Origin of the sequence: [Mycobacterium] stephanolepidis, assembly GCF_002356335.1 — a bacterium.
GTDB classification, from domain to species: Bacteria; Actinomycetota; Actinomycetes; order Mycobacteriales; family Mycobacteriaceae; genus Mycobacterium; species Mycobacterium stephanolepidis.
The window spans coordinates 1,365,618-2,288,363 of the sequence record NZ_AP018165.1 but is presented as its reverse complement, the minus strand read 5'-3'; the positions used below and the strand labels follow the sequence as shown (position 1 = coordinate 2,288,363).

851 protein-coding genes, 12 tRNA genes, 3 rRNA genes, 1 other RNA gene and 22 pseudogenes (2 of these 889 running past the window's edge) are annotated in these 922,746 nt (G+C 64.1%); 342 read left to right on the top strand and 547 right to left on the bottom strand.

Translation table 11 applies throughout. The features are described 5' to 3' along the window. Positions 1-1,009, top strand: a pseudogene (locus tag MSTE_RS11275) (ATP-binding cassette domain-containing protein) (it extends 562 nt beyond the left edge of the window). A gap of 6 nt (positions 1,010-1,015) precedes the next feature. On the opposite strand, the gene tyrS reads toward MSTE_RS11275, so the two are convergent. Genes tyrS through MSTE_RS11260 form a run of 3 tightly spaced genes read right to left on the bottom strand, consistent with a single transcriptional unit; the run spans position 1,016 to position 3,977 of the window. Further along, positions 1,016-2,317 carry a tyrosine--tRNA ligase gene (gene tyrS / locus MSTE_RS11270; protein ID WP_096501253.1) on the bottom strand — a complete coding sequence of 434 codons (1,302 nt, stop codon included), beginning with the start codon at positions 2,315-2,317 and terminating at the stop codon, positions 1,016-1,018. Between the two features lie 12 nt (positions 2,318-2,329). Further along, positions 2,330-3,367 (bottom strand): ADP-ribosylglycohydrolase family protein, encoded by a 1,038-nt coding sequence (locus MSTE_RS11265; RefSeq protein WP_096501251.1) that lies wholly within the window; start codon positions 3,365-3,367, stop codon positions 2,330-2,332. Then, positions 3,348-3,977 carry a DNA-3-methyladenine glycosylase gene (locus tag MSTE_RS11260; protein ID WP_096505747.1) on the bottom strand — a complete coding sequence of 210 codons (630 nt, stop codon included), beginning with the start codon at positions 3,975-3,977 and terminating at the stop codon, positions 3,348-3,350. Before MSTE_RS11260 ends, MSTE_RS11265 begins: the two co-directional genes overlap by 20 nt. 49 nt (positions 3,978-4,026) lie before the next feature. Here MSTE_RS11260 and MSTE_RS11255 point away from each other — a divergent pair, with 49 nt between their 5' ends. The 3 genes from MSTE_RS11255 to MSTE_RS11245 are packed head-to-tail and all read left to right on the top strand — an operon-like array spanning position 4,027 to position 6,166. Next, on the top strand, positions 4,027-4,788 hold the full coding sequence (locus MSTE_RS11255) for an ABC transporter ATP-binding protein (RefSeq protein WP_096501249.1): 762 nt from the start codon (positions 4,027-4,029) through the stop codon (positions 4,786-4,788). 20 nt (positions 4,789-4,808) lie between these two features. Next, entirely contained in the window at positions 4,809-5,564 is a 756-nt protein-coding gene (locus MSTE_RS11250; protein WP_096501247.1) for an ABC transporter permease, read from the top strand. Continuing rightward, complete coding sequence (locus MSTE_RS11245) at positions 5,561-6,166, top strand: TetR/AcrR family transcriptional regulator (protein WP_096501245.1); 606 nt, start codon at positions 5,561-5,563, stop codon at positions 6,164-6,166. Before MSTE_RS11250 ends, MSTE_RS11245 begins: the two co-directional genes overlap by 4 nt. Here MSTE_RS11245 and MSTE_RS11240 read toward each other — a convergent pair. The 3 genes from MSTE_RS11240 to MSTE_RS11230 form a co-directional block, all read right to left on the bottom strand. Then, positions 6,156-6,359, bottom strand: a complete 204-nt coding sequence (locus MSTE_RS11240) for a Trm112 family protein (protein ID WP_096501243.1) — start codon at positions 6,357-6,359, stop codon at positions 6,156-6,158. The two genes, MSTE_RS11245 and MSTE_RS11240, sit on opposite strands and share 11 nt — an antisense overlap. Before the next feature lie 10 nt (positions 6,360-6,369). After that, complete coding sequence (locus MSTE_RS11235) at positions 6,370-6,849, bottom strand: hypothetical protein (RefSeq protein ID WP_046253618.1); 480 nt, start codon at positions 6,847-6,849, stop codon at positions 6,370-6,372. Between the two features lie 98 nt (positions 6,850-6,947). Then, entirely contained in the window at positions 6,948-9,920 is a 2,973-nt protein-coding gene (locus MSTE_RS11230; protein ID WP_096501241.1) for an acyl-CoA synthetase, read from the bottom strand. Positions 9,921-10,101: 181 nt separating this feature from the next. Here MSTE_RS11230 and MSTE_RS11225 point away from each other — a divergent pair, with 181 nt between their 5' ends. Next, positions 10,102-11,424 carry a hypothetical protein gene (locus tag MSTE_RS11225; protein WP_096505746.1) on the top strand — a complete coding sequence of 441 codons (1,323 nt, stop codon included), beginning with the start codon at positions 10,102-10,104 and terminating at the stop codon, positions 11,422-11,424. Between the two features lie 2 nt (positions 11,425-11,426). On the opposite strand, the gene MSTE_RS25520 is transcribed toward MSTE_RS11225, so the two are convergent. The 13 genes from MSTE_RS25520 to pheS all read right to left on the bottom strand — a co-directional run bounded on the left by MSTE_RS25520 (position 11,427) and on the right by pheS (position 25,573). After that, entirely contained in the window at positions 11,427-12,011 is a 585-nt protein-coding gene (locus MSTE_RS25520) for a hypothetical protein (RefSeq protein WP_231897051.1), read from the bottom strand. Next, positions 12,008-12,634 (bottom strand): hypothetical protein, encoded by a 627-nt coding sequence (locus MSTE_RS11215; RefSeq protein WP_408645888.1) that lies wholly within the window; start codon positions 12,632-12,634, stop codon positions 12,008-12,010. Before MSTE_RS11215 ends, MSTE_RS25520 begins: the two co-directional genes overlap by 4 nt. Further along, positions 12,631-13,404, bottom strand: coding sequence for a hypothetical protein (locus MSTE_RS11210; RefSeq protein ID WP_096501237.1), 774 nt, complete (start codon positions 13,402-13,404; stop codon positions 12,631-12,633). The genes MSTE_RS11215 and MSTE_RS11210 overlap by 4 nt, the downstream gene beginning before the upstream one ends. Before the next feature lie 9 nt (positions 13,405-13,413). Further along, positions 13,414-14,823 carry an argininosuccinate lyase gene (gene argH / locus MSTE_RS11205; protein WP_096501235.1) on the bottom strand — a complete coding sequence of 470 codons (1,410 nt, stop codon included), beginning with the start codon at positions 14,821-14,823 and terminating at the stop codon, positions 13,414-13,416. Next, positions 14,820-16,040 carry an argininosuccinate synthase gene (locus MSTE_RS11200; protein WP_096501233.1) on the bottom strand — a complete coding sequence of 407 codons (1,221 nt, stop codon included), beginning with the start codon at positions 16,038-16,040 and terminating at the stop codon, positions 14,820-14,822. Before MSTE_RS11200 ends, argH begins: the two co-directional genes overlap by 4 nt. 14 nt (positions 16,041-16,054) lie before the next feature. Then, a complete protein-coding gene (locus MSTE_RS11195) occupies positions 16,055-16,543 on the bottom strand; it encodes an arginine repressor (protein ID WP_030098041.1) in 489 nt (162 codons plus the stop codon). Next, positions 16,540-17,481 (bottom strand): ornithine carbamoyltransferase, encoded by a 942-nt coding sequence (argF, locus tag MSTE_RS11190; protein ID WP_096501231.1) that lies wholly within the window; start codon positions 17,479-17,481, stop codon positions 16,540-16,542. The genes MSTE_RS11195 and argF overlap by 4 nt, the downstream gene beginning before the upstream one ends. After that, the gene (locus MSTE_RS11185; protein WP_096501229.1) at positions 17,478-18,668 is read right to left on the bottom strand and encodes an acetylornithine transaminase; all 1,191 of its coding nucleotides are present in this window, start codon (positions 18,666-18,668) and stop codon (positions 17,478-17,480) included. Before MSTE_RS11185 ends, argF begins: the two co-directional genes overlap by 4 nt. Continuing rightward, positions 18,665-19,534: an acetylglutamate kinase gene (argB, locus tag MSTE_RS11180; protein WP_096501227.1), complete on the bottom strand. Its 870-nt coding sequence runs from the start codon at positions 19,532-19,534 to the stop codon at positions 18,665-18,667. Before argB ends, MSTE_RS11185 begins: the two co-directional genes overlap by 4 nt. Next, positions 19,531-20,739, bottom strand: a complete 1,209-nt coding sequence (gene argJ, locus MSTE_RS11175) for a bifunctional glutamate N-acetyltransferase/amino-acid acetyltransferase ArgJ (RefSeq protein WP_096501225.1) — start codon at positions 20,737-20,739, stop codon at positions 19,531-19,533. Before argJ ends, argB begins: the two co-directional genes overlap by 4 nt. Further along, entirely contained in the window at positions 20,736-21,779 is a 1,044-nt protein-coding gene (argC, locus tag MSTE_RS11170; RefSeq protein ID WP_096501223.1) for an N-acetyl-gamma-glutamyl-phosphate reductase, read from the bottom strand. The genes argJ and argC overlap by 4 nt, the downstream gene beginning before the upstream one ends. Before the next feature lie 264 nt (positions 21,780-22,043). Continuing rightward, the gene (gene pheT, locus MSTE_RS11165) at positions 22,044-24,518 is read right to left on the bottom strand and encodes a phenylalanine--tRNA ligase subunit beta (protein ID WP_096501221.1); all 2,475 of its coding nucleotides are present in this window, start codon (positions 24,516-24,518) and stop codon (positions 22,044-22,046) included. Next, positions 24,518-25,573, bottom strand: a complete 1,056-nt coding sequence (gene pheS, locus MSTE_RS11160) for a phenylalanine--tRNA ligase subunit alpha (RefSeq protein WP_096501219.1) — start codon at positions 25,571-25,573, stop codon at positions 24,518-24,520. The genes pheT and pheS overlap by 1 nt, the downstream gene beginning before the upstream one ends. Positions 25,574-25,885: 312 nt before the next feature. Between pheS and MSTE_RS25515 the strand changes: the two genes are divergently transcribed. Genes MSTE_RS25515 through MSTE_RS11145 form a run of 3 tightly spaced genes read left to right on the top strand, consistent with a single transcriptional unit; the run spans position 25,886 to position 28,114 of the window. Then, entirely contained in the window at positions 25,886-26,083 is a 198-nt protein-coding gene (locus MSTE_RS25515) for a hypothetical protein (RefSeq protein ID WP_231897050.1), read from the top strand. Positions 26,084-26,132: 49 nt separating this feature from the next. Beyond that, positions 26,133-27,614 (top strand): Ada metal-binding domain-containing protein, encoded by a 1,482-nt coding sequence (locus tag MSTE_RS11150; protein ID WP_096501217.1) that lies wholly within the window; start codon positions 26,133-26,135, stop codon positions 27,612-27,614. Continuing rightward, positions 27,611-28,114, top strand: coding sequence for a methylated-DNA--[protein]-cysteine S-methyltransferase (locus MSTE_RS11145; protein ID WP_096501215.1), 504 nt, complete (start codon positions 27,611-27,613; stop codon positions 28,112-28,114). The genes MSTE_RS11150 and MSTE_RS11145 overlap by 4 nt, the downstream gene beginning before the upstream one ends. Here the strand turns inward: MSTE_RS11145 and MSTE_RS11140 are convergent. Together MSTE_RS11140 and MSTE_RS11135 are read right to left on the bottom strand one after the other, a co-directional pair. Continuing rightward, positions 28,071-28,841, bottom strand: coding sequence for a rhomboid-like protein (locus tag MSTE_RS11140; RefSeq protein ID WP_096501213.1), 771 nt, complete (start codon positions 28,839-28,841; stop codon positions 28,071-28,073). The two genes, MSTE_RS11145 and MSTE_RS11140, sit on opposite strands and share 44 nt — an antisense overlap. 18 nt (positions 28,842-28,859) lie before the next feature. Further along, positions 28,860-29,858 (bottom strand): adenylate/guanylate cyclase domain-containing protein, encoded by a 999-nt coding sequence (locus MSTE_RS11135; protein ID WP_096501211.1) that lies wholly within the window; start codon positions 29,856-29,858, stop codon positions 28,860-28,862. Positions 29,859-30,098: 240 nt separating this feature from the next. Between MSTE_RS11135 and MSTE_RS11130 the strand changes: the two genes are divergently transcribed. The 3 genes from MSTE_RS11130 (at position 30,099) to MSTE_RS11120 (ending at position 32,861) form a co-directional block, all read left to right on the top strand. Further along, positions 30,099-31,214, top strand: coding sequence for an oxygenase MpaB family protein (locus MSTE_RS11130; protein WP_096501209.1), 1,116 nt, complete (start codon positions 30,099-30,101; stop codon positions 31,212-31,214). Between the two features lie 482 nt (positions 31,215-31,696). After that, the gene (locus MSTE_RS11125) at positions 31,697-32,299 is read left to right on the top strand and encodes an MspA family porin (protein ID WP_231897095.1); all 603 of its coding nucleotides are present in this window, start codon (positions 31,697-31,699) and stop codon (positions 32,297-32,299) included. Positions 32,300-32,309: 10 nt separating this feature from the next. Beyond that, the gene (locus MSTE_RS11120; protein WP_096501205.1) at positions 32,310-32,861 is read left to right on the top strand and encodes a hypothetical protein; all 552 of its coding nucleotides are present in this window, start codon (positions 32,310-32,312) and stop codon (positions 32,859-32,861) included. A gap of 71 nt (positions 32,862-32,932) precedes the next feature. Here the strand turns inward: MSTE_RS11120 and MSTE_RS11115 are convergent. From MSTE_RS11115 to infC, 6 genes are all read right to left on the bottom strand, one after another. Continuing rightward, positions 32,933-33,006 (bottom strand) — tRNA-Cys (locus MSTE_RS11115). Between the two features lie 70 nt (positions 33,007-33,076). Then, positions 33,077-34,033, bottom strand: coding sequence for an oxidoreductase (locus MSTE_RS11110; protein ID WP_096501203.1), 957 nt, complete (start codon positions 34,031-34,033; stop codon positions 33,077-33,079). A 66-nt stretch (positions 34,034-34,099) separates the two neighbouring features. Further along, positions 34,100-34,852, bottom strand: coding sequence for a TrmH family RNA methyltransferase (locus MSTE_RS11105; protein WP_096501201.1), 753 nt, complete (start codon positions 34,850-34,852; stop codon positions 34,100-34,102). A 32-nt stretch (positions 34,853-34,884) separates the two neighbouring features. Next, positions 34,885-35,274 (bottom strand): 50S ribosomal protein L20, encoded by a 390-nt coding sequence (rplT, locus tag MSTE_RS11100; protein ID WP_005058700.1) that lies wholly within the window; start codon positions 35,272-35,274, stop codon positions 34,885-34,887. 51 nt (positions 35,275-35,325) lie between these two features. Then, the gene (gene rpmI, locus MSTE_RS11095) at positions 35,326-35,520 is read right to left on the bottom strand and encodes a 50S ribosomal protein L35 (protein ID WP_064408708.1); all 195 of its coding nucleotides are present in this window, start codon (positions 35,518-35,520) and stop codon (positions 35,326-35,328) included. A 30-nt stretch (positions 35,521-35,550) separates the two neighbouring features. Continuing rightward, positions 35,551-36,165, bottom strand: coding sequence for a translation initiation factor IF-3 (infC, locus tag MSTE_RS11090; RefSeq protein WP_075874240.1), 615 nt, complete (start codon positions 36,163-36,165; stop codon positions 35,551-35,553). A 285-nt stretch (positions 36,166-36,450) separates the two neighbouring features. Between infC and MSTE_RS11085 the strand changes: the two genes are divergently transcribed. The 4 genes from MSTE_RS11085 to MSTE_RS11070 all read left to right on the top strand — a co-directional run bounded on the left by MSTE_RS11085 (position 36,451) and on the right by MSTE_RS11070 (position 41,949). Beyond that, the gene (locus MSTE_RS11085; RefSeq protein ID WP_096505744.1) at positions 36,451-36,810 is read left to right on the top strand and encodes a DUF1844 domain-containing protein; all 360 of its coding nucleotides are present in this window, start codon (positions 36,451-36,453) and stop codon (positions 36,808-36,810) included. A gap of 118 nt (positions 36,811-36,928) precedes the next feature. Continuing rightward, on the top strand, positions 36,929-40,201 hold the full coding sequence (gene lysX / locus MSTE_RS11080) for a bifunctional lysylphosphatidylglycerol synthetase/lysine--tRNA ligase LysX (protein WP_096505743.1): 3,273 nt from the start codon (positions 36,929-36,931) through the stop codon (positions 40,199-40,201). A gap of 134 nt (positions 40,202-40,335) precedes the next feature. After that, positions 40,336-41,655, top strand: a complete 1,320-nt coding sequence (locus MSTE_RS11075; protein WP_096501199.1) for an alpha/beta hydrolase — start codon at positions 40,336-40,338, stop codon at positions 41,653-41,655. 33 nt (positions 41,656-41,688) lie between these two features. Continuing rightward, complete coding sequence (locus MSTE_RS11070) at positions 41,689-41,949, top strand: hypothetical protein (protein ID WP_096501197.1); 261 nt, start codon at positions 41,689-41,691, stop codon at positions 41,947-41,949. Here MSTE_RS11070 and MSTE_RS11065 read toward each other — a convergent pair. Next, positions 41,906-43,387, bottom strand: a complete 1,482-nt coding sequence (locus MSTE_RS11065; protein WP_162291407.1) for an AMP-binding protein — start codon at positions 43,385-43,387, stop codon at positions 41,906-41,908. The two genes, MSTE_RS11070 and MSTE_RS11065, sit on opposite strands and share 44 nt — an antisense overlap. A 10-nt stretch (positions 43,388-43,397) precedes the next feature. Continuing rightward, positions 43,398-46,352, bottom strand: a complete 2,955-nt coding sequence (gene uvrA / locus MSTE_RS11060) for an excinuclease ABC subunit UvrA (RefSeq protein ID WP_096501193.1) — start codon at positions 46,350-46,352, stop codon at positions 43,398-43,400. A 153-nt stretch (positions 46,353-46,505) separates the two neighbouring features. Between uvrA and MSTE_RS11055 the strand changes: the two genes are divergently transcribed. Continuing rightward, positions 46,506-47,183 (top strand): MBL fold metallo-hydrolase, encoded by a 678-nt coding sequence (locus MSTE_RS11055; protein ID WP_096505742.1) that lies wholly within the window; start codon positions 46,506-46,508, stop codon positions 47,181-47,183. A gap of 25 nt (positions 47,184-47,208) precedes the next feature. Here the strand turns inward: MSTE_RS11055 and MSTE_RS11050 are convergent, their stop codons facing one another. The 3 genes from MSTE_RS11050 to MSTE_RS11040 form a co-directional block, all read right to left on the bottom strand. Then, positions 47,209-47,649, bottom strand: a complete 441-nt coding sequence (locus MSTE_RS11050) for a universal stress protein (protein ID WP_046253596.1) — start codon at positions 47,647-47,649, stop codon at positions 47,209-47,211. Positions 47,650-47,855: 206 nt separating this feature from the next. Then, positions 47,856-49,301, bottom strand: coding sequence for a M20/M25/M40 family metallo-hydrolase (locus tag MSTE_RS11045; protein WP_096501191.1), 1,446 nt, complete (start codon positions 49,299-49,301; stop codon positions 47,856-47,858). Between the two features lie 13 nt (positions 49,302-49,314). After that, positions 49,315-50,763 carry an MFS transporter gene (locus tag MSTE_RS11040; protein ID WP_096501189.1) on the bottom strand — a complete coding sequence of 483 codons (1,449 nt, stop codon included), beginning with the start codon at positions 50,761-50,763 and terminating at the stop codon, positions 49,315-49,317. A gap of 46 nt (positions 50,764-50,809) precedes the next feature. On the opposite strand from MSTE_RS11040, the gene soxR reads away from it, so the two are divergent. Next, the gene (gene soxR / locus MSTE_RS11035) at positions 50,810-51,262 is read left to right on the top strand and encodes a redox-sensitive transcriptional activator SoxR (protein ID WP_096501187.1); all 453 of its coding nucleotides are present in this window, start codon (positions 50,810-50,812) and stop codon (positions 51,260-51,262) included. Here soxR and uvrB read toward each other — a convergent pair whose 3' ends face one another. After that, positions 51,263-53,422: an excinuclease ABC subunit UvrB gene (uvrB, locus tag MSTE_RS11030; RefSeq protein ID WP_096501185.1), complete on the bottom strand. Its 2,160-nt coding sequence runs from the start codon at positions 53,420-53,422 to the stop codon at positions 51,263-51,265. It abuts the gene before it with no gap. Positions 53,423-53,487: 65 nt separating this feature from the next. Between uvrB and MSTE_RS11025 the strand changes: the two genes are divergently transcribed. The 4 genes from MSTE_RS11025 (at position 53,488) to MSTE_RS11010 (ending at position 55,995) form a co-directional block, all read left to right on the top strand. Continuing rightward, positions 53,488-54,012 carry a DUF402 domain-containing protein gene (locus MSTE_RS11025; RefSeq protein WP_096501183.1) on the top strand — a complete coding sequence of 175 codons (525 nt, stop codon included), beginning with the start codon at positions 53,488-53,490 and terminating at the stop codon, positions 54,010-54,012. Continuing rightward, positions 54,005-55,003 carry a Gfo/Idh/MocA family protein gene (locus MSTE_RS11020; RefSeq protein ID WP_096501181.1) on the top strand — a complete coding sequence of 333 codons (999 nt, stop codon included), beginning with the start codon at positions 54,005-54,007 and terminating at the stop codon, positions 55,001-55,003. The genes MSTE_RS11025 and MSTE_RS11020 overlap by 8 nt, the downstream gene beginning before the upstream one ends. A 42-nt stretch (positions 55,004-55,045) precedes the next feature. After that, positions 55,046-55,456 (top strand): hypothetical protein, encoded by a 411-nt coding sequence (locus tag MSTE_RS11015; protein ID WP_096501179.1) that lies wholly within the window; start codon positions 55,046-55,048, stop codon positions 55,454-55,456. Positions 55,457-55,518: 62 nt separating this feature from the next. Further along, positions 55,519-55,995 carry a DUF5078 domain-containing protein gene (locus tag MSTE_RS11010; protein ID WP_096501177.1) on the top strand — a complete coding sequence of 159 codons (477 nt, stop codon included), beginning with the start codon at positions 55,519-55,521 and terminating at the stop codon, positions 55,993-55,995. 133 nt (positions 55,996-56,128) lie between these two features. Here the strand turns inward: MSTE_RS11010 and MSTE_RS11005 are convergent, their stop codons facing one another. The 4 genes from MSTE_RS11005 to MSTE_RS10990 all read right to left on the bottom strand — a co-directional run bounded on the left by MSTE_RS11005 (position 56,129) and on the right by MSTE_RS10990 (position 63,684). Continuing rightward, complete coding sequence (locus MSTE_RS11005; protein WP_096501175.1) at positions 56,129-59,113, bottom strand: MMPL/RND family transporter; 2,985 nt, start codon at positions 59,111-59,113, stop codon at positions 56,129-56,131. Beyond that, positions 59,110-59,526, bottom strand: a complete 417-nt coding sequence (locus tag MSTE_RS11000) for an MmpS family transport accessory protein (RefSeq protein ID WP_096501173.1) — start codon at positions 59,524-59,526, stop codon at positions 59,110-59,112. Before MSTE_RS11000 ends, MSTE_RS11005 begins: the two co-directional genes overlap by 4 nt. An 841-nt stretch (positions 59,527-60,367) precedes the next feature. Next, complete coding sequence (locus MSTE_RS10995) at positions 60,368-63,292, bottom strand: MMPL/RND family transporter (protein WP_096501171.1); 2,925 nt, start codon at positions 63,290-63,292, stop codon at positions 60,368-60,370. Beyond that, a complete protein-coding gene (locus MSTE_RS10990) occupies positions 63,289-63,684 on the bottom strand; it encodes an MmpS family transport accessory protein (protein WP_231897094.1) in 396 nt (131 codons plus the stop codon). The genes MSTE_RS10995 and MSTE_RS10990 overlap by 4 nt, the downstream gene beginning before the upstream one ends. Before the next feature lie 358 nt (positions 63,685-64,042). On the opposite strand from MSTE_RS10990, the gene MSTE_RS10985 reads away from it, so the two are divergent. Continuing rightward, a complete protein-coding gene (locus tag MSTE_RS10985) occupies positions 64,043-64,708 on the top strand; it encodes a TetR family transcriptional regulator (RefSeq protein ID WP_096501167.1) in 666 nt (221 codons plus the stop codon). Between the two features lies 1 nt (position 64,709). Here the strand turns inward: MSTE_RS10985 and coaE are convergent, their stop codons facing one another. Then, positions 64,710-65,906, bottom strand: a complete 1,197-nt coding sequence (coaE, locus tag MSTE_RS10980; protein WP_096501165.1) for a dephospho-CoA kinase — start codon at positions 65,904-65,906, stop codon at positions 64,710-64,712. Between the two features lie 146 nt (positions 65,907-66,052). Further along, positions 66,053-67,504: a 30S ribosomal protein S1 gene (gene rpsA, locus MSTE_RS10975; RefSeq protein WP_096505741.1), complete on the bottom strand. Its 1,452-nt coding sequence runs from the start codon at positions 67,502-67,504 to the stop codon at positions 66,053-66,055. 208 nt (positions 67,505-67,712) lie between these two features. Here rpsA and MSTE_RS10970 point away from each other — a divergent pair, with 208 nt between their 5' ends. Both MSTE_RS10970 and MSTE_RS10965 read left to right on the top strand, forming a co-directional pair. Beyond that, on the top strand, positions 67,713-68,876 hold the full coding sequence (locus tag MSTE_RS10970) for a PrsW family intramembrane metalloprotease (RefSeq protein WP_096501163.1): 1,164 nt from the start codon (positions 67,713-67,715) through the stop codon (positions 68,874-68,876). A 43-nt stretch (positions 68,877-68,919) separates the two neighbouring features. Beyond that, positions 68,920-70,401, top strand: a complete 1,482-nt coding sequence (locus MSTE_RS10965) for a flavin-containing monooxygenase (protein ID WP_096501161.1) — start codon at positions 68,920-68,922, stop codon at positions 70,399-70,401. Here MSTE_RS10965 and MSTE_RS10960 read toward each other — a convergent pair. Then, a complete protein-coding gene (locus MSTE_RS10960; protein ID WP_096501159.1) occupies positions 70,398-70,853 on the bottom strand; it encodes a MarR family winged helix-turn-helix transcriptional regulator in 456 nt (151 codons plus the stop codon). The two genes, MSTE_RS10965 and MSTE_RS10960, sit on opposite strands and share 4 nt — an antisense overlap. Before the next feature lie 124 nt (positions 70,854-70,977). On the opposite strand from MSTE_RS10960, the gene MSTE_RS10955 reads away from it, so the two are divergent. Beyond that, positions 70,978-72,180 carry an FAD-dependent oxidoreductase gene (locus MSTE_RS10955; RefSeq protein ID WP_096501157.1) on the top strand — a complete coding sequence of 401 codons (1,203 nt, stop codon included), beginning with the start codon at positions 70,978-70,980 and terminating at the stop codon, positions 72,178-72,180. Positions 72,181-72,189: 9 nt separating this feature from the next. On the opposite strand, the gene MSTE_RS10950 is transcribed toward MSTE_RS10955, so the two are convergent. Next, complete coding sequence (locus MSTE_RS10950) at positions 72,190-72,963, bottom strand: DUF2127 domain-containing protein (protein WP_096501155.1); 774 nt, start codon at positions 72,961-72,963, stop codon at positions 72,190-72,192. A gap of 70 nt (positions 72,964-73,033) precedes the next feature. Between MSTE_RS10950 and MSTE_RS10945 the strand changes: the two genes are divergently transcribed. After that, on the top strand, positions 73,034-73,798 hold the full coding sequence (locus MSTE_RS10945; protein WP_096501153.1) for a polysaccharide deacetylase family protein: 765 nt from the start codon (positions 73,034-73,036) through the stop codon (positions 73,796-73,798). Here the strand turns inward: MSTE_RS10945 and MSTE_RS10940 are convergent. Beyond that, positions 73,795-74,649, bottom strand: coding sequence for a phytanoyl-CoA dioxygenase family protein (locus MSTE_RS10940; RefSeq protein ID WP_096501151.1), 855 nt, complete (start codon positions 74,647-74,649; stop codon positions 73,795-73,797). The genes MSTE_RS10945 and MSTE_RS10940 overlap by 4 nt on opposite strands. 45 nt (positions 74,650-74,694) lie before the next feature. On the opposite strand from MSTE_RS10940, the gene MSTE_RS10935 reads away from it, so the two are divergent. Then, positions 74,695-75,273, top strand: coding sequence for a TetR/AcrR family transcriptional regulator (locus MSTE_RS10935; protein ID WP_096501149.1), 579 nt, complete (start codon positions 74,695-74,697; stop codon positions 75,271-75,273). 56 nt (positions 75,274-75,329) lie between these two features. Then, the gene (locus tag MSTE_RS10930; protein WP_096501147.1) at positions 75,330-75,764 is read left to right on the top strand and encodes a hypothetical protein; all 435 of its coding nucleotides are present in this window, start codon (positions 75,330-75,332) and stop codon (positions 75,762-75,764) included. A 16-nt stretch (positions 75,765-75,780) separates the two neighbouring features. Here the strand turns inward: MSTE_RS10930 and MSTE_RS10925 are convergent, their stop codons facing one another. Then, positions 75,781-76,566, bottom strand: a complete 786-nt coding sequence (locus MSTE_RS10925; protein WP_096501145.1) for an MBL fold metallo-hydrolase — start codon at positions 76,564-76,566, stop codon at positions 75,781-75,783. 109 nt (positions 76,567-76,675) lie between these two features. Here MSTE_RS10925 and MSTE_RS10920 point away from each other — a divergent pair, with 109 nt between their 5' ends. Continuing rightward, positions 76,676-77,110 carry a PPOX class F420-dependent oxidoreductase gene (locus MSTE_RS10920; RefSeq protein WP_096501143.1) on the top strand — a complete coding sequence of 145 codons (435 nt, stop codon included), beginning with the start codon at positions 76,676-76,678 and terminating at the stop codon, positions 77,108-77,110. 3 nt (positions 77,111-77,113) lie between these two features. On the opposite strand, the gene MSTE_RS10915 is transcribed toward MSTE_RS10920, so the two are convergent. Further along, positions 77,114-77,557, bottom strand: coding sequence for a nuclear transport factor 2 family protein (locus tag MSTE_RS10915; protein WP_096501141.1), 444 nt, complete (start codon positions 77,555-77,557; stop codon positions 77,114-77,116). Between the two features lie 94 nt (positions 77,558-77,651). Between MSTE_RS10915 and MSTE_RS10910 the strand changes: the two genes are divergently transcribed. After that, positions 77,652-77,987: a YnfA family protein gene (locus tag MSTE_RS10910; RefSeq protein ID WP_096501139.1), complete on the top strand. Its 336-nt coding sequence runs from the start codon at positions 77,652-77,654 to the stop codon at positions 77,985-77,987. Then, entirely contained in the window at positions 77,984-79,243 is a 1,260-nt protein-coding gene (locus MSTE_RS10905) for an APC family permease (RefSeq protein ID WP_096501137.1), read from the top strand. Before MSTE_RS10910 ends, MSTE_RS10905 begins: the two co-directional genes overlap by 4 nt. Here MSTE_RS10905 and MSTE_RS10900 read toward each other — a convergent pair. The 7 genes from MSTE_RS10900 to MSTE_RS10870 are packed head-to-tail and all read right to left on the bottom strand — an operon-like array spanning position 79,218 to position 84,764. Continuing rightward, entirely contained in the window at positions 79,218-80,216 is a 999-nt protein-coding gene (locus MSTE_RS10900; protein ID WP_096501135.1) for a cation diffusion facilitator family transporter, read from the bottom strand. The genes MSTE_RS10905 and MSTE_RS10900 overlap by 26 nt on opposite strands. Beyond that, positions 80,213-80,596 (bottom strand): ArsR/SmtB family transcription factor, encoded by a 384-nt coding sequence (locus MSTE_RS10895; RefSeq protein WP_096501133.1) that lies wholly within the window; start codon positions 80,594-80,596, stop codon positions 80,213-80,215. Before MSTE_RS10895 ends, MSTE_RS10900 begins: the two co-directional genes overlap by 4 nt. Before the next feature lie 5 nt (positions 80,597-80,601). Then, positions 80,602-81,213 (bottom strand): class I SAM-dependent methyltransferase, encoded by a 612-nt coding sequence (locus tag MSTE_RS10890; RefSeq protein ID WP_096501131.1) that lies wholly within the window; start codon positions 81,211-81,213, stop codon positions 80,602-80,604. Positions 81,214-81,273: 60 nt separating this feature from the next. Beyond that, the gene (locus MSTE_RS10885; protein ID WP_096501129.1) at positions 81,274-81,942 is read right to left on the bottom strand and encodes a cation transporter; all 669 of its coding nucleotides are present in this window, start codon (positions 81,940-81,942) and stop codon (positions 81,274-81,276) included. Beyond that, positions 81,942-82,265, bottom strand: a complete 324-nt coding sequence (locus tag MSTE_RS10880; RefSeq protein ID WP_096501127.1) for an ArsR/SmtB family transcription factor — start codon at positions 82,263-82,265, stop codon at positions 81,942-81,944. The genes MSTE_RS10885 and MSTE_RS10880 overlap by 1 nt, the downstream gene beginning before the upstream one ends. A gap of 43 nt (positions 82,266-82,308) precedes the next feature. After that, entirely contained in the window at positions 82,309-84,111 is a 1,803-nt protein-coding gene (locus MSTE_RS10875; RefSeq protein WP_096501125.1) for an N-acyl-D-amino-acid deacylase family protein, read from the bottom strand. A 23-nt stretch (positions 84,112-84,134) separates the two neighbouring features. Further along, entirely contained in the window at positions 84,135-84,764 is a 630-nt protein-coding gene (locus MSTE_RS10870) for a TetR/AcrR family transcriptional regulator (protein WP_096501123.1), read from the bottom strand. A 118-nt stretch (positions 84,765-84,882) separates the two neighbouring features. Here MSTE_RS10870 and MSTE_RS10865 point away from each other — a divergent pair, with 118 nt between their 5' ends. The 7 genes from MSTE_RS10865 to MSTE_RS10835 all read left to right on the top strand — a co-directional run bounded on the left by MSTE_RS10865 (position 84,883) and on the right by MSTE_RS10835 (position 94,398). Then, complete coding sequence (locus MSTE_RS10865) at positions 84,883-86,205, top strand: flavin-containing monooxygenase (RefSeq protein ID WP_096501121.1); 1,323 nt, start codon at positions 84,883-84,885, stop codon at positions 86,203-86,205. Further along, on the top strand, positions 86,202-87,116 hold the full coding sequence (locus tag MSTE_RS10860) for an alpha/beta hydrolase (RefSeq protein WP_096501119.1): 915 nt from the start codon (positions 86,202-86,204) through the stop codon (positions 87,114-87,116). Before MSTE_RS10865 ends, MSTE_RS10860 begins: the two co-directional genes overlap by 4 nt. Continuing rightward, positions 87,109-88,707 (top strand): fatty-acid--CoA ligase FadD1, encoded by a 1,599-nt coding sequence (gene fadD1 / locus MSTE_RS10855; RefSeq protein ID WP_096501117.1) that lies wholly within the window; start codon positions 87,109-87,111, stop codon positions 88,705-88,707. The genes MSTE_RS10860 and fadD1 overlap by 8 nt, the downstream gene beginning before the upstream one ends. Positions 88,708-88,765: 58 nt before the next feature. Then, positions 88,766-90,112 (top strand): HNH endonuclease signature motif containing protein, encoded by a 1,347-nt coding sequence (locus tag MSTE_RS10850; RefSeq protein ID WP_096501115.1) that lies wholly within the window; start codon positions 88,766-88,768, stop codon positions 90,110-90,112. Between the two features lie 76 nt (positions 90,113-90,188). Beyond that, on the top strand, positions 90,189-90,632 hold the full coding sequence (locus MSTE_RS10845) for an SRPBCC family protein (protein ID WP_096501113.1): 444 nt from the start codon (positions 90,189-90,191) through the stop codon (positions 90,630-90,632). Between the two features lie 104 nt (positions 90,633-90,736). Beyond that, positions 90,737-92,221, top strand: coding sequence for an amino acid permease (locus tag MSTE_RS10840; protein ID WP_096501110.1), 1,485 nt, complete (start codon positions 90,737-90,739; stop codon positions 92,219-92,221). A 68-nt stretch (positions 92,222-92,289) separates the two neighbouring features. Further along, positions 92,290-94,398 carry a RecQ family ATP-dependent DNA helicase gene (locus tag MSTE_RS10835; RefSeq protein WP_096501108.1) on the top strand — a complete coding sequence of 703 codons (2,109 nt, stop codon included), beginning with the start codon at positions 92,290-92,292 and terminating at the stop codon, positions 94,396-94,398. Between the two features lie 11 nt (positions 94,399-94,409). Here the strand turns inward: MSTE_RS10835 and MSTE_RS10830 are convergent, their stop codons facing one another. Beyond that, positions 94,410-95,627 (bottom strand): MFS transporter, encoded by a 1,218-nt coding sequence (locus tag MSTE_RS10830; RefSeq protein ID WP_096505740.1) that lies wholly within the window; start codon positions 95,625-95,627, stop codon positions 94,410-94,412. A 135-nt stretch (positions 95,628-95,762) separates the two neighbouring features. Here MSTE_RS10830 and MSTE_RS10825 point away from each other — a divergent pair, with 135 nt between their 5' ends. The 5 genes from MSTE_RS10825 to MSTE_RS10805 all read left to right on the top strand — a co-directional run bounded on the left by MSTE_RS10825 (position 95,763) and on the right by MSTE_RS10805 (position 100,491). Further along, a complete protein-coding gene (locus MSTE_RS10825; protein ID WP_096501106.1) occupies positions 95,763-96,467 on the top strand; it encodes a FadR/GntR family transcriptional regulator in 705 nt (234 codons plus the stop codon). Positions 96,468-96,473: 6 nt separating this feature from the next. Continuing rightward, complete coding sequence (locus MSTE_RS10820; RefSeq protein WP_096501104.1) at positions 96,474-96,947, top strand: copper chaperone PCu(A)C; 474 nt, start codon at positions 96,474-96,476, stop codon at positions 96,945-96,947. Further along, the gene (locus tag MSTE_RS10815; protein ID WP_096501102.1) at positions 96,944-98,158 is read left to right on the top strand and encodes a Dyp-type peroxidase; all 1,215 of its coding nucleotides are present in this window, start codon (positions 96,944-96,946) and stop codon (positions 98,156-98,158) included. The genes MSTE_RS10820 and MSTE_RS10815 overlap by 4 nt, the downstream gene beginning before the upstream one ends. A gap of 62 nt (positions 98,159-98,220) precedes the next feature. Beyond that, positions 98,221-98,844 carry a MerR family transcriptional regulator gene (locus MSTE_RS10810; RefSeq protein ID WP_096501100.1) on the top strand — a complete coding sequence of 208 codons (624 nt, stop codon included), beginning with the start codon at positions 98,221-98,223 and terminating at the stop codon, positions 98,842-98,844. Positions 98,845-98,847: 3 nt separating this feature from the next. Continuing rightward, positions 98,848-100,491, top strand: coding sequence for an FUSC family protein (locus MSTE_RS10805; protein WP_096501098.1), 1,644 nt, complete (start codon positions 98,848-98,850; stop codon positions 100,489-100,491). A gap of 78 nt (positions 100,492-100,569) precedes the next feature. Here the strand turns inward: MSTE_RS10805 and MSTE_RS25190 are convergent, their stop codons facing one another. Then, a complete protein-coding gene (locus MSTE_RS25190; protein WP_167455685.1) occupies positions 100,570-100,707 on the bottom strand; it encodes a hypothetical protein in 138 nt (45 codons plus the stop codon). Between the two features lie 106 nt (positions 100,708-100,813). Between MSTE_RS25190 and ectA the strand changes: the two genes are divergently transcribed. The 7 genes from ectA (at position 100,814) to MSTE_RS10770 (ending at position 109,707) form a co-directional block, all read left to right on the top strand. Continuing rightward, positions 100,814-101,275, top strand: a complete 462-nt coding sequence (gene ectA, locus MSTE_RS10800) for a diaminobutyrate acetyltransferase (protein ID WP_231897049.1) — start codon at positions 100,814-100,816, stop codon at positions 101,273-101,275. Between the two features lie 28 nt (positions 101,276-101,303). Beyond that, positions 101,304-102,581, top strand: a complete 1,278-nt coding sequence (ectB, locus tag MSTE_RS10795; RefSeq protein WP_096501094.1) for a diaminobutyrate--2-oxoglutarate transaminase — start codon at positions 101,304-101,306, stop codon at positions 102,579-102,581. Between the two features lie 39 nt (positions 102,582-102,620). Then, positions 102,621-103,013: an ectoine synthase gene (locus MSTE_RS10790; protein ID WP_096501092.1), complete on the top strand. Its 393-nt coding sequence runs from the start codon at positions 102,621-102,623 to the stop codon at positions 103,011-103,013. Further along, positions 103,010-103,918, top strand: a complete 909-nt coding sequence (gene thpD / locus MSTE_RS10785; protein ID WP_096501090.1) for an ectoine hydroxylase — start codon at positions 103,010-103,012, stop codon at positions 103,916-103,918. The genes MSTE_RS10790 and thpD overlap by 4 nt, the downstream gene beginning before the upstream one ends. 74 nt (positions 103,919-103,992) lie before the next feature. Continuing rightward, positions 103,993-105,288: an MFS transporter gene (locus MSTE_RS10780; RefSeq protein ID WP_162291625.1), complete on the top strand. Its 1,296-nt coding sequence runs from the start codon at positions 103,993-103,995 to the stop codon at positions 105,286-105,288. 94 nt (positions 105,289-105,382) lie between these two features. Further along, positions 105,383-107,953, top strand: coding sequence for an ABC transporter ATP-binding protein/permease (locus tag MSTE_RS10775; protein WP_096501086.1), 2,571 nt, complete (start codon positions 105,383-105,385; stop codon positions 107,951-107,953). Further along, positions 107,953-109,707 carry an ABC transporter ATP-binding protein gene (locus tag MSTE_RS10770; RefSeq protein WP_096501084.1) on the top strand — a complete coding sequence of 585 codons (1,755 nt, stop codon included), beginning with the start codon at positions 107,953-107,955 and terminating at the stop codon, positions 109,705-109,707. The genes MSTE_RS10775 and MSTE_RS10770 overlap by 1 nt, the downstream gene beginning before the upstream one ends. Here the strand turns inward: MSTE_RS10770 and MSTE_RS10765 are convergent. From MSTE_RS10765 to MSTE_RS10755, 3 genes are read right to left on the bottom strand one after another with little or no spacing between them, the layout of a single operon-like run. Beyond that, positions 109,704-109,919, bottom strand: coding sequence for an MbtH family protein (locus MSTE_RS10765; protein WP_030095693.1), 216 nt, complete (start codon positions 109,917-109,919; stop codon positions 109,704-109,706). The genes MSTE_RS10770 and MSTE_RS10765 overlap by 4 nt on opposite strands. Beyond that, positions 109,900-111,189 carry an NADPH-dependent L-lysine N(6)-monooxygenase MbtG gene (gene mbtG / locus MSTE_RS10760; RefSeq protein WP_044104714.1) on the bottom strand — a complete coding sequence of 430 codons (1,290 nt, stop codon included), beginning with the start codon at positions 111,187-111,189 and terminating at the stop codon, positions 109,900-109,902. The genes MSTE_RS10765 and mbtG overlap by 20 nt, the downstream gene beginning before the upstream one ends. Next, a complete protein-coding gene (locus tag MSTE_RS10755) occupies positions 111,186-115,562 on the bottom strand; it encodes a non-ribosomal peptide synthetase (protein WP_096501082.1) in 4,377 nt (1,458 codons plus the stop codon). Before MSTE_RS10755 ends, mbtG begins: the two co-directional genes overlap by 4 nt. 99 nt (positions 115,563-115,661) lie before the next feature. On the opposite strand from MSTE_RS10755, the gene MSTE_RS10750 reads away from it, so the two are divergent. Next, entirely contained in the window at positions 115,662-117,326 is a 1,665-nt protein-coding gene (locus tag MSTE_RS10750; RefSeq protein WP_096501080.1) for a (2,3-dihydroxybenzoyl)adenylate synthase, read from the top strand. Positions 117,327-117,329: 3 nt separating this feature from the next. Here MSTE_RS10750 and MSTE_RS10745 read toward each other — a convergent pair. The 8 genes and pseudogenes from MSTE_RS10745 to MSTE_RS10710 all read right to left on the bottom strand — a co-directional run. Next, positions 117,330-117,902, bottom strand: a pseudogene (locus tag MSTE_RS10745) (peroxiredoxin); the annotation flags it as partial. Positions 117,903-117,983: 81 nt separating this feature from the next. Continuing rightward, a complete protein-coding gene (locus MSTE_RS10740) occupies positions 117,984-119,345 on the bottom strand; it encodes a salicylate synthase (RefSeq protein ID WP_096501076.1) in 1,362 nt (453 codons plus the stop codon). A 99-nt stretch (positions 119,346-119,444) separates the two neighbouring features. Beyond that, on the bottom strand, positions 119,445-122,126 hold the full coding sequence (locus MSTE_RS10735) for a fumarate reductase/succinate dehydrogenase flavoprotein subunit (RefSeq protein WP_096501074.1): 2,682 nt from the start codon (positions 122,124-122,126) through the stop codon (positions 119,445-119,447). Next, positions 122,126-122,869, bottom strand: coding sequence for an ABC transporter ATP-binding protein (locus tag MSTE_RS10730; protein WP_096501072.1), 744 nt, complete (start codon positions 122,867-122,869; stop codon positions 122,126-122,128). The genes MSTE_RS10735 and MSTE_RS10730 overlap by 1 nt, the downstream gene beginning before the upstream one ends. After that, positions 122,866-123,678 (bottom strand): ABC transporter permease, encoded by an 813-nt coding sequence (locus tag MSTE_RS10725; RefSeq protein ID WP_408645916.1) that lies wholly within the window; start codon positions 123,676-123,678, stop codon positions 122,866-122,868. The genes MSTE_RS10730 and MSTE_RS10725 overlap by 4 nt, the downstream gene beginning before the upstream one ends. 62 nt (positions 123,679-123,740) lie before the next feature. Continuing rightward, entirely contained in the window at positions 123,741-125,138 is a 1,398-nt protein-coding gene (locus tag MSTE_RS10720; protein ID WP_096501068.1) for an ABC transporter substrate-binding protein, read from the bottom strand. 13 nt (positions 125,139-125,151) lie between these two features. Then, complete coding sequence (locus MSTE_RS10715; protein WP_030095683.1) at positions 125,152-125,379, bottom strand: 4Fe-4S dicluster domain-containing protein; 228 nt, start codon at positions 125,377-125,379, stop codon at positions 125,152-125,154. Between the two features lie 8 nt (positions 125,380-125,387). Next, positions 125,388-126,154, bottom strand: a pseudogene (locus MSTE_RS10710) (GntR family transcriptional regulator). A 316-nt stretch (positions 126,155-126,470) separates the two neighbouring features. Here MSTE_RS10710 and MSTE_RS10705 point away from each other — a divergent pair. Beyond that, a complete protein-coding gene (locus tag MSTE_RS10705; RefSeq protein WP_096501066.1) occupies positions 126,471-126,785 on the top strand; it encodes an SDR family NAD(P)-dependent oxidoreductase in 315 nt (104 codons plus the stop codon). A 32-nt stretch (positions 126,786-126,817) separates the two neighbouring features. On the opposite strand, the gene MSTE_RS10700 is transcribed toward MSTE_RS10705, so the two are convergent. Beyond that, positions 126,818-127,531, bottom strand: a complete 714-nt coding sequence (locus tag MSTE_RS10700; protein ID WP_096501065.1) for a siderophore-interacting protein — start codon at positions 127,529-127,531, stop codon at positions 126,818-126,820. 397 nt (positions 127,532-127,928) lie between these two features. Between MSTE_RS10700 and eccA the strand changes: the two genes are divergently transcribed. The 12 genes from eccA to MSTE_RS10640 all read left to right on the top strand — a co-directional run bounded on the left by eccA (position 127,929) and on the right by MSTE_RS10640 (position 144,545). Further along, the gene (gene eccA / locus MSTE_RS10695; RefSeq protein ID WP_096501064.1) at positions 127,929-129,791 is read left to right on the top strand and encodes a type VII secretion AAA-ATPase EccA; all 1,863 of its coding nucleotides are present in this window, start codon (positions 127,929-127,931) and stop codon (positions 129,789-129,791) included. Continuing rightward, a complete protein-coding gene (gene eccB, locus MSTE_RS10690; protein WP_096501063.1) occupies positions 129,788-131,338 on the top strand; it encodes a type VII secretion protein EccB in 1,551 nt (516 codons plus the stop codon). The genes eccA and eccB overlap by 4 nt, the downstream gene beginning before the upstream one ends. Beyond that, positions 131,335-135,366 (top strand): type VII secretion protein EccCa, encoded by a 4,032-nt coding sequence (eccCa, locus tag MSTE_RS10685; protein ID WP_096501061.1) that lies wholly within the window; start codon positions 131,335-131,337, stop codon positions 135,364-135,366. The genes eccB and eccCa overlap by 4 nt, the downstream gene beginning before the upstream one ends. Further along, positions 135,363-135,671: a PE family protein gene (locus MSTE_RS10680; RefSeq protein ID WP_096501059.1), complete on the top strand. Its 309-nt coding sequence runs from the start codon at positions 135,363-135,365 to the stop codon at positions 135,669-135,671. The genes eccCa and MSTE_RS10680 overlap by 4 nt, the downstream gene beginning before the upstream one ends. Before the next feature lie 5 nt (positions 135,672-135,676). Further along, positions 135,677-137,203 carry a PPE domain-containing protein gene (locus tag MSTE_RS10675; RefSeq protein ID WP_096501057.1) on the top strand — a complete coding sequence of 509 codons (1,527 nt, stop codon included), beginning with the start codon at positions 135,677-135,679 and terminating at the stop codon, positions 137,201-137,203. 64 nt (positions 137,204-137,267) lie between these two features. Next, a complete protein-coding gene (locus MSTE_RS10670; protein ID WP_096505738.1) occupies positions 137,268-137,561 on the top strand; it encodes a type VII secretion protein EsxS in 294 nt (97 codons plus the stop codon). 32 nt (positions 137,562-137,593) lie between these two features. Next, a complete protein-coding gene (locus tag MSTE_RS10665) occupies positions 137,594-137,884 on the top strand; it encodes a WXG100 family type VII secretion target (protein WP_005062633.1) in 291 nt (96 codons plus the stop codon). Between the two features lie 32 nt (positions 137,885-137,916). Next, complete coding sequence (locus MSTE_RS10660; RefSeq protein WP_096501055.1) at positions 137,917-138,780, top strand: ESX secretion-associated protein EspG; 864 nt, start codon at positions 137,917-137,919, stop codon at positions 138,778-138,780. Between the two features lie 65 nt (positions 138,781-138,845). After that, positions 138,846-140,231, top strand: coding sequence for a type VII secretion integral membrane protein EccD (gene eccD, locus MSTE_RS10655; protein WP_096501053.1), 1,386 nt, complete (start codon positions 138,846-138,848; stop codon positions 140,229-140,231). Between the two features lie 8 nt (positions 140,232-140,239). Next, the gene (mycP, locus tag MSTE_RS10650) at positions 140,240-141,586 is read left to right on the top strand and encodes a type VII secretion-associated serine protease mycosin (RefSeq protein ID WP_408645886.1); all 1,347 of its coding nucleotides are present in this window, start codon (positions 140,240-140,242) and stop codon (positions 141,584-141,586) included. Positions 141,587-141,611: 25 nt separating this feature from the next. After that, positions 141,612-142,565: a type VII secretion protein EccE gene (gene eccE / locus MSTE_RS10645; RefSeq protein WP_096501049.1), complete on the top strand. Its 954-nt coding sequence runs from the start codon at positions 141,612-141,614 to the stop codon at positions 142,563-142,565. A 123-nt stretch (positions 142,566-142,688) separates the two neighbouring features. Continuing rightward, positions 142,689-144,545, top strand: coding sequence for a CocE/NonD family hydrolase (locus MSTE_RS10640; RefSeq protein WP_096505736.1), 1,857 nt, complete (start codon positions 142,689-142,691; stop codon positions 144,543-144,545). A 13-nt stretch (positions 144,546-144,558) separates the two neighbouring features. Here MSTE_RS10640 and MSTE_RS24955 read toward each other — a convergent pair whose 3' ends face one another. After that, positions 144,559-144,993 carry a pyridoxamine 5'-phosphate oxidase family protein gene (locus MSTE_RS24955; protein WP_157997677.1) on the bottom strand — a complete coding sequence of 145 codons (435 nt, stop codon included), beginning with the start codon at positions 144,991-144,993 and terminating at the stop codon, positions 144,559-144,561. A gap of 111 nt (positions 144,994-145,104) precedes the next feature. Here MSTE_RS24955 and MSTE_RS10635 point away from each other — a divergent pair, with 111 nt between their 5' ends. Next, on the top strand, positions 145,105-146,196 hold the full coding sequence (locus tag MSTE_RS10635; RefSeq protein ID WP_157997676.1) for a GGDEF domain-containing protein: 1,092 nt from the start codon (positions 145,105-145,107) through the stop codon (positions 146,194-146,196). 30 nt (positions 146,197-146,226) lie between these two features. After that, positions 146,227-147,114, top strand: coding sequence for an SCO6745 family protein (locus MSTE_RS10630; protein WP_096501045.1), 888 nt, complete (start codon positions 146,227-146,229; stop codon positions 147,112-147,114). Here MSTE_RS10630 and MSTE_RS10625 read toward each other — a convergent pair. The 5 genes from MSTE_RS10625 to MSTE_RS10605 all read right to left on the bottom strand — a co-directional run bounded on the left by MSTE_RS10625 (position 147,111) and on the right by MSTE_RS10605 (position 151,295). Further along, a complete protein-coding gene (locus MSTE_RS10625; RefSeq protein ID WP_096501043.1) occupies positions 147,111-148,208 on the bottom strand; it encodes an LLM class flavin-dependent oxidoreductase in 1,098 nt (365 codons plus the stop codon). The two genes, MSTE_RS10630 and MSTE_RS10625, sit on opposite strands and share 4 nt — an antisense overlap. A 21-nt stretch (positions 148,209-148,229) precedes the next feature. Then, on the bottom strand, positions 148,230-149,255 hold the full coding sequence (locus tag MSTE_RS10620; RefSeq protein WP_096501041.1) for an ABC transporter substrate-binding protein: 1,026 nt from the start codon (positions 149,253-149,255) through the stop codon (positions 148,230-148,232). After that, positions 149,236-149,985 carry an ABC transporter ATP-binding protein gene (locus MSTE_RS10615; RefSeq protein WP_096501039.1) on the bottom strand — a complete coding sequence of 250 codons (750 nt, stop codon included), beginning with the start codon at positions 149,983-149,985 and terminating at the stop codon, positions 149,236-149,238. Before MSTE_RS10615 ends, MSTE_RS10620 begins: the two co-directional genes overlap by 20 nt. A gap of 10 nt (positions 149,986-149,995) precedes the next feature. Further along, positions 149,996-150,829, bottom strand: coding sequence for an ABC transporter permease (locus MSTE_RS10610; RefSeq protein ID WP_096505734.1), 834 nt, complete (start codon positions 150,827-150,829; stop codon positions 149,996-149,998). Positions 150,830-150,965: 136 nt separating this feature from the next. Next, the gene (locus MSTE_RS10605; RefSeq protein WP_096505732.1) at positions 150,966-151,295 is read right to left on the bottom strand and encodes a hypothetical protein; all 330 of its coding nucleotides are present in this window, start codon (positions 151,293-151,295) and stop codon (positions 150,966-150,968) included. 257 nt (positions 151,296-151,552) lie between these two features. Between MSTE_RS10605 and MSTE_RS10600 the strand changes: the two genes are divergently transcribed. Continuing rightward, entirely contained in the window at positions 151,553-151,918 is a 366-nt protein-coding gene (locus MSTE_RS10600; protein ID WP_096501037.1) for a hypothetical protein, read from the top strand. 22 nt (positions 151,919-151,940) lie between these two features. Here the strand turns inward: MSTE_RS10600 and MSTE_RS10595 are convergent, their stop codons facing one another. Continuing rightward, a complete protein-coding gene (locus MSTE_RS10595; protein WP_096501035.1) occupies positions 151,941-152,660 on the bottom strand; it encodes a thioesterase II family protein in 720 nt (239 codons plus the stop codon). A gap of 75 nt (positions 152,661-152,735) precedes the next feature. Next, the gene (locus MSTE_RS10590; protein WP_096501033.1) at positions 152,736-159,125 is read right to left on the bottom strand and encodes a type I polyketide synthase; all 6,390 of its coding nucleotides are present in this window, start codon (positions 159,123-159,125) and stop codon (positions 152,736-152,738) included. A gap of 224 nt (positions 159,126-159,349) precedes the next feature. Between MSTE_RS10590 and MSTE_RS10585 the strand changes: the two genes are divergently transcribed. The 5 genes from MSTE_RS10585 (at position 159,350) to MSTE_RS10565 (ending at position 165,040) form a co-directional block, all read left to right on the top strand. Next, entirely contained in the window at positions 159,350-159,748 is a 399-nt protein-coding gene (locus MSTE_RS10585) for an MmpS family transport accessory protein (RefSeq protein WP_052399513.1), read from the top strand. Beyond that, positions 159,745-162,768, top strand: a complete 3,024-nt coding sequence (locus MSTE_RS10580) for an MMPL/RND family transporter (RefSeq protein WP_096501031.1) — start codon at positions 159,745-159,747, stop codon at positions 162,766-162,768. Before MSTE_RS10585 ends, MSTE_RS10580 begins: the two co-directional genes overlap by 4 nt. 73 nt (positions 162,769-162,841) lie before the next feature. Next, positions 162,842-163,738, top strand: a complete 897-nt coding sequence (locus MSTE_RS10575; RefSeq protein ID WP_231897093.1) for a class I SAM-dependent methyltransferase — start codon at positions 162,842-162,844, stop codon at positions 163,736-163,738. 190 nt (positions 163,739-163,928) lie between these two features. Further along, a complete protein-coding gene (locus MSTE_RS10570; protein ID WP_005061379.1) occupies positions 163,929-164,264 on the top strand; it encodes an RNA polymerase-binding protein RbpA in 336 nt (111 codons plus the stop codon). Positions 164,265-164,278: 14 nt separating this feature from the next. Next, a complete protein-coding gene (locus MSTE_RS10565) occupies positions 164,279-165,040 on the top strand; it encodes an SDR family NAD(P)-dependent oxidoreductase (RefSeq protein WP_096501027.1) in 762 nt (253 codons plus the stop codon). 12 nt (positions 165,041-165,052) lie between these two features. Here the strand turns inward: MSTE_RS10565 and MSTE_RS10560 are convergent, their stop codons facing one another. The 7 genes and pseudogenes from MSTE_RS10560 to cobN all read right to left on the bottom strand — a co-directional run bounded on the left by MSTE_RS10560 (position 165,053) and on the right by cobN (position 174,281). Then, a complete protein-coding gene (locus tag MSTE_RS10560) occupies positions 165,053-165,814 on the bottom strand; it encodes a polyprenol monophosphomannose synthase (protein ID WP_096501025.1) in 762 nt (253 codons plus the stop codon). Positions 165,815-165,819: 5 nt separating this feature from the next. Next, positions 165,820-167,653: pseudogene (lnt, locus tag MSTE_RS10555) on the bottom strand (apolipoprotein N-acyltransferase). Continuing rightward, entirely contained in the window at positions 167,646-169,181 is a 1,536-nt protein-coding gene (locus MSTE_RS10550; protein ID WP_096505730.1) for an amidohydrolase, read from the bottom strand. The pseudogene lnt and the gene MSTE_RS10550 overlap by 8 nt, the downstream one beginning before the upstream one ends. A gap of 92 nt (positions 169,182-169,273) precedes the next feature. After that, positions 169,274-169,786 carry an FxsA family protein gene (locus MSTE_RS10545; protein ID WP_096501023.1) on the bottom strand — a complete coding sequence of 171 codons (513 nt, stop codon included), beginning with the start codon at positions 169,784-169,786 and terminating at the stop codon, positions 169,274-169,276. Positions 169,787-169,837: 51 nt separating this feature from the next. Then, positions 169,838-170,239, bottom strand: a complete 402-nt coding sequence (locus MSTE_RS10540) for a PPOX class F420-dependent oxidoreductase (RefSeq protein WP_162291623.1) — start codon at positions 170,237-170,239, stop codon at positions 169,838-169,840. 1 nt (position 170,240) lies between these two features. Continuing rightward, positions 170,241-170,654 carry a PPOX class F420-dependent oxidoreductase gene (locus MSTE_RS10535; RefSeq protein ID WP_096501019.1) on the bottom strand — a complete coding sequence of 138 codons (414 nt, stop codon included), beginning with the start codon at positions 170,652-170,654 and terminating at the stop codon, positions 170,241-170,243. A 9-nt stretch (positions 170,655-170,663) separates the two neighbouring features. After that, positions 170,664-174,281 carry a cobaltochelatase subunit CobN gene (gene cobN, locus MSTE_RS10530; RefSeq protein ID WP_096501017.1) on the bottom strand — a complete coding sequence of 1,206 codons (3,618 nt, stop codon included), beginning with the start codon at positions 174,279-174,281 and terminating at the stop codon, positions 170,664-170,666. A gap of 33 nt (positions 174,282-174,314) precedes the next feature. On the opposite strand from cobN, the gene cobG reads away from it, so the two are divergent. From cobG to MSTE_RS10515, 3 genes are read left to right on the top strand one after another with little or no spacing between them, the layout of a single operon-like run. Further along, a complete protein-coding gene (gene cobG / locus MSTE_RS10525; protein ID WP_096501015.1) occupies positions 174,315-175,463 on the top strand; it encodes a precorrin-3B synthase in 1,149 nt (382 codons plus the stop codon). A gap of 9 nt (positions 175,464-175,472) precedes the next feature. After that, positions 175,473-176,099: a precorrin-8X methylmutase gene (locus MSTE_RS10520; RefSeq protein WP_096501013.1), complete on the top strand. Its 627-nt coding sequence runs from the start codon at positions 175,473-175,475 to the stop codon at positions 176,097-176,099. Next, complete coding sequence (locus MSTE_RS10515; protein ID WP_096501011.1) at positions 176,096-177,574, top strand: precorrin-2 C(20)-methyltransferase; 1,479 nt, start codon at positions 176,096-176,098, stop codon at positions 177,572-177,574. Before MSTE_RS10520 ends, MSTE_RS10515 begins: the two co-directional genes overlap by 4 nt. On the opposite strand, the gene MSTE_RS10510 is transcribed toward MSTE_RS10515, so the two are convergent. The 4 genes from MSTE_RS10510 to MSTE_RS10495 are packed head-to-tail and all read right to left on the bottom strand — an operon-like array spanning position 177,546 to position 180,942. Beyond that, a complete protein-coding gene (locus tag MSTE_RS10510; protein WP_096505728.1) occupies positions 177,546-178,274 on the bottom strand; it encodes a cobalt-precorrin-6A reductase in 729 nt (242 codons plus the stop codon). The genes MSTE_RS10515 and MSTE_RS10510 overlap by 29 nt on opposite strands. A 9-nt stretch (positions 178,275-178,283) precedes the next feature. Further along, positions 178,284-179,039, bottom strand: a complete 756-nt coding sequence (gene cobM, locus MSTE_RS10505) for a precorrin-4 C(11)-methyltransferase (RefSeq protein WP_096501009.1) — start codon at positions 179,037-179,039, stop codon at positions 178,284-178,286. Continuing rightward, complete coding sequence (gene cbiE, locus MSTE_RS10500; protein WP_096501007.1) at positions 179,036-180,256, bottom strand: precorrin-6y C5,15-methyltransferase (decarboxylating) subunit CbiE; 1,221 nt, start codon at positions 180,254-180,256, stop codon at positions 179,036-179,038. Before cbiE ends, cobM begins: the two co-directional genes overlap by 4 nt. Further along, positions 180,217-180,942 carry an SDR family NAD(P)-dependent oxidoreductase gene (locus tag MSTE_RS10495; protein WP_162291622.1) on the bottom strand — a complete coding sequence of 242 codons (726 nt, stop codon included), beginning with the start codon at positions 180,940-180,942 and terminating at the stop codon, positions 180,217-180,219. Before MSTE_RS10495 ends, cbiE begins: the two co-directional genes overlap by 40 nt. Before the next feature lie 101 nt (positions 180,943-181,043). Here MSTE_RS10495 and MSTE_RS10490 point away from each other — a divergent pair, with 101 nt between their 5' ends. Beyond that, entirely contained in the window at positions 181,044-181,469 is a 426-nt protein-coding gene (locus tag MSTE_RS10490) for a F420-dependent biliverdin reductase (RefSeq protein ID WP_030095633.1), read from the top strand. Here the strand turns inward: MSTE_RS10490 and MSTE_RS10485 are convergent. Beyond that, positions 181,459-182,598, bottom strand: coding sequence for a M24 family metallopeptidase (locus MSTE_RS10485; protein WP_096501003.1), 1,140 nt, complete (start codon positions 182,596-182,598; stop codon positions 181,459-181,461). The genes MSTE_RS10490 and MSTE_RS10485 overlap by 11 nt on opposite strands. Positions 182,599-182,658: 60 nt before the next feature. Here MSTE_RS10485 and MSTE_RS10480 point away from each other — a divergent pair, with 60 nt between their 5' ends. Further along, a complete protein-coding gene (locus MSTE_RS10480) occupies positions 182,659-183,603 on the top strand; it encodes a 5'-3' exonuclease (RefSeq protein WP_096505726.1) in 945 nt (314 codons plus the stop codon). Between the two features lie 63 nt (positions 183,604-183,666). Here the strand turns inward: MSTE_RS10480 and MSTE_RS10475 are convergent, their stop codons facing one another. The 7 genes from MSTE_RS10475 to pafA all read right to left on the bottom strand — a co-directional run bounded on the left by MSTE_RS10475 (position 183,667) and on the right by pafA (position 191,936). Beyond that, positions 183,667-184,377, bottom strand: coding sequence for a DUF4333 domain-containing protein (locus MSTE_RS10475; RefSeq protein WP_096501001.1), 711 nt, complete (start codon positions 184,375-184,377; stop codon positions 183,667-183,669). Positions 184,378-184,456: 79 nt separating this feature from the next. After that, positions 184,457-187,198 carry a DEAD/DEAH box helicase gene (locus MSTE_RS10470; RefSeq protein WP_096500999.1) on the bottom strand — a complete coding sequence of 914 codons (2,742 nt, stop codon included), beginning with the start codon at positions 187,196-187,198 and terminating at the stop codon, positions 184,457-184,459. Beyond that, on the bottom strand, positions 187,195-188,067 hold the full coding sequence (tatC, locus tag MSTE_RS10465; RefSeq protein WP_162291621.1) for a twin-arginine translocase subunit TatC: 873 nt from the start codon (positions 188,065-188,067) through the stop codon (positions 187,195-187,197). The genes MSTE_RS10470 and tatC overlap by 4 nt, the downstream gene beginning before the upstream one ends. Before the next feature lie 109 nt (positions 188,068-188,176). Beyond that, on the bottom strand, positions 188,177-188,443 hold the full coding sequence (gene tatA / locus MSTE_RS10460) for a Sec-independent protein translocase subunit TatA (protein ID WP_044104701.1): 267 nt from the start codon (positions 188,441-188,443) through the stop codon (positions 188,177-188,179). A 58-nt stretch (positions 188,444-188,501) separates the two neighbouring features. Next, positions 188,502-189,482 carry a helix-turn-helix transcriptional regulator gene (locus tag MSTE_RS10455; protein WP_096500995.1) on the bottom strand — a complete coding sequence of 327 codons (981 nt, stop codon included), beginning with the start codon at positions 189,480-189,482 and terminating at the stop codon, positions 188,502-188,504. After that, a complete protein-coding gene (locus MSTE_RS10450) occupies positions 189,479-190,480 on the bottom strand; it encodes a helix-turn-helix transcriptional regulator (protein ID WP_096500993.1) in 1,002 nt (333 codons plus the stop codon). Before MSTE_RS10450 ends, MSTE_RS10455 begins: the two co-directional genes overlap by 4 nt. A gap of 97 nt (positions 190,481-190,577) precedes the next feature. Next, positions 190,578-191,936: a Pup--protein ligase gene (gene pafA / locus MSTE_RS10445; protein ID WP_096500991.1), complete on the bottom strand. Its 1,359-nt coding sequence runs from the start codon at positions 191,934-191,936 to the stop codon at positions 190,578-190,580. A 166-nt stretch (positions 191,937-192,102) separates the two neighbouring features. On the opposite strand from pafA, the gene MSTE_RS10440 reads away from it, so the two are divergent. From MSTE_RS10440 to MSTE_RS25730, 3 genes and pseudogenes are all read left to right on the top strand, one after another. Then, positions 192,103-193,347 (top strand): glycosyltransferase, encoded by a 1,245-nt coding sequence (locus MSTE_RS10440; protein ID WP_030095623.1) that lies wholly within the window; start codon positions 192,103-192,105, stop codon positions 193,345-193,347. Positions 193,348-193,374: 27 nt separating this feature from the next. Then, a complete protein-coding gene (locus tag MSTE_RS10435; RefSeq protein WP_096500989.1) occupies positions 193,375-194,850 on the top strand; it encodes an amidase in 1,476 nt (491 codons plus the stop codon). 142 nt (positions 194,851-194,992) lie between these two features. Then, positions 194,993-196,203: pseudogene (locus tag MSTE_RS25730) on the top strand (ankyrin repeat domain-containing protein). Between the two features lie 11 nt (positions 196,204-196,214). Here the strand turns inward: MSTE_RS25730 and MSTE_RS10425 are convergent. The 10 genes from MSTE_RS10425 to dop form a co-directional block, all read right to left on the bottom strand. Beyond that, entirely contained in the window at positions 196,215-196,400 is a 186-nt protein-coding gene (locus tag MSTE_RS10425; protein WP_057968018.1) for a hypothetical protein, read from the bottom strand. Positions 196,401-196,655: 255 nt separating this feature from the next. Beyond that, positions 196,656-197,492 (bottom strand): ABC transporter ATP-binding protein, encoded by an 837-nt coding sequence (locus tag MSTE_RS10420; RefSeq protein ID WP_408645884.1) that lies wholly within the window; start codon positions 197,490-197,492, stop codon positions 196,656-196,658. After that, on the bottom strand, positions 197,449-198,477 hold the full coding sequence (locus tag MSTE_RS10415) for a taurine ABC transporter substrate-binding protein (protein ID WP_096505724.1): 1,029 nt from the start codon (positions 198,475-198,477) through the stop codon (positions 197,449-197,451). The genes MSTE_RS10420 and MSTE_RS10415 overlap by 44 nt, the downstream gene beginning before the upstream one ends. After that, on the bottom strand, positions 198,474-199,340 hold the full coding sequence (locus tag MSTE_RS10410; RefSeq protein ID WP_096500985.1) for an ABC transporter permease: 867 nt from the start codon (positions 199,338-199,340) through the stop codon (positions 198,474-198,476). Before MSTE_RS10410 ends, MSTE_RS10415 begins: the two co-directional genes overlap by 4 nt. Positions 199,341-199,465: 125 nt before the next feature. Continuing rightward, complete coding sequence (locus tag MSTE_RS10405; RefSeq protein WP_096505722.1) at positions 199,466-200,659, bottom strand: WXG100 family type VII secretion target; 1,194 nt, start codon at positions 200,657-200,659, stop codon at positions 199,466-199,468. Position 200,660: 1 nt separating this feature from the next. Continuing rightward, on the bottom strand, positions 200,661-201,023 hold the full coding sequence (locus MSTE_RS10400; RefSeq protein ID WP_096500983.1) for a hypothetical protein: 363 nt from the start codon (positions 201,021-201,023) through the stop codon (positions 200,661-200,663). Positions 201,024-201,159: 136 nt separating this feature from the next. Then, positions 201,160-201,960, bottom strand: coding sequence for a proteasome subunit alpha (gene prcA, locus MSTE_RS10395; protein ID WP_096500981.1), 801 nt, complete (start codon positions 201,958-201,960; stop codon positions 201,160-201,162). Beyond that, complete coding sequence (prcB, locus tag MSTE_RS10390; RefSeq protein WP_096500980.1) at positions 201,957-202,805, bottom strand: proteasome subunit beta; 849 nt, start codon at positions 202,803-202,805, stop codon at positions 201,957-201,959. The genes prcA and prcB overlap by 4 nt, the downstream gene beginning before the upstream one ends. Beyond that, positions 202,802-202,996: a ubiquitin-like protein Pup gene (locus MSTE_RS10385; protein ID WP_030095612.1), complete on the bottom strand. Its 195-nt coding sequence runs from the start codon at positions 202,994-202,996 to the stop codon at positions 202,802-202,804. Before MSTE_RS10385 ends, prcB begins: the two co-directional genes overlap by 4 nt. 90 nt (positions 202,997-203,086) lie before the next feature. After that, positions 203,087-204,583: a depupylase/deamidase Dop gene (gene dop / locus MSTE_RS10380; RefSeq protein ID WP_096500978.1), complete on the bottom strand. Its 1,497-nt coding sequence runs from the start codon at positions 204,581-204,583 to the stop codon at positions 203,087-203,089. Between the two features lie 92 nt (positions 204,584-204,675). Between dop and MSTE_RS10375 the strand changes: the two genes are divergently transcribed. Next, a complete protein-coding gene (locus MSTE_RS10375) occupies positions 204,676-205,500 on the top strand; it encodes a class I SAM-dependent methyltransferase (protein ID WP_096500976.1) in 825 nt (274 codons plus the stop codon). Between the two features lie 77 nt (positions 205,501-205,577). On the opposite strand, the gene MSTE_RS10370 is transcribed toward MSTE_RS10375, so the two are convergent. The 6 genes from MSTE_RS10370 to MSTE_RS10345 all read right to left on the bottom strand — a co-directional run bounded on the left by MSTE_RS10370 (position 205,578) and on the right by MSTE_RS10345 (position 211,420). After that, positions 205,578-206,636 carry an aminotransferase class I/II-fold pyridoxal phosphate-dependent enzyme gene (locus tag MSTE_RS10370; protein WP_096500974.1) on the bottom strand — a complete coding sequence of 353 codons (1,059 nt, stop codon included), beginning with the start codon at positions 206,634-206,636 and terminating at the stop codon, positions 205,578-205,580. After that, complete coding sequence (locus tag MSTE_RS10365; protein WP_096500972.1) at positions 206,615-207,628, bottom strand: 3-oxoacyl-ACP synthase III family protein; 1,014 nt, start codon at positions 207,626-207,628, stop codon at positions 206,615-206,617. The genes MSTE_RS10370 and MSTE_RS10365 overlap by 22 nt, the downstream gene beginning before the upstream one ends. After that, positions 207,625-208,284 (bottom strand): SRPBCC family protein, encoded by a 660-nt coding sequence (locus MSTE_RS10360; protein WP_162291619.1) that lies wholly within the window; start codon positions 208,282-208,284, stop codon positions 207,625-207,627. The genes MSTE_RS10365 and MSTE_RS10360 overlap by 4 nt, the downstream gene beginning before the upstream one ends. Then, entirely contained in the window at positions 208,271-209,971 is a 1,701-nt protein-coding gene (locus MSTE_RS10355; protein ID WP_162291618.1) for a thiamine pyrophosphate-binding protein, read from the bottom strand. Before MSTE_RS10355 ends, MSTE_RS10360 begins: the two co-directional genes overlap by 14 nt. 223 nt (positions 209,972-210,194) lie before the next feature. Then, the gene (locus MSTE_RS10350) at positions 210,195-210,941 is read right to left on the bottom strand and encodes an anti-sigma factor family protein (protein WP_096500968.1); all 747 of its coding nucleotides are present in this window, start codon (positions 210,939-210,941) and stop codon (positions 210,195-210,197) included. Further along, on the bottom strand, positions 210,938-211,420 hold the full coding sequence (locus MSTE_RS10345) for a sigma-70 family RNA polymerase sigma factor (RefSeq protein ID WP_005061267.1): 483 nt from the start codon (positions 211,418-211,420) through the stop codon (positions 210,938-210,940). The genes MSTE_RS10350 and MSTE_RS10345 overlap by 4 nt, the downstream gene beginning before the upstream one ends. A gap of 149 nt (positions 211,421-211,569) precedes the next feature. Here MSTE_RS10345 and MSTE_RS10340 point away from each other — a divergent pair, with 149 nt between their 5' ends. Next, positions 211,570-212,730, top strand: coding sequence for a hypothetical protein (locus tag MSTE_RS10340; RefSeq protein WP_096500966.1), 1,161 nt, complete (start codon positions 211,570-211,572; stop codon positions 212,728-212,730). 2 nt (positions 212,731-212,732) lie between these two features. Here MSTE_RS10340 and MSTE_RS10335 read toward each other — a convergent pair whose 3' ends face one another. After that, positions 212,733-213,338 (bottom strand): maleylpyruvate isomerase family mycothiol-dependent enzyme, encoded by a 606-nt coding sequence (locus MSTE_RS10335; RefSeq protein WP_231897092.1) that lies wholly within the window; start codon positions 213,336-213,338, stop codon positions 212,733-212,735. A 138-nt stretch (positions 213,339-213,476) separates the two neighbouring features. Between MSTE_RS10335 and MSTE_RS10330 the strand changes: the two genes are divergently transcribed. Beyond that, a complete protein-coding gene (locus tag MSTE_RS10330; protein ID WP_096500962.1) occupies positions 213,477-214,352 on the top strand; it encodes a class I SAM-dependent methyltransferase in 876 nt (291 codons plus the stop codon). A gap of 9 nt (positions 214,353-214,361) precedes the next feature. On the opposite strand, the gene arc is transcribed toward MSTE_RS10330, so the two are convergent. Next, entirely contained in the window at positions 214,362-216,170 is a 1,809-nt protein-coding gene (arc, locus tag MSTE_RS10325; RefSeq protein ID WP_096505718.1) for a proteasome ATPase, read from the bottom strand. Between the two features lie 163 nt (positions 216,171-216,333). Between arc and MSTE_RS10320 the strand changes: the two genes are divergently transcribed. Further along, entirely contained in the window at positions 216,334-216,861 is a 528-nt protein-coding gene (locus MSTE_RS10320; RefSeq protein ID WP_096500960.1) for a hypothetical protein, read from the top strand. Positions 216,862-216,943: 82 nt separating this feature from the next. Then, positions 216,944-217,543 carry a hypothetical protein gene (locus tag MSTE_RS10315; RefSeq protein ID WP_096500958.1) on the top strand — a complete coding sequence of 200 codons (600 nt, stop codon included), beginning with the start codon at positions 216,944-216,946 and terminating at the stop codon, positions 217,541-217,543. An 18-nt stretch (positions 217,544-217,561) separates the two neighbouring features. Here MSTE_RS10315 and MSTE_RS10310 read toward each other — a convergent pair whose 3' ends face one another. Then, on the bottom strand, positions 217,562-218,398 hold the full coding sequence (locus MSTE_RS10310) for a tRNA (adenine-N1)-methyltransferase (RefSeq protein WP_096500956.1): 837 nt from the start codon (positions 218,396-218,398) through the stop codon (positions 217,562-217,564). Positions 218,399-218,694: 296 nt separating this feature from the next. On the opposite strand from MSTE_RS10310, the gene MSTE_RS10305 reads away from it, so the two are divergent. Further along, a complete protein-coding gene (locus MSTE_RS10305) occupies positions 218,695-220,044 on the top strand; it encodes a DEAD/DEAH box helicase (RefSeq protein WP_408645915.1) in 1,350 nt (449 codons plus the stop codon). 21 nt (positions 220,045-220,065) lie between these two features. Here MSTE_RS10305 and MSTE_RS10300 read toward each other — a convergent pair whose 3' ends face one another. After that, positions 220,066-220,986: an acyl-ACP desaturase gene (locus MSTE_RS10300; protein ID WP_096505714.1), complete on the bottom strand. Its 921-nt coding sequence runs from the start codon at positions 220,984-220,986 to the stop codon at positions 220,066-220,068. Positions 220,987-221,081: 95 nt separating this feature from the next. Further along, the gene (locus MSTE_RS10295; protein WP_162291406.1) at positions 221,082-223,049 is read right to left on the bottom strand and encodes a CocE/NonD family hydrolase; all 1,968 of its coding nucleotides are present in this window, start codon (positions 223,047-223,049) and stop codon (positions 221,082-221,084) included. Between the two features lie 172 nt (positions 223,050-223,221). Between MSTE_RS10295 and MSTE_RS10290 the strand changes: the two genes are divergently transcribed. Continuing rightward, the gene (locus MSTE_RS10290; RefSeq protein WP_096500951.1) at positions 223,222-224,112 is read left to right on the top strand and encodes a RecB family exonuclease; all 891 of its coding nucleotides are present in this window, start codon (positions 223,222-223,224) and stop codon (positions 224,110-224,112) included. Next, positions 224,109-224,918 carry a thioesterase family protein gene (locus tag MSTE_RS10285; RefSeq protein ID WP_096500949.1) on the top strand — a complete coding sequence of 270 codons (810 nt, stop codon included), beginning with the start codon at positions 224,109-224,111 and terminating at the stop codon, positions 224,916-224,918. The genes MSTE_RS10290 and MSTE_RS10285 overlap by 4 nt, the downstream gene beginning before the upstream one ends. A gap of 1 nt (position 224,919) precedes the next feature. On the opposite strand, the gene MSTE_RS10280 is transcribed toward MSTE_RS10285, so the two are convergent. Then, complete coding sequence (locus tag MSTE_RS10280) at positions 224,920-225,582, bottom strand: MOSC domain-containing protein (RefSeq protein WP_096505712.1); 663 nt, start codon at positions 225,580-225,582, stop codon at positions 224,920-224,922. A 22-nt stretch (positions 225,583-225,604) separates the two neighbouring features. After that, positions 225,605-226,270: a TetR/AcrR family transcriptional regulator gene (locus MSTE_RS10275; RefSeq protein ID WP_096500947.1), complete on the bottom strand. Its 666-nt coding sequence runs from the start codon at positions 226,268-226,270 to the stop codon at positions 225,605-225,607. A gap of 129 nt (positions 226,271-226,399) precedes the next feature. Between MSTE_RS10275 and MSTE_RS10270 the strand changes: the two genes are divergently transcribed. Together MSTE_RS10270 and MSTE_RS10265 are read left to right on the top strand one after the other, a co-directional pair. Beyond that, positions 226,400-227,800: a cytochrome P450 gene (locus tag MSTE_RS10270; protein WP_096500945.1), complete on the top strand. Its 1,401-nt coding sequence runs from the start codon at positions 226,400-226,402 to the stop codon at positions 227,798-227,800. 33 nt (positions 227,801-227,833) lie between these two features. Further along, positions 227,834-228,511, top strand: coding sequence for a nuclear transport factor 2 family protein (locus tag MSTE_RS10265; RefSeq protein ID WP_162291405.1), 678 nt, complete (start codon positions 227,834-227,836; stop codon positions 228,509-228,511). Between the two features lie 14 nt (positions 228,512-228,525). On the opposite strand, the gene MSTE_RS10260 is transcribed toward MSTE_RS10265, so the two are convergent. The 21 genes from MSTE_RS10260 to metH all read right to left on the bottom strand — a co-directional run bounded on the left by MSTE_RS10260 (position 228,526) and on the right by metH (position 252,372). Beyond that, positions 228,526-229,191, bottom strand: a complete 666-nt coding sequence (locus MSTE_RS10260; RefSeq protein ID WP_096500943.1) for an ABC transporter permease — start codon at positions 229,189-229,191, stop codon at positions 228,526-228,528. Between the two features lie 100 nt (positions 229,192-229,291). Further along, positions 229,292-230,533: a fatty acid desaturase family protein gene (locus tag MSTE_RS10255; RefSeq protein WP_096500941.1), complete on the bottom strand. Its 1,242-nt coding sequence runs from the start codon at positions 230,531-230,533 to the stop codon at positions 229,292-229,294. Positions 230,534-230,721: 188 nt separating this feature from the next. After that, a complete protein-coding gene (nuoN, locus tag MSTE_RS10250; RefSeq protein WP_096500939.1) occupies positions 230,722-232,320 on the bottom strand; it encodes an NADH-quinone oxidoreductase subunit NuoN in 1,599 nt (532 codons plus the stop codon). Continuing rightward, the gene (locus MSTE_RS10245) at positions 232,317-233,912 is read right to left on the bottom strand and encodes an NADH-quinone oxidoreductase subunit M (RefSeq protein WP_096505708.1); all 1,596 of its coding nucleotides are present in this window, start codon (positions 233,910-233,912) and stop codon (positions 232,317-232,319) included. Before MSTE_RS10245 ends, nuoN begins: the two co-directional genes overlap by 4 nt. After that, a complete protein-coding gene (gene nuoL, locus MSTE_RS10240) occupies positions 233,909-235,774 on the bottom strand; it encodes an NADH-quinone oxidoreductase subunit L (RefSeq protein WP_096500937.1) in 1,866 nt (621 codons plus the stop codon). Before nuoL ends, MSTE_RS10245 begins: the two co-directional genes overlap by 4 nt. Before the next feature lie 13 nt (positions 235,775-235,787). After that, the gene (nuoK, locus tag MSTE_RS10235) at positions 235,788-236,087 is read right to left on the bottom strand and encodes an NADH-quinone oxidoreductase subunit NuoK (RefSeq protein WP_096500935.1); all 300 of its coding nucleotides are present in this window, start codon (positions 236,085-236,087) and stop codon (positions 235,788-235,790) included. Then, positions 236,084-236,812 carry an NADH-quinone oxidoreductase subunit J gene (locus tag MSTE_RS10230; RefSeq protein WP_096505706.1) on the bottom strand — a complete coding sequence of 243 codons (729 nt, stop codon included), beginning with the start codon at positions 236,810-236,812 and terminating at the stop codon, positions 236,084-236,086. The genes nuoK and MSTE_RS10230 overlap by 4 nt, the downstream gene beginning before the upstream one ends. 29 nt (positions 236,813-236,841) lie before the next feature. Next, the gene (gene nuoI, locus MSTE_RS10225) at positions 236,842-237,378 is read right to left on the bottom strand and encodes an NADH-quinone oxidoreductase subunit NuoI (RefSeq protein WP_096500933.1); all 537 of its coding nucleotides are present in this window, start codon (positions 237,376-237,378) and stop codon (positions 236,842-236,844) included. Further along, a complete protein-coding gene (nuoH, locus tag MSTE_RS10220) occupies positions 237,371-238,648 on the bottom strand; it encodes an NADH-quinone oxidoreductase subunit NuoH (protein WP_096500931.1) in 1,278 nt (425 codons plus the stop codon). Before nuoH ends, nuoI begins: the two co-directional genes overlap by 8 nt. Next, a complete protein-coding gene (locus MSTE_RS10215) occupies positions 238,645-241,029 on the bottom strand; it encodes an NADH-quinone oxidoreductase subunit G (RefSeq protein WP_096500929.1) in 2,385 nt (794 codons plus the stop codon). Before MSTE_RS10215 ends, nuoH begins: the two co-directional genes overlap by 4 nt. Then, a complete protein-coding gene (gene nuoF, locus MSTE_RS10210) occupies positions 241,026-242,330 on the bottom strand; it encodes an NADH-quinone oxidoreductase subunit NuoF (RefSeq protein ID WP_096500927.1) in 1,305 nt (434 codons plus the stop codon). Before nuoF ends, MSTE_RS10215 begins: the two co-directional genes overlap by 4 nt. Further along, positions 242,330-243,058: an NADH-quinone oxidoreductase subunit NuoE gene (gene nuoE, locus MSTE_RS10205; RefSeq protein WP_096500925.1), complete on the bottom strand. Its 729-nt coding sequence runs from the start codon at positions 243,056-243,058 to the stop codon at positions 242,330-242,332. The genes nuoF and nuoE overlap by 1 nt, the downstream gene beginning before the upstream one ends. After that, positions 243,055-244,353, bottom strand: a complete 1,299-nt coding sequence (nuoD, locus tag MSTE_RS10200; protein WP_096500923.1) for an NADH dehydrogenase (quinone) subunit D — start codon at positions 244,351-244,353, stop codon at positions 243,055-243,057. Before nuoD ends, nuoE begins: the two co-directional genes overlap by 4 nt. After that, positions 244,353-245,039, bottom strand: coding sequence for an NADH-quinone oxidoreductase subunit C (locus tag MSTE_RS10195; RefSeq protein ID WP_096500921.1), 687 nt, complete (start codon positions 245,037-245,039; stop codon positions 244,353-244,355). The genes nuoD and MSTE_RS10195 overlap by 1 nt, the downstream gene beginning before the upstream one ends. Next, positions 245,036-245,590, bottom strand: a complete 555-nt coding sequence (locus MSTE_RS10190) for a NuoB/complex I 20 kDa subunit family protein (RefSeq protein ID WP_030095574.1) — start codon at positions 245,588-245,590, stop codon at positions 245,036-245,038. The genes MSTE_RS10195 and MSTE_RS10190 overlap by 4 nt, the downstream gene beginning before the upstream one ends. A 72-nt stretch (positions 245,591-245,662) precedes the next feature. Then, positions 245,663-246,049, bottom strand: a complete 387-nt coding sequence (locus MSTE_RS10185; RefSeq protein WP_030095573.1) for an NADH-quinone oxidoreductase subunit A — start codon at positions 246,047-246,049, stop codon at positions 245,663-245,665. Between the two features lie 206 nt (positions 246,050-246,255). Further along, entirely contained in the window at positions 246,256-246,651 is a 396-nt protein-coding gene (locus MSTE_RS10180) for a hypothetical protein (protein ID WP_096500919.1), read from the bottom strand. Between the two features lie 60 nt (positions 246,652-246,711). Then, positions 246,712-247,590, bottom strand: a complete 879-nt coding sequence (gene hisG / locus MSTE_RS10175; protein ID WP_046253466.1) for an ATP phosphoribosyltransferase — start codon at positions 247,588-247,590, stop codon at positions 246,712-246,714. Position 247,591: 1 nt separating this feature from the next. After that, the gene (locus MSTE_RS10170) at positions 247,592-247,873 is read right to left on the bottom strand and encodes a phosphoribosyl-ATP diphosphatase (protein WP_005061184.1); all 282 of its coding nucleotides are present in this window, start codon (positions 247,871-247,873) and stop codon (positions 247,592-247,594) included. 16 nt (positions 247,874-247,889) lie between these two features. After that, positions 247,890-248,573 carry an HAD family hydrolase gene (locus MSTE_RS10165; RefSeq protein ID WP_096500917.1) on the bottom strand — a complete coding sequence of 228 codons (684 nt, stop codon included), beginning with the start codon at positions 248,571-248,573 and terminating at the stop codon, positions 247,890-247,892. A gap of 46 nt (positions 248,574-248,619) precedes the next feature. After that, complete coding sequence (gene metH, locus MSTE_RS10160; protein WP_096505704.1) at positions 248,620-252,372, bottom strand: methionine synthase; 3,753 nt, start codon at positions 252,370-252,372, stop codon at positions 248,620-248,622. A gap of 177 nt (positions 252,373-252,549) precedes the next feature. Here metH and MSTE_RS10155 point away from each other — a divergent pair, with 177 nt between their 5' ends. The 3 genes from MSTE_RS10155 to MSTE_RS10145 all read left to right on the top strand — a co-directional run bounded on the left by MSTE_RS10155 (position 252,550) and on the right by MSTE_RS10145 (position 256,046). Beyond that, entirely contained in the window at positions 252,550-253,503 is a 954-nt protein-coding gene (locus MSTE_RS10155; RefSeq protein WP_408645883.1) for a PAC2 family protein, read from the top strand. 138 nt (positions 253,504-253,641) lie between these two features. Then, positions 253,642-254,289, top strand: coding sequence for a trimeric intracellular cation channel family protein (locus MSTE_RS10150; protein ID WP_096505702.1), 648 nt, complete (start codon positions 253,642-253,644; stop codon positions 254,287-254,289). A gap of 47 nt (positions 254,290-254,336) precedes the next feature. Beyond that, complete coding sequence (locus tag MSTE_RS10145) at positions 254,337-256,046, top strand: amidohydrolase (protein ID WP_096500913.1); 1,710 nt, start codon at positions 254,337-254,339, stop codon at positions 256,044-256,046. Here the strand turns inward: MSTE_RS10145 and MSTE_RS10140 are convergent. Next, on the bottom strand, positions 256,043-257,197 hold the full coding sequence (locus MSTE_RS10140; RefSeq protein ID WP_096500911.1) for an alpha-hydroxy-acid oxidizing protein: 1,155 nt from the start codon (positions 257,195-257,197) through the stop codon (positions 256,043-256,045). The genes MSTE_RS10145 and MSTE_RS10140 overlap by 4 nt on opposite strands. 275 nt (positions 257,198-257,472) lie before the next feature. On the opposite strand from MSTE_RS10140, the gene MSTE_RS10135 reads away from it, so the two are divergent. Next, positions 257,473-258,852 (top strand): SagB family peptide dehydrogenase, encoded by a 1,380-nt coding sequence (locus MSTE_RS10135; RefSeq protein ID WP_096500909.1) that lies wholly within the window; start codon positions 257,473-257,475, stop codon positions 258,850-258,852. Between the two features lie 4 nt (positions 258,853-258,856). On the opposite strand, the gene MSTE_RS10130 is transcribed toward MSTE_RS10135, so the two are convergent. From MSTE_RS10130 to MSTE_RS10120, 3 genes are read right to left on the bottom strand one after another with little or no spacing between them, the layout of a single operon-like run. Then, the gene (locus MSTE_RS10130) at positions 258,857-262,327 is read right to left on the bottom strand and encodes a non-ribosomal peptide synthetase (RefSeq protein WP_096500907.1); all 3,471 of its coding nucleotides are present in this window, start codon (positions 262,325-262,327) and stop codon (positions 258,857-258,859) included. A 19-nt stretch (positions 262,328-262,346) separates the two neighbouring features. Then, positions 262,347-266,909 (bottom strand): non-ribosomal peptide synthetase, encoded by a 4,563-nt coding sequence (locus MSTE_RS10125; protein WP_096500905.1) that lies wholly within the window; start codon positions 266,907-266,909, stop codon positions 262,347-262,349. Beyond that, a complete protein-coding gene (locus MSTE_RS10120) occupies positions 266,906-271,936 on the bottom strand; it encodes a non-ribosomal peptide synthetase (RefSeq protein ID WP_096500903.1) in 5,031 nt (1,676 codons plus the stop codon). Before MSTE_RS10120 ends, MSTE_RS10125 begins: the two co-directional genes overlap by 4 nt. Before the next feature lie 248 nt (positions 271,937-272,184). On the opposite strand from MSTE_RS10120, the gene MSTE_RS10115 reads away from it, so the two are divergent. From MSTE_RS10115 to nbtC, 3 genes are read left to right on the top strand one after another with little or no spacing between them, the layout of a single operon-like run. Then, positions 272,185-272,949, top strand: a complete 765-nt coding sequence (locus MSTE_RS10115; RefSeq protein ID WP_096500901.1) for a thioesterase II family protein — start codon at positions 272,185-272,187, stop codon at positions 272,947-272,949. Between the two features lie 5 nt (positions 272,950-272,954). Beyond that, positions 272,955-274,289, top strand: coding sequence for a beta-ketoacyl [acyl carrier protein] synthase domain-containing protein (locus MSTE_RS10110; protein ID WP_096505699.1), 1,335 nt, complete (start codon positions 272,955-272,957; stop codon positions 274,287-274,289). A gap of 55 nt (positions 274,290-274,344) precedes the next feature. Further along, positions 274,345-278,517, top strand: coding sequence for a nocobactin polyketide synthase NbtC (gene nbtC, locus MSTE_RS10105; protein WP_231897091.1), 4,173 nt, complete (start codon positions 274,345-274,347; stop codon positions 278,515-278,517). On the opposite strand, the gene MSTE_RS10100 is transcribed toward nbtC, so the two are convergent. The 7 genes from MSTE_RS10100 to mshC form a co-directional block, all read right to left on the bottom strand. Then, entirely contained in the window at positions 278,514-280,454 is a 1,941-nt protein-coding gene (locus MSTE_RS10100; RefSeq protein WP_096505697.1) for a heavy metal translocating P-type ATPase, read from the bottom strand. The two genes, nbtC and MSTE_RS10100, sit on opposite strands and share 4 nt — an antisense overlap. A 219-nt stretch (positions 280,455-280,673) precedes the next feature. Then, entirely contained in the window at positions 280,674-281,006 is a 333-nt protein-coding gene (locus MSTE_RS10095) for a hypothetical protein (protein ID WP_231897042.1), read from the bottom strand. 2 nt (positions 281,007-281,008) lie between these two features. Next, complete coding sequence (locus MSTE_RS10090; RefSeq protein WP_231897041.1) at positions 281,009-281,344, bottom strand: hypothetical protein; 336 nt, start codon at positions 281,342-281,344, stop codon at positions 281,009-281,011. Positions 281,345-281,352: 8 nt separating this feature from the next. Beyond that, complete coding sequence (locus tag MSTE_RS10085) at positions 281,353-281,697, bottom strand: hypothetical protein (RefSeq protein WP_408645880.1); 345 nt, start codon at positions 281,695-281,697, stop codon at positions 281,353-281,355. A 132-nt stretch (positions 281,698-281,829) separates the two neighbouring features. After that, complete coding sequence (locus tag MSTE_RS10080; RefSeq protein ID WP_096500893.1) at positions 281,830-282,231, bottom strand: hypothetical protein; 402 nt, start codon at positions 282,229-282,231, stop codon at positions 281,830-281,832. Between the two features lie 67 nt (positions 282,232-282,298). Continuing rightward, a complete protein-coding gene (locus tag MSTE_RS10075) occupies positions 282,299-283,180 on the bottom strand; it encodes an SDR family oxidoreductase (RefSeq protein ID WP_096500891.1) in 882 nt (293 codons plus the stop codon). A 9-nt stretch (positions 283,181-283,189) separates the two neighbouring features. Beyond that, positions 283,190-284,440, bottom strand: coding sequence for a cysteine--1-D-myo-inosityl 2-amino-2-deoxy-alpha-D-glucopyranoside ligase (mshC, locus tag MSTE_RS10070; RefSeq protein ID WP_096500889.1), 1,251 nt, complete (start codon positions 284,438-284,440; stop codon positions 283,190-283,192). 151 nt (positions 284,441-284,591) lie between these two features. Here mshC and MSTE_RS10065 point away from each other — a divergent pair, with 151 nt between their 5' ends. Together MSTE_RS10065 and MSTE_RS10060 are read left to right on the top strand one after the other, a co-directional pair. Further along, positions 284,592-286,310, top strand: coding sequence for a phytoene desaturase family protein (locus MSTE_RS10065; RefSeq protein ID WP_157997675.1), 1,719 nt, complete (start codon positions 284,592-284,594; stop codon positions 286,308-286,310). A 4-nt stretch (positions 286,311-286,314) separates the two neighbouring features. Continuing rightward, positions 286,315-286,713: a DUF2834 domain-containing protein gene (locus MSTE_RS10060; RefSeq protein ID WP_096500885.1), complete on the top strand. Its 399-nt coding sequence runs from the start codon at positions 286,315-286,317 to the stop codon at positions 286,711-286,713. Here MSTE_RS10060 and MSTE_RS10055 read toward each other — a convergent pair. Continuing rightward, positions 286,710-287,474, bottom strand: a complete 765-nt coding sequence (locus MSTE_RS10055; protein ID WP_096500883.1) for a 3'(2'),5'-bisphosphate nucleotidase CysQ — start codon at positions 287,472-287,474, stop codon at positions 286,710-286,712. The genes MSTE_RS10060 and MSTE_RS10055 overlap by 4 nt on opposite strands. A gap of 67 nt (positions 287,475-287,541) precedes the next feature. Here MSTE_RS10055 and MSTE_RS10050 point away from each other — a divergent pair, with 67 nt between their 5' ends. Further along, entirely contained in the window at positions 287,542-288,378 is an 837-nt protein-coding gene (locus MSTE_RS10050) for an LLM class flavin-dependent oxidoreductase (protein WP_096505693.1), read from the top strand. A 36-nt stretch (positions 288,379-288,414) separates the two neighbouring features. Here the strand turns inward: MSTE_RS10050 and MSTE_RS10045 are convergent, their stop codons facing one another. The 7 genes from MSTE_RS10045 to MSTE_RS10015 form a co-directional block, all read right to left on the bottom strand. Next, entirely contained in the window at positions 288,415-288,705 is a 291-nt protein-coding gene (locus MSTE_RS10045) for a hypothetical protein (RefSeq protein ID WP_231897040.1), read from the bottom strand. A 92-nt stretch (positions 288,706-288,797) separates the two neighbouring features. Beyond that, a complete protein-coding gene (locus tag MSTE_RS10040) occupies positions 288,798-289,700 on the bottom strand; it encodes an LppU/SCO3897 family protein (protein ID WP_096500881.1) in 903 nt (300 codons plus the stop codon). Positions 289,701-289,769: 69 nt separating this feature from the next. Beyond that, positions 289,770-290,600 carry an SCO1664 family protein gene (locus MSTE_RS10035; protein WP_096500879.1) on the bottom strand — a complete coding sequence of 277 codons (831 nt, stop codon included), beginning with the start codon at positions 290,598-290,600 and terminating at the stop codon, positions 289,770-289,772. Continuing rightward, the gene (locus tag MSTE_RS10030; protein ID WP_096500877.1) at positions 290,584-291,171 is read right to left on the bottom strand and encodes a DUF3090 domain-containing protein; all 588 of its coding nucleotides are present in this window, start codon (positions 291,169-291,171) and stop codon (positions 290,584-290,586) included. The genes MSTE_RS10035 and MSTE_RS10030 overlap by 17 nt, the downstream gene beginning before the upstream one ends. A gap of 46 nt (positions 291,172-291,217) precedes the next feature. Then, on the bottom strand, positions 291,218-291,910 hold the full coding sequence (locus MSTE_RS10025; RefSeq protein WP_096500875.1) for a histidine phosphatase family protein: 693 nt from the start codon (positions 291,908-291,910) through the stop codon (positions 291,218-291,220). Continuing rightward, on the bottom strand, positions 291,907-292,737 hold the full coding sequence (locus MSTE_RS10020; RefSeq protein ID WP_162291615.1) for an undecaprenyl-diphosphate phosphatase: 831 nt from the start codon (positions 292,735-292,737) through the stop codon (positions 291,907-291,909). Before MSTE_RS10020 ends, MSTE_RS10025 begins: the two co-directional genes overlap by 4 nt. A 56-nt stretch (positions 292,738-292,793) precedes the next feature. Beyond that, positions 292,794-293,108 carry a hypothetical protein gene (locus tag MSTE_RS10015; RefSeq protein WP_057968063.1) on the bottom strand — a complete coding sequence of 105 codons (315 nt, stop codon included), beginning with the start codon at positions 293,106-293,108 and terminating at the stop codon, positions 292,794-292,796. Between the two features lie 89 nt (positions 293,109-293,197). On the opposite strand from MSTE_RS10015, the gene MSTE_RS10010 reads away from it, so the two are divergent. From MSTE_RS10010 to MSTE_RS10000, 3 genes are read left to right on the top strand one after another with little or no spacing between them, the layout of a single operon-like run. Then, a complete protein-coding gene (locus MSTE_RS10010; protein ID WP_096500872.1) occupies positions 293,198-294,265 on the top strand; it encodes a hypothetical protein in 1,068 nt (355 codons plus the stop codon). Beyond that, positions 294,262-294,522, top strand: a complete 261-nt coding sequence (locus MSTE_RS10005; protein ID WP_046253436.1) for a DUF5703 family protein — start codon at positions 294,262-294,264, stop codon at positions 294,520-294,522. Before MSTE_RS10010 ends, MSTE_RS10005 begins: the two co-directional genes overlap by 4 nt. Continuing rightward, positions 294,522-295,583: a quinone-dependent dihydroorotate dehydrogenase gene (locus tag MSTE_RS10000; RefSeq protein WP_096500870.1), complete on the top strand. Its 1,062-nt coding sequence runs from the start codon at positions 294,522-294,524 to the stop codon at positions 295,581-295,583. The genes MSTE_RS10005 and MSTE_RS10000 overlap by 1 nt, the downstream gene beginning before the upstream one ends. Before the next feature lie 17 nt (positions 295,584-295,600). Here the strand turns inward: MSTE_RS10000 and MSTE_RS09995 are convergent, their stop codons facing one another. Beyond that, a complete protein-coding gene (locus tag MSTE_RS09995; RefSeq protein WP_070942495.1) occupies positions 295,601-296,122 on the bottom strand; it encodes a YbhB/YbcL family Raf kinase inhibitor-like protein in 522 nt (173 codons plus the stop codon). A 26-nt stretch (positions 296,123-296,148) separates the two neighbouring features. Then, entirely contained in the window at positions 296,149-297,477 is a 1,329-nt protein-coding gene (locus tag MSTE_RS09990) for a M20/M25/M40 family metallo-hydrolase (protein ID WP_193442086.1), read from the bottom strand. A gap of 178 nt (positions 297,478-297,655) precedes the next feature. On the opposite strand from MSTE_RS09990, the gene MSTE_RS09985 reads away from it, so the two are divergent. Continuing rightward, a tRNA-Leu gene (locus MSTE_RS09985) sits at positions 297,656-297,741 on the top strand. On the opposite strand, the gene MSTE_RS09980 is transcribed toward MSTE_RS09985, so the two are convergent. The 4 genes from MSTE_RS09980 to MSTE_RS09965 form a co-directional block, all read right to left on the bottom strand. After that, positions 297,723-299,369 carry a recombinase family protein gene (locus tag MSTE_RS09980; protein ID WP_096500866.1) on the bottom strand — a complete coding sequence of 549 codons (1,647 nt, stop codon included), beginning with the start codon at positions 299,367-299,369 and terminating at the stop codon, positions 297,723-297,725. The genes MSTE_RS09985 and MSTE_RS09980 overlap by 19 nt on opposite strands. A gap of 227 nt (positions 299,370-299,596) precedes the next feature. Beyond that, a complete protein-coding gene (locus MSTE_RS09975) occupies positions 299,597-301,183 on the bottom strand; it encodes a replication initiator (RefSeq protein WP_096500864.1) in 1,587 nt (528 codons plus the stop codon). Continuing rightward, the gene (locus MSTE_RS09970) at positions 301,180-302,613 is read right to left on the bottom strand and encodes an FtsK/SpoIIIE domain-containing protein (RefSeq protein WP_408645879.1); all 1,434 of its coding nucleotides are present in this window, start codon (positions 302,611-302,613) and stop codon (positions 301,180-301,182) included. The genes MSTE_RS09975 and MSTE_RS09970 overlap by 4 nt, the downstream gene beginning before the upstream one ends. Positions 302,614-302,703: 90 nt before the next feature. Continuing rightward, the gene (locus MSTE_RS09965) at positions 302,704-303,039 is read right to left on the bottom strand and encodes an SCO3933 family regulatory protein (RefSeq protein WP_096500862.1); all 336 of its coding nucleotides are present in this window, start codon (positions 303,037-303,039) and stop codon (positions 302,704-302,706) included. Between the two features lie 256 nt (positions 303,040-303,295). On the opposite strand from MSTE_RS09965, the gene MSTE_RS09960 reads away from it, so the two are divergent. Together MSTE_RS09960 and MSTE_RS09955 are read left to right on the top strand one after the other, a co-directional pair. After that, positions 303,296-304,111 carry a helix-turn-helix domain-containing protein gene (locus MSTE_RS09960; RefSeq protein WP_096500860.1) on the top strand — a complete coding sequence of 272 codons (816 nt, stop codon included), beginning with the start codon at positions 303,296-303,298 and terminating at the stop codon, positions 304,109-304,111. A gap of 15 nt (positions 304,112-304,126) precedes the next feature. After that, positions 304,127-304,597 (top strand): NUDIX hydrolase, encoded by a 471-nt coding sequence (locus tag MSTE_RS09955; protein ID WP_096500858.1) that lies wholly within the window; start codon positions 304,127-304,129, stop codon positions 304,595-304,597. Between the two features lie 9 nt (positions 304,598-304,606). Here the strand turns inward: MSTE_RS09955 and MSTE_RS09950 are convergent, their stop codons facing one another. From MSTE_RS09950 to MSTE_RS09925, 6 genes are all read right to left on the bottom strand, one after another. Beyond that, a complete protein-coding gene (locus MSTE_RS09950) occupies positions 304,607-305,140 on the bottom strand; it encodes an HD domain-containing protein (protein ID WP_096500856.1) in 534 nt (177 codons plus the stop codon). A 257-nt stretch (positions 305,141-305,397) separates the two neighbouring features. Continuing rightward, a complete protein-coding gene (locus MSTE_RS25500; RefSeq protein ID WP_231897039.1) occupies positions 305,398-306,015 on the bottom strand; it encodes a hypothetical protein in 618 nt (205 codons plus the stop codon). 106 nt (positions 306,016-306,121) lie between these two features. Beyond that, complete coding sequence (locus MSTE_RS09940) at positions 306,122-306,538, bottom strand: hypothetical protein (protein WP_096500854.1); 417 nt, start codon at positions 306,536-306,538, stop codon at positions 306,122-306,124. A 32-nt stretch (positions 306,539-306,570) separates the two neighbouring features. Further along, positions 306,571-307,782: a WXG100 family type VII secretion target gene (locus MSTE_RS09935; protein ID WP_096500852.1), complete on the bottom strand. Its 1,212-nt coding sequence runs from the start codon at positions 307,780-307,782 to the stop codon at positions 306,571-306,573. A gap of 38 nt (positions 307,783-307,820) precedes the next feature. After that, entirely contained in the window at positions 307,821-308,417 is a 597-nt protein-coding gene (locus MSTE_RS09930) for a DUF3558 domain-containing protein (RefSeq protein ID WP_096500850.1), read from the bottom strand. Between the two features lie 13 nt (positions 308,418-308,430). After that, positions 308,431-308,802 carry a hypothetical protein gene (locus MSTE_RS09925; RefSeq protein ID WP_096500848.1) on the bottom strand — a complete coding sequence of 124 codons (372 nt, stop codon included), beginning with the start codon at positions 308,800-308,802 and terminating at the stop codon, positions 308,431-308,433. A gap of 195 nt (positions 308,803-308,997) precedes the next feature. Here MSTE_RS09925 and MSTE_RS09920 point away from each other — a divergent pair, with 195 nt between their 5' ends. From MSTE_RS09920 to MSTE_RS09905, 4 genes are all read left to right on the top strand, one after another. Further along, entirely contained in the window at positions 308,998-309,306 is a 309-nt protein-coding gene (locus MSTE_RS09920; protein ID WP_096500846.1) for a hypothetical protein, read from the top strand. A gap of 6 nt (positions 309,307-309,312) precedes the next feature. Continuing rightward, positions 309,313-311,172 carry an alpha/beta hydrolase gene (locus tag MSTE_RS09915; protein WP_096500844.1) on the top strand — a complete coding sequence of 620 codons (1,860 nt, stop codon included), beginning with the start codon at positions 309,313-309,315 and terminating at the stop codon, positions 311,170-311,172. 89 nt (positions 311,173-311,261) lie between these two features. Continuing rightward, positions 311,262-311,738 (top strand): LppA family lipoprotein, encoded by a 477-nt coding sequence (locus tag MSTE_RS09910; protein WP_096500842.1) that lies wholly within the window; start codon positions 311,262-311,264, stop codon positions 311,736-311,738. A 7-nt stretch (positions 311,739-311,745) separates the two neighbouring features. Then, on the top strand, positions 311,746-312,198 hold the full coding sequence (locus MSTE_RS09905) for a YbaB/EbfC family nucleoid-associated protein (protein ID WP_096500840.1): 453 nt from the start codon (positions 311,746-311,748) through the stop codon (positions 312,196-312,198). A gap of 507 nt (positions 312,199-312,705) precedes the next feature. Here MSTE_RS09905 and MSTE_RS25495 read toward each other — a convergent pair. The 4 genes from MSTE_RS25495 to MSTE_RS09885 form a co-directional block, all read right to left on the bottom strand. After that, positions 312,706-313,344, bottom strand: a complete 639-nt coding sequence (locus tag MSTE_RS25495) for a hypothetical protein (protein WP_231897038.1) — start codon at positions 313,342-313,344, stop codon at positions 312,706-312,708. Beyond that, positions 313,341-313,616, bottom strand: a complete 276-nt coding sequence (locus MSTE_RS09895; protein WP_096505687.1) for a hypothetical protein — start codon at positions 313,614-313,616, stop codon at positions 313,341-313,343. Before MSTE_RS09895 ends, MSTE_RS25495 begins: the two co-directional genes overlap by 4 nt. 8 nt (positions 313,617-313,624) lie before the next feature. Further along, positions 313,625-313,999, bottom strand: coding sequence for a hypothetical protein (locus MSTE_RS09890; protein ID WP_096500838.1), 375 nt, complete (start codon positions 313,997-313,999; stop codon positions 313,625-313,627). 69 nt (positions 314,000-314,068) lie between these two features. Then, positions 314,069-315,313, bottom strand: coding sequence for an IS256 family transposase (locus tag MSTE_RS09885; RefSeq protein ID WP_408645835.1), 1,245 nt, complete (start codon positions 315,311-315,313; stop codon positions 314,069-314,071). A gap of 774 nt (positions 315,314-316,087) precedes the next feature. Between MSTE_RS09885 and MSTE_RS09875 the strand changes: the two genes are divergently transcribed. Then, entirely contained in the window at positions 316,088-317,137 is a 1,050-nt protein-coding gene (locus MSTE_RS09875) for a CPBP family intramembrane glutamic endopeptidase (RefSeq protein ID WP_096500834.1), read from the top strand. A gap of 433 nt (positions 317,138-317,570) precedes the next feature. Here the strand turns inward: MSTE_RS09875 and MSTE_RS09865 are convergent, their stop codons facing one another. Genes MSTE_RS09865 through MSTE_RS09855 form a run of 3 tightly spaced genes read right to left on the bottom strand, consistent with a single transcriptional unit; the run spans position 317,571 to position 319,753 of the window. Then, on the bottom strand, positions 317,571-318,212 hold the full coding sequence (locus MSTE_RS09865) for a hypothetical protein (protein ID WP_096500830.1): 642 nt from the start codon (positions 318,210-318,212) through the stop codon (positions 317,571-317,573). A gap of 36 nt (positions 318,213-318,248) precedes the next feature. Then, positions 318,249-319,163 carry a hypothetical protein gene (locus MSTE_RS09860; RefSeq protein WP_231897037.1) on the bottom strand — a complete coding sequence of 305 codons (915 nt, stop codon included), beginning with the start codon at positions 319,161-319,163 and terminating at the stop codon, positions 318,249-318,251. A 38-nt stretch (positions 319,164-319,201) separates the two neighbouring features. Next, the gene (locus tag MSTE_RS09855; RefSeq protein ID WP_096500828.1) at positions 319,202-319,753 is read right to left on the bottom strand and encodes a hypothetical protein; all 552 of its coding nucleotides are present in this window, start codon (positions 319,751-319,753) and stop codon (positions 319,202-319,204) included. A 341-nt stretch (positions 319,754-320,094) separates the two neighbouring features. On the opposite strand from MSTE_RS09855, the gene MSTE_RS09850 reads away from it, so the two are divergent. Then, entirely contained in the window at positions 320,095-320,541 is a 447-nt protein-coding gene (locus MSTE_RS09850; protein WP_096500826.1) for a hypothetical protein, read from the top strand. A gap of 15 nt (positions 320,542-320,556) precedes the next feature. On the opposite strand, the gene MSTE_RS09845 is transcribed toward MSTE_RS09850, so the two are convergent. From MSTE_RS09845 to MSTE_RS24950, 3 genes are all read right to left on the bottom strand, one after another. Then, positions 320,557-320,889 carry a hypothetical protein gene (locus MSTE_RS09845; protein ID WP_157997674.1) on the bottom strand — a complete coding sequence of 111 codons (333 nt, stop codon included), beginning with the start codon at positions 320,887-320,889 and terminating at the stop codon, positions 320,557-320,559. Between the two features lie 40 nt (positions 320,890-320,929). Beyond that, positions 320,930-321,616 (bottom strand): GNAT family N-acetyltransferase, encoded by a 687-nt coding sequence (locus MSTE_RS09840; RefSeq protein WP_096505681.1) that lies wholly within the window; start codon positions 321,614-321,616, stop codon positions 320,930-320,932. Between the two features lie 375 nt (positions 321,617-321,991). Continuing rightward, positions 321,992-322,279 (bottom strand): hypothetical protein, encoded by a 288-nt coding sequence (locus MSTE_RS24950; protein WP_157997673.1) that lies wholly within the window; start codon positions 322,277-322,279, stop codon positions 321,992-321,994. A gap of 199 nt (positions 322,280-322,478) precedes the next feature. Between MSTE_RS24950 and MSTE_RS09830 the strand changes: the two genes are divergently transcribed. Beyond that, positions 322,479-323,284 (top strand): IS5 family transposase gene (locus MSTE_RS09830; protein ID WP_231896907.1). Its coding sequence is split into 2 segments (ribosomal slippage): positions 322,479-322,823 and positions 322,826-323,284, totalling 804 coding nucleotides; the frame shifts between segments, so codons are not numbered across the junction. Between the two features lie 169 nt (positions 323,285-323,453). Beyond that, positions 323,454-324,608, top strand: coding sequence for an IS256 family transposase (locus MSTE_RS09825; RefSeq protein WP_408645878.1), 1,155 nt, complete (start codon positions 323,454-323,456; stop codon positions 324,606-324,608). A 454-nt stretch (positions 324,609-325,062) separates the two neighbouring features. On the opposite strand, the pseudogene MSTE_RS09820 reads toward MSTE_RS09825, so the two are convergent. The 3 genes and pseudogenes from MSTE_RS09820 to MSTE_RS25310 all read right to left on the bottom strand — a co-directional run. Next, positions 325,063-325,842: pseudogene (locus MSTE_RS09820) on the bottom strand (YIP1 family protein); the annotation flags it as partial. A gap of 30 nt (positions 325,843-325,872) precedes the next feature. Next, positions 325,873-327,050, bottom strand: a protein-coding gene (locus tag MSTE_RS09815; RefSeq protein WP_408645809.1) for an IS3 family transposase whose coding sequence is annotated in 2 segments (ribosomal slippage) — positions 325,873-326,781 and positions 326,784-327,050 — 1,176 coding nt in all. Because the reading frame shifts where the segments join, the coding sequence is not laid out codon by codon here. Between the two features lie 69 nt (positions 327,051-327,119). Beyond that, positions 327,120-328,574, bottom strand: a pseudogene (locus MSTE_RS25310) (YIP1 family protein); the annotation flags it as partial. Positions 328,575-328,807: 233 nt separating this feature from the next. Between MSTE_RS25310 and MSTE_RS09805 the strand changes: the two are divergent. From MSTE_RS09805 to MSTE_RS09795, 3 genes are all read left to right on the top strand, one after another. Beyond that, positions 328,808-329,122: a WXG100 family type VII secretion target gene (locus MSTE_RS09805; RefSeq protein ID WP_096500820.1), complete on the top strand. Its 315-nt coding sequence runs from the start codon at positions 328,808-328,810 to the stop codon at positions 329,120-329,122. A 3-nt stretch (positions 329,123-329,125) separates the two neighbouring features. Continuing rightward, positions 329,126-331,255 (top strand): ATP nucleotide 3'-pyrophosphokinase, encoded by a 2,130-nt coding sequence (locus MSTE_RS09800; protein WP_096500818.1) that lies wholly within the window; start codon positions 329,126-329,128, stop codon positions 331,253-331,255. A 261-nt stretch (positions 331,256-331,516) separates the two neighbouring features. Continuing rightward, entirely contained in the window at positions 331,517-332,005 is a 489-nt protein-coding gene (locus MSTE_RS09795; protein ID WP_096505677.1) for an HD domain-containing protein, read from the top strand. A 62-nt stretch (positions 332,006-332,067) separates the two neighbouring features. Here the strand turns inward: MSTE_RS09795 and MSTE_RS09790 are convergent, their stop codons facing one another. The 4 genes from MSTE_RS09790 to MSTE_RS09775 form a co-directional block, all read right to left on the bottom strand. Then, a complete protein-coding gene (locus MSTE_RS09790) occupies positions 332,068-332,415 on the bottom strand; it encodes a hypothetical protein (protein ID WP_096500816.1) in 348 nt (115 codons plus the stop codon). Positions 332,416-332,503: 88 nt separating this feature from the next. Continuing rightward, positions 332,504-333,058, bottom strand: coding sequence for a recombinase family protein (locus MSTE_RS09785; RefSeq protein WP_096500814.1), 555 nt, complete (start codon positions 333,056-333,058; stop codon positions 332,504-332,506). A gap of 207 nt (positions 333,059-333,265) precedes the next feature. Further along, positions 333,266-333,583, bottom strand: a complete 318-nt coding sequence (locus MSTE_RS09780; RefSeq protein ID WP_231897035.1) for a hypothetical protein — start codon at positions 333,581-333,583, stop codon at positions 333,266-333,268. Positions 333,584-333,678: 95 nt separating this feature from the next. Next, positions 333,679-334,377: a hypothetical protein gene (locus tag MSTE_RS09775; RefSeq protein WP_157997672.1), complete on the bottom strand. Its 699-nt coding sequence runs from the start codon at positions 334,375-334,377 to the stop codon at positions 333,679-333,681. A gap of 214 nt (positions 334,378-334,591) precedes the next feature. Between MSTE_RS09775 and MSTE_RS09770 the strand changes: the two genes are divergently transcribed. Together MSTE_RS09770 and MSTE_RS09765 are read left to right on the top strand one after the other, a co-directional pair. After that, positions 334,592-334,888, top strand: coding sequence for a helix-turn-helix domain-containing protein (locus MSTE_RS09770; protein ID WP_096500810.1), 297 nt, complete (start codon positions 334,592-334,594; stop codon positions 334,886-334,888). Positions 334,889-334,906: 18 nt separating this feature from the next. Beyond that, positions 334,907-336,052, top strand: a complete 1,146-nt coding sequence (locus tag MSTE_RS09765) for a tyrosine-type recombinase/integrase (RefSeq protein WP_096500808.1) — start codon at positions 334,907-334,909, stop codon at positions 336,050-336,052. Positions 336,053-336,498: 446 nt separating this feature from the next. On the opposite strand, the pseudogene MSTE_RS09760 reads toward MSTE_RS09765, so the two are convergent. Beyond that, positions 336,499-337,496: pseudogene (locus tag MSTE_RS09760) on the bottom strand (IS481 family transposase). A 426-nt stretch (positions 337,497-337,922) separates the two neighbouring features. Between MSTE_RS09760 and MSTE_RS09755 the strand changes: the two are divergent. Then, a complete protein-coding gene (locus MSTE_RS09755; RefSeq protein ID WP_096500806.1) occupies positions 337,923-338,780 on the top strand; it encodes an SGNH/GDSL hydrolase family protein in 858 nt (285 codons plus the stop codon). Positions 338,781-339,148: 368 nt separating this feature from the next. Next, on the top strand, positions 339,149-340,198 hold the full coding sequence (locus MSTE_RS09745) for an AraC family transcriptional regulator (protein ID WP_096500803.1): 1,050 nt from the start codon (positions 339,149-339,151) through the stop codon (positions 340,196-340,198). On the opposite strand, the gene MSTE_RS25670 is transcribed toward MSTE_RS09745, so the two are convergent. Genes MSTE_RS25670 through MSTE_RS25480 form a run of 4 tightly spaced genes read right to left on the bottom strand, consistent with a single transcriptional unit; the run spans position 340,164 to position 343,462 of the window. Further along, the gene (locus tag MSTE_RS25670; RefSeq protein WP_157997671.1) at positions 340,164-340,508 is read right to left on the bottom strand and encodes an integrase core domain-containing protein; all 345 of its coding nucleotides are present in this window, start codon (positions 340,506-340,508) and stop codon (positions 340,164-340,166) included. The two genes, MSTE_RS09745 and MSTE_RS25670, sit on opposite strands and share 35 nt — an antisense overlap. Continuing rightward, positions 340,492-342,003, bottom strand: coding sequence for a flavin-containing monooxygenase (locus MSTE_RS09735; protein ID WP_096500799.1), 1,512 nt, complete (start codon positions 342,001-342,003; stop codon positions 340,492-340,494). The genes MSTE_RS25670 and MSTE_RS09735 overlap by 17 nt, the downstream gene beginning before the upstream one ends. After that, entirely contained in the window at positions 342,000-342,845 is an 846-nt protein-coding gene (locus MSTE_RS09730) for an SDR family NAD(P)-dependent oxidoreductase (RefSeq protein WP_231897034.1), read from the bottom strand. The genes MSTE_RS09735 and MSTE_RS09730 overlap by 4 nt, the downstream gene beginning before the upstream one ends. Next, positions 342,842-343,462, bottom strand: a complete 621-nt coding sequence (locus MSTE_RS25480) for a cytochrome P450 (RefSeq protein WP_231897033.1) — start codon at positions 343,460-343,462, stop codon at positions 342,842-342,844. The genes MSTE_RS09730 and MSTE_RS25480 overlap by 4 nt, the downstream gene beginning before the upstream one ends. A 1,218-nt stretch (positions 343,463-344,680) precedes the next feature. Here MSTE_RS25480 and MSTE_RS09720 point away from each other — a divergent pair. Beyond that, positions 344,681-345,837, top strand: a protein-coding gene (locus tag MSTE_RS09720; protein WP_096505671.1) for an IS3 family transposase whose coding sequence is annotated in 2 segments (ribosomal slippage) — positions 344,681-344,954 and positions 344,954-345,837 — 1,158 coding nt in all. Because the reading frame shifts where the segments join, the coding sequence is not laid out codon by codon here. A gap of 213 nt (positions 345,838-346,050) precedes the next feature. Here MSTE_RS09720 and MSTE_RS09715 read toward each other — a convergent pair. The 4 genes from MSTE_RS09715 to MSTE_RS25865 form a co-directional block, all read right to left on the bottom strand. Next, positions 346,051-347,544, bottom strand: a complete 1,494-nt coding sequence (locus MSTE_RS09715; RefSeq protein WP_096500795.1) for an aldehyde dehydrogenase family protein — start codon at positions 347,542-347,544, stop codon at positions 346,051-346,053. Beyond that, complete coding sequence (locus tag MSTE_RS09710) at positions 347,541-348,401, bottom strand: SDR family oxidoreductase (protein WP_096500793.1); 861 nt, start codon at positions 348,399-348,401, stop codon at positions 347,541-347,543. The genes MSTE_RS09715 and MSTE_RS09710 overlap by 4 nt, the downstream gene beginning before the upstream one ends. Before the next feature lie 561 nt (positions 348,402-348,962). Then, on the bottom strand, positions 348,963-350,318 hold the full coding sequence (locus MSTE_RS09705) for an FAD-dependent oxidoreductase (RefSeq protein WP_096500791.1): 1,356 nt from the start codon (positions 350,316-350,318) through the stop codon (positions 348,963-348,965). Between the two features lie 190 nt (positions 350,319-350,508). Continuing rightward, positions 350,509-350,721 (bottom strand): ferredoxin, encoded by a 213-nt coding sequence (locus MSTE_RS25865; RefSeq protein WP_157997670.1) that lies wholly within the window; start codon positions 350,719-350,721, stop codon positions 350,509-350,511. 720 nt (positions 350,722-351,441) lie between these two features. On the opposite strand from MSTE_RS25865, the gene MSTE_RS09695 reads away from it, so the two are divergent. The 9 genes and pseudogenes from MSTE_RS09695 to MSTE_RS09655 all read left to right on the top strand — a co-directional run. Then, a complete protein-coding gene (locus tag MSTE_RS09695) occupies positions 351,442-352,629 on the top strand; it encodes a lipid-transfer protein (RefSeq protein WP_096505669.1) in 1,188 nt (395 codons plus the stop codon). A gap of 1 nt (position 352,630) precedes the next feature. After that, on the top strand, positions 352,631-353,089 hold the full coding sequence (locus MSTE_RS09690) for a MaoC family dehydratase N-terminal domain-containing protein (protein ID WP_096500787.1): 459 nt from the start codon (positions 352,631-352,633) through the stop codon (positions 353,087-353,089). Beyond that, complete coding sequence (locus MSTE_RS09685; protein WP_096500785.1) at positions 353,086-353,499, top strand: MaoC/PaaZ C-terminal domain-containing protein; 414 nt, start codon at positions 353,086-353,088, stop codon at positions 353,497-353,499. Before MSTE_RS09690 ends, MSTE_RS09685 begins: the two co-directional genes overlap by 4 nt. 19 nt (positions 353,500-353,518) lie before the next feature. Next, positions 353,519-354,349, top strand: a complete 831-nt coding sequence (locus MSTE_RS09680) for an SDR family NAD(P)-dependent oxidoreductase (RefSeq protein WP_096500783.1) — start codon at positions 353,519-353,521, stop codon at positions 354,347-354,349. 7 nt (positions 354,350-354,356) lie between these two features. Then, the gene (locus MSTE_RS09675; RefSeq protein ID WP_096500781.1) at positions 354,357-355,505 is read left to right on the top strand and encodes an acyl-CoA dehydrogenase family protein; all 1,149 of its coding nucleotides are present in this window, start codon (positions 354,357-354,359) and stop codon (positions 355,503-355,505) included. 16 nt (positions 355,506-355,521) lie between these two features. Further along, positions 355,522-357,042: a long-chain-fatty-acid--CoA ligase gene (locus MSTE_RS09670; RefSeq protein ID WP_096500779.1), complete on the top strand. Its 1,521-nt coding sequence runs from the start codon at positions 355,522-355,524 to the stop codon at positions 357,040-357,042. Positions 357,043-357,089: 47 nt separating this feature from the next. After that, positions 357,090-358,259: a TetR/AcrR family transcriptional regulator gene (locus MSTE_RS09665; protein ID WP_269458236.1), complete on the top strand. Its 1,170-nt coding sequence runs from the start codon at positions 357,090-357,092 to the stop codon at positions 358,257-358,259. Positions 358,260-358,278: 19 nt separating this feature from the next. Then, positions 358,279-358,519 (top strand): annotated as a pseudogene (locus MSTE_RS09660) (IS3 family transposase); the annotation flags it as partial. 63 nt (positions 358,520-358,582) lie between these two features. Then, positions 358,583-359,152: pseudogene (locus tag MSTE_RS09655) on the top strand (MBL fold metallo-hydrolase); the annotation flags it as partial. 12 nt (positions 359,153-359,164) lie between these two features. On the opposite strand, the gene MSTE_RS09650 reads toward MSTE_RS09655, so the two are convergent. The 4 genes from MSTE_RS09650 to MSTE_RS09635 all read right to left on the bottom strand — a co-directional run bounded on the left by MSTE_RS09650 (position 359,165) and on the right by MSTE_RS09635 (position 361,648). Further along, positions 359,165-359,767: a M15 family metallopeptidase gene (locus MSTE_RS09650; protein ID WP_096505665.1), complete on the bottom strand. Its 603-nt coding sequence runs from the start codon at positions 359,765-359,767 to the stop codon at positions 359,165-359,167. 14 nt (positions 359,768-359,781) lie between these two features. Continuing rightward, a complete protein-coding gene (locus MSTE_RS09645) occupies positions 359,782-360,252 on the bottom strand; it encodes a hypothetical protein (RefSeq protein ID WP_096500775.1) in 471 nt (156 codons plus the stop codon). A 45-nt stretch (positions 360,253-360,297) separates the two neighbouring features. Next, positions 360,298-361,125 (bottom strand): DivIVA-like cell division protein Wag31, encoded by an 828-nt coding sequence (gene wag31, locus MSTE_RS09640; RefSeq protein WP_030095511.1) that lies wholly within the window; start codon positions 361,123-361,125, stop codon positions 360,298-360,300. 229 nt (positions 361,126-361,354) lie between these two features. Next, complete coding sequence (locus MSTE_RS09635; RefSeq protein WP_096500773.1) at positions 361,355-361,648, bottom strand: YggT family protein; 294 nt, start codon at positions 361,646-361,648, stop codon at positions 361,355-361,357. Positions 361,649-361,813: 165 nt separating this feature from the next. Between MSTE_RS09635 and MSTE_RS09630 the strand changes: the two genes are divergently transcribed. The 3 genes and pseudogenes from MSTE_RS09630 to MSTE_RS09620 all read left to right on the top strand — a co-directional run bounded on the left by MSTE_RS09630 (position 361,814) and on the right by MSTE_RS09620 (position 363,336). Next, positions 361,814-362,278 carry an SRPBCC family protein gene (locus MSTE_RS09630; protein WP_096500771.1) on the top strand — a complete coding sequence of 155 codons (465 nt, stop codon included), beginning with the start codon at positions 361,814-361,816 and terminating at the stop codon, positions 362,276-362,278. Beyond that, positions 362,275-362,644 (top strand): annotated as a pseudogene (locus MSTE_RS09625) (ArsR/SmtB family transcription factor). Before MSTE_RS09630 ends, MSTE_RS09625 begins: the two are co-directional and overlap by 4 nt. Further along, positions 362,645-363,336, top strand: a pseudogene (locus tag MSTE_RS09620) (DUF899 domain-containing protein). A 57-nt stretch (positions 363,337-363,393) separates the two neighbouring features. On the opposite strand, the gene MSTE_RS09615 reads toward MSTE_RS09620, so the two are convergent. The 17 genes from MSTE_RS09615 to MSTE_RS09535 form a co-directional block, all read right to left on the bottom strand. Continuing rightward, positions 363,394-364,035 carry a cell division protein SepF gene (locus tag MSTE_RS09615; protein WP_096500769.1) on the bottom strand — a complete coding sequence of 214 codons (642 nt, stop codon included), beginning with the start codon at positions 364,033-364,035 and terminating at the stop codon, positions 363,394-363,396. Positions 364,036-364,123: 88 nt separating this feature from the next. Further along, entirely contained in the window at positions 364,124-364,834 is a 711-nt protein-coding gene (locus MSTE_RS09610) for a YggS family pyridoxal phosphate-dependent enzyme (RefSeq protein WP_096500767.1), read from the bottom strand. Then, a complete protein-coding gene (gene pgeF / locus MSTE_RS09605) occupies positions 364,834-365,541 on the bottom strand; it encodes a peptidoglycan editing factor PgeF (RefSeq protein ID WP_096500765.1) in 708 nt (235 codons plus the stop codon). Before pgeF ends, MSTE_RS09610 begins: the two co-directional genes overlap by 1 nt. 37 nt (positions 365,542-365,578) lie before the next feature. Further along, the gene (gene ftsZ, locus MSTE_RS09600; protein WP_070935032.1) at positions 365,579-366,736 is read right to left on the bottom strand and encodes a cell division protein FtsZ; all 1,158 of its coding nucleotides are present in this window, start codon (positions 366,734-366,736) and stop codon (positions 365,579-365,581) included. A 209-nt stretch (positions 366,737-366,945) separates the two neighbouring features. Then, positions 366,946-367,890 (bottom strand): cell division protein FtsQ/DivIB, encoded by a 945-nt coding sequence (locus tag MSTE_RS09595; RefSeq protein WP_096500763.1) that lies wholly within the window; start codon positions 367,888-367,890, stop codon positions 366,946-366,948. After that, positions 367,887-369,359 (bottom strand): UDP-N-acetylmuramate--L-alanine ligase, encoded by a 1,473-nt coding sequence (murC, locus tag MSTE_RS09590; protein ID WP_096500761.1) that lies wholly within the window; start codon positions 369,357-369,359, stop codon positions 367,887-367,889. The genes MSTE_RS09595 and murC overlap by 4 nt, the downstream gene beginning before the upstream one ends. Continuing rightward, the gene (gene murG, locus MSTE_RS09585) at positions 369,356-370,516 is read right to left on the bottom strand and encodes an undecaprenyldiphospho-muramoylpentapeptide beta-N-acetylglucosaminyltransferase (protein WP_096500759.1); all 1,161 of its coding nucleotides are present in this window, start codon (positions 370,514-370,516) and stop codon (positions 369,356-369,358) included. The genes murC and murG overlap by 4 nt, the downstream gene beginning before the upstream one ends. A 45-nt stretch (positions 370,517-370,561) precedes the next feature. After that, the gene (gene ftsW, locus MSTE_RS09580) at positions 370,562-372,118 is read right to left on the bottom strand and encodes a putative lipid II flippase FtsW (RefSeq protein WP_096500757.1); all 1,557 of its coding nucleotides are present in this window, start codon (positions 372,116-372,118) and stop codon (positions 370,562-370,564) included. A gap of 11 nt (positions 372,119-372,129) precedes the next feature. Further along, positions 372,130-373,596, bottom strand: coding sequence for a UDP-N-acetylmuramoyl-L-alanine--D-glutamate ligase (gene murD / locus MSTE_RS09575; RefSeq protein ID WP_096500755.1), 1,467 nt, complete (start codon positions 373,594-373,596; stop codon positions 372,130-372,132). A 6-nt stretch (positions 373,597-373,602) separates the two neighbouring features. Then, positions 373,603-374,682 (bottom strand): phospho-N-acetylmuramoyl-pentapeptide-transferase, encoded by a 1,080-nt coding sequence (mraY, locus tag MSTE_RS09570; protein ID WP_046253416.1) that lies wholly within the window; start codon positions 374,680-374,682, stop codon positions 373,603-373,605. After that, positions 374,679-376,163 (bottom strand): UDP-N-acetylmuramoyl-tripeptide--D-alanyl-D-alanine ligase, encoded by a 1,485-nt coding sequence (locus tag MSTE_RS09565; protein WP_162291400.1) that lies wholly within the window; start codon positions 376,161-376,163, stop codon positions 374,679-374,681. The genes mraY and MSTE_RS09565 overlap by 4 nt, the downstream gene beginning before the upstream one ends. Beyond that, positions 376,156-377,730 carry a UDP-N-acetylmuramoyl-L-alanyl-D-glutamate--2,6-diaminopimelate ligase gene (locus MSTE_RS09560; RefSeq protein ID WP_096500751.1) on the bottom strand — a complete coding sequence of 525 codons (1,575 nt, stop codon included), beginning with the start codon at positions 377,728-377,730 and terminating at the stop codon, positions 376,156-376,158. Before MSTE_RS09560 ends, MSTE_RS09565 begins: the two co-directional genes overlap by 8 nt. Positions 377,731-377,829: 99 nt before the next feature. Continuing rightward, on the bottom strand, positions 377,830-379,758 hold the full coding sequence (locus MSTE_RS09555) for a peptidoglycan D,D-transpeptidase FtsI family protein (protein ID WP_096500749.1): 1,929 nt from the start codon (positions 379,756-379,758) through the stop codon (positions 377,830-377,832). Next, positions 379,755-380,738 (bottom strand): hypothetical protein, encoded by a 984-nt coding sequence (locus MSTE_RS09550; protein WP_096500747.1) that lies wholly within the window; start codon positions 380,736-380,738, stop codon positions 379,755-379,757. The genes MSTE_RS09555 and MSTE_RS09550 overlap by 4 nt, the downstream gene beginning before the upstream one ends. Next, positions 380,735-381,691 (bottom strand): 16S rRNA (cytosine(1402)-N(4))-methyltransferase RsmH, encoded by a 957-nt coding sequence (gene rsmH, locus MSTE_RS09545; protein WP_231897085.1) that lies wholly within the window; start codon positions 381,689-381,691, stop codon positions 380,735-380,737. Before rsmH ends, MSTE_RS09550 begins: the two co-directional genes overlap by 4 nt. Positions 381,692-381,902: 211 nt before the next feature. After that, positions 381,903-382,334 (bottom strand): division/cell wall cluster transcriptional repressor MraZ, encoded by a 432-nt coding sequence (gene mraZ / locus MSTE_RS09540; RefSeq protein WP_030095491.1) that lies wholly within the window; start codon positions 382,332-382,334, stop codon positions 381,903-381,905. Positions 382,335-382,695: 361 nt separating this feature from the next. Beyond that, entirely contained in the window at positions 382,696-383,103 is a 408-nt protein-coding gene (locus MSTE_RS09535) for a DUF3040 domain-containing protein (protein WP_096505663.1), read from the bottom strand. A gap of 277 nt (positions 383,104-383,380) precedes the next feature. Here MSTE_RS09535 and MSTE_RS09530 point away from each other — a divergent pair, with 277 nt between their 5' ends. Continuing rightward, on the top strand, positions 383,381-384,043 hold the full coding sequence (locus MSTE_RS09530; RefSeq protein WP_096500743.1) for a GNAT family N-acetyltransferase: 663 nt from the start codon (positions 383,381-383,383) through the stop codon (positions 384,041-384,043). Continuing rightward, complete coding sequence (locus MSTE_RS09525) at positions 384,040-384,720, top strand: LppM family (lipo)protein (protein ID WP_096500741.1); 681 nt, start codon at positions 384,040-384,042, stop codon at positions 384,718-384,720. The genes MSTE_RS09530 and MSTE_RS09525 overlap by 4 nt, the downstream gene beginning before the upstream one ends. On the opposite strand, the gene metF is transcribed toward MSTE_RS09525, so the two are convergent. Further along, entirely contained in the window at positions 384,695-385,675 is a 981-nt protein-coding gene (gene metF, locus MSTE_RS09520) for a methylenetetrahydrofolate reductase [NAD(P)H] (RefSeq protein WP_096500739.1), read from the bottom strand. The genes MSTE_RS09525 and metF overlap by 26 nt on opposite strands. Positions 385,676-385,801: 126 nt before the next feature. On the opposite strand from metF, the gene MSTE_RS09515 reads away from it, so the two are divergent. Both MSTE_RS09515 and MSTE_RS09510 read left to right on the top strand, forming a co-directional pair. Further along, complete coding sequence (locus MSTE_RS09515; protein WP_167455708.1) at positions 385,802-386,857, top strand: polyprenyl synthetase family protein; 1,056 nt, start codon at positions 385,802-385,804, stop codon at positions 386,855-386,857. 37 nt (positions 386,858-386,894) lie between these two features. Beyond that, positions 386,895-388,418, top strand: a complete 1,524-nt coding sequence (locus MSTE_RS09510) for an alpha-(1->6)-mannopyranosyltransferase A (protein WP_408645914.1) — start codon at positions 386,895-386,897, stop codon at positions 388,416-388,418. Here MSTE_RS09510 and MSTE_RS09505 read toward each other — a convergent pair. Then, positions 388,415-388,819 (bottom strand): Rv2175c family DNA-binding protein, encoded by a 405-nt coding sequence (locus MSTE_RS09505; protein ID WP_096500733.1) that lies wholly within the window; start codon positions 388,817-388,819, stop codon positions 388,415-388,417. The genes MSTE_RS09510 and MSTE_RS09505 overlap by 4 nt on opposite strands. Positions 388,820-388,901: 82 nt before the next feature. Here MSTE_RS09505 and MSTE_RS09500 point away from each other — a divergent pair, with 82 nt between their 5' ends. Together MSTE_RS09500 and MSTE_RS09495 are read left to right on the top strand one after the other, a co-directional pair. Continuing rightward, positions 388,902-389,342, top strand: a complete 441-nt coding sequence (locus MSTE_RS09500) for an SRPBCC family protein (RefSeq protein ID WP_096500731.1) — start codon at positions 388,902-388,904, stop codon at positions 389,340-389,342. Between the two features lie 78 nt (positions 389,343-389,420). Further along, a complete protein-coding gene (locus tag MSTE_RS09495) occupies positions 389,421-390,686 on the top strand; it encodes a protein kinase domain-containing protein (RefSeq protein ID WP_162291613.1) in 1,266 nt (421 codons plus the stop codon). Here MSTE_RS09495 and MSTE_RS09490 read toward each other — a convergent pair. The 7 genes from MSTE_RS09490 to MSTE_RS09460 all read right to left on the bottom strand — a co-directional run bounded on the left by MSTE_RS09490 (position 390,683) and on the right by MSTE_RS09460 (position 397,022). After that, on the bottom strand, positions 390,683-392,071 hold the full coding sequence (locus MSTE_RS09490) for a class II 3-deoxy-7-phosphoheptulonate synthase (protein WP_070942517.1): 1,389 nt from the start codon (positions 392,069-392,071) through the stop codon (positions 390,683-390,685). The genes MSTE_RS09495 and MSTE_RS09490 overlap by 4 nt on opposite strands. A 54-nt stretch (positions 392,072-392,125) precedes the next feature. Further along, positions 392,126-392,617: a polyadenylate-specific 3'-exoribonuclease AS gene (locus MSTE_RS09485; protein ID WP_070942518.1), complete on the bottom strand. Its 492-nt coding sequence runs from the start codon at positions 392,615-392,617 to the stop codon at positions 392,126-392,128. Between the two features lie 9 nt (positions 392,618-392,626). Continuing rightward, on the bottom strand, positions 392,627-393,925 hold the full coding sequence (locus MSTE_RS09480) for a glycosyltransferase 87 family protein (protein ID WP_096500728.1): 1,299 nt from the start codon (positions 393,923-393,925) through the stop codon (positions 392,627-392,629). Between the two features lie 124 nt (positions 393,926-394,049). After that, the gene (locus MSTE_RS09475; protein WP_096505661.1) at positions 394,050-394,772 is read right to left on the bottom strand and encodes a lysophospholipid acyltransferase family protein; all 723 of its coding nucleotides are present in this window, start codon (positions 394,770-394,772) and stop codon (positions 394,050-394,052) included. Positions 394,773-394,910: 138 nt separating this feature from the next. Further along, positions 394,911-395,294, bottom strand: a complete 384-nt coding sequence (locus MSTE_RS09470) for a hypothetical protein (protein ID WP_096505659.1) — start codon at positions 395,292-395,294, stop codon at positions 394,911-394,913. Then, entirely contained in the window at positions 395,291-396,562 is a 1,272-nt protein-coding gene (locus MSTE_RS09465) for an ArsA family ATPase (RefSeq protein ID WP_096500727.1), read from the bottom strand. The genes MSTE_RS09470 and MSTE_RS09465 overlap by 4 nt, the downstream gene beginning before the upstream one ends. Before the next feature lie 19 nt (positions 396,563-396,581). After that, positions 396,582-397,022 carry an SRPBCC family protein gene (locus MSTE_RS09460; protein WP_005060860.1) on the bottom strand — a complete coding sequence of 147 codons (441 nt, stop codon included), beginning with the start codon at positions 397,020-397,022 and terminating at the stop codon, positions 396,582-396,584. Positions 397,023-397,104: 82 nt separating this feature from the next. Between MSTE_RS09460 and MSTE_RS09455 the strand changes: the two genes are divergently transcribed. Next, positions 397,105-397,533, top strand: a complete 429-nt coding sequence (locus MSTE_RS09455) for a nitroreductase family deazaflavin-dependent oxidoreductase (RefSeq protein ID WP_096500726.1) — start codon at positions 397,105-397,107, stop codon at positions 397,531-397,533. Here the strand turns inward: MSTE_RS09455 and MSTE_RS09450 are convergent, their stop codons facing one another. Continuing rightward, the gene (locus MSTE_RS09450) at positions 397,534-397,929 is read right to left on the bottom strand and encodes a polyketide cyclase / dehydrase and lipid transport (protein WP_096500724.1); all 396 of its coding nucleotides are present in this window, start codon (positions 397,927-397,929) and stop codon (positions 397,534-397,536) included. A gap of 81 nt (positions 397,930-398,010) precedes the next feature. On the opposite strand from MSTE_RS09450, the gene MSTE_RS09445 reads away from it, so the two are divergent. Continuing rightward, a complete protein-coding gene (locus MSTE_RS09445) occupies positions 398,011-399,822 on the top strand; it encodes an AMP-dependent synthetase/ligase (RefSeq protein ID WP_096500722.1) in 1,812 nt (603 codons plus the stop codon). 19 nt (positions 399,823-399,841) lie between these two features. On the opposite strand, the gene MSTE_RS09440 is transcribed toward MSTE_RS09445, so the two are convergent. The 4 genes from MSTE_RS09440 to MSTE_RS09425 form a co-directional block, all read right to left on the bottom strand. After that, entirely contained in the window at positions 399,842-400,999 is a 1,158-nt protein-coding gene (locus MSTE_RS09440; RefSeq protein ID WP_096505657.1) for a glycosyltransferase family 4 protein, read from the bottom strand. A gap of 5 nt (positions 401,000-401,004) precedes the next feature. Then, positions 401,005-402,159, bottom strand: coding sequence for a hypothetical protein (locus MSTE_RS09435; RefSeq protein WP_162291611.1), 1,155 nt, complete (start codon positions 402,157-402,159; stop codon positions 401,005-401,007). Positions 402,160-402,224: 65 nt separating this feature from the next. Then, positions 402,225-403,304 (bottom strand): peptidoglycan hydrolase RipC, encoded by a 1,080-nt coding sequence (gene ripC / locus MSTE_RS09430; protein ID WP_162291398.1) that lies wholly within the window; start codon positions 403,302-403,304, stop codon positions 402,225-402,227. A gap of 246 nt (positions 403,305-403,550) precedes the next feature. Beyond that, the gene (locus MSTE_RS09425; RefSeq protein ID WP_096500716.1) at positions 403,551-403,772 is read right to left on the bottom strand and encodes a hypothetical protein; all 222 of its coding nucleotides are present in this window, start codon (positions 403,770-403,772) and stop codon (positions 403,551-403,553) included. 93 nt (positions 403,773-403,865) lie between these two features. On the opposite strand from MSTE_RS09425, the gene MSTE_RS09420 reads away from it, so the two are divergent. Both MSTE_RS09420 and MSTE_RS09415 read left to right on the top strand, forming a co-directional pair. Beyond that, entirely contained in the window at positions 403,866-404,618 is a 753-nt protein-coding gene (locus MSTE_RS09420) for a class I SAM-dependent methyltransferase (protein ID WP_096500714.1), read from the top strand. A gap of 36 nt (positions 404,619-404,654) precedes the next feature. Beyond that, positions 404,655-406,463 (top strand): DEDD exonuclease domain-containing protein, encoded by a 1,809-nt coding sequence (locus MSTE_RS09415; RefSeq protein ID WP_096500712.1) that lies wholly within the window; start codon positions 404,655-404,657, stop codon positions 406,461-406,463. 9 nt (positions 406,464-406,472) lie between these two features. Here MSTE_RS09415 and merB read toward each other — a convergent pair whose 3' ends face one another. From merB to trpD, 3 genes are read right to left on the bottom strand one after another with little or no spacing between them, the layout of a single operon-like run. Further along, positions 406,473-407,420, bottom strand: coding sequence for an alkylmercury lyase family protein (gene merB / locus MSTE_RS09410; protein WP_096500710.1), 948 nt, complete (start codon positions 407,418-407,420; stop codon positions 406,473-406,475). Beyond that, positions 407,417-407,818, bottom strand: a complete 402-nt coding sequence (locus MSTE_RS09405) for a MerR family transcriptional regulator (RefSeq protein WP_096500708.1) — start codon at positions 407,816-407,818, stop codon at positions 407,417-407,419. The genes merB and MSTE_RS09405 overlap by 4 nt, the downstream gene beginning before the upstream one ends. 57 nt (positions 407,819-407,875) lie before the next feature. Next, positions 407,876-408,946 carry an anthranilate phosphoribosyltransferase gene (gene trpD / locus MSTE_RS09400; RefSeq protein WP_096500706.1) on the bottom strand — a complete coding sequence of 357 codons (1,071 nt, stop codon included), beginning with the start codon at positions 408,944-408,946 and terminating at the stop codon, positions 407,876-407,878. A gap of 268 nt (positions 408,947-409,214) precedes the next feature. On the opposite strand from trpD, the gene ctaE reads away from it, so the two are divergent. From ctaE to MSTE_RS09375, 5 genes are all read left to right on the top strand, one after another. Beyond that, the gene (ctaE, locus tag MSTE_RS09395) at positions 409,215-409,757 is read left to right on the top strand and encodes an aa3-type cytochrome oxidase subunit III (RefSeq protein WP_030095464.1); all 543 of its coding nucleotides are present in this window, start codon (positions 409,215-409,217) and stop codon (positions 409,755-409,757) included. A gap of 7 nt (positions 409,758-409,764) precedes the next feature. Further along, positions 409,765-410,637 carry a cytochrome bc1 complex diheme cytochrome c subunit gene (qcrC, locus tag MSTE_RS09390; RefSeq protein ID WP_096500704.1) on the top strand — a complete coding sequence of 291 codons (873 nt, stop codon included), beginning with the start codon at positions 409,765-409,767 and terminating at the stop codon, positions 410,635-410,637. Next, entirely contained in the window at positions 410,616-411,803 is a 1,188-nt protein-coding gene (gene qcrA / locus MSTE_RS09385; RefSeq protein WP_167455684.1) for a cytochrome bc1 complex Rieske iron-sulfur subunit, read from the top strand. Before qcrC ends, qcrA begins: the two co-directional genes overlap by 22 nt. Further along, on the top strand, positions 411,800-413,452 hold the full coding sequence (qcrB, locus tag MSTE_RS09380) for a cytochrome bc1 complex cytochrome b subunit (protein ID WP_096500702.1): 1,653 nt from the start codon (positions 411,800-411,802) through the stop codon (positions 413,450-413,452). Before qcrA ends, qcrB begins: the two co-directional genes overlap by 4 nt. A 67-nt stretch (positions 413,453-413,519) precedes the next feature. Then, positions 413,520-413,957: a PPOX class F420-dependent oxidoreductase gene (locus tag MSTE_RS09375; protein ID WP_096500700.1), complete on the top strand. Its 438-nt coding sequence runs from the start codon at positions 413,520-413,522 to the stop codon at positions 413,955-413,957. Here MSTE_RS09375 and MSTE_RS09370 read toward each other — a convergent pair. The 4 genes from MSTE_RS09370 to ctaC all read right to left on the bottom strand — a co-directional run bounded on the left by MSTE_RS09370 (position 413,954) and on the right by ctaC (position 417,280). Then, positions 413,954-414,679: a DUF2561 family protein gene (locus MSTE_RS09370; protein WP_096500698.1), complete on the bottom strand. Its 726-nt coding sequence runs from the start codon at positions 414,677-414,679 to the stop codon at positions 413,954-413,956. The genes MSTE_RS09375 and MSTE_RS09370 overlap by 4 nt on opposite strands. After that, a complete protein-coding gene (locus MSTE_RS09365) occupies positions 414,679-415,548 on the bottom strand; it encodes a hypothetical protein (RefSeq protein WP_096500696.1) in 870 nt (289 codons plus the stop codon). The genes MSTE_RS09370 and MSTE_RS09365 overlap by 1 nt, the downstream gene beginning before the upstream one ends. 237 nt (positions 415,549-415,785) lie before the next feature. After that, positions 415,786-416,205 carry a cytochrome c oxidase subunit 4 gene (locus MSTE_RS09360; protein ID WP_030095457.1) on the bottom strand — a complete coding sequence of 140 codons (420 nt, stop codon included), beginning with the start codon at positions 416,203-416,205 and terminating at the stop codon, positions 415,786-415,788. Positions 416,206-416,230: 25 nt separating this feature from the next. After that, a complete protein-coding gene (gene ctaC, locus MSTE_RS09355) occupies positions 416,231-417,280 on the bottom strand; it encodes an aa3-type cytochrome oxidase subunit II (RefSeq protein ID WP_096500694.1) in 1,050 nt (349 codons plus the stop codon). A 159-nt stretch (positions 417,281-417,439) separates the two neighbouring features. Here ctaC and asnB point away from each other — a divergent pair, with 159 nt between their 5' ends. After that, the gene (gene asnB / locus MSTE_RS09350) at positions 417,440-419,368 is read left to right on the top strand and encodes an asparagine synthase (glutamine-hydrolyzing) (RefSeq protein ID WP_096500692.1); all 1,929 of its coding nucleotides are present in this window, start codon (positions 417,440-417,442) and stop codon (positions 419,366-419,368) included. Here asnB and MSTE_RS09345 read toward each other — a convergent pair. Next, a complete protein-coding gene (locus tag MSTE_RS09345) occupies positions 419,365-420,336 on the bottom strand; it encodes a carbohydrate kinase family protein (protein ID WP_096500690.1) in 972 nt (323 codons plus the stop codon). The two genes, asnB and MSTE_RS09345, sit on opposite strands and share 4 nt — an antisense overlap. Positions 420,337-420,488: 152 nt before the next feature. On the opposite strand from MSTE_RS09345, the gene MSTE_RS09340 reads away from it, so the two are divergent. Next, the gene (locus MSTE_RS09340) at positions 420,489-421,031 is read left to right on the top strand and encodes an Rv0361 family membrane protein (RefSeq protein ID WP_096500688.1); all 543 of its coding nucleotides are present in this window, start codon (positions 420,489-420,491) and stop codon (positions 421,029-421,031) included. Here MSTE_RS09340 and MSTE_RS09335 read toward each other — a convergent pair whose 3' ends face one another. Continuing rightward, positions 421,032-421,400 carry a HesB/IscA family protein gene (locus MSTE_RS09335; RefSeq protein ID WP_096500686.1) on the bottom strand — a complete coding sequence of 123 codons (369 nt, stop codon included), beginning with the start codon at positions 421,398-421,400 and terminating at the stop codon, positions 421,032-421,034. A gap of 103 nt (positions 421,401-421,503) precedes the next feature. Further along, positions 421,504-422,565 carry a glycerate kinase family protein gene (locus MSTE_RS09330; RefSeq protein WP_162291397.1) on the bottom strand — a complete coding sequence of 354 codons (1,062 nt, stop codon included), beginning with the start codon at positions 422,563-422,565 and terminating at the stop codon, positions 421,504-421,506. Positions 422,566-422,587: 22 nt separating this feature from the next. Between MSTE_RS09330 and MSTE_RS09325 the strand changes: the two genes are divergently transcribed. The 5 genes from MSTE_RS09325 to MSTE_RS09305 all read left to right on the top strand — a co-directional run bounded on the left by MSTE_RS09325 (position 422,588) and on the right by MSTE_RS09305 (position 427,368). Continuing rightward, complete coding sequence (locus MSTE_RS09325) at positions 422,588-423,253, top strand: DUF3043 domain-containing protein (RefSeq protein ID WP_096500684.1); 666 nt, start codon at positions 422,588-422,590, stop codon at positions 423,251-423,253. A 6-nt stretch (positions 423,254-423,259) separates the two neighbouring features. Next, complete coding sequence (locus MSTE_RS09320; RefSeq protein ID WP_096500682.1) at positions 423,260-423,793, top strand: bifunctional adenosylcobinamide kinase/adenosylcobinamide-phosphate guanylyltransferase; 534 nt, start codon at positions 423,260-423,262, stop codon at positions 423,791-423,793. Further along, a complete protein-coding gene (gene cobT / locus MSTE_RS09315; RefSeq protein ID WP_096500680.1) occupies positions 423,790-424,812 on the top strand; it encodes a nicotinate-nucleotide--dimethylbenzimidazole phosphoribosyltransferase in 1,023 nt (340 codons plus the stop codon). The genes MSTE_RS09320 and cobT overlap by 4 nt, the downstream gene beginning before the upstream one ends. Continuing rightward, the gene (locus tag MSTE_RS09310) at positions 424,809-425,567 is read left to right on the top strand and encodes an adenosylcobinamide-GDP ribazoletransferase (protein WP_096500678.1); all 759 of its coding nucleotides are present in this window, start codon (positions 424,809-424,811) and stop codon (positions 425,565-425,567) included. The genes cobT and MSTE_RS09310 overlap by 4 nt, the downstream gene beginning before the upstream one ends. 88 nt (positions 425,568-425,655) lie before the next feature. Continuing rightward, positions 425,656-427,368 (top strand): metallophosphoesterase, encoded by a 1,713-nt coding sequence (locus MSTE_RS09305; RefSeq protein ID WP_096500676.1) that lies wholly within the window; start codon positions 425,656-425,658, stop codon positions 427,366-427,368. On the opposite strand, the gene MSTE_RS09300 is transcribed toward MSTE_RS09305, so the two are convergent. Beyond that, a complete protein-coding gene (locus MSTE_RS09300; protein WP_096500674.1) occupies positions 427,365-428,468 on the bottom strand; it encodes a branched-chain amino acid aminotransferase in 1,104 nt (367 codons plus the stop codon). The genes MSTE_RS09305 and MSTE_RS09300 overlap by 4 nt on opposite strands. 42 nt (positions 428,469-428,510) lie before the next feature. Beyond that, positions 428,511-429,605 (bottom strand): glycine cleavage system aminomethyltransferase GcvT, encoded by a 1,095-nt coding sequence (gene gcvT / locus MSTE_RS09295; RefSeq protein ID WP_096500672.1) that lies wholly within the window; start codon positions 429,603-429,605, stop codon positions 428,511-428,513. A gap of 50 nt (positions 429,606-429,655) precedes the next feature. On the opposite strand from gcvT, the gene MSTE_RS09290 reads away from it, so the two are divergent. Further along, positions 429,656-431,167 (top strand): leucyl aminopeptidase, encoded by a 1,512-nt coding sequence (locus MSTE_RS09290; protein ID WP_096500670.1) that lies wholly within the window; start codon positions 429,656-429,658, stop codon positions 431,165-431,167. A 6-nt stretch (positions 431,168-431,173) separates the two neighbouring features. Here MSTE_RS09290 and MSTE_RS09285 read toward each other — a convergent pair whose 3' ends face one another. After that, positions 431,174-431,515, bottom strand: coding sequence for an oxidoreductase (locus MSTE_RS09285; protein ID WP_096500668.1), 342 nt, complete (start codon positions 431,513-431,515; stop codon positions 431,174-431,176). A 48-nt stretch (positions 431,516-431,563) separates the two neighbouring features. Then, the gene (locus MSTE_RS09280) at positions 431,564-431,794 is read right to left on the bottom strand and encodes a DUF167 domain-containing protein (protein ID WP_096500666.1); all 231 of its coding nucleotides are present in this window, start codon (positions 431,792-431,794) and stop codon (positions 431,564-431,566) included. Positions 431,795-431,929: 135 nt separating this feature from the next. Here MSTE_RS09280 and sucB point away from each other — a divergent pair, with 135 nt between their 5' ends. The 5 genes from sucB to MSTE_RS09255 are packed head-to-tail and all read left to right on the top strand — an operon-like array spanning position 431,930 to position 437,084. After that, positions 431,930-433,684 carry a 2-oxoglutarate dehydrogenase, E2 component, dihydrolipoamide succinyltransferase gene (gene sucB, locus MSTE_RS09275; RefSeq protein WP_096505651.1) on the top strand — a complete coding sequence of 585 codons (1,755 nt, stop codon included), beginning with the start codon at positions 431,930-431,932 and terminating at the stop codon, positions 433,682-433,684. Between the two features lie 3 nt (positions 433,685-433,687). After that, positions 433,688-434,590 carry a TIGR01777 family oxidoreductase gene (locus MSTE_RS09270; protein WP_070949797.1) on the top strand — a complete coding sequence of 301 codons (903 nt, stop codon included), beginning with the start codon at positions 433,688-433,690 and terminating at the stop codon, positions 434,588-434,590. 4 nt (positions 434,591-434,594) lie between these two features. Continuing rightward, on the top strand, positions 434,595-435,314 hold the full coding sequence (gene lipB, locus MSTE_RS09265) for a lipoyl(octanoyl) transferase LipB (protein WP_096500664.1): 720 nt from the start codon (positions 434,595-434,597) through the stop codon (positions 435,312-435,314). Next, complete coding sequence (gene lipA / locus MSTE_RS09260; RefSeq protein WP_030095437.1) at positions 435,311-436,300, top strand: lipoyl synthase; 990 nt, start codon at positions 435,311-435,313, stop codon at positions 436,298-436,300. Before lipB ends, lipA begins: the two co-directional genes overlap by 4 nt. 34 nt (positions 436,301-436,334) lie before the next feature. Beyond that, positions 436,335-437,084 carry a DUF4191 domain-containing protein gene (locus tag MSTE_RS09255; RefSeq protein WP_096500662.1) on the top strand — a complete coding sequence of 250 codons (750 nt, stop codon included), beginning with the start codon at positions 436,335-436,337 and terminating at the stop codon, positions 437,082-437,084. On the opposite strand, the gene MSTE_RS09250 is transcribed toward MSTE_RS09255, so the two are convergent. Beyond that, on the bottom strand, positions 437,081-438,295 hold the full coding sequence (locus MSTE_RS09250) for a cytochrome P450 (RefSeq protein WP_096500660.1): 1,215 nt from the start codon (positions 438,293-438,295) through the stop codon (positions 437,081-437,083). The genes MSTE_RS09255 and MSTE_RS09250 overlap by 4 nt on opposite strands. 168 nt (positions 438,296-438,463) lie before the next feature. Here MSTE_RS09250 and MSTE_RS09245 point away from each other — a divergent pair, with 168 nt between their 5' ends. Further along, on the top strand, positions 438,464-439,108 hold the full coding sequence (locus tag MSTE_RS09245) for a TetR/AcrR family transcriptional regulator (RefSeq protein WP_096500658.1): 645 nt from the start codon (positions 438,464-438,466) through the stop codon (positions 439,106-439,108). On the opposite strand, the gene MSTE_RS09240 is transcribed toward MSTE_RS09245, so the two are convergent. From MSTE_RS09240 to MSTE_RS09225, 4 genes are all read right to left on the bottom strand, one after another. After that, the gene (locus tag MSTE_RS09240) at positions 438,991-440,253 is read right to left on the bottom strand and encodes a lysine N(6)-hydroxylase/L-ornithine N(5)-oxygenase family protein (RefSeq protein ID WP_162291396.1); all 1,263 of its coding nucleotides are present in this window, start codon (positions 440,251-440,253) and stop codon (positions 438,991-438,993) included. The genes MSTE_RS09245 and MSTE_RS09240 overlap by 118 nt on opposite strands. A gap of 16 nt (positions 440,254-440,269) precedes the next feature. Further along, on the bottom strand, positions 440,270-441,106 hold the full coding sequence (locus MSTE_RS09235) for a GNAT family N-acetyltransferase (RefSeq protein WP_096500654.1): 837 nt from the start codon (positions 441,104-441,106) through the stop codon (positions 440,270-440,272). Between the two features lie 90 nt (positions 441,107-441,196). Beyond that, on the bottom strand, positions 441,197-442,591 hold the full coding sequence (locus tag MSTE_RS09230; RefSeq protein WP_096500652.1) for an MFS transporter: 1,395 nt from the start codon (positions 442,589-442,591) through the stop codon (positions 441,197-441,199). Continuing rightward, entirely contained in the window at positions 442,592-443,056 is a 465-nt protein-coding gene (locus MSTE_RS09225) for an RDD family protein (protein ID WP_096500650.1), read from the bottom strand. A 144-nt stretch (positions 443,057-443,200) separates the two neighbouring features. Between MSTE_RS09225 and glnA (MSTE_RS09220) the strand changes: the two genes are divergently transcribed. From glnA (MSTE_RS09220) to MSTE_RS09205, 4 genes are all read left to right on the top strand, one after another. Further along, positions 443,201-444,637, top strand: coding sequence for a type I glutamate--ammonia ligase (gene glnA, locus MSTE_RS09220; RefSeq protein WP_096500648.1), 1,437 nt, complete (start codon positions 443,201-443,203; stop codon positions 444,635-444,637). Between the two features lie 136 nt (positions 444,638-444,773). Further along, on the top strand, positions 444,774-445,652 hold the full coding sequence (hchA, locus tag MSTE_RS09215; protein WP_096505649.1) for a glyoxalase III HchA: 879 nt from the start codon (positions 444,774-444,776) through the stop codon (positions 445,650-445,652). A 38-nt stretch (positions 445,653-445,690) separates the two neighbouring features. After that, complete coding sequence (locus MSTE_RS09210) at positions 445,691-446,101, top strand: DoxX family protein (protein ID WP_030095427.1); 411 nt, start codon at positions 445,691-445,693, stop codon at positions 446,099-446,101. Between the two features lie 34 nt (positions 446,102-446,135). Next, on the top strand, positions 446,136-446,555 hold the full coding sequence (locus tag MSTE_RS09205; RefSeq protein ID WP_046253365.1) for a DoxX family protein: 420 nt from the start codon (positions 446,136-446,138) through the stop codon (positions 446,553-446,555). On the opposite strand, the gene MSTE_RS09200 is transcribed toward MSTE_RS09205, so the two are convergent. Then, a complete protein-coding gene (locus MSTE_RS09200; RefSeq protein WP_162291609.1) occupies positions 446,542-447,480 on the bottom strand; it encodes an endonuclease/exonuclease/phosphatase family protein in 939 nt (312 codons plus the stop codon). The two genes, MSTE_RS09205 and MSTE_RS09200, sit on opposite strands and share 14 nt — an antisense overlap. A 52-nt stretch (positions 447,481-447,532) precedes the next feature. Here MSTE_RS09200 and MSTE_RS09195 point away from each other — a divergent pair, with 52 nt between their 5' ends. Further along, on the top strand, positions 447,533-448,036 hold the full coding sequence (locus MSTE_RS09195) for a nuclear transport factor 2 family protein (protein WP_096500644.1): 504 nt from the start codon (positions 447,533-447,535) through the stop codon (positions 448,034-448,036). Positions 448,037-448,045: 9 nt separating this feature from the next. Here the strand turns inward: MSTE_RS09195 and MSTE_RS09190 are convergent, their stop codons facing one another. From MSTE_RS09190 to MSTE_RS09150, 9 genes are all read right to left on the bottom strand, one after another. Beyond that, entirely contained in the window at positions 448,046-449,335 is a 1,290-nt protein-coding gene (locus MSTE_RS09190; RefSeq protein WP_096500642.1) for a sensor histidine kinase, read from the bottom strand. Beyond that, a complete protein-coding gene (locus MSTE_RS09185) occupies positions 449,332-450,012 on the bottom strand; it encodes a response regulator transcription factor (protein WP_162291608.1) in 681 nt (226 codons plus the stop codon). Before MSTE_RS09185 ends, MSTE_RS09190 begins: the two co-directional genes overlap by 4 nt. 80 nt (positions 450,013-450,092) lie before the next feature. Next, the gene (locus MSTE_RS09180) at positions 450,093-450,650 is read right to left on the bottom strand and encodes a hemophore-related protein (protein ID WP_046253361.1); all 558 of its coding nucleotides are present in this window, start codon (positions 450,648-450,650) and stop codon (positions 450,093-450,095) included. Positions 450,651-450,796: 146 nt separating this feature from the next. Further along, a complete protein-coding gene (locus MSTE_RS09175; RefSeq protein ID WP_096500638.1) occupies positions 450,797-451,129 on the bottom strand; it encodes a hemophore-related protein in 333 nt (110 codons plus the stop codon). Positions 451,130-451,183: 54 nt separating this feature from the next. Beyond that, positions 451,184-454,165 carry a bifunctional [glutamine synthetase] adenylyltransferase/[glutamine synthetase]-adenylyl-L-tyrosine phosphorylase gene (locus MSTE_RS09170; protein ID WP_096500636.1) on the bottom strand — a complete coding sequence of 994 codons (2,982 nt, stop codon included), beginning with the start codon at positions 454,163-454,165 and terminating at the stop codon, positions 451,184-451,186. A 1-nt stretch (position 454,166) separates the two neighbouring features. Further along, entirely contained in the window at positions 454,167-455,507 is a 1,341-nt protein-coding gene (glnA, locus tag MSTE_RS09165; RefSeq protein ID WP_030095418.1) for a type I glutamate--ammonia ligase, read from the bottom strand. Positions 455,508-455,548: 41 nt separating this feature from the next. Further along, positions 455,549-457,087, bottom strand: coding sequence for an alpha/beta hydrolase (locus MSTE_RS09160; RefSeq protein ID WP_096500634.1), 1,539 nt, complete (start codon positions 457,085-457,087; stop codon positions 455,549-455,551). Positions 457,088-457,122: 35 nt separating this feature from the next. Then, positions 457,123-458,640, bottom strand: coding sequence for an alpha/beta hydrolase (locus MSTE_RS09155; protein WP_193442084.1), 1,518 nt, complete (start codon positions 458,638-458,640; stop codon positions 457,123-457,125). A 25-nt stretch (positions 458,641-458,665) separates the two neighbouring features. Next, positions 458,666-460,039 (bottom strand): WS/DGAT/MGAT family O-acyltransferase, encoded by a 1,374-nt coding sequence (locus MSTE_RS09150; protein ID WP_096500630.1) that lies wholly within the window; start codon positions 460,037-460,039, stop codon positions 458,666-458,668. Between the two features lie 184 nt (positions 460,040-460,223). Between MSTE_RS09150 and panB the strand changes: the two genes are divergently transcribed. Further along, a complete protein-coding gene (panB, locus tag MSTE_RS09145; RefSeq protein WP_096505647.1) occupies positions 460,224-461,069 on the top strand; it encodes a 3-methyl-2-oxobutanoate hydroxymethyltransferase in 846 nt (281 codons plus the stop codon). A gap of 14 nt (positions 461,070-461,083) precedes the next feature. Here panB and MSTE_RS09140 read toward each other — a convergent pair whose 3' ends face one another. Then, a complete protein-coding gene (locus MSTE_RS09140; protein WP_096500628.1) occupies positions 461,084-462,916 on the bottom strand; it encodes a fatty acyl-AMP ligase in 1,833 nt (610 codons plus the stop codon). A gap of 272 nt (positions 462,917-463,188) precedes the next feature. On the opposite strand from MSTE_RS09140, the gene MSTE_RS09135 reads away from it, so the two are divergent. Next, positions 463,189-464,652 (top strand): CYTH and CHAD domain-containing protein, encoded by a 1,464-nt coding sequence (locus tag MSTE_RS09135; protein ID WP_096500626.1) that lies wholly within the window; start codon positions 463,189-463,191, stop codon positions 464,650-464,652. On the opposite strand, the gene MSTE_RS09130 is transcribed toward MSTE_RS09135, so the two are convergent. Next, the gene (locus MSTE_RS09130) at positions 464,653-466,077 is read right to left on the bottom strand and encodes an RNB domain-containing ribonuclease (protein ID WP_096505645.1); all 1,425 of its coding nucleotides are present in this window, start codon (positions 466,075-466,077) and stop codon (positions 464,653-464,655) included. Positions 466,078-466,104: 27 nt separating this feature from the next. Beyond that, positions 466,105-466,509, bottom strand: an RNA gene (gene rnpB / locus MSTE_RS09125) — RNase P RNA component class A. A gap of 37 nt (positions 466,510-466,546) precedes the next feature. Here rnpB and MSTE_RS09120 point away from each other — a divergent pair. The 6 genes from MSTE_RS09120 to MSTE_RS09095 are packed head-to-tail and all read left to right on the top strand — an operon-like array spanning position 466,547 to position 470,869. Beyond that, positions 466,547-466,930: a VOC family protein gene (locus MSTE_RS09120; protein WP_046253355.1), complete on the top strand. Its 384-nt coding sequence runs from the start codon at positions 466,547-466,549 to the stop codon at positions 466,928-466,930. 43 nt (positions 466,931-466,973) lie between these two features. Beyond that, positions 466,974-467,900 carry a DUF4129 domain-containing protein gene (locus MSTE_RS09115; protein WP_096500624.1) on the top strand — a complete coding sequence of 309 codons (927 nt, stop codon included), beginning with the start codon at positions 466,974-466,976 and terminating at the stop codon, positions 467,898-467,900. Continuing rightward, positions 467,897-468,382: a hypothetical protein gene (locus tag MSTE_RS09110; protein ID WP_096500622.1), complete on the top strand. Its 486-nt coding sequence runs from the start codon at positions 467,897-467,899 to the stop codon at positions 468,380-468,382. The genes MSTE_RS09115 and MSTE_RS09110 overlap by 4 nt, the downstream gene beginning before the upstream one ends. Continuing rightward, a complete protein-coding gene (locus tag MSTE_RS09105; protein WP_096500620.1) occupies positions 468,379-469,341 on the top strand; it encodes an AAA family ATPase in 963 nt (320 codons plus the stop codon). Before MSTE_RS09110 ends, MSTE_RS09105 begins: the two co-directional genes overlap by 4 nt. Further along, positions 469,338-470,567, top strand: coding sequence for a DUF58 domain-containing protein (locus tag MSTE_RS09100; RefSeq protein WP_096500618.1), 1,230 nt, complete (start codon positions 469,338-469,340; stop codon positions 470,565-470,567). Before MSTE_RS09105 ends, MSTE_RS09100 begins: the two co-directional genes overlap by 4 nt. Then, positions 470,564-470,869 carry a hypothetical protein gene (locus MSTE_RS09095; RefSeq protein ID WP_096500615.1) on the top strand — a complete coding sequence of 102 codons (306 nt, stop codon included), beginning with the start codon at positions 470,564-470,566 and terminating at the stop codon, positions 470,867-470,869. The genes MSTE_RS09100 and MSTE_RS09095 overlap by 4 nt, the downstream gene beginning before the upstream one ends. Here MSTE_RS09095 and MSTE_RS09090 read toward each other — a convergent pair. The 6 genes from MSTE_RS09090 to cobC all read right to left on the bottom strand — a co-directional run bounded on the left by MSTE_RS09090 (position 470,842) and on the right by cobC (position 476,917). Next, the gene (locus MSTE_RS09090; protein ID WP_096500613.1) at positions 470,842-472,011 is read right to left on the bottom strand and encodes an HNH endonuclease; all 1,170 of its coding nucleotides are present in this window, start codon (positions 472,009-472,011) and stop codon (positions 470,842-470,844) included. The genes MSTE_RS09095 and MSTE_RS09090 overlap by 28 nt on opposite strands. Before the next feature lie 124 nt (positions 472,012-472,135). Further along, entirely contained in the window at positions 472,136-472,939 is an 804-nt protein-coding gene (locus tag MSTE_RS09085; RefSeq protein WP_096500611.1) for a HugZ family pyridoxamine 5'-phosphate oxidase, read from the bottom strand. Positions 472,940-472,948: 9 nt separating this feature from the next. After that, positions 472,949-474,061 carry a bifunctional RNase H/acid phosphatase gene (locus MSTE_RS09080; RefSeq protein WP_096505643.1) on the bottom strand — a complete coding sequence of 371 codons (1,113 nt, stop codon included), beginning with the start codon at positions 474,059-474,061 and terminating at the stop codon, positions 472,949-472,951. Beyond that, on the bottom strand, positions 474,058-474,780 hold the full coding sequence (locus MSTE_RS09075) for a zinc ribbon domain-containing protein (RefSeq protein WP_096500609.1): 723 nt from the start codon (positions 474,778-474,780) through the stop codon (positions 474,058-474,060). The genes MSTE_RS09080 and MSTE_RS09075 overlap by 4 nt, the downstream gene beginning before the upstream one ends. Beyond that, complete coding sequence (locus MSTE_RS09070) at positions 474,777-475,901, bottom strand: Nif3-like dinuclear metal center hexameric protein (protein WP_096500607.1); 1,125 nt, start codon at positions 475,899-475,901, stop codon at positions 474,777-474,779. Before MSTE_RS09070 ends, MSTE_RS09075 begins: the two co-directional genes overlap by 4 nt. Further along, positions 475,901-476,917, bottom strand: a complete 1,017-nt coding sequence (cobC, locus tag MSTE_RS09065) for an Rv2231c family pyridoxal phosphate-dependent protein CobC (protein WP_096500605.1) — start codon at positions 476,915-476,917, stop codon at positions 475,901-475,903. The genes MSTE_RS09070 and cobC overlap by 1 nt, the downstream gene beginning before the upstream one ends. A 35-nt stretch (positions 476,918-476,952) precedes the next feature. Here cobC and MSTE_RS09060 point away from each other — a divergent pair, with 35 nt between their 5' ends. The 3 genes from MSTE_RS09060 to MSTE_RS09050 are packed head-to-tail and all read left to right on the top strand — an operon-like array spanning position 476,953 to position 478,899. Next, a complete protein-coding gene (locus MSTE_RS09060; RefSeq protein WP_096500603.1) occupies positions 476,953-477,603 on the top strand; it encodes an HAD-IA family hydrolase in 651 nt (216 codons plus the stop codon). Then, on the top strand, positions 477,596-478,084 hold the full coding sequence (locus tag MSTE_RS09055; RefSeq protein WP_096500601.1) for a low molecular weight protein-tyrosine-phosphatase: 489 nt from the start codon (positions 477,596-477,598) through the stop codon (positions 478,082-478,084). Before MSTE_RS09060 ends, MSTE_RS09055 begins: the two co-directional genes overlap by 8 nt. Then, positions 478,084-478,899: an SURF1 family cytochrome oxidase biogenesis protein gene (locus tag MSTE_RS09050; protein ID WP_096500599.1), complete on the top strand. Its 816-nt coding sequence runs from the start codon at positions 478,084-478,086 to the stop codon at positions 478,897-478,899. Before MSTE_RS09055 ends, MSTE_RS09050 begins: the two co-directional genes overlap by 1 nt. Here the strand turns inward: MSTE_RS09050 and MSTE_RS09045 are convergent. After that, on the bottom strand, positions 478,884-479,828 hold the full coding sequence (locus MSTE_RS09045) for a cobalamin biosynthesis protein (RefSeq protein ID WP_096500597.1): 945 nt from the start codon (positions 479,826-479,828) through the stop codon (positions 478,884-478,886). The genes MSTE_RS09050 and MSTE_RS09045 overlap by 16 nt on opposite strands. A gap of 28 nt (positions 479,829-479,856) precedes the next feature. Here MSTE_RS09045 and MSTE_RS09040 point away from each other — a divergent pair, with 28 nt between their 5' ends. From MSTE_RS09040 to MSTE_RS09015, 6 genes are all read left to right on the top strand, one after another. Continuing rightward, on the top strand, positions 479,857-480,669 hold the full coding sequence (locus MSTE_RS09040; RefSeq protein ID WP_096500595.1) for an oxygenase MpaB family protein: 813 nt from the start codon (positions 479,857-479,859) through the stop codon (positions 480,667-480,669). Between the two features lie 37 nt (positions 480,670-480,706). Beyond that, the gene (gene nicT, locus MSTE_RS09035; protein WP_197704800.1) at positions 480,707-481,750 is read left to right on the top strand and encodes a Nickel transporter NicT; all 1,044 of its coding nucleotides are present in this window, start codon (positions 480,707-480,709) and stop codon (positions 481,748-481,750) included. 113 nt (positions 481,751-481,863) lie between these two features. Then, positions 481,864-482,232 (top strand): hypothetical protein, encoded by a 369-nt coding sequence (locus tag MSTE_RS09030; protein WP_096500593.1) that lies wholly within the window; start codon positions 481,864-481,866, stop codon positions 482,230-482,232. Between the two features lie 10 nt (positions 482,233-482,242). Further along, the gene (locus MSTE_RS09025) at positions 482,243-482,803 is read left to right on the top strand and encodes a DUF3558 domain-containing protein (protein WP_096505639.1); all 561 of its coding nucleotides are present in this window, start codon (positions 482,243-482,245) and stop codon (positions 482,801-482,803) included. An 87-nt stretch (positions 482,804-482,890) separates the two neighbouring features. Beyond that, positions 482,891-484,264 (top strand): hypothetical protein, encoded by a 1,374-nt coding sequence (locus MSTE_RS09020; RefSeq protein ID WP_096500591.1) that lies wholly within the window; start codon positions 482,891-482,893, stop codon positions 484,262-484,264. A 12-nt stretch (positions 484,265-484,276) separates the two neighbouring features. Beyond that, positions 484,277-485,338: a DUF2235 domain-containing protein gene (locus MSTE_RS09015; protein ID WP_096500589.1), complete on the top strand. Its 1,062-nt coding sequence runs from the start codon at positions 484,277-484,279 to the stop codon at positions 485,336-485,338. On the opposite strand, the gene MSTE_RS09010 is transcribed toward MSTE_RS09015, so the two are convergent. From MSTE_RS09010 to MSTE_RS09005, 3 genes are all read right to left on the bottom strand, one after another. Next, on the bottom strand, positions 485,328-485,924 hold the full coding sequence (locus MSTE_RS09010) for an LpqN/LpqT family lipoprotein (RefSeq protein ID WP_162291607.1): 597 nt from the start codon (positions 485,922-485,924) through the stop codon (positions 485,328-485,330). The genes MSTE_RS09015 and MSTE_RS09010 overlap by 11 nt on opposite strands. Positions 485,925-487,075: 1,151 nt before the next feature. Then, a complete protein-coding gene (locus tag MSTE_RS25945; RefSeq protein ID WP_456300720.1) occupies positions 487,076-487,666 on the bottom strand; it encodes an LppU/SCO3897 family protein in 591 nt (196 codons plus the stop codon). Between the two features lie 275 nt (positions 487,667-487,941). Then, positions 487,942-488,652: a hypothetical protein gene (locus tag MSTE_RS09005; protein ID WP_157997669.1), complete on the bottom strand. Its 711-nt coding sequence runs from the start codon at positions 488,650-488,652 to the stop codon at positions 487,942-487,944. 189 nt (positions 488,653-488,841) lie between these two features. Here MSTE_RS09005 and MSTE_RS25860 point away from each other — a divergent pair, with 189 nt between their 5' ends. After that, on the top strand, positions 488,842-489,255 hold the full coding sequence (locus MSTE_RS25860; RefSeq protein WP_157997668.1) for a hypothetical protein: 414 nt from the start codon (positions 488,842-488,844) through the stop codon (positions 489,253-489,255). Positions 489,256-489,261: 6 nt separating this feature from the next. On the opposite strand, the gene MSTE_RS08995 is transcribed toward MSTE_RS25860, so the two are convergent. From MSTE_RS08995 to MSTE_RS08980, 4 genes and pseudogenes are all read right to left on the bottom strand, one after another. Then, a protein-coding gene (locus MSTE_RS08995) for an IS3 family transposase (protein ID WP_408645809.1) occupies positions 489,262-490,439 on the bottom strand; the annotation gives its coding sequence in 2 pieces (ribosomal slippage) (positions 489,262-490,170 and positions 490,173-490,439; 1,176 coding nt in all). A gap of 72 nt (positions 490,440-490,511) precedes the next feature. Then, positions 490,512-490,646, bottom strand: a pseudogene (locus MSTE_RS25940) (polymorphic toxin type 33 domain-containing protein); the annotation flags it as partial. A 169-nt stretch (positions 490,647-490,815) separates the two neighbouring features. Continuing rightward, complete coding sequence (locus MSTE_RS08985; RefSeq protein WP_096500579.1) at positions 490,816-492,093, bottom strand: protein kinase family protein; 1,278 nt, start codon at positions 492,091-492,093, stop codon at positions 490,816-490,818. Beyond that, positions 492,093-492,821, bottom strand: a complete 729-nt coding sequence (locus MSTE_RS08980; protein WP_096500577.1) for an MspA family porin — start codon at positions 492,819-492,821, stop codon at positions 492,093-492,095. Before MSTE_RS08980 ends, MSTE_RS08985 begins: the two co-directional genes overlap by 1 nt. A 588-nt stretch (positions 492,822-493,409) precedes the next feature. Here MSTE_RS08980 and MSTE_RS08975 point away from each other — a divergent pair. The 3 genes from MSTE_RS08975 (at position 493,410) to MSTE_RS08965 (ending at position 494,943) form a co-directional block, all read left to right on the top strand. Then, positions 493,410-493,829 carry a DUF6319 family protein gene (locus tag MSTE_RS08975; protein ID WP_408645876.1) on the top strand — a complete coding sequence of 140 codons (420 nt, stop codon included), beginning with the start codon at positions 493,410-493,412 and terminating at the stop codon, positions 493,827-493,829. Between the two features lie 28 nt (positions 493,830-493,857). Beyond that, the gene (locus MSTE_RS08970) at positions 493,858-494,352 is read left to right on the top strand and encodes a nuclear transport factor 2 family protein (RefSeq protein WP_096500575.1); all 495 of its coding nucleotides are present in this window, start codon (positions 493,858-493,860) and stop codon (positions 494,350-494,352) included. Positions 494,353-494,472: 120 nt separating this feature from the next. Further along, on the top strand, positions 494,473-494,943 hold the full coding sequence (locus MSTE_RS08965; RefSeq protein WP_096500573.1) for a hypothetical protein: 471 nt from the start codon (positions 494,473-494,475) through the stop codon (positions 494,941-494,943). 231 nt (positions 494,944-495,174) lie between these two features. Here MSTE_RS08965 and MSTE_RS08960 read toward each other — a convergent pair whose 3' ends face one another. The 9 genes from MSTE_RS08960 to MSTE_RS08920 all read right to left on the bottom strand — a co-directional run bounded on the left by MSTE_RS08960 (position 495,175) and on the right by MSTE_RS08920 (position 501,258). Further along, positions 495,175-495,876, bottom strand: coding sequence for a hypothetical protein (locus tag MSTE_RS08960; protein WP_096500571.1), 702 nt, complete (start codon positions 495,874-495,876; stop codon positions 495,175-495,177). Positions 495,877-495,918: 42 nt separating this feature from the next. Beyond that, positions 495,919-496,515 (bottom strand): hypothetical protein, encoded by a 597-nt coding sequence (locus MSTE_RS08955; RefSeq protein ID WP_096500569.1) that lies wholly within the window; start codon positions 496,513-496,515, stop codon positions 495,919-495,921. A gap of 291 nt (positions 496,516-496,806) precedes the next feature. Further along, entirely contained in the window at positions 496,807-497,478 is a 672-nt protein-coding gene (locus MSTE_RS08950; RefSeq protein ID WP_157997666.1) for a hypothetical protein, read from the bottom strand. Further along, positions 497,475-497,705, bottom strand: coding sequence for a hypothetical protein (locus tag MSTE_RS08945; RefSeq protein ID WP_157997665.1), 231 nt, complete (start codon positions 497,703-497,705; stop codon positions 497,475-497,477). The genes MSTE_RS08950 and MSTE_RS08945 overlap by 4 nt, the downstream gene beginning before the upstream one ends. Before the next feature lie 99 nt (positions 497,706-497,804). Further along, complete coding sequence (locus MSTE_RS08940; RefSeq protein WP_096500564.1) at positions 497,805-498,131, bottom strand: hypothetical protein; 327 nt, start codon at positions 498,129-498,131, stop codon at positions 497,805-497,807. Further along, a complete protein-coding gene (locus tag MSTE_RS08935; RefSeq protein ID WP_096500563.1) occupies positions 498,128-498,847 on the bottom strand; it encodes a hypothetical protein in 720 nt (239 codons plus the stop codon). Before MSTE_RS08935 ends, MSTE_RS08940 begins: the two co-directional genes overlap by 4 nt. Before the next feature lie 54 nt (positions 498,848-498,901). Beyond that, the gene (locus MSTE_RS08930; protein WP_096500562.1) at positions 498,902-499,195 is read right to left on the bottom strand and encodes a hypothetical protein; all 294 of its coding nucleotides are present in this window, start codon (positions 499,193-499,195) and stop codon (positions 498,902-498,904) included. A 266-nt stretch (positions 499,196-499,461) separates the two neighbouring features. Continuing rightward, on the bottom strand, positions 499,462-500,901 hold the full coding sequence (locus MSTE_RS08925) for an AAA family ATPase (RefSeq protein ID WP_157997664.1): 1,440 nt from the start codon (positions 500,899-500,901) through the stop codon (positions 499,462-499,464). Between the two features lie 147 nt (positions 500,902-501,048). After that, complete coding sequence (locus MSTE_RS08920) at positions 501,049-501,258, bottom strand: helix-turn-helix domain-containing protein (protein WP_096500558.1); 210 nt, start codon at positions 501,256-501,258, stop codon at positions 501,049-501,051. A gap of 58 nt (positions 501,259-501,316) precedes the next feature. Between MSTE_RS08920 and MSTE_RS08915 the strand changes: the two genes are divergently transcribed. Continuing rightward, positions 501,317-501,904, top strand: coding sequence for a hypothetical protein (locus MSTE_RS08915; RefSeq protein WP_157997663.1), 588 nt, complete (start codon positions 501,317-501,319; stop codon positions 501,902-501,904). Between the two features lie 2 nt (positions 501,905-501,906). Then, complete coding sequence (locus MSTE_RS08910; protein ID WP_096500554.1) at positions 501,907-503,307, top strand: site-specific integrase; 1,401 nt, start codon at positions 501,907-501,909, stop codon at positions 503,305-503,307. A gap of 5 nt (positions 503,308-503,312) precedes the next feature. Here the strand turns inward: MSTE_RS08910 and MSTE_RS08905 are convergent, their stop codons facing one another. The 5 genes from MSTE_RS08905 to MSTE_RS08885 form a co-directional block, all read right to left on the bottom strand. Beyond that, positions 503,313-504,224, bottom strand: a complete 912-nt coding sequence (locus MSTE_RS08905; RefSeq protein WP_331712915.1) for a DUF6602 domain-containing protein — start codon at positions 504,222-504,224, stop codon at positions 503,313-503,315. Between the two features lie 159 nt (positions 504,225-504,383). Then, positions 504,384-504,458: transfer RNA gene (locus tag MSTE_RS08900), tRNA-Val, on the bottom strand. 31 nt (positions 504,459-504,489) lie between these two features. Next, on the bottom strand, positions 504,490-504,951 hold the full coding sequence (locus tag MSTE_RS08895; protein WP_096500550.1) for a peroxiredoxin: 462 nt from the start codon (positions 504,949-504,951) through the stop codon (positions 504,490-504,492). Then, positions 504,951-505,376, bottom strand: coding sequence for a DUF3052 domain-containing protein (locus MSTE_RS08890; RefSeq protein WP_030095376.1), 426 nt, complete (start codon positions 505,374-505,376; stop codon positions 504,951-504,953). Before MSTE_RS08890 ends, MSTE_RS08895 begins: the two co-directional genes overlap by 1 nt. Positions 505,377-505,467: 91 nt before the next feature. Beyond that, positions 505,468-506,025, bottom strand: a complete 558-nt coding sequence (locus MSTE_RS08885) for a hypothetical protein (RefSeq protein WP_096500548.1) — start codon at positions 506,023-506,025, stop codon at positions 505,468-505,470. Between the two features lie 140 nt (positions 506,026-506,165). Here MSTE_RS08885 and aceE point away from each other — a divergent pair, with 140 nt between their 5' ends. The 8 genes and pseudogenes from aceE to MSTE_RS08845 all read left to right on the top strand — a co-directional run bounded on the left by aceE (position 506,166) and on the right by MSTE_RS08845 (position 515,776). Next, the gene (aceE, locus tag MSTE_RS08880) at positions 506,166-508,955 is read left to right on the top strand and encodes a pyruvate dehydrogenase (acetyl-transferring), homodimeric type (protein WP_096500546.1); all 2,790 of its coding nucleotides are present in this window, start codon (positions 506,166-506,168) and stop codon (positions 508,953-508,955) included. 50 nt (positions 508,956-509,005) lie between these two features. Beyond that, on the top strand, positions 509,006-510,286 hold the full coding sequence (locus tag MSTE_RS08875; RefSeq protein WP_096500544.1) for a PucR family transcriptional regulator: 1,281 nt from the start codon (positions 509,006-509,008) through the stop codon (positions 510,284-510,286). A 159-nt stretch (positions 510,287-510,445) separates the two neighbouring features. Further along, entirely contained in the window at positions 510,446-511,354 is a 909-nt protein-coding gene (locus tag MSTE_RS08870) for an ACP S-malonyltransferase (protein WP_096500542.1), read from the top strand. A gap of 127 nt (positions 511,355-511,481) precedes the next feature. Then, positions 511,482-511,781: a meromycolate extension acyl carrier protein AcpM gene (acpM, locus tag MSTE_RS08865; protein WP_030095371.1), complete on the top strand. Its 300-nt coding sequence runs from the start codon at positions 511,482-511,484 to the stop codon at positions 511,779-511,781. Between the two features lie 5 nt (positions 511,782-511,786). Beyond that, a complete protein-coding gene (kasA, locus tag MSTE_RS08860) occupies positions 511,787-513,040 on the top strand; it encodes a 3-oxoacyl-ACP synthase KasA (RefSeq protein WP_096500540.1) in 1,254 nt (417 codons plus the stop codon). Positions 513,041-513,058: 18 nt separating this feature from the next. Further along, complete coding sequence (locus MSTE_RS08855) at positions 513,059-514,480, top strand: acyl-CoA carboxylase subunit beta (RefSeq protein ID WP_030095369.1); 1,422 nt, start codon at positions 513,059-513,061, stop codon at positions 514,478-514,480. Next, a pseudogene (locus MSTE_RS08850) lies at positions 514,477-515,309 on the top strand (alpha/beta fold hydrolase). Before MSTE_RS08855 ends, MSTE_RS08850 begins: the two are co-directional and overlap by 4 nt. A gap of 59 nt (positions 515,310-515,368) precedes the next feature. Further along, a complete protein-coding gene (locus MSTE_RS08845) occupies positions 515,369-515,776 on the top strand; it encodes a DoxX family protein (protein WP_096500538.1) in 408 nt (135 codons plus the stop codon). A 4-nt stretch (positions 515,777-515,780) separates the two neighbouring features. On the opposite strand, the gene MSTE_RS08840 is transcribed toward MSTE_RS08845, so the two are convergent. Together MSTE_RS08840 and MSTE_RS08835 are read right to left on the bottom strand one after the other, a co-directional pair. Further along, the gene (locus MSTE_RS08840) at positions 515,781-516,323 is read right to left on the bottom strand and encodes a DUF3145 domain-containing protein (RefSeq protein ID WP_057964054.1); all 543 of its coding nucleotides are present in this window, start codon (positions 516,321-516,323) and stop codon (positions 515,781-515,783) included. A 178-nt stretch (positions 516,324-516,501) separates the two neighbouring features. Next, positions 516,502-517,320, bottom strand: a complete 819-nt coding sequence (locus MSTE_RS08835) for a serine hydrolase domain-containing protein (protein WP_096500536.1) — start codon at positions 517,318-517,320, stop codon at positions 516,502-516,504. 24 nt (positions 517,321-517,344) lie between these two features. Between MSTE_RS08835 and MSTE_RS08830 the strand changes: the two genes are divergently transcribed. Then, complete coding sequence (locus tag MSTE_RS08830; RefSeq protein WP_096500534.1) at positions 517,345-518,433, top strand: S-(hydroxymethyl)mycothiol dehydrogenase; 1,089 nt, start codon at positions 517,345-517,347, stop codon at positions 518,431-518,433. Between the two features lie 7 nt (positions 518,434-518,440). Here MSTE_RS08830 and MSTE_RS08825 read toward each other — a convergent pair whose 3' ends face one another. Next, positions 518,441-519,505 carry a GGDEF domain-containing protein gene (locus tag MSTE_RS08825; RefSeq protein ID WP_096500532.1) on the bottom strand — a complete coding sequence of 355 codons (1,065 nt, stop codon included), beginning with the start codon at positions 519,503-519,505 and terminating at the stop codon, positions 518,441-518,443. A gap of 74 nt (positions 519,506-519,579) precedes the next feature. On the opposite strand from MSTE_RS08825, the gene MSTE_RS08820 reads away from it, so the two are divergent. Beyond that, complete coding sequence (locus MSTE_RS08820) at positions 519,580-520,953, top strand: styrene monooxygenase/indole monooxygenase family protein (protein WP_096500530.1); 1,374 nt, start codon at positions 519,580-519,582, stop codon at positions 520,951-520,953. On the opposite strand, the gene MSTE_RS08815 is transcribed toward MSTE_RS08820, so the two are convergent. Further along, the gene (locus MSTE_RS08815; protein ID WP_096500528.1) at positions 520,950-522,158 is read right to left on the bottom strand and encodes a lipid-transfer protein; all 1,209 of its coding nucleotides are present in this window, start codon (positions 522,156-522,158) and stop codon (positions 520,950-520,952) included. The two genes, MSTE_RS08820 and MSTE_RS08815, sit on opposite strands and share 4 nt — an antisense overlap. Before the next feature lie 22 nt (positions 522,159-522,180). Next, the gene (locus MSTE_RS08810) at positions 522,181-523,341 is read right to left on the bottom strand and encodes an acyl-CoA dehydrogenase family protein (protein WP_096500526.1); all 1,161 of its coding nucleotides are present in this window, start codon (positions 523,339-523,341) and stop codon (positions 522,181-522,183) included. 81 nt (positions 523,342-523,422) lie between these two features. On the opposite strand from MSTE_RS08810, the gene MSTE_RS08805 reads away from it, so the two are divergent. The 3 genes from MSTE_RS08805 to MSTE_RS08795 all read left to right on the top strand — a co-directional run bounded on the left by MSTE_RS08805 (position 523,423) and on the right by MSTE_RS08795 (position 526,244). Further along, positions 523,423-524,007, top strand: a complete 585-nt coding sequence (locus MSTE_RS08805) for a TetR/AcrR family transcriptional regulator (protein ID WP_096500524.1) — start codon at positions 523,423-523,425, stop codon at positions 524,005-524,007. 29 nt (positions 524,008-524,036) lie between these two features. Beyond that, positions 524,037-524,657 (top strand): TetR/AcrR family transcriptional regulator, encoded by a 621-nt coding sequence (locus tag MSTE_RS08800; RefSeq protein WP_070949248.1) that lies wholly within the window; start codon positions 524,037-524,039, stop codon positions 524,655-524,657. A gap of 72 nt (positions 524,658-524,729) precedes the next feature. After that, positions 524,730-526,244 carry a carotenoid oxygenase family protein gene (locus tag MSTE_RS08795; RefSeq protein ID WP_096500521.1) on the top strand — a complete coding sequence of 505 codons (1,515 nt, stop codon included), beginning with the start codon at positions 524,730-524,732 and terminating at the stop codon, positions 526,242-526,244. On the opposite strand, the gene MSTE_RS08790 is transcribed toward MSTE_RS08795, so the two are convergent. Further along, positions 526,241-526,753 (bottom strand): MarR family winged helix-turn-helix transcriptional regulator, encoded by a 513-nt coding sequence (locus MSTE_RS08790; protein WP_096505635.1) that lies wholly within the window; start codon positions 526,751-526,753, stop codon positions 526,241-526,243. The two genes, MSTE_RS08795 and MSTE_RS08790, sit on opposite strands and share 4 nt — an antisense overlap. 92 nt (positions 526,754-526,845) lie before the next feature. Here MSTE_RS08790 and MSTE_RS08785 point away from each other — a divergent pair, with 92 nt between their 5' ends. Genes MSTE_RS08785 through MSTE_RS08775 form a run of 3 tightly spaced genes read left to right on the top strand, consistent with a single transcriptional unit; the run spans position 526,846 to position 531,032 of the window. Beyond that, positions 526,846-527,823, top strand: a complete 978-nt coding sequence (locus MSTE_RS08785) for a quinone oxidoreductase family protein (protein WP_096500519.1) — start codon at positions 526,846-526,848, stop codon at positions 527,821-527,823. A gap of 57 nt (positions 527,824-527,880) precedes the next feature. Continuing rightward, on the top strand, positions 527,881-530,364 hold the full coding sequence (locus tag MSTE_RS08780) for a glycogen/starch/alpha-glucan phosphorylase (protein WP_096500517.1): 2,484 nt from the start codon (positions 527,881-527,883) through the stop codon (positions 530,362-530,364). Positions 530,365-530,396: 32 nt separating this feature from the next. Beyond that, a complete protein-coding gene (locus MSTE_RS08775) occupies positions 530,397-531,032 on the top strand; it encodes a cysteine hydrolase family protein (RefSeq protein ID WP_096500515.1) in 636 nt (211 codons plus the stop codon). A 136-nt stretch (positions 531,033-531,168) separates the two neighbouring features. On the opposite strand, the gene MSTE_RS08770 is transcribed toward MSTE_RS08775, so the two are convergent. Beyond that, complete coding sequence (locus MSTE_RS08770; protein ID WP_096500513.1) at positions 531,169-532,308, bottom strand: acyl-CoA dehydrogenase family protein; 1,140 nt, start codon at positions 532,306-532,308, stop codon at positions 531,169-531,171. A gap of 75 nt (positions 532,309-532,383) precedes the next feature. On the opposite strand from MSTE_RS08770, the gene MSTE_RS08765 reads away from it, so the two are divergent. Then, the gene (locus tag MSTE_RS08765) at positions 532,384-532,683 is read left to right on the top strand and encodes a hypothetical protein (RefSeq protein WP_096500511.1); all 300 of its coding nucleotides are present in this window, start codon (positions 532,384-532,386) and stop codon (positions 532,681-532,683) included. Here MSTE_RS08765 and MSTE_RS08760 read toward each other — a convergent pair. From MSTE_RS08760 to MSTE_RS08745, 4 genes are all read right to left on the bottom strand, one after another. Continuing rightward, positions 532,680-533,711: a M4 family metallopeptidase gene (locus MSTE_RS08760; protein WP_096500509.1), complete on the bottom strand. Its 1,032-nt coding sequence runs from the start codon at positions 533,709-533,711 to the stop codon at positions 532,680-532,682. The two genes, MSTE_RS08765 and MSTE_RS08760, sit on opposite strands and share 4 nt — an antisense overlap. 81 nt (positions 533,712-533,792) lie before the next feature. Then, positions 533,793-534,056, bottom strand: a complete 264-nt coding sequence (locus tag MSTE_RS08755) for a protealysin inhibitor emfourin (protein WP_030095271.1) — start codon at positions 534,054-534,056, stop codon at positions 533,793-533,795. 10 nt (positions 534,057-534,066) lie between these two features. Next, complete coding sequence (locus MSTE_RS08750) at positions 534,067-535,101, bottom strand: M4 family metallopeptidase (protein ID WP_096500507.1); 1,035 nt, start codon at positions 535,099-535,101, stop codon at positions 534,067-534,069. Between the two features lie 94 nt (positions 535,102-535,195). After that, positions 535,196-536,782, bottom strand: coding sequence for an ABC-F family ATP-binding cassette domain-containing protein (locus MSTE_RS08745; protein ID WP_096500505.1), 1,587 nt, complete (start codon positions 536,780-536,782; stop codon positions 535,196-535,198). A 188-nt stretch (positions 536,783-536,970) separates the two neighbouring features. Between MSTE_RS08745 and MSTE_RS08740 the strand changes: the two genes are divergently transcribed. After that, positions 536,971-537,918 (top strand): hypothetical protein, encoded by a 948-nt coding sequence (locus MSTE_RS08740; RefSeq protein ID WP_231897030.1) that lies wholly within the window; start codon positions 536,971-536,973, stop codon positions 537,916-537,918. Positions 537,919-537,920: 2 nt separating this feature from the next. Here MSTE_RS08740 and MSTE_RS08735 read toward each other — a convergent pair whose 3' ends face one another. After that, positions 537,921-538,619, bottom strand: coding sequence for a hypothetical protein (locus tag MSTE_RS08735; protein WP_096500503.1), 699 nt, complete (start codon positions 538,617-538,619; stop codon positions 537,921-537,923). 113 nt (positions 538,620-538,732) lie between these two features. Next, a complete protein-coding gene (locus tag MSTE_RS08730; protein ID WP_096500501.1) occupies positions 538,733-539,401 on the bottom strand; it encodes a M15 family metallopeptidase in 669 nt (222 codons plus the stop codon). Positions 539,402-539,451: 50 nt separating this feature from the next. Between MSTE_RS08730 and MSTE_RS08725 the strand changes: the two genes are divergently transcribed. From MSTE_RS08725 to MSTE_RS08715, 3 genes are all read left to right on the top strand, one after another. Further along, on the top strand, positions 539,452-540,483 hold the full coding sequence (locus tag MSTE_RS08725; RefSeq protein ID WP_096500499.1) for a catalase family peroxidase: 1,032 nt from the start codon (positions 539,452-539,454) through the stop codon (positions 540,481-540,483). Further along, positions 540,483-541,013: a cytochrome b gene (locus MSTE_RS08720; RefSeq protein WP_096500497.1), complete on the top strand. Its 531-nt coding sequence runs from the start codon at positions 540,483-540,485 to the stop codon at positions 541,011-541,013. Before MSTE_RS08725 ends, MSTE_RS08720 begins: the two co-directional genes overlap by 1 nt. Before the next feature lie 66 nt (positions 541,014-541,079). After that, a complete protein-coding gene (locus tag MSTE_RS08715; protein WP_162291605.1) occupies positions 541,080-541,904 on the top strand; it encodes a glycoside hydrolase family 16 protein in 825 nt (274 codons plus the stop codon). A 7-nt stretch (positions 541,905-541,911) separates the two neighbouring features. Here the strand turns inward: MSTE_RS08715 and MSTE_RS08710 are convergent. Beyond that, positions 541,912-542,682: pseudogene (locus MSTE_RS08710) on the bottom strand (S1/P1 nuclease). Positions 542,683-542,806: 124 nt separating this feature from the next. Here MSTE_RS08710 and MSTE_RS08705 point away from each other — a divergent pair. Then, positions 542,807-543,076, top strand: coding sequence for a hypothetical protein (locus tag MSTE_RS08705; RefSeq protein ID WP_096500495.1), 270 nt, complete (start codon positions 542,807-542,809; stop codon positions 543,074-543,076). Between the two features lie 17 nt (positions 543,077-543,093). Here the strand turns inward: MSTE_RS08705 and MSTE_RS08700 are convergent, their stop codons facing one another. Next, positions 543,094-545,454, bottom strand: coding sequence for an arylsulfatase (locus MSTE_RS08700; protein WP_096500493.1), 2,361 nt, complete (start codon positions 545,452-545,454; stop codon positions 543,094-543,096). 174 nt (positions 545,455-545,628) lie between these two features. Between MSTE_RS08700 and MSTE_RS08695 the strand changes: the two genes are divergently transcribed. Beyond that, the gene (locus tag MSTE_RS08695; RefSeq protein WP_096500491.1) at positions 545,629-546,444 is read left to right on the top strand and encodes an RsiV family protein; all 816 of its coding nucleotides are present in this window, start codon (positions 545,629-545,631) and stop codon (positions 546,442-546,444) included. A gap of 154 nt (positions 546,445-546,598) precedes the next feature. Here the strand turns inward: MSTE_RS08695 and MSTE_RS08690 are convergent, their stop codons facing one another. Genes MSTE_RS08690 through MSTE_RS08660 form a run of 7 tightly spaced genes read right to left on the bottom strand, consistent with a single transcriptional unit; the run spans position 546,599 to position 551,655 of the window. Next, on the bottom strand, positions 546,599-547,075 hold the full coding sequence (locus MSTE_RS08690) for a hypothetical protein (RefSeq protein WP_096500489.1): 477 nt from the start codon (positions 547,073-547,075) through the stop codon (positions 546,599-546,601). Positions 547,076-547,094: 19 nt separating this feature from the next. Next, a complete protein-coding gene (locus MSTE_RS08685; protein WP_162291603.1) occupies positions 547,095-547,727 on the bottom strand; it encodes a sensor domain-containing protein in 633 nt (210 codons plus the stop codon). Further along, entirely contained in the window at positions 547,727-549,088 is a 1,362-nt protein-coding gene (locus MSTE_RS08680) for a C40 family peptidase (RefSeq protein WP_096500487.1), read from the bottom strand. The genes MSTE_RS08685 and MSTE_RS08680 overlap by 1 nt, the downstream gene beginning before the upstream one ends. Before the next feature lie 3 nt (positions 549,089-549,091). Continuing rightward, complete coding sequence (locus tag MSTE_RS08675; protein ID WP_096500485.1) at positions 549,092-549,409, bottom strand: WXG100 family type VII secretion target; 318 nt, start codon at positions 549,407-549,409, stop codon at positions 549,092-549,094. Between the two features lie 31 nt (positions 549,410-549,440). Continuing rightward, on the bottom strand, positions 549,441-550,652 hold the full coding sequence (locus MSTE_RS08670; RefSeq protein ID WP_096505627.1) for a hypothetical protein: 1,212 nt from the start codon (positions 550,650-550,652) through the stop codon (positions 549,441-549,443). Positions 550,653-550,666: 14 nt separating this feature from the next. After that, the gene (locus MSTE_RS08665; RefSeq protein WP_096500483.1) at positions 550,667-551,260 is read right to left on the bottom strand and encodes a DUF3558 family protein; all 594 of its coding nucleotides are present in this window, start codon (positions 551,258-551,260) and stop codon (positions 550,667-550,669) included. Beyond that, positions 551,260-551,655, bottom strand: a complete 396-nt coding sequence (locus MSTE_RS08660; protein WP_096500481.1) for a hypothetical protein — start codon at positions 551,653-551,655, stop codon at positions 551,260-551,262. The genes MSTE_RS08665 and MSTE_RS08660 overlap by 1 nt, the downstream gene beginning before the upstream one ends. A gap of 236 nt (positions 551,656-551,891) precedes the next feature. Here MSTE_RS08660 and MSTE_RS08655 point away from each other — a divergent pair, with 236 nt between their 5' ends. The 3 genes from MSTE_RS08655 to MSTE_RS08645 all read left to right on the top strand — a co-directional run bounded on the left by MSTE_RS08655 (position 551,892) and on the right by MSTE_RS08645 (position 554,380). Continuing rightward, positions 551,892-552,716 carry a DUF732 domain-containing protein gene (locus MSTE_RS08655; RefSeq protein WP_096505625.1) on the top strand — a complete coding sequence of 275 codons (825 nt, stop codon included), beginning with the start codon at positions 551,892-551,894 and terminating at the stop codon, positions 552,714-552,716. Between the two features lie 156 nt (positions 552,717-552,872). Beyond that, the gene (locus MSTE_RS08650; RefSeq protein WP_096500479.1) at positions 552,873-553,358 is read left to right on the top strand and encodes a TIR domain-containing protein; all 486 of its coding nucleotides are present in this window, start codon (positions 552,873-552,875) and stop codon (positions 553,356-553,358) included. Continuing rightward, entirely contained in the window at positions 553,358-554,380 is a 1,023-nt protein-coding gene (locus MSTE_RS08645; RefSeq protein WP_096500477.1) for an HIT family protein, read from the top strand. Before MSTE_RS08650 ends, MSTE_RS08645 begins: the two co-directional genes overlap by 1 nt. Positions 554,381-554,425: 45 nt before the next feature. On the opposite strand, the gene MSTE_RS08640 is transcribed toward MSTE_RS08645, so the two are convergent. Then, on the bottom strand, positions 554,426-554,728 hold the full coding sequence (locus MSTE_RS08640) for a hypothetical protein (protein ID WP_096500475.1): 303 nt from the start codon (positions 554,726-554,728) through the stop codon (positions 554,426-554,428). A gap of 253 nt (positions 554,729-554,981) precedes the next feature. On the opposite strand from MSTE_RS08640, the gene MSTE_RS08635 reads away from it, so the two are divergent. Next, complete coding sequence (locus MSTE_RS08635) at positions 554,982-555,368, top strand: hypothetical protein (protein WP_096500473.1); 387 nt, start codon at positions 554,982-554,984, stop codon at positions 555,366-555,368. Here MSTE_RS08635 and MSTE_RS08630 read toward each other — a convergent pair. Next, positions 555,365-556,542, bottom strand: a protein-coding gene (locus MSTE_RS08630) for an IS3 family transposase (RefSeq protein WP_408645809.1) whose coding sequence is annotated in 2 segments (ribosomal slippage) — positions 555,365-556,273 and positions 556,276-556,542 — 1,176 coding nt in all. Because the reading frame shifts where the segments join, the coding sequence is not laid out codon by codon here. The genes MSTE_RS08635 and MSTE_RS08630 overlap by 4 nt on opposite strands. A 416-nt stretch (positions 556,543-556,958) precedes the next feature. Beyond that, positions 556,959-557,876 (bottom strand): hypothetical protein, encoded by a 918-nt coding sequence (locus MSTE_RS08625; RefSeq protein ID WP_157997660.1) that lies wholly within the window; start codon positions 557,874-557,876, stop codon positions 556,959-556,961. A 72-nt stretch (positions 557,877-557,948) separates the two neighbouring features. On the opposite strand from MSTE_RS08625, the gene MSTE_RS08620 reads away from it, so the two are divergent. The 3 genes from MSTE_RS08620 to MSTE_RS08610 all read left to right on the top strand — a co-directional run bounded on the left by MSTE_RS08620 (position 557,949) and on the right by MSTE_RS08610 (position 558,752). After that, positions 557,949-558,215 carry a hypothetical protein gene (locus MSTE_RS08620; RefSeq protein ID WP_231897028.1) on the top strand — a complete coding sequence of 89 codons (267 nt, stop codon included), beginning with the start codon at positions 557,949-557,951 and terminating at the stop codon, positions 558,213-558,215. 80 nt (positions 558,216-558,295) lie between these two features. Then, a complete protein-coding gene (locus tag MSTE_RS08615; RefSeq protein ID WP_231897027.1) occupies positions 558,296-558,481 on the top strand; it encodes a DUF3263 domain-containing protein in 186 nt (61 codons plus the stop codon). Between the two features lie 64 nt (positions 558,482-558,545). Beyond that, positions 558,546-558,752, top strand: a complete 207-nt coding sequence (locus MSTE_RS08610; RefSeq protein ID WP_096500467.1) for a hypothetical protein — start codon at positions 558,546-558,548, stop codon at positions 558,750-558,752. A 400-nt stretch (positions 558,753-559,152) separates the two neighbouring features. Here the strand turns inward: MSTE_RS08610 and MSTE_RS08605 are convergent. The 4 genes from MSTE_RS08605 to MSTE_RS08590 form a co-directional block, all read right to left on the bottom strand. Then, positions 559,153-559,226, bottom strand: a tRNA-Ile gene (locus tag MSTE_RS08605). 50 nt (positions 559,227-559,276) lie between these two features. Next, positions 559,277-560,839: a DUF4153 domain-containing protein gene (locus tag MSTE_RS08600; protein WP_096500465.1), complete on the bottom strand. Its 1,563-nt coding sequence runs from the start codon at positions 560,837-560,839 to the stop codon at positions 559,277-559,279. Further along, positions 560,836-561,852 carry a HAMP domain-containing sensor histidine kinase gene (locus MSTE_RS08595; RefSeq protein ID WP_096500463.1) on the bottom strand — a complete coding sequence of 339 codons (1,017 nt, stop codon included), beginning with the start codon at positions 561,850-561,852 and terminating at the stop codon, positions 560,836-560,838. Before MSTE_RS08595 ends, MSTE_RS08600 begins: the two co-directional genes overlap by 4 nt. Then, a complete protein-coding gene (locus tag MSTE_RS08590; RefSeq protein ID WP_162291602.1) occupies positions 561,849-562,511 on the bottom strand; it encodes a response regulator transcription factor in 663 nt (220 codons plus the stop codon). The genes MSTE_RS08595 and MSTE_RS08590 overlap by 4 nt, the downstream gene beginning before the upstream one ends. 296 nt (positions 562,512-562,807) lie before the next feature. On the opposite strand from MSTE_RS08590, the gene MSTE_RS08585 reads away from it, so the two are divergent. The 4 genes from MSTE_RS08585 to MSTE_RS08570 all read left to right on the top strand — a co-directional run bounded on the left by MSTE_RS08585 (position 562,808) and on the right by MSTE_RS08570 (position 568,370). Further along, positions 562,808-563,743 carry a metal-dependent hydrolase gene (locus MSTE_RS08585; protein ID WP_096500459.1) on the top strand — a complete coding sequence of 312 codons (936 nt, stop codon included), beginning with the start codon at positions 562,808-562,810 and terminating at the stop codon, positions 563,741-563,743. Positions 563,744-563,793: 50 nt separating this feature from the next. Beyond that, positions 563,794-564,867, top strand: a complete 1,074-nt coding sequence (locus tag MSTE_RS08580; protein WP_096500457.1) for a PDR/VanB family oxidoreductase — start codon at positions 563,794-563,796, stop codon at positions 564,865-564,867. Positions 564,868-564,948: 81 nt separating this feature from the next. After that, positions 564,949-566,790 (top strand): SDR family oxidoreductase, encoded by a 1,842-nt coding sequence (locus tag MSTE_RS08575; RefSeq protein ID WP_096500455.1) that lies wholly within the window; start codon positions 564,949-564,951, stop codon positions 566,788-566,790. Next, the gene (locus MSTE_RS08570) at positions 566,787-568,370 is read left to right on the top strand and encodes a flavin-containing monooxygenase (protein ID WP_096500453.1); all 1,584 of its coding nucleotides are present in this window, start codon (positions 566,787-566,789) and stop codon (positions 568,368-568,370) included. The genes MSTE_RS08575 and MSTE_RS08570 overlap by 4 nt, the downstream gene beginning before the upstream one ends. Positions 568,371-568,421: 51 nt before the next feature. Here the strand turns inward: MSTE_RS08570 and MSTE_RS08565 are convergent, their stop codons facing one another. Both MSTE_RS08565 and MSTE_RS08560 read right to left on the bottom strand, forming a co-directional pair. Further along, complete coding sequence (locus MSTE_RS08565) at positions 568,422-569,798, bottom strand: metallopeptidase TldD-related protein (RefSeq protein WP_096500451.1); 1,377 nt, start codon at positions 569,796-569,798, stop codon at positions 568,422-568,424. Then, positions 569,795-571,309, bottom strand: a complete 1,515-nt coding sequence (locus MSTE_RS08560) for a TldD/PmbA family protein (protein WP_070916292.1) — start codon at positions 571,307-571,309, stop codon at positions 569,795-569,797. The genes MSTE_RS08565 and MSTE_RS08560 overlap by 4 nt, the downstream gene beginning before the upstream one ends. Positions 571,310-571,362: 53 nt before the next feature. Here MSTE_RS08560 and MSTE_RS08555 point away from each other — a divergent pair, with 53 nt between their 5' ends. From MSTE_RS08555 to MSTE_RS08545, 3 genes are read left to right on the top strand one after another with little or no spacing between them, the layout of a single operon-like run. Continuing rightward, entirely contained in the window at positions 571,363-572,229 is an 867-nt protein-coding gene (locus tag MSTE_RS08555) for a carbohydrate ABC transporter permease (RefSeq protein ID WP_096500449.1), read from the top strand. Continuing rightward, on the top strand, positions 572,216-573,031 hold the full coding sequence (locus MSTE_RS08550; protein WP_096500447.1) for a carbohydrate ABC transporter permease: 816 nt from the start codon (positions 572,216-572,218) through the stop codon (positions 573,029-573,031). The genes MSTE_RS08555 and MSTE_RS08550 overlap by 14 nt, the downstream gene beginning before the upstream one ends. Then, positions 573,031-574,293, top strand: coding sequence for an ABC transporter substrate-binding protein (locus MSTE_RS08545; protein WP_096500445.1), 1,263 nt, complete (start codon positions 573,031-573,033; stop codon positions 574,291-574,293). Before MSTE_RS08550 ends, MSTE_RS08545 begins: the two co-directional genes overlap by 1 nt. 80 nt (positions 574,294-574,373) lie before the next feature. On the opposite strand, the gene MSTE_RS08540 is transcribed toward MSTE_RS08545, so the two are convergent. The 3 genes from MSTE_RS08540 to MSTE_RS08530 all read right to left on the bottom strand — a co-directional run bounded on the left by MSTE_RS08540 (position 574,374) and on the right by MSTE_RS08530 (position 577,993). Then, on the bottom strand, positions 574,374-575,180 hold the full coding sequence (locus tag MSTE_RS08540) for an energy-coupling factor transporter transmembrane component T family protein (protein WP_096500443.1): 807 nt from the start codon (positions 575,178-575,180) through the stop codon (positions 574,374-574,376). Further along, the gene (locus MSTE_RS08535) at positions 575,177-577,177 is read right to left on the bottom strand and encodes an ABC transporter ATP-binding protein (protein WP_162291600.1); all 2,001 of its coding nucleotides are present in this window, start codon (positions 577,175-577,177) and stop codon (positions 575,177-575,179) included. The genes MSTE_RS08540 and MSTE_RS08535 overlap by 4 nt, the downstream gene beginning before the upstream one ends. Positions 577,178-577,261: 84 nt before the next feature. Continuing rightward, a complete protein-coding gene (locus tag MSTE_RS08530) occupies positions 577,262-577,993 on the bottom strand; it encodes a VIT1/CCC1 transporter family protein (RefSeq protein WP_070942584.1) in 732 nt (243 codons plus the stop codon). Positions 577,994-578,052: 59 nt separating this feature from the next. On the opposite strand from MSTE_RS08530, the gene MSTE_RS08525 reads away from it, so the two are divergent. Then, positions 578,053-578,769, top strand: coding sequence for a DUF5642 family protein (locus MSTE_RS08525; RefSeq protein ID WP_030095242.1), 717 nt, complete (start codon positions 578,053-578,055; stop codon positions 578,767-578,769). On the opposite strand, the gene MSTE_RS24935 is transcribed toward MSTE_RS08525, so the two are convergent. Both MSTE_RS24935 and MSTE_RS08520 read right to left on the bottom strand, forming a co-directional pair. Next, positions 578,759-579,028 carry a hypothetical protein gene (locus MSTE_RS24935; protein ID WP_123771724.1) on the bottom strand — a complete coding sequence of 90 codons (270 nt, stop codon included), beginning with the start codon at positions 579,026-579,028 and terminating at the stop codon, positions 578,759-578,761. The two genes, MSTE_RS08525 and MSTE_RS24935, sit on opposite strands and share 11 nt — an antisense overlap. Positions 579,029-579,151: 123 nt before the next feature. Continuing rightward, the gene (locus MSTE_RS08520; protein ID WP_096500439.1) at positions 579,152-580,105 is read right to left on the bottom strand and encodes a LysR family transcriptional regulator; all 954 of its coding nucleotides are present in this window, start codon (positions 580,103-580,105) and stop codon (positions 579,152-579,154) included. A 352-nt stretch (positions 580,106-580,457) separates the two neighbouring features. Here MSTE_RS08520 and MSTE_RS08515 point away from each other — a divergent pair, with 352 nt between their 5' ends. After that, entirely contained in the window at positions 580,458-580,907 is a 450-nt protein-coding gene (locus MSTE_RS08515; RefSeq protein WP_096500437.1) for a hypothetical protein, read from the top strand. Positions 580,908-581,427: 520 nt separating this feature from the next. On the opposite strand, the gene MSTE_RS25105 is transcribed toward MSTE_RS08515, so the two are convergent. After that, a complete protein-coding gene (locus MSTE_RS25105; RefSeq protein ID WP_162291327.1) occupies positions 581,428-581,745 on the bottom strand; it encodes a hypothetical protein in 318 nt (105 codons plus the stop codon). A 70-nt stretch (positions 581,746-581,815) separates the two neighbouring features. On the opposite strand from MSTE_RS25105, the gene MSTE_RS08505 reads away from it, so the two are divergent. Then, positions 581,816-582,346, top strand: a complete 531-nt coding sequence (locus tag MSTE_RS08505; protein WP_096500435.1) for a hemophore-related protein — start codon at positions 581,816-581,818, stop codon at positions 582,344-582,346. Positions 582,347-582,409: 63 nt separating this feature from the next. Here MSTE_RS08505 and MSTE_RS08500 read toward each other — a convergent pair. The 8 genes and pseudogenes from MSTE_RS08500 to MSTE_RS08465 all read right to left on the bottom strand — a co-directional run. Next, positions 582,410-583,380: pseudogene (locus MSTE_RS08500) on the bottom strand (IS3 family transposase); the annotation flags it as partial. A gap of 29 nt (positions 583,381-583,409) precedes the next feature. Then, positions 583,410-584,587 (bottom strand): IS3 family transposase gene (locus MSTE_RS08495; RefSeq protein WP_408645809.1). Its coding sequence is split into 2 segments (ribosomal slippage): positions 583,410-584,318 and positions 584,321-584,587, totalling 1,176 coding nucleotides; the frame shifts between segments, so codons are not numbered across the junction. A gap of 473 nt (positions 584,588-585,060) precedes the next feature. Further along, entirely contained in the window at positions 585,061-585,816 is a 756-nt protein-coding gene (locus tag MSTE_RS08490) for a hypothetical protein (protein ID WP_096500433.1), read from the bottom strand. A gap of 2 nt (positions 585,817-585,818) precedes the next feature. Beyond that, on the bottom strand, positions 585,819-588,071 hold the full coding sequence (locus MSTE_RS08485) for a TPR repeat region-containing protein (protein WP_231897026.1): 2,253 nt from the start codon (positions 588,069-588,071) through the stop codon (positions 585,819-585,821). 27 nt (positions 588,072-588,098) lie between these two features. Beyond that, a complete protein-coding gene (locus tag MSTE_RS08480; protein WP_096500429.1) occupies positions 588,099-588,422 on the bottom strand; it encodes a type VII secretion target in 324 nt (107 codons plus the stop codon). 19 nt (positions 588,423-588,441) lie between these two features. After that, positions 588,442-589,671, bottom strand: a complete 1,230-nt coding sequence (locus tag MSTE_RS08475; protein ID WP_096500427.1) for a hypothetical protein — start codon at positions 589,669-589,671, stop codon at positions 588,442-588,444. A gap of 16 nt (positions 589,672-589,687) precedes the next feature. Next, positions 589,688-590,302, bottom strand: coding sequence for a DUF3558 domain-containing protein (locus MSTE_RS08470; protein ID WP_096500425.1), 615 nt, complete (start codon positions 590,300-590,302; stop codon positions 589,688-589,690). Next, entirely contained in the window at positions 590,302-590,697 is a 396-nt protein-coding gene (locus tag MSTE_RS08465) for a hypothetical protein (RefSeq protein WP_078342767.1), read from the bottom strand. The genes MSTE_RS08470 and MSTE_RS08465 overlap by 1 nt, the downstream gene beginning before the upstream one ends. Before the next feature lie 149 nt (positions 590,698-590,846). On the opposite strand from MSTE_RS08465, the gene MSTE_RS08460 reads away from it, so the two are divergent. Beyond that, positions 590,847-591,371, top strand: coding sequence for a hypothetical protein (locus MSTE_RS08460; RefSeq protein ID WP_096500423.1), 525 nt, complete (start codon positions 590,847-590,849; stop codon positions 591,369-591,371). Positions 591,372-591,415: 44 nt separating this feature from the next. On the opposite strand, the gene MSTE_RS08455 is transcribed toward MSTE_RS08460, so the two are convergent. Beyond that, positions 591,416-591,946, bottom strand: a complete 531-nt coding sequence (locus MSTE_RS08455; RefSeq protein ID WP_096500422.1) for an AAA family ATPase — start codon at positions 591,944-591,946, stop codon at positions 591,416-591,418. 215 nt (positions 591,947-592,161) lie between these two features. Between MSTE_RS08455 and MSTE_RS08450 the strand changes: the two genes are divergently transcribed. Beyond that, positions 592,162-592,341 (top strand): excalibur calcium-binding domain-containing protein, encoded by a 180-nt coding sequence (locus MSTE_RS08450; RefSeq protein ID WP_096505623.1) that lies wholly within the window; start codon positions 592,162-592,164, stop codon positions 592,339-592,341. 248 nt (positions 592,342-592,589) lie between these two features. On the opposite strand, the gene MSTE_RS08445 is transcribed toward MSTE_RS08450, so the two are convergent. Continuing rightward, a tRNA-Asn gene (locus MSTE_RS08445) sits at positions 592,590-592,662 on the bottom strand. A gap of 225 nt (positions 592,663-592,887) precedes the next feature. On the opposite strand from MSTE_RS08445, the gene MSTE_RS08440 reads away from it, so the two are divergent. Next, positions 592,888-593,136, top strand: a complete 249-nt coding sequence (locus MSTE_RS08440; RefSeq protein ID WP_030095233.1) for a hypothetical protein — start codon at positions 592,888-592,890, stop codon at positions 593,134-593,136. Positions 593,137-593,147: 11 nt separating this feature from the next. Here MSTE_RS08440 and dnaG read toward each other — a convergent pair whose 3' ends face one another. Both dnaG and MSTE_RS08430 read right to left on the bottom strand, forming a co-directional pair. Beyond that, positions 593,148-595,052, bottom strand: a complete 1,905-nt coding sequence (gene dnaG, locus MSTE_RS08435) for a DNA primase (RefSeq protein WP_096500420.1) — start codon at positions 595,050-595,052, stop codon at positions 593,148-593,150. A gap of 25 nt (positions 595,053-595,077) precedes the next feature. Further along, positions 595,078-596,367, bottom strand: a complete 1,290-nt coding sequence (locus MSTE_RS08430) for a deoxyguanosinetriphosphate triphosphohydrolase (protein ID WP_096500418.1) — start codon at positions 596,365-596,367, stop codon at positions 595,078-595,080. 60 nt (positions 596,368-596,427) lie between these two features. Between MSTE_RS08430 and MSTE_RS08425 the strand changes: the two genes are divergently transcribed. From MSTE_RS08425 to MSTE_RS08415, 3 genes are all read left to right on the top strand, one after another. Further along, positions 596,428-598,461 (top strand): TPM domain-containing protein, encoded by a 2,034-nt coding sequence (locus tag MSTE_RS08425; protein ID WP_096500416.1) that lies wholly within the window; start codon positions 596,428-596,430, stop codon positions 598,459-598,461. A gap of 69 nt (positions 598,462-598,530) precedes the next feature. After that, a complete protein-coding gene (locus tag MSTE_RS08420; RefSeq protein ID WP_096500414.1) occupies positions 598,531-599,211 on the top strand; it encodes a GntR family transcriptional regulator in 681 nt (226 codons plus the stop codon). 50 nt (positions 599,212-599,261) lie between these two features. Then, positions 599,262-600,284 carry a 1-aminocyclopropane-1-carboxylate deaminase gene (locus tag MSTE_RS08415; RefSeq protein ID WP_096500412.1) on the top strand — a complete coding sequence of 341 codons (1,023 nt, stop codon included), beginning with the start codon at positions 599,262-599,264 and terminating at the stop codon, positions 600,282-600,284. Here the strand turns inward: MSTE_RS08415 and MSTE_RS08410 are convergent. The 24 genes from MSTE_RS08410 to MSTE_RS08295 all read right to left on the bottom strand — a co-directional run bounded on the left by MSTE_RS08410 (position 600,281) and on the right by MSTE_RS08295 (position 625,585). Beyond that, positions 600,281-601,675 carry an aspartate aminotransferase family protein gene (locus MSTE_RS08410; protein WP_030095227.1) on the bottom strand — a complete coding sequence of 465 codons (1,395 nt, stop codon included), beginning with the start codon at positions 601,673-601,675 and terminating at the stop codon, positions 600,281-600,283. The two genes, MSTE_RS08415 and MSTE_RS08410, sit on opposite strands and share 4 nt — an antisense overlap. A gap of 13 nt (positions 601,676-601,688) precedes the next feature. Next, the gene (locus tag MSTE_RS08405) at positions 601,689-603,095 is read right to left on the bottom strand and encodes a glycine--tRNA ligase (protein WP_046253258.1); all 1,407 of its coding nucleotides are present in this window, start codon (positions 603,093-603,095) and stop codon (positions 601,689-601,691) included. Positions 603,096-603,188: 93 nt separating this feature from the next. Continuing rightward, positions 603,189-604,085, bottom strand: coding sequence for a metal-dependent hydrolase (locus MSTE_RS08400; protein WP_096505621.1), 897 nt, complete (start codon positions 604,083-604,085; stop codon positions 603,189-603,191). A 3-nt stretch (positions 604,086-604,088) separates the two neighbouring features. After that, on the bottom strand, positions 604,089-605,288 hold the full coding sequence (locus tag MSTE_RS08395) for an MlaD family protein (protein WP_096500410.1): 1,200 nt from the start codon (positions 605,286-605,288) through the stop codon (positions 604,089-604,091). Beyond that, positions 605,285-606,430 (bottom strand): MlaD family protein, encoded by a 1,146-nt coding sequence (locus MSTE_RS08390; protein ID WP_096500408.1) that lies wholly within the window; start codon positions 606,428-606,430, stop codon positions 605,285-605,287. Before MSTE_RS08390 ends, MSTE_RS08395 begins: the two co-directional genes overlap by 4 nt. Beyond that, complete coding sequence (locus MSTE_RS08385) at positions 606,430-607,521, bottom strand: MCE family protein (RefSeq protein ID WP_162291599.1); 1,092 nt, start codon at positions 607,519-607,521, stop codon at positions 606,430-606,432. The genes MSTE_RS08390 and MSTE_RS08385 overlap by 1 nt, the downstream gene beginning before the upstream one ends. 14 nt (positions 607,522-607,535) lie before the next feature. Then, on the bottom strand, positions 607,536-608,552 hold the full coding sequence (locus tag MSTE_RS08380) for an MCE family protein (RefSeq protein WP_096500404.1): 1,017 nt from the start codon (positions 608,550-608,552) through the stop codon (positions 607,536-607,538). After that, on the bottom strand, positions 608,553-609,620 hold the full coding sequence (locus MSTE_RS08375) for an MCE family protein (protein WP_096500402.1): 1,068 nt from the start codon (positions 609,618-609,620) through the stop codon (positions 608,553-608,555). Next, the gene (locus MSTE_RS08370) at positions 609,617-611,146 is read right to left on the bottom strand and encodes an MlaD family protein (protein WP_162291394.1); all 1,530 of its coding nucleotides are present in this window, start codon (positions 611,144-611,146) and stop codon (positions 609,617-609,619) included. The genes MSTE_RS08375 and MSTE_RS08370 overlap by 4 nt, the downstream gene beginning before the upstream one ends. Then, the gene (locus MSTE_RS08365; protein ID WP_096505617.1) at positions 611,127-611,921 is read right to left on the bottom strand and encodes an MlaE family ABC transporter permease; all 795 of its coding nucleotides are present in this window, start codon (positions 611,919-611,921) and stop codon (positions 611,127-611,129) included. Before MSTE_RS08365 ends, MSTE_RS08370 begins: the two co-directional genes overlap by 20 nt. A gap of 62 nt (positions 611,922-611,983) precedes the next feature. Further along, a complete protein-coding gene (locus MSTE_RS08360; RefSeq protein WP_193442083.1) occupies positions 611,984-612,712 on the bottom strand; it encodes an MlaE family ABC transporter permease in 729 nt (242 codons plus the stop codon). A 137-nt stretch (positions 612,713-612,849) separates the two neighbouring features. After that, positions 612,850-614,511 (bottom strand): fatty acyl-AMP ligase, encoded by a 1,662-nt coding sequence (locus tag MSTE_RS08355; protein ID WP_096500398.1) that lies wholly within the window; start codon positions 614,509-614,511, stop codon positions 612,850-612,852. Continuing rightward, the gene (locus MSTE_RS08350; protein WP_030095215.1) at positions 614,508-614,750 is read right to left on the bottom strand and encodes an acyl carrier protein; all 243 of its coding nucleotides are present in this window, start codon (positions 614,748-614,750) and stop codon (positions 614,508-614,510) included. The genes MSTE_RS08355 and MSTE_RS08350 overlap by 4 nt, the downstream gene beginning before the upstream one ends. Positions 614,751-614,763: 13 nt before the next feature. Next, positions 614,764-615,534: an ABC transporter permease gene (locus tag MSTE_RS08345; protein WP_057964109.1), complete on the bottom strand. Its 771-nt coding sequence runs from the start codon at positions 615,532-615,534 to the stop codon at positions 614,764-614,766. Continuing rightward, complete coding sequence (locus MSTE_RS08340) at positions 615,531-616,469, bottom strand: ABC transporter ATP-binding protein (RefSeq protein WP_096500396.1); 939 nt, start codon at positions 616,467-616,469, stop codon at positions 615,531-615,533. Before MSTE_RS08340 ends, MSTE_RS08345 begins: the two co-directional genes overlap by 4 nt. 2 nt (positions 616,470-616,471) lie before the next feature. Next, positions 616,472-617,224: a hypothetical protein gene (locus MSTE_RS08335; protein WP_096500394.1), complete on the bottom strand. Its 753-nt coding sequence runs from the start codon at positions 617,222-617,224 to the stop codon at positions 616,472-616,474. After that, a complete protein-coding gene (locus tag MSTE_RS08330) occupies positions 617,221-617,739 on the bottom strand; it encodes an SRPBCC family protein (RefSeq protein ID WP_096500392.1) in 519 nt (172 codons plus the stop codon). The genes MSTE_RS08335 and MSTE_RS08330 overlap by 4 nt, the downstream gene beginning before the upstream one ends. Continuing rightward, positions 617,736-618,446 carry a hypothetical protein gene (locus tag MSTE_RS08325; RefSeq protein ID WP_096500390.1) on the bottom strand — a complete coding sequence of 237 codons (711 nt, stop codon included), beginning with the start codon at positions 618,444-618,446 and terminating at the stop codon, positions 617,736-617,738. Before MSTE_RS08325 ends, MSTE_RS08330 begins: the two co-directional genes overlap by 4 nt. After that, positions 618,443-619,951, bottom strand: coding sequence for a pyridoxal phosphate-dependent decarboxylase family protein (locus MSTE_RS08320; protein WP_096500388.1), 1,509 nt, complete (start codon positions 619,949-619,951; stop codon positions 618,443-618,445). Before MSTE_RS08320 ends, MSTE_RS08325 begins: the two co-directional genes overlap by 4 nt. After that, the gene (locus MSTE_RS08315) at positions 619,948-621,303 is read right to left on the bottom strand and encodes an aminotransferase class III-fold pyridoxal phosphate-dependent enzyme (RefSeq protein WP_096500386.1); all 1,356 of its coding nucleotides are present in this window, start codon (positions 621,301-621,303) and stop codon (positions 619,948-619,950) included. The genes MSTE_RS08320 and MSTE_RS08315 overlap by 4 nt, the downstream gene beginning before the upstream one ends. Further along, positions 621,300-622,358, bottom strand: a complete 1,059-nt coding sequence (locus MSTE_RS08310) for a fatty acid desaturase family protein (RefSeq protein ID WP_096500384.1) — start codon at positions 622,356-622,358, stop codon at positions 621,300-621,302. The genes MSTE_RS08315 and MSTE_RS08310 overlap by 4 nt, the downstream gene beginning before the upstream one ends. Continuing rightward, positions 622,355-623,335 (bottom strand): NAD-dependent epimerase/dehydratase family protein, encoded by a 981-nt coding sequence (locus tag MSTE_RS08305; protein ID WP_096500382.1) that lies wholly within the window; start codon positions 623,333-623,335, stop codon positions 622,355-622,357. The genes MSTE_RS08310 and MSTE_RS08305 overlap by 4 nt, the downstream gene beginning before the upstream one ends. Beyond that, on the bottom strand, positions 623,335-624,450 hold the full coding sequence (locus MSTE_RS08300) for an N-acetyltransferase (protein WP_162291598.1): 1,116 nt from the start codon (positions 624,448-624,450) through the stop codon (positions 623,335-623,337). Before MSTE_RS08300 ends, MSTE_RS08305 begins: the two co-directional genes overlap by 1 nt. Positions 624,451-624,502: 52 nt before the next feature. Next, the gene (locus MSTE_RS08295; protein WP_096505615.1) at positions 624,503-625,585 is read right to left on the bottom strand and encodes a hypothetical protein; all 1,083 of its coding nucleotides are present in this window, start codon (positions 625,583-625,585) and stop codon (positions 624,503-624,505) included. 489 nt (positions 625,586-626,074) lie between these two features. On the opposite strand from MSTE_RS08295, the gene MSTE_RS08290 reads away from it, so the two are divergent. Both MSTE_RS08290 and MSTE_RS08285 read left to right on the top strand, forming a co-directional pair. Further along, a complete protein-coding gene (locus tag MSTE_RS08290) occupies positions 626,075-626,434 on the top strand; it encodes an ArsR/SmtB family transcription factor (protein WP_005060366.1) in 360 nt (119 codons plus the stop codon). Between the two features lie 35 nt (positions 626,435-626,469). Next, positions 626,470-626,862 carry a Fur family transcriptional regulator gene (locus tag MSTE_RS08285; protein ID WP_269458245.1) on the top strand — a complete coding sequence of 131 codons (393 nt, stop codon included), beginning with the start codon at positions 626,470-626,472 and terminating at the stop codon, positions 626,860-626,862. On the opposite strand, the gene MSTE_RS08280 is transcribed toward MSTE_RS08285, so the two are convergent. From MSTE_RS08280 to recO, 3 genes are read right to left on the bottom strand one after another with little or no spacing between them, the layout of a single operon-like run. Further along, positions 626,859-627,299, bottom strand: coding sequence for a hypothetical protein (locus MSTE_RS08280; RefSeq protein ID WP_096500376.1), 441 nt, complete (start codon positions 627,297-627,299; stop codon positions 626,859-626,861). The two genes, MSTE_RS08285 and MSTE_RS08280, sit on opposite strands and share 4 nt — an antisense overlap. Further along, on the bottom strand, positions 627,299-628,207 hold the full coding sequence (locus MSTE_RS08275; protein WP_096500374.1) for an isoprenyl transferase: 909 nt from the start codon (positions 628,205-628,207) through the stop codon (positions 627,299-627,301). The genes MSTE_RS08280 and MSTE_RS08275 overlap by 1 nt, the downstream gene beginning before the upstream one ends. Next, positions 628,170-628,955 (bottom strand): DNA repair protein RecO, encoded by a 786-nt coding sequence (gene recO / locus MSTE_RS08270; RefSeq protein ID WP_096500372.1) that lies wholly within the window; start codon positions 628,953-628,955, stop codon positions 628,170-628,172. Before recO ends, MSTE_RS08275 begins: the two co-directional genes overlap by 38 nt. Positions 628,956-629,028: 73 nt before the next feature. On the opposite strand from recO, the gene MSTE_RS08265 reads away from it, so the two are divergent. Further along, complete coding sequence (locus MSTE_RS08265) at positions 629,029-630,429, top strand: amidase (protein WP_096500370.1); 1,401 nt, start codon at positions 629,029-629,031, stop codon at positions 630,427-630,429. A 123-nt stretch (positions 630,430-630,552) separates the two neighbouring features. Here MSTE_RS08265 and MSTE_RS08260 read toward each other — a convergent pair whose 3' ends face one another. The 9 genes from MSTE_RS08260 to hrcA form a co-directional block, all read right to left on the bottom strand. Then, the gene (locus MSTE_RS08260) at positions 630,553-631,401 is read right to left on the bottom strand and encodes a DUF559 domain-containing protein (protein ID WP_096500368.1); all 849 of its coding nucleotides are present in this window, start codon (positions 631,399-631,401) and stop codon (positions 630,553-630,555) included. Between the two features lie 116 nt (positions 631,402-631,517). Further along, positions 631,518-632,432 carry a GTPase Era gene (gene era, locus MSTE_RS08255; protein ID WP_096500366.1) on the bottom strand — a complete coding sequence of 305 codons (915 nt, stop codon included), beginning with the start codon at positions 632,430-632,432 and terminating at the stop codon, positions 631,518-631,520. Beyond that, a complete protein-coding gene (locus MSTE_RS08250; protein WP_096500364.1) occupies positions 632,429-632,755 on the bottom strand; it encodes a cytidine deaminase in 327 nt (108 codons plus the stop codon). Before MSTE_RS08250 ends, era begins: the two co-directional genes overlap by 4 nt. Beyond that, positions 632,748-634,064: a hemolysin family protein gene (locus MSTE_RS08245; RefSeq protein WP_096500362.1), complete on the bottom strand. Its 1,317-nt coding sequence runs from the start codon at positions 634,062-634,064 to the stop codon at positions 632,748-632,750. Before MSTE_RS08245 ends, MSTE_RS08250 begins: the two co-directional genes overlap by 8 nt. Beyond that, entirely contained in the window at positions 634,064-634,576 is a 513-nt protein-coding gene (gene ybeY, locus MSTE_RS08240) for an rRNA maturation RNase YbeY (RefSeq protein ID WP_078298601.1), read from the bottom strand. Before ybeY ends, MSTE_RS08245 begins: the two co-directional genes overlap by 1 nt. Next, positions 634,573-635,625: a PhoH family protein gene (locus MSTE_RS08235; protein ID WP_078298598.1), complete on the bottom strand. Its 1,053-nt coding sequence runs from the start codon at positions 635,623-635,625 to the stop codon at positions 634,573-634,575. The genes ybeY and MSTE_RS08235 overlap by 4 nt, the downstream gene beginning before the upstream one ends. A gap of 106 nt (positions 635,626-635,731) precedes the next feature. Further along, positions 635,732-636,520: a 16S rRNA (uracil(1498)-N(3))-methyltransferase gene (locus MSTE_RS08230; protein ID WP_096500360.1), complete on the bottom strand. Its 789-nt coding sequence runs from the start codon at positions 636,518-636,520 to the stop codon at positions 635,732-635,734. Positions 636,521-636,526: 6 nt separating this feature from the next. Beyond that, a complete protein-coding gene (gene dnaJ / locus MSTE_RS08225) occupies positions 636,527-637,678 on the bottom strand; it encodes a molecular chaperone DnaJ (protein WP_096500358.1) in 1,152 nt (383 codons plus the stop codon). A gap of 45 nt (positions 637,679-637,723) precedes the next feature. Then, positions 637,724-638,749 (bottom strand): heat-inducible transcriptional repressor HrcA, encoded by a 1,026-nt coding sequence (gene hrcA / locus MSTE_RS08220; protein WP_078298648.1) that lies wholly within the window; start codon positions 638,747-638,749, stop codon positions 637,724-637,726. 121 nt (positions 638,750-638,870) lie between these two features. Here hrcA and MSTE_RS08215 point away from each other — a divergent pair, with 121 nt between their 5' ends. After that, entirely contained in the window at positions 638,871-639,179 is a 309-nt protein-coding gene (locus MSTE_RS08215) for a type II toxin-antitoxin system VapB family antitoxin (protein WP_078298591.1), read from the top strand. 6 nt (positions 639,180-639,185) lie between these two features. Here MSTE_RS08215 and hemW read toward each other — a convergent pair whose 3' ends face one another. Beyond that, complete coding sequence (gene hemW / locus MSTE_RS08210) at positions 639,186-640,361, bottom strand: radical SAM family heme chaperone HemW (protein ID WP_162291392.1); 1,176 nt, start codon at positions 640,359-640,361, stop codon at positions 639,186-639,188. Positions 640,362-640,432: 71 nt separating this feature from the next. On the opposite strand from hemW, the gene MSTE_RS25855 reads away from it, so the two are divergent. From MSTE_RS25855 to MSTE_RS08180, 7 genes are all read left to right on the top strand, one after another. Beyond that, positions 640,433-640,591, top strand: a complete 159-nt coding sequence (locus MSTE_RS25855) for an Ms4527A family Cys-rich leader peptide (protein ID WP_372990855.1) — start codon at positions 640,433-640,435, stop codon at positions 640,589-640,591. 106 nt (positions 640,592-640,697) lie between these two features. Continuing rightward, the gene (locus MSTE_RS08205; RefSeq protein WP_096500356.1) at positions 640,698-642,380 is read left to right on the top strand and encodes a nitrite/sulfite reductase; all 1,683 of its coding nucleotides are present in this window, start codon (positions 640,698-640,700) and stop codon (positions 642,378-642,380) included. Continuing rightward, positions 642,377-643,090: a phosphoadenylyl-sulfate reductase gene (locus MSTE_RS08200; RefSeq protein ID WP_096500354.1), complete on the top strand. Its 714-nt coding sequence runs from the start codon at positions 642,377-642,379 to the stop codon at positions 643,088-643,090. The genes MSTE_RS08205 and MSTE_RS08200 overlap by 4 nt, the downstream gene beginning before the upstream one ends. Beyond that, positions 643,087-644,016 (top strand): sulfate adenylyltransferase subunit CysD, encoded by a 930-nt coding sequence (gene cysD / locus MSTE_RS08195; protein WP_408645873.1) that lies wholly within the window; start codon positions 643,087-643,089, stop codon positions 644,014-644,016. Before MSTE_RS08200 ends, cysD (MSTE_RS08195) begins: the two co-directional genes overlap by 4 nt. Before the next feature lie 37 nt (positions 644,017-644,053). Then, the gene (locus MSTE_RS08190; protein ID WP_096500350.1) at positions 644,054-645,334 is read left to right on the top strand and encodes a sulfate adenylyltransferase subunit 1; all 1,281 of its coding nucleotides are present in this window, start codon (positions 644,054-644,056) and stop codon (positions 645,332-645,334) included. After that, positions 645,327-646,022, top strand: a complete 696-nt coding sequence (locus tag MSTE_RS08185; RefSeq protein WP_096500348.1) for a sirohydrochlorin chelatase — start codon at positions 645,327-645,329, stop codon at positions 646,020-646,022. The genes MSTE_RS08190 and MSTE_RS08185 overlap by 8 nt, the downstream gene beginning before the upstream one ends. A 77-nt stretch (positions 646,023-646,099) precedes the next feature. Continuing rightward, the gene (locus MSTE_RS08180) at positions 646,100-646,252 is read left to right on the top strand and encodes a hypothetical protein (protein ID WP_057968846.1); all 153 of its coding nucleotides are present in this window, start codon (positions 646,100-646,102) and stop codon (positions 646,250-646,252) included. A gap of 73 nt (positions 646,253-646,325) precedes the next feature. Here MSTE_RS08180 and MSTE_RS25850 read toward each other — a convergent pair whose 3' ends face one another. The 7 genes and pseudogenes from MSTE_RS25850 to MSTE_RS08155 all read right to left on the bottom strand — a co-directional run bounded on the left by MSTE_RS25850 (position 646,326) and on the right by MSTE_RS08155 (position 650,764). Next, the gene (locus MSTE_RS25850; RefSeq protein ID WP_406801206.1) at positions 646,326-646,652 is read right to left on the bottom strand and encodes a TOBE-like domain-containing protein; all 327 of its coding nucleotides are present in this window, start codon (positions 646,650-646,652) and stop codon (positions 646,326-646,328) included. A 30-nt stretch (positions 646,653-646,682) separates the two neighbouring features. Beyond that, positions 646,683-647,345 (bottom strand): annotated as a pseudogene (locus MSTE_RS08175) (sulfate/molybdate ABC transporter ATP-binding protein); the annotation flags it as partial. 14 nt (positions 647,346-647,359) lie between these two features. Continuing rightward, a complete protein-coding gene (cysW, locus tag MSTE_RS08170; RefSeq protein ID WP_096500346.1) occupies positions 647,360-648,175 on the bottom strand; it encodes a sulfate ABC transporter permease subunit CysW in 816 nt (271 codons plus the stop codon). After that, positions 648,172-649,068: a sulfate ABC transporter permease subunit CysT gene (gene cysT, locus MSTE_RS08165; RefSeq protein WP_096500344.1), complete on the bottom strand. Its 897-nt coding sequence runs from the start codon at positions 649,066-649,068 to the stop codon at positions 648,172-648,174. Before cysT ends, cysW begins: the two co-directional genes overlap by 4 nt. Beyond that, on the bottom strand, positions 649,065-650,108 hold the full coding sequence (locus MSTE_RS08160; protein WP_096500342.1) for a sulfate ABC transporter substrate-binding protein: 1,044 nt from the start codon (positions 650,106-650,108) through the stop codon (positions 649,065-649,067). The genes cysT and MSTE_RS08160 overlap by 4 nt, the downstream gene beginning before the upstream one ends. A gap of 132 nt (positions 650,109-650,240) precedes the next feature. Next, a complete protein-coding gene (locus tag MSTE_RS25845; protein WP_367398660.1) occupies positions 650,241-650,336 on the bottom strand; it encodes an Ms4533A family Cys-rich leader peptide in 96 nt (31 codons plus the stop codon). A gap of 167 nt (positions 650,337-650,503) precedes the next feature. Beyond that, positions 650,504-650,764 carry a hypothetical protein gene (locus MSTE_RS08155; protein WP_096500340.1) on the bottom strand — a complete coding sequence of 87 codons (261 nt, stop codon included), beginning with the start codon at positions 650,762-650,764 and terminating at the stop codon, positions 650,504-650,506. A gap of 60 nt (positions 650,765-650,824) precedes the next feature. Between MSTE_RS08155 and MSTE_RS08150 the strand changes: the two genes are divergently transcribed. The 4 genes and pseudogenes from MSTE_RS08150 to MSTE_RS08135 all read left to right on the top strand — a co-directional run bounded on the left by MSTE_RS08150 (position 650,825) and on the right by MSTE_RS08135 (position 654,461). Beyond that, entirely contained in the window at positions 650,825-652,375 is a 1,551-nt protein-coding gene (locus tag MSTE_RS08150; protein ID WP_096500338.1) for a hypothetical protein, read from the top strand. Next, positions 652,372-652,784, top strand: a pseudogene (locus MSTE_RS08145) (hypothetical protein). The gene MSTE_RS08150 and the pseudogene MSTE_RS08145 overlap by 4 nt, the downstream one beginning before the upstream one ends. Position 652,785: 1 nt before the next feature. Further along, the gene (locus tag MSTE_RS08140) at positions 652,786-653,943 is read left to right on the top strand and encodes a hypothetical protein (protein ID WP_096500336.1); all 1,158 of its coding nucleotides are present in this window, start codon (positions 652,786-652,788) and stop codon (positions 653,941-653,943) included. Further along, complete coding sequence (locus MSTE_RS08135; protein ID WP_096500334.1) at positions 653,940-654,461, top strand: hypothetical protein; 522 nt, start codon at positions 653,940-653,942, stop codon at positions 654,459-654,461. Before MSTE_RS08140 ends, MSTE_RS08135 begins: the two co-directional genes overlap by 4 nt. An 11-nt stretch (positions 654,462-654,472) precedes the next feature. Here the strand turns inward: MSTE_RS08135 and MSTE_RS08130 are convergent, their stop codons facing one another. Genes MSTE_RS08130 through MSTE_RS08110 form a run of 5 tightly spaced genes read right to left on the bottom strand, consistent with a single transcriptional unit; the run spans position 654,473 to position 659,235 of the window. Then, a complete protein-coding gene (locus MSTE_RS08130; RefSeq protein WP_096500331.1) occupies positions 654,473-655,258 on the bottom strand; it encodes a hypothetical protein in 786 nt (261 codons plus the stop codon). Between the two features lie 14 nt (positions 655,259-655,272). Beyond that, on the bottom strand, positions 655,273-656,037 hold the full coding sequence (locus MSTE_RS08125; protein ID WP_096500329.1) for a hypothetical protein: 765 nt from the start codon (positions 656,035-656,037) through the stop codon (positions 655,273-655,275). Continuing rightward, a complete protein-coding gene (locus MSTE_RS08120; protein ID WP_030095163.1) occupies positions 656,034-658,004 on the bottom strand; it encodes a glycoside hydrolase family 15 protein in 1,971 nt (656 codons plus the stop codon). Before MSTE_RS08120 ends, MSTE_RS08125 begins: the two co-directional genes overlap by 4 nt. 41 nt (positions 658,005-658,045) lie before the next feature. Then, positions 658,046-658,228 carry a hypothetical protein gene (locus tag MSTE_RS08115; protein ID WP_096500327.1) on the bottom strand — a complete coding sequence of 61 codons (183 nt, stop codon included), beginning with the start codon at positions 658,226-658,228 and terminating at the stop codon, positions 658,046-658,048. After that, positions 658,225-659,235, bottom strand: a complete 1,011-nt coding sequence (locus tag MSTE_RS08110; protein WP_096500325.1) for an NAD(P)H-dependent flavin oxidoreductase — start codon at positions 659,233-659,235, stop codon at positions 658,225-658,227. The genes MSTE_RS08115 and MSTE_RS08110 overlap by 4 nt, the downstream gene beginning before the upstream one ends. Positions 659,236-659,290: 55 nt before the next feature. Between MSTE_RS08110 and MSTE_RS08105 the strand changes: the two genes are divergently transcribed. Beyond that, positions 659,291-660,055, top strand: a complete 765-nt coding sequence (locus tag MSTE_RS08105) for a DUF899 domain-containing protein (RefSeq protein WP_096500323.1) — start codon at positions 659,291-659,293, stop codon at positions 660,053-660,055. Positions 660,056-660,154: 99 nt separating this feature from the next. On the opposite strand, the gene lepA is transcribed toward MSTE_RS08105, so the two are convergent. Beyond that, the gene (gene lepA, locus MSTE_RS08100) at positions 660,155-662,008 is read right to left on the bottom strand and encodes a translation elongation factor 4 (protein ID WP_096500321.1); all 1,854 of its coding nucleotides are present in this window, start codon (positions 662,006-662,008) and stop codon (positions 660,155-660,157) included. A 77-nt stretch (positions 662,009-662,085) separates the two neighbouring features. Here lepA and MSTE_RS08095 point away from each other — a divergent pair, with 77 nt between their 5' ends. Continuing rightward, entirely contained in the window at positions 662,086-662,685 is a 600-nt protein-coding gene (locus MSTE_RS08095; RefSeq protein WP_096500319.1) for a type II toxin-antitoxin system PemK/MazF family toxin, read from the top strand. Between the two features lie 19 nt (positions 662,686-662,704). Here the strand turns inward: MSTE_RS08095 and MSTE_RS08090 are convergent, their stop codons facing one another. From MSTE_RS08090 to MSTE_RS08075, 4 genes are all read right to left on the bottom strand, one after another. Beyond that, positions 662,705-663,352, bottom strand: coding sequence for a TetR/AcrR family transcriptional regulator (locus tag MSTE_RS08090; protein ID WP_057964958.1), 648 nt, complete (start codon positions 663,350-663,352; stop codon positions 662,705-662,707). Positions 663,353-663,414: 62 nt separating this feature from the next. After that, positions 663,415-664,254: a transglutaminase family protein gene (locus MSTE_RS08085; RefSeq protein WP_096500317.1), complete on the bottom strand. Its 840-nt coding sequence runs from the start codon at positions 664,252-664,254 to the stop codon at positions 663,415-663,417. Positions 664,255-664,286: 32 nt separating this feature from the next. Further along, positions 664,287-665,264 (bottom strand): alpha-E domain-containing protein, encoded by a 978-nt coding sequence (locus MSTE_RS08080; protein WP_096500315.1) that lies wholly within the window; start codon positions 665,262-665,264, stop codon positions 664,287-664,289. Further along, positions 665,264-666,919 carry a circularly permuted type 2 ATP-grasp protein gene (locus tag MSTE_RS08075; RefSeq protein ID WP_162291596.1) on the bottom strand — a complete coding sequence of 552 codons (1,656 nt, stop codon included), beginning with the start codon at positions 666,917-666,919 and terminating at the stop codon, positions 665,264-665,266. The genes MSTE_RS08080 and MSTE_RS08075 overlap by 1 nt, the downstream gene beginning before the upstream one ends. Before the next feature lie 244 nt (positions 666,920-667,163). Between MSTE_RS08075 and rpsT the strand changes: the two genes are divergently transcribed. Further along, a complete protein-coding gene (rpsT, locus tag MSTE_RS08070) occupies positions 667,164-667,424 on the top strand; it encodes a 30S ribosomal protein S20 (RefSeq protein WP_030095153.1) in 261 nt (86 codons plus the stop codon). A gap of 75 nt (positions 667,425-667,499) precedes the next feature. Here rpsT and holA read toward each other — a convergent pair whose 3' ends face one another. Then, a complete protein-coding gene (holA, locus tag MSTE_RS08065) occupies positions 667,500-668,450 on the bottom strand; it encodes a DNA polymerase III subunit delta (protein WP_096500311.1) in 951 nt (316 codons plus the stop codon). 132 nt (positions 668,451-668,582) lie between these two features. Between holA and MSTE_RS08060 the strand changes: the two are divergent. From MSTE_RS08060 to MSTE_RS08040, 5 genes and pseudogenes are all read left to right on the top strand, one after another. Then, positions 668,583-670,437, top strand: a pseudogene (locus tag MSTE_RS08060) (hypothetical protein). Beyond that, entirely contained in the window at positions 670,434-670,592 is a 159-nt protein-coding gene (locus MSTE_RS25185; RefSeq protein ID WP_096500309.1) for a hypothetical protein, read from the top strand. The pseudogene MSTE_RS08060 and the gene MSTE_RS25185 overlap by 4 nt, the downstream one beginning before the upstream one ends. A gap of 12 nt (positions 670,593-670,604) precedes the next feature. Beyond that, entirely contained in the window at positions 670,605-670,976 is a 372-nt protein-coding gene (locus MSTE_RS08050) for a hypothetical protein (RefSeq protein WP_096500307.1), read from the top strand. After that, positions 670,973-672,298 carry a hypothetical protein gene (locus MSTE_RS08045; protein WP_096500305.1) on the top strand — a complete coding sequence of 442 codons (1,326 nt, stop codon included), beginning with the start codon at positions 670,973-670,975 and terminating at the stop codon, positions 672,296-672,298. The genes MSTE_RS08050 and MSTE_RS08045 overlap by 4 nt, the downstream gene beginning before the upstream one ends. Positions 672,299-672,382: 84 nt before the next feature. Next, complete coding sequence (locus MSTE_RS08040) at positions 672,383-673,798, top strand: NAD(P)/FAD-dependent oxidoreductase (RefSeq protein ID WP_096500303.1); 1,416 nt, start codon at positions 672,383-672,385, stop codon at positions 673,796-673,798. A gap of 6 nt (positions 673,799-673,804) precedes the next feature. On the opposite strand, the gene MSTE_RS08035 is transcribed toward MSTE_RS08040, so the two are convergent. The 10 genes from MSTE_RS08035 to MSTE_RS07990 form a co-directional block, all read right to left on the bottom strand. After that, positions 673,805-675,232: a ComEC/Rec2 family competence protein gene (locus MSTE_RS08035; RefSeq protein WP_096505611.1), complete on the bottom strand. Its 1,428-nt coding sequence runs from the start codon at positions 675,230-675,232 to the stop codon at positions 673,805-673,807. Between the two features lie 104 nt (positions 675,233-675,336). Then, positions 675,337-676,131 (bottom strand): ComEA family DNA-binding protein, encoded by a 795-nt coding sequence (locus MSTE_RS08030; RefSeq protein WP_096500301.1) that lies wholly within the window; start codon positions 676,129-676,131, stop codon positions 675,337-675,339. Positions 676,132-676,220: 89 nt separating this feature from the next. Continuing rightward, positions 676,221-677,057, bottom strand: a complete 837-nt coding sequence (locus tag MSTE_RS08025) for a DegV family protein (protein WP_096500299.1) — start codon at positions 677,055-677,057, stop codon at positions 676,221-676,223. A gap of 3 nt (positions 677,058-677,060) precedes the next feature. After that, positions 677,061-677,804, bottom strand: coding sequence for a diglucosylglycerate octanoyltransferase (gene octT, locus MSTE_RS08020; protein ID WP_096500297.1), 744 nt, complete (start codon positions 677,802-677,804; stop codon positions 677,061-677,063). Beyond that, entirely contained in the window at positions 677,791-678,456 is a 666-nt protein-coding gene (gpgP, locus tag MSTE_RS08015) for a glucosyl-3-phosphoglycerate phosphatase (RefSeq protein WP_030095142.1), read from the bottom strand. Before gpgP ends, octT begins: the two co-directional genes overlap by 14 nt. After that, complete coding sequence (rsfS, locus tag MSTE_RS08010) at positions 678,453-678,866, bottom strand: ribosome silencing factor (protein ID WP_096500295.1); 414 nt, start codon at positions 678,864-678,866, stop codon at positions 678,453-678,455. Before rsfS ends, gpgP begins: the two co-directional genes overlap by 4 nt. Beyond that, entirely contained in the window at positions 678,863-679,492 is a 630-nt protein-coding gene (gene nadD / locus MSTE_RS08005) for a nicotinate-nucleotide adenylyltransferase (RefSeq protein WP_267888644.1), read from the bottom strand. The genes rsfS and nadD overlap by 4 nt, the downstream gene beginning before the upstream one ends. 71 nt (positions 679,493-679,563) lie before the next feature. Then, positions 679,564-680,976: a vWA domain-containing protein gene (locus tag MSTE_RS08000; RefSeq protein WP_096500291.1), complete on the bottom strand. Its 1,413-nt coding sequence runs from the start codon at positions 680,974-680,976 to the stop codon at positions 679,564-679,566. A gap of 31 nt (positions 680,977-681,007) precedes the next feature. Next, on the bottom strand, positions 681,008-681,856 hold the full coding sequence (locus MSTE_RS07995) for an AAA family ATPase (RefSeq protein WP_096505609.1): 849 nt from the start codon (positions 681,854-681,856) through the stop codon (positions 681,008-681,010). A gap of 38 nt (positions 681,857-681,894) precedes the next feature. Then, positions 681,895-683,199 carry a glutamate-5-semialdehyde dehydrogenase gene (locus MSTE_RS07990; RefSeq protein ID WP_096500289.1) on the bottom strand — a complete coding sequence of 435 codons (1,305 nt, stop codon included), beginning with the start codon at positions 683,197-683,199 and terminating at the stop codon, positions 681,895-681,897. A gap of 56 nt (positions 683,200-683,255) precedes the next feature. On the opposite strand from MSTE_RS07990, the gene MSTE_RS07985 reads away from it, so the two are divergent. Then, positions 683,256-684,122: a ribokinase gene (locus MSTE_RS07985; protein ID WP_096500287.1), complete on the top strand. Its 867-nt coding sequence runs from the start codon at positions 683,256-683,258 to the stop codon at positions 684,120-684,122. A 1-nt stretch (position 684,123) separates the two neighbouring features. Here MSTE_RS07985 and MSTE_RS07980 read toward each other — a convergent pair whose 3' ends face one another. The 8 genes from MSTE_RS07980 to rplU form a co-directional block, all read right to left on the bottom strand. After that, entirely contained in the window at positions 684,124-684,666 is a 543-nt protein-coding gene (locus MSTE_RS07980) for a hypothetical protein (RefSeq protein WP_096500285.1), read from the bottom strand. A gap of 70 nt (positions 684,667-684,736) precedes the next feature. Further along, the gene (locus MSTE_RS07975) at positions 684,737-685,330 is read right to left on the bottom strand and encodes a hypothetical protein (protein ID WP_096500283.1); all 594 of its coding nucleotides are present in this window, start codon (positions 685,328-685,330) and stop codon (positions 684,737-684,739) included. A gap of 171 nt (positions 685,331-685,501) precedes the next feature. After that, the gene (locus tag MSTE_RS07970) at positions 685,502-686,125 is read right to left on the bottom strand and encodes a hypothetical protein (RefSeq protein WP_096500281.1); all 624 of its coding nucleotides are present in this window, start codon (positions 686,123-686,125) and stop codon (positions 685,502-685,504) included. Between the two features lie 27 nt (positions 686,126-686,152). Next, the gene (locus tag MSTE_RS07965; RefSeq protein WP_096500279.1) at positions 686,153-686,791 is read right to left on the bottom strand and encodes a hypothetical protein; all 639 of its coding nucleotides are present in this window, start codon (positions 686,789-686,791) and stop codon (positions 686,153-686,155) included. A gap of 89 nt (positions 686,792-686,880) precedes the next feature. After that, entirely contained in the window at positions 686,881-687,987 is a 1,107-nt protein-coding gene (proB, locus tag MSTE_RS07960; RefSeq protein ID WP_096500277.1) for a glutamate 5-kinase, read from the bottom strand. Further along, positions 687,984-689,432: a GTPase ObgE gene (obgE, locus tag MSTE_RS07955; RefSeq protein ID WP_096500275.1), complete on the bottom strand. Its 1,449-nt coding sequence runs from the start codon at positions 689,430-689,432 to the stop codon at positions 687,984-687,986. Before obgE ends, proB begins: the two co-directional genes overlap by 4 nt. 55 nt (positions 689,433-689,487) lie before the next feature. Next, a complete protein-coding gene (gene rpmA, locus MSTE_RS07950; protein ID WP_030095129.1) occupies positions 689,488-689,745 on the bottom strand; it encodes a 50S ribosomal protein L27 in 258 nt (85 codons plus the stop codon). 12 nt (positions 689,746-689,757) lie between these two features. After that, a complete protein-coding gene (rplU, locus tag MSTE_RS07945) occupies positions 689,758-690,069 on the bottom strand; it encodes a 50S ribosomal protein L21 (RefSeq protein WP_078291167.1) in 312 nt (103 codons plus the stop codon). Between the two features lie 314 nt (positions 690,070-690,383). Between rplU and MSTE_RS07940 the strand changes: the two genes are divergently transcribed. Together MSTE_RS07940 and MSTE_RS07935 are read left to right on the top strand one after the other, a co-directional pair. Continuing rightward, the gene (locus tag MSTE_RS07940; RefSeq protein ID WP_096500273.1) at positions 690,384-690,719 is read left to right on the top strand and encodes a hypothetical protein; all 336 of its coding nucleotides are present in this window, start codon (positions 690,384-690,386) and stop codon (positions 690,717-690,719) included. Positions 690,720-690,765: 46 nt separating this feature from the next. Further along, the gene (locus MSTE_RS07935; protein ID WP_096500271.1) at positions 690,766-691,098 is read left to right on the top strand and encodes a heme-binding protein; all 333 of its coding nucleotides are present in this window, start codon (positions 690,766-690,768) and stop codon (positions 691,096-691,098) included. A 14-nt stretch (positions 691,099-691,112) separates the two neighbouring features. On the opposite strand, the gene MSTE_RS07930 is transcribed toward MSTE_RS07935, so the two are convergent. From MSTE_RS07930 to MSTE_RS07905, 6 genes are all read right to left on the bottom strand, one after another. Further along, complete coding sequence (locus MSTE_RS07930; protein ID WP_096500269.1) at positions 691,113-693,965, bottom strand: translation initiation factor IF-2 N-terminal domain-containing protein; 2,853 nt, start codon at positions 693,963-693,965, stop codon at positions 691,113-691,115. A 409-nt stretch (positions 693,966-694,374) separates the two neighbouring features. Then, a complete protein-coding gene (gene ndk / locus MSTE_RS07925) occupies positions 694,375-694,785 on the bottom strand; it encodes a nucleoside-diphosphate kinase (protein ID WP_078298456.1) in 411 nt (136 codons plus the stop codon). Positions 694,786-694,795: 10 nt separating this feature from the next. Then, positions 694,796-695,140: a DUF4233 domain-containing protein gene (locus MSTE_RS07920; RefSeq protein ID WP_096505607.1), complete on the bottom strand. Its 345-nt coding sequence runs from the start codon at positions 695,138-695,140 to the stop codon at positions 694,796-694,798. 74 nt (positions 695,141-695,214) lie between these two features. After that, a complete protein-coding gene (gene folC, locus MSTE_RS07915) occupies positions 695,215-696,651 on the bottom strand; it encodes a bifunctional tetrahydrofolate synthase/dihydrofolate synthase (RefSeq protein ID WP_096500267.1) in 1,437 nt (478 codons plus the stop codon). Further along, positions 696,648-699,287, bottom strand: a complete 2,640-nt coding sequence (locus MSTE_RS07910) for a valine--tRNA ligase (protein ID WP_096500265.1) — start codon at positions 699,285-699,287, stop codon at positions 696,648-696,650. Before MSTE_RS07910 ends, folC begins: the two co-directional genes overlap by 4 nt. A gap of 125 nt (positions 699,288-699,412) precedes the next feature. Next, on the bottom strand, positions 699,413-700,027 hold the full coding sequence (locus tag MSTE_RS07905; protein WP_096500263.1) for a DUF937 domain-containing protein: 615 nt from the start codon (positions 700,025-700,027) through the stop codon (positions 699,413-699,415). A gap of 127 nt (positions 700,028-700,154) precedes the next feature. Between MSTE_RS07905 and MSTE_RS07900 the strand changes: the two genes are divergently transcribed. Beyond that, complete coding sequence (locus MSTE_RS07900) at positions 700,155-701,309, top strand: FAD-dependent monooxygenase (RefSeq protein WP_096500261.1); 1,155 nt, start codon at positions 700,155-700,157, stop codon at positions 701,307-701,309. 9 nt (positions 701,310-701,318) lie between these two features. Then, positions 701,319-702,005, top strand: a complete 687-nt coding sequence (locus MSTE_RS07895; protein WP_096500259.1) for a VOC family protein — start codon at positions 701,319-701,321, stop codon at positions 702,003-702,005. Positions 702,006-702,025: 20 nt separating this feature from the next. Here MSTE_RS07895 and MSTE_RS07890 read toward each other — a convergent pair whose 3' ends face one another. From MSTE_RS07890 to MSTE_RS07865, 6 genes are all read right to left on the bottom strand, one after another. After that, the gene (locus tag MSTE_RS07890) at positions 702,026-703,276 is read right to left on the bottom strand and encodes a YibE/F family protein (protein ID WP_193442062.1); all 1,251 of its coding nucleotides are present in this window, start codon (positions 703,274-703,276) and stop codon (positions 702,026-702,028) included. Between the two features lie 5 nt (positions 703,277-703,281). Beyond that, a complete protein-coding gene (gene mobA / locus MSTE_RS07885; protein WP_096500257.1) occupies positions 703,282-703,848 on the bottom strand; it encodes a molybdenum cofactor guanylyltransferase in 567 nt (188 codons plus the stop codon). 100 nt (positions 703,849-703,948) lie between these two features. Next, on the bottom strand, positions 703,949-704,269 hold the full coding sequence (locus MSTE_RS07880) for a transglycosylase family protein (protein WP_096500255.1): 321 nt from the start codon (positions 704,267-704,269) through the stop codon (positions 703,949-703,951). A gap of 765 nt (positions 704,270-705,034) precedes the next feature. After that, the gene (locus MSTE_RS07875) at positions 705,035-705,343 is read right to left on the bottom strand and encodes a hypothetical protein (protein ID WP_096505603.1); all 309 of its coding nucleotides are present in this window, start codon (positions 705,341-705,343) and stop codon (positions 705,035-705,037) included. Between the two features lie 192 nt (positions 705,344-705,535). Next, entirely contained in the window at positions 705,536-706,633 is a 1,098-nt protein-coding gene (locus MSTE_RS07870) for a 2-oxoacid:ferredoxin oxidoreductase subunit beta (protein ID WP_096500253.1), read from the bottom strand. Then, positions 706,630-708,591, bottom strand: coding sequence for a 2-oxoacid:acceptor oxidoreductase subunit alpha (locus tag MSTE_RS07865; protein WP_193442061.1), 1,962 nt, complete (start codon positions 708,589-708,591; stop codon positions 706,630-706,632). The genes MSTE_RS07870 and MSTE_RS07865 overlap by 4 nt, the downstream gene beginning before the upstream one ends. 274 nt (positions 708,592-708,865) lie before the next feature. On the opposite strand from MSTE_RS07865, the gene MSTE_RS07860 reads away from it, so the two are divergent. Continuing rightward, complete coding sequence (locus MSTE_RS07860; protein ID WP_096500249.1) at positions 708,866-711,202, top strand: FdhF/YdeP family oxidoreductase; 2,337 nt, start codon at positions 708,866-708,868, stop codon at positions 711,200-711,202. After that, positions 711,195-712,016, top strand: a complete 822-nt coding sequence (gene fdhD / locus MSTE_RS07855; protein ID WP_096500247.1) for a formate dehydrogenase accessory sulfurtransferase FdhD — start codon at positions 711,195-711,197, stop codon at positions 712,014-712,016. The genes MSTE_RS07860 and fdhD overlap by 8 nt, the downstream gene beginning before the upstream one ends. On the opposite strand, the gene MSTE_RS07850 is transcribed toward fdhD, so the two are convergent. Next, a complete protein-coding gene (locus MSTE_RS07850; protein WP_193442082.1) occupies positions 712,013-712,699 on the bottom strand; it encodes a guanylate cyclase in 687 nt (228 codons plus the stop codon). The genes fdhD and MSTE_RS07850 overlap by 4 nt on opposite strands. A 40-nt stretch (positions 712,700-712,739) precedes the next feature. Between MSTE_RS07850 and MSTE_RS25180 the strand changes: the two genes are divergently transcribed. Continuing rightward, on the top strand, positions 712,740-712,916 hold the full coding sequence (locus MSTE_RS25180; RefSeq protein WP_096500243.1) for a hypothetical protein: 177 nt from the start codon (positions 712,740-712,742) through the stop codon (positions 712,914-712,916). Here the strand turns inward: MSTE_RS25180 and MSTE_RS07840 are convergent. Beyond that, entirely contained in the window at positions 712,913-713,569 is a 657-nt protein-coding gene (locus tag MSTE_RS07840; protein WP_162291593.1) for a TetR family transcriptional regulator, read from the bottom strand. The two genes, MSTE_RS25180 and MSTE_RS07840, sit on opposite strands and share 4 nt — an antisense overlap. 104 nt (positions 713,570-713,673) lie before the next feature. Between MSTE_RS07840 and MSTE_RS07835 the strand changes: the two genes are divergently transcribed. From MSTE_RS07835 to MSTE_RS07825, 3 genes are read left to right on the top strand one after another with little or no spacing between them, the layout of a single operon-like run. After that, entirely contained in the window at positions 713,674-714,765 is a 1,092-nt protein-coding gene (locus tag MSTE_RS07835) for a ferredoxin reductase (RefSeq protein WP_096500241.1), read from the top strand. A 22-nt stretch (positions 714,766-714,787) separates the two neighbouring features. Beyond that, a complete protein-coding gene (locus MSTE_RS07830; RefSeq protein ID WP_096500239.1) occupies positions 714,788-715,963 on the top strand; it encodes a fatty acid desaturase family protein in 1,176 nt (391 codons plus the stop codon). 10 nt (positions 715,964-715,973) lie between these two features. Further along, entirely contained in the window at positions 715,974-716,204 is a 231-nt protein-coding gene (locus MSTE_RS07825; protein WP_064408324.1) for a hypothetical protein, read from the top strand. Between the two features lie 48 nt (positions 716,205-716,252). Here the strand turns inward: MSTE_RS07825 and MSTE_RS07820 are convergent, their stop codons facing one another. The 7 genes from MSTE_RS07820 to MSTE_RS07790 form a co-directional block, all read right to left on the bottom strand. Beyond that, positions 716,253-716,792, bottom strand: a complete 540-nt coding sequence (locus MSTE_RS07820; protein ID WP_096500237.1) for a GNAT family N-acetyltransferase — start codon at positions 716,790-716,792, stop codon at positions 716,253-716,255. Positions 716,793-716,812: 20 nt separating this feature from the next. Continuing rightward, positions 716,813-717,424, bottom strand: a complete 612-nt coding sequence (locus tag MSTE_RS07815) for a maleylpyruvate isomerase family mycothiol-dependent enzyme (protein WP_162291592.1) — start codon at positions 717,422-717,424, stop codon at positions 716,813-716,815. Positions 717,425-717,442: 18 nt separating this feature from the next. After that, positions 717,443-718,723: an ATP-dependent Clp protease ATP-binding subunit ClpX gene (gene clpX, locus MSTE_RS07810; RefSeq protein WP_096500233.1), complete on the bottom strand. Its 1,281-nt coding sequence runs from the start codon at positions 718,721-718,723 to the stop codon at positions 717,443-717,445. Between the two features lie 242 nt (positions 718,724-718,965). Next, a complete protein-coding gene (locus MSTE_RS07805; protein ID WP_046253161.1) occupies positions 718,966-719,619 on the bottom strand; it encodes an ATP-dependent Clp protease proteolytic subunit in 654 nt (217 codons plus the stop codon). Then, complete coding sequence (locus tag MSTE_RS07800) at positions 719,616-720,209, bottom strand: ATP-dependent Clp protease proteolytic subunit (protein ID WP_096500231.1); 594 nt, start codon at positions 720,207-720,209, stop codon at positions 719,616-719,618. Before MSTE_RS07800 ends, MSTE_RS07805 begins: the two co-directional genes overlap by 4 nt. A 131-nt stretch (positions 720,210-720,340) precedes the next feature. After that, positions 720,341-721,798: a trigger factor gene (gene tig, locus MSTE_RS07795; protein WP_096500229.1), complete on the bottom strand. Its 1,458-nt coding sequence runs from the start codon at positions 721,796-721,798 to the stop codon at positions 720,341-720,343. Positions 721,799-721,864: 66 nt separating this feature from the next. Then, positions 721,865-721,938 (bottom strand) — tRNA-Pro (locus MSTE_RS07790). A 130-nt stretch (positions 721,939-722,068) separates the two neighbouring features. Between MSTE_RS07790 and MSTE_RS07785 the strand changes: the two genes are divergently transcribed. Further along, positions 722,069-722,142: transfer RNA gene (locus tag MSTE_RS07785), tRNA-Gly, on the top strand. Positions 722,143-722,163: 21 nt separating this feature from the next. Then, positions 722,164-723,024 (top strand): hypothetical protein, encoded by an 861-nt coding sequence (locus MSTE_RS07780; protein WP_096500227.1) that lies wholly within the window; start codon positions 722,164-722,166, stop codon positions 723,022-723,024. A 6-nt stretch (positions 723,025-723,030) separates the two neighbouring features. Here MSTE_RS07780 and MSTE_RS07775 read toward each other — a convergent pair whose 3' ends face one another. From MSTE_RS07775 to MSTE_RS07765, 3 genes are all read right to left on the bottom strand, one after another. Beyond that, positions 723,031-723,693 carry a TetR/AcrR family transcriptional regulator gene (locus tag MSTE_RS07775; protein ID WP_030095098.1) on the bottom strand — a complete coding sequence of 221 codons (663 nt, stop codon included), beginning with the start codon at positions 723,691-723,693 and terminating at the stop codon, positions 723,031-723,033. 78 nt (positions 723,694-723,771) lie between these two features. Next, complete coding sequence (locus MSTE_RS07770) at positions 723,772-724,569, bottom strand: Fpg/Nei family DNA glycosylase (RefSeq protein ID WP_096500225.1); 798 nt, start codon at positions 724,567-724,569, stop codon at positions 723,772-723,774. A 6-nt stretch (positions 724,570-724,575) separates the two neighbouring features. Next, entirely contained in the window at positions 724,576-725,055 is a 480-nt protein-coding gene (locus MSTE_RS07765; protein WP_096500223.1) for a ribose-5-phosphate isomerase, read from the bottom strand. Between the two features lie 47 nt (positions 725,056-725,102). On the opposite strand from MSTE_RS07765, the gene MSTE_RS07760 reads away from it, so the two are divergent. Then, the gene (locus tag MSTE_RS07760; protein WP_030095095.1) at positions 725,103-726,059 is read left to right on the top strand and encodes a M48 family metallopeptidase; all 957 of its coding nucleotides are present in this window, start codon (positions 725,103-725,105) and stop codon (positions 726,057-726,059) included. Here the strand turns inward: MSTE_RS07760 and MSTE_RS07755 are convergent. Continuing rightward, positions 726,056-726,673, bottom strand: coding sequence for a mycothiol-dependent nitroreductase Rv2466c family protein (locus tag MSTE_RS07755; protein ID WP_096500221.1), 618 nt, complete (start codon positions 726,671-726,673; stop codon positions 726,056-726,058). The two genes, MSTE_RS07760 and MSTE_RS07755, sit on opposite strands and share 4 nt — an antisense overlap. 103 nt (positions 726,674-726,776) lie before the next feature. On the opposite strand from MSTE_RS07755, the gene pepN reads away from it, so the two are divergent. Beyond that, a complete protein-coding gene (gene pepN, locus MSTE_RS07750; protein WP_096500219.1) occupies positions 726,777-729,338 on the top strand; it encodes an aminopeptidase N in 2,562 nt (853 codons plus the stop codon). Positions 729,339-729,384: 46 nt separating this feature from the next. Here pepN and MSTE_RS07745 read toward each other — a convergent pair whose 3' ends face one another. The 4 genes from MSTE_RS07745 to MSTE_RS07730 form a co-directional block, all read right to left on the bottom strand. Beyond that, positions 729,385-730,254, bottom strand: a complete 870-nt coding sequence (locus tag MSTE_RS07745; protein WP_096500217.1) for an endonuclease domain-containing protein — start codon at positions 730,252-730,254, stop codon at positions 729,385-729,387. A 117-nt stretch (positions 730,255-730,371) separates the two neighbouring features. Then, positions 730,372-730,839 carry a DUF5130 domain-containing protein gene (locus tag MSTE_RS07740; RefSeq protein ID WP_078322324.1) on the bottom strand — a complete coding sequence of 156 codons (468 nt, stop codon included), beginning with the start codon at positions 730,837-730,839 and terminating at the stop codon, positions 730,372-730,374. After that, a complete protein-coding gene (gene ctaJ, locus MSTE_RS07735; RefSeq protein ID WP_096500213.1) occupies positions 730,826-731,092 on the bottom strand; it encodes an aa3-type cytochrome oxidase subunit CtaJ in 267 nt (88 codons plus the stop codon). The genes MSTE_RS07740 and ctaJ overlap by 14 nt, the downstream gene beginning before the upstream one ends. 31 nt (positions 731,093-731,123) lie before the next feature. Continuing rightward, positions 731,124-731,675, bottom strand: a complete 552-nt coding sequence (locus MSTE_RS07730) for an HNH endonuclease (protein WP_096505599.1) — start codon at positions 731,673-731,675, stop codon at positions 731,124-731,126. 237 nt (positions 731,676-731,912) lie between these two features. On the opposite strand from MSTE_RS07730, the gene MSTE_RS07725 reads away from it, so the two are divergent. Continuing rightward, positions 731,913-732,320: a globin gene (locus MSTE_RS07725; RefSeq protein WP_057968502.1), complete on the top strand. Its 408-nt coding sequence runs from the start codon at positions 731,913-731,915 to the stop codon at positions 732,318-732,320. Positions 732,321-732,372: 52 nt separating this feature from the next. Further along, positions 732,373-733,962, top strand: coding sequence for a glycoside hydrolase family 13 protein (locus MSTE_RS07720; protein WP_096500211.1), 1,590 nt, complete (start codon positions 732,373-732,375; stop codon positions 733,960-733,962). On the opposite strand, the gene MSTE_RS07715 is transcribed toward MSTE_RS07720, so the two are convergent. The 5 genes from MSTE_RS07715 to ssb form a co-directional block, all read right to left on the bottom strand. After that, complete coding sequence (locus MSTE_RS07715; protein WP_096500209.1) at positions 733,959-734,606, bottom strand: hypothetical protein; 648 nt, start codon at positions 734,604-734,606, stop codon at positions 733,959-733,961. The two genes, MSTE_RS07720 and MSTE_RS07715, sit on opposite strands and share 4 nt — an antisense overlap. Further along, positions 734,603-735,031: an acyl-CoA thioesterase gene (locus tag MSTE_RS07710; RefSeq protein WP_162291591.1), complete on the bottom strand. Its 429-nt coding sequence runs from the start codon at positions 735,029-735,031 to the stop codon at positions 734,603-734,605. The genes MSTE_RS07715 and MSTE_RS07710 overlap by 4 nt, the downstream gene beginning before the upstream one ends. Positions 735,032-735,068: 37 nt before the next feature. Continuing rightward, positions 735,069-739,739 (bottom strand): NAD-glutamate dehydrogenase, encoded by a 4,671-nt coding sequence (locus MSTE_RS07705; RefSeq protein WP_162291590.1) that lies wholly within the window; start codon positions 739,737-739,739, stop codon positions 735,069-735,071. 227 nt (positions 739,740-739,966) lie between these two features. Beyond that, positions 739,967-741,640, bottom strand: a complete 1,674-nt coding sequence (gene ettA / locus MSTE_RS07700; protein WP_096500203.1) for an energy-dependent translational throttle protein EttA — start codon at positions 741,638-741,640, stop codon at positions 739,967-739,969. Positions 741,641-741,758: 118 nt separating this feature from the next. Beyond that, complete coding sequence (ssb, locus tag MSTE_RS07695; protein ID WP_096500202.1) at positions 741,759-742,241, bottom strand: single-stranded DNA-binding protein; 483 nt, start codon at positions 742,239-742,241, stop codon at positions 741,759-741,761. A 190-nt stretch (positions 742,242-742,431) separates the two neighbouring features. Here ssb and atzF point away from each other — a divergent pair, with 190 nt between their 5' ends. Then, positions 742,432-744,045 carry an allophanate hydrolase gene (gene atzF / locus MSTE_RS07690; protein WP_162291389.1) on the top strand — a complete coding sequence of 538 codons (1,614 nt, stop codon included), beginning with the start codon at positions 742,432-742,434 and terminating at the stop codon, positions 744,043-744,045. Here the strand turns inward: atzF and MSTE_RS07685 are convergent. Continuing rightward, positions 744,042-746,048: a cytochrome c oxidase assembly protein gene (locus tag MSTE_RS07685; protein WP_096500200.1), complete on the bottom strand. Its 2,007-nt coding sequence runs from the start codon at positions 746,046-746,048 to the stop codon at positions 744,042-744,044. The genes atzF and MSTE_RS07685 overlap by 4 nt on opposite strands. A 73-nt stretch (positions 746,049-746,121) precedes the next feature. Here MSTE_RS07685 and MSTE_RS07680 point away from each other — a divergent pair. Next, a tRNA-Arg gene (locus MSTE_RS07680) sits at positions 746,122-746,195 on the top strand. A 90-nt stretch (positions 746,196-746,285) separates the two neighbouring features. On the opposite strand, the gene MSTE_RS24925 is transcribed toward MSTE_RS07680, so the two are convergent. The 11 genes and pseudogenes from MSTE_RS24925 to MSTE_RS07635 all read right to left on the bottom strand — a co-directional run bounded on the left by MSTE_RS24925 (position 746,286) and on the right by MSTE_RS07635 (position 755,621). Further along, the gene (locus tag MSTE_RS24925; RefSeq protein WP_157997656.1) at positions 746,286-746,891 is read right to left on the bottom strand and encodes a hypothetical protein; all 606 of its coding nucleotides are present in this window, start codon (positions 746,889-746,891) and stop codon (positions 746,286-746,288) included. Beyond that, a complete protein-coding gene (locus tag MSTE_RS25470; RefSeq protein ID WP_231897024.1) occupies positions 746,855-747,175 on the bottom strand; it encodes a hypothetical protein in 321 nt (106 codons plus the stop codon). The genes MSTE_RS24925 and MSTE_RS25470 overlap by 37 nt, the downstream gene beginning before the upstream one ends. Positions 747,176-747,870: 695 nt before the next feature. Next, positions 747,871-750,199: pseudogene (locus MSTE_RS25465) on the bottom strand (hypothetical protein); the annotation flags it as partial. Between the two features lie 291 nt (positions 750,200-750,490). After that, the gene (locus tag MSTE_RS07665; RefSeq protein WP_096500196.1) at positions 750,491-751,471 is read right to left on the bottom strand and encodes a GNAT family N-acetyltransferase; all 981 of its coding nucleotides are present in this window, start codon (positions 751,469-751,471) and stop codon (positions 750,491-750,493) included. A gap of 151 nt (positions 751,472-751,622) precedes the next feature. Further along, positions 751,623-752,336, bottom strand: a complete 714-nt coding sequence (locus tag MSTE_RS07660; protein WP_408645870.1) for a TIGR03619 family F420-dependent LLM class oxidoreductase — start codon at positions 752,334-752,336, stop codon at positions 751,623-751,625. Continuing rightward, positions 752,333-752,458, bottom strand: a complete 126-nt coding sequence (locus MSTE_RS25840) for a hypothetical protein (RefSeq protein ID WP_408645869.1) — start codon at positions 752,456-752,458, stop codon at positions 752,333-752,335. The genes MSTE_RS07660 and MSTE_RS25840 overlap by 4 nt, the downstream gene beginning before the upstream one ends. A gap of 4 nt (positions 752,459-752,462) precedes the next feature. Further along, complete coding sequence (locus MSTE_RS07655; RefSeq protein ID WP_269458233.1) at positions 752,463-753,353, bottom strand: aldo/keto reductase; 891 nt, start codon at positions 753,351-753,353, stop codon at positions 752,463-752,465. Between the two features lie 46 nt (positions 753,354-753,399). Continuing rightward, positions 753,400-753,933 carry a hypothetical protein gene (locus tag MSTE_RS07650; RefSeq protein ID WP_157997655.1) on the bottom strand — a complete coding sequence of 178 codons (534 nt, stop codon included), beginning with the start codon at positions 753,931-753,933 and terminating at the stop codon, positions 753,400-753,402. 87 nt (positions 753,934-754,020) lie between these two features. After that, positions 754,021-754,251 (bottom strand): annotated as a pseudogene (locus tag MSTE_RS07645) (hypothetical protein); the annotation flags it as partial. Positions 754,252-754,494: 243 nt separating this feature from the next. Beyond that, positions 754,495-754,839, bottom strand: coding sequence for a DUF732 domain-containing protein (locus tag MSTE_RS07640; protein ID WP_096500188.1), 345 nt, complete (start codon positions 754,837-754,839; stop codon positions 754,495-754,497). A 77-nt stretch (positions 754,840-754,916) separates the two neighbouring features. Then, entirely contained in the window at positions 754,917-755,621 is a 705-nt protein-coding gene (locus tag MSTE_RS07635) for an SDR family NAD(P)-dependent oxidoreductase (RefSeq protein ID WP_231897022.1), read from the bottom strand. On the opposite strand from MSTE_RS07635, the gene MSTE_RS07630 reads away from it, so the two are divergent. Then, positions 755,620-756,030, top strand: a complete 411-nt coding sequence (locus MSTE_RS07630; protein WP_162291388.1) for a hypothetical protein — start codon at positions 755,620-755,622, stop codon at positions 756,028-756,030. The genes MSTE_RS07635 and MSTE_RS07630 overlap by 2 nt on opposite strands. Before the next feature lie 7 nt (positions 756,031-756,037). Here MSTE_RS07630 and MSTE_RS07625 read toward each other — a convergent pair whose 3' ends face one another. Beyond that, the gene (locus MSTE_RS07625; protein ID WP_096500184.1) at positions 756,038-756,733 is read right to left on the bottom strand and encodes a hypothetical protein; all 696 of its coding nucleotides are present in this window, start codon (positions 756,731-756,733) and stop codon (positions 756,038-756,040) included. A 45-nt stretch (positions 756,734-756,778) separates the two neighbouring features. Between MSTE_RS07625 and MSTE_RS07620 the strand changes: the two genes are divergently transcribed. Further along, entirely contained in the window at positions 756,779-759,127 is a 2,349-nt protein-coding gene (locus MSTE_RS07620) for a Tex family protein (RefSeq protein WP_096500182.1), read from the top strand. 7 nt (positions 759,128-759,134) lie between these two features. On the opposite strand, the gene MSTE_RS07615 is transcribed toward MSTE_RS07620, so the two are convergent. After that, positions 759,135-759,857, bottom strand: coding sequence for a hypothetical protein (locus tag MSTE_RS07615; protein ID WP_096505595.1), 723 nt, complete (start codon positions 759,855-759,857; stop codon positions 759,135-759,137). Positions 759,858-759,913: 56 nt separating this feature from the next. Between MSTE_RS07615 and MSTE_RS07610 the strand changes: the two genes are divergently transcribed. After that, positions 759,914-761,113: an AAA family ATPase gene (locus MSTE_RS07610; RefSeq protein WP_096500180.1), complete on the top strand. Its 1,200-nt coding sequence runs from the start codon at positions 759,914-759,916 to the stop codon at positions 761,111-761,113. An 11-nt stretch (positions 761,114-761,124) separates the two neighbouring features. Here MSTE_RS07610 and MSTE_RS07605 read toward each other — a convergent pair whose 3' ends face one another. Next, entirely contained in the window at positions 761,125-761,391 is a 267-nt protein-coding gene (locus tag MSTE_RS07605) for a hypothetical protein (RefSeq protein WP_096500178.1), read from the bottom strand. 83 nt (positions 761,392-761,474) lie between these two features. Here MSTE_RS07605 and MSTE_RS07600 point away from each other — a divergent pair, with 83 nt between their 5' ends. From MSTE_RS07600 to cysC, 5 genes are all read left to right on the top strand, one after another. Beyond that, positions 761,475-762,416 carry a LysR family transcriptional regulator gene (locus MSTE_RS07600; protein WP_096505593.1) on the top strand — a complete coding sequence of 314 codons (942 nt, stop codon included), beginning with the start codon at positions 761,475-761,477 and terminating at the stop codon, positions 762,414-762,416. A gap of 88 nt (positions 762,417-762,504) precedes the next feature. Next, positions 762,505-763,866, top strand: a complete 1,362-nt coding sequence (locus MSTE_RS07595; protein WP_096500176.1) for a sulfatase family protein — start codon at positions 762,505-762,507, stop codon at positions 763,864-763,866. A 76-nt stretch (positions 763,867-763,942) separates the two neighbouring features. Then, positions 763,943-764,746, top strand: coding sequence for a trehalose 2-sulfotransferase (stf0, locus tag MSTE_RS07590; RefSeq protein ID WP_096500174.1), 804 nt, complete (start codon positions 763,943-763,945; stop codon positions 764,744-764,746). Continuing rightward, positions 764,743-765,669 carry a sulfate adenylyltransferase subunit CysD gene (gene cysD, locus MSTE_RS07585; protein WP_046253131.1) on the top strand — a complete coding sequence of 309 codons (927 nt, stop codon included), beginning with the start codon at positions 764,743-764,745 and terminating at the stop codon, positions 765,667-765,669. Before stf0 ends, cysD (MSTE_RS07585) begins: the two co-directional genes overlap by 4 nt. Then, complete coding sequence (cysC, locus tag MSTE_RS07580; protein WP_096500172.1) at positions 765,669-767,546, top strand: adenylyl-sulfate kinase; 1,878 nt, start codon at positions 765,669-765,671, stop codon at positions 767,544-767,546. Before cysD (MSTE_RS07585) ends, cysC begins: the two co-directional genes overlap by 1 nt. 22 nt (positions 767,547-767,568) lie before the next feature. Here cysC and MSTE_RS07575 read toward each other — a convergent pair whose 3' ends face one another. Further along, the gene (locus MSTE_RS07575) at positions 767,569-767,910 is read right to left on the bottom strand and encodes a DUF732 domain-containing protein (protein WP_096505591.1); all 342 of its coding nucleotides are present in this window, start codon (positions 767,908-767,910) and stop codon (positions 767,569-767,571) included. A gap of 133 nt (positions 767,911-768,043) precedes the next feature. Between MSTE_RS07575 and MSTE_RS07570 the strand changes: the two genes are divergently transcribed. Further along, positions 768,044-769,879 carry an APC family permease gene (locus tag MSTE_RS07570; protein WP_096500170.1) on the top strand — a complete coding sequence of 612 codons (1,836 nt, stop codon included), beginning with the start codon at positions 768,044-768,046 and terminating at the stop codon, positions 769,877-769,879. A gap of 15 nt (positions 769,880-769,894) precedes the next feature. Here MSTE_RS07570 and MSTE_RS07565 read toward each other — a convergent pair whose 3' ends face one another. After that, entirely contained in the window at positions 769,895-771,274 is a 1,380-nt protein-coding gene (locus MSTE_RS07565; protein ID WP_057965000.1) for a cation:dicarboxylate symporter family transporter, read from the bottom strand. A gap of 136 nt (positions 771,275-771,410) precedes the next feature. On the opposite strand from MSTE_RS07565, the gene MSTE_RS07560 reads away from it, so the two are divergent. After that, on the top strand, positions 771,411-772,142 hold the full coding sequence (locus tag MSTE_RS07560) for an MmpS family transport accessory protein (protein WP_046253128.1): 732 nt from the start codon (positions 771,411-771,413) through the stop codon (positions 772,140-772,142). Here the strand turns inward: MSTE_RS07560 and MSTE_RS07555 are convergent. After that, positions 772,139-773,512: an MFS transporter gene (locus MSTE_RS07555; protein ID WP_162291589.1), complete on the bottom strand. Its 1,374-nt coding sequence runs from the start codon at positions 773,510-773,512 to the stop codon at positions 772,139-772,141. The genes MSTE_RS07560 and MSTE_RS07555 overlap by 4 nt on opposite strands. A gap of 88 nt (positions 773,513-773,600) precedes the next feature. Between MSTE_RS07555 and cmrA the strand changes: the two genes are divergently transcribed. Continuing rightward, on the top strand, positions 773,601-774,404 hold the full coding sequence (gene cmrA / locus MSTE_RS07550) for a mycolate reductase (protein WP_096505589.1): 804 nt from the start codon (positions 773,601-773,603) through the stop codon (positions 774,402-774,404). Here the strand turns inward: cmrA and MSTE_RS07545 are convergent. Beyond that, positions 774,383-775,108: a TetR/AcrR family transcriptional regulator gene (locus tag MSTE_RS07545; protein ID WP_096500166.1), complete on the bottom strand. Its 726-nt coding sequence runs from the start codon at positions 775,106-775,108 to the stop codon at positions 774,383-774,385. The two genes, cmrA and MSTE_RS07545, sit on opposite strands and share 22 nt — an antisense overlap. Before the next feature lie 79 nt (positions 775,109-775,187). Here MSTE_RS07545 and MSTE_RS07540 point away from each other — a divergent pair, with 79 nt between their 5' ends. Then, positions 775,188-776,138 carry an AurF N-oxygenase family protein gene (locus tag MSTE_RS07540; RefSeq protein WP_096500164.1) on the top strand — a complete coding sequence of 317 codons (951 nt, stop codon included), beginning with the start codon at positions 775,188-775,190 and terminating at the stop codon, positions 776,136-776,138. Positions 776,139-776,162: 24 nt separating this feature from the next. Here the strand turns inward: MSTE_RS07540 and MSTE_RS07535 are convergent, their stop codons facing one another. Then, entirely contained in the window at positions 776,163-777,689 is a 1,527-nt protein-coding gene (locus MSTE_RS07535; protein WP_096500162.1) for a helicase HerA-like domain-containing protein, read from the bottom strand. Between the two features lie 127 nt (positions 777,690-777,816). Here MSTE_RS07535 and orn point away from each other — a divergent pair, with 127 nt between their 5' ends. Both orn and MSTE_RS07525 read left to right on the top strand, forming a co-directional pair. After that, positions 777,817-778,443, top strand: coding sequence for an oligoribonuclease (gene orn / locus MSTE_RS07530; protein ID WP_096500160.1), 627 nt, complete (start codon positions 777,817-777,819; stop codon positions 778,441-778,443). A gap of 47 nt (positions 778,444-778,490) precedes the next feature. Next, positions 778,491-778,563: transfer RNA gene (locus MSTE_RS07525), tRNA-His, on the top strand. 172 nt (positions 778,564-778,735) lie between these two features. Here MSTE_RS07525 and MSTE_RS07520 read toward each other — a convergent pair. After that, a complete protein-coding gene (locus tag MSTE_RS07520) occupies positions 778,736-779,959 on the bottom strand; it encodes a PucR family transcriptional regulator (protein ID WP_096500159.1) in 1,224 nt (407 codons plus the stop codon). Between the two features lie 141 nt (positions 779,960-780,100). Between MSTE_RS07520 and MSTE_RS07515 the strand changes: the two genes are divergently transcribed. The 6 genes from MSTE_RS07515 (at position 780,101) to MSTE_RS07490 (ending at position 786,794) form a co-directional block, all read left to right on the top strand. Continuing rightward, the gene (locus tag MSTE_RS07515) at positions 780,101-781,456 is read left to right on the top strand and encodes a cytochrome P450 (RefSeq protein WP_157997653.1); all 1,356 of its coding nucleotides are present in this window, start codon (positions 780,101-780,103) and stop codon (positions 781,454-781,456) included. Between the two features lie 124 nt (positions 781,457-781,580). Further along, positions 781,581-783,149, top strand: a complete 1,569-nt coding sequence (locus tag MSTE_RS07510) for a flavin-containing monooxygenase (RefSeq protein ID WP_096500155.1) — start codon at positions 781,581-781,583, stop codon at positions 783,147-783,149. Between the two features lie 203 nt (positions 783,150-783,352). Continuing rightward, positions 783,353-784,057, top strand: a complete 705-nt coding sequence (locus MSTE_RS07505) for an alpha/beta hydrolase (RefSeq protein WP_157997652.1) — start codon at positions 783,353-783,355, stop codon at positions 784,055-784,057. Positions 784,058-784,073: 16 nt separating this feature from the next. After that, entirely contained in the window at positions 784,074-784,907 is an 834-nt protein-coding gene (locus tag MSTE_RS07500) for an SDR family NAD(P)-dependent oxidoreductase (protein ID WP_096500151.1), read from the top strand. A 43-nt stretch (positions 784,908-784,950) separates the two neighbouring features. Next, a complete protein-coding gene (locus MSTE_RS07495; protein WP_096500149.1) occupies positions 784,951-785,271 on the top strand; it encodes a hypothetical protein in 321 nt (106 codons plus the stop codon). A gap of 635 nt (positions 785,272-785,906) precedes the next feature. Continuing rightward, on the top strand, positions 785,907-786,794 hold the full coding sequence (locus MSTE_RS07490; protein WP_096500147.1) for a DivIVA domain-containing protein: 888 nt from the start codon (positions 785,907-785,909) through the stop codon (positions 786,792-786,794). Positions 786,795-786,858: 64 nt separating this feature from the next. Here the strand turns inward: MSTE_RS07490 and MSTE_RS07485 are convergent, their stop codons facing one another. Next, positions 786,859-788,076 (bottom strand): L,D-transpeptidase, encoded by a 1,218-nt coding sequence (locus MSTE_RS07485; RefSeq protein WP_096500145.1) that lies wholly within the window; start codon positions 788,074-788,076, stop codon positions 786,859-786,861. A gap of 157 nt (positions 788,077-788,233) precedes the next feature. Between MSTE_RS07485 and MSTE_RS07480 the strand changes: the two genes are divergently transcribed. Further along, positions 788,234-788,309, top strand: a tRNA-Lys gene (locus MSTE_RS07480). 121 nt (positions 788,310-788,430) lie between these two features. Next, positions 788,431-789,246, top strand: coding sequence for an aldo/keto reductase (locus tag MSTE_RS07475; RefSeq protein WP_096500143.1), 816 nt, complete (start codon positions 788,431-788,433; stop codon positions 789,244-789,246). 6 nt (positions 789,247-789,252) lie between these two features. On the opposite strand, the gene MSTE_RS07470 is transcribed toward MSTE_RS07475, so the two are convergent. After that, entirely contained in the window at positions 789,253-790,701 is a 1,449-nt protein-coding gene (locus MSTE_RS07470) for a flavin-containing monooxygenase (RefSeq protein ID WP_096500141.1), read from the bottom strand. Further along, the gene (locus MSTE_RS07465; RefSeq protein WP_096500139.1) at positions 790,698-791,555 is read right to left on the bottom strand and encodes an SDR family oxidoreductase; all 858 of its coding nucleotides are present in this window, start codon (positions 791,553-791,555) and stop codon (positions 790,698-790,700) included. The genes MSTE_RS07470 and MSTE_RS07465 overlap by 4 nt, the downstream gene beginning before the upstream one ends. 83 nt (positions 791,556-791,638) lie before the next feature. On the opposite strand from MSTE_RS07465, the gene MSTE_RS07460 reads away from it, so the two are divergent. The 3 genes from MSTE_RS07460 to MSTE_RS07450 are packed head-to-tail and all read left to right on the top strand — an operon-like array spanning position 791,639 to position 794,099. Next, entirely contained in the window at positions 791,639-792,265 is a 627-nt protein-coding gene (locus MSTE_RS07460; protein ID WP_096500137.1) for a TetR/AcrR family transcriptional regulator, read from the top strand. Positions 792,266-792,324: 59 nt separating this feature from the next. Further along, on the top strand, positions 792,325-793,614 hold the full coding sequence (locus tag MSTE_RS07455; protein ID WP_096500135.1) for a magnesium transporter MgtE N-terminal domain-containing protein: 1,290 nt from the start codon (positions 792,325-792,327) through the stop codon (positions 793,612-793,614). Then, positions 793,611-794,099, top strand: coding sequence for a DUF1003 domain-containing protein (locus MSTE_RS07450; protein WP_096500133.1), 489 nt, complete (start codon positions 793,611-793,613; stop codon positions 794,097-794,099). Before MSTE_RS07455 ends, MSTE_RS07450 begins: the two co-directional genes overlap by 4 nt. A gap of 2 nt (positions 794,100-794,101) precedes the next feature. Here the strand turns inward: MSTE_RS07450 and MSTE_RS07445 are convergent, their stop codons facing one another. Both MSTE_RS07445 and MSTE_RS07440 read right to left on the bottom strand, forming a co-directional pair. After that, positions 794,102-794,758, bottom strand: coding sequence for a response regulator (locus MSTE_RS07445; protein ID WP_096500131.1), 657 nt, complete (start codon positions 794,756-794,758; stop codon positions 794,102-794,104). Continuing rightward, positions 794,751-795,965, bottom strand: coding sequence for a sensor histidine kinase (locus tag MSTE_RS07440; RefSeq protein WP_096500129.1), 1,215 nt, complete (start codon positions 795,963-795,965; stop codon positions 794,751-794,753). Before MSTE_RS07440 ends, MSTE_RS07445 begins: the two co-directional genes overlap by 8 nt. 134 nt (positions 795,966-796,099) lie before the next feature. Between MSTE_RS07440 and MSTE_RS07435 the strand changes: the two genes are divergently transcribed. Next, entirely contained in the window at positions 796,100-799,003 is a 2,904-nt protein-coding gene (locus tag MSTE_RS07435; RefSeq protein WP_096500127.1) for an MMPL/RND family transporter, read from the top strand. Here the strand turns inward: MSTE_RS07435 and MSTE_RS07430 are convergent. After that, positions 799,000-799,377 (bottom strand): hypothetical protein, encoded by a 378-nt coding sequence (locus MSTE_RS07430; protein ID WP_096500125.1) that lies wholly within the window; start codon positions 799,375-799,377, stop codon positions 799,000-799,002. The two genes, MSTE_RS07435 and MSTE_RS07430, sit on opposite strands and share 4 nt — an antisense overlap. 99 nt (positions 799,378-799,476) lie before the next feature. Beyond that, on the bottom strand, positions 799,477-800,103 hold the full coding sequence (locus MSTE_RS07425; RefSeq protein ID WP_096500123.1) for a TetR/AcrR family transcriptional regulator: 627 nt from the start codon (positions 800,101-800,103) through the stop codon (positions 799,477-799,479). A gap of 53 nt (positions 800,104-800,156) precedes the next feature. Between MSTE_RS07425 and MSTE_RS07420 the strand changes: the two genes are divergently transcribed. Next, positions 800,157-800,987 (top strand): class I SAM-dependent methyltransferase, encoded by an 831-nt coding sequence (locus MSTE_RS07420; RefSeq protein ID WP_096500121.1) that lies wholly within the window; start codon positions 800,157-800,159, stop codon positions 800,985-800,987. Positions 800,988-801,072: 85 nt separating this feature from the next. Then, the gene (locus MSTE_RS07415; RefSeq protein WP_096500119.1) at positions 801,073-802,128 is read left to right on the top strand and encodes an NAD(P)-dependent alcohol dehydrogenase; all 1,056 of its coding nucleotides are present in this window, start codon (positions 801,073-801,075) and stop codon (positions 802,126-802,128) included. A 13-nt stretch (positions 802,129-802,141) separates the two neighbouring features. Here MSTE_RS07415 and MSTE_RS07410 read toward each other — a convergent pair whose 3' ends face one another. After that, positions 802,142-802,378: a DUF3618 domain-containing protein gene (locus MSTE_RS07410; protein WP_030094977.1), complete on the bottom strand. Its 237-nt coding sequence runs from the start codon at positions 802,376-802,378 to the stop codon at positions 802,142-802,144. An 83-nt stretch (positions 802,379-802,461) separates the two neighbouring features. On the opposite strand from MSTE_RS07410, the gene bcp reads away from it, so the two are divergent. The 3 genes from bcp to MSTE_RS07395 are packed head-to-tail and all read left to right on the top strand — an operon-like array spanning position 802,462 to position 804,919. Beyond that, entirely contained in the window at positions 802,462-802,935 is a 474-nt protein-coding gene (gene bcp, locus MSTE_RS07405; RefSeq protein WP_046253022.1) for a thioredoxin-dependent thiol peroxidase, read from the top strand. Positions 802,936-802,940: 5 nt separating this feature from the next. Then, a complete protein-coding gene (locus MSTE_RS07400; RefSeq protein WP_096500117.1) occupies positions 802,941-803,312 on the top strand; it encodes a hypothetical protein in 372 nt (123 codons plus the stop codon). Further along, positions 803,309-804,919, top strand: a complete 1,611-nt coding sequence (locus tag MSTE_RS07395) for a DHA2 family efflux MFS transporter permease subunit (RefSeq protein ID WP_231897021.1) — start codon at positions 803,309-803,311, stop codon at positions 804,917-804,919. Before MSTE_RS07400 ends, MSTE_RS07395 begins: the two co-directional genes overlap by 4 nt. On the opposite strand, the gene MSTE_RS07390 is transcribed toward MSTE_RS07395, so the two are convergent. The 7 genes from MSTE_RS07390 to MSTE_RS07365 form a co-directional block, all read right to left on the bottom strand. Then, complete coding sequence (locus MSTE_RS07390; RefSeq protein ID WP_096500115.1) at positions 804,916-805,401, bottom strand: NUDIX hydrolase; 486 nt, start codon at positions 805,399-805,401, stop codon at positions 804,916-804,918. The genes MSTE_RS07395 and MSTE_RS07390 overlap by 4 nt on opposite strands. Positions 805,402-805,499: 98 nt before the next feature. Further along, positions 805,500-805,904 (bottom strand): holo-ACP synthase AcpS, encoded by a 405-nt coding sequence (gene acpS, locus MSTE_RS07385; RefSeq protein WP_030094972.1) that lies wholly within the window; start codon positions 805,902-805,904, stop codon positions 805,500-805,502. Next, positions 805,901-815,146, bottom strand: coding sequence for a type I polyketide synthase (locus MSTE_RS07380; protein WP_096505585.1), 9,246 nt, complete (start codon positions 815,144-815,146; stop codon positions 805,901-805,903). Before MSTE_RS07380 ends, acpS begins: the two co-directional genes overlap by 4 nt. Before the next feature lie 476 nt (positions 815,147-815,622). Next, positions 815,623-815,745, bottom strand: coding sequence for a hypothetical protein (locus MSTE_RS25665; protein WP_269458230.1), 123 nt, complete (start codon positions 815,743-815,745; stop codon positions 815,623-815,625). Between the two features lie 306 nt (positions 815,746-816,051). Then, positions 816,052-816,774, bottom strand: a complete 723-nt coding sequence (locus tag MSTE_RS07375; protein WP_096500113.1) for a DUF1906 domain-containing protein — start codon at positions 816,772-816,774, stop codon at positions 816,052-816,054. A gap of 110 nt (positions 816,775-816,884) precedes the next feature. Continuing rightward, positions 816,885-817,706 carry an alpha/beta fold hydrolase gene (locus MSTE_RS07370; protein WP_096505583.1) on the bottom strand — a complete coding sequence of 274 codons (822 nt, stop codon included), beginning with the start codon at positions 817,704-817,706 and terminating at the stop codon, positions 816,885-816,887. 71 nt (positions 817,707-817,777) lie between these two features. Then, on the bottom strand, positions 817,778-819,487 hold the full coding sequence (locus MSTE_RS07365; protein ID WP_408645868.1) for an alpha/beta hydrolase: 1,710 nt from the start codon (positions 819,485-819,487) through the stop codon (positions 817,778-817,780). A gap of 303 nt (positions 819,488-819,790) precedes the next feature. On the opposite strand from MSTE_RS07365, the gene MSTE_RS07355 reads away from it, so the two are divergent. Next, positions 819,791-820,531 carry a TetR family transcriptional regulator gene (locus tag MSTE_RS07355; RefSeq protein ID WP_096500107.1) on the top strand — a complete coding sequence of 247 codons (741 nt, stop codon included), beginning with the start codon at positions 819,791-819,793 and terminating at the stop codon, positions 820,529-820,531. Positions 820,532-820,538: 7 nt separating this feature from the next. Here the strand turns inward: MSTE_RS07355 and MSTE_RS07350 are convergent, their stop codons facing one another. Continuing rightward, positions 820,539-821,234: a sensor domain-containing protein gene (locus tag MSTE_RS07350; RefSeq protein ID WP_162291588.1), complete on the bottom strand. Its 696-nt coding sequence runs from the start codon at positions 821,232-821,234 to the stop codon at positions 820,539-820,541. Positions 821,235-821,368: 134 nt separating this feature from the next. On the opposite strand from MSTE_RS07350, the gene MSTE_RS07345 reads away from it, so the two are divergent. After that, positions 821,369-821,824, top strand: a complete 456-nt coding sequence (locus MSTE_RS07345; RefSeq protein ID WP_030094965.1) for a MaoC family dehydratase — start codon at positions 821,369-821,371, stop codon at positions 821,822-821,824. Here MSTE_RS07345 and MSTE_RS07340 read toward each other — a convergent pair whose 3' ends face one another. The 7 genes from MSTE_RS07340 to MSTE_RS07310 all read right to left on the bottom strand — a co-directional run bounded on the left by MSTE_RS07340 (position 821,825) and on the right by MSTE_RS07310 (position 828,845). Beyond that, the gene (locus MSTE_RS07340; RefSeq protein ID WP_162291387.1) at positions 821,825-822,949 is read right to left on the bottom strand and encodes an AI-2E family transporter; all 1,125 of its coding nucleotides are present in this window, start codon (positions 822,947-822,949) and stop codon (positions 821,825-821,827) included. Between the two features lie 102 nt (positions 822,950-823,051). Beyond that, on the bottom strand, positions 823,052-823,849 hold the full coding sequence (locus tag MSTE_RS07335; protein WP_096500105.1) for an ABC transporter permease: 798 nt from the start codon (positions 823,847-823,849) through the stop codon (positions 823,052-823,054). A gap of 1 nt (position 823,850) precedes the next feature. Continuing rightward, positions 823,851-824,744 (bottom strand): 2-aminoethylphosphonate ABC transporter permease subunit, encoded by an 894-nt coding sequence (locus MSTE_RS07330; protein ID WP_096500103.1) that lies wholly within the window; start codon positions 824,742-824,744, stop codon positions 823,851-823,853. Then, complete coding sequence (locus MSTE_RS07325) at positions 824,741-825,952, bottom strand: ABC transporter ATP-binding protein (RefSeq protein WP_096500101.1); 1,212 nt, start codon at positions 825,950-825,952, stop codon at positions 824,741-824,743. The genes MSTE_RS07330 and MSTE_RS07325 overlap by 4 nt, the downstream gene beginning before the upstream one ends. A 1-nt stretch (position 825,953) precedes the next feature. Beyond that, positions 825,954-826,973 (bottom strand): 2-aminoethylphosphonate ABC transporter substrate-binding protein, encoded by a 1,020-nt coding sequence (locus MSTE_RS07320; protein ID WP_096505577.1) that lies wholly within the window; start codon positions 826,971-826,973, stop codon positions 825,954-825,956. A gap of 29 nt (positions 826,974-827,002) precedes the next feature. After that, a complete protein-coding gene (locus tag MSTE_RS07315; RefSeq protein WP_096500099.1) occupies positions 827,003-827,689 on the bottom strand; it encodes a phosphonatase-like hydrolase in 687 nt (228 codons plus the stop codon). A 28-nt stretch (positions 827,690-827,717) separates the two neighbouring features. After that, positions 827,718-828,845, bottom strand: a complete 1,128-nt coding sequence (locus tag MSTE_RS07310) for a TIGR03364 family FAD-dependent oxidoreductase (protein WP_096500097.1) — start codon at positions 828,843-828,845, stop codon at positions 827,718-827,720. Positions 828,846-828,975: 130 nt separating this feature from the next. Between MSTE_RS07310 and MSTE_RS07305 the strand changes: the two genes are divergently transcribed. Both MSTE_RS07305 and MSTE_RS07300 read left to right on the top strand, forming a co-directional pair. Then, complete coding sequence (locus MSTE_RS07305; protein WP_096505574.1) at positions 828,976-829,467, top strand: HD domain-containing protein; 492 nt, start codon at positions 828,976-828,978, stop codon at positions 829,465-829,467. Continuing rightward, complete coding sequence (locus MSTE_RS07300; protein ID WP_096500095.1) at positions 829,457-830,164, top strand: GntR family transcriptional regulator; 708 nt, start codon at positions 829,457-829,459, stop codon at positions 830,162-830,164. The genes MSTE_RS07305 and MSTE_RS07300 overlap by 11 nt, the downstream gene beginning before the upstream one ends. Positions 830,165-830,188: 24 nt before the next feature. On the opposite strand, the gene MSTE_RS07295 is transcribed toward MSTE_RS07300, so the two are convergent. Together MSTE_RS07295 and MSTE_RS07290 are read right to left on the bottom strand one after the other, a co-directional pair. Continuing rightward, positions 830,189-832,423 (bottom strand): molybdopterin-dependent oxidoreductase, encoded by a 2,235-nt coding sequence (locus tag MSTE_RS07295; RefSeq protein ID WP_096500093.1) that lies wholly within the window; start codon positions 832,421-832,423, stop codon positions 830,189-830,191. Continuing rightward, positions 832,420-832,992, bottom strand: a complete 573-nt coding sequence (locus tag MSTE_RS07290; RefSeq protein WP_096500091.1) for a TetR/AcrR family transcriptional regulator — start codon at positions 832,990-832,992, stop codon at positions 832,420-832,422. Before MSTE_RS07290 ends, MSTE_RS07295 begins: the two co-directional genes overlap by 4 nt. Before the next feature lie 73 nt (positions 832,993-833,065). Here MSTE_RS07290 and MSTE_RS07285 point away from each other — a divergent pair, with 73 nt between their 5' ends. Continuing rightward, positions 833,066-833,851, top strand: coding sequence for a crotonase/enoyl-CoA hydratase family protein (locus tag MSTE_RS07285; protein ID WP_096500089.1), 786 nt, complete (start codon positions 833,066-833,068; stop codon positions 833,849-833,851). Between the two features lie 11 nt (positions 833,852-833,862). On the opposite strand, the gene MSTE_RS07280 is transcribed toward MSTE_RS07285, so the two are convergent. The 4 genes from MSTE_RS07280 to MSTE_RS07265 all read right to left on the bottom strand — a co-directional run bounded on the left by MSTE_RS07280 (position 833,863) and on the right by MSTE_RS07265 (position 841,371). After that, on the bottom strand, positions 833,863-837,228 hold the full coding sequence (locus MSTE_RS07280; RefSeq protein ID WP_096500087.1) for an ATP-binding protein: 3,366 nt from the start codon (positions 837,226-837,228) through the stop codon (positions 833,863-833,865). Continuing rightward, positions 837,221-837,946: a DUF4194 domain-containing protein gene (locus tag MSTE_RS07275; protein WP_046253006.1), complete on the bottom strand. Its 726-nt coding sequence runs from the start codon at positions 837,944-837,946 to the stop codon at positions 837,221-837,223. Before MSTE_RS07275 ends, MSTE_RS07280 begins: the two co-directional genes overlap by 8 nt. Next, entirely contained in the window at positions 837,943-839,403 is a 1,461-nt protein-coding gene (locus tag MSTE_RS07270; protein WP_096500085.1) for a DUF3375 domain-containing protein, read from the bottom strand. Before MSTE_RS07270 ends, MSTE_RS07275 begins: the two co-directional genes overlap by 4 nt. A 135-nt stretch (positions 839,404-839,538) precedes the next feature. Continuing rightward, positions 839,539-841,371 carry a fatty acyl-AMP ligase gene (locus tag MSTE_RS07265; RefSeq protein WP_167455681.1) on the bottom strand — a complete coding sequence of 611 codons (1,833 nt, stop codon included), beginning with the start codon at positions 841,369-841,371 and terminating at the stop codon, positions 839,539-839,541. 104 nt (positions 841,372-841,475) lie between these two features. Between MSTE_RS07265 and MSTE_RS07260 the strand changes: the two genes are divergently transcribed. The 6 genes from MSTE_RS07260 (at position 841,476) to MSTE_RS07235 (ending at position 850,324) form a co-directional block, all read left to right on the top strand. Further along, positions 841,476-842,480: a restriction endonuclease gene (locus MSTE_RS07260; RefSeq protein ID WP_096500081.1), complete on the top strand. Its 1,005-nt coding sequence runs from the start codon at positions 841,476-841,478 to the stop codon at positions 842,478-842,480. Positions 842,481-842,572: 92 nt separating this feature from the next. Next, positions 842,573-844,030, top strand: a complete 1,458-nt coding sequence (locus tag MSTE_RS07255; RefSeq protein ID WP_096500079.1) for a type I restriction-modification system subunit M — start codon at positions 842,573-842,575, stop codon at positions 844,028-844,030. Further along, positions 844,027-845,205, top strand: coding sequence for a restriction endonuclease subunit S (locus MSTE_RS07250; RefSeq protein WP_157997651.1), 1,179 nt, complete (start codon positions 844,027-844,029; stop codon positions 845,203-845,205). The genes MSTE_RS07255 and MSTE_RS07250 overlap by 4 nt, the downstream gene beginning before the upstream one ends. Continuing rightward, a complete protein-coding gene (locus MSTE_RS07245; protein ID WP_096500075.1) occupies positions 845,202-845,630 on the top strand; it encodes a 3'-5' exonuclease in 429 nt (142 codons plus the stop codon). The genes MSTE_RS07250 and MSTE_RS07245 overlap by 4 nt, the downstream gene beginning before the upstream one ends. 102 nt (positions 845,631-845,732) lie before the next feature. After that, the gene (locus MSTE_RS07240) at positions 845,733-846,938 is read left to right on the top strand and encodes a Fic family protein (protein WP_193442059.1); all 1,206 of its coding nucleotides are present in this window, start codon (positions 845,733-845,735) and stop codon (positions 846,936-846,938) included. Then, positions 846,899-850,324, top strand: a complete 3,426-nt coding sequence (locus MSTE_RS07235; RefSeq protein ID WP_231897020.1) for a DEAD/DEAH box helicase family protein — start codon at positions 846,899-846,901, stop codon at positions 850,322-850,324. Before MSTE_RS07240 ends, MSTE_RS07235 begins: the two co-directional genes overlap by 40 nt. 11 nt (positions 850,325-850,335) lie before the next feature. Here MSTE_RS07235 and MSTE_RS07230 read toward each other — a convergent pair. Then, positions 850,336-850,419: transfer RNA gene (locus MSTE_RS07230), tRNA-Leu, on the bottom strand. A 123-nt stretch (positions 850,420-850,542) separates the two neighbouring features. On the opposite strand from MSTE_RS07230, the gene MSTE_RS07225 reads away from it, so the two are divergent. Genes MSTE_RS07225 through MSTE_RS07215 form a run of 3 tightly spaced genes read left to right on the top strand, consistent with a single transcriptional unit; the run spans position 850,543 to position 852,261 of the window. Beyond that, positions 850,543-850,911, top strand: a complete 369-nt coding sequence (locus tag MSTE_RS07225; RefSeq protein WP_167455680.1) for a hypothetical protein — start codon at positions 850,543-850,545, stop codon at positions 850,909-850,911. Next, positions 850,908-851,267: a DUF3817 domain-containing protein gene (locus MSTE_RS07220; RefSeq protein ID WP_096500069.1), complete on the top strand. Its 360-nt coding sequence runs from the start codon at positions 850,908-850,910 to the stop codon at positions 851,265-851,267. Before MSTE_RS07225 ends, MSTE_RS07220 begins: the two co-directional genes overlap by 4 nt. Before the next feature lie 58 nt (positions 851,268-851,325). Continuing rightward, on the top strand, positions 851,326-852,261 hold the full coding sequence (locus MSTE_RS07215; RefSeq protein ID WP_096500067.1) for an NADP-dependent oxidoreductase: 936 nt from the start codon (positions 851,326-851,328) through the stop codon (positions 852,259-852,261). Positions 852,262-852,308: 47 nt separating this feature from the next. Here the strand turns inward: MSTE_RS07215 and rdgB are convergent, their stop codons facing one another. The 11 genes from rdgB to clpS are packed head-to-tail and all read right to left on the bottom strand — an operon-like array spanning position 852,309 to position 859,737. After that, positions 852,309-852,929, bottom strand: a complete 621-nt coding sequence (rdgB, locus tag MSTE_RS07210) for an RdgB/HAM1 family non-canonical purine NTP pyrophosphatase (RefSeq protein WP_096500065.1) — start codon at positions 852,927-852,929, stop codon at positions 852,309-852,311. 9 nt (positions 852,930-852,938) lie between these two features. After that, positions 852,939-853,718, bottom strand: a complete 780-nt coding sequence (gene rph, locus MSTE_RS07205; protein ID WP_030094934.1) for a ribonuclease PH — start codon at positions 853,716-853,718, stop codon at positions 852,939-852,941. A 49-nt stretch (positions 853,719-853,767) separates the two neighbouring features. Then, entirely contained in the window at positions 853,768-854,529 is a 762-nt protein-coding gene (locus tag MSTE_RS07200; RefSeq protein ID WP_096500063.1) for a cyclic nucleotide-degrading phosphodiesterase, read from the bottom strand. 42 nt (positions 854,530-854,571) lie between these two features. Beyond that, on the bottom strand, positions 854,572-855,438 hold the full coding sequence (murI, locus tag MSTE_RS07195) for a glutamate racemase (RefSeq protein WP_096505570.1): 867 nt from the start codon (positions 855,436-855,438) through the stop codon (positions 854,572-854,574). 17 nt (positions 855,439-855,455) lie between these two features. Then, complete coding sequence (locus MSTE_RS07190; protein ID WP_096500061.1) at positions 855,456-856,127, bottom strand: rhomboid family intramembrane serine protease; 672 nt, start codon at positions 856,125-856,127, stop codon at positions 855,456-855,458. Continuing rightward, complete coding sequence (locus MSTE_RS07185; protein ID WP_096500059.1) at positions 856,124-857,086, bottom strand: cysteine synthase; 963 nt, start codon at positions 857,084-857,086, stop codon at positions 856,124-856,126. Before MSTE_RS07185 ends, MSTE_RS07190 begins: the two co-directional genes overlap by 4 nt. 6 nt (positions 857,087-857,092) lie before the next feature. Then, the gene (locus MSTE_RS07180) at positions 857,093-857,365 is read right to left on the bottom strand and encodes a MoaD/ThiS family protein (RefSeq protein WP_096500057.1); all 273 of its coding nucleotides are present in this window, start codon (positions 857,363-857,365) and stop codon (positions 857,093-857,095) included. A gap of 18 nt (positions 857,366-857,383) precedes the next feature. Continuing rightward, entirely contained in the window at positions 857,384-857,809 is a 426-nt protein-coding gene (locus MSTE_RS07175) for a M67 family metallopeptidase (RefSeq protein WP_030094928.1), read from the bottom strand. A 37-nt stretch (positions 857,810-857,846) separates the two neighbouring features. Then, positions 857,847-858,839 carry a P1 family peptidase gene (locus tag MSTE_RS07170; RefSeq protein WP_096500055.1) on the bottom strand — a complete coding sequence of 331 codons (993 nt, stop codon included), beginning with the start codon at positions 858,837-858,839 and terminating at the stop codon, positions 857,847-857,849. Next, a complete protein-coding gene (gene aosR / locus MSTE_RS07165; protein ID WP_046252993.1) occupies positions 858,836-859,423 on the bottom strand; it encodes an oxidative stress transcriptional regulator AosR in 588 nt (195 codons plus the stop codon). Before aosR ends, MSTE_RS07170 begins: the two co-directional genes overlap by 4 nt. Before the next feature lie 11 nt (positions 859,424-859,434). Further along, a complete protein-coding gene (gene clpS, locus MSTE_RS07160; RefSeq protein WP_030094925.1) occupies positions 859,435-859,737 on the bottom strand; it encodes an ATP-dependent Clp protease adapter ClpS in 303 nt (100 codons plus the stop codon). A 123-nt stretch (positions 859,738-859,860) separates the two neighbouring features. Between clpS and MSTE_RS07155 the strand changes: the two genes are divergently transcribed. From MSTE_RS07155 to MSTE_RS07135, 5 genes and pseudogenes are all read left to right on the top strand, one after another. Beyond that, positions 859,861-861,165, top strand: coding sequence for a nicotinate phosphoribosyltransferase (locus tag MSTE_RS07155; RefSeq protein WP_096505568.1), 1,305 nt, complete (start codon positions 859,861-859,863; stop codon positions 861,163-861,165). 18 nt (positions 861,166-861,183) lie between these two features. Then, positions 861,184-861,777, top strand: coding sequence for a TetR/AcrR family transcriptional regulator (locus tag MSTE_RS07150; RefSeq protein WP_096500053.1), 594 nt, complete (start codon positions 861,184-861,186; stop codon positions 861,775-861,777). A 25-nt stretch (positions 861,778-861,802) separates the two neighbouring features. After that, positions 861,803-862,357 carry an isochorismatase family protein gene (locus tag MSTE_RS07145; protein WP_096500051.1) on the top strand — a complete coding sequence of 185 codons (555 nt, stop codon included), beginning with the start codon at positions 861,803-861,805 and terminating at the stop codon, positions 862,355-862,357. Then, a complete protein-coding gene (locus tag MSTE_RS07140) occupies positions 862,354-864,405 on the top strand; it encodes an ATP-dependent DNA helicase (protein WP_408645912.1) in 2,052 nt (683 codons plus the stop codon). The genes MSTE_RS07145 and MSTE_RS07140 overlap by 4 nt, the downstream gene beginning before the upstream one ends. Before the next feature lie 19 nt (positions 864,406-864,424). Next, a pseudogene (locus MSTE_RS07135) lies at positions 864,425-865,869 on the top strand (peptidase). A 9-nt stretch (positions 865,870-865,878) separates the two neighbouring features. Here the strand turns inward: MSTE_RS07135 and glgP are convergent. Beyond that, entirely contained in the window at positions 865,879-868,497 is a 2,619-nt protein-coding gene (gene glgP, locus MSTE_RS07130) for an alpha-glucan family phosphorylase (protein ID WP_096500049.1), read from the bottom strand. Between the two features lie 177 nt (positions 868,498-868,674). Here glgP and MSTE_RS07125 point away from each other — a divergent pair, with 177 nt between their 5' ends. The 3 genes from MSTE_RS07125 to MSTE_RS07115 are packed head-to-tail and all read left to right on the top strand — an operon-like array spanning position 868,675 to position 874,465. Further along, entirely contained in the window at positions 868,675-870,756 is a 2,082-nt protein-coding gene (locus tag MSTE_RS07125; protein ID WP_096505564.1) for an alpha-1,4-glucan--maltose-1-phosphate maltosyltransferase, read from the top strand. 17 nt (positions 870,757-870,773) lie between these two features. Further along, positions 870,774-872,960 (top strand): 1,4-alpha-glucan branching protein GlgB, encoded by a 2,187-nt coding sequence (gene glgB, locus MSTE_RS07120; protein WP_096505562.1) that lies wholly within the window; start codon positions 870,774-870,776, stop codon positions 872,958-872,960. Positions 872,961-873,010: 50 nt separating this feature from the next. Next, on the top strand, positions 873,011-874,465 hold the full coding sequence (locus tag MSTE_RS07115) for a neutral zinc metallopeptidase (protein ID WP_096500047.1): 1,455 nt from the start codon (positions 873,011-873,013) through the stop codon (positions 874,463-874,465). Between the two features lie 24 nt (positions 874,466-874,489). On the opposite strand, the gene MSTE_RS07110 is transcribed toward MSTE_RS07115, so the two are convergent. The 3 genes from MSTE_RS07110 to MSTE_RS07100 all read right to left on the bottom strand — a co-directional run bounded on the left by MSTE_RS07110 (position 874,490) and on the right by MSTE_RS07100 (position 877,056). Then, on the bottom strand, positions 874,490-875,428 hold the full coding sequence (locus MSTE_RS07110; RefSeq protein ID WP_096505560.1) for a co-chaperone YbbN: 939 nt from the start codon (positions 875,426-875,428) through the stop codon (positions 874,490-874,492). A gap of 34 nt (positions 875,429-875,462) precedes the next feature. Then, a complete protein-coding gene (locus MSTE_RS07105) occupies positions 875,463-875,816 on the bottom strand; it encodes a DUF3817 domain-containing protein (RefSeq protein ID WP_096500045.1) in 354 nt (117 codons plus the stop codon). A gap of 61 nt (positions 875,817-875,877) precedes the next feature. Continuing rightward, the gene (locus tag MSTE_RS07100) at positions 875,878-877,056 is read right to left on the bottom strand and encodes an acetyl-CoA C-acetyltransferase (RefSeq protein WP_064408206.1); all 1,179 of its coding nucleotides are present in this window, start codon (positions 877,054-877,056) and stop codon (positions 875,878-875,880) included. A 60-nt stretch (positions 877,057-877,116) separates the two neighbouring features. On the opposite strand from MSTE_RS07100, the gene mce reads away from it, so the two are divergent. Next, complete coding sequence (gene mce, locus MSTE_RS07095) at positions 877,117-877,590, top strand: methylmalonyl-CoA epimerase (RefSeq protein WP_096500043.1); 474 nt, start codon at positions 877,117-877,119, stop codon at positions 877,588-877,590. On the opposite strand, the gene MSTE_RS07090 is transcribed toward mce, so the two are convergent. Beyond that, positions 877,587-877,892 (bottom strand): hypothetical protein, encoded by a 306-nt coding sequence (locus MSTE_RS07090; RefSeq protein ID WP_096500041.1) that lies wholly within the window; start codon positions 877,890-877,892, stop codon positions 877,587-877,589. The genes mce and MSTE_RS07090 overlap by 4 nt on opposite strands. Positions 877,893-877,921: 29 nt before the next feature. Beyond that, entirely contained in the window at positions 877,922-878,611 is a 690-nt protein-coding gene (nucS, locus tag MSTE_RS07085) for an endonuclease NucS (RefSeq protein WP_096500039.1), read from the bottom strand. A 36-nt stretch (positions 878,612-878,647) separates the two neighbouring features. On the opposite strand from nucS, the gene MSTE_RS07080 reads away from it, so the two are divergent. Then, positions 878,648-880,258, top strand: a complete 1,611-nt coding sequence (locus tag MSTE_RS07080) for an adenylate/guanylate cyclase domain-containing protein (protein ID WP_096500037.1) — start codon at positions 878,648-878,650, stop codon at positions 880,256-880,258. A gap of 20 nt (positions 880,259-880,278) precedes the next feature. Here the strand turns inward: MSTE_RS07080 and MSTE_RS07075 are convergent, their stop codons facing one another. The 5 genes from MSTE_RS07075 to murA all read right to left on the bottom strand — a co-directional run bounded on the left by MSTE_RS07075 (position 880,279) and on the right by murA (position 888,227). Beyond that, on the bottom strand, positions 880,279-881,148 hold the full coding sequence (locus tag MSTE_RS07075) for a DUF4436 domain-containing protein (RefSeq protein WP_096500035.1): 870 nt from the start codon (positions 881,146-881,148) through the stop codon (positions 880,279-880,281). Positions 881,149-881,239: 91 nt separating this feature from the next. After that, positions 881,240-881,356, bottom strand: a 5S ribosomal RNA gene (rrf, locus tag MSTE_RS07070). Positions 881,357-881,436: 80 nt separating this feature from the next. Further along, a 23S ribosomal RNA gene (locus MSTE_RS07065) occupies positions 881,437-884,551 on the bottom strand. Positions 884,552-884,848: 297 nt separating this feature from the next. Continuing rightward, positions 884,849-886,364, bottom strand: a 16S ribosomal RNA gene (locus MSTE_RS07060). Together the 16S, 23S and 5S rRNA genes form the textbook arrangement of a ribosomal RNA operon. 609 nt (positions 886,365-886,973) lie before the next feature. Beyond that, a complete protein-coding gene (gene murA, locus MSTE_RS07055; RefSeq protein WP_030094907.1) occupies positions 886,974-888,227 on the bottom strand; it encodes a UDP-N-acetylglucosamine 1-carboxyvinyltransferase in 1,254 nt (417 codons plus the stop codon). A gap of 33 nt (positions 888,228-888,260) precedes the next feature. On the opposite strand from murA, the gene MSTE_RS07050 reads away from it, so the two are divergent. Further along, positions 888,261-888,887 carry a cob(I)yrinic acid a,c-diamide adenosyltransferase gene (locus tag MSTE_RS07050; protein WP_096500033.1) on the top strand — a complete coding sequence of 209 codons (627 nt, stop codon included), beginning with the start codon at positions 888,261-888,263 and terminating at the stop codon, positions 888,885-888,887. On the opposite strand, the gene MSTE_RS07045 is transcribed toward MSTE_RS07050, so the two are convergent. The 15 genes from MSTE_RS07045 to rpmE all read right to left on the bottom strand — a co-directional run bounded on the left by MSTE_RS07045 (position 888,884) and on the right by rpmE (position 901,653). Continuing rightward, complete coding sequence (locus MSTE_RS07045) at positions 888,884-889,306, bottom strand: DUF2550 domain-containing protein (protein WP_096500031.1); 423 nt, start codon at positions 889,304-889,306, stop codon at positions 888,884-888,886. The genes MSTE_RS07050 and MSTE_RS07045 overlap by 4 nt on opposite strands. 52 nt (positions 889,307-889,358) lie before the next feature. Next, positions 889,359-889,724 carry a F0F1 ATP synthase subunit epsilon gene (locus MSTE_RS07040; protein ID WP_096500029.1) on the bottom strand — a complete coding sequence of 122 codons (366 nt, stop codon included), beginning with the start codon at positions 889,722-889,724 and terminating at the stop codon, positions 889,359-889,361. A 33-nt stretch (positions 889,725-889,757) separates the two neighbouring features. Beyond that, entirely contained in the window at positions 889,758-891,188 is a 1,431-nt protein-coding gene (gene atpD, locus MSTE_RS07035; protein WP_096500027.1) for a F0F1 ATP synthase subunit beta, read from the bottom strand. A gap of 14 nt (positions 891,189-891,202) precedes the next feature. After that, positions 891,203-892,135, bottom strand: coding sequence for a F0F1 ATP synthase subunit gamma (locus MSTE_RS07030; RefSeq protein ID WP_057965125.1), 933 nt, complete (start codon positions 892,133-892,135; stop codon positions 891,203-891,205). 6 nt (positions 892,136-892,141) lie between these two features. Further along, positions 892,142-893,788: a F0F1 ATP synthase subunit alpha gene (gene atpA, locus MSTE_RS07025; protein WP_096500025.1), complete on the bottom strand. Its 1,647-nt coding sequence runs from the start codon at positions 893,786-893,788 to the stop codon at positions 892,142-892,144. Between the two features lie 46 nt (positions 893,789-893,834). Next, positions 893,835-895,181 carry a F0F1 ATP synthase subunit B/delta gene (locus MSTE_RS07020; protein ID WP_096500023.1) on the bottom strand — a complete coding sequence of 449 codons (1,347 nt, stop codon included), beginning with the start codon at positions 895,179-895,181 and terminating at the stop codon, positions 893,835-893,837. Between the two features lie 6 nt (positions 895,182-895,187). After that, positions 895,188-895,721 (bottom strand): F0F1 ATP synthase subunit B, encoded by a 534-nt coding sequence (locus tag MSTE_RS07015; RefSeq protein WP_030094899.1) that lies wholly within the window; start codon positions 895,719-895,721, stop codon positions 895,188-895,190. 5 nt (positions 895,722-895,726) lie between these two features. Then, positions 895,727-895,978: a F0F1 ATP synthase subunit C gene (locus MSTE_RS07010; RefSeq protein ID WP_030094898.1), complete on the bottom strand. Its 252-nt coding sequence runs from the start codon at positions 895,976-895,978 to the stop codon at positions 895,727-895,729. 62 nt (positions 895,979-896,040) lie between these two features. Next, positions 896,041-896,799 (bottom strand): F0F1 ATP synthase subunit A, encoded by a 759-nt coding sequence (atpB, locus tag MSTE_RS07005; protein WP_030094897.1) that lies wholly within the window; start codon positions 896,797-896,799, stop codon positions 896,041-896,043. A gap of 7 nt (positions 896,800-896,806) precedes the next feature. Continuing rightward, the gene (locus MSTE_RS07000; RefSeq protein WP_030094896.1) at positions 896,807-897,232 is read right to left on the bottom strand and encodes an ATP synthase subunit I; all 426 of its coding nucleotides are present in this window, start codon (positions 897,230-897,232) and stop codon (positions 896,807-896,809) included. A 261-nt stretch (positions 897,233-897,493) separates the two neighbouring features. Further along, the gene (locus tag MSTE_RS06995) at positions 897,494-898,720 is read right to left on the bottom strand and encodes a glycosyltransferase family 4 protein (protein ID WP_231897019.1); all 1,227 of its coding nucleotides are present in this window, start codon (positions 898,718-898,720) and stop codon (positions 897,494-897,496) included. Positions 898,721-898,735: 15 nt separating this feature from the next. Further along, positions 898,736-899,407 carry an L-threonylcarbamoyladenylate synthase gene (locus tag MSTE_RS06990; protein ID WP_096500019.1) on the bottom strand — a complete coding sequence of 224 codons (672 nt, stop codon included), beginning with the start codon at positions 899,405-899,407 and terminating at the stop codon, positions 898,736-898,738. Positions 899,408-899,416: 9 nt separating this feature from the next. Further along, on the bottom strand, positions 899,417-900,259 hold the full coding sequence (prmC, locus tag MSTE_RS06985; protein WP_096505558.1) for a peptide chain release factor N(5)-glutamine methyltransferase: 843 nt from the start codon (positions 900,257-900,259) through the stop codon (positions 899,417-899,419). A 5-nt stretch (positions 900,260-900,264) separates the two neighbouring features. Then, positions 900,265-901,335 (bottom strand): peptide chain release factor 1, encoded by a 1,071-nt coding sequence (prfA, locus tag MSTE_RS06980; RefSeq protein WP_046252972.1) that lies wholly within the window; start codon positions 901,333-901,335, stop codon positions 900,265-900,267. Positions 901,336-901,428: 93 nt separating this feature from the next. After that, positions 901,429-901,653, bottom strand: coding sequence for a 50S ribosomal protein L31 (rpmE, locus tag MSTE_RS06975; RefSeq protein ID WP_030094891.1), 225 nt, complete (start codon positions 901,651-901,653; stop codon positions 901,429-901,431). 187 nt (positions 901,654-901,840) lie between these two features. On the opposite strand from rpmE, the gene MSTE_RS06970 reads away from it, so the two are divergent. Both MSTE_RS06970 and MSTE_RS06960 read left to right on the top strand, forming a co-directional pair. Continuing rightward, positions 901,841-902,056 carry a hypothetical protein gene (locus MSTE_RS06970; protein WP_030094890.1) on the top strand — a complete coding sequence of 72 codons (216 nt, stop codon included), beginning with the start codon at positions 901,841-901,843 and terminating at the stop codon, positions 902,054-902,056. Between the two features lie 152 nt (positions 902,057-902,208). Beyond that, on the top strand, positions 902,209-902,697 hold the full coding sequence (locus MSTE_RS06960) for a hypothetical protein (protein WP_096500015.1): 489 nt from the start codon (positions 902,209-902,211) through the stop codon (positions 902,695-902,697). On the opposite strand, the gene MSTE_RS06955 is transcribed toward MSTE_RS06960, so the two are convergent. The 7 genes from MSTE_RS06955 to argS all read right to left on the bottom strand — a co-directional run bounded on the left by MSTE_RS06955 (position 902,698) and on the right by argS (position 911,979). Beyond that, positions 902,698-903,309: a maleylpyruvate isomerase family mycothiol-dependent enzyme gene (locus MSTE_RS06955; protein ID WP_096500013.1), complete on the bottom strand. Its 612-nt coding sequence runs from the start codon at positions 903,307-903,309 to the stop codon at positions 902,698-902,700. Positions 903,310-903,389: 80 nt separating this feature from the next. After that, complete coding sequence (gene rho / locus MSTE_RS06950; protein ID WP_096500012.1) at positions 903,390-905,300, bottom strand: transcription termination factor Rho; 1,911 nt, start codon at positions 905,298-905,300, stop codon at positions 903,390-903,392. A 326-nt stretch (positions 905,301-905,626) separates the two neighbouring features. Continuing rightward, the gene (thrB, locus tag MSTE_RS06945) at positions 905,627-906,547 is read right to left on the bottom strand and encodes a homoserine kinase (RefSeq protein ID WP_096500011.1); all 921 of its coding nucleotides are present in this window, start codon (positions 906,545-906,547) and stop codon (positions 905,627-905,629) included. Further along, complete coding sequence (gene thrC / locus MSTE_RS06940) at positions 906,544-907,611, bottom strand: threonine synthase (RefSeq protein WP_096500010.1); 1,068 nt, start codon at positions 907,609-907,611, stop codon at positions 906,544-906,546. The genes thrB and thrC overlap by 4 nt, the downstream gene beginning before the upstream one ends. Then, positions 907,608-908,921 (bottom strand): homoserine dehydrogenase, encoded by a 1,314-nt coding sequence (locus MSTE_RS06935; RefSeq protein ID WP_096500008.1) that lies wholly within the window; start codon positions 908,919-908,921, stop codon positions 907,608-907,610. Before MSTE_RS06935 ends, thrC begins: the two co-directional genes overlap by 4 nt. Beyond that, a complete protein-coding gene (gene lysA, locus MSTE_RS06930) occupies positions 908,918-910,330 on the bottom strand; it encodes a diaminopimelate decarboxylase (RefSeq protein ID WP_096500006.1) in 1,413 nt (470 codons plus the stop codon). The genes MSTE_RS06935 and lysA overlap by 4 nt, the downstream gene beginning before the upstream one ends. Beyond that, entirely contained in the window at positions 910,327-911,979 is a 1,653-nt protein-coding gene (gene argS, locus MSTE_RS06925) for an arginine--tRNA ligase (protein ID WP_096505556.1), read from the bottom strand. The genes lysA and argS overlap by 4 nt, the downstream gene beginning before the upstream one ends. A 121-nt stretch (positions 911,980-912,100) precedes the next feature. Between argS and MSTE_RS06920 the strand changes: the two genes are divergently transcribed. Beyond that, positions 912,101-912,173, top strand: a tRNA-Arg gene (locus MSTE_RS06920). 6 nt (positions 912,174-912,179) lie between these two features. Here the strand turns inward: MSTE_RS06920 and MSTE_RS06915 are convergent. Further along, complete coding sequence (locus MSTE_RS06915; RefSeq protein WP_096500004.1) at positions 912,180-912,755, bottom strand: permease; 576 nt, start codon at positions 912,753-912,755, stop codon at positions 912,180-912,182. A gap of 31 nt (positions 912,756-912,786) precedes the next feature. Here MSTE_RS06915 and MSTE_RS24920 point away from each other — a divergent pair, with 31 nt between their 5' ends. Then, a complete protein-coding gene (locus MSTE_RS24920) occupies positions 912,787-913,023 on the top strand; it encodes a hypothetical protein (protein WP_157997650.1) in 237 nt (78 codons plus the stop codon). Positions 913,024-913,028: 5 nt separating this feature from the next. Here the strand turns inward: MSTE_RS24920 and MSTE_RS06905 are convergent, their stop codons facing one another. Continuing rightward, positions 913,029-914,252: an MFS transporter gene (locus MSTE_RS06905; protein WP_096500000.1), complete on the bottom strand. Its 1,224-nt coding sequence runs from the start codon at positions 914,250-914,252 to the stop codon at positions 913,029-913,031. A gap of 129 nt (positions 914,253-914,381) precedes the next feature. Next, positions 914,382-914,948 (bottom strand): YdcF family protein, encoded by a 567-nt coding sequence (locus MSTE_RS06900; RefSeq protein WP_096499997.1) that lies wholly within the window; start codon positions 914,946-914,948, stop codon positions 914,382-914,384. Between the two features lie 156 nt (positions 914,949-915,104). Between MSTE_RS06900 and MSTE_RS06895 the strand changes: the two genes are divergently transcribed. After that, positions 915,105-916,445, top strand: a complete 1,341-nt coding sequence (locus MSTE_RS06895; RefSeq protein WP_096499995.1) for a cytochrome P450 — start codon at positions 915,105-915,107, stop codon at positions 916,443-916,445. 5 nt (positions 916,446-916,450) lie between these two features. On the opposite strand, the gene MSTE_RS06890 is transcribed toward MSTE_RS06895, so the two are convergent. The 3 genes from MSTE_RS06890 to MSTE_RS06880 are packed head-to-tail and all read right to left on the bottom strand — an operon-like array spanning position 916,451 to position 918,984. Continuing rightward, positions 916,451-917,017 carry an HD domain-containing protein gene (locus MSTE_RS06890; RefSeq protein ID WP_231897018.1) on the bottom strand — a complete coding sequence of 189 codons (567 nt, stop codon included), beginning with the start codon at positions 917,015-917,017 and terminating at the stop codon, positions 916,451-916,453. A gap of 6 nt (positions 917,018-917,023) precedes the next feature. Continuing rightward, on the bottom strand, positions 917,024-918,583 hold the full coding sequence (locus MSTE_RS06885) for a cytochrome P450 (protein WP_096499991.1): 1,560 nt from the start codon (positions 918,581-918,583) through the stop codon (positions 917,024-917,026). A gap of 2 nt (positions 918,584-918,585) precedes the next feature. Further along, positions 918,586-918,984 (bottom strand): hypothetical protein, encoded by a 399-nt coding sequence (locus MSTE_RS06880; RefSeq protein WP_096499989.1) that lies wholly within the window; start codon positions 918,982-918,984, stop codon positions 918,586-918,588. A gap of 155 nt (positions 918,985-919,139) precedes the next feature. Here MSTE_RS06880 and MSTE_RS06875 point away from each other — a divergent pair, with 155 nt between their 5' ends. Beyond that, positions 919,140-919,823, top strand: coding sequence for a TetR family transcriptional regulator (locus tag MSTE_RS06875; RefSeq protein ID WP_096499987.1), 684 nt, complete (start codon positions 919,140-919,142; stop codon positions 919,821-919,823). Here MSTE_RS06875 and MSTE_RS06870 read toward each other — a convergent pair. Further along, positions 919,759-920,136: a VanZ family protein gene (locus MSTE_RS06870; RefSeq protein ID WP_096499985.1), complete on the bottom strand. Its 378-nt coding sequence runs from the start codon at positions 920,134-920,136 to the stop codon at positions 919,759-919,761. The two genes, MSTE_RS06875 and MSTE_RS06870, sit on opposite strands and share 65 nt — an antisense overlap. Positions 920,137-920,147: 11 nt before the next feature. Between MSTE_RS06870 and MSTE_RS06865 the strand changes: the two genes are divergently transcribed. Further along, positions 920,148-921,431, top strand: a complete 1,284-nt coding sequence (locus tag MSTE_RS06865; RefSeq protein ID WP_193442058.1) for an acyl-CoA dehydrogenase family protein — start codon at positions 920,148-920,150, stop codon at positions 921,429-921,431. A 38-nt stretch (positions 921,432-921,469) separates the two neighbouring features. Here MSTE_RS06865 and MSTE_RS06860 read toward each other — a convergent pair whose 3' ends face one another. Continuing rightward, on the bottom strand, positions 921,470-922,746 hold the 3' end of the coding sequence (locus MSTE_RS06860; protein WP_096499983.1) for an AAA family ATPase. 1,348 nt of this gene lie beyond the right edge of the window; only the last 1,277 of its 2,625 coding nucleotides appear in the window; its start codon lies beyond the right edge, outside the window; its stop codon occupies positions 921,470-921,472.

Sequence of the window (922,746 nt, the reverse complement as noted above, 5' to 3'; positions counted from 1 at the left end):
AACCCGACAACTATCTCGATGTCCCGGCCAAGCGCTGGCTTGAGGACAGACTCACGGAGTCGCCCAAGACCGTGCTGTTTGTCAGTCACGATCGCGAGCTGATCAATCGCGCGGCGAGTCAGGTCGCCACCTTGGAACCCACCCGGGCCGGGTCCACGCTGTGGGTGCACCCGGGGTCGTTCGCTACCTACCATCAGGCGCGGGCGGACCGTAACGCCAAACTCGCCGAATTGCGTCGCCGCTGGGACGAACAGCGGGCGGCGCTCCGCGATCTGGTGCTGATGTACCGACAGAAGGCGGCGTACAACTCCGATATGGCCAGCCGTCTGCAAGCGGCCGAGACCCGGCTGCGCCGATTCGACGAGGCAGGGCCACCCGAGGCAGTTCCACTGCGCCAGAACGTCCGCATGCGCCTTACCGGCGGCCGCACCGCCAAGCGTGCCGTGATCGCGGAAGGTCTCGAATTAACCGGTCTCACAAGCCCATTCGATGCCGAGCTGTGGTACGGAGATCGGGTCGCAGTGCTCGGCGGTAACGGCACCGGTAAGTCGCACTTCTTGCGGCTGCTGGCCTGCGGCGGTACCGATCCGGAGCCCGATCAGCTGCCGGTGGGCGAGATGATCCCCGAAGCGGTAGGCCACGACGGACGATTGCGGCTGGGCGCACGAGTCCGTCCCGGCTGGTTCGCGCAGACGCATCATCACGAGGGACTGATGGATCGGACGCTGCTCGACATCCTGCATCACGGGGATGAACGCCGTGCCGGTCACGGACGCGAGCAGGCCTCACGGATTCTGGACCGTTACGGGCTGGCGCCGTCTGCTGAGACGAACCCACCGACAACCTCGACCTGCATTCGGCGGAGGCCTTGGAGGATGCGTTGGCGGCCTTCGACGGCACGGTCATAGCGGTCACCCACGATCGGTGGTTCGCCCGGACCTTCACACGCTTCCTTGTCTTCGGCGAGGACGGCAAGGTGAAGGAATGCGTTGAACCCCAATGGGTGTAGCGAAATCTACGACCCTCGTACTCGCTGCACCCCGGCGATGTTGCGCTTGCCGCGGCGCAGCACCAGCCAACCGCCGGTGAGGTAGTCACCGTCGCTTGGCGTCCAGTCCTCGGTGTTAACTCTGGTGTTGTTGACGTAGACACCGCCCTCCTTGAGGGTGCGGCGTGCGGCACCCTTGCTCTCCGAGAGTCCGCTGCTCACCAGGAGGTCCACGATGGTGTCGGGTTCCCCGTCCGCGAGCCGCGCGGGCTCACCGTTGCCGGCTTCGGTGAGCGCCGCGGTGAGTGTGCCCTCGTCGAGCCGGTCCAACTCGCCCCGGCCGAACAATGCTCCACTGGCAAGTTCGACTGCCTGCGTGGCGCTTTCACCATGCACCAAGGTGGTGACCTCGGCGGCCAGACGCCGCTGAGCGGCGCGCTCATGCGCCCGCTCGGTCGTTGCGGTCTCCAGCTCACCGACCTCGTCGGCCGACAAGAAGGTGAACCAGCGCAGGTACCGCACCACGTCGGTATCGGCGGTGTTGATGAAGTACTGGTACCAGGCGTACGGACTCGTCATCTCGGGATCGAGCCAAAGGTTGCCGCCCCCGGTGGACTTACCGAACTTGGTGCCGTCGGCCGCCGTCACCAACGGCACGGTCAGCGCGTGCACCGAGGCGCCGTCGAGCTGGCGAGCGAGCCGAACGCCGGCGACGATGTTGCCCCATTGGTCCGAGCCGCCTATCTGCAACGAGCAGCCGTACTTTCGGTACAGCTGCACGTAGTCATTCGCCTGCAACAGCATGTACGAGAACTCGGTGTAGGAGATACCGTCACCCTCCAGGCGCCGCCGGATGGTGTCCCGGTCGAGCATGACGTTCACCGAGAAGTGCTTACCCAGGTCGCGCAGGAACTCCAGGGCGGAAAGCTGACCGGTCCAGTCCAGGTTGTTCGCGACGACGGCCCCGGTTGGGCTGTCATCGAATTCGACGAAACGCTCCAATTGACCGCGAATTCGGTCTGCCCACTCGGCCACCGTGTCCGCTCCGTGCAGGCTGCGTTCGGAGGTGTCGCGCGGGTCTCCGATGAGGCCGGTCGCTCCACCGGCCAGCACGATGGGCCGATGCCCGGCCCGTTGGAATCGGCTCAGGGTCAGCAGCGGCACCAGATGCCCGGCGTGCAGACTTGCGGCGGTGGGATCGAATCCCCCATAGACGCTGATCGGCCCCTTCGCGATATCGGCCGCGAGGGTGTCGCGATCGGTCGTCTGCGCGATGAGACCGCGCCAGGTCAGCTCGTCGAGAATGTTGGAAACCACGGCAACGATCATCCCTTATCGGGTTCAGCGTGCCGGATACCGCTCGTCCGAACGCGGCCCCGCAGGCTCGCGAAGGTCGCCGGCGACGGTCGTGATGACCTCGCGCAGTTCGAGCCGGTCCAGCCAATCCGGTGGCAGTGCCGGTGTGCCCCACATCGCACCGAGGATGTTTCCGGTGATGGACCCGGTGGAATCGGAGTCGCCGGAATGGTTCACCGACAACCGGATTCCATCCTTGAAATCATGCGCACGGGCGGCCGCCCAGACACCGATGGCAAGCGCCTCCTCTCCGACCCACCCGCCGCCGAGCGCAGAGGCGATCCGTTCCGGAGTGGGCCGCTCGTGCGCGGCCAGTTCGAGACTTCGGCGTAGGGCATCGGATGTCTCTTCGTGTCCGGAATGTGTGTCAAGCAGATCGAGCGCCGTGCGCACCGCCTCCGCCAGAGACGCTGCGGCCGTCAATCGGTTGACGATCACCGCGAGAGCCCCGGCACTGAGATATCCGCTGGGGTGTGAGTGGGTGAGCGCGCCCAAATCCGCAGCCAACTCGAACGCCCTGGCCGGATCAGCCTCGGCAAGCCCCACCGGTGCCGCGCGCATCACCGCCCCGCACCCCTTGGAGTTGTTCGGCAGGTGTGTGCGCGAACCCCGCTCGTGGACAGGGGAACTGGTGGATTCCAGCGCCGACAGACACGTCTTTCCGGGTGCGCGCAGCGAGTGCAACCCGGAGACGGTGACCAACCAACCGTCGAGGACTTCTGAGGGCACCTGGCCACCCTGGGTGTGCAGCCATCGCAGATAGGCGCGGTGGGCGATCTCGGCGGGCTCCGAATCGGGTGCACGGCGCGCCCGGATGAGCGCTTCGGCCGTGAACAGCGTCATCTGCGTGTCATCGGTGATGAGCAGCGGCTGCTCCATTGGAGGTTCGGCAATGCCCCCGGGTCCGAACTGCAGCCGGATCTGGTCGATGTTGTCGAACTCGACGAGCCCCCCGAGGGCGTCGCCGAGTGCACCGCCGAGCAGCGTGGCGCCGACCGGTTCCTCAGACGTCAATCGAGGCATATGGACCAGTATCCGGTTGCGGAGCGCGAGGACTGCGCCGGTACACGGAGACCTCCGGATATCCGGGCAACCAGAATCGCCACGGACGATCCGCTGCCATACTGACGCCCACGCGCGGCCCGGACTGCGCCTTCTGCTTGCGCCTCAACACGACCCGCACCGGGCTGGAAGCGGAGAAGACATCGACGCCGTTGTCTTCGGGGGTGATCCCCAGAGCGGCGCCCAGATTTCCGGGGCCGCGAGCCAGGCCCGCGTCATTGCGTGCGGTGGGGCGTCGCTGCCAGCCCAGGGGCGCTCCGTCCACGATCGCCGCCGCCCGCATCAACACTCCACCGGCGACACCGTCTGGGCCACATACCACGTTGGCACACAGATGAATTCCATGACTTCGGTACACGTAGAGGTGACCGGCGGGCCCGAACATCACCCGGTTGCGAGGCGTCGGGCCGCGGAACGAGTGTGAGGCGGGATCGGGCCACGGTCCATCGGGCACACCCCCATACGCCTCGACCTCGACGATCACCGCGAGGACACCACGCGATTCGATGGTGGCACCGAGGAGGCGCACCGCAGCCTTGGCGGGATGTGTCTTCAGAATCTCGGCGCTCACTCCCCGATTGTCCTTGACAGTCGTTCGCAGGCAGGCTCATATTCATCATATGGTGAGTTCATCTATCGGTGAATTAGCTACCGGACGACACGAGGCTGCCATCGAGGTGGAAGGACTACGCGTGGTCCGTGGCGGATTCACGGCCCTGGACGAGGTATCCCTACGGATCGGCCGCGGCACCGTCACGGGACTCCTCGGCCCCTCCGGATGCGGCAAGACAACCCTGATGCGCTGCATTGTCGGCACCCAGATCATCGCATCCGGAACGGTCCGGGTACTCGGACTGGAGGCGGGCTCGCCCGCACTGCGCCGGAGCATCGGCTACGTCACCCAGAGCCCGACGGTTTACAACGACCTGCGCGCGATAGACAACGTACGGTACTTTGCCGCACTCTACGGCCGCTCCAAGACCGACGCGGAGTCCGCACTCGACGCCGTCGGTTTGCAATCGCATCGGCTGGCCTATTGCGGCGCCCTATCGGGCGGACAACGCGGACGCGCGTCGCTCGCCTGCGCGCTGGTCACCCGCCCGGAGCTACTCGTGCTCGACGAGCCGACGGTGGGCCTGGATCCGGTGATGCGCGCGGAGCTCTGGGAGCAGTTCGGACAACTCGCGGCGGGCGGCACCACGTTGCTCGTCTCCAGTCATGTGATGGACGAGGCTGATCATTGCGGCAACCTGGTGCTCATCCGTGAGGGTCACGTACTCGCCCACACCACGCCGAATCAGCTGCGCCACGACACCGAATGCGACAGTTTGGAAGAAGCGTTCCTCGCGGTGATCCGGCGCAGTGAGATCACGGCCGCCTAGCCCGAATGGAGTGAAACCTCATGTACGCCAGCGCTTATGTAGCCACCACTGGACGAGTTCTGCGCCAGCTGCGTGCGGATCATCGCAGCATGGCGATGATCCTGTTGATCCCCAGCCTGCTCATCACCTTGCTGTACTTCCTCTACCAGGACGTGCCGATCGCGCCGAATCGCCCCTCCCCGTTCAATGCCGCATGCCTGTTTGTGCTCGGGCTCATTCCGTTTGTGGTGATGTTCCTCATCACGTCGATATCGATGCAGCGCGAAAGGGTTTCGGGAACGCTCGAGCGAATCTTGACCACCCCCCTGGGTCGCTTTGACCTGCTGGCCAGTTACGGCACCGCGTTCTCACTGGCGGCGGCCGCTCAGGCCACCATCGCCTGCCTGGTGTCCTACGGCCTGTTGGGGCTCATCACGGCAGCCGGGGCGCAATGGGTCTTTCTCATCGCGATCGGAAACGCCATCCTCGGTGTCGGGCTCGGCCTGCTGTGTAGCGCGTTCGCGCGCACAGAATTTCAGGCCGTGCAGTTCATGCCGGTGGTCGTGATTCCCCAGCTGCTGCTCTGTGGGATTCTCGTCCCCCGCGCGGCAATGCCCGAATGGCTGCAATGGTTCAGTAACGTGATGCCGGTGAGTTATGCGGTAGAGGCGTTGCAGCAGCTCGGTAGTCACCCGGAGCTGACAGGTGTGACCGCCCGGGATATCGCGGTCATCTTCGGATGCGCCACGGTGGCGTTGGGTTTGGCCGCCGCCACGCTGCGCCGCCGGACACCGTGACTTCCAAACGGCCGGGCCGTCGGCCAGGAGCGAGCAGCGCCCGCGACGATATTCTCGCCAGCGCGCGAAAACTGTTCTCAATCACTGGAATCGACAAGACATCCATGCGATCCATCGCCTCCGATGCCGGTGTCGATCCCGCTCTCATCCACCATTACTTCGGTACGAAGCTGGATCTTTTCCGCGAGGTGGTCCAGTTGCCGGTCGATCCGCAGGTGGTGCTGCAACCGCTGCGGGACATCCCCGTCGAGGAACTCGGGATCGCGATTCCGCGGCTCATCATCCCATTCTGGGATTCGGAATTGGGCGCAAACGTGCTGGCCCTGTTCCGGTCGGCACTCAGCGGCGCCGACGACGGGCTGGTTCGGGTCTTCTTCCGCGAGGTCCTGGTCAACATCATCGCCGAACGTGTGGACAGCCCGGCCGGTAGCGGAGCGCTGCGTGCCGAGTTCGCGATCACGCAGATGGCCGGGATCCTGGTGGCGCGATACATCATGGAGGTCGAGCCGTTGGCCTCGCTCACGGCAGAGGAGATCGCACTCACCGTGGGACCGAACATTCAGCGGTATCTGACGGGCGAGCTACCGGTCTTCACTCGGTGAAGCGCTGGTGCTCCTCGTCGGTCACCTCGCGGGCCTCGTCGGGCAGCAGCACCGGGATGGAGTTCTCGATCCGGTAGGCCTTACGCAGACGGGGGTTGTAGAGAATGCCATCGGCCTCACCACCGATGAGCAGGAGTGCCCCGCGATCGATGGGGCAGACCAGGATGTCTAGAAGTACGGCGTCAAGAGGCATGTCGGTGATGTCAGCCCAGCGGGATGTTCTCGTTGAAGATCTGCTGGCCGCCGCCACCGCTGACGCCGATACCCGGTCCGGGACTGACGTTGGGCGGTCCACCGTTCGGATTGTTCGATCCGTTGGTGCCACTGATACCGATGTGAACGGGCTGCTGCGGCTTCTGCGCGGCCTTGAGGAACTGGGACTGCGTTGCGATGACCGACTTCAGGGTGTTGATCAGCGGCATCTGGCTAGGGCGTTTGTCCAGTGCAGACTTGAGGGCGTCGTTCTGCGCCGAGCTGACCTGGGCACCCCTGGCACGCAGCTGCAGTGACGTGCGGACCAGGTTGGATACCTGCCCACCACTGGTTCCGGTGGAGTACTCGTGCGCGATGTCGTCCAGCACGTCGGCGCTGGCGGTACCGACACCGGGCCCGAACACCAGAGCTGCGGAGAGGCCGGCGGAGGCCAGAGCGGTGCCGGCGAGGGCACGTAGGCGTGTCGGCATGAAGAGTTCCTTCCGGTATCGCGGACGTCAGCCTAACAACAACCCGTCATATGAGCAGCGGAAGGCGATGGGACCGGCGCTGGCGCGCCCCCTGCGGGCTACTGGGCGGCGCCCTGAAGCGCGTCGTACGTCGCGGCGGTCAACCGGTGGTACGCGCCGGATTCGGGGTCCAAATACCAGGTCTGGCGCCCCGGTTTCGGCAACCCGGACTCGCGAAGGTGTGTCGTGGAAGGGCGATAGGTCGCGCTGAAGGGCAGATTGGCTACCACCTTGACGATGTCCGGGCGTTCCGAGATCGGCACAGATGCGAATGCCTCTGCCAGATCAGCGGGTGATATCGCCTCACCGGGGCGAAGCACCACCGCGGTCACCGCGACGTTGGCCTCACCGGACTCCACGGGGTACGTCGCCACCAGGTCGATAGCACTCACCGAACCCAGTGCGTGACTGGTGGCTTCGGCGTACACCACGCCGTGCGCGGTACGGATTGCGGTGTTTCGGCCGTCGAGCATCCAGAAATCGCCGTCCTCATCGCGGCGGAAGAGAGATTCCGAGGACACCCAGGTGTCGCCGGGGGCGAACACACCGCGCCGAACCGCAGCAGCGGGATCCACATCACCGGGCGGCTTCGCCAGGAGCAGCCCAACCTCGCCGGGCTTGGCGATCTGCACGAACCCGTCCTCCCCCTCGATGATGACGTCGTCGACCGGGTCATAGGCGGCGAGCCGAACCTTGCCACCCCCGGGCAGTGGCCGCCCCTTGCTACCGATTTTGGTACCGGACACATTGGCCAACACCGCTTCGCCGTCTGTCGTCGCGAAGAACTCAACGACATGGGCGGGTGCGAATCTCTCGGTGACGCGCCGCCAGAGACCCGACGGCATACCCGAACCGATGAACAACCGCACCGGGTGGTGCGCGCCCAACGCCAGCGAAGGATCGTCGATGACCTCATGCATCATCGCCCAGGTGTAGGACACGACGGTCACGCCGTACTGGTGGACCTCCTGGACGAAACGATCGGGATTGAGCCCACGCGACAGGGCAATTCGCGCGCCACCGGCCACCGCTCCACCCAGGCTCACCAACAGGCCGGACTGATGATGCAGTGGAGTGAGGCAGTACACGGTGTCATTGGAGGTCAGCGCGGCAGCCGACGCGGTACCGAATGCCGACAACGCCCAACGGTGGTTGGTGATCTGCTTGGGCACCAGCCGGGATCCGTATCCGCTGAACATCACGAACGCCAGGTCGCGGGCCTGTCCGGGGTCGGGCCGATACCAGCCGGGCAGCTCGACGGCATCGGGGTCGATCTGCTCCATATCGATGATCGAGCCGTCGTCAGGAATGGACAGATCACGTGACTCGCCACCGCCAAGCACCAAGATGTGCACGGGAAGACCTTGTGCGACAGGAAGGTTCGGCGGATCGGTGAGCAGTTCGGAAATCTCCCCCAGCTTCACCGCTACTTCGAGGTCCGCATCGGGCGGCAGCAGCACCGCCACCGCCCCCAGGCGGGACAGCGCGGCGATCGCCACCAGGGCGCTGGGTCGGGTCTCCATGAGGACACCCACCCGGACGCCTTGCCGTACACCCACCTCGATGAGGCCCCTGACCACGTTGTTGATGCGGCGGTCCACCGCCTCGTAGGTGTGCACCCGCCCATCGAACAAGAAGCTCTCACCATGAGGGGTACGGCGCGCCTGTTCGGTCATCAACCGGCCCAGCGAGATTCGGGTGTGATCGTGGATCTGGCCCAGGCGAGTCAGCCTTGGCAGCGTGCGAACCGCCTCGACGGCAATGGATTTCACCGACTTGTTGGCAGCCGCGGCGGCCGCACCGGCGGTGCGGGCAGCGGCGATGGCAACCTCGGTGGTGGTACTCAAACCGTGGGCGACCCGGGAGGTGAGTGGCACACCGCCGCCGTCCAGCTGACCACTCTCGTGCTCGTACATGAGGTCGACCGCCGGGGGTTTGGATGCCTCGCCCTCACGCCATTGCACCCATTGGCTCACCGTCGGCCAGGTCTGCGCCACCGCGGTCGAGCCGACCACCAGACCGAAGTGGCCGGCGCGGATGAGGTATTCGTACACGTCGGCCTTCGGTGCGGCACGCAGGATGCCGCGCACCGAGGCCGGCTGGCCGATATCGTCGACTTCGCCGACCACTGCCAGTACCGGGCAGGTGATATCGCTGAGCGTGACCACGCGATCGTTGACGGTGAAGCCGCCGGTGGTCATCCTGTTGTGCACCACGAACTGACGCAGCAGCTCGGCGATCGCGGGACCGGACCAGGCGATCCAGCCCTCATTGGCCAGGAACTTACGCTGCTGCTCGCGCGGGAGCAGCGCATCGCGGTCGTGCAGCTGTCGCAAGAAGTCGAGACGGCCCTTCACCGTCTTCACCGGGTCCAGCATCTGGAACCCGATGCGAGCCGACCACGCCGGAATGGAAAACCGACTGAATATGTGGTCGGCCATGAACTCGGCGATATCGGCCGAAAGCCCCGCGGGCATGCCCATGGGCATGGCGGCGTTCGCGTCGACCGGCGAACCGAAGGTGATGATGCTCGCGATGGTGCGCGACTTGCGCAGTGCCGCAGTCTGATAGCAGAACATGCCGCCCTGTGAGTATCCGGCGAGATGCACCTGGCGGCCGGTGATTCGATGCACGGTTTCGATGGCGTCACTGACGGCCACCACGTGATCGGACAGGGTGCGCTCCATACCCCCGGCCATCCGGTCGGGGCTGCCGAAGTCGATGACCCACGGATCGATGCCCTCTCGGTGCAGGATGCCGACGGCGCCGCCGTCCTGGGTGACGTCCCACATGTCCGCGGCCATCATCATCGGGTGCACCATCAGGACGACCGGCCCGGCATCTTCCGCGCCGGAGGACCCCGGTGCGAAGTAGCGGCGCAGCCGGTACATGGGCACGCTCTCGACGATCTGGTGCGATGACGCGGTGCTGCCGGTCTCGAGTCCACCGAGGCGCAGGACCTCCAGCCCGTTCTGCGCAGTGGCGGCCAGGCGGGCGACGGGCTTGGTCAAGGAGGAGAGATTGAAGGACACAGCTGCTCCTTAGATACCGATCATCCGCAATATTGCCCAGGTGAGGGCCTGCATATCCTGTCACAGCGGGTGCGTCGGGCTGACCGAATCCCAGCCACCGGATCGGAAGCGACGCCGTGATACGAGGCTCTACGATGGCGCGGTGGGGAATCTGTTGCTGCGACCGCTGCGCCTCTGGGTGATGTACCTGCCTCAACTGGCCGCTTGCTATCTGCTGGGTCTGTTGGGGCGCAACATCGTCATCGAGCTGGCGGCCAAATATGCGTGGAACAACTATCTCGTGGTGGACCTACTGATGCCCTTCGCCGGTCTAGCTCGGCTGGGCTCGATCATTGCGATGTTCCTGGTCCTGCGCTCGGCGATTCCTGTGTTGGCGGCCATGCCCAGGATCTCCCTACGCAATGTCGACATATTCGCCAATGTTGTATTGCCGTTTTTTGTTATCTACCTGGCGTGGAAGATGTTCCAGGACGACTGGCTGACCTACGAGCAGAAGGCGATGTGGCACCGCGTGGGCGCCCACATGACGACCGGCACCAAGGTGGTCAACTTGGGGGATGTTCCCGTGACTAATTACGTCTGGGTACTGATTGCGGGCGCTTTTGTTCTCCGGATGGTCTTAAACCTCAAGCCCATAAAAGACAGGCTGCCCGGATGGTTTGTTTTCATCAGGGTGTACTTGGATGCCTTGTGGGTCTTCCTGGTGTTGTCCTTCTCCGCCAGCAAGGGCGTGAACTTCTTCCTGAGCCCATCGGCCTGGTTCAAGGAACGCCGCATCGTTGTCTGGTTTGACGAAATGCGCAGCGAACTGTTCTCGCATTTTCGCCCTTTGGAGGTTCTCTGGGGCTTTGTTAGTGACGCGTGGCATATCGTCTGGGGAGCTGCGGCCGTACCGCTGATCTGGCTGGCTATCGCCGGCATCATTTATGGCTCGTCAAGTAACGCCAGCTGGCGGGGAGTGCTTCGGCGGCTGGCGGGTATTGACAGCCAGGTGGTGGCCGACAGACTCGCACCCACCCGAGATCAGGTCCACCGTCGGGTGGCTAGCAGGGTATCCGAGCAGACCAGGGGTAAGGCCAAGGATTGGCTGCTCTCGCAGTTCGGAAGCGCCAAACCTATTGTCGATTCGGCGCGCCTGGTGTTGCACGGAGGACTAGTCCTGCTGTCTGGCTATGTACTGGTGTATCTCTGCTTGGCGTGGCTGGACATGTCCGGCAGTTTCCTCACCACGCAAATGCAGGTCGGCGGATACCTGACCCGTGGTTTTGCCTGGATATTGGGCCCACATCCGCTGTCGTTCTGGAATGGTGTCGCGCCTGTATTGACGGCGATTTCAGGTGTTCTTGTTTCCTCCCTGAGGGTATGCGTCATCGCATCTGTCTTCGCTCACTGTGTCGAAAAGGCAGAGGCGGAAGCGGCGGCGCTACATGACAACGAGGTTGTCGACTACCCAGCCGACTCGGAAGACGCTCTCGCGGCAAATCCCGTTGTCGCCGATCGGTAGAACTAAGACAGCTCAAATCTGACCAAGATTTGGGCACTGCCGCCTACGGGGTTCACCAGGTCGACAGCGGTCATGGTCACATCATCGGGCACCAGGAAGCTGAACTGAAGGTTTCCCGGTTTGTCGCAGTGATCGACGACGCCGTCTGGGGGCGTCACCGTATACAACAGGAACGGAGCCTCCGGCCACTGATGCTCACCGTCGGTGATTCTTCCGTCACAGAAGAAGTTCTGAGGAACGGGGCCGGAGCGTTCTATCGTGACCACCGCCAGTTCCGCCCCTTTCGGAATGACCCCATTGGCTCCGCGCGGGGCCTTGCCGAGACGTCTGACACCAGCAAGGCGCCATGTCTGTCCGTAGGCATCCCCGGACTGCCCGGTCGCAATCACATGGAGTGGGACCACACTCGCTCGATAGTCCCGCCACGAATCACGGAACGATACAGCCCACACCCCGGAGAACACCGCGATGACAATCACTCCCGCGACAACATTGCGAAACCACAGGCGCGAACGTAATGGCAGTTGGTCCGGGGCGTGCTCGCGTCGGTGGCGCGGGGCATCGGTGCTGGTTTGCATTTCGCTCATTGCTTGCCCACCACCGTTTTGGGAAGCGCGATAACTGACGCACGGGGTGCATGCTCGTTGTCGAGCGGAATATCGATCACGAGCCGTGAATCCCATTTGTACTGTCCGGCGGCGTAGAAAATGTACAACTTCGCGGAGCGGGCATCTTCAAGCGCACTTGAGCTGACCTCGAAAACAAAAACGCCGGTTTCGGGGATCAGCGGAGTCAGACGTGCGCCCAGAAGCGTGGATCCCTCAAGTCGGCTGTCAGGTGTGTAGCCCTTATCGCCGAGCGCCAGTATCGCGTCAGCCTGTGAGGCCTCCGTCATTGATGTGATGGTGAGTTTGACGACGACCCATTGACCGGCGGACTTGATGTTTCGCTGACGCGGAGAAAAGCCCGTGTGTTTGACGACTGGCCCGATCCCGACCTTGGTCACCGTGGCCGAGAACAACCGGCCGGTTACCGAACTTCCCATCGTGCCGTGAACATCAAAGGCATTTTGAGTTTCGGCGGCTGAAGGAAGGCGATTCCAGACGTAGACGGAGGCAGAAAGTAAAACCGCCACCACCGCAGCCGTCACGGATATGCGCATAAGCGGCGAGGAGGCCCGGAAAGGCAAGATTTTCTTCGGGAAGTTCACGAAGACACCTCCACAGGCACACTGGTTGTTGCGCTCTTGCCGTCATCAACCCAGCCCTCGCCATAGAGCACCAGGCCACGGCTAAATTTCCGGTATGGCACCTGAACCGACACCGTGGATCCGGGTAGTACAGCGGCAGAAGGGACGCTCCACACCACTGCCACCTTCTCGGTGATATCGGGTTGCAGCGCGACCAAAAAGCTGCTGTCTTCGATCCGGAGAGTCACGGCGCGCTGGCCCTGGAACTGAGAAATGTCTTGTACATCGGGCACATTCGGCAGGAAAAACTGGCCGCTGACCACGTCGACGCGATCGGAGTTGTTGGTGACCTCCGCCAGGACCGCAAGATACATGCGTCCCGGCTTCTCTTTTGCGATCACCGCTCCACCGCCGACGATTTCCGATCGCAGAACGGCCTTTTGCACAGTAATAGTGAATTCACCATTGTCGAAAGGCTTGCCAAGATCGAATGTCTGCGGAGTCTTGTCCACGGCGTCCAAGCCACCGAATCCGGCGGTCGCCACAATCGCGAGCACCGCGACCACGTGCCACATCTGGACGAACTCCAGGTCGTTCCACCAGTTCCGGCCCCATGCGATGGCCCGGCCCAGCACACCGCGAGGGGCAGGTGGCAGTGCGCTCTCCATGGTCACGGAGGCGGCGTGCATTGGATGAGTCGCCACCGGGCGGCGCCACGCCGCGTTCGGGTCGTCCGGTATATCTCCCCCCGGACCGGGGCCCGACGATGTCGGGTCCGGCTCGCCGTCCATGGCTGGATATTAGCGGCTCTGACCGCGCAGCACGTTCAGACGGGCCAGCACCAGTTCACGCTGCTCAGCAACGCGTTCCGGTGCGGTGCCGCCACGGGCGCTGCGGGAGGCGACCGATCCGGAGGTGGTGAGCACGGCGCGCACCTGTCCCGTCAGGTCCGGATGGATGGCCGCGAGTTCGTCATCGGTGAGATCCTCCAGGCCGGCGCCGCGGGCCTCGGCGACACGAACCGCCTCCCCTGCCGCCTCATGTGCGACGCGGAACGGTACGCCCTGGCGCACCATCCACTCGGCCAGGTCGGTGGCCAGGGTGAATCCCGCCGGGGCGAGGGCCGCCATGCGCTCGGTGCGGAACCGCAGGGTCGCGACCAAGCCGGCCATCGCGGGCAGCAGGAGTTCCAGCTGCGCCACCGAATCGAAGAGCGGTTCCTTGTCCTCCTGCAGATCACGGTTGTAGGCCAGCGGCTGCGCCTTCAGGGTGGCGAGGAGGCCGGTGAGATTTCCGATCAGGCGCCCCGATTTACCGCGGGCCAGCTCGGCGATATCGGGATTCTTCTTCTGAGGCATGATCGAGCTACCGGTAGACCAGGAATCGTCGAGTTCGGCATAGCCGAATTCTGTTGTGCTCCAGAGAATGATGTCCTCGGAGAGGCGCGACAGATCGACGGCGATCATGGCGAAGACGAAGGCGGCCTCGGCCGCGAAATCGCGGGCCGACGTCGCATCGATCGAATTATCCATGGCCGCAGTGAATCCCAGATCCAACGCGATGGTGTCCGGGTCCAGGCCAAGCGAGGATCCCGCCAGTGCGCCGGCCCCGTAAGGCGAGACGGCCGTACGCCGGTCCCAGTCGACGAGTCGGTCCACATCACGCAGCAGTGGCTGTGCGTGCGCGAGCAGATGGTGTGCCAGCAGCACTGGTTGCGCGGCCTGCAGATGAGTCTTGCCCGGCATGATCGCCTCGGGATGTGCACCGGCCTGATCGGCCAGGGCCTGCACCACGTCGAGCACACCGTCGGACACCCGCCCGGCCGCATCGCGCAGCCATATCCGGAACAGCGTGGCCACCTGATCATTTCGGGAGCGACCGGCACGCAGACGACCGCCCACATCGGCTCCGACACGTTCGATGAGTCCGCGTTCGAGAGCGCCGTGCACATCCTCGTCGGTGTCGGCCGGCACGAACTGTCCCGAAGCGACGTCCCGTTCCAGCTGTTGCAGCCCGTCCACCAAGGCCGACAGTTGCTCATCGGTCAGCAGGTCGGCCTTGCGCAACACCCGAGCGTGCGCGATCGACGCCCGAATGTCGTACGGCGCCAGCACCCAATCGAAATGAGTGGACTTGCTCAGTGCCGCCAGCGCCGGCGCGGGCCCGCCGGCGAACCGCCCACCCCACAGCGATCCCTCGTTGGTGCTCACTTGCCCGACAGGTCCCGCTGTGCGGAGATCTTCGACGACAGGCCGTGGATGTGCACGAATCCCTTGGCGCTCGACTGATCGAAGCTGTCGCCCTCGTCGTAGGTGGCCAGGTTGAAGTCGTACAGAGACTCGGCGCTGCGGCGACCGTTCACCGCGATGTTTCCACCATGGAGCACCAGTCGAATGTCACCGGCGACATGCTGCTGGGTGTCCGCGACAAACGCCTCCAGTGAGCGCTTCAGCGGCGAGTACCACAGACCGTCATAGACCAGCTCGGCCCATTTCTGGTCGGTGTGCCGCTTGTACCGGCCAAGCTCACGCTCCAAGGTGACGTGCTCCAGCTCCTCATGCGCGGTGATGAGGACCATCGCGCCTGGGGCCTCGTAGATTTCACGGCTCTTGATGCCGACCAATCGATCCTCGACGACATCGAGACGGCCCACGCCTTGCGCCCCTGCACGCCGGTTCAGCTCCACGATGGCTTCCAGCACGGTGACCGGGTTGCCGTCGATCGCGGTGGGCACCCCCTTGTCGAAGGTGATGATCAGCTCGTCGGGTGCGCCCCAGTTGAGGGTCGGGTCCTCGGTGTAGTCGTACACGTCCTTGGTCGGAGCATTCCAAAGGTCTTCCAGGAAACCGGTTTCCACCGCGCGACCCCACACGTTCTGGTCGATGGAGAACGGCGACTTCTTCGTCACGTTGATCGGGATCTCGTTCTCGGCGGCGAACGCGATGGCCTTCTCGCGGGTCCATGCGTAGTCGCGGACCGGAGCGAGCACCTCCAGATCCGGTGCCAGCGAGGCAAATCCGACCTCAAACCGCACCTGATCGTTGCCCTTGCCGGTGCAGCCGTGCGCGACGATCCCGCCGCCATGCTCGCGTGCGGCGGCCACCAGATGCTTGACGATCAGCGGACGGCTGATGGCCGACACCAGCGGATAACGATCCATGTACAGCGCATTGGACTGCACGGTCGGCAGGCAGTACTCGTCGGCGAACTCATCGCGGGCATCGACGACGACCGCCTCCACGGCGCCACAGTCGAGGGCACGCTGGCGCACCACCTCCATGTCCTCGCCGCCCTGGCCGAGGTCGATCGCGACAGCAACAACCTCGCGGCCGGTCTCCTTGCCAATCCAGCTGATCGCCACAGACGTATCGAGCCCACCCGAGTAGGCCAGGATGACGCGGTCAGACGATGTCGATTGAGTGGTCATGTCATCTCTCTCTTTTAGGCAAGCTGTTCGAACTGTGCGGCGAGCTGGGCTCCGGTCAAGGGTTCACGGGCGATCACCGCAATGGTGTCATCCCCCGCGATGGTCCCGACAACGTCGGGCAATGCGGCGCGATCAATCGCGCTGGCGAGATAGTGCGCGGCACCCGGCGGCGTGCGCAGTACCGCGAGATTACCGCTGGCGTCGGTGGATACCAGCAGCTCCCCCAGCAACCGGGAGAGCCGGTCGGTGCCGCCGGACACTCCACGCACCGGACTGCCGTCCTCGGGCACTACGTACACGCCTACTCCGCCGTCGGCAGCGCGAAGTTTTACGGCACCGAGCTCGTCGAGATCCCGGGACAAGGTGGCTTGCGTGGTTTCGATGCCCTCGGCCGCCAGCAGCGCCGCCAGTTCTCCCTGGCTGCGCACCGACTGCGTCGACAGCAGCGCCACGATGCGCGCCTGCCGCCCTGCCCGGGTGTCGGCGGCATGTGAGGCTGTCATCGCCGTTGTTCCAGCAGCCACACCAGCAGCGCCTTCTGGGCGTGCAGACGGTTCTCGGCTTCATCCCACACGGCACTGCGCGGGCCGTCGATCACCTCATCGGTGATCTCCTCGCCGCGATGGGCGGGAAGGCAGTGCAGGACAATGGCTTCTGAATCCGCCAGCCCGAGTAGGTCCTCATTCACCTGGAACGAGCGGAACGGCCGCACCCTGTCGAGGCCGTCATTCTCCTGCCCCATCGAGGTCCACGCGTCGGTGACAAGCACGTCGGCACCGGTGGAAGCGGTTCGCGGGTCGGCGGTGACGGTGAGGGACGCACCGGTGTGCGCGGCGATCCGCTCGGCTTCGGCGACGTACTTGCCATGCGGCGCAAACCCATTGGGCGCAGCGATAGTCACATGGATGCCTGCCGTGACGCCACCGACCATCAGCGAGTGCGCCATATTGTTGGCTCCGTCACCCAGATACGTCAGTCGCAATCCGGCCAGCGAGCCCTTGCGTTCCGCCAGTGTCTGCAGGTCCGCGAGGACCTGGCATGGATGAAAGTCGTCGGACAGGGCATTGACGATGGGAACGGTGGCACCGCTTGCCATGGCGGTCAGGCGTTCCTGCGCGTAGGTGCGCCACACGATGGCTTCCACATACCGGGATAACACCTGCCCGGTATCTTCGAGGGTCTCCTCGCGCCCCAACTGAGTGGTGCGGCTGTCGACCACCACGGCATGCCCACCCAGCTGCGCTATGCCCATCTCGAAGGAGAAGCGCGTCCGAGTCGAGTTCTTCTCGAAGATGACGGCGACCCCGCGTGGGCCCTCGAGCGGCCGACGCGAAAACGGCGCCTTCTTGAGTTCGGCAGCCAGCGTGAGGACTTCGGCCTGCTCAGCAGGTGAGAGATCGTCGTCCCTCAGAAAATGTCGGACGTTTCCCGCCGGGTTCATGCCAGCTCCTGTTCTGCTGCGGTGTCGAGGATGCCGGGCAGCGCGGCGACAAACTCCTCAATCTGTTCATCGCTGAGGATCAGGGGCGGGGCCAGCCGCAGCACATCGGGCGCCGCGGCGTTGAGCAGGAAGCCGGCCTCGCGTGCCGCAGTTTCGGCGGCCTTGGCGCGTTGCTCGTTCAGAACGATTCCCAGGAGCAGACCCGCGCCACGCACCCGGGCGACCAGCGGATGGTTCAACCCTTCGATCGCATGGCTCAACGACTTTCCAGCCGCGGCAGCGTGATCGACGAGGTTCTGCTCATCGAGTACCAGCAGGACCGCCAGGGCCGCCGCGGCGCAGACGGGATTGCCTCCGAACGTGCTGCCGTGCAGCCCCGGAGTGAGCAGCTCCGCGGCAGCTCCGGTCGCGATGCAGGCACCGATCGGCAGACCGCCGCCGAGGCCCTTGGCCAGGGTGACCACATCGGGGGTTATACCCACCTGCTGATGTGCGAAAAATGTTCCGGTGCGCCCGATTCCGGTCTGCACCTCATCGAGTACCAGCAGCGCGCCGTGGCGCGCGGTGATCTCACGTACCCCTGCGAGGTAGCCCTCTGGTGGAACCACCACCCCGCCTTCGCCCATGATCGGCTCCAGGAAGACCGCCGCGGTGTCACCGTCGACAACCGACTCGATGGCTGCGAGATCGCCGTACGGTACGTGCACCACTCCTGCCGGCAACGGCTCAAATGGCGCCTGCTTGGTTGGCTGGCCGGTGAGCGCCAGCGATCCCATGGTGCGGCCGTGGAAGGCGCCTTCGGCCGCTACTACCTTGGTGCGCCCGGTAAGCCGGGTCAGCTTGAACGCGGCCTCGTTGGCTTCGGTGCCGGAATTGCAGAGGAACACCCTGCCCGGAACTCCCAGCCGTGCGATGAGCGCCTCGGAGAGTTCGAGGCCGGGGCCCGTCGCATACAGATTCGAGGTGTGGCCGAGCGTCGAGAGCTGGTGCGTGACGGCATCGATGACGGCCTGGTTGCGGTGACCCAACACGTTGACGGCGATGCCGCCCAACAGATCCAGGTACCGCTTGCCGTCCACATCGGTGACGACGGCGCCGTCGCCCTCGGCGAGGACGACCGGCGGTGTGCCGTAGTTGTTCATCATGACGTGTTCCCAGCGCTGCTGGGTCTCACTGGTGTTGCTCATGATTGGCTCCTGACAATTGTCCCGACGCCCTCGTCGGTGAATAGCTCGACCAATACGCAATGCTCGACGCGCCCGTCGATGATGTGGGCGCTGGGTACCCCGCCGTCCACCGCACGCAGACATGCCTCGACCTTGGGAATCATGCCCGACTCCAGTGTGGGCAGGAGCTCGCGCAGATCCTCTGCCGCGATAGCGGTCACCAGCGACCCCCGATCCGGCCAGTCGGTGTAGAGGCCCTCGATATCGGTGAGCATCAGGAGACGCTCGGCGCCAAGGGCTTCGGCGAGTGCACCGGCGGCAGTGTCGGCGTTGAGGTTGTGCACCACGCCATCCGCATCGGGAGCAAGGGTGGATACCACCGGGATACGTCCGGCATCGATCAGGTCAAGGATCGCTTCCGGATTCACCTGTGCCACATCGCCCACCAACCCGATATCGGTCTCGACGCCGTCTACGGTCGCGGTGCGGCGCACGGCCGTGAACAGTTGTGCATCCTCGCCCGTGATCCCCACTGCGTACGGCCCGTGGCTGTTGATCAGCCCGACAAGCTCACGGCCGACCTGGCCGAAGAGCACCATCCGCGCGATGTCCAGCACTTCCGGTGTGGTGACCCGGAAGCCACCCTTGAACTCTCCGGACACGCCAAGCTTTTTCAGCATCGAGGTGATCTGCGGGCCGCCGCCGTGCACGACGACGGGGTGGATGCCGCAGTTGCGCAGGAACACCATGTCTTCGGCGAAGGCGTTCTTGAGCGCATCGTCGGTCATGGCATTGCCGCCGTACTTGATCACGACGATGGCGCCGTGCAGCTTCTTGAGCCATGGCAGCGCCTCGGCGAGCACGCGCGCCTTCTTGGGAGCCTTCATGAGCTGTACGCCGAATTCTCTTCGACGTAGGCATGCGAAAGATCGGTGGTCCGGATGGTTGCCCGCTGATCCCCGGCGCCGAGGTCGATGAGTACCTCGACGTCCGGACCGGCCAGATCGATCTCACGAGCGCCAGGAGCGCCGGTGCAGTTGGCGCATACCAGGTTTCCGTTGAATGACACCGTGACGCGATCCGGGTCGAGGTCTATCGGTGCCATGCCCACCGCGGCGAGCACCCTGCCCCAGTTGGGGTCGGAGCCGAACAGCGCGGTCTTGACAAGGCTGTCGCGTGCCACCGTCCGGGCTGCGGCCACCGCGTCGTCCTCGGTGACCGCCCCGGTGACGGTGATCAGGATCCGTTTGGTGACACCCTCGGCATCGGACTGCAGCTGCGCGGCCAGGTCATCGCAGACCCGGGCTACCGCCGCAGCGAATTCCTCTGCGTCAGGTGTGATCTCGCTTGCCCCGGAGGCCAGCAGCAGCACGGTGTCGTTGGTGGAACAGCTGCCGTCGACGTCGAGCCGGTCGAAGGTGCGCGCGGTGGCCGCCCTCAACGCGGAATCCAACTGCGCGGCGGGCACTGCGGCGTCGGTCGTGATGACCACGAGCATGGTCGCCAGGGAGGGAGCCAACATGCCCGCGCCCTTGGCCATCCCGCCCACCGTCCAGCCACCCTTATGATGCAGCGCAACCTCTTTCGGCACGGTGTCGGTGGTCATGATGGCGTGCGCGGCGTCGGTGCCACCGCCCAGGCCGCCTGCCAGCTCGTGCACGATTTCCTGCACCCCGGCCAGCACCTTGTCCATCGGCAACCGGTCACCGATGAGTCCTGTGGAGCACACGGCCACCTCGATGGCCCCGGTCTCGGTGCCCCAGTCGCTGAGCGTCTTCGCGACCTCTTCCGCGGTGGCGTGGCTGTCCTGGAATCCGACCGGTCCGGTACACGCATTCGCCCCACCGGAGTTGAGAATGACGGCGCGCAGCCGGCCCGTGGTGAGGACCTGCTGCGACCAGAGCACGGGGGCGGCCTTGACCTTGTTGCGGGTGAATACCCCCGCCGCGGCGTAGTCGGGCCCCTCGTTGAAGACCAGGGCAAGATCCGGCTTACCGGAGACCTTGATTCCGGCGGCGATTCCGGCCGCCTTGAACCCGGCGGGTGCGGTCACGCCCTGCGTCCGCACCAGTGGCGAATTGTCCTTGGTCATGGTGCTACCCCCACAATGGATAGGCCGTCACCCTCGGGCCAACCGAGTGCGAGGTTCATGGATTGAATCGCGGCTCCTGCGGTGCCCTTCACCAGATTGTCGATGGCTGCGATCGCCACCAGCACGCCCGCATCGGGGTCGACGGCCAGACCGATGTGCGCGGCGTTGCTCCCGGATACCGCCTTGGTGGTGGGCAACTGCCCCTCCGGAAGCACGTGAATGAACGGCTCATCGCGGTATGCCTCCTGATATGCGTCCCGGATCTCGGCCAGGGTTGCGCTGGTCGGCGCCGTACACGTAGCGAGAATGCCGCGGGGCATGGGGATGAGCACAGGCGTGAAAGAGACGGTGACCGGCTTGCCCGACGGATGATTCAGCCCCTGAGCGATCTCCGGGGTGTGCCGATGCGCACCGGCGACGTTGTAGGCGCGGGCCGAACCCATGACCTCGGAGGCCAGCAGGTCGGCCTTGGGGGCGCGTCCGGCGCCCGTGGTACCACTGACCGCTACGACGGTGACCGTCGGCTCCACGAGGCCTGCAGCGACCGCGGGAGATAACGCCAACAGTGCTGCCGTCGGATAGCAGCCCGGAACCGCCACGCGCTTGGTGCCGTGCAGGGCCGCGCGTGCACCGAAAAGCTCCGGCAAGCCATACGGCCAGCTCCCGGCATGTTTCGAGCCGTAGTAACGCTGCCATGCGGCGGCATCGGTCAGCCGAAAATCGGCGCCACAGTCGATGATGAGGGTCTGCTGCCCCAGTTCGTCGGCGATCTTGGCCGAAGAGCCGTGCGGTAGCGCCAGGAACACCACGTCGTGCCCCCGCAACAGCTTGGGATCGGTGGGCTGTAGTTTGTGGTCAGCTAACGGTGTCAGATTCGGGTGATGCTCGATGAGGCTGGTACCTGCATTGGAACCGGCCGTCAATACCCCGATGCGCAGGCGGCCCGCGGCGTATGCCGGATGTGCGAGCAGCAGGCGCAGAATCTCACCGCCGGCATATCCGCTGGCACCGGCGACCGCGACCGAGAACCCAGTAGTCATAGCGGCAATTCTGTATCATTATGCAGTCAAGCGCAAATATATTCGATCAATCGTTGTAGACACGCGATCAACCTCAACTTGAGCTAAACGGTGTGATGCCCGGTTCTCACGGTTACGGTGAGGTAGCTGGCGAATAGCGCCGGCAGTTGTTAACGAGCGAGAACGAGTACGAGAAGGGAGCCTTCCATGTCGGATCGTGCCGATCGTCAGCGCCAGGAGCAGCACCGCGAGCAGGCTGACCAGCGCCGAGGACAGTAAGACCTGCTAGGTGCGTTGGGTTGCCCCAACGCGCTCGGCCGCAGAGGCCACCGCCGTTATCCGTGCGGCGGTGGCCTCGTCTTCTGTCAGGGTGCGGTCGGTCGCCCGGAAACGCAGCCGGAAGTTCAACGATTTGTTGCCTTCGCCCACCTGCGGCCCGGTGTAAACCTCCACCAGGCGCACCTCTTCGATCAACTCACCCGCCCCGGCGCGTAGCGCCTCGGTGACCGCATCGGCGGGCACCGGCTCGGCGACCACCAACGAAACGTCCTGAAGCACTGCCGGGAACGGCGAGATCCTCGGCGCGGGAAGCGGATTGGTGACAGGAAGCGCGTCCAGGCTCAACTCCAGGGCACATGTGCGTTTGGGCAGCCCGAGCCGTTCGATGACCGCCGGGTGCAGTTCGCCGGCATGCCCGACAACCTGGCCATCGGCCACAATCTCCGCGCACCGCCCCGGATGCCACGGCAATTCACTGCCGGCCCGCAGCGACAGGTCCACATAGGCCGCCCGCCCGATGATCCGGGCGGCTTCCAGGATGTCGGTGACATCGGCGGCTCGCCCACGCCCCCACGGCCCATTCGGCTCACGCGCCCCCGTCAGCACAAGTGCCACATGGACGGGCTGCGCGGGCAGCGACTCGAGCAATGCATTGAGCTCGGTTTCGGAGGGGCGATCCGTCACGTCGAGCAGCGGGATCGCTCGGGTCGTCTCGGTTGGCCGGACAACCTGACCGATTGTGAACAATGCGACGTCGACGGTTCCACGAGAAATATTGCGCGACAACGCCTCAAACACCCCGGGCAGGAGCGTGCTGGCAAGTTCGGGGCGGTCGGATTCCAGCGGGTTGAGGACCTTTGTGGTGCGTCGGCGCGGATCGTCCTGATCCAGGCCCCACGCGTCGAACACCCCGGCAGGCAGGAACGGCATCGGCAGGATCTCGGTGTATCCGCTGAGCGCCAGGGACTTCCCCACCGCACGGCGACGACGTTGCGGTGCGGTGAGGCCACCGCCTTGCGGCGCCGCGGGCAGAATCGACGGGATGTCTTCCAGTCCTTCGAGTCGCAGCACCTCCTCCACCAGGTCCGCACCCTCGGCGATATCGGGACGCCAGCTCGGCGGTGTGACCCGCAGGGCCTTGCCCTCCACCGCTACCTCGGCACCGATCTGCCGGAGGCGGTGTTCCACCACCCCGTCGGCGTAGTCGACCCCGGCGATGCGCGCGGGAAGGTCGGTGGCCATGACGATCTCGGGTCGGGCCTGGCCGTCGGCCGACCAATCGGTGAGTTCGGCAGGTGTGCTGCCGCCGGCGATGTCGCGCAGTAGAGACGCACAACGATCCAGGGCGGCAACGGATATCGCGGGATCCACGGAACGTTCGTACCGGCGTCCCGCCTCGCTGTGCAGGTGTAGCCGACGTTGGGTGCGCAGCACCGCGGCCGGATCCCATACCGCCGCTTCGAGGAGCACGTCGGTGGAGTCTTCGCGCATCTCGGTGCTTCCGGCGCCCATGACACCGCCGATCGCGGTGACACCGGCGTCGTCCGCGATCAGAACGTCGCCGGGTTCAAGCTTGCGTTGCACGTCGTCGAGAGTGATAACCGTCTCGCCGGCTGTCGCGAATCGCACCCGAAAATCCCCGCTGATCCGTGCATTGTCGTGGGCGTGCATGGGGTGCCCGATCTCGAGCATCACGTAGTTGGTGGCGTCCACCGCCGGCGATATGGCCCGGATTCCACAGAGCATCAGCCGTCGCTGAAGCCACCACGGCGACACCGCCGTCGGATCGATGCCGATAACCGGACGCAACCCGAAGCGTTTGACCCCGGTACCGGCGTCGATATGTACCGGCAGTGAGGGCTTATCGGCCGGGAGCGACTGTACTGCAGCTGGATCGACGAAATCCAGGTCGTACGCACAGGCCAGGTCACGAGCCAGCCCGCGAACGGACAGGCAGTATCCGCGATCCGGAGTGATCGACAGATCGAAGACGACATCGTCCAGCCCGACCACCTCGCCGGCATCGGCACCGGGTTCGGCGGTTCCCGGCGGGAGCACCAGAATGCCCGAGGAGTCCGAGCCGAGACCCAGCTCGGTCGTCGAGCAGATCATCCCGTCGGAGTTGTGCCCGTAGGTCTTTCGTGTCGCGATGGTGAAGTCGCCGGGCAGCGTGACACCCGGAAGTGCCACCACTACCAGGTCGTCGACGGCGAAATTCGATGCACCACAGACAATCTCGCGAGGCTCCGCCTCACCTACGTCCACCAGGCAAAACCGGATCGGCTTTTTGAAGTCGGTGAGTTCGGTGATCTGGGCGACGCGTCCGATCACCAGCGGTCCGGTAACCGGACCGGGGACGATCACCTCTTCCACCTCGTGACCGATGCGGATCAGCGTTTCCTCGATACTCGCCGGGGTGGCGGAGAATTCCGGGGCACCGACACGCAGGACCTCGATAAGCCAGCTGTAGGGAATACGCATCAGGCACTCACCCCGAACGGGAGGCTGAAGCGCACGTCGCCCTCGATCATGTCGCGCATATCGGACAACCCGTTGCGGAACTGCAAGGTTCGTTCCAGCCCCATGCCAAACGCAAAGCCGCTGCATTCTTCCGGATTAATACCACTGGCTCGCAACACATTCGGGTTCACCATGCCGCAGCCGCCCCATTCAACCCAGCCGGCCCCGCCTTTTTTGTTCTCGAACCAGACATCCACCTCGGCAGAGGGTTCGGTGAACGGGAAGAAGTGCGGCCGCATCCGGGTGTGTGCCTGCGCCCCGAACATGGCCCGCGCGAAGGCGTCGAGCGTGCCCTTGAGGTTGGCCAGGGTGAGCCCGCGATCCACGGCGAGCCCCTCGACCTGATGGAAGGCGGGCAGGTGCGTCGCATCGATTTCATCGGTGCGGAAGGCGCGCCCCAGCGAGATCACGTAGACGGGCAGCTCGCGCGCCAACAAGGTACGGACCTGGACCGGTGAGGTGTGCGTGCGCAGCACCTGTCGCGAGTCCTCGGGGGCGATGTAGAAGGTGTCCTGGGTGCTGCGTGCCGGGTGGTCGGGCAAGAAGTTGAGGGCATCGAAGTTGAAGTGTTCGGTCTCCACCTCGGGGCCGTCCGCCACCTCCCACCCCATCGCTACGAAGGTGTCCGCGATGTGTTCGGACAGGATGGTGATCGGGTGGCGCGCTCCGATCGTCTGACGCGTCGACGGCAGGGTCACATCGACACGCTCTGCGACCAGTACGGCGGCATCACGTTCGGCGCGCAGTGCCTCCAACCGGATGTCGTACGCCTGTTGCGCCTGGTTACGTACGGCGTTGACAAGCTTTCCGGCCTCAGCCCGTTGATCCTTGGGTAGCGCGCCCAGAGCCTGCCGCGCGAGCGCCAGTGGCGACTTCTCCCCCAGATGGTCGACCTTTGCCTGCGCGAGGGCATCCAGGTCACCGGCGGCGTCAAAGGCCGCGCGAGCAGCATCAACGGCGCTCGTCAGAGCCGTCTCCGATGGTTCCACTGATGGGTCCTGCGAGTGATCGGCCACGGATGCCGATCATAGGGTAAGGCGGGTTAACCACCGTGCGGTCATGCCCGGCGGGCACCACCGCACCGCCTAGTGTTGATCGAGTGAATGGCGAAGCAGTGCGCCGCTGGATCTTCGAAAGACATTGCCATCCGGTCAGTGCGTGGTCTCGTTGGGCGACGACACCGCTGTTGCTCGTTCCCGCGTGGACCCGGCGATGGCGTTGGGCGATCCCGATCGCCGTGTGGCTCGCGATCAACCCGGTGGTGACCCCGCCCGCCCCGGGACAACAATTCCTTTGCCACTCGCGCCATACGCGGCGAGGAGATCTGGATGACCAGACCTACGTCGGATACCGCCCTCACCGTGTTGGGCAGCGTCGGCGGCGCCGCGCTGATCTCGGCACTGGTGGCCGCCTGGCGGCATTCTCGGGTCGGGGCGACGGTGGGTACCGCACTGTCGATGACGATCACGCTGCTGGCCTGGCGGCGCTACGCCCAGATCTGGGAGTCAAACCAGCCCGGACGGTAATGTCCGATTTCCGCTAGCACTACGGCGGGAGCGCGGGCATGCTCGAGACATGGAACTTGACGCGGAGGCCTGTTACCGGGCCGTGCAGTCCCGCGACACGCGATTCGACGGCCAGTTCTACACGGCCGTTCGCACCACCGGTATCTACTGCCGGCCGTCGTGTCCGGCCATCACCCCGAAGCGTCAGAACGTCTCGTTCCATCCCACCACCGCCTCTGCGCAGGCCGCCGGCTATCGAGCCTGCCGCCGGTGCCTACCGGACGCGGCACCTGGATCGCCATTGTGGAACATCAATTCCGACTTAGCTGTTCGAGCGATGCGCCTCATCGGCGACGGCGTGGTCGAACGCGATGGCGTGGATGGCTTGGCTCGCGCCCTCGGCTACTCAAGTCGTCAACTCAACAGGGTTCTGCTCGCCGAGCTCGGCGCAAGCCCACTGGCGCTGGCACGCGCCAATCGCGCCACCACCGCACGTCTGCTGATTCAGCGGACCGAACTGGCCATGTCCGACATTGCCTTTGCCGCCGGTTTTTCCAGTATTCGGCAGTTCAACGACACGATCGCGGCGGTGTTCGCGACGACACCGTCGAAACTGCGCGCCGAGCTCCCCCGCGGAGCGAGTCTCACATCGGCACCGATGCCCGGCGGCGTCAGCCTGAAACTTCCTCTGCGGCAGCCCCATAACGTCGCTTGGTCGATCTGGCTGTTAGAGCATCATTGCGCGCGTGGGGTCGAGGATTTTTCCGAGGGACGGTACACCCGAGCACTGAGAATGCCGCATGGTCCCGTCGTCGTGACACTGACGGTAGACGTCGATCAGGTGCGCGCGGACCTACAGCTCTCCGATATGCGTGACCTCGCGCCCACGGTGGCCCGCCTGCGTCATCTTCTTGATCTGGACGCCGACCCCGCGGCGGTGGATGACGCGTTGCTGTCTCACCCAGCGCTGGCCCCCCTCGTCGCCGAGGCTCGCGGCATCCGGGTGCCCGGGACAGTCGACGGGTCAGAGCTCCTGTTGCGCACCATGATCGGACAGCAGATCTCGGTATCCGCGGCCAATACCGCAACGGCACACCTCGTTGCCGAACTCGGCGAGGAGGTGGCCGACACGACGGGGCGAGTGACCCGTCTGTTTCCCACCCCCGAGGCCGTCGCCGCAGCGGGTGCAGAGGTAATGGCCGGGCCCGCGGCGCGGATCGCCGCGATCGTCGGGGCGGCCGACAGGCTCGCAACCGGCAAGCTGGAATTGCATCACGGGATGAACGCCGCCGACATGCGCCGGCAGCTGTTGGAGATCAAGGGAATCGGACCGTGGACCGCTGACTACGTGGTGATGCGCCAACTCGCCGATCCAGACGTTCTACTCGAGCACGATCTGGTGCTGCGCCGCGGTGCGGCGGCCGAGGGTATAGACCTCGCAGCTGCCCGCGCCTGCTCACCGTGGCGGTCCTATGTATCTATGCACCTGTGGCGCAAGGGAATCACTGCGCTACCACGTCCGCGCATTCGCGCACAGAAAGGAATCTCGTGAGCGACTACTCGACTCTCACCACCCCGGTGGGACCATTCACCGCCATCGTCGACGGATCGGGGACGGTCCTGGCATCGGGATGGACGGACTCCCCCGAGCTGCTGCATGCGTTGATACATCCGACGTTGCGCCCGCGGGAACTGAACCGTAAACGCGATCTCGGCAAGGTGTCCAAGGCCGTCACCGACTACCACGCGGGCGATCTGACCGCCATCGACTCGATCCCAGTCACCCAGCGTTCCGGGGATTTCCTCATGCACGCCTGGGATGTGCTGCGACAGGTCGATCCGGAGGCGCCGATCACCTACAGCGAGTTCGCCGTGCGTGCCGGACGGCCCGCTGCCATCCGTGCGGCCGCCAGTGCCTGCGCCCGGAATGCGGCGGCGCTGTTCGTCCCGTGCCACCGCGTATACCGCATCGGCGGCACACTGGGAGGCTTCCGCTATGGGCTTCCGATCAAGCGATGGCTACTTGATCACGAGGCTCCCGCCGGGACCTGACCCATTGACTTATGAGCACCGCGGCTATCCCGGTGGGTACCGCCGCCGCGAGAGTCTGAGCGTCCTCGGAGAACATCATCAGGGCGAACAGCCCACCAAACCCTAAGAGCAGCAATCGAAGTACAGACCAATGCGGCGCGTGCACGGAAAACGTGTGCGCCGCGAGCATCCCGAGGAGAAGTGCCGTGAGGTGCCCCACCTCCGTGAACGTCTGATTGCACGCGATAGATACTGCGCCGACGGCGATCCAGCCGGACATCCATGAGCCGCGCCAGCGTGGCGGAATCGATGCGGTGAGTGCGCCGACAACCGCCGCTGTCCCGTAACTCATCCCCACATCGCTTGCCCGCGCGATGGTTACCGGGGCCCAGTGCATCCAGATGGCCAGTGCGGTTCCGACTCCCACGATGAGGGTCGCACCGATATGGCCGAGCACGAAGGTCAACGCCAAACGCCCACTGTGCCATTGCAGTTCAGCCAGGGCAAGGATGTAGATCAAGCCGGGAAGCCACAGGTAGATCGGTCCGGCGTCGGTCACAAAGGCACTGCTGATGAGGGTACCCAGACGCCCCTGGTGCAGATTGTGCAGATTGGTGCTCGCATGCGCGATCACCCGGTCTTGCATCCGCGGCCCCTCGACCACCAGCACGGTGGCGACCGCTACCAGCGCAACCGCATAACCGATGGTGACCCGCAGCCTGACAAGCGCGGCCCAGACTCTCCGCATGATCCATGATCGCACCGTCTAGATGCGACCGTCGTCCCCAGCGGCTGGCAGTTCCCTGCGAGTTTCGAGTAGGTACATCTTCATGTTCTCGGGCACACCGGCCGGTCTGCTGGAGAAGAGCGGCCGCCGCACGGGCGTGGGCGTGAGTCCCAGGTGATCAAGAAGCACCAGCGGCACCTTGGCCAGAGCCGGTTGCGAGATCGCCAGACCACCCTTCGCGGCGCTCTCCATGACGCGGGCGGCGATGTTCACATCGACTCCGAGCCAGTCCGACCCGATACGCTGGGGCGTGCCGGTGTGGATCCCGATCCGCATATGCGGCGTATACCCCTGTATTTCAACGTTTTTCAATGCGTCACGGGCAGGAATGACGGCTTGTAGGGCCGTGATCGGATCATCGAAAACGGCCATGATGCCGTCGCCCATACGCTTGACCACCTGACCCCCGGCATTGAGCATGGGCGGTTCGGCGACCGATGCGACGCGACGCAGCAGTTTCAGCGTCGCCTCGTCACCGGCTTCCAGTGCCCAGGCCGAGAATCCGACGAGATCGGTGAAGACCAGGGTGACCTCGCGATTCGCCGGCTGCTTGCTGACCTTCTCGGTGAAGGCCTGCCAGATCTGCAATGCGCCGAAGCCGAACTCACGGAACGCGGTGTCTCTATCGGTCACCAACCGGTCGGCCGCGCGCGCCACCGCACTCGCCCCACCGAAACCGCTGGTGGACAGCGGGTCGCCGAAGTACGGATCGCCGGGCAGCGAACGCCGGGCACGGCGTACCGCCGCGACGACCGTGGGATCCCGATCCATCTTGCGGAACCAGCTCCCGGCTCGGGCGATATGGCGAGACGCAGGCTCGGCGGGATCGGAATTTTGCGCTGGCGCGGCCGCATCAGGCGACTCCGCGGCGAGGTCATGCCGCACAGGCCCACTGGTGCGGCCTCGCCTGCGCTTACGGATTCCCGAGTTGTGCTCACGGTCCGGTTCGGCATCGAGGCCCGACGGCTCGACATCCACCGCATCAGCCTATGTGCTGGGGTGTGCGGCGGCAATCTCGTCGTTGCCAGTGTCGCGGCATTCGGGCCGGTTCGGGTCCTTCTCCTCAACCGCCTGGTCGATGCCGGTCGGCGCTGGTAGCGGCTGCGTGGAGCTTCGGACACGGTTGGCAAACGGTTCTCAACACCACTGAGATGGTCGTGGACAACGGCGGTTGTCACCCATATCGTGCGTGATAGGCGCCACATAGGAGGGTCAACGATGACATCCGCCACTGCTGATCGCCGCGCTCGGCGATCCACTCGCGAAGGCCCGTCGCCCGTGAGGCCCGCGGTCGAACCACCGCATGAAATCGATCTAGACGGCCCACCGCAACCGTTGGGACCAGATTCGCTGACATGGAAGTACTTTGCGGATCTGCGCACCGGACTCCTTGGCGTGTGGATCGGATCAATCCAGAACATGTATCCCGAGTTGGGTGCCGGAGTCGAGGATCATTCAATCCTGTTGCGCGAGCCCCTGCAGCGCGTGACGCGCTCGGTCTTTCCCATCATGGGTGTGGTCTACGACGGTGATCGCGCCGCGGACACCGGTCGTCAGATTCGGGGCTATCACGACACCATCAAGGGTGTCGACAGCAAGGGACGTCGCTACCACGCGCTGAATCCCGAGACCTTCTACTGGGCACACGCCACCTTCTTCATGCTCATCATCAATACCGCCGAATACTTCTGCGGCGGCCTCACCGAGGCCGAGAAACGGCAGCTCTTTGCCGAGCATGTCCAGTGGTACCGGATGTACGGCATGAACATGCGCCCCGTGCCCAACTCCTGGGAGGAGTTCCAGCAGTACTGGGCGCGGGTCTGCGACGAGGAGCTAGAGATCAATCGCGCGACGATGGACATCTTCCACATTCAGATCCCCAAACCGAAGTACGTACTACTACCGGACTTCATCTGGCAGCAGATGTGGGCCCCGGCCCGTGCATTTCAGAACTGGGTGGCCGCCGGGGTGTTCAGTTCCTCGGTGCGCGAGAAGGCCGGCATGCGCTGGACTCCTGGCGATGAGGTGCTCCTGCGAGTGTTCGGAAAAGCGGTGCAGTTGGCGTTCAGTCCATTGCCCGACGACATCCGCCTGCACCCACGCGCCGTGTCGGCGTACAAGCGCGCACAGGGCCGGCTGCCCACGGACGCGCCGTTGGTGGAAGCACCCAAGATCACCGCTCCACCCAGGGATAGACGCGGGTTGCCCATGCATTACGTACCGCCATCGGCCCAACCAAAGTCTCTGACCTCCCGTGCCGGCAAGCTACTGCACTCCGCCTTCTCGTTGGCGTCTCCGCCGTGGGCGCTCCGGGGCCGTCGCGAGGTCGCGTAACAGCTGTTTACGCAGCTTTTACAGGGCGGCACTATGGCGTAGGCCACATTTTTCGGGTCGCGATTTCTGTCGCCTGATAGACGAAACAGGGTCGTCCGGACAACGGGTTTACCCTGCCGTGGACGTACCGACACACGGTGTTCATCAGGCGATTAGCCCAGCACACCAACCTATTCGGACAACGTGTCTTTTGTAGGTTGCCAGCATCCAGCAAAACTCCATCAACTCACGGTGAGCCGAAGCCGTCAGTGAGCCACCTTGTCCCACAAGGCGATTCCTGTGAGCCACCTGTGAGTTTTGATCAGCGGCAGGGTTTGCGCAGGCGTATCTTTCCGTCAGCTCAGATAACGGATTCATCACTCCGACCGGTAATCGACGGCGCCGCAGTAGCTCCCAAACTCAGGTACAGGTTCACCACCATTTACATCCGCAAGGGGAAACGAGGCATTCAGATGGCAGTACGTAAGCGAGTGGGCGCCGTCATGGCGTTGGTCACCGCGATCTGTACCTTGGCAACGGCTCCGGCCCACGCCGATCCCGTCACCATGGCGCCACAGACCTATACCAAGGTGAGTCGCGACGGGTGGACCTTGATGATCCGGATCGACCACGAGACCATCAACTCCGTACCCAACCTGGCCGAGGCCTCCAACTCGCGGGAAGCGTTCGTGACCTTCGATGCGACCGCGATCGCCACCGGCGGATCAGCGCCCATCACCGACAGCTTGTTCATCGCCGGATACCAGTTAGGTTGCCAGACAGACGTTTCCAGCGGTCTTCAGATCGGTGGCACCGGCGGCCTCGCGGGGTCTGTGGGCTACAGCGGCGGGCCGTCCGTCGGCGGTTCCGGCGGCCTCGCCGGGTTTGTGCAGACCATCTTGCAGCCGGGTGTCATCACCGATCTCCCCCTGGCCAACATGGCCTTGAGTGATGGCGGCAAGGCCATGCTCGACGTCGACAACCTCCACATCAAGGCCGATGCGTGCGGCGGCGATGTCACCATTCGCTCCTATGTCTATCTGCGGATCTCGACCGCTTCGGCGCATACTGAGTTCGCCATCTACGGCGACCCGATGAAGATCTAGGGAGGTTCTCGTGCCGAAACGAAAGATCGTTGTCACGGTGGCCGGAGTGGCGGGGGCCCTGGCCCTGGGTGGGCTCGCCGCCCCTACCGCCGCCGCCGACCCGCCCGGTATCCCCTTCGTGCCCGGCGTCCCCGCGCCATTGCCCGCAACCCCGGGAAGCTATACGTACATCTACAACAACTTCCCGGCGGTCGCGCCCGCCACGGTCGACGCGCGCGGTGTCAAGATCGCCGCCAATGCCGATCCCGCGGCGGGTGCTGCCGGTCTGCCCGGCAGCAAGCTGGGCAACGCCGCGCACCCGGCCAACGTCTTGACCTCGTCCAGCACCCGGTATGGCATCCAGGGAGGCACGACACCGGCCGCCGCGGCCAGCACCACCGGTGTGCAGTTCGGTGCCGGGAACGAGAACCCCGCACTGGAAGATCCACACGGGGCACCGCCGCAGAGTGCGGCCGCGGTCGAGGCGGCCGCCCCGACCGTGATGCCGGGAGCCCCGACACCTCCGGTTCTGGAGTCCCCCGATGGTCAACCCCCGAAGCCCGCGGAAGAACCCGCCGGCTGATCAGTCCTGCCGCAACACCGAAAATGGGCCCCCTGTCGAACAGGGGGCCCATTTCGCGTCGTATGACGACATGGAGCGAGTGACGGGACTCGAACCCGTGTGAACGGCTTTGCAGGCCGGTGCCTAGCCTCTCAGCCACACCCGCGTCGAGCACCGATGATGCCGAACCACGGTGCGCGACACGAGTGTTGGACTCAGGCTGATCCCAGTGCGGGCTAACCGGCGAGGCCGGAGTAGTCCGCGCCGGTGAGCTCGACCGACTTCTCCCACAACCGAGCGGCCAGCTGCGGGTCGCGGGCCTCTTTGTTGCGCGGAGCACGCTTCACCGGACCACGCATACCTTGCAGCTGCGTGGGCCCGAGGTAATCGTCGGGCTGCACATCGGGCATGGTCGCTGCGTACAGCTCGCCCTCGGCGCCCTGACGCTCGTCCTGGAGCACCACACCCATGCCGAAGTAGAAGGCCTTCTGCAGGCCGGGCAGATTCGGGATCATCGAATCGAAGAGGTTCGTGGCGGCCACGCCCGGGTGCACATTGACCGACAACAGCGGAGATCCGGCCGCTGCCGCCTTACGGGCCAGCTCCGAGCCGAAGAGCATGCACGCCAGTTTCGAGGCCCGGTAGGCGGTCAGCCGGTTGTACGGACGCCGAGTGAAATTCAGATCGTCGACGTCCAGGTTGTTGCGTCCCTGCGCATGCGCGATGCTGCCCAGCGAGATGACTCGCGGTGCGTCGGCGGCGAGCAAGGAGGGCAAGAGCGCGTCGGTCAACACGAAGTGGCCGAGATGGTTGACGCCAATCTGCGTCTCGAACCCTTCTGCGGTGCGTCGCAGTGGGATTGCCATCAGACCCGCATTGTTGAGCAACACGTCGACCTTGGGGGCCTGGGTGCGGATCGCATCCGCGGCAGACCGCACGGAGGCCAGGCTGGTGAGGTCGAGCTCCACGAGTGCATGGTCGGCCTTCGGTCCGAGCGCGCGCACCTTGTCCAGCGCCGCCCGTCCGGTCTCCTGGTTGCGGCAGGCCAGCACGACGCGGGCGCCGGCGCGAGCCAGCGCCTCGGCGGCGACGAGACCCAGGCCATTGTTCGCACCGGTGATGACATGTGTCTTACCGGTCTGGTCGGGAACATCCGACTCACGAAAGTGCCTGATCTGCAGGGGTGCGGGCATTAGGTTCCTCGATCCATGGAAGTTACTAGTACTCGTCGTTACGGCTTTGTCGGATAGTACTGGAGGCTATTGACGGCGATGCATCCGCGCCGTGGCGTAGAGGCAAATCGACGCGGCGCTGGCCAGGTTGAGGCTCTCGGCTCCCCCACGCATCGGGATGTTGATCCGATGTGTGGCCAGGGCTGCCGTCACACCGTCGAGTCCGTGCGCCTCGTTTCCGAAGATCCACGCGCAGGGCCCGGCAAGCACCGGATCGGCGTCATCGAGCGACAACTCGCCGTCGAGGGTGGTGGCCAGCACTGCGCCACCGCGCGCGGTGAAGTTCTCGGCGACCACCGCAGCGTCTCCGGCCGGGATGACTGGGACGTTGAAAATGCTGCCCGCCGAGGCCCGCAGGCTCTTGCCGTTGAATGGGTCAACACTGTTGCCTGCCAGGACCACAGCGTCGGCGCCCATCGCATCGGCGACCCTGATCAGAGTGCCCGCGTTGCCTGGTTCCGAAATATCAACGGCGACAACGATAAATTGTGGCGAACGGGCAGCGACGTGACTCCACTCGGCCGAGATGGAACGACACTCCGCCACCAGCCCAACGGGAGTTACGGTGTCGGACAGCGCTTTGGCGGCCCGTTCGGTCACCAAACGGACGGGAGCATCGACCAGCAGGTCGGCGAATCGCTCGGTCGCGGCCTCGGTCGCGAAGACGCGTTCTACCGCGCCGGACCGCAGCGCGGCCTCGACCAGGTTGGGGCCTTCCGCCAGAAAAAGACCGGCCCGCCGACGGGCGGCGGGCCGGTGCAGTTTGACCGCGTCGATCACTGTCTGTGACCGCTCAGTCAGAGCCGAGTCGCTCAGGCGGCTTCCCCGGCCGGAGCGTTGACATCCTCGGGCAGCGCAGCCTTGGCGACCTCGACCAGCGCGGTGAACGCGGCAGCATCGCTGACGGCCAGCTCGGCGAGGTTCTTGCGGTCAACCTCGACGCCCGCGATCTTCAGACCCTGGATGAAGCGGTTGTACGTGATGTCGTTGGCGCGAGCTGCGGCGTTGATACGCGCGATCCACAGCTTGCGGAACTCACCCTTGCGGGCGCGACGGTCCCGGTATGCGTAGGTCAGCGAGTGCAGCTGCTGCTCCTTGGCCTTCCGGTACAGACGCGACCGCTGACCGCGGTAGCCCTTGGAGGCCTTCAGGATTGTCCGGCGCTTCTTCTGGGCGTTGACGGCCCTTTTCACGCGTGCCATTTATGTGTCCTTCGTGTGGTGCTGTGTAGTGGGTGGTCGTGGTGTCGGCTGCTAGCCGGTCAGCATCTTCTTGACGCGCTTGGCGTCGTTCTCCGCCACCACGGTGCGGCCGTCGAGACGGCGGGTGCGGCTGGTGGGCTTGTGCTCCATGAGGTGGCGACGGTTCGCCTTCTGGCGCACGATCTTTCCGCTGCCGGTGGTGCGGAAGCGCTTCGACGCACCGCTGTGGGTCTTGGCCTTAGGCATCTTGGTGTCCCTGTTCCTTCGTTATCCGTACTAGGTCTGTTCGGTGGGCGCTTGCTCGGCCGGCGGGGCCGCCTGGGCTGGGGCCGGCCCTGCAGGAGCCTCTGCCTGCTGAGCCGCCTTGGCCCGGGTCTTCGCACCCCGGTGCGGCGCCAGCACCATCGTCATATTGCGGCCGTCCTGCTTCGCAGAGGTCTCCACGAAGCCGTACTCGGCGACGTCTGCGCCGAGCCGCTGCAACAGTCGATAGCCCAGTTCGGGCCGGGACTGCTCGCGTCCGCGGAACATGATCGTCACCTTGACCTTTGATCCGGCTTCCAAGAAGCGCACAACGTGGCCCTTCTTGGTTTCGTAGTCGTGATCATCGATCTTCGGCCGAAGCTTTTGTTCTTTGACGACGGTCTGCTGCTGGTTCTTGCGAGACTCGCGCTCCTTCAGAGCCGTCTCGTACTTGAACTTGCCGTAGTCCATGATCTTGCAGACCGGCGGCCTGGCATCTGGGGCTACCTCGACAAGGTCGAGATCGGCGTCTGCGGCGACGCGCAGCGCATCTTCGATCCGCACGATGCCGACCTGTTCGCCTTTCGGGCCGATCAAGCGGACTTCGGGTACGCGGATGCGTTCGTTGATGCGGGTCTCAGTGCTGATGTGGCCTCCCTGGCTCGTCCTCTATCTGTCGTGACCGCAGCGCGGTTCGACGGGGACAAAAGCGGGTCCATCAGCACTCTGCTCATTACGAACAGAAAAGCCCTGCACATGGCAGGGCCCGAAGCCGACCGGTCACGACGGCATACGCCGTCCTGCATAACGCAGAACAACCACCTAGGGTGGCTGGACCGGACCGCTGTACCTTGTTGGCCAGCGGTGGGAGCGGGACTCCACTTGATGTCCCCGACGGAGCCGGGAACGGTCGCACGTGACAGTCTAGCAGCCGTGACCGATGACCTTGACCACGATGATCACCACCAGTCCACGACCGCGGATGTCCGCGAGCTTGCCGACATTCCGGCGATCGAGGTGATCACCAAGGCCATTGTGATGCTGATGAGCTCCAGCGCCGAGAAGCTGGGACTGTCCTCCCCCGATCCGGACGAAAGCCCGCATCGCGATCTGGATGAGGCGCGCCGACTCATCACGTCCCTTGCCGGTCTGGTCGCCGCTTCCGTGGAGTACTTGGGTCCGCACGCTGCGCCGATTCGCGACGGACTGCAGAGTCTGCAGAAGGCTTTCCGGGAAGCCAGCGCCATTCCGGACGAACCGGGTCAGGGTCCTGGCGAGAAGTACTTGCGCTGAGCATCAGTAAACTGCCAGCTACACAGCCTATCCTCGCTAGGTGACGTTGTCTGATTCTCTTCGCGCAGGCCGCTCATCGTCCGAGGTTCGCGCTTCATCGCCACTAGCCGCCCCGGGAATCGGCAAGACTCCCAAGCCAATTCCCTCATCTACCTCGAAACTGCACTGGGTGCCGACCTTCTTCGGATGGCTGGTCGGGGTTTTCGCGGCGATGATCTTCCTGTCGAGCATCTCGCCGATCATCCGGCACCTGACACAGGTTCCTCGTGCCTTTATCGACGAGTATCTGTTCGACTGGCCCGATACCAGCCTCGCGTGGGCCTTCGTGCTGTCGCTGTTGGCGGCGGCTTTGGCGGTGCGCAAGAGCATCGCGTGGTGGATTCTGCTGATCAACCTGACGGTGCTGTCGGCCCTCAATATCGGCGGTTTCATCCAGCACCGCGACGCCGTCGAGATCCTCGGGCTGGTGCTCCATGGCGGCACGATCATCCTGCTGATCCTGGCGCGTCACGAGTTCTATGCGAAGGTCCGTCGCGGTGCGACGCTCAAGGCCGTCGCCGTGCTCATCGGCGGTCTGGTGCTGGGAACGCTCGTCGCCTGGGCCCTGACGGAGATGTTCCCGGGATCGTTGGCCCGCTCCGACCGTTTCTGGTGGGCGCTCAACCGCGTGGCCGGCTTCTCGCTTGCCGGTCACGAGTACTTCGACGGCCACCCTCATCTCTTCCTGAATTGGCTCTTCGGCCTGTTCGGAGCGCTGGCGCTGATGTCCGCGGCCGTCGTGTTGTTCCGCTCTCAGCGTGCGGTCAATGCGTTGACCGGCGACGACGAATCGCTGATCCGCGGGCTGCTCGAGCGGTATGGGCAGGACGACTCTCTCGGATATTTTGCGACCCGCCGCGACAAGGCCGTCATCTTCGCGCCCAACGGCCGGGCGGCCGTGACCTATCGCGTGGAGGTTGGCGTCTGCCTGGTCAGCGCGGACCCCATCGGAGACAAGACGGCGTGGAGCCAGGCCATTGCCGCATGGCTGCAGGTGTGCCAGGCATACGGCTGGGCGCCTGCGGTGATGGGTGCGAGCGCCGAGGGCGCGCTCGCTTACCGAGAACACGGCCTGAACGCATTGGAACTCGGCGACGAGGCGATCCTGTACCCGCGGTCGTTCTCGATATCGGGTCCGCACATGGCCGCAGTCCGCCAGGCCGTGAACCGCGCCCGACGCTCGGGATTGTCGGTGCGTATCCGCCGCCACCGCGAATTGACGCCGGACGAGGCGAAACAGATCATCACCAACGCCGACCTGTGGCGTGACGGCAACACCGAACGCGGATTCTCCATGGCGCTCGGGCGGTTGGGGGATTCCACCGATGGCGACTGCCTGCTGGTGGAGGCGGTCGATTCCGACGACAACGCCGTCGCCATGCTGTCGCTGGTGCCCTGGGGCGCCAGCGGGGTATCTCTCGAATTGATGCGCCGTTCACGTCAATCACCCAACGGCACAATAGAATTCATGGTTACCGAGCTGCTCACCCGGGCAGAGGCCATGGGAATCACTCGAGTCTCTCTCAACTTCGTGATGTTCCGCTCGGTGTACGCGGACGGCTCCCGTATCGGTGCGGGCCCGGTCCTGCGGCTGTGGCGCTCGGTGTTGATGTTCGCCTCACGGTTCTGGCAGTTCGAGCAGTTGTACCGCTCGAACGTGAAGTATCAGCCGGAATGGGTGCCCCGGTTCGCCTGCTACGAGGATGCCCGGCTCATCCCCCGGATCGGCATCGCCTCGGTGATCGCCGAGGGGTTCCTGGTCTTGCCGTTCGGCAATCGGGATAAGCCACGGCATACCGGTCAGTACAGTGCGGTGCCACAGTCCATCGTGGCCACCGGACTACTGCACCACGATGGCACCGCCCCCGACCTGCCGCCGCAGTCCACCGCACTGCAGCGAGTGCCCGAGCAGGTCAAGGTGCGACTCGGCAAGCTCGCCGCCCTGCAGGAGCGGGGAATCGACGCATACCCGGCCGGCTCACCGCCCAGCCATACCGTTGCGGAGGCATTGGCCGCCGCCGATGGCACCGAGGTCGTCATCAGTGGTCGCCTGCTGCGCATCCGTGACTATGGCGGTGTGCTTTTCGCGCAGCTGCGCGACTGGTCGGCCGAGGTGCAACTGCTCATCGACGACCCACTGCTGCATGAAGAGTTCACCGCCGCCATCGACCTCGGCGACCTGGTCGAAGCCAGCGGGGTCATGGGTCAGTCGCAGAACGGCACCCGGTCTGTGCTGGTGCGATCGTGGCGGATCATCGGAAAATGCCTGCATCCGCTGCCCGACAAGCGCAAAGGCCTTACCGACCCCGAGGCCAGGGTGCGCGCTCGATACCTTGATCTGGCGATCAATCCAGAGGCCCGAGACCAGATCGCGGCGCGCAGCGCGATCATCACCTCACTGCGTAACACGTTGCTATCACAAGGATTTTTAGAGGTCGAGACGCCGATCTTGCAACAGGTCCACGGCGGAGCCAACGCGCGCCCCTTCCTGACGCACATCAACGCGTACAACTTGGATCTCTACCTGCGTATCGCGCCCGAGCTCTATCTCAAACGACTCTGCGTGGGTGGCGTGGAGCGGGTCTTCGAGCTAGGCCGGGCCTTCCGCAATGAGGGGGTGGACTTCAGCCACAACCCCGAATTCACGCTGCTGGAGGCGTATCAGGCGCATGCCGATTATCTGACCTGGGCCAAGACAACCCAACGGCTGATCCAGAACGCCGCCAAGGCAGCGCACGGCAGCGAAGTGGTGATGCGGCCCCGCGAGGACGGCGCCGACGGAAAGCTGGCCCCCGTTGACATCAGTGGCGAGTGGCCGATCATCCCGCTGCACGAGGCAGTGTCTCGCGCCCTCGGCGAACAGATCGATGCGACAACGGAAGTGCCTACACTGCAACGGCTCTGCCGATCGGCCGAGGTGCAGTTCAATCCGCGATGGGACGCCGGGCACCTGGCGCTGGAGCTCTACGAGCAGCTCGTGGAGAAACACACCACCACACCCACCTTCTACAGTGACTTTCCGGTCTCGGTGTCCCCGCTGACCCGTCCACACCGGAGCACCGGCGGGCTCGCCGAGCGGTGGGATCTGGTGGCCTGGGGTGTCGAACTCGGCACCGCCTATACCGAATTGACCGACCCGGTGGAGCAGCGTCGACGCCTGTACGAGCAGTCACTTCTGGCGGCGGGCGGCGACGCCGAGGCCATGGAACTCGACGAGGACTTCCTGCGAGCGATGGAATACGCCATGGCACCCACCGGCGGTATGGGCATGGGAGTCGACCGTGTGGTCATGCTCATCACGGGGCGCAGCATCCGCGAGACGCTGCCGTTCCCGCTGGCCAAACCCCGGTAAGGCACGGTGAATCTGTTCGGATTCTGTATCCGGACTCGTCGAAAACCTGACAGACAATTCACAGGTATCTAGGCCATCATAGGTGCGTGTCCGGTCATGACATCTCGTTGTTACATGGGAGCTTCCCCGTCTCCATGCAGGTCATTGCCGGTTTCGCGCTCGTCCTCGCGATAGGGCTGCGCACCGGTGGGTGGTTTCGGCGCTGGTTACCCGTTGCCGTGGCCGTCGGTGGCGTCCTCGCCGCGTGGGCCTACTGGTACATCCAGTCCGAGGGCTGGGCCGACAGGGGCAATCCCGCTCCGCTGATGCTGTGGGTATGGATCGCGCTCACCGGTGTGGCCGCCACCGTCCTGGTGGTGGGCTGGCGCACGTCGCACTGGTGGCGTCGCGCGATCGCGGTCACCGCGGTGCCGTTGGCGGTCCTCTCCGGGTCACTGATGCTAAATCAATGGACTGGATACGTGCGCAGCGTCCAGTCCGGGTGGGCGCAGCTGACCGCGGGCCCGCTGCCCAACCAAGCCGATATGGCCACGGTGACCGCTGCCCGTGCGGAGCGCCGCGGGCCGACGATGACCAAGGGCAAGCTCGTGCCGGTGGATATCCCGGCCGACGCCAGTGGATTTCGCCATCGCCAGGAGATCGTCTACCTACCTCCGGCATGGTTTGATTCGACCCGCACCCAGTTGCCGACGATCATGATGATCGGCGGCGAGTTCAACACCCCGAGCGACTGGATCCGCAGCGGCAACGCCGTCGAGGTGGCAGACGCCTTCGCCGGCCAGCACGGCGGAAATGCTCCCGTCATGGTGTTCGTGGACGCGGGTGGCTCGTTCAACAACGACACCGAATGCGTGAACGGCCCGCGCGGTAACTCCGCCGACCATCTCACGAAGGACGTTGTCCCGTTTATGGTGTCGCGCTTTGGCGTGAGCCCGCGGCCGCAGAACTGGGGTGTGGTCGGCTGGTCGATGGGTGGCACCTGCGCGGTGACGCTTGCGGTCAAACACCCCGAACTGTTCAGCGCCTTCGAGGACATCGCCGGCGATATGTCGCCGAACACCGGGAACAAGGCGCAGACCATTGCTCGTCTTTTCGGCGGTGACGCCGCGGCATGGGAGCAGTTCGACCCGGCGACGGTGATGTCGCGTAATGGGCCGTACACGAACACCTCCGGTTGGTTCGACGTCAATGGGATGCACCGCGCCGGATCCGGGGCGATCACCAGTACGGGCGCGGTGCCGGGAGCGGCGGCGGCGGTGCCGCTCAGCGATCAGGACCGCGCCGCGCATCGACTGTGCGAGCTCGGTGCGGCACAGGGAATCTCATGCACGGTGCAGCACAAACCCGGTGAACACAAGTGGCCGTTCGCACAGACGGCGTTCACATCGGCATTCCCCTGGATGGCGAGCCGCATCGGCACGCCCATGGTGCCCGATGTGCCATTGCCGCGCTAGCTGCCGTGCGCGGGCGGAGTAGCGTCGGGCGCTATGTCCGATACGCCTGATCCGGGATACACCGACAGCGGTGTACCGACGTTCGAGTCGGTGCGCGAGAAGATCGAAACCCGATCCGGCACCGCCGCCGGGTCCGCCGAGCTGGACGCCGAAAGCGAAGAGGGTCGTGCGCTGGAGGAGCAGTTCGAGGCCCGAAACCGGGCCGCGGCCGAGCGGGTCGAGGAGATCCGCAGATCGATGCGTGAGGAATCTAGCCAGTCGCGGCCCGACGAGCAATGGCCTGCTCGCGGATGAGGCTGCGCCGGACCTTGCCTGAATCCTCACGCAAGGGTTCGGCGACGAACTCGATGGTGCGCGGAACCTTGTAGAGGACGATCTGGTCGAACAGATAGTCGCGCAACTGGTCTTCGGTCACATTGTGCTCGGCATGCACAACCGCGTGCACGGTCTGCCCGAGGTCGTCATCGGGCAGACCCACGACGACGCTGTCGATCACTCCGGGGTAACCGTTCATGACGGACTCGACTTCGGCGGGGAACACATTGGCCCCACCGGTCACGATGAGGTCGGTACGCCGGTCACTCATGTAGAGGTAGCCGTCGTCATCGACCCAGCCGAGATCGCCGATGGATTCCCATGTTCCGAACCGCTTGATCTCGGCGCCAAGGTACTTGTAGGGCTTGGGCATGCCTTCCCACGGGCGCATGAAGATCTCCCCTACCTCCCCGGAGGGCAGCGGGTTCCCTTCCTCATCGAGAATCGCCAGCTCACCCAGCGCGGGCTTGCCGACGGAACCGCGATGCGCCAACCACTCCGGTCCGGTGATGATGGTGCCGCCGATGGCCTCGGTGCCCGCGTACAGCTCCCAGATCACCTCCGGGCCCAGCAGGTCGATCCATGCTTGTTTCAGCCACACCGGACACGGGGCGGCCATGTGCCACAGCACCCGGATGCTGGACAGGTCGAATCGACCGGGATGCTGGCGGACCTCACGCAATATTCGCGACATCATGGTGGGAACCACCTGCAACCAGGTGACCTTGTGCTTGTCGATCAGTTCGAGAGCCTGTAGGGCGTCGAATTTGGGCTGCACGATCAGATGATGCCCGAGTAGCAGCCCGTACGATGAAAACATCAGCGGCGCATTGTGATACAGCGGTCCGGCGACGAGCTGAGCATCTCCCGACTGCATGCCCATGATCTCTCCCGCAGCAGGGCCGGTAATGGCCGCGGGGCTGGGGGCCAGGATGATCTTGGGACGCCCGGTGCTGCCTCCCGACGTGGGCGCCTTCCAGGCCGGCGACACCACCTCAGGTAGGGGTCCCGCGGCGTGGTCTTCGGCCGTGGGCTCGAATCCTGCTGGGACACAGACTCGATCCGGATGATCGGCCGGATCGACTCCGACCACGAGCGCCGAGTCGGCGAGTTCGACGATTGCCCGACGTTCGGCCAGCGGCAGCCGCCAGGACACCGGTTGGGGGGTGGCGCCGAGCTTCCACACTGCGATCTGGGCCGCGAAGAATTCCACCGAGTTGGGCAACCCGATGGTGACGAGGTCACCCTGCTGAACACCCAGCCGCTGGTAGGCGTGCGCCAAGGCGGTGGCACGCCGCTCCAGTTCGGCCCTGGTGACCACCTCGGTACCGCAGGTGACCGCCGGAGCATCGGGTGCCGATTCCGCGAGGTTGGTGAGGATACGAACGAACGGTTCACCAACTACCTCGTCAGTCATGAATGCCACCCTAGACCGGCGTGACAACCTTCCTGGTCCGCGCTTTGGCGGGCGGCTCTCCGGCGCTCTTCACGGGCGCCTTCGCGGGGGTCTTGCCGTTGCGTTGGGGCTTGGGCAACATGTCCGCCAGGAATTCACCGGTGTGACTACCCGCGGTCTGCGCCACCACGTCGGGTGCGCCCTGCGCCACCACGGAACCGCCGCCCGATCCGCCCTCCGGGCCCATGTCGATGATCCAGTCCGAGGTCTTGATGACATCGAGGTTGTGCTCGATCACGATCACGGTGTTGCCCTTGTCCACCAAGCCGTTGATCACGGTGAGCAGCTTGCGAATGTCCTCGAAATGCAGCCCCGTGGTGGGCTCGTCGAGGATGTAGACGGTCTTGCCCGTTGAGCGCTTCTGCAGCTCAGCAGCCAGCTTGACGCGCTGCGCCTCACCGCCGGACAGCGTCGGAGCAGGCTGCCCCAGTCGCACATAGCCCAGGCCGACCTCCACGAGCGTGTTCAGATACCGGTGGATGGAGGTGATGGGCTCGAAGAACTCTGCGGCCTCCTCGATGGGCATGTCCAGTACCTGCGCGATGGTCTTGCCCTTGTAGTGGACCTCGAGTGTCTCCCGGTTGTAGCGCGCGCCGTGACACACCTCGCACGGCACGTACACATCGGGAAGGAAGTTCATCTCGATCTTGATAGTGCCGTCGCCCGTGCATGCCTCGCAGCGCCCGCCCTTGACGTTGAACGAGAACCGGCCGGGTTGATAACCACGCACCTTGGCCTCGGTGGTGGCCGCGAACAACGTGCGGATCTTGTCGAACACCCCGGTGTACGTGGCCGGATTGGAGCGCGGTGTGCGCCCGATCGGCGACTGGTCGACCCGCACGAGCTTGTCCACCTGATCCAGGCCGGTCACGCGGGTATGCCGGCCGGGGACCTGCCGTGCACCGTTGAGCTTGTTGGCCAACACCGTGGCGAGGATGTCGTTGACCAGTGTCGACTTTCCCGAACCCGACACTCCGGTGACCGAGGTCAACACCCCGAGCGGGAAGGAGACGTCGATGCCCTTGAGGTTGTGCTCACGCGCACCGACCACGGTGACCTGGCGCTTGGCGTCGATCGACCGGCGCGTCGGCGGCAGCGGAATGCTCGCTGCCCCAGAAAGATACGCGCCCGTGACGGAGTGCTTGTTTTTCAGCAGCTCGGCGTAGGTGCCGCTGTGCACCACCTGGCCGCCGTGCTCCCCCGCCGCAGGCCCGATGTCGACAACCCAGTCCGCGTGTTTGATGGTGTCCTCGTCGTGCTCGACGACGATCAACGTATTACCGAGATCCCTTAGCCGCGTGAGCGTCTCGATGAGTCGACGGTTATCGCGCTGGTGCAGACCGATGGACGGCTCGTCCAGCACATAGAGCACACCCACCAGCCCCGAGCCGATCTGGGTGGCCAGTCGGATGCGCTGCGCCTCACCACCGGAGAGCGTGCCCGCCGCCCGCGACAATGACAGGTACTGCAGTCCTACGTCCAAGAGGAACCCGAGCCGGAACTGGACTTCCTTGAGCACCTGCCCCGCGATGGCTTGCTCGCGGTGCCCGAGTGTCAATGCGTTGAGGAACTGCGCACACTCGGCGATCGAGAGGTCACAGACCTGCGCGATCGATTTGGTGCCGTGCTCCCCCGCGGTCAGGGTCACGGAGAGGATCTCCGGCTTGAGCCGGGTTCCGTTGCACACGGGACACGGGATGTCCCGCATGAAGCCCTCGTAGCGTTCCTTGGCCCATTCGGACTCGGTCTGCTCCATGCGGCGTTGCAGAAAGGCCAGTACGCCTTCGAACTCGGCGTAGTACGACCGGGTGCGACCGTATCGGTTCTTGTACCGGACATGAACCTGCTCGGACGACCCGTCCAGGAGCGCCTTCTTGGCGGCAGCGGGAAGCTTCTTCCAGGGGGTGTCCACATCGAACCCGAGGGCATCGCCCAATCCCGCCATGAGCCGGACGAAGTAGTCGGCGTTCTGGCCCATCGACCAGGGCGCGATGGCACCCTCGGCGAGGGTCATATCCGGGTCGGGGACCACCAGATCGGGGTCGACTTCCTTCTTGATTCCCAGACCGGTGCACTCGGGGCAGGCGCCGTAGGGCGAGTTGAACGAAAACGACCGCGGTTCAAGATCGTCCACGGCCAGCGGGTGACCGTTCGGGCACGCGAGCTTCTCGGAGAACCTGCGTTCGCGATGCGGGGAATCTTCCTCGGCATCGACGAATTCGAGCACCACGATGCCGTCGGCGAGGCGCAGCGCAGTCTCCACCGAGTCCGTCAGTCGCTGCTTGGAGCTGGCCTTGACCGCGAGGCGGTCGATGACCACCTCGATGTCGTGCTTCTCCTGCTTCTTGAGCTTGGGCGGATCGGTGAGCGAATGCACCACGCCGTCAACCCGAATGCGGCTGTACCCCTGCGAGTTCAGCTGCTCGAACAGGTCGACGAACTCACCCTTGCGCGTGCGGACCACGGGAGCGAGCACCTGGAACCGCAGGCCCTCCTCCATATCCAGCACCTGATCCACGATCTGCTGCGGGGTCTGCTTGGCGATCTTCTCCCCACACACCGGGCAATGTGGGGTCCCGGCCCGCGCATACAACAGACGCAGGTAGTCGTAGACCTCGGTGATGGTGCCCACCGTGGACCGGGGGTTGCGGTTGGTGGATTTCTGGTCGATCGATACCGCAGGCGACAACCCCTCGATGAAATCAACGTCGGGTTTGTCCATCTGCCCGAGGAACTGGCGTGCATACGCGGACAGTGATTCGACGTACCTGCGCTGTCCCTCGGCAAAGATGGTGTCGAAGGCCAGACTCGACTTCCCAGATCCGGAGAGGCCCGTGAAGACGATGAGGCTGTCTCGGGGTAGGTCAAGGTCGATACCGCGCAGGTTGTGCTCACGCGCGCCCCGCACGATCAGACGGTCGGCCACCTGTCTCCTTCCACACTGCCCCATGTGCAGGTGTTTTCGCATAGCTCAGCGGCCGTATCCCCATCTGGAACCGGAGCCGACTGAGTCGTCGACTCCATGCTAGGACGAGGCACCGACAACCTCCCCGCCACTGGGGGCCACTACGGTGAAACCATGACCTCCATCACCATCGACGACGACTATTCCGGCCATATCGAGCCGGGCGCCGGGGTGGCTCGTCGCACCGTGGGCGGCGCGACCATCATCAAGGCCTCGGTGGGGCCGATGGATAACAACGCATACATCGTGACATGCACCAACACCGGCAAGTCGTTGCTGATCGACGCGGCCAACGATGCCGAGCGGTTGGCCACCCTGCTGGACGAGAACGCCCCGAACATCGAGCTGATTGTCACCACACATCAGCATTTCGATCACTGGCAGGCACTCGAGGCGATCGTCAAGAAGACAGAATCTCGCAGCGCCGCACATGATCTAGATGCCGGTCCGCTTCCGGTGCCGCCCACCACGCTGCTGGCCGGGGGAGACAGCTTCGACATCGGTGATCTGCATTTCGACGTGATCCATCTGCGCGGACATACTCCGGGCTCGGTGGCCCTGGCGTTCACCGCCGACGGTGTGACTCACCTCTTCACCGGGGATTCACTCTTCCCCGGTGGTGTCGGAAAGACCTTCAGCCGCGAGGACTTCGACCAACTGCTCGACGATGTCAGCGAACGGCTCTTCGGCACATACGCCGACTCCACGGTCGTATACCCCGGACATGGTGACGACACCACGTTGGGCGCCGAGCGCGAATCGCTCGGCGAATGGCGCGAACGAGGCTGGTAAGCCGGCCCCGTTCGCGCTCGCCGGTCTAGGTGGTGTGAACGATCAGCACGTCGCACTTGGAGCGGCGTGCGACATCCGAAGGAACCGAGCCCAGCAGGCGTCCGGCAATGGTGTTCAGACCGACATTGCCGACGACCAGCAGGTCAGCCTTGGAATCCACAACCAGATCCAGCAGCGCATCCACCGGCGCTCCCTCGATCGAGCGCTCTTCGACGCTCGTCGCGCCCGCTGCTGCGGCGCGCTCGCGGGCGGTGCGCAGGATGTCGTAGACGGGTGCCTTGCCGGTCACCTTGTATGCGTCGTCCTTGAGGACATCGGCCGAGTGGGGGTTGTTCTCCGGGAAGTACGCGGTCGCGACGATGAGCTTGGCACCGGCAGCGCCCGCGATGGCTCCAGCGCGGTCGACCGCCCGGTACGACGAATCCGATCCGTCGGTACCGACAACGACAGTGCTGTATGCACTCATGAAAGGTCCTCCAGTTCCGTTTGACCAGGCCAGATGAGATTAGCCGGGAAGGGCCCCGGCCATGCGTCATTTGGCTGATTGTGTCGGGCTATGCCGGTGATTTTCCCTCGCCGGGTGCGCACGCAGGTATGGCCTGCGCCTCAATCCCGCTATGAGGACCATCACGCGCCAATACGCCACGCGGTCACCCGCCGTTGGAGTAAAATTCACGCACCGTTGGAGTAGAGCTTGATGACTTGATAGAGAAATGCCCGGCCGTCGTACAAGGATTTCACTTGGATTCGTTCATCCAAGCCGTGTGCGTGGGTCTCCCCCGGCTGGGCGAATATGCCGCTGAGTCCATACACCGGGGTCTTCCCGAAGTAGATGGCATCGGTTGCTCCGGTCGACATCGTCGGGACCAGTGGCACTCCGGGCCACATGGATCCGGCCACGGCCTTGATGGGGTCGATGATCTGCGGAGTCAACGGTGGGACGGTGGCGACGTCGGTGCGGAACTCCTTGGCGGGTTTCACGGTGACCTTGGGATCGTCGACTGCCTTGACAATGCTCTCTTGCACCGCGGCGGCGCTCCCGTCGGGCAGTATGCGGCAGTTCACATTCGCGGTGGCGCGTTGCGGCAGCGCGTTGTTGGCATGTCCGCCTTGAATTTTCGTGGGGACACAGGTGGTGCGCAGCATCGCGTTGTACAGCGGATTCCGGGACAGCACCGATGTCGCCGCCTGATCGTGCGGATTGGCGACGATTGCCGACATCGCCCGACCCACTTCACCTGGCTGCAGCGGGGCCTGCGCTGTGAAATACGCCCGGGTCACATCGTTGAGCTGAACCGGGAACGGCACGGCCGCCAGCCGGTTCAGACCCGCTCCGAGAGCCTGTATCGCGTTGAACGGTCGGGGCTGGCTGCTGTGTCCGCCCTCGTCGGTGACTTCAAGGGTGAAGTCCTGGTAGATCTTCTGACCCGCCTGGATTTCCAGCAGGATGGGCTTGTTCTGTTCGTCGAGGTCGCCACCGGCGCCCTCGTTGACGACGAATTCGGCGTCGACAAGCTCGGGGCGGTTTTGATGTAGCCACTCGGCACCGTTGACCTGCCCGCCACCTTCTTCTCCGCAGGTCAATGCGATCCGGATGGGGCGTTTCGGCACGAAGCTCTCGGCGCGGTACCGAATGAGACTGTCCACGAAGATTGCGGCCATGGCCTTGTCGTCCTCGGCACCGCGGGCGTAGAAGTATCCGTTCTCCTCGGCGAGGGTGAACGGATCACGCTTCCAGTCCTCGCGTTTGGCCTCGACAACGTCGATATGAGCCAGCAGCAGAATGGGCTTGGCACCCGCCTCGGCTCCGGCGAGTGTCGCGACCAGTCCGCCGTCCTTGGGATGACCCGGCGGACTGAACAGCACCAAGTCCTTGTCGCTGTATCCGGCGGACTTGAGACGATCGGCCATCTTCTGCGCGGCCTCGGTGCAACTCCCCTGCGACGCGGTCGTATTGGTCTCGATCAACTCCCGGTACAAGTCTCGAAACGCGCCGCGATCATCGGTGGTGGACGGAGCGCTACTTGCCGGCGAGCCCTGGTTCTGTGTCGTCCCGCAGGAAGTGAGTGCGAGCACGGCGGCCGCGAGGGCGAAAATCCGATGCATGGTTCCGTTCATACACCCGGGACGCCTATATGGGGGCCCTTACCGCGCTCTCCCGCGCAGTATTCGTCATGTCGGTTCCCCGCCCGGGGCCGGCATCGGAGCGAAACACTCTGGAGGACAACACAACACCCGATAGCACGATCGCGGCGAACCCCAGGAACAGTAGGTGGGCCCCGCGCGCTTCCGACCCGCCGAGATTCACGAGTACCCCCGCCAACCCGGCACCGAAGGCTCCGGCGATCAGCTGAACGGTGCTGATGGCCGCTGCGGCCGCCGCACTTTCGTCCGAATCGGACGACACCGACATCGCGGCAGACGCCAAATGCGGCCAGGCCATACCGATACCGGCTCCCGTCACCGCGAAACCGAGCGCCCAGAAGGCGATCTCCAGGGTGCCGGCACCAGCACGCTGCAACAGACCAGTCAGGACGAGTCCTGCCGCAACCACGACGGGAGCGATCGTCACCACACGTGCGACGGTCCGCGCCCTGGCCGAAGCGCTGATCATTTCGCCAACGGTCCATCCGAATGCCAAAGTGGCCCCTAGGAATCCCGCAGCGACCGGGATCAGGTGCCCGAGGCGCTGGCCGAAGAACGGAATGAATGTCTCCACCATGGAGGCCGCCGCCAGCACCGCGATCGTCAGATAGATCCACTTGAGCGGATTGTCGGCGAAGACCGATGTGGGCAATACCGATGCGGTGGCACGGCGGTCGAGTACGACGAACAGGATCACCAGAGCAGCTGCCGCTGCGATCAACCCCACCATGGTGGGCATCGAGGACTGGAGCCCGGCCACGGCCACCAGGGCGGCCGCCGCCGTGAGGATGAACAGCGACCGCACCGGAGCGCCGCGCCCGGCAGCCGCGACATTCGCGCCATCCGGCCGAGGCAATACCGTGGGCACCATCGCGGCGATGCCAAGGGTGACCAGCGTCAACGACGCGAATGCCCACCGCCACAGTCCGAACTGTGCGAACAGCCCGCCGGCTGCGGGACCCACAAAGGTCCCAACACCCCACATCGCCGATGTGAGCGCCGAGGCTCGTGTCCATAACCGTTGTGGCAGTGAAAGATTGATGACCGCATAGGCCAACCCTGCCAGCAGTCCGCCTGCCGCACCCTGGATCGCGCACCCGGCGAGCATGACCTGCATTGCCGGCGCCACCGCACACACGAGGGTGCCGACCGCGAACGCACCAAACGCCAGAAGGTATGCGCCCCGCGGACCGGCCCAGCCAAGAAGCGGACTCACCACCGTCGCGGCACTGACCGAAGCGATCAAGTACAGCGTTGTCACCCATGCGTAGAAACGTTCCCCACCGATGTCAGCGACGGCACTCGGCAACAGACTGGTAGTGAGATACACGTTGGTGGCGTAGAGCGCCACGCCACCGGCGAGCACCGTGACAATGCCGAGTTGCCGCCCGCACAACAGATCCCGCCAACCGCCGGTCCCCTGATCGTGAGTCATGTCGACACGCTATGGGCTAAAGTGCACTTGAGATCAAGGAGAGGTGATGAAGGACAAGGCCGAGCTGTTGCCGATAGGCGAAGTGGCCAGGCGCTCCGGAATCGCGGTATCCGCAGTGCGGTACTACGCCGATATCGGCCTGATTCCCGCCGAACGCACATCCGGCAACGCACGGGTGTTCCGGCGCCACGCGTTGCGCCGGATCTCGCTGATCCGGGTCGCGACCGGATTCGGCATCCCCTTGTCGGAAGTCGCCGAGGTGTTGTCGAGCCTGCCTGACGATCGGGCGCCGAGCACTCGCGACTGGCAACGAATCTCGCGTCAGTGGCATTCGCATCTGGAAGAGCGCAAGAACGCCATCGCGGACATGCAGGAGAAGCTCACCGGATGCATCGGCTGCGGATGCCTGTCCATGACCAAATGCACGCTGTTCAATCCCGCCGACGTCCTCGCCGAGGACGGGTCGACCGGTGCACTCCTGCTCGCCGATCCGAGCTGATCACTTCAGGCCCGCGGCGTCCATACCGCGCAATTCCTTCTTCAGATCGGCGATCTCGTCACGGAATCGTGCCGCCAACTCGAACTGCAGATCACGCGCCGCCGTCATCATCTGCTCGGTCATGTCCTTGATCAGATCGGCCAGTTCGGCCCGCGGCATGCTCTTGGTATCGCGGCCCTCAAACACTCCGGCGCTGACCGCGCGCCCCGGCTCACCCTGTGCCCGCCTACCGCGACTCGCGTTGCGGCCCGATCCGCCTACCGCCACTTCCTCGGTGTCTTCGGCTTCGCGATAGACCTGATCCAGGATGTCAGCGATCTTCTTGCGCAATGGTTGTGGGTCTATCCCGTTCGCCTCGTTGTACGCGACCTGCTTGGCGCGTCGCCGATCGGTCTCGTCGATGGCCTCTTTCATCGAGTCCGTCATGGTGTCCGCGTACATGTGCACCTCGCCGGATACGTTGCGCGCAGCACGGCCGATGGTCTGAATCAGACTCCTGCTGGATCGCAGGAATCCTTCCTTGTCGGCGTCGAGAATGGCGACCAGCGAGACCTCGGGTAGGTCCAGACCTTCCCGCAGAAGGTTGATACCGACGAGGACGTCATACTCGCCGAGCCGGAGCTGACGCAGCAGCTCGACCCGCCGCAGGGTGTCCACCTCCGAATGCAGGTAACGCACCCGAATACCCATCTCCAACAGATAGTCGGTGAGATCCTCGGCCATTTTCTTCGTCAACGTCGTCACCAGCACCCGCTCATCAGCCTCGGTGCGTTGACGGATTGAGGCGATCAGATCGTCGATCTGCCCCTTGGTGGGTTTGACGACCACCTTCGGATCCACCAGGCCGGTAGGCCGGATCACCTGCTCCACGAACTCGCCGCCTGCGACATTGCGCTCGTAATTCCCGGGCGTCGCAGACAGATACACGGTCTGCCCGATTCGCTCGGCGAACTCTTCCCAGGTGAGCGGTCTGTTATCGGTAGCCGACGGCAGCCGGAAGCCGAAATCCACCAGATTCCTCTTACGCGACATGTCCCCCTCGTACATGGCGCCGATCTGCGGCACCGTCACATGGGACTCGTCGATGACCAGCAGAAAGTCGTCCGGGAAGTAGTCGAGCAGCGTCGATGGTGGGGTGCCGGCCCCGCGCCCGTCGATATGCCGCGAATAGTTCTCGATCCCCGAGCAGAAGCCCACATTGCGCATCATCTCGATGTCGTAATTGGTCCGCATCCTCAGGCGCTGGGCTTCCAACAGCTTGCCCTGGCCCTCCAACTCGGCAAGTCGTTCCTCGAGCTCCCGCTCGACACCCTCCAGCGCCTTCGTCATCCGATCCGGCCCCGCCACGTAATGCGTCGCCGGAAAGATTCTTAATGAATTAGCTTGCCGTACAACATCTCCGGTGAGCGGATGCAGATAGTAGAGCGCCTCGACCTCGTCACCGAAGAATTCGATGCGCACCGCCAGCTCCTCGTACGAGGGAATGATCTCGACGGTGTCGCCGCGGACCCGGAAAGTGCCACGGGTGAATGCCATGTCGTTGCGGTTGTACTGCATGTCGACCAGCAGTCGCAGCAGCGCGTCCCGGGGCACTTCGAGCCCGACATCCAGTTGCACAGAACGGTCCAGATACGACTGCGGGGTGCCCAGACCGTAGATGCACGACACCGAGGCCACTACCACGACGTCGCGCCGGGACAGCAGGTTGGAGGTCGCGGAGTGCCGCAGGCGCTCCACGTCGTCATTGATAGAGCTGTCCTTCTCGATGTACGTATCGGTCTGCGCGATATACGCTTCCGGCTGGTAGTAGTCGTAGTACGAGACGAAGTATTCGACAGCGTTGTGCGGCAACATTTCCCGAAGCTCATTGGCCAGCTGCGCGGCGAGCGTCTTGTTGGGTGCCATCACCAGCGTCGGCCGTTGCAGCCGTTCGATGAGCCAGGCGGTGGTCGCCGACTTGCCGGTACCCGTGGCACCCAGCAGCACCACGTCCTTCTCCCCCGCCCGAACTCTGCGCTCGAGCTCTGCGATGGCACCCGGCTGATCGCCCGCGGGCTCATACTGACTGACGACCTCGAATCGCCCATCGGTACGCAAGACGTCCGTGACCGGGCGGTACTCGGAATGCGCAACGATGGGGTGTTCTGTTGCGAAAGCCATGAGCCCAGAGTAAGCCGACGGTCCGACATTCACCCGAGACGACAGGAAGGCAGCAGGAAACCAGCGTGCACCCGCCCAAACGCGAGATCTTCGACCTCGATGCCATGACGAACACCGATCCCAAGGGAATCGTGCGATCGGTGGATGAGTACCGGGTGGAGCCCTGGGGACTTTTCATGGCACGTCCGACGCCCGGTCGGGCACAATTTCACTACTTAGAGTCCTGGCTGCTCCCGACGTTGGGACTGCGCGCGAACATCTTCCATTTCAATCCTGGATATGAGCGCGACCAGGATTTCTACCTCGACGTGGGCGACTTCATCCCCGGGCCGTCACAGTGGGTGGCCGTCGACCACTATCTTGACCTCGTGGTGCGCTGCGGACGCGAAACCGAACTGACCGATGTGGATGAGTTGCTTGACGCGCACAGCGCAGGGTTGCTGTCTACTGCCACATCCGAGCTCGCGATCCGCCGGGCAGCCACCGCCATCGATAACCTCGCCGGGCACGGTCACGATCTGAACGCGTGGTTAACCGCCGCCGGAATGCCGTTGACCTGGCGCGACCCGAACGGAGACGCTCATGCCTGACACCATTCGCTGGGGAATCATCGGACCGGGCCGCATCGCGGGAAACGTGGCCCGCGACTTCCCGCTCACACCGGGAGCGGAGCTGGTAGCCGTTGCCTCCCGGTCGACCGAGCGTGCCCGTGACTTTGCGGCGACGCATCGCATTCCGCGAGCCTTCGACTCGTACCGGGAGTTGCTCTCCGATCCCGATGTGGACGCCGTGTACATAGCCACCCCACATCCCCAGCATCGACGGGCCGCCATCGCCGCGCTCACCGCGGGCAAGGCGATCCTGGTCGAGAAGACTTTCACCGCAACGGTATCCGGAGCACAGGAGATCATCGATATCGCAAGGGCGCGTGGTGTTTTTGCCATGGAGGCGATGTGGACCCGGTTTCAGCCTGCGATCGTCGCGGCCAAGAAGCTTGTCGACGACGGGGCCATCGGCGAGGTCCGCCAGGTCCAGGCAGATCTGGGAGTGGACCGCCCGTTCGATCCCGACGACCGATTGTTCAGTCCGACGCTGGGCGGCGGCGCGTTGTTGGACCTCGGCGTCTACGTGGTCTCGCTGGCCCAGTACTTCCTCGGCGATCCGGCCGCGGTGGTGGCACACGGCTCGTTGTTCCCCACCGGGGTTGACGCCGAGGCCGGACTGCTCTTGCGCTATGACGACGGACGCACCGCGACGCTGCTGTGTTCACTGCTACATCACACGCCCGGCCAGGCGCGCATATTCGGCACCGAGGGCTGGATCGATATCCTCCCCCGATTCCATCACCCTCGCGAAATAGTGTTGCACCGCAAGGGATCTGCCCCTGAGCCGATAGTGAAGCCGCCCGTCGGCGGCGGATACAGTCACGAGCTGGCCGAGGTAACCGAATGCCTGCTCGATGGCAGGGCGCAGAGCACCGTGATGCCCCTCGCCGACACGTTGGCCGTACAGCGGGTGCTCAACACGGCGTGCGAACAGCTCGGGGTGCATCACCGCGAAGACCCTGCTGACCTGGACTGATCACGTTGCCGACGCTTCTTGGACGCCGGTAAGATGCCCGCTATGCGCCCCCTCCTCCGTGGGCTGTGCGTTGCCGGGGCAGCGGCGATGATCTTCGCCCTGCCGGCAGCACCAGCCTCCGCCGCCGAGTTGCACAACATCAGTTACATCGCTCGTGTCGATGGGATAGGTCGTGGCATCTCCGTGACGTTCAAGACCGATCCGGTGGACCGGCGTACCGAACAACCGCGTCTGGGGCCGGGCGAGAGCTGGGAAGTGAACCTGGTGATGGAAGATCCCCAACAAGCCGGCATGGCCGTACGGGTGCTGCCCCCCTACGGGATCGGATTGCACTGTGAAGTGCAGGTCGACGATGTCGTGGTCGATTCCCAGGACCTGACCGTGCCGCCCGCCCTCGGGATCTTCAACGGACCCGTCAACGACACGGTCACCTGCGGACACTTCAACCCGTAACCATCAGTCAAATTAGTCACTTTCGTACCCCGGACCTGCGTAAAAACCGCTACAATGGCGCCATGCGCCTGAACTCTATTCGTAGCAATATTCGCGGTTCTTTCCGCGCTGCCGGAATTGCGATAGTCACCGCGGGAATTGCCGCGAGCACAGTGCCCGCGATTGCCTCCGCAGACTCCACCGATGACTACCCAATTCCCCGCCGGATGTTGAAAACCACGTGTACAGCCGAACAATATCTGGCTGCTGTTCGCGATTATGACCCGATTTACTACACGCGGTACATGATCGACAAGAACAACAAGCCCGACTACGTGCAGCAGGCGACGATCGATCGGATTCACGAGTTCTTCGCCAAGGACTACGCGGGCCGTCGTGCGGAGTCCGAGGTCTTCGCGGTGAACTACCCGCCCGAGGCGTTGACATCGCAGTGGCCCAACTGGGGCAAGATCTTCTTCAACAACAAGGGTGTCGTCGCCAAGGGCACCGAGAATTGCAGCAAGTACCCATCCGATATGTCGGTGTGGGACGGCCCCTAACCACGCGCACGGAAAATGCCCCGCGGTGATCACACCGGCGGGGCATTTTTCTGTCTGTACGGCCAGACTGCACAAACACCTACAAAGAGTTCGGCCCCCATGCCGTGAGCATGGGGGCCGAACTCTGTGACCGTTAGATAGCTGGTCGTGGGAACTCCGTGGTGACTGCTTCATCATGTACGGGACCCGAACCGACCGGAACAGGAGCCGGCGGCGGTGGATCCTGTCGCTCGACCGGCACCGGAGGCGGTGGCGGATCGGTGGCGTACTTGCTCACCTTCATGGGCCACCAGAACCATCGACCCATGAGGGCGGCGATTGCCGGAGTCATGAATGCCCGGATGATGAAGGTGTCGAAGAGCAGACCCAGGCAGATGGCCGATCCGGCTTGGCCGATCGCGATCAGATCGCTGGTGATCATCGAACCCATGGTGAACGCGAACACCAGACCGGCCTGGGTGGCCACACTTCCCGATCCGCCCACACCCCGAAGGATCGCGGTGTTGAGCCCACCGTGCAGCTCTTCCTTGAATCTGGACACCAACAGCAGGTTGTAGTCCGATCCGACCGCCAACAAGATGATGACGGTGAACGGCAGCACGAACCAGTGCAGCTGCAGGCCAAGAATGTGCTGCCACAGCAACACCGACAGGCCGAAGGATGCGCCCAGCGATATCGCGATGGTCCCGACGATCGTGAACGCCGCCACGATACTTCGCGTGATGACCAGCATGATGACGAAGATCAGGCACAGCGACGCGATCACCGCGATCATCAGGTCGTACTTCACCATCTCGCCGATGTCGTGATAGGTCGGTGCCGTGCCGCCGAGATAGAGCTTGGCCTCGTCCAGCGGGGTGCCCTTGATGGCATTCTTGGCGGCCTTGAGTTCGACCTCGGTGTTGGCGAGCGACTCCTTGCTGGCGTAGTCACCCTCGTGCGTGATGATGAACTGCGCAGCCTTGCCGTCCGGGGACATCATGAGCTTGACGCCCTTCTTGAAGTCCTCGTTATCGAAGGCTTCCGGCGGCAAGTAGAAGAAGTCGTCATTCTTCGCCTCGTCGAACGCCTGACCCATCACCGTTGCGGTATCGGTCATGCGGTCCATCTGGCCGATCATGCCGTTCATCGTGCTGTACATGGTCAGCATGGTGTTCCGCATGTTCTTGGTGATGGCAATCATCGGTGGAAGCTGCTCCACCATTTGTGGCATGAGCTTGTCCATCCTGTTGATGTCCTTGACCATGCCGTCCATGTTCTCGGCCATTTTGTCGATGCCGTCGAGAGTGTCGAATATGGATCGCATCGACCAGCACATCGGAATATCAAAGCAGTGCTTATCCCAATAGAAGTAGTTGCGCAACGGCCGGAATTGATCATCGAAATTGGAGATGTTGTCTCGCATTTCGTGAACAGTGCCTTGCAATTCCGTGCTGACGCCCGCGAGATCGTGCGTCACGTCGACTAGCTCTTTCATAATGCTGTACATGCGTTCGATGATCGCGATCATCGAGCCCAGGTCGTCGGCCATCTTCAACATATCGGCCATGCTGTTCTTCAAGTAATTCATGTTCTCGGTCATCGATACCGATTGCATACTCACTTGGAAGGGCACTGAGCTGTGGTCGATAGGTGCGCCCATCGGGCGGGTCATGCTCTGCACCTTGTTGATGCCCTCGGTGCGGAAGACGTTCTTGGCGATCCGGTCCAGCACCAACATGTTGGCCGGGGTGCGCAGATCCTTGTCCGCCTCGACGATCAGGATGTCGGGGTTCATTCTCGCCTTCGAGAAGTGCCGGTCGGACGCCTGGAAGCCCTGAATCGACGGTAGGCCGGTCGGGATGTAGTACCGGTCGTTGTAGTTGACCGAGTACGTGGGCAGGATGCCCAATCCGACGATCGCGACGATCATCGTGACGGCCAGAATCGGTCCAGGCCAGCGCACGATGGCGGTGCCGATCTTGCGCCATCCGCGGCTCTTGATGGTGCGCTTGGACTCCAACAGCCCGAACTTAGTCGCTATCAGAATCACCGCTGGCCCGATGGTGAGCGAGGCCGCCACCACCACCAGCATGCCGATCGCACACGGCACACCCAGCGACTCGAAGTACGGAAGGCGCGTGAATTTCAGACAGAACGTGGCGCCCGCGATGGTGAGGCCCGAGCCCAGAATCACCGGCGAGACACTGTGATACATGATGTAGAAGGATTCGAGCCGGTCCCTGCCTTCGGCCCTTAGCTCGTGACAACGGCCGATCTGGAAGATCGCATAGTCGGTCCCGGCCGCGATGGCCAAGGACGTCAGCAGATTCACCGCGAACGTCGATAGGCCGATGATTTCGGCATTGCCGAGGATTGCGACCACGCCGCGAGCGGCACCCAACTCGACGAACACCATGAACAGGATGAGCAGCACCGTCGTGATGGACCGGTAAATAAGGAGCAGCATCACGGCGATGACGATGAAGGTGATACCCGTCATCTTGAGCATGCTCTTGTCGCCGGCGTCGTTCATGTCCATCGTCAGCGCGGCCTGGCCGGTGACGAAGACCTTGAGCCCGTCGGGATACGTACCGTTCTTCTTGCTCTCGTCAATGAGCTTGGCGACGATGTCCTGGACCGCCGTGACGGATTCTTTGCCTTCTGTCGTGCCTTGGTCCCCACGGAGATTCAGCTGAACGTAAGCAGATTTTTCGTCGACACTCTGCGCTCCACCGGCGGTGATGCGGTCGCCCCAGAAGTCCTGGGCGTATTCCACGTGCTTGGTGTCGGCACGCAGTCGTTTGACCAACTCGCGGTAGAACGTGTGCGCCTTGTCGTTCATATCGGTGGAGAACTTGGTGTCGCTCTCCAGCAAGACCATCACCATGCTGTCGTCTTTGAACTGCTGGAACAGCTCACCTTGACGCTTGATGGCCTGATATGACGGTGCGTCCTTGGACGCCAACGACACGGAGTGCTCCTTGCCGACCTCTTCGAGCTGTGGCACGACGACGTTGACGATGACCGTCAACACCAGCCAGGCAAGAATGATCGGTACGGAGAAGGTGTGAATGAAACGCGCTATGCGCGAAGGCTTTTGAGTTGCGCCATTCGTGGGAGCGCTATGTGTGCTCATGCGGATTTCACCATGCAGAAGACTTGGGCGTTGTGGTTGGACACAGTCTGTTCGTCCTTTACTTCGCCGTTGGACAAGATGCGGCAGCCGATTTCATCGCTATCCCCCATCGCGACGACATTGGCGAAGACAGAAGTCATCGTCGTCGTGATGGTTAACGTCCACGGCAGTGTGGTGAATTGGGCGCGCTGCGGTTGCGCCCGATCATCGAGATAGTTGACCTCGCCCTTTGTCCCTGCGGGACCGAAGATTTCATAGACGATGTCTTTGGGGATGATGTTCTTGGAGTCATCCTTGATGCCGACCGCCGAATTGATACTGGTCGAGCCGAACACACCGTGAAGCCGATAGACACCGAACGCGGCGACCGAGATCACCACCAGAACAACGAGCGGGACCCATACCCGCGCCAATACCTTGAAAATGGTCCAATCCCCTTCACCCGTGTGGCCCGGGGGCCAACAACTCGACTCTGCCTATCGCGTCCGGCTGTGCGTATCCGCCATTCGCGCGCAAATAGTTACCAGCCAGTACGACACCGTGTTGTTTTTGCGGAGCCAGCGAGCATGCGGGCTGTCCGGTCACATCGTCCGTTCATCCCACCTGGCTCCGCTCATGCCCGTTTTCTCAGTAATTCGTAAGGGATACTACATACGTTTGTCAGGGAACTGTACATGTGTCGTCAGTCACAACTGACACATTTACGCCCCGAGACGCTCGCAATAGCCTAGTTAGCTACAAGCGGAGGTCAACAACCGGTGACACTGTTCTATTCCCGGCTTCTTTTCGTCGATGTTACGAAAGGGCCTGCTCGCACATCCAAGTTAGTGACTAGCCTCCGGATCGCACCAGCTAATGGACCTGGCCGGTGTTTGCCAATGCTACCTTTCGGCACAGTGTCCACATCAGGCATGCGTCCACCTGACAGACATCGGTCCCGCGGGCGTCGCGGCGAGTAAAAGTGACCAACTCCGAGACTCTCGAACGGGCGCGTCGTTCGCCACATTACGAGACATTTGTCCATTAGCAACGCGAAGCCGAACATCCCAAGCAGTCGGCCACCGCGATTTCAGCAAACAAATCTGACGCATCATTCGACACGCGCCATGCGAAAAATACGACGCCTCGCGAGAAGATACGGCCATTCGCAAAAGCGAATTACCCAAGCGGCGGCACCAGCTCTGGTAACGCCTGTCTACACGCGGCGCGCGTGTAGACAGGCGTCAGCCGAACTGCTAGCGAACGGCCAAACGATCAGACAGATGGCCTCGGGAACTCGGTAGTCACCGGATCATCACCATGTCCTGTACTGACAGACGCCGGTTGAGGAGGTGTCTTCGGCGGCGGCAGTGGCCGGGTGCGCACGTTCAGCGGCCACCAGAACCAGCGGCCGAGGATCGTCGCGATGGCCGGGGTCATGAAGGAGCGCACGATGAGCGTGTCGAACAACAGGCCCAGTGCGATGGTCGTCCCGACCTGCCCGATGATTCGCAGGTCGCTGACCACCATGACGGCCATGGTGAAGGCGAACACCAGACCCGCGGATGTCACCACACTTCCGGTACCACCCATTGAGCGGATGATGCCGGTTTTCAGGCCGCCGTGTAGCTCCTCTTTGAGTCGGGAGACCAAGAGCAGGTTGTAGTCGGAGCCCACCGCAAGGAGCACGATGATGGCCATTTGCATGACAAGCCAATGCAATTCGATGCCAAAGATGTACTGCCAGATGATGACCGACAAACCGAATGAGGCACCGAGGGACAGTGCGACCGTGCCCACGATGACCAGCGCTGCCACGAAGCTCCGCGTGATGAGCAGCATGATCAGGAAGATGAGGCACAGCGCGGAGATGCCGGCGATCATCAGGTCGTAGCGCGCACCATCGGACATGTCCTTGAACACGGCCGCGGTGCCGCCCAGTTCGATCTTGGCATCCTCGAGGGGTGTGCCCTTGACGGCCTCGATCGCGGCCTGCTTGATCGGCTCGACGTGCGCAAGGCCTTCGGGCGTAGCGGGATCTCCTCGGTGCGAGATGATCATCCGGACCGCCTTGCCGTCCGGCGATAGGAACGATTTCAGACCGCGTTTGAAGTCGGCGTTGTCGAAGATCTCCGGCGGCAGATAGAACGAGTCGTCATTCTTGGCAGCATCGAACGCCTTACCCATGGCGGTCGAGTTCTGACTCATCTCGTCCATTTGGTTATAGAAACCAGACATGGTGCTGTGCTGCGTCAGCATCATCTTCTGCATGTCTTCCATGATGGGGACCATTGCCGACATGTCCGACACCATCTTGGGCATCAGCTGATCCATCCGCTCCATGTTGACGACCATGCCGTCCATGGTTTCGGTCATTTCGTCGATCTTGTCGAGGGTGTCGAAGATCGACCGCATGGCCCAGCACATGGGTATGTCGAAGCAGTGCTTCTCCCAGTACAGGTAGTTGCGGATCGGGCGGAACCAGTCATCGAAGTTCGAGATGCTGTCCCGCATCTCGTGAATAGTGCCCTGCAAGGTGTGCATGTCGCCGACGAGCGAGTGGGTGATGCCCGCCATCGTCGTCATGTTGGCGAGCGTCCGCTTCATGATGACGACGTTCTCGCCCATCTTGTCGGCCTGGACCTTCATATCGGCCATGCGGTCCTTCATCAGCTTCATGTTCTGCAGCTGACCCACGCTCTGCATGCTGATGAGGAACGGAATGGAGGTGTGCTCGATCGGCGTGCCCTGTGGGCGCGTAATCGCTTGCACACGAGCGATTCCCGGTACACGGAAGACAGCCTTTGCGACCTTGTCGATAACCAGGAAGTCCGCCGAGTTACGCATGTCGTGATCGGACTCGATGAGGAGCATTTCCGGACTCATCCGGGCCTGCGAGAAATGCCGCCCCGCTGCTTCGAATCCGGCATTGGCGGGGATGTCCTTGGGGATGTACTTCTTGTCGTCGTAGCTGGTCCGATATCCGGGCAGCGCCGCCAGGCCAATGATGGCAATCGCCAACGCGGCCGCGAGCACCGGTCCGGGCCAGCGCACGATCGTGGTCCCGATCTTGCGCCAGGTGCGAATACGCATGGCGCGCTTGGGCTCGAACAGTCCAAAGCGGCTTCCGATGGTGATCAGCGCCGGCCCCATTGTCAACGACACCAGGACACCGGTGAGCAGACCGACCGAGCACGGCACGCCGAGGCTTTGGAAGTAGGGCATACGCGTGAAACTCAGGCAGTACATGGCGCCGGCGATCGTGAGGCCTGAGCCCAGAATGACGTGAGCCGTGCCATGGAACATCTCGTAATAGGCCGCCTCTTTGTCCGACCCCATGGCCCGGGCTTCCTGGTATCGGCCGATCAAGAAGATGGCGTAGTCGGTACCGGCCGCGATCGAGAGCATCACCAGCAGGTTTACCGCGAAGGTCGACAACCCGATGATCTGATGGTCACCCAGGAACGCGATGACACCTCGCGCCACGCTCAGCTGAACGCCCACGAAGAGGAACACCATGATCACGGTGAAGATCGATCGATAGAAGAACAGCAGCATCACCACGATGACCAGGAACGTGAGCGCGGTGATCAGCTTGAGACTGCCGTCACCCGCGTGGTTCATATCGGTCTGCAACGCGCCGGGGCCGGTGACGTACACCGTGAGCCCGTCGGGCAGCTTGGCGCCGTCCTTGGTCCAGTTCGCCTCGACCTTTTTGACGATGTCGCGAACCGCTTCGGTGGACTCGTTGGACAGCGTCTCGCCCATGTTTCCGGCGAGGTTCACCTGCACGTAGGTGGCCTTGCCGTCAGTACTCTGGGCACCCGCCTCGGTCAGCGGATCACCCCAGAAATCCTGGACGTGCTGGACGTGTTTGGCGTCAGCGCGCAGCTGCGTCACCATTTCGTCGTAGAACTTGTGCGCTCCCGGGCCCAGGCGTTCCTGCCCCTCGAGCACGATCATCGCCACGCTGTCGGAGTCAGACTCCTTGAACATCTGGCCCATGTGCTTCATCGCCTGCATGGACGGCGCACTTTGTGGGCTCAGCGAAACTGTCTGTTCTTTACCGACCGTGTCGAGCGATTTCTGCGTCCCGAAGAGCACGACCAACAGCACCCAGAAGATAAGGATGGGAATCGACAGGCGCCGAATCCATTTGGCCAGGAAGGTAGGCTCCCCGCCGCCGTGTGCCCCGCTCATGCAGACTTCACAAAGCAGTAGACGTAGGCGCTCACCTCGTTGGTATACCTTTCATCTTTTTTCTCGTCATTGGCCGTGATACGGCAGCCCAGCCCATCGGCATTGCGTGTCTGCGCCAAGATGTTTCCCGTCATCGACGGTGCCGTCGTGATGATCTCGATCGACCACGGCAAGACCGCGCCATTGATCTGATGCGGTTCGCCCTCTTTGTCGATGTAGTTGATGTCGGCGACGGTTCCGGGCGGCCCGAAGATCTCGTAGACCACATGCTTGGGCTTGGAGTTGTTTTTGTCGTCGGTCATGCTGCCGGCGTAGGTGGGCAGCTGCTGCGAGCCGAAGATGCTGCGAATGCGCCACACCGCAAAACCCGCGATGGCCAGGACCAACACCATCACCAGCGGGATCCACGCCCGCTTCAATGCGCTGAGAATCGTAAAACCCCTTCACCCGTTGGCGTTGTGCAAGCCGACGCCACTCGCCCGAACCTGGCTCAACTACTGATCGGATATCCGCACTCGACCGCCCCATCGAAAGGCGGCGCAGCTATCGCCACGTGATGGTTGCTTCGAGCCTGCGGTACCCGGGCGAATCCGCCCGGACGTTTCTCGAAGTAAACCATGCCTAAGTGCGGAACAGTTGGCTCCCTTCCAGCGCGTTCATCAGGATCTTTAACGCATATCACGTGCGTAACGCACGCTACCGGGTGGTTCGCTACGTCGCAAATCACACGCCGTGCGTTATCCTCGGCACGTGGCGCAACTGACTTTCCAACGCGCCCGCACGGACGAAAAGAAGCGTCAGCGGGCCGCAGCGATCGTGGAAGCCGCACGATCGCTGGCCGTGGAATCCGGTGTCACCTCGGTAACGCTGACCGCCGTCGCCAACCGCGCCGGAGTGCACTACTCCGCGGTTCGGCGCTACTTCAGCTCCCATAAGGAAGTACTGCTGCACCTGGCTGCCGAAGGCTGGACTCGCTGGTCGGACACGGTGTGTTCGGCGTTGGCCGAACCCGGCACCGGCTCCCCCGCCCGCGTGGCCGAGGCCCTCGTACACGGGCTCGCGGCGGACCCTCTGTTCTGCGACCTACTCGCGAACCAGCACCTGCATCTCGAGCACGAGGTCGATGTGGAGCGCGTCGCGGAAGTCAAGCAGATCAGCAATGTGGCGGTGATGGCGATCGCCGAATCAATCGAGCGCGCTCTCCCCGAGATCGGTCGCAAGAGTTCATTGGACATCCTGGTCGCAGCCTTCTCACTGGCCGCGATGCTGTGGCAGGTCGCCCATCCCCCGGAGGGCCTCGACCACGACTACAAGAACGAGCCAGGCGTCCCACCGGACTGGAATCTGGACTTCGAGCCGGCGCTGACGAGGCTGTTGACGGCGACCTGCGTCGGCATCGTCGCGCAGGCGCACTGAGTCAGCTCGTCGGTGGTGCCCACCCGGTCTCGTCGGCCCATGCAAGTGCCCGCGGATACGCCTGCGCGAACCAGGGTTCCTTGGCCTCCACGTAGGCGGCAGGATCACCGCCTGACGTAGCGGCCTCCCGCTCGGCCTCGCGTTTTATGGCGAGGTACTCCGCTCGCGCCGGCTGATCGGAGCGCAGCCAATCCCTGAAGACCAGAGCGAACCGCTGACCCGGCCACCCGTCGACCCGTACATGCACAAGAACCGCGCGCCCTGGATCACCGGAGGCGTGAATTCGCTTGCCCCATTTGGCTTTGTCGCCGTCATGCGGGTCATCTGAGGTGATGCCCGCGATCGGGGGCAGCCCGATCCCGGCCAGCGGATCGGCCAGGGCATCTGCCACCTCGAGCGACTCGACGGTTACCTGAATATCGATCACGTCCTTGGCATCAAGCCCTGGTACAGCGGTGGAACCGATGTGGTCGATCCGCAGTGCCTTCGACCCGCATGCCACCGCGATCCGGTTTACCACGCGCTGCGCTTGAGCCGGCCAGGTGGGGTCGGCGCGCACCAGCACGGGTGCCCACTGTGCCCGTTGCCGTGTGCGCAGGTTATGTGCATACGGCAGCAACCGGACAGCCCAGAGATCTCGGACTGTTTGAGCAAGCACTTCGGTATCGCCCGAATTATCAAGCCACACATCTGCAATGGCACGACGTTGATCGTCGCTGGCCTGCGCGGCCACCCGGGAACGCGCGTCCTGTTCATCCATGCCGCGATGCGTGATGAGCCGTTTCACGCGCGTCTCGATCTCCGCGTGCACCACCAGTACCAAGTGATAGAAGGGCGCCAAAGAGTTCTCGGTGAGCAATGGAATGTCCTCCACCACAATGGCATCCTCACCGGCGGCGGCCATCAGTTCGGCTCGGCGGGCTCCGACCAGCGGGTGCACGATCCCGTTGAGCGTGGCGCGGTGCGTGTCGTCCTGGAAGGCGATTGCGGCCAATGCCGGTCGATCCAACGCACCATCGGGCCGCAGGATCGATTCACCGAAGGCATCCACGAGCGCCGCCAGCCCGGGAGTTCCCGGTTCGACCACTTCACGCGCGATGACATCGCTGTCCACGATGAACGCGCCACATTCCGCGAGTGTCCGGGACACCGTGGACTTCCCCGCGCCGATTCCTCCGGTCAGGCCGATGCGCAACATGCCCGCAGTCTGTCACTCCCGGCGCGTTCACTATGCGTTGGGGGCGTTGCCCTCTCGGATTCTCCAGATATCGCCGCCCCGAGCTCACGGTCAAACAAAAGAGGGCCCCGGTCGTGATGACCGGGGCCCTCCTTCAGAACACGTGCTTAGGCGTTGCCAGCCAGCTTTTCGCGCAGTGCGGCGAGCTGCTCGTCATTGGCGAGCGAGCCACCCTGCGAAGCCGAATCATCGGACCGCGACGAGCTGGAAGAACCGTTCGCCACGGCAGCGGCCTCCGCCTCGGCGGCGGCTGCGGACTTCTCCATCTGAATGGTGTGCATCTTGTGACGACGCTCGGCCTCGGCGTACCGGGCCTCCCACTCTTCACGCTGCTTGTCGAAGCCTTCGAGCCACTCGTTCGTCTCGGAGTCGAAACCCTCCGGGAAGATGTAGTTGCCGGCCTCGTCGTAGCTGTCGGCCATGCCGTACTTCGAGGGGTCGAACTCCTCGGTGTAGTCCTCGTTGGCCTGCTTGAGGCTCAGCGAGATGCGACGACGCTCCAGGTCGATGTCGATGACCTTGACCATCGCGTCGTCACCGACACCCACGACCTGATCCGGCACCTCGACGTGGCGCTCGGACAGCTCGGAGATGTGCACCAGACCCTCGATGCCCTCTTCCACTCGGACGAACGCACCGAACGGCACCAGCTTGGTGACCTTGCCGGGAACGATCTGGCCGATGGCGTGGGTGCGAGCGAAGTGACGCCACGGATCTTCCTGGGTCGCCTTGAGCGACAACGAAACCCGCTCGCGGTCCATGTCGACGTCGAGAACCTCGACGGTGACCTCGTCGCCCACCTGAACCACCTCGGACGGGTGGTCGATGTGCTTCCAGGACAGCTCGGACACGTGAACCAGGCCGTCAACCCCTCCGAGATCGACGAACGCGCCGAAGTTGACGATCGAGGACACGACACCCTTGCGTATGGCACCCTTGGTGAGCTGGTTGAGGAACTCGCTGCGCACCTCGGACTGGGTCTGCTCCAGCCAGGCACGACGGCTCAGCACCACGTTGTTGCGGTTGCGATCGAGCTCGATGATCTTGGCCTCGATCTCCTTGCCGATGTACGGCTGCAGATCGCGGACGCGACGCATCTCGACCAGCGATGCGGGCAGGAAGCCGCGCAGGCCGATGTCGAGGATCAGGCCGCCCTTGACGACCTCGATGACGGTGCCCTTGACGGCCTCGTCCTTCTCCTTGAGCTCTTCGATCGTACCCCAGGCCCGCTCGTACTGAGCGCGCTTCTTGGACAGGATCAGACGGCCTTCCTTGTCCTCCTTGGTGAGGACCAGGGCCTCGACCTCGTCGCCCACGGAAACGACCTCGTTGGGGTCGACATCGTGCTTAATCGACAGTTCGCGGGACGGGATGACACCTTCGGTCTTGTAACCGATGTCAAGAAGAACTTCGTCGCGGTCAACCTTGACGATGGTCCCTTCGACGATGTCGCCATCGTTGAAGTACTTGATCGTCTTGTCGATAGCGGCGAGAAAATCCTCGGCCGAGCCGATGTCGTTGACGGCTACTTGCGGCGAGGTCACGGTGGGACTTGGCATGTGTTGGGTTGCTCCGGACAGGTTGTGTAGTAGGGACAGTTCTGCCACAGCTAGCTTCAGCTGCGGGCGTGCTTCGACCTCCGCACGTGCGGCAGAGATGGACTTCACCTTACTCGACTGCCCTCCACCAGGACAAACCCGGTCTCATTGGCGACTGGGGGCGCCGGGCGGATACCGCACCCGCGAGTGAGCGCGCAGCTACTCTTCGGTGGTGTCCTACGCGCCCGCACCCGCCCCTATGCCACCCATCCGGGGGTTTCCCCAGCGGATCAAAAAAGTCGGCGCGCCGATCGGCGTCATCATCGCCCTGGCGCTGGTGACAGGGCTGATCCTGGCCGGATTGCTTGTCTCCAACCCGGCCGGCGCGATGATCGGGCTGGTCTTGTCGAGCATCGCGATCGGGGTTGTCGTGCTGTGCTATCTGTGGCTCGACAGATGGGAGCCGGAACCCTCAAGGCTCCTTGTACTGGCCTTCACCTGGGGCGCGTCTCTATCCGTCGTCGTCTCGATCATCCTCGAACTGGCCTTCGGGTCAGTTTTCGATCCAGCGGGCAGCACGACTTTCGCGGCGATAGCGATCCGTGCGCCCTTCATCGAAGAGGCCGCCAAGGGCGCCTTTTTGCTACTGATGTTGACCGGCCGGCGCCGCCACGAACTCAACTCGCTCACCGATTGCCTCGTGTACGCGGGCATCACCGCTGCCGGATTCGCATGGCTCGAAGACATCGCCTACATCGGTAGTGGCAACACTGTCGGCGAGTCAGTAATTACCGCGATCCTGCGGCTGGGACTGGGCCCCTTCGCCCACTCCCTGTTCACCACCATGACGGGTATCGGCATCTACTACTCCCTGCGGCAACGTAGCGCCATCGCCAAATTCCTGTGCATCGGTGCTGGATACCTCGCGGCGGTCCTCATGCACGGCCTATGGAATGGCTCGTCATTCCTCGGATTCCAGGGCTACCTCGCGGTGTACGTGCTGTGGATGGTCCCCATTTTCGTGCTGATGATCGTGGTGGGGGTACGCAGCCGACGTAAGGAACAGCATGTCGTCGCCGAGAAATTGCCGGGGATGGTGGCCGCCGGGTTGATCACCCCCAACGAGGCCACCTGGCTGGGTTCGATCAAGGATCGCAAGCACGCCGTCGCCGAAGCCAGACGAATCGGCGGTGCCCCCAGCGGCGCCGCGGTGAAGAATTTTGCGGCACAGGTCGTCGAGCTGGCATTCGTACGCGACCGCATAGAACGAGGCTCCCGCGACCCGCGCGATGTCGCCCTGCAGACCGAGGAGGCGTACGCGGTCATGGCCGCTCGGGCCGCCGCTCCGGTCTTGCAAGCACTCTCGGGGTATCGCGCACCTGCGACGGGGTAGCGTGAACACGGGTGTTGTCTAGTCAAAGGCGATCAGGAGCATCATGGCCGAGATCTCGGAGCACGACCTGCTTGACGTTCTCATTGTGGGAGCCGGAATATCCGGCATCAATGCCGCTGTCCGATTGAGCGCGGCGGGCCGCAGCTTTCATGTCGTCGAGCGCCGCGAACGCATCGGCGGGACCTGGGACCTGTTCCGGTACCCGGGAATCCGATCCGACAGCGACATCTACACACTGAGCTTCGGATACCACCCGTGGCACGAACGCAACACCATCGCCGACGGCGCCGACATCCGTGACTACCTGGAGAACGCCGCCCGCGACTACGGCATCGACAGCCAGATCACGTTCTCCGCCAAGGTCACTGGAGCCGACTTCCGTACCGATACCGACACCTGGACGGTGCGGGTGGACACGCCGGAGGGACCGACGACCTACCGGGCCCGATTCCTCTACCTGTGCACCGGTTACTACAACTACGACGACGGCTACACCCCCCAATTCCCGGGCATCACCGATTTCGCCGGAAAGCTGATCCATCCCCAGCACTGGCCCGAAGACCTGGATTGCTCGGGCAAGGAGGTAACGGTCATCGGCAGCGGCGCCACCGCGGTCACGCTGGTGCCGTCGTTGGCACGCGCCGGAGCAAAGGTGAACATGTTGCAGCGCTCCCCAAGCTACGTCTACCCCATCGACCGGGCCGACCGCATTGTCGGCCTGGTTCGAAAAGTGCTTCCGCCCAATCTTGTTCAGCATTTCGCCCGGATCTGGCTGGGCGGGTTCAGCTGGATCATGTACCACGTCTGCCGTAGGGCACCGGGATTCGCCAAATGGTTCATCAGGCGCCGAATCTCCAAGCGGCTACCCGCCGACTATCCGGTCGACGTTCACTTCAAGCCGCGGTACAACCCGTGGGATCAGCGCGTGTGCGCCGACACCGATGGAGATCTCTTCGAAGCCATCAGCGCTGGAGGTGTCCGCATGGTCACCGACACCATCGAGTCCTTCACTCCATCGGGCATCCGGCTGGGATCGGGCGAGGAGCTACGTGCCGACGTCATCATCACGGCAACAGGCCTGAACCTTCAGATATTCGGAGGCATCGCGCTGAGCGTCGACGGCTCCCCCATCGACTCCCCAAATCGGTTCATCTACAAGGGATACCTGATCGAAGGGGTACCGAACGCCGCATGGAGCGTTGGTTACACCAATGCGTCATGGACGCTGCGTGCCGATCTGAGCGCGCGGGCGGTGGTGCGACTTCTCGACTACATGGACCGCCGTGGTTACACCCATGCGTACCCGGACCGGCACGGCGAGGAGATCGAAGCCCGACCGTTCTTCAACCTGTCATCGGGCTACGTGAGCCGCGGCGGTGACCACATGCCACGTTCCGGAGTAAAGGGCCCCTGGGCCATCCGGCACAACTATGTGCTGGATCTTCTTGCGTTCCATCGTGATCGAATGGACGAGAACATGCGCTTCGGTACCGCGAAGTCAAAGGCCGTGTCCTCGGCCGCCTAGCGCCTGGGGTCGATCTCCGAATCATCAAGTGCCGCCAGGTGTGATAGCACTCGAAGGAACACGTCGCGATCTGCTGGGGAGACGCCGGCCAGAATCCGCTTCTCGTTCTCCTGAATCGCTTTCTGCACTGCGGTAACGGTTTTGCGGCCACCTGCCGTCAATGACAGCAGATTACTGCGCCGGTCGCTGGGATCGGGCTGACGGTTGATCAGCTTCCGATCCTGCAGATCATCGAGCACGGCGATGATCCGGGTGCGGTCCGCGCCTATCGCATCGGCCAAGCTGGCCTGACTACTCGCCTCGTTGTCTCTGAGCGCCGTCAGCACGGCGTACGCCCACATCGATACACCGTGCGCCTCCAGCAGCGGCAACTCTGCGCGCATCAATGATCGGCCGAGCGGAACCATCAGCGCCGCAAGGTCAGGCCGGGCATCTGGATTCTGTTGCGCCACGGATATCAGGATAGACGACGTCGCGATATCGTATACTTTGCAAAATCATACGCATGCGCATATCAGCTACCGCATTGCACGAGTGACCCCCGCCGCAACCGATTCGGGCGTAGCGTCCCCGGGTATGACGCAAGTTCTGCAGACTCAGGTGTGTGTTGCCGGCGGCGGCCCCGCAGGGCTGGTGCATGCACTCCTGCTGGCTCGGGCGGGGATCAACGTCGTCGTCCTGGAAAAGCACGCCGACTTTCTGCGTGACTTCCGCGGGGACACCGTGCACCCCACCACCATGCGCATCATCGACGATCTCGGGTTCATCGATGATTTTCTGCGGCTGCCACACCAGAAGGTCGATCACATCGCCTTCGATAGCGACGGGAGACTGCGCACCTTCGGTGACTTCCGCGCACTCAAGTGGTTGGGATACAAACAGCCCTACATCGCATTCATGCCCCAGTGGGATTTCCTCGACTTCCTTGCTGAGAAAGCCGAGCAGTACCCGGAATTCACGCTCATCCGTAACGCGGAGGTCACCGACCTGATCATCGAGGGTGATCGGGTGGCCGGGGTGCGTACGCCGGACCTGGAGGTGCACGCACAACTCGTCATTGCCGCCGATGGACGCACCTCAGCCGTACGCGCCGCTTCGGGGCTGGAAACCGCCAACGAGAGTTCGCCGATGGACGTGTTGTGGTTCCGGCTGAACCGGCGACCGGGCGATCCCGATGAGACCTTCGCGGTACTGCGTCGCGGCCTGTTGTTGGTCATGATCCATCGCGGTGACTACTGGCAGATCGCCCACCTCATGCCCAAGGGCGCGGGACCGCAAAACGGCTCTCTCGACGCATTCAAGGAGCGCCTGATCACTGCCCGTCCGCAGCTGCGTGAGCATGTGAACGATCTTCACTCCTGGGACGACACCAGTCATCTCGATGTCCGGGTTGATCGACTCAAGACCTGGTGGCGTCCGGGTCTGCTGTGCATAGGCGATGCCGCGCATGCCATGTCGCCTGCCGGTGGTGTCGGCATCAACCTGGCCGTCGCCGACGCCGTGGCTGCCGCGAACATCCTTGTGGGGCCGCTACGTCGAGGGCACGTCAGCGACGAGGACCTCGCCAAGGTGCAGCGCCGACGCGAGCTTCCGACCAAAGCGGTGCAAGCGTTCCAGGTGTTCGTCCAGGACAACGTCATCAAACCGGTTCTCACCGGCGACCTGTCTCCTATCAAACTGCCGTTCTTCATCGGACGAGGCCCGCTCAAGTTCATACCCCCGATCGCAGTCGGCAGGGGGTTGCGTCCGGAACGCGTGCACACCCCGGATGTGCACTAGGGGCACAGCTCAGTGCTCGTGCGAATTCTCCGCTAGCGCGGCCCGTTCGACGCTCAGCAGACTCTCGGCGCGATGTTCTTCCTCGTACGCCTTACCGCCACCGTTGAGCCCGAATAGCCGCTTGCTCCACAGCAACCACACCACGGCCACGATGTTGACCAGTAGCGCCAAAACCCTGAGAACGGTTTGCTTTTCAATAAGCTCGTAGATCTCCAGCGGCAAGAAGATGCTTGTCGCGATGACGGCGAAGTACTCACCCCAGCGCTTCATCAGCCATAGGCCGAATGCCTCGATGAACTCGATCGCGGCGTAGGCGGCCAAGCCCACAGCCACCCACATCAACGTCGACGACGACAGCGCGAAGGCCTCGCCGATATGACGAATGATCTTGGAGTTGTCCGGGTTCCAACCGATCTGGTTGGCCAGCGGCCGGATCAGCGGAAGGTCTCGCTCGAAAACCTGTTGGAGATGTTCGCGTGATCCGCGGACCTTCACCACACCCACGGCGAGCAAGACGAACACCAGCCCGCGGAACACACGCTCGACCGCGAGTACACGCATCAAGGTCCGATCGCGCAGGAGCCGTCCGCGCGGAATCTCCGGTGCGGTATCGGCAGGTCCGCGATAGCGCGGCGCACCAACCACAAAGGTCTCACAGCGCAGACACCGCCACGCCTCCCCGACCGGTGTCTCGACCTGTAGCCGTTCCCGCAGCGGCTGCTCGTCGGGAGCGAATGTCGCGTGTCCTCGCAGACCGCACGAGCGCAGAGCAAAGTTGATCACGGGAGAAACGGTAGCCCGACACCACCCGCGACGCCGCACGATGTACAGGTTCCGGCGCTAGCCTGTCGTCGTGCTCGACCGTCGTAGGTTTCTCACACTGTTGGCCGGTGCTGCCGCAGTGGGTGCCACTGTCATCGAATCCGTTTCTGCTGCTGCCGACCCCGGCACCTCGGCGGGAGCCGCAGGCGGAGGGCTGACCCGGGTGCCGTTACCCGGCGGCGGCGCCTTGACCGCGCTGCCCGCGCGCGCCGACGGTCAGCGATTGCTCGCGTTGACCCTTGACGACGGCACCGATGCGAATGTCATCGCCGCCTATACCCAGCTGGCGCGTGACACCGGAATCCGCTTGACCTACTTCGTCAATGGGGTGAACGCGGGATGGACACAGAATGCGCAGCTACTGCGTCCACTTGTCGACAGCGGGCAGATCCAGCTGGGCAATCACACCTGGTCACACCCCGACCTCACGACACTGACCGCCGCACAGATCGATGACCAGTTGACGCGCAATACCAAGTTCCTGACCAACACCTACGGGGTCAACCCGGCGCCGTTCTTCCGGCCGCCATACGGAAAGCACAACACCGCAACCGATTCGGTCGCTCAGGGGCTTGGCTACGGACCGCCGGTGCTGTGGTACGGCTCATTGTCGGACTCCGGCGTCGTCACGCCGCAGTACATCGTGGACATGGCCCGCAAGTACTTCAACCCGCAGGCCATCGTCATCGGCCACCTCAACCACCCCCCGGTGACCACCGTTTACCACCAGTTGCTCGACGTCATCGGGGAACGGCAGCTGCGCACCGTGACACTCAACGACGTCTATCAGCACTAGAGCGATGGGCCGTCTGGCTCAAGCAACCGCTTGGGATGCATGCCGTCGACCTGACCGATAAACGGCGGGTGAATGCTATATCCGAGCATCCGTCGAATGTCCTCCGATACGGCGCGAACGGTGTCGCGGGTCATCGACAGGGTGAACGCCTCCTGTGGGCGCAGCCACGGCTCGCAATATTGAGCGGTCAGGGCCAGCCGTGCGGCACCGGATCGGTTCGCGCCGCCGCCATGCCAGAGCGTGCCCGGGAAGAACACGCAGGAACCCGCCTTCATCACCACGGGTTCACGCTCGGCCTCCTGTGGCCGGCGATCACCCCAAAGATGGCTGCCCGCAATGATATCGGTGGCGCCGTTGTCGGCGGTGAAGTCATCGATCGCCCAGATCGTCGCGGCACCCAAACCGGCACGGGGGCGCGGAATGGGATAGAAGCCGTCGTCGGTGTGCAGCATCTGAGCCTGCTCACCGGGCAGGATGTTGATGACCTGCAACATCGACAGTAGATAGTTCGGCAGGAAAAGCCGATCCAGCAGCGCCAGGACCCGCGGGTGATCCGCGATCCGGTCACACGCACGTGTCTTGTTCAGCACGCTGTACACCCGCTGAGTGGTATGTCCTTCGAACCCGTTCCGGCCATGCAGGTTCAGCAGGGGCGCAACGGCATCCCGAATCTGGACCAGTTCGTCAGCGGTAAGCAGGTCCGGCAAGATCACGTAGCCGTCACGGCGCATCGCCGCCAGATCCGCCTCGGCGACAGCGGGATCGATGCCCTGACCGCTACTCGCGGTCCGTCGATGAGTCCCGGCCAGGTCGCCGTTCAAATCCACCAACGATGACACTTCCGTGCTCATCGCAACTCCTAAACATAAGATAATTATGTTTTGTACGATCATATAGTGGCACGCCCCTCAATCGGACGTCAACAGCTCATCGACGCCGCCCGTGACGAACTTGTCCGCGGCAACGGAGTGATGGATCTCAGTGGGTTGACCCGTCGAGCCGGGCTCACCACCGGCGCTCTCTACCATCACTTCGGATCGAAAAGCGGCTTGCTCGCCGTCATTTATGACGAGTTCTACGAGGGACTCGTCCACGCGATCGCCGACGCGCATCTGGCCTTGGACACCGACTGGCATGTTCATGAGCTGGAGCGCACCCGTCGCTTTGTCGACTATCACGTCGCCGATCCACTCGCCCCGATACTGCTCAACCGCGCCGCGCTGGATCCCCAATTGGCCGAACTGGAGGCGACGTACCTGCAGCGCATTAGCCACAACGCCGCCAAGAACATCCGCCGCGGTCAGAAATTGGGTCAGTTGCCCGCGGACATCGAACCCGACAGCGCGGGCGCCTTCATCATCGGCGGAATTCGATACGGGATCGCACAACAGCTCCGCCTGAGCCCACTGCCCGCACCCGGGCAGATCACCGAACGTCTGTGGCGCCTCATCTCCGCAGCCCTGGGAGTCAGCTGAGTCGCCGCCTTGGGAAACTTCGGCCAGATCGATGACACATGGGCGATACTCCCTGCATGCGTTCGATACCTGTGGGCCGTACGGCCGCTCTCACCCTCGTCGTTCTTGGCGCGGGACTCGTGTCCTGCCCGGTGACAATGGCGGCGCCCTCCGGCGAGGTCGCCCTCTGTTTCGACGGTGACGTCCGTGTCAGCGCCTGGCAGGCGAGCCAAGCCGATGCACGTCGCGACCTTATCCCCGGCACGCTCAACATGAACGCCACGGACGGTCTGGCCGGACCCAAACAGGCGTACTTCCAGTGGCGCAACCTGACCACCGGCGCTGTCGGCGAAGCGCACGGCGACGGGTCGGGCACTGCGGGAGCATCGATCTACAACGTCGTCACCGGCCCCGGCCAGGTAGAGATCACCACCGATTACGGCGGCCGTTCCGGCTTCTTCTGGAATAACGAAAACATCGCCCACTGCACCGGGACCGTCACCGTCGTCTAGAAACTCCTATTGGCACTCAAACAACCTGTCGCGCAAGCCGCGCGAACGCCGCGGTGTCATGGCTGCAGAACACCGTGACGTCCTCGGCCTGTTCGGCGACCAACTCGGTGAGGCGCCGCATGTTCTGCCATTGAGCACGCGGGCGACTCGGGTGTGCGGTGATCATGTGCATGGCTCTGCTCGCGGTGGTCAACGGGCCGGTACCGATCGCATGCGGCTCGGTATAGGCATCACCGGCATGCAGTAGCCATCCGTTTCCCGTGTCGACGGCGACGCCGACATGGCCCCTCGTGTGTCCGTACAGGGGCACAACCAGAATCTCCGGCGGCAGCCCGTCAAGGTCCCGAACGGCGTCAAAACCGAACCACGGTTCGCCATCGTGACGCTCGTTGATCTGCCAATTGACTCCATGCCCACACAATTGGGCAGTGCGGTAACGGATTCGATCGACGACGGTTGGCCGCTTGCTGGCTCGAAGCTCGGGCCCGTGCACGTGCACTGTCGCCGACGGGAAATCCGCGAGGCCACCGGTGTGGTCGTAATCCAGATGAGTCAGCAGTACGTGTCGTACGTCAGCCGGGTCGTAACCGAGCGCCGCGATCTGCCGCACCGCAGTCTCGCTCTCCCGCAGAACAGGTCCGATGGCGTGCCGTGTCCACCCGAGTAGTCGCGGATTCCGAATGCACTCGAGACCGAATCCCGTATCGACGAGCACCAGTCCGGAGTTCGGCGTCTCCACCAGCAAGCAGTGGTCTACAAATCCGAATGCCATTGTGCCGCAATTGAGATGGTGGATCTTCATATCTCACCTCACCGTTGCCCAAGCCAGTCTTCGTTCACAGTATCTCCGGTCCCATTCTTTCGGGTCGTCTGCGCGGAATACCGGCCCGATACGCCTGGTTCGTGCAGATATGAATGCAGCCCCGCAGTTCGATCCGCATGCGCTCATCGCCGACAGCCGCATCGGCGTCCTGGCGACCATCAAATCCACTGGAGTCCCGCAGCTCTCCCCCGTCACCCCGTACTACGACCGCGACAAGGGCGTCATCTACGTCTCCATGACGGATGGCCGTGCCAAGACCGTGAATCTTCGCCGCGATCCCCGCGCCGCGCTGGAGGTCACCAGCTCGGACGGATGGGCCTGGGCAACGGCAGAGGGAGACGTGACCCTGACCGGGCCCGGTGCGGACCCTCACGGGCCCGAAGTCGAAGCGCTCGTCGACTATTACCGCGGCGCGGCAGGTGAACATCCTGATTGGGAGGAGTACCGCTCGGTCATGGTGTCCGACCGACGCGTCCTGATGGCATTGAAGGTGGAGCGCGTCTACGGCGAGAAACTGCGCTGAGCCTCAAACCTTTCCCGTCGCGTCATAAATCCAGCTCATGTCCGCGCTCGCCAGGTCTTCCAACCATGATGGCGGCGCGACGTTTGTCAGTGCCCCCATGTCCCAGTAGTCCTTCCAGAGGGTGATCTTCCCGTCAATCACCTTGAGCACAGAGGCAAAACGCAGCAGCGCGGTTTCCCCGGTCGTCCAGATCCATGTCTCGGAGTGCTCGTACATCACGTCTTCACCATTGGCGACGATCAGCCCGTCATGGTGCACGTAGTCCTTCAACGGCTCCAGGCCGATCTTCAGACGCTTGACGATGTTCTCTGGCCCGCATGCCGCAGCGGTGGGTCCCACCGGCATGTCCAAGTAAATGCAATCGTCGTCGAGAAACGTCGTGACGGCGTCCCAGTTTCTCTCCGAAAGCGCTACCCACAGACCGATAACCACCGACGCTGCTGACATCCCGATAACTTTCCTTCCCCCGAAGTACAACGAGTCGAGATCCTACGATCTGCGCACCCGCAGCGGGTCCGATCTGGGCGATTAGGCTCACCCCATGCTCGTCGCAAAGTCGATCCTCCTATTCGTCGCAGCCGCGGCCCTCGAGATCGGCGGCGCCTGGCTGGTATGGCAGGGGGTGCGCGAGCATCGCGGCTGGATATGGGTGGGATTCGGAGTCATCGCATTGGGTGCCTACGGATTCGTGGCAACCCTGCAACCGGACGCCCACTTCGGTCGGATCTTGGCGGCTTACGGCGGAGTGTTCGTCGCCGGATCACTGTTGTGGGGAATGGTGATGGACGGCTTCCGCCCCGACCGCTGGGACATCGCCGGCGCGCTCGTCTGCCTTGCCGGGGTCGCCCTGATCATGTACATGCCCCGGAGCGCATGAACCGCGCCACGTCCGGCCCGTTGAGGCGAGAGCTCGGCACGTTCGATGCCGTCATGATCGGGTTGGGCTCCATGCTCGGCGCCGGAATCTTCGCAGCCCTGGGGCCCGCAGCCCAATCGGCCGGGGCGGGCCTACTACTCGGTTTGGCCGTCGCGGCACTGATCGCCTTCTGTAACGCAACGTCCTCCGCCCGACTCGCCGCGATGTACCCCGCCTCCGGCGGAACGTATGTCTACGGCCGGATGCGTCTCGGAGAATTCTGGGGATATCTGGCCGGTTGGGGCTTCGTGGTCGGCAAAACCGCGTCATGCGCCGCCATGGCCCTGACGGTGGGCTTCTACGCGTGGCCTGCCCACGCACACGCCGTCGCCGTGGCGGCGGTGGTGGCCCTGACCGCGATCAACTATGCGGGAGTTCAAAAGTCGGCATGGGTGACACGCGTGATCGTGGCGATCGTGCTGTCGGTGTTGGCGGCGATCGTGGTCACGGCGTTCGGATCCCACGGCATCGACGTCGCGGCCCTCGACATCACCGATGTGTCGATCATCGGAGTGCTGCAGGCCGCGGGCATGTTGTTTTTCGCGTTCGCCGGATATGCCCGTATCGCGACTCTGGGTGAGGAGGTACGCGATCCGGCACGCACCATCCCCCGCGCGATCCCCATCGCGTTGACGATCACTCTGGTGGTGTATGCCGTTGTCGCCGTAGCGACGTTGAAGACGCTGGGTCCGCAGCGGATGGCGGCATCTGCGGCTCCCCTTCTCGACACCGTCACCGCGGCGGGTGTGCGGTGGATGGAACCGGTGGTGCGAATCGGCGCCATCGTGGCGGCGACGGGCTCTTTACTGGCGCTCATCCTCGGAGTCTCACGCACCACCTTCGCTATGGCACGTGATCGACATCTACCTCACGTCCTGGCGGTGGTACACCCCAAGTACGGAGTACCGTATCGCGCTGAACTTCTTGTCGGTCTTGTGGTTTCGATCCTGGCAGCCACCGCCGACCTGCGCGGCGCGATCGGGTTCTCGTCTTTCGCGGTGCTGGTGTACTACGCGGTGGCCAATGCCTCGGCGTGGACGCTCGCCCCCGCCGAGGGGCGACCGCCGCGAATAGTTCCGGCGCTCGGTCTAGCAGGCTGCGTGGTCATTGCCCTCGCACTGCCACGGCCTTCCGTCGTCGCCGGCGCCGCCGTGCTGGCAGTCGGCATCGTCATCTATACCGTCCGTCGCCTCAATGACCCGGATACGCGTGAATAAGAGCGCTGTCTAGCTTCGACACCGCATGAGTCAGTTCATGTTCGGCGACATGAGCGATCCGGTGCGCTTCGGCCAGGCTGATATCCGGGTCGACATCGAGTTCGGCATCCGCATGGAGGCGATGCCCGATCCATCGCAGCCGCACGCTGCGCACTGTTCGCACACCCGGCTGAGCCACCAACGCCGTTTCCGCGGCATCCACCAACGCCGGATCCACCCCGTCCATCAACCGCCGGAACACGTCTCGGACCGCGGTGCGCAGCACCACGAGAATCGCCACGGTGATCACTAATCCAATGATCGGGTCCGCCAAGGGATATCCCAATGCGACACCTCCGGCCCCCAGTACCACAGCCAGTGAGGTGAACCCGTCGGTGCGCGCATGCAGGCCATCGGCGACCAGCGCCGCAGAACCGATTCGGCGGCCTACCCTGATCCGGTAGAGGGCAACGAGTTCATTTCCGATGAAGCCTACGATTCCGGCGACCGCCACCCACCCCAGTTGACCGATCTGCACGGGGTGGATCAAACGCATCACCGCCTCATAGCCCGCCACCGCGGCCGACAGCGCGATCATCGACACGACGAACAGGCCGGCCAGATCCTCGGCGCGTCCAAATCCGTAGGTGTATCGCCTTGTCGCGAACCGCGTTCCGAGTGCGAAGGCTATCCACAGCGGCACCGCCGTGAGGGCATCGGAGAAGTTGTGAATGGTGTCGGCAGCGAGCGCCACAGAACCGGAAACCACCACGATCACCACTTGAAACGCAGCCGTCACCAGCAGCGCGGCAAGGCTGATCTTCACTGCCCGAGTTCCGGCCGCACTGGAGCTGAGGGCATCGTCGATACTGTCGGCGGCATCGTGACTGTGTGGAGACACAATCTCGGCAAGCAGTCCCCTCAACCCTCCGGCATGTTGATGCCCATGATCATGGTGATCGTGATGGACGGCCTGGTTTCGGGTGTGACTCATTTCTTACCAACCTTTTTCACGGATTCGACGGTATGCAGCACGCCCTCGGCACGGTGATGAGGCGGGATTCCCGGACCTGCATGCTCCGCGTTGTGGACGGCATCGGTCACCAACTGCTCGACGTGTTCGTTTTCCAGGCTGTAGTAGACGGTGGTGCCGTCGCGACGAGTCCGGACCAACCGGGCCATACGCAACTTGGCCAGATGCTGCGATACCGAGGGCGCCGGCTTGCCGACGTGATCGGCCAGCTCATTGACCGATAACTCGCCGCCAGTCAGTGCCCACAACACCCGAACCCGGGTGGCATCGGCCAGCATTCGAAATACTTCGACCACCAGCCCGACCTGCTCGTCGCCCAATGGCGAACTGTCAGTACTCACTTCGTTTAGTCCTCACGTATCAGACGGAACCAATGGGGTGCTGTCCGGCGGATCGGCCCCGCGAGCCCGCGACTATCCGCAAGCTCATCCCCGATCACGTGCCACCCCGTGAAGGTCTGCTCGATGTCGACTCGACTTGCCCCTGCAGGCAATGGACCCCGACGCCCCGTACTGAAGGCGAACATCAGCAGGATCGCGCCGGGATCAACCGCTGCGGTCACCTGCTGCGCATACGCAGCACGATCTTGAGTAGGCAGGCCGTGATAGCAGCCAACATCGAGAACAAGGCGGTATCCGTTCCCAACCGCGGCTGGCAGATTCGTGACGTCGGCCTGCAGAAATTCCGCGTCGACCTGCACACTACGCGCTTTGGAGCGCGCCGTCTCCACCGCGCGGGCCACCGAGTCCAGTCCCTTCACCCGCCATCCGCGTTGGGCCAACTCGATGCTGTGGTCTCCAGTGCCGCATCCCATATCAAGCGCCGTCGCCGGCACCGACGGCCCAACAGATTCTCGGTCCAGTAGAGAGCGCAGCTGCACTAAGAATCCAGAATCAGGACGTGCCTGTTCCCATGGCGTTATTCCGAATCGGTATGCCATCTCATACAAACGCCCCATCGCAGACGCTCCTCTACTGCATATCTGCATTGATACGCAGATAGTAGACCATGAGGCGCGTCAGTGCTCGCAGCACCCGCATTCATCGACGTTGACACTCCCCGGCACCGAGGTGGGCATTGGCATACAGCAGGATTCACCCTTCCAGGCGTTCATGCCCTCACGCACCGCGATCGCAGCGATCACAAGCGCCGCGATCGGATCCGCCCATGACCACCCGAAAAGGGAGTTGACGAGCAGTCCCACCAGCAAGACCGCCGACAGATATGTGCACAGCAGCGTCTGCTTGGAATCGGCCACCGCCGATGCAGAACCCAGCTCACGACCCGCCCGACGCTGCGCCCAGGACAGCACCGGCATGACCGCCAGGCTCACCGCCGCCAGCACGATACCGATCGTCGAATGCCGGGCCTCGTCGATCCCCGCCAGTGACCGGATCGACTCCACCGTCACATAGGCGGCCAGCGCAAAGAATGAGAACGCGATGGCCCGCAGCGCGGCCTTCTCCCTGGTCTGCGGATCCTCGGCACTGAATTGCCACGCCACCGCGGCGGCCGAAGACACCTCGATGACCGAATCCAAGCCGAAGCCGATCAGCGCGGTCGAGGACACCCGCGCACCTTCCGATAGGGCGACGACAGCCTCGATGACGTTGTAGGTGATGGTGGCGGCGACGAAAACACGCACCCTGCGATTGAGCACGTCTCGGCGTTGCGACGTAAGCACCATCAGCAGCAACCCTCGTCAGCCGCGCAGCAGGACGGATCGACCGTCAGCACCAAGTCCACCAAGTCATCTAGGGCGTGGGCGATCCGCGCATCCGCCAGCTCGTAACGGGTGCGCCGACCCTCTGGAACAGCGACAACAAGTCCGCAACCGCGAAGACACGCAAGGTGATTCGAGGTGATCTGGCGCGACACCCCGACCTCCTCGGCGAGCTCCGAAGGATAACCGGGCCGCGATCGCAGGCTCAGCAGGATCGCCGAGCGCGTCGGGTCCGACAGAGCCGATCCAAATCTCGTCAGGGCATCGCGATGGATAAGGGTCTCCATAAGCCCGATAGTACATCTTGATCTGTATTCAGATCTAGATGTACTAACTGACGGCCGGCACGTGCCCCGCAGAAGCCGAATGCGCCTTCTGCCCGGCACGCAGAAAGACTCCCGTCCGCTCCTTCCCGAGAACCTCGGTCGGCTTTCCGTCGACCACGACGCTGTGCCCGCCGACCAGCACCCAGCAGACCGTCGCATCGTTGCGATTGACCATCCGCGACAAGCCCCCGTAGGCGGCAACGGATTGCTCGGCATACTCCGTGAGCGATCCATCGAGCTTCTCGGGGTCGACCACGAAAAGGTCTGCGCGGTCGCCGATTCGCAGATGACCGGCATCGATCTGGTACCAATCCGCGAGTTCACCGGTCAGTCGGTGTACGGCCTGTTCGATCGTCATGAACGGCTGTCCTGCGATGTGAGCCTCACGTACGTGTCGCAGCAGCCGCAGGCCGAAGTTGTAGAACGCCATATTCCGCAGATGGGCGCCGGCATCGGAAAAGCCAATCTGGATACCGGGATCCTGCGCCAGCTGTCTGAGCACCTCGGAGCGATGGTTCGAAATGGTGGTCCGCCAGCGGATGGCGGTGCCGTGTTCGAGTACCAGATCAAGAAACGCGTCGACAGGGTGCAGACCCCCGCGGTCCACGCCGACCTGGCCGAAAGACTTGCCGACGACCGAGGCATCCGGACAGGCAACGATCTCGGCATCGAAAAAGTCTCTGTGCCAGACCCTTACACCGAACTTGCTCTCATACTCTTTGCGGAATCGACGACGGTACTTCTCGTCGCGCAGCAGATCGTTGCGCTCCACCTCATTACGCAAGTGCAGCGCTGCGGCCCCCGCACCGAATTCTTCGAAGATCACCAGATCGATACCATCCGCATAGACCTCAAACGGCACAGGCAGATGCTGCCAACGGAAGTTGCCGCCCAGCTTGTTGACGATGCGGGCAACCGGCCCCATCGCCCTGATCGCATACGGGTTGGCCTTGATGTCGGCCGCCGAGAGCAGCGACGTCGATAGCCGCTTGCGCAGGATGCCCAGAGACTGAACAGCCTGTGACAACACGTTCAACGGATTCTCGATGTCCGGGCCGGATTGCAGCGCTCGATTCCTCTGGCGAAGCTGCGATTTAAGCTTTCGCAGCTCGCGCGGCTTCGCATAGGTGGACGGCAGCGTCCGAGACCGGCACACGTCGCCGTCCAGCTTGTCAAAGAGCAGCTGCTGAGAGGACATGCCGACAAACCCCGCATCCAGGGCCTCGGTCAACCACCTGTCCATCTGCGACTGCTCATCGGGCGTGGGGCGTTCGTTCTTGCGGGTAGCACGATCCAAACCCATCACCGCCGCGCGCATATCCGAATGCCCCAGGAACGTTGCGATATTCGGCCCCAAGGGAAGCGACTCCAGCGCAGCGATGTACTCGCGCGCATTCGTCCATGTCTTGTGTTGATCCACCGCCCCGATGACGTGGTCGCGCGGTATCGCCTCCACCCTACCGAAGATGTCCCCGGCATCAATGCCATTGACATGCACCACGGACAGCGAGCAAGAACCCAGCAACACCGTCGTCACACCGTGACGCACCGACTCCGACAGCGCGGGTGCGGCGAGAACTTCGACGTCGTAATGCGTGTGGACGTCTACCAGGCCCGGGAGCACCCATTTTCCGGTGGCATCAATGATGCGCGGACAGTTCGTGACATCGAGGCCTTCGCCCGATATCGCGACGATATGGCCGTCCTTGATGCCGATGTCTCGGATCGCCGATGCCGCGCCGGTTCCATCGAACCATCGCCCGTTCTTGATCACCGTGTCGAACTGCACATCGTTGTGCGAACCCATGGTCGATTCTCCTTGCGCTACTACTATTTCACGGGCGCTATGCGAAGCGCCGGCAGGACATATCGCCGGAAGTGGCGACGCAGTGAGGCAGGATCATCCGGGTCCATGTGGTTCCCGGGTACGCTGCCCAAACTGATCATTACACGGGCGATCCACTCGCTCGCTTCCTCAATGTCGGTGCGCGCGTGAATCTCTCCGGCATCGCGGGCCGCCTCGAGATACGGACGCCAGAACCCGGCAAGATCGGGTACCAGCCCCAGCACCCCCGCGCCGGCGCAGGCCATGAACTCCTCGGGCTCGCGTACTCGCATTCGCATGAGCAGGGTGCCGGGATCATCGTATGCGCGGCGGCCGATTTTCACGCCTGCCACCAACTGATCCTCGAACCCTTCGATATCCGCAAGCTCCGCGGCAGACTGGGCCCAGCTGATCTCGATCAATCGGATGATCGCGGCACCCACCAAAGTCTGTTTGTCCGGGAAGTGGCGATACAGCCAAGAACGCGATACGCCGGCTCCCTCTGCCACGTCGGTCATCGTGGTCGCACGAATACCCTTGTCAGCCAATATTTTCTCGGCGGCATCGAGTAGCCGGGCGGCCACCGAATCGCCATCGGGATCGGGTATCGAGCCTTCATCGAACACCGCAGTCATGCCCTCAATGTAAACAAGCTGTGGACACATTTCAAGATCTGTGTACACTTCGAATGCACAGATTTCTGAAACTGTTCACAGGCGACCGCAATGCGGCGGTCGTACCCCAAGGAGTCCCATGACCCGACCCAATACTGCGATCATCGGTGCCGGAATCAGCGGACTGACGTCCGCGAAGATGTTGTCCGACTACGGAATTCCCTATAGCTGTTTCGAAACGTCGGATCGCATCGGCGGAAACTGGGCATTCGGCAATCCCAATGGCCACAGCAGCGCATACCGCTCCCTGCATATCGATACCTCACGGCATCAGCTCTCGTTCCGCGACTTCCCCATGCCCGACAGCTACCCGCACTTTCCTCACCACACCCTCATCAAGCAGTACCTCGAGGACTACGCGACAGCCTTCGACCTCAAGCCTCATATTGAATTTCAGAACGGCATCGTCCAGGCCGAGCGCTTGACAACCGGTGGTTGGGAGCTGCTCACACAGAAGGGTGAACGCCGATTGTTCGACCTTCTCGTCGTCGCCAATGGACATCACTGGGACCCCAGATATCCCGATTTCCCCGGCACCTTCACCGGCACCACGTTGCACTCACACCACTACATCGACCCCCGCACTCCCCTAGATCTCATGGACAAACGGATCCTGGTGGTGGGCCTGGGCAACAGCGCTGCAGACATCGCAGTGGAGCTATCGTCCCGGGCTACCGGAAATACCGTCGCCCTCTCCACCCGGTCCGGCGCCTGGATCGTCCCCAAGTACGTGGCCGGCCAGCCCGCCGACAAGTACTTCCGCACCAGCCCTCACATACCGATGTCATGGCAGCGCAAACTCTTTCAGATGATGCAGCCCCTCACGTCGGGTCGCCCCGATCAATTGGGGCTACCGATGCCGAACCACAAATTCGGCGAAGCGCACTTCACCCAATCCGTCGAGCTCCCGCTGCGACTTGGATCGGGAGACATCACCCCCAAGCCGAACATCGACCGACTGGACGGTGACACCGTGCATTTCGAGGACGGCACGTCCGCGGACTTCGACGTGATCATCTTCGCCACGGGTTACAACATCACCTTTCCGTTCTTCGACCCGGCATTTCTCAGTGCGCCGGACAATCGCATCGACCTGTACAAACGGATGTTCAATCCCGGTCTGGACGACCTGATCTTCGTAGGCCTGGCACAGGCGGTTCCATCCTTGTTCCCGTTCGTCGAATGTCAGGCACGACTGGTGGGTGCCTATGCGGCAGGCAAGTACCGGCTGCCCTCGGTCGACGAGATGCACCAGGTGATCGAGGCGGAACATCGCAGGTACACCGGGCACATGCTTGATCGTCCGCGTCATACCCAGCAGTTGGACTACTTCCTCTACGAGCACGATATGAGAACCAAGGAGATCCCCCGCGGACTCGCGCGGGCGAGGGGTGCCGCATGAACCGACGGAACATCCGATTCAACAGCCACGGCATCGACTGTGACGCCTGGCTGTACCGTTCGGAGACTGCGACGGAGCAGGCCCCCGTCGTGGTGATGGCACACGGGCTGGGCGGCACCAAAGACTCGGGACTCGAAGCGTTCGCAGTGCGGCTCGCCGACGCGGGCATGCACGCCTTCGCATTCGACTATCGCGGCTTCGGCTCCTCTGACGGGTTTCCCCGGCAACAGGTTTCGTTCAGCCATCAGATCGGCGATTATCACGCTGCCGTGAACGCCGCCGCCCGCCTCCCCGGTGTTGATCCCAGGCGGGTGGTCTTGTGGGGCGTATCCCTCGCCGGCGGGCACGTACTGGCGGTTGCGGGTTCGCGAAACGATATCGCGGCCGTCGTGTCGGTGACGCCGTTGGTGGACGGCATTGCGGCGGCGCGCTCGGCGATGGGTGAACACAGCGCCCGCACGTTGGCTCGCTCGGCGCTCACCGGTATCCGCAGCAGGGTGGGACGTCACCAGCAGACCATTCCGATCGTCGGGCATCCGGGAGAGCTCGCGGCGTTGACATCAGACGGGTACTACGAGGCGCACCTGGCGATCGCGGGACCTTCTTGGCGCAATGAGATCGACGCGACGGTGGGCACTCAACTTGCCGCCTACCGCCCCACCCGTTATGCCGCGCGGATCGATTGCCCCACGCTGGTGCAGATCGCCGACTTCGATCGGGCCGCGCCACCGCATGCCGCGGCCAAGGCTGCCTTCAAGGCACGCGCCGAGGTGCGCCACTACCCCTGTGATCACTTCGGTGTCTATCAGGGCCAGGAGTGTTTCGACTCCGTCGCGTCGCACCAAATAGGCTTTCTGACAAGATATCTGGGAGTCAGCTCGGCGTCGTTGACCGAGGCGGTTCATGGCTGAGACCATTCAGCAGCTGGTGCGCGCCCGGGCCGCCGATGACAACGTTGCACTCGTTTACCGGGGCGCGAAGTGGACCTGGCGTGAGTACGTGGCCGAGGCGGCCCGTCAGGCGGGGGTACTGATTCGGAGCGCCGATCCGCACCGACCTCTTCATGTCGGCACCCTGCTGGGCAATACGCCCGCGATGGCCATTGCGATGGCCGCGGCCGCTCAGGGCGGATACATCCTGTGCGCGATCAACAACACGCGTCGTGGCGCGGGGTTGGTGCGCGATATCCGCAAGGCAGATGTGCAGATACTGCTTGTGGACAGCGAGCATCACACCCTGCTCGAATCGTTGGATCTATCCGACATCGTCGTGATCGACGTCGACGGCACGAGCTGGCGTCGCGATGTCGAGACGGCCGGCGAGCTGGAGCCGTATCGAACTGCCGCCGCCCTTGACCCCTTCATGATGATCTTCACCTCAGGGACCAGCGGTGACCCGAAGGCAGTTCTCGTGACACACATGATGGTCCTCGTCGCGGCTCAGTCGCTGGTGGCTCGATTCTCGCTGTCTCCCAACGATGTCTGCTACGTCTCGATGCCGTTGTTCCATTCGAATGCCGTGCTGGCCGGGTGGGGTGTCGCGATTGCGTCGGGAGCCGCGCTAGCTCCGGCGAAGTTCTCCGCGTCGGGCTTTCTTCAGGACATCCGGAAAGTCGGCGCCACCTACATGAACTACGTGGGCAAGCCACTGGCATATCTCCTGGCCACGGAAGAGCGGCCCGACGATACGGTCAACCCGCTGCGGGTGGCGTTCGGAAACGAGGCCTGCGATAACGACATCGACCGGTTCGCACGACGATTCGATGTCGCGGTGTACGACGGATTCGGTTCGACGGAGAATGCCGTCATCGTCACCCGGGAGGAGGGAACGCCGACAGGATCCATCGGCAAGGGCTTCCCCGGCGTTGCGATTTACGACTCCGCCACGTCGATCGAATGCGCCGTGGCCCGGTTCGATCCCCACGGCATCCTGGCCAATCCGGATGAGGCAGTCGGCGAGTTGGTGAATACCCAAGGGGCAGGCTTCTTCTCGGGGTACTACAACGACGACGACGCTACCGGTGAACGAATGCGCCACGGCATGTACTGGTCGGGCGACCTTGCCTATCGCGACGCCAACGGCTGGATCTATCTGGCAGGGCGGACGGCCGACTGGATGCGGATCAACGGCGAGAACCTGGCGGCGGCTCCCATTGAACGAATCGTGCAGCGACACCCCGCAGTGAGCCAGGTGGCCGTGTACGCCGTCCGCGACGCTTCCGGCTGCGATGAGGTGATGGCCGCGCTGGTGCTGCGGGAACCGTTGGCGCAGTCAGATTTCACTGCGTTCCTAGCCGCCCAGGAGGATCTGCCGCGCACCGGTTGGCCACGATACGTGCGCTTGACGCCAGGGCTCCCGTCCACCGCGACCAACAAGGTCCTCAAGCGCGTGCTGATTTCGGAGGGCCTTGATATCGGCGATGACGAACTGTGGCACCGAGACGGGCGCGGGGCCGAATACCTGCCCCGGCGACTTCCCCAGCGGTCGATGTTTCCAGAGTGACTGGAGTTGTTCACCAAAACCATTGCACGGCGCAGTTTCCCACATTAATATCGAACGTATGTTCGATTCATTGGCCGACGGTGAGCTGATCGATGTGATCAGCTCCTCACAGCGCGCGGAAGCGCAGGCAGCCGCGCGGCGCCTCGCTGCCATCGGCGCACTGGTGGATCGCCATGCGGACCCCGAGCAACAGGATCCTCGAGACAGGTTTGCGGTGGACCGCTGGGACGAGGTTGCCGCGCAGGTGGCCGCCGCACAGGGCATCACCCATGCGTTGGCCTCACATCAGATGCGTTATTCCTACGTGCTACGACATCGGCTGCGTGCCGTGGCGCAGCGATTCGCCGCCGGCGACATTGACTTTCGTACCGTTGCGCTGATCATCGGGCGCACCGAACTACTGGAAGACGATGTCCTTGTCGCCACCGTCGATGCGGCGATCTGCGAAGCACTGCCCCGCTGGGAACGCTGGTCCGTCAAGCGCATCACGGCCGCGCTAGACGCGCTGATCTACCGCCACGACCGTGACGCCGTGCGCCGCACCAAGACCGCCACCGATGATCGCCACCTCGAGATCCGGCCCCTCGATACCGGCGACCCCCTGGCCGAGATCTGGGGTGTACTGCAGACCCCACACGCTGCGGCCCTCGATAAACGTCTCGAACAGTTGGTCGCCACCGTCTGCCCTGCCGACCCGCGCACCAAAGCCCAACGGCGTGCCGATGCCATCGGCGCGCTCACCCAGGGCCTGGACCGGATGCGCTGTACCTGCGATGACGCCGACTGCGCGGGAGGCACCATCGCCGACACCCCCGTCATCGTGCACCTAGTCGCCAACCAGGACACCTTGGAGGACCCCGAAAACTCTGCGCCCGCACAGGTATCCGGATTCGGAGTCATCACCGGCACTCAGGCTCGTCACATCGCCGCCCAACCCGGCGCCCGCATCCGCACTCTGCACGCCAAGGACACCGACCGCTATCGGCCCACCCGCACCCTCGACACCTATATCCGGTGCCGCGATCAGATGTGCCGCTTCCCTGGCTGCTCACACCCCGCCGATACCGCAGACCTGGACCACAGCGTCGCATACGCCGACGGCGGCCGTACCTCAGTAGAGAACCTGAAGGCATTGTGCCGCAAGCATCATCTACTGAAGACCTTCTGCGGATGGCGTGAAATCCAGGAGCCGGACGGCACCGTCATCTGGAAAGCGCCCACCGGACACACCTACCCCACCACCCCTGCCAGCGGGCTACTGTTCGCCAATCTCAGCAGGTCCCGCACCCGCGCCCAGGACCGTCAACAACGCCGCACCGCCGAACGACACCTCAACCAACGGCAGCGACTAGAACGCGAGCACGCACAAGCCGCACGTGCCAAGGCGAATCCACCGCCGTTCTAACCCGTGAGATAACGCCAGGGCATTGCCTCTGGTGACAGAGCGGGTACCGTCACCGTCGTCCCTTTGAAAGGAACCTATGGCTATCGACGGCACCATTCCGCCAGCCCCCGTGCGTGTGCAGGTCGTGCACACCTTCACGTCCGCCCCCGAGGTGGTGTTTGACAAGCTCGTCCAGCATGAAAGTTACGAGTTGTTCGGACTGAAGGTAACCGAGGTGCGCGACGGCGAGACCGGGCGCTATGGCGTCGGGTCGGCCCGCGGGCTCAAGGTCGGCCTGTTACCAGAGTTCTGGGAGGCGACCATAACCGCCGACCGACCCACCTTGATCGAATACAAGATCATCAAAGGCTCGCCACTCATGCAGCATTGGGGTCGTCAGGAACTAACCCACCTCCCCAATGGCGGAACGCAACTGAACTACACAATCCGCTTCGATATGGCCATACCGGGTGCGGCCGCGATTACGGCCAAAGCGCTGACCAGAGCGATCATCAAGGGCCTGCCGCAGCTTTGCCCCTGAGGCGCAACCCGGTCCGCCGCACCAACGCGTCACCTCTCCGTGTCGCAGCATGTTCGTAACATGGTTGTTCCAGTCAGCAACTTTCCGGTCGCTACGGTCGCACGATGACGTCCCCGGCAACATATGACACATCAGCACCCGCGCCTGAGGAACAGGGATATCACAAGGGGCTGAAGAACCGGCAAGTCCAAATGATCGGCATCGGGGGTGCCATCGGCACGGGGCTGTTCATGGGAGCCGGTGGCCGGTTACACAGCGCGGGACCGGGCTTGTTCTTGGTTTATGCGGTCTGCGGCGTGTTCGTGTTCTTCATCCTGCGTGCGTTGGGCGAGCTGATCTTGCACCGGCCGTCCTCGGGATCCTTCGTGTCGTACGCCCGCGAATTTCTCGGTGAGAAGGCGGCATACGTCGCGGGCTGGATGTACTTCTTCAACTGGGCCGCCACCGCCATCGTCGACGTCACCGCCATCGCGCTGTACATGCACTACTGGAGCGCCTTCAAGGCCATCCCGCAGTGGTCCATCGCACTCATTGCCTTGATCATCGTGCTGACCATGAACACCATCAGCGTCAAACTGTTCGGGGAGATGGAATTCTGGGCGGCGCTGATCAAAGTCGTTGCCATCATGGGGTTCCTGGTGATCGGGACGGTCTTCCTGGCGGGCCGCTTCACGGTCGAGGGCGCCAGCACAGGGCCTTCGGTGATCGCGGACAACGGCGGCCTGCTGCCCACCGGCCTGATGGCCCTGGTGATCGTCACCTCGGGAGTCGTCTTCGCGTACTCCGCAGTCGAACTGGTCGGCATCGCCGCCGGCGAGACCGAGAATCCGGAAAAGGTGATGCCCCGGGCCATCAACTCCGTCGTGTTCCGGGTCGCGGTCTTCTACGTGGGTTCGCTCATCTTGCTGGCACCGCTACTGCCCTATGGGACCTACAAAGCCGGCGAGAGCCCCTTCGTCACTTTCTTCTCCCGGATAGGCGTGCCGTACGCCGGCGATGCCATGAACTTTGTGGTGCTGACAGCCGCACTGTCCAGCCTGAACGCGGGCCTGTACAGCACAGGGCGCATTCTGCGGTCCCTCGCGATGAATGGCAGTGCACCAAAAGTGTTGTCACGTATGACCTCTGGCGGAGTGCCGTTCATGGGCATCGCGGTCACCGGCGCCCTCACACTTGTCGGGATATTCATGAACCTGGTCATTCCCGCCGAAGCCTTCGAAACCGCTTTGGATCTGGCGGCGCTCGGGATCATCTCGTCGTGGGCCACCATCGTGATCTGCCAGATCCAGCTGTACCGATGGTCTCAGCGAGGCATCTTGCGGCGGGGCAGTTTCCGGATGCCCGGGGCGCCATACACCGGGTACCTGACGCTGGCGTTCCTGGCAGCCGTGGTGGTGTTGATGTGTTACGAGAACGCGTGGAACCTGATCGCGATCGTGGTACTCATCCCCGTGCTGACCGCGGGCTGGTATCTGTGCCGCGGCCGTGTACTGCAGCTCGCGCAGGACCGCATCGGATACACCGGCGCATACCCGGTGATAGCGCACACTCCCATGCTCGACGACCCACCGGGCGGCCGGGACGGGTAGCGGCAACGGTTGGAGCGGCCTTGTAGGTTGCGATCAACCGGTAGTCGTACACGAGGGGGACCTGAGGCATGGGCCAACTGAATGGGGCCAGGGCAGATCAGGCCCGAGAGGTGATCGAGGCGCTGGCCGGTCCCGGTGCAGTCCTGCGGGAAGATCAAGAAACCGCAGTGACAGCACTACTGGAGCCCGCGGCTCGGGTGTTGGTGGTCCAAGCCACGGGATGGGGTAAATCCGCGGTGTATTGGGTCGCGACAGCCATCCGACGCGCCGAGGGCGCCGGTCCGGCACTGATCGTCTCGCCGCTGCTGTCCCTGATGCGCGACCAGGTCGCTGCCGCCGCTCGGGCAGGGTTGCGAGCCGCGACGCTCAACTCGTCGAACTTCGACGAGTGGAATGCGATCGAAGCACGGCTCGTCGCCGGTGATGTCGATGTGCTTCTGGTGTCACCTGAGCGGCTGGCCAACCCCTCTTTTGGCCGCAGGGTGCTGTCGGCACTCGAAGGCTCCATGGGTCTGCTGGTCATCGACGAGGCGCACGCGGTATCGGACTGGGGACACGATTTTCGTCCCGACTACCGCCGAGTCTCCGACGTGCTCACCCGGATGAATCCGAGTACGCCGGTACTGGCCACCACCGCCACCGCGAACGCGCGGGTCACCGAGGACGTGGCTACCCAGCTGGGCGATGCCACCCTTGTTCTCCGGGGACCGTTGGCCCGGCGTTCATTGCAGCTCAACGTGTTACCACCGATGTCGCCGCTGGCACGCTATGCGTGGGTCGCTCAGCATCTCGACGAGCTACCAGGGTCGGGCATTGTCTACGTACTGACCGTCGCCGACGCTCAACGGCTGGTCAACGCCATCCACGCGGTACACCCAGAGGCGAAAGTCGCTGCCTACACGGGCCAACTCGATGCGGACGCGCGAGCACGGCTAGAGGACGCGCTACGTGAGAACCGGATCAAGGCGCTGATCGCCACGTCTGCCCTGGGGATGGGCTTCGACAAGCCCGACCTCGGATTCGTAGTCCACATCGGCTCACCGCCATCGCCGGTCGGCTACTACCAGCAGGTGGGGCGCGCGGGGCGCGCCATCGACCATGCTGCAGTCGTGCTGCTTCCGTCGGAATCAGACGCCGGCATATGGGACTACTTCACCACCGCTTCGATTCCAGATTCCAAGCAGATGGACACAGTGCTCACCGCTCTCGCCGGTGAGACGCGCGATGGCGAGGGATCGGTATCGGTAAACGCACTCGAGGCCAAGACAGGTATTCGGCGCACACGAATCGAGCTCATGGTCAAGCAGCTCGCCGTCGACGGTGCGGTGGAGCGGGTCGACGGCGGCTGGCGATCCACCGGTAGCCCTTGGCATTTCGACGCAGAGCATTACGACGGCATCATTGCCACTCGCCGCCGCGAGGCCGACATCATGAGGGCCTATACACGTGGAGAACGCTGCCTCATGCAGCTGCTCACAGAATCGCTCGACGATCCCCAGGCCGCATCGTGTGGACAGTGCTCGGTGTGCCTCGGGCAGACACCCGATGGGCTTGGGCTGCCCGCCTCCGCCGAGCTGATGCAGATGGTCGCCGCCACCCTGCGCACCGACTCCACGGTGCTTGAACCCCGAAAGATGTGGCCTGGCGGAGAGTTCGGCACCCGCGGCAAGATTCCGGCGGACCTGCTCGCCGAGCCGGGCCGCGTGCTGGTCCATGCCGACGCTCCAGAGTGGAGCGGGGTAATCGCCGCTGCGGTAGCGGGCGAGCCCGAGGCGATCGAGGTTCTGGCCCAGGCCGCGGTTTCCGCTCTCGCTCGATGGCGCGACGAATGGGTCGCCCGCCCCGAAATCGCGGTGTCGCTGCAGCTGACCGGCACGCCCAATCCGGTGCAGCCCGTGACTGACCGAATTGCCACGATCGGTCGCCTACAGCGCGCGGTGATGCCGGCGGTTGCGGGTACGGCGCCCGGCCGTGATTCGTCCGGCGGCGAGGAAGCCGCCTATTGGCGTGACGCGATCGGCACGGACGAGTCGCTCCGGGAGGCGATCAATGGCCGGTGCGTGCTGCTGGTGACGGACTCGACGTCCACCCGGTGGCCCGTCACCGTGGCCGCCGCTCATCTGCGGAAAGCCGGGGCGCGAGCGGTACTGCCGCTGCTCATCCACCACCCAGCCTGATCCGGCTCGGCTCAGCGACCCCAGGTGTCTTCCAGCATGCGCGGCTTGCAGGCCTGGAAGGCGCCGACACCCAGCACGGTGATCGCGACGAGCAGAAGGCCGAACGGCGCGTACCAACCACCGGTCACATCGTGCAGCACACCAAACAGCAAGGGGCCCAAGCACGCGACGGCATAGCCGACACCCTGGGTAAACCCGGACAGCGCCGCGGAACCGGCGGGAGTGCGGGTGCGCAGATTCACCAGCGTCAACCCCAACGGGAAGGTGGACGGACCGAATCCAAGCGCGATCACCCACACGGCCGTCGCGGTCATCGGCATCCACAACAGCCCGGCGAACCCGACGAGGAAGCAGACCAGGCAGGCCACCACCAGCGGGAACGGGTTGCGCATGCGGGCAGCCAACGGCGGGATTGTCAGCGTGCCAACGAATCCCACTGCCGAGAAGATGGCCACCATGACGCCGCCCAGTCCGGCGCTGCCGCCGGCCGAGGTGAGAATCGCCGGAATCCAGGTGAACATCGAATACGTCACCAAAGACGTCATGCCGAACATGCCGGCCATGCCCCACGCCAGCGGTGATCGCCAAACCTGGCCCACCGCAGACGGATCCGCATGAGGCTCAGCAGAATGGTCCTCGACATCATGGCCGCGGCGCGCGATGACGACACCGATCCACGGCAGTAGAGCGGCGATCGGAACAAGCACCCAGGCTGCCAGCGAGAATCGCCAGCCATAGGTATCGGCGAGGGGCACCGCGGTCAACGCCGGAACCGTGGTACCGATCTGCAACACCGTGAGATAGGAGGCGCTGATCAGCGCGACGCGATGCGAGAAGTACCGCTTGACCAATGGTGGGATTACGACGTTGCCGATGCCCATGCCGAGCAGGGCCAGGCAGGACAGCACCAACAAGCCGCCGGTTGAGTTCATCGCGGGCCGCGCCGCCATACCGATGACGGTGGCGACCACCGCGGCGAGCGTCGTGCGCTCCAGACCGAAGCGCTCGGTGAGCGCGGGTGTCACCAGCCCCGCGACGGCGAACATGGCGGTCGGCAGCATCCCGAACACACCGATCACCGCGGAACCGAACCCGATCTCGTGTGAGATCTGGGTCAGCAGCGGCGTCAGCGAGGTAACCGCGGAACGAAGGCACAGCGCGAACAACAGGATCGCGACCAGCACCATGAGGCGACCACGGCGCAGCGCGGTCGCCGATACGGCCCGCATCGAATCGTGCGTGGCGGTTCCGGTGTCCTGCGCAGCCGTAGTCAACGTTCATCCTCCTGTGTGCCCCGGCAAATCATAGGATGAATGGATGAATGAGTTCAAGGTGATTTCCACCGCACGCTACGATGAGCCCTCATGCAGCCGGTCCGTCGCCAAACACTGATTGGCCAGGTCACCGAGCAACTCCGCGAGGAGATTCTGTCGGGACGCTGGACCATCGGCGCGCGTATCCCAACGGAACCTGAATTGTGCGAGCTCACCGGGACCTCCCGCAACACAATTAGAGAGGCGGTCCAGGCCCTGGTACATGCCGGGATGTTGGAACGGCGCCAGGGCTCTGGCACCTACGTGCTCTCGATGGGCGGCAGCGGCTCGGCCATCGCCGACTACTTCGCGGCCGCCAATGACCGCGATCTGATCGAACTGCGGCAGACACTTGAAGTGACCGCCGCCGGGCTCGCCGCCCAGCGACGTGATGAGGATGACATCGAGCACCTCCGCGCCCTGCTGCAACGCCGCAACGAGCTGTGGGCGCCCCACCACGTCGCACCCGAAGATGTCGAGGACGCCATCTCCACCGATATCGCGGTGCACCGGGCCGTGGTGGCAGCGAGCCACAATGCCCTCTACCTGGAACTTTACGATTCGCTACTGGGCCTGATGGACCACTACATGCGGGGAAACCCGATCGGCGCGGAGTGCTCGTTCGAGCACGAACACACGATGCTCGTCGAGGCTGTCATCGCCGGCGATATCGACGCCGCCACAACCGCCACCGAGCGGCTCTTCACCGATCTGAGCCTGCGCCGCCGGAACTTTCCGTCACCGGCGCACGACTAGCTGAACGTGAAGATCGTCATCCCGGCAGCAGTCGCGCTGTCCTTGCTCGCCGGTTGTTCGGCGCATGAGTCCACATCCGCCACCCAGGCCACGCAAGCTTCGGTAGTCACCATCACCGACCAATGGGCCAAGTCCGCACCCGACGGCTCCATGACCTCGGTGTTCGGCACCGTGCACAACAACGGTTCCAGCGAGGCGCGCATCGTGTCCGCCACCTCACCGGCCGCCCGGTCTGTCGAGCTCCACGAGGTGACTCCCGGCGGGTTGATGCGCCCCAAGGAGGGTGGGGTCGCCATTCCCGCCAACGGCGAGCACAAGCTCTCCCCCGGCGGCGATCACGTCATGCTCATGGGACTGACCACTCCCCTGCGCCCGGGCCAAGACGTCGTCATCACACTGGCCTTCCAAGATGGCTCGACCAAGCCCCTGACCGCTCAGATCCGCGACTTCGCAGGCGGCAACGAGAACTACCAGCCTTGAGCACGACGCGTCGTTCTCTGTCCCGGCGGGGACTCATTGTCGGCGGCGGCGCCGCGGCCGCCCTCACCGCGGGCGCCGGACTCTCGGCGTGGTCGGCCCAGTCCCAAGCAGCACGACCACAAGGCGCACCTGCCGTCGAACCGTTTCACGGAGAGCATCAGGCGGGAATCACCACCGCCCCGCAGGCGCACGCGTTGTTCCTCGCCCTGGATCTACTGCCCGGCAGCAGCACAGACGAACGGTCGACTAGGGAGAACCTGCGGTCGATCTTGCGTCTGTGGACCACCGACGCGGCCAGATTGACCCAGGGCCTGCCCGCGCTCGCCGACACCGAGCCGGAATTGGCAACGACCACAGCACGATTGACCATCACGACAGGCTTGGGCCCGGCGGTGTTCAGCAAGGCGGGCCTGGCCGACAGATGTCCGGCCTCGGCGCGCGACTTCCCGGCGTTCGCCACCGACAAACTCGACAAACGTTGGTGCGGAGGGGACCTCCTGCTGCAAATCTGCGCCGACGACATGCTCGTGGTGGCGCATGCGGCGCGGGTTCTCTTGAAGAACGTGCGCTCGCTGGCCTCCGAGCGCTGGCGCCAGACCGGATTCCGGACACCGCGCGCGGAAGACTCCTCGGGGGGCACCATGCGCAACCTCATGGGACAAGTCGACGGCACGGTGAACCCCACCGTGCCCGAGCTCGATACCCTGCTGTGGCACCAGGGCGAAGACCACCAGTGGCTCAGGGGCGGAACACTTCTGGTCCTTCGCAGGATCACCATGGACCTGGACGGATGGGACCAGCTGGACGTCAAGCTCCGCGACCTGGTGATGGGCCGGAAAGCGGCCAACGGCGCGCCGCTGACGGGCGAGAAAGAATCCGACGAACCCGACCTGGAGATGACCCGTGGCGGCATCCCCGTGATACCGGCGACCTCACATGTCGCCCTGGCCCGCCACCGCAATCCGCACGAGAAGTTCCTGCGCCGTCCGTACAACTTCGACGACGCACCGCTGCCCGGCTCATCGTCGAACTCGGGCCTGATTTTCGCTGCGTATCAACGTGATATCGCTACGCAGTTCGTCCCGGTTCAGCGACGGTTGGCCGAACGCGATGAGTTCAATCAATGGAACACCGCGGTCGGATCTGCCGTCTTCGTCATGCCGCCGGGCACCACTGAGGACGGATATCTCGGCCGGACGCTGCTGGACTAGCGCCTCGCTCACACCCCCTTGCAAGTTAGGCTTACCTAAGTTTCAATGGTGAAGTGAGCTTGATGTCGAGACCAGTGCCCACCGAACCCACCGTGAACATCGGTGAGGCCGCGGCCCTCTACGGCCTCAGCCCGTCGACCCTGCGACGGTGGGAGAAGCAGGGCGTCCTGAATTCGCCGGTCCAACACAGCGGCCGCCGCACCTACACCGAGCGAGACCTGCGGCGCATCGGCATCGCATACCTGTGCTGCATCACCGGGATGATGCCGCTGCGCCAGGCAGCCGTCGTGACATCGCATTCGGCACAACCCGATACCTGGCGCAACGCGGTCACCGAACAGGTCGCCGAGATCTCCACGCGTATCGAACAGCTCGATCGTGCGCGCGAATACCTGAACCACCTGCTGTCCTGCCAGAACGAGGACATCGTCGATTGCCCGTATCTCGACGGTGAGCTCCGCATCCGGCCCCCCCGTGGCCGCGCTGCCGGCAATAACCTGGTGTCCGCGGCACGCGGCACCTGTTACGAATCCCCTGCAGTTCGTGACGAAACACCAGCCGAGATGCATGGACGCTGCGATTTCTGCGGCTCCGAACTGATCATCCACGGGAAGGGACGGCCTCAGCGCTACTGCTCCCCCGCCTGCAAACAGCGCGCCTACCGGCAGCGGCACGGTATGAAATGACGTGTGACCCCGTCCGCGCCTGAATCGCCGGATCCGCTACCGCAGATCGCCCGGGCCCGCTCCATCCTGTTCTCCGCTCCGCCGGCGGGCAGGCGGTGGAGCATCGGCTTGCGCGCAGGCGCCGCCGTCGCCATTCCCGGGACACTCGTCGTGGCCGCCGGGTATCCGAATGCGGCACTCTATGTCACCTACGGGGCCTTCGCCGTTCTCTACGGCGAGGGGCGCCCGTATCGGGTGCGTGCCGCCGTCGTCGCGACCGCGGGAACGGCACTGCTTCTCATCGCGATGCTCGGCGCCGTCGTCGGCACCCATGCACCTGGCGGTGTCGCCAACAAGGTGGCCATCATCCTCACCCTGACGGCCGTCGCGGTCCCGGTCGTGTACACAGTGGACGCGCTTCGGCTCGGGCCGCCGGGTGCACTGTTCTTCGTGCTGGTGTGCGGCGGCGCACTGGGCGCGACCGAATGGGGCGTGGATCCGATCAAGATTCTCGTCTGCGCAAGCCTGGGGGCCGTTGCGGCGGTGGCCGTTTCGATGGTCGGCGCCGCGGTTGACCTTCACAAACCGGAACGTGCCGCCGTACAGCGGGCAGTCGATGCGGTAGACGGCTACGCCCAGCCAGGCAAGGCGACGGTCGACGCGCGCCACGCCGCGGGACTGGCGATCTCCTCCGCATGGACCGCCCTGCACGACGCGGGAATCTCCACCACGTCGGACTCACCCCTGGTGGCCACGATGCTCGATACCCATCGTCGGTTCACCGAAACCGCCGTCGGCACCAAGATGGTGCTCGATCACGTCATCCCGGGCGACCACGTCCTGGTGGTCCGACCCAGCATTTGGTACCGGCTGCACCGCTCGGCGCGGTTCCGCTCACACGCCACCATCACCGCCGGACGCGTCGGCATCGCCTGCCTCGGCGCCGGAGTCATCAGCTCCGCGGTCGGGCTGACACGCCCGCAATGGGCGATCCTGAGCGCCCTCGTGATCGTCCATCTGGGTCCCGATCGGCTACACGGAACGGTGCGCGGACTACATCGCTTCGCAGGAACGGTCATCGGACTCGGCCTCTTCGCGGTGCTGTACCAGCTTTCTCTCACCGGGTACGCACTCATCGCCGCCATCGCGACGTTGCAGTTCTGCACCGAGCTTTTCCTGCCACGCAATTACGCCGTCGCCGTCATGTTCGTGACGCCCATCGCACTGCTGTCGGCCGGCGTGGTCACGTTGCACGGGGCCGTCACATCCATCGTGCGCGACCGCCTCGCCGAGACGCTGATCGGTGTCGCCGTCGCCATGGCGTCCATGTATCTGATCGCGCCGCGTGCCCATCGCCAGACCTTCTCATTCACCGAGGCCCGCATCCAACGGGCGGCATTGGCCCTGGTTGCGAGCGCCAGAGTGCAGCCCGCGCACGACGCGGCGTATGCAGAAGCACGAGACCTATCCTTCGAACTCGAGGGAGCCATCCGGGCCGGCGTGCACAGCGCACACAACGAGCCCGACTGGCTGCAGGCGCACTGGCCCACACACGCCGCACTCATTCATCACGGATATGACCTGGTGGCGGCCTGCTGGGCCACTCCTCCCGGCGAGATGCTCGCCAACCCCGACCGCTGGGAGCGCTGCTTCGCCAGCAGGGCCTGAATTTTTGCCGGGCAATCTCAACGCACCTTCGTCAAGATCCTGTCAAGTTCTCATGGTCCCACAATAATATGACGAGGGTCACATCAGGTGGATACCCTCGGCAAACGCGATGAGTTGACCCGCATCGCCGGTACCGGTCCTGGCCATTCGGGTGTCAATGTGGTTACGGTCGAGCAGTACGAAACCCGATACGAAACCCCAGTTGATACGAAACATGTTGTGGTGATGGTGATTTTTAGTGGTCGATACTGAATTACAGAATGAAAAACGTTGCACCCCTGTGTGGTCGATAGGCCACCCAACGCAGTCGGATGCTCGCCATATGTGGCGCATCGCACGCGACTCCGGCGTACTGGACGTCAATTCTTCGTACGCATACCTGTTGTGGTGCACCGACTTTCCCTCTACGGCCGCCGTCGCACGTGTCGATGACAGGACAATCGGATTCGTCACCGGATACCTCAGGCCATCTGGATCACTGATGATCTGGCAGGTGGGGGTCGATGAGGCGCACCGTGGAAAAGGACTCGCCGCCAGCATGCTGGGCTGGCTCGCAGACTCTCTCGCGACCTTGCAGGGTGAACCGCTGGTTATGGAAACTACTGTTACACAGTCCAATACCGCCTCGCGTGCGTTATTCGCCGGATTTGCCCGCCGGCGGGATATGGAGCTCACCGAGTCCGCAGGATTCGATGAGGACCTCTTTCCCGACGCGCATGAGGCAGAGCCGCTATTAAGGCTCACTCCGCTAGACCCACATAAAACACCCAGCCACAGTGCCTAAACGCATTGGGCCGAAAGGGGATACAGAAATGACCGCCACCTTGCCCGCTCAGGAAGCTGGGCTGCCGAAGGTCATCAACGAACGTGAATCCGAGGTACGGAGCTATTGCCGCACCTGGCCCACCACCTTCGCCTCTGCCTCCGGATCCTGGCTCACCGACACCACCGGCGAGCGTTACCTGGACTTCTTCTCCGGTGCGGGCGCGCTCAACTACGGGCATAACAATCCGGTGCTCAAGACTGCCCTCATCGACTACTTGACCACCGATGGTGTTGTGCACGGTCTGGACATGGCCACCGTGGCAAAGCAGCACTTCCTCGAGGAGTTCGAGCGCACCATCCTGGAACCGCGCGGTATGGACTACAAGGTTCAGTTCCCCGGCCCGACCGGTACCAACGCCGTGGAGGCCGCACTCAAGCTGGCGCGGAACATCACCGGGCGCGAATCGGTCATCAGCTTCACCAATGCCTTCCATGGAATGACACTGGGATCGCTGGCCGTGACTGGAAATTCCATGAAGCGGGCGGGGGCGGGCGTGCCGCTGGTGCACTCCACCCCGATGCCATACGACAACTACTTCGGTGGTGTCACCGAAGATTTCCAATGGTTTGAGAAGGTCCTCGACGATGAAGGAGGCGGACTCAACAAGCCCGCCGCGGTGATCGTCGAAACTGTGCAGGGCGAGGGCGGGGTCAACGTCGCTCGCGCCGAATGGCTGCGCGCGCTGTCAGATCTGTGCCGCGCGCGTGAGATCTTCCTGATCGTCGACGACGTCCAGATGGGTTGCGGCCGAACGGGCGCCTTCTTCTCCTTCGAAGACGCGGGAATCCGCCCGGATATCGTGACGCTGTCCAAGTCGATCAGTGGATACGGATTGCCGATGGCACTGACCCTGATACGGCCCGATCTCGACCAGTGGGCCCCGGGTGAGCACAACGGCACCTTCCGCGGGAACAACCCAGCCTTCGTGACCGCCACCGCAACGCTGCAGAAGTATTGGCGGGATAGCACATTCAGCGAAGACGTGCGCCGCAAGGGGGACCGCCTCCACAGCGAGCTGTCCGCGCTGGTGGCTGACGACGACTCGGTAACCGTGCGCGGCCGCGGCATGGTGCAGGGTATTGCGTTTGCCGACACCGAGCGGGGCTCCCGGGTAAGCAAGGCCGCGTTTGAGCGGAACCTGCTGGTGGAGACCTCCGGCCCCAAGGACGAGGTAGTCAAGCTGCTGCCCGCGCTGACCACCACCGACGAGCAGCTCGACATCGGAATCGCCACCTTGCGTGACGCCATCGCGGAATCCGCCTGATTCCGTACGGAATCCAATCGATCGAGAAAGGAAACTATCGTGATCGTCCGTACTACCCAGCAGATCACGGGTACCGAACGCGATGTCAGCGGCGAAGGCTGGCATAGCAAGCGGATCGTGCTGGCAGATGACGGAGTCGGGTTCTCTTTCCACGAGACCACCATTGACGCGGGAACTGTCCACGTCTTCCACTACCAGCACCACATCGAGGCGGTGTGGCTTACCGCAGGCACCGGCACATTGACCAACCTGGAGAACGGTGAGCTGATCACACTCGGGCCGGGCAGCATGTATCTGCTCAACGGCAATGAGCGACACCAGCTTTCCGCCGATACCCAGATGCGCATGATGTGTGTGTTCAATCCTCCTGTCACCGGGCGGGAGGTCCACGACGAGTCCGGCGCATACCCTACCGCGCCTGCGCTCTCATGAGTGCCCCCGCGATCGTCGATCGCTACCCCAGCCGTCTGGAAACCGAACAGCCTCCGATCGTCAGGACAGAGCCTGTGGTCCGGGGCGCCATGGGCGAGGGGCCCCTGGCCCCGCCGGCGCTCACCCAGATGTCCGATCAGGGATTCCTCATCAGACCGAGCACCGTCGACGATATGACGGTCTCCACCTTGCGCAACGAGATCGACAGAGTGCCTTTGCAATTGGGCGATGACCCGCGGATCATCCGTGAGGCCGGATCGCATGAGGTGCGGTCCATCTTCGAGGCACACACCCTGAGCTCAGTCGTCATGGACGTCGCGTGCTCGCCGGGTGTGCTTGACGTCGCCGAGCAGCTACTGGGCGGGCCGGTCTACCTACATCAATCGCGAATCAATGCGATGCCCGCATTCAGGGGACGCGGCTTCTACTGGCATTCGGATTTCGAGACCTGGCACACCGAAGACGGACTCCCCCAGATGCGCACCGTGTCCTGCTCGATCGCGTTGACCGTCAACGTCGCCTATAACGGGACGTTGCAGGTCATGCCGGGCACGCATCGCACCTTCTACCCATGCGTCGGTGCCACCCCGCACGAAAACCATCGGAAATCTCTGGTGGAGCAAGAGGTTGGCGTTCCATCCACTCATACCCTCGCCGAGGCCGCCCTCACCAGCGGCATCGAATTGTTCCTTGGGCAACCGGGCGATGCGTTGTGGTTCGACTGCAACCTCATGCACGGGTCTGGATCGAACATCAGCCCCTATCCGCGCTCGAATGTCTTCCTGGTGTTCAACTCGGTGGAGAACGCACCAGAGCGACCCTTCGCCGGATCGGAGCCGCGTCCGGAGTACATCGCGGCGCGGACATTCACGCCACTCACCAGTCGGCCGCCGGGTATTAGCTGATGACGACGGCCGGCCCGGACTTCCAATCACCCACGGGTCGGCGGCAGCTGCACCGGGCCATCGCGGCATCGGCAATGGGAAACGCCACGGAGTGGTACGACTACGGCGTCTATGCGGCCGCAACCACCTTCCTGACGCAGGCGTTCTTCCCCACCCTGGGCACCGCGTTCACGATGCTCGGATACGCGATCTCGTTCCTGCTGCGGCCCCTCGGCGGGATGATCTGGGGGCCGCTGGGTGACAGGTTGGGCCGCAAGAGCGTCATGGCCATCACCATCGTGCTGATGGCGTTGTCCACCACGCTCATCGGTGTGTTGCCCAGCTGGGCGACGATCGGTGCTGCGGCGCCTGCCCTGATGATCCTGTTGCGCGTCATACAAGGTTTCTCCACCGGCGGCGAATACGGTGGCGCGGCAACGTTCATGGCCGAGTTCGCGCCCGATAAGAAGCGCGGCAAGTACGGTTCATTTCTGGAGTTCGGCACCTTGGGCGGCTTTGCAACAGGCGCCGCCTTCGTTCTGATCCTCGATGCCACTCTCAGCACGCAGGACATGCACTCCTGGGGCTGGCGCATTCCGTTCCTCATCGCGCTCCCGATGGGCCTCATCGGCTGGTATCTACGAAGTCGCCTCGATGACCCGCCCTTGTTCAAGGAGATGCAGGAGCAGGAGCCCCAGGGCCAGGAGACTGCGTTTCAGCGGCTCAAGGATCTGGTGCATGACTACAAGCGCCCCATGATCGTGATGATGCTGCTGGTCATCGCACTGAACATCACCAATTACACCCTGCTGAGCTATCAGCCGACCTACCTGAAGACCCGGCTCGGGATGAGCGAGACCCAAGGACAGATGGTTGTCCTCATCGGCGAGGTCGCCATGATGGCATTCCTACCCTTCTGCGGCGCACTCTCTGATCGCGTCGGACGCAAACCCATGTGGCTGTTCTCCCTGATCGGGCTTCTCATCCTCGCGTTGCCCATGTTCTGGCTCATGGGACAGGGATTCGCCTGGGCAATAGTCGGTTTCGCGGTGCTCGGGTTGCTGTACATACCGCAGCTGTCCACCATCACCGCCACCTTCCCGTGCATGTTTCCCACCCAGGTGCGATACGCGGGATTCGCGATTTCCTACAACCTCTCGACCGCCGCGTTCGGTGGCACTGCGCCGCTGGTGAACGACCTCATGGTCGATGCGACCGGATGGGACCTGTTCCCCGCCGCCTACCTGATGCTGGCCTGCGCCATCGGGCTATGCGCCCTACCTTTCCTCATCGAGACGGCCGGAGCCTCGATCGCCGGAACAGATATCCCCTGTGCAGATCCCGACGAGGCGGAAACGGCCCCACCGGATGATGTCGCCGTTCGCACCTGACCCCGTCGACACCTCTTAGGTTAGGATGGGCTAAGTATATGGCCCGGATGTGTCGGCCGGAGCCACACAGAGCACTAACAAAGGTCACATCAGCATGGGTAGAGGTTTCCAGGGTGCGGTGCTGCGCGGGCTTGGGGCGCGTGATCATGTAGCCACTGTGGTCGGTACCAGTCAGGTCGCACCGAATTGTGTGCGGCTGACGATGTCGGCGCCCACACTTTTCGAGGACCTGCTCCACACGCCGGCCGAATGGCTGCGGTTCTGGTTCCCCGACCCTGAGGGCGGTGCCACCGAACATCAGCGGGCGTACACGATCGTCTCGACAGATGTCGAGGCCGGCGAGTTCGCGATCGATGTGGTGATCCACGAGCCCGCCGGGCCCGCCTGCCGGTGGGCGGGGGCGGCCCAGCCCGGAATGACCATTCCGGTAGTGGCTTTCGGCTCGGCGCGTTTTGAGGTTCCCGAGGATCTTCCCGCCGGATTCCTGCTCATCGGCGACTCCGCATCCATCCCGGCGATCAACTCCATCCTGGCCGCGCTGCCCGCCGATGTGGATGTCGAGGTGTATCTGGAACGCCACAGCCCCGACGATGAGCTCATCCCGCTGACCGAGCATCCCCGACGGGTTCTGCACTGGGTGGACCGCGCCGATGAAACCTCACTGGCCTCCGCAATCGAGGCCCGCGACTGGTCCAACTGGTACGCCTGGGCAGGACCTGAAGCGGGCTCGCTCAAACATCTGCGCAAGCGCCTCAAGGAACAATTCGGATTCCCCAAGGCCGACGTGCACGCCGCGGCCTACTGGACCTTCGGCCGCGCCATGGGCAGCCGCCGCGGAGACACCGATACTCAACAGGTACCCGCCGCCCCCAAGCCCGTCGCCGAGAATCCTGCCGCTCCCCCGGAACCTGCAGTGCCCCAAGGCCGCTGGCGTTCGCAGGCTGCCGGGGAATTGTTGGCGCCGGTCAAGAAGCAGATGATCGCCGGTGGTGTGCTGCAGGCGATCATCACCATGGTCGAGCTGGCGCCGTTCGTGGTGCTCGTGGAGCTCACCCGCCAGCTGTTGGCCGGGGCCGACGAATCCCGCCTATGGCACACCGGATTCATCTTCCTGACGCTGCTCGTGCTCGGCGCCGCTCTCGGTGCGGCCCTTACCGTCTGGATGCACGTCGTCGAAATACGGTTCAGCGCCGATGTTCGGCAAAGGCTCCTCTCGAAGCTGTCCCGGGTTCCGTTGGGGTGGTTCACGCAACGCGGTTCGGGATCGGTCAAGAAGCTGATTCAGGACGACACCTTGTCGCTGCACTATCTGATCACCCACGCGATCCCCGATGCGGTGGCCGCCGTTGTCGGACCCGTGGCGGTGCTGATTTACCTCTTCGTCGTCGACTGGCGCCTGACCCTGTTGCTACTGGTGCCCATTCTGATCTACCTCGTGACGACGGCGACCATGATGTTCCAGAGCGGCCCGAAGATCATCGAAGCCTCGCGCTGGAGCGAGCGGATGAGCGGAGAATCGGCCGCCTATCTTGAAGGCCAGCCGGTGATCCGCATCTTTGGCGGCTCGGCAGCGTCCTCGTTCAAACGCAGGCTGGACGGATACCTGTCCTTCCTCAATGAATGGCAACGGCCGTTCATCGGGAAGAAGACCTTTATGGATCTGGTCACCCGGCCGACAACGTTCCTGTGGTTGATCGCCGGGGCCGGCACGCTGTTGGTCGTCGCCGGAGCCATGGAGCCCACGACCCTGCTGCCATTCCTGGTGCTCGGCACCACCTTCGGCACCCGCCTGCTGGGAATCGCATACGGCCTTGGCGGTATTCGTGGTGGCGTGGAGGCCGCCCGGCATATCGCGGTTGCCCTCGGCGAGACCGAATTGACCGAGCAGGCTTCCGAGGGGCGTGCCGGAGAGACCTCCGTCTCCTTCGACACCGTGACGTTCGGGTATCGGCCGGGGGTGCCGGTTATTCATGGTGTGAATTTGACGCTGCGGCCGGGGACCGTGACGGCGCTGGTGGGCCCGTCGGGTTCGGGTAAGTCGACGTTGGCTTCGCTGCTGGCACGATTCCATGACGTCGATAGCGGCGCTATTCGCATCGACGGCACCGATATTCGGGCCCTGAGCGCCGATGAGCTCTACACCAAAGTCGGATTCGTGTTCCAGGACGTGCAACTGGTCGCCGGAACCGTCCGGGAAAACATCGCACTGGCCCGACCCGAAGCCACCGACACCGACATCCACGCCGCGGCTCGGGATGCGCAGATTCATGAGCGAATCCTGCGGCTGCCCAACGGTTATGACACCGTCCTGGACACCAACACCCAACTCTCCGGCGGCGAAAAACAACGCCTCACCATCGCCCGCGCACTGCTGGCCGACACCCCGATCCTGATCCTGGACGAAGCCACCGCCTTCGCCGACCCCGAATCAGAATATTTGGTGCAACAAGCCCTGGGCCGGCTCGTTCACAACCGCACCGTGCTCGTCATCGCCCACCGACTGCACACCATCGCCGACGCCGACCAGATCGTGGTCCTCGACCAGGGCCACCTGGTAGAAACCGGCACCCACACCGAACTTGTGAACAACAACGGACGCTACCGACGCTTATGGGACGCACGCCTACAAGAACCCTCGAGCGTCCTTGCCGGAGAGAACATCTGATGCTGACCCACCTCATTCGCCTCATCCCCCCCACACACCGCAACTCCCTCTACACCTACAGCGCGCTCTCGGTGCTGTCCGTGGTTTTACGCGCCGCGGGCTGCCTGCTTCTCGTTCCGCTGCTCGGCGCCCTGTTCGGCACCACCCCCACCGACGCACTGCCCTGGCTCGGAGTACTCACCGCGGTCACCGTCGGCGGCTGGATCGTCGACACCGCGCTGGCCCGCCTCGGCTACCGCATCGGATTCGCCCTACTCAACGACTCACAACACCAAGTCGCCGACCGGCTCACCCACATCCCACTGAGCTGGTTCACCGCCGAACACACCGCCATGGCCCGCCAGGCGATCTCCTCCGGCGGCCCCGACCTCGTCGGATTCATCGCCAACCTACTGACCCCGATGATCGGGGCGGTGTTGTTACCGGCAGCCATCACCATCGGATTGTTCTTCATCTCGTGGAAGCTCGGTGTTGCGGCGCTCATCACCCTGCCGCTGCTCCTGGGCACGTTGCTGGCCAGCATCCGCATCGTGCGCACCGCCGACGAAGCAGACACCAAAGCCCACAGCGCACTGACCGAACGCATCCTGGAATTCGCACGCACCCAAGCCGCCCTACGAGCCAGCCGACGCGTCAGCCCCGCCCGCAGCCAGGCCGGCCAAGCCGTCGCGACAGCACGTGGTGCGACCATGCGGCTCTTACTCTTTCAGATCCCCGGTCAGCTGCTGTTCAGCATCGTCAGCCAAATCACCCTCATCCTGCTCGCCGGCACCGCGACAGCCCTGGCGGTGCGCGGCGAGATCGGGGCACCCGAAGCCGTCGCACTCATGGTCATCGTGGTCCGATTCCTAGAACCATTCACCGTGCTGGCGGGCCTGGGCGGGGCCGTCGAGAACTCACGTGGCGTGTTCGAGCGCCTCAACACCATCATCACCACCGAGGCGGCCGATCAGCCCGGAGATGCCGTCGCATCCGCCGACACCCCCGCCCCACGCATCGAATTCCGCAACGTCACCTTCCGGTATGACAGCACCGGCGAACACGTCCTCAAAGACATCAACTTCATCCTCGAACCCGCTGCCACCACCGCCGTCATCGGGCCATCTGGATCCGGGAAGAGCACCATCCTCGCCCTCATCGCCGGGCTACAACAACCAGAAAGCGGCCAAATCCTCATCGACGGAACCGATGTCGCAACATTGGACACCGCCAGCCGCCGCTCCCTGGTCAGCATGGTGTTCCAACACCCCTACCTCTTCGATGGGCCGATTCGCGACAACGTTCTCGTCGGGCACCCCACGGCCGCTGACGAGGAGGCGCGCGGAGCGATGGCGCTGGCTCGCGTCGACGAGATCATCGAACGCCTGCCCGATGCCGAACAATCCCGCGTCGGCGAAGCCGGCACCGCCCTATCCGGCGGTGAACGCCAACGCGTCAGCATCGCCCGCGCACTCATCAAACCCGCCCCCGTCCTGCTCATCGACGAAGCCACCAGCGCCCTGGACACCGAAAACGAAACCGCAATCACCGACGCCATCAACAACGACCCACGCCCCCGCACCAAAATCATGATCGCCCACCGGCTCAACGCGATCCGCAACGCCGATCACGTGCTCTTCATCAACAACGGCCACATCATCGAACAAGGCTCGATCACCGAACTCAGCTCCCTCGGAGGCCGTTTCGCAGAATTCTGGCGCCAGCAAGAATCCACCACCGGATGGCGCATCACCACAGCCACACCAGCTAGCTAGCTGCCCGCCATGGCGTCGCGCAGGCTCTTGGGCCGCATGTCGGTCCAGTGGGCCTCGATGTACTCCACGCAATCGGCACGCGAGGCCTCGCCAAAGGCCACCCGCCACTGCGCCGGCACCTCTATGGCCGTCGGCCATAGACTGTGCTGCTCCTCGTCGTTGACCAGTACGTAAAAGACGCCGCTCTCGTCATCAAATGGGTTGGTACTCACTTGTTTTCCTTTCGCGACGAGCCGATTCGGTGCTGCTGTGTCCACCGAGCACTCGATCGGACAACAATCCGAGACAGCTGAGATTGGGAAACCCCGGGCCCTGGGTCAGACCCGAGAGCGTCGGCAGGATGAGCTTAGGAGTCAGACCATTGACGGACAGGTCGTGGCCAAGGGATTCCTGCAAGACGTTACCGTCCACGGGGGCACCCAGTTTGAGCTCCATGAGGTCGAGAGCGCTCTGATCGAACAGGGGTAAGAACCACAATGCGTCCGCACCCGCGCCGTCGATCACCAGATCGAAGCCATGAACGGTTTCGGAGGGCTCGCCGGCACGGTCGCTGCGCAGCGTCAATCGGATCCGGTCCTCCAGGGCGACGGCGTGGGCCACGCGGCCGCGCAGATGGCGGATACGGTCGTCGGCCAACAGTGATTCCTGGACACGGGCCGAGAACACCCCGCGATCGGTACGGTTCAACGCGTCGCGACGCTCCTCCATGGTGTGGTGCAACCACCCAGTCGGATCGCTGAACAGCGCGTTCTCGAAGTACCCTTCACCGCGGGTAAACAGCGTGACGCCGGGAGAGATCACGGTGATCGTCGAGACCCGGTGTCCGAAAAGCTCATTGAGCACTGAGGCGGCTGTCTCGCCTCCGCCGATCACGGCGACACGTTCTGCGGTCAAGCGTGTTGATCCGGCGCAGCGGCGCCAGAATTCGGCGATTGACAAGACATTCGGGTGCTCCGGCAGCACGGACCGTTCCGGCTGCCCGGGCCCCGTCACCATGACCGCGTCGGCGGCAATGGAACAGTCGTTGGTACCCACAACCCATCTGTCGTCATCGATGGACAGACTGGTTACCTCGCCCTGAACCACCTTCATATCGACCGTGTTGGCCACCCACGTCAGGTAATCAGCCCAGCGCTTGTGCGTCGGTGCGGGCTTGTCGCGGTCAACCCACTCGGCGAACTGGCCGGTGGCGATGAGGTAAGACTGCCAGCTCAGACGCATCATCCGGGCGTCGATCTCGGCGTTACGCCCCGGAACCACGGCGGATCGATACGGGAAACCCACATCTTTCTCGGGGCTCGTGCCCAGCCGGTGCTGTCCATCCGTCCAGCCGCCACACGCCTGCCAGTTGGCACCGACCTGCTGACGTTCGATCGCCACCACATCGGGTACGTCGACCCCGCATTCACGCAGCACGGCCGCCTTCGCGGCAACCGCCACCGCCTTGGCTCCCGCGCCTATCACTGCCAGTGTGGACGTCACCATAGCTCCTTCGCCAGAATCCCCAGCTGTTCGTGCCAAATCGATTGCAGCTCGGTAATATCCGAGCGCTCGAGCACCTCCGGGATCGCCTGCCACAGCGTTCCGATGGACGGCCCCTCGGTGGTCCCCATGATCAGCACCGCAATGCTGAGCTCGTGACGCACCGCCGATTCCGGCTCGGGCACAGGCGAACCCGACACCGAAAGCAAACCGTCGCGGCGTAGGAGGTCTCCCTCGAATCCGCGATCGTGTCCGAGGTAGTTCAACAGGATCTGCGGATCGCGATACTGCCGCAGCACCGCGCCGGTGTCGGCACGCAGATATCGCAGTAGCCCGTAGTCAATGGTCCGCCCCGGCATCGCGCTGTGTTGCCGGGCGACTCGCTCCACCAAACCGCGCGGTCCGATCCCCAGCGGATCGGTGCCACCCACGCGTAGCGGATACGCCGTACCGAGCAGACCCACGGTTTTAGCAGTAGCGTCCCCGCGTCCGGAGACCTGCACCGCCAGCAGCGTCTCGACCGCGGCCTGTCCGCGGCGCCGACGCCACTGGGCCACGGTGCGTGCCGCTGCCGCCACCAGCAGTTGCTCCATCGGGATCCCCGAGTTCAGCAGTACCGCACTGACATCGGCCGGTGCGGACTCGACGGTGACGGCCACATCGGCTTCCCTATCGAGTTCGGGCTCTATTCGACGCGAACCGATGGGGGGATCCTCACCGTCCAGCTGGGCGATCCAGAACGGCAGGCTGCCCACATCCCGAGCCTCGGCGACCAACGCATTGGCCCAACGGCGGTAGCCACCGTCGGTGTGACTGTTGGTCGGCGCAGCGCCTGATATCAGTGACTGCCATCGAGATTCCAGCTCCTGCATGATGACTCGCCAGGAGGTGGGGTCGGCGGCGAGCTGATGCACCACGAGGATGAGAACTCCGGGCTCGCCTTCGGGGTGCAGCCATACCGCCGAGAGCATCCAGCCCTGTTCAGGATCAAGTCGGTCCACCGCACGGCCGATCTCGGCACCGGCCGCATCGGACGGATCCTCCGTGAGAATCTCGACCAATCGGAGAGACTGCCGCGTGCGTGGAACCAGCTCCAGGCGCTCGCAGTCGAGCCGGCTGCGCAGCACCTCGTGCTCTCCGACCACCGCGTTGAGAAGTTCCTCCAGCGTGGATCGGGTGATGCCCTCGGGCAGCCAGAAGACGTGGGTTTCGGCCAGCCTTCGCGGGTTTCCATGCTCATAGAGGCGACGACCACTGGGAAGCAACGGGATTGGCTCGCCCTCGCGATCCTCGCCATCCGCGACGAGACCACTACGACGCTGGTCGACCAACTTGGCCAAGCCTGCGACAGTGCCCCGCTCCAAGATCTCGCGGATGTCCACCCCGACTCCACACTCGGTCAGAATCGCCGCCGACAGCTTGCTCGCCAGCAGCGAATGGCCCCCGAGATCGACGAACGAGTCGTCCGCACCCACTGTCGCAACCCCGAGCAGGCGCGCATAAAGAGCCGCCACCTGCCGCTGAGTCGCGGTTTCCGGCTCTCGACGTCTGGTCACGGACCCGACCTCCGGTGCCGGCAGAGCGTCCCGATTGATCTTGCCGTGCCGGGTGATGGGCATCTCGTCGAGCACGACATACGCCGCGGGAATCATGAAGTCGGGCAGGGCAGCCGAAATCCTGGCGCGGATACGGTCTAGATCGACCACGTGTCCGCCGACCGGCGTCAGGTACGCAACAAGTCGCTTGCCGACATGCGGCAGCTCATCGACCACCACGAGCGCCTGGCCGACGCTCGGGTCCACCTCGATGGCCGAGGCGATCTCACCGAGTTCGATACGGAACCCTCGGATCTTCACCTGCTCGTCGGCGCGACCGACAAACTCGATGTCACCGTTCGCACTACGCCGCGCAAGATCGCCGGACCGGTACATCCGCTGCCCGGGAACAAAGGGATCGGCGATGAAGCGCTGCGCGGTGAGACCGGCGGCCCGCTGATATCCGCGCGCCACATGTGTTCCGCCAATGTAGATCTCGCCGATGACCCCCACCGGCACCGGTCGCAGCGTCTGGTCCAGGATGTGTATCTGTGTGTTGATCTTGGGCGTGCCGATCGGAACGGTCCGCGTCCCCTGAATTCCGCGCACCTTGTACCGCGAGGCGTTGATGACGGTCTCGGTGGGACCATAGAAATTATGAAGTGACGCATCGAAAGTGGCGTGGAACTTATCGGCGACCGGACCGGGCAACGCCTCGCCACCCACCGGTACCCGGCGTAGCGACTTCCATTGCGTGACTCCGGGTAACGACAGCACCAACCCCAGCAGCGAGGGAACCATGTGCATCGAGGTAACGCCCTCGCTGTTCAACAGTTCCGTCAGGTACGCGACGTCACCGAGTGCGCCCGGACGCGGGATGACCAGCCGACCACCGCAGCTGAGGATGCCGAAAATCTCACCCACCGACACATCGAAGCTCGGCGAGGCCACCTGCAGCACCCGATCGGATCCGCTGACCCGATACTCAGCGCGGAACCAGTTGAAGTACTCGGTCAACGGACGATGTGTGACCGTCACGCCCTTGGGCAGGCCCGTCGAACCCGATGTGTAGATGAGATAGGCGGCATTGTCGGCGGTCAGCGGCCGCACCCGGTCGGCATCGACCGGTTCACGGGGGTCGAACTGCCCGACACCCGTTACCGGTTCTCTGATGACCAACTTCGGCCGCGCATCGCTCAGGATGTGCGCGATGCGATCAGCGGGGTAATTTGGATCAACGGGGACATAGACCGCACCCGCCTTGGCGATGGCGAGCGCGGTAATGATCAAATCCGGCGACTTGTCCAGGAGCACCGCGACATGATCTTCGGTACCGATACCTTGCCCAATGATCCAGTGCGCCAGCCGGTTCGCCAGTTCGTTGGTTTCCCGGTACGAGTAGTGCCTGCCCTCGTAGACGAGCGCGGTGGCATCCGGTTGCGCGGCTGCACGGGCGGCCACCAGCTCACCGAGCGTAGTCGGCTGCGCCTCAAAAAGTTCTCCGGACGACACCTCCCGCAGCCACTGGGCTTCACGCGCGTCCATGAGATCCAGACCGGCGAGCGGTCGGTTCGGATCGGCGAGCGCAGAGTCGAGCAGATGGGCGAAGTGGCGGAGCATCTGTGTGGTCAAACGCTCGTCCAACACGTCAACCAGGTATTCGGCAACCACGTCGGCACCATCGGGACCGGTTTCGATCCGCAGGCCAAGCGGCACGTATGCCACCTGCCCCTCCAATGATGTTCTTTCACAGTGAATTCCGGGTGGGCAGAACCGGGCGGCAGAATCTGCGCCCATCGCGAAGCCGACGCGCGCGACCACACGGTCCAGACTGACCCGCTGGTGTGCAAACCCGTTCAGAGTGGTCCGATGCGCATCCGTCAGCAGATCCCGGAAGCTTTGGCCGCTGTGTGGCCGCATGCGGAGGGCGACAGTATGACCGAAGTGCCCGATACTGCCCTGCGCGTGGGCTTCCCGCGTGGGGACGGGCGCTGCCACCAAGAAGTCTTCGGCATGTGTATACCGGTGCAGCAGAGCGGAATACGCGGCCAACAAAACCACATATGGTGTGGTGCCCGACTCTTGGGCAAGTTGCTCGACGCGGTCCATGACCGAGGCGGAGAGACGCGCCGTGCAGCGTCCGGCCTTCCAGTCGCTCGCGGCCACCGAGCCATTAGCGCCCGGAAGCTCCAGCGGCTCAGGAGGGTTCGCCATCTCATCACGCCAGTACTCGAGATCCGCCTGATCGGCCCCATCGTGCGAAGGCCGCATCGGTAGTGGTTCCGCGATCTCGCCATGTACGTATGCGGTAGTCAGATCGGCAAGGAACACCGACCACGAGTCGTCGTCCCACGCGATGAGGTGAGCGACAACGAGCATGACATGTTCTGCAGCGCTGGTGCGGATGACCGTGACACGCAACGGCGACTCCACCGTGAGATCGATCGGAGTCGCGAATTCACGCTGCGCCAGCACACCGAGCCGGAGCTGTTGCGATGCGCCCGCACGATCCGACACGTCGTGCTCGATCCATCGAACCGGTAGGTCGTCGTGCAGGACAGCCACCGGGTCGCCGTCGGCGCCGATGCGAAACGTCGTGCGCAAGGTTTCGTGGCGGGCCACCACCGCGGTGACAGCGGCCCGCAATCTCTCGATATCCACCTCACCGCTGAGCCGGTACGAACGACACAGATTCATCAGCGCCGGCGTCACCCCGTGGGCGAACCATATACGGTGCTGCCCCGCGGACAGCCGTGGCGCGGCATCGTGATCGAGGCCGGCCGACGCCCTTCGGCTGGTGACGTCCACCTCGACGCCACCCTCGCTCACGGTGCGCAACTCGATCTCACCTCGCGTTTTCGCTTTTAGTACAGGCTGCCCTAACTATGAGGAGGCTACCCTATCTAAACTGCGAGGGGTCACCCACAAGGAGCTGCGATGACTCAGGCCACATCGACCCCCATCCCTTCGGCTGAAACAGTCCCGGCGGAAGGCTTTGTACCCTTTCCCACGGCACGTGCCGACACGTATCGCGCGGCCGGGTACTGGGCCGGAAGGACCGTAGAGTCGCTGCTGCGCACGACCGCCGCCAGACGTGCCGATCATCCTGCGGTTATCGATGAGCACTGCGCGATGACCTACCGCGAGCTCGATGCGAACGCCGACCGCGCGGCCCATGCCTTCATCCGACTGGGGATAGCTCCCGGCGATCGTGTGCTGCTGCAGCTTCCCAACCGGGCATCATTTGCGGTCGCATTCTTCGGTTTGATGCGTGCGGGCGCGATACCGATCATGTGCCTGCCGGGACACCGGGCTGCCGAGCTGTCACATTTCATCGAGGTGGCCGATGCCGTCGCGTTGGTGGTCGCAGATTCCGCCGGTGGGTTCGACTACAGCGCGCTGGCCGCCGAGCTATCCACAAAGCATGCCTGCCTACGCCACATCGTGATCGACGGTGACGTACCCGCCGGCACCCCCGAACGCTTCATCGCCTGGTCGGGGTTGCTGGAAAGCGTTGAAGTTCAAGGCGACCTACCGATAGCGCAGACGGACCGCCCGGCGCTTTTGCTGGTCTCGGGTGGCACCACCGCGGCACCCAAACTGATCCCCCGCACCCATGAGGACTACGTCTACAACGCCTCGCGGGCCGCACAGGTTTGCGGCCTCACCGAGGACGACGTCTACCTCGTGGTGCTGCCCGCCGGGCACAATTTCCCACTGGCCTGCCCTGGTCTCATCGGCGCGATAAGCACAGGTGCCACTACGGTTTTCCTTTCGGACCCAAGCCCGGAGTCCGCGTTTGAAACCATCGCGCGGCACCGGGTATCCGTGACGGCGCTGGTGCCATCGCTCGCCCAGCTCTGGGCACAGGCCACCGCATGGGAGCCGGTGCTGCCGGAAACGCTGCGGCTGCTCCAGGTGGGCGGTGCGAAACTCGGTGCCGAGGATGCACGGACGGTTCGAGAATCGCTCACCCCGGGACTGCAGCAGGTTTTCGGTATGGCGGAGGGCCTGCTGTGCCTGACCCATCCCGGCGATCCATCGGACATCCTCGACAACACCCAGGGCCGACCCATGTGCGAGGCCGATGAGGTTCGCATCGTCGACGAGGACGGCACCGCGGTAGCCCCAGGTGAGGCAGGTGAGCTGTTGGTGCGCGGTCCGTACACGCTCAACGGTTACTACCGCGCCGAGGCCGACAACATGCGCTCCTTCACCGCCGACGGCTTCTACCGCAGCGGCGACCGGGTGCGGGCGTTACCGGGTGGCTATCTGGAAGTCACCGGTCGCATCAAGGACGTCATCCTTCGCGGCGGGGAGTCCATCGCCGCATTGGACCTCGAATCGCACCTACAGACTCATCCTGCGGTCTACGCGGCTGCCGCAGTCGGATTACCGGATCAATATCTCGGTGAGATTGTTTGTGCAGCAATCGTGTTCAAGGGAAAGCCGGTTGCGGCCGCCGAGCTGAATCGGCACCTGCAGGACCGTGGTGCCGCCACACACTCGCGAGTCGACAAACTGGTGACGGTCCCCTCGCTGCCCCTCACCGCGGTGGGCAAGATCGACAAACGGGCCCTGCTCGCCTCGTTGACGGGCTAGGTCTCAGTCGATCGGGTGCGATCTGAGCCACTCAAGCACGCGTTGTGCGTGCGTGTTCGGCGGAAAGATCGGGTAGAATGCGTGCTCGACGGTTCCGTCCCGTACCACCAGAGTGATCCGCGTGTAGAGACGTGGGTGCCCGGCCGCGGCGAATGTGGGCAACTTCAGGGCATCGCCCAAGGCGAAATCCCGATCCGAGAGCATCTGAAACGGCAGACGGAGTCGCTGGACAACCTCGGCCTGATAGCCCACGTCTCGACTGGACAGTCCCCAGACCTGTTCCACGCCCGAAGCCCGTAGCTCGTCGAAATGGTCTCGGAAATCGCAGGCCTCGGTGCTGCAACCCCGCGCACCCGGGATGGCATCCCAACCTTCCGGGATGTCTGCACCGGGGCGCCCCGTGAGTGGATACAGGTACAGGACGGTGCGCCCGGCGGGCAATTCGCTTAGCCGCACCAAACTTTCGTCACTGGCCGTGAACGTCAGGTCCGGGATCGGTACACCTGGCAGATGATCGGCGGCCCCGTCATCTATGGGAACGGGTAGACCGGCGGGCAAAGCGGTGTAGTCATCCATCTGCATACCTCATCCTCGCGGGAACTTCTCGAGCCTGCCCCTAGGGGCAGGGCGAAGTCCAGCGCGACCGGCGGCAGACGATTACCCCTCGCGCTGAACCACGTAAGGCGCAATACTTCCAAGCTTTTCGCAGGTCTCTTCGAACTCACGGTCGGGCGTCGAGGCCTCAATGATGCCCGCGCCCGCACGCAGCCAGGCCCGCCCGTCCTGCTCGTAGGCCGCGCGTAGCGTCAGCGCCGCATCCAGTCCGCCATCGGGAGACATCATCAGCACCGCACCGGAGTAGAGGCTACGCGGATGATCGTCGAGTCGAAGGATGGCGTCGACGCCCTCCGCTTTGGGAATACCCGACGCGGTGACGGCGGGGAAGAGTGCCTCAAGCGCATCCATCCGGGTCATCCCGGCGCTCAGCTCTCCGCTGACGGTCGATCCCAGATGCTGCACGCTGCCGCGCTCGCGCACGGTCATGAAGTCTGTCACCTTTGTGCTGCCCGTCTCGGCCACCTCACCGAGTTCAGCGAGTGAGCTGCGCACGGAAATCGCGTGCTCCACAATCTCTTTGGCATTCGATTCGAGGTCGTCGCGTGCTACCCGATCGGCGTCCTCGCCCCGGCCGAACGCACGAGTTCCGGCAAGCGGTTGGGTGATCACGGTGCCATCTGCTTCCACGGCGGCCACGAGTTCGGGGCTGTAGCCGAGGGCACGAATGCCGCCGAGCCGCAGCAGGAACGAACGCACCGGCGTGTTGTTGTGACGGCCGAGTCGATAGGTCGACGGGAAGTCCATCGCGAACGGCACTTCCACACGCCGGGACAGAATCACCTTGTGGTACAAGCCCGATCGGATCTCTGCGGTAGCGATGCCTACGCGGCCACGGTAGTCGGATGGGTCCGGAATCAGGTCGATCGATACCGGCACCGGCGCAGGCGGTGCCCCCTGATCGAGCACCCGACGAATCTCGTCGACGTAGCTTTCTTCACAGACAGACACTCCGTCACCGGTAATCACGACCTCCGCACGCGGGGCGAAGACCCGCGCCATCGGCGTGCCGGGAGTCAACCGGTGCTGCAGGCCGAAGCGATAGGTGCCGAACTCGAACGCAACCCACCCGAAGACGCGGTGCACGCCGTCGGAGATCTCATCCACGGCTTGTTCCAGGGCGGCGCCGGGATGTCCCGACCAACCGCGCTGCTCCACGGACCCGTCACGGATGATGCGCAGTCCGTCGCTGTCGAGTTCGACGGAGGCGCGGGCGCCGATGGCGAGCACCCACTCGCCATCACGTTCGTAGATCAGATATTCGTCGCCGTTGCGCTCGGGGATTTCCTGCGCGAGAACGCTGGCGAGGTCGGCCGGCGCGAAACCGTCCGGCAGTCCCTCCTGTACAGAAACCCAGGTCTGGGCGCCGATACCGGAATCTACGACCGTACTCATCTTCGACATCTGAGTAAGCCTAGCCTATGCTAAGTGGCCCTGGTACCCGCCCGTAACATGACCTCCGCCACGTTGCCAAGCCCAATCCAGTGTGCTTCGACGCTCCCGTCAGCCGGCTGCAAGTGCTTGTCGCGCATAGGCTCTCACGTCAGCGTCGCCATCTTGCAACGCACCGGTCAGCGCGTCACGGACGGTGGGCTCCGTCGAGGCCCACTGGCTCAGGCTCAGCACGGCCGACTTACGTACATCCAGATGCGGATCGTCCAGCGCGCGCGCCAGCGCCGGCACGGCCTGCCCCGGATCCGCTCCGGCCAAGGCGCGCACCGCACCCTGACGGATCTGCCAGGCCGGAGCCTTCAGTGCTTCCTGGACGGCATCGAAGATCTGATCGTCGACTCCCAGCGCACCGACAGCCGTCAACGCCGCGGCCCGCACCAAGGGGTCGCGGTCGCGCACCAGCACCCGCACCGTCGCGCTACCGGCGGCCAACTTCGCAAGCCCGTTGGCCACGGCAATCCGCACCTCGCGGTTCTCATCCTCGGCAGCGGTGGCGATGGACACCGCGTCGTCCACGGACACCAGGGCGCGTACGGCTTCGATTCGGACCCGATGATCTGAGTCGCGTACCGACGCGACGTAGGCGGCCGGATCGCCGACCTTCCGGGCACTCGCCACGTACAGCGCGGAGCTGCGCACCAAGGGGTCGGACGCGCCGACGTGATGGCCAATCGCGGCGGGGTCCTCGAGAACCTCGACGAGCTCACGCACTCCGTCGGCAGCGGTGCGACGCACGGACGCATCGCTGTCCCCCAACGCATTCAACAAGGCCGCCTCGTAACCCGCGGGGATGTGCTCGGTGAGCGAGGCGATCGCGGTGCGGCGCACGCCCGGATCGTCGTCGGCGAGGTACTGCAGCAGCTCCTCGACCGTGGGCGCCTCCAAGGACAACACCGCCGCGATTCGCGGCGACGGCGGCTGCTCGGCCTCCGCGGCGATCACATTCGAGATCCGGGCCGCGGGCGCTTTTCCGCCCAGCAGTTCGGGTTGATGCACCGGAATCGGATCGGTCTCCCCCGACGGCAGGTCGTCGAGACCCGGAACCGGGACGAAATATGTTGCGACGGGCCGTTTCACGAAGTCCATGGCGCCGTCGGCGGTCTTACGCAGGTTGAGGTGATAACGCCAATTCTCGTCGTCACGATCCGGCAGATCTGCCCTGTCGTGGTACAGGCCCCACCGTGATTCGGTACGAGTCAATGACGAGCGTGCCGCCATCTCGGCGCAGTCCCTGATGAACGACACCTCGGCCGCCCGCATCAGCTCATGCGGGGTGCGCGCACCGATCTGACCCACCTCGTCGGCCATCCGCTCAAATGTCTGTACCGCCAATGACAGCTTGGCCGCCGTCTTCGGCGGGGCCACATAGTCGTTGACGAAGCGGCGAAGCTTGTACTCGACCTGAGGCTGCGGAGGGCCGTCCGGATGGCGCAACGGACGGTAGATCAGCTCATGCGCCTCCTTGACCTGATCAACGGGGAATTCCAGCGGTGCAGGCGTTTTCGAAAGCGTCGAGGCCGCATGCTCACCGGCGAGATCCCCGTACACGAAGGCGCCGATCATGTAGTTGTGCGGCACGCAGGCCAGATCTCCCGCCGCGTACAGGCCGGGCACCGTGGTGCGCGCATGCTCATCCACCCATACGCCCGATGCCGAATGACCACTACACAAACCGATCTCGGAGATATGCATCTCGATGTCATGGGTGCGGTAGTCATGTCCGCGGTTGGCGTGGAAGGTGCCGCGGGTGGGTCGCTCGGTGGTGTGCAGGATGCTCTCCAGCGCCGACAACGTCTCATCCGGCAGGTGAGTCACCTTGAGATAGATGGGACCGCGTGCGGACTCGATTTCATTCTTGACCTCGGACATCATCTGGCCGGACCAATAATCGGAGTCGACGAAGCGCTCTCCCTGGGCGTTCACCTGATAGCCGCCGAATGGGTTGGCCACATAGGCACAGGCCGGGCCGTTGTAATCCTTGATGAGCGGATTGATCTGGAAGCACTCGATGCCCGACAGCTCGGCCCCGGCGTGGTACGCCATCGCGTACCCGTCCCCCGCATTGGTCGGATTCTCATACGTGCCGTACAGGTAACCGGAGGCGGGCAGACCCAGGCGGCCACACGGACCCGTCGCCAGGATCACCGCTTTCGCGCCGACCGTGACGAACTCACCGGTGCGGGTATTGCAACCCGCAGCGCCGACTGCTCTCCCCTCATCGGTGAGTATCCGCACCGGCATGACGCGATTTTCGATGCGAATCTTCTCTCGCATCGACTTCTGCCGCAGCACGCGGTACAGCGCCTTCTTGACGTCCTTACCCTCGGGCATCGGCAATACATAGGAGCCCGATCGATGCACGCGCCGTACGGCGTATTCGCCGTGCTCGTCCTTCTCGAACTTGACCCCGTAGCGCTCGAGCCGCTGCACCATCGCGAAACCGCGTGTCGCCGTTTGGTACACGGTGCGCTGGTTCACGATGCCGTCGTTGGCGCGGGTGATCTCCGCGACGTAGTCCTCCGGTTCGGCCTTGCCGGGAATGACGGCGTTGTTCACACCATCCATACCCATCGCCAGTGCACCGGAGTGCCGCACGTGTGCCTTCTCCAGAAGAATCACCTGGGCGCCGTTCTCGGCCGCGGTCAGCGCCGCCATGGTCCCGGCGGTTCCACCGCCGATGACCAGGACGTCACAGTCCAGCCGGATGGCACTGTCAAGTTCAGGGATCTGCATCAGGCGACAAGCTCCGTATGGTTCAGTGCGGCCAGGATTTCGGCGCGCAGCGCGCTCCGATCGCCATCGGCCTCACGGGGATCGGGAACATCCAGCAGCGCACGCAGCGGCTGACCCGCGCGCCCCAGAACGGCGATTCGATCGCCGAGTAACAGCGCCTCGTCCACGTCGTGTGTCACGAACACCACCGTGGTGGGATGGCTGCGCCAGGTATCGATCAGCAGACGTTGCATGCTGGCGCGAGTCTGGGCGTCGAGTGCTCCGAACGGCTCGTCCATCATGACCGCACGTGGAGCGCCCGCCAGGCCGCGGGCCAACTGAACACGTTGGCGCTTGCCACCCGAGAGGCTCTTGGGCAGGTAGTCCTCGAAGCCCGTCAAACCGACGTCATCGATCCAGGTCTGTGCCGCCTGGCGCCGCCCCGCGCGAGGTACACCACCCAGCTTGAGGGCCAGCTCCACGTTCGATTGCACCGTGCGCCAGGGCAACAACGCATTGTCCTGGAACACCATGGCGCGGTGCCGGGAGGTGGTGACAACCTTCTCGCCATCGGCGTGAATGGTGCCCGAGTCGGGTGCGAGCAGCCCGGCCAGAGCGCGGAGCACGGTGGACTTGCCGCAACCCGAAGGTCCGGTCAGGACCAGAATCTCCGCAGGGCGCACAGTCAGACTCAGACGGTTCACCACGGTGCGGCCGCCGTATCCGAGGGTCACCCCGTCGAGAACGAGGGTGGAGGCACTCATGAGCGTGCCTCCTCGGCGCGGGGTAGCCACCGCGTCACCCGGCGACCGACCAACTCGACGGCCGCCGAGGTCAGGAATCCGAGAACGCCGATGGTGATGATCCCGACAAACACATCCGGGTAGGCCAACACCGTGTACGACTGCCACGTCCGGTACCCGACTCCCAAACGCCCTGAGATCATTTCGGCGGAGATCACGCATATCCATGCGACGCCGATGCCTACCGAGAGACCGCCGAAGACCCCGGGAAGGCTGCCGGGCAGCACCACCCGAAGCAACACATCCCAACGGCTGCCGCCCAGGGTGCGGACCGACTCCTCCCACAGCGTGGGCAGGGCACGCACCGCGTGCCGCGTGCTCACCATGATGGGAAAGTAGGCCGCGAGAAAGGTGATGAACACGATCCCCGCCTCGTCACTGGGAAACAACAGGATGGCCACCGGCACGATCGCGATCGCCGGAATCGGGCGAGCCAACTCGGTGAGCGGGCCGACGATGTTCGCGAACAGCGGGGAACGCCCCAGCCAGATTCCGGTGATGACGCCAAGCATCGCCGCCAGGCCGAACCCGGTGAGAATCCGGATGGTGGACTGACCGAGGTCCAGCCAATACTGCTCGGTTCCAATACGTTTAGCGAGGGCGGAGACGATCTCGGTGACCGTGGGAAGTGTGTCGAATCGCAGCCCGAAACGCACCTTGTTTGCCGTCAAGAGCTGCCAGAGCAGTACCGCCACAGCAACGGACGAGGCCCGGATCCCCCAGGCGAGGTATCGCGAACCCTGCCGACGGGTATGAGCGGCCTCGCCGATCCGGTCACCTGCGGGGGCCGTCGCGACCACTCGCGGTCGCGCCTGAACGATGGGCAGGCTACTCACGATGCCGCCGCCAGCGCCTGTGCGTAATCCAAGGGCGTCGCGCCGGCGTGGGTGGAGGTGTATCGGGTGGCGCCCGCATTGGTGGTGAACGGATGCAGACCGGCCGAATCCCGGACCCACCAGGCATGATCGGCGAACCACCGCGTACCCAACTCCGCATCTGAGACATAGGCGGCGCGAATCTTCTGGCCAGACACGTTCGCTGCGTTGACTGCCTTCAACAGCTCCTGCGCCGTCGCATACACCTGTGTGGAATCCTTACCCTCGAACCAGATTTCGGCGGCTTGACCCGGATCTGCCCCGGCGGCCGGCTGTAGCACCAGCGGATTCACCTTGGCGGCCAGTTCGGTTTCGTAGTTCTTGGCGCGCGTCGTGTAGGCCTGGCGCAGCGGTCCGTCCTGCACGAATTGGTCGATGTTGAGATCGGCGAAGTCACCGATCGATTTCAGGTAGGGCACATCGCTTTTGAAGGCCTCGATGAGCGAGGGTTTGAGGGTGGTATCGAACGATGTGCCACCGGGCCCGTTGTAGAGATACACCACCTCCTGAGGTAGGCCGCTACCCTCGGCGACGAGGCGCGCGGCCTCGAGGGACTTCTCGTGGATGAAGTCGGTTGCGTCGAGCTGAGCCTGCAGGAAGGCGTCCAGCACCTCGGGATGCTGCTTGACGTAGTCGCGGCGCACCACCACACCATGGAAGGTGGGAACGTTCAGCTCGGCACCGTCATAGAGCAGCGTGGCCTTCTTCTGGAAGACCAGCAGACCCGGCCATGCCACGAACTGTGACAATGCCTGCACCTGACCGGATTCCAGTGCCGAGGCCCCGACCTGTGGCTGCTGGTTCAACACCTCGACATCCTTGGTCGGGTCGAGCCCCTCGTTGCGCAGCGCGCGCACCAACGTGCCGTGCCCCGCCGAGCCCACACTCGCGGACACCTTCTTTCCCTTCAGTTCGGGCAAAGTGGTGATCGGTGAATTCGGTGGCACTACAACCATGTTGAGTGCGCCCTTGGCGTTGTAGCCGGTGATCGACACGAGTTCGGTACGTGCCTTCTCATTGGCCTGAGTCTTGGATCCGTTGATCAGCAGCGGATAGTCGCCCATCGAGCCGATGTCGATCTTCTCGGCGAGCATCTGCGCGGTGATCGGTGCTCCGGTGTCGTAGTCCTGCCACTGCACCGTGTACTTGGTCCCGGTGCGCGACCCGGCCTCGGCGAGCCTCTTCTCGAGGTAGCCCTGGGCACGCAGCAGCGTTCCCGCGGTCACGGTGTTGATGGTCTTGGACTGATATCCGACGACGACTGTCACGTCATTGTCAGAGCCGGACCCGGAATCCAGGGAGCAGCCGGCGACGAGGGTGAGAAGGAGGGCGGAGAGAAGGGCTGTTCTGTTCATGAGCTGTCCTGACTTAACGGATGAGATAGGGCATGTTGACGGTGACCGCACCGGTGGGACAGCGGGCCGCGCAGGGTCCGCAGTACCAGCACTCATCGACATGCATGAATGCCTTGCCGTTTTCGGGATTGATGGCCAGCGAGTCCAGTGGGCAGATGTCAACACACAACGTGCAGCCTTCGATGCAGAGCGACTCGTCGATGGTGACGGGAACGTCGATACGGTTGTTGACCAGTGTCATGAGAAGCCTCAGATATCCCTTAATAGATTGCTGCGCAAAGTGATTCGATCACCGCACATTCTGATGTACTCGAGGTCGACGGGGGTCCCGTCGTCGAGGTGGGTCAGTCGTTCCAGGAGCAGCAGTGGCGCGCTATCGGGTACCTGCAACGTCGCAGCCGAATGCGAATCCGCCGAGACTGCCTCCAGCGCCAGGTTGGCCGATCCCAACCTGCGCCCTGTGACGCGCTCGATGAGGGCGAAGACGTCATTGCTCTCGAGCTGATGCTCGATGACCGCCTCCCCCACGTCAGAGGTCAGACCTCCCCCACGTCAGAGGTCAGATAGGTCTTGTCCAGACTCAGCGGTAGATCTCCGAGGTATCGCAGCCTCTCGATGAAGATGACGCGCGCGCCGGGATCGAGGCGCAATCTATGCGCGACCGCAGGAGGCGCGTTCACCTCCTGAATGACGCGAACCTCGTTCCAGACCTCGCAGTATCCCTTGAATGTCTCTTTCAGCCCCAGTAGCGCGTCCAGTCCGTGCTCGTATTTACGTAGCGCCACGTGGGTGCCGGTACGCGGCCCCCGCTCGATGAGGCCTTCTTCTTTCAGCGTCGTCAGCGCCTCGCGGACCGTGTTGCGCGAAACGAAGAACTCCGCGGCCAGGTCCTGCTCGCTCGGTAGGCCGCCGTCGGCGTATGCACCGGCGTGGATCTGATGACGCAACACATCGGCCACCAGTCGCGCCTGATCGGCACGCGGGCGGCGCAATGGCGTGGGCTCGGCAGCGGCCACCAGTCCTCCTGACGTGAGACAACCTCGCCAACACGCTAAAGGCCAGCTCAATGGCCATCTGGCGGATGAATTCGATATCTGTCAGGTCGGCTTCAATGCGCCGGTCCCCACCCGCCCCTACCTGCAACGGACGGTCGCATGTGCACCATTGCGCCACCGTCGTGCGACCAGCGAGATTGCATTCAGGGTGATCGCAAAGAGCGCACGAGGACGCGGCCCGCGGACTCTGCGTGAATAGAATCAACGGCGGAGGTCATCCAACCAATCCACATGGCGCTCACACCCGAAACCCAGGAATCGCTGGCTCAATAAGGACATGCAGATCGACACGACCCCCGGCCCCGATGTTGTCGTCGTCCTCAACGCCGACGACCCGAGCGGGCGTGAAATTGTGCGGATACTGGTGCGCAACGGGCACCGGGTGGTCATCTGCGGCAGACACACCACCGATCTGACGAGGATGCTGCACGGCTATGGCGCAGATGAGGTCATGGCCATCGCCGCCGATGCCACCGACCCCCGCCAGCTACGCGAGCTGTGCCGGCGTGCGACCGACCGCTTCGGTACCGTCACCACGATTCTGGATGCTGCCGCGGGTCGGCAGATGCCGCGACTGCGGCTCGCTTCCTAGAGCCGATCGAGCCGTTACCGCGACATTTTCCCTCAGGCCATCCAGTAGGCCTGGGCTTTCATCGCCCTGCGCGGAATGCCGTAGTGATCCTTGAGGACTTGCGCAACCTCGCGAGTGGTCCGGGTGTCGCATGCCACCCACCCGAAGAAATCGGGGGCATCGAAGGCCGCCTCACACACCACCTGAACCAGCGATGGGTCGCCATGGCGATCCACCCAGACGGCATTCCCATTCACCGGCAGCGTCTTGTCGCTCTCGTGCGCGGCCTCCAGGAAAACCGTGGCCGGGCTGTCGCCGATTGCTTCCAGCAGGGAGTTGATCGCGGGCAGAGACGCGCTGTCGCCGACGATGACGTATCCCCGCGGAGCCGGAACGGGCAGTTCGAAGTGGCTGCCCAACACGGTGGCCTCGATGGTGTCGCCCACCAGGGCCGCCTGTGCCCAGCGTGCCGCCAGCCCGTCGTGCAGCGCGAATTCGATATCGACGGTATCGGCCCGCGGATCCGGGTTGACCAGCGTGTATCCGCGCTGGTGCAGCTTCTCCCCATCCGAGAACCACAACCGGATCCACATGGTCGGATGAATGTCTCGGTCCTGCAGCAGGCCGCCGGCGGAGAAGCTGAGCCTCACATAGTTGTCGGTCAGCTCGCGCCGACCGGTCACTGTTAGCTGGAAATCGCCGGCTCGGAACAATTTGAGAACCGCGCCCTGCCATCCGCGTGTCGGTTGCATCACTGTGCTCGGCATTACACCCTCCTGGATTCGCTGAGTGCGCTTTTAGTTTAGGCTAGCCTAACCATCTTGACCTGCGCAGGGCTAGGGTTAGCCATCGACACTTAGGTAAGGGAATGCTAATCTCTTGCCGAGCAGGCAACGGTGCCATGAACAAAGGCGGTGGATGAGCACTCGCGAACGAGTTAATCAACTCGAACGCCCGGTTGTGGCGACAGTCACACCAGTGCTCATTGCTGATGGGTCAGAACACCGAAGTGATCACCGCTACCAAAAATGGGGCGGCGGTGCCGAGGGTGGGCGATGTGCTTCAAGTTTGCCAGCTGCTCCAGACATACAGGCGAGGAACTATTCACGTTCGCGGCCCGACTACTCCAGTCAGCGAGCGTGTCGATCGGGTGAAGGGCTGTAAGTGGATATTCGTGAACGAGTTGGCCAGCTGGACCGTGCGGCGCCGGCGGTGAATCCGTCAGCCCGCATAGATCCCGAACTAGAGAGCCGCTTCGCAACCTGTTGCCGGGCTCTTGGTCTCTCCGTCAATGACAGGCGACGTCCCGCAGATTTGCCAGCGGCGCGTTACGGCTTCACTTCGCTGTGCCGAACCGCTCAAGACCACTGTGATGTCTGGGTCGGTCTGGCAGCCTCCGGGGGCGCCACCATCGACGTCCTGGAAGCGATTTCCGAGACTGCGGCGACCGCTGGGCATCTTCAGCATGCGGTGAACCTGCACCCGGGCGACCTCACCTTCCTCTACGACTCCGGGCTCTACCTAGAGTTCCGTGCCAGCGGACCCAACGACTATCACCTCGCCTACGCGGCGGCCCTCGTGGACAAGGGTGATTACGTCAAGGCCGCCGAGCTGATAGCCGCTGTCACCGAGCGACGCCCCGGGTGGTTCAACGCCCGCTGGGCAGCTGTCGCCATGCAGAACCGGGCCGAACGTTGGTCCGATGTCGTCACGCTGCTGACCCCGGTTGTCACCGACGCGTCGTTGGACCCCACCACGTCCCACGCCGTACGGATCACCCTGGGTATTGCGCTCGCCAAGCTCGGCATGGTCAATCCCGCCCTCTCCTACCTCGAAGACCCCAGCGGTCCCATCGAAGTGGCAGCCACCGACGGCGCACTGGCCAAGGCGCTCAACCTGCGCCACCACGGCGACGAAGAGACCGCGACCGAGGTGCTCCAGGATCTGTACGCGGCCAATCCGGAGAACACCGAGATTGAGCATGCGCTCACCGATCCGAGCGTGGGTCTGCACACCACGACAGCCGCGCGTATCGCTGCCCGTACCGATCCGTGGGATCCTGAAACCGAGCCCACCGAAGAGGATTTCATCGATCCTGAGGCTCACGAGCGCAAGGCGATCCTGCTGGCAGAGGCCGAGCAACAGCTCAGCGAATTCATCGGCCTGGAGCAGGTGAAGGACCAGGTCTCGCGACTCAAGAGTTCTGTGGCGATGGCACTACGGCGCCAGGACCGCGGACTTGCCGTCGGCCACCGCACCCACCACCTGGTGTTCGCGGGCCCCCCCGGCACCGGTAAGACCACCATCGCCCGTGTGGTCGCCAAGATCTATTGCGGCTTGGGGCTTCTCAAGCGCGAGAACGTTCGCGAGGTACACCGTGCCGACCTCATCGGTCAGCACATCGGTGAGACCGAAGCCAAGACCAACGCCGTCATCGACAGCGCGCTCGACGGCGTGCTGTTCCTCGATGAGGCATACGCGTTGGTGTCCACCGGCGCCAAGAATGACTTCGGTCTCGTTGCCATCGACACCCTGCTGGCCCGGATGGAAAACGACCGCGACCGTCTGGTCGTGATCGTCGCCGGATACCGCGCCGAGCTGGACCAGTTCCTCGACACCAACGAGGGTCTGCGCTCCCGTTTCACGCGGTCCATCGAATTCCCCTCGTACGCACCGCCGGAGCTCGTCGAAATCGCATCGGCGATGGCATCTGTGCGCGACAGCAAGTTCGACGAGGGCGCCGCTGCCGAGCTGCTCACCGCCTTCTCCGCGATGTGTGCGGCAGAGGCTCCAGATACCCGCGGCATCGCACGCCGCAGCATCGACGTCGCCGGTAACGGTCGATTCGTCCGTAACGTCGTGGAACGCTCCGAGGAGGAACGTGAACACCGCCTTGACAACTCAGGCGCCGAAGAATTCAGCGACGACGACCTCATGACCGTCACCGTCGAGGACGTTCAGGCATCGGTGGAGGCCATCGTCGCCGGCCTCGGACTGTCGGCTCCCGGGACGTCGGTCCAGAAATGAGCGATAACCGAGACAACAACGCGAACTCCGAGCGCCGGGCCTTCGCATCACGCACTCCGGCCAGTGAGAACCCCGAACCACTGAAGTACCGTCGCGGGTTCGTCACCGGGCATCAAGTCACCGGATGGCGATTTGTCATGCGGCGCATAGCCTCTGGTGTCGCGTTGCACGACGCTCGGATGCTCGTTGATCCGCTGCGTACCCAATCCCGCGCATTCAGCATGGGCGCCGTCATCGTCGTCACCGGAATTGTCGGGTGCTTCGTCTTCAGCCTGCTGCGCCCCTCCGGTATCGCCGGCACCGATCCGGTGCTGGCCGACCGGTCGACCGCGGCGCTCTATGTCCGGGTGGGTGACAACCTGCACCCGGTGCTCAACCTCACCTCGGCCCGTCTCATCGCAGGCAAGGCCGTCGACCCGACGATGGTCAAAAGCACTCAGCTCGACCAGTTTCCGCGCGGAAACCTGATCGGCATTCCGGGCGCACCGGAGCGCATGGTGCAGGCCAAGAGCACCGATGCCGCATGGGCGGTGTGCGAGTCCAGCGAAAACCGCGCGGTAACCGTGATCGCCGGAGCCTTGGACACCAGTGGGGACAAGGCCTTCGACCTCCCCCGCGACCGTGCTGCGGTGGTGTCCTCCGACGCGGGCACCTGGCTGCTGTGGGACGGGAAGCGCAGCGCGCTCAACCTCGGTGACGTCGCCGTCACGAGCGCACTGGGCCTCACCGCACCGCCTGCCGTGCGCCCCGTGACTACTCGTCTACTCAACGCGATTCCCGAGGCTCCGGCGCTCGTAGTTCCGCCTATCCAAGGAGCCGGGACGCCTACCGCCTACGCGTTGCCGGTCGCGGCGCCCATCGGCTCGGTGCTGGTGAGCTCCTCCACCGATAACACTCCGGTGTACTACGCAGTGCTAGCCGATGGTGTGCAACAGGTTTCACCGGTGATCGCATCGGTACTGCGCAACGCGAACTCATACGGTCTGGAACAGCCACCGCGGCTGACCGCCGATCAGACGGCACACCTGCCGACGTCTTCGGCGATCGACACCAGGGTGTTCCCCAGCGCCGCCGTCAAGCCGCTGGCTGCCACCGAGGATCCCGTGCTGTGCTCACGCTTCACCAGGACGGCCGACGCCTCCTCGGATTCGTGGTCACTGCTTGCCGGTTCGGTTCTGCCCCTTTCCGACTCGGCGCACACCGTGCAGCTGATCTCCTCCGCGGCAACCCCGACACGGGTCGCCATCGCTCCCGGCATCGGATACCTGGTGCAGCCGGGCGGCGCCGGCGGGTACCAGTGGATATCCGATACCGGTGTGCGGTACTGCATCGATACCGAAGCCGAGGGTGACAAGACCCTCGAGGCACTCGGCCTGCACAAGCCCGCACTCACCATCCCCTCGTCGATTCTGGATCTGTTCGCCTCCGGGCCATCGCTCTCACGTGCCGATGCCCTGCTCGCGCACGACAGCCTGGCCCCGAGCGATCGGCCGGCCACGCGCATCCAGACCGACAACCCATCTGCTCAGGCACAGGAGTCCCGTTGAGCCGTCTCATTTTCGAAGCCCATCGGCGTGTAGCGCCCCCCGCGATACCCGATGCCACGGTGACCGTGGAGGCACCACCGCAACTGCCTCGGGTGATTCCACCATCGTTCCTGCGACGCGCCATGCCGGTTGTGATCGTGATCCTGATCGTCGGCATGGTGGTCGCGCTGGTCGCCTCGGGGATCCGACTCATCTCCCCGCAGACGCTGTTCTTCCCGTTCGTGCTCCTGCTGGCCGCCACCGCGCTGTACCGCGGAGGCGGTGACAAGGTACGCACCGAGGAGGTCGACGCCGAGCGTGCCGACTACCTGCGCTACCTGTCGGTGATTCGCGATAATCTGCGCACCCACGCCACGCAGCAGCGCAAGGCGCTGGAATGGTCGCACCCGGATCCCGAAGAGCTCACCACTGTTCCCGGCACCCGCCGCCAGTGGGAGCGCGACCCCGGCGATGACGACTACCTGGTGGTACGCGCCGGACGTCACGACCTCCCCCTGGCCAGTCCGGTGCGCGTCAAGGACATCGCCGACGAGATCGATCTGGAGCCGGTGAGCCACAGTGCGTTACGCGGACTGCTGGACACCCAACGCACGGTGCGCAGCGCACCGCTGGGCATCGACCTGAACAAGGTTTCGCGCATCACGGTGCTCGGAGATGACGACATCGTCCGCGCCTCGATCCGATCCTGGGTGACCCAGGCAGCCACGTTCCACGATCCGACGCTGCTGACCGTGGCGATGGCCGGTCCCGGTGTTGAGGACAGCGACTGGTCGTGGCTCAAATGGCTTCCCCACGTGGACATCAGCGGTGAGGTCGACGGCGTCGGTCCGGCACGCTACCTGCGTCGCACAAGTGCTGAGCTGTTCGAGGCGCTGAAGCCGGTGCTGTCCGAGCGTGCCCTGTTCGGGGCCGAATCCGGCGCCCACAAGCATCTGCTGATCGTCCTCGACGACCCGACCTACGATCTGAATGGCGTGAATTCGCCGATCCCGGCGGCGGGACTGGACGGCGTCACCGTCATTCAACGGGTGGACGGAAGCGACGACGCCATCAAGCTTCCGGAGTACCTCAACCCGGAAAGGCCTGTGCTGCAGGTCAACCGGAACGGGGTGAGCGCACGAATCACCCGGTGGAATGGCAATGATTGGCAGCCGTACATCGATGAGGCCGATCAGCTGACGATCGGAACCGCATCGCATGTGTCCCGACGGCTCTCCCGTTGGGATTCCAATCCAACGCATCCAGGCCTGCGATCGGCCGCCACCGGTGGTGCGACCTTTACATCGCTGCTCGGTATCGAAGACGCGTCCCAGCTGGATGTGCCTGCCCTATGGTCGCCGCGTACGCGTGACGAGGAGCTTCGCGTGCCCATCGGCGTGACCGCCTCCGGTGAGCCGCTGATGTTCGACCTCAAGGACGAGGCCGAGGGCGGCATGGGGCCGCACGGACTGATGATCGGCATGACCGGCTCCGGTAAGTCCCAGAGCCTGATGTCGATTCTGTTGTCACTCCTGACAACACATTCGGCCGACCGACTCATCGTGATCTACGCGGACTTCAAAGGTGAAGCGGGAGCCGACATCTTCCGCGACTTCCCCCAGGTTGTCGCCGTGATCTCGAACATGGCCGAGAAGCGCTCTCTGGCAGATCGTTTCGCCGACACGTTGCGGGGCGAGGTTGCCCGGCGCGAGAACCTGCTCAAGCAGGCCGGTCGCGACGTGCAGGGCAGTGCCTTCAACTCGGTCCGCGAGTACGAGGAAGCGATCGCGGCCGGTCACGACCTGCCGCCCATCCCCACGCTGTTCGTGGTGGCCGACGAATTCACCCTGATGCTCCAGGATCATCCGGAGTACGCCGAACTGTTCGACTACGTCGCGCGTAAGGGACGCTCGTTCCGGATCCACATCCTGTTCGCGTCACAGACCCTCGACGTCGGCAAGATCAAGGACATCGACAAGAACACCTCGTACCGCATTGGTCTGAAGGTGGCCAGCCCCAGCGCGTCTCGGCAGATCATCGGAACCGAGGACGCGTACCACATCGAATCGGGCAAGGACCACAAGGGCGTTGGTTTCCTGGTGCCCGCCCCCGGCGCGGTGCCCATCAAGTTCCGCAGCACCTATGTGGACGGTGTCTACGAGCCGCCGTCCAGGACCACGACCATCGAGATCCACGCGACCCCGCAGCCCAAGCCGTTCACGGCGCTGCCGGTGGCCACCGATCCGACCACGGTGATCGTCAAGGGTGGATCCGACCAGCCGCAACAACCGGCGCGCAAGCTGATCTCCACCGTCGGCGGCCAGCTCGCCAAGGTGGGTCCGCGTGCACCGGAGCTGTGGCTGCCACCGCTGGATACCGCGATCCCGTTGGCAAGCGTGTTGAGCCAGACCGGCATACCGGCACGCCAGCTGCGCTGGCCGCTCGGCGAGATCGACAAGCCGTTCCAGATGCGTCGCGATCTGCTGATCTTCGACGCGACATCAGCGGCCGGAAACGTGATCATTCACGGCGGCCCGAAGTCCGGGAAATCGACTGCCCTGCAGACGTTCATGCTGTCGGCAGCCGCGTCGCACTCCCCCCGCGATGTCACGTACTACTGCATCGACTACGGCGGCGGACAATTGCACGCCCTCGAAGGTCTGGCGCATGTCGGTAGCGTCGCCAGCGCCCTGGAACCCGAACGCATCCGGCGCACCTTCGGTGAGCTGGAGCAGCTTCTGGCCTATCGCCAGCGTCTGTTCCGCGACCGCGGCATCGCCTCGGTGAGTCAGCTGCGCACGCTGCGCGACAGCGATCCCACACTGGACGACGGATACGGCGAAACGTTCCTGATCGTGGACAACCTCTATGCGTTCAGCCGCGACAACACCGATCAGTTCAACACCCGGAATCCCTTGCTGGCCCGCCTTACCGAGCTGGCCAACGCGGGGCTGTCATACGGCATCCACGTCGTGATCACGACGCCGAACTGGATCGAGGTGCCGCTCGCGATGCGCGATGCTCTCGGGCTACGTCTGGAACTCAAGCTGCATGATTCGGCAGACAGCAACGTGCGGGTACCCGGTGCGCTGCGCCGCCCCGCCGAGAGCGTCCCGCACGATCAGCCGGGGCGCGGCCTGACCATGCAGGCAGAGCACTTCCTGTTCGCGGCGTCCGACGCCAAGGACGTGGAATCGGTCAACGCCAACTACCCCGGCGCCAAGGCTCCTGCCGTCCGCCTACTGCCGGCAGACCTGGCACCGGACGCGATCGGTCCGCTGTACCCGGGACGCGAGCAGGTGGTCATCGGACAGCGCGAGCAGGATCTGGCACCGGTGGCTCTCGACCTCGCCCACAATCCGCTTCTGATGGTGTTGGGCGATACCGGGTCGGGCAAGACGACCCTGTTGCGGCACATCATCCGTACGGTCCGGGAGCATTCGGCACCGAACGAGGTGGCATTCACTGTCCTGGACCGGCGTCTACATCTTGTCGATGAGCCGCTGTTCCCCGACAACGAGTACACCCCCAACATCGACCGGATCACCCCGGCGATGATGGGCCTCGGTGCACTTCTGGAGAAGCGTCGGCCACCCGCCGGACTGTCCCCCGAGGAACTGCACAACTGGGTGTCACGCGGCGTGACCGCTCAGCGGCACTACCTCATCATCGACGATGTCGACCAGATCCCCGATGCGCCCGCCGTCAGCGGTCCCTACATCGGGCAGCGTCCCTGGAACCCGATCACGGGCCTGCTCGCCGAGGCTCGCGAGCTCGGTCTGCGGGTGATCATCACCGCGCGCGCCACCGGTTCCGGTCACATACTGATGACCAACCCCATGCTGCGCCGCTTCCACGAACTGCAGGCCAACACCCTGATGTTCAGCGGTAGTCCGCAAGACGGCGGCCGTATCCGTGGACATCGCTTCGAGCGTCTGCCTGCGGGCCGCGGCGTCCTGTTGTCAGATAACGATGTTCCGACATATGTACAGACCGTCAATCCATTCGTCAGTGAGCATGCTGCTCAAGGAAGGGAGTACCCACGATGAATCTGAATGTCATTCCGGAAGGTCTGCTTGCCACCAGTGCCGCGGTGGAGGCGCTGACCGCGCGTCTGGCTGCCGCACATGCTGCTGCCGCACCGGTGATCGGTGCGGTGGTGCCGCCGGCGGCCGATCCGGTCTCGTTGGAGACCGCGGCGGGTTTTAGTGCTCGCGGTGTGGAACACACCGGTGTGGCCACGTTGGCTGTCGAGGAGTTGGGCCGGGCCGGGCTGGGTGTTTCGGAGACCGCGGCCAGCTACACCACCGGTGATATGCAGGCCGCGGCGACGTACATGATCGCGCGGGGCTAGATTCCGTGTCCGCCCCCATCTGGATGGCTTTCCCGCCCGAGGTCCACTCGGCGCTACTGAGCGCTGGACCCGGGACGGGAGCACTGTTGGCGGCAGCCGCGCAATGGCAAGCACTCTCGGTGCAATACACCACTGCCGCAACGGAGTTGACGCAGCTGCTCGCTGCTGCCAACGCCGGGCCTTGGCAGGGGCCCAGCGCCACCCAGTATGTTGCCGGCCACGCGCCGTATCTGGCCTGGCTGACTCAGCAGAGCGCGCTCAGCGCCACCAATGCGGTGTTGCAGGAGACGGCCGCCGCCGGTTACACGACGGCGCTGGCGGCGATGCCGACGCTGGCCGAGCTGGCGGCCAATCACATGATCCACGGCGTGCTGCTGGCCACCAATTTCCTTGGTATCAACACCATTCCGATCGCGCTCAACGAGGCCGACTACATCCGGATGTGGGTCCAGGCCGCCACCACCATGGGCGTCTACCAAGGTGTCTCGTCCACCGCGCTGGCTGCTACGGCACCGGCAGAGCCCTCGCCGATGATCATGGCTCCGGGTGGGGAAATGTCGCGGATGTCCGCCGACATGACCTCGATGGCTGCGCAACCGCAGGCCCTCGAATCCGGCACCGCCCTCGACGACAGCGAGAGCTTCTTCGAGAAGCTGATGCGGCAGATTCAGGAGTTCTTCACCGACCCGCTCGGCACCTTGCAGAGGATCTTGCAAGACTTCCTACGCAACCCGCTCGAAGCCCTCGTGGCGTGGGGTCCGCTGTTGTTCTTCATCGCGTACGAAGCGTTCTTCATCCCCTTCGGATTCACGTTCTGGGGCGTCATGCTGTCGGCTCCGCTGTGGCTCCCCCTGCTCCTGGTCGGACTGGCGCAGTTGATCAACCCGGTTCCGGTCGACGCCGACGCACCCGCAGAGGAGCCCGCACCGCAACCAGCTCAGGTCGTACGCAACTCACCTCAGCAGCAGCCGTTTGCGATGGGTGGAATGCCCGGGAGCGGCGGCACGGCAATTACCAGCGGTTCAGGTGCACCGTCCGCCCCTGCGGCACCGGCGTCGCCTGCCGTCGCGGCGGTGACTCCCGCATACATGGTGTACGCGGTGCAGGAAGATCCGCCGGCTGCGCGGTTTGGGCCGACATTGAATGAGGGTGCAGGTGCCAAGGCGCCGGCGGCAGGGATTTCCGCTGCAGCCGCCGCGGCCGCGTCGGCGCGTTCACGCGCGCGCCGCAAGCGTGGCGCGCGGATCAAGGATCCGGCCCCGCAGTTCATGGACATGAATTCCACAGTGGACCCGGACTTTTCGGAACAGGCAGCACGTCAGCCCGCAGGCGTGGGGGCATCTTCTCGCGGCACTGGTCGGCTCGGCTTTTCCGGGACGGTGTCCAGGAGTACCTCGAGCGCCGGCGCGGCCGGTCTGATCGAGCGCGAGAGCGCCTCAGAGAGCATGGACGGCACGCGCACCATGCCCATGCTCCCCAACACCTGGGGAGCCGAATCTGACGGACCCGCCGAAGGGGGGTCCAGCAGCTGACCGGCCGCCCCACTTCGCCGACCATTTGAATCACATGCAACACAACACGATTGAGGAGATGAATATGAGTTTGCTTGATGCGCACATTCCGGCCCTGGTGGCTGCGGAGGGCACGTTTGGTGCCAAGACCGCTTTGATGCGTTCGACGATTTCACAGGCCGAGCAGGCCGCGTTGTCGGCGCAGGCGTTCCATGTCGGGGAGTCCTCGGTGGCCTTCCAGGCCGCGCACGCCCGGTTCGTGGAGGTCGCCGCGAAGGTCAACGCCCTGCTCGATATCGCGCAGATCAACCTCGGTGATGCCGCCGCCACCTATGTGGCCGAGGATGCCGCCGCCGCCAGCCGCTACATCGGCGTCTAACCCACACACGTACAAGGAAGGGAACACAGCAGATGTCGCAGATTACTTTCAACTACCCCGCGATGCTGGCCCACGCCGGTGAGATGAACACCTACTCCGGTGTGCTGACCGCCCTGGGAGCCGACCTGGCCGCCCAACAGGCCTCTCTGCAGGCGGCCTGGCACGGTGATACCTCGATGAGCCAAGCCGCCTGGCAGGCCCAGTGGAACACCGCCATGGAAGAACTCATCCGCGCCTACCGCGCCATGGGCTCTACCCACGAGACCAACACCCTGTCCATGAACGCCCGCGACATGGCAGAAGGAGCCAAATGGGGCGCATAAACGCCCTTGGTGCTCCAGCACCTGATCGTGCGATGAACCAGGCCACCCGGTCGCCGGACGCCGTCGAGCTGACGGTCGACCAGGCCTGGTTCCTCGCAGACACCTTGAGCGCCGGCACCTTTCCCTGGGTGCTGGCGATCACGGTCCCCTTCCGGGATGAGGCACAGCGCGCCGGCTTCAATGCTCAGCGCGTCCAGGAGCTCACCCGCGCCGGTGTGCTCAGCGCCGACGGTGCGGTGGATTCTGCCGTGGCGGGATGGATCCGCACTGTGTGCCGTCCCGACCGTTGGTTAGAACTGCGTTATGTCGCGGCAGGCTCGGAGAATCCGGACGTGATGCGCGGCATCATCGCGCACAAACAATCGCAGGGTCGCGCGCAGACCGTGGTGTCACTGCGCAATGCGCACCTGATCACCTTCACGGCGGTCGACGCCGACGACCCGTCGGCGCTTGTCCCCAGTGTGGTCGCCGGACTGCGCTGGCGCGCACCCGCACGGTTCCCCGAATTCACGCTGCCCACCCAGGTGGGCGCAAAGGCCGACGAGCAGCTGCGTTCCGGCGCCTCGCTGGCCGATGTCATGGGATACCTGGGCGTCCCACCCACCGCACAGGCCGTGGTGGAATCAGCATTCATCGGAAACCGCAACTATGTTGAAGTGGTTGCCGGACAACGTGATAACGCAGCTCAGCAGACTTCCGAGGTGGGTATCAGCGTGGTCGACACCAGCGCTGGACGCATCCTCGTCAGCCCACACCGCGCGGGCGACGGCACCTGGCTGTCGACCTTCGCACCCGGAACGCCATTCGCGATCGCGGTGGCCGTCGAGCAATTGATGGCCACGCTCCCGGATGGGCACTGGTTCCCGGATGCGCGATTGACCCGAGACTTCGACTGATGCTTTCCCTCTATTAGTTCCCTAGTGTGCTCCACCCCCCTATCGAGAGAGTCAAACGAAACACCATGTCTGACAACGCCGTGATGCCCATCGTCCGGGTAGCCGTGCTCGGTGAAGAAAAGCTGACCGAGGTCGCCTTGCCGACCCAGCTGCCGATGCGCGACATCATTCCCGCAGTTCATCGGTTGGTCGCCCCTGACGCCACCGAGGCCACCCCTCAGCAGCTGAGCCTGGCCCCGGTGAACGGCGCGCCGTTCAGCGCCGACGCGACCCTGGACACCGTGGGAGTTGTCGACGGTGACCTGCTGACGCTGCGGCCGACTCCCGTGGGCCCCGCCGCACCTGGCATCGTCGAAGACATCGCGGATGCGGCCGTCATCTTCTCCGAATCGCGCAAGCGCCCGTGGGGTGCCGAGCACATTGCTCGTGTCACCCGCGTGGGTGTCCTCGGATTGATTGTGGCGGCAACGGTTCTGGCGATCGTTCACAACGTTCGCACCGGGTCCACGTTGAGCCTCGCCGGCCTGGCAGTGGTGGCGGTCGCCACCGCGATCGGGTCGTTGGTGGCACATATCCGGTCGCCTCGCCTGGGCGCGGAGCTGGCGATCACCGCCCTGGCTCCCATTGCGGGCGCACTCGCCCTTGCCATCCCCGGTGATGCCCTGGCGCCGCGCGCACTCCTGGGGGCCGCCGGGGTCGCCGCATGGTCGCTGATCTACCTGATCGTGGCGCGCCAACAGATCGCCTTCTTCACCGCCACCACGGTGCTGTCCATCGGTATCGCCGGTGCCGCTGGCGCCCAAATCCTTTGGCACCCGTCGCTACTCGCGGTGGGCTGCGGTCTGATCGTGGTGGGCCTGCTGGTCACCGTGCGTGCCGCGCAGCTGTCGGCCTTCGCCGCCCGTTTCCCCCTACCCACCATTCCCGCACCCGGTGACCCGACGCCCTCCGCTCCGGCGATGTCGGTACTCAAGGACCTTCCGCGACGCGTTCAGCTGAGTGACTCACATCAGAGCGGATTCATCGCGGGCGCTTCACTTCTGGCCATCCTGGGGTCGCTGGCCCTGGTAGGCGGTTCGGCGCAGACAAGCCCGTGGACCTGGTACCTGGTGGTCGCGGTGAGCGCCGGAGCGGCACTGCGCGCACGCGTCTGGGATTCGGCGGTATGCAAGGCGTGGCTGCTGGCGGTGCCTTTCGTGGTGACCTCCGCACTACTGGTGATCTTCGCCTTTGCGGGCCGTTACACCGGCGCACTGGCTGCGCTCGGGGTGCTGGCGTTCTTGGTCGCCGCGCTCACTGTTGTGGTGTTCAACCCGAAAATCGGTGAGGCAGAAAGCTACTCGCTGCCCAGCCGGCGTCTCCTGGGATTCCTCGCCTCGGGCATCGATGCCTCGCTGCTGCCGGTCATCGCATACCTCACCGGACTGTTCAGCTGGATTCTCAACCGATGATCCGTTTCATGTCTGTGGGCGCCGTCGCCGCGATGCTGCTGGTGCTGTCTCCCATGACAGCACCGGCCGCATACGCGGTGACACCCCCGGAGGCGGATCCCGCCGCGCTGCCTCGAGATTCGTCCCCCAGCGCAACCGCCGGCATGCAGTCCGCCGCGTGCACCACCACCGTGCTGATGCCGGGCACGGGCACAAGCGGAAAACCGTCCCCGGAGTTCGAGGAGGCGTGGCGCTTCTCTCGCGGTGAGGGCCAGAGCATCGCCATCATCGACACCGGCGTGCAGCCAAGCGCGCGACTGCATGTCGAAGGCGGTGGCGACTACGTTCAGTCGACCAACGGGCTCACCGACTGCGACGGGCACGGAACCATGGTCGCGGGAATCATCGGCGGCCAGCCCGGCCCGGATGGATTCTCGGGCATCGCACCCGCATCCAAGCTGATCTCGATTCGCCAGGAGTCCTCCAAGTTCTCTCCGCGAATCACCGGGGGTGATCCCACCACGAACGGCGCCACCCACTTTGTCAGCACACTGGCTCGGTCGATCGTGCATGCCGCGAACCTCGGGGCGCGCGTCATCAACATTTCCTCGGTTGTCTGCGTTCCGGCCGCCAAGCCCATCGACCAGGCCGCACTCGGCGCGGCATTGCGTTACGCCGTCGAGGAGAAAGACGCCGTCGTCATCGCAGCAGCCGGTAACACCAGCGGTGGTGGCGCCAACTGCCAACCGAATCCACTCAGTGGTTCGGGTGCCGATCCGAGGAATTGGACTGGGGTGGAATCTGTTTCCGTTCCCTCGTGGTGGCAGCCGTATGTGCTGTCCGTCGGGTCGGTGTCCGCCGACGGCACACCATCGAAGTTCACGATGCCCGGCCCCTGGGTGGGCATCGCGGCAAATGGCGAGAACGTGACGTCGTTGTCCAACGATGCGGACGGCGGATTGGCCAACGGAATGGTCGGCCAGGACGGCAAGGCGCACCCCCTCTTCGGGACCAGTTATGCGACGGCCTACGTCTCGGGTGTCGCGGCGCTGGTGCGCAGCCGATTCCCGGAACTCACCGCAAGCCAGGTCGTCTCGCGGCTGCAACGAACCGCGCGTGACGCGGGCCGGTCGCCCTCCAACCTTGTGGGAGCCGGAACCGTCGATCCGGTGGCCGCGCTCACCTGGGACGTCCCCGCGGACGGAACTGCACCCGCAGGCCCCAGCGCCCGTGCCGTCGTTCCCCCACCCCCACCCACCCCGGAAAATCCCCTTCCCCGGCAGCTCGCCTTCCTGGGCGCCGGTGTATGTCTGATCGCGGTGATGGTCGTCGCCGGGCTCAGTGCACGTCGCAGACAGGAGAGCACGAGTGAGTAAGAACGTGAAGCTATATCGACCCCCGGTGCCGTGCACGCTGCGGCTGACCCTGGTGGCGACGCTGGTCGCGGCAGGTGCGTTCGCGCTCTACCGTCGGGACCCCGCCGACCGCTGGATCGCCATCACCGCCGGGGTGCTGGCATTGGTGCTGCTGGTGTGGTGGCGTGGCACCTTCCTCACCGACATTCTCGGACGATTCACGAAGCTGCTGACCCGCAGAATCTCCGGCCGGTCCTCCGCGAACACCGCTCAGATTGTCGCGGCGGGTGTCGACGCACGCACCACAGTCGCACTCGAGCTCACGGCGCCCACATCGGATGACGAGATACCGGTCGGGCTCCTATCCGGGTACCTGGATCGCTACGGCGTACGTTGCTCATCAATCAGGGTCACCACCGCCGACATTGCAGGCACCGAGAACAAGACCTGGGTGAGCCTGACCCTGAGCGCAGCCGACAACCTCGCGGCGCTGCAGGCACGCTCTTCTCGAATCCCTTTGCGCGAGACCGCCGATATCGTGGGCCGCCGACTCTCCGATCACCTGCGCGAACTGGGGTGGCAGGTCAATGCCACAGAGAACCCCGCCACACCACTGCCGGAGGAAGTCAAGGAGGGCTCCCGCGCCGTCGCCGACGATCACGGATACCTGGCCGCCTACCGCGCCACAGTGAACGACGATCTGCCGAACACTCTCGGAAGCATCTCGAGTGCCCCACTGCCGGAGCGCTGGACGGTCCTTGAGCTCACCGGCACCACCGATGCTCCGCTGCTGACCGTGGTGTGCGCCTTGCGCACAGAAGAGAAGCCGGAGTCACGCGCGCCATGGGCAGGGCTGACGCTGTGCTGGGGTGATCACCTGCCGGTTCTGCAGGCGATGGACCCGCTGTCGCCCAACTCCTTCGGCGGAGCCGGAACCCCGGTCACCGAAGAGTTCCTCGACAGCCTCACGCAGCAGAACGAAACGCCGGCACTGGTCTGAGCACGAGGGCTAGCGCACTCCCAGGGTGCGCTAGCCCGCTTTCGTCGTTGGCGGATGCCAGAGAGATCGAGCCGACCTCGGTACCCTTTCGGGGTGATCGCAGGTTCGGCCAGACGTCTGGGAATGCTCGCCGCCACGCTGAGTCTCGTCCTCACAGGCTGCGGCCACCAGAGCCCCGGCTCTGCCTCCTGGCCACCTGCCGGTGGACGAGGCCCCTGCGCGGTGGCCAAGAAAGTCGATGTACCGGCCACCATGCGCGACGGCACCGTACTGCGTGCCGATATCTACCGTCCCAAGCTCAAGGACCCCGTTCCGGTCATCCTGATGCGCACCCAGTACGGCAAAGGCAGCGCACAGATCAAGCCGTCGCGGTTCCAGACTCCCGACTGGTTCGCCTCCCACTGCTACCTCGTGGTGGTGCAAGACGTTCGGGGGCAGGGCGCATCGGATGGGATATTCACCGAATTCGGCAATGACGGTAACGACGGATACGACACCGTCGAATGGGCGGCCGGATTACCCGGCTCCAGCGGCAAGGTCGGAATGTACGGGTCGTCCTACGTCGGTGCGACGCAATGGCTCGCCGCCACCACAACTCCCCCGCACCTGACCACCATCGTTCCGTCCAACACCGCATCCGACTACTACGACGGCTGGACCTACGAAGGTGGCGCGTTCCGGCTCGGCTTCGTGTTGCCGTGGGCGATCGAGACAATCGCCACCACCGCGGCGAAAAATCGCGGCGACGACGCGGCCGCGCGAGAGCTCGAAGCCGCCGCCAAGGAGCCGGAACGCTGGCTCAATTTTCTTCCGTACCAGGATCTTCCACCGATGCAGCCCGGCAATCCACACGTCGCCCCCTGGTACTTCGAGTGGATCCGCCATTCGACCCGCGACGACTACTGGAAGCGGTGGAGCATTCGGGATCGGTATGAGAACGTGAAGGTGCCCGTCCTGCATTTCGAAGGCTGGTACGACGCGTTCCTGCGCGGAGGCCTGGAGAACTTCGCCGGCATGTCCTCTCGCGGAGGGTCGGCGGAGGCACGCCGGCATCAGCGCATCGTCATCGGCCCGTGGGATCACCTCGCCTGGGGCCGCGAAACATCGAGTCCGTCGCCACTGCTGAAAGGCCTGGGGGCCGGCGCCAGTAGCCCCGTGAACGAGCTGCAATTGGCGTGGTTCGACCACTTCCTCAAGGGAGCCGACAACGGCGTCTCCGCCGACTCGCCCCGCGTCGACTACTACCTGATGGGCGCCAATCGATGGAAGAGCTCCCCCGCCTGGCCGCTGCCACAAACCGAATGGACCGTATATCACCTCGGCGGTCCCGGTGCGAAACACAATGGAACACTGAGTAACTCGGCCACACCTGGAGATCCACCCGACACCTACCGCTACGACCCGGCCAACCCGGTGCCCAGCGCGGGCGGGCACTCGTGCTGTGCCGCGGATTCTGCCCCGGAAGGCCAATACGACCAGACCACCGTCGAAGAGCGCCCCGACGTGCTGACGTACACCAGCGAGCCGTTCACCGCCGACACCGAAGTCACCGGGCCGATCGCAGTCGATTTGTGGGCTTCCTCCTCGGCACCGGATACCGACTTCACCGCGAAACTCGTTGTCGTGCAATCCGATGGCGCCGCCGTTAACCTCAACAACGGAATTGTCCGCGCCTCGCTGGCGCAATCGATATCCGAGCATCGACCCATCCCTGCCGACCAACCGCACAGGTACCGCATCGACATATGGCCGGTGAGCTACCAGTTCCGTGCCGGCGAGCGCATCCGGCTGGAAATTTCCAGCAGCGACTTCCCGCAGTACGCGCCCAACCCGAATACGGGTGCGGTGTTCGGGCGGAACCGCGAGCTGCGCACCGCCACACAGACAATCCTGCACGATGCGGCGCACCCGTCCGCGCTGACACTTCCCGTCATACCTGCAGGCGACCCGGGAACCGAACAGTTCCCGCTGCCTCGGTAGTCACCGGGGAACGCTAACCCCAGTTCTCCGGGCCGCCGAGGTCCGCGGAGAGCCAATGCTCCGGAGAGACGTAGACCGCAATCTGCTCGCCGTACCCCTCCGAGTACGTGAGGTACCCATCGAGCAATTCCTCCGGGATGTACCGCGCAGCCACCTGTCGATGCTGGTCGTGCTCGAGCGGCACGATCTTGGTCACCGGCCCCTCCACGCTCACATACCGCACCGTCGGCTGTTCGCGGTCGACCATGAGCGTGAGCCGACCTGCCAGCTCGATCAGCTGATGCTTACGCGAACCCTTGCCCGTCGGAACCCAGAGATCGCCACCTGCGGTGTAGAAGTACCAGATCGGCACGGTAAGCGGGGCGCGGTCCGCGCCGGCACTCACCGAGATTGCCGCCACATGGGGCTCGGCCAGAAATGCCTGTCGTTCTTCCAAACTCAATCCCATGGCACCACCCTACGAGCCCGCACCGACAAGCGCACCGGACTCAGACCATGGTTCACTGAACCCAACGCTGCGGAAACGAAAGGGCGTGGTGCCATAAGCAAAACGCGTGTCATGCATCATCGCCCCGCGCCGCTCACGGACAAACAGACATTTGAGACAAATGTCGAGGTGCTCGAGCAATTCGGTCTGCGCCGCGCGCTTTCCATCCTGACAGCGATTTGTACCGCCGCCATCGGCGCCGCCGCGATGACCTTGGCGTTCGAAGGCTTCTCGACCATTCCTGCGTTGTGCGTCGTCATCGCATTACCCACCCTGGGATGGGGCATTCGGTATGCGCGGCGCAAACCTATTACCTATGCCGAGTCGTTGGCTTGGCTCATCTATTGCGATATCGCGATCACGGTGGGCGTATGTGTGGCGACGAGCTCCGGAATTGCCTTCGTCAAGTTGGCGTGGCTCGTCGCCGTCAACGCCTATGCATGTGTCATCCACGGCCGTTCGGTACTGCTCATCCAGACCGCGGTAACCGCCTGCGGGACCCTGCTCGCCGTCATCGGCTCCGTTCTCCTCGCTGACCTGGCAATACCCATCGTGACCATCCTCCTGGTCACCATCACGCTGGCGCATGTGATCGCGGCGTGGGTGGTCCATGTGACCCGAGAGCAGATCACCCGCTACCTCGCCAGCTGGGAACACGTGGTCCACCACGACCATCTGACCGGCCTGCTCAATCGGCACGGCCTGGAAATGGCGTGCAACAGCTGGCCCAACGTCACCGGGGACAGGGTGATCGTGGTCGCCACGATCGATATCAACAACTTCAAGTCTGTCAACGACACCCACGGTCATCACGTAGGCGATGAGGTGCTCAAACGCACCGCACGGCGACTGCAGCAGATCGCCGGCCTCGATACGCTGCTGGCCCGACTGGGCGGAGATGAATTCGCGTTGGTCTCCATCCTGCATCCGCCACTACACCTCGGATATCCGCGCCTCATCGAACAGGCACTCGCCCCGTTGCCGAATGATTTTCCAGAGGTAACGGCCAGCGTGGGAGGCGTCCACGCGGATCTGGCGGATCTGGTCACCCATTCCGGCGAATCGCTGTCCAAGACCGTCACCAGGTTGCTGGTGCAGGCGGACGCCGAAATGTATATGGCGAGAAGGAAAGCCGCAAGGAAGGCCACACACGTTTCCCATTGATGTCGCGGTACCGCGTGATTCACTGGTGCCATGGCACGGCCCATCGATCTCGCCCGTCGCTTCTACGACCGGTTTGAACCCATCCACGGCATCACCTACTTCGCGCCCGAGGCGCGCGCAGCGGCCGACGAGCTGGGATACCGCGGATTCTGGCGCGGATACTTCGCCACCCGTTCGGCGCCCCTGGGCATCGTGGGCCCCCGACTCGTCGAGGCCATGTTCTACAACTTCGCCTCCTTCCGAGTCGCCAAGTCACTCGAAGGCGCCTGGGAAAACGTCAGTCCACAGCAGGCACTGTCCGCCCGTCAGGCCGGTGCTGTCGCGGCGTTACGGCGCTATGGCCTCACCGATGGCGAAAGTCTGTGCACCGCAGCGGAACTGCTGGGCAGGGCGGCCCGCACCGCCTCACCCGCGGGGCGCCCCCTCTACGCCGCGCTCACCGCCGTGCCCTGGCCCGACGAGCCCCTGGCGACGCTGTGGCATGCCGCCACCCTGCTACGCGAACAGCGTGGCGATGCCCACGTAGCGGCCCTGGTCGCGGCGGGCATCGATGGCCGTGAATCGAACGTGTTTCATGTCGCGGCGGGCCGTGCCACCAAAGCCGACATCATGCGCAGCCGCGACTACGACGAGTCAGAATGGACCACACTCGAAGAGGGCTTGACTCGGCGCGGTCTACTCGACAACGACGGCCGGCTGACGTCAGAGGGACACGCGCTCAAGACCGATATCGAGAACCGGACCGACCGGGTATCGCTGCCGGTATTCGACATTCTCAGCGATACCGAGGTGGAGGCCCTCTTTCACACACTCACCCCCATCACCCGGCAGGTCATCGCGGGCGGCGACCTACCGGCGTCGACACCAATGGGGTTGCGGCGCAACGATCTCGATAACGAAAGTGCGAATCTGACCTAGGCCGCCAGCGCTCCCCGCTTCTTGAGCAGAGGGAGCACACCCTCGGCGAACCAGTAAGCCTCCTCAAGGTGCGGGTGTCCGGACAAGATGAACTCGTCGAACCCGAGCGCGTGGTACTCGGAGATCAGATTCGCGACCTCTTCATGACTGCCCACCAGCGCCGTACCCGCACCGCCGCGCACCAACCCGACACCGGCCCACAGGTTCGGGTAGATCTCCAACTTGTCGAGCCGACCGCCGTGCAGCGCCGTCATGCGCCGCTGTCCCTCGGATTCGGACTTCGAATGCAACGCGGTGGCCGTCGCCACCTGCTCCGGGGTCAACTCCGCCACGAGCGAATCGGCGACCGCCCACGCCGCCTCGGAGGTATCCCGCGTGATCGTGTGCAACCGGATGCCGAATCGGAGGGTACGCCCGCGTTCCTTCGCCAAGGCACGCACCGTCTCGATCTTCGCCGCGGCTGCGGCGGGCGGCTCGCCCCACGTCAGATACACGTCCACATGATCGGCCGCGATGGGCAACGCCGCCGGAGACGAGCCTCCGAAATATAACTGCGGCAAGGGTGTTGGCGGCTCGGATACCCGCGCATCGGTCACGGTGTAATGCTTGCCCGAATAGTCGACGGGATCACCCTTCCAGATGTCCCGGACGATCTGCAAGAACTCTCCGGTCCGTTCATAACGCTCGTCATGAGTGAGCCAATCGCCGAAACGGCGCTGCTCGGTGTCGTCGCCGCCGCTGACGACGTTCAACAGCAGGCGTCCCTCGGAGAACCGCTGGAAGGTGGCGGCCTGCTGTGCGGCAAGTGTCGGCGGCACCAGCCCGGGCCGGAAGGCGACCAGGAACTTCAGACGTTCGGTCTGCTCCAGAAGTGCCGAAGCCGTCAGCCACGCATCCTCGCACCAGGTGCCGGTGGGCGTCAGCACACCCTCGAAGCCCAAACGGTCTGCAGCGCGCGCTATCTCGCCGAGATAGCGCAGGCTCGGTTCGCGGTAACCCACCGGGATGGTGTGATGCGATGACGCGTGCGAGGCGCCCACAATGGAACGACTGTCGCCATTGGTGGGCAGGAACCAGAAGAACTTGGCGGCCACGGGAATTGCTCTCCTTGTGGGTTATTGGGACGTGGTGAAGTACTGCTTGAGTGCATCGTTGTACCGGTTATCGACGAAATCAGAGAACGTGGGCTTGCCCTGAATCTGGCCCGACTGCGCGAACAGGTCGGCCAGCGTCTGCTCCGAGGCCGTCACCTCACCGGTGAGTGGTATCGGTTGCCGCAGGCTGCGTGACTGCGCCAGCTCTGCTGCCGCAGGGTCGATTCCGATTGCGGCGGCATACTTTCCATACCACTCCTGCGGATGGGCTTGGGCCCATGCGCTGGCACGCGCGATGCGCTGCACCAGGTCAGACAGTGCGGTATTGCGTTGAGCATCCCGCAGCGCCACCTGCGAGGCGACACCGAACCCGTATCCGTTCGCGACGCCGGTAGCGGTCGCCAGGGTACGAACCTTCAGCTGCTTGTCGGCCAGCGCCGTGTAAGGGTCCCAGATCGCCCAGGCGTCGGCCTGGCCCTGACTCAGTGCGGTGAACGCATCGGCGGGCTGCAGAAACACCGGCTGGATGTCCTTGATGGTGAGATTGGCCTTCTGCAGCTGAAGTAACAGATGGCCATTCGCCGAACTCCCCTTCCCGACAGCCACCTTCTTACCCCGCAGATCCGCCACGGATTTGATTGGGGATGTGTCTGCGACCAGGATCTGGTCGCCGGAGGCGTCATTCGTATATCCGGACACCACTTTGATTCTCGCCTTGGACGCAGCCCCGAAGATCGGGGGTGTGTTGCCGGTGACGGCGAAGTCGATCTTGCCCGCGGTCAGCGCCTCGATCTGCGGTGGGCCAAAAGTGAAGGTGGAGAATTCGACCTTGTACGGTGCGTTGTCCAGTTCCTCCGCCGCCCGCAACAGCGACTCGGTGCCGCCCTTCTGATCGCCTACGCGCAGTGTCAGATTCGACAGCTCTGAGAGTGGCACGAGCTGGGGCACCGCGGAATCCCCCTTATCGTCGCGGCCGGAGGTGCAGGCCGTCAATGACAGCAGGATCGCGGTCGCGCTGACGATTGACTTAAACACCAAGCTGCGCAAGGAGCTCTCCTCGATAGTTCTCGGTTTCGGTGTCGTGCTTGCCCTGCGGCTTACGCGGGTTGCGAATACGCAATGTGTGCACCAACCGACCCTCATCCAGCACCAGGATGGTGTCGGCCAGCGATATCGCCTCGTCCACATCGTGGGTTACCAACAGCACACCGAACTCATGCTCTCGCCACAGGTTCAACAACAGTCGGTGCATCGAGAGGCGCGTCAACGCGTCGAGTGCCCCGAAGGGCTCGTCGAGTAACAGCAGCTGCGGTTCCGCGACAAGCGCACGCGCCAGGGACACGCGTTGCGCCTGCCCGCCCGAGAGCGTCAGCGGCCAGGCGTGCGCCTTGTCGGCAAGCCCCACCTCATCAAGAGCCCGGTCCACCCGGGACAGTGCTTCCGTCTTGCACAACTTGGTGCGGGTGAGTCCGTACAACACGTTGTCGCGCACCGAGCGCCACGGGAACAGTCGCGGCTCCTGGAAGGCCACCGCGGGAGCGCCCAGCACCTCACGCTCGCCGTCGTGGTCGCCGGCCAGCCCGGACAACACCCTGAGCACCGTCGACTTACCCGAACCGCTGCGACCCACCAGGGCGACGATCTCGCCACGGTCGACCCGCAGCGAGACGTCGTCGAGAACGCGATGACGCCCATACCGCTTGGTGACCGACGTCAACTCTGCTGCCGGTGTGGTGGACTGCCGCGACAAGTCTGCGACCTCGAAAACCGCTGTCATGATCTGCCTTTCATGATCGGTACCGCAGTGCTCGCCGTTCCAGCACGCGCACAATGGCATCCGTGACTATGCCCAGCAGCGCGTAGACCACCAGCCCGAAGATGATGACGTCGATGCGCAGGAAATCGCGCGCATTGTTGATGAGAAAGCCCACCCCGGCGTCGGCGTTGATCTGTTCGGCGACGATGAGCGTCAGCCAGGACAGTGCCAGGGACTGCCGTAGCCCGACAAGCACCTGCGGAGTCGCGCTCGGGACGACTATGACACGTAAGCGCTGCCAGAACGAAAACCCAAGTACTTGTGCGGTTTCGAAGAGTTTGGGGTCTACCTGCCGGATAGCGGAGGTGGTGTTGAGGTACAGCGGGAAGGCCGCTCCAAGAGCCACCATCAGCACCTTGGGCAACTCGCCGATGCCGAACCACAGGATGAACAGCGGGATGAGTCCGAGGTGAGGCAGGGCCCGGATCATCTGCATGGTCGGGTCCACCACGGCATCGACAAGCCGCGACAGGCCCACCGCCGCCCCCAGCACCACTCCGACCAGGCCGCCCAATAGCAGCCCTTCGGCGGCGCGGATTCCCGAGACCCGTAGCGCCTCGGCAAGCTGGCCGTTGCCGATCAACTCGATTCCCGCGTGGGCGATCGTCGATGGGGCGGGCAGGATGTCCGGGTCGATCAGACTCCAGGCACTCCCCGCTTGCCAGATGAGCAGCACCACGAACGGCGAGACAGACCGAATGATCTCCCAGCGCCGGTTGAGAATCCACTCCCGCCAAGACGGGGTGGATACGGGGGTGTTGGCATCAGTCGCCGCAGCGGCCACCAACGTATTACGGGTGGTCATGAAAAGCTCAGGAATCCTCACGGGTCGGCGGCTGCGTATCGACAGTGTTGACACACTATGGGCGCGTATGGATTCCGAGAAGAATTAATATCGCGCTGATTCGACGGGTATCCCTATCCCGGGAGAACGGAAGAAATCAGCGCCAGCCGCCGGCAGCCTTGGCGGCGCGCAGCAGTTCCTCGCACAGCTCACGCAGCTCGCCCTGGGTCGCACCTTCTTCGACCGCGGTGGCGACATCCTCGGCCGCGCACCGCGCCTGATACACCCGGTCAGCCAGGTCCGTCGCCTCATCGGCCGTAAGCACCACGGCGTCGGCGGGCACCGAGGTGCCCTTGACGGCCGCCCGCTGCTCGTAGGCGCGCTGGCGGCAGGATTGGCGGCAGTATTGGCGTCGACGCCCCAGTTCCGCGTCGTCCACTTCACGCCCGCACCACTTGCAGGGTTGTGCGTGTTTGCGACGTGCCACGTCTTGGAAGCGTAGCGGTGGCTCGCGGCGCCGGGCGCGCAAGGTCGGCCCGACACCAGCGAACCGCCCGACCTTCGGCGGATGTGAGAAATCGGCATCGCCAAAACCGGCGAGATGACTGGTGAGAGCTGGTGCGATACCTCTGGCGCCGCGCCACACAAAGCGATCGAGCGCAATTAGCACAATTGCAAGGAAAACGGATAATTGTGCGCTAGTCTTGCCCAATCACAGCGGCATCCAACGTCGGAGGTTGTGCGATGAACAAGATCATCAAGCTTGGGCAGGCCGTGCTAGCAGCGGGTGTTATCGCCGCTCCGGTCGCTGTCATCAACGCGGGCCTGGCGTCGGCGCAGCCGAGCCCCGCCCCCGCGGATGTGTGCTTCAACGGACCGTATCCCTCGCCCCCGCCCCCCTGGGGACCGGGAACCATGGAGGGCTGTGTCAACCCAGATAACTGGTTCAGCCAGTGGGGCTGGCGGTACGCAGGACCCAACTGGCGCGGCGAAGGCGGACAACTGCCGCCTCCGGCCCCGAACTGGAAGTACGTAGGCCCTGGCTGCGAGTACTCGAGCAACCCGAACTGGCAGTACACCGGCCCGGACTGCCAACGCGAAACCCCGTAGTACGACGTGCCGGCCTCGGCGGCTAGTAGGAGTACGAGCCGCCGAGGGCCAGCTCGGCCTCGTGCGTCAAGATGGTAGCCAAGGCTTGCGGGTTCGACCAATAGAAGTAGTGCCCGCCGGTCACGAGGATGCTCGTGAACTCCCCCTTCGTGTAAGGGGCCCATCTGCGCGGTGGTGCAAACTTCGGGATCACCTCGTCATCCTTCGCGCTCACCTCGGTGATCGCTGTCTTGATCCGTCGGCGCGAAATCGATTGCAGGCCAAGACTGAAATCGATCACCGCATGCAGCCGCGCCTGCTCCAGCAATGACTCGTCCGCTATCTTCTTCGGCGGCCACGCCCCGCGCTGCTCGTCATTGGTCAGTCTCCAGAGCGCGTGTTGTTTCGGGTTATGGCCCCGGGTCTTGGCGTAGAGGGCATCCATTCGCCACAGAGACGGGTGGCCACTCACCACCGGGACGAACCGGCCCACGGCGAAGTCCCGCGACTCCAATGCCTGACACACCGTGTAACCGAACAGGCCGCCGAAACTCTTTCCCGCGAGAACCGGCCGACGGCAACCGAGTCCGGCGATCGCCGCCGCACAGTCCTCCGACAGCGCGCGCAGGTTTTCCGGGGATGGCTCGGTTGACCGGGTACTGCGCCCCGGCATCCGCCACACCCCGAAGTTCACCCCTGCCAGATGCGGGACCAGGTGCTGCTCGCCCGCGTGATTGGCCCCGGCGCCCGGGAAAAACAGCACGGTGGGCAGGGATGGCTGATATGCCCTTGGCCACCACCAACATTCGAGCGGAGTCGCAACAGTCACGCCGATCCTCTATATCGCGTCATGCTCGGGATCGCCGACCCCTTGCGCAATGAGTAGTGCGACGCGCGCACCGACGGCCTCAAGGGTGAGATCCGGGGTGAACTGGAACGCACTGATCTGAATGTTCAACTGTTTACCGGCTCGTGCGGCGAACTCCACCGCCATCAGGGAATCGATACCCAGGTCGGCGATCGGCCCGGTGGGGTCGATGCTGTCCACGTCAACCTTGAGAACATTGGCGAGTTCCTTGGCCAGTTCCTTGGTGACCATCGGGCCGCGTTCCTCCTCGGGCAGGGCCAGCACCGCCGCACGGAAGGCGGCCTGTTCGTTCGACACTGCGGCAGCTTCTGCGGAGAGATGAGCGAAACGTGTGCTCTTGGCTGTCGAGGGCAGCGGAGTGCGCAAGACTCCCCAGTCGACACCCGCGATGGCGACATGTGGAAGCTGGAAACGGGAGCACTCGTGCATGAGCATTGCCCCGAGATCCATGTTGAGTCGGCGCAGCCCGACCGAGTCGAGGAACTTCACGATGGCCTCCACCTCAGCCATCCCACCGCCGCTCATCGCACCCCAGCTCACCGATAGCGCGGGCAGCCCGGCCGCGTGCCGCGCCTGAGCGAGCCCGTCCAGCACGCTGTTCGCCGCCGCATATGTCACCTGCGGAACAATGCCGATGAGGCCACTGATCGAGGAGTACAGCACGAAGTGATCGAGCGGTACGCCGTGCTCACGCGTGGCCTTATCCAGATTCAGCGCACCATCAACCTTCGGCGCGAAGACCTTGTACAACGACTCCGCGCTGATATCCGCGAGCACCTCGTCATGGGCCACCGCGGCGGCGTGGAAGACTCCGCGCAGCGGATGCCCCGACGCTTCCACCTTCGCGATCAGATCCGAGACCTGGCCGTAGTTGCTGATATCGATCCGCTCTTCCCACACGTCGACATCGGCGGCGCGCAGCGCCTCGATCTGCGCCCGGGCGACCTCGGTGGTGGCGCCGCTGCGGCCCGCGAGGATCAGATGGGTGGCCCCGGCCCTGACCAACGAACGCGCGGTGGCCAACCCGAACCCGCCGAACCCACCGCTGATGAGGTAGGAGTGGCCGGGGCGCACCGGCGCGGTATCCGGCTTGCGCGGCAATAGCTTTGGAGCTTGATCCCGCAGATCCAGCACGATCCGGCCCATGTGCGCCGCCCGGAACACCGCTTCGAACGCTCCCACGACATCGTCGATCGGGAACCTCGTGAACGGCAGCGGGGTGAGCTTTCCCGAGGTGAGCATCTCGGTGCATTCGCGCCGGAGCTCGCGGAAGGTCTCGGGCCGCAACCGCAGCATGCGGTCCATATCGATCGCGTGGAACGACAAGTTGCCGCTGAAGGCCTTGAGATCCATCGCGCCGCCGAAGTAGATGTCCGCCTTACCGATTTCGATGATCCTGCAGAACTCTCCGGCGACTGCGAAGTTCTGGGCGATCATCTCGCCGGGCAGCGAGTTGTAGATGACGTCGACACCGCGTCCTTCGGTGATCCGCAGTATGTCGTCGACGAACCCGACCGACCGCGAGTCGAAGGCCGCGGTTGCGCCGAGCTCGAGCGCCGCACGCCGGCGCTCCTCGCTACCGGCGGTCGCATAGACAACCGCGCCCATGTTGACGGCGATCTGCACCGCACCCATGCCCATGCCGCCCGCCGCGCCGTGGATGAGGACGGTCTCCCCGAGCTGCAGATCGGCGAGCTTGTAGAAGGCGTAGCCCGCCGTGAAGAACGGGACACCCGAGCCCACCGCGAGCGGATCGAAATCCTCACGCTGCAGATGTTCTTCGTCGATCCGTTCCCATGCCGCGCCGCCATCGAGGTCGAATGTCAGGTAGCGGCGCAGCAGCCCCCGTTCTGCGACCGCGATGCTTTCGCCGACTCGGAGCTCGCTGACCGCGGAGCCGACACGTGTGACGACGCCGAATCCTTCCATCCCGGGCTCCAGCTTGAAATATGTCTCGCCAAGCTCTCGCTCCGTCAGGATTCCCAGAACCTTCAGCGGGTCTTTGTAGTTGAGTCCCAAGGTTTCGACGCGGACCTCGATTTGCCGGGGTCCCGGTTCGATGCGGTCGCATGCGCGTAGCGCGATGTCCTTGAGCGTGCGCGTGTCCGGGATCTGTACCTCGTAGGCCACCTCCGGGTCGGTGGGCTCGAATGGCTCTTCCCATGGCGCAACGAGTTCGGACAGAGACCTGCGCATCCGCTGGGTCCACCGCTCACCCGCACGCACCGCGACCTCTTCGGCTCGATTCATCGCACCGATCTCTGCGGCCACCTCGTCCGGCGTGGCCGAGTCGGACAGGTCCACGAGAGACCATTTGGCGGGGTGCTGCTCGTTGGCCAACACCCGACGCGCTCCCACGAGCGCGGTCTGATCGAGGTCCAGGCCACTGTCGCCCGGGGCGCGGAAGGCGCGCGTACTCACCACCACCACCTGCACATCCGGACTCACGACACCGCGTTCGGTCTCGGATTCCAGAACCACCCGCAACGCCTGCGCGATCGTGACGAGTTGATGCAGGTTCTCCACCAACGTTTTTCCGGCGCCGACAGTCGCCAGGACACGTAAGTAAGTGTCCGCGTACAACGCCGCCGCAAAAGCGTCGGCGAGATCTGCTCCCGGCTCGGCTTTCAGGATCACGGCACCGGCGCTGGCCGCGCGGCGGGCACCCTCCGCGAAAGCAGGGGCCACATCGCCGATCTCAACGATCACGTTCGCCGCCCGGGCGGCGGGCGCGACGGCGCTTCTGGAGGCGGCAGGTGTGCCGGCGGGCTGTCCCTCGGCTTCCTCTTCCAAAGGTTCCCAACGAGGCTCGTAGAAGTATTGATCGAGCTCGGACAGCGGGTCCAAGGCAGATCCCACGGGCCGCAGCGTCACTCCGGTCAATGCCAGCGCGACTTCGCCGTCCTGCGAAGCGAGATAGGCGTTCGCGCGCAGCGGCTGCGTGCTGGTGATCTCGACGAACGCAATCGGGTCCTGGGGCACCTCGTGGTACAGGCGGACTCGGTCCACCGAGGCCGGGATATGCGCCGTCGGCGGCACATCCAGCTCTGGACGCGCCGCCAAGAGAACCGCGATGCACTGCAGGGCGGCATCGGCGAGGGCGGGATGAACGGCGTGCCGCAATGCCGACCCCGATGCGTCCACCGATTCCGGGCTCGTCAGCTGCGCAACACAGCCGGCAGACCCGATGCGCACGCTCTGGATTCGCTGAAAGGCGGGACCGTAGGAGAGCCCGACCGCGGCCAACCCCTTGTAGACGTCTTCGCCGTCGAAGATCCTGTCGAACTCGGACTGTGCCGGAACCTCGATCCGCAAGGTCCCCAGATTCGCCTCGACCAACCTGCCGTTGGCATGTGCCGTCCACAGTTGGGTATGTGCGGAGCGGCCGTTGACGGTGAACCGCTTAGTGGGCTCGTCCACGGTGAGACGGGTGATCGGCGCGTCATGTTCGGCGACCACCAAAGGCACCGCGAACACTACCGAGTCCAAACCTGCCTGGCCCCGGCCGGAGCGTTGACGCACGGCCGATAGCGCGGCATCGAGGTAGGCGGTTCCGGGCAGCACAATGGAACCGAGAACCGTATGGTCGGGCAGCCAGGGCAGGTTCGCGGCTGCCAGGGTGACCTCCCATTGCGGCGTCAACGCCTCCGCCCGGTCGCCCAGGAGCGCGAACCGATCGGCGTCGCCGTAGCGCGCACGCAGCGTCAGGGCATCCTCTTCCCACAGCTCCTCTTGCGACCATGGGTATTTCGGCAGGTCCATGTGCGGGACCGAACCGTTCTGGTAGAGCCCGGCCTCGCCGGGGGCGTCGATGGCGCCCACCGCGTACAAGTCCGTGACGGCTTGCAGCACCGACTGCTCATCATTCTGATCACGGTGCAAGGTCTGAACTGCGGCACCGGAGACACTGTGGCGCACAAAGCTTTCTCGAATGTTCCCGAGCAGTACCGGGTGCGGTCCCAGCTCCAGGAATACCCGGTACCGATCTTCGATGAGGGTGTCGATGGCCTTCGCGAACAGGACGCTTTCGCGTACGTTCTTGAGCCAGTAATCCGGGTCTGCGAATGCCGCGCTGTCGACCTTCTCACCGGTGACGGTCGAATAGACCGGCACGTCCGCCTGCCGAGGGGCAAGCCCGGCCAGCGCAGTGGCGAGCTCCCCGAGAATCGGGTCCATGAGCTGGCTGTGATACGGAACCTCGACGTGCAGCATTCGGGCGAAGACCCCATCTTCTGCGAGCTCGTCGTGCAATGTCTGCAGGGCCTTGGAGTCGCCGGACAGTGTGGTCGCCGAGGCGCTGTTGATCGCCGCGACGCACACCGCCGTTCCAAAGCGCGCTGCTCGGCGCTGCGCTTCCTCCGCATCCAGACCGACCGCGAGCATGCCGCCAGAGCCCGCAGTCTTGGCCTGTAGTCGGGAGCGATGGAAGGAGACCATGGCGGCGTCCCGCAAGGACAACGCGCCACTCACATACGCCGCGGCGACCTCACCGACACTGTGCCCCACCACCGCGGTGGGCCGGATCCCGAACTGCTGCAAGTGCTTTGCCAATGCCGACTGGACCAGGAAATTCGCCGGCTGGGCGATCTCGGTGCGGCTGACGCGAGAGTCGCCCTCGGATCGCAGGAGCTCGGCGATCACCGACCAGCCCGAGATCTCCCGGAACACCCCGTCGATCTCGGCAGCGGTGTCACGGAAGACACCGGGGGTCCGCAACAGTCCGCGCGCCATCCCCCACCACTGCGGACCCATTCCGCTGAAGACGAACACGGGATCGGAGATGCCCTCGACCAGGGCACGCGCCGGCGCCGCTTCCTCGCTTTCTGCGTAGGAATTCAGCTGCGTGAGAAGGTCATCGGCATCCCGATAGATGAATCCTTTACGGAGATAGTGCTGCGCCCGACGGCCGGTGGCCGCGGTCTTCAGTCGCTGCGCACCCTCCTCGGAGAGGTCTGAGCCCAACAGTGTGGCGTACCGTCCGGCGACCTCGTGCAACGCGGCGCCGCTGCGCGCGGAAACCGGGAAGATCCGAATGCTGTCACGTGCGGGAGCCGGCGGCTCGGCGGCCGCGGGCGGCGCCTGCACGATGACGTGCGCGTTGGTCCCGCCGTAGCCGAAGCTGTTCACCGCCGCGTATGCGGGAGCACCCAGATCGGGGTACAGCTCGACCTCGGTTGGGATACGGATCTGCAACTCGTCAAACGGGATTTCCGGGTTGAGCTTGTCGAGGACGACCTGCGGGGCGATGGTCCGCCGCTGCACGGTGAGCGCGGCCTTGATCAAACCCGCGACACCCGCCGCGGCCTCGGTATGGCCGAAGTTGTTCTTCACCGAGCCGATCACCAGCGGCTGCGTGCGGCCGGGCACCTTGCCGTACGAGTACCCCAGTGCCTGCGCCTCCAGCGGATCGCCCACGCTGGTACCGGTGCCATGCGCCTCGATGTATCCCACCAAGGCCGGGTCGATGCCTGCCTCCTTGATCACCCGATCCGCAAGCCGCTGCTGCGACACCGGATTTGGCACAGGCAGCGCTATCGTCCTGCCGTCCTGGTTGACCCCGCTGCCACGAATCACCGCATATATGTGGTCACCGTCGCGCTGCGCCTGCTCGAGGTTCTTGAGCACCACGATTCCGACGCCCTCACCCCGGCCGTAGCCGTCTGCTGCCGCGTCGAACGACTTGCTGCGACCGTCGGCCGCGAGGAATCTGCCCTTGCACATGGTGATGAACGTTTCGGGCTGGAACATGACGTTCACTCCGCCGGCAAGCGCCACATCGCACTCGCCGCCCGCGACCGCCCGTACTGCCAGGTGCGTCGTGACCAGAGAGGACGAACATGCCGTGTCCACGGTCATGCTCGGCCCCCAGAAGTCCAGCGCGTGCGCGATCCGGTTGGACAACAACGTCTGCGACGCGCTGAAGGCGGCGAAGTTGTTGATCTTCTCGAGGTTTCGGGCCAGGCCCCGGCTGATCATGTTGTCGTTCATGAAGCCGCCGATGAACGTTCCCACGTTCCCGCCCAGCGCCTGTCCGGCGATGCCCGCGTCGTCGAGAGCTTCCCAGGTGGTTTCGAGAAGAAGCCGCTGCTGCGGGTCGAGGACGGCGGCCTCACGGTGCGAGATCCCGAAGAAATCCGCGTCGAACCGGCGGAAACTCTGGGTCAGGAAGCTGCCTCGCCGCGTGTACATCCGGCCCGGCGTATCGGGGTCGGGGTCGTAGTACTTGTCCGCGTCCCAGCGATCCTTCGGAATATCAACGACGGCGTCGCCTTTACGTAACACAAAGTTCCAGAAACTCTCCGGATCACCAATTCCTCCGGGGAATTTGCATCCGATGCCAATGATAGCCACTGCAACCAATGCTCGGCCCTCTCCTAGTTGTTGAACTATCGGGAGACGATGGAACTTTTTCCGAAATAGCGAGACAGTTCGAGCTCATCTGGAATCATCTTGATCACTAACGATGCTTTGCCTGCCGTGTCATTCCGTGGAGTTCGGACTGTACCCGTCTGATTGGCAACACGAAGGGTGTTTCAGATGACTTTGTTGATCCCCCCGAAAGTAGCTCCATGAGAAACGCCTGGGTGTATCTCGTTGTGCTGGCTGTGCTTACCGTCGCGGCCTTGTTCATCCTGAAGCTGCGCTCGAGTGAGATCCCTGATGAGGCGGCGGGGACGGTGAGCCGTCTCCCCACCTTGGGCACGCTGTCCGAACGGACTATCCAGTACGAGGCCGTCGGGCCCGACGGGACCCCGGCTACGGTGTCCTATCTCGACGACGAAGGCCACAACCAGAACGTCAACACCGTCCTGCCCTGGCAAGAAGCACTGCGCACCGTGGAACCTTCGCTGGTGACGAGCATGGTCGTGCAGTCCAACAGCTCTGGCGTTGGATGCAGGATCACCGTCAACGGCAAGGTCCGCGATGAACAAGTCGCAACCGCCAGCGGTGGGATCGCAAGCTGCAAGGTGCAAGTCGCATGAAAAAGGACGAGAGCGAAGCGGTTACGGGGCCCATACCTGCGACCGGCGACGGTAACGGGTTCTCCGATCGATCACGGGCATTCGGTAAGCGACTACGCAACGAATTCTCCGTGCCGTTCCGCCGAGAGACCTACGCCAGCACCGACACCGGACAGCACAGACCGCTGTACGCCCGGCTGCTGTACGGACTGTCCATCCCCATCGTCGTGCTGTGGGTGCTGCTCGCGTGCGGCCTCAATGCCGCTGGGCCCCAACTCGAGAAGGTGATTGAGGGACACGCGTTGTCCTTCCTGCCCGACGAAGCCTCCTCGGTGCAGGCGCTCTCCAATATGGGCAAGTACTTCGGAAACGGCGGTACCAACAACTTCGTCGCGGTGCTGGCCGAGGGAGACAAGCCGTTCGGCGCGGAGATGCACGGCTACTACGCCGATCTGATGGAGAAGTTCAAGGCCGACAAAAAGCACGTCGTCACGACGATCGATCTGTGGTCAGACCCGTCATTCGCCCCGGCATTCGAAAGCCAGGACCGGAAGGCCTCTTTCAGCTACCTGAACCTCGCCGGAAACATGGGCACGGCGCTGGCCATGGAATCCACCCAAGCGGTGCGCGACATCGTCAAGGCCTACCCGCCCCCCGCTGGGGTCAAGATCTACGTGACCGGACCTTCCGCGGTCGTGAACGACGAACTACTCGCGATCAACCGCTCGATCCTGCCGATCATCATCGCGTGCGCCATCTGCATCACCATCATCATGTCGTTGACCTACCGTTCGCTGTTCACGGCAGCGATGCCCCTGCTGGTCGTAGCGGTCGCGCTGGTGACGGCCCGTCCGATCGTGGCCCTGCTCGGTGAACGCGGGATCATCGGCATCTCCATATTTGCGTCAAGTCTGTTGGCCGGCATCGTCCTTGGCGCGGGAACGGACTATGGCATCTTCCTGCTCGGCAGGTATCAAGAGGCACGACGAGCGGGCCAGGACCCGACCACCGCCTACTTCACCGCCCTGTCGAGTGTGCAACGCATCATCTTTGCCTCCGGGCTGACAGTGGCGGGCGCGACCGCCTGTATGACACTCACCCGACTCGCGGCGTTCTCCACGTCCGGCCTGCCCTGCACCATCGGCATCCTCACCGCACTTGCCGCGGCATTGACCCTCGGACCCGCGCTGCTGGCGATCGGGTGCAGGCTCGGACTGTATGAGCCGCGCGGAGATCGGGCCATCCGCCGCTGGAGACGCATCGCCACGCACGTGGTCCGTTGGCCCGGCCCCGTACTCGCCGGCAGCCTCGCCGTGCTCGCGCTCGCGATTCTCGTCTTGCCGACGTATGTGATCAGCTACAACGAACGTGCGGCACAACCGGCCAATACCGAGGCGAACCTGGGCCTGGACGCCGCGGATCGGCACCTGCCGCCGAACATGCTGAATCCGAACCTGCTGTTCGTCGAGTCCGATCACGACATGCGCAACTCCGCCGACCTGATCGCACTCGCCAAGCTGACCAACGCCGTCTACAGCGTGGACGGCGTGCAAGCGGTGCAGGGCATCACCCGCCCACTCATATCGCCACTGCCCCAGGGAACCCTGACCTATCAAGGTGGGTACATCGGCGAGCGCATGTCCCAGATCGCCGAGATGGTCAGCACACAGCTCAACGGCATCGCCAGAATCACCGGCCAGATCGATCAGCTCTCCGTCGGCGTCAAGGTGGTCCTCAAGGACCTCCGAGTCACCCAGCGCGCCGTCGACCTGCCCGGCGGCGCAGGCCAGGCCACGCGGGCGCGCCTGATCGACCTGTTGAAGATGGCGAAGGGCATCCACAACGAGATGCAGCCCATGCTCGCTGCCGGCATCGACACCGCGGGCCAGCTGGTCGATATGGTCCCGGACTGTAAGCAGCTGCTGCCCTGCAATACCGCGCTCACCGGTCTGGCCGTTCTCGACGGACTCAATCAGGCCGGGGGGCGAAAGTTCGAGGATCTCGTGAACGCCTCCCGTGTGGCCTCGGAGTCGTTGCCGAACCTGGTGGCACAGGTCCAGCTGCTGGACCGTTTCCTCAGCGACGCGCAACGAACACTGACCCCCATCCGCGGCATGGCGGACTCGCTGCTCGTACAGATGAACGAGGTCACCCAGTTCCTGCGCGAGATCGCCGACACCTATATGAAGGGAGACCCGAGCGGGTACTTCTTCCTTCCGAGTCAGGCCTTCGAATCCCCCTTGTTCCAGTCCGCGCTCTCCGTCTTCTTCTCACCGGACGGCAAGATCACCCGAATGCTCGTCATGGGCGATGTGAACTCGTTCAGCAGAGAGAGCATGGACTACAGCTCGAAGATCATCCCCGCGGCGAAATCGGCGCTCAAGGGCACCTCGCTCGGCGGGAGTGAGGTGAGCATCGGAGGCGCCGGAGGCACCCTGCTCAACATCGCCGCCTTCGCCAGAGAGGACTTCATCACCAGCGCCGTGGCGGCGTTCGCATTCGTGTTCTGCGTCGTCCTGTTGCTGCTACGCAGCTTCGTCGCCGCGGTCGCCGTCGTCGGCACCGTGGGGTTGTCGTTCCTGTCCGCGTGGGGTCTGAGCGTCGCCATCTGGCAACACGGTGTTGGTCTGCCCTTGCACTGGGCGGTGGCGCCATGCTCCTTCATATTTCTTGTCGCGGTCGGCGCCGATTACAACCTGCTGCTCGTCGCCCGATTCAAGGAGGAGCTCCGTGCCGGAATCAAGACCGGAATCATCCGCTCCATGGTGGGAACCGGCAGCGTGGTCACCACAGCGGGCCTGATCTTCGGTTTCACGATGTTCGCTCTGATCGCCGGCTACTCCAGCACCCTCGCACAGATCGGCACCACCGTCGGCGTCGGACTCCTGCTCGACACGCTCATCGTCCGTTCGCTCGTCATCCCCTCCATTGCGACCATTCTGGGGCGGTGGTTCTGGTGGCCCATGCGAGTGCCGTGCCGCGCATTGCGGGAAACGGATCCGGCATTGGTTGGCCCACGGCACAGTGCGAGCCAGGCATAAAAAGGAAATCTGTGTACAAAAATTGCAGAATTGGTAATTGTCGTCCACCAGATTCGGAAGACCGGGTATGAGTGTGAATAATCGCCGTCTTGATCGTCGGGCGAGTTTTACGGCGCAATCCTGCGCCGCGCAACGCGCGGCCGAGACGATGCAATCACCCCGGCGGCGCCTCCTCAACGATCCCTACTCGCGCCATTTCATCCGCAGCCCGCTATTGCGTGCCTGTTTGATTCATCCGCTGGTGGCCAGGGGCTTTATTGGGGTACTGAAATCTGTATTCGGCGCCGCAGGTCACTTCTTTTTGGTATTACGGGTGCGCTACACCGATGACGTCCTCGAGGCGGCCATCAATGACGGCGTTGATCAACTCGTGCTCCTGGGCGCAGGGTTCGACACCACGACGTTGCGCCGCGTCGCACACGGACCGATCAAGATATTCGAGGTCGACGCACCGACTACGCAGGCGGACAAACGGGCCGTCATGGAACGACTCCAATCAACCGACCGCAACGATGAGATTGTCTGGGTTCCTTGCGATTTCGAGCACTACGTGCTCCGCGAAAGGCTCCTTGCCAGTGGATTCGATCCCACCCGGCCAAGCCTGTTCGTCTGGCTCGGCGTGACCGCCTACCTCACCCAGGACGCGCTCGACGCGACACTTGCCGACCTCGCGACGGTCTGCGCGCCCGGAAGCCTGCTGGTTTTCGACTATCTCGACACCAGTGTCGTGACTGGCGGAGACAACAAGTCGGTGCGCGCCCGGCTATGGACCGAAGCGGCAGCACGGTTCGGCGAGCCGTACCTCACTGGTCTCACCGCGGCCGACGCCGACGCACTGCTGGCCTCGCACGGATTCCAGTGCCGTCAGCACCTGACGACGCTGGAATTGCTGCGGCATTACGCACCGGCATATGCCAGTCGATCTCCTGCCGACGGCCGGGCGGCGATCACCACAGCGCAGCGCACCTGACCCTGCGCTCGCCACGCATCCGCGATGCGAAGCGGTGACGGCCACAACGGCGTTCACCAGCTATAATGAGGGCCACAACCTGCATGAACAGGGAACTAATGCCCCGGGTACGGCGTTGATCTAGACAGCCACCAGCAATTTGAGCGCGGGATCCGATTGCAGAGACCCGCAGTGAAGAGGAGAAGTACACATGGCAGATCGTGTTCTACGAGGCAGCCGACTCGGTGCCGTCAGCTACGAAACCGATCGTGACCACGACCTGGCACCTCGCCGCATGGCTCGCTACCGCACCGAGAACGGTGAGGAGTTCGACGTTCCCTTCGCGCACGACGCCGAGATCCCGGCGAACTGGGCATGCCGCAATGGCCTGGAGGGCACCCTGCTCGACGGCGACGTTCCCGAGCCCAAGAAGGTCAAGCCCCCGCGCACGCACTGGGACATGCTCCTGGAGCGCCGCAGCGTTGAAGAGCTCGACGAGCTGCTCAAAGAGCGTCTGGAACTGATCAAGGGCCGTCGCCGGGGCTAGCACCACCCGCCCTGATGAGTGCCTCCGGCAGGTCCGTCTCGGGTTCAGCCGTACTGATCACCGGTGCCGCCAGTGGCATGGGAAAGGCCACCGCCCGGGTATTCGCCGACGACGGCGCGTTTGTCGCGGTCACCGATCTTCGGCTGGAGGATGCGCAGGCGGTCGCCGCCGAGATCGGTGAGTCCGCAGTGCCATGGGCGCTGGATGTCACCGATGAGGCACAGATCATCGAGGTCGTCGCGGCGGTCGCCGAGCGGTTCGGCCGGCTGGACATTGTGGTGAACAACGCGGGATTTGCGGCGTTCAGATCACTCGACGACCCCGACTACGGCAGCACCTGGGATCGCTCACTTGCCGTACATCTGACCGCACCCCAACGGATTGTCCGTGCGGCGCTTCCGTATCTGCGCGACTCCCCTGCGCCGCGCGTGGTGAACATCGCCTCGACGGAGGCTCTCGGCGCCACCCCGTATGACAGCCCCTATGTCGCGGCCAAATCGGGTCTGGCCGGCCTGACCAGGAGTTTGGCGGTCGACCTGGGGCGAGAAGGTATCACCGTGAACTGCATCTGCCCGGGCCCCATCGATACCGCGATGACGGCAGCGATTTCGGCTGAGGACAAAGACACCTATGCCCGCAGGCGCACCGCACTGCGTCGTTACGGCCGCGCCGAGGAAGTCGCACACATGACGTTGAGCGTGTGCCTACCGGCCGCCTCGTACCTCACCGGCACGGTCATCCCCGTCGACGGCGGCCTGATGGCGCGCAATGCGTGAGGACTGACTCCCTCAGCGATTGATGCCGCGGGCCCGGTCCAGACGACTTTGGACGCCCCACTTGGTCACCTTGACCAGGGCTTCGTTGATGATTGACCCGCTCATCTTGGATTCGCCGATCGCGCGTTCGGTGAAGGTGATCGGCACCTCGGCGACCTCGAAGCCGTGCGCGATGGTGCGCAGGGTGAGGTCGATCTGGAAGCAGTACCCGTGTGATTCCACCGCCCCCAGATCCAGCTTCTCGAGCACCTCACGTCGGTACGCGCGATAGCCCGCGGTGATGTCGTGCGGCTTCACACCCAGCACCAGCCGGGCGTACACGTTCGCACTCCGGGACAGCACGAGGCGCCGCCACGGCCAGTTGACGACGGTGCCGCCGGACACGTAGCGAGATCCGATCGCCAGGTCGGCTCCGGCATCGACGGCGTCAAGCAGCCGGGACAGTTGTTCGGGTGCGTGGCTACCGTCGGCGTCCATCTCCACCAGTACCGAGTACTGGCGTGCCAGGCCCCAGCCGAAGCCCGCAATGTAGGCGGCACCGAGGCCGCCCTTCTCCTTGCGGTGCATGACATGTACGCGGTCCGGGTCGGCGAGCGCCGCCTCGTCGGCCAGTTCGCCAGTGCCGTCGGGGCTGCCGTCGTCAACGATCAGCACATGCACATCGGGTTGCGCCTTGTGCAACCGACCAAGGATCAGCGGGAGATTCTCCCGCTCGTTGTACGTCGGAATGATCACCAGGGTCCGGGCGCTCGGACGTTCGGTCACGGGATCCACTCCGGTCAGGTCTCCTTAATCGGTGAGGCCGGTTCTACCTCATGTTCGGGCCTCTTCAGCATGTTCGGGCCTCTTCAGCCCTCCATTGTGCAGTATCGCCAGGCCAGCCGAGGCCAGGACGGCAAGTCCGGCGATCAGAGCCAGCGCCCACTCCACCCACGGACCCCATTGCGTAGCCGGTGTCACGTCGTTGTGCAGTCGCACCTGCATATCGATGTAGGCCGGTTCGAAGAACTTGGTGCGCCCCGCGTCGACGCCGTCGGGAGAGATAAACGCGCTGATCCCGGTGGTGCCGACGACGATGACCTCCCGATCGTGCTCGACGGCCCGCACCTTGGAGATGGCCAGTTGCTGTTCACTCATCGCCGTACCGAACAGAGCGTTGTTACTCGGCACGGTGAGTATCTCGGCACCGTTCAGGGTGGACTGCCGTAGCGCCCGATCGAACAGAACCTCCCAACAGGTGGCAACGCCGATCTTCACGCCGCCCGCTGTGACGACGCCGTTGCCATCCCCGGGGACGAAGTATCCGGCCCGGTCCGCGTACGTGGAGAAGTGCGCGAAGAAGCTCCGCCACGGTAAGTACTCACCGAACGGCTGCACGATCTGTTTGTCGTGGCGCTCGCCGGGGCCGCTCTCGGGATCCCACACGATCACCGAATTGATCGATTTGGGCTGTTCGGGGGTGGAATCTGGATGCCGCAGCACGCCGCCGACCAGGATGGGAACACCGATGGCCTGCGCCGCTTCGGTGATTGCCTCGGCCGCGTCGGCGTTGCGGATCGGATCGATATCCGAGGAGTTCTCCGGCCACACCACGAACTGCGGCGCCGGAGCCTTGCCCGCCTTCACGTCCGCAGCCAGCAAGAGGGTTTCCTTGACGTGATAGTCGAGTACAGCGCGCCGTTGCGCGTTGAAATCGAGCCCCAGGCGGGGCACATTTCCCTGCACCGCGGCGACGGTGACGCTGCGCCCATCTGTGGCGCCGTGGCTGGCGTGCCGAACCTGCGGCCAGCTCACTGCCATGGCGAACAGGACCAGGCATACGCATGCTCCGGGCAGCAGCACCGAGGGCACCGGACGTGCACCACCTGGTCCCACCGCGGGGCTGCGCCACCAGCGATACATCTCAATGCCGAGTGCGGTCACCGCGAACGCGCCCAGGGCCACCGTGAAGGACACCAATGGCGCTCCCCCGTACCGGGCCAGGCTCAGCATCGGACCATCGCCCTGACCGAAAGCGACTCGACCCCATGGGAATCCGCCAAACGGAACGCTCGCCTTACCCCATTCGGTGGCGGACCACGCGGCGGCGAACCACAGCGGCCAGCCCGGCAGTCGGCGCACGGCGACGGCCAATACACCGAACAGGGCGACCCACGTAGCGCACAGCAACGACAGTGCCAGCCACGGGACGGCACCCACCAGCTGGCCCGTCCACGGCAGCAGCGGAACGTAGAACGCGAGACCGAACAGCAGTCCGTAGCCAAGCCCACCGCGCAGCCCGGTGCGCGACGACCACAACACCAATCCCAGGATCGACAGTGCCGGGAACGCCGCCCACCAGAAACCCCAGGGCGGGAAGCTCGCGCACAGCATGAGGCCGCCGATCACCGCCGCACCCTGACGGTCCGCCGCACGCAGCCAGGCCCGGCCGAACGCGATACCGCGGGCACGCACCGCCGCCACGAATGCCGCCCCCCGTGCGGGGCCGGTTTCCCCCGTAGCCTCCGACTCCTCGTCGACCGGAACGTCGGCCGCCTCGGCCAGATCGGTCAGATCGGTCACGTCCTCATCGACAATCTCCGCAACGGACTCGTCGACAGTTTCGTCAGCCATGGATCACCGTGCCACGGTGCACGGTCCGCAGACACTTGGGAAGCGCCGCGGCGGCATCCGATAGGTCCGGGAGGGCGGGGACACGCGAACGCGGGTCGGTGGACCACCGCTGCACACCCGGTTGGCTGGTGTTGATGGTCAAGTCCCCCGTCTCCCAAATCGCATAGCTGGCAAGCGCTCCCGGGGTCAGCGTGCCCGTGGCACCGTCATGAACTCCCTGGGCGCGCCAGCCGCCTCGGGTCGCGGCACCAAACGCCGCGCGCACCGAAACGGAACTACTCGGGGTGCGGTGATGGGCTGCCGCCCGCACCGTCACCCATGGATCCAGGGGCGCGACAGGGGCATCAGAACCGAACGCGAGGGGCACGCCTTGGGATGCTAACAGCGCCAGCGGGTTTAGCTGAGTACCTCGGTCTGCACCGAGTCGTTCCGCATACATACCGTCGGGGCCACCCCAGAGGGCGTCAAAGGCCGGTTGCACACTGGCGATGACCCCAAGGCGACCAAGCTGCGCCGCCTGCGCAGCCGAGATCATTTCCAGGTGCTCGAGACGATGTCCACACCGAGCCACGGCCGGTACGCCGTGCCGGGTGGCGACGCGGTCCAGAGCGTCGATCACCTGAGTGACAGCTGCGTCACCGATCACGTGGAAGCCTGCGGTGATACCGGCCTGCGTACATGAGTCCAGATGCGTCTCAACCGTTTCGGCATCCAGATGCATGGTGCCGCAGGTGTGTGGTGCATCGTGATAGGGCTCCTGCAGCCAGGCGGTGTGCGATCCCAACGCTCCGTCGACAAAAAGGTCTCCGGCCAGACCGGCGGCCCCCGTCAACGCGATGAGCTCGCGCGCGTGCTCGGCGTCGCGCGCTGGCTCGCCCCAGTATCCGGTGACCTGCACGCCATGCTCGGTGGCCAACAGTTCACGGAAATCGTCCAGACCACTGATCTCTGGCCCGCCGCACTCGTGCACCGACACCAGGCCCAACGATGCCGCATTGTCCAGCGCCGCGCGGCGCGCCGTCGCCCGCCCATCGACGGAGAGCGCACCGCGCGCATGTGCCCGCAACAGATGATGAGCCGCACCGGCCACCGGATGTTCGGGATGAAATCCCGTTGCCCCGGAAAGTCCTGGTACCTGCTGCCGCAGCGCGGTCGACGCCGCGGCCGAATGCACATCGATCCGGCTGAGATAGACGGCCCGGCCGGGCGCGGCCCCGTCAAGATCTGCAGTAGTCAGTGGCTGCCGCTCGGGCCATCGCGATTCGTCCCAGCCATGCCCCCAGATCACCTCGTCGGAGTGCTCGCCGGCGTACGCGGTCAGTCGGGCCAGGCACTGCTCCCGCGAAGCCACCCCGGACAAGTCGAGCCCGATGAGGGACAGTCCGATGGCGGTCAGATGAACATGGGCGTCGACGAATGCGGGCGCGACGAAGGCACCCCCCAGATCGACGATGTCGGCGTCCGGGAACTCTGCACGAGCGAGGTCATCCTCGCCGATCCAGCTGATGACATCGCCGGTCACGGCCATCGCGGTCGCCGCCGGATGCGACGGGCTATGCACGCGCGCATTGACGAGCAGTTGAGTCTGCACTCGCTGATTCTGCCGGGTTCGGGCGACGTCTATGCAGGCAGGTCGTGGCCGGGACGGTATCGCCGAGACGGTCCGGCTTGCTCGTCACTCACGTCGATGACCTCGCCGTCGATGTAATCGACGGTGCTCGCCCGGGTGTGATCTCCGCGGAAAGCGCCGTATCCGGCGGGTATGACGGTGATGAGGGGTGCCCGCCTACTCAGCTGGCGGGCTGCCACCAGAGTCAGGACCGGCCGTAGGACAGCACGGGTCGGCGGCAGCAGCATCAGCAGTCCGATGGCCGAGGAGACCAGTCCGGGAATCACCACCGCAATGGTTCCGAGCGCGATGAGCGCACCGTCCGCGATGGCCCCTCCCGGGGATCTGACTCCACGTCGCAGCTGATCAACGGCGCGTCGAGCCTGAGAGCCGGCAAGTATGAGACCGACCACGAAGGCGGCAAGGACGGCGATGATGGTCCAGCCGATACCCACCGCCGAGGTCAACGCCACCAGGGCGGACACCTCCACGATCACGTACAGCAGAAACAGACCAGGCCACATATCGGGTCAACGAGCCGACCCGTCCCCGGGTTCCCGATTCACCGCTGCGGGTCAGGCGGTGACGGCCAAGCCAATGGTGCCGCTGCTGCCGCGACGCACGACGCTCGCCTTGACCAGCACCCAGCCCAACAGGCCGTACTTGCGGGTGATGGCCGCGCGCGCTCGCTGAGTGCCCTCGGTGTCCAGGACGCGCGCGGTGCCCTCGATCTCACCGCTGCGGACCTTGCCGCGCACATCGCAGATGGCCAGCGACACCCGCGGGGTGTTACGGATTCGACGCACCTTCCAGGACGTCGTCTCGGTCCACACCAGAAGTTCACCGTCCTCGGGCGCCGCCCAGACCGCGGCAGGTTTGGCCCGGCCGTCCTTGGTGTAGGTGGTCAGCAGGACATACTTGGCAGCACAGACTTCGTCGAATGTCGGCACCGGGAGGTTCGCACCCATGCCGACCAGTCTAGAAACCTCCCGGCGTTTCCGGCGCACCGAGCGTCACCGAAATCCCAACCCTGGCGCCGTTACGCCGATCCAGCCATGCAGTCGCGATCCGGCCGGCCAGTCCGTATCGGCTGACCACGGCCGAACGGATACGCGCCACAGACGCCGGATCCTCGACGATCACCGCGGTGGCGTCGGCCGACGGACTGATCACCCTGCCGCGCTGGGTACAGACAGCCACCCGCACCTTCCGGTTGCGCCGAATCCTTCCGACCTTCCAGGTGTTGGCACTCGTGGTCAGCAGAAGCTCGTCACCCTCTGCCACGAAGCCCATCGGAGTCGGCTTGGGCACACCGTCTTTGGTGAATGTGGTCAACAGGATGTAGCGGCCCGCCGCCACCGTGCCGATGTTCAAGCCGATATCCCGGGCCATGTCCCGATGCTACGACTCCAACTCGCCCTCGGTTTCGAGGAACACCGAACGCAAATCATCCAAAACTTGCCGATCGGGTTCTTCCCAGAGACCCCGGCTCGCCGCCTCCAGCAATCTCTCGGCAATGCCGTGAAGAGCCCACGGATTCGACTGCTGCATGAACTTGCGATTCTGCTCGTCGAGCACATAGCTGTTGGTGAGCTGCTCGTACATCCAGTCGGCCATCACATTCGCGGTGGCGTCGTATCCGAACAGGTAGTCGACGGTGGCGGCCATCTCGAATGCACCCTTGTAGCCGTGTCGACGCATGGCCTCCAACCAGCGCGGATTCACCACGCGCGCACGGAAAACCCTTGTGGTTTCTTCGGATAACGTGCGGGTATGCACCGCGTCGGGCCGGGTGTTGTCGCCGATGTACGCCGCTGGCGCCTTGCCGGTGAGCGCTCGCACCGCGGCGACCATTCCACCGTGGTACTGGAAGTAGTCGTCCGAGTCGGCAATATCGTGTTCACGGGTGTCGGTGTTCTTGGCCGCCACCGCGATCCGGCGATATTGATGACGCATATCCTCACTGGCGGCGGCACCGTCCAGCCCGCGGCCGTAGGCGAATCCGCCCCAGGCTGTGTAGACCTGCTCCAAATCCGAGTCGTTGCGCCAGTTTTGGCTATCGATCAGTTGAAGCAGACCCGCCCCATAAGTGCCGGGCTTGGAGCCGAAGATGCGCATGGTGGCGCGGCGCCAGTCTCCGTGCTCGGCACGATCAGCCTCGGCATGTGCCCGCAGATAGTTCTCCTCGGCGGATTCGTCGAGACCCGCAGCAAGGGCGACGGCGTCGTCGAGCATGGTCACCACGTGCGGGAAGGCGTCGCGGAAGAATCCGGAGATGCGCACCGTGACGTCGATGCGGGGGCGCCCGAGCTCCGACAACGAGATCGCCTCGAGGCTCACCACGCGCCGGGAAGCGTCATCCCATACCGGCCGAACTCCCAGGAGGGCAAGGACTTCGGCAATATCGTCGCCGGAGGTCCGCATCGCCGAGGTACCCCAGATCGAAAGCCCGACGGACCGCGGCCAATCTCCATAGTCGGTGCGGTACCGCTGCAGTAGCGAGTCGGCCATGGCCTGCCCGGTCTCCCATGCCAACTTCGACGGAACCGCCTTGGGATCTACCGAGTAAAAGTTGCGCCCGGTGGGCAACACGTTGACGAGTCCACGCAGCGGCGAGCCCGAGGGCCCGGCCTCGATAAATCTGCCATCAAGAGCGCGGAGCACCGCGTCGATCTCACCGTTGGTGCCGTCCAGCCGGGGCACCACCTCCGTCGCCGCGAACCGCAGGATCAACGCCACCTGAGGGTCGTCGGTGAGTTGACCGACCGCATCGGGATTCCAGCCCGTGCCCTGCAACTCGGCCAGCAGCGCGTGTGCTTTCTGATCGATCTCATCCACCCGCGCACGGTCATCGGTGCCGTCCTCGGCCAGGCCGAGCGCCTGACGCAACCCCGGTACCGACTGTTCGCCGGCCCACATCTGCCGGGCGCGCAGGATCGAGAGCACCAGATCGACCTGAGCCGCACCCGTGGGCGCGCTACCCAGAATGTGCAGGCCATCGCGGATCTGCACATCCTTGATCTCGCAGAGCCATCCATCGACGTGCAGCAGCATGTCGTCGAAGACGTCTTCGTCGGGGCGCTCCTCCAGTCCCAGGTCGTGGTCCATCTTGGCCGCACGCATCAGCGTCCAGATCTGCTGGCGGATGGCCGGCAGTTTGGCCGGATCCAGCGCCGAGATGTTCGCGTGCTCATCGAGAAGCTGTTCCAAACGCGCGATATCCCCGTAGGTCTCGGCGCGCGCCATGGGAGGGATCAGGTGATCGACCAGGGTCGCGTGTGCGCGCCGCTTGGCCTGGGTGCCCTCGCCCGGATCGTTCACCAGGAACGGGTAGACAAGTGGCAGGTCACCGATCGCGGCGTCGGTGGCGCAATCTGCGGACAGGCCAACGGTTTTCCCGGGCAACCACTCCAGATTTCCATGCTTGCCCAGGTGCACCAGTGCATCGGCGCCGAACCCGCCCTCCTCGCGCGGGGCCGACAGCCAGCGATACGCGGCCAGATAATGGTGGCTCGGTGGCAGATCGGGATCGTGGTAGATGGCCACCGGGTTCTCGCCGAACCCGCGAGGCGGCTGCACCAGCAGCAGGATATTGCCCGCCTGCAAGGCGGCAATCACGATATCGCCGTCGGGGTTGGCACTGGTGTCCACAAACAGGTTCCCCGGTGGCGGCCCCCAGTGTTCGACGACCTGCTCGGCAAGACCGGGCGCCAGCCGGGAGAACCACTCCCGATACTGGCGTGCCGGAACACGAATCGGGTTGCCCGCCAGCTGATCTGCGGTAAGCCAGTCCGGATCTTGACCACCCCGCTCGATGAGCGCGTGCACCAGGGTGTCGCCGTCACCGTCCGTGGCGGGTCGACCGGCGGCGGGTAGTCCGGGGATATCTCCGTCGGCGCCCACGTCATAGCCGGCCTCACGCATGGCGGTCAGCAGCGCCACCGCACTCGCCGGAGTGTCCAGGCCCACCGCGTTCCCGATCCTGGCGTGCTTGGTGGGGTATGCGGAGAACACCAGTGCAATCCGACGCTCACCGGCGGGGATGGATCGAAGTTTGGCATGCCGCAAGGCGATACCTGCCACGCGTGCGCAGCGCTCCGGATCGGGAACATAGGTGATGAGGCCGTCGCTGTCGATCTCCTTGAACGAGAAGGGCACGGTGATGATGCGGCCGTCGAATTCGGGAACCGCAACTTGAGTGGCGACGTCCAACGGACTCATTCCGTCATCGTTGGCCTCCCAATCACCTCTGGGGCTGGTCAGGCACAGCCCCTGCAGAATCGGAATATCAAGGGCGGCAAGATGGCCGACATTCCACTCATCGTCGGCTCCCCCGGCTCCCACAGCCGCCGGGGTCGCGCCGCCCGCCGCCAGCACGGTGACCACCATCGCGTCAGCGGCGGCCAGCGTCTCCAGCAGTTCCGCCGGCGCGGTGCGCAGCGAGGCGCAGTACACCGGAAGTGCCCGCCCTCCGAGGTTTTCAATGGCGGTGCAGAGAGCGTCTATGTATCCGGTGTTCCCAGCCAGCTGTTGGGCGCGGTAGTACAGCACCGCGACGGTGGGACCATCAACACTCCCGGTCGCACGCTCCAGCACTCCCCAAGCCGGGTTTGTCGTCGGTGGTTCGAAGCCGATACCCGTCATCAGGACGGTGTCGGACAAGAACGCATGTAGCTGCTGCAGATTGGCCGTCCCGCCCTCGGCCAGGTACCGGTGCACCTGCAGGGCGACGCCGCCCGGAACTGTCGAGCATTCCATGAGTTCGGCATCGGGGGCCTGTTCACCGGAGACCACCACGGCCGGCACTCCGGAGGCGATGACGGCATCGATGCCCTCTTCCCAGCCGCGACGTCCGCCCAGAAGCCGGACAACCACCAACCCCATACCCTCCAGCAGGCCTGGGACGTCGTCGACGTGGATACGAGAAGGGTTGGCCCATCGATAGTTCGCACCACTGGCGCGCGCGCTCAGCAGATCGGTATCCGATGTCGACAGAATCAGGATCGGGGCATTGCTCACAGGACATTCGTACCGTAGTCCTACGGTGAGTAGGTGACCCGCTCCTCAGCCGACGACGCGTGCCCCGGTGCGCTGCGGTTACATGAGGCGGCCGACGGAGCCCTGGCACGCATCCGGCTGCCCGGCGGAATGCTCTCGTCGACGCAGTTGGCCGCGTTGGCCGCGGCGGCGGGCAGCCACGGCGCGCCCGTCGTCGAGCTGACCTCCCGCGGCAACGTTCAGCTTCGATCTATCCGGGATGCGGACGCAGTGGGCACCTTGTTATCGGACGCCGGGCTGCTGCCGTCACCGAGCCACGAACGAGTGCGCAACATCGTGGCCTCGCCGCTCTCGGGACGGGTCGGCGACTTCCCCGACGTGCGGCCGCTGGTCCTCGCGCTCGACCGTGGGCTGATCTCTTCTCCCGTGCTCGCCGACCTGCCGGGGCGCTTTTTGTTCAGTCTCGACGACGGACGCGGCGATATGGCCACCATGGGTACGGACATCGGACTACGGCATGACCGAGTTGGTTGGCGACTCATTCTCGGCGGTCGCGCCACCTCGGTGTGTGTCGCCGACCCCGACAGCGCTGTGGAACGCCTGCTCGCGGCCGCGCAGATCTTCGTGCAGATTCGGGGAAACGCATGGCGCGTCCGGGAGCTGCCTGACGGCGCCAAGACCCTGGCCGCAGCGATCGACGCAACGCTGATCGCGGACCCGGACGAGGCAGGGCCCGCGCCGCACGCGCCCGTCGGATGGATCGAGCAGTATCCCGACCACGAGTTGGTGACCCTGGGTGCCGCTGTTCCGTTGGGCCAGCTGCCGGCGCGGGTGGCGGCGCTGCTGGCCGCTGCCGAGAAACCCGTCGTCATCACCCCGTGGCGCTCCCTGCTGCTGTGCGATCTGCCCCACGAAGACGCCGATGTGGTGCTCCGGGTGCTGGCACCTCTGGGCCTGGTCTTCGACGAGCGCTCCCCGTGGCTCAATGCCAGCTCGTGCACCGGGCTGCCGGGATGCGGACGCTCACGAACCGACGTCCACGCCGACGTGCGGCTCGAAGTCGCCGAAGAGATCGCCAGCGGTATCCATTCGCCGGTGCATCGGCATTGGGTTGGGTGTCCACGGGCCTGCGGCTCCCCCAGCACAGGCCAGGTGCTGGTGGCGACGGAGCTGGGTTATCGACCGCTAGAGCGACACCCGTAGGGTTAGCGCGTGCTGGACTACGTGCGAGACGGAGCCGAGATCTATCGGCAATCGTTCGCGACCATCAGGGCCGAGGCAGATTTGTCGGCCTTCCCCGACGACGTCGCGCGCGTGGTGGTCCGGCTCATTCACACCTGCGGGCAGGTGGATCTGCCCGGCGAAATCGCCTTCACCCCCGATGTGGTGACACGCACCCGCGCGGCATTGGACGCTGGTGCCCCCATCCTGTGCGATTCGTCGATGGTCGCCGCCGGGATCACCCGCCTGCGCCTGCCCGCGGACAACGAGGTGGTGTCCCTGGTGGCCGATCCGCGCGCCGCCGATCTGGCCCAGCGCACCGGGACCACAAGATCTGCTGCCGCGGTGGATCTTTGGGCCGATCGACTACCTGGATCGGTGGCCGCGATCGGGAATGCCCCCACGGCACTGTTCCGCATACTCGAACTCATCGACGAAGGCGTGGCTCCCCCGGTGGCCTTCTTGGGCGGCCCGGTCGGTTTCGTCGGTTCGGCACAGTCCAAGCAGGAGCTGATCGACCGTCCACGCGGCATGGACTACCTGTTGGTGCGAGGACGACGCGGCGGCAGCGCCATGGCCGCCGCTGCCGTGAATGCGATTGCGAGCGAGAAGGAATGAGCAGAGGAACGCTCTGGGGTGTGGGCCTGGGCCCCGGTGATCCCGAATTGGTGACCGTGAAGGCGGCACGCGTGATCGGCGAGGCCGACGTGGTGGCATTCCACAGCGCACGCCATGGCCGCAGCATCGCCCGCTCGATTGCGCAGCCGTATCTGCGGCCCGGCCAGATCGAGGAGCATCTGGTCTACCCGGTGACCACCGAGACCACCGATCACCCGGGCGGATACCGCGGTGCGATCGATGACTTCTACGAGGAGTCCGCGAATCGGATTGCCGCCCATTTGGATTCGGGCCGAAATGTGGCGCTGCTCGCCGAAGGCGATCCGCTGTTCTACAGCTCGTACATGCATATGCACCGCCGCCTGACCGACAGGTTCGATGCGGTCATCATCCCCGGTGTGACGTCGGTCAGCGCCGCATCGGCCGCAACGGGTACGCCCCTGGTCGAGGGCGACGAGATTCTCACCGTCATCCCCGGCACCTTGCCCGCCGACGAGATCGCCCGCAGGCTCAGCGATTCGGATGCCGCAGTCATCATGAAACTGGGACGCTCCTACGGGGCCGTCCGACAGGCGTTGGACACCGCCGGCGTGCTGGACCGTGCCTACTACGTGGAACGGGCCAGCACCACGCAGCAGCGGGTACTGCCCGCCGCCGATGTCGACCCGTCTTCGGTGCCCTATTTCTCACTGGTCCTGGTTCCCGGAGCGCAACCCCTCACCGACACCGCCCAGGACGGGATGGTGACGGTGGTCGGTTTGGGCCCCGGTCATCATGATTGGACGACCACCGAGGTGCGCCACGAACTGGCGCTCGCCACCGATCTCATCGGATACGGCCCGTATCTGGATCGTATTCCCGCTCGGGACGGGCAAATCCGTCATGCCAGCGACAACCGTGACGAGCCCGCACGCGCCGAACTGTCTTTCAAGCTCGCCGCGGGTGGTCGCCGGGTCGCCGTGGTGTCCTCCGGAGACCCTGGCGTCTTCGCGATGGCTGCGGCCGTGATGGAAGAGGCCCGGGCATGGCCCGATGTCGCGGTGCGGGTGCTTCCGGCGATGACGGCGGCGCAGGCTGTCGCCAGCCGGGTCGGGGCACCCCTCGGGCATGACTATGCGGTGATCTCGCTGTCCGACCGTCTCAAGCCATGGCAGGTCATCGAGTCCCGGCTACGTGCCGCGGCCGCGGCCGATCTGGTGCTGGCCGTGTACAACCCGGCCTCGAAGTCGCGCACCTGGCAAGTGGCATCCATGCGCGATGTGCTGCTGGAACACCGCGACCCCGCCACCCCGGTCGTGCTGGGACGCGATGTCGGCGGCGCGGGAGAGTCCGTGCGGGTGACCACGCTGGGTGACCTCGACCCGTCAGCCGTGGACATGCGCACCCTGCTGATCGTCGGGTCCTCACAGACCCAGTGGCAGGACACCGATTCCGGACCTCAGGTGTTCACGCCTCGGCGATATCCCGCTCAGTAACCCATTGCTGCGCCTCGTCCACAGTGGGCACGGTGCACACGTTCTCCGGCAGGGGCGGCCTGTCGATCATCACCACGGGAATGCCCAGTACCGCAGCGGCTTCCAACTTCGCCGAGGTCATCGTTCCGCCGCTGTTCTTGGTGACCAGCACCTCGATCTCATACTGGCGCATGAGGTCGGTCTCCTCCTCGAGCGAGTACGGCCCGCGTGACAACAGCAGATGGTGCCGCTCGGGAAGTTCGTCGGCGGGCACCGGCTCCACCACACGGATCAGGAACCAGGCGTCCGAGAACAGAAACGCCCCGATGCTGGAGCGCCCCGAGGTCAGAAACACCCGCGAAAAGCCCTGCGCCACCACCGCGTCCTTGGCCTCGGCCGCCGAGGACACCACGGTCGCATCTCCCGCAGGCCAGGGTGGACGGCGCAGGATGAGGTGCGGGATACCCAGCCGAGCGCATGCCGCAGCGGCGTTCTCGGTAATCGTCGCCGCGAACGGATGCGTAGCATCGACTACGGCGTCAATATTGTTATCCAATAGCCATTTACGTAGTCCGACCTCTCCACCGAAGCCCCCGATGCGCAACTCGCCGGCCGGAACAGCCGGGTTACGCACCCGCCCCGCGAGCGACGTCGTGACATCGAACCGGGGCACGAGCCGCTCCGCAAGCTCGCGCGCCTCCGCCGAACCGCCGAGAATCAAGATTTTCATCTAATGTGTTGCCCCTCTGCGACGTCCGGCCGAGTACAGGTAGCTATCGGTGAATCCCTCTGCCGCAAGAACCTTTCCCACGAAGATGACCGCCGTCTTGGTCACGCCCGCTTGTTTCATCTGCCCGGCAATGTCCGCGAGAGTGCCACGAAGGATGATCTCGGATGGCCAGCTGGCATATGCCACGACAGCGGCCGGCGTGCCCGGCGGATACCCGCCGGCGACGAGATCGGCTACCACATTGTCGATTTGAGCCGCCGCCAGGTGCAACGCCAGCGTCGCCCCCGGCACCGACAGTGAGCGCAAATCCTCACCGGCGGGCATCGCGGTGGACAGCGTCGAGACCCGGGTGATCGTCACGGTCTGCGCGACACCGGGAACGGTCAGCTCGGTGCCCAATGCCGCCGCGGCCGCGGCGAAGGCCGGGACACCCGGGACGATCTCGTGGCCAATGCCAAGGGCATCGAGTCGGCGGCACTGCTCGGCCACCGCGCTGTACAGCGAAGGGTCGCCCGAGTGCAGCCTGGCGACATCCAATCCCTGTGCGTCAGCACTGGATATCTCCTCGATAATGGCATCCAAGGTCAGTGGGCCGGTGTCGATGATTCGGGCGTCGGGTGGGCATACCTCCAGAAGGTCGGGCGGCATGATCGATCCGGCGTACAGGCACACCATGCACCGCTGCAGAATCCGCTGCCCGCGCACCGTGATGAGGTCGGCGGCGCCCGGTCCCGCACCGATGAAGTAGACGGTCATGGCTTTTCCCCGGTCCATTGAGCCACGGGCAGCCGGGATCTCCAGCTGGTAAAGGCTCCGAGCGGAGCCGCGTCCTCCACGCGGTACCGGTGCAGCTCTCCCCCATGGCGGGAATACCAGTGCAATAGCAGCGCTTCGGACTCCGCGGTGACCGCGTTGACGACAATCCGGCCCCCGCTCGGCAGCCGCTCCCAGCACGCCTCCAGCAGCCCGGCATTGGTCACACCACCGCCGACGAAGATCACGTCCGGAGGGCAGGCCCTGTCGAAATCGCCGGGCGCGGCGGCGAAACACTCGACGTCTACGCCGAATTTCGTCGCGTTGGCCACGATCGCGGCCCGTCGCGATGGCTTGATCTCGAAGGCCGAGGCGCTACAGCCGGCGCCACTGCGGGACCATTCGATCGCGATACTGCCCGACCCGGCGCCCACGTCCCAAAGCCGCTGACCCGGCCGCGGCGCGAGTGATGCCAGCGTGACCGCCCGGATCTCGCGCTTGGTGATCTGCCCGTCATGTTCGAAAACGTCCTCGGACAGCCCCGCAACCAGTGGCAGCACCGCTACTCCTACCCCCGGAACATATTCCACAGCAATGACATTCAATGCATGACCGGGTGAATGGCCCCACTCGCGAGCAACCCCTTCCACATGGATCTCTGCCGCGCCACCCAACTGTTCCCACACCGTCAACAGTGAGTCACCCAGCTCGGAATCGGCCAGGGTCCGCGCCAGCTCAGCCGGAGTATCCGCGTTGCGGCTGAGCACGATCGCCCGACCGCCGTATCGCAGTGCGGCGGCTGCCTGCGTATTGACCAGGCTGATGATCTCCACATCGTTCACCGCCCAACCCATTCGGGCGCAGGCCAACGACACACTGGACACATGCGGTAACACGCGCACCCGATCCGGGCCGAAGAGCCGGATCAGCGTGGTGCCGATGCCATGCAGCATCGGGTCGCCGCTGGCAAGCACGTGGACGTTGCCGAGACCATCGAACATGGTGGGCAACGCGGGCAACAGTGGCGAAGGCCATACCCGACACTCGGCCGCCAGAGATTCCTCGGCCAGCAGTTCCAGCTGGCGTAATGAACCGAATATTATTGAGGCGCGCTGCAATTCACGGCGGGAATGCATGGATAGTCCGTCGACACCGTCCGCACCTATCCCGATCACGGTAATCACCGCGGCATCCTGCGCCATATAGCTGACGGTACCCATCGCATGATGAATGCGAGCGTTCCCAGCGCACGCGGAATCCACACCGTGCGCTTCCCGCTGCGCAGCGCGCGCACGGTCGCCTCCGCCACCTGGGGCGGTGTGCTCGCCAATGGTGCCGGTGACATGCCCGCCGCCATCCGCCCGATCACGAAGCCGGGGCGCGCGATCAACAAGTGCACGCCGGAACCGTGCAGGGCGTCGGCGAGCCCACTGGCGAAACCGTCGAGCCCCGCCTTGGCCGATCCATACACGTAATTGGCACGCCGTACTCGCCATCCGGCGATCGAGGAGAACACCACCAGCGCGCCGCGTCCGGCGCCACGCATGCGCACGGCCAGCTGAGTCAACAACGCCACCTGTGCCACGTAGTCGATGTGGACGATCGCCGCCGCGTGGCCGGCATCGGTTTCCGCCCGCTCCTGATCGCCCAGCAGTCCAAACGCGAGTACCGCCACGTCGATGGCTCCATGCCGCTCGGCGAGTGCGGCCAGCACCGATTCGTGGGTATCGAGCCGGTCGGCGTCGAACTCGACGCAGTCGACGGCAACGGCCCCGGCGTCGCGGATACGTCGTTCCTCGTCGTGCAGATCACCGGCCCGGCGCGCCGCGAGTACCACGGTGTTTCCGGCGGCGAGACGAGTAGCCACCTCAAGTCCGATTTCGCTGCGTCCACCGAAGATCACCACCGTCGACGATCTTCCCGCAAGCGGATCATCCCCAAGCTGGCCGGAGTGTCGCACCGTGTCGGTCACGTCAGCGATTATGTCCTGCGCTAGCGTGAGAGTTGATGCCGAACACCCCTACAACTCGACTTACCGATGATGCGCTGGCGTTTCTGTCCGAGCGCCATCTTGCGATGCTGACCACCTTGCGCCAGGACAACAGTCCGCACGTGGTGGCTGTCGGCTTCACTTTTGACCCAGTCACCCACATCGCGCGGGTCATCACCACCGGCGGGTCACAGAAAGCGGTCAACGCCGAGCGCGGAGGCCTCGCGGTACTGAGTCAGGTGGACGGCGCCCGCTGGCTCTCCCTGGAGGGCTCGGCCACTGTCGTCACCGACAAAGAGGCGGTGCGCGACGCCGAGCTGCGTTACGCGCAGCGCTATCGCACCCCGCGGGTGAACCCGCAGCGGGTGGTCATCGAGGTCAAGATCGAGCGGGTGCTGGGCTCCTCTGATCTGCTGAACCGCGGCGACGCCCCTACCGAGTAGGCACCACCGTCAGGCCGTGCGGCCGGGAATTCACCGACTCGCAACCATTTTCGGTCACGACGACGATGTCCTCGATTCGTGCGCCCCATAGGCCCGGGAAGTACACACCCGGCTCGATGCTGAAGGCCATGCCCGGTTCCAGGATCAGATCGTTGCCCGCCACGATGTACGGCTCCTCGTGTACCGACAATCCGATGCCGTGTCCGGTGCGATGTACGAACGCCTCACCCATCCCCGCCTCGACGAGAACGCGGCGCGCGGCGGCATCCACCGATTGGGCGCTCACGCCGGGCCGAGCCGCCCGAACGGCCGCCTGCTGCGCCTGCTCCAGAATTGAAATCCGGTGAGCCACATCGGGGTCGGGCTCACCAATGCTGTAGGTACGCGTGCTGTCTGAGTTGTAACCGGGCTCGTAGCTGCCGCCGATGTCCACCACCACGATGTCCCCGGTCTGCAGCTCCCGTTCGGAGCATTCGTGGTGCGGGTCGGCCCCGTGCGGACCGGATCCGACAATGATGAAGGCGACCTCCGAATGCCCCTCGGCCACAATCGCTTCAGCGATATCAGCGGCCACCTGCGCCTCCGTGCGCCCCGGCACCAGCAGTTCGGGCACCAGCGCGTGTACGCGATCGATGGCAGCCCCGGCCTTGCGCAGGGCATCGATCTCCGAGGCGTCCTTGACCATGCGCAGTCGGCGCAGCACACCGGTGGCCAGTATCGGCACGGTCCCGATCAATTCTGTCAGCGGGAGTAGATGCAGTGCGGGCATGGACTCGGTGACGGCGATGGCGCCCGGCAGCGCACCATCGCGGGAACCCAACGCCGCACGTACCAGCTCATAGGGGTTCTCCCCGTCCACCCAGTCGCTGATCGGGATGCCGAGGTCGCCGATCGCCGAATCCTGCAGCGCCGCAAGCTCCATCCGCGGTGCGATCACGGTGGGCGTTCCCGAGGCAGGCACCACCAACGCGGTGAGCCGCTCGAATGTCTGCGCGCGTGAGCCGGTCAGATATCTCAGGTCGTATCCGGGTGTGACCACCAAGCCCGCCACCCCGGCCGTCGCGGCCTCCTGAGCGGCACGTTGCAGGCGGTTGGTGTACACATCGGATTCAAAACGCTGGGGTGCCATACGGTCCAGGCTATCTGGCATAGGTTGAGTGCCGTGTCAGAAGACCTCCACCGACCCGTCCTGCTCCTCGATGGAGCCAGCCTGTGGTTCCGTTCATATTTTGGCGTCCCGGATTCCATCAAGTCTCCCGATGGCCGACCCGTCAACGCGGTCCGCGGCTTCCTCGACACCATCTCCCAGCTCATCACGCTGCATCGGCCGCATCGGCTTGTGGTGTGTCTGGATCTGGACTGGCGACCGGCCTGGCGGGTTGCCGCGATTCCGTCGTACAAGGCGCATCGTGTGGTCGCGGAGGAGCCCGACGGAGCCGTCGATGTCGAAGAGGTGCCCGACGACCTGACACCCCAGGTCGACATGATCGCCGAAATGCTGGATGCGTTCGGCATCGCGTCCGCCGGCGCCCCGGGATTCGAGGCCGACGACGTCTTGGGCACCCTCGCGGCGGCCGAGCGGCGCGACCCGGTGATCGTTGTCAGCGGGGACCGTGACCTACTGCAGGTGGTTACCGATGCCCCGGTGCCTGTTCGCGTCTTCTATATGGGGCGCGGGTTCGCCAAGGCCACATTGTTCGGACCGGTGGAGGTGTCCGAGCAGTACGGCGTGCCCGTCGAGCGTGCCGGCTCGGCGTACGCCGAGCTGGCCCTGCTGCGCGGTGACCCATCCGACGGTCTGCCCGGTGTTGCCGGGGTGGGCGAGAAGACCGCCGCCAAGCTTCTGGCCGAGCACCACTCGCTGACCGGCATCCTCGCCGCGGCCGATGATCCAAAATCAGGGCTGGCCAAGGCGGTTCGCGCCAAGCTGCAGGCCTCGGTCGACTACATCGCGGCCGCCGAGCCGGTGGTCCGGGTGGCCGTGGATGCGCCGGTCACCATCGATCGGGACAGCGATGCGCTGCCGCTGGCCGCCCGCGATCCGCAGCGGGTCGCCGAACTGGGTGCCGAGCTGGGGATCGGGTCGGCGATCACGCGCCTGCAGAAGGCATTGGACGCGCTGCCCCAGCCTTAGGTCGAGAACGCAAAAACGCCGAGTGTGCGGATGGCAACACTCGGCGTTTTCGCGAGAAACGATCTACTTGGGGCGGCCGACTTCGTAGGTGCCCTTGTCGTTCTGGAAGGTCACGGTGACCTGTCGCTTGGTGCCGTCGATGCTGACATCGCAGCTGAAGGTGGCGCCCTTCTTCACCTCGGGGTTCTGGCCGTCATTGCACTTGACGTCCTTGACGTTCTTGGCGCCGTAGCCATTGGTTTCGTCGGTGAGAACCTTGGTCACACCCTCCTGCGCCTTGTTGACGTCCAGGGTTGTGGTCATGGCCCAGCCGGGGGCCAGGAAGGCGGTAACCAGCACCACGATCAGGATCACCGCGGCCGCGACGATACCGCCGATGATCGCGATGGTCTTGGTGGAACGCTGCGGCTTTCCGGCGCCGAACTGCGGGAACGGCTGTCCCTGCTGCTGTCCGTACTGGCCCGGGTATCCACCCTGCTGGCCGTACTGTCCCGGCTGGCCGTAGGCGCCGGGCTGGCCGAACTGGCTCGGCTCACCAAACCCCTGCTGACCGGGCTGCTGGCCGAACTGGCTCGGATCCCCGAATCCACCGCCCGGGAAACCCGGCTGCTGGTACTGCGGATACTGCTGGCCCTGACCATAGGCGGGCTGCTGCCAACTCGGTTCACCCTGCTGTGCCGGATCTGAGGATTGCGGTGTCTGCCACGGCTCTTGGCCTTGCCCAGGTTGGGGCGCCCACTGTCCGCCAGGTTCGGTTCCCTGTGGACCGCTCATCGTTCCTCCCGTGTCGCGACTTTATTACTTACCGGTGTGTAAGAGGGTGCTGACGCTCCACCTTAGCGTTTGCTCGTCGTTATGTGCCATCAACGGCAACGACGCCACGCCGCACGTCGGCGACCGCGGCCCTCGCCACCGAGCGCAGCTCGGCATCCGGCGCTGCCTTGTTGATCTGGTCGAGCAGATCAACCACTTGCCGGCACCACCGCACGAAATCGCCTGCCGGTAGCGCGGTGCCCGTATCACCGGCCGCCTCCAACGATGCCGCCAGATCACCGGTGGTCGCCCATCGGTGTACCGCCGCGACGAAGCCCTCATCGACCTCGCGGGTGGGCGCGAGCTGATGCCGCTGTTCGTCGTGACGCAACCGGGCCAGCGCTCGGTGGGTTTCGGCGAGCGCCGCGCGCAGTGCCGCGGTGGGGGCCTCCCCCGTCACCGATACCGCGTCACCACGCGACTCGTACAGCACGGCCGATGCCACGGCCGCCAGTTCCGCGGGTTTGAGCCCCGCCCACAGTCCGCGCCGCAGACATTCGGCCACCAGCAGATCGCTCTCGCTGTAGATGCGGGCCAGCAGCAAGCCGTCCTTGGTCACCTTCTTGCCGAGTTCGGAGCTGTCCTGGACGTATCCACGTTCGGTCAGCAGCGTCAGAATGCGGTCAAAAGTGCGCGCGAGTGAGTTGGTCGCGGCCGACACCTTCTTCTGCAGTTGTGCGTTATCGCGTTCGATGCGCAGATAGCGCTCGGCCGTCCGCGCCAGTTCCTCGCGGTTGGGAGCGTGGTGCACCGGATGCTCCCGGATTTCTCGACGCAGCCGTTCGACCTCGACGCCAAGATCTGAACCATCAGCACCCGGGTCGTTCTTGCGTCCCTTTACGGGTTGCGGCCTGCGCACCCGGCCCTCGTCCAGCGCCGATCGCAGGGCCGACGCCACGTCACGGCGCACCTTGGGCTGGCGGTGCTCGACACGCTTGGGCAGGCTGATGGATCCGAGCGGTTCCGCGGTTCCCGAGTAGTCCGCCGATGAAATCCTTCCGGCCCAACGATGTTCGGTCAACACCAACGGACGCGGGTCATCGTCGTCGTGGGCCGGCTCCAGCACCACGGCCACTCCGTTGCGACGGCCGTGGGGTATCGCGATGACATCGCCGCGCTTGAGGGCGGCCAAGGCATCGTTGGCCGCACCACGACGCGCCAGCCGTGAGCTGCGCGCAGCGGCCCGCTCACGCTCGGACAGCCTGCCACGTAACCGGACATATTCCAGGGCGGCACCGTCGTGCCCGTCAATCTCCTTGGCGATCTCGTCCAGCATCTTCTTGCCGCGTTCGATACCGCGGACCAATCCCACCACCGAGCGGTCGGCCTGGAACTGTGCGAAGGATCGCTCCAGCAGTTCGCGCGCCGGATCCGGACCCATCCGGTGCACCAGATTGATCGTCATGTTGTACGACGGCGCAAATGAGCTGCGTAGCGGGAAGGTACGCGTGGAGGCCAGACCCGCGATCTCGCCGGGTTCCACCTCGGGCGTCCACAGCACGACTGCGTGTCCCTCGACGTCGATCCCGCGTCGGCCCGCCCGCCCGGTCAACTGGGTGTACTCCCCTGGGGTCAACGCCGCGTGCTGCTCCCCGTTGAACTTCACCAACCGTTCCAGCACCACCGTGCGCGCGGGCATGTTGATACCCAATGCCAGTGTCTCGGTAGCAAATACCGCCTTCACGAGCCCCTTGGTGAACAGTTCCTCGACGGTGTGCCGGAACACCGGCAGCATGCCCGCATGGTGGGCGGCGATACCGCGCAGCAGCCCCTCACGCCACTGCCAGTAGCCGAGCACATCCAGATCCGCCTCGGGCAGCCCCTCGGTGCGGCGGTCGATGATGGCGACGATCTCCCGCCGGTCCTCCTCGGTGGTGAGGCGCAACCGGGATCGAAGGCATTGCGCCACAGCGCCATCGCAACCAGCACGAGAAAAGATGAACGTAATCGCCGGAAGCAGGCCGTCCTCGTCGAGCCGGGTGATGACCTCGGGTCGCGACGGCGGGCGATAGAGCGTGGGAGGGCGCCCGCCACGATCTTGGGGACCGCGGCGGCGTGGGCGGTCGAAGTCTGCGAAGCGATCGGCCTGGCGCCGCTGGGCTATGTAGCGGGTGAGCTCCGGGTCGACATCGGTCTTCTTGCCGTCGTAATCAAAGAGATCGAAGAGCCGCCGCCCGACCATGACGTGCTGCCACAACGGGACCGGCCTGGTCTCGTCGACCACGACGGCGGTGTCTCCGCGGACCGTCTTGATCCACCCGCCGAATTCTTCGGCGTTGCTCACTGTGGCCGACAGACTGGCCAGGGCCACCTCTTCGGGCAGGTGCAGAATGACTTCTTCCCAGACCGCACCGCGGAATCGGTCGGCCAGGAAGTGCACCTCGTCCATGACCACATACGAAAGACCATGCAGTGCTGGTGAATCCGCATACAGCATGTTCCGCAGTACCTCGGTGGTCATCACCACCACCGGAGCATCGGAGTTGATCGAGGAGTCTCCGGTGAGCAGGCCGACCTTCTCCGGTCCGTACACCGACACCAGGTCGTTGTACTTCTGGTTACTCAGCGCCTTGATCGGGGTGGTGTAGAAGCACTTGCGTCCGGCCGCCAGAGCCAGGTGCACCGCGAATTCTCCGACGATGGTCTTACCCGCGCCGGTGGGTGCACAGACCAGCACACCATGGCCGTTTTCCAGCGCCGTGCAGGCGCGGACCTGAAAGGGATCGAGAGCAAAACTCAGCCCTTGGGAGAACGCACTGAGTTGGGTTCCGATGCTGGTCACTTGCCCATGTTGTCAAACCGCTCGGGAGGACCGATCGGTTCGGGCGCGGCAATGGCCTCGGGAGCATCCAAAGCAGAGGCCTCGTCATCGCTGAGCTCCTGCGCGGCCTCCCGTTTGGCTTTGCGCCTGTCGTGTATCCGGGCCACCTGAATGGAGAATTCCAGCAGCACCGTCAGCGCGAGGCCCAGCGCGGTCATCGTGAACGGATCCGATCCCGGGGTCGCGAAGGCCGCGAACACAAAGAGGCCGAAGATGATGCCCCGGCGCCAATTCTTGAGCTTGGCGTAGGACAGGATCCCAACGAAATTCAGCATGACGAGCAACAGCGGGAACTCGAAGCTGACACCGAAGACCAGCAACACGTTGATGAGGAAACTGAAGTACTCGTCACCCTTGAGCCCGGTGACCTGGACGTCACTGCCCACCGTCAAGAGGAAGTGCAGGGCCTTGGCCAGCACCATGTAGGCCAACAGCGCGCCGGCGACGAACAGCACCGTCGCGGCGGTGACGAAGATGACCGCGAATTTGCGTTCGTTGCGATACAGGCCCGGCGTGATGAACCGCCAGATCTGGTACAGCCACACCGGACAGGCCAGCACCACGCCAGCGGTCAGGCCTACCTTGAGGCGCAGCATGAACTGCTCGAAAGGTGCGGTTGCCAGCAGTCGGCAGGCCCCATCCGCGCTCAAATTGGCGCGGGCGCTGGCCGGCAGCGAACAGTACGGTCCGCGCAACCACTCACCGAGGCTTTCCACGCCGAACATCGCGTGCTCGTACCAGAAGAACCCGACGATGGTGGTCAGCAGGACGGCCGCCACCGAGATCAGCAGGCGGGTGCGCAGCTCCTGCAGATGCTCGATGAGCGACATCGTGCCGTCGGAATTCTTGGGTTGTCTGGACTTTCGCAGCCCAAGAGCACCCAGGACCTTGTTCATGAACGCATGACCTATCCGGCCGGCCTATCGCGGCGGAACGCGGCTAGGCAGTGGGCTTGTGACCGGGAGTCGATTCGATCGGCGGTGCCTCCACCGCGGTAGCGGGTGGCACTTGCTGCTGCTCCACCGCTGGTGGGGCGTCGGCCGCCTTCGCGGAATTTCCCTCGTTTTGCAGTTCCTTGACTTCCGATTTGAAGATCCGCAGCGACTTACCCAGCGAACGCGCGAGGTCGGGCAGCTTCTTGGCTCCGAAGAGCAGCGCGAATACGACAATTACGATCACCCAGTGCATGGGTTGTAGACCGCCCAATGTGGTCACCTCCTCTGGCGTCGTGTCTGCCTTGATGCTACCCCAGGGCCGATCTCGGTCAGCTGGCCTGATACGCCGCCAGCGCCGCCGCCGCGTCGGTACGCACTCGTCGCGCCAAGGATTCCGGCGCCAGCACCCGGATCGCCGAACCGAAACCGAGGATCAGCCGCGCCATCCAGTCCTCGGAGGCATAGGTCATGGCGGCCTCCACCGATCCGTCGGCATGCTGGACACCGGTGGGCCGCATCGGGAAATAGTCGAAGACCCAGGATGCACTCGGCCCGACCAACACCGTCGCGGCCGGCAGCGAGGGGTCCGCCTCGAACAGGCCGGTGTCGGTGGCCGTCTGGACCGCAGGCGCAGGAGGTGTCGAACGCTGGTCGAGAACCTCGGCCTGTTCGATCCTGTCGAACCGGAACAACCGCACCCCCTCGGAGGTGCGACACCAGGCCTCCAGATAGCTGTGATCCCCCACGACCGCGATCCGAATGGGGTCGACTATCCGCTCCGACAAGGCATCTCGTGATGCCGAGTAGTACTCGATGCGCAGTGCCTTGCGGTTGCGCACGGCACTGCGCACGGCGGAGACCGCCTCGGACTCCACGGGAGCCGCCGGTGAAGCGTTCGATTCGGTGCTCAATTCTCTTCGCCCGGGCGACTCATCGCCGGCCCCCGCCGCGTCCTCGATCTTGGCGATAGCGCTGCGCGCGGCCTCCGGGTCGACGGTGCCGGGCATGTCCAGCAGAGCGCGTAAGGCGACCAGCAGCGCCGTCGCCTCGGGCGAGGTGAGGCGCAGCGGACGGTCGATGCCGGCTGAGAACGTGACCTCGATGCTCTCCTCGGAGAAGGAGAGATCGATCAGATCGCCGGGACCGTAACCGGGCAGGCCGCACATCCACAGCTGGTTCAGATCGGCCATCAGCTGCTTGGTGGTGACGCCCAGGTCCGCGGCCGCATCGGCGGCGCTGATACCCGGATTGGCCTGGAAATACGGAACCATGTTGAGAAGCCGGGTCAGACGATTCGACAGCTCTGTCATGCCGTGACTCCTGCGTGCTCCTGAAGGCGAGCGATGACCTCATCGCGCACCTGTGCCGGTTCCAACGCGACCGCATCGGCACCGTGGGAGGCGACAGAGCGAACCAGGCGGTCGGGTGAGGCCACCTCGATCTCCACCACATCGCCGTCGCGTTCCCCCAGCCGTCGTGGTTCGACCACGGCACCCATCCGGCGCAGTTCCTGGGCGCGCCCCTCGGCGATCCACACCCGCGCGGTGATGCGCACCGGCCCATCGCCGACGGCCCTGGCCACGATGGCGCGCAGATCCACCCCCTCGGGGCGGCGCACCGTGCCAGGCTTTTCCAGCATCGTGACGTCCTCCCCGATGCGGGAGAGCCGGAACGTGCGGGTGGCGTTGCGGTCTCGATCATGTCCGACGAGGTACCAGCGGCCACGATCGGTGATCACACCCCACGGCTCCACGGTGCGCGTGACATACGGCTCGGCGCGTGAGGGCCGGTGACCGAACTGCACTGCCTGACCGGAGTCGATGGCGGACAGCAGGATTCGCAGCACCGATTCCGAACCACGACCACCGGGCATTGCTAGGTTTGACGTGGACCCCGCCACCGAAACGTTCTCGGCGGTGGGGTCGACGTCCACGCCCGCCGCGCGCAGTTTCATCAGCGCGCCCTGTGCGGCGGTGACCAGCTCGGGCGACTGCCACAGCTGCGTAGCGACCGCAACGGCCGCGGATTCATCGGCGGTGAGAGTGATATCGGGTAGCTCGTAGGCGTCGCGACGGATGCGGTAGCCCTCGGTGGCGTCGAAGGACGACACTTTGCCCGTTTCCAGTGGGATGCCCAGGTCGCGCAGTTCGTTCTTGTCGCGCTCGAACATCCGGCTGAAGGCCTCATCGCTCGGCGAGTCCGAGTAGCCGGCCACAGAGGTGCGGATTCGTTCTGCGGTGACATAGGTGCGGGTGGACAGCAGGCAGATCACCAGGTTCATCAACCGCTCGACTTTGGAGATCGCCACGGCGGAAAGCTTAGAGGAAATCGGCACGTCAGCCCGGAGCGCATGCGGGAGTGTCCGAATGTTTGTTCGGACCCGACCCAAACGCCGAGAGCGAGCGCTACATGCTGGCGATGAGCCGTTCCACCCGCTCGTCAACCGACCGGAACGGGTCCTTGCACAGCACCGTGCGCTGCGCCTGGTCGTTGAGCTTGAGGTGCACCCAGTCGACGGTGAAATCGCGGCCGGCTTCCTGGGCTGCGGTGATGAAGTCACCGCGCAGCTTGGCGCGGGTGGTCTGCGGCGGCTGATCGACGGCGGCCTTGATCTCCTCATCGGTGGTGATGCGAGCGGCCAACCCCTTGCGCTGCAGCAGGTCGAACACGCCCCGGCCACGCTTGATGTCGTGATAGGCCAGGTCCAGCTGAGCGATCTTCGGGTCAGACAGCTCCATGTTGTAGCGGTCCTGGTAGCGCTGGAACAGCTTGCGCTTGATCACCCAGTCGATCTCGGTGTCGACCTTCGAGAAGTCCTGGCTCTCAACAGCATCCAGTGTGCGGCCCCAAAGTTCGACGACCTGCTCCACCTGCTCATTGGGCTCTCTGGTGTTGAGGTGTTCCACAGCCCTCGCGTGGTATTCGCGTTGAATGTCCAGCGCGCTGGCCTGACGCCCCCCGGCGAGCCGGACGGGGCGGCGGCCGGTGAGGTCGTGGCTGACCTCGCGGATGGCTCGGATCGGGTTGTCCAGCGAAAAGTCCCGGAATGCCACACCCGACTCGATCATCTCCAGTACCAGCGCCGCGGTGCCCACCTTGAGCATGGTGGTGGCCTCGGACATGTTGGAGTCGCCGACGATGACATGCAGGCGCCGGTACTTCTCGGCGTCGGCATGTGGCTCGTCGCGCGTGTTGATGATGGGGCGGCTACGCGTGGTCGCCGAGGACACACCTTCCCAAATATGCTCGGCGCGTTGCGATAAGCAATAGGTCGCCGCCTTGGGTGTGAGCAACACCTTGCCCGCCCCGCAGATCAACTGGCGGGTGACCAGGAACGGCAGCAGCACATCCGAGATCCGGGAGAACTCCCCGGCCCGCACGATGAGGTAGTTCTCGTGGCAGCCGTACGAGTTGCCCGCGGAATCGGTGTTGTTCTTGAACAGGTAGATGTCGCCGCCGATGCCCTCGTCGGAGAGGCGCTGTTCGGCGTCGATGAGCAGATCTTCCAGGACACGTTCTCCGGCGCGGTCATGGGTGACCAGCTGCACCAGGCTGTCGCACTCGGCGGTGGCGTACTCGGGGTGGCTGCCCACGTCGAGATAGAGCCGTGCGCCATTACGCAGGAAGACGTTGGAGCTGCGCCCCCAGGACACCACCCGGCGGAACAGGTAACGGGCGACCTCGTCCGGGCTCAATCGCCGGTGGCCGTGAAATGTGCACGTGACGCCGAACTCGGTCTCGATCCCCATAATTCGACGTTGCACACCATCGAGCCTACTGGGTGAGGCCGTCGACAGCGGGGAGGCTGGCCTTTCTCGAGGCCATCTGTCTGGGTATCTCAGCAGCACGACCGGCGATCCGATACCGTTCGGTTCGGGTTGGGCCCGGTTTCGTCCGCGCCGTATTGGCATACAACGACAGGTTTCGACAATGCATATTGCGCTGTTCACCGATCTTCACCCTGAGAGCCTGGGCGGGGCGCAGATCTCGGTGGCACGCCAGCGTCACGGGCTGGAACGGCTGGGACACAAGGTGACGGTGTTCACCGCACCGCTGGCCCACACCGTTGACCCCGACCCGAACGTCGTCGAGGTCAAGCCGGTGCCGTTCGTGGCAGAGGCGATGCGCAAGCTCGGCAAGCACGACGATTTCACCTTCGTATGGCCCGGAGCGGCGAACAAAGAACTGATCGATCGGGAGCTTCGCGCCCGCGGACCCATCGACATCATCCATAGCCAGGGTGACCTGGGCGTCTGCATCGCCGGCGTGGAAGCGGCCCGCCGCAATGGCATCCCGGTGGTGCAGACCAAGCACACCCGATACGACGTGTACTTCGAGAAGGCCAGCCCCAATCCCCTGCTGTTGGCGTGGATCTTCAGCCAGATGCAGGAGCGCCATCTGCCCAAGGATTTCCACCTGACGACGGTGCAGGAGTCGGCCGCATCGCGGCGGGCGTGGCAGCTGATGATGGCGCAGGCGCAGGCGGTGGATCACGAGATCACCCCGACGACACACTTTGCCCAGGCCCTCACCGATCGCGGGCTGCGTCGGCCGATTTCGGTGGTGTCCAACGGCGTGGACGACGAGCTGGTCGACATCGCCCGTGAAGCAGCGGACGACAAGCCGACCGACGACGAGCCGCTGCGGCTGATCTGGTGCGGACGGCTGTCCCCGGAGAAGCGGGTACTGGAGGCCGTAAAGGCCGCCACCCAGGTTCAGAACTGTGTCATGGATATCTACGGCGACGGCCACCTTGAGCACGCCATCAAGAAGTACGTCGATTCACACGGAGCGTCGCACCGCATCCGGTTGCGCGGCCGGGTCAGCCAGGACAGCTGCCTGGCGGCGATGGGAGCCAGCAGCGCCCTGCTGTTCACCTCCTACGGTTTCGACACCCAGGGACTGGTTCTGCTGGAGGCGATTTCGATGTCGACTCCGGTGATCTTCTGCGACGAGATCCTGGGCGAGTCGGTACCCGACGGCGGTGGCCTGGTGACGGAGAACGAATCCGTCGAGGCCATTGCCAAGGCGATCCGGGCGTTGGCCGATGACCGCGCCAAGCTGCGGCAGATGACCGAGGTGGTCGCCGCGCACCAGGACGAGCCGCGGCAGTCGCTGCAGACCGAGAAGATTGTCGCCATCTACAACGATGTGTTGAAGAAGGCCAACGCCTGACCCCGTGAGGCCGCATAGGCTGGCCGAGTGGACTTCTCCGAATACTCCCGATACGACGCCACCGGCCTGGCCGAGCTGGTGGCCACCAAGCAGGTCACCCCGGCCGAGCTGCTCGCCGCGGCCCGCGCACGTGCGGTGGCGGTCAATAACAAGATCACGGCCATTGTCCGGACCATTCCGGAGGCGGATAAACAGGTCGAGGGCGAGCTGACCGGTCCGTTCGCGGGGGTTCCTTTTCTCATCAAGGACCTCGGCCAGGACTACAAGGGCCACCCGACGTCGGGAGGGTGCCGGGCGTTGTCCACCCTTCCCGCGCCGGAGCATTCCACCATCGTGCAGCGGTGGCTCGACGCCGGTCTGGTCATCTTCGGCAAGACCAACACTCCCGAGTTCGGCTCGAAGGGCATCACCGAGCCGGAACTTTTTGGTGCTAGCCGCAATCCGTGGGATTTGGGCCGCACACCCGGCGGATCATCGGGTGGTTCCGCGGCCGCCGTCGCGGCGGGAATCGTGCCGGTGGCCGGCGCCAGCGACGGAGGCGGGTCCATCCGTATCCCCGCGGGATGTTGTGGTCTGGTGGGCCTCAAGCCGGGACGCGGCATCACTCCGATGGGTCCGGCGGCCGGCGAACCCATGCACGGTGCGGCCGTGAGCGGCACGGTCTCGCGCACCGTCCGCGATACCGCCGCCATGCTCGACGTTATTGCCGGACCGGATGCGACATCGCCGTATCTGCCTGCCATACCCGCGGATTCGTACGCCTCGCAGGTGGGCAGGGATCCGGGAAAGCTGCGGATCGGGGTGCGCATCCCGACCGTCATCACCCCCAACCCCGATCCGGCGGCCGCGGCCGCGGTCGAGGCCGCGGTACGGGTTCTGACGCACCTGGGCCACGAGGTGGAAGAGGTGAGCGCCCCCTACGACGATGGGCAGCTGGCGCGCGACTTCCTGCTGACCTGGTTTGTGCACGCCGCCTACGAGGTGGACGACACCAAGCGGCTGACCGGGGCCGGTGACGAAGGGTTCGAACGCGACACCCTGCTCATCGCTGCACTGGGCCGTGCCACCAGCGGACCCGATTATGTTGCGGCCGTGGAGCGCCGACACAACTATGTGCGGGAGCTGGCCACCTTCTTCGGCGACTATGACCTGCTGCTCACGCCCACACTCGCCAAGGTTCCACCGAAGATCGGCGAGTTCAACCTTCCGGCACCGCTGGCGGCGGTGTCCGATCTGTTGTTGCGCACGAGGACGGCCCGTATGCTCAAGTACGCCAACATCGTCGACAGCATGATCAACGATAATCTCGGCTGGGTTCCCTACACCCAATTGGCGAATCTGACTGGGTGCCCCGCGATTTCCCTGCCGCTGTATCAAACCCCGAAGGGGCTCCCACTCGGTGTGCAGTTCGTTGCCCCACTGGGCGGCGAATCACTGCTCATCCGGCTGGCCGCCCAGTTGGAGGCGACCGCACCGTGGGCAGACCGCCGCCCCACGCTCTAGCGCGGTAATGTGGACGCCGGGCGTGCAGGAGCGCCCGGTGTCCGCCCGAAGAGGCTCAGCCTCCCTGCTTTTCTTGCACTGGTTTACCGACCTCTTCTCGCACCTGGTCTCGCGGACATCGGGCACACGAGAGGAGGCCGTTATGGCCAGCACCCTTCCCACCAATCCGTCACTTGATCGCCTCCGTGATGAGGCGCGCGGGCTGCAGCGCGCGGTGCGAACCGCCGACCCTGAGGCGGCCGGCGTGGTGCGTCAACACCATCCACGTCCCGATATCGCATTGGCAGGCCAACAATTCGCACTGCACGATGCTCAGCTGACAGTGGCCCGCCGCTACGGATTCACCGGCTGGCCCGCGCTCGTGCACTACGTGGAGCTTGCCGCCGGACTCAGCACCGATCCCAGCGCGGTGTCCGAGGCGGCGCTCGACACGGCCGACCGATTCTGCGCCCTGGCGTCGCTGCGATACGACGAGGACGATGAGCCGCCCCGTTGGCAGGCGGCCGCGGATCTGGTGGCCGCCGATCCCGCCCTGGTGGATCGGCATGTATGGGCTGCCGCCTCGGCCGCCGACCCGACCGCGCTCGCACAGCATCTGGCGGCGCACCCAACACTGGCGAGCACGAATGGTGGTCCATACCAATGGTTTCCGCTGATGTACCTGTGCTACGGGCGCGCACGGAGCAGCAGACGGTGGCTGCCGCGCGCCTGCTTCTGGACGCCGGCGCCGATCCGAACGCCGGATACCTCTGGCGCGGTCTGTCCACTCCGTTCACCGCGCTGACGGGGGTGTTCGGCGAGGGTGAGCAAGGGCCGGGACGTCAGCCCCGGCACCCCTTCGCCGAAGCGCTGGCCACCGTTCTGCTGCAGCGCGGCGCACACCCGGTGGATCAGCAGACCCTCTACAACAGGATGTTTCGCCCCGACGATTCGCATCTGGAGCTGCTGTTCGCCCACGGGCTGGCCGATGCCGGGGCGAGCCCGTGGGAACTCCGCCTCGGCGAGGCCATGGAGACCCGTCAACAGATGTGGCGGCGGCAGGTCGACTGGGCCGCCGAGCACGGGTTCTCCGACAGGCTGGAACTGCTCGCACGGCATGGAATCGACACCGCGGGTGCCACCCTCGTGGCACCCGCCTTCCCCACCGACGTCAACGCCCGCGACGACGAAGGCGCGACGCCGCTGCATCACGCCGCCTGGGCGGGCGACCTCGGGTTGATCCGGAGGCTTCTGGACGCAGGAGCCGATCGCACACTCGCCGACAACCGTTTCAGCACAACGCCGCTGCAATGGGCAGAGCACGCGTACCAAATGGAGGCGGCAAAACTACTGCGGGACAACGGTCGCGGATAAGCGCACCGACACTAGGCGGAGTCCCTGAGTCGCTGCACGTCGTGCTCGACGCAGCCCACCTCGTCGGCCGCCTGCGTAACCGATAGAGCGGGATTCAGCAGAATCCGCAGTTCACTGGGGGTAAAGGTCGGCTCGATTTCCCAGGGCGCATGATCCCACCCGGTTTCGCTCATGCCGACGAAGAGTTCTTCGCTCATTTTCGATCCTCAGAACAAGGAGAAGTAAGAACGGGACACCACGATGAGGGCCCAGCTGAGGTGAGCTTCTTCGCCCACCCGTGACGTATGCCAGTAATGCTAGCCTCGCGCGTCAACCAGATACAGCACCGTCCCGATAACACTGCGTAACGAGTCCGCTCGCCCTGTGGCACAACCATGTTAACGGGTGCGCAACCGTGCACACTCGAGGCCGGACACTCGTCGGTTCGACCTGCCGCAAACTGTTCGCGCGCGTCAGGCGGCAGCGGCCTTGACGGCCTTGCCCACCTCGGCACGCAGTTCGGCGTACTCGGGAGAACGGCGTAGATCGTCGGGGTCGATGCCGGTTCTGGGCAGGTTCACCGGAATGTCCAGTGCCACTTGCCCCGGGCGGCGGGTCAGCACGACAATGCGCGACCCGAGGAAGGCAGCCTCGTCGGCGCTGTGTGTGACGAACACCGTGGTGCGGCCCGACTCGGCACTGACCTGCCGGACATCTTCCTGGAGACGCTCGCGGGTGAGTGCGTCGAGCGCCGCGAACGGCTCGTCCAAGAGGAAAAGCGGGGTCTCTGCGGCGAGGGCCCGGGCGATAGCCACCCGCTGCTGCTGGCCGCCGCTGATCTCCCAGATGCGCCGACTCGCGGTGCCCTCCAGCCCGACGCGGGTGAGCAGTTCGTCCCGGCGCTGTACCCATCGATCCCGAGGCACCTTTGCATACTTCAGGGCGAGTTCGACGTTGCCTCCCACGGTGCGCCAGGGGAACAGCCGCGGCTGCTGAAAGACGACTCCGGAGGTGATGCCGGGGGTGGGCGCATCGCCGGCCACCTGTACGGCACCCTCGCTCGGTGATTCGAATCCGGCCAGCAGCCGCAACAGGGTGCTCTTTCCGCAGCCCGAGGCCCCGACCAAGACCAGAAAGGTCCCCGGATCGACGGTCAGATCCACCGGGCCCAGCGCCGTGGTCCTGTCCGCGCCGCTGCCGTAGCGGTGCGTGACGCCGCTGATCTTTATTGATCCGGTTTTGCTTTCCTGGACAGTGCTTTCCACATCATTTGCCAATGACACCGGGTAGGCCTTTCGTGTAGACGGCATTCTCGAATGTCGACAGTGGCGCCGCAGCGGGGATCTGTTTCTGTTCGGCCAGGAACTGTGACGCACTCTGCAGGTCCACGGCGATATGGCCCGGCTTTCCCTGTTCACCAAGCCATTTCGGAGACGCGACCTCACCGGGAGTTAAGTAGATCCCCTGCTTGAGCTGGCCCGCCACCTCTTGTGGAGTGAGCCCGGTCTCGGCGGCGATGGCCTTGGCCGCCGCACTCGGATCGTCATGAATGAGTCTCAGCGCCCGTGCCTGCTGCTGGCGCCACACGTCGACGATCTCCGGGTGCGCGTCGGAGAAGACGTTGGCCACGGCCGCGAGGTCAAGGGTGGGTTTACTCCCCTGGGCCAGCTGTCGGCTGGTGATGAGATCCCTACCGTTCTTGCGCACCTGGTCCACCGTGGGCAACCAGGTGTAGACGGCGTCGACGTCACCGCGGTCGAAGGCCGCCAGCGCGGCTTGTGGCTGCAGATCCACGAGCTGAACATCCTTGGCGGACAGTCCGTTCTGAGCCAATGCCGCCAACAGGCTGTAGTGGGCGGTGGAGGCAAAGGGGGTACCCACGCGCTTGCCCCGCAGGCCCGCGATCGTCGTGACACCGCTGCGATTGCTGGCCACCAGGGCCTCGTTGTCACCCGCGACATCGAGAACGAAGGCCACCCGGTACGGGATGTTCAAGGGAGCCGACAATCCCCGCGCGAAGGGACTTGAGCCCAGCGATCCGAAGTCCAGCTCCCCGGCGATGAATGCGGTGTTGACATCGGCACCGGAGTCGAACCGCGTCCACTTGATGTTGTAATCGGGTAAAGCCGTTTCCAGCCAACGGTTTTGCTTGACCACAAGGTCGCCGCTCGGGAAGTTCTGATACCCGATGCGGATGGTCGGTTTACCATCCTGCAGGCCCGAGTGGTCGATGGCGCATCCGGACAGGAGCCCGATCGCCACCATCAGCGCCGCCGCGATTCGGCCCGCTCTCATACCTTTCCCCTCCACGGCACCGCACGGCGCTCCACAGCCCGCAGCGCCGCGTCGATGATCAATCCCGAGATCCCGATCGAAAAGATTCCGACGAGTACCACCGGCGTGTTGTTGTAGTTGCTCGCGTCTTTCACCAGACCGCCGATTCCGGGTATGCCGTTGAACAATTCGGCGGCGACCACCGAGGAGTACGCCATACCCACCGCGAGCCGAACTCCGGTGAATGTCTCCGGCAGCGCCGCGGGAATGACAACGTCACGAGTCACCTGCCAGCGGGTGGCGCCCAGCGCGCGGGCGGCCTCCACGAGCCCGACCGGTGCGGCCACCACGGCGGCGGTGGTGGCGACCGCGACCGGTGGCAGCGCCGCCAACGCCAGCAGCGTGATCTTGGGGGCCTCGTCGATGCCCAGCCAAATGACCAACAGGAAGAAGTACGCCAACGGCGGCAGCGTGCGCAGGAACGTCAGCCACGGCTCGAGCACGCTGCGCACCCAGCCGACCGATCCCATGACCAGGCCCAGCAGCACGCCACCGGTGACGCCTATGACGACACCGAAAAGCAAGCGGCGCAGCGTCATATACAGATGTTCGGCCAGCAGGTAGCCACCGTATCCATGCACGCCGTCATGGTTGGTGGAGACCTCGATGAACGCGTGCCACACGCTGCTCGGATACGGCACGAAGGTCTGGTTCCACATGCCGCTCACCGCGGCCAGCTGCCAGATACCGACGAACACGACCACCGAAAGCAGCGGCAGAGCGGCGCTGGTCAACCGGCGGCACCACTGCGACGGGCGCCGGGCTGCTTCCTTCGATTCGGCGGGCGACTCTTCGGGGGGAACGATGTCGACGAATACAGACACTATGCGAATGGCTTTCTGTGGCTAGGCGCGATGGGACGGCGTCAGACAACAGCAGCTATCAGCAGAGGGTGTCGAAGGCACCCGGTATTGATACCGGCGCAAACCCGGACACTCAAGGGTCCGGCTCAGCGCGAACGAAACCCGCGGCGGGGCGGTGGCCCGAGATCGTCATCGGGCTCGTGCTCCCACAACCCGATGACCGGGGCCGAACCCTTGGGTAACTCCCCAAGCAGCTCGCGGGTGTTATCGCTATTCACGAGATATCCCGGGCTGTAGTGCTCGTTTTCGTCCCCGCGCCGCTGGTTCGTGTGCGACGGATACGCACCCATCATCGGCATCATCGCACCCCACGGCCGTATCGCCGCCCCTGCACCGATACCGCCGGCACTCATCGGCGTTGATCCCGAGCCGAGTGGCGGCATTCGATCAGGGGCAAGCGGCTGACGGCTCGTGGGGGTCGCCGATTCGAACCCGGCACTGCGGGTTGGGTTCTCACTCCAGAGCGGATCACGCATCCAGTTCCGGTGGGAGTAGACATCATCTTCACCGAGCTCGTCCACCCCCGATCCGGATTTCTGCCTGGAGCCGAAATCATTGCCCGGGAAGGGATTACCCGGATTGCCCGCCGCTATGAGAGGTACCTGCAGCGGCATACCGGCACCGCCCTGGGACATCGTCTCTTGCGGATTCATCTCCGGCTCGCCCAACGCCCACCGCGCCAGGAACTCCCCGGCCCTCTCGGCCTGTTCGTCCCGCGACGAGTCGACCACCGCTGCCACACCAGGGCCAGATCCGAAACGAAGTCGTTCCCGGGGGCCAACCAGTTGGGCAACCGCATTTCCGGCCTGCACGGCCGGCCCGCTGTACACGACGCGCACCTGCTCCAACGCTCGTTCCCATAGGTCGAGGTCATCGGCGACCGAGGCTCCCCGACCGACCGGCACGCCCAGCCGACCCACTGGCGCGCCGGTGCTCGGGGACACGACCTGCTGCTGTAACTGACCCGCCGCGCGAGCCAGCACGTCCAGACCAGCGGACAGGGTGGTGGCCTCTCCGAGTGCCACCCGCGAGTTCTCCACGTACGCCTGCATGGTGCTCAGCGCTGCCCGCGCCCCAGCGCCGCTCCAGCGCTCGCCGATCATCGCCGTCACGTCCTCGAGAAATGTGGTGAGCAGCGAATCAAGCTCACTCAGAGCACTCTTCCAGTCGTTGGCGACGCGCTTGATACCGTCGGGCTCCATCCGCGCCTGCAGGTCCATGATCGCCTCGTGGCTCCACTTGTCGCCGTGCCATTCATCGGGTCGCACTGTGCCGGCCATCTCACCGCCCTGCCTTCCGGGCGCCATCGGCCGAGTTGGTGTCGATATCGAGGTAGGCGTCCCCGATGCGCCGGAACGTTTCGGCGAACTCGGTAAGAACGGACCGATGCTGTTCGAGAACGGCGGTCAGCGATCCCATGGGCGCCCGGACGGCGTCGTGAACGACCTGGTGCCATCCCCGTCCCTCCGCGCAGTCGCCGAAGATGGCATGGCCGACGGGTGAGATGGTGTCCAGACGCGAAATGACGCCCGCAAAAGCGCTCCGTAGCAGCTCGCAGCGCGCGGCCAGCTCCTCACAGGCGCCGTCTGCCAGTCGCAGCGTCGCGAGATCGATGTATGCGTCCTTGTCGGTGGTGACGGACATGACTGCTCCTACCTGAAACGAAACGGGTTCGATACAGGTACGACCACCGACGTCCGCTCACGGTTCCGTCGATTTCAAGCTGTGGATAACTTCCGGGACGCGGTGTTATCGGCCCGCGACGCCACACGCGGGCTAGCTAACTATCCTTGGAATCCTTGGAGTCTTTGGAATCCTTCGGATCGCCAGCCTCGGGGCCCGGATCGCCACCGCCCTCGATCTCCCCCGGGGAGAAGTCCTCGGGCAAAAGCGCTTCCAGCGCGGCGCCCTTGATCCGACGGAAGGCTCTGCGGGGACGGCTCTGTTCCAGCACCGCGACCTCGAGTCCGCCCAGCGCCCGGCCCTCAGAACCGTTGGCGCCTGCCGTCCCTGCCTGCAGTGCCTTCACCGCGAAACCCACCGCGTCCCTGAGCGCGGCTCCCTCGGCGTAGCTCTCCTTGAGCGAGTTGATCACCGGCTCGGTGTTCCCGCCCATGACCACCCAATACGGCTCATCGGCGATCGACCCGTCATAGGTGATCCGGTACAGCACCGGATCGGTGTCCCGGCCGTGATGGGCCACCTCACCGACACACAGCTCCACCTCATACGGTTTGGCCTGCTCGTTGAAGATGGTGCCGAGTGCCTCGGCATAGATATTGGCCAGCTGCCGTCCACTCACGTCGCGACGGTCGTAGGCATAGCCGCGCATATCGGCCCACTGAATACCACCGCGGCGCAGTCGGTCGAACTCGTTGAACTTTCCGACAGCGGCGAAACCGACCCGGTCATACACCTCGCTGACCTTCTGCAACGAGTTGGACGGGTTCTCGGCGACAAACAACACGCCATCGGCATAGGTGAGCGCCACGACCGAACGACCGCGGCTGATTCCCTTGCGCGCCAACTCGGAACGGTCGCGCATGAGCTGCTCGACCGAGGCATAGTACGGAAAAGTCATGAGGGATCACCACTTTCGGCCGCTTCGGTCCGCTTCTGAATGACCTCGCGCGCGATGCGTTCGATATCGGCCTCGGGCACCCGAATCGCTCCGCCGGAATCGATACGAATGGCCGTCGGGAACACCCGGCGCACCAGATCTGGTCCGCCCGTTGCCGAATCGTCCTCGGCGGCGTCGTACAGCGCCTCCACCGCCACCGCCAGCGCACCCAGTGCGTCGCCGCCAGACTTGTAGAGCTTCTTGATCGATGATTTCGCGAACACCGAGCCCGAGCCCACCGCCTGGTACCCGTCGCTCTCCACGTGCCAACCGCCCGCAACATCGAAAGACACTATGCGCCCTGCGGTTTCACCGTTGGGGTCGTCGATGTCGTAGCCCACCAGCAGCGGCACCGCCACCAGCCCCTGCATGGCCGCGGCGAGATTGCCACGCACCAAAGCCGAGAGCCGATTGGCCTTGCCGTTGAAGGTCAGCGGCACACCTTCGAGCTTCTCGTAATGCTCCAGCTCGACGGCGTACAACCGCGCGAACTCCACGGCGATGGCAGCGGTTCCCGCAATGCCGGTCGCCGAGTAGTTGTCGGTGATCTGCACCTTGTCGATATCGCGGTTCGCGATGTAGTTGCCCTGGGTGGCGCGCCGGTCACCGGCGATCAGGACTCCACCTCGGTACGTGAGCGCCACGATGGTGGTGCCGTGCGGCAGGTTCATGATCACATCACTCGATGCCTTTCCGAGTGCCGGAAGCAACTCCGGCGCCTGAATCCTCAGGTACTCGGAGAACGAGGAAAGGTGCGAGTGTCGGGTGAACTGCTGGGGCGCGATCGAATCATCGCGCCAGATCACTGGCCACCCTTTTGGACGTACGCCCGCACGAAGTCCTCGGCGTTCTCTTCCAGCACGTCATCGATCTCGTCGAGCAGATCGTCGGTGTCCTCCGCCAGCTTTTCGCGGCGCTCCTGCCCGGCCGGTCCTCCCAGGTCGGTGACATCGTCCTCGTCACCGCCACCACCGCGCTTGGTCTGCTCCTGCGCCATCGCTGCCTCCTGACTGCTAGGTCGGTTCTGTTCAGCCTACCGGGCAGCGCCCACGACGTGACGTTTCGCAGGCGTGCGTCGCCGAACCCATTATGTGGTGAGCTGATCGACCAGTTCAGCAGCCGAATCGACCGAATCCAGCAGCGAGCCCACATGGCTCTTGCTGCCGCGCAGCGGCTCCAGCGTTGGAATCCTGACAAGCGAATCCCCGCCCAGGTCGAAGATCACCGAGTCCCAGCTAGCGGCGGCAATGTCGGCACCGAAGCGGCGCAGGCACTCGCCACGGAAGTAGGCGCGGGTGTCCGACGGGGGCCGCGTCACCGCGTCCAACACCTGCTGCTCGGTGACCATCCGCTGCATGGACCCGCGGGCCACCAGCCGGTTGTACAGACCCTTGTCCAGGCGTACATCGGAGTACTGCAGGTCGACCAGATGCAGGCGCGGCGCCGACCAGCTCAGATTCTCGCGTTGCCGGAATCCTTCCAACAGTCGCAGCTTGGCGGGCCAGTCCAGCAAGTCGGCGCATTCCATCGGATCGCGCTCCAGCAGATCGAGAACCTTGGCCCACACCTGCAGCACGTGGTCGGCCTGCGGATCCGGATCCCGGGATGCGACCAACTCGGCCACCCGCTCCAAGTAAATACGTTGCAGCGCAAGGCCCGTCAGCTCTCGTCCATCCGCGAGCGCCACGGTGGCCCGTAGCGATGGATCACGACTGATCACGTGCACCGCGTACACGGGCCGCGCCAGGGCCAGGTCCGAGAGATCGGCCCCGGATTCGATCAGGTCGAGCACCAGCGAGGTGGTACCCACCTTGAGGAACGTCGAAGTCTCTGCGAGGTTGGCGTCTCCGATGATGACGTGCAGGCGTCGGTACTTGTCGGCGTCGGCATGCGGTTCGTCGCGGGTGTTGATGATGCCCCGCTTGAGAGTGGTTTCCAGACCGACCTCGACCTCGATGTAGTCGGCACGCTGCGACAACTGAAAGCCCGAGTCGTCGCCGGAGGGCCCGATTCCCACTCGGCCGGACCCCGTGATTACCTGGCGCGACACGAAGAAGGGCGTCAGGCCCGCGATGATCGCCGAGAACGGCGTCTGACGGTCCATCAGGTAGTTCTCGTGGGTGCCGTAGGAGGCGCCCTTGCCGTCGATGTTGTTCTTGTACAGCTGCAGCCGCGCGGCGCCGGGCACGCTGGCGACGTGGCGGGCGGCGGCCTCCATCACGCGTTCACCGGCCTTGTCCCAGATCACCGCGTCGAGCGGATTGGTGCATTCGGGCGCCGAATACTCCGGATGGGCGTGATCGACGTACAGGCGGGCACCGTTGGTAAGGATCATGTTGGCCGCCCCGACCTCGTCGGCATCGACGATGGGGGCCGGACCGGTCGTGCGCCCCAGGTCGAACCCGCGGGCATCACGCAGCGGTGACTCCACCTCGTAATCCCATCGGGTGCGCTTGGCGCGCTGGATCCCCGACGCCGCGGCGTACGCCAGCACGGCCTGTGTGGAGGTGAGGATCGGGTTGGCGGCAGGGTCCGTGGGGGACGAAATGCCGTATTCAACCTCGGTACCGATGATCCGTTGCATGACGCTCAGCCTAGAGAGGTGGAGCTGAACACCACGCCGGGGACTGTTCAGACTGCTCTGCGCGCCGCCGAATCCGCATTAGCGTCGGGTTCATGAGCCACCCCGAGAAGATCCATGTCGATCTCAGCGGAGCACCGCAGACCATGTTGGCGACGTTCTACGCCAAGGCGTTGGACGCCGATCTGCCGAAGCCGATCCTCGGCGACCGGCTGGCCCGTGACATCGCCGACCGCATCGACTACGACTGGTCCAAGACGACCATCACCGCGGGTAGGTCGCCGGCCGTCACCACCCGTTCCGCACACTTCGACGGCTGGGCCCGCGCCTTTCTGTCCAGGCACGCCGAGGCCGTGGTGCTGCATCTGGGCTGCGGTCTCGACGGCCGGTTCTTCCGGCTGAACCCCGGTGCGGGAATCCAGTGGTACGACGTCGATTACCCCGACGTGGCCGCGCTGCGCAGCCGGCTATATCCGATACGCGACAACTATCACGTCGTGTCCGCATCGGTGACCGATCCGGCATGGCTGGCGAACATTCGGGGCGACCGGCCGGTGCTCGCGATCGGAGAGGGGCTCACCATGTATCTCACGGAGGCCGACGGCATCGCCCTGTTTCGCCGGATTGTTGATCACTTCCCCTACGGGGAACTGCAGTTCGATGCGTTCAACAGATTCGGCATCAAGACGCAATGGTCGAATGCGGTGGTGCGACGCTCGGGAGCGACCCTGCATTGGGGTATCGACCGTCCCGAAGACATCGTTTGCAAGATCCCCAAGCTGCAGCTCCTCGAGTGGGAGTCACCCTTCGACTCGGAGACCTTCCAGCAGACCAGGACCGCGTATCGACTTCTCGCCAAAGCGATGTCGCTGTCGCCGACGCTGCGGTACATGGCGCAGTATCACCGCTACGCATTCTGAGAAGTGGGGTTGGCCGCGGCGGTCCTTGCCGTTTCGGGGCCGGCAATCGGGGGGACGGATCGCCGCGGCCAACCAGTCTATGACGCCGGTCTACTCAGCTGCGGCGCCGCGCTTTCGCCGATCTCGTCGACCTCCAGCAGCCGCCGCGCGACGATCGCCATCTCTCGTGGGTCGCCGACCGTGAGCCGCACACCGCCATCGGGGTATTCCTTCGCGACAACGTCATCGGTTCCCAGGATGGACATCCAGCGCTCGCCATCGCCGCGGGCCGGCAGATACACGAAGTTGGCATGGGAATCCGGGATGTGCGCACCCATCTGAGCGAGCCGTTCCCTGAGCCGATCACGTTCGTAGACAATAGAATCGACCCGCAGTCTCAGCTCGTCTTCGGCCGCATACGATGCTGCCACCGCCACAGCCGCCGCACGGTTCATACCGAACGGGAGTTGGTATCTACGAATGACACCACAGACCGCGGGAGCGGCCAACCCATAACCGATGCGCAGCCCCGCCAACCCGTATGCCTTCGAGAAGGTACGCAGCACCACCAGGTTCGGGTGTATCGCAATAAGACGCGGAATATCCAGATGTGCATCGGGATCCACGAATTCGATATAGGCCTCGTCGAGGATCACGACACTGGTCGGCGGCGCCTCGCGGACAAACTCATAGACCTGCTCCGCCGGTATCAATGTTCCGGTCGGGTTATGGGGCCGGCATAGCACCACGGCGGCGGCATCGGCGTCGTACGCCGCACCCAGTAGCTCATCCAGATCTGTAATCCCATTATCTGCCAGTGGAATCGGAACTTGGATCAGCCCGGCGATATCGGCCAGTATCGGATAGCCGTCAAATGTCGGGTGCGCAAAGACCAGCGAATCACCCGGCTGGCACAGCGCCTGCAGCACCTGTAGCGCGACGCCGGTGGCGCCGACGCCCACCACCACTTCCTCCGGTGTCAAGCCCACCCGTTCGGCGATCAGTCGCGGAAGCACCACGGGCAAGAACTCGGGGTACCGATTCACCTCCGCAATGTCATGCCTGAGCGCATCGCGCACCGATGGCAGTGGACGATAGGGATTCTCGTTCAATGCCAATCGGAGTGGACTGACCGTCACAGGCCCCTCCCTCCCCACCGAACTGCCGCCGCTGCCGCGTAGTCACCGGCGTGGGCGAAACCTGCCAGCATCACCGTGGCGCCGGACTTGACCTGGCCATCGGAGATCGCCTGATCGAGAGTGTGCGGAATGCCCACCCCGAAGAGGTTGCCGCACTCGTCGAAGGTGTCCGGGTGCTTCTCCCGGGGCAGCTGCAGGGCATCGCGCCAGTTCCGCAGAAATATCCGGTTCGGCTGGTTGGTCACCAATGCGTCCAGATCCGTTGACGGAACCCCGATTCGATCGCAGACGGCCAGGGCCACCTCGGGCACCATCCGGTTGCCTCGGGCCAACACCTTGCTGATCTTGTGCTCGGTGAATGCCACCCTCCCCTGCCCTGCCCCGGCCTCCCAGTACTTGCGATGAGGCGTCACCGCGTACGTCATATCGCCCGCGAACTCGCCGAAGTTCCGCGTCTCGATGCCCAGCACCGGGGAACTTCCGTCGCGGGTGATCAGCGCCGCGGTGGCGCCGTCTCCCGGTATCGAGGCCTGCGCGGTGGAGCGCACCTGCTCTTGCACGAAGATCTGGCCGGCCGCATTCTGCATGTTCACGATGAGGGCCGAACGGGCGCTCGACAAGGCCATCATCTGCTGCACGAGCTTGAGCATCAGAACGAACGAGACGCAGCCACCGTTGTGCACGTCCAGAATCCACTCCGGGCGGATCTGCAGCCTGTTCGCCACCTCCCCACCACAACCCACGAAGGGCAAGTCGGGCAGCTGGGTATGCGTCAGCAGAATGTCCACCTCGTCCAGCACACTGTCGCCGTGCCGATCCTTGAGTCCGGCAACCGCACGCTCGGCCATGTCCACCGCGGACTCGTCGGCGGCGACGTGATGCCGGTAAGCCGGGCTACGGAACATGACGTTCTCCGCCAGATCGTCATCCTTGGCGTACTGCGCGAAATAATCGGCGCTGACCCGGTTCTCGGGAAGATAGCTGGAGATATCGAAGATGCTGATGGTCATTTCATCCACTCCGGAACGATCGGAAGCCCATGGCTGTGGCGATACTCGGCGATGGCCTTGAGATTCAGCAGTTCCAACAGGTGACCCGCACCGAACATGTCCCAGAAGTCGCCCACCCACGGCTTGCGTTGGGGCGGAGCGGTTTCCGGATAGGGATTCTCGTCATAGAACGGGTGGTGACAGTTGGTCCACAGCACCACGGAGCCCGGCTTGTTAAGCACGATCTGCGCGTCGACCACCCGCATGAGATAGATCATCCAGAGGTGATCGCCCTGATCCCAGGCACAGTGATAATCAACGGTTCCGGATTCGACGTTCGATTCCGTGCGGGTGTAGATCAGCGTGTCCGACCCCAAACGGTCATGCGCGACCCACAACCCGGGCTCATCGGTCTCCTCGAAGCCGCGCAGGCTATAGGTCCACTCCTCCAGGCAACGGGTGTCGGACAGGTAACGATGCAACTCGTCGGGTGGGCAGTCCACATACTCCTGGACGGTGCAGAACGGGCCGAACACCTGGTCGTGCGGATACACCGACCGCATCATGTCCATGATGATCGGCGTCGCCTTCTCGCGCGGCGAGGTCTCGATCCGATGCACCCCGGGCAACGCGTCCTCGGTACCCGCGTCGGCAGCGATATCACTAAGCGCGGGCAAGGCTTTCAGGCCAGGCTTGGATGCTTCGGTAATCGTGTCGGTCATGCGTTTTCTCCTTAGCGATATCGGATGACAGGAACGGGGCAAACGGGGGTATCTCATCGGTGGAACAGATGACCTCCACCAGAGAGGGACCGTTATGGGCGATCGCCGCATGCATGGCGGCCTCGAAATCGGCCACGGTATCGGCCGAACGGCACATCAGACTCGGGAACATCGCGGCCATCCCGGCCCCGATATGCGAGGGCGTGAATCGGTTGAAGCTGTACTCCCCTCCGTAATACAGCTGCTCACGGGTGACGCACATGGCATGTGCGTTGTTGTTGACAATGACGAATGTCACCGGCAGCCGATGTTCGATTGCCGTGTGAATCTCCATGCCGTGCATGAAGAATGCCCCGTCGCCCGCGACCACCACGGTGCGGCCACCCCGCGCGAACGCACAGCCGATGCCCGCACCGAAGGCATACCCCATGCCGCCCATGCCGAGTGCGACCACGTAACGGCCTCGGTGCCGGGCGCCCAGGTAGTGCACCGCGGCGGCGCCGGTGTTACCCGCGTCGACGAAGATATCCGCTTCCGCAGGAATCACCCGGTCGAGCACATGCATGCCGTCGTGGTACCTGACACCGTCGCCATCATGCGAAGGCGGTTCCAGATGAGCTGGCGCGTAGAGCGTTTCACTGTCCGATGAGTCCGCGCGCGCCGGGACGGCCGCGGCGAGCCGAGCCAAGGTCGATGACAGGTCCTCGGTCTGCAGGTGACGGGACGGGATATGTGGTGTCGCGGAGCCGATCGAGAGCACCGGGGTCGTGGCGAAGTCGACGCCGCCTCGGGTCATCACGGGCATTGTGGTCCCGATGCAGACACATGTCACACCATGGCGCAGCACCCCCTCGACGGCCGGGTGTCCCATCACTCCGATGACGCCCAGCAGCCGTGGATCATCGCCGTCTACAGCATCTTTGGCGTCGGGCGACACCGCGACGAAGGCATCCAGACGATCGAGGAGATCCGACAGCTCGTCGCGAGCATCGTGCCGCGCCACCTCGGGCCCGGCCACCACCAGAATCCGGCCCGGTGTATCGGCCAGATGCTTGGCGAAGTCGGCAAGCTGGGCGGGCACCGCCCCGGGCCGAACGTGCGGCTCCGGCATCTGCGGCGGGGCGTGCAGGCGTGCCTGCTGGACGTCTTTAGGTATCAAGAGAACCGCCGGCAGACCGTCCCGAATCGCGGCCAGGGCATGGCCGAGCGCCTCGGCGATTTCTTCGGGATGTTCCACCCGGGTGCAGTAACCGGAGATGGGCCGGAAAACCGCCTGCAGATCCATGCTCCCGGCGCGCCCACTGCCATCCTGAAACGCCCCGTTACCTTCCAGAGGGCGCGGCGGCTGGCCTACGATCGCCAGCACCGGCACCCCGCTCGCATACGATTCAGCAAGCGCAGGAACGAGATTGACAGCGCCACCACCTGAGGTCGCAGCTACCACACTCATCCGCGAGGTGGCACGCGCATAGCCGTCGGCCATGGTGCCCGCCGAGAACTCGTGCTTGGCGACGACAGCCTGTATTCCCGGCGTGTAGTGCACGGCATCGTAGAGATCCTCGATGTTCGCACCGTCGACTCCGAAGACGACATCGACATGATGACGACGCAACTCCAGGACGAGCCAGTCAACCAGTCGCATGGTCCCATTCCCGTTCCCGAGCGCGATGTCGCCGGCCATGAGGCTCCGGGCACGTATCGGGATGGTCATGACTAGTACACGACTGTCACACGTGACCGGTTCAACAATCCGGAAGAAAAAGTGATCAAGTTATCTCAATCATGTGATGGCACAATATGAATCGCATTTCAGGTAACGCCGATATGGGCACGTCAAAGCGCCACGAACCTGATACGGGAAGACCTCAGCGACGCAATTCGAGGAACACCAGCGGCACCGCATCGCCGTGATTGTCGATCACCTGGACACTCTCGATCTGATCCTGCGCCACCGGGACGGTCATCGACGTCATCATCGCGGAGCCCGGCTTGGCCGTCCACGAACTGGCGATGATGTTCCCACCGGAGCGGGTGCCGACGCGCAACGCGTAGGGTGCCGCCGAGTCATCCGAGTCGTCTCCGTATGCCGGATAGCTGCACCACATCTCGATACGGGTACCGGCACCGTCCCGGACAATGGCCACTTGGGCGCTCAGCGGTGAGGGCGTCACCTGGCGCATCGGCTGCCAATGCTCACCCGATGGCAACGAACCCGCGGCGACATTCATCGGTGCGGGCCGGTGATACCACGGCGGCGGCACCAGCGAGACCGTCAGCGCGACGGCTGCGGCCACCGCGACCGCACCCACATAAGCGAGTCGGCGCACGGCACTCTGCCGCCGCCACCGGGCCTGCAACTTGGGCCACAGCGCCTGCACCGGGCAGCTGGTGGCCGGCTTGGCGAGCACAGGCGGGTCTTCGAGTTCCATCTTCTCGGCATATCCGCGATCGACCTTGGACAGCAGACCGGGCATCGCCGTCACTTCGGACAGCGCGCGCTGGCAGCTGACACAGTCGACCAGGTGCTGTTCGTATTCACGCCGCTCGGCGGACGAGAGCGCGCCCAGCATGTAAGCGGCGTCCCAATCGGCGTAAACATGCTCCACAGTCATCGTGTGACCCCCATTTCCTGCAGCGACAACCGAAGCGCGCGCACGCCATAGTGCAGGCGTGATTTGACGGTGCCCTCAGGCACCCCCAGCTCGGCGGATATGTCGGCGACTGAGCTCCCGCGGTAATACGCACGCAGGATGACGGCGCGGTGATCGGTGGACAACGTACGCAGCGCTTCGGCCACCAGCCACGCGTCCAGCGTCGCATCCACCTGATCGGGAGAGGCGAACTCGGGTGTCTCGGCAGTGGCTATCTCGCTGCGAAAGCGCGAGCTACGCGCGTTATCGCGCACCAGGTTGTGGGCGACCGTAAACAGCCACGCCCTCGCCGACCCTTCGGTCTGGTTGACCAACGTCGGATGCCGCCAGGCTCGCAACAGCACCTCCTGCACGATGTCTTCTGCCAGCGCCGAGTCGTGGGTCAGGTGCATGACATACCGATGCAGCGGGCCTGCGTACTCGTCGTAAAAGGCCCGCATAAGACTCGATGAGCCATTGACGCCGACGCCTTTCGGCCCAGCCTGCCCATCCGCCATGAAACACCTCCGACGGTTACACGATCCGACCGCCCGATTGGTTCAACGTACGCCCGTTTTGCCTCGTCGAACAGCCTTGTCATCATGATCAGGTGCGCAATCTCGACGACATTCACGAATGGTTCCTGTCCCGTGGGCTACCCGTCGTGCTGGACCGTCGCGTGCGCTCGCGTGAACTCATCGACCGGGCCGCACCCATGATCGGAGTCGCCGGCGCGGGGGTGGCGTTCTACGAGCTCATCTCCACCGACAACGACACCCGCTCAATTGTGCTGATGATCCTGCTCGGAGTGGTGGCACTGTTGATGGCGGCGCAACCGCTGGTGCTCACCGCGCTGCAACGAGTCGGAACCATCCGCGCCGACGTGGTGCGCCGCGCCCTGTCATGGCTCGTCATAGCGATCTTTGTGATAGCACTCCCGGCCACCGACACCGGTTCCTGGCAGGAGGCGGCCGCGAAGATGCCCGCCTTCCTGCTGGCCGCGTTGGTGCTCATCTGGTTGACCTACCTGGGTGCCGGATCAATCGGACTATGGGCCCTGCGGTACGCATCCACACAGTTCGGTGCACTGGGCACGCTCATGTCCCGCGCACTGCCACTGCTGATGCTGACCGTGGTGGTGTTCTTCACCGGAGAACTCTGGCAGTTGTCGGCCCGGATCACCCGCGAAAGACTTTGGCAGACAATCGGCTTCCTGGCCCTCACCGCCACCGTGTTCATGGTCGCCACCGTGCGCGACGAGTTGAACAACCTGCGTGAGAACCGGGCCGAACGTCCCGCGTCCGCCGCACTGCTGGCCGGAACCCCACTGGCCGGCCTGACCGGAACCGCCGGTCCCGAGCCGCCGCGGCCCGCGCTGCGTTGGCCCGAGCGGCTGAATGTGCTGTTGGTGATGGTGGTTTCGCAGGCGATCCAGGTGGTGTTCTTCACCACCGGGGTGTTCGTGTTCTTCATGCTGCTGGGCATCGTGGCGGTGCCGCACGACGTGATGGCATTGTGGTCCAACGAGGCCGCATGCCCGTCGGGAGCGGCACCGCCGTGTTCGGGCACGTGGTACGGGATTCGGATCGGTGTGCCACAGACTCTGATTCACATGTCGCTGTTGGTCGCGGTGCTGTCGGGGCTGTACTTCACCGTCAACAGCAGCATCGATCCGCAGTATCGGGCACGCTTTTTCGAACCGTTGATCGCCGATGTGGCGGTGAGCCTCGCCGGCCGCGACGTGTATCTATCGGCCTCGCAGCGGATCTGATGTCAGCACATCCGCGCGGCCAGGGTCGGCACACCGTCGCCTTCCAGCTCACCGAGCACCGCCGGACGGCCCGCCATCGCCAGCACCAGCGCCTCCCCGGTGCCACACACCCGCGGGCCACTACCCTTCGCCCAATCCACATCGTTGGCCACGAACCGCAGGCCCTTGGTGTAGCGCTTCGGATGGGCGCCAAAGTCGGGGTGATCCAACGCGAAGACCAGCCGGTCCTCGGGGATGGCCCGCGGCCTGCCCAGCGGCCGCCGAATGTCCTGGTGATGCACCATGGCGTCGGTATGAAGTGCCGCGGGCGCCATCTTGCCGAACGCTCCGGGTCGCACCGCCGACTCGAAATGGCGCAACAGCTCGTGATTCGACAGGTGACCGGTGCGTTCTACCAATGCATCGTTGAGCTTGTCGATCGATGGGTTCCGTAGTGCGGTCCCCAGATAAACACCAAGCGATACCGCGTCGACGGCGGCGTGTGCCACGACATCGCGGACCCGCCAGCCCGCGCACAGTGACGGGGCCAGCCAGTCGTCTTCGGTCAACGTGTGCAGGAACTCGGCCAGGCTGGTGCGCTCGGCGGAAAGCATTTCTCGGGGTTTCATGGTTTTCACGGATACCTCCTCGGCTGTACTCGCCATGCTAGGAAGACCTCGTTGACCAGCACCGCCGCCGCCTGCCACGCACTGCCAGATGATGCCAATGCCCCCTCATGGGCCCGCCGGACTTTCTATCCTCGCGATATGCCCGGACGTCGGCTCGACCAAACCGCAAGCCTGACCGCACAGTTCAACGCGTGGCAGCGCGCTGCTGAGTCGACACAGCGCGATGGCCTGCTGAACGATCCACAGTCCGGATGGTTCGTGACCCATCCGCTGCTGCGTGCGGCGCTGGCATCTCCCACCGTGGCGAGGTGGAGCCTGCGTCTGGTGGATCGATGGTGCGCGGGCCTGCATGCCCTCATCGTGCTGCGCCGCCGGGTGTCCGACGACGAAGTGCGGGCCGCCGCACAGTCCGGCATCAGCCAGGTGGTGATGCTGGGGGCGGGCTTCGACACCTCAAGCCAGCAGCTCGGTTCCCTGCCCGTCACCGTGTTCGAGGTCGACGCACCCACCACGCAGCGCGCGAAACAACATCTCATCGCCGAACACCGCGGCGATACGTCGCGGCTGGTCTGGGTCCCGTGCGATTTCGAGCGCGATGACCTGACGTCACGTCTGCTTGACGCCGGATTTGATACGGCCGCAACCTCACTCGTGGTGTGGCTCGGCGTGACCTACTACCTCACCGAGGCCGCGCTCGAGTCGACGCTGACGCAACTGGCGAAGCTCTGCGCACCCGGAAGCAGGCTCGTCTTGGACTACGGTGATCCCGATATCGTCGGATCCGACAGCCGTCGTCCCGAAGTCCGGCGCGGATCGCGGTCCGTCTCCCGGCGCGGCGAGCCGTACCGAACGGGCATGACGGCAACACAGGCCGATGAACTGCTTGCGCGCCAAGGCTTTCAGACCACCGAGCAGCTGCGGATACCCGAGCTGCTACGTCGCTACGATCCCGCCGACGCCCGCGGACTCACACCCGGCGACTGGACCACAGTGGTCACAGCCCGCCGCGGGTGAGCACGGTGCCTAGAGGTACTGGCCCAGGCTCGATTCGGTGTCGATGGCGCGGCTGGCGCTGGAGCTCTTGCCGGTGACCAGCGTGCGGATGTACACGATGCGCTCGCCCTTCTTACCCGAGATCCGCGCCCAGTCATCCGGATTGGTGGTGTTGGGCAGGTCCTCGTTTTCGGCGAACTCATCGACGATCGAGTCGAGCAGATGCTGAATACGCAGACCCTTCTGGCCGGTCTCCAGCACCGCCTTGATGGCGTTCTTCTTCGCGCGGTCCACGACGTTCTGGATCATGGCGCCGGAGTTGAAGTCCTTGAAGTACATGACTTCCTTGTCACCGTTGGCATAGGTGACCTCCAGGAACCGGTTGTCGTCGATCTCGGCGTACATCCGGTCCACGACCTTCTCGATCATGGCCTTGATGGTCAGCCCGCGATCGCCACCGAACTCCGCCAGATCGTCGGTGTTCACCGGCAGTTTGTCGGTCAGGTACTTGGAGAAGATGTCTTGCGCCGACTCGGCATCCGGCCGTTCGATCTTGATCTTCACGTCGAGGCGGCCGGGCCGCAGGATCGCCGGGTCGATCATGTCTTCGCGGTTGGAGGCGCCGATGACGATGACGTTCTCCAAGCCCTCGACGCCGTCGATCTCGGACAGCAGCTGCGGCACGACCGTCGTCTCCACATCGGAGCTGACGCCGGTACCGCGGGTGCGGAAGATCGAGTCCATCTCATCGAAGAAAACGATGACCGGCGTACCGTCCGAAGCCTTTTCGCGGGCTCGCTGGAAGATCAGGCGGATATGCCGCTCGGTCTCACCGACGAACTTGTTGAGCAGCTCCGGACCCTTGATGTTCAAGAAATAGGACTTGGCCTCACGCGAGTCATCGCCGCGCAGCTCTGCCATCTTCTTAGCCAGCGAGTTGGCAACGGCCTTGGCGATGAGTGTCTTTCCGCATCCGGGGGGCCCGTACAGCAGCACACCCTTGGGCGGGCGCAGGGCGTACTCCCGATAGAGGTCCTTGTGCAGGAACGGCAATTCCACCGCGTCGCGAATCTGTTCGATCTGCCGCGTCAGGCCACCGATGTCGCTGTAGCTGACGTCGGGCACCTCTTCGAGCACCAGATCCTCGACCTCGGCCTTGGGAATCCGCTCGAAGGCGTATCCGGCCTTGGTATCGACCAGCAACGAATCGCCGGGCCGTAGTTTCCGGGGCTTCAGATCCGCTCCGTCGGCATCCTCGGATACGTCCGAGAGATCGGGCGCGATCAGCGGATCGGCCAGCCAGACGATGCGCTCCTCGTCCGCATGCCCCACCACAAGCGCGCGGTGACCGTCATCCAACAGCTCTCGTAGCGTGCTGATCTCACCGACCGATTCGAAGTTGCCGGCCTCTACCACCGTGAGCGCCTCGTTGAGGCGTACGGTCTGCCCCCTCCGCAGCTCGGCGGTCTCGATGTTGGGAGAGCAGGTCACCCGCATCTTGCGACCGGAGGTGAATACGTCCACCGTGTCATCGGACTGCACGGCCAGCAATACGCCGTAACCGCTCGGCGGCTGGCCCAGCCGGTCAACCTCCTCGCGCAGCGCCAAGAGCTGCTGACGGGCCTCTTTGAGGGTGTCCATCAGCTTGGCGTTACGCGCATTCAGGGAGTCGATACGAGCCTCAAGCTGGTTCAGGTCGCGCAGACGACCCGTGTCACCAGTTCCGTGGGCCGCGCTGCCTTCCAGCTCTTGGCGAAGGGCCGCAACCTCTCGACGTAGCCGTTCCAGTTCGGCGGCATCCGGTGTGCCGAACGCCTCTGAACGCTCCGACTCACTCATGATGTCCTCCTTTCCCACACCGAGAATTGGTGCGGTGGATGCTTCAACGCTACCGGCGATTGGCCGCCCGTGCGGGGTCTACCCGTTGCCTGGGACGTCTACGCTGTTAGCGTTCGTCACATTCAGGTCGATCGAAAGGACAACCGTGAGCTCACGAACCGGTATGTCAGGGGTCGCCACGCTGGGTTTACTCGCGGCGGCAGCGGTTGGCTTGGCAGTGCCGATGGGCGAGCCGACAGCCAGCTCCGCTGGCTCGACAGCAACGACCACCATGCCCACGGAGATTACCCCGGTGTCCTGGGACACTCCCATGGACGTGCCCTCCGAGCCTGCCGATGCGGCGCCCACATCCGATGAGCTGAGCGGTTTGCTGTATTCGCTCGCAGATCCGGGCGTGTCGGCCCTCGCCAAGGGTGGCTTGGTAGAAGGCGGCATCGGTGCGGGTGAGGCGATTTACGCCGATCGCGCCTTCAAGAGCGCCAACCGCGACGGTTTCCTGCCACTGGCTTTCACTGTGTCCGACATCAAATCCACCGCACCGGGTGTGGCCGCTGCGGCGGTCACCATCACCGGCCCCAAGACGCAGGCATACACGACGAAGATCAACTTCGTGAACCAGGATGGCTGGAAGATCAGCAAGGCCTCGGCGGTTTCGCTGATCCAGGCGGCATCGGGTAAGTCTGGAAGGTAGACGTGTACGAGGAGGGCTGGATGATCACCACGACCTCGCACGCCGATATCGTCACCGCACTTGGCTGAACGACTTAGCCGATATGCCGAATGGAGTCACCAGGATCATGGCCCGTCACCTTCAACTCGCCGTCGCCGCCGGTGCAGCGGTTCTCGCCCTGACCGCCTGCAGCAGCTCAAACGATAAGGCCGGCCCCAGCAGCGCTTCGGCGACACAGCCCGCATCCTCGGCAGTGGCCGCCGCCGTCCCGAACCATCCGCTGCCGGATCCAGCGGTGTTGACCGATGTCCTCAACCGCCTCGCCGACCCGAACCTGCCGGGCGCCGAGAAGGTGACCGCCGTTCAGGGCGCCACTCCCGAGCAGCTGGACAAGTTCACCAAGGCGATCGGCGACGCCGGGTTCTCACCGTTGTCGTTCACCGTGAAAGACCCCAAGTGGTCGACGGAAACCCAGGGCGACGTCGAAGCCGTAGTCACCATCAACAGTCCGAGCCCGAAGATGGGCGGGTTCGCGGTCCCGATGTCGTTCTCGCCCGAGGGTGAGGGCTGGAAGCTGTCCAAGCGAACCTCCGACCTCTTACTCAAGACCGGGACATCGCTTGCGGGCACCGCCGCACCGCACGAGGCACCTCCCGCCGGTGCACCCGCTCCCGAGACACCGGCCCCTGCACCTACCCCGTAGCCGCCCCTAGCGACAGCCTCAGCTAGGTAGGCGCTTACGCCGCAGCGGCGTCGGAGTGATGGTGCCCGGCGCCAGACGACGCGCACTGACCAAGAACGCGGTGTGCCCGCGCATGCTGTGCTCCGGACGCACCGCAAGCCCGACGACGTTCCAGCCGCGCTGCATCGACTCCCAGGACCGCGGTTCGGTCCAGCATTGCTGTTCCCGTAGCGCCTCGACCACGCGCGACAGTTGCGTGACGGTCGCGACGTAAACGATGAGCACGCCGCCCGGCACCAGCGATTCAGCCACCGCGGGCAAAGTCTCCCAGGGTGCCAGCATGTCCAGGACCACCCGGTCGACCCCACCGGCATCGGCAGCCCGTTCGGCGAGATCACCGATCACCAGCTCCCAGTTGTCCGGTTGCTCCCCGAAGAACGCTGTGACGTTTCGCACAGCGTGTTCGGCGTGATCCTCACGAATCTCGTAAGAGATCACCGTTCCCTCGGGTCCCACCGCGCGCAGCAGCGAGCAGGTGAGCGCACCCGAGCCCACACCGGCCTCCAGTACCCGCGCGCCCGGGAAGATATCGCCGTCATGAACGATCTGCGCGGCGTCCTTCGGGTAGATCACCTGCGCACCACGCGGCATCGACAACACGTAGTCGATCAGCAAAGGACGCAGCACCAGAAACTGGTCGCCGTTGGTCGACTTCACCACGCTGCCTTCGGGAAGGTCGATCACCGTGTCGTGTGCGATGGCGCCTCGATGGGTGTGAAACTCCTTACCCGGCTCGAGCACCATCGTGTAGTGCCGCCCCTTGGGGTCGGTCAGTTGCACGCGATCGCCCACGACAAAGGGCCCGGTCCGAGTCATGCGCTCACCTTGCCAGGTGTGTGTCGCGCACCGCGAACTGGGCAGGCCTTGCAGGTAAAACGGGTCACCCGCCAATGTGTTTCGGCACACACGATTTAGCTCTAGAGGCCAAAGGCACGTACTGTCTTGGGTAAGCGCCACTGTGCGCCTGCGTCGTAGATCATTCTTTCGTCAGCCAGTCCGCTGATTTCAGGCTTTTCTCACGGCGATCGATATTGCCCATCGGCAATCTCGCCATCTCGAAGCCTCGAAAGGCGTCATTTCTCATGTCTTCAACCACATTCGCGTCACTCGGCGTGCCCGCAGTACTGGTCCGCGCCCTGCAGCAGGGCGGCATCGACGCCCCGTTCCCGATCCAGGCCGCCACTCTGCCGGACACACTCGCCGGCCGTGATGTGCTGGCCCGCGGTAAGACTGGCAGCGGCAAGACCCTCGCGTTCTCCATCCCCGTCGTCGCACGCATCGCCGAAGGCACCCGAGTGCCGGGCCGTCCGCGGGCGCTCGTGCTCGCGCCGACCCGCGAGCTGGCGACCCAGATCAGCGCGGTCATCGAGCCTCTGGCGGCTGCCTACCGCATGAAGGTCACCACCATCTTCGGCGGCGTCTCGCAGCACCGGCAGGTTCAGGCGCTCAAGGCCGGCGTCGACATCGTGGTCGCCTGCCCCGGTCGGCTCGATGACCTCCTCAAGCAGCGCCACCTGACCCTGGACGGTGTCGAGATCAGCGTTCTGGACGAGGCCGACCACATGGCAGATCTCGGATTCCTGCCCGTTGTGACGCGGCTGCTCGCCGCGACCCCGAGTTCCGGTCAGCGCCTGCTGTTCTCGGCCACTTTGGACAACGACGTCGACAAGTTGGTCAAGCGATTCCTGCACTCCCCCTCCGAGCATTCGGTTGATCCCGTCGATTCCCCGGTGGCCGCGATGACACACCATGTGTTCACGGTCAGCGGCCCCGACGCCAAGCGTGAACTTGTGAACACGCTGGCCTCCGGCACCGGACGGCGCATCCTGTTCATGCGCACCAAGCACCACGCCAAGCGCCTCGCGCATCAGCTCAACCAGTCGGGCATCCCATCAGTTGACTTGCACGGCAACCTCTCTCAGGGCGCGCGTGATCGCAACTTGGCCGCGTTCGCCAACGGCGAAGCACGGGTGCTGGTGGCGACGGATGTCGCTGCCCGCGGCGTGCACGTCGACGATGTCGCGCTCGTCGTACACGTCGACCCCCCTGCTGAGCACAAGGCCTACCTGCACCGATCAGGCCGCACTGCACGCGCCGGCGGCACCGGCGATGTGGTCACGGTGGTGCTTCCCGAGCAGCGCCGCGATGTCACGCAGCTGCTACGCAAGGCCGCCATCACCGCCACGCCCCAGCAGGTGACGGCCCATTCCGATGAGGTCAAGACCTTGGTGGGCGAGGTAGCTCCGTATGTGAAACCTGCTCCCGCACAAAAGGCCAACGGCTCCGCCACCGCGAACGGCCAGCGGTCGCACCGACCTCGCGGCGGTGCCGAAGGACGTCCGGCACGTGCGCCACGGCGCGGCGGGCAGGGCCAAGGCCGCCAGGGTCAGGGTCAAGGTCAGGGGCGTCAAGGCCAGGGACAGCGATCCGCCCGCAGGGCGGGCAACAGCGCCTCCCGGTAACCGGGAGGCGCTGGCGATTACCTACACCCGCGCCGCGGCCCGGATCGCCGCCTTCTCCTCGTAGTACTTCGCTCGCTCATCCACGGCGGCAAGGAATTTCACGAGCGTATCGCGGGCCTGCTCGCCCTCGGGTCCGATATCGGAACGTTCGAAGACCCGCCAGAACCTCAGGATGGGTTGCAGAACCTCGTCGTGATGGATGCGCAGGTCGTAGATGCCGGCTTTCGCGATGGCTATCGCGTTCTGCGCAAATCCCGCCATCCCCATACCCGGCATCGCGAAACCGACGATCTCCTTGCAGATCGCCTGCATCGCGGCATCGGGCTCGATATCGAGTGCCGCCGACATGAGATTGCGATAGAAGACCATGTGCAGGTTCTCGTCCAGCGCGACTCGCGCCAACAGCTGATCGGCGATGGGGCAGCCTGAGGCCTTCCCCGTGTTGCGGTGAGATATCCGCGTGGCCAGCTCCTGGAACGACACGTAAGCCAGCGCCTCCAAGGGCGTCTTGTCCCCCGAGTCGTAACCGGCGATGGTGTGCGCCATGCGCATCGCTTCGAGGTTGCTCGGGTCGACACCACGGGTGACCACCAGATAGTCGCGAAGCGCGATGCTGTGCCGCCCCTCCTCCGCCGTCCACTGGCCCACCCAGGTTCCCCACGCACCGTCTCGCCCGAACCTCGTGGCGATCTCACGGTGATATGACGGCAGGTTGTCCTCGGTCAGCAGATTGACGATCAACGCTGACTGGGCGATCGGATCGAGCGGGCTATCCTCCGGTTTCCAGTCCTCGCCGCCCAGAAACGCGAAGTCCCGTCCCCTGCTCCAGGGCACGTAATCATGTGGGGCCCATGGGCGTGCGGCGCTCAGGTGCCGCTCGAGATTCGCCTCGACAACAGGCTCCAGCTCTGTCAGTAGTCGTGTTTGCAGTCCGGTCACCATCTCGTCCACCTCTCTGTTCGGCCTACCGCCATCTGTAACCTACGGTACCGTAAGTTACAGAAAAAGTAGATGAGAAATCAGTGAACTGACGAGGACTAAGCGGCCCCGGCGCCGGCACCGAGAATCACGGGTGCCACCAGGTAACTCGGCTGGCCGGGATCCAGGACCAGGGCCTGCCCGTGGCGGCTCGCCCACAGCTCCGGAATGGACGGTATGTACCTCGGCAGACTGGCCGCCGCGATGACGACCCGCAGCCGATGCCCCGCCGCGATCACCGCATCCACCTCGGTGAGATCGATGTCGAGTGTTGTCGGCACGCCGGGTTTCACCGGAAGGGTCGATCCCTTACCGGTGGGATGCCAGGGCGATAGGTAGTCACCGTCCGCGGTACGCAGACTCTTGTCCTCATCCACGCCGCGGCGCGATGCCAGCAGGGCACCCTCGGCCAGCATCCGAGAAAAGCCGTCGGGTGCCACATCTGTCACCGACACGACCCAGAATGCCTCTGTACCTATCGCTTTGGTGCACAGATGAAGGTTCAGCGCCCCGGAGATCACCCATGGCTCGGCGGCGGGGCTGCTGGTGAAGGTCAGTGCACCGCGCTCGAAGTACCGAGAGTCCTTGAGCCCGGACGTTCCCAGCACCGCAGTGATGCCGGCTGCAAGTCGGGAGGTCGTGGGCGATTTCAGCAATCCCATCCGTCGGCGAAGGAGGTGCTCGGTCTTGTTGAGCGGCGCAGCACCCGTCAACGACCCGTCGAACGTCGAACCAGCTCCCACCCCCGAGGGTTCGGCATCCAGATAGAACCGTTGCGGCGCCGCTTCGGGTCGCGGATAGACGTCCAGGGTGTGCCAACCACCATTTTGTTGTTGCAAGGTGAGCGGGCCGTAGCCCTCCATTCCGTTGTCAATACCTTTGAGCCACTTGTCAAACCACGCACGCTGCAAGACATCCAGCCGGGGAGGCCCGTCTTCCCGGCCAAGCTGTGAACCCGGGGAACCGTGGTAGCCCTCGTTGATGACAACCTGAAACCGCCCGCCCGGCACTGCGGCTCGTCGATGGATACGCAGGGCCGCCGGACCAAAGATGTCATCCCACGCCCCATAGACAAACGTCGGGATCTCGATGTCCTCGAAGCGGGGACTGATCTGCTGGAAATACTCGTCGTCATCGATCAGCGCCCCCGTGCCACGCAAGCCCTCGAAGATGTACCGCACCACACGATTCAGTGGTGCGCGCAACCGCCCCGCGAGCCAGCCCAGGCCGACGCCGCCACGTGCCACGTCCGACGGCGAGGGCAACCACTTTCCCAACGCAACGGCAAGCATCCAGACGGGCAGGAAGAATGTCTGCGCCCCACCGGTTTTCATGAGGTCGCGGGAGATGTCACTGACAGGCTCGACTGCGAACACCGCACCGAGGCCCGGCACCCGATTGCCGGCGGCCTGCAGCGCGTTGATCGAACAGTACGAGATGCCATACATGCCGACCGATCCGTCGCACCACGGCTGGGCCTGCGCCCAGGCCACCACCTCGGCGGTGTCCCGCTGTTCAAGATCGTTGAGCATCCCCCAGTCGCCGGAGGAGGCGCCGGTGCCGCGAACATCGACGACAACCTGGGCGTAACCACTACGGATCAGCGAGTCATTCACTCCGAAGGTCGTCAGGCCACCACCCGGAATCGCCCGCGCCAGCTCGGCGAGCTCCGCAAGGCGCGGATTACTGGGCGGCGCGGACGGCACGGTAATGCCGAACCGGTTCAGGCCTCGCAGCAGCCATGCCGCCAGGTGAGTAACGGATTTGTTGTAGGGGGTGAGGTTGAAGAGCACCGGCACCGGGTCGCCGACCGGAGTCCCGTCGGCATCGGCCGGCCGGAACACCTGAGCCTTGAGCACGGTCCCGTCGGACAGCGGGATCGAGACGTTCGGGGTGAAGGACACCCGGGAGTACCGACTGGGGCCATCGGCCACCGCAGTCCACCGCTCGCCGAGTTCGGATCCGGCGAGCGCGGTGTCGTTCACCTGCAGACTGTCCAGAGGGCTTCGATGCTTTGCCGTCGTCACTGCGCATTCCTCTCGCGCGGGGCTTCGCCGCCCCATGGCCAATGAGAGGTTCACGTTACTTCGAGTACGGATATTTTGGGGACGACTTGTGACATGTGTTGAACAGAGCCCAGCGGCTTTGTGCCCGGCGTGGCGTCAGCACCTGTCGGACACGATGCCTAGGCTGCCAACCATGGAGGAGACCACGCAGAACCGGCCCACACGCCGGCCCGCGCTGTCCCCTTCCCGTGCCAGCGACTTCAAACAATGCCCGCTGCTGTACCGGTTCCGCGCGATCGACCGCCTCCCCGAGCCGCCCTCAACAGCGCAGGTGCGGGGCAGCCTCGTGCATGCCGCGCTGGAAGATCTCTACGCCCGGCCCGCGGCCGATCGCGAGTACGCCACCGCCGCCGGATTGGTGGAGCCCGCGTGGGAACGCCTCGTGGAATCGAACCCTGAACTCGCGGCGGTGGTCGAGGCCGATCGCCTTCCGGGGTTCCTCGACGAGGCGCGAGATCTACTGTCGGGCTACTACCGGCTTGAAGATCCCACCCGATTCGATCCCGACAGTTGCGAGGAGCGCGTCGAGGTGGAGTTGTCCGACGGCACAATGCTGCGCGGATTCATCGATCGCATCGACATCGCACCCGGAGGCGCGATGCGTCTGGTCGACTACAAGACCGGACGTGCGCCGCGCGCCTTGTTCGAAGCCAAGGCGTTGTTTCAGATGAAGTTCTATGCCGTCGCGCTGTATCGCACCCGCGGGGTGGTGCCGCGACGGCTGCGGCTGCTGTATCTGTCCGATGGCGAGGTTCTCGACTACACACCGGATGAGGCAGAGCTGCTCAAGTTCGAGAAGACGCTGATGGCGATCTGGCGAACGATTCAGAATCTGGGCACCACGGGCGACTTCCGGCCCAGTCCGTCACGGTTATGCGACTGGTGTGCCCATCAGTCGCTGTGCCCCGCGTTCGGTGGCACGCCGCCGCCCTACCCGGGCTGGCCCTCCGATTACGGTGTCTCCGATACTGATATCGAAGATGCCGAAGCCTCCGCGACCGCGATCCCGGGAGATGCCGCATGACGTTGGAGCTAACGGGCTGTTACTACCGGCGATTGGATGCCGACAGCCAGTTCCAGGTGTTCGAGTCCACCGAGTTGACCGCCAGCGGGTGGGGGCCGAACCTGCAGCACGGCTCTCCCCCGATGGCGTTGCTACTCAAGGCTATCGAGGAGCTGCCGGAGCCGCGCGAGAGCCTGAGGATCGGCCGGGTGGCGCTCGACATCCTCGGCCCGGTTCCGCTGGAGCCGGTGCGCGTACGAGCGTGGATCGAACGGCCAGGTCGCCGCATCGCGCTTGCCGTGGCCGAGATGGAGGCGCGTGCCAATGGCGGTTACCGGGCGGTCGCACGAGCCAGCGCGTGGCTGTTGGCGACTTCGGTGACCGCCGACAAGGCCAGCGACCGGTACCCACCCCTGCCCGAGTACCCGCCCGGCCCCACACCGCCGGCATTCGGCTTCGAGGGCTCGAATTACTCGAAATCGGTTGATTTTCAGTGGTTTTCGGTACCAAACGGGGAACCACAAGTGGCCTGGATGCGACCACATGTGCACATCGTCGACACCGAGCCCACCACCGGATGGCAGCGACTGGCATCGGTCATCGACTCCGCGAACGGCATCGGCGCGGTACTCAATCCCCTGCGGTTCGTCTACATGAACACCGACACCGTGATGCACGTCCACCGAATTCCTCAAGGCGACGAGTTCGGTGTACGCGCCCGGATGTCGGTCGGACCCGACGGTGTCGGCGTGACCACCGCGGAAATATTCGACCGCCGCGGCTACATCGGCTCCAGCGCACAGACGGTCCTGGTGCAGCGGCGGTAAATTACGCCGATCCGCTCCTACGCCTGACAGTCTCCTTAACGTGCTCCGGCAACGCGGGAGCATCGAGAAGCCGCGGAAGCAACTCGGATTCGAGGGTCAGCGCCCGGAACGCAAGTCCGACGGTCACATCGTGCCCCGGACGGTTCTTGACGGCGATGCCGTCACCTTTTCGCACCACCCCGGGTGAGATCACCCGGAAGTACGCGCCGGGGATTGCTTGTGTTGTAAAGGTTTTGACCCATCCGCGCAGATCGAGCCAGGCCGCAAAGGTCCGACACGGTATTCGCGGCGCGGACACTTCCAGCACCAGCCCGCCGTCACCGATATGCCACTGCTCACCGATGAGCGCGCCAGTCACATCGATCTCGCGGGTGGTCAGGTTCTCCCCGAACTGGCCGTTCGCCAGCTCTCGTCCGAGTGCATGCTGCCACCAGTCCAGATCCTCGCGGGCATATGCGTACACGGCTTGGTCATCGCCACCGTGCACGCTCGTATCCCCGATCGCGTCACCTTCCAGACCGCTGCCGACACCCTCAACCCCGCCACCCGGCGCGCGGACGGCTATCACCGATTCGGTGGGATGTTTGTCGATACCGGTGCGCGTAGGCCCACCTGCCGGATTCGACCGCAGCTGGCCCACGTTCACCGTCAAAACTGTAGCCACCACACCAGGATACGGAGCGCACCTAACGGGCGGCACGCATAAGGGGTAGCAGATATCGGCCCGCGAACTCGCGGGTGTTTTCGTCGGTGTCGGTCGGCACCAGCACGGAAGGGTTCACCAGAAACGTCGACGTCAGCCGCAGCGCCAGGTCGAGTGCGCGCTTCACCGCAGGAATGGGATAGTCCTCGTCGGCCAGTAGTTCCGCGATCACCGCAAGCAGGCCCTGGTAGCCGGACGCATTCACATCAAAGATATTCCGCGAGAACGATTCGGCGTCGAATTCCTTGAGAGCCATCACCAATGGATGATCACGTGCCTCACGCATGCCCATGACGAATGCCTCGACCATCCTGTCCTCGGCATTGGACAAGGGCGCGAGCGCAGCCTGTGCCCGCATGAAGAATTCGGCTGTCTCCCGGACCAACACAGCGGCGACTATGTCTTCCTTGTCTCCACACTTCCGGTACAGCGTCGGGCGGGACACACCGGCGCGGCGTGCGATATCCCCGACAGCGGTGCGGGCGATCCCGTGGGCGACGAATTCCTCGCGCGCGGCATCCAACAAATGAGAGGTCGCCACATTCGTGTCGGACAGGGTTCCGGTGACCAGCTGCCGCAGCAACGAGTCGATCTCTACCACGGACCCGATAGTAACGGCGGGGGCCTGCGAAACCTCGGTGCGACTCACAGCCCCTCCTCCCGGCACATCTACCTGGCATTTGAATCAATGAATTACTTTTGATTCAGTATTGCATGCTGATCGAATCCGCCATACACTTCGCCACCAGAATCTCCGTTCCGCAGAGAAGAGGCAGCCATGCACGCCATCGGCACGAACTCCCCCGCACAGGAAGCGCCGCAGACCCCGGGACCTCGGCTTGCCCCGCGACTGCCCTTGCATCGGGCCGCACTGCTGGGACTGAGCTGCCTGGGTGACCCGTTTCGCCTGCCGTACCTGCTACTGCCCAAGATCGCGAACCGATACGGCGACATCGTCCGCCTCTTCACGGGCCCAAGCCCCGCACTCACAGTCACCCTGATCAACCATCCCGAGTACATCGACCATGTGTTCACCCGCCACCACGACCGATACGCGAAGCACGAGGCCACCATCGAGTTGGTCTCCGGGGAACCGGCCGCCCTCCCCTTGCTCGAGGGCCGGGAGTGGAAACGAGTCCGCACCGCTTTCAATCCCTACTTCGGCGAACGCGCATTGGCGGCAGCGACACCGCTCATGATGGAAGGAATAACCGATCGAGTCGATGCCTGGTCACGCCATGTGGGCAGCGGGCAACCTGTGGACCTCGAACATGAACTCGGTGCGGTCGTGATGGACGGGCTGATGCGCTCGATGTTCAACGTTCAGCTCGGCTCCGACGAGATTGATCACGCCGTCGACGGTGCGCGACGGTACGGCCGCTACGTGATCAGCCGGGTCGCCATGCACTATCTGCCCAGCTGGATGCCAAATCCCCTGCGTCGCAGTGGCGAACAGGCGAAAGCGGAACTGTTCGGCATCCTCGACCGCTTTGTCGACGAACGGAAAGGGTGCCCGGCGTCCGACTCGCCCGATCTGGTGGATGCGTTGGTCGGTCTGGAATTCGAGGGCTGCCCGCAGATACAGCACCGGCGACGGCGCTCGGAGGCCGCCGGATTGGTGTTCGCGGGATTCGAGACCACCGCCGCCTCACTGGCCTGGACCATCGCGCTGCTCTGCCGCAACCCGATCGCGCTCGGTAAGGCGTACAACGAAATCGACGCGCTGGGCGGAAAGACATTGGAGTACGACGACCTGGAAAACCTGAAGTATCTGAAGGCATGTTTCGATGAGGCGCAGCGCTTTCAGGCCGCACCCGCCAACATCCGAACGGCCGTACAGGACGACGAGATCGGTGGCTATCTCATTCCGCAGGGCTCACAGGTCGTCATCACGCAATACGCACTGCAGCGCGACCCCCGGTTCTGGAAGGACCCGGAGACGTTCAATCCCGAACGATTCCTGACCGACAAGATCAATCGGAATGCTTTCCTGCCGTTCAGTATCGGACCACGCAAGTGCATGGGCACGCGGATGGCCTACATCGAGGGAACCTTGGTCCTCGGAACCATCCTGCAGCGCTATGCATTCCAGATCCGCGATGGCTGGACACCCCGACACCGAGTACGAGTCTCCACCGGCTTGGCCGGCGGCCTCCCGACACGGCTCCTCACCCGCTGAGCCATCACACAGTCCCACAACGAAAGGAAAGAGATGAGCAGATTGGACAAGTTGGGCCCCTCGCCGGAACACGCGCAGTATCAGGCGCTCATGCCGGAATTCTGGAAGAAGGTGCGGCAGCAGGAAAAGAACGACATCGAGCGCGGACTTCCGGCCCAGGGCCGAACAGAGTTCGCCTACACATGGTTTGACGCCTGGGCCGAGCAGGACATCAAGAAGATCGATTACTGCATTGCCGAGGAGTGCAGCTACATCGACAGCACGACGTTCCAGGAGAACAGACTCGGACGTCAGTTCACGATCGACAACTGCCAGGCCGCCTTCGACGTCTTCCCCGACTTTGCGTTCTACCCGCAAGACGGAACCAACCGGTCACTGCCCTACTGGGACTACTTCGACGGTCAGTGGCGGGTCACCATTCCGTGGCGAGGTATCGGCCGCATGATCGGTGAGACCATCGAGCCCAACACCGGCGCCAAGCTCAAGGGAACCGGCCGATGCCTGAATTTCATTGGTATCGACCGCTATACATTGACCGAAGACTTCAAGATCACCCACATCGATACCGACTGGGACATGCTTTACGGTGCCGCACAGCTCGCGGGATTGGGCCCCCTCATGCGCAGCCAACGTCTTCAAAGGATCGGGCTACGTGCCGCCAGCCTGGTCGCACCGGTCTTTCGCCTGACGACCCTGCTCACCACACGGTGACCGCGTCGCTTTGGTCATGACCGGTCAGCGGGCGCGGTAAGTCCTTTGTAGCAGGCAATAAGGCCTCCGATGAACCCGAGAGCCGCCGCCTCGATGGCCACGATCAGCACATTGGTCGGGCTCATCAGCTGCGCCAAGTTCCCGATGAACAGACTCAGCGGAGTGTGCTTTCCGAAAGCCGAGAAGAAGTAGACGCCAGCTGCCCCAACAGCTATCAACGCCAGTGGCACCGCTGTGACTGCCGTGGCAAGGACACGGGGAACAACGAACCCGTGCGTAATGTCCATGCCCCTGCCCCGCATCGCGTCGATCTCCTGCTGAATCCGAGACGAATCCGCCTCGGCGAAGACCACAGTGGCACCCGTGGCCGCCGCGACCAACACCACGTGCGTCGGAAAGCCGGTCGGGCCGAACACCAGGGCCTCGAGGACGAGCACGATCACTACGGCGAGCGGTATCGCCACCATGCACATCGGCAGAACTGACACTCTGGCTATCGACCACACCTGCCGGAAGAACTCGCCCACGGCCGGCGGACGACGCAGCATGGCACCAAAAGTATCCAGTGTCATGGCCAGGAAGCCGGTCAGTGTGCGTGCCGGCTTCTCGACAGAACCCGAGGTCAGGGCATCCCCTCGGCCCACTTCGGTTACCGCCGGGGCCTCTGCGTACGTAGTCACACATCACTGCATATCGCGTTCCGCCCACATCCGCGGCAGAATCATCAACATCACCAGGGCGGGTTCGCGTCGCCGATGACGTGATCGGCCACCCAGAAAACTAGACGGACACCTTGGTGCGGCGCCGCTCACGCACCATGGCGATGGCGGTCTTGAGCCCGCGACGCGGAACCGAGTTCGCCTCGGCCACTGGTGGTTCTAAGACCACGAACATGCGCTCACTACGAGTCTCCGGTGCATTGTCCGCGGTCGCACGTAGGAACCGATCCGGCAACGAGAGTTTGGCAATGGTGCGCCAGGTCTTCGCATACTGGAACAGCATCGATCCGGTGGTGTACGGCAGGTCATAGCGATCGCAGATCTCCCGTACCCGTAGTGAGATCTCGTGCAGCCGGTTACTCGGCAAATCCGGGTAGAGATGATGTTCGATCTGATGACACAGGTTGCCGCTCATCAGTCGCATCGTTGGACCCGCATCGAAGTTCGCGCTGCCCAGCAGCTGGCGCAGATACCACTGACCCCGCGTCTCGTTCTCCATGTCGGTCACGGAGAACTTCTCCGCACCGTCCGGAAAATGCCCGCAGAAGATGACGGCATTGGACCAGAAATTGCGGATCAGGTTGGCCGTCGCGGTGGAGGTCAGCGTCGAACGATAGGACGCCCCCGGAGAGAGCGCCGTGATCGCCGGGAACGCGACGTAGTCCTTGAAGACCTGCGCGCCTGCTGAGACCACCAGTTCGCGCACCCTCTGCTTGGTCGCCTCACGGGTTTCCTTTGTCCAGATCTTCCGGAATTCCAGGTGCTGCAGGGCGATTCCCCACTCAAAACCAGCCGCGAGGATGAAGTTGAGTGGCAGGTTCAGGAGGTTGCGCACCTTCCACGACTCGTCGCGCGTGACCCTGAGGATCCCGTAGCCCACATCGTCGTCCAGATCGAGGATGTTCGTGTACTTGTGGTGCTCGACGTTATGCGTGAATCGCCAGTGCTTGGAGGCACCTGCCATATCCCATTCCCACGTCGAGGAGTGGATCTCGGGATCGTTCATCCAATCCCACTGCCCGTGCATGACGTTGTGGCCGATCTCCATGTTCTCGATGATCTTGGCAACGGCCAACGTCAGCGTGCCGGCCCACCATGCGGAGCGCTTCTTGCTCGCCGCCAGCAGCGCACGGCCGGTCAACTCGAGCGCGCGTTGCGCGGCGATGGTGCGCCGGATATAGCGGGCGTCGCGCGTACCGCGCGACTCCTCGATCTCGCGCCGGAGCCCATCGAGCTCAACGGCCAGGTTCTCGACGTCCTCGCTGGTGAGATGCGCGAATGCCGAGATGTCCGTGATTGCCATCGGCCTCCTTCCGCGCCCACGATACATTTACCCTACGGTCCCGTAGGTTACTCGTCGGTAAATGGACACGCCACAGGCCTGGTGACAACCAGGCCACGGTATGCGTCGACACGCCGCATTCTGCGCGGATCAGAGGCGTGTCGGCACGGAACACGGCGTGTCGAAACACCGGTGGCCGGTGATCGGACTCACGGAACGAAGTGGGCGAGATTCCCGACTAGATCGAGCAGGGGCTGCGGTACTACACCGAGCAGAACGGTGACGAGCGCACTCACTCCGATCGATATCGCCACCGCCGGGCCGGGGATCCGAAGCACCCCGGAGTTCGCGACCGGGTCGGCGAAGAACATCAACACGATCACCCGCACGTAGAAGTAGGCGGCGATGGCGCTGCACACCACACCCACCACCACCAGCGGCACGGCACCACCGGACGCGGCGGCCTCGAAGACCGCGAACTTGCCGACGAATCCACTGGTCAGCGGAATGCCCGCGAAGGCCAGCAGGAACAAAGCGAAGACGATGCCGAGCACGGGCGATCGGCGACCGATTCCTGCCCATCGACTCAGATCGGTGATCTCTTCATCCTCACTCGGGCCACCGTCACCATTGCCGGACCGGACCAGCCCGGCAATGGCGAATGCTCCCACGGTGCTGAAACCGTATGCGGCCAAATAGAACAATGTCGACGACACACCACGTTCGTTGGCGGCCGTAACCCCGGTCAACAGAAATCCGGTGTGCGCCAACGCGGAATAGGCCAACATGCGTTTGACATCGGTCTGCGTGACGGCACCGATCGATCCGATCAGCATGGTCGCGATTGCCACCGCCCACAGCACCGGACGCCAGTCGGCCGTGATCCCCGGCAGCGCCACATACAGAACCCGAAGCAGCGCACCGAAAGCCGCAATCTTTGTGGTGGCCGCCATAAATGCGGTGACCGGGGTCGGCGCCCCTTGGTACACGTCGGGAACCCAGAAGTGGAAGGGCACCGCCCCCACCTTGAACAACAGACCCACCGACAGCATGGCCACGCCGAGTAGCAGGAAGGACCGCTCCCCCGCATCGGCACTGACGGCCCGCGCGACGGCGTCGAGTTCGACGGTTCCGGCGTATCCGTAGACGAAAGCCGACCCGAACAGAAAGAACGCCGAGGAGAAGGCGCCGAGCAGAAAGTACTTGAGCGCCGATTCCTGCGACAGCAGCCGGCGTCGTCGGGCCAGCGCGCACATCACATACAATGGGAGTGAAAACACCTCCAGGGCAACGAACATCGTCAACAGGTCGTTGCAGGCGGGGAACAGCATCATGCCCGCAATCGCGAACAGTGTCAGCGGAAAGATCTCCGTTTGCGTAATACCGGTGCGATTCAGCACCCCCTCCGGCTCGCTGCCCGGAACGCTGGACGCCTGCGCGGCGAAGGCGTCCAGCCCGCCGCCGACGGCAACCGTACTGGGAAGGGCCACAGCTATTCTACGCTGCGCCATCACCGTCAGCGCCAGGCCGGAGGCCACCAGGACGAGCCCCTGCAGATAGAGCGTGGGGCCGTCTATCGCCACGGCCCCGTTCATGACGACCTCACGCGTACCGCCGAGCGCCACCACGGCCGCAAAGGCGGCGAGGATCCCTCCGGTGGTCAGCGCCAGCTGGGTCGTGAGCCGGTACCGTCGCGGAGCGAACGCCTCGACGAGCACGGATACGACCGCGACACCGAACATGATCAGCATGGGAGACAGCGCGCCGTAGGCGATCGGCGGCGTGGGAAGAATCCCGATATCGGTCATCGTCGCTCACCTTCGCCGTGCCGAAGGGCCACATCGGCCACTGCCGGCGGCGGATCCTTCTCGTTGATGGTGCGCAGCGTCTGTTCCACCGCCGGATTCACGATGTCCAACAGTGGCTTGGGGTAGATGCCCAGCACGAGAAGCATTGCGATCAACGGCGCGACCACGGTGAGTTCACGGCGCTTCAGATCACCGATGCTCTCATTTCCCGGCGCCAACGGCCCCGTCATCATCCGCTGATACATCCACAGCACGTAGATGGCGGCCAGCACCAATGCGATGACCGCGCACGCCGCGGCCGCCGGGTATCGCGTGAATGTTCCCACCAGAACCAGAAATTCACTGATGAACGGTGCCAGCCCGGGCAGCGACAGGGTGGCCAGACCTGCCACCAAGAAGGATCCGGCGAGAACAGGTGCCACCTTCTGGACTCCCCCATATGCCGCGATGAGTCGAGAGCCTTTGCGAGATACCAGGAATCCCGCCACCAACATCAATGCCGCCGTAGAGATGCCGTGGTTGACCATGTACAACGTCGAACCCGATTGTCCCTGGCTCGTCATCGCGAAGATGCCCAGGATGATGAACCCGAAATGCGATATCGAGGTGTAGGCGATCAGCCGCATCACATCGGTCTGACCGATCGCCACGATGGCGCCGTAGACGATGCCGATGACCGCCAGGGTGATGATCACCGGGGTGAAGTATCTGCTGGCCTCGGGGAACAGCTGAATGCAGTACCGCAGCATCGCGAAGGTGCCCACCTTGTCCACGATCGCCATCATGAGCACCGCACTGGCCGGGGTGGCGTGCACTGCCGCGTCGGGCAGCCACGTGTGAAATGGCCAGAGCGGGGCCTTGACCGCAAACGCGAACATGAACCCGAGGAAGAGTGCCTTCGCGACACCCGGGTCGATCCCGAGTGCGCCGGTGGCGACCATCTCGGTGATATCCCGCAGATCGAACGTACCGGTCTGACCTCTGGCGGTGACCACGTAGAGACCGATGACGGCGGCCAGCATGATCAGGCCGCCGAACAGGTTGTACATCAAGAACTTCACGGCCGCGCGTGAGCGCTGCTTGGCGTCTGAATGGGTACTCCCGAATCCTCCGATCAGGAAGTACATCGGGATCAGCATGGCCTCGAAGAAGATGTAGAAGAGCAGCACGTCCAGGGCCGAGAAAGACAGCAGCACCATCGATTCCACGACCAGGATCAGGGCGACATAGCGTTGTGCCACAGGCCGATTCTCGTATCCGGGCGCCTCTGCCCCATCGTTCCATCCGGCCAGCAACAGCACGGGCAGGAGCCCCGCGGTCAGCAGGACCAGCGCGAGCCCGATTCCGTCGAGCCCCACCGCGTACTTCATCCCGAATGCGGGTATCCAGGACATCGATTCGACGAACTGGTATTGGGGTCCCGCGGGGTCGAACGCAACGGCTAGTCCGATCGCGACGACCAGTACCAGCACCGAGGCACTCAACGCCACATACTTGGCCAGGGTCCGTTGGTGGCCCGGCATGATCAGCACCGCGGCGGCGCCGATCAGGGGAATGAACCACAGAGCTGTCACGGCACCCACGGCGCTCACCACCTCACTGCCATCAACACGGCGACCACCACAGCCGCTCCGGCACACATGGACAACGCGTACGAGCGGACATGGCCGGTCTGTAAGCGCCGCACCCAGTTCGACACCGCGCCCAGGGTCGAGGACACAGCGTTGACAAGACCATCGACCCAGCGGTCGTCGGCGAGCACCAGCCCCCGTGCGAGACGCTGCCCGGGGCGCATGAACACCGCCTCGTTGACGGCATCGCCATACAGATCCCGGCGAGCGGCAACGGTGAGCACCGAACCCCGAGGAGCCGACTCGGGTACGTCTGCGCGGTACATCCGATAGGCCACCACAACGCCACAGAGCACCACCGCGACGGTGACGACGCTGATGGCCCAGGCCGGAACGGGTAACTCGCCATGATGCGCACCCACGACCGGTTCTAGCCAGTTCTGCAATGCTCCGCCGAAGCTCAGCAGGAATCCGGCACTCACCGACCCGATGGCGAGCACCATCATCGGCCACGTCATCACCGACGGTGATTCGTGTGGGTGCGCGTCCGGTCTCCAACGGCGGGTGCCGAAGAAGGTCATCAGCATCACCCGGGTCATGTAGAACGCCGTAATCCCGGCACCCAGTAGCGCCGCCGACCCGAGAAGGAATCCCCCGGCACCGCCGTGCCCGAAGGCGACCTCGATGATCTTGTCCTTCGAGTAGAACCCCGCAAACGGTGGAACTCCAATGATGGCAAGATATCCCAGCCCGAAGGTGACAAAGGTGATCGGCATGACGGCGCGCAGCCCGCCGTAGCGGCGCATGTCGGTTTCCTCGTTCATACCGTGCATGACCGAGCCCGCACCGAGGAATAGCCCGGCCTTGAAGAACCCGTGTGTGAGCAGGTGCATGATCGCCACGGCGTACCCGGCGGGGCCGAGCCCGGCCGCCAACACCATGTAGCCGATCTGCGACATGGTGCTCGCGGCCAGGGCCTTCTTGATGTCGTCCTTGGCGCAGCCGATGATCGCTCCGAAGAGCACGGTAACTGCACCCACGATCACCACCGCGACCTGCGCGTAGGGTGCGTGTTCGAAGATCGGCCCGGACCGGGTGATCAGGTAGACACCTGCGGTGACCATGGTGGCGGCGTGGATGAGCGCGGACACCGGGGTGGGGCCTTCCATCGCGTCGCCAAGCCAGGACTGCAGCGGCACCTGAGCCGACTTTCCGCACGCCGCCAGCAGCAGTGCCAGTCCGATTGCGGTGTTACGGCTTTCGCCCGCCGCGCCGGCCGACCCGAGTACCTGGGCAAAGCCGACCGAGCCGAACGTCGCGAACATCAGCATCATGGCCAGGGCCAGCCCCATATCACCGACGCGGTTGACGATGAAGGCCTTCTTGGCCGCGGCTGCGGCCGATGGTTTCTGATACCAGAAGCCGATCAACAGGTACGACGCCAGACCGACACCCTCCCAGCCGACGTACAAACCCAGGAAGTTGTCGGCGAGCACCAGTAGCAGCATGGCGGCCAGGAAGAGATTCAGATAGCCGAAAAACCGTCGCCTGTCGGGATCATGCTCCATGTAGCCGATCGAGTAGATGTGGATGAGTGAACCCACTCCGGTGATCAACAGTGCGAAGCACACGGACAGCTGATCGAGGGTGAGCCCGAAATCGATGTGCAACCCTCCCACCGGAACCCAGGTGAAAAGAGTCTCCTGCACCGCTCGCTCCGCACCCGTTCGGCCCAGCATGCCGACGAACGAAACGACCGCGACAAGAAACGACGCGAGTGCCGTCGCGCAGCCCAACAGATGCCCCCAGGCGTCACCCCGACGGCCGACGAGCAGGAGTACGGCCGCACCCGCCAGCGGCAGCGCCGGCATGAGCCATGTCACGGGGACTTCCCTCCTAGAGTTTCAACAAATCGGCGTCGTCGACCGAGGCCGACCTGCGGGTACGGAAGATGGTCATGATGATCCCCAGTCCCACAACCACTTCCGTGGCCGCGACCACCATGGTGAAGAACGCGATGACCTGACCGTCGAGGTTCCCGTGCATCCGGGCGAAGGTGACGAATGCCAGATTGGCCGCGTTGAGCATCAGCTCGATGCTCATGAAGACCACGATCGCGTTGCGGCGCAACATCACGCCGGCAGCCCCGATGGTGAAGATGAGTGCGGCCAGGTAGAGGTAGTTGCCGGGATTCACCGTGCCTCCATGTCCCGCGGGGTGAGCACGCCGCTGACCGACAACTCGGACAAGGATCCGTCGGGAAGCAGCGCGGGTACGTCCACGGCGTTATGCCGTGCGTACACACCGGGATTGGGTAACGGTGTGGCACGGTCTCCATGCTGAAACCGCCGAATTGCCAACTCACGCTGACCGCCGGTCTGCCCCAGCTTCTCGCGATGCGCCAGCACCATCGCGCCAATCGTCGCGGTGATCAGCAGAGCGCCGGTGAGTTCGAACGCCCAGAGGTAGTCGATGAAGATGCGCTCGGCCAAATCCTCCACGTTGCCACGGCTGTTGGCCTGATCGAGCCCGACGAACACTGTCGTGGAGGCGTTTCCAATACCCGCGATAGCCAGGATTCCGAATCCCAAACCGGCGGCGATCGCACCCACCCGCTGCCCCGGCAGGGTCTCCACCAGAGAATCCGAGGAATCCACCCCGACGAACATGAGGACGAAGAGAAACAACATCATGACCGCGCCGGTGTACACCACCACCTGGGCGACGCCGAGGAACAACGCTCCCTGGGCTACGAAGAAGACCGCGAGAACGACCATCGTCATGGCAAGAAAGATCGCCGAGTACACCGCCTTCGGCGCCGCGATCACACCGAGTGCACCCAGCACCGCGATGGCGCCAAGTACCCAGAACGTCACCGCCTCCCATGTCGGTGTGCGGGATAACCCCTCAGCGGCAAGCACTGCCACGTGGCCGGTCACGAAATCCGGGCTCACCTGACTTCCTTCCCGGCCTGCGGCAGGTTGCCGAGGTAGTAGTCCGTGTCGGTGGTGCCCGGGTACATCGCGTGCGGGGGTGACTCCATGCCAGGCTGCAGCGGTGCCAGCAGCTTGTCCTTGCCGTAGATGAGGTCGGCCCGGTTGTCGTCGGCCATCTCATAGTCGTTGGTCATGGTCAGCGCGCGAGTGGGGCACGCCTCGATGCACAGCCCGCACCCGATGCATCGCAGGTAGTTGATCTGGTACACCCGGCCATACCGCTCCCCCGGCGAGAAGCGTTCCCGCTCGGAATTGTCAGCGCCCTCAACGAAAATGGCATCGGCCGGGCACGCCCAGGCGCACAGTTCGCAACCGATGCATTTCTCCAGCCCATCGGTATACCTGTTGAGTTGATGCCGCCCGTGATAGCGCGGCGCGGTGGGCTCTTTCTTCTCGGGGTACTGCTCGGTGAGCCGTTTCTTGAACATGGACGAGAAGGTCACCCAGAATCCCGCCATCGCGTCGACCGAACGCCGCAGAACATCAGGCATGTGCATCCTCCTTGGTGGTCGAGAACGGGTCCGCGTCGAAGCGCTGCCCGGGCAGCGGTGGTACCGGGAATCCGCCGGCCATCGGATCGAAACTCTTAGCCGGCACCGATTTTGGCGGCTCAGTGCGTCGGGAGAGCACACCTACCACGGCGATACTGCCGACAGAAACCACGAGACCGGTGATCCCGAGAATGATCGAGGGGTTTCCGTATCCGTACAGGGCCAGCGCCTGCACCACCCCGACAACGACGATCCATACCAGCGCCACCGGAATCAGGACCTCCCAGCCCAGCCGCATGAACTGGTCATAGCGCAGCCGTGGCAACGTGGCGCGCAACCACATGAACAGGAACATGAAGCCCCAGACCTTGGCCACGAACCACAGCACCGGCCACCAGGAGCTGTTCGCTCCGTCGATCAGGCTCAACGGCCACGGCGCATGCCAGCCCCCGAGAAACATCGTTGCCGCCAAACCGGAAACCGTTGCCATGTTGATGTATTCGGCGAGCATGAACATGGCGAAGCGCAGCGAGGAGTACTCGGTATGGAAGCCACCGACCAGCTCGCCCTCCGCTTCGGGGAGATCGAATGGCGCCCTGTTGGTCTCGCCGACCATGGCGGTCACGTACACCAGGAATGACGGCAGCAGCAGGAAGACGTACCAACGACCGGCCTGCGCGGCGACGATTCCCGAGGTCGACATCGTGCCGGCCAGCAGGAACACCGCCGCGAATGTCAGACCCATCGCGATCTCATAGGAAATCACCTGCGCGGAGGAGCGCAATCCACCCAGCAGCGGGTAGGTGGAGCCGGATGCCCAGCCCCCCAAGACAATCCCGTACACGCCTACGGACGTGACCGCCAGCACGAACAGAATGGCCACCGGAAGATCGGTCAGCTGAAGTGGGGTGCGATGCCCGAAGACCGAGACGACGGGGCCGAACGGGATGACGGCGTATGCCACGATCGCCGGCACCACCGAAATGATGGGCGCGAGGAGATAGATCGGCTTGTCGACCCCGGCCGGGGTCAGGCCCTCCTTGAGCGCCAGTTTCACGCCGTCGGCCAGGCTCTGCAACAAGCCGAAGGGACCCACCCGATTGGGACCGATTCGGCGCTGCATCCAAGCGAGCACCTTGCGCTCCACAAGAATGGCGACGAGAACGGTCAGAACCAGAAACGCGAATACCGCTACGCATTTCACGAGGACCAACCAGAGCGGGTCAATCCCGAACTGGGAGAGCACAGGAGAACCGTCCGTCTGCCTCATGGTGCGACCTCGATTCGCACCACTTGTCCTAGTGCCGGACCGAGCTGCTGATGAACCTCCGACCCGACCGAACGCATGGGCACCCACACCACCCGGTCGGGCATCTCGGTTATCCGCAGCGGCAGGGTTATCGAACCCGGGATCGACTCCGAGAGACTGCGTATCGTCACCGATTCGCCGTCCACGGCACCGATCTCACTTGCGGTTGCCTCCGACAACCGCACCTGTGCGGTGTGTGCGGTCCCGGCAAGGAACGCCTCGCCGTCTTGCAGCCGACCGGCATCCAGCAGCAGCCTCCATGAGGCCAGCACCGCCTCTCCCGCCACCGGCTGGGGTCTGGCGGTCGCGCGTACCGGTCCCGGGGTTTCCCGCACCCCCTCCCAGGGGCCGATATCCGCAAGCTCGCCGAGTGCCTGATTTTCGTCGTTCAGCCCGATCGGCCGATCCATACGCGCTGACAGCGCGGCGAGCACCCTGAGGTCATCGAGAGCATCGCTGGTGTCGAGAGTCGCCCGGAAGGGTCTCAGCCTGCCTTCCCAGTTGACGAAACTGCCGGATTTCTCAGAGACGGCCGCTACCGGAAGAACCACATCGGCGAGTTCGGTGACTGCGCTGTGGCGCATCTCCAGGCTGACGACGAACGCGCTTCTGAGCGCACCGATGGCGGCGGCGGGATAGGGCAGATCGGCCAGCTCCACGCCACCGATGAGGAAGGCGTCGAGTCCGCTGCCCGGATCCAGCATGCCGGCCGCATCGAGTCCGGTCATATCGGGCAGCGCGATCACACCCCACTTGTCGGCGATGTAGCGCCGTGCCGCACTGTCGGATACCGGATGCCCGCCCGGCAGCAGTCTCGGCAATGCTCCCGCCTCCAACGCGCCACGCTCCCCTGCCCGGCGCGGAACCCACACCAGCGTTGCGCCCGTGGTGGTGGCCAACCGGGCTGCCGCGGACAGCGCTCCGGGCGTTGACGCCAGTCGCTCTCCCACCATGATCACGGCGCCGGGCCGACGCAGTAACTCAGAATCGGCCAGGCTTGCCATCGTTTCCGGCTCGCCCCCGGGAACTGTGGCAATCACATCGGCCGAAAGCTTGGTGGATCCTCGGCTGACGAAGGGCGCGATGGTCAGCACCTTGAGGCCCCGTTTACGCACCCCCTTGCGCAGCCGCAGGAAAACAATCGGAGATTCCTCTTCAGGCTCGAATCCCGCCAGCAGGACCACCGGCGCGGACTCCAGGGCCGCATAGGTGCGCGTCAGCCCGTGCCCGGCGACACCCGAACCCAGGAACGCGGCCTCTTCGGCGCTATGTGCACGGGCTCGGAAGTCGATGTTGTTGGTGCCCAGCACCATGCGGGCGAATTTGACGTAGGCGTAGGAATCTTCGACGGTGAGCCGCCCACCGGTCAGGACCCCCGCGTTGGCACCGGCGCCCGCCAAACCCTTTGCGGCGGCCTCCAATGCCTGTGGCCACGATGCCGCGACCAGATCCCCGGACTCGTCACGTATCAGCGGATTGGTCATGCGATCCCGTGCGGTGGCGTAGGCGAACGCCCAACGCCCCTTATCGCAATTCCATTCCTCGTTCACTTCGGGATCGTCACCGGCCAGGCGCCGCAGCACCTTTCCGCGCCGATGGTCGGTGCGTTGCGCGCATCCGCTCGCACAGTGCTCGCACACACTGGGGGTGGACACCAGGTCGAATGGGCGCGCACGGAACCGGTAGGCAGCGCCGGTGAGCGCGCCGACCGGACATATCTGCACGGTGTTGCCGGAGAAGTATGACTCGAAGGGCCCGCCGTCCGCGATACCAACCTGTTGTAACGCACCACGTTCGAGTAGCTCGATGAAGGGGTCGCCGGCCACCTGTTGTGAAAAGCGGGTGCACCGGGCGCACAGGACACAGCGTTCCCTGTCGAGCAGCACCTCGGTGGATAGTGGAATCGGCTTCGGAAACGTGCGTTTGGCCTCGGTGAATCGGGTCTCGGAACGGCCGGTCGACATCGCCTGGTTCTGCAGAGGGCACTCGCCGCCCTTGTCGCAGACCGGACAGTCGAGCGGATGATTGATCAGCAGCAGCTCCATCACACCGCTCTGCGCCTTCTGCGCCGCCGCGGAGGTGACCTGCGTGTGGACCACCATGTCCTCGGCAACGGTGGTGGTACAGGCGGCCAACGGTTTACGCTGCCCTTCCACCTCGACCAGGCACTGGCGACAGGCACCCACCGGATCGAGCAGCGGGTGATCGCAAAACCTGGGAATCTGCACGCCTATCAATTCGGCAGCGCGAATCACCAATGTGCCCTTAGGCACCGAGATGCTGTGTCCGTCGATGTTCACGGTAACGAAGTCGGTGTTGATGGCTGGTTCTGTGGCCGTCATCGATCTACCTCCCCGAACACGGTGCTGGCTCCCGAATCGAAGGGACACCCATTCTCCAGGTGCGCCTCATACTCTCCGCGGAAGTACTTGAGCGAGGACATGATCGGGCTCGCCGCACCGTCCCCGAGAGCGCAAAAGGATTTACCCAGCACGATGTCCGAGATATCCAGAAGCTTGTCGAGGTCTTCGGCGGTACCCTCGCCGGATTCCAATCGCCGCAGGATGCGCACCAGCCAGTAGGTGCCCTCGCGACAGGGCGTGCACTTACCACAGGACTCGTGCGCGTAGAACTCGGTCCATCTCAGCACCGCGCGCACCACGCACGTGGTGTTATCGAATATCTGTAATGCCTTGGTGCCCAACATTGATCCGGCGGCGCTCACCCCCTCGTAGTCGAGCGGGACGTCCAGGTGCTCGACGGTGAACAGCGGTGTCGACGAACCACCGGGGGTCCAGAACTTGAGCCCGTGCCCGTCCCGTACTCCCCCGGCCAGCTCCAGGAGCTGTCGCAGCGTCACGCCGAGCGGGGCCTCGTACTGGCCGGGAGTACGCACATGCCCAGACAACGAATACAACGTGAATCCAGGGGATTTCTCCGAACCCATGGTCCGGAACCACTCGGGACCGCGCCGCAGGATGACGGGCACGCTCGCGATGGACTCGACGTTGTTGACAACCGTCGGGCCGGCATACAGACCGGCAACGGCGGGAAACGGGGGACGCAGCCGCGGCTGGCCGCGGCGGCCCTCCAGCGAGTCCAAGAGCGCGGTTTCTTCCCCACAGATGTAGGCACCCGCGCCGGCGTGCACCACCAACTCGAGATCGAAACCACTGTCAAGGATGTTGCGCCCCAGATATCCGGCCTCATAGGCCTGGGCCACCGCGGTCTGCAATCGCCTGATCACCGAGATCACCTCACCGCGTACATAGATGAAGGCATGTGCGGCGCGGATCGCGTAGGCGGCGATGACGATTCCCTCGATGAGGGTGTGCGGTGTCGCCAGCATCAGCGGAATGTCTTTACAGGTACCGGGTTCGGATTCATCGGCGTTGACCACCAAATAGTGCGGCTTGCCATCGCCCTGCGGGATGAACGACCATTTGGTGCCTGTCGGGAATCCGGCACCTCCTCGTCCACGCAGCCCGGCTTCCTTGACCACGCCGATGACCGCATCCGGTTCCATGCTCAGCGCGGTGCGCAGGCCCTGATATCCGTCATGACGCAGATACCCGTCGAGAGTCCACGAGTCGGCCTCGTCCCAGTACTCGGACAGGACCGGGGAGAGAATAGAGGAAGTCATCACACCTCCTTCTGTGCGTTCCGCTGCACATCCCGGGCCAGTCGCAGCCCGGCCAGCGTCGGGTTCCCGGGCCGCGCGGCGGCCACCGCGTCCGGCCGATCATCGGCGAACCCGGCCAAGATCCGGGCGGTCTGTCTGAACGTGCACGGCGGAGCACCGCGCCGGGGCTCGGGGATTCGTCCACCCCGGAGCCCTTCCACCAGATCTACTGCCCCGTCAGGGGTCTGGTTATCGAAGAACTCCCAGTTGATCATCAACACCGGCGCGTAGTCGCAGGCGGCGTTGCATTCGACATGCTCGAGTGTCACCTTGCCGTCCTCGGTGGTGCCTCCCGGTGCCACGCCCAGCTCGTCGACCAATCGCGTCAAGATCGCGTCACCACCGAGCACCGCGCACAACGTGTTGGTGCACACCCCGACGAGATAATCGCCGGTCGGTTCGCGCCGGTACATCGAGTAGAAACTCGCCACCGCGGTGACCTCCGCTGCCGTCAATTCCACTTGCCCGGCGCAGAATTCGATTCCCGCCATGGTTACGTATCCGTCCTCGGACTGCACCAGATGCAGCAGCGGCAACAACGCCGACCTACGACTCGGGTACCGGTCGAGAACCTCCTTGGCATCGATGGTAAGCCGGGAAACCACTTCCGGCGGATAGCTTTTGCGGCCGCTGAAACTTCCCTCGTCCTCCGGCGGGCGGCTCCCGAGTTCGACGAATACCTCACTCATCTGTCCACCCCACCCATCACCGGGTCGATGCTCGCCACCGCGGCTATCAAATCGGCCACCATTCCGCCCTCACACATCGCCGACACAGACTGCAGATTGGTAAAGGATGGATCGCGGAAATGCACCCGATAGGGCCGGGTTCCGCCATCGCTGACCATATGGACCCCGAGCTCGCCGCGCGGCGACTCGACGGCGACATACACCTGCCCGGCGGGCACGCGGATCCCCTCGGTCACCAGCTTGAAGTGATGAATGAGTCCTTCCATCGACGTGCCCATGATCTTGGCGATGTGCTGGGGCGAGTTACCCAGTCCATCCGGGCCAGAGGCCAGGTCAGCAGGCCACGCAATCTTCTTGTCGTCCACCATGACCGGTCCCGGCCGCAACCGGTCCAGACACTGCTGAGCGATCTTGATGGACTCGTGCATCTCCTTGACCCGAATCAGATATCGACCGTAAGAGTCGCAGTCCTCATGGGTGATGACCTCGAAGTCATAGTTCTCATAACCGCAGTACGGCTGTGCGCGCCGCAGATCGTGGGCAAGCCCGGTCGCGCGCAACACCGGACCGGTGATGCCCAGAGCCATACACCCGGTCAGATCCAGGTATCCGACGCCCTGGGTCCGCGCCTTCCAGATGTAGTTCTCGTTCAACAGGTTTTCCATATCGCGCAACCTGCCGGGCAGAATCTTGAGCAGATCGCGCACGTCTTGTTCGGCGCCATCGGGCAGATCCTGCGCCAGCCCGCCCGGCCTGACGTAAGCATGATTCATGCGCAGGCCGGTGACCGCCTCGAAGACCTTCAAGATCATCTCGCGTTCCCGGAACCCGAGGAACATCGCGGTCATCGCCCCGAGCTCCATACCGCCCGTGGCGAGTGCGACCAGATGGGAGGAGATGCGGTTGAGTTCCATCATCAACACCCGAATCACGGTGGCCCGCTCCGGGATTTCGTCGGTGATGTCCAGCAGCTTCTCAACGCCCAGGCAATAGGCGGTCTCGTTGAAGAAAGGTGACAGGTAGTCCATTCGGGTCACGAAGGTGACACCCTGCGTCCAGGTCCGGTACTCCAGATTCTTTTCGATACCGGTGTGCAGATACCCGATTCCGCAGCGGACGTCGGTAACGGTCTCCCCTTCGATCTCCAGGATCAGGCGAAGCACGCCGTGGGTCGACGGATGTTGCGGTCCCATGTTGACGACGATTCTCTCGTCGCTGGCTTGGGCAGCGGCAGTGACGATCTCGTCCCAGTCCTGCCCACCGGCCATGAGATGAATCTCGGGCTGTGCTGTCATTAGTTGTAGGACCTCCGCTGATCGGGCGGCGCAATGGTGGCCCCGTGGTACTCGACCGGTACGCCACCGAGTGGATAGTCCTTGCGCTGAGGATGCCCCTCCCAGTCATCGGGCATTTCGATTCGGGTCAGCGCGGGGTGATCGTCGAAGACGATGCCGAAGAAGTCGTAGGTTTCGCGTTCATGCCAGTCGGTGGTCGGGTATACGGCATTAAGTGACGGGATATGCGGATTACCTTCAGGTACAGCCACTTCGAGCATGATTCGGCGGTTCCACGTGATCGACATGAGTGGGTATACGGCATGCAGTTCCCGCGCGGTGTCCTCGGGGTAATGCACACCACTGACGCCCAGGCAGAGCTCGAAGCGCAGCTGGGGATCATCCCGCAGAGACTGGGCGACCTGCACCAGATGCTCGGCCTTCACGTGGATCGTAAGCTGATCGCGGTAGACGACAACACTCTCGACAGCGTCCTCATAGGTAACGTGTTCCTGCTCCGCCAGAACCGATTCCAGCCGTTCGACGACCTGGTCGAAGTACCCGCCGTACGGGCGATCAGAACTCGCCGGCAAGGAGATCGACTGAATCAGCCCACCGTAGCCCGAGGTGTCGCCACTGCCCCGGACCCCGAACAGCCCGTGCCGTACCCCGATGACCTCACCAGAGCTCTGATCGTCGCTCGTCACCGCAGCAGGCCCTTCATCTCGATGGTCGGCGTCGCGGCGAGCGCGGCGGCCTCGGTCTCGCGGATGACTTCCTCACGGTTGGCTCCGAGCGGCATCTGCCCGATCTTCTCGTGCAACTTCAAGATCGCATGCAGCAGCATCTCCGGGCGTGGCGGGCATCCCGGTAGGTAGATATCCACGGGGACAACATGATCGACACCTTGGACGATGGCGTAGTTGTTGAACATGCCGCCGGATGATGCGCAGACCCCCATGGCAAGCACCCATTTGGGTTCGGCCATCTGGTCGTAGATCTGTCGCAACACCGGAGCCATCTTCTGACTCACCCGGCCCGCCACGATCATGAGGTCGGCCTGTCGTGGTGTCGCCGAGAAACGCTCCATGCCAAAGCGGGCGATATCGAATCGCGGGCCCGCCGTGGACATCATCTCGATGGCACAGCAGGCCAGTCCGAAGGTGGCCGGCCACAACGAACCTTTGCGCACGTACCCCGCCAGCGTCTCGACGGTGCTCAGCAGAAATCCGCTAGGCAGTTTTTCCTCAAGACCCATGGCTCTCCCGACAGGTGTGCTTATTCGTGATGTTGCAAGGACTTCCGCGCCGCCCCACCAATCGCACAGGGGCTAATCCCAGCTCAGGCCACCGCGCCTCCATTCGTAGGCGTACGCCACCGACACGTTGACGATGAACAGGGCCATTGCGAGCAGTCCGAACAGTCCGAGGGCGCCGAAGTGAACGGCCCACGGGTACAAGAAGACGATCTCGATATCGAAGATGATGAACAACATGGCGGTGAGGTAGTACTTGACGGGCACCCTATGTCCGCCGGATGCGGCGCCATGATGATCACGGCCCATGGAATGCTGTGTGGCCTCGATGCCACACTCGTAGGCCTCGAGCTTGGCCCGGTTGTATCGACGTGGACCGACGAACGATGAAATCCCAATGGAGAAAACGGCAAAGGCCACCGCAATAGCGCCGAGTACCAAGATCGGCACATACGCATCCATGGCAGACCAGCCTCCCGAATCGATCGATCGGGTCCCTGTGCTGGATCGGCAACGTTGCCGTGTCAGTGCTGTCTGTGGTCGAGGGCTGCCGACCAGTACAGATGTGACCTAAGAAACACACTATCGGTTGGCGCAGGATCCATGCCACCGTTTGACGGTGTTTTGCGCAATTAAGTATCGAGTCGAAGAGCCCTGGACGGCTGACGTCAGCGGTGCGTAGCGGCAGCCGAACCCAGCAGGTCGATCACCGTCGCGGTCAGTCGCATCGGATCGATCGGCCGCGGCACCACACCCTCGGCACGGGACCAGCTCGCCAGCCAGCTGTCTTGCGGACGACCGGTCAGAACGATGATCGGAGGCGGAGCGTCGACCTCGTCTTTGACCTGCTTGGCCACGCCCATCCCACCGAAGGGCGTCGCCTCACCATCCAGGATGGCCAAGTCGATTCCGCCCGCACCGAGGCGTTCGATGACCATGGGTCCGGTGGCTACCTCGACGAACTCCAGCGCCGGCAGGGCTGAATCGGGCCGCGTGCCGATTCCCTGAATTACCTTGCGCCGGACCGTGATGTCATCGCTATAGACGAGGACGTGCAGCGCCATAGGTTCATGCTAGGCCGAGCCGACGTCGCTCGCGATGGAATCCGGGAAAGCCCGGGAAAACTAGGCCCGGAAGAACCTGACCTCGGAGGCCAAGATGGCCTTCGCACCGATCGCGGCGAGCGCATCCATAGTGGTGTTGACCCCCTTGCGTGGGGCCAGGGCACGCACCGCCACCCACTTCTCGTCGGCCAGCGGGGCCAGAGTCGGTGATTCCAGACCGGGCGTTACCTTGAGCGCCTCGTCCAGAACCTCGCGCGGGCAGTCGTAGTCGAGCATCAAGTACTGCTGCCCGAACACCACTCCCTGGATACGAGTGCTCAGCTGCGTGCGAGCGGTTTGCGTTGCCGGATCGGCATTCTCCCGCTCGATCAGCACCGCCTCCGAATCACACAACGATTCCCCGAAGGGCGCCAGACCGTGCTGACGCAGGGTGCGGCCGGTGCCGACGATGTCGGCGATCACATCGGCCACACCCAGCTGAATGGATATCTCGACGGCACCGTCCAGGCGAATGACTTCGGCCTCGATCCCCTTGGCGGCCAGATCCTTTCGGACCAGGTTGGGATAGGCAGTGGCGATCCGCTTACCGGCGATGTCGTAAATCGTCCAGTCTCGATCGGCGGGCGCGGCATAGCGGAAGGTCGAACCACCGAATCCCAGCGCCAGCCGCTCGATTACCGGCGCATCGGAGTCCATCATCAGATCACGACCTGTGATACCGAGATCGAGCTCGCCCGAGCCGACATAGATCGCTATGTCCTTGGGCCTCAAGAAGAAGAACTCGACGTCGTTCTGCGGGTCGAGCACGGTCAGATCCTTGGCGTCGCCACGCCGCCGATAGCCCGCCTCCGACAGGATCTCCGATGCGGCCTCGCTGAGTGCCCCCTTGTTGGGGACTGCGACGCGCAGGGCTTTGGGGACGCCGTTCGTACTGGTCATGTCAGAGCTTCCGGTAGACGTCGTCGAGAGTCAGACCGCGGGCGATCAGCAGCACCTGTGCCCAATAGAGCAGCTGACTTACCTCTTCGGCAAGCGATTCGTCGCTCTCGTGTTCGGCGGCCAGCCACACCTCACCCGCCTCTTCGAGCAGCTTCTTGCCCAGGGTATGCACCCCCGCGTCGAGGGCGGCGACGGTGCCGCTCCCCTCAGGCCGGGTCTTGGCGCGATCACTGAGCTCAGCGAACAGCTCGTCGAAGGTCTTCACGGGTGGCGATTCTGTCACGCCCCCACCTGATGAGTCATATGGGTTTGCACGTGGTGGCCGTCCGCACATCCGCGTGGGCGCGCCGCAGGTCGTCCGCGGATAGGCCCGACAAGGTGGTGGCATGCCTGCGCCGGTCGCCGGCGGGCACCTCGACATGGTTGGGCACCACCAGCACCGCACAACCCGCCGCCTCGGCCGCGGCCGCACCGGTCGCCGAATCCTCGATGGCCAGGCAATCGGCCGGATCTATGCCCAGCAGCGCCGCAGCCCGCAAGTACGGGTCGGGGGCCGGTTTGGTGCGCACCACCTCGTCGCCGCATACGGTTCCGGAAAACCACTGTGTGCCAATGGTCTTGAGCGCCTGGTTGGTGAGTGATCTGATGGTGTTGGTCACCAGTGCCATGGATACCTGCTCGGCGGCTAGCTGCGCGAGCATGTCTTGGGCACCGTCGCACCAGGTGAGATTGGTTTCGAAGAGCTCGCCGGTGTACTCGTGCAGCCAATCGTTCTCGCGGGCCATCAGCTCGGGGTCCGGCTCCAGCCCGAACGCCGCGAACATCATCTTCATGGTGGCCTCGGCGGATCCGCCGAGCAGCGCGGTACGCAGTTCGGGGGTCATCTCGCCGCCCAGCCTGCGGCACGTTTCGGCCATCGAGATATCCCAGAGCTTCTCCGAGTCGATGAGCGTGCCGTCCATGTCCCACAGCACCGCTCGCATGCGACCAATTCTGTCAGAGGTCGCCTGCTGCCCATGACGCCGGTGCTCAGTCCTCAGGGTTATAGCCGAGGTTCGGGCCGAGCCAGCGCTCCGCTTCCTGCAGCGTCCAGCCCTTGCGCTTGGCATAGTCGGCGACCTGGTCCTGGGCCAACCGGCCGACCACGAAGTACTGCGACTGCGGATGCGAGAAGTACCAGCCGCTGACCGCGGCGCCGGGCCACATCGCCATCGATTCGGTCAGCTCGATGCCGGTCCGCTTCGTGACGTCCATCAGGTCGAACAGCGTGGTCTTCTCGGTGTGCTCCGGGCAGGCCGGGTAACCGGGCGCCGGGCGGATTCCCCGGTACTTCTCGCCGATGAGCGCCTCGTTGTCCAGCTGCTCATCGGGCTGGAAGCCCCAGAACTCCTTGCGGACCCGCTGGTGCATCCGTTCGGCGAAAGCCTCGGCCAGCCGGTCGGCGACCGACTCCAGCAGGATCGCGCTGTAGTCGTCCAGATCCGCCTTGAACTCCATGATCTTGTCCTGGCTACCGAGCCCCGAGGTGACCGCGAAGGCACCGACATAGTCGGCCAGGCCAGTGTCCTTGGGCGCGATGTAGTCACCGAGGCTCCGGTTCGGGATGCCGTCGCGGTGCTCGCCCTGCTGGCGCAGGTTGTGCAGCGTGGTCAGCACCTCGGTGCGGGTGTCGTCGGTGTAGACCTCGATGTCTTCCATGTTCGAGCCGACCGCGTTCGCCGGGAAGAAGCCGATCACCCCGTTGGCGGTCAGCCACTTCTCCTTGATCAGGGTGTCGAGCATCTGCTGGGCGTCGTCATACAGCTTGCGTGCGGCCTCGCCGGTGGCCGGGTTGTTGAGGATGTCGGGGAACCGGCCCTTCATCTCCCAGGCGTTGAAGAACGGCTGCCAGTCGATGTACTCACGCAGCTCGGCGATGTCGTAGTCCAGAAACTCCCGCACGCCAATGCCCTGGACGGGCACCGGTGGGGTGTATCCGTCCCACTCGATCGGCGTCCGGTTGGCCCGGGCCTTCTCCAGCGTCAGCGTCGGCCGCTCGTTCTTCTGCGCATGCCGTTCGCGAAGCGACGCGTAGTCCTTCTCGGTGGCCTCCAGTAGTCCTGGCCGCTGCTTGTCGTCGAGGAGTGCGGCGGCGACGGGCACGGAACGCGAGGCATCTTTGACCCAGACCACCGGGCCCTTGCGACGCGGCGAGATCTTTACCGCGGTGTGTGCGCGCGAGGTGGTCGCGCCACCGATCAGCAGCGGGATCTGGAGCCCTTCGCGTTCCATCTCGACGGCGAAGTTGGCCATTTCATCCAGCGACGGGGTGATCAGGCCGGACAACCCGATGATGTCGGCGTCGTGCTCCTTCGCCGCCTCCAGGATCTTCTGGGCAGGCACCATCACACCGAGGTCGATCACCTCGAAGTTGTTGCACTGCAAGACGACCCCGACGATGTTCTTGCCGATGTCGTGGACGTCGCCCTTCACGGTCGCCATGATGATGGTGCCGTTGGTGTCCTTGGACGCGGTGAGGCCGGACTCTTCCTTTTCCTTCTCGATGAACGGCAGCAGGTACGCGACGGCCTTCTTCATCACCCGGGCCGACTTCACCACCTGGGGTAGGAACATCTTTCCAGCACCGAAGAGGTCACCGACGACGTTCATGCCGTCCATGAGTGGCCCCTCGATCACCTCGATCGGGCGGCCGCCCGCATCGGCGATCTCGGCGCGCAATTCCTCGGTGTCGTCGTCGACATGAGCATCGATGCCCTTGACCAGGGCGTGCGTAATCCGTTCGCGTACAGGAAGATTACGCCACTCTTGAACAGCTCGATCGTCTCCTCCGCCCGAGTTCTCCGTGCTGTTGAACCGTTCGGCGATCTCCAGGAGCCGTTCGGCCGCGTCCGCGCGACGGTTCAGGACGACGTCCTCGATGCGCTCCCGCAGCTCGGAGTCGATCGAGTCGTACGGCACCAGTGCGCCGGCGTTGACGATGCCCATGTCCAGACCGGCCTTGATGGCGTGGAACAGGAACACTGCGTGAATAGCCTCGCGGACGGGGTTGTTGCCGCGGAACGAGAACGACACGTTCGAGATACCGCCGGAGATGTGCACCCCGGGCAGGTTCTCCTTGATCCAGGCGCAGGCCTCGATGAAGTCGATCCCATACGTCGCGTGCTCCTCGATACCCGTCGCCAGCGCGAAGCAGTTCGGATCGAAGATGATGTCCTCGGCCGGAAAGCCGACCTCTTCGGTCAGGATCCGGTAGGCGCGCCCGCAGATCTCCTTCCGACGCTCCAGATTGTCGGCCTGACCTGTTTCGTCAAAGGCCATCACCACGACGGCGGCACCGTATTTGCGGCACAGCTGCGCTTCGCGGATGAACTTCTCCTCGCCCTCCTTCATGGAGATCGAGTTGACGATCGGCTTGCCCTGCACGTTCTTCAGGCCGGCCTCGATGACCTCCCACTTGGAGGAGTCGATCATCACCGGGACGCGGCTGATGTCGGGTTCGGCCGCGATCAGCTTGGTGAACCGGTCCATCGCGGCAACGCCGTCGATCATGCCCTCGTCCATGTTGATGTCGATGACCTGCGCACCGACCTCGACCTGCTGCAGGGCGACCGACAGCGCGGTGTCGTAGTCCTCTGCCTTGATCAGGTTGCGGAACCGGGCGGAGCCGGTGATGTTGGTGCGCTCACCGATGTTCACGAACAGCGAGTCGTCGGTGATGTTGAGCGGCTCCAGGCCCGATAGTCGGGTGGCCACCGGCAGCTGTGGCAGCTGTCTAGGGGCCATGCCCTCGACAACCTTGGCGATCTCCGCGATATGCGCAGGCGCTGTCCCGCAGCACCCACCGACCAGGTTGACCAGGCCGTCCTCGGCGAACTCGGCAAGGTACCCGGCCTGGCGCTCGGGCGACTCGTCGTACTCACCGAAGGCATTGGGCAGACCCGCGTTCGGATAGCAGGAGACGAAGGTGTCGGCAATGCGCGACATCTCGGCGATATAGGGCCGCATTTCCGGAGCGCCCAGGGCACAGTTGAGGCCCACCGCGATGGGCTTGGCGTGCCGGATCGCGTTCCAGAATGCCTCGGTGACCTGGCCGGACAACGTGCGCCCTGACGCGTCGGTGATGGTGCCCGAGATGATGATCGGCCAGCGCCGACCGCGCTGCTCGAACAGCGTCTCCACGGCGAACACCGCTGCCTTGGCGTTCAGCGAGTCGAAGATGGTCTCCACGAGGATGATGTCCGCACCGCCGTCGACCAGGCCGTTGGCTGCTTCGAGGTAGGCGGCGACCAGCTGGTCGTAGGAGACATTGCGGGCTCCGGGATCGTTGACGTCCGGTGAAATCGAGGCGGTCCGGGTGGTCGGCCCCAGCGCCCCGGCCACGTATCGGGGCTTCGCCGGGGTGCTGTAGTCGTCGGCGGCGGCTCGCGCCAGCGCGGCACCGGCGTAGTTCAGCTCGTAGCTCAGCTCTTCCATGCCGTAGTCGGAGAGCGACACCGCGTTCGCATTGAAGGTGTTGGTCTCGAGGATGTCCGCACCTGCCTCGAGGTACTCACGGTGGATGCCCTCGATGATGTGGGGCTGCGTCAGAGTGAGCAGATCGTTATTGCCGATGAGGTCACTCGGCCAGTCGGCGAACCGTACGCCGCGATATCCGGCCTCGTCGGGCCTATCGCGCTGGATCGCCGTACCCATCGCGCCGTCGATCACCAGGATCCGCTGTTCGAGAGCAGTTGCCAGCGCGTCCGTGCAGTCGGGTCGGACATTCGGCTGCAGATTGGTCACGTGCATTCCTTCCAGAGCGGAAGGCGTCCTTAACTCTGCCGAGCGTGGCGGTCACGGGCTGTGATCCGGAACCGTTGCAACGCCTCTCGACCAGATGAAGTCTACGTCGTCACTCGACAGTCGTGCGAACGCCCAATATGTCGTGCGGGTTTCTCTTCGGGCGGTCATATCAACAATGTGATCTGGCTATCCAATCCATTCTCCGCCAGCCGCAGCTCGTCCCCGTCACGCAGGGCTTACGCTGGCACCGTGACCCAGTCGGATACCGCCCAGAACGGCCTACCCGTGCTGCGCGACCCGGTGGTGGTTGCCGCATTCGAGGGCTGGAACGACGCCGGGGATGCCGCCAGCGCTGCGTTGGAGCACCTGGACACCACCTGGCAGGCCACTCCGCTGATGACCATCGACGATGAGGATTACTACGACTACCAGGTCAATCGTCCCGTCGTACGGCTGGTCAAGGGTGTCACCCGCGAGTTGGAATGGCCGGGCATGCATATCTCCTATTGTTCGCCGCCCGGCTCGCAGCGCGACGTGGTTCTGATGCACGGTGCCGAACCGAACATGCGGTGGCGCACCTTCTGTAACCGCCTACTGGCCATCGCAGACCGTCTTAACGTCTCGACCGTGGTGATCCTGGGGGCACTGTTGGCCGACACTCCACACACCCGGCCGGTGCCCGTGAGCGGTACCGCCTACTCCCCCGACGCCGCGAAATTCTTCGGCCTGGAGGAGACCCGATATGAGGGCCCCACCGGTATCGCCGGGGTGTTCCAGGACGCCTGTGTGAACGCCGGCATACCGGCCGTGGCCTTCTGGGCCGCGGTACCGCACTACGTATCGCAACCCCCCAATCCAAAGGCGACGGTCGCGCTGCTGCAGCGCGTCGAAGACGTACTGGATGTCGAGGTGCCGCTCGGAGACCTGCCCGAACAGGCCGAGGAGTGGGAGCAGGCCGTCTCCGAGATGACCACCGAGGACGAAGAGATTGCCGAGTACGTCCAGTCGCTCGAGGAACGTGGTGACGCCGAGGTGGATACCACCGAGATTCTGAGCAAGATCGATGGCGACGCCCTGGCAGCCGAATTCGAGCGATACCTGCGACGGCGCGGACCACGGTTCGGGGGCTAATCCCCGGCCGAGTTGAGTTGATAGTCATGGCATCTTGACCCGTTCTTCCGCACACGCACCGGAACGCCTCCGTACCGAATAGGATCTTGATCCGACTTCGTCCGGCGGAAGGAATCCGAGTTGACGTCCGTGGCACTGATGACGAACTCGGTCGAGCTGCATTCGTTGGTGTCGATCAGCCACGTGGTTCTTGATTACCTGGGCACCTTGGCCTTTGCGATGTCGGCGGCGCTGGTCGCCGTCGAGAAGAAATTCGACATCGTCGGGCTCGCGGTGCTTGCCATGGTGACGGCGATCGGCGGCGGCGTAATCCGTGACCTCATCATCGGACAACATCCGCCGGCGGCATTCACCAGTTTTTCCCATATCGGGATAGCGCTTGCCGCAGCGGGATTGGTTTTCCTCTGGCAGCCTCCGGCCAGGCTCACCGGCTGGCCCCTGCAGATCACCGATGCCTTGGGACTAGCGGTCTTCTGCGTGACGGGCACCGCCATCGCGGCCCATAGCGGACTTTCCGCGCCTTCGGCCGCGCTCCTGGGTGCGCTGACTGCCATCGGAGGTGGAGTCATCCGCGACCTGCTCTCCGGCGAGACACCGATCCTGCTGCGGCCGGACAGCGAGCTTTATGCCATACCGGCCATGCTCGGCTCCAGCATCACAGCATTCCTGATCCATTTCGGCATCTACTCCGATCTGACCGGAATGGCTGCAGCGCTAGGCGCATTCGGGCTGCGCATGCTTGCGATCCGATTCCATTGGCACGCACCACAGGCCCGGAGGAGATAAGCCGTGCCGCACAGGGAAGACCACAAGACAAGGAACGAGGGAACAACATGTCTGACATCATTCTGACGGCAGCCACCGTGATCACGATGGACGATGAGCGGCCCCGCGCCGAGGCCATCGCGGTATCGGGAAACCGCATCGTCGCAGTGGGGTCGCTGGCGGAATGCACCTCGACGCTCCCCGACGCCGAGGTGATCGACACCGGGGCAGGCGCCCTCCTACCTGGTTTCGTTGAGCCACACGGGCATCCGTTCATGAGCGGTGTCATCACCGAGGCTCCCGTGCGCTCGATCGCCCCCTGGAGGGCACAGAGCTGGGACGACGTGATCGCCGCGTTTCACACGGCGCTCGCCGAGGCCGACCCATCAGAACCATTGATTTTCAGCGGATTCGATGCACTCCTACACGAACACCCCGCACCGGACGCCCGCGAACTGGACCAGATCTTCGGTGATCGCGTCGCCGCCATCACCGATAACTCCGGACATGGAATCTACTTCGGCACAGCACTGATGAAGCTGCACGGCTGGGACGGAGCCCCACCGGCAGACCCGGTGGGCGGGCATTACCAGCGCAACACCGACGGCAGTCTCAACGGACGTGGATTCGAGGTTCCCGTACTCACCGAGGTACTGGCGCCGCTGATCGCCGGAATGGGCAATCCCCTACATTCGGCCGCGCTGTTCTTCTCGGCGATGGCCCGCGCGGGATACACATCAACCTCGGACATGTCCTACGACCGGCAGCTCAAGCCCGCCTACGAGGCACTCGCCGCGGCTCCTTCATGTCCACTTCGGGTCAGTCTGTGGGAGATGTCTACAACCGAAACCTATACCGAATCAGAGGAATTCACAGTAGACGAGGACATGTTACGCAAGACCGGCGTCAAGCTGTGGACCGACGGCGCGGTGTGGGTCGGGACGGGCGCGACGTCATTCCCCTACCTCGACTCGGAGGCGACCCGAAGGGCAGCGATCGACCCGACCACTGCGGGTGGAACGCGTTCGTTGAACTACTCCCGCGAGCAGCTCGATGCCATCCTCGACAAGGCCGCACCTCTGGGCTGGCAGATGGCCTTCCATTCCAACGGTGACCTTGCCGTGGAGCTGGCACTCGACGCCTACGAGGCCGCACTGCAGCGACACGGCTTGCTCGGCACCGACCACCGGTGGCGACTCGAACACGTCGGAGGCGCCATCCGCGCCCAGCTGGACCGTGCCGCCCGGTTGGGCGTACACGTCTCCATGTCGCCCTTCCAGTACTACTTCTGGGGCGATCTGTTGGACGGCCACATCTTCGACCACGAGCACGGCAGCCAGTGGCAGCCCTTCTCCGATGCGGTCGCCTCAGGGGCGTGCGTGTCGCTGCACAACGACGGATCCGTCTCACCGCCCTCTCCGTTGACAAACATCCAGACGGTGACGTCCCGGCGCACACGTGCCGGCAATGTCCACGGCGCCCAACAGGCCATCACCCTCGATGAGGCGCTGCGCGCGCAGACCATCAACGCGGCTCGCACACTGCAACGAGACCGCCTCATCGGTTCCATCACCGTCGGCAAGCTCGCCGATTTCGTCGAACTGTCGCACGATCCGTACGGGATTGATCCCGCGCGGCTCACCGAGGAAATCAGCATCAAGGGCACCTGGATCGGTGGCCGACACGTTGACCTCGCTGCGTTCCTCGGTGCATTCCGCGATGCCACCGACACTGACCACAGCACCACCCCGGTGGCCCCGATCAAGCACTGCTGCTAGGGAAGCCGCTGCACCGCCAACTCATCGAGCGACAGATAACAGTTCACTGCCATGGTGAGGTCGGCCTCTGCCAGTAGCGACTGGATCACGTGTTTGACGCCGTTGGTTCCGTCCAGTGCCAGCCCGTACACATACGGCCGGGCCACACCCACCAGGCTGGCGCCGAGGGCGACGGCGCGCAAGACATCGATACCGTCACGGACGCCGGAGTCGAAAGTCACCGGAACCGAGCCGGCCGCCTCGACGGCCGCGGCCAGACCATCGATGGCCGGTACTCCCCCATTCGCCTGCCTACCACCGTGATTGGAGTAGGCAATGGCATCGACTCCGCGGTCTACCGCCTGCCGAACGTCGTCGACGTCACAGATGCCCTTCAGGATGATCGGCAGTTTGGTCAGTTCTCGATAGTGATCGATATCCGCCCACGTGAGGCCCGGATGGCTGAACAGCGACGCCCACACCAGACCCGCGTGCATCGGCGTCAGTTCCCCTGCGGAACGCACGCCCGCGATCTCGAGGAATCGCGGATCGGAGGTGTAGTTCGCCAGGCAATGTCCGTGCAGCATCGGCAGATAACCGTGTTTGAGATCGCGGGGACGCCATCCCAGCGTGCCGGTATCCAGGGTCACCGCAAGAGCGTCGTACCCCGCCGCCTCGGCACGCCGGATGAAGCTGTCCGTCAGCTCGGCATCTGATGACGGGTACAACTGGAAGATCCCATATGAATCGCCGCGCTCGGCGGCGACCTCTTCCAAGGTCGCCGACGAAAGCGTCGAGTACATGGCGGGCACATCGAGGTCCCGGGCGGCAGCGGCCGTGAGCAGATCTCCACGATCGCGGACCGCACCCAGCACACCGACCGGGCAGATGAACAGTGGGCTGGTGAGTTCGCGGCCCAGAAATGAGGTCGACATGTCTCTGGCCGTGCGATCTCGCAGCATCCGGGGCACCAGCCCGTACCGGCGCAGCGCGGTGGCGTTGGCGTCCTGGGTGTGCTCATCACCGGCGCCACCACGCACGTAGCCGAAGATTCCCTCGCCCAGCGTTTGCTCCGCGCGGCTCTCCAGTTCGGCAAAGGTGAAGGGAAGAGTTGACACCTTTCCGAGCGCACCCGCCGCATAGAACTGGAGCTGGAAATCGCCGAAATTCATCGAGCACTCCTCATCGTTCGGACATTCGCTGGATGCTCAGCGTACTGGGCACTTTCGGCTTCATCCAGCACCATCGGCCGGATGGCCGAGCATGCTTGTCTGTCAGGTCGCACATTAAGTCCGCGGTGCAAGTAACTCACGCATCCAAACCCCCGACAGCTATCCGCCCGTCCAGCAAAGGGAGCCCGAGTTAGGGATACCTTACCGGGGTTCCTTATGATCGTCGTGAAACGCATACGCATTCGGCGTCGGCATACGTTCCCGGAAGGCTTCCGTTGTCCGCTCTCACCTACCCCGCTGGGACCCGGTTCGCCCTACGCGACGGCGCAACGTGCCTCGTCACAGCCGCGGGCGGGATACTCCTGAACCCACCGCGCAACGAAAAACTCACCGGGCTCTCGCAGCAGCAGCGGCGCGTACTGAAAACTCTCAACAGCGGGCAGGCGACGCTATCGGAACTGGTAACCGATTCCGATAGCGACGCCATCGAGGCACTCATCGGGCGGCTATTCGAAGGTGGTTGGCTTTCGCTGACGGTCCGCGACGACACGCACGACCTCTATGCCATCCAATGCTTCGGGGTCCCGGGCCCGCAACCCGAAGATGCCACACCATCGGGCGTTCATCTGTCGAAATTCTCCGTGCTGCATCGTGATTCACGCGGATACGTACTGGAAAACCCGCGCGGTTGGTGCGATATCCGCATCCATGATCTGCGTCTGCTTCCCTTGCTCGACGGCCCCGCGGGTGCTCCCGCCGGCCTGGGCGAGGATCTCATCGCGCGGTTCCTGGCAGATTTGCGCTGGGGCGGATTCCTCGTCTCCAACAGCGACGAGGAGAACCACGAGTTCACCTCGATCAGTTGGAGCGCATCGGACCTGTGGTTTCACCGACGCAGCACTCTGGGCGAGCGCACCATCACCTGGGATCACTTCGGTCCTACGAAATGGGCGAAGGGCAAGTTCCCGCAGCCCGCGGCGCGCAAACCCGACTATCCGGGAAACCCGGTGGCACTGCCCGCCCCTGATCTGGCAACCCTACGCGCGCAAGACCCCACCCTCACCACCGTGATCGAGGACCGGATCTCGGTGCGCGCCTTCGACGATGCCAACCCCATTACCCTCGAACAGCTTTCCGAGCTCCTGTATCGCACGGCCCGTACCCGCAGCACCCGCTCAGAAAGCGAAGGCGAAGAACTGCTGTCGCGCCCGTATCCCTCGGGTGGCAGCGTGTACGAGCTGGAGCTGTATCCGGTGGTGCGCAACGTCGCCGGACTGGCACCCGGCATGTACCACTACGACTCCTTCGAGCACGTTCTGCGGCCGGTGGCCGACGCCGGCTCCACCGCAGTCAAGCAGCTGCTCAAATCGACCTCCGCAACCCTTGAGGGGGGCGCCGAACCACAGGTGCTGCTGGTGATGGGCGCGCGCGCCGGCCGGGTGATGTGGACCTACGAACAGGTCGCCTACTCGGCCATCCTCAAGCACGTCGGTGTTCTCATGCAGACCATCTACCTGGCCGCCACGGCCATGGGCCTGGGTGCATGCGCCCAGGGCTTCGGCGACACCGCGGCATTCACCGCGGCCGCAGCCGTTCCGGAGCTGCAGGAGTGCAGCGTGGGCAGCATGGTGCTAGGCACACCTGCGGCGTCCTGACCGATCAGGTGGTGCCGGCCAAGATCTCCTCATCGGTCATCGCCGCGATCTCCAGGTAGTGCCCGGCCACTACGGCCAGGCGGTCCGGGGTACCGAGTTCGATCTCGCGCTGCTTGAGTCTGTCGGCAAGCCCGGCGACGGTACGGGTGGCAAAGAGGTCTCCGACTAGCGCGTGCTCGACCGACAGCCAGTCACGCACCCGCGCAATGACTGTCGTGGCGAGCACCGAGTCACCACCCTGAGCGAAGAAGTCGTCGTACACCCCAATGGATTCCAGGCCCAGTACACCTGCCATCAGGTCGGCGAGGGCGGCGTCCAGATCATCCCGGGGAGCCGAGTCGGTGGCGGTGGTGGCCGCGTCGTCGAGCAGAGCGGTCACCGCTCCCCGATCGATCTTCCCGTTCGGCGTCAACGGCATCTGATCGAGGAGCTCGACACGCGCCGGAACCATGTATCCGGGGACCAAGTCGCCGAGTAACGTCGCGTAATCCGCCGACCGGTCCGGGGTGCCCGACACTGCGGCAACAAGGATCGGCGCATCACCGCCGACGATGGCGGCAACGGCATGACGTACGCCGGGGACCATGCGCAATGCACTTTCCACCTCGCCCAGTTCCACGCGGTATCCACGGATCTGCACCTGATGGTCCGCGCGGCCCAGGAACTCGATGGTTCCGTCCGGCCAGTACCTGGCCATGTCTCCCGTCCGATACCAGCGCAGTCCGTCGTACTCGACGAATCGTTCCGCAGTGCGTTCGGGGTCCTTGCGGTATCCGGCCGCGACATTGGCGCCGCCCACCCAGAACTCACCGGGCACCCAGTCCGGGCAGTCACGACCCGCGGGTGAGACCACCCGGCACCGGACGTTACGCAGCGGCACACCGAAAGGCACTGTCGCCCAAAGCGCGGGCGGATCTCCCACCACTTCGCAGATGGTGTTGTGAATAGACGTCTCGGTGGCTCCGCCGAGGCCGGAGAACCTGCACCCCGGCACCTGTTCAGCCAGACGCGTCGCCAGGTCGGCGCCCACCCAGTCGCCACCCAGTGTGACAGCCCGCAACGAGTCGCCCAGGCCGTTACCGCCGATCTCCAGGATCATGTCCAGCATGCTCGGTACACAGTTGAGGATCGAAACCTTGTGGCGCCGCAGCAGATCCACCCACGTGGTGGCCTCGGCGCGCTGTGCGACGTCGACCGCCACCAGTGATCCGCCGACCGAAAACATGCCGAAGATGTCGTACACGGATGCGTCGAACTCCAGTGCCGAGAGCGCCAGCACCCTGTCGGTGGGGCCCACATCGAACCACCCGTTGACGGCATCGATGGTGTTCATCGCCCCGCGGTGCAGTACGTCCACACCCTTGGGAGTGCCGGTCGAGCCAGAGGTGAAGATGACATATGCAATCGCATCAGTCGCGGGAATGACCGGTGCGGCTAGCGGCTCAGCGTGATTTCGGGCCTCATCGATGGATAGCGACGACACCGGGATATCAGCGCCCGGAACGGTTATCGCCATCGCGACACCACCGGTTTCGAGGATGCTGGCACGGCGGCGGGCGGGCTGGTCGAACCCGATCGGGATGTACGTCGCCCCGGCGGCAAGCACGCCGAGCACGGCGAGAATCTGATCGCGCCCCTTGGGCAGCTGCACCGCCACCGCGTCGCCGGGCCGAACGCCACGAGCCTGCAGCGCACCGGCCACCGCCAGGGCCTGCGCGGCCAGGTCACCGTAGGTCCACAGCCCGTCCTCGTCGCCGAACCCCCACACCACCGCGGCTGCACCGGGATGGGTCTTCGCGAAATCGAAGAAGCCTTCGTGCAGGCATCGGCCGCTCACCGGGCCGTCGGTCGCATTGACGGCCCGTCTGACCTCGGCCTGCGAAGCCGGAAGCCGCACAGCCGCATCGGCATTCCAGCCGTCGTCACCAGCGCAGAGCGCGGCCACCGCATTGGTGTAACGCGCGAACATGGTGTCGACCATGCCCGTCGGGAAGGCCGATTCACGCACATCCCAGTTGAGTAGCAGTCCGCCACGTACCTCGGTGACCTGCGCATCCAACAGCACCTGTGGCCCCTGGGAAATGATCCAGACCGGTTCACCAAAGGTGTCCATAACCGACTTGGCGAACAGCTCTCCCAGATTCAGCGCACTGGTGTACACCACCGGCGCCAATACCGGCTCACCGCGGTGTCGTCCCAGGTCCCGGAGCACATTGAGCCCCGGGTACGCCGAATGCGCTCCGCTCTCGTACATGTTGCGCTGCAACGCGCGAGCGCGGTCGGCCACCGACATCTGGTCGGTGAGATCGACGTCGAGCATGATCGAGGAGGTGAAATCGCCGATCACCCTGTCGATATCGGGGTGTACCGATTCGCGATGGAAGAGCGGGACATTCAGCAGGAACCGGCTTTGCGCGGACCACCCTCCGATGGTTTCGGCGAAGACCGCCGCCATCGCCATCGCGGGGGTGATACCGCGCTGATGCGCGGCCGCCAGCAGCTGCTGCTTGGCGTGCGGTTCAAGCCAATAGTCGTAGCGCACGGTGCGGTGCGGTTCGGCCCGCTCACTCACCGGCACGGTGGGCAGCTCCGGCGCACCCGGCAGGTCGTCCAGTCGCTCGCTCCACCATTGTCGATCACGCTCGCGCGCCGACTCGTCGCCGCGTTGCTCGGTGCGATACCGCCGATAGGTGTATCCCAACTCCGGTTGTGCGGCACCGTGATACAGCGCGGCTAGATCGGATACCAGCACCCGGTAACTCATCGCATCACCGGCCAGCATGTCCACATCCAGATGTAGTCGGCTGTTCTCCTCGTCGCGCAGGGTCAGGGTGACATCGAGCACCTGGCCGTCCTCGATTGCCAAACGCTGGTGCGTCTTGCGTTCACGGAGCTCGGTCAGTGCCGCATCGATTTCCTCATCCCTACGTCCACGCAGGTCCACCACGCTGAAGACATCACGCTCGGGGGCGGTCAGGGTCTGCTGAGTGCCGTCGGGCAGAAACCTGGTGCGCAACATCGGATGTGCCGCGACGAGCTGCTCGACTGCTAGTCGAAGCCGCTCGGGATCGATTGCTCCACCGTCGAATTCGACGTATAGGTGGGCCGCGACGCCACCGAGCTCCTGATCCTCCGAACGGCCGATCCAGTAGGCGTGCTGCATGGTGGCCAACGGGAAGGGCTCATCCTCCGCGTCGTCCGAGGCGTCGGCAGACGTGATGTCGGGGCGGACCTCTGCGACCGGTGCCACACCCTCTCCCAACAGCGCATGCCAGGACTGGACCGATGGCTCGGCAGCGAGCTGCGCAAAGGTGATGCGGCTGCCGCGCTTACGCCATCCACCGGCCAGAGTCATCATGCGAATCGAGTCCAGCCCGAGCGTGATGAGGTCATCAACGTCCGAGATCTCTTGGGGGGCAATCCCGATGAGGTCCGCGACGGTCGCCTTGATCTCGTCCCTGCTGATTGATTCCATCCGTGCTGTCTTCCTGTCGCTATCCGTCGAGTGCCTGAGCCAGCGCGGCAACGCTTCGTTGCCACAGCCGCGCCAGCTGGTCGGCATCTTCCGAGGTGAAAAGGTTAGAGCTCCACTGCCAGTTGGTCAGCAGCTGGGCACCTTCCGCTGTGGTCGATATCGCGGAGCCGACGTTGATCCCAAAACGCAAAGGCAACTCGGGTTCCGAATCGGGTGGGACGGCAAGGCCTCGCGCGTCCGTGACCAGCGACCACGGCTGGTCGGTAATCCCGCTCATATCCAGGCGTCCCAGATAGTTGAACTGAATCTGCGGATCGGCAGCGGCGGCCAGCTCCTCATTACGGCTCACATAACGGAGTAGGCCGTAATCCATTCCTTGATGAGGAATTTCAGCGAGATGTTGAGCGACTGCATTCAAAAGTCTGCGGGCAGACACCGCATCCCGTTCCACCGTGGCTACATCAAATGCCAACTCACCCTGACCGATTCGAGCCGGGTACATCGTGGTGAACCACCCGATGGTACTTGTGGTGTCAGTATCGAACGCGGTATCGACCCGCCCGTGGCCCTCCATCGATACCAGCGTCCCCGGTGACGCATCCTGGCCGCGTTCTACACGCCAACTGGCCACTGTCACAGCCAATGCGGCCAACAAGAATCCGTACACCCCGTCGTTCTTGTTCAGCGAACTCAGTAAACGAGCGGTTATGTCAACCGGAGTCACTACCGGCGTGGTGCGCAGGGTGCCCCACGTGTCGCGCGAGGGGTCTGGACGCCGCGCACCCACTGCCGGATCGGGACCGGCGACCTGTTGTAGCCAATACTGCTGCTGGGCCTGAACCTCGTCACTGTTTGCCCGCTGCCACATCAGTTCGGACCAGCGCCGGTATGACGTGAATTCCACGGGTGCCTTGGGAACTTCGCCGGCTCCCAAACTGCGCCACGCCTCCGCCATATCGGCCAACGCAATATGCCAGGAGACCACATCCATGGCCAAGTGGTGAACGGAGAGCAAAAGCACATCGTCGTGGCCGCCGCCGGCTAGCCAGACCGCGCGCACCATTGCACCCGATCTTGGATCCAACTTGTCGAACGCAGCGCGCGCAGCGTCCGCGATCGCTCCGTGCACTTCGCCGGTTACCGGCAGGTCAACGTGGGTAAGCACACTTCCGGCGCGCACTACCCCGGGCTCGCGCGTGAGCACACGCGGCCCATCAATGGTGTCGACGAGCACCGACCGCAGCATGTCGTGGCCGTCAAGCAGCGTCTGTAGAACCAGCTCTATGGATTCGTGGTCGATCCCGGCGGGCACTCGAACGAGTGCCGAGAGCGCGAACCTGCGGTAATTTCCGCTCTCGTGCATCCATGTCACGATGGGCAGCGGCAGTACCTCGCCGTAGTCCGCCTCTCCGGTAAGGGAATCGAGGTTCTCGGATCGATTAGCCCGGTCGGCCCGTTCGTCGATGAGGGCCGCGAGCTGCCGAATGGTTGGCGCAGCCAGGACCATGCGCGGGGTGATCACCAGGTCACGCTTGCGCGCCTTGTTCACCAACGAAATCGCGACAATACTGTCCACCCCAAGGGAAAAGAAGTCGTCATCGATGCCCGGAGCGGTTCCGTCGAATAGGTCGGCACAGCATTCACACAATGCACATTCGGTGGTAGTGGCGGGTAGCGCCCGCTCCCCCTCGGCGGCGCCGCCCGACAGGGCCTCCAGGGCAAGCCGCTCAAGCGCATCGCCATCCAGCTTGCCATTCACCGTGACGGGCAACCGCTCAAGCACGAGCAAACGCGACGGCATCATGTATGACGGCAGCCGATCGGCGAGCCTCATCGCAATCCGTGTGCTATCGAATTGGGCCAGTCCCTGTTGGGGCACAACAAAACCCACCAGGCTCGCGCCGCCGGCGCGGCGGACCACGGACACTGCGGCGGTCTGCACATCAGGTTGAAGGCGTAGTACTGATTCAATCTCGCCGACCTCGACGCGATAACCGCGGATCTTCACCTGGGAGTCGGCCCGGCCCAGATATGCGAAACCGCCGTGCGGTAGGCGGCGCACCAAATCACCCGTCCGGTACATGCGCTGCCCCGGTCGCTGCGGATCTGCGACAAAGGCACTAGCCGTCACCGCTGGTCTTCTCGCATAGCCGCGCGCCAGCTGGGACCCGGCAAGGTACAGCTCGCCGACCGCTCCATCCGGCACCGGCCGTAGCCGCGAATCCAGGACATACCCGGCCGTCCCCTGATTCGGCGTACCGATGGTGGGCGTCGAATAGTCCTTCACCGCTGCGACAACCGCCTCGACCGTGGTTTCCGTGGGGCCATAGCAGTTGTAGACGGCAGTCTCGGTCAATGCGCTCAGACGGTTCCACAAGGCAGCCTCGATGGCCTCACCACCCAGCGCCAATACCGCAAGCTCCCGATCGAGCAGCCCGGCGGCGGACAACTGCGCCAGCATCGACGGCGTGGTGTCGATCATGTCGATATCGTGCTCGGCCATGCCCTGCACCAGCCGGTGTGCGTCCCGCATGGCCTCGGCATCGAACAGGTGCACGGTGTGCCCGTCCAACAGACCGATCATCGGCTGCCAGGAGGCATCGAAGCTCAACGACCAGGCGTGCGCGATCCGAAGCTTGCGTCCCAATCGGGCGGTGGCCGGCTGATAGACCCGATCACGATGGTCGGCAGCGTAATTCATCAGCGAACCGTGCGTGCCGATGACACCTTTGGGCTCACCCGTCGATCCGGAGGTAAAGATGAGATATGCACTCTGGTCAGGATGCCTAGCCACAGCAGGGGCCTCTGCGGGCAGATGTAAGACCCGCTCCGCGGTCGCAGGATCGTCAAGCACTACGGCCCGGTACTGCGTCCCGGCGACACCGCCGTGCTCGGTAATGGTGATGATCAGCTTTGGATCGGATTGGCTCAGAATCGATTCGATACGTGCCGCGGGTAGTCCGATATCGACTGGAACGTAAGCCGCACCTGCGGCCAGCACCCCAAGGATGGCAATAATCGACTCGACGGAGCGCGGAAGTACAAGCGCCACCGTCGTTTCTGGCTCCACGCCATGATCTGCCAGTTCATTCGCCAGTCTGCACGCGGCGGCATGCAACTGTGCGTAGGTGTAACGCCCTTCAGCCCCCGCCGTCAGGGCGACGGCATCGGGCTGACTGATCGCCTGTCGCTCAAAGAGCTCCCACACCGATCTCGCTGACGCGTCGGCCGCAGATGCCGTGACAGCGATCTCGGCCCGCTCATCCGGCGTCAAGACATCGAGAGCATCCGGGGTGCCCTCGCCTATATTTGGGAGCTGGCGCAACACAGAGACCAGCCGCTCACCCACACTTCCCGCCGAAAAGTACTGCAATGCTTCGGGAATGGCTTCGATCATCACCAGCAGCGCTTCGCCGTGCATATGCGAAACCACCGTCAATGGATAGTGTGCCAAGCTCTCCATCTCGACAGGCCGGAAACGCGCTCCGTTCGACGTCGCTATCTCGCGAACGGCGTCACCGATGGGGGCATTCTCGAAAACGAACATGGTGTCGAACAAGGCTGCCGCACCTTCGGCGCGTTGCAGCGCAGAAAGACTCAAGTACCCGATATCGCGCATGGCGGCAGCTTCACGCTGCAGTTGCGCACACTGGGTAACCACCGGGGCTGCGTAGTCGATATGAGCCACCATCGGCACCGAGTTGATGAACAAACCGACCATCCGCTCGACATCAGTAAGTTCCCGGGGGCGACCCGACACAATGGTGCCGAACACGACGTCTGTGCGATCGGTCAACCTGCCGAGTACCACCGCCCAAGCGAACGCGGTTACCGTGTTGAGAGTGAGCCCATTCGCCGCGGCCCACCCCCGCAGCCGCACGGTTTCCTCTGGGGTCAAAAGGAATTGCGTCTTCTCGGGCACGTTGTCATGCGCTGCGACGCCACCGTCAGCAAGCATCAAGGGTCCAGAAGATGTACCCAGGTAACGTGACCATTTATCGGCCGCAGCTGCGGTGTCCTGCGCGTTGAGCCAGGCGATGTAGTCACGGTACGGACGCACGGCCGGCAGGCTATCCATCGAACCGTTGGCTTCATAGACGGCCAGCATCTCGGTGAAGAACGTCGCCAGCGCCCAACCGTCCATCAGGATGTGGTGAGCGGTGACAATCATTCGGTAGGAGGCTTCGGCTGGCACCGAAAGCAGCACGATCCGTAGTGCGGGGCCCTTACTCAGGTCGAATGAGCGCTGCCGCTCTTCCCGGGCGATTCGATCGAAATCAGCGCGCAGTGATACTCGCTCCTCCCAGGGGAGCTGCGCCCGGACGGGGACTATCTGTACCGGACGGGGCACTCCACGGTCCCAGAACGCCGCGCGCAGGTTCGGGTGGCGCTGCAACATCGCCTGAGCACTGCGGTGCAGCAGGTCTACATCGAGCACGCCGTCGACATCGACCACAAACTGCATGCTGTACAGATCGACACTCTCATCGGCGAGCTGAGCCAGCGCGTAGAAGCCTTCTTGCAGCGGACTCAGCGCCAGGACATCCTCGATCTGGGGCTGCTGCTGGCCGACACCTGTCACGATTGCTCCTGCCACGATGCGGTCAGTGCCGCCAGTGCGTCTGCGGAAAGTCCCGAGGCGCTCATCGGGGCGCTAGCCTCAGATTCCGGCGTCGGCTCGGCATCGCCGGGTTGCGCAATGGCATTGTCGACTGCCCCTGCCAACTCGGAGATGGACGGGCATTCAAAAATCATCTGGGGTGTCATCGCGTACCCCTGTTCGGCCGCCCTGGTTGACCATTGGATGGAAATGATGCTGTCACCGCCGAGGGCAAAGAAGTTGTCCTCGGGTTGCACGTCGTCGATTTCGAGTAGCTCTTCCAGGATCACGATCAACGCGCTCACGGTTTCTTGTGTCCCAGCACTTCTCGGTTCGGCGGGCTGTTCGACCGCCGGTGCGGGCGGTGTCAGCAACCGTTCCATATCGTCTTGCGAGAGCAACGCTATCTCGGACACCGAGGAATCCTGTTGGGACACAAAAAGGTCAAGGGCGTTCACGAAGGCTGATGCGATCAACGGTGCCGTGTCCGGCTCGTACAAGTCGGAGTTCACCACCATCCACAGATCCAGGCCGCCCTCAGCCGTGACATTCAGGCCCAGGTTCAGATCCAGGAACGAGACGTCCAACTCCGTCGGGAGCGGCACCACCGAAGTCTCTCCCGATCCGGTCAGGTCACGTCCCGAAAGCGCCCAGTCCGCTGCACGGAAGTTGATCATCGTCTGGAACAACGGATTCCAGGACCGCGACCTCGGTGGGTTTATCGCCTCAACAAGCCGCTCAAATGGTAGCTCCTGATGCGCCTGGGCGTTGAGGACGGCGTCCCGGCTCCGTGACAGCACGGTGCGCAATGTCGGGTTGTCCGAGAATTCGTTCCGCAGCGCCACCATATTCGCGAAAAGCCCAATGAGATTCGCGGTGGCTGGGTGCACGCGAGATGCCACAGGGCTGCCAATAACGATGTCTGACCCACCGCCGAGCAGATGCAGCATTGTCGCTGTTGCAGCCTGATAGACGATGAACTCGGTAGCCCCCGATTGCTCGGCAAGGCGCGTAATCGCAGCGCGACGCTCCTGAGACAACGTGAATGTGTGTACTGTGCTGGATTTTCCGAGCACCCTTGGCCGTTCCCGGTCGTGCGCTACCGCAATCTGGCCCGGCACACCGGCCAGCTGCTCACGCCAGTACTTTGTCTCGGCTTCCGCGAAATCACTTCCCTCAGCGAATGCCTCGTACTGCCACAGCACGTAATCGGCGTACTGGATGGGCAGCACGTCCCACTGGGGCGCCTCCCCTGCCAGTCTCGCCCGATAGGCAACGATCAGATCGTCGACGAACACCGCAAACGACGAGTGGTCGGAAACCAAGTGATGCACGATGATGGAAAGCACGTGATCGTGCTCGTCCACGCGCACAAGAGTCGGGCGGATCAACGGCTCGCTCTCGAGGTCGAAAACGTAGTGTCGCAGGCCGTTCAGCGCGCCGGTCAGCTCATCGGGCCGTGCATCCATCAACGGAAGCGATACCTGCACAGACTCGTGTACAACCTGGTGTGGCGCACCCTCATGCACTCGGAAATTGGTGCGCAGCGCCTCGTGGCGCGCTACGACATCATTGATGGCTCTTTCCAACAATCCATCATCGAGGGGGCCGCCAAACCGAAGTACCAGCGGCATATTGCCGAAATCGGTCATGCCCTCCATCTGACATTCGAACCAGACGGACAGCTGCGACGACGACAACGGGAGTAATTCGGGGCGAACGGCTTGGACGAGATCGGGGCGCCCGTCGCGGGGAGCGATATCAGACATCTCTTCGTCGTCGAGATCTAGTTCATCGAGCTCGATCTCGAACTCCTCACGGAAATGCTCGACGAGCTCCGCGGCAAGACCTTCCGGAGTAGGAGTGTCAAAGACTGCGCGCACGGTGAGCTCGATTCCGAACTGCGCCCTGATCTGGGCGACCAGCCGGGCAGCGAGCAATGAGTGCCCACCCAGTTCGAAAAACGAGTCATCGGCGCTGATCGCGTCGCGACCGAAAAGGTGCGCGAAGATCGCACACATCCTGCGTTCCGTGGGTGTCTGCGGAGCGCGAAACCCCCTTCCGGACATGGGATCAGGAACGGGAAGCGCACGTTTATCCAGTTTCCCACTGGTGGTAAGCGGGATACTGGGGATGACGACAAATGCGGTCGGCACCATGTACGCGGGAAGCTTCTCCTGCGCACGGCTACGCAGCAGGTCCACGTCGACATTTGCCGTGGCGCCGTCAACGTCGGGGGGAACGACGTATGCGACGAGCATCGGTCCAATCTGCGGGTCCTCCATGACCGCGACCACACAGTGTCCAACACGATCGTCGGCGGCGATTACGGCCTCGACCTCACCGAGCTCAATGCGGTACCCGCGCACCTTGACCTGCTCGTCGACCCTCCCAATGAACTCGAGTTCGCCAGAAACATTGCGACGCACCAAGTCCCCGGTGCGGTACAAGCGGCCACCGCTACCGAATGGGTCTGCGACAAATCTCGCGGCACTGAGCGATGCGCGGCCAAGATAACCGCGGGCGAGCTGGGTACCACCCAGGTACAACTCACCGGCGACACCGGCGGGCACGAGTGAAAGCTGCTCGTCGAGCACGTAGGCGTACACGTTGCGGTTGGGGCGGCCGATGGGCACCACCGACGTACCCTGCGGCCCATCGACCGGCATGTACGTGGAGCACACCACAGCCTCGGTGGGTCCGTAGTGATTTCGCAGCTCGGCATTGAACACCGTCGCGAACTTGTCCGCGACCTCGCCGGGAAGCGCCTCTCCACCCACCGGTACGTGCCGCAGACCACGGAGCTGACTCGCCTCCGGTAACAGCATCACCGACCTCAGCAAGGAGGGAACCATGTGCAGCACAGTGACCCCCTGTCGCTGCACCAGGTCTGCCACATAGCCGATGTCCGAGAAAGGATTTGCCCTTGGTATCACGATCCGCGCGCCGAGGGATAGCGGGCACAGGATGTCGGCGAGCGAAGCATCGAAGCTGACCGATGTCGACTGCAGCATCCGGTCCTGGGCTGTCATGCTCCATTCGGCGGTAAAAGACACGATGTGCTCGGCGATGGCCCTATGAGAGACGGCCACACCCTTGGGCTGCCCGGTAGAACCCGAGGTGTAGATGATGTAGGCGAGGTTGTCCGGCCGTAGCGGCCGCACACGTTCGGAGTCGGTTATGACCGTGTCCGCCAGACCCTCTGCCTCGCGTTCCGCCGCAACGATCTCCGGCATCCCAAATGCCACGTGCGGATTGGCATCGGATATCAGGTACTCAATGCGGTCCTCAGGCAGTCCCGGATCGATCGGCATGTACGCCGCACCCGCCTTGAGAACTGCGAACATTGCGACGATGAACTCCACGGATGTGGTCATCCGTAGCGCAACAACGTCCTCCGTGCCGACACCTTGCCCGATGAGCCACCGCGCCAGACGATTCGCGCGACCGTGCAACTCCCGGTATGTCATCTCGATGGCATCGGAGGCCAACGCGATGGTGTCCGGGGAGGCGACACAAGCAGTCTCCAGAACCTCAACGATTGTGGTCGCCTCGACAGGGACAACCGAGCCACGTGAGTGCGCGAGAAGTACGGCCTGCTCATCCTCTCCGAAGAGATCGAGCTGCGAGAGTGTCGTGTGCGGGTTGGCGGTCCCGCCATCGAGTAGCCGTTCGAAGTGAGTGAGCAACTGAGCAATGAGCCAATCCGGTACCGCATCGGCTTGGTATTCGAGCTCAACCATCGTGCCGGACGGTTCGGCGATGATCGCCATCGAAAGTGGCAGCTGCGCACTGTCGGCGCCGAGCTCGAGAGCGGTCGCCCGGACTCCCTCTAGTTGGTATCCACTGGAATCGCTACGCATGCTGAACCCGAGACTCACCAATGCCTCCAAGCCATCACGTCCCGCGGCGCGACTCGGGTTGATCTCGCGCACCACTCGGTCGATGCCGACCTCCTGGTGCCTAAAGGCACCTAGGCAGACGTCGCGCACCGACGCGACATAGGACGCGAAGGTGTCTTCCGCTTCCACAGTGGTGCGCAGCAGAAGCGTATTGCCGAAGTAGCCGATGACGTTCTCGGCATTAGCCTTTCGCTCCGTCACGGGGATTGCCACGAGGAAATCTTGAGCCGCCGTATACCGGTGCACCAACGCACCGAATCCCGCCAGGAAAACCATGAAGGGCGAGGCGGCGTGTTCCCTCGCGAAGCCCTCGACTTGAGAGACAACGCTCTCGGGCAGTGTGACTTTGTGCCGAAGCGCGGCCCGTGAGGCCTCCACCGTCGCCTGCCCGGGAAGCTCCAGTGGTTCAGGCAGTGGGGTAAGCGTGTTACGCCAGTACTCGAAGTCGGCGTCCGACGGCAGTTCGCTTGACATCCCGACAACAGCGAACTGCGGTGCCTGCCCTTGCAGTTGGTGGCCGTCGTAGTGGCTGTTCAGCTCGCCGAAGAAGACTTCCCAGGAGCTATCGTCCCAGCACACATGGTGTACAACCAGTACCAGGAGGAACTCACGGTCATTGAACCTGACAAGCGTAATGCGCAGTGGCAGTTCAGATGTCAAGTCGAACGGGCGTCCACACTCCCCGTTGACGAGAGCCTGCACCTCGGCGTCACGCTGATCCGCCGGAATTCCCGACAGATCGACGGTTCTCCATGGCAGCTCAACGCCGTCGGCAAACACCTGGTAAGGCTCGCCCGCACTATCCCTGCCGTAGGTGGTGCGCAGGATGTCGTGACGATCGATCACCGCGGCGAACGCGTCGCGGAGCCTCGACTCGATGAGCGCACCCTCCAACCGGTGGGCCACACAGACATTGAGCGTGGTGTCAGCGGAATCCTTCGTCTGCACAAACCACATCCGTCGCTGGCCCGGCGCAAGCGGGCGACGCTCTCCAGCCTGCACTCTTGGATGCGCGTCAGCGGCCTGGGTGCTCACCCCGCTGTCGGCGAGGCGTTTGCGCAAGAGTTCCCGGCGACGGTCCATCGCATTCATTTCGCCGCCGGTCACTGTGCCCAGCCCCGGCTGACGGGAACCTGGAATCCGAACGACTCCGCACGCATGAAACGAACCACCTCATCTGAGAACTATGCCTAGCCTTACCTTAATGTCTGCCCACATTGCCGGGCGACCTCCCCCAAGCTCTCCGTGCCATGCGACAGCACCCTGTGCGCGGGGGCACTCCGATGGGCCTCACACGCGCTCCAGGGGTTACGTTAGGCTAATCTAACTAGCTGCAGGACGGAAAGGCGCAGGTCGTGTATCGCAAACTCGGATGGATTAGGAAATTCCATAAGCCGGAGGTGCCAGATTCGCCGTTGTTGCTGATATTTCCACATGCGGGCTCGGGGGCCTCGGCTTATCGCGCGCTGTCCAAGACTCTCTCCGCTAATTTCAGCGTCCTCGTTTTCCAGTATCCTGGACGCCAAGATCGAGGCGGCGAGCCTGCTCTAGGCACCCTCGAAGACATCGCGGCCGGTGCACTGGCCGACTTCAAAGGGTCCGACCACAACCGAGGCTTGCCACTGTTCACCTTCGGCCACAGCATGGGAGCGCTAGTCTCCTTCGAATTTGTCAGGCTCGCGGAGAAGGCGGGCATTCCGGTCGGCCAGGTGACTGTGTCGGCGGCAGTCGCTCCGAGCGCCGCAGCAGGCAAGCCACGCCATCCCACCGAGGACGACCTGATCCTGCAGCATCTGGGAAACCTAGAGGGCACCGATTCCTCGGTGATGGCGAACCCGGACGTCATGAGACTTGCGCTACCCGTGATCAAGGCGGACTACAAGGCCTTCGACACGTACTCATGCCCCGAAGACGTCAAGGTCTCAGCGCATGTCCATGCCCTCGGTGGTGATCAAGACCCCGTGGTGACCATGCGGGACCTCTATGACTGGGGCAAGCACACCGACAATCTCGAGGTCACCATGTTCGACGGTGGGCACTTCTACCTGAACACCCACAGCGACGCAGTCGCCGAGCTGATGGTTTCAGCTGCCAAGCGCACCAGCTCTACATCAGCATGAGTCAGATGTCATCGACCGCCGCAATGGAATCCGACCCAATTGTTATCTCGGGCATGTCGATCGAGGCGCCAGGCGGCATCGAAACGCCCGGGGCATTCTGGGCGGCTCTGGCAGATGGTCGGGAACTCATCGGTCCGTTCCCCCGTGATCGTGGCTGGCCTGTCGACGACCTGCTTTCGGTATCCAAGCTGGAGGGTTGGGGAAACGTCTGTGACGCCGGCGGGTTCATCACCAACGCGGCATCGTTCGACCCCGCGTTCTACGGCATCACGCAGCGGGAGGCTTTGGCCTCCGACCCACAGCAGCGCGTAGGTGTACGCGTCGCATGGAAGGCGTTGGAAAACGCCGGAATCAATCCCGGTTCACTCGACGGTGCCGAGGTCGGCTGCTTCTTTGGCACTTCCCCCGGCGAGTACGGTCCGCGAGCCGGCGAGGCCAATGAGCACACCGGCTACCGCATTGTCGGTGGTGGACAACTTGGCGTTGCGGCCCGTGTCTCCCACGGCCTCGGACTGACCGGCCCGTCGATGTGCGTGGACTCGGCATGTGCCTCGTCGCTGTCCGCCTTACAGTTGGCCGCCTCATCGGTGCGCGCCGGGGAATGCGAGTGGGCGCTCGCCGGTGCGGTCTGTGTCATGGGCAGTCCCGGGGCGTTCTACGAGTTCGCAAAGCTCCACGCCCTGGCCTCCGACGGGCACTGCCGTTCCTATGCCGATGACGCCAGCGGCACCCTATGGGGTGAAGGTGCCGGCGTAGTTGTGGTGGAACGTGAGTCTCGGGCGCGGAGCCTCGGTCATCGGATATATGGGCGCATCATGGCCATCCGTACCAATCACAACGGCAAGGGCAAGCCCATTCTGGTACCCCGTAGCGGCGCCCAAGCCAAACTCGTCGCTGCCACCATCGCCGCATCCGGGATCGATCCCGCCGACATCGGCATGATCGAAGGCCACGGCACAGCCACCCGGGCTGGTGACCCACTGGAACTGATAGCACTGCAACGCACCTACGGTGCCGGCGGATCTCAGGCCTTGCTCGGGTCGGCGAAGTCGAATGCCGGGCACGCTCAAGCAGCGGCGGGCATGATCGGCCTCATCAAGTTGCTTCTCTCAGGTCTGAACGGACACGTTCCACCAACTCTGTTCTCGGACAACCCGACAACCACGGTCGACTGGAACATGACCGGCCTGCGGTTGGCGACGAAACTGCATCCCTGGGAGCCAAAGAACGGGAATCGCTATGGTGCTGTGTCCTCGTTCGGGGCCGGCGGATCCAATGCACACGCCATCATCGCGATGCCGGCATGTTCTGAAGAGGGAGAGGACGGCGGAGATTTCTAGTCATCGATTGCCGAATGGCACCATTCCGGTGCTTCTTTCGGCCGACGTAGTCGAGTTGGTGGCCAAAGAGGCTTCCGCAATCCTCACGTATGCACTCGAGCATCCGAATGTGTCCCCCGACAGGATCGCGGACATGATCTTCCGAACGAGGATTGCTCGCCGCTACCGCACGTTGCTCATGGTGCGTGATCGCGACGAACTGCTCAGTGCGTTGCAGGCGGTAGTCGACGGTACGGACCACTCGTGCGTGGTGCGGGGCACCGAATCCGCCAACACGCATCGCATCGGCTACGTCTTTCCCGGCCAGGGCGGACAGCGTCCCGGCATGGGGCGGGCGTTCTATGACGCGTTCGCGGAGTACCGGGCCGAGGCCGATCGGTGTTCCGCGCTTTTCGAGGCGAAGTTTGGCCAATCACCGCTGAATTACCTACTGGACGCAGACACTCCAGCCGACGACAGTGCACGTGTCGTACAGCCGGCGCTGTTCACCCAGATGGTTGGCCTGGCCGCGATCTGGCGCTCGGTGGGCGTGATCCCCGATGTCACCGTCGGACACAGCCAGGGCGAGATCGCCGCCGCATATGTGTCCGGAATGATGTCGCTTGCCGACGCAGTCACGGTCGTGGGCGTACGCGCCGGAATCGTCGACGCATTCGGAGCCGATACCTACGCCATGGCTGTCGCCGCCGCCGACCGAGACACCTGCGAGGAACTCCTTGCACGGCGCTCCGGTTGGGCCGAGGTTTCGGTGATCAACTCCCCTTCTCTGGCCGGCATCTCCGGAGACCGCGAGACCATCGGGGATATCGTGGAGTCACTCACCGCGCGCGGAGTGTTCGCGAGAGTCATCCCCGTCCAGTACCCAGCACACACCAGCGGTATCAACGCGATCGGCACCGAGGTGAGCCAAGCACTACGCGACAGGCTCAGCACTCTGCAGTTCGACAACTCCGAGATCGATTGCCTGGGAGCCACACTCGGGGCCCCGATCACCGCCGATCTGCCCATGGACCAATACTGGTTCTGGAATCTGCGCAATCCGGTGAGGTTTGACCGTGCGATTACGGCTGCGGCCCAAAGTGGCGCCGACACCTTCGTGGAGCTGGCGGAGCACCCGGCACTTCAGCTCGCCATCCAGGAGAATCTCCGGGTTGCAGAACTACCAGGCCGTGTCGTCGGGACGTCGACCAGAGAGGGCAACCGACTCGACGAGTTCACCCTGAATCTCGCACAGTTGATGGTGCACGATCTGGGGTACAAATGGGAATCGTTGCACCAAAACGCAACTGGGCACCCTCGCTTGCCGTTGCTCGACTTCCCGAATGTCCAGACCAACGACATCACGCTGTGGCTGCCGTACACCACTCCATCCGCTCTGACGGCTCCGACCGCCGTTTTCAACCAAGTGTCGCCCTCAACCACTGCACCAGAGACCGACAAGACAGCGGTCCCCGCACGGCTGCTCAGAGAGGACTGGGTTCGGCTGGCGAAACGTTCTCTCACGCCTCCACGCGCATTCGGTATCGTCGACCACACCGGTGAATGCGCCGAGCTAGCCGCAGCGTTGTGTTCCGCAGCCGATGACACTGGCTCCACAGCCCGAATCATCGATCCGGACAACAGCATTTCCGAATTCGATGCCGTTGTTGTCCTGCTGCCCGAGAGTCCGTTACCCACGGATCACGAGTCCGTCTCCGAAGTCACCTCGTTCTTCGGGGAGCACACGTGGTGGCCCGGTCGCGACAGTGCGGTCACCGACTACTGGTTGGTGACGGTAGGCGGCGAAGCTGTCATCGTCGGCGACCCTCCACCCCATCCTGTCCACGCGGCCGCCAGTGCCGGATTCCGTAGCATCGGAGCCGAGCACCCGGGAACCGGATTCCGTCACCTCGATCTGACATCTGAATCAGCACAATCGGATTCCGCAAAAACTGTCGTGATGGCGCTGCACACCGCCGGGGAGCCAGAACTCGCACTCAGAGACGGCACCCTGTACGCCAAGCGTGCTGTCGAATGCGACACACCGGCACCCGACTCCGTCAGCCGGGAGCATGTACTCATAGTCGGCGGTACCGGAAAACTGGGACTTGAGTTCTGCGAACACTTTGCGCAGCATGGAGCCCGGCGCGTCACCCTGGTAAGCCGATCGGGCGAAACTGCAGCAGTCGCACAGCGTCTCAACGACATACGCAGGAAAACCTCGGCAGACGTCAACGTCGTTTCCTGCGATATCAGTGACGAAGCCGCGGTAGCCAGACTCGCGGGGCAATCCGGTGATACGCCGGCGGATTTGATCATCCACTCGGCCGTGGACTATTCCGATATCGACTTCGCCGACGTGACCAACGAGAAGGTCGACGCGGTACTGCAAGCCAAAATCCTCGGGATCTCGCATGTGCTCCGGACGTTTCCCCGCACCGACTCCTGCCGTATCGTGCTGTGTTCCTCGATGGCGGCGACTATCGCTGGGCGCGGTCAAACCGTGTACGCGGCTGCCAACAGGATGCTGGACGCCATGGCGCATCGGTTGCGCAGCGAAGGCCTTGATTGTGTGTCAGTGCAATGGGGACAGTGGGCAGTACATTTCGAGCTCGGAGAGTCCGGCGCTGCGCGGCTCGCCGCCACGGGCGTCCACCCCATGCGCCCAGCTGAAGCACTCGCGCTGGGTATGAGCAGGTTGCAAAGTAACGCCATTGTCGTGGCATTCGATGTGGCCCAAGCACGTTCGGTTTTCGGGCTCTACGGCTACGGTCCATTGCTCTCGGGCCTGCAGGCGGATAACGGATTAGACCGCCCAGAAACCCAGGAGAGGCGAACGAGTACGCCCAGCGGCGACGTGCGCGCCCGGATGATCAGGCTGCTGTCCGACGTGATCGGCAACGACCGCGTGGACACAATAGACACCACCGCGCCCATGGTGGCCCTTGGCGTGGATTCGTTGCAGGCATTGGAATTTCGCCGACGTGTCATCGAAGAGTTCCATTACGAAGTAGAGGTGGCCGACCTTCTCGGCGGTGCGTCAGTCGATGACGTCATAGCGTCAATCGATAAAGCGACACCGCCGGCGGCACCGCCGGCCACTGGCAGCTCGCCCACCGCCGAGCAGGCCAAACCCCTCACGCTTGCAGAGATCGCACCACAGGCGGCCGAGCGATCGATGCCACAAAATCTCGACATCGACCGGATGAGGTCTGCCCGCAGAGACCTAGATCTTTTTGGGATGCGTGCAACGTTCGAGCTCATCGAACCTGTGCTACGGGAGGGCGCAGGACTTTCAGCCGACCACATCGCACAGCAACTTGAGTTCGCCCCTCGGCACCAGTGGCTCCTAAGACAATGGCTAGAAGTTCTTACCGAACACGGTCATCTCGCCTACGACGCTGAGCGGTACCGGACCAACACGCCCGTACCGTCTCCATCATGCGCGGACATCTACACGGTATGCGCGGATCTTGGCTACCCACGAGAGCTGGCGGAGTTCATGGGTAACTGCAACGAACGCCTTGCCGATCTGGGGCGAGACCGCGTGAGCATTCAGGAACTGCTGTTCCGCAACGGCGACATGGTTGTAGTTGAGGCCGCCCATCGCGACAACCTGGCCAGCAAATATCTCAATCTCGCTGCGCGCGAGGCAGTTATCGATATTGCCTCGCGGCTGCGCGGCGAGAGCTCGCCTGTGCGAATCCTTGAACTGGGCGCAGGAACAGGCAGCACCACGGGCGAAGTGGTCGCGGGACTACACGAACTATCGGCGCAGTGGGACTATCACTTCACAGACGTATCGAGGTTCTTCCTCACCGCCGCACAAGGAAAGTTTGGCAAGTATCCGCAGATCCGTTACGGGCTCATGGACATGAACACCGACCTGGCCGGTCAGTCCTATGACATCGTCATCGCAGAGAACAGCCTTCACAACGCGCTCGATATCGGACACACCCTGCTCCAGCTCCACAACATGGTCAATCCAGGTGGCGCGATCGTCCTGATTGAATCGTGCAAGGCCAACTACCAGGTGCTGAACTCGGTCCAATTCCTGATGTCGGCGCCCTCCGGCCAGCGGCGCCCCGGCGAATCCGACATCAGGCGCGGCACCCGTGTCTTCCTCTCAGAAAACGAGTGGAATGATCAGCTCTCCCAGGCCGGTTTCCGCCCGCTGCTGACGCTCCCGGAGGCGAGTCACCCGACGCACATGCTGGACCAGCGGATCATCGTCGCGGAGCGCGACTAACCCGTAAGGATTCTTCGCACAGATTGTTCGGGGCGGAGATCCAAGCGGCGCAGTAGCTGTGCGTTGAGCGCGACCACCACGGTGGATGCCGACATCAGAATGGCCCCCACACTCATCGGGAGCACGAATCCGATCGGGGCGAGCACCCCGGCCGCCAACGGAACCGAGATCAGGTTGTATCCGGCTGCCCACCAAAGGTTTTGCTTCATCTTGCGGTAGCTGGCACGCAACAACTCGATCACCGACAGCACCGACCGCGGATCCGAGCTGCCCAGAATGACACCCGCAGAGGCGATCGCGACATCGGTCCCCGCTCCGATCGCGATACCCACATCGGCTTGCGCGAGCGCGGGGGCGTCGTTGACACCGTCACCGACCATCGCCACGGTGTGCCCCTCGGATTGCAACTGCGCCACCGCTGCCGCCTTGTCCTCCGGCCGCACCTCGGCGAACACCCGATCCACGCCGAGCTCAGCGGCCACCGTGTTGGCCACGGCATGTGCGTCACCGGTGATCATGACCACCGATACACCCAGCCGGTGTAGCGCCTCGACGGTGTCCCGGGACTCCGGCCGGATGTCATCGGCCAAGCGCAGCGCGCCGGCGACCCGCCCATCGGTCAGCACGTGCAGAATGATCGCGCCTTCGGTACGCCATCTGTCGGCGATCGGTAGCTCCTGCGCACCATGCCTTTTCAGTAGAGCAGGGCCACCGACGGCGACCTGCACGCCTGCGACGTCCGCAGTAACCCCCAGGGCAGGCTCGGAGGAAAAGCCGCTCGCGGCAGGAACAAGTAGCCCCCGGCCGCGAGCGGCTTCCACGATCGCGCGAGCCAGGGGATGCTCGCTGTCGGTCTCGGCCGCGGCCGCGAGCGCCAGCACGGTGTCGGCATCGCGTCCGTCGACGGGTTCGACACCTGTGACGGTGGGAGCACCCTTGGTCAGCGTTCCGGTCTTGTCGAACAGCACGACGTCCACGGTGCGAATCTGCTCCAGGGCCAGGCGGTCTTTCACCAATACGCCGCCCCGGGCCGCACGCTCGGTGGCAATGGAGACGACCAGAGGAATGGCCAGACCCAACGCATGCGGGCAGGCGATCACCAGCACCGTGATGACGCGGACCACCGCGGTGTCGGGCTCCCCCAGGATCGTCCAGGCCACGGCAGTCAGCGCGGCGGCACCCAGAGCGAACCAGAACAGCCATCCCGCAGCGGTGTCGGCGATCCGTTGCGCGCGCGAGCTGGAGGCCTGCGCGTCGGCGACCAGCCGCCGAATCCCGGCCAGCGTGGTGTCATCACCGACCGCGGTGACTTCCACACGCAGGCCCGAATCGGTGGCCACGGTTCCGGCAACCACCTGATCGCCGATCTGCCGGCGCACCGGATGGGACTCCCCCGTCACCATCGATTCGTCCAGATGGGCACTGCCCTCGGTGATTCGGCCGTCGGCGGGCACCGAGCCACCCGGACGCACGACAACGATGTCACCGACCCGAAGATCCGCCGGCGCGACGGACACCACCGCGTCTCCCTCGACGCGTTCGGCGCTATCGGGCAGCAGCGCCGCCAGTGAGTCGAGCGCCGATGTGGTCTGCGCCAGCGACCGCATCTCGATCCAGTGCCCCAGCAGCATGATCACTACCAGAAGCGCCAGCTCCCACCAGAAATTGAGCTGGTGATCGATCAGGCCGAGACTGGCGCCCCACGATGCGGCAAAGGCCACCGTGATCGCCAGGCCGATCAACAGCATCATTCCCGGCCTGCGACCGCGCACCTCGGCGATCGCGCCGGTCAGGAACGGCTTGCCGCCGCAGAAGTAGATGACGGTGCCGAGAATCGGTGATATCCACGGGATCCAGCCGGTGGTGGGCAGTTGGTAGCCGATGACCATCGCGAACATGTCGTTGAACGCGACCACCGGCACAGAAAGCCCCAGCATGATCCAGAACAACCTGCGGAACTGCCCGACATGATCACCATGACCCGCGTGGCCGTGATGCGGATGTTCGGGATGATCCGAATCTGCCATGCCGCCATGCGCGCCATGGTGATCCGAGTCGCACGTTGCGGCAGACGCGTGAGACGACGGATGGTCAGAGTGGTCCCGGTGCGTACTCATACCCCGATTAGATACCCCCAGGGGGTATACGTCAAGGCTTCAACACTGGATATCGACGTGATACACGCTGTACAGCCACACTCGCCTGGTCGGGCCGGACGAGATGTTCGGGTAGATGCGCGGGTTGCCGAAGATGTCGAGATCTTTGCGGACCCGCGTGGCCACACAGTGCGACAGTGGCTTGTTGCCGGTCTTGGTGACGATGACCTTGTCGCCCTGAGCCTTGAGGCCATCGATGACCTGTTGGGCGTCGCCAAGCGCACCCGGTCCGGCCTGGGCGACCGGGGCCGCGAGCAACGCCGCGACAAGTGCGGCCCCGACGAGCGTCGATCCGGGCGACGGACACCGACGAAAGCGGGCCGCCCGGCGCACGGTCAGCATTGAACGTCGACGTACGCGGTGCGGTACATCAGCTGCGTCCCCATTCCGTTGGCACGTTTCGCGCGGTTGGGATCGGCAATACGGGGCCGAGTCCACCAGTATTGGGACGCTCCTTCGCGCACCGATGTCACGGCGCACATCTGCAGCGGTTTGTCGCCCGTGCGCTGGACAACGACCGTGTCACCTTGGCGCTGCAACTGTGTGATCACCTGCAGCGCATCGGGTGACGCTGGACCGGCCGAGGCGGCCGGAGACGTGGCGACGCCCAGCCCCGTCACGAGGATTGTTGCCGCCACGATGGACCGATAAGGAAAAATGTTGCGGTACATGACGTTCCCTAGCACTGCACGGTGACGTACATGACGTGGGAGGCCAGCTGGCGCTTTGTCGGGCCCTTGCGCTGCGGCACCTGGTCGTAAATGTGCCGACCGACCCGCACCGAGGTTGCGGTGCACTGCGACAGCGGCTTGAGCGGCCCACTGCGGTTGATGATGACCTGATCACCGCGGAGCTTCAATGCGGCAATCAGGGCCTGAGCGTTACCCGGCGCCTGCGGCCCGGGTTGCGTCGGACCCGCGGAAGCAGGCACCGCCAACGCGATGGCGGCGAACCCTGCCGCCAATGCCGATCCGCCAAGGCGACCGGCGACTGCGCGCGGCGCAGCCAAAGATGATGTAGCCACGATAATCGTGTCCTTGTCTGAAAAGTGTTGGAGTCATGCATGATTGGTGACACGCCAGCGCATCGCAACTCACCGCGAGGCAATGGGGCGTGCTGTCGGGAGCTAGCAGTGCGGCGGATATGCAGAAAGCGCTCAGCGCCGCATCACGCAAAAATGCACGAGACGATCAGTGCCGTCGCTCAACAACCAGTGGGGCTGCCCCCGCGGCGGACCGTGCGCGGTTGGGCGCCACATCGTGTACACCGCGAGTGCCACGAACGCCACGACCGTGAGCGCGATGGCCCACCCCGAGAACACGCCGGACGCCGCCGCGATGACCGCGGGCAGCGGGTAACAGTCGTGATGATCTTCGGCACCGGGCAGAGAAGCGAGCACATACGGCACCTCAGCGAGGTGAACAGATGCAGCCGACGTGCCCGTGGTTCCAGCGGCCGCGTCCCGCGCCGCGGGACACTTCAGCACCGGCACCAGTACGACCGCGATGATCAGCAGGGCCCGCAGCATCACCGATGCGATGCCGAAGCCCGCGTTCACCGCCGGGTGCCATCACTTCACGGTACACCTACACCCCATACCCGTAGTGGGTATCAATCGGTGAGTGTCAGGCGCCGCCAACGTCACCACGGGCGGCGCGCTGTAGAGCGGCCACCTCGGCGTCCATGCGGGGCAGGATCTCGGGAATCATGCCCCGCATGGGCAGTTCGCCGAGCGATGTCGACAACACCGGTTTGAGCCAGCGGGTCACCCCCACCCAGCCGGGGCAGTTGATGCGCCGACGCCGCTTTTCGATGCCCTTCACGAAAGCCTTACCGCAGGCTTCGACAGACGTCACGGTTCTCAATGGCGGTGGCAGCCGGGTCAGCATCTCCGAGAACGCCGACAGGTCGGCCTTCTGATCGTTCACCATCGAGGTGTCGATCCACGACATGTGCGCCGAACCCACGTCAACACCTCGATGCGCCACCTCCAGACGCAACGCGTTCGCGAAGTGTTCGACGGCGGCCTTGGAGGCGTTGTACGCCGTGACCCCCGGTGCCGCCGCGTAGGCGGCCAGGGAAGACACGATGAGCACATAGCCCTTGCGCTCGATCACCGAGGGCAATGCTGCGCGCACCGTGTGAAACACCCCGAGGACGTTGACATCGATCAGCTTCTTGAAGGTCGCCGGGTCCACCTGCAGCACCGAGCCGAACGTCAGCAGGCCCGCGTTCGCCAGCACCACGTCGATGCCGCCGAATCGCTCGACCGCCTGGGCGACGGCCCCTTCCAGCGCTGCCAGATCGCACACGTCGGCGACCGCCACCAATACTCGATCCCGGCCCAGATCGTCGGCAACCGCCGCAAGCTTTGTCTCGTCCAGATCGGTCAGCACAAGGTTGGCACCCTTGGCGTGCAATCTGTGTGCGACTTCCACACCGATGCCGCCGGCGCCGCCGGTGATCATGACTGTCTTGCCGGCAATGTTGTTCAGCGTTGAACCCATGGCCCGACGCTACAGCTGCACTCCCAGTAGGGCATCCACCGCATGACGTACGTGTGCGCCCGCCGCAGCATCGTGTCCGCCGTATGCCAGCGCATCGGTCACCCAGTTATCCAGCGCGGCAAGCGCTTTTGGCGTATCGAGATCATCGGCGAGATAGCGCCGCACCCGAGACACCACGTCGCGGGCGCTCGGCGCGGCGGGCAGTGCCACCGCGTGGCGCCAACGGGCCAGCCGGGCCTGTGCATCGGAGAGCACGGCATCACTCCAGGACCGGTCGGCGCGATAGTGGCCGGCCAACAGCCCGAGCCTGATCGCCGCCGGATCCACGCCGTCGGCCGTCAACACCGAAACCTTCACCAGGTTCCCCCGGCTCTTGGACATCTTGTGCCCGTCCCAGCCGATCATCCCGGCGTGCACATAGTGTCGCGCGAAACGGCGTTGCGCCGTAACGGCTTCAGCGTGCGCGGCACTGTATTCGTGGTGCGGGAAAATCAGGTCGCTGCCGCCGCCCTGGATGTCGATACCGGCACCGAGCTCGCGCAACACGATCGCCGAGCACTCGACATGCCAGCCCGGGCGGCCCGATCCGAACGAAGCCTCCCAGCTCGGCTCTCCCGGCCGCGCTGCGCGCCAGAGCAGAGCATCCAGTTCATTGGCCTTGCCGGGCCGGTCCGGATCGCCGCCGCGTTCGGCGAACAGCCGTGACATGGTCTCGATGTCGTATCCCGACTCGTAGCCGAACTGCTCGGTGGCGTCGACCCGGAAGTAGACGTCCGGATACTCGGGATCGTCCACGACGTACGCGGCGCCCGAAGCCAGCATCTTCTCGACCAGTTCGACGATGCAGGCAATCGACTCGGTGGCGCGCACATACTCCCGTGGCGGCAACACCCGCAGCGCGGTCATGTCACCCCGGAACAAGTCGGTTTCCCGGTCCCCCAGCTCGCGCCAATCGATGCCATCGCGATCGGCACGTTCGAAGAGCGGGTCGTCGATGTCGGTGACGTTTTGTACGTAATGCACGTCTAGGCCCGCGTCGAGCCATTGCCGATAGATCAGGTCGAACGTGAGATACGTTGCGGCGTGGCCCAGATGGGTGGCGTCATAGGGGGTGATGCCACACACGTACATGGTCGCGCTGGATCCCGGACCGGACGACGGCGTCACCGGCCGCACCTGACGATCGGCGGTGTCGTACAGCCGCAGCTGCGGACCACGACCGTCGAGCTCAGGAACTGGCGGCGACGCCCACGACTGCATGCGCACAGCTTATTGGGCCGCCGGGTTGCCTCGGTGCGTGAGGTACTTGACCCCAGGTATATCGACTGGTCTACTTCCGGTAGACCGATCGGTTTTCCCGGTGCGGATCGCCAGACGCGTCGCACCACCACGAGCGCCGGAGGAGCCCTCAATGCAGCAGGCAGCAGAAAAATGGGACGCGATCGTCATCGGGTCCGGTCTCGGTGGCATCTCGGCGGCTGCGCACCTCGCCGCAATCGGTCAGAAGGTGCTGGTCCTCGAGCAGTACGACGTTATCGGTGGCTCATCTCATGTGTTCCGGCGTAAACGTGAGTGGGAGTGGGATGTCGGCGTGCACCACATGGGCGACTGCGGCCCGGACGGCATTCTTCCTGCGTTGTTCACGAGTCTGGGCGGTGAAGGCCGCGTGGAATTTATCGAACTCGACCGCAAGGGAGTCGAGACGTACACGCTGCCGGGGCACACATTCACCACGCCGCGAGGATGGGACAACTACCTCGCCCGGCTCATCGATGCGTTTCCCGACGAGGAACGAAAGATCCGGCGGTTCGTCACGTTCGTTCGTCGTGCCGGCCGTGGACTAGACCGGGACCGCGGCCTGTCCAGTCTGGGGCGTACCGCAGCGGGGGTTTTGCGCTCGGGTATCGCTGCCCCGCTGCTGGGCCTGCCCATGTCGCGCGTGTTCCGGCTCTTCGGATTCTCCCCGGCCCTGCAGATCGTCCTGTCCCCGCCGTTCGGCAGCGTCGACGCACCACCCAGCAGACTCCCCTTCGCCGTTTACGCGGTGTTCCAATCCATGTTCATCGAGGGCGGAACCTGGTATCCGAAGGGTGGGGGCCAAGTGCTCTCCGCACATCTGGCCGATGTCGTGCGGTCGGCGGGCGGCAAGGTGCTCACCAACGCATCGGTCTCCCGAATCATCATCGAGTCGGGCGCGGTCACCGGCGTACGCCTCGAGGACGGTCAACAATTCTCCGCGGCCGTCGTCGTCTCCAATGCCGACATCAAGAAGACGTACCGTGATCTTGTCGGGCACGAACACGTGAAGAGTCGCACGGTGCGGCGCGTCGAGAAATACCGCATGGCCCTGCCGTTCTTCAACGTGTACATCGGTTCCAGCCTCAATCTCACCGAGACGACGCCACCCCGGGACGCATTCGTTTTCCCGACACTGGTCGACTTCGACGAGTTGGAGCGGCGCATCAGTGCCCCGGACCTGACGCCGCAGGAATGGCTGGACCTGATTCGCGACCTCGCCCCGGCATACATTCATTGCTCGAACCTGAAAGATCCTCACGGCACCCGCTATGCGCCGCCCGGGCACTCCTCGATCGAGATCATGCTGCCCTTGCCGTACAACCCACGGCTGTGGCATATCGAACCAGGATCGGAGTCCTCGTATCGCCGCGTGCCCGAATACCAGCAGATGAAGGAAGACCTCACCGATATCCTCATCAAACGTGCCGCCACGGTGTTCCCCGGTCTCGAAGACTCGATCGTCTACCGCGAGGCCAGCACACCGCTGACCCAGGAGCGCTACACCCGATCCTCGGAGGGCTCCGCGTACGGAATCGAATTCAACACACGGCAGTTCGGTCCGCTACGGCCAGGCGTTCGCACCGAGATCGAGGGACTGTTCCTCGTTGGCTCAAGTACCTCATGGGGCCCCGGCACAGAGGCGGCGCTGCTGAGCGGGCGATGGGCGGCCAGTGCGATCACGGGGCGTGACCTACAGCGCGAAGTACGCGGCGGAGCGCGATTTGTGAATCCCGGCGATCTCACGCCAGTCGAAACTGGTTGGGATGCACTCGAATTCAGTAAAGCAATCGCAACGCGCAATCGCCCACTGAGCGCCGGCGTGGCGGAGTGATTCGATGACCCACTCCACAGCCAACACCACCGGGGCTAAAACCCCTCAGCGCCAACGCACTCGCACACTTGAGCGGGTGATGCTCGCGCTGGCCATTATCAGCTTCGTGGGGCTCAACGGCTCTGCCATCGGATTCTGTATCCAGCATGGTCCCGATGCGAAGCTCTTCTTCACATCCTGGTTTGCCAACTGGCCTTCCTCGCAGCTTTTCGGCGATATCGGCGTGGTGCTGGTGGCGTTCTGGGCCTGGGCGATTGGCGACCACCGGCGCACCCGAACCCCCTACTGGTGGCTGCTGTTCCCGGTGTCAATCCTCGTAGGGATCGGCTGCGGGATACCTCTTTACCTATGGTTACGCGAGCGCCAGCTCCGCCTCGACGACGACGCGGCACCGAGCGGTTAGGCGCGTCCGGCGACCGCGTCCAGCAGCAACGGCGCCAAATCGGCCCGGCACATGATGAGATCCGGCAGATACGGATGTGACTCGTTGTACCGCAGCGGGGACCCGTCGAGCCGGGAGGCGTGCAGTCCGGATGCCAGCACCACCCCGGCCGGGGCCGCGGAGTCCCATTCCCATTGGCCGCCGCCATGGAGATAGGCGTCGGCTTCACCGCGCACGACCGCCATGGCCTTGGCCCCGGCCGACCCCATCGGAATGAGCTCCATGTTGAGCCGCTCGGCCATATCGGTGAGGAACTTCGGTGCCCGGCTGGCACTGACGACCACCCGGATCGGATCCGTGTCAGCGCGCGCCGAAAGGGTCACCCGGGTCTCGTCGGTGCGGAACACGGTATCCAGTCCGGGCAGCGCCACCGCGGCGTCGGTGATCGACCCTTCATGATCGTCGGCCTGCCACAGCGCGACATGCACCGCCCAGTCGTCGCGCCCCTCGATTCCGAACTCGCGCGTCCCGTCGAGCGGGTCGATGATCCAGACCCGCTGTGCGCCGAGGCGGGTCTTGTCGTCGACGGCCTCCTCGGAGAGCACCGAGTCCGCGGGCCGTTCGGTCGCCAGCCGCTCCAGCAGCAGCGCGTTGGCACGCTTGTCACCGGCCGCCCCCAGACCCTTCGGGTCGTCGAACCCAAGCTCGGCACGCACCTGCAACAGCAGCTGTCCGGCTTCGTGGGCGAGTTCTGCGGCGAGCGCGGCATCGGAAAGAGTCACCCGGTCAGTATTACCCGATCCGGATTTGTCTGACCTCCTCGGCATACTCACGCGCATGCGTGCCGGTATGCAATATGGAATCGTTCTGACGACGGGAGACGCCGGCGATGTCGCAGAGCTGGCCGCGCTGGCCGAGGAAGCGGGCTGGGACGCGATCTTCGGCTGGGAGCCGGTGTGGGGTGTCGACGCGTGGGTGGCATTGACCGCGGCGGCGATGCGCACCACCCGCATCAAGCTCGGCACCATGCTCACTCCGCTGTCGCGCCGCAAGCCGTGGGATCTGGCGTCCACTACGGCGACGCTGGACCGGTTGTCCGGAGGCCGTGTCATCCTGTCGGTGGGAATGGGTGCGCTGCATGACAATTGGCTGGCGTTTGAGCGCGATCAGGGCCGCAAGACCCGCGCCGAACTGCTGGACGAGGGCCTCGACGTGCTGTTCGGTCTATGGGCCGGCCAACCGTTCGGTTACGAGGGCAGGCACTACCGGGTGACGCCGACGACGCTTATGGTGCCCGACCGCCCGGTACAAACACCCCGCATCACCACCTGGTGCGTGGGTTTGAGCGGGGCACGCAAGTCCATGTCCCGCGCAGCCCGCTGTGATGGGCTGTTGCCGAACATCACCACCGCCGACGGACAGTTCGACGCCAATCCGCCGTTGGGTCGCTGGCTGGATGCGGCGCGCGAGATTCACTCGCTACGAGGCGAATTGGGGTGCACGGACGCGTATGACGTGGTGTATGAGACCACCACCGATTGGAAAGATCTCGACGCCACCCGAGAGAAGATCGCGACCCTGCACGACGGCGGCTACACCTGGTATCTGGACTCGGACTGGCACACCGAGCACAACGATCCACTGGCCGCGCTGCGTACACGCGTGGAGAGCGGGCCCCCGCGTTAGCGCTTGACGTCAGGGCATAACGCTTGCTGTGCGGCATCAACTATCGCCACCCGTGACCATCGCGGGTACAACGGTGTGAGCCCAGCAGCCGCAATGGCGTCCTCGCGTCCCGCCGTTGCGAAGCGTTTCGCAGGCCATGTTCCCGAGATGCACATTCAACCCCGCGTCGATCGGATCGAGCGACGTAAAACCTGGGCCGCTATCACGCAGGATCTGCAGGAACTCACCTTCGCCATCGGCATATGCGGGCGCGGCGAGGCCGACAGCCCCAACAACCGAAGCGGCAAGAATTCCGGCAGCCCAAAACCGGCTGAAGTTTGTGATCATGATGTCCCCTCTGATGAGGACACGATCTTATTGCCCGATAGAGACTGGTCGGAAGCATTTTTCCTTAAGTCGATCGATCCCAGATTCCAAGATCAGGGAGCGAATTCACCCGTACAGATCGCCATCGGTGGATCGGGGAACGCGAAGGAATGCACGACGCCGGGCTTGCCCTTGCATTGCGATGACTCCTTCGTTCCCGGAATCACGAACAACACCATGAATGCCTTCGGCGCCTGACAGGAATCCGCAGCGACAAACACGGTGCTTCCCATCACGACGGCAGTCTGATAGCAGGATCCGATACGCAGTTGCGGCGCAATGCAATACGAGAAATCACCAGCCGTGAATCCGGTATATGTCTGCCGGCACTTGCCGCCGGGAACGACCTCAATGACTCGCCAGGCGGCCTTGGGATCGGTACAGGCAACCGCCTTGTAATCCGAGGGCGCGGCCAACGCGATGCAGTCGCCGACCACCGCAACCTGCCCCGGAGCCTTGGGTGGGCCCGTCGGCGCAGGGGGCGGCACGGGCATCTGGGGCGGCGCCATCGGCGTACGAGGCGGTTGCAAGGTCGGAGTCTGATAGGTGGGTTCGCCACCTGCCGTGGGCAATTCGGGGCTCGCATAGGACACCGTGGTGGTCGGCGCGCTGATCGACTGGCGTGGAGCGCTGTCCCGGTTGAGAATCACGACCAACACCACCGCGAGCACCACGACGACCGCGCCCGCGATCGAGGCGATCAGAATCCACGGTCTGGACCGTTTCTGCGATCCGAAGGGGTCTTGCCCCGGGAGTCCGGGATACATCGGGGGAACCGCGTAGTCCTGTGGAACACCGTCATACAGGCGGCCGATCGAATCTTCCGGATAATCGGCCGGCGCATAACCGTACGGAGCCGTCGGCGGCGGTGTCTGCCAGTGCCCCTGAGTCGCCCCCTCAGGAGCGCCCCACTGCCCGGCCGGTCCCTGCTGATACGGGTCGTACGGTCCCGTCACGTCAGCACCCCCTCTTGCCCGTCCCTTCCCGGAACATCATGCTTGCCGACCAGGCTAGACGATCGACAATCAAAAGGCGGGCCACGGTATGGGTCTACTGCGATCGGGCATCGGCATCACCGGATCATTCAGCGTCATCACCGCGCGTTCGCGCACAGCGGCCACCTCTGCCGTCGTGATGTGGCCCGCGAGCGCGGCGCCCAGATCTCCGCGCAAGGACTCCTCCAGGCGAGTCACATCGTCAAGCAACTCCGGCTCCACGGGCTTGCCCGCCCAACCCCACAGGACGGTCCGCAGCTTGTCCTCGCTGTGCAGACAGATCCCGTGATCCACCCCGTAGACACCACCATCGGCACCTCGCAGGATGTGGCCGCCCTTGCGATCGGCGTTGTTCACCAAGGTGTCGAACACCGCCATCCGGCGCAGCAAGGCGTCATCGGCGTGCACCAGCACGATTTCGGCGCCATCCGCGTCCAGTGCACGCAGGATCGGCAGGTAATCCTGCGGTACCGCCTGCGGCAGACAGATATCGACCAGATCGAGCGCACCTTCGACCAGCTCCGGCTCGTGGATCCACCGTTGCACCATGCCAACGCCCGCCGGGCCATCTCGAAACACCGTATACGGCACCACATTCCAGCCCAACTCGGCCGATATCAGGTACGTCGCCACCTCGCGACCGGCCAAGGTGCCATCCGGGAAATCCCAGAGCGGCCGCTCGCCCCGTACCGGTTTGTACACACAATGCACGCTGTCCCCCGACGTGCCCGGCACCTCGCACAGAAAGGTGGCATTGCTCGCCGAGCGAATGCGGCCGATGACGGTGAGTTCACCATCGCGGATCGCGGTGTGATCCGCGGGACTGTCGCGGGGCCCCAAACCGTCAGGACTCGGTGTCATCTGCCGCCCCGGGCACCGTCCCCCGGCGATAGCCGTTGGTGCGGACACAGATATGCCCGGCCGGGTCGAGCGGTTCCTCACACAACGGACACGGTGGCCGGCCTGCGGAAACGACTCTGGTGGAGCGTGTCGCGAATTGGCGCGCCGCTTCCAGCGAGAGGAACACCCGAACGGCATCCGGGCCGTCCTCGGAGTCATCGAGTACCACGGAGGCGTCGAATTCCTGCTCACTCACCGCCAGCAGTTCGACAACCACGGAGTTGGCCTCGGCATCCCAGCCCAACCCCATGGTGCCGACCCGGAACTCGGCGTCCACGGGCATCACCAACGGGTTGAGATCCTCGACCACATCGGGCTCGGGCGGGATCTCCGTCCCGAACCGTCGATGAACCTCCGACAGCAGCGTTCCGATGCGCTCGGCCAGCACCGACACCTGCTGCTTCTCCAGCATCACGCTGACGATCCGGCTCTCGTGGACGGCTTGTAGGTAGAACGTGCGATTCCCCGGTTCCCCGACCGTTCCGGCAACGAAACGGTCCGGGCTGCGGAATACATGAATCGATCGGGGCATGGTGTCTCCAAAACTACCGGTCGATGAACCCCTCGCGCGAAGGGTTCTAATCGGTTGTGCCGCCCACCGGAGCATCGGACGCCGCTCCGGCAGGCCTCGCGGGCGGCCCGGCGCTCAGGGCGCTGGACAGGTCAGGGCCGGTGTGGTTCATGTGTACAACAAAAGGTCGCAGCTCGGTGTAACGCACCACGCTCATCGACGCCGGATCGGCCACGATGCGCTGGAACGCGTCCAGGTGGGTGCCGAGCGCATCGGCCAGTACCGACTTGATGACATCTCCGTGAGTACATGCCACCCAGACGCAGTCACCGCCATGCTCCTCGGATAGCCGCCGGTCGTGCTCACGGACAGCCGCCACCGCCCGTGCCTGAACCTGGGCCAGCCCTTCGCCACCCGGGAACCGCGCGGCGCTGGGCTGCTGCTGGACGACCTTCCACAAGGGTTCGGACAACAGCTCCTTGATCTCGCAGCCGGTCCAGTCGCCGTAATCCACCTCCAACAGCCGATCCTCGACCACTGGCGTCAGATTCAGCGCCGCCGCCAGCGGCGCCACGGTCTGCTCGCACCGCAGCAGCGGCGAGGTGACGATCGCCTGGACCGTCACCGCGCCCAGTCGGTCGACCACACCGCGCGCCTGGACCTGGCCCTTCTCGTCGAGCTCGACACCCGGGCTGCGACCCGCAAGGGTGTGTGCGACATTCGAGGTAGAACGCCCATGGCGCAAGAGAATGACCGTCACGATGCGCTCACCACCCCGGCGGCCAGCAGACCCATCACCGTCAGGCCCACCACCACGCGATATCCGACGAACCAGTACATGCTGTGGTTACTGATGAAGCGCAGCAACCAGGCAACTGCCGCGTACCCGATGACAAACGCGATCAGGGTGGCGACCAGCAGCTGCAGGCCCGTCGCACTCATGCCCTCGGTCACCGGATGGAAGGCGTCCGGCAGCGAGAACAGCCCGGAGGCCAGCACCGCCGGTATCGCCAGCAAGAATCCGAATCGGGCGGACGCGGCGCGGTCCAGTCCCAGGAACAGTCCCGCACTGATCGTGGCGCCCGATCGGGAGACGCCGGGTATGAGCGCCAATGCCTGTGCGCTGCCGACGATCACAGCGTCCTTCATGGTCAATTGCTCGGTGGGGCGCACCTGACGCCCATAGTATTCGGCGGCGGCGATGACCAGCGCGAAGACGATGAGCGACGCCGAGATGAGCCACAGATTCCTTGCACCGGAACGAATTTGATCCTTGAACGCCAGGCCCAGCACTCCGATGGGCATGGTGCCTACGATGACGTACCAGCCCATCCAGTAGTCAAAGGTTCTGTGCGCCTTGACGAACAGCCCGTCAAACCAGGCACGAAGGATGCGCCATATATCTTTGGCAAAGTAGAGCAAAACCGCCGCCTCGGTGCCCAACTGGGTCACCGCGGTGAAGGACGCGCCCGCATCGTCACTGAAGAACACTCGCGACACGATGGCCAGATGGCCAGATGATGAGATCGGCAGGAATTCGGTGAGTCCCTGAACCACCGCCAGCACGATCACTTGCAACCAGGACATTGCCGCCACTGCCGAATCCACGACAGCGACCGTACTGGACGCGCCGGCGAATCGCCCTAGCCGGCCAACAGCCGGGCGAGGCGGCTGATGCTCACCGGCTGTGCGTCGGCGACCAGATCACGCACCGCCGCAACGATGCTGCGTTCATCGGTGACATCGATATCGGTGATCGGACGGGTTCCCACCGCCACCACATCGCTGTCGTCGGGAACCAGCTCGGTCAGGAAGGCTCGGTAGATTTCGACACGCAGCAACGAATCCTCGATGCGGAAAGCGAAGCTACGACCATCGCCTACCTCACCAAATCCATTCGCGTGCACGCCCGTCACGAGGACCTCGACGGTGAAGACCGGACTGTCGGCAAGCGTCATAGTCCTCACGATAGCCCCCAGCTACCGTCTGCTAGCACCGAACGCGCCGAGAAAGTCATCTCCTGCCCGGCAACCCCAGGTCGATTGCGATGATGGACGCAATGAATCGTTTACCGGGCCGCGCCATGCGCGGTATAAGGGGCACTGCCGCCGCGCTAACAGCCGTCATCACGGTGGTCACGGGTGCCGTATCGGGCTGCTCATCTGGCAGTGACGCGGGCAATCCCGCCGACCCAGCCGTCATCACTCCGGCCTCCGCGGCACAGTCACCCCCCGTTGCGACGGCACCGGCCGGAACGGTGCACCGATTCACCGGTCGGTCCCGCGCCGTGTTGTTCGACACGTCGACCAAGGTGGTGTCAGTTCTGACCGAAGACGGCCGGACAGTGACGTTGTTCACTCGGGACAACCTCGACGCACCCCGTCACACCGTCACGCTCCCCTCGCCGGCAACCGCAGCCGTTGGCGATGACCACGGCACGGTGTACCTGGCCACCGCGGGCGGCTACTTCACCGTCAACATCGCCTCGGGGCGCGTGGACAAGATCGACGTACCGGGCGACGGCGTGCCCGAGTTCTCGGCAATCACCCGCCGTCCCGACGGCCGGATCGTGTTGGGCAGCACCGACGGCACGGTCTACACCCTCGACTCCCAGAATCGGGTGGCCGCTCGCGCAAAGGGCTTCGCCCATATCGATTCCCTTGCCTACCAAGGCAACACCGTCGCCGTGCTGGATCGCGCACAGAGTTCGGTGACCACCCTGACCGACGCCGGCGACGGTACCGCCCATGCCCTCCGGGCCGGCGCGGGGGCAACGACAATGCTCGCCGACGACAAGGGGCGTCTGCTGGTGGCCGATACCCGCGGCGGCGCCCTGCTGGTATTCGGGCTTGCCGATTCGCTCATCCTGCGCCAGCGCTATCCGGTGCCCAGCGCCCCCTACGCTCTGGCGTACTCCCCCACGCTCACCTGGGTGTCGCAGACGGCGGCCAACACGGTTATTGGCTACGATTTGTCTACCGGCATCCCCGAGGAAAGGGCCCGATTCGCGACTGTGCGGCAACCTAATTCACTGGTCAGCGACGGATTCACGCTGTTTGTGGCATCCGGCGCGGGAGACGGGTTACAGGCGATCGATATCAGGAGCGCGGCATGAGTCGCGCCGCACGCAGCAGCTTTCCCTCGGGCTGGGAAAGCGAGCCCGATGACGAGTACGACTACTACCCGCTGCGGCTGCCCCCGGAAATCACCAGGATCACCGCGTCGCTCCGGCTCTCGATTCAGGCCGAGTTCGGCGGCTGGGAGCTGACCCGGGTGCGGCTCTATACCGATGGAAGTCGTCGAGTACTGTTGCGCCGCAAGAAGATACGCGGCAATGTGGTCGGCGGCCCGTTCACGGCCCCGGTGATGTGATGCTGTACGCCATCCTGTTGCGGCTGTTTTTCGTGGTGCCGCCCGAACGTGTACATACCCTGGTGTTCGCATCGTTGCGTGCCGCTGCCGCCTTCCCTCCGACGCGCCGGCTGATGAATCGCCTGTGCGCCCCGTCCGATCCCATCCTGGCCAGCGAGGTGTTCGGGGTGCACTTCCCCGCACCGTTGGGTTTGGCCGCGGGATTCGACAAGGACGGCGAGGGCCTGAAGGTGTGGGGTCCGCTCGGCTTCGGCTACGCCGAGGTGGGCACGGTGACCGCGATCGCCCAACCGGGCAATCCGAAGCCCCGGCTGTTCCGGCTCGCCGCCGACCGTGGCCTGCTCAACCGGATGGGCTTCAACAACCACGGTGCGGCAGCACTCGCGCCCCGGTTGGCGATGCGAAAGGCCTCGGTGCCCATCGGCGCCAACATCGGCAAATCGAAGATCGTGGAGGCCGCCTTCGCATCCTCGGACTACCGGGTCAGCGCGCGATTGGTGGGGCCCGCCGCCGACTTCCTGGTGGTCAACGTGAGCTCCCCCAACACCCCTGGGCTACGCGACCTTCAAGCCATCGGCGAGCTGCGCAAGATCCTTTCCGCGGTCCTGGAGGAGACCACCGCCCCGGTGCTCGTGAAGATCGCCCCCGATCTATCCGATCCCGACATCGACGAGATCGCAGATTTGGCAGCGGAACTGGGCCTGGCCGGGATCGTCGCCACCAACACCACCATCAGCCGCGCAGGCTTGAAGACGCCGGATGTCGAAGGCCTGGGCGCCGGCGGTGTTTCCGGACCACCGGTGGCCACCCGATCCCTCGAAGTGCTGCGACGGCTGCACCGACGAGTCGGAGATCGTCTGGTGCTGATCAGCGTCGGCGGCATCGAGGATGCCGACGACGCCTGGGCCCGAATCACCGCCGGGGCCTCACTGCTGCAGGGTTACACCGGTTTCATCTACCGGGGTGGCTTCTACGCCAAGCGGATTCACGACGGGATCGCCCAACACCTGCGCGACGGCGGGTTCGGCAGCCTGCACGAGGCGGTTGGCTCCGCCTCGTAGCTGCTCCCGCGGGGCAGCTAGTGCTGCTCGTAGGTGCCGTGAATGACGGCGCGGGCGATCGCATGCCCAAACAGGTTGAAGCCCAGATACGCCGGGGTGGCGCTCTCCGGCAGCTCCAGCTTCGGCACGCCCACAGCGTGCACGGCGATGTAATACCGATGCGGTCCATGGCCGGCGGGCGGTGCCGCCCCGATGTACCGCTTGAGGCTCGCGTCATTGGCCAACGTGATCGCATCCCCCGGCAAGTCGCTTCCGTTGCCCACTCCTGCGGGCAGCTGCGTGGTCGTGGCAGGCAGGTTCGCCACCGCCCAGTGCCAAAAGCCCGACCCGGTCGGCGCGTCGGGGTCATACACCGTGACGGCGAAGCTCTGCGTTTCCTCGGGGAATCCGGACCAGCTCAGCTCGGGCGAGACGTCCTGTCCCCCAGCACCCATGATTCCGCTCACCTGCTCGATGCCGAGCGGCTGTCCGTCGGTGACGCTGGCAGATGTCAGGGTGAAGGTCGGCAGCTGCGGCAAGGAGTCGTAGGGAGAGGCCATGTGGGCGTCCTTTCAGTCGGTAGTGATCAGTGGTTGAGCAGGAAGTGCTGAAGAACCTTGGTACCGAAAGTCAATGCGTCGACCGGCACGCGCTCGTCGACGCCATGGAACAACGACGCGAAATCCAGTTCGGGCGGCAGCTTCAGCGGCGCGAATCCGAAGCATCGAATACCTAACCGGGCGAACGCCTTTGCATCAGTTCCACCGGAAAGCATGTACGGCACGGTGCGAGCCTCGGGATCGAATGCGAGCACCGCGGCATTCATCGCATCGACAAGGTCGCCGTCGAACGTTGTCTCGTAGGCGGGGAGTAACTGCACCCATTCGCGTTCGACGTCGGGCCCGATGATCTCGTCGACCTCGCGCTCGAAGGCCTCCAACCGTCCGGGCAGCACCCGGCAATCGATGACGGCCTCGGCGGTTGCCGGAATGACATTGGCCTTGTATCCGGCCTTGAGCATGGTCGGGTTGGCGGTATCACGCAGGGTCGCACCGACAATCTTGCCGATCGAGCCCAACTTGGCGACGGTGCCCTCCAGATCCGGTGAGTCCGGGTCGAAGTCGTAACCGGTCTCCTCGGCGACCGCGGCAAGGAACTGAGTGACCGCTTCGGTCAACACCAGCGGGAACCGATGCCGACCAAGCTTGGCGACGGCTTCGGCGACCGCCGTAACGGCGTTGTCCTCATGCACCATGGAGCCGTGGCCGGCCCGCGCCTTGGCGGTCAACCTCATCCACGCGATGCCCTTCTCCGCCGTCTCCAGCAGGTACAGGCGCCGCTCACCACCTTCCTTGCGTGGCACGGTGAGCGAGAAGCCGCCCACCTCTCCAATGGCCTCGGTGACACCCTCGAACAGGTCGGGGCGGTTGTCGACGAGCCACTGAGAGCCCCACTTGCCACCGTTCTCCTCATCCGAGACGAAGGCCCACACCAGGTCGCGCGGCGGAACCGTCCCGGATCGTTTGAAGTCGCGGGCGATGGCCACCATCATGCCGACCATGTCCTTCATGTCGACGGCGCCGCGTCCCCACACGTAGCCGTCGGTCACCGCGCCGGAGAACGGGTGCACGCTCCAATCGGCAGCCTCGGCCGGAACCACGTCCAAATGACCGTGGATGAGCAGAGCGCCGCGCCCCCTGTCGGCCCCGGCCAGCCGCGCGAAGAGGTTTCCACGGCCGGGCGCACCCGCCTCGACGTACTCACAGGTGTATCCGACCTCTTCCAGCTGCTGCTGGATCCACCGCGCGCATTCGGCCTCGCCCTTGGTGGTTTCCAGCTCTCCGGTGTTTGAGGTGTCGAAACGGATCAGCGTGCTGACCAGTTCGACGACCTCATCCTCGGGCGCCGGTTTCACAGAAGTCACAACTACCTTTCCTACCATCGTCGGACGCCGCACACCGGGCGCAGGCAACCGGTTTGGGCCTTGTGCAGGGTTTCCGCTAGCCTATGACGGCAACCACGGGCCATAGTGCCCGCACTTGGTTTGAGCACAGCGCGGAAATTCCGCCTACGTGCCCAAACTGGAGCAAGAGGTCCGAGTGGCGGAATGGCAGACGCGCTAGCTTGAGGTGCTAGTGCCCTATTAACGGGCGTGGGGGTTCAAGTCCCCCCTCGGACACGTCCGGCGACACGACTCAGGTCGGCAGTCGCCGTGACCCGCTGACCATGCGGGTCGTAATCGAGACGCAGGCCCAGGCTTGCGTATACCTCGGCGCGTTCTGCCCCAGTTGCCTCGCCAAGTACTGCTGCCAACCCACCCAGCTCCGCGACCAGCTCGCCGATCTGTGCGGCTGACATGACGCTTGGTCGCTCGGCTTGCTCAATACGGGCCTTCAGTTCGTCACGCTCGGCGGTACGGCGACGCAAAGCGGCAGTCAGGTCTTCAACGGCGACACCGGATTCCACTGCGGTGACGAGAGCAGCAATCTTGCTGTTCACCTCGCTGAGCTGGCGCTGCAACGTCGCGTAGCCGGCATTTGTTTTCGGGTCGACTTGCTGCCCACGTGCCAAGTCTTCCGGGTCCGCAAGGGTGGCGATCCATTGGTCCAGCCGAGATGTCACCGCGTCTTCCCGGAGATAGACCGTACGCGGGTGATCAGCGAGTTCCGCGGGCGCGGAACGCGACTTACCCAGCTCACAGCGGTAGAGGATTCGGGTTGTTTGCTTTCCAGCACGGGCGGCACCCTGCATCCGCCGCCCACATGCAGCACAGAACAGCAGCCCGCGAAGCGCGTACGGCGCGGTCGATTCTCGCCTGCACACAAGGCTAGGACCACGGCGCGCCTGTGTACGAAGACGAACAGCCTGAGCCAAATCGTCCGAGATCAGCGCTTCATGAGTTCGGCGATCTGGTGCAATCCACTCAGCCTGATCGCGCCACCGCATCCTGGTCTCGTACCCGGCACCGACATCGTCGGGGCTGACCAAGACCTCGTACTTTTCTTGCTTGCCCCAAACTCGGACACCCGTGTATGCGGGGTTGTCGAGCATTGCGCGGATTGCTGAATGCGCCCACCCACGCGGGTCACGATGACTATTCCGTGCCGGGTCGTATTGGCTCGGTGAGGGCACAGCATCATCCGTAAGCTGCTGCGCGATGTATCGGAGGCCAGCACCGTCCGCGTACATGCGGTAGATCCGCTCGACTGTCGGTGCCGTCACGGGGTCTGGTTCAAGTCGGCGAAGTCGCTGACCGAGATTTGCCTTGGCCGGATTCGGGTGCGGTCCAGCGTCTACGAGCTTGTAACCGTAGGGCGGGCGACCACCGAGATACCTGGTGGTGTCCTGAGCAAGTGCGGACATGGCTGTGCGGACACGCATCTGAATTCGAGCGCGCTCGCTCTTACTCATGCCGCCGAACAACGTCATCACAAGGTCATGCGCCTCGGAGCCGGGATCGACAGCACCGCCTACCTCGGGAACCCACAGGCCGACACCGTAGTGGGTGAGCACAGGGAAAGTAAGCGCGAACTGCGGTCCGTAGAACGCACGAGCGGGCTCCCCGATCACTACAGCATCAAAGCTACGGTCAACAGACGCGACATCAGCAAGGAGACGTGATGCCTCTGGCCTCCGCTTCCATGGCAAGGAACGGCTCTGCCCCACATCGAAATATTCAACGGCGATAACGCCGCCATGTGGGGTGATCAGATCCAAGGCACGACGCCGCTGCCAACCGCGGCTCGCTTCCGGGTCCTGAGCGTCCTCCGTGCTCACCCGGCCATAAAAGGCGAATCTCAGGCTCACGCTGCTCCCCTCTCTGATCCCCGCTTCCGTCCCCTCACAGCCAGTATGACGCGCATCAGCGCACGGGTGGCCTCGGAAGGAAGTTGATAGTCGTCGGGCATATCAATTTCAACACCTCCCTCTGACATCGTCCGTTCGCCGTCGTGAGCTCCGCTCTCCGAGGGACGATCCGTTACCTCGGAGCGAAACGAATGCGGACGCGGCGGTGGCCTCCCAGGTTCCACGATTCAGCCACCCTCCCGTATAGCGGCACGGTATTCGGTGAGCCCTATACGTCGAGTTTCGATGTGGCGGTATGCGGCGCTGATAACGAGAACCCGGTCACCGAGGCTGGTGTGTCCAGCGCGGTCGAACTGCCAACACACGTCCCAATCAGTCTCAGATTCAACGTCTTCACGCGCTAGCAATGGCTTGCCATTGACCTGCTGGCGCCCCTCGGAGACTGGCACGTTTTGTTGGCGGGTCCATGCGGCGCGGCGGGCACGGAGCGTGCCGAGGGTAGTTGAGTAGCGGCGAGATTTTGTGGTGATGTGTCCTCGGTAGCCAAGGGTATGCAGCCAACGTCCGATTCCGATTAGTCCCTCGACCCCTAGGTGGTGGGCTTGGCCCGCGAGGTGATCGACGGCGGTCAGGACAGCCCGTACGTGTTCGGTCACGTCAAGGTCGGCGATGGCTTCGCCCGAGAGTCTGCGGGCGCTGATGCCGAGTTCTTGTAAGGATTTGGTGACGTACTTTGCGAGGTATCCCGCAACCCGACGAGGCGACAACCGCCCGGCGGCGATACTGTTTTCCGGTGAATCATGTTGATCCACAGCGCTTTCAGAGGTGATTGGTTGCGTGTCGATCTGAGTACCGAATCGTACGTTTACCGTTGGGGCCTCTGTATCGTTGTCGGCGCGCGGGTCGGGAATGTCCAGGGTGACGGTGCGTGCTGATTGTTGGATGAGTGCTGCCAGTTCAGCGGCAGTGATCGGCGACTCCCAGAGATGGCCGGTGTCGTGACGGCGCTCCCCACCACCACGAGTGGCGGCGGGGCCGTGGGCTTTGCGGTCACCCGCCGTCGCGGTCTCGGCGTCTGTGGGGTCGAGGCGGATGAGGGCGTGGACGTGCGGGATGGCGCGGGCCTGCATCTCCACGACTTTCACGAAGCTGACCCTCACCGAACTAGGCGAAATGCCTTGATTTTTCAGGTGCTTGGCAAGGTTGCGTCGGAGGGTGATGGTGAAGCGTCGCCATAGTTCGGGCAGGTGCCAGGTGAACAGCACGTGCCCGAGGTAGTCGTAGCAGTCGGCACATAGTGGCTGACCGACTGCCTTGTCGCCGTGGTCGTGGTTCTTGCTGCACCACAGGGGTTTTCCGTGTGGGCAGCGCCGGAACTCCCCGACCCGACGATGGTCCCGACACAGACTGGCCGTGCTGGCGTGCACGGGGCCGAAGCTGGGCGCGGTGAGTGTCGCGAACACCTGCGGGTGACTGCTCACGGTGGCCGGGATGTCGTGGTGGCCTCCTGCGCATCCGGCGTGCACGAGGTGCCAGGTGTCGCGGGCATACAAATCCGAACAGGACGGACACACCGACGCTCGGCGGTTATTGCACCGCGCCCACACGATCTTTTCCCGCCCGTATTGGTCGGTGCCGACAAGCTGGATGGGGTGTGCACAGTATCCGACTGATTGGGCGCGCTGCCACCACGCCTCGAATCCCATGGAGCTAGCGCGGCGCAACATTTGAGCGATGACGGGCCGTGGGTCGATGGTGGCGGGGATACCCGGCAAGACCACTGCCGGGTTCCCTGCACCGCTGCGGGTTGTCACTGCTGCTCCTCTGCCGCGTTGTTGATGTCCTCGCTGCCGGTGCCCTTGCGTGGGTGAGGCGTGGCGAAGATCCGCACCATGTAGGCGATATCGGCGTCGGTGACATGAAATGCCCGTACCCGTGTGGGTTGGGCGGTGCCGTCGATCATCACGTACCCCACCCCCGGCGTGCTGTCGGGGATCAGGTCGCATTCGGCCCCGCCGTCGCGTGCGCCTTGGCCTAGGACCATGGCCGTTTGGGATGCTTCGGTCAGGCGTAACCCGATGCGTACGGTAAACAGTTGCCGCAGCGGCAGGCTGTCTTTCGACGGGTCTTGAATCGCCCCCACTACCGAGATGCCGACCGCGCGGCCCTGCGAGAGCAACAGACCCAAGAGTTGTTCAATCTCAGCGCGCACCTTGCGGTCGGTCACATACGCCGTCAGAGCGGCGATCTCGTCCACCACGATCACAAACAGCGGATCGGCCTTAGTAGGTGTGTGCAGGCGGGCTTGCCCGCGCAACCGGTTGGCTCGCTCATGCATCAGATCGACCAACGCGCGCAACAGTTCCAAGGTTTGGCCGGTGGCATCGTGGGCGAAGAAGCTAAACATCGGCTCCCCCGCCCCCAGTTCCATGCCGCCCTTCGGGTCGATCACGCACAACCGGACCCGCCCGGTTTTCACATCCGGTGCCAATCCGGCGATCAGCGCCCACAACACCGAGCCCTTGCCCGCTCCGGTCGCACCGGCGACCAGGATGTGGTGGCCCAGGATCGGCAGCCGCCACAGCCCGCGTGTTTCCGTGACCCCCACAGATATGGCCGACAGATTCACGCTCGCCCCCACAACGGGCCTCGGCAACCGCACGGGTTCGGCGAGCACGTCACCGCGCATGACCGTCACTCGAATTTCGCCGGGTGTCGTCGCCGTGACGGTGATGCGGTCGGCCTTGAATGCCGCCCCGAGCGCATCAATCTGCTTCTGCCAGTTCGTGACCGACTGCCCGGTCACCACCGACACTTCTAGCACATCGGTGTGCTCACCAATCGAGACAGTGCGCAGAGCTGGCACCAGTTCCCGTTCACCGCGTTTGGCCGTCAAGCCGTGCAGGGCGCACACATGCGTCCAACGGCGGGTGTAGCGCCACCAGATCAGGAAACGTTTCCGTACTGGCTGAAATACCCAGGCGTCGAACGAATCCTCATCAATGAATGCCCATATGCCATACGCGACGGTGAAGCCGGTGGCGGCAAGGAATCCCGCGTTCATGCCGTACTTGACGGCCACGACGAGCGCGGCCACGGTGGGGATGCTGATGGCGGGGAACAAGATGGCCCACCACAACAGGTATCCCGCCGCTTTAACTAGCCCAATCAGTAGCTCGCCGATCCATTCATCGTTTGATGACTGGTTTGTGTTGCTGTTCTTGCTATTTGACGTATTCGACACGATCAATCACTCCTTCCAAGAAAATCTGAGGAAGGGATCGCCCCGGCGAACGCAAATCTGGCGCGCGTGTGGCCGGGGCGTACCCCTCGATTAGGTGCGGGGCTGCCCGCCAGACTTGGCCGCGCCATCTGAGACGGTGATGGCGTCGGCGCGGAAGGCGACCCCCGAGCGGCCTTCTTGAGACCACGGGGTGGCCACCAGGTTCGTCACCGTGACCGGCTGGCCTACTGTGACTTTCGGCTCCCCTGCCACGGTCACCGACAGCACATCGCCGCCATCGGCATCCAGGGCCATCATCTGCACCTGATGCAGCACTGCGCCCGTGGCCTTGTCGATCTTTGGCTGCCCGGAACCGAAATCGGTTCGCGGCTCAGGAGCCTTTGTGCACATGAACGACACCGCAGCGGTGTCAACCTTGAGTTTCATTGCCTTACTGCCCTTTTCGCTTGTTGTGTTCACGCCCGGTCAGGCGCTGGCTCCACTAAAGCTGGACATTTGGGACATATGGGTGGACATTGGCGGGCATTTGGGACATGACCGGGGACATTTGAGACATTCGGGTGGACATCTGCCGGGCACGATGGGCGGACATCGGCCTGCTTGGCGGCTATCGGTGCTGGCCATGGCACACTGGAGAGCCAGTAACGGTGACGGTGCGGCAAGAGGAGCAAAGAGTCCTGCGATGAGCACAGCCGGCGATACACAGGCCGATGCGGCCGCTATGGTCCCGAACGAGCGGCTGAAAGCAAAGTTGCGTGAGCGCGGACTTTCCCAGGCCCAGTTCGCTCGCCGGGTAGGTGTCGAGTTAAAAACGGTGCGGCGCTGGCTGGCCAATGCCGACGCCAGCGTGCGCGAGGACAACGCACGCGAGGCCGCCAAGGTACTTCACTGCACCCCGCACGATTTGTGGCCCACCAAATTCGCACCAGAGGCGACCCCTGTGCGGCACGACGCCCCGGTGCCCTTTAGCCCTACGGTGTATGCCAGCCGCACTCAGGTACCGCTGGCGGTGTGGCACGACCATTTCGCCGCCGCCCAGAACGGGATAGACATCCTGGTCTTCGCGGCGACGTTCTTGTTCGACACGCTCGATGGCTTCACCACCACCCTCACCGACGCCGCTGGGCGCGGCGCACAGGTGCGTTTCCTGGTAGGTGACCCTCACGGGGACAACATGGCCCTTCGCGGCGAAGAGGAAGGCATCGGCGAATCGGTGAAAGCCCGTTCGCATAACTCCGTTGAGCTGCTACGGCCTTACACGGCAACGTCAGGGTTTAACGTACGCACCCATCAAACCACCCTCTACAACTCGATCTTCCGCGTTGATGACGACATGATTATCAACTTCCACGTCTACGGCTCACCCGGACGCGACAACCCCGTGATGATCTTCTCCCGCAGTCAAGAACCCCGCCTATGGGCTACCTTTGAGCGCGCATTCGCCCAGGTCTGGGACGACGCTCAGCCCCTGGCAAGTCCCACGAATCCGTCACTGTAGGAAGGGCTTTACCGCATGGCGCGCACTGACTACTACAACGACCCGAACGCCCCCGAACCCAACAGCGTCGTGCCCTCAGCCTCGGCCATCGTCACCGATGAACACGGCCGTATCCTGCTGATCAAACGCCGCGACAACACCCTATGGGCACTGCCCGGAGGTGGCCATGACATCGGGGAGAGCATCGAACAGACCGCTATCCGCGAGGTTAAAGAAGAAACCGGCCTCAATGTCGAGATCACCGGCCTGGTCGGCATCTACACCAACCCTGCCCACATCGTCGCGTTCACCGATGGTGAAGTGCGCCAGCAATTCTCACTCTGCTTCACCACCAAACTGCGCGGCGGGAAACTGGCCATCGATCACGAAAGCACCGACATCGCCTGGACCGAACCGGCCCACATCGAACAACTCGACATGCATCCGTCGATGCGGCTGCGCATCACCCACTACCTGGAACAGCGGCCGACCCCGTACCTCGGATAGCGCGCCCGCTCACTGCCAGGACTGCACGCGCTTCACTGCGGCCAACAGATCATCACGCGATAGGTCAATGGCTTGGTGCACAGGATCATCCGGACCATACCGTTGCAACACCTCACCCAGGCGGACAGCAGCGGACACCAACGTGCCATCTGGGCCAGTTGTCAAATCGCAGAATGTCAACGCATCCAGCAGCTTACGGTCAGGCTCGGAGAACTCCGACAAACCCTGAACACCGCGTAACTGGGCCTCGATGGTGGCCCCGCTGTGAAATGCAACCAAGGACACGACCAACTCTGGGAAACCCTGACTGCGCACAAACCGTGCACCGTCGAGCGGATGAAAACCCGTCGCACGCACCGACGGTCCATAACCAATGTCGTGAGTCCACGCCGCTGCCACCAGACAATCCCCAGCAGTCACGTCGAAGTGCCCCCGAATCCGCACAGCAGCCGCCGCCACACCCTGCACATGCGCCCACCGACGCGGCAACTCAGCAAGCCGCGACCCAGCCACCCGTCGCGCACGCTCGACCAGCTCGCCCATGACAACCAGCCTACGAGCCCCACGCCGCATAGCCAACGGCGACATTCACGCGCTCACCCAGCACGGCAATACAAGCTGAACATGTCAGCGGGGGCGGCTTACCGTCCGCTTCGCTCCCGTCCACCGCCCCCGAAAACGACCAGCCAACCGCCTGTCTCCAACGCCAAAAACAGCCCTTAACTGCGGTGAGTATTTCGTTTACTGGTATCAAGAACAGCGGGCAGCGCGCTCTTACGCGGGTGTGCGCACGTCCAGCTTCACGCGGTCTCGATGTCGGCTGGGTCTGACATCGCGGAAGTATCTGCCGGATGATCGGCAGATAGGCTATCCGATCCGGCCCGGGCGGTACCGATCCAAGTGTCAACGTCGGCGAGAAAACCGCGATAGAGCAATAGCGCCGCCTCGTGCGTTTGCTCAACGTCGAGTCTTTCTCCAAGCCAACCCCATATCAGCCCGCCGCCCTCGGCAGTGTCGAGATACCAGGTCTGAACTTGTATGCGGCTCACTTGACTGTCGCGGCCCTCGTCAAGGTTGTACTCATCGATGTGCTCACTGACGTTTCGCAGTCGACGCAATGAAGGAATGGCGTCGTCAAAAACACCCACTCTTGCGGTAAGTGGAACTGACAGTCCTCGAACGCGGTTTGACACCCGCTCAACGCAGCGGCGAAGACGGAATACAGCTATGAGGAAGAAATGCAGATCAATCTCAAGAGCCTGAAAATCTACGTGACTGGAATGCCGATTCCTGAAGGCTTGAGCGATACGGCTTGATTGAAGTGAAACGCCATTGATCCAATTGGTGGCCTCCGTGCGTAGCCGTTCCGCGATCACTGGTTCGGAAGGCGGGTGACCTGGACCGTTTGGTCCGCGCATTCTTGCCTCCTGTCACTTCGATCTAAGAAAGCGCATCTCAATGAAGTCGGGAACATCAAAGGTCAGCTAGCAGTGATGCTGTCTGCTTTGAGTAAGTTGGAACAGCTCAGTATTCGACCGTCGAGACGCCATCCGGGTACATTTCTTCGGCTATGTCGGGGTCGATGAAGGTTGTGAGAAGGATGTCAGTAGCAAGCAGACGGTCGATCTCTGCGCGGAGCTCATTGACGCTTGTGGTCAGGGAGATCCCTGAGAGAGTCACGTAGTCCTGGAACGGTGGGAAGTCCTCGATTCCTGGTTCCGCGCGTTCGCGGCTCATGGTCATATCCAGGCTCCACAGGGCAGCATCGGTGGCGTCGCGCGCCTTGAGAAGGGTTGCCGCCAGCCGATGTCCAGGCTGCGGCTTCACAGGCACGGCGTTCCCGCCGCCGTCTCTCTGGATAGCTTGATGGATCTTCTCACTGATCTCAGACAGCATCAACGGATCAGCTGCGGCCAGGTCGAAATGGTAGACACCGTTCACTGCCCAAGTTCCTTAATCTGCCTGCGATTTCGTTATTGCCGGAAGTCGGGGTCTTCGCGTTCGTGGGCGTCCCAGTCCCCGATCACCGCAGGCGAAGCGGGCTTGATGGGGCCGACAAGGCGTTCGGTGTTCTCCATATTGACCAAGAATTTCGGGATCTTGTGTTCGCCCTCGTCGTCTTTGCCGCCCTTGCCGTGACCGGCGCCACCAGCACCCATCATGCCCATCGGCCCCGCACCACGCACACCCGAGTTGCTTATCCCGGTCGGATTCACCCCGCCACTGCCCTGCCCGGCACCAGGATTAGCGCCCGCAGGCAGACCTCCGCGCAGCGATCCACCAGTGGCCGAACTAGAACCGCCACCAGCGTTGCCGCCCTTACCTAACGGGTCCTGCATCCACGACGAAGGCCGGGTCAGGTACCCATCATTGAGAGCCGACGCACCGCGTCCACCAAGACCGCTGCCTAAACCGCTTGCCCCCGAACCACTCCCAGAACCACCGGACCCGCTGCCACCTCCAGAACCACCACCCGGGGCACCTGCGCCTTGCCCCTGACCGGCTCCCTGTCCGTCGCCCATACCCCGGTCGAATGCGGGGCTTGTCTTACCCGCGCCGTCCAGGTTCGTGAGCTGATCACCAACTTGCCCAGAAGTTTTAGACGCCACACCGCCACCGGAACCGCCACCGGCATTGCTCGCCGTCGCCGGGGATGGTCCTGCGGTTCCTTGGGTGGGGTCTGCCACGTCCTCGACATGACCGCTAGCGTCTACAGCGGGTTGACTGAACGAGCTGGTCATCTGATAGCGGGCATGCTCCTGGTCTTCGGCAGCCTTCTTCTGCATATCGCTATCCGACAGGCCCATCGTCTTGCCCATCCGATATGTTTCGGCCGACATCGGCGGCTGGATAGACGATTTCGCGGCGTCCATCGCCGAACCCACCGGAGGCAAAGCCTTACCGATGTCGCGAACCTTCTCGATCACCCCTTGATCCGTCTTCTGGAAAAAGTCGGTGCACTTTTCCTGCCCAGTCTGAGCAGCCAAACCACGCCAATCATTGCCCAAGATTTTTTGCACGTTCTGCCCGAGGGCGTTCATGATTTCGTGGAGCTTGTCCGCTGTGCCATTCACATTCTGTGCCAACGAGCCGACCTTGCCACTCTGAAACCCTTGCGAGATATCGTAGATCGACTGATGGTTACGCGAATACCAATCCTCAGGCTGCGCTGAATGCTTACCCATCAACTACCCCTCTCGAAAATCTATTTACTCGCTTAGCTTTACGGGATTCTTGGCTCGACGGTGGTGGCGATCTGTACCGCCAGCGGGCACTGGTCATAGCGCGCCTTGGTTAGTTCGCTGTTCAAATCGACCTGTACCGTGGCGATCCCGTTCTGCGACGGCAACGCCACCGAACAAATCGCCTGATTCACGTTGTGTAAAAGCCAACCCGTACGGGAACCAATTGTGATCTTCTCCTGGCGGTCATACCGGGCAATCGGCTTGTCCCACTGCGACAGCGACCCATCAATGGCATACACCTTCAGGTCCCCTTGCGAACCGATCCAACGACAACCACGACCATTCTCCGAGAAAAGTTTACCTGCCAGATCGACCTTGCTGGCCGGGTCGAGTTGCCATGATTGGGCTTCGGTGTCGGTGACCGAGGCACAGCCATCAAACGTTGTCCCGGTGACGTTGGGGTTGGGTGCGGCCGTGGTGGGTGGCGACACACCGGGCAACGGTGCCGGGGCACCGATCGATGACGAGGTGCCCGAGGACGATCCGGCTACCGGCGTACCCGTCACGCCACCCGAGCATGCAGCCGCCGCTAGACACAACCCGGTAGCAACGACCACAGTCAAGAACGCTCGCATACGGCTCGTGGCCCTATGCCGGGATAGCAGGGTATGCCCCGCGCGGATCGAGTTTGGGGTATGCCTCGGCGTTGCGGTGCTCGGTTTCGTCGTACTCCTTCTGTGCGCTCTCGGCCCACTCCGCCATCTTCGTCACCCGCTCGATCAAAGCGTCGATAGCAGCCACCACCGATCCGTCCGACCCCTGTATCACCTGTGTCATGATCGCGTTCCAGGTGTCACCCTCCCGGCAAGCGCCCATACCCATATCCGTGTCAAGACCCATCACCCATAATCGCAGGTCCTTAAGCTGTGGGAGGGCTTTGCGGAACTCGTCGGCGACGCGGCCCGCCGCCCGGTCTGCTAGGTGCAGCTCGCCCATGTTCAGCCCAGACTCGCCGGTCATCGACTCCTACCCTTCTGTCACAGATTCATTAGCGTAGAACTTGCCCTATAACTGAGTCCGACGCAGGAACCGCCTATTCGGTTCCACGTTTTCAGAAGTTTTTCCTGTGAATTTCTTCGGTGAACAGATGCTTGCCAGAGCTTGGCTGGCGTCGTACCGTGACCTGCAAAGTCTGCCGTTCAGGAGGGGATTGTTGTGGGGAAACCGGCACTACGCGCCGATACCGACAAGTTGCGTTCGTTAGCCAGCGAGTTGTCCTATCGCGCCAACAACATCAACAACATCGACGCTGCGGCCTCGGTGCGCGACGCCGGGTCGGCGATGCCGGGATCGAAGTTCGCCGCCGCAGTCGCGCGATTGGGTGACCCGAATGGGCGGGCATTCAAGTCGATGGGCGGGCAGATCACCCGTATGCAGCACGCAGCGTGGGATACCTCGCTGGATTACGACGCCCAGGAACAAACAAACGCTGCCCAGCTGCGCGATTACGGGAACGGGCGGTAACCGGTGATGGTGCTGATTTCTCAGCTGCGTGCGATGAAACCCGAGCTGGTCACCGAGACGGCCTACCAGCTCGCTAACGTCAAGGAATCGTTCAAGGCGCAGCTGGACACCATGAAGTACAACGTCCAGACGGCCACCGCCGACTGGAAAGGCGAAGCCGCAGCCGCCGCGTCGGTCAAGACGCTGGCCGAACATCTGGCCGGGACGCATATCGTTGATGCCATCGGCTCACAGGAGCAGGCCATTAAAGACGGTGTGAACGCGCTGTCGAGTGCCCGATCCAGTGCTCTCGGTGTCGCCGATGACGCGATTGGGACCGGCTGCACCGTCTCCGATGAAGGCCATGTGAAAGCCCCCGACCTGAAATATGTGGTTACCGACCCCACCGCGTACTTGTTGTTGCAAAACCAAGCCAACGAGAAGGCCAAAGCCTTTGAAGCACGGTTGATTCCGGCATTGCATCTGTTCGATGAACTCGACACCGCCGCCGAAGCGGCCATCAACGGCGAAATCGCTGAAATGGAATCGTTGATCCGCGACCCCGACAGCACCCCAGCATCCACGTTGGCCGACGACATCTTGAATGGCAAGGCCAAGCCGCCCGAGGATCCCAAAGCGTTTAAAGACTGGTGGAATTCGCTGTCTGAGGGCGAAAAGAACGAGATGTACCTGCACGACCAGTACATCGGTAACAACGACAACATGCCCACTGGCGACAAGGATCATCACGGCCGGGACTACTTCAACCGCCTCAAACTCGATGACGAACTCGGCCGCGCGACCACCGCCGCCGCACAGGTCGATCAATTGAAGGCACAACACCCGGATTGGTTGGCGGGCAAGAACATTCCCGACACCATGGTCGGTGGCATCACCAAAGACCGCATGGACTACGACACCTGGCAACGACAACTCGACGACGCCACCAAACGCGCTAAATACCTACCCGACCTCCAAGCGACCGACAAGTCCGTGCGCGACAACCCGGATCGCAAACTCATGGTGCTCGACACCCAAACCGGCCGCCAAGCCCACACGGCCGTCGCCATCGGCGACCCCGACACCGCCGACCACATCTCGGTAACCACCCCCGGCATCAACACCACCGTGGGCGAATCCATCGGCAACATGACCAACGAAGCGGCCAAGCTCCGTCAAGAAGCCTTGACGCAGTTATCCCATGTGCCTGGACACAAGGACGACACTGTCGCGACGATTGCGTGGATTGGGTATGACCCGCCACAAATCAACGACAAACAGGGGGTTGGTGACAATCTCACTGGTGTCTCGGACGTGGTCCACGATGATCAGGCCAAGGACGGGGCACGCAGCCTGGCCCGCTTCTACGACGGCCTCCAAGTCACCCACCAAGGCGGCCCAGCGGACGTGACCGCGATCGGGCACTCTTACGGCTCCCTCACCACCGGCCTCGCGTTGCAGGAACCGGGCAATCACGGCATCACCAACGCCATCTTCTACGGCTCCCCCGGGATCGAAGCAGAGACCCCACAACAGCTCGGTGTGCAGCCGGGACATGTGTTCACGATGGAAACCCCGGACGACCCCATCCAGTGGGTGTACGACGGACCCGACATCGCCCGCCACACCCCGCTACTGCCTGCCATCTTGTGGGGCCACGATGTCATGGGACTCGGCGACTTCGGTCCCAACCCGGCTACGAACCCCAACTTCACTCACCTGGAAACAGGCACAGTCACCACACCCGACGGGCGCAGCCTGGAAGCCGCACACAAGCACAGCGACTATGGCCGCACTGCCAGCAACGGACAGCTATACACACCCGGCTACAACATAGCCGCCGTCGTCGCTGGACTTGCCGACCAAAATGCCATCCACCAAAGGTAATCCGCACGCACATGACTAGAACCTCGCCAAGACGCCACACAATCGGATGCATCGCCGCAACAATTCTCGTGATGATGACAGGATGCAACATGGACAACCGCTACGCCCCCACACCACCGACAGAGGCCGCCAAAGCCCTCGAAGAACTCAAAAACCTTCCCTCCCTTGAAGACACCAAGGCGCAACTGCGAGAAGCAATTGAGACAATCACTACCGCAGTCAGCAAGATAATCTCAACCGGCAGCACATGGAGCGATCAAGGCAACGAAGACGTGGCCGGATGCGACAAACCGTATGACCAAAGCGATGGCCAATCCTGGTATGCACCGAACGCCATCGCGAACGATGTTGCTGTCTCAGAAGATGAATGGCCCAAGATTCTTGAGGTAACGAAAACTGCCGCTGCCAAGCTCGGCGCCACTGAACCCCATGTTTTTCAGGATAAGCGCGGCAACCACGATGTCAGGTTCTACGGTCCAGCAGGACTCTCTGTCAATGTCGGCTACGCAGGCAACCTGAGCGTCGGCGGCTACACAGGTTGCCGCCTACCCGCCGCGAAGAAATAGGCCGCCGATGAATCCTGACACAGGGCTTGAGGACTTGATGCGGGCAGCGACCCGAGTCAACGAGGCCGTCGTACAGGTACGCGGCTACGGGCAGGCGGCAGGCGCATGGGTCAAAGTCGAAGTCACGGGCGAGGGCACGATCACTAACCTGTCACTGGCTGAGCAGACCAGGGGCATGCCTGCGCACGAACTAGCCCGAGCGATCCGGGAGGCGCAACGCGCCGCCATCACCGACGCAATGCAGAAAGTCCAACAAATTCAGTCCCAAATCACCGAAAACAGTTACGTCACGGCGTTACTGAATCGGATTGGATCGGCCCAACCGCGCAACCCCCAGGCGACCATCACCCAGGGCAGTGAACTCCAGCAACGCGCTTCCAGAGGCATGACCGAGCAAGAGCTGGATGCATCACAGGAAGAATTCAGCTTTGACCCGCTCGGGCGACGCCAGCGGCGATAGAACCTTGAGCTTCGCAATACCGCCGCTAGATTACGAGCGTCACGATTCACTCGACGGCTGACGCACCGCGCGTCCACGCCGGACGGTTCAGCGCCTCCATCCCAGCTCAAAGCCACGATCAAAGACTCAGTTCAAAGATCTGAACTCGTGTCGTAGGTGGCCAAGTCCCCCCTCGGACACAACAACCAATCTCGATATTCATGCAGGTAGAAGCCGCTTTTGCGAAAAATGGAAACTGCTGAAATCACCTAGTGGGCACATTTTGGGCACAGAACGATGCGTCTACGAGTACCCACCCGCAGAAAGAAGCCTCGGAGAATGCTCAGCCTCCGACGGCTTCTTGGGTTACTGGAGTGTCAGATTTCGGTGCGCTCATAGTCCAGACCAAGCTCGTCCAACGCTGCCCAGACCGGCGACTCTACGCAGCCATTAGCGCACTGCTCGCTCGTGTTCTCCGACATCACAGTTACCTCCTTCCTAATCAGATCGCCCGTACTTCGGCGGGCATCACCCTCGGGGACGTGCCTCCACGGAGTCGAATCCCCGGACGGCACGCCGCTCGGCTTCCTCGTGCTTGTCCACCAGCTCACGTAGCAGCCGGGCATCGTTGCGCAGGGTCGCGGTCAGCCCACTGACGTTCGCTTCCACTTTGTCCAGGGCGACAGCCAGCGCCTTCCCGAGCGGCTGGAACACCGGGGCTGTCCGCGCATCCTTGGTGTACATCCGTGCTTCCCGCTGGAATGCGGCTTCGACCTTGGCCCGCCTGGTGGCCACGCCCTCCTCGATCTCGTTGGCCTTGTCCTCCAGCTTGCGCGCGAAATCCAGCAGGCCATCCGGGTCAATCGAAATAGTGTCCCCGGTGTTGAAGCCGTGTGCGTTGGTCAGGGCCGGATTGGGAGTGAGAGAAGGTTCAGTCGGCGGCTTCTCCTTGCTGGACTGGTCGATGAGATGAACAAGGCTCCTGACCGGATTGCCTGTGACCGGATCAGCGGCCAGAGTGTCTTTCAGCCAGCGTGTGGCCAGGTCAGCACGCTGCTGGGTCGGCAGGCCGTCCACCCGGTTCTGCATTGCATCGAGGACCACCTTCGGCCTGAGCACGTTCTTCTTGGCCAATTCCTCAATGGACTCAGAATTGTTGTCGCTCATCGCTTCACGTCCTTCACGCCGTCGTATCGTCCGGCGTTATCACTGTCCTGTTCGCTCAGGGCCTCAGCACCACCAGCACCGATGTCAGCCACGCGCGCCAACTCCGTCAGCGTCTGCCGGGTCTCACCCAACTCCGCCTCCAGGATCGCCGCGTGTCCGGGTCTCATACCTGCCGACGACACCGTGGGCAGTCCCGCCGTTGCTCCCCGCGCACCACCGGCCACTCCCCGGTGCATCTGAATCACCGGGTCTCCCGATGTCGCAATACTCATCATTCCTCCTATGCCACTTGCTTCTCCGCGTCCCTGATGGACTGGAATTTCTCGATGGCGCAAACCGCGTCGCCCCAACGGCCACAGCTCATCGACGCGGTGGCATCGGAGAGATGCCAGCGGCTCAAGACACCGAGGTATCCCGATGGCTGGACACCCACCCACCGTGCCGCCTTGAGCCGCGCGGACTCAGTGTCGAGGTCGGAGATGCCGGGAGCGGCCTGGCCCAATACCGCCATGGCGAACGCCTGCACGGCCTCATCCTCGGACACATCATCACGACTGCGAGACACTTTGCAAGGCAACAACTCCCCGGCCTCCACCAACTGCTGGTATTGCTCAACACTCTGGCTGTTCTCTCCACCGGGAACGGTGGTCAGCACCGCCTCGACGGTCCACCCGCTGGGGATCGCGGGGGTCTGTCAGATTAACGGTGGATCTGCTTGGCATGGTTAGTTATTCGCTGCCGGGGTAATCCGGCCTTCGAACGCGATAGCGAATGCGTTCAAAGCTGGTTTCCGCCGCATGGCCCATCGTGCTCTACCTTTGCCGGTGGGGTCTAGTGATCGGGTGACCAGATACAGGCACTTGAGAGCTGCTTGCTCGGTGGGGAAATGACCGCGGGCGCGGATTGCCCGGCGGTAGCGGGCGTTGACCGATTCGATAGCGTTCGTGGAGCAGATGACTCGCCGGATCTCGGTGTCGTAGTCCAGGAACGGCACGAACTCGCTCCAGGCGTTCTCCCAGAGTCGCATGATCGCCGGATAGCGTTGGCCCCATTTGCCGCTGAACTCGACGAAGCGTTCTTTGGCCGCGGCCTCGGTCGCTGCGGTGTAGACCGGCCGCAGATCGCGGGCCATCTCGTCCCAGTATTTGCGGGATGCGTAGCGAAAGGTATTGCGGATCAAATGGATAACGCAGGTCTGGATCACAGCAGCGGGCCAGACAGTGTTGATCGACTCGGGTAAGCCTTTGAGTCCGTCACAGACCACGATGCACACATCGGCGGTGCCACGGTTCTTGATCTCGGTCAAGACAGCAAGCCAGTATTTGGCGCCTTCACCGCCGTCCCCGGCCCACAAGCCCAGGATGTCCCGTTCATCTGCGGTGGTGACGCCGATGGCGACATAGACCGGCCGGTTGGCGACCTGGCCGTCGCGGATCTTGACGTGGATAGCGTCGATGAACATCACCGGATACACCGAATCTAGTGGCCGCCCTGCCCATTCGGCCATTTCTCCGACCACCTTATCGGTGATCTTCGAGATCGTGTCCTTCGAGACGTCAGCACCATAGACCTCACCGAAATGAGCGGCGACTTCGCCGGTGGTCAGCCCTTTGGCGGTCAGGGACAAGATGATCTGATCGATCCCGGTCAGCCGGCGCTGGCGTTTCCGGACGATCTTCGGATCAAAGCTGGCGTCGGTATCGCGGGGCACCTCGATTTGCACCGGCCCGATCTCGGTCAGCACCGTTTTCTCGCGGACCCCGTTGCGGGAGTTCCCGCCATTACGGCCCGCCACCTGGTGTTTTTCATAGCCCAGGTGTTCATCCATCTCCGCTTGCAGCGCGGACTCCAACACCTGTTTGGTGAGCGCATTGAGCAACCCGTCCGGGCCGACCAGCTCCACACCCTGCTCGCTGGCTTGGGCCAGCAACTGCGCGGCCACCGCCGCGGTATCAATCTGATTCGCCATGTCATCCATGGTTTCGGTCATCATCAGTCCTTCCCGCCAAGCAACGCCCGGCGTGTTGAACCAAGTCAGATCCACCGTTTTTCAGACAGTCCCCAGCAGGGGGTACCAACGAGGAATGTGTCGATACTGGGCGGCGGTCTTCCCGAACTCTCGATGTTGGGGTGGCGGCTGAAAGTACCCGTCCGCGTCATACTGCGGAGACCCGTCGTCCCATGTGTGGTACTTGAGTATCCTGCTGCGTCGTTCTTCACGCGCCAGTACAATGTCTGTCTCTTCGACAGCGAGGACTTCAAGCTCGGGAGTGGAGAAGGAAATCCCCGGGTAATCCATGTCCGGTGTGCAGGAATCCGGAAACACGGGACGAACCCGATACAGCGATCCGCCGCCGCCAATACCTCTCGAAGCCCATGCGCGAGCGAACTCGCGGTCGGTGGTGTAGTACACACGGTCTGTGTCTCGTACTTCGTTGTAGCCCACCGCTTGTTCTACGTGTCGCCGGAACTTATCGGAGCTGCTTTTCCCACCCCGACGCGGACCAATGCGATCCCCTACAGACAAACCTGAAACGCCTCCATACCAGCAACCGTCGCCAGACATCCCCGCCCCTCTCGACTTCGAGAACGCTGTCACGTCCCCGCTGATACGGGACGCTACCGACCAAGCCAGCGCTGGTGTGCGTCATCGCTCCCGGCGCGTCGTCGTCGGGCTCGAAGTGTCAGAGCTGTTCGACATACTGCGTCCATCACGCCCGTCTGGGCAGAAAGGTGGTGGACGATGAGGCTCCCGCTCCAGCTCGGTGTCTATTCAGTGCTCGCTCTCGTAGTCCCTATCGTCACTATCGACGGCATCCACAATTGGCGCGGCGGGACACTACTGGCGGTCGAGATCGCGAGCCTTTGCGGCTTCGTGGTATGTCTGTTGCGCCCAGTACCTCGCACGATGAGCCGGCGATTCCTGGTCTACACCTGCGCCGTGCTCTCCACTCAAGCGGTGGGAATGCTCAGTGCCATTTTCGCCCTGGCGTTCCCCCGTGGTCCTGGTGCACCAGAAGCCCCTGCGGCCCTGTCCGTCCTGTGCTCGTTCGCCACAGGCGCGCTGTCACTGTGGGCATTCATGATGGTCCGCACCTGGCTATCGCGAGGTATCCGAGAACACCTACCACCTCGGACCGATTCGAAGTCTGCACTGCGCAAGTACGCGATGACATCTGCGGCCGTACTCACCGTGGCGTACGCCTCCTACTTCGCGCTGATCCCCCGTCAGATCGTTCTCGCACTCACGGGTGCGTCCCTAAACTCCGACATGCACCCGGACACAGGCGATACGGGCGGCTGGATCGCACAAACACTCGACCTGGCCGTCGCGGGACTTGAAGAAGAACCCGTCTACATCGGTGTGGCCTTCCTGCTGTTCCCCAGAGCGGGCCGCTCATGGAAGTCGTTCGCCACCGTCGCTGCCGTCACCTCGATTGCACGCACCCTCTTGCACGTGTACTACGGCTCCGGTCAAGGCAACCCTCTCGGAACCATTTCTGCTGAATTCGCTTGGTGCGCAGTGTGGTCCACCATCAGCCTGGCCGTCTTGTACTGGACTAAGAGCCTGCTACCCATCATCATCGGACATGGGATGCACAACCTCATGGACAACGACCCGTCCACATGGAACCTCGAAGGATTCTGGCCGGTGCCGATCCTGCTTGCCGAGGTAGCAGCACTAGGTGCCGCCGTCATCGGATTCGTCATCTTCATCGTGCTCTGTGTCCGAGACGAGATTCTCAATGCCCGTCAAACCAAGAGTGCACCACCACAACCCGCAGTGCCTTAGCCCAACACCCATGGCCTGTCGATTCGCCACCCGACCTGCGGATGTCGAGGCCCCTACACCCCGCAGGGTCAGGCGATCACGACCACGAACCCGTGTACGTCCGCAGCTTCTCCCCTCCTGACTTGTACGCTTCAATACCCCCGCTCCCGTTGATCACCAGCGGCACGGCCTCTGTGAACGACGCGCCCTCGCTGGGGTCGTACACAATTGCCACGACCGGGTTCTCGTCAATGAAAATGCCTGGCGCAACTGGAATCACTTGCCTTGCGGACATACTCGATTTCCTCTCTCCGAGGGACGCCTATCGTCCCCACTCCGAGAAGCGTAAAAGTGCGGCGTAATCCTGTGTGCGACACGCCGTAGCGCATCTGCCGTGCGTGAAAATGCCGAGCCCTTGTTCACCGGCCTGTCCCCGAAGGACCGTCCAATGGGGCTACGGAGGGCCTTGCGTGACCGGCCCGTCGTCCTCTTCCTCGGGTGGATTCGTCGGCACCTCGGACGCCTCTGACTCTTTCCCACCGACATCACCCGTAGGAGCTTCCGGAAACACATCGGGAAGTTTTATCGAGCTGTCGTGCAGCTTCCCGAGCTGATCGAACAAGTCTTTTTGAATCTGCGTTCCCTGTGGAAAGAACAGCTCCGAGACGCCAGGAAGACGGGGGCGGTTCCTGATCCCGCTGACGAGAAAGTAGACACCCATGCCACTGGAGAACACCGCAGCCAGGAACGGGCCGGACGCGAGCCATTTGCCTGCCGAGTCTTGCGCCTTCCCCAGCGCCGTGAATGCAGCCAGAAAGCAGTAGCCACCGAACAGCGTGATGACCGCTCCCGCCGAGACCACGAGAAAGTCACTACGGGAACGACTCTCGGACAGTGCCCGCCCTTTCAGCCTGACGGCCACCGACTCGCGAACCCATTGCGCATGCTCGGGGTAGTGCTTGTCCAGTTTGTCGGCCAGATCGAGGTCCGTACCCAGCGCATCCCAATTACGGTGCCTGCGGTTGGTCCAACTCGCCAACGCCCATCCAGAGATCAAAGTGGCGATGGGCAGCACCACGTTCACGACGACATCCATCTTCTAACCCCTCCTGTCTACCTCGCGCGACGCGAGTCAGTTCCCAGTAACCCAGAGCCATTCCCAACGGCGGGGATTGCGCCGCCGCAGCACGTCCACGAACGGCTCAAGTGTCTGGTCGCAATTGAACTGGCAGATGTCCACCAGTTCCTTGCCGGTCTGGTGCAAACATGCTTCAAGCTGCTCTTGCAGAGACATCAGTCCCGCTTCACCAAATTCAGTGCCGCAGAAGGTACAACGCAACGGAGCACGCCGAGTGTCATCGACAGCGGCCAGGACATGCGGTCCACGGTCGATAGGGACATGACTCAAAATTTCCAGAACCTGCTCGGCACTGGCGGGAGTGCCCTCAACGCCCGGAAGCTCAGGCACCGTGGGGTCGCGCAGCGTCCCGTACGGCCCGTACTCCGACACATCCATCCACTTGGGCAACAAAGCCAGGTAGCTGTCTGTGACCCCGTTGTCCCGCATCTGTGCGGACGCCCGCACCGTCCCGTCCTCGGCGTGCACGGGTTCCCAGTTCTCGTAATACCGGTAGGGCCAGCACGCCTGGTTCTGTTCACGGCGCGTCAACGACACACCCCGCTCGACAACCCTCACGACAACAGCGGGCTCCGCTGATGCCGCATACACCCCGACCGCACGGAAATCCGGGTCGTTCTCGACAGGGCCGGTGACCTGAACCTCGTACACGTCACCGGGCTCGGCACGGAAGTTGGGATGGGTGAACCGCGCCGCATATCCGCGCGCCGAACCGTAATGCTTGCTCACATACAGCCGATGCACGTTGTACTTCGGGGGCTGCGGGAACTGCATGCCAGGAGTGAACGTGTACGCATCCGCATAGTGCAGGTACCCGAGGTCAGCTGCGGACCGAATCTGATCGCCCGGACTCAAACCGGGCACGCCGCCATGAAAATAGTGATTGTCCGCCAACACATTCGTCGTCATAGCCGTCCCTGTTCTCTGACCAACCGTGGTGTGCATGCTCATGGAACCCGATGCCACCCTGTGCAGTGATTCACCTCGAAGAACGTGCCTTCTTCCAGGACCACGGTGATCTCGCCGCTGCGCTGCCCACCATCGACTGCTTCACGCGCGGGCGACATCTGATCGTGGGTGCGGTACTTGCGCCAGTAGCAGTCACTGTTGTCCGTGGACCGGAACGTGCCCGGCAGAACATCCTTGCCGTCGCCAACGGCGAACGTCTGGTCAAACGGACTCGGCGGGATGGCATCAGCCCACACCTTCTTCGGCGGGGCAGGCTCAGCCGCAATCACCGAGGACGGCGAGCCAGGTGTCACCGACTCCGCTGCCTCCCGCTCATCAGCCCTGGCCCGCTCGATGAACGCGCTACGGATACCGGCGAGAGTGCCGATCAACGCCAACGTGAAGATCACGGCGATCAGTGCGATGTTCAGCGACCGAATCCGACCGTTAGCCGCGTCCAGTTCCGTGCGCAATTCCGCGACTTCACCGCGCAACGTGTCCACACGAACAGCAAGCTCACCCAACTCCGATGACGTGTCCAAGACCTCCATGAAATGAGCGTATCGCCGCCGTCCGACAACGCAGGCTCAGAACCGAGGCAATGGGCCTCACCGATGCAGATCAGCGATCTCCTTCGATGCGCCGCCGCTCTGCTTGATACATCTGCCGTTCGGAGTGGACCTCCAGCTAGCGCTAATCGCCAATCCACACCTTGAAGCCGTCGCCCCAGACTCCACCCTGTTCTTCGATGAGTCGTATGACCGACCCGATCGGTTGGGCCTGGCTTCCCCACCTCGCCCCATCCCCTCGCTCCAAAACTCCTGAGTAATCTCCGCGACGACGCGGATGCCGCTGTTACGCTCGCCGAAACACCAGAACCACGGGGGCGTCGATGATCAAGCACATGAGAACGGCCCTCGTTGCCACGGCTGCCGTGAGCATCGCCTTGGCTCCTATTGCGGTCGCTGACACTCAGATGTCTGGGCACTACACCGAGACGACTACCAATCGCGAAAGCGGCCAAACCATCACGAACCACTGGTTCTTCACGCCCTGCGGCGACGGCTGCGCCACCGTGCAGCTCTGCGACAACGCCAAGCAGGAAGATTGCGAGACCGCAAAAGCGCAGCTATCAGACGGTCGCTGGAAAATGGACGTGTCCGACATCGACGTGGGCTGCCCGGACGGCTCCACCATCCCGAAAGCCGCGCGCTTCCACTACGAATGGAACCCGAGCAGCCTGGCAGGCACAGGAGAAGGAACCCGCAACGGCCCTGGATGCCCTGGACTCATCACCCCCGTCGCCACCACCACAGACATCCAGCTCAAATTGGCCTGACACCTCTAACCTGTGTCAGGGAATCTGACTCCACTTCTCGTAGGCATCACCGAGTGGGTCACCCTTCGATGCAAGCGGGTGGTCGGCGGCGTGGACTCCCTTGAAATTGTGGCGGTCAGGTTGTCTGGGCTCGACCGCACGGATATCGCCATGGACATCGACGACACCCAGCACGACACGACTCTCCTCCCCGCGCACCTGGAGCATGGTGACCACCGCGCGACGGCTGGGGAATCCCTCAATGTCCACGGGTTGCCCATACGGCGTCAGCTTTGACCACACCCGTACATATAGCTCCGCTGACAGCGGGGCTATCTGAATCGTCTTCCACTCACCCTCATCTGACATTTCGAACCCTCTCTTCGGCGGACACCTCGTAAAATCTCGCTCACCTGCGCTGCCAGTACTTCACGAAGTACGCATCACCAGGCGGTGGAACTGAATAGTCTTTGGGATCCCCGGTAGCCATCAACATGTGCAACGGCTGACCCTCGTCCAGCACCTTGAACCCATGCCCGCCATAGAACTTCCCCAAACCCTCACGGGCAGAATCGAATTGTCCATATAGCATCACGGTGTTACCACGCTCGGCAATCTTCAGCGCACGCTTGACCAGGCGAGAGCCTAAACCCTGACGATGATGGTCAGGAGATATCGCGACCACATGCAGCTTGGCGGTGCACATCACAGAGGTGTAAAACGCTTTCGCCCAATCAGGCCACAGCTCAGGAGCAGTGCCACTTTCCCAGTCCGCATCTTTCCTGTCAGTCAACTGGTCCCACAGCCAGGCGTGCGCTCCCATGACCAGCATCCCCGCAGTCTGTCCGTTAATACGCAGACTCTTGATCGCGGTGCGGGCGTAATACCAATTCTCCCTCGGCATGAACAACATCCGTTCCATGTTCTCCGACAGAGCGCCACCGATAGCACACCCCAACACCCCAGCATCCTTGGCTTTCAACAAATCTTCGATATCTTTGGCGTCCCCCATGCGCCCGCCAGACAGTGCGTACCAATAGTCAAGATTCGATATCTCCTCTGCCGACGCATCAACGATGGATATCTCGCGCTTCATCTCTGTGCTCCCCTCCCAGTCGTCCTCACGATTTTGAGCGCAGCTTAACCACGACTTCTGACATCTGTGTTCAATTGGTGTCCCCTGCTGGTCACGCACCATCCGACAACGCCGGCTCAAATTGGTGTCCCCACCCAACGTCCCCATAACCACCGTGGCCACCGGCCTCAGCGATGCAGGTCAGCGATTTCCTTCGGTGCGCCGCCGCTCTGCTTGATCCAAGTGCCGTTCGGAGCGAACCTCCAGCTAGCGCTAATCGCCGATCCACACCTTGAAGCCGTCGCCCCAGACCCCAGCCTGTTCTTTGATGAGTCGTATAACCGACCCGATGGGCTGGGCCTGGCTTCCCGCACCGCCACCCAACTGTTCCTGGTTCTAGAACCCATCGCTCTTTCCGGACAATCGGAGCCATCGGCTCTTGATGTCATCTGCAAGTTTTTCGACTCTCAGAGCGTAATCCGTTGGATCCCAATTTTCGTCCAGGTTTGACACGAACTCTTCTGCTATCAGCACTTCAGTAAGTGCTTCGACATCATCCCCACTCAGATGCCCTGGAGCGCCGACCTGCTCAAGCAAACCCGGATTACGTTTCGAGAGAACTTGAACAAGAAGCTCGTACTCTGCATCAGAAAGAAATGGCAATTTACTGCTGGTTGCCGCCATAGTGTTCCTTAATCTTTCTTGCCTACTAGTCATCAGAAGACGGTGACAACCTCACCTTTTGGATTCACAACCACATTTATGCCGTTCTCACCACGGTACAACCAACTGGTTCTGCCCTGGTCATCTACCTGGAATTTCGGCGGACCCTTAGAGCGTGTCTTGTGTGGTTTGTGGGGTGGTTGGGGCATGATGTGCTGGTGTGAAAGAGCTTTCGTTGAGGTTGGTTCCGGACGAGTTGTGGGCGTTGGTGGAGCCGTTGTTGCCGGTGCAGCGGGTGCGTCCCCAGGGCGGCGGGACGGCGTATGCCGATGAGCGTGCGGTATTCACCGCGGTGGTGTTTGTGCTGGTCAGTGGGTGTGCCTGGCGGCATTTGCCACCATGTTTCGCAGTGACGGTCCCTACCGCGCATCGCCGGTTCGCCGAGTGGACCGCCGTCGGGGTATGGCGGCGTCTACAAGAAGCGGTACTCGATCGGCTCGGTGCCGATGGGGCATTGGATTGGTCACGGGCCGTGGTGGATTCGGCGTACGTGCGGGCTAAAAAAGGGGCGCCATGACCGGGCCGAGCCCGGTAGACCGGGGCAAAGCGGGTACCAAGATTCACGTGCTCACCGACGCGACCGGTCTGCCGTTGCAGACCGCGGTCACCGCCGCCAACACCTGGGACGGGCATGCGGTCCCGCCGCTGGTACGGGCACTGCCCGCCATCAAATCCCCGCGCGGGCCACGCAGGCGGCGACCGGCAAAACTGCACGCAGACAAGGCATACGACGCGAACCAGCTGCGGCAATGGCTCACCAATCGACACATCACACCCCGGATCGCCCGCCGCGGAACCGAATCCGGCGACCGGCTCGGCACCAAACGCTGGAAAGTCGAACGCACCATGTCCTGGCTCTTCACCTACCGCCGCCTGGGCACCCGCTGGGAACGCCACGACCATCTCTACGCCGCATTCCTCACACTCGCCGCCACCCTGGTCTGCTTCAGAAAACTATCCACATGAGACACGCTCTTAGGACTATCCACCGCATCTTCAACTTGACCTCTGGTCCAGCCGCGTTCCTGCATTCGGTCCAAGGGGGACTGTCTGAAAAACGGTGGATCTGACTTGGTTCAACACGCCGGGCGTTGCTTGGCGGGAAGGACTGATGATGACCGAAACCATGGATGACATGGCGAATCAGATTGATACCGCGGCGGTGGCCGCGCAGTTGCTGGCCCAAGCCGGCGAGCAGGGTGTGGAGCTGGTCGGCCCGGACGGGTTGCTCAATGCGCTCACCAAACAGGTGTTGGAGTCCGCGCTGCAAGCGGAGATGGATGAACACCTGGGCTATGAAAAACACCAGGTGGCGGGCCGTAATGGCGGGAACTCCCGCAACGGGGTCCGCGAGAAAACGGTGCTGACCGGGATCGATCAGATCATCTTGTCCCTGACCGCCAAAGGGCTGACCACCGGCGAAGTCGCCGCTCATTTCGGTGAGGTCTATGGTGCTGACGTCTCGAAGGACACGATCTCGAAGATCACCGATAAGGTGGTCGGAGAAATGGCCGAATGGGCAGGGCGGCCACTAGATTCGGTGTATCCGGTGATGTTCATCGACGCTATCCACGTCAAGATCCGCGACGGCCAGGTCGCCAACCGGCCGGTCTATGTCGCCATCGGCGTCACCACCGCAGATGAACGGGACATCCTGGGCTTGTGGGCCGGGGACGGCGGTGAAGGCGCCAAATACTGGCTTGCTGTCTTGACCGAGATCAAGAACCGTGGCACCGCCGATGTGTGCATCGTGGTCTGTGACGGACTCAAAGGCTTACCCGAGTCGATCAACACTGTCTGGCCCGCTGCTGTGATCCAGACCTGCGTTATCCATTTGATCCGCAATACCTTTCGCTACGCATCCCGCAAATACTGGGACGAGATGGCCCGCGATCTGCGGCCGGTCTACACCGCAGCGACCGAGGCCGCGGCCAAAGAACGCTTCGTCGAGTTCAGCGGCAAATGGGGCCAACGCTATCCGGCGATCATGCGACTCTGGGAGAACGCCTGGAGCGAGTTCGTGCCGTTCCTGGACTACGACACCGAGATCCGGCGAGTCATCTGCTCCACGAACGCTATCGAATCGGTCAACGCCCGCTACCGCCGGGCAATCCGCGCCCGCGGTCATTTCCCCACCGAGCAAGCAGCTCTCAAGTGCCTGTATCTGGTCACCCGATCACTAGACCCCACCGGCAAAGGTAGAGCACGATGGGCCATGCGGCGGAAACCAGCTTTGAACGCATTCGCTATCGCGTTCGAAGGCCGGATTACCCCGGCAGCGAATAACTAACCATGCCAAGCAGATCCACCGTTAATCTGACAGACCCGTCCAAGGCATGGCCTCTGTAATCAGACACCGCTGTGGGCGGCTCCGTCACCGCTGGTGTTGGTTCCTGAGGTACCGCAGGTGCGGTTGGTTCGGATGTTCCCAGTTCGTTCCAGGGTCGTGTGGGGTCGCCGGGTTTGGCTGGGTAGTCGCGGAATCTGAGGATGGAACCTGTTTGCTGGTTGTATTGAACTTCACCGCCGAGAGGCCCGAAGGTGATACCGCGCGAGGCCAGTTGTGCATCGTATGCCGTTTTCGCTGCTTGAAGCGGGGCTCGCCCCTCCAGATAGGCGGGATACTGCGGCTGCGGGATAACTTTGGGGAACTGCGCGTCGTAGGCGGTAAGCGCGGCCTGAGCTTCCTTACTCAGCCCCAAGATTTCTATGTCGGTCATGGACTTCATTTGTTGGGCAGAGGGCAGCTGAGACACACGCTGCGGAACCGGAGGCTCAGGCACATCCGGCCCCACAGGATCTGCCGGTGCCTGTTTGAAGTCCACAGCGGTCGCTACGCCCTCTGGCACCTGCCCGCTCTGCAAATCCACAGACTGCACATTGGCGGGAACATCAGTTGGTACCCCCGATGCGCCAAAGCTGCTGGCGGTGTTGACCATCCCGGAAACCTGCGACACTCCTGATGCGGCCTGCCCAGTCAGGTCCGCGACCTGACCGCCCGCTTCGGTCATCTGCTGAACTTGCTGGGCCTGCGCCTGTAGTTGCGGATTCACATCGGCGGCGAGCTGCGCTGCCTCACCACCGTTTTCAAGCCACGTGGAAGCTATCTGCGCACCTGAGTTCACCGCCTCAGCAGTGTCACTGATACCACCGGAGACGCCCTGAACAACCGCGACAGCATCCATCGGGTTGACCGCACCACTTTGCGCTGACGAGGCAATCGCGGCACCCGCCTGCGCAGCCGACCCAAAGTTCTGTGCAGCACTGCCTGCTGACTGCCCCAGGTTCGCACTATCAGAGACTGTGTTGGCGATATCGCCCGGCAATCCTGAAGCGAGCTGACCGCTATCTTTTGTCAACGCCTGCGTATCCGGTCCCTGCGGCTGATCGGGCTTTCGCCGCCGTGTCGAGGCCGACCCCAGCAGCAGGGCGGCAAGGTCGTTGTCACCTGATTGGTTGTCGCGGTCTTGGTCTTGCTGGTCTTTCTTTTTGTCCTTGCCCTGTTCAGGTAGGCGCGGCAACTTCGGGTCTGCTGCACGGATAGGTGACAGTCTTTAGGCGGCCTGATTGGCCGGTGTGGTCATGATGGTCTCGTATTCGATGGGGGTCAACTTGCCGAGGGCGGGTTGGCGTCGGCGGCGGTGGTAGGTGCGTTCGATCCAGGTCACGATCGCTGTCCGTAGTTCGTCGCGGGTGTTCCATCGGCGCCGATTCAGGACGTTCTTTTGCAGCAGGGAAAAGAAGGACTCCATCGCGGCGTTATCACCGGCGGCGCCAATCCGGCCCATGGAGCCAATCATGTTGTGCCGGTTGAGGGTATGCACGAATTTTCGGGACCGAAATTGGCTGCCCCGGTCGCTGTGGACGATGCACCCACTCACATCGCCACGGCGGGCCACCGCATTGTTGAGCGCGGTCACCGCTAGGGCAGCTTTCATGCGGTTACTGATGGAATAGCCGACGATGCGGTTGGAGAACACGTCCTTGATCGCGCACAGATAGAGCTTGCCTTCGCTGGTCCGGTGTTCGGTGATATCGGTCAACCACAACATGTTTGGGGTGGTTGCGGTGAAATTGCGGCATACCAGATCGTTGTGAACAGGTGGGCCTGGTTTCTTGCCGACACGGCTGCGTTTCTTGCCGAATGCCGACCACCAGCGGTTCTCGCGGCAGCGTTTCCACACCGTCCGGTCAGACACAGCGATTCCCGCGGCCCGGACTTCATCAGCGAGGAATCGGTAGCCGAACTCGGGGTCATCACGGTGGGCGTCATAGACCGCGTTCGTCACTGACGCTTGCACCCACTCAGTTCCAGTGACCGGGCCAGCACACCAGCGATAAAATGGCTGACGAGCGATTTTGAGGACCCGGCACGTCACCGTGACGGGAACACCGTCGGCGGCCAGCTCACGAACGAGCGGGTACATCATTTTGGGGACTGACCCAGCTTGAGGTTGGCCTGCGACAAATAGGCCGCCGCCCGCCGCAACACCTCATTTTCCTGCTCCAGCAACCGGACTCGCTTCTTGAGTTCGCGGTTCTCGGCGGACTCAGTGGCGGTCACACCAGGGCGAACCCCCTCATCGACATCGGATTGGCGTATCCATTTCGACAGCGTCATCGGGTGAATACCGAAATCAGCAGCGACCTGCTCCAACGTCACACCAGCATCGCGATCACGGGCAATTCGCACCACATCGGCACGGAACTCTGCAGGAAACGGCTTCGGCACAGCGACATCCTTCCAGGCCCACCCCACAGGGCAAGCCATCTCAGTTGTCACCTATCCGTGCACCAGACCCTTCTGATTATTGTTCTGCTGCTGTTTCTGCTGCTGCAGCTGCTTGGTCAACTCGTCAATGCGCTGCTGATTGCCTTGATTCTGCTGTTGCTGGTCCTGTAGCTGCCGCGTCAAATCCTCGACACGCTGCGAATCAGACTGACTCGGCTGCTGTACACCCTGGTTAGGTTGTGCGCCTTGGTTTCCCGTGTTGGGTTGTCCACCTTGTTGCGCGGGCTGATTTCCCGCCCAATCGGGGTTGGGTTTGCCTGGTCCTTGGGTGTATCCGGGCGCGCTCTGATAGTTCGGCATTTGTGTCCCGTGGGCGGGCTGATCCCAACCCTGCTGCGGTCCTTGCGAGGACTGATAGCCGCTGCTGCCGTTCTGCGAAATCGACGGGGCCTGCGTGTTGTAGATGCTCACCGAACCGTTTTGGTCCAGCGGCGGCTGATTGATACCGCCCTGATAGTCCGGCATCTGGGGACCACCCTGGCTAGGTGGTTGGAACATCTGGCCACCACCAGGGGGCCCGTCCAGACCGCCCCCACCGCCACAATCGGGCGGGCATGCCGCCCGCGCCAACGGCACCGTCTCGGGAGTGAACCAGCCCAAGCCCAATCCACCCGCCGAGAACGCCAGGATCGCCGCCACACCCGCGACCGCAGTGGCTTTGTTGGTCGCCACTGTGGCCCACCGGTACAACCCTGTAAGTCCGTGCCACCACCCCAAATTCGCCCCAACAGCCCAGGTAAGCATCACTGCGATAGCGCTAACGGCGGGCAGCACCGAGGAACCCGCGATCGTGGACAACAAGGCGGGCACCAGCCAGGCCGTCATCACGACCAGCGCCACACCACCACCTAGCAACGCCGCCAACAGAGCAGGATGCGACTGCCCCGAACTCGTAGACGTTTTCGCAGCGGACGGAAAGCGGTGCACGCCCTCATCGCTACCGATACCGGTGAGGACTTCACGCGCCAGCCCCGCCAGGTAGTTACCGCCGGTGAATAGCGCGGCCCCCGATAAGACTGCGACAAGCATCTGCCCAACGCCCAGCACCAGTGTCCAGCCGGATTCCCCCGACATCTGCTGCCACCACAGGCTGTATCCGCCGCGCAGCACCCACCACAAACCTGCACTGCCCGCAAGCACTGCCAGCGCGGCAATCACCGCTTGCGCAGGCTTAGACACCTTCGCCGTGACGGTATCGTAAAGCGCTGTCGTGACGGGTTTTAAACCCCAAGCAGCGAGTTTGACACCGCCCCCGAGAGCGGTGAACCAGCCCAGCAGCAGCCCACCCCACACCAGCAGCTCACCCACGCCGTCACCCGCGCGCGCCAGGTGGTGCAAGCCCGCCACCCCGGCCACCAGTAAAACCACGCCAGCGGCAACCGCAGTCAACCGGCGAGCAGGATCTTGATTCTGTGCTCTACCGGCATCAGGGAACTGCCTGGTCCGCTCATCAAGCCTGCTCATCTGGCCCCTCCCGACGCGATGCTATGCCTGAGTTAACACCCCAAAGATACCTGAGCCCCAAACCGGCACTCACCCACAGAGCAAACACCGAGCAGACACCTCAATCACGACAGACCTAACCGATACCTCCCACAACCACTCCCGCTAAAGCGTTCCGCCCCACGCAGTGGTGTCCCCCACCGTCACGTTGTAGGGTTTGCCTTGAGCTGATAACTGCTGGTTGGGGGTGTCGAGTGACTGAGCCATTGAGCGTTGTTCCTGAACAACTGCATCTGTCAGCGAACGCCGTGGACAAGCACCTGAACAACCACCTAGACGCCCATAAGGCTGCGGACGCAAAAATTTCTGGTGCCAGCTCCGGCTTGGTGGGTGCGGCCGCATCTGCCCTGGCATCAAAATCCACTGACCTGCAAGCCAAGTCGCTGCACATCACCAACGAACTCACCCATTTCCGGAACGCGCTCGATCAGTGCGGGTACGCGTTCTCCACCACTGACGAAGAGTCGAAGATCAGGATTTTCAACACCCGCGCCCACGGGGGCTCCTAATCGATGTCGTTGTCTATCGCCGAACTCAAAAAGACCAGCGTCCAGTCGATTCGTGACCTTGCGACAGGGTTGCGCGCTAAAGCGGCGTCCATGCGCGCCACCAAAGCCGGGGTAACGGATCTACCGCACAAGGGCACCTGGACCGGTGTAGCCGCAGATAACGCCGACCACGAAATCGGCACTTTCGCCACCGCCACGGGCAACGCCGCCGACACCTACGAGAACGCCGCGAAAAAGGTGGATCTGGCTGGTGATGAGTTCGAGGGACTCAAACAGCTGCTCGACAAGCTGGAAAACGAAGCGGCAGGCAAGTTCTCGATCAACGAGGCCACCGGTGAAGTGACCCCGTTGACCAAGGACTTCAACAAAGCCGACCGCGACTACATCGCCAACACCCTCAAACAACTCTGCGCTGCCGGTGGACAAGCCAACGATGATCTCGCCGCCGCCATCCACGCCACGGACGGAGCCACCACACCCGCGTCCACCAGCCCCGCAGGTGCCACCGGGGCAATGCCGGTGACGCCGAATTCCACCACTAAACCTGACGGCTACCTCGGGGCGCTACGGGGTCAGGCTGCCGAAACAGCCGATGGAGCCACCAAACCCGCCGCCGCACCGATCGGGGACACGATCGACTACAAGAAGGTCTATCCCAAAGACATACCCGTGGGCGACAAGAACGTTGACCCGAGCAAGTTGGGCGGCGTAGGGGCCATACCCGGTGTGCGGGATACCGCCAGCGGACGTGAGCCGCCCGCCAAACTCGCACCCGCCCTCAAGCCCCAGGATGTGCCCGCGTTCAAACAGATGACCCGCGAGACGCTGACCAAGCTAGGGGTGCCCGCCGACCAGATAGAGGCCCAAGTCAACAAGGCGGTCGAAAGCGCACAGAACCCGCACCTGGTACGCACCGCCGACGTTCCGTCCGCGTCACCCTCTGAGCATGTCAGCAGGGATTTCGGGGAGCAGTGGAACAAGTTTTTCGCCAACGCCAGCGACGGCGGGTCCAAAGCCGGGGACGCCTTGCTGCAACAAGGCAAAGAACTCACCGGACAAGCAGGTCCAGGCGCGCCAGGGGTCGCAGAAGCCTGGAAGAACCTCGCGACCGACACCGCCAAGGGACTCTACGACTACACCACCGCCACGCCCCAGGAACGCCTGGAAATGCTGGGCAACGAAGCGCACCGCATCGCTGACAACCCCGGAGGCTACCTCGGAGAAAAACTCGTCCAAGGAGCAGCAGGAGCAGCCACAGGAGCGGTCGGAGGTGAAGCCGCCGCTGGACTACGCGGCCTCGTCGGAGACCTCACTCACACGCCCCACCCCGAAATACCAGGCGGCGCAGGACATGCGGGCGGGGACGCGCCAGGTCACCACACACCACCCCCCGTTGACCACCCACATGCGAGTTCAGGTGCAGACCAGGTAAGTGGGGGCAACGACTCTCACGGAGGAGCGGCCGGAGACCATCACGGCCCGCTAGACGATGGTGGCGGATGGCAATCCCCAAATGGGGGTGCTTCGCTCAGTCCTGAGCACAACGCTGCTGCTAATCAGTTCCTTGAGCAGGCACGAGAGGCTGAACCTCACATCACCCAATCCCTACGGGATATCGTCGGCAACACTCCTGGCAGCGAACTGACAGGCTTAGAGCACCGACTCAAAGGCGAGGATTCGTTCAAACAGAAATTCTTCGGCTCGTTGCTAGAAGACCCTCAAATGAGCCTCGACAAGCACCTGGAGGGAATGAAGGACTCCGTGCGCTACACGATGCAGTCGCCCGAGCAGCTCTACACCGCGAACACCCAACGCGCCATTGATAGCCTGATTGCGGACGGCTACGAGCCCGTCAAATTCAAGAACACCTGGGATACGCCGGGCTATCAGGGAATCAACAGCTTCTGGCGAGACCCGAGCACAGGGCAGACTTTTGAGGTGCAGTTCCACACACCCTCAAGTTTCGACGCCAAGATGCAAACACACCCCCTGTACGAACAGGAGCGCCTTCCTGATACCGCCCCCCAGAGGATCAGCGAGCTCCAACGGGAGCAGAAGCAGATATTTGATTCGGTCCCACGACCAGGCGGCAGCTCGCAAATATCACTGCCACCGAATGGAGGACACAGATGAGTGGCACACCAGTTACTTACTACGCACGCCTAGCTGGCGGGCACACCCCGGATGCCCCCTCTGGGATCGTGAGGCGCACACATACTGACCCTCCGACCGACGAGGCATTCGGACGAGACATGAAATGGCACCCTTCGGAATACCTGCGTCGCTACTACCTCGGACACAACGATGTGGATCACATCGAAATCAGCGAGGACGCAGCCAAATCGATACTTGATCGGTGGTGCGCCGAGTGGACTGAACAGGACCGTGCCAGTGCTGGCAGCTAGGCCGGACCTAGTACACAAAGCCGAGCAGCTGGCGGAGGAAGCACACGCCGGACAGACCGACAAGGCCGGGCAGCCCTACATAGGTCATGTTCGGCGCGTTGCCGCCGCCGTAGATCCTCAGGAAGCCACATATATCGCTGCCGCGTTCCTTCACGATGTAGTTGAAGACTCCACGATCACGCTCGATGAGCTAGCAGCGCAAGGCTTTCCGCAGGAGATCGTCACCGCAGTCGGGCTACTCACCCGTCAAAAGCACATTCCCGCCGAGGACTACTATCGGCGAATCCGCTCCGACCCAATTGCGCTTGCAGTAAAACTGTCCGACATCGCGGACAACGCCAGCACGGACAGACTGGCAAGGCTCGACCCAGCTACAAGAGAACGCCTCACCGAGAAGTACCGCAGCGCACTGCTATCCCTGGAAAAACCAGCGTTCGCGGCTCAACTGGGCAAAAAACCCCAGACAAACCAGCTCTGACCGCCGATCAGTGGCTCCTTTGAATCACTGTTACCTCCACCCGGCTGACGGAAAGCCTTGCATCACTGGAGATTTTCACACTCACACGTCACCGACCGGTCCCCAACGACCCCACACTGGAAACACACCACATACCACTGCATCTCGGCTCGCTCGGCTTCCGCCAAGGTGGCAAGCCAGGCCGTCCACTCGGGCACCTGCTCAGCAGGAATCACATGAATCTGCGGATCGGGGTTCCAATCCCAACCGCCATCCAATTCAGCGTCAGGCTGATCCTCCTCGACTCCGTACGTCCCGGCGTCGCCCGGGTGCCAGCGCATAGCGTCTGACCACGAGTACTGCCAGTCATCCAGGCTCTCGTCGTCACTCTCATCGAGCACCGCGTCGATCCGGGAAATCAGCTCATCCACGGCTCACCCCCGCACCACTCGGACGACCCCAAGCCTTCGGCTCGGAGCCGCCCTCGCGCGGAACACCCTGGCACCCGCATCATCGGGCTCAGTTCGTCTCTCCCAGCACCCTGTACAAGGTGCTTCTCCCAACGCCCAATGTCCGAGCGACATCAGGCACCCGATGTCCAGCACCGACAAGTGTTCGGGCCTGCTCGACCTGTCCCGACGACATGGCTGTCGGGCGACCAATCTTGGCTCCCCGAGACCGAGCCGCCGCCAGCCCAGCTTGAGTGCGCTCAATGATGAGTGACCGCTCGAACTCGGCCAGGGCACCGAAGACGCTCAGCACCAGGCGTCCCGACGCCGAGGAGGTGTCGATGGATTCGGTCAATGATCGGAGATGAATCCCTCTGGCGGACAGGGACTCCACGAGTTCCAAGAGGTTCTTGAGCGATCTGGCTAGGCGGTCGAGCCGCCAGACCACCAAAGTGTCACCGGCCCGCAGGTGTACCAGGCAGCGGTCGAGTTCAGGACGCGAGGACACCGAACCACTGACTCCCTCGTCGGTGAACACCTGCTCGACGTGGGCCGCGTTGAGGGCGTCGAGTTGCAGCGCCACGTTCTGCTCGACGGTGCTCACCCGCGCGTAGCCGATCAGCATGCTTCGTCCGTCCTGAAACCCTCCACGGGCCGAATTACGGGAATCCCCTTGTGGGACAAGGTTCTGGGACTGGAAATGTTGAGGTCGGCGTAACACGGACTTTCAGAGTCGAGCTGTCCCGAAGACGAACGATTCTGGGACACGGCGAGACTCGCGTACAGGGAGGCGATGACCAACCGTTCGACGGGACTCAACGGGGCTTCCGAATCAAGCATCGGACTCGACCGCCTCAATGAACTTGTTCACCAACGGTGCCCACACCCAGCGCAGCTCTCCGACAGCGGCTTCCCGCGCGGCATCGCAGCACATGACCAGCACGTCATCCTGCGAGTCCTCCGCATGACGGGCCTGGATAGTCCTGGCCGCGCCGACGACACAAGACCACCCCGTAGTCAGCTCGGCCCACTCGACGGGCCGATCAGCAGCCGAACACATCTCGGCATCGGGGCCGACGAGGGCGCGTGGTTCATCGAGCAGGTCGGCCAGCAACATGAGGTGTGTTCGGACGGTCGGCATTTCGGACATGCCCCGACGCTAGAACGGTTGGCCGACAAGGGAAAGTGAGGAAGGTGCACGTCCCCTGAGCCGGTGAGGACGGGGAGGTCACTCAAGCTGATGCGTCAACCCGTAGTCCGCTTCAAAATGTCGTTCACAATCTCACTCAGGGGCGCGTTCACGTTCTCGGGTGGTGTCAGGTCGAGCTTGTAATGGTTGTATCCACCTTGTTCGACCAAAGCCAGAAAATCGCTGCGACGCCCCCACCAGTCGTTAACGACAAGTGCTCCGCCCGCCCATGGGATAGATGCATCCCAAGCGTGTTGTCCAGAGTTTTCCGGTGCTAGAACTGCGATGGCGACCAGTCCGAGGATCGCTGATTCTGGCAGGCTCACCGCATCAGGGATAAATCGCATCGAATGATTGCCCGCCCCACCATCGCAAGGCTGTAGCTCGAACCCGTGCTCCACCTCGTCACCGTGTCCGTGGGCGCAGCGATGCATGTAATAGAGGACATCTGCGATGTCGGGCCGACCATCAGAGCTTTGCGCCTTCACGTTCTTGTAGGGAAAACGAGTTGCACGCAGATCGATGCCAGGAATCCCGATGTGCTCGAAGATTTCCAGCTCGTCACGAATCATCTGAGTGAATCGTTTGGCGTTGTCACGGTTGCCCGAACCCAACCTCTCGCGTCCCGTCCCATCAACGGCGTTGCAGGCGTGAAGCATAGCCGCCTCTCCGTAGACCTTGCGGCGTTCACCCTCATGTCGCACGGCAACAGCCAACGTCTCTACCGCAAGCTGAACGGAATGACCAATCATCACGATGCACAGGGTAAACCTCTGCCCGAAAACTCAGGAGGGAACGCGCGAGGATATGCAGCCATTACATGTTCGACGGTGCGTCGGAGTTAGCATTAGTCGAACACTCCCCCTGTTCGACTCTCACACAACAGGATTCAGAAACTTTCACCGGTAAATTTCTCTAGAACGCGTCATCTGGAGGGGTGAAAATCGGAAAGTATGGTGCGCTAGATGAATGACCAGGAACGCACCAGCGCCGCACCTCGCGGTAGTCGACGCTGCCCTGGTCCAAGCGATAGCCGCCCAAGTGGCCGATGAGCTGCGTCCCGCCCTCGCCCAAGCTCCTCGCCAGTGGCTCACTCCCGAAGAGGCAGCCGACTATCTCAAGGTCACCGCGCAGAAACTCGCAGACCTGGGCTACCTGAAAGAGGGACCGCGATTCCGCAAGGTCGGACGGCTCATCCGCTATTCGCACACAGACCTGAACTCCTGGCTCGATCAGGGCACCGTCGAGACTCGCGACTCCGCGTAGCCGAGGTACTGTCCGCACATGGCAACCATCGAGAGCTACGCCGTCAGTGACGGCAAGCGGTACATGGTGCGCTATCGAGCCCCCAACGGCAAGCAGACCAAGAAGCGAGGGTTCAGCACCAAGCGCTCCGCCGAGGCATTCGCGGCTACGGTCGAGGTGGACAAGATGACGGGTGCGTACGTGGCACCGTCTCTGGGACTGATCACGGTTGGTGAACTCGGTCCCGACTGGCTCACCCGCAAGGGTGCCGACATCTCTCCGTCCTGGGCGCGAACCCTGGACATTGCCTGGCGGACGCATGTCGAACCACGCTGGGGCTCAGTAAAAATCGCTCAGGTAGACCCTCTCGATGTCGAGAACTGGGTTGCCGAATTAACGAAGAAGAAGTCCCCCACCGTCGTCATTCGCGCGCACAGCATCCTCGCCGGGATACTCGATGATGCGGTGAAGTCACGCCGCCTGGTGTCCAACCCAGCCCGCGCCGCCGACAACCTGCCGTCCAAGCGCGGCAAGAAGCACGTCTACCTGACCGCCGAGGATGTAGATGCACTTGCCGATGCGTGCAACACCACCGACAACCAGGTCATCGTCTACATATTGGCTTTCTGCGGCCTGCGATGGGGCGAGCTTATCGCTTTGCGGGTCAAGGACATCGAGTTCCTACGCCGACGCATATCGGTTCATCGGAATGCTGTGTGGGTGGGGTCCGAGGTAAAAATCGGAGAGACCAAGGGCAAGGAAGCACGGTCCGTTCCAGTCCCCGAGTTCGTACTGAACAAGCTCTCCGCTCAATGCGAAGGCAAGCAGTCCGAGGATCTCGTGTTCCCGAACGCCGAAGGCACGTTCCGGGGCATCAACTCCCCCAAGCGTGGGTGGTTCGCACGTGCCGTCACTCGCGCGGGAATCGACTCAACGACCACTGCACATAGCCTTCGACACACCTGCGCCAGCTTGACTGTCTCGGCGGGCGGCAACGTGCTGGCGCTGGCGCGGATGCTCGGCCACAAGGACGCATCAGTCACCCTGCGCGTCTACTCGGACCTATTCGACAGCGACCTGGACGCACTCGCGGATCAACTCCACACCAAGTACGGCCCTAAGCCCAAGCCCGCGCCGAAGCGGTCATCCCGTGGGCACATTTTGGGCACAAACGTGCCCGATTGAAGCCGAACCGGCCCGATGCCTTGAGGCATCTGAGCAGCTCAAATACTGTTTCCAAGCCCGCCATCTGCACCCCGAAGGGGTTCAAGTCCCCCCTCGGACACAGTTTAGTTACCTAGTAATCTGCAAAATCTGCTTCGAAATAGATTTATTCGGATTTTTGTGTTTGCTGATATCGGCCATATTCCGACATGGACCCCCACAACCAACGGTCGCTGCACACGCCGTGGCTCTGTTGACTGGAGCGATAGCGGCCGGTGTCGCAGCGTTCGGCCAACGTTTACTCCTCAATCGGCGTCTGCCACTTCGGGTCGAGCGCCTTGAATGATCCCACTGTCTAACGACACAAGTCAGGCCGGCCGGTGCCTCGGCTCGCCACACCGCGGCAGTCAGCCCGAAGCGGCCGACGCCGTCGACGGTGGCGTGCGTCGCGTCGATATTCCGGACGCTTAGGTGTGATGTCCGGGGAGGTTGGTTAGCCGGGTGATCGGTGGTTGGCCCCCGATGGCGAAGTGGGCTCTGTGGTGATTGTAGAAGTGCAGCCAGTGTGGTAGCGCGATGTTGCGTTGTTCGGTGGATTGGTAGAGGCGGGCGTATGCCCAGCCATCGGCCGGGTTCGGTGGAATCGTTCTATTTTGCCGTTGGTTTGCGGCCGGTACGGGCGTGTGCGCTTGGCAACGATGTGCAGCTCAGTGCACGCGTCGCGCCAGGCGTACGACCTGTAGGCCGGCCCGTTGTCGGACAGGACTCGCTGCACGGTGAGGCCATGCTCGGAAAACCATGCCACCGCGCGTTGCAGCACGCCGATCGCGGTCGCGGCCTTTTCGTCGGTGCAGATCTCGGCGTAGGCAACGCGAGTGTGGTCGTCAATGACAGTGCGCACGAACGCTGTTCCGATCCTGGGGTGATAGCTCTTGCAGCGTTCACCGGTGCGCCGAGCGGTCACGCGAGAGTTGATCTTGCCGTGTCGTTGACCGAGGAACTTGTGCCCGCCGCCGTCGGGGATATTGGCGAATTTGGTGACATCGACATGGATCAGCGACCCGGGATGATCATGTTAGTAGCGGCGCAACGGTTCACCGGTGATGCGGTCAATGCGCGAAAGCCGGTTTATTCGGCATCTGGTCAACACAGCGTGCACGGTTGACGCCGGTATCCCGAGCCGGCCGCCGATCTGCACCGGCCCCAACCGCTGCCGCCACCACAGGTTCACGATTCGGCGCGTCATCGCCGGTGCGGTCTTGTTGGGGCTCACGTGCGGCCGTGAGCTGCGATCGGCCATCCCGTCTGCGCCTTCGACGCGGAACCGATCTGCCCACTTCTTAGCGGTGCGGGGCGCGACCATGAACATCTTGGCCGCAGCAGCATAGGTCCAGCCGGACTCGACAACGAGCCGCGCAAGCCTCAACCGAGCACGCGGAGTCAGAGCAGCATCAGCGTGGGACACGAAAGCCTCCTGGTTGACGAAGCGGTTCCTAGATAGCTCAACTCCACAACCGGAGGCCTTCCCCGTCACACAGGCTCACCGCTCACTGGAAGGACAACCTCCCCGGACATCACACCTAGCCGTGGCTCCACCTGACCCATGATGGACGCCAATGTGCCGGAGCTTGGACCAGTAAGGCGAATCGCGCTCTTCGTCATTGGCTGTGCCCTGCACGGGCTCGAGGCTCCCAGACGGCCAAGACGCTTACCAACGAATATGCGTGGCGAACACGATCGCTCACGTGCCTTGTGCCCCTCGATGGGAGGTCGCTGACCTTACCTGACAATTCCGTTGCCGTACGAGCCCATTGCAGATCAGCGCCGGCGAGTCCGCATCCTGCGCTGATGCCGATGCGATCGCATCGGCGGGGAGGAGAAGGAAGGAAGCATGCCTGTAGCCAGGACGCTCTCAACAGTGCTCGGTGTGGCCGCTGGGACCGGCCTGGTGAGCAGCCCGTCGATCGCCTCGGCCGAGCCCGCCGCAGGTGCCCAACTGGTCGCAATCGGCGATTCATTCATGGCCGCGGGTTCCAACGCCGCCGGAATCACCGGGCCACTCGGCACCGCGTGCCACCAGGCAACCGACAACGTGGCGTATCTGGCGGCCTCCTCGTTCCCGCACATGACCTTTGCCGACTACTCCTGCGTGGGGGCACTCTCCACCGACGTCTACACACCGTCGGCTCGGGGACCGCAGAACACGGGTCTGTCCCCCGCCACCAAGCTCGCGATCGTGTCCACTGGCGGCAACGACGCCGGCTTCGAGCAGATCCCCACCGACTGCCTGTTCGCATTGAGCTGCCCGCCGGAGAAGAAGGCACAGTTCGCTGCCAACGTGTCCTCGGTGGGCTCCGAACTGAACGGCGCGTATGCGGCAATACGCCAGGCGGCGCCGAACGCGCGCGTATTCACCGTCGGCTACCTGCCGATCCTGCCTCCGGACGCCAAGGGTTGCCTGGTCGGACTCATCAACACCCAAGAGACCATCACCTTCCTCAATGGCCTACAGCGCCAGCTGAACGTCACGATCGAGGCCGAATCCGCCAAGGCAAGTTTCACCTCGGTCATCCCGGCAACCAGCAGCGACCACAGTGTGTGTGCGGCCGACTTCCAACGCTATGTCTCGATGACGGGTACCAGCGCCGGCGATGAAGGAATTCCCATGCACCCCAACGCACCCGGACGCCAGTACGTCGCTGAACGCATCACAATGGCCACACGTTCAGCAGGAATCTCAGGCCCTTAGGTGCCCATGACGGCAGCGCACCTGAAGACCAGCGCCGGGATAGCGGCCCGTCCGGAACCACATCCCGGAGTGATCCAAGTAGCGGCCCAAGGACATTGACTCCGAGCGGGCCCCACGTCTTGACCCATGCTTTCCCCGGTGGCCAAACGAACTAGCGGCAATGTTCTCGCCGCGGATGCTGGTCATGCCGGTCTGAGCACGGCGGTTCCCTGAGTCCTTCTGCTCACCCACGATCTCGGACCCGATCTGGTCGACGGTCTCCGGCGGGGCCCGAAGATACAGGCGGGAGAACTGCCCGGCCTCCATTCAAGGCGAACTGTGCCCACTTGGCGGCGAGACGAAGGTGGTGATCCGATATCTTCGAGCACGTGACGGGCGAACACGTTGACTACGCTGCTGACTGGGACATTCCACGGCCCGTCATTACCTGTCGCCAACTGGTGGAAGCCGCACAGCTACAAGGGATTTCCGCCAGACATTGCTTAGCCGGCACCGGGCTGACCTCGACCGCTATCGACGACTCAACACTGGAGATCGAGGGTGGTCAAGAACTTGCGGTCCTTCGTAACATTCTTCAATACATTCGCGACCCACACCTGTTCGCTCGTGACGTTGGGTCGCGATACAACTTCGCAAGCACCGGCATCCTGGGTTACGCACTACTGGCGAGCTCCACCCTCGGAGATGCCCTCAATATCGGATGTCGATATGCAACCTTATCGTCGACTTTCCTGACGCTGACCCGATACGACACGGCCGATGGTGCGGTAATTGAAATTGATGACCGAGTAATCCCTGGCGATCTCCGAGTGTTTTTGTTAGAGCGCGGGTTGTACGCGCTAATGAACATGATGCCGGTCTTGTTCGGCCAACTCGAAGCTGGCGCCTTGGCCACCGTCACACTGCCGAACGACATCGACATTCCGCTAGCACACTTCGAAGCACACCAGCTTTCAACGGCATGTAGTCCGTCCGGAGAGCGCGCAGCCTTCCTTATTCCGGAGGACGTACTGGCACTCCCCATGCCCGCTGCCGATGCCGCCACCGCACAGTTGTGTGTCCAACAATGTGAAGATCTGCTGCAGGCACGGCGTCGGCGTCGCGGAATCTCGGCACGGGTCCGTACCCGTTTAGTCCGCGATCCGGGCGAGATACCTTCAATGGCTCTGGTTGCCCAAGAACTTGGCATCGCCGAACGCACACTCCATCGTCGCCTTGCTGGTGAGCACACCAGCTACCGCGCGCTGGTGGACGAGGTTCGCGGGACGCTTGCCAGCGCGCTGCTCGACTCTGGGCTCACGGTAGAGGAAACAGCACGTCAGCTCGGGTACTCCGAAACTTCCGGGTTCACCCGCGCCTTCATCAGGTGGACAGGGGCACCTCCTAGTAGATACCGAAGAAGACCGCTGCGGCGATAGCCAACATCATGCTGACCGGCTTGTTCGCCACAAGACCGATCCGGTCCACGACTGACAGAAGCCGTTCCATCGACGGATACTGACGACGAATAGCAGTGTTGAGGCATACGTCGGGGATTCGGGAGTTGGACGATGCACGGTAACCGTTGCGCCACGGCTCCCCCGGCGCGATGAAGTGCATCCCCGCCGATGAGGTGCTCCACGAAAGGGCCTGCGCCGGCAGGAACAACGACCTTCGATGTGGACGAGTCAGATCGTTCGCACCCGAACACACCACATATGTGCGTCCATGCTCATCCTTTCGGGCCACAGAGCCCCGGAGCTTCCGCCACGAGATGTTGGTGTGGCACTGTGTACCGGCCGAAATCATAGTGATCGGCGGCCCATGGACCGGACAGCCGACGTCTATAGGTATCTGGACCCCAGGGCCACAGCTCGGGCAGCCCACTGGCGCCGAGATACCAACTGGTACAACCGGTTGCCCACACGGTGCCCGGCATAGCCTTATGCATGCTCTCATTGAATTCGTCGGTGGCGCGACGCGTGGGTGCGACGGTATCGAATTCTCCGTCGCACCAACGCCGAATCCAGCCCACAATGTGGGCGGCCTGCACTTCGGCAATCGCAGTCAGGGAGTAGTTGCCGACTGGACTGTGTGGACCCATCAGCATGAAGAAGTTGGGAAATCCTGTCAGAGCCACACCCAAATGGGCTTGAGGTCCATGTCGCCATAGCTGTTCTACGGTAAGACCGTCGCAACCCTCCAGTGCCATGGGCCGCATGAAGGCATGTGCGTCGAATCCGGTTGCCAAGACGATCACATCGAGTCGGTGCAACACGCCGTCGCTAGTAACAATGCCATTTGGTTCTATACGGTCAATTCTCGTGTCAACCAGGTGCACATTGGACTTCTGCATAGCGCTGTAGAAGCCGGCCGAGAATACTAGCCGTCGACATCCTGGTTGGTAGTCCGGAGTGAGGCGGCGACGCAATTCAGGATCTCGCACGGTGTGCAGGGCTCTTCGGCACATGTGAGCGATCAGCTTGCGCCGCAGGCCAGGACGTACCAAAGCGCCGGCTCCAAAACGGAACACCCGCTCATAGCCGTGGTAGGCGAGAGCATCTAACGCCGGGAACCTGCGGTGCAACGGTCCGGTCCACCGGCGATAACTCGCATTAGGCACTGGCAGGACCCACTGAGGACTGCGTTGAAACAGTTTTAGTGAACTAACCGAATCGGCCAGGCCGCAGACGATCTGCACACCGGTGGATCCGGTGCCGATGACGGCGACCCGTTTGCCGCTCATATCGACCGAGTGTTCCCAACGCGCCGAATGCATGACCGGGCCCTGAAAATCTGATAGACCGTCGATATCAGGCATCCGCGGCTCACGTAGCACACCCGCAGCCGATACGAGGAAGTCATGGCTGAGGATCTGTCCCGAATCCGTGGTGAGCTGCCAGAATCTTCCATCGAACCGTGCTTTGGTGATCTCGACGCCGAACCGGATCGTTTCCCGTAGACCGTATTTGTCCGTCATCTTGCGGAAGTAGTCGAATATTTCACCGCCAGGCGAGAAGAACTTACTCCAGTCCGGGTTAGTGGCAAACGTGAATTGATAAAATCTCGACGGCACATCGCAAGACAGGCCCGGATAGGTGTTGTCGCGCCATGTACCACCGACGTCATGGGATTTTTCGTATATCGTGATGTCGCTGATTCCGGCTTCGCGCAACATGATCGCCTGGCATATTCCTGACATGCCAGCCCCGACGATCCCCACGGAGGGCTGACGCCGCGTCATGACAGAGCCCTCACGTCGGCGTTTGATACGGCGCGCCGCAGGCTGGGCAGTCGAGAAAGAACTCGGTCGCCCAACGCAAACGGAACTCGTAAATCCAACAGCAACGGGACCCACTGTGGCGCGTAGACGCGCCACGCACGCCGGGCGATCCCCGAGGCGATCGCCGCAGCTGCGCGGTCGACCGGGATCGGTTCACCCACAAATGCGGGCATTTGAGCCATCACTACACCGAGCCCCGAGTCACTCACCATCGTTGCCGCCAGCCCCGTGTCGATGAGAGCAAAGTAGGCGGTTCCGACCTTGACTCCGTTTCCGCCGAACTCCACACGTAGCGACCGCACCAGCGATTCCACCGCCGCTTTAGATGCCATGTAGCTACTCACGGTAGGTCCAGGCATCGCGGCAGCAATCGAGGACACGGCCATGATGTAGCCGCGGCGGGGCCGGACGTATGGAATCGTGGTATGGAGGGTGTTGAATACACCCACCACATTGACGTCAATCACCTTGCGCCACTCCGCCGGAGCGACCGCCGCAATGGTAGCGCCCGGCCCGGCGATTCCGGCGTTGGCCACCACCACATCCAGAGCGCCGAAATGCACGACGGCCGCCGCGCACGCTGTCGTCATCGAATCCACCGAGGTCACGTCGGCTTCGAACGCCGCTGCGGCACTACCCAGTTCGCTAGCCAACTGTTGCGCCGTGACGATGTCACGGTCCAAAATCGCTACACGGCAACCGTAGTCCACTAATTGGCGGGCCAGGCATCCTCCGATTCCTTGTGCCCCACCGGTAATCAGGACTACCTTGCCGCGCAGGCGGCGGGCTTGCGATGCTCTCATGCCGTTCTCCGGATTCGTACCGGCAGCGACGCCGGACCTTGTAGTGACGGAGTTGTCCCCCAACGCACGGGGCCCGCCAATTCCAATCCATCGACCCGGTCAAGCACGTGGTTAACCGCGGTGACCGTCTCGATCCGCGCAAGATGCGCTCCGAGACAGTGGTGGATTCCGTGGCCGAACCCCAGCTGTCCTGTGGTTGAGCGGTGGATATCGAATCGGTCCGGCTGGTCGAATTTGCGCGGGTCGCGATTGGCCGACGCCCAGAACATCACCACGCGACCCCCTTGAGGAATCACCGTGCCCCCCACAGGGTATGGAGCGGTGGCAACTCGAGTCACCCATTGCACGGGCGAACCCCAGCGAGCGGTCTCGTCAACCGCGGCCACCACCAAGCTGCGATCGGCACGTAACTCATCGAACAGCTCCGGATCTTTGGCCAGCTGCATCAACAACATACCCAGCAAATTTGAGGTGGTCTCGTTACCGGCCACCAATAGCAGGACCGAATAGAAGAACGCCTCCGCCTCCGTGATCTCGCCGGCACAGACCGCTGCCGAGAGCTCATCAAGCGCCTCGCCGCCCGGACATCCAGCTCTACGTCTCAGTTCCGCCGTCACAAAGCTTCGATATCGAACGAACGCCGCGGTCGCGGACCCGAACATCTTGGCAACCTCAACTACTGTGCGGGGACTGAACACTTCAGCGAATCGATCCGATATTGCGCGAAAGGCGCGCCATTGTTCTCGTGGCACACCGAGAATGTGCGCGATAACGCTGATTGGCAACGGAATTGTCAATGCCGGTACTAGATCGACAATTTCATTGCGCTTCAGCTGGTCCACTCCGGCTTCTGCGAGTGTCCGGATCTGATCGGTGAGAGATCCAACTGCTTTCTTACTGAACGCGGACTGCGTTATGCGACGTAGGCGCTCATGGTCAGGCGAATCTGTGGTAATCATCGTAGATATCGGCGTCGCTCGCAAAAAGATGCCGTGTGCCGAGGACAAGATCTTGTCTTGCCGAGCCGCCGCGTGCACATCCTGATAGCGGCCCAGCATCCAAGTATTGAGGCGTTCGTTAACCACCACGGAGCTCTCCCGGATTCGCTGAAAATCCGGATAAGGATTAGCGATACTCCCCGGCAACGTGGGATCGAAGTTGGTTCGAGCAACCGAGGCAGGTGCCAGCCGTGCCCTGGGGCGGCGCAAATCACGATATGCGCCAACGACTAAGGGGCGAACGAGCTCCGGAATCAGGGCACGTGTCGAATCGGCCAATACGAAAGGCGAGGGATGCGCGATATCCGCAACCCCTACTCCCGCATCAAGAAGGTCAGTTGTCATGGGAATCACGCTAGGGTCAGATGTCTACACGAGGAATGCCCAGAGCAGACATGTAATTGACATATTCGGACAACGACTTTCCGCTGAAGTCACCTGTCACGTAGCAGTCAGCCACCCGGAACGACTCTTTGGTGGTACAGCCCTCAGTTCAAGGAGCCACGCCGCCGCCACCGGCGCAGGCGAGTGCCGGGAAGACCGCACCGCCTGCTATCGGGCGTTCGGTTCGCATTCCCGCACAGCCGGTTTCGATTGAGGCACTGCCGAAAGGTCACGTGGCAGTTTCGATTCAGGCCACGAGGGAAACAACGCATTTCGAGAGGCCTTCCCCTGACCCCGCCGCTGGCTGCCTGCAAAGCCGCCGAGAGGCGACGCCGACAACGGAACTGCAGACCATGGCCATGCCGAACTCCACGCGATAATGCTCGGGTCTGCCCAGGGTTTGGTTGACTCCTGACCCGCAAGCTTGGTGCTTGCGTTGGAAGGATGTATGTCATGCCGAAGGCTTATCCGCCCGAGTTCCGTAGCAATGTGATCGCGGTGGCCCGTCAGGGTGCTGCGACGGTGTCGCAGGTCGCTGCCGATTTCGGGACCTCGGAGTCGTGTTTGCAGCGCTGGCTCTCGATTGATGATCGCCGGGTCGCCGGCGGTGAGAGCGCCACCGATGCTGATGTGCGGGCGTTGCGGGAGGCCCGCAAGAGGATCGCGTTGCTGGAACAGGAAAAATATGTGCTGCGGCAAGCCGCCGCCTACCTGTCTCGGGGCGCGGTCCCAAAATAATCTACCCGCTCGTTCGTGAGCTAGCCGCGGCCGGTAACCCCACCAGGGTGCCGGCCGCGGTGACGTGTCGGGTATTGAAGTTAACTACGCAGGGTTACTATAAATGGCTTAAACATCCTGTATCACAGCGTGATTGGGATGACGCGCATCTGATCGACGCCGCGATCGATATTCACCGTGATGACCCCGAGTTCGGTTACCGGTTCATCGCCGACCAGCTCGGCGAGGCCGGATATCGGGTCTCAGAGAACCGGGTGGCCCGGCTGTGTGCGCTGCAGAAGATTTATTCGGTGCACGCCAAAACGCGTGGGCGTCACCGGCGGCCCGGCCCGCCGGTGCGCGATGATCTGGTGGAGCGCAAATTCCGCAGCAGCACACCGGATACGGTGTGGCTCACGGATATCACCGAACATTCCACACGAACCGGGAAACTGTACCTGAGTGCAGTCAAGGACACTTTCTCCAACCGCATTGTCGGCTACTCGATGACCACCCGCATGACCTCACAGCTGGCCGTCAAAGCACTCAATCATGCTGTAGCTCAGAGGAACCCGACCGGAACCGTGGTTCATTCGGATCGAGGCGGCCAGTTTCGGTCGGTAGCCTACGCCAACGCTCTTGCCATTCATGGACTACGCGGATCCATGGGCAGGGTTGCCACCTGCGCCGACAATGCCGCCATGGAATCGTTCTTCTCACTGCTGCAAAAGAACGTCCTGAACCGCAGGCGCTGGGACAACCGCGAGCAATTGAGCTTAGCCATCGCGCACTGGATAGAACGGACCTACCACCGGCCGCGCCGTCAACGCGCCCTCAGCAAACTCACCCCCATCGAATTTGAGACAATCAACCAGACCGCAACCGCGGCCTAAAAAGTTGACCGAACCGAGTCAACCAAACTAGGGGCAGACCCACTTGTCCTTCACCCGGAATTTTAATCTTCTAGCACAAAAACGTTGGATGGCAGAAGCGCTCAGGCACCAGCGAATCTTCCGCCGACGCCGTTGTACAGGCCGGAGATCAAAACCTCATTGTGCGCGTCACTGCCGTCATCCCGCAGTTGCTTGAAACCGTAGGAGCGAGAATCACCCTATGATGCGCTTGAGATTCCGAGCGTTGATCAGGCGGGCTGCCCTATGCATAATCGCACCTCGCATCTGGGTGTACGGGTACCACGCCGGCTCGCGTCGGGGACGCAGCCGGGCAGTGACTATTGCTTGCGGGCGGCAGAATTTTGTAATCGCATTCTCGCCGTTTCTGGTCCCTAGTCCGGACTCGTTCCATCCACCCTGAGGCAACGCCAAGGTGAACAAGTTGGCAAAAACATCGTTGATGGTGACCGCTCCAGCGTTGATCTTGCGGGCAACGCGTTGCGCTCGAACACTGTCGCGGCTGAACACTGTCGCGGACAGTCCGTAAGGTGAATCATTGGCCAGCCGAATCGCTTCCGCCTCGTCGCCAACCTTAACTACCGGAAGCAGCGGACCAAATGTCTCCTGCTGCATGCACAGCATGCCATGGTCTACGTCAACAAGAACCGTTGGTTCGACAAAGTGCGAGCCATCTCTGACGCCACCGCCGATGACGATGCGGGCTCCCTTTGCCACAGCATCGGCAAGGTGCTCCCTAACAATATCGACCTGCTGGCCGGTGATTAACGGGCCCACGTCGCTGCGATAGCTCTGATCGTCCGCACCAATGCGCAATTTCCGAATTTCTTCGATGATTGCTGCCACGAAAGCCTCATATACCGGCTCTTCGACGTAAACCCGCTCTACCGATGTGCACATCTGTCCCGCGTTGGCAATTGCGCCCCATACCGCCGCGTTTGCCGCGCGGCTCATGTCGGCATCATCGAGCACGATCATCGCGTCCTTGCCACCGAGTTCCAGCCCGCACGGGATCAACCGTTGCGCAGCTGCCTGGGCGATCGCTTTGCCAGTACGCGTCGAGCCGGTGAACTGGACGAAGTCCACCCTGTCCACAATCGCCGCGCCCGTCTGACCAGCACCAGTCACAGCTGCGAGTACCGATGGCGCACCGATCTGACGCCATCCGTCAATCGCTTCGACCACCGTCAGCGGAGTGACCTCAGACGGTTTGACGAGGACGGCGGCGCCCGCCAGTAACGCCGGCACGGTATCAAGTAGCGAAAGGCCCAGTGGGAAGTTCCAGGGTGTGATTACGCCGACCACAGGGTAGGGGCGGCTAACCAACAGTTGACGCTTGGTAAGGGCAAACAGGCCATGTCGGCGCGGTCGACGATCAGCGAGTGCATGTGCTGCAATCCGTGTGTAGTAATTGATCGCGTCAACAATGTAGGGAATCTCCAGATTCGATTCCGCCCACGGCTTACCCGTCTCAGACTGCAGCAGTTTCGCGAGATCGAACTCGTGGTCCAATAGCCAATCGCGGTACTTTGACAACCATCCGACGCGCTCGGAAACCGATAAGCCACCCCACCCGGTCTGGGTTGCACGAAGCCCGCCGACCACGGCATCGACCTCGTCGGCACTGTAGTTCGGCACGGCTCCGACAACCCGGCCATCGACCGGCGAACGGACTTCAATATCGCTCATGATCCCAGCCCGCCGATCCGGCGGTGATAGATCTCACGCGCGTTCACGTCCACGTTGGTAAACACCGTGTCAAAGTGCGCGACATGTTCAATCCGGTGCCGGGCCCGCATCGGGATCAGCGACATCGTCTTGAGTATCCCGCCTAATACCTTGGGCACCGTAATCTTGATCTGTGGCCTCTTGGCGGCAGACACAATAGCGGCGGCAACCTCCTTAGGCTCGACCTCACCAATCGGCCGCAACCACCGCGGCGTGCTGTTACCTGCGGATAGCTCGGTACGCACCAGGCCAGGCAGCACTGCGGTTACAGCAATCCCGCTGCGGGCGACTTCCAGATGCAAAGTCTCCGAGAAGCCGACAACAGCGTGCTTCGTGGCGCAGTAGGTAGCCAGCCCCGGATATGCGCCCACTCCCGCTAGCGAAGCGACGTTGATGATGTGTCCGCCTCTTCTCCCAAAGCGCTGCAGCGCAAGCTTCGATCCGTTCAAGACACCACCGAGGTTGATTTCCACCATCCGATCTGTGACCGCATCGTCCTCGTCGACGAACAGTCCGGTCGGCATGATCCCCGCGTTGTTGACCAGCACATCTAGTTGACCTAACTGCTTCTCTGCGCCATCGAAAAAGGCTGCGAATGACTTTCGGTCCCTCACATCAAGATGTAGCCCGCACACCCGCCCGCCCGTCAACGCGGCGAGGCCGGCGGCGGTCTTCTCGACAAGTTCAGTATCGATATCGCCGAGAGCAACCTGTGCTCCCGCCCGTAGGAATGCTTCAGCGGTAGCACGACCGATCCCGCGGGCACCTCCGGTAACCGCGACAACCTTTCCGTTAAGAGAGCGCGTACTTCTCGACATTGTCAGACCTTTCATCTTCGTGGCTTGCCACTCCTCGCGAGCGGCAAGGCTTTCCGGAATAGGGCACGCGTGTCCTCGCCTGCCCTATCATGCGTCACCTCGAATATGCGCACCCGTGGCCGATCCGTGATACCCGCTCAGCCGATGTACACCAGCAGCGCGCCGATGCAACCGACACCTGACCATCGCGCAACCCCTCCCTCGTCACGATGACGATGGGGTTCACAAACCACCAAGTGGCACAACCTATATCGCCACACGAGTGGCGCACTCCATGGGTCTGCACAAGAACCCCGACGCCACAACAGGAAAAAGCGCTCGGAGCCAACATATTTGCCATGAACTAATAACTATTCACTTAATGCTAGCCCCTCGGGCTCGTCCCCGCAACACCAGACAAGCAAGAAGTGCGCACCGATCGGGCCAATCACTCTCCAAACAACGATGAATGCCTCGTCCTCTGGACTGTGCCGCTCCGGGCGGTGAACGCGCCGCAGCTCGGACTCTGGCGACATCAATACCCGGTGACGGACAGGCCAACACAAAACCGCCGAGGAAACGTCACCCGAGGCTTGCGCGCAGCATGTCTTCCCGATCGACTACCTTGATTCGGTCACGTCCTTCGGATGCGCCGAGCGAGCGTTCATGGGCATCGAGTCGATGCCACCCTTCCCATGAAGTAGACCGAATCCCCCTGCTATCAAGGAACTCAGTCACTGAATCCTCGCCGGGCTCGTCAGCGCCAACAAAATCTTCACTGTCGGCAATCAGGCATGCGATCGTCTCGCTGGCGTCTCCTTTGGTATGGCCAATGAGACCGACCGGCCCACGTTTTGCCCAGCCGGCCACATAGGTTGCGGGAATAGTCGTGCCGGACGCCTCCCGCACGCGTCCGGCAATGTTCGGCACAATACCCGAGCACTGGTCACATGGCATTTCCGAAACGATCCGGGGCCGATAACCTACGGCGCGATACACCGCGTCAACTTCCCACTGCGTAAAAGAACCTGTGCCATAGGCATTTCCAGTGCCATCGAGCTCAGTGCGCTCGGTTCGCAATCCAACCACCTTGCCGCCGGCCCCGACTATCTCGACAGGCGACTCCAGAAAATGAAGAAACAACCTATGTGGACGTGTTCCTCTGTCACGGCACGCCCACCTATCGATTGTACTGGCGATCATATCAACAACTTTGGACGCATTCCGGGCTGAGCAAGAGGCTTCGTCATAGACTGTGTCCAACGGGTCGACGATGACCTCAATGCTTGGTGATGCGTCGAGCTCGCTTAGTTCCAACGGTGTGAACCTGGCCTGCGCCGGTCCGCGACGACCGAACACGTGAATTTCCTTAGCCTTATTGGCTTTGAGGCCTGAGTAGACACTGGCCGGAATTTCTGTGTGTAACAGTTCATCTGCTGATTTGGCAAGAATCCGAGCAACGTCAAGCGCGACATTTCCGACCCCGAGCACGGCGACCTTCTCGGCATCCAGTGGCCAGTGGCGAGGTGCATCGGGATGGCCGTTGTACCACGATACAAAGTCCGCTGCTCCGTAGCTACCTTTCAGTTCGCAGCCTGGGATCGCCAAGGTGCGGTCGGCGTTCGCTCCGGTCGAGAAAACCACCGCATCGAAAAAACGGCGCAGGTCATCAAGTCGGATGTCGGTGCCGTACTCGACGTTGCCGAACAATCGAATATGCTCGCTGTCCATAACTCTGTGCAGAGCGGTGACAATGCCTTTGATACGCGGGTGGTCAGGAGCTACTCCGTAGCGAATTAGACCGAATGGCGCAGGTATCCGTTCAAATAGGTCGACAGAAACCTTGATACCGGACTTTGTCAAAGCGTCAGCAGCATAAATCCCAGCGGGACCAGCACCGATAATCGCCACTCGAAGTGCCCGATCGACTGAGTTCATTACGTTCCTTCTCTGGTCCGTATCCCCATTTCCTGGACACTGCGGGTCGTTCGCTCCGGAATCCCGTTGTCTGCTCACGCGGTTCGAAGCAACTAGCTCAGACCGATCATCAAAGTGGCTAAAACGAACGCGACCCCGGAAAGAGGGACTATTCGCACTAAGTGACCCAGGCCGGTCCGCGCCTGTGACCCTACTGAGCATCACTGCGGCGCAGCGCGGCCCGTGGACACTGATCGAAAATCTCGTCGAGACGTCCCCCACCGGGGAAGTCTGCGTCGTCACGTACAACCGCGCGACCGTCCGGGCCTTCAGCGAAGAATTCTGGAGCTAAGCTATAGCAAACTCCAAATCCCTCGCACAGCTCGCCATCGACGATCAAATTGTGGCCAACAGGCTGCTTCACTATTTGTTACTCCAAGGGTAGAGCGCCCGCCATGCGGGCGCGTACAACACTAACCGACAACGAGTGACAGACATCATCGCAGAGACGGCGCACGAGGACGAGACTCTCGCTCCGATATCTCAATCATGCGTACCCACTGGCAAATATTGACACTCGACTTGCCTGCCGGCCCGGGCGACTCCACCAAACGAGCGGATGTCTTCCCCGAATAGGCGACGCAGACGCTGACTATAGCGGATTCACTTACTGTCCGGCAAGCTCTACCCTCAAGGGATATAACCTATCTCGTCCGGACGAGACTCTGCGCTTCACATTTCACCAACGACGGAAGGGCTAGTCGGACCTAGCCCGGTACCGCGGAAATCGCCAAACGATGCCCAGCGACCACGCCACGAACCTGCTCGACGGCACTCAGCATGAGGTTGACTCCCCGAGCGGAGGCCGCTGGCGTTGATGGCCCGGAGTGGAAATCCCTACCGCAGAGTCGATCCAAAGCACCCACGCCAAACCCGAAGACCCAGGCCGCGCAGCACTCTCGCAGCCTCCAAGCGTCGCTCCCTGAACTCCCGACAAGGCCTATCCAACAAGACAATTGCGCGCAGGCCCACGCCTCCACCGGCCAGAGCACGGAGTGCCGTTTTGCATCATCCGCATCTACAGGCTAGGTTAAGTGAATGATCGATAGTTACTCAAGAGGCGGCTGCCGGCATGGAGTCACCGTTGACTAGAAACGTACTTGTGGCCGGGGTTGGGATGATTCCGTTCAAAACACCGAGTCGTACCGGGCCATATACCCAGATGGGCGAGGCCGCCGCGCGAGCTGCTCTCGCCGACGCGGGAGTCGACTACCAGATGATCCAGCAGGCCTACGCGGGCTATGTGTATGGAGACTCAACCTCAGGGCAGGCCGCTGTCTATGGCCTCGGCCAGACCGGTATCCCGATTGTGAATGTCAACAACAACTGTTCGACGGGGTCGACAGCCCTGTGGTTGGCTCGCCAAGCCATCGAGTCTGGAGCTGCCGACTGCGTCCTCGCGGTGGGCTTCGAACAAATGCAACGCGGCGCGCTGGAGACAAAGTGGACAGATCGTCCCAGCCCATTCGAGCGATTCGACGCCGTAGCCACGCGGGCGCAGGGCTGGGACGAAGCCGCGCCGATGGCCGCCCAGTACTTCGGTGGCGCGGGCCGGCAGTATGCTGAAAAATACGGCACCACGCCCGAAACCTTCGCCAGTATCGCGGTCAAAGCCCGACAGCACGCCAAGAACAATCCCTATGCCGTGTTCCGTGATCCAGTCACTCTCGACGAGGTCATGAACTCCCCACACGTCTTCGGGCCGCTGACCCGCTTACAGTGCTGCCCACCGACCTGTGGTGCCGCTGCCGCGGTCCTGGTGAGCGACGAGTTCGCCCGCAAGCAGGGGCTGAAGCCGACAGTAGCGATCAAGGCTCAGGCGATGGCGACCGATCTCAAGTCGACATTCATCGCCGACGATATGCTCAAGGTCGTCGGTTACGACATGGCCAAGGCAGCAGCTGATCAGGTGTACGAATCATCAGGTGTTGCACCAGAAGACATCCGTGTTGTCGAACTGCACGACTGCTTCACAGCCAACGAACTGATCACCTACGAGGTTCTTGGGCTGACCCCAGAAGGCACCGCAGAGAAGTTCATCGCCGACGGCGACAACACTTATGGCGGACGAGTCGTCACCAACCCCTCGGGCGGACTGTTATCCAAAGGACACCCTCTTGGCGCGACCGGATTGGCGCAATGCACAGAACTGGTATGGCAGCTGCGCGGCCAGGCCGACGCTCGTCAGGTCGAAAATGCGACCGTGGCAATGCAACACAACATCGGCCTCGGCGGTGCGGCCGTGGTCACCCTCTACGAGAAGGTGAGCTGACATGGCAATCGACACCAGTGCCATCGGCACTACGCTAGCTCCACAGTCATTGACGATCGACCGTGGCCGGCTGCGCTTCTTCGCCAAGGCGATCGGCGAGACCGACCCGGTATACATCGACGTTGACGCCGCCACATCAGCAGGGCACCGGGATCTTCCAGCGCCACCGACCTTCCTGTTCTCGGTAGAGCTGGAGAACCCGAATCCCTTCATCTTCCTCACCTCTCTCGGGGTCGACCTACGCTTTGTACTCCATGGTGAGCAATCGTTCACCTATCACCAGATCGCTTATCCGGGCGACGAACTCGTCGCACAGCCTCGGATCGTAGACATCTACAGCAAGCGAAACGGGGCGCTGGAGTTCGTCGTCAAAGAAACTGCCATCACCCGAGTCGATGGCACGCCGATCGCGGATCTGCGATCGGTGATCGTCGTCCAGAATCCGGGAGTCACCGCATGACCACCACCGAAACCATCACCATAGGCACTGAGCTACCACCCCTTCAGGTCGAAGCCATCTCGCGCCTAACCTTGGCCCTATTCGCCGGGGCCTCCGGCGACCACAACCCGATGCATGTCGACATCGACGCTGCCAAATCTGTTGGTCTACCTGATGTTTTCTCGCACGGAATGCTGTCGATGGCCTACTTGGGTCGGCTACTGACCGGCTGGGTGCCGCAAGAGCGCATTCGGTCCTACCGGGTCAGGTTCGCCGCCATCACACCCGTGTACGGCGCGCCTACCTGCAGAGGCCGCATCACCTCCATTGGTGATGCGGCCGACGGCGAGCAGCGCGCCACCATCGAGCTGGCCGTGATCCTCGCCGATGGCACCACCACCCTCATCGGCGACGCAGTTGTCGCCCTCTGATCGAAAGGAGTTCGGAAATATGGGAAGTATGGAGAACAAAGTCGCCATTGTCTCGGGCTCGGGCCGAGGCATCGGTCGCGAGATTGCGCTCAAACTCGCGGCCGAGGGTGCTCGAGTCGTGGTCAACGACATAGACGCCGAACCCGCTGCCGCGACCATCGCCGCCATCAAAGCAGTGGGCGCCGAAGCGGTGCCGTGCATCGGCAGTGTCACCGAGGACAGCTTCGGCGAACGATTCGTGGCGACAGCCGTCGATGCCTTCGGCGGGCTAGACATCATCGTCAACAACGCCGGCTATACCTGGGATTCGGTCATCCAAAAGATGACCGACGAACAATGGGACGCGATTCTCGACGTCCACCTCAAGGCGCCGTTCCGCATCCTTCGTGCTGCACAACCCGTCATCAGCGGTTTGGTCAAGCAAGCCCAGGCAACAGGCGAGCCGGTACCGTGCCGCAAGGTGGTCAATATCTCCTCTCTGGCGGGTGTCGGCGGTAATGTCGGCCAGTCCAACTACGCCGCGGCCAAGGCTGGCATCATAGGTCTGACCAAGACACTGGCCAAGGAATGGGGCCGCTACAACGTTACCGTCAACGCGGTCGCTTTCGGCTTAATCAAGACCCGCCTCACCGAAGCGCCGGCCAGCGGTGACAGCACGATCACGGTGGCCGACAAGCAGATCCAGGTTGGGGTAAACCCAGGACTGCTCGCCGCGATGGAGCAGATGATCCCACTGGGTCGCGGTGGCACCCCCTCCGAAGCTGCTGGCGCGGTGTACCTTTTGTGCACGCCCGAGTCCGACTATGTCAGCGCGCAGACCCTGGTCTGCGGCGGCGGCTTCAACTTCTAGCCCCGCCATGGCTACTGAATACCGGTCACCATGGGCCGATACCGAGATAATCGACCTCAAGGCGATGGCGACGAAGTTCTTCGAGACCGAAGCACTGCCCCACCGGGAGCGCTGGGAGCAGCAGAAATGCGTCGACCGCGAGTTCTGGTTGGCAGCAGGTCAACTTGGGCTGCTATGCGCGGGCATACCAGAGGAGTATGGAGGTGGCGGTGGCACAATTGCACATGATTTCGCCATCATGGAGGCGCAAGCCTATTGCGGGGAAAGCGGATTCGGCAACCAGGTACACAGTGGCCTGGTTGCGCACTACCTGCTGGCCTACGGTTCGCACGAACAGAAGCTCCGCTGGCTTCCCAAGATGGCAACCGGCGAGTTTGTCAGCGCAATCGCGATGTCCGAATCGGGTGGAGGATCGGACCTCAAAGCTATACGCACCACGGCAATTCGCGATGGCGATCACTATCTGCTCAATGGTTCCAAGACATTCATCTCTAACGGGTCTAGCGCCGACATCATCGTGCTGGTGGTGAAAACTGACCCGAGCGCCGGCACTAAAGGCATATCGCTACTTGTACTCGAAACCGCCAACGCTGAAGGGTTCCGCGTCGGCCGGGTACTCGACAAGCTCGGCATGAAGGCACAGGATACTGCCGAGTTGTTTTTCGATAACGTCCGCGTACCTGCCGAGAATCTCCTGGGCGAGGAGGGCTGTGGCTACGGCTATGCGATCAAGCAACTCGCCCACGAGCGATTGATTGTCGCCGTTTGCGGGCTCGCGACCCTGGAACGTGCAGTCGACGAGACAGTCGCGTATACCAAGGCGCGGGAAGCGTTCGGTGTACCACTGATTACGCTTCAGAACACTCGTTTCGAGCTAGCAGATTGTGCGACGATTGCCAGAGTTGCAAGAACTTTCGTCGACGACTGCATTGTCAAGCATCTGCGCGGCAACCTGGACGCCACAACCGCGTCAATGGCCAAGAGCTGGGTGACCGACATGCAATGCCAGGTGGTCGACCGTTGCCTACAGATGTTCGGTGGATACGGCTACATGCTGGAGTACCCGATCACCCGTATGTTCGCCGACTCACGCGCGCAGCGAATATACGCCGGCGCCAATGAAGTGATGAAGGAATTGATCGCACGATCATTGTGACTATTGGGAGCAAGACATGTATTTGACGCAGTCCCTACAGCGGGCATTACAGCAGCGTCCCCACGCGCCGTTGACGGTGTGTGGCAACCGGCAACGCAGCGTTGCCGAATCGGTCGGTCGCATAGCACGCCTGGCTGGCGCGTTGACCGCTCTTGGGGTGAGACCCGATGATCGGGTTGCCATGCTTGGCCTCAATTCCGACCGCTATCACGAATACCTGTTCGCGGTACCGTGGGCGCAGGCGGCCGTCAATCCGGTCAACATTCGGTGGAGCCCGGTCGAAATCGCTTATTCACTTCAGGATTCGCAATCCAAGGTGTTATTGGTCGACGACGCATTCACCGCCGCGGTGCCAGCTATCCGCGCCGCCGGTGCGGAGCTGTCGACCGTCATCTTCTGCGGTGACGGCCCGTGCCCAGCCGGCATGCTTGACTACGAACAGCTCATCGCGAGTGCGGAGCCTATCCCCGACCCACGCAGAGGTGGGGATGCGATGTTCGGCATCTTCTATACCGGCGGCACCACCGGACACCCCAAGGGCGTTGCGCTTAGCCACAACAACGTATTAACCTCGGGGTTGGGCAGCGTGGCCAGCGGTCATTTCCTCAGTGACAGCGGCCGGATCCTGCACGCCGCGCCGATGTTTCATCTCGCCGCCATCGGCATGTGGATCGCTGGCGGGTTGGCCGGAAGCACCCATGTGACGATACCCTTCTTCACGCCGAACGGAGTCGTAGAAGCTGTCCGACAGCACCAGGTCACCGACTTACTTTTAGTACCCACCATGATTCAGATGTTGGTCGACGATCCATTGACTGCGTCAACTGATCTTAGTTCGCTGCGCCACATCCTGTACGGCGCCTCTCCCATATCTGACGCGCTGGTGGAACGTGCCGGAAAAGCACTGCCGAAAGCGGTTTTCAGCCAGGCCTATGGCATGACTGAGTTGGCCCCCGCGGCAACCCTCCTGGCACCTGCAGATCACGCCGATCCTACGCTGCGCCGGTCGGCAGGGCGAGCACTAGCGCACGTCGAAGTGCGAGTGGTTGATGCCGACGACAACGAACTGCCGCACGGCGAGGTCGGGGAAGTGGTGGCGCGTGGTGACAACGTCATGCTCGGCTACTGGAACCGCCCCGAAGAAACAGCCGAAGTACTTCGCGGTGGCTGGATGCACACCGGTGATATGGGACGTATGGACGACGCTGGATATCTGTTCATTATCGACCGCCTCAAGGACATGGTCATCACCGGCGGCGAGAATGTGTACTCCGCCGAGGTGGAAAACGCTCTGGCCAGTCACGCCTCGGTCGCCATGGCCGCGGTGATTGGTGTTCCGGACGCACAGTGGGGGGAACGAGTACACGCAATCGTTGTGCTGCATCCAGGCCACAAAGCCGACCAGAATGAGCTGCGCGAGCACTGCCGGATATCTATCGCCGGATACAAGGTGCCACGCACTATAGAGTTTGTCGCCGAACTTCCGATGTCGGGCGCGGGTAAAGTACTCAAACGTGAACTGCGGGAACAACAGTAGGAAGCCACCAACGGCAGCACCACTTGACTACCGGCGGGGAGGCCCTCGTGGACGATAGGCGGTCCGCGGCCGGCACTCCCGCGCGGGGAACACGCCCACGAAACCGTCGACAGTTAATCCTCGACGCAGCGACGAGCTTGTTTGCCGAGCGCGGCTATAACGACGTTGCAATGGGTGACGTAGCAGAAGCTGTGGCCATCGGACCATCAGCGCTATACCGACACTTCCGCGGCAAACAAGACCTGCTGACCGCAGTCATCACCCAAGCAATCGGACAGGTCGAAGCAACTGTGGCAAAAACGGACTCGTCGCTGCCCGCAGCGCTGGCGACCGTAGCGGTCACGCAACGCGACGTCGGTGTGTTATGGCGCCGCGAGTCACGCCACCTCACAGCGCACGACTACGACGCGGTTCGCAAACTGACCCGCCGATTCGGCGACCGAGTGGCCAAGAGGATTCGCGACTTTCGGCCAGAACTCAGCCCCGCCGAAAGCCAGATACTGGCATCGTGTGCGATCAGTGTGTCCAACAGTATTGCCTTCCACACCCTGACGCTCCCGGAACCAGCCTTCACCAAACTGATAACCGAGCTCGTCAAGGTGCCTCTACAGGCAAGGGTGGATTTTTCCGACGTCCGGAGCCCGTCATCTCCGGGAGCCACTCATTCGCGGCGCGAGGGAATCCTGGCCGCCGCTGCCGCTCTCTTCGCGGACCGCGGGTACGCCGGAGTGAGTGTCGACGACATCGGCGCGGCAGTGGGAATCGCAGGGCCCAGCGTCTACAACCACTTCGCTGCAAAGGCAGATATCTTGTCGGCCATCATATTCCGCGGGAACGAATGGCTATGGATGAACTTCAACCAAGCTGCAGCCACCGCATCTGAGCCCGCCGACGTACTGCGCGCGGTGATCTGCAGCTATCGGGATTTCGCCTTCGACAACCCGCATATCGTCCGAATTCTCCTGTCGGAGATGGCGCAACTACCCACAGACGACCGCAAACGCAGCAGCCACGCGCAACACGCCTACATCGACGAATGGGTGCATATAGTACGGCAACTACGCCCAGACTGGCCCATAGCCGAGGCCCGAATCAGGGTGCAGGCCTGCCAAATAATGATCAACGACTTCGTGGTGACACAGCGACTGCGCAACCAACCAGGAGTCTCGATGGTGCTGAGCGATATCGGCTTCGCACTGCTTGGCCTGCACGATTGAATCACTCCAGGTTTAATGGAGAGCACTTGGGTCTGCTGGGTCTGTTGCACGAGTTGGTGACAGCTTCTGGTCGTCCATGCAGATCGAACTCTTAGACCGCCAAAAAAAAATGGAAACCCCGCGTCGAGCTGGCCAACGCGATCTTCGACTACATCGAGATCTTCCACAACCGCCAACGCCGCCACTCAGCGCTGAACTACCGCACCCCAATCGAACACGAACTATCCTTCACCCACGACACCCTCACCGCCGTCAGTTAGCCACCACGACTGGAACCCAACAGGTAGGGCAGGTCAAGATGTCACCTATCCATGCATCAGACCCCTTTCCATTTCGATGAGGTACGCGTCCGGCCCGCGGACACCACGTTCCCGGGCCAGAGGGCGCTTCGGGTGGGCAAGCTCGACGTCGAGTTGCATGAGCTCGGTCCGGCCCACACCGTCGGAGATGCGATCGCCTTCCTCCCCGAACACAAGGTGCTTTTCTCCGGCGACTTGCTGACTCACGCCATCGTGAAAGTCGTCTGGTCGGGTTCGATCCCCAACTGGATCGCCGCGTTGGAGCGTATCCGCACCTTTGGCGCCAAAACCGTTGTGCCCGGCCATGGTCCAGTGCTGGCCGGCGCCGAGATCGACGCGGCCATCGATCGCGGCATCGCGTTCTGGTCGGATTTACACGAGCAAGCGAACCGTCTCTACGACCTGGGCACCCCCGTCGAGGACGCCGCAGCCCGCATGGACGTCACGAAATATCCTGAAGCGGCGGTCACCTTGCCGATCATCATCGCCGCGATCTACCACGAATGCGACCCCGAAATCCCTTTCCAAAGCCTCACCCAGGCACTGGAATCCATCTCAGGTCAGCTCGCCGAGGCCGCAGCCGGTCCGAGGTAGAAGCAAGTCCAGTCAGCCCGCCGCGTTGGTACGCAGCGGCGGGCATTGCCCTTCGGTATCCGCGGTGAGCTCGTAGTGCCACTTCTCGTTGGCGAAGACCTGACACAGGCCAAATTGCGTGCTGTGGGCCAGCATCCACCCGTAGGCCGACGCGGGGCCGATGTCGACGGCCTTGCCCTGCACATGATGCGATTCATCGGGAGTCGCCACCCACTGCCGAGCCACCGCCAGGCTTCCATATGTCTGTACCGCGTCATCGAGTAACTGCTGCTGGAAAGCCCGCGACCGCCAGCCCGACGTGATCACAAGTGTCACACCGTCGACCTCCGCACTATTGGCGGCATCCTGGACAGCGCGCAGCAGCGGAGGGTCCAGCCTGATGATCGCTAACGACGTGGTATCGAATGGGCTTACCGGACCAGACAATGCTCCCCCGTCCGGCTCCTCGCCGAGCGTGCCGGACGAAGGAGGCTGCGGGACAGTCGTCTGGGCCGTCACCAGGACAATGCCGGCCACCGCATCCGAGTGGCCGCCCACGGCCGGCTCGGCGGCGTGGAATGCCGACAGGGCGAGCGTCGCGGCGATGGCCACGCTCACGACAGCGCTACGCGACATCTGGCAAGGTCCGGTCACGAGCGGTGTGGCTCGTCCTCATCATCGTCGTCGACGTCGAATTGCTCGTAGGTCTCTTCGGCCGAGGGATGGTGGTGCGCCGCGGTGGCGACCTCCTTGAGGCTCACCGCGGCAGCGGCAGAGGAAGAGGTCTCCGACACCCGTGGGATCACAGATGTCTCACTTGGATCAGCTTCCGCCACATCGGCTTTCGCGTGACTCTCGGCGGAACCAGCAGAACGATCCTCGGAATCCTCGGAATCCGTACCTTCGGGCTCGCCCTCGCCTGCCTCGGCGTCCCGGTCGGACTCCTCGTCGGATTCCAGTGCACCGGCATGCCGGTCCCGGATCGCGTCGATGATCATGAGCACCACGCCGACGGCGGCCGCGGCGATACAGACAAAGGCAAGAACCTCATTACTGGTGACTACCGCTGTCACCAAGGCCGCCAGACCGACTGCGGCCAATACCAGTGCGACGATCAGCATCGCGAATCACTCCTCATACGTGCCGCGAGCATAGACCGATCTAGATCAGTAGTTGTTCCCACGGTTGAACTGACCGAAACCGGCTTCCTTGGATGCGTTTTCATTCGAGGCGCCCGCATCGACGGGTGCCGCCGAACCGCGCTGGCCAAGCTCCTCGAGCTGAGACTCCAGGTAGGTCTTGAGCCGGGTGCGGTACTCGCGCTCGAATGTACGCAACTGCTCCAGACGACCTTCCAGCACCGTACGCTGCTGATTGATGGTGCCCATGATCTCCGAGTGCTTGCGCTCGGCATCGGATTGCAGGGCATCGGCCTTCTCCTGCGCCTGGCGCAGCTGGGTCTCGGAACGGGTCTGGGCATCCGAGAGTAGCGCCTCGGCCTTGGACCGTGCCTCGGTGACCGTCTTATCGGCGGTGGCGCGGGCCTCGCTGACAATCTGGTCCGCATTTGCGCGAGCATCGGCGAGCAGCTTTTCCGACTCGGACTTGGCGTTCCCGGTCAGACGGTCCGCGGTGTCCTGCGCCAGACCCAAGATCTTGGCCGCGCGGACGTGGTGTTCCTCGGTCGACGCCGCGACGGGAGCGGCGGCCACCACCGGTGCCGGCGTGGGCTCGGGCTTAGCGGGCTCCGGCTTCTTCTCCGGCTTGGGCGCCTCGTAGACGGGGGCGGCGCCGCCACCCTTGCGTGCCTCGACCAGCTCCTGGTCCAGCTCCTGAACTCGCTGACGCAGATCCGAGTTCTCCTCGATCAGGCGGGCCAGCTCGTTCTCCACCAGGTCGAGGAAGGCGTCAACCTCATCCTCGTTGTATCCGCGCTTACCGATGGGTGGCTTACTGAACGCGACGTTATGTACATCAGCTGGTGTAAGCGGCATTGCCTGCCCCTATCAAGTCTCGACGTCTGGAATCGTATTGCAGTGTAAAGCGAACGTGGCGTCTCACTGTAACTGGCGTCCATCCTGTCACATCCGACCCGCCGGTCGCAGCAGAGCTTGTTAAGTATCCCTCTGACGTGCATAAAAATACTCTGAGGCTTTGGATATGACGCGCATTCGTATCCAGATCGATGTGAGTTGAATACCGAAATTCAGCGTCGCTGGAGGCTTAGCCAGCGGCCATCAGGAACGCCACCCGCATGCCAAAGAATCCGACCAAAAGCAACAAAGTAATGGACAAATCGAATCGCACCGCGCCAAGGGAGAGGGGTGGAATGAGGCGGCGCAATAACCGCACCGGAGGGTCGGTGACCGTGAAGATGAGCTCCAGAATCACCACGGTGGCGCCTCGCGGGCGCCAGTCACGGCTAATGGACTGAATGGTTTCGATCACTATGCGAGCAAACAGCAGCAAACAGAAAAGCAGAAGCACATAGCCAATGATCTCAAAAAACAGTGCCAAGGGATCCCTCATCAACCAAGCGTGAAAACCACGCGCGGGCTTTCTCGTAACAACAGTCGCAGCCTACCGGCAGGCCCCACCGGACCGCCTGTCACACAACGAAACCCCTGGGCGGTGCCACAGGTGCCACAACTAGCAACCGATAGTTGCGATGTAGGGAGAGGCATGTCATACGAAAGCATCGAGCGCGAGCTGTACATCGACGCGCCACCGCAGGTCGTCTTCTCCGTCATCAGCCGCCCGGAACATATGAAGCAATGGTGGCCGGACGACGCCGAGTGCGCCCCGGCTCCGGGCGCCCGGGGCCAGATGTCCTTTCATGGCGAGGAACCGGGTGAGGTCCATGCCTACGGCCTGACGCTCGTCGACGTGGAGCCGCCACGGCTGTTCTCATTCCGTTGGTGTTATCCAGAAGGGCACGTGGCGAACGACGGGAATTCGCTACTGGTGACATTTGAGCTCGCGCCCTCGGGCGCGGGCACGCGGGTGCGCATGACCGAAGTCGGCTTCCGGGACCAGGGACGCACTGAGGCCGAGGTCATCGAACAGTACGAGTCGCATGAGGAAGGCTGGGCGCAGCACCTGCCCCGGCTGGCCCCCTGTGTGGGCAAGCTGGCAGCGCGGTCATGACAGCGGCAATCGACGACGACCTGTGGGCGGCGGGCGGTGATCCGACCCGGCGACGGGTCTTCGACCTCATCCTCAACGACGGCGTGGCGACAGCCACGACATTGAGCGACCGTCTGCCGGTCACCCGGCAGGCCGTGACCAAACACCTTGCGGTACTCGACAAGGCGGGCCTGGTCCACGCCACCTCCCAGGGGCGGGAGAAACAGTATCGTGCCAACGGCGAGCAAGTCGCCCGCATCGCCGAGCAGCTCAGCGCCGTGGGATCGCCGCCTGGAGCGAATAAAGCACCTCGCCGAGACCATAGGCAACATCATGAAAACACCCCCGATCGTGTCGGCGCCGGAATGGGACATCGCATACCAGTAGATGCTCGTCGAAGAGAAGGCGTTCACCCGGGCGCGTGACGCGTTGGCCGCCAAACGACGGCGCATGCCCTGGACAGAGGTAGATGCCTCTTATCGGTTCGAGGGCCCCAGGGGTCGGTGAACCTCCTCGAGTTGTTCCAGGGTCGCCGTCAGCTCATCGTGTACCGCGCCTTCATCGATCCCGGCACCGGAGACTGGCCCGCACACGGATGTACCGGCTGCTCGTTGATGGCCGACCACATAGGCAACCTGGCGCACCTGAACGCGCGCGACACCACACTGGTCTACGTCTCGCGCGGGTCCCAGACCGACCTAAAGCGGATCAAGAACCGGATGGGATGGCAAATCCCTTGGTAAACAATAGTTCCCGAAAGCACCTTCGATCGGGACCTGGGTGTGCACGACTGGCATGGACACAATGCGTTCATCCACGACGGTGACCGTGTGTACCGCACCTATTTCATCAACAACCGAGGCGACGAGGCGTTCAACAACACCTGGACCTTCCTCGACATGACGGCGCTGGGCCGCCAGGAGACATGGGAGGACTCCCCGCCGGACTACCCCCAGTCCCCCGCCTACGAGTGGTGGGACTGGCATGACGAGTACGGATCGCATGAGCCGTCACGATGGTTCGGCGACCCGGATCCGGACGATCCGAATGATCCGCGGCCTGTGAAGGCCTGTCACTAAAGCGAATTCGGGCGAGAAGATGCATTCCGCATCTTCTCGCCCGAATTCATCAGAGGTCTACTGGTAGGAGTAGAAACCGCTCTCGGCGATCCGACGGCGCTCCTCGGCGCTGACATCGATATCGGCCGGAGACAGCAGGAAGACCTTCGTCGCCACCTTGTCGAACGAACCGCGCAACGCGAACGCTAGTCCGGCCGCGAAATCCACCACGCGCTTGGCATCGGCGTTGTCCATCGACACCAGGTCCATGATGACCGGGGTGCCGTCGCGGAAACGCTCACCGATGGTGCGGGCCTCGCTGTAGTCCTTGGGACGCAGCGTGGTGATCTTCGACAACGGGCTTCCTTCTTCGAAGATGGCGGCGCGGCGCGGATCCATGGCCAGCGCGCCACGGGTGGGGGCGCTACCCCTCAATGAGCCCAAACGCGGTGCCGGACGGTCGAACTCGCGCGGCGCCGGGTGGCGAGTGGCAAACCGGTCTTCCTCGGCGTAACCACCGGGGCCACCCGAACGGTAGCCGGGCTCGTCGTAGCCGTACTCGGCATCGTCGGCAAACCGCTCGCCACGACGCGGGTACCGGCGATCCTCGGCGGACGCGCGCCGGGGCGCATGAGCGTCGACGTCGTCGTAGTACTCGTCGTCATAGTCGTCCATGGGAGCCATGCCGAAGTAGGCCTTGACCTTGTGCAGCGTGCTCATCGCGTGACCTTCCGTGCGTGGGCTATATGGAGTTCAGTTGTTCGCTCGGTCTCTATTGCTGTGTTGCAAATGTGACTGGAGTGACGATCTACCGTGACGTTAGCGGTCGCTGCCCCATCAGCGCCGTTCCGACACGCACACAAGTGGACCCATATTTAATGGCGGTCTCCAGGTCGTTGGACATTCCTGCCGATAAGCGATTCGCCTGCGGATAGCGCCGCCGAACACGTTCGTGTTCTTGCTGGAGCCGACGAAAGGCCTGGTCGGTATCCGCCTCACGAGGAGGCAGAGCCATCAATCCGGCAAGCTCGAGATGCTCGCTGGCGACTACCTGCGCGCACAGTTCGTCGACTCCGGCCAGGTCAGCGATATCCACTCCGCCACGAGCGGTATCGCCATCGAGGCTGATCTGGAGGTACACGTGCAGTGGCTCGCTCTTCTCCCCCGCCGCGCGCGCCGTGTCCAGCGCGGCCACCAGCCGTGGATTGTCCACCGAATGCACCGAATAGGCCCAGTGGGCAACCGATTTCGCCTTGTTGCGCTGCAGATTGCCCACCATGTGCCATTGGATGTCCGCGTGGCCCACCTCCGCCACTTTGGCGGCGGCCTCCTGATCCCTCGATTCCCCGAACGCGCGACAGCCCAACGAGTACAGCTCCTGGACGTCGGCCGCCGGGAAAAACTTGGTGACGGGCAGCAGTTCAATCTCTTGCGGGTCGCGATCAACAGCCTCGGCGGCAACGCGGACTCGCTCTCGCACCGCGGCCAGTGCGGTGCTCAGCTCATCGGTGCGCGTCATCAACTGAGCCAGATCACCGAGGCCAGCCGTCCGGTGCGAGGCTCCCGGCGATAACTGAACAAATCCGGGTCCTCGACCGTGCAGCGCGGGTCGATGTCGATGGCCCTCACACCCAATCCGGAAAGCTGCCGGGCGATTCCGGCCCGCAGATCCAGGCCCGGCGTGCCTGCGGCGGTGGTAGTGCGACTCCCCGGCAGCGCCGTCTCCACATCCGCGGCCATATCGGCCGGCACCTCGTAATACCGGCCGCTTACCGCCGGCCCGAGAAAGGCCGAGATACGTTCCACCCGAGCGCCGGCCTCCACCATGGCTTCGATGGTGCGCGGCACGATGCCGAGTTTCGCGCCGACCCGTCCGGCATGGGCGCCCGCGACGACTCCCGCGCTCGCATCGGCGAACAGCACCGGGACGCAGTCCGCGGTCAGGACCGCGAGCGCGATGCCGGGTTCGGTGGTCAACAACGCGTCGGTCTCCGGGATAACCGATGTTCCGGGCCCCTCGACGCGGTGCACATTGTCACCGTGAACCTGCTGCATCCAGATCAGACGATCGTCCGGCAAGCCCAGCGCACTCGCCAGGCGTGACCGGTTGGCAGCCACCGCATCGGGGTCGTCACCAACGTGATCACCGAGGTTGAAACTGTCGAAAGGTGCGCGCGACACACCACCGCGCCTGGTGGTGGTGACACGTCGAACTCGAAAACCCATACGTCAGAGGGTAGTTCGTCGGTTGAGTAGCAAGCCGTCAGCGTCGCATGAAGGGGGGCACATCGACGTCGTCCTCATCGCCGCCACCGAGCGTCACCGTAGACCCGTTGGTGTCCCTGGGCAGGCTCTGCGCATCGATGGTGTCGAAGATGCTGGTCCCGTTGGCGCGCGAGCCGTTGACCTCGCCGGCCTTGCCCGGGGCAACGGTGCCAGGGGCCGCGGTGCCGCTGATCGGCTTGCGACTGGGGCCGCCGGCGTCGAAACCGGCGGCGATGACGGTGACTCGCACCTCGTCGCCGAGTGAATCATCGATGACGGTTCCGAAGATGATGTTGGCTTCGGGGTGCGCCGACTCCTGCACCAGCGAGGCCGCTTCGTTGATCTCGAACAGACCCAGGTCGCTGCCACCGGCGATCGACATCAGCACGCCCTGAGCACCCTCCATCGAGGCCTCGAGAAGTGGTGAATTGATAGCGGTCTCGGCGGCTTTGAGTGCCCTGCCGTCGCCACGTGAGGACCCGATACCCATCAACGCGCTACCGGCGCCGGACATGACGCTCTTCACGTCGGCGAAGTCGACGTTGATCAGACCCGGTGTGGTGATGAGGTCGGTGATGCCCTGAACACCATTGAGCAGCACCTCGTCGGCGCTGCGGAATGCGTCCATGAGCGATACCGCGGCATCGCCCATCTGCAGCAGGCGATCGTTGGGGATGACGATCAGGGTGTCGCAGCTCTCGCGCAGCGAGCCAATTCCGTTCTCGGCCTGACCGCTGCGACGCTTGCCCTCGAAGGAAAACGGCCGGGTGACCACGCCGATGGTCAGCGCACCGAGCTTGCGCGCGATGCTGGCCACCACGGGTGCGCCACCGGTACCGGTGCCACCACCCTCACCGGCGGTGACGAAGACCATGTCGGCGCCCTTGAGGAGCTCCTCGATCTCATCCTTGGCATCCTCGGCGGCCTTGCGGCCCACGTCGGGGTCCGCGCCCGCTCCCAGGCCGCGCGTGGAATCGCGGCCGACGTCGAGCTTGACGTCGGCGTCGCTCATCAGCAGCGCCTGCGCATCGGTGTTGATCGCGATGAACTCGACCCCCTTGAGGCCGTGTTCGATCATGCGGTTAACGGCGTTGACGCCGCCGCCCCCGATGCCGACGACCTTGATCACCGCGAGGTAGTTGTGTGGAGGCGTCATGGTCGCCTTCCTCCCTGGTTGCTGCCGTGGTCTGAGTAGCTGGAGCCTCTCTGCAAACTCTCAACCTCTACCTCAGGCTTAGAGTTATGTCAGGTTGTCCCGCTGAAACAGAACGGTAGGGGGCGCGGTTAGCCGCACCCGGGAGGCGCGCCGATGGATCGCTGGATTTTCCCGTGGCTATTTCTGAAAACCGCGAGCAGTCCGGTCGTCTACTTGACCGTGGGCAGATCGGGGCTGGACACGTCGTACATGCGACCGGGCTGCGTAAGCAGGGCCCCCAGCTTTTCCGCCTTCTCTGCGGTGCGGTCGGTAGTCCCCCACACGATGGTGCGACCGTCGTCGAGGGTAAGCGTGATAGACGAGACCGAGGGCGCAGCGATCTTGGCGACCTGTCGCGCCAGGTCCGGTGCCAGCGAGGTGAGGACCTGCAGTGCCACCTTGGTCGTCGGGTCCTGCGGACCCGGAGCCACCACATCCAGCACCGGGATGCCCGGCGGTGGCGGTTCGTTGGCGAAATCCACCCCGTCGCGATCGATGAGGTGCGTCCCGTCGCCGCCCGCCCACGCCGCGACCGGCACCCTTTCGACGATCGTGACGCGCAAGGTGGACGGGTACTCGCATTGCACGCGCGCGCTGGCCACCCGGCGAATGCTGGCCACCCGGTCCGCGGCCGCGGCGGTATCGATCTGCAGCAGCCGCGTTCCCTTGGTGATGTTCAGTTCACGAAGGACGTCCTCTTGGGTGACCACCCCGGTGCCCGTCACCACGGTCTGGCGCACGGACATCAGTGGCGTGAAGTACAGAATCGCGCCCAGCCCCACCGCGATGACGGTGAGCAGCACCGCGAGCAGCAGTGTGTGCAGACCCTGAACCTTCCCACGCCCCGCGCTCTTGCCCTGGTCTACGTGCTTGCCCTTGGCGGCCGCCTTCGCCTCACGCCGCGCCTGCTCCAGGGCGATCGCGCGCCGCTGTGCGTCCCGGCGCTCCATCCGCTCGCGCCTGGCCCGCATCCGCGGCCCCTCGGCGGACTCGTCGTCATCCGCCTGCTCGGCGCCGGCGTCCTCCTCGATCGCCTCGGCGGCGGAATCCTCGATCTCGTCAGACACCGGAGCTGACTCCGCTGCCTCCTCGGAAGTCTTGTCCGGCTCGCTCATTGACCGTTCCTGGGGGGCGGCCAGTCATTGGCACGCGCGCGCAACGCGCGCACGATCTCCTTGCCCTGCAGCGTGACATCGCCCGCACCCATCGTGACCACCAGATCCCCCGGCGCCGTGGCCGCGGCGACATGCGCGGCAACGGTCGACAGGTCTGGCAGGTAATGCACCGGCACCCCGGAGATCTGCTCGACGATCAGCGCACCGCTGACACCCGGCAGCGGCGCTTCGCGCGCCCCGTAGACATCCAGCACGAACACCAGATCGGCAACACTGAGCGCCTCGGCGAACTCCGTCGCGAAAGCTGCCGTGCGGGAGTACAAGTGCGGCTGAAAGACCACGACGGAGCGGCCAAATCCCTGTTGCGCGACGATTCCGGAAACAGCCTGTAGCACCGTACGAACCTCGGTGGGATGGTGCGCGTAGTCATCGAAGACCCGGACACTCTCGACCTGACCGACCAATTCGAATCGGCGGCGCACACCTTCAAATCCGGCCAGCCCATCGAGCACATCCTCGACGGAGGCCCCGATCTCGGCGGCCGCCACCACGGCGGCCAGTGCGTTCAGGGCCATGTGCCGACCCGGCACCGACAATCGCATGGTGCGAGAGGTCTTCTCGCCCGCCAGCTGGATCTGTGCGAACGCTCCGGTGTCCTTGAACTGCCAATCACGCAGCCATCCGGCCACCGGGACGCCCGCGGCATCGGCCTGTTCGACGCTGCCATAGCCACGTACTCGTAGTCCGCGTTCGTGAGCCCGGCGCGCCAACGCCGCGGACCCCGGATCATCCAGACACACCACCAGGACCCCTTCGGGGCCCAACGTTTCGGTGAATTCGTCGAACACCGCGGTATAGGCCTCGACACTGCCGAAGTGATCGAGATGGTCCGCCTCGATGTTGGTCACGACGATGAGATCGGGCCGGTACTGCAGCAGTGAACCGTCACTTTCGTCGGCCTCGGCCACGAACACGTCCCCACTGCCATGGTGGGCGTTGGTGCCGGCCTCGTTGAGCTCACCGCCGACCGCGAACGATGGGTCGTATCCGCAATGCTGCAGCGCCACAATGAGCATGGAGGTGGTGCTGGTCTTGCCGTGCGTTCCGGTCACCATGAGGGTGCGGTATCCGGCCATCAGGTCCGCGAGCACAACCGGGCGCAGCAGGACCGGTATTCCACGCCGATGAGCTTCCACCAGTTCAGGATTCGTCTTGGGAATGGCAGCGTGGGTGGTAACCACCACGGTGGGACCGCCCGGCAGCAGGTCCAGTGCGTCGCCGTCGTGGCCGATATTGACGAGGGCACCGCGGGTACGCAGTGCGAGCACGCCACGAGATTCCTTGGCATCGGAGCCCGACACCTGCGCTCCCCTGTCCAGCAGGATTCTGGCGATACCTGACATCCCGGCACCGCCGATGCCGACCATGTGCACACGGCGCAGATGCTCCGGAAGTGGACCGATGTTCATCGCGATGCACTCCGTCCCTGAGATCGCTGCTGTCGTGCGACATCCAGCGCCACCTGAGCCACCTGCCGTGCAGCGTCCGGATGCCCCGACAGTGCGGCGGCCGACGTCATCTCGGCAAGCTTGCCGGAATCGGAGGCGATCTCGATCACCATGTGTGCCAATGTCTCCGGAGTGAGGTCGCGGTCCGCGACGATGACACCGCCCCCCGCGTCGACGACCGGCAGCGCATTGAGCCGCTGTTCGCCGTTGCCGATCGGCAGAGGCACGTAGATGGCGGGCAACCCCACCGCCGAGACTTCGGCGACGGTCATCGCGCCGGATCGGCACACGGCGATATCGGCCGCGGCGTAGGCCAGATCCATGCGGTCCAGGTATGGCAGGGCCACATATTTGGGGCCGCCCGGAGCATCCCGCGGACCGCCCTGCGGCAGCTCGATCGTATTCTTCGGCCCGTGTGCGTGCAGCACCGAAACCCCCGCAGCGGCAAGCTCATTGGCTGCCGCCGAGACGGCATTGTTCAGGGAGACCGCACCCTGGGACCCGCCGAATACCAAGAGCACCAGAGCATCGTCGTCGAATCCGTAGTGAGCGCGTGCCTCCTGCCGCAACGCGGTGCGATCCAGCGCCGTGATCGATCCACGAACCGGTACCCCGACCACCTCTGCACGGCGCAGTCCCGAGTCCGAGACGGCCGACAACACGCGCTGCGCGCGGCGCGCACCGACCCGATTGGCAAGGCCGGCACGTGCGTTCGCCTCGTGAATGACCACCGGAACACGAGGGCGGCGCAACGGTCCGCGACGCGCCGCCAGATAGGCGGGCAGCGCCACGTAACCGCCGAAACCGATGACAACGTCGGCTCCGACGTTGTCGAACACGGCCCGGGTCTGCCGCACCGCCCGGCGCACCCGCAACGGCAGCCGCACCAGGTCGCCGGTGAGGCGGCGCGGTAGCGGCACCGGCACGATCAGCTCCAGGTCGTACCCGCGGTCGGGCACCAGCCGCGTCTCCAGGCCACGCTCGGTACCCAATGCGGTGATCCGTACGGACGGGTCGATCTCACGCAATGCATCGGCGACCGCCATGGCGGGTTCGACGTGCCCCGCGGTACCGCCCCCGGCCAGTACCACCGAAAGCGGCCGAAGTTCGTCACTCACTCCGGGAGCATCCTTTCGGTCTGGCGGTAATCACATGTTCAGCAGCTATCGATGGCTTCGGGCCCGTGAACTTCCGGCCCGGGATTGATCACGGGACCGGCCGCTCGCGCGCGTGCCCGAGGCCCTGCGCACCTGCTGTACCTGCCTATGATGCCCTGCGTCGCTGTCGGTACGTGCACGTGGCTTGCGCTTGGCCCCCTGCGCGGAGTCCTGCTGCCATGTGCGCTCGGGCGGCCGATCGGCCGACTTGGCGCGCAGTCGATCGCGTGCCGTGTCTATACGCGGCGCCACATACGGCTCCGGCGAGGGAAGCCGCAGCAGTCTGTTCATCCGGTCGCCCGAACCCGCACGCAGCGCGGCGACGGCCTCGGGTTCGTGGCGCGCCGCGTTGGCGATCAGGCCGATCATGAAAAGGGCTGTGGCCGTGGCAGTACCACCCGAAGAAATCAGCGGCAGCTGGATGCCGGTCACCGGCAGCAGGCCGATCACGTATCCGATGTTGATGAAGGACTGACCGATGACCCACATACCGGCGGTGGCGGTCAGCATCCGCAGGAAAGGATCGGCACTGCGCTTGGCGATGCGCATGGCGGTGTAGGCAAAGACGCCGAATAGCGCCAGCACCCCGATGCAGCCGACGAATCCGAGCTCCTCGCCGATGATCGCGAAAATGAAGTCGTTGTGGGCGTTGGGCAGATAGTGCCATTTTGCCGATCCCTGCCCCAGACCCTGGCCGAAGAAACCACCCTGGGCCAGTGCGAATCGAGCTTGACGCGACTGATAACCCGTGGCCTGCGGGTCCGCCGACGGATCCAGCCACGCCTTGACCCGATCGGAGCGGTATCCGGCCGTAACGGCGAGGATGGCCGCGGCCAGTACGGCGGCGACCACCGAACTGAGGAACACCTTCAGCGGCAGCCCGGCGTACCAGAGCAGCGACAGCAAGATGATGGACATGCACACCGTCTGCCCCAGGTCAGGCTGAAGGACAATCAGGATCAGTGCGATCATCGCAGCCGGCACCAACGGGACCAGCATCTCGCGCAGCGAGGCCTTCTCCATGCGGCGCGAGGCCAACAGGTGCGCACCCCAGATCGCGAAGGCGATCTTGGTGAGCTCCGAAGGCTGCATCGACATCCCGCCGTAGACGAACCAACCGCGAGAACCGTTGGAGTATGTGCCGATTCCGGGCACCAGCACCAAGATAATCAAGACGATGGTGAAGACGAATGCCGGGAACGAGTACTTACGCATCACCCGGATCGGAGTACGCAGCGCGATGTAGAAACCGACCAGACCCACACAGACCCAGAGCACCTGCTTGCCGAACACCGCCCACGCAGATCCGTCCACGTCATACGACTCAACGCCCGATGCGGACAACACCATGATGAGGCCGAGTGTGGTCAACAGCGCGGCCGTCGCGATGATCAGGTGAAACGACGTCATCGGCCGGTTCAGCCAGGCACCCAGACGAGTCCGTGCCACCAACCCGGCGGTCTTCGCGTCGGAGGTTTTCTTGGCGGGCTTGGCTACGGTCTTCGCCGCGGAGCGGTTCTCGGAGCGGAAAAACCTGGTGAACGGAGCGGTCAGGGTCGACACGGCGCTGTTACCTAACCGGTAAGTGCGCGCACCGCCGCGGCGAATCGATCGCCACGCTCGGAGTACCCGCTGAATTGGTCGAAGGACGCGCCGGCCGGAGCCAGCAGCACAGTGTCGCCAGGCAGAGCCACAGTGCTGGCATGCCGGACGGCCGCGGCCATGACCCGGGTACCCAGATCAGCGCCACCCCCATCCGCCTCATCAGTCACATAGACCACATTTGCCTCTTGCACCCCAGCATCCTCGCGCGTCACAACCGCAACAACGGGTACATCCGGCGCGTGTCGCGCCAAAGCCTCAGCAATCACACCCCGATCGGTGCCGATCAGCACAACCGCGCCGAGCCGGTCGGCACATTCGCGCACCAGATCGTCGACTGCCGCCCCCTTGAGCAACCCCCCGGCAATCCAGATGACGCGCCGATACGCCGCGATGGACGCCGCGGCCGCGTGCGGATTGGTGGCCTTCGAGTCGTCCACGTAAGAAACACCGTGACGTCGCGCTACCAGCTCGGCACGGTGCCGTCCCACCTGAAAGGCCTCCAGCGCCCGCGCAACGGCCTCCGCGGGCGTACCCACCGCACGCGCCAGCGCGGCAGCCGCCAGCGCGTTGAGCACACCGATCGGACCCGCTACCGGAAGCTTGGACACCTCGATCAGGGGCACATCCGACCCGAACGCCCGGTCCACCAGCAGGCCGTCACGCACTCCGAGCTCACCGGCCACGGGTTCACCGGTACGGAACCCCGCCTTGATCGGCGCCGCCGCACCGGAGAGCAGTCCGGCCGCCACTCCGTCATCGAGACCGACGACCGCGACCTCACCCTCGAGCACTCGCGCCTTGTCCCGGGTGTAGGCGTCCATGCCCCCGTGCCAGTCCAGGTGATCCTCGGCCACGTTGAGCACCACGCCGGCCGCCGGCCGCACCGAGGGCGCCCAGTGCAGTTGGAAGCTCGACAACTCGACGGCCAGGTAATCGACATCGCGATCCAGCACGTTCAGCACCGGGTCGCCGATATTCCCGCACAGCGCACTGGTGCGGCCCGCGGCCGTCAGCATGTCGTGGACCATGGCCGTGGTCGTGGTCTTTCCGTTGGTTCCGGTCACCACCAGCCATCGCTTGGGCGGCCCAAATCGGCCGGAAGCATCCAGACGCCATGCCAATTCGACATCACCCCAGATGGGCAGCCCGGCGTGCACAGCGGCCAGCACGATCGGCGAGGAAGGACCGAAGCCGGGACTGACGATCACCAGATCCTGATCAGCCATGTGGTGCTGCGCCTCGGCGGTGGTGAGCGCCCCGCGCCCCGCGTCGCGATGACGTCGCAGAGCGTCCTCGTTGTCGTCGCAGACCGTAATGCGCAGGTCGAGATCGGCCAGCCGACTCAACGCCGCGACCACGGCATCGCCTGTGACACGCGCGCCACAAACCAGAACACTTGCTCCGCCGACCAGTTCGGCCATATCAGAAACGGTCATGGCCGGTTAGTCACCGATCGTGGCGAGCCACTCGCCGTAGAACAACGCCAAACCCAGGCCGCAGGCGATCGCGGTCAACAGCCAGAACCGGATGATGACCGTTGTCTCCGCCCAACCCAACAGCTCGAAATGATGATGGAACGGCGCCATCCGGAACACCCTGCGGCCAGTGGTGCGGAACGCGGCGATCTGCAGGACCACCGACACGATCTCGGCGACGAACAATGCCCCCAGCACCACCGCGAGCAGCTCGGTCCGGGTGGTCACCGACAGGCCGGCGATGATGCCGCCAAGAGCCAGCGATCCGGTGTCTCCCATGAAGATCTTGGCGGGTGCGGCGTTCCACCACAGGAACCCGATACATGCGCCGGCCGTCGCCGCGGCGATCACCGCGAGGTCCAGCGGGTCGCGCACGTTGTAGCACGCCACACCGGGATGCGTGGAGCAGGCGTTGCGGTACTGCCAGAAGGTCACGATGACGTACGCGCCGGTCACCATGGCCATGCATCCGCCGGCCAGCCCATCCAATCCGTCGGTGAAATTGACCGCGTTGGACCACGACATCACCAGGATCACGCAGAAGAGCACGAAAATCACGGCGGGCATCGCCACGGTGGCGATCTCACGCACGTAGGACAGCTGCGGACTACCTGGCGTCAACCCGTCCGTGTTGCGGAACTGCAGCACCAGCACGCCGAACACCAAGGCCGACAGGATCTGACCGACCGTCTTGGAGGTCTTGTTCAGGCCGAGGTTGCGCGCCTTACGAATCTTGATGAAGTCGTCGATGAAACCGACACCACCGAGCATGGTGGCCAACGCCAGCACCAACAACCCAGAGGCCGAGGGGCCATCGGATCCGAACGCGATGCCGATCAGGTGAGACCCGAAGTACCCGGCCCACATGCCTGCCAGGATCGCGACGCCACCCATCGAGGGAGTGCCGCGCTTCTTCTGATGATGCTGCGGTCCGTCGTCACGGATCTCCTGACCGAAGCCCTGCCGCGAGAACACCCGGATGAGTACCGGGGTGAGCATGATGGAAACCAGGATCGCGATTCCGGCCGCGATGATGATCTGCCTCATGCGTCACCCACCTTCAGCAGCTCATCGGCCACGACCCATAGCCCGGCCGACCGCGATGCCTTGACCAGCACCACGTCACCGGCCGCCAGCTCGTCGGCCAGCAGTGTGGCGGCTGCCGCAGGATCGTCCACCAGCACCGCCTCGGACCCCCACGACCCCTCCATCACTGCACCCGCATGCATTGCCCGCTGCGACCTCCCGGTTCCGACGACTACCAATCGACTGACATCTAAGCGCACGGCGGCCCGTCCGATGCGGTCATGCTCGGATATCGCATCGGGCCCCAGCTCGGCCATCTCACCCAGCACCGCCCAGCTGCGACGGGGCTGCGCACCGTGACGAGCCATCGACACCAGGGCCTTGAGCCCAGCCATCATCGAATCCGGGTTGGCGTTGTACGCATCGTTGATGACCGTAACCCCGTCATCTCGGGTGCTGACCTCCATACGGCGCCGCGATACCGGACCCGCCTGGGCGAGCGCGTCGGCGACCTGCGCCAGCGTGGCACCGCATTCCCGCGCGACCGCGGCGGCCGCCAGTGCGTTGCCCACCTGGTGCTCGCCGTGCACAGCCAACTGAACCGGTACGGCCTCGTCCCCGGCATGCAGGGTGAAGCGAGCACGCGCCAGGTCGTCGACGCTCACGTCTGTCGCCCAGATATCGGCGCTGCTGTGCACGCTGGTGCGGACCACCCGGGCACGGGTCTTGGCGGCCATGGCGGCCACCGCCGAGTCATCGGCATTCAGCACCGCCACACCATCACTGGAAAGTGATTGCGGCAGTTCACCCTTGGTGTCGGCAATGGCCTGTCGCGAACCGAACTCGCCCAGGTGCGCCGTACCGACGTTGAGCACTACACCGATGGCCGGCGGCGCGATGGCGGCCAGGTCCGCGATGTTTCCGGGGCGCCGAGCCGACAGCTCCAACACCAGAAACCTGGTCGATTCCGTGGCCCGCAGAACCGTCCAGGGATGACCGAGCTCGTTGTTGAAGGATCCGGGTGGCGCCACCACCTCGCCGAGCGGCTCTAGCACTGCGGCGATGAGGTCCTTTGTCGACGTCTTGCCCGATGAGCCGGTGACACCCACGATGCGCAGCCCCCGCCCCGAGAGCCGACGGGCCACCTCGGCCGCCAGCGCTGCGGTGGCGGCCAGCACTGCGGCGCCCGACCCGTCCGAATCATGTTCCAGCGCAGATACTTCAGTACGCGCGATGCCGGTTGGCGACACCACGATGGCGGGTACACCCACCGGCCTGGCGGCCAACACGACGACGGCACCCGCCGCGATCGCACCCTCGGCATGATCGTGACCGTCGACCCGGGCACCCGGCAGTGCCAAGAACAGTCCACCGGACCTCACCTGGCGCGAATCGAATTCGACGGTGCCGGTGACGGTCGTACGCCGGGCTTCCTCGGCACTGATTCCGTCGAGACGTCCACCGACGATCTCCGCGATCTCGGCGACAGTCATCTCAATCATTCAGACTCCCGAGTCCTTTCGAGCTTTCCAGGCCTTCCAGCGCGACACGCAGCTCCACCCGGTCATCGAACGGGACCGAAACCGCACCGACGCGCTGCCCGCTCTCGTGCCCCTTGCCCGCGATCAAGACGGTATCCCCCGGTTGTGCCCACCGGGCGGCGAAGCCGATAGCAGCGCGCCGGTCGCCGATCTCCATCAGCTCGACATCTGAACCAGTTGTCCCGGAGATGATTTCCGCGCGAATCGCGGATGGGTCCTCATCGCGCGGGTTGTCATCGGTGACCACCACGAGATCGGCCAGCTCGGCTGCCACCTGCCCCATATCGGCGCGCTTGCCACGGTCGCGGTTACCGCCCGCACCGAACACGACCCCGAGCCGGCCATTGCGATGGCTGCGCAGACTCTCCAGGACGGCACGCAGGGCGCCGGGCTTGTGGGCATAGTCGACAACGGCCAGGAACGGCTGGCCGGCGACCACCGACTCCATACGTCCGGGCACACCGGCGATCGCGATCCGCGGCGCCGCGGTGACCGCCGACACCCCAAGAAGTTCCAAGATCGCAATGGCCACAAGACAATTGGCCACATTGTAGTGACCCGGCAATGCGATACCGAGTTCAACGCTGCCCGCCGGACCATTCGCGACAAACCGCTGACCGCCGTCAGGGCCGACCGCCACGTCCGAGCAGGTCCAGTCCGCGCCGGCACCGGCGCCCGAACTCACCGTGACGGTGCCGGGGCCCGCCGCGCGGGCCAGCTCGGCCATGGCACGCCCGGCGTCATCGTCGACACAGATGACCGAGTGCTGCGCCCGCTGCGGCGAATCACGCTGGAACAGTCGGGCCTTCGTCGCGAAGTAATCCTCCATGTTGGGATGGAAGTCCAGGTGATCTCGCGAAAGATTCGTGAACGCTCCCAACGCGAAACGGGTGCCGTCCACACGGTTGAGCGCCAGCGCATGGCTGGAAACCTCCATGACCACGGTGTCCACGCCACGCTGCACCATCTCGGCCAACAACTCCTGCAGAGCGGGCGCCTCGGGCGTGGTCAGGGCACTGGGGACATCCTCGCCGTCGATGCGTACCCCGACGGTGCCGATGAGACCGACCCGCCTGCCCGCCGCCCGTAGCCCTGCCTCGACCAGATAGGTGGTCGTGGTCTTCCCAGAGGTTCCGGTGACACCGACCACTTCCAGCTGCCGGGAAGGCTCCCCATAGACCTTTGCCGCAAGCGCACCGAGCACCGCGCGCGGAATGGGATGGACCAGGACCGCGATATCCGCGAAATCCGAGCCCTGCTCGGCCAGCAGCCGTGCCCCGGCGTTGTCCGTGAGCACGGCAGTAGCCCCCGCAGCGACCGCCTCGAAGGCGAACTGTGCGCCATGTGCGCTACTACCGGGCAGCGCTGCAAAGAGGTCGCCCGTCCGCGCGTCCTGCGCTCGCAGCGTTACGCCGGTGACGGTGGCGGCGCTCGGCCCACGCAGTTCCGCCGAGATCAATGCGGCGAGGTCGGAGACCGGGTGCGGGTGCGTTTGGGGAAGGAACCGATGGGTTCCGGATGCCGCCACCTGCGTTCACCTCCTGCCGTTTTTCTGCCGCCCATGGCCTCCGGGCGTCAAACGACAGTACCGGGCGAGCAGCCGTCCCCTGATCGGATGAGGGCCGGCTCAGGTCGCCTGCAAGATCAATGGTGGTCCGGGATCGGGTGACAATGGCACGTTTTGGCGCCGCATCAACCACGACGCGATGTTGTGGAACAGCGGCGCCGCGGTGTTTCCAGGTCGGCCATCCGCAGCCCGGTGTGGCGCATTCATCTCGATGCCGATGACGTAACGGGGGTCATCGGTGGTGGCGATGCCGGCGAAGGTGATCCAGTAGACGTCGTCGAAGTAGCACCCGCAGGCCGGGTTGATCTGCTGGGCGGTACCGGTCTTGCCGCTCAGTTGGTAGCCCTCGACAGCGCCCGCCGCGCCGGTGCCGTTCTGGATCTGACGCGCGTCCGGCTGCAGCACCGCGCGCAGCATGTTCCGCACGGTGCGCGCGGTTCCGGCGTTGACCACCTGCACCGGCTCGGGGCGTGGTTCTTCCTTGCGGGTGCCCTCGGGTGTGGTGATGCTCTTGACGATGCGCGGCGGAATCCGCAGCCCGTCGTTGGCGATGGCCTGGTACATGCCCGTCATCTGCAGCAGCGTCATCGACAAGCCCTGGCCGATCGGCAGGTTCGAGAAGGTGCTCCCCGACCACTGCTCGATCGGCGGCACGATGCCGGCACTCTCGCCGGGAAGACCAACACCGGTGCGCTGCCCCAGACCGAACTTGTCCACCAGATCCATGAACCGCTCCGGTCCCACCCGCTGCGCGAGCATCAGCGTGCCCACATTTGAAGACTTTCCGAACACACCGGTGGTGGTGTACGGCACGGTTCCGTGCACCCAGGCATCGCGAACCGTGACCCCGCCCATGTTGATCGATCCCGGAACCTGCAGCACCTCATCGGGATTGGATAGATCGTTCTCGATCACCGCCGAGGCGGTGATGATCTTGTTGACCGATCCCGGCTCGAACGGCGAGGACACCGAGAGATTGCCCATCTCACGGTTGCCCTGCTTACCAAGGTTCTGCGAGGGATCAAAGGTGTTGTCATTGGCCATCGCCAGGACCTCACCGGTCTTGGAATCCAGCACAACCGCAGACACGCTGCGCGCTTCGGACAAGTCCTTGGCCTGCTGGACCTGCTGCTGCACGTAGAACTGAATGTCGTTGTCCAGCGTGAGTTCGACGGTGGATCCGTTGACGGCATTGTGTTGGTCGCGGTAGCTGCCGGGAATCACCGCGCCATCGGAGCCACGGTCGTAGGTCTGGGATCCGTCCTTACCGGCCAATGCACTGTCCAGGGAATCCTCAAGCCCCAGAAGGCCGTAACCCTCCCAGTCGATGCTGCCCACGATATTGGCGGCCAACGAGCCGCCGGGATACTGGCGGATGTCCTGTCGCTCCGCCCCCACTTCGGGGAACTCCTTAACGATCTCGGCGGCGATGGCCGGGTCTACCGAACGCGCCAGGTAGGCGAAGGTGTCGTCGCTGCGGATCTTCTTCAACAGGCTCTTGGCATCGGGCTTGTTACCGAGCTTCGCCGACACTCCGGCGGCGATATCCTGCAGCCGCCGTTCCGGCTCGACGGACCGTGTTTTCGCCGCGGCGGCCTTGACGGCGTCGCTCTTCCCCGGGTCCTGGAGGATCTTGAGGCTTTGCTCCCATGACTTGTTGAGCTGCTCACGAATCTTCTTCGGCTGGAAGGTGAGAGCACGAGCCTCGATGGTGAAAGCCAGTTTGTTGCCCACGCGGTCAACGATGGTGCCACGCAACGCCTTCTCGATCTCGGTGACTTTCAGCTGACCGGAGGCTTCGGCACGCAGACCCGCGGCGCGCGGCCCCTGCAGAGTGAACAGCTGAATGGCGGCGATGGCCAACGTCAGAAAGATGATGATGTTGCCCGTGCGATGACGGAAAGCGAATCCAGCTGTCCGCGACACGGCGGACGCCGGCCGCCGGATGCGGCGAGCGCCGACCGGCCGGGACCGATCCTGCCGGTTCACGCCGTCGGGTGGGGACTCGTTGTTGCCACGGGATTGAATTGTTCCCCGGTAACTGGAGAATTCGCGATATTTGATGCTTGCGGCGCGTCGGCCACAGGGGGCGGTATCACGGCCGCGGGATCCGGTGCGACCACCACCGGAGCGGGCATGACCGGAGCGGGCGGCGCTAAGACAGGTTCCTGCCCCACAGGAGCTTCCACCACAGGCGCCGGCACCGTGGCCGGCGGGGCCATATGCGGCACCACGGCCACCGGAGGCGGTACGGGCGGCAACTGCACGGGGACCTCGACCGAATTACCGGCCTTCGGAACGGCGTCGGCGTCATCGGGGATCACGGAGTTCAACGGCGCCGGCGCAACACCCTCAGCCGGCTTCGGAGCACCCACCAGCAGCCAATTGCCCTGCGGGTCCCGTACCAGATGCGCGATATCACGCGATGGGATCATGCCGAGGTCGCGCGCCGAATCCGCGAGCGCCGGCGCCGATTCCGCACGCAGCACATCACGCTCAAGGGCTTCCTTGCGTTGCAGCAGCTGCTCGTTGGTACGCCGCTGGGTGCCTAGCTGATACGAGCGTTCCGCGGCGTCTGTCGACAGCCACAGCGTGATGGCCAGACCGACGCCCAGGGCGCCGATGACCAGCACAACGAACGGCACCTTGGCGATCCACACATGCGGCCGCAGGTCCACCTCGGACAGACGCGTAAGAATCCGTTCGCGTAGCGGTATCCGAATGACTTTGGGCGCCTTGGCCTTGCGGGCCTTCGCGCGTGCCTTCGCCTGTTGAGTGCTGGTCGCCGTGCGGATCTTCTCGGGAGCCTTGCGCTGCACCGGGATCGGCATGGTCTGCGGGGCAGAACGGCGCGGACGCGCCGACGGACCAGCGCCGACCGCCTTAGGAGCGGCACCACGACGTTTAGCGGGTTTGGCAGGATTGCTCTTCTTGGGGGACTCGCCAGCTTTCTTGCGCACCCCAATCATGCGATCCTCCTGTCCCCGACTCGTTCGATTGCCCGCAACCGCACTGGCGCGCTCCGTGGATTGACTTCTATTTCCGCGTCGTCCGCCCGCTCGGCACCGCGGGTGATCGCCGCGAACTCCGGTGCGTCACCGGGCAGCTCGACCGGAAGGTCAATCGGTGACCGGGACGCGATGGCGGCCGCAAATTCCGCCTTGACGATCTTGTCCTCCAGCGACTGATACGCCATGACCGCGATACGACCGCCCGGACGCAGTGCCGCCATGGCGGTAGGTATCGCGGCGGCAAGGGATTCCAGCTCGGCGTTGACGGCGATCCGCAGGGCCTGGAAGGTCCTTTTCGCCGGATGCCCCCCGGTACGACGGGTAGCCGCAGGGATGGCGTCGTACAGCAGCTCAACCAACTGCGCACTGCGCGTGAAGGGTTCGACGGCCCGGCGTCGGACGACCTCATCTGCTATTCGGCGCGCGAAGCGCTCCTCGCCGAATCTACTGAGCACTCTGGATAGTTCGGGTGCCGTATAGGTGTTCAGGATGTCGGCGGCGGTCAGCTCGTCGTGTGAATTCATCCGCATGTCCAGCGGGGCGTCGACCGAGTAGGCGAAACCACGATCGGCCTGATCGAGCTGCATGGACGACACACCCAGATCGAAGAGCACGGCGTCAACCGACGATGTTCCGCGGTAACCCAACCCGTCAAGCGCGTCCACCAGACCGTCGTAGCGGGTATGCACTCCGGTGAATCGCTGCCCGAGGGGCTCCAACCGCTTCCGCGCGATCTCGAGGGCATTGGTATCACGATCGAGACCGATCACGGTGAGGCCCGGCAGCACGGAGAGGAAATGCTCGGTGTGCCCACCGGCGCCCAGAGTGGCATCGACCAGCACCGCACCCGCCCCATCCGCGGACCGGGCGGTCAGTGCCGGAGCAAGCAGCTCATAGCAGCGGCCGAGCATAACCGGCACATGGCCGAAACCAGCCCCGGAGCTAGCCGGAAAATCATTGTCAGACACGGCGATACCCCTCCGGGAGCGGGAGATGCCCCAATGGGAGCACTGGTAAGTGCGAGGAGCCCGCGCAGCCCGGTCCCTGCCCGATGGTGCGAACCTGGCGTCGGGGAAGTACGCCAGGGCCGTATCGGACAGAGGCCGCGCTGCGCGGGCTCGCTCAGAAGATGCCATTGAGGGATTCATCGCTGGCCGCCGAGAAATTCTCTTCGTGTTCCTCCAGGTACTGCTGCCACTTCGCAGCATCCCAAATCTCTAGGTAGTCAACGGATCCGATGACAACGCAGTCCTTGGACAAATCCGCGTATCGCCGGTGATCGGCGGACAAGGTGATGCGCCCCTGCGCATCCGGATGCTGTTCGTCGGTGGCCGCCGCCAGGTTACGCAGAAAGGCACGGGCCTCGGGGTTGCTCCGAGAAGCCGTGGCGGCCTTACGTGCCAGCTGCTCGAACTCGGCCCGCGGGTAGACGGCGAGGCTGTGGTCCTGGCTCTTGGTAACCATCAACCCTCCAGCTAACGCGTCCCGAAACTTGGCGGGCAATGTGAGTCGCCCCTTGTCGTCGAGCTTGGGCGTGTAGGTACCGAGAAACACCTCGACACCTCCCTGCCCGGAACCCTTCGGAGCTACCCTTCCCTCCGATAGGCGCCACTTTACCCCACAATCCCCCACTTTGAATCTGATTTGCCGCGTGTCTCCCCACCATGTGCCCACCATAAGGTCGACGAATGGCTTCGACATGCTGTTTCCCCAGGTCAACCTAGTGGGGGCGAGTGGGGCACCGGTATCCGGACGAGTTGATAACGATTTGGCCTGCACGGGCGAACAGGCTTGCGAGCGATCACCCCATGGCGAGTAGTCGCGCAGTGGAAGCGCTCAGGCAGCAACGCATACAGCAACAGACCCGCGCCGACTGCGCGGGTCTGAGAGTCCGGACTGCGTTAGATGGGGTTTGTCAGTTGTCGAAACGGCGGCGGAATCGCTCTTCCATGCGCTGCGCGAACGATCCGGCGGCGCGTGGGCGACGAGCGCGGCCACTGGATGCGCCCGGTCCCCCTTGCCCGGTAGCGCCCGCCTCGGAGCGCCGGCTTCCGATGATCGCGAAAACCGCGGCCCCGAACATGACGACGAACCCGATCACGCTCAGGACCGGGAAGTTTCCGATCTGAGTAGCGGGTACGGCGACACCGATCACCAACATCGCCAAGCCGATGCAGAAGAGCGCCGCACCCTGCAGACGGCGGCGACCGGAGGTCGCGCCCAGGCGTCCTCCGCGCACGCTCGACGCAAACTTGGGGTCCTCCGCGTACAGCGCGCTCTCGATCTGGTCGAGCATGCGCTGCTCGTGCTCGGAGAGTGGCATCGGTCCCTCCCTCTGGCGCATCGCAACCGGTTGAGTATGTCGTGTCGTTTTATCAACGGTGCCGTGGTTACAACACCCTCACGTTCATAATACGAGGTGAATACCCGCTATACCACCCGGTTCACCCACCAATCTCCCAGCCACACCGACCGGGCAACCGACACGGCGCGGCGCGCCGACGGACCCGGCGAAAACAGAGACAGCGCCCAGGAATGGGCAGAGCGTGATAAACCCGGCGGTACACCCGAAGCCCACACAGAAACCAAAAGGACGCACGTTGACGACATTCCTGGCCGACTTGTCGCAACGCGATATGCAGCGCAGGCTCAGCGAAGCGCTTCGCGTCTACGTCATCGCCATGGGCTATCCGCACGGCACCGAGGATCAGCGTGCTCCGATGTGGCTCGAACACAGCCGCAGACGAGGGTGGCAGGCGGCCGCGATCTTTGACTCTCCCGCCGATCCGGCCTCTGACAGCGCCGGATCCGCCCAGGACCGCATGGACCAGGCACGCATCGTCGGGATCGCCTACGGCTACCGCGGTGCCGCCGACCAGTGGTGGCACCAGCAGGTCAGCCAGGGACTACGCAAGTCCGGGGTGCCCCGCGACCACATCAGCGCCCTGCTCGACCAGTACTTCGAGCTGACAGAGTTGCATGTCGACCCCGGGCTCCAGGGCCACGGTTTCGGTGAGGCGTTGGCGCGGCGGCTGCTGGCCGGTCGTTCCGAATCGCATGTGCTGCTGTCCACCCCCGAGATCACCGGCGAGTCCAACCGGGCGTGGCGGTTGTACCGCCGACTCGGGTTCACCGATGTCATCCGGCAGCACCAGTTCGCGGGAGATCCCCGGCAATTCGCAGTGCTTGGTCGGGCTTTGCCGCTGGAACCCGGATATCGACAGGCCGACGTGACCGCCGTCTGGCACGATGAGCCGCGATGAATAGCCCTGGGCGTGCGGCGCGTATTGCCGCAGTGCTGTTGTTGACGACGCTGCCGCTGCTGTCCGGATGCGTGCGCGTCAAGGCCTCGATGACCGTCACCACCGACGATCACGTCTCGGGGCAGCTGATCGCCGTCGCCAAACCGCAAGGCAAAGACGACAAAGGCCCCCAGCTCGAACGGAACATGTCCTTCGCCCAGAAGGTTCAGGTCGGTGAGTACGAAGAGAACGGCATGGTGGGGTCGCGCGCCATCTTCAACGATCTGACGTTCGCCGAAGTCCCCCAGCTGGCCGGAATGAACAAGAACGCCGCCGGCTTCGATCTCACCCTGCGCCGTAACGGCGATGTGGTGGTGTTGGAAGGCCGCGCCGATCTGACCGCACTGGAAGACACCTCAGATGCCGATGTGTCGCTGGCCATTTCATTTCCCGGCGATATCGAATCCACCAACGGGGAGATGCTCGGCTCCGACGCCGTGCAGTGGAAACTCACTCCCGGCGTAGTCAGCACGTTCACCGCGACCTCCCGCTACACCGACCCCAGCACCCGCTCCTTCAACGGAGCCGCGATCTTCATAACGATCTCCGCCCTGCTGGTCGGCGCCCTGGTTGCATCCCTGGCCTGGCTGGACCGCGACCAATCCCCTCGGCTTACGCCCGACCAGTTCCCGGAGTGACCCGCACTCCGAGGTTCTCCAGCACCTCGGAAGTGGCCCGCGCGAAGTTGAGGGTCATGAAGTGCAGGCACGGAACACCCTCGGCGAGCAGCCGGGCGGCCATCGACGTGGTGACCTCGACGCCGACCTTGCGGACCTCGTCGCGGTTCTCCTCGGGACCATCCCCGGCAGCACGTAGAAGTCGTTCCTCCAGAGCAATGGGCAACGTGGACGAAGAGAGCTCCACCTGCCTGCGCAACGACCTCAGCGACGTAATGGGCATCAGCCCGGGAACGATCGGCTTGGCGCCCTGTTCGGGGTCGGCGGCCACCACCCGATCACGCAGGCGCAGGTAGTCGTCGACATCGAAAAACATCTGCGTGATGGAGTACTCCGCTCCGGCTCGCAGCTTGTTCACCAAATTGGCCGTGTCGCGTTCCAGATCGATCGCCTGCGGATGGCCCTCCGGGAAAGAAGCAACACCCACGTGGAAATCACCCAGGTCACGAACCAGCCGCACCAATTCCTCGGCATAGGTCAACCCACCGGGGTGCGGAATCCATTCAGCATTCACATCCCCAGCCGGATCGCCACGCAGGGCAAGGATATTGGTGATGCCACGGTCCACATATGCGCCCACCATGGCACGCAACTCATCGACGGTGTGCCCGACGGCTGTCAGGTGCGCAACGGGGAGCAAGGTGGTGTTCTCGGCCAGCTCACCGGTCACCCGCACCGTGCGATCACGGGTGGAACCGCCCGCTCCATAGGTCACCGAGACGAACACCGGCTGATACCGCTCGAAAACTCTTGCCGCCCGCCACAACCGCGCCTCGGCGGCCTCATCGCGAGGCGGCATGAACTCCACCGAGAACGCGACATCGCCAGGCTGAACCCCGGCCAGTCGATCGGCGATCGACCCCGGATCCTGCAGCTCGGCGACCGATGCGTCATGGTCGAGCGGGTTGGTTGTCACCCGTCCAGGATAGGTGGGATTACTCTAGGTTCACCCTCGGAGACCTGTAAGCATCCGGGATCAACCACCGCACCCTGAGAGGACGCACCGCTGAGTGTCAACGTAGCCGCTGCCAACGCCCGGCACCTGACCGACGCGGTAAGCGACCAACTGAGCCAGTTCCTGGCCGAATGCCGTGAGCACACCGCGCATATCGGGCAGAACTATGAGCATGCGATCACGGCCCTCGACCGGTTTGTGCTGCGCGGCGGCAAGCGGCTACGCCCCGCCTTTGCCTACTGGGGCTGGCGAGCGGTCACCGACGACCCCGATCCGTGGAATCCCGAAGTGCTGCGGGTATGCGCCGCGCTCGAACTGCTGCACACCTGTGCGCTCATTCACGACGACGTCATCGACAGCTCCGCCACCCGACGCGGCGAGCCCACCATCCATATCGAATTCGCCGCCCTGCACCGTGAGAACGGCTGGTCCGGCTCCCCCGAACAGTTCGGCATATCCGCTGCGATCCTGCTCGGCGATCTGGCACTTACCTGGGCTGATGACATGGTGGTCGGCGCACAGCTGTCCCCCCAGGCCCATGCGCGGGCTCGTGGCGTGTGGTCGATCCTGCGCAGCGAGGTGCTCGGCGGCCAATATCTGGACATTCTGTCCGAATCCTCTGGCGACGAGTCCGTCGAGACCGCCATGCGCGTGATCCGCTTCAAGACCGCCGGATACACGGTGCAGCGGCCCCTGCAGCTGGGCGTCGCGATCGCGGCCGAGAACCCCGAGATCTCACGACTTCTCGGTGATGTCGGGCTGGATATCGGTGTTGCGTTCCAGCTGCGCGACGACGTGCTCGGGGTGTTCGGGGATCCCAAGGTGACCGGGAAACCCGCCGGAGACGACCTGCGTTCCGGAAAGCGCACCGTGCTGCTGGCCGAAGCCCTGCGACTGGCACGCATCAACGACAACGCCGCCGAGGACATGCTTCACTCCTGGATCGGCACCCCACTCACCGATCATCAGGTCGCCGAAATGTGTTCACTCATCGTCGACTTGGGTGCACTCGCAGCGGTGGAGTCTCGCATCGAGGAGCACACGCACCGCGCACTGGAGCAGCTGTCCGGCGCAGATATCGCCGATGACGCCCGTGTCGCGCTGTCTGACCTCGTCCGATTGGTGTCCAACCGGAGCGCATGATCACGTGAGCACATCATCAAAGGCGGTGCAGCCTCCCCTGGAGCCAAACCCGGCACCCGAACCTGCGGTAGTCGATCCGGACGCCGGGTGGACAGCCGCCTTCCTGAGGTCCCCCGCCGGGCGCGCGGCAGTCACCGGATTCGGTGGCGCCATCCTCATCGCCATCGGCGGACTGGGTGCGGGCAGTACCCGACAGCACGATCCGCTGCTGGAATCCGTTGGGCTGTCCTGGTTGCGTTTCGGCCACGGGTTGGTGGTGTCCTCGATCTGCATGTGGCTCGGAGTGGTCCTCATGCTGCTGGCGTGGCTCGGGCTGGGTCGCCACGTGATCGCGGGCAAGGTGACCAAGGAGTCCCTCCTGGTCGTCATTCCGTGCTGGCTGCTGCCGCTGCTCGCCTCGGTCCCGGTGTTCAGTCGGGATGCGTACTCCTATCTCGCACAGGGCGCGTTGCTGCGCGACGGATTCGACCCCTATCTGGTGGGCCCCGTCGAAAACCCGAACGCGTTGCTAGAGAACGTCAGTCCGATCTGGTCCACCACCACCGCGCCGTATGGACCGCTGTTCATCCTCATCGCACGATTTGTCACTCAGATCGTCGGTGACGACGTGGTGGCCGGAACCATGCTGCTACGCCTGTGCATGCTGCCCGGATTGGCGCTGCTGGTGTGGGCCACCCCCCGAGTCGCCCGCTGTCTTTCGGCCAACGCCGGCAAGGCGTTGTGGATCTGCGTGCTCAACCCGCTGGTGATCATCCATCTCATGGGCGGTGTGCACAACGAGATGCTGATGGTCGGCCTGATGATGGCAGGCATTGCACTCGTCCTTGAGCGCCAGCATGTTTGGGGCATATCAGTGGTCGCGTTGGCGGTGGCCGTCAAGGCGACAGCCGGTCTGGCCTTGCCCTTCCTGGTGTGGATCTGGATGCGTCGCCTGGCCGAGAACGCCGATGAGGACTCCCCACAGCGTCACCCGGTGACCGCGTTCGCGATGGCGTCGGCAGCCTCGGTGTCCGTCGTCGTCGCGGTGTTCGCGGTGTTGTCCTGGATCGCCGGCGTCGGCCTGGGATGGCTGACCGCCCTGGCCGGTTCGGTGAAGATCATCAACTGGCTGACAGTGCCCACCGCCGTCGCGAACATCATCAACGTCGTCGCCGGTCTTTTCGTGACCGTCAACTTCGATGCGCTTCTGGAGATCACCCGCATCATCGGGGTCATGGTCATCGCGGTCAGCCTGCCCGTGGTGTGGTGGCGGCACCGGCACAACGATCGCGACGCAATGTTCGGGATCCTGTGGGCGATGGTGATCGTGGTGCTCATGGCGCCGGCGGCGCTGCCCTGGTACTACACCTGGCCACTGGCCATCGCGGCGCCGCTGCTGCAATCGCGCATCGCGATCGCAGCCATCGCCGGGTTCTCCACCTGGATCATGGTGATCTTCAAACCCGATGGCTCCCACGGCATGTACGTGTGGGTGCATGTACTGATCGCGGCAACCTGCGCTGCCATCGCGTGGCGGATGATCAACACCGCGCCGGAAGCGCGCGATCCCAGCGACTACTAATAGCCCATCGCCTGTGCCCGCCGCAGCACCTCGCGGGCCTGGTGACCATGTAGCGCATCGACCGGGCGGGCCGCTTCGATTCGTTCGGTGGTGCCGTCCCGGGTCACCGTCAGCGACTCATCACCGGTGAACAGCCAACGCATGATTTCGGGCTCGTGATATCCCCCGTCCCGCAGCACCGAGAGCAGCCCGAACAGATGCTTCACCACCGGGCCTTCGGGGCTGAAAAAGATGACGGGAACCTTGATTTCGCCATCGCGGCGCACTGCGATGAGTTCACCGTCGCGCAAATACTGCTGAACCTTGGAAACCGGTACCCGCAGGCGCGTGGCCGCTTCTCTGAGGGAGAACAACGGCTCGTCGGCGTCAAGCGTGTCGGCAACGTATGGAATGGCGCTCATAACGAATGACGCTAGTCGCCTCGCACGCCACCGTCGCCCAAAAGCGTCCTCCGGGTGTGGTGACGCGCGTAACCTTCGGACCGTGACGAGTTCCGGCGATCCGACATCGGTCACCCACAGTGAGTACTACCCCTACCCCGTCGAGAAGGTCTGGGATGTTCTCGTTTCCCTTGAGCTCACCGCCTCACAGGTGAAAGAGGTCAACGACGCACCCGTCGAAGTCGGCGAGGCACGCGTCCTGATCACCCATCCGCAGCCCGCCGTCGGCTTCGATGGCGTGCTCCGGACCACCTACACCAGCGTGGTGCCACACGAGCACATCGAGCAGGTATTGACCGCCCCTGGAATCGAAGTGACCTCCCGCTGGAATCTGCTGCCGGAGCCCGGCGGCACCCGGCTGCGTGTCACGTACAGCCGGTTCGACCCGGCCATTGCCCTGCACCGTCAATGGCGGACCATGCTGTTCTCGGGCGCCGGGCCAATGCTCAACTCCGTCCGCGAAATGCTCGATAAGCGACGTTGACGCCGGGGCGCTCCCGCATCACTGGATACCATCGATGCGATGACGTCGCCCAAGAACCCGACCCACCGCCTCGATCCGATGATCGGGACGGTGCTCGATAGTCGGTATCGCATTGAGGCACCGATTGCGACAGGTGGCATGTCGACCGTGTACCGGGGGCTGGACACCCGGCTGGACCGCCCGGTTGCCGTGAAGGTGATGGACAGCCGCTACGCCTCCGACACGGGGTTTCTGGCACGGTTCCGGCTCGAGGCCCGAGCCGTCGCACGATTGCGCCACCCGGGGCTGGTGGCCGTGTTCGATCAGGGCATGGACGGTAAGCACCCCTTCCTGGTGATGGAGCTGATCGACGGGGGCACCCTGCGCGAGTTGTTGCGCGAGCGTGGACCCATGCCGCCCCATGCCGTGGCCGCGGTGTTCAATCCGCTGCTCGGTGGCTTGGCGGTCGCACACCGATCGGGACTGGTGCATCGCGACGTCAAACCCGAGAACGTGCTGATTTCCGACGACGGCGAGGTCAAGCTCGCCGATTTCGGGCTTGTGCGTGCCGTCGCCGAGGCCGGAATCACGTCCACCAGCGTGATCTTGGGCACTGCGGCGTACCTGTCCCCCGAGCAGGTGCGCACCGGCTCGGCCGGCCCACGCAGCGATGTCTATTCGGCGGGCATCCTGATGTACGAATTGCTCACCGGTTCAACACCGTTCACCGGGGATACGCCGTTGGCACTGGCCTATCAACGCATCGATCGCGATGTACAGGCACCCAGCGAGGTCATCGACGGCATTCCGGAAGAGTTCGACGAACTTGTGTTGCGTGCCACCTCCCGCGACCCGGACGCACGCTACGCCGACGCTGCACAGATGGGCGCCGAACTGGACGCCATCGCCGCGGATCTGCAACTGCCGACCTTCCGCGTACCTGCACCCCGGGATTCCAAACAGCATGTTGCCGAACAGCTTTACCGCAGCCGACTGATCGAGACCGGCGGACGCACCACGGGCAATCTCAGCGCCCCCGGTAAAGCGGATGCCGCAGACACCGCCTCGGCCGCTGCGGCCCTGGGTGTCTCACCGCGACCCAGCGTCTCGGCACGTCCCAAGGTGCCCAATCCCACGCGGATGATGGACCCGGTGCCCGCCTATGATCCCCAGTACGATCCCGAATTCGACAGCGACCCTGACGAATCGGCGTTCTTCGCCGATATCGACGACTCGGAGTACCGGTACGAACGTCAGCAGAGCCGCCGCGCGATCTTCATGTGGCTGGTGATCGTTCTCATCATCACCACCTCGGTGGCGGCGGGATGCTGGTCGCTGGGCGCCAACATCACCAACCTGCTTTAGTCCCTGAGCATCTCCGCTACGAGGAACGCCAACTCCAGTGACTGCTGGGTGTTCAGACGCGGATCGCATGCCGTTTCGTAGCGACCGGCCAGATCGTCATCCGAAATATCCTGTGCCCCACCGAGACATTCGGTGACGTTCTCACCGGTGATCTCGACGTGAATACCACCGGGGTGCGTGCCGAGCGCGTTGTGCACCTCGAAGTATCCCTGCACCTCATCGACGATCCGATCGAAGTGCCGCGTCTTGTAACCGCTGGGCGACTCGTGGGTGTTGCCATGCATCGGGTCACACTGCCAAACCACCTGATGGCCGGTGGCCTGTACCTTCTCGATGATCGGCGGAAGCAGATCGCGCACCTTCGAGTTGCCCATCCGCGACACGAACGTCAGGCGGCCCGGCTTGTTGTGCGGGTCAAGACGTTCCACGTATTCGACGGCCTGATCGGGCGTGGTGGTGGGGCCGATCTTCATCCCGATCGGGTTGGCGATGATCTCGGCGAAGGCCACATGCGCGTGATCGAGCTGCCGCGTGCGATCGCCGATCCACAGGTAGTGCGCCGACAGGTCGTACAGTGCCGGCTCGCCGTTCTCGTCCTCTGACAAACGCAGCATGGCGCGCTCGTAGTCGAGCACCAGCGCCTCATGGCTGGCGTAGATCTCAGCGGTGTCCAGGTTCGAATCCGCCACACCGCAGGCGCTCATGAACTTCAGGCCGCGGTCGATCTCGGAGGCCAGCGCCTCGTAGCGGGCACCGGCAGGTGAGGTACGGACGAATTCCCGGTTCCAGTCGTGCACCAGTGCCAGCGAGGCCATCCCCGAGCCGGTTACCGCGCGCACCAGATTCATCGCGGCACTGGCGTTGGCGTAGGCGCGCACCAGACGCGAAGGGTCGTGCTCACGCAGCGCCGCGTCGGGGGCGAATCCGTTCACCATGTCGCCGCGGTAGGACCGCAGCCCCAGTGCGTCGGTATCGGAGCTGCGTGGTTTGGCGTACTGGCCGGCGATACGGGCCAGCTTCACCACCGGCATGCTGGATCCGTACGTCAGCACCACCGCCATCTGCAGCAGCGCACGGATGTTGGCCCGGATATGCGGCTCGGTGTTATCGGCGAAGGTCTCGGCGCAGTCTCCGCCTTGCAGCAGGAATGCCTCACCACGTGCTACCTGAGCCAGTTGGCTCTGCAAACGCTGGATCTCCGCGGGGACGGTGATCGGGGGCACGCTTTCGAGCACGGTCCGCATGGCCGCGGCCTGATTCGCGGGCCAGCTCGGCTGCTGAGCAGCAGGTTTGGCGAGCGCGGCATCCAGGCGCTGACGCAGATCGGCCGGGAGCGGCGGCAGCTCCGGCAATTGGTCGATGGGGACGTCGACTGTCCAGTTCACGTACTCATCTTAACCGGCCCTTACCAGCGGATTTTCACCCGGGATTCGCGGTGATCAGCCCGGCGGAACCATCGCGCGGTAGCGGGCCAGGTTGTAGCGGGCATCAACCAGGGCATCGTGTGAGTCGGCGGGCCGTTTCGGCACCGCCGGGCGGCCCAGGTCGTACCACAGCTGCTTGAGTTCGAGGGTGAACCGGGGAACCGGCTGCGGCAGCTCCGTCATGGCCCCCCACAGCTGACACAGCGCCACGTGGTCGTAGGCACCCACCCAGGCCCACAACTCGATCGGGTCGGACGACCCGCCACCGTTCAGTCCGAGGAACTCGGCCAGGTCGTCGCGAATCTGCCCGCGTGAGCGCCACAGCGGCGACGACAGCGCCGGCAGTTTGGGCAGGACGTTCTGGCGCACCCACGGACCGGCCTGCTGCGGATCGAAGGCGGTGGAGACGGCGTAGTACTCACGGCCGTCTTCGCAGACCATCCCGATGGAGATGAGTTCGATGGTGCGGCCATCGTCGATGAACTCGGTGTCGTAGAAGTAACGCACGCGGGCCGCCTAGTTGTGCGCCGGAGAAGCCGGAGCCAGCTCATCGGCCTGTGTCGGCTCATCTTCGCGCACAACATCGTTCACGTCCGTCGGGTCACGCCGCAGCCATATCCAACTGGCCACGAGCACCCCGAGATGAACGAATACATACAGGCTGGGGATCAGATCGTTCAGGACACCGCCGGGGCGTAACGTCAAGGCGCCGGAGTCCGGTGTCTTGCCGCTGAGGCTGGTGAACCACGCCGCGAACACCGCACAGAATGCCCACATCGTGATCGCGGACGCCCGCTTGCCCAGCACGTAACCGCGGTAGCTCAGATGGACGACCAACGGCACGAACCACACCCAGTGATGACTCCAGCTGAACGGCGAGGCCGCCGCCGATGCCATGCCCACGATCGAGATGGCCAGCAGCAGCTGTCCGCGCCGATACGCCAGAACCGCGACCACCAGGCTCGCCACGATCACCAACACCGACAGTGCGGTGGCCGTCCCGGCCGACAGATTCAATCTGAGAAAAAGCCCACTGATGCTGGTGCTCGCGGTGGGGTCGCGGGTGATGCGGCTGATCTTCTCGAAGGCACGGTCCACCCAGTAGTAGTGCGAGGCGGAGGGCAGGAAGATGAAGCCCAGACCGATGGTGGCGATCAGCGTGATGGCTGCCATGACGGCCGCACGAATCCGCCCCACCAGGAACAAGAAGACGATGAAGATCATCGGGGTCAGCTTGATGCCGGCCACGATGCCGATGCCGATCCCGGCCAGCTTCCACCGTTTGGGCGCCAGGAGGTCCGTCACCACCACCGCCAGGATCAGCAGATTGATCTGGCCGAGCTGAATGGAGAGCCGGACCGGTTCCAGCCACGAAACCAGACCGACCAGCAGGGCCAACAGTCCCCATAGTCCGGCCTTGGCCGAGACGTTCAGCCAGGCCAGCATGCGCCAGACCGAGTAGACGAGCAGCGCCGGGAACACCACGAGCGACAGGATCTGTGCGGTGAAGTCGGTGATGAAGGCCAGCGGGGTGAATACCAACGCCGCGAACGGGGTGTAGGTGAACAGCAGATCGTCTATCTCGCCGTTGCGCCCGATCGAGTAGAGATCCAGTCCGTCCAGTACGCGTGTGCCACCGAATCGATACACCAACACGTCGATCTGCAGTGCATATGTCGGCCAGTGAATGAAGACGACCGCGTGCAGCAGCAGGGCGACGGCGAGGACGAGCGGGCCACCCCACGCGATCCATCTGGCAACTCGACGAACGGAGCCGCCGTCCGCGATGGCGGTTTCGTTTATTGAATTCGGCACGGCCCTTGCATCTCTCAGTTCTCCTGCGGGTGGCCTCAAGAGTAACGGTACCGGCGCGGATAGCTGACCCACGCCCCACTGCGAGGTGCCACCTCAGATGCAGGGAAGATGCACGGACCCCCGATTAACCGGCGGCGCTCTCCGGGATGCGATCGGGCTGCTGCGGAGGCTCTGCGGGCTTGTCCTTGAGCGACGCCGCGTAGATGTCGACGTACTCCTGACCGGACAGCTGCATCAGCTCGTACATCACCTCGTCGATGACCGCACGCTCGATGAAGCGGTTTCCGGCCATCCCATCGAAGCGAGAGAAGTCCAACGGCTTGCCGATTTTCACGGTGACCTTGGAAAAGTGCCAGCGCGCCGTGCCCGGTGGGTTCATCACATTGGTGCCGACCATCGCGATCGGGATGACGGGTACCCCGGTGGCCAGGGCCATGCGCGCCAAGCCCGTCTTACCCTTGTAGAGACGGCCGTCCGGGGAGCGAGTGCCTTCGGGGTAAATACCCAGCAGCTTGCCCTCGCCGAGTAGCCGCTTGGCGGTGCTCAGCGCATTCTCGGCGGCGTCGGCGCCGGTGCGGTCGATCGGGACCTGCCCGGCCCCGCTGAAGAACACTTTCTTCAGCCAGCCCTTGAACCCGGGCTCGGTGAAGTACTCGCTCTTGGCCAGAAAGGTCACCCGGCGGGTAGAGACCAGCGGCAGAAAGAAGCTGTCGACCACGGCGAGATGGTTTCCGGCCAAGATCGCCGGCCCGGACGATGGAATGTTCTCCAGACCTTCTACCTTGGGGCGGCCCATCAGCTGCAAGATCGGCCCCATGAAGATGTACTTCAGCAGCCAATAGAACATCGCGCGCATCCTCTCCCGATCCCCATGAGCAGCACGGGGCTGGCGCCGAGCTTACCCTCGGCGACGGCGAATCTTCGTGGAGTGTCTAAGGTCCCGGAAATATGGGACGCGAAGTCCCAGAACGGACACGGATGCTCGTCACTCGTCGATGTCGACCGGGATCGGTTGGTACCCAGTCGATTGCGAACTCGGCGGCGGGGTTGGGAACGGACTGCGATAACCACCCTCGGGGCCGTCATCGGGATCGTCCGGACCACCGGGCCCCTCGGCCTCCAACATCGCCCGCACCACCATCACCAGCGCGAGGCTGTGTTCGGCGATCGTCGCCAACAGCGGATGATGCTCACCTTCGACGAGGGCCGCCAACGCACAGACCGGGCAGAACAGCTGGTTGCATTTTCCGGGAGCGGCGCCGTCCGCGGGAGCGCGAGCGGCCTGCCGCAGCGCCGGGTCGAGCTTGTCGAGGATCGAGGCGGCCAACGCACGCAGTTCGGGGGCGAGTTCCGGATGGGTACCCGTCACGTAGGCCACACCTCCGGATCCGCTCTAAACCGTATGGTCAGCTCACCACCGACAAGCCGGGCATCGACAACCACACAGCGCCGCAGCACGGAGGCCAGCCGGACCCGCCGGCGCATCCCATTTGCGCCGATGACCAGGTCATCTCCCACCCGGCCGAGGCTCAATGTGGCCGGATCGATCTGCGGTAACTCTAGCCGTAACAGATATACGGTGTCCGCTCCGGACCCGGATTCACGCTCGACAATGGTGGCCAGCGGTGCCGGGGGCTTAGCCCCATCGCGCCGCCGAACCGCCTCGGCCAGTTCGCCGAGCGCCTCCGGCCCGATGGGCTCACGCGGCAGATGCGGCACCAACAGCATCTCCACGTCCCCGATCGCCTCCCCCATCTCATCGAGAACCGCGGCTTGATCGGCGATGCGCTGCATGTACCAGTCGAATGCCGGATGCGCGGGCAGATTGTGGTACTCGTACGAATCATCTTGAATGAGAACCTGATTGACAATCACTTGATCGATGCGCACACCCATGAGCGCCAACGCTCCCACGGTACGGATGGCCTCGGCCACCACTACCCGTTCGGGAGTCAACACCAGATGGGCTCCCACCCGTTCGGCATCCGAAAGCAAGCCCGCAAGCCGATCCGCCGACGCCGCAACGCGTTCCAGTAGTTCGGCCAGTATCAGGGCGCGAGGTGTGCCGATACCGCCGAGTCGGCGATGCCGCGGCCAAGCCCGTTCCAGATACATCGCGAAGGTTCCGGGCAGAGTCAGCATGCGCAACGCGTCTGCCGTTGAGGCACAGTCGACCACGACGACATCCCATTCGCCGGTGTCGGCGAGTTGTTGAACCTCATGCAGCCCGAGCATCTCCTGCACACCCGGCAGTGCGGAAAGCTCTTCGGGGGCAAGCGATCCAATGTCGGATTCGGGATACTGCTCGGCGATCGTCGCGGCGATGTCACCCCAACGCTGTTCCAGCAGTCCCAGGGTGTCCAGGGCCATCACATCCAGTTGTCCCCCGTACGGGTCCTCGACCACCCGCACGCAATGAGCCCCCGGGGTGGGGTCCACACGAACGCCGAAGACGTCGCCGAGGGAATGCGCCTGGTCGGTCGACACCGCGAGCACCCGCTGCCCGGCGCGCGCGTACCGCACCGCAGTGGCACCGGCCAGCGTCGACTTACCCACACCCCCCTTGCCGACGAAAAGGCCGATGGTGGCTGTCAACGGCACGTGGGCATCGGGGGCGACGTCTGCGGGGTGGGACACGAGATCCTCCCCGACGTCGCTAGCGGTCAGATTCGACTCGCTTCTTCAAATCCTTGAGTGCGGAGTCGGTGATCTTGCGTTCGGCCTTGCGCTTGAGCATTCCGATCATCGGAATTTGAAGGTCAACCGCGAGCTCATACGTCACCTCGGTGCCAGACCCCTTGGGCGCCAAAAGGTATGTCCCTTCCAGCGAACGTAGGAGGGAACTCTCCGCCAAGGTCCAGGTGACCTTTCGGCCATCCGGAGACCACACGTACTCCAGGACCTGGGTGTCCTTGAGGACACCGGCGTCCAGCACCAACCGGGCACGTTTGACCCTGCCCTCGGAGTCGGTGTCGAGCACCTCGGTTTCCTTGTACTCCGACACCCATTCCGGGTAGGCGCCGATATCGGCGATCACCGCCATCACTTTGCCGGGTTCGGCATCGATGGCAATCGTTTGGGTAGTCTTCTCAGCCACCTGACAGACGGTACCCTTCTCCCTGGCGCTCGGATACTCCCATCCTGGCAATTCGCCGCAGCTATGCGAAGGAGAGACGCCCATGAGCCGTCTCGTGGCGAAGGTACTCGGTGTACACCAGAGCATCTACATCGCATCGAAAGGCTATCTGGGTCATCACGTTCCGGGAATGGCCCCCAGCCTGCTGCTGACTTCCATCGGCGCCAAGACCGGGGCACAGCGCATCAACTCGCTGACCTATGCCAAGGACGGCGACAATCTCGTCATCGTGGCCTCTAATGGCGGCGCGCGGCGCAATCCTGCCTGGTACCACAACCTGAAGGCGCACCCGCAGGTACAGGTGCAATTGGGCCGGGACCGGCGCCGCGTCCGCGCGACGGCACTTCTACCCGGCGACACGGATTACGAGCGGTTGTGGAAGTTAGCCGACACCAACAACTCTGGCCATTACAGCGCCTACCAGCGGGCGACGTCTCGCCCCATCCCGCTGGTCGTGCTCGCTGCCGCCTGATCAGGCCTGCGGCACCCACGACTCGCCAATTGTCCGGTCTGCCTCGAGCCGCTGCTTGACCCCGAAAGCGAACCGCTTGCCGGTGACCCGACGCGCGTGATTGAGCTGAGCCAGATTCAGCTTGGCCACCTGTGCGGCGCTGACTCCGGTCGGCTCGGCGTGCAGGAAGTAGTGCAGGATCGCCCCGTCCAACGCGGGCTCCAACCACACCTCCATCGTTCCGGTCAGAGGCCCGGCGACCGTCCAGCGGATGCCTTTCTCGCCGCGCTCCTCGACAACATTGAGCTGCAGGTCAGGCCACCAACGGCGCCAATCGGCGGGGTTGGAGATGGCGCGGCCGATGTCCGCGGGATCTGCGGCGATAAAGGTCTGGTCGGCGACCTGAATGCTGTTCATCGCGCACTAGCTTAAGCCTCGCCGCCGAAGGAAATGCGGCAACGTCTTCGACGATCCTGAGGCCACGACTAGTCTGAGCGGGTGCGAGAGTTCAGCGTTCCTGCCCCATTCACTGTCGAGGACAACGCATCGGTTGTTCATGCCGTCTACGACTACGAACGTGAAGACCCCAATCAGGCGGCATTCTCCCGTCTCGTCGACGGCACCTGGACGCCCGTCACCTACGCGGAGGCCGCAGCGCAGATCCGTGCGGTGGCCAACGGCCTGATCGCCAAGGGTGTGGCGCCCGGTGATCGCGTGGCACTGATCTCGGCGACACGGTACGAGTGGACGATCATCGACTACGCAGTGCTGTCGATCGGCGCCATCACCGTTCCCATCTACGAGACATCTTCGGCCGATCAGGTCCGGTGGGTATTGCAGGATTCCGCGGCGGTGGCACTGTTCTTGGAGTCCGATGCGCATGCCAAGATCGCCGAAGAGCTGGCACCCGAACTCCCCAACCTGCGCACCGTGTTTCACATCGCCAGTTCGACTGCACCCGCGGCTCTCGACGAGCTCGCCGAGGCTGGGAGCGGTGTGGACGCCGCCGAGCTCAGCGGCCGACTCGACGCCATCAGGGCCAGCGATCCCGCGACGCTCATCTACACCTCGGGAACCACCGGGCGTCCCAAGGGTTGCCAGCTCACCCACTCCAACCTGGTGTACGAAACCCGGGGTGCGCGTGCTGTTTTCCCCGATTACCTACAGAAGGGCAGCCGGACGCTGATCTTCCTGCCGCTGGCACACGTGCTGGCGCGCGGTATCGCGATGGCGTGCTTCCAGTCCAAGGTGAGCGTCGGATTCACCAGTGACATCAAGACACTGGTGCCGACGTTCGGGATCTTCAAGCCCACCTTCATCGTCTCTGTCCCCCGCATCTTCGAGAAGGTGTACAACACCGCTCGCCAGAACGCCCAGAATGACGGCAAGGGAAAGATTTTCGACGCTGCCGCCGACACCGCCGTCGAGTACAGCCAGGCGCTGGACAACGGCGGACCGGGCATCGTGTTGCGCGCCAAACGCGCCGCCTTCGACAAGCTGGTGTACGGCAAGCTGCGCGCGGCGCTCGGCGGTGAGTGCGTGGCATCGATCTCCGGTGGAGCGCCACTGGGTGCCCGACTCGGTCACTTCTACCGCGGCGTCGGCCTGACCATCTACGAGGGCTACGGACTTACCGAAACGACGGCAGCCTGCGCGGTGAACGTGATCGGTGGGCTCAAGATCGGCAGTGTCGGTAGGCCGTTGCCCGGTAACGCCGTGAGGCTCGGCGATGACGGCGAGCTACTGGTGTCCGGCGGCGTCGTGTTCAGCGGGTACTGGAACAACCCGACCGCGACCGGCGAGTCGATCGTGGACGGCTGGTTCCACACCGGCGATCTGGGCGCGATCGATGAGGACGGCTTCGTCACGATCACCGGTCGCAAGAAGGAAATCATCGTCACCGCAGGCGGTAAGAATGTGGCACCGGCGGTACTGGAGGATCAGCTGCGCGCTCATCCGTTGATCAGTCAGGCGATGGCCGTCGGCGACAAGCAGCCGTTCATCGGAGCCCTCATTACCATCGACCCCGAAGCCATCGACGGCTGGAAGCAGCGCAATGGCAAGCCCGCCGAGGCCACCGTCGCCGACCTGGTCGAGGATCCCGATCTGCTCGCAGAGGTCGAAACCGCCGTCAAGGCAGCCAATCAGGTTGTCTCCCATGCCGAAGCCATCAAGAAGTTCCGCATCTTGCCGGTTGACTTCACCGAGGCCACCGGCGAGATGACGCCGACGCTCAAGGTGAAGCGCAATGTGGTGGCCGAGAAGTTCGCGGCAGACATCGATGCGATCTACTCGGGGTCACCCGAGTAGATCTCCCACCCCGCGGAGCCTATGCAGAGCCGCCGACCAACTCGGCGAAGCGGGCGGCATGGTGATCCCAGCGCCAGTGCTCGGTCACCCAGGTGCGCCCCGTCTCCCCCATCACGGCGGCCTGCGCCGGATCGGACAGGATCTGGACGATCGCGTCCGTGATCGCGGGTACCGATCTGCCATCGACGACAAGCCCCGTCTCACCGTCGCGCACGGTTTCCGGTGCGCCCCCTGAGTTTCCGGCGACCACCGGGACGCCGCAGGCCGACGCCTCCAGAAACACTATCCCCAGGCCCTCCACGTCGAGCCCCGCTCCGCGGGTACGGCAGGGCATCGCGAAGACATCGCCCATCGCGTGATGAGCGGGTAGCTCCTCCCACGGCACACCGCCGGTGAACACCACATGCTCATCGACGCCGACGCGACTGGCCAACGCCCGCAACGGTTCCGCGTATGGACCACCACCCACGATCACCAGCGCCGCACCGTCGACACGTTCCCGGATCGCCGGCAGCGCCTCGATGAGCTTGTCTTGGCCCTTACGCGGGACGAGCCGGGAGACGCACACGATGGTCGGCCGCTCGCCGAGCCCGTAGCGGCGCCGCAGCTCCTCGCGTGCCACTGGGTCAGGACGGAATCTATTGGTGTCGACACCGGCGGGCAGATGTTCCAACGCGGCACGCGGACCGAAGGCCGCGGCGAAGCGTCCGCGCGTGTAGCGGCTGACATAGGTGATCACGTCGGTGCTATCGCCGATCTGTCGCAGTGCGTACCGTGCCACCGGCAGCATCGACCAGCCGACTTCGTGCCCGTGCGTGCTGGCCGCCGTTACGGCGGCTCCCGCCGCCTTGGCGGCCGACGACAAGAGCGCCAGTGGCGCGGCCGCACCGAACCACACCACGTCGGAGTGCTGCGACTTGATGAGGTCCACCATGCGCTGGCGGACGCCAGGGCTCGGAAGCATCAACGAGGTCGGGTGCCGCACCACCTGATAGTCAGCCGCGGCGTCGTATCGCTCGCATCCTTTCCACCTCGGCGCGTACACGGTCACCTCGTGCGATCCGGCCAGGTGAGTCACCAGCTCTTGCAGGTAGGACTGAATGCCCCCGGGCCTGGGCGGAAAATCGTTGGTGACCAACAGGATCCGTTGCCGCCGGCCGCCAGGCTGAAATGTCACGACGCCTACCGTAGTGGACGAGAGCAGAGCCAGCTCTGCCACTGCCGAACCAGTGTCGGCTCATCGATGCCCAATGCCTGCTGGATGGCCACACCCTGCGCACTCGGCGCAACGGCGGCCCCATACCGGTACAGCTGTACCAGTTTTGGTTCACCAAAGGTTTCGGCCACATACTGGGCCACCGACCAAGCCTCCTCGTACGCCTGTGTACGTTTCGTTCCCGGACTCTCGATGTCGTCGTCAGTGGGCAAATGGTCCGGAATCCGTCCCGCGGCAAGGGCACTGGCCAATGTGGGCGCAGCGTTCCGGAAGGGTGTGCCGCTGCCGCGGCGCCCGTTGTAATCGGCCACCCCCTCCACCAACCAGAGGGGTGCGTGATCGCCGGTGACCGTACGGGCCGCGGCGTGGAAGAGTTCATGGCGTAGCACCACACGGAACTGATCGGGTGGAAGTGCTGCCGAGCCCGGCGCGAAAATCACCCGCTGCCCCACAGCGACTCCACGCTCGACACGGTCGGCGACCGCGGCGGCGGCTATTCCATCGGTATCTGCGCCCCCGACAAGCGCAGCGAACTCTGCGTCCGTTTCTGCCGCGACCAGTAGCACTCCCGCCTGCCACTGCGGCCCCCAGAACTCCGACAACGCCGTCAATGCACCGGCGATCTCGTCGGCAAGCCGTGGCGCCACCGCCGAACCGGGATGCCCCAGCACCACCACGTCCCGGTCTCCCACCTTGCTACGCGTCTCCACCGCGGGCGCGAACTGCCACGGCACGGCGACCGCGCTGGCATCGACCAACCGCCAGGTGTCGTTATCGTGCAGCACGACGACCGTGGCGGGGCGCCTGACGGCAACCTTGTCCACTCCGCTGACCGCATAGAACAGCGCCACGTCCAATGTCCATTGTTGATGCGGCGCAACAGGATCGGCGGGAACCTCGGCGGCCAACCGATACTCGAATGTGTCTGTCTTCAGCCCCGACAGGTTCTTCTGCAACCGCCACTGAGCCTCCCGGGGTCTGCCGGGAGCGAGGACGGCGTCCAGTGCCGCGGTATCACCGCTGCGCAAAGCCTCGGAGTAGCGCGTCAACAATGCCTGAATCGCTGCACGCACATCGTTGGGCGGCACGGCGGACTGTGTACGACAACCGCAGAGAATCAACAGAACCACCGCGAGCAGCGATGTCCAGCGTGCTACCCCTGACACCCGGGCACGACGGCTGCGACTCAGTAGCGGCGCGCGTTGTAGATCGGGCCGGAGGAGGTGATGGGCGCGACCGCGACGGGAACACCGTAGGTGGAGGCGTGCACCATCATGCCGTTGCCGACATAGATACCGGTGTGCGAGGCATCCCCGTAGAAGTTGATGACGTCACCCGGCTGCAGATCACTCAGCGCCACGGGCGTGCCACCACGGGCGAGCGCCTGGCTGGAGTGCGGCAGCGAGACACCCTGCTGGCCGTAGGCCCACATCACCAGGCCCGAGCAATCGAAGGCGTTGGGGCCCGAACCGCCCCACGAGTAGGGCGCACCGATCCGGGTCAATGCCGCGGCGACGGCGTTCGCACCGATGGCCGAACCTCCACCACCGACGGCGACTTCCGGCGCGGGGGCGGCGGCCGCAGCCTGCATCAGCGGCTCGGGAGCATCCGGGGCCTGGCCCGGCTCCACCGGAGGCGGCGGGGGCACGGGCGCCAGTGCCGCCAGCTGAGCGCGCTGGCCGGGGTTCAGAGTGTTGTACTGCGACTTGACGACCGCGATCTGCACCTGCAGCTGGCTCTGCTTGGCCTGCAGCGAGGCGCGAACGTTCTTGGCCTGCTCGGCGGCCACCCGGGCCTGCTCGACGGCATCACGGGACCGCTGCTCGGCCTCATCGGCCGAGGACTGCGCGGCGCGATAGCTGTCCATCCGGCCACGCATCTCGGTTCCCACCGTGCGCTGCACCGACAACTGGTCGATGAGGTTCTGCGGAGAGTTGGAGGTCAGCACGGCACCGTAGCCGCTGGTGTTACCACCCATGTACGCGGCGACCATTGCCTTGTTGACGTCGACTTGGTACGTGGAGACCGCCATGCGCGCAGCCTTCGCGACGGCCTCATCGGCGAGAACCGCCTTCTCGGCATCACGCTGAGCCGCCAGCTTGGCGTCGAGATCCATCTTCGCCGAGTTAGCCGCTTCGGAGGTTGCCTCAGCCTGACGAGACAGCTCGTTGAGCTTCTTCACGGCGTCGTTGTTGGGGTCGGCAGTCGCGACCTGACCACCCGCAAATATCCCGCCGACCAGGGCGGCAGCGGTCATCGCAAGCATCGTGCGCCGGAGAGGTGAGGGCGTCGATCGATCCGAATGATTTCGAAGAAGACGCCCGACACTCAAGACAACATCCCTTTACTGCAATGTGATCGCCGCGAACTACGGCGCCAATAGGTCTCAGATAGGTTACGAAATGGCATCGACGTTGTCCACCGCAGTGGGAAACGACGTCAGTGTCGCGTAAGTGTCGGTTCTCCTCCCCGTTCCCGGGGTGGGCCATCAAGCACCTATTTCGAGTGTGCCCTATGCGACTCCGGCATCGGGCGTCTTCGCCGAATCAGGCGTGTCGTATGTGCGCTGAATCGGCACCAGTCGCAGCTTGGGCGCCATCCCGGCCTCGGCCAAGACGGCCAGCGCCGCACGTTCGTCGTCGGCAAGCGTCTGGGGCACCCCCAACAGCACGCTGACCACGCAGTCACCGCATCCCGGGCCGCGCATCGCGCAATCGTCGCAATCGATAAGCATGGCTCCTCCTTTCCCATCGGTCGTTCTTTCGGGTTCAGGGCGGACGGTAACTGCGCCCACCGACAAGTAAGCACCGCCTGGCACCCTTGCGGTATGACGGAACAGTCGCAACCAGCGCATACCGACCGCCTCCGGGCCGAATCGTTTGGTGGCTCCGCCGACGCCTACGACCGTCACCGCCCCCGCTATCCGCAACCTCTGATCGACGAGCTTGTGTCCGGCGGCCATACGCGCGCCCTGGATGTGGGAGCGGGTACCGGGATCGCGTCGGCACAACTGGCCGCGGCCGGCGCCGAGGTGCTGGCCGTCGAACCGGACGCACGCATGGCGCAGATGGCAGCCGCGAAGGGCATCGACGTCGAGGTGGCCACATTCGAGGAGTGGCAGCCGACCGGCCGGACCTTCGATCTCGTGCTCTTCGCGCAGTCCTTCCACTGGGTAGAGCCCACTACGGCGCTACGGAAGGTTTTGACCGTGCTTCGCCCGGGAGGCCGCCTCGCACTGGTGTGGAACCGCATCGTGCCCACCTCGCCGACTCAGCAGGACCTGGACACCGTCTACGCCGATTTCATGGACACCACCAAGCGCCCGTCCATCAACACCGAGGACACCGTCTCGGCGGCCATCGAGAAATCCGGCTATCACGTGCGGCACTCCCATTTCCTGGACCGCCCACACTTCTCCACACAGGCATACCTGGACATGGTCTTCACCTACTCCAATCACCTCACACTCGATGCCGCCGCGCGCAGCGTGTTGCGGTCGCGGCTCGAAGAGACGATCGGCGACCGCGGCGTCGACACCACCAACGATGCGCTCGCATTGATCTGTACCCCCGTGGCGTGACCCCGATATGTCGGTCCCGGGTCATACGCTCAGGTCATGACGCAGCTGACCTTCGACGAGGTGCACGCTTCGTCGGGGTCGTCGGCACACGCCCCGTCGGTACAAGCACTGCGTGACACCACCTTTGTGGTGGTGGACCTGGAGACGACCGGCGGAAGCGCGGAGAACGACGCAATCACCGAGATCGGCGCGGTAAAGGTGCGTGGCGGTGAGGTGCTCGGGGAACTGGCCACGCTGGTCGACCCGAAGCGATCGCTGCCGCCACAGATCGTCCGCCTGACCGGCATCACCTCGGCCATGCTGGTGGACGCTCCGCCCATCGAACAGGTGCTGCCGACGTTTCTCGAATTCGCCCGCGGGGCAGTACTTGTCGCACATAACGCCGGCTTCGATATCGGTTTTCTCCAGGCGGCGGCGCGACAGTGCGGGATCGACTGGCCACAGCCCACGGTGCTGTGCACGGTCCGGCTTGCCCGCCGGGTGATGACCCGCGACGAGGCACCACGGGTCAGCCTGGGCGCACTGGCTCAGCTGCTCGGCGCATCGACAACCCCCAATCACCGGGCGCTGGATGATGCCCGGGCCACCGTCGATGTGCTGCATGCCCTGATCGGCCGGGTGGGCAACCAGGGTGTCGACACCATGGCAGAGCTGCACCGGTACCGCACCCAGGTGCCCAACGCCCTGCGGGACAAACGCTCCCTGGCCGATGGAATGCCTTACGCCCCGGGCGTTTACCTGTTCCGTGGGCCGTCCGGCGAGGTGCTGTACGTGGGCACCGCCGTTAACCTGCGCCGACGGGTGCAGCAGTACTTCACCGGCGCGGACCCGCGTGGCCGGATGCGCGAGATGGTCACCATTGCCACCGCGGTGGACCACGTGACCTGTGCACACCCGTTGGAGGCCGCGGTTCGCGAGCTGCGACTGCTGGGTGCACACGCACCGCCGTACAACAGGAAATCGCGATTCCCGCATCGCTGGTGGTGGGTGGTGCTCACCGAGGAGCCATTCCCCCGTTTCGCCGTGGTCCGGACCACGAACGGGCGTCGGATGCTCGGCCCGTTTCGTGCCCGGACTGACGCCACGGCCGCCGCCCTGGCACTCGCTCGGTTCACCGGCGTTCGCACGTGCGCCGCGCGTATCGGGGCCACTGGGCGACACGGCCCCGCCTGCAACGGCCAGTCCTACCCGCACGACACCGCCTCCCCGTGCCCGGCCCCCGTCGGCGTGGACGCCGCCGAATACGGGGATGCCCTCATGACGGCGCATGCGGTCCTCACCGGCATCGAGGGGCAACCGCTGCACGCGATGTGCGACCGAGTCGCCGAACTCGGTGGGCTGCGACGCTACGAAAGCGCCGCGCGGCAACGCGATGCGACGGCCGCCCTCATCGAGGCGCTGGCCCGCCAGCACCGCCTGCAGGCCCTCGCACGCATCGAGGAGCTGATCGCCGCCCGCCCCGATGGTGACGGCGGATGGCAGATCGCCGTGATGCGGCATGGTCAACTGGCCGGTGCCGCGGTCGCGCGCCGCAGTATCCCCCCGATGCCGGTGGTGGCTGCCGCATCGGCATCGGCCCAGGTGGTGCTGCCGTCTGCCGAACCGTTCGGCGGGGCGGCACCCGAGGAGACCGGAGTGATCACCCGCTGGTTGGCCGAGCCCGGGGTACGCATCGTGTCCTCGACCGACGGTTATGCCGAGTCGACGGGATGTTCAGGGCCCCTGCGAGATTGGGCGTTGACGGCACGCAGTGCGCGCATGGCCGGCGCCATCCGTCACGACGACTGGGGCATGGCCGAGCTGATCAGGCCCGGGCGTACCGCTGTGCCCCGAGCCGTTGGCTGACGGTGGCATCTAGTCGGCCAACAGAGGACCGAATATCGCTGCGCCGCAATGAGTTGCGGTAGCCAGGTCGATCACCATCCCGGTGACATGCGGATTCTGATCTACCCACGTGCCTGCCGACTCGCTGTCGGTGAAAAAGTTGAGCAGGGTGCAGCAGGTCTCTGCCGAGGGGCCTTCGCCGGTATGGATTCCCACGAAGACGGCCACGGAATCGGGAACCGCGGTTGCTTCGGGGCCATCGACCGCAACGGTGATCGTCTCCGCCGTCCGGGGATCGACCGAGACGATCCCGATGTGCGGTCCGCCGAGCATTGCGGAGATACCGAGCGCGTCGACGGCACACATCGCATACACCTCGACGCCACCATCGATCGTCACTCGGTGTGCGGTGGGGGTGCCTGAAAACGGGTAGGCCGAGCTGATTCGTCCCGTGTCGTCGAGCTGGATCACATCGGACTCCCGAAGGCTGTCCAAGACAGCCTCGATGGACACACCAGCCGCGAGATCGGCCAATTGGTCTGCCCGCGGTGGCCTCCCCGTCTCGGCGAACCGCCGCAAAATGGCGCGATGCACCGCATGCTCGATCGGTCCGGCCGGCTGCGCGCCACCGCGCCACGCAATCAGACCGGCCAGCACGGCCTCACCGGTCATGCGCCGTCGCAGCGCCGCGCGTAGCGCCGATACCGACGGCGCACCCTCGAGTCCGCTACCGCTTTCTCCCGCGTAGAGGCGGCAGGCGAGCCCCGCCGTCAGCCCCCGTTCCGCGAACGGGTCCTCGCCGTCGACCAGCAATGTCGGGGAGCCCGTCATCCGGTGCGCGTCGGCCTCTTCCGGAGTGGTCACGACATGGTGGGTGATGGCCGCGGTGATCTGCTCACCGGCCAGTGCGGCAGCAATCCGATCTTGCAGGAGTGGAACATTCGGGCAATCGGACACCTGCAGGATCTCGAGATTCATCGGATCGCACCGGTGTGCAACGTACCGATCAGCGGACAGCAGCGATCGGCGCGCGGCCGGTCGCAGGTGCTCACGAGCTCGGCCAGCGACTGTTCCATCCGCTGCAGTTCGGTGATCATCCCGGTCAGCCGCTCTCGCTTGGCCTGCGCCAGATCACGAGCGGCCTGGCAATCGTCGGGGCCGCCGTTGGCCAGCTGCATCAGCTCCTCGACCTCGTCGAGGGTGAATCCGAACTCCTGAGCACGCTTTACAAAACGTACGACCTCGACGGCGTCCACCGGGTAGGACCGGTAACCCGCAGCCGAGCGTGGCGGCTGCTCCAGCAGCCCCCGGCGCTCGTAGTAATGCACCGTCTGAACGCTGACACCGGCCCCGGAGGCCACCTCACCGCTGCGCATGACCCAATTGTTGACCCTCTACCTCGCTATAGGGTCAAGCCGAATCTGCGACAGGTTCTACTGCGCCCCGAGCTGTTGACTGACGACGATCCACTTGTCCAGCAGCGTCGCCGCTGCGCCGGAATCGATCGCGCCGGACACCCGGGTGAGCGCGTCCTCCCAGGCAGGCACCCATTGGGCGTCGCTGGCCAGCCCGGCGTGCGCAACCATGGCGCCCGCGGCGTTGAGCACCACTGCGTCGCGGACGGCGCCCATGCGACCACCAAGCACGGCCCGTACCTCGGCGGCATTGAACTCCGGATCGCCGCCGACGAGCTCCTCGAGCCGAGCACGCGCGAAACCGAACGCCGCCGGATCGAACCGCAGCGTGTCGACGGTGCCCGCCTGAACCCGCCAGATGGTGCTGGTCGTGGTCGTGGTCAGCTCGTCGAGCCCGTCGTCACCGTGCACCACCAGCACGCTGGATCCGCGTCCGGCGAAGACACCCGCCGTCACCTCTGCCAGATCGGCGAACGCACAGCCGATCAGGCCCGCCCGCGGACGGGCCGGGTTGGTCAGCGGGCCAAGCAAGTTGAACACCGTGGGCACACCGATCTCGCGACGCACCGCGGAGGCGTACCTGTATGACGGATGAAAATGCGGCGCGAAACAGAAACCGATACCCACCTCGGCGACGCTGCGCATCACCGCCTCGGGCCCCAGATCGATACGCACACCCAGCGTCTCCAGCGTGTCGGCGCCGCCGGCCAGTGAGGACGCGGCCCGGTTGCCGTGCTTGACCACCGGCACACCACACGCCGCCACCACGATGGACGCCATGGTGGAGAGGTTCACCGTGTTCGCGCCGTCGCCCCCGGTGCCGACGATATCCACCGCGTTCGCGCCGATCTGGCCGTCCTGCCCGCCCGAGGGAAATCCGATCGCGTGCGACAGCATGGTGTCGGCCAGCTCGCCGACCTCATCGGAGGTCGGACGCTTCATCCGCATCGACACCCCGAAGGCCGCGATCTGAGCGGGGGTGGCCGCGCCGGTCATGATCTGGTCCATGGCCCAGGCCGCCTGACCCGCGGACAGGTCGCGACGGTTGGTCAGCTCGCCCAATACCTGGGGCCAGGAATGTTCCAGCACGCCGCAAATGGTCCCATGGAGACAACCAGGACAACAAAGGACTAAATGCCTCCCAGGCCGCCCGCGACACGCCGGACGCAGGTCACCGGCACCACTCTCATCAGAGGCCACACACGTTGTCGGGAGTCGGTCACAAATCAATGTCGGACCCGAGTGGCTCTCGACAACTACAAAGCGTCATACTTACGACGTGACGACCGCAGCAGCCCCAGGATCGCCGGCGGGAACCGCCATTACCCAGCGGGTTCATTCACTGAACCGGCCCAACATGGTGAGTGTTGGCACCATTGTGTGGCTTTCCAGTGAGTTGATGTTCTTTGCTGGACTCTTTGCGTTCTACTTCACCGCGCGGGCGCAGTCCGGTGGCAATTGGCCGCCGGAGCCCACCGAGCTGAACCTGGGTCTTGCCATCCCCGTGACCGCCGTGCTGGTCGCCTCGTCCTTCACCTGTCAGATGGGTGTGTTCGCTGCAGAGCGCGGCGATGTTTTCGGGCTGCGCCGCTGGTACGTCATCACCCTCATCATGGGCACCTTCTTCGTCCTCGGACAGGGCTACGAGTACATGAACCTCGTGCACGAGGGCACCACCATCGCGAGTAGCGCCTATGGCTCAACCTTTTACCTGGCCACCGGCTTCCACGGTCTGCACGTCATCGGCGGTCTAGTCGCGTTCGTCTACCTACTGATTCGCACCCGGATGAGCAAGTTCACTCCGGCCCAGGCCACCTCCGCGATCGTCGTGTCCTACTACTGGCACTTCGTCGACATCGTGTGGGTCGCATTGTTCGCCACCATCTACTTTGTCCGCTGACAGCCCCATGACGAAGCCCAACCCGGTGAAGGGAGCCCCACAGTTGAGCGTGGAGCCCGTAAACAACACAGCCGCCAAGAATCGGGCGCGCCGCAAGTTCCGCCGTCGCATCTCAGCAGGTTTGCTGCTGTTGATCGCGCTGGTGGTTGCCGGCGGCCTGGCCTCTACCTTCACGCCCACCCCGCAGGTCGCGGTGGCCGACGAAGACAAGTCGGCGCTGCTGCGCACCGGTAAGCAGCTGTACGAGACCTCGTGCATCACCTGTCACGGTGCCAACCTGCAGGGCGTGCCCGACCGCGGCCCCAGCCTCATCGGCGTGGGTGACGCGGCCGTCTACTTCCAGGTGTCCACCGGCCGTATGCCGGCGATGCGCAACGAGGCCCAGGCCCAGCGCAAGGACCCGATCTTCGACGAAGAGCAGACCGACGCTCTCGGTGCCTACATCCAGGCCAATGGCGGCGGACCCCAGGTCATCCGGGACGGCGATGGCGCCATTGCTCAGGAGTCGCTGCGCGGCAACAACATCGCCCGCGGTGGCGATCTGTTCCGGTTGAACTGCGCGTCCTGCCACAACTTCACCGGCCGCGGCGGGGCCCTCTCGTCGGGCAAGTTCGCCCCCGAGCTCGATCCGGCCAATGAGCAGCAGATCTACACCGCCATGCTGACCGGCCCACAGAACATGCCCAAGTTCTCCGACCGTCAGCTGACCCCCGACGAGAAGAGGGACATCGTCGCCTACGTCAAGGCGTCGAGCGAGACCCCCGACCCGGGCGGTTACGGCCTGGGCGGCTTCGGCCCGGCTTCTGAGGGCATGGCCATTTGGATCATCGGCATCGTCGCCGCTATTGCCGCGGCATTGTGGATTGGAGCGCGCGCGTGAGTGGCGATCCCAAAGTAGAGATTCCCTCCGACGAGCAGCTCGCGGCCATGAGCCGCGATGAGCTGGTCAAGCTGGGCACCAACCTCGACGGTGTCGAGATCGTGTACCGCGAACCACGTTGGCCCGTCGAGGGCACCAAGGCCGAGAAGCGCGCCGAGCGTCTTGTCGCCCTGTGGTTCGCGCTCGGTGGCGTGTTCGGTCTGGCCCTGCTCGGGGTGTTCCTGTTCTGGCCCTGGGAGTACAAGCCGTTCGGGGATCCGGGCAACGCCGCGTACAACCTGGCGACGCCGCTGTACGGCCTGACCCTGGGCCTGTCGGTGCTCTCGCTGGGTATCGGCGCGGTGCTCTACACCAAGAAGTTTGTCCCCCAGGAGATCTCGATCCAGGACCGCCACGACGGCCCGGGCTCATCCGAGGTGGACCGCAAGACCATCGTCGCGCAGCTGCAGGACACCCTGGAGACCTCGACACTCCCCCGCCGCAAGATGGTGATCCGGGCCCTCGGGTTCGGCGTCGGCGCTATGGGGGCCGGCACCGCGGTCGCCTTCATCGGTGGCTTGATCAAGAACCCCTGGGCCCCCGTGGTCCCCACCGCCAACGGCAAGCAGCCGGTGCTGCTCACCAGCGGCTGGACCCCGCGGTACAAGGGTGAAACCATCTACCTGGGCCGAGCCGTGGGCAGCAGCTCCCAAATCCTGCTGAAGATCCGTCCGGAGGACATCGACGCCGGCGGCATGGAGACCGTGTTCCCGTGGCGCGAGTCCGATGGCGACGGCACTACCGTCGAATCGCACGAGAAGCTGTCGCATATCGCCATGGGCGTGCGTAACCCGGTGATGATCATCCGGGTGCGGCCCAGCGACATGGGCAAGGTGATCAAGCGCAAGGGGCAGGAGAGCTTCAACTACGGCGACCTGTTCGCCTACACCAAGATCTGCTCGCACCTGGGTTGCCCCACATCGCTTTTCGAGCAGCAGACCTACCGCATCCTGTGCCCGTGCCACCAGTCGCAGTTCGACGCACTGCACTTCGCCAAGCCCATCTTCGGGCCGGCCGCCCGTGCGCTGGCACAGCTGCCGATCACCGTCGACAAGGACGGATACCTCGTCGCCAATGGCGACTTCGTTGAACCCGTCGGACCCGCATTCTGGGAGCGCAAATCATGAGTGACACAGCCCAAAAGCCGTCACGTCTAGGCAAGATCGCCGCCGCCCAGGGCGAGGCGATGGACTCTCGGTACCACCTCGCCGCCGGAATGAAGCGGCAGATCAACAAGGTCTTCCCCACGCACTGGTCGTTCATGCTCGGTGAGATCGCGCTGTACAGCTTCATCATCCTGCTGCTCTCGGGTGTGTACCTGACCCTGTTCTTCGACCCGTCGATGGCCGAGGTCACCTACAACGGCGTCTACCAGCCGCTGCGCGGTGTACAGATGTCCAAGGCATACGAGACCGCGCTGAACATCAGCTTCGAGGTGCGCGGCGGCCTCTTCGTGCGACAGATCCACCACTGGGCGGCGCTGATGTTCGCGGCCTCGATCATGGTGCACCTGGCCCGCATCTTCTTCACCGGTGCATTCCGCCGCCCCCGCGAGGCCAACTGGGTCATCGGCTCGCTGCTGCTGATTCTGGCGATGTTCGAGGGCTACTTCGGCTACTCGCTGCCCGACGACCTGCTGTCCGGTATCGGTCTGCGCGCCGCGATGTCCTCGATCACCCTGGGCATCCCGGTCGTCGGTACCTGGATGCACTGGGCGTTGTTCGGCGGCGACTTCCCCGGCAACATCTGGATCCCGCGCATGTACGCGCTGCACATCCTGTTGATCCCCGCGATCATCCTGGCGCTCATCGCCGTTCACCTGGCGCTGGTGTGGTACCAGAAGCACACACAGTTCCCCGGGCCGGGCGCCAAGGAAACAAACGTCGTCGGCGTGCGCATCCTGCCGGTGTTCGCGCTCAAGGGTGGAGCGTTCTTCGCCTTCACCACCGCCATCCTGGCGCTGATGAGCGGCCTGCTGCAGATCAACCCCATCTGGTTGCTGGGCCCCTACAAGCCCTCGCAGGTCTCGGCGGGTAGCCAGCCCGACTTCTACATGCAATGGACAGAAGGCCTGGCCCGTCTGTGGCCCGCATGGGAGCTGTACATCTTCGGGCACACCGTGCCCGCGGTGTTCGCGGTGGCGATCATCATGGGTGTGGTGTTCGGTCTGCTGACCATGTACCCATTCATCGAGAAGAAGCTGACCGGCGACGATGCGCATCACAACCTGCTGCAGCGTCCGCGTGATGCACCGGTCCGCACCGCCATCGGCGCGGCGGCGATCTCGTTCTACATGATCCTGACGCTGGCCGCGATGAATGACGTCATCGCGTTGAAGTTCCATATCTCGCTGAACGCGACGACGTGGATCGGCCGTATCGGCATGGTCATCTTGCCGATCGTCGTGTACTACCTGGCCTACCGCTGGGCGATCGGCCTGCAACGCAGCGACCGCGCCGTACTCGAACACGGCATCGAGACCGGCATCATCAAGCGACTGCCGCACGGTGAATACATCGAGCTGCACCAGCCACTGGCCGGTGTCGACGAGCACGGCCACGCCATCCCGCTGGAATACCAGGGCGCGGCGGTGCCACAGCGCATGAACAAGCTCGGATCGGCCGGAGCACCCGGCACCGGCTCGTTCCTGTTCGCCGACCCCGCCGACGAACAAGCCGCACTGGTGGAAGCCGAACACGAGGCGCACCACAAGTCGCTGCTCGCCTTGAAGGAGTACCAGGACGGCGAGCCGGCAACAAACGGTCACGGCCACTAGAAGTCAGTTCGACAGTTGGGCCCCGCATACGAAAGTGTGCGGGGCCCAACTGCTTTACCCTGACCGTATGCACGAGATGACTCGCGAGCAATGGTGGGCCTTCGCCACCGAGGGCACCCGCACGGGGATGCTTGGGCTGGTGCGGGCCAACGGTGCACCCATCGTGACACCGGTCTGGTTTCTGCTTCACGAAGGATCCGGCGGCGATGAGCTGATCTTCACGACGGGAACGGAAACCTTGAAGGGCAAGGCCATTCGACGTGATCCGCGCATCTCACTGGCTGTCGATGACCAGCGCCCGCCCTACTCCTACGTCCAGTTTTCGGCAGAGGCACGGCTGACCAGCGATCTCGATGAGATGCGCGAATGGGCGACCAGGATCGGTGGACGCTACATGGGAGCAGAGCTGGCCGAGGATTTCGGCCGTCGCAACGCGGTTCCGGAGGAATCGCTGGTGCGCGCCACCATCACGAAAGTCATTGCCCGCGCAGGGATCGCCGACTAAGACCCTGCCGCGCCGAGCTCACGCAGCTTCTTGAGCGTCACCCACGGAATCGCGCCCATCGCGCAGGTGATCACCCCGCCGAACACGAACGCGACGATGGCGGCGGTATCGCTGTCCACTGCCAACAGATAGGCGCCTGTGACCACCGCCAGCAGCGCCAGACCGATCGCACCGGCGATCCCTACGGTGGCACGCAGCCACAGCCGGTCGACCACCACCGATTTCGATGCCGCCTCGGCGGCGGCCCGATAGGCCGGTGACCCTGGCCCGCTGTAGTCCTTCGGAGCATGGCTCGTGTGGTCCGCGAGTCCGCCGAATGTCTTGAGCTTCTCGGTCGAAGCCTCCGCGGGAGGCGGACCCGACGGCACACTGCCTGCGCCGGAAGCGTTGGCACCCTTGGATTTAGGTGCGGCCTTCGACGGAACACGCGTCGTGCGCTGAGCGGCGGTCTTACGGGCGCGCAGTAGCAGCGGCACGGCACCGACAATGACGGCCAACGACACCCCGATGACGATGTAGATCCCCAGCGACGGCCCGGCCGATCCCGGCGAGCCCTCCCCCAGCCCGGTCATCACGACGATGGCACCGACCAACATCCCGACGAACGCCAGCCAGATGACGGCGCACAGCCCGATCAACATCCGGTCGACAGCCTCCGGAGAGGATCGACGCACCGGACCGGCAAGTGCCTCCAGTGGCTTGGCCAATCGACCCGCTGGCATCAGCAGGTTGCCTGCGCCGAGTTGTTGTTGTTGGCGGACAGAACCTGGCCATCACTGGTGGTGATCGTGCAATTGAGCTGGCTCAGGCGCAGGAAGCTGCTCGCCGATACCGAGCCGATCTCCGAGTTCGAGATCGGGGTGACGGTGATCGACCACGGGATGTACACGTTCGGGTTTACCCGCGTGCGCCCGGAGCCGTCGGTCCAGGTGATCGAGATGCGATCAAGTGGAGCCTTCGAACCCGTCACCGAGTACGTGATCTGCCGGGGCCCGGCAGGGGTCGTGGTCGTCGGCGGTGGAGGTGGCGCCGTGGTGGTGGTCACCGGCGGCGGGGCCTCATGCGTCGTCACCGGCGGCGGAGGCGGGGGCACCGGAACCGGAGGTTCCACCGTCACCGTCTCGGTCACCACCGGCGGAGGCGGAGGTGGCGGCGGCTCAGTGGTTGGCGGAGGTGGCGGAGGAGGCGGCGGTTCCGTCGTGGTGGTGATGATCTCGTTCCACGGCGTCGTGCTCGGAGTCGGCGTGACCGAGGTGCTCTTGGCGGCACCGGTGGTTTCGTCCGAGCGTCCGGCTACCAGCAGCGCGACGGATGCCACCAAGGTGATGGCAGCGATGATCGCCGCCACCCCGACGACCCAGGGCCATCGCGGCGGAGGCGGCTCCTCGCCGTCGACCAGCTCGGTGTCGTACTCGTCGTACGGCACGTACGGACTGGTGAATTGCTCGGATTCGGGCGCCGAATACGCCTGTGAATGAAACGCGGAGGAATCCGGCCCGGAAGAGTCAGCAGCTGCGCCATCCGCATTCGGACCGTCCAGATCCGGAACTTCCCCGGGAGTCCCCGACCCTGGGTTGTCCGTGCCACTCATCTACACAAGTTCCTTTTCGTCACTTCCCGCTCCCCGGCGGGCCACCTGCCTGAGGGGCCATGGCAACGATAGCCAAAGCAATCCGAGGCGACGAAACCCGACGGCCGTAAAAACCAAACTGACCACCGGATTGTTATCGAAAACGTGACAGTGCACACGGAGATGTCACACCAGCCACGGGAGTCCCGCCGCAAAGTACGAGCGCGGCGGTGAGAAGGGAGCGAAACGCGCGATGAGCTAGTGCTTCTCCGGGCCCACGTGGTACTCGAAGACCAGACCGGCGACTGCGCTGAGAACGAACACCGCACCGGCGGCAAGCAGCCACGGCAGCCATAGCGCCACACCCACGGCGGTGGTGGCGGCGGCCAGCGCGATCATGATGGGCCACCAGCTGTGCGGGCTGTAGAAGCCCAGCTCGCCGGCGCCGTCGGCGACCTCGGCGTCTTCGTAGTCCTCGGGCCGGGTGTCCAGGCGCCGGGCCACGAAGCGGAAGAAGGTCGAGATGATCAGTGACAGACCCGTGGTCATCACCATGGCGGTGGTCCCCGCCCATTCCACACCACCATTGGCGTACAGGGCGGTGAGCACCGCGTAGACCACTGTGGCCAGCGCGAAGAATCCGGTGAGGATCTCGAAAAGTCGGGCTTCGATATGCATGCTGCGCTCCTACCTTTCCCGCTGCCTAGTTCTTCGCCGCGTTGTTGTCCGCCGGCGCGAGCTCCCCGCGGCGGCCGTCGAACGGCCGGGTGGTAACCGAGACCGGCGACTGCCCGATCGATGCCAGCGCCTCGGCGTTGGTCTTACCCGCCTTGCGCGCTTCCAGGTAGAACTTGAAGTCGTTGGGGCTCACCACACGCAGCTCGAAGGCCATCATCGAGTGGTAGGTGCCGCACATCTCGACGCAGCGACCCACGAACGCGCCTTCCTTCAGGATCTTGCTGACCTGGAAGACGTTGTCGGAGTTGTTGGCCTTGGGCTCGGGCATCACGTCGCGAGTGAACAGGAACGGGACCACCCGGAACGAGTGGATGACATCGGCCGAAGCCAGCTGGAACTCGACGCTCTTGCCGCTGGGCAGTACCAGCACCGGGATCTCCGAGGAGGTTCCGACGGTCTCGATCTTGTCGAAGTTCAGGTAGGTGCGGTCCTCACGATTCAGGCCGCGCACCGGGCCGACGAGCTCGTTGCCGTGCGCGTCCTTACCCTCGGGCTTGGAGGTCATGGCCTTCTTGCGTTCCGGATCGGCGCCCTCGTAGTTGAGGCTGCCATCCTTGAACGCGACCTTCTGGTAGCCGAACTTCCAGTTCCACTGGAAGGCGGTCACGTCCACGACGACCTCGGGGTTCGGGTCCTTGTGCATGACCTTGTTCTGCACCACGACGGTGAAGTAGAAGAGCACCGCGATGATCAGGAAGGGCACCACCGTCAGGATCAGCTCCAGCGGCAGGTTGTAGCCGAACTGACGCGGGAACTCGGTGTCGCCCGGCTTGTGCCGGTGGAACGCGACGGTCCAGAAGGTCAGTGCCCACACAATGACGCCGACGACCAGCGAGGCCACGACTGCCCAGGTCCACAGGGGAGCCATGTAGTCGTGGGCTTCGGGGGTGATTCCCTCGGGCCACCCGAACCGCAGCACTTCTTGGACGCTACAACCGCTGAGCAGGAAGCTCGCCGCGCCCAACAGCACCACAGTGGCCAGCAGGGACGGCCGTGAGCCGGACCGTGACGTCACGTTTTAAGCCTCCTGTTTCGGTACAGAATCCATCGCTGACCAGTGGCAGCAATCGAATACTACGCAGCGTAGACCACGCGGTCGCATCAGGGCAGCGACGGGGCCGGTGTGGGGACCTAGGTCCTGGGATAGGTCGCGCGATGTTGCATACTTGGCCGCGTGTGTGGACTGGTGGCGTGGCTGGGCCCGCCCGGGTCTTCGCTCGAATCTCATAGCCCTGCGGTGGATGCGGCGATGGTGCATATGCGTCATCGCGGACCGGATGAGCCGGGAATCTGGCACGAGGAAAACGTGCTCTTCGGCTTCAACCGGCTCTCGATCATCGACATCGCGCATTCGCATCAACCGTTGCGCTGGGGACCGGCGGACACCCCGGACCGATACGTGCTGGTCTTCAACGGCGAGATTTACAACTACCTGGAACTCAGAGAGACGCTCCGGGCCGAGCACGGCGCCGCATTCGCCACCGAGGGCGACGGCGAGGCAATTCTGGCGGCTTACCACTTCTGGGGCCCGGATGCGCTACATCGTCTGCGCGGCATGTTCGCCTTCGCGATCTGGGACACGATCGAACGTGAGTTGTTCTGCGCGCGAGATCCTTTCGGCATAAAGCCGCTGTTCATGGCGACTGGCCCGGGCGGCACCGCGCTGGGTAGTGAGAAGAAATGCCTGCTGGATCTGGTGGAGCAGTTAGGCATCGGAACCGAGTTGGACCTGCGGGCGCTGCAGCACTACACGACGCTGCAGTACGTTCCGGAGCCCGAGAGCCTGCACACCGAGATCCGCCGCCTGGAATCCGGCTCGTACGCGCGCATCACCCCCGGTCAGGAGCCGCGTGTCACGCGTTACTTCCCGGCCCGGTTTGCCGTCACGCCGTTCACCCGCGCGACCCGTCAGTCTCGGTACGACGAGATCACCGAGGTGCTCTCCGATTCGGTGGCCAAGCACATGCGGGCCGATGTCACGGTGGGCTCGTTCCTGTCCGGCGGTATCGACTCCACGGCCATCGCCGCGCTGGCGATCCGGCACAACCCGAAGCTGATTACGTTCACGACCGGCTTTGAGCGGCAAGGCTATTCCGAAGTCGATGTGGCGGTCGAGTCCGCCGAGGCGATCGGTGCCCGGCATGTCGTGAAGGTGGTCAGCGAGGAGGAGTTTGTTTCCGCGTTACCCGAGATCGTCTGGTATCTGGACGATCCCGTTGCGGATCCATCCCTGGTGCCGTTGTACTTCGTGGCCAAAGAGGCCCGTAAACACGTCAAGGTGGTGCTCTCCGGCGAGGGTGCCGACGAACTCTTCGGCGGATACACGATCTATCGGGAACCCTTGTCGCTCAAGCCTTTCGAATATCTACCCGGCGCGTTGCGGCGCGTTGCGGCACGGCTCTCGGCCGCCATCCCGGACGGGGTACGCGGCAAGAGCCTGCTGAACCGCGGTTCGATGACACTGGAGCAGCGCTACTACGGGAACGCCCGCAGCTTCGATGACGAACAGCTGCGCGCGGTGCTCCCCCACTATCGCCCGGAATGGGGACACCAGGACGTCACCGCGGCTCTCTACGAGCGGTGCGCGGGCGCCGATCCGGTGGCGCGCATGCAGTATGTGGACCTGTTCACCTGGCTGCGCGGAGACATTCTGGTCAAGGCCGACAAGATGACGATGGCGAACTCGCTTGAGCTGCGGGTGCCGTTCCTTGATCCCGAGGTGTTCAAGGTGGCCTCGCGGCTGCCCTACCGGGAGAAGATCACCCGCGAAACCACCAAGTACGCACTCCGCAGGGCACTGGAACCCATTGTGCCGGCGCATGTTCTGCACCGGACCAAGCTCGGTTTCCCGGTACCCATCCGGCACTGGTTCGTCGACGGACTGCTACACGACTGGGCCCGCGAGATGCTGGCGACCACACAGGCGGGGCACTTGATCGATGTGCCCGCTGTCGGCCGGATGCTCACCGAGCATGCCGCCGGTGCCGCCGATCACAGCCGCAGGCTGTGGACGGTGCTGATCTTCATGCTGTGGCACGCGATCTTCGTCGAACAATCGGTGCGGCCGAACATCCAGGAGCCGCACTACCCGGTGCAGCTCTAAAGAGCCGCACCGATCTCGTCCGCAGCGTCCGGGCTGTACGCGTCGGCGAGGCGGGCCAGCGCCTCGTCGCGCTCCCAGACCCATTCCTGGGTTCCGACGGTCTCCAGCACCAGCGTGGCCACCAGCGCTCCCAGCTGCGCCGAACGCTCCAGGCTCAGGCCGGCACTACGAGCGGTGAGGAATCCGGCACGCCAGGCGTCGCCGACACCGGTCGGGTCGACCTGCCCCTTCTCCGGGACCACGCCCACCTTGAGGGAGGTGCCATCCTTCTCCACGATCTCGACGCCGTTGGCACCCAGGGTGGTGATCCGCAGCTCGACACGCTCACGCACGTCTGCCTCGGTCCACCCCGTCTTGGAGAGCAACAGATCCCACTCGTAGTCGTTGGTGAACAGGTAGGTGGCGCCACCGACGAGTTCGCGGGCCTGCTCACCGGAAAGCCGGGCCAGCTGCTGCGACGGATCGGCCGCGAACGGCAATCCCAGGCTGCGGCATTCCTCGGTGTGCCGGAGCATCGCGTCGGGGTCGTTGGCTCCGACGATCACCAATTCCGGTGTCCCGGTGGTCGATACGACATCGGCCAGCGAGATGTCACGGGCTTCGGACATCGCACCCGGATAGAAGGACGCGATCTGCGCCATGTCCTGATCTGTCGTGCACACAAAACGCGCGGTGTGCGCGGTCCGGGAGATCAGCACGCCGTCGCAGTTGACGCCGTGGCCCTCGAGCCAGGACCGGTACTCGTTGAAGTCCGCACCCACGGCGCCGACCAGAGCGGGCTTGCCGCCGAGCACGCCGATGGCGAACGCGATGTTCCCCGCGACGCCTCCACGACGGATTTCCAGATCGTCCACCAGGAAGCTGAGGGACACCTTCTGCAGGTGCTCGACCAACAGCTGCTCGGAGAACTTGCCGGGGAAGTTCATGAGGTGGTCGGTCGCAATAGATCCGGTCACGATGATGGACACGCGTGAGACCCTTCGTAGGATTCGGGCGGGCTTGGTAAGTCGACGGACAACCACAGAAGCTTACCTAACGTAACTGTTCCGGGGTTGTGGCCGATTGCTAGCCTGGTTTGTTGGGGAGCGCGATCTGGGGAAACGAAATTTCAGGAGAGTCAATGGCGGAACCAGGTTATTCGACGGTGCCCTACCCTGGTCTACCGCCCATGCCTCCCCCGGTCGACTACCCGGATCGCAAGCGCAAGGTGCCCGGCTGGCTCGCCCCGGCCGCGGTCGTGGCCGCGTTGGTGGTGCTGGCGCTGCTGCTCGGTTTTCTGACCAAGAATTCTGGTGTGTCCCACCGGCCCAGCGAGGCCAAGATCGAGCAGACCATCCAGGGATACCTGGATGCGATGGCCAAGCTCGACATCGTGACGCTGGCCCGCAACGCCGGCTGCGGCCTATACGACGCGGTGCGCGACAAGGACACCGACGACACGATTGTGCGGGCCAACGCCCAGCAGTTTGTGAATACCTTCGGCTCGGCCACGGTGAAGTCGATCGACAAGATCGTCTACTTCTCCGAGTACCAGCTCAAGGTGCTGTTCACCGCGACCAGCCAGAAGCGCAAGGACGCTCCTCAGGGGCAGGCCGAGCTACTGATCAACGAGGGCAAGATCTACGTCTGCTCCGCGTACATGCGCGGTTCGAACGCGTTCTGATCAGTTGAAGGAGTCGCCGCAGGCGCAGGAGCCGGTGGCGTTCGGGTTGTCGATCGTGAAGCCCTGCTTCTCGATGGTGTCGACGAAGTCGATCGAGGCGCCCTGGATGTACGGGGCGCTCATCCGGTCGACGGTGAGCTTCACACCGTCGAACTCGGTGACCAGGTCACCGTCCAGGGTGCGGTCATCGAAGAACAGCTGGTATCGCAGGCCCGCGCAACCGCCGGGCTGGACCGCGATGCGCAGCGACAGATCGTCGCGGCCTTCCTGATCCAGCAGCGCCTTGGCCTTGGTGGCGGCGGCGTCGGTCAAGACGGCACCATGAGTTTCCTCGGTGGAGGTGGCAGTCGATTCGTCTTGGACAGTCATCGTGGGATCTCCCCTGCGTCGAAGCTCTCGGGCGGACGTCCAGGTAATGAACGTCTTGTGATCTCAACGGTACCTCGTCTAAGGGTATTCCTACATCTATGCCCTAGCCGGGTGACCAGTGGCGTGCGACCTGCGCCGTGAGGCCCGCCAGCTGGCCTGCCGCATCCTCCATGGCCAGCCGCACGGACCCCGCGAACTGGGCGATCGATTCGGCACGCGCGATACCGGCCCGCCCGTATTCATCGGCTGTCAGCGCCACCTGCCCGGCCAGTACCAACACCGGGGTGCCGGAGGTCGCGGCGCGGCTCGCGACTGCCCCGGCGACCTTGCCGTGCAAGGTTTGGTCATCGAACTTGCCTTCGCCGGTGATCACCAGGGCTGCCTGCGCGATCGCAGCGTCCAGGCCGGTGTGTTCGGCCACGATTCGCGCTCCCGATTCGCGACGCGCTCCGAGCGCCAGCAGCGCCGCTCCTATCCCGCCTGCGGCCCCGGCTCCGGCGAGGTCTCGCACGATCCGACCGGTGTGGTCCTCCATTTCTGCGACCCACCCGGCCAGCCGTGCGTCCAAGCGTCTGACGGTATCCGGGTCGGCACCCTTCTGAGGACCGAACACCGCGGCAGCACCACGGGCGCCGAGCAGCGGATGCTCGACATCGCTGGCGACCACTAGTTCCGTTGCGGCCAGGCGCTGCTGGGCCGCAACGAGCCCACCGAGGCCCGCGATGAGCGCCGCACCTCCATCGGTGCTGCTGCTGCCGCCAAGGCCGACCACGATGCGGGTGGCTCCACCATCGAGTGCCGCCGCGATCAGCTGCCCGACCCCGGTGCTGTGCGCACGCCAAGCGGTATCGGCAGACGGCGCACGTTTGAGCAGCGGCAGCCCGCAGGCCTGCGCGCATTCGATGTAGGCGGTCGTGCCGTCGAGGAGCCACTCGGCGTCGACGTCCTCATCTAGAGGCCCGCGTACCCGCAGCGGGTGTCGGTGCGCCGTGAACAGCTGCGCGGCCAGCACGTCGACGAACCCGGGCCCTCCGTCTGATTGGGGGCTGAGGATGACGATGTCGGCGGGGCGAGTCCTTCCCCAGCCCTCCGCGATGGCGGTCGCCGCCTGCGTAGCGGTGAGCGTGTCGCCGAAGCTGTCGGGCGCCACCAGAATCTGACTCATTCGCGCAGGATAATCTGGGCGTGTGAATCTGCTCGGCCGAAAGAAATCCACCTCCGAAAACGGCGCCGCCGACGAGTCCTCATCACCCATCGGTGAGACGGACGTCACATCGCCGGTGCAGGCTGGGAAGGGCCGCCCCACCCCGAAGCGGGATGCCGGCAAGCGTCGTGGACCTGTCGCCCCGGCGCCCTTGACCAGTGCCGAGGCCCGGCAGCGTCGTAAGTCCCTGCGCGGGCCGAAACTGTCGCGGGCGGAACGCAAGGTCGAGAACACAGAGCGGCGCGCCCGGATGTCCGACAGCCGCGAAAAGATGATGGCCGGCGACGAGGCGTATCTGTTGCCTCGTGACAAGGGTCCGGTGCGCGCGTTCGCCCGCGACATCGTCGATTCACGGCGCAATGTGCTGGGGCTGTTCATGCCCCTGGCGCTGTTCCTGATCTTCACCATGTTCGCGGTGCCGTCTGTGCAGGTTCAGATGTGGATGACCCCGGCGATGCTGGTCTTGATGATCGTCATGATCGTCGACGGGGTTTTCGTCGGCAGACTGGTGAACAAGCGCGTCTCCGAACGCTTCCCGACCAGCGACGAGGGCGGTTTCAAACTCGGCTGGTACGCGGCGAGCCGCGCATCGCAGCTGCGCAGGATGCGCGCACCGCGCCCCCGGGTGAACCGCGGCGAGCCGGTCTAGCCTCAGGTGGCTACCACGCTGGTGCTCGGTGGAATACGTTCGGGAAAATCACGTTTCGCCGAGTCTCTGCTGCCCGCCTCGGGCCCCGTGCGGTACCTGGCGACCGGAACATCTGTCTGCGAGGACGAGGCGTGGGCGCAAAGGGTTGCCACACACCGGTCTCGGCGCCCCGATGACTGGACGACGGCCGAGACGACCGATATCGCCGACGAATTGCGCGCCGGTGATGCGGTGCCGACGCTCGTCGACGATCTCGGGGGGTGGCTGACCGCGATGATGGATGCTCGCGCCGCATGGGACGGCGGCGGTGAGGTTGTGGCATCCGATATCGACGAGCTGGTCGATGCGATCGGCTCCTACCGCAGCGAGCTGGTGATCGTAAGTCCAGAGGTCGGATTGAGCGTTGTGCCCGCCACCGCATCCGGACGGCTGTTCGCCGATCAGCTCGGCGCGCTGAATCAAGCGGTGGCACAGCGCTGTCAACGGGTGCTCCTGGTGGTGGCCGGTCAACCACTGGCCATCAAGGGTGCCGCCGAATGAACGGCGGCGAGGCACCCCGATTCGCCCCGGTCTCGGCACCCAACCCGGATATCGCCGCCGCCGCACGTGACCGGCAACGGCAGCTCACCAAGCCGGACGGCGCATTGGGGCGACTGGAAGAGCTCTCGATTTGGGTGTCGGCCTGCCAGAATCAGTGCCCCCCTACGACATTCCAACGTCCACGGGTGGTCGTGTTCGCCGGTGATCATGGTGTGGCTGCCGCCGGAGTGTCGGCCTATCCCCCGTCGGTGACCGCGCAGATGGTGCACAACATCGAAGCGGGCGGCGCGGCTGTGAACGTGCTTGCCGCACTGGCCGGTGCCAGTGTGCGGGTCGCCGACATCGCCGTGGGCCGTCCCAGTGGCAATATCGCCGTCGAGGACGCCCTCACCGAGGAGCAGGCTCATGCCGCGCTGGCCGCGGGTATCGCCCTGGCCGACGCCGAGATCGACGGCGGAGCCGATCTGCTCATCGCGGGCGATATGGGCATCGGAAACACCACTCCCGCGACGGTGTTGGTGGCGGCGCTCACCGGAAGCGAACCGGTGGCGGTGGTGGGCCGCGGCACCGGAGTCGATGACGCCGGGTGGGCACGCAAGACCGCCGCGGTGCGCGATGCGTTGCGCCGCACCAAGAATGTGCGTACCGACCCGGTGGCGCTGCTCGCCCGGGCAGGTGGCGCCGATCTGGCGGCAATCACCGGTTTCGTGGCGCACGCGGCGGTGCGGCGTACCCCGGTGCTGCTCGACGGGCTGGTGGTGACCGCAGCCGCACTGGTGGCCGAGCAGCTGGCCCCGGGAGCGCGTCAGTGGTGGCTTGCCGGGCATCGCTCCACCGAGCCGGCGCATTCGCTTGCCCTGCAACGTCTCCGACTGGATCCCGTGTTGGATCTGCAGATGCGCTTGGGTGAGGGCTCCGGGGCGCTCGTCGCACTGCCGGTGTTACAGGCCGCCGCGGGCACGCTGGCGCAGATGGCGACCTTCGATGAGGCCCGAATCGACGGGCCGGGCGGCGCGTGAACCGACTGCTGCGGCTACTACGGCCCATTGGCGGAGCCTTCGAATTCTCCACCGTGGCACCGGTTCCCGCACGGCTTGCCGGTACGCTCTCGGGTCCGGTGCTGGCGGCGCTGCCCGTGGTGGGCGCCGCACTCGGCGCGCTGGCAGCGGCGATCGCCTACCTGGCGACATCCGCCTACATCGGGCCCATCGCGGGACTTGCAGCCGCGACGGTGGTGGTGCTGGCCACCCGTGGCATGCATATCGATGGACTGTCCGATACCGCGGACGGGCTCGGCTGCTACGGACCGCCGGAGCGCGCGCTCACCGTGATGCGCGATGGTTCGGCCGGACCATTTGGGGTGGCGGCGGTGATCATCGCCCTTCTGGCACAGACATTGTCGTTCGGAATGCTGGCCTCACGGCAGGAGTGGCTGGCCATCGCGCTGGCGGTCGCGGTCGGGCGTGTCAGCGCGGTGGTGGCATGTCGGCGTGGGGTGCCCGGTGCCGCACACAGCGGCTTCGGTGCCCGGGTGGCGGGGTCGCAGCCTTTGTGGCTGGCGGGGATCTGGGTGCTCGCGGCCATGGCCGTCGGTCTTCTCGCGCAGCCCTGGCGGCCATGGCAAGGGCCGGTCGCGGTCGTGATCGCGCTGGGCGCCGGTGTGCTGCTGGTGCGCCATTGCGTGCGCAGGTTCGGCGGCATCACCGGAGACGTGTTGGGAGCGAGCGTCGAGGTGACCACCACACTGGCGGCGCTCGGGTTCGCGGCCGCGTGAGGCGGCGACGAAAGATTCATCAAGAGTTCGCGATCGACCCGGCCTGTGCGGTCGCGTTATCTGGTGCCGTGGACCACTATTCGAACTTATGCCGCGCAACCCTGTGAACCCCGCCGGCGAGACGCCGGATATGGGAATCCCCGAGCCGATCGCCCGCTCGATGTCAATGGCCGAACAGTACGAATGGCATCGCGGATATCTACGCCGCCACCCGGTCTCGCGTCGCAACTTCCTGCGGGGATCGGCTGCCGCGGCCGCGGTCGCCGCGCTGGGCGTATCACCGTTCGGACGGCGGGCGTACGCCGATGACGCACCGCTGGGTGTTGCCGGCAGGCGGGTGGGGTATGGCGCAGATTCGTCCAGCCAGCTCAGCTTTTCCGGGCAGCTGTCCAGAAATCCGCACGGCACCAAGATCTTTCTCGACCATGGGCCAACCCCCGATCTCGGCGCCTCCCTCGAGGCCGAGATCCGCAATCTCGTGACACAAATCCCCTCAAGCGATCACGGGGTGCTGGGAGCCGAACAGTTCTACGTCCACGCACCTATCCATGGACTCGGTGGGGGCACTGAGCACTTCTACCGCTGGCGCACCACCGACGGGTTTTTGAGCGATATCCGTTCCGCGGCGACGGCCATCCCGTCCGCACGAAACGCATTCGCCCCCTTCCGCTTCACCATGATGGGCGATCAGGGCACCGATGAGACCCCCGCACTCCCACCAAATCTGGCTGCCGGCGAATACGACGACAGCTACTACAGCGCAGACAACGACCCGGCCACGCCGCACACACAGAACGTCATGAACCAGATTGTGGCGTGCCGACCCGATTTCCATATCCTGGCCGGAGACATCGCCTATGCGGACCCATCCGGAATGGGAAAGAAGCCCGAGTTCGTGTCTTCCGGCGGCAAGGCCGCAGCCGGGTTCGACAAATACAATCCGTTCGTCTGGGACGTCTACCTGACCTCCATCGAGCCCAGTGCCTCGACGACACCGTGGATGTTCGCCACCGGCAATCACGACATGGAAGCCGCGTACGGAAACCACGGCTATGGCGGCCATCTGGCCCGTCTTGGTTTCCCCGGCAACGGCCCCGCGGGGTGCCCGTCCGCGTACTCGTTCACCTATGGCAACGTCGCCGTCCTGTCCCTGGACGCCAATGACGTGTCCTACGAGATCAAGGCGAATACCGGCTACTCCGGTGGTGCCCAAACCGGTTGGGTGGGAAGAACTTTAGCGGCATATCGGGCGAACCCGAATATCGACTTCATCGTGTGCTTCTTTCACCACTGCGCATACTCGACAACACTGTCCCATGCCAGCGACGGTGGCGTCCGCGACGCCTGGTGTGCGCTGTTCGACCGTTATCAGGTGGATCTGGTGCTGCAGGGACACAACCACGTCTTCGAGCGCACGGATCCGATTCGCGCGGGTCGTTCGACCCGGGAGGCCGGCGATCGGTCCACCGTCGACCCCGAATCGGATGGCACCGTGTACTACACCGTGGGTTCTGCGGGCCGACCCCGCTATGACTTTCAGCCGGGCGAACCGGAGGGATACCGGGGCCGCGAGCTCACCGATACGTTGGTTCCCAACAGCTATGTCTGGGCGCCGGACGGCAGTAAGCACGCCGAGGCGGTCACCTGGTCGCGCGTACGGTATCGCAACTACGCATTCATTCGCGTCGACGTGCGGCCCGGGACATTCGTCAGCGAGATGGACGTCACGGCCGTCGACGAATATGGACGCGAATTCGACACGGTGACCTATCGCCGCCCCGTACGCACACGGGCGTCTTAGCCGAGCTTGGTGATCCAGCCGTGCGTATCGGCGAAGGTGCCGCGCTGGATTCCGGTCAGCGTGTCGCGCAGCGCCATGGTCACCTCGCCGGGTTCCCCTTCGCCGATGGTGAATTCGCCGCTCGAGTGCTTGACGCGGCCGACCGGCGTGATCACCGCGGCAGTGCCGCAGGCGAACACCTCGGTGATCTCTCCCGAGGCCGCCTTCTTCTCCAGCTCGTCGACGTCGATCTTGCGTTCCTCGATGGCGAATCCGGCGTCGGAGGCCAACTGCAACAAGGACTTCCGCGTCACGCCGGGCAGCAGTGAGCCGGACAGTTCGGGAGTGACCAGACGGGCCTCACCGTCGCGACCGAACACGAAGAACAGGTTCATGCCACCCATTTCTTCGATGTACCGGCGCTCGATGGCATCGAGCCACACCACCTGATCGCAGCCCTCTTCGGCGGCCTGCGCCTGGGCGACCAGAGAGGCGGCGTAGTTGCCACCCGTCTTGGCTGCGCCGATCCCGCCGGGTGCGGCGCGCACGTATTCGTGCGAGAGCCACACGCTGACGGGCTTGATGCCCTGGGAGAAGTACGCACCAGCCGGTGAGGCGATGAGCAGGTACCGGTATTCGGCGGCGGGCCGCACGCCGAGACCGGCCTCGGTGGCGATGATGAACGGCCGCAGATACAGCGATTCCTCGCCGCCGCCCGGCGGAACCCAGTCCGCGTCGACGGCGATGAGCTGGCGCAGCGACTCGATGAACAACTCCTGCGGCAGCTCCGGGATGGCAATGCGTCGGCAGGACTGGATCATCCGTTCGGCGTTAGCCTCGGGCCGGAACGCAGCGATGGTTCCGTCGGGTTGCCGGTAGGCCTTGAGCCCCTCGAAGACCTCCTGCGCGTAGTGCAACACGATGGCCGACGGGTCAAGAGTGATGGGGCCGTAGGGCACCACTTGCGCATTGTGCCAACCGTTTTCGGTGTTCCAGTCGATGGACACCATGTGGTCGGTGAAGTACTTCCCGAATCCCGGCGCGGCCAGTACCTCAGCCCGACGCGCCGGGCTGGCCGGTGACGGGTTGAGTTGCCGGGTGAACTCGGGAAGCGGATTCATGCTCGGCAGTCTAGCTGTCCGATGTCGCCAAACCCGAACCCATTATCCGACGTTGACGTCCACGAACGGCGGCTTGACGACCTCGCATTCGATCTCCCGGCCACGCACGTCGACGGCGACGGTGGCCCCGTCGACGATCTGCGCCGAGCTGTCCAGCAGGGCCAATGCGATACCGGTCTTGAGGGTCGGCGAGAAGGTGCCCGAGGTGGTCACCCCTACCGGCCGGCCGCCCGCGAGCACCGTGAGATCGGGGCGCAACACGCCCCGGCCGGTGGCCCGCAGGCCACGCAGGGTGCGGCGCGGACCTTCCGCCTTCTCCTGGGTGAGGGCCTCACGCCCCCAGAACGCGTCCTTCTTCCACCCGACGGCCCATCCTGCCCGCGCCTGCACCGGACTGATGTCGAGGGACAGCTCGTGACCGTGCAGCGGATAGCCCATCTCGGTGCGCAGCGTGTCGCGCGCGCCCAGACCGGCTAGCTGGCCGCCCGCCTCGGTGATCACCGGCAGCAGCGCGTCGAAGACGGCGCCGGCGGAATCCCAGGACGGCAGCAGTTCGTAGCCGTGTTCCCCGGTGTAGCCGGTCCGGCACACTCGCACCGGCTGACCGTCGAGCGTTGCGTCGGCGTACGCCATGTATTCCATATCCGTCGGCAGTCCGAGCCGCTGTAGCACATCCGCCGACTTGGGTCCCTGCACGGCCAGCACCGCGTAGTCGCGGTGCTGGTTGGTGATGGTGATTCCCTCGGGGGCCTTCTCCTGCAGGGCGGCCACCACCGCCGCGGTGTTGGCGGCGTTGGGCACCAGGAAGATCTCGTCATCGGAGACGTAGTAGGCGATGAGGTCGTCGACGACACCGCCCGTCTCGGTGCAACACAAGGTGTACTGCGCCTTGCCCGGCCCAATCTTGTTGAGATCATTGGTGAAAGACGCGTTGACGAACGCCGCGGCACCCGGCCCACGCACCAGAGCCTTGCCGAGGTGGCTCACGTCGAACAGTCCGACGGCCTCCCGGGTGGCGGTGTGCTCACCCACCGTGCCTGCGTAGGACACCGGCATATTCCAGCCGCCGAATTCGGCGAAGGTGGCGCCCTGTGCGGCGTGCCGATCGTGAAGAGGGCCGAGCAAGAGATCCGTCATGGCGTTCACCCTAATTGGCGCATCACCGGCTTTCACTAGGCTGTGATCTCATGAGCGCATACACGGCACCTTCGTTCACCCTGGCCACGTCCATTCCGCAGCGCGGAGTCTCCGCCGCGGTATTGCTGGTGGGGGTACGCCCCGGGGAGAAAGAATCCGACAAGGGCCCCAAGGTGGTCGATGCGCAGCTGCTGGACAGCAAGGCCGTCAAGGCCATCGAGGCCGCTCTCAAGGCCGTGGGCGCAACCGGCTCGGGTGAGCAGCTCACCCGGGTGGTCGTGGACGGTCTGCCGGTGTCCAGTGTGCTCGCGGTCGGCCTGGGTAAGACAGATGCCGGCGCCGAGACGATTCGTCGCGCCGCGGGCGTGGCCGCCCGGTCGCTCGACAACGTCGAAACCCTGGTGACAACTCTGTCCGCGCGCGATGTCGATGCCACCGTGCAGGGCCTGGCACTTGGCGGATACCGGTTCGCGGAGTTCCGCAGCGCCAAGACCGCACCGAAGGACGTTGGACTGCAGAAGGTTACGTTGCTCGTCGCCGACAAGGGCCGCGCGCAAAAGGACGCCATGGAGCGCGGCGCCGCCATCGCGGCTGCCGTGATCATCGCGCGTGACTTTGTGAACACCCCGCCCAGCCATCTGTTCCCGGCCGAATTCGCCAAGCGGGCAAAAACTCTGGCGACGACCGAGGGCATCGAGGTCGAGGTTCTCGACGAGAAGGAACTGGCCAAGGCCGGTTACGGCGGCATCATCGGAGTCGGCAAGGGCTCCTCGCGCCCACCGCGGCTGGTGCGGCTGACCTACCGGGGCGCGAAGGGCAAGAAGGCCAAGAAGGTCGCACTCGTGGGCAAGGGCATCACCTTCGACACCGGCGGCATCTCGATCAAGCCCGCGGGCGGCATGGAGAACATGACCTCCGATATGGGTGGAGCGGCAGCGGTTATCGCGGTGACTCTGCTGGCCGCCCGCCAGCAACTGCCCATCGACGTCATCGCGACCGTGCCCATGGCCGAGAACATGCCGTCCTCGACGGCGCAGCGCCCCGGCGACGTGTTGACCCACCTGGACGGCACCACCGTCGAGGTGATCAACACCGATGCGGAGGGTCGTCTCATCCTCGCCGACGCGATCGTGCGGGCCTGCCAGGATGAGCCCGACTACCTGATCGACACCGCGACGCTGACCGGTGCACAGGTGGTGGCCCTGGGCACCCGCACCCCTGGCGTGATGGGCACCGATGAGTTCCGCGACCGGGTGTCGACGATCTCGCAGTCCGTGGGCGAGAACGGCTGGGCCATGCCGCTGCCCGAGGAACTGCGTGACGATCTGAAATCCAGGGTTGCCGACCTGGCGAACGTCACCAACCACCGCAACGGCGGCATGTTGGCGGCCGGTCTGTACCTGCGCGAGTTCGTGGCCGACGGTGTGCAGTGGGCACATATCGACGTCGCGGGCCCGGCGTTCAACACCGGCGGACCGTGGGGTTACACGGCCAAGGGCGGGACCGGTGTGCCGGTACGGACCATTTTCGGGGTGCTGGAGGACATCGCCGCCAACGGATGACGCCGACTAGGCGCCTTCCTCGGCTGCCCTGCGCTTCAGGATTTTCTGCCGGGCGTCGTAATCACGCTTGCGTTGCGGGTATCCCGTGCGATGCACGTCGTACACCGGGATCTTGAGTCGCTCGGAGATTCGGCGCGCGCCCGCCACCCCACCGACACGTCGACGGGTCCACTCGCCGTCACCTGCGATGAGAATCACGGTGACGTCCGAGAAGTTGGTCTGCGGCTCGACGTAGGCCTCCACGCCCGTGCGCGCCGCGGCCCAATTCGCCAGGTAGCGCAGGTCGTCGTTGTTGCCCTGTGTGGTCCGGCCCTCGCGCTTGCTTCGGAAGGCGTCGATCCATGCCATTGGACCATGGTGCCAGCTAATTCTGAGAACAGGCTGTAATCCCACCGGTCACCCCACAGTGAATCGCTTCAGTCTGCTGGTCTGACCGGCAACGAGCCGCACCGCCGACTTCGGGACGCCCAAGTGCTCGGCAAGCAAAGCGAGCGCGGCCTTGTTGGCTTTGCCGTCGATGGCCGGCTCCCGCACGAACAGGGTGAGGGCACCGTCGTCGGCAACCTCGACGGCGGGCCCCTTGCGACTGCCGGGCTTGATGACGCAGACGACCGTGCGCTCGCTCACCCTCCGATCTTGGACCCGGGCAGGCGCGCCGTTCCAGTCAGTGACAGGATTGACCCGCTGTCCACGTCGCTGTGGTAAGCCAGATATGTCCACGTTGTGTGAGCCGCTATCGGAACCTTTTCAGGAGTGGAAACCATGGCCTTCTCCGTCCAGATGCCCGCCCTCGGTGAGAGCGTGACCGAAGGGACGGTGACACGGTGGCTCAAACAAGAGGGCGACACGGTCCAAGTCGACGAGCCGCTGCTTGAGGTTTCCACCGACAAGGTGGACACCGAGATCCCCGCTCCCACTTCGGGTGTGCTGACCAAGATCGTTGCCCGCGAGGATGACACCGTCGAAATCGGTGGCGAGCTGGGCGTGATCAGCGAGGCCGGCGAAGCAGCACCCGCGGAGTCCACGCCCGCCCCCGAGGCCGCCGCGCCGGCTCCCGAGCCCGCACCCGAGCCGGAGCCCGAACCGGAACCCGCACCTGCTCCCACACCGGAACCGGCCGCGGCCGCTCCGGCGGGCCCCGGCACCTCGGTCACGATGCCCGAGCTCGGCGAGTCCGTCACCGAGGGCACCGTGACCCGCTGGCTCAAGAAGGTCGGCGACGAGGTCGGCGTGGATGAGCCGCTCGTCGAGGTGTCGACCGACAAGGTCGACACCGAGATTCCGTCGCCGGTCGCCGGTGTGCTGCTGAGCATCTCGGCCAACGAAGACGACACCGTCGCTGTCGGTGGCGAACTCGGCGTCATCGGTGCGGCCGGTGCCGCTCCCGCAGCGGCACCCGCACCCACACCCGAGCCCGCAGCAGCTCCGGCAGCTCCGCCCGCACCCCCGGCGCCCGCACCGGCCCCTGCGGCCCCCGCAGCGCCGACACCCGCGCCTGCAGCACCGGCACCGGCCGCTCCCGCCGCACCCGCCCCTGCACCGGCCGCTCCCGCGCCTGCTGCGGCTGCCGCCGACGCGGGCGATAACCCGTACGTCACGCCGCTGGTGCGCAAGCTCGCGGCCGAGAACAACGTGGATCTGTCCGCGCTGACCGGCAGCGGCGTGGGTGGACGCATTCGCAAGCAGGACGTCCTGGCTGCCGCAGAGGCGGCCAAGGCCCCCGCACCCGCAGCAGCGGCAGCTCCCGCGGCTGCTGCGCCGTCGGCCCCGGCGGCTCCTGCCGCGCTGGCCCATCTGCGCGGAACCACGCAGAAGGCCAACCGGATTCGTCAGCTCACCGCCAAGAAGACACGCGAATCGCTGCAGCAGACCGCGCAGTTGACGCAGACCCACGAGGTCGACGTCACCAAGATCGCGGCGCTACGGGCGCGCGCCAAGGCGACCTTCGCCGAGCGCGAGGGCGTCAACCTGACGTTCCTGCCCTTCTTCGCCAAGGCCGCGGTGGAGGCGCTCAAGTCGCACCCGAACGTCAACGCGAGCTACAACGAGGACAGCAAGGAGATCACCTACTTCGATGCCGAGCATCTGGGCATCGCGGTAGACACCGATCAAGGTCTGCTGTCTCCGGTCATCCACAACGCCGGTGACCTGTCACTGGCCGGGCTGGCCCGGGCCATCGCCGATATCGCCACCCGCGCACGCTCGGGGAATCTCAAGCCCGACGAGCTCGCCGGTGGCACCTTCACCATCACCAACATCGGCAGCCAAGGCGCGTTGTTCGACACCCCGATCCTGGTGCCGCCGCAGGCCGCCATGCTCGGTACCGGCGCAATCGTGAAGCGTCCCAGGGTGATCCGTGACGACGCGGGCAACGAATCGATCGGCATCCGGTCGGTGTGCTACCTGCCGCTGACCTACGATCACCGCCTGATCGACGGAGCCGACGCGGGGCGGTTCCTCACCACCATCAAACATCGCCTGGAAGAGGGGGCTTTCGAGGCGGACCTGGGTCTGTAACCCATGCGTGTCGTCATCGCCGGCTCCTCGGGGATGATCGGGTCGGCGCTCGTCGCGTCGCTGCGTGCCGCAGACCACACCGTGGTCCGGCTGGTTCGCCGCGACCCGATGGGCCCCGACGAACAGCGCTGGGATCCGGCGAGCGGGCAGATAGAGCCCGGTGCTCTCGAAGGCGCCGATGCCGTCGTCAACATGTGTGGTGTCGGTGTCGGCGACAAACGGTGGTCGGGCGCCTACAAGCAGGAGATTTACGACAGCCGCATCATCCCCACAGAGGTGCTGGCCGGCGCCGTTGCCGATGCCGGTGTGCCGGTGTTGATCAACGCCTCCGCGGTCGGCTACTACGGCGACAGCGGAGACCGCGTCATCGACGAAACCGCATCCAGCGGTACCGGTTTCCTCGCACGCGTGTGTATCGACTGGGAGGCCGCCACCGAGGAGGCCGTGCAAGCCGGAACCAGGGTGGTGATCGTGCGCACCGGCCTGGTGCTCTCCCCCGCCGGAGGGCTCTTCGGCAGATCACGCCCGCTTTTCGCCGCGGGTCTGGGTGCACGGCTGGGCAACGGACGCTGGTACATGCCGTGGATCAGCCTCGAGGACCAGATCCGGGCCCTTGAGTTCACACTGACCGAATCGACGCTCTCGGGGCCGGTCAATCTGACCGGCCCGGCACCGGTGACCAATGCCGAGTTCACTGCGGCCCTCGGCAGGACTCTGCATCGCCCGACCCTGCTGGTAGCGCCCCAATTCGCGCTGCGGGCCGTCCTCGGCGAGTTCGCCGACGCCGAAATGACGCGCAGCATGCGCGTCATCCCCGCCGTCCTGGAACAGCACGGATTCGAGTTCGAGCACCACACCATCGGCGAGGCGCTCGCCTACGCCAACAACAGTCGACCGATGAAGTGAGATAATGGAACCCGTGCACCGCTCTCATGGATCCATCCGATCCAGCGCAGATCCCGTCGTGGTACGGGACCTGGGCATGATCGACTATGAGGCGGCCTGGGAGCTGCAGCGCGACATCGTCGAGGCCCGCGTCGCCGGAGGACCCGACACGCTGCTGACCCTTCAGCATCCGGCGGTGTACACCGCCGGCCGGCGCACCGAAGCGCAGGAACGACCGATCAACGGCGCACCCGTCATCGACACCGATCGCGGCGGCAAGATCACCTGGCACGGACCCGGCCAGCTGGTCGGCTACCCGATCGTGCGATTGGCCGAGCCCATCGACGTCGTGAACTACGTTCGGCGTCTTGAAGAATCGATCATCGCGGTATGCGCACAGCTGGGCGTGCAGACTAAACGCGTCGATGGCCGCTCCGGTGTGTGGCTGGCCGCGGGCGGTGGGAAACCGGAGCGCAAGATCGCCGCGATCGGGGTCCGTGTGCAGCGCGGGGTCACCATGCACGGGTTCTCGCTGAACTGCAACAACAGCCTGGATGCCTACCTGCCGATCGTGGCCTGCGGCATCACCGACGCCGGTGTAACCACCCTGTCCGCCGAACTGGGCCGGGATGTCACCATCGACGAGGTGCATGACCGGGTCATTTCCTCGGTAATCGACGCGCTCGAGGGCCGCTTGGTCGTCGGGGCGGCGGGCGGCAGCAACGCAGGAGCGGTGGGCGCATGACCGAACCCCGCAAGCTGCTGCGACTGGAAGTTCGCAACGCCCAAACCCCCATCGAGCGCAAGCCCGACTGGATTCGCACCCGCGCCAAGATGGGTCCCGAGTACAAGGAACTCAAGTCGCTGGTGCGCTCGGGTGGGCTGCACACCGTGTGCGAGGAAGCCGGATGCCCCAACATCTTCGAATGCTGGGAGGACCGCGAGGCCACCTTCCTCATCGGCGGCGAGCAGTGCACCCGCCGCTGCGATTTCTGCCAGATCGACACCGGTAAGCCCGCCGACCTCGACCGCGACGAGCCTCGCCGGGTGGCCGAGAGCGTGCACACCATGGGCCTGCGGTACTCGACGGTCACCGGGGTGGCCCGGGACGACCTGCCCGACGGCGGCGCCTGGCTGTACGCCGAGACCGTGCGGTACATCAAGCAACTCAACCCGGCAACGGGTGTCGAGCTGCTCATCCCGGACTTCAACGCCGTCCCGGAGCAGCTGGAAGAGGTGTTCGCATCCCGCCCCGAGGTGCTGGCGCACAACCTGGAGACGGTGCCGCGGGTGTTCCGCCGCATCCGGCCCGCATTCAGCTATGAGCGAAGCCTGTCGGTGATCACCGCCGCCCGCGAAGCGGAGCTGGTGACCAAGAGCAACCTGATTCTCGGAATGGGCGAAACCAACGACGAGATTCGTGAAGCTCTGGTCGCGCTGCACGAGGCGGGCTGCGACATCATCACCATCACCCAATATCTGCGGCCCTCACCGCGGCACCATCCGGTTGATCGCTGGGTCAAACCGCAGGAATTCGTGGAACTTTCCGAGTTCGCGGAGGGTCTGGGTTTCGCCGGTGTGATGGCCGGGCCGCTGGTGCGTTCCTCGTACCGGGCCGGGCGGCTGTACGCACAGGCGATGGCCCACCACGGACGACCCTTGCCCGCCGAGCTGGAGCACCTGACGGAGGCGGGTTCGGCCCGGCAAGAGGCCATCAACCTCATCGGATGACAAGCACGTTGCGACCGGGCGATATTCTCTAGCCATGCCTAAATCACTGAGTCCCGCCGAGGCCAAAGCCGCCAAGGCCGAGGCAAAGGCGCGCCGCAAGGCCGAATCGAAGGCGCGCCGCGGCCAGATGTGGCAGGCCTTTCAGATTCAGCGCAAGGAAGACAAGCGGCTTCTGCCGTACATGATCGGCGCGTTCGTGCTGATCGTCGCGGCATTCGCGGTCGCCGGGTACTTCTCGGGCGGGATCAGCGTGTTCATGTTCCCGATCCTGGGCGTGGTGCTCGGCGTGCTGGTCGCGTTCATCATCTTCGGCCGGCGCGTGCAGAAATCGGTGTTCACCAAGGCCGAGGGCCAGAAGGGCGCCGCAGGCTGGGCGCTGGACAACATGCGCGGTAAATGGCGGGTCACCACGGCCGTCGCCGGAACGACTCAGCTCGATGTCGTGCACCGAGTCATCGGCCGGCCCGGCATCATCTTCGTCGCCGAAGGTGCTCCCGGACGGCTGGGCCCGCTCTTGGCGCAGGAGAAGAAGCGCACCGCACGTGTCGTCGGCGATACGCCGATCTACGACGTCATCGTCGGCAACGAGGATGGTCAGGTGCCGCTGTCCAAGCTGGAGCGCCACCTCACCAAGCTTCCCGCCAACATCACCGCCAAGCAGATGGACTCCCTGGAGTCGCGGCTCTCGGCGCTGGGTTCGCGCGCCGCGGCCATGCCGAAGGGGCCGATGCCCGGTCAGGCGAAGTCGCGCGGTGGAATGCAGCGCACCATCAGGCGACGTTAGATCCCGAGCTCCAACTCCAGTTTCTGGTGTCGACGCACCATGATGCTCGGAACCCACTGCGCACCACCGGGTTTGATCGTGAATTCACGCGTCCGGTCGAGCAGCAGATTGATCGCGGTACGGGCCTCCAGGCGCGCCAGTGCCGCCCCGACGCAGAAGTGCAGGCCCTTGCCGAAAGTGATGTGACTGCGGGGGCTGGGCCGGCCGAGACGCAGGTCGTCGGGGTTTTCGAAGATCGCCGGATCTCGGTTGGCCGCACCCCATAGCAGGGTGAGGTGGCTGCCCGCGGGCAGCTGGACCCCGCCTAGCGAGGTGTCGGCCACCACGTGGCGGTGATGCCCGCGGAACGGTGACTCCAGCCGCAGCACCTCTTCCAGGAACGTGGGCAACAGGGCGCGGTCGGCCCGGATGCGCTGCTGCAGTTCGGGATTCTCTCCGAGAACGCGCACCGCGTTGCCCATCAGTCCGGCGGTGGATTCGCCGCCGGCGCCGACCAACTGCACCAGGATCATCACACCGATGTCCAGCGAGATGTCTGCTCGATTGCACGCCATTGCCAGGTATCCGAGCAGGTCCTCTCCGGGTGCGGCCAGCTCCTTCTCCAGATGTTCACGCAGGTAGAGAATGAGGTACATGGTGTCGGTGACGACTTGAGCCTGCCGCTGCGGGGTGTTGAGCCCGCCGAGCATCTCGGTACTGGAGTATCCCCACTGCACCAGTTGCGGCACGTCCCCTTCGGGCAGGCCGATCAGCCGGGCCACCATGGTCATCGGCAGGGCATCGCCCATCGCGGCCATCCAGTCGATGCTCTGACCGTCGCATCCGCGTTCCCACAACCGGGCTGCGGTCTCGGCCATCACCGGTTCCAGTGCGGTGATCCGCTTGGCGACCAATGTCGGGAGCACCAGTTTGCGATGCGCATGATGGACCGGGTCGTCGCCGGTGGCCAGGACGTGGGTGGGATCGGCGGGTGGTCCCATCGCCGCGACCGTCAGCCCTGTCTCGCAGTCCTGAGATTTCATCAGCGCGGCCGTGAGGTTGGAGGAGAAGTCCTCGATGCGCTCGGTGGCCTCCACCACAAGATCCCAGCGCGAGACGAAGTAGAAGCCGGAGTCCCCTGCCTGCCACACCGGCGCCGTCTCACGCAGCCGCCGATAGAACGGATAGGGATCCTCCAGGATCTGCGGGTCGAACAATTCCACGGTGCTCATCACCCACGAGGCTGACAGACCGGAAAACCGCACGTCAAGGCATTCGCAAAACTGAGAAACACCTGCTCAGAGCGATGATCTGCGGCGTCTCACAGCAACTGCCCCACCAGCAGATACGGTGAGAATATTGAGCAGTTATGTCTCACCTTGAGATAGATTGAGGAACCGATGTCACGCCGCTCAGACTGGCTGCACCCCGGCGACCGCCATGCCGCGGCCGCCGATCGCATTGTGTCGGTCGCGGCCCGGCAGATCGCACGGCACGGGCTGGACCGGCTGAACCTCGATGCGGTGGCCCGCGAGGCGGGATGTTCGCGAGCGACGCTGTATCGGCACATCGGAGGCAAGGCGGCGATTGTCGACGCCGTGTTGGCCCGGAACATCGCGAATGTCACCGCCGACATTCAGCGGGCGGTCGAGTCCGCGGACGCGCAGCGGCGTGCGGTCACCGCCATCACCGCGTCGTTGACCGCCATCCGCAACGACCCGATTGTCAGCGCGATGGTGGCGACGATGTCCCCGGCCTCGCTCGGCTCCTACCTGAGCCCGACCTCCGAAATTCCACGTTCAGCCTCAATGTTCACCGGACTCGCTGACGACACTGCCGCGCAATGGATTTCGCGTGTGGTGATGGCATTCCTGTTCTGGCCCGCAACAGACGCAGCGCTGGAAGCCGAGATGATCGAGCGCTTCGTCTACCCGGTCTTGAAGGACGCCACCGCGTCACGAGTCTCCGCCTCGGCCACCAGCGAATCCACGATCTCGCCGGCCCGCACCGCGACATTGGACAGCAGCGAGGACGACAGTCCGTGACTGTGCTCCACCGACCCGTTGAGATAGACGTCACCCGGGGCACCTGCCCGCGCCCGTAGCCGGTAGTCGCGTTCGACCACCGGCCGACCATCCGCGTCGAATTCGTAGCACGAAGCCAGCGGCCCCAGGAATGCCCGCACATCCAACGGCCGGTATCCGGTGGCGTACACCACCAAATCGCAGTCAAGCAGCTCGGTCGAGGAGGTCGGCTGATGTGTCACGGCCAGGCGTACCCGTTCCGGCGCCTCGTCCACGGCAGCGATCTTCGAGGCGTTGTGCATCCACAGTCGCCGCTGCCCGCTGACCCGTTCCCGATACTCGCGGTCATACAGATCGGCGATCAGCGGAGAATCGACTGCCGCGTAGTTGGTGTCGCGGTGATAGTCGACCAGTTGGCGACGGATCTCGGCAGGTGCACCATAGAAGTCGTCCACCGCGGCCGGATCGAAAATCCTGTTCGCATAGGGGCTGTCATCGGCCGGGCTATATCCGTAACGCGCAAAAATTGCATGCACCTGGGCATCGGGGTAGCGGGCGTGCAGATACGCCACCGCCTCCGCCGCGCTCTGCCCGGCACCCACCACCGCGACTCGGGCCGGAGCGCCGTCCCACGTGCCGAGCCGGTGCAACAGCTCGCCGCTGTGCCATTGCCGTGCGGTCGGATTGATTCCGGCCGGCATCGCCGGAAATGTTCCGCAGCCGAGAACAAGAGCCCGCGCGTGCGTCAGACGGTCCGGCGATGATCCCGAGGTGTCCTGCAGCCGCACCTCGAACCCGTCGGCGGCCGCCCGAACTCCGACCATCCGTGAGGAGTAGACGACATCCGCCCCGAGCGCCTGCTGCGCCCAATCCAGGTAGTCGTGGAATTCTTCCCGGGTCGGGAAGAAACTCTGCTGGTTGATGAAGTCCGGCAGCCGCCCGCGCTCTGTCAGATAGTTGACAAAAGTGTAGTGACTCTTGGGGTTTCGCAAGGTCACCAAGTCTTTGAGGAAGGCGACCTGCATCCGCGCACCCGGGATGAGCATGCCGCGATGCCACCCGAATTGTGACTGGGCATCAACGAACTTCGCCGATGCCCGATGCGGATGTTCGGAGAGCGCTATCGCCAGCGCCAGGTTCGACGGCCCGAATCCGATCCCGAGCACATCGTGAGAAGTATGACTATCCGAGAGCAAGGGACCGCTCCAGACGCTCCAGATAGCGTTGCCGTGCAGTGTCCTTGGTGACCAATACCAAAAAGTCCGCCATGTCGAACTCCGGGTCGAAGGACGGCGGTCCACAGATACGTCCGCCGATGCGCAGGCATCCGTGCAGCAGCGGCGGGATCTTCGCCTTCTCTTGAGGCGGGATCTCCTCCAGTGGCACGCCGTCCACAACGACGGGGTTTCTGGGCACGACACGATATTCGTCGGGGGCGGCAAACCGTTGCGCGAAGTCATGTACCGAGCGCACCAGCGATCCGCGCGGCCCGCCGTCCTCCATCCGGACAGACAGGCAGCCGATCGCGTACTGGTGCTCGGTCATCTGCTGGTACCGGAAGATCCCGGCCCACAAGATCCCCATGACCGCGCCATTGCGATGTTCGGGCGCGACAGTAACTCGGCCGATCTCAACCAGTTTGGGCCGCAGCGGGTCGAGTGCCGCCGCATCGAACATGGAGTCGGTGAACGTCTCCCCCGCCGCCTGATATCCCTCGGGCGGCAGTAGTCGACAACAGCCGATGATGGCGCCGGTGTCCTCGTCGCGAGCCAGCAGGTGGTCGCAATAGGGATCCAACTTGTCCACGTCGATCATCTCGCCCGTGATCGGCCCCCGAACGGCATGCGGCAGTGGCGCACCCATTTCGTCGGCGAACGCCTGATACCGAAGTCGTTGTGCGGCTTCAACTTCAGCCGGATCTGACGACAAGACAATGCTGTACCGCGGCCGCGGGTTCGCGTCCGTCCCCCGATCGGAACCGACACCGGGCGCCGCGATGAGAACCGCCGCGCTCTCCATGATCGAAAGCTACTCCCTCTGTCTACGGCGTACGACCGCTATGCACAAATCCCTGTGGGCATCCGTGCAGGCAGGCGCGATCACCGATGGCTAGATAGCTAGCGACTCTCCGGTGGCCGGATCGTGCGAGCGACTCATCGTAGCGACAGTGAGCAGAATCAGCGAAATGAACGCGGCGCAGGCCGCCCCGACCGCCCCCAGCAACAGCACGCTGTCGATGCCCGCGGCGCCCGCGGCCCGGGCATCGGTCTTCCCGGCGGCGGCATGTCCGAATGCCACGCCCATGCCCGCCACGCCCAGGAGGATGCCGATCTGGCGCCCCGTACTCACCGACCCGGTCGCCATCCCGGCGTCATCCAATGGCACGAACTGCAGTGCGGCATCGGATGTCATCGCCGAGAGCGCGCCCAGCCCCAACCCAGCCAATGCCGAGCCGACAATGAAATGGGTCCAGACCGTATCGGCATGAGCGCCCGACGCGGCCCATAACCCGACGGCCACCAGCGCCACGCCGCCTGGAATGGCAATCCTGGTGGGCAGTCGCCTGCCCGCCAGAATGCCCAACGGGGCTCCCACGATGGTGGCGAGTGTGAGTGGTCCGGCACGCAGACCTGTCTCAAATGCGTTGTAACCCAATGTGTTCATGAAGTACAAGGCCAGATAGTTGGTGGCCGCGATGAGCGTGCCGGAGGCCGCGGCGGCGGCAACCCAGACCCCGGCGAAACCGGGTGAGGTGGCCAGCCGCAGGCTCAGCATGGGCGCGGGAGCACGCCCCTCCCACCAGAAGAACAGCGCGAGGGCCAGCACCGCAACGATGGCCAGCGCACCGGACGTGCGGCCCCCAATTCCGCCGTCGTGCAGGGAGATCACCGAGAAAACGCCGGTAACCAGCCCGAAGGTGAGCAGCACCGTGCCTACCCAGTCGACCGGCCGCACCTCGTCGGCTCGGGTCTCGGGCAGGTGCCGCACCGCGATCACCAGCGCGAGCACACCGACCGGAAGGTTGACCAGGAAGATCGACTGCCATCCGAAATGTGTGACGAGGAATCCGCCCAGCAGTGGGCCGGCGGCGCTGCCCGCACCCATCACCGCGCCGTAGATCGCGATGGGGGCGCCGCGGCGCTCCTGCGGATACGCCGCGGCGATGATCGGCAGCGATACCGCCAGCAGGATCGCTCCGCCGATGCCCTGCAGGGCCCGCACCCCGATCAGCATGGGCGCGCTGGTCGAAAGCGCACAGCCCAGTGAGGCCGCGGTGAACAGCACAATGCCCAGCAGGTAGAGCCGTCGGCGGCCCAGGCGATCGCCAAGGGTGGCAGCCGTCAGCAGCAGCCCTGCCATCGGCAGCGCGTAGGCGTCGATCACCCATTGCAGATCCGCGAGGTCGGCGCCCAAAGAAAGCTGCAGGTCGGCGAGTGCACTCGACACGATCGTCATGTCGAGCAGCAGCATGAACACCGCCATGCAGACGGCGAGCAGGATCATCTAGCGGGAACGAATCACGACGGTGCGGGTCGCCCGGTCGTGCAGACCACGGCCGTCAACATCGGTGATGAGCGGCGGCACGATCAGGGCGATCAGGAGATTCCTGACAAACGCGCGGCCGATGCCCACCGAGCTGGTCCCGTCGGCGGGCGCGACCTGCAGGCCCGACAGATACTGGCCCGGAGTGAACCTCCACAGCCGCACCGCGACCGTGCCGATAGCGATCCAGGTCAGCAGCTGGGCCGAGGACAGGGTGGGCGACAAGAGGTTTCCCTTGACGAACAGCAGCGCCAGCCCGCCTGCGATCAGCCAGTCGAGCAGCAGCGCCAGTAGCCGCCGCGACATCGGTGCCGCCGATCCGGGCCCGGCCTCGGGCAGGCCGAGCTGCTCTCCCGGGTACCGAGAGTTGCCCGCGCCCTGCACCGAACCAAGCCCCGACAACCATGAACCCAGGTCTCGCGCCATACTCACAGCGTAAATGCCAACCGAACCGTGGTTACGCGTAACATCCGCGCAACATATGGTTGACCGGCGGGCAACACCGGCTTCATAGGTTCAGTCGCGCGGTCATGGTTTCAGTGGACCCAAGAGGAAAAAACAAGGAGAAGCATGGCGTTCAGTAGCCCCGACGAGGTATTCAAGTTCATTGCCGACGAGAAGGTCGAGTACGTGGACGTCAGGTTCTGTGACCTGCCGGGCGTCGTGCAGCACTTCTCCATTCCCGCATCTGCTTTCGATGCCAGCGTCTTCGAAGACGGCCTCGGCTTCGACGGATCGTCCGTGCGCGGATTCCAGTCGATCCACGAGTCCGACATGCTGCTGCTGCCCGATATCTCGACGGCCAAGATCGACCCGTTCCGCGCCGCCAAGACGCTGAACGTCAACTTCTTCGTCCACGACCCGTTCACCCGCGAGGCCTACTCGCGTGACCCGCGCAACGTGGCCCGCAAGGCGGAGCAGTACCTGACCAGCACCGGCATCGCCGACACCTGTTACTTCGGCGCCGAGGCAGAGTTCTACATCTTCGACTCGGTCAGCTTCGACTCGAAGATCAACGGCACCTTCTACGAGATCGACTCCGAGGCCGGCTGGTGGAACACCGGCGAGCCTTACGAGGAGGACGGCAGCCCGAACCGCGGCTACAAGGTGCGCCCCAAGGGTGGCTACTTCCCTGTCGCCCCGTACGACCACTTCGTCGACCTGCGCGACGAGATGACCACCAACCTGATCAACGCCGGATTCACCCTGGAGCGCGGTCACCACGAGGTGGGCACCGGCGGCCAGGCCGAGATCAACTACAAGTTCAACACGCTGCTGGCCGCGGCCGACGACGTGCTGTTGTTCAAATACATCATCAAGAACACCGCGTGGGCCAACGGCAAGACCGTCACCTTCATGCCCAAGCCGCTGTTCGGTGACAACGGATCGGGCATGCACGCCCACATGTCCCTGTGGAAGGACGGCAAGCCGCTGTTCCACGATGAGGCCGGATACGCCGGGCTCTCGGACGTGGCCCGCCACTACATCGGCGGCATCCTGCACCACGCCCCGTCGCTGCTCGCGTTCACGAACCCGACGGTGAACTCCTACAAGCGGCTGGTGCCGGGCTACGAGGCCCCGATCAACCTGGTCTACAGCCAGCGCAACCGCTCGGCGTGCGTGCGCATCCCGATCACCGGCAACAACCCGAAGGCCAAGCGCCTCGAGTTCCGCTGCCCGGACAGCTCGGGTAACCCGTACCTGGCGTTCGCGGCCATGCTGATGGCAGGCATCGACGGCATCAAGAACAAGATCGAGCCGCTGGCGCCCGTCGACAAGGACCTGTACGAGCTGCCTCCGGAGGAGGCCGCCAACATCCCGCAGGCCCCGACCAACCTGGCCGCCGTGATCGACAACCTCGAGAAGGATCACGAGTACCTCACCGAGGGTGGCGTTTTCACCTCCGATCTGATCGAGACCTGGATCGCGTTCAAGCGCGAGAACGAGATCGAGCCGATCAACATCCGTCCTCATCCGTACGAGGTAGCCCTCTACTTCGACGTGTAGAGCCGCGTAATCCGCACATCGTCAAGGCCCCCGGGATCTTCCCGGGGGCCTTGTCGTTTTTGCGGCACGGAATACGATGGACCGGCGTAGGTTGAAAGTAGATGTCCCGTCTAACTTTTCGAGGAGCGTGGAATCCGTGCCGAACGCAGCCGAGGAAATGAGCAGGACCCCAGTCCCCGACCCCGCCGAAGACAACGCATTCTTTCCGTCCCCGTACTCACTGAGCCAGTACGTGCCGTACACGACAGACTTCGCCGGCGTTCGTTATGAGAATGCCTACACCGGTGGACGCTGGAAGATCCTGATGATCGCCGCCGAAGAGCGCTACATGCTCATGCAGAACGGGACGATGTTCTCCACCGGAAACCATCCCGTCGAGATGCTGCTGCCCCTGCACCACCTGAAGGCCGCGGGCTTCGGAATCGACGTCGCCACGGTGTCCGGCAATCCGGCCAAACTTGAGCTCTGGGCGATGCCGCGCGAGGACGAGGCCGTGTTGAACACCTACTCGGAGCTGTCGGCACAACTGAAGAAACCGCAGAAGCTCTCTCGAATCATCGCCGACGGTCTGGGCCCGGACTCGGACTACCTCGCCGTGTTCATTCCCGGCGGTCACGGCGTACTTCTGGGCATACCGGACAGTGAAGAGGTCCGGACGGTCTTGGATTGGGCGCTGGAGTACGACAAATACATCATCACCCTCTGCCACGGCCCGGGCGCACTGCTCGCCGCAGGCCTGGACCGGGATGAATCACCCTTTCAGGGCTACAGCCTGTGTGTGTTCCCGGACAGCCTGGACACCGGAGTCAACATCGAAATCGGCTACATCCCAGGACAAATGCCGTGGCTTGTCGGCGAGAATCTGCACAAGCAGGGCGTCACGATCCTCAATACCGGGATCACCGGGCAGACGCACGCCGACCGCAAGCTACTCACCGGCGACAGCCCGTTGGCGTCCAACAACCTCGGCCTACTGGCGGCAGAGACCCTGGTCAACGCGGTCATCGACGGCTGAACAGGAATAAAGCGGACTATGGTCCTATTGTTAGGCGCATGGCACTCGCTGATATCGAAACCAAGCTCACCGGCCTGACGCCGGTCGCCCTGTCGGCATTCCGGATCGTGGTGGGGTTCCTATTCTTCCTACACGGCACCTCTCACCTGTTCGGGTGGCCGCTCGCCTCGTACCTGCAGCCCGTCGGCACCCTGCCCTGGTGGGCAGGCATCATCGAGTTCCTTGGCGGAGCGGCGATCATCCTCGGACTCGGCACCCGGATCGCCGCGTTCGTGTCATCCGGTGCGATGGCGGTCGCCTACTTCACCTACCACCAGCCCGAGGGGCTGTTGCCGATCCAGAACAACGGCGAGGGCGCCGCTCTCTACAGCTGGATCTTCCTCCTGCTGGTGTTCACCGGCGGCGGCTCGCTGTCACTCGACCGATTCATTACCCGCGCTAAGCGCTAAGTCCTTACGCCAGAATTGGTTTAGCATCCTGGCCATGGCCTCTTCCAGCACTTCCAGCTCAGTCGCCAAGCTCGACGGCGCCACGCCCGTTGTCCTGTCGTTGTTCCGCATCGTCTTCGGATTCCTGTTCACCGTGCACGGCACCGCCATCTTGTTCCGCTGGCCCGACCTGGCCTCGATGCCCCCGGTGGAGTCGTGGTCGCTGGGCTGGTGGGCGGGTGCCATCGAGTTCCTCACCGGTGTCGCGATTCTGTTCGGCGCCGGGACCCGGATCGCGGCGTTCCTGGCCTCCGGCACGATGGCGTTCGCGTATTTCACCCAGCACCAGTCCGCCGGGCTGCTTCCCATTGAGAACAACGGCGAACTGGCCGTCCTGTTCTGCTGGGCCTTCCTCCTGCTGGTGTTCACCGGCGGTGGATCGCTGTCGATCGACGCGGCGCTCAAGAAGAGCTAGGCACGACCACCGTGGCGATGAGCGCCCGGTGGTCGGTGCCGTAGATCTCCTGGGTAGTCACCGAGGTGGCGGCGGCACCGCGGGTCAATACGTGATCGATCCCGATCAGCCGGGTGTACCAGCGCCCCTCACGCCATGTCGGCAGCCAACCGGCCCCGGCTTGATCCACGGCGTCGGCGAAACCTCCGGTGAGGATCTGCCGGAACACGAAGTGATCGTAAGTAGCGTTAAAGTCACCACCAACAATGACTTTCACGTCCGGACGTAGTGCCTGCAACTGACGGCCTATGGTGTCCAGCTCGGTGAGCCAGCCCGGCGAACTCATATCCTTCTCGGGCGGGCGGGTGTGCACGGCGACGAGCATCACCGGTCCCACCCCGGGGATCTCGGCTTCGGCCCAGATCTGCCGCATGGCAAAGCTCTGGTCATCCTGATGCACCGGGGTCAATGGATATCGGCTCCAGATACCGGTGCCCGCGGCCTTCGGTTCGGCAACGGTGTACGAATACGGGAGCACTGAATCAATGCCCGCGGCAACGAGTTTCACTCGCGCCTCGGGAGTGAGCTCGTCGACCGTCACCACGCCGACATCGTGCTCGTGGATCGCGGCCACCACCGCCCCGGCATCGCCGACACCGAAACGCAGATTGGTCTGCAGCACGGTGACGGTTGTCCCCTGCGGGTGGGCATCGGCCAGGTACAGCGGTGCGATGGCCAGCACCTGCAAGGCGATCACCACGGTGGCCGTCAGCACACCCCACCACTGCCGTATCGAAAGGAACAGCAACAGCCCCAGGATCATCAGCAGGCAGGTGACGGGCCAGCCGGCGGTCAGCCCGATCAGGGGCGACCAACTGGATCGCGCCCAACGCGACACGATCGCCACGATCGCCACGACGGCCAGCAGCCAACCCAACGCCCCCACGGCGGTCCGTCCACGCACCTCAGGGACGGTACCTTATGGCACTCTTTTACCCATGCCGTCGTTTAGTCGCGCCGAACTCGAGGAAGCGTTCGCGCAACACCAGGCCACCGTCCATCGCTGTATCGAAACCGGCGACTGGAATCCCTATGCCGAGATGTACACCGACGACGCCCTCTACATCGAGCACGTGGTGGGCCGCCTGCACGGCAAGGAGGCGATTCGGCAGTACATCACCGCGGTCATGGCGGAGTTCCCCGGTAACCACATGCCGAGCCTGCCCGCCACCTGGACGGTCTTCGACCCCGAAAAGGGTTGGGTGGTTTGCGAAATCGATAACGTGATGAGCGATCCGGGCGACGGCCGGCATTGGGGCGAACCGAACCTGACCGTGCTGCACTACGCCGGCAACGGGCTGTGGTCGCAGCAGGAAGACGCCTACAACCCCGCCAACATGGTCAAGATGGTGCGGCGTTGGTGCAAGGCCGCCGAGACGTCGGGGAGCCTCCCCGACGAGGCCCGCGACTGGCTCGCCAAGTACGGGTCGCGCAAGAACTAGTCGTCGATTCTATTCAGCCAGAATCGTCAGCGTTGCCCGTAGCCCGCCCAGCGGGCTTTCCGACAGCACCACATCTCCCCCGTGTAGTGCGGCCTGCTGCGCGACAAGTGCCAGACCCAACCCCAGTCCGCCGGGCTTGGCGCCGGGGCCACGTTCGAATCTCCCGAGCACCCGTTCCCGATCGACCTCGGGGAGTCCGGCGCCGTCGTCGTCGACCTCGATGACCAGCCGGCTATCGACCCGATTCGCGCTGAGCACAACATGTTTGGCGTTGCCGTGGTTGATGGCGTTACGCACCAGGTTGTCGACCGCCAGCCGCAGCCCATCGGGCCAGGCCAGCACCACGCCGCCGTCATCGGATTTGACGGTGATCTCCGGCATATCGGCACGGTGCATCGACGCGTCTGCCGCCACCCGGTCCAGCAGGTCGGCGATGTCCACCAGTTCACGATCTTCGGCGCGGGCGAGATCGCCGGAGGCCAGCTGACCGAGCGCGGTGATAGTGGCTTCGACGCGTCGCTGCGCACGCTGCAGGTCGCCGATCACCTCGGTACGTTCCTCATTCGAGAGGTCATGCGCACGCAGCGTGTCCAGGTCGGCGCGCATGGCGGTGAGTGGAGTACGTAGCTCATGGGCGGCACTGGCCGCGAAATCGCGAGCCGCCAGAAGAGATTTGGTGGTCTCAGACTGCGCCGCCGACACCCGTCCGAGCATGGCGGCCATGGCCTCGGCGAGTTCTTCGGATTCCCGTGCGCCGCGCACCGCCGCGACATGAAGACCGTCGGTGTCGAGCTGCCGGGTCTGATCGGTGAGCTGATGCAGCGGTCGCACCGCCCGGCCCGCGAACAGCCACGCAAAGCCGCCGGCCAGCAGCATCGAGAGCACACCGAGGGCGATGAACACCGGAATTCCACGGTGATTGACCAGGACCGCGTCGGCCCGGGTTCCCAGCGACAGCACGGTCTGCTCTTCGGGGCTCTCGATGGTCCGCACGCGATAGGTGACGCCACCGACGGTGACGTTCTCGGTTCCCAGCGGCAGCCTTGGCAGCTCGACACCCCGGAAGATCACCAGTCCACCGCTTTTGGCGTCCCGAACGGTGAGCACAAAAGTGGTGTCCCCATGTCGGGTGGTGGCCTGCACCGCGTCGACGAGCACATCGAGGCGGCGATCGAGCTGTTGAGTATCGTTGCGCGCCAGCGCAATACCAGCGACGATGCCGATCAGCGCAACTACCAGCCCGGCAGCGAGAAAGGCCGCGACCGCGACCCGGGTGCGCAGTGAGAGCGAGCGTTTCACGGCTCTTCTCTCATCACATACCCCACGCCCCGGACGGTATGGATGACCCGAGATGATCCCCCGGTTTCGAGCTTGCGGCGCAGATAGCTCACGAAAACGTCGGCGACGTTGGTCTCGACGTCAAAGTCATACCCCCACACCAGTTCCAGCAGCCGGGAGCGGCTCAGCACCACACCGGTGTTTTCGGCCAGCACCACCAGCAGATCAAACTCGCGCTTGCTCAGCTCGACGCGTTCTCCGCTGGCGAAGACCAGTCTGCGGGACACGTCCACGGTGATCTGACCGACGGTGATCGCGGAGGTGGCAAGGCCACCGCCGCCCGCGCCGCGACGGCGTAGCAGGGCGCGCAGGCGTGCCACCAACTCGCCCAGGTCGAAGGGTTTCGTCAGGTAGTCATCGGCACCGGCCTCCAGGCCGGCGATCCGGTCGTTGACGGTGTCGCGCGCGCTCAATACGCAGATCGGTATGTCATTACCCAGGGCCCGTAGTGCGGTAACCACCGCCACCCCGTCCAGCTCGGGCATCTGCACATCGAGCACCAGGGCGTCGGGCTCATCGGCCGCAAGCTGGGTCAGTGCGTCGCGGCCATCGACGGCGACCCGGACGTCGAAACCCGAGTGGCGTAGCCCGCGGGCTACCGAGTTCCGGACGTCCGGGTCGTCATCGACCATCAACACCTTATGACGGGCGGCATTTTCCTGAGTCATCGCTGCTTAAGGCTAAGCCTCATTCGCGGCCGCACCGTCGCGAGGTGTTGTTAGGCGTCCTGCTGATCGACCACCGCGGTGACGGCAGGCGAAGCCGGCTTGGCCGGGGCGGCCGGCTGGGTGCCGGCGTTCTCCGCGACGTCCTGAGCCGGCTGCTGCTGCGGCGCGAAGGGGTTCCACGGCTGCTGCGGCTGCTCAGCGGGGGCGTTCTCGGTGGCGGGCTGTGCCGGCTGGCCAACCAGTCCGGCCGGAGCAGCCGGAGCCGCGTCATCGGTGTCCGCGCCACAGCTGCTCTTCAGGCTCGTCAGCGGCTGACGGATCTTGTCGAGCTCGGCCTTGGCGGCGGGCTGCCCATCCAGGTAGGTCTTGATGGCTTCGTGGCGCTCGCCCTCGGGGGCACCCTTGGCGGCCTTGGTGATGCCGTCGTTGATCGTCGGGTTCTTGTCCAGGTAGCTCGCGACCTGGCTCGACACTGTCGAGTGGGTACGGGCGAACTCGGCGGCAGTGCACTGGCCGGGAGCCGCACCAGCGGCGCCCGCGAATGCCAGGGCGCTGGCCACTGCACCGGCGCCAACGACACCGCTGAGGACAGCAGAGGTGAACTTCATGGAGTAACTCCTTGTTCAGCGTTACAGCCGACGAGGTGCCGGCCCGTCCGGGACGCTATCGAGCGTTGGTTGGACGGTCATGGCTCGAACGTTAAGAAACCATGAGAAGCGCGGCGAAAACTACTTCCATGTAGTTCGACGGGCGACTACTCGCCGGGCCAGCAGCGGTTCTTGAAGTCCTGCACCGGCTGACGGATCGCGTCCAGGTCCGCCTTGGCCGCTGGATTGGCGTTGAGATACGCCTGCACGGCCTCGTGCTTGGCACCGCCGTCGCCGAGCGTGTTCTTGAGCGCATCGCTTATCCCGGCGTTGACGTCGGGATGGCGCTCCAGGTACTCCGCGCGTTTGGTCGCCTCCACCGCATCGAGCCGCGCTTCCTCCGAGACGGTGCAATCGCCCGGCTTGGCATAGGCGGGTGCCGCCACGCCCAGAGCACCGGCGACGACACCGAGACCCACGACAATCGATGTGTACTTCATAGCCGCTCCTTGAGGGATATGGATCCGCGGAAAGGGACCGTGACCCGCACGAAGCTACTCCCCGAACACCCGCTGTACGACCGCTTTCGCGCGCCTGGTCACGCGCAGATAGTTGTCCAGAAATTCGCCGCCATCGTTGTCCGGCCAGCCCGCGGCCGCGGCCACCGTGTTGAGCAGCCGGCCGGGTCCGGGCAGTTGGTCGGTGGGCTTGCCGCGCGCCAACACCAATGCGTTGCGCGCGTTGGTGGCGGTCAGCCATGCCTGGCGCAGCAGCTCGGCATCCTCGGCCTCGATGAGCCCGGCCTGTGCCGCGGCCTCCAGCGTCTGCAGGGTCGAGGTGCTGTGCAGCGACGGATGTTCATGGGCGTGGCGCAGCTGCAGCAGCTGCACGGTCCACTCCACATCGGCCAGTCCGCCGCGGCCCAGCTTGGTGTTGGTGTTGGGGTCGGCGCCGCGGGGCAGCCGTTCGGCATCCACCCGCGCCTTGATCCGGCGGATCTCGCGCACCGCATCCAGGGCGATGCCACCGGCTGGGTATCGCGTCTTGTCGATCATGTGCAGGAACCGCAGACCCAGGTCCGCATCTCCGGCGACGCTGTGCGCGCGCAGCAGCGCCTGCACTTCCCACGGCTGCGCCCATTGGGCGTAATAGGCCTCGTAGGCCGCCAGGGTGCGCACCATCGGCCCGTTGCGCCCCTCCGGACGCAGACCGGTGTCGACCTGCAGCGGCGGGTCGGTGCTCGGTGCGCCGAGCAGCTTGCCCAACTTCTCGGCGATCGTGGCCGACCAACGGACGGCCTCGTCATCGGTGGCACCACCGCGCGCCTCGCACACATACAGGACGTCGGCATCGGAGCCATAGCCCAGCTCGCCGCCGCCCAGACGCCCCATGCCGATGACGGCGATGCTTGCCGGAGCCTCTTCGCCCTCGGGAACACTGCCCTTGATCAGCGCGTCCAGGGCCGCCTGCAGCACCGCGACCCATACCGAGGTCAGCGCGCCGCAGACATCGACCACGTCCAGCAGACCCAGTAGATCTGCCGAGGCCACCCGCGCCAATTCCCGGCGCCGCAACGAGCGTGCCGCCCCGATCGCACGCTCCGGATCGGTGTGCCGCGCCGAGGACGCGATCAGCGCCCCCGCTACCGAGACCGGCTCGGCCTCAAGGAGTTTGGGACCATTGGGCCCGTCGGCGTACAGCTGAATCACCTCGGGCGCCCGCATGATGAGGTCCGGCACGTAGGCCGAGGTACCCAGAATCAGCATGAGACGCTTGGCCACCGCGCCCTCGTCACGCAGCGTGCGCAGGTACCAGGTCTGGTCGACCAGCGCCTCGCTCACCCGGCGATAGGCCAGCAGTCCGGCGTCCGGATCTGGGGTGTCCGCCAGCCAATCCAAAAGCGTTGGCAGCAAGATTGTTTGGATGCGTCCGCGGCGCCCGCCCTCCTTGGTCAATGCGGACAGGTGGCTGAGCGCATGCTGCGGCTGCTGGTATCCCAGGGCCGCGAGCTGACGCACCGCCGCCTCGTTGGACAGCCCCAGCGCCTCCTTGTCGAACTCGGTGACCGACTCCAGCAGCGGTTGGTAGAACAGCTTGGTGTGCAGGCGTGATACCCGCACCGCCTGTCGCTTGATCTCGGCACGCAGCACCCCGACCGCGTCGTTCTGCCCGTCGGGACGTACGTGGGCGGCCCGGGCCAGCCAGCGCATGGCCTCGGTGTCTTCCGGCGCGGGCAGGGTGTGCGTGCGCTTGAGTCGCTGCAACTGCAACCGGTGCTCCAGTAGACGTAAGAACTCGTACGAGGCAGTCAGATTCGCGCCGTCGTCACGCCCGATGTATCCCCCGGTGGACAACGCCGCCAACGCGTCCACGGTGGAGGCGACGTGCAGCGACTCATCGGCTCGGCCATGCACGAGCTGCAGGAGCTGTACCGCGAATTCGACGTCACGCAGCCCGCCGGTGCCCAGTTTGATCTCGCGCTCACGTAGGTCTGCCGGCACCAGCGATTCCACCCGGCGGCGCATGGCCTGTACTTCCGGCACGAAATCATCACGCTCACAGGCGGCCCACACCATCGGCATGAGGGCGTCCAGGTATGCCTGGCCCAGCTCCGGATCGCCGACGGCGGGCCGCGCCTTCAGCAGGGCTTGGAACTCCCAGGTCTTGGCCCAGCGCCGGTAGTAGGCGACATGTGAATCCAGGGTGCGTACCAGCGCCCCCGCCTTACCTTCCGGGCGCAGCGCCGCGTCCACCTCGAAGAAGGTGCTCGAGCCGATGCGCATCATCTCCCCGGCGACGCGGGTGGTCAGCGAGTCGGCCTCCTGCGCCACAAAGATGACGTCGACATCGCTGACGTAATTGAGTTCGCGCGCACCGCATTTGCCCATGGCGATGACCGCGAGGCGGGGCGGGTCCTGCCCCTCCGGGACCACCAGCGATACCGCGACCGACAGTGCCGCCGTCAGCGCGGCATCGGCCAGATCCGACAGGTGCTGGCCGACCACCGGGAACGGCAGCACCGGTTCGTTCTCCACGGTGGCGGCAAGATCGAGTGCGGCGAGCACCAGCAGCCGGTCTCGGTACGCGTCGCGCAACGCCGAGATCGCGGCGCCCTCGGATACCGAGGCACGCCCCTCTACCGCGCCGACGGCCGTCAAGAATCGTTCTTGTAGAGCCTCTTTGGACTCAAGCTCGATGTCCCCCACCAACAGCTGCCAACGGGCGGGATGGGCTACCAGGTGATCGCCGAGCGCCAACGAGGACCCGATCACCGAGAGCAGCCGCCCGCGCAGGGCGGTATCGGCGCTGAGCTCCCGGTCCAGCGCGGCCCAGCCGGTGCCCATCTCCTCGTGCAGCCGGATCAGGGTGAGCAGCGCGGCATCCGCATCGGGTGACCTCGACAACGACCACAGCAGCGGGACGTGCGCCTCGGTGGTCCAACCCAGTTCTTCGAGCAGAGACGCGGCCCGCGCATCGACGAGCCCCAGCCGCCCGACACTGGGAACCTTCGAACGCTCGGTGGAGGCTCGGGTCACCTCAGAGACCCAAGTAGGCCCGCAGCTCGAACGGGGTCACATTGCTTCGGTAGCGCGCCCACTCGGCCCGCTTGTTACGGAGGAAGAAGTCGAAGACGTGCTCCCCCAAAGCTTCTGCCACCAACTCGGAACGCTCCATGGCAATGAGCGCGTTCTCCAGGGTGCTGGGCAGCTCCTTGTAGCCCATGGCTTGACGCTCCGCCCGGGTCAGGCCCCAGACATCGTCCTCGGCCTCGGGCCCCAGCGTGTAGCCCTGCTCCACGCCGCGCAGCCCCGCGGCCAGCAGCACCGCGTAGGTCAGGTATGGGTTGCAGGCCGAGTCGGGGCTGCGCACCTCGATGCGGCGTGAGGACGACTTGTTGGGCGTGTACATCGGAACCCGCACCAGCGCCGAGCGGTTGGCCGCGCCCCAGGATGCCGCCGTCGGAGCCTCGCCGCCCTGCACCAGCCGCTTGTAGGAGTTCACCCACTGGTTGGTAACGGCACTGATCTCGTTGGCGTGCTCCAGGATTCCGGCGATGAACGACTTTCCGACGGTGGACAGCTGCAGCGGGTCGTCGGGGTTGTGGAAGGCGTTGGTATCGCCCTCGAACAGGCTCATGTGGGTGTGCATCGCACTCCCGGGGTGATCGCTGAACGGCTTGGGCATGAAGGTGGCATGCACGCCGTCGATGATCGCCACTTCCTTGACCACGTTGCGGAAGGTCATCACGTTGTCGGCCATGGACAGCGCGTCGGCGTAGCGCAGGTCGATCTCCTGCTGGCCGGGTGCGCCCTCGTGGTGGCTGAATTCCACGGAGATGCCCATGGATTCGAGCGCATCGATGGCGTGGCGACGGAAGTTCGGTGCCGCCTCGTGCACGGCCTGGTCGAAGTACCCGGCGTCATCGGCCGGAATGGGTGCCGAGCCGTCATCGGGCATGTTCTTCAGCAGGAAGAACTCGATCTCCGGGTGGACGTAGCAGGAGAAGCCCAAATCGCTTGCCTTGGCGAGCTGGCGGCGCAGCACATGCCTCGGGTCCGACCAGGACGGCGATCCGTCCGGCAGCTTGATGTCGCAGAACATGCGCGCCGAGTGGTGCTTACCGGCGCTGGTGGTCCAGGGCAGCACCTGGAACGTCGACGGATCGGGGTGTGCAACGGTGTCCGATTCGGAGACGCGGGCGAAGCCCTCGATGGACGAACCGTCGAAGCCGATGCCCTCCTCGAACGCGCCCTCGAGTTCGGCGGGTGCAATCGACACGCTCTTGAGGTAACCGAGCACATCGGTAAACCACAGCCGGACGAAACGGATATCTCGTTCTTCCAGCGTGCGCAGCACGAATTCCTTCTGACGATCCATGGTCAGAGGCTATTACATCCGGCCTAGACGAGCACGGATGCTCAGCACCGCAAGTCCTTGGGGGGCACGATGTCGTCCACGAAGTAGCGCGTGACCGCTTCGTCGACGCACGCCTCGCCGTTGAACGCGACGGTGTGCTGGGTGCCCTCGTAGCTGATGAGCGATCCGTTCAATTGCTGCGCCAGTGCCACTCCCGCCTCATAGGGGGTGGCCGGGTCGTGGGTCGTGGAGATGACCACCACCGGCGGCAGTCCGGGAGTCGACGGGGTGTGCGGGGATGAGGTCGGCGCTACCGGCCAGAAGGCGCACAAATCGCGTGGGGCGTATCCGGTGAACGTGCCGTAGCTCGAGAACGGCGCCTGTTCGCGCAGTCGTTTGTCGGCGGCCACCCAGGGCGCGGAATCCCTCGGGGTCGGCCCGTCCACGCACCGAATCGAGTTGAAGGCGTCCTGCAGGTTGTCGTAGCGCCCCTGATCGTCACGCTCCTGGTACTGGTCGGCCAGCCACAGCAGGTCATCGGGTCCACTGCCGTCGACAAGTCCCGCCAGCCCGGAGGTGAGGTACTTCCAGTAGCGCGGCGTGTACATCGCCTGGATGGTGCCGGTGATGGCGTCCTGGTAGCTCAGGCCGCGCGGGTCATTGGTCTTCGCGGGTTTGGCCACCAACGGGTCGATCAGCTGATGGAAACGCTTCACGGCCTGCGAGGGGTCGGTCCCCAACGGGCACTTGGGATCCTTGGCGCAGTCGGCGGCGTAGTCGTTGAACGCCACCTGGAATCCGGTCATCTGCCGCACGTTGGACTCCACGGGGTCGATGGTCGGGTCGATCGCACCGTCCAGGACCATCGTGCGCACATTCTGCGGGAAGTACTCGGCGTACTGGGTACCCAGCTCGGTGCCGTAGGAGTAGCCCAGGTAGTTCAGCTTGCTGTCACCGACCGCCGCCCTGATGATGTCCATATCCCTTGCCGCCGAGGCGGTTCCGGCGTTGGCAAGAAAGTCCAGCCCCATCCGCTGCGCGCATTCGTTGACGTATTGGCGGTACACATCCTCGATGTGGGCGACTCCGGCCTGGCTGTAGTCGGCCAGTGGCTCCTTGCGGAAGGCGTCGAATTCGGCGTCGGTGCGGCACCGCAGGGTCGGTGTCGAGCCGCCGACACCGCGCGGGTCGAATCCGACGATGTCGAAGCTCTGCCCGATCGTGGAGTCACCGAGCTTGGCGCCCATTCCGGCCGCCAGGTCCACACCCGATCCACCGGGACCGCCGGGGTTGACCAACAGTGCGCCGATGCGCTTGCCGGAGGCGGGCACCTTGAGCACGGCCAACTCGGCCACCGCGCCCATCAGCTTGTCGTAGTTGACGGGCACCTTCACCTTGGCGCACCGGGCTGTCGGGATGCGGCTGGTGTCGCTGACGAAGCCGTCGCAGCCGCCCCAGACGACCTTCTGGTCGTAGAACGCCTGCAGCGACGGGCTCGGCGCCGGCAGTGGTGCGGCGGCCGCCGGGTTGACGGGGCCCGTCGAGAACGCAGCCGAGAACACCAAAAGAATCACCGGCAACGCCCGGCGCATCCGCATCATGGGCCACATCGTGCCATGTCGGACGCCAAAAGGGATCAGCAGCGGGCGCCTTCGGCCGGAGTCGTGACCTTGATGAGATATGTCTCCGCCGCTTTGTCGACGCACTGATTCCCGTCAAACACGATGGTGTGCTTGGTCCCCTCGTAGGTCAGCAGGCCTCCGCCGAGCTGTTTGGCCAGCTCAACGCCTGCCTGGTACGGGGTTGCCGGATCGAAGGTGGTGGAGACCACCAGCAGTTTGGGCAGACCGGGCACGTTGATGGGGTGCGGCTTGCTCGTCGGCGGTACCGGCCAGAACGCGCACACTCCCAGCGGAGCGTTCCCGGTGAATTGGCCGTAGTCCTGGAACGGTGCCACCTCACGGATGCGGCGGTCCTTCTCGACGGCCTTGGCACGGTCGGTCTCCGGTGGTTCGTCGACACAGTTGATGGCGGTCTGTGCGTCCTGCGCGTGGCTGTAGTGCCCCTCTTCATCGCGCTTCATGTACGCATCGGCGAGCAGCTGCAGAATGTCGCCCGAGCCCTCACTGAGCTGACGTAGCGCCTTGGTGAACGCCTCCCAGAGCGTGGGCGAGTACATCACCATGATGGTTCCGATGATGGCGTCGCCGTGGGACAGACCGCGGCCGTCCTTGGTCTTGGCCGGATGATCGACCAACGGATCGATCATCGCCCGATAACGCGCGGTCGCCTGGGCCGGATCGGTCCCCAACGGGCAGCTCGGGCTCTTGGCGCAGTCTGCCGCGTAGTTGTCGAAAGCCTTTTGGAATCCGGCGATCTGGTCGATATCGGCCTGGGTGGGATCGGCATTGGGATCGATCACACCGTCGAGGATGAGTGCCCGCACGTTCTGCGGGAACTGCTCGGCATACGTGGTGCCGATCCGGGTGCCGTACGAGTAACCCAGGTAGGTCAGCTTTTCGTCGCCGAGGGCGGCGCGCAGCCGGTCCATGTCCTTGGCGACGTTCACGGTGCCGACATTGGCGAGGAACTCCAGCCCCACCTTGTCGACGCAGCGCTTCACGAAGTCCTTGGAGTCCTGCTCCATGCGTGCGACGCCCTCAGGGCTGTAGTCGGTGTCGTTCTGCGCGCGCAGGCGATCCACGTCCTGGTCGGTGTTGCACTCGACGGCCGGCGTGGACGACCCGACACCACGCGGATCGAATCCGATGAAGTCGAAGCTGTCGCGGATGTCCTTGGGTACCTGCTTGACGATCGCGGTCGCGGCCTCGATGCCCGATTGGCCGGGCCCTCCGGGGTTCATCAGCAGCGAGCCGATCTTCTTGCCCTTGGCCGGGTATTTGATGATCGCCAGCCGCGCCTTCGCCCCGTCCGGCTTGGCGTAGTCGACGGGCACCTCGAGTTCCGAGCACACGGTGCTCGCCGGCACCGTGGTGTTTTCCGGCGTGAAGCCGTCACAGTCCCCCCAACTGAGGGTGGTTTCCGACGGTTGAGCCGCCGTCGCCTGACCTTCGACTGACCGCACACAACCAGAGACGACGGCTACTACCGAGGCAAGAGCCAACACGGCAGCAACCCGCCGACCACGAAACATCATTCAGCCATGGTGCCAGAAGAGACTAGATCCGAGCCTTCAGCTCCTGCAGCGCCACGCCGAAATCGTCCGTCAGGGTGGAAAGGTCGGGCATCAGATCGGGGCAGGAAATCAGGCCGACGTTGAGTTTCCCGTCCAGCGACATCACCGTGACGGTGAGTGCGGCACCGTGGAAGATCGGGCCCAACGGATACATGCCGACCACCTGAGCACCCAAGAAGTACAGCGGCACTTGGGGTCCCGGCACGTTGGAGACCACCAGGTTGTGGATCACCGGGTGGCGGTCGGCGAGCCGGATGCGCGAGTAGACACGCATCGCGGTGCCGAACACCGCGGGCGCGGCGAACTGACTCCAGTCCTGCAGCAGTGTCGCGCCCAGTACCGCGGTGTGCTCCTTGGCCACCGTGTTGGCCTCGGAGATCGCGTTGAGGCGCTCCACGGGGTCGTCCACATTGGTCTCCAGGCGGGAGAACATCCCCGACACCTGGTTTCGGCCCGGGCGGTCGGACTTCTCGTGCACCGACACCGGAACCATGGCCACCAGCGAGCTGTCCGGAAGCTCTCCGCGGTCGTCCAGATACTTGCGCAGTGCACCGGCGCAGATGGCCATCACGACATCGTTGACCTTGACGCCGAAGTGGTTCTTGACCGCGCGGACATCCTCCAGATCCAGTTGGGCGTAGCCGACGTTGCGGCGGCTGGTGATCGTGGAGTTGAACGAGGTGCGCGGCGCCGAGAAGGGTGCCGTCATGGCCTCGCCGCGTTTGGAGCGCTCCAGCCAGGCCGGGATGACTCCGATGGTGGAGGGCAGCAGCTTGGCGAATTTCAGCGGCCGCGACGCCCATTTGATGGCGCCGGTGACCGCGATCTCGAGGCTGTTGGCGCCGCCGACCCCCGGCGCGGGTTCGGGCGCCTGGGCATCGGGTTCCAAACCGCACAGCGCCGACATCAGGTTGGCGCCGGTGACGCCGTCGACGGAGGCGTGATGCATCTTGGTCATGACCACGAGCCGATTGGTGTCGCCGGTTTCTATGACCCACATTTCCCACAGCGGCCGGGCGCGATCCAAGGGCAATGACGCGATATGCCCACACATGTCGGAGATCTCGGCCTTGCCGCCGGGCGCGGGCAGGCCGACGTGGTGCAGGTGCCGATCGATGTCGAAGTCGTCATCGTCGACCCACACCGGGTGGTCCAGGTTCAGGCGGCTGTCGGCGAGCTTCTCGGTGAATGAGGAGATGCCCTCGACCCGTTCAACCAGCTTCGCTCGCAGTTTCTCGAACGAGTAGCCACCAGGAATGGTCGTGGTGTCTAATTCCAGTACGCCGCACACGTGCATCGGCTGGGTCGGTGTTTCGAGATAGAGAAAACTGGCGTCAAGTCCGGAAAGCCGCTGCATGCGGCAGATGTTAGGCGAGCCGGTAGCCCCTCGTGCCCGAATGCTGCGACCGCAGGTGTGACCAAGTCCACGCGATCAGTTATTCATCTCGCCGCCGCCCGGTGGCAGACTGAACATCGTTGGTAACCCAGGGACCCGGACGGGCCTTGAGGATTTTATCGAAAAGGTGACAGTGATGTCCGAGATGTCTGAATCTGCTTTGTACGGCGGCGCTTCCGAGACGAACGCAAAACCGCGTACCAAGACCCGTGTGCACCACTTGCAGAAGTGGAAGGCCGAGGGCCACAAGTGGTCGATGCTCACCGCGTACGACTACTCGACCGCACAGATTTTCAATGAGGCCGGGATTCCCGTTCTGCTGGTCGGGGATTCGGCGGCGAACGTGGTCTACGGGTATGACACCACCGTTCCGATCACCATCGACGAGTTGATTCCGTTGGTGCGCGGCGTGGTTCGCGGTGCCACCGAGGCGTTGGTGGTCGCCGACCTACCCTTCGGCTCCTATGAGGGCGGAGCCGCTCAGGCCCTGGCGAGCGCGACCAGGTTCATGAAGGAAGCCGGCGCGCACGCGGTGAAACTCGAAGGTGGAGAACGCGTTGCCGAGCAGATTGCCACGCTGACGGCTGCCGGCATTCCGGTGGTGGCACACATCGGGTTCACCCCGCAGAGCGTGAACGGCCTTGGCGGATACCGGGTTCAGGGCCGCGACGATGCAGCCGCACAGCTCATTCACGATGCCATCGCGGTACAGGAAGCCGGAGCCATCGCCGTGGTGATGGAGATGGTGCCGGCCGACCTGGCAACACAGATCACCGGCAAGCTCACGATTCCGACCGTCGGCATCGGCGCGGGCCGGGAATGCGACGCCCAGGTGCTGGTGTGGCAGGACATGGCCGGTATGACCAGCGGCAAGACCGCCAAGTTCGTCAAGCAGTTCGGTCAGGTCGGCGCGGAATTGCGCAAGGCCGCCGAGCAGTACGCCGACGAGGTGGCTCGCGGGGTGTTCCCCGCTCCCGAGCACAGCTACTGAGCGATCACGCCAAGCTAGGCACGCACGCCGAGTTTGTTGTCCAGGTATTCCTGGCGGCAGGCTCGGCGTGCGAGCTTTCCGCTGGTGGTACGCGGAATGGCGCCTGCCTGAACCAGCTGTATGTCCGCTATGGGCAGGTTGTGCCGCCGCGATACGGCCGCCCGGATGGCATCGACGATGGGCTCTGGTGCCGCGCGGCCCGCGCCGGCCGCACGCTCGGCCACGATGACCAACCGCTCCCCTGTGCCGTTGCCCTGATCGACGCCGGGGGGCAGCTCGTTCGCGGGCGCCGAGAACGCCGCCACAAAACCGTGCCGCACCGCGGGTGAGGCTTCCTCGACGGTGGCCTCGATGTCTTGCGGGTAATGGTTGCGGCCGTCGATGATGACCAGGTCTTTGACTCGTCCGGTGATGTACAGCTCACCGTCGAGGTACACACCCAGGTCGCCGGTGCGGAACCAGGTGGCGCCGGGCTCGGTGCCGGTGGCATGGCTACCTTGGTCGAGTCGGGCCTGCAGCTTGTTACGGAACGAGAAGTCGGTTTCCTTGGGCCTGCCCCAGTAGCCGCGGCCGATGTTGTCGCCGTGCAGCCAGATCTCCCCGACCTCGCCGTCGACCAGCTCGGTCTCGGCATTGGGGTTGACGATCACGGCCCACTGGCTGCGCGAGATCTTGCCGCAGGACACCTGCGGAACCGCGTGCTCGTCGTCGGACGCGACCCGCACCGCACGCCCGCTGCCCAGCTCCCTGCGATCCAGGTACACCACCGAGGCCTCGGCGTCGGAGGGAATGGTGGAGACGAACAGCGTCGCCTCGGCCATGCCGTAGGAGGGCTTGATGGTGGTGGGCGGTAGTCCGTAGGGCCCGAATGCGTCGTTGAACTTGCGAATCGAGGAGATGCTCACCGGCTCTGATCCGTTGATCAGGCCCGCGACATTGCTCAGGTCGAGTTCCTCGTTGTCCTTGGGCAGACCGCGCTCGGCGGCCAGCTCGAAGGCGAAGTTCGGTGCGGCGGCGAAGGTTCGGCCCAGGTGCGCCTCGGCCGCCAGCTCCTTGATCCAACGTCCGGGGCGTCGTACGAAAGACACCGGGGACATCAGGGTGATCCGGCCGCCACACAGCGGGAACAGGATCATCAGCAGGCCCATGTCGTGGTACAGCGGCAGCCAGCTGACACTGCGGATGCTGTCATCCAGGCCGACCGAGATGATCATCTGTAAGACGTTGGTCATCACCGCACGGTGCGTGATCTCCACACCGGCGGGCACCCGGGTGGATCCGGATGTGTACTGCAGGTATGCGATGTCGTCGGTATCGGGCGTGACCTTGACGTAGGTCGCGGCCACCGAATCGGGGACGCTGTCGACGGCGACCACGCGGGGGCGCCGTTCCCGGGGCAGCCCGCGCACGAATCGGCTGACCGACTCCGCGGCGGCATTGTTGGTCAGGACCACGGTCGGCTGCGCGTCGGTGAGCACCGAGTCGAGCCGTTCGGAGTGGCCAGGAAGTTCCGGAGCAAACAATGGAACCGCAATGTTCCCGGCCTCGATGGCGGCATAGAAACCGATCACATAGTCGATGCCCTGCGGAGCCAGGATCGCGACGCGATCCTCTGGCTTGGTGACTTGCTGCAGCCGTGCCGCTACGGCCTGCGAGCGCTGGCCAAGCTGTGTCCAGTTGAGATCATTGGGTTCGCCATCGGAGTTCGCATTGAAGTCCAGGTATCGGTACGCGAAAGTGTCGCCAAGCTCTTCGACGGCACGCTCAAGGTAGTAGTTGACGGTGTAACCGTCTGGCAAGGTGATAGCACCTTTGCCGTCCAAGTACTCCTCAACGCGTAACTTCATGGTGACCTCGGTCTAGCTGTGAACACGACTGGCGGCCCATAAGGGGGACAATACCGACCAGGCAACACTGACACCCGGCACCACACGCGGTGCTAAACGAATATCGCTTCCCAAATCTGATACCCCGACCTTATGAGAACCCTAAGAGAATCTTAGATTACCCCGTGACGACTCGTGACCATTGTTTACCTGAATGTGGCACCGTGTCGCATACTCGCCTCGCCCGCACACGCTGAGCACCCCGTCCCTTCGACCGTCAGGGCACACCTCTCATGCCATCTCAACACGTCGAGGTCGAGCGGAAGTTCGACGTCACCGACGCGACCATCAATCCCTCGTTCGACGGAATTTCCGCCGTCGCGCACGTGGAGCTGCAGCCCCAGCAAAATTTGGACGCTGTGTACTTTGACACCCCCGATCAGCGGCTGGCTCAGCACCGGATCACGTTGCGACGCCGCACCGGCGGTACCGACGCCGGATGGCATCTGAAGTTGCCGGCAGGCCCGGACACCCGCACAGAGCTGCGACTCCCCCTGGACGAGGGCGATGATGCAGTCCCCGAGGAGCTGCGGGACACCGTGCTCGCCATCGTCCGCGAGGACGAGCTGGCTCCCGTCGCCCGCATCAGCACCGTGCGCGCCGTGTCACGGCTGATCGGTGCGCACGGCGAGCAGCTCGCCGAATTCTGCGATGACCACGTGACCGCCGCGAGGCTGACGGGCGCCGAAGAAAGCTCCGAGCAGAGCTGGCGCGAATGGGAGCTGGAGCTGTCGGAGTTCGGCGACTCCGCTCTGTTCGACCGGGTCACCGCGCGTCTGCTGGATGCCGGGGCGGCACCGGCCGGGCACGGATCAAAGTTGGCTCGCGTCCTTGACGTGCCCAAACGGGAGCGAAAGGGCACGGACTCCATCCAGCGCGCACTGCTCGAACAACTGGATCAGCTGCTCGGCTGGGACCGGGCGGTACGGGTGGACACCGACGATTCGGTGCACCAGATGCGGGTCACCATTCGGCGCATCCGCAGTCTCCTGCAGTCCAATCCCGAGCGCTTCGGTCTGGACGCCAATCCCGAGGCGCTCGATGAGCTCCGCCTGCTGGCCAACATTCTCGGGGTGGCGCGCGACGCGGAGGTACTCGCGCAGCGGTATGACGCGGCGCTCTCCGAGCTTCCCGAAACACTCATCCGCGGCCCGGTGCACGAACGGTTGGTGGACGCCGCCAGGCAGAACTACGACAACGGGTTACGCCGGTCGTTGGCAGCAATGCGCAGTCATCGCTACTTCCGGCTGCTCGATTCCCTGGATACGTTGGTCACCTCCGCCGGACCTGCATCGGACACTCATCACTCGGACGAGGGTGGAACGCTCGATGCCGCGTACCGCAAGGTGCGCCGGGCGGCGCGGGCGGCCGCGCGTGCCGAGGGCGAATACCGCGACGAGGCCCTGCATCGCATCCGCAAGTCGGCCAAGCGGCTGCGCTATGTGGCCAGCGCAGAGGGTGCAAAACGAGTTTCCCAGGCGGCCAAGGACATTCAGGAACTACTGGGTGAGCATCAGGACAGTACGGTGAGCCGCGCCTATCTCGCCACACAGGCCAACGAGGCGCACGCCGCCGGCGAGGACACCTTCACCTATGGGGTGCTGTACCAGCGCGAGCACGATGCCGCCGAGACCGCACGCCACCAGGTGGAGGCGACCCTCAAGGCACTCCGCAAGGCCGTGCGTCACAAAAAGTGATCAGCTGCCCTCTGCAGGGAAGGCGAACAGCACGGTCCGGGTGTCCGGATCCGCTTCACGCAGGGTGAGTTTCGCGCGCTGCCCCTCGGGCGGATCGCCCTCGCAGCGAGCAAGAATGGGCGGATCAGTCACGAAGACCTCGGCAAATCGTTTCTTTTCGGCGCCTCGTAACACCGCCGAATCGAAGGTCTGCCCCTTCTGCGGGGCGAGCACGGTGGCCTCGGTGAGATCCACACATGCCTGTTCGACCTTGTTGGCCAACGTATTCGAGGTCAGCAGCGATGATCTGACGTCCGACAGACCGTCGCGCGCCCACTGCGGCACCGGCGTGCCGGCCGACAGCGCCAGGCAGATTTCGGTGACAAACCGGTCCCCCAGCCGTCGCAGCGGCGCGGTCACGTGCGCGTAGGGAGCAGCGATGCCCGCATGCCCCGCAGCCTGATCGTCCGGCCGGTTTCCGTCGAACACCAGATAGGAAGCACCCCGTAGCAGCGTGGTGGCCTGCGTCATCATCGCCAATGTTGTTGTGGCGCAGGGATCGAGTGCGGCCAGCTGGGCCCCGATCGGAATGTCGTTTGTCCAGGGCAGCCCCAGCGCCTCGGCGGTGCGACGCATCCATCGGCGTACATCGCCGTCCGCGGGCGGCAGCGTACGCAGCATGCCGATACCGCCGTCAAGCATGATCTGCGCCGCGCAGATCCCGGTGAGCAGCGATATCTGCGCGTTCCAGCCATCGGTGTCGGTGCGCGCCTCGATGGCCAACTCCCAGTCGCCGCTGGGGCCGTGCACCACTTCCTGTGCGGGAAGATTCAGTTCGATGGCGCCCCGCGCAAGACCGAGGTCTCTTCTCTTGCGGCCGAACTCAGCGAGCAGGGCAATCGAGGGGTGCGGATTGCCGGCGTCCGCCGCGTCCTGGGCCTCCCGGTAGGTCAGCTGTCGCACTGACTTCACCAGGGCGCGCTGGACGCTCCAACTGACCGGGTTGGCAGCGGCATCGGTTTCGATGCGCCACAACGCGGCGGGCCGAATTTCGTTGGGTAGCAGGCTCGCCGAACCCTCGGAGAACACCAAGGGGTGCAGCGGCACCGAGCCATCGGGCAGATAGATGGTCTCGCCGCGCTGTCGTGCCTCGGTGTCCAGCGCGCTGCCGGGCTCGATCTGCGCGGCCACATCGGCGATGGCGTAGTGCAACAGATAGCCGTCGGCGGTGCGTTCCAGGTGTAGGGCCTGATCCAGATCACGCGCTCCGGGTGGGTCGATGGTGACCAGCTCCAGATCGGTGCGGTCGATGCGCTCGGCGCGGTGACGATCGACGGCCTGGGCGGCATCGCGCTGCGCGTCGGGACCGAATTCGGTGGGGAGCGCGAATTCGGCGCGAATACCGTCGAAGCCGAGGTCGCGAGCAACCAGCCGCTTCAACGTCACCACGCCAGACTAATCCAGGCTGAGAGGCGGGCGAGTTGGCCTGTAAGCCGGATCCTGTTCCACACAGCCGCGGGCTGGCCGCGGCCGCGCAGCGACGACCATCCATCTGGGCACACCGTCACCGGGTACCTCAAGCGGCCTACCCGGAAGCTCGGGCGAGCAGCCCTCGAACACTTCCGCAGCTGTGCAAGCACAACCTTTTGGCCTTGCTTCGGGTGGGGTTTACCGAGCCGAACCGGTCACCCGGTCCGCTGGTGCGCTCTTACCGCACCGTTTCACCCTTACCACCCTTGCGGGTGGCGGTCTGTTTTCTGTGGCACTGTCCCGCGAGTCACCTCGGATTGCCGTTAGCAATCACCCTGCTCTGTGAAGTCCGGACTTTCCTCGTGCCGCGGGATTTCTCCCACGACTCGCGGCCGCCCGGCCAACTCGTCCGCGCGGTCATCGTACTCGTGACAAGCTCCTCACCATGACGACAACGGCTCGACTGGGCGCGATATCGATCGACTGCACGGATCCGGCGGCGCTGGCCCGGTTCTATCAGCAGGTCCTTGACCTGGAGATCCTGTTCGAAAGCGAGGAGTTCGTCGCGGTGAAGGGCGCCGCTGTGCTGCTGACCTTTCAGCGCGTGGCAGACCATCGCGTGCCGGACTGGCCGGCGGGGGCCGTACCGAAGCAGCTGCATCTCGAACTGGCGGCGGCAGATCTGGATGCCGAAGAGGCGCGCATTCTGGGGCTCGGTGCGACCAAGGCCGAAACTCAGCCGAATCCGGGCGGATGGCGGGTGCTGATCGACCCGGCCGGTCACCCCTTCTGCATCACGAACCTCATTCCCGAGGGCACCTATTCGTGACCGTCTGCTGACGCGAACGGCCCTCTACATGTGACGATGAGGCATGAACAGTGACAACAGACTGTTCGTGCGAGCGACCGGGCTCATCGTCCTGGTCGCGTTATCGGTTGTCGCACTGCGCAGCTACCTGCCGCCGGACACAAAGGTGCTCCCCCGGCCCGAAGAACCTCGCGCCGAGCCACATTCAATAGCCTTGCAGCTCTTGCTATGTGGTGTCGCAGCCATACTCATCCTGTTGAGTCTGCGGCGGCGGCGCCCGGATATGCCGGTATCGACGGAGAGCCCGTCGTATCTACGGTTCCGGGGTTTGACCCGACGCGAGGCCCTCATCGCGACCGCCAGCGCGCTTGCCCTGGTGGGTGCGACGTGGATGTCGCTCTATCTGAGCAGGCCGACCGGTAATCCACCGGTGCGCGAATCCGTTCCGGGCACTTCCGCGCCGAGTCGGCCCGCGGACGCCCCGCCGCACAAGACACCCGGCGACATGCCGGAACGGGACGAGCCCGGAGTGCCCATGGTGATCTTGGGCGTGATCTTGGCCGGTATTGCCGTCATGGTTTTCGTGTTGCGGCGCAACGACCCGGACCCCGTGGATGCCGACGACGATCCGTCCGGGGAAGCCGGGGCCGCCGATGCCGCACCAGGATCACTGGCTCACCTCGTTGAACTCGGTCTCGCGGAGGTTGCCGAACCGGGGCGCGATCCGCGCGCATCCATCATCGCCTGCTACGCGGCTATGGAGCAGGGGCTCACCGCGGCACCCGAGGCAGCACCACTTGCCTCGGATACCCCTTCGGAAGTGCTGCAGCGTGCGGTCCATCTCGGCGCCCTGCAATCGCAGGCGGGCACTCAGCTTGTCTCCCTCTTTTCCGAGGCCCGATTCAGCCCGCACCGGATGACCCAGACCGATCGTGAGTCCGCGGTGCGTTGGCTGCAGACCGTGTTGGACGACCTGCGGGGTAGGCCATGAAGTGGCTCGTGACGGCCGTGCTGCTGATGGTGATCGTGACCGAGGCCTGTGTGGCTGCCAGCCCGTTGCGCTCGCACACTCTGACGATCACCGGCGCGGTGGTTGCCGTCGCTCTCTATCTGCTGTGGAGGCAGCTGCGGAGCGCGCCGGGGCCCAAGCCGTTACCGCCGGCCGGTCTTGCGGCCGATGAGACCTTGTACCGATGGCTTGCGCGGGCCGAGGCGAGGATCAGCTGGGCGGAGCGGACCCGCGGCGACTGGGATCGGCACCTGCGCCCGCTGATCGCTGCGGACTTCGAGACGGCGGCGGGTCATCGACAGTCGAAAGATCGAGCCGCGCTTGCCGAGACCGGCCGGGTGACGTTTGGCCCGGAGTTGTGGCGTTGGGTCGATCCGAACGGCGCCTCGCATGCGGATCGCGCCGAGCCCGCCCCCGGCCGGGCGGTCCTGCAATCGATACTCGAACGCTTGGAGCAGATGTGACGACACTTCCGGTTTCCGTCGCGACTCAGCACGCAGATGCGGTGTTGACCGAGATCGAGCGGGTGGTGGTCGGGAAACGCGATGCGTTGCAACTGATTCTGCTGACAATTCTGGCGCGCGGGCATGTCCTCATCGAGGATCTGCCGGGCCTGGGTAAGACGCTGATCGCCCGGTCGTTCGCGAGTGCGCTGGGGCTCGATTTCGCCCGGGTGCAATTCACTCCGGACCTGCTGCCTGCCGATCTGCTGGGCTCCACGATCTACGACATGTCGTCCGGGCTGTTCGAGTTTCGGACCGGGCCGATCTTCACGAACCTGCTACTGGCAGATGAGATCAACCGGACCCCGCCGAAGACGCAATCGGCGCTGTTGGAGGCGATGGCGGAGGGTCAGGTAAGCATCGACGGTGAAACTCGCCGACTGCCAGCACCTTTCGTGGTACTGGCAACGGATAATCCCATCGAGTATGAGGGAACGTATCCGCTGCCGGAGGCACAGCTGGATCGATTCGCGATCCGGCTGCAATTGGGTTACCTCAGCGAGGACCTGGAGATCGAGATGCTGCAGCGGCGGCTGAGCCGGGGCTCGGCGCAGCCGACGGTCTCACAGGTGATCGCAGCCGAAGACCTCGTCATGATGCGGGAAGCCGTGGAACACGTTTCGGTGCATCCGGATGTGCTTCGCTACATTGTCGCGCTGGCCGCCGCGACGCGCACGCACTCACATGTCGAGGTGGGTGCCAGTCCGCGTGCCGAACTGGATCTGGTGCAGATGTCGAGGGCCCGCGCCATGCTGCTGGGCCGCGACTTTGTGATTCCCGAGGACGTCAAGGCACTTGCGGTGCCCGCGGTGGCGCACCGGATCAGTCTGCGCCCCGAGATGTGGGTGCGCCGCATCACCGGTGCGCACGTGGTCGACGAGCTGCTGCACCGACTGCCCGTACCGCGAGCGTCCGGATGATCAGTTGGCGCTCGTCTCCGTTGGTGTCGGTGCTGGCCGCGTGCGCCGGGATCGCGTTGACGCTGGCCATGGTGACGGGCCGGTGGCAGCTGGTTGTTTTCGCGGCGCCGTTCATCGGTGTGCTCGTCGGCGCAGCCAAACGACCTGTACCCGCGCGGGTATGGGTCTGCGATGAGTCAGAAACGTTACGGTGCTTGGAGTCTGAGACAGTTACCGTCACCGCCTCGGTGGGGGCGGCGGAACCGGCGGTGGTGCGCAGGCTGCGCGCGGTGCCGGTCGACGGTCTGCAGATCGACGTGGATAAGGCGACGGCGCCCAGCCAGGTGACGATGCATGTGTCGGCGCAACGCTGGGGCCGATACACCCTTGCGGTTGAGGTCCAGACGATGTCGACGTCCGGGCTGTGGGTCGGAGCGCCCGTGACACTGCCCGTGGCCGAGCTGCGGGTGTATCCCTTGGCAGACCCGCAGGACGTCACGCTGCCGCCCGCCGATCTTCCGGACCGCATCGGCACGCATCTGACACGGCATCATGGCCCTGGCGTCGAGTACGCGGATATCCGCGAGTACGTCCCGGGTGACTCACTGCGTACGGTCAATTGGCGGGTCAGTGCACGCCGGGGACGGTTGCATGTCACCGACCGGCTCACCGATCGGGCCGCCGACGTTGTCGTTCTGATCGACACCTACCCTCAACCGTCGGGTCCGGCGACAGTAGCGACGGAGCGGTCCGCACGCGGCGCCGCCCAGCTGGTGCAATCGGTGTTGCAGCGCGGCGACCGGGCGGGCGTGGTCTTGTTGGGCAGTGCCCCGCGATGGCTTACCCCCGATATCGGTCGCCATCAGTTCTATCGCCTACTTGACGCCATTCTCGATGCCGGAGAATGGCATTCGCACAGCAGAAGTGCACTTGCCCCGCGCGCCGCCATGCCACCCAACGCGATCGTGGTGGCATTTTCCACCCTGCTGAACGCCGATTTCGGGCTGGCACTGACCGACCTTCGACGGCGCGGGCACCCGGTGCTGGTCGTCGACGTGCTCGACCGCTCCCCGTTTCGTGAAGAACCTGATCCGATCGTCGCCCGCTGGTGGCGGTTGGAACGCTCACGGATGTACCGCAATATCGCCGTCACGGGAGTCGACGTGGTCGGGTGGAGCCACGACTCCGGACTGGACCACGCCATGCACTTGCTGCCGCGGCGCCCGCGAGTGGGGCGACGCCGGTGAAAGCGGGGGTGGTCGTGGCCGTGCTGTTGGTCATCGGCGTCTTGGCGCGCACTGATATCTCTCCGGTAGTCGCGATGCTCTGCGGTCTGGCCGCGGTGATATGCCTGTCGGCCGCGTATACCCGGCGATGGCCGTCTCAGATCCTTCCCGCACTGCTCTTGGGCTGCGTGGCATTGCTCGCGGCAGCCATACCGGCGGGGCATTCCTCCTGGCTGCCGTTCATTGCACCGGTCGCCATAGTCGGCATCTTTGTTCTCTCCTTGTGGCCGTTTACTCAGGCCAGCGGCGGGGCGGTCGAGTGATAGACCGATCCCGTCGGCGTCGTGATCGCGACCGTATGTCTCCATCCCGGGGACTCCTTCACGTAATTGCACCGCTCGCAGAGGCCGTGACCGTTCTCGAATGAGGTAGCCCCACCCTGAGCGCTACCCACAACATGGTCATGGTGGCGAATCGGGGCATCGCAGTAGGCAGTCCGGCAGGTCTGATCGCGCAGGTCAATCAGCTCCGCCAATCCCTTGGGGAACAACCGACTTCGCGACTCCGCACCGACCAGTGCGCCTGTGCCGCAGTGCCGGTACAGCCGTCGCGCGAGAACCTTCGCGCCGGCGCTGACGGCATCCGATATGAGCCGGCGCGCAACAGCGGCCGGGACGGGACCATGACCTGCGATCGTCGCGGGCTCGACACCTCCGCCCAGTAGCGCCTCATCGGAGATCGTGATGTTCACGCCCACGGGAACCGCCTCGGCCGACGGCACGCCGGTCACCCACTCAACCAAGGTGTCCGCCATGATCTGCCCTTGGCCGCGAACGGGATCCATCGATGCGTCCGCGGCACGTCTGAGAGCCGCGTAGACCGCCACACCCTGTTTCACCGGGAGCAGCGCAGTCAGGTACGTCATGGTGTCGGGAGCCGGACGGATGGATACCCGGCGTTCGTTCTCGGCCCGGCGCGCGCGACGCACCACGGCCTCCGCATCGAGTCGGTAGGCCAGACGTTTCGCCTCCGCCGTCAGGCGGGCATCGCCCATCCCCCGCAGCCGGGACGAGTCCGCGCACATCTCGACGTCGATCTTCTGCCGATCTTCTACGGCAAGGTAAGCGGTTTCGCGCACCAGGATGGTCGCGCGCCATTCATTCAGCGCTCCGCACTCCAACGCCGCAAGCGTGTGGGGCATTTCGTTCACCAGCGCCTTCGCGAAGCCGAGATGACGACCGCCACGAGCCGGCGAATCTTGTCGCGCCAAGGCGATCTCGGTCGCAACGCCCGCTCCTTGGCGTCGTCGTGGTACCCCGGCGGCGGCCTCTTCTTCGCGGCGAGCGCGGTCGAGCAGCACCGCCGCGTGGGCCTGCGCTGCGGCAGCACCTGCTTTCACCCGCTCTAGCTCGGTGATTCGTTCGACGAGCCACGCCGCGCGCACCGCCGGATCACTCTGAGACACATCAGCAACACTACTCGAACATCAGTTCGATACGCATCGACTTCTGTTGTTAACCACAGTCGTTCAACCGCACCGCGAGTTATCCACAATCTTGCCGATTCGTGGACATCGAAGCCTCCGCGCACTACGCGCCCGGGGCCGAGAGCCGCGCCAGTTGCACGGTCGCACCCCGGAGTTCGTCAAGCGAGTCGATGGGGTTGACGTAGCCGACTCGGGTCACGGACCAGCCGCGCGGTGTGCTCACCCGAATGTCCAACCCGTATCGGTCCGCTCCCTCACAACGAGCCTCCGTGGCGTCCGGGTATCCACCCAATCGTTGTGCCATCGCGAGCAGCGCCTGCCCGTGGTCGTCGTTGAGGTGGCTGACCGCACCGGCGGCCTTCGTCGACACGGGATCGGGTGCGGCCGAGTCGTAATCGGCGCCGCTGGCCGAGTCCATGCGGCCGTAGCCGCCCACCCAGCGCACGCGTTCGACATCCAGAATCCAGACGGCGAAATCGCTGTAGTCGATGTAGTACCGCGCCGCGGGCACTGCCGCGATGTGCGCCTCGCGAGCCGCCGACAACTCCTCGGCGCTGGGCCGCCGCACCTTCCCGGCGAGGGTGATCCGGGTATTGGCCAACGGATCCTCTGGCGCGTTGGGCGCCACGATGGACAGGCTGGCCCTGGCATCACGTATCAGGTTGCGTCCGTGTTCGGCCATCTGCGATACGCAGAGCACGGGTGCTCCGCCCAGCAACCCATAGGTGACCAACGAGGCCCACGGGTCACCGTCGGCAGACAAACTCGCCAGCGTCGCGGTGTTCGTAGACGCCGCGACCGTTCTGGCCTCCTCGGCGGCCGAGGGCCGGGCCGGGTTGGCGACGTCTTCCAGGGGCGGGGCAATGGTGGGCGCATCGCCCGGATCACCGTGATCACGAGAAGCCATGGCGACAGCCTAAGTCAGGTATGAGGTCTCGTTGACGAGTCGCACCGATGCCGGCCCGTCGGAATAGAACTCGGCGATGCTCAGCGATGCCAGATCGAGGTGCAGCCGATACAGCAGGCTCGGTCCGGCGTCCAGCGCCAGACGCAGCAGCGTCTTGATCGGCGTGACATGTGAGACCACCAAAACCGTTGCACCGCCGTACTCGGCGATGATCCGATTGCGTGCGCGCCGCACTCGATGATGGACGGTGTCGAAGCTCTCCCCTTCCGGCGGAGTCACCGACGTGTCGCTGAGCCACTGCGCGTGCAGCTCCGGATCGCGCTCGGAGGCCTCCGAGAACGTCAAACCCTCCCACTTGCCGAAGTCGGTCTCGATCAGATCGTCATCGACGGTCAACGGAACTCCCAGCGCGTCGGCGGCCGCGGCGGCGGTCTCCTTGGCGCGACCCAACGGGGAGCTGATGACGGCGGCGATGCCGCCGCGGCTCGCGAGATAGCGCGCCGCATTCGCGGCCTGCTCACGCCCCAGTGCGGTCAACTCGGGATTTCCACGTCCCGAGTAGCGGCGCTGCACCGATAGTTCGGTCTGGCCGTGACGCAGCAGCAGCATTCGGGTGGGCTTGCCGCGCGCACCCGTCCAGCCCGGCGCGGCATCGACGGCCTTGGTTTCGTTGGACTCCTTGGGTTCCTTCGGCTTCTTAGGCGCCTTGGGCTCGATGGCGCTCGCGCGGTCCATCGCCTCGTTGGCCAGCCGGTCGGCATGCTTGTTGCGTTCCCGGGGTATCCACCGATAGCTGACGGATTCGAACTGCATCGCGGCGGTGACGGCCTGCTGGTACAGCGTGATCAGGTCGGGGTGTTTGACCTTCCAGCGGCCGGACATCTGCTCAACGACAAGTTTGGAGTCCATGGAGACGCTGACATCGGTGGCGCCCAGGCGTGCTGCCTCCGCCAATCCCGCTATCAAACCGCGATATTCGGCCACATTGTTGGTGGCGTGCCCGATCGCCTCGCAGGCCTCCCCCAACACCGTCTCGTGATCGGGTGCGAACACCACGGCGCCATATCCCGCCAATCCGGGGTTGCCGCGCGAACCACCGTCAGCTTCGACGAGAACTCTCACGGGCGCACCAGGATCGCGCTGCATTCGGAGCACCGCAGTACCTCGTCGACATCGGCGGCGGAGATTCGGGCCAGCTCACCGCGGTCCAACTCGATACGGCACGCACCGCACTTGTTGCCCTGCAACAGCCCCGCTCCCGCACCCCCCGAACGGCGCTGCCGTTCATAGGTTTCCAGCAGCGGCCCGTCGATGGAGGACGACAGGCCGTCCCGACGCTGCCTGATCTGGTTCTCCTCGGCGTCGGTGTCGATGGCAACCGCACGCTGGATGCGTTCGATCTCCGCCACCCTGTCCGCGAGCTTGTCGGCATTGGCCTGCGCCGAAATCTGTTGGGCCTGCAGCTCCTCACGGCGCTCCATCAATTCCAGCTCCGAGTCCTCCAGGCTGGACTGACGACGCTCAAGGGTGTCGAGCTCGTGCTGAATATCGGTGAGTTCCTTCGGGTTCACACTGCCCGAGGCCAGCAGGGAGCGGTCACGGTCCTCCCGCTGACGGACGGCAGTGACCTCGGCATCCAGCTTGGCCACCTGTACATCCAGGTCCTCCAAGGCGATGCCGAGCGCGCCCACCTCGTCGAGGATTGTCCGTTGTTGCGCCTGCAATTCTCCGTGTTCCTGCCGTTCCGGCGGATTCGCCCGCCGGTGCGCGATGCGCGTCAATTCTGCATCCACCGATGCCAGGTCTACCAGCAGACGTTGTTGTGCCGGATTGGCTTTCATGCCTTAACTCCTAATGTCCACGGGTCGGTGCGTATCGGTGAGATCTTGGTCGTCAACTTCTTCCCGAATTCCGTGTCGAGCACCCGCGCCGCCTGGGCGCACCACGGAAATTCACTGGCCCAATGCGCCACGTCGACGAGTGCAACGCTACTTGCCCGTACGTGCTCATCTGCGGGATGGTGCCGCAGATCCGCGGTGAGGTAGGCGTCCACCCCGGATCCGATGGCGGCGCTCAGTAACGAATCGCCGGCGCCACCACAGACGGCGACGGTCTTGATCAACGCGTCCGGATCCCCGGCGGCGCGGGTTCCCCACACGGTTTCCGGCAGAGCGGCACCCACACGGGATACAAAGTCGCGTAAGGATTCTGGTTCGGCGAGCACACCCACGCGCCCCAAACCGGTGCCCGCCGGGGCCGGTGCCATGGGCAGCACGTCGATGGCCGGCACCTCGTAGGGGTGCGCGGCGTGGATCGCCGCGAACAGGGCGCAGCGCAGCCGGGACGGAGCCACCATTTCCACTCTGTCCTCGACAACCTGCTCGACGACGCCATGGGCACCGATGGTGGGGTCCGAACCATCCAACGGCCGGAACTGGCCGGTGCCGGTGACGCGCCAGGAGCAGTCGGAGTAGGCACCGATATGCCCGGCACCCGCGTCGAACATGGCACGGCGCACCGTATCCACGGACTCCGTCGGCACGAACACCACCCATTTGTCGTAGTCGGCGAACTGCGGCGCCAGCACCGAGGTCACCGTCAGCTCCAGGGCTTCGGCAAGCGCGTCGGACACACCGGGGTTCGCCGAGTCGGCATTGGTGTGCGCGGTGAACAATGCACCGCCGGAACGGATGAGGCGATGAATCAACGCGCCCTTGGGGGTGCTGGCTGCCACTGTGTCCACACCGCGCAGTAGCAGCGGATGGTGCGCCAACAGCAGATGTGAACCGGTGTTGTCCATCTCGTCGAGTACCGATGCCGTCGCATCAACGGCCACGGTCACCGCGTCGATCTGTTGGTCTGGATCACCACAGACCAAACCCACCGAATCCCAGGATTCGGCGAGCGCGGGCGGATACGCCGCATCGAGCACGCCGATGATGTCCGCGAGCCGCACACCCACTACAGAATCTCCTTCATCGCTTGCACCAGCTCCGGCCACTCGGATCGCACCGCCACCCGCAGGTAATCTCCGTCGAGCCCCACAAAGGTGTCGCAACGACGGACAGCGATGTTATTGACCGCCAGCCCTTTTCGCATCAATTCCGCATCGGGCACAGCCACCAGCAGGAACGGTGCGAACGCATCGGTGACCGTCAGCCCCAGGCCGCGCAGGGCCTCGGCCTGCTCACGGCGCGTCTCGACAAGACGCTGCGCGTCCTGCGCGGCATGTGCGATCGCTTCCGGGGTATTGCAGGCGAAGAGAGCCTCGAGTTGCAGTGTGCCCAAGGGCCAATGCGCACGACCATGCGCGAGCCTGCCCAGCACCTCGGGATCACCGATGGCGTAGCCGGCACGCAATCCCGCCAGCGCCCACGTCTTGGTGAGGCTGCGCAGCACAACAAGCCCGGGCAGTCGGTGTCCGGCCAACGACTCCGACTCACCGGGCACAGCATCCATGAAGGCCTCGTCGACCACGAGGGCCCGCCCGGGACTACCCAACGCGAGTAGATCAGCGCGGCGGTGCAGCACCGAGGTCGGGTTGGTGGGGTTCCCGATGACCACCAGGTCGGCCTCCGCGGGAGCCTGATGAGACCCGAGAGTGAATGGTGGCGGCAACACCACGTGGTCGATGGGGACACCCGCCTCGGCAAGGACTGCTTCCGGTTCGGTGAAGCCCGGCGCGAACACCGCGGCCCGTCGCGGGTTCAGCCGGGGCAGCATCGCGAAGCCCTCGGCGGCACCGGCCAGCAGCAAAACCTCGTCGGCCGTTCGGCCATGTCGTTCGGCGATCGCCGCGATGGCGCGCTCCTCATCGGCCCGGCGCGGGTAGCCGCCCAGGTCATCGAGCCGGGAGGCGAGGCGGTCGCGCAGCCACTGCGGCGGCGCGGCAGCGCGCACGTTCACAGCGAAGTCCAGGACGCCGGGGGTCAGCGCCTGGTCGCCGTGGTAGCGCACTCCCTTTCGCGGCCCAGTCATGTCTCGACACTAATGTAGGGGGGGTGGCTCCTCCGATGCTGGTGATCTTCGATCTCGACGGCACCTTGACCGATTCTGCACCGGGGATCGTCTCCAGTTTCCGTCACGCGCTCAGCCAAGTCGGCGCCCCCGAACCCACCGGCGATATCGCGTCGCGGGTGGTGGGACCACCCATGCACATCACCCTCGGCTCGATGGGGCTCGGCGACCGCGCCGACGACGCGATTGCCGCCTACCGCGCCGACTACGGCGAACGTGGATGGGCCGTCAACCAGATGTTCGACGGCATCCACGACGTGCTGACCGGCCTGCACGAGGCCGGGGTGCCCATGGTGGTGGCTACGTCTAAGTCCGAGCCGATCGCGGCACGCATCCTGGAGCATTTCGGCCTTGCCGAGTTTTTCCAGGTGATCGCGGGCGCGAGCCCGGACGGCGTGCGGTCCAGCAAGGCCGATGTGATCGCCCACGCGCTGTCCCAGCTGGATGAGGTTCCGGCGACCGGCGTGGTCATGGTCGGCGACCGGGTGCACGATGTGGAGGGCGCGGCCGCCCACGGTATCGGCACCGTCGTCGTCGACTGGGGCTATGGAGCAACGGATTTCGACGGCGATCCCGGCGAACTTGCCGAATGGATCATCGGACGCGTCGGCACCCCGCAGGAATTGCGTGAGGAACTTCATGTCTGAGTTTCACGTCACCTTCGTATGCACCGGCAATATCTGCCGCTCCCCCATCGCCGAAAAGATGCTGGCGCACCAGCTCGCCGAGCGTGGTCTTGCCGATCGGGTCCGCGTCAGCAGCGCCGGTACCGGAGACTGGCATGCCGGACAGCCCGCCGACGAACGCGCGGCCAGCGTGCTGGCCGAATACGGCTATCCGACGGATCACCGCGCGGCCCAGGTAGATGACGATCATTTGAGCGCCGATCTCATCATCGCCCTGGCACGCAACCACTCCCGGATGCTGCTGCACCTGGGAGCCGACCCCGAGCGAGTGCGGCTGCTGCGGTCTTTCGATCCACGAGCCAGCCGGGCCGCCATGGACGTCGAGGATCCGTATTACGGGGGCCGCGAGGATTTCGTGGACGTGCTGTCGGTCATCGAGGCCGCGATGCCCGGCCTGCACGAGTGGGTCGACCAGACACTCGCGGAGCGAGAGAACAGCTGATGCGACGGCTCGCGTTCCTGCTGCGCCCGGGATGGATTGCCCTGGCGCTGGTGGTCGTCGCCTTCGCATACCTGTGCTTCACGGTGTTGGCTCCCTGGCAGCTGGGCAAGAACACAAAGACTTCGCGGGAGAACAACCGCATCGCCCTTTCGGTGAGCGCCGACCCGGTGCCACTGAAAGATGAGCTACGGCCTGACCATTCGATGCCCGAGGACTCCGAATGGCGTCGCGTGACGGCGACCGGTCACTATCTGCCGGACCGCCAAGTGCTCGCCCGGCTGCGGGTAATCGATGCCAAGCCGGCCTATGAAGCGCTGACGGTGTTCCAGGTCGACGGTGGTCCCGCGATTCTGGTGGATCGCGGCTATGTGCGTCCCGAGCAGGGCACCAGCGCGCCACCGGTACCCGCCGCTCCAACCGGGCAGGTGACCATCAACGCGCGGCTGCGGGAATCCGAACAACAGTCGGAGAAGGCACCGTTCCTGGAAAACGGTGAATACCAGGTGTATTCGATCGTTCCCGGGCAGGTCGCGACGCTGCTGAAGACTCCGCTTGCGGGGCCGTATCTGCAGCTCTCGGAGAATCAACCGGGCGGCTTGGGGGCAATCCCCCTGCCGCAGCTGGACGCCGGACCGTTCCTGTCGTACGGCATTCAGTGGATCGCATTCGGGATTCTGGCGCCAATCGGATTGGGGTACTTCGTGTTCTCCGAAATCAAGCAGCGCCGCGCTGCCGCCGCTGCGGTGAAGGCCGCGAAGCCCGGGGTGCCGAAGACTGCCGAGGAGCGGTTGGCCGACCGTTACGGACGGCGCTGACGTAGCGCCACAAGCACCGCGATAACAGCCGTTAGGTGCTGGACGGCGCGCGAAAGCCGAGCTGCCTCATACACATCCCCCACCCTGGGTGCGGCGCCGCGCCCCAAGGTGGGACGGACCTCCTCGCCATACGGATACCGAACCGGGCCGCCCAGACGTACACCGAGAGCACCGGCGAATGCCGCCTCGGCGACGCCGGCGTTGGGACTGGGGTGGCGATGCCCGTCGCGCAGGCAGACGCGCAGCGCGGCGACCGCTGAGCCCCCGAGAAAGGGGGCCACGATCGCTGTGGCGAGCGCGGTGACCCTGGCCGGGAGCAGGTTGACCACGTCGTCCAACCTCGCTGCCGCCCAGCCGAATCGTAGGTATCGGGCCGACTTGTGGCCGATCATCGCGTCCAGGGTGTTGGCCGCGCGGTAGGCCAGCACTCCGGGCACTCCGGCGAGGGCTGCCCATACCAATGGGCCGGTGTGAGCGTCGGACGTGTTCTCGGCCAAGGATTCCACGGTGGCGCGAGCGATACCGTCGACGTCGAGCAGGCTCGGGTCCCGGCCGCACAGGGATGGCAGCAGCGCGCGTGCGCCGTCGATGTCGTCGTCATACAGGTGGTCCGACATCCGGGCACCGACTCTAACCAGGGAGGTCCCGCCGAGCGTGGCCCACGTCGCGACGGCGGTCACGACGACAGTGGCCGTCGCGGAGCGGCGTGCCGCACGTTCGGCGGCCCACCCGGCGACGGTGACAGCGGTCAGCAGCGCGGTGGTGTGGGCCGCACCGGCGAGCTTGGTGTCCCGGTAGGTGTGCGACTCCAGCGCCGCGGCGGCTTGCCCGAAACCGGCGACCGGGTGAAACCGCTGTGGGTCGCCAAAGCGCAGGTCCAGGGCGTAGCCGAGGGCTATGCCCGCGGCGCGAAATCCTCGGCGCGACACGCGAACACCCTATAGAATTTGCTGTGCAATGAAGCACTCGCCTGCCAGGCTTGTGGACCTGGTGAATCCCGCGTCGCTGCTGTTGCCTGCCTCGAACGTGATCATGCAGCTCGCACATCCTGGTGTCGGATACGGAGTGCTGGAGAGCCCCGTCGACAGCGGTAACGTCTACAAGCATCCGTTCAAACGGGCGCGGACCACCGGGATGTTTCTGGCCGTCGCGACGATGGGCAGCCAGCAGGACCGCGCGGTGATGAAGCGCGGTGTCGACGCGGTGCACCGGCGAGTGCGTTCGACGTCTACCAGCCCGGTGAAGTACAACGCCTTCGATCCTGGTCTGCAACTGTGGGTGGCGGCGTGTCTGTACCAGTACTACGTGCAGGCCTACGAGTCGCTACACGGTCCCCTCGATGACGAGACAGCCGACGAGATCTATCGCGACGGCGCACGGATCGGTACGGCCTTGCAGGTGCGTCCCGAGCAGTGGCCGCCGGATCGGGATGCGTTCAACGACTACTGGAAACGCTCCCTCGACGAGCTGCGTATCGATGAGCCGGTGCGCGAGCATCTGCTGGGTGTCGCGTCGTTCAAGATGCTGCCCTGGCCGCTGCGGGCGGCGGGGAGGTTCAATCTGTTTGCCACCAAAGGGTTTCTGCCGCAGCAGTTCCGGGAGTTGTTACAGGTTCCGTGGTCGGATCGCGACCAGCGCCGGTTTGATGCGCTGCTGAGCGCGCTGCGGATCGCCGATCGGATGGTGCCCGCGCAGCTGTGGACGTTGTCCTACTCCGTGCTCATCTGGGACATGCGATTGCGCGAGCGGATGGGTAAGCAGGTCGTCTAGGCTCGCAGACGTGCAGATTCTCACCGCGTGGCGTCGTTTGGACGAGGGTCAGAGGCGCAGCGTCATCGGAATGAGTGTTGCGGTAGGCGCCCTGCACGTCCTGGGCTGGGGCATGCTGCTCTTCCTCGTTGCACCCGCTCATTTCACGGTGCAGGGCAGCGTGTTCGGGGTGGGGCTGGGTGTCACGGCGTACACGCTGGGCATGAGGCATGCCTTTGACGCCGACCACATCGCGGCGATCGACAACACCACCCACAAGCTGGTAGCCGATGGCAGGCGCCCGATGTCGGTGGGTTTCTGGTTCTCGCTGGGACATTCGTCGATCGTGTTCATCATGGTCGGGCTGCTGGCGCTCGGCGTTAAGACGTTGGCGGCCAATGTTTCCGACGAAAACTCGTCACTGCAGCAGTGGACGGGTGTGTTCGGGACGGCGGTGTCCGGAACGTTCTTGTTGTTGATCGGGTTGCTCAACCTGGCGTCGCTGATCGGGATCTACCGGATTGCCCAGCGGATGCGCGGCGGCGAGGTCGACGAGGCAGCGTTGGAGCGCGAGCTGTCCAATCGCGGTGGGTTGAACCGGCTTTTCGGGCCCCTGATGGCGGCGATCCGCAAGCCCTGGCAGATGTATCCGGTGGGCCTGTTGTTCGGGTTGGGCTTCGACACGGTGACCGAGGTGTCACTGCTGGTGATCGCCGGCGGGGCCGCGGTGACCGGGCTGCCCTGGTACGCCATCTTGGTACTGCCCATTCTGTTCAGTGCCGGGATGTCACTGTTCGATTCGCTCGATGGGTCGCTGATGAACTTCGCCTATGACTGGGCGTTCCAAGAGCCCGCACGCAAGATCTACTACAACCTGGTGATTACCGGGTTGTCGGTGACGGTGGCCGTGCTGATCGGATCGCAGGAGATCATTTCGATTCTCACCGAGAAGCTGAACATCACGACGGGTCCGCTGGCTGCGGTGGGCGGACTGGATCTGGCCGCGATGGGTTATGTGATCGTGGCGTTGTTCATCGTGACGTGGGCGTTGGCCGCGCTGGGCTGGCGATACACCGGAGTGCGCAGACGCTGGGGTGGGTAGTCGAGTTGGCATACTCGCCGAAATTCGATGGAACCGATCCGGAACGATCGACGTCCTATACACATACGATGAACCTGACCTGGCCAAATCCGGCCATGACCTGAGGGGGCTCGATGTCCATCGACCAGCTGACCGAGAACGCGAAGAACGGCAGTCTCGTCTTGCATTTGGAAGATGGCGCCATCGACAAGATCCTCGCGGCATGTGATGAGTACATCCAGGCGCTCGGTGATCTTTTCCGGGATGCTAGCGACCTCAGCACGTATCAGCTGGGATTCGCCGAAGGACACCTCGGCTCCGGGGCGACGCTCGCGCAAGCATTTCAAGCCAAGGCCGCGGGCGGCAAGAACAGCGCGGCCAGCTCGTTCCAGTCACATATCGACCAAGTCGAAGAAATGAAGGCGCTTTTCGTCGCTCTACGCCGCGGTTACCATTCGACCGAAGCTAACAACACCACTCGTTTTGGACCTCACGGCCGGTAAGGACATCCAAATGCTGCGGGTCACCGTCCTGGCGTCGCTGGTGGTTGCGTTAGCCGGGTGTTCGGGCCCGATCTCTGGGTCGCCGGTCACTTCTTCTGGGACAACCGTCGCGCCGCAACCCTCGACCAACACGGCAGGGCGCGTGCACATCACGTTCGACCCTTGCAAAGACATCCCAGCAAGCGTGATTGCCGAACTAGAGCTCGACGCAAAACCTCCCCGATCAGATACACAGACCGACGGGGAAATTGAAAACGTCTTCTGCAAGTACTACCCGAAGGCCCCGCATTATCTGCTCACGGTAGCGGCGTCCAACTACACGCTAGACATGCTCAAGAAATCCAATAACGAATGGGGATACCAAGAGTTCGAGATCGATGGGCGCAAGATGCTCTTTGGATATCGATCGCCGCAGCCAGAGACCAACTCATGCGCGCTCAACGTGTCCGCAACTACCGGCGTCTACGGGGCCCTCGCAGTTGGAGTTCACAACGACTTCAGTCCTTTCCCGGATTGCATGACTGCCGTCAGGAGGAACATGGAAGGACTGCTCCCTTACTTTCCACAGTGACATGTCCAAAAAAGATGGAACCGAATCGGCTGTGCACACATCTGACCCTGAAGAGGTAGTTGCACGCCACCACACGAAGGAGGGGCCATGACCGGCGAAGAAGACGGCTGGACCAGGGGTAATCGCGAACGTGACGTGGTCTACGCAAAGCAACGTCAGCACGGTTCGAACATCGATGGTGGTACAGAGTCTGTAGGAGTACCGACGGAGGACTTCAACAGCTGGTCCCACGCGGACATCAAGGCGACGTCCGATGCTTTCCAACCCGGCAAAGCAATCGAGGTCTCCAACGATTGGGAGAAGCTGGCAACCGGCTTCAGCAAGGCGTTAGACGATTTCAAGCGGACGTTCGACGTCGCAGTGGGCGCGCAATGGACCGGTCAGGGCGCGGAAGCCGCCAAACAAGGCGTCTCCGACTACAAGACTCATGCCGAAAAGGTGAGCGACGGACTGTCACTCATGGCCACCAAGCCCGCCGAGGTCGAAACTGCGATGACGCAGATCAAAAGCCTCATGCCCGATGTCGTCCAGGTGCAAGAGCTCAAAGGCAATACACGGGCCGACTACGAGCAGCACTTCGCCCAGCAAGCGCTGGCCACGCAGAAGCAAGACGAGGCCCGCATGATCATGCGGAACGTCTGGTCCCCCGTGTCTCAGCAGGCGGCTTCCGGTCTCCCCTCTCTCCCAGCGGCTCCGCAATTCGCAGATGCTGCAGCCATTCCGGTCAACGCCGCGTCATCGCTATCCGGCTTGGGCGCCGGCAAGGACATCAAGCCCGACCAGATCAAACCCATCGACGAAGCCGCAGTACGCGCGGCCGCAGCCGCAGCCCTGGCAGACCCCGCTCAAGCATCAGCTTCGGGTGGGTCTGGCGCTGCGGGTGCCGCCGCGGCCGCCGCAGGTGCGGCGGGTGGTGGTTCCGGAGCTGGGGCTGGAAGCCCCGCGGCCGCGGCATCCGCTGCCGCCGGAGCGGGCGCCGGAACTCGACCATCCTCGGGCGGAAGCACCACGGCAACCGGTCCGAACACGGGATCAGTGCCGGGCACCTATGGCATCGGCCGGTGGGGCAAGCCGACCACTAACAAGGACGAAAACAAGGACAAGGACCAGAACGCCGATCTCGCTCCCCTCGCCGCGGGGCCGATCATCGCCGGTTCCTACACCGCGGGTGCTGGCATGGGACTCTCGGCCGCCCCGGCAGTGTCGCCAATGTCGGGCATGGGCATCGCTCAGCCGCCGACCATGATGACGCCGGGTGCGGCAGGCCAGCATCACCAGGAGGATGAGGACCAGCACTTCACCCCGGAGTTCCTGGTGAGTCTCGACAACGGCAATGAGCTAATCGGCCCGCTGCCCAAGGTGTCCCCCGCCGTCATCGGCGTATGGAACGAGGAGCATGTCGACTACCAGAACCCTCACGCCTCGCCTTACGATCCGAAGCCCTACGACGGCGAGGACTAACGCCACGCGACGATGACCAAGAACATCGTCATCTGCTTCGACGGCACGGGTAATCAAATCCGCGCTGCGGGGAACACGAATGTCGTCCGTGGCTACGACATGGTGATTCATGACCTGACCGACCGGCAGATCTCGTACTACGACCCCGGAGTCGGCACCGATCCCGCCATCGGCACCTATGCCCCGATAGGTCAATTCGCCGCCCGCATGCTGGGTATCGCATTCGGGGTTGGCCTGCGGGCCAAACTGGCCCAGGCCTACACGTATCTGATCGAGCGGTGGCAACCCGGAGACCGCATCTTCATCTTCGGATTCAGCCGCGGCGCGTTTTGCGCGAGAGGCCTTGCCGGGCCACTTAACTCGGTGGGCATGCTGCGTCCCGGCTCGCAAAACCTCGTGCCCTACGCGGTAAGCCTGTACGCGCAGTCATGTGAAAGCTGGTCGGCGGAACGATGGGATCAGCTGCACTCGTTCTCGCGCACCGTAGCCCGCCGCGAGGACGGAAAATTTGCCATTCCCATCGCCTACCTCGGACTCTGGGACACAGTCAGCGCGCCCGGAATATTCAAGCGCGGCATGCAATGGCCTTATGCACCAAGTGTTCCCAACGCGCTGGCTGGTCGACATGCGGTAGCCATCGACGAAAAACGCCGACCGTACCGCGAGTACCTCGTCAAGTACCTCGGCGATCAACGACTCGTCGATGAAGCGTGGTTCGCCGGTATACATTCCGATGTGGGCGGCGACTACGCCGACGACGACGATAAGCTTTCCGACATCGCACTCAAATGGGTCATCGACGGCGCCGCCGAACACGGCTTGCTGCTCAATACTGAAAAATACCAACGATATTGCTCGGTTGAACCCACCTACGCCATGGGCGAGATACATCGAGTCAACTGGCTCTGGGCACTGTTGATATTCCGTCGCCGTCGCATCCCCAATGGCGCCTGGATTCACGCCAGCGTTGCCGACCGTATGGCACAAGATGACACTTACCTGCCATCGTTACCGGAGCACACCACCATCATCGACGCCCAATGGGCCTCTCCGGCAACCGATATCAGGATGTAGCGGGCGGACTGACCTGCAGCCCTGCGAGAATCGTTTCACGGGCACTGTCAAAATCACCCACAGTGTCATCCAATGCCTGCACCGATACCCCGATGGTGAAGATCTTGCGGTCATTCTTCACCGCCACAACCGTGGTAGTGACCCGGTGAACGGGGATCTTTCCCAGACCCATGTTGTAGGTCAACGTCTTCGACGGATACCCGCAGATGGTGCCCGTCGCCTCGACAAGGTCGGTAATGCCGAACATCTCCAGCCCCTGCTGCTCGGCGGCAAAGGCTGCCTCCTCCGTCGACACCTTGCCCGTCAGGTTGGCCATCGCCACCGTGGCGTTCGGAACAAACCCCTTGGCCTGAAGATCGGGGGCTGACAAGTAGACCCGCACCACGCCACTCTCGAACCGCTTGACCCGCTCCCAACCGGCGGGCTGCGGAACCTCAACACGTGGCTCAGAGTCGTTGTCCAACGGCACTTCCAGAAGCGGCACCGACACCGAGCTGCACTTGGGATTGGTAAGCCGCTTGCCCTCTTCACCCGGAGTGGCTATCGCTTCACCGTCGACGATCGCCGTGCATCCCGAAGCCAACATCGTCGCAACGCAAGCCAATGCCAGCATCCATCGAGGTGCGCGAATCATTGCCTCAGCCTAACTAGCAAGAGACGTTTTCGGAGAGAACCGCTTGCCCATCTGTGTCCAGATGAGTTCAGCGGGAAACCAGTCAATCTGGAGCGCGCCGGGCGCCGAGCGGAAGCTCGTCGATGGGAATCTGCGTTCGATGAACGGTCACAGATTTTGTGGTCGAAGGATTTTCACCCGTCGTGAAACTGAGATCCACCGAATCCGATGACTTTTCCGGAATATTTCCAACCAAACCAATGTACGGATTCTTGGTGGCTGAACCAATGAACTTTCCGTTCTCAAAGACTAAGACTAGGCCAGCGCCATCTCGCTGCCGCTCAAGATCAAAGGCCTGCAAGCTACTGCAGAGGTATGCCCCGCGGCCGTAAACCGGACTCCAGTCAGCGCGAGCCGAACCTATGAACGGAACAGAGTCTGCTGCACGTTCCACAGCCAGCGCATCAACTACCACTCCACAATACTCGGACCCGCTAGTACGTGGCTCTTCTCTATCATCGGACAACTTCTTCGTCGCGAGTAGCGGCATAAAGTGGTCTCGACTGACGTCGAACCCGATACCCGATCGGTAACTTACGCACGTGACACCCGTTGCTCCGCTACGACATTCAATCTCCCCGAATCGAATTGTGCTGCCTGCGGGAAGTTCCTTAATCTCAGGTGAATCAATTGTGTTGTCCGACCATAGCCCGTTTCCCAGCACCGCCGGCCCCTCGCCGAAGTGTGAAATCGAGACGTAGGGGCGCCACGTGCCCAGTTGCGGTACTCGTTGAGACGGAGCGTCCGGATACGTGTGTCCTGGGACGTTACATTGGACGGACTCCAGCGACCCAGCACAGAGAACCACTCGACCAGGAGAAGCGAACGCGATAAGCGAACCGTCAGCGGATCCGCCCTTGTGATAGTCACCGGAGGAAACAAGGACGCCATCTGCGACCGCTCCAAGCTTGCGGTCAGCTTCACTGCTCGGCTCAACCTGGATGCCGGTAGGCGCCGCTGCCTGCTCCCTCGGCGTGTCGGCCTCTGGTGTACACGCTGTGACACATACCGCTCCGAGAAGCGCCAGCGTTAGCCACCACGATCTGTGGTCTATCAGTGTCATCTCAAATACTTTCCGCGCAGACTACAAATCGACGGGTGGGATGCGGGTATCCGCCCGTCGGACACACCGTAATATTGCTCGCGTTCTCGACAACGGTAAGCGGCCTTTCCACCCTGCCAGCTGCATTGTGCTCGCATTTAGATCGCGTCACACCGTGATCCGACATCAAGAGACAATCCTTTGATCCCCAGGCATAGTCGAGGCAGAGGCTGAACTCCGAGCCATCCTTGTTTTTGTAATAGTGCTGATCGGCGTCATTCACACACTCCCATGGTTTCCTGGTGATCTGCACTACACGGTAGTTGTTCTCTGTGGACCCGCACTCCACAACGCTAAGGCTGGAGTGAGCCGCCGACCCCGTGAGGGCAACGCAATCGCCCCGCCGAATATCTGGCGCAGAGACATCAGGTGTCTGCGGAAATTGCCCTGCAATATTGCCGAAGTCAGTGTCCGGCTTCTTACTACTGGAACCAGCGGAGACAGCCGTCGGCGAGGTGCTACTATCTGAATTCACCTCGGAGCCACAGGAAGCTAATACCAATGAAGTGACGACAACCGCTATGGTTGCTGATATTCCTCTAACCGTACACATCTTGGTCCCCCGTTTTCCCTAATCACGAAGCAGTTCTGATAGCTGTTTCTCCGGATCCCAATTCGCCGGTGGCGGCAGATCGGGACCACCATTCCACTGCATACCTGCAGCCACCCAGCGATCTCGCCACTCGGCATCGGAATAGCCTTCACTGAGATCATCGAAGCCGAACTGAAAATTGCAGGATGGGCATATTTCCTCAGAACTACTAAGCCCATTCCGAGGCATTGATTGCAGCCCCGGAAACCCACATACGGGGCATCGATAGTGTCGGGTCATCGCTGAATTATAACTCCAGGCTGTTTGTCAAAGTAATCCGGCGGAGTGGGCTTGAACACCGTTCGTGTAGACCAGTCCAGCGCATTGTATGCACCAAATGTATTTGTGGCTTTGTCATACACAAAATACTTACATGTGCTTGCATCAAACTTCGTCGGAAGGCTGGTCGCCCTGTCGCGCAACTTGTCTCCTTCCATCGCATATTCCAATGGCGAGTTCGAGCTGAACTCGTGCTTGTCCAAAACATGCTTCTTAAAGTGGCCATAGAGCGTCTCGGGTCGCGCCCAGAACGGACGTTTACTAAATCCAGGCTGCGGAATGTCGAATGGCGAATGGGTGGGATCACTCTCCATCACATCCTTGTATTTTCCTATTTCTTGCGCCATCTGCCCTTGCGTGACCGGTTTCCAATCGAAGGATAGGGTCAGCGGATAGGCAAACTTGCCAGCCCGGTTCTTAGTAGCCAACACTTCATAGGTCATCATCTCGTAGGAGAAATTCATGTATTGAGCCGGATAGTCAATGCCACCGGAGTTCAATGTAGTTGGGTTTCCCGCCGGGCTCGCACCAACAATACGGAACGCGTATACATGCTTTAAGCTTGAAGGACTATTTATGTCAGGAACTGTTGTACCACCGGTGTATCCCGGCGTATTTGGGTCGATAGCGATTGAACTAGGAATCTGGCCGGTTTTGCTCCAATCCACGAGCCAAAAGCCTCGCTGATACGGACTGTCCGGCGACTGAGCAACAGGTGCCGATGCGAGCGGATTGGAATAGCCGGCACGGTCACCGCATGCGTTGTTCTGATCTTCGGTCTCATCGCCGTTTTGGTCGTTCGCTTGCTGCTTCTGAGCTGGTTTTCCGCTACATTCGCACCCGCCGCCTGGAGAATTGTGACGGCCAGGCTGAATCTGGCCACCGATACGCTGCCCAGCGGCACCAGCCGTGGACGTGACCGGCTCAGCGATATCGAGATACTCCGCTACTTCCTGGCATTCTTTGTTCGAGTCATTCTGCTGCCCCTCCGAGTCGTTGGACGAGTTCTCAGAAGGCTGCTGTTGCTGGCCTTGTTGCGGCTGCTGCGCCTGGTTTCCCTGTTGCGGTGCTTGATAGTCCGGGTTCGCTTTGCCGGGCCCTTGGGTGTACGGAGTTGCCGTCTGGTAATCAGGTATCTGAGTTCCGTGCTGAGGCTGCTGACCCGGGTTGCCTTGCTGCGCGCCTTGCTGCCCAGCCTGCTGGGGCGCCCCCTGAGCACCGGTGTTGTAGATCGAGATGCCATTGTTCGGGTCTGCTGCACGGATAGGTGACAGTCTTTAGGCGGCCTGATTGGCCGGTGTGGTCATGATGGTCTCGTATTCGATGGGGGTCAACTTGCCGAGGGCGGGTTGGCGTCGGCGGCGGTGGTAGGTGCGTTCGATCCAGGTCACGATCGCTGTCCGTAGTTCGTCGCGGGTGTTCCATCGGCGCCGATTCAGGACGTTCTTTTGCAGCAGGGAAAAGAAGGACTCCATCGCGGCGTTATCACCGGCGGCGCCAATCCGGCCCATGGAGCCAATCATGTTGTGCCGGTTGAGGGTATGCACGAATTTTCGGGACCGAAATTGGCTGCCCCGGTCGCTGTGGACGATGCACCCACTCACATCGCCACGGCGGGCCACCGCATTGTTGAGCGCGGTCACCGCTAGGGCAGCTTTCATGCGGTTACTGATGGAATAGCCGACGATGCGGTTGGAGAACACGTCCTTGATCGCGCACAGATAGAGCTTGCCTTCGCTGGTCCGGTGTTCGGTGATATCGGTCAACCACAACATGTTTGGGGTGGTTGCGGTGAAATTGCGGCATACCAGATCGTTGTGAACAGGTGGGCCTGGTTTCTTGCCGACACGGCTGCGTTTCTTGCCGAATGCCGACCACCAGCGGTTCTCGCGGCAGCGTTTCCACACCGTCCGGTCAGACACAGCGATTCCCGCGGCCCGGACTTCATCAGCGAGGAATCGGTAGCCGAACTCGGGGTCATCACGGTGGGCGTCATAGACCGCGTTCGTCACTGACGCTTGCACCCACTCAGTTCCAGTGACCGGGCCAGCACACCAGCGATAAAATGGCTGACGAGCGATTTTGAGGACCCGGCACGTCACCGTGACGGGAACACCGTCGGCGGCCAGCTCACGAACGAGCGGGTACATCATTTTGGGGACTGACCCAGCTTGAGGTTGGCCTGCGACAAATAGGCCGCCGCCCGCCGCAACACCTCATTTTCCTGCTCCAGCAACCGGACTCGCTTCTTGAGTTCGCGGTTCTCGGCGGACTCAGTGGCGGTCACACCAGGGCGAACCCCCTCATCGACATCGGATTGGCGTATCCATTTCGACAGCGTCATCGGGTGAATACCGAAATCAGCAGCGACCTGCTCCAACGTCACACCAGCATCGCGATCACGGGCAATTCGCACCACATCGGCACGGAACTCTGCAGGAAACGGCTTCGGCACAGCGACATCCTTCCAGGCCCACCCCACAGGGCAAGCCATCTCAGTTGTCACCTATCCGTGCACCAGACCCTTCTGATCGAGCGGCGGTTGGTTGATACCGCCCTGGTAGTCCGACTGCTGCGGTGGCAGACCTGGCGGCTGGAACTGACCGCCATTCATGCCGCCTGGATCACCAGTCGGCCCCGGAGGACCGGTCGGATCAGCGGTCGCGCCGGGCAGACCCATCACGCCAATCCCATTTGGGGAGTTCGTGTTTAGCTGCCAGCCCGACATCGCCACAGCAATAATCGCCACAGCAGCCAGCGCGCGCCGGAGGCCTGCGGGAATTTGTGCCTTATGCGACTTCATTGGCGTCATAGCAGTTCTCCCCTACCAATCAGCTACTGCAGTAACGGTTGTTGTTCGAGGGCAAGAACCTGGTGTTGGCACCTGGCCCGGCGGGTTGACATACCCAACCGCCTAGCAAGTTCTCCTTGGACCACGCCGCATGACCGTTGGCGACGTTGAGGCATGCCTCGTAGTCGGGCCCAGTCTGCCCAAACGTGGCGGTGCACTGCGCCGACATGTTGGCGAACGCCTGGTTCTTGCACACATCCACCGACATCTGGGCCGGCGTGACATCCAGGCACATCGCCTGCCGCTGGCATGAAGTCCAGAAGTCGGCCGTCCGTCCGTCCTCGGATCGGAACTCGTTGGGCCCGGACAGGCAGCGATCGGCATGCCGCTGGGCGTACAGCACCGGATCAACACTGGCAGGCCGGTAAGCACCGCCGGGATCAACCACGTAATCGCCTGGTGCACCAATGATTTGCGCGGCCTTCTTCGCCTCTGGCGGGCCACCACCCTCGGGCAGCCCCTCCCAGTCAGTGGCCAGCTGACCACTGGCCGGGATCGACGACGCCCGGTAGGAAAGCGTGATCGTGATCGGGAACGCGAAGATGTCCGCGGGTCCAAGATCCAGCGCCAAGTTGGACTGCTGGTACATGTAGTCGCCGTGGATCACCGGGTTCACCTGCACCGGATTGCCCTTGGCATCGCGTGCCACCGGTACCGACAACGTCGCGATAGTCGTGGCCGGCAGTCCCGGCGCGGCGTCGGACTCAACCAGCACCACATTGCTCCCCTGGCGCACGTGGGTGCCCTCAGGAACCCGCAGGCCGAAGGTGAAGTTCTCCGGCGTGAAGATGGTGCGCCGGATGATATTCACATCGGCACCACCCCCGGCGAACGGGGAAATCCGGTAATCAGTGTCACGAGAGGTGAAAGTCGCCGCGCCACCGTCTCCCCACTGCGCCGGTGTGAGCTCACGCTCCTGCGGCAGATGCAGGACGACATCCTTACCGGCGATCGCCGTCGGCAGGTGGGTGCCATCGGTCGGCGATGGCGAGATCGTGACGTTGGAGCGTTCACGTCCCGCCGCCAACGGCCGACCGGTTCCCGGCCCGAGGCCCAACGGCGTGTTCGTCTTCACCTGAGCCCCACCGATCGGGGATATGCGCGGCAGATCATCGGGCTGGGCCACCGGATACGGAATCGGCTTCGGGGGCGGCGGCTGGATGGGGTCTGCCAAAGTCCTTGGAGCAGAACCCATCACGATTGCTGAAACGAAAGCCAGCGCGACCATCAGCGCGGCACCACGGGTACGGATAGTCATCACAGATCCTTGGGCTCGCCGTAGATGGTCTGGGTGTCGTTGCCGTTCTCGGTGCGGATCCGGAACGTCGCGAAGGACTGGATCTTCACCTGGCCACCGCAACCATCGGCTTCGACGTTCTGGTTACGCACCTGCGAGACCGCCCGCATGTTCCGGAAGTTGATCCGGTCCATCGGCAGCTGAGCCAGACCACCTGGCTTGAGCAGCACGCGCATGTAGCCGCCGATGTGCTCCTGGGCACCCAACGAACCACCGCCCGACACACCACCGAAGCCGCCACCACCGCCACCGCTCTGACTGCCCTGTCCGTAGCCACCGCCATAGCCCTGGCCAAAGACCTGCTGCGAGAGCGTCAAACCGAGATCGCCGCCCAACTCCACACCCGACGAGGAGTCGGTGCGGCAACCCACGAAGTACCCGGTCTCCAACTGCGCATCTTGAATGACAGCGGACCCCGAGCCCGTGATAGTTGCTTCTGCTCGATAGGACACGCGCGCCTGCCAAGAGTTGCTCGCACCCGCGATGTTGTCGATGTGATCGATGACCTCGTTGGTCAGCGTCAGACCAACTGTCCAGCCGTCGTCCGTGACGAACTGCTGGTACTGGTCCGGCATCCCCTGCGGATCCGCAGCGGCGTCAGAAACGCCCACCATAAGCCCCATCGCAGCAGCGACAGACGCTGCGATGGAAGTGAAACAGCTTCGACGTGCCAAATATGGCAACTTCATGAAACCGAACCCCTCCGTGTCCCGTCCTAACCCGATCGGGTCGAACCCCCGTGCACTTGCCCTTTGAGGGGCAATGCCACTCAATGCGTCTTCCTGCGAAAACACATCACATGGCAATGGTGCAGAATCTAAGGCCGAGACCCTCTCTTGTCAACACTGAGACTGTTTCGTCACAGTTTGCGCCTTCAAGATCGCGAACTATGACGAGGTCACCGGCAATAGGAGCAAAAAGGTGTCAGCATCGTTACCGGAAACCTTTCCGGAGCGACCGCAGCGAACACCCAACGCACGACTCGGCAAGCCACCAGAGGATTAGGTCACTCAGCCAGCCTGGATCTGCGGAAATATCGCGAGAGGCGGTCTTCGCTGTGACTCAAACATGAACAGGAGTCCGTGCCCGCGGTTGCTGGAAGGCAACCCTGAGGTGTTTGCCTGCTAACCGGCGCTGATGAGCACGCGGAGCGTCGTGCGCCCCACCGCGAGCGAGCCCAACCGCGTGCGCGGCGAGTTGCCCCGATCTATCGAACGTGTGTTCTAATGACTCCCACTGCCCGCCACCCGCGCGCGAAACTTCAGAAGGAGCCGATTGTGACGATGACTGTAGACACTCCAGCGGTAGACGTATTGGACACCGAGCCAAGCACTTCCGAGGTTCTGGTGAGCCCTGTTGCGCCGATCGCCGAAGCTCCCACCGAGGAGCAGCCGCAGAAGGCGACCCCGAAAAAGGCCACGGGCAAGAGAACCAAGACTCTCGAACTAACCCTCACCGTCACCGGTACCGCCGACGGCGAATGGCACGCCGAACTCAAACAGGGCAGCACCTACCTGGCTCGCAACCTAGCCGTCGCGGCGGCCGCCGTCTCGCGCGCCGCCAAGGAACTGCACGAGGATCTCTCCACCCCCATCGACGCGGTAATCGAGGAAGCGCGATCCCAGCAGGCTGCCAAGGTCGCCGCTCTGGAAGCCGAACTCGAGGCCGCACGCAAGGCTCTCGCCGACTTGGACTGAGCCTCGTGTGGGATGGGAAAGTAGCGAGATGAGAAGACCACTGACCCTGGCTACTGTCGCGCTGGCGCTGGCGTTATCCGGCACCGGCGGCCTCGTGTCCGCATGCGGGCATTCGGACGTTTCGGCATCCGACGGGCGCGATAGTGGCCGCCAAGAGGCCAACCGTCAGCTGGTCCTCAACTTCTACGACCGGTTCTTCAACAAGCACGAGGTGCAGCAGGCCGCCGAGGTAGTGACCGACGACTACCGGCAGCACAACCCCGATGTGCCGGACGGCAAGGCGCCGTTCGTGTCCTACTTCGCGGGATTCTTCGCCGAGCATCCTGGGGCCGCGGCCAAGGTCGTGCGCAGCGCGGTCGACGGCGATTTGGTCTACCTGCACGTGCATTCGACCAACGATCCGCAGGACCGCGGACAAGCGGTAGTCGACATCTTCCGCGTTGATGGGGGCAAGATCGTCGAGCACTGGGACGTGATTCAGGACGTTCCGGCGGAGTCGGCCAACGGCAACACAATGTTCTGACGACGTCGGCCTTTAGCGACCCGTCGGCGCCCCTATCGACCTTTCGACACCCCAGCAAATCTCTCAATGTGGCCCCAGTAGAGTGAGGCGCGGTCGGGCAAAGGCGCATCGAGAGGTCACATGCCGTTCATCAAGCGTTGCTACCCGGCGTCCGTGGATAGAGTGTGGTCCGTTTTCGTGGGCCTCGAAGATCCCGCCCCCGACGAGCCCGGTCTTTGGTCGTTCGACGCAACCGGCTACGAACCCGTTGTCGGCAAAAAGTTCAACCTCAGATGTCTGCCGATCTTGGGCACGCGCTTTAATGGCAACTTCGATTGCAAGGTCATTGCGGTTGAACCACAAAAGCTTTGGGTCACCACGCTAGAAGCGGAGGCCTCGCGCGGACCGTCTGCTCGGTGGGTACAACAGGTGGCATTCACAGACCATTACGGAGGCACGATCCTGAACTGGAACCTGTCTGGGGTGCAGACCGCCGATCCCCACGAACGTTTCCTGTATCGCTTCTACAGCGGATCGGCAAGCCAGGCTCTGACAGATCTGGGGAACTACCTCGAAAGAACGCGACCACAACTGTGGCAGACAGCGAGATAGACCCGCACTTCTTGGTGGGCGCGGAGGGTTTCGAACCCCCGACCGCTGGTGTGTAAATGCGATTAGCACCGTCTAGTGCGTATCCGTACGTGTCATCGCGTCCACATAACCGCATGCAAGGCAGCGGGTTTGGTATCGATTTTTCCACTGCGTGACCGCACGAATATGTGCGTCTTGGCACACTCTCGGCACAGCGGGGGTTGAATCGAACGGGCGTTCGCGGAGCACCCGTCATCTGTTGATCAGGTCGCGTGTCTTCACCTTGTCGGTGTGAACGATATGAATGCTGCGGTCACGCGAGTCCATGTAGCGGGTCCATTCCTCGTCCACACCGAGGATGTACCCCTCGACAACCGATCCGTCCTCCAGCGCGATGCGTTCAAAAGGAACCCACAAGTCGCTTTGGGTAACGACGGTGCCAACTACTGCGGCCACGCCGACCATCATCCCAACGGCACACAACCAGATGACCAGGCTCCTTAGCATTCCTCGCATCCTGTTTGCCGCAAGCATCGCGATGATGAGCAAGACCAGTAGCGCGATGTTTATGAGCAACTGGCGCGTCGGCGTGCCAATCCCCAGGATGGCAATAGTGAATGGGAGCAAACATATAAACGATGTCCCAAGGATTCTTTTATACTGATCATGAGCGCCTTTTGTTAACAACGACATGAGCAGAGCGAATTGCACCCAGAGCATCACAGTGCCGCCGACAGGAAGAAGGGTGGCGAGCACCAACGCCTTCACGTCGAGGTTCTGCACTAGCGTGCGCAGCGAGTTGAGTTCGCCGCGCGCCACGATCATCACTCGCATCGCGCAGAGCAAGATCGGGAGGACGCCGAACACCGCGCCGAGCAGAGCGAACAACTCCGCGCGGCTCATCTTGGAATTGGCAGGCAAACTAGCCTTGTCATCGGCGTTTTCGGTGGTCACATCGGCGGACCATACGTCACGCCGCCGACGGAAGTACGCGAATCAGAAGCGCATGTGCGGCTCGTGGATTCGGAAGGTGCCAGGCCGTTCTCCGGCCTTGATGCATGCCAGGCCCATGGGGGCGTTATCGCGGCTCAATCCAAGCGCGGCGAGGGCGTCGTCGTGGGTGATCTCACCGCGTGAGTACAGCTGCCCTGCCAGACCGAGGACGTTCGGCCAGCAGCGGCCCATCAGGTGCTCTAGTGCGGGTACGTCGATGGTTCGGCGCATACCCCCCGACGCGTCGATGGCGGCGGCGTCGCATCGCCCACCAGCTGCCAGCAGCGCGTCCACCGTCGCCACCGTGGGACGGCGCAGGCCGTCAAGCCACGTGGCCTGCCCCCACGGCCCGCAATAGGCAACGTTCGCATGGGCGTAGGGGTCAAACGTATTACGGAACTTGGTGAGGCCATGGACGTGCTGGACGACGCGGCCCGGACGGGTGACCAAGGCAGTGGCCAGGGTGCCGCCGCTCAGGATGCCGGAGACGGTGTGCGCCGCCTCATGCACGGCAATGTCGAGTTCATCAAGCTCACGGGTTTTAAGCCGCCGCGCCAGATCGGCGCGGGTCGGCAGGCGGGGTGTGGTGGTGATCGTCATTGCGATATCCGTTCTGTGAGTTGGGTGCGGTGAATCCCGAGGTTGGCCGCGCGGCCCGCAGCCAGACCGCGACCGACCTCGGGGTCACCTTTCATCGCACTGGAGAGATAGTTTCGGAGCGGTGGCGCAGGACCGGCCCTTGGTGCTCACGTTCGGTGCGACGTTGAGCACCGTTCGCGATGTACGCGGTCAAGCAGCTCACGCAGGTCCAGCGGTGGACGGAACCCTTGTATGTCGCGCATGGCCCCGCGCAAATACGGCACTGACCAGGTGTTTCGGGCGGGTGATAACTCATGAGGGCACCCCCGTCAGCTTGCGTTCAACTCGCGCTTGGCGTTCGGCGTCAACCTGAGCCCGCAGCGCGGCGTTGAACTCCGAAATACTCGGGAGCGCTTGCCGCTCAGCGATTCTCGGCAGCGCCCGCTCCAGAACCAGCACCGCCGCATCCAGCCCACGCAGCGCTCTCTCGATCCGCTCGGAGGCGCTCGGGTTGCCCCGCAGCGCGTCGGCACCCGGAGGATGTGCACTTGCCAGCAACTTTGCAAGCGGGGTGCTGACCTGATCGGCATAGGTAGCCAGGATATGCGCCCACGTTCCGCTGGAGAGCTGCTCAGCGGTGATTTCAGGCACGTGCGGGCGGGCGAGAATATCGGCCGCAGCCTGTCGGGTGCTGTCCGGCGCATTCGATGTTAGCAACAGCTGCGCGGATGCCGCGACAACGTCCGCGACCGCATCGGCCACCCCGTCAACGCCCTTGCGAACCGCCGAGGGCCTGGGCAGTCTCGACACTTCGTGTGCGACCGGTCCGCAGACCTCACGAACTTCGCCGCTCAGTGACCAGGACCCGCCCAGGTGGATCGGGAGGTGCTTCCGACGCCGCCCCCGTAGCTCAGCCTGCGAGAACACAGGTGACGGTGGTGCCTTCGGGGCGGCTGGTCGGTTGCGCAGCGTCCGGAGATTCACGAGGTCACCGCCTCGCTGATCGCCGAGCGAAGGCGTTCGGCACCAGCACGGCTGAGCTGCCCCCGTTCGCGCTCGACGGCTCGGGCAACCCGATGGAAGGCGAGGCCTTGGCGGGCCTCGATGACGCGGGCGTCGGTGTCCGGCGCTCCGCGCGATTTCAACGACGCGAGGGTGGCACTCCAGCTCGACGCCGAACGGCTCGCGGGGTCAACGATTGTCGCGTTCATGCAGTCCATCGTGACACTCGACGGTGCACCGCAGCGGCGACTGCCACCTTATCGGCGAGTCTTAAATACCGCCTTGCGCAACACCTTTCGCGATTTTCCCTAGTCGTCGCCGAATAGGACCTCGCCATAACCCCGACTGCGCACCATAGCGTCGCGCCGCCGTCGGAACCGGTCGGTGCCATTGCCTCCGACGGTGCGCCCGATGCCCGAGGGGCCAAAGCGCTCGGCGATCACGTCGGCCTGATCGATCTTGATCCGGTATTGCGATCCGAACAGCCGAACCGGTTCGCCCGTCGAGGTCTCCGATTCCTCGACTTCCGTCCGTGCTTCGTCCGGGGCGATGGTGGTCTCTTCGGTTGGAACCGAAGAGGGTTCGGGCGTGGAGGCCCCGCGATCCCGCAGCCTCCCCAGCCAGTTTCGATTCATCGGTGCGCACCTCGCCAGTCGGCGACGACCGCCATCGCTGCCTTCTCCGCTGCCACCGCGACCGCCGGTGGAACGTCGCTGAAATCGTCGGCGTCGTCTGGTTCATCCGGCAAGGGGGTGAGAGCACCATCAGCGCCGCCCACATTGGACCAACCCTCGTCAAGAGTCCCCGTTTCGCCGCTGAGCGGGCCGCAGAGTGGCGAATCTGCCTCCGGCGGGGAATCTTCCGCACCTGATGCCGTTCGGCGCGCAGCAGCCAGCACAGGCCCACCGCCGGGAGACTGCGCCAGAATGTCGCGCAGGCTGCGAGGGTTCAGTCCACCGACGAGTTCGGTCAGCCGCTCGGCGTACTGCCGGTCCGAGACCGGATCAGCGCCCACTTGCACACGCTGCGGCGCATCGATGCCGAACAACTTGGCGCGTCGGGCCATGACGCTCAGCACCGCCTTGATCGAATCAATATCGCCTTCGCATGCCTGTGTCCAAATGGCCCGCTGCATGGCGTCAAGGCGCTGCCCCTCCAGTTGACGGAGCTCGGACGCGCCCTCGTGCTCGATGCGAGATAGCAGCCGGTCCACCGCCTTTCGTGGACCGCTCTCGTCGGAGTATCCGAGTTCGACGGCCACGGCCGCATACGTCATGCCGGAAGTCCGAAGGTCCAGCGCGTGGGCGGCGCGCTGCCTCTCCTCGGCCTCGGGCCTGTCGGGGATGGACATGATGTGTCGTCCTTTCTAGGGGTCGGACAGGTTAAGCCGGACATGTGTGCGGGGTCAGACCGCGAGAAATTCGCGGCAGCGGGAACGCGGCCAGCCCATCTGACGCAGACGGTCTCGCTCAGCGGCGGCACCCATCAGGTCGAGGTCAGACACCAGTCGCACTATCGGGGAGCCGCTGATCTTCATGAGAGTGAGTCGGTAGTCCTCGAACATCTCGTGAAGAACCGCCGTCAGGGTCTCGTCGCTGCCAGGGATGCGCCGCCGCACGGCTGCCCACGGCTGATACTCGTCGGTGAGCGCATTCAAGATCGCCGCGCGGATGTCGGGGTCGGGTGTCGGATGGCTCATGATTCGTTCCTCGATTCTGAATGTGTTGGGATTTCTGGTCTGTCTGTCTTGCCGCCGCCGCACGCAGCCGAGGCACCGCGCGCGGACTGATTCGGTTTACGTCACCGCTGCCACCGCCTCTTCACATCTCGGCTTCGAGTGCGCCAGTGCGCCGGAGAATTTCACTGCCCTGTGCGTGCGCAGTAGTGCCAGTGCCCTATAGGCACACTGGCGCACTACTGCACGACTGTGCCCGGCACACTGACGGCGCACTCGTTCACTCGATGTCATTTCGGGGTGTCCAGGGCATGGAATAACGGGTCGATTGGCGGTGCGTCGTCGCCTGCCGGTGCGAGAAGTTGAGCGCGGCGAGCCCCCGGAATCACGATCACCGACTTGTCTTTCACAGCGGCGTCAACGGCAGACCGGGCGACATACCGGGCGACGCCGTGGTCGTCCATCAGCCGCTCCACGGCGGCGCGCTTGGACAACATGCCGGGTTCGGCGGCGACCATCGCCAGCAGCTCCGGTACAGCCTCACGGCCTACCGAGTCACGGCGGCTGCCACCCTCAAAGGTCAGATGCCGTGTGTCGGAGTTGAACGCCAACTTGCCTTCCGGCAGCGCCACATCACGCCCCAGTGCGGAGAAGAACGACGAACGCGCGGTGTCGTCGTCGGTGTCGTCGCCGCCCCGAACGATCTTCCACAGTGAGTCGGCCCAGTCCATCAGGCGTGAATCACCGCGAGCACGTTCGCGGGCCGGGCCGTTCTGGTGGCCCATGTGGGTTACCACCATGCCCTCATCTGCGCCGACCTCGGCCAGGAGCGCATCGAACGCCACCAGCACCTTGCCCGCGTCTTTGTCCTCCGACAGCCCCAAGGCGTCGATCACAGGGCGAAGGCAGTCCAGAATCACCACATCGGCACCCGCGAGGCGCTGAGCCCACTCGGCACGGGTCGCGGGGTCGAGAATGTCGAATGCGGACACCGCACCACGCAGCGAGACCACCGATACCACCGCTGTGTTGCGGATGCCCTGATCTCGCAGCCAGCGGCGCAGGGTGCGCCGGTCCAGTTCAGTGTCGATGAGCACGACCTTGCCGACCGGTGTCGTGTCGAACCGGCCCAGCAGCGGCCCGCCATCGGCCAGTGCGCGAATTACGTTTCCCACCAGCGTCGATTTGCCCGCCTTGTATGGCGCCGACAGCAGCACCCTGCCGCCGGTCGGCCACAGTTCGCCGACACGATAGGCGGCGTCCTCGTCCGGCTCGGTCAGCAGCGCATCGAGCCCAACGGGTTCAGGGGTCGGCACCGCGTCGCGCTCGCTGGCGATGCTGCGAGCGAGCACGTCCACTTGTTTGCGGCAGTCATGCCGGATCGCGGCGGCGCGAATTCGCAGCTCGGCGACCTCACTGGGCGTCAGTCGATGCAGCGCGTTCAACTGGCCGTCGGTGGCACCCGCAGCCACGCAATCGGGGCCGGGGACAAACAGTTTCGGATCATCGACAGTGGGATTGCGGTAAGCGTTTGTGCGTTCGATCTTGAACCGGAGATTACGTGCCCACTCGTCGGTGCCGAGGTCGGCTACCGCGAAGCTGTGTGGACGCCATTTATCCAAACGCGCGGCGGTTGCGGCGGTCGGGTCCACTGCTACGGACCCAAACGGAGCCTTGTTGCCACTCGCGCCATTGGCGGCATTCGCGGTAACCTTTGACTGTTGGGGCACTGGTCGGCCTCTCATCTCGGAATACGCCCTCGGTTGTCGGAACCGGGGGCGTATTCATTTTCATTTCGCAAACTAGGTGATTCACGACGACGACCGGGCTGCTAGAGCTTGCTGTGGACAGGCCCGAGCCCAGGTCGCCGCCGAGTCCTAATCGCGATCGCCCAGCATTTTGAGCAGCGCTGCCGTGGGTACCCGCACGCGCCGGGTGCCGAGTTCGATCACCGGCAGCCGCCCCTCGCGGGCCATCGAATAGGCGTAGGCGCGGCTGACACCGAGGTACCGGCCCGCCTGCTCAACACTCAAAGTCGGCGGGCCGCTTCGTAATTCGTCCAACGTGGGCGATATCTGTGTGGTCATGCCCCCAATCGTGCCCTGATAAGTGATATTCGTCCAGGCAATCTGCTATCGTTTTTGTATGAGTTCTGATAGTCGCTACCAGCCGAGAGCGATCAAGGGTGACGTGATTCCGGAGAGCATCCGCCGCGTCAGCGGCACGCGCGGTAACCCCGACGGCCTGATTGAGCTGCGTCTGGTCGGGCATCCTCACCGATACCGAGTAGGCCTTCAAACAGGCAGCGGTGCACCGAAATTGGTGGAACTCCACCTACTCCCCGCCGACATCACCGCCGTCGAGATCGGTCCGGCCGCAATCCGGCAAGTCCCGGTGCGACGACTGGCCAATGCGGCGGCGCAGTGGATCGCGCGCATGGATGGCGCGTTTACCACTGTGGCCGAACTACGCAATCCGACTCTCGACCTGCGGCCGGAGCGGGCACCCGACGGCGGCAAGCGCCGCAAGTTGGATGACGTCCACTACCGGCAAGTTGCCGACCTACTCATCGCTGCCCGCACGATCGGTGAGCGGCCACGCGAATACGTCCGCGAACAGCTCGGACCGGCATCCATTCCGACAGTTGACCGCTGGATCGCGGAGGCCAAACGTCGTGGATTCCTCCCCCGCGACTGGGCCACCAACGAAGCCGCTACAACCGAGGAGAAGTGACCATGCCCGAAGACACCGCAGCACCACAGCCGCGTAAGCGAACCCGGCGCACCGATCCGATCACTAAGCGGACAGCCAAGAACGGCACCACCACCTACGCATTTCAGGTAGACATTGGCATCCGTCCCGACGGATCGCGTGAGCGTCAACGCTTCACCTTTCCGACACTGGCCAAAGCCCGCAGCGAGTACCGGCGCGTCACTACCGAAGTCGCGGCGGGCACGTTTGTCAGACGTGATCGGACAACCGTCACCGAGTACCTAAACGAGTGGCTCGATGGGCGGCGCGACGTGCGCCCCAACACCCGCGCCGGATACCGCGACCACCTCAAGCCCGTGATTGAGCATCTCGGAGCAATACCTCTCCAACACCTGCGTACAGCCGATGTTGACTCATTGGTCACGCTGCGGCTGTCCGGTGAACCAACCGCACAACGCGACAAGCGAGGTCATCGCGGCGCTGAGGTTCTCGCCTATCTACGCGCACAGCCCAATGGTGCGGCGTATGGCGAGTTATTCGCCGCGTTTGGCAATCCCGGAACCAAGGCTTTAGAGCGGCTGGTAGCCAGCGGTGACGTGCTGCGGGTCGGGCGCGGTCGGTATGCCGCCGCACAGCCTGGCGACCCAGTGCGACCCAAGGTCGGAGGCGGGGTCAGCAACCGCACTGTCGTGACCATGCTCGGCGTGCTGTCGCATGCACTCGATGACGCCATGGCTCGCGGCCTGGTGGCCCGCAACGTTGCCCGCCTAGTCGAGCGGCCCAAGGTCACCAACCGCGAAATGTCCACGTGGACACCAGAAGCGGCGGCACAGTTCCGCGAGCACGTCACCGATAACCGCCTGGTTGCGTGCTGGCTACTCACACTCGCCGGGCTGCGCCGATCCGAGGTTCTGGGATTGCGTTGGACAGACGTTGATTTCAGCGCCGGGACCGTCAGTATTGCCCAGGGTCGCGTCATTGTCGCTGGTCAGGGCACCGTAACCGGCGACCCAAAGTCCCTGCGCTCACGCCGGGTGCTGCCTATGCCCGCCGACATTTTGGCGGCACTACGGGCGCTCAAGACACAGCAGGCATCCGAACGGTTGGCCGTTGGCGAATGCTGGCCGGATACCGGCCTGGTCGCCGTCGCCGAGGATGGGACTCCCATCCGACCCGAGACGTATTCCAAAATGTTCCGCAGCCATTGCGAGATCGCGGGAGTGCCGGTCATCCGGCTTCACGACGCACGACACACCGCCGCGACCATGCTGCTTGACGGCGGAACTACGGTCGCCGCGACCGCTAAGTGGTTGGGCCACGACCCGGCAATGACGCTGCGTGTCTACGGGCACGTGTACGACGACGCGCTGGCATCCGCCGGTGATGCGTTGCTGGGCCGGTCACGAGGCTTCGTCAAAGGCTGAACGAATCAGGACTTCGCTTGCCGCGCAGTGCCTTTAATGATTGATTCTTCCAAGGTGGCTGCGCCCGAATCGCTCGGCGAGAACGTAACGACTCGATTACCTGGCACGATGTACGGACCCAGAACTGGGTAGCTGCGAGTAATCCTCGGCATTGCGAGATGTAGCCAGCTTAACGTCCAAGCCAATGGCGCGGCGGTTTCAAATCCGAACCAGCCTGTGATCAATCTCCCCTTGTCAGGACCGCTAGATACGGCGAACTTGATCCCGCCATCGCCGCACCGCAGGTTCCAGAGAACCCCCTTTCCCAAGATGCATACAGCATCAATCGGGGGCTGTGGATGATCATCGGGGAAGCTCTTATCGGGCGGAGGTGGCACGTCCGGCACCGCACTAAGTAGTTCTGTCAATTTGGTGATCGAGACCGAACTCTCAAAGGCAAGCAGAAAAAACGGCGGCATTTCGTCGGTCTCGTCCATGTACTGAGATACGTTGCTTGGCTTGTCCGTAGAGCGACGAATCGGTCGCAGCGACTTGTATTTAGTCGCGAGAGCAATCGACTTCTTGACCTCCGAAAGGGTCAACTTGGACTTGATCTCACCAACTGCGGACACTCCCTCAAGCAGATATTCGCCTGGCACATGCCGGGGATACGTAAACGGCTGGTCTTGGTTCGCGATAACCAGGTCGGTCTGTCCTGACTCACCGCCAAATGCGTCGTAGACCTTCCCACAACCCACCGATAGGTGAGACGGGAGCCTTTTGCTCAATAAATCGCGAGTCGCAGCCTCGACCTTGGCGCCTTTGTCTCCAGCGTGACTTGTCTCCGCCCGAGCCTTTGGCAGTTCAGCGAGCAGTTGTGTCTCAAGGTGAATGAGGATCTCCTCAAAACGGGAGCCCGTCAGGTTGTCCGCACGCATGCTCACGGCACCAACGGTATCGACCTACCAGTTCCGGGATCTGCCCGACACACGTATCGACAGCCGTCTATCCGCCAAGATTTACACGCTGTTGGCTCACTCTCGGCACAACGGGGGTTGTCGGCCGAAGCGATAAATGCCTCTGAACTGCAACGTTATTGGTGGGCGCGGAGGGTTTCGAACCCCCGACCGCTGGTGTGTAAAACCAGAGCTCTACCACTGAGCTACACGCCCGGTCCACGTCGTCGCCAACGTGGGAATCAGCTCACGAATGTAGCGCGGCCAACGCTTCTACCCAACCCGCCTGGTCACGGGCTTGCCCGGGATCCAGCATCTCGGCGAATCGGATGATTCCGTCGGCATCCACCACGAAAGTCCCGCGGTTTGGATATCCGGCCTTCTCGTTGAGCACCCCATACGCCTCGGCAACAGCTCCGTGTGGCCAGAAGTCCGACAGGATCGGGAAGGTGAAGCCGCTGTAGCTCGACCAGATCTTGTGGATCGGCCCGGCGCTCACCGACAACCCGATGATCTGCACATCGTCGTTCTCGAAGTCGCCGATGTGGTCGCGCACATGGTCCAGCTCGCCCTGGCAGACCCCGGTGAACGCCAACGGGAAGAACACCAGCAGCACGGCCTTCTTGCCGCGAAAATCGCTCAGGCTGACGGGCTGGTTGTTCTGGTTCCGCAGAGTGAAATCGGGTGCGATGGTCCCGACAGGCAGCATCAGCGCCGCCCGCCGCGCGACGACTTCGGCTGTACCAGACGCGTCGCGCTCCAGTCCCCCAGATTGACCGAGGAGGTCTGTACCAGGCCCGCCGGCGGAGCCGACTCGGCGATTTCCGAAGGCTGCACATGGCCCGGCTTACCGGTCTTGGGCGTCAACACCCAGATCACGCCGTCCTCAGCCAGTGGAGTGATGGCGTCCATCAACGCGTCGACCAGGTCGCCGTCGTCATCGCGCCACCACAACAGGACCACATCGATGACATCGTCGGAGCTCTCGTCAAGAAGCTCCGAACCGCATGCGTCTTCGATGTCAGCCCGGATGTCGTCATCCGTGTCCTCATCCCAGCCCAGCTCCTGCACAAGCTGATCTCGCTGGATGCCCAGCTTGTGGGCATAGTTCGAGGCGTCAGCCGCCGCGACCACCGTTCGGCCCCTCCTTATTCACGGGTGCGTGCTTTCGCACTTGGGATGAATGCTCACATCGTCGCATGCCAGTGGCAATCCTCGTCAGGCACTATCGGCCTTTTGTCTGCAGAAGCGGTTCGCAGATCTTCCCGGCACGCTCCCGCGCGTCGTTGAAAGTACGAACGACAGAGTTGAGAGTGCCACTGCTCAACCGATTATCGAACGCTCCGGCCAGTTTTCGGGACTGATCGACGTACTGCGTCAGCGCATCGCGCAGCTCGTCAGTCTGTGCCTTCGCCTTGACGGAGTCGATCTGTCCGGCGCTGGTGTTGAGCGCATTGATGACCGGCCCCACCTTGGCCTCCGCACTCGACCCGTACCCGCCCTCGTCGTTCATGACGGAGATGAGCTCATTACCTGCCGAAACGGCGGCATTCGATGTCATCGCGAACGTCTCACACGCGTCGGCCTGGGCTTGTGCCCGCGATGTCTCTTGGCGCTTGGATTCCTCGGATCGCGACGTCTCGATGGACTGCGAGACGTACGTGCGGTACTCCGACACAGATTCGCTGGGGGCCGACGCGCGCCCTCCCGTGGTCACGGTGCAGCCCGCCACCACCCCAGCACAGATGGCCGCCAGCGCGATCCACAGCGCCGCCATACGCATGTCATGACGGTACCTGCTGGAGCAGCTCTGGACCTGGTGACTAGACCAGACTCGCTAGTAGCAAGTGACTTGCGGCACGATGGGAGTACCGATCTGATTGTGACTGAGATCTGCACCCCCACCCCTAAGGAGCAGAAAAGTTGACCACGGAGTTCGCTCGCCAGGACCTGGCCGGAAATTCAAGCGTCTCAAATCAATCCGAGCGCGTTCGGGTGATCCGCGAGGGCGTGGCGTCGTACCTGCCCGATATCGACCCGGACGAGACGACGGAGTGGCTGGAGTCGTTTGACGGCCTGCTGGCCCGCTCGGGTCCCGCCCGGGCGCGGTACCTGATGCTGCGGCTGCTGGAGCGGGCGAACGCCGGTCGCGTGGCCATCCCCGCGCTGACGTCCACCGACTACGTGAACACCATCGCCACCGAGAATGAGCCGTGGTTCCCCGGTGACGAGGACACCGAGCGCCGCTTCCGCGCGTGGATCCGGTGGAACGCCGCGATCATGGTGCACCGCGCGCAACGACCAGGGGTCGGTGTGGGCGGCCATATTTCGACCTACGCCTCCTCGGCGGCTCTCTACGAGGTCGGTTTCAACCACTTCTTCCGCGGTAACGCCCACCCGGGCGGCGGCGACCAGATCTTCATCCAGGGTCACGCCTCCCCCGGTATCTACGCCCGCGCCTTCCTGGAAGGCCGGTTGACCACCGATCAGCTCGACGGGTTCCGGCAGGAGAAGAGCCACCCCGGCGGCGGCCTGCCGTCCTACCCGCACCCGCGCCTCATGCCCGATTTCTGGCAATTCCCAACGGTTTCCATGGGCTTGGGCCCGATGAACGCGATCATGCAGGCACGGTTCAACCACTACCTGCGCGACCGCGGCATCAAGGACACCTCCGATCAGCGGGTGTGGGCGTTCCTCGGCGACGGCGAGATGGACGAGCCCGAATCGCGCGGCCTGGCGCATATCGCCGCGACCGAGGGCCTGGACAACCTGACGTTCGTCGTGAACTGCAACCTGCAGCGTTTGGACGGTCCGGTGCGCGGTAACGGCAAGATCATCCAGGAGCTGGAGTCCTTCTTCCGCGGCGCCGGCTGGAACGTCATCAAGGTCGTGTGGGGCCGCGAATGGGATGCCCTGCTGCACGCCGACCGTGACGGCGCGCTGGTCAATCTGATGAACACCACCGCCGACGGCGACTACCAGACCTACAAGGCCAACGATGGCGCCTACGTTCGCGAACACTTCTTCGGGCGCGATCCGCGCACCAAGGAGCTGGTGAAAGACCTTAGCGACGCCCAGGTTTGGAATCTCAAGCGCGGCGGCCACGACTACCGCAAGGTGTATGCCGCCTACCGTGCGGCCACCGAGCACAAGGGTCAGCCGACGGTCATCTTGGCCAAGACCATCAAGGGCTACACCCTGGGCAAGCACTTCGAGGGCCGCAACGCCACCCACCAGATGAAGAAGCTGACCCTCGACGACCTCAAGGATTTCCGCGACAAGCAGCGCATCCCGATCTCGGACGCGCAGCTTGAAGAGAACCCGTACCTGCCGCCGTACTACCACCCGGGCCCGGAGGCGCCGGAGATCCGCTACATGCTCGACCGGCGCCGCGCGCTGGGCGGATTCGTGCCGTCGCGGCGCACCAAGTCGCGTCCGCTCACCCTGCCGGGTTCGGAGGTCTACGCCTCGGTGAAGAAGGGCTCGGGCAAGCAGGAAGTCGCCACCACCATGGCGCTAGTGCGTACCTTCAAGGAACTGTTGCGCGACAAGAACATTGGCAGCCGCATCGTCCCGATCATTCCGGACGAGGCCCGCACGTTCGGCATGGACTCCTGGTTCCCGTCGTTGAAGATCTACAACCGCAACGGCCAGCTGTACACCGCGGTGGATGCCGATCTGATGCTGGCGTACAAGGAAAGCGCGCAGGGTCAGATCCTGCATGAGGGCATCAACGAGGCCGGTTCCACCGCCTCGTTCACCGCGGTGGGCACGTCGTACTCGACCCACGACGAGCCGATGATCCCGCTGTACATCTTCTATTCGATGTTCGGTTTCCAGCGCACCGGTGACGGTCTGTGGGCTGCGGCCGATCAGATGGCGCGCGGGTTCGTCCTGGGTGCCACGGCCGGGCGCACCACGCTGACCGGCGAGGGGCTGCAGCACGCCGATGGCCACTCGCTGCTGCTGGCCAGCACCAATCCCGCTGTGGTGGCTTACGATCCGGCGTTCGCCTACGAGATCGCCCATATCGTCCAGCACGGCCTGCAGCGGATGTACGGCGAGAACAGCGAGAACGTGTACTTCTACATCACGCTGTACAACGAGCCGTATGTGCAGCCGGCCGAGCCGGAGAACGTCGATGTCGAGGGCATCCGGCGGGGTATCTACAAGTTCCGCGTGGCGCCCGAGGCGCGCACGCATCAGGCGCAGATCCTGGCCTCTGGGGTGTCGCTGCCCGACGCGCTGCGCGCGGCGGATCTGCTGGCCGAACAGTGGGATGTGGCAGCCGACGTGTGGTCGGTGACGTCCTGGGGTGAGCTCAACCGCGACGGCCTGGCCATCGATCACCAGGCGTTGCGCCACCCGGACCGCCCCAAGGTCGTTCCGTACGTGACGAAGGCACTGGAGGGCGCCCGGGGGCCCAAGGTGGCGGTCTCGGACTGGATGCACGCGGTGCCCGAGCAGATCCGGCCGTGGGTGCCCGGGACGTACCGGACGCTCGGCGCCGACGGGTTCGGCATATCTGACACCCGCCCCGCCGCACGCCGGTACTTCAACACCGATGCCGAATCGGTCGTGGTCGCGGTGCTCGAGGCACTGGCCGACGAGGGTGCTGTCGACCGCGAGGCCGCCGTGCGGGCAGCCGCGCAGTACAAGATCGACGACGTGTCGGCCGCAGACGTGTCCTTTAAGGACACCGGTAGCGCGTAACTCCCTAGATTTGGCGGTTTCCCACTAGGAATCCGGGGTACCTTTTAGGGATGCCCGACAATTCGGCGACCTCTCCTCGCGGATTTCGCGCGGCCCGCAAGCCCCGCGAAAGGGCCGAGGTGCCCGAGGCTCTTCTGCACCGGATCAAGCAGTACTCCGGTCGGCTCTCCACCGAGGCCGTCCATGTCATGGAAGACCGCCTGCCCTTCTTCACCGACCTGGAGGCCTCGCAGCGCTCCAGCGTTGCGCTGGTGGTCCAGACGGCGATCAACAACTTCGTCGAGTGGATACGCGACCCCGAGGGCACGGTCGGTTTCACCATGCAGGCCTTCGAGGTGGTTCCCCAGGACCTCGCCAAACGCCTGGCACTGCGCCATTCCGTCGACATGGTGCGCACTGCCATGGAGTTCTTCGAAGAGGTATTGCCCCTGCTCGCGCGTAACGATGAGCAGCTGGTGACGCTGACCGAGGGCATCCTGCGGTACAGCCGTGATCTCGCATTCGGGGCCGCCAGCGTGTACGCGGAAGCCGCCGAGACCCGCGGAGCCTGGGACTCTCGCCTGGAGGCGACGGTGGTCGACGCGGTGGTACGCGGTGACACCGGACCGGACATGCTGTCCCGCGCCGCGGCACTCAACTGGGACACCACCGCGCCGGCGACGGTCATCGTCGGAACTCCCCGTCCGGAAATCATCGCCAACGCAACCACATTGGTTCATGAGGTCGCGCAGCGGCACGGTCGCGGGGCACTTGCGGTCATCCAGGGCACCCGGCTGCTCACCATCGCGTCAGGTCCGATCACGGCCCACAACAAGTTCGTGGTCGATCTCTTGACAATCTTCTCCGACGGTCCGGTGGTCATCGGGCCCACGGCGGGCACCCTCAGCGCCTCACACACCAGCGCCGTGGAGGCACTCTCGGGCATGGACGCGGTGTCGGGGTGGCGCGGCGCACCCCGCCCGGTGTCCTCGCGCGAGCTGCTGCCCGAACGGGCGCTCCTGGGCGACAAGGCCGCCATCGCGGCCCTCAACACCGAAGTGATGCGCCCGCTCGGCGATGCCGGCCCGGCGCTCACCGAAACTCTCGACGCCTACCTAGATTCCGGGGGCGCCATCGAGGCGTGCGCCCGCGCACTGTTTGTTCACCCAAATACTGTGCGCTATCGACTTAAGCGAATCACCGATTTCACCGGTAGAGACCCAACATCCCCGCGTGATGCCTATGTGTTGCGCGTCGCGGCAACCGTCGGCAGACTGGCTCAGGACCACGCCGAGGTGTTCACTCCTGAACCAGGAATCACACCAGTCACAATCAATGTCATTAAGGCTTAGACGGGTTACTCGCTGGTCACCTGCGAGGTCCCACATTGCGAGACGGTATAGATCGGGTCGCAACGGATGCCTTTTTGTAGGCATCCCACAAATACTTAAGACAAGATTCATTTTCTCTTACACGGCGCAAACGGCCCTTCACAGTGTTCTCTTAAATACGTGATTGCGCTGCTCGCTCCCGGACAGGGATCCCAGACTCCCGGCATGCTGACACCGTGGCTCGAATTGCCCGGTGCCACCGACCAGGTTGAGCAGTGGTCAAAGGCCAGCGGACTCGATCTGGTGCGCCTGGGAACCACCGCCACCGCCGAAGAGATCACCGATACCTCGATCACTCAGCCGTTGGTCGTCGCGCTGACCCTGCTGGCCTATGACGAGCTGACCAAGCGCGGCCACCTCAACGCCAAGACCACCGTGGTCGCCGGCCACTCCGTCGGTGAGATCGCCGCCTACGCCATCGCCGGGGTCATCTCCGCCGATGACGCCGTCGCTCTGGCCGCCACCCGTGGCGCCGAGATGGCCAAGGCCTGCGCGCTGGACCCGACCGGCATGTCCGCCGTGCTGGGCGGCGACGAGGCCGAGGTGCTGGAGCGCCTGGAGGCCCTGGAGCTGATCCCCGCCAACCGCAACGCCGTCGGACAGATCGTCGCCGCCGGCCGCATCACCGCGCTGGAGAAGCTGGCCGAGGATCCCCCGGCCAAGGCGCGCGTGCGCCAGCTCGCCACCGCAGGCGCCTTCCACACTCACTTCATGGCTCCCGCGCAGGAGGCGTACGCCGCCGCAGCGGCCGCGATCATCCCGTCTGAGCCGGTCACCACCTTGCTGTCCAACTTCGATGGCACCCCCGTCGCCTCCGGCGCCGACGCCATGGAGAAGCTGATCAACCAGCTCACCTCCCCGGTGCGCTGGGATCTGTGCACTGAATACTTCAAGACGGCAGATGTACAGGCCGTTGTGGAGCTACCGCCCTCAGGCGCGCTGGCCGGCATCGCGAAGCGCGAGATGCGTGGCGTCACCAACCAGGCCCTGAAATCCCTCGAAGACCTCGACGCCCTGGCCGAGCTGTAAGCGGCCAACCCACCAAATAAGTAGTACCCAGGATGGGCGGGCAGTGCCGCTCACTCATCCCGTTCCACAACACAGAGTTCACCCCAGGGCTGCACCCGCAGTCCACAACACCGAAGGGAGCCACCGAGTGGCCACCGCAGAAGAAAAAGATCGCATCGTCGCCGGTCTCGCCGAGATCATCGAAGAGGTCACCGGTATCGAGCCCTCCGAGGTCACCCTCGAGAAGTCGTTCGTCGACGACCTGGACATCGACTCGCTGTCGATGGTTGAGATCGCCGTCCAGACCGAGGACAAGTACGGCGTGAAGATCCCCGATGAGGATCTGGCCGGTCTGCGGACCGTTGGCGATGTCGTCAACTACATCGAGAAGCTCGAGCAGGAAAACCCCGAGGCCGCAGCCAACATCCGCGCGCAGCTGGAGGGCTAGGACTAGTGACAACCCCTTCCACTGCCAACGGTGGCTTCCCCAACGTCGTTGTGACGGCTCTCGCCGCAACGACATCTATCGCGCCTGACATCGAGGGCACGTGGAAGGGATTGATCGCCGGGGAGAGCGGCATCGAGGTTCTCGAAGACGAATTCGTCGAGAAGTTCGGTCTGCCCGTGTGGATCGGTGGGCACCTCAAGGAGCCCATCGACAACCACATGACCCGGTTGGAGCTTCGCCGGATGGCCTACGTGCAGCGCATGGCGCTGCTCGTAGGCCGTCAGGTGTGGCAGAACGCCGGCACGCCCGATGACATCGACAAGGACCGCCTTGGCGTCGTCATCGGTACCGGGCTCGGCGGTGGCGAGCGCATCGTCGAAACCTACGACACCATGAATGAGCATGGCATTCGCAAGGTTTCGCCGCTCGCCGTCCAGATGTGCATGCCCAACGGTGCCGCCGCGGTGGTGGGCCTGGAGGTCGGTGCCCGCGCGGGTGTCATCACGCCGGTGTCGGCGTGTTCCTCCGGCTCCGAGGCCATCGCACACGCGTGGCGCCAGATCGTGATGGGCGATGCCGACATGGTCGTCTGCGGTGGCGTGGAGGGCATGATCGAAGCCCTGCCGATCGCCGCGTTCTCCATGATGCGCGCCATGTCGACCCGAAATGATGAGCCGGAGAAGGCTTCTCGTCCGTTCGATAAGGACCGCGACGGATTCGTGTTCGGCGAGGCCGGTGCGCTCATGGTCATCGAGACCGAAGAGCACGCCAAGGCTCGTGGCGCGCAGATCCTGGCCCGCATCATGGGCGCCGGCATCACCTCCGACGCCTACCACATGGTGGCCCCCGGCCCCGATGGTGTGCGCGCCGGTGCGGCGATGACCCGCGCAATCCAGACAGCTGGCCTGTCCCCCAAGGACATTGACCACATCAACGCGCACGGTACGGCCACCCCCATCGGCGATGTCGCCGAGGCCAACGCCATCCACGTCGCCGGTGTGCAGCACGCCGCGGTGTATGCGCCCAAGTCTGCGCTCGGCCACTCGATTGGTGCCGTCGGCGCCCTGGAATCGGTGCTCACCGTGCTCGCACTGCGCGACGGCGTTATCCCGCCGACGCTCAATCTTGACAACCTTGATCCCGAAATCGACCTGGATGTCGTTGCGGGAGAGCCGCGTCACGGGGATTTTAAATACGCAATCAATAACTCGTTCGGATTCGGCGGGCACAACGTTGCGCTTGCCTTTGGCAAGTACTAAGCACCAGAGAGGCTCAAGATGACGATCCTGGCTCCCGAGGCCATCGACGAATCGCTCGATCCGCGCGATCCGTTGCTCCGGCTGAGCACGTTCTTCGATGACGGCACCGTCGAGCTGCTGCACGAGCGTGACCGCTCGGGTGTGCTGGCCGCCGGTGGCACGGTCAACGGAGTCAGGACCATCGCCTTCTGCACCGACGGCACCGTCATGGGCGGCGCCATGGGTATCGAGGGCTGCCGCCACATCGTCAACGCCTACGACACCGCCATCGAGGAGCAGAGCCCGATCGTGGGTATCTGGCACTCCGGCGGTGCCCGTCTGGCCGAAGGGGTTTCGGCCCTGCACGCCGTCGGGCTGGTCTTCGAGGCCATGATCCGCGCCTCGGGTTACATCCCGCAGATCTCGATCGTCGTCGGCTTCGCCGCCGGCGGTGCGGCGTACGGCCCGGCACTGACCGACGTCATCATCATGGCGCCGGAGAGCCGCGTGTTCGTCACCGGACCCGACGTGGTCCGCAGCGTCACCGGCGAGGACGTCGACATGGCCACCCTGGGTGGGCCCGAAGCCCACCACAAGAAGTCGGGTGTGTGCCACATCGTCGCCGACGATGAGTTAGACGCCTATGCCCGTGGTCGCAAGCTGGTCGGGTTCTTCTGCCAGCAGGGTGTTTTCGATCGCAACCGCGCCGAGGCCGATCACACCGACCTGCGCGCACTGCTGCCCGAGTCGGCCAAGCGCGCCTACGACGTACATCCGATCGTCAACGCACTGCTCGACGGGGACGACCCGTTCGAGGAGTTCCAGGGCAAGTGGGCACCGTCGATGGTCATCGGCCTGGGCCGCCTGGCCGGGCGAAGCGTCGGCGTGCTGGCCAACAACCCACTGCGTCTGGGTGGCTGCCTGAACTCCGAAAGCGCCGAGAAGGCAGCGCGTTTCGTGCGCCTGTGCAACGCCTTCGGCATTCCGCTGATCGTGCTCGTGGACGTGCCGGGCTACCTGCCCGGCGTGGGCCAGGAGTGGGGCGGTGTGGTGCGTCGCGGCGCCAAGCTGCTGCACGCGTTCGGTGAGGCCACAGTTCCGCGTGTCACGCTGGTGACCCGCAAGATCTACGGCGGTGCCTACATCGCCATGAACTCCCGCTCGCTGGGCGCCACCAAGGTGTTCGCATGGCCGGACGCCGAGGTCGCCGTCATGGGCGCCAAGGCCGCCGTGGGCATCCTGCACAAGAAGCAGCTGGCCGCCGCCCCCGAAGAGGAGCGCGAGGCCCTGCATGAGGAGCTGGCCCTCGAGCACGAGCGGATCGCCGGTGGCGTGGATCGCGCCATCGAGATCGGCGTCGTCGACGAGGAGATCGAGCCGTCGCAGACCCGCGCGGTGCTGACCCGCGCCCTCGCCGAAGCGCCTTCGCGGCGCGGCCGGCACAAGAACATCCCGCTGTGATAGTCGGCACCACGGTCACGGTCGACGGACACCGGCTGGCATATCGCCAGTTCGGTTCCGGGGACCGCGTTGTGGTGCTGTCACACGCCTTCCTCACCTCGCATTACCTGGAGCACGCCTGGGCCAAGGAGTTGGCCGAGCGCGGCTTTCGGGTGATCTGCCTGGATCTGCTCGGCACTACCGCCGATGAGCGCCCGCTCGAGCCGGACCGCTACAACTCACAAGCCTTGGGCCGCCAACTCATCGGCGCCCTGGATGCCCTGGGTATCGAACGCGCGGTGCTCGGTGGCACCTCCGTGGGCGCGAACATCTCGGTGGAGGCTGCGGCCTTGGCACCCGAGCGGGTGGCCGGACTGCTGCTGGAGGGTCCGTTCCTGGAGCACGGTATCGGCGTCGCGGGGTACCTGTGGTCGGCCGGGCTCACCGTGTTCACCCTTGGTCGGCCACTGGTGTGGCTGGTAGGTGCGGTGGCCCGATCGTTCCCCGAAACCGAGCAGCCCACCCTGGGCTTGATTCGCTCGTTCCTGACCGCTCCGCCGTCGCGCTCGGCGGCGTTCATGAAGGGCATGCTGGTGGGCCGGATGGCACCGCCACGCGCGGTGCGGCGGGCCGTTGATGCGCCACCATGATCCTCTCGCTCACCGCCGACCCGCTGCATCCGGCGGCCGATGCACACAATCTGGCTATCGATATTGTTGGTGCGCAAGTGGTTTCGGCTGGAACGTTGGCCACGTTGCGGTTCTGGCCGCGCCGGGTGACACCCGCGATCGTGAGCTTCCTGGTGGAGACGTTCGGCATCGACGTCGCCGCGCGACAAGCCGACGCCTAGCCATTCCCCTACTGTTAGAGTGACGTTTCATTCACATAATCGACAAGGGAGTCTGGGGAATGGCACTTCGGCGCAAGAAGGCACTCAAGTTGTTTGTCGACGGTCAGCCGACCGCGACGCTCGTCACGACGAAGGTCGGGCCGAGCCTGTTTCAGCGACTGTCGGCGCTCATCGAGAATCTGGTGCGCCTGGGCATTCGCCTCGCAGGTATCGGATTCCGGGCGGGCGGCGCCGGACTGGCAGCCACCGGTGTCGCGCATTTCATCGCGCCCCAGCCGTTCGAGTCTCTCTCCAAGGTCGCCTTCCCGGAGGACACCCGCCGCTGGGTCTACCAGAACGGCGTCACCGAGCTGCTGCTCGGGCTTGCGCTGGCGTTCCGGCGCACCCGCATCGTGGGCAGCCTCGGCGGCCTTGCGTACATCGGTTTCTTGGTGAGCCGCCTGATCGGCAACGCCAACAAGAGCTGAGGCTTTAGCCGACTCCGCGGAGCCAGGTGACCTCGGCGCCGTCGCCGCCGCTGCGGTACGGCTCCAACGCGTCATCCCACGCGGTGCCCAGCATGTTGTCGAGTTCGGCGGTGATGCTGCCGGGGTCCGATCGCATATCCCCGTCCAACAACGTGCGCAACCGCATCTCGCTGACCATGATGTCGCCGTTGGCGCTCGTGCTGCCGCTCCACATGCCCAGCTGCGGGACGTGGCTGAAGCGCTGACCGTCCACGCCATCGCTGGCATCCTCGGTGACCTCGAAGCGCAGCACGGGCCATGAGCGCAGGGCGTTGGCCAGGCGCGCACCCGTGCCGACGGGCCCCACCCAGTTGGTGACGGCGCGCAGCTGCCCCGGCATGGCCGGTTGTGCCTGCCAGCGCAGCGAGACTTCCGCCGGGCGGCTCGATGAGATCGCCGACAGGGTCGACGACAAAGCCCACTCGACGTGCGGGCACACCGCAGCCGGAGAGGCATGGACATACACCACGCCGGTTGTCGAGTCGGCGAACTGAGGCGACGCGTGCATTCGTAGTGCTCCTTTGTCTTCGACGAGGACGTCTTCCCCAACGACTCGCGAAGCTTTCAGAGCGTGTTACCGAATTACACCAATGTGCCTTGTGACACCATTGTGCCCTGTGGTGCGCGTGTTGCGCCAGTCCCAGAGCCCAATTTGAGGTAACGGCTTCCTGAGAGTTTCAGAACCCCTACCCGAACTCGGCCAGCACGGCGTCGGAGAGCTGTGGCCACAGCTGGTTGGCCCAACCGTCGAAGGGCCTGTCGGTCAGCACGACGAGTGCCAGATCGGCGATCGGGTCCACCCATAGGAACGTGCCGGACTGCCCGAAGTGGCCGTAGGTGGCCGGTGAATTCTCGGTACCGGTCCAGTGCGGAATCTTGGTGCCCTTGATCTCAAAGCCCAGCCCCCAGTCGTTGGGGCGTTGCACGCCGTAGCCGGGCAGCACCCCGTCCAATCCCGGGAAGACGACGTTCGTCGCACGCTGATGCGTCTCGGCCGTCACAAGACGCGGACGCAGCAGCTCGCCGGCGAAGGCCACCAGGTCCACGACGGTGGAGGCTCCCCCGTACCCGGCGGTGTCTGCTCCGCCGGGCAACACCGTGTGCCCCATACCGAGTGGCTCGAACACCGCCTCATGGAGGTACTGACCGAACTCGATGGTGGACCCGGCCTGCACCGTATGCGCCAGCACCGCGAAGCCGTAGTTCGAATACACCCGGCGAGTACCGGGCTTGGCTATGACGGCGTCGGAGAGCATTGACAGCCCCGACGCGTGCGCCAGCAGATGTTCGACAGTCGAATCGGGCGGGCCGGCCGGCGTCGCAAGCTCCACGGCACCTTCCTCCAGCGCCACCTGTGCGGCCCGGGCCACCAATGGTTTGGTGACCGATGCGAGCGCGAATTGGTGCGTGACAGGGCCGGTTTGGGCCCTTATCCCCTCCGGCCCCACCACCGCGGCGGCGACGGTGGGTACTGGCCAATCGGTGACGAGGTCGAGGGCACCCATGCCTGGGACTGTAGCGTCTGACGCATGTCTCAAACTGTGCGCGGTGTGATCGCTCGGTCGGTGAAGGCTCCGGTGGAATTGGTGGACATCGTGGTTCCCGATCCGGGCCCCGGTGAGGTTGTGGTGAAGGTGCAGGCGTGCGGCGTCTGCCACACCGATCTGACCTACCGCGAGGGCGGTATCAACGACGAGTTCCCGTTCCTGTTGGGCCATGAGGCAGCCGGGATCGTGGAGACCGTCGGCGAGGGCGTAACCACTGTCGAGCCGGGTGATTTCGTGATCCTGAACTGGCGAGCGGTGTGCGGGGTGTGCCGGGCCTGCAAGCGCGGACGCCCGCAGTACTGCTTCGACACGTTCAACGCGACTCAGAAGATGACGTTGACCGACGGCACCGAGCTGACCCCCGCCCTGGGCATCGGCGCGTTCATCGAGAAGACGCTGGTGCACGCCGGCCAATGCACCAAGGTCGACCCCACCGCCGATCCGGCCGTGGTCGGCCTGCTGGGTTGCGGTGTGATGGCCGGTTTGGGTGCTGCCGTCAACACCGGCAACGTCGGCCGCGATGATTCGGTCGCGGTCATCGGATGCGGCGGGGTCGGGGACGCCGCCATCGCCGGCGCCAAGCTGGCCGGGGCACGCAAGATCATCGCCATCGACACCGACGACACCAAACTGGCCTGGGCCAAGGACTTCGGAGCCACCGACACCATCAACGCCCGCACGGTCGACGATGTGGTGACCGCTGTGCAGGAACTCACCGATGAGTTCGGTGCCGATGTCGTGATCGATGCGGTGGGCCGCCCGGAAACCTGGAAGCAGGCGTTCTACGCCCGTGACCTGGCGGGCACCGTCGTGCTGGTGGGGGTCCCCACCCCCGACATGAAACTCGAGATGCCGCTGATCGACTTCTTCTCCCGCGGCGGATCGCTGAAATCCTCTTGGTACGGCGACTGCCTACCCGAACGGGACTTCCCCACCCTGGTCAGCCTGCACCAGCAGGGCCGGCTCCCCCTGGATCGCTTCGTCACCGAACGCATCAACATCGGTGATATCGAAGAAGCCTTCGAGAAAATGCATCACGGGCAGGTGCTGCGCTCGGTGGTCGTGCTCTAACGGCGGATCAGTGCTGGGGATCTAACATCCCGCGCGAGCTTTTCACCTTGTACAGCTCGTAATCTGCCTGTTGGACAAGCGAATCCAGGTCAATTCCGCCTCCAACTCGAGACTGCCAGGCGGCGCCGACGCTCACGCTCCACGAGTCGATGCCCGCGCGCGGCGTGCTCACGCGGCGCACCGTGCTCTCGATGTCCTCGGCACGTCCGGGAAACGCGACGACCAGGAACTCGTCACCGCCGATGCGTGCGGCGATTTCGCCGACCCGCGTGCGCGCGGTCAGCATGGCTGCCACTGCCTTCAAGATCTCATCGCCGGCGCCGTGGCCGCGGGAGTCGTTGAGTTGCTTGAGTCCGTCCACATCCATCAGCACCACAACGACGTTGACGGCATCGATGCGGTCTTGGTGCAGCAGGTCGATCGCGGTGGTCACCCCCCGACGGTTCAACAGGCCCGTCAGCGGATCGCGGTTCGCCGATACCGCCGCGGCCAGGATCGAGTCGCGGCCTCCTTCGAGAACCACTTGGATGATGGCCGGCATCAGCACCACCGCGGCCAGTGCGGGTGCACCGTAGGTGAACTGCGAGGACCAGGTCGCACCGTCGACCAGGATGTTCATGGTTACCAGCCCACCGAACAACGCCAGGGCGAAGCCGCAGTGACGCACCAGCGCGCGTCTTCCGAGGAAGAAGGTGGGAAGAAGGCCGACCAGGCTCAGATACACGACCGCGGAAAGCCTGGCAGTCGGGTCGGAAAATGTGGCTGCCGCTATCGCCAGGGTGACATCCGCCCAGATGACAAACGCGACCATGCCGCGTCGGCTCGGCCAGGGAAACATGATCCAACACAGGCCGACGATTACCGCTACGGCGGCCGCGATGGCCTGAATGCTGCGTGGCCACACACCCTGTGGCCCCAACGGGATGAACTGGGTGGCCCCAGCAAACAGCACGATCGAGAAGCACAAGACCCCGATGCCAACCTTGAGCTGCCTCAACTGCCCAGCGCCTCGAAGCGCATCGGTAACCAGCAGGTACTGAAACCCTGGCTCTAGCTGTTGCCGATTTTGCACACCCGATTATGGACCTTGCAATCACCATGAGCGGGTGCCTTTCGCACATAAGGCCACACGCCGATAGTGGCGGCATGACGACACGACACGGGCGCAAGGCGGCCATCATCGGCGCGGGACAGACCGGCGCCACGGCCGCATTGGGGCTGCTGGACAAGGGTTTTGACGTCACGATCTACAGCGACCGGGACCAACGGAGTTTGCGTGAGGACGTGCCGGCCACCGGCACCGCGCTGATATTCGGCGAGGCGCAACGTGCCGAGGCGAGCCTGGGGCTGACCAGCTACCTGGAGCCCGGCCCCACCTCGACCGGACTCAGCGTGCGCCTGGTCGACGGCGGCGAACCCGGCCGTCCCGAGGTCATCGCCTTCGATGCCGACTTCGACCGCGGCACGCGGGGTGTCGCCGTCGATACCCGGCTCAAGGCCGATGATCGCCTCATCCAGTTCCAGGAGCGCGGCGGACGTCTTGTCGTCGAGCAGGTGGATCCGGAAAGGCTCGACGCGATCGCCGCCGTCCACGACCTGACGCTGGTGGCAACCGGCCGCGGCGGGTTGTCCTCGCTGTTCCCGGTGGATGCCTCCCGCACGGTGTATGACCGTCCCCAACGCCGGCTGCTGATGTTGACGGTCGCGGGCTTGGGACACGGGCCCGATGTCTTCGCGCACCGGGGGCCCGCCGGTGGACGCCACAGCGCGTTCTCGTTCATCACCGATCAGGGCGAGGCATGGTGGGGCCCCTACTTGCACAAAGATGCCGGACCGTCGTGGTCGTTCCTCACCTGGGCCAAACTCGGTAGCGACTGGGAACGGCGGTACTCGGCCGTCGACAGCGCCGCCTCCGCACTACAGGCCGTCACCGACGTGCATCGCGAGTACATCGACTGGGATCTTCCGGAGGTGTTGTCGCTCAACGTCATCGAGGAGGATCCGCATTCGTGGATCACCGGCGCCGTCACGCAGCTGGTGCGGCACGGAGTGGGACACACCGCCGGCGGACATCCCGTGGCGGCGCTCGGCGACACCGCGGTCGCCTATGACCCGATCGCCGGTCAGGGCGCGCAGGGCGGCCTGGTGCAGGCCGCGGCGCTGGTTCACAAGGCCGCCGCGCACGACGGGCCCTTCGACACCGCCTGGCTCACTGCGGCTTTCGAGGAGTTCTACAACCGGCGGGCGCGTGCCGCGCAGTTGGTGACCCGGCTCTATCTCGGCGACGACGAGCTGCACGACTATGGCGATCTGTTATTCGCGGCGGGCCATGTGCACGAGGGATTCGCATCCAAACTCTTCAGCCTGCTCGATGATCCGAAGCCGTTCGAGGCAGTGACCTCGATCGAGGCGGCCAAGGAACTCATCACCGAATGGGCGGGGGAACCCGCCGACGCCATCCTGGAGCGGTTCTCCCCCGCCGGACGGTTCGCCCGGTCCGGGCTGGTGCACGCCGCCTAACGCTGCGCCGGGCGGTATGCGGTCACCACCACCGAGCCACCCAGCCCGATGTTGTGTTGCAGCGCCACACCATTCTTGGTGGCGGCGCCCGCGACCTGACGCTTATCGGCCTGCCCGCGTAGCTGCCAGTTCAGTTCCGCGCATTGGGCCAGCCCGGTGGCACCCAGCGGATGCCCCTTGGAGATCAAGCCACCCGACGGGTTGACCACCCACTTGCCACCAAAGGTGGTGTCCTCGTTGTCGATCAGCTTGCCGGCCTCCCCCTGCTCGCAGAACCCGAGCGCCTCGTACACCAGGACCTCGTTGGCCGAGAAGCAGTCGTGTAGCTCCACCACGTCGATATCCTCGGGGCCGATCTGCGCCTGCTCGTAGACGGCGGCGATCGCCGCCTTGTTCATGTGTGCGCCGACGATGCCCGCCGCGGTGCCGTCAAAGGTGTCGGCCCGGTCGGTGACGGTGGCCTGTCCGACGATCTCGACGGCTTGATCGGCGAGTCCGTGCTTGTCGACGAACTCCTCGCCGGCCACGATGGCTGCCGCCGATCCGTCCGAGGTGGGCGAGCACTGCAGCTTGGTCAACGGCGCCACAATGCTCCGTGACGACAGGATGTCTTCCAGTGAGTACTCGTCCTGAAACTGGCTGTACGGGTTGTTCACCGAATGCTTGTGGTTCTTGTAGCCGATCCACGCCAACTGCTCGGCGGTCAGGCCGTACTCGCGCATGTATTCCTCGGCGGCGGCGGCGAACATCCACGCGGTCATGGGCATCTGCGGCGGCGTCAGCTCACCGAGACGGTTGATCTGCGGCATCAAGGGTGACTCGCGATCGGTGTACTTCATGCTCAGCGATCCGCGTTCCATCTTCTCGAACCCGGCGGCCAGCACGACGTCCGATTGACCGCTACGAATGGCGTTGGCCGCCATGAACAGTGCGGTCGATCCTGTCGAGCAGTTGCTGTTGACGTTGTAGATCGGGATTCCGGTGTGGCCCAGCTCGTAGAGGGCGCGATGCCCGGAACACGAATCCCCGTACACGTTTCCGACGAAGGCCTGCTCAATCTGTTCATAGCGCACCCCGGCGTCATCGAGTGCCTTGGTTCCGCTCTCCTTGACCATGGCCGGATAGTCCCAGCCCTCACGGCTTCCGGGCTTCTCGAACTTCGTCATGCCGACGCCGACGACGAAAACCTTGTTCTGCTGCTTCACTGCTGCTCCTTACCGTGCCGGGTCACAGAGACCGCGAGATGAGTTCTTTCATGATTTCGCTTGTGCCGCCGTAGATTTTGTTGACGCGTGCGGCGGCGTACGCACGGGCGATCGGGTACTCCATCATGTAGCCGTATCCGCCGAAGAACTGGACGCATCGATCGACCACGGCAACCCCCTTGTCGGTGGCCACCAGCTTGGCCATCGAAGCCGTTGCGGGGTCATTGGCACCGTCGATGTAGTTCTGGATGCACCAGTCGACGGTTGTCTTGATGGACAGCACCTCGGCCTTCAGCTCGGCCAGCTGAAACCTGGTGTTCTGAAACTTGATGAGCGGCTGGCCGAATGCCTCACGCTCCTTGGTGTACGTGATCGACTCCAGCACCGCGGCCTCGGCCATGCCGGCGTTCCCCGAGGCGATGATGAGGCGCTCGCGCGCCAGCTGGGTCATGAGTTGGATGAACCCCTGTCCGTCTTCCTCGCCGAGCCGGTTGGCCACCGGCACCCGCATATCGCTGAAGAACAGCTCGCGGGTGTCCTGCCCGTGCTGCCCCACCTTCTCCAGCACCCGGCCACGCTCGAATCCGGGTAAGTCCTTGGTCTCGGCGACGATGAGCGATATCCCCTTGGCCCCCTGGGATGGATCGGTCTTGGCCACGATCACCAGCAGGTCACAGTGTGTGCCATTGGAAATGAACGTCTTCGAGCCGTTGATCACGTAGTGGTCGCCATCCCGGACCGCGCTGGTGCGCACCCCTTGCAGATCCGAACCCGTTCCGGGCTCGGTCATGGCGATGGCCAACACCAGGTCACCGCTGATGATGCCCGGCATCCAGCGGTCCTTCTGCTCGGCATTGCCATAGGTATTGATGTAGTGCGCGACGATCGGCGAGTGCACGCCCCAGCCCGTCGCGGTGTCCTGGGCCAGTGCCAGCTCCTCGGCGACCACCGCCGAAAAGCCGAAATCGCCTCCCGCGCCGCCATATTCCTCGGGCAGGTCCAGGCCGAGCAGACCGGCGTCGCCCAGCTTGTTCCAGAACTCGCGGTCAACCTGATGCTGGGCGCTCCAGCGTTCCTGGTTGGGCGTGGACTCCTTGCGCAGGAACTCGGCGGCATGCTTGCGCAGGTCGCGGTGCGCATCGGTCTCCCAGGACGCGCGATAAGCCGGGAAAAGTGCAGACATCTGTCAGTGACCTCCTCGTCGAGACAATACAAGTGTATCGTTTCAGATTCGTTTGTAAAGGGGTGCGGTACGATGAGGCTCATGGCAAACCCGCGCGCGACTGACGAGGACTTGACCGCGAAGGCGCGCATTCGCAATACCGCGCTGGATTTGTACGCCCAGTACGGCGAGGAGCGAATTTCGTTGCGCGCGGTCGCATCCGCGGCCGGGGTGACGCTGGGACTGGTGCAACACCATTTCAAGACCAAGGCCGGCTTGCGTCAGGCCGTGGATCAGCTGGTAGTCGACTACCACGTCGAAGCGTTGCGATCGGTCGACGAAGAGAAGGACCCGCGCAAGCTCGCCGCGGCCCGCGACGCCGCCGTCGTCGCGATGCTCAAGGCCAATCCCCCGATCGTGAACTACGTGCGCCGGGCCGTGCTCGAGCCTTCCGAAGAACAGTTGAGCATGTTGACCGCGCTGATTCAGCTGACCCGCGACGAGGTGGCCACACTCCGCGAAGAGGGCATGGCCCCCACCGATCGTCCCGAATCCACTCAGGTTGTGTCCGTGATGGTTCGGCAGATGGGCGCACTGCTGCTGCAACCGCTGATCGACGCAGTGTGGGACCGGCTGGAGCACGGAGATACGCCGAAACCCACGCTATCCATCAAAGTGCTCGACTAACCGCCACCCCAAGCGGTTACGGTACTGCAGTGACGTCACGCAGCCCCGGCTATCGGCCCACCGATGACGAGTTACTCGATCTGGTGTTACCCGTTGTGGCCGAACAGGGTTGCGGGACAGTCACTATGGATCAGATAGTGGCGTCCGGCCAGGTGACCAAACAAACGCTCTACGCACATTTCGGCTCCAAGGACGGACTCCTCATCCGGCTCGTCGGACGCGAGGCCAACCTCATGCGGGCGATCTTCGACGACGTGTCGATGCCGGAAAACCTCGACCTGAACGACCCGACAGCATCACTGAGCGCGGCCCTGGAGCCGTTCTTCAACCATGCGGCCGCTCGGCCCTTGGGCATGCAATTGCTGGCCGATAGCACGGCGCCACGGGTGCCCGGGTTCGACGAACAGGTTCTCACCGACGCCGTGTCCCGCATCATGTCCATCTTCCAGCTCGGGGATCCGGCGCAGGACGAGGCCGCGGCGCACCGGCGCCTGCTGCTGGCGACCATGAGCGCACGGGCGATCATGTCGGGAGTGCTGACCGCGATCACCCACCACATCGACCCTGCGGTCGCGGTGCGCACGTGCGCGACCTTCATCATCGCGGGGGTCTCCGCCGCCTATCCGGCCGCGCTGACCACCGACTCGTAGTCACCGGATTCCATCCTTGCCATACCCATTCATTGGGTCTACCGTCGAGCTTGACTCTACGTTCTAGCTTCAATGACGCAGCCAAAGGATGTCGACATGGAAATAGATCTACTTTCCGACGAGCCCGTGCTCCCGGTCGATCGGGAGACAACAGCAACCGGCCTACAGGTCACCGGTGAGATACCGAAGTTCCTGAACGGACGTTACGTCCGGACCGGTCCCAATCCCCTTCCCGGACAATATGACCCCGACAACTACTCGGTATTCGGCGCGACCGGCGACGGCATGGTGCACGGCGTGCGGCTGCGCGATGGCCGCGCCGAGTGGTACCGGAGCCGGTGGGTGCGCACGCCGAAGGTATCCAGACTGCTCGGCGAGAAGCCGAAACCGGCCAACTATCGCGCCGGGGTGACGACCGTGTCTCCGCAGACGAATGTGTATGGCTTCGCCGGTAAGACGATCGTCAGCGCCGAGGGCGGTCTGGCGCCCTATGAGCTCGACGATGACCTCGAGACCGTCGGGACCTGCGATTTCGGCCGCACGCTGGAAGGCGGGTACACCGGGCATCCCAAGCTGGATCCGGTCACCGGCGAGTTGCACGCAGTCACCTACCAACTCGTCGGACCGGCAGTGGCGCGCTATGTGGTGATCGGCCCGGACGGCACGGTGCGCAAGAGTGTGCCCCTGGACGTGCCGGGCAGGCCATTGCTGCACGACATCGCCCTGAGCGAGAACTACGTGATGATCTTCGACTGCCCACTGGTGATCGACCTCAACCTCCTGACGCGCAAGGTGGCACCCGCGGCGACGCCGACGTTCATCACTCGGATGGCGGCAGGGCTCCTCGGCCGATTCGAGCCGCCCGCGCTGCTCGGCTCGCTGGTGGCCCGCGCACCCCTACCCAAGACCGCCGAGGTTCCCCTGCGCTGGAAAGCCTCCCATCCCAGCCGAATTGGCGTGATACCCCGCCAGGGGCCCGCGACGGTGCGCTGGTTCGAGATCGAACCCTGCTATGTGTTCCACACCCTCAACGCACACGAAGCGGACGGCACCATCGTCATCGACGCCTGCCGGATCACCGGACCCGAAGACGACTCGGAGTACAACATCGCCGACGTGCTGGGGACGGGGCGCCCACGGCTGCACCGGTGGGAGGTCGACCTGGAGACCGGTGTGGTCAAGGAATCATGGACCGACGAACGGCTCCAGGAGTTCCCCATGGTCGACCCGCGCCGGGTCAGCCTGCCGCACCGATACGGATTCACCACGAGCGTCGGCGATACCGATATCGACACCCTGCAAAGCCTCGATGACGCGCGTGCCTCACTGATCCGCTACGACCTCACCGACGGTGGCACCACCGAACACAAGCTGGAGGCCGGACACATACCCGGCGAGTTCTCCCCCGTGCCGCGTTCCGCGGATGCCGAGGAGGGTGACGGGGTGCTGATCGGATACGAGTACGACCGCAGTACTCAACTGAGCAACATGTTGATCGTCGATGCTCAGTCGATGGAAAAGGTTGCAACCGTTCATCTTCCGGCGCGCATACCCTTCCAGTTCCACGGCAACTGGATACCGGCCTAACCCTCGTCCGCCACGATCCGCACACCGTCCCTGCCAGAGGCCAGTAGGTCCTGCAGCACCTTCTCGACAACCTGTAGATCGGCATTGCTGTAACGCTGCAGGAAGTCGCGCACACCATGCTCCATCTCCTCATGCAAGGTGCTGTGCACGTCGACGACGATGCCGCCGTCGGCGGTCAGGACGAGCTCAATCTCCTTACGGTTACCGGGAATCGGCACACGCTCGACCCAGCCCCCGTCCACCAGCCGCTGCACATGCTTGGACACCGTGCCCTTGAGCTGGCCCGAGCGCGCCGCCAGACCCACCACACTCACCGGCCCCTCGGCAATCGCCGCCAGCAGATGTAGCGACAACGTCGGCAGCGTTCTGACGAGGTGCTCCATCCGGCGCGGGCACCGCTGCGCCATGAAATCGCGCTCGGCATCGGAGTCCTCGTCCGGTTCGAACTTGTCCCCCACCGCACCCACCAGCGTGTTGATGCTGGCGATCAGCGCCGACTTGGTTTTCATGGAAACCATATTGCCATCCGGCGGCGCGCGCCGTACATTATTCATATGGTTTCGATGGAAACCATTTCTACAGAAACTTTGAGGAGTGCGCCATGAAGGCAGCAGTCGTGCATGAATGGGGACAGCAGCCCGCCTACACCGACTTCCCGGACCCGCAGCCCACCGACGGCACCGAGATCGCCACCGTGGAGGCCTCGGCCCTGACCAACCTGACTCGGGCCGTCATCTCCGGAAGGCACTACAGCAGCAAGGAGATCAGCCTTCCCGCGATCGCCGGAGTCGACGGTGTCGCCCGGCTGGCCAACGGCAAGCGGGTGTACAGCGGATCACTCGCGCCGTACGGGATGATGGCCGAACGCACCGTCGTGTACCCGGCCGGTGCCGTCGAGGTGCCCGAGCACGTCGATTCGGTGACGGCCGCCGCGATCCCCAACCCGGGAATATCGGCCTGGTTGGCCCTGTCCCATGGCGCCGCCGTGCAGCCCGGCCAGCACGTGCTGGTGCTCGGAGCCACCGGCGTCACCGGCTCACTGGCGGTGCAGCTCGCGAAATCGGTGTTCGATGCCGGGCACGTGACGGTCGCGGGCCGTAACGCCGAGCGGCTGGACTGGTTGCGCACGGTGGGAGCCGACGATGTCGTCACGCTGGGCAGCGATGACCTCGCCGAGAGCATCACCGCGCGGCACGCGGCACGCCCGTTCGATGCGGTGCTGGACTATCTGTGGGGCTCCCCCGCCGAGCAGACCCTGAACGCGCTCGCGGCCAGCCACCCGTCGGCACATTTCCATGCCACCCGCTTCGTGCAGATCGGCGCGATGACCGGCGAGACAATCAGCGTGAACGCTTCGACCTTGCGCAGCACCGGCATCACGTTGTCCGGTGTCGGGATCGGCAGCGTGCCGCCCGAGGCTCTGATGCAGGCGCGCGCAGAGGCGTTGCCGAAGCTGTTCGCCATGGTCGACGGCGGTGACCTGCAGCTACAGACGCTGGCCCGGCCGCTGGCCGATATCGAGACCGTCTGGTCGGCAAAGGAGCCGTCCGGGGTGCGGGTGGTGGTCACCCCCCAGTAACCTGCCGGTCGCCTATTTCCGGTTTTCCCGTGCGCGATTCGATGGCACGGTGTTGACATGACGCACTCCGCCGAGCTTGACCATGACGAGCACTCCCGCACCGGCCTGAATGCCGACACTCTGCAGAGAGCCGTCATCGATCATCTGCGGTACTCGATCGGACGTCCGGCAAGCGTGCTCACCCCTGCGCACTACTACCGCGCCCTGGCGCTCGCGGTCCGAGATCGCATGCAGCAGCGCTGGATTGCCAGCATGCAGACCTACCTGGATCTGAGCCGCAAGGTGGCGGTGTATCTGTCGGCGGAGTTCCTGATGGGGCCGCAACTGGGCAACAACCTGCTGAACCTGCAGATCGAGCAGCAGGCGCGCGATGCCCTCTCGGCCCTGGGCCAGGACCTCGACGAGGTGCTCGAGTGCGAGGAAGAGCCCGGTCTGGGCAACGGCGGCCTGGGCCGGCTGGCGGCCTGCTACATGGACTCACTGGCCACCCTGGATCGCCCCGCGATCGGCTACGGCATCCGGTACGAGTACGGGATCTTCGATCAGGAGATCCGCGACGGGTGGCAGGTCGAGAAGACCGACAACTGGCTCGACAACGGAAACCCTTGGGAAATCGCCAAACCCGACCTCAACTTCATCGTCGGATGGGGCGGGCACACCGAGCAGTATCTGGATGAGGACGGACACTTCCGGGCGCGCTGGGTCCCGCAGCGCTTCCTCAAGGGCATCCCGTACGACACCCCCATCCAGGGCTACGGCGTGAACACCTGCAATACGCTGACGCTGTGGAGTGCCCGGGCCGTGCAGTCCTTCGAGCTGGACGCCTTCAACGCCGGCGATTACTACAAGGCCGTCGAGGACGAGGTGTCCTCCGAAACCGTCACCAAGGTGCTCTATCCCAATGACGAACCCGAGGCCGGTAAGCGGCCGCGGCTGCTGCAGCAGCACTTCTTCGTCTCCTGCTCGCTGCAGCGCGTGCTGCACATCCTGGAGGATGTGGCCGAGCGTCCGGTCAACGAGCTCGCCGAGCAATTCGCCCTACAGCTCAACGACACTCACCCGTCCATCGGCGTTGCCGAGTTGATGCGGCTGCTGGTCGACGAGCGTGGCCTGGGCTGGGACGAGGCCTGGGAGATCACGGTGGCGGCCTTCGGGTACACCAACCACACCCTGCTGCCCGAGGCGCTGGAGACGTGGCCGCTGGGACTGTTCGCCGAATCGCTGCCTCGGCACCTGGAGATCATCTACGAGATCAACCGCCGGATCCTGGACGAGGTCCGCTCCCGATTCCCCGGTGATGACGCCCGGGTGCGGCGCATGTCGCTCATCGGCGAGGAGGGCGGCAAGAGTGTGCGGATGGCGCACCTGGCCACCGTCGGCAGCCACGCCATCAACGGTGTGGCCGCGCTGCATTCGGAGCTGCTCAAGGAGAGCGTGCTCAAGGACTTCTACGAGTTGTGGCCGGAGCGGTTCAGTAATAAGACCAACGGGGTGACGCCGCGCCGGTTCCTGGCGCTGGCTAATCCGGGCCTGCGGGAGCTGCTCGACGACGCCATCGGCGAGGGCTGGATCTCCGACCTGGATCGGCTGCGCGAGCTGGAACCGTACGCCGAGGACTCGTCGTTCCGGATGCAATGGCGAGAGGTCAAGCGCCTCAACAAGGCCCGGCTCGCCGAGTACGTGCTGGCGACCACCGGGGTGGATCTGGATCCCAACTGGATGTTCGACATCCAGGTCAAGCGAATCCACGAGTACAAGCGTCAGCACCTCAACGTGCTGCACATCGTGACGCTGTACCACCGGCTCAAGCAGAACCCGGATCTGCGGATCGCGCCGCGCGCCTTCATCTTCGGCGGCAAGGCCGCACCGGGGTACTTCATGGCCAAGCGAATCATCAAGCTCATCAACGCGGTGGCCGAGACCGTCAACAACGACCCGCACGTCAGCCAGTACCTCAAGGTGGCGTTCCTGCCCAATTTCAACGTCAAGAGCGCGCACCTGATCTATCCGGCGGCCGATCTCTCGGAGCAGATTTCGACGGCGGGCAAGGAAGCCTCGGGCACCGGGAACATGAAGTTCATGCTCAATGGGGCGCTGACCATCGGCACGCTTGATGGCGCCAACGTCGAGATGCGCGAGGAGGCAGGCGCCGAGAACTTCTTCCTGTTCGGCCTGACCGTGGACGAGGTGCAGCGCCTGGTGCACGAGGGATACCGGCCGGAGGACTTCGTCGAACTCAACGATGAACTCCGCGCCGTGCTGGATCTGATTGCCAGTGGCCATTTCTCGGGTGGAGATCCGTCGGTGTTCGCGCCGATCGTGGACTCGCTGCGCGGTCACGACCCGTTCCTGGTGCTGGCCGACTACTCCTCGTACATCGGATGCCAGGAGCGGGTTTCCGAGGCCTGGCACGACGTGACGGCGTGGACGCGGATGTCGATCCTCAACACCGCACGCGGCGGCAAGTTCTCCTCGGACCGAGCCATCTCCGAGTACTGCGACCAGATCTGGGGTGTGCAGCCGGTCACCGTTCAGGTGTAGGCGCTGCCGGGTTGGGCACCTAGTGTTGGGGAGTGACAAGCTTCGTCGCTCCCCAATGGGACAGTTCAGCCTTGGTGGTCATCGATGTGCAGGCGGAGTTCGTCTCCGGCGCCATGGCGGTGCCCGGTACCGCTGATCGAATTCCCGCGCTCGGTCGGCTGATCGCGGCCTTCCGCAGGGCCGGTCGGCAGATCGTGCACGTGGTGCGGCTCTATGTACCGGGCGGCACCGACACCGATCTGCCCCGTCGCGCAGACATTCTCGCCGGCCGCGAGGTGGCCGCACCCGGCACCGACGGTTCCCAGATCCCTACCGAGTTGCTGCCACACGACGCTCAGCTGGACTCAGAGCTGCTGTTGGCGGGCGGGTTTCAGGAAGTCGGCCCCGCGGAGCACATTGTGTTCAAGCCCCGCTGGAGCGCCTTCTACCGGACCGAGCTGGAGCAGCACCTGCGTGACCGGGGTGTTTCGACCGTCGTGGTGGCGGGCTGCAATCTGCCGAACTGCCCGCGCGCCACGCTGTTCGACGCCTCCGAGCGGGATTACCGCGCGGTCCTGGTCGAGGACGCCACCTCGCAGGTCACGCCGGAGCGGCTGCGCGATCTGACACTCATCGGAGTGAACGTCGCCGACGTGGCGTCGGTGGAACAGGAGCTAGCACGGGTCTGAGGGCACCCAGAGATTCCCGGGACATGCCCCTAGTGCCCGCGTCTATGCGACAACTTTCGCGGCGACACCGGGTTGTCGCATAGACGTGGGCACATCGGAGGGGCTTTCTCCGCCCGATTCCCGTTCAGCCCCAGTCTCAGGAGAATCCGTCGATCTGGGACAGCACCCGCATCATCACCTCGTCGGCGCCGCCGCCGATGCTGAGCAGACGCTGATCCCGGAAGAACCGCGATGTCCACGTCTCGGTCATGTACCCCATGCCGCCGTGCACCTGCAGGCACCAGTCACCGGCCTCGCGAACCAACGGTCCGGCGGTGAGCTTGGCGATGGTGACCTTGCGGGTGACGTTCTCCCCCGCCATGTACCGGCCGGCGATGTCGCGGTTGTAGACCTCCAGCATGTCGGCCCGCGCTGCCAGCCCCGCGTACTGGTAGGCCAGATGCTGATTCTTGGTCAGTGGCTTGCCAAACACGTGGCGCGCCAACGCATATTCCTTGGTGCGCTGCAACGCCCTGTTCACGCTGGCGGGTATGCCGTAGGCCCCGAACATGCGCTCCATGACGAACTGCGACATCTGCTGCTGGAATCCGCGGCCAATCTCGCCGATGGTGTTGGACACCGGCACCCGCACGTCGTCGAAGGTGATCAGACCGGTGTCGGAGGCGTGCATGCCCAGTTTGTCGAGCTTGCGCACCTGGTATCCGGGCGTCTTGGTGGGGACGATGATCTGGCTCATCCCCGCGTATCCGCCCTCATCTGAGGTGCGGGCCAGCACGCACAGCCAGTCGGCCTGAACGGAGTTGGTGATGAACATCTTTGAGCCGTTGATCACCCAGTCGTCGCCGTCGCGGCGGGCGTGGGTCTTGATGCCGGCCACATCGGATCCGGCGTCGGGCTCGGTCACCGCGATCGCGGCGACCTGCTCGCCCTGCAGCGCCGGAGCCAGGAATTCGCGCTTGAGCTCATCGGTGCCGTGCTTGTGCAGTGAGGGCGTCGCCATCGCGATGTGCACTCCGAAGGCCATCGGGAAAGAGCCGTGATCCACCCGGCCCAGTTCCTCGGCCAGCACCAGCGTGAAGAGGTGATCGGCGCCCTGTCCGCCGTATTCGAGGTCGTACTCGAGGCCGACCAGTCCCAGTTTGGCCATATCGGCGATCACGTCGTGCAGCGGCATCATCTGCTCGCGTTCCCACTCGTCGACGTGGGGGTTGATCTTCTCTTCGATGTACCGGCGGACGGTACTGCGGAAATCGTTGTGCTCGGACGAGAACGTCATCGGTCTCTCCTTCATGGGATGTGAGGTCCCATCTTGCCTCAGCCGAGCGAGCTAACATGGTGGAGGAGGTTCGTCATGCGGTTCGTAGCGGTGGTGGTGTCGGCGGTGATGGCGCTGTCACTTGCGCCGATGGCGGCCGCGGACCCCAACTGGCCGGTGGCCGGGTCCGGCTCGGCCAGCGAAACCATCTCGGCGCTGGAAAGTCAGGGGTACGAGGTCCAGATCAACTGGGTAAACGGCAATACCTTGACCCCGCTGGTGTATTGCACCGTCAACGGGATCAACAACCCCGACCGCTCGGGCACGCAGGTCAAGGCCAATACGACGGTGTATGTCGACGTGTCCTGCCCCAACTACTGGGATGTGGGCGACTAGAGCCCGACCTCGGTCCAGGCCGCGTCGACTGCGCTGGCGGGTGAGTCGGCACCGGGGCGGCCCGCCGCGATCTGCCGGGTGAGTTTGGCGAAAGCCTTGAACGTCATGTTCTTGCGGGCCTTCGGGCTGGTCAGCGCCTCGTACCAGACCGTCCCCACTGCTTCCCAGGATTTGGCGCCGTGTTTGGTCGCCGCGAGGTAGAACGCGTGGTTGGGGATTCCGCTGCCGTCATGCGGATCACTGCCGGGCACATAGTCGCGATAGTGGGCCGGTTGCGGCGAGAGGCAGTGCTCGGCAGCGGGATCGGCGAGGTCCCGCAGGCAGGTGTACCCCTTGGCGAGGGCACGCGGACCCAGGATGTCCTTGCCGATCAGCCAGTCGGCCTTGTCCGCGCTCTGACCTGCTTGCCACTGCCGGAACATCGAACCGAAGACATCCGAGACGCTCTCGTTCAATGCCCCGGCCTCGTTCTCGTAGTTCAGACCCGCGGTGAATTGTGTAACCCCGTGTGTGAGTTCATGACCGATCACATCGTTGGCCTTGGTGAAGTCCAGAAACAGCTGGCCGTCACCGTCGCCGTAGGCCATCTGCGAACCGTTCCAGAACGCGTTGGCGTACTTGACGCCGTAGTGGACGGACGAGATCAGCGTCATGCCGGCGTTGTCAACGGAGTTGCGCCCGAAGCACTCCCGGTAGAACCGCACGACGTCAGCCGTTTCGGTGAACGCCCGCGCGGCGGTGGCGTCCTTGGATGTGGCCGGATCGGCCACGGCGACACCCGGCAGCGAGGTGGTCTGCCGGCAATCGAACACCGGTGTTTCGGGGACCTTGGCCAATGCCGTGATGGCGGCGCTGATGGTGTTGCCGCTTGCCGTCCGGGTGGCTCGCGTGTGCGCATTACGCAAGGTGCGCCAAGACAATTCGGATGCCGCGGTGTCCAGCAGCGCGACCCGTGAGTCTTCGGCGATGTCACCATCCTCAGCCAGTCGCGTCAGTACGGCCGGGGGGATGATGAAACGGTTGCACATTGCGAATCAGCCTACCCGGCAATGCGGATGCCCGCTCGGCGCGAGCGGTGAACTGTCAGGTCCCGCCGCGTCAGCCGTCCGTCAGATTCGCTCTTTGACGACCTGCCGAACGGCGTCGGGCAGCAGACTTTCCGGGATGGCCCGCGTGGTCCGATCAGACCCGCTGACCCGGGTCACCGTGTAGGTGAAGCGGTCGGCACCCGGGTCGCCCGGAAGCGACCCGGGGCTGTCCAACAGTCCATCCAGTGCACGTCGCGCCTCGGGGTCCAAGCTCTGGTCAGTACACGTACCGCTGGCCGGAAGCCCGGTGAATCCGCCCCGTCTGTCGATGAGGTACTCCACCATGACGGCGACGCTACAGCCCGACCGCGGTCCACGCGTCGTCAATCGCCTTATGCACCGATTCGGCGGCCGCATTGGCCGCGGAGATCTCACGCGTCAGGTTCGCGAAGGCCTTCATCTTCATGTTGGGACGGGCCTTCGGGCTGGTCAGAGCCTCGTACCAGACGGTGCCCACGTCCTGCCAGGAGTATCCGCCGTGCTTGGTCGCCGCGAGGTAGAACGCGTAGTTGGGGATGCCGCTGCTCTCATGCGGGTCGCTGCCGGGCACGTAGTCGCGATAGTGCGACGGCTGCGGTGCCAGGCAGTGCCGGGCGCCCGGATCGGACATATCGCGCAGGCAGGTGTAGCCCTTGGCGAGGGCACGCGGACCCATGATGTCCTTGCCGATCAGCCAGTCGGCTTGGTCGACCGTTTGTCCGGCGCTCCACTGCCGGAACATCGATCCGAACACATCCGACATGCTCTCGTTGAGACCACCGGCCTCGTTCTTGTAGAGCAGGCCCGCCGTGTATTGGGTGACGCCGTGCGTCAGCTCGTGGCCGATCACGTCGTTGGATCCGGTGAAGTCGACGAAGATCTCACCGTCCCCGTCGCCGTAGGTCATCTGCGAGCCGTTCCAGAACGCGTTGGAGTAGTTCACGCTGTAGTGCACGGAGGACACCAGGGTCATGCCTTCGTCGTCCACGGAGTTGCGCCCGAAGCAGTCCTTGTAAAACTTTGCGACCGCAGCGGTTTCGGTGAACGCGTGCTTGGCGGAGGCATCGGTGGAGGTGCCCGGATTCGCAATCGTGATACCGGGCAGCGAGGTGGTGTGCTTGCAGTCGAACACCGGGGTGCCGGGCGCGGTGGCCAGTGCCCTGGCTACGGCGACGAACGCATCGGCGCGGGCCAGCTGCCCGGCCTGGGTGGCCTCGGTGTGCGCGTCGCGCAATGTGCGCCAGGCCGTTTCGGATGCGGCCGTGGCGGCCAGGGCCGTGCGCGAATCGTCGGCGACGCTGTCATCGTCGGCCAATCGCAGCAGGACATCTTGGGGGATAATGAAACACATCGTGAGTCTCCTTGACATGGCCGCAGGTGCGCGGTTCTGGAACATGACGAGCTCAGCGTGCGTGTGAACTAGCCCTCCGGACGTGCGTACCGCACTACCCGATTTCCGGTTCCGTCCTCCAGTCCGTCTGCACGGCACCGATGTCGTCGAGGAATCCAAGGTCGTGGCTGGCCACGACCACGGCCCCCCGGTACTCCCCCAGCCCCGACACCAGGGCGTCGTAGGAGGCGAAGTCCAGGTTGTTGGTGGGTTCGTCGAGGAGCAGCAGCTGCGGCGCGGGGTCTGCCAGCAGCACCGCCGCCAGCGTCGCCCGGAACCGTTCACCACCGGACAGCGCACCGACCAGCCTGTCGGCGGCATTGCCACGGAACAGAAATCGCGCCAGCCGCGCGCGGACGGCATTCATGCCGGCATGCGGAGCGCGGAGCGCCACGTTGTCGGCGACGCTGAGCGCATCATCGAGCAGGTCAAGGCGTTGCGGAAGCAGACCCAACGGAACATGCACCGTCGCAGTGCCTTCGGCCGCCGGAATGGTTCCCGCAATGGTGTGCAGCAGGGTGCTCTTTCCCGAACCGTTGGGCCCCACCAACCCCACCCGCTGGGGCCCACGAAGATCCAGATGTGCCGCCACCCCGTGGCGCAGCACCAGGTTGTCGGTGCTCAGGACCACGCGCCCGGCGGGAACCTCGGTGCCCGGCAGGTCGATGCGGATGGAGCGGTCGGCACGCAGCCGGGTCTGTGCCTCGTCCAGCGTCTCGCGGGCCTTGTCCAGCCGGTCGGTCTGGGTTTGTTTGAGTGCTGCCGCCGATTCCTGTGCGGCCCGCTTGCGCAGCCCCATCACGATCTTGGGTTCGCGCTTGTTGGCCTGCATCTTGGCGCCGTAGCGGCGCCGCTGCGCGATCACCCGTTCGGCCTCGGCCAGGTCGCGGCGCTCGCGGCGCACGTCGGCCTTGGCCGTCGAGATCGCCTGGGCGGCAGCCTCCTGCTCGGCAGTGATCGCGGCCGCGTAGTCGCTGTATCCGCCGCCGTACCAGGTGACGGCGCCCTCCCGCAGATCGCCGATGCGTTCCACATGCTCCAGTAGTTCACGATCGTGGCTGACCACCAGCAGCGTGCGCGGCCAGGACGACACCAGGTCGTAAAGGTGCCGACGGGATTCGCCGTCGAGGTTGTTGGTCGGCTCGTCCAGCAGCAGCACGTCGGGGTTCCGCAACAGCAGCCGGGCCAGACCGAGCCGGATCACCTCGCCTCCGGACAGATCTCCGAGCGTGCGGTCCAGCACCGCCGCGGGGAGTCCGAGCCGGTCCAGCTCGGCACGTACCCGCTCGGCCAGGTCCCAGTCGTCCCCGACGATGTCGAAGTCGGCCTGATCGGTGGACCCGTTCTCGATGGCCGCGATGGCCGCCAGCACCGGCGTCAGACCGAGCAGGTCGGGTACCGACTGATCGGCGCGGATGGTGAGATCCTGTGGCAGATAACCGATATGGCCCGAGGTGTGGACCATTCCCGAGGTCGGGGATAGCTCTCCCGCGATGAGCTTGAGCAGTGTGGACTTGCCGGAGCCGTTGACTCCGACCAGCCCGGAGCGGCCCGCCGGAACCAGCATGTCGAGTCCGTCGAGAACGACGGAACCGTCGGGATGTGTGTAGGTGAGAGCGTTCGAGGAGATGACAGCAGACATGGAGGGGACTTCCTGTGAGGTGGGGTCGCCGAGATCGCGCGATGGCGCGTCGGCGCAATGCCAGACCTCACAGATCCATGTCGTACCTTTCGTCGGGGACGAGGACGCCAGCCAGGTTAGGTGCAGCGGGCTTGGGCGGCAAGGGAATTTTCCTCCCAGGTCAGGGCCGTCGCGCGTAGCATGCTGCCATGCCGGCCGATGCAGCGTCGGAGGAGCCAGCGCGTCAACCTGACGATGCGCCGGGAAAGGTTGATGCCCCGGCTGCTGAGGACTCGCCGGATACGGTGTCGATCCTTCGCCCCGTCATCGCCGTGATCACCACGGTGGGAACACCGTTGACGATGATCACCGCGCTGCTGCTGTATTTCGGTTGGGCACGCAGCGATGCGCAGTCCCGGTGGATGGGCATCGAGGTGAGCCTGTTCCGCTTCACCACTCAGGACTATGTGCTGCGCAGCATCAGCACCCTGTATCTGCCGATCCTGGCGTCGGCGGTCATCGGAATCGTCTGGCTGGCAGCGCATCGCGCGGTGACCGACAAGATTGAGCGCGACGGTATGACCGACACGATCCGGGTGATCTGCCGAGTGACCATGCTCGGCGGGCTGGGCATCGCCATCCTGGGTGTGGTGCTGCCCGCATTTACGCGCACCTGGGAACCCGGGACGGTGGTGTGGCCGCTCATGATCGCGATCGGCACGGCATTGGCGGTGTACGGCAGACATCTGAGCCGCCGGGGGCAGGAACGCGCGCGCCCCCGCAATGCCATTGCCCGTCCCCCAGATGTGCTGGAGGCCGTGCTCGTCGGCATTGTGATTGCGGCAGCGATGTTCTGGGCCGTGCAGGGATACGCCGATATCGTCGGGCGGGGGTATGCGCAGCGCTATGAGGACTCGGTGTCGTCGTTGCCCCGCGCGACGGCGGTCAGCGAGAGCCCGTTGGGTATCGATTCGCCCGTGGTGCGCACCGAGGAGATCACCACCGGACCCAAGACGCTGTACCGCACCACGGGATTACGGCTGCTCGCCGAGTCCGGGGGTCGGTTGTTCCTGATGACCGAGGGGTGGACCGTCCAGAACGGCAGCATCATCGTGCTGGACGAGGACGATTCGGTGCACTGGCAGTTCTCGCACTGACCTCACCGCGTCGGCGTGGTGGTGGTTGTCGTGCTCGAGGTGGTCGTGGATGACGTCGTGCTCGATGTGGTGCTCGATGTTGTGGAACTGGTTGTGGAGGAATCGGTCTCGTCCGGGGGCACGAAGCTGTTGTTGTCCTTCGAGCATGCGGTCCGGCCGTCGGTCTGCGGGTACGTCAGCTCGGGCTGGCGGCCCGGGTTCTGCTCATGCCAGGCAAGGAGCTTGCTGACCATGGCCGCGATGGTGTCATCGACACATTGGGCCGGTCCGATCTCGACACCCGAACCGCGAGCCGCGAAGGCCTTGGCCGCGACATCCCATTGGCTCTCTTCGCCATTCACCGCGGCCCGGCATACCCCCACCGCCGCCTCGTAGAGGTTGCCTTCGGGTTTCTGGACATTCTTGAGGCTGTCGCAGTCGTGTTTGAGGAAGTAGACGTAGACGTCCCAGCCCGGCGTCGGGAAGGCAGGGTCCTTGGGCCCGTAGGGCACCCACGCGAGACCGTCGTCCTTGGGCGTCTTGCCGGAGGTGGACGACCCACCGCCGCCGCTACTTTCGTGCGAGCCACCGCCCTCGTGGGTGATCGTCGTCTGATCGGTGACGGTCTGCGTCACGGTGCGGGTGACGGGTTCCCCGGTGCCGCCGCAGGCCACCAGGAGAGAACCCGCGAGCACCGCGAGCGGAATCGGCGATGCAGGCATGGCAACCTCCCAGCGGGATCGTTCGACCCGAAAGGGAAATTACTCCGGTAGAGCGGCATCGCACCGGGTACTGGACTACTCAATTTCTGCCGGCTAGTGGGACAACCGTGTGGTCAGTTGACGGGAGCGTTCAGGAAGGGGCGGCCCTCACCCGCTCCGGGGCCGTCGAAGTGCCACCACTCCCCCGAGTACACCTGCAGGCCGCCCGCCTGCATGGCGCCGCGCAGGCGGGCTCGGTTGGCCTGCTGATCGGCGCTCACCCCCTCGGTGGCGTAGGCCAGGGAACGCGGCGAGAAATCGTCGAATCCGGTGCCCATATCAACCAGGCCCCGGGCGTTGGCCAGGGTGACATCCACCGAACGTCCGGCCTCGTGGCTGCGGGCGTACTGGCCGGGCTTGGCGACCCAGTTCGGGTTGGGCACCACCTGGAACATGCGGACCTGCACCTCATGCGGGCGGTAACAGTCCCAGAAGACGAGCCGCTCGCCGTTGGTACGCAGGGTGTCGGCGGCGGTCTTGAGGCCGGGGGCCATCGACTCGTGCACCAGGCAGCGGGCGTTGGCGGGGTACAGCTGCACACCGGTGAAGTTGTTGGTGGTGGCGTAGCGCAGATCGATGATCGCGTCGGGGACGACGCTGCGCACGTCCAGCAGTCCAGCGGCGCGCGCGGCGTCACTCACGGGTGGGATGTCGGGGTCTGCGCTGGCGGGCGCGAGCTGGCCGAGAGCACACCCGAGACCGAGGGCGGCGTATCCGAGACCGAGGATGAGACGCTTCATCATCGTTTCATTGTCCTCGGTGCGCTCTCAGATTCGCGTATTAGGCTCGTTTCGTGGTCGAACGCAAGCTGGACCGGCGCATGTTCGTGGGTCTGGTCGCCGCCGGCGCCGTCACCGTGACGGGACTGGGTGGCTTCCTGGCTCTGGAGGGTCGCGGCGGGCTGCGGCTGACCGGGCGTTCCTTCATCGACCTGTTCGAGGCGACCGGCGGAAAGTTCGTCGGGTATCGACGTAATCACGCCAAAGCTCTTGCGGTGTCGGGCCGTTTCGAAAGCAACGGCGCGGGCGCCGAGGTCTCGTCGGCGTCGGTGTTCGTCGAGGGTGTGCATCCTGTCGTCGGACGGTTCTCGGTGGGCGGGCAGAACCCGCATCAGCCGGACACCGGGTCTGGACAGGCACTGGCCCTGGAGTTTTCGCTTCCCGGCGGTGAGCAGTGGCGCACCGCGATGGCGGCCGCGCCCGTGTTCATGGCGCCGACCCCCGAAATGTTCTACGGGCTGTTGGTCGCGCGGAGTTCAGGCAAAGATGCTGCTGCGGCGTTTCTGCGTGATAACCCGCCGGCCGCGGCCGCGCAGAAGCTGATCGAGGCAGCGCCCAAGGCGTTGTCTTTTGAGGGCGCCACCTATAACAGCCTCAACACGTTCATTCTCGTCAACAAGGACGGTGCACGGATACCCGCACGGTGGCGGGTGGCACCTGTCGGACAGATCAACGGCGGCGGCCCGAGCAACGGGCCTAACTGGATGTTTCGGACACTGGCGAACACAGTGCGTGCCGGTGAGCTGCGGTTCAACCTGTTGCTGCAGCTCGGAGTCCCCGGCAAGGACCCGACACACGATCCGTCCGTGCCCTGGCCCTCGGAACGCGGTTACGTCAACGTCGGGACGCTGATACTCGGCCACGCGATACCTCAAGAGCAGGAACGTATTCGGGATACCAACTTCGATCCGACGGTGTTGCCCAACGGAATCGAGATATCCGATGATCCGATCCTTACGGCGCGTGCGGCCGTCTACGCGGAATCGTTCCGTCGCCGGGCGCGGGAGACTCCCGCGCCGGTGGAGCAGTTCGGACAGGACATGTGATGACTGAGTCCACGGGTGTCGAGCGTTTCGGATTGGCGGCGCAGCTTCTGCATTGGCTGATGGCGGTTTCGATCATCACGATGTTGGTGCTGGGCGCCTTGCTCGTCGGATCGCTGGGCGACTATCCGATGGTGCTGGCCTGGCATAAGGCCGTCGGCGTGGTGGTGTTGGTGCTCGCGGTACTGCGCGTCGGGAACCGGATCTGGCACAAGCCGCCGCCGTTGTCTCTGGCGCAGCCGGAACGGTTCGTCGCGGCCGGTTCCGAACTCGCGATGTACACGCTGTTCCTGGCGCAACCGGTCATCGGATGGGCGCTGGTTTCGGCGTCCGGGGTTCCGGTGACGATCGCCGGACTGCATTTTCCGTCGATCGTGCCGACCAGCATCGGGTGGTACGGCGTGCTGCGCGAAGCGCATGCGTGGGTGGCCTACGCGTTGCTCGCCTGCATAGTTGCCCACGTCAGCGCGGTGCTGTTTCACACGATCGGGTTGCGGGACGGATTACTCGCGAGGATGCTTCCGCGCCACTAGCAGCCAAAATAAGCGGGGCTGCGTTCATCGGCGGGTTTCAACCATTATCGTTTCGGGGTGCCCGAAATGGATCGCCGTAAGTTGATACTGACCATGGGCTTCGGCATCGCCGCAGCCGCCCTGCCCCTCCCGACGGCTCAGGCCGACCCGGGACGTAGCCCGGCGGCGCCCCCCGATGCCCAGTCCAGTGGCTTTGTCTTCCGCGACGAATTCGACGGTCCCGCCGGTTCGGCACCCGATGGTTCCAAGTGGGTGGCCGCCAAGTTCCGCGAGAAGATCAAGAACCCGGTGTTCTGGGACCGCCCCGAAAACATGGGCGAGTACCGCGACAGCCGCACCAACATCTTCCTCGACGGAAAATCCAACCTGGTGATCCGCGCGACGAAGGAAGGCAACAAGTACTTCAGCGGCAAGCTGCACGGCACCTTCCGCGGCAGCATCGGCCACACCTTCGAGGCGCGCATCAAGTTCAACTGCCTGACCGACGGCGCATGGCCGGCGTGGTGGCTGCTCAATGACAACCCCGAGCGCGGCGGCGAGATCGACCTCGCCGAGTGGTACGGCAACCGCGACTGGCCGTCGGGCACCACGGTGCACGCGCGGCTGGACGGCACCTCGTTCGAGACGCTGCCGGTGCCGATCGACAGCAACTGGCACACCTGGCGCTGCACCTGGACCGAGGCCGGTCTGTACTTCTGGGTGGACTACCACGACGGCATGGAGCCGTACCTGACGGTCGACGCCAATTCCCTTGACGATTGGCCCTTTAACGACCCGGGCTACACCCTGCAGCCGATGCTGAACCTGGCGGTTTCAGGTTCCGGTGGTGGCGATCCGTCGGGTGGTTCCTACCCGGCCGAGATGCTCGTCGACTACGTGCGGGTCTGGTAGATCCGCTCTAACTGAGCGTCTCGTTGATCAAGCGCGCCAGGCGATCACCGGCCAGACGCAGCTGCGCCTCGGCGATCGGCCGGTACTGGTTGGTGTAGTCGGTGCCGATGGTCGAGGTGTTCGGGTACACGCCCACGGCGATGTGGCAGGTGTCCTGCGCCCAGTCGACGGGATCGGTACTGCCGAGATCGGGCGCGGGCAGGGCCTGGATCACCTGGGTGTACTGAGCGTCGTTGAGGCCGCGGGTGTTCAGTAATCCGCTGTCCCACACCGAATGCAGGTTGGTGGAGCGGCCGTTGTAGGTGAGCGGGATGTCGTTGCCGCCGCGGTCGCGGGCGTAGGCGTCGTGCATCGGCTGGTGGATGTCGCCGACGAAATGCACCACGAACTTCAGCGCCTCTTGGCGTTCAGCATCCGTTTTGGAGGTGTCGCCCAGGATCGCAGTCTGGTTGCGAATGGCTTCGATGACGTTGTTGCCGTTGTCGCCATTGATCGCGGGCACGTATTGGCAGTTGTTCTCGGCGATATCGGCGTAGTGCCAGGGTGCGGTGTTCGGTCAGCTGGGGCGCACCTGGTCGGCCCAGTTGGCCACGCCCGCGAGCGTCGGGGTGGCTTGTCCGGCCAGCAGGCGCGAAACCTCGGCGCGGGCGGCGGGCGTGAGCTGCGCATCGGCGACCGCGCCCACGATGCTGTGCCCCTGCGGACCCCACGCGGAAGCCAGCGGTGCGGTCACGAGCAGCAGCGCGGCGGCAACCACCAACGCGCCAAACTTTTTCATCACCAGTCCACGGTGACACAGTGTGGCCGCGATGGCGCAAGTAGACACCTACTCGTTCTGTGAGTTCACCGCTTCGTCAAGTTGTGGCTGCCCAGAGCGCACGTCAGCGCGTAGCATCCGATTCGTGAGCATCTGGCGGCGTATCGATGGCAAGCACACCGGTGTTGGTCGTGACGAGCCTGTCGCCGAGTGCGGTCAGGAAGTCACCGAGGCCGCCGCCGCGGAGCCCGGCCCGATCTACATCTGGGATGGCACCGCACCCGAGGACCGCCAAGGCGGCTTCGCGATCGACGAGTACCACCCCTGCTCGGCGGTGACCCCGCAGATCGTGATCGAGGCCGCGAAGAAGCCGCCCTTCGGTGAGTGGGAACAGCTCACCGACTGGCCCGCCTAATCCCTTAGTCCTTGGCTTCAGTCCTTCGCGAAGGCGATCGCGAGTTTCTTCTCCAGGTTTTCGTACGGCTCCCCGGAGATGTCGACGACCACCTGCGCGATGGTTCCCCCGGTGAAGGCGTACGGCGCCTTGTAATCCGAGGACACCGCCGAGCCGCTGTTGCGCCCGATGGACAGGCTGGCACCGGCGAGACCGAAGGTGCCCGGGTGGATTTCGACGGCACTCAGCGATCCGACGGCTTGCTCGTCGATGAAGAGCGTCACGTCCCCGAGCGGGGTGTGGCTGCCCGCGACGGTGCCGGTCTTGGCGAAACGAGCACCGAGCACGTGCGCGCCCAACGGCACCGCAGCGGTGGAGGAGACCTTCTGCTCCTTCTCCCCCATGAAGTTGTAGATGTAGTGCAGCTTCCCGTCCTGGATGAAGAGGACATGCCCGCCGTGGGCGCCGCCCTGTTTAAAGATGACGCCCTCGGCTCCGGAGTCCGCGGTAACCTCGGCGAGGATCGAAAAGGACTGTCCGCGAATATCGACGGCGGCGCCGATGCCCAGGTCGGCGGTATTCGGGTAGTAGATGAAGGACTTGCGCTCCCCCACCAGGTAGGGCCGCCACCGGGTCAGGGTTTCCAGGATGTTCAGGTCGGCCAGCGGCAGGCCGTTGTACTTGGCGGCCTCGTCGAACCAGAGTTGTTTGAGCTCTTCGAGTTTCTCCGGGTGGGTGTCCGCAAGGTCGCGGCATTGGCTGCGATCGGATTCGATGTGGAACAGCTCCCAGCGGTCCTTGTCGAAGTTCGACCATCCCGACGGGGTGGCGGCGTGCACGGTGTTCGCGAACCAGCCCTTGTGCCAAATGCCGCGAGTGCCGAGCATCGTGTAGAACTGCGTGTCCTTGCCGGTGTCCGCGTTTGAATCCTTTAGTGCCGCTGTGAAACTGATGCCGTCGAGTGGTTTCTGGGCGATGCCCTTCACGGTGTCGGGCGGGGTGATGCCCAGCAGGTCGTAGATGGTCGGAGTGATATCGCTGACGTTCACGTAGGTGTCGCGGACTTCACCGTGTGCGGCGATTCCCTTAGGCCAGCTGATGATTGCGGTGTCGGCAATGCCGCCCTCATGGGAGGCGTAGCGCTTGTACAGCTTGTAGGGGGTGTTGAATGCCATCGCCCACCCGATTGGGTAGTGGTTGTAGGTTTCGGTGCCGCCGAGTTTGTCGTAGAAGCGCAGGCTCTCCTCTACGGTGTCGATGTAGCCGTTGAAGAACTTGACCTCGTTGACCGAGCCGTTGGGGCCACCCTCGCCGCTGGCACCGTTATCGGAGATCACCACGATGATGGTGTTGTCGAGCTGGCCGGATTCTTCGAGGTAGTCCAGGACGCGGCCTATCTGGTCGTCGGTGTAGCTCAGGAATCCGGCGAAGACCTCGGCCATGCGGGAGAAGAGCCGCTTCTCCTCGTCGTTGAGCGAGTCCCAGGGGCGCACGGTGTCTTGCAGCGGCCAAGGTTCGCCGTTGGGTCCCTTGACGTCGAGATACGGGTTGACGGGCGATAATTCGGTATCCGACGGGACGATGCCGAGCTTCTTCTGGTTCTCCAGCACGATCTCGCGGTACAGCTCGTAGCCCATGTCGAATTTGCCGGCGTACTTGTCTGCCCATTCCTTGAAGACGTGGTGCGGGGCGTGGCCGGCGCCGGGGCACACGTAGGAGAACCACGGCTTGTCGGGGGCGATCACCTTGGCGTCGCGAATGAATTCGATGGTCTTGTCGGCGATGTCCTTGGACAGGTGGTAGCCATCTTCCGGGGTGGCGGGCGGCTGGACGGGGTGGTTGTCGTAGACCAGGTCCGGGTACCACTGGTCGGTCTCGCCGCCCATGAATCCGTAGAACCGCTCGAATCCTCGACTGAGTGGCCAATGCCGTTTGGTGGCGGCGAGATTCGACTCTTCGAGCGGAGTCAGGTGCCACTTGCCGACGCAGTAGGTGTTCCAGCCCTTTTCGGCGAGCACCTCGGAGAGCAGCGCGGTGTCGAACGGTATGCGGCCGCTGCAGTTCGGGAAGCCGTCGGTGAACTCCTCGATGGTGGCCATGCCGACAGTGGTGGAGTTACGCCCGGTGAGCAGCGATGCGCGCGTGGGTGAGCACAGTGCGGTGGTGTGGAACTGCGAGAGCCGCACGCCGCGCTCCGCGATGCGGCTCATGGCAGGCATCTCGACCAGGCCGCCGAAGCAGTCCCAGGTGGCGATGCCGGTGTCGTCCCAGACGAGATAGAGAACATTGGGTGCACCCTCGGGTGCGGTGGGCGCGGCGTACGGAGTCCAGTCGGGCTCGGAATCCCTTATGTCCAGCGCGATTTTGCCGTTGAATCCAGAGTCTGGTGATCCCGCCATGGCTGCTCCCTCGTAGGGGTTCAAGATCCAAGAACGGTGTGATCGTAGCGAGGTAACGGGCCTGCTGAGAGGGCTTCCATTCGATTATCAGGAGCTTCGAAGGTGCAGGTCAGTTCGGTGGCTCAGTTCTGCGGTCCGGGCACTTGGTTCACCTTGCGAAGTTAGAGTGCAGACGTGCCCTTCTTATCCATGCGCTCTGTGAGCGCGTCCTTGCTGGCCACGGCTGCTACCATCTTCGGTTCTGCTGGCGTGGCGGTGGCGGCGCCGCACGATTACTGCGCCGACCTGAAGGGCAATAACACCGGCACAACGTGTGAGATCCGCCTCTCCGATACCGGATACAGCGTCGACATCACCATTCCGCTGAACTACCCGGAACAGAAGCCGATCGCCGAATATGTCGCCAAGACGCGCGACGCGTTCCTCAACACGGCCAAGTCCAGTACCGCCCGCAGCACCCCCTATCAGTTGAGCATCAAGCCGACGGCATACACGTCGGCGATTCCGCCGCGCGGGACGCAGACCGTGGTGTTCAAGGTGTACCAAAACACCGGCAGCGCGCAGACGACGTACAAGGCGTACAACTGGGACCAGAGCTATCGCAAGCCGATTCTCTACACAGTCGCGCAGGACGATAAAGACAGTGCGCCATTGTGGCGGGTGGACGATCCACTGAAGACCGTGGCACCGATCGTCCAAGCTCAGCTGCAGCAGCAGCTGGCCCCGCCGCCGGTCGCGACTCCCACGCCGACGACCACCTCGGGACAGCCGACCACCACCACGTCGACAACTACCACGACGCCACCACCTCCCCCGCCGCCGTTGCCGTTCTCACCAGCTTCGCTGTACAACCCATCGAACTACCAGAATTTCGCGGTGCTCAACGAAGGGGTGATGTTCTTCTTCGACCAGGGCGCGATTTTGCCCGACTCATACGGGGCGTTGCAGGTGCTGGTGCCGCGGTCGGCGATCGATCCAATGATCGCGTAGCGCTTGACGGCGTGCGCTCAGTACAGCGCATGCTCTTGGAGCGTCCCAACTCATCAAGGGCCTTGCGAGCTACGCTACGCACCTGGTGTGACGTGGGCATATCAGGGTTCCGAGATGCCGTTTCCCGTGCTCGCTCCGTGCAGGTTTTCGATCGTCATACAAGCAACGTCGGATGACACCAAGAGTAAAGCGCCGCAGCCTGTTTAGCTGCATAGGCCATCACTGGCCTGGAGCCACGAGAGAGCACTGTGTGGGCCTCTTCGAGTTGTTCTCGCACGGGCCGCAGCAGCTGATAATCGATGGCTTCGGACCGCTTCGGGAAGGGCGGATGGTCGGGACGGGTGATCGATGCCTCGAAAGCTGCCGCCGTGTTAGGCACCACCACGTCACCTGCGAAGTAGGCGTCGACCATCTCGTCTTCGGCGCGCATCTTCACCGCACAGCGCCGGTACCCCTCGGCTTGCCACCGCATCAGGTCAACCAGCGCCTGAAGGCTCGCGGCGTCCTGTGGCGAAATACTGTAGCCAGCAGCGTCATCGAGGAATGCGTCGAGCTGCCAGGCCGCCATGTCGTACAAGCCCGCGGCCAGCTCCAGCCGCGACGGATCTAGTTGGGGCTGCGGCTTCGTCACTGGGCATACCTTTTGGCGGTCACGCGCGAGAACGCAGTTTCTCTCGAATCCGTTGCAGGACGGTTTCAGCCACATGCGGGTCGGTGGAAAAGTGCGCAGCGCTGATATCGATGATCACTTGCTCGTCCAATCGATACAGCTCGACACTGCCCGGTCCGTTGACGGTGTCGGCGTACTGGACCATGACGGTCTTGTCGTCGCCTGCCAGCTTGCTCAGCGTGTACGGAGCGCCGTAACGCGCGACGGGATAGCTTTTCTGGCAAGCCGACAGGTTGTCCTGGATTCCGCCGAATACCGATTGGGCTGCGTTGCGGTCTGGGTACACAGCGATGCTCTGCTTGATTCCGATGTTGCTCGGCCCGGAATATGTGAGGGTGCGGAAGTTCGTCCAGCCCTCACCGAACTTCTGGTCCTGGTTGAACAGTTTTTGGCACGCGACAGACATGTCGAGATCAGGCTGCGGGTCGGTGTATGGCTTATGCAGGTCGAATTCGGGTTCTGATTCGAGTGCTGGCGGCGTTATCTCGCGCACGTCCGCAACACTCAGAGTCAGGGTGCTACTGTCCGGCAGCGCGGGAGGTTCCGTTGTCGCAGTGGGTGCTTGCGTGCAACCCACCAACACCATCAGCAGTCCGACAAGCAATACCCTGATCACTTGAGCCTCAATACGTCTGTCATACGGCTATCCTCATCCGCGTTGTCCAACCTGACAGGCTTTCCTGATTCAGGCGCGTTGATCATGTACCCATTACCGACATATATACCGGTGTGCTGAGTGTTGTTCCCGCTAAATGCTTCATGGCCACTGCCCGGAGTCTCGAAGACAAGAATGTCGCCCGGCTGCGCAATACTCGAGATCTTCCCGGATGGAATTCTGGCGCCGCCGGATACCGGCGTCAGGTGCTGACTCTTGTCGATCCGGTCCGTGCCCGCACCAGAATCGAGACCGTCCGCCCGCTGGAACACATCGTATCCAGCGCCCTGTTGAGTCGAATAGCGCACGAGCCCGCCGCAGTCGAACCCTGTGCGCTGGTCATCGTGATACCGGTGCGCGCCGCCGTCGGGCGGGTCCCCCGCAAGCGTCCCTTGAGTTGGCCCGCCCACAGACTTGTTGCCACCCCAGGCATACGAAACGCCTTGCTGACGTCCGGCCGCACCAATGACACGTAACCCCTTGTCACTCACAGCCTCCGGCTTAGGCAACGCCAGCGGCGGCGTTCCGGGTGCACGTTGGCTGCCGTCCGGATTCTTACCCGACAGATAGTCCTTCCAGGCCTGATCGCGTTGCGGTCCGGGAGCCATGTTCTGATCCCACCCAGGCGGGTTATCGGCCATCGGAATTGTCTTGCCGGGGATCATGGTCGGCGTGGCCCCATTGGGATACGGCGGGTTTCCATCCGGCCCACCCACGGGCCCAGACGCCAACACCGATGGGTCTTGCGGCGCGGGCTTGGGCTCGTCCTTTGGTTTGTCTGCTGGCGCCTGGCCGCCGATGGTTGGCACACCGCCGGAGGTAATGGCATGCAACGCATTTACGATATCCGAATCGACAGCCGTCGCCTTAACGAGAATCCTCTGCATACGTTGCTCGAGGTCCTGTTTGACCATCGCGGACTGGTAATCCAGGGACGCCCCACCCGTGTTGATGGTGCCATTCGGGTTGAGTTTCCAATGGACGGTGGCACCCGAGCCGTCGAATGACGCGTTTCGCTCGACAGTCCCCTTGATGTCTTCGTACTCGCGCTTAACGGCCAGAACCTCGTCATAGAGCGGCTTCATGGCGTCAGCGACAGCCTTAGCCTGCCGACCCTGCTCAGTGATATCGGTACGCAGCTTCCCGTGTTGGGCCTTCCACGCCTCAGCCGTCAAACCACCCCAGTCATTCAAACTCCGTTTGGTGCCGTCGTAATTCTCGCCAAGTTTCTCCAGAGATTTGTGAGCACTCTCGGCGGTCCCGATCACAGCAAGCAGCTTGTCCGGATTCCACTTCTCGATATCAGCGGGGGTCACCATGACCTAAGCTCCCCCATCCGCGGGATTCGCCTTACCGATCGAGCCACGGTTCCGCTCCTCCATGGCCGCGAACGTCTTGGCGTCTTCCTGCATGCCGATACCAACTTGGTTAAGTTGGTGATGCAGCGTCGCACGCTGGTCAACCCACGCCTTGTGTAGATCCATGAGGGCAGAGGCCGATTCACCGATCCAACCCGAAGAGGCCTCCTCGATCTGATCGTGCTGGCCCGCATGCTCGTCGCGGGAGATCTTCACCGCGTCAAGAATCGACTCACCGTGCCGGTGAAGATCTTCGGGCCTCACATTGAAGGCCTCACTCATCGCCGTACCCCTTCCGGCATACCGACCGTGGTCACTCGAACTTCACGTCCCAGCCAAGAGCCTTGTAGCGGCGCACTTCCCGCTCCCGCGCGGCCTTTTCGGCTTTCTCCTGCTCGGACCAGTCACCGATAACACCAGGTGAGGCAGGGGGAAGGTCACCCAGGAATTCGTCCGTGTTGTCGTAGTTGATCAGAATCTGCGGCGTCGGCTTCTCGCCATCGTCTTCGCCCTTGCCACCGCGGCCATGCGCACCAGGAGCGCCCATCATCCCCATGGGCCCGCCGCCACGCACACCGGCCGCACCCATCGCCGCCGGGTTGATACCAGGGCCGTTCCCGCCGGCGGCACCGCCCGGCAAGCCCGCCCCACCGCGCAGCGCGCTCAGCCCGCCAGGCCCGCCCACACCCGAACCCGACCCACCGACACCCGTACCCGTCGACGACGGCGAAAACCCAGCCGCAGTCGTGCTACCGATCGGCAGGCCAGAACTACCTGAGCCAGAACCCAAACCAGAACCAGCACCACCAGAACCCGCGCCCTGACCACCACCCGGAGTGCCGCCACCGGAACCACTGCCCTGGCCACCCTGTCCTTGACCTGCGCCAGCCTGCTGACCCTCACCACCGGCAAGTTGCGGTTTGGTGTCCTTGCTGGCCAAGCCGTCCGAGGATGACGGCGGGGTTTGAGTACCGCTGCCGGAACCGCCCGAACCAGAACCACCACCGCCGCCGTTATTGCCACCAGGCCCAGCAGGCATTGGGCCACCGGCAGTGGTACTCGAGTCTTCCGTGAACTTGGGCCGGTCAGCCTCCAACGGCGAGGTGTAAAGCCGCTGTGCCTCAGCTCTAACCGCCTCCAGCAGCCTCTTTTTGGAATCAGCATCGGTGTCATCAGGCGGCACTGGATACGCCTGCGCGACCCGCGAAGACTGCGAGAGCACCTCTCCGTCCTGGAACAAGGCTGTACTCATCTTGCCCGCTTTGGCGGACGTCCCACTCTCCGATGTGAGTTCGCGTTCCTTGGTGGTCATCTCATCGAGCGCAGCCTCCGGGCCTTTACCAGTCCAAAAATCCGGCTCTGCCAGTTTGGATTTGGCATTCCCGTAGGAGTTAGCCGCGTCAGAGAGCTTGGTGTACACATCGCTCCATGCGTTGGCCAGAGTGAACGCGTTGTCGGCCTTCAACTCTCCAAGCTTGCCCACGATGTCAGTGTGCGACCTGCTAGGCCATCCGTCATCAACCACCGAATTCACTTCCCTTACTTGGGTAATTTCTTCGCTACATCAGCCGCGATGCTCAATGCCTTATCGCAAGCGTCGGGAATGGCCTTCATCGCCTGCGGGCTGTTGACGCCGACAAGCACTCCGACAGCCGACCTCTCCGCAGGCAGCTCAACGTGACACACCCGCTGCGGGTCAGCTTCGTCTCGCCACTTGACCGCTTTGAGCCCTTCGATCATCACCGCTTCAGAACCCGCAAACAGCTGCTGGTTGAGGTAGTCGTCCACCGGCCGATCGATAACGAGCTGCTGGAGCTCCCAGCCATCACCAGACCACCTACAGCCCCGCTGAATGGTGTCGCCGATACCGAGATCTTTCACCGACCCCGGCATGACGCCCCAGGATTTCAGCTCATCTGCTGAGTACGCGAGGCACGGATCGAAGCTCGTCCCGTTGTTGTTGTCTGTCGGGGCTGGATGCGGCTCCAGCAAGGTGTTGGTAACCGTCGCCGACGCAGATGAGGAACTGGAAGACGGCTCGGTCTTCGCTATACCCCTGGTCGATCCAGTGCAGCCCGCAACGGCGAGCGCGATCATTCCGGCCACGGTTGGCACAAGCGTAGAGCGATTCATCAGTAGACGACGCTCGCTTGATAGGCGCCGAAGTTCCCTGCGTTGTAGTCATCCTGGTTCTTGTACAGCAGCTCCATCCCCAAGAAGTGGTCGATCTGTTTCTGCACTGCGTCCCGGTCAGCCGTGATCTTGGTGCGGGCCTCGACCGCCTGCTTCTTGTAGTAGCCGCTGACGTAGTCGCCAGACGGTAATGCTCCGAACCCTTCGGCACGATCGAGGTCTCGTGCTTTCGATAGCGCATCGTTGAGCAGGTCGCGCACAAACAGGAGCTTCTGCGCCATCGTCTTGCCAGCGCCGTCCTCCATGTGCAAGATCCCCTGTGCACCCGTGGCTGCGCGCTCACGCTCCTCAGGACTCATCCCTGTCATGTCGAACTGATAGTTCCGAACGCTCACTACTGACCTCGCGTTTCATCTCACAACTGGCATTCATCTATTTACGACGGCCCAAAAGCCGATTCGGTTCCATCAATCTTCAAGAAAATCATCAACCGGGGTAGGGCACTGGACCCGGGCAACGAAATGGCAGTGAGTGATCTTGGCCCGGCGTAGAATCCGCTGGTCACCAGAGGGGTTAATGGGAGGCTCGACGATCCGTGGAAGCTGACGACGAGGTGGGGCAAGAGCCGACGATGGCCGCAAGTGCAGCCCGGGCGGAAACCGGGGTCGTTGGGGCGGGACCCACGGCCTGGTCAGATTCAGATGACATTGACGAGCCCGAACCGTACGACAACCCTGGCAGCCGAAACTGGTTGATTAGCGGCACCGTATTCATCGCGACTGCCGCCATCGCAGCGCTCGCTGGCGGCGGCGCATACGTCTACTTTCGAAACGATAGACCCGAAACGCACTCTGCGGCAGAACTCGTCGCTGCACCTTCAACCCCACTAGGCGCCTCCACAACCCCAGCGCCAGCGACTACACGCCCAAGTCCTACTCCAGCCAAGCTTTCCGCAGTCGACGAGAAATATTTGGCGGACATCTACAGCCAAGGGCTACCGGTGTCTGAGGTAAACCGAGCTTCGCTAATGCAAATCGGTCACGAAACCTGCACCACCGCAGAAAAATACCCAAGTATGCAGATCGTGGACCTCGCTCTGACGATCTCTGACAAGCGCACCGCATACCCATACGACAAAGCGCGGATTATCGTCACCTCGGCGCTCGACCACTACTGCCCCAAGGCCAGGCCGTCGGCAGCACCTGTAGTCGCCAAGACAGCGCAAGACTACGACCAGGAATTCATGCAGCGGCTGGTGTCGCAAGGCTGGAAGATCATGAACACCGACACCACCATCAATGACGCCCGCTACACCTGCATTTTGCTGGGAGAAGGCGGTCGAACTCCCGCACAGGCGGCGGAGATGTATGCCACACAGAAGAACGCGCCCATGGCCGATGCCGAAGGCTTCGTCAATACCGTCATGACCACATATCCGAACTGTCCGGCTCGTTGACGTTGAGAACCGTCGGGCACCAATTGACTGGGCCGAATACGGGCTGTGAAACGACTCATTCCAGGCAGGTTGTGCAGATATTTGCAGGTACCTGGCGCAGTCGCCCGGTACTCTCAACGGGCGGCTCGCAGTGGTGCATCCCGAGAGGAACTGACGATGGCTACACGGACGGTCTTCTATTCGTTCCACTACGGCCGCGACGTTCACCGCGTCCAGTTGGTGCGGAATGTCGGCGCGATAGACGGAAGCCCGGCCCTCGGATCGCAGGAGTGGGAAACCGTCCGGGGCAGCAGTCAGCAAGCGGTAGTCGATTGGATCGACAAGCAGATGGCGTACAAGCGAGCTGTGGTCGTCCTTATTGGGCAGGAGACCGCGAGCCGCAGCTGGGTCAAGTACGAGATCGAGAAGGCGTGGAGCAGCAAGAAACCCCTTGTCGGCGTTCACATCCACGGACTGTCATCTATGGGACTCAGCGACATCAAGGGGGCTAGCCCGTTCGACGCAGTCACTGGCGTCACGGGTGTACCTGTCTTCGACCCCACCATGCGCGACTATCTGGGCCGAATTGACACAAAAGCCACATACGCCAATCTCGTTGCCAACTTGCCTAGTTGGGTGGATCAAGCGAGGGCGCGCACGTAGTGCCAACAGCGGAATGCCAGTTTTGCGAAATCGTCGACCGCAGCGATCCTGAGGTGCGGGAGATATACCGCGACGAGAACGTCATCGCCTTCTTTCCGACCGAACCCGCGGTGCTGGGCCACACGCTGGTCATACCCCGCCGCCACGTTCCGGATATCTGGAGCTTGCGCACCGATGAGGCCGCGCAACTCTCCGCAGCGGTTCTACGACTCGCTGAGGCGGTTCGCGCGGCGGTCAGCCCCCAAGGGCTCAACGTCATCCAGTCCAATGGAGCGGCCGCCACACAGACGGTTTCACACCTGCACATCCACCTTGTCCCCAGAAACGAAGGGGATGCCATAGGGCATATCTGGCCGCAAGAGACGGACTATTCAGAGGACCGCAAAAACGATGCACTCAAGCGGATGAAATCGGCGGTGTCCTCCCTCAAACCCGTCGAGCCGGAGGTATCGCCCGAAGACCGACGCAAGCACCTCGACTACATCCAAGCTGTGGTGACTCGGCAGTCAACAGCCTCAGCATCCGCGAAGGGCTGGCTGCTGCCCGTTGTAACCGCTGTTTTCGGGTTCGCACTCACCCAGCACGCGTGGCTGCTCGCCTTGCTGGGGATGTTTCTGATTGCCATGTTCGCGTACATCGACGCCAATTACCTCCGCAGCGAGAAGGCATACCGCGCTCTGTACACCACGGTGAGCCGGTCTCAACGCATGGTTCCGCGATTCACGCTTAACCCGGAGGATGCTTACGAGCCGCAATGCGGCGATGCACCAGCCGCAGCGAAATGGAAAGCGCTGCGCGACAAGTACTTCCCCTCACGGGAGGTATGGATGTCGTGGTCGATTGCGCCCTTCTACAGCGCGATGCTTCTACTTGGCATCGGAGTGGCCTTCACGGCAGCGTTCACTGCGGACAAAGACGCGTCTCTGCCGCACGGACCTGCGACGACCACAATCGTGGTTAGTACCGTGCCCGTGTCGTCGCCGTCACCTACGCCCGTTCAACCAGCGTTGCCGCCGGGGTGAGAGGAGATGCGGCAAAACCCCAGATAGAACGCGAGATGCGGTCACTCACAGCACCGGCGCACTCACGCGACACGCCCAACGAATAGCGAAAACGCCTCCCCAACACGACCAGGTCACCGAACCTCGGGAGTCGTTCGCACGGCCCCTCGGGTTCCGCTTGCTGGAATTCGCGAATGTCAACGTCGCCAAGGTCTCGTACGGCGATGACAACGTGACCGAGACCGCGGCAACACGAGCCAGGGCGACAACGCCGGCAGCCAGTAGGGGGTCGCCTGCGCGCATACCGCCCGCGGCTGTCCCAGCTGATCCCGCGGACTCGCGCAGGGACTCCCACAGATCGAGCACCATCTCATCGACATCAGGGATACCCAACTCAAGCGGCGGTGCGCTGGCCTCTCCGACAACCTCGACCTCGGCCTCGCCATACGATGCGGGCTTATTGGAACGTCAGCGCTGATCGTCGCGCTTGGGCGGGAGGCCGGACATGCTGAAACCTCCTGTGCGCACCAGGCGCTCGGTTTTGAGAGCGCGCCGCCTGGGCGCGCAAGAATTAGCCCGGTGATGTGACCTGGGCCTGGCGGCGAGCGTTTACGCTCGACCAATGCCGAATGTCCAAGCTGTTCAGATCGGCCTGGCGCTTGTGGGCCTCCCCGCCGCCATCTACGCGATGTACAAGACCTTCGGTCGAATGCCAGCCCTTGAGGAGAAAGTGAAAAGGCACGCCGAGCTGCTAGATAAGTTGCCTGATAGCGCCTACGGGCGTGAACAAATCGAAGCCGAGCTTAAGTATCACAGTATGAAATTCGCGTACTACTTGAGCTTTCCGGCAGCCACTCGAATGTCCGTGTGGGCGGCATGGGGCGTCGTGCTGCTCGTCGCAACTACCGCGAGCCTCTGGTCGATCCGCGACCACGTCGAATTCAGGCCGACTGACGTTCTCATCCTTGCGGTACTGGGGTCTGCTGCACGGATAGGTGACAGTCTTTAGGCGGCCTGATTGGCCGGTGTGGTCATGATGGTCTCGTATTCGATGGGGGTCAACTTGCCGAGGGCGGGTTGGCGTCGGCGGCGGTGGTAGGTGCGTTCGATCCAGGTCACGATCGCTGTCCGTAGTTCGTCGCGGGTGTTCCATCGGCGCCGATTCAGGACGTTCTTTTGCAGCAGGGAAAAGAAGGACTCCATCGCGGCGTTATCACCGGCGGCGCCAATCCGGCCCATGGAGCCAATCATGTTGTGCCGGTTGAGGGTATGCACGAATTTTCGGGACCGAAATTGGCTGCCCCGGTCGCTGTGGACGATGCACCCACTCACATCGCCACGGCGGGCCACCGCATTGTTGAGCGCGGTCACCGCTAGGGCAGCTTTCATGCGGTTACTGATGGAATAGCCGACGATGCGGTTGGAGAACACGTCCTTGATCGCGCACAGATAGAGCTTGCCTTCGCTGGTCCGGTGTTCGGTGATATCGGTCAACCACAACATGTTTGGGGTGGTTGCGGTGAAATTGCGGCATACCAGATCGTTGTGAACAGGTGGGCCTGGTTTCTTGCCGACACGGCTGCGTTTCTTGCCGAATGCCGACCACCAGCGGTTCTCGCGGCAGCGTTTCCACACCGTCCGGTCAGACACAGCGATTCCCGCGGCCCGGACTTCATCAGCGAGGAATCGGTAGCCGAACTCGGGGTCATCACGGTGGGCGTCATAGACCGCGTTCGTCACTGACGCTTGCACCCACTCAGTTCCAGTGACCGGGCCAGCACACCAGCGATAAAATGGCTGACGAGCGATTTTGAGGACCCGGCACGTCACCGTGACGGGAACACCGTCGGCGGCCAGCTCACGAACGAGCGGGTACATCATTTTGGGGACTGACCCAGCTTGAGGTTGGCCTGCGACAAATAGGCCGCCGCCCGCCGCAACACCTCATTTTCCTGCTCCAGCAACCGGACTCGCTTCTTGAGTTCGCGGTTCTCGGCGGACTCAGTGGCGGTCACACCAGGGCGAACCCCCTCATCGACATCGGATTGGCGTATCCATTTCGACAGCGTCATCGGGTGAATACCGAAATCAGCAGCGACCTGCTCCAACGTCACACCAGCATCGCGATCACGGGCAATTCGCACCACATCGGCACGGAACTCTGCAGGAAACGGCTTCGGCACAGCGACATCCTTCCAGGCCCACCCCACAGGGCAAGCCATCTCAGTTGTCACCTATCCGTGCACCAGACCCGATCTCCTGCGAGTCATCTATCAGCCCACCGCAGCCTATGTAATCGAGTACGCCGAGAGGATCAGAACCGCAAATCCAGACCTTGCGAGTAGCGAGGTTGGATTTCTAAACATCGCATGGGAACGAGCAGTTGGCGCCCTAAACGTAAACACCCATTGGACTTACCGATTTGGGTACACCGCCCCGTTTATCACGCTAGCAGTAAGACTCAAGCGTCGATTCAGCTCACGAGCCCATGCTGCGCCTCTGCCACCGCAGCCGGTATAACATGCCCCGCATGGAACACTCAAACCTGCGACCGTGACAGACTTTTGGGGGCGGGCTAGCGTCATCCGGCGATGAGCTGTCAGGTATCCCGCCCTAATTTATGGGGGCCAAGGCCACCCATCTTGCCGCTGCCGATGTCCCCTCCCGTGGGCTTAGCATTCTTCTTCGGAGTCAGTGGCGCGGCTACAATGATGCGCGCGCGGAAGACATCCGACATCCGCAGAAGTTGCTCCCGGTGCTCTTCCGCGCCATGGTGGACCACAATTCGGAAATCACCCTTTGGAGTCATGACGGCCTCGGCGTTCAGGCTGCCATAGTCTTCACCACGGTCGATCTCGGCTTGCAGTAATTCGAGTAGTCCTACGGCCGTCTCTGCCCGTGAGGGTTCCTCATGCGAATGCGATACACCAATCAACGCCTTCCGCAGCTCACGAGTGTTGTTCACAATCTCAGAAAGCATATCCGAATCAGTCCGTCGAACAGGCCCCTGCTCTGTCACAGGTTCTAGGGGCGCCCGGTGTGCGTCGAATAGTGCTTCAAACTCCGGCCACCGTGCCTCAAAGCCAGCTTGTTTACGTTGCCAATCAATCGAATTGGCTTCAGCGATCGTGGCGAGGATGGCAGATACACCCTCCTTGTTAAGGAGCTTGGCCTGAAATTGTGTCAAGGGGGAGGTCAGCTCAGACGGGTTATTAAAGTCAACCAAACACGGCATGACCCTCACGGGGGCGTTCGGCACCCCCTTGGATAGCGCACCTGACTCAAAATTGATCCACGGTTCCTTTTCGTTGTCGCGCGTAACAATGGGAATGCCCACGCTCGTGCCGTCGAGCTGCTCCTTGATCGTGGTCAAGCCCCGCTCGCCGGGACTGATGTCCCTATCAGACACGAACGCGTCGACCGCGTCGAAGGTGTCTTCGATAAGCGATTTCCAGATCAGTGCAATCTGCCTCGATCTATCCTTTGACCAGCTGATAAACACTCGATTATTCGCCACCCATGAAGACTAACGCCCTCCCCCGCTACCTCAGCTCGGAATCCCTACGCCACCCGCCTCCTGCTGTGTGTGGTGATCCAAGATGCAAGCGACGGTCTCGTATCCCCTGCGCGGCTTGCGGGCGATCGTGCTCGGGGCGGTGCCCGTGGGCTCGCGCCGGTGGTCTACCGCGCACACGAAGAACGTCTAGCTGACGTGATCGCGGCGCAGCGATTGATCCCGCTGCCCAACCTGCTGCGTAGGCTGCAGTGGACGAATGACGACTACGAGCTAGCCGAGGAACTGTGGACCGATGTTCACACCGTCAGGGTGCCGGCGACAGAACCTCACGGCGAGTGAGCGTGTCTGGCTGGCCGATAGGGTCGAAGATCTGGGAAGTGCATGAACATCGTTGAAGCTCTTGATCTGGAACGCATCTGGTGGAAACTACCGGGGCAAAAGTTGAAGCAATCCGCGAACGGTTCGACCTATCCCCTACCCGCTATTACCAGCTCCTCAGCGCTGCTATCGATACATCGGAGGCGCTGGCAATCGACCCACTAACGGTCAACCGGCTGCTACGAATTCGTGAGAATCGACGAATTGCGCAGAATCCCAAGCGATAACGTCACTCAGGCCGCGCATACTTCCCGAAACGGGCATAGCGAGGCCCGTTGCCCAGGTACGCCCATGGAGCAAGTGTCTTCACGGCGCCGCAAGTCAAGGCCGAAAGGCGCGCAAGCGCTGCCCGCTGATCAGCTCGGCAAGCTACTCGACAAGCTGCAAGCCAACGAATACTGCCAAGAGCTTGACCTCGTTGACCCATTCACACTGTTCATTGCTACCGAGGTTCGACGAAGCGAGTTGCTGGCCTGGGCAGTGGCCCGATTTCGATGAGAACGCCCGCGGGATGGATATCACCGGCAAGGTTGTGCGCGCCAGAGGGCGCGGGTTGCAACGCATCGCCCACGAAGCGAAAGGCGAGTCGGGCCTGCGTACGGTCCCACTACCTCGATTCGCAGTCCAATGCCTACAAGCGCGCCAGGAACGGCCCAACGTCGGGCAGCAGGCGACGATCTTCGCGTCAACAAACGGCACGCTGCGCGACCCGAATAACATGGGTAAGCAGTGGCGCAAGGGGCGCGAGGAGCTTGGTGACACAGGACAATTACCAGGTACGCAACCGTGTTCACCACGGCGTTGCTGACATGCTGGAACGTGTGGTTTCCTCGCCGGGCAATTCGGACGAATAGAGTACAAATCGGCCCGGCGAGGCGGGGTAAAACCCCTGTTGACGTAGGGCGGGCGGGGCTCGAACCCGCGACCAATGGATTATGAGTCCACGGCTCTAACCAACTGAGCTACCGCCCCTAGCAGGTCACGACTCTAGCCGATCCCCCGTCAAGCCCCTGGAAGCCAGGTCACCTACCGTCGTAGTCCACGTTGCACGACGCCGCCTTGACCTCAGCAGACCTCAGCTTCACCCGGCTCACGTTGTACTCGTACCAGGGCGCAGTCTCCCGCAAGTGATAGGCAATTTTGCCCTGCACACAGTCCCGTACGTCTTCGGGCAGTGCCTTCGTCGCGGCGAACGCATCTGACGACAAGCTCCCCATGTACCACTGATCGATCTTGCCGGTCTGCTCGAAGAACTCAACGTTGCGCTGCGCCACATAGCTTTCCGGATTGAAGATCGCCAACACCAGCATTCCAAATGCGCCGACCGCCACCACCGCGGTGGGCAGCCACCGCGCACTCATCCGAATCCCCGCCACCAGGATCAGCACCAACACGATGGCCATACCCAGCTCGATCCAGCGCACCAGCAGCCGCTCCACGCTAAACCCGTAGGCGTTCTCGTACAACGACATCCGGTGAATGGCCGAGGCCACGATCACCAGCGTGGTCAGGCACAGCCCGCCGATCAGCACCCGCAGGAACAGCCGGTCGCGGGCATCCTCGCGTCCCGCGAAACGGATCGCCACCGCGATCACGCCCATCACCAGGATGGTGACAAACAGCAGCTGCCAAAAGCCCTGCCGCGCATACTCTGCGTAGGTCAACCCCTCAGTGACCTGCACATGCTCATCTCCCCCGAACAACACCGAAATCTGCACGCCCACAAAGGCGATGAACAGCAGATTCAGCGCTGCCAGCGGCAGGCTCCACTCCCAGCGCGGCAGCTTCTTGGGCTCCGTCAGCGCCAGCCGGTCAAAGCTCGGCGGCTTGGACAGCACGTAGATGGCACCCAAAGCGAATCCGCCGACCAGCACACCGACGACAACCCGCCCGACCACATCACCGAAGGACACGAACGGCAAGACCCCGCTGATCAACGCCTTGAACCGCGCATCGGCGTCGGCCAGCAGCGCCCCGAACGCCGCCACCAGGCCGAGCGTGATCAGCACGACGATGGCCGCCCGGTCCGGGTTGATCTTGCGACCCCGCGACATGGTGCGGGTGCCGCGCCGCATCCAGCCCGCCACCCGGAACGGTGCCCTCAGCATCACGAACTGCCCATAAATCAGTCCCGTCCACGTCCGCGCCGGAGCTAGCGCATAAATGAAAAGCGCTCCCGACGTCAGGACACACAGCGCCACAAGCCATCCCGCATCCCGCACGGTCGGCACCACCGCCAGGCACAGCGCGAGCACCAGCGCACCGATACGCGTGGGCGTCCACTGCACTTTCTGCGTGGCGAAGGCGGCAAGGGCCACCGCGAATGCCGTCAGCGTCCAGCCCAGGCCCGGAAGCGAGGACCGCCAGCACAGCGCCGCGACTAGGCCCGCGCCGATACCGCTGAGTAGCACGCCCTGCGTCATCTTCGAGCGGATATCGCGCGGCCAGGCCGTCAGGAACCGCGTCGGCGGCCCGAAGATCGGCACCGGCGGGCGGGGCACGGGCGGCCCCGCGGGCGCACCCGGAACCGCAGCCCCCGGAATCGGATACGGGTACGTCGGCGGCACTATCGAACCTGTGGTCATGAATTCCCCTCCTCGGATTCAAACTGCGGCAACGTGACACGGACCCTGCAACCGGGTGCGTCCACGATTTCGATGCGGCCGCCATGCAGATCGACAGCCCATTGCGCGATGGCCAGCCCTAAACCTGTGCCACCGTCGCGTGATCCCCCGTGGGTGAATCGTTCGAACACTCGTGATCTTTCGTGCGGCGCGATACCGGGCCCGGTGTCGGCGACCTCCAGCAGCAGCGCGTCGTTCTCGGTGCGGGCGAAGACTGACACCTGTCCCCCGGGCGGGCTGTGCCGCGACGCGTTGTCCAGCAGGTTGGCCACCACCTGATGCAGCCGCGCGGTGTCGGCGACGGCCTGCAGGTCGAACGGCTCGACCGTCACGTGATAGCGCACCTGACGTCCGGTCGTCTTGGCTTCGGCCACCGCGCCATCGACGAACTCGCGCACCCCGAACGGTTCGCGTTGCACCGGAACCGATCCGTTCTCGAGTTTGGACAGGTCAAGTAGGTCGTCCACGAGCCAGCCCAACCGTTCAGTCTGCGCCAGTGCGGTTTTCAGTGTCGCCGGGTCCGGTTCGGCCACCCCGTCGACGATGTTCTCCAACACAGCCTGCAGCGCCGTGATCGGTGTGCGCAGCTCGTGCGAAACATTGCCGACCAACTCACGCCGATACTTCTCGGCGGACTGCAGCTCGGCGGCCATGTGATTGAAAGCCGTTGCCAGCTGGCCCACTTCATCTCGAGAGGTTGACCGAATCCGGCGTGAGTAGTCACCCTGCGCCATTGAACGCGCTGCCGCCGTCATATCCCGCAGTGGCGAGGTCATGCCGTGCGCCAGGAACCACGTCACCCCGAAGGACACAAACAAGGCCAGCGTCAGCGCGTACCGCAGCTTCCATTCGGCCGTGATCCACAGCAGGCAGGTGGCAATCAGCAGCGCCACCCCCACCAGCACCGCCGTCTTGAACTTGAAGGAGCGCAACGGATCCAGCGGTCGCGGCAGCAGTTCCAACAGTTGGCTCATCGCGGTACCTCCAACGCGTATCCGATGCCGTGCACGGTGCGGATCAGCTCTTGACCGAGCTTGCGACGCAACGCCTTGATGTGACTGTCGACGGTGCGCTGCCCCGACGGCAGCCCCTCGCTCCAGCCCCACACCTGATCGAGCAGGCGCTCACGACTGATCGCCACCCGCGGGTTATCGGCCAGATAGGCCAGCAGATCGAACTCGGTGCGGGTCAGGTGCACCTCGTCGTCGCGGTGATACACGCGGCGCGCGGAGACATCGATGCGCACCTGCCCTATCCGCACATCGGTGCTCGGTGCCGCCACCCGTTCGGTACGGCGCAACAGTGCGGCCACCCGCGCCACCAGCACCCGCATGCTGAACGGCTTGGGCAGATAGTCGTCGGCACCCACCCCCAGCCCCACCAGCATGTCGGTCTCGGTGCCGCGCGCGGTGAGCATCAGTACCGGAATCGGCGCGTGCGCCTGCACCTGACGGCAGACCTCCAGACCGTCGAGCCCGGGCAGCATGACATCCAGCACCATCAGATCCGGCGGGTTTTCGCGGCAATGCCGCACCGCATCGAGTCCGTTGTCCTCGGTGTCGACGGCATACCCCTCGGCGCGAAGCCGCGCGGAAATGGACGCACAGATGGTGGGCTCGTCGTCGACTACCAAGATTCGTCGCTGGATTGGCACATGACCAGCGTATTTGATCGCTGTGGTGATCGCTGGAACCCTTTGTGAAGGTTCTGTGGAGGATTGCCCACCGGTGCACTAGCGAAGACACCGCACATGTTTGCGTCCCTGACGAACTCCGTCATTCCCCAGTAATTGGGTAGCTCTTACTCCTTCCCTGCTGCCGAAATATTAGCAATACTTCTAGTATCCGATACAGATAGTACGCACATTCGTATACACTCCGTCCCACACCGCAAGCGCAGGGACAAAGGCTCTTGACCAGGAGAAACACCATGAGTAAACAGGCACTGGCCACCGCCGCGATCTTCTCAGAGGTCCCGAATGTGGCTCCGCCCGCCGACGCAGGCCAGGTCGCACTGCACGCTCGCAACGTCACCTTCGACTTCTCCCGCTCCCCCCTGATCTGGATTCCGGGTGAACCGATCGCCTCCTATGCCCTCTCGGCGCTGAACCTGATGCTCCCGGTCGGCGAGCAGATGTTCGTCGACGTGTTCAGCCGCGCCCTGCCGTACATCAAGGACGAACGTCTGCGAGAAGACGTCATCGGGTTCATCGGACAGGAGAAGATGCACTCGGATACCCACGACCACGCGTTACGCGAATTCTTTGCACAACACGGCATCGACCTGAGCGTGTGGGTCAAGCAATCCGAACTCATGTTCCAGCAATTTCAGAAGCGCATGGACGCGCTGCCGCCCAAGCTCCAGTACCGCGTCATGGTCCAGGGCCTCACCATGATCGCCGGTCTGGAACATCTGACCTCCACCGGCGGCGACTGGCTACTCAACTTCGATTTCGAGAAGTTCGGGGCCGATCCGGTCATCACAGACATGTTCCGCTGGCACGGCGCCGAGGAGGTCGAACACCGCAGTGTTGCATGGAATGTCGCCCGTTACTTCGGGGCAAGCCGTACCCGGCTGATGGTCTACTACCTCGGCGCCTGTGTGCCCATTGTCGGCGGACTGATAGCCGGAGGCTGGATGCTGGCCCGCGCGGACCCGTCGTTGCCGAAGATCGGCCCCATAAAGTTTGTTCGAGAAGTGCGACTGGCAATGAAGCGGGAGTCGACACTGAGTCTCGCTCTGCTCAGCAAGGCGTTCAAGGCCTATCTGCAACCCGACTTCACCCCGGAGGCCATCGGTGACACGGCGCAGGCAGTCGCGTATCTCGCGAAGTCCCCGGCGGCCAAAGCCGCCGCCGTCGCATGACCAGACCTCACCCGTCGCCACCGCATGCCCCGAGCGGGCTGGACACCCTGATGCGGCTCATGGATCGCATGGGGCCCTCGGTGTTGATGGCCCTAGACAAGGCGATGCCAGTGGTGCTGCGGTTGACGCCACTGATCACTCCCGAACCTCCCGAACCGGAGCTGATAGACCGAACGCTGCATCTGGTGGTGCGCAGCCGATCAGTGGTGGCCGCCGACGAGAACGTGGTGAGCCTGGTGTTCACCGCGCCCGACGGCGGAGAGCTGCCCAGCTGGCGTTCTGGTGCACATCTCGATGTCACCCTGCCCTCGGGTGCGGTACGTCAGTACTCGCTGTGCGGTGACCCACGCGATCGTTCCTACTACCGAATCGCGGTGCGGCGCATCCCAGAAGGTGGTGGCGGCTCTGTCGAACTGCACGACGAGGTTGGCGTCGGCGACAATGTCGAGATACATGGGCCACGAAATGCCTTCCCGCTGGCCACCTCCGGGCATCTCAATACCGCCAACCGTCAGTTCCATTTCATCGCCGGCGGTATCGGTATCACTCCCATCCTGCCCATGCTGGCCACCGCGTCCGACCTACAGCTGCCCTGGACGATGACCTATGTGGGCCGCAGCAAGGAATCGATTCCGTTCCGTGAAGAGCTGGCCCGCTATGGCGATCGCATCACCATTCGCACCGATGACGAGTTCGGGCTACCCACTGCCAAAGACCTGATCCCAGAGCTTCACTCAAACCTCGCGGTGTACTGCTGCGGACCGGGACCGATGCTCAAAGTGGTGCGGGACGCGGTCGCCGAACACCCGGGCGCAGAGCTGCATTTCGAACGATTCGCCGCACCGCCCATCGACAATGGGGTGCCCTTCGACGTGGAGCTGAAGCGCAGCGGCACCGTTGTTTCCGTGCCCGCCGATCGCAGCGCCCTGGAAGCCATACTGGCCACTCGTCCCGCTACCGCACACTCATGCCGACAGGGATTCTGCGGCACCTGCAAGGTGCGCGTGCTGGACGGCGTACCCGATCACCGCGACACCATCCTCACCGACCAGCAGCGCGCCGCCGGCGACATGCTGATCTGCGTCTCACGCGCCGAAGGTGGACGTTTGGTTCTCGATCTCTAGGCAGCAGCCCGCGATGCGGGCAGTCTCGTTCAATCCGAGTGACCAAGAGTCACAACAACAGAAGGCACAAACGGAGTCGGCATGACGAACACGATTGATCAAGAAGTCACCTTGCCCGGGGACGGCACCACGGAAGTAACCGAGCATGTGGTCCGCAACGGCGACATCGAGGTGGCCTACTTCGTGCAGGGCAACCCCGCCGGGGAGACCATCCTGCTGATGCACGGCTGGCCCGACACCCACCACCTCTGGGACAGCGTCGTGCCGCTGCTACGGGACAGGTTCCGTCTAGTGGCCATTGACAACCGCGGTGCGGGAAAAACCACTAACCCCAAGAGTTTCCGCGACTTCCGCCTCACCGAGATGGCCAGTGACTACGTCGCCGTGGCCGACGCCGTCAGCCCCGGCAAGCCGGTACATCTCCTGGCCCACGACTGGGGCAGCGCTGCTGCCTGGGAGGCCGTGTGCAACCCGGAGCTCGAGCACCGATTCGCCTCGTTCACCTCGGTGTCCGCACCGTGTGCCAGCCACATGAGTAAATGGGTGCGGGCCCGGCTAGCGCACCCCACCCCCAAGAACCTGGCATTGGCGCTGGGCCAGATCGGATCTGTCCTCTACATGCTGGCCTTCGGAACACCCGGTGTCCCGAACCTCGTGATGAAACTGCTGGTCAACGAGAAACGTTGGCGTAATGCACTGTCCATCGGGGAAGGCGCACCGCGGGAACAGATTCACCTGGCCCCGACCTTCGCCAGCGATATCACCAGAGCGTTGCGCGTCTACCGTGCGAACGCCATTCCCGCCGTCTTACACCCCGAAGAGCGCTACACGAATGTGCCGGTTCAGGTCATTGTCGGAAAGCGCGATCCTGCGATCAGACAGTCGTGCTATGACGACGAGCCCATCTGGAACAAGCAGACCTGGCGCCGGGTTCTCGACGGCGGTCACTGGCTGCCGTTCTCGCACCCGCAGGTGCTGGCGGCCGCGACCGTCGAGCTGATCGACACGGTAAGCGGCAAGCAGCCTGCGCGCGCGCTGCGGCGTGCGGAGATGGGCAAGGACCGCAAACCATTCGAGGATCAGTTGGTGGTCATCACCGGCGGGGGTAGCGGTATCGGGCGGGAAACCGCCCGGGAGTTCGCCCGTCAAGGTGCCGAGGTGGTGCTCTCGGACATCAACATCGACGGCGCCAAGGACACTGTGGCACTGATCGAACAGGACGGCGGCACTGCACACGCCTATCAGCTCAACGTCGCCGACGAAGCAGCGATCAACGCACACGCCGGCGAAGTGTTGGCCAACCACGGCGTGCCCGACGTGCTGGTCAACAATGCCGGCGTCGGTGCCGCGGGCGGATTTCTGGAGACCCCGGCCGCGGAATTCAAACGCGTCATCGACATCAATCTCTACGGTGTGGTGAACGGCAGCCGTGCCTTCGGCGCCCAGATGGCCGAACGTGGCCTCGGTGGTCATATCGTCAATCTGTCGAGCATGGCCGCGTACTCACCTCAGCAGAAGTTCACGGCGTACTCGACGAGTAAGTCGGCGGTGTTCATGTTCTCCGATTGCTTGCGCGCGGACCTGGCCACCCACGGCATCGGCGTGACCACCATTTGCCCCGGCATCGTGCACACCAACATCATTGCCACCAGCAAGATTTCCGGTGTGAGCGCCGAAGAAGAAACCCGCATGCAACAGGCCGGTGACAAGGCATATGCGATGCGCCGCTACGGCCCCGAAAAGGTGGCCAAGCAGATCGTGCGAGCGGTCCAGAAGAACAAGCAGGTTGTGCCGGTAACACCGGAGGCGCACCTGCAGTACCTCAACAATCGGGTCGCTCCAGGTTTGGGCCGCTTCTTCGCCAGCAAGGGCGGCATGACTGACCTGATGAAGCTCATTCCCGGACAGAAGGAAGGTCGATGACGACGTTCTCCGCGGCCCGCGCAGTGGACGACAATGCCCTGCCTGCGTATAAGGATCTGCTGGTACCGGACCTCGTCGCGGTCGTCATCGGGGCTGGGTTCGGCGGACTGGCCGCCGGAAACCGGCTCCGCAAGAAAGGGATCGAGAACTTCCTGATCCTGGAGAAATCCGACGGGGTCGGCGGAACCTGGTGGCACAACACGTATCCGGGCATCGAGGTGGACATCCCTTCGATGGCGTACTCCTACGCGGAGGCGCCCAACCCGAAATGGTCCCGAATGTTCGCACCCGGCAGTGAACTTCGCCAGTACGCGCAGGACTGCGCCGACAAATTCGGGCTGCGGGACAAGCTACGGCTGAACACCGCCGTCCGTGGCATCGTGTTCGACGAGATCAACGACCTCTGGCGGGTGCACGCAGTGGACGCCGACGGCGAATTCGAGATCACCACTCGATTCGTCGTCTCCTGCCACGGCGCCTTGAGCACGCCCGCGGTGCCCGATATCCCCGGGCTGGATTCCTTTGCCGGCAAGACGATCTTGTCGCAGGAGTGGGATCACGACTATCCGCTGGCAGGCAAGAGGGCCGCGGTGATCGGCACCGGGGCCTCCGGCATCCAAATCATCCCGGCGATCGTCGACACAGTGAAGCATCTGACCGTTTTCCAGCGCACCCCCATTTATGTGGGCCCCAAGACGAACCCGTCGATACCTCCTTTCCTTCGGAAAGTATTGCGATACACGCCCTTCCTGCTGCGGTCCATCAGGTTCGGCGGTGGGCTCGGCGGCGATCTGGTGCAAACCGTCGGCGTGGTGCACTACAAGCAGTTCCCGTATGCCACCAAGATCGCGGGCGCCGTGGTCAAGGCCAGCATGAGGGCACGTATCAAGGATCGCGAGCTGCGCAAGAAGCTCATTCCCACTTATGGTTTCGCGTGCAAACGGCCCTCGGCCTCGGCCACCTACCTTGAGACATTCGCCCGCCCGGACGTCGATCTGGTCACCGAATCCATCGCCCGGATCGTCCCCGAGGGAATCGAAACCGCCGATGGCGTCTTGCACCGCCTCGACACCCTGATCCTCGCAACCGGGTTCAAGGTGTTCGACTTGCCCTATTCGGTGCAGGGCATCGATGGGCAGGATCTCGGCAACTTCTGGGAAAACAATCGCGTGCGCGCCTACCAGGGCGTCGCGGTGCCGGGATTCCCCAACTATTTCCTGGCACCCGGACCCTACGGTGTGGTCGGGTTCAATTGGTTCGACACCATCAAGATGTGCACCAGTCACGCCACCGACATGATCGCCGACGGCATCACCCGGCACGCGACGCGCGTGGAGGTCAGTCAGGACGCCTTCGACCAGTTCTTCGATCGGGCCGTGGCCGCGACCGAGAACCTGGTGTTCAAGAGCCCCGGCTGCGCGAACTCCCACAGCTACTACATCAACAAGGACGGCGACACCCCGTTCCTGCGGCCGTTCGCGATCGCACATTCGAATGCGATGATGCGTTCTGCGGGAGAGGCTTACGTCCAGTCCCGCAGATACCCGGACGCGGCCGGACGGGTAACCGTCTACCCGTAGGGCGCGATCCGGACTCTGCTCGTCGAGCGCCTCGGTTCGGCGCACAAAGCCCTACTGGGCGGCGCTCACCGAGGACATGTGGAAGTCCGGGATCCGCAACGCCGGCATGGCCTGGCGCGTCGCGTAATCGCTCCACTCGCGCGGCAGCGTGTACTCGGTGACGCCCACCTGCGTCACCCGCCGCAGCAGATCGATCGGACTCTCGTTGAACCGGAAGTTGTTGACGGCGCCGGTGATCTGCCCGTCGCGCACCAGGTACACCCCGTCGCGGGTCAGCCCGGTCAGCAGCAGCGTCGTCGGGTCCACCTCGCGGATGTACCACAGGGTGGTCAGCAGCAGCCCGTTCTCGGTGGCGGCGATCATCTCCTCGAGCGTCGCGCCGCCTTCTCCGGTCATGATGAGGTTGTCGGCGACCACCGTGGGAGCGGCACCGAACTCGGCGGCGTCGGCACGCGAGTAGCTCAGCGCGTTGATCACGCCGTCACGCACCCAGTCGACGCGCCCAATGCCGACACCATTGTCGAAGACCGACAACGATTCCCGCGAAATCGGGGTCGCCACAAACGGGCTGCTTTCCAGCCCCGGGTACGACGGGTCCGAATACACCGTGACCGGCAGCTCGGTGAGCCGCTCCCCGAGCCGGGTGCCGCCCGGTGCCGCGAAGGCGTTGCGTCCCTCATGCGCGCCGCGCCCGCCCATCGTCCACACCAGGTATTGCATGAGGTCGCCGGTGGCCGACGGCGGCAGCAGCGTCTCGTAGCGACCGGCCTTGAGCTCGATCTGATTCTGTGCGGCCGTCAGCCGTTCATTGAGCTGGCGCAGCAGTGATTCGGTGGGCACATCGACGAACTCGGGGGTGCACACCCCGGCCCAGGCGCTGCCCACACCGCGTTTGGCGTTGATCTCCACCTGGCCGGTGGGCTGGGTGAACCTGCGGCGTAGCCCGGTCGACGAAGCCAGGAATGTGGTCTGGCGTTCGTGACGGGCGTATCCGTACAGGGTGTCGGGGCCGTCGAAGCCCGTCGACAAGTCGGCCGCCAGCGACCCGAACGCGTCGGCGCCGGTCGGTGAGATCGCCGCGTCCCAGCTCTCCCCCGCCGCGTCGCCGGGGCCCAGCAGCGGCATGGCATCGCGCGACGGTGGCGCCGATGCGGCCTCGGCTTGGCTGGCCGCCACCAGCTCCGCGAGTGCGGCGGGATCGGCGTCCTCGGTGAGCACCGAGCCGACCCGGGTCTGATCGCCTTGCCGCAGAATCGATACCACCGCGATGCTGCGCTTGACCGACTCGCCGTTGGTGGTCATGGAGCTGCCCGCCCAGCGCAGCGAGGCCTCGCTGCTGTCCTGGATCAAGACGATGGTGTCATCGGCGCCGCCACGTCGAGCGGCTTCGGCCAGGACATCCTCGGCGACCTGCTGTGCGGGGATCACGCGGCACCGCCTTCCTGCTTGGTGTTCAGAATGTTCACGCCGCGGAACAGTGCCGACGGGCAGCCGTGGCTCACCGCCGCCACCTGTCCGGGCTGGGCCTTACCGCAGTTGAAGGCTCCGCCCAGGCGCCAGGTGGATTGCCCGCCAACGGCTTCCATCGAACCCCAGAAGTCGGTGGTGGTGGCCTGGTAGGCGACGTCGCGCAGCTGGCCGTCCAGTTTGCCACCGCGGATGCGGTAGAACCGCTGCCCGGTGAACTGGAAGTTGTAGCGCTGCATATCGATTGACCACGACTTGTCGCCCACGATGTAGATGCCGTCTTCGACTCCGGAGATCAGGTCGTCGGTCGAGCGCTCGTCCGGGGAGGCCTGCAGCGACACATTGGCCATCCGCTGGATCGGCACATGGTGCGGCGAGTCCGCGTACGAGCAGCCGTTGGAACGTTCCTGACCGAGCCGGGGCGCGAACACGCGGTCCAGCTGGTAGCCGACAAAGATGCCGTCGCGCACCAGGTCCCAGCGCTGCGAGGCCACCCCCTCGTCGTCGTATCCGACCGAGGCCAGGCCGTGGACCTCGTTGCGGTCGGCGGTGACGTTCATGACGGGCGAGCCGTACTTCATGGTGCCGAGCTTGTCCGGGGTCGCGAACGAGGTGCCCGCATAGGCGGCCTCGTAGCCGATGGCCCTGTCGTATTCGGTGGCATGGCCGATGGATTCGTGGATGGTCAGCCACAGGTTGGTCGGGTCGATCACCAGGTCGGTGCGGCCGGCCACAACGCTGGGCGCCTTCACCTTCTCGGTGAGCAGCTCGGGGATCTCACGCAGCTCGGTGCTCCAGTCCCACACCCCGTCGCTGCCGATCGCCTCCCAGCCGCGGCCCATCGGCGGGGCCAGGGTGCGCATGGTCTCGAAGGATCCGGTGGCGGCGTCGACGGCGATCGCGTCCAGCTGCGACATGACCCGCACCCGCTGCTGGGTGATGGACGAGCCGAACGTGTCGGCGTAGAAGGTCTGCTCCTTGACCGCCGTCAGCGACGCCGAGGCGTGGTCCACCCCGTCGGAGGCCAGCAGCCGGGCCGAATACTCCTGCAGCACCGCGATCTTGTCGGCCTGCGGCACTCCGAACGGGTCGATCTCGTACTCGGACACCCACTGGACGTCGGCGTAGACGGGCTCATCGGCCAGCTCGACACGCTCGCGGTTCAGGCTGCGCAGCCCGCGTGCGACGGCCACGGCCCGGCGCGCGGTGTCAGCGGCCGCAGTGGTGTCGAGCTGCACATGCGAGGCGAATCCCCAGGTGCCGTCGACGATCACCCGCACCGCCAGACCGATGGTGCGTCCGGACACCGCGGTCTCGACCTGCTCGTCGCGCAGCATCAGCTCCTCGTTGATGAGCCGATGGATGCGCAGATCGGCATAGCTGGCACCGGCGGCGCGCGCCGCGTTCAAGGCGGCGTCGGCGAGTTCAGCGCGAGGTAGCGCCAGGAATTCGGAATCTACGGACCGAGTCACGCGCTCAACCGTACCTATGCCACACCGGTGGCTGCGCGCGGTTTAATGTTCCGGTGAGTAGGTCGCGGCAGACAGCCGTCGCATACGGGCTGCTGGCCCCGAGCCTGTTCGGCGTCACCGCGTTTCTCCTGCTGCCGATCCTGGTGGTGGTGTGGCTGAGCCTGTGCCGGTGGGATCTGCTGGGCCCCATCGAGTTCATCGGCCTCGACAACTGGCGTTCGGTGTTCACCGACGGCGCCTTCGGGCACTCCCTGCTGGTGACGCTGATCTTTGTGGCGCTGGTGATCCCGCTGCAGACCGTGCTGGGGCTGCTGGCGGCGACACTGCTGGTGCGCGGGCTGCCCGGCACCGTGCTGTTCCGCACCATCTACGTGATCCCGTGGATCTGCGCGCCGCTGGCCATCGGCGTGCTGTGGCATTGGATGCTGGCGCCCACCGACGGCGCGATCAACACTCTGCTGGGGCAGCGCATCGAATGGCTCACCGATCCCTCGCTGGCGCTACCGGTGGTGGCGGCGGTCAGTGTGTGGACGAACGTCGGCTACGTGGCGCTGTTCTTCATGGCAGGTCTGCTGGCCATCCCGGGCGATGTGCACAACGCGGCCCGGGTGGACGGCGCGACGGCCTGGCAGCGGTTCCGACGCATCACCCTGCCGATGCTGCGGCCCACGTTCTTCTTCGTGCTCGTCACCGGAGTGGTGAGTGCGGTGCAGACCTTCGACACCGTGTACGCGCTCACCGGCGGTGGCCCGCAAAACCGCACCGACCTGGCCGCGCACCGCGTGTATGCCGAGGCATTCGAGTCCGCCCACGTGGGACACTCGGCCGCCATGTCGCTGATCCTGTTCCTGATCTTGGTCGCGGTCACGGTGATTCAGCACCGCTACTTCCGGACGCGGGTGAGCTATGACCTGGTCTAGGAATGCGCTCGTCTATCTCCTGTTGATCCTGGGCGCAGCCCTCACCCTCGGGCCGTTCCTGTTCGCCCTGTCGGCATCGCTGAAGACCACGCGGCAGTTCTCTGCCGAATCCCCGCTGGCTCCGCCGAATCCGTTCACGATCGCCAACTACACCGGGCTGGCCGATGCCGGGTTCGGGCGCGCCGCGCTGGTGACGGTGTTGATGACGGCGATCATCGTGATCGGGCAACTGACGTTCTCCGTGCTGGCCGCGTATGCCTTTGCGCGGCTGCAGTTCCCGGGGCGCAACGGACTGTTCTGGGTGTATCTGGCCACGCTGATGATTCCGGCGACCGTGACCGTGGTGCCGATGTATCTGATGCTGACGCAGGTAGGACTGCGGAACACGTTCTGGGCGTTGGTCATCCCGTTCATGTTCGGATCGCCCTATGCCATCTTCCTGCTGCGTGAACACTTCCGCACCATCCCCAACGACCTGATCCGTGCGGCACGCCTGGACGGCGCCAACACGCTCGACATCCTGTGGCATGTGGTGGTGCCGGTCAGCAGACCCATCCTCATCACGCTGACCCTCATCACCGTGGTGTCGCAGTGGAACAACTTCATGTGGCCGTTGGTGATCACCAGTGGCGGCAACTGGCGGGTGCTCACCGTCGCCACGGCTGGGCTGCAATCTCAGTTCAACGCGCAGTGGCCGATCGTGATGGCGGCGACCACCGTGGCGATCGTGCCGTTGGTGATCCTGTTCGTGGCGTTCCAGAAGTACATCGTCCGGTCCATCACCTTGAGCGGACTCAAGTGATGAAGTCCTCCACGCGTGCCGCCCTGACGCTCGGGCTGGTCGCCCTGCTGCTGTTCGGAATCGCCGGATGGCTCGGCATTCCGAAGACACCGCACGGCAAGACAGTGGTCACCGTGCGGGTATGGGACCAGCAGGTGGCCGACGCCTACCGCAGCTCGTTCGACGAGTTCACCCGGCGCAACCCCGACATCCAGGTCGCGGTGACGGTGACGTCGTACGCGAGTTACTTCAACAGCCTGCGCACTGATGTGGCCGGGCATGGTGCCGACGACATCTTCTGGCTCAGTAACGCCTACCTGTCCGATTACGCCGATACAGGGAACCTTGTCCCCGTTGATCCGCAAGAAGATTGGGATCCGTCAGTCGTCGCCCAGTTCACCCGCGGTGGCAAGCTCTGGGGTGTCCCGCAGCTCAGTGATGCCGGGATTGCGTTGTACTACAACAAGAATCTTCTCGACGAGGCTCAGGTGGACCCGGCCGAGCTGGCGGAGCTGCGCTGGGATGCCGACCCCGCCGCCGACACCCTGCGCCCGATGCTGCACCGGCTCACCCGGCCCGGGCATTGGGGGTACAACGCCGCCAACGACTTGCAGGGCATCTACCTGAACTACCTCGGGTCGGCAGGCGCCGTCTTCCAGGCCGGTGACAAGTTCGCCTTCGCCAACCCCCGCGCCGAGATGGCGTTCACCTACCTGGTCGATCTCATCAACGTCGACAAGGTGGCGCCCTCGGCCGCCGACACCAACTCCAACAACGACTTCTCACGCAACCAGTTCCTGCAGGGACGGATGGCACTGTTTCAATCGGGCACCTACAACCTGGCCCAGATCCAGGCCAACGCCACCTTCCCCTGGGGTGTGGCGATGATGCCGGCCGGGCCCGAGGGTCGGGTCAGCGTCACCAACGGCATTGTGGCCGCCGCCAATTCGTCCTCACCGCACCCCGAGGCGACCACACGCACGCTGGCCTGGATGGGTAGCGCCGAGGGCAACTCCTTCCTGGGCCGCAGCGGCTCAGCCATCCCCGCGGTGCTCAGCGCGCGCGAGCCCTACTTTCAGCATTGGGCGGGTAAGGGCGTCGACGTGGCCCCGTTCTTTGAGGTGCTGAACGGCCAGCAGATCGCGGCTCCGGGCGGGCAGGGATTCGGAGCCGGATTCGCCGCGCTAAAACCGTATTTCGCCGAGATGTTCCTGGGCCGTCTGGACGTGCACACCGCGCTGCAACAAGCACAGCAGGCGGCGAACAAGGCCCTGGAGAAGTAGCGCCGCGCCGAGTGTGCGGATACGGTCGAGATTCCGCCGAAAATCGACACCATCGGCACACTCGACGCTAAGTAGCGCCGCTACAGCACCTCGAACAAAACGACCGCCGTTCCGATCGTGATGAGCACCAGCAGGGCCACGGCATCCCACCGGCCTGGCCGATGCGGATGTGCCGCGATCTGCCCGCTGCCGCCGCGCGCGGTGATGGCATCGCCCATTTCGGAGGCACGCCGCAGCGCGACGGTGATGGCCGCGGTCAGCATGTCGACAACCTCGGCCACCCAGCCCAGCCCGCGTCTGCCCTCACGCACCTGCGGTGGGCGCAGCCTGCGGGCCGCGATGAGCACCCGGAACTCGTCGGAGAGCATGGGGAACGAACGCAGCGCCAACGCGAGGGTGGCGGCGCGTTCGTCGACGGGAATGCCGAAGACTTTCAACGGGCGTCCCAGTAGCGCCACGGCGGGCGCGATCTCGGAGACGTTGGTCGTCCACGACACCATGGCTCCCGTGCCGAGTAGTACCAGCGCCACCGCAGTCGTGCGCGCCACCGCGAGCACGCCGTGGAAGCCGATGGTCAGTCCGCCTATATGCCAGAACGGCGGCCCGCCACTGAAGAACACGGTGAGGCTGCCCCCGATCACCAAGGCCACCATCCAGATCGGGATGGTGGGCACCGCACCGCGCGGGATGTGGGCCAGCCACGCGGTAATGATCACCAGAGCCGCCACTGCCCCGATCGCCGTCCAGGTCGGGAACAACGTCAGCAGTACCGAGATGAGGAATACCGCAATAAGTTTGGTCCCAGCCCACAACCTATGGATCGGGGAGGTTCCGGGGACCGGGCGCAGCAGAACCACCGGGCGACGCGGTGCACGTGTCGTCGTCATGAGAGACTCCCCGACCCGACCGATTCAGGGAGCAGCACCCCGGACTGCAGGTGCACCGTGCGCGGACACAGCTCCTGCATGCCATCGAAGTCGTGCGAGATGACCACGATGGTGAGCCGTTCACGCTCGCGTACCTGGACCAGTAGCCGCAGCAGACCCGCCTGCGACTCGGCATCCAGACCCGCGAGTGGCTCGTCGAGAATCAGGGCGCGCGGTGAACGAGCCAGCAGGCCGGCCAGCACCACCCGCCGCATCTGGCCGCCGCTGAGCTGATCGATGGGACGCTTGATCAGGTCTGCTTCGAGCCCGACGCTGGCCAGCGCAGCCACGATACGGTCGGTATTGCGAACGGAAAATCCTGCCGCCGAAGCTATTTCGTAGTCGACGCGGCTGCGCAGCAGCTGCAACCGGGCGGCCTGAAAGCTGATGGCCACCGACCCGACCTGATCGGAGACCGGCTTGCCGTCCAGCAGGCACTGCCCGGAGGTTGGTTTGGTGAGGCCGGCGGCGATCCAGGCCAGCGTCGACTTGCCCGAACCGTTTCCGCCATGGATGAGCACACCGTCGCCCTCGTGCACGGCCAGCGACACGTCGTGCAATGCGGTTTTCGCCCAGGGTGTTCCGCTGGCGTATTGGTGTGCGACGGAATCGAACTCGAGAACAACGGGCGACTCGGTATCGGGCCGCGCAGCCGTGGTGGTGGGCACCGGAACCGTCTGAATCGCGGTGGTCGCCGTCTTGCCGTTGACCGCACGCAACGCGATCTCGCGGTCTGCGGCGGCAGCCTCGGACTGGAAATGGGTGATGTGCACCAGTGACATCTGATGCTGATCGGTGAGCCGGGACAGCACACCCAGCAGATCCTCACGCCCCTTCGGGTCGACCATGCTGGTGATCTCGTCGGCCACCAACAGTGCGGGGTCGCGCGCCAGGGCCGAGGCCACCGCCAGACGTTGCAGCTCCCCGCCCGACAGTGAGGAGGTGCTGTGCTCGGCCATCCCCTCCAGGCCGACTTCGCGCAGCAGCCCCTCGATGTCGACGTCGTGATCGGCGGGCAGGCCCCACACCACGTCGTCGGCAACCTTGGTACCCAACACCTGACTTTCCGGGTGCTGCATGACGATTGCGGTGCCCCCGATGGCGCCGAGCCCCACCGAACCCGGCCGCTCGATCTCCCCCGACGTGGGTTCACGCCCGGCCAGAATGCGCATCAAGGTGCTCTTGCCCGAGCCGTTGGGCCCGGTGATCGCGACATGCTCGCCGACCTCAATGCTCATCGAAAGCGGTGCCAGCGCATCGGATTCACCGCGCGGATAGCGGAATCGCACATCCCGCAGGCGCGCGGGCACCGGACCCACCGCACCCGCAGGCGTCGGCGGGTCGAGCTGGTGCACATCGGGAATCACGGCCAGCCGCTTGATCACACGAGAGAGCACCCACCAGCCGAACAACGCGTTGAACAGGACGAATACGAAGACGATGCCACCGATGAACCACACCCAGTTGCGCATCGCGAAATCGATGGCGTTCGTCGCATTGACTCCCACGGGCTCCAGGTGCGGGATGTGGCCGATCATCTTGAACAGGCCCTCCAGCGAGGCGCGCAGGGCATCGAAGAGCAAGGTGCGCATCCGGTTCAGCAGGGCCAGCGCACCGACTGCCAAACCAGCGATGATCGCGCTACAAATCACCCCGAGCACCGTCAGCAGGGGCATGCCGTGTCCGCGTCGGCGCACTACGCCGGTAAGGCCACCGATGTAGACGCAGTTGCCCATGGCGATCAAACCGCCGAGCCCGGCGAGCAGGAAGGCGATGACGCCGCCGGCCACGGCTGCGGCCAGCAGCACCCGGACACGGTAGCGATATCCGAGCAGACCCATGGGTACGGCACCGAGTAGCTGGACGGCACCCAAGATCGGCAGGGCAACCCCGACGATGACCATGGCGGCGGTGAGCGCGGCCATGACGGCCGCCTGCGCCAATTCATCGGGTTTCAGCGGCACCCTGGTGAAATTCACTTCACAATTCTGCCAGCCGGTTTGCCCGCTCTCAGCACATTCTCAGCTTCGCGCGTCGCGACGCTAGTTCACTGCGACGCCGATCAGATGACCTATCACGTAGGTGGCGCCGATAGCGATGGCGCCAAAGGCCAACTGTCGCAATGCGCTCAGCCAGGGTGCGCGCGCCGTGAAGCGTCCGGCAACCCACCCGGCGACCAGCAGACCCACTCCCCCGCAGACCAGCCCCGCCAGCAGTGACGCGAATCCCAACAGGAACGGGATCAGCGGCACCACCGCACCCACCGAGAACGTCAGGAATGAGGAGATCGCGGCCACCCACGGCGACGGAGTGTCGTTGGGATTGATGCCGAGCTCTCGGGTGAGGTGGATCGTCACCGCGGTGTTCTCGTCCTGGTGAATCTCGTCGGCGGCCGCGGCCGCGGTCTGCGGCGAGAGCCCGATATCGCCGAGCATGGCGATGAGCTCCTTCTTCTCGGCATCGGGGTGCAGCTGGATTGCCCGACGCTCCACGCTCGCCTCGTGCTCGATCTGCGAGTTGGACGTCGATACCGACGTGAATTCACCCAGCGCCATGGAGAACGCACCCGCCACCAGACTGGCCGCCCCGGTCAGCACGATCGCGTGTGTGTCCAGCCCGCTAGCACCCACGCCGGCAACCAGCGCGGTGTTCGTGACCAGGCCGTCCATCGCTCCGAAGGTGGCCGCACGCAACCATCCCCCGGACACGTCTGGGTGCGTGTGGTCAAATTCATGCGGTAGTTCGGCAGATTCCGCAGAGCCGTCGAGTGCCACGATGTACGAATCTACTTCCAGGTTCCTGAAAACGCACTGCTCAGAGGGGAATTACCGACATGAATCGTTCACTGACCGTTTTCGGCACCGTGGTCTTGGCTGGCGGGCTGATGCTGGGCTGTTCGAGCAATGACAAGAAGGACGAGTCCGCGGGCTCTTCGGCCAGCAGCAGCGCCACCACCTCCACGGCAGCGGCGAGCAGCTTCGATATCGCCAAGATCGACGCCATCAAGGACCAGTTCCCCGCCGGATACACCGTCGAGGTGCAGCCCAAGACCACCGTGACCCAGGCGATGCTCGATCAGATGAAGGGCATCTTCGACAAGGCCACCTTCACCCCGCAGGAGTGCGCCGACAAGATGCTGGGCGCCTTCCCGCAGGTGACCGGTACGTCCATGCAGGGTGTCACCGGAGCCAAGGGCAACGGTGACCCGATGTCCAAGACGATGATCATCGCCGCGGCGATGGAGACGGTCAGCCCGATCCCCGCCGACACCACCAACGGGGCATGCGACAAGTTCTCGCTGTCGATCGCCGGCATGGCGGAAGGTACCGGCGAGAAGATCGACGCCCCCGCCATCGACGGTGTGAAGACGACCGGGACGTCCACCAACATCAAGATCAGCGCGCCCGGTATGGAGAAGGAGATGGTGCAGATCGCCTACTCCGCTCAGCTCGACGACCACCACGCCGTGTCGGTATCGGGCATGGGCGATGTCGACCGCAACGAGCTATCGGATGTCTTCGTGAAGGCCGTCAACGCCGTTAAGGGATAGGCCGAACCGGGATGCCCGCCCCTGCGGCAAGGGGCGGGTACCCGGGCATTCCCCAGTACGCGCCCGGCGGGTAGTACCCATAGCCGTACCACGCCGAGCTGGGCGCACCCTCGCATTTGGAAGTGTTTCCGGCAGAGGCGCACACGGTCGCGTGCGCGGTGCCCGCTGCCGGGCTGGGCAAGATCATTGGCGCTAAAGCCAGAGCTCCGACAGCGAGTGTCGAGCAGAGAACTCGCGCCACATTATGTGGTCGCTTCATGGCTCCAGAATACGCCGCGTTGCGGCACCAGCCGACGGATTCTCATGCCACCTGTGATTGGTATCCAACTCCATGCAAGACATAGCAGCGCGACACGTGGACGACAGGCAGATTCGCCAGGCATCAACACGTTTTGGGCAGTCCGTGAACTGTCGGATCGTGTAGGAGTTTCAGAATCGTATCGATGGCGGGGTCGTGTGATCCCGCACGGGTAAGAGCCAGTATCTGTGTCTGGATGACACGCGGGGGTTCTATTGCTTCTGAAGGTATTCTGTTGGCCACCAACGGCTTCAGCACGACCTCCGGCGGGGCGATGATGAAACGCATTCGCGACGGCACAAACGCAACACACGATCCGGAAGCCACGTGTGCAATCAGTCCGATCGTGGTGTTCGCGCTCGCGGTCTGCCGGGGAGTGAAACCGGCTGCTTCACACATGGATACGAGTTCGCTGACGAGGGATGTATGTGCCGTCCATGGCAGCGCGAAGCCTTCGTCTGCCAGATCTCCGACGGCCACATGTGGTTCCTGCGCCAGCCGGTGGTCAGCAGACAGCGCGACCATGATGGGCTCGGTCGTCACCATCGAAGCAGACAATCCCGTCAAATCGCCTAGCGGGCCATACATTATCGCCACATCGACGTGCCCGGACTTCGTGCGTTCGATCAGTTCGTCGTATCGGTAGTCCTGCAGCACTATCTGCAAGTGCGGCAGATCCTGCTGACATCGACGCAGCAGCGCGGGAACGAACGTGTATGCAAGAGAATCTGTCGCCCCCAGCCTGAGCCGGCTCTCCTCGCCCTGGGCGATACGACGCGCACGCATTACGGCCGCCTGCTGCGCCTGGAGAATTCCTTCAACCTCGGCGGCGAATGCCTGACCCGCGGGCGTGAGCTCGACAGCGCGCGAGGTTCTGACCAACAACGTCACCCCCAGGGACTGCTCTAGTCTGCTGATCGCCTGACTCAGCGAAGGCTGGCTGATGTAGAGACGATCGGCCGCCCGCCCAAAATGCTTCTCCTGAGCAAGAACACAGAACTGCTGCAGCACCCGCGGGCTCAGGTCAACCGACTTCACCTCACCAGTATTGCGTTAAAAACGGGCATACCCCGCGACAGAACCGAGCCTATTTGCGAACCGAATGTGACGTAGATCAATCCACCTTCAGGTATCCAACGGATGGACCTCGCACGATTGTCTACAGACTATGAATACGGCGGGTGGTTGGTATTGGACGACAATGCCCCGCCAACCTGAAATGGGTGTCACGTGTCGCCTATCTACTGCACGCCCTGCCTTCACAGGATAAGCGCAGAACCAAAAAAGACACATAGACCAATCATCAACGCGCAAACCGGAACTGCCAGGCTCCAACTTCTTTCTTCCGTGACTGGCTAACGGTGAGGCAAACAGCCCGATGGGAGTGCCTATGAAACACGGCGTAGCGGGATTTCAATCCGGTTGTCGGTGCGTCAAGTGTTTCACCGACGAGACGCAGCGGGCGCAAGACATAGCCGAAGCCCAGTTTCGTTACTGGGAGCCGATCAACGAGGCCGCCGACGAAAGCTGGACCAGCCGCTGGCGCCTGCGAACACCTCAACGTTCAAACGTCCGCTCGTGGGCCGCCGAGGAGATCGCGCTAGCCCGTGACCGGTCCGTACCGGCCCGTAAAGTGGCTGCGCGCTTGGGACGCACCCTAAGCGCCGTCAACGCCATGCGGTACCGTCCGGCGGACCACCAGGGTGCCGACCCGGCTGATCCGGTCGACCCCACCGAGGACTCCACCGAAGAAGTACACGAGGCCCGCGATAAAGACTTCCTGATCATCGAGATACCTCCGACGGCAGTTGCTCCGCACGACGAACGGCAACGTCTGTAGCCTCCCAGATTCGAGGCACATGATCCTAAATACATTGTTCTACAACTAGATATCCATACTCGTCGCCATCGGTGTCGACAATCACGATGTCCGCAATGAGCTGGTGCGTTGCGGCTTACGGCGAGGATCTCCCATGCGCGGATTCGCACTCCCATTGACAACAGAACGCTGGATTGAGGCCGAGATCTATTGCTGGGGAAAGTACCTGAGAGTGTCCTTGACGAGGTTGTCGTTCCGCCGCAGCCCACCGAGGCCGTCCGTCGAGCACTGATCGGATCAGCTACGCGCGAGTCTTCTTATCCAGCAAGATAATTCTTAATTGAGCACGCTGTACATATTAGGAAATACTCAGAATAATCCTGGGTTTGCCACAGCTATCGCCACGATGCGATTGATACCGTTCGGATTAACTTCCACTACAGCGGTCGCTACGTGAATTCAGCGCAAAACCGTCAGAATTCTTGCCCACAAGACGATTAAGGGTGTCCATGTCGATATACGGCTCTCGGGCTAGTTGGCGCTATCGGTTGATATCGACACTGGTGGTGGTGTCAGTCTCGATGGTCGGGTTTCCCGGTGTGGGATGGGGCGCACCGCCGGATCCACCCGCTCCCGCGCCCGCGCCCGCGCCGGTGATGTCCATGCCCGAGCCTGCCGCCGCGCCTGCCCCGGCGGTATCTATGCCCGCGCCCGAACCTGCCTCCGCGCCAGCACCTAGCGTGTCCACGCCGGGAGGATCCGCGCCTGCGGCAACAGCTCCGGCTCCGGCAAGTCTCGAACCCTCCGCGACCGTCCCCGGGCCCACAAATCCCGTGACGCCAAATGTTGAATCCTCCACTCCGACACCGTCAGTCTCGACGGGAGGGACCGACACCCCACCGATCGCCACGGCGATACCAAGTCAATCGATGTCGCCATCTGCACCTTCATCACCAACACACGCACCGGGAGCCACCACGCCGCCGACCACGGCCGTCACCGACCGGCCAGAAGCCTCGACATCGGCAGCACCGACCACCTCAGGCACATCGCCCAAGCCGGCCCCGTCTGCCGGCAATGAGCCCGGGCGCAAGGAAACCACCAAACCCGCGCACGACGATTCAGATCTCTACGCGCGCCATCAGTGGCGCTACCCCTGGCGCTGGTGGCGAGACTTGGCCTGGGGCAGTACATATCCCTATGACTGGTCGAACAGCGGCTACTGGAATTACTGGTATCCCACGTGGACCAACACCTGCCCGTATCGGTGCCCAACCAACGACAACGGCCCGTACCCGCCCGATGTTCAGAACTACCTCGACGCCCATCCCGATCTAGCGGCCGAGTTCGCACGCGTTCACGAGTTCCCGTGGGAGCTCCGTCGCGGCGAGATCCAGCCCTTCCTCAATGAACATCCCCACTACCAAGCCTGGTTCAACGATCGCCAACCTTGGATTTAGTCGGCCTCCGCCGCACCCGGGTCAACCGGCTTGTGGGTCTGCTGCACGGATAGGTGACAGTCTTTAGGCGGCCTGATTGGCCGGTGTGGTCATGATGGTCTCGTATTCGATGGGGGTCAACTTGCCGAGGGCGGGTTGGCGTCGGCGGCGGTGGTAGGTGCGTTCGATCCAGGTCACGATCGCTGTCCGTAGTTCGTCGCGGGTGTTCCATCGGCGCCGATTCAGGACGTTCTTTTGCAGCAGGGAAAAGAAGGACTCCATCGCGGCGTTATCACCGGCGGCGCCAATCCGGCCCATGGAGCCAATCATGTTGTGCCGGTTGAGGGTATGCACGAATTTTCGGGACCGAAATTGGCTGCCCCGGTCGCTGTGGACGATGCACCCACTCACATCGCCACGGCGGGCCACCGCATTGTTGAGCGCGGTCACCGCTAGGGCAGCTTTCATGCGGTTACTGATGGAATAGCCGACGATGCGGTTGGAGAACACGTCCTTGATCGCGCACAGATAGAGCTTGCCTTCGCTGGTCCGGTGTTCGGTGATATCGGTCAACCACAACATGTTTGGGGTGGTTGCGGTGAAATTGCGGCATACCAGATCGTTGTGAACAGGTGGGCCTGGTTTCTTGCCGACACGGCTGCGTTTCTTGCCGAATGCCGACCACCAGCGGTTCTCGCGGCAGCGTTTCCACACCGTCCGGTCAGACACAGCGATTCCCGCGGCCCGGACTTCATCAGCGAGGAATCGGTAGCCGAACTCGGGGTCATCACGGTGGGCGTCATAGACCGCGTTCGTCACTGACGCTTGCACCCACTCAGTTCCAGTGACCGGGCCAGCACACCAGCGATAAAATGGCTGACGAGCGATTTTGAGGACCCGGCACGTCACCGTGACGGGAACACCGTCGGCGGCCAGCTCACGAACGAGCGGGTACATCATTTTGGGGACTGACCCAGCTTGAGGTTGGCCTGCGACAAATAGGCCGCCGCCCGCCGCAACACCTCATTTTCCTGCTCCAGCAACCGGACTCGCTTGGGTCTGCTGCACGGATAGGTGACAGTCTTTAGGCGGCCTGATTGGCCGGTGTGGTCATGATGGTCTCGTATTCGATGGGGGTCAACTTGCCGAGGGCGGGTTGGCGTCGGCGGCGGTGGTAGGTGCGTTCGATCCAGGTCACGATCGCTGTCCGTAGTTCGTCGCGGGTGTTCCATCGGCGCCGATTCAGGACGTTCTTTTGCAGCAGGGAAAAGAAGGACTCCATCGCGGCGTTATCACCGGCGGCGCCAATCCGGCCCATGGAGCCAATCATGTTGTGCCGGTTGAGGGTATGCACGAATTTTCGGGACCGAAATTGGCTGCCCCGGTCGCTGTGGACGATGCACCCACTCACATCGCCACGGCGGGCCACCGCATTGTTGAGCGCGGTCACCGCTAGGGCAGCTTTCATGCGGTTACTGATGGAATAGCCGACGATGCGGTTGGAGAACACGTCCTTGATCGCGCACAGATAGAGCTTGCCTTCGCTGGTCCGGTGTTCGGTGATATCGGTCAACCACAACATGTTTGGGGTGGTTGCGGTGAAATTGCGGCATACCAGATCGTTGTGAACAGGTGGGCCTGGTTTCTTGCCGACACGGCTGCGTTTCTTGCCGAATGCCGACCACCAGCGGTTCTCGCGGCAGCGTTTCCACACCGTCCGGTCAGACACAGCGATTCCCGCGGCCCGGACTTCATCAGCGAGGAATCGGTAGCCGAACTCGGGGTCATCACGGTGGGCGTCATAGACCGCGTTCGTCACTGACGCTTGCACCCACTCAGTTCCAGTGACCGGGCCAGCACACCAGCGATAAAATGGCTGACGAGCGATTTTGAGGACCCGGCACGTCACCGTGACGGGAACACCGTCGGCGGCCAGCTCACGAACGAGCGGGTACATCATTTTGGGGACTGACCCAGCTTGAGGTTGGCCTGCGACAAATAGGCCGCCGCCCGCCGCAACACCTCATTTTCCTGCTCCAGCAACCGGACTCGCTTCTTGAGTTCGCGGTTCTCGGCGGACTCAGTGGCGGTCACACCAGGGCGAACCCCCTCATCGACATCGGATTGGCGTATCCATTTCGACAGCGTCATCGGGTGAATACCGAAATCAGCAGCGACCTGCTCCAACGTCACACCAGCATCGCGATCACGGGCAATTCGCACCACATCGGCACGGAACTCTGCAGGAAACGGCTTCGGCACAGCGACATCCTTCCAGGCCCACCCCACAGGGCAAGCCATCTCAGTTGTCACCTATCCGTGCACCAGACCCGTCATCTGCCAGCCTCTCGTAGGTAGCCCCAGTCTATGAGCGTCTGAACGGACGGGATTTCATCTCTCGGTGCGAGGATGCGGTATTGCGTTCCCTGGACCGGCTGATGAAACCAAGCCACCGCTTCATCGCCGACCCAACGGGTTACTCCGGAAGCCCTGGTAAAAGTCGTCCTCTTCGAAGACCGTAGGTGTGGGTTGCTGATCACCTGTCCGGCTGGACGATCCTGCTCGGGAGGTTCGCGCAGATTTCGCGGAGGATGGTGCGTTGAGTTTGGCTGCAGCAGCGATGGCTGGCTCAACATTCCCGGTCCGCAGGGCGTGCAAGACGGCGGGATGCAGGTCAGATGTATCAGCCAATGTCACGCCGCCCTTTCGTAGATCTCGGCCACTGATGACACAGCTTATGCGCTGCCTGCGTCGGGCCAGCCCGGATCTGGCGGCAGGGTGACGGGCGGATCGTTACGTACATACGGGTTCGGCAGGTTGTTCGGGGTGCCAGGTGCTGGCTTATCGCATCCTGTCAGGAACTCGTGCTGGGTAGCGCCGTCCATACCTTTGCGTACACCCGATTCGGTCAGCACCCAGGTCCCGAAGACGTTGTCCGAAGGCCGATTCGCCGGGCCTTTTTGGTGTGCGAGAGGCGGGTGCTGCTGCTCAGGTCGCAGGGTGGGGTCGGGTCCAAAGACGAAGGAATCTCCACTAGCTAGGTACCTATTCGGTCCACCGCTTGTGTACATTCCGCTGTCTGTCTGAGATGCGACTTGTGAGCCGTATCGGCAGACGTCTGCGATGAAGTGGTCGCCTTCTCGCTGGAAGTTCACGACTTCGAAGTATTGGGTGCCGACTATGCGGTGAGTGATGTTCACGCCGCCGAACGCACCTTCGCGAGAGTTGTTGAATGCGTGTTCGAATCCTGGATAGGCGCGGTCTCTGATGGCGTCGATACTTACTTTCCGCGAGGCCCAGATCTGATCCCATGACTCTGTGGCAGCTCTGATAAAGGTGCCTTCGGGGGACATGAGGTCAACTGATGGATTCGAAATCCAGCGGGTGGTTACTTGATAGAAGTCTTCTTTTTTGGGTAACTCCTGCGGCTTGCCAGTCGTGCAACCCGCGAGGACGAGTACGGCAGCCATGAGGGTGGTGATTAGCTTCATGTCTACCGGGATACCGCCCAACTGTCGTTGTTACCCAACCCCACCTTTGTCGCGATGTCAGTATCGACGCCCTTCGCCCTGGTGTCGAAGTAGTTACTAATGTTTTTCGCGGCTTCTTTCGCTTGATCAGGGCCCAGTCCACTCAAGTCGATTCGATTGCCCTTGACGTAGTCCTTGATGAGGTCGTCGCGGGCGATGGATGGGTTCGCGTCGAGCATGCCATTGAGGATGGAGGCCCGTAAAGCGGTGCTGCTGGTGCCTGCGGTGGCCAGTTGTTGGGCGAATTCGCTTGGCGGAGTTCCGCTATGAACTTTGTTGAAGATATCGATGGCGTCGAAGGCGTCTCCTGCGCCGGGGATCTTTTTGAAAATTGCTTTGAAGAGTTCGGCGTCGCCGCTGATGCCGGGTTTGATGGAGTCCAGCGCTCCATCGGTCATGGCGTTGGTGAGGCGCCCGGCGACTTCGGCTTGCATACCGTGCAGGCCAGGATGAGCGGTGTTTTCGATGAGGTGCTGATACTGCTGGTAGGCGGCATCGTTGATGACACCTGCCGATTCAGCGTTCTTATCGAACACGGAGAACAGACTTTGTAGCTGCCCTCCGTTCTTGAATGCCTCGATACCGGGGTGGGTGAGCCCGGAATCGGTAGGCGCTTGAGCAAGGTCGGCAAGATAGGGAGATACGCCTTCGGCCATGGCCTTGGCAAGACCAGGATTGATTTCGGCGAACGACTTTGGGCCACTGGCAAATAGCTTTTCTGTGCCAGGCATGGCGTTGAGTTCGGGTTTGGTGTCGGCCAAGTAGTGGGCGACCTTGCTCGCGGTGTCGGTGGCCAGCGGGTTGTTGCCCTCTTGCATCCAACGGAAGGCATCGCCGACCTTGCCTGAATCAGCACCCCACTGCTCGTGGGTGACTGTGCGCAGGAAGCTGTCACCGTCCTTGCCTGTCACCATGTCGTGCACAGCAAGGTGATCCTTGCCGGTGTTCTGATACACATCGGCAAGAGCACTCGTGAGCGGGCCGCGTGCGTCGGTTTTCAGGCCGTGCACGATGCCTTCGTTGTGTTTGACATCGACGGCGGCGTACTGGTTTGCCGCCTCCAGCATTGATTTGGTCGCTTCACTGCCGGTGATCGTGGCACCGGGTTTGAAGATGTCGTTGATGTCCTGCAGCGCGCCCACCCCGTTGAGGTGGGTGGTGACAAACCCTCGCGACGGCTCCTGGGTCACCCGATCGGTACGAGACAGTTCCTTAGCGATCTCGGAAGGCAGATTGACCTTGGAGCCAGACACCGGCACGAAAGTGCCGCGCGTTTCATCAGTTGCCCCCTGCGCATACCCCTTGAGCTGATCGGCGCCGAACACCTCGACGTTCGGATTGGACACAATCTTGAGACCCTGCGCAAACGCCGCCCGCGTCTCAGGTGGGAGCATCTGCTCCAGCATCTTGATCTCTTCGGGACTTTTCCCGTTGAGCGACTGCGACATCTGATACAGATACGCCATCTGCCCGGCTGGGATCTGCACCTTCTCCCCGCGCGCCAACTTATCGAGTTCAGCCTGCGATAACGTGCCCGCGGCGACCATTCGCGCCAACGCTGCCGCGTTCTGCTCCGGCGACATGAACGTGTTGGGGAACGCATTGCCGAAGTCGTCTTTGCCTTCTTCACCCGTCAAACCCGCAGACAGTGGAGCGGCCGCACCGAGATCGCCCCTGGCATTGTTGATCGCTGATGCGGTGTCCTGGTCGGCCTTTCCGAGTGCATCCGCGCGCTGCTGGAGACTCACCGTGTCGGTCTTGGCCTCGTTGCCGCGCTGGGCCTGCAGCTGATTCATCCGATCCGTGGCCGCCTTCTCCGGAGAGCCCATCGCGATCATGGCCGCCTTGCCAGCGCGGTAGTCGAACATGTCGGTGACCGCCCAATCTTCGGACACCGCAAACGAATCGGATTCCAAGCCCTGGCCGGTCTTCTTCAAATCGTCGATCATCGGCGCCATCGCCGCAGCACCATCCCGGTAGGCGTCAGCTAGCGCGTTGTATCCCTGCACAACTCGCTTATCCTGAGCTAGTTCGTGATCGGCACGACCGACCGCCGCATCCTTGCCCAGGCCCTCCCACTCCAGATCAACGATCGCACCATGCACCTTGCCCGCCGCGTCCAGAACCTGCGTCCCCACCGTGCGCGTCGGCTCAGCCAGATCGCCCAGCGCGGTCGCGTTCGCGCTATACACCACGCTCTTACCTGGTCTGCTCACACCAAATCCCTCCCGCCACAGCCACTTTTACTTAGCTGTGTTCAAATCACCCAACGATGTCAACCCGTCACCCACCATCTGGGTCAACGACACCGCAGTCTTACCGTCCTGATGCTCATAACTATCGGCAGAGCGCCGCAACAGCACCCCCATCTGCTCATAGCGGCCCGCCACAACCGTCAGAGAGGTCTTCAGCGCATCGCTCGCCGCGGGCAAGGCCCCCGCCGTGGCGAAGCCCTTCAAACCCGACGCCGCACCACTGGAATCCGGTGCCTTGAGCTTGGACACGTCAGCGCCGACACCATCAACCTTGCCCGCACCCTGACGCACATTGGCCGGATCAACCTTCACAACCAACCCCCAACAATTCTCACTCGAACTTCACGTCCCAGCCAAGGGCCTTGTAGCGACGTATCTCTCTTTCGCGCTTGGCCTTTTCGGCTTTCTCCTGCTCGGACCAGTCACCGATAACCCCCGGTGAAGCTGCCGGCATATCGCCTAAGAACTCGTCGGTGTTGTCGTAATTGATCAGAATCTGCGGTGTCGCCTTCTCACCGTCGCCTTCACCCTTGCTACCTCGGCCATGCGCGCCAGGGCTGCCCATCATCCCCATCGGGCCACCACCGCGTACACCGGCGGCACCCACCGCCGCAGGGTTGACGCCGGACCCATTGCCGCCGGCGGCACCGCCCGGCAGACCGGCACCACCACGAAGCGCACTCAACCCGCCAGGTCCGCCAGCACCCGAACCGGGCCCGCTGACGCCTGTGCCGGTGCCCGTTGACGATGGAGAGAATCCTGCCGCGGTCGTACTACCGATCGGCAGACCGGAACCGCCTGAGCCAGAACCTAATCCAGAACCTGCACCACCGGAACCCGAGCCAGCACCCGATCCAGATCCCTGACCACCACCAGAACCGCTGCCCTGGCCACCACCCTGACCTTGCCCCTGTCCAGCTCCAGCCTGTTGACCATCACCACCGGCCAGCTGCGGCTTGGTGTCCTTGTTGGCCAACCCGTCGGTCGAGGGCGGGGTCTGGGTGCCGCCACCGGAACCGCCCCCGCTATTGCTTCCCCCGCCATTGCCAGCGCCATTTCCCTGCGGAATCTGACCCAACTGCTGCTGACTGGCGCCGTCGGTGATCTCGGGCCGGTTAGCTGCGCTGAGTGGGTCTGTATACATGCGCTGAGCTTCGGCCCGAATCGCTTCCAGCTCTTCCTTTTTTCGGTTCGTGGGAGCACCCGGTCCCGGTTCGGGGTAGTTCTGCGCCACACGCGAAGCTGCAATCAACGTCTCGCCATCCTGCAGCGCGGCTTGGCTGATCTTGCCCGCCTCCGCCGCGAGGCCAGTCTGAGGGTCAGCGGACTCCTTGTAGAAGCTATCCACGGTGTCGTACGCAGTACGTGCAGCGTCGCCGTCCCAGATTGTGTTGTCTAGGAGCTTCTGGCGTGCACCCATTGCGATATCGATTGAATCAGCCACTGCCGTGCTGGTGTTGTCCCACCGCTTCGACTCATCATGCGCCGCATCCGATTTCAACTCGCCCAGCAGCCCTACAATCTCCCCGTGCGAGCGGCCTTGCCAATTGTCATTAGCCATATCCCGATCCCCTCTGTTACTTCGGAAGCTTCGTCGCGACGAATGTGGCCACCTCAATAGCTTTGGCGCACGGGTCCGGAAGACCCTTACGTCCTGTCTTCTCGTTGTAGATACCAGCCAGAATGTGGACTGTGGCTTGCTGCGACGGCAACGCTACGTAGCATCCTGAAGCGCCGGTAACGCGGTCCTGATACACCACAGCGTCAAGACCACCGATCGTCTGCCTGTGTGCAATCGGGTATTGAGGATTGTTCAGATAGTCACTGATTGGGTTATTGATGACTGTCTGGGCAAGCTGCCATCCATCAGCAGACCAGGAGCAGCCCCTGATCTCCAGCCCCTGACGGCCAGTGTCCTCCACCTTCTCCGGGTCGACGCCCCAGGAGCGGATCTCCGCAGCGGTGTAAGCAACGCATGGGTCGAAACTGGTCCCGTTGTTGCCTTCGTTTGCAGGCGGATGAGGAGCGGTCAACGTGTAAGGGATGGAGGCCGAAGATGTCGGCGACGACGCAGCGCCTGAGGCCGAGGCAGACGTGGTGGCTTCCGAGGCCGGCGAGCCTGCGGTGGTGGTTGAACAAGCTGACAAAGCGACGGCAGCAACCAGGACGGACGCGAGAATTCGAGTTTCCATCAGTACGAGATCGCCGTCCCGCCGTAGCCCGCCTCGAACATCTTGGCGATCTCCTCGTCGGACTTCTTGAAATACAACTCGGTCGCAATGAAATGATCCGCGAACCCCTGGTACTGGTCGCGCAGCTTCCCCAACCCCGATTTAGCCCTCTCCGCGCGCGCGTCGTACTGAGCTTTGACCTCGTCACCGGTTGGCAGCTTCCCAAATGTCAGTCCGGAACGCCCCTGCCCCAACGCCCTAAGCTCAGCGTCAATGATGTCGCGGGCCTTGAGCATGGGCGCTGCGAGCTCCGCTCCCGCCCCGTCTTTCATGTGCAAAGTCTTCTTGGCGGCGCCAGCAGCCTTATCTCGGTCCTGCTGATTCATGTCGCGCAGCTGGAACGTGTAACCACTCACTCTGCTTCACCTCGCGTCTTGTCGTCACAACTGGCATTCATCTAGATACGACGACACTAGGTCCAATCCGGTTCCAACTATTTTCGCTGTGGACCCTGAGCTGACGACAACCTCCGGTTTTCAATTTGCCAGATAGCTACACTTGCCTAGTGGAACTCAGGTTGGAGATTGCTCCATTATGGCTGCGCTGGCCCATCTACTCATCACTGATCTTCGTTGTGTTGCTGACGCTGACCTGGGATGGCAGGAGTTCCGACCTTGGGCTGACAGCGTGTGCGGCAATCTCGGCCGCGGTTGGGTCTGTGTCCGCCCTAATCGGCAGAGACAGCCGCGTCGCCGCGCGCGAAGCCTTAAAAGGCCTTTCACCACGACAACGTTCACAAGCCATCCACGCCACTCGCGCCGGTGCGGTGCCCAATGAGTCAGTGGTACTGCACGCAGCTGCGCGACTCGCTCAACCCAATCTCGGCAAGAAGGGCGACCCGTTCGGACTCCTGTTCGTGGGCCTTATTGCCGCCATGAACTTCATCGATCTCAATCGGGTCAGCATCTTCGGCTACCTGTGCCTCGCCGCCGTGGTCACCCACCAGGCAATCAACCCCGACCGACTCGACGCACGAGCCCAACTGCTGGAACAAGCTGCCAAACAGGCGGAGCTCGACCCCGCCGGATGACGGTTACCCCGCCGAGAAGACTGGCAACACAATGGATTCGGATATCACTCGGGGCCTAACCCAGAGAGCTCATTGCGTATTGCCGCGCGATGAGCCAACGGTGGCCCGATATTGTCGATGAGCAGCCGTGGTTCATCGAACGGTTCCCATTCACGCGCTTCCACCTCGACCCATGTCGGTTCACCCTGCCCCGGCCAATCTCCCTGCCGCTCTTCGACACGACGGCGATGCTCGCCGGGATCAGAGCAAGTCACCTCAACCCACCGAAGATCAGCTGCGGTGCGCCCTGCCAGTTCATTCCACATCTCACGAGCGACCCGTAGGTTGTTGCACGCATCAACGACAACCGGGCGCCCACCACGCAACTGATCTTCTGCCACCCACTGTGCGGCAACGTATCCCACCGGGTTTCCTTCACAAGAAGACAGAGTCGAGTTGATCGCCGCTTCGATGGTGTCCACCCGCAAGAAGGTGGCACTCAGATCGTCGGCCAGCCCGCGCGCCAACGTTGTCTTTCCGCTACCCGGAAGCCCCGCGAACACCACCAGCAGCGGCCGCAACTTCGCACTGTCCATCACTACTCAACACTTCCAATAGGTTCCACGCGAATCGACACTGACATCGACGGTAACCGCATGCCGAGCCGATCGGCTCCCGATAATCGAGCTGTGAAACGGCTGTGAGCGGCCTCGATTACGAGTACATTCCTCTCACCACAAGCAAGATCACGGGGAGGTCGGGGGCAACGAAGCTCACGGTCAATGCACTCATCAGCGGGTTCATCGGCGGAATGGTCGTCGCTGCGTCAGCAGCTTGGTCGGCTGGTGCGGCGGGCCCAACACAGATGGACCCGCCGTGCGGCAGCTGCAAAGAAGCCCACGCCGATGGCGCCTACAACATCAAGAAAGGCGACCCCGGCTACCGGCCAAAGCTGGACCGGGATAACGATGGGGTCGCCTGTGAGGGCTGAGAGATACCCGTTGACAATTTGAGAGCCATCGCGATGGCATTGGCGGCCGCCCGGGCGCTGAATCAGCCACGACGCGCAGGTACGGCGCATGTCATGGATCCGCACCCTTGACCGCCACCTGGCAACGCACTGAGACGGACGATGTCCGGTCAGTTGCGTGTGCTGGCGTGGAGTCGCATGGAGTGTCAGATGCGGTGCGACGAAAGGGCATTGGCTACACCATCGAACCAGAAATACCTCTTGACCTGCTCCCCCGCTTGGACTCGAACCAAGAACCGTCCGATTAACAGTCGGAAGCTCTGCCAATTGAGCTACAGGGGACTACCGGATCGCGTCAGTTTGTACCGCGAACCGAGGCATGACTTTAGCCTACGGGTAGGGGTGAAAGCCAAACCGTATGCCCGCCGCATCGCTCGCCTACGAGCGACAAAGACGGTGAACATCGCGGTTGTCGCATAGAAGCGCGCAGATGTGACCTGCCTGACGCAGCCGTTCACAGCTGCGTCAGGCAGGATAGGGAGAACTTCGTTAGTTGGTGGAGGGTTCGTGATTCGGGTTTTGTTGGTGCTGGCCGCTGGCTACGTGCTGGGTGCGAAGGCTGGCCGTCGCCGATACGAGCAGATCGTCAACGGGTATCAGGCCGTCACCGGCAGCCCCGCGACCAAGAAGCTGATCGAGATCAGCCGTCGGCGCCTGGCCAACTCGCTGTCCCCTGATCCCCACATGGTGGAGCTCACGCCGATCGACGAGACGACCATGATCTTGGAGCCCGAGCCTCAGCTCGACAATAAGTAGGAGTCTCGCCCCTACACCGAGAGGTCGTCGCCGCTGACCTGCTCCAGCAGGCTGCGTCGATACGCCTCCAGCGCCACCAGGTCGCCGAATAGCGCGTGGTACTCGTCGGCGTGCTCCACCGGCGACATCCGCTGCAGCTTCGACTTGACCTCGGCCACCTGCCGCCCGACCCACACCTCTTGCAACTTGGCCAGCACCGACCCGATGTATCGCGGCAGCCGCTCGTCGCTGTCCACCTGGATGGCCTCGGCGGTCAACGCGTTGATCAGCACCACCTGGTTCTGCGACGACGCGCTCTGGCGCACCTTGTCGATCCATTCCGCGCCGACAATCCCCGCCGCAGCGCCACCGGCCGCCTCGATCGCGATGCGCACCGCCACATATCCGGGGTGGGTGAAGCTGTCGGCGGTCAGCGAGTCGAACACCGGTCCGGCGAAGGCCGGAAACTGCAGCGCCGCCTTGAGCGCCTCGCGCTGCGGCCACAGCGTGGGGTCCTTGGCGTCGGGCATGGCGACCTTGGGCGCCGCCGCAGGTTCAGCACCGCGCACGCGGCGGTCGGGTGACACCGATCCGCCCTTCGCCGCCTTACCGGCCTCCTCACGCACCCGCGCGAGGACCTGGGCCACGTCGTCCCATCCCACCCAGCCGGCCAGCTGCCGGGCGTACTCGTCACGCAGCGTCGGGTCCTTGATCCTGGCCACCATCGGCACACACCGACGCAGCGCATCCACACGCCCCTCGGCGATCTCCAGATCAGACTCCGCCAACGCCGACCGGATCGCGAACGCGAACAGCGGGGTGCGGCGCGCCACCAGATCCCGCAACGCCCCCTCCCCCGACTTGAGCCGCAGATCGCAGGGGTCCATGCCGTCAGGAGCCACCGCAACGAACGACTGGCCGGCCAGGTTCTGCTCTCCCTCAAAGGCTTTCAGCGCAGCCGCCTGTCCGGCGGCGTCCCCGTCGAAAACGTAGATGAGCTCGCCACGGAAGTACGAGTCGTCCATCATCAAACGCCGCAGCATCGAAAGGTGCTCATCACCGAAAGCGGTGCCACACGACGCCACCGCCGTGGTCACCCCGGCCAGGTGCATCGCCATCACATCGGTGTAGCCCTCGACGACAACGGCCTGGTGCCCCTTGGCGATATCCCGCCTGGCCATGTCGAGCCCGAAGAGCACCGAAGACTTCTTGTACAGCATCGTTTCGGGGGTATTGACGTACTTGCCGGGCATGGTGTCGTCGTCGAAGATCTTGCGCGCCCCGAAGCCGATCACCTCGCCGCTGCTGGCGCGGATCGGCCACAACAGCCGCCGGTGGAACCGGTCGATCGGGCCGCGGCGCCCCTCCTTGGACAGGCCTGCGGCTTCGAGCTCCTTGAATTCGAATCCCTTGCGCAACAAATGCTTTGTCAGGGTGTCCCACCCGGACGGGGCGTATCCGCAGCCGTACTGTTTGGCCGCCGCGCCATCGAAATTGCGCTCGGTCAGGTACTGGCGCGCCGGTGCGGCCTCGGGTGAATCCAGCGCGGTGGCGTAGAACTCCTGCGCGGCCGCGTTGGCGGCGACGAGCCGCGCCCGGGTCCCCCGGTCGCGTTGCGCAGCAGTGCCGCCACCCTCGTAGTTGATGGTGTAGCTGATGCGATCGGCCAGCCGCTCGACGGCCTCCACGAAGCTGATGTGCTCGATCTTCTGGATGAAGGTGTAGGCGTCGCCGCCCTCACCGCAGCCAAAGCAGTGGAACTGGCCGTGATTGGGCCGCACATGAAAGGACGGCGACTTCTCGTCGTGGAAGGGGCACAGCCCCTTGAGCGAGTCGGCACCCGCGCGCTTGAGCTGAACGTAGTCGCCGACGATGTCCTCGATCCGGGTGCGCTCACGGATCGCCGCGATATCGCGATCAGGGATGCGTCCGGCCACCGAGCCAGCTTAGCCAACCTCGCCGTCAGGCCCAGCTGGCTTGCACACCCTGACTATCGCGGTCCACCCGCTCGAGCCGGCTTTCGGTGTACGAGGCGATCTGATCCACCACCACCCGGGTACGCGCCGCGTCGTCGGCGGCGGCCTCGAATGCGGGCAGGAACACCGGATCCAGCGTGGCCGGAGCCCCCAATGCCAGCCACTGGGCCACCCGATGAATGCGTTCACGCTGCCGGGCCTGTACCGCGATATGCCGCGGATCGGACATGATGAATTGCAGCGCAAGCATTTTCAGCACGGCAACCTCGGCGGCGACCACGTCCGGCACGGTCAGCTGGGCCTCGAACCGCACCAAAGGCCCATCACCGGCCACCTTGCGGGTGGCCCCGATCGCGGCCGAGGCGAACCTGCCCACCAATTCGCTGGTCAACCGCTTGAGGGCCGCCGAGGCAGTCAGGGTGCCGTCGTACGGGCCGATCGCGGCGACCACCGGCAGCGTGGCCAGCCGCGCGGCGGCCTCCTCCAGTGCGCCCTGCTCCAGGCCGCCGAACGACTTCACGCCCAGCTCCGCCAGCACCTGGGCCTCCCCCCGCGAGGCCAGCACCCGAAGGTCGATACGCCCGGAGATCACTCCGTCCTCGACATCGTGCACCGAATAGGCGACGTCATCGGACCAGTCCATGATCTGTGCTTCCAGGCAGCGCCGGCGCGGCGGCGCCCCGGCACGCACCCAGTCCAGCGCCGCGCCATCCTCGACGTAGGCGCCGAACTTTCCGCCGCCCGGCGGACGCAGCCACGGATACTTCGTCGCCGCATCCAGCGAGGCACGCGTGAGGTTCAACCCGGCGCTGTTGCCGTCGGCATCAACAACTTTGGGCTCAAGCCGGGTGAGAATGCGCAGATTCTGGGCGTTGCCCTCGAACCCACCACGGTCGACGGCCACCTCATCTAGCGCACGTTCACCGTTATGCCCGTACGGCGGATGGCCGATGTCATGCGCCAGCCCGGCCAGGTCCACCAGATCCGGGTCCGCCCCCAGGCCGGTGGCGATACCCCGGCCGATCTGCGCCACCTCCACCGAGTGGGTCAGCCGCGTGCGCGGCGTGTCACCCTCACGCGGACCCACCACCTGCGTCTTATCGGCCAGGCGCCGGAACGCGGCGCTGTGCAGAACCCGCGCCCGGTCCCGCGCGAAGTCGGTCCGGTACTCCGAGGACGGGATGTCGACGATGGCCGCCGTCTTGGGTGTTTCGGTGACGACGCGTTCACGGTCGGAATCGGTATAGGCGTCCTTGTAGGCATCCTGTGTACGCATCGTGGGCACCAGTCTGCCAGGACGGGTCCACGCGCCGCGCGAGGCATTAGATTGGCGACCATGCGTCTGCTGCGTGCCCTCGGGAGCCTGCTGGGAGTCATGATCGCGATGCTCACGGTGTTTGCCCCCACCCTGTTGCCGGCACCGGTGGCCAGTGCCGACCCGCCCTTCCGGATACCCGCCTACGTCACCGATCGGGCCGGGGCACTCAAGAACCCGACGAAGGTGCGCAACGCGATCGATCAGCTCTACGACGCACAGCACGTACGGCTGTGGGTGGTGTACGTCAAGGATTTCGACGGCGCCGACCCGGTGACATGGGCCAACAAAACCCTCAAGGCAAGCGGACTGGGAGATCGCGACGCATTGCTCGCCGTGGCAACCGAAGAACGCAGTTACGCGTTCCAGGTCGCATCCGAGATCAAGAACGTCAGCGATTCCGAGATCGAAGAGCTGCGCACCAACACGATCGAACCGGCGCTACGCGCATCGAATTGGGATGGCGCCGCCATCAACACCGCCAAGGGCCTGGAATCGGCCGCCGCATCGTCAACCTCCATACCCTGGAAGCCGATCCTGGCAGCGCTGGTCTTCGGAGCCGTCGTGGTCGGCGCCTTCATGCTGTACTCCTGGTTCCGCACCCGATCCCGTCGGCGCGCAGAGATCGAGGCCGCTAAGGGCATCGACCCGACCAACGCAGAAGCTCTAGCCGCGCAATCGGTGGACGCACTCGATGGCCTGTCGAAATCGATTGTGGTGAACGTCGACAACGCCGTGCGCACCAGCGAGGCCGAACTCACGCTGGCAGTCGAGGAATTCGGAACCGAACAGACCGCGCCCTTCCAGCAAGCCGTCGATTCCGCGAAAAAAGCTCTTGCTCAGGCATTCTCCGTGCGCAAGCAGCTCGACGACTCCGTCCCGGAAACGCCCACGGAGCAGCGCCGCCTGCTGATCGATGTCATCACCACCGCGGCACGTGCCGACCGCACCCTCGATGATCAGTCCAATGCCTTTGACGCGCTGCGGAACCTGGTGATCAACGCCCCCACGAAGTTGGACACGCTGACCCAGCAAGTGGTCGCCACCACCGCTCGGGTACCCGAATCACAGCGGGTTCTCGAGCAACTGCGCACCCAGTTCGATGCCGCGGCCCTGGCGTCGATCGTCGACAACATCACCGAGGCCACCGAGCGCACCACGTTCGCCGACTCCCGGATCACCCACGGCCGGGAACTCGCCGCCCGCCCCCTGGAGGGCCAGCAGATGAATCTCGTCGACGCCGTGCGCGGAGCCGAATCGGCGCTGAACCAGGCCGCCGCGCTTTTGGACGCGGTGGACAACGCCGCCAACAACATCCGGCGCGCCATCGACGCACTGCCCGCGGCGATTGCGGACACGAAGTCGGGTATCGCCCAGGCCGAGGAACTTCAGCGGCAGGGTTCGGTGCCCCGTGCCGACGAGCTGACGAAGGCCCACGACAGGGCTGACGCGGCCGTGGCCGACGCCGAGAGAGTCGGGCCCACCGATCCGCTGACCGCCTTCACCCACCTGGCCACGGCCGATGCCGAGCTCGACAAGCTGCTGGCCGCGGTGCGGGAAGAAAAGGACGCCGCCGAACGCCGTGCCCGCGCGCTCAATCAAGCGATCGCCACCGCCCGCCAGAAAGTGAATGGGGTCACCCAGTACATCGGACTGCACCGAGGCGCCGTCGGCTCTGTCGCACGCGGATACATCGCGGAAGCCGAACGCAGCATCGCGACGGCCGAGTCCGCACGCCAGTCAGATCCCTCGAACGCCATTCTGTGGGCCAATCGGGCCACCGAGCTGGCGACGCGTGCCGAAGGCAGCGCGATCCAAGAGGTGCGGGCGGCCCAGTCCTACTACAGCAACGGGTACGGCAACTACCGCGGATACAGCGTGGCGGGCGATGTGGCCGGCAACGTCGCGGGTGCCGTGATCGGCGGCATCCTGCGCGGCATGCTCAGCGGCGGATCAAGCCACCACAGCTCCTGGTCCGGGTCGGGCTCGTCGTCGTATGGCGGCTCGTCTCGATCCTCGGGGTCGAGCTTCCGGGGCGGCGGCGGCCGCTTCTAGCGCGCCGTCCCCGCTCGAAATTTCACCCAACACTTGACGGCACGCCGCTGTCGATGTGCAATATATTGCATGCCGGTACCTCCCTCGGAAGGCGTGATGGCGCGCTCGCTACTCCGCGACGATGCCTATAAGGCCCTGCGCACGGCCATAGTGGACGGAACGCTGGCCCCCGGTGAGCGGCTGCGCGATGACGAGCTCAGCCGCTGGCTGGGCGTGAGCCGAACCCCGATCCGTGAGGCACTCGCCCGGCTGGAACACGCCGGTCTGGTCCAGACCCAACCGGGACGGCACACCATCGTCAGTCCCATCGACATCCGGGAGGCGCGTGCCGCACAGTCCGTTGCCGCGGCGATGCACGAGCTCGCGGTGCGCGAGGCCATCACCAACATCTCCGCCGGTGACCTGGCCGCGATGCGGCACGCCAACACACGATTTGCCGCCGCCCTCGATGCGCACGATCCCGATGCCGCATTGGCCGCCGACGACGAATTCCATGCCGTCGCAATAGATGCCAGTGCGAACCCGTACATCGCCGCCGTGCTGGAGCAGGTGACCCCCGTGCTGCGCCGCCTGGAACGCATCAGGTTCGCCAGCCGCGACGGGCGTCATTCCGTGGCCTTGCACGAGCAGATCATCGCGCGCTGCGAAGCCGGTGACAGTGAGGGCGCCGGACGCGCGGCCCGCGACAACTGGCACACCCTGATCCCGGCGCCGGAGGCCGCCGACTCCGAGGAACGCGGCGCGGGCTGAAGACCGCTCCCCCACAACGCCATTCCCAGAACCCGAGCCAGGAGAACGCCGTGTCGATCCACGATTTCCCCCGCTATCCACTGACCTTCGGGCCCAGCCCGGTCCATCCCCTGCAGCGCCTCAGCCGCCACCTCGGGGGCGCCGATATCTGGGCAAAACGCGAAGACTGCAACTCCGGGCTCGCCTTCGGCGGCAACAAGATACGCAAGCTCGAGTACATCGTTCCCGACGTGCTGGCCAGCGGCGCCGACACGCTGGTATCCATCGGCGGCTACCAGTCCAACCACACCCGACAGGTGGCGGCCGTCGCGGCCGTGCTGGGGATGCGCTGTCACCTGGTTCAGGAACGCTGGGTGGACTGGGAGGATCCGGTCAACGACAAGGCGGGCAACATCCTGTTGTCACGGATCATGGGAGCCCAAACTCAGCTCGACCCTTCGGGATTCGATATCGGCATCCGCCAATCCCGGGAAGACGCGCTCACCGCGATCGAGAACTCCGGCGCCAAGCCCTACCCCATCCCCGCCGGTGCCTCGGAACACAAATACGGCGGCCTCGGCTTCGCCAACTGGGCGTATGAGGTGGCCGCACAGGAGGATCAGCTGGGCGTGTTCTTCGACACCATCGTCGTGTGCACGGTCACCGGGTCAACCCATGCGGGCATGATCGCGGGGTTCGCCGCACTCGCCGATGCCGGCGGACGGCCACGGCGAGTGCTGGGTATCGACGCATCGGCCACGCTCCCAAAGACCACCGACCAGGTCACCCGCATCGCCCGGCACACCGCCCAGCAGATCGGCCTCGAACGCGACCTGCGCCCCGACGAGATCACCGTCCTGGAGGGCTGGGCGGGCGAAAAGTATGGCGTGCCCGTCGATTCCACCGTCGAGGCGATGAAACTCTGTGGGCGCCTCGAAGCGATGATCACCGACCCGGTGTACGAGGGCAAGTCGATGGCAGGCCTGATCGACCTCGTCAGTGACGGGACGATCGAGCGGAGCTCGAACGTCCTATACGCCCACCTCGGCGGCCAGCCCGCGCTGAACGCCTACAGCAGCGTGTTTCCCGGCTAGCTCGCGTACCCGTCGGCGACGTTCAGCGCCTCGTCGATGATCGAGAGTCCACGTCGCAGATCCTCTTCGCTGATGATCAGCGGAGGCGCCACATGCGTGCGGTTGAAGTGCGTGAACGGCCACAGGCCACTCTTCTTGCACGCCGCCGCGAAGGCGTTCATCGGCGCCGCGGCCTCACCACTGGCATTGAACGGCACCAGCGGCTCGCGAGTCTGCTTGTCGCGCACCAGTTCCACCGCCCAGAACAAGCCACGGCCGCGGATCTCGCCGACGCTCGGATGAGTCTGCACCCAGCGCTCCAGTTCCGGACGCACCACGCGCTCACCGAGATCGCGCACCCGCTCCAGGATCTTGTCGTCCTCGAACACCTTGATGGTCTCGACACCGACCGCGCAGGCCAGCGGGTGACCGGAGTAGGTCAATCCACCCGGGTACGGACGGTGATCGAAGCTGGTGGCGATGGCATCGGAGATCACCACACCCCCCAGCGGGACATAGCCGGAGTTGATGCCCTTGGCGAAGGTGATCAGGTCCGGCGTGACGTCAAAGGCGTTGATGGCGAACCATTCCCCGAATCGCCCGAAGCCGACCATCACCTCGTCGGCGATGAACACCAGGCCGTACCGGTCGCAGATCTCCCGCACCCCGGCCAGGTAACCCGGCGGCGGCACCAGCACACCGTTGGTGCCGACCACCGACTCCAGGATGATCGCGGCGATGGTGGGCGGGCCCTCCAGGTTGATCACCTGCTCCAGATGCTCCAGCGCCCTTTGGGTTTCCTCCTCCGGGGAGGTGGCATGGAACACCGAACGGTAGGCGTACGGCCCGAAGAAACGGACCACCGAGTTGTCGCCCGGGTCATTGGCCCAGCGGCGCGGCTCACCCGTCAGCGACATCGAGGTGGTGGTGCCACCGTGGTAGCTGCGGTATGCGGACAGCACCTTGCGGCGACCGGTGTGGTGACGCGCCATCCGGACCGCGTGCTCCACGGCCTCGGTGCCACCGTTGGTGAAGAACACCTTGTTCAGGGTTCCCGGTGCACGCTCGGCCACCAGGCGGGCGAGTTCACCGCGCACATCGTTGGCGAAGGCGGGCGCAATAGTGGCCAGCCGACCGGCCTGACGCTGGATGGCCTCCACCAGACGCGGATGCTGGTGTCCCAGATTGAGGTTCACCAGCTGCGAGGCGAAGTCCAGGTACTCCTTGCCCGTGTAATCCCAGAAGGTCGCGCCCGCACCACCGGCGATCGGCAGCGGGTCGATGGCCGCCTGCGCGGACCACGAGTGGAAAACGTGCCCACGGTCGTCGGCGCGAACCTGCGCCTCGGCCGCCGGTGCCTCGATCGGCGCGCTGGCGGGATCGATTCCGATGTGATTCTGGACGTCAGTCATTTCTGCTCCTCGGCTAGCAGCCCTTGAGAGATTTGGCGAGATGATCGGCCACGCCGCCGATCGGAATACGCTGCTGGGTCATCTCATCGCGGTCGCGAACGGTGACGGAGTCGTCTTCGAGCGAGTCGAAATCGACTGTGACGCAGAACGGGGTGCCGATCTCGTCCTGTCGACGATACCTGCGCCCGATGGCACCGGCGTCATCGAAGTCGACATTCCAGCTCTGCCGCAGCTCGGCGGCCAGCGCCTTGGCGCGCGGGCTCAGGTCGGCATTGCGCGACAGTGGCAGCACCGCGACCTTGACCGGAGCCAGGCGCGGGTCCAGGCGCAGGACGGTGCGGGTGTCCACGCCGCCCTTGGCATTGGGAGCTTCGTCCTCGTGATACGCATCGACCAGGAAGGCCATGAACGAGCGGGTGAGCCCGGCCGCGGGCTCGATCACGTACGGGGTGTAGCGGCGGTCCTCGGCCTGGTCGTAGTACGACAGGTCTTCACCGGAATGCTTTGCGTGCGTCGACAAGTCGAAGTCGGTGCGGTTGGCGACACCCTCCAGCTCACCCCACGGGTTGCCGCTGAAACCGAACTTGTACTCGATGTCGACGGTGCCGTCGGAGTAGTGCGACAGCTTCTCCTTGGGGTGGTCGTACAGCCGCAGGTTCTCCGGGTCGATACCCAGATCCACGTACCACTGCAGCCGGGTGTCGATCCAGTACTTGTGCCACTCGGGGGCGGTGGACGGCTCGACGAAGAACTCCATCTCCATCTGCTCGAACTCGCGGGTACGGAAGATGAAGTTGCCCGGGGTGATCTCGTTACGGAAGCTCTTGCCGATCTGGCCGATGCCGAACGGCGGCTTCTGTCGCGACGTGGTGACGACGTTCTTGAAGTTGATGAAGATGCCCTGCGCGGTCTCCGGACGCAGGTAGTGCAGGCCCTCTTCGGTCTCGATGGGGCCCAGGTAGGTCTTGAGCATCATGTTGAAGTCACGGGGCTCGGTCCACTGTCCCTTGGTGCCGCAGTCGGGGCAGACGATGTCGGTCATCGGGACCGACTCCGGGTCGTCGATTCCCTTCTTCTCCGCGTAGGCCTCCTGCAGGTGATCCTGACGGTGCCGCTTATGACAGTTGAGGCACTCGACCAGCGGATCGTTGAAGACCTCGACGTGACCGGAGGCGACCCAGACCTGACGGGGCAGGATCACCGAGGAGTCGAGGCCGACGACGTCGTCGCGGCTGGTGACGACGGAGCGCCACCACTGCTTCTTGATGTTTTCCTTGAGCTCGACACCGAGCGGGCCGTAATCCCACGCCGACTTGGTGCCGCCGTAAATCTCGCCGCAGGGGTACACGAGCCCCCGGCGCTTGGCGAGGTTGACGACGGCCTCGATCTTCTTACCGGCGGCGTTCGGCTTGGCGGCCACGATCTGCTCAGGCTCCTCTTGCAAGACTGCAGTAATTGACCTGAACAGCCTAAGGGCCGGACCAAGCGCGTTTTACCTCGGTGGCCGCAGCAGCTACTTCAGATGGTCCAGCAGGATGCCGTGGGGACCGAAGTACTCCTCGCGCCACTTCTCGAGCAGTGGGCCGTGGTCGATGTCGTCGGGATGGAATCCGGGCCACAGGTAGCTGCGGATCTTGGCCCAGAGCCCGGCGAACAGCGGCGTGCGGGGCAGCCTGAGAACGCTGCGCAGGGTGCGCACCGGGTGTCGCCAGGCCCAGGGATCGGTGACGATCGAGGCCAGCAAGATCACCGTCCTGCTCAGGAAAAGTCCCAGCGTGAGCGCCATGGCCGCGATCCGCATCCGCTCGGAGCCCCCGACGTGGCGGTACACGTCGAAGGCAACGGACTTGTGTTCCATCTCCTCGATGGCATGCCAATTGAGCATCGCTCGCACCTCGGGATCGGTCAGCTGCTGCTGGATCCACGCCACGCTGAGCACCTGCTCCCCGAGGATGGCCGTGAGGTGTTCGACCGCGGCCGTCACCGCGAGCGCGGATCGTGCCACCGGATCCGGCAGCCGGTCCCTGTTCTGCTTCATGCGCTGGACCAGCCGTGTGCCCATCCGGTCCATGAACCCCGTCGCCCAGTACCCGCGGCGCACCAGCTGCGTGTTGAGCTCACGGTGCTGGATGCCGTGCGTCATCTCCTGTCCGATGAATCCGGCGACCTGTTTCCTGAGCACGGGATCACCGATCTGACCGTCATAGCGGCGCACGGATTGGATGAAGAACTCCTCACCCGAGGGAAAGAAGCCGGACAGCAGGGCCACCAGATGGCTCATCGCGATATCGCCCGCGACGAAGTGGCGCCGCGACGGGGACGCCCCGTCGAACGTGAACGCGATCCGGCGGGTGTGCACAGCGCGTCCGGCGGCCGATGACGGACGCGGTTGCGGATTGTTCGCCGGCATCATTTACCTCGGTGGCTCGATGGGCAGCGCAGGTCCGCCGTATGGCGTCGGGATGGTGTACCGGCCGGGCGGCGTCGGGTCGGATCGTGCGCCTAGGTCAGCACCGGGCGGCGGCCCGGCCGTGTCATCCCCGGCGGGACGCGGGGCATTCTTGGCGCCCCGCACCAAGACGGCGGGATCGTCGTCGCGGCAGTACGTGTACAAGAAGGGTTCCGGATAGTCCGCCGAGGACGGTGGATGGCGAGGAGTGCCGTAGTCGCAGGCGTATCGCGGATACAGGTCGGCCGTCACCCATAGGCCGTGCTCATGCATGGTGCTGATGAACGCCTCCAGCGCTGAGCCGCGATAGGTGGGAAACAGGGCGTTCAACGCCGGTACCCGCACATACGACAGGTGCGCGTTGGTGGCCAGATTGGCCAGCAGCTGGACCATGGTGTCGGAGTTGTCGGTGAACAGGTTGTCGGTGGCCGCCAGCACTCGCGGGGATTGATCGATGAGTTTCCGGTAGCCGCCGTCCATCGCGTTCATGCCCGCCAAGGTGCTGCGCAGATTGCGTGAGGTGACCGCGATTCCACCGTTGACGTCCACCGCCGATGACAGCACCGTCCGGCTGTCCCTGATGGCGCTGACCGTTTCGGGAAGCACCGAATCCAGGGTGGACAGCAGGAACACCCCGCCGTTGACGATGTCGGTGAGCTTGCGGGGCCCCTGCGCGCTCAGGCTCAGTTCCGTCTTGATGCGCTCGATCTTGGCCGGATCCACTTGGGCGAGAACACCGTCGGCATGGGTCAGCAGCTGTGCCGGAGTGACCGGTATGGCGGTGCGGTCCCGGGCAATCACGTCTCCGCCGGACAGGAACGGGCCCGCGTCGGATGCCGCGGAGAAATCGAGATACTGCTCACCGGCCGCGGACAGCCCGGACACCCGCACCGCCGCCGACGCGGGGACGCGAACTCCGCTGTCGACGCTCACTGTCGCGTTGACACCGTCCCCGGTGAAGGTCAGCGACTCGACCGAGCCGATCCGCACTCCATGCAGCGTCACATCCTGGTTCGGCAGCAGACCTCCGGACTCGGCGAGCTGGATGGTCAGCGGGTAACTCGATGTCAGCGGCCGGACGTGCAGCACCTCCACCAACAGGTAGGTGACCGAAATGGCCAGGGTGGCAACGAGTGACAGTCCGCTTACCCATGCGCGGCTCATCGTCCGGGTCCTTGTACGTCGGGTCCCGGCGGCTGGGTGCCTTGCGCTTCGGGGCCCTGCCCGACGACGCGTTCCTGTAACCGCCACAGCGTGTATTTGAAGGTCCCCACGAGCTTGGCCCAGTCGTATCGCTTGGGGCCGTGCAATCCAGGATCTCCCCCGAAACCGGCATCCGGTATCGCGCCCAGCACCAGTCGGTCGATACCGGCACTGCCTGAGATGGCCGATCCTGCAGTGATTTTGATGAACGGCGCATACAGCCGGTTGAGCGAGAGCAGGCTGGTCTGTGGATCGAGCACCACGTCATTCCAGGACCGGGAGATCGCGTTGGCGTCGGCCACCACGCTGCGCCCGCTGGTGTCAGTGCCCGCGATGGACGGGAACTTACCCAGCTCGCGTGCGGTATCACCCAGCAGCAGCACCAGATCGGAGATCTGACCGGCATTGTCTTGCAAGGTCGCGGTGGCCGGGCCCGCCGCATGCAGCACCTCGGCAAGCCTCTCACTCTTGCCGTCGAGAACCTCGGCTAGGTGGGTCGTCTCGGTCAGGGCGGTATCCAGCTGTCCCGAGCGTGCGTTCAGCTTGCCCAGCAGCTCGTTGGACTTGCCGATCATCCGCCCGAATGCCTGGCCGTCCTGGCCCGCCGCCCTGCCCATACCGTTGACAACGTTGGTGAGGTTGTGCACCGCACCACCGTTCACCAGAATCGCCGCCGAACTGAGCACCGATTCCACCGTCGCCGCCGCACCGGTGTGGTCGATCGTGATGGTGTCCCCGTCGCCGAGTGTGGGCGCATTGGGTTGTTCGGGCGGCGTGACGGCCACGAAGACGTCACCCAGCGGCGTGGCCGTGCGCAACTGCGCCGTGCTGCCTACCGGAAGGGTGACATCGTGCCGGATGCGCAACGTGGTCACCGCACGGAAATCTTTGGCCGCCATCGATTCCACCTCGCCGATATCCGCACCGGCGAGCTTCACCTTGGCACGCTCGGGTAGGTTGAGCGCGTTCGCAAAGACTGCGGTCAGCCGGTATCCCCCGCCACCCAGGCCGGGGGCAGGCAGTGGCAGGTCGGCCAGTCCCGCAGAGGAACACCCGGCGCACAGGAACACCACCGCGACGACGATCGATAACTTGCGCCCCATCACTTCTGCCCCATCGCCGCGAGTCCGTCAAGCATGTAGGTGAGTCCGAAGTCGGGGCCGTAGTCCTGCAACGTCCCTGTGCTGCAGCCCAGTTGACGCAGTCCCATCAGATTGCAGATCTCCTTGGCCATCTGCCCGTCGAAGACCATGCGGTCGGCCAGGAAGTGGGCGCGTATCGCGCCGTTGCGTTGATCGATGGCGTTGTAGAGGTTGTCGGCCATCAACGGCAGCACATCGAAGAACTCGGCGACCTCCCGCTGACGGTCATACACCGACTGAATGCTCTTGTTGCCATTGGCAATACCGCGATGGATGGCATCCCGGTTGGCCTGCAGGATGTTTCCGGTCTGCTCGATCACCTCGTTGAACTGCCTCCCGGTACTGCCCGAACCGAAGTTCTCCCGGGCCAGGACATCGCTGAGCTGACGCACGGTGGAACCGAACTGGCGCAAGCTCGCATCGTTGCGGGCGGCCGCATCCAGCAGGCTGCTGACGTTCCTGACGATGGCGGTCATCTGCTCACGACTGTGCTCGCCACCGTCGGCGCCGAGCCGCAGGGCCCGCGATAACTCATCGAGCGCCGTCTTGATCCGATCACCGTTGCCCGCGGCCACACCGTCACCGGCGTTGAGCACCGCGGCGATGGGTCCACCTCCGGCGCCGTCGCCGTGCAGGGACCCGGAAAGCTTGTCGAGCATGCCGAGTACCCGATCGAATTCGACGGGAGTCTTGGTGCGGTTCAGTCCGATGGTGTCGTGGTCGTGCAGCACCGCCCCGCCGCGGTACGGCGGCGTCAGCTCGATCTGGCGGTCGGTCAGGATGGACGTCGAGAGAGTGACGGCCTGGGCGTCGGCAGGAATCTTGACCTGCCGGTCGACGGTGAACTGCACCTCGGCGTATCCGCCCCGGGCGGTGATGGTGGAGACCTGACCCACCGGCATACCCAGCACGGCCACCACATTGCCGGGGTACAGGCCCGCAGCGCTGTCGAATTGGGCTGTGAGCGTGATGGTTCCACCCTCCCCGGTAACGGACCATGCCGCCCCTGCCGTTGTCGCGACGAGGACAAGTCCCACACAGATCAGGAGCATCTTGCGCATCGTGGTCACTGGCAGTCCTTGAAGTACTGGAGCATCCCGAATTGCTTGGCGCGCCCGCTGATCGCACACATCCACGAGTCGATGAGTGCGCCACCCGGCGGGTTGCCCTCGATGGAGTTGCCGAGTCCGGTGGCGTTGGCGATCTCGCGAATGGGTACCGGGGCGATCTGGAGCAGGTTGCGCAACAAGGCATCCTGTTCGGCAAGCTTGCCGCTGAGTTCCTCCAGGGTCTGGATGACACCGTCGAGTGCACGGTGATCGCCGACCACGATGGTGCGCAGCGACGCCACGATGCTCTGCAGCGAGCGCATCATCGCGTGGAAGGCGGCCGAGCGTGCCACGAACTCGCCCACCAGCTCCTGTCCCTGCCGGATGAAGGTGCCGATATCGGACTGCTGGCGGCGCAGCATGCCGGTGACCTTCTCGGTGCTGGTCAGCAGCGTGCCCAGCTGTTCGCGCCGCTGCGCGATGACCGAGGACAGGGCGCGCACGTTCTCCATGGCCTGTGGCACCACGTTGGGCAGTCCGTCCAGCTGGGTGCCCAGGACACCCAGCGAGGAGGCAATGCGATCGGCGTCCACCTGCTCGAAGGTCCGGGTGGAGTCGGCCAGCGCTGCCTGCAGGTCATAGGGAACCTCGGTGTGCGGCAGGCTGATCCGTCGGCCATCGAGTGCCGCTGCGCCGGCGGGGCGCAGATCGACATAACGAGAACCGAACAAGGTCGTGATCTTGATGGCGGCCCGTGAATCGGTGCCGACCGGCACGTTGTCACGCACCCGGAAGGTGACCTCCACGCGATCACCCGACAATCGCACCCCGGTCACCGAACCCACCTGCACTCCCGCGACGGCGACGATGTTCCCCGGCCGCAGCGCGGCAGCCTGCAGGAACTCTCCGGTGAACTGCCGGTATCCGATTCCCAATTCCTTCACCAGCAGCAGAGCACCGATGAGCACGGCGACGACGGCCACGGCGATCACACCGAGCCAGGTCTTGTTGTAGGAGTCCAGCGGTCTCATCATTTAGCCACCGTCGCCTGCGTTCCGGCACCGCGCCGTGTGCTTGGCCTTACCGCCCGGGGTGGCTGCGTCGACGATGATCGGAACCACGTCGTTGAGCCCCGGGAAGAATCCGTACGCGTTCACGTCACAGGCGTAGGCGTTCATGTATGACCCCTCCCCGAACATGCGGGCCAGCCCCTTGAGGAACAACGGCGTGTTGAGTCCTGTGTAAGCGAGCTGCGGTTCGATGTTCAGCATGTGCCGGGTGTAACCCGGTTCTCGCGTGAGTAACTCGTGTACGGATGGATTTACGTCCTTCGCGATACGGGACAGGTTCCTGACCACCTCGGTCATCTTCCCGACCGAGGACACCAATTCGGGACGACGGCTATCGAACTGGCCGACCACCTGGCGGGTGGCGGCGATGGCGTCCTCGAAGTCCTTGTTCTGAGCGGCGAGGCTGCCCACCACGCTGTCCAGACTGCCGATCACATGGTCCAACGCATCGTCGCGGCCCGTGAATGTCTTCGTCAACGTAGATGTCTGGTCCACCAGCGTCGCGAATGCCGCGGTATCGCCCTGCAGCGACCCGATCACCGCCTGGGTGAGGTTGTTCACCTGAGCGGGGTCCAGCACCGCGAAAAGTGGCTCGTATCCGTTGAGCAGGGTACCGATGTCGAAGGAGGGTTCGGTCCGCTCGACCGGGATAACACCACCGGGCGCCAGCAAGGTTCCGGTTCCTGAGTGTCCCTGTGCCAGTGCGAGATATCGCTGACCCACGATGTTCTGATACGTCACCGATGCGGTCGTGCTGTCGGGAAGCCGCTGATTGTCCTGGACGGCGAAGCTCACCTTCGCGAGCGTCCCGTTGAGCTCGACACCCTCGACTCTGCCCACGCGAACCCCCGCGATCCGGACGTCGTCACCCTCGCGCAATCCGAAGACGTCGGTGAACATGGCCGCGTAAGGCACTGTGGAGCCCCTGACATCCCGGCGCAGCGTGACGTACACGAGCCAGGTGAGCGCCGTGGCCATCACCAGGAAGACGACCAGGCCGATGAGCGAGGCGCGTGTTGCCGTATGTCTCATCGGGCGCCTCCCTCGTTGTGCGCGTGCTGGTTACGGGTCACGGTCGTACCGCGGGCGACGGGCCCGAGGATCAGCTGATCTGCCGCTGTCGCCGGCTGCCCCAGAATTCGGCCCAGCTGGCCGCGCTCCTGCGCGCTGCCGACAGGTCCCACGTTCCCACCGAAAGATGCCGGTGCCACGGCGACGTCCCCAGGGTCGGCGCCGCCGGGTACCGGTGGCGCCGGCGTGAGCCACGACGGCACCGGCGGATTGGGATCATGCAGGTTGGGATTGGGGTTGACCAGTGGTGGCCCGACGGCGACGAGGTTGCCGTTGTCACCGACCACAGTTCCCGGCGGAGGCGCCAAGCCGGCCGGCGGATGATAGTTCTGCGGCAGCAATACCTCGGGCAAGTCCGGCCGCACCGCGATCTGGGGAGCGGTGAAACAGCTGGGCCCCTTGAGTTCCCCGTAGCGCGGGCAGTCTGCGCGGGTATAGCTGTAGGAGGGAGTGAAGGACAGGTTCACTCGGCCTCGGGCGGTCGCCAGTTCCGGGTCCCAGACTTCCTGGAAAAAGGTGTCCGAGAACTTGGTGATGCGCTGGGTGATCGGCACGAAGTGCTCGGCGTTGTCGGCCAGCACCCCCAGTACGGGCGTCAAATCGGTGGTGATCTGGATGATTTGGTCGGTGTGATTGTGCAGCGAATCCACCGTGGTGCCGGTGGTGTGCACCCCGGCGCCGATGAATGTACGCAACTGATCTCGCTTCTCGGCGAGAGTCTGCATGGGCTTCACGGCCTGATGCAGGGCATCCACCAGATCCGGCGCGGTCTGCGACAACCCGTGGGCAGCCTGCACCAATGCCGATACAGTGGAGGGCCCCTGGTCGGTCGCGACAATGGCGTTGAGCTGATCCAGTATGCGGTCGAGTTGCGCTGCGCTGGTGAGTAGTTCGGCCCGGCGGTGATCGGTGGCCGCGCCAACTGCGGCCAGCACGCCCAGGGATTGATCCTCACGTCCGCGGCCTCCGGCGGTCAGGATCTCGCGCAGCTTGTTGACGGTCGTCTGAAACAGCACGGTCGGTAGCCGGGTGTCCTCGGCGACATGCCCGCCTTCACGAATGGGTGCGCCGGGTCCGTGGTCGACGAGTTGCAGGGCCGAGACCGCGAAGACATTGCTGGGCACCACGCGGGCGGTGACTGTCCCGGGGATCGAGGTGGCGTACCCGTGTTTGAGCCGCACGTGTATCCGGTTGGGTTGAGTACCGGCCGCCGGGGTGACGCTTTCCACGGCACCCACAAGCACGCCGCGGTACTTCACATCGGAGCGCGGCGGCAGCCCGTCACCGACGTTATGGAGATCGGCGACGATGTCGATGTACCGGTCCAGCACACCCGTCGACTTGATCAACAACGCCGACGTGATGGCGACAACCGCGACCAACGCGGCACCTCCGCGCATCAGCAGCTGGCGACGGGTGAAGCGCACACCGTCCAAGTCGTAATGAATGCCAAGCTGATTCGTCACCTCATCCCCCGAACCTTGCACCGGAGTCCACACTCCACAGCGCCATGGTGAGCAGCATGTTGACGACGATCACCGCGGTGATGCTGGCGCGCATCGCGTGTCCCGCGGCGATGCCCACCCCTTCCGGCCCGCCGTCTGCGCAGAATCCGTAGTAGCACTGCACCGCCGAGGCTATCCAGACGAAGACGATGGCTTTGAAGACCGAGTAGGCGATATCCGTGCCGCTGGACAGCAGCGTGAAGTAGTGCAGGTACGGGCCCAACGAGCCGCCGCTGACGATGCTCACCATCACCTGGCAGGACAGATAACTGATCGTCAGGCATGCCACATACAGCGGGATGATGGCGACCACGGAGGCCAGCAGTCGGGTCGTCACCAGATACGGAATCGGCCGGATGGCAAGAGAATCCATGGCATCGACTTCTTCGGCGATGCGCATGGACCCGAGCTGGGTGGTGAAGCGGCAGCCCGCCTGCACGGCAAAGGCCAACGCGGCCATGATCGGAGCGAGCTCACGGGTGGTCACCAACGAGGAGATGACACCCGTGGCAGGACCCAGGCCCATCAATTCCAGGAAGTTGTAACCCTCGATAGCCACTAGGGCACCGGTGGTAATACCCAGCACCAGCACCACACCGGCGGTCCCACCGCCGACAACGATCGACCCGTTGCCCCAGGTGATATCGGAAAGCAGGCGCAGGAACTCACGCCGGTACCGGCGCAGCGCGATCGGAATCGCCAGGAAGGCGTGCAGGAAGAAGGTCACCATGTGGCCGAATCGCGCCAGCGGCCTCATCGCGGCATCGGCGCGGAAGGCCCCTGGAGACAACGTCACCCGGGGCTCCGCCAGGGTCGCGGTCACAGTACCCCCCGTGGGAACAACATGGTGTAGACCTGGCTGACCACAACGTTGACGATCATCAGGAGCAGCACAGATTCCACCACTGCCGCGTTGACCGAGTTGGCCACCCCGGTCGGCCCGCCGTGTGCGGCCAGTCCCTTCTGGCAGGCGATCACCGCCACGATCGCGCCGTACACCGCGGCCTTCAACAGCGCCAGTAACAGATCACCCGTGGAGGCAAACGACGCAAAGGTCGCGACGAAACTCCCTGGGGCACCGCCCTGTACGTAGACATTGAACAAGTAGCTGGCCAAGAAACCGACAAAGCAGACCACACCGGTCAGGCCAATACCGACAACGATCGCCGCGGCGAAGCGCGGCACCACAAGACGCCGCACCACCGATACCCCCATGACCTCCATGGCCGCCGTCTCCTCGCGCATGGTCCGGCACCCGAGATCGGCAGTCATCGCCGAGCCCACCGCCGAGGCAAGCAGCATCGCCGCCACCAACGAGGCGGCCTGCCGCACCACTGCCAACCCACTGGCCGCGCCCGCCAGCGAGGTGGCGCCGACCTGTCCTGCCAGCAGCGCGAATTGGATCGAGAGTGTTACCCCGATGGGCAGTGCCACCAGCACCGTCGGCATCACCGCCGTACCCGCCATGAAGGATGCCTGCCGCACGAACTCCGCCCACTGAAAGCGACCCGTCACCAGATCGACCGCGAAGTACCGCAGCGTATGCATGCCGAGTACGAACTGCTCACCCACCGTGGTGAGTGCGGCAATCGGATGGCGCCGCATGTAGTCCGCACTTTGATCACCCAGTGGGCGAACCACTTTGGATATAAGAGAGCGGACACGGACCTGCTGTTCCCGTGTCGTCATCGGGCCGGTTCACACCTCGTCAGCCGTTCAGTGGTCGCTTTCCTGCGCAGCTTCCCCGAGGATGTCTTGGGAATCCATCCCGCGGGGACCACATGGACATCGCGCGGGCTCACTCCCAGACTGCGGTAGACGCAGTCGGCCACCTCGGCCCGAATGCGTGCGCTCTCGTCGCTGTCGGCATGCAACGCAGACTCGGCCACCATCGCGAACCCCTCGCCCGCCGCAGCGGTGGACAGACGTACCGCGGCGACACCGCCCGACCTCACACCCGGGACGCCCGCGACCGACCGTTCGATGTCCTCGGGGTGCACGTTGCGTCCCGAAATGATCAGGATGTCCTTCTTGCGGCCGCAGATCACCGGCTGCCCATCCGCGGTGAGATACCCGATATCGCCCGTGGACAGCCAGCCCTGCGCATCGAGCATCGATTCGAATCCCGCCGCGGTGCGGTACCCGGCGGTGACGTTCTCCCCACGGATCTCGAGCTCACCGATCGCCCCCGTGGGCAGCACCGAGCGGTCCTCGGCCACCACTCGCACCTCACATCCCGGCAGCGGAAGCCCCAGCGCGACACGGGCACTAGCCTCTTCGCCCGGGGCCGCGACCAGATCGGGATGTGGGGGCAATACCTGGTAGCCCTCACCACGGCGCACAAAGGAAACCGCCAAGGTGGCCTCCGCCATCCCGTAGGCGGGGACGATCGCATCGGCCCGCATACCGAACCGGGCGCCCTCGGCCGCAAAGCGTTCCAGGGTGGCGACGTCGATGGCCTCGGCACCGCTCAGCGCGAAACGAAGCGAGGACAGATCGTAGGCACCGTCGGCCGCCTTACGCAGCCTGCGCGCCAGCAGTGAGTAGGCGAAGTTCGGTCCGGCAGTCATGCTGCCCCGGTAGGTGCTGATCAGCTCGGCCCACAGCAGCGGGTTGCCCAGAAAATCCATGGGCGTCACGCTGACGGTGTTCATCCCCCGGCACATCGGGACGATGAGATACCCCATCATGCCCATGTCGTGAAAGAGCGGCAGCCAGCTCACCACCACATCGGATTCCGGATCTGCACCAGAGGCGATGACCATCGCCCGCAGATTGGCCTCGATGTTGCGGTAGGTGATGCTGACCGCCTTCGGCGTTCCGGTGGATCCGGAAGTCAACTGCAAGAAGGCAATAGCATCCTCGCCGGTATCGATGATCTCCCCCGGTGCGCCGGTCGACAGGCCGGGCAACTCCAGGGCGCGGGCGCCCACGGCGGCGAACTGGTCCGCGGCCGCCAGGAACGGATCGCCTACCACCACGATCGTCGAGCCCACCGCGGCCAGCGCCTTGCCGGTGTCCTCGATCCACAGTTGCATGTCGGAGCGGTGCGTGGGCTGATGCAGCATGGTCACCGAGGCGCCGGACATCCAGATGCCCTGTACCAACGGCGCGATTTCCCCCGGGACACCGGCCAATACGGCCACCGCATCGCCGGGTCGCACACCCGCTGCCTGCAGGGAGCCCGCGATGTGCAGCCCCCGCTGGTGCACGTCGGCCCACGACGTGGTGCGCAGCTCCTCCAACCGCGAGGTTCCGTCGGGGTTGATCGGCGCGCAGGTGAGACCGCGCTCGGTGACCGCAGCACTGTCACGCAGTCTGTCGATCACCGGGTTCGTCGTTTTCACAGCCGGCTCTCCACCAGCTCGATCAACGCGCCGAGTGTCTTGCACTCGAAGACATCGTCCTTGGTCAGTTGAATACCGAAGCGGCCCTTGATCTCCGAAACTCCTACCGCGAACGATAGCGAGTCGAATCCGAGATCACCCACCAACTCGGAGAAGTCGTTGACATCCCCGGTGGGCATCTCGAGTTCCTCGGCGATGAACTCGATGAGGAACTCGCGGACTTCTGACGTGGTTTCCATTATTTCCAAGCCTCTACTTGCCGATTTTCCGGCGGATCACCAGATGGATGGGGATTTGCAGCAGTGCGAACATGCCGATGGCGACCAGCGAACCCTTGACGACAAGCATCGCGTCGAATTCGCCGTACATGATCGTGGAGGCGGCGGACACGATGTGCGAGAAGGGGTTCGCGTTGATGCTGATCCTGAGCCAGTCGGACAGGAACACCGAGGGCATGAGTGCCTGGCTGACGAACAGCACCGGCAACGCCAGCGGCAGCATCGCCACCGGCGCCTGCGGATTGAGGGTGCGCAATGCCACCAGGTAGAACAGCGAGCTGTACGCCGCCGACCACAGGAACATCACCAGGACCAGGAATACTCCGGTGAGCAGACCGGCCCGCAGTGGTGCGTCGAGGAAGGCCAGCAGTCCGATGACGATGACCGCAGCCGGCAGGATGCGGAACATCTCGAAGCCGATCTTGGCCGCCATGATCTGGCCGGTGGACACACCGTACAGCCGTAGCCGGTCGGTGAATCCCGACCTGATCTCGTCGATGAGCGTGCCGGCGCCGTACCCGGCACCGAGCATCGGGATGAGCATGATGAGCCCCGGCGCGATGTACGCGGTGTATGAGGACAGCGGGAATCCCGGAAGATCCGCGACGCGCTGGAACATCGAGCGGACGAAGATCACGAGAACGACCGGGAACACGATCGGGAAGATGAACCCGAAAACCGGCTGCCGCAAGCCCACTACGACATAGCGGCGGAAAAGTCGTGCCGTGTTGGACAAGGCGGTCACTGGGTTACCTCCAGGAATGCGTCGCGCAGCGAGGTGGATCGCACTTCGATATTGGCCGCGCCCAGGCCGATCCGGCCCAGTTCGGCGCTCAGCGCCCCCAGCTCCGATGCCGATGCGGAATCCAATGTCCCGGCGAGGCTCCCGGTGTCTGTGCGCTGCACCGCGTAGCCCGCGGCCGACAGTTCCTTGGCCGTGTCTTCGGAGATGTCACCGTCGACGGAGATCTCGACCGCGTAGCCGTGACTGCGGGTGAACTCCTGGGTGGAACCCGAGGCGACAAGCCGACCGCTCTTGACAATGCCGACCTCGTCGGCGAGCGACACCGCCTCGTCCATATCGTGTGTCGTCAACACGACGGTGCGCCCTTCGGCGCGTAGCAGCCGGATGGCATTCCACACCTCCTGTTTTCCTTCGATGTCCAGCCCGCTGGACGGCTCGTCGAGGAACAACATCTGCGGGTTGTGGGCCACCGCCAGTGCCACATCGACGCGGCGGCGCATGCCGCCCGAGAGGGCACCCACCTTCCGGTTCAGGTAGCCGCCCAAGCCGAACTGCTCGACGAGTTCTTCCTCGCGGGACTTTCGTTGTCCCTTGGGCCAACCCGCGATCGCCAGGCTCATCCGGATCTGCTCGACCGGCGACATCCAGAGATCCAGCGCCACCTCTTGCAGCGCCACGCCGATCAGCGGGCGCAGCTCCTTGGTCTTGTCGACCGGAATCCCGAGCACCTCAAGCTCCCCGCTGGTCGGGGCCAGCAGTGTGGTCACCATCCGGATGGTGGTGGTCTTGCCGGCACCGTTCCTGCCGAGCAGGCAGTAGACGATGCCTTGCGGGATAGTCAGATTCAGCCCGTCAACGGCTCGAGCCTCGGCGCCGGGATACTCCTTCACCAGGTCTGTCGCCCGCAGTGCGGGAGTGTTCGCATCTGTGGCCATGCTCAGCCCTTCACTTTCGGGAGGACGTGGCGTTCCAGCTTCTCGGCGAGGCTGATGCCCTGAGCCGTCATGTTCACGTCGATCGACGTGTACAGCGGGAAGCTGCCGACCGTGCTGTCCTTGGGTACCTCATTGATCTGGTGGATCTGGCCGCTGCTTGCGCCGGTGACGGTGAGATCCAGCACGGTCCGTACGAGTTCGACCGGCTTATCGCGCCAATGCGCCTTGCGGGTGCCCTCGGGTTTGATGTGGCCGTGGGCCTTGGCTCCCCCACCACAGGTGCCGCTGAGCTCACGCTCACTATCGATGTCGGACAGGGTGATTCCGCCGTCGATGGTGCATTGCAGCGTCACCCGCGAGTCCAGCGGGTTGACGATGGTGATGGCATCAAGTGTGCTGGGCTTACCCTCCCCACCGGAGACGATCCCGGTTTCGTAGGGGAATCGATCGCCCTGGTAATACTGTTCGATCTTCAGTTCTCCGCGCCGCGGACCCGGGCCAATGGTCATGACGCCGGCACCGGGTAGCGCAGTGGTCTCTCCGAGATAGGTCACCGAACCGGAGACCTCCAGCGCATAGTCACCGAAGGGTGATTTACCCTGCGGCTCGGACGCCGGATCTCCTTGTGCAGATGGATACTTCAACAATGCGAAGGCATGCCCGACGGGCTTCCCCGCCTCCTCGTTCACCGGTGCGCAGGCGGCGGCCAGCGCGGCCGCCAGCGCAACGGCGGCGGCCGTGCCCAGACGTCTCATCGCAGAGCTCCGGTGGCGGACAGGGTCCGGCTCAGCCGCCGGTGCCGGTGCGCAAAGAACGCCGCCAGAATCTTGCTCATCAATCTCCCCCACCCGGGGATCAGGCCCAACGGCGCCTGCGGGGCCAGGGTGATCTCGTCGGTCACCCGTGTCTTTTCGCCCGTCTCGGACGCCACCGGCTCTAGGGTCCGGTGGTGCACCCACACCCGCATACCGGTCATGAGCGACTCCTCTCGGAACATCCGGCCGGGCTCGAGCCGGGCCACCGTGATGTCGTCGAATCCGAAGGGCAGAACACCGAACAACAGCAGGAAGCTCTTACCGATCCGGGTGCCCGGGGTGACGTCCGCGATGGACCTGCCCCGGAACTGCTTGGGCATGGTCATCTTCATGTACGGGCCCATCTCGTCGTTGATGCCCTCTTGCGAGGTCACCCGCTCCCACACTTTGTCTACGGGACAGTCGATCTCGCTGACCTTGCGGAAGACATGTTCTTCGGTGTGAATCGATCTCATCTGGTTCTTTCCTTATCGGGGGACGGAAGTGCGGTGGTGGCAGTCAGCAGCGAGCCGCCTCGTACGGCGTCGGTCGCGTCGGGGACGAATGAGCCGCTGATGTCGAGGACGGCCGGCACGCTGTCGGCACCGATGTAGTCGGGCAGAATGTCACCGATCTGGTGCAACCGGTGCGGCAGTAGGTGCCGGTACCAGTCGAACAGCGGCACCACCAGCGCCACCGTCACAAACTGAACACCGTCGGCGGCCAGGGTTCCGAAGAATGCCTGCCAGATCTGCTCGATCATTCCGGCGCGCCGGAACTTCTTGCGCACACCCTGTGTGGCCAGCTCGGCGATACGCTCCGGCGCCAGCTCCTCGAAGAACGAATCCCACTGCGGATAAAGATAATTGCGCGCGGGGCCGCCGTGGCCCCGGAAGCTCCGGGCGTCACGCAAGGTGCTGAAGCTGCCGAATCCGAGTTCGGGGTCATACCGCAACGAACGCAATACACCGACGGGATGCTCACGCGATTCCTCGGTGAATCCGACGTAAATCTCCGAGGAGCGCTCCCACGGGCGGTAGTGCACCATCTCCCCCGCCGCGATATCGACATCCCCGGCGAAATCGTTCTCCAGGCCGAAAATCGTGAACTCGACATTCTTGGCCCAGGCAAAGCGGGCGTCGTCGGCCGGCACCCGCTCGACGCGTACCAACGGATTGCTCATACGGCGCTCGCCTCCGGGATGCGGGCAGACCAGATCCGGTTACCGTGAGCCGCTATCTCGCAGACCATCTCGGCCGCCATCGACGCCGTGATCAAGGGGTTGACGAAGGTGAGCTTGATCGCCTGTCCCCCGGCAGCGCTGGAGCGGCCCACAATCGCCCTGCCGGTGCGGGCCAGTTCGGCGCGGACCGCGTCGTTGACACCGTCACACGCCTCGGACGCAAGCCCCGGCTGCCGCCAGCGCAACACCACGGTGTTGGTACTCACCGGCGCCGCCAACTCCAGGTCCGTATGTTCAGCCGCTGCCTGCGCCGCGGCGTGCGCCGCCGCGCAGGTGGCATCGATCATCGCAGCGACATGCCGCTGACCCACCGCGCGCAGAGTGACCAGCACCTTGAGCGCATCGAAACGGCGGGTGGTCTGCAGCGACTTACCCACAAGATTGAGCACATCGTGCTCGGAGTCACTCTCGGGATTGAGGTAATCGGCATGTGCGGCAAGCACACCGAAGCTCTCCCGGTTGCGCACCAACAGCGCGCTGCAGCTGATCGCCTGGAAGAGCAGCTTGTGGAAGTCCAGGGCAACCGAGTCCGCCGACTCGATACCGCGCAGCAGGTCTCGGTGCTGTTCGCTGAAGATCAAGCACCCACCCGCGCACGCATCCACGTGGCTCCAGATTCCGCGCGCACGGGCCATGGCGATCGGTTCTTCCAGCGGATCGATCGCCCCGAAGTCCGTTGTCCCGGCGGTGAGTACGAGCGCGAATACGGGCGTGGCCGCGCGGTCCGCATCCTCCAGGATTTCCGCGAGCGCCTCGGCGCGCAGCCGTCCGGCCTCGTCGGTCGGTACCTCGAGAACCGCGGCGGTCCCGAGACCCAACACCCGCAGCGCCTGTTGCACCGAGAAATGCGTCTGCCGAGTGCACAGCACACGCCACGAACTGGCCTGGGGCGGCAACCCCCGGGCGGCGATATCCCAGCCATAGGTTTTGTAGGCGAACAGATCCCGCGCGAGCAACAATGCCTGCAGGTTCGATTGGGTGCCCCCGCTGGTGAAGGTCCCGTCCGATCCGGGGCCGTACCCCATTCTGCTGCAGAGATATTCGATGACCTGCTGCTCGATCGCGGTGGCAGCGGGCGCTTGGTCGAAGGAGTCCATCGACTGATTGAACGCGCTGATCAGTACCTCGGCGGCCAGGGATGGCAGCGCGGGCGGGCAGTGTAGGTGCGCCAGATACGCCGGATGCGTGACCACCACGGACTTCTCGGCCAGCAGGCCCGCTGCTTCATCCAAGGCCCGGCTCAGCCCGACACCCTCGGGATCATCGAGATCGAGTCGCCCGGCATCGTCTTTCAATGCCGCATAACCCTCTACCAGGCCTGGTTTGGTGGCACCACCCAGCACGGCGCCGGCCCGGTCGGCCGCCAGCATGACGGCCTCACGGTACGCGTTGTCACTCTCCCCGGTGAGGAAATCACTCACGAAGGGGCTTGGGGTTGGGGTCATCGAGATTCCACCAATGCCGGCTCGGCGGTCGCTCGGGTGCGCTCCACCGCCGCCAACGCCGACTCAAACGCATTCAGCGCCGCAGCGATATCAGATTCCTCGATGGTCAGCGGTGGCAAGAATCGCACCACGTTGCCGTACTGGCCACCGGTCTCCACGATGAGGCCGTGGTGCAGGCATGTGCGCTGAATCTCGGCGGCAAGCTCGGGCGCCGGGGCCCCGGCGTCATCTCGCCACGGCAGATCGGGATCCACGATCTCCACACCCAGCATGAGTCCGATGCCGCGTACATCGCCCACCAGCTTCGAGCGGGACGCGATGGCATTCAAGCCATCCAGGAAGGTCTTGCCCCGAGCGGTCACCTGTGCACGCAGACCGTTCTCCCGCGCGAAGCGGATCACGGCACTGGCGGCGGCGAAGGCCATGGCGTTCCCGCGGAACGTCCCGGTGAAAGCACCGGGTTCCCACACGTCGAACTCCTTGCGCACCACCAGGACCGCGATGGGGATGCCGGATCCAAGCCCCTTCGAGATCACCACCATGTCGGGTTCGATACCGCAGTGCTGGAATGCCCACGCCGGGCCCGTACGGAACATGCCCGCCTGCACCTCATCGGCGATCAGCGGAACCCCCAGCGTCGATGCGGTGCGGCGCAGCGCCTGCCCCCAGCGCGACGGGGCGGGAATCACCCCGCCCTCACCGAGCACGAACTCGGCGATCAGCGACGCCGGTGCCGTCACGCCACTGTGCGGACGCGCCAGCGCATCGGCCGCGGCAATGGCGAGCTCGACGCCTTGCTCCCCACCCACCCCGAACGGGCTGCGATACTCCTGCGGATAAGGCAGGAAGCTCGCCTGCGGCGACAGCACCACCGGCTGTTGGCGCAGTCCCCCGCCGGAGCTCGCCGCGCGTGCGGCTCGCGTGCAGCCATGGAATCCGCCCTGCACCCCGACGTGTTCGCGGCCGCCGGTGGCAACCTCGGCGAGCATGAGAGCGGCCTCCACAGCGCTGGCCCCGCTGGGTGAGCACAAATGGATGCTGGCATCGGCGGCAAGCCTCACCGGCAGGATCGAAAGCAGCTCCTCGACGAACCGGTCGCGGGCCGGAGTGTGAAAGTCCAGTGAGAGCAACGGCTCCCCGGAGGACACCGTCTTCATGACGGCCTCACTGATGACCGGGTGGTTCCAGCCCAACGACATGGCACCGGCAGCGGCGAGACAATCGACGTACCAGCGGCCGTCGTCGGCACGCACCCGCGCACCCCGCGCCTCGATCGGCCGTATCGGCAGCCTACGGGAGTAGGTAGCCGCCCGAGATTCCCTTGCGGTAGAAGTCAATTGATCGGCAGTCATGACGCCTCCTTGCGTGGGTGAGCCAGTAGCCGCCGCAACGATGAGGCAAGTGAACGGTCTTCGGTGGTCCAGTACCCGGCATCGGGTGGAATCGCCGCCTCCAGCCGGCGGCGAGCCTCCCCCAGCTGGTGGTACGGCAGCTGGGGAAAGAAGTGATGCACCGCGTGGAAACGCAGGCCGACGGGAGCCCACAGTGCACCCAGTACGGGCACCGACGGGTGATCGATGGAGTCCAGGATCTGCTCAGGGAAGGTCATGCGTTCGGTCGTGCCCTCGTACCGGTGTGCCGCCAGTACCCGCAACCAGTTCACGAACAACGCCAGCGCCATCACCAGATACGCCTCCAGCAGCCGCATCGGCGAGTACGCGCCCAGGATCAGCAGCACCAGCATGGCCGATGTGTATGCGAAACAGGCGATTTCCTGTATCAGCCAGGAGCGGGGTGTGCCTGCGGGCGGCAACGGGCGCTCGAAGTCGGCGTCGATCATGAGCGATGAGGCCCGGGTCAGCACGGCGGGCCTGATCGCGGGGATCAGCCAGCTCAATGGCCCCAGCACCAGGAACCGGAAAACGAATGCCAGCGGCCCGACCGCCGCGGTGAACGGCAACAGGATGACGCGCCAGCGCGGCTCGCTGCCGTAGGCCACATACTCACCGTCCTCGGCGGTGCCGTAGGTGCGCGACGCGTGGTGTTCGTGATGAAACTCGAAGGTGAATTTCGGTACCAGCAATGGGATTCCGCACACCACATGCCATACCACCGAGAACCAGCGCAGGTCACGCTCGGCATGCACGAGTTCGTGGACAAACAGCACTGCCCGGTAGAACGCGAAGGCCGCCACCACGATGCAGGCCGCGGCCGGGAGCGAGAGTAGATCGCCCGCCGGGCACAACAGGAACGCGGTGTACCCGACTGTCACACAGGCGACCAAGTCCAGCCAATAGATCCACTGGCGGCGGGCGGCCAGGTCTGCCACCAGTGCACGTGCATCGGCCATCGAAATGCCGAGCACTTCCTTGGAGCCGCCCTGCACCTGCCGTGCCTCGACCGTCATCGCACAAACTCCGCTATCAACTCGTGGGTGGATACCTGGGGAATGCCCAGCTCTCGCACCGCCCTGTCGGGCGCGTAGTACAGCTCGCGGGCCATCAGTTCGACGTTCTCGGGAATGAGCGCATCGTCGGGGTCGAAGCGCAGGGAGACATCGCGCACCAGCCTGTTGCCCTTACCCACCGCCCGGAACAGCCCCATGGGCGCGGACCGCACCGGATGCTCGCGCCCCACCGCGGTCACGAGCAGCTCCCCGATCTGCCGGTAAGACAGATTCGCGGTGCTCAGGATGTACCGGCGCCCGTTGTCGCCCTTCGCCATTGCCGCGGTGATACCCACCACGAAATCCTGTGCCGAGCACACCGCGGTCCCGCCGGGTGGCACCACGCGCAGCAGTCCCTTGCGAGCGGCGACCAATAGCCCCTGCCAAGATCGGGCCGGCCCCGTGCCGGGCGCGAACACGGCGGCGGGGTTCACGACCACCACATCCAGACCGCGCTCGGCGAAGTCCAGCATCAGACGCTCACCCGCACGTTTGGTCGCCGAATACACGTTGTCCAGCACCGAATCGCGCAGGTCGAAGTCTTCATCGGCCACCACGCCGTTGCGTGGGTACCCGATGGCGGCGGTGGAAGAGACGTGCACCACGCGCTGCACACCGTGTGTGAGCGCAGCCCGCGCCACGTGGTAGGTGCCGAGCACGTTGGTTTGCCAAATCTTATGTCCGAGTCGTGAGTTCGGTGATGCGATACCGGCCAGGTGATACACGTGGGACACACCGCGCATCGCGTCATCGATGCTCTGCGCATCGGTGATGTCAGCGACGGCCACATCGACATGCGGGCGCAGCGCGTCACCCAGAACAGCGGGATCGTGCGGGTTCGTCAGGACCGTGACCTGCTCGCCCGCCTGCACCAAAGACGCGACGAGGGTGGAACCCAGGTACCCGGTAGCCCCGGTGACCAACGTCCGGCCGCCCATCACAGGGCCTTCTGGTAGACCCGATGGATTTTCTCCGGGTCTGTCTTCATCTGGGAGGTAAGCGAATTCGACCACACATTGTCCTCGTGCACCCACGTGGTGGCCACCGACGAATAGCCGCTGCCGGTGATCGTCCGCACGATCTCCCCCGCCAGGATTCGTCCGATCCCGGCCCCGAACTGGGTCTGCACCGCGCCGATGAGCACCACCACAGCGGTGTCGATTCCCCGAATCCGGCCGTGGCACCGGACGGCGAGCCGTGCCAGCAGCCCGGGAGTGAGCCGGCCCGAGCGCCCGGTGACCTCGTTGACGTCCGGCAGCATCAGCAGGAATCCGACTGGAGTGCCGGCGGATTCGACGATCCGCACGATGTTCGGGTCGATCAGCGGCCGCATCTCGGCGGCCATACCCGAGAACACCTCGCGGCTGAGCGGGACATTCTCGGGATGATGCGCGAAGGAATCGTTGTAGAGCCCACGCAACATCTCCAGCTCGTCGGCGTAGTCGCGCATCCGCACCGAACGCACCGATACTCCCTGATCACGCATCACCGCGTCGGCACGCTTGAGCAGACGCTGCTGGACTTGCGGGTTGCCGTCGACATGCCAACGGAAGGAGGCGGTATCGAACTTTTTGCGATATCCGGCCGCCTCCACCAGCCCCGAGTAGTACTGGGGGTTGTACGGCTGCATGACCGCCGGTGGCTTGTCGTACCCGGAGATCAGCAGGCCCACCTCCTCACGTGAGGTGTAGCTGAACGGGCCGACCATTTTGGTGATACCCCGACGCATGGCCCATTGCTCGGCCGATCTCAGCAGGGCGCCCGCAACCGCTTCGTCGTCTTCGCTCTCGAAGAATCCGAAGAATGCGCAGTCGCCGTAGCGCTGCACGTATGCCGAGTCGATGCTGGCGGAGATACGGCCGACGGGGTTGTCGCCGCGATAGGCGACGAAGTTCTCGATCTGCACCTCCTGGTGCAGGGGGTTGTGCTTGGCGTTCATCTTCGCGTGCATGACGCGGCGCAGCGTCGGGCGCCAGTGCGGGTCGTCACCGTAGAGACGCCAGGGCATCGAGATGAACTGCCTGGCATCACGACGAGACTCGACGCGGCGCACCGAGACCGGCGGGCGCCCCTGCCGCTGCCCGGCGAGCTGCTGGATCAGTTCGTTATCCAGCACGGACAATTCCGAGGTCGTGGGCCAGTTCGGGATTGCCCTTGCTCTTCCACAGTGCGCCGTCCATGTAGAAGTGGTGCAGCACGAAGGTGAGCGGGACCGCGAAGATGACCGTGTCGAGCTGCCCGGCGAGGATGCCCAGCCCCCCGAAGAACGCGATGTACAGCGGCAGCGCCTTGCGCGTCGAGAGTCGTGCCAGCAGCAGCTTCTTCTCGCCCGGATCCTCGGTGCGCGCGAAACGGGTGTTGTTCCGCGTCCAGTTGATCAGGTGGTACTGCAGGCTGTGCGTTGTCGTCGCGATGAGGATGAGCGCGAAGAGGTCCGAGACCAGTAGGTAGGACAGGTTGTAGGACAACGCCGCGATGACGAAGGTGGCCACCGCCATGGCCGGCAGCGTGCGCTGCCCGGCCCGCTTGAGCTGCACCTGCTCCCAGACTGCGACACCTAAAAAGACTGCAGCACAGACGAATCCGGTGACAACGAGGAATCCGGGAATGGGCGGCACCGGCACGCTCAGGTTCGAGAACGGCAGTCGGTGACCGAAGACCACATACTCGGAGAAGTTCAGTCCGTGGCTCGCCCGGTACAGCACCGGAGCCAGGCAGACGGCGTACAGCGCGTACTTGATCCGGTTACGCGGACCCTTGTAACCGTTCTTCGCCGCGTAGATGTTGATGATGCCGAAGTGCTGTTTGAGCACGTGGAACACCTGCCAATAGGCCCAGATGGCCAGCAGCGGCACCATCCAGCCGCCGAACCACAACGTGCCGACGATCGCGGCGACCACCACGAAGCTGATGACGTAATGCGCCCAGAACCGGGACCGCTCGCGGGGATCCATCCACACGCGCGCCGTCGTCGTCAGCACATGCGGGAGGTCGGACAGCAGTGAAAAGGTCACCGCGCCGATGAGGAACACCCCCTTGTGCCCGTCGGCCGCGAAGAGCACTGCCGACAACAACGCGCCCAAACCGAAGACGAAGAGGATGTCGACGCGTCTGCTGACAAACCACCCCGGCCGGTTCACACCGTCGGTGTTCTTCAGCTCGTCGGTGCCGGTAGCAAAGGTGGCCATGGCGATCATCCTCAGGTAGGCGTCATAGACTTAATTGGTAATGATTATCGTTTTCATAACGTAGAGACGAAGCGGCCACGTGTCAACGCGGAGACCTGTGAGCAGGCTGTGACGCTGCTCACCCACAATTGGCCGGTTAAGGTGCATAAATTACGATGCGACAGACCCGAAACCCCAGCGGACCGACCTGGAGTGAACACCAGGACGCCGTCATCAAATCGCCCGCCATGAGCAGGCGTGCAGGCCCTTCTGCTCCACCCGCCGCATCTGATGCTGACGAATTCGTGTGTTTCAGCAAACTTGTGGAGATTCGGCGGCACACTACTGCCATGACCCGAGTCGGCAACGTCCCCCGGCCGCCACGGCCACACCCTTACCACCAGATCGGCAATCGGCCACTACCCTCAATAGATGGGCCCGGTTTGCCGCCGGACCCCATGTTGGGTCTCCGGACAGGCCGGGGCGTGATTCAGGTTGAGGTGAAGCGCCGTGGTGAACACCGTGCTTAGTTCCGCACATGACGAACCACCGCATGCTCCGCTCACGCCGCCCGGGCCGCTGCCCCCGCGCGAGATCCTCGAACAGTCCGGTGAGCTGCTCCGCGCGCTTGCCGCACCGGTGCGCATCGCCATCGTGCTGCAGCTGCGCGAATCGCAACGCTGCGTCCACGAGTTGGTCGACGCGGTCGGTGTCGCCCAGCCGCTCATCAGCCAGCATCTGCGAGTACTCAAGGCCGCCGGGGTGGTCTCCGGGGAACGTCAGGGGCGAGAGGTCATGTACCGCCTTGTCGACGATCACCTCTCTCATATCGTCGTCGACGCGGTGGCGCACACCGAGGAACAGAGATGAACGTCCGCGAAGAGCGGGCGGCCTTGCCAGGGACCGTGCGGTCCACCCGCCAGCGCGCCGCCATTACCGCACTGCTGAACCGGACCGATGAATTCCGGTCGGCGCAGGAGCTACACGACGAACTCAAGCGCACCGGCGAAGGCATCGGCCTGACCACGGTCTATCGAACCCTGCAGTCGATGTCGACGTCGGGTGAGGTCGATGTGCTGCGCAACGACACCGGCGAGTCGGTGTACCGACGCTGTTCGGACGGGCATCATCACCATTTGGTCTGTCAGAGTTGCGGTTTCGCCGTCGAAGTGCAGGCCGGCGCGGTCGAGGCATGGGCCACCGATGTCGCCGAAGAGCACGGGTTCACCGCTGTACACCACACGGTAGAGGTCTTCGGTCTGTGTAGTCGTTGCAGCGCCCTGCGCCGGAGCTCCTAGTTACCCAGCGCTTTTCGCGCGTCGGATCCGGTGGCGAACACCATCAGTAAGAGCGTCACCAATGCCTCATCGGAGATCTCGGTGGCGGGAAAGTTATAGCGCAGCAATACATCTGCCTTGCGCCCCTTGGCGATCAACAGAATGTTTCCGAACAGGGACTTCTGCGCCAACCCATCGACCAGATGCCGCGATTTCGCGTTGACCGCCACATCCCAGGCCAATACCTGCGACAGTGACACCACATCCAGGCCCGGCGCGATGGTGACCGCGCGGATCGAGGTGAGCGTGCCCTCGTAGTCGGCCCTCAGCGCACCATCGGGCTCCTTGGTGACCGGCAGCACCGGGTGCAGCACGCGGTACACCCGGTCCAGAATCTCGTCGGCTCCGTTATCGGGGGCGGTGCCCGATCCTCTTCGCGCAAGCGGCTCATCGACCATTACGCCGTACCGAATCGACGGTCGCGCTGCGCGTACTCGAGGCAGGCCGCCCAGAGATCACGGCGGTCGAAATCGGGGTACATCTTCTCCTGGAACACGAACTCGGCGTATGCCGACTGCCACATCATGAAGTTGCTCGACCGGAACTCACCAGAGGGCCGCAAGAACAGATCGACGTCGGGCATATCCGGCTCATCGAGGTACTTGGCGATGGTCTCTTCGGTGATGCGGTCGGGCTTGAGCTGCCCGGACTCCACCAGACGGGCGATCCTCCGCGTCGCCTCGGCGATCTCGGCCCGACCCCCGTAGTTGATGCACGTGGTCAAGGTCAGCGTGCTGTTGTTCTTGGTGAGCTCCTCGGTGATCTCGAGCTCCTTGTAGACGCTGCTCCACAGCCGGGTCTTCTGGCCCGCCCAACGGAACCGCACGCCCATGTTGTTCAGGTCATGGCGTCGCCGCTTCACCACGTCACGGTTGAAGCCCATCAGGAATCGAACCTCGTCCGCCGGCCTTCTCCAGTTCTCCGTCGAGAACGCATAGGTGGTCAGCCACGGGATGCCCATCTCGATGGCACCACAGACCATGTCCATCATGGTGGCCTCGCCCATCTTGTGGCCCTCGGTACGCGGCAGGCCACGGGCCCGCGCCCAGCGCCCGTTGCCGTCCATCACCACCGCGACATGCCGCGGTACCAGTTCCTTGGGAATGGCCGGCGGTACGGCACCCGAGGGATGCGTGGGCGCGGGATGTGGACGGGTACCACCGGGGCCCGATCCGGGCAGCAGCTTCGGGAAAACGGCAGGAAACACCGTCTTGTCCGGGAACGTCGGGGCGTAGCCGGGCGGGACGTCGGCCCAATCCGTGAAGTACTTATCCTGCTGCGGATCGGGCTGGCTGCTCTTCACCATGGGTCATATTTAACCTGGTCCCGCGTTCGACAAGCGGGAGTGTCCGCAGCTTGCGCTCCAGGTGCCACTGCAAATGCGCCGCGATCAATCCGCTGGCCTGGGTGCGCTGGGTCTGCGGCACGTCATCGGTGGCCTCCCAGTCGCCGTCATGGAGCGCGGCCATCAGCTCCAGCACACCCGCAGGCGGGGTCGCCGCACCCGCGGGACGGCAATGCACGCAGACGCTGCCACCCGCCGCCACATGGAAGGCACGATGCGGGCCGGGGCTGGCGCAGCGTGCGCACTCGCTGATGGCGGGCGCCCATCCGGCAATACTCATGGCGCGCAACAGATATGCATCGAGAACCAATTCGCGCGAACGCTGCTGATCGGCGATGGCCCTGAGTGCTCCGACGGTGAGGCGGTGCAGAGCGACGGCCGGGGCACGCTCTTCACCCGCGATCCGCTCGGCGGTCTCCAAGATGGCGCAGGCGGTGGTGTACCGGCCGTAGTCGCTGACGATGTCCGACGCGAAGGCGTCGATGGCCTGCACCTGCGTGACGATGTCGAGATTGCGTCCCGGATGCAGCTGCACATCGATATGCGCAAACGGTTCCAGCCGTGACCCGAACTTACTGCGGGTGCGGCGCACCCCCTTGGCCACCGCGCGGACCAGGCCATGCTGGCGGGTCAGCAGGGTCACGATGCGATCGGCCTCACCGAGCTTGTGCTGCCGCAGCACAACAGCACGATCCCGATAAAGCCGCATTCGAAGAGTTTCCCATCTGGTACCGACGAATCCCCGCATTGACGCACTATTTCGACGGCTTACCCTTCTCGTCATGTCGGGCTTTCCCACGCTGACGTCCCAGGCCTCCGCGCTGGTGGAGGGTTCGGTCAGTTCCGTTTCGTTGACCCTTGCGGCGCTCAACGCGATCAAAGCCAGCCAGTCGACCCTCAACGCGTTCCGGGTGGTGTGCACCAAGAGCGCCCTCGCCGACGCCGCGGTGGCCGACAAGCGGTTAGCTGCCGGTGAGCGGCTGCCGTTGCTCGGCGTGCCCATTGCCATCAAAGACGACACCGATTTGGCGGGTACGCCAACCGCATTCGGCACCGCCGGGGCCGTCGGTTCGGAGTCCGAGGACGCCGAGTTGGTGCGACGACTACGGGCGGCGGGCGCGGTGATCGTCGGCAAGACCAACACCTGCGAGCTGGGCCAATGGGGCTTCACCAGTGGGCCCGGCTTCGGCCACACCCGCAACCCCTGGAGCCGCAACCACACCCCGGGCGGATCCTCGGGTGGCAGCGCCGCGGCGGTGGCGGCCGGCCTTATCGCCGGGGCCATCGGCTCGGATGGGGCTGGGAGCGTGCGGATTCCCGCCGCGTGGACACATCTGATCGGCATCAAGCCGCAGCGTGGCCGGATCTCCACCTGGCCACTGGCCGAGGCGTTCAACGGGATAACGGTGCACGGGCCCCTGGCCCGCACGGTCGCCGATGCCGCGCTGTTGTTGGATGCCGCATCGGGAAACGTGGCCGGCGATCTGCATCAGCCACCGCACGTCCGGGTGCTGGATGCCGTCCACGAAGACCCGGGGCAGCTGCGCATCGCGCTGTCGCTCAAGGTTCCGTTCTCGGCATTTCCCGCCAGCATTCACCCGACGATCGAGGCCGCCACCCGCTATGTGGGACATCAGCTGCGGTCCCTCGGGCACATGGTGTCCGACGGCGACCCGGACTACGGCGTCGGACTCGGTCTGAACTTCCTGCCACGGGCCACCGCGGGCCTGTTGCCATGGCGCGACCGGCTCGACGCCGGGGCGAACTGGGACCAGCGCACGGTGACGAACATGCGCACGGGCCGACGACTGGCGGGCTGGGCGCTGCGGCGAGCCCGCGCGGCCGAGCCGCGGTTGCAGGCACGCGTCGGCAAGATCTTCGGCAGCTTCAACGTTGTGCTGGCGCCGACAACTGCCCAACCGCCCACAGGTATTTACGATTTCGACGATGTTGGCAGCATTGCCACGGATCGCGGACAGATCGCCGCCTGCCCCATGACGTGGCCGTGGAACGTGCTCGGCTGGCCGTCGGTCAACGTGCCCGCCGGGTTCACCCAGGACGGGTTGCCCGTCGGCGTGCAGCTGATGGGTCCCGCGAACAGTGAGCCGCTGCTCATTTCGCTTGCGGCGCAGTTGGAGTCGATCAACAATTGGGCATCGGAAACCCCCGACCCCTGGTGGTGAGCGCCCCGCGTCGCCGCCGCGCCGGCCCGTCCCCCGCGCCGTCGCCGCGCCGTCCCCTGTACCGATACCGAGGTTGTGGCGGTTTCGTCTCGCACAAATTCGCCACAACCTCGGTCTCGGCGACTAGGCCGCTCTTGACGCAGCGCTCAGGGCGGCCCGAACTCGGTGGATGACCGCCAACGGTTGATTGATGAGCTGGTCCCGACTGACGCGCACCAACCGCCAGCCCATCGAAGCGATCGTCTCGTGCCGTTCGATATCGCGGCGATGCTGCACAGAGTCACCCCAGTGCTGCGCCCCGTCGAACTCGGCAGCCACCCGTTGTTCCCGCCAGCCCATGTCGAGACGAATGGTCCGCCCGTCGGGACCACGCAGCTCGATCTGGGTTTCCGGACGCGGTAACCCAGCACCGACAAGGCACATCCGCAAGCGCGTCTCCTGAACAGATTCGGCACCTGGGTCTGCCAACGACAGCACATTCATCAATCGCCGGATGCCCCGCGCGCCCCTGTGCCGCCAGACAACCTCATGTACCTCGCTCACCGAACAGTCTCGAAGAAGCACATCGATCAACTCGACAGCACGGGAGGTGTACACCCGACGCCCGATATCGAACACCGTCCTGGCGTGTGTCGTGACCCGGACCCCGCCGATCACAATCGACTCGTCAGGGCACAGGGTGTCCGCATGCAAGATGATCCCTGTGGGCGCACTGCGCCATTCGCGAATCAACTCGGCCGGACGATCGGCCGATATCCACGGATTGCCGTGCAGCGCTGCAGCTGAGGCGCCGCACACCACGCCGCCGCCGTCCGACCACAAAAAGGCGGCCTCAGCCCGAGTACGCGCGGTCAGCTCAACCCCGATGGGTAGATAGACATTGCGATAAATGCGTCGATAGCCGGATCGCAGCTCGTGACGGGTAAGCAGGCCCGACGCAATGGCAGCACTCCCCATGACCAGGTTCCCCATGTCGCGACCATGCCATGGACCTCTGACAGCTGAGCGAGACCGAGGTTGTGGTGAATTTGTGCGAGACGAAACCGCCATAACCTCGGTCTCGGTGGAAAAAGGGCGCGGGGCCGCCGCTAGAAGCCGAGCTTGCCGAGCTGCTTGGGGTCGCGCTGCCAGTTCTTGGCGACCTTGACCCGCAGATCCAGGAAAACCTTGGTGCCGAGCAGCTTTTCGATCTGTTGACGCGCATTGGTCCCGACTTCACGCAGCCGCGATCCGCCCTTACCGATGACGATGCCCTTTTGACTGTCCCGCTCGACGTAGAGGATCGCGTGCACATCGATCAGCTCCGAACCCTCGGGCCGACCCTCGCGTTCGTTCACCTCGTCGATCACCACTGCCAACGAGTGCGGCAGCTCATCGCGCACTCCTTCGAGCGCGGCCTCCCGGATCAGCTCGGCCATGAGCACCTCTTCGGGCTCATCGGTCAGTTCGCCATCGGGGTAGAACGCGGGCCCCGGCGCCAGCTTGGACGCCAAAACCTCTGTCAGCACCTCGACTTGGGCTCCGGAGATGGCGGACACCGGCACGATGTCGACATCCGGCCCGACAAGCTGCGACACCGACAGCAGCTGCTCGGCCACCCGCTCCTTGCTCACCTTGTCGATCTTGGTGACGATCGCGATCAGCGTGGTGCGCGGCGCGACGAGCTTGATCTGCTCGTAGATCCATTTATCGCCGGGCCCGATGCCCTCATCGGCCGGGATGCACAGACCGATCACGTCGACCTCGGAATACGTATCGCGCACAAGGTCGTTGAGCCGTTGTCCGAGCAGCGTGCGCGGTCGATGCAGCCCAGGAGTGTCGACGAGCACGATCTGGAAGTTCTCGCGGTGCACGATCCCCCGGATCGTGTGCCGGGTGGTCTGCGGCCGGTTCGACGTGATGGCGACCTTCTGGCCGACCAGCGCATTGGTCAACGTCGACTTACCGGTGTTGGGCCGGCCGACGAAACAGACAAAACCAGAACGGAATTCCGGCGAGCTCACAACTGCCCCGCAGGCACGCCGGTGCGATCGGTGACGATGACCGTCGCCGACGGCGAAAGCTCCCGCACCGCAGCGAGGCCCGGATCCTCGTGTGAACCGCCGACCAGCACCGCCGCCTCGATGACCGAGGCGCCACTGGACACCGCCGCTGCCACCGCCGCCTGCAACGCCGTCAACGACAGCGCCGAAAGCGTCACCGGCGCACCGGCGTACGTGCGGCCGTCGCCGTCGCGCACCGCCGCTCCCGATTTCGCTTCGGCACGCCCCATCGCTCCGCGGGCCAGCACGACGAGCTTGTTGTCTTCTGCATCCAACTCAGTCATCTTTTTCCTCCGTTTTGTCGTCGTCCGCCGCTGTGCCGCTGTCGGGGTCGGGTTGCACCAGGATCGTGCCGATGCGCACCCGGCCACGCGTGTCCGGACCACCCTCGGCCTGTAACAAAAGTCCGTGCGAGGCAGCCGTTGACCCCGGCAGTGGAACGCGTCCCAGCTCCAATGCGAGGAGTCCGCCAACGGTCTCGACGTCCAAGTCCTCGTCGAACTCAATGCCGTACAGCTCCCCCAGGTCTTCGATCGGCAACCTGGCAGAGACACGAAATATCTTGTGTTTCAAGTCCTCCACCGGAGCGACCTCGTCGTGATCGTACTCGTCGGCGATCTCCCCGACGATCTCCTCCAACACGTCCTCGATGGTCACCAACCCGGCGATAGCCCCGTACTCGTCGACGAGCAACGCCATGTGCTTGCGGTGCTGCTGCATCTCGCGCAGCAGCGCATCCAGCGGCTTGGAGTCCGGAACGAACACCGCCGGCCTCATCACCTGCGCCACGGTGACATCGCGGCCACCGTTCACCGAGTAGTACGTCTGCTGCACAAGGTCCTTGAGAAAGACCACCCCGACGACGTCATCGACGTTCTCTCCGACCACCGGGATGCGAGAGTGCCCGCTGCGCACCGCCAGCGAGGTGGCTTGACCGGCCGTCTTGTCGGATTCGATCCAGACCATCTCGGTGCGCGGCACCATCACCTCGCGGGCGGGTGTATCGCCCAGCTCGAACACGGACTGGATCATTCGACGCTCGTTATCGGCCACCACGCCGCGCTGCTGCGCCATGTCGACCACCTCGCGCAGCTCGATCTCGGAGGCAAACGGGCCGTTGCGGAAACCACGCCCGGGCGTCACCGCGTTACCGAGCAGGATGAGCAGCCGCGAAATGGGACCCAGCAGCACCGAAATCACCTGGAGCGGAACGGCGGCACCCAGCGCTATCGAGTACGCATGTTGGCGTCCCAACGTACGCGGACCCACCCCGATCGCCACGAAGCTCGTCACCACCATGACGATCGCCGAGATCATCAGTGCGGCACCCAGGCTCATCCGCGCGGTCAGATATCCGGCCAGGCACACCGTCGAGAGGATCTCGCAGGTGGTGCGCAGCAGGACAACCAGGTTCACATAGCGCGGTCGGTCTCGGATCACCACGGAAAGCCTTACCGCGCCCGGCCTTTCCTCACGAACCAACTCGTCGACACGCGCCGAGGACACGGTGTTGATGGCCGCGTCGATGGCCGCGAACGTACCGCCCAGGCCGACGAGGACGATCGCCGCCAGCAGCAGCCCTATGCCAGACATCACTCGTCGAAGTTGCGCGACTTGTCGAGCAGACGGCTATCCCGATACAGCTGGGCCTGCTGCTCGTACCAGTCCTTGAGCAGCTGGTTCTGCAGCGCGAACATCTCGCGCTCTTCCTCGGGTTCGGCGTGGTCGTAGCCGAGCAGATGCAGCACCCCGTGCACGGTCAGCAGCGCCAGCTCGTGAGCCAGCGAATGGCCCGCCGCCTCAGCCTGTTCGGCCGCGAACTGCGGGCACAGCACGATGTCGCCGAGCATCGAGGGCCCGGGCTCTGGCGCGTCCGGACGCCCACCTGGCTCCAGCTCGTCCATCGGGAAGGACATCACATCGGTGGGACCGGGCAGATCCATCCACCGCATGTGCAGGTCTGCCATGGCCGCGAGATCGACAAGCATCATCGAAAGTTCGGCCGCCGGATGGACATCCATTGCCGCGATGGCGAATCGTGCGACGCTGACCAACTCGCCCTCGGCGACGTCGATACCCGACTCGTTGACGACCTCAATACTCATCGGTGCCGGCTCCGGTTCCCCGACGCGCGCCGCTGCGCGCGGTTGTCCGTCAGATCTGACTCCTCAAAACGTGCGTAGGCATCCACGATCTCCGCCACCAACCGATGGCGGACCACATCGGCACTGGTCAACTCCGAGAAGTGAATTCCGTCGATATTGTCAAGAATGTCGACCGCGGCACGCAGCCCGGAACGGGCGCCACCGGGCAGGTCGACCTGTGTCACGTCACCGGTGACCACAATCTTGGAACCGAACCCGAGCCGGGTCAGGAACATCTTCATCTGTTCGGCGGTGGTGTTCTGGGCCTCGTCGAGGATGATGAACGCGTCGTTGAGTGTCCGGCCCCGCATATATGCCAGTGGCGCAACCTCGATGACCCCGGCCGACATCAGCTTGGGGATCAGTTCGGGGTCCATCATGTCGTGCAGCGCGTCGTACAACGGCCGCAGGTAGGGGTCGATCTTCTCGCTCAGGGTGCCGGGCAGGAAGCCCAGCCGCTCCCCCGCCTCGACGGCCGGACGGGTGAGGATGATCCGGGTGACCTGCTTGCTCTGTAACGCGTTGACCGCCTTGGCCATCGCCAGATACGTCTTGCCGGTACCGGCCGGGCCGATACCGAAAACGACAGTGTTGGCGTCGATCGCGTCCACGTAGCGCTTCTGGTTCAGCGTCTTCGGGCGGATGGTCTTGCCACGCCGCGACAGGATGTCCAGGCTCAGTACCTCGGCGGGTGACTCATCGTCGTCACCGGTGAGCATGGCCCCCGTGTGCCGCACCGTCGAGGGCGTCAGCTGCTGGCCCCGGCGGGCTATCACGATCAGCTCGGAGACCACACGCTCGGCCAACGCCACATCACCGGGCTCGCCGGTGAAGGTGATGGTGTTTCCGCGGGCATGGACATCGGCGGTCAACATGTCCTCGAGCTCGCGCAGGTTTTCATCAGCAGAACCCAGCAGGCCCATGATGAGATCGTTCGGAATCTCGACACTGCTGCGTACTTCCGAGGGCAATACCGACGGGACAGCGGCGTCTTCTTCTCGGCTCGTCACGTGGTTAAGGTCGCCTGCTTTCTTGGGTTGTGAAGTTGCCATGAGTTTACCGCTGGCAACCGTGCGCCTCCACGCGATTAGTGTCGTCGTCTCTTCACGCGAGCGCTCACCGATGCGCCAGCGGACCGCGGGCCCATCGGTCGGTGAGCACCCCGAGGGCACCCAACGCGACGGCAGCGGCACTGGATGTGCGCAGCACCGTCGGCCCCAAACGCACCGCGACCGCACCCGCGTCCGTCAAAACCCCCAGCTCGGCGTCCGCGACGCCGCCCTCGGGCCCCACGATGAGCACCACCGACGACGCTGCGGACAGCAGCTCGCCCCGGGCACCGAGCCCGGAGTCCGCCGACTCATGCAGCACCAGCACGACGGCGCCGTCGGCCACCCGCTGACGGACCAGCTCGGACAGCTGCGCGGTGGAATGCAGCGTCGACACTGTCGGGACGAAGGCCCGGCGGGACTGCCGTGACGCCGCCCGTGCGACCGCCTCCCAGCGCCGCTGCCCCTTCGCCGCCTTGTCCGGGTCGTTCTGTGCGTCCCAGCGCGACACACATCGCTGCGCCTGCCACGGAACGATCTCGTCGGCTCCCGCCTCCACCGCCAGGTCGACGGCGAGCTCGGAGCGATCGGATTTTGGAAGTGCTTGCACCACAGTCACTGTGGGGTCCGCAGCAGCGACGCTCCAGCGCGCGGTCACCTCGATCGACAGGCTGGTGCGGTCAACGGAGGCGACGACACCGTCGCCAACCTCGCCCGCGCCGTCGCACACCATGACGGGCTCCCCGACACGCAGGCGCAGCACCCGCGTGGCGTGATGGCCCTCGTCACCCAGCAGACTCACCTGCTCCCCGACGGCGGGGACCCGGTCAACGTAGAAGATCGTGGCAGCCGCCATCTGGATCTACCGGCCCGTGAACGCCTCGCGCAGCCGCGAGAACACCCCGCCCGACGCCGATTCCGCCCAGACCACCTCGGCGGTTTCCTTGTTCCGTACGTTCTTGAAGTCCTTCAGCAGCTCGCGTTCCTTGGCGTCCATCCGAGTCGGCACCACCACGTCCAGATGGGCGTGCAGGTTTCCGCGAACACCGGTGCGCAGATGCGGCATGCCCTTCCCGCGCATCGTCACCACCGAACCCGGCTGCGATCCCGGCTCGACCTTGACGACTGTCGGTCCGTCGATGATCGCGTCGACCGACACACTGGTGCCCAGCGCCGCCTCCACCATCGGGACCCGAACCGTGAAGTGCAGGTCATCCCCGTCACGAATGAACACGTCGTGGGGCTTCTCGTGCACCTCGACGTACAGGTCACCGGCCGGGCCACCACCGGGACCGACCTCACCCTGGGCCGCCAGGCGCACCCGCATGCCGTCACCGACACCGGCCGGGATCTTGACCGTGATCTCGCGACGCGCGCGCACCCGGCCGTCGCCGCCGCACTTGTGGCAGGGATCGGTGATGACCTCTCCGGCCCCCTGACACGTCGGACACGGGCGCGACGTGAGTACCTGGCCAAGCAGGGAGCGCTGCACGGTCTGCACCTCGCCACGGCCACCACAGGTCTCGCAGGCGCTCGGCGCCGAGTTTCCGTGGGTGCCCTTGCCGGTGCATCCGTCGCACAGAATCGCGGTGTCGACGGTCACCTGCTTGCTGACGCCGGTCGCACATTCCAGCAGTTCGAGCCGCATCCGCAGCAGAGAGTCCGAACCAGGCTGCACCCGGCCGCGCGGACCACGCGAGCCGCCGGCCGATCCGCCGAAGAACGCCTCGAAGACGTCGCCCAGACCACCGAAGCCCGAACCGAAGCCACCACCGAACCCGTTGCCACCGCCGCCGTTCTCCAGCGGGTCGCCGCCCAGGTCGACGATGCGCCGCTTCTCCGGATCGGTCAGCACCTCATAGGCGATGCTGACCTCCTTGAACCGCGTCTGGGCCTGTTCATCGGGGTTGATGTCGGGGTGCAGCTCGCGGGCGAGCTTGCGGTATGCCCGCTTGAGCTCACTGTCGCTGGCACCCTTGCTGACCCCGAGGATGCCGTAGTAATCACGCGCCACTGTGTTGATCTCGCTCCGTTGGTATCTGTCTAATTCACATAACTGCTAGCGATTGGCTAGCACTTCGCCGATATACATGGCAACCGCCGCGACGTTCGCGATGGTTCCCGGGTAGTCCATCCGTGTGGGCCCCAGCACACCCATACCGCCGAATACCGCTCCGCCCGCACCATACGGGGTGGAGACGACGGAGGTGCCGATCATCTGCTCAGCAGCGGTTTCGTGACCGATGTGCACGGTGACCCGGCCGGCCTCCTGCTGTGCGGCGAGCAAGCGCAAAACCACCACCTGCTCCTCCAGCGCCTCCAACACAGTGCGCAGCTGACCACCGAAGTCGCCGGCGTTGCGGGTGAGGTTGGCAGTGCCACCGAGCAGCAGGCGCTCCTCATGGTGCTCGACGAGCGTCTCCACCAGGACTGTCGCCGCGCGGGTGAGTGGATAGCGCAGATCGTCGTCGGACTGTTCGGCCAGCTCGGCAACGGCCACCGAGGCCGCCGACAGCTTCTTACCGTCCAGGGCCGCGCCCAGCAGGACACGAAGTCTGCTCAGCTGGTCATCACTGATGACGTCACCCAGCTCGACGATCCGCTGATCGACCCGCCCGGAGTCGGTGATGACCACCAGCAGCAGCCGTGCCGGGGTCAGCAGCACCACCTCGAGGTGACGCACGCTGGACGAGGACAACGTCGGATACTGCACGACCGCGACCTGACGGGTCATCTGCGCCAGCAGCCGCACCGCGCGACGCAGCACGTCATCGAGGTCGACGCCGCCTTCCAGGAAATTCAGGATGGCCTTGCGCTCGGCGCCCGAAAGCGGTTTGACGTCCTCGAGCCGGTTGACGAATTCGCGGTAGCCCTTTTCCGTCGGAATACGCCCTGAGCTGGTGTGCGGCTGGGCGATGTAGCCCTCGGCCTCCAGTACCGCCATATCGTTGCGGACGGTGGCGCTGGAAACCCCGAGGCCGTGCCTGTCGACCAGGGCCTTGGAGCCGATCGGTTCCTTGGTGGTGACGTAGTCGGCGACGATGGCGCGCAGTACTTCGAAGCGCCGGTCATCGGCTGTGGCCATGGTCACCTCCCTCACGCGTGATGTGCCTCTATTTTACGGGGCCACGCTGCGCCGACCCGCCACCGTGGCAGTCCACGCTAACCTCAACTGTTATGCAGGGATCATTACGGAGTGATTTGCAGTGATCTTCAAGGGTGTTCGCGAGGGGAAGCCATACCCAGAACATGGGCTATCGACGCGGGACTGGTCGCGCATCCCACCCCGGCAGATCCGTCTGGACGAACTCGTCACCACCACCACGGTGCTCGCGTTGGACCGCCTGCTCAGTGAGGACTCCACGTTCTACGGGGACCTGTTCCCGCACGCCGTGAAATGGCAGGGCGTCATCTATCTGGAAGATGGGCTGCACCGGGCCGTGCGGGCCGCGTTGCGTAACCGGGTCGTGTTGCACGCCAGGGTTTTCGATATGGATCAGCTGCGCGTGATTTAAGCGGCGTCAATCCAGGATGGTGCGCACCACGCCGTCGGCCAGCAGCCGCCCTTGATCGGTGAGCACCAGCCGATCATCCACCAGCCGGCCCAGCCCGCCGGCCACCACCGCGGGTACCCGGCCGCGTTCCTCGACGGTCAAGTCCGCCAAGGCGATTCCCGTGTTCAGCCGCACCGCCAGCAGCACGTCCTCGGTGTGCCGTTCGACGGGGCTGAGGATCTCGTGCCCGCCGACAGGCAACTGTCCCTGCCCCAACTGCTTGGCATAGGCGTTGGGGTGCTTGACGTTCCACCATCGCACGCCGTTGACATGTCCGTGAGCACCCGGCCCGGCGCCCCACCAGTCGCCACCGGCCCAGTAGCCAAGGTTGTGACGGCACTGCCCGCCCGGGCGTGCCCAGTTGGACACCTCGTACCAGTGCAGCCCCACCTCAGACAGCGCCGCGTCCAGCAGCTGATACCGGTCGGCCAGGGCGTCCTCGTCGGGATTCGGCAGTTCGCCGCGCCGCACACGCCGCGCCAGGGCGGTGCCCTCCTCGACGACCAGCGCATACGCCGACACGTGGTCCACCCCGGCCTCGAGCACGGCATCAATGGACCGGCGCAGATCGTCATCGGTCTCACCCGGGGTGCCATAGATGAGGTCCAGGTTCACATGCTCGAGACCGGCCGCACGCGCCTCCCGCGCCGCCGCCACCGCCCGCCCGGGCGCATGCACCCGATCCAGGGTGGCCAGCACGTGCGGGGCGGCGGACTGCATGCCCAGCGAGACGCGGGTGTATCCGGCGGCACGAATCGTCTCGAAGAACGCCGGAGAGGTGGACTCCGGATTGGCCTCGGTGGTTACCTCCGCGCCCGGCGCCACCGTGAAGTGCGCCCCGATCGCGTCGAGCACCTCGGCGAGCCCAGCACCGCCCAGCAGGGAGGGCGTCCCGCCGCCGACGAACACGGTCTGGACCGGCGGTCTTCCGTCCAGGGTCCGCGCGGCCAGGTCCAGCTCGGCACGCAACGCCTCGAGCCAGCCCGCGGGCGAAGTGCCGTCACCGAGCTCGTCGGCGGTGTAGGTGTTGAAATCGCAGTATCCGCAGCGTGTGGCACAGAACGGAACGTGTACGTAGATCCCGAACGGACGCCCCACCGCCGGCACCAGGGGCGGCAGGGTGGCGATGGTTTCGGGTCTCACCGGTCAAGTGTGTGCCAGGGCCGACGGCAGAAAAAATCTGAGCGGTCAATAGCGGGAATCCCCCAAGCCGAATGGAGGTTTTGCTCACAATGAGCGGAATTACGACCCGGTCGTACGGGGTGCCCGTTTCGCATGGCACAATTGGCCGGGTGAGCACACATCAGGTCCCACTTGTCGCGCGGCGACACATCGACCTGAAGCGTGTCTGTAGCGCGTGTTGTCTCCCTTAATGACGTAGTCCTACCCGTCTGCCACCCAAACGGTCGTGAGGATCTGCGCCTCCGGTCAGCCCCCGGTGTGTCGCCCACGACTGTGCCTGCCTTTCTGAGGAGCACCATGACAACCAGCGAGACCCGGCCCGCTCGCCCGAAGCAACAGCGCAGCGAGGGCCAGTGGGCGCTCGGTTACCACGAACCTCTCAACGCCAACGAGCAGGCGAAGAAGGACGACCACCCGCTGAACGTGCGCGAGCGCATCGAAACCATTTACGCGCACAAGGGCTTCGAGAGCATCGACAAGAGCGACCTGCGCGGGCGCTTCCGTTGGTGGGGGCTGTACACCCAGCGCAAGCCGGGTTACGACGGCAGCTGGACCGGTGACGAGAACACCGACATGCTCGAAGACGACCACTTCATGCTTCGCGTGCGTTCAGACGGCGGCGCGTTGTCGGTCGGCGCGCTGCGCACCCTGGGTGATCTGTCCACCACATACGCGCGGGACACAGCCGATCTCTCCGACCGCGAGAATGTGCAGTATCACTGGATCCGCGTCGAGGACATGCCGGACATCTGGCGCCGTCTCGACGAGGTCGGGCTGCACACGACGCAGGCCTGTGGCGACTGCCCCCGCGTGATCCTGGGCTCGCCGCTCGCCGGTGAGTCCCTGGACGAGGTGCTCGATCCGACACCTGCCATCGACGAGATCGTGCGCCGCTACATCGGAAAGAAGGAGTACGCCAACCTTCCCCGCAAGTTCAAGACGGCCATCTCCGGCCTGCAAGACGTGGTGCACGAGATCAACGACATCGCCTTCATCGGTGTGGTGCACCCGGAGCACGGTCCGGGGCTGGACGTATGGGTGGGCGGCGGCCTGTCGACCAACCCGATGCTGGCGCAGCGTCTCGGGGTGTGGGTGCCGCTCGACGAAGTGCCGGACGTCTGGGAGGGCGTTGTCAGCATCTTCCGCGATTACGGCTACCGCCGTCTACGCGCCAAGGCACGGTTGAAGTTCCTGGTGAAGGATTGGGGCGTCGAGAAGTTCCGCGAAGTTCTCGAGACCGAGTACCTGAAGCGGCCACTGCTCGACGGGCCCGCTCCGGTGCAGATTCCGCGGCCCATCGACCACGTCGGTGTGCAACGACTCAAGAACGGGCTCAACGCCGTTGGTGTCTCGCCCATAGCCGGCCGGGTGTCCGGCACCATCTTGTCGGCGGTCGCCGATCTTGCCGAGAAGGCGGGCTCGGACCGTGTCAGGTTCACGCCGTATCAGAAGCTGATCATCCTCGACGTCCCCGATGAAAAACTCGGTGAGTTGACGGAGGGGCTGGATGCACTCGGGCTACCCTCGCGTCCGTCGCACTGGCGCAAGAATCTGATGGCCTGCACCGGCATCGAGTTCTGCAAGCTGTCCTTCACCGAAACCCGCAAGCGCGCACAGGATCTGGTGCCAGAGCTGGACAAGCGGTTGGACGATCTCAACGCGCAGCTGGACACTCCGGTCACCATCAACATCAACGGATGCCCCAACTCGTGTGCGCGTTCGCAGGTCGCGGACATCGGATTCAAAGGTCAGATGGTCGACGACGGCGAGGGCAACAGCGTCGAGGGCTTCCAGGTGCACCTGGGCGGAAGCCTGGGCCTGGACAGCGGATTCGGCCGCAAGCTGCGTCAGCACAAGGTGACCAGCTCCGAGCTCGGCGATTACATCGACCGGGTGGTGCGCAACTTCGTCAAGCAGCGCACCGACGGAGAGCGCTTCGCGCAGTGGGCCGTTCGGGCCGAGGAGGCGGATCTGCGATGAGCGTTCTGGAGGGCCAGAGGAACGCTGACCAGTTGCGTGAATTGGCTGAGCGCGGCGCTGCCGAACTGCAGGACGCCTCTGCCGAGGAGCTGCTGCGGTGGACCGATGAGAACTTCGGCGGCGAGTACGTGGTGGCCTCCAACATGCAGGATGCGGTGCTCATCGACCTTGCCGTACAGGTGCGTCCGGGTGTTGACGTCTTGTTCCTGGACACCGGATATCACTTCGCCGAGACAATCGGCACGCGCGATGCCGTGGAATCGGTGTACGACATCCACATCGTCAATGTGGCTCCCGAGCAGTCGGTGGCACAGCAGAACGAGTTGGTGGGCAAGGACCTGTTCTCGAGCAATCCCGGCGAATGCTGCCGCCTGCGCAAGGTTGTGCCGCTGCGCAAGTCGCTCTCCGGATATTCGGCGTGGGTGACCGGGTTGCGCCGCGTCGACGCACCGACCCGTGCCAACGCACCGCTGATCAGCTTCGACGAGGCGTTCGGGCTGGTGAAGATCAACGCGATCGCCGCATGGACCGACGAGGATATGCAGAAGTACATCGACGAGCACGGAACCCTGGTGAATCCGCTTGTGGACGAGGGATATCCGTCGATCGGCTGTGCCCCGTGCACGGCCAAACCGGCACTGGGCGCCGACGCGCGCAGCGGACGCTGGCAGGGCATGGCCAAAACAGAATGTGGGCTGCACGCCTCATGACGACAACGGAGACCGGAATGGAGTCTGTGTTGAATCAGACGGAAACACTGACCGACCTCGAATCCGAGTCGATTCACATCATTCGTGAAGTGGCCGGCGAGTTCGAGCGCCCGGTGCTGCTGTTCTCCGGCGGCAAGGATTCGACGGTGCTGTTGCACACCGCACTCAAGGCCTTCTGGCCCGCACCGCTTCCCTTCGCGTTGCTGCACGTCGACACCGGACACAACCTGCCCGAGGTGCTGGACTTCCGCGACGAGATCGTCGAACGCCACAACCTGCGGCTGGTCGTCGCGAAAGTCGAGGACTACCTGGCCGACGGGCGCCTGACCGAGCGGCCCGACGGAATCCGCAATCCGTTGCAGACCATCCCGCTGCTCGAGGCCATCACCGACAACAAGTTCGACGCGGTGCTCGGTGGTGGGCGTCGCGATGAGGAGCGCTCGCGCGCCAAGGAGCGCATCTTCAGTCTGCGCAACGCGTTCGGCCAGTGGGATCCCAAGAAGCAGCGCCCCGAGCTGTGGAGCCTCTACAACGGCCGGCATGCCCCGGGCGAGCACGTGCGGGTGTTCCCGATCAGCAACTGGACCGAGTTGGACGTCTGGCGCTACATCGCGCGCGAAAACGTACAGCTGGCCGACCTCTACTACGCCCATGAGCGCGAGATCTTCAACCGTGACGGCATGCTGCTGACTCCCGGCCCGTGGGGTGGACCACGCGACGGCGAAGAGCTGCAAACACTTTCGGTGCGCTACCGCACCGTGGGCGACGGCTCGACCACCGGCGCGGTGCTCTCGGATGCCGCCGACGTCCATGCCGTGCTCGCCGAGGTGGCCGCATCGCGGATCACCGAACGCGGCGCGACCCGCGGCGATGACCGAGTGTCCGAGGCGGCGATGGAAGACCGCAAGCGAGAGGGCTACTTCTGATGAGGGCTTGCATGAAGAAACAAGGACAGAGCTGATCATGAGCGATCTTCTGCGCATCGCCACCGCCGGCAGTGTCGACGACGGCAAGTCCACCCTGGTGGGTCGGCTGCTGTACGACACAAAGTCGGTGCTTATCGACCAATTCGATGCCGTCACAAAGGCTTCCGAGTCACGTGGGCTTGATGCCCCCGACCTCTCGCTGCTTGTCGACGGCCTGCGCGCCGAGCGCGAGCAGGGCATCACCATCGATGTGGCGTATCGATACTTCGCCACCCCGAAGCGTTCGTTCATCCTCGCCGATACCCCCGGGCACGTGCAGTACACCCGGAACACGGTCTCGGGGGCGTCGACCGCACAGCTGGTGATCCTTCTCGTCGACGCGCGCAAGGGTGTCATCGAGCAGACCCGCCGCCACGCGGCGGTGCTGGCGCTGTTGGGGGTGCCGCGGCTGGTGTTGGCGGTCAACAAGATCGATCTGGTGGCCGATAGCGCCCGTATCTTCGAAGCGATCAGCGCCGAGTTCAACGAGTTGACCAGCTCGCTGGGCTGGAAGCCCGAGAACGTCGTGGAGATCCCGGTCTCGGCGCTGCATGGCGACAACATCGCCACCCGCAGCGAGCGGACCGGCTTCTACAGCGGACCGACCCTCATCGAGCATCTGGAAACGATTCCGGCGCATGAGGAGTCGAGCACCGTGGGTCTGCGTTTCCCGGTCCAGTATGTGATCAGGCCGCGTACCGCCGAGTACCCCGACTACCGTGGTTACGCCGGGCAGGTCGCCGCCGGTGTGGTGCGGGTAGGCGACGAGGTGGTCATCTCCCCGGCCGGGCAGCGCACCACGGTGGCGGGCATCGACACCGCCGACGGACCGCTCGAGGTCGCCGAGGCGGGTCGCAGCGTGACACTGATTCTGGCCGATGATGTGGATGCCTCACGTGGCGATCTGATCGCAGCGCCCGACGTGCCCGAGCCGGTCTCGGAGATCGAAGGCACCGTGTGCTGGCTGGCCGACAAGCCGCTGAAGGCCGGGGCGCGCCTGCTGCTCAAGCACGGCACCCGCACCGTTCCCGCGATCGTCGGCCAGCTGGTGGAGCGCTTCGACGAGCAGAACCTGTCTGCCGATCCCGCGCCGGAATCGTTGGAACTCAACGACATCGGACAGATCAGCATTCGCCTCGCGGAAGCGATCAGCGTGGACGAATACGTCGATGACCGGACAGCGGGAAGCTTCCTGCTGATCGATCCGTCGAGCGGCAACACGCTGGCGGCGGGACTGGTCGGCGACGCCCTACGCGCCGTCGAACTGAATCGTGCGTAATCCGACGCTTCTTGCGGTCGCGCACGGGAGCCGCGACCCGCGGTTCGCTGAGAACGCGCGCCGATTGGTGGCGCAGGTGCGGTTGCTCCGGCCCGATCTGGACGTTCGGCTGGCGTTTCTGGAGCTCTCCGAGCCGAATCTTGTTGACGTGCTGGGCGATCTACGCGGTGACGCGGTGGTGGTGCCGCTGCTGCTGTCCGACGCCTACCACGCCCGGATCGACCTGCCGACTGTGCTGTCCTCGGCACCCTCGGGGCTACGAGTCACCCAGGCTCCCGTGCTCGGGGCGGATGACCGGCTCTTACGCCTGGCCCGGCGTCGGGTGATCGAGGTCGGCATCGACAGTCCCGGCGTGATCCTGTCCGCGGTGGGATCCTCGGACTCCACGACCAACGACCGCACTCGCTCGCTCGCCGCGCAGTGGGATATCTCGACGACGGTTTTCGCCACCGGCGAATCGAGCACCCTTGCCAACGCCGCGGACTCGCTGCGTTCCCGCGGCGCCACGGAAATCGTTGTCGCACCATGGTTCCTGTCCCCCGGCCTGCTGCTGGACCGGGTGCGCGCCGAGGCCGCTGACGCGGGCATCCCGGTGGCATCACCCCTGGGCTCGAACCGGCTGGTCGCCGAGGTAGTGGTGCACCGATACGCGTCGGCAGTCGCAGCACCGGTCCCCGTACCGCGCTGACAGAACCCACTGCACGCCCGCACCGCATCCCGACGAACGCATTGTTATATGCGCATGTCTGCCGTAGGGTCGGATGCGTGACCAGCACCGAGCACAAGACCCACGATCACCCCGACCACGTTCACGGCCCTGACTGCGGCCACGAGGCAGTTGCGCACGAGGACCACGTGGACTACATCCACGACGGGCACCGCCACGCCCCGCACGGCGATCACTACGACGAGCACTAGAGCGCGATAGACAAAATGGCCCCCGGAGAACCGGGGGCCATTTTCTTGTCAGTTTTCGGAAAAGCAGCGACGCCTAGGACGCGACCTCGGCCAGATCACCCAGATCGGGAACGCGAGTCACGCGCACATACACCTGGTCGCCCTCGTGCAGCCCGAGTGCCTCAGCGTCTCCACGGGTGATCTGTGCGGTGAACTGTTCCCCGGTCGCGGCACTGGTCAACTCGACCCGCACCTCGAAACCGAGGTGCACGACGCGTCCGACCGTCGCCTTCGTCACCCCGGTGGTCTCGCCGGTGCCCTCCGCCGCGGCGCGGGAGAGGTCAGCGTTGCGCCCCACACGAATATCGTGTGGGCGCACCAGGATTCCGTTCAGCTTGGCCACCGGCCCCAGGAAGGACATCACGAAGCTGTTCGCCGGACGGTCGTACAGGTCGTCAGGAGAACCGACCTGCTCGATGCGCCCTTTGTTGAGCACCGCGATCCGGTCCGCGACATCGAGGGCCTCGGCCTGGTCATGGGTCACCAGCACCGTCGTGACGTGTACTTCCTCGTGCAGCCGGCGCAGCCAGGCCCGCAGATCCTCACGCACCTTGGCATCGAGCGCACCGAACGGCTCATCCAGAAGCAGCACTTCCGGATCGACGGCAAGCGCTCTGGCCAGCGCCATGCGCTGACGTTGCCCCCCGGAGAGCTGATTGGGATACCGCGCGTGAAATCCGCTCAGCCCCACCACTTCCAACAGGTTGTCGACCTTCTCCTTGATCTCGGCCTTCGGCTTCTTACGAATCTTGAGTCCGAACCCGACGTTTTCACGCACGGTCAGGTGCTTGAAGGCGGCGTAATGCTGGAACACGAAACCGATGCCGCGCCGCTGCGGCGGCACGCCGGTGACATCACGCCCGTTGATGGTGATCGTGCCGGTATCGGGCTGGTCCAGCCCGGCGATGGCCCGCAACAACGTCGACTTGCCCGAACCACTGGGCCCCAATAGTGCGGTCAGCGAACCCGAGGGCACCTCGAAGTCGATGTTGTCCAGCGCGGCGAAGTCGCCGTAATGCTTGTTCGCGCCGCGAACGGTAATCGCGTCAGTCATTCTGTGGCTCCTTGCTATTCGCTATTGGCTTTTGCTCGTCGCGCATCGATGACGACCTGGACCACCAGGACGATCACCGCAACAGCCATCAGTAGCGCCGAGATGGCATAGGCGCCGTACTCGGCACCGCGCTGATGACGATCGGACACGAGCAGGGTCAGGGTCTGTGATGTTCCGGGCAGGTTCGAGGACACCATGATCACCGCGCCGTACTCTCCGAGCGTGCGCGCGATGGTGAGCACGATGCCGTAGGTCAACCCCCACCGAATCGACGGCAACGTGATACGCCAGAACGTCTGCCAGGCAGTGGCTCCCAGCGTGGCGGCGGCCTCTTCCTGCTCGGTGCCCAACTCGTGCAGCACTGGCTCGACCTCACGAATGATGAACGGAATCGTGACGAAGATGCTGGCGAGCACGATGCCCGGGAACCCGAAGATGATCTTGAGTCCGAAATCGTTCTCGACAAACCCGAAGACGCCCGCCGATCCCCACAACAGGATCAGCGCGACACCCACCACCACCGGCGAGACGGCGAACGGGAGGTCGATGATCGCCTGCAGCACGGCCTTACCGCGGAACTTGTTCCGCGCCAGAACCAGCGCCGTCGGAATGCCGAAGATGACGTTGAGCGGCACCACAATCGCGACCACCAGCAGCGACAGCTGCAAGGCCGACACGGCGGCCGGGGTGGCGATCGACTCGAAGAACGCACCGACTCCGGGCTCGAACGTGCGCCACAGAATGAGGCCCACCGGAACGATCACCAGGATGCCGATATACAGCAGCGCCGCATAACGGGCCACATACTTGACGAGCGGTGACGGCGTCACTGCGCCAGCTCCTCTCGCTTAGCCGCACGCGAACCAATGGTGCGCAGGACAAACAACACGACAAACGAAATAATCAACAGCACAATCGAGATCGCCGCGGCGCCGGTGCGGTCGTCGTTCTCGATGAGCGTCCTGATCCACTGCGAGGACACTTCCGTCTCGCCGGGCACCGCACCACCGATCAGTACCACCGAACCGTATTCGCCGATAGCGCGCGAGAACGCCAGTCCCGCACCCGATAACAGCGACGGGAGCAGCGCCGGAAGGATCACCGCGCGGAAGATCGTCCAGTTGTCGGCCCCCAGAGAAGCGGCGGCCTCCTCGACGGACTGGTCGAGTTCCAACAGGACCGGCTGCACGGACCGCACCACGAACGGCAGGGTGACGAACAGCAGCGCAATCCCGATACCCCACTTGGTGTGTTGGATGTGGATGCCCACCGGGCTACCCGGGCCGTACAGCGCGAGCATCACCAGACTCGCCACGATCGTCGGCAACGCGAAGGGAAGATCGATGACGGCGTCAACCAGCCGTTTGCCCGGGAAGTCGTCACGGGTGAGCACCCAGGCCACCAACAGCCCGAAGAACAGGTTGATGATGGCCACCCCGAAGGAGACCCCCAGGGTCACCTTGAACGAGCTCACCGCGGCGTTGGAGGTGACCGCGTTCCAGAACGCGGTCCATCCGCCACCGGCCGACTGCCAGACAATGGCGGCCAGGGGCAGCAGCACGATGATGCTGAGCCAGATCGATGCCGCACCGACCCGCAGCGAGGTGCTGCCGTAGCGGCGCGTCAACAGGCCCCCCGTCTGCCCGGCACCGACCTTACGGTCGGGCCGGGCAGACGATTTCGGCTCGGAAGCCGGTTCCGTCGATTGTTCGGTCGCTGTCATCCGGTGGCCTTCTTGTAGATCTTGGTGATGCTGCCGTTTTCCTTGTCGAACAACGCGGGATCGACTGTCTTCCAGCCACCTAGCTCGGCGATGGTCCACAGCTTCTCCGGCGTCGGGAAGTCCTTGGCGAATTCTGCCGTAACAGCGGGATCGACGGGGCGGAAACCTGCCTCAGCCCAGAGCTTCTGCGCCTCCGGGGTGTACAGGAAGTTCTTCAGGGCATTCACCTTGTCCTGGTGTGCGCTGCCCTTGACGACGGCGACCGGGTTCTCGATCTTGAACGTCTGCGGCGGGTTGACGTGCTCGACGTCCTTGCCCTGGCGTTCGACGTTGATCGCCTCGTTCTCGTAGCTGATCAACACGTCACCGCTGCCTTGCAGGAAGACGTCGGTGGCCTCACGCCCGGAACCGGGGCGCTGCTTGATGTGCTCGCCGACGAGCTTGCTGACATAGTCGATGCCCGCCTGCTCATCGCGGCCGCCATTGCTCTTGGCCGCGTAGGGCGCCAGCAGGTTCCACTTGGCCGAGCCCGAGCTCAACGGGCTGGGGGTGATGACGGTGATACCGGGCTGGAGCAGGTCATCCCAGTCCTTGATGTTCTTCGGGTTGCCCTTGCGCACCACGAGAGAAACGACCGAGCCGAACGGCACACCCTTGGTGGCGTCCGCGTTCCAATCCTCGGAAACCTTGCCCGCCTTGACCAAACGGCTCACATCGGGCTCCACCGAGAAGTTGACGATGTCGGCCGGCTTGCCGTCGACCACGGCCCGGGACTGATCGCCGGACGCACCATAAGAAGTAGTGACCGCGACGCCCTTGCCCTCGGCGGTGTTCGCGAATGCCGGAATGATCTTCTTCCAGCCGGGCTCCGGCACCGCATAGGCGACAAGCGTCAAAGTGGTGTCGGCATTGGAATGCGACTCGCCCCCGGCGACGTCACTGGATCCCCCACCGCAGGCGGCGAGAACTGTTGCCGCTGTGGCAAGAACTCCGATGTGGTGCCACCGGCGGGCACCGACCGTCTTCGCGATCTTGAGCATGAGGACCTTTCGTGGGATGACGATTACCTGGGACAGATATCTCATGGAATCCCGTGACGACAGAAAGGCAGCGAAACAGCCAGTGGGCTTCAAACTAGCCGCTACCGACACCAAACCGCGGACGGGATGGGTCTAGCGACAACAGTGAACGTCTGCAACCGCGCATGTACCGACCGCGATGAGCGCCAGGATGTGGCGCACGCGGTTACCCCGGGCGGCGGAATGCATGAGCGGAAGCGTAGCAGAGCCTCTTGATGCCGTCTTTACGGCTGAATCGGCAGGTAGAAGCGCTATTGCGTCAACAGTCAGTAACTACCGGCTCAACAGCCAGGCGACTATGACCAGAACGGCCAGCGCAACCAGCGCCAACGTGACACGCGACTGGGGCATGCCGCTCATGAAAGGTCCGCCTGGGCGGCCGGGGCTACGTGATTTTCCGCGGCGTGGCGACGCGCGGCCTGGTACCACCGGCCGAGCCGATTCGACAGGCTGAACAGCAGAAACAAGACCTTGTCACCGGCTACCGCCATCGCATAGGCCAGCACCAGCACGACCGGCATCACGATGATTGTTTGAAGGATGAACCCGCGTCCGCTGAGCCACAGCTCCACGCCGTCCCACCAACTCAGGAGGCCGATCACGCTGTCGCTGTTCACGCGGGCCAGTTTAGGCGGACCATGCCGCGGGCCTTCCGGCGCAGGGCAGACTGGATACCGATGAGTCACTTGCGCGCGAAGTGCCTGTTCCTGGTGTTCGCATTCTCCGCACTGTTCAGCGGGGTCCACGTCGCGGCGGCGGACTCTGCCGTGGCGGGCGCCGACGTGCAGGTCGCGCAGAGCCTTGGTGATCGCGAGCTCACCGTGGTGGCTCGGCGGGTGACCAGCATTCCCGGCCCGTTACGGGTCGATGTGATCGCTCACCGGGGCACCGCGGCCGGTCCTCTCCGCGTGCAGCTCGTGCCCACGGGCGCCAGCACCGATGAGCAGCAGCCCGCGCCAGGTGTGCCCACCTCAACAGCGTTGGTCGTGCTCGGCGAGAAACCCGGCCCGTACGGCGCAACTCTCGATGTCGACCGCCCCGGGCCCACCGACCTCACCATCAGTGACGGCGTACATACCGCCCGGATCCCGTTGGTTCTCGTCAGTCAGGCGATGTCGCCGCCCGAGCGGGTGGCCTATCTGGGTCTGGCGGCCGCCGGGCTGCTGCTGGTGATCTCTCTGGTGGTCGCGACTCGGGTGCGCCGTGGGATATGGATCGCGGTACCCGTGACCGCGACGGTGACCGCCCTCGCGATCGCCATTACCGCGGCGGTGCTGTCCACGTCCGCCCCGCCACCGCCCGAGCCGGGTCCGCAACGGGACCCCACTGTCGACAACGCCGCCAACCCCTACCGCCTTGACCGCCCCGCCGTCACCGACTACTCCCGGCCGTCGGCCATGCTGATCGCCGAAAAACCTGACGTGGATTCGGGGCGCGCGACAGACATCGACTTCTCGCTGATCGACACCGCGACCGGGCTGCCCGCCGACGACCTTGTCATCCATGACAGCGCGTTGATCCATCTGCTGGTGGTGGCCCCGGACGGGCGGCTATCTCACCTGCATCCGATAAGGGTTGCACCGGGCAGCTATTCGGTGCAATTGTCACCGGAAGTGGCCGGCCGGTACGCGGTCTCGGCAGAGTTCGTGCGGCGCGGGGGCGGCGTGCAGACGGTGCGCCTGCCCGGTGGACTGACATCACGTGGCGGAAAACCCACGGCTCCGGCGCCATTCGAAGGACCCGGTATGCGCATGCTCGACGGGCAGCATGTGCACGTGAAGGCCGTCGGCCTGCGCGCGGGACGACCGACAACGCTCTCGGTGACCATCGGGTCCGATCCCGTTCTACAACCGTGGCTGGGCATGCTCGGCCATCTGGTCATCGCCGGCCCGATCCCGCGCGACGTCCCCCCCGGCGAACTCGGCACAGCGGTGCAGGATTCCGCGGTCTGGGCCCACGCCCATTCCATGGGCGGTCACGGAGGTACCGACATGCCCGGCATGGACCACAGCACCGGCCATGTGCCCACGCAAGATGATGCGATGCCGCCCATGGTGGGTGCACCGCCCCTCAACGGTGACAGTCCCCCCGACGAGACCGTGGCCGCCTTCGGCCCGGATGTACCGTTCACCTTCACGTTCCCCAAGCCGGGGAGGTACCTCGCCTGGATTCAGGCACAGCGCGACTACCGGGTGCTGACGATCCCGGTACGACTGGACATCTCATGACACGTCAGGTGTGGGCAGGGCTCGGGCTGATCGTCGCCGCGGTGCTGGGGCTGGCGTGGATTGCCTGGCCCAGCGCCCCCGAGACCGTCACGCTGCATTCGGGTACCGAGCACTACGTCGTCGCAGTGACGGTGGACAACCCCCGCATCGGGATGACCGCGCTGGAAGTCGCCATCACCAAGCGAGAAGACGACGGCTTCCCCGAATCCCAATCGGTATCAGTTGAATTGGCGATGCCGCTGATGGGCCACGCCATGCCTCCGCTGCGCGAGGTGATATCCGGCCGCACGAAGTTCGACCAGGTGATGCTGTCGATGGCGGGGCCCTGGGACATCATCGTGACCGTCACGCCCCCTCCGGCGATCCCGATGAACGCACGACGATGCCACTATGGGTGAGTGGAGGTTGACATGAACGCCGAGACGAGCACCGCAGGCACCGGTGCCGAACAGACGCCGCGGATCACCCGCGCCGTCATCGAGAAGTACGCGCCACTGGGCGCATACGGCGTGCTGCTGGGCAGCGTAGTGGGTGCGGTGGGAACGACCTGGGATGTCGAATGGCACGACGATGTGGGCCCCGATACGTTCTTCACGCTGCCACATCTGTTCCTGTACTCGGGTAGCGCGATCGGCGGAATCACCAGCCTCATCATGGTTTTGATGGTCACGGCCGCACAGCGCGCGGGCGAGGAAGTGCCGCGCTGGGTGGGCGGTGTACCGATCCGGGTCTTCGGGGGCCGATTCACCGCTCCCCTGGGCTTCCTGCTCTCCGGCTGCGGCGCCGCATCGTTTCTCATGTACGGGCTGTTGGATCTCTGGTGGCACACGGTCTATGGGTTCGACGCCGTCCTGGCATCTCCCCCACATTTCGCACTCTTCGTGTCCGGAACCGTCACCGACCTCGGCAGTATCGTTACCTTCGCGGCGGCACGCCGATTTCGTTGGGGTGTGGTGGGTTTGATGGCGCAAGCGTCACTGGTGGCGGCGATGACGGCCATTCCGTTCACGGCGCTGTTCCTCTTCAAGTTCGACTTCAACCCGATTTCGCTGGGTTCGGCGTTCATCGTTCCGCTCGTGCTGCTGCTCATCGCGGGCGTCGTACGCTCGACGCTGGCGCCGCTCGGGGTCGCGGTGATCATGGGCGCCATTCAAGCCATCTTCTGGTGGTTTTCACCCTGGGCCGCACACGAATACGCCGCGGCGGTGGGGTTGCCGTTGCGCGACGATCTCTGGGGCGGACCACCCACAATCCCGGGAATGATGCCGATGTTCCTCGCGGTCTTCGCCGTACTGGCCACCGGGCTGCTGCACCTGGCCGGGGACCGGAAATGGCAGCGGTGGCCGATGACCGCCATCGGTGCGATCCTGGGTTCGGTTGCGGGCGTGGGCTATCTGCTGCAGGGCGCGATGCTGTATCGACAGGGCACCGAAACAGTGAGCAACTACGTCACCGTCGGCCTGGCCGGGCTGGCGTTGGGCGCACTCGCCGGCCTTCTGGCGCAGCGCATCGCACTGATGTTGCGGGTGCCCGGAAACACTGCCGACACGCTGGTGGCCATCGCGTGAGGCACATCCGAATCCTGTTGTCACTCATGACTGTCATCGGACTGTCCCTGGGTGTCAGCGCCCCCGCGAACGCCTACGCACCGGTGAACGTGGTGCACACCGAACAGGTGTCCGCGGGCCCCTACGCACTGACCGTCGGGTTCTCGACCTGGCCGCTGCGCGCCATGCAATCACTGGACTTCACCTTCATCCCCGCCGACGGGATCACCGGCAAGTCAGGCACGCTGACCATTGTGTCGCCCGACGGGCAGCAAGGGCACGCCGAACGGCTGGCTCGCCATCCGCGCAAGCGGGAGGTCTGGGGCCTGGACGTCCGGGCACTACAGGAACAGGGGCATCACCAGTTCATCTTCGACATCACCGGACCGCAGGGCCCCGGGCAGGGGACTCTCGATCTGGACGTGCTGCCCCAGCCGGGGCCACCGCTGGCCCTGAGTTGGATCGTCTCGTTGATACCGGTGTTCGCCTTGGCGGGAGTATTGGTCGTGGCGTGGAGGAGAACTCGCGGCCAATCCTGACCACCGGTCTCCTACTGGCTGAGAATCGTCTGCATCCCGGGAGCCACCCGATCGCGGATCTTCGCCCACGGCACGGTAACCGGCACATAATCTCCGGCGACGTGGGGAACGGAGACATAGAAGGTCAGACCGGTGGGCACGGGAAGCCAGTGCAGAAACTGCTCAGACTTCATGTCCCCGGCGGCCTTGATCCGATCGGGCGGCCCAAGCTCCTGAGCCAACTTCCGTAACTGCTCCCGTGCCGCACCCTGTTCCGCGAACACATCGCCGAACATGATCGGCTGAGCCGTATCGGTGTTGATGGTGATGGTCGCGACCCTATTGCTGGGGTACGGGCCGCCGCTGTTCGAGAGGAACACGGCGACTCCCGACAACACATGCGGACCGATGAACACGACCCGACTCGATTCCCCCGCCTGCAGCTGCCCATCACCCACTGTCGCGGGTTTCGTCCCCTTCGGATCGCCCAGGGTCCGTACGACGTCCTTCAGCGCCACGCGCATGCCGTCATTGAATCTGTCTCGAGCACCGGCCTTATCGCCGGTGACCTGAGGCAGTTTGACGTTGTAGTCGACCTTGCCTTGCTTTCCACTCTCCTGCTGCAGCGTGGGATTGAAACCGAAGGCCGGCTTCGCAGTCGGCGGTGCTTGGGCAGGGGTGACGGACACAATCGGCTTGGATGGGGTCGTGGTGGACGGTGGAACTTCGGGCGTCTGCGTGGGTTGGTCGGGTGGTTTGAGGCAACCGGCGACTACGCCGCAGGTGAACACCAGCATCAACGCAAGACCACATCGCACAGCCGACCCCCTTGTTACTGGCTCAACACCGGAATGAATTCGGGCGCCACCTGATCACGAATCTTTTCCCACGGCACGGTAATCGGAACGAAATCGCCGGCGGCGTGTGACACCGGAACGTAGAACCGCAACCCGGCCGGCACGGGTAACCATTGTTCGAGCCGCCCGTTGACGGTCTCCCGGCGCACCCGTGCGGTCGGGTCCAGATCCGGTAGCACCTGGCGCAGCCGCTCCAGGGCGGCATATTGGTTCGGGAACAGATCGTCATAGGTAATGGGTTGCGCGGTATCGCTGTTGACAACGAACGTCGAGACCGACTGATTCGGGTGTGCGCCGCCCGCGTACCAGAGATAGACCTGAATGCCCGCCACCGCGTGCGGTCCGATCATCGCGACACGAGTGCCCTCCCGCTCGGTACCGATATCACCGTCGCTGATCGACACCTGCTGGCTCTTACCGGGACCGGACAGCGTGTCGATCACATCGCGCAGCCCGCTGCGCATGCCGTCGTTGAATCGATCACGGACGGCGGGTACTCCGCCGGAGAGCTGCGGTAGTTGCACGTCATAGGTGACCATTCCTTCGACGCCCGTGACCGGCTCCAACACGGGTGTGTACCCGAAGGCCGGAGCCGAACTCGCCGCGCTCGCCGATGACGTTGTCCCCGAGGACGATTCGGCTGTGAGGGGCGTCTGCTCAGCCTGATCGGCGGCGCGCCCGCATCCGGACGCGACCACGCACATCGCCACAGCGACCGCGGCGGCGCCCCGGACGCTCACGTGGGGGCGTTCGCGGGCTGGAAGGTGCCGCTCACATCCGCTTCCTCTTCGGCCCGGATGACGTGTACGACCGCATTGATCAACGCCAGATGGGTGAACGCCTGCGGGAAGTTGCCCAGATGCCGACCGGTGCGCGGGTCGATCTCCTCGGCGTAGAGCTGCAGCGGGCTGGCGAAGGAGAGCAATCGCTCGCACAGGTGCCGTGCCCTGCGCACCTCACCGATCTCCACCAACGCCGACACGAGCCAGAACGAGCAGATGGTGAAGGTGCCCTCCTCGCCCGAAAGTCCGTCGTCGGTCTCCTCCACCCGGTAACGCAGCACCAGGCCGTCATGGGTCAGCTCATCGGCGATGGCCAGCACTGTCGCCCGAATCCGCGGATCGTCGGACGGCAGGAAACGGTTCAGCACCGCGAGCAGCAGCGAGGCATCCAAAGCCGTTGAACCGTAACGCTGTACCAACACCCCGCGTTCATCGACGCCATTCTCCAGGATGTCGTCCTTGATCTCGTCGGCGACAGCGCGCCACTGCTGGGCATAACTCTTCTCACCATGCATCTCGGCAAGTTTCGCGCCGCGGTCCATCGCAACCCAGCACATGATCTTGGATGAGGTGAAATGCTGCGGCTCCCCGCGTACTTCCCAGATGCCACGGTCGGGTTCACGCCAGTGCCGCGCCGCCTCTTCGGCCTGATTCTTCAGGATCGGCCACAGCGTCGCGGGAATCTGTTCCCGCGACCTGGCGTGCACATACACCGAATCGAGCATGGTGCCCCAGATGTCGTGCTGGATCTGATCGAAGGCACCGTTGCCGATTCGCACCGGTCGCGCCCCGTCGTAGCCGGACAGATGGGGCAGCTCCCCCTCGGTCAAGGTGCGTTCGCCACCCACGCCGTACATGACCTGCAACGGATGCTTCTCGCCGTTGTTCGCACCCGAAGCATCGGCGATGAACGAGAAGAAGTCGTCGGCCTCACGATCCAGACCCAGCGTGTAGAGGCCCCACAGCGCGAAGGTGGAGTCCCTCACCCATGAGTATCGATAGTCCCAGTTACGCACTCCCCCAGGTGTTTCCGGTAGCGACGTGGTCGAGGCCGCCAGCAGCGCGCCGGTCGGCGAGTACGCCAGGCCCTTGAGGACCAGCGCACTGCTCTGTAGGTACGAGCGCCACGGATGGTCGGGAAATTCGCCGATGTTGATCCATTGCCGCCAGGCCTCGGCGGTCTTCCACATCTTGTCGGCGGCCTCCGCATACGTCTGCGGCACAGGGTGTTTGGACCAGCTCAACGCGACGAACACGTTGTCACCCTCGGTGAGCCGGGTGCGGGCACGCGCTTCCCGGCCCTCCAACCCCAATCGAAGATTCGTGGTCAGCTTCAGCGTCGGATTGGCGTCGGGGTTCTTCGTAGCCCGACATGTCGCCTCGCCGTATCCGTCGCCGGAGTACTCCCAGGTGGCGCCCTCACGGTGATAGTCGAACGCGGGCTCGCAGTTCATGAGCACCTCGACCGTCCCGCTGACACAGCGCACGGTGCGCAGCAGGATGTGCTCGGCATCCCAATCTGTCGGGGTGCGCTTATGCGTTTTCGACCGGGAATCGACGTCGTGCCAGGGCCCCAGCACCAACGCGTCGCGGACCGTGAGCCACCCGGTCTTGGTCTGCCACGTGGTTTCCACCATCAGGCTGCCCGGGAGATAGCGGCGCGCGGCCGGCACATTGTGCCCATATGGGGCGATCCGGAAATGCCCCGCCCCGCGATCAAGGATCGCCCCGAAGATGCTCGGCGAATCCGGCCGCGGAACGCACATCCACTCCACCGATCCGTTGGCGGCGATCAGGCAGGTGTTCTCCCAATCCGAGAGAAATGCGTAGTCGGCAATCGGCGGAAAGGGGCCGCGCCGCTGAACAGGAGACTGACTGGAAAGCAGTCCTTCTAGCGACAGCTCGGGATCAAGAGACGACACCATCCGACCATCGTAGGTGCGATCTGGCTACGCGCCCGGCTCATTTAGCGTCGGCGAAGCAGGTAGATGCCGAGGCCACCGAAGAGCAGCAGGTTGAACACCAAGAGCGACACAAGGACACCGGTGGCCCCTCCGCTCCGCGGGCCCGCCAGGTAGATGACCAGGTCGATGCCGACCAGCAGGCATGCGGCAACAAGTGCGGTCCAGATCAGGGCGGTCGGTTTCATGCTGTCGCCTGACCCCGTGCCGCGTCCAGCTCGGCAGCCAACACCGACATCAGTTCCGCCACCGGCAGCGCCCGCGCCCGGTGATGCTCGGTGCCGGCCCACAGCGACATCACGTCCGGATCTCCACTCGCCCGCAGCTCCTTGGTCGCCGAGTTCAGTGCCGGGAAGCTCACCGGGGCAACCGATTCCATATCCCGCTGGAATGCGTTGGAGATACTTCGCGCCGGGCGGCCCGAGAAGACCCGCGTCACCACCGTTTCGGCCGGTTGCAGCAGGGCGTCTTTGTAGACCTGTTTGGCTCCCGACTCGTCGGTGACCACCAGCGCGGTGCCCAACTGAGCGGCCGTGGCGCCGGCGGCGAGCACCCGGGCGATGTCGGCGCCGTCCATGATTCCGCCCGCTGCCACCAGCGGTAACGCGGTGACCGTCCGCACGTTCGCGATCAGATCGGCCAGCGGCTCTTCGGGGGCACCGGCATCGAAGCTGCTGCGGTGACCACCGGCCTCGGGACCCTGGACAACCAGCGCGTCGGCGCCGATCCCCTCGGCGATCGTGGCCTCTACGGCACTGGTGACGGTAATCCACACCTCGGATCCGGCCGCGCGCAGCCGGTGCGCATCCTGCGCGGACGGCACGCCAAAGGTGAACGACACCACCGGGACAGGTGTGGCGACCAGATACTCGATCTTGTCGGCATACGCGTCGTCGTGCCAGACCGGGTCGCCCGGAGCCACCTCGAATTTGTCGGCCCAGATCTTCAGCTTGTCCAGGTACTCACCCAGGTCGGCCCCCAGATCTGGCGTGGGAACGAAGACGTTGAAGCCGAAGGGAAGACCGTCCATCGCCGCACGGTCCCGGTCCAGCTGCTCGACGCTGCGGTACCCCGCCGGCAGTAGGCCGAAACCGCCGGCCGCGCTCACGCCACGCGCCAACGCGGGAACGGTGATACCTCCGGCCATCGGGGCGCCGACAACTGGAAGACGAAGCCCGGCAAGCACGGTACTCATGGACCTCAGCGTATCGACGCGATGAGTTTTCCGGCCGGGGTGGGTCGGTATCGGTATGACAACCTCATCCGCCTATCCCACCGCCGTCACCCGCGAGGAATGGCTGACGGCCCGCAAGCAACTGCTGATCCGCGAGCGCGAGGCCACCCATCTGCGCGATGCCGTCAACGCCGAACGCCGACGCCTGCCCATGGTGAAAGTCGAGAAGGACTACCTCTTCGAAGGCCCCGACGGGCCGGTGCGGCTCCTGGACATGTTCGAGGGCCGGCACACCCTGTATGTCCACCATTTCATGTGGATCGACGCCGTCGACCGCGGATGCCCCAGCTGCACGGGGGCAGCCGATATGACGTTCACCGAACGAGATCGCGCGTTGTTGACCGACAAGGGCGTCACCTTCGCCTGCGTGTCCCGTGCGCCGTATGCAAGCATCGCCAGGTACCGCGACGAACACGGATGGACGTTCCCGTGGTACTCCACCAACGACGGCGATTTCAGTTACGACTTCCATGTCACGCTCGACCCGTCACGTACGCCGATCGAGTACAACTACAAGTCGCTCGACGAGTTACACGCCGACGGTTTCAGCGAGGAAGACCTGCGCGGGGATTGGCCCGGCGCCAGCGTCTTCCTCCGCCGCGCAGACGAGGTTTTTCATACCTATTCGGCCTTCGCGCGCGGGCTGGATCATTCGGCGGTCGGGTATCCGTTCCTGGACCTGACACCGTATGGGCGTCAGGAGCCGTGGGAGGAATCGCCCGCGGGTTGGCCGCAGGGCGGGGCCGTCGTCGGGATGCCTAGTCAGGAGTGCGAGCACTGAGCCCGAGTGTGCGGATACGGTCGAAATTCACCGAGATATCGACACTATTCGCACACTCGGCGAGGTTGGGTCACCCGCCGCGCGAAGCCTCCGCTACAACTACTTCTTCGGCTTGTCCGCCGCGGACTCGGTGGACAGCGCCGCCACGAAGGCCTCCTGCGGCACCTCGACCCGTCCGATGGTCTTCATGCGCTTCTTGCCCTCCTTCTGCTTCTCCAGCAGCTTGCGCTTACGGGTGATGTCACCGCCGTAGCACTTGGAAAGCACGTCCTTACGGATGGCCCGAATATTTTCGCGTGCAATGATTCTCGAGCCAACCGCGGCCTGCACCGGCACCTCGAACTGCTGGCGCGGGATGAGTTCCTTGAGCTTCACGGTCATCTTGTTGCCATACGCCGATGCGCCGTCCTTGTGCACGATGGCGCTGAACGCGTCGACAGCCTCGCCCTGCAGCAGGATATCGACCTTGACCAGCTCGGCTTCCTGTTCGCCGGCCTCTTCGTAGTCCAGGCTGGCGTAACCGCGGGTACGCGATTTCAGCGAGTCGAAGAAGTCGAAGATGATCTCGCCCAACGGCATTGTGTACCGCAGCTCGACACGCTCCGGCGAGAGGTAATCCATGCCGCCGAGTTCACCGCGCCGTGACTGGCACAGCTCCATGATCGAACCGATGAACTCGCTCGGTGCGATGACAGTCGTCTTGACGACGGGCTCGAACACCGAACGGATCTTGCCCTCGGGCCAGATGGACGGGTTGGTCACCATCATTTCGGTGCCGTCTTCCTTGACCACTCGGTACACCACGTTGGGTGCGGTCGAGATCAGGTCGAGGTTGAACTCACGTTCCAGTCGCTCACGGGTGATCTCCATGTGCAGCAATCCCAAGAAGCCGCAACGGAATCCGAAGCCCAGCGCCACCGAGGTCTCCGGCTCATAGGTGAGCGCCGCGTCGTTGAGCTGCAATTTGTCCAGCGCTTCACGAAGATTCGGGTAATCGGATCCGTCCACCGGGTACAACCCGGAGTACACCATCGGCCGGGGTTCGCGATAACCGGTGAGCGGTTCGGTCGCACCCTTGCGCGCGGAGGTGACGGTGTCACCGACCTTGGACTGGCGCACGTCCTTCACACCGGTGATCAGGTAGCCCACCTCACCCACCCCAAGGCCCGCAGAGGGTTTGGGGTCCGGTGAGACGATGCCCACCTCCAGCAGTTCATGGGTGGCGCCTGTCGACATCATCGCGATCTTCTCGCGCGGCGTGATCTTGCCGTCGACGACGCGAACGTAGGTGACGACGCCCCGGTAGATGTCGTACACCGAGTCGAAGATCATCGCGCGCGCCGGAGCATCCGGATCGCCTTGTGGTGCGGGAATGAGCCGCACCACCTCGTCCAGCAGTGCCTCGACGCCCTCGCCGGTCTTGCCGGACACCCGCAGCACATCGGAGGGCTCGCAGCCGATGATGTGCGCGATCTCCTCGGAGTAGCGCTCGGGGTCGGCCGCGGGCAAGTCAATCTTGTTGAGGACCGGGATGATGGTCAGGTCCTTGTCCAGTGCCAGGTACAGGTTGGCCAGCGTCTGCGCCTCGATGCCCTGTGCGGCATCCACGAGCAGCACCGCGCCCTCGCACGCCTCCAACGCCCGCGAGACCTCGTAGGTGAAGTCCACGTGCCCGGGGGTGTCGATGAGGTGCAGGACATAGTCCTGCGGCCCGTTCTGGCCCGTGACCTGCCAGGGCAGCCGCACATTCTGCGCCTTGATGGTGATGCCGCGCTCGCGCTCGATATCCATGCGATCCAGGTACTGGGCACGCATGGACCGCTCGTCGACCACGCCCGTCAGCTGCAGCATCCGGTCGGCCAGGGTCGACTTCCCGTGGTCGATATGGGCGATGATGCAGAAGTTACGGATAAGCGCCGGGTCCGTGAACGTCGTGTCGGCAAAACTTGGCACGGCACCATGCTCCCATGCCGCGCGCCATGCTCCTGACACACACGTCGCGAGGGACTACCGGTCAGTATGCTCGCAGCATGGCGTCACAGTGGCAGACGCTCGGGCGGAGGCTCGGGAAGATCGCGGTGGACACTCTTGAACAAGTCGTGTTCCGCGAAGGCCCGAAGGTGCTGCGGCAACTACAGGGGTCGGAATTCGTTCAGCGGGGGCTGCAGCGCGGACTGGAAGCGATCGGTGTCGTGGAGACCGAGCAGCAGACCGCCATTCCGGGTCGTCCGGTAACCAACCGCAGTGTGCCCACGGCCCATCGGGCCCGTCGTATCGAATACACGCCCGACCTGGACGGTCGCGCCGATCCCGGCGAGATCGTGTGGACCTGGGTGGTCTACAAGGATGACCCCTCACAGGGCAAGGACCGTCCCGTGCTCGTGGTGGGGCGGGACGGCTCGGTGCTGCTGGGCCTGATGCTCTCAAGCCGGGAACGCCATGACACCGACCCGGACTGGGTGGCGCTCGGCAGCGGTAGCTGGGATTACGACGGTCGCCCCAGCTGGGTACGACTGGACCGCGTGCTCGATGTTCCCGAAGAAGGAATTCGACGCGAGGGCGCCATTTTGGACGTGGAGCGATTCAACATCGTCGCGATGCGCCTGCGTACGCACTTCTCCTGGAGCTGATCGAACCGATCAGCTCAGCTCAGTGCTCTACGGAGTTACGCACCGGCAGCGGCGTGAACATGGCCTGATCTACGAACTGTGCGGTGTATTCGGCCAGTTCTTCACGCTCGAGACGCAGCCGTCCGTCGAGCCATGCCAACACGGTGCCGGCGACACCGGCAGCCAGGGCTTCGGCCTGCACCGCGGTGTAGTTGGGGTCGGCATCCGGATCGAACTCGGCACGCGCGGCACCGAGCATCAACGCCATGTAGTGCGTCAACCGCATACGACGACGAGTGAGTCGCTGACTGCCCATCGCCTCGGTGGCGATCACACGGGCGCGCCGGGGATCGGCGGTCAGCGCGGTCACCGCGCCCACGACACCGGCATGCACCTGCGAGCGTGAGTCCTTCTCGGCCGCAGCCATCGCCGAACCTGCGGTGGCGATGCTGTCCTCGATGATCCAGTCGAAAACCGCGACCAGCAGCTCGTCGAGGCCGTCAAAGCACTCGTAGAAGTAACGGGTATTCAGTCCGGCGGTCTTGCAGATCTCCCGAACCGTTGTCGCTGCCCAGCCGGAGCTGGCCATAACCTCGAGCCCCGCCTCAAGAAGGCGTCGCCTCCGCTCCGCGCGGCGCTCGTCTGCCGTTCGTCCGCCGTATAGCCCGGTAGCTTGTTTGGTCACCATGGTCTACGCATTATTACTCCTCTTGCCAGACACCTGGGCAATAACTGGCTTTTCTGCGGTGTTTAGGCGAGTCGTGTGACTTCGACCACGACGTCCAAATCTGTCGAGCCACCCCCCGAGTAAATGCCCTTGAGTGGGCTGACATCCGAGTAGTCCCGGCCGACGCCGACGGTGATGTACTGCTCGTTGATCTCGCTGTCGTTGGTGGGGTCGTAATCCCACCACGCACCGGCCCAACCCTGGATCCACGCGTGGCTCTGCCCGTCCACCGTCTCGCCCACCGCCGCATCGCCCTTGGGGTGTAGATATCCCGATACGTAACGCGCCGGGATCCCCATGCTGCGCAGCAGAACCAATGTCAGGTGCGCGTAGTCCTGGCACACACCCTTTCTTTCACGCAGCGCATCCAGCGCCGACGAATGCACACCGGTGGTTCCGGGCACATAGTCGAGCTCCGAGTGCACCCATTTCGATGCCGCGACAATGGCCTCGGCGGGGGTGGCATCCCTGGCGATCCGCTTGCCCACCGACTGCACCCTCTTGCTGTGTGGGACGTATGCACTCGGCGACAGATACTCGTCGAATCGGTCGATGACGGCGTCGGCGTGGATGTCATCCCAGCCCACGGATTCCTCCGGCTTCTCGGCGACATCGGTCTCCACCACCGACAGACCCGTCACCTCCAGCTCGGTATGGGGTGCGTGCAGGTCGAACGTCGTGACGGCGGTACCCCAATAGTCGACATACCGATACGAGCGGGTGGCCGGCACCGTCTCCACGCGATTGAGGATGACGTTCTGGCGACCGTCACTGCGCGGCGTCAACCGCGCCTCGTTATAGGAAGCGGTTACCGGCGTCTTGTAGGCGTAACCGGTGGCGTGGACGACTCGCAAGCGCCACATCTACTTCTCCTCTTCGCGCAAGCGGTTCATCGTCAGATCTCGCCTTCTTCAATGGGATCCACATCGTGGCGGCCACCGGCATCGGTCCACGCCACCCACGGCGCGGCGTGGAAGTACTGCAGCGCCACCGCCTCACCCAGTTCCCGGCAGGTCTGTTGTAGGCCGGCCAGTCGTGTCGGCAGGTCCTCCAGCAACACCCCGGGACGCATGAACTCCAACTCACTGCGGGCCCGGCCCAGCAGTCGCTGCGCCTCGGCGCGCGCACCGACTCGGCTGTGTGGCTGATGATCCAGCTCCTCCAGGCTCAGCTCGGCCTGCCGCAGCGAGTGGAACACCGAACGCGGGAACAGCCGGTCCAACAGCATGAACTCGACGACCCGGCTCGCGTCCAGGACCCCGCGATAGGTGCGCAGGTAGGTGTCGTGCGCGCCCGCGCTGCGCAACAGCGTGACCCAGGCGGGTGAGGATGCGCGGTCACCAACACGCGACAGCAGCAGCCGCACCGTCATATCCACCCGCTCGATGGAGCGGCCCAGCACCAGGAATCGGTAACCGTCGTCACGGCTGAGCGTGGAGTCGGCAAGTCCCGCGAACTGCGCGGCGCGCCCCTCCACGTAGGTGAAGAACTCATGCGGGCCGAGTCTGCGGGCGGCGCGCTCGCGATCTGCCAGCGCGTTGTAGGTGGTGTTGAGGCACTCCCACATCTCGGTGGACGTCACTTCGCGTGCGCCGCGGGCATTCTCACGCGCTTCGGAGATGGAGTCGACGATGGACCCACCCTGCACTCCCCTGCTGAACGCGACGAGCTCGGTCAGTGACCACACATCGAGCACGATGTCCGGCGCGTCGATGCCCAGCACACGCAGCAGCACCCGGGAGGCATGATCGGGATCCACGCTGGCGTCCTCGAGCAGCTGGTGCACCGTGACGTCGAGGATGCGCGCGGTGTCATCGGCACGCTCGACATATCGGCCAATCCAGTAAAGCGACTCCGCGTTTCGCGCCAGCATTAGGACATCACCTGCTGTTGTTGTTGCTGCTGTTGCACCTGCAGACCCGCGGTGGCCGCCTCGGGCCCCTGTTCCACCTCCGCCGCCTTCGGCAACTCGGGGACCACCTCAGCCCCCGAGAGCTCACGCTCGGCGACAGAGGCCCGCGAGGCCAGCACCCAGGTGTCCTTGGAGCCGCCACCCTGACTGGAGTTGACCACGAGCGAGCCTTCCGGCAGCGCTACCCGGGTGAGGCCACCGGGCAGCACCCACACGTCATCACCGTCATTGACCGCGAACGGGCGCAGATCCACGTGCCGAGGCACCAGCTGATCGCCGATTTTTGTGGGCACCGTGGACAACTGGACCACGGGCTGGGCCACCCACCCACGCGGGTCCGCTCTGATCTTCTTGGCGATCGCGGCGCGTTCCTTCTCGCTGGCGTCGGGGCCGAAGACGATGCCGTACCCACCGGACCCCTCCACCGGCTTGATGACGAGCGCGTCGATGCGGTCAAGCACTTCCTCACGCTCGTCGTCGAGCCAACATCGGTAGGTGTCCACGTTCGCCACTATGGGTTTCTCACCGAGGTAGTACTCGATGATGGTCGGCACGTAGGTGTAGACGAGCTTGTCGTCCCCCACTCCGTTGCCGACGGCGCTGGAGATGACGACGTTCCCGGCGCGCGCGGCGTTGAGCAGACCCGCGACACCGAGCACCGAATCGGGACGGAACTGCATGGGATCCAAGTACGTGTCGTCGATCCGGCGGTAGATGACGTCGACCTGACGCTCCCCCTCGGTGGTGCGCATGTAGACCTGGTTGTCGCGGCAGAACAGGTCGCGTCCCTCGACAAGTTCCACACCCATCTGGCGGGCCAGCAGGGAGTGCTCGAAGTAGGCCGAGTTCGCCACACCCGGTGTGAGAACCACCACGGTCGGATCGGCCTCGTTGGTGGCCGCCGACTTGCGCAGGGCGCGCAGCAGATGCGAGGAGTAGTCGTCCACCGCGCGCACCCGGTGGGTGGCGAACAGATCGGGGAAGACCCGGGCCATGGTGCGACGGTTCTCCATCACGTACGACACCCCGGACGGGGACCGCAGATTGTCTTCGAGTACCCGGAAGGTTCCCTGCGCGTCACGCACCAGGTCGATACCCGCGACGTGGATACGCACCCCGTTGGGCGGATTGATCCCGGCAGCCTCGCGGTGGAAGTGCTCGCAGGATGTGACCAAGGCACGGGGGATCACTCCGTCACGCAGGATGTCCTGATCGCCGTAGATATCGGCCAGGTACATCTCCAGCGCCCGGACCCGCTGAGCGATGCCACGCTCCAGCCGTGACCACTCGGCCGCGGCGATGACGCGCGGCACCAGATCCAGCGGAAACGGGCGCTCTTGACCCGATAGCGAGAAGGTAATGCCCTGATCGATGAATGCCCTGCCCAGCGCGTCGGCACGCGCGGCAAGGTCAGCAGCATCGGTGGGCGCCAACTCGGCGTAGATCCCCTTGTACGGCCCACGCACGTTGCCATCGGCGTCGAACATTTCGTCGAAGGCCTTGGAGTAAGCGCCCTTCTCGGATACCAGTTCGCGGTAACCGCCGAATATCTGGTCATCTCGCCGGGTTAGCCGTGGCGTTGCCGCCGTGCGTGTGGGTCGCCCCGAGTTCGGCATCACTGTTCGCAGGCTCACCTTGCCTATGCTGCACCAACTCGCCGGATTCGGCAGTGCGTGCGCGCGTATCGCCGATACTTGCTGGATACCTGGACGCAATCTGGCGTTGTGCGACCACCCGTCGGTTTCAGGTTTCGGCCAGACCCCTGGTAGTCTCTTCCCTTGCGGCGCTGCTCAGCTGCCCCGGATCCAATGATCTGGAGGCCGCCGCCCTACCAGACGATTTACCGAAGGACTTAGACGCGTGGCCAATATCAAGTCGCAGGAAAAGCGCATCCGTACCAACGAGCGTGCCCGGTTGCGCAACCAGGCGACCAAGTCATCCCTGCGCACGGCCGTCCGCGGATTCCGCGACGCGCTCGCCGAGGGTGACAAGGAGAAGGCGGGCGAGCTGCTCGTCTCGACCAGCCGCAAGCTGGACAAGGCCGTCACCAAGGGCGTCATCCACAAGAACCAGGCCGCCAACAAGAAGTCGGCGCTGGCCCTGGCTCTGAACAAGCTCTGATCTAGTTTTCCGATCAACGCCGAGCGCGCGAGCGCGCTCGGCGTTTTTCGCGTCTTGAGGCGGCCCCCGGCGGGGTCAGGTGTTCACCAGCTGGGCCACCTTGCGCACCGCCGATTCCAGGGCGTAGTCGGCATCGGCCGCCACCCCCTTCACATCGGCGTTGAGCGCGGCCACCACCCTGATGGCCTCGGCCACCGCGTCACGCGACCACCGGCGCGCCTGCTTCTGCGCCTTCTCGATACGCCAGGGCGGCATCCCGAGTTCGGACGCGGCCGCGTACGCGTTCTGCTTGATCGGTCCCACCCGGGCGATGGTGTGCACCGCCTCGGCGAGCGCATCGGCCAACAGCACATGCGGAACGCCCCGCTGCATCGCCCAGCGCAGCGCCTCCGTCGAGCCGGCGACATCACCCACCACCGCCTTGTCGGCGATATCGAATCCGGAGACCTCCGCACGTCCGGAGTGGTAGCGGCGCACCGCGGCCTCGTCGACGTTGCCGTCGGTATCCGATACCAACTGCGAACACGCGGCGGCCAGTTCACGAATGTCGGAACCGACGGCATCGATCACGATGGCGACCACATCGGCATCCACCTTCTGCCCGAGGCGGCGGAATTCCTTGTGCACGAAGTCGGCCCGCTCGGCGGCCTTGGTGATCCGCGCGCAGTCGTGGACCGCGGCACCGAGCTTCTGCAACGTGGCAGCAAGCGCCTTCGCGCGACCGCCCCCCGAATGTTGAACGAGCAGAAAGGTTCCCGGCGGAAGATCGGCAGCCGCCTGCTCGATGAGGGTGACAGAGTCCTTGCCCGCCTCGGCGGCGGCCTCTACGACGATGACTCTCTCGTCGGAGAACAGCGAGGGGCTCAGCAGCTCGGCCAGCTCCGCCACATCGACCTGCCCCGCGCGCAGCCGGTTGACGGGGATGTCCGCACCCGTCTTACCGCGCACCGCGTGCAGCACCGAGGTCACCGCACGCTCGACCAGTAGTTCTTCGTCTCCCAGGATCAGGTGCAGCGCATCGGTCACCCGACGATCGTCCCATGCCGCAGGGACAGGGAGCGATTAGCACGTACCCCTGTTTGAGCCGAGAAATTCTGGAAACATTACCGACCAGTAGCACTGTTGCTCCCCCACTCAGCGGACAGGATGGCCGGTCACATGACAACGGAGTCTCTGCACATCATCGCTGCTGCCGACGAAGGCGGCGGCGCCGCGCTCGACCAGGTGATCGGCATGTCGGTGGCTGCCACGATCGTCTCGGGCGGCCTGCTGTGGATCGGATACCTGCACCGCCAGCGACGCATCACCTGGCTCCAGAACCTCGCAGACAAGGTGGGCAACAAGTTCAATCGACCACCCTGGGTGGCGCTGCAGATCTGCCTGTTCGTCTCGACGATCGTCGCGGCGCTGTTCGGTTTCATCTGGGATGTCAGCCTGCACATCGGCAAGGGCCGCGACGCGGGCCCGCTGGCCAATCCCGGCGCATTACTTCATCCTGTTCGGATTGTTCCTGCTGTTCATCGCGGGCACGCTGGCGATAGTTCTGCCCTATGACAGGCCCGGTTCGGCGGCGGTGCGCATCACCCGCACCTGGTACGCACCGGTGGGCGGTCTGCTGATGGCGATGTGCGGCCTGTATGCGTTGATCGGGTTCCCGTTGGACGACATCTGGCACCGCATCTTCGGCCAGGACGTCACGCTGTGGGGCCCCACGCACCTGATGCTGATCGGTGGTGCCGGACTGTCGCTGGTCTCCGTGCTGATCCTGGAATACGAAGGCCGCCGGGCCATCGGCTTCAATGCAGATGACGACACCAATTTCGTGAAGTTCTTGCGCTACTTGTCCTTCGGCGGCTTGTTCATCGGACTGTCGGTGTTCCAGATCGAATACGACTTCGGTGTCGAACAGTTCCGATTGGTCCAGCAGCCCATGATGATCGCCGCGGCCGCTGCCTTCGCCGCGGTGTGCGCGCGGACCGTGATGGGCCGCGGCGCGGCCATCATCGGCGCCCTGCTCGCGATCGTCCTGCGGGCGGCGGTCTCGTTGCTTGCCGGACCCATCCTCGGCGGACCCACGAGTTGGTTTGCCCTGTATCTCGGACCGGCTCTGGTCGTCGAACTCATCGCACTGACCCCGCTCATCAAGCGCCCCATACTGTTCGGCGCTATCGCGGGGCTTGGGGTGGGCACCGTCGGCCTCTGGCTGGAATCGCTCTGGATCGGCGCCGTCTATCGCTACCCGTGGCCACTGAGCATGTGGCCGGAAGCGCTGGCGATGTCGGTGCCCGCCGCCATCGCGATGGGCGTCTGCGGCGCTCTGCTCGGCATGGTGCTCACCGGCCAGAAGCTGCCCAAACGATCTGTGAGCATCACGGCGGTCGTCCTGACGGTGCTGGTGCTGGGTGCCGCGGTAGCAAACGGCTTGCGCACCGAGGTGCCCGAACATGCCACCGCGACAATCACATTGAATGAACTGTCCAACGACGGCGGTAAGCGGATGGTCTCGGCGGACGTGGTGATCAACCCGCGCGACCTCATCAGTGACGACCCCGAATGGGTGACAATCCTGTCCTGGCAGGGCGGACTGGCCAATGATCATGGTCTGGCCATCGACAGGCTGCAGAAGATCGGTGAGGGCCATTACCGTTCGACACAGCCCATTCCGGTGTATGGGTCGTGGAAGACGCTGCTGCGTGTGCAGGACGGCACCACCATGACCGGGGTGCCGATCTTCCTTCCCGCCGATCCCGGTATCGGCGCACCGGAGACACCAGCGTTGACGTCAAGCACCCGTCCGTTCACCCAGGAACTGACGATCCTTCAACGTGAACGCAACCAGAACCATCCCTCGTGGCTGTTCAACGTGGCATCACTGGTGGTGCTGTTCTGCACGCTGGTGCTCATCGCCGCATTGAGCTGGGGCGCCGGACGTATCAATGGCACCGAAACTCGCAGCGCCAGTGACGCATTGCCGACTCCGGATCCCAAGGAGCCGGTGTCGCACGGCCCATGAGCGTCGAATACCTGGCCGATCACTCGCTGCTGTTGGCGTTGCCCGCGTTCGCACCCGCGGTTGTGGTGGCCGGCGTGGTCATCTGGGTGGCTATGCGGGACCGGCGCCAGGCCGACGAGGACGATCCGCTCGGCGAAGAAGAACACCCCGACTAGGAGGAATCAAGCATGACGATGAGAGCCCTGACCGCGATCACCATCGCAGTGTTGGCCTGTGCCGGGTGCACCACCTCGACGAAGGCCCCGGCCACCGACTCCAGCGCGCCGCCCGCACCGCTGACCATCAACGTCACCATCAAGAGTGGAGTCGTCACGCCGACCAACGCCACGCTGCAGACGCGCGTCGCCGAACGCATCGTGATCCGCGTAGACAGCGATACCGCCGACGAGTTGCACGTTCACTCGACTCCGGACCATAGCTTCGAGATCGAGCCGAAGAGCGGCCAGACGTTCCAGTTCAGCGTCAGCGTGCCCGGAAAGGTCGATGTCGAGCTTCACAAGCTCAAGAAGACGATCGCGACGATCTCCGTCCAGCCGTGACGGCCGATCGGTCGACGGCGGTACTCGCCCACGGGCTGGGTGGTTCGTCCGATCTTCCGATCCCCTACTCCTACGCACTGATTGGCGCGGCGTGGGCATTGACGTTCACCTTCGCCGTGGTCGCACTGGCCTGGAAAAAGCCCCGGTTCGACCCGAGTCGGCCCGGGCGACCGCTGCCCGCCTGGGTCACTGCCGCCGCCGATAGCCCGGCCACCCGCCGGGTCGGCACCGCGCTGGTGCTCCTGGCAACCGCGTGGATCGGCGTGGCCGCGGCACTCGGCCCGCAGGACGCCACGAATCCGCTGCCCGGTGTCTTCTACGTTCTGCTGTGGGTCGGCGTGGTCGCGCTGTCGCTGCTGTTCGGGCCCGCCTGGCGGGTGCTGTCACCGGTGCGAGCCGTGTACCGAGTACTACCGTTCTCGCGACGGCCCCCACCCGCCGATTACCCCCAGCGATGGGGATATTGGCCGGCGGCCGCGGGTCTGTACATGTTTGTCTGGCTCGAACTGGCCAGCACCGACCCCGGATCGCTTGGCGCGGTGAAGATCTGGCTATTGGTGTACGTGGCGATAACCCTCGCGGGCGCGCTGGCCTGCGGCACCCGCTGGTGTGCGCGAGCCGATCCGTTCGAGGTCTACAGCATGGTGGCCTCGCGGTTGTCACCGTTGCGGCGCAACGCCGATGGCCGTATCGCTGTCGGCAACCCGTTCGATCATCTGCCGTCACTACCGATTAGGCCGGGCATCGTGGCGGTGCTCGCGGTGCTGCTGGGTTCGACTGCGTTCGACAGTTTCTCGGCCATGCCCGGCTGGCGCGCATTCGTCGACGAACTTGCCGGCGACTCGACGATCGCGGCCGTCACGATCCGAACCGTTGGGCTGACGGGCTTCGTGGCCACGGTTGCCACCACCTTCTGGCTTGCCGCGCGCGCAACCGGCGGTGTCACCGCGTCCACTCGTCGCACTCTGCCAGGCCTGCTGGCGCATTCACTGATCCCGATCGTCATCGGATACGTGTTCGCTCACTATCTGACCTATCTCGTGGAGCGGGGTCAGCAGACGCTGCTGCGGCTCGCCGACCCCCTCGGGCGAGGATGGCTCTCCGATGTCGACGTCTCCTATGTCTTGTCGATGCACCCCGCAGTGCTTTCCACCCTCAAGGTGGGATTCGTACTGGCCGGGCATATCGCGGGTGTGGTCGCCGCGCACGATCGGGCGCTGCGTGTCCTGCCCACGAAACACCAGGTGACCGGCCAGTTGGCGATGATGCTGGTGATGGTGGGCTACACCTTCACCGGGCTGTATCTGCTGTTCGGTGGGTGACCGCATTGCCACCCGAATTTAAGGTTTTTCTAAGAAAGTAAGAGGTTCATAAGAGTAGGGTGCATCGGGACGAAAGGATCTGCGATGACACCTGAAATGCGGGAACACAGAGATCACGCGGTAGTTCTCGGGGCCGGAATGGCTGGACTATTAGCAGCCAGGGTGCTCTCGGAGTCTTACGACATGGTCACCGTGGTCGAGCGCGACGAATTGAAGACCGCAGCCGTGCGCAGCGGCGTGCCCCAGGGGCAGCACATTCATCTGTTCATGAGCTCGGGCACGCAGGGGTTGGAGCGGTTGTTTCCCGGAATCCGCGACGAGCTCCAGGCGAACGGCGCCACGGTGTGCGACGAGGGCGACCTGTCGCGCATCACGATGCTGATCGGGCCTCGTGAGATCTTCCATCGATCGGGGAAGTTCGGTGACCCCGAAACGCTGCGGCTCTACCTGGCGACCCGACCGTTTCTGGAAATGCATGTACGACAACGTGTTCAGCGTCTGGACAATGTGAAGTTCCTGGACGGCCATGACGTCATCGAGCCGATGACCCAGGGGCAACGCGTCACCGGCGTTCGGGTGGCACGGCGATCTACCGGCCTCGTGACGACGTTGATCTCGGATCTGGTGATCGATGCCACCGGGCGTACACCGCGGACCCAAACCTTCCTCGATCGGCTCGGCTACCCGCGGCCTGCCGCGGTCCGCATGGAATCGCCGGTGACGTACGCGAGCCAGCTCCTGCATGTTTCCGACGACGCCGACATGGACAAGCTCACCTTCTTCAACCCTGCGCCCGGACGCCCGTACGGCGGAGCCATTGCGCGCTGCGAGAACGGCACCGTGATGCTGACCCTGGGCAAGTTCAATCTGGGCGATCCGCCCAGCACCTTCGATGAAATGATTTCGTTCGCAGCGCAATTCGTGCCCGGGCGGCTTCTGGACACCATCCGTTCAGCGGTACCGATAGGTGATGTGCACGTCTTCAGGTACCGCGAGGCCCTCTGGCGACGCTATGACCAGATGGAGCAGTTCCCGGAGGGCCTGCTGGTGATCGGTGATGCGATGTGCAGTCTGGACCCCATCAAGGGCCAGGGTATGACCATGGCGCTCCTCGAAGCAGTCGCGCTTCGGGACTGCCTCTTCGAGGGTGATGCCGACCTGGCCCGCCGGTACTTCCACACCGTCGGTCGGCAGATCAACACGGTCTGGCAGCACAACAAGCTATCGGCACCGCTGTTCACCGCAATGCCTGCCGACACCCCTTTCACCCAACGCCTGCTGTGGAAGCTGATGGCATGGTGGTCGGACAGGGTCATGATCGCAGCACGCAACGACATTCAGATCACCGAGACGATTCTGCGTGTCAACAACATGCACGATTCACCGCTGTCGATGCGACGGCCCGCATTCCTGCTGCGAGTACTGCGTCACTGCTGGCGACGTCACGACACACCTGTACCACAGGCACCTGAGCGTCAACTCGTCTTTGCCGGGACCTAGCCACGGCTAGCTGACCAGCCTCGCCGAGATGACCACTGCGAGTACGCACAGCGCCCCGGACCAGGCCAGCGCTCGAAACCACCGTCGACGCCACAGCCATACCGAAATACCAAGCAGCACAGCAACCATAACGAAGCCAACCGCTCCTGAGGGCACCGGAATCGCCGTCGATCCACCCGCCGCCGCGTAATCGGCGACGCGCAGCAGCCACCACAGTTCCGGGCCACAGAACCGCACCAGCACACCTGCGGCCGGCGGTGAGATGACGGCAAGCCCCGCAGCTGCGGTACCGAGGATGGTGATGGGTGCGATCACGCACCCGGCGACCAGATTGGCCGCGATGGATGCCACGCTGACGCTTCCCGATATCGCGGCGATCAGCGGTGCGGTAACCACCTGTGCGGCCACCGCGATGCACAACACATCGGCCAATGGCTTGGGCCAACCCCGCGCGGTCAGGCGCAGCGACCAGCGCGGCGCCAACACCACCAACGCCGCCGTGGCGACCACCGACAAGGCGAAACCGATATCAACGGCAAGACCGGGCGACAGTGCCAGCAGAATCAAAGTCGTTGCCGCCAAGGCGGGTATCGCCTGTCGACGCCGCGCGGTCAACACGCCGAGTAGCCCGATCGCACCCATCACCGCGGCGCGCAACACACTCGGTGAGGGCCTGACGAGGATGACGAAGCCGATCAGCACAAGGCCCGCCAACACTACCGAGGCCCGCAGTCCGATCAGCCGTCCCAGCAGCAGCATGGCCCCGCACACGATCGACACGTTGGCCCCGGATACCGCCATCAGATGGGTGAGTCCCGATGTTCGAAACATCGCGACGGTGCCCGCATCGAGCGCACCGGTGTCCCCGAGTACGAGCGCCGGCAGCAGTGCGGCTTGCTCGGCGGGCAGTACAGTTCGCGCGACCTCGACAAATCGATCGCGAACACCATTGGCCGCCCCATCAATTGGTGAGCGACCGATGACCCTGGGCTCTCCCGTGGCGGTGAGCGTCGCGACAGTCAGGTCGCGGCGGGTGGGGCGCGTGATCACCGCACGCAGCTGCACCGTGTCTCCGACCTCAATCGCACCCAGTAGTGGCGCCGACCCGAAGACAACCACGGAACCGGCGCTCGGGAGTGCGGGATCACCCAGTGCTACAAGGTCGGCGCGTAGCATCATCCGACCCCCGGCGATCGGCCTCGGGTCATCGAAGACCCGCAGCTGCACCGCGACAACCTGTCCCACGCGAGAGCGCAAAGGATGATTCTGCACTCCATCGCGCCGGAGGGCCGCAGCCACCGAGAATCCAAGACCGGCAATCAGGACGACGAGCGCCGCGCCGACGAAGACCTTGTTCAGGCGGTGGCGAGACAAGTGCACCGCAAGCACCCCAACACCCAGTACGCCAGCACTGAAATGTCCTATTGGCCACATGATTCCCGCGGCGGTCGCCGCCCAGGCGGCAAGCGCGGGCGGTACCAGCCGCAGGTCCAGGACGGAGTCTTCGGGGCGGACCTCGTTCACCGGATTGGCTTGGGTCACAGCACGACGAGGGCACGCAACTTGTCCAGCCGCGAGGGACCGATCCCGTCTACCTCCGAGAGCTGGTCGATGCTGGTGAACTTGCCATGCTCGGATCGCCACCGCACAATCGACGCCGCCATGACCGGTCCCACGCCGGGCAACTCATCGAGCTCGGATTCCGTTGCCGTGTTGAGGTTTACCCGCCCCGACGGCGCTGTCCCTCTGGCTACGATACCCGCGGAGGGCGATTGCCCGGCGGCGATGATGGAACTCGCCATCCCCGCGGGCTGACCGGGTACAGGAGCCAGGCCGACCACGATCTGGTCGCCATCGGCCACCGGCCGAGCCATGTTCAACGTCACGATATCGGCGCCGTCGGCCGCACCTCCGGCCGCCGTCACCGCGTCGGCGACCCGCGCACCGCTGGCCAACGTGACCAGGCCCGGTCTTTTCACCAGACCGGCCACACTGATGACCAACGAACTGGGCGCCGACACCGAACTCGATGAAACCGGTTGCACCGGAGGCAGATGTGCGCTCACCGGAGGCGGCGGCTGACGCATCACGGTGAAAACAGTGACCAGTACTGCCAGCACGCCAATGGCACCCAGGGCCACGACCCCGGCACGACCGGGGTCGGTACGGACGGACTCCAACCAACCCCGCGCACCGTCCGTCGTCAATGAATCCGGAAGCCAACGCAATGCGGAATCCGGTTCCGCACCTGCCGCCGCCCCCACATCGTCGTCATCGTCGTCCAGCTCGCGCCCGGGCGGTGCGAGGCGTCGGTGCAGCAGCTCGGAATCCATATCTCGACGCTAGAAAGCGCCCATGCATCCGGCCAGGGATGAAGCGGGATCTGTGGATGAATACGGAACTGTGGAAACCGAGAGCGACGTCAATCCACGGGTTCGGCGCATACCCCGACGGCACCTGGGCCCACATGCACCGCCAACACCGGCCCCATCTCCGAGATCACCGGATCATGCGCGGTGAGCAATCGCGAGCACACCAGCTCGTTGACCTTCTCCGCGGTTTCGGTGTTGTCGACGTGGTGGATAGTCACCGAGACACGGCGCTCCCCCACAAATTCGACGATGTTGTCGACCATCGCCCCGATCGCCTTGGTGGCGGTGCGGACACGCTGCGCCAAAACCAGCTTGCCGTCATCGTCGATCTGCAACACCGGCTTGAGCGCCAGCGCGGTACCCAGCCAGGACGAGGTGGCGCTGATACGCCCGCTGCGCCGCAGATGGTCCAGCTTGTGCACCACCATGACGCATCGACTGCGCCCGACCGCATCCCGTGCCGCCTGATATGCCGCGCTGAGATCGGCACCCGCCGCCGCGGCCCGCGCCGCGGCCAGCGCGACGAAACCACTACCCATCGCGGCCGACCGCGAATCGACGACATGGACGCGATCGCCGTACTCGCGAGCGGCCTGTTCGGCAGCCTCGAATGTGCTGGACAGTCTGCCGGACAGATGGACCGCGACCACGCCGTCACCGCCGCTGTCGATCAGGGCCTGCCGATACACCTCGCTGAGCTCGGCGGGTGAGGCACCAGCGGTGGTGGCACGTCCCTTCTCGTACACCGAGGCGGGGATGAGATCCACACCGTCACGCAGATCCTGCTCACCGGTCAACACGTGCAACGGCACTAGCCGGATACCCAGCAGGCCGGCATCTTGCGGCTGCAGTCGCGCCCCTGAATCCGTCACCACCACAACCGGCATGGGTCACCGAACCCCAAGCTCGGGCAGCACACTCCGCAATGCGTTGATCATCAATTCGGCAACGCGCTCATGTGCGACAAAGTTCCAGTGGATCCCGTCAGGGTTTCCCCGGCCTGAGAAGATCTCCTCGCCGACGGCTTCCTTGAGGTCCACCACGGGCAGCTTGTGCTCGGAGGCCCAGGTCTGGATCGCGCGCGCGGTGGCTTCCCTGCCGGAGTGCACGCGACCGTACGACTCGGCGATGTGCACCGACGGCAGCGAGGCGATCATGGGCAGCCCAGGGCGATTGAAATCGAGTGCACCACGGGTCTTTTCGAGATACTCCACGGTGAGTTTCGGTGGCAGCGCCACCCGCGCGATCGGCGAAAGGCGGGGCTGCAACCAGCCGTAACCGTCACGGACCCAGCTCCGCAATCTCGGTGGACGGATCAGTCTGATCGACTCCCGCAGCGCCGTCGGAAGCGGAGACGGCAGCGAATCCATGCCGCTGGTCGCAAAGATGACGGCCCCGGCATGCGGAACCGCCGCCCACGCGCGTGGGTCCTGAATGGCAGCCCACCACACGTCCCGGCAGGTCCAGCCGATGCGCGCGATCAGTTCGACATCCCAATCGAGATACTGCCCAACGATATTGGGCCAAATTCTGGGGTCATCCGCGGGTAGGCCCCCGGTTGGCCCGTAGTAGGACAACGAGTCCGCGAAGATCAGTAGCTTCTTGCGCCCTGCACCTTTGTCAGAGGACGTCATTGGTCACCTGCGCCGAGGCGTTCCACACATCCAGGCGCCACCGAATGTCCTCGAATCCCGCGCCGTCGGCCGAATGTCCGCCCAGCTGAACCCAGCTCGCATTGCCCATCCCGCCGAGCACCGGCCAATTGCTGACATCCAGCCGCAGCAGTGCGGCGGTCAGCGCGGCGATCAGACCACCATGGGCAACGAGAACCACCGGGTGATCGCGCTCATCGGTTCCCCATTCCGTCACCGAATCAACAAGTTCGGCGACCAGGGGCACGCTGCGGTTGGCCACATCGATGCGGCTCTCGCCACCGTGCGGCGCCAGCGTCGCGTCATCGCGCCACTCGGCCCGGGCACCGGGGGCAATGGCGTCGACCTCGTGATGGGTCAGGCCCTGCCAATCGCCGAGATGTGTTTCGCGCAGCCGCTCATCGACGGACACCCCCACATGGCAGCGGTCCGCGAGCGCCGTCGCGGTGTCGTACGCACGCTGCAGATCCGAGGACACGATCACCAGTGGGAGCCGCTTGGCCAGCACCTCGGCCGCGGCCACTGCCTGCGCCCGGCCCAGATCCGAAAGCCCGGTATCCAGCTGCCCCTGCATTCGGCTGTCGGCGTTGAAGGTCGTTTGCCCGTGCCGCAGTAGCACCAATCGACGGATCATGCGCCGTCCTCCGTGTCGGCCTCACCATCGGCAGACAAATCCGCCGGCAACGCGTCCAGGTCCACCGCAATGGTCGGGCAGTCACGCCAAAGCCGTTCCAGCGCATAGTAGTTACGTTCATCCTCGTGCTGGACGTGTACCACCACGTCCACGTAGTCGAGCAGTGTCCAACGCCCCTCGCGGCCCCCTTCGCGGCGCACCGGCTTCTGTCCGGCCCGACGCAGCACCTCCTCGACCTGGTCGACGATCGCATTCACCTGACGCTCGTTGGAGGCCGATGCGATGACGAAACAGTCGGTGATGACCAACTGTTCGGAGACGTCTATGACGACGACGTCGGTGGCGAGCTTGGAGGCGGCGGCCTGTGCGGCCAGCGTCGCCAGCTCAACGGCCTCTGTTGCGGCGGTCATGCGTGGACTCCTCGATCTTCCTTGTTTCCGCCGTAAAGGCGGTGTTTGGCGACGTACTGCACTACGCCGTCGGGCACCAGGTACCAGATCGGGCGAGCCTGCCCCGCCCGGATTCTGCAGTCGGTCGACGAAATGGCGAGCGCGGGCACCTCGACGAGCGAGAGCCCGTCCGGCGGCAGCTCGGCATGGGCGATGTGATCGGAGCTCAGTTCGTATCCGGGCCGACTGACCCCGATGAACTTGGCCAAGGTGAACAGCTGCTCCCAGTTCTCCCACGACAGGATCGATGCCAACGCATCCGCGCCGGTGATGAAGTACAGGTCCGCATCGGGATGGGCGTCCCGCAGATCGACGAGCGTATCGACGGTGTAGGTCGCGCCGCCCCGGTCGATATCGGCCCGGCTGACCGTGAACCGAGGATTCGATGCCGTGGCGATGACGGTCATCAGGTACCGATGCTCGGCGGCGCTGACCTTGCGCCCCTGCTTCTGCCACGGCTGCCCCGTCGGCACGAAGATGACCTCGTCGAGCTCGAATCGGTCGGCCACCTCGCTCGCGGCAACCAAGTGACCATTGTGAATGGGGTCGAATGTCCCGCCCATCACCCCAAGTCGACGCCGCTGCACTGAGCCGCTTGCGCGTGGAGCATCGGGGTCAGATTGCACGAATTGCCAGCTTACTGGACTAACGACCGGAGCTAGACCGGCAGCAGGTTGTCGATCACCGTGGCCAGCTGCTTGGCCGATCTGCATTCGTGCATGGCGATGGCGTCCTGGTACCGCGTGGCGGCAGAATCACCGGTTCCCCAGTGGTTCTTCGGCTCGGGGTTGAGCCAATGAGCGTGCCGACTGGAGGACACCATCGTCGAGAGCACCTCGACGGCCGGATTGCGGTAGTTGGTGCGTGCGTCGCCCAGGATGAGCAACGCACTCCGCGGGGAAAGGACCGTCGGGAACTTCTCGACAAACGTCTTGAACGCGTGCCCGTAGTCGCTGTGTCCGTCGCCGGTGAACACCTGGGCCTCCCGGGTGATCCGCACAATGGCCTCGGCCAGGTCGGTATCGGGCGTGAACAGGTGGGTCACCTCGTCGGTGGTGTCGATGAACGCAAAGACACGCACCCGCGAGAACTGCTGACGCAATGCGTGCACGAGAAGCAGCGTGAAATGCGAAAACCCTGCCACCGACCCCGACACATCGCAGAGCACCACCAGCTCCGGCCGCGCCGGGCGGGGCTTCTTCTGCACGACGTCGATGGGCACACCGCCGGTGGACATGGACTTGCGCAGGGTGCGGCGCAGATCGATCTGACCGGTGTGGGCACGTCGGCGCCGCGCCGCCAACCGGCTGGCCAGCATCCGTGCCAACGGGTGCACCACTCGGCGCATGTTGCGCAGCTGCTCCCCCGAAGCCCGCAGGAACTCCACGTTCTCGGCAAGTTGCGGCACCCCGTACGCGGTCACCCGCTCGCGCCCCAACTGTTCGGCGGTGCGACGCTTGGTCTCCGCCTCGACGAGCTGACGTACCTTCGAGATACGTTGTTTGGCAATCGCTTTCGCGACCGCTTCATCCGAGGGCGATGCATCTTCGCCACTGCCGAGCAGGCCAAGCAGCAGCTTGGCCTCGATCTGGTCCAGGGACAGCGACTTCATGGCCTGGTATGCCGAGTACGAGGTTCCGCGGGTGGAGTTGTACTTGCCGTACGCCTCCACGATCTGCGCGATCAGCGAGTTCAGTGGCAGGTCGCCTGCGTCGGAGGCCAGCAGGTCTATCAGCTGCTCACGCACCTGCTCGATATCGTCGATGTCGATGCCGTCCTCGTCGACCTCGACGAAACGGGCACCCAGCGCGGGCGGGAACCACAAGTCGAACAACACATCGAATGTGGGCCGGTGATCGGCGCGGCGCAGCACCGCACATGCCAACCCTTCGCGCAGTTCCGTGCGGTTCTGCAGCCCCAGCACCGTCATCACTCGGCCCGCGTCCACCGTTTCCGACGGACCCACCGAGATGCCTTGTTCGCGTAACGCTTCCACGAAGCCCACCAGATGCCCCGGCAGACCATGCGGCGCCAGCGGCAGCACCACCTTCGCAGGCTTACGCGCGGGCATTAGCGCCGTCTCTTCTTCGCTCGAGCGCTCATCAGTTCAGCCTCAGCTCTCCCGCGGCCCGCTGCTGGTCGGAGTGATGTTTGAGAATCACGCCGAGCGTCGACGCGATGACGGCGTCGTCGAGGGTGTCCAGGCCGAGCGCCAAGATGGTGCGCCCCCAGTCGATGGTCTCGGCCACCGAGGGAACCTTCTTGAGCTGCATGTTGCGCAGTACACCGATGATGCGCACCAGCTCCTCGGCCAGCGCGGCCGGCAGCTCGGGCACCCTCTTGAGCAGGATGCGCCGCTCCAGCTCGGCATCGGGAAAATCGATATGCAGGAACAGGCAGCGGCGCTTGAGTGCCTCGGACAGTTCACGGGTGGCATTGGAGGTCAGCAGCACGAAGGGCTTCCTGCTGGCCGTGATGGTGCCCAGTTCGGGAACCGTGACGGCGAAGTCGCTGAGCACCTCCAACAGCAGGCCCTCAATCTCGATATCGGCCTTGTCGGTCTCATCGATGAGCAGAACCGTCGGGTCCTCGCGGCGGATCGCCGTCAACAGCGGCCGCGACAGCAGGAATTCCTCGGCGAACACGTCGGTCTTGGTCTCATCCCAGTCACCGGATCCGGCCTGGATGCGCAGAATCTGCTTGGCGTGGTTCCACTCGTACAGGGCACGCGCCTCGTCGACACCCTCGTAGCACTGCAGACGTACCAGACCCGAACCGGTGGTTTGTGCCACCGCCCTGGCCAATTCGGTTTTGCCGACGCCTGCGGGTCCCTCCACCAGGAGTGGCTTGCCGAGCCGATCGGCAAGGAATACCGCTGTCGCCGTGGCGGTGTCCGCGAGATATCCGGTCTCTGCCAGCCGGGCGGTCACGTCGTCGATGCTGCTGAACATCGGCGCGGTCTGCGTTCGGTCCACTCGTACTCCAGGTGTTAGGCGGGGCGGATCTGACCGTCTCCGAGGACGATCCACTTAGTGGTGGTCAGTTCGGGCAGCCCCATGGGGCCACGGGCATGCAACTTCTGGGTGGAGATGCCGATCTCTGCACCGAACCCGAACTGCTCGCCATCGGTGAACGCGGTAGAGGCGTTGACCATCACGGCCGCGCTGTCGACGCGGTCGGTGAACTCCTGGGCCGCACCGAGATTTGCGGTGACGATGGCGTCGGTGTGGCCGCTGGAATGCTGCTCGATGTGACGAATCGCAGCGTCAAGGTCATCGACCACGGCGGCCGCGATATCCAGGGACAGGTACTCGGTATCGAAGTCCTCCTCGGTCACCGGAACGACACCCGGCACCGCAAGATCGGCGTGAACCGTGACCCCGGCGGCCTGCAGTGCGCCGATCAGTCGCGGCACCGCGACCTCGGCGATGGCCCGATCGACCAGGAGAGTTTCCGCGGCGTTGCACACGCTGGGCCGACGAGTCTTGGAGTTCAACAGGATCCGCTCGGCCAGCTCGAGATCGGCATCGGCATGCACGTACACGTGGCAGTTACCGACCCCGGTTTCGATGGTAGGCACCTGCGCGTCACGGACCACGGCATCGATAAGGCCCGCTCCGCCGCGCGGAATCACGACGTCGACAAGGCCGCGGGCCTGGATGAGGTGGGTCACCGTCACCCGGTCTCGGCTGTCGAGCAGCTGCACGGTGTCGGCGGGCAGCCCACTGGTGATCAGCGATTCGCGCAGCACCCGCACGAGTTCGGTGTTGGAGGTTGCGGCCGAGGAGCTGCCGCGCAGCAGCACCGCGTTGCCCGACTTGAGCGTCAAACCGAATGCGTCGACCGTGACGTTCGGGCGCCCTTCGTAGACCATGCCGACGACTCCGAGCGGCACTCTGACCTGACGCAGCCGCAGTCCATTGGGCCGGGTGGAGCCCCGCAGCACCTCGCCGACAGGGTCCGGCAGGCCTGCGACCTGACGCAGTCCGTCGGCAATACCGATGATCCGGCGATCGTCCAGCGCGAGCCGATCAAGCATGGCCGCACCGATACCGGCATCGCGTGCGCGCTGCAGGTCATCGGCATTGGCCACGATGATCGACGCGGTGGCGGCGACGATCGCGTCGGCCGCCGCCAGCAGTGCGGAATTCTTCGTGTCGGCGGTCAGCCTGGCCAAGTCGCGGGCCGCGACCCGTGCCCGCCGGGCGGCATCATGAACGTCCGCGCGCAGATCCGTGGCGACGCCGGAGACGTCCGCCGTGGGTGCGGCCAACTCGTTGGTTGAAACGCTCATCGTGTCAGGGTATCCGGGTGCCCGAAATGTAGCTGCGCCAGGACTAGCCTAGGCGGGTGACTGAGTTAGCCACGGTATGTGTCCTCGGCAGCGTCAACATGGATTTGACGTTGCGGGTGGAGGAGCTGCCCGCCCCGGGTGCGACGGTGCTGGCGACGTCAGCCCTGCCCGCTCCGGGCGGCAAGGGCGCCAATCAAGCCGTCGCCGCGGCGCGCGCGGGCGCCTCGGTGCAGTTCATCGGCGCCGTGGGCTCCGACGGTGCCGCACCGATGCTGCGATCTCACCTGGAAGACAACAACATTGGCCTCGACGGGCTCGTCGAGGTCGACGGGCCCAGCGGGATGGCCGCCATCACCGTGGAGGACTCCGGCGAGAACAGCATCGTGGTGGCCCCCGGCGCCAACAGCGCGTTCACCTTGGACGAGAAGCTGCACAAGGACATCATCTGCTCGCACGATGTGTTGCTGTGCCAGTTGGAGATCCCGGTTCAGGTCGCGCTGACAGCCGCCCGGTGGGCCGCCGAGGCCGGAAAGCAATTCGTACTCAACGCCTCGCCGGCCCCTGTGCGCTCACCAGACCTGGCGGAGCTGGCGTTTCGCGCGAGCGTGGTCGTCGTCAACGAGACCGAGGCCAAATCCTGGCTGTATCCGTCGCGGCACCTGGTGACCACGCTGGGCGACGAAGGATCGCGTTACCGCAGCCCTCAGGGTGAGATCACGGTTCCGTCGTATCCGGTGCGGCCCCTCGACACCACCGGCGCCGGCGATGTGTTCGCCGGGGTGCTGGCGGCCTGGTGGCCGCAGGGAGCCGAGACGGCGCTGCGGCGGGCGAATGTGGCCGGTGCGCTTGCCACCCTGCGGTCGGGCGCCGGGAACTGCGCGCCATCGGCCGCCAGGATCGAGCTGTCGCTCAAAGGAGCCTGAGTCAGCGGACCGTCAGCACGGGGTTGCAGTAGCGCCAGGCGTCACGCTCGTAGGTCAGATACCAGTCGGAGGTAGTGGTCTTGGGCGCGTCGTTGCCCCACACCGACGACGTGGTCACCGTCGCCGTCGCGTTCTTGGCCTCGATGACGTTGACCTTGTCGATGTTGGTGACCGTCAGATGCGCGTTCTCACGCACCACCTGCACCGATGCCTGCCGAAAGGCTGCGGCGTCCTTACGCTTGGCGGCGTCGAGCAGCTGATCGAGGGTCCCTTGCGAGAGCTTGGGGAACTTGGCGTACAGGTCCGACGGTTTGACGAAGTCGTCCCACGTGGGGATTCGCGACTCGTTGTTCGCCATTTCGCGGTCGCGATACTTATCGCAGGTCAGGTCGCCGATCTTGTTGGTGTCGACATCGTTGTATGCCTTTTCCCAGGCCCGCACATGTTCTGTCACCGCGTCGCGGTTGGGTGCCGCATCGGCAATGGGAACGACGAAAGTTGCCAGTGCGGCAGCCGCTGCGGTGACGACGAGCGTGCGCTTCACGGTTCCCTCCCCTGGTTGGCAGTACTTCATGACGTTATCGCCGCAGGACACCGGGTCCGTTACGTTCGGACTAGGCACCACCGCTCGGCGGCGCGCAGTCCAGCCACTTTCCGTCTTCCTTGACGTACTTGACGGTCTGCTTCTCCTGGGAGGGTGTCTTGTTCCCGGAGGTGGTGGTGATCGTGATGTCCGCGGTGGCCTGATCGCCCTTGACTTCGATGTTCTGGACATCGGTGACCTTGACGGTGATGAGCGACTTCAGCAGATTGCGCATCGCCGCTTGATACGCCTGCTCATCCTGGGCGACGAGGCTGTCGACCACGGCGTTGATGACGTCCTGCGGCACCGTCGGGAACTTCTGCGCCAGCAACCCCCGCAGCGCATCGCCGGCACCGGGCACCGTGGCGATCTCCGGCGGCGCGATTTCGCTCATCGGCGGGATGGGCGGTCCGCTCTGAGCGGTTGCATCCCGGTACTTGGCACACTTCGTCTCGGCCAGCTTCGCGAAGTCGAAGCTGGCCGTGTAGGTGTTCTGCTGCGCAATCAGCGCCTTGATCTGATTCTCGTCGCGCGCGGTCGCGAGCGCCTCAGCGTTGGGCTGACCGTCCCCGTCCACCGTTTGCGTACACCCCACACCACCGAACAACAGTGCCGCCAACAGCACCGCTCCGGTCCATCTCCGGCAAACCATGACAACCCTCGCTCGTATAGCCCACTCGTCTCCGAGCTAATTTCTATCAGTACAGATCAGCTCGTGCACCCTCACCGAGCAAACTTACCAGTGAATATGGTGCGCGGATCGTGCTCGTGGGCGCCCCGACCGACTGGAAGCTTCCTAGCCCCCAGCGCCGGTCAGCGCCTCCAGCAGAGGCTCATCGTTGCCGATCGCAGTCTCGGTCTGCGTGGCTTCGGGTGTGCAGTCCTTCCAGAAGCCGTCCTCGCGCACGAACTTCCTCGGCTCGTTCCCGCGTCCACTGGTGTTACGGAACGCGATGGTTGCCTTGGCGGTATCGCCGGTCACAGTCACCTTGCTGACCCTGAAGGTCAGGTGCGCGAAGGTCTCCACCCAGAAACGGTGCCAGGCAGCCGACAACGCCTGCTGGTCCTGGTTGTCCACCGCGGTCACAAAGTCCTCAACGGCGGCATCGGAGGCGAGTGGGAACACCTCGTGAACCTTCGCGCGCAGCTTCTTGAGGTTGGCCCCCTCCAGCCGGCCGACCTCCGGCGGGGAGAAAGACTGCCCCCAATCCGATTCGATCTTGTCCCGGACATCGGCGCAGAAGAACGATGCGTACTGGATCGCGTCCACCGCCTGCAATGCCGAAAGCCGTCCGGCGGTGACATCCCGGATCTCGGTCTCATCGGCCGGCGTGGCACGTGCGACCGCGGTCTGTGCGACCAGCCCAACGGCCACGAGAAAAGCGGCCAACCATGTGAAGACGCTCTTTGACACGATCATTGTCCTCCGATCTGAAATTTCTCGTCGCTATCCCGCGGCACGCACATCGTCGATCGCACCGAGAAGCCCTTGGGGCGCTTCACCCTTCAATGTGGGTGCCGCCGAATCGGATTCGGCAGGAGGCGCCGTGCAGTCCTTCCAGTCGCCGTCCTCGCGAAGGAACTGCCATTGCACCGTGCCCGAGGCCCTGCCCAACGTGGCTTGAACCGTGACGTCAGCCTGGTCGCCGGTGATCTCCACCTGTCGCACCCGATAGGAGTAGTGGGAGAACTCTTCCCGCAGAATCCCCAGCCACGTCCGGTGATACGCGTCGCGATCGCCGTCGGCGACGGCGTCGACGAAAGCCTTGATCGCGGTATCCGACACCGAGGGGAAGTTCTTGTGCAGCACCGACGTCAGCCGCTTGGAGTTGGCGCCCTCAAGGTCCTCAAAGGGCGGCGGCGTGATATTGCGCTGCATCCACGCTTCATACGCGTCGCGGTGCTCGGCGCAGAAACTCTGCGCGTAGGCGGTGGGATCGAGCGCCCGCAGTGCGGTCAGCTCGGCGGCGACAACCTGCCGGATCTGGCTTTCGTCGGTCGATGTCGCGGCGGCAACTGCCGGCGAGGTCAGCGCTCCAAGCACGAGTGCCACCGCACTCACGAATCCGGTGAATCGCCTTGCCATCGATAGCCTCCCCAAGCTGTGAACCAGCTGACAAGTTGTATCAGGCGCGGTTGCGATGCGCCACTCTTTCGAGCAAATACGCGAAGCGCTCAGGTGACGAGGTCGTCGGCGTGTACGGCGGGGCGCCGCAGATCCTCGGGCAGCTCACCGGTGGAACGGCCCAGCATGGTCGCCAATTCGGCCGCGTCATAGGCCACCACGCCACGACCGACCATGGCGCCCTCGGCATCGCGAAGTTCGACGACATCGCCGCCGTGGAAGCGCCCGGATACCTCGGTGATCCCGGCGGGCAGCAACGAACGCCGCGAGGCCACCACCGCGCGCACGGCCCCTTCGTCGAGGGTCAGCGATCCGGTCGCCTCGGCCGCGTAACGCACCCAGAACTTGCGCGAGGACATGCGTTGTGGCCGCGCGGCGAAGACCGTTCCGCAGGAGCCGTCCCCCAACGCGGCCGCCGCCTCGGTCGCCGAAGCCAGCAGCACCGGGACGCCGGCGTCGGCGGCCAGTAACGCCGAGGAGAGTTTCGAAGCCATCCCCCCGGTGCCACGGGAACCACCCGGGCCAGCGATCACACCATCCAGATCCTCCGGGTCGGCCACCTCAGAAATGAAGCGCGCGTTCCCCTTCCGGGGGTCAGAGTCGTAGAGCCCGTCGATATCGGAGAGCAAGATCAGCGCATCGGCGCCCACGAGATGGGCCACGAGCGCAGACAGTCGATCGTTATCGCCGAAGCGAATCTCGTTGGTGGCCACGGTGTCGTTCTCGTTTACGACCGCGACCGCGTGCAGTGCGCGCAGCCTGTCGAGTGTGCGCTGCGCATTGGTGTGATGCACGCGCATGGAGATGTCGTGTGCGGTCAACAACACTTGACCCACGGTGCGCTGATAGCGCGCGAACGCCGCGCTCCAGGCACTGATGAGCGCAACCTGTCCCGCACTGGCCGCCGCCTGTTTGGTCGCCAGATCCGTTGGGCGCTTGGTCAGTCCGAGCGGAACCATGCCGGCCGCGATGGCTCCCGAAGAGACGATCACCACATCGGATCCGGCCTTCATCCGGCCCTCGATGGCCTCGACCAGGTATTCCAACCGGTCGGCACTGAATGTTCCGGTCGCATCGGTGAGGGCGGCGGTGCCGACCTTCACCACGACGGTGCGTGCCGCCTGAATTGCCTGGCGTGCGTGCACACCCGTGTTCACTCCGGCTCCACCTGCCCGCGGCGCACCCTCCGGGCCTGTCGACGCTCGGCCGCACCCACACGGTCGGTCTTGTCGATACGTGCATCGGTGCCGCGCCCGCTCATGGTCACATCGACACCTGCCGGGGTCTGCGGCTCCCAGTCAAAGGTCATGTCACCGATGGTCACCGCACAGCCGGGCTGTGCCCCCAGCTTGAGCAGCTTGTCTTCGACACCCAGGCGTGCCAGCCGATCACCGAGATAGCCGACGGCCTCGTCGTTTTCGAAGTTGGTCTGACGGATCCAACGCTCGGGGCGCACTCCGCGCACCACGAAACCGCCGGGGTTCTGCGGGTCGGGAATCACCGAGAAGCCACTCTCGTCGACCGGAATGGGCCGAATGACCGGGCGGGTCTTCACCGGCGCAGGCTGTGCCGCGCGGGCCGCCTTGATCATCTCCCACAGCGCGAAGGTCAACGGACGCAATCCATCCCGGGTCAGCGTGGACACCTGGAACACCGGCCAACCACGCGCTGAGACCTCTTCGGCGACGAAGTCGGCCAGCTCAGCAGCTTCGGGCACGTCAACCTTGTTGAGCACCACCGCGCGAGGCCGGTCGGCCAGATCACCCAGCACAGAATCAGCTTGCAAGGTCGGTTGGTACCGCGCCAACTCATTTTCCAGGGCATCGATATCGGAGACGGGGTCACGGCCCGGCTCGAGCGTCGCGCAGTCGACGACGTGAACCAGCACCGCGCAGCGCTCGATGTGCCGCAGGAATTCCAGACCCAGCCCGCGCCCATCGGCAGCGCCGGGAATGAGGCCGGGGACATCGGCCATCACAAAGGAGTGCTCGCCGGTGGTGACCACGCCGAGGTTGGGCACCAATGTTGTGAACGGATAGTCGGCGATCTTCGGCTTTGCCGCCGAAAGGACCGAGACCAGCGAGGACTTACCCGCCGACGGAAATCCGACCAGCCCCACATCGGCGACGGTTTTCAGTTCGAGAGTGAGCTCGGCTTCGGCTCCGGCCTCACCGAGCAAGGCAAATCCGGGAGCCTTGCGGGCGCGGGACGCCAATGCGGCGTTGCCCAATCCGCCCCGGCCACCGGCGACCGCGTCGAAACGTGTACCGGCTCCGACCAAGTCGGCGAGGATTCGGCCGTCATCGTCGAGCACGACGGTGCCGTCGGGCACCTTGAGAATCAGGTCGTCGCCGTTGGCGCCGCTGCGGTGGCCGCCCATGCCCTGCGAGCCGTTGGGTGCCTGCACATGCGGATGAAAATGGAAGTCCAGCAGGGTATGCACCTGCGGGTCCACTTCCAGAATTACGCTGCCGCCGCGACCGCCGTTACCGCCGTCAGGCCCGCCGAGTGGTTTGAACTTCTCACGGTGCACCGAAGCGCACCCGTGACCACCGGTACCTGCCTTGGCATGGATGACAACACGGTCAACAAAACGAGGCATGAAGCCTCCTTCACACTGTTCTGTGTCCGGTCATACTCCGAACACAGAACACCAATTAAGCGTCGACCGGGAGGATGTTGACGACCCGGCGACCACGGCGAGCGCCGAACTCGACGGTGCCCGCAGAGGTCGCGAACAGGGTGTCATCGCCGCCACGCCCGACGTTCACGCCGGGGTGGAAGTGGGTGCCGCGCTGACGGACCAGGATCTCGCCGGCCTTGACGAGCTGGCCACCGAACCGCTTGACGCCGAGCCGCTGTGCGGCGGAGTCACGACCGTTGCGCGAGCTGGACGCGCCCTTCTTGTGTGCCATGAGTCAAATCCTCTACTTGATCCCGGTGACCTTGAGCACGGTCAACGGCTGACGGTGACCCTGCCGCTTGTGGTAGCCGGTCTTGTTCTTGAACTTGTGGATGCGAATCTTCGGGCCCTTGGTGTGCTCGAGGATCTCCCCGGTCACAGCCACCTTGGCCAGCTTGTCTGCGTCAGTGGTGACGGTGGCACCGTCCACGACCAGAGCGACGGGCAGCTGCACCGAGGAACCGGGCTCCGATTCGATCTTCTCGACCTTCAACACGTCACCGACGGCAACCTTGTACTGCTTGCCACCGGTCTTGACGATTGCGTACGTCGCCATCGTTGCGCTACCTCTGCTCTGCTCTTCGGACGCGCGCAACCAGGTCGGCTGGCGCATCTGGATCGTGGGTGGGCCCGCTCGGTTCTTCCGCTAGCCCGCATGCCGCGGGCCGGAAGCCTCGTGACAACTGCTCAAGGCTACGTGACCAGCAGGCTAAGGGTCAAACCGGCACCCTCTGTTCGGCGCTCTCGCAACCCGTTCGCACTCTCACGGGCCGTGATCGGAACTACACTCACCTCACCGAGCCCGGGACGTCGCTGATCAACCTATAGGTCAGCCGGCGATCGGCTCCTCTGAGTGCGGAGGTATTGACGGTGCGCATGATCCGGCCCTATCTCTCGGCCGCCCTGGTCGCAGTCCTGCCCGTGTTGAGCATGACCGCGGCACCGCCCTCCACGGCCGACTGCGTGAACGCCAATGGCACCACCTTGTGCGCACAAGGCGATGTCCGCGGTGGCGGAAGCACGACATCCTCGACGCCGTATGTCCCCTACCCCTGCGAGAACGACTGGTACTGCGACAACTGGGGAATGGACGTCATCCTCGGTTCCGAATACAGACCCCCCACCGTCAATCCGTCGCCGCCCCCCGACTTCGGGCGGCCCGGCCGACCCGGAGGCGGTGGCGGAGGCGGCATCGGTCCACGTTGATCAATATCGTTCTCGCAGTGAAGAATTCGATTGCAGAGGAGTCAAGATGGCAGCATGGACCGCAAGCAGGACAGCCGTGGGGCTACTCGGCGTGGTCGCCACGCTAACTCTGAACGGAACCGCCATCGCAGCCGCCGATCCACCGCCCAACTGCACCGCCGCCGATATGGCGGGGGTCGCAACGGGCGTCTCGGCCGCGACATCGACATACCTGTTCACGCATCCCGACGTGAACGAGTTCTTCACGAGTCTGAAGGGCCAGCCCAAGGACCAGGTCCGCGACAAGGCACGGCAGTACCTAGACGAAAATCCGCAGGTCAAAGAGGATCTACAGGAGATCCGTCAACCGCTTGGCGACTTCCGGGAGCGCTGCAAGTAGCCGCAGGCCCGGGCCTAGTGCTCGACCGGAGGCCCGGCCGCACGCGCAGCGGACCGCCTCCGCCGAGGCCTGCTAGGCGCCTTAGCAGCGGGCTCAGGTTCGGGCACAGCGGGCTCGGCTGACTCGTCGGAGGACACCTCGGCCACGTTTTCGGGCTCGGTTTCCCGCCCGACGTCACCGTCGGCGGGCTCGGGCTCCGCCTCTGGGGTACCCGAAGTCTGCGCGCTCTGCACGACCTCGACCATCTCGTCGACCTCGTCGATCACGTCGTTATCCGGCACGTCCTCGGCCAAGAAGCCGTCTTCGTCGTCCTCGTGGTGGCCGTTCGCCGCCGCCATCGCCTTGAACATCGGGTGCTCGCCCTGCGGGTGGGGTGGGGTGCGCGCGACCACCACTTCGGGCTCATCCGCCTTGCCCTTGCGGGAACGCTTGGCGCGCCGCCCGGTCTCCGGCTTCTTGGCGCCGGTGGCCGCCGTGCCGGCGTTATCGACCGGGTCGACGTGCAGCACGATGCCGCGCCCCGCGCAGTGCGCGCAGGTCGACGAGAACGCCTCGATGAGGCCCGTACCGAGTTTCTTACGAGTCAGCTGCACCAGACCCAGCGATGTCACTTCCGACACCTGGTGGCGGGTGCGATCGCGGCCCAGTGCCTCGGTCAGGCGCCGAAGCACCAGATCCCGGTTCGATTCGAGCACCATGTCGATGAAGTCGATGACGACGATCCCGCCGACGTCGCGCAGGCGCAACTGCCGAACGGTTTCCTCGGCCGCTTCCAGGTTGTTGCGGGTGACCGTCTCCTCCAGGTTGCCGCCGGCACCCGTGAATTTTCCGGTGTTGACGTCGACAACCGTCATGGCCTCTGTGCGGTCGATGACGAGCGTGCCGCCGGAGGGCAACCACACCTTGCGGTCCAGCGCCTTGGCCAGCTGCTCATCGATGCGGTGCACCGCGAAGACGTCCGGACCATCGGCGGGCTCATACCGGTTGATACGCGAAAGAAGTTCTGGAGCAACGGTTTTCACATACTCATCGATGGTGCCCCACGCCGCATCACCTTCGATGATGAGCTTGGAGAAGTCCTCATTGAACAGGTCGCGGACCACCTTGACCAGTACATCGGGCTCCTCGTAGAGCGCCATGGCGGCACCGGAAGCTTTGGCGGAGAGTTCCGTCGAGCGCTGCTCGATGCCCTGCCACTGTTCTTGCAGCCGTTGGACATCGGCGCGAATGTCCTCTTCGCGCACGCCTTCCGACGCGGTGCGAATGATGACGCCGGCATCCGAGGGGACGATATCGCGCAGGATCTCCTTGAGACGCTGCCGTTCGGTGTCCGGGAGCTTGCGGCTGATTCCGGTCGAGGACGCACCGGGCACGTACACCAGATAACGACCCGCCAGCGAGATCTGGGTGGTCAGTCGGGCGCCCTTGTGCCCCACCGGGTCCTTGCTGACCTGAACCAAGACGTAGTCGCCCGACTTGAGCGCCTGTTCGATCTTGCGGTTCGAGCCGCCCAGACCGGCGGCATCCCAGTTGACCTCACCGGCGTACAGCACACCGTTGCGACCACGGCCGATGTCGACGAAGGCGGCCTCCATCGAGGGCAGCACGTTCTGCACGACACCGAGGTAGATGTTGCCCACCAGCGACGCGGACGCAGCCGAAGTCACGAAGTGCTCGACGAGCACACCGTCCTCCAGGACAGCGATCTGCGTGTACCGGGCGCCCTCGTGCGGTGACTCGGTACGGGTCTTGTCCCGAACCACCATCACCCGATCAACGGCCTCACGCCGCGCCAGGAACTCCGCTTCGGTCAGGATCGGTGGGCGGCGCCGTCCGGCATCACGCCCGTCGCGGCGACGCTGACGCTTGGCCTCCAGGCGGGTGGATCCGGAAATACCCTGAATCTCATCGCCTCGTTCGGCGCGGGGCTTGCGCTCATGCACCACGGTGTTCGGCGGATCGTCCTCCGACGCGCTGTCACCCTCGTCACCACTTCCGGCCTTGCGGCGGCGCCGACGACGCCGACGACGACTGGCACCCTCGGGCGTGTCACCATCTTCGGCATTCGATTCGTCGCCGTCTGCCGCAGCGGCATCACCATCGGCGTTCTCGGCAGCGTCCTCATCGTCGGCGGTCTCGCCGCCCTCGGCTGCGGAGTCCTCGGAGGATTCGTCGGAACCGTCGCCGCCGGCCTGCTCGCCACGGCCACGTCCGCGTCCGCGACGTCCCCGCCGCCTGCGCCGGTTGGCCGGCCGGTCACCGTCACCCTCGGCCTCGGGATCGTCTCCGTCACCGGAGTCCTCATCGACATCCTCTGCGCTCGCCGCTACAGCGGGCGCGGGGCGATCCTCCTGCGGCTCGGGAGCCTGTGGGGCCACGAAGAGCGGCCCGTAGTCGTACGCGGTAGGTCCTGCGGTCGCCTGGGTCGGTACCGCCGCGGCCTCGATGATGGTCGGCTCCGCGACGAGAATCGGCGCGGTCGGTGGGTTGTCGGGATCCTCGGCCGGACTCTCCGCCGGTGCCGGGTCTGCGGCCTGCGTCGGGGTCTCAGTCTCCACCGGTGCCGGATCTACGGCCTGCGCGGCAGCGGCGGGTTCCGCCTCGCCGGCAAGCGCCTCGCGCACCTTGGCGGCATCCTGCTTGTCGACGTTGGAATGGGGGCTGCGGGCGCGCCCGTCCAGCTTGGACAGCGCATCGAGCACGCGGCGGGTGGAGGTCCCGAGAACGCGCGCCAGGGTGTGCACCCTCAGCTTCTCGGGTAGTTCTCCCTGCTCAGCAGGGGCTTTCGGGGTGTCCGGCGCTAGCGCGGCGTGTTCCCCTTCTGGAGCGCTGGTGTGTAGGTCTTCTGGTAGCTCATAGTCGGCCACTTATTCTCCTCAAGCCCCCGGGCGCGTCCTTTAGACGCGGCCACGCGAGGGCTTTCTCTCTATGTACCCGGGCTAGGTCCGGGTTTGTGGGGGTCTTGCTCCGAGCGATCCGTAGCTGCGATACCGCAGTTCCGAACCCACCCAGTGCCTGGCTGGAATGATGGCTTGACGTGCTGCAATGGTAATCGCGCTCGCCGTGTCGTCATTCGGGTTTCCGGCCGGCCCCTAGTGGGGTCGAAGTGCCGTGGCCCACACTCAGTATCCCATACGAATCAGACGGTGGGCACCAAGCCATGAACCCGCGCGATCCGTGGGGGCACAAAACGAAGCGAGTGTGCGATTTACGTCGAGATTTCAGGAGAAATCGATGCAAACCGCACACTCGCGGATTCAGATCAGATGGATTGGGTCAGAGGGCCGGGAACCAGAGCGCGATCTCACGCGCCGCCGACTCAGGTGAGTCGGATCCGTGCACCAGGTTCTCCTGGGTCTCCAGGGCGAAGTCGCCGCGGATGCTGCCGGTCGCGGCCTTCTCGACGGGATCGGTGCCACCGGCGAGCTGGCGGAAGGCGGCGATGGCACGCGGCCCCTCCAGCACGGCTGCCACCACGGGCCCCGAGGTGATGAATTCCAGCAGCGAGCCGAAGAACGGCTTCTCCTTGTGCTCGGCATAGTGCGCGCTTGCCAGCGACTCATCGACGTTCTTGAGCTCAAGGGCAGCCAGTGTCAGGCCCTTGCGCTCAATACGGTTCAGCACCTCACCGACAAGTCCCCGCCGCACACCATCGGGCTTGATCAAAACCAGCGTCCGCTCAGTCACGGGCGACAGCCTACTGGTCGATAGTAGTCCCCTGCTGACCCGGCAGCTCCCCGCGGCCCTGACGGTCGCGGACCTGGTTACGCATGTACCAGATCAGCAACCAGACACCCAGAAACAACAACCCGACGAAGCCGATGGCGGCGTGCACGAAGAAACCCGCCACCAGTACCACCTGGAGTGCCAGGTTGGCCTGAAGTGCCCACGGCCGGCCCTGCATACCCGACAGCAGGATCATGGCGACGGCTACCCCGATCAGGTAGACCAGCGACAACGGCGAGAGCCCGCCGCCCACCATTTTGACCACCGGAACTGCCAACAGCACCACGATGGTCTCCAGGATGAGCGTGCCCGCCATCACGCCACGAAATCCCCGCCAAGGATCGACCGGAGCTTGGCCGTCCTTCTCCTGATTCGCACCCTCGGGGTTGCTCACCGCGGATCCTTTCCGAACAGTGTCCGTGCCGCACCCGCGGTGACGACCGACCCGGTGATGACGATGCCGGTGCCGGAAAAACCTTCCGCTCCCCCATCTTCGGCGGCCTCCTCCACCATCGCGGTGGCGGTTTCGATGGCGTCGAGCAATGTGGGCGCGACGACAACGCGGTCCTCACCGAAGAGTTCCAGAGCGATACCGGCCAACGCATCCGTCTCCAATGCGCGCGGAGAACCGTTGTGTGTCACCACGATCTCGTCGAACGCGGGCTCAAGCGCGGCGAGAATTCCGGGCACGTCCTTGTCGGCCATCACACTGATCACACCGACCAGACGCCGGAAGTCGAACTCCGACTGCAGTGTGTCCGCCAACGCGGCCGCACCATGGGGATTGTGCGCGGCGTCCAAGAAGACCGCGGGGGCGCTGCGCACCCGCTCAAGCCGCCCGGGAACGATCACCGATGCGAATCCTGCTCGTATCGCATCGATATCGAGCTGACGGTCGGTACCCGCACCGAAGAACGCCTCCACCGCGGCGAGCGCGACCGCCGCGTTATGCGCCTGATGCTCACCGTGCAGGGGCAGGAATATCTCCGAGTAGACCCCGCCGAGTCCCTGCAGTTCGAGCACCTGTCCGCCCACCGCGACCTGACGCGACAACACCGAGAACTCAGAGCCTTCGCGAGCCACGGCCGCATCCGCTTCCACGGTCTGGCGCAGCAGCACCTCCATCGCCTCGGGGGCCTGTTGGGCGATGACGGCAACCGTATCGGGACCCGCCTCACCGGTCATCGCGTCAAGTTTGTGCCGCTTGATGATTCCGGCCTTTTCATTGGCGATGGACGCAAGGTCCGGGCCCAGGAACTCGACATGGTCGATACCGATCGGGGTGATGACGGCGACCGGGGCGTCGATGATGTTGGTGGCGTCCCAACGCCCGCCAAGCCCGACTTCAACCACTGCGATATCGACGGGCGCATCCGCGAACGCCACAAACGCCATGGCGACCAGCACCTCGAACTTGCTCATCGCGGGCCCGCCCTGCTCCTGCGACCGCTTGTCCACCAATTCCACGAACGGCTCGATCTCGGCGTAGATCTCCACGTACTTCGCCGGTGAGATCGGTTGACCGTCAATGGCGATGCGTTCGACGGCCGACTGCAGGTGCGGGCTGGTGGTGCGTCCGGTGCGCCGGTGCAGTGCCGTCAGCAGCGCGTCGATCATTCGCGTCACCGAGGTCTTGCCATTGGTCCCGGCGACATGGATGCACGGATACGCCCGCTGGGGCGAACCCAGCAGTTCCATCAGCGCGACGATGCGGTCGGTCGACGGTTCGATCTTCGTTTCGGGCCAGCGCTGGTCAAGCAGATACTCGATCTGCAGCAGGGCCGCGATCTCGTCGGGCGAGGGCTCGATACCCAATGACTCGCTCACGCCAGCCCTGCCAAACGAGCGGTGATCCGCTCGACCTCCTCGGTGGCCACCTGTTGACGGGCCCGGATCTTCTCGACGACGGCGTCGGGCGCCTTCGCCAGGAAGGCATCGTTGCCCAGTTTGCTTGTGGTGCCGTCGAGTTCCTTGCGCGCGGCGGCCAGATCCTTCTCCAGTCGTCGGCGTTCCGCCTCGACGTCGACGGTGCCGGAGGTGTCGACCTCGACGGTCACGGTGGCACCGGACAGTCGGACCTCCACCGAGGCCGTCGGGCTGAAACCCTCCCCGGCCGGGGTCAACCAGGCCAACGAGGTCACGGCGGCGAGCTGGCCGTCCAGGCCGGCCGCCGAGACACCGGCCAGCCGGGCCGCGACCTTCTGCCGGTCGCCCAGACCCTGATCGCTGCGGAACCGACGGACCTCGGTCACCAGCTTCTGCATGTCGGCGATGCGCTGCACGGCAACGTCGTCCAGCTCGATACCGGATTCGGTCGGCCACGCGGCGATGACCACCGACTCCTGGCCGGTGACCGTCTTCCACAGCACCTCGGTAACGAACGGGATCACCGGATGCAGCAGCCGCAGCAGGGTGTCCAGCACCGTCGCCAGCACAATGCGGGTGCTGTCGGGCTTCTCGGCCAACTGCACCTTGGCCAATTCCAGGTACCAGTCACAGAACTCGTCCCAGGCGAAGTGATACAGCGCCTCGCAGGCCACGCTGAATTCGTACCGATCGAGCGCGGTGTCCACCTCGGCCCGAACCTGTTCGAGGCGGCCCAGGATCCACCGGTCGGCGTCGGTGAGCTCGGCCGCGGCGGGCAGCTCACCCAGTGCGGCACCGTTCATCAACGCGAATCGGGTGGCATTGAACAACTTCGTGGTGAAGTTGCGCGAGGCGCGCGCCGCGTCCTCGCCGATGGACAGGTCACCACCGGGGCTGGCGCCACGGGCCAGAGTGAAGCGCAACGCATCCGCGCCGAACATCTCCACCCAGTCCAGCGGGTCGATGCCGTTGCCCTTGGACTTGCTCATCTTCTGGCCGAACTGATCGCGGATCAGACCGTGCAGGAAGACGTTGTCGAAAGGCACCTTGCCCCCGTGCAGCACCGGATCGTCGGCCACAAAGGTGCCGAACATCATCATCCGAGCCACCCAGAAGAAGATGATGTCGTATCCGGTGACGAGAACGCTTGTGGGATAGAACTTCTCCAGCTCCGGGGTGGCATCGGGCCATCCCATGGTGGAGAACGGCCACAGCGCCGAGGAGAACCAGGTGTCGAGCACGTCGGGGTCCTGCACGTAGCCCTCGGGCGGGGTCTCGTCGGGTCCCAGACACACGATCTCGCCGTCGGGGCCATGCCAGATGGGAATGCGGTGGCCCCACCACAGCTGACGAGAAATGCACCAGTCATGCATGTCGTCGACCCAGGCGAACCAGCGCGGCTCCAGGCTGGCGGGGTGAATCACGGTGTCGCGGTTGCGGACCGCATCGCCGGCGGCCTTGGCCAGCGACTCGACCTTGACCCACCACTGCAGGGAAAGACGTGGCTCGATGGGTTCACCCGAGCGTTCGGAGTGCCCGACGCTGTGTAGGTACGGGCGCTTCTCGGCGACGATGCGCCCCTGCTCGGCCAGCGCCTCGCGCACCTTGACCCGCGCCTCGAACCGGTCCATGCCGTCGAATTGCGTTCCGCTGTCGCAGATGCGGCCGTGGATGTCCATGATGGTGGGCATCGGCAAGCCGTGTCGCAAACCGATCTCGAAGTCGTTCGGGTCGTGAGCGGGCGTGACCTTGACCGCGCCGGTACCGAATTCGGGGTCGACATGGGTGTCGGCGACGATCGGGATGCTGCGGTCCTGGAACGGATGCGGGAGCTCGGTGCCGACAAGATGCCGGTAGCGCTCGTCATCGGGATGCACAGCGATTGCGGTGTCACCCAGCATCGTTTCCAGACGAGTGGTCGCCACCACCAGGTGCGGCTCATTGTCGTCGAGGGAGCCGTACCGGAAGGACACCAGCTCGCCCTCGACCTCGTCGTACTTGACCTCCAGGTCCGATATCGCGGTCTTCAGCTCGGGCGACCAGTTGACCAGCCGTTCGGCCCGGTAGATCAGCCCGGCGTCGAAGAGCTTCTTGAAAATGGTGCGCACCGCACGGGACAGGCCCTCGTCCATGGTGAATCGATCGCGGCTCCAGTCCACACCGTCACCGAGACGACGCATCTGCCCGCCGATGGTGCCGCCGGACTCACGCTTCCAGTCCCACACCTTGTCGATGAACAGCTCACGGCCGAAGTCCTCTTTGGTCTTGCCGTCGGCGGCCAGCTGCTTTTCCACCACCGATTGGGTGGCGATTCCCGCATGGTCCATGCCCGGCAGCCACAGCACCTCGTAACCCTGCATACGTTTGCGGCGGGTCAGCGCGTCCATGAGGGTGTGGTCGAGCGCATGGCCCATGTGCAGGCTGCCGGTGACGTTGGGAGGTGGCAGCACAATCGAGTAGCCAGGCTTGTCGCTGGTGGGGTCGGCGGTGAAGTATCCGGCGTCCACCCAGCCCTGATAGAGATCCGCCTCTACCGCTCCCGGGTCCCATGAGGTGGGCAGGGAGCTGGCGGCGTTCGTATCAGGGCTTTGGGTCACCCATCAGATTCTAGGGTTGTCTGTCGCGCCCATTTTCACGGGCGTTTTCACGCGTCCAGAGATGACGAAACCACCCGGCGAATAACGCACCGGGTGGTTTCGTGTAAAAGTGTGCGGCGGTGCGGCTACTTCTTGCCGCCGAGCAGCCCGCCCAGGATGCTGCCGAGGGCGTCGCTGCCGCCCTTGCTGCCGAGCACGCTGCCCAGGATGCTGCCGAGCGGGTTGTTACCGCCCGCGGCGGCCCCGCCACCGACGGCGCTGCCGAGGATGTTGCCCAGGATGTCGCCGATGCCGCCGCCACTGGCGGCGGGAGCCTCGGCGGGTGCGGGCGCGGCACCGCCGCCGGTGAGCTTCTTGGCCACGAAGGCAAGGACGATCGGAGCCAGAATCGGGAGCAGCTGCTTGATCAGGTCGCTGTTACCCGCACCGGCACCGGCCAGCTTCTGGGCGACATCGTCCGCGTTGTTGTCGCCGAACAGCGAGGCGACCACCGCGCTGCCCGCGTTCTGGTCGACGTCCTCAACGTTCACGCCGCCGTCCAGCAGAGTGCTGGGGGCGCTGCTGACGTTGGCCTGCAGATCAGCGGCCTTGTCCGGGTCGTCCGCATTGGCCTGCAATCCGCCCACCAGCAGCGGAACCACGGATTTGATCGCCTTGTCGGCCGTCTCGCTGTCGACCCCGAGCTTCGCTGCGATCTGGTCGGTGGGAATCTCGTTGAGCAGCTCGTCGAGTGTGGCCATGGGTCTCCTCCTAGATAACTGGGGTTTGGTAAACCTTAGCCAAGCAGATCAGCCCCGAGTGAACGAATGCCGAACATCACAACCCCAGACCCTTTACCACTGTGGGGTCCACCCATAACGTCGAGCTATGAGCGACTACATCGTCGTGGTTGGTGCCGGTATCGCCGGCCTTGCCACCGCAGTCGCGTTACAACGGTCCGGACGTGATGCCGTCGTTATCGACGACCGCGACGGGTCCTCCGCCGGATACGCGATCACCTTGTGGCCCAACGCACTAGCAGCTTGCGATGCCCTCGGCGTCGGCGATGATGTGCGTGATGTGAGCGCACGTGTGGAGGCCGGCATGGTGCGCTGGCACGACGGACGAGTACTGCGCGAGCCTCCGAACGGACAGCTCACCAAGGCGGTGGGCGAGCCGGTGGCGGTTACCGAACGCAATCAACTCCTCGCGATTCTGGCCGCCCGGCTGGCACCGGGGACGGTGCGCTACGGCGCTCGGGTGAGCAACGTTCGAGACGGGCTGCACGGAACGTCTGTCGAGCTCGCCGACGGCCAGTCGTTGACCGCTGCCGCGGTCGTCGGGGCCGACGGAATCGGATCATTGGCCGCGCAGTATCTCAATGGGCCACTGTCCTTCCGATACTCCGGATACACCGCGTGGCGCGGCATCGCCGATATCGCGATTTCTGATGAGCTGGCCGGGATCACCGTGGGGCCGGGGATCGAATTCGGCCACCTGCCGATGCCCGGCGGTCGCACCTACTGGTTCGCGGGCGAACGATCACACGAAGCGCAACGCGCATCCGGCCGCGAAATCGACTATCTGACAGGAAAGTTCGCCGAGTGGGCGAAGCCCATACCTGACCTGCTGGGCCACAGCGACGAGTCCTCGGTGCTGCGTGGAGACATCTACGATCGCGGACGTCTTCGGCGAATCACCGGTGGCCGGGTCGTGCTGGTCGGTGACGCCGCACATCCGATGCGACCGCACTTGGGTCAGGGCGGATGCCAGGCACTCGAGGACGCCGCGGTACTCGGTGCGGCGGTATCCGAACGATCCTCTCTGCCAAGCGCTTTCCGCGAGTACGCGCGCAGAAGAAAGTCTCGCACCCGCACGGTGGTCGCCCGTAGCCGCCAGATCGGACACGCGACATACGCACGCCCCGCGGCGTTGAGTGAGTTATTGATGCGCGCCTCGGGACGGATACCCGCCTCCCTGTTCTGGAGACAGCTGCAGAACATCGCCGGATATGACGCATCGGACATCGCGGTTCAGCCATAGGATTCCCCTGTGTCGCACCCCGAGCCCGCGCCCAGCGCCAGTCTCAAGGACTTCTGTATCGACGCGATACAGCCCGTTCCCGTCGCCAAGTTCTGGGCGGCGGCCATCGGCGGCGAGGCCGATATCGACGAGGCCGGTGAGGCGCTGATCCGGCGCGGCAAGGATGTCGACATCTGGGTCAATCGGGTCCCGGAGGCCAAGTCCGTCAAGAACCGTGTGCATTTCGATGTCTACGCCCGCGCTGCCGAGGATCTCGTCGCGTTGGGCGCGACGGTACTGACGCAGGAGCCGGACTGGGTCGTGATGGCCGACGTAGAGGGCAACGAGTTCTGCGCGTTTCTGGACCCGGGACTCGAAAGTGATACGCCCGCAAAACTCTTCGCGGTCTGCACCGATAGTGACAGACCTGTCGAAATCGCCCAGTGGTGGCACGGGCTCGTCGGTGGAACGCTCACGCCCGGGTCTGACGGCACACTGCGGTGGCTACGTGGCGCCGCCGGATGGGGCGAACTGATCTGGAAATTTGTCCGGGTTGCCGACGAGCGGGTGGTGAAGAACCGCTGGCACTGGGATGTACGCGCCGACGCCGCCGAATTGGTGCATGACGGCGCCCGCGCGCTGCGCGGTCCCGATACCGATATCCGCTGGACCGTGCTGACCGACCCGGATGGAAACGAATTCTGCGCCTTCGGTTAGGCCGCCTTGCCCGCCTTCGGTTAGGCCGCCTTCGGTTGCGCGCGCTTGCCCGGCGTCGCCAAGGCCGCTGCGATCGCTGTCGTCAACGGAACCGAAAGCACCAAGGCAATACCGCCGACTGCGGATCGGGCGATCTCGATCGCCACACCCTCGCTGGTCAGCACATCCCCCAGGGATCGATTGGCGACGCTGAACAACAACATGAGCGGTAGCGAGTTCCCCGCATACGCGAGGACGAGCGTGTAGACGGTACTGGCGATGTGATCGCGCCCCACCCGCATGGCGCCGAGGAACACGTCCTTGCGCGTAGAACCGTCACCCAGCTCGGCCAGTTCGAAGACCGTTGAGGCCTGTGTGACGGTCACGTCATTGAGAACACCGAGCGACCCGATGATGAACCCGGCCAGCAGTAGCCCCGATATCGACACTCCCCCCATGTACGCGGCGACTTCGTTGTTCTGCTCGTCGGACAGACCGGTCAGGTGTGTCACCTCGATGACGACCCACGACAGTGCCGCCGCGAAAAGCATCGCCGTGAGCGTGCCGAGGAGCGCCGCGCTGGTACGCATGCTGACGCCGTGGGCAAGGTAGATGACCACGAACAGGATCGTCGCCGACGCGACCAGCGCCAACGGCAGGGCGGGACCGCCGTCCCGCAGCGCCGGGAGCAGGAACACCGCCAGCACCAGGAAAGCCACCAGGATGCCCACCAGTGCACGGAGCCCACGCCAGCGCGCCACCAGACAGATGACGATCGCGAATGCCGCGGCGACAACAACCAACGGCCAGGTGCGTTCGTAGTCATAGAAGCTGTAGGTGGTGGCGCCCTGCTCGTCGACCTGTCTGGTGATCCGGATGTGCTCGCCCGCGGCGAGAGTCGGTTGTCCGCCGCCGGAGGTGAATTCCAGCTGGGTCTTCGCACCCGAGTTCGGGCCGGACGTGATGGCGATCAGGTCGAGCGCGCATGTTGATTCGGGGGTCTGTCCCCCGGTGGGATCGGCCGTCAGCACCTGCCCGGTGGATGGACTGCCGCATTCGCCGAGGCGCGTCGACAGCACCGTGCCGGACTCCGTGGTCACCGCGCCGCCATGCGCATTTTGGTAGGGCAGCGGAATGTCCACGGTGCGGTGCTCAGGCCACAACGTCACCAGCCCGATCAGAACCGCGACGCCCATCGCGGCGAGCAGGCCCACCACGATCCGGGCTGCGTTGGATCCGAGAGGCGCCGGCCCCGTCGACATCGCGTGAGAATGGCTATGAGAATGCGACACGCCTGTCAGGGTAGAGGTGGCAACGCGTTCAGCTCCGCCTCTGTGTTCACGTTCACGACCCAATTCGGGTCGGATATCGAAATTCGTTGCGCACCAACGTGCTCAACGAGTGAGCCGAGCCGGCGTTCCCCGGCGGCGGTCAATTCATCAATGGTGTCGCATAGGCCTACGTCATAGACGGCGGCCAGATAGTGATCCCGGCCGTCGGCGGTGGCCAGGACGATGCGGCCGGTGCCGGTCGCGAGTTCCTCGATGAGGGCCGCGTGAATCAGCGGCATATCGACGGCGCAGACAAAGGCTCTGCCCGCGCCCACTTCCGCGACGGCCCGCAGTCCCTGCCCCAGCGCCACCAGTGGGCCCTGGCCGGGCTCACGGTCGGCGATGATGACCGCATCCACATCGGCAATGTCCTGGAACGGTGCGCGCACCACGATCACCGGTGAGCACCGTGAACCCACCGTCTGCACGATGCGTTGCGTCAGCGTCTGTCCGCCCCAGCGGATGGCCGCCTTATCGCGCCCCATGCGGCGCGACTCACCGCCGGTGAGCACCACCGCCGCGAGTTGGTCCATGAAAGAAAGGTACGCACAGATGCCAACAAGCCACCAAGAGGCGGGTCACCGAAGGTTCCGCTCTTGATGGCTTGTTGAAATGGATCTCTGTTGCTCGGGTTTAGCCGCGCCGTCCGCAGACGGGCCATGCGCCGATACCCTGGCGGGCCAGCACGTTCTCGGCAATCCGGATCTGCTCCTCGCGCGAGGCAAGGTGCGGGGAGCCGGAGCCGCCGTTGGCACGCCAGGTGCCCAGGTTGAACTGCAGACCGCCGTAGTAGCCGTTTCCGGTGTTGATTCCCCAGTTGCCACCGGACTCGCAGTTGGCGATGGCATCCCAGTTGACCGGATCCGCACTCGCTGTTCCAGCCAGTGCCATCGGAGCCGCGACAAGCGCGCCGGTGATGGCCGCTGTGGTGAGCGTTTTGCGGATGTAATTCATGTCGTTCCTCTCGCCGGGTACGCACCGAACACCACCCGCTAGCGGATACCGCAGCGGGCTCTGGCTCACCTCCAGGCGAGGTGGACATCGTCGTCGGATCGCGCCGTCTCGGTCGGGCGCGACAAGGGAGGCGGCTGCTGCCTCACCGGCTCGTGGTGGCCGGCGGCCAGACCGCCTCGCGGCGTTCATGGCCCCATTTACACACAGGGTTCACGGTTCGGAGTTTTGCTCCGATTTGTTGACGTGTCGGACCGTACGGAACCACTCAGCGAAAGTCATCTCACGACACGCACATCCCAAACCAATAACGAAACAATTACAGAGCCAATCTTCAGCGACTAACCCCAGGTCGCTTAGGAAATTCTCAGGTTCTCTTAGGATCGCCTCCACCTGGGAAAAGTGAGTCAGATCACGCAGATTTTGTGAGCCGCGCCACGAACGCGGCAAATCACTCAAGTAACATTAGGAACTTTAACAACACGCGGCGTGGCGAATTGACAAGTTCACTCTTTTCACTCTGATATCAATTGCAACACTATTTGCCATTTACCAATTGCGGCACACTATTAACGAGGAAACAATGCAACCATTCGTCACACCATCATCCAATTGATCGAAACATACTGATATACAGGATGATTCGCCGTCCAGGCACCAAAAGCACAGTGCGCGAGCGCCATACGCGACGTGACTGCCGCAGTGGCAGCGCTTCCCGACCTGCCACGCAGAACCACTTGCAGCAGAGGCCTTTTCAATAGAACCGGGCTAGCAGCGCAATGCGACGACAGCGATCTTGCGTGAGGTCACCGGAACGGTGGTCGGATAGTTCTGCGCATCGCGCCCCGCGCCCACATCCGTCACCGGGGACTGCTTCTCCACGGAGGCGACCGTGCACTTGCTCAGGTCGCCACCCCCGCTTCGAGTGATGATCACCCGGTACCCGTTGGCCTTGAGCTCGTTGATGACATCGTTGGCGTTGCCACCCGAAGGAGCGGCTGCCGCGGTGTCTGCGCCCCCCAACGAGACACCGATCATCGCCACTACTGCTGCTATCGCAATCAGCGACTGCCTCACGGCCTTCTCACCTCGCATCTAGGGCATGAAGGTTGCGTTCCACACCGGCTGCCCGGAACATCAACGTCTCTGCATCCTACGAGAGCAACCGCACATTGCGCGCGAGGAGACGCCGAAGCATCCGAACGAGCGCAGGACAAAGAAGCCAAAATGCGTGCTGCCGACGCTATTTCCTCGGCAGCGCGCCCGCACCTAGCTGACGGTCCAGGTGTCGCGACCGGTCAACAGCGCCTGCAGCGCCGCCGTGTCGCTCGGCTTGGCGGCCGCAGCGGTGGCCAGCTGCTCACGGGCCAGATCGTCGTATGTCGGCCGCTGCACGCTGCGGAACACACCCATCACGGTGTGCTCCAGATCCTGCTCGGACAACCGCGACAGCGCGAAGGCGTAGGCCGGATCATTCGAGTGTGCGTCGTGCACCACGATGTCCTCGGCCTTCACGTCCGCGGTCTTGGCCACTTCGAGTCCGAAACCCGAACGGATGACGCAGAGTTCGCCCTCGGCACCGAAGGTGATCGGCTGGCCGTGGCTCACGTTGATGACGCGCTGCTCGGACCCTTCCTTACGTAGCAGGTCAAAAGACCCGTCGTTGAAGATCGGGCAGTCCTGCAAGATCTCCACCAGGGCCGAACCGCGGTGCGCGGCTGCAGCGCGCAGTACCTCCGAGAGACCCTTCTTATCCGAGTCCAGGGCCCGTCCAACGAACGTGGCCTCGGCCCCCAGGGCCAGCGACACCGGGTTGAAGGGGTAGTCCAGCGAACCCATCGGGGTGGACTTGGTGACCTTGCCGGTCTCCGAGGTCGGCGAGTACTGGCCCTTGGTGAGGCCGTAGATCCGGTTGTTGAACAACAGGATCGTGAGGTTCACGTTGCGGCGAAGGGTGTGGATCAGATGGTTACCGCCGATGGACAGCGCGTCGCCATCACCGGTCACCACCCACACCGAAAGGTCCTCGCGAGCCAGTGCCAGGCCCGTCGCGATGGCCGGGGCGCGCCCGTGGATCGAGTGCATGCCGTAGGTATCCAGGTAGTACGGGAACCGGCTCGAGCAGCCAATGCCGCTGATGAACACGATGTTCTCGCGCTTGAGCCCGAGCTCCGGCAGGAATCCACGGATGGTGTTGAGGATGACGTAGTCACCGCAACCGGGGCACCAGCGCACTTCCTGATCGGAGGTGAAGTCCTTCGACTTCTGCTCCACATCGGTGGTCGGCACCAGAGCATTGGCGGTCAGGCCCAGATCGGTACCGGCCAGGCCACTGATTCCGTTGATTCCGTTCAAAACGTCAGTCATGCTCGATCCCCTACGGCCACCGCGGATTCACGCGCGAGAACGGCCTTCTGGCTTTCCTTTTCGGCGAGCGACCCGTCCAGGGCCGCATCGATGATTTCTTCGACCTCATCAGCAAGGAAGGCCATACCCTGCACCTTCGTCACCGACTGCACATCAACCAGGAACTTGCCGCGCAGCAGCAGCGACAACTGTCCGAGGTTCATCTCGGGCGCGACGACCTTCGGGTACTTGCGCAGCACCTCACCCAGGTTCCCCGGGAACGGATTGAGATGGCGCAGGTGCGCATGAGCCACCTTGAGCCCCTTGCGACGGGCGCATCGGCATGCCTCACCGATGGGGCCGTAGGAGCTGCCCCACCCGACCATCAGCAGCTGTGCGTCACCGGTCGGGTCGTCAACCTCCAGGTCCGGCACCGTGATTCCGTCGATCTTGAGTTGGCGCAACCGCACCATCAAGTCGTGGTTGGCCGGGTCGTACGAGATGTTGCCCGAACCGTTGGCCTTCTCCAGACCACCGATACGGTGCTCCAAACCGGGGGTACCCGGAACGGCGAACTGGCGGGCCAGCGTCTCCGGGTCGCGGTTGTACGGCGCGAAGTCCTGGTCGGGAGTGGCGAAGGTGTGCTCGATCGCCGGGTAACTCGCGATGTCCGGGATGGCCCACGGCTCAGAGCCGTTGGCGATCGCGCCATCGGACAGGATCATCACCGGGGTCCGGTAGGTGAGCGCGATCCGCACCGCCTCGACAGCGATGTCGAAGCAGTCCGAGGGAGAACGCGGAGCCAGCACCGCAATGGGCGACTCGCCGTTGCGGCCGTACAAGGCCTGCAGTAGGTCCGCCTGCTCGGTTTTGGTGGGCAGACCCGTCGACGGTCCGCCGCGCTGCACATCGATCACCAGCAGCGGCAGTTCGGTCATCACCGCAAGACCCACGGCCTCGCTCTTGAGCGCCACACCGGGGCCGGAGGTGCTGGTGACACCCAGGGCGCCACCGAACGAAGCCCCCAGAGCCGCACCGATTCCGGCGATCTCGTCCTCGGCCTGGAAGGTCAGCACACCGAAGTTCTTGAGCTTGCTCAGCTCGTGCAGGATGTCGGATGCCGGGGTGATCGGGTAGGTGCCGAGCACCACCTGAGTCTTGGCAAGCTGGCCGGCGGCGACAACGCCATAGGCCAACGCTGTGTTACCCGAGACCTGCCGGTACTCACCCGCGGGCAGCGATGCCTTGGCCACCTCGTAGGTGGTTCCGAAGGCCTCGGTGGTTTCGCCGTAGTTCCAGCCCGCCCGGAACGCCAGGATGTTGGCCTCGGCCACGTCGGGTTTCTTCGCGAACTTCTCGCGCAGGAACTGCTCGGTGCCCTCGAGTGGGCGGTGGTACATCCAGGACAGCAGCCCCAACGCGAACATGTTCTTGGTGCGCGCGCCGTCCTTCTTCGAGACTCCGGCGGCCTCGACGGCGCCGAGCGCCAACGTGGTCATCGGCACCTGATAGACCACGTAGTCCGACATGTCGTCGTGCTCCAACGGATCGGACTGGTAGCCGACCTTGGCCAGATTTCGCTTGGTGAACTCGTCCGAGTTGGCGATCACCATGCCACCGCGCGGCAGATCGCCGATGTTGGCCTTGAGTGCGGCCGGGTTCATCGCCACCAGCACATCGGGCCGGTCGCCCGCGGTGAGGATGTCGTAGTCGGCAATCTGGATTTGGAAGGACGAAACACCCGGAAGCGTGCCCTGAGGGGCCCGGATCTCTGCGGGATAGTTCGGCTGGGTCGCGAGGTCATTGCCGAAGACGGCAGCCTCAGAGGTGAATCGGTCTCCGGTGAGCTGCATACCGTCGCCAGAATCTCCAGCAAACCGGATGACGACCTTTTCCAGCTTCTCCGATACGGCTCCGTCGCCCACCGGTGACCTACCTTTCACGACGAACTCTGGCGGTGGCGGTACGTACGCCACCATTCAGCAGAGTTTTCTGTCACTCTCGGTACCGATTATTGCACTTTCGCACCGTTGACCTTGACGAGGCCATACCGGCAGGCACAGAACTTGACACCTGTCGAGTTCTCCCCTGCCGCCTGGCCTGTGCCGTTGCCTCACTACCGACCAGTAGACGTGAGGCAAATCACAAGAAGAGGCCAAGCATCTGCTTGGTTGCCTCGTGGCGCCGTCATCACGGGTCGACCATTCGAGGGTTGTGACACCCCGGCTCGACAACGGGTCCAGAATGAGAAGCATGACCGGGCACCGGATACCGACGGTTGGCCACCACGCGGAAGCCGGGCCGGGCGAGATCGGCGAACCCGATATCGCCGTCACCGGCGCGAAGGACGTCGCCGCGGGAATGACCGCGGTCGGGGTTTCCCTGCAACGCGGCCTCGAACAGATGGGTCCATTGCGCACCGTCGCAACGCTGTCCAAACTGAATCAACGTCACGGCTTTGACTGTCCCGGATGCGCGTGGCCCGAGACCCCGGGACATCGCAAACTTGCCGAGTTCTGCGAGAACGGCGCCAAGGCCGTCGCCGAAGAGGCCACCAAACGCACGGTCACCCCTGAATTTTTCGCACAGCACTCGGTGGAGGAACTCCGCGAACTACCCGAGTACTGGCTCAGCCAACAAGGTCGTCTCACCCACCCGATGGTGCTGCGCCCCGGCGAATCGCATTACCGGCCCATTGATTGGGATGACGCGTACGCGCTCATCGCCGATGAGGTCAGGGCGGCCGCCGACCCGGATCGGCTGGTTTTCTACACCTCCGGGCGCACCAGCAATGAGGCCGCGTTCTGCTACCAGCTGCTGGTCCGCAGCCTGGGCACCAACAACCTGCCCGACTGTTCCAACATGTGCCACGAGTCTTCGGGCACCGCACTGACGGACTCGATCGGAATCGGCAAGGGCTCGGTGTCGGTACCCGATATCGAGCACGCGGACGTCATTCTCATCGCCGGCCAAAATCCCGGCACCAACCATCCGCGCATGCTGTCGGTGCTGGAGAAGGCAAAGGCGAACGGCGCCAAGATCATTGCAGTCAACCCGCTCCCCGAGGCCGGACTGCTCCGGTTCAAGAACCCACAGAAGGTCAACGGCGTGGTCGGGCACGGTGTGGCCATCGCCGATGAGTTCGTGCAGATCCGACTCGGCGGCGACATGGCGCTTTTCGCAGGGCTGGGCAGACTGCTACTGGAGGCCGACGACGCGAACCCCGGCAGCATCGTCGACCGGCAATTCATCGAGGAGCACTGCGCGGGATACGAGGACTGGGCCGCACGGACACGAGCAATCGATTGGGAAACCGTCACGCAGGCAACGGGTATCGACATGGAGCAGCTGACCGCGGTTGCCACGCTCCTGGCCGGATCACAGCGCACCATCTTCTGCTGGGCGATGGGCCTCACCCAACACCGTCACGCGGTCGCCACTATCGGTGAGGCGACCAACCTGCTACTGATGCGCGGCATGATCGGCAAGCCGGGCGCCGGGGTGTGCCCGGTGCGCGGTCATTCGAATGTCCAGGGCGACCGCACCATGGGCATCTGGGAGAAGATGCCTGAATCCTTTCTGACCGCATTGGATTCCGAGTTCGGCATCGACACTCCCCGCAAGCACGGGTTCGACACGGTGGACGCGATCCGTGCCATGCGGGACGGCAAGGTATCGGTCTTCATCGGCATGGGTGGCAACTTCGCCTCTGCCACCCCGGACACCGCCGTCACCGAGGCTGCGCTGCGCAATTGCGCACTGACCGTGCAGATCTCCACCAAACTCAATCGCAGCCATCTGGTGAATGGGCGCACCGCACTGATCCTGCCCACTCTCGGACGCACCGATCGCGACATTCAAAAATCGGGCAAACAGCTTGTTTCCGTGGAGGATTCGATGTCCATGGTGCATCTCTCACGCGGCAGTCTGCATCCACCGAGCACCGCGCTACGCAGCGAGGTCGCCATCGTCTGCCAACTGGCGCGCACCATCCTGGGCACTGGGCATCCGGTGCCATGGGAAAGGTTTGCCGACGACTACGACACCATCCGCGATGCCATCTCGCGGGTGGTACCCGGATGCGCCGACTACAACACCAAGGTCCGTCAACCGGATGGGTTCGCGCTGCCGCATCCGCCGCGCGACGATCGCCAATTCCCCACCCACACAGGTAAGGCCAACTTCTCTGCGGCACCACTGGAGTGGGTGTCGGTACCGGCAGGCCGGCTGGTACTGCAGACGCTGCGCAGCCATGACCAGTACAACACCACCATCTACGGCCTCGACGACCGCTACCGCGGCGTCAAGGGCGGCCGCCGGGTGGTCTTCGTCAATCCCGAAGACCTTGCCGCATTTGGATTATCCGAGGGTGCGCGGGTCGATCTGGTGTCCGAGTACCCGGGTGCCGACGGGGTACTCGAAGAGCGGCGCGCCGAGGACTTTCTGGTGGTGCCGTACTCCACCCCGCGAGGCAACGCCGCCGCCTACTATCCAGAGACCAATCCACTTGTGCCCCTGGATCATGTCGCGGAGCGATCCAATACTCCGGTGTCGAAGGCCGTCGTCATCCGTCTGGTGGCCCGTGGGTAGGGTCACCGACAGACGCAAGATCCGGCGCATCGACGGGGTCGGACGGGGCGAGCGCAGCGAGACGCTCGTCGTCGAGGAGCCCCTGGAGATCCGGGTCAATGGGCAGGCAGTAGCCGTCACCATGCGCACCCCCGGATCGGATGTCGAACTCACCCAGGGGTTCTTGCTCACCGAGGGGGTCATCGCAGGCCGCGACGACCTGCTGACCGTGCGCTACTGCCAGGGCGAAGGGCCCGACGGACTGAACACCTACAACGTCCTGGATGTCACTCTCGCCCCCGGCGTTCCCGCCCCCGACCCGACGGTGACGAGAAACTTCTACACCACCTCTTCCTGTGGTGTCTGCGGCAAGGGGTCGCTGGAGGCGGTACGCACCATCAGCCGCTTCTCCCCCGGCGATGACCCGTCCACCATCGAATCGACCACACTGGTGGGTCTGCCCGACAAACTTCGCTCGGCACAAAAGGTTTTCGCGGCCACCGGCGGGCTGCATGCCGCGGCTCTGTTCACCACGGACGGCACCATGTTGACGGTCCGCGAGGACATCGGTCGACATAACGCGGTGGACAAGGTCATCGGGTGGGCACTCGAGAACGGCAGGGTGCCCCTCACCGGAACCGCACTGTTGGTCAGCGGACGGGCCTCCTTCGAGCTCGCACAGAAGGCGACGATGGCGGGAATTCCCATACTGGCCGCGGTGTCGGCACCGTCCTCGCTGGCTGTCGATCTCGCGGCGCAGTCCGGCATGACGCTGGTGGCGTTCCTGCGTGAGGACAGCATGAACGTCTACACCCGGGCGGATCGGGTCGTCTAGGCCTCCGGCACTTCGACGGCGATCTCCCTGCTCAGTGAGTAGCCCGGCGCCAGCGGCAGATCATCACCGCTCCAGAACGATCCCGGATCGAAGTAGTTCGACCGCTTCTCGGTGATGAGCAGCCCCATCTCCTCGAGTGTGATCGCCACCGTCTCGGCGCAGAACGCCGTCTCCAGTCCGGCTTGCCGTTTTTTCGTGATGTCGCGCTCGGCCACCTCGCGAACCTTCTTGTGCACGAAGGGAAGTCCCCGCGTGAGGTCGCTGACCGTGGGAAGCCGGCCCCGCATCCAGCGACCGGTGAGCCGTGCGGTGGCCGGAAACGGCGTCCCATCCATCCGGGCCACGACGCGCAGTGCGATGTCTTCCTGCTCACGGGTTATTCGCGGGCTCAGCTGCCGCAGCCAGCACCGCTGTCCATACACGTGCGCCCACCGCTCGATCGCCTGACGCGCATCGTGCAGCTGCACTCCCCGATGGTTGTCGCCGGTCCACACATCGGTGAGCTTGTTGCCGAGTTCGGCATGCCACATGAGCGGCGGCAGATCATCGATGGCCACCGTCATCCCGACATGGTTGACCGGACTGTTCGACAAGGTCTGGATGAGACGATCGGGCCCCGACCGTCCGCGGAACACCCAGATGTCTCCGGTCCGCGTCGCATCGAGCGCCTCGTCGATCGACACGGCACCTATCTCACTCATTCCCGCACCGTAGCCTGGAGCGATGGCCAACATGTGGAAGTGGCTCGGGCTCGCCGGGGCTGTCGGGGTGGCAGCTGGGGGCGTACTGGTCGCCCGCGATCAACGCAAACGCGAGGCGTACACGGTCGATGAGATCCGCGACCGGTTGCACCAGCGACTCGGCGAATCGGGCCCGGAGACTAGCGAGTCCTCACACTAACTGGAGCGCCAGTTCTGCAGGCCGACGAAGGCCATGGTCAGAGCACTGGTTGCACCGGCGACGACATCGTCGGTATCGGCGTCGGGCTGTACCAACTCGGCTACCGCGTTGGCGCCGATCGATAGCAGCAGGCTGGCCGCCGTCGTGAGATCGGCGGAATCCCAGAGCCGCATCTTTTCGCGACGCGCCAGGTCGATCGCCAGCTCGCCTGCGAGCAGCCGCATCTCGATGTTCACGGCCCTTCGCACCTCGGTGGGTGCGGTGTACCGCTCCGTCACGACAAACCGCAGCTGATCAGGGTTTTCCTGTGCCTGCTCGGCAAGGATGCGCATGGCCTCGGCCAACGTCGCCGGTTCACGTCGACGTATCTCCCGCGCGATCCCCCGGGCGATGCGCATCCCCTCTTCGGCCAGCGCGACACCCAGGTCATCCAGGGACGCGAAGTGCCGGTAGAAGGCCGTCGGCGAGATTCCCGCGCCGCGGGCGACGTCACGCAGGCTCAGTCCCGAAAACGCCTGGGTACGCGAAAGCTCAAGCGCGGCCTCCATCAATGCGGTGCGAGTGCGCAGTTTCTGCTCACCGCGAACCGAGTCACGTCGCGCGGAGGTGCCCGAATGCGAGCTCCGCTCTCGACGACTGGTCATGGCGATCACTGTATCGCTGTGATGACCGACACCGTGATTACGGCTTGACTCGGTGGGGGCATATTGGTTCACAATTTCAGTATACATTCGTTAACCTAACGGAGGGAGTTCGAATGACATTTCTCATTAAAGCCACCCGACGCATCCTCACCCCCGAGTCGTCACTGGGCCGGTTGTTGACCGCCGCCCTGACCCCGCACGCCGTCGACCGGTATCTCGAGCTGGTCGACCCGATGATCACCTGGGAAGAGGCTCGCGCCCGCGTCGTCCGCGTGCAGCGCCGCACCACCAGATCAGTGACCTTGACCTTGCGCACAACTCACCAGTTCAAGGGCTTTCGCGCAGGTCAGTTCGTACAGCTGGGCGTCGTGATCGATGGCGTGCGCCATGTCCGCTGCTTCTCGCCGTCTGGCGCCGATGACGCCCGCGACCTCATCGAGCTGACCATCGCCCGCAGGCCGGAAGGGCTGGTCTCGAACTACCTGTACAAGCACGCCGCAGTGGGCGACGTGTACAGCATCACCCCCGCCGCCGGCACGTTCGTCCTGCCCTCACCGCGCCCCATTCGGACAGTTCTGATCGCGGCCGGTAGTGGGATTACACCCGTACTCTCAATGGCGAGAACTCTCATCGGCAACGGATACCCGGGACAGCTCGCGGTGCTCTATTACGCGCCAACGGTCGCCGACAACGCCTACGCACGCGAGCTCACCGCCCTCGGCGAGGTGCCATCGGTGACGGTGCACACGGTGTACACCCGTGACGGCGGTCGGCACTTCAATGCCGAGCAGCTCGATGCGCTCGCGCCCTGGAGCGCGGATGCTCAGACCTTCCTGTGCGGGCCGCCCTCGCTGCACGAGGCAGTGAGCACGCTGTACGCCGAGCGCGGACTCTCCGACCGTCTGCATACCGAAGAGTTCTACGTCACCACGTCGAGCACCACCGGGGAGGCCGGAGGCGTGCTGCGTTTCGCCACCTCCGATATCACCGCCGAAAACGACGGCAGGCCGATCCTCGAACAGGCCGAGGCCGCTGGACTGCAACCTGAATTCGGCTGCCGGATGGGAATCTGCTTCGCCTGCACGGCGGTGAAGACATCCGGATGCACCCGGAACCTGCGCACCGGCGATGAGAACGACGACCCCGACCAGCACATCCAGCTCTGCATCACCGCCCCCGTCGGTGACGTCTCGATCAACCTCTAACAGACCCAAGGAGAGCAGCCAGATGCCAAGCAACGAAATCACCATCAGCGCAGCGGATATCGAGGCACTGGGCAAGGATCTCGATGAATTGCGCGACCGCATTGTCGCCGATCTGGGCGAGCGTGATCGCGAGTACATCTACTCGATCATCAAGACACAGCGCGGCTGCGAGGCCGCCGGACGAGCCCTGATGTACCTGGGGTTCATCCCTCCCGTGTGGCTCGCCGCGGTGGGTGCGCTGTCCGTCTCCAAGATCCTCGACAACATGGAGATCGGTCACAACGTCATGCACGGCCAGTACGACTGGATGCGCGAGAAGGGCCTTAACTCACGCGAGTTCGAATGGGACACCGTGTGCCCCGCCGACCAGTGGCGGCACTCGCACAACTACATGCACCACACCTATACCAACATCGTGGACATGGACCGCGACGTGGGTTACGGCATCCTGCGGATGGCACCCGAGCAGAAGTGGAACCCCTACTACCTGGGCAACCTGGCCTGGGCGACCGCCCTGATGGTGTTCTTCGAGTGGGGCGTCATGGTGCACGAGCTCGAGGCCGAGAACATCGTGAGGGGCAAGCGCAAGTGGTACGACCTCAAGCCGTTGATCAAAGGGATGTGGCGCAAGGCCAGTAAGCAGGTTCTCAAGGACTACGTGATCTTCCCGGCGCTCACCGGCCCGCTGTTTCCGATCACCTTCCTGGGCAACTTGTCCGCCAACTTCGTGCGCAACGTGTGGACGTTCTCGATCATCTTCTGCGGGCACTTCCCGTCCGGTACCCAGACCTTCTCCAAGGAGGAGACCGCCAACGAGACGCGTGGCGAGTGGTACATCCGGCAGTTGCTTGGATCGGCGAACATCGAGGGCAGCAGGCTGTTTCACATCATGAGCGGCAACCTGTCCCACCAGATCGAGCATCACCTGTTCCCGGATCTGCCGGCCAATCGCTATCCGGAGATGGCTACCGAGGTACGCGAGCTGTGCCAGAAGTACGGCCTGCCCTACAACACCGGAGGACTCTTCGCGCAGCTCTCGTCCACCTGGAAGAAGATCGCTCGCCTGTCCCTGCCTAACGGCTGGTTCCGTGACGACGAGGAGCTCGTCGTGCACATCGAGCGGGACAAGCGCAAGGAAGCGGCCGTCGAACCGGAGATCATCGTCGTCGACGAGCGCGGTGAGCTGGTCGACGCGTAGGTTAGGTGACGTGGTGAGCAAGTTCGAACGCAACAAGGACCTGGCGCAAGAAGTCGTGTCGTCAACCGCCGAGCACGTCGGTGAGATCGCCAAGATCATCACCAACGCGGTGGTTGACGTCACCCGGCAGATCGGCGAGATCGCCACTGACGCCTTCGAGATGCGCGAGGCGGCCAAGCGCGCCGAGCAGGATCAGTCTCGGGACGCAGTGGACGTCGACGAGGATCCGGCTACGCACTGATCGGTCCTCGACTGGGCGCGACGTTCCGCTTCGCAGCGGACGTCGCGCTCAGTCGGAGGCGTCTCGCCAGTCGGCGGCGGTAATGGTGAAGTACACGTAATCCTCCAGCGCGCCGTTGATTTCCCGTTTCTGGCGGTGGTGCTCGCGGGCACCGATCTTGGCGAGCGCCTTCTGCGACCGCAGATTGTCTGCAGCCACGTGGAACCACACCAGGTCGGCGTTGATGAACGCGTAGTCCAACATGAGCGTCTTGAGCTCAGCGTTCACCGTGCCGCCCCAGTACTCGCGGGTGATGAACGTGTACCCGATCGCGACCTCGCGCTTGTCTGCGTCCCACTCGTAGAAGCGGGAAGAGCCGATCATCTCCCCGGTGGAGTGATCGATGATGACGAGCGATTTTGCTGCGAGGGCCTCCACAAACCATTTCTCGAAGACCGGCCGCTGGTGACGGTCCGAGCTCGGGTGTTGCGCCCAAATGAGCGGATCGCTGGCGGCGCGATACAGCGGCTCAAGGTCGTCGTCTGCCAATGGACGCAGGGTGAGCGTTGGTCCCTCTAGCGTCGGCTGGCTCATGAACTCGGTGGACATCACTACCAGCTTACGAGGCTTTACGAAATATGTTGCGCCAGGGTCGATTTACCCGGGCCCTCGAGATCTCCAAGCGCGCAGGGTCGTGCGGCCATCGCCATCAACAGCGCCTCGGCAGGGCCGGTCACCTCGGGCCCGCTGCCGCGTGACCAGTCGAGGTCGGTAGCCACGAGCCGCACACCACGGGCGCGCAACGCGCCCCGTATCGGGGGTGCCCAGCGCGCGAAATCCAGGGCGACGCGCATCCGCTCCCCCGGAATGTCGCGCGGGAGCCCGAGTGGGCGACGGATGTCCTGCTGATGGACTATGCCGTCCAGCAAGGCAATCCGGCCACCGAACCCCGATGTCAACACTCCCGGTGCTTCCGCCGCACGAACCATCTCCAGCAGCTGCTCGGGGGTCCGCCCGGCCAGTTCGGCGACACGATTCGCGTTGGCCTTGTTCGGGTTGAAACCCGCCTTAGCCACCCGCGAGCAGAACTCTGCCCGATTGAGGTCCTCGTACCCGATCATGTGAGTCACAACATCGCGCACCCGCCACTTGGTACACAATGACGGCGCATCCCACTGTTGGGGGGTCAAACCCGCCAGGAAATCGGCGAGGTCGATACGCTCGGCCCGCGCCAACTCCATGGCGCTCAGCACGGCGAGCTACGCGGACTTATCGCGCCGTTCAGCACGTGAGGGCTTGCGCGGCACGATCGTCGGCAGCACGTTGTCGATGACGGTCTCCCCGGTCACGACAACCTTGGCGACATCGTCGCGGCTGGGGATGTCGTACATCACCGGCTGCAGCACTTCTTCCATGATGGCGCGCAGACCGCGAGCGCCGGTGCCACGGTGGATCGCCTGATCGGCGATGGCTTCCAGTGCGTCCTGGCTGAATTCCAGCTCGACGCCGTCCATGTCGAAGAGGCGGGTGTACTGCTTCACCAACGCGTTCTTCGGCTCGGACAGGATCGTGATGAGCGATTCGCGGTCCAGGTTCGTCACCGAGGCGACAATCGGTAGACGGCCGATGAACTCGGGGATCAGCCCGAACTTGATCAGATCCTCGGGCATGACCTCGGCGAAGTGGTCGGTGGTGTCGATATCGGCCTTCGACTTGACCTCGGCACCAAAGCCCAGGCCACGCTTGCCGACACGATCCGACACGATCTTCTCCAGGCCCGCGAAGGCGCCGGCGACGATGAACAACACGTTGGTGGTGTCGATCTGGATGAACTCCTGATGCGGGTGCTTACGGCCGCCCTGCGGGGGCACCGAAGCCTGCGTGCCTTCCAGGATCTTCAGCAACGCCTGCTGCACGCCCTCGCCGGAGACGTCGCGGGTGATCGACGGGTTCTCGCTCTTGCGGGCGATCTTGTCGACCTCGTCGATGTAGATGATGCCGGTCTCGGCACGCTTCACGTCGTAGTCGGCCGCCTGAATCAGCTTGAGGAGAATGTTCTCCACATCCTCACCCACGTATCCGGCCTCGGTGAGGGCGGTGGCGTCGGCGATGGCGAACGGCACGTTGAGCATCTTGGCCAGCGTCTGGGCCAGGTAGGTCTTGCCGCAGCCGGTGGGGCCCAGCATCAAGATATTGGATTTGGCCAGCTCAACGGTCTCACCACGGGCGTCGCGGGCCTTATCGCCGGCCTGAATGCGCTTGTAGTGGTTGTAGACGGCGACAGCCAGCGTCTTCTTCGCGTTGTCCTGGCCGATGACGTAATTCTCCAGGAACTCACGGATCTCCGCGGGCTTGGGCAGCTCATCGAGCTTGACGTCGTCGGCGTCGGCCAGTTCCTCTTCGATGATCTCGTTGCAGAGGTCGATGCATTCATCGCAGATGTACACGCCGGGGCCGGCGATGAGCTTCTTGACCTGCTTCTGGCTCTTTCCGCAGAACGAGCATTTCAGCAGGTCGCCGCCGTCTCCGATACGTGCCATGGTGGCCAGTCCTACTTCCTGTCACATGGTGGTGGATCGTGGTGTCAGCACGTCCTCTGACCTGTTGGTCCCGACGCTACCCGCTATACCGGACACCCCGCGACCGATAAACCGAATAGCACCGACGGCATTTACACCCTGCCGTGCTGGAGAACATATCGCCTCGCACCGACCGAAGCCCCCGATGACGCGCACCGGACACCGGTGTGTTGCAACTGTTATCCGAGCCCGCCGGCAGGCAGCTACGAAGCTGCCTGCGCGGAGAGCTTGCGGTACTCCAGGACGACGTCGATGATCCCGTACTCCTTGGCCTCCTCGGCCGTGAAGATCTTGTCGCGGTCGGTGTCCTTGCGGATGATCTCCGCGTCCTTGCCGGTGTGCCGAGATAGGGTCGTCTCCTGCAGCACCCGCATGCGCTCGATCTCCTTGGCCTGGATCTCCAGGTCGGTGAACTGACCCTGGATCACACCGGACAGCGCGGGCTGATGGATGAGGACACGCGCGTTCGGCAGAGCCATCCGCTTGCCGGGAGTACCGGCGGCGAGCAGCACCGCGGCGGCCGAGGCGGCCTGGCCCAGCACCACTGTGCGGATGTCGGAGCGGACGTACTGCATGGTGTCGTAGATCGCCATCAACGAGGTGAAAGAACCACCCGGTGAGTTGATGTACATGGTGATCTCACGGTCGGGATCCAGCGACTCCAGCACCAGCAGCTGGGCCATGATGTCGTTGGCCGAGGCGTCGTCCACCTGCACGCCGAGGAAGATGATGCGCTCCTCGAACAGCTTGTTGTAGGGGTTCGACTCCTTGACACCGAAGCTCGAGTGCTCGATGAACGAGGGCAGGATGTAGCGGGCCTGCGGAGCCAGTTCCGGGTTGAGGTGCTTCGAGATCACTTGGAGGCTCCCTTGCTGCCGTTGAGATCGCCGCGGGTGATGATCTTGTCCACGAACCCGTATTCGAGTGCCTCCGGGGCGGTGAACCAGCGGTCGCGGTCGGAGTCCTGTTCGATCTGCTCGATGCTCTTGCCGGTGAACTCGGCGTTGAGCCGGAACATTTCCTTCTTGATGACCTGGAACTGCTCGGCCTGAATGGCGATATCCGAGGCGCTTCCGGTCACACCACCGAGGGGCTGGTGCATCAGGATGCGGGCGTGCGGCAAGGCGTGGCGCTTGCCCTTGGTGCCGGCGGCCAGCAGGAACTCACCCATGGATGCGGCCATACCCATCGCGTAGGTCGCGATATCGCACTCCGAGAGCTCCATGGTGTCGAAGATCGCCATGCCGGCGCTGATCGACCCACCCGGAGAGTTGATGTACAGGTGGATGTCCTTGGTGGGGTCCTCGGCCGTCAGCAGCAGAATCTGCGCGCACAGCTTGTTGGCGATGTCGTCGTCCACCTGCTGGCCCAGGAAAATGATGCGCTCGGAGAGCAGGCGCTCATACACCGAGTCGATGAGGTTGAGCCCGGCTGTCGCCGAACGCATTTCAGTCACTGTGCAACCTGCCTTCGTCTAGCCCCGTCGGGAGCCTGCTTTTCATGTACTGCCGACATTAACCAACATCGGCGACTACGCACTCCCCACCACGGGCGAGTTCGCTCAGAGCGTGACTCGGACTAGTCGGCGTCCTTGTCCTTCTTCTTGGCTTTCTTCTCGGACTTCTCGGACTTGTCCTCGTCCTTGGCCTTCTTCTTGGCCTTGTCCGCGGTCTCTTCGGCGGCTGTCTCGGCGTCGGCCTCCTCGGCCCCACCGCGACGCGGTCCCAGCACGGCGTCGACGTCCACGTTCGCACCGGTGGAGTCGGTCACCTTGGCCTGCCGGATGACCTCGGCGATGGCCTTACCGCGGCGCACGTCGACGTACAGGCCGGGCAGCTGCTGTTGCTGGGTCAGGTACTGGATCAGCTGCTGGGGTTCGATGCCGTACTGACGCGACATCAGCACCAGACGCTCGGTGAGGTCCTGCTGGTCGACGTTGATGTCGAACTTGTCGGCGATCACGTCGAGCAGCAGCTCGGTCTTGATCGACTTGGTGGCGGACTCGCGCATGTCCTTGTCGAACTCTTCACGCGAGGTGCCCTGCTCTTCGAGCAGCTCGTTGAGGCGCTCCTCGTTGTGGTCCAGACCGTGGACGGCCTCGTGCAGGCTGTTGCCGATCTGCTCTTCGAGGATCTTCTCGGGCACCGGGATCTCGATCTGGTCGAGCAACACGGTGATGGTCTCGTTACGGATCTCGTCGGCCTGCGCGATGCGCTTGCGACCCTTGACCTGCTCGGTGAGGCTGTCCTTGAGCTCGGCGATGGTGTCGAATTCGCTTGCCAGCTGGGCGAAATCGTCGTCAGCGGCGGGAAGCTCGCGCTCCTTGACGGAGCCGACCTTGACGGTGACCTCGGCATCCTGTCCGGCGAATTCACCGGCGGCCAGCTTGGTGGTGAACACCTTCTCCTCGCCGGACTTCAGGCCGATGATGGCCTCGTCGAGACCGTCGATCAGCTGCCCGGACCCGATCTCGTGAGACAGGCCGGTGGTCGAGGCCTCCTCGACCTCCTTGCCGTCCACGGTGGCCGACAGGTCGATCGAGACGAAGTCGCCGTTCTCGGCGGCACGCTCGACACCCTTGAGGGTTCCGAACCGCGCACGCAGCGCTTCCAGCTCGGCCTCGACCTCAGTGTCCTCGACGGTGACGGGCTCGACCGTGACCGCGACGGTGCTCAGGTCGGGCAGCTCGATCTCGGGACGCACATCCACCTCGGCGGTGAAGGTCAGCTCCTGGCCGTCCTCGATCTTGGTGACCTCGATCTCCGGCTGTCCGAGCGGCTTGACGTCGGATGCGGTGACGGCCTCGCTGTACCGGCCCGGGAGCGCGGAGTTGACGACCTGCTCCAGCACCGCGGCGCGGCCGACGCGGGCCTCGAGCAGCTTCGCGGGGGCCTTGCCGGGGCGGAAACCGGGCAGACGGACCTGCTGGGCGAGCTCCTTGTATGCCTTTGAGAAATCTGGTTCGAGCTCTGCGAAGGGAACCTCGACGTTGATGCGAACCCGGGTCGGGCTCAGCTTTTCGACGGTGCTCTTCACGTGCAGTGCTCCTTTATGGTTCGCGGCAGATCATCGTGACCTGCGGTTCTTCGTGCTGTCGTGCTGTCGGGGTGACAGGATTTGAACCTGCGACCCTCCGCTCCCAAAGCGGATGCGCTACCAAGCTGCGCTACACCCCGTCGGACCTGCGTCCATACTTCCGGCAAGACGAAGCGATCTTACGGCCTCAACATGCAACGGTATGAATTGGATTTGATCCGCCCCGGCGCTGTACATTCGTCAACGCGTGCGGGACAACCTCGCAAGCATGCGGGTGTAGCTCAATGGTAGAGCCCTAGTCTTCCAAACTAGCTACGCGGGTTCGATTCCCGTCACCCGCTCCACACATCAGTACCGTAGGTGCCATGGAAATCATCCTGGGCCTGCTTCTCCTCGGCGTGATCGTCGGCGGCGCGATCATCTACACACAGGGATCGAGTCGCCGCCGTGGCGACCAACTCGAGGACGCCAAGGCCGACGCCCGCCGCCTCACCGAACGCCTCGGCGGTCAGGTGCTGGGACTGAGCGGGAACGATGACGCGTCCCGGCAGGCACTCGCCGATGCTTCCGAGCGCTACACCGCCGCGTCCTCGGCCATCGAGCAGGCCCGGACCCCCGCGCAGGCAACGCTGGCCAAGGAAAGCGCCATCGAGGGGCTGTACTACGTGCGGGCGGCTCGCCTGGCCATGGGCATGGATCCCGGACCGGAACTTCCCTCGACCGCCGGGCAGAGCAAGGCCGGGTCCGTCAGTGAGGATCGGCGGATCAACTTCGAGGGACGCGAGATCGAGGCTTCCCCGGAGCCGTCGGGCCGCACTCCCAACTACTACCCGGGTGGCACCGTCGCCGGACGTCCGGTGCCCGCGGGGTGGTACTCCGAGCCATGGTGGAAGCCCGCTCTTATCGCCGGCGCCTGGGGCGTGGGTTCGGCGCTGCTGTTCAACTCGCTCTTCTCTGGCATGCACGGCGTCGGGTATGGCGCGTCCGGTTTCGAAAGCGGTTTCGGCCAAGGCTATTCGGACGGATATGACGCGGGGCTGAACGCCGGCAACGACGGCGGCGCAAACCAAGCCGGTTGGGATCAGGGTTCGGGTGGAGCCGATCAAGGCGGCTGGGATCAAAGCGGCGGAGGCTGGGACCAAGGCGGCGGCAGCGGCGGCTGGGACAGCGGTGGTGGTTGGGATGGTGGCGGCGGCGACTTCGGCGGGGACTTCGGAGACTTCTAGAGCGCGCTACTGCGCGTTGACGGGCACATTGGGCGCGAGCAGGATCGGCGCGAATGTCTCGCGCGCCAGCGCACGCACCTCTTCGGTGTTGCCGAGGTCGATCGTTGTCGCGGGCGAGGCCATGTATCCCAACACCAGATGAATCAAGACGTCGACCTGCCGCCTGGAATCGCCCGGCGGAATTCGCCCCTCCGCCCGCATCTGGTCGATCTGGGCGGCGAGATAGTTCCGCGCCAGCTCGATGGGAGCAGGGTCACCCTGAGTGATCGCTTCTATGGCCGTCATCCTGGCGACGAGTGAATCACCGCGCAGGAGAGGATGATTCACAACCTCAATGCATACCGCGAACCCCTCGGCGACTCGCTCGCCGATATCGTCGAAACCGCCCGCGCGTTCCTGCAGCTCGTCCAGGAACTTCTGCATTTCTTGAGCAAGGGCACGCTCGAACAATTGATCCTTGCTGGAGAATCGTCGAAATACTGTGGCGCGGCCCACTTTCGCCCGCCGCGCGACCTCGTCGATAGTGGCCGTCTGCGTGCCTCGCTCGGCCAGTACTTCAATGGCGGCGTCCAGTAACCGGATCTCGATATCGTCGGGTTCAGGGTGCGAACCCAGTCCGCGCACCGCGCGTGCCATGAGCTTTCCCAATGGCGCACCCGGTCGCGTCATGAGCTCCCCTTTCGGGTTATTGGTACTCGCGGTCCCACTCAGTGCAGCTTACAACTCGACACGTCACCGCGGTTGACATCACCCAATTTGACATGAGGGACACCAGAACAGGTTTCGCGCGTCCATCTCCGCGGTAAGGATCGGCGTGCCACACACCCGGCATGGCGCACCCGCGCGCCGATACACATAGGTGCGCGGACGGTCCGGCGCGTACGACGGCTCGCCATGGTCGTATTCGGGGTCGACGACAACGATCTTTCCAACGCGCAGCCCGACACGCATGCGGTCCACAAGGTCATCCCACAACGCGGCGAGTTCCTCGGATTGCAGGTGACTGCCCTGCCGGTACGGGTCGATCCGCTGACGGAACAGCACCTCGCTGCGGTACACATTACCGACACCGGCGATGATCTTCTGGTCCATCAGCAGTGCACCGATTGGCCTGTGCGACTTAGTGATCCGCTCGAAGGCGGATGACGGGTCGGATCGGGGACGTAGCGGATCGGGGCCCAGGCGCGCCAGGATGGCGTCGACCTGCGGTGCGTCGATGAGCTCGCATGCCGTCGCACCCCGGAGATCGGTACCGAACTGCGCGCCCTCGATGCGCATCCGCACCTGCCCCACCGGCAGACCCATCGGCACCGGCAGCTCGGTGAACGTGCCGTACAGCCCCAGGTGCACATGCACCACACCGGCGGGGCCGTAATCGTGGAACAGATGCTTGCCCCAGGCATGGGCCTTCACCAAGGTGCGTCCGTTGACCGCGGCCGCACCCTCGGTGAATCGACCCTGCGGACTACTGACAGCCACCGCCGAACCGGCGAACCGGCGCTGATGCAACCGCGCCAGCCGGTGCAGGGTATGCCCCTCCGGCACAGGCGTTTACGCGTCGGCACCCGGTACCGGCGGCGCTTGGTGGGTGGTCTCGTACTCGGCCAGGATGTCGATGCGGCGCTGGTGCCGCGGCTCCTCCGACCACGTGGCCGCAAGGAACGCATCGACGATGGCCAGTGCCTCGGGCACGGTGTGCATGCGTCCGCCGATGCCGATCAGTTGGGCGTTGTTGTGCTCGCGGGCCAGCACCGCCGTCTCCAGGCTCCATGCCAGCGCACAGCGGGCGCCGGGGACCTTATTGGCGGCGATCTGCTCACCGTTACCCGAACCGCCCAGCACGATGCCGAGGCTGCCCGGGTCGGCGACGGTGCGCCGGGCCGCATCGATGCAGAACGCCGGGTAGTCGTCCTGCGGGTCCAGCTCAAAGGCACCGCAGTCCACCGGCTCGTGGCCGCGGCCACGAAGATGCTCGATGATCTTCTGCTTCAACTCGTATCCGGCGTGATCGGCTCCGACATAGACGCGCATGCCGCTGATTGTGTCAGGTTGCCCTGCGGTCGGTTACCGTGGCGCGCATGTACCCGGTCGGACTGCCCCAGTACACCTATCCGCCACGTCGACATCCGTGGGAGATCGGGTTGCTCGTCGTCGTGATCCTGTTCACAGTGCTGCTCTACATCGGAGCGATTTTCAGCATCGTCGGGTATCTCGCCGACCCCGAGAACGCCGATCTGAACATCATCATCGTCGCGCTGGCCGCCACCCCCCTGACCTTGTACCTGGGTCGAGGCATTCTCTACGGGCAGCAGCGGGTGAACGGCGTGAAGATGTCGCCGACACAGTTCCCCGAGGGGTACGCGCTGGTCGTCGAGGCGGCGCAACGCTTCGGTCTGCAGGAGCTGCCCGATGCCTACGTCGTGCTGGGCAACGGCCAGATCAACGCCTTCGCCAGCGGTCATGGCTTCCGACGGTTCGTCGTCGTCTACAGCGACCTGTTCGAGATCGGCGGCGAGGCGCGCGATCCAGAGGCTCTGGCCTTCATCATCGGCCACGAGGTCGGCCATATCGCCGCCGGGCACGCCTCCTATTGGCGACAGTTCGCCCAGACCGCGATGAACTTCGTCCCGTTCCTGGGTACCTCGCTGTCGCGATCCATGGAATACACCGCCGACAACCACGGATACGCCATGCGCCCCACCGGAATTCAGGGAGCTATCGGCGTCATGGCGGCCGGTAAATACCTGCTCAAGCGGGTCGAGTTCGACACGCTGGCCAACCGCGCGACCCTGGAGACGGGGTTCTTCGTCTGGCTGGTCAACATGCTCTCCAGCCACCCCGTGCACACCTGGCGCGCAGCGGCGCTGCGGAATCGGCAGCAGGCCGGGTCGTTGTTCTTCCGACCCAAGCTGCTGCCGCCGACTCCGATTCCTCCGGTGCCGCCGCTGCTACCGCCCGCACCGCCGCCGATACCGCACGGCTACCTGCCGCATCAGCAGGCGTACACCTTCGACAATCCGCCGCCGCGCTACTAGTCGAACGTCGGCGGCTCGGTGCGGGTGCGCTTGAGTTCGAAGAACTGCGGGTACGAGGCAAAGATCACCGACGCATCCCAGAGCTTCCCCGCCTCTTCACCACGCGGGATCTTGGAGATCACCGGGCCGAAGAAGGCCACACCATTGACGTGGATCGTCGGAGTGCCCACGTCCGGCCCCACCTTGTCCATGCCGGCGTGATGGCTCTCGCGTAGCGCCGCGTCGTACTCGGTCGACTCGGCCGCATCGGCCAGCTCGGCGGGCAGGCCCACCTCGGCCAGGGACTCCGCGATGACCACCGGGAGGTCCTTGTTGTCCTGGTTGTGGATCCGGGTGCCCAGCGCGGTGTACAGCGGCTCAAGGATCTCCGGGCCCTTGGCCTGCTCGGCGGCGATAGCAACCCGCACCGGCCCCCAGGCCGTCTTCATGAGTTCCTGGTAGCGCTCCGGCAAGTCCTCGCGGCCCTCGTTGAGGACGGCCAGACTCATCACCCGGAACTTCACGTCGATATCGCGAACCTTCTGGACCTCCAGGATCCACCGCGAGGTGATCCAGCACCACGGACATAGCGGGTCGAACCAGAACTCGGCGAGATCCTTCTTGTCTGCAGACATTGCGCGCCTTTCGGATGTGAGTCGGGCAGGGTTAGCTCCAGTTTGTCCCAACTCACGTTCCCGCCGCCGTGTTCCCGACGCGTCTACCGGCTACGTTGGGTACGTGGCACTCCCCAACCTCACCCGTGACCAGGCCGCGGCCCGCGCCGCTGCGATCGACGTCGAGCATTACGCGATAACCCTCGACCTCACCGACGGTAACGGCGGTCCGAGCGAAGAAACCTTCCACTCGTCGACCACCGTCACCTTTACCGCGCAGCCGGGGGCCTCAACGGTTATCGATATCGCGGCCCGCACGGTGCGCCGCGCCGAGCTCAACGGCGTCGAACTAGACGTCAGTGAGTACGACGAGGAGAACGGCATCACACTGGCCGGGCTGGCCGCCACGAACACCGTGGTGGTCGAGGCCGATCTCGAGTACTCGCACACCGGTGAGGGTCTGCACCGCTTCGTGGACCCGGTGGACGACGAGGTGTACCTGTACTCACAGTTCGAAACCGCCGATGCCAAGCGCATGTTCGCGTGCTTCGACCAGCCCGACCTCAAGGCTGCCTTCGACGTCACGGTGACCGCCCCGGCGCATTGGCAGGTGATCTCCAACGGTGCGCCGCTATCGGTTGCCGACGGCGTGCACACCTTCGCGACCACCGCCAAGATGAGCACCTACCTGGTCGCGCTGATCGCCGGGCCGTACGCGCGGTGGAACGACGTGTACTCCGACGACCACGGCACCATCGACCTGGGCATCTACTGCCGCGCTTCGCTGTCGGAGTTCATGGACGCCGACCGGCTTTTCACCGAAACCAAGCAGGGATTCGGCTTCTACCACAAGAACTTTGGCACTCCGTACGCGTTCGGCAAGTACGACCAGCTGTTCGTGCCCGAGTTCAACGCGGGCGCCATGGAGAACGCCGGTGCGGTGACCTTCCTGGAGGACTATGTCTTCCGCTCCAAGGTCACCAAGTACTCCTATGAGCGACGTGCCGAGACAGTGCTGCACGAGATGGCACACATGTGGTTCGGCGACCTGGTCACCATGCGTTGGTGGGATGACCTGTGGCTCAACGAGTCCTTCGCGACCTTCGCTTCGGTGCTGTGCCAGGCGGAGGCCACCGAGTACACCGAGGCATGGACGACGTTCGCCAATGTCGAGAAGTCGTGGGCGTACCGCCAGGATCAGCTGCCGTCGACTCATCCGGTGGCCGCCGACATCCCCGACCTGGCCGCGGTGGAGGTGAACTTCGACGGCATCACCTACGCCAAGGGCGCCAGCGTGCTCAAACAGCTTGTGGCGTACGTCGGTTTGGAGAACTTCCTATCTGGTCTGCGCGCGTACTTTAAGGCGCACGCTTTCGGCAATGCGACGTTCGACGATCTGCTGGGCGCGCTGGAGGAGGCCTCGGGACGCGATCTGTCGGACTGGGGCACGCAGTGGCTCAAGACCACCGGACTGAACACGCTCTCCCCTGACTTCGAGGTGGACGCGGACGGCAAGTTCACCCGGTTTGCCGTCAAGCAGTCCGGGGCCGCCCCGGGCGCCGGCGAGACGCGGGTGCACCGCCTGGCCGTCGGGATCTACGACGACGTGGACGGCAAGCTGGTGCGCACCCACCGGCTTGAGTTGGATGTCGCGGGATCGTCTACGGATGTGCCCGGGCTGGTTGGTGTTTCCCGAGGGAAGCTGATCATCGTCAACGACGACGATCTGACCTACTGCTCACTGCGACTGGACGACGAGTCGCTTCAGACCGTGCTCTCGCGGGTAGCCGATATCGCCGAACCGCTGCCGCGCACGCTGGCGTGGTCGGCGGCGTGGGAGATGACCCGTGAGGCCGAGCTGCGGGCACGCGACTTCGTGGCACTGGTGTCTTCGGGCGTGCACGCCGAGTCGGAAGTCGGTGTGGCGCAGCGTCTGCTGTTGCAGGCGCAGACGGCGTTGAGTTCGTATGTGGAGCCCGAGTGGGCGCGCGAGCATGGCTGGCCGGCGTTCGCCGATCGCCTGCTGGAGCTGGCACGCGCCGCCGAGGCGGGCTCGGATCATCAGCTGGCATTTGTGAATGCCTTCACCAACTCGGTGTTGTCGGCGGGACATACCGTCGTGCTGCAGGCGCTACTGGACTCCGATCCGGCCTCGCTGGATCTGCCCGGCCTGACGGTGGACACCGACCTGCGGTGGCGAATCGTGAACGCGCTGGCGGCCTCCGGAGCACTGGAGCCGGACGCGTCGGTGTTCATCGATGCGGAGCTGGAGCGCGACCCGACGGCCGCAGGCAAGCGTCAGGCCGCCCAGGCCCGCGCGGCCAGGCCGGTCGCCGAGGTGAAAGAGGCGGCGTGGAAGCAGGTCATCGAAGATGACACGCTGCCGAACATCACCGCGCGTTCGGTGATCGCGGGAATCGTGCAGCCCGGACAGGCCGAGCTGCTGGCGCCGTTCGCGGGTCGCTACTTCGATGTCATCGAGAATGTGTGGGCACGGCGTTCCAGCGAAGTGGCGCAGACCGTGGTGATCGGCCTGTACCCGTCGTGGGATATCTCGCAGCGTGCGGTGGAGTCAGCAGATGGCTTCTTGGCCAAGGAGATCCCGTCGGCGCTGCGTCGTCTGGTCTCCGAGGGGCGCGCGGGCATCGTCAGGTCACTGCGCGCCCGCGAGTTCGACTCCCAGTAGCCCGTTCTCTCGCTTAAACGCCGAGTGCATACCTGGCGCAGGCCTTTCACGCGATTTGTCTGCCTGCGGTATGCGCTCGGCGAGCCAGCGCTTGGTGTACTCGCCGGATGATGTCGTCGGGGTGGTCTTCTGCGACCACCCTGACGATCAGCCAGCCCATGCCCTCGAGCATCTCCAGCCGCTTGATGTCTTTGAGGTACTGCCGACGGTCGCTGCGGTGCTGGTCTCCGTCGTATTCGACGCCGACCATGAGGTCCTCCCACCCCAGGTCGATGTATGCGAGGGCAACGAAGTCGCCGTTGTGCACCACGACCTGCGTGGCAGGGCGCGGCAACCCGGCCCGTATCAGCAGCAGCCGCAGCCAGGTCTCCTTGGGTGACTGCGCACCGGCATCCACCAGATCAAGCGCTGCATGCGCCCGACGAATGCCACGCATGCCCGGGTGTCGCGACGCGAGTTCAACGACGTCTGACCGTGCGAGTTGCGTAGCGCGCGCAAGAGAGTCAAGTGCGGCCACTGCGACGCCCTGCGGATAGCGACAGGTGAGATCAAGTGCGGTGCGAGCCGCAGTCGTGGTCCGCATACCGCCGATTACACACACCTCGTCGTCCTGGAGGGCGCATCGAAGAGTCACCACCCCTGGCTCGCGACGCCGGTTGTGGTCGTCAACGATCTCCGCCGGTCGAGATGGGTCAACCCATTGCGCCCCGTGCAGTGCTGCCGCAGAGAACCCTGCAAGCACTCCCTGCCTGCGCGATCGCAGCCATGCCGCCTCCGCGCGGATCGTCGGCGTTATCGCGATGTCCCGCGGAATGTAGACGTCCTTGTGCCTGGCCACGTACTTCGTAGACAGCTCATGCCGGGTCACCGACCCCGCGCGAATCGCCTCGCTCCCAAGGATTACCCCGTTCCCCATCGCCGAATCATGCGACGGGCCACCGACAAACGCATCGAGCGCATACCAGACGCAGCGATTTCAGATGCTTCGCATGCGTGCGGTATGCGCTCGGCGCAAAGGCAAAGAGAGTGGGGATCAGGGGCGCGAAATGGCGGCGCTCATCACGCGCACCGCGCTGATGATCCCGTCGAGCAGGTTGCCTTCCTTGAACGACGCCACAGCGGCAGCGACTCCCAGGTCGGCGGCCGACTCGGCACCGCGCCCCTTGAGTCCCTCGCCGTAGACGACCTCCACGACATGCTGGTTGGGCGACACCGCGATCAGCACGGCCTCATCCGGCGTCGGCACCTTGAGGAACACGTCCCGGGCTCCGGCGGCGGTGTCCGATCCCAGATCGCCGATGTACACGGAGAATCGCGCCTTCGACTGACGTGACCCATAGGTCAGCGCATCGTCGAGTGTCGCCAGCTCGTAGTTGGGGAACGGGTACTCGACCGACAGCGCGCCCGGCTCGGTAACCCCGGAGAGGCGTCCGCTGATGGTCTCGGCCCAGCCGCGCGGCAGATCGGCAGGAGCAGTCTTGGTGACTTCACCACTTGCCACTTGCGGACCCTCCAATCGCTTCGGTGCCTGCGTGCCCATGACCGTGGCCATGCCCATGCGCATCACCAACGTTTTCGTCGACTGCGGCCCACAGGATCGGGGCGTGCGTCCAGCCGTCGTTCATGTTGAAGGTCGCGGGGTGCGGACCCTTCTTACGCATCGTCCAGAGTCCGACGAGCACAAAGAAGACCGGCGTGATCAGGGCTACCCAGACCGGCATCCCGATGTATGTGGGGCTGTTGAGAAAGCTCACGATGCAAACCGTAGCCGACCGCGCCTGGAAGTCACGCCGCGCCCTCCCCTAGATATCGCACCCATGCCGGGTCGAGTTCCTTGACCGACGACAGCAGCCGCCAATGTTGGCCCTTGGGCGGCATCGGTGTGGTGTGCAATGCCCAGCCCAAGTCCGCCAGCAGCCGGTCCGCCTTGCGGTGGTTGCAAGACGAACAGCAGGCCACGCAGTTCTCCCAGGAGTGCGCGCCGCCCTTGCTGCGCGGGATGACGTGGTCGATGGTGTCGGCCCGGCCGCCGCAGTACGCGCACCGGAACCGGTCGCGATGCATCAGCGCGGCCCGCGTCATCGGAACCCGTGCCCGGTAGGGCACCCGCACGAAGGCCCTGAGTCTGATCACCGAGGGCACCGCCACCGATGTGGTGGCCGAATGGATCACGGGAGCGCCCGGGTCGTCGTGCACCACATCCGCCTTACCGCACAGCAGCATGATCACCGCACGGCGCATCGGCAGCGCTGTGAGCGGCTCATATGTGGAGTTCAGCAATAACACACGACGCCGGCCCCATAGGGAACCGGCGTCGTTGGAGTGCTGTGGGGGGATGGCCCCGGGGACCCTCGTCCCTGGGACACTGTGCAGTATTCGGGCCGACCCGTTCTGGGTCGGCCCAGCGCTGGCACTGTTATGCCGGTGCCCGCGGCTCTTCTTGTGTTGCACCATTACAACCAGTGCACCACGATTCCGCGGTCTTCGCACGACAATTTGCGCCGTGTTCGCAGGTCAATCCAATGAACATCGCGTAACCAACCCGGCTGATCTGCCGAAGTGTGTACCGGCACAATGGACGACGTGGCAGCCCCCACCCCCGAAAACTTCTACGACGCCGTCGGTGGCGCCGCCACTTTCCATGCGATAGTGGCCCGTTTTTACGAGCTTGTCGCTGACGATGAGGTGCTGCGGCCCCTGTATCCGGAGGAAGACCTCACCGGCGCCGAGGATCGCCTCCGGATGTTTCTGGAACAGTACTGGGGCGGCCCGCGCACCTACTCCGACCAGCGCGGACATCCCCGGCTGCGGATGCGTCACGCGCCGTATCGGATCGGCCCCATCGAGCGTGATGCGTGGCTGCGCTGCATGCGGACCGCTGTCGATTCCATCGACCGGAACACCCTGGACGACGACCATCGCACCCAGCTGTGGAGCTACCTGGAGATGGCGGCGCAGTCGATGGTCAACTCGCCCTTCTGACACGTCGATCGCGATTCGAAGCCAGAGCCGTCGTGGTGCAGAATGATCAACCGTGACCGCCGCCTACTTGGGCCAATATGACGACCCCTGGTGGTCGCGAGCCGTCTTCTATCAGATCTACCCACGGTCGTTCGGCGACAGCGACGGCGATGGCGTTGGTGATCTCGATGGCATATCAGCAAAACTCGGCTACCTTGATTTGCTCGGCATCCAAGGGATCTGGCTAAATCCCGTTACCAAATCTCCGATGGCCGACCACGGCTACGACGTGTCGAATCCTCGGGAGATCGACCCGTTGTTCGGCGGATCGATCGCGATGCACCGGCTCATCGCCTCCGCCCACCGCCACAACATCAAGGTCATCATGGACCTGGTGCCCAACCACACCAGCTCCGAGCATCGCTGGTTCATCGAGGCCCTCGCCGCCGAGCCCGGCAGTGAGGCTCGCTCGCGTTACATCTTCCGCGACGGTAAGGGCGTCAACGGCGAACTGCCGCCTAACAATTGGCCCTCGGTGTTCGGCGGTCCGGCCTGGACCCGGGTGACCGAGCCCGATGGCACGCCCGGCCAGTGGTACCTGCATTTGTTCGCCCCGGAGCAGCCAGATGTCAACTGGGACAACCCGGAGGTGTTCGACGACTTCGCCGAGACCCTGCGGTTCTGGCTGGACCGTGGCATTGACGGCTTCCGGCTCGATGTCGCCCATGGCATGGCCAAGCCGCCGGGCCTCCCCGATATCGAGGACACCGAGACCTCGATGCTGCATATCGCCGATGAGGACCCACGTTTCAACAACGAGGGTGTGCACGAGTACCACCGAAAGATCCGCAAGGTGCTCGACCAGTACCGCGATGTGGTTGCCGTCGGCGAGATCTGGGTCAACGACAACACCCGTTTCGCCGAGTACGTCAGGCCCGATGAGCTGCATCTCGGATTCAACTTCAAGCTGGTAGAGGCCGATTTCGACGCCGACAAGATCCGCGCCGCCATCGAAAACTCGCTCGCTGCAGTGGATTCCGTAGGGGCGACACCTACCTGGACGTTGTCCAACCATGACGTGGAGCGCGAGGTGACGCGCTACGGCGACGGCCAGATCGGCCAGTGGCGGGCCCGCGCCGTGGCCCTGGTGATGCTCGCGCTGCCCGGAACTGTGTTCATCTACAACGGTTCCGAACTAGGTCTGCCGAATGTGGATCTACCCGACGAGGCCCTGCAGGACCCGGTATGGGAACGCTCTGGCCACACTGAACGGGGTCGTGACGGCTGCCGGGTACCGATCCCCTGGGAGGGCACCGATCCCCCGTACGGCTTCTCAACCAACGATCAGACCTGGCTGCCGATGCCCCACGGCTGGGCCGAGTTCACCGTCGAACGTCAGTTGGAACAGGCTGATTCCACGTTGTCGCTGTATCGGCGTGCCATCGAATTACGCAAGACCCGAGACGAATTCAACGGCACCAGCTTGGAGTGGTACGGCAGCCCGCCGGGCGCGCTGGCGTTCCGCGTCAAGGGCGGCGGGCTGACCTGCGCTCTGAATGTCAGCAGTGACTTGGTGGATTTGCCTGCGGGCGAGGTCATCCTGACCAGCGGTCCGCTCGTCAACGGCAAGCTGCCGCGCAACACCGCGGCCTGGATCGTTTAGCGGACCGATAGCGACAGATCGGTCCGGCGTCGATACACCGACCCGAAGCGGGCATCCAGCCGTAACCATGCAGGTACGGCCCGCACTCGCACCGGTTCATCCTCAGCGGGGTTGGTGGGCACGAATCCCATTGCGGCCAGCGCAAACACGCATCGCATCGGCACGTCAACCGGTCGACTGTCGGATCCATCGACTGTGACGACGGACTGATCCAACAGCGACACCGGCGGGCCGTGGGCACTGCCGTGTTCGCGTGCCAGCTCTCCCCCACGCTGTGCCAGTTCGAGCACCGTCCGCGCCGGGATATCGTCGAGATACTCGAAGCCGGTATCGGAGGGCAGCGCACCTCGCCACGCCGAGTCCATCGGGAATCCCGTGTGCACGTAACCGTCAGCATCCGTGGCCTGCAGGCCGCGCAGCACTTCGTCGACAGCGGCGGAGATATCGGGCGTACTCAGCTCACCGCGCACCGCGCGGCAGGCCAACACATCGAATTGCGTTGCTGTCCAGACGACTATCCTGCCGTCGTCTCGAAGACGCAGCCGCACCACTGCCGTCTCGTCCAGCCGTGCGACGCGGGTGAGAAACGTCGTGAGGTCCTTGCGGTCGAAGGCGTCGGGCACCCGCAGCGGGGCCTCCGTCACGGTCGCGACCAGCGTTGCAGGTACTCGCGATGGGTGTCGTTGAGGCGCAACAGGGTTTGGCTGTCCAGGTGAAAGGTCACCAGCTGGGTGTCCGCGATCACCGCGGGTTTGGAATCCGGCGCCGCGTTCACCGACCGCACCTCATAGTTGATCGTGAAGTCCACCGCCCTGATCTTCGAGACCCACATGGTCACCTGCAGCGGCGAGTCGGCGAGCCGCACCTGACCCTTGTATTTCACGTGGACATCGGCGATAAGCAGGCCCGTGGTGGTGATCTCGGCGCCAAAAACGTCACGCAGGAAGGGCACTCGCGCCTCTTCCAGGATCGTCACCATCGTCGCGTGGTTCACGTGCTGGTACATGTCGATGTCGGACCAGCGGACCGGCACCGCGGCGACATAGCCCGGCTTCTCGCCAACGCTCATCGGTGTCTGCTGCTCTTCGCTAACGCTCATCGCACCATCATGCAGGACCGCTGATGCTGCTCCTGATCATCCCTCTGATCTGGCGTGCTGCCACCGACAACGTCGCCAGGTCTGGTTCACCCGACGCGAAGATCTCCGCGAGCGTGCCACGGGCCCGCTCCAAACGCGAGGCATTGGTGAACTCCCACTCGGCGATCTTCTGCTCGCCGGTCTCGTCGGGTTCACCGACCGAAAGCACATCCATGGTGAGTGCCCGCAACGAGGAGTAGATGTCGTCGCGGATCGCCAACCGGGCCAGGGAATGCCAGCGATCATTGCGCTCCAGCTGGGAGACTGCGGTCAGCAGATCGTCCACCCGCAGGTCGTCCATCAGGGTGAAGTACAGATCGGCAACCTCCGCACCGTCACGATCGGCGATATCGGCGATGTCGATGATGTCCAGCAGGCTGAAGCCGTACAAGCAGCCGGCCACATCACGGGCAAGATCGGCCGGAACACCCAGTTCCATCAGGTCATCGGCCTGCTTGGTGACAATCTCCAGATCGTGACCACGCAACCACGTGGTGAGCATTGGGGTCAGCTCGGCGATGCCTTGGGCGAATCGGTTGATCTCGGCTCCGACCGCCAAGGGCTGCGGCCGGTAGCTGATGAGCCACCGCGATGCGCGGTCCAGCAGGCGCCGCATGTCCAGCGTCAGTCGATCCGAAACCGCCACCGGCACATCGGCATGGCGGATGCGGTCCCACAATGAGCGCAGTCCGAAGATGGCCTCGACGGCCACGTAGGTCTTGAGCCCGTCCACCGAGCCCGCGCCGGCGTCTTCGAAGAGCCGGTACACGTAGGTGATACCGCCGCAGTCCACCACCGAATTGACCAGCATGGTGGCGTAGATCTCCTTGCGCAGCGGATGCTGGCGGATCTCCGCGTCGAATCGTTCACGCAGCACGTTCGGGAAGTAGTGCACCATGCGACGCAGGGTGACCTCTTGATCGGGAGCGTCGCTGGCCAACAGATCATCCTTGAGCCCGAGCTTGACATGCGCCATGAGGGTTGCCAATTCCGGTGAGGTCAAGCCGATCCCGAGTGCCGCGCGGCGCTCGATCTCCTTCTCGGAGGGCAACGCCTCCAGTTCGCGGTCCAGTCCGCGCTCGGCAACCAGGTAAGCGATCTGGCGCGCGTGCACGCTCAGCAGCGAGGCCGCGTTGGCCCGGCTGGTGCCCATGAGGTTGTTCTGGGATTCGTTGTCGGCCAACACAAGTGTGGCGACATCGTCGGTCATCGACTCCAGCAGTGCCGTCCGCTCAGAGGCCGCGACCTTGCCCGCGCTGACCAGCGAGTCGATCAGGATCTTGATGTTGACCTCATGATCGGAGCAGTCCACTCCGGCGGAGTTGTCCAGCGCGTCGGTGTTGACCCGACCGCCGTTGAGCTCGAACTCAATACGGCCCCGCGAGGTAAGGCCGAGGTTGCCGCCTTCGCCGATCACTCGGGCACGCACTTGGTTTCCGTTGACGCGCACGGCGTCATTGGCCTTGTCCCCCACGTCGGCGTGCGATTCGCTCTCGGCCTTGACGTAGGTGCCGATGCCGCCGTTGAAGAACAGGTCGACCGGGGCGAGCAGGATTGCGCGGACAAGCTGCGGGGGTGTCATCTCCGCTACGTCGCTGTCGATTCCGAGTGCGTCACGAACCTCGGGGCTGATCGGTATGGATTTTTGTTCCTTACCGAAGACGCCGCCGCCGGGGCTGATGAGCGCCGAGTTGTAGTCGGCCCAGCTGGAGCGCTCGAGCGCGAACATCCTCTTACGTTCAGCCCAGGACGATGCCGGATCCGGGTTGGGGTCTAGGAAGATGTCCCGGTGGTCGAAGGCGGCCACCAGCTTGATGTGCTGAGACAGCAACATGCCGTTGCCGAACACGTCTCCGCTCATGTCGCCGACCCCCGCGACGGTGAAATCCTGTGTCTGGGTGTCGATCCCCATCTCCAGGAAGTGACGTTTCACGCTCTCCCAGGCGCCGCGGGCGGTGATGCCCATGGCCTTGTGGTCGTAGCCGACGGAGCCACCCGAGGCGAACGCGTCGCCGAGCCAGAACCCGTACGACAGTGCGACATCGTTGGCGATATCGGAGAAGGTGGCGGTGCCCTTGTCCGCGGCCACAACGAGGTACGGGTCGTCGCCGTCACGGCGCCGCACTCCCTCGGGGGGCACGACGGCGTTGGTGGCGCGATCGCGGTTGTCGGTGATATCGAGCAGACCGCTGATGAAGCGCCGGTAGCACTCGACGCCCTCGGCGCGGAACGCGTCACGGTCAACGGCGGCGTCCCCGGTGGTGGCAGGCGGATTCTTGACGACGAACCCACCCTTGGCGCCGACCGGAACGATGACCGCGTTCTTGACGGCCTGCGCCTTCACCAGACCCAGGATCTCGGTGCGGAAGTCCTCACGACGGTCCGACCAGCGCAGCCCGCCGCGGGCGACCGGGCCGAAGCGCAGGTGCACACCCTCCACCCGTGGGGAGTACACGAAGATCTCGAAGCGGGGCCGTGGCTCGGGCAACTCGGTGATCTCACGCGGGTTGAGCTTGAAGGACAGCACACCGTTGGCACGCGCCGAATCCGGCTTGGTCACAAAGTAGTTGGTACGCAAGGTGGCCTGGATCAGACCGAAGAACGCGCGCAGCACCCTGTCGGTGTCCAGACTGACCACCTTGTCGATCTCGGCGAGCACATGGGCGGCCTTCGCATCGGCCAGCGTGTCGTCGGTGACGGCGGGGTCGAACCGGGCCTCGAACAGTTCGACGAAATCGCGTGCGGTCTGGGAATTGTCGGCCAGCACCGTCTCGATATGTGCCTGGCTGTAGGGGAAGCCGGCCTGCCGGAGGTACTTGGCATAACCGCGCAGGATGGTGATCTGACCGGCCGTGAGCCCGGCGCGCAATACCAGCTCGTTGAATCTGTCGATTTCGACACGGCCGTGCCACACATCGTCGATGGCGTTGGTGAGCAACTCGGCGCGGCGCGCGGTGCCCTCGGCATCGAAGGTACGCGTGATCGTCGGGTGCACCACGATACGGAATGCGTACAGCGAGACCGCCAGACCATCCGGCCGGGTGAAGTGATACGGGCGCTCCTCGAGCACGTCGACGCCCATGCTGTGCAACACCGGCAGCACCTGGCTCAGAGAGGCCGAGCGCCCACCGAGGTACATGCTGAGCACACCGGTGCCCAGCTCGTCGGCGTCATACGCAAGGTCGATGGAGTTCTCTTGTAGCCCTTCGATTCTTGCGATGTCGGCAATGGCCTCTGCGGGCGACACATTTGTCTTGAAAACCTCGGGCAGGATGACCGAGTACCGCTCCGCGCAGGCGCGGTCGATCGGGGAATCGGGGCGCACCGCGCGGACCAGACGATCGCTCCAGGTCCGGGTGGTCTGGGTGAGCAACGCCTGGATGCGTACCCGGTTGGCTTCCGAGGTGTCGACGCTGCCATGCAGGCTGTTCTCTGGCATGCGGACAGTGAAATGGACCAATGCCCAGGGTGATTCACTGACACGGGCGGTGTAGTCGATACCGGTACCGCCGAGTTCGCGCACCAAGATGTCTTGCATGGCCAGCCGCACCGTGGTGGTGTAGCGGTCGCGAGGCAGGTACACCAGCGCCGTGACGAAGTTCCCCAACTCGTCGGCGCGCAGGAACAGTAGCGAACCCGGATGCGCGCCAATGTTTCTCACGGCGGTCACCACGTCGTAGAGCCGATCGACACTCGATGCGAACAGCTCAGCACGAGGCAGGTTCTGCATGAACTCGATCAGCATGTGGCCCGCCAACGAGTCCTGGCTGGCATCTGAGCGGCCGAGCACCTGATGCACGCGGTCGGAGATCACCGGGATGGCCAGCACATCGGCGTTGGTCGCGGCGACGGTGAAGACACCGACAAGGCGATGCTCGACGGCCGGACCGTTGCCGTCTTCTTGTCTGATCACCACGATGTTCGGATAGATGGCGTATCGCAGATAGGTAGGTGTGGTGGCCTGCGCGAGGACCAGTAGCTGGTCGTTGTGGGTGAGCTGCGGCAGTACCTCTTCGCGGCGTTTGAGCAGGCCGAGCCGGCTCGACTCGTCAGCGGTTGCGCGACCGTTCTCGACGGTGCAGCGCTGGTAGCCCAATATGGTGAAGTTTCCGTCGACGAGCCAGCGCAGCAGGTTGGCGACCTCAGTCAGCTCGGCGGACGAGAACCTGGCGCTACCGGCCGAGGCGTCCAGGGCGCCGGCCAGCTCGACGACCGCATCGCGCATGGCATCCGTATCCGCGGCGACGTGGCTGCCGTCCTCCAGGGTGTGCGGTAGCTGCGTTTCGATGAATCCCACACGCTCGGCGTCGATGGAGGGCGGCAGCTGCAGGTGGATCCAGCACTCGGTATCGGGCGCGATATCGCTTTGCAGGTTTTCCACCGGGACCGCCGACAGCAGCGTGCCATCGGCGGCACGTTTCACGGTGAAGACCGGGTCCATCAGGTCGACGATCGCCACACCTTGACGGCGCAGCAGCACCGTGATGGATTCGGTCAGCAACGGCGTGTAATCGGTGACCAGTTGTAGAGCGGTTCCCAGTCCCGCGTCATCACCGTTGCGGTAGGTGGCCATCGCTATCTCGTGCGGCGCTCGCCGTGCGGCCAACCGCAGCAGCGCACGCATAAGGGCTTCGCGCACCGGCGGCGCCGGTGTCGCGGTGTGCCCATCTGCGTCGACCACCTCGTCCCAATCCATCTCCCCCGCATACCGGGCGTGGCTGAACGCAGCGCTCAGCGCCTCGATGGTGGGCACGCCAGATCCATTGGCAGATGGCGTGTTTTCGGAAGTTGTGGTCCCTGTGTTAACAGTCACGCAGAACGCTCCTGGCCGAGTTTGCGTACCGGGTTTCGGCACGCAATCTCACCCTAGTCGCGAGTCAGGCGGCGGTGGGTAACTCTATGAGGTCTGGCCGCATCGATACCCAAACGTTCCACTTTGTTCTCTTCGTAGGCCTGGAAGTTGCCCTCAAACCAGAACCAGGAGGCGGGGTTATCGTCGCTTCCCTCCCACGCCAGGATGTGCGTACAGGTGCGGTCCAGGAACCACCGGTCGTGCGAAATGACGACCGCGCAGCCCGGGAACTGCTCAAGCGCGTTTTCCAGTGAGCTCAGAGTTTCGACGTCCAGGTCGTTGGTGGGCTCGTCCAGCAGGATCAAGTTGCCGCCCTGCTTGAGGGTCAGCGCCAGGTTCAGACGGTTGCGCTCACCACCGGAGAGCACGCCCGCAGGCTTCTGCTGGTCTGGCCCCTTAAAACCGAATGCGGAAACATAAGCCCGCGAAGGCATTTCATTCTGACCGACCACAATGTGGTCGAGCCCGTCCGAAACGACCTCCCAGACGTTCTTCTTGGGGTCGATACCGGCACGACTCTGGTCGACGTAGCTCAGCTTGACGGTCTCGCCCACCTTGACCTCGCCACCGTCCGGATTCTCCAACCCGACGATGGTCTTGAACAGGGTGGTCTTACCGACACCGTTGGGGCCGATGACGCCGACGATGCCGTTACGGGGCAGCGTGAACGAGAGATCTTTGATGAGGGCGCGTTCCTCGAATCCCTTGTCGAGATGACTCACCTCGACCACCACATTGCCCAGACGCGGACCGGTGGGGATCTGAATTTCCTCGAAGTCGAGCTTCCGCGTCTTCTCCGCCTCGGCGGCCATCTCCTCGTAGCGCCCGAGCCGTGCCTTGTTCTTGGCTTGACGGGCCTTGGCGCCTGAACGCACCCACGCGAGCTCTTCCTGCAAGCGCTTGTGCAGCTTGGCGTCCTTGCGCCCCTGTACGGCGATGCGCTCGGCCTTCTTCTCCAGGTACGTGGAGTAGTTGCCCTCGTAGGGGTACGCGCGGCCGCGGTCCAGCTCGAGGATCCACTCGGCCACGTTGTCCAGGAAATACCGGTCGTGGGTGACGGCCAGGATGGCACCCGGGTAGTTGGCCAGGTGCTGTTCAAGCCACAGCACGCTCTCAGCGTCCAAGTGGTTGGTGGGCTCGTCGAGCAGCAGCAGATCCGGCTTGGACAGCAGCAGCTTGCACAGCGCGACCCGTCGGCGCTCACCACCGGACAGGTGTGTCACGGGCTCGTCCGGTGGCGGGCAGCGCAGCGCGTCCATGGCCTGCTCGAGCTGCGAATCGATGTCCCAGGCATCGGCGGCGTCCAGCTCTTCCTGGAGCTTGCCCATCTCTTCCATGAGTTCATCGGAGTAGTCGATGGCCATCAACTCGGCGACCTCGTTGTACCGATTCAGCTTGCCCTTGAGCGCGACACCGGCCTCGACGTTCTCGCGCACCGTCTTCGTTTCATCCAGCTCCGGCTCCTGCATCAGGATTCCGACGCTCGCCCCGTTGGCCAGGAATGCTTCGCCGTTGTTCGGCTTGTCCAGCCCGGCCATGATCTTCAGGACGCTGGATTTACCAGCACCGTTTGGACCGACCACACCAATCTTGGCGCCGGGCAGGAAGTTCAGGGTGACATCGTCGAGGATGACCTTGTCGCCATGCGCCTTGCGGACTTTCATCATCGTGTAGATGTACTCAGCCATTGCCGCGCTGTCGCCTCTCCTCTAAGTTCTTTCGCCGCAGCTCACGACCATTCTGGTGGGCTGCCCGAACCATCCTAGGTGAGAGGCGACCGCGCGGTCGCCGGTGTCAGCTCGCAGATCACGCGCTAAGGCGTAGGTTCACCGACTCCTCGCTGCTCTCGTCCGTTTCCGAGGGCTCCGTCGCAGTGTCTTCGGTGCCGGGATCGGGTTGCTCCGCCACCTCGGCGTCCTCCTGATTGCCGGTGTAGCCGACCTTTTCTATCCGCGCGATGGTCCGCGATAGGTCGGGCCCGACGGCGATCGCCTTCATCTCCGTGACCTGACGGCGGTTGCCGTCCTTGTCTTCGAACTCGCTGGTGTGCAGATGACCGTGCACGATCACCGGCGCTCCCTTCCCCAGCGCGGCACCCACCCCGGTGACCAGACGTCCCCAGCAGGTGACATTGATGAAGAGGGAGTTCGAATTCACCCAACTGCCGTCATCACGCCGTCGGCGTGCGTTACTGGCGACGCGGAACTTGATCATTTCGTCGGAGCCGACCTGACGCCGCTTGAGGTCTCCGACGATGGAGCCGATCACAGTCACTGGAGTTTCAAACATGGTTCGTGCCTTTCCTCAATCTCTATATCTCTTCTCAGCACCACCGAACGGGTGCCCTTGGCCACTCCAGTAACCCGCCACGCACCGACACCGCGGACCGACATGTGGGCATGTTCCGGTGACAGCTGTGGATGAACGCGAGATTGGGGACAACTGGCCGATGAGTCCGACCACCCGTACCTTGCTTGACATGACGGTTTGGATCATGCACCGCCCCGAGGACGACATCGCCGCCGAATTGCAGGGCTCATCAGGGCCGTTGGCCGGTGTTCGACTCGCGGTGAAGGACAACGTAGACGTCGGTGGCGTGCCGACCACGGCCGCCTGTCCGGAGTACGCATACATTCCCGAGCACGATGCACCGGTGGTCGCGGCCTTGCGCGCGGCCGGTGCCGTTGTGGTCGGCAAGACCAACCTGGACCAGTTCGCGACGGGGCTCGTCGGTACGCGCTCTCCGTACGGGGCGGTACCGGATTCACGCCGTCCCGAATACATCAGCGGTGGCTCCAGTTCGGGATCCGCCGTCGCCGTGGCGACCGGCGAGGTCGATATCGCGATCGGTACCGACACCGCTGGCTCGGGGCGCGTCCCCGCGGGTCTGCAGGGCATTGTCGGGATCAAACCGACCGTCGGCGTCATCTCCACCGAAGGCGTGGTCCCGGCCTGTGAATCCTATGACTGTGTAACTATTTTCGCCGCGTCACTGGCTACCGTCAATAGGGCGATGGCCGCCATGAGTGCCGCGTCAGGGCCCCGGCTGTGGCCCGCCAACACCCGGCTCGCGGCGCCTCCCCAGCCCACCGTCGCCGTCCCGCGTGAGCTGCCCGCCCTCGACGAGGTGTGGCGCAACGCTTTTCACGCGGCCGTAGAGCATCTGCGCGCGACGGGAGCGACGATCGTCGAGATCGATCTGGCTCCGTTCCTTGCCGCCGCGAAATTGCTGTACGAGGGCGCACTGGTCAGTGAGCGTTATGCGGCCGTCGGCGAGTTCATCGACGCCAACTCCGGGGCGGCACTCGATCCCACTGTTGCACAGATTGTTTCCGGCGCACGTGATATCCCCGCGCACCGCTTGGTGCGCGATCGCGCCGAGGTGCAGCGCCTGCGCGACGAGGCCATGGCCACCCTGGCGGGCGCGGATGCGCTGTTGGTCCCCACGGCGCCGCTGCATCCGACGATCGAGCAGGTACAGGCCGACCCGATCGGCGTCAACGCGACGATGGGGACCTACACCAACTTCTGCAACCCGTTCGACCTGTGCGCGGTCGCGGTGCCCGCCGGAACCGCCGGTGACGCCCAGTTCGGGGTGACGGTCCTGGCGCGCGCCTTCGATGATGCGGTGGCCTTCGATATCGCCGCGCTGATCACCGGAGATGCTGCAGAACACGATGTTTGGCCGACCGCGATCACCTTGTCCTATGAGCTTGCGGTGTTCGGCGCGCATCTCAAGGGCGGTCCCTTGGAGTTTCAGCTCACCGATCTGGGTGCACGCTGGATGGGTCCGGTCCGTACAGCTTCGAAGTACCGGATGGCGGCGCTGCGCACCACTCCACCTAAGCCTGGCCTGACCCGCTCCGAAGAGAACGGGGTCAGCATCGGCGGCGAGATCTGGCGCCTGTCCCCCGCCGCACTGGGCACGTTCCTCGCGCAGCTACCCGAGCCCATGCTGCTGGGCAAGGTCGAGTGCGAAGACGGCGTGTGGCGCACCGGCTTTGGGTGTGACGGCGCCGCCGCGCAGGCAGGCATCGATATCAGCGAGCATGGCAGCTGGCCGGCGGCTATCGCTGCGGGCGCGGTGAGCTAACGCGAGTTCTCGTCCAGCTGAGCCATTTTGGCGAGCATGGCGTTGTAGGCGGCCAGGTCTGCGTCGTCGTCACGGTCGGCGGCGCGGTCCTGTCTGCGGGCTAGCCGTTCGTCCGAACGCGACCACTGGATGACCAGGGCGATCATGACCACCAGCAGCGGCAACTCTCCCGTTGCCCAGGTAATGGCGCCGCCCATGTGTTGGTCGGAGGCCAGGTCGATCCGCCACGGCAGTGCCAGATTGCTGTAGAACTTTTCGCCCAGAATCGATTTCGTGCCCATCAGGATGACACCGAAGAAGGCATGTAGTGGCAGTGACACCAGCACGATGCCCAGCTTGGCCACTGGCGGCAGGCGGCGCGGCGACGGGTCGATGCCGATGACCACCCAATAGAACAGGTATCCGCTGAGCAGAAAGTGCACATTCATCGCCAGGTGCGCGGCGTGCACGTCAACGGCGGCATCGTAGAGCCCACTGAGATACAGGCCGTAGAACCCACCGATGAACAACGAGGTCGCCACCAGCGGATGAGTCAGGAAGCGAGAGAACTTGCTGTGCAACGCAATCTGCACCCATTCGCGTAGCCCCGGCGGATCGCCCTTGCCTGCGGCGGGCAGCACCCGCAGCAACAGCGTGATGGGACCACCGAGAACAAGAAGCACGGGTATCAGCATCGAGAGCATCATGTGCGCGGCCATGTGCATGCTGAACATCGCGGGCATGTATCTGCCGACACCAGACGATGTGGCGATGAGCAGGAAGGCACAGCCGGACAGCCAGGCGATGGTGCGGCCCACCGGCCATTCGTCGCCGCGCTTCTTCAGCCGACGCACACCCACCAGATAGGCGACCGCGAAAACGATGGCGGCCGTTCCGAAGATGAGATCGAAGCGCCAGTCGAACATCAGTCGCTGCGGGGTCGGCGGGCCGTCGAGCGTATAGCCGATAGCGACCTCGACCGGCGAGGGATTGAGGTTGACCGGAGGCGGCGGTGGGGTGCGACCCAGGCCGACGGCGATACCGAACGTGACCGCGAAGATGACGGCCTCCATCCCGGCGAGCCGGATCAGCGGTCGACGGTTCTGCGGTTCCTCGCTCAGTGCCGTGATCGCCGAACGCCGTTGCAGATACCCCAGGATGCCGAGTACCAGCAGCGCGGTGGCCTTGCCCACCAGCAGCCAGCCGTAGCGGGTGGTGAACAGGTCTGAAAGCTGCACCCGGATAAGCGCGTTGATGATTCCGCTGAGCCCGATCGCGACATAACACCACAGGGCAAGCGTGGAGAACCGGCGTGCGGCCACGTCAAGATAGCCGCCGCCGCGCAGCGCGTGGATCAGTAGTGCGACAAGGCCGCCAGCCCACAGCGCCGCGGACACCAAATGGATGATCAGGCTGTTGGTGCCCAGGTCATGTGCGCCGCCGGTGGCCGAATGCCCCACCAGGGCAAGCGGCATCAGCGTGGCCACCGACCCGACCACGAGCAGCGGTGTCCACGACCAGCGCAGCACCATCCGGCTGGCGATCGCGACCCCGGCGGCGATGAAGGCCATCCAGCGCCAGGCATTCACGGTTTCAATCTCACCTGCGAGCGTCCACAGCTCCCCGAGCCCGAAATCGCTCACGGGCTGACCGGCCACATCGGAGATCGACAACGGCACCATGACCGCCGAGAGCACCGCGAGCGCAGTCGATGCAGCGGTGCCGACGCGCAGCGAGCGGTAGCCATCCACGTCGAGCACGCCGGTGGATTGCGGTGGGACGAAGAAGGCCGTGAGCAGGAAGGCGCCGACGGCGACTACGGCGACGATTTCGGCGGCTGCGCGTACGAACGGCAGACCGTAGGAGGTGACGGGGCCGGGGTTGGGCAGACCCGTCGCAAGCAGGGCCTCTGCCAGTGACAGCGCGCCGATGGCGGCCGCGACCAGGCCCGCCAGTGCAGCAAGACCGACGACGATCGTCCAGATCGGCGAATCCGTCTTCCTGGCGGTGGAGGTGGTGGTCACCAGTCAAGGGTATGGCGAGATGCGATCCGCACGGTCACCGGTTCGATAGACTGCGGTCCGGCTAGCGCCGCATGCCTCCGTAGCTCAGTTGGATAGAGCAAGGGCCTTCTAATCCCTAGGTCGCAGGTTCGATTCCTGCCGGGGGCGCTGATAGATACAGGCTTCTTCCTACAACGAGCTTCTCCAGTCCGCAGCCAGTCCGCAATGGATCTTATGCGCCAGAGTCAGTATCCATTGTTAGCCTTCGCGTCCCGCAGGATATACCATCGACGCAAATTTAAGCATAGCTTCCTTCGCATTATGTTCTACCGCATGACCGGTCAATTCTGCACTAATACAAGCCCGCAACACCATTGCCGCCTCCATAAATATCGGCGAGCTAGACTCCATTACATCGTATCCAGCACGATCGATAGTCAGCACCCCGGGAGGGAGTGGCCAATCATTTTGCATAACACCGGAACGAACGCCTTCCACGAAATCTGTCGGCAGTCCGGGAACAAACCCCCTCAACCGGTTCAATTCGCTCTTAATGACATGTTTACCTGCTTCATCCCACGGATCACCCACAAGAATATTGACAGCCGAGGCGCCGCCGGCAGAAACCAGAAATTCACCACCAAGGAGGGCGCGTGGCGTTATTCCACCTCTTCTTTGCACTTCCACGGTGTATCGCACACCATGAGCTACGACATGTAAGTCTGTCGAAGCCCGCAATGAGAACCCAACTTCCGCGGTGGGCGTATACGCAGCTTGTGGAATATCGACACTTACAGCCGCCGCTCCAGCGCGATCAATGTTCAGTATCATTCCGGTAGCAATCCGTTCATCTGCTTCCACCATCGGCCAAATAGAGGATTTTCTTGTATGAGATCGAGATCGTAATTCTTTCCAGGAGGATGCATCGTTAGCGCCTTTGCATGTGCTGAATCATAATCCATACCTTGCTTCATAAGGCTATTTTCTGTCAGTTCATGCCGCATGAAGTTCACTTGAGTGTCACTTAGCGACTTACCTTGCGAAATGGCGTCACGTATGCGCGAAATCATAGCATCGTTTGGCTCAAATGGGTCCATGCGGCCCAAATGAGCTGCCACACCGTCTATGTCAGCGGATGTAAAGTCCATTTTTGTAGAAAAGTTTGTTACTTATGAGACAGGCACAGCTCTTTCAAAAGCTCCCGGGGTGACGGCGCGTTCAGGGGCGCGTGCAGCGTTATTAATACCTCTGCCGCCAATCATGGCACCGAGGACATCGAATGCGTTTTGCCCCGCGGCTTTGACGGGATTACCGTCTTTCCACTCGTCATACGAGATGGCGTCTTTGCCTACATTAGTCCAAGACTGACCGACACCTGGGGCATTGTCACCGCCAGCTCCCACCAGCGGTGCAAGACCTTGTGCCATTTGGGTTCGGTCCTGCGCTAGGCCCTGTGGGTCGATAATGCCCCGAACACTGGAAATCATTGGGTCGGCGGTCTTCATGAACTGCCAGTTGGACTTGAACTCGTCAACACCACGGCCCACTAGTCCTTCAAAGAACTTCTGCGGCGATATGTCAGCGGGCCCTGAATCACTCGGTTGATAGTTCTCGGCTCGCGGAACTGGCATTTTGGATGCCCTGTCAATCAGATCATCGAGCCGTTTATCCACTTGGTCCGCTGGTACGCCGGTATTTAATAGCTCTTTGCGGAACAACTCGCGTTGCGAGGCAGATATGAAGGGCTGAGACGACGAATCCGGCACAGCAACAGGCCCGATGAAGCCCGGATCACCCGGCAGAGGGGCCGGCTTCGTCGCATCGGTGGCGGTTGCAATTCGCGTCGAGCTTGATGACGGTGCCGGTGGTGTGGGTGGTTTGGGGACATCGGCGGGTCCGTTGACGGCGGTCGCAGTCCCCGATAGCGCATCAGTCGCACCAGAGGTGTCGGGCATCCCGGAGGCGCCGAGGCTGGACACGGTGTTGACCACCCCGGAGACCTGGGAGACGCCGCCAGCGACCTGGCCGGTCAGATCAGCGACCTGGCCACCGGCCTGGGTGAGCTGCTGCACCTGTTCGGCTTGCGGTTTGAGTTGTGGGTTGGCATCGGCAGCCAGCTGCGCACCCTGACCCGCGTTGTTGATCCACGTGGACGCGATCGAAGCCCCAGAACTCACGGCATCGGCAGTGTCACTGATGCCCCCAGAAACTCCCTGCACCAAGGCAACTGCGTCCATTGGGTTGACCGCGCCGGACTGTGCGGAGGATGCCAGCGAAGCTCCGGCTTGGGCAGCCGAGCCGAAGTTCTGAGCCGCTGATCCCGCCGATTGCCCCAGATTTACGCTGTCGGACACCGTGTTGGCGATGTCGCCTGGCAAGGATTGGCCCAGCTGTGCCCCGTCTTCGGCGAGGGCTTGGGTGTCCGGCCCCTGCTCCTGCTCGTCCTGCTTACGACGCCGCGTCGACGCCGCACCAAGTAGCAACGAGGCCAGATCGGTGTTCTGCGACTGATCGTCGCGGTCGTCCTGCTCGTCCTTGTCGTCCTTCTTCTTGTCCTTCGACGGGAACTTCGTCGACTGCTGCTGTTTCTGGTTCTGCTTGTTCTGCTGCAACTGCTTAGTCAGATCATCAATGCGCTGCCGATCCTGACCAGACTGCTGCCGTTGATCCTGCAGCTGGCGCGTTAGATCCTCGATCTTCTGCTGATCAGGCTGATCCGGTGACTGGTTCGGCTGCTGCCCCGTATCTTGTTGCGGCGGCTGATTCTGGGTCGCCTGCTGCGGTTGTTGGGCTGGCTGCTGCACACCCTGATTCGATTGACCACCTTGCGATCCCGCATTGCTACCGGGGTTAGTTTGTCCGCCGTTGAAATCCGGATTCGGCTTACCCGGTCCTTGGGTATACGGCGTCGCGTTCTGATAATCCGGAATCTGAGTACCGTGCGCAGGCTGATCCCACCCCTGCTGAGACCCCTGCTGCCCACTGGACCCGTTCACACCGTCATTGCTGACCGAGGGTGCCTGAGTGTTATAGATACTGATGCCGTTGTTCTGATCCAGCGGCGCCTGATTGATGCCACCCTGATAGTCCGGCATCTGCGGCCCACCCTGACTGGGCGGCTGAAACATCTGCCCACCCCCAGGCGGACCATCACTACCACCGGGACCACCACAATCCGGCGGACACGCCGCCCGCGCCTGCGGCACCGTCGCCGGAGTAAACCACCCCAAACCCAAACCACTTGCCGAAAACATCAACACCGCAACAACACCCGCAGTCGCAGCAGCCTTCTGCGAAGCATCCGTGGCCCATTTCCACAGACCCACAAGGCCTTTCCACCACCCCAGATTGGAGCCGATCGCCCACAGGAGGACCAGAGTGATCGCCGCCACCGCAGGAAACACATCCGGACCAGTGATCCACACATACAACCGCGGAGTGATCCCAGCAGTCAGCAGCACCAACCCCAAACCACCACCGATCAAGGCCGCTACCAGACCCGGATGCCACAGCTTCTCCTGGCCCCCAGAATCCATGCCAACTGGTTGGCGATGTGCCCCAACACCATCGACAACAGCAGCGCGGTCACGAGCGCCGAGCATTCGGGCGTCCGTCAATACTTCTTTGATCAGTCCGGTCAGGTACCTACCGCCAGTGAACAATCCAGCACCAGCCACAACGGCCACCAGCATCTGCCCGATGCCCAGGATCAGTGTCCAGCGGGGTTCCCCAGAAAGGTGTTGCCACCAGCTGCCGTAGCCCCCGCGCAGCGTCCACCACACACCCAAAGACCCGGCGATCAGCCCGACAGCGGCAATCACGGCCTGCAGCGGTTCAGACAACCGTTGTTTACCAGCCGTGGACACAGCGGCGATCATCGGCTTCGCACCCCATATGATGAGCTTTACCCCGCCGCCCAGTGCCGTCATACCGGCCAGCAGCAGCACCACCCACACACCCCAGGCCGCAACATCGCCACCTGCCCGGTACAAACCATGCAGGCCAGCGACCGCCGCTACCGTCAACACCGCGCCGGCCCCCACGGCAGCCACGCGGCGACCCGGGTCACCTGTAGTCGAAGAACCAGCCAGCGGTGCCGTCTGCGATTCGCTGGAGTGCGTCAGATCACGACATGTCAGAACGTTTGTCGCCTCGGTCACATTACGATCCACGGAACCCGCCGACGGCCACCTTCCCCACTTCCGCAATCACAATATGCATTGCGACCCACCAATCAGACCAGCATAAGCCAATATTCAAGATCGCGTGAGTAGCGGTGGCAAACAGCATCTACATAGCCCACCCTGCCGTTGGACCACCAAGATCAATCACGCCCCTACCAGCGGACAACTAGTCCTTCTATGTTGCCCAAACCCCGTCAGACAGCCGACCTAACGCGTCAAGGTACGAGGAATCAACGATTCCCACAGATCCGATTCCTGCCGCAAATGCTTACCGAATCATCAACACAACGTCTGAACCACCTGCCGCGTAGCGACGTGGATCTGCCGGAACAGCTGGGAAGAAAGACTGAGTTCCCTCAGATGGGGAACATCGATGACTGTGGTGACCACCCCCGGACCATCCGATTCCCACTGCGCACCGTACCGATTCAGGATGCTGCGCATCGCGTAGTTGTCCGAGAGCACCGAGGCCGTGAATCTGTGGACACCGTCGGCATGCGCCGACACCGACATCGCCTCCATCAGCAGTGTTCCGATCCCGCGGCCCTGGTAGTCGTCACCGACCGTGAAAGCCAGCTCGGCACTGTCGGGTTCATCGAGGTGGCGGATGAATCGAGCATCCGCCACGACAAGACCATCGGGTCCATCGGTGAGCGCCCATGCGAAGTGGTCGCGGTAGTCCACCTCGAAGAGATAGGTAATCATCCGCTTGTTCGGCACTCCCAGAAACCGGCGGTACACCGTACGTCGTGACATCCTCGCCAGCCGCCTCCTGTCACCGGGAAGGATCGGCCGCAGGTAGAACTGGGCACCGTCGCGTAACCGCACCGGAATAGGAGTGACGAATGCGGCTAGCCGCTGACGCGCAGTCGATACCAATGCATCTGATACACCCGGGATTTCAAGCATCGCGGTGAACGCTTCGCCGCCACCGGCCCAGCCCCGAAGCGGTTCGGTCGCCACGACGGTCGCCGTCCGGGCGTTCCCCCGCAAGAGCGCGATCTCGCCGACGACCATGCCGGGCACCAGATGCGCGACGACCGAATCCCCGTTGTCTCCGGCGTGCAGGATCTCGCCACCGCCCGAGCCGACGAGCAGGAACCAGTCGGCCGGCTCACGCTGACGCATCAGCACCTGTCCGGGAGCTGCTTCAAGGGGTGTAAGCAGCTCGGCCAACGGACCAAGCGCACTGGCCGGATTACCTGCGAAGAACTCCAACTCCGCGAGTTCGACGGCGTCTTCACCCGCGGATCCGACCATCTCCTACAGGACCTTCGAGCAGTTCGGCGACACCAAGGTGGCCCACACTGCGTCCACGATGTGCACCGCCCTTAGCTCGAACAGCTGAGTCTGTTCGCATCGTAATCATCACCGCCATATCCGATGAGGTATTGACGGAACCACGACGTTCTCACGCCGCCAGCGCGGCCAAGCGGTCCAGCGTGCGCAATGTGGTGTCGCGGGACTCCACCGGCAGCCCCAACAGCACACGATGCACGCCAAGGTCGGCACGGCGTTCGATATCTCCAGGCTGGGGCGCCAGAATGGTCGCGGTGACCGGAACCGTCGCCTTGCCCATCTGCGCTGCCAGCAGGTTGAGTTCACCGATCCCCTTCTGAAGCTCTTCCACTCCAAGCATTGTCGGTGCCATCCAGCCGTTGGCGTGGTCGAGTATCCGCTCGTGGGTAGACGGCCCCCAGCCCCCTAACCACACCGGCGGGTGTGGTCGTTGTACAGGCTTAGGCCAGGAACGGATCGGATCGAAAGCCACATACTTGCCGTGGAATTCGGTCTGCTCTTCCGCCCAGATCTTCTTGACCGCCTGGATCCGCTCGCTCTGCAACGCCACCCGCGTGCGCGGGTCGGTGCCGTGATTTCGTATCTCCTCGCGCAGCCATCCGACGCCGATTCCCAGTTCCAGCCGCCCATTCGATGCCCTGTCCAGGGTCGCAGCTTCTTTGGCGAACGTGATCGGATCTCGCTGAACAAGCAACGCCACAGCGGTACCGATGCGCAGGTCCCTCGTCGCGGCCGCCGCGAACGACAACGCTACGAACGGATCGAGGCTGCGGCAGTAGTCGCGGGGTATCTCATCCCATCCGGCGTGGATCGCTTCGATCGTCACCGGTATGTGTGTGTGTGCTCCGGCACGAAAAGGGATTCAAACCCACGCGACTCGATCTCGACTGCCAGCTCGCCGGGCTCAAGACTTTCGTCGGTGAGCGCGGTGAAAACACCAATCCGCATGAAGCTAAACGTCTTTGTTGTCGGGCAGCGGCACCGCCGCGGAAAGGGCCTCGAACTCGGCATCGCTCAACGCGATGTCCGCAGCCGCAACGTTCTGCGCGAGGTGCGCTTCTGACGATGTTCCCGGGATCGGCAACACAATCGGTGAACGGCGAAGCAGCCATGCCAGGGCAATCTGCGCTGGGGTACGGCCGTGGGCATGCGCGACGAGATCCAGAGCACCGCCGGCACCTTCCAGGCCTCCGGTGGCCAGCGGGAAGTATGGGATGAACGCGATGCCGTTGGCGGTGGCGTAATCCACCACGTCGGCTGCTGACCGATCGGCGAGGTTGAACAGGTTCTGCACTGAGGCGATGGGCACGATCTGTCGCGCCGCGTGCAACTGGCTCACCGAGACTTCCGAGAGCCCGATATGCCGGATTTTACCTTCGTCTCGCAGGAGCTTGAGTTCACCGATCTGGTCTTCGAAGGGAACAGTGGGATCGACTCGATGCAACTGGAGTAGGTCGATGCGCTCCAGCTTCAGGCGCCGGAGGCTCATTTCCGTCTGCTGGCGCAAGTATTCGGGCCGCCCCAACGGAATCCAGCCCCACTCGGCCGGACCAGTGCGTGCGATACCCACTTTTGTGGCGATCACGAGATCACGGGAGTACGGGTGCAGCGCCTCGGCGATCAAGTCGTCGACAGTCTGCGGGCCGTACGCATCCGCGGTGTCCAGGAAATTCACTCCCAGCTCAACCACGCGTTTGAGCAGCCGCACTGCCGACGCCGGATCTCGCGGCGGGCCCCACACCCCTGGGCCGGTCAGCTGCATCGTGCCGTAGCCGAGCCGATTGACTGTGATGTCGCCGCCGATCGTCAGCGTCCCTGCTTCGGCGGGCTGTGTTGATGTCACGATTCGATCCTGCGCAATCTGAACTCATGAGGTGAGCGAATATCGCTCACCTCAAATGTTGTTGCAGCCGACGCAATGTGCGTGCATCCCACCAGAAAATCGCCGTCATCAACGCAGCCAACACAAGCCACGCCGTGGCGCGCCAGACATCGTGATCGAGGAGGCGGGTGACTGCGATGATCGCTGCGCCGGCTGGAACTAGGTATGCGACCCACCGCGCCCACGTAGGTGTCCGGAGTCTGGTTCCAACAAGGAGCGTGCACAGCCGCACAGCCGCCGACAGCACCGGCGCCTCGGTGGGTGCGGCACCGCGCTGGCTTGCCTCGATGGCCTGGCGTCGCTGCGTCGCGTCCAACCCATCAAGGACGGTGAGAAAGGACTGGCGGAATCGTTCCTGAACAACGATGAGCAGGGTTGCCACACCGATGCTGAGCACCGGTATCTGCACCGCGCGGGCCTTCCAGTCCGAGCCGTCGTCCGGCATGAGCAAGATCCACAGCGGCCCGCCAATCGTCGTCATCAGGGCGACCAGCGCGGACCAACGCACCCACCGGGGAGCAAGTAGCAGCCGAATGTTCACAGCAAACATTCTGTCAGACATATTCAGTTGTCTGACTCGGGTTCGCGGATATAGTGGCGAACCCGAGTCAGTTGGACGAAGGGCCTAGCTCTTGGCCCAGCGGTCCTTGCCGTCGTCGCCCTTGGTGCAGGTAAGGACGGTGCCGTCGCTGGCCTTGCCGGTCTTGTCTTCCAGATCTTTGGAACAGAACTTTCCGGCACTTGCGCTGCCGGCGCTCGGCGCCGGGCTGGGGGTGCTGGGGTCCGCGATGGCGGTCGGCACATAGCTACCGAACATCAGGGCCGCGCCTACGGCTGCGACAGTCGCGAGTCTTTTCATCAGGCTGTCCTTTGGTTGTTGACGAATCGGGCGATGGAACGCCGACAACCTAGCCCACGACCAGGGCATATCAGCTGCCAATCGCGTGAACATCGGTACTCAAGTTTGAGCAAGTGAGGTGGTTGTGCACCCTGCCGTCCAAACCCGCTGCTCAGCGATTGTCAGCTAACTAGCAGGAACTGCTCAGGTTTGGAGTTTCCTTGGTTCGTGAAGGCCGCCGAGGATCGAAATTGGCTCGAATGGTTACGCCGGCCGGGGTGGCGCGGGGTTCAGCGCATTCGGGCACAGCTCGCTTTGCAGAATGTCGACATACACGTTGGGGGCAGGCGCGGGCGCGACACCGGAACCCACCGGGAACTGCGATCCCACTTCTTCGGGTGGGACACCGTTGCGTAGATCGCGACAGGCTTGGTGTCCCGCCTGAACCACATACGGTTCGGCATCCTTGTGGATGAAGACCCCCGCGGCGCGCAGGCTGTCCAGGAATGTGTGGTCATTAGCCTGCGCGGTCCCCATGCCGAACAGGCCGCCAGCTGACATGCCAGCAGCAGTGATCCCGACGACGATCCTGGTGCAGAGCTTGCCCATCGTTGATTCCTTCCGGCCACCAGCATTATTGCCAGGGGAGCGGGCTCTACATCGGCGAACGGACGAAGAAGGGCCGTTTAGTTCAGGCCGCCGCCGATGACCAGGATCTCTCCAGTGATCCACGAAGCACGGTCCGAGGCCAGGAATGTCACTGCAGGCGCGATGTCCTCCGGGATGCCGATTCGGCCAAGGGGTGTGATGTTCTCAATCTCGGTGCGGAACTCGCGACTTGAGAAGGCGCTAGATTGCATGCCGTCGGTCACGGTCAAGCCGGGATTGACCGAGTTCACCCTGATGCCCCGCGGGCCCAGCTCCTTGGCGAGGGTGCCGGTGATCGCGTCCACCGCCCCCTTCGAGGCGGTGTACACCAGCGAGTTGGCGGGCGTGAAGCTGGTGACACTCGATCCGATGTTGACGATGCTCGAGCCCGGTCGAAGGGCACTCCCGAGTGCTTCGGTGATCGTGATCGCCAGGCCGAAGACGTTCAGGCTGAACTGGCGCTGAAGCTCACCTGTGGTCACTGACTCAACCGCGCCCATCTCGTACACACCGGCGTTGTTGACCAGGATGTCAAGCGTTTCAAGCCGAGTGCCGAGTTCGGCGAACAGTCCTTTGACACTGGCCGGATCAGAGATATCGGCCTGGAGGGCGAAGGCTTGTCCGCTAGGTGCGGCAGCCGCCTCGTCGCTCGGAGAGGTTCCCACCCTTACCGAGTCCGAGTACCCGCCCGTCACGCCGTCACGGAAGGTGTGGCTGATCGTCGTCGGCGTCGTGATCGCCATGTCCGTAATCGCCGGTGCCGCTGCCTATCTGATGGAGCGCGCGCAGTCCAGGCACGGCGTCGCAAAGGGCAGCGAATGTGGTAAGGCAATAGCAACCCTCGCTGTCTTCAGCGGGCGCGAGGATCTCACGAACGCCCAATCGATCGTCCCGGGCGGGCCGAGCCTGACTGACTACGAGAAGTGGTCCAACGAGATTCGCACGCACGCGGCGCAGGTGACCAGATCAGATCTGGCGCCGCGGGCACAACACATCGCCGAGCTATCCGGTCAAGCCGTCTCCGTAGTCCGCCAGATCCGTAAAGAACCAGGGACGCAACTCGAGCAGCTACAGCAGCAAGACGCTTACGCCAAGCTCATCGCCCACATGTATGACGAAGCGGCGGTAGTTCTTGACGTATGCCATAGCTGACCGGCACTCACCCGCAGTCGTACTGCACTCCGATACCGCGCGGCGGAGTCGCCCGCTTTGTGTATCCGTACACCTCAAGCTCGTCGCTCATTCGGATAGCCGAGTGATGCGGGTAGTTCACGCAATACAGACCCTTCTGGTCCGATCTGCATTGGTAGTCACCGAATTTCAGCCGCTTGCCGTGTTCCAACGGCAGGCCCACCCCCTCGCTGAACGGCCCGGGGTCTCCATGCAGGCTGCCCACGGTGACGGTCGCTCCGTCGAAACTCACCCAGCCCGAGATCCATTGGCCGGGTAAATCGGGAGGGCGGGGCGGCGCATTGCGAATCCCCGGCAGACACGACAGCGGCATCTTGTACTTGAACGCCGTGATGCACCCCCCGATGCCCCGGGGACCAAGGTCGCGGGGTGCGCGGAACGCCACCTCACCTTCGGACAGCTGAGACGGTGCGCCGTCCTGATCGACCGTGCGAAATTCCTCGGCGTCGACGGGCTCACCCGCCTCGATCCAACGGGTCACCGACTCCACGGACGCATGCGGCCCCGGTGCGGGCGCTTGCGTGGTCGTCGACGTCGTTGTGGTCGGCGCCCTGGACGATGCGCTGGCGGATCGCGATGTGGAGGAGGTCGGCGCCTGCTGCTGCGTGTGTGCGACACAACCCGCGACCAGGAAGATCAGGCACAACACGCTCCAGACACGCACCCGGTGAGCGTAGCTTGTCCTCCGCATTGGGTAGGGTCCCTCGGCGTGACTCAGAGCGTGACCGTGAAATCTGTAAATGCCCGCCTCGCTGCTGAACTGGAGGTCGCCGAGGCCCAGGTCGCGGCAGCTGTGCGGCTGCTCGACGAAGGCGCCACGGTCCCGTTCATCGCGCGTTACCGCAAGGAAGTCACCGGCAGCCTGGACGACGGCCAGCTGCGCAGTCTGGAAGAGCGGCTGCGCTACCTGCGGGAACTCGATGAGCGCCGCGCCGCCGTGCTGTCCTCCATCGAGGAACAGGGCAAGCTCACCGACGAGCTCAAGGCGGCACTGCTCTCGGCCGATACCAAGGCGCGTGTCGAAGACATCTATCTGCCGTACAAGCCCAAGCGGCGCACGAAGGCACAGATCGCGCGTGAGGCCGGGCTGGAGCCGCTAGCCGACCGGCTGCTGGCGGACCCGAGTCTGGTGCCCGACGAGGTGGCCTCGGAGTTCATCACCGAAGATGTCGCCGACGCCAACTCCGCACTTGACGGCGCGCGCCACATCCTCATCGAGCGCGCCGCCGAGGATGCCGAACTCGTCGGCGCCACCCGCACCAAGTTCTGGGCCGGCGGCGCGCTGCGCACCGCCCCGTGGTCGGAGGAGGCCGCGAAAACCGAAGCGGCACAGAAGTACCGTGACTATTTCGAGTTCTCCGAATCCCTGGAGACCATGCCCTCGCACCGCGTGCTTGCCGTCATGCGCGGCGAGAAGGAGCAGGTCCTGGCCCTGAATTTCGACGGCGGCGACGACGCACCGTATGAGGCCATGGTCGCGCAGTCGCTCGGGGTCAACCTGACCGCCAAGACCCCGGCGACGCCGTGGCTGGCCGGTACCGTCCGGGTCGCGTGGCGGGCCAAGCTCATGTTCTCCGCCTCCGTCGATGCCCGCCTCAAGCTGCGCCAACGCGCTGAGGAAGACGCCGTCGGCGTCTTCGCCCGCAACCTCAAGGATCTGCTACTCGCGGCCCCCGCCGGCACGCGCGCCACCCTCGGCCTGGACCCCGGGTTCCGGACCGGCGTCAAGGTGGCCGTGGTGGACGGCACCGGCAAGGTGGTCGACACCTGCGCGGTGTATCCACACCAGCCGCAGAAGAAGTGGGACGAGGCCAAGGCCACGCTCGCGGCGTTCGTCGCTCGCCATGGTGTCGAGCTGATTGCCGTCGGCAACGGCACGGCCTCACGCGAAACCGATGCGCTGGCAGCCGAACTCATCGCCGACATCAAGGCCGCCGGTGCCAAGGCCCCGACGAAGGCGATGGTCAGCGAGGCGGGTGCATCGGTGTATTCGGCCTCCGCCTACGCCGCGCATGAGCTCCCCGAACTCGACGTGACGCTGCGGGGTGCGGTCTCGATCGCACGGCGCCTGCAGGATCCGCTGGCCGAGCTCGTGAAGATCGAGCCCAAATCGATCGGCGTCGGGCAGTACCAGCACGACGTCACTCCCGGCACCCTCGCGCGCAGCCTCAACGCCGTCGTCGAAGACGCCGTCAATGCCGTGGGTGTCGATCTGAACACCGCCTCGGTGCCGCTGCTGGCGCGAGTCTCCGGGGTGACGGAATCCCTGGCAGAGTCCATCGTCGCGCACCGCGAGAAGGTGGGTGCCTTCCGTAGCCGCAAGGGCCTGTTGGAGGTTCCCCGCCTGGGCCCCAAGGCCTTTGAGCAGTGCGCCGGGTTCTTGCGTATCCGTGAAGGCGACGACCCGCTCGATGCGTCCGGCGTGCATCCCGAGTCCTACCCGGTGGTGCGCAAGATTCTGGACCGCTCCGGTGTCACCCTCGCCGAACTGATCGGCAACGAGCGCTCGCTGCGCGCGCTCAAACCCGCCGATTTCGCCGACGACCGGTTCGGGATTCCCACCGTGACAGACATTCTCGGCGAGCTGGAGAAGCCAGGACGGGACCCCCGGCCCGCGTTCACCACAGCCACCTTCGCCGCGGGCGTCGAGAAGGTCTCGGACCTGAAGGTCGGCATGGTGCTCGAGGGTGTGGTGACCAACGTGGCCGCATTCGGCGCGTTTGTCGACGTGGGTGTGCATCAAGACGGCCTCGTGCACGTGTCGGCGATGTCGGATCGGTACGTGTCCGATCCCCACGAGGTGGTCAAGTCCGGTCAGGTGGTGCGGGTGAAGGTCACCGAGGTCGACATTCCGCGTCAGCGCATCGGTCTGACCCTGCGCCTCAACGACGATCCACAACAGGGCAAGCGTCCCGAGCGTTCCGGCGCTCCCCGCCGTGACGATAGAAATCAGGGAAGGCCAAACCAGAACCGCAGCAAGAATTCCCGTCCGCGAGAAGAGACCCGGCCCGGTGGCTCCATGGCCGATGCGTTGCGCAACGCAGGTTTCGGACGGTAGACGACGACTACCCGCGCCGCTTTTCGGTGCTGGTGCAGAAACGATCCCGCGCCTCGTCGGCCGCGAGACCGATGCGCGCAAGGTCGTACACCTTCTCCAACTTGCACGGACTCATGCTGCCGTCCAACCGAACTCCATCGTTCTGGACGGACACGATCGGTGCAAGCTCGTCACCATCGAACCGATAGATCCGCGTGAGCCAGCTGCGTGTCGGGCCGGTCCCGTACTCCGCGACAAAACCGTCTCCGGCATGCCAGAAGTCACTGCCGAACAGTGCACCGAGATCATGCATCACGTCATCGGGCAGGCGCGGAGCACGCACCGCACGGAACTGTGTGGAGTTGCCCGTCGTCCGCCACAGCGCCCAGTGCGAATTCGGATGCGCGCCACCGGTGTCCAATGACAGGAGCAGCTCATCGCGGCCGTCGCCGTCCAAATCTCGCAACAGCATGATGCCGGATTCGGGCGAGTCCTCGATGGCGTGGCTGACCGTCAGAACCATCACTCCGGAACGCGTGAAGGTGCGAATCCGGGCAGATGTACCAACAATCCGTTTCTCGAACCGGAGCCCCAGCGCGTCGGTCGAGGTGAGCTCGCAGTTCTTGGCACCGACGCTACTGAGGATGTTCCTGCACTGCGCGAGCGAATCGGTGCCGACACGGCACGACGGCACCCCCGCAGCGCAGAGCAGCGCCGCGACAACCGCGACCAAGCCTCGTACCCGGAGCACAGTCGCAGCGTAACCGTTCACCGTCAGATGTCGGTGTCCTTGGCTAACCTGACGCCGTGCTCACCACCGTCGCTATCCGGGGATACCGGTCCTTGCGCGATATCGTGCTGCCGCTTACCCGACTCACGGTCGTCACCGGCGCCAACGGCACCGGAAAATCCTCCTTGTACCGGGCACTGCAGCTACTGGCCGACTGTGGCCGCGGCGAGGTCATCGGCTCGCTGGCACGCCAGGGTGGACTCCAATCGGCGATGTGGGCCGGGCCGGAGTATCTCAAGGGCGCACGACGCACCGGCACCGTCCAGCCTACGGTCCGCACCCGACCGCTCTCCATTGAACTAGGTTATGCATCAACAGATTTTGGCTACCTGGTGGACCTCGGCCTGCCGATACCCAGCGATTCCGCCTTCGGCCGTGACCCGGAGATCAAGCGCGAGGTCGTATTCACCGGACCATCGGTTCGCCCCAGCTCGACTCTGGTCCGTAGAACCCGCCCCGTGGTTGAAGCCCGCGCGGAGTCGGGGCGCGGGTTCGAGGGTTTCAGTCGCTCGCTGCCAACCTACCGCAGCATGCTTTCCGAATTCCCCGGCAGGTTCCCTGAATTGGGTGCCGTCCGGGACACGCTGCGCGGCTGGCGGTTCTACGACGGTTTCCGTGTCGACATGCTCTCCCCGGCACGTCAGCCCCAGATCGGCACGCGCACAACGGTGCTCTCGAATGACGGCAGCGATGTGGCCGCAGCTATCCAGACCATCATCGAGACTCGCAGTGACATCCTGGATAGGGTCATCGCCACCGCCTTCGACGGCGCCTCGGTGGCCGTTGCGGTCAGTGAGGGGATCTTCGATCTGCAGGTGCAGCAGTCCGGCATGCTGCGCGCATTGCGTGCGGCCGAATTATCCGATGGCACTCTACGTTTCCTGCTGTGGGCGGCAGCGCTGCTGAGCCCTGAACCACCACCACTGATGGTGCTCAACGAGCCGGAGACCTCACTACATCCGGATCTCATCGCACCGCTGGCGACGCTCATTCGCGCCGCTGCGGCGAAAACCCAGGTGGTGGTGATTACCCACGCCAATGCGTTGGTGGATCATCTTGCGGCGCGTCCTCTGCGCGAGATCCTCGCCGGCGATGAGGATCGATTCGACGATGCGGGGTCGGCGGTGCGGCTCGAACTCGTCAAAGACTGGGGCGAGACGCAGATCGTTGGACTTGACGCGCTGAAAGTCCCGTCATGGCATTGGGGTACCCGGTAGGCGGGGCTGCATCACCACTGGTTGTTGAGCTTGGCACCCCCACCGTTGATGACGCTCTGGTGGCTGGCATCGCCGGTCTGGGTGACGGCGTGGTGATGATGTGCGCTCTGGCTGCTGCCTTCGGCCACGACACTGGGTGCGGCCATCATCCAGAGGGCGGCGATAGCGGGGGCGAGAACCGCGAGTACCAATCCGGCCCAGATGACGACCTTGCCGGCTGCGTTGGCGACGAGAGTGTTCATGGTCATTTCCTTTGCGTTGGAGGATGTCTTGCTCATGAATCAATCGTCGATCTGAGGGAGATCGGGCAGTAGACGTCGCGAATTTGTGGGCTCACAAGGCTGATTTGTGCCTAACATGGATCATGTTGAGCAGCCGGATGCCAGAACTGTCCGCGTTCGAGGTGCTGCTGGGTATCGCCAGGACCGGCAGTCTCGGTGCCACGGGTCGTGATCTCGGCCTGACCCAGCAGGCCGTGTCGGCACGCATCGCCTCCCTTGAAGCGCAGACCGGCGTGCCACTGGTCACCAGAACTCCACGCGGGTCTCAGCTCACCGCCACCGGTGTCGCGGTAGCCGAATGGGCCGCCAAGCTGCTGGCGGTCGCCACGCAGGTCGACACCGCGCTGGCATCGCTGCGCGAAGAGAGCCGGGCCCGCGTCAAAGTCGCGGCAAGCCAGACCATCGCCGAGCAGCTCATGCCGCGCTGGTTGGTGTCATTACAGGCCGCGGCGGCACGCCTGGGCACCGCGGCTGCCACCGTGGTGCTCACCGCGACCAACAGCGAGCACGCCGCCGAGGCGGTGCAGGACGGCAGCACCGATGTCGGATTCATCGAGAGCCCCCTGGCACCCAAGGGCCTACGCAGCAAGGTGGTGGCCCACGACCAACTCGTCGTCGTAGTAGCGCCGGACCACAAGTGGGCCAAGCGAACCCGACCGGTCAACCCCATCGAGCTCACTCAGACACCGCTGGTTGCACGCGAGGCCGGATCGGGTACCCGAGACTCGCTGACCGCAGCGCTGCGCGCCGCGCTCGGCACCGTCGAGCAGGCCGCGCCTGTCCTGGAGCTGTCCTCGGCCGCAGCGGTGCGGGCCGCCGTACGCGCGGGAGCCGGCCCCGCGGTGATGAGTGCGTTGGCAGTCGGCGATGACCTGGCCATGGGCAGACTCCGTGCCGTCGCGGTGACCGATATCGACCTGCACCGCGATCTTCGGGCCATCTGGCGCGGAGCGCGCGTACCACCTGCCGGAGCCGTCCGTGACCTCCTCAGCCATATCGTGGGATTCCGGGGCCCACGTTGAGAGTTAGTTGCTTCTGGTGAGCCGAAGGGTTGCCAGATAACCGAGGCACACTGTTGGGTAGACCGTCGAACCTCAGGAAGGGAGCGCAGTGACCGAAGCGTCACGGGACAACGTTCTGATCGTCCATTGGCACGACCTCGGTCGCTACCTGGGCGTCTACGGGCACCCCGACGTGTCCAGCCCATACCTGGACCAGCTGGCGGCCGACGGCATCCTGTTCACCCGCGCACACGCCACAGCACCGCTGTGTTCACCATCGCGCGGCTCGCTTTTCACCGGCCGGTATCCGCAGAGCAATGGCCTCATCGGCTTGGCCCATCACGGCTGGGAGTATCGCGCCGGCGTGCGCACACTCCCCCACATTCTGTCCGGATCGGGCTGGCACACAGCGCTGTTCGGAATGCAGCATGAAACGGCGTATCCCGCGACGCTGGGATTCGACGAGTACGACGTGTCGAACTCGTATTGCGAATACGTGGTCGAGCATGCATCCCGGTGGTTGCGTAATTCTCCCAAGGCACCGTTTCTGCTCACCGCTGGATTCTTCGAAACACATCGCCCGTTTCCACGGGAGCGCTATGAACCCTCCGACGCCGACACGGTGCACGTGCCCGACTATCTGCCCGACACCCCCGAGGTGCGCGACGACCTGGCCGAGTTCTATGGCTCAATCGCGGTGGCCGATGCCAAAGTCGGTGAATTGCTGGACGTGTTAACCGAGACCGGCCTCGATGAGAACACCTGGGTCGTCTTCATGACCGATCACGGCCCGGCATTGCCGCGCGCCAAGTCCACCCTGTACGACGCCGGCACCGGCATCGCGCTGATCGTGCGCCCCCCACGTGGCCGACGCACCGAGTCACTGCGCTACGACGAACTCTTCAGCGGCGTCGATCTGCTGCCCACGCTCCTGGAATTACTCGGTGTCGACGTTCCCGGGGAAATTCAGGGAATTTCCCACGCCGACAATATCCTGAAACCGGCGGAAGAATTAGAACAAGTCCGCCCCGAACTATTCACCGCGAAGACATATCACGATTCCTTTGACCCCATTCGGGCCATTCGGACAAAGAACTACAGCTATATAGAGAATTACGCACCCAGACCGGTCCTGGACCTGCCGTGGGACATTGCCGACAGCCCCCCAGGCCGGGCCGTCGCCACGCACATCACCAACCCACGACCGCACCGCGAGCTCTACGACCTTGTCGCAGATCCGGGAGAAGCACATAACCTGCTGGGACTGGATGCCGATCCGGAGGCGCGGGCCGTCGCCGACGACCTGGCGCTGCGCCTCAACGACTGGCGTGAGAAGACCCTCGACGTCATTCCCTCGGATTTTGCGGGCACGCGCATATCTGAGCGTTACACCGAGACATTCCTGCGCATCCATGGCCGCCCCGGAGCCAACCGTTCCGCCATCGCCGACGAACGCGGCATCGAACAATAATTATGTTCGCTATGATTGCAATTCACGGCGAACCCAATTAGTCGAATGCAAAACAATTGCGGTTAGGCTACTGCGCATGCCCGAACATCCCACCGCATATCTGGTGCTCGCCTCGCAGCGCAGTGGCAGCACCCTCCTGGTGGAATCTCTGCGCGCAACCGGTGTAGCGGGCGAACCGCAGGAGTTCTTCCAGTACCTGCCCACCACAAGCCAGTCACCGCAGCCGCGGGAATGGTTCGCCGACGTCCAGGACGAGTCGATCCTACGTCTGCTCGATCCGCTGGACGCAGGCAAGCCCGACCTGGCGCCCGCCACCATCTGGCGCGATTACATCCGCACCGTGGGGCGGACCCCGAACGGAATCTGGGGCGGCAAGCTCATGTGGAACCAGACCCCGCTCCTGCTGAACCGCGCCCAAGGTCTTCCCGACCGATCCGGCGACGGTCTACTCGCCGGGATACGCGACGTGGTCGGCAGCGACCCGGTGCTGGTGCACGTATACCGACCAGACGTAGTGTCCCAAGCGGTTTCGTTTTGGCGCGCGGTGCAGACCCGCGTGTGGCGCGGACGACCCGACCCGGTGCGCGATGCCCGCGCCGAATATCACGCGGGAGCCATTGCCCATGTCATCACCATGCTGCAGGCGCAGGAGGCGGGGTGGCGCCGCTGGTTCGCCGAGGAAAACATCCAGCCCATCGACGTCTCGTACCCATTCCTGTGGCGCAACCTGACGCAGGTGGTGGGCAGCGTGCTGGAGGCATTGGGGCAAGACCCCCGACTGGCACCGGCACCGGTGCTGGAACGGCAGGCAGATCAGCGGTCTGACGACTGGGTGGACCGCTACCGGAGCGATGCGGAACGAGAGGGACTGCCACTATGAGCGACACCGCGACGACGCCCGATCTATTACAGGTCAACGAGCTTCGGCTGTTGGAGGCCGAGGCGGTGCACATCATCCGGGAGGTGGTCGCCGAGCTGCAACGCCCGGTGCTGCTGTTCTCGGCGGGTAAGGACTCGATCGTCCTGCTGAGGTTGGCCGAGAAGGCATTTCGCCCCGCACCGTTGCCCTTCCCCGTGCTGCATGTCGACACCGGGCACAACTTCCCCGAGGTCATCGAGTTCCGTGACCGCCGCACCACCGGGCACGGCCACAAGCTGATCGTCGCCTCGGTGCAGGACACCATCGACGCCGGGCGGGTCGCCGACCCGGGCCCGGGCGCCTCACGCAACCGTCAGCAGACTCGCACACTGCTGGATGCGTTGGAGGCCGGCGATTTCGACGCGGCATTCGGCGGCGCCCGCCGTGACGAGGAACGCGCCCGCGCCAAGGAGCGCATCCTGAGCTTCCGCGACGAGTTCGGGCAATGGGATCCGCGGGCACAACGTCCCGAACCCTGGTCGCTGTACAACGGCCGCATCCGTAAGGGCGAACAGGTCCGAGTCTTTCCGTTGAGTAACTGGACCGAACTGGATATCTGGCGCTACATACAGCTGGAAAACCTTGAGCTGCCGTCGATCTACTACGCACACCAACGCGAGGTGTTCGAGCGCGACGGCATCCTGCTGGCCACCTCCGAGTACGCCACCCCGCAGGGCGACGAGGCGGCAGCCACCGAGTGGGTGCGTTACCGCACCGTCGGCGACATGACGATCACCGGCGCGGTCCGCTCCCAGGCCACCGAGATCGAAGGGGTGATCGCGGAGATCTCCGTGGCCACCGTGTCTGAGCGCGGCGAGACCCGCGCCGATGACCGCACATCCGTGGCCGCCATGGAAGACCGGAAACGAGAGGGCTACTTCTGATGAGCACCCACACCGCGGTGGACACCCGCCAACTACTGCGCATCGCCACCGCCGGTTCGGTGGACGACGGCAAGAGCACCCTCATCGGGCGACTTCTGCATGACACCGACAGCCTGCCGGTCGACCACCTGGAGGCCGTCACCGACGACGAGGGAAACGCCGACCTCGCAGCGCTTTCAGATGGTCTGCGCGCCGAACGCGAGCAGGGCATCACGATCGATGTCGCGTACCGCTTCTTCTCCACCGAGACCCGCAGCTACATCCTGGCCGACACCCCGGGTCACGAGCGCTACACCCGCAACATGTTCACCGGCGCCTCCAACGCGCATGTCGCGATCCTGCTGGTAGACGCCCGGGCCGGAGTGCTGCGCCAGACCCGTCGCCACGCCCGCATCGCAAAGCTGTTGGGTATCAAGCATTTCGTGGCCGCGATCAACAAGATCGACCTGGTTGACTTCGATGCGCAGCGGTTCGCGGAAGTCGAACGCGAGCTGCATCTGCTGGCCGACCGGCTCGGTAAGGTGGACATCACCGTCATTCCCATCGCGGCCAAGCTCGGCGACAATGTGGTGCACCGCTCTGAGAACACCGCGTGGTACAGCGGGCCGACATTGCTCGAATACCTTGAGAACGTCGAGCTTTCGCCCCCGCAACCGGAGGCCGCCAAGCTGCGCCTGCCCGTGCAGTGGGTTTCGCGCCCAACGGCCGATCAGCGTCGCCGATACACCGGACGGTTGGCGGGCGGCACCCTCAGCGTCGGAGACCCGGTGGTGAACCTGCCGTCGGGAACCCGGTCGACCGTGACGGTGGTCGACACTCTGGATGAAAACCGCTCCACCGGTGTGGCTCCGCTGTCGGTGTCGATCGAATTGGCCGACGACATCGATGTGGGCCGCGGCGATGTGCTGGTGAGCGGCGTAGAGGATGCCGTGCTGCCGGTGCTGGCGCGCGAGCTGGATGCCACGGTCTGCTGGTTCACCAACGGCCCACTGCGGGCCGGTGATCGGCTCGCACTCAAGCAGGGCACCCGGACGGTGCGGGCCACTGTTCAGGCTCTACACACCCGGCTGGACCCGGAAACTCTCGACGAGCTGGATGGTCCGGTTGAGTTGGCGCTCAACGACATCGGATCGGTGACTCTGCGCACCAGCTCGGTCGTGGTGGCCGACTCCTACGCCGACAGCAGGGACAGCGGCGCATTCATCCTGATCGACGAGGCATCCAACGACACGGTCGGCGCCGGAACCATCACCGAGGCGCGCGAGGTAAAACCGGAAACGCACTCGCGCACCGATATCCGGTGGCATCCCTCAGCCCTGGATCGTGAATACCGTTGGGACAGCACCACTCAGCGTGGCGCCATCATCTGGTTCACCGGTCTGCCCGCGTCCGGCAAGTCGACCATCGCGGTGGCGGTGGAACGGGCACTGGTGGAGTCCGGTCAGGTGGCTTACCTACTGGACGGCGACAACCTGCGCCATGGGCTTTCCGATGACCTCGGGTTCTCACCGGGCGACCGCGCCGAGAACATTCGTCGGGTGTCGCACCTGGCACGGCTCTTCGCCGATGCCGGGGTGGTCGCGCTGGCATCACTGGTGTCGCCGCTGCGCTCCGATCGAGAGACCGCGCGCAGCATCAACGCCGCGGCCAAACTGCCGTTCATCGAGGTGTACATCTCCACCCCGCTGGCCGAATGCGAGAAGCGGGACCCCAAAGGACTGTATGCACGGGCTCGCGCCGGCGAGTTGAAGGGATTGACGGGTGTGGAAGCACCCTACGAAGCTCCGGAAGATCCTGAGCTCGTTCTCGACACCACCGGTGCCGATATCGATGGACTGGTGGCGCAGGTCATCGACGTTCTTAACCGCGCTCGCTGAGCGCGGTTAAGAACGAACCGGCTTAGGTACGGCTGGCTGCGCGCTCGAGGACCGGACGCTGCTCGGGGCAGTACTCATCGATCGAAGCGCCCAGGAACTGCCACTTCTGCTCGGTGGAGGTGGTGCGGTCCAGGTTCTTGGTCAGGAAGCTGGTGGCCTGGTAGGCGTCCTTGTCCAGACCGGTGTCCAGACGGTGGCAGGTGATCTTGCCGAGGTATGCAGTCTTGTCCGGCGGCGCGTAGATGCCATAGGAGTGCAGTGTCTCGTTGAAGCTGACGTCATCGGCATGCGCCGGGGAGGCCATGGCGATCGCGGCAGCACCCGCACCCATCGCGATCATCGCAGTAAGACTGAGTCCCTTCATGCCGGTGAGTCTACATCCGTTGACCTCATGGGACATAGGTTCGACGATGTCATCGTGATTGACACCACTATCCGGGCCTCAAGATCGCGTAAAGACCCACGAAAAGCGCCACGTCCGGGTCTACTCTCCCCCGGTGGTTTCTGCGCCCCCGACCCAGCCCGTACCGCCGCGCGTCGCCGACCCGCGGCTGCGCCGCGTCCTGAAGGATGACGCACACAAACTGACTGCCGTCGGCGGCCTCGCCGCGCTGTCCCTGGACGCGCTGTCCTCAGTGGCCTACGGCCCGGAGGCCATCGTCCTGGCCCTGATCGCGGGCGGGGTCGGCGCCGTCGCCTTCACCTTGCCGGTGGCCATCGCAATCTCGGTGCTGCTCATCGTGTTGGTGTTCTCCTACCGCCAGGTGATCGCGGTACACCCCGAAGGTGGCGGCTCCTACGCCGTGGCCAAGAAGGATCTCGGCCGGGGTGCGAGCCTGTTGGCGGCCGCGAGCCTGGTCGTCGACTATGTGCTGACTGTCGCGGTGAGTCTGGCTGCCGGGGCGGCAAGCCTGGCGAGCGCCTTTCCCGCCCTCGCCCCGCACCTGCTGTCCATCACGCTGATCGGACTGGCGATCCTGACCGTCCTCAATCTCATCGGCATCAGCGAGTCCGCCAAGGTGCTCATGCTGCCGACCTTCGTCTTCATCGTGTGCATCCTCGCGGTCATCGTCTTCGGCCTGTCGCATTCCACCCCCGTGGCCGTCATCGGCAAGGACCTCGGCCCCATCGAACCGGTCAGCGCGCTCGGAATCATCCTGGTTCTCAAGGCATTCGCGGCCGGATGTTCGTCGCTGACGGGTGTCGAGGCCATCGCGAACGGCGTCCCGGCATTCAAGACACCCGCCATCAAGCGGGCCCAGCACACCGAGGTCGCGTTGGGAATTCTGTTGGGTGTCATGTTGATCGGACTGAGCATCCTCATCAAGGCGCACCATGTGGTTCCCCGTGGTGACGTCACCATTCTGGCGCAGCTCTCCGCTGCCGCCTTCGGCACCGGAATCCCCTTCTACATCACCAATGTGACCGTCGCACTGATCCTCGGGTTCGCCGCCAACACCAGCTTCGGCGGGTTGCCGGTGTTGATGAGTCTGCTCGCCAAAGACGACCGGATGCCCCATCTCTTCGCGTTGCGGGCCGAGAAGCCGGTCTACCGATACGGAGTGGCGGCACTGGCCGCCTTCGCGGCAGTGATTCTCATCGCCAGCGGCGCCGACACCCATCGGCTGCTGCCACTGTTCGCGATCGGTGTGTTCATCGGATTCACCATCAGCCAAGCCGGTTTGGTCAAACACTGGTTTTATGCCCGCACCCCGGGCTGGCACTGGAAGGCCGCACTCAACGGGTTCGGCGCGGCCCTGTCGGCCATCGCCATGGTCGTGTTCTTCAGCAGCAAGTTCACCGAGGGCGCGTGGCTGCTGGTCATCGTCATCCCCTTGCTGATTCTGCTTTTCGGGCGCACCGAGAACTACTACCAGGGCGTCAAACGCGAACTGGAACTCGATGAATTGCCCACGCTGACACCCAATCCCCCCGATCAAACACCCCTGGTGATCGTGCCGATCGACGACATCAACAAACGAACGGTTCAGCTACTCGAGGCGGCATTGCACCTCGGTGGTGAGGTGGTTCCGGTCACCATCAGCCGCACAGACCAGAAGGCGCACGCCATGACCAAGCGCTGGGATCAATGGAACCCCGGGCTTGAGCTCGTGGTGCTGCCGACTGCACACCGATCGCTGGTGACACCACTGGTGGAGTACGTCAAGAAGCGCCAGTCCGACGGCCGCCAGGTGACCGTGCTCATCACCGAGATCAAGACCAAGCGCCGCTGGCACCAGATCCTGCACAATCAGACCGGAATTGTGCTGACGGCCAATCTCATTGATCGCACCGACGCGATTGTCGCGAACTATCCATACCGCATGAACTGACGGCGCACACCGCCGTCAGTTGGCCGCCTGTGCGGGCACCTTCTCGGCGACGGCGTCGTCTGTGTGATCGTCGAGCATGGTGGTTTCGTCGAACGGATCGGCACCGGAGAGCACCGTCTTGATCCGTTCACGATCCGTCGTCTTGGTCCAGGTTCCGATGAGCAACGTGGCCACCGCGTTACCGGAGAAGTTGGTCAGCGCACGCGCCTCCGACATGAACCGGTCGATGCCGACAATCATGCCGACACCGTCGATCAAGTCGGGCCGATGACTCTGCAATCCACCTGCCAGCGTGGCCATTCCGGCACCGGTCACCCCGGCCGCACCCTTGGACGCGATGATCATGAACGCCAACAGCGAGATCTGCTCGCCGATCGACAGCGGCTTGCCCATCGCGTCGGCGACGAACAATGAGGCCATCGTCAGATAAATCGCCGTCCCATCCAGGTTGAACGAGTAGCCGGTCGGGACAACGATTCCCACCGTCGACTTCTCGACACCGAGGTGCGTCATCTTCGCGATCAGCCGCGGCAGCGCCGATTCGGAGGAAGACGTCGAGACGATCAGCAGATACTCACGCGCCAGATAGCGCACCAGCTTGAAGATCGACACCCGAGCCACCGCCCACAGCAGCGCACCCAGCACACCGAAGATGAAGATGACACACGTGGTGTAGAAGCCGAGCATGAGTGCGCCCAGCTCCTTCACGGCGTTCCAGCCGGTCTGGCCGACCACATTGGCGATGGCGCCGAAGGCGCCGATGGGCGCCAGCCAGAGCACCATGATGAGGACCTTGAAAACCAGCTTTTGAAGCATCCCGACACCGCGCACAATCGACTCGCCGGTGGATCCCAGGGCCTGCACCGCGAAACCGACCAACAGCGCGATGAACAGCGTCTGCAGCACGCTGCCCGAGGTCAGCGCCGAGAACATCGTCTCCGGCACAATCGATTTGATGAAATGCCAGGTGCCACCGGCGGCATGCGCCTGGTCGGCGTACTTGGCACCCGCCCCCTGATTCGCCCCGGACAAATGCAATCCGGTGCCGGGCGCGAGCAGGTTTCCGACAACCAGACCGATCGCCAGCGCGACGGTCGACATCGCCAGGAAGTACACGAATGCCAGTCCGCCGACGCGGCCGACGCTGGCGGCCTTACGCACCGATCCGATGCCCAACACGATCGTGCAGAAGATCACCGGGCTGATCATCATCTTGATGAGGCTGACGAAGATCTCGCCGAGCACACCCACCGACTTGCCGAACCCCGGCCACAGCATGCCGACCACGACGCCCAGCACCACCGCGACGATGACCGCGATATAGAGCCAATGGGTACGGTCCTTGCGTTTCTTGGGCGGGGTGCTCTCGGAAGCCGTGGATTCGGTCACTGTCATGGCCCCTATCGTGCCGTACCGTGACCGGGATCACAGCACGGCCCCGCCCATTGACCCACGTGCGGCGATGAACTGCCGGAAACACGGCCGACGGGCTTTCACCTGCATCGATAGGTTGGCGGGTACCCTGGCGGCCATGGACAGCAACCGCCGCGACGATGCGGCCGCCCAGGGCGGCTCCACGTCATACGGGTCGTGGTCGCAGTCCAGCCAACCGTTGGATTACCCCGATGACCCGGCCTACGCCTCGCAGGCGTTCGAGTATCCCGCGCTCTCCAGCACTGCCCAGCCCAACCAAACGGCTGTGCTGCCGCAGCAATACGGGTCTTACGGTCCTCCCCCACAGGATCCCCCGCCCCCGCGCCGATCGAACACCTTCTGGCTGTGGGTCGTGGGCATCGGGGCGCTGGTCGTCATCATCGCGCTCATCGCCACGCTCGTCGTTCTGATTCAGCGCCAGGATGAGCAGCCCCCCACAGTTATCGCCACTCCCTCCACCCGAACCTCGACGACCACCGCGCCCAGCGTGCCGAGCCTCCCGCCCATACCGAGTTTCACCATTCCCCCTATTCCGGTGAATCCTCCGACACAGGGAAGTCAGGCGGCCACCGAGACTGTCGTCTACGAGGTGTCCGGACGCGGCCCCGCCCTCAACATCACCTACTTCGATGCCAGTGGCTCCCTGCAGATGGAGTTCAATGTCAAGCTGCCGTGGCGCAAGGAAGTCAAGCTCAACTCCGAACAGTTGACGAACGCCGTCGTGATCGCCGCCGATTTCTCGCACGACGTGTCCTGCACCCTGCTCGTCAACGGAGCGCAGAAGAGCAACACCTCAGGAAAGATGGCGACCTGTAGCGGTATGGGCTAGCTTGCGCCGCTGATGTTTTCGCCGGTCACCGGGTCGTATCGGGGAACCTTCACGAACATCACCGCCACCATTCCCAGCGCGATCATCAGCACCGGACCGGCGATTCCCGCCCGGGTGGCATGGAACAGCAGCGCAAAGACTGCGAAAAGCCATGGACCGACGAAAGAGACCGCCCGCCCGGTCATGGTGTACAGGCCGAAGACGAACGCCTCTCGACCCGCCGGCGCCATGCGCAGCACCAGCGTTCGGGCCGCCGACTGGGGCGGGCCGACGAACGCGGCGATGGCGAGCCCACAGATCCAGAACGAGGGCTCGCCGGACAGGCACATCATCACGACGCCGAGGGTGACGATCGCGACCAACGAGCCGACGATGATCCCCTTGGAACCCAAACGGGTGTCGATCAAACCGCCGACAATCGCACCGGCCGCCGCCATCACGTTCCCTGCCACTCCGAACAACGTGATGTCCGCCCCGGACAAGTGGAAGACCCCGTTGGCGATGACGGGGGTCAGCGCGAACATGGCGACCATCCCGTCGCGGAAGATCGCGCTTGCCCCCAGGAAGTAGATGATGCGCCGATCCATGTGCCACTGCTCCACGAGGTCACGCCACAACTCCCGGTACACCCCGAAAAACCCAGGCGAGCTGGGCGTCGGGGCCTCCGGATCGGCCACCGGCCGACTGAGCACGAGCGGCAGCGCAAACACCGCGAACCAGGCCGCCGCCAGCAATGCCGAGACCCGTACGTCGTATCCGTCGGCAGCGGGTATGTGGAGGAGGCCGCGGGTCGGTCCGTCCCCCGAGATGAAGCCCAGATAGCAGATCAGCAGAACGACGACGCCGCCGATATAAGCGGCCGCCAGGCCGAGCCCGGATACCCGCGAGGCGTTGGCGGATGTGGTGAGTCCGTGCAGGGTCGCGTTGTAGGGAACCTGCGCGAGTTCGTTGAATACCGAACCCGCGCAATACAACCCGAGACCCAGCCAGAGGTAGCGGTTGTCCTCACGCACCAGGCTCATCGCGGTGGCGACCACCACCACCAATGCGGTGAGTGTGCCCAGCGCGATACGGCGCCGCTGCGGCGTGTCCGCCCATACCCCGATCACCGGTGCGAGCAGGAAAACAAGGACACCACCCAGGCCCATCATCCAGCCGAGGAGCCCCTGCGGGACGCCATCGGGCATCCCGGCGCCGACCCGGCCCGTCAGATACGGGGTGAAGATGAACATCACGATGACGGTGTTGAAGGCCGCAGATCCCCAATCAAACGCCGCCCAGGCGGCTATCCGGCCACGTGAGGTGGGGGTGTCCGATTGTCGGTGCGTTCCTGGGTCTTGACGCCCCACAGGCTCCTCGACGCCAGGCATGCTCATTAACGACAAGCGTAGCTTGGCGCACGAACGCCGCCCGATGCTCTTCGCGCAGGCGCTCATCGCAAACCTTTACGATTGCCCCATGCCGATACCCGCACCAAGTCCCGATGCCCGCGCCGTTGTCACCGGAGCCTCTCAGGGGATCGGAGCGGCGCTCGCCGAAGAGCTTGCCGCCCGCGGGCACAGCCTCATCATCACCGCCCGTCGCGGCGAGATCCTCAATGATCTGGCCAACACCCTCACCGAGAAGACGGGTGTGATCGTCGAGGTCCGCGCAGTGGACCTCGCCGACCCCGGTTCGCGCGGCGCCCTCTGCAAGGAGTTGTCCGAGCGCAACATCTCGATCCTGTGCAATAACGCGGGGACCGCAACGTTCGGGCCCATCCGCAGCCTGGATCCCGAGGGCGAACGCAAGCAGGTGCAGCTCAACGCCGTTGCGGTGCATGACCTTACGCTGGCAGTGCTGCCGGGCATGCTTGAGCGTGGGGCTGGCGGAATCCTCATCTCGGGATCGGCGGCCGGCAACTCTCCAATCCCCAACAATGCCACCTACGCCGCGACCAAGGCATTCGCGAACACCTTCTCCGAGTCACTGCGCGGCGAGCTCAAGGGCACGGGAGTGCATGTCACGCTGCTCGCACCCGGACCGGTGCGCACCGTCGAACCCGACCCGGCCGAGGCCTCGATTGTCGACAAGGTGGTCCCGGATTTCCTGTGGATCAATGGGGAGTACACCGCTCGCGTGTCACTGAATGCACTGGAACGCAACAAGATGCGTGTCGTGCCCGGCATCACCTCGAAAGCAATGTCCGTAGCCGCGGGGTATGCGCCGCGCGCCATCGTCGCCCCGATCGTGGGCAGCTTCTACAAGAAGCTCGGCGACTGACCCTCGCCCCGCAAGTCACGTAGCGTGGCGCCGGCGGTCTCGACTCTGCCCTGATCAAGTGCTTGATCAGGGTCGACGATGATCCCCTTGGACCGCAGGAAGACATCGACCGAGGCCCACAACGTCTCGGCAAGCCGCTGACCCACAGCCACATCGGGTGCGACACCCTGTGCCGCTTGCCATATCGCCGTCGTCGCCGCGGTACCGATCAATGCTGCGGCCAGCTGATCGACACCTGCAGGATGCACGTTGACCCGCTGGAGGAACGACGACATCGCCGCGGCCAGTTCAGCAATCGCCCCATCCTGCCGAAGCGCCGGGGCGGACTTTCCGCGCACACTCACCATCTGATGTTCGAAAAGGAATCGGGTCGACTGCGGATACCGCTGCACCAGCTCGATGAAGCGGGACGCGACGCGCTGCGCGGATTTTCGCGGCGGGATGGCGATGTCGACGGCCGAGATCAGCTGCCGCCGAACAGCCCCCACCATGGCCTGCGCCACCGAGTCGAAGAGGTCGTTGCGGTCTTCGAAATGCCTGTACAGCTTCGGTTTAGCGGAGTGCGCCGCGCGGACGACATCCTCCACCGTCGCTGCCGGGCCGTTTCTCTCAATTGCCACCACCGCCGCCGAGACAAATTTTCGGCGCACCCGAACCTTGTGCTGAGCCCACCGTTCGCGCCGTGCATCACCGCCATCCGCCATGCCATTGACGATACGCGAAGTACCCGGTACTTTTCGGTACCACCTACTGGATGGCGGACTGAGCAGCGGGAGGCATGTCATGTCGCAAACGCCTATCGACCACGACGACTCACCTATCGAACGCACGGCTGCGCGGCTCCTACGCTCGTCAGTCGAGCGTTCCTACAACCCGGAAGTGGATGTCGATTGGGACGCCCCCGACGTTCCGGGCCTGCGCTACGTGCCCGACACGTACATCTCGCTGTTCGGCACGAAAATGTTCGAGCGGATGACCGAGGACGAGAAGATCACGCTCGGGCGCCTGGAGGCATCGGCCCTGGCCAGTTGGGGCATCCTCGCCGAAAGTGCCTTGATGCATCCCATGCTCAAGCTGGCCTCGGTCAGCGATCCCCGAAGCGCTACAGCGCAATACGCACTGACCGAGGTCGCTGACGAGTGTCGCCACTCGGTGATGTTCGGTCGCCAGATCAACACACTGAGCGACCGTAGCTATGACCCTCCCAAGATCGCCCGGGCATTGGTGGGCATCACCGCGCTCGCACCCTTGTCCGCGACGATCTTCTCGATGATGCTCATGGTCGAGGAGATACTGGATCGGTTGCAGCGCCAGACCATGAACGACGAGACGCTGCAGCCCCGCACCCGCGCGATCGCCAAGATCCACGTCATCGAAGAGGCCCGCCACATCAGCTACGCCCGCACAGCGCTGAACCGAGCGGTCACACGAACGGGCCGCGCCCGAATGGCCGTCGAGCGCGTGATCGTCGCCGCCGGAGCATCGGTAATCCCACTGGTCATGGTGCAACCGGCCGTGTACCGCGACGCCGGGCTCCCACCCCTCAAGGCGACGTGGGCGGCACTACGCAATCCGCACTATCACGCAAATCTACGGTTCTTCGGCGAGCGCCTCGTCCGCGTCATGGATGAGGCCAACATGCTCGAAGGCCAACTGGTGCAGTTTCTCTGGCGACGCTCCAGGATGTTGCCTGAAGGCTTTGTGCCACAGTCGAAACGAACGGCGGACGCCTAGGTCCGAGCGTCTGCTCGGCAGCCCTTACTTCTTACCCATATTGCGGATGAGCTGCTTGCCCAGCGCGCTGAGGAAGCTCTGAAAGCTCCTGTTGCTGAGCAGGCGCCGCCACCAACTGGGCTTCTCAGGTGCCGGCTTGCCGCTCTTCTTCGCGGGAGCCTCTCCGACGGGGGCGTCCTGCTCCGCCTGGGCCGCCTTCTCCGCGAGAACCTCAAACGCGGATCGCGAATCGACCGTCTGGCCGTACTTGGATTGCAGCGGGCTGGACGCGGCGGCGGCCTTGATGGCGTCGTCACCGATGGCGGCCATCAGCGAACGCGGCGCGCGCATCCGGGTCCACGCCACCGGCGTCGGTGCGCCTCTCTCGGAGAGCACCGTGACGATCGCCTCGCCGATGCCCAGCGAGGTCAGCGCCGTACCCATGTCGTACACATCGGTCTTGGGATAGGTCTTGACGGTCTTGGTAAGGGCCTGCTGGTCCTCGGGCGTGAAGGCACGCAGCGCGTGCTGAATGCGCGCACCCAACTGCGAGAGCACGTTGTTGGGCACATCGGTGGGCAGCTGGGTACAGAAGAAGACGCCGACACCCTTGGACCGGATGAGCTTGACGGTCTGCTCCACCTGCTCCAGGAACGCCTTCGACGCGTCGGCGAACAGCAGGTGCGCCTCGTCGAAGATGAACACGAGCTTCGGCTTGTCAACGTCGCCGACCTCGGGCAGCTTCGTGAACAGGTTGGCCAGAATCCACATCAGGAAAGTGGAGAACAGAACCGGCCGCGCAGCCTGTGCCCCTAGTTCGACAAGCGTGATAACGCCCTTGTCTCCGGATGTACGCATCAGATCGTTCGGATCGATTTCGGGTTCGCCGAAGAACGTGTCGCCGCCGTCAGCCTCCAGGTTGATCAACGCTCGCAGGATCACGCCCGCCGTCGCCGCCGATACGCCACCGAGGTTCTTCAGGTCCGCCTTGCCCTCATCGCTGGTCAGGTACGTGATGACCGCGCGCAGATCCTTCAGATCCTGCAGTGGTAGCTGCTGTTGGTCTGCCCAGTGGAAGATGAGCCCCAGCGTGGATTCCTGGGTGGCGTTGAGCCCCAGCACCTTTGACAACAAAATCGGCCCGAAGCTGCGGATGGTGGCACGGATGGGCACACCGATCCCGGTAGTTCCGAGGGAGACGAACTCCGCCGGGAAGCCCGAGGCCGCCCAGTCGTCACCGGTGTCCTTGACACGTGCCGCCGTCTTGTCGCTGGCCTCGCCGGGCTTGGAGATGCCGGACAGGTCGCCCTTGACGTCGGCCATGACCACGGGCACTCCCGCGGCGCTGAGCTGCTCGGCGATCACCTGAAGGGTCTTGGTCTTACCGGTACCGGTCGCGCCGGCGATGAGGCCGTGCCGGTTGAGGGTCGCCAACGGAATGCGGATACGCGCCTCAGGATCGACGGTGCCGTCGACCACGACCGACCCCAGTTCAAGTGCCTGACCTGTGGTGGCGTATCCGGCGGCGATCTGCTGTGCGGGCGTGGGTCCCGCGGTGGTCTGCTCGGCCATGGCCACGACCCTAATGCCCCCAACCGTCTCCGTCATCGCTCAGTGTGGCGTCGACACGGGATTGCTCGCGAAATTCCGTGCTGACGTCACACTCACGGATCGCACGTACCGCTAATGTGGTCAGACTGTGAGTGCCCCACGCGATGAACTGGTCTGGATCGACTGCGAGATGACCGGGCTCGACCTCGGCTCAGACAAACTGATCGAGATCGCCGCCCTCGTCACCGACGGCGACCTCAACATCCTCGGCGAAGGCGTTGACCTCGTCATTCACGCCGATGACGCGGCCCTGGCCGCGATGCCTCCGGTGGTCAAGGACATGCACGCCAAGTCCGGGCTCACCAATGAGGTCCGCAAGTCGACGGTCACTTTGGAAGAGGCCGAGGCGCAGGTGCTCGACTACATCCGCCAGCATGTGCCCTCGGCCAAGGTCGCTCCCCTCGCCGGGAACTCCATTGCCACTGACCGCGGATTCATCGCACGGGATATGCCGGCGCTCGACGAGTTCCTGCACTACCGGATGATCGACGTCAGCTCCATCAAGGAGCTCTGCCGCCGCTGGTATCCACGCATCTACTTCGGGCAGCCGGACAAGGGCCTGGCTCACCGGGCGCTGGCCGATATCAAGGAGTCGATCCGCGAGCTGCGCTACTACCGGCGCGCGGCCTTCGTTCCCGACCCCGGGCCGTCTACCAGTGACCTTGTCGCAATCGTGGCGAACCTGGACAACACTGCGGATACCGATTCGGCCTAAGGCGCCATCACCGGTTAAGATCTTTCACGCCGCTTCGCGCGGTAATGGTGGCTGTAGTTCAGTTGGTAGAGCACCAGGTTGTGATCCTGGCTGTCGCGGGTTCGAGTCCCGTCAGCCACCCTGCAGGTGGGAGGTCATTTTTGGCCTCCCACCTTTTATTTGCCTTTTGCAGGCGCCCTCCACCATCTAGTGCAACCTTGCGACCACAAGGGTCTGCCCAGTGCCACCTACCCACGCAGCAGACCCGTTTTGGTGCGGCCGGATTTGCCCGTGTGGTCAGCATGAGCCGGTTCTACAAGGCGAGACCATGACATAACTTAAGAGCGATCTCCAGACGGAATCGATCATTGTCGATGGGTCTCCCGAGCATCTCCGCGGCTTGCTGAATACGGTAGCGTAACGTGTTCGAATGAACGCCGAGTTCCGTGGCAGCTGCCGAGATCTGCATGTTGGCATCGAAGTACGCTCGTAGCGAGCGCCGCAGCTTGGCCGCGTTGCTGCCGCCTTCAAGAAGGGGCCCAAGGGTGCGTCGGACGAATCGGCGAGTCACGTCAAATTCGGATCCAGCGATGACTGCGAGCTCGTTTTCGCTGTAGCTGGCAATATCTCCAGCGTGCCTGAGGCGAGAGACAGTCCGTCGGGTCGCTTTGGCTTGAAGGTGCGAGATCCGGAAACCGTCGAGCCCAAGTTCGGAATTTCCCACTGCAGCGCGGATCCCGGCCGGCCATCCGCTGATGCACCGAACCGCGTCATTGAGGCCGTGTGGCTCTAGCGGGGTCGTGAGCCAAAGCCAGAATTCGCGGGCGTCCGGTTCGAGAAACATAATCTGGGCATGAAGTTGGCCACCCAATCGTCGGGCCGCGTCGCGAACAACGGCGCCAGTCGACTCCCCGGCCGAAAGATCAGTCCACAGAACGGCTGCAGTGTGCCACTGGCCGAGTGGGTGGTCAAGCGCAATTGCCGCTTCAGACTGAACAATGGACTCTCCCGCGATGATCGCCCGAGTTACCTCAATGCGTCGAAGATGGGCGTCTCTAGCGAAAGCTGTCCGTTCGCGGGCGTGCTCTGCAACTAGCGCCGCTAGTGTCGCGTCTGACCACCACAGTAGCAGGCGACTCATATCCATGACGATGTCAACCTTTTCGCTGGCAGGCAGGTCAAGTTCATCAATAATGTCGGCCGCGATGCTGTAGAACGCCTGCCGCGCACAAGCAATCGTGTCGACGAGCTCTTCGGGGGCAACTCTGCGCCGTGCGCATAGGCGGGCAAACCTCAGAGCCTCTGCTGGAACGTCATATTCGGACGTTCTTCCTGATATCACCGCTTCGAGTTCCGAGATCGACGTTTCAACGAGGCCTCGTCCCTCGTTGGCTATCTCCGGGTCGTCACGAAAAGCAGGTATCTCTGTGACCATCTTCGCGGAGATCTGGCTACCCAGCATCTCGATGGTTCCCGCCGAAATTAGCTCACTAAGTAAAGCTGCCAGAGGATTCATTCCCAGTTTAGGCGCCGGCATCGCTCCCTCTCCATTTTTGGAAAATTCTCCAATAGTTGGATAGCTTTTGTATCTTAGCGCCTTTCGGACATGCCCTCAGTTAGATGATCATTCATCCATCCGCATAGAAGCGATGCCAGCACAACGATGGAGCGAATTCCGATGACCGACTATCAGAGAGCACGGACGGGTACGATCCCTAGCCAGACCGAAGCTGCGCGTCAGATGGGGCGCAGACTGACCGAGCATGCGAGTTCAGCTACATTCATCGCCAGCCAGGTTCTCCCGGTGTTGACCGATAGCGCCCGAATCGACAGAGGTCGCGCCCCGGCGCGCTTGGCACCGCCTGCCGTGCACCGCACAAAGTTCCTACCGACCAAGGCGGAGGCCATTGCCAATCCACACCCGGACTATCGGGTTCTCCGGAGCGCAGGCCTCGCGGTGAACGAAAAGCTCGATGTGTGGATGATGACCAGGTTCGAACATGTGCACACCGCTGCACGCACTCCGGATGTGTTTTCATCGGCCCAAGGGATTTTCTTACGCAGTGTGGACGTTCCGGTGATGATTACACGGGATCGCCCTGACCACGGTCGCATACGTCGAGTAACAGCATCACACTTCACACCAAACCGGATGGCACTACTTGAATCCGATGTCGCCCGGCTCGCCCAACCGGTCATCACGAGGCTCGCCCGCGGCGAAAGTGTTGACTTCGCAGATCTGGCAGTACCGTTGCCGATGACCATAATTGCTCATCTCCTGGGCGTACCTGAACACAAGTGGAGAGCGTTTCGCTCCTGGTCCAACAACTTGGCGAAAGTCTTTGCTCCCGAGGATATGTGGGGCCTCCTGAAACTGGTGCGGAATTCCATCACAAGTGTGGTCAGGCTCGAGGCTCTGACGCAGCGTGAGGTTGCCGACCGCAGAAGTCATCCACGTGACGACTTGTTCACAGCGTTGAGTCAAGCGGTGGATTCAGGTGATCTCGACCGCTTCGAGGCACTGTTGTACGTGATAATCCTCGTCGTTGCTGGCAATGAAACCACGTCAAATCTATTGGGTATGCTGGCCGACGTACTGGCACGCGACCCAGAGTTATACGAGCGTGTTCGCGATGATCGCCAGCTAGTGCCAAAACTTGTGGACGAAACCCTCCGTTGGGGTTCGCCGGTGCAGTGGGTCGGACGATGCACCACCGAGCCCTACGTCGTTGATGACGTGGAAATTCCTGCGAATAGTCGGGTCCTACTTCACTACGCGGCAGCGAACCGCGACCCGCAACGATACTCCGATCCTGACCGTATCGACCTCGACCGCAAGGTCGGCGGTTCAGTGGCGTTCGGCACCGGCCCGCATATGTGTCTCGGAAATCACCTCGCCAAGTTGGAAGCGGTCACGGTTGTGAACATGATGCTCAATGAGGTGCCCAAGCTCCAGCTGTCCGGTCCTGTGCTCTGGGGAAAGACCCCTTCGCTGCAGGGGCCTACCAGCGTTCCGGTCCGGCGCACAAACTGATACGACAATGATCTCTTTCATCGAGCCACGACGATAGCCGCGCTCGCCTTGTTCTCGCACGAACTGATAACTCTGACGTTGCCTACGGCTCAGCAATGATATTTGGAAATAGAATAGGTCAAATATGCCCAACGCCTTACCAACCTCGCTTGATTTTGAGATAGCTGTTGTCGGTGCCGGATTTTCTGGTATTGGAGTCGGTATTGCGCTGGACCGAGCAGGAATCACGGATTACACCATCTTTGAGGAAGGTGATGGTGTTGGCGGCACATGGTATTGGAATACCTATCCTGGTGTGGCCGTTGATATTCCGTCATTCAGTTACCAGTTTTCGTTCCGTCAATGTAGTGACTGGTCTCGAATCTACGCACCTGGCGCGGAATTGAGAGCATACGCCGAAAATTGCGTCAATGAATTCGATCTACGCAACAGAATACGCTTAAATACAAGAGTCATAGCTGCGAGATTTGATGACGACGAGCATGTATGGACAATTACCACCGCAGGCGGTGAGTCGATAGTGGTTCGCTATCTCATCGATGCAACCGGTTTTCTGTCCCAACCGAAGCAGCCGGATATTCCCAACGTACACACGTTCGGCGGACAAATCCTACACACCGCGCGTTGGGACCACACCGTCAACATTTCGGGCAAGAGGGTGGGCATCATCGGCACTGGTGCATCTGCAGTCCAACTTATACCCGAGATCGCGTCGCGGGTAGACTATCTGACTGTCTTCCAGCGAACACCGATCTGGTGCCTACCTAAGCCCGACGCGGCGATAGACGGGATGTTTGCGGCATCGCTGCAACACATCCCAGGTATCAAAATGGCTGTTAGAGCCGCCAGTCAGGCGTTTGTCGAGGCAACCTTCCCCCTGCTAGCCCACTACGCTAACCTGCTGAAACCTCATCGGATCGGGCTATGGGCTGGCAAAGCTTGGCTTCGCTCACAGGTCAAGGATCCAGAGACTCGCACCAAACTGACGCCCAGCTACAGCCCTGGGTGTAAGCGGCCAAGTTTCCATAACGGCTATCTCGCGACATTCAATCGGAAAAATGTCACTCTCGAGACCACTTCCATCGGCGAGATTTCAGCCGCCGGTATCCACACCATAGATGGTGTCTTGCATGAAATCGACATCTTGATCCTCGCCACCGGGTTCAAGGCCTTCGAGCCCGGAAATTTGCCGCCATTCCCAATAACCGGGGTTGGCAACGTCGACCTAGAACGATGGTGGACTCAAAACCGCTACCAGGCCTATGAAGGTGTGTCAGTTCCCGGCTTTCCGAACCTGTTTATGATGTTTGGCCCGTACGGCTACAACGGATCGTCCTACTTCACTCTCGTGGAGAATCAGGCGCGCCACATTGTTCGCGCTTTAAAGGCCGCTGGTCGCCTTGGGGCGACAAAGGTCGAGATATCGGCAGCGGCGAATGCCCGCTACTTTGCAAAAGCTTTAAGCAAGCGTGATCGACAAGTCTTCTTTCGTGCGGACTGTGTCAAAGCGAACAGCTACTATTTCGACGTGCACGGCGATGTCCCACTGAGGCCCGGCCCGACCGTCGAATCTGCTTGGCGGGCGGAACACTACGACCTCAATGACTACCGTTTTACCACCTGCTTAGCCAGGCTTCGGCCACCTGACAGTCTCTGCTCGGCCGACACCGAGTGCCAGGAGGGTACGCATTGAACATTCCGCCACAGCTCCTTGCACCACTGGTTAGGGCCAGTTCGCGGTGGGCGCTTGGAGCTGATACCTCGTGGGAACAAGTGCGCTGGCGCAACGAACTACTTGCCCGCTGGCCCGGCAAGCCGCGGGGTATTGACTTATCGTCTTGCGTGCTTCAAGGCATCCGAGCCGAAAGGCTCCGTCCGGCGCCCGGTGAAGTCGACATGGCATTGCTATATCTGCATGGGGGTGGTTACGTCACTGGTTCGCCCCGGACTCATCGCGCGCTGGCGGGCCGCCTTGCGCAAAGACTGCGGGCCGACACTTACGTGCCGGAATACAGACTTGCACCAGAGCATCCGTATCCTGCCGCCGCCGCGGATGCCGTCGCAGCGTATCAAGCATTGGTCGAGATCGGATGGCCCCCTGAGCGGATCATCATCGCAGGCGATTCCGCTGGCGCGGCCCTCAGTATGGCTGTGGCAATCGCTGCGCGAGACTGCGGGATCCCCATGCCCGCCGCAGTCGGATTAATATGTCCAGCAGTCGATCTCACCGATAGAGGGTGTCACACACTTCGAGCTAAATCTCGTGACTCCATATTGACAAAGAGTATGATTCAACGTTTTGTCGATGCCTACGCCCCTGGTGAACGCTCCTGCGAGCCCGCCGCCAGTCCCCTGCGAGCAAGTCTCGCGGGGTTGCCACCGATCGTCATTGACGCAGCGCAGTATGACCTGCTCGTTGACGAAGCGCGTCTACTTTCAGTGCGTGCGCGGGAGGCCGGACTCAGCGTGGACTATCGCGAGCATCCCCGATTATGGCATGACTTTCATTTGCTGGCCGGGGTCCTGCCGCAAGCCAACTCGGCGCTCGACAGATTCGCCGACACTCTGAGCCACTATTGCCGAGAAGTGCCTCCCCGATAATAGGAAGGGAAACTATATGAATTCGTTTGCGAATAAGATAGTCGTGATCACCGGCGCTGGCGCGGGAATGGGCCGTAGCCTCGCTTTTCAACTAGCAAGTTTGGGTGCAAAGCTAGCAATTTGTGATGTCAATGCCGAGGGACTCGCCGAAACTGCTCGACTGTGCCAAGCGCGTGGCGTGGAGATCGAAGCACGGGTAGTCAACGTTGCCGAGTGGGAAGAGGTCTTACAATTCGCAAATCAGTTACGGGAGCGCTTCGGTCTTGTCCACTACGTCTTCAATAACGCCGGAATCGGCTACTTCAATACCGTTGAGAAGTCTGAATTGAAGGATTTCGAGCGCATCATGGATGTCGATTTTTGGGGCGTCGTCCACGGGACGAAGGCATTCTTAGCGCTGCTGGAGGCTTCGGGCGATGGGCATCTTGTCAACACCTCCAGTATATTTGGCCTATTTGCGGTGCCATCGCACAGCGCATACAATGCTGCGAAGTTCGCCGTTCGTGGCTTTACCGAAGCTCTCCGGCAAGAACTTTTGATTGCAAACAAGCCAATCACTGTTACATGTGTACATCCGGGGTTCATTCGAACAGATATAGGCAAGAATAGTACTGGTGTTGACGGAGCGTTGCCTGGTGACCTCATCGCCCTATTCGACAGAATTGCGATTACCAGTGCAGACTCTGCTGCCCGGAAGATTCTCAAAGCTGCACGCAGCGGATCAGCCAAGGCGTTGATCGGCCCGGACGCCATCGTGCTCGACGCGTTGGTGCGATTGCTTGGGCATCGATATCAGCGACCGCTGGCAAAATTAGTTGCCAAGTTCGCGCCTGCCGGTTCATTCACTTGATGGCTGTTCTTCGGGTCTGCCCAAGGTTTGGTTGACTCCTTCCATGCCGAAGGTTACGCCGGAGTTCCGTAGCAATGTGATCGCCGTGGCCCGTCAGGGCACTGCGACGGTGTTGCGCTCGCTGCTCGATGAGGGCCTGCTGATGCCGGCCAACTATCAACGTCAGCGCCGCCAGCTGGCCCAGGCGCGTAAGGCGGCGTTCGCTGCGGCCCCGACGGGTCCCGATCAAGTGCGGCAGCTCGACTTCACCGAATTCGAAACCACCCGTTGGGGGGACTTGGGGGATTGCCGCTTGCCGCTTGCCGGGACTATCGGTCCAAATACGAATACGGCAGCATCTTTTACTGACTGCCAATCAGCATAACGCAATCGCCGCAGCGGAATCGGCACTGGCCGAGTCAGCGCACCTGGCGGGCACTTCGCTGCGTGAGCGCGCCACCGACCCGGTCACTGGCCAGGTCAGGCCTGTCCCGGTGAAGGAGGATTTGGGTCCATGAAATACGAGCGACTGTTCCTTGACGAGATCTCTGACCCCCTCGCTCTCGCCGAGCGCACCGAACACTGGCATGCCGAATACAACCACCCTCAGGCCTCACGGGGCACTGAACTAGAACCAGCCCATGGAAGTGCACCTGGGGCTGCCCGACCCCACCACCCCCACCTTTGAAACCAAGAAAACCCTGCCAACTCCTTGACCCAGGACATCAAGAATCAACCAACGAACGCAAGCTCAGCGAGGGCCACCCACGTGGGCCAGCGAAGGAAGTCGGCATTCCGGTGTAGCTCCGGCGAACGCTGAACGCGTGCAGCATTACCGATCATCGGTGGCAAGACTTGCTGAAATAGACCCCGTGATCAGATACATCTGATACGAACAATCTGGATACGCAACGTCCCACTCTTTACCAGTGGCGGTGTACGAGAACTGGTAACACATGTCATACTCTTCGCGGGCTAACGCCTCTACACTAATTCCGCACCTGTTTCCAAGGGGTACCAGTGACCGCGACCACCACCAACGAGTCCACTCGGAACTTCACCCGCACCCGCAACGGGTACGACCCCATTGAGGTCAACGAGTACATCAGCCGGCTGACGATCATGCACCAGTCCGGGCTGAACGATGTCGAGACGCTCAAGAGCCGACTTGAGGACGCCACCAAGCAGATCGGCTCACTCAAGGATGAGGTGTCTAACCTCAGCGACACCTCCCCCTCGGCGCACGCGATGACCGACCGGATGGCCAAGATGCTGCGCATCGCGGTCGACGAAGTCTCCGAGATGCAGAACGAGGCGCGCACCGAGTCGGCAGCCCTGGTCGCCTCGGCCAAGTCCGACGCGGAGGCCATGCGCACCAAGCACAAAGAAATGCTCGCCGATATGGCGGCCCGGCAGAGCGCGCTGGAGACCGAATACACCGAGGTAATGGCTCGAGCCCGCGAGGAAGCCAATCAGATTGTCGCCCAGGCCGTCAGCGAGTCCGAGCGGCTGCGTGCCGCCGAGGCCAAGCGGCGCGAAAAGGCGGAAACCGAACTGGACGAAGAGCTGACCAAACTGCGTACGGAGACCCAGTCGGCCGTCGACGAGCAGCGACGCGGCACCCAGGCCGAGTGCGAGAAGCGCCTAGCCGACGCCAAGGAAGAAGCTGACCGCCGACTGCGTCTGGCCGACGAGCAGATCGAGCGCCGCCTGGACCAGGCCCGCCGCTCGGTGGAAGAGGTTGGCCAGCAGCGCATTTCAATTCTGGAGCAGCTGATGAGCGTGCACGGCAAGCTCGAGAGCATCCCGTCCATCCTGGAGTCGGCCTACCGTGATCGTGACAACTCCAAGTCGATCATCATGGTGCCGTCCAAGCGAGTGCTCGACCAGAAGGTCATAGAAGGCTAGAAGCGGACCGGAGAAAAGCCCCCGCACGCTCGACGTGTCGGGGGCTTTTTCGTCTGCGGCGACACTAATTCCGGGCGTTTCCGGCCTTCCACTGCGACCACGGGATGTTCCAGTCGCCAAGCCCGTCGGTGACAGGAAGAACGGGACCGACGGTGTTGGAAACGATCACAATGTCGCCGCGCTTGGTGTTCTCGTAGAACCACTTTGCGTTCGCGGTGCTGACATTCAGGCAGCCGTGGCTGGTGTTGGTGCGCCCCTGCGCACCGACGGACCACGGTGCGGCGTGAACGTAGATCCCGCTGTAGGACATCTGGGTGGCGTACTGCACCTTGGTGCGGTAGCCGTCGGGCGAGTTGACCGCGACGCCGTAGGTCGAGGAATCCATGATCAGATCCTTGAATCGCTCGCCGATGATGTACGTGCCGTTGTTGGTGGGTGCCTTGTCCTTACCCATCGAGGTCGGCATGGTCTTGATGATCTCGCCGTTGCGCTCGACGTTGACGACCTTGTTGTTGTCATCCACGCGGCTGATGATCGCGTCGCCGATGGAGAAGCGGGACGTCACGTTGTCCTGCCCGAAGACGCCGTTGCCCAGGTCCACCCCATAGGTGTTGACCTTCACGTCGACCGATGTTCCAGGCTCCCAAAACGCCTCTGGGCGCCAACGCACTTCGCGGTTGTTCAACCAGTAGAAAGCACCCTCGACAGGCGGGTTGGTGGTGATCTTGATGGCCTTCTCCGCCGCAGCCCGATTCGGGATGCTCTCGTCGAACCGGATGGCGACCGTCTGACCGATACCGACCACCTCACCATCGCCAGGCATGACATACGGCATCGTCATGTTGTCCGGCGAATGAGTGCGGAACGACGCGTTGGCACGCGCCACTCCGCCGAGACCTCTGGCATCGGCGTTGATGGTGTACTGCTTGTCATAGCCGAGGGGCTCGGTGGTCGACCACGTCACACCATCGGGGCCGACTTCACCGGCAATCTCTTTGCCATCGGAGTTGACCATGGTGACGGTCCCGAGCACGCCTTCGCCCGCAGTCACGGTCACGGGCGCATCGACCGGGACGCCGACCGCTCCATCCTTGACCGACATCGCCAGCTTGGGGACCAGCAGATCCGCGTAAGGCGTTGCCTTGTCAATGACTTTCGGCGGTTCTTTGGAGGCGGCGTCCGTGCATCCGGCCAGCACAGCCATGGCCACAACGGGGAGTGCGAGTGCGGTGACCCACCGCCGACGCGCGCCAATCAACAGGCGTGGACGACCCTGGGTCATGCTTTGCTCCCTTTGAAACTTGATGCATAAACTCAACGATGATTGTACGGGTTCAGGATGGTCGGCGACGACCTCAATAACCGCGACCGGGCTATCGGGGGGATGACAATTTTCGTTACGGGCTCCGAGGCTGCTAAGGTCTTCCACGCACGTTCACGCGCCGTTAGCTCAGTTGGTAGAGCAGCTGACTCTTAATCAGCGGGTCCGGGGTTCGAGCCCCTGACGGCGCACCATCAGAAACGCCTCGCTCCCAGCATCGGGAGCGGGGCGTTTCATTTACCGCCAGATCCCCGGGAATACTCCGCGACGCCCCGCGTTGGGTTGACCGTGACGGTTCCCCAGATAGTCCCCAATGTGACGCTCAATTCCGGTACCACGATTCCCCAGCTGGGCTATGGCGTCTGGCAGGTACCCGACGATGAGGCGGGCTCAGCGGTGTCGACAGCCCTGCAGGTCGGATACCGCAGCATCGACACCGCCAAGATCTACGACAACGAAGTGGGCACCGGTGCGGCCATCGCAGAGTCCGGCGTTCCGCGCGGCGAGATCTTCCTGACCACGAAGCTGTGGAACTCCGATCAGGGCTACGACAGGGCACTGCGTGCGTTTGACGCCTCCCTGGAGCGGCTGGGGACCGATTACGTGGATCTGTATCTGATCCACTGGCCGGTGCCCGAACTCGACGAATACGTGGCGAGCTTCAAGGGTCTGCAACGAATCCAGGCCGACGGCCGCGCCAAGGCGATCGGGGTCAGCAATTTCACCGTCGAGAATCTTCAGCGGCTGATCGACGAGACCGGAGAAGTGCCTGCTCTCAACCAGATCGAGCTGCATCCCCGGTTCACCCAGCCCGAACTGCGCGCCTTCCACGCCGAGTACGGGATTCTCACCGAGGCCTGGTCGCCACTCGGCCAGGGCACGATCCTGGACGATCCGACCATCGGCGCCATCGCCGAGGGCCACGGGGTGAGCGCAGCGCAGGTGATCCTGCGGTGGCATCTGCAGCTGGGCAACGTCGTCATCCCCAAGTCGGTGACGCCGGCGCGCATCGCGGCCAACTTCGATGTGTTCGGATTCGAACTCAGCACCGACGAGGTAGAGCGCATCACCGGGCTCGACGCGGCCGACGGTCGCATCGGCCCCGATCCGTCGACGTTCAATCTGCGCTAAGGCGCGTCACTGCACGATGTAGTGACTCTCCTCGGGTGAGGCGAGCATGCGCTCCATGGTCTTTCGATCGAAGGGCCACAGGTCCACCGATCCGTCTTCGGTGAGGTACCAGGAGTTGCACCCGGTCGCCCACACCGTGGGTTTCATCGCCTCGCGGGCTTGGACGTTGAACTCCTCGGTGGCCTCGCGACTCACTTCGACCGTGGTGATCTCGCCACGGGCGAAACGATGCAACCAGCTGATGATGTATTCGGCGGTGCGCTCAGCCGTGTGCTGAAGCCAGATCGATCCGGTCGGCGAGTTGGGACCGAGCACGGTGAAGAAGTTCGGGAAGCCGGGGATGGCGGTCATCCGGTAGGCCTTGGGACCCTTCTCCCATGCCTCATCAATCGAATATCCGTCTTTACCAACTAGATTCATCGGCCGCATGTAGTTGTGCGCCTGAAATCCGGTGGCCAGCACTATCACGTCGAAATCGCGCTCGGCACCGTCGACCGTCACGATTCCGGTGGGCGTGACCCTGTCGATGCGGTCGGTGACGATCTCGACATTCGGCTTCTGGACGGCCCGATGGAACGACCCGGACAAGACCTGCCGCTTACACAGCGGCTCGTAATCCGGGGTGAGTTTCTGACGCAACTCCTTGTCGCGGATCAGATGCAGGCACGCCCGCGCGTACTGCTGCACCAGCCGCCGACCCCAGCTGGGCCGAGTCACGATGTTCACCAACGCGTCGGTGCCCGTCAACGCACTGAATCGCACGATGCGTTCGGTGGGCAGCGCCTCCAGCAGCTTGGAAACGAACTTCGGCTGCCGCATCGCCATCGGCGCCCACAGCACCCATTGCGGAGTCCGGATGAATGAGGTCACCTGCTCGACGATGGGCTGCATCGCCGAAACCACCTGCACCCCAGTAGATCCCGTTCCAATCGCCGCGACACGCTTTCCGTCCAGCTGCACCGAGTCGTCCCAACGCGCGGTGTGCACCACCTTGCCGCGGAAGCTGTCGAGCCCGGGGATGTCGGGAATGTTCGGGTGGTGCAGCACGCCGGTGGCGGCGATCAGAAAATCGCACTCCAGTAGCTCCCCCGCCGCGGTGGTAACCCGCCAACCCGTACCGGTGAACTCTGCGGCGGTGACCTCCTGCCCGCACCGGATATGAGACATGACACCCAGATCCTCGGCGACCGTGCGGTGATAGGCCTGAATTTCTCCACCGGTGGCGAAGAGACGTGGCCAGTCCGTGCGTGGCGCAAAGGGGTACTGATAGGCCTGGGAGGGCACATCGCAGGTCAGCCCCGGGTAGCGGTTCCAGTACCAAACACCGCCGACGTCATCACCCTTCTCCAGAATGGTGAAATCGTCGAAACCAGCTTCTTTGAGCTTGTGCCCCACCGCGATTCCGGCCATACCGGCGCCGACGACAACGATTCTGGGACTGCGCCGTTCGCTCACTTCTGGTGCTCCTTGCTCTGCCGCTCGATGCGTTCGATGTACGCGCCGCGAGCGTTCAGATCCAGTGAGGTCAGTGCGCGACGATCGTCGATGAGCCGGCGGCCAAGTCGCTCAAGCGGTTCGGGCACAAACAGATCCACCAACCCCCATCCGAATGCAAGCCAGCCCGGCACCGAGATCTGCGCGCGACGAGTGTCGACACTGCGCACGATCGCGGCCGCGACATCCTCGGGGTCGACGGTCGGCATGCCCTTGCCCAGTGGTGCGCCCGAGGCCAACTCGGTCCGAACCGCGCTGGGCAGTACGGAGCTGATGCTGACGCCGCTGTCTGCGTACTCCTTGCGTAGCGCCACGGAAAGCCCCACCGCACCGAACTTGGACGCGTTGTAGGTGACCATGCCGGGGACGGCCAGCTTGCCGGCCATGGATGCCACGTTGACGATGTGCCCACGCCCGCGCGCCACCATCTCAGGCAACGCGGCCCGCGCACCGTTGAGCGGACCGCGCACGTTCACATCAAGAATCAGATCGGTGGTGCGTTCGTTCTCCTCGACAAATCCGCCCAGCGGCATCACGCCCGCGTTGTTGATCAGGATGTCGACGGGGCCCGACTCGGCACGCACCCGATCAAGAAATGCGGCCCAGGACTCGGGCTTGGTGACATCGAGGGCACCGGACTGTGCACGCGGGATCGCGTCTGCGGTCTCTTTGGCGACCACGTCGTCGACATCACCGATCCAGACATCGGCCCCCTTCTCGGCGAAAAGGCGCGCGGTGGCAGCACCGATTCCCCTGGCTCCACCGGTGATGACGACCACCGCACCTGGCAGCTCAATCTTCGGATAACGACTCACATCAACCTCCAACGGAATGGCTTGTCAGTTTCGGAATGATATGTCATTCTCGACGAGTGTCAAGGTCGGTAGGATCGCCGCTTATGACGTCCAGCCCGTCCACACTCAGTCGCGCCGAGCGCAAGAAGCTGGAGATGCGGCAAGAGATCCTGGACGCCGCGTTCGCGTGCTTCTCCGAGCAGGGCTACCACGCGACAGGCGTCGCGGACATCGCCGGACGGATCGGGATCGGCCATGGGACCTTCTACCGGTACTTCAAGAGCAAGCGGGACATCATCGAGCATGTCATCGATGACGTCACCGAACAGATCTTTCAGGCGATCGGCGCGGAGAACGCCGCGGGGCTGGCCGACGATATCGAGCAGTACCGCCAACAATCGGTGCGCATCGGCGCCGCGCTCGCGGACCTGTTCCGGGACAACCCCCAGTTGCCGCTACTTCTGCTGGAAGCGGGTTCGGTCGACAACGAGCTACGCGAGCGCGTCTTCGGAATGCTCTCCACAAGTGATCAACTGACCGAGGCTTACCTGCGCCACGGGGTCGAAAAAGGTTACCTGCGTGCCGATCTCGATACGGAGTACACCGCCCGAGCGGTGACCGGGATGATCCTGGCCACCGGCTTGCACGCCTCACGGGGCGGCGAGGTGCAGGACAGCGAGCGATTCTCGGCCGCCGTCATCGCCCTCATGTACGGCGGAATCGGCTCCTAAGCACCCGACTCACGACACCGGCGAAGGGCGCCGCAAGGCCTACCCCCTAACCTTGCACCATGGCCGCAGTGAGCAAGGTGTTCGCAGCCAGGCTCTCAGGCCTGGTGGTTCTCGGCCCGGACGGCGAGTCGATCGGACGGGTGCGCGATGTCGTGATCGCGATCGGCGTTGCCCGAAAACAGCCGCGGGTCATCGGCCTGGTCGTTGAAATGCTCACGCGCCGAAGGATCTTCGTGCCCATGCTGCGGGTCACCGCCATCGAGCCTGGATCGGTGACGCTGAACACCGGAAACGTCTCACTGCGCCGTTTCGAACAACGCCCCAGTGAGGCGCTGGTGCTCGGGCAGGTCCTGGACACCACGGTGCGCACCGATGACCCCGAGCTCGAACAGTTCCATGGAGTCGACCTCACCGTGGTTGATCTGGGCCTCGAGCAGACCCGCACCCGCGACTGGGTGGTCACCCGGGTGGCCGTGCGCAGCCCGCGACGACTGGGGCGACGTACCGGAGTGCAGGTCACCGGATGGAACCACATCCACGGACTGACTCCGTCGACACTCAACCTGCCCGGACAGGGCGTTGCCCAGCTGATGCTCCAGTTCGAGGGCATGCGGCCCGTCGAGGTGGCAGATGCGATCCGAGAACTACCACCCAAGCGGCGCGACGAGGTACTGGCCGCGTTCGACGACGAACGCCTGGCCGACATCCTGCAGGAGCTTCCCGAGGACGATCAGGCCGAGGTACTCACCAAGCTGGAAGATGAACGAGCTGCCGACGTGCTGGAGGCCATGGACCCCGACGACGCCGCCGACCTATTGGGCGAACTGCCGCCCGCAGAGGCCGAATCGCTTCTGGCGCTGATGGATCCGGAGGATTCCGAGCCGGTCCGTCGACTGCTGACCCACTCCCCCAACACCGCCGGCGGCATGATGACCCCCGAACCGGTGATCCTGAGCCCGAACACCACGGTGGCAGAAGCCCTTGCCCGCGTGCGTGATCCGGATCTGACACCGGCGCTGTCCTCGCTGATCTTCGTGGTCAGGCCACCCACGGCGACACCCACCGGCCGCTATCTCGGATGCGTGCACCTGCAGCGGCTGCTGCGTGAGCCCCCCTATGCGATGGTCGGAGGCATTCTCGATACCGACCTGCCCTATCTGGATGCCGAGGCGCCGTTGGCCGAGGTAACCCGCTACTTCGCCGCGTACAACCTGGTGTGCGGTCCCGTGATCGACAGGGAGAACCACTTGCTCGGCGCCGTTACGGTCGACGACGTACTGGATCACTTGATGCCCGACGGCTGGCGCGCCGACGAACCTGAGAGCGTGACGGGAGGTACCCGTTCGTGAGCGATGCATCGGCGCGGCAGCGGCTCGATACTCCGCGGACCTCCCGCCGTCTGTCGCTCGGCCTCGATGTCGAGGCCGTCGGTCGGGTCAGCGAGAACATCGCCCGGTTCCTGGGCACGGGACGTTATCTCGCCATGCAGACGGTGTTCGTCATCGTATGGATCATCTTGAACCTCTTCGCGGTGGGCTTGCAGTGGGATCCGTACCCCTTCATCCTGCTCAACCTCGCCTTCTCCACCCAAGCCGCCTACGCCGCGCCCCTGATCCTGCTGGCGCAGAACCGCCAGGAAAACCGCGACCGAGTATCGCTGGAAGAGGACCGCAGGCGCGCCGAACAAACCAAGGCCGATACCGAATATCTGGCTCGGGAGCTGGCGGCACTGCGGCTCGCGGTGGGTGAGGTCGCCACCCGCGACTATCTGCGCCGTGAGCTTGAAGAACTGCACGAGGCCATCGAGGGGCTTCGTGTAAAAGAGACCCAGTAATCCTATTTGGGCGTCACGATGCCGTGGTCGTAGGCGTACACGATGGCCGCGGCCCGATCTCGCAGATCGAGTTTGACGAAAATTCGGCCGATGTGGCTCTTGACCGTCACCTCGGATATCACCAGCTGCTCGGCGATTTCGGAATTGTTCGCGCCGGATGCGATGAGCGCCAACACATCCAGTTCCCGTACGGTGAGCTTGTCCTCGGCGGCGCCGCTACTGGCGGCGGGCGCGCGTCGATAGGCACTGAGTACCCGCGAGGTTACCGACGGATCCAGATATGCCTCACCACGGGCGACCGCGTGTACAGCGCGGACCAGCTCTTCAGCCGGAGAATCTTTGAGGATGAACCCGGCAGCCCCGGCACGCAGCGCCCCAGAGAGCAACTCGTCGTCATCAAATGTAGTGAGTGCCAATGCCGGCGGCCCCTCGGAGGCGTGCAGCAATCGAATCGCCTCGATACCGCTCATCTGCTTCATACGCAGATCCATGATCACCACATCAGGCCGCGCCCGCGTGACCGCCTCCGCTACCTCGCTGCCGTCGGCGCACTCCCCCACAATCGAGAATCCGTCCTTACGACGCAGAATCCGACGCAGTCCCGTGCGCACCAGCTCCTGATCATCGACCAGCAGCACGCCCACCTCGGTATCAGTCATGACGCCATAACACCTTTCGCCGCGCGCGGCACGGAGTCTCGCTGGACTCCAACGGGACGCTGGCCGACACTGTCCAGCCGTCCTCCGCTTGCCCAGCACGGAAATCCCCGCCGAGCATCTCAATGCGCTGCCGCATGCCTGCGAGCCCGCCTCCCGAACACACATCGGCGGGCAATCCCGCGGCCAGGTCGTTACTCACGGTCAGACTCGCTGCCGACCCGTTGATGTCAAGGAGAACCGCGGCCGCTGACCTCGGTGAGTGCTTAGCGATGTTGGCCAAAGATTCCTGAGCCACTCGGTACAACGCCAAACCCACTCCAGCGCTGACGGACTCACCCGACCCGTAGATATGTGATTCGACTGCCATCCCCGCCGCCGTGAAATCTGCGACCAGATCAGGTATGTCGGAGATGCCCGGCTCTGGAGACAGCCGCATCGGCTCGGTTCCGCCGGGACCGGTGCTCAACAATCCCACCGTACCGCGGATATCCGACATCGCCTGACGCCCAAGGCGTTCGGCATCGAGCAATCCGGCGACGGCATCGTCGACATCGTGATCCTCCTGCAATGCCCGCCGCGCCCCGGTCAGATGCAGCATCGTCACCGACAGTGAATGCGCTATCACGTCATGGATTTCGCGTGCGATGCGGCGTCGTTCATCGGAAGCTGCCTGCTCCAGCATGCGCACCTGCTGTGCGCGTTCCTGTAAGAGCAGACGTTGTTGCAGTTGCATGATGCGCCCGATCAACCACCCGCAGAGCACAAAGAACACCATGTAGAGCGAGAAGGTCCCAAGGTGATTCAGCTGTTCGGCAGCCACGAGCAGTGCCACACAGGCGCCCACCGCGAGAAGACCAGCGCGCACCGACGCGATGGCTCCCACTTCCCCGAGCGTGAACATCAGCAGGAAGGGCGCACCATCTACGACATTGGCCGGCCAGGTGAGAAACAGCCCGACCCCCGCCAGCGCGAACGCCACGGTCCAGAACGCGTTCAACTTGCGACCAGCGACGATGAACGACAGGATCGGAGTCAGCGCGAGCAGGGCCGCTACGGCCAGTAACCACGGGCGGGTGAAACCTCGCTGCAGGACAGAGCAACCCACGATGAGCAGCGTGCTGCTGTACATGACCAGCGGCACCGCCCACGGAAATTCGTACGGCACCAGAGAACGGCGCTGCAACGCAGTCTCTCGGAACCAATCCATAGCGCCAGCGTAGAGGCGGTCACGACGTCACACATCATGCTTCGCGCGGATTCGCGTCTCCTACCACGGTAGGAGAGCAAGTCTCGCCCAGAGCACGACGACCGCCTCACTGCCTCTCCGTAGCGTCGGCATGCATGTGGGAAGCCATCGCAAGGTTCTGCAGCCGATACGCGTTTCTCGTCATCGGGATTTGGGTACTCGCCGCAGCGGCAGGCAATCTGCTTGTGCCGCAGGTGGAAAGCACAGCACATAACCACGCGCGTGGTTTCCTCCCGCATAGTGCCCCGGTGAACACCGCGGGCGCCGTGATGGGCAGGCAGTTCCAGGACGGTGACGGCGGGAACCTCAACTACCTGGTGTTGGAGAGCGACCACAAATTGGGGCCCGTCGAGCATCAGTATCACGATCGGCTCCTGGCGAAACTGCGCGCAGACACCGCACATCTGGATTCGGCGATGGACCTGTGGGCGGACCCGCTGACGGCCGAGGGCGCAATCAGCCCGGACGGGAAGGCGGTGTACACCATGCTGCGCGTGACCGGCGAGCTCGGCGGTGCGCAGGCCAACGCGTCCCTGGACGCGGTCCGGCAGATCGTCGCCGACGAGCCGGCACCAGCAGGGATGCACCCCTGGGTCACCGGGCCCGGCGCCACCATCGCCGATGAGCTCACGTCCATCGACACCCAGATGCTGATGATCACCGGCGTCACCGTGGTGCTCATCGCGGTGCTGCTCTTCGCCGTCTACCGATCTGCTGTTACCGCGGCCATCCCCCTGATCACCGTGGGCATGGGCCTGGGGGTGGCGCGCTCCATCGTCGCCTTCCTCGGGGAACGCAATCTCATCGAGGTCTCCATCTTCTCGGTCGCACTGCTGGCCGCCCTGGTGCTCGGCGCGGCGACCGATTACGGCATCTTCCTACTCGGGCGTTATCACGAACAGCGGCGTTCGGGGCTCGGGCATGAGCAGTCACTGGAAGTCGCCAACCGCAGCGTGGCGCCGGTCATCGCGGCCTCCGGGCTGACCATCGCCGCCGCACTCTCCTGCCTCATGTTCGCCCAGGTAGGCATGCTGCGCAGCGCCGGATTGCCTTGTGCCATAGGAATACTCACCGGCATGGCGGCGTCGCTGACGCTGCTTCCCGCGCTCATCGGACTGGCCGGTCGTCGCGGGTTGGCCCAGCCTCGTCCACTGCGCGGGCAGCCGGGGCGCCGGTGGCGCAGAGTGGGCACAATGGTCGCGCGCTGGCCAGGGCCCGTCCTCGTCGGCTCGGCGCTAGTGCTCATGGTGTGCGCCATTCCTGTAGCCGGCCTGCGCCTTGGCTTCGATGAGCTTGCCTCCCAGCCGCTTTCCACACACGCCAACCGGGGCTATCAGGCGATGGACAGGCATTTCCCGCCGAACCGATTGCTGCCGGAGATCGTCTCGATCGAATCCGACCACGATTTGCGCAACCCGGCCGGAGTCATCGGTATCGAGCGAGTCACCAAGAAGCTCATGGAGATTCCCGGAATTCGGATGGTCCAGTCGGCCTCCCGCCCGGCAGGTGCCATCCCCGAACAGGCGGCACTGACCGAACAGGCGGGAATCATCGCCGATCAGCTGGACGATGGAACCACCCAGATGAGCCAACGTCTCGGGGCCGTCGACCAGCTCTCGGCGACACTGAGCCAGTTCTCCAAGGCGATCGCGCAGCTGCAGAACGGTCTCGCGGGCGGGGTGAGTGGCCTGGGCGAGCTGAACGGTGGCGTCGGTGACATGCACTCGGGAATGAAAGCGCTGCAGGACAACGTGTCCCAGGTATCCGGTTACATGGAGCCCTTGCGGAACTTCACCAACGGCAACCCCAACTGCGCCAACGACGGCATCTGCTCGCTGGTACTCAAGGCCGTCGAGCCGATGGATTCTGTGGTGGCGGCAACCGCATCGCTGACGGCCAGCACCGCCAAGTTCGGTACCGGCGCACAGGGAATGCAGAAATCCTTCTCCGGGGCGGTGGACTCGGTGAAGAACATGCGCACTACGGTCGCGCAGCTCAGCACGATCACCGATCAACTGACCAAGGCGGTCGGCGAAACACGCACCATGTTCTCCGGGCTGACCGAATACCTGCGCGCCATGCGCGAAGATTTTCGCAGCAGCGGCGAGGGAGGTTTCTACCTGCCCCAGCGGGCCTGGCAGGACCCGCGCTTCCAGCGCGCCGCCGGGCTCTACTTCGCCCCAGACGGTCGTTCGACTCGCATGCTGGTGTTCGGGGACGGCAAAGTGTTCGGCGCGGACGGCGCACATCGATCTCCGCAGATCACCCTCGCGGTGAGCGAGGCCACCAAGGAGGGCACCCTCGCCGGTAGCACGGTCAACATTGCCGGATTCGGCACCGGCACAGCCGAATTGCGCGGATATGTGAGCGACGACTTCCTGCTGTTGGCGGCCGTGGCGCTGGCACTGGTCTTCCTCATCGTGTTGGTGATGCTGCGTAGCCCGGTGGCGGCAGCGGTGGTCATTGGCACCGTGGTCGTCTCTTACGCGTCCGCGTTGGGGATCACCACGCTGATCTGGCATGACATGTTGGGTCGCGACCTGCACTGGTCGGTTCCGTCGATCGCTCTTATCGCATTGGTCGCGGTGGGCGCCGACTACAACTTGTTGTTCACCATGCGCATGCGTGAAGAGATCTTCCTGGACGGCGCCAGACTACGTACCGGAATGATCCGCGCTTTCGGCGGCACGGGCGGGGTCGTCACGACGGCCGGGATCGTGTTCGGTATCACCATGTTCGCCATGCTTTCCAGTGACGTTTTGAGCATCGAGCAGGTGGGCACCGCCATCGGAGTCGGGTTGATCATCGACACGCTCATCGTCAGAACGTTCGTCGTGCCGGCGGTGGCGGGTCTGCTGGGTAAGTGGTTCTGGTGGTCACCGGCACCGCTGCTGCACGGGCTGTTGTTCAGATGGTCGAAGGCGCGCTCACCCCGCACCGCCGGCGTGCTCGCGTACCTGCTGACGCGACCATCACGGCTGGAAAGAACCGGGGCCTAGCCGTCGGCATCCCTGTCGATGAGCCGACGCGGGAACGCCAGGATGCCGGCGACCGAGAGCAGCCACGCCAACAGGCGCACCACGCCGATTCCGACACCCGGCACCAGCGTCCCGTCGATAACCCAGGTCGACCATGCGTCGAGCGCAAAGGCGAGCATCACGCCGACCGCAGCCGCAATCGAGATCCGGTCAAACTTCTCACGGTCCGGCCAGTGGTGCAGTGCCGTCGCTGCGATGCCGACGAGAAACACCACGGCAAGCCGCACACTATCGATGCCAAAGAACACTGTGAACGCGAATCCGACAATGTAGAGCAGCATCGCCGCGGCTTTGGCCACGGTCGCATCCACCTTCAGACCAGCGACAATTATCATCGAAACTCCAGCCGCGCGCGGAAACTTCGCACGCACATAGAGTAACCAGGTAGTAGGGCAAGTGCGATGCCTGCAGCGAATATTGCGCGATATATACAGCTATCCCATTCTGCGCGCGAGATCCTCACGAGCCGAATTTGCCTGCTCAGGGGTCAACAGAGGGTTGGCGTAGATATCGACGAGCGTGGCCGCCATCTTCAGCTCGCCCTCGGGCGAACCGACATCAACACCCAGCCCACGCGAAACATGTTGCTGAAGCAGTGGCACCGCCAGCGCCATCGCGGTGATGACGGTGGCACGGGACCTGACATCAACATCGGCCGGGAACACGCGGTTGTGGTCGGCACCGGCCAGCCAGCCCTCGGTCATGGCCACCATCTCGTCGAACACCTGGCCCGCGGAGCCGTCGACCAAGGCCCTCGTGATGTAGTCCTGGTATTGGCCGATCGGAATGCGCGCCGAAACATAGTGCACGTCACCGCGTTCCACGTTTGTCCGGACCTGCTCGTTGATCTTCCGCATCGTCTTGACGAGGTATTCATCGCATGCCTCGCGCAGTTCCTGCTTGGACCCGAAGTGGTGCCGCAACAACCCGGAGGAGACCCCCGCTCGCGCGGCGATGCCCCGAATGGTCGCTCCGTCGTACCCCCTCTCGCCGAACTCATGCAGCGCGGCGTCCCGGATGCGGGCGCGGGCGGTGAGGTCGTCGGGGTCCACGGTCTCCATCGCCGCATATTACACGACTGGACAATTGACTACACGCTTGTATAGTCGATGGCATGGGCATCGACACCAGCGGAATCACCCCGGAGGAAGAGACCGCCTTTCTCACCCTGAAGGCACGGGCCGTCAACGACGGCTGGCAGCAACCGATCCTGCCGGATCCGGGGGCGACAGCCGCCGTCGCCGCGATCGACTACGACTTCGATGCACTGGGGGTGATAACCCCCGTGGTGTGCCAATCCTCTTTACGCGCAAAACTTCTCGACGATCGCGTGCGGAGGTTCATCGTCAAGCACCCCCACGCGGTGGTGGTCGATCTCGGAGCGGGTCTCGACGACGGATATCGACGCATCCAGCCACCGCCTACCGTCGATTGGTACAGCGTCGATCTGCCCGGGATGGCCAGGCTGCGTGATGAAGTCATGGCTCCGGGCGCCGGTGAGCACACCATCGGGGTGTCCGTCACCGACCCGACGTGGATCGACGCAATACCGTCGGACCGTCCGGCGATGGTGGTCGCCGATGGGTTCTTCGCGTTCCTGACCAAAGAGCAGATCATCGCCACGATGCGAGCCGTCACCGATCACTTTCCCAGCGGGCAGCTCGCATTCAACGATTACGGCCGCATGGTGGTGGGTGTGTGGATCTCGAAGCTGTTTCCGCAGAAGATGTTCAAGAAGGTCAATCAGCTGCGCGGATTCGAGGGTTACGACGATCCGCGTACTCCGGAGCGCTGGAACCCGAAGCTGCGGTTCGTTGAAGAGTTCAGCTTGGTGGACGCCCCCGAGGTGGGACTCTTTCCGAAGTGGCTCCAGATATCGTCGCGGCTGGCGAGATACAGCCCCTCGATGAGACGCTCCGCGCGCATCCTGCGTTTCGAGTTCTAGGCCTGCGCTCTCCACTTGACCTGGAGTGCACTCCAGTTCCTAGGCTTCTCATATTCACACAAGACCATGATTTGAGGAGTCCCTCGTGACTTTGTCTGTGCCTGCCTACGCCGCCTACTCCCCGACTGAGCCACTTCGCCCGGCTGTCATCGAGCGTCGCGAACCTGGCCCGAAAGACATTGTCATCGATATCGTTTGGGCCGGTATCTGCCACAGCGACATCCACACGGTAAGTAACCATTGGGGTCCCGCGAGCTTCCCGGTGGTGCCCGGGCACGAGATCGCCGGCGTGGTGACCCAGGTCGGCTCCGAAGTCGAGAAGTTCACGGTTGGCGACCGAGCCGGTGTCGGCTGCATGGTCGGCTCCTGCGGCGAGTGCGCCAACTGTAAATCAGGCGAAGAGCAGTTCTGCAACGGCGAGGGCGGCTTCATCGGCACGTACAACGCGGTGGGCAAGGACGGCCGGCCGACTTACGGCGGGTACAGCGACCTCATCGTGGTGGATGAAGCGTTCGCGTTGAAGATCCCGGATGCCCTTCCCCTCGATCAGGCCGCCCCGCTGCTGTGCGCCGGAATCACCATGTACTCCCCGCTGCATCATTGGAGGGCCGGCCCCGGAACTCGTGTCGGCATCATTGGCCTTGGGGGCCTCGGCCATATGGGTGTACAGATCGCCCACGCGTTAGGCGCTGAAGTGACGGTGCTGAGCCAGTCACTGCGCAAGCAGGAGGACGGCCTGAGTCTCGGCGCAGACCATTACTACGCGACTAGCGACCCGGCCACTTTCACAAAGCTCGCGTCCTCATTCGATCTGATCCTCAACACGGTCTCCGACGGGATCGATGTCGAAGGCCTCCTGTGGCTGCTCGACAAGGACGGGACGCTGGTGCAACTGGGCTTGCCGGAGGACCCGATCAACTTCAAGCCCTCGCCGCTGGTCTTCGGACGCCGCCGCTGGGCGGGCTCACCAATCGGCGGAATCTCCGAAACTCAGGAAATGCTCGACTTCTGCGCGGCCAAGGGCATCGCTGCGCTGGTCGAAAAGATCGAGGCGCCCCAGATCAACGAGGCCTACGCGCGGGTCCTCAAGAGCGATGTGCGGTACCGGTTCGTGATTGACGGTGCCAGCTTTACGGCTTGAGCAGGGCGCGTGATCAGTCGCGACGGAACTTGCGCACAACCTTGCGCGCCACCAGCGCGGCAACCACGGCGCCGACACCGAGAATGGTGAATTTGATGGCCGGCTTGTTAAGGGTCGCCAGCACCGAGGCCTTGGCGTCCTCGGCCAGACGCTGCGGATTTGCGCGGTCACTCAGGGTGTCGACAGTCGCCGCGAGCTGATCGCGGGCCTTGTCGATATCGGCCTTGATTGCCTCGGGATCCCTGGCCACGTGTACTCCTCCACGTCCGCGGTTGAAACTCAAGCAACTACCCTAGGGCAACAACTGTACGGGTCAACAGAAAGGCATCGGTCATGGCGGAAACCAAGCGGCTCGAAGTTGGCGACAAAGCCCCGGCGTTCACTCTCCTGGACGCGGACGGCAAGAAGGTGTCGCTGTCCTCCTACAAGGGCCGCAAGGTCATCATCTACTTCTACCCGGCCGCCATGACCCCCGGCTGCACCAAACAGGCCTGCGACTTCCGTGACAGCCTCGCCCAGCTCAACGAGGCGGGCCTCGATGTCATCGGCATCTCCCCGGACAAGCCCGAGAAACTCGCCAAGTTCCGCGAACGCGATGGCGTGAACTTCCCGCTGCTGTCTGACCCCGACAAGACGACGCTGACCGCATACGGCGCCTTCGGTGAGAAGAAGCTGTACGGAAAGATCGTCGAGGGCGTCATTCGATCCACCTTCGTCGTAGACGAAAAGGGCAAGATCGAGGTGGCGCAGTACAACGTGAAGGCCACCGGACACGTCGCGAAGCTGCGCCGCGACATCTCCGTGTAGATCAGATGCCACTGATCGACATCACCTGCGGCCCCGCGGTCACAGACGACACCCGTGCAAGCCTCGCCGAAGTCCTTCCCCACGCGGTCTCGCTGGCGGTGCAATGCACGGACGAGCCTTATGACCACCGTCTACAGCCCGGTGACGTCCTGATCCGGTTCCATGAGGTCGGCCCGTTCGACCGTTTCGATATCGACGTACTCGTCGAGGTGAAGTCGAAATGGTTCAGCGACCGAGCGCAGGACCGTCAGCGTCGCGCCGAGGCAATCCACGACGCGGTACGAAACGTCATCGAGGACGAACAGACTGCCGGCGTCTATCTGACCTTGCCCGTTGCGGCATGGGATCAGAGCGATTCTGAAGCCTCAAGCCGTTGAGGACGTCCGTACCAGAGGGCGCCCGCAAGTGGCTGGGCTTGGCCGCCATCGCATTGGGAGTGGCGCTGATCGTCGTCGATACGACGATTGTCAACGTCATCATCCCCTCGATCGTGCGCGACCTCGGCGTCACGTCGGCACAGGCGCAGTGGGTACAGGAGTCATACGCAATCGTCTTCGCGGCGCTGCTGCTGCTTGTCGGACGATTCTCTGACATTCTCGGCGCCCGCCGCGTCTTCCTTACCGGGGTAGTGATTTTCGGTGTGACGAGCCTGCTGGCCGGTATGGCTACCACCGGAAGCTGGTTGATACTGGCCCGCTTCCTGCAAGGTGCCGGGGCCGCGCTGATCCTGCCGACGTCGCTTGCACTGCTCAATGCGCAGTTCACCGGCAAGGCCCGGGGCCAGGCATTCGCAGTCTGGGGGTCGACCATCGGAGCCGCGACGGCCCTTGGTCCGCTGCTCGGCGGATGGCTCGCCGAACACGCCTCGTGGCGTTGGGCTTTCGGCATCAATATTCCGCTTGTCGCGGTGATCTGCATCGGCGCACTGGCGTTCATCCCACTCTCACCGCGCACTCAGGCACGCGTGGATGTCGCCGGGGCGGTGTTCTCGATCCTCGGGCTGGGGTTGCTCGCCTTCGGTCTGATTGACGGTCGCACCTACGGGTGGGTCCGCAGCACCGAACCCTTCGAGGTGCTCGGCATGCGCTGGACGCTCGACGTATCACCGGTTTTCGTCGCACTCGTCCTTGCAGCGTTGTCCCTCATCGCCTTTGTCATCCGCCAGGTCACTCTGACCCGCGATATCGATCCCGCGCAGCCGACCACCGCACTGATGGACGTGCGGCTCTTCTCCATCGGCTCGTTCCGCAACGGCAATATCGCCACGCTGATCATCGGGATGGGCGAATTCGGCATCGTGGCCGTCCTTCCGCTATGGCTGCAATTCGCGTTGGGGTACAGCGCGGTCCAAGCAGGCTTGGCTTTGGTTCCCATCGCACTCGGCAGTTTCGTCGCCAGTGGCGCCAGTTTCGCTATGACGTCACGTATCTCAGCGTTGGGATTGGTGCGCATCGGGCTGGCGCTGGAGGCACTGGGGTTGGCGGCGCTCGGCTACATCGCCCGGCCCGACAGCACCTGGTGGGCCATCGCGGCGGCGCTGTTCGTGTATGGGATCGGCATCGGATTCGCCACCGCCCAGGTGACCAACGTGGTGCTCGCCGATGTACCCGAACGTAGCTCCGGTCAAGGCTCGGGCATGCAAAGCGTGTTCCGGCAGCTGGGCTCGGCCCTCGGGATCGCCGTGCTGACGACGGCCTTCTTCAGCGCTATCAGCGCACGGCTCAGCGGCACTCTCACGTCCACCGGGGTGCCAGCCGATCAATCCGATGCGCTCACCCGTGCGGTCGTTCGCAGCGCGGGTGCTGCCATCGACGGGTTCGCGCGTCAACCCCAGACCGAGGCCATCGCCGATGCCGCGCGCCAGGCGATGGCCCATGGAGTGGAGTTGGGCAGTTACCTAGCCGCAGCATTCCTCGCGCTGGGACTTGCCGCGACATTTCTCATCACCCCGTCCACCGCGACAGAGCATGCGCCGCTCCCCTAGCCCTGCGGGTCGGTGATATCGAAAACCGTGGCGGTGCTAGCGTTCTCCGCCGCAAGTTCGATCCGGCGGCGCATATCCACCGTCATGTCCGGCATCGCTGCGATATCGAACCACTGCGCGGCATCGTTCTCGCCGTCCGCAGGAAAGGGTGATCCGGCAACCCAGTCCATTCGGAACACGTGGTCCAGGTACTGAGCATGATCGCCATTGACATGAACCATCGGCCGGGTCACATGCACCCACACCAGTCGTTGGGGTATCGCGTGAACACCGGCCTCTTCCAACACTTCCCGGATGGCGCAGTCGGCCGGATTCTCGCCGGGGTCGACGATTCCGGTTACCGCCGTCCAGGCGCCGTTGTCCGCGCGCTTGACCAGCAGCACTTGCTCATCCCGAATGACCACAGCGGTCACACCCGGTAACCACAGCGGCGCATGTCCGATGTGTCGACGCAACTCGATGACGAATTCCGGAACCGGCATAGGCACTTCTTAACAGACCGGTCCCATATCCGGCCCAGGCGAGTGTGCGAATTAAGTCGATATCTGTGCGAAAACCAGCTGTATCCGCACACTCGACACTAAGAAGGCGTTTCGCCCTCTTGTTCCAGAACGACGAATGCCGCCGCAGTGTCTCCATCATGCGTCAGAGTCACATGCACCGTCATATCTGCGAGGTACTCGGCGATTGCCCCGGAAAGCCGTATGCGCGGGCGGCCCCAGGTGTCCGTCACCACCTCGATGTCCCGGTGGATGTTCTCCGGTAACACCGGTCGCTGCGAGTACCGCGACCCCGACCATGCCTTGATGACGGCCTCCTTGGCGGCCCAACGGGCCGCCAAGTACCGCGCCTCTCCGCCAGTCTTCGAGGCCGCGTCGCGCCGCTCACCCGGCGTGAACGCAGACCCGAAAGCCGTTCCGGGGCTAGCTAGTTGCTCTCCGAACTCGGAGATGGTGACCAGGTCGATCCCGATACCGACAATCACCGGTGGTAGACCTCGTCCTCACTCAGGCGCGAACCTGGATCAAGCAGCATCGAGGCTTCCTGGCGCTTCTCCGACTCATCGTGGTCATGGTCGAAGCGACGTCCGTCCGGCCGCTCGTACATGGGCCGTCCACCGGCCATGGCCGAGGCCAGGCGACGCTGTCCGGCGAGAACGCGCCCGCGCGAACGCTTCTCGTAGTCGTCACGATCCTCCGGACGCAGCGAGGCGATGAACGCCTGCGGATGCACCAGCGCGACCAGACCCGACACGTGACCGAAGCCCAGGCTTGTCACCAGACCCGCCTTCAGCGGCAGCTTCTCCTTGAGTGGCAGCGACTCGCGCACCCACACGAAGTGCTGGCTGGTGGCCAGTTCATCGTCGACACAGTCCAGGCTGCGGTTCGGCGGAATCACGCCGTCACGCAGCACCTGGCACAGGCCAAGCATCTGGAACACCGCAGCGCCGCCCTTGGCGTGGCCGGTCAGGTTCTTCTGCGAGATGACGAACAGCGGCGCACCATCCGAGCGCCCCAGCGAGGCTGCGAGCCGCTCATGCAGCTCGGTCTCGTTGGGATCGTTGGCGAGCGTTGACGTGTCGTGCTTCGAGATGACGGCGATGTCATCGGCCGTGACGCCCAGCTTGTTCAGCGAGCGCGCCAGATCCGAATCCCTGCCACCACGTCCGGCCGCGAGCGCGCCCAGACCCGGAGCCGGGATGGAGGTGTGCACACCGTCACCGAACGACTGTGCGTACGCGACCACCGCGAGCACCGGCAGACCCATCTTGAGCGCCAGATCACCGCGCGCCAGCAGCACGCTGCCGCCACCCTGCGCCTCGACGAACCCGAGACGACGACGGTCGTTGGCCCGCGAGAACCGCTTGTCCGCGATGCCCTTGGCTCGCATCATCTCGGTGTCGGCGGTCGCGGCCATGTCGCCGAAGCCGATGATGGCCTCCAACGTCAGGTCGTCGAAACCACCGGCCAGCGCCAGATGCGCCTTGCCGAGACGGATCTTGTCGACGCCTTCCTCGACGGAGACCGCCGCGGTGGCGCACGCCGCCACCGGGTGGATCATCGAGCCGTAGGAACCGACGTAGGACTGCACCACATGCGCGGCCACGACGTTCGGCAGCACTTCCTGCAGGATGTCGTTCGGCTTGTTACGGCCCAACAGGTTTCCGTGGTACATGGTCTGCATCGAGGTCATGCCGCCCATACCGGTGCCCTGCGTATTGGCCACCAGGCTCGGGTGCACCCAACGCATCAGCTCGGTCGGGGTGAAGCCCGCCGACAGGAACGCGTCCACCGTCGCGACCATGTTCCACAGCGCCACCCGGTCGATGGAGCTGACCATGTCCGGGGTGATGCCCCACACGGTGGGATCGAAACCGGTCGGAATCTGAGCACCGACGGTCCGCGACAGCTTGGTCTTCCGTGGCACGCGAACCTCTGTGCCCGACTTACGCGTCACCTGCCAGTCGCTGCCATCGGCCAACGGCTGAATCACCGTGTGCTCGGGGTCCCACTTCACAAACTCGCGAGCCTCGGCCTCGGTCGACACCGTGAAGGTGAAGTCCTTGTCCAGGAACACCGACACCAGCAGCGGCGAAGCGTGATCGGGGTCGATCGCACCGTCATCGACGAACTCGCGGACACCGATGTTGGCAACCACCTTGTCGTGGTAACGCTCCACCAACTCCGATTCCGGCACCAGTTCACCGGATTCGGTGTCGTACCAACCGGCCTCGGGATCGTTCTCCCACTTGACCAGTCCGGTCGTCCACGCGAGCTCCAGCACGCCGGCGGCCGACAGTTCGTCGTCGACCTCCATCTCGTAGCGAGTACGCGAGGAGCCCAGCGGGCCCAGCTCGCCGCCGCCGACGACGACCACCAGATCGGCCGGGTCGACATCGAGGTCGGCCCATTCCGGAGGCAGCGTCGAGGTGTAACCGCGCGGCGGAGACGGCAGTGCCGCAATGAGGTTCGGGTCGTCCTCCTCGTCGGCAGATGCCGCGGCCTCGGCCTTCGCCTTGGCCTCCATGTCCTCGCGGGCCTTGGCGGCCAGCTCGGCCATGTCGAGCTCGACCTCGGCCAGCCCACCGGTGAGGTCCTTTTCGACAGGTGTCTGTGCGGCCTGCACGCGTGCCTCAGGTGAGCACAGCGCCAACAGCATGGATGCCATGTCCGCGGTGGAGTACGTGGTGACTCCCGCCTCTTCGACGGCGGTGACGATGGCGTCGTTGTGACCCATCAGCCCGGTGCCACGGGTCCAGCCGATCAGCGCGTGCGCCAAGCTGACTCGCGACGCCCACGACGACTCGGCCTTCCACCGGGTGACCAGTGCATCGAGAGCCGCCTTGGACTCGCCGTATGCGCCGTCGCCACCGAACATGCCTCGGTTCGGCGAACCCGGCAGCACCACATGCAGACGCGAGGCGATATCGCGCTCTGCGCCGATGGCCGACAGGCCGCCGATGAGCCGCTGCACGGCCCACAACAGCACCTTCATCTCCATCTCGGCACGCGAACCCGCTTCCGACAGATCCCCGACCACCTTCGGCGCGGCGAACGGGAACAACAGAGTCGGGGTCTGCGCGTCCTTGAGGTGGATCGACATCGGCCCAAGGCTTTCGGACTGCTCGGTGCCCACCCACTGCACCAGTGCATCGATATCGGCGTACGAGGCCATGTTGGCCGGCACCACCCACAGCTTGGCGCTGAACCGAGCGCTTTCGCGGTACAGGTTGCGGTAGAACGCCAACCGGTCCTCGTCAAGACGCGAAGTGGTGGCGACAACCGTCGCGCCCCCGGACAGCAGCGCGGCGACCACGGATGCGGCGATCGAGCCCTTGGAAGCGCCCGTCACCACCGCGACCTCGCCGCCCCACTTGCCCTGCTCGGGGCTCTCGGCACCGGCGGCGATCCGCCCGTACAGCGAGGCGTGCACGTTGCGGCCCTGCGCCAACGACTTGCCCTGCCACCAATTGGCCTGGGTGGCAACAGCATGCCCGGCACCTTCGAACTGGCCTGCCAGCTGTGCCCACTGGCTGTCGATCTCGTCTTCCTCGGTGATCCACAGGCGCGCCAGATCCTCACGGGCGCTGGCCCAGCGGTCGTCGAACACCACGGCCTTCTTGCCGTCGAAGCTCGGCGCCACCAAACGCGGCCAGTCCGAACCCAATTCGGCCGAAACCAGCTCGATGAGCTCGGTATCGGTAGCGCCGTCCGAGGCGACGATCGGGGCCGACAGACCCAGCTGGTCGAGCACCAGACGTGCGGCCGAGGCGAGAACGCCGTCACGACCGGTGATCTGGTCGGTGAACTCGCTCAGCGCGGCAGCATCGACGGTCGCACCGCCGGCCCCACCGGCCGAGGGCAGAGACACCCCGACACCGCGGCGCGCGGCCACTGCCGCAACACCGGCGTCGATCGCGGCATCCACGGCGTTACCGTCCGCCAGCGTGCTCGGTGCCAGACCGCCGAGGTCGCCACCGCGGACGCTGGTGCCCTCACGGGTGCCCAGCGCCAACTCGACGGTGACGTGCTTGACCCAGCCCGGACCCAGTTCCCAGGTCTTGGTGATCCGCTCGGCGATGGCGGCCGGACGCTTACCCGAGGGCCCGAAGACCGTCTTGAGCTGATCGTTGATCGAGTCCGAAAGCACCGGGCCGAACGGCTTGTAGGTACGCGCCAATTTGGTGACCTGCACCCGCAATCCGGACAGGTCCGCCTCGGCGGCACCGTCAATGGCGCTCAGGTTCAGCTCGGAGCCCAGATCGACCAGCAGCTGGTTACGACGCGAGGAGGCACCGTCGGTGAGGCTCTCGATGGAGTCCACCGGCTCGATCTGGTCGATGCGCATCTTCGTCGAGAGTGCGATCAACGCAAGCGTCGCATCGGAAGCGTCGAAGCCGATGTCCTCCGGACGCGGGCCGCCCGAGGGCGCGGCAGGAGCGGCAGGTGCCGCTGCCGGAGCAGCCTCGGCAGACGCAGTACTTTCCGCGGGCTCCTCGATTTCAGGCTCGGGCTCGGGATCGCTGTCCGTTCCGAACAGCACCGCGTGATCGCGCTCGACGTTGAGCACCTCGATCGAGCTGTGGCTGTACTCGGGCAGTTTCAGGGTGTTGTTGGCCAGACCGGCGACGGTCGGCATGGACTTCACGCCCACCTCGACGAAGCGCTCCACACCCAGGCCGCCGGCGGCCTCCTCGGTGAACAGCAGGTCCTGAGTCTCGATCCACCGCACCGGGCTGGCGAACTGCCAGGCGAGCAGCTCGATGAGCACCTTGCGGCACAACAACACCGGCTTCTCGTTGCGCCAGGTGTCGTAGTCGGCCAGCACCTCGTCGAGCGGTTCGGCGGGAACCAGATCCCGGATTTCCTGGATGAATTCACGATCCAGCGTGAACGGCTTGGGTACCAGGTTCGGGATGTACTTGCCGATGATCAGGTTCGGGTCGCCGTCCATGGGCAGCACCCGCTCCAGGGAACGACGGAACTCGGCAACGCCGACCCGCAGCACCTCGGAGTGGAACGGCACGTCGATACCGGGCACCATGATGAAGGAGCGTCGGCCACCGAACTCTTCCCGGCGCTTCTCGACCTCGGCCTCCAGCAGCTCCAGGCCGCGCACCGTTCCGGCGATGGCGTACTGCGAGCCCCGCAGGTTGAAGTTCACGATCTGCAGGAATTCTCCGCTGTGTTCGGCGATCCCCGCGACGAACGCGCCGACATCGGCGTCCTCCAGCCCGATCTGCGACGGGCGGATCGCAGCAAGACGATAGTTACTGCGCCCCTGCTCATCTCGCGGCACGATGTCGTGCATCGCCGACCCGCGGTGGAACACCACCTCGAGCAGACCATCCTGCGGAATGACGCCACTGACAGTGGCCAGCGCGGTGTACTCGCCGACGGAGTGACCACATGTGATCGCATCCTCGACGAAAGAACCGGATTCCTTCATCTCGGCGATCTGCGCGGTGGCCAGAGTGGCCATCGCCACCTGGGTGAACTGCGTCAGGTACAGCACGCCCTCGGGGTGCTGATAGTGAACACCACCGGCGATAAGGCTTGTCGGGTTGTCCTTGACCACGTGCAGCACGGAGAAGCCGAGCCGCTCGCGGGTGAACTTGTCGGCGTTGTCCCAGACCTTGCGGGCGGCCTTGGAACGTGAACGCACGTCCATACCCATGCCCTTGTGCTGGATGCCCTGCCCCGGGAAGGCGTACACCGTCTTGGGGGCTGCGAGCCGGGCGGTCGCCGACATCACCAGGTCGCTGCCGACCTTGGCCTGGATCTCTACAACCTCTGCGCCGGAATCGATTCCGACACGGTCTACGCGAACGTCAACCTCGTCGCCCGGCTGCACCATCCCCAGGAAGCGAGAGGTCCAGCCGACCAACGTGCGCGGCGGGGTGCTGGAGCCATCGGCAGAGGTGACCACGTGCTGCGCGGCGGCCGAAAGCCACATGCCATGCACGATGGGTGATCCCAGTCCGGCCAGCAGGGCCGCCGACTTGTCGGTGTGGATCGGGTTGTGGTCACCCGACACCACTGCGAACGCCCGCATGTCGGTGGGCGCGAAAATCTTTGCGTCACGACGGCGGCGACGAGTGGTGTCCGCCTCGTGCTCGGAGAGCGCACCGCCGGCGCGGACCGGGTCGGCGAGTTCGGCCGCCCCGTTGCGCCCCAGAATCGCAAAGCGCTCCCGCAGCGTGGCCAACACGGTGCCGTCCGCTGCCGCCACGGTGACGTCAACCGGTACAACCCGGCCGACCTCGGTGTCGGTTGCGACGGAGGCCGTTGCGGTGACCGATAGTTCGGCCGCCTCGGCGGGGAGAGCGGCGATCAGGTGGGCGGCATGGTCCAGGTGCACCAGTGAGAGCAGACCCTCGATGACGCCCGTACCGTCCGCGGTCTTGGCATCGCCGATCGCGGCGAACACCGCGGGCCAGCACAGGCCGACCAGCGCGTCCGGCACGGTCGACGACCCGGGCGCCAGCGGCGCTGGAAGGACGGCGGTGACGCCGGTGTGGTCGGCAACTCGCTCCGGATCCCACTGCGCGACAACACGTGCCGTGCCGTTTTCCACCAGCGGAAGGCCGGCCGGATCCTCGGCGCCGGCGGCAACCGCAAGCACGGTCCGCATGGCGGCGGCCGCAGCCTCAGCGGTCACCACCGGGGTACCACCGTCGCGAGTCGTGGCAGGCAAGGTCAGGTCGATGTCGACCCAGATACCGGACAGCGGCACGCTCAGACGCACCGAGTCGTCGCCGGTGACCTCGAGGCGTGCACCGGTCGACGGATGCGAAGCGGTGCGGTCCTCGAAGACCTGCCAGGCACCATCCGGAGCGATCCGGTGCACAGGGTTGACGGCAATTCGCCCGGACCACAACACATCTGGCGCGTCTAGAACGGTCGCCAAGGGGCCCTCGACATCCCAGCGGCGACGCAGCCGCGAGCGCACCGGCAGCGGCTCGGCACCGGTTGCGACGACCTCGTCGATGGCGGTCTGCTCGAAGCGGTTGAGCAGCTCGCCCACCGGCTCGTCGACCCGGGTGATTCCGGCAACCGCTGCGGTGCCGGGGATGATGCACACCTGCTCGGCGGTGTAGCGCGCGTCGTGGGCCTGCCACAGCGAGTCGCTGCGCCACCAACGACGCACATCCTTGTCGATGACGGGTACGAAGTTGACGGGCTTGCCCAGCGTCTTGCACAGCGAGACGAAGAAGGGCACGTCCGCCGGGTGCAGCTTGATGGCCGCCGCCTCGGGGTAGCGCTGCAGCAGTGCCGCGATGGCATCGGCAGGGCGTTCCAGCAGCGCCTCGTCGGCGAACAGCGTCTCGATGGGACCGGATTCCTTGGGATGCAACCGAGCCTCGGCGCGCTTGAGCATCTGCTCGAAGCGATCGCGCCACGTGATGTCCAACCACGGCGAGTGCGCCACAGCGGTATCGGCGGTGCTGTCGCCGTCACCGATGGACAGCTCCACGTAGCGGTTCAGCCACTGCGCGTAGCTCATTTCGGCCGCGTCACCGAAGTACTGCTTGGCGGTCAGCTCCATCGCGGCGATGATCTCGTCGCGACGCTTGGCCACCGCGTCGGCATCGCCGGCGACATCATCGAGCAAGCGGCCGCAACGCGAGGCCGCGTTGTCGATCTCGTGGATGTCGGCACCCAGCTGGCTGCGCCCGGAGGCCATGCCGCCCTGGGCTTTTCCGGCGGGTACCCATTCGGGGGTGCCCTGGGTCTCGACAAGCATCTGCTTGACCGACGGTGAGGTGGTGGCCTCCAGCGTGGCCATGGCCGCGGTGCCGACGAGGATGCCGTCGACAGGCATCAACGGGAAACCGAACTTCAACGCCCAACGGCCACTGAGGTATTCGGCAGCCTGCTCGGGAGTTCCGATTCCACCACCGACACAGACGGTGATATTGGAGCGTGAGCGCAGCTCCGAATAGGTGGCCAGCAGCAGGTCGTCCAGGTCTTCCCAGGAGTGGTGTCCCCCGGCGCGACCACCCTCGACGTGCATGATGATCGGGCGAGTGGGCACCTCGGCGGCGATGCGCACGACCGAGCGGATCTGCTCAACCGTGCCCGGCTTGAAAACGATATGGGCGAAGCCGATGTCGGTGAGTTCGTCGATGAGGGCGACGGCCTCCTCCAACTCGGGAATGCCGGCGGTCACCACGACACCGTCGATCGGCGCACCGGCCTGACGAGCCTTCTGCACCAAGCGCTTCGAGCCCACCTGCAGCTTCCACAGATAGGGGTCCAGGAACAGCGAATTGAACTGGATCTGGCGACCGGGTTCGAGCAGGCCGGTCAGCTCTTCGATGCGGCTGCTGAAGATCTCCTCGGTGACCTGCCCACCACCGGCGAGCTCGGACCAGTGACCCGCATTCGCGGCGGCTGCAACGATTTTCGCATCAACTGTGGTCGGCGTCATACCTGCCAACAGGATGGGCGAGCGTCCGGTGAGGCGGGTGAACTTGGTGGAGAGCTTGACCGAGCCGTCGGGCAGCGAAACCACGGTGGGCGCGAAGCTGGTCCAGGCGCGAGCGACCTCGGGAACCGCGCCGTGCATGAACAGATTGCGCTGACCCCCGCGGGTAGCGGTGGGCACGATCCCGATCCCCAGACCGCGAATCACCGGTGCGGTCAGTCGGGTCAACAGGTCACCGGGGCCAAGATCCAGGATCCAGCGGGCGCCGGCGTCAGCGACGTGATTTACCTCGTTCACCCAGTCCACCGGGGTGACGAGAATGGCCTCGGTCAGCGCCTTGGTCAGCTCGACGTCGAGTCCCGCGGCGGCCGCCCAGCGGCCGGCGATCTCGACACCATCGGCCAAACGCGGCGTGTGGAAGCCCACCTCCACGTTGACCGGGTCGAAGACCGGGCTGAACACCGCGCCTCCGCGCACCTTGTCCTTGCGCTCGGCGGACTCGCGGTCGGCGATCTGCTCGCAGTACAGCTCGAAACGCGACAGCTGATCGGGGGTGCCGGTGATGACAACGGAGCGGCGACCGTTACGGATGGACAGCGCGGGCGGCTGAACGGTGCGGACATCCTGGGCGAACTCGTCCAGAAGCGCTTTGATGCGCTCGGGGTCGACATTGGTCACCGACACCATCGGGGTGCGATTTCCGCGCACCACGATGCCGCGACGGCGCGCGACCAAGGTGGCCGCCGCACCCACGAGCTGGGCGATGGCCAGCAGCTCGACATCGCGATCGCCGTGCGCCTTGAGTGCCTCGACGGCCAGCACGCCCTGCGAGTGCCCGATAACGGCGACAGGCGGAAGCTGGGCCACGTCCAGGCCCTGGATCTTCAGCGCACGGACGGCGGCCAGCTGGGCCAGCAGCACGCCGGGCATGGAGACCGCGGCCGAGGTCAGCTGCGCAGCGGCGGGTACCGGCTCCTCAGCGGTCAGCGCACGCACCCAGGTGAGCGGCGTGAAGCCGACCGGGCGCACGACCACCAGTTCCTTGGCGACGGGCTCCAGGCGCAGTTCGGCCTCACCGGCAAGGGTGGCGAGCTCCGATTCGATACCGGCCGAGGCCGCCAGCTCCGCGAGTGAGTCCAGCCAGTCGCTGCCCTGACCACCGAAGGCCACTGCGTACGGCTCACCGGACTCCAGGCGGTCGATCAGCGCGGGACCCGCACTGGGACCGGGATCGACCACACTGTTCGCGTCGGGGTCCTCAGAGCTGGTCACCTTGTCGTATTCGTTGATCGTCACGTCGCCGCTACCCGTCTTTCCGTAAGTCATGAATCCAGCCGCGCCCGTGTCGTCGTCCTTGTCGATCGGGAGCGTTGAGGCACGTTCATCGGCACCAACACCGCAGGTCTGGATTTAAGAGTGTCATAAGAGGGGTGACGATTTCTTCTGGCGTAATAGTTACTGCCGAGTTCTACGCGAGAGTAACCACCGCTTACGTAACAGCAGGCCGCGCGCTGGCTACTGACCGCCGAATCAAACCCGCTGCATGCAGGTGGTTACGGTCGAGTAGGTATAACATCGCAGATCAGACATCGATTGTTATCGAATCGTTATGTTAGATTCCGATACCGCCAACCGGGCTCGCGCGTGTCGCGCACGACGGCCACAAAGAGGTCGTCGTGACCACAAAAATGCAGAACAAGTGTCACAAGTTTGCTGGCATCGCGACATGGTTCCCACTTCTGTGACAGATTAGACTGGTGATGTTTGTCCAGCTACGCATCGGCGGGCCCGAACCTCGCGAGCATCCGGCCGTGCGCGATACCGCCGAACCCGTCGACCGCTGCCTTCGACGCACGATCCAACCCGCCGGCCACGGGCTGAAATCCGCAGTCCACGGCATCGAATCAACCCGAACGGCCGAGGGCGGTGCACGCACGGGGCATGCGGGGAGATCGGAGCACCCGACCGTTTCATCGGACGCCTCGCGCCGTCAATCGACTAAGCAAGCGTGCGCGGCATCTGAGTGCTCAACGGCTGGGCCGCAGCCGAAACACCAAGAAACGCAATAATCCCCGCCGCCCGCGGCATCATGTACGCCCGTCATGACCGGCCTGATCACCGGGCCCGGTGTCACGATATGGACGCGCCGCCGACCGTAGGGGCACGACCATCCACGCACGCGCATGCGACGAAGCGTGACCTCAGGCCCACTGCCCGAAACTGGGCTTGAGAATGTCGTTGAGGTCGACGCCGATTCCACCAACTTGACGCTTGTCGATCTCGAACTGATGCAGGTGTGCCTCGGGGTGAACGAAGCCCTTGGGGCTTCCCCAGTTGTGCTGCCAGAAATACGAGCACAACCCGTCCTGCAGCGCCCAATCAATGGTCTTGGAGTTGCCGTACAGCCCGGTGCGGGCATGGCCGACCACTGATTCCCAGGCCTTCAGATACGGCGCCACCTGATTCTTGTACTGCTCGGGCGTCGGGTTGTCGTCGATCGAGACGTATATCGGCACGTTGTAGGAGCCACCGGCCGCGACGTGAAGCTGCCAACCACGCTGCGCGTGCTTGATCCCGGCCTCCTGGCCGCCAAGCCAGTCGGCGGTGTCCTGCTTTCCGTACTGGTAGTTGGAGACGATCTTCAATCCGGCCCTGTAGAGATCGCGCGCCTCGGCGAGCTTGATGGGTTTGCCCGCCGACAGCCCTGGACTGCGCGGATCTGATACATACCGAATAGCGCCCAGATGTCCCGCTGCCTTGATCGACTCGGGAGTCGGGACACCGCCGGCGTAATCGATGAGTGTTCCCAATGAGGCCGCGTTCGCGCGGGGGGCGGCTACTGCCGAGGCGGCACCACCGAGCGCCGCTGCGGCCGGCATGACCGCGGCGTATTTGAGGACATCCCGACGGGATATGGACACCACTGTTACCTCGCAAGGCCGTTCCGAGCGCTTTGAAGAACTCGAGCCTCAGGTTACGACAGCTGCCTCAACAAACACGGCAGCCACGCTTGTCACATACGGCACAGGGGTGCTTATACCCCCGCCATCCGAAACACCTCGTCGGCGATCAATCGTGGCTCGGTGAGGACTACCTGATGTCCGGATTTACGGGCCACTACGTGGCGCGCCCCTAGCCGGTGCGCCGTCAATTGGTGGGCAGCGTTCAACTCAGACCGCGTCTCCTCGTTGAGAAACTCGGCACGGGCTCCCGATATGACGGTGACGGGAATGCCGTTGACCATTGGCGGGTTGTCACGCAATCCCGTCAGCCCTGCCACAAAGCGCCGATCTTCCTCATTGGCGGCCTGTCCGGCCCGCCAGGTGAGATCTTCGGACGTCATGTCATCGACGACGTCGCGCGGCATCCGCGGCATCATGCGGCGAACGATGTGCGATAGCAGACCCACCCGCCCCAGCGCATCGAGCGCCGCACGATGAATGGTGCCGAGAATTTGGATGCCGAGCGAGGTCGGCCGGAAGTACGAATCCAGATTCTCATCGGAGTGATCGACGAGAATGATGCCCGCGATGCGGGACGGATCGGCAGCGGTCGACGCCAGTGCGATGGTTCCGCCATAACTGTGGCCCACCAGGATGTAGGGGCCCGAACCGAGCGCCGTCAGCAGGGCATCCAGATCTTCGGTGATGCGCTCCAGTGTGCGTGGTTGATCGTCGTCGTCGCTGCGCCCCAAGTTCGCACGGTCATAGACCACCGACCGAAAACGCTGGGCGACAAGGGGTTGCACAAGCCCCCATGCCGACCGCGAAAATCCCATTCCCGACTCGAAGACCACTGTCGGCTCACCGGTTCCGGCGACCATGTAGTGCAACGCACGCCCGTCGGCGGTGCTCACGTAGTTGCTCGACCCCAGGGTGTGGCTCACCAGCCCACCGTACGGAACACCCGCCCCTCGGGGGCGGCCCGCTACTCCCCCGAGCGCAACAGCAGCCGCAGCCGTTCGGTCTTCTCCGGTGTCCAGCCCGGAGGCTGCAGAATCGCTGCCCACGCATCGGCCACGGCTCTCACGTAGACGTGGCCATGCCCGTCGGGGACGTCGACCGCCACGGCCATATCGGCGGACACCTGCAAGAAGGTGACAAACGGAATCCACTCCATGCTGGGCAACACGTCGTAGCCGCGAGGTTCGCGCAGCCAGTCGGGCTTGCTCAGGATGAGGTCAGAATTCCACCATGCGATCGGGTCCGACGCGTGCTGCAGATAGACGATGCGCGGGCGCCCCCACGGGTCGGCGGGCTTTTTGAGATCCTCTGGGCGCGAGGCGAATCGAACGTTTCTTCCGTTGTCGTAGATGGGTAACACTTCCGGAGAACCGTCGTCGCGATTGTGGGTGGCCTCCAGCCACATCGTGTTGTTGAAGGTCGGGCCCGAGAACAGCGCACCGTCGGTGCGCGCCACGATGTTGTTCACCGACAGGAACGGCGCCTCACCGCCGAACGACCCGAGGCTCTCCCCGAACACCACGAGCTTGGGCCGCATGCCCTCCGGCATCGCGCGGACCCGCGCCGAGACCGCCTCGAACAAGGCCTGTCCCGCCTGGCGCGCGTTCTCCTTGTCCACCAGGAACGAGAGCCAGCTCGGCAGAAACGAGTACTGCATGCTGACAATGGCCGTGTCGCCGTTGTACATGTATTCGAGGGCGTCCGCCTCCGCTTCGTTGATCCAGCCGGTTCCCGTGGTGGTAGCCACTGCGACCACCTTGCGGTGCAGGCCTCCCTCACGTTCCAGCTCGCTGGCCGCCAGCTCGGCGGTGGCCTTGATGCTGTCGGCCGATTCCATACCCGCATAGGCCCGAATCGGCTCGGTGGCCGGAGCCTTGTTGAACGCCGAGAGCTCTTGTGTGGTGGCACCGCCTCCGATGAAGGCGCGGCCCTGGTTACCCAGCGATGCCCAGGAGACCAACGAACCAGGCCCACCCGAGCGCAGCGCCGTCGTGGGCGCGGGGTTGTCCGGGTTCTCCTCGTTGTTCACCGCCGAGAAGGTGTTGTTCAAGAAATCCATCGCGACCCTGACGACAACGCCGTTGATGAGTGCCATCGCGAGAACAACGACCAGTGTGACCGCAACCACAGCCGAGACACGTTTGGGGGCCACGCGATTGAGCCGTTCGATGAGGAACAGAATCAGATGTCGGATCTGCTGGCCAATCTCGACCAGGATGAACAAAACGAGGATGGACATCGCAGCGGTCTGCGGGTGCGCCCAGAAACTCAGCCTCGGCACACCCATGAGATCGCGCACGCGGTCCTGCCAGAAGTGGAACCACACGATCATCAGGGCGGTGCCGATGATCCCGACGACGATGAGAATCCACCACGCGACGCGCGGCGCCTTAGGACTCGAATCCTGCGACCGCATGTACCGCACCAACCACACCGCCAGCACGCCGAGCGCGTACCCGATGGCACCCGAGCCCCCACTGACCAGAGCCTGGAAGAGCGGTCCCCGCGGAAGCAACGAAGGGGTCATGGACAACCAGAGAAAGACCAGGCCCACCGCGGTGCCGGTGAAGGTGCACTGCCGTGCCCACCAGTGCCTCTTCACCGGCTTCTGCACGGCGGGCTCCACCGTCGGTTCCTTTTCGATATCGCTGTCGATATCCCTGTCGATTGCCATCGCCACACCCTTCTCGATGCCGCCAGCTGCGAATGTCAATGGTGCCTGCACGGCGCCGTACCGCACAGAGGTATCACCAGATCGGCAACGCGGTGCGGTGGCACCACCCAGACGCCACCACCACCGGAAACTCCATCGCGCAAATCTCTGAGGCGGATCGGCCACCACCGCCTCAGCGAACTGTGCGCAATGGGGAGCCGACCGCCCCCTCAGGTCTCTGCGGTATTCTGCCAACTTGCTATCAGGGCGTTTGTCCATAGGGCGGGGCAGATCGACGCAACGGGGGCACGACGAGGATTACACATGCGACATGCCGGTGTCGGCCGCGAGGCCAGGACGACCAGCACCCAAAGCCCTAAGCGGGAACGACGGCGCCGTGGCTCCATCACCGCCGAGGACATCATCGCCGGAGCATTTGAGCTCGCCGAGGAAATAGGGATCTGTGGGCTGAGCATGCCGCTGCTAGCGAAGCATCTCGATGTCGGTGTGACCAGCATCTACTGGTACTTCCGCAAAAAGGGTGAGCTCCTCGATGCGATGACCGACCGCGCCACCAAGCAGTATCACTTCGCCGCACCCTTCGTTGGCGACGAAACCTGGCAGGACGCCCTGCGCAGTCATACCCGCCGAATGCGGCAGGCATTCCGGGAACGTCCGGTGCTGGTCGAGCTCATCTTGATGCGCACCAGTGAGCTCAGTGCCGAGGCGCTGCAGGCCAGCATTCAAAACCTGGAATCGCTTGTCCAAACCCTGATCGGCGTCGGGTTCAGCCCGGATAACGCGCTAGATGTGTACTTCTCGCTGTCGCTGCATATCCGAGGCATCGTGGTGCTTGAGCACATGGACACCGTCATGCCCGCATCCGGTGAGGCCCGCAGTGTGGTCCCGAACGCCTCGCTGGCGCCCACCCTGCATGATCTGGCGTCCCGCGGTCATTCGATCGCGACGATCTCGGACGCCAACTTCGACTTCACCGTCGACGCCATCATCGAACGGGCCGAGAACCTGCTCGCCCAGGACATCGCGGCACACGAAGCGTCCTGATCGGCGCTCAGACCTTGGAGTTCAGCAGCTCCTCGATTTTCTGGAGCCGCTTGTCCGACAGCGCCTTGTTGTCGATCGATCGATCAGCCGAGCAGGTGACCAGCTGCGAGATCACGTTCGCCTTGGCGATCACGGTGAACTCGCAAATCCATTGATCACCATTGAGATTCGTCGACCAGCGGACCATGTCCGGCGAACCGGGGATCACCGGGCCGGGCGTGACCGTGTTGCGTTTCTGGTCATCGCCCCAGGCAGCGACCGAGAGCTGGCACTTGGAGACGGTGGTGCGCACCGACTCCAAGAATCTCGCCGCCTGGAAATCACCGGGATAGGTGGCCGACACTTCGAGCAGTTGATGCTGGTTCGGGTACTGGTTATCGGTCTGCGTCCGTGCTTCACGCCCCGTGTAGTTCGCGGGGAAAAGCGGGTGACGGCCGTATCCGACAACCCCCTGGCATTCGGCAGGATCGGCACCGATCCACAGCACCGACTGCATATCGGTTTCGAACAGCGGCTTTCCCGGCGTCACACTCAGCGATTGCGCGGGCGTGAGAAGTTGATCGAGCTGGGCGGGCTGGATGGGGCCCGCCGATACGGATGCCCGGTCTGCCGTCGCCTCGCCGTCGACCCCACGTTGGCAGGCCACTACCCCGAGCAGCAACGCGACCACCAGCGGCACCGACCACCTCATGTCGGCAAACATTACCCGCATGTACCGTGCTGCCGGATTTCGGCATTGTCCCGTGGCAGGCATGCGATCTCGGGTAAGAAGGGTCCAGCCGGCGTGACAAGTCGGTAATGCGATCAGGCACCACGACCCGAAAAGGAGTGCGCGGTATGTCCACCAAGCTGGCGACACCACAGGAGCTGCTATCCCTGGGCAGAGTCGAATTGGGCACCAGCAGTTGGGTTCAGATCACCCAGGAACAGGTCAACGAGTTCGCGGATGCGACGGGTGACAGGCAGTGGATTCACACCGATACCGAACGCGCCAAGGCCGGCCCGTTCGGCGGCACCATCGTGCACGGATACCTCACCCTCGCACTCGCCCCGGCGTTCCTGGACGAGGTGCTTGAGATCGCGTCATATGACGCCGTGCTCAACTACGGCGTGAACAAGGTCCGGTTCCCTGCGCCCCTACACGTGGGAGCACGCGTACGCGGACATGTCACGTTGCTGTCCGCCAAGTTGCGCGACAAGGGCACCGTCGAGGCGACGTACGGCATCAAATACGAGATCGAGGGCAAGGACCGGCCGCCGTGCGCGGCCGAGAGCGTGTATCTGTACCAGTAGTCACGCCTCGTCGAGCGCCGGGAACAGCAGTTCCTGCGCAAGCACCTGAACCGCCGCCGCGATCGGAATCGCGACCAGCACACCGACGATGCCGAGCAGCGCACCGCCGATGAGCACCGCGACCACGGTTACCCCTGCGGGCACCTTGACTACGCGCCCAATCACCCTGGGCGTCAACACATAATCCTCGAACCAACGGAATCCGACGTAGAAGGCCAAGGTGCCGGCCGCCACCGGGATGGACACCGTGAGCGCCACCGCGGCAACAACGATGCCCGCGACGGTCGATCCGTAGGGAATGAGGTCGAACATCGCGACCAGTACGCCGAGTAGCACCGCGTAGGGCACATCGAACGCGGCGCACCAGATGAAGGTGGTGACCCCGGCGATGATCGAGGTCACCACATTGCCACCGACATAGGCTCCCACCTTCGCGAACACCTCATCGCCGATGAGGACGGCCCGCGGCCTGCGCGAATGCGGCACAAGGCGGTACACCGTGGCACGGATGCGGGGCATGTCGATGAGGAAGTAGATGGTCAACACCGCGACGATGCCGAGGTCCGCGAGCGCGCCGAAGACGGCGGTTCCTGCGCGCAGCAGATCCGAGAACGCGGTGCCCCCTTCGCGGTTGACGAACTCACCGATGTGGCGCTGCACATCGAAACGATCGTTGATTTGACCGATGAATGACGAATGGTCCTGTGCCGCTTGAATGTAGCGAGGAGTTTGGTGCACTAGCTGTGTCCCCTGCTCCACCAGCGGCGGGATCGCTGCGGCCAAGAAGGCCGCCAGCGCCCCAAAGGCCACCAACACCACCACCGACACTGCAGCCCAACGCGGGCATCTGTGGTTGACCAACCATGACACCGCCGGTTCCAGCCCCAATGCGACGAACATTGCCAGCCCGATGAGAATCAACACCGAGGACATGGACGCCAACAGATGGACGACGCCGTAGGTCACGGCCACACCTGCCGATGCCATCAGCCCGACGTAGAACGGTGCATGACGATTCCAGGTGGTGCCACGGCGGCCGAGCGGGTGTTGATCCGAACGCATTTGTGCCGCACGGCGTTCCGCCTCAGCGATCGGACCTTCATCCTCGCTGTGGGGCTGTGCCACCAAGCGATGGTGGCCGTCGCCGGTATCTGCCAATGCGTACCCGTCTGGTGATGTGGACAGCGACATCATAGGAGCGACGGACCCGCTTGGGGGCAGTTCGGCCTAGCGAAGTGCCGCCTTCCCGCGAGCCCTGCCGACCACGAGCAGTGCGAGTAACGTCACCAGAAGCAGCAGCGTCGTGGATGCCGCCGCCGAGAACACTTGTCCACGGTCTGAGAGACCGAAGATGGTCACCGGCAGGGTTCGCCACGTGGCCGGATACACCATCACCGTCGCTCCCAACTCCCCCATGGACAGCGCGATCGCCAGTCCGGCAGCCGCACCCAGCGACGGCATCAGCAGCGGCAGCGTCACCTTCACCAGTACCCGTCCTGGCCCCGCGCCCAACGACTCCGCCACGTGGCGGTAGGCCGGATCAAGACGTTCCAGCGCCGCCGCAACGGAACTGAAGGCAAAGGCCAACACGAGTGCGGTATGCGCAAGGATCACAATCCATTTCGTTCCCCCGAGTAAGAAGGGGCGTTCGTTGAAAGCAATCAGCAATCCCAGACCGATCGCCACCGAGGGAATTGCGATCGGTAGGTGGAAGACGACATCAATGGCTCTCCGAAACCATGGCGGCACGTCGCGCACACTCAATGCGGCCCAGGCGCCGAGCACCAACGCGAACGCGCTCGCGATGAGAGCCGTCTGCAGACTGACGGACAAACTGGCGAGATCGTCACCGCTGAGCGCCTCCCCGAATCGCGCGAACCCGAGTTGCGAGGGCAACGGACCAGTCCACGCGCCGGCGAATCCCGCAAGCACCACGGTGACAATCGGTGCCAGGAAAATCACAGTGACCGCACCCGCGAAGACTATCCGCAGGATGAGCCTGCTGCGCCTGGTCCACAGCAGCATGTCATGCTCCCTTCGGGTGAAGCGCAGTCCGCCCGGACACCATGTGCGAGAAGATGATCCGGTAGAGGCCGTACAACGCGAGCGATAGCGCTACCTGAACGGTCGCGATGACCGCCGCGCCCGGCAGATCGAAGGTGACGATGCCCCGGGTGTAGATCAGGACCGGCAATGTCACCACTTCCTTTGCTCCGGTGAACAGGACGATCCCGAACTCATTGAGCGCCAGAAGTAGTACCAAGCTGCCGCCTGCCATCAGGGCCGGCCAGGCTTCCGGCATCAGTACCGTGCGCAGCACCCGCCACGGAGAGGCTCCGAGGCTCGCGGCAACATCAAGCTGTTCGCGTGAGACCGTCGCGAAAGCGGCAAGCAAGGGGCGCACCACAAACGGTGTGAAGAAGGTGATCTCGGCCAGGATCACGCCGGTGGGGCTGGACAGGAAATCCAGCGGACGCGCTCCTCCGGAGATACCAGCGACGACAGCGTTGACCGCACCCGCGGTGCCGTACAGAAAGGTGAAGGCGAGGGTGATCAGAAAGGACGGAAGCGCCAGGACCGTGTCGATCAGTCGGCCAACCAGTTCCGAACCCGGAAACGGTACGAAGGACAGCACGACGGCGATAAAGGTGCCCAACACCAGGCAGCCGACGGTGGTGAGCACCGCGATCTGCGCGGTGCTCACCAGGGCACGCTGGAACAGTGTGGAGGTCAGCACCGCCTGCCACGTGCTGTTCCCCTCTCCTTCAGCGGAATTCGACAACACACGCAACAGCGGATACACGATGATGACGATCATGACGAGAAGCGGCGGCAGCGCCCACAGCATGGGCACGGTCCGCCGTGGTTTCCTGCCGGGTTCTGCGCCAGCGGGATTGGTACGTTCCAGAACCGCGGTCATCCCGCCTCCCCCGGAATGGTGACGAGCACTCCGGCCGGCTCCGGGAACTTCACGCCGACAGCAGAATCTGGTGGAAAGTCGCCATGCCCGGGCACGTCCACGTCAATGAGCTGGTCGGGAAATCCGTTCACCGCGAGCGACAGCCTGGTCGATGCTCCGCGCCACACCTGGGTGGCCACGCGTGCGTGTAGTGCGCCCGGTTCGGTCGCGGCGACCACGGAAAGTGCGTGTGGGCGTATGCACACCATCGCATTGGCTCCGGGCGCCCAGGGGTCACGGCCGACTTCGGGCTTTGGTGCGGTGACGCTCAGTACCTTGTCCCCCACCGAGACCAGTGCCGACTCACCCGACACCCGTCCGACTGTGCAGGTGATCAGGTTCGCGCCACCAAGGAAGTTCGCGGTGAAATCGGACGGCGGCCGGGTCCACAGGTTGCGTGCGGTATCGACATCGACAAGCTCCGCGTCGCGCATGACGGCAATCCGGTCTGCCAACGCCAATGCCTCGCTTTGGTCGTGGGTGACGTACAGCATGGCGGTATCCGACAAGGTTTTTTGCAGCTGCTGCAGCTCGGCGACCATCGACTGACGCAACTGTGCATCCAACGCGGCGAGCGGTTCATCCAGAAGTAGCACGCGGGGCCGGATGGCCAGCGCACGTGCGATGGCCACGCGCTGCTGCTGGCCGCCTGACAACTCGCGTGGATAACGGTCGGCGTACCTGGACATGCTCACCATCGCCAGCGCCTCGTCGACGCGCGCCGCGAGGTGGCCGGATTTGGTTCTACGCGCCCGCAAACCGAAGGCAACGTTGTCCCGAACGCGCATATGAGGAAACAGTGCATAGGACTGCACCACTACGCCGATTCCTCGTTTAGCGGGAGGTAGATCTGTGACGTCTTGGCCATCCAACCGGACCGTGCCGAAGGTGGGCCGCACGAAGCCGGCGAGTGCCTTGAGAGCGGTGGACTTGCCCGATCCGCTGGGTCCAAGAAGCGCCACCGTTTCACCGCGAGCGATACGCAGGTTGAAGTTTCGCAACGCTTCGGACTTCTTCTTGCCGCGCCCGTAGGCGACGGTCACATGGTCGAAGACGATGGCGGGGGCGTCCGCAACAGCGCCGGAACGCTGGGCAGGGTCGACAGGAGTTCCGGCGAGGACATCGCCGACAAACCTTTTAGACGACGAGAATTCGGCACTGTGATCCATATCAGCTTCCGGTCGCTTTCTGGTAGGCGATGAATGACGCATCGAGAGTGTCGAGCACCTGGTTCCAGTCCGGATGCCAGATGTTGACTCCCTCCAGCACTTGCGCCGGCGTGTTGGGCCCCGTCTCGGGTCGTACGTCGGTGCGCACCGGCATCCCCAACGCCTCACGGGACACCGTCTGCTGCACACCCACCGATAGCAAGTAGTCGAGCAGCTTCTTCGCGTTCTCCGGACGCGGGGCGCCCTTGGTGATTCCGGCAACATATGGCAGCGAAACCGTTGAACGGGAACCATCGTCGGTCGCGGGGATGAACACCGAGAAGTTCGAGCGGTCTTCGCGGATCGATGCAAGGTTCATCTGAACGTCCCCGTTGGCCACCCATAGTTCTGCATTGCTGACCTTGGGCTGAAGCTTGCCGGTGGAGCTGGACGGCCCAACGTTGTTGTTCTGCAGTTTCCTGAGATAGTCGACGGCCCCCTGCTCTCCCATGAGGTGCTGCAGGAGGACCAACATCGCGGTCCCATCCCCGGCCTGCCCAGGTGTCGAATACTGAAGTTTGCCCTTGAACCTCGGATTCAGAAAGTCATTCCAGCGAGCATCTTTCAGCTCTGCGGCGGGGTTCGCGATGAACGTCAGGTAGTTGTCGACAATTGCGACGTACCTGCCGTCGATATCCCGGTTGTTCTCCGCGATCGCGGAGACGTCGACCCCGCCACCAACGAGTAGATCGCTTCTTGCCGCCTTCTGGATAAAGGGCGGCAACGTCACCAACAGATCGGCCTGCGGGTTGGCCTTCTCCTTGGCGACTCGTGAAACCACCTCAGCAGAACCGGCTTCCACGAGATTCACCGAGATTCCCGTACTTTGGGTGAACTTCTCGAACTGAATCTCGTACCACGAGCCCAGCCCGTCCGCGCTGTACACGGTGACGGAGTTCGGACCGGTCCCGCCACCGGTGCCGCCGCAGCCGCTTACTGCCAGGGCGACAACTATGGTCGATGCGAACCTGAGCACCCGCATCAGCGGGAGATGTTTCATACCCTGCTCTTTCAGATTCGATGCAGGACGATGTCGGCGAACTCTCCGACCGAGTGCACGATGTGCGTGGGCTGCGCGGTGCTGAGCTGGGCAGCATCGTGAGCGCCGGTCAATGTGCCTGCGACAATCTGTGCGCCGGCGCGATGACCGGCCAACACATCGCTCGAGGTGTCACCCAGGACCGCGACCTCGCGAACATCGTTGACCTCCAAACGAAGCACGGACGTCAGCACCAGGTCCGGGTAGGGCCTGCCTCTCCCGGCTTCCGAAGGCGCCAGGGTCAAGTCGGCGATATCGCTCCATCCGAGTGCCGCAAGTAGCTTTTCCTTGGTAGAGGCGCTGAAGCCCGTTGTGAGCGCTACTTTGACGCCAGCTTTTCTGAGCTTCGAAATAGCCTCCACTGCACCGTCAATCGGCCTGGCATGACCATCGCCGATCAGCCCGTCGTACGCATCCTCGAAAGCCCGGTTCGCGTGTTGAGCCCTGTCCTCGTCGCCGAGCAGGTGGCGGAACACCGCGATCTTCGATTGCCCCATGGTGTCGATGACGTATTGACGGGCGCGATCACGTTCAGGACCCACCTCCTCGATACCAGCGGCGGAAGCCGCCGCCTCGAATGCCTTGAGCACCAATCCGCCATCGGCGACCGTGGTGCCGGCCATATCGAGCACGGCAAGCCGAATAGGAACGTCGGACATCGTTTTCCCTTTCCTGGGGTCGTCTGTACTAGAGGTTCATCAGGTCAGCCGTGTCCGCACCAATGGCCGGACCGAGCGTCATTCCGCGCCCACCGGGGCCGGTCACCACCCACACCCCCGGCGCCGCCTCGCGCCGGTAGACGATCTCGTTCGGGTCGGTGCACTGGGAGTAGACACCCGCCCACCGCCGCACCACCGGAGGGAGCTTGCGCCCCAACAGTTCCTCGGCCCTGTTGACGAGGTGCCGGTACGGAGCCTCATCAACATCGAAGCCGAAAGGCTCGGCGTACTCGTGGGTGTCCCCGATCGTTAGTCCGCCGTGCAGTCTTTGCACACACAGCAGCTGCATCTTGTACTCGGCGGCCGTCGGTTCCTGGAGCTGCACGGCATTCAGGGCATCGAGCGCATCACCGGCGAATGCCGGGTAATAACGCAGGCTGTCTCCGTCCGCGATCGCAGTGGTCAGCTCCTCACCGAGTGAGGCGGTCTGCATCATCTGCAACCGAACCCGGCGAACCGGGAAGTCACCCAATAACTCTCGCACCAGTCCGCCGTGGGCCGCCCCGGCACACATGACGACCGCATCCGCGCGGTACACCTCGCCGTCGTCAGCACGAATCGAGACTCCGCCGGATGTGGTCTCGACCGAACGGGCTTCCACGCCCGCGAGGAAGGAGTACCGACCCGTCTCCTTAAGGTGCAACCGCATGGCGGGTAATGCCACTCGCGACTCGACTGCGGCGTCCCGAGCGCAATACAGCCCGGCAAGGAACTTTCCGCGTAGCGCGGGGTTACGCCGCTGGACGGCCTCGGGGTCGAGCAGCGCGAATCCACGCGCATCGGCATCGGAGCGCGCCATCACCTCTTCGGCGACAGCCACCTCCTCCGGTGTCTGCAGCAACGTGAGCGATCCGATTGCCCGGAAGCCGGTACCCGGAACAGATTTCGCGATCCCCTGCCAGAGATCCCGAGAACGTTGCGCGACCTCCAGTTCCCGCGGCGACCTGCCGGAAACCCACACCAAGCCGAAATTCCGAACGGTAGCCCCACGGGCTTCGGGTTCACGTTCCAGCTGCACCACGTGGTGTCCACGCTCAACCGCAGCCCACGCATGGGCCGTTCCCAGAATCCCGCCACCAACGATCACCACTCGCATGCCACCAGCGTTTCGCATTGGTCTAGACCAATCAAGAACGCGGGAGCGAACACCGCATGAACAATTGGTATAGACCAATTTGGCGTACGCTCAACCCGTGGACACCGTCGATGAACTCGAAGCAGTGCTGATGTCACTGCGCGGGATATGGGACGAGGAGGCCGTCGACGAACTCGACCATGCCCTACAAGCCGGCTACCTCGCCCACGCCGACCACGCGGACGATGAGCTGCTGCTCGCATCGGTTCTGCACGACATCGGACACAGTCCACTCCTCGGCCCCGCCGCCGACCATCGACACGACGCGGTTGCGCGCGAATGGCTCACCCCTCGCCTCGGGAAACGGGTTGGTTGGCTTGCCGGTTCGCATGTCGCAGCCAAGCGGCACCTCGCGCTGACCGATTCCGACTACGCATCACATCTGTCCGCCGCATCCGTGACATCACTCGCCTGCCAGGGTGGAGCAGGTTCAGATGCCCGGTGGAGTGCTCACCCGTGGTGGCCCGACGCACTCCGACTGCGGCGGTTCGATGATGGAGCGAAGATTCCCGGGGCTAAGAGCCTTTCCATTCCCCACGTACTCACACTCGCCCGAAAGGTGTTGGCACAGAATGACGTCTGACGTGCGGCTTCCCAAGCACTATCGGGTGCGTACCGAACTCGACCATATTCTCTCGACGCTGAACGAAGGAGACTCGGTTCCACCCGAGCGTGATCTCGCCGAACGATTCGAGGTATCGCGGGAGACCGTCCGCCAAGCGCTGCACGAGCTGCTTGTGGAAGGGCGCATCGAGCGGCGCGGACGGGGAACCGTAGTCTCTGCGCCGAAACTGTTGCAGCCGTTATCTTTACGGTCATACACCGAGGGCGCCCAGAGCCAGGGCCGCGCCCCCGGGCGCCTGCTGGTCACCTGGGAGGACATCACCGCAGACGCCGACCTGTGCCGAGACCTCGGCATCCGAAACTCCTCGACGGTGATGCACCTCGAACGCGTCCTGCTGGCCGATGGCGCCAAGCTCGGACTGGAGAGCACCTATCTACCCAAGTCGCGGTTCGGCTCATTGCGCAACACTTTCGATCCCGGCACCTCGCTATACGAGGCGATACGCGAACTGGGAGTCGGGTTCGGCAGTGCCGTCGAGCGCATCGAAACGGTGCTCGCATCACCACGCGAGGCATCACTTCTGGACACCTCGACAGCGATGCCCATGCTCCTTCTGCATCGACGCACGCTCGACATCGAGGGGCGACCGATCGAATGTGTGCGCTCGCTCTTTCGGGGTGACCGCGTGGCCTTCGAGGCAGTCTTAAAGGAATGACATCGAGCACCCCGCTCCCATGCGTTAGAGGGCGGCGGTCAAAGTCTCCAAGCGCGCGGGAACATGCTTATGCCACGGGGTGCCGGCATACTCGTCACGCCAGGCAGAGGACGTCAGCACGTTCGGTGCCACACCCGGCACGTGCGTTTCACCGGACTCATCGGTGTAGTCGAGGCCGAATCCGTTCGGGAGTGAGGCATGACCTGCCTGCATCATGTCGCTGATCTCGACGGTGGCCTCCGCACTACCCGCCGCCGTGGAGATGCGCACCCGGTCACCGTCGGCTATGCCGAGCTGTTGGGCATCCTCCATGCTTATCCGCAGTGCACCCTGTTGATCACGTTTACGCCAGGACGGATTACGCAGGATGTCGTTGGCGGTGTACGCCCGTCGCTCGCCCGCCGACAGCACAATCGGAAACTCCGGGGTCGTCAGCTGCGCCGGCCGCGTGGCCAATCCTCTTATTTCGTCCAGCATTTCAGGGATCGCGAGAGCAATCTTGTGATCCGCATGCGTGATCAGCGCGAAGTCGTCTTCGTACTCGTGAACGGTGAAGGTCACGCCTGATGGGCTCTTCAATATGGCATCGAAGAGCGCGTTGCCGTCCGAGTGGCCCGCCCGTGCCACCGCCTGCGGATACGTCATCATCGCCTTCTGCGCCAGGCCCCACAGCGCGGCGGCACCCTCCAGCCCCTTGGGCAGGGTCGGGCCGAGGGTTTCATACAGGACGTACGGAGCCAGCGGTCCGAGTGCCGGGTTGGCCAGCACCGCGAAGAACGCCTGGAGGTAGGCATCCCGACCTTGTGCGGCAGCGTCACGCAGCGGCTGCAGGTCGGCATCGTCGACCACTCCCAATGCCCGGACCAATCGCGCCCAGATCTCCGGCTCGGGCAGGGTTCCGGGCTCCGGCTCCAGCAGCGGGTGTCGCAGCTGAAAAGTGTTGTGCGGGAACTCCAGGTTGAAGAATGTTGCTTCCACCTTCTCGAACTGGGTGGCTGCGGGCAGCACATAATGAGCGAGGCGGGCCGTTTCGGTCATCGCCACGTCGACGACTACGAGCAGCTCCAAGGCCTGGAAGGCCTCCTTGCATCGGGCCGAATCCGCAAGGGAATGCGCGGGATTGCTGCTCTCGACAACCATCGCACGGAACCGGTCGGGGTGATCGGTGAGGATCTCGTCGGGAATGACGTTGGAGGGCACCAGGCCCCCGATGATGCGGGCCCCGGTCACCGGGGTGTTGCCGAAGAACCCACCCATGAGCGGCGCCATCCACGAGTGCAGATGTTGGCCACCGCGTTTGGCGAAGCTTCCGGTGAGGATCCACAGCATCTTGTTGAGATAGGAACTCAGCGTGCTGTTGGGCGCCTGCTGAATCCCCAGGTCTTCGAAGACCGCCACGCTCTCAGCTGCGGCTACCCGGCGCGCCGCCGAGCGAATGAGGTCCGCCGCAACACCGCAGCGCTGCGCATAGTCGTCGATCGGTACCGCACGCAAGGCATCCCGAACCTCCTCGGTGCCGGTGACATGCGCAGCGAGAAAGGCTTCGTCACAGAGATTTTCCTGCACCAGTACCGCGGCCAGTGCCGCGAGGCACCAGGCGTCGGCGCCGGGGCGCACCCGCAGGTGGAAGTCCGCCATCTTGGCGGTGTCGGTGATGACCGGGTCGATGACGATCATCGAGCGTTGCGGATCCTTGGCGATCTCGTTGAGCACCACCCGCGCCCGTGGGAAGCTCTGCGACATCCATGGGTTCTTGCCAACAAAGACCGACACCTCGGCGTGCTCGAACTCACCGCGGGTATGTCCGCCGTACAAGTTCTTGTCGATCCAGGCCTCGCCCGTCTTCTCCTGTGCCAGCGCGTTAGAGCGGTATTTGGATCCGATGGCCTTCAGAAAGGCGCCGCTATAGGCCCCGCCCAGGTGATTGCCCTGACCGCCGCCGCCGTAATAGAAGATCTTGTCTCCGCCATAGCTGTCACGGATGTGCTTGAAGCCCTCGGCGATCTCGACGATGGCTGTATCCCAATCGATTTCCTCATAGGTGCCGTCGGATCGACGGCGCATCGGCGAGGTCAGCCGATTGGCATTGTTCTGGTAATGATCCAGGCGCAATGCCTTGTTGCAGGTGTATCCCTTGCTTGCCGGGTGGTCCTTGTCGCCGCGAATCTTGGCAAGTGTGCGCCCTTCGGTCTGCACCACGATGCCGCAGTTGCACTCACACAGGATGCAGGCAGTGGGTAACCAATTGGTGGTGTTCATGACAAAGCCTCCTCGATCAGCGTGCGTAATTGCTTATGCACCACATCGATTGGTGTGATGTCGTGAGTGGATCGCGCAACGATGATCGCCCCCTCCAGGGAGGTTGTCATCAGCATGGCCAGCTCGTCGGCCCGCTCGCGGGGGACTCCGGCAGCGGCCAGCTTGTCGGCGATGAGGCCGATCCAACGCTGGAAGACCGCTGCGGAGTGTTCGATGAGCTTCCGATTACTGGCAGGGCTCTCTGGATCGCCGGCCTCCACCGCGACTGCCACGACGGGACATCCTGCCCGGAAATCGCTGCGCACCAATTGCTTCCGATAGGACGCGACGAGTCTGTCCAGAGCCTCCACGCCTGACGGTGTGGCGTCGATCATCCCGGCGATGTACTCCCCGGCCAGATCCACTGCTTCACCAAGCAACTGGGTGCGACCACCGGGAAAGTAGTGATACGCCGAGCCGCGCGGCGCCCCGCTGTGTTCCAGCACATCGGAGATGGCCGTCGCATGTGCCCCGCGCTCACGAATCAGCAGCGCGGCCGAGGCGACCATTCGTTCACGCGGGGTGCTCAATCGTCGTCCTTCCCGAGGCGCACAGGGCTATGTATGCTGCTCTACATAATCGGCTATCGACACGGAGAAGTCAATGTCTGAGTACGAAACCCTGAGCATCCGTCGCGACGGATATGTCCTGGTCATCGGCCTGAACCGACCGGCCAAGCGGAACGCGTTCGATAAGACCATGCTCCAGGAGTTGTCTCGGGCATTCGGCGAATTCGAGGCAGATGCGGAGCTAAGGGCCGCCGTCCTGTACGGCGAGGGCACGATGTTCACCGCCGGTCTGGACCTGGCGAGTGTGGCCGCCGAGATTCAAAGCGGGGCCTCCTTGACACCCGAGGGCGGGATAAATCCATGGCAGGTCGACGGGACGCAACTATCCAAGCCACTGGTTGTCGCGGTGCATGGCAAGGTCCTCACGCTGGGCATCGAGCTCGCGCTCGCCGGCGATATCGTGATCGCGGATGAGACCGCGACATTCGCACAGCTCGAAATCAATCGAGGGATATACCCGTTCGGCGGTGCCACGATTCGTTTCCCGCGGGCCGCTGGCTGGGGTAACGCGATGCGATGGATGTTGACAGCGGACACCTTCGACGCCGCCGAGGCTCACCGGATCGGAATCGTGCAGGAGGTCGTTGCTGCCGGCGAGCATGTCGATAAGGCGATCGCCATCGCCCAGACGATCTCACGACAGGCACCGCTGGGTGTGCAGGCAACCCTGCGCAACGCCCGCTCGGCGATACGCGAGGGCGAAGCAGCTGCCGAGACGCAGCTGGTGCCCACCATCCGGGAGCTCTTCACCACCGAGGACGCGGCGCTGGGCGTGCAGGCCTTCCTGACCCGAACCACCGCCGAGTTCGTGGGCCGCTGAAGATCCACCGATCAGCGGGCGTTGACGGCCTTTCGCACGTCACCGAGCTCCCCGATGGGCACCGTGCGTGTCGAGGCGACCGGCCGCACTCCCGGGCCGTCGGGCTTGGACACCATGACCACGCTGTCGATGTAGGGCTGGATGGTGGTCGTGTTCTGCACGGTCGCAACGATCACCAGCTGGAACCCGAACTTTCGGAACGCCGACAGCGCCTGCTGCGCGAACTGCGGATCGGACTTCGAGAATGCTTCATCGAGCATCAGCTGCGCGAAGACCGGCCGGTTGTCCCCGGTTTCGGGGTTGGCCAGGTTGAAGCTCAGCGCGCCGGCAAGGCAGAAAGCCATCAGCTTCTCTTGTTCCCCACCGGAATTCGCGCCCGCATTGCTGTAGGTGCGAATCGCCTCGCCGGTGGCGGCGTCGCGCTCCTCGCAGTACAACACGAAGCGGTTACGCACATCCAACGCGTCACGAGTCCATTGCCTGGCCTCGGGAGTCTCCGCCGCCAGTAGGTTCCGCAGCTGCAGGATGTCCTGGTACTGGTCGTGGATTGCCTTTTCGTCTCCCATCGAGACCGCAACAGCGCGCCCTGAAATCCGCCGTGCTCGCTCGTTGAGTTCGCCCACCGCCTCGAGTGCCTTGGGCTCGGCACGCAAGGTCAACCGCGTTCCCCTGTTGAACTCCACCGAGCCCAAACCACTGTTGACCCGGTCGATCTGGTCGGTAATGCGGTGTGCCTCCTCCTCAGCGAGCTGATGCAACCGCAGGACTGCGGTAGGTGCCTGCTCGGTGATGAGTCGCAGCATTTGTTCGTAGGCGGCAGGTAGGTCACGCTCGTCGATCCGGCGGCACAACGCGACGTAATCGTGGATCTTCTCGTCGAAGTTCTCGCTGTCGTTGGGAATCGAGTCCGGGAAGTCCCGGTCGTAGGCGTTGAGAATTCGGTTCAGCTCGTTGCGTGAACGGGTGACGCTTTCCCGCAGCACCGACTGATCCTTCTCGATCTGACGCCACAGCTCCAGCCGGTAGGTGTCCGGCTCCAGCACATCCAGGCTTGACGACAGCTGCGGAACGTAGGCCTCGATACCAGATCGGGTATGCCCGCCCACCTCACGCGGGTTCAAGTTGTCCAACAGATCCAGCAGTCTGGTACGGCGCGAATCATGTTCGGATTCTTGCCTTCTCAACGCACCAATACGTTCGGAGAGTTTCTTGATCTCATCGAGATAGGAATCGGCCTGCTGCTGCAGACCGGTCAGATCGGGGTTCGCCTCCAGCATCGCGTCGTACTGGTCCTGAAGCCGTGCCACGGCGGCTTCGGCCGAATCGGTGTCGATCTGGCTCCAGTACTCGTACTGGCTGTGCAGCTTGGACCACCGCACCACCTCTGAGCGCAGTTCTTCACGCTTGGTGTCCATCTCACCGATGAACTTCTCGGCGTCACCAACGGCCTGCTGCGCCTCGACCACATCATCGGAGAGCGCGGCCCGCTTGTCGCCTGCGTTGCCCTGATAGATGTACTGGGAGGCACGCAGTTCGCGCCGGTCATCCTTGACCGCGCGCCGGTCGCCGTCCTTGCGCAGGCCCTGATCGGTGACGGCTCGTCGGTGCTTGCTGAACTCGTCGGGTGTGTCGACCAGTATGTAATCGCCCACACCCGCAATCAGGTTCATGGCAGCGCTGGCGCATTCGTGATTGGGGTTGGTCAGCCGCAGGCAGTCGGCGAGGGTGCCCGGCTCGGCGCGCCGCGGAGCACCGGAGGGGATCACCCGCTCCATCTGCAGGTAACCGCGCATCGGGTTCTCGTTGACGTATCGCAGCACCTGCCGGTGGTGCTGGTCGGGCACCAGCAGGCACAGACCGGTAGAGCGCAGCACCTTCTCCACCGACCTGCGCCACCGTTCCTGGCCTGGACGCAGATCCATCAATTCGCAGACGTAAGGCAGCTCTTTGGCGGTAAGCCCCAGCGCTGCTGCTATTTCTCCGCGCATGCGGTCCTCGTCGGGAGGCACGGACGTGCCGACATGTTCGACACGCTTGAGCTCGGAGGAAGCGGCCCGTAGCTGATCTCGCGCCGTCGACAACGCGCCGGCCGCCATCACATAGGCGTCATGGCCGGCTTCGAGTTCCGCATTGATCCGGGTGACTGCGCGCAGGCTCTCGACCCGCATGGCTTCGAATTCCTCAGCGGATTCGATGTCTTCGTCGTGCCCAAGGTCCCACAGGGCGCTGTCGTAGGCGGTGCGACGGCGCGACACCTCCTCGGCCCGGGCCCGGGCATGAGCGAGCTCGCTCTTGAGCGGGGCGAGATTACTGTCGGCGGCAGCGATCCGGCCGAGCAGCTTGTCCCGCTCGCCGGTGAGAATGTCCTGGCGCGACTGGATTTCGTCACATTCACCGCCAAGACGGGTGATCTCGGTGTCCAACAGATCGATCTCCGGGCCTGCCAGCGCCAGCCGCTGCTGATCCACGTAGTCGCGGACGGTGTGGTGATCCACCACGTCGACGGTGGCCAACTGTGCCGCATCGCTGGCGTACGTCTGCTGAATCTGTTCGATATCGCCCAGCGTCTGACGCTGGCGCTGCGCGACCGCCAGCGCGGCGCGCGCGTCCACCAACGGGGTGATCTGCCCTAGGGCCTCGGAGATCGCGGCCATAGACTCGGGCTCGTCGAGCATGTACTCGCGCACAAACTGCTCCAGGCCACCAACACTTTTGAGTGACTTGGCCTTACCCAAAAGCTGCTGGGCCGCCGAGGAACCTTGGATGCCAACGGCGGCGTAGAGCTGTTCCAAGTACCAGCGTTCGCTCTTGTGCCCACGCCAGCCCGCACCGTCGAAGACCGCAGCCGAATATCCCTTACTCGCCCAGGCATTGCACAGGTCACGGATGTCGGCGTCGGCGTCAATCAGGTAGTAGCGGCTCGAGGAGTCCGAATCTGACCCCGGTGCAAGCCATTTGAGCACGAGGCCGGTGATCACACGACCATCGGTGCCTGAATAGGTGACCGCGATCGCCGACCATGCCGCACCCTTGCCGCGCAGGAACATCTGCGTTGGCCGCTCCCCCGGGTTCTTGAGCTCACCCCACAGACCGCGCACGTACTTGTCGACCGTGCGCTTGCCCATGCTTGAGCCGGCGGCGGTGCTATCGCTTGACGCGTTGAAGTTACGGCGGTTCGAGGACAGAAACGCCAGCGAAATCGCGTCCAGCAGAGAGGATTTACCGCTTCCAGAAGAGCCGGTGATCAGAGTGCCTCGGCGGCTGAACTCGATGGTGTGGTACCCGTCGAAGACACCCCAGTTGATGACCTGCAGTCGGGACAGCCAGAACTGCTGGGTGGCCGAATCGCCCGGCCTGCCGGTCAGGCCGTCATTCATCGTCATCGGTATCGCCATCTTCTTCGTCGTCGGTGGAGTCTTCCGGGGCCGCACCCCCACGCTGCAGCTGCTCGTATTGGCGTTGCAGTGCCTCGATCATCTGCGCGGACATCAGCGCGTTGATGACGGGACTGATGGTGTAGCTGTGCTCGTCGTCGCGAGTGCGTTGCAGGATCTCGGCCTTCGACAGGCGTTTGATGGCCTCGTCGACGCGGTCACGCAGCATCGCCTCATCGCGGTCGATGTCGTGGCTGACATTGGCGAAGAGCTCGTGGATATCGTCTCGGCTGACCAGCACCTGCTCGTCGTGCGCGGTCCTTGCGATCTTGGCCAGGTGCAGCGCAACGATCGAGGCATACGTGCCCAAGGGTTCGCGGCGCAACACCCGCGCGCCATACGCGCTGGGGTTCTCCAAGGGAGCCGGTTCGGCGTAGGCGACCTCGAGATCATCGAAAACCCGCAGCCGTAGATCCAATTCGGACAGACGTGAGGCCAGCACCTTGCGGTGCTCCATCATCGAAGCCCACAGCTCCGGCTGGCCGTCCTTGCTCAGATAGCGCCGGGCCACCAGGTTCTGCAACGCCCAGCACGCCTTGTCGGTCAGGTCGCTGGTGTCGCCGTCGAACCGTGGTCCCTTGACGGTTCTGGGCGCCGATGCATCCGGCTCGACACCGGGCAGATCGTCAAAGTTGATGTTTCCCAAAGGCGTTGTCGTCACAGTGTCGCCCCCTCCTCATCGAGGGTTGCCAACACCGGTTCACGGAACATCAACTGAGGTACCTCCATCACCCGGTCCTGTCCATCAAGGGACCGGAACTTCACCTTCACCGACTCGCGATCAAGGGTGTTGTCCTGCTTGAGGGCCAGCGACCACAACACGATCACGTCACCCAGATACGGTGCGTCCACATGAGAAATCATGTCGGGCAGGGAAACTGGGCCACCGGCAACAGCACTGTTCACCGTCTCGGCCAGTGCGGCCATGTCCACCTGGGTCGCCAATGCCGAGAATCCACTCAAGTCCAAGGGGCCCGATGGCGCTTCCTGGGCCAGCACCGGCGGCGCGGTGTCCTTGATGGTGAACGAGAGGGCACCGATGGAAGCCGCCGCGGAGCGGCCGAACGGTAGTTCGGCGTCAATCGGGGAATCTGCCGTGGACACCTTGAGCAGCGCGTGCCCAGCGGCCAGAGCGTCGTTGAGCTGCCGCGCACGGCCACGTGCCTGCTCTGTGGTGCCTGCGGCGAAGAATCGCCGGATACGTTGCGCACAGCGCTGCTCGATGCGGGAAACTTCCGCGATCTGCTGGGAAACCAGCTTGAAGAAGTTCTTCATGACGTCACGCAAACCCGGGTCCAACTCAGGTAATCCCTCAGCGACACAGGCGATATCACTGCGGAGGGCGGCACGTTGGTCAGGGTCCTGGATGGTGCGGGTGAAGGCGGCGTACGAGGCTCGTTCGCGGGAGTCGAACAGGGCGTCGTAGTCGGCGAACATCCGTCGTGCACGGTCGCGGAACCCGGAATCGGAGTCCTCCGCCGCGTCGATGAGCCCGGCCGTGATCTCGTTCTGCATGCTGCCGTAGCGCACGATGTCGGTGATCACCTGCTCCATCTGATAGGCGATGGCACGGGTTTCGTCCTCGAGATCGACGATGTCCGGCTCGGGACGGTATCCGTCGTCGATCGCGTGCAAGTAGGTCTGCAACTCGGCGATCTGAGCCTCGATATCGGCACGCAGGCGCGATGGGTCGCCGTCCAGTTGGGTCGCGACCCGCTTGAGGCCCGCGGCGATGCCCGCGATGGACCCACCGGTGGCGACGCTGTCGGCACGACGCAGGCGGCGGACGAAGGCCAGCGCACTGCGCGCGTCCTCGGTCAACGAGCAGACATTCTCGGCGTCGGGACCGGCGCCATCCGACGCACGATGCAACCAGCCGTCACTTGCCCAGCTCTTGATGAGGGCGAGTCCGGACTGCTCCCCGAGGCCGACTGCGTGAAGATCCCGGTCCAATTTGGCCACCAGCTGGGGTTCGGAAACCTTCGCGCTGCGGTCCAGGTGACGCTCCATGAGCGTGATGTAGGGCGCCAGATTCTTAGCGGCCAGCAGCCTGACCGCGCGGGATTTCTGTACGTCGTCGTTGTGCGCGAACAGCTCTTCGATCGTCAGGTCAGTCATCGCACACCTCCATCACATTGCTAGCGCTTGTCCCCTGGCCCCGTAGCTGTCGTAGCCACCGGCCCGGAAAACCTACCGGGCCGACGAGGGCGTGGCGAATGGGCTCGCTGACGTGGGACAAATGAGGCAAATGAGTTAGCTGAGATCTCCGTGAACGCCCAGGGAACCGTCCAGGTACTGGCGGCGACAGGCCCGTCGCGCCAGCTTTCCGCTGGTGGTGCGCGGGATGGCTCCCGCCGGGAGCAGACGCACGTCACAGAGCTCCAGGCCGTACTGGCTGCGGACCGCCGCACGAACCGCGTCGGTGGCTTCCTGCGGGTCGGCCTTGGCGGTACGCGAGGCACGCTCGGCGACGATCACCAGGCCGTCATCGACGGTGAACGCGGTGACATATCCGCGGCGCACGACGGGCGAAGCGTCCGCGACGGCTGCCTCGACGTCCTGCGGGTAATAGGACCGGCCATCGATGGTGATGTGGTCGACCATGCGGCCGGTGACGTACAACTCACCGTCGAGATAGAAACCCATGTCGCCGGTGCGCAACCAGTCGCCGTCGGTATTAGATTTGCCAGCATGACTTTTCGCTAGCGTCTGACCGAGCCGGGCGTGGAATGTCCTCGCAGTGTCCTGCGGACGACCCCAGTAGCCGCGGCCAACATTGTTGCCCTGCAACCAGATTTCGCCGATATGACCGTCCGGAAGCTCGTTACTTGTCTCTGGATCGACGATCACGCCCCACAGACTGCGGGCAAGTTGGCCACAGGACACGTGGACAGTGGTGTTGGGCGCATCGGGAGGGGTCGATACCGCGCGGCCCTCGGCGAGCTGCGCACGGTCCAGGTACACGACGGAGGGTTCGGCATCCGGCGCAATGTTGGAAATGAACAGGACCGCCTCGGCAATCCCGTAAGAGGGCTTGAAGGCGGTCGACGGTAATCCGAAGGGCGTAAAGGCCTTTTCAAAGGTACGGATGGCATCGATGCTGACCGGCTCGGACCCGATGACCATCACCACCTTGGCCAGGTCGATGTCCGCACCGCCCTTTGGGACACCGCGCTGTGCGGTGTACTCGTAGGCGAAGTTGGGGGCGGCGGTGATGACGCGGCCCTCCTTGCAGCCGTCGGAGAGCGCCTTGATCCAGCGTTGCGGCCGACGGATGAAGGCCGTCGGCGACATGAGAGTGGAGTGGCCACCATAGACCGTCGGAAAGCCGATCATGGATAGGCCCATGTCATGGTAGAGCGGTAACCAGCTGCAGCCGTGCGTGTTTCGATCCAGCAGGTCGATCGACAGGATCATCTGCGTCAGATTGACACCGACGGCGCGGTGCGTGATTTCCACGCCGACCGGAGGTCGGGTCGCACCCGAGGTGTACTGCAGATGCGAGATGTCGTCATCCACTAAATGCACGTACTCGAAGGTCTCGCCCGCTTCATCGGGGATCTCGTCGATGACGAGGATGCGAGTGTCCTGTTCTTTGAGGAAGTCTTCGACAACCGTGCGTGCGCTGGAGGTCGTCAGGACCACCGTGGGCCTGCAGTCCGTGAGGGCGGTATCCAGACGCTCGGCGTGGCCGGGCAACTCGGGAGCGAAGAGCGGCACCGCGATGGCGCCGGCCTTGATCGCCGAGAAGAATCCGACGACATAGTCCAGACCCTGTGGAGCCAGAATGGCGACCCGATCACCACGTTCGATGTGGCGTTGCAGCGTCGCGGCTACCGCGTTCAGACGCACCCCGAGCTGCGACCACGTGAGCTCGATACGGGTGCCGTCCTCGGAGGTGGTGAAGTCCAGATAGCGATAGGCGACGGTGTCCCCGACGTTCCTGATGTTGCGCTCGATGAGGGATATCAGCGTGGTGCCGGGCGGCAGTTCGACGTTTCCGTCGGCATTCAGACAATCGTCGATATCAAGCAAACCGTCAGCGCGAACCACGATTTCAAGTCTACGGGCGGCCACAAATGGCATCGAAGTGACCGGTTGTGCCCCAAATCGCTCTCGAGTCCATCATGATCAGATACACCACCTCGCCAGACGGAGTAGGGCGAGACGAGGAGGGGAGTCGAAAATTCATGACGGCGATGTGGATGGTTCGCGGAGGCGGTGGCCGACTGTACGACATCTTCCGGGAGCGCGGTGTCGTCGGGATCGGATGGCGCGAAATCGCTGCTAAAGCAAAACCAGGAGCGACCAGAAAGGAGCTGATAGAGGCATATCGGGAAGCAGTTCCCGGACTGAAGGACTCATCGGCCGTCTCGGGGGCTTCCCAGGTGTACCGATTTGTCAACGAAGTACACGATGCCGATCTTGTCGTCACGTACTCCCCAACCAGCCGCACCTACCTGGTTGGCACCTTCACGGGTACGTCCGAATATCACCCCGAATGGGAGGACGACAATCTGCTGCTCGCCAGGAAAGTTGACTGGTGTCCACGCGAGGTCAGCCGAGACAGCTTGACTCCGTCCACCCGCAACAGTCTCGGTTCGGTACTCACCGTGTTTAGGTTGCCAGATGCGGCACGTAATGAACTCGCTGCTCTCGCCCGGAACGAAGCAGTGGTAATTTCACCGCCCGACGATGCCGACGAAGACCAGGCCGATCCGCTGACGAACCTCGAAAGCATCGAGGCCGAGGCATTCGAGCGAATCAAGGACCGAGTGCGGGGTCTGAGCTGGATCGACATGCAGGAACTCGTCGCCGGTGTGCTTCGTGCGATGGGGTACAAGACACAGGTCTCACCGCCAGGTTCCGATCGCGGTCGTGACATCCTCGCCTCCCCCGATGGTTTCGGATTTGCGCAGCCGCGTATCACCGTCGAGGTCAAGCATCGCAGCGAGAAGATCGGCAGCGACCAAGTACGCAGCTTCCTGGGCGGACGCCACGCAGGCGATCGGGGTTTGTACGTCAGCACCGGCGGATTCACCAACGAAGCCCGCTATGAAGCAGACCGCGCGAATGTGCCGCTCATGCTATGGACACTCGATGAAGTCACGCGAGCGCTGCTCGATAACTATGCCGATGCCGATCTGGCAACACGACGGCTTCTCCCCCTACGAACATTTCATGTGCCCGCATGAGCTGACACTCGGTGTTCGATGCCGCTTGTCGGTGGGCTGGTCTATACAGTCCTGTTCAGCTTCAGACGACGAGAGGCAAGTAGGTACCACCGGTGATCACTGGCGATTTGAAGAGCAAGGTAGACCGCATTTGGGACACGTTCTGGTCTGGCGGTATCTCCAACCCGCTTGAGGTGATCGAGCAGATCACCTATCTGCTGTTCATCCGGCGCCTTGACGACCTGGAGACTCTGGCCGAGAGAAAATCGGCCAGAGGCGGAAAGACCGAGGAGCTTCGATTCAGGGCCGACCAGCAGGACCTGCGGTGGTCGCGGTTCAAGCAACTCGAAGCCGATCAGATGTTCGCGGCGGTTTCTGAGCAGGCGTTCCCGTTCCTGCGCACCCTTGGCGGCGACGGGTCAACCTATTCCGAGCACATGCGCGATGCCCGTTTCACCATCCCCACCGCCGCCCTGCTGGTGAAGGTCGTCGACATGCTCGCCGACATCCCGATGGACAATCGGGACACCAATGGCGACCTGTATGAGTACCTGCTGGGCAAGATCGCCAGTGCCGGCGTTAACGGGCAGTTCCGCACCCCGCGGCACATCATCGAGCTGATGGTGAAGATGATGGCGCCCAAGCCAGATGACGAGATCTGCGACCCAGCCTCAGGCACCGCTGGGTTCTTGGTCGAGGCAGCACGCTACGTGCGCGAGACCCATCCGTCGGTGCTCACCGATGCGGCACAGCGGAAACACTTCCACGCCAGCATGTTCCACGGATATGACTTCGATTCGACCATGTTGCGCATCGGCAGCATGAACATGCTGATGCACGGTATCGAATCTCCCGACATTCGCTACCGAGACTCGTTGTCCGAGGGGGCCAGCGAGGACGCCGAGAAGTACACACTGATCCTGGCCAATCCCCCGTTCGCCGGATCGCTCGACTACGAGGCGACGTCCAAGGACTTGCAGCGGGTGGTAAAGACTAAGAAGACCGAGTTGCTTTTCGTGGCACTGTTTTTGAAGCTGCTCAAGCCAGGCGGTCGGGCAGCGGTAATCGTGCCCGACGGGGTGCTGTTCGGATCCTCAAAGGCACATAAAGAACTTCGACGGATTCTCGTGGAAGATCAGAAGCTCGACGGCATCGTGAAACTACCATCGGGCGTGTTCAAGCCGTACGCCGGAGTGTCGACAGCGATTCTGCTCTTCACGAAGACCAACTCCGGTGGCACCGATAACGTGTGGTTCTACGACGTGTGCGCCGACGGATTCTCCTTGGACGACAAGCGCAATCCTATTGAGGCTAACGATCTTCCCGATGCGTTGCAGCGGTGGGCTTTACGGGATAGGTCTGAGTTAGAGCGGGCGCGGACCGAACAGTCGTTCTGTGTACCGAAAGACGATATCGTCACACAGGGATATGACCTGTCGTTAAACCGGTACAAGGAGATCGTGCACGACGAGATCGAGCACCGACCACCATCGGAGATCATCGCTGAGATCGAGAAACTGGAGCGCGAGATTGCTTCGGGGCTAGCCAAGTTCAAGGCGATGCTGTCATGAGAATGGTCGCGCTAGGCGAGATCGCCGCTCTTAGTGCAGGCGGTACACCCTCACGCTCAATCACCGAATACTTCGGCCCCGGCAACCCATGGCTGTCGATAACCGATATGGACGACAAGACCGTATGCAAGACAAGGGAATCACTAACAAATGCAGGACTGCAGAATAGTGCAGCGAAGATCGTTCCGGAAGGAACCATCATGCTGGCCATGTACGGCGCATCCATCGGCAAATTGGCCATCGCAGGCGTACCAATGTGTAGCTCTCAAGCGATCGCCGCTATCCAACCAGACTCAGCAACACTGGATCGCCGCTATCTTTTCCATTTCCTCCTTGCACAACGTCCAGCGTTACGCGCACGGGGACGAGGCGGAGCACAGCCAAACATCAGCCAATCCGACCTCAGGTCGTGGCCGATTCCTCTCCCGCCCCTCGACGAACAGCGCCGCTTAGCTGCGATCCTCGACCACGCAGACACCCTCCGCACCAAGCGCCACAGAGTCATTGACCGCCTGGACCGTTTGTCCGAGTCAGTCTTCACCATGTTGTTCGACACTAATGCAGCTTCGGCCGTGCACACTCTTGACGATGTAGCCACGGTGACATCGGGCATCACGAAAGGACGAAGAACCTCTCAACAAACATCTCCTACTCCGTACTTGGCGGTCGCGAACGTCCAAGCCGGACATCTCAAACTGGACGTGGTGAAAGAGATTGCCGCGACGTCCGATGAAATCGAACGGTACCGGCTTCAGGACGGAGATCTTGTACTCACCGAGGGAGGGGACCCAGACAAACTCGGACGTGGGACAGTCTGGCGGAACGAACTTCCAGTGTGCCTTCACCAGAATCACATTTTCCGCGTACGCATTCACAAAGAGACTGGGCTTCACTCAAACTACCTAACCGCATTCATCGCTAGCCTTCCTGCGCGCTCATATTTTCTAAAGGCCGCAAAACAGACAACCGGCATCGCCTCAATCAATATGACACAGCTGAAAGCATTGCCGGTGTACGTTCCAACTCTACGTGACCAGGACAAATACCTCGATTTGATGCGTGTTAGCGACCAGCAACGCACCTCTGCAGTCGCGAGCGCAAAAGCTTTCGACGCCCTCTTCACCTCCCTCCAGTCCCGCGCGTTCCGGGGTGAGCTCCAAAGCCCTTCGCTGTGATCGATTTCGAAACCACCGGAGTCGTCCCGGAACGCACCGATCGTGTCGTCGAAGTAGGCATCGTTCTGGTCGATGACTGGGGCCAAATTAAGGATGAGTGGACCACCCTCGTCAACCCACGTCGCGGTGTCGGGGCTTCGCACATCCACGGGATTACCGCATCCAACGTCCTGGATGCACCCGAGTTCGCCGAGATCAGCGATCACATCCTGGCCATGCTCTCGGGCCAGGATGTGATCGCGACGTTCAGCTCAGCCAGGCTCACCTCCGGTGGCATCACCAAGTCGACCCGGCTCGTGGTGGCCGCCGACCCTGACTCACTGAGCGGCAAGGCCACCAAAGCCCGCAGCTACGGCATCCCGGTAGTGGCCGAGGCCGCCTTCGAACGAATGTTTTCCCAGTTCAGCGGGTCCGTTTCGGTATGAAGTTGATAAGATCAAGCGAGCATTCAATCGGGTTATCAGAAGCAGCTGTTTAGTACTATCAATCACCCAACAATGTCACACAAGTGCCAGTAGAGTGACATTGTGGACCTGGCAATGTTCCTAAACGAGAGTTCTGGATCGCTGGTCGACATCGAGGGCGCCGATCCGCTGTCCGGTCACTGGCGACATAAAGCCTTCGTGCCCACACCGTTGCCCATGTCGATGCCAAGCCTGACCACTCCCACCATTTTGGCGGTTGCCGCTGCGCGAGCCGCGCTGGCCGCGCTCGACAGCACGGCTACTCAGCTTCCCGACCCCACGCTCCTACGACTGCCTACGCTACGCCGGGAAGCACAGAGCACATCGGCGCTCGAGGGAACATACGCGCCGCTCACCGAGGTGCTTACCGCCGATGACGAGGACGCGAGCTCGGCAGAACTGACCGAGATCCTCAATTACGTGCGCATGGCCAACCATGGATTTCAATGGGTCGGCGACGGTCGGCCCGTCTCGGCGGCGCTATTGGAGGATCTCCAGGGAATCCTGATGCGCGGCACTCCCCTCATCGCTGCATCTGGTCGAATACGGGACACCCAGGTGGTGATCGGCCGACGAACCGACGCCACACCGGACACACTGCCGGTACACGCCGCCCGCTTCATCCCACCACCTCCTGGCGATCACCTGACCAACGGAATCCGGGATCTTGTGACATGGATGCGCCAGGACCACAGCGCATCGATCGACCCCGTTGTCGCCACGGCCATGTCGCACTACCAGCTGGAAACGCTGCACCCATTTCGCGACGGAAACGGGCGGCTGGGCCGACTTCTGATCGTCCTGCACCTGCACACCCAGCGCGTGCTAAGCGAACCAACGATGACAGTCTCTCCATGGTTCGAGGCTCGCCGCGCCGAGTACTACGACCATCTCCTGGCAGTAAGTACCGCCGGCGATTGGGACGGATTCATCCGCTTCTTCGCCAACGGACTCACCGCAGCCGCCAGTTCCACTCGCGCCCAAATGATCGCGCTTGTCAAAGTTCAGAACGAACTCAAAGACGTCATCCGAGCATCGACGCTACGGGCGGACAGCGCGCACGCATTGGTGGACGTCGCCGTCGCGAACCCGTCCTTCACCGTTCGCAATGTCGAAGCGAGACTGGGGCTCTCGTACGGCCGCGCCAACAAGCTAATCGGACAGCTGATAGAACTTGGCGTTCTCGACGTCGTCGATCCGGATGCGTACAAACGGCGATTCTTCGCACCATGCGTCATGAACATACTCACCAAGGGGGAACACCGTTGACCAACTTCACCTTCCTCGGCGCCGCCGACTGGCCTGACATCCATAGTGATTGCGCGCGCGCCGAAAGCTATCTGACCACCGATCCCCGATCGTCCTGCATCTATGCACGTCGGGCCGTTGAACAGTTGACCGCCCGGCTCTACGATGTGCTCGCTCTCGCGCGCCCCTACCAGGACGACCTGTCAGCCCGCATCAACGACGCCGCGTTCAAGGCGCGGATCGGCACACCAATCTCGCACAAGCTCAATCTGATTCGTCGTGCCGGAAACTCCGCCGTACATGACCAACGCCCCATCGCACCGCAGATAGCGCTCGGGGTATTACGCGAACTGCACCACGTGATGGTGTGGGCGGTGTTCCACCACTCGGCGTACCCCAAGGCCGCGCCGCTCAACGCGACCTTCGACCCCGCGGCCGCCGCCAATGCCGCTCCCCTGAGCCGTCAGGAGGTGGCCGAGCTCACCCAGAAATTCGAGGCGCAGGACGCGGCACTGGCCAAGCAACGCGGCGAAAAGGAAGAACTGGCAGCCGAACTCGCCGAACTCCGCGAGCAGGTCAAGGCGGCTCAGGCCGCAAACCAGCAGGCCGACGTTCGCGACTACTCCGAAGCCGAGACCCGCGACACCTTCATCGACCTCCTCCTCAACGAGGCCGGTTGGCCACTGGAGGAAGATCGCGACCGCGAACATCTGGTCACCGGAATGCCCGATGGCATCGGCTATGTCGACTACGTGCTGTGGGGTGGCAACGGCTTACCGATGGGAATCGTGGAGGCCAAACGCACTTCCAAGAGCCCATTGGCAGGGCAACAGCAGGCCAAGCTGTACGCAGACTGCCTAGAAAAGATTACCGGCCAACGACCGGTAATCTTCTACACCAATGGTTTTGAACATTGGCTGTGGGATGACGCCGTGGGTTACGCACCCAGGGAAGTCCAGGGCTTCTACACGCCCGACGAGTTGGAGCTGATGGTTCAGCGCCGCCAGACTCGGCGCTCGCTCGAAGAGGCTCCCATCGACACCGAGATCGCTGGCCGTCACTACCAGCAGCGCGCCATTCGCGCTATCGATGACGTCTTCACCAAAAGGAATCGTGAGGCGCTATTGGTCATGGCCACCGGAGCCGGCAAGACCCGCACAACCGTGGCTCTCGTCAAACAGCTCATGGAAGCCGGCTGGGTAAAGCGGGTGCTGTTCCTCGCCGATCGGAATGCACTGGTAATCCAGGCAATCAACGCCTTCAAGAGACATCTGCCCAATTCCAATCCGGTAAACTTGATCACCGAGAAGGACACCGAAGGCCGTGCCTACGGGTGCACGTACCCGTCGATTATGAACCTCATCAACGACACATCCTCGGGAACCAGGAAGTTCGGTCCGGGCTACTTCGATCTCGTGGTCATCGACGAGGCGCACCGTTCCGTGTATCAGAAATATCGGGCCATCTTCGACTGGTTCGACTCACTACTCGTCGGATTGACGGCCACCCCTAAGGACGAGGTGGATCACAACACCTACCGTCTCTTTCATCTGGAAGACGGCGTGCCCACCGACGCCTACGGCCTCGACGAGGCGGTCGATGAAGGATTCCTCGTTCCGCCCGCGGGGATTTCGGTGGGCACGAAGTTCCTTCGCAACGGCATCCGCTATCAGGACCTCACCGAGGACGAAAAGGATGAATGGGATGCGCTGGACTGGGGCGACGACTCCGACCCGCCCGATGGCGTAGATGCGGAGCAACTGAACCGCTTTCTGTTCAACGCCGACACTGTCGACAAGGTACTCGCCGAGCTGATGCTGAATGGGCACAAAATCGCCGACGGTGACCGCCTGGGCAAGACGATCATTTTCGCCAAAAATCAGGCGCACGCGGAGTTCATCGCCCAGCGATTCGACATCCAATACCCCGAGCACGGAGGCGAATTCGCGCGCGTAATCACCCACAGCGTCGTACAGGCGCAGGATCTCATCGACAAGTTCTCCGTCCCGGAGAAGGCTCCGCACATTGCCATCTCAGTGGACATGCTCGATACCGGTATCGATGTCCCGGAGGTCGTCAATCTGGTGTTCTTCAAACTCATCCGGTCAAGGAGCAAGTTCTGGCAGATGATCGGGCGAGGAACGCGACTGCGCCCCGATCTGTTCGGCCCGGGCCAGGACAAGAAAAACTTCTACGTGTTCGACTTCTGCCGCAACCTCGAATTCTTCAGCCAGGATCTGCCGGGAGTCGAAGGGGTTCTACAGAAGTCGCTCAATCAACGTCTGTTCGAGACGCGCCTAGGACTGATCACCGCGCTGGAACCCGGCGAAGGACCCGAGCCCGAGCCTGGGACAGGAACCGAATCCGAGCGCGCACTCCGCGCCGACACCGCGCGGCAGCTGCACAAAATCGTGTCCGGGATGAACCTCGACAACTTCCTGATCCGCCCGCACCGAAAGGCAGTCGAGGAGTACGGAAAGTGGCCATCGTGGACTACGATATCCGTCGAGAAGGCAAGCTATGTCGCTGAGCATCTCGCTGCGCTGCCCTCCACTGAGAAGGACGACGACGAAGAGGCCAAACGCTTTGATCTGCTGATCCTGCGCCGACAACTCGCCCAGCTCGAAGGCGATGCACTCGCGGCAGAACGTATACGCGAGAAAGTTCAGGACATCGCGTCCGCTCTGCTAGGCAAAACCAGCATCCCGTCCGTCGCCAAGGAACAGGCGCTGCTCGACGACGTGGCAGGCGATCAATGGTGGGTGGACGTCACGCTGCCGATGCTGGAATTGGCCCGCCGCCGCCTGCGCGATCTGGTGACGTTCCTAGACAAGGCCAAGAAGAACGCGGTGTACACGGACTTTCAGGACGAGCTGGGCGAGGCAACACTGGTTGATCTGCCCGGCATCACGCCAGGGACTAACTGGTCCCGATTCGAGGCCAAGGCCCGAGCGCACCTGAAGGCGAAACTCGATCACGTAGCAGTACAACGGCTTCGGCGAAACAAACAACTCACCCCTGACGATTTGGTGTCACTGGAACAGATACTCATCGACAGCGGAGCGGGCACGCCCGACGACATCGCCGCAGCCAAGGAACGCTCACACGGCCTCGGATTGTTCATACGCTCGCTGGTCGGGCTGGAACGTGAAGCTGTCATCGGAGCGTTCGGTAAGTATCTGGACGGCACGCTGTTCACCGTTGAGCAGATCCGGTTCGTCAACCTCATCGTCAACGAACTCACTGAAGCCGGTGTGATGGAAGCGGCGAGACTATATGAGTCGCCGTTCAGCGACTACGCGCCCACAGGCCCAGAGACAGTGTTTCCCCACGATGACGTCGAAAACATCATCAACATCCTCAAGACGGTGAAGAACCGCGCGATGCCGGTCAGCGAGACGGCATGAACACCCCGTTGTGCGGGCGGAGGGACTCGAACCCCCACGTTCTTTCGAACACGGGGACCTAAACCCCGCGCGCCTACCAATTTCGCCACGCCCGCAGAGCTTCGATATTACCTGGTGAGTGTCGGACTCCTCACCGCGCGTCTCGACGAGTTCATCGGACCGAAGCGCTGACCAGGGGCGTTGGCATCCGCCCCCACCTCACGCGGTACCGTCAGGAGGTGTCCACTACACGGCGTCGGAGACCGGCACTCATCGTGCTGGTCGGCGTCAGTGCGCTCGCGTTCCTGGGCCTGGCCTACTGGCAGTTCCAGCGTTTCGAGTCGGTGACCGGCGATGGCCAGAACCTCGGCTATGCCCTGCAGTGGCCGCTTTTCGCGGCGTTCGTGATTTGGGCTTATCGCCGCTTCGTGCAGTACGAGGACGAGGGCCCGCCCCTGCCGCCCAGCGACCGGGTGACCGAAATACCGGAGGGCCTGCTTCCCGAGCGCCCTGCCGCGGCGAAGCCGGACCCCGCCGACCGCACATTGACCGACTACAACGCCTACCTCGCCGCCCTGGCCGAAGAAGATAGGAAGCCTGCCCCGTGACCGAACCCGAAGCCACATCCGAGACGCCCGCCGTGACCACGCCGGTCGAGAAAATCCGCGGTGCGCTGTGGCGCTACCGGATCCTGGCGTGGACCACCGGCGTGTGGCTGATCGCCCTCTGCTGGGAGATGTGGCTCAAATACATTGAGCACGTGCCGCATCCGCCGAGCTGGATCGGGATCGTGCACGGGTGGATCTACTTCGTGTACCTGATCTTCACCACCGATCTGGCCATCAAGGTGCGTTGGCCGTGGCCACGTACCGCCGGCACGCTGCTCGCGGGCACGATCCCGCTACTCGGTTTCATCGTCGAGCATTACCGCACCAAGCAGGTCAAGGAGCAGTTCGGCATCTAGCCGAAAGAAATCTCCAATGTCAGGAATACTGACATCTTGATGCGACTTTGATAGCGGTATGACCACCACACATGCAGTTGTCGCCACCGCCTATGGCGCATCCGACGTACTCGAACTTCGCGAGGTGCCGATCGACGGCCCCACCGACGGCCAAGTGCTCATCGACGTCAAAGCCGCCGGCGTCAATCCCATCGACTGGAAGCTGTACTCGGGAGCCTTCGGCACCGACCCAGCCGCAATCCCCATGCGTCTGGGCCTCGAGATCTCCGGAACTGTCGCCGCCGTCGGCCCGGGTGTCGACGGGTTCCAACCCGGTGATGACGTCATCGCCGCCGGACAGATCGGCGGCTATGCCGGCCAGATCATCACCACCGCGGACCAGGTGTTCAAGAAGCCCACAAGCCTGTCGTTCAACGAGGCCGCCGGATTCCTCCTCACCGGGCAGACCGCGGTCCACCTATTGGAAGCCACCAATGTCACCGAAGGAGACACCGTTCTGATTCACGGTGCCGCGGGCGGCGTGGGACTGCTGGCCACCCAACTGGCCAAGGCCCGCGGCGCAACCGTGATCGCCACCGCCAGTGCGGCCCGACACGAACAACTTCGCGGCTACGGCGCGATCCCGGTCGAGTACGGCCCCGGGCTGCAAGACCGGGTCAGCGCAATCGGCTCCGTCGATGCTGCTCTCGATCTCGTCGGCACCGATGAAGCCGCCGACGTCTCGTTGGCGCTCGTTGCCGACAAGGACCGCATCGCCACAATCGCCGGATTCGGCCGTGCCGCAACCGATGGCTTCAAAGCGCTGGGCGGCGTCCCCGGCGCCGATGCGGGCACCGAGGTCCGCCTTGCCGCACGCCCCGAGCTGATTCGTCTTGCGGGCAACGGCGAACTCAAGGTCACCATCGACCGCACCTATCCGTTGGCCGAAGCGCGCCAGGCCCATGAGTACGTCCAGACGGGCCATGCCCGCGGAAAGATCATCCTGCTGCCCTGACCCCCTCGCGAGCAGTCCCCCAAACCGGGGGGCTGCTCCTCGGGAGGCTAGGGCGCGGTACGGCCGAGATTCACCAGGTTGCGCAGCATCGGGAGCAGCGCCGCCAGTGCCCGTCCGCGATGCGATACCGCGTCCTTCTCCTCGGGCGTCATTTCCGCTGCGGTCCGCAGACCGCCGCGCGGCACGAAGATCGGGTCGTAGCCGAAGCCGTTCTGTCCCGCGGGTTCCCGCGCGACAGAGCCCTTCCAACGTCCCTCCACGACAACCTCTTCGCCGTCCGGAGTCACCAGCGCACACGCCGATACGAACGCCGCGCCGCGACGCTCGTCAGGCACATCGGAGAGCTGTGCAAGCAACAGCGCGGTGTTGGCGGCGTCATCTCCATGCCGACCACACCAGCGCGCAGACAGCACACCGGGCATCCAGTTCAGAGCATCGACCGCAAGCCCGGAATCATCGGCGACGCAGGCCAATCCGGTCTTCTGCGCGCCCTCACGTGCCTTGATGAGCGCATTGTCCTCAAAGCTGGCACCCGTCTCGGGCACTTCCTCGTACTCGGGCACGTCGGCGAGTGAAACCAGTTCGACCCCGGTCACCCCTGACGACTCGAGCACCCGATGTAACTCCGCGAGCTTCTTCGGGTTACGGCTCGCGACAAGTATCTTCATGGCCCCCGCCTACTTCGAACCGAACGCCTTCTTCTGTGGCGCCTCCGGCAGGACACCCGGATACGGCAGGGCCAATGCTTCCTTCTGCAACACGAACAGTTCCTCGGCGGCGCCGACGGCGGCGTCAAGCAGCTTGTCCAGCGTCGTGCGTGGGAAGGTGGCGCCCTCTCCGGTGCCCTGAACCTCCACCAACGTACCGGTGTCGGTGGCCACCACGTTCATATCCACCTCGGCGCGCGAATCCTCTTCGTAGGGAAGATCTACGCGCACCCGGCCGTCCACCACGCCAACACTCACGGCAGCGATCGCACACGACAGTGGCTCGTCATCGGCGAGCTTGCCGTGCGCGGCCAGGTAAGTCACCGCATCGGCGAGCGCGACATACGCACCGGTGATCGCCGCGGTGCGAGTCCCGCCATCGGCCTGCAGCACATCACAATCGATGGCAATGGTGTTCTCCCCCAATGCCGACAAGTCGATACACGCACGCAGTGAACGCCCGATCAAGCGGCTGATCTCCTGAGTGCGGCCGCCCACGCGCCCCTTGACCGATTCACGATCGCTGCGGGTATGGGTAGAGGCCGGCAGCATCGCGTATTCGGCTGTCAGCCAACCAAGTCCAGAACCCTTGCGCCAGCGCGGCACACCCTCGGTGGCGCTGGCGGTGCACATCACCCGCGTCTGACCGAACTCGATGAGTACCGAACCCGCCGGGTGCGAAGTGAATCCCCGCGTAATGGTCACCGGGCGCAGTTCGTCGTCTTGTCTGCCGTCTTCTCGTCTGGACACGCCCTCGACCTTATCGTCTCCGCGAAAGTACCGAGCGTGAGTGGCAGAGCTACAGCTCGAAGCTCTCGCCCGCGACCACGGCCCGCACCGGCCCGTCGAATGCCGACTTGGCCTCCGCGATGACATCCTCGCGCGAGGTCCACGGCGGGATGTGGGTCAGTAGCAGTTCCTTGACGCCCGCTCGGGCCGCGATCTGACCCGCCTCGGTGCCGGACAGGTGAAGATCCGGCGGGCGGTGCCCGGGCATATGCGTCCACGACGCCTCGCACAGGAACACGTCGGCATCGCGAGCCAGCTCGACCACGGCATCGCATATGCCGGTGTCCCCGCTGTAGGCAAGGACGGCACCTGAGGTGTCCTCGATCCGCAGCCCGTACGACTCAGGCGGATGCGCCACCCGGGTGGGTGTCACCGTGAGCGACCCGAATTCGACGGGCACACCTTCGCTCCACGCGTACAAGTCGAAGATGTCGGTGAAGTCGTCGACCTCACCGCCTATCTCAGCCGACGCGGCCCCCACCCGAATCAGGGTGTCGGCGGGCCCGTACATGATGGCCTTGCCCTTGGGCGGATTCGGGTGATAGCGGCGCCACACAAACAGACCAGGCAGGTCCAGGCAGTGGTCGGCATGTAGATGCGACAGCAGAACGGACACCGATCCGGGATCGGCGAAACGTTGCATAGAGCCCAAGACACCGCCACCGAAGTCGATGACCAACGGTGGCGCATCCGGTGCCGTCAGAAGGTAACCAGACGCCGGTGAATCCGGTCCGGTGACACTGCCTGAGCAGCCGAGCACGGTGACTCGCACAGCCCCTAGCTTGCCACGTCCGGCAAGCGTCTCGGCAGAGGGTTAGAGAGGTGTTGCAATTTCGGTGTAACCCGGAACACCGCTAGCTCGAGTTTGCACCGCTGTCACAGCCGGACCGAGGAATCTAGCCGCCAAGGTACGGAACGCATCGGGGTCACCGGTTGCCTCAAAAATGCGGTTCGGGCGTGAGGCACTCGGGTTATCCGGATGTGGCCGCAGCAGATCCCTCTCCGAGAGCACCCGCAGCAGGTCCTTGGCAGTTTCCTCGGCGCTGGACACCAACGTGACATCCTCGCCCATGGCGAGCTGGATCAGCCCGGACAGCAACGGATAGTGCGTGCAACCCAGCACCACGGTGTCGACCTGAGCCCGCTGCAGCGGCTCCAAATAGCCCTCGGCGAGCTGCAGCACTTGCCTCCCGCTGGTGATGCCACGCTCGACGAAGTCGACGAAACGCGGACACGCCACCGCCGTGATCTCGGTGTCCCGCGCGGCCGCGAACGCATCCTGGTACGCACCCGACGCGATGGTCGCCGCGGTGCCGATGACACCGATCTTGTTGTTGTGCGTGGTGTGCACAGCGCGGCGTACGGCAGGCAACACCACCTCGATGACCGGCACCGGCGTATAGCGTTCACGGGCGTCACGCAGGCATGCCGCCGAGGCCGTATTACAGGCGATCACCAGGGCTTTCACCCCACGTCCGACGAGGTCGTCACCAATGGCCAGCGCGTGCCGGCGGATCTCCGGAATGGTCAGCGGACCATATGGCCCGTTACCCGTGTCGCCGACGTAGATGATGTCCTCGTCCGGCAGCTGGTCGATGATGGCCCGCGCTACGGTCAGTCCCCCGACTCCGGAATCGAATATCCCGATCGGCGATGAGGCGCTTGCGCCAAGACCGTCCAGAGCGGTGCCGGGGCCCGTCACGTGGACAGCCTCGGTGGCGCCCCAGGACCACGCGCAGCCTTCGCCTTGCGTTCCCTACCCGAGAGCCAATAGGCGGCCAGTACGCCGGCGATGGCCCCACTCAGATGCCCCTGCCAGGACACCCCGAACTGTCCGGGCAGCACACCCCACAGCACGCCGCCGTAAAGGACGATCACGACGACACCGATGAGGATCTGACCGACGCGGCGGTTGAAAAATCCTCGAACAATCACATAGGTGAGCCAGCCGAAGATCAGCCCCGACGCCCCGATGTGATTGGTCTCGTAGGGCGAGCCGAGGTTGCCGATCAGCCACGTGCCGATCCCGCCGAGAACCCAGATGATCGCGGTTGCCAGCAGGAAGCGTCCGAGCCCGGCGGCCGCGGCCAGGAAACCCAGCACGAGCGCGGGCACCGTATTGGCAACCAAGTGCCCCCAGTTCGCATGCAGCAGAGGCGCGAACAGAATGCCGTCCAGACCATCGGCCTCCAGGGGCCGGATGCCGTTCTGGTCGAGGCGGTGCCCCGTGACCGTATCGATGCCTTCGACGACATAAAGCAACGCGACGAACGAGACGACCAGAATTCCGCCGGTGACCCATTGCGGCCGTCCGGACCGCTCGGGACGGGATGGATGGAACCCCTCCGGGCCACCCTGATATCCCGTCATGCCCACAACTGCCCTTCCAGCGCGTCCTCTGCGTCATCTACGGTACCGGCGTAGGCGCCGGTCGACAGATACTTCCAGCCCGCATCGGCCACCACGAATGCGATATCCGCGCGCTCGCCCGCCTTGACAGCCTTGGCCGCCATGCCGAGTGCCGCGTGCAGAATCGCACCGGTCGAGATGCCCGCGAAGATGCCTTCCACTTGCACCAACTCACGGGTACGGCGCACCGCGTCGAACGAACCGACGGAAAAGCGGGTGGTGAGCACGTCGGGGTCGTACAACTCGGGCACGAATCCCTCGTCGATGTTGCGCAGCGCGTAGACGCCCTCGCCATAGCGCGGCTCGGCGGCAACAATTTGTACGTTCTGCACTCGTTCCCGCAAGAACCGTCCCGTACCCATCAGCGTTCCGGTGGTGCCCAGCCCGGCGACGAAGTGGGTGATCTCGGGCAGATCGGCCAGAATCTCCGGTCCGGTGCCGTGATAGTGCGCGGCGGCATTCGCCGGGTTGCCGTACTGATACAGCATCACCCACGAAGGGTTTTGCGCGGCAAGCTCTTTGGCGGTGGCGACGGCGGTGTTGGAGCCGCCTTCGGCCGGGGAGAAGATGATCTGAGCGCCGTACAGCTCAAGCAGCTGGCGTCGCTCGATGGAGGTGTTCTCCGGCATCACGCAGATCATCTTGTAGCCCTTGAGCCGCGCGGCCATCGCCATCGAGATTCCGGTGTTACCACTGGTGGGTTCCAGAATCGTGGCTCCCGGTTCCAGCAGCCCGTCCTGCTCGGCCTGTTCGATCATGCGCAGGGCGGGCCGGTCCTTGATGGAGCCGGTCGGATTGCGATCCTCCAGCTTGGCCCATAACCGCACATGCGGATCGCCGTCCCAGGCCGGGGACAGCCTCTGCAACCCGACCAGCGGCGTGTTCCCGAGGGCCTGGAGCAACGAGTCGTATCGGGTCATGCGCCGCTAGCCACCGGCCACGGCGGGCAGGATGGTGACCGAATCGCCATCGGCGATCTCGGTGTCCAGCCCACCCGAGAACCGCACGTCCTCGTCGTTGACGTAAATGTTGACGAAACGGTGCAACTTGCCGTCGTCAACCAGCCGGTCGGAGATCCCGGAATAGTTGGATTCCAGGTCCGCGATCACCGCTTGCAGCGTGGAACCCGTTGCCGTGACGCGCTTCTCGCCACCGGTGTGCGTACGCAGGATCGTGGGAATCGATACTTCAATCGACACGGTGGGTATTCCTTTTCTCTAGTACTGCTCGACGTATTGGTCCACAACGGAAATCTCCTCTTCGGTGACCACCCCGTCGACGATCCGGTAACTGCGCAGCTCGTGCTGCTCAGGATCGCGAGTGGACACCAAAACGTAGTGGGCATCGGGTTCTGCGGCCAGGTTGATATCGGTACGGCTGGGGTAGGCCTCCGTCGCGGTGTGCGAGTGATAGATAACCACCGGCACCTCATCGGCATCGTCCATCGCCCGCCAAACCCGAAGCTGCTCACCGGAATCAAAGCGATAAAAAGTCGGAGACCGCTCGGCGTTGATCATGGCGACGTGCCGCTCGGGACGATCGGAGCCCTCCGGACCGGCCAGCACACCGCAGGCCTCATCGGGGTGATCGGCGCGGGCATGCTTGACCATGGCGTCGACCAGATCGGCGCGAACTACCAGCACTGTCTTTCCCTGCTTCCCTCTTGGCCGTCTCGGACGATTACGAAAACGCTCCTGGCAACACGTCACGATATGCGGGTATTCCGGCCACACTCGCGGCGCCCACCACTGCCCGCACCACAGCACGCTCCACACAGTCGGCGGCGGCGATCCCCACCGAAACGGTGAGAGCCTCGGCATCGCCCTCGCCGGTCCCGGTCGCCAGCACGTACAGCGTGTCCCCATCCATCGGGGTGTGCGCGGGCCTGATCGCCCGCGCCAACCCGTCGTGGGCGGCGATCGCCACCCGGCGGCATTGCGCCTTGCTCAGCGGGGCGTTGGTCGCCACCACGCCGATCGTGGTGTTCAGCGAAACCGACTTGTCGGGCAACGCGGCCAGCGCCGCAATCTGGCTTGCCGGGGGCGCGCCGAGCTCCGGTGCACACGCGGGGTCCCACGGCAGCCCTGTCGACGGATTAATCACCAGTCCAACGGGGTTGGCGACGATCACGACACCCACCACAATCCCGTTACCCAGATCCGCACTCGCGGAGCCGACACCGCCCTTGAGGGTGCCGGCCCGCGCTCCGACACCGGCACCCACGGCACCCCATTCGGGCGTATCGCTTGCGAGTTCTGCTGCACGGTAACCGAATTCGGCGTCGGGACGACTCTTCCAGGCACCCACCGGTAGATCGAAGATGACTGCTCCCGGGACGATGGGCACGGTGCCGCCCTGCAGGGCGACTCCCCTGCCCTGCTCCTCCAGCCAGCGCATCACCCCATCGGCGGCGGCCAGTCCGTAGGCGCTGCCGCCGGTGAGCACAATGGCGTCGACCGTGGAGACGGTATTCGCCGGATCGAGCAGATCGGATTCACGTGTTCCCGGAGCTCCGCCGCGCACATCGACCGCCCCGGTGGTCCCCGGCGGTGCCAGCACCACGGTGGTGCCGGTGGCCCAGCCCGATCCGAGTTCGGCATCGGCATCCACCCTCTGGTGATGTCCCACCAGCATTCCCGGAACGTCGGTGATCGCACCCGAGAACAGGCTCATACCGCCGACTTCCCCATCAAAGCGAGCACCAATAACTCCTGCATCACGGTCAGCCAGTGATAAATGTCCATATGTCCGGCCATCGGATCGTCGGCGGGCAATTCCTGCGGCCCGTCGCTGTCGATCCCGAGCATCGCGCCGAGCGCCAGGCGCACGTCATTCAGCGCGGTCAGCCATGCGCGCGCATCGTCCTCGGACAGCTCAAAGCGCCCGCCCTCCAGGGGAAGAGTGCGCAGCAACCGTTGACCCGCCTCACGTTTGGCGTCGATGATCTCAGGTTCGTAGAGGCTGCGCAGTGCACTGTTGAGTCCACTGACCGCCTCGAGACTGCTGGTGCCGTCCTGGTCGGGGCGGTGAAAGTCCGGAAGTAGCCGCCCGAGGGTGACATCGGAGGGCGCCGCGGTGTTCCCCGTACGGATGCCGGTAAGCTGTGCCAATTCGTCACTGGGCGCCGACGATTCGCGCTCGTCCAGCATCGCCAGCATCGAGGTGACCATCGACTGCACGAGCGCAGCCTCGTGCGGCTCCATCTCCGAACGCAGCCGAATCCCATCAGACGCGTTGACGCGCTTCCATTTTCGCACGGATCAGCGGCTCAACGATCCTGCTGCAATGTGGCCCATAGACCGGCGGCATGCAGCTTGCTGACGTCGATCTCCATCGACTCGCGCGCCCCGCACGACACCACCGCCTTGCCCTCGTGGTGAACCTGCAGCATCAGGTTGGTGGCCTCGCTCTCGCTGTAGCCGAACAGCTGCTGGAACACGTAAGCGACATAGTTCATCAGGTTTACCGGGTCATCCCACACGATGGTGACCCACGGCGACTGGGTCTCGTCGACATGTTCGACAGACCTCTCTGCGGTAGTCCCTGGCAAGGCTCGCGCCGGCGCACCCATGGCCCCAGAATACCGGGGCCGCGAACTCTGTCAGCATGAAGTTCGGGTTCCCCGTCTCCCCGGAGCCTCTCGGGAGGCGTTCACGCACCCGGGTATCCCGCTAACGTGGCGCACATGGCGCACATGGCGCACCTGCATACGTCATTGCTCACCGACAAGTACGAGCTCACCATGCTTGCCGCGGCACTGCGTGACGGCACCGCGGGACGTCAGGCCACGTTCGAGGTATTCGCCAGGAGATTGCCGGACGGCCGCCGGTACGGCGTCGTCGCCGGCACCGCTCGATTGCTCGAGGCGCTTGCCGAATTCCGATTCGGCTCGGAAGAATTGGAATCGCTGTCCGACTTTCTTGACGACGACACACTCCAGTACCTGGCCACATATCGGTTTGGCGGCGACATCGACGGCTACCGGGAGGGTGAGCTCTACTTCCCGGGATCCCCGGTACTCACCGTGCGGGGAACCTTTGCCGAATGCGTCATTCTGGAAACCCTGACGTTGTCGATCCTGAACCACGACAGTGCCGTCGCCTCAGCCGCCGCACGAATGGTGTCGGCCGCCGCGGGCCGTCCGCTCATCGAGATGGGCTCACGGCGCACCCACGAACTGGCCGCGGTGGCCTGCGCCCGCGCCGCCTATCTCGCGGGATTCGAATCGACGTCCAACCTGGAGGCACATCGCCGCTACGGTGTGCCCGCCCGCGGCACCGCCGCGCACGCCTTCACCCTGCTCCACGCCAAGGACGGTATGAGCGCCAGCGAGGCCGAACGTGAGGCATTTCGCGCACAGGTCGAGGCGCTCGGCGTGTCCACCACCCTGCTGGTGGACACCTACGACATCACCACCGGGGTCGAGAACGCCATCGCCGTCGCCGGACCCGAGCTCGGGGCGGTGCGCATCGACTCAGGGGATCTGGGCATGCTGGCCCGGCAGGTTCGCGCACAACTCGACGCGCTGGGTGCACACCGGACCCGCATTGTCGTCTCCGGGGACCTCGACGAGTACTCCATCGCGGCACTGCGCGCCGAGCCCGTCGATATCTACGGTGTGGGCACCTCGGTGGTGACCGGATCCGGGTTCCCGGCGGCCGGCATGGTCTACAAACTCGTCGAGATCGACGGCATCCCGGTGGCAAAACGCAGCAGTCACAAGGAATCACACGGCGGCCACAAATGTGCACTGCGCACCGCCAAGCCAACAGGCACCGTCACCGAGGAAGTGGTGTATCGAACGGCCACCGGTCAGCCGCCGGTGACGGAACCGCACCGGGTGCTGACCACCCCCCTGGTGCGCGGAGGGGCGCCCGTCACATCCGACTCGCTCGACGACGCCAGGGGCCGGGTACGCGCGGGATTACTGAGCCTGCCGTGGGAGGGACTGGGGCTTTCCCACGGGGATCCTGCGATTACCACCCGATTGGTGGGATAATTCCTGGCCGGAGGACACATGGCAGCCAGAAGGCAATGGGCGGGAACCACTCCCGCAGAGCGTCGAGCGACGCGTCGGCGGGCACTGCTCGATGCCGGTATCGCGGCGCTCGGCGCCATCGACGGCCCCGCGCTGACCATCCGAACGGTCTGCAGATCTTCCGGCGTATCGGAGCGCAACTTCTATGAGGAATTCGGTGACCGCGACGACTTCGTGCGTGCGGTGTACCAAGACGTCCTCGAATCCGTGATGCGTGTCGTCACCGAATTCGCCGCCGAGGGAGACGATTTAGAGACCCGCGCGGTGGAGACCTTCATCGGGGCTACCGTCGACAACCCCGCCTACGGCCGCATCATGATGCTCGCCCCGTTCACCGAACCCACACTGGGCAGTGTCGGGTTCGCCGGGTCGATGGCCTTCGCCTCACTTGCCGAGAAGGCACTGATCGATGTCGACGATCCGGGACGGCGCCGCTTCCTGTCGGTGTCGCTTGTCGGCGCGGCCTCCGGCGCCATCATCGATTATCTGCGCGGAGATCTGGCCATCAGCCGCGACGAGCTCATCGACTACATCTCTCGCATGGGCCGCCACGTGTCTGACATCTTCGATTGAGCACCGGCGGGGGTACCGTCGATCCATGGGCAGGGCGCTTATCGTCGTCGACGTGCAAAACGACTTCTGCGAGGGCGGCGCGCTGCCCGTGTCCGGCGGCGCCGCGCTCGCCCAGAAGCTCAACGACCTCACCGCATCCGGCGCATACGACGCGGTGGTGGCGACGCGCGATTTTCACATCGACCCCGGCGACCACTTCTCCCAGACACCGGACTTCGTGACAAACTGGCCGCCGCACTGCCGGGTCGGCACACCCGGTGCCGACTTTCATCCCGACTTCGACCTCACCCCGGTCGACGAGGTGTTCTCCAAAGGCGAGTATTCCGCCGCGTATTCGGGATTCGAGGGCATCTGCGCCGATGGCACGGCGTTGGCGGTGTGGCTGCAGAAGCGGGGCCTGGGCAGCATCGACATAGTGGGCATCGCCACCGACTACTGCGTGGCCGCCACCGCGCGCGACGCGGCCCGACAGGGGCTGCATACCCGTGTACTCACCGCATATTCCGTTGGCATCAACGAACAATCAATGAATCACGTCCTCGATGAGCTCCGAGCCGACGGCGTCGAGGTAGTCCGCTGAAGAATACCGACACTCCCATATCCGCCACTGGGTTGCTTGCCACGGCCGTCACCGCGCTCGGCGGAACCGAGCGCGCCGGACAGCTCACGATGGCCACGGCCGTCGAGCACTCCCTGCACAGCGGGGAGCACCTGGTGGTCCAGGCCGGCACCGGCACCGGCAAGTCCCTGGCATACCTGGTACCCGCACTTGCCCACGCCATCGAGGAGTCATCCCCGGTCGTGGTCTCCACCGCCACCATCGCGCTGCAGCGTCAGCTCGTGGATCGCGACCTGCCCCGATTGGCGGAGGCGCTGGCGCCCTCACTGGCCCGCAAGCCCAGATTCGCCATCCTGAAGGGCCGGGGAAATTACCTCTGCCTCAACAAATTGCACAACGGAGCCGCATCCGATCAGGAGGCACCCGACACGTTGTTCGAGCCCTTCGCGGCCAGCGCCCTCGGCCGCGACGTACAGCGGCTCAACGACTGGGCGGAGACCACCAAGACCGGGGATCGCGATGAACTCAAGCCCGGCGTACCCGATCGCTCCTGGTCGCAGGTCAGTGTGTCGGCGCGCGAATGCCTCGGCGCAACTCGGTGCCCGTTCGGCACCGAATGCTTCGCCGAGCTGGCCCGGCTCGACGCCGGACAGTCGGATGTGGTGGTCACCAACCACGCGCTGCTGGCCATCGATGCCATCGCCGACATAAACATCCTGCCCGAGCATGACGCGGTGATCGTCGACGAGGCACACGACCTCGTCGACCGGGTGACAAGCGTTGCCACCCAAGAACTCTCGGCAGTCGGGCTGACCGTCACCATCCGGCGCATAGGCCGCCTGGTGTCACCCGAAACAGCGAGCCGTTTCGAGGCGAGCTCGGCGACCTTCTCCTCGCTGATACACGACAGCAGGCCCGGCACCATCGACCGCGCGGATGAGGAGACCGTCATCTACCTGACCGCGCTGCGCGATGCCGCGGCCGCCGCACGCACCGAGATCCCCACCGGCCAATCCACCGACCCCGCCACCGCGGCCGCGCGCACCGAAGCAGTTGCCGCACTGGACGATATCGTTGATGCCGCGTCCCTGGCACTGGCCTGCTGGGCCGAGCCGGACATCACCACACGCCCCAACGTGGTGTGGCTCGACCACGAGGACAACCGAGGCACGGTGCGTCCGGTGCTACGGATCGCCCCACTGTCGGTCGCCGGACTGCTACGCACCCGCCTGTTCGGGCAGCGCACCGTCGTCCTCACCTCGGCCACGCTGGTCCTCGGAGGCAAGTTCGACACGATGGCCGCCTCCTGGGGCCTGCCTGCCCGAGTGCCCAGCGCAGATTCGAACACCGAGACCAAGACCGTCTGGCATGGCATCGACGTCGGATCCCCCTTCCAGCATGAGAAGTCCGCCATTCTCTACCTGGCACGGCACCTTCCCGCCCCGGGCCGCGATGGCGTCGGTGCGGCGACACTCGACGAGATCGAGACTCTGATCCGTGCCGCAGGAGGACGCACCCTGGGACTGTTTTCCTCGATGCGTGCCGCCAAGGAGGCATCCGAGGAAATGCGAACCCGGCTCGACACCCCGGTGCTGTGCCAGGGAGACGACGCGACATCGGTTCTGGTCGAACAATTCAGCGCGGACCCACAAACCTCGCTGTTCGGCACCCTGTCGCTGTGGCAGGGCGTCGACGTGCCGGGACCGTCGTTGTCGCTTGTTCTCATCGACCGAATCCCATTCCCCCGCCCCGACGATCCCCTTCGGGCGGCCCGGCAACGCGCGATCAGTGCGCGCGGAGGCAATGGATTCATGGCGGTGGCGGGCACCCAGGCAGCGTTACTGCTGGCCCAGGGCACGGGTCGGCTGTTGCGAGGCGCGCAGGACAGAGGCGTTGTCGCGGTGCTTGATTCACGGATGGCTACGGCGGGCTATGGCGGATTTCTGCGCGCATCGCTGCCACCGTTCTGGTCGACACACGACTTGTCGGTAGTCACCGCGGCGCTCCAGCGACTGATGACCGCGCACGATGCGACCTATGCTGGAGAGGGCACCCGCACACGGGGATAGCCGCTACAGAGAGACGGCCATGTCGCTTCCGGACAGGTGGATTCACACGCCGACGGTAGTCCTGGCCTGCTGCGCCGTGCTGACACTGACACTCTCGACCTGCGCGAATACTGTTGGGGGCGTTCCAATTTCGCAGCTCGGCAATGCTTATCAGGTTGCCGGGATCCCCGCCGTCGACGGTCCGTCCGGGCTACGCCCCCACCCCGCACCGGCCGACAGGGCCGTGCACGGCGGCGACGATGGCGAGATGGACCGCCTCGCCGTCAACGCAGTCGCCGATATCGAGGACTTCTGGCAGGAGGCCTATCCCAAGACCTTCTGGGCGACGTTTCATCCGGTCGATTCGTTGACGTCCTGGAACAGCGCGGGCCCCGACATCGCGAACTTCTGCGACAGCCTCACAATCGGCTTCGACAACGCCGGCTACTGCGTCAGCCAGAACAGCCTGGGGTGGGACCGTGGCGCGCTGCTGCCCAAGTTGGTGCGGATGTTCGGCCCCATGGCCGTACCCATGACGCTGGCCCACGAGTACGGGCATGCCCTCACGCACCAGGCGAAGATGGTTGACCCTCACACACAGACGCTGGTCAGCGAGCAGATGGCCGATTGCCTGGCCGGGACATATCTGCGATGGGTGGCACAGGGCAGCTCACCACGTTTCACGCTGACGTCAACAAGGTCATCGCGGCGCTGATCGCGTTCCGGGACGATCCGATCGAGGCAGGCGGCATGATCGATGCGCATGGATCGGCATTCGAGCGGGTATCGGCCTTCCAAGACGGATTCGTCGACGGCGCGGCCGCATGCACCCGAATCGACATGGCGGAGATCGCCAAGCGAGCCGGTGGACTCCCCGAGAACCTGCCGCATGGCCGATCGGAAGGCATCCCCGTCTCCGCCGACACCCTGCGCACCCTGATGGCGGTGCTCGGGGCGATCTACGGCACCGCACTCAACACGGCGCCCCCGCAGCTCTCGGTGTCGGGGGCGGCATGCGACGAATCCGGACGCCGCACGAGATCCCCTGCGGCGGTGTACTGCCCGGACTCCAACACGGTGGCGCTCGATCTGCCGCGGCTGACCGCCCTGGCCCAGCCCACGCACGATCAGGGGCAGGTAACCGGCGATTTCACCGCGTACTCGATGGTCATCTCCCGTTACGCGTTGGCGGTCGAGAATCAACACGGCCTGCCGCTCGACAATGGGCAGAGCGCACTGCGCACCGCCTGCCTGACGGGTGTCGCGTCGGCGGCAATGGCCAAACCCACCACGCCCAACGATGAACCGAACCCGATGGTGCTCACCGCCGAAGACCTCGATGAGGCGGTATCGGGGCTGCTCACCAACGGCGTCGTGGCCAGCGATGTCAACGGGACCACCATCCCGGCGGGCTTCTCCCGGATCGATGCCTTCCGAGACGGAGTGGCCGGATCCACGGATCGCTGCCTCACCCGCTATGGGTAAGTCGTGCCGCTAGTGCTCCAGGTCGCTGGCGGCCAGCACCGCCAGACCCAGCTCGCTATCGCCCGCCAGCAGCGGATGATGCGGAAGCACCCGCACCGTGTAACCCACCGACCCGGATACCGGCAACGTGGTCGTGGTGGAGAAGGTCTCCACTCCTCCGTCACGACTGCCGGTGTGCGTCATCGGGACGATCACCGATTCGGATAGCTTGTCGTCCAGGTCCACTCGCCCGATCACCGCCTGCACGGCGACCTCCGAGGGAGCCAGCCCGGAAAGCTGAACCGACGCGGTGAGCGTCAGCGGCGATCCCAGCAGCGGGGTGTCCGGCAGGCCCGAACTGTCGACATCGGTGATGACCAGCGACGGCCATACCTGCTGTACTCGTTCGCGATAGCGCGCCAATTCCTTGGCCGGGGCGAAGGACTGATCAGCGCCGACAGTGGCACGCAACGACTTGGCCGCGGGAGCGTAATAGCCGACGGTGTAATCGCGAACCATCCTGGATGCCAAAACCTTTGGACCCAACTTCTCCAGGGTGTGTCGAACCATCTCGACCCAGCGCTGCGGCGTGCCGTGCTCATCGCGCTCATAGAACTTGGGCGCTACCTTTTGCGCCAGCAGCTCATACAGCGCCGCGGCCTCCAGGTCGTCGCGTCGGGTGTCGTCGGTGACACCGTCGGCCGTCGGTATTTCCCAACCGTTTTCGCCGTCGTACCACTCGTCCCACCATCCGTCACGGATGGACAGGTTGAGACCACCGTTGAGTGCGCTCTTCATCCCCGAGGTCCCGCACGCCTCGAGCGGACGCAGTGGATTGTTCAACCACACATCGCAGCCGAAGTACAGATAGCGGGCCATCGACATGTCGTAGTCGGGAAGGAAGGTGATCCGGTGCCGCACGTCCGCCTGATCGGCGAACCTGACGATCTGCTGGATGAGCCCCTTACCGCCATCGTCGGCGGGATGCGATTTACCTGCCACGATGAGCTGCACCGGATGCTTCTCGTCCAGGAGCAACTCGCGCAGCCGTTCCGGGTTACGCAGCATCAGCGTGAGCCGCTTGTACGTCGGAACCCGGCGAGCGAACCCGATGGTCAGCACACCCGGGTCGAAGGCATCGTCCACCCAGCCCAACTCGGCCTCAGCCGCCCCGCGCTGCAGCCACGACGCACGTATCCGCCGTCGCACGTCCTGAATCAGCTGCTCACGCAACTGCGATCGGATCCACCAGATGTGTCCGGGGTCTACCTCGTGGATGCGATCCCATCCGCTGGCGTCGTTGAACGCCTCGGCCCCGACGAGCTGCTGGCCCAGCTCCAGCCACTGCGGCGCCGCCCAGGTGGGCGCGTGCACGCCGTTGGTGATCGATCCGATGGGTACCTCGGCCGCATCGAATGACGGCCACAGCCCGTTGAACATCGACCGGCTCACCTGGCCGTGCAGGAGCGATACACCGTTGGCACGCTGCGCCAGCCGCAGCCCCATGTGAGCCATGTTGAACGTGGAGGGATCGTCCTCCGCCCCCAGCGCGACGATGCGATCCACCGGCACACCTGGCAGCAGCGTGGAGTCGCCGGATTCCCCGAAGTATCGACGCACCAAATCCACCGGGAAGCGGTCGATTCCGGCGGGAACCGGTGTGTGCGTGGTGAACACGGTGCTGGATCGGACCACCGTCAGGGCGGTTTCGACGTCCAGCCCGTGCTGCCCGATGTACTCGCGAATGCGCTCGAGCCCCAGGAATCCGGCATGACCCTCGTTGGTGTGGAACACCTCGGGAGAGGGCGCACCCGACGAGGTGACGTACGCACGAATGGCACGCACTCCGCCGATACCGGCCAGGATTTCCTGCTTGATGCGGTGGTCCTGATCGCCGCCGTACAGCCGGTCGGTGACGTAGCGCAGTTCCCGATCGTTCTCCGCGATATCGGAATCCAAGAGCAGCAGCGGAATCCGGCCCACCTGAGCAACCCAGATACGCGCCGAGAGCACTCGATCCTGCGGCATCGGCACCGTGATGAGGATCGGGGTGCCATCGTCATGTGCCAGCAGCCGCAACGGCAGACCGGCCGGGTCGATCAGCGGATACTGCTCGGTCTGCCAACCGTCGGCGGTCAACGACTGCCGGAAGTATCCCGACCGGTAGTGCAATCCCACCGCGATGAGCGGCAGACCCAGATCGGAGGCGGCCTTGAGGTGATCGCCGGCCAGGATGCCCAAGCCACCGGAGTAGTTCGGCAGCACCTCGGAGACGCCGAACTCCATCGAGAAGTACGCGATCGCGGCAGGCAGGACGGCGCTCTCGGCGCTCTCTTCACTATCCCGCTCCAGCTGACGCTGGTACCACATCGGGCGATTCAGATAGTCATGAAGATCACCCGCCAAGGCGGCCACCCTGTCGACGAAGCCGTCGTCGGCGGCCAGTTCGTCGAGCCTTTGCGCCGGGACCGACCCCATGACCGCAACCGGATCGTGGTTGGTCTGCTCCCACAGCTGCTGATCGATATCGGCGAAGAGATCCCTGGTGGGTTGATGCCACGACCAGCGCAGGTTGTTGGATAACTCACCCAGCGCCGCCAACCGCTCCGGAAGATGGGCACGAACCGTGAATCGACGTAGGGCTTTCACCCTTCAGAACCTTACTGAGATTTCGGTGGATCGCATGCCCGGCGGAAATTCCGCACCGACACGCCATGCTGTGGCGGTTCGGTGTCGCACGCTTGCGCCGGTGGCGAGCGTGTCGGCGAAGCCTCCGGTCACGCTTCTGCGCCGCGCCGCAAGGGCCCGTCTACTACGGTGGACGTGGTGACCGGACGCATAGGCATCGATGATGTCGCCCCCGCGATCTCCGGTGGGCGCTATCCGGCCAAGGCCGTCGTGGGTGAGGTCGTCCCCGTGGCGGCAACCGTCTGGCGCGAAGGCCATGAGGCCGTCGCCGCGACACTGGTGGTGCGCTGCCTCGGGCCCAGCTACCCACAGCTCTCCGAGGGGCCGTTGCGCCGGATCTCGGCACCCCGCGAGAAGGACACCAGCGCGACACGAATCAAACCGCTGCATATCCCGATGCAGCCGGGTGGGGCTCTCGATCGATTCCATGCCAGCTTCGTCCCGGACCGGGAGGGGCTGTGGACCTTCCGGGTCGATGGATGGGGTGACCCGATCGCAACCTGGCGCCACAATGTCGAGGCCAAGCTGGAAGCGGGGCAGGGCGCCGCCGAGTTGGCCAACGATCTGGAGATCGGTGCGCGCTTGTTCGAGCGTGCGGCGGCCGGAGTACCGCGCAAGCGTCGCGGTCCGCTCCTGGCCTCGGCCGAAGCGCTGCGCACTCAGGACGACCCGGGAGCACGGTTTCAACATGCGCTTTCCGATGACGTACAGGTACTGCTTGCCGAGTTCCCGCTGCGCGACCTACTCACTCGCGGAACTCAATACGGCATCTGGGTCGATCGCACTCGGGCGCTGTACGGCTCCTGGTACGAACTGTTCCCGCGTTCCACGGGCGGAGTAGGACCGGACGGACGGCCCATGCACGGCACGCTGGCGACCGCATCGGCCGATCTCGCACGAGTCGCCGCTATGGGATTCGATGTGGTGTATCTACCGCCGGTGCATCCGATCGGCGAGATCAACCGCAAGGGCCGCAACAACAACCCGATCGCCGAGCCCGGCGAAGTCGGTTCGCCGTGGGCCATCGGCAGTGCCGCGGGGGGTCACGACGCGATCCATCCCGAGCTGGGAACTCTCAAGGATTTCGACCGGTTCGTATCCACCGCGCGCAAGCTGGGCCTGGAGGTGGCGCTGGACTTGGCGTTGCAGTGCGCACCGGATCATCCATGGGTCAGCGCGCACCCCGAGTGGTTCACCGAGCTTCCCGACGGCACCATCGCCTACGCGGAAAACCCTCCCAAGAAGTACCAGGACATCTATCCCCTGAACTTCGACACCGACCCCGCCGGCCTGTACACCGAGGTGTTGCGTGTCGTGCAGCACTGGATTTCCCACGGCGTCAAGATATTTCGGGTGGACAATCCGCACACCAAGCCGCCGGACTTCTGGCAGTGGCTGATCGAGGAGGTCAAGGCGGCCGATCCCGACGTGTTGTTCCTCTCCGAGGCATTCACTCGCCCGGCTCGGCTCTATGGTCTGGCCCGGCTCGGCTTCACCCAGTCGTACACCTACTTCACTTGGCGCACCGCCAAATCCGAGATCGCAGAGTTCGGCAGAGAGATCGCCGCGCAGGCGGACGTGGCGCGCCCGAATCTCTTCGTCAACACTCCGGACATCCTGCACGCGAGTCTTCAGTACGGCGGCCCCGGCATGTTCGCCATTCGTGCCGTCCTCGCCGGTACCTTGAGCCCGACCTGGGGCGTTTACTCCGGATACGAACTCTACGAACATGCCCCGTTGCGCGAAGGCAGCGAGGAATACCTGGACTCGGAGAAGTACCAGCTCCGTCCCCGCGATTACCAGGGCGCTGCCGCGCGCGGCGAATCATTGGAGCCATTCATCACCCGACTCAACGAGATCCGCCGACTGCATCCGGCACTGCACCAGCTGCGCAACATCACCTTCCATCACGTCGAGAACGACGCACTACTGGCGTACTCCAAGTTTGACCCGGTAACCGGCGATGCCGTCCTGGTCGTGGTGAATCTCAACCCCTTCGGCGCCGAAGACGGCACCATCTGGCTCGACCTGCCCGCACTCGGCCTCGATTGGCATGAAACGTTTTGGGTACGTGACGAGCTCACCGGAGAGCAATATCGCTGGGGCCAAGCCAACTATGTACGACTCGACCCACTGACACCTTCTCGGCAAGTGGCGCACATCCTGAATCTGCCGCAGGTCCGCGAATCCGCCCGGACGCACTTGGTGTTCCGCCCGTGACCACACCCGCGACTCTCCTGAAACCGGACGCCGACGATCTCGCCAAACTGGTGGCGGGCACTCACCACAATCCGCATTCGATTCTCGGCGCGCACGAATATGCCAACCCGGGCGGCAAGGGGCACACCGTCATTCGCGCGTTCAAACCTGGCGCAACAGCGGTGGCCGCGGTGGTGGGCGAAGAGCTACACCCGATGACCGATCTCGGGTCCGGACTGTTCGGGGTGGCGCTGCCCTTCCTGAACCTCCTCGACTACCGCCTCGATGTCGACTACGACGGCACGCCGCTGATCATCGCCGATGCATATCGATTCCTGCCCACGTTGGGCGAAGTGGATCTGCACCTGTTCAACGAGGGCCGCCACGAGCGACTCTGGGAAATCCTTGGTGCGCATCCACGTTCATTCGTCACGGCAGACGGCGAGGTCAGCGGAATCTCCTTCGCGGTGTGGGCACCCAACGCGCACGGGGTCTCGGTAATCGGCGATTTCAACGGGTGGAACGGCAATGACGCCCCCATGCGAACCCTGGGATCCTCAGGAGTCTGGGAGCTGTTCTGGCCGGGCATGACGCTCGGTTCGCTTTACAAGTTCCGCGTGCACGGCGCCGATGGGTCGGTGACCGATCGCGCCGACCCGTTCGCGTTCGCGACCGAGTTGCCACCGGCCACCGCATCGAGGGTCACCACGTCGTCGTACTCCTGGCAGGACGAGCAATGGATGTCCCGGCGCACCACCGGCAATCCGGTGTTCGAGCCCATGAGCACCTACGAGGTGCATCTGGCATCGTGGCGCCCCGGACTCTCCTATCGCGAACTGGCCCACGAACTCACGGACTACGTACTGGCACAGGGTTTCACCCACGTCGAGCTGCTGCCGGTGGCCGAACATCCCTTCGGTGGATCCTGGGGCTACCAGGTGACCTCGTACTACGCCCCCACCTCGAGGCTGGGCACGCCCGACGACTTCCGTTACCTGGTCGATGCCCTGCACCGGGCGGGAATCGGCGTCATCGTCGACTGGGTACCCGCACACTTTCCCAAGGATGCGTGGGCACTGGCCCGCTTCGACGGAACACCCCTATACGAACATGCTGACCCACACCGGGCCGAGCAGCTGGACTGGGGCACATATGTTTTCGACTTCGGGCGCCCCGAGGTTCGCAACTTCCTGGTCGCCAACGCGCTGTTCTGGCTCGACCAGTTCCACATCGACGGGCTGCGCGTCGACGCCGTCGCGTCGATGCTCTACCTGGACTACTCACGCCCCGCAGGTGGCTGGACACCGAACATTCACGGCGGCCGAGAGAATCTCGAGGCGGTGCAGTTCCTGCAGGAGATGAACGCCACCGTGCACAAACTGCATCCCGGAATTGTGACGGTGGCCGAGGAATCCACCTCCTGGCCGGGTGTCACCAGGGCGACCAGCCTGGGCGGCCTTGGTTTTTCCATGAAATGGAACATGGGGTGGATGCACGACACCCTGGGCTACCTCGGGCGCGATCCCATCCATCGCAGCTTCCATCACCACGAGATGACCTTCTCGATGCTGTACGCGTTCAGCGAGAATTTCGTGCTGCCGATCAGCCATGACGAGGTGGTGCACGGCAAGGGCACGCTGTGGACCCGCATCCCCGGTGACGACCACGCCAAGGCCGCGGGACTGCGCTGCCTGCTGGCCTACATGTGGGCGCACCCCGGAAAGCAGCTGCTGTTCATGGGGCAGGAGTTCGGCCAACGGGCCGAATGGTCCGATGAGCGCGGTGTCGACTGGTTCCAACTGGGCGAAGACGGGTACTCCTCAGGAATCGCGGCGTTGACCGCCGATCTGAATGCGGCCTACCGGCAGCGCCGCGCATTGTGGTCACAAGACACCGCCCCCCAGGGATATTCGTGGATCGACGCCAACGATTCGGCCAACAACGTGCTGAGCTTCCTGCGCTTCGGCGATGACGGTTCGGTGTTGGCCTGCATCTTCAACTTCGCGGGTATCGAGCACGCCAGCTACCGGGTGGGGTTGCCCCTGACCGGACGCTGGCGTGAGGTCATCAACACCGACGCACTGCAGTACCACGGCAGCGGAGTAGGGAACCTGGGCGAAGTCATCGCCTCGGCCAACCCGTGGCACGGCCGCCCGGCCTCGGCCACACTGGCCCTGCCGCCCGCCGCCGCGATCTGGTTGGAACCCGTCTCGGGGGACCTCTAGACAACATTAGGATGCGCTAAACGCAAACGCGTAGTTAAAGGGGTGGCTCGATGTCCAAACGCTGGGTGGCGCTGCTGGTGGGGCTGGTGCTGGTGATCACGTCGTGTGGCCGTCCACTCGGTGGGCAACCTCAATCGATCTACGCCGACCCGCTGCGCGTGGCGGGTATGCCCGCGGTCGATGGCCCCTCCGGCATGAAGCCCGGCGTCCAGATTCCCCAACGCAAGATCGAGAACACCGACAACGGTGAGATCGACGATTACGTCAAGGTGTCCCTGGCGGACATCGAGGATTTCTGGACGCAGTTCTACGGCGATTCGTTCGCCGACTTCCGGCCGGTACCCCGGCTCATCTCGGTCGACTCACGTAAGGACAACGGCAGCATCAGGTTCTGCGGGGGCAACCTGAACGACTTCATCAATGCTGCGTTTTGTCCACCGGAGAACTCGTTCGCCTGGGATCGTGGCCAGCTGTTCCCCTACCTGCGCAAGCAGATGGGCGAGATGGCGATGAACACCGTCATGGCCCACGAGTACGGACACTCGATCCAGTATCACGCTCAGCTCATCACTCCGATCGACGATCCGAAGATGACCAAGGATCAGGTCGAGTACCTCGTCGACCTGACTCAAGAACAGCAAGCCGACTGCTTCTCCGGCGCATATCTGCGCTGGGTCGCGCAAGGGGACTCGCCACGATTCACCTTGAACACCGCCGATGGGCTGAACAAGGTCACGGCCGCGATGATCGCGATCCGCGACAACGACACCAGTAAGAAGTGGGCCATCCACGGTTCGGCCTTCGAGCGGGTCTCGGCCTTCCAGTTCGGGTTCACCGACGGCCCCATGGCCTGCAAACGCATCGATCCCCGCGAGATCCTCAAGCGCCGCGGCGAGCTGCCCAAGGGCCTGGGTGTGGGGCCCAACGGCGACAACTGGCCGATAAACCCGGACACCATCGACGCGGTGCTTACCGCTGCCTCACAGGTGTTCCCCATGGATAACCCGCCCAAGGCGGTATACGGCGACGGGAAATGCTCCGACGGTTCGGGCACCGCGCCGGCCTCGTTCTGCCCGAACGACAACACGATTGCCCTGGATCCGAAGGCGCTGCAGAAGATGGCCACCCCCGTATCGGACCGGGCGCTGTTCTCCGCGCAAGTGAACGGCGACTATTCGGCGTTCAGCGTGATCGTCTCGCGCTACGCGCTGGCGGCAGAAAAGGCTGCGGGGCTGGAGACCGAGGGAATCATGACCGGGTTACGCACCGCGTGCCTCACCGGATACTTCACCTCACGTGCCGCCGGCAGGGGCATCGTGACTCCCCGCGCACCGGTCATCCTGTCTGGCGGCGACCTCGACGAAGCTGTCTCCGAATTGCTTTCCAGCGGTAGGGCTTCCAGCGACGCGAAGGGCGAGACGGCCCCCTCCGGATTCTCCCGCATCGATGCATACCGGATCGGTGTACTGGGCAACGACCAGACCTGCGCCAAACGCTTCCCGTAACTGCGGGACCGGACGGCGGCCGAATCAGAACAGAGCGTTGGCGAGCTTGCGCCGCCCGGCGACTACCGCGGGATCGGCCGGATCGAACAGCTCGAACAGCTCCAGCAGTCGAGCACGCACCCTGGCACGCTCGTCGTCGCTGGTCACGCGAACAAGTGCGACGAGCCGGTCGAAGGCCGAATCCGGCTGCTGTGAAAGCACTTCCACGTCAGCGGCAGCCAACCCGGCATCGATGTCGCCGGGTGTGGCATCGGCGACACTGACCGCATCCTGAGGGTGTGCCGTCGCCCGGATCAGGAATTCGATCTGACGCACCGACGCGGTCGCCTCGGCCGCCACCACACCGGTGGCGCCGTCGTCCAGCAGACCTTGATAGGCGGCACGGGCCGCCTCGAAATCTCCGGAGTCGAGGGCATCACGCGCCGCAGCGAGCGCCGGATCTGTACTTTCTTCGGGGTATTCGGACTCCCCGACGTCTTCTCCGTCCGGGGCAGCGGCATCGGGCAGCTTGCCGGCGACCGCGTCGAGAATGGAGTCAAGCCACCGCCGCAGCTGATCGGCGGGCTGAGGTCCCGCGAAGCTGGTGATGGGCCTCCCGGCGGCCACCGCCACCACGGTAGGCACCGCCTGCACACCGAAGACCTGTGCGATCTGCGGACTGGTGTCGACGTTGACCCGCGCCAGGGCCCACGTGCCGCGGTCTTCCGCGACCAGGTCACCCAGGGTGGCGGCCAGTGCCGCCGAGGCCTCGCTGCGCGGCGACCCCAGCAGCACGATGACCGGGACACGATTGGACTGCGCCAGTACTTCGGCTTCGAGATTCGCCTCGGTTACCTCGACGGTCCATGCATCTCCGGCCGAGGGCTCGCGAGGAGCCGTGGGCTCCTGCGCGCGCTGCTTGAGAGCAGAGAGGTCGACAGCTCCGGACATGGCCGCAGCCATCGCGGGACGTGGTCGGGTCACGCTGTCCAGTCTGTCACGGCTCACGGCCTCCGCACTACGGTCCAGCGTCGCCCGTCGCCGCAGACCCCGCGATAGGCAATTTGCCCGTCTTATCAGCCCATATGACAAAGATCACACTGCATAATGGGGCAACTCCAGCTAACAGTGCGAGCAACCAGGTGAGCGGACTCCAGCGGTACTCGCGGCCCGCGAGGAATCCCAACACCAGGTACGCGATGAAGACGATGCCGTGAATCCAGCCGAAGACCTTCACACCGATCTCGTTCCCCGGGTCCGGCACGTACTTGAAGAACATCCCGGCGAGCAGACCCGCCCAGCTGACGGCTTCGAGCAACGCGACGGTGCGAAACCTGCTGGCAGTGCTGCGCAGGTCGAAAAGCTGTGTCATGCCCTCAGTCTGCCCGATACAGCGCCCGACACATCACCGATCTACTACGTCGCGTCGTAAATCACACCCGCACGATCAGGGCATCACCCTGACCACCGCCGCCGCACAGTGCGGCCACTCCGATTCCGCCACCGCGGCGCTTGAGTTCCTGCGCCAGGTGCAGAGTGATACGGGCACCCGACATTCCGATGGGATGACCGATGGCGATCGCTCCGCCGTTCACGTTGACCTTCGCCGGGTCGATACCCAAGTCCTTCACCGAGGCCAAGCCCACCAGCGCGAAGGCCTCATTGATCTCGACCAGATCGAGCTGCTCGGGGGAAATCCCTTCCCGCTCACAGGCCTTCCGAATGGCGTTGGCCGGCTGCAGCTGCAGGCTGGAATCAGGGCCGGCGACCACGCCATGTGCACCGATCTCGGCGATCCACTCCAGCCCCTCGCGCTCCGCGCGCTCCTTGCTCATCACGACCACCGCGCAGGCGCCGTCGGAGATCGGCGAGGACGACCCTGCCGTGATGGTGCCGTCCTTACTGAACGCCGGACGCAGTCCCGCAAGTGATGCCGCGGTGGTGTCCGCGCGGATGCCCTCGTCCTCGGCGAACTCGATCGGATCACCCTTGCGCTGCGGGATCTGAACCGAGACCACCTCGTCGGCGAAGACACCGTCCTTCCACGCGCGGGCGGCATTCTGATGCGAGCGTGCCGCGAATTCGTCCTGCTCCTCGCGGGTGAACTTGTCGGAGGCATTGCGCTGTTCGGTGAGGATGCCCATCGCCTGGTCGGTGAAGGCATCATGCAGGCCGTCGAAGGCCATGTGGTCGACGAGCGTCACATCGCCGTACTTGAAACCGAAGCGGCTCTTGGGCAGCAGATGCGGGGCATTCGTCATCGATTCCTGACCACCGGCGACGACAACCTCGAACTCACCGGCCCGAATCAGCTGATCAGCCAGCGCAATGGCGTCGACACCGGAAAGGCACACCTTGTTGATGGTGAGCGCCGGCACATCCATACCGATTCCACCGGCAACGGCGGCCTGGCGTGCGGGAATCTGGCCTGCGCCCGCGGTGAGGACCTGGCCCATGATCACGTAATCGACGGCAGACGGTGCCACCTTGGCCTTCTCCAGAGCGCCCTTGATGGCGATACCGCCGAGCTGAGCGCCCGAGAAATCCTTCAGCGATCCCTGGAAGCGGCCAACGGGCGTACGCGCTCCAGCAACAATCACGGACGTGCTCATCGAATCTCCTTAATACTGCTCGAGTGGACGCCGTTTTCTGGAACGCGTTACCGTTGCGTTATGACGACATCGTCTCCTCTTGATGTTCCCTCGATCCTATCGACCGGTCTGGTGACCGCGATCGACCACGTGGGCATCGCGGTGCCCGACCTGGACGTCGCAATCGAGTGGTACCACGAACACCTGGGCATGATCCTGGTGCACGAGGAGATCAACGAGGGTCAGGGTGTCCGCGAGGCGATGCTGTCCTTCCCCGGAGCCGAACCCGGCAGCTCACAGATCCAGTTGATGGCACCGCTGAATGAGTCCTCGCCGATCGCCAAGTTCCTGAACACCAAGGGAGCCGGCCTGCAGCAGCTGGCCTACCGCGTCACCGACATCGATGCGCTGTCCGATCAGCTCCGCGCCGCGGGCGTACGAGTGCTGTACGACGAGCCGCGCATCGGCACCGCGAACTCACGGATCAACTTCCTGCATCCCAAGGACACCGGCGGCGTGCTCATCGAGCTCGTCCAGCCGACGCAGTCCCACTAGCTCCACCGCCGCGTCGGGCTCCGATTCGCGCGGTTAACCCAGCACGGCGTATGCCAGTGCCGGCGGTCCTCTACTCCCTTGTCTTGCCTCTCGGAGACGGGCCACACCACGACATGGGCGACGCCGATCGCGATCTCGTGATCGCATCCGGGACAGCGGTAGACCTTGATCGCGCGTGCTGCCGCGATCCTGCGCACCCGGTAGTCCAGCCCGTCGGTCCCCTGTTCGACCTGGTCACGGCCGAGAGGCGGCACGCCGACGCGGTCGCCAACGGCACGACGCGGCGGATGTCGGCGGCCCATGCGGTGATTCTATGAGGGGTGGGCCTATTTCAGAACAAACGGAATTCGTCTGAGTCCATTCCCCGCATCGCGTCGTAGTCCAGTATGAGACAACGGATTCCGCGATCTTCGGCAAGAGTGCGGGCCTGCGGCTTGATCTGTTGCGCGGCGAAGACGCCGGCGACCGGCGCCAGCGTGGTGTCCCGGTTGAGCAGTTCTAGATATCGGGTGAGCTGCTCGACGCCGTCAATCTCACCCCGGCGCTTGATCTCGACCGCAACAGTCGCACCGTCGGCGTCCCGGCACAGCAGGTCCACCGGCCCGATCGGCGTCATGTACTCGCGCCGCACCAGGGTGTATCCGTCGCCGAGCAACGCGACGTGCTCTGCGAGCAACTCCTGCAGGTGCGCCTCGACTCCATCCTTGACCAATCCGGGGTCGACCCCGAGCTCATGGGCCGAGTCGTGCTCGATGTTCTCGATGGTGATCCGCAGCTGCTCACCGGCCTTGTTCTCGACCACCCAGACGGTCGAGGCGCCACTTTCCGCAGACTCCTCGTTCTCCGTCTCGACAAGCCAGCACGGCGGGCTCATCCAGTTCAACGGCTTGTAGGCACGATCATCGGCGTGCACGCTCACCGAACCATCGGCCTTGATAAGCAGGAGCCGCTTGGCGGACGGAAGGTGGGCGGTGAGCCGACCGACATAATTAACGGTGCATTGAGCTACGACGAGACGCACCGGCCCACTGTATAGGGAGTTAGGCTGGCGACAACTATGGCAAACGAGTCGATTCGCGCAGTGTCGCAGCGAGTGGGCCGTGCCCTGGCCACGATCACCGGGCAGACCGGCCGACTCGAGGCCGGCGACGGGTACGGATCGTGGCTGCTGGGCCGCTATGACGAAAGCACGCTCATCCAGCGCATCCGTATCCAGCTGATGCTGACCGTGTTCGTGGTGGCCGCCAACCTGATTGGTGTCGCCGTCGTCATCCTTCTGGTGCTCGTCGCGGTGCCCGATCCCAACGTCTTCGACGCGCCCTGGTGGATCCACTTCGTGGTCGTTCCGGTGTATGTGACGCTGGCGGTGCTCATCGGCGCCGTGTGGGGTACCCGCCGCATCTTCAAGGTGGTGCGGTGGGCCCTGGACGAACGGGAACCGACCAAGGCGGACCAGCGCAACGCATTCGCGGTCCCGCGGCGCCTGACGGTCGTCGAGGCGATTTTGTGGGCGGGCGGCACCGCCTTGTTCACCACGCTCTACGGGATACAAAATCCGCTCTACATCCCCAAGATCTTCTTCGCGGTGGGGTTCAGCGGGGTAGTGGTCTGTGCGGCCAACTACCTGTTCACCGAGTTCGCGATGCGGCCCGTCGCCGCACGAGCACTCGAAGCCGGGTATCGCAGAAGACGGCTCGCTTCGGGAATCATGGTGCGCACCATGTTGGCCTGGGTGCTGGGATCTGGTGTCCCCGCGGTCGGCCTCATGCTCACCGGTGTCGGCGCGCTCATCTTCGGTAACTTCACGGTCAAGCAGCTGGCGGTGGCGGTCATCATCATCGCCGGCGCGATCCCGACCTTCGGGCTCATCCTCATCTGGATCTCCTCCTGGATGCTCGCCACCCCGGTGAAAGAGGTTCAGTCCGCGCTCAAGCGCGTCGAGCAGAACGACCTGGATGTCAATCTGGTGGTCTACGACGGCACCGAGCTGGGCGAGCTGCAGGCAGGTTTCAACACCATGGCGGAGGGCCTGCGCGAGCGCGAGCGGGTCCGGGACCTCTTCGGTAAGCATGTCGGCCGCGAGGTCGCCGCCGCCGCCGAGTTGCAACAGCCGGCGCTCGGCGGCGAAGAACGCCACGTCGCGGTGCTTTTCGCCGATATCGTCGGGTCCACCCAGCTGGCAGCCACTCGGCCGGCGATCGAGGTGGTGGCATTGCTGAACCGATTCTTCACCGTCGTCGTCGAAGAAATCGACCGTTACGAGGGCATGGTCAACAAGTTCGAGGGCGACGCCACCCTCGCAGTGTTCGGCGCGCCTGTTCGGCAAGACCGCCCCGAGAGCCAGGCGCTCGCCGCCGCGCGCGCCATTGCCCGCCGACTACGGGCCGAGGTCCCCGAATGCCAAGCAGGCATCGGTGTCGCCTCGGGGCAGGCTGTGGCCGGAAACGTCGGGGCCCATGACCGTTTCGAATACACCGTGATCGGCGATCCGGTTAACGAGGCAGCCCGGCTCTGCGAGCTTTCCAAAACTGTGCCCGGACAATTGGTGGCCTCGTTGGACACCGTGTTGCGCGCCCACCATCGCGAGGCCTTGCATTGGCGCTCCGGCGATACCGTTACGCTGCGTGGCCGCTCCGAGCCCACCGAACTCGCGGTACCTGTGGCCTGAAGCCGTGTGGGCACCGCCGCCTATTCGGACTGCTTCCACCACGCTTCGACATAGAGCACCATCGCCACGACGAGTGCGATGAGCACCCACAGCACCAATGCCTGATCTATCCATGCTCCCGGCGGTGGCGCCCCGGGCAGGATGTTCCGCAGGGGCACGATCGCGAACAACATCGTTCCGAACCACGTCGTCAACGGCGGGTGGAACTTCTTCCGCCCTCTGACCGTCTCAATCGCCACAATCAGCGCCATCGTCGGAAGCGTGATCAGCACAAGGCATATACCGACATCGAATGCCAACGTGCCACGAGCACGTACCAACGTGATCGTGGTCTGGTCACCCTTGCCTGCGGGAGCCTGCGACGTCTCCGTCGACACACGCCATCCGCCCAAGCTGCCGATCACTTCGATGCGCGCGGGCACGGCACGTCGCCCTTCCCCGTTGCCCACCATGACTTCAGCGCGCAGCTTCTCCGTGGAGTATTCATCGAAGGGCCACGACTGAGCATCGCCCGTTGCGACCAGAGTGTCGTCCGTAGCCGCGGGTAACGTGCCCCGCGGAAAATGCCGCTCGCCATAATCCAGCGATGACACCAACCGGACGGACATGTCCGCATTCAGCAGGCCGAAGGAATCAAGGTTCGTTTTGGCGGGCAGCACCACAATCTCAGAATCCAACCGGTTATTCACCGTCCGCAGATCCTGCAGATCGATGACCACCACAGTCTCGTTGTCCCGGGAAAGATCGAGATCCGCCGAAGCAGGACCGGAATGATGATCCAACATCCGGTAGATGACAAGAAATCCGACGTAGATGACCAGTACGAGGACGACCGCACCCACGGTGGCGGCAGTCGGCTTCAGCTTGAAGCGCCCCTTGAATGCCTGCACTAGATTCCCATCTCTACGCAACGCTGTTCAAAATCTAGCAGTCAGAATATGAAAATACCCCCCAGTTTCCTGGGGGGTATTTCCAATTTATGTTCGGCGGTGTCCTACTCTTCCGTTCCGTGTTAAGAACAGTACCATCGGCGCTGAGAGGCTTAGCTTCCGGGTTCGGGATGGGACCGGGCGTTTCCCTCTCGCTGTGGCCGCCGTAACTCTTTCGTGTGATTAACACACAAGTTATCTGGTGGTGGAGTGTGGTCGTCAAATGACGACGAATAGTGGTTGCGATTTATTAGTAAGTTTTCGGTCGATTAGTGCCAGTTCCCTGAACGTATTACTACGCTTACAGGTCTGGCCTATTGAACCCATAGTCTGTGGGTGACCTTATCCCTCTAAAAGGGTAAGAAACCTGGTCTTGGAATAGGTTTCCCGCTTAGATGCTTTCAGCGGTTATCCTGTCCGAACGTAGCTATCCAGCCGTGCTCCTGGTGGAACAACTGGTACACCAGAGGTTCGTCCGTCCCGGTCCTCTCGTACTAGGGACAGGTTTCCTCAAGTTTCTGACGCGCGCGGCGGATAGAGACCGAACTGTCTCACGACGTTCTAAACCCAGCTCGCGTGCCGCTTTAATGGGCGAACAGCCCAACCCTTGGGACCTGCTCCAGCCCCAGGATGCGACGAGCCGACATCGAGGTGCCAAACCATCCCGTCGATATGGACTCTTGGGGAAGATCAGCCTGTTATCCCCGGGGTACCTTTTATCCGTTGAGCGACATCCCTTCCACTCAGAGATGCCGGATCACTAGTCCCGACTTTCGTCCCTGCTCGACTTGTAAGTCTCGCAGTCAAGCTCCCTTGTGCACTTGCACTCAACACCTGATTGCCGTCCAGGTTGAGGGAACCTTTGGGCGCCTCCGTTACATTTTGGGAGGCAACCGCCCCAGTTAAACTACCCACCAGGCACTGTCCCTGGACCGGATATACGGTCCGAGGTTAGAGGTTCAATACGATCAGAGTGGTATTTCAACGATGACTCCACAAACACTGGCGTGCCTGCTTCACAGTCTCCCACCTATCCTACACAAACCGAACCAAACGCCAATACCAAGCTATAGTGAAGGTCCCGGGGTCTTTTCGTCCTGCCGCGCGTAACGAGCATCTTTACTCGTAGTGCAATTTCGCCGAGTCTATGGTTGAGACAGTTGAGAAGTCGTTACGCCATTCGTGCAGGTCGGAACTTACCCGACAAGGAATTTCGCTACCTTAGGATGGTTATAGTTACCACCGCCGTTTACTGGGGCTTAAATTCTCCGCTTCACCCAAGGGTTAACGGGTCCTCTTAACCTTCCAGCACCGGGCAGGCGTCAGTCCGTATACATCGTCTTGCGACTTCGCACGGACCTGTGTTTTTAGTAAACAGTCGCTTCTCACTGGTCTCTGCGACCTCGTTCAGCTCACGAAGCAAGTCCGGTCACCAAGCGAGGTCCCCCTTCTCCCGAAGTTACGGGGGTATTTTGCCGAGTTCCTTAACCATAGTTATCTCGTACGCCTTAGTATTCTCTACCTGACCACCTGTGTTGGTTTGGGGTACGGGCCGTGTGTGAACTCACTAGAGGCTTTTCTTGGCAGCATAGGATCACTGAATTCGCCTCAATCGGCTATGCGTCACCTCTCAGGCTTAATGACGTCCGGATTTACCTAGACGTCGCCCTACGGGCTTGCTCCGGTATAACCACTAACCGGTACAGCTACCTTCCTGCGTCACCCCATCGCTTGACTACTACCACCGAAGGTCCCACGCAGCGGGTTCACGTCGCACTCCGAAGAGATTGATCTAGAACCTTTTGGGTGGTTAGTACCGATGATTCATCATGGGCGCGCACACACGGGTACGGGAATATCAACCCGTTGTCCATCGACTACGCCTGTCGGCCTCGCCTTAGGTCCCGACTTACCCTGGGAGGACTAGCCTGGCCCAGGAACCCTTGGTCATTCGGCGGGCAAGTTTCTCACTTGCCTGTCGCTACTCATGCCTGCATTCTCACTCCCGCACCCTCCACTGCTGGATTACTCCGCAGCTTCGCTGGGTGCAGGACGCTCCCCTACCCATCCATGCCACTGCCCCGAAGGGAATGTATTGCATGAATGCCGCGGCTTCGGCGGTGTACTTGAGCCCCGCTACATTGTCGGCGCACAATCACTTGACCAGTGAGCTATTACGCACTCTTTCAAGGGTGGCTGCTTCTAAGCCAACCTCCTGGTTGTCTTTGCGACTGCACATCCTTTTCCACTTAGTACACGCTTAGGGGCCTTAGCCGGCGATCTGGGCTGTTTCCCTCTCGACGTACGGAGCTTCTCCCCCGCCGTCTCACTGCCGCGCTCTAACTTATTGGCATTCGGAGTTTGGCTGACGTCAGTAACCTAGTAGGGCCCATCGGCCATCCAGTAGCTCTACCTCCAATAAGAAACACGCGACGCTGCACCTAAATGCATTTCGGGGAGAACCAGCTATCACGGAGTTTGATTGGCCTTTCACCCCTACCCACAGCTCATCCCCTCAGTCTTCAACCTAAGTGGGTTCGGGCCTCCACGGCGTCTTACCGCCGCTTCACCCTGGCCATGGGTAGATCACTCCGCTTCGGGTCCAGAACACGCCACTATGGGCGCCCTATTCAGACTCGCTTTCGCTACGGCTACCCCTCACGGGTTAACCTCGCGACGTGTCCCTGACTCGCAGGCTCATTCTTCAAAAGGCACGCCATCACCCCACAAGGAGGCTCTGACGGATTGTAGGCACATGGTTTCAGGTACTATTTCACTCCCCTCCCGGGGTACTTTTCACCATTCCCTCACGGTACTAATCCGCTATCGGTCACTAGAGAGTATTTAGGCTTACCGGGTGGTCCCGGCAGATTCACAGCAGATTCCACGAGCCCGCTGCTACTCGGGATGAAGTACGAGACAGGTGTCGGATTTTCGCGTACCGGACTCTCACCGTCTGCGGCGGGCCGTCCCAGACCACTTCCGCTAATCACGACACTTTTTTACTGTCCGCCGGCCTGGTAGAACCGGCAAGTACAACTCCCACAACCCCGCACACACAACCCCTACCAGGTATCACATGCATGCGGTTTAGCCATCTTCCGCTTTCGCTCGCCACTACTCACGGAATCACGGTTGTTTTCTCTTCCTACGGGTACTGAGATGTTTCACTTCCCCGCGTTTCCTCCCAAAGCCTATATATTCAGCAGTGGGTAACACGACATCACTCGTGCTGGGTTTCCCCATTCGGACATCCTCGGATCAAAGCTCGGTTGGCAGCTCCCCGAGGCTTATCGCAGCCTCCTACGTCCTTCATCGGCTTCTAGTGCCAAGGCATTCACCATGCGCCCTTAAGAACTTAGCTAATAAATTGCAAAAACCAGCCTCACTCGTAAACGAGCGAGGCTATGTTTAGATGCTCGCAACCACTATCCATAAGTCAAAGACCACACCCCACCACCAAGCAGGGTGACAACACAATGTGTTGCCTCAGGACCCAACAGTGTGCCAGCGTTTCAATTCTTATGACAGTTCGACGTTTTGCCGACTACCTATCCACGGGGTGGACAGGATTTATAAAAAATATTCACCAAGCATGTATCCACTACAGATACTCGCTTTATGTTCCCAGTTCATTCGACTGAGAAATGGTGCTCCTTAGAAAGGAGGTGATCCAGCCGCACCTTCCGGTACGGCTACCTTGTTACGACTTCGTCCCAATCGCCGATCCCACCTTCGACAGCTCCCTCCAAAAGGTTAGGCCACTGGCTTCGGGTGTTACCGACTTTCATGACGTGACGGGCGGTGTGTACAAGGCCCGGGAACGTATTCACCGCAGCGTTGCTGATCTGCGATTACTAGCGACTCCGACTTCATGGGGTCGAGTTGCAGACCCCAATCCGAACTGAGACCAGCTTTAAGGGATTCGCTCCACCTTGCGGCTTCGCAGCCCTCTGTACTGGCCATTGTAGCATGTGTGAAGCCCTGGACATAAGGGGCATGATGACTTGACGTCATCCCCACCTTCCTCCGAGTTGACCCCGGCAGTCTCCTACGAGTCCCCGGCATTACCCGCTGGCAACATAGGACAAGGGTTGCGCTCGTTGCGGGACTTAACCCAACATCTCACGACACGAGCTGACGACAGCCATGCACCACCTGCACGCAGGCCACAAGGGAATACCTATCTCTAGATACGTCCTGCGCATGTCAAACCCAGGTAAGGTTCTTCGCGTTGCATCGAATTAATCCACATGCTCCGCCGCTTGTGCGGGCCCCCGTCAATTCCTTTGAGTTTTAGTCTTGCGACCGTACTCCCCAGGCGGGGTACTTAATGCGTTAGCTACGGCACGGATCCCAAGGAAGGAAACCCACACCTAGTACCCACCGTTTACGGCGTGGACTACCAGGGTATCTAATCCTGTTCGCTACCCACGCTTTCGCTCCTCAGCGTCAGTTACTGCCCAGAGACCCGCCTTCGCCACCGGTGTTCCTCCTGATATCTGCGCATTCCACCGCTACACCAGGAATTCCAGTCTCCCCTGCAGTACTCTAGTCTGCCCGTATCGCCCGCACGCCCACAGTTAAGCTGTGGGTTTTCACGAACAACGTGACAAACCACCTACGAGCTCTTTACGCCCAGTAATTCCGGACAACGCTCGGACCCTACGTATTACCGCGGCTGCTGGCACGTAGTTGGCCGGTCCTTCTTCTGTAGGTACCGTCACTTTCGCTTCGTCCCTACTGAAAGAGGTTTACAACCCGAAGGCCGTCATCCCTCACGCGGCGTCGCTGCATCAGGCTTGCGCCCATTGTGCAATATTCCCCACTGCTGCCTCCCGTAGGAGTCTGGGCCGTATCTCAGTCCCAGTGTGGCCGGTCACCCTCTCAGGCCGGCTACCCGTCGTCGCCTTGGTGGGCCATTACCCCACCAACAAGCTGATAGGCCGCGGGCTCATCCCACACCGCAAAAGCTTTGCACCACTCACCATGAAGTGTGTGGTCCTATCCGGTATTAGACCCAGTTTCCCAGGCTTATCCCAGAGTGCAGGGCAGATCACCCACGTGTTACTCACCCGTTCGCCACTCGAGTACCCCGAAGGGCCTTTCCGTTCGACTTGCATGTGTTAAGCACGCCGCCAGCGTTCGTCCTGAGCCAGGATCAAACTCTCCAAACAAAAATTGATCCCGACAAAACAACTGTCAAAAGAATTGTTATCGACATAAAATGTCTATATAAACACTGACACACTATTGAGTTCTCAAACAACACATTTTTATTTTTGCGGCTATGAATTCGGGAATTTCTTCCCTTATTCTCGCCTTCGCCCTTTCAGGCGACTCGGAAACCGTATCAAGTTCGGTGAACTTGAGTCAAATTCCCGGTTTTGGCTGGTCACCTGCGCACCATCCGATCGCCGACATTCTGGAATTTCTTCCTGAATTCCGACTTTCGCTCTTCCGAGCGACTTGGAAACCGTATCAAGTTCGGTGAACTTGAGTCAAATTCCCGGTTTTGGCTGGTCACTTGCGCACCATCCGATCGCCGAGATATCTGAATTTCTTCTTCTATTTCGGCTTTCGCCCTTTGTAAGCGGCCCGGGAACCGTATCAAGTTCGGTGAACTTGAGTCAAACTCCAGGTTTTGGCTGGTCAACTGCGCACCAACCTAAGACCGGAATTTCGGAATCGCTTCCTTGTCCCGGCCTCGCTCATTCAGGGCAACCCGACCACTGTACCAAGTCCAATGAACTTGAGTCAACTTCGGGTTCTGGGGGTGGTCAGCGCTAGCTGACCCGCTCGACTTCGGCACCCAGGCTCTGGAGATTCTCCACGAACAACGGGTAACCGCGGTCGATATGAAACACATCGTATACCTCGGTGACGCCATCCGCCACTAGACCCGCCAGCACCAGGCCCGCACCTGCCCGGATATCCGACGACCACACCGGAGCGCTGGACAGTTGGCGGATACCCCGGACCACAGCGTGGTGCCCATCCGTCCGGGCATCCGCTCCCAGCCGCATCATCTCCTCGACGAAGCGGAATCGGGCCTCGAAGACGTTCTCGGTGATCATGGAGGTGCCGTCCGCTATCGCGGCGAGCCCAATTGCCATGGGCTGCAAGTCAGTTGGGAATCCAGGGAATGGCAGGGTGGCCACGTTTATCGCTTTGGGACGCTCGTACTGAACTACACGAAATCCGTTGTCGTTCTGAGTAACTGTGGCGCCCGCATCATGCAGCTTATGCAGCACCAACTGCAGGTGCTCCGGATCCACTCCCGTCACCGTGACATCGCCGCGCGTCATCGCGGCAGCCAAACCCCAAGTGGCAGCGACGATTCGGTCTCCAATAACGCGATGCTCGGTGGGATGAAGCTTCGGAACACCGATCACCGTTAACGTCGACGTTCCGGCACCCTCTATCTGGGCACCCATCTGGACCAGCATGGTGCACAGGTCCACCACATCCGGTTCACGCGCGGCGTTGTGGATGGTAGTGACGCCATCGGCAAGCACCGCGGCCATCAGGATGTTCTCGGTTGCCCCGACGGAGGGGAACTCAAGCTGAATATCGGCTCCGTGCAATGCTTTTGCCTCGGCAACCACACACCCATGCTCGATGGTGCATTCCGCCCCGAGCTGACGCAGGCCCGCCTGATGCATGTCGAGCGGACGTGACCCGATGGCGTCTCCGCCCGGTAACGCCACCTTGGCACGCCGACAGCGGCCCACCAGGGGACCCAGGACACACACCGAGGCCCGGAACTGCCGCACCGCCGCGAAATCGGCCTCGTACTTGGGTTCGTCCGGGGAAGTGATCCTGACGACATCACCCTCTAGCTCCACCGTCGCGCCCAATCCCCGCAGCACATCCGCCATCAGCGGCACATCAAGGATGTCCGGACAGTTGGTGATGGTGCTGGTTCCCTCGGCAAGGAGAGCGGCGGCCATCAGCTTGAGCACGCTGTTCTTGGCGCCGGTTACTGCCACGTTGCCGGTAAGCCGGGCGCCGCCGGTCACCAAGAAATGCTCGCTCACGCCCGACAGCGTAGCCGGGTAACGTTTCGACACATGACCGATGAGGCCCCCGACCCGCAACGTGAGCGAGGATCATCGAGCGGCGTACATCTGACGCGCATCTATACCCGGACCGGAGATGACGGAACCACGGGTCTGAGCGACTTCTCACGTGTATCGAAAAGTGATCTGCGGCTCGCCGCATATGCCGACTGTGACGAGGCCAATGCCGCCATCGGGGTCGCGGTCGTGCTCGGGAACCCAGACCGATCGGTCGGTTCGGTATTACTGCAGATCCAGAACGACCTCTTTGACGCCGGCGCGGACCTGTCCACTCCCGTGGTACCCGATCCCGAGTATCCACCGCTGCGGATAACCCAGCCCTACATCGACCGTCTCGAGCGCTGGTGCGACGAGTACAACGCCGATCTGCCGAAACTGAATTCATTTGTGCTGCCGGGCGGTACCCCGCTATCCGGGTTGTTGCACGTAGCGCGGACCGTGGCACGTCGGGCAGAACGTGCGGCCTGGGCTGCCATCGACGCCTACCCCGACAGCACCAACGTGCTGACCGCCAAGTACCTCAACCGACTCTCGGATCTCTTGTTCATCCTGTCGCGGGTTGCCAACGACGGTAAGGACACTCTCTGGAAGCCCGGCGGGCCGGCGCAGCCCGCCTAACGCTCGCGGCTGCGGCGTTCCGCACGCGGTGAGGGCCGAGATTCGACCCAGGACATGAACGCGGTCAACGCACCGCGATCCAGTGCCATCTCGTAGGCGCGCACACCATCGCGCAGCTGCAGCACCACGATCTCGGCCGTCATGATGTCGTACTCATCACCGCGCGGGATCCGCCGATCGATGATCTCCAGGTCACGCCGCGAAAGCCGGCGATCGGGCCAGAGCCGCACACTGGAAAGCCGATAGAACTCGGCCTGAGATTCGCGATAGCGCATGACGCCGTGTCGCCAGCGCCCCTCCCCCATCTCCGGCACATCGCGCAGCAGCGCCGCGGTACCGCCGTGCCGCAACTTGAGCAGACGAAAGCTCAACGCAGCCACCGCCAAAGCAAGGACGGCGATGACCGATATCTCGATCATCGCCGTCACGCTCAAAGCGGTATTTCCTTAGTGGTCGGCCGTGTGGGTACTGCTAAACCGTCTGGCCAAGGGCACGCAGGCGCGCGCGTCCCTGCGCCGCGACCCGTGGATCCTCAGAACCGGAATCGGTCTTGGCCTTGGCCGCGTCGATATCCGCACGAGCCTGTGCGGACTCGACCAGGATGCTCACCTTGGTATCGGTGATCGACAGGAATCCCCCGTCGATCGCCCACCAGAGATCGTCACCGCTCTCGCGCTCGATCTTCACCGCCGCATCGTCCACCAGCTGCGCCACCAACGGAATGTGGTGCGGCAGGATGCCGATTTCGCCGGAGGTCGTGCGGGTGAAGACGAATGTGGCCTTACCCGACCAGATCTCACGCTCGACGGCGACAATCTCGACGTCAATCTCGGACATTCAATGCACCTCCTTCAAATGGCTAGCGACGAATTACAGCTTGGCGCCGAGGCTTTCGGCCTTCTTCGCCAAGTCGTCCAGGCCACCGATGAGGAAGAACGCCTGCTCGGGCAGGTGGTCGAACTCGCCCTTGGTGAGCTTGTCGAACGCCTCGATGGTCTCCTTGAGCGGCACGGTCGAGCCGGGCTGACCGGTGAACTGCTCGGCGGCCATCATGTTCTGGCTCAGGAAGCGCTCGATACGACGGGCGCGGCCGACCAGCTGCTTGTCCTCTTCCGACAGTTCGTCGATACCGAGGATGGCGATGATGTCCTGCAGGTCCTGGTAGCGCTGCAGAATCCGGATGACTTCCTGCGCGACGCGGTAGTGCTCGTCACCCACGACGGACGGCAGCAGAATCGTCGACGACGAAGCCAACGGGTCCACGGCCGGGAAGATGCCCTTGGAGAACACCGCGCGAGAAAGCTCGGTGGTGGCATCCAGGTGCGCGAACGTGGTCGCCGGCGCCGGGTCGGTGTAGTCATCGGCGGGCACGTACACGGCCTGCATCGAGGTGATGGACCGGCCACGGGTAGAGGTGATGCGCTCCTGCAGCTCACCCATCTCGTCGGCCAGCGTCGGCTGGTAACCCACGGCCGAAGGCATACGACCCAGCAGGGTCGACACCTCGGAACCGGCCTGGGTGAACCGGAAGATGTTGTCGATGAACAGCAGCACGTCCTGGCCCTGCTCGTCGCGGAAGTACTCGGCCATGGTCAGCGCCGAGAGGGCGACGCGCATACGCGTGCCGGGCGGCTCGTCCATCTGACCGAACACCAACGCGGTGTCCTTGAGGACGTTGGCGTCGGCAAGCTCGACCCACAGGTCGTTGCCCTCACGGGTGCGCTCACCCACGCCGGCGAACACCGAGGTACCACCGAAGTTGCGGGCGATGCGGTTGATCATTTCCTGGATCAGAACGGTCTTACCGACACCGGCACCACCGAACAGAGCGATCTTGCCACCACGCACGTACGGGGTCAGCAGGTCGACGACCTTGAGGCCGGTCTCCAGCATCTCGGTACGCGGCTCGAGCTGATCGAAGGCCGGGGGCTTGCGGTGGATGGACCACTTCTCGAAGTCGCTGCCGTAGCCCGGCTCGTCGAGGCAGTTGCCCAGGGCGTTGAAGACGTGCCCCTTGACGCCGTCGCCGACCGGCACCGCGATGGTGTTACCGGTGTTGGTGACATCCACGCCGCGCACCAGACCATCGGTCGGCTGCATGGACACGGTGCGAACCAGGTTGTCGCCCAGGTGCTGTGCCACCTCGAGGGTCAGCGTCTTGGCCATCGCCTCGTAGGTGATCTCGGCGTTGAGGGCAGAGAAGAGCGGCGGCACGGCGTCGCGCGGGAACTCCACGTCAACAACCGGGCCGGTAACGCGAACCACTCGCCCTACGGTCTTGTTAGCAGTTGGTGCGGTCATGTACTCGTCTCTTCCTAATGTTCGCTTGCGGCGGCCGAGGCAAGCGCGTCCACGCCGCCAACGATTTCACTGATTTCCTGGGTGATCTGGGCCTGGCGAGCGCGGTTGGCTTCCAGGGTGAGTCCCTTGATGAGCTCATCGGCGTTGTCCGTGGCGGCCTTCATGGCACGCCGGCGGGATGCCGACTCCGAGGCTGCCGCCTCCAGCAGCGCCGCGTACACCCGGGTGGCCAGGTAACGAGGCAGCAGCGACGCGAAAAGCGTGGTGGCGTCAGGCTCGAACGAATACTGGGTGGTCGGACCGGTGGCCTCGCCGACGTACTCGATCTCCATCGGCGCGATCCGCTTGGCCACGGCCGACTGGGTCAGCATCGACTTGAACTCGGTGTAGACGATATGGAGCTCGTCCACACCCAGAATTCCGTCCGCGCCCGGATCGTCGCCGTCGTCATCGGCACCCGACAGGAACGCGTCCACCAGCACGCCCGCAATCTGCTGAGCATGTGCGTACTCGGGTCGCTCGGAGAACCCCGTCCAAGACTCGGTGACCGTGCGGCCCCGGAACTTGTAGAAGTTCAATGCCTTACGGCCGATCACGTAGATCACCGGAGTCTTGCCCTGCTCGCGCAGCAGCGCGAAGAGCTCCTCGGCGACGCGGAGCACGTTGGCGTTGTAGCCACCGCAGAGCCCGCGGTCCGATGACACGATCAGCACGCCGGCTCGCTTGGGCTCGGCCCGCTCCACCAACAGCGGGTGATCCAGCGCCGCGTCATCGGCGAGCGCGGTGAGCACGTTGGTGATCTCGGTCGCGTACGGCCGGGCAGCCACCACGCGAGCCTGCGCCTTGGAGATGCGCGATGTCGCGATCAGCTCTTGCGCCTTGGTGATCTTCTTGATCGACCCGGCGGATTTGATCCGCCGGCGCAATTCTCGGATTTGTGCAGCCATGGCTGATTACTTCTTGGGAGCCGGCTTGCGGACCTGGACGGTCTCCTGACCGACCTCGGACGCGTCGAGCGCCTCGGCCGCTGCGTCCTTGACCTCTACCGAGCTGCCGTCGGTAGCGGCGAAGCTCTTCTTGAAGTCATTCACGGCGTTGGTCAGCTTGGTCTCGGTGTCCTCGGAGAACTTCTTGGTCTCCTTGATGTCGGCCAGGATGTCGGCGTGTGAACCGCGCACGTGGTCGAGGAACTCCTGCTCGAAGCGGATCACGTCGCCGACCGGCACCGAGTCGAGGTGTCCGCCGGTGCCCAGGTAGATCGCGACAACCTGCTCCTCGACCGGGTACGGCGAGTTCTGCGGCTGCTTGAGCAGCTCGACCAGGCGGGCGCCACGCTCCAGCTGGGCCTTCGAGGTGGCGTCCAGATCAGAGGCGAACGCAGCGAAGGCCTCCAGCTCGCGGTACTGCGAGAGCTCCAGACGCAGCGAGCCTGCCACCTCCTTCATGGCCTTGATCTGTGCGGCACCACCCACGCGGGAAACCGACACACCGACGTTGATGGCCGGACGCACACCCTGGTTGAACAGGTCGGTCTGCAGGAAGCACTGTCCGTCGGTGATCGAGATGACGTTGGTGGGGATGTAGGCCGAGATGTCGTTGGCCTTGGTCTCGATGATCGGCAGACCCGTCAGCGAACCGGCACCGAGCTCGTTGGAGAGCTTCGCGCAACGCTCCAGCAGACGCGAGTGCAGGTAGAACACGTCACCCGGGTACGCCTCGCGGCCCGGCGGACGACGCAGCAGCAGCGAGATGGCACGGTAGGCCTCAGCCTGCTTGGTCAGGTCGTCGAACACGATGAGGACGTGCTTGCCCTGGTACATCCAGTGCTGGCCGAGAGCCGAACCGGTGTACGGCGCAAGCCACTTGAAGCCAGCGGCATCGGAAGCCGGGGCGGCGATGATGGTGGTGTACTCCAGCGCGCCGGCCTCGTCCAGGGTGCGACGCACCGCGGCGACGGTCGAGCCCTTCTGACCGACGGCGACGTAGATGCAGCGCACCTGCTGCTCCGGGTCACCGGTCTCCCAGGCTTGCTTCTGGTTCAGGATGGTGTCGACGCAGACGGCCGTCTTACCGGTCTTGCGGTCGCCGATGATCAGCTGGCGCTGGCCGCGACCGATCGGGGTCTGCGAGTCGATGGCCTTGATGCCTGTCTGCAACGGCTCCGAAACACTTTGACGCTCGACGACACTGGCGGCCTGCAGCTCCAGGGCGCGGTTGGTCTCGGCCTCGATGTCGCCGCGGCCGTCAATCGGCTGACCCAGCGGGTTGATGACGCGACCCAGGAAGGCGTCGCCCACCGGTACCGACAGCACCTCGCCGGTGCGCTTGACCTGCTGGCCCTCTTCGATGCCGTGGAAGTCACCGAGGATAACGGTGCCGACGCTGCGCTCGTCGAGGTTCAGGGCCACACCCAACACTCCGCCGGGGAACTCGAGGAGTTCCTGGGTCATGACCGAGGGCAGGCCCTCGACGTGGGCGATGCCGTCACCGGTGTCGGAGACGATGCCGATTTCTTCACGGGTGGGGTCGGCAGAGAACGTCGCGACGTACTGCTCGATCGCGCCGGAGATATCCGCCGAGGAGATCGTCAACTCTGTCATGGCTTTTCGTCTTCCTGCTCGTCTATCGGGTAGGTCTAAATAGTGGTCAGTTGGGCAGATGGAGTGCGGCGGCCGAGAGTCGGCTGGACAGACTGCCGTCGATCTCCTCGTCACCGATGTTGACGACGAGCCCGCCCAGCAGCTCGGGATCCACATCCAGTTGCACCGCTATGGTGCGGCCGTAAATCTGCCCGAGCACCTGGGCAAGCCGTGTGCTCTGTGCATCGCTGATCGGGGCCGCCGACTTCACGTGTGCCACCGACTCGTTGCGCCGGGCAACCGCAAGTTCGGCTACCTCGAGCACGGCGACATCGGCGCGCTTGCCGCGCAGCAGACGCACGGTCTGCGCGAGCAGGCTCGTCACGATCAGGTTGGACCGGCCGGCCAGCACGTTCTTCAGCAATGCCACACGATCGGCGGCAGGCGAGGTGGTGTTACCCAGCAGCGTGCTCAGCTGCGGCTCGCTGTCGAGGATGCGACTGACGCGGAACAACTGGTCCTCGACGTCGTCGATCTGACCATCGCGTTCGGCCCGCTCCAGCAACGCGAGACGGGCGATGTGTTCGATCGCGGTGATCAGGTCGTTGGAGGCGGACCAGCGGGCGGTCACGGCCGCACGCACAACCTCGAGTGCCGGTCGTCCGATCTTGGACCCGAACACCGAGTCGACCAGGGCGACCTTGGCGGCCTGCTCACTGGCATCGACCGGCTCGGACAGGTGCTTGCGTAGCACCAATTCCTTGACGAGGAGCTCGGCAACCGCGGTCAGATCATCGGCGAGCGCGTTGAGCGTCAGGCTGTCGAGGGAGACCGCATTGGCCTGGAAGGCCTTCACCTGCTCGGCGAGCGATTCGCGGCTGGCGGCGTGCAGCCCAGCACCACCGACGGCCAATGGCCGACGTTCGGTATTGATGCTGCCGGCCATCTGCGACAGCTCCTCCAGGAACCGGTCGACGGTGGCGGACTGAGCCGCGGGGTCGCTCACGTGTGAACGAACCAGATCGCCCGCGCGGTTCACGGATTCGGCACCGAGGTCACCACGGAGCTGACGGATCAGCTGCTGGCGCTGAAGCAGGATCTGCTCCTGCCCATGCACCTTGATCCGCTCGACCTCAGCATCGGCCTGCTCGCGCAGCTGCTTCGAGATCTGCACGGCATCGGCCTTGGCTTCCTCCGCGATGTGGGCGGCATCGGCCTTGGCATCCTCGATGGCCTTGGCATGTGCACCCTCGGCCTCGACCAGCTTGTCCGCCGCAGTCTTGCTATCAGCGAGCTGCTGACGCACCGCGTCCTGCTGCTTGGCCATCAACGTGCGTACCGGCGGCACCACGAACTTGACCACCAGGAACACGATGACAGCGAAACCGATGAGCTGTCCGATAAATGTCGACATCTTTGTTTAGCCTCGCCCTGCGTTCGCTGGTTCCGAAAGGCTCACGCCGAGAACGCGTTCGGCGAGCGTCCGGGACAGGCTCTCGACGCTTGCCGACAGCTCTCCGGAAGTTGCCTCGCCCTGACGAGCCAACTCTTCGGCGGCCTTCGCATTCACGGCGGTCGCTTCGGTGTTGGCCCGCTGACGCATGTCCTCGAGAATTCCGCGTCCCTCGGCTCTGGCCTCGTCACGCACCGCGGTTGCCGCACCGCGCGCCTTGGCCAGCTCGTCCTTGTAGTCAGCCTCGGCGGCGGTGAATTGCTCAGCGGCGTTCCGGTTGTCCTCGGCCGTCTTGGCGACCGTGTCCTCGCGTGCCTTGAGCACCTTTTGGATCGGCGGCACCACGAAGGTTCCGATGACCGCCAGGACGATCAGGAAGATCGCCAGGACGACAAAGAAGGTGCCGTTGGGGATGAGGAAGTTGTTCTGCTTCCCACCCTCTTCGGCGGCTTCCGCCGCGACTGCCATGACGGCAGAAGCGACACTGTGCAATTCACCCATGCCGATTAGCTGGCGCCGGGAGTCGCGAAGACGAACAGCGCCATGAACGCCAGGTTGATGAAGTACGCAGCCTCAACCAGACCGACGGTGATGAAGAACGGGGTGAACAGCCGGCTCTGAGCCTCGGGCTGACGGGCGACACCCGAGATCAGGGCGTTACCGGCGATGCCGTCACCGATACCGGCACCGATCGCGCCGCCGGCCATGATCAACCCACCGCCGATGAGGGCACCAGCAACAATTGTGGGGTCCGCCATTTTCTTCCTCCTTATTAAGTGGTAGCTGTGCTACCAGGGTCTATACAGGTTGGTCTATGTAGTTAGTGGTGCTCGTCGTCCAGTTCCATCGACTGGCTGAAGTACAGGACAGTCAGCAGCGCGAAGATGAACGCCTGGATCAGGCCGACGAACAGGTCGAACGATTTCCAGATGGCGTTGGGCGCCCACATGATCCACGCCGGGAACATCGCGATCAGCGCAACCATGATGCCGCCGGCGAACATGTTGCCGAAGAGTCGCAGCGACAGTGAGATCGGCTTGGCGAGTTCCTCGATCGGGTTGATGAACGCGGTGACCCAGGTGTGACCCTTGAGCAACTTGATCGGGTGGCCGATGAGGCCGCGGCGTGCAAACCCCGCGATGTGGTAGCAGACGAAGACGAACAGCGCCAACGCCAGCACGTAGTTGATGTCCGAGGCCGGCGGGGCCAGCAGTTCGGCCGTCTTACCGTTCTCGTCCGTGTACTGCACGGGCAGCACCGAGATCCAGTTGGACACGAGGATGAAGACGAAGATCGTCACCGCCAGCGGCAGCACGAACGGCGCGATCCTCATGCCGATGGCCGACTCGACCTGATTGCGGAACTGGACGGTCACCGCCTCGAAGAACAGCTGCACCCCGTTGGGTACACCGGTCGAGGTGACCTTGGCCCGCAGGAACAGTGCCAGCGCGATCACCACGACCGCCGCCAACGAGGTGGCGACGATGGTGTCCACGTTGACCTCACCGAGAAAGCCCCAGTGCGCGTGCTTGTGGTGGCCAACTTCGATGGCGGCTTCTGCCTGGAATGTCGTAATCATGCTGGGCTTATACCTCCGCCTGCGGCTGATTCACTGAACGGATCCCTTTCCACACCGGCACAGCGGTGGTCAACACCAGCAGCACCTGGAACAACGCGACTCCGAAGAACACCCCAAGACCTGCGGGGCGGAATACGAAGGCGATCACCAGGGCGAGGACGGTGATGATCATCAACCGCGCTGCGGAATTGATGGCCATCTTTTGCTTGCTTGGATTGTCTTGCGCAGTAATGACTTCCGCAGACTGGCGAACGAGGAGAGCGTTCACCAGTCCGAGACCAAGCCCAGTAACGAAGAAAATGCCGAACTGCCAATGCCCCAGCAGGGCGGAGGCCAGCAGAGCCAGGGCACCGAGCACGCCACACAGAACCGCCAGACGCAACGGGCGAAACGCCAATGCCGGAAGGACCAGCGGGGCGTCGGGCGTTGTCACCTGGGGTGTCACCTCACATCTTTGTCGGGGTGGCGGAACAAAAACTGCATTCGTCGGTTCCAGACCTTATCGGAGGTCTGCGGGCTCGCTGAACTCACCTCAAAGGGCAGCTCCCTGTCGGTCAGTTGATCGGTCCGGCGAAGCCCTGGATTGTCTGGACAGACTCTCCAAAAATTCCACCGATCCGGCGTGGCCGGCACCCGTGAGTTTTCGGGTATGGCAGAACCGTATCACATGGTAGAGGGGGTTAATGCACCCCTACTACTTTTCGTCGTACACGACTCGTTCGACCGGAACCGTCGTCGAACTCCCGTCCAATTGAGCACCCGACAGCTGATCGGGTTCTTCGCCGCGCAGCAAGGGAACGACCGTCGCCACGATGGCGATACCGACGGCGCCCAACACCACCGCACCGGCATACCGAGGCTCGAAGAAGATGGTGCTGGCGGCACCGAACGCGATGATGGCCACCCACAGATAGATGATCAGCACCGCCTTGCGATGGGAATGCCCGATCTGCAACAGCCGGTGATGCAGATGCATCTTGTCCGGGCTGAAGGGGCTGCGACCCGCGCGGGTGCGCCGGATGATCGCCAACAGCGCATCCAGGGCGGGCACCAGCATCACCGCGATCACCAGCAGGAACGGCGACAGCAAGACGAACATGTCTTTGGCCCCGTACGAGCTCTGCGAGATGGGGCCCGCAGCCGTGGTCGATGCCGCCGCCAGCATGAGGCCGATCAGCATCGACCCCGAGTCCCCCATGAAGATGCGGGCCCGGTGGAAGTTGTGTGGCAGGAATCCGAGGCACGCCCCGGCCAGCACCACCGAGATGACCGCGGGCGGGTAGTACAGGACGTCACCGCCGTGGCTGCGCAGCAGCCCGATCGAGAAGATGCAGATGGCGGCCGCGGTGATGAGTCCCAGGCCTGCGGCCAGGCCATCGAGGCCGTCCACGAAGTTCATGGCGTTGACGATCGACACCGTCAAGGCGAGCGTCACCAGGATGGACGACATCTGGTCCAGCACGATCGTTCCCACCCCGCCGAACGGGATGTAGATCATGCTCCAGGCCACCCCCATGGTGACCAGCACGCTGGCGGCCGTGACTTGGCCCGCAAATTTGGTAAGCGCGTCCAGACCCCACTTATCGTCGATGAGACCGACGACCATGATGATGCCTCCCGCGACGACCACGGCGGGCATTCCGGAGGAGTAGACGAATCCCCTTGTCAGGGCGGGCAGTTGCGAGGCCAGGAAGATCGCGGCACAAACACCGAGATACATCCCGAGGCCGCCCATCCGGGGAGTCGGCTGCAGGTGCACGTCGCGTTCACGCGGGTAAGCCACCGCTCCCACCCGGGTTGCGAACATCCGCACACCACCGGTGCAGAAGAAGGTCGTGATGGCCGCGGTCAGCCCGACTAGGGCAAGCTCACGCAGAGGGACACCCGCGCCGCGATCGGCAAGGGCCAGCAGCTCACTCACGCATCCGACCGTACTTCAAGATTCTGTGGGTTCCGCCGACTCGCCGGGACCGACGTCGCCGCCAATCACATCGACGATCTGTTCCCGGGTGATCGGTCCCTCCCGCACCACCAGCGGCACCGGCCCGGTGAGATCGACGATGGTCGACGCCGCCCCCAATTCCGCGGTACCACCGTCCAGGTACACGGCAACCTTGTCTCCCAATTGTTCGCGTGCTTCGCCGGCGGTGAGTGCCGCCGGCTGCCCGGAAACATTGGCACTGGAGACCGCCATCGGCCCGACAGCGCGCAATAGATCGATGGCCACCGGGTGCAGCGGCATCCGCAGCATGACGCTTCCCTGAGCGTCCCCGAGATCCCAGGACAGCGACGGCGCGTGTTTCACGATGATGCTCAGCGGTCCCGGCCAGAACGCCTCGATGAGCTCACGGGCCGCCGGCGGAACCGCGAAGACGAGCCCGTCGATGGTGTGCCAGGACCCGACAAGCACGCCGACGGGCATATCCCGACCCCGCCCCTTGGCGGCCAACAGCGCCGAAACTGCATTGGAATCGAATGCGTCACAACCTAATCCGTAGACGGTGTCGGTGGGCATCACCACCAATTCACCAGCCTTGAGCGCACTCACCGCCGCGTCGACCCCCTCCTGGCGGGTCGCAGCGTCCTGGCATTCGTAGACGGCGGTCACGAGGCCAGTCTATGACGTCGGAGATTTCCGGCGAGCGGTGACAAATCTCGGCCGGCCCGCCAGGTCGTGTCGCTGTACAACCTCATCGAACAGACCACTGGCCGTGAACAACTCGCGTGTTCCGCCGCCGTTGGTGTCGTCATGCTCAACACCGATGTGGCCTCCGGGGGCCAGGAGCCGGCCGGCGGCGGTCACGATCGGCGCGATGACGGTAAGCCCGTCGAACCCCGCAAAAAGCGCCAACGGCGGATCATGCTGCGCCACTTCCGGCTCCAATTCAGCATCTTCGGGGATATAGGGCGGGTTGGCGACGATCAGATCGACCGTCCCATCTAGTTCCCTCAACAGCGCGGGCGAGGTCACATCGGCCTGGATCACCTCGATCGGAGTTCCGGCGGTGTTACGCCGCGTGTAGGCCAGTGCCTGTTCGTCAAGCTCGATCGCGAGGATGCGTGCGGCGGGTTGGTCATGCGACAAGGCGATCGCGAGTGCCGCGGACCCGGCACACAGCTCGACAACTGTGGCATGTGGTGTCAATTTCTCTGTTGCCCAGGCATACAGAGATTCCGTCTCCGGGCGAGGGATGAACACGCCCGGTCCCACCGACACCTCGACCGGGCCAAATGCGGCGTTTCCGGTCAAGTGCTGCAAGGGAATCCGCTGCACTCGTGCCGCCACCAGGTCGCGGTAACTCTCGAGAAAACCGGGGGTGGCCTCGGCGAAGCGCAATCGCGTTCGCGAGACGCCGAGCAGATGTGCGGCGAGCTCTTCGGCATCTACCTGCGGACTGGAAACTCCTGCCCCTGAGAGCGATTCGACCGCCTCGGCGATCAGCTGACGCAACGCGCTCATCTCGCTCACGCCTCCTGCAGGCGTGCCTTCCGATCGGCCACTGCCAACGCATCGAACAGTGCATCGAGGTCACCGTCGAGCACCTGGTCGAGATTGTGCGCCTTGAACCCCACGCGGTGATCGGTGATGCGGTTCTCCGGGAAGTTGTAGGTGCGGATGCGCTCGCTGCGGTCCACCGTGCGGATCTGGCTGGCCCGGCCGGCTGAGGCGTCGGCCTGCGCCTGTTCCTCGGCGAGCGCCTGCAGCCGTGCCGCCAGCACCTGCATGGCCCGGGCCTTATTCTGCAACTGAGAGCGCTCGTTTTGGCAGGTGACCACGATCCCGGTCGGCAGGTGCGTGATGCGGACCGCAGAGTCGGTGGTGTTGACGCCCTGGCCGCCCTTGCCCGAGGAGCGATAGACGTCGATCCGTAGGTCCGACTCGTCGATCTGGATTTCCTCTACCTCTTCCGGCTCCGGATAGACCAGCACTCCGGCTGCCGAGGTATGCACGCGCCCTTGGGATTCGGTGACGGGCACACGCTGGACGCGGTGCACACCACCTTCGAACTTGAGCCGCGACCAGACGCCGTCTGCGGTATCCCCCTTGCTGGCGATGGCCAAGGTGGCGTCTTTGTATCCGCCGAGGTCGGATTCGGTCTCGTCGAGAACGGTGACCTTCCAGCCATGCCGCTCGGCGTACCGGATGTACATCCGGGCCAGGTCGGCAGCGAACAGCGCCGACTCCTCGCCTCCCTCACCAGATTTCACTTCCAGGAGGATGTCGTCACCGTCATGAGGGTCACGGGGCGCGAGCATGTCCGAGAGCTGCGTCTCCAGCTCGGCGATCGACGATTCCAGCTCGGTCACCTCGTCGGCGAACGAGGGATCGTCCGCCGACAGTTCACGGGCGGTGGCCAGATCATCGCGGGCCGAGACCAGCTTGCGGTGGGTGGCGACGATCGGCGAGAGCATCGCGAACCGGCGTCCGGCCTTGCGCGCCGCGCCAGGATCCGCGTGCAGCGCTGGGTCGGCCAGTTGCTTCTCCAGTTCGGCGTGCTCGGCCAGCATTGCGTCGATCAGCGGCGTCTCGCTCATGCGCCCTCCTCCCAATGTTCATACCCGCAGTTGGTCATACAAAAAACCGACGCCCGGACTGCACAAAGGCAAATCCGGGCGTCGGCAAGAAAGCTATTTGTCGGCTGCGGCCTTGCGCTTGCCGTACCGGGCCTCGAACCGGGCGACGCGACCGCCGCTGTCCAGGATCTTCTGCTTACCGGTGTAGAAGGGGTGGCACTGCGAGCAAACCTCGACCACGATGTGGCCGCTGTCCTTGGTGCTGCGGGTGGTGAAGGTGTTACCGCAGCCGCAGACCACGTTGGTCTCGACGTAGGTGGGGTGGATACCCGATTTCATTGCTTTTCCTCTGCGTGTTGTGGTCGCCGGGTCGCTTGTGGGCGTGAACCGGAACCCTTCAAAAGGCTGAGAGGCCATTATGCCAGCTCAGTTACGTAGAACCTAAACGGCGCCGACCTGCGCACTATTCCCGATTTCTGAACCCGGCGTACGTTGGGGAAGGAAAGCCGATTCGGGAAGGAAACGCATGAACATCAAGAGATTGATCGTCACAAGCGCATCCGCGGCAGCGATGGGTTTAGCCGCATTCGCGGGCGCACCGGGGCTGGCCTACGCCGACCCCATCACGCCCCCGGCACCGCCACCCATCCCCCAGGCCCCGCCGATTCCGCAGGGAACCGGTGTACCGCCCGTTCCTCAGGCGCCGCCGATTCCGCAGATTCCGTCCATTCCGCAACCCTGATACCCGCCCGACCTCGGGCATGTAACGGGCATTGACATCCTGTCGATATCCAGAACGGCAGCCGCGACATAACCAACGCGGTGCAGCTGTTGGACATCGGTACTTCGGTTGAGTCGGGGCGAACCGCCGAGATAATCGGACAGGAGTCGCACGTGAATCTGAAAAGTGTTGTGAGCCAAGGTGTCATCATCGGCACGCTGACAATGGGAGCACTCGGGTGGGGCGCCGTTGCGGCGTACGCGCAGCCCCCGGGACAGCCCGGTTACACCCAGGATCATCCCAACCGCCCACACGGCGACGATGACGATGACTGGGGCGGCGACGGCTGGCGGAACAACGGCAACTGGCGCGGCAATGGCAATTGGCGCGATCGCGACCAAGACTGGCGGGACGACCGCGGCTGGCGCGATGACCGTCGGGAATGGCGCGACAACCCATGGCATTACGACCAGCGTCCGCCGTGGGGTTGGGCCCCGCCACCTCGTGCCGAATGGCGCGGGCCGCTTCCCGACCGTTGGGGCCCGCCCCCTCAAGCCTTCGACTACTGGGGACATCGGGTACAGCCGATATGGGATGACGGGTTCCGGACCTGGGGATTCTGGCTTTTCGGCATCTGGATCCCGCTCGCGTCGATCGGTTAGCTACACGCCCAATCGAATCCTGTCCGCCGCACCCGATAGGCCGGTCAGCCCGGCTTGTCGACCTGACAACACCAGCACGATGTCCCGTATGGGTCCGGTCACCTCGGGTCCCCGACCGATCGTGAAGTCACAGTCGGTCGCGCGGAAGGAGAAACCACGCGAAGCGCGCGCAAGGTGCAACGGGAAACGCATCCCCCATAGTCGCTCTGCTGAATCGATAGCGGCGTCCGGTGGCATACGCCGATCAATTCCCAGGGGGATCGCGATGTCCTGGGTATGGACCATGACATCCAGCAGCGGGAACGCGCCGGGCGCCTTGCGCCGTGACCCAACCATCCCCCGCAGGGCAGCGACGATCTCTTTCGGGCTCAGGCCATCATCCTGTGCCGCTCGCCGGATCATCGTGTCGAACCGAAGTCCCGAACGAACGGCGACGGATAGGAACTGCCCCAGCCTCATGTGAGCCTGGGTGAGGTGTACTGCTACGTCGCGAACGGTCCAGTCGTCGCAGAGGGACGGCGCCGACCACTGCTCTGGCGTGAGGGAACTGAGCATGTCCGCGACTCCAGAGCGCCCCGCGTCGATATGCGCCCACATGACGTCGGTATCCATGCCACCTCCCCTTTTAGTCAAAGCACTGACCAAAAATCAGGCGAGGATCACCGACACCCCCGGTGATACCGCGTCAGGTTCTAGCTGTACTGCGGCTCGTCGGCGCCGTTGGAGCCCGGGGTGTTCTTGGAGACCTGGACCAGGAACTCGTAGTTGGTCTTGGTCTTGCGCAGCTGGCTCATCAGCAGGTCGATGGCCTGATGTGAATCCAGGCCGGAGAGTACGCGGCGCAGCTTGTGCACGATCGCGAATTCGTCGCCGCTCATCAGCAGCTCGTCCTTACGGGTACCCGACGGGTTGACGTCGACGGCGGGGAACACCCGGCGTTCGGCGATCTTGCGGTCGAGCTTGAGCTCGGCGTTACCGGTGCCCTTGAACTCCTCGAAGATGACGGTGTCACCGGTGGATCCGGTCTCGACCATCGCGGTGGCGATGATCGTCAACGAGCCGCCGTGCTCGATGTTGCGCGCCGCGCCCAGGAACCGCTTGGGCGGGTACAGCGCCGTCGAATCGACACCACCGGACAGGATCCGGCCGGACGCCGGCGACGCATTGTTGTAGGCACGTCCCAGGCGGGTGATGGAGTCGAGCAAGACCACGACGTCCTTGCCCTGTTCCACGAGACGCTTGGCACGCTCGATGGCGAGCTCGGCAGCCTGAGTGTGGTCTGACGGCGGGCGATCGAAGGTGGAGGCGATGACCTCACCCTTGACCGAACGCTGCATGTCGGTGACTTCTTCGGGCCGTTCGTCGACCAGCACCACCATCAGATGGCACTCGGGGTTGTTGGCAGAGATCGCGTTGGCGATGTTCTGCATGATCGTGGTCTTACCGGCCTTCGGCGGGGACACGATCAACGCGCGCTGCCCCTTGCCGATGGGCATGATCAGGTCGATCACGCGAGTCGTCAGCTTCTCGGTGGTGGTTTCCAGCCGCAGTCGCTGATTCGGGTACAGGGGGGTCAGCTTGGTGAAGTCGGGACGCTTCTTGGCGTCCTCAACCGGGCCACCGTTCACCGAGTCGAGGCGTACCAGTGGGTTGAACTTCTGCCGCTGGTTCTGATTCCCGGCATCCGGATCGCGGGGTACCCGCACGGCACCGGTGATGGCATCGCCGCGGCGCAGCCCGTTCTTACGGACCAGGTTCATCGAGACGTACACATCGTTCGGCCCGGCAAGATATCCGGACGTCCGAACGAACGCGTAGTTGTCGAGCACATCCAGAATGCCGGCCACGGGCTGGACGACATCGTCCTCGCGCAGCTCCGTCTCGCCACCCTCGTTGGTGTTGCGATCGCGACCACGACGGCGTTCACGGGTGCGGCGACCACGGCGGCCCCGGCCCTCACCGTCATCGCCACGGTTGCCCTGGTTCTGGTTGTTGTCCTGGTTCTGATTGTCCGAGTTCTGGCTCCCCGAGCCACCCTCGCGTCCCGAGTTCTCGGAGTTCTCGGAGTTCCCCCGGCCACCGTTCTGCTGCTTGCGCTCGCCCTCGGCGTTCTGGTTCTGGTTTCGACGCCGCTCTCCGCGTCCCTCGCGAGGCGCGCCGGCGTTCTCGGCATCCTTGCCCTCGGCGGAGTCGGCTTCCGGAGCGGACTTCGGCGCCTCGGCGGACAGATCGAGCGCGGTCTGCGTGGGCTCGGAACGGCCAGATTCGTTCTGGTCGTTCTGGGCCGGTTCCTTCTGGGCCACCTCGGCGGGTGCCGAGGCCTGAGGCTGCTGGGCCGGGGTGGCCTGGTTGTTGTTCTTCGGCGCGCCAAGCGCACCCTGATGCTCACGAATGGCGGCGATCAGATCGCCCTTACGCATTCCGGAGGTGCCCTTGACGCCTACTTGGCTGGCCAATGCACGCAACTCCGGCAACACCATCGTCGACAGCGCACCCAGTCCGTCGCCCCGACGCTCCTTAGTGGAGCGATCAGAAGAGGCTGTGGCGGGCGCCTCGGGGGCTTCCGGGGCGGCTTCGGTCGCGATGAGGTCCGTATCAGTCACGGATTTCCTTTCCTTCCCCCGCCGAATATGGGGCGAGGGTCTCACTTCGGCCAGTCAGGTTGCTGGCCGCGAAGTTCATGCTGCGGGCCCACACAGATAGGGCCACGCGAGGTCCTGAGAAATGGCAGCTGACCATTGACCTTGCCCAATATCGCCGCCTGTCGGCGACGACTGAAACACCAGGAAGAATTTGTGATCGTCCTCGTTCTCGGCGCAGGTGCGCAGAAGCTGCAATTGCTGGGACTGATACCGAGGATAACCCCCTGGTGGGTATCAAGCAACCAGCACCCCCCGGCGAGTCCCCCGCTCACCAGCCATAACGTCGGCTATCGAACCGACACGCCCGCCGATACGGACATCGCCGTCAGTGAGAAACCTTGATCTTCAGCGTATTTCACCGCGACATCGGGGAGATCACCGGTGGTCAAGGCCAACACCGCAGGTCCAGCACCGGAAAGAACCGCCGCAACCCCCTGATCGCGCAGGTATCCAAGAACCTCGGCGGACGCCGGCATCGCGGAAGCCCGCTGAGGCTGATGCAGGCGATCCTCGGTGGCCGTCATCAGAAGGTCCGGCCGTGCGGTCAGGGCGACGGTGAGCAGGGCCGCGCGGCTAATATTGAACCTTGCGTCTACATGGGTGACAGATTCCGGCAGCAATACACGAGTGTGTGCGGTGGAGGACTGCTCCTCCGGGACCGCGGCGACAATTCTGATATCGGGGTGCACATCCAGCCGGGTGGCCGCATAGACGGGGGCCGCGCCCGACGTGTCCGACCAGGAGACCACGGCTCCCCCGAGCACACTGGCCGCCGCATTGTCGGGATGACCCTCGAACTCCGAGGCCAACTGCACCAGCACCTCATCGGGCAGCACCCGATGTCCGGCCTTGGCAAGCAGTCCGTTGGCGACGGCCAGACCGGCAACTGCAGCCGCGGCCGATGAACCCAAACCCCGCGAATGTGGAATCTTGTTGCGGCACTGAACGATCAGGCCAGCAGCCGCAACTCCTCCGGCAGCGAGCCCCCGCTCGATCGCCCGCACGACGAGGTGACTGCCGTCGAGCGGAACCTCACGGGCACCCTGACCTTCGACGGCCACCTTGAGACCGGATTCGGTTGTGCTGACCTCGATCTCGTCGTACAGCGACAGCGCGATGCCGAGGCTGTCGAAGCCCGGACCCAGGTTTGCACTCGACGCCGGCACCACCACGGTGGTGATCAGCCCCGCGGGCAGGATCTGGTTCACGCGAGTTCCAGCGCCTCGGCAACCGCGCTCGCCTGCACCGGAATGGGAGTCACCTCGGGCATGCCGCTGAGGGCGTTATCGGGATCCTTCAGGCCATTCCCCGTCACGGTGCACACCACGGTGGAACCCTTCGGAACCCAGCCGTCGGCAACCGATTTCAGCAGACCCGCGATGCTGGCCGCCGACGCGGGCTCTACGAACACGCCCTCGCTGGAGGCCACCAGACGGTAGGCGTCGAGAATCTCCTCGTCGGTGACGGCCAGGAACTTGCCGCCGGATTCCTGTTGTGCGGCAACAGCACCCGACCACGACGCGGGCGACCCGATCCGGATGGCGGTCGCGATGGTCTCCGGATTGGCAACGGGCGCCCCGTTGACCAACGGCGCCGCACCCGCGGCCTGCGCACCCAGCATCTTGGGCAGCCGGTCCGACAGACCGTCACGGTGGTACTCGTTGTAACCGCGCCAGTACGCGGTGATGTTTCCCGCATTGCCGACCGGAAGCGCGTGAATATCGGGGGCGGTGCCCAGGGCATCCATGATCTCGAAGGCCGCTGTCTTCTGCCCCTCGATGCGCACCGGGTTCACGGAGTTCACCAAGGCGATGGTCGGATAGTCCGAGGTGGTCTTGCGCGCAAGCTCCAGACAGTCGTCAAAGTTGCCGTCCACCTGGATTATCCGCGCACCATGGATGACGGCCTGGGCCAGCTTGCCCATCGCGATCTTGCCCTGCGGGATCAACACCGCACACGTGATGCCCGCCTTGGCGGCGTAGGCGGCCGCGGAGGCCGAGGTGTTCCCGGTCGAGGCGCACAGCACCGCGCGCTGGCCACGGGCCAGCGCGTCGGTCACCGCCATGGTCATGCCGCGGTCCTTGAACGAGCCGGTGGGGTTGAGGCCTTCGACCTTCAGGTGCACGGTGCAACCGGTGAGCTCGGACAGACGCTTCGCGGGAAGCAACGGAGTGCCGCCCTCGCGCAGAGTCACGGGCTGCCAGTTCTCCCCGATCGGGAGGCGGTCCCGGTATGCCGCGATGAGGCCGGGCCAAGGGGTATGAACGGTCACTCTTGTGTTCCTTCCAGCCGGATGACACTGGCGACACCCAACACCACGTCGAGGTCGGCAAGTGCGGCAACGGTTTCCGAGAGCGCAGCATCGGTGGCCTTGTGGGTGAGCACCACCAGCCGGGCACCCGTCTCGTCGACCTCGCCCTCCTGCCGGACGGTGGCGATACTGACTTCGCGTTTGGCGAACTCGGTAGCGACGGTGGCCAGCACACCCGGCTTGTCGGCGACCCGCATGCGCACGTAGTACCGGGTCGGGATGAGCCCGATCGGCGCGATGGGCAGCTGCGCGTACCGGGACTCCAGCGGACCACGTCCGCCCTGGACGCGGTTGCGTGCGGCCATGACCAAATCTCCTAGTACCGCGGACGCGGTCGGTGCACCACCGGCGCCCTGCCCGTAAAACATAAGCTCGCCGGCGGCCTCGGCCTCGACGAAGACAGCGTTGAATGCGCCGTTCACGCTTGCCAGCGGATGGGTCAGCGGTACCAACGCCGGGTACACCCGCGCCGAAACGCGTTGGCGCCCTTCCTTATCAGTGATCCGCTCGCAGATGGAAAGCAACTTAATAGTGCAGCGCAGAGCACGCGCCGACTCGAAGTCGTCGGCACTGATCTTCGTGATGCCCTCGCGGTACACGTCGTCGGCGCTGACTCGGGTGTGGAAGGCGATCGACGCGAGAATGGCGGCCTTAGCGGCGGCGTCATAGCCCTCGACATCGGCGGTCGGATCGGCCTCGGCGTATCCGAGCTCCCCCGCCTCGGCAAGTGCGGTGTCATAACCGGCACCGGTGGTGTCCATGGCAGACAGGATGTAGTTGGTGGTGCCGTTGACGATGCCGGACACCCGAATCACCGAATCGCCGGCCAGCGATTGGGTCAAGGGCCGGATGACGGGGATGGCGCCGGCCACGGCCGCCTCGAAATAGAGGTCAACCCTTGCCTTCTCGGCAGCTTCGGCGAGCTCGCCGGCGGCCTGGGCCAGAAGTGCCTTGTTGGCGGTCACCACCGACTTGCCCGCGTTGAGTGCACCCAGGATGCCGCGCCGTGCGGGTTCCACCGGTCCCATGAGCTCGACAACGATGTCGACATCGTCTCGCGAAACCAGCGCGTCGATATCGTCGGTGAGCAGCTCGACCGGAACACCGCGGTCATCGGCGACACGGCGCACACCGATACCCCGAATCTCCAGCGGGGCACCGATGCGGGCGGCGAGGTCACTCGCGCTGCTTTCGATGATCCGCGCTACCTCGCTGCCGACGTTGCCCAGGCCCAGGATCGCTACGCCTATCGGACGACCGGAGTCGCTCACCTTTCCTCCTCCAAACTCACCAAATCCTCGATGGTCTCGCGCCGCAGGATCAGTCGCGCCTCGCCGTCCTTGACGGCGATAACCGCCGGACGGGTCAGCAGGTTGTACCGGCTGGACATCGAGTAGCAGTACGCACCGGTCGCGGCGACCGCCACCAGGTCGCCGGGAGCCACGTCCTCGGGCAACCACGCGTCCCTGACCACGATATCGCCGCTTTCACAGTGCTTTCCCACCACCCTGGACAGCACCGGCGCGACGTCACTGTCGCGGGAAACCAGCTGCGGGTGGTACTCGGCCTGATACAGCGAGGTGCGGATGTTGTCGCTCATCCCGCCGTCGACGCTCACGTAGCGCCGCTGCCCATTGGACAGAATCACGTCCTTGGTGGTGCCCACGCGGTACAGCGTCACGGTGCCCGGACCGGCGATGGCCCGGCCCGGCTCGATCACCAATCGCGGCTCGGGCAGACCCGCCAGCGCCGACTCGGTGCGCACGATCACGCCGAGCTTGGCCGCCAGATCCTCGATGGGGGGCGGATCGTCGGACGGCACATAACTGATGCCGAGGCCGCCGCCGAGGTCGATGATGTTGAGCTGCGCGGTCTTCTCGGTACCGAACTCGGCGACCACGTCGCGCAGCAGCCCGATCACCCGGTGCGCGGCGACCTCAAACCCGTCGACATCGAAGATCTGCGAACCGATGTGGCTGTGCAGCCCCACGAGTCGCAGGTTGTCGGTGGCGAAGACACGACGCACGGCCTCCAGCGCCTGCCCACCGGCCAGAGACAACCCGAACTTCTGGTCCTCATGCGCGGTGGAGATGAACTCATGGGTGTGCGCCTCGACACCGACGGTGACACGCACCAGAACGTCTTGCACCACACCGGCGCTGCCCGCGATCGCGTCCAGCCGCTCGATCTCGATCATCGAATCGACGACGATGTGCCCGACGCCAACCTGCACCGCCTGCGCGAGCTCCGCCTCGGATTTGTTGTTACCGTGCAGAGCGATTCGAGCAGGAGGGAACTCGGCACGCAGCGCGATGGCCAGCTCGCCTGCCGAGCAGACGTCCAAGCCCAGTCCCTCATCCTTGATCCACCGCGCGATCTCGGTGCACAGGAACGCCTTCGAGGCGTAGTGCACGCGCGCAGCGCCGCCGAACGCTGCGGCCATGTCGCGGCAGCGCGATCGGAAATCGTCCTCGTCGATGACAAACAGCGGCGTGCCGTACTCCTCGGCCAGCTCGGAGACGGTGAGACCCGCGAGGGTCACCTCGCCGTTGGCGCCGCGAGAGGCATTGCGGGGCCATACGTTCGGTGCCAATTCGGTCGGGTTGACCGGAGGTGCGCTACTCATGGCGGTGTGCTGTTCCCCTTCTGCGTGGCGGGGGCCTGCCGGGTGTGCGCTCACATCCGCTCCGGTGCGCTCACGCCGAGAATGTCCAGGCCGTTGGCGATGACCTGCCGGGTGGCAAGGCATAACGCTAGGCGTGCCGCATGTAGATCCCCCGGTGTTTCGTCACCTTGCGGGAGCACCCGGCACGAGTCGTAGAACCGGTGGTAATCACCGGCGATGTCTTCCAAATACCTTGCGACGCGGTGTGGTTCACGCAGCACCGCGGCGTTTTGCAGGATGCGGCCGAACTCTCCGAGACCCCGGATGAGCGCACCCTCCTTCTCGTGGGTGAGCAATTCGAGATGATCGGTCGAGTGCTGCAGGCCCAGATCCGCGGCATTGCGCGCCAATGCGCAGAGCCGCGCGTGCGCGTACTGCACGTAATAGACCGGGTTCTCACTCGATGCGGAGGCCCACAGCTGCAGGTCGATATCGATCGAGGTGTCCACCGAGGACCGAATCAACGCGTAGCGCGCAGCATCGACTCCGATGGCGTCGACCAGGTCATCGAGGGTGATCACGGTGCCCGCGCGCTTGGACATCCGCACCGGCTGACCGTCGCGCACCAGGTTGACCATCTGGCCGATGAGAACCTCGACGCTGTCTGCGTCGTAACCCAACGCCGCCGCAACGGCTTTCAGGCGTGCGATGTACCCGTGGTGATCGGCACCGAGCATGTAGATGCACAGGTCGAAGCCGCGCTCTCGCTTGTCGAGGTAGTAGGCGATGTCACCGGCGATGTAAGCAGGATTGCCATCACTCTTGATGACAACGCGGTCCTTGTCGTCGCCGAAGTTGCTGGCACGCAACCAGGACGCGCCATCCTTCTCGTAGATGTTGCCGGTCTTGCGCAGTTGCGCGATGGCCTCCTGCACCCGGCCCGAGGTGTGCATCGAGTCCTCATGGGTGAAAACATCGAAGTCCGTGCCGAATTCGTGCAGCGACTTCTTGATGTGGGTGAACATCAGGTCGACGCCTATTTCCCGAAAGACTTCGGCGGCCTCGGGCTCCGGCAACGCAAGCGCATCGGGGCGCTGAGTGAGGACCTGCTTGGCGATATCGGCGATGTAATCGCCGGCGTACCCGTCCTCGGGAGCTTCCTTGCCCTCGGCCGAGGCGATGAGCGAGCGGACAAACCGGTCGATCTGTGCGCCATGGTCGTTGAAGTAGTACTCGCGGGTGACCTTGGCGCCCTGGCGGGTCAGCAGGCGGCCCAACGCGTCACCGACCGCGGCCCACCGGGTACCCCCGATGTGAATCGGCCCCGTCGGGTTGGCCGAGACGAACTCCAAGTTGATGGTGTGCGTGCCCTGCGCGTCGGAATTGCCGTAGCTCTCGCCCGCGTCCAAGATGTTCGCGACGATGGTGCCCTGCGCGTCGGCGGCGATCCGCAGGTTCACGAACCCGGGTCCGGCTATCTCCGCGGCGGCGATAGCGTCGTTGGCGACGAGGGCATCGACGAGCCAGGTGGCCAGGTCACGCGGGGCGACACCGACCTTCTTGGCGACCTGCAGGGCAACGTTGGTGGCGTAGTCACCGTGATCGGGATTACGGGGACGTTCGACGGTCACGGTGTCCGGTAGCGCCGACGTGTCCAGACCTCGCTCGTCCAGCACCGTGGTTGCGGTGGAACGTAGCAGGTCGGCGAGGTCGACGGGAGTCACGGCGATCATCCTATGGGCTCGGGTATCCAGGCCCCGAATCCTTTACCCGCGACCGAAACGGTGGTCGGGATGCTGGTTGGGATGCGCTAGGCTGTCCCCGCTAGTCTTACCAAGCCCTGACGCCCTCGTAGCTCAGGGGATAGAGCGTCTGCCTCCGGAGCAGAAGGCCGCAGGTTCGATTCCTGCCGAGGGCACACAAATTATTCGGCCGCGGGACTTTCCGCCGCGGCGGCAGCCTCACGAACCTGCTGCTTCTCCACCTTCACTCGACGTCGCCACTTGCGCACGACAAAGAACGTGACGAGCAGAAAGATCAACAGCGCCACGGTCGCCCCGATGGCCGACGCTCCCCGGAACCCGGGCGCTTCGACATCCAGCACACGCTCACCGGCATGCGCGGAATTGCTGGTGCCGAACACGATCGTCAGCGTCATCAGGTTGGGCACCGCGACAATGACGGCGAGCAGCGTCAGCACGCCGGCGAAGAACGTCCCGCCACGGCGACCCCGCATCAAAAATGCCCACAGCGCCAGCAACAGCGGTATTCCGGTGCACAACAGACCGAGCGTGAGCCCGCTGCCGATCCCCTTGGTGAAACTGCCGTGACCGGACATATCGGCGATGCGTTGTGCCCACCATCGCGGGATAAAGGCCGACAGTGCGAAGTACACGGCAACCAAGGTGAGCACCAACGCGATGACCGCGAACACGCGACCGCGCCACCTCGCCCACAACGATTCCTTGCCCGCAGGCCCTACTTTGCCGCTCTCAGCCATGGGAAAAGGCTATGCCAATAGAATTGACTTCGTGCGTCAGAAAGCAGTGTTCGGTCTGATTGGTCTGGCATTGGCGCTGTGCTGGGCACCGGTGGCGAACGCCGATCCGATTCCGGTCTGCCCGTTCAACCAGCCATCAGGATGGAACGGGCAGCAGTGCTTCCCCCAGCCATGCGTTCCGCCGTACGCGCCGGGGGTCCCCCCGTGCTTCATGCCGCCGCCGACCGTCGCGCCCCCGACGATGCCGCCGGGCGGCATCCCCCACTGATCGAATCAGGCCGCTGACGGCGTGAATGGGCGGCGCCGGGCGTACAACAGCGACAACGCGAGTACTCCGAGTCCCGCGAGCGCCAGCGCCGCACCGACCAGAGAAGGGGCGCGATAGCCATAACCAGCGGTGATGACCAGGCCACCGAGCCAGGCGCCGCCGGCATTGGCGATATTGAGCGCCGAGTGATTCAGCGCGGCGGCCAACGTCTGCGCGTCATCTGCCACATCCATCAATCGGGTCTGCAGAGCGGGCACCAGTGACGTTCCGGCGACCCCCACCGCGAACACCAGCACCAGTGCGGCCCAAGGATTTCGGGATACCGCCGCGAAAATCACCAGCATCACGGCCACCAGCACCAGACCGATGGCGATGGCCCTGACCACACTGCGGTCCGCCATCCAGCCACCCAGCACGTTTCCGGTGACCATGCCGATGCCGTAGAGCGCCAATGCCAGCGGGACGAGGGCCCTCGATAGTCCGGAGACGCTGGTGAGTGTGGTGCTGATGTAGGTGTAGAAGGCGAACATGCCGCCGAAGCCCACAATGCCGATGAGCAGGGTGAACCACACCTGAGCGCGACGCAGCGCGCTGAGCTCCGTCAGCGGATTCGTGATCTTCATATCCGTCAGTCCTGGCAAGAACCGCAACAACGCCGCGACCGTGACCACGCCGATGACCGCGACGACGGCAAAGGCCGAACGCCAGCCCACCGTGTTGCCGAGCCAGGTGGCCACCGGAACACCCACGACATTGGCCACCGACAAACCCAACATGGTCTGCCCCACGGCCTTGGCGCGTTCCCCCGGGCCCGCAAGGTGTGCCGCCACCAGTGCAGCGACGCCGAAGTACGCACCGTGGGGCAGCCCGGCGACGAACCTGGACGCGATCAGCGCGGCGTACCCCGGCGCGAAGACGGTGGCCGCATTGCCGATCGTGAACGCGATCATGAGCGCGATGAGCAGGGTCCGACGCGAGGCCCGGGCGGTGAGTGCCGCGATGATCGGTGCACCCACGACCACACCCAGCGCATAGGCACTGATGACGTGGCCGGCTTCGGGCTCGGTGACGTGGAAGCCGTGCGCGATGTTGGGCAGCAGCCCCATCGCCACGAATTCGGTTGTCCCGATCCCGAATCCACCTATGGCAAGTGCCAGAATCGCGCCTCGGCGGGTGCGCCGGGACACGGGCGACTCGGGCTGCGCGCGTGAATCGACAACGGCAGTCATGAATAGGGCTCCTGTGCGGTATGCGGCTAGATGCGCACATCGATGAGCGCCCTGATCGGTCAACCACTGATTCTGCCGGGTTCATTCCCTTCAGGCGAACTGTGGTCGTCCCGTAGTTGTCCGCAGCCGTCAGCGGAACGGGCTGATGATGTCGCGCATGAATTGCCCGATGTTGGTGGGCGCATCGCCATCGGGAAAGCTCGCGGTGGCCAGCACGTTGCCACCCGCATCGGTGAAGTTCCGGCCCGCGCGCTGTTGATGGGTCGAGTTCGTCACCAGGATGATTCCCGAGGCGCCGGCCTGCTTGGCCAGCGGCACCGAGAATTGCGCGTTCTGCACCGTGCTGTTGGCCCGGGGCTCCACGACGATGCGGTCGGATGGATACCCAAGGCCGACAAGCATGTTGCGCATCTGCTCGGCCTCTGACACACCGTTCTGCGGATTACCGCCCGTCACGATGATGAACGAGTTCGGGAACATATTGGCGATCGCCCTGCCCGTCACTACCCGCTGATACAGCTTGTCGCGCATCGAGCCGTCGGGCTTGAGGCCGTACCCGAGGATGACGACCGCGGGCTTCGAGAAGTCCTTACCCGTGGCCATCGGCTCGGCGCTCACGGTCGCGGGCGTGCACAGCGCGAGAACGGCACCGACGACCATGGTGGTCGCCCATCGAGTGATCAATGCGCCCTCCAGCCTCAGTGACTTCTGCGACAGACGAGATACATGGTGCCAGAGTTACCCCTGTCAAGTCGACCCGCCGGTGAAATCTCCCGCGATTCCCCCTGGTGTGACCGACATGACAGATGTAGGCTGTGTTATAAGACACATGTCTACTAACACCACAACGCCGTGGAGGGTCACGTGACCGAAGCCTCAACCATCGACCGAGAAGCCGATACGCCCGAGCCGACCGCTCCCCCGCTCGTGACACTCCCCAAGCTGGCCCAGGGCATCGCCTTCGTGGCCTCCCGACGGTGGACCACCAGCAGACTGGCCAAGAAGTACGGCAAGGTCTACACGATCAACATCCCCAAGTTCGGATACACGGTCGTGGTGGCGGACCCGGATCTCACCCGGCAGGTGTTCACCACGAGCACCGAGATTCTGGGCAACATCCAGCCCAATCTGAGCCAGCAGCTCGGACCCGGATCGGTCTTTGCCTTGGAGCGCAACGAACACCGGCATCGCCGCAAGCTACTCGCACCAAAGTTCCACGGCAAGGCCATGATTCAGTACGAGCAGATTATCGAGGAGGAAACGCTGCGCGAATGCGCGTCATGGCCAGAGGGTCAGCAGTTCGAGACCATGGAACCGATGATGCGGATAACGCTCAACGCCATCTTGCGCGCTGTCTTCGGCGCCGACGGAGCCGAGCTGGACGAGCTACGCGAGCTGATTCCACCGTGGGTGGTACTGGCCTCTCTGACGACACGAGTCCCGCAGCCCAAACGCGACTACGGACGCTTCAGTCCGTGGGGCAGGTTGAAGACCTACCGCGCTCGTTACGACGAAGTGATCGCACTTCTCATCGACAAGGCACTCGCCGCACCGGATTTCGAGGATCGCACCGACATCCTCGCCCTGCTGTTGCGGTCCACCTACGACGACGGCACCACCATGTCGCGCAGCGACGTCTCCGACGAACTACTCACCCTGCTGGCGGCCGGTCACGAGACCACCGCCACCACTCTGGCCTGGGCCTTCGAACGGATCACCCGCCACCCGCCGGTGCTGTCGCGACTGGCAGAGGAAGCGCAGACCGAGAACAACGAATACCGCCAAGCGACAATCCTTGAGGTACAACGCAGCCGGCCCGTCATCGATTTCGCGGGACGTCACGTGCTGGCGCCCTACGTCGACATCGGGCCCTACCGAATCCCCCAGGGTCACTCCCTTGTGGTGAGCATCAATTTGATGCACGACGACCCGGCAGCCTTCCCCAACCCCGAGCGTTTCGACCCAGAACGCTTCACCGACGCCAAGCCCGGCAACTCGTGGGTTCCCTATGGCGGCGGGACCCGGCGCTGCGTCGGTGCGGCCTTCGCCAACATGGAGATGGACATCGTCCTGCGGACCGTGTTGCGGCACTTCACCATTGAAACCACGACGGCCCCCAACGAAAAGTGGCACTCACGCGGAGTCGCCTCGTGCCCGAAGAACAACGGGCTCATGACGGTGCGGCGCCGCTAACACCCTCAGGCAAGCCTGCGCAGCTCCGCCTCGATGTTGCGTCGAGCGGCCACTTCCCAACGCACCCTGGCCGCCTCGGTATGAAAGAGTTCGGCTTTGTCCAGCAAGGCGCCCAACACCCGCGCACGTTCAGGCCGGAACACCTCATCGGGAATCGGCGCGTACTCCTGGCGCACGGCGTCGACATACCGCGCGTAGCGATCTGCTGACGCGCCGAGTACCGACAGATCAGCATCGCTGAGCACGGCACCGTTGGGATCGTCCGGCTCGACGCGATGCGTCTCGGTGAGCACAACCAGACGCGCCACCTCATCACCAATGCTGGGAGGTAACAGTTCCCGGGCCAACTGTGCGGACTGTCTCTCATTGTCGGCGCGGCCGATCTCGTACACCGCATCGTGGAACCACGCCGCCAGCTCGACGGGCTCGCGCTCGAAGATCACACCGTCCTGCGCAAGTAAATCCACCGCGTCGAGCACCTCCCGCAGATGCACGACATCGTGGTGCCGCCGGTGCGGCTCGGACCATCGGCGCAACAGATCCGCGCGCAGATCGTCGGTGAGTACCGCCATCACACCTCAGGGATGTCGTTTACGCAGCTGCATGAGGATCTCACCCTCGGGTCCTCCCGTGAAGGTCACTTCGCGGCGCGGCTTCTGACCCGGCACCATTTCCAGCTCATACTTCTGGGCCAGCGACGCGATACCGATGATGGCCTCCAGGTTCGCGAAGCCCGAGGCGATACACATGCGCTTGCCCGCTCCAAACGGCATGTGCGCCTTGCGCTGTTCGGGCTGCAGGTTCTCCTTGAGGAACCGTGCGGGATCGAAGGTCCTGGCGTTCTCCCACACTCGCTCGTTGTGGTGGATGCTGTCGATCAACACGGTGACGGTGGTACCGGCCGGAATCGGGTAATCACCCAGCACGTCGTCGGCCTTCGCAGCACGCGCCAACCCCAGGATCGGCGGATACACACGCATCGCCTCATTCAGCACCGCGGCGGTCCATGGCAGATTGTCAACATCCGCGGCGGTGGGTAACCGTCCACCGAGCACCCGGTCAACCTCTTCGCCGAGCTTCGCGCGCGCATCGGGATTGCGGGACAACAGATACCAGGTCCACGCGAGCGCGGCGGCGGTGGTCTCAAAGCCTGCGCCGAGGAAGGTCATCAGTTCATCGCGGATCTCCAGATCCGTATACCTGGCGCCCGTTTCGGGATCTTCGGCGGCCATCAACAGCGCCAACAGGTTGTCCTGTCTGGTGATCCGGCCGGAGTGATGATCGGCGATGAGCTGATCGATAGTGCGCTCAACCCAGCGCAGACCCCTCATGGTCCGCGGCGCGGCCACCGACGCTCCGATACGCAGCGCGCGTATGGCCAACCGAGGGGTGTGTGAAGCCAACTCGTCGGGACCGTGGGTGGCGAGCTTGTCCACGAACCAGCGCAGCGGCGGAGCCGCCCCCACGATGTAGCCCACGCCGAAGAGCTTCAGCAGGCGTGCGAAGTTGATCCGCATCCTCTCGGCCATGTCGCCGGATAGATCGATGCCGAACATCGTTTGCGCGACGATATCCATGGTCAGGTAGTTCATCTCGGCGGTGACATCAACGGCCTTCCCCTGGGCATACAGCTCATCCCACCGGGCGAGGGTGCGCGCGCTGGCTTCCGCCATCTGCGGGGCGAACAGGTCGACCTGGCGCTTGGCGAAGATCGGCTGCACCAGCCGACGATTTCGGTTCCAGAGTCCCTCGTTGAGATCGGTCACCAGCCCGCGGCCGAAACCGACTGCCAGGAGGTCATATTCGGCGCTCTTGATGTAATTGTCCTGATTGGCCACCAGCACATGACGGGCCAGTTCCGGATTACGGACGATCACCGTCTTACGCATGGGCGCCCGCGCAACGATGACGTCATCTTGTCCGGGCAGGTCGGCGAGATACTCGGAGATCGTGTGCCGGTAGGTGGACCAGACCGCCCCGAGCGCGAGACGCCACGACTTCAGATAGCCGACCTTGGTGTTGTGCCACCGTAGGAACGTCGGCCCGCCCGGATAGAGGTCGTGGTTGACCGGACATTCACGGGCCGCCGTGGCGACCGGCGAGGAAAGGGGTTCTGGCTGCAACGCTGGAGCCGACACGGTTAGACCCTTTCCTGCTCGGAGACGCCGTCGCGCGCCTCGTCAACCTCTGATTCGGAAGTCACCTCTTCCACCACGGCGTCGTTCTCGTCATCGGCCCCCGCATCGGCAGTGTCATCGCCGTGGCCCTCGTCATCGAGGTCGACGAGTTCGCCTTCCTCGGCGTCGTCTGCCGCGTTGTCCGGGTCTGTATCCGCCGAGGCGCCCCAGCGCTCATGGTCAGCACGGGCTCTCTTGTTGGCCTCCGCGATTTCGAACCCGTCGGCCACAACGCCGCTCAGCTCCTGGCCAACTTCTCCCACCGTCCGCGTGATGATGCGGATGATCCGGCCGACACGAGAACCAACCGACTCCACGACTTCCTGGACGACGTTGACGTTGCGCTCTACAGGTCCCACCATGCTGCACTGCCCCTTCGAATTCGGTGGCCAAATAGTGAACAATCGTGCACTGAGATCAGTGTGCGTAACGCAGATGAACCTGTCAATACCAGGCCTCAACACGGTTTCGAACAAAAGAAGCCAATCGATAAGAGCACGACCGTACACTGACAGGTATGCGACATAGTCGTGCTGAGAAGAAGTTGCATACCCGCCGCGCATTGCTCGACGGGACCTTGGATCTACTCAAGGTGCGTGGCTTCGCCGCCGTCAGCCTGCGCGAGGTGGCCAGGTCCGCAGGTTTGGTTCCCACGGCGTTCTATCGGCATTTCGAATCGATGGAGGACCTGGGCACAGTCCTGGCCGAAGAGAGCGTTCGTGCGCTTCGTGACACCTTCCGTCAGGCCCGACGCGAGGTGGGCAGTGACAACCCTGCCAAGATTCTCGGCCTCATGGTCGATCGGGTGAGCGAGCACGCGAACAACTTCCGGTTTCTGGTACGTGAACGTCATGGCGGTTCGCCGCAGGTTCGGCGTGCCATCAACAACGAGATGCGCATGCTCACCAACGATGTCGTGGTCGAGCTCGCGCGTAATCCCGCAACGAACCACCACACCACCGAGGATCTCGAGATCGCTGCCGAACTCATCGCCGGCTCGATTCTCAACACCATCGGCATGCTGGTGGATACCGATCACCCCACCGACGCCGACGCGCAAGCGGCCCTCAATCGGGCGTTGCGCCAGTTAGACCTGGTCACCAGCGGGCTGGCTCACACCGGCAGTGTCACCACCGTCATTCCGAAGCCGACTGCTGCCGGTGCGCAGGACGAATCTTCTGCCACAACCAGAGTCCCATGAGCATGCCGACCGCATCGGCAAGCACATCGAGCAGACTTCCGTCCCGGCGCGGAACCCACAGAGCCTGAACAACCTCTGAACACGCAGCGAAGGTCAGAACCCAGGCCAGTGTGAACTTCTCGTCGATCCGTGCGAATCGCGAGGACACCGCCAACATCCCGAAAATCAGAAAATGCACCACCTTGTCCGCCCCGGGTGGTCCGGACGGGACCGTGCTGCCGGGTGTGAACAACAGCAGGCACGCGATCGCCAGAGCACACACCAGGGTGAGCCGGCGAAAGCACGGAAACCACGAATGAACTATGCGAATCATCGTGACCCATATTGCCGCTTCAGTTCTGGGTGATTCAAAGCGATGCCGCCAATGGGCATGCTGCGTACAACGAAGACATGACCTCCGCTCCGTCAGTCCTCGAAATCCGCGCGCTGCCCGGCACCGAGACCTACCGGAATCTGCTCGCCCAGGTCGCCGACGGGGCACGAGAACGTGACCTTGACGACGAGAATCCCTTCGACCAGGTTCGACTGCTCAAGGAGGCGGGGATCGGTCGGCTGCGCATCCCCGTCGAACTCGGCGGCGCAGGACTTTCTGTGCGGCAACTCTTTTCCACCATCATCGATATCGCGCAGGCCGACCCCATCGTCGCGCACATCTTTCGCACGCACTTCTGGTTCGTCGAGGAACGACTGCGCACGCTTTCCGATCCCACATCGGCAGCCTGGCTGACGAAGGTGAACGAAGGCAACCTGTTCGCCAACGCATTCAGCGAGAAGGGGACATTGGCCGTCGGAAGCCTGGTGTTCAACACCCGTCTACTCCCGGCTGGTGATGGATATCGGTTGAATGGCGAGAAGTTCTACAGCACCGGGACCTTGTTCGCGGACTACCTGACGGTCACCGCGACCACCGACCACGACTCGATCGCATCGGTCATCGTTCCCGGCGATCGCGACGGGGTGCGGCTGGTGGACGACTGGGATGGCTTCGGCCAGCGACGCACAGGCACGGGTACCACGATCTTTACCCAGGTCGATGTCGCCAGCAACGAAATCCTCTCCGACACACCGTATGACGCGGCCCCGGTGCCCACCACGCAGTATGCGTCGTTGCAGCTCTACATCCTGGCGATTGTCGCCGGAGTGCTGCGATCGGTCGTGGATGACGGCGTGGCGCTGCTGCGCTCCCGGCAGCGCAACTTCAGTCACGCTCTCACCGAACGTCCGGTCGATGATCCGTTGTTGCAACGCACCCTGGGCGAACTCAGCGCAACCGCATTCGCCGCTGAGGCTGCGGTTCTTGCCGCGGCCGATGCCATTGATGCCGCCGGCGCATCCTTGCGCGACGGGGTCCCCGATGCGCAGCGTGCCGAGGAAGCCCAACTGGCGGTCGCCAAAGCCAAGGTGCACATCGATGCAGTCGCACTCGATGCCGCCACCAAACTGCTAGACCTGGGTGGTGCCAGCGCATCCAGCCGGAGCCGCAATCTGGACCGGCACTGGCGGAACGTCCGGACCATCAGCCTGCACAATCCGGTGCACTACAAGGCCCGGGTGATCGGCCAGAACCTGCTGCACGGCACGCCGCTTCCTGCGAACGCGTATTTCTAAGAGGTACCGGTTTGACGGTATCGGGGCGACCGAGTCGCTCAGGCCGACAGGCTGATTCGCTGCGCCCCGGTGACAGAGTGGTAGCGGTCGGGGCTGCAGGTCAACACGATCACCTGCGCCTCGCTGCCCACGGCGCCGAACACCTCACCCATGCGCTCCAGTCTGTCGCTGTCGGTGAATCCCAGCGCGTCGTCGATGATGACGGGCACCGCATCCTGCGGCGCCACCAATGCGGCGCTTGCCAGTCTCGCGACGATGCCCAGTTGTTCCTTTGCACCACCCGATAGCGACTCGTAGGGAACCGTACGGCCTTCCAGCGTCCGGCTGCGGATACTCAGATCGCTGTCGACGTCCACTTCGAAGGTGGGACCGAACACCATGCGCCCCAACCGCTCCAGCTCCGCACGGAATGGGTCGACATAACGCAATCTCATGCCGTCCCGGTGCCGCAACATCACCGATCTCAGGGTGTCGACGGCCCGGGCCTTCGCCCCGATTCGGGCGAATTCCGTTGCCGCATATTCACGCTCGGAGGCCGCGGCATCCAGCTGGTCCTTACGGCCCTGCCTGCCGAACACTTCCAGACGCACCGAGATATCGCGTAGCCGATGGCGCAACGAGTCGTGCTGCTGATCCAGCCCCTGCGCGCGTGCGGAGACCTCGGCGAGTCCGGCGCGTACCCGATCAGCCTCGAGTGCGGCCAACTGACTCATCAGATCGGTGATGCGGCGCGCGGTCAGGTCTGCCGCTTGGACCGCCTGATCATGACGTTCGGCTAGCAGATCGTCAGAGGCCGATGCCCGAACCTGGGCCAGGCGCTGCTCCACGGCGGCCAGCTCTTCGGCACGAGCGCCTTGCTTCTCCCGCAATACCATTGCCTCGGTGGACTTCTCGGCGAGTTGCCGGGTAGCGACCTGGACGGAGTGGCGGTGGGTGACCTCTTCGGCCTGCAGGCGCTCCACGTCGGCCACCAACCGGGCGACCTCTGCGCGAGCCTGCGCCGGATCGATCGCATCCCACAGACCCTTGGCCTCCGGCGCCAGCTCACGCAAGCGGCTCAGCTTCTCGCGCAGTGCATCAAGACTGTCCGAGCCCATCAGCCCATCGAGCAGTGCCGTCAACCGGTCGCGTTCAGCATTCAGCTCGGTGCGCCGTTCATACTGCCTCTGTGCCTCACCGACATCGGCCACACCAGCAGCCGCCAAGGCCCCGGTGAGCGCCTCACGAGCCGCATCGAGGTTCGCACGCAGCTGAGCCGCATTGGCCCCCGGAATGATTCGGGTGACTGCCACGCCGGGAGCGGTGATCTCAACGG

Bases quoted from the DNA above. Each gene is read 5' to 3' on its own strand.
- MSTE_RS25520 (WP_231897051.1), bottom strand. From the start codon at position 12,011: ATGAGCGAAATGCAAACCAGCACCGATGCCCCGCGCCACCGACGCGAG.
- hisG (WP_046253466.1), bottom strand. From the start codon at position 247,590: ATGACCAGTACGAACGGCGTCCCCAAAGCCCTGCGCGTCGCAGTCCCC.
- MSTE_RS09685 (WP_096500785.1), top strand. From the start codon at position 353,086: ATGACCACCACCGAAACCATCACCATAGGCACTGAGCTACCACCCCTT.
- MSTE_RS08810 (WP_096500526.1), bottom strand. From the start codon at position 523,341: ATGTCTGCACTTTTCCCGGCTTATCGCGCGTCCTGGGAGACCGATGCG.
- MSTE_RS24925 (WP_157997656.1), bottom strand. From the start codon at position 746,891: ATGGTGGAAGCAGATGAACGGATTGCTACCGGAATGATACTGAACATT.
- MSTE_RS09210 (WP_030095427.1), top strand. From the start codon at position 445,691: ATGGCACTCGCTGATATCGAAACCAAGCTCACCGGCCTGACGCCGGTC.
- MSTE_RS09450 (WP_096500724.1), bottom strand. From the start codon at position 397,929: ATGAACAGCATTCAGGTCGCCGACCAGACCTTTATCGCCGCAGATCCC.
- MSTE_RS08400 (WP_096505621.1), bottom strand. From the start codon at position 604,085: ATGCCGGCGAACAATCCGCAACCGCGTCCGTCATCGGCCGCCGGACGC.
- MSTE_RS07440 (WP_096500129.1), bottom strand. From the start codon at position 795,965: ATGGATTGGTTCCGAGAGACTGCGTTGCAGCGCCGTTCTCTGGTGCCG.
- MSTE_RS08470 (WP_096500425.1), bottom strand. From the start codon at position 590,302: ATGGAAACTCGAATTCTCGCGTCCGTCCTGGTTGCTGCCGTCGCTTTG.
- MSTE_RS07560 (WP_046253128.1), top strand. From the start codon at position 771,411: ATGGACAGCAACCGCCGCGACGATGCGGCCGCCCAGGGCGGCTCCACG.
- MSTE_RS09150 (WP_096500630.1), bottom strand. From the start codon at position 460,039: ATGCAGCGGCTTTCCGGACTTGACGCCAGTTTTCTCTATCTCGAAACA.
- MSTE_RS10420 (WP_408645884.1), bottom strand. From the start codon at position 197,492: ATGCCGTCTACACGAAAGGCCTACCCGGTGTCATTGGCAAATGATGTG.
- MSTE_RS11210 (WP_096501237.1), bottom strand. From the start codon at position 13,404: ATGGACGGCGAGCCGGACCCGACATCGTCGGGCCCCGGTCCGGGGGGA.
- MSTE_RS09025 (WP_096505639.1), top strand. From the start codon at position 482,243: ATGCTGCGGGTCACCGTCCTGGCGTCGCTGGTGGTTGCGTTAGCCGGG.
- MSTE_RS10875 (WP_096501125.1), bottom strand. From the start codon at position 84,111: ATGGGTTCGCACAACGATGTGCAGTTCGACACGGTGATCAAGAACGGG.
- arc (WP_096505718.1), bottom strand. From the start codon at position 216,170: ATGAGTGAGTCGGAGCGTTCAGAGGCGTTCGGCACACCGGATGCCGCC.
- MSTE_RS10060 (WP_096500885.1), top strand. From the start codon at position 286,315: ATGACCCACTCCACAGCCAACACCACCGGGGCTAAAACCCCTCAGCGC.
- MSTE_RS11040 (WP_096501189.1), bottom strand. From the start codon at position 50,763: ATGACTCACGATCAGGGGACCGGCGGTTGGCGGGATCTGTTGTGCGGG.
- MSTE_RS09615 (WP_096500769.1), bottom strand. From the start codon at position 364,035: ATGAGCACGCTGCACAAGGTCAAGGCCTACTTCGGCATGGCTCCCATG.
- MSTE_RS10140 (WP_096500911.1), bottom strand. From the start codon at position 257,197: ATGAATTTCGGCGATTTCCAGCTCCAGTTCTATGCGGCGGGTGCGCTC.
- MSTE_RS07430 (WP_096500125.1), bottom strand. From the start codon at position 799,377: ATGATAATTGTCGCTGGTCTGAAGGTGGATGCGACCGTGGCCAAAGCC.
- MSTE_RS09300 (WP_096500674.1), bottom strand. From the start codon at position 428,468: ATGAATCCGCTTCCCGAGTTCACCCGGCAACTCAACCCGTCACCGGCC.
- MSTE_RS07335 (WP_096500105.1), bottom strand. From the start codon at position 823,849: ATGCTGCTGTGGACCAGGCGCAGCAGGCTCATCCTGCGGATAGTCTTC.
- MSTE_RS08140 (WP_096500336.1), top strand. From the start codon at position 652,786: ATGAACGCCGAGACGAGCACCGCAGGCACCGGTGCCGAACAGACGCCG.
- MSTE_RS08420 (WP_096500414.1), top strand. From the start codon at position 598,531: ATGCCGGTACCTCCCTCGGAAGGCGTGATGGCGCGCTCGCTACTCCGC.
- MSTE_RS10565 (WP_096501027.1), top strand. From the start codon at position 164,279: ATGAGTGCCTCCGGCAGGTCCGTCTCGGGTTCAGCCGTACTGATCACC.
- wag31 (WP_030095511.1), bottom strand. From the start codon at position 361,125: ATGCCGCTTACACCAGCTGATGTACATAACGTCGCGTTCAGTAAGCCA.
- MSTE_RS08360 (WP_193442083.1), bottom strand. From the start codon at position 612,712: ATGCATACGCTGCGGTACTTCGCGGTCGATCTGGTGACGGGTCGCTTT.
- MSTE_RS07535 (WP_096500162.1), bottom strand. From the start codon at position 777,689: ATGGCCGAGCAGACCACCGCGGGACCCACGCCCGCACAGCAGATCGCC.
- MSTE_RS09115 (WP_096500624.1), top strand. From the start codon at position 466,974: ATGAACAGTGACAACAGACTGTTCGTGCGAGCGACCGGGCTCATCGTC.
- MSTE_RS09915 (WP_096500844.1), top strand. From the start codon at position 309,313: ATGGTGCTGATTTCTCAGCTGCGTGCGATGAAACCCGAGCTGGTCACC.
- MSTE_RS07425 (WP_096500123.1), bottom strand. From the start codon at position 800,103: ATGGAGACCGTGGACCCCGACGACCTCACCGCCCGCGCCCGCATCCGG.
- nuoI (WP_096500933.1), bottom strand. From the start codon at position 237,378: ATGCCTGATGTTCTGCGGCGTTCGGTCGACGCGATGGCGGGATTCTGG.
- MSTE_RS08895 (WP_096500550.1), bottom strand. From the start codon at position 504,951: ATGCTGCCTGTCGGGACCATCGCACCCGATTTCACTCTGCGGAACCAG.
- MSTE_RS07500 (WP_096500151.1), top strand. From the start codon at position 784,074: ATGAATTCGTTTGCGAATAAGATAGTCGTGATCACCGGCGCTGGCGCG.
- MSTE_RS10475 (WP_096501001.1), bottom strand. From the start codon at position 184,377: ATGAGCGGTCCACAGGGAACCGAACCTGGCGGACAGTGGGCGCCCCAA.
- MSTE_RS10030 (WP_096500877.1), bottom strand. From the start codon at position 291,171: ATGCCCCGATCGATTCATGTATTCCGCAGCCCGGACCGTTTCGTTGCC.
- MSTE_RS11200 (WP_096501233.1), bottom strand. From the start codon at position 16,040: ATGACCACTCAATCGACATCGTCTGACCGCGTCATCCTGGCCTACTCG.
- MSTE_RS08505 (WP_096500435.1), top strand. From the start codon at position 581,816: ATGTCGCCATCTGCACCTTCATCACCAACACACGCACCGGGAGCCACC.
- MSTE_RS09865 (WP_096500830.1), bottom strand. From the start codon at position 318,212: ATGGATGTCGTCGTGAACGTGGTGCTGCCCATCGCCACTTTGATCTCT.
- MSTE_RS07830 (WP_096500239.1), top strand. From the start codon at position 714,788: ATGCCAAGCAACGAAATCACCATCAGCGCAGCGGATATCGAGGCACTG.
- MSTE_RS09855 (WP_096500828.1), bottom strand. From the start codon at position 319,753: ATGGAGGTCTTGGACACGTCATCGGAGTTGGGTGAGCTTGCTGTTCGT.
- MSTE_RS07280 (WP_096500087.1), bottom strand. From the start codon at position 837,228: ATGAATGACGGCCTGACCGGCAGGCCGGGCGATTCGGCCACCCAGCAG.
- MSTE_RS10995 (WP_096501171.1), bottom strand. From the start codon at position 63,292: ATGAGCGGGGCACACGGCGGCGGGGAGCCTACCTTCCTGGCCAAATGG.
- MSTE_RS10825 (WP_096501106.1), top strand. From the start codon at position 95,763: ATGCAGCCGGTCCGTCGCCAAACACTGATTGGCCAGGTCACCGAGCAA.
- MSTE_RS08080 (WP_096500315.1), bottom strand. From the start codon at position 665,264: ATGCTGGCGCGAAACGCGGAGTCGCTTTACTGGATTGGCCGATATGTC.
- qcrC (WP_096500704.1), top strand. From the start codon at position 409,765: ATGACGAAGCCCAACCCGGTGAAGGGAGCCCCACAGTTGAGCGTGGAG.
- MSTE_RS08375 (WP_096500402.1), bottom strand. From the start codon at position 609,620: ATGAGACATACGGCAACACGCGCCTCGCTCATCGGCCTGGTCGTCTTC.
- MSTE_RS08735 (WP_096500503.1), bottom strand. From the start codon at position 538,619: ATGCCTGCATCGCCGATTCCGCTCGCGGTGCTCGCGGGTTCTCTCCTG.
- MSTE_RS09285 (WP_096500668.1), bottom strand. From the start codon at position 431,515: ATGGCATGGATCGACGCCTTCCGAAGCAAGCGCGAGGGCCGGACCACA.
- MSTE_RS07305 (WP_096505574.1), top strand. From the start codon at position 828,976: ATGTCACTGCGCGGGATATGGGACGAGGAGGCCGTCGACGAACTCGAC.
- MSTE_RS08365 (WP_096505617.1), bottom strand. From the start codon at position 611,921: ATGAGGCCGCTGGCGCGATTCGGCCACATGGTGACCTTCTTCCTGCAC.
- MSTE_RS08105 (WP_096500323.1), top strand. From the start codon at position 659,291: ATGACAACCTCATCCGCCTATCCCACCGCCGTCACCCGCGAGGAATGG.
- MSTE_RS08875 (WP_096500544.1), top strand. From the start codon at position 509,006: ATGCCCGACAATTCGGCGACCTCTCCTCGCGGATTTCGCGCGGCCCGC.
- MSTE_RS10185 (WP_030095573.1), bottom strand. From the start codon at position 246,049: ATGGATGCGTATGTGCCGATCTTGGTACTCGGCGCTATTGCGGTGGCC.
- MSTE_RS11195 (WP_030098041.1), bottom strand. From the start codon at position 16,543: ATGACAGCCTCACATGCCGCCGACACCCGGGCAGGGCGGCAGGCGCGC.
- MSTE_RS07575 (WP_096505591.1), bottom strand. From the start codon at position 767,910: ATGAAGGGACTCAGTCTTACTGCGATGATCGCGATGGGTGCGGGTGCT.
- MSTE_RS07765 (WP_096500223.1), bottom strand. From the start codon at position 725,055: ATGCGCGTCTATGTCGGAGCCGATCACGCCGGATACGAGTTGAAGCAG.
- MSTE_RS09110 (WP_096500622.1), top strand. From the start codon at position 467,897: ATGAAGTGGCTCGTGACGGCCGTGCTGCTGATGGTGATCGTGACCGAG.
- MSTE_RS10315 (WP_096500958.1), top strand. From the start codon at position 216,944: ATGCCGAATGGAGTCACCAGGATCATGGCCCGTCACCTTCAACTCGCC.
- MSTE_RS10285 (WP_096500949.1), top strand. From the start codon at position 224,109: ATGACGTTGGAGCTAACGGGCTGTTACTACCGGCGATTGGATGCCGAC.
- MSTE_RS10840 (WP_096501110.1), top strand. From the start codon at position 90,737: ATGACGTCCCCGGCAACATATGACACATCAGCACCCGCGCCTGAGGAA.
- MSTE_RS08755 (WP_030095271.1), bottom strand. From the start codon at position 534,056: ATGGTGGAGTACCTCATCGACAGACGGGGCGGATTCACCGGGCTTCCG.
- MSTE_RS09140 (WP_096500628.1), bottom strand. From the start codon at position 462,916: ATGAAGTTACGCGTTGAGGAGTACTTGGACGGCAAAGGTGCTATCACC.
- MSTE_RS07935 (WP_096500271.1), top strand. From the start codon at position 690,766: ATGGCAGCATGGACCGCAAGCAGGACAGCCGTGGGGCTACTCGGCGTG.
- mobA (WP_096500257.1), bottom strand. From the start codon at position 703,848: ATGGACCAACTCGCGGCGGTGGTGCTCACCGGCGGTGAGTCGCGCCGC.
- MSTE_RS10270 (WP_096500945.1), top strand. From the start codon at position 226,400: ATGCACGCCATCGGCACGAACTCCCCCGCACAGGAAGCGCCGCAGACC.
- clpX (WP_096500233.1), bottom strand. From the start codon at position 718,723: ATGGCACGTATCGGAGACGGCGGCGACCTGCTGAAATGCTCGTTCTGC.
- MSTE_RS08280 (WP_096500376.1), bottom strand. From the start codon at position 627,299: ATGGTCGATGAGCCGCTTGCGCGAAGAGGATCGGGCACCGCCCCCGAT.
- gpgP (WP_030095142.1), bottom strand. From the start codon at position 678,456: ATGATCCGTCGATTGGTGCTACTGCGGCACGGGCAAACGACCTTCAAC.
- MSTE_RS09905 (WP_096500840.1), top strand. From the start codon at position 311,746: ATGAATCCTGACACAGGGCTTGAGGACTTGATGCGGGCAGCGACCCGA.
- MSTE_RS09765 (WP_096500808.1), top strand. From the start codon at position 334,907: ATGGCAACCATCGAGAGCTACGCCGTCAGTGACGGCAAGCGGTACATG.
- MSTE_RS09710 (WP_096500793.1), bottom strand. From the start codon at position 348,401: ATGTCGAGAAGTACGCGCTCTCTTAACGGAAAGGTTGTCGCGGTTACC.
- MSTE_RS09630 (WP_096500771.1), top strand. From the start codon at position 361,814: ATGTCATACGAAAGCATCGAGCGCGAGCTGTACATCGACGCGCCACCG.
- MSTE_RS10900 (WP_096501135.1), bottom strand. From the start codon at position 80,216: ATGAGTCACACCCGAAACCAGGCCGTCCATCACGATCACCATGATCAT.
- thpD (WP_096501090.1), top strand. From the start codon at position 103,010: ATGAGTGCCCCCGCGATCGTCGATCGCTACCCCAGCCGTCTGGAAACC.
- nuoE (WP_096500925.1), bottom strand. From the start codon at position 243,058: ATGAGTGAGGTATTCGTCGAACTCGGGAGCCGCCCGCCGGAGGACGAG.
- MSTE_RS10990 (WP_231897094.1), bottom strand. From the start codon at position 63,684: ATGGTGTTGGTCCTGGCCATCGCGGGTTTTGCGGTGTGGCGCATTCGC.
- MSTE_RS09270 (WP_070949797.1), top strand. From the start codon at position 433,688: ATGCGTGTCGTCATCGCCGGCTCCTCGGGGATGATCGGGTCGGCGCTC.
- MSTE_RS10680 (WP_096501059.1), top strand. From the start codon at position 135,363: ATGAATCTGAATGTCATTCCGGAAGGTCTGCTTGCCACCAGTGCCGCG.
- nuoH (WP_096500931.1), bottom strand. From the start codon at position 238,648: ATGAGGCAGACGGACGGTTCTCCTGTGCTCTCCCAGTTCGGGATTGAC.
- MSTE_RS10335 (WP_231897092.1), bottom strand. From the start codon at position 213,338: ATGAAACCCCGAGAAATGCTTTCCGCCGAGCGCACCAGCCTGGCCGAG.
- MSTE_RS07835 (WP_096500241.1), top strand. From the start codon at position 713,674: ATGACATTTCTCATTAAAGCCACCCGACGCATCCTCACCCCCGAGTCG.
- MSTE_RS11065 (WP_162291407.1), bottom strand. From the start codon at position 43,387: ATGACTGACGAGGTAGTTGGTGAACCGTTCGTTCGTATCCTCACCAAC.
- MSTE_RS10965 (WP_096501161.1), top strand. From the start codon at position 68,920: ATGGCCGAGATCTCGGAGCACGACCTGCTTGACGTTCTCATTGTGGGA.
- MSTE_RS06890 (WP_231897018.1), bottom strand. From the start codon at position 917,017: ATGGCGGTACTCACCGACGATCTGCGCGCGGATCTGTTGCGCCGATGG.
- MSTE_RS10035 (WP_096500879.1), bottom strand. From the start codon at position 290,600: ATGACACCGAGTCCTGACGGTTTGGGGCCCCGCGACAGTCCCGCGGAT.
- MSTE_RS08750 (WP_096500507.1), bottom strand. From the start codon at position 535,101: ATGTGTTTCATTATCCCCCAAGATGTCCTGCTGCGATTGGCCGACGAT.
- MSTE_RS09030 (WP_096500593.1), top strand. From the start codon at position 481,864: ATGTCCATCGACCAGCTGACCGAGAACGCGAAGAACGGCAGTCTCGTC.
- MSTE_RS11240 (WP_096501243.1), bottom strand. From the start codon at position 6,359: ATGCCTCTTGACGCCGTACTTCTAGACATCCTGGTCTGCCCCATCGAT.
- tatC (WP_162291621.1), bottom strand. From the start codon at position 188,067: ATGTCGCTCATCGAGCATCTGCAGGAGCTGCGCACCCGCCTGCTGATC.
- bcp (WP_046253022.1), top strand. From the start codon at position 802,462: ATGGCGGAAACCAAGCGGCTCGAAGTTGGCGACAAAGCCCCGGCGTTC.
- MSTE_RS07295 (WP_096500093.1), bottom strand. From the start codon at position 832,423: ATGAACACCACCAATTGGTTACCCACTGCCTGCATCCTGTGTGAGTGC.
- rpmI (WP_064408708.1), bottom strand. From the start codon at position 35,520: ATGCCTAAGGCCAAGACCCACAGCGGTGCGTCGAAGCGCTTCCGCACC.
- MSTE_RS10880 (WP_096501127.1), bottom strand. From the start codon at position 82,265: ATGGAGACCCTTATCCATCGCGATGCCCTGACGAGATTTGGATCGGCT.
- MSTE_RS09230 (WP_096500652.1), bottom strand. From the start codon at position 442,591: ATGATCCTGCTCGCCGTCTGCATGGCGGTGTTCATGCTGCTGCTCGAC.
- MSTE_RS08390 (WP_096500408.1), bottom strand. From the start codon at position 606,430: ATGGGGCGCAAGTTATCGATCGTCGTCGCGGTGGTGTTCCTGTGCGCC.
- MSTE_RS07300 (WP_096500095.1), top strand. From the start codon at position 829,457: ATGACGTCTGACGTGCGGCTTCCCAAGCACTATCGGGTGCGTACCGAA.
- cbiE (WP_096501007.1), bottom strand. From the start codon at position 180,256: ATGGGTACCGTCAGCTATATGGCGCAGGATGCCGCGGTGATTACCGTG.
- MSTE_RS09405 (WP_096500708.1), bottom strand. From the start codon at position 407,818: ATGCGCAGCGGTGAGGTGGCCTCCGGGGCCGGTGTCAGCGTTCAGACG.
- MSTE_RS09420 (WP_096500714.1), top strand. From the start codon at position 403,866: ATGACGGAACAGTCGCAACCAGCGCATACCGACCGCCTCCGGGCCGAA.
- MSTE_RS11075 (WP_096501199.1), top strand. From the start codon at position 40,336: ATGCAGGTCATTGCCGGTTTCGCGCTCGTCCTCGCGATAGGGCTGCGC.
- glnA (WP_030095418.1), bottom strand. From the start codon at position 455,507: ATGGATCGTCAGAAGGAATTCGTGCTGCGCACGCTGGAAGAACGAGAT.
- atpB (WP_030094897.1), bottom strand. From the start codon at position 896,799: ATGATTACGACATTCCAGGCAGAAGCCGCCATCGAAGTTGGCCACCAC.
- MSTE_RS10545 (WP_096501023.1), bottom strand. From the start codon at position 169,786: ATGTGGCCTGGTCTGTTTCTGCTGTACGTGATCGTGGAGGTGTCCGCC.
- MSTE_RS10665 (WP_005062633.1), top strand. From the start codon at position 137,594: ATGTCGCAGATTACTTTCAACTACCCCGCGATGCTGGCCCACGCCGGT.
- MSTE_RS10850 (WP_096501115.1), top strand. From the start codon at position 88,766: ATGTTCGATTCATTGGCCGACGGTGAGCTGATCGATGTGATCAGCTCC.
- MSTE_RS25515 (WP_231897050.1), top strand. From the start codon at position 25,886: ATGACCAGACCTACGTCGGATACCGCCCTCACCGTGTTGGGCAGCGTC.
- rpmA (WP_030095129.1), bottom strand. From the start codon at position 689,745: ATGGCACACAAGAAGGGCGCGTCCAGCTCGCGCAACGGTCGTGACTCC.
- MSTE_RS09415 (WP_096500712.1), top strand. From the start codon at position 404,655: ATGACGCAGCTGACCTTCGACGAGGTGCACGCTTCGTCGGGGTCGTCG.
- argC (WP_096501223.1), bottom strand. From the start codon at position 21,779: ATGACTACTGGGTTCTCGGTCGCGGTCGCCGGTGCCAGCGGATATGCC.
- MSTE_RS08570 (WP_096500453.1), top strand. From the start codon at position 566,787: ATGACGACGTTCTCCGCGGCCCGCGCAGTGGACGACAATGCCCTGCCT.
- MSTE_RS07315 (WP_096500099.1), bottom strand. From the start codon at position 827,689: ATGTCCGACGTTCCTATTCGGCTTGCCGTGCTCGATATGGCCGGCACC.
- cysT (WP_096500344.1), bottom strand. From the start codon at position 649,068: ATGACAGCGACCGAACAATCGACGGAACCGGCTTCCGAGCCGAAATCG.
- MSTE_RS10885 (WP_096501129.1), bottom strand. From the start codon at position 81,942: ATGGTGCTTACGTCGCAACGCCGAGACGTGCTCAATCGCAGGGTGCGT.
- MSTE_RS09180 (WP_046253361.1), bottom strand. From the start codon at position 450,650: ATGAAGTTCACCTCTGCTGTCCTCAGCGGTGTCGTTGGCGCCGGTGCA.
- MSTE_RS10775 (WP_096501086.1), top strand. From the start codon at position 105,383: ATGGGTAGAGGTTTCCAGGGTGCGGTGCTGCGCGGGCTTGGGGCGCGT.
- MSTE_RS09565 (WP_162291400.1), bottom strand. From the start codon at position 376,163: ATGATTGAGATGACTGTCGCCGAGATCGCGGAGATCGTCGGTGGACGT.
- MSTE_RS08790 (WP_096505635.1), bottom strand. From the start codon at position 526,753: ATGAAAACCAAGTCGGCGCTGATCGCCAGCATCAACACGCTGGTGGGT.
- MSTE_RS07115 (WP_096500047.1), top strand. From the start codon at position 873,011: ATGTCCAAACGCTGGGTGGCGCTGCTGGTGGGGCTGGTGCTGGTGATC.
- MSTE_RS10940 (WP_096501151.1), bottom strand. From the start codon at position 74,649: ATGAGCACGGAAGTGTCATCGTTGGTGGATTTGAACGGCGACCTGGCC.
- MSTE_RS10830 (WP_096505740.1), bottom strand. From the start codon at position 95,627: ATGCGGGCCGTATCGGCGACCGCGCTGCGCCGTGGTCGCCTCATGGTG.
- MSTE_RS07320 (WP_096505577.1), bottom strand. From the start codon at position 826,973: ATGCGGGTGCTCAGGTTCGCATCGACCATAGTTGTCGCCCTGGCAGTA.
- MSTE_RS08915 (WP_157997663.1), top strand. From the start codon at position 501,317: ATGAGTTCTGATAGTCGCTACCAGCCGAGAGCGATCAAGGGTGACGTG.
- cobM (WP_096501009.1), bottom strand. From the start codon at position 179,039: ATGACCGTCTACTTCATCGGTGCGGGACCGGGCGCCGCCGACCTCATC.
- MSTE_RS09060 (WP_096500603.1), top strand. From the start codon at position 476,953: ATGCTGGTGATCTTCGATCTCGACGGCACCTTGACCGATTCTGCACCG.
- MSTE_RS10365 (WP_096500972.1), bottom strand. From the start codon at position 207,628: ATGACCATCAGCATCTTCGATATCTCCAGCTATCTTCCCGAGAACCGG.
- MSTE_RS07045 (WP_096500031.1), bottom strand. From the start codon at position 889,306: ATGATCGAGATATCGGTCATCGCCGTCCTTGCTTTGGCGGTGGCTGCG.
- MSTE_RS07900 (WP_096500261.1), top strand. From the start codon at position 700,155: ATGAGCGACTACATCGTCGTGGTTGGTGCCGGTATCGCCGGCCTTGCC.
- rplT (WP_005058700.1), bottom strand. From the start codon at position 35,274: ATGGCACGCGTGAAAAGGGCCGTCAACGCCCAGAAGAAGCGCCGGACA.
- MSTE_RS07105 (WP_096500045.1), bottom strand. From the start codon at position 875,816: ATGACACAGCTTTTCGACCTGCGCAGCACTGCCAGCAGGTTTCGCACC.
- MSTE_RS09085 (WP_096500611.1), bottom strand. From the start codon at position 472,939: ATGGCTTCTCGTGATCACGGTGATCCGGGCGATGCGCCCACCATTGCC.
- MSTE_RS11150 (WP_096501217.1), top strand. From the start codon at position 26,133: ATGGAACTTGACGCGGAGGCCTGTTACCGGGCCGTGCAGTCCCGCGAC.
- MSTE_RS10255 (WP_096500941.1), bottom strand. From the start codon at position 230,533: ATGGCAATCACGGACATCTCGGCATTCGCGCATCTCACCAGCGAGGAC.
- rsmH (WP_231897085.1), bottom strand. From the start codon at position 381,691: ATGCTCGGCCGCTGCTATGAGCTGCTTGCTCCGGCACTGACCGCCCGG.
- cobC (WP_096500605.1), bottom strand. From the start codon at position 476,917: ATGACTGGGCCGCGAAAGGGAGTGCGCTACCACGGCGACCAGGCGCTG.
- MSTE_RS07520 (WP_096500159.1), bottom strand. From the start codon at position 779,959: ATGCCGGCGCCTAAACTGGGAATGAATCCTCTGGCAGCTTTACTTAGT.
- MSTE_RS07780 (WP_096500227.1), top strand. From the start codon at position 722,164: ATGGAAATCATCCTGGGCCTGCTTCTCCTCGGCGTGATCGTCGGCGGC.
- MSTE_RS10405 (WP_096505722.1), bottom strand. From the start codon at position 200,659: ATGGCCGGCACAGTGCGACCCGATGAATGGCACGGCGACAAGTGGAGC.
- MSTE_RS08980 (WP_096500577.1), bottom strand. From the start codon at position 492,821: ATGAAGTTGCCATATTTGGCACGTCGAAGCTGTTTCACTTCCATCGCA.
- merB (WP_096500710.1), bottom strand. From the start codon at position 407,420: ATGAATCTCGAGATCCTGCAGGTGTCCGATTGCCCGAATGTTCCACTC.
- MSTE_RS10700 (WP_096501065.1), bottom strand. From the start codon at position 127,531: ATGCCGAGCACAGTGATGCAACCGACACGCGGATGGCAGGGCGCGGTT.
- ssb (WP_096500202.1), bottom strand. From the start codon at position 742,241: ATGTTTGAAACTCCAGTGACTGTGATCGGCTCCATCGTCGGAGACCTC.
- MSTE_RS10165 (WP_096500917.1), bottom strand. From the start codon at position 248,573: ATGCGAGCGGTGCTGTGGGACATGGACGGCACGCTCATCGACTCGGAG.
- MSTE_RS07270 (WP_096500085.1), bottom strand. From the start codon at position 839,403: ATGACTGACCTGACGATCGAAGAGCTGTTCGCGCACAACGACGACGTA.
- MSTE_RS08680 (WP_096500487.1), bottom strand. From the start codon at position 549,088: ATGGTGACCCCCGCTGATATCGAGAAGTGGAATCCGGACAAGCTGCTT.
- MSTE_RS07710 (WP_162291591.1), bottom strand. From the start codon at position 735,031: ATGAGCGTTGGCGAGAAGCCGGGCTATGTCGCCGCGGTGCCGGTCCGC.
- MSTE_RS07010 (WP_030094898.1), bottom strand. From the start codon at position 895,978: ATGGCGGACCCCACAATTGTTGCTGGTGCCCTCATCGGCGGTGGGTTG.
- MSTE_RS10925 (WP_096501145.1), bottom strand. From the start codon at position 76,566: ATGAAGATCCACCATCTCAATTGCGGCACAATGGCATTCGGATTTGTA.
- MSTE_RS07920 (WP_096505607.1), bottom strand. From the start codon at position 695,140: ATGGCGGGCACGCTCATCCTGGAGACCATCGTGGTGCTGTTGGCAGTT.
- MSTE_RS10455 (WP_096500995.1), bottom strand. From the start codon at position 189,482: ATGACAGAGCTGTCGAATCGTCTGACCCGGCTTCTCAACATGGTTCCG.
- MSTE_RS10720 (WP_096501068.1), bottom strand. From the start codon at position 125,138: ATGAACAGAACAGCCCTTCTCTCCGCCCTCCTTCTCACCCTCGTCGCC.
- MSTE_RS25190 (WP_167455685.1), bottom strand. From the start codon at position 100,707: ATGTTTCGTATCAACTGGGGTTTCGTATCGGGTTTCGTACTGCTCGAC.
- MSTE_RS08550 (WP_096500447.1), top strand. From the start codon at position 572,216: ATGACCTGGTCTAGGAATGCGCTCGTCTATCTCCTGTTGATCCTGGGC.
- coaE (WP_096501165.1), bottom strand. From the start codon at position 65,906: ATGTTGCGCATCGGCCTGACCGGAGGAATCGGCGCGGGGAAGTCCACG.
- MSTE_RS10000 (WP_096500870.1), top strand. From the start codon at position 294,522: ATGCTGTACGCCATCCTGTTGCGGCTGTTTTTCGTGGTGCCGCCCGAA.
- MSTE_RS10615 (WP_096501039.1), bottom strand. From the start codon at position 149,985: ATGACAGCGGTTTTCGAGGTCGCAGACTTGTCGCGGCAGTCCACCACA.
- MSTE_RS08160 (WP_096500342.1), bottom strand. From the start codon at position 650,108: ATGCTCAAGATCGCGAAGACGGTCGGTGCCCGCCGGTGGCACCACATC.
- MSTE_RS10320 (WP_096500960.1), top strand. From the start codon at position 216,334: ATGTCAGGGGTCGCCACGCTGGGTTTACTCGCGGCGGCAGCGGTTGGC.
- MSTE_RS09800 (WP_096500818.1), top strand. From the start codon at position 329,126: ATGTCGTTGTCTATCGCCGAACTCAAAAAGACCAGCGTCCAGTCGATT.
- rpmE (WP_030094891.1), bottom strand. From the start codon at position 901,653: ATGAAATCGGGTATCCACCCCACCTACGTCGAGACCAACGTGGTCTGC.
- MSTE_RS09535 (WP_096505663.1), bottom strand. From the start codon at position 383,103: ATGCCACTCTCCGAGCACGAGCAGCGCATGCTCGACCAGATCGAGAGC.
- stf0 (WP_096500174.1), top strand. From the start codon at position 763,943: ATGCCCGAACATCCCACCGCATATCTGGTGCTCGCCTCGCAGCGCAGT.
- MSTE_RS10920 (WP_096501143.1), top strand. From the start codon at position 76,676: ATGAATGCAGCCCCGCAGTTCGATCCGCATGCGCTCATCGCCGACAGC.
- MSTE_RS11070 (WP_096501197.1), top strand. From the start codon at position 41,689: ATGTCCGATACGCCTGATCCGGGATACACCGACAGCGGTGTACCGACG.
- MSTE_RS09785 (WP_096500814.1), bottom strand. From the start codon at position 333,058: ATGCTGATCGGCTACGCGCGGGTGAGCACCGTCGAGCAGAACGTGGCG.
- MSTE_RS08090 (WP_057964958.1), bottom strand. From the start codon at position 663,352: ATGGTGACCAAACAAGCTACCGGGCTATACGGCGGACGAACGGCAGAC.
- rplU (WP_078291167.1), bottom strand. From the start codon at position 690,069: ATGGCGACGTACGCAATCGTCAAGACCGGTGGCAAGCAGTACAAGGTT.
- argB (WP_096501227.1), bottom strand. From the start codon at position 19,534: ATGAAGGCTCCCAAGAAGGCGCGCGTGCTCGCCGAGGCGCTGCCATGG.
- MSTE_RS10110 (WP_096505699.1), top strand. From the start codon at position 272,955: ATGTCATCGACCGCCGCAATGGAATCCGACCCAATTGTTATCTCGGGC.
- MSTE_RS07455 (WP_096500135.1), top strand. From the start codon at position 792,325: ATGGCCGCAGTGAGCAAGGTGTTCGCAGCCAGGCTCTCAGGCCTGGTG.
- MSTE_RS07400 (WP_096500117.1), top strand. From the start codon at position 802,941: ATGCCACTGATCGACATCACCTGCGGCCCCGCGGTCACAGACGACACC.
- MSTE_RS10705 (WP_096501066.1), top strand. From the start codon at position 126,471: ATGCAGATCGACACGACCCCCGGCCCCGATGTTGTCGTCGTCCTCAAC.
- MSTE_RS07555 (WP_162291589.1), bottom strand. From the start codon at position 773,512: ATGCCTGGCGTCGAGGAGCCTGTGGGGCGTCAAGACCCAGGAACGCAC.
- MSTE_RS09245 (WP_096500658.1), top strand. From the start codon at position 438,464: ATGTCACGCCGCTCAGACTGGCTGCACCCCGGCGACCGCCATGCCGCG.
- MSTE_RS08350 (WP_030095215.1), bottom strand. From the start codon at position 614,750: ATGGAAACCACGTCAGAAGTCCGCGAGTTCCTCATCGAGTTCATCGCC.
- MSTE_RS10740 (WP_096501076.1), bottom strand. From the start codon at position 119,345: ATGTCGAAGATGAGTACGGTCGTAGATTCCGGTATCGGCGCCCAGACC.
- MSTE_RS06875 (WP_096499987.1), top strand. From the start codon at position 919,140: ATGCGACATAGTCGTGCTGAGAAGAAGTTGCATACCCGCCGCGCATTG.
- MSTE_RS09910 (WP_096500842.1), top strand. From the start codon at position 311,262: ATGGACAACCGCTACGCCCCCACACCACCGACAGAGGCCGCCAAAGCC.
- MSTE_RS10660 (WP_096501055.1), top strand. From the start codon at position 137,917: ATGAACCAGGCCACCCGGTCGCCGGACGCCGTCGAGCTGACGGTCGAC.
- MSTE_RS06970 (WP_030094890.1), top strand. From the start codon at position 901,841: ATGAACATCAAGAGATTGATCGTCACAAGCGCATCCGCGGCAGCGATG.
- MSTE_RS11250 (WP_096501247.1), top strand. From the start codon at position 4,809: ATGTACGCCAGCGCTTATGTAGCCACCACTGGACGAGTTCTGCGCCAG.
- MSTE_RS07865 (WP_193442061.1), bottom strand. From the start codon at position 708,591: ATGGTGGCGTACGTACCGCCACCGCCAGAGTTCGTCGTGAAAGGTAGG.
- MSTE_RS09645 (WP_096500775.1), bottom strand. From the start codon at position 360,252: ATGCTGATCGTCGCACTGGTATTGGCCGCAGTCGGTCTGGCGGCCTTG.
- recO (WP_096500372.1), bottom strand. From the start codon at position 628,955: ATGCGGCTTTATCGGGATCGTGCTGTTGTGCTGCGGCAGCACAAGCTC.
- MSTE_RS09495 (WP_162291613.1), top strand. From the start codon at position 389,421: ATGATCGGGACGGTGCTCGATAGTCGGTATCGCATTGAGGCACCGATT.
- MSTE_RS25185 (WP_096500309.1), top strand. From the start codon at position 670,434: ATGAGCGTCGAATACCTGGCCGATCACTCGCTGCTGTTGGCGTTGCCC.
- MSTE_RS08540 (WP_096500443.1), bottom strand. From the start codon at position 575,180: ATGACGACGACACGTGCACCGCGTCGCCCGGTGGTTCTGCTGCGCCCG.
- prfA (WP_046252972.1), bottom strand. From the start codon at position 901,335: ATGAGCGAGACGCCGCTGATCGACGCAATGCTGGCCGAGCACGCCGAA.
- MSTE_RS08330 (WP_096500392.1), bottom strand. From the start codon at position 617,739: ATGAGATCGATTCACACCGAAGAACATGTCTTCCGCAAGGTCAGCGAG.
- MSTE_RS09675 (WP_096500781.1), top strand. From the start codon at position 354,357: ATGGCTACTGAATACCGGTCACCATGGGCCGATACCGAGATAATCGAC.
- MSTE_RS08525 (WP_030095242.1), top strand. From the start codon at position 578,053: ATGAATCGTTCACTGACCGTTTTCGGCACCGTGGTCTTGGCTGGCGGG.
- MSTE_RS07605 (WP_096500178.1), bottom strand. From the start codon at position 761,391: ATGAGCAAGACATCCTCCAACGCAAAGGAAATGACCATGAACACTCTC.
- MSTE_RS08455 (WP_096500422.1), bottom strand. From the start codon at position 591,946: ATGGACAGTGCGAAGTTGCGGCCGCTGCTGGTGGTGTTCGCGGGGCTT.
- MSTE_RS10515 (WP_096501011.1), top strand. From the start codon at position 176,096: ATGAGCAGAGGAACGCTCTGGGGTGTGGGCCTGGGCCCCGGTGATCCC.
- MSTE_RS08655 (WP_096505625.1), top strand. From the start codon at position 551,892: ATGGCCGCAAGTGCAGCCCGGGCGGAAACCGGGGTCGTTGGGGCGGGA.
- MSTE_RS08075 (WP_162291596.1), bottom strand. From the start codon at position 666,919: ATGCCGAACTCGGGGCGACCCACACGCACGGCGGCAACGCCACGGCTA.
- MSTE_RS09715 (WP_096500795.1), bottom strand. From the start codon at position 347,544: ATGAGCGATATTGAAGTCCGTTCGCCGGTCGATGGCCGGGTTGTCGGA.
- MSTE_RS10020 (WP_162291615.1), bottom strand. From the start codon at position 292,737: ATGTCCTGGTTGCAAGTGATCGTGCTGGCGGTGGTTCAGGGACTCACC.
- cysD (WP_046253131.1), top strand. From the start codon at position 764,743: ATGAGCGACACCGCGACGACGCCCGATCTATTACAGGTCAACGAGCTT.
- MSTE_RS09235 (WP_096500654.1), bottom strand. From the start codon at position 441,106: ATGGAGAGCGCGGCGGTTCTCATCGCGGCGCCCGGTGTCGGTTCCGAT.
- MSTE_RS09135 (WP_096500626.1), top strand. From the start codon at position 463,189: ATGCCATCTCAACACGTCGAGGTCGAGCGGAAGTTCGACGTCACCGAC.
- MSTE_RS08450 (WP_096505623.1), top strand. From the start codon at position 592,162: ATGGTCGTCGCTGCGTCAGCAGCTTGGTCGGCTGGTGCGGCGGGCCCA.
- MSTE_RS10045 (WP_231897040.1), bottom strand. From the start codon at position 288,705: ATGATCACAAACTTCAGCCGGTTTTGGGCTGCCGGAATTCTTGCCGCT.
- MSTE_RS07040 (WP_096500029.1), bottom strand. From the start codon at position 889,724: ATGTCCGAGATTGACGTCGAGATTGTCGCCGTCGAGCGTGAGATCTGG.
- MSTE_RS07190 (WP_096500061.1), bottom strand. From the start codon at position 856,127: ATGACGGGATATCAGGGTGGCCCGGAGGGGTTCCATCCATCCCGTCCC.
- MSTE_RS08110 (WP_096500325.1), bottom strand. From the start codon at position 659,235: ATGAGTACCGTGCTTGCCGGGCTTCGTCTTCCAGTTGTCGGCGCCCCG.
- MSTE_RS08025 (WP_096500299.1), bottom strand. From the start codon at position 677,057: ATGCCGGTTGTGGTGGTGACGGATTCAGGGGCGCGACTGCAGCCGCAA.
- MSTE_RS10265 (WP_162291405.1), top strand. From the start codon at position 227,834: ATGAGCAGATTGGACAAGTTGGGCCCCTCGCCGGAACACGCGCAGTAT.
- MSTE_RS09930 (WP_096500850.1), bottom strand. From the start codon at position 308,417: ATGCGAGCGTTCTTGACTGTGGTCGTTGCTACCGGGTTGTGTCTAGCG.
- MSTE_RS08275 (WP_096500374.1), bottom strand. From the start codon at position 628,207: ATGGTGAAGAGCAGCCAGCCCGATCCGCAGCAGGATAAGTACTTCACG.
- MSTE_RS09225 (WP_096500650.1), bottom strand. From the start codon at position 443,056: ATGGCGCGAGACCTGGGTTCATGGTTGTCGGGGCTTGGTTCGGTGCAG.
- MSTE_RS07260 (WP_096500081.1), top strand. From the start codon at position 841,476: ATGACGGCGATGTGGATGGTTCGCGGAGGCGGTGGCCGACTGTACGAC.
- MSTE_RS09340 (WP_096500688.1), top strand. From the start codon at position 420,489: ATGGCGGAACCAGGTTATTCGACGGTGCCCTACCCTGGTCTACCGCCC.
- MSTE_RS07170 (WP_096500055.1), bottom strand. From the start codon at position 858,839: ATGAGCCTGTTCTCGGGTGCGATCACCGACGTTCCGGGAATGCTGGTG.
- MSTE_RS09670 (WP_096500779.1), top strand. From the start codon at position 355,522: ATGTATTTGACGCAGTCCCTACAGCGGGCATTACAGCAGCGTCCCCAC.
- MSTE_RS07635 (WP_231897022.1), bottom strand. From the start codon at position 755,621: ATGGCGATCACGACGCCGACGACGATCAGCCACACCTTCCGTGACGGC.
- MSTE_RS11130 (WP_096501209.1), top strand. From the start codon at position 30,099: ATGACATCCGCCACTGCTGATCGCCGCGCTCGGCGATCCACTCGCGAA.
- MSTE_RS10190 (WP_030095574.1), bottom strand. From the start codon at position 245,590: ATGGGTCTTGAGGAAAAACTGCCTAGCGGATTTCTGCTGAGCACCGTC.
- MSTE_RS08305 (WP_096500382.1), bottom strand. From the start codon at position 623,335: ATGGGCGGCCGGACGTTGGTCACCGGGGCTACCGGGTACCTGGGTTCC.
- MSTE_RS07860 (WP_096500249.1), top strand. From the start codon at position 708,866: ATGACCGGGCACCGGATACCGACGGTTGGCCACCACGCGGAAGCCGGG.
- MSTE_RS07215 (WP_096500067.1), top strand. From the start codon at position 851,326: ATGACCACCACACATGCAGTTGTCGCCACCGCCTATGGCGCATCCGAC.
- MSTE_RS08260 (WP_096500368.1), bottom strand. From the start codon at position 631,401: ATGGGGAACCTGGTCATGGGGAGTGCTGCCATTGCGTCGGGCCTGCTT.
- MSTE_RS08315 (WP_096500386.1), bottom strand. From the start codon at position 621,303: ATGACTGCCGATCAATTGACTTCTACCGCAAGGGAATCTCGGGCGGCT.
- MSTE_RS10355 (WP_162291618.1), bottom strand. From the start codon at position 209,971: ATGCGACTGGTTGACTGGCTCGTCCTGGAGTTGCGTCGTCATCATGTC.
- cysD (WP_408645873.1), top strand. From the start codon at position 643,087: ATGACGACAACGGAGACCGGAATGGAGTCTGTGTTGAATCAGACGGAA.
- MSTE_RS10005 (WP_046253436.1), top strand. From the start codon at position 294,262: ATGAGTCGCGCCGCACGCAGCAGCTTTCCCTCGGGCTGGGAAAGCGAG.
- MSTE_RS09505 (WP_096500733.1), bottom strand. From the start codon at position 388,819: ATGAGCGCCATTCCATACGTTGCCGACACGCTTGACGCCGACGAGCCG.
- MSTE_RS08965 (WP_096500573.1), top strand. From the start codon at position 494,473: ATGCCGTTCATCAAGCGTTGCTACCCGGCGTCCGTGGATAGAGTGTGG.
- MSTE_RS09730 (WP_231897034.1), bottom strand. From the start codon at position 342,845: ATGAGAGCATCGCAAGCCCGCCGCCTGCGCGGCAAGGTAGTCCTGATT.
- murC (WP_096500761.1), bottom strand. From the start codon at position 369,359: ATGAACATCGGTCCACTTCCGGAGCATCTGCGCCGTGTGCACATGGTC.
- MSTE_RS09735 (WP_096500799.1), bottom strand. From the start codon at position 342,003: ATGACGCGGCGTCAGCCCTCCGTGGGGATCGTCGGGGCTGGCATGTCA.
- MSTE_RS09120 (WP_046253355.1), top strand. From the start codon at position 466,547: ATGACGACAACGGCTCGACTGGGCGCGATATCGATCGACTGCACGGAT.
- MSTE_RS08040 (WP_096500303.1), top strand. From the start codon at position 672,383: ATGACACCTGAAATGCGGGAACACAGAGATCACGCGGTAGTTCTCGGG.
- MSTE_RS08150 (WP_096500338.1), top strand. From the start codon at position 650,825: ATGAGTCACTTGCGCGCGAAGTGCCTGTTCCTGGTGTTCGCATTCTCC.
- MSTE_RS10300 (WP_096505714.1), bottom strand. From the start codon at position 220,986: ATGGTGACCGGACTGCAAACACGACTACTGACAGAGCTGGAGCCTGTT.
- MSTE_RS07630 (WP_162291388.1), top strand. From the start codon at position 755,620: ATGTCCGTAATCGCCGGTGCCGCTGCCTATCTGATGGAGCGCGCGCAG.
- prcA (WP_096500981.1), bottom strand. From the start codon at position 201,960: ATGACTTTTCCGTACTATGCCTCGGTCGAGCAGCTCATGCGCGACCGT.
- MSTE_RS09205 (WP_046253365.1), top strand. From the start codon at position 446,136: ATGGCCTCTTCCAGCACTTCCAGCTCAGTCGCCAAGCTCGACGGCGCC.
- MSTE_RS07800 (WP_096500231.1), bottom strand. From the start codon at position 720,209: ATGCGTTCGGCGACAGCCGGGCTCAACCTCATCGACTCGGTGTATGAG.
- MSTE_RS10345 (WP_005061267.1), bottom strand. From the start codon at position 211,420: ATGCGGGCCTTTTACGACGAGTACGCAGGCCCGCTGCATCGGTATGTC.
- MSTE_RS11015 (WP_096501179.1), top strand. From the start codon at position 55,046: ATGCGCCCCCTCCTCCGTGGGCTGTGCGTTGCCGGGGCAGCGGCGATG.
- MSTE_RS07565 (WP_057965000.1), bottom strand. From the start codon at position 771,274: ATGACAGTGACCGAATCCACGGCTTCCGAGAGCACCCCGCCCAAGAAA.
- MSTE_RS10180 (WP_096500919.1), bottom strand. From the start codon at position 246,651: ATGGCGCTGCACGTCCTCGTCTATAGCGATGACATCACGGTCCGGCGC.
- MSTE_RS10915 (WP_096501141.1), bottom strand. From the start codon at position 77,557: ATGTCAGCAGCGTCGGTGGTTATCGGTCTGTGGGTAGCGCTTTCGGAG.
- obgE (WP_096500275.1), bottom strand. From the start codon at position 689,432: ATGCCTCGTTTTGTTGACCGTGTTGTCATCCATGCCAAGGCAGGTACC.
- MSTE_RS07250 (WP_157997651.1), top strand. From the start codon at position 844,027: ATGAGAATGGTCGCGCTAGGCGAGATCGCCGCTCTTAGTGCAGGCGGT.
- MSTE_RS08970 (WP_096500575.1), top strand. From the start codon at position 493,858: ATGAGAAGACCACTGACCCTGGCTACTGTCGCGCTGGCGCTGGCGTTA.
- eccD (WP_096501053.1), top strand. From the start codon at position 138,846: ATGTCTGACAACGCCGTGATGCCCATCGTCCGGGTAGCCGTGCTCGGT.
- MSTE_RS11255 (WP_096501249.1), top strand. From the start codon at position 4,027: ATGGTGAGTTCATCTATCGGTGAATTAGCTACCGGACGACACGAGGCT.
- MSTE_RS07330 (WP_096500103.1), bottom strand. From the start codon at position 824,744: ATGACCGCGGTTCTGGAACGTACCAATCCCGCTGGCGCAGAACCCGGC.
- prmC (WP_096505558.1), bottom strand. From the start codon at position 900,259: ATGAGCGCGTTGCGTCAGCTGATCGCCGAGGCGGTCGAATCGCTCTCA.
- MSTE_RS07775 (WP_030095098.1), bottom strand. From the start codon at position 723,693: ATGACGCGACCGGGTGCGCCATTGGGAAAGCTCATGGCACGCGCGGTG.
- MSTE_RS10050 (WP_096505693.1), top strand. From the start codon at position 287,542: ATGCAATATGGAATCGTTCTGACGACGGGAGACGCCGGCGATGTCGCA.
- MSTE_RS10415 (WP_096505724.1), bottom strand. From the start codon at position 198,477: ATGAGAGCGGGCCGAATCGCGGCGGCGCTGATGGTGGCGATCGGGCTC.
- nuoF (WP_096500927.1), bottom strand. From the start codon at position 242,330: ATGACTTCCTCTATTCTCTCCCCGGTCCTGTCCGAGTACTGGGACGAG.
- MSTE_RS07665 (WP_096500196.1), bottom strand. From the start codon at position 751,471: ATGGTCGGATCCGCGGGTGAAGACGCCGTCGAACTCGCGGAGTTGGAG.
- ectA (WP_231897049.1), top strand. From the start codon at position 100,814: ATGTGGCGCATCGCACGCGACTCCGGCGTACTGGACGTCAATTCTTCG.
- MSTE_RS08320 (WP_096500388.1), bottom strand. From the start codon at position 619,951: ATGACCCCAACCCCAAGCCCCTTCGTGAGTGATTTCCTCACCGGGGAG.
- MSTE_RS10130 (WP_096500907.1), bottom strand. From the start codon at position 262,327: ATGGAATCAATCAGCAGGGACGAGATCAAGGCGACCGTCGCGGACCTC.
- MSTE_RS09475 (WP_096505661.1), bottom strand. From the start codon at position 394,772: ATGTTCTATTGGCTGCTGAAGTACATCTTCATGGGGCCGATCTTGCAG.
- MSTE_RS07880 (WP_096500255.1), bottom strand. From the start codon at position 704,269: ATGAATTACATCCGCAAAACGCTCACCACAGCGGCCATCACCGGCGCG.
- MSTE_RS08410 (WP_030095227.1), bottom strand. From the start codon at position 601,675: ATGACTGACGTCCAGAATCACATCGGAATCGATCCCGCCAGCGCGCCG.
- MSTE_RS09965 (WP_096500862.1), bottom strand. From the start codon at position 303,039: ATGAAACTCAAGGTTGACACCGCTGCGGTGTCGTTCATGTGCACAAAG.
- MSTE_RS08930 (WP_096500562.1), bottom strand. From the start codon at position 499,195: ATGAGCCATCCGACACCCGACCCCGACATCCGCGCGGCGATCTTGAAT.
- MSTE_RS08905 (WP_331712915.1), bottom strand. From the start codon at position 504,224: ATGCGTGCGGACAACCTGACGGGCTCCCGTTTTGAGGAGATCCTCATT.
- MSTE_RS10750 (WP_096501080.1), top strand. From the start codon at position 115,662: ATGACTCAGGCCACATCGACCCCCATCCCTTCGGCTGAAACAGTCCCG.
- MSTE_RS25470 (WP_231897024.1), bottom strand. From the start codon at position 747,175: ATGGACTTTACATCCGCTGACATAGACGGTGTGGCAGCTCATTTGGGC.
- MSTE_RS09160 (WP_096500634.1), bottom strand. From the start codon at position 457,087: ATGATGCGGATGCGCCGGGCGTTGCCGGTGATTCTTTTGGTGTTCTCG.
- MSTE_RS07020 (WP_096500023.1), bottom strand. From the start codon at position 895,181: ATGTCGACATTTATCGGACAGCTCATCGGTTTCGCTGTCATCGTGTTC.
- MSTE_RS07155 (WP_096505568.1), top strand. From the start codon at position 859,861: ATGGCGCACCTGCATACGTCATTGCTCACCGACAAGTACGAGCTCACC.
- MSTE_RS08780 (WP_096500517.1), top strand. From the start codon at position 527,881: ATGACGCACTCCGCCGAGCTTGACCATGACGAGCACTCCCGCACCGGC.
- MSTE_RS25850 (WP_406801206.1), bottom strand. From the start codon at position 646,652: ATGTCCTTCCTGGGGCCGGTGGCCAAGCTGAACGGAATCCTGGTGCGC.
- MSTE_RS08955 (WP_096500569.1), bottom strand. From the start codon at position 496,515: ATGACGATCACCACCACACCCCGCCTGCCGACCCGCGCCGATCTGGCG.
- MSTE_RS07905 (WP_096500263.1), bottom strand. From the start codon at position 700,027: ATGGCCACACTCGACGAGCTGCTCAACGAGATTCCCACCGACCAGATC.
- MSTE_RS09895 (WP_096505687.1), bottom strand. From the start codon at position 313,616: ATGAGTATTGCGACATCGGGAGACCCGGTGATTCAGATGCACCGGGGA.
- MSTE_RS09770 (WP_096500810.1), top strand. From the start codon at position 334,592: ATGACCAGGAACGCACCAGCGCCGCACCTCGCGGTAGTCGACGCTGCC.
- MSTE_RS10715 (WP_030095683.1), bottom strand. From the start codon at position 125,379: ATGACACTGGTCAACAACCGTATCGACGTTCCCGTCACCATCGACGAG.
- MSTE_RS08740 (WP_231897030.1), top strand. From the start codon at position 536,971: ATGCCGGCCGATGCAGCGTCGGAGGAGCCAGCGCGTCAACCTGACGAT.
- MSTE_RS08035 (WP_096505611.1), bottom strand. From the start codon at position 675,232: ATGTGGCCAATAGGACATTTCAGTGCTGGCGTACTGGGTGTTGGGGTG.
- MSTE_RS09335 (WP_096500686.1), bottom strand. From the start codon at position 421,400: ATGACTGTCCAAGACGAATCGACTGCCACCTCCACCGAGGAAACTCAT.
- MSTE_RS25840 (WP_408645869.1), bottom strand. From the start codon at position 752,458: ATGCGGATTGGTGTTTTCACCGCGCTCACCGACGAAAGTCTTGAGCCC.
- ftsZ (WP_070935032.1), bottom strand. From the start codon at position 366,736: ATGACGCCTCCACACAACTACCTCGCGGTGATCAAGGTCGTCGGCATC.
- MSTE_RS09370 (WP_096500698.1), bottom strand. From the start codon at position 414,679: ATGCCAGCGGGTCGATTGGCCAAGCCACTGGAGGCACTTGCCGGTCCG.
- rpsA (WP_096505741.1), bottom strand. From the start codon at position 67,504: ATGCCAAGTCCCACCGTGACCTCGCCGCAAGTAGCCGTCAACGACATC.
- MSTE_RS07640 (WP_096500188.1), bottom strand. From the start codon at position 754,839: ATGGGCAAGCTCTGCACCAGGATCGTCGTCGGGATCACTGCTGCTGGC.
- MSTE_RS08675 (WP_096500485.1), bottom strand. From the start codon at position 549,409: ATGAGTGAGGCCTTCAATGTGAGGCCCGAAGATCTTCACCGGCACGGT.
- MSTE_RS08635 (WP_096500473.1), top strand. From the start codon at position 554,982: ATGCCGAATGTCCAAGCTGTTCAGATCGGCCTGGCGCTTGTGGGCCTC.
- octT (WP_096500297.1), bottom strand. From the start codon at position 677,804: ATGACGTCCTCTGACAAAGGTGCAGGGCGCAAGAAGCTACTGATCTTC.
- MSTE_RS06955 (WP_096500013.1), bottom strand. From the start codon at position 903,309: ATGGATACCGACGTCATGTGGGCGCATATCGACGCGGGGCGCTCTGGA.
- MSTE_RS08030 (WP_096500301.1), bottom strand. From the start codon at position 676,131: ATGGATTCCGAGCTGCTGCACCGACGCCTCGCACCGCCCGGGCGCGAG.
- MSTE_RS09290 (WP_096500670.1), top strand. From the start codon at position 429,656: ATGAGCGCATACACGGCACCTTCGTTCACCCTGGCCACGTCCATTCCG.
- MSTE_RS08985 (WP_096500579.1), bottom strand. From the start codon at position 492,093: ATGACTATCCGTACCCGTGGTGCCGCGCTGATGGTCGCGCTGGCTTTC.
- MSTE_RS10385 (WP_030095612.1), bottom strand. From the start codon at position 202,996: ATGGCGCAGGAGCAGACCAAGCGCGGTGGTGGCGGTGACGAGGACGAT.
- MSTE_RS07755 (WP_096500221.1), bottom strand. From the start codon at position 726,673: ATGTCTGCAGACAAGAAGGATCTCGCCGAGTTCTGGTTCGACCCGCTA.
- MSTE_RS10425 (WP_057968018.1), bottom strand. From the start codon at position 196,400: ATGAGCGAAGAACTCTTCGTCGGCATGAGCGAAACCGGGTGGGATCAT.
- MSTE_RS07090 (WP_096500041.1), bottom strand. From the start codon at position 877,892: ATGGGCCGCCGACATCCGCCGCGTCGTGCCGTTGGCGACCGCGTCGGC.
- MSTE_RS08700 (WP_096500493.1), bottom strand. From the start codon at position 545,454: ATGGCGGGATCACCAGACTCTGGATTCAACGGCAAAATCGCGCTGGAC.
- MSTE_RS10145 (WP_096500913.1), top strand. From the start codon at position 254,337: ATGTCTGACATCATTCTGACGGCAGCCACCGTGATCACGATGGACGAT.
- MSTE_RS07100 (WP_064408206.1), bottom strand. From the start codon at position 877,056: ATGAGCACGTCCGTGATTGTTGCTGGAGCGCGTACGCCCGTTGGCCGC.
- MSTE_RS09935 (WP_096500852.1), bottom strand. From the start codon at position 307,782: ATGGGTAAGCATTCAGCGCAGCCTGAGGATTGGTATTCGCGTAACCAT.
- sucB (WP_096505651.1), top strand. From the start codon at position 431,930: ATGGCCTTCTCCGTCCAGATGCCCGCCCTCGGTGAGAGCGTGACCGAA.
- MSTE_RS10630 (WP_096501045.1), top strand. From the start codon at position 146,227: ATGGCACGGCCCATCGATCTCGCCCGTCGCTTCTACGACCGGTTTGAA.
- MSTE_RS09550 (WP_096500747.1), bottom strand. From the start codon at position 380,738: ATGATTGGGGTGCGCAAGAAAGCTGGCGAGTCCCCCAAGAAGAGCAAT.
- MSTE_RS08335 (WP_096500394.1), bottom strand. From the start codon at position 617,224: ATGAGACGTCTGGGCACGGCCGCCGCCGTTGCGCTGGCGGCCGCGCTG.
- MSTE_RS09155 (WP_193442084.1), bottom strand. From the start codon at position 458,640: ATGTTTCGTGGTCGGCGGGTTGCTGCCGTGTTGGCTCTTGCCTCGGTA.
- ectB (WP_096501094.1), top strand. From the start codon at position 101,304: ATGACCGCCACCTTGCCCGCTCAGGAAGCTGGGCTGCCGAAGGTCATC.
- MSTE_RS09680 (WP_096500783.1), top strand. From the start codon at position 353,519: ATGGGAAGTATGGAGAACAAAGTCGCCATTGTCTCGGGCTCGGGCCGA.
- MSTE_RS08935 (WP_096500563.1), bottom strand. From the start codon at position 498,847: ATGTCCATCCCCGACAGGCCCGAGGCCGAGGAGAGGCAGCGCGCCGCC.
- MSTE_RS06905 (WP_096500000.1), bottom strand. From the start codon at position 914,252: ATGACTGCCGTTGTCGATTCACGCGCGCAGCCCGAGTCGCCCGTGTCC.
- MSTE_RS09885 (WP_408645835.1), bottom strand. From the start codon at position 315,313: ATGGCGAATCAGATTGATACCGCGGCGGTGGCCGCGCAGTTGCTGGCC.
- clpS (WP_030094925.1), bottom strand. From the start codon at position 859,737: ATGGGTGCGCCGGCGCGAGCCTTGCCAGGGACTACCGCAGAGAGGTCT.
- MSTE_RS10290 (WP_096500951.1), top strand. From the start codon at position 223,222: ATGGAGGAGACCACGCAGAACCGGCCCACACGCCGGCCCGCGCTGTCC.
- MSTE_RS10485 (WP_096501003.1), bottom strand. From the start codon at position 182,598: ATGGCACCCCAGCGTTTTGAATCCGATGTGTACACCAACCGCCTGCAA.
- mce (WP_096500043.1), top strand. From the start codon at position 877,117: ATGACGACATCGTCTCCTCTTGATGTTCCCTCGATCCTATCGACCGGT.
- MSTE_RS10330 (WP_096500962.1), top strand. From the start codon at position 213,477: ATGCCCGGACGTCGGCTCGACCAAACCGCAAGCCTGACCGCACAGTTC.
- MSTE_RS07350 (WP_162291588.1), bottom strand. From the start codon at position 821,234: ATGTTTGCCGACATGAGGTGGTCGGTGCCGCTGGTGGTCGCGTTGCTG.
- MSTE_RS08940 (WP_096500564.1), bottom strand. From the start codon at position 498,131: ATGAATCGAAACTGGCTGGGGAGGCTGCGGGATCGCGGGGCCTCCACG.
- MSTE_RS08830 (WP_096500534.1), top strand. From the start codon at position 517,345: ATGTCTCAAACTGTGCGCGGTGTGATCGCTCGGTCGGTGAAGGCTCCG.
- MSTE_RS07995 (WP_096505609.1), bottom strand. From the start codon at position 681,856: ATGTTCAGCAGCATCGACGACGTGACCGCCCGGCTGGCAGAGACCGGA.
- MSTE_RS08205 (WP_096500356.1), top strand. From the start codon at position 640,698: ATGACAACCAGCGAGACCCGGCCCGCTCGCCCGAAGCAACAGCGCAGC.
- MSTE_RS08770 (WP_096500513.1), bottom strand. From the start codon at position 532,308: ATGACGTTCTCGTCCGAGCACAACGATTTCCGCAGTACCGTCCGCCGG.
- MSTE_RS08575 (WP_096500455.1), top strand. From the start codon at position 564,949: ATGACGAACACGATTGATCAAGAAGTCACCTTGCCCGGGGACGGCACC.
- MSTE_RS10010 (WP_096500872.1), top strand. From the start codon at position 293,198: ATGATGGACGCAATGAATCGTTTACCGGGCCGCGCCATGCGCGGTATA.
- MSTE_RS08425 (WP_096500416.1), top strand. From the start codon at position 596,428: ATGCGTCTGCTGCGTGCCCTCGGGAGCCTGCTGGGAGTCATGATCGCG.
- MSTE_RS11185 (WP_096501229.1), bottom strand. From the start codon at position 18,668: ATGAGCAACACCAGTGAGACCCAGCAGCGCTGGGAACACGTCATGATG.
- MSTE_RS07265 (WP_167455681.1), bottom strand. From the start codon at position 841,371: ATGCCATTTGTGGCCGCCCGTAGACTTGAAATCGTGGTTCGCGCTGAC.
- MSTE_RS10310 (WP_096500956.1), bottom strand. From the start codon at position 218,398: ATGACTCGGACCGGGCCCTTTGTCGTGGGCGATCGCGTGCAACTGACC.
- MSTE_RS07235 (WP_231897020.1), top strand. From the start codon at position 846,899: ATGCGTCATGAACATACTCACCAAGGGGGAACACCGTTGACCAACTTC.
- ybeY (WP_078298601.1), bottom strand. From the start codon at position 634,576: ATGAGTATTGAGGTCGTCAACGAGTCGGGTATCGACGTCGCCGAGGGC.
- MSTE_RS07965 (WP_096500279.1), bottom strand. From the start codon at position 686,791: ATGGCAAGGCGATTCACCGGATTCGTGAGTGCGGTGGCACTCGTGCTT.
- MSTE_RS08785 (WP_096500519.1), top strand. From the start codon at position 526,846: ATGAAGGCAGCAGTCGTGCATGAATGGGGACAGCAGCCCGCCTACACC.
- qcrB (WP_096500702.1), top strand. From the start codon at position 411,800: ATGAGTGACACAGCCCAAAAGCCGTCACGTCTAGGCAAGATCGCCGCC.
- MSTE_RS08490 (WP_096500433.1), bottom strand. From the start codon at position 585,816: ATGAAGCTAATCACCACCCTCATGGCTGCCGTACTCGTCCTCGCGGGT.
- MSTE_RS09925 (WP_096500848.1), bottom strand. From the start codon at position 308,802: ATGACCGGCGAGTCTGGGCTGAACATGGGCGAGCTGCACCTAGCAGAC.
- uvrB (WP_096501185.1), bottom strand. From the start codon at position 53,422: ATGGCTTTCGCAACAGAACACCCCATCGTTGCGCATTCCGAGTACCGC.
- mraY (WP_046253416.1), bottom strand. From the start codon at position 374,682: ATGAGGCAGATCATCATCGCGGCCGGAATCGCGATCCTGGTTTCCATC.
- lipA (WP_030095437.1), top strand. From the start codon at position 435,311: ATGACCGAACCCCGCAAGCTGCTGCGACTGGAAGTTCGCAACGCCCAA.
- MSTE_RS10640 (WP_096505736.1), top strand. From the start codon at position 142,689: ATGCTCGCCGCCACGCTGAGTCTCGTCCTCACAGGCTGCGGCCACCAG.
- MSTE_RS09950 (WP_096500856.1), bottom strand. From the start codon at position 305,140: ATGGGCGAGCTGGTCGAGCGTGCGCGACGGGTGGCTGGGTCGCGGCTT.
- MSTE_RS08325 (WP_096500390.1), bottom strand. From the start codon at position 618,446: ATGAGCAATCCGTTGGTACGCGTCGAGCGGGTGCCGGCCGACGACGCC.
- MSTE_RS08250 (WP_096500364.1), bottom strand. From the start codon at position 632,755: ATGACTGAGTTGGATGCAGAAGACAACAAGCTCGTCGTGCTGGCCCGC.
- MSTE_RS10375 (WP_096500976.1), top strand. From the start codon at position 204,676: ATGAGCCACCCCGAGAAGATCCATGTCGATCTCAGCGGAGCACCGCAG.
- atpD (WP_096500027.1), bottom strand. From the start codon at position 891,188: ATGACCGCACCAACTGCTAACAAGACCGTAGGGCGAGTGGTTCGCGTT.
- MSTE_RS08120 (WP_030095163.1), bottom strand. From the start codon at position 658,004: ATGGTGTCGTCTCTTGATCCCGAGCTGTCGCTAGAAGGACTGCTTTCC.
- MSTE_RS08845 (WP_096500538.1), top strand. From the start codon at position 515,369: ATGGCACTTCGGCGCAAGAAGGCACTCAAGTTGTTTGTCGACGGTCAG.
- MSTE_RS07365 (WP_408645868.1), bottom strand. From the start codon at position 819,487: ATGGCAATCGACAGGGATATCGACAGCGATATCGAAAAGGAACCGACG.
- MSTE_RS10865 (WP_096501121.1), top strand. From the start codon at position 84,883: ATGACCCGACCCAATACTGCGATCATCGGTGCCGGAATCAGCGGACTG.
- MSTE_RS09050 (WP_096500599.1), top strand. From the start codon at position 478,084: ATGCGACGGCTCGCGTTCCTGCTGCGCCCGGGATGGATTGCCCTGGCG.
- MSTE_RS10635 (WP_157997676.1), top strand. From the start codon at position 145,105: ATGCATCATCGCCCCGCGCCGCTCACGGACAAACAGACATTTGAGACA.
- MSTE_RS11055 (WP_096505742.1), top strand. From the start codon at position 46,506: ATGACCTCCATCACCATCGACGACGACTATTCCGGCCATATCGAGCCG.
- fadD1 (WP_096501117.1), top strand. From the start codon at position 87,109: ATGGCTGAGACCATTCAGCAGCTGGTGCGCGCCCGGGCCGCCGATGAC.
- MSTE_RS10930 (WP_096501147.1), top strand. From the start codon at position 75,330: ATGCGTTCGATACCTGTGGGCCGTACGGCCGCTCTCACCCTCGTCGTT.
- argF (WP_096501231.1), bottom strand. From the start codon at position 17,481: ATGAACCCGGCGGGAAACGTCCGACATTTTCTGAGGGACGACGATCTC.
- cmrA (WP_096505589.1), top strand. From the start codon at position 773,601: ATGCCGATACCCGCACCAAGTCCCGATGCCCGCGCCGTTGTCACCGGA.
- MSTE_RS25495 (WP_231897038.1), bottom strand. From the start codon at position 313,344: ATGAGCGACAACAATTCTGAGTCCATTGAGGAATTGGCCAAGAAGAAC.
- atpA (WP_096500025.1), bottom strand. From the start codon at position 893,788: ATGACAGAGTTGACGATCTCCTCGGCGGATATCTCCGGCGCGATCGAG.
- MSTE_RS08795 (WP_096500521.1), top strand. From the start codon at position 524,730: ATGACGCAGCCAAAGGATGTCGACATGGAAATAGATCTACTTTCCGAC.
- tyrS (WP_096501253.1), bottom strand. From the start codon at position 2,317: ATGATCGTTGCCGTGGTTTCCAACATTCTCGACGAGCTGACCTGGCGC.
- MSTE_RS09650 (WP_096505665.1), bottom strand. From the start codon at position 359,767: ATGTCGCGTAGCGCTGTCGTGAGCGTGGCCATCGCCGCGACGCTCGCC.
- MSTE_RS09305 (WP_096500676.1), top strand. From the start codon at position 425,656: ATGCCGCGCAACCCTGTGAACCCCGCCGGCGAGACGCCGGATATGGGA.
- MSTE_RS10905 (WP_096501137.1), top strand. From the start codon at position 77,984: ATGAACCGCGCCACGTCCGGCCCGTTGAGGCGAGAGCTCGGCACGTTC.
- MSTE_RS25845 (WP_367398660.1), bottom strand. From the start codon at position 650,336: ATGCATTCCGCCGCCCGGGGTAACCGCGTGCGCCACATCCTGGCGCTC.
- MSTE_RS11050 (WP_046253596.1), bottom strand. From the start codon at position 47,649: ATGAGTGCATACAGCACTGTCGTTGTCGGTACCGACGGATCGGATTCG.
- MSTE_RS25180 (WP_096500243.1), top strand. From the start codon at position 712,740: ATGGCCAACATGTGGAAGTGGCTCGGGCTCGCCGGGGCTGTCGGGGTG.
- MSTE_RS08190 (WP_096500350.1), top strand. From the start codon at position 644,054: ATGAGCGATCTTCTGCGCATCGCCACCGCCGGCAGTGTCGACGACGGC.
- MSTE_RS08745 (WP_096500505.1), bottom strand. From the start codon at position 536,782: ATGTCTGCTGTCATCTCCTCGAACGCTCTCACCTACACACATCCCGAC.
- MSTE_RS07820 (WP_096500237.1), bottom strand. From the start codon at position 716,792: ATGTCCACCGAGTTCATGAGCCAGCCGACGCTAGAGGGACCAACGCTC.
- MSTE_RS09195 (WP_096500644.1), top strand. From the start codon at position 447,533: ATGCCGTCGTTTAGTCGCGCCGAACTCGAGGAAGCGTTCGCGCAACAC.
- MSTE_RS09860 (WP_231897037.1), bottom strand. From the start codon at position 319,163: ATGACGACGAATGTGTTGGCGGACAATCACTATTTTCATGGCGGCGTG.
- MSTE_RS09360 (WP_030095457.1), bottom strand. From the start codon at position 416,205: ATGCATATCGAAGCCCGACTTTTCGAGATCCTCACCGGATTCTTCGCG.
- MSTE_RS07505 (WP_157997652.1), top strand. From the start codon at position 783,353: ATGGCATTGCTATATCTGCATGGGGGTGGTTACGTCACTGGTTCGCCC.
- MSTE_RS10570 (WP_005061379.1), top strand. From the start codon at position 163,929: ATGGCAGATCGTGTTCTACGAGGCAGCCGACTCGGTGCCGTCAGCTAC.
- ctaE (WP_030095464.1), top strand. From the start codon at position 409,215: ATGGTGAGTGTTGGCACCATTGTGTGGCTTTCCAGTGAGTTGATGTTC.
- MSTE_RS07990 (WP_096500289.1), bottom strand. From the start codon at position 683,199: ATGAGCGTTTCAACCAACGAGTTGGCCGCACCCACGGCGGACGTCTCC.
- pheT (WP_096501221.1), bottom strand. From the start codon at position 24,518: ATGCGTATTCCCTACAGCTGGCTTATCGAGGTCCTGCGTGTCGGTGCC.
- MSTE_RS08585 (WP_096500459.1), top strand. From the start codon at position 562,808: ATGAGTAAACAGGCACTGGCCACCGCCGCGATCTTCTCAGAGGTCCCG.
- MSTE_RS10550 (WP_096505730.1), bottom strand. From the start codon at position 169,181: ATGGCCGTGACCGGCGATGTCATCAGCTGGATCGGCGAGGATGACCTC.
- MSTE_RS08085 (WP_096500317.1), bottom strand. From the start codon at position 664,254: ATGTGGCGCTTGCGAGTCGTCCACGCCACCGGTTACGCCTACAAGACG.
- MSTE_RS11225 (WP_096505746.1), top strand. From the start codon at position 10,102: ATGTACCTGCCTCAACTGGCCGCTTGCTATCTGCTGGGTCTGTTGGGG.
- MSTE_RS10910 (WP_096501139.1), top strand. From the start codon at position 77,652: ATGCTCGTCGCAAAGTCGATCCTCCTATTCGTCGCAGCCGCGGCCCTC.
- MSTE_RS08610 (WP_096500467.1), top strand. From the start codon at position 558,546: ATGGAGCAAGTGTCTTCACGGCGCCGCAAGTCAAGGCCGAAAGGCGCG.
- panB (WP_096505647.1), top strand. From the start codon at position 460,224: ATGTCTGAATCTGCTTTGTACGGCGGCGCTTCCGAGACGAACGCAAAA.
- MSTE_RS10835 (WP_096501108.1), top strand. From the start codon at position 92,290: ATGGGCCAACTGAATGGGGCCAGGGCAGATCAGGCCCGAGAGGTGATC.
- MSTE_RS10730 (WP_096501072.1), bottom strand. From the start codon at position 122,869: ATGAGTGCCTCCACCCTCGTTCTCGACGGGGTGACCCTCGGATACGGC.
- MSTE_RS07325 (WP_096500101.1), bottom strand. From the start codon at position 825,952: ATGGATCACAGTGCCGAATTCTCGTCGTCTAAAAGGTTTGTCGGCGAT.
- MSTE_RS11045 (WP_096501191.1), bottom strand. From the start codon at position 49,301: ATGAACGGAACCATGCATCGGATTTTCGCCCTCGCGGCCGCCGTGCTC.
- ripC (WP_162291398.1), bottom strand. From the start codon at position 403,304: ATGCTTGCGATGACCGCTGCCGCCCTGGTCGGCGGGATATTTGCGGGT.
- MSTE_RS08760 (WP_096500509.1), bottom strand. From the start codon at position 533,711: ATGTGCAACCGTTTCATCATCCCCCCGGCCGTACTGACGCGACTGGCT.
- argJ (WP_096501225.1), bottom strand. From the start codon at position 20,739: ATGACCAAGGACAATTCGCCACTGGTGCGGACGCAGGGCGTGACCGCA.
- MSTE_RS11020 (WP_096501181.1), top strand. From the start codon at position 54,005: ATGCCTGACACCATTCGCTGGGGAATCATCGGACCGGGCCGCATCGCG.
- MSTE_RS09995 (WP_070942495.1), bottom strand. From the start codon at position 296,122: ATGGCCTCTCCCTACGACTCCTTGCCGCAGCTGCCGACCTTCACCCTG.
- MSTE_RS09850 (WP_096500826.1), top strand. From the start codon at position 320,095: ATGATCAAGCACATGAGAACGGCCCTCGTTGCCACGGCTGCCGTGAGC.
- MSTE_RS08855 (WP_030095369.1), top strand. From the start codon at position 513,059: ATGACGATCCTGGCTCCCGAGGCCATCGACGAATCGCTCGATCCGCGC.
- ettA (WP_096500203.1), bottom strand. From the start codon at position 741,640: ATGGCTGAGTACATCTACACGATGATGAAAGTCCGCAAGGCGCATGGC.
- MSTE_RS11265 (WP_096501251.1), bottom strand. From the start codon at position 3,367: ATGCCTCGATTGACGTCTGAGGAACCGGTCGGCGCCACGCTGCTCGGC.
- MSTE_RS07185 (WP_096500059.1), bottom strand. From the start codon at position 857,086: ATGACCCGATACGACTCGTTGCTCCAGGCCCTCGGGAACACGCCGCTG.
- soxR (WP_096501187.1), top strand. From the start codon at position 50,810: ATGAAGGACAAGGCCGAGCTGTTGCCGATAGGCGAAGTGGCCAGGCGC.
- MSTE_RS07080 (WP_096500037.1), top strand. From the start codon at position 878,648: ATGGCAAACGAGTCGATTCGCGCAGTGTCGCAGCGAGTGGGCCGTGCC.
- MSTE_RS07460 (WP_096500137.1), top strand. From the start codon at position 791,639: ATGACGTCCAGCCCGTCCACACTCAGTCGCGCCGAGCGCAAGAAGCTG.
- MSTE_RS10955 (WP_096501157.1), top strand. From the start codon at position 70,978: ATGACGCAAGTTCTGCAGACTCAGGTGTGTGTTGCCGGCGGCGGCCCC.
- MSTE_RS10580 (WP_096501031.1), top strand. From the start codon at position 159,745: ATGAAAAAGGACGAGAGCGAAGCGGTTACGGGGCCCATACCTGCGACC.
- mycP (WP_408645886.1), top strand. From the start codon at position 140,240: ATGTCTGTGGGCGCCGTCGCCGCGATGCTGCTGGTGCTGTCTCCCATG.
- MSTE_RS09375 (WP_096500700.1), top strand. From the start codon at position 413,520: ATGCACGAGATGACTCGCGAGCAATGGTGGGCCTTCGCCACCGAGGGC.
- MSTE_RS09690 (WP_096500787.1), top strand. From the start codon at position 352,631: ATGGCAATCGACACCAGTGCCATCGGCACTACGCTAGCTCCACAGTCA.
- pgeF (WP_096500765.1), bottom strand. From the start codon at position 365,541: ATGGGTTTTCGAGTTCGACGTGTCACCACCACCAGGCGCGGTGGTGTG.
- MSTE_RS10860 (WP_096501119.1), top strand. From the start codon at position 86,202: ATGAACCGACGGAACATCCGATTCAACAGCCACGGCATCGACTGTGAC.
- MSTE_RS09960 (WP_096500860.1), top strand. From the start codon at position 303,296: ATGAGCACAGCCGGCGATACACAGGCCGATGCGGCCGCTATGGTCCCG.
- MSTE_RS08230 (WP_096500360.1), bottom strand. From the start codon at position 636,520: ATGGCGGCTGCCACGATCTTCTACGTTGACCGGGTCCCCGCCGTCGGG.
- MSTE_RS24950 (WP_157997673.1), bottom strand. From the start codon at position 322,279: ATGGCGGCAACCAGCAGTAAATTGCCATTTCTTTCTGATGCAGAGTAC.
- MSTE_RS08720 (WP_096500497.1), top strand. From the start codon at position 540,483: ATGACTGAGTCCACGGGTGTCGAGCGTTTCGGATTGGCGGCGCAGCTT.
- MSTE_RS07390 (WP_096500115.1), bottom strand. From the start codon at position 805,401: ATGCCGGTTCCGGAATTCGTCATCGAGTTGCGTCGACACATCGGACAT.
- MSTE_RS09015 (WP_096500589.1), top strand. From the start codon at position 484,277: ATGACCAAGAACATCGTCATCTGCTTCGACGGCACGGGTAATCAAATC.
- murD (WP_096500755.1), bottom strand. From the start codon at position 373,596: ATGACCGTTTCTGATATGGCCGAACTGGTCGGCGGAGCAAGTGTTCTG.
- MSTE_RS08310 (WP_096500384.1), bottom strand. From the start codon at position 622,358: ATGACGGTCGAGGCACGGCAGGTGCAGGGCGGCTCCAAGGAAGTGCTC.
- MSTE_RS07015 (WP_030094899.1), bottom strand. From the start codon at position 895,721: ATGGGTGAATTGCACAGTGTCGCTTCTGCCGTCATGGCAGTCGCGGCG.
- MSTE_RS08885 (WP_096500548.1), bottom strand. From the start codon at position 506,025: ATGCGTATGGCGGCGCTGTGGATCGCGCTGGCGGCCATCTGTGCTGGG.
- MSTE_RS06880 (WP_096499989.1), bottom strand. From the start codon at position 918,984: ATGGTGGGACCTGTAGAGCGCAACGTCAACGTCGTCCAGGAAGTCGTG.
- MSTE_RS07760 (WP_030095095.1), top strand. From the start codon at position 725,103: ATGTACCCGGTCGGACTGCCCCAGTACACCTATCCGCCACGTCGACAT.
- mshC (WP_096500889.1), bottom strand. From the start codon at position 284,440: ATGCAGTCGTGGGCGTCGCCGCCAGTTCCTGAGCTCGACGGTCGTGGT.
- MSTE_RS08910 (WP_096500554.1), top strand. From the start codon at position 501,907: ATGCCCGAAGACACCGCAGCACCACAGCCGCGTAAGCGAACCCGGCGC.
- MSTE_RS09525 (WP_096500741.1), top strand. From the start codon at position 384,040: ATGAATAGCCCTGGGCGTGCGGCGCGTATTGCCGCAGTGCTGTTGTTG.
- MSTE_RS25855 (WP_372990855.1), top strand. From the start codon at position 640,433: ATGGAGGTTTTGCTCACAATGAGCGGAATTACGACCCGGTCGTACGGG.
- MSTE_RS07485 (WP_096500145.1), bottom strand. From the start codon at position 788,076: ATGACCCAGGGTCGTCCACGCCTGTTGATTGGCGCGCGTCGGCGGTGG.
- MSTE_RS10735 (WP_096501074.1), bottom strand. From the start codon at position 122,126: ATGCAGATCCCTGAACTTGACAGTGCCATCCGGCTGGACTGTGACGTC.
- MSTE_RS10400 (WP_096500983.1), bottom strand. From the start codon at position 201,023: ATGTCCGTCACCACCGACAAGGACGCATACATCGATCTCGCGACGCTG.
- MSTE_RS09330 (WP_162291397.1), bottom strand. From the start codon at position 422,565: ATGAGTCAGATTCTGGTGGCGCCCGACAGCTTCGGCGACACGCTCACC.
- MSTE_RS08715 (WP_162291605.1), top strand. From the start codon at position 541,080: ATGGATCGCCGTAAGTTGATACTGACCATGGGCTTCGGCATCGCCGCA.
- MSTE_RS09955 (WP_096500858.1), top strand. From the start codon at position 304,127: ATGGCGCGCACTGACTACTACAACGACCCGAACGCCCCCGAACCCAAC.
- MSTE_RS08095 (WP_096500319.1), top strand. From the start codon at position 662,086: ATGGCGTCACAGTGGCAGACGCTCGGGCGGAGGCTCGGGAAGATCGCG.
- MSTE_RS08545 (WP_096500445.1), top strand. From the start codon at position 573,031: ATGAAGTCCTCCACGCGTGCCGCCCTGACGCTCGGGCTGGTCGCCCTG.
- MSTE_RS08805 (WP_096500524.1), top strand. From the start codon at position 523,423: ATGGCAAACCCGCGCGCGACTGACGAGGACTTGACCGCGAAGGCGCGC.
- MSTE_RS08395 (WP_096500410.1), bottom strand. From the start codon at position 605,288: ATGAGCCGCGCATGGGTAAGCGGACTGTCACTCGTTGCCACCCTGGCC.
- MSTE_RS09100 (WP_096500618.1), top strand. From the start codon at position 469,338: ATGATCAGTTGGCGCTCGTCTCCGTTGGTGTCGGTGCTGGCCGCGTGC.
- MSTE_RS10610 (WP_096505734.1), bottom strand. From the start codon at position 150,829: ATGACCACCCGTAATACGTTGGTGGCCGCTGCGGCGACTGATGCCAAC.
- MSTE_RS08265 (WP_096500370.1), top strand. From the start codon at position 629,029: ATGTCGGGCTTTCCCACGCTGACGTCCCAGGCCTCCGCGCTGGTGGAG.
- gcvT (WP_096500672.1), bottom strand. From the start codon at position 429,605: ATGACGGATCTCTTGCTCGGCCCTCTTCACGATCGGCACGCCGCACAG.
- cobT (WP_096500680.1), top strand. From the start codon at position 423,790: ATGAACGGCGGCGAGGCACCCCGATTCGCCCCGGTCTCGGCACCCAAC.
- MSTE_RS07435 (WP_096500127.1), top strand. From the start codon at position 796,100: ATGTGGGAAGCCATCGCAAGGTTCTGCAGCCGATACGCGTTTCTCGTC.
- MSTE_RS08640 (WP_096500475.1), bottom strand. From the start codon at position 554,728: ATGGTGCTCGATCTGTGGGAGTCCCTGCGCGAGTCCGCGGGATCAGCT.
- MSTE_RS10440 (WP_030095623.1), top strand. From the start codon at position 192,103: ATGCATATTGCGCTGTTCACCGATCTTCACCCTGAGAGCCTGGGCGGG.
- MSTE_RS10350 (WP_096500968.1), bottom strand. From the start codon at position 210,941: ATGACTGTGGAGCATGTTTACGCCGATTGGGACGCCGCTTACATGCTG.
- MSTE_RS09755 (WP_096500806.1), top strand. From the start codon at position 337,923: ATGCCTGTAGCCAGGACGCTCTCAACAGTGCTCGGTGTGGCCGCTGGG.
- MSTE_RS10780 (WP_162291625.1), top strand. From the start codon at position 103,993: ATGGGAAACGCCACGGAGTGGTACGACTACGGCGTCTATGCGGCCGCA.
- MSTE_RS08385 (WP_162291599.1), bottom strand. From the start codon at position 607,521: ATGCTCCTGATCTGTGTGGGACTTGTCCTCGTCGCGACAACGGCAGGG.
- MSTE_RS07510 (WP_096500155.1), top strand. From the start codon at position 781,581: ATGCCCAACGCCTTACCAACCTCGCTTGATTTTGAGATAGCTGTTGTC.
- MSTE_RS07420 (WP_096500121.1), top strand. From the start codon at position 800,157: ATGGGCATCGACACCAGCGGAATCACCCCGGAGGAAGAGACCGCCTTT.
- MSTE_RS08115 (WP_096500327.1), bottom strand. From the start codon at position 658,228: ATGAAACCGACCGCCCTGATCTGGACCGCACTTGTTGCCGCATGCCTG.
- MSTE_RS07545 (WP_096500166.1), bottom strand. From the start codon at position 775,108: ATGGCGGATGGCGGTGATGCACGGCGCGAACGGTGGGCTCAGCACAAG.
- MSTE_RS08000 (WP_096500291.1), bottom strand. From the start codon at position 680,976: ATGCCCGCGCGTAAGCCTGCGAAGGTGGTGCTGCCGCTGGCGCCGCAT.
- MSTE_RS09455 (WP_096500726.1), top strand. From the start codon at position 397,105: ATGAGCCGTCTCGTGGCGAAGGTACTCGGTGTACACCAGAGCATCTAC.
- MSTE_RS08245 (WP_096500362.1), bottom strand. From the start codon at position 634,064: ATGTCTGGCATAGGGCTGCTGCTGGCGGCGATCGTCCTCGTCGGCCTG.
- hrcA (WP_078298648.1), bottom strand. From the start codon at position 638,749: ATGGCCACAGCCGATGACCGGCGCTTCGAAGTACTGCGCGCCATCGTC.
- MSTE_RS07285 (WP_096500089.1), top strand. From the start codon at position 833,066: ATGTCTGAGTACGAAACCCTGAGCATCCGTCGCGACGGATATGTCCTG.
- MSTE_RS08050 (WP_096500307.1), top strand. From the start codon at position 670,605: ATGACGATGAGAGCCCTGACCGCGATCACCATCGCAGTGTTGGCCTGT.
- MSTE_RS07970 (WP_096500281.1), bottom strand. From the start codon at position 686,125: ATGATCGTGTCAAAGAGCGTCTTCACATGGTTGGCCGCTTTTCTCGTG.
- MSTE_RS10100 (WP_096505697.1), bottom strand. From the start codon at position 280,454: ATGCTGGGGCTTTCTGTGCCGGTGGTCGCGTTCAACGACATGTTCGCG.
- MSTE_RS09020 (WP_096500591.1), top strand. From the start codon at position 482,891: ATGACCGGCGAAGAAGACGGCTGGACCAGGGGTAATCGCGAACGTGAC.
- MSTE_RS10845 (WP_096501113.1), top strand. From the start codon at position 90,189: ATGGCTATCGACGGCACCATTCCGCCAGCCCCCGTGCGTGTGCAGGTC.
- MSTE_RS07345 (WP_030094965.1), top strand. From the start codon at position 821,369: ATGTCCACCAAGCTGGCGACACCACAGGAGCTGCTATCCCTGGGCAGA.
- rsfS (WP_096500295.1), bottom strand. From the start codon at position 678,866: ATGACCGCCGCAACAGAGGCCGTTGAGCTGGCGACGCTGGCCGCACAG.
- MSTE_RS10770 (WP_096501084.1), top strand. From the start codon at position 107,953: ATGCTGACCCACCTCATTCGCCTCATCCCCCCCACACACCGCAACTCC.
- MSTE_RS09825 (WP_408645878.1), top strand. From the start codon at position 323,454: ATGGCGAATCAGATTGATACCGCGGCGGTGGCCGCGCAGTTGCTGGCC.
- MSTE_RS11140 (WP_096501213.1), bottom strand. From the start codon at position 28,841: ATGCGGAGAGTCTGGGCCGCGCTTGTCAGGCTGCGGGTCACCATCGGT.
- eccB (WP_096501063.1), top strand. From the start codon at position 129,788: ATGAGCGATAACCGAGACAACAACGCGAACTCCGAGCGCCGGGCCTTC.
- MSTE_RS25500 (WP_231897039.1), bottom strand. From the start codon at position 306,015: ATGCGCGGACCAAACGGTCCAGGTCACCCGCCTTCCGAACCAGTGATC.
- MSTE_RS10065 (WP_157997675.1), top strand. From the start codon at position 284,592: ATGCAGCAGGCAGCAGAAAAATGGGACGCGATCGTCATCGGGTCCGGT.
- MSTE_RS06870 (WP_096499985.1), bottom strand. From the start codon at position 920,136: ATGATTCGCATAGTTCATTCGTGGTTTCCGTGCTTTCGCCGGCTCACC.
- MSTE_RS11010 (WP_096501177.1), top strand. From the start codon at position 55,519: ATGCGCCTGAACTCTATTCGTAGCAATATTCGCGGTTCTTTCCGCGCT.
- MSTE_RS10890 (WP_096501131.1), bottom strand. From the start codon at position 81,213: ATGGGGCGTTTGTATGAGATGGCATACCGATTCGGAATAACGCCATGG.
- MSTE_RS08380 (WP_096500404.1), bottom strand. From the start codon at position 608,552: ATGATGAGACCGCTGGACTCCTACAACAAGACCTGGCTCGGTGTGATC.
- nuoD (WP_096500923.1), bottom strand. From the start codon at position 244,353: ATGACAGCACAGCCCGAGATTCATCTCATGGCCGGTGGGCAGGACTGG.
- MSTE_RS11005 (WP_096501175.1), bottom strand. From the start codon at position 59,113: ATGAGCACACATAGCGCTCCCACGAATGGCGCAACTCAAAAGCCTTCG.
- MSTE_RS08820 (WP_096500530.1), top strand. From the start codon at position 519,580: ATGACGACACGACACGGGCGCAAGGCGGCCATCATCGGCGCGGGACAG.
- MSTE_RS08835 (WP_096500536.1), bottom strand. From the start codon at position 517,320: ATGGGTGCCCTCGACCTCGTCACCGATTGGCCAGTACCCACCGTCGCC.
- MSTE_RS11235 (WP_046253618.1), bottom strand. From the start codon at position 6,849: ATGCCGACACGCCTACGTGCCCTCGCCGGCACCGCTCTGGCCTCCGCC.
- atzF (WP_162291389.1), top strand. From the start codon at position 742,432: ATGACGGTTTGGATCATGCACCGCCCCGAGGACGACATCGCCGCCGAA.
- MSTE_RS10670 (WP_096505738.1), top strand. From the start codon at position 137,268: ATGAGTTTGCTTGATGCGCACATTCCGGCCCTGGTGGCTGCGGAGGGC.
- MSTE_RS08295 (WP_096505615.1), bottom strand. From the start codon at position 625,585: ATGGCCACCTTTGCTACCGGCACCGACGAGCTGAAGAACACCGACGGT.
- MSTE_RS06915 (WP_096500004.1), bottom strand. From the start codon at position 912,755: ATGGCTGAGAGCGGCAAAGTAGGGCCTGCGGGCAAGGAATCGTTGTGG.
- MSTE_RS09875 (WP_096500834.1), top strand. From the start codon at position 316,088: ATGAGGCTCCCGCTCCAGCTCGGTGTCTATTCAGTGCTCGCTCTCGTA.
- MSTE_RS07495 (WP_096500149.1), top strand. From the start codon at position 784,951: ATGCCGAAGGTTACGCCGGAGTTCCGTAGCAATGTGATCGCCGTGGCC.
- MSTE_RS10090 (WP_231897041.1), bottom strand. From the start codon at position 281,344: ATGTACCGCAACATTTTTCCTTATCGGTCCATCGTGGCGGCAACAATC.
- MSTE_RS07815 (WP_162291592.1), bottom strand. From the start codon at position 717,424: ATGGAGTTGGCGCGGGCCGAGCGTATCGACCTCGCCGATTTCCTGGCG.
- MSTE_RS08600 (WP_096500465.1), bottom strand. From the start codon at position 560,839: ATGACCACAGGTTCGATAGTGCCGCCGACGTACCCGTATCCGATTCCG.
- MSTE_RS09705 (WP_096500791.1), bottom strand. From the start codon at position 350,318: ATGAACTCAGTCGATCGGGCACTTCGAGTGGCGATTATCGGTGCTGGT.
- MSTE_RS07310 (WP_096500097.1), bottom strand. From the start codon at position 828,845: ATGCGAGTGGTGATCGTTGGTGGCGGGATTCTGGGAACGGCCCATGCG.
- rdgB (WP_096500065.1), bottom strand. From the start codon at position 852,929: ATGAAGATACTTGTCGCGAGCCGTAACCCGAAGAAGCTCGCGGAGTTA.
- MSTE_RS09175 (WP_096500638.1), bottom strand. From the start codon at position 451,129: ATGAAGTACACATCGATTGTCGTGGGTCTCGGTGTCGTCGCCGGTGCT.
- MSTE_RS09595 (WP_096500763.1), bottom strand. From the start codon at position 367,890: ATGAGCGAGCCGGACAAGACTTCCGAGGAGGCAGCGGAGTCAGCTCCG.
- MSTE_RS10215 (WP_096500929.1), bottom strand. From the start codon at position 241,029: ATGACGGCCACAGAACCAGCCATCAACACCGACTTCGTTACCGTGAAC.
- MSTE_RS08765 (WP_096500511.1), top strand. From the start codon at position 532,384: ATGCGGTTCGTAGCGGTGGTGGTGTCGGCGGTGATGGCGCTGTCACTT.
- dop (WP_096500978.1), bottom strand. From the start codon at position 204,583: ATGCAACGGATCATCGGTACCGAGGTTGAATACGGCATTTCGTCCCCC.
- MSTE_RS24935 (WP_123771724.1), bottom strand. From the start codon at position 579,028: ATGAAGCGACCACATAATGTGGCGCGAGTTCTCTGCTCGACACTCGCT.
- MSTE_RS10810 (WP_096501100.1), top strand. From the start codon at position 98,221: ATGTCGAGACCAGTGCCCACCGAACCCACCGTGAACATCGGTGAGGCC.
- MSTE_RS10600 (WP_096501037.1), top strand. From the start codon at position 151,553: ATGAACAAGATCATCAAGCTTGGGCAGGCCGTGCTAGCAGCGGGTGTT.
- MSTE_RS07355 (WP_096500107.1), top strand. From the start codon at position 819,791: ATGCGACATGCCGGTGTCGGCCGCGAGGCCAGGACGACCAGCACCCAA.
- MSTE_RS11110 (WP_096501203.1), bottom strand. From the start codon at position 34,033: ATGCCCGCACCCCTGCAGATCAGGCACTTTCGTGAGTCGGATGTTCCC.
- MSTE_RS09055 (WP_096500601.1), top strand. From the start codon at position 477,596: ATGTCTGAGTTTCACGTCACCTTCGTATGCACCGGCAATATCTGCCGC.
- MSTE_RS08595 (WP_096500463.1), bottom strand. From the start codon at position 561,852: ATGAGCCAACTGTTGGAACTGCTGCCGCGACCGCTGGATCCGTTGCGC.
- MSTE_RS09840 (WP_096505681.1), bottom strand. From the start codon at position 321,616: ATGAAGCGCGAGATATCCATCGTTGATGCGTCGGCAGAGGAGATATCG.
- MSTE_RS09250 (WP_096500660.1), bottom strand. From the start codon at position 438,295: ATGAGCACCGTGGAATTGTTCGACCCGCAGATCCTGGAGGATCCCTAT.
- MSTE_RS08200 (WP_096500354.1), top strand. From the start codon at position 642,377: ATGAGCGTTCTGGAGGGCCAGAGGAACGCTGACCAGTTGCGTGAATTG.
- MSTE_RS07050 (WP_096500033.1), top strand. From the start codon at position 888,261: ATGACCGATGAGGCCCCCGACCCGCAACGTGAGCGAGGATCATCGAGC.
- MSTE_RS08840 (WP_057964054.1), bottom strand. From the start codon at position 516,323: ATGCACGCGTCGCCTCAGTTCGCCGACTCGACAACCGGCGTGGTGTAT.
- nuoN (WP_096500939.1), bottom strand. From the start codon at position 232,320: ATGACCGATATCGGGATTCTTCCCACGCCGCCGATCGCCTACGGCGCG.
- MSTE_RS07870 (WP_096500253.1), bottom strand. From the start codon at position 706,633: ATGACTGACGTTTTGAACGGAATCAACGGAATCAGTGGCCTGGCCGGT.
- MSTE_RS09075 (WP_096500609.1), bottom strand. From the start codon at position 474,780: ATGAAAGCCAATCCGGCACAACAACGTCTGCTGGTAGACCTGGCATCG.
- MSTE_RS09255 (WP_096500662.1), top strand. From the start codon at position 436,335: ATGCCTAAATCACTGAGTCCCGCCGAGGCCAAAGCCGCCAAGGCCGAG.
- MSTE_RS09610 (WP_096500767.1), bottom strand. From the start codon at position 364,834: ATGACGCGCACCGATGAGCTGAGCACCGCACTGGCCGCGGTGCGAGAG.
- MSTE_RS09845 (WP_157997674.1), bottom strand. From the start codon at position 320,889: ATGTCAGATGAGGGTGAGTGGAAGACGATTCAGATAGCCCCGCTGTCA.
- glnA (WP_096500648.1), top strand. From the start codon at position 443,201: ATGGCGTTCAGTAGCCCCGACGAGGTATTCAAGTTCATTGCCGACGAG.
- MSTE_RS25945 (WP_456300720.1), bottom strand. From the start codon at position 487,666: ATGTGTACGGTTAGAGGAATATCAGCAACCATAGCGGTTGTCGTCACT.
- MSTE_RS08340 (WP_096500396.1), bottom strand. From the start codon at position 616,469: ATGGCCACAGATGCGAACACTCCCGCACTGCGGGCGACAGACCTGGTG.
- MSTE_RS11125 (WP_231897095.1), top strand. From the start codon at position 31,697: ATGGCGTTGGTCACCGCGATCTGTACCTTGGCAACGGCTCCGGCCCAC.
- MSTE_RS10490 (WP_030095633.1), top strand. From the start codon at position 181,044: ATGCCGAACACCCCTACAACTCGACTTACCGATGATGCGCTGGCGTTT.
- MSTE_RS07145 (WP_096500051.1), top strand. From the start codon at position 861,803: ATGGGCAGGGCGCTTATCGTCGTCGACGTGCAAAACGACTTCTGCGAG.
- MSTE_RS08730 (WP_096500501.1), bottom strand. From the start codon at position 539,401: ATGATGAAGCGTCTCATCCTCGGTCTCGGATACGCCGCCCTCGGTCTC.
- MSTE_RS07745 (WP_096500217.1), bottom strand. From the start codon at position 730,254: ATGGGGAACGGGGTAATCCTTGGGAGCGAGGCGATTCGCGCGGGGTCG.
- MSTE_RS10015 (WP_057968063.1), bottom strand. From the start codon at position 293,108: ATGACGCTTGCCGACAGTCCGGTCTTCACCGTCGAGGTCCTCGTGACG.
- MSTE_RS07725 (WP_057968502.1), top strand. From the start codon at position 731,913: ATGGACGACGTGGCAGCCCCCACCCCCGAAAACTTCTACGACGCCGTC.
- MSTE_RS10870 (WP_096501123.1), bottom strand. From the start codon at position 84,764: ATGACTGCGGTGTTCGATGAAGGCTCGATACCCGATCCCGATGGCGAT.
- MSTE_RS09010 (WP_162291607.1), bottom strand. From the start codon at position 485,924: ATGTTGGCTTCGGGATGCACGGCGATCGTCGACGGTGAAGCGATAGCC.
- MSTE_RS07540 (WP_096500164.1), top strand. From the start codon at position 775,188: ATGTCGCAAACGCCTATCGACCACGACGACTCACCTATCGAACGCACG.
- MSTE_RS08945 (WP_157997665.1), bottom strand. From the start codon at position 497,705: ATGAACGCGACAATCGTTGACCCCGCGAGCCGTTCGGCGTCGAGCTGG.
- MSTE_RS08920 (WP_096500558.1), bottom strand. From the start codon at position 501,258: ATGACCACACAGATATCGCCCACGTTGGACGAATTACGAAGCGGCCCG.
- MSTE_RS10150 (WP_096505702.1), top strand. From the start codon at position 253,642: ATGACGAACTCGGTCGAGCTGCATTCGTTGGTGTCGATCAGCCACGTG.
- MSTE_RS08515 (WP_096500437.1), top strand. From the start codon at position 580,458: ATGAAACACGGCGTAGCGGGATTTCAATCCGGTTGTCGGTGCGTCAAG.
- MSTE_RS08580 (WP_096500457.1), top strand. From the start codon at position 563,794: ATGCGGCTCATGGATCGCATGGGGCCCTCGGTGTTGATGGCCCTAGAC.
- MSTE_RS09040 (WP_096500595.1), top strand. From the start codon at position 479,857: ATGAAGCACTCGCCTGCCAGGCTTGTGGACCTGGTGAATCCCGCGTCG.
- MSTE_RS07150 (WP_096500053.1), top strand. From the start codon at position 861,184: ATGGCAGCCAGAAGGCAATGGGCGGGAACCACTCCCGCAGAGCGTCGA.
- MSTE_RS10075 (WP_096500891.1), bottom strand. From the start codon at position 283,180: ATGGGTTCAACGCTGAACAACATTGCCGGCAAGACAGTCATGATCACC.
- MSTE_RS08430 (WP_096500418.1), bottom strand. From the start codon at position 596,367: ATGCGTACACAGGATGCCTACAAGGACGCCTATACCGATTCCGACCGT.
- MSTE_RS09365 (WP_096500696.1), bottom strand. From the start codon at position 415,548: ATGAGTGGCACGGACAACCCAGGGTCGGGGACTCCCGGGGAAGTTCCG.
- lipB (WP_096500664.1), top strand. From the start codon at position 434,595: ATGGAACCCGTGCACCGCTCTCATGGATCCATCCGATCCAGCGCAGAT.
- cysC (WP_096500172.1), top strand. From the start codon at position 765,669: ATGAGCACCCACACCGCGGTGGACACCCGCCAACTACTGCGCATCGCC.
- MSTE_RS09425 (WP_096500716.1), bottom strand. From the start codon at position 403,772: ATGCTTATCGATTGCGACGATTGCGCGATGCGCGGCCCGGGATGCGGT.
- MSTE_RS24955 (WP_157997677.1), bottom strand. From the start codon at position 144,993: ATGGGATTGAGTTTGGAAGAACGACAGGCATTTCTGGCCGAGCCCCAT.
- MSTE_RS07515 (WP_157997653.1), top strand. From the start codon at position 780,101: ATGACCGACTATCAGAGAGCACGGACGGGTACGATCCCTAGCCAGACC.
- MSTE_RS09780 (WP_231897035.1), bottom strand. From the start codon at position 333,583: ATGTCCGAAATGCCGACCGTCCGAACACACCTCATGTTGCTGGCCGAC.
- MSTE_RS10535 (WP_096501019.1), bottom strand. From the start codon at position 170,654: ATGGCCCGGGATATCGGCTTGAACATCGGCACGGTGGCGGCGGGCCGC.
- MSTE_RS08650 (WP_096500479.1), top strand. From the start codon at position 552,873: ATGGCTACACGGACGGTCTTCTATTCGTTCCACTACGGCCGCGACGTT.
- MSTE_RS08665 (WP_096500483.1), bottom strand. From the start codon at position 551,260: ATGAATCGCTCTACGCTTGTGCCAACCGTGGCCGGAATGATCGCGCTC.
- MSTE_RS07030 (WP_057965125.1), bottom strand. From the start codon at position 892,135: ATGGCTGCACAAATCCGAGAATTGCGCCGGCGGATCAAATCCGCCGGG.
- MSTE_RS07445 (WP_096500131.1), bottom strand. From the start codon at position 794,758: ATGACTGATACCGAGGTGGGCGTGCTGCTGGTCGATGATCAGGAGCTG.
- MSTE_RS08475 (WP_096500427.1), bottom strand. From the start codon at position 589,671: ATGGCTAATGACAATTGGCAAGGCCGCTCGCACGGGGAGATTGTAGGG.